This is a genomic window from Ruegeria sp. CL6 (assembly GCF_056536465.1).
In genome coordinates this window covers 1-910530 of record NZ_JBQFPR010000002.1, presented here as the reverse complement: position 1 = coordinate 910530, position 910530 = coordinate 1, and the positions used below count along the sequence as shown (strand labels likewise).

Below are 910530 nucleotides of genomic sequence, written 5' to 3'. Positions count from 1 at the left end.
GCTGGCTGCACGCGATCGCCCGCGCCGCGTATCTGGCGTCGGTGGACTTGGCGAAGGAGAAAGGGGCGTTCCCTCTGTTCGATGCCGAGAAATATCTGGCCAGCGGCACGATGCAGCAGATGGACGAGGACGTGCGCGACGCGATCCGCGAACACGGTATCCGCAACGCCTTGCTGACTTCGATCGCGCCGACGGGAACGATCTCGCTTTATGCAGGTAACGTGTCTTCGGGGATCGAGCCGGTGTTTGCCTATGCCTATACACGCAAGGTGCTGCAGAAGGATGGCTCGCGCACCGAAGAAGAGGTCGTGGACTATGCCGTGCAGATGTGGCGCGACAAGTTCGGGGACACGCAGTTGCCGGATTATTTCGTGAACGCGCAGACGCTGTCCCCGTCCGATCACGTCAAGATGCAGGCTGCGGCGCAGAAATGGATCGACAGTTCGATCTCGAAGACGATCAACTGCCCCGAGGATATCAGCTTTGACGCCTTCAAGGACGTCTACATGCAGGCTTGGGATCAGGGTTGCAAAGGTTGCACGACCTATCGTCCGAATGATGTGACCGGATCGGTCCTGACCGTCTCGGAAAGCGAAGACAAAGTGCCGGGCGAAAGTGCAGACGCGCCGCACGAGGTTGATGGCGGCGACGTGATTTACATGTCCGAACCGCTGGACCGTCCGCAGTCGCTGGAAGGTTCGACCTACAAGCTGAAGTGGCCTGACAGCGAGCACGCGATCTATCTGACTATCAATGACATCGTCATCGGTGGCCGTCGCCGCCCGTTCGAGGTGTTCATCAACTCGAAGAACATGGAACACTACGCCTGGACGTTGGCGCTGACCCGTATGATCTCGGCCGTGTTCCGGCGGGGCGGGGATGTGTCCTTTGTGGTCGAGGAGCTTAAGGCCGTATTCGATCCGCGTGGCGGAGCTTGGGTCAAGGGCAAGTACATCCCGTCGATCCTCGCGGCGATTGGTGGCGTCATTGAGCAGCACCTTATCAACATCGGGTTCCTCGAAGGTGAGGGAATGGGGCTGAAATCCGACCCTCAGGCGCAGGTCGTCAACATGGATGGCCCACGCGGTAAGGCGTGTCCGTCCTGCGGGCAGTTCGATATGGTGATGATCGAGGGCTGCATGACATGCCGCAGTTGCGGCCACTCCAAGTGCGGGTGACGTCTGACGCCTGGATTTGAGGCAAAGATTGTGATCTGGCAGGAGGGTTTCTTGTCAGATCACAGCGGCTGAATCTCTTTGGCAACATTTTTGTTAACTGTACATTAACAAGACTTTCCTGCCGAGGGTTTCGCTGATAGGGGTATCGCAATAAACAGTGAGTGAGTTGAAGGTGCAGGCGGTAAAATGAGAACCGGACTAAACGGTCGAATAGCCATTCAATGGAAACAGACGGAACTAGATGGGTTAGAGGCGGCGCCTCTTTCCTTTTTGGATGTTGGTGCTGCGTGGTCGTGGCGCGGACAGGTCATGTTTCTTGTTGATCCGGCTGATCAGGAGTCTACTCAAACCATCGTTTCACCGAACCATTTTCGATCCGTTCACGATCTGGAAAGCAGCGTGCAGGGCATCGTTGTTCTGACCAATGGAGCGCAGGAGTTTTCGGCGGGCCTGTGCTTGATATCCGGCGAGTCGGCACCAATCCTTGTTTTCGCGAATGGCTACCCTGCGCGCGAGCAGGAATTCTGGGTCACCGAGTTTATCCAGATGAGACAGTCCAGCGGCGAAGCCGCGCCTGTAGACGACACTGTGGTCGTTTTCCCGAATAGACTGAGCTCTGCTACAGACGGTCAAGCGCCCGCGCGACGTCCGGCGGTAAACGCCGGTCCGATGCGGGACTAGGGCCGCCCCCAGACAAAAAATACAATATGCCATCTTGCGATGTGTTGACTCTGTCTGTTCTGCGGATATAAGCGCGGCTTCATTGGTGTTGGTGGACCCCGCAAGGGGATGCCTGTCATGGGGGAAACCTCAAGAGGACAACGCCCTTCATTGTTGCGGTGCGGCCGAAAGACATCTCGCATCGGGTTGAGCGGAGACGCGATTGCAGCCCGAAAAGCGGGAACCGGTTTTCGGATCAAGCTGCAATGCCACTTAAGAAGGAGATCAGCCGTGACTAAACGCACGTCTGCCAAGTACAAAATCGACCGCCGGATGGGCGAAAACATCTGGGGTCGTCCGAAATCCCCGATCAACCGTCGTGAATACGGCCCCGGCCAGCACGGTCAGCGCCGTAAGGGTAAACTGTCGGACTTCGGTCTGCAGTTGCGCGCCAAGCAGAAGCTGAAAGGCTACTATGGCGACCTGACCGAGAAGCAGTTCCGCCGCATCTACGCCGAAGCCGAGCGTGTCAAAGGCGACACCGGTGAAAACCTGATCGGTCTGCTGGAGCGTCGCCTGGACGCTGTTGTCTACCGCGCCAAGTTCGTGCCGACCGTGTTTGCCGCACGTCAGTTCGTGAACCACGGCCACGTCAAAGTGAACGGCAAGCGGGTCAACATCCCCAGCTACCGCGTCAAAGAAGGCGACGTGATCGAAGTGCGTGACAAGTCCAAGCAACTGGCTGTTGTTCTGGAAGCTGTTGCTCTGGCCGAGCGTGATGTGCCTGACTACATCGACGCCGACCACTCGAAAATGACCGCGACCTTCGTTCGCGCCCCGGGCCTGAGCGATGTGCCTTACCCGGTCATGATGGAACCGAACCTGGTCGTCGAATTCTACGCGAAGAACTAATCTTCGCCGATACACATGATCCAAAGGGCCGCGCTTTCAGCGCGGTCTTTTTTGTTTGTGGGGGCTCTGCCCCCGTCGCTGCGCGACTCCCCCGGGATATTTCTGGCCAGATGAAGAGGCGGATCAGATCGGCAGCGGTCGCCCTTCGGCAATAGCTTCCATCGCGAAATACGAAGTCACACTGTCCAGTTCGACCTTTTCGATCAAACGCTGATAAACCTTGTCATAGGCCGCCATGTCCTCGGTCACGACTTTCAGCTGATAGTCATAGTCCCCACCGATCCTGTGAAAATCCACCACTTCGGGGATGGTCAGAACGTGGCTTCGGAAAGATTGCAGCCATTCCGCAGAATGGTGCCGTGTGCGCAGCATGACGAAGACAACCAGGTTCAACCCCAATTTCTCGCGCGAAATTCGGGCTGACGAGCCGGTGATTACCCCATCCTCGTTCAATGCCTTCAACCGACGCCAACACGCGTTTTGCGACATCCCGACACGATCCGCCAATTCCCGCTGAGACAGAGTCGCGTCCTTCTGAAGCTCACGAAGTATTCGATTGTCGATTTGATCTATTTTTTTCGCCATATCTAATCATATGACACAAAATCTGATAAAACTATCGAAAGAATGGTGAAGTTTGTTTAGGTGATCTCAATCATATTTGACGGTGCAATACGGAGCCATCAAATGACCTTGTCCAAATTTCGCACAGCATTAGAAGCCACCACTCCTATCTCAAGCCTGCGCGATGGATTGATCGGAGAGAATGTTCTGATTCCGGGTCTGCATGGGGATGTTCCGCTGGTTTACGCGGATTACGTCGCCTCGGGTCGGGCGCTGCGGCAGGTCGAAGACTTTGTCGCTGAACAGGTGCTGCCCTTCTATGCAAACAGCCATACCGAGGCTTCCTATTGCGGGTCCTACATGACCCGTCTGCGCCGTGAGGCACGCGCAGAAATCGCCCGCATTGTTGGTGCCAAGGAAGAGGACGCGGTGATCTTCACCGGGGCCGGCGCCACTGCGGGTCTCAATCGGTTGGTCAGCCTGCTTGGTGTGGAGGCGGCTGACCGGCCGGTTGTATTTATTGGGCCATATGAACACCACTCTAACATTCTGCCCTGGCGCGAAAGCAAGGCACGTGTGATCGAGATTCCAGAAGCGCCGGATGGTGGCGTCGACCTCGACGTATTGGAGCGGATGCTGGTAGATCATGCCGCGTCGGATTTGATCATCGGTTCGTTCTCGGCGGCCTCAAACGTGACCGGTATCGTTACCGACCCGAATCCGGTGACGCGGCTGCTCAAATCTCATGGGGCGTTGTCCGTTTGGGATTATGCGGGGGGCGGTCCCTATCTGCCAATGGACATGGGACCAGAAGATGCGCGCAAGGACGCCATCGTAGTGTCACCCCACAAATTTCCGGGCGGGCCGGGTGCATCGGGCGTTTTGATCGTCAATAAGGCTGCGGTCAATCGCACCTGCCCGAGCTGGCCGGGCGGTGGTACGGTCAGCTTTGTCTCTCCGTGGCGGCATGACTATAGCGAAGACCTTGCTACGCGCGAAGAAGCTGGAACCCCGAACGTGATCGGGGACATCCGGGCTGCGCTGGCCTTTATCGTAAAGGATGTGGTCGGCACGGATGAGATTGCCAGACGGGAGGAACGCTATAACCGAATGGCCCTGAACGGGTGGGGCGACAACCCGAACCTGAGCCTGCTGGGTGCGGATCATCCGCATCGGTTGCCGATCTTTTCATTCCTTGTGCGCGACAACGCGGGTCATCCGGTTCATCAGCAGCTATTCACCCGGATGCTCAGCGACATCTATGGTATTCAGGCGCGCGGTGGTTGCGCCTGCGCCGGACCCTATGCGCATCGGTTGCTGGGTATCGATCAAGCGGCGTCCGAGGGGTTGCACGCCGCGTTGTCCGCTGGGGAAGAGATGAAGAAACCGGGATGGGTGCGTCTGAACTTTTCATACCTGATGAGTGATGAGACGGTTCAGTTCATTATCGACAGCGTCAACGACCTGTCCCGCCGGACCGAGGAATTCGCGCCTTATTACAATGCTGATCCGGCAACGGCCCGCTTCAAAGCGGCGTGATGGAATTGCCGCTTTTCTCAACGCGTTGAGACAGGTAAGAGAGGCTCCAATAAACGGAGCCTCTTATGACAAAGATCACCCCGCAACCCGGCATTATGGACATCGCGCTCTATCAGGGCGGTCAGTCGCATGTGGCCGGGGTCAAGCATGTGATCAAGCTGAGTTCCAACGAAAACCCGTTTGGTCCCAGCCCCAAGGCGATTGAGGCCGTGCGCGACAGTGCCGCCACCCTGCATCGTTATCCCAGCACCGACCATGCGCCTTTGCGTGACGCAATCGGTGCGCGTCACAGGCTGGACCCGTCAAGGATCATCTGTGGTGTGGGCAGTGACGAAGTGCTGCAATTCGTGGCGCAAGCCTATGCGGGTCCGGGGGATGAGGTCATCTATACCGAGCATGGTTTTTCCATGTACCCGATCATCGCGCGGATGGCCGGGGCAACGCCGGTCATGGTGCCCGAGACGGACCGTCGCGTGAATGTCGACCATATTCTGGCGGCCGTTACCGGGCAAACGCGGATCGTGTTCGTGACCAATCCGGGCAACCCGACCTCGACCATGATCCCAGAGGCCGAGTTGGAGAGGCTGGCAAACGCCTTGCCAACGTCCTGCCTGATGGTCATCGACGGAGCCTACGCCGAATTCGTCGCTGGTTTCGACGGTGGCGCCGGACTGGTGGACCGGTTCGAGAATGTGATCATGACCCGGACGTTCTCCAAGATTTACGGGCTTGGCGGAATGCGCGTCGGCTGGGGCTATGCTGCGCAGTCGATCATCGACGTGCTGAATCGCGTGCGTCAGCCTTTCAACCTGTCGCTGACCGCGCTGGCGGCGGCGGAAGCTGCGATCAAGGATGAGGACTATCTGACGTTCTGCCACACCGAGAATGCGCGTTTGCGCGTTTGGCTGGGTGATGAACTGTCCAAGATCGGTGTCGCGTCGGACGCGTCCAGCACCAACTTCATACTCGCGCGGTTCACAGATCAGGCCGAAGCCGAGGCGTGCGACGATTATCTGAAAGCGCAGGGTTTGATCGTGCGCCGTGTCGCGGGTTACAACCTGCCGAACGCCTTGCGGATCACCGTGGGCGACGAAGAGGCCTGCCGCCGCGTCGTTACGGCGATCACTGAATTCAAAGAGGGCGCCGCATGACCCAAGTTTACGACCGTGTTGCGCTGATCGGGCTGGGCCTGATCGCATCCTCGATGTTCTGGGCAATCAAACGCGCTGGTCTGGCGGGTGAGGTGACGGGCTATGCCCGTTCAGAGGCGACGCGCGAAACTGCGCGCAAGATTGGTCTTTGCGACAGGGTGTGCGAAACAGCTCAGGAGGCCGTTGAAGGGGCCGATCTGGTTGTGCTGTGCGTTCCTGTGGGCGCTATGGGTGTCGTCGCAAAGGATATCGCTCCGGTGCTGAAACCGGGCGCGACCGTTTCGGATGTAGGCTCGGTCAAGCGCCATGTCATTCAGGCGGTGTCGCCGCACATCCCCGACGGTGTGCATTTCATTCCCGCGCACCCCTTGGCGGGAACCGAGCATTCCGGCCCCGAATCTGGATTTGCTGAGTTGTTTGACAACCGCTGGTGCCTTTTGGTGCCGGTCGAAGGCACGGACCCGGACGCAATCGCCCGCCTGCGCGCATTGTGGGAAGGTATGGGCTCCAACGTCGATGAGATGGATGCGGATCACCACGATCTGGTTCTGGCAGTGACCTCGCACGCGCCGCACCTGATCGCTTACACGATGGTCGGTGTGGCAGATGACTTGCGCCGGGTGACCGACAGCGAAGTCATCAAGTATTCGGCGGCCGGTTTTCGGGATTTCACGCGGATTGCGGCCTCGGACCCGACCATGTGGCGCGACGTGTTCCTGACCAACAAGGATGCGACGCTGGAAATTCTTGGTCGCTTTACCGAGGAGCTTTTCGCCTTGCAGCGGGCTATTCGCACTGGTGATGGTGATCAGTTGTTTGATTATTTCACACGCACCCGCGCGATCCGCCGTGGGATCATTGATGCGGGGCAGGATACGGATGCCCCTGATTTCGGACGGGGGAAAGCAGGCCCATGATACGTTTCCAAAGGGGTCTTGCGATTGGAGTTGTGGCGCTTAGTGCCACGTTTTCAAACGCGGCCCCTTTGGATTATTCGCTGATCCCCCCAGAGCGACCTTCTGCGGCCCCGGTCTTGGCCTTTGCAAGCCCAACCCCGTCCAAGGTGCGCCCCGAATTGCGCCCTGTGTCAGCGCAGGTTCTGGCGGTCGCGGCGCGCACTGTGGATGTGCCGACCTTTGGGCCAGATACGTCCCTGATGCCCTATCTGCGCCCAAAGGCGCTGGAACAGGAGGCGTTGTTCAAAAAGCGCAAGCTTCGCAAAGGGTCAGTTTGCGGTGATATTCAGATTCAGGGCAAGGCCGTTGGCAAGGTTCCCGGCAAGATCAAAGCTTGCGGGATCAAGGATGCGGTTCAGGTCACTTCGATCTCAGGCGTTGCGTTAAGCCGCCCATCGACAATGGATTGTGGCACGGCGATCGCTTTGAATGAATGGGTGGAGAAGACGGTCATTCCGACCTTCAAGCGACGCGGTCCGGTGGTCGAACTGCAGGTCGCGGCCCACTATGCCTGCCGGACCCGAAACAACCAAAAGGGCGCGCGTATCTCCGAACACGGAAAGGGGCGCGCAATAGATATCTCGGGCTTCAAGATGGCGGACGGAGAAGTCGTTACTGTGCTGAACGGTTGGCGCAAGAACCCATCGCAAAAACAGTTGATCAAGGTCTGGCGCGGCGCGTGCGGACCGTTTGGCACGGTTCTGGGGCCAAATTCTGACCGGTATCACCGCGATCATTTCCACTTGGACACGGCGCGCCATCGCCGTGGGGCGTTCTGCCGTTAACGCAGGATCAGGCGCGGCGCCGGGCCAAGCGGCAATGGGCCCAAGGCGACAAACCCGTCTCGGAAATTCAACTGCATGTCCAGCGCGTTGGGATTGCCCCCAAGCCCGGCCATGAAATTTAATGCGCGTGTCACCGGATTGACGGCCTGATCGGGCAGGGCGCCCGCTGCATTTGCCATGGCGATCATGTCGCGCCAGTTCTCGGCCTTGATCGCGATTTCGCCCGTTGGAATGCCCTGGGAATCCACCGCAAGCTCTCCGGCGGCGAACAGACGTAGCGCGCCCCATTCCATTTCGGCCAGATGTAGGTCGATCTGCACCGGCTGAGGTCTGCTCTGCTCGAGGGCAGAGCGATCCCAAGCCCTATCGAACGTGGTCGTCATATCCAGTTCCAGCGTCTCGAATGACTGGGGCAACGTGGTGGCTGACCGCATGAGATCACGCAAGTCGTCGCCGGGGGCAAAGCCGTCAATCCGAGCGCTGATGTTGTAGGCTTCGGGAATCTCGGTTTGCTCCATGATCAGCCCAAGCGTTTCGCCGCCCGCCAGCGCATCGGCGTCCTCGGTGATTGACCAGGGGTCCGCTGTCAGAGACATCTTCTCAAGCACCAGCGCCACGCCGGGCTGCAAATGCAATTCAGCCTGAAGGTTCTTGGCCTGAATCGTGGCGGTTTGATCGTAGTAGGACAAGCGTTGAGGCGTGTCGGCGAACCGCAGCAACTGTCGTCCGGGCCAGATTGCGGGACTTTGAAATTCGATCCAATCGGCGCTCCAGGCTGTCCCATTGACGGGATCCGCCAGCGCCGGGTTTGCCAGCCGTGTGACGTGGTGAGTAGCGTACCCCGCGGTTGAGACTTCCGAGAAGTCCGCCTGCCAGCCCAGCTCTTGCTGCTGGTTAAACCACGTGGTGATCGCATTGCGCAGGCCAATTCCGGCTATGAGCCAGTAGGCGCTCCAGATCACGCCGACGAAAATGACTGCTCTTATCAAACCGCGCATTGCAGTTGACCCTTTTTCCCACCTTTGAATTGATGTTTATAGGCGCAAAGGGGCAAGGACCAGAGCTATGACGATGTGGGTTTTCGGATATGGGTCGCTGTTGTGGAATCCCGGCTTTCCGGTGGCCCGTAGCGAACACGCGACTTTGCACGGGTATGCGCGCTCATTCTGCATGAGTTCGATTCACCATCGCGGGACCGAGGAAAACCCCGGTCTTGTGCTTGCATTGGACGAACAGACCGAAGCGAAATGCACGGGTCTGGCTCTTGCGGTTGAAGCGGGGCACGAGGACCGCACACTGCAAGAATTGCGCGACCGAGAGCTGATTTCGTCGGCCTACGTTGAAAAGATGCTGGATGTGCATCTGCATGACGGACAGGTCGTTACGGCCGTGACCTATGTGATCGACGAAGATCATGTGCAGTATTGCGGTGGGATGCCGCTGGAGGAGCAGGCCCAGATCATCGCACATGCGGTCGGGGGGCGCGGTCCGAATACGGAATACCTGTATAATACCGCTGAACACCTGACCGAGATTGGTCTGCACGATCCTGATCTTGAGTGGTTGGCGCAACGGGTGCGCAGCCTTACCGCATAAACCCTTGGCGTCACCGGCGTATTTTCGCTAGATTCACTTTAGAGCAGCAAAATACCGGGAGCCACGCGCATGGCGCAGGCACATCAGGACGCGGGACCTCATTTCTCGCAACCCATTCGTCAGATCGTTACGATGCTGGTCGCAATTGGTTTGGCGGGGCTGGGCGTCTTTATGGCGCTGCCTTACGTTTTGCCGGTCTTTTACGCCAACCCGTATCTGAACGGATTTATCATACTGGTCTTCGTGATCGGCGTTTTCGCCTGTTTCTATCAGGTCACTCAGTTGATCGGCTCAGTTCGTTGGATCGAAGCATTCGTCGGCGGTGTTGTTCGCGAAGATGCGCGCACGCCGCAACTGCTTGCGCCGCTGGCCTCTTTGCTGCGCGAAAGAGGCGCTCGGTCGCAAATCAGTTCATCTTCGACGCGGTCCATTCTGGATTCGGTGGCCGAGCGCGTCGAAGAAGAAAGAGAGATCACGCGATATATCACCAACGTTCTGATCTATCTTGGTCTTTTGGGGACGTTTTTCGGATTGGCCACGACGGTTCCCGCCATTGTCGATACAATTCGCAGCCTCAACCCGCAGGAAGGCGAAGAAGGTTTGGCGGTTTTCAACCGTTTGATGGTTGGCCTTGAATCTCAGTTGCAGGGCATGGGCGTGGCGTTTGGATCCTCGCTTTTGGGGCTGGCCGGTTCGCTGATCGTTGGGTTGCTCGAGCTGTTCGCTGGCCACGGTCAGAACCGGTTTTATCGAGAGCTTGAGGAATGGCTGTCCTCGATCACCCGCGTCGGTTTCGCTGCTGGTGACGAAGGCAGCAGTGCAGAGCTGGCCGTGCTGACGCCCGTTTTGGATTCGATGTCCGAACAAATGGATGCCCTACAGGATTTGTTCTCGGCACAGGAACGCGACCGGGTCGAGTTGTCGACGAAACTCGGTCAACTTGTAGATGCGATCGGTGACATGAACCAGCGGCAGTCCGACAACGAAGGAGTAACCGCCGCTCTGGAGCGGGTTGCGCTGGGACAGGACGCCCTGCTTGATCACATGCGGGAACAGGGCGCTGGCGACGGGATCGATGCCGAAAGCCGTATGCGTCTACGTTCGATGGATGTGCAACTGTTGCGCATCCTCGAAGAAATCTCGGCGGGCCGTCAAGAAAGCATGAGCGAGCTGCGCAAGGACATCGAATTGCTGGTCAAAGCGCTTACTCTCCCCCGAGGCGCCGTGCGTTCTGCTCCGGAAGGAGAGTAAGCCATGGCGCTGTCCCGTCGCACAGGTCAGCGGTTCCAGGGGTCAGTCTGGCCCGGTTTCGTGGACGCGATCACGGGGCTATTGATGGTGCTGACCTTTGTGCTGACCATCTTCATGGTCGTGCAATACGTCTTGCGGGAAACCATTTCCGGGCAAGAGGACGAACTGACCGCCCTGTCTGACGAAATTGCGGCCCTGGCCGGTGCTCTCGGCCTGGAGGAGCGGGAAAACAGCCGCCTTCAGGCAAGGCTCGGGGCGTTGAACTCGACACTGTCGCAGGTCGAAACAGAGCTTGTTCAGGCCCAAATTCGGATCACGAGTTTTGAAGATCAGGTCACTGCGCTGCTGGCAGAGCAGGAACGGGCAAAAGGGGCCATCGCCGGTCTGGAATCCGAGCGGGACGAACTTCTGAATGAACAGGACGCGCTGAATCTTGCGCTTGCCCAAAGCCGCGCCGAGATTGACGAACAGACCGAGGCCGCTCGTCTTGCCGCGGCCCGGCGCGAGGCGCTTGAAGCGTTGATCGCCGATCTTGAGGAAAGCGAAGCAGCGCAATCGGCAATGATCACGGAACTTGAAGACCAACTGAGCGCCGAAGAAGCCGCAAGACTGGCCGAAGCCGCCGCCGCCGAAAACCTGCGCAACAGGTTGCAAGACGCTGACGCGGAATTGACCGCCATGACACTAGCGCTTGAGGCGCAGCGCAAAGAGGCTGAGGACACTCTGACCCTTCTGGCCGCGGCGCAAGCGGCAAAGGCTGAATTGGAACGGCAGTTCGGAGAGTTGAGCTCGCAGGATCTTCAAGTCCGGCTTGAGGCGGCGTTGGCCGCACAGACCGAAGCGCAGGCCGAGGCGCTGGCGCAGAGGACTCTGGCTGAAGAACGCGCAGCCCTGCTTGCGGTCGCGCGTGAAACCCTATCGGTTGAGCAGACAATTTCCGAAAAAGCCCAACGCGAAGCAGCCTTGTTGAATCAGCAAATGGCCGCTCTGCGAGAGCAACTGGGTGGGTTGCAGGCTTTGCTGGACGACTACGAGGAACGCAATGCGGCTGCGGACATTCAAATCCAGACGCTTGGGCAGGACCTCAACGCGGCTCTTGCCCGTGCCGCGTCCGAGGAACGCCGCCGCCGACTGTTGGAGGAAGCCGAACGCGCCCGTCTGGAAGCCGAAGCAGAGGTGTTGTCAGGTCAGAATGAAGAACTTGTAGCCCAGGCCGAAGACCTGCAGCGCTATCGCTCGGAGTTCTTTGGCCGACTGCGGGATGTGTTGGGCGATCAGGAAGGTGTGCGGATCGAAGGTGACCGGTTCGTGTTTTCGTCCGAAGTTCTGTTCGACACGGGCTCGGCCGTGCTGTCTGGGGAAGGGCAGTTGGAAGTCGCCAAAGTCGCGAATATTCTGCGAACTGTGGCGGCTGAGATCCCAGAGGGCTTGAATTGGGTTATTCGGGTCGATGGCCACACGGATAACGTACCTCTGGCCGGGACTGGGCGTTACCGCGATAACTGGGAGTTGAGCCAGGGACGGGCCTTATCGGTCGTGCGCTACATGGTCGAGGCGCTGGGTATTCCACCAAACCGACTGGCTGCGAACGGATTTGGTGAGTTCCAACCCGTCAATCCTGCTGATACGCCAGAAGCGCGTGCTCAGAACCGCCGGATCGAGTTGAAGCTGACCGAGCGGTAGTGGGTCTGACCGAAGGACGCGTCGTCCGATCCCAGAAACATTCACAGGTTTTGATTGATCCCAAGGTCGACGTGATGCGTTGGGCGAACACACGGCATTACTGGGGTTTTGCCGGTGGAAGGGAACTGGTTTTAGTTCAGTATTGATCAAACGTATCCAGCGCTTCGGTGGTGGGTAAGAAAGACCTTGGCAGAGCTCAAGTAGAGATGCCGGTGAGCAAAAAAGCCCGCCAATCAGATGATGGCGGGCTTTGTATCAGGGTTTGCGTTTTTTTTCAGTCCGCTGTCAGCAACGGCGGCTTGTCGCCCGGAATCCGTGGCTGATCGGGGCCAAGAATTTCCAGGTTCAGATCACCCTTCTTGACCGAGACACGGACCACACCGCCTTTGGCCAGTTTGCCGAACAGCAGCTCCTCGGCCAGAGGTTTCTTGATGTGCTCTTGAATGACCCGGCCCAGCGGACGGGCGCCCATCTTGTCGTCATAACCCTTGTCAGCCAGCCATTCGGCGGCTTTGGGCGTCAGGTCGATGGTCACGTTCCGATCCAGCAACTGCGCCTCAAGCTGCAGAACGAATTTTTCGACAACCTGCAGAATGACCTCTTTCGGCAGCGGCGCGAACGAGATCACAGCGTCCAGACGGTTGCGGAATTCCGGCGTAAAGGTCCGTTCGATCGCGGCCGTATCTTCACCTTCGCGGCGGTCCCGTCCAAAGCCGATGGCGGCCTTGGCCTGTTCCTGTGCACCGGCATTCGAGGTCATGATCAGAACCACGTTGCGGAAATTCACCGTGCGGCCGTTGTGATCTGTCAGCTCACCGTGGTCCATCACCTGCAACAGGATGTTGAACACGTCGGGGTGGGCTTTTTCGATCTCATCCAGCAGCAGCACGCAGTGCGGGTGCTGGTCGACGCCGTCCGTCAGCAAGCCACCTTGGTCAAACCCGACGTAGCCCGGAGGCGCGCCGATCAGACGGGATACCGCGTGTTTTTCCATGTATTCCGACATGTCAAAGCGCAGCAGTTCCACACCCAGCGTATCCGCGAGCTGTTTCGCAACCTCGGTTTTGCCCACACCGGTCGGACCGGCGAACAGGTAGTTGCCGATGGGTTTCTCAGGCTCACGCAGACCGGCGCGGGCCAGTTTGATCGCGCTGGATAGTGCGACGATGGCGTCATCCTGTCCGAACACCACGCGCTTCAGCGAGGCCTCAAGGTCCTTCAGAACCTCGGCATCGTCCTTGGTGACGTTCTTGGGCGGAATACGGGCGATCTTGGCCACGACAGCCTCGATTTCCTTGACGCCGATGGTCTTGCGGCGCTTGCTTTCCGCGACCAGATGCTGTGCCGCTCCGGCCTCATCAATCACGTCGATGGCCTTGTCGGGCAGTTTGCGGTCGTTGATATACCGCGCCGAAAGCTCGACGGCGGTCTTGATCGCGTCGGCGGTGTATTTGATCTCGTGATGCTTCTCGAAATAGGGTTTCAGGCCGCGCAGGATTTTCACGCTGTCTTCGACCGAAGGCTCATTCACGTCGATCTTCTGGAACCGGCGGCTCAGCGCGCGGTCCTTTTCAAAGTGCTGGCGGAATTCCTTATACGTGGTCGAGCCCATCGTGCGCAGCTTACCACCCTGCAACGCAGGTTTCAGCAGGTTGGACGCATCCATCGCGCCACCCGAAGTGGCACCGGCACCGATCACGGTATGGATTTCGTCAATGAACAGCACCGCGTCAGGGTGATCTTCCAGCTCGGTCACGACAGCTTTCAGACGCTCCTCGAAATCGCCGCGATAGCGGGTGCCTGCCAGCAGCGCGCCCATGTCCAGAGAATAGATCGTGGTTTCGGACAGCACGTCCGGCGCTTCGCCCGCGACGATTTTGTGGGCCAGCCCTTCGGCAATGGCGGTTTTGCCTACGCCCGGGTCCCCCACCAGCAGTGGGTTGTTCTTGCGGCGGCGGCACAGAACCTGAATGCAACGCTCAACCTCATCGGCGCGGCCGATCAGCGGGTCAACATCGCCTGCGCGCGATTTTGCGTTCAGATCAATGCAGTATTTCCCAAGCGCGCTTTCTTTCTGTTCGCCCTCTCCGGCGTTTGACTGGACTTCTTCTTCGACCTGATCCGCGCCGGAAACCGACCGATTCTCGCCATAGGCGGGGTCTTTGGCGACGCCGTGCGCGATGAAATTCACCGCGTCATAGCGAGTCATGTCCTGTTCCTGCAGGAAGTAGGCCGCGTTGCTTTCGCGTTCAGCGAAAATTGCAACCAACACGTTGGCACCGGTTACTTCGGTCCGGCCCGAGCTTTGGACGTGGATCGCTGCGCGTTGGATCACGCGCTGGAAGGCGGCCGTTGGAACGGCTTCGGACCCGTCGATATCCGTGACAAGGTTCGATAGGTCTTCGTCAATGAATTCGACCAGAGTGCTTCGCAGCTCATCCAGATCAACGCTACAGGCTTTCATGACGCGGATAGCATCAGGTTCTTCCAGCAGCGCCAGCAACAGATGCTCCAGCGTTGCAAATTCATGTCGCCGTTCGTTCGCAGCAGCCAAGGCCGCGTGAATGGCTTGTTCTAATGTGCTCGAGAATGAAGGCACGCGGGTGCTCCTCTGTCTTGGGTCGGAAGGGGCGCGGGCTTTAGGCCGGATCCCCATCCCAACCATGTCCTCATACTATTAGAGTTTGGTTGATCGCGGCCCGGCTTCAAGGGTTTTCTTTCACTTGACAGTCACATTTATTGTGACCGTGGCCGTGAAGAGCGCGAAATAAGCACTAGAAGCGGTCTTTTCTAGCCCGGATTTCCGCAAAAACTGCGGCAGGATCGGCATTTTCCATCCCAAGATGCGCCTGAATCGCCGGATCTGTGGCGCGAAGGAACGGATTTGTGGCCTTTTCCAGCGCCAAAGAGGACGGCACGGTTGGCTTTCCAGCAGCGCGTGCGCGTGCGATATCTGCGACACGGTCCTGCAATGCCGCGTTGTCAGGATCGACAGTTACCGCGAATTTCCCGTTGGACTGTGTGTATTCGTGCCCTGAACAAACCAGCGTGTCGTCGGGCAGGGCGGCCAGTTTCGACAGCGAGGCCCACATTTGCGGCGCGGTGCCCTCAAACAGACGGCCGCATCCAAGGGCCATTAGACTATCTGCGGTGAAAACGACGGAACTCTGCGGCATGTAAAAGGCGATATGACCGACCGTATGGCCCGAGACATCCATGACCTGCACGGGCTCTCCCCCAACCTCAAACACGTCGCCCTCGCTCACCTGCTGATCCAGCGGAGGCAGGCGATGCGCGTCTGCGGCAGCTCCGATCACCTTGGCCGCGTGTTTTTCGAGAATGGCGGGCAGGCCGTCCACATGGTCGAAATGATGGTGGGTCAACAATACGTGACTAAGCGTCCATCCGCGCTTCTCCAGCTCGGCCAGAATGGGCCCGGCTTCTGGCGCGTCGATCAATGCGGTATTGCCGCCCTCTGCGTCATGGGCCAAAAAAGCGTAGTTATCGCTGAGACATGGGATGGTGACGATCTCAAGAGGCATGGCCTTTTGCCCTTTCGTTGCTAGACTGCGCACAGCTAAGCCGATTGACCGGGTGTCCGCAATGCATCTTGATGTGCAGGATCTGAGGAACTTTTACTACCGCAGCACCCTGGGTCGTGCGGCGCAGGCTGCGATACGTGGGCGTTTGACGGATTTATGGCCCGAAGCCAAAGGGCAAACCGTGGTCGGATTCGGCTTTGCCGTTCCTTTGCTGCGGCCCTATTTGGCCGAGGCGCGCCGCGTGATCGGATTGATGCCGGGGCCGCAGGGAGTGATGCCCTGGCCTGCGGGTATGCCCAACGTGTCAGTCCTGACGGAAGAGACGCTTTGGCCGATCGAAACGGGCCATGTCGACAAGCTGGTTGTCATGCATGGGCTTGAGACATCCCAGCGACCCAGCGAGTTGCTGGATGAATGCTGGCGCGTATTGGGGCCCGGAGGACGGGCCTTCTTTATCGTGCCCAACCGGGCCGGGCTGTGGTCACGGACCGACCGCACCCCCTTTGGATTTGGCCGCCCTTATTCTGCGTCGCAGCTTGAGAGCCAACTCAAGTCCCATCACTTCATCCCGGAAAACCACTGCTCGGCTTTGTATTTGCCACCGTCCTTCCGCCGGTTTTGGCTGAAATCCGGGAGTTTGATCGAGAAAACCGGGCAACGTCTGCCGACGATCATGGCGGGTGGAGTGCTAATGGTCGAGGTGACCAAGCATATCCGGCCACCCAGCGGCAGTGTCACAAAAGACACTGAACGACGTCCAATCAAGGCGCTTGATGGTCTGCTGAAACCGGCCTAGGCCGCGCCAAGCATTTAACGCGACGTCAGACGCAGAAATTGCGGCAAAAAGGCCGCAGGAATCGCAAAAACCTACACTTTGGTAACATTTTTCGCGCTCCTCAGCCGGATAAAAGGGTCGCACCTTACGTAAGTGATTGAAATAGAACATTTTGTGGATAACGCGGCGGGGATTATAACGTATTGCTAGGTTGGTTCGGCTCTGCTACATCCCCGGTGATTTTGATCCCCGACCGCATGGGCGGGGTTTCTTCACGCCCCCGGGGTAGCTGCCGCAACGCGAATTCGGGGCCTCAAATATCGGAAGGGTGGACGTGTCCGAACCAGCTTCGATTTCCACTGGCATTGCCGAGCGCTATGCCACTGCGATCTTCGAGATCGCCAAAGAGAATAATGACCTTGCAGGTCTGGAAACCGGAATCAACGATCTGGCAGCAGCTTTGGGCGAGAGCGCCGAACTGCGCGACCTGATCGCTTCGCCTCTGGTTTCGCGCGCCGAACAGGAAGGCGCGATTACCGCGATCGCTGACAAGATGGGTTTGAACCCCATCCTGCGTAACACGCTGGGACTGATGGCGCAGAAACGCCGCCTGTTCGTCGTGCCGCAGCTGGTTCAGGTTCTGCGTACCATGCTGGCAGATGAGCGTGGCGAAGTGACCGCCGATGTCGCCTCGGCCAAGGCGCTGACCAAGACGCAACTGGAAAAACTGTCCAAGACGCTGTCCGAGCGTGTGGGCAAGACCGTAACAATCAATGCGACCGTTGATGAAAGCCTCATCGGCGGTCTTGTCGTTAAAGTGGGTTCGAAGATGATCGATAGCTCGATCCGCTCCAAGCTCAACTCCCTACAGAATGCAATGAAAGAGGTCGGATAAATGGGAATCCAAGCTGCAGAGATTTCTGCAATCCTGAAGGACCAGATCAAGAATTTTGGTCAGGAAGCCGAAGTAGCCGAAATCGGCCGCGTGCTGAGCGTCGGTGACGGTATCGCCCGCGTATACGGCCTGGACAATGTGCAAGCCGGTGAGATGGTCGAATTCCCCGGCGGCATCATGGGTATGGCGCTGAACCTGGAAAGCGACAACGTAGGTGTCGTTATCTTCGGTTCTGACCGTGACATCAAAGAAGGTGACACCGTCAAGCGCACCAACTCGATCGTGGACGTTCCGATCGGTGATGAGCTGCTGGGCCGCGTTGTTGACGGTCTGGGCAATCCGCTGGACGGCAAAGGCCCGATCAATGCCTCCAAGCGTGGCGTTGCAGACGTCAAAGCCCCCGGCATCATCCCGCGTAAATCGGTGCACGAGCCGATGGCAACCGGCCTGAAGTCGGTTGACGCGATGATCCCGATCGGCCGTGGCCAGCGGGAACTGATCATTGGTGACCGTCAGACAGGTAAAACCGCCGTGGCTCTGGACACCATCCTGAACCAGAAAGTCTATAACGACGCGGCAGGCGACGACGAGTCGAAGAAACTGTACTGCGTTTACGTTGCGGTTGGTCAAAAACGTTCGACCGTTGCGCAGCTGGTGAAGAAACTGGAAGAGTCCGGCGCGATTGAATACTCGATCGTTGTGGCCGCGACCGCGTCCGACCCGGCACCGATGCAGTTCCTGGCACCTTACGCCGCGACCGCGATGGCAGAATACTTCCGCGATAACGGCCGCCACGCGCTGATCATCTATGATGACCTGTCGAAACAGGCTGTGTCCTATCGTCAGATGTCGCTGCTGCTGCGCCGTCCGCCCGGACGTGAAGCCTATCCTGGTGACGTTTTCTATCTCCACTCGCGCCTGCTGGAGCGTTCGGCGAAGCTGAACGAAGACTTCGGCGCTGGCTCGCTGACCGCTCTGCCGGTTATCGAAACTCAGGGTGGTGACGTTTCGGCCTTTATTCCGACCAACGTGATCTCGATCACCGACGGCCAGATCTTCCTGGAAACCGAACTGTTCTATCAGGGCATCCGTCCTGCTGTGAACACGGGTCTGTCGGTTTCGCGTGTGGGCTCGTCCGCCCAGACCAACGCGATGAAATCGGTCGCTGGTCCGGTTAAGCTGGAATTGGCTCAGTACCGTGAAATGGCCGCCTTTGCGCAGTTTGGTTCCGACCTTGACGCCGCGACCCAGCAGCTGCTGAACCGTGGTGCGCGTCTGACCGAGCTGATGAAACAGCCGCAGTATTCGCCGCTGACCAACGCGGAAATCGTCTGCGTCATCTTCGCGGGCACCAACGGTTACCTCGACAAGATCGACGTCTCGGATGTTGGCCGCTATGAGGCTGGTCTGCTGGCGCACCTGCGGGGCAAGCACGCCGACCTGCTTAAGTGGCTCACCGACGAAGATCCCAAGATCAAAGGTGACGCGTCCGACAAGATCAAGGCAGCGATCGACGAATACGCCGCGACCTTCGCTTGATAGGGGGTTCCGATGCCTAGTCTGAAGGACCTTAAAAACAGGATCGAGTCGGTCAAATCGACCCGCAAGATCACCAAGGCCATGCAGATGGTCGCGGCCGCAAAACTGCGCCGCGCCCAGGAATCTGCCGAAGCCTCGCGCCCCTATGCCGAGCGGTTTAATGCCGTGATGGCGGGGCTGGCGGCTTCGGTCGGGGGCAGCGACAGCGCCCCCAAGCTGCTCCGTGGTACGGGCAGTGATGATGTGCATCTGCTGGTTGTGATGACAGCTGAACGCGGCCTTTGCGGTGGCTTCAACTCGAACATTGCCAAGCTCGCCCGCCAAAAGGCGGAAGAGCTGCGCGGCAAAGGCAAGACGGTCAAGGTTCTGACCGTCGGCAAGAAAGGCCGCGACGCGCTCAAGCGTGATTTTGGCGATCTGTTCGTTGGACATATCGACCTGAGCGAAGTCAAACGCATTGGTTACACCAACGCGCAGGACATTGCGAAGGACATCCTGTCTCGCTTTGACGGGGGTGAGTTCGATGTTGCCACGATCTTCTACTCGAAGTTCGTCAACGTCGTGACCCAGATCCCGACGGCCCAGCAAGTTATTCCCGCCTCGTTCGAGGACGAAGCGGCGGGTGACGACAGCGGTGCCATTTTCGATTACGAGCCCAGCGAAGAGGCCATCTTGGCCGACTTGCTGCCCAAGGGGGTTGCGACCGCGATCTTCTCGGCTCTGCTCGAGAACGGAGCGTCTGAACAGGGTGCACGGATGTCCGCGATGGACAACGCGACACGTAACGCGGGTGAGATGATCGACAAGCTGACGATCCAGTTCAACCGCTCGCGTCAGGCCGTGATCACCAACGAGCTGATTGAAATTATTTCCGGCGCCGAAGCGCTGTAAGAAAACCGGAGACGAAACATGGCGAATGCAAAAGGCAAAGTCACACAGATCATCGGGGCCGTCGTTGACGTGCAGTTCGATGACGCACTGCCTGAAATTCTGAACGCGCTGGAAACCACCAACAACGGCAAGCGCCTGGTGTTGGAAGTTGCTCAGCACTTGGGTGAAAACACCGTCCGTACCATCGCGATGGACGCGACCGAAGGTCTGGTCCGTGGTGAGGTCGTAACCGACACCGGCGCACCGATCTCGGTTCCGGTTGGCAACGCCACCCTGGGCCGCATCCTGAACGTGGTCGGCGAGCCGATCGACGAAAAAGGCGAGGTTGTTGCGTCGGAAACCCGCGCAATCCACCAGCCCGCACCCGAGTTCGCGGAACAGTCGACCGAGTCGGAAATCCTGGTGACCGGCATTAAGGTTGTGGACCTGCTGGCCCCTTATGCCAAAGGCGGTAAGATCGGCCTGTTCGGTGGTGCCGGCGTTGGTAAAACCGTTCTGATCATGGAACTGATCAACAACATCGCAAAAGTGCACTCGGGCTTTTCCGTGTTCGCGGGTGTTGGTGAACGGACCCGTGAAGGCAACGATCTGTACCACGAGATGATCGAATCGAACGTGATTAAGCCCGACAACCTGTCGGAATCGCAGGTTGCGCTGGTTTACGGTCAGATGAACGAACCTCCCGGAGCGCGTGCGCGTGTTGCTCTGACCGGTCTGACCCTGGCCGAACAGTTCCGCGACCAGTCCGGTACCGACGTTCTGTTCTTCGTCGACAACATCTTCCGCTTTACACAGGCGGGTTCCGAGGTTTCGGCTCTGCTGGGTCGTATTCCTTCTGCTGTGGGCTACCAGCCGACACTGGCCACTGACATGGGCGCGCTGCAGGAGCGGATCACCTCGACCAAGTCGGGCTCGATCACCTCGGTGCAGGCGATCTACGTGCCTGCGGACGACCTGACCGACCCCGCGCCGGCGACCTCGTTCGCTCACTTGGATGCGACCACCGTTCTGAACCGTGCGATCTCGGAAAAGGGTATCTACCCGGCTGTTGACCCGCTCGACTCGTCCTCGCGTCTGCTGGACCCCGCGATTGTGGGTGAGGAGCACTACGGCGTTGCGACCGACGTTCAGCAGATCCTCCAGCGCTACAAGTCGCTGCAGGACATCATCGCCATCCTCGGCATGGACGAACTGTCGGAAGAAGACAAACTGACCGTGGCCCGTGCCCGTAAGATCGAACGCTTCCTGTCGCAGCCGTTCGACGTTGCCGAAGTCTTCACCGGTTCGCCGGGCGTTCAGGTTCCTCTGGACGTGACCATCGCGTCGTTCAAAGCGGTTGTCGCTGGCGAATACGATCACCTGCCCGAAGCAGCCTTCCTGATGGTTGGCGGCATCGAAGAAGTGATCGCTAAAGCGGAAAAGATGGCCGCAGAAGCCGCCTAAGGAGTATCCCTGATGGCAAACACGATGCAATTCGACCTCGTCAGCCCCGAGCGGAGCCTTGCTTCGCTTGAGGCCACCGCGGTCCAGATTCCCGGCGCGGACGGGGACATGACGGCGATGCCCGATCATGCCCCCACCATCACCACGCTGCGCCCCGGTCTGCTGAAGGTTGAGGCACCCCAAGGAGCCAGCGAATACCTGGTCACCGGCGGTTTTGCCCAGATCAACGGCGACAGCATGTCGGTTCTGGCTGAAAAGGCCATTCCGGTTGCCGAAGTGACCCGGTCGCATCTGGACGACCTGATCGCCGAGGCGCGCGCCTCGCATGAAGCCGCGAAAGCGGGTGACGATCAGACCATCGTTGACGATGCAGCCAAGCTGCTGGCCGACATGGAAGCGCTTGGGACGCATATGAGCCTGTAAGGTTCACATCATACCCAGAAATCAAAACGGCTCCGCCAGTGCGGGGCCGTTTTTTTGTCGTGATTTTGCCAAGGCCGCGGAATAAGCTGCCGTAATAGTTGGCAAAGTAGAAATAACCGAAGACATAAATGAAGGTTTTTCAAACTCATCCCATTGGTATCGATCAAGGCGAAACCGTCTTGTTTTCTGATTTCTCGAACGGCGGAGAAATGTGGACAGGTGAGGGCGCACGGGAAAGGCGCTCGGCTGTTACGTTCAGTCAGCCGTTTCGGTCCGCACCGGTGATCCAGATCAGTATTTCGCTATGGGATGTGGATACGTCTTCGGCACTGCGCGCAGAGGTGGTGGCAGAAGACGTAACGGAGACAGGCTTTTGCGCGGTCTTCCGCACTTGGTCAGACACCCGCATTGCACGGATTCGAGTGAAGTGGACCGCGATAGGTGAAGTGGCTCATGAGGATGATTGGGACATCTCCTGAGCCACATCACATTGTTTAGGTAGGTTTTTTAGCCGTCTTGCGCTTCGATCATATCGACACGCGTGGCATGGCGACCGCCTTCAAACTCGGCTGTCAGGAAAGCATCGACAATATCCAATGCCTGACCTTCTCCGACGACGCGTGCGCCAATCGAAAGCATGTTGGCATTATTGTGCTGGCGGATCATACGCGCCGAGAATGCGTCAGCGCAGACCCCGCAGCGTATTCCGGGAACCTTGTTGGCTGCCATCATGATGCCCTGTCCCGTGCCGCACAGGATGATCCCCAATTGGCAGTCACCCGAAGCAACGGCTTGCGCCGCTGCCTTTCCGTGAATCGGGTAGTGCGTGCTCTCGGGTGTTGTCGGTCCGATATCGACAACTTCCCAGCCTTTGGCTGCGATATGCTTTGCGACTGCATTGCGTAGGTCAATGGCTGCGTGGTCGCTGGAAAGTACGATCCGTTTGGTGGTGGTCATTGGGTTTCCCCTAGAAAGCCGTGGAAGATAGCGCGGTCAGGGTAGGGCAATTGGAAGTGTTCGCCCTACTGCTTTAATCCGTCTGGTACATGGACTCGTAAATCGGGGTCAGGGTCTTGTCCTCGAACAAGGACGACACGCTGGTGCCATTCCAGATATTCAGGATCGCCTGCGTAAAGATCGGCGCGGTTGGCACGATGCGGATGTTCTTGGCCTTGGCGACTTCTTTGGTGGGTTGGATCGTGTCCGTCAGCACCAGAGATTTCATCACCGAGTTGGTCACACGCTCGACCGCCGGGCCGCTCATGACGCCGTGGGTGATGTAGGAATGAACCTCTTTCGCGCCGTTATCCAGCAGCACCTGCGCCGCCTTGCACAATGTGCCGGCCGTGTCGCACATGTCATCCACGATCAGGCAAATCTTGTCTTTTACGTCGCCGATCACGGTCATCTCAGCAACTTCACCTGCTTTCTCGCGGCGCTTGTCCACGATCGACAGAGGGGCATTGATACGCTTGGCCAGCTCTCGTGCGCGGGCTACGCCGCCCACGTCGGGTGAAACCACCATGATCTCGTCCATATTGTCCTTGAACTGGTTTTTTACATCCAGCGCAAAGATCGGCGAGGCATAGAGGTTGTCCACCGGAATATCAAAGAACCCCTGAATCTGGGCTGCGTGCAGGTCCATGGTCAGAACCCGCTCGATCCCTGCGCCGGTCAGCATATTGGCGACCAGCTTGGCGGAAATCGGCGTGCGGGCCTTGGTGCGGCGGTCCTGACGGGCGTAACCGAAATAGGGGATCACAGCCGTGATCCGCTGCGCGGACGAACGGCGCAGCGCGTCGGCGATAATCAGCAGCTCCATCAGGTTGTCGTTTGCAGGGTTCGAGGTCGGCTGAACGATGAACATGTCCTCGCCCCGCACATTCTCGAAAACTTCGACGAAAATCTCGCCGTCATTGAACCGCTCGACGCGAGCATCGACCAATCCCTGATCGACTCCGCGATACAGGCTCATTCGACGCGCGATGGTTTCGGCAAGAGGAAGGTTGGCGTTCCCAGCGATGAGCTTGGGTTCGTTGAGTGTCGGCATCGGCTGTTTTTCCCCGGGCAGCAATGGCAATGTGACAGATTCGTGATGTTGACACCGCTTATCATGGCCTTACCGTCTCGCAAAGATTACGCAGCGGAGAAAGTGCACATGGCCACCATTGACTACTATTTTGCGACACTCTCGCCCTACACTTACCTGGCGGGTACTCGACTGGAGGAGATAGCGGCCAAACACGGGGCCACGATCAACTATAAACCGCTGGATATCATCGCCCTGTTCGGTCGCACGGGGGGAACGCCGCCCAAGGACCGGCATATCTCGCGCATTGAGTACCGGGCGCAAGAGCTGCAAAGACAGGCGAAAAAGTTGGGTATGGAGTTCAATCTGCAACCGGCACATTGGCCGACAAATGCCGCACCGTCGTCCTATGCCGTAATTGCTGCGCTAAAGGACGGATCGGGGGATATTGGAAAGCTGGTTCATTCCTTCGTTCGCGCGTGCTGGGCTGAGGAGAAAGACATCGCGCAGGACGATGTCATCCGGGATTGTCTGTCCAAGGCGGGCTATGACCCAAGCCTGGCTGATAGCGGGTTGCTGGTTGGTGCCGAAACCTATGCCTCCAACCTGGAAGAAGCCGTTGATCGCGGCGTGTTTGGCGCCCCTTTTTATATTACCGAAGACGATCAGCGATTCTGGGGGCAGGATAGACTGGATGATCTGGATCGGCATCTGGCGGAGATGAAAGGATGAAGGACGGAATGACCTCGTCACCGGTTTTTGTCAGAACGCTTGGGCAGGGTGCACGCAAGGTGCTCGCCCTGCATTGCACTATCGCGCATTCCGGTGTTTGGGCCGGTTTGACCTCTGCACTGGATGACCAGGCTACTTTGATAGCGCCGGATATGCTTTCGCATGGACGCAGCCCGGATTGGGACGGGCAGGGGGATTTCTTTGATCTTACGACCGGGTTTTCGGCCAATTTGTTGACCGAGCCGATGGACGTGATTGGCCATTCTTTCGGCGCAATGGTCGCGTTGCGCCTTGCGCTGGAATACCCGGACCGCGTCCGCAGCGCCGTGTTGATAGAACCGGTTTTCTTTGCCGTGGCCGCGCAGGATGCGCCCGACATCCTTGCCCGCCATGATCAAGAGGCACAGCCCTATGCCGATGCCTTGGCCGCTGGGGATATGCAACTGGCGGCTCGGTTGTTCAACAGAATGTGGAGCACGGATATCAGTCCGCGGTGGACAGAAATGCAGGAGAAAACCCGCACTGCGATGATACGCGGTGTGCCTGTCGTGCCGGCCGTGAAAGAAGCGGTGTTTAATGACCAAAAGGGCTTTTTGAAACCCGGTGTTCTGGACCGCGCAACCATGCCCATCTTGGTTCTGAGCGGTTCAAAAACGAACCCCGTCATGCCTGTGATTGGTCAGGGGTTGCAGCGCCGTCTGCCCAACGCGTCCTTCGATGTCGTCGAAGGGGCGGGGCACATGCTGCCGATTTCTCATCCAAAGGCCACAGCGCAGCTTGTGCAACGGTTCTGGGACACTGCTGAGACACCTGCATAAGATTGGCCGCTTTGTCAGCGGCCTATAGCAAGGCCAGAAAACGGTCGATGTCATCTGTACTGATCGACCAGTCGCAAACAAGCCTGCAGGCGAGGGGTTCTTCCTCGTCTGCGCCTTCAAGTTCCGCGCCCCATAGGTGATAGACCGCGCCAGCTTGGTGCAACTGCTTGTGGCGCGCCCGCGAGAACTCGGCAAAGATCATGTTGGCTTGTGGCTCATGCAGGAACGAGGCTCCTTTCGCGCGCAGCCCGTCCGCAAGCCGAGCGCAGTTGGCGTTGGCCTGACGCGCCATAGTCAGCCACAGGTCGTTTTGCAGGTATGCCGCCATTTGCGCCGACAGATAGCGGTGCTTGGAGAACAGGTGCGCCCCGCGTTTGCGCCGCAGCTCAAATTCCCAAGCCTTCGTCTCGTCAAAGAAAACAACGGCTTCAACACCCATCAGGCCGTTTTTGGTGCCGCCAAAGCTGACCACATCCACGCCCGATTTCCACGTCATCTCGGCAGGGGAACAGTTCAGCGCAACCAGAGCGTTGGTGAAGCGCGCACCGTCAAGGTGAACGGGCAGGCCGTATTCCTTGGCCACACCGCACAGCGCCTGCAACTCGCTCAACGAATACACGGACCCACGTTCGGTCACCTGAGTGATCGAGACCGGACCGCGCTGAGGGCCATGCACGCCGCGCGTTTCTTCGGCCAGAATCGCACCGCGAAGCGCCTCGGGGTTCATCTTGTCGCTGCCCGGCACCAGCGTCAGCTTGGCTCCGCTGTAGAACTCGGGCGCGTTGCATTCATCTTCGTGGATATGGGCGACGGCTGAGCAAAACACTGTTTCCCACGGTTGCGCGAGGGTCGCCAAAGCCAGCGAATTCGCCGCCGTCCCTGTGGCCACCAGATACACCGCCGCACCCGGAGCTTCAAAGACCCCGCGAATCCGATCCCGTACCTCGTTCATCAACGAGTCGGCGCCGTAGGCCATCTGATACCCTTCATTGGCCGCGTTCAAGGCTGCCATGACCTGCGGGTGAACCGGCCCGGAATTGTCAGAGGCGAAATACATCAGCTAGGCTCCTCGATGATATAGTCTTCCCACTCTTCCATGGGGGTTTCAAACTCGGACACCGTGCGGCCCTGCACGGATATTCCGGCAGCATGCACGCTATCGGGCGTACCAGATATCAAAGGGTGCCAGTCGTAAAGTGGTTTCCCTTCCCACAGCAACCGATAGGCGCAGGTCTGGGGCAGCCAATAGGCGTGGCTGTCGATATTGTCCGGCGTCATAACGATACATTCCGGCACGAACTGGTGGCGGATATCGTATTGAGTGCAGCGGCAGGTTTCGTCGTCTAAAAGGCGGCAGGCGACACAAGTCAGGGCAACCTCGCCCGAGTCTTCGTCTTCCAGCTTGTTCAGACAGCACTTGCCGCACCCGTCGCACAGCGCTTCCCATTCGCGCTGGTTCATTTTGGTCAGCGGTTTACGTTCCCAAAATCGGGGGGCCAGGCCATCGCGGTCAATCGGATCGGTCGTCATAACGCCGCCAGCAGGGTGCGGGCCTTTTCGCAATCAGAGTTCATCTGTGAGATTAGCCCATCCAGCCCGTCAAAGGTCATCTCTGGGCGGAGATATTCGACCAGCCCGACCGACAGGGTCGCGCCGTACAGATCGCCAGAGAAATCGAGAAGGAAAGTTTCAATATTGGGAACTTCGCCCTGAAACATTGGTCGCGTCCCAACCGAAGCCGCGCCGTGATAGCTGCCTTTATGCGGACCGTCGAGCACATCGACCAGCACCGCGTAGACGCCAAACTTTGGCGGGTGCAGCCCCTCGATCGACATGTTTGCGGTGGGAAAGCCCAGCTCGCGCCCCCGCTGTTCGCCGCCAATGACTTCGCCTTCGATCCGGTGCCAATGGCCCAGCATGGCGGCCGCATCGCGCGGGCGACCATCGGTCAGTGCAGTGCGGATCGCGGTGGAGGACACGATGTTTTCAGATCGCTCCATCAATGGGGCGATGGTGACGCCAAAACCCATCTCGCGCCCAAAGCGGATCATGTCCTCGGCGGAGCCACTTCGCCCTTTGCCGAAACAGAAATCCGCTCCGACAACAACATGGGACAGGCCGAGCCCGTCGCAGATCACATTGCGGGCGAATTCTTCGGGGGTCAAACCAGCAAGAGCTGCATTGAATGGCAGTTCGTACAACTTCTGGACGCCCAGTTTCTCGAGCCGGTGCGCGCGTGCATTGCCGCGCATCAAGCGAAAAGGCGGGGCCGCCGGAGCAAAATACTCACGCGGATGCGGCTCGAACGTCATTACGCCCAGCGGGGCGTCGGGGGCGGCCTTGCGTGCCAGTTCAATGACCGACCGATGGCCGATGTGAACCCCGTCAAAGTTCCCGATCGCGACGCTGGCGCCTCGATCCCGAGGCTCGATATATTGGAAATCCCGAATGGTGCGCATAGCGCTTGCCTAACGGGACTGCCGCCCTTGTTCAAGGGCTTGAAGCATCAGTCGAACTTGCGCGATGGGGCCAGCACCATGGCTTCGCCCACCAACACCTTTTTACCATCAACCGCGCAGTGGCAATCCAACTTGACCCGGCGCTTGGCAAAGTCGATGTCGATCACCTTGACCTCGGCATAGACCATGTCACCGGGGCGCACCGGAGCCAGGAATTTCAAGGATTGGCCCATGTAAACCGTACCGTGGCCGGGCAGTTGCTCGCCGATCACGGCTGAGATCAACCCAGCCGTCAGCATCCCATGCGCAATGCGTCCTTGAAAGATCGTGTCGCGGGCGTAGTCATCGTCCAGATGAACTGGATTCCGGTCGGTTGAAACCTGAGCAAACATCTCGATATCTTCGTCCGTCACCACTTTGCGCAGGTGGCGGGTCATGCCCATTTCGATGTCTTCAATGCAGATCGTGCCGCGCGGAAGATTGTCCAACATGTCGCCCTCACTCAAAGCCTATGGGCAACAAAAAAACTTTAGATGCCCGTGTTTGGCAACTTTATTACTTCGCAAGCGCAGAAAATCAAGCCTTTTCTGCTCAGCGCAAACGTCCGATCGTATAGGTGGGATTTATATTTTCCCTTGCAATATAAGCGGTTAGGGATTCGTGGTGCGGATGATGCGACGTTTTTGTTTCGGCCGCTGCCAGTCCGCCTGAGATGAACAGAGAATCAATTCCCTCACCCATGCCGCCCAGAATGTCGGTATGAGGCCCGTCGCCGATCACCAAAATATCGCCATCGGGGATATCCTGATCCAATTCTTGCAGCCGACGACGCGCCAGATCGTAGATCGGAGGGTGCGGTTTGCCGAAATAGAGGCTTTCTCCGCCCATCTGGGTGTATAGTTTCGCCAACGCGCCCGCGCACCACTCGCGAACCTCGCCCCGATCAACGACGATGTCCGGGTTGGCGCAGAGCAGTTTCATGCCCTTTTGCTTGGCGAATAGGAAATCCGCCCGGTTCACCGCTGGATCTGCCATGGGATCGAACGGGCCGCAGCATACGATGCCCTCGGCCTCGGCCAGTGGTACGCGTTCGATGTGAATGGGGTGATCCAGCAGCTTCAGCGGTTCAAAGAATCCCGTGTCGCGCTCCCATTCGCCCATGAAATAGACCTTTTGGCCGACGACCCCGCGGAACATGGCTGACCGGGCTGAATCTCCGCTGGTCGCGATCGTGTCGTAGGCGTTGTCGGGAACATTGAACTGTTCAAGCTGCTCCGCGACACCGGCGCGCGGTTTGGGAGAGTTGGTGACCAAAACGACAATTCCGCCTTTGGCACGATATTCCTGAAGGGCGGCGACGGCTTCGGGAAAGGCCGTGATGCCGTTGTGAACGCATCCCCAAAGGTCCACGAACAGAGCTTTGTAGCGGTCAGAGATTTCAGAAAGCGAATGGACGATCTGGGTCATGTGCGTGCCCTCGGGGTCAAAGGTCGAAGTTGCGTCAGCTATGGCAAAGCTGGTTCGTTTTGACCATCCCACAATGCAAATAACAGGGGTTGCGGCCTTTGCGCGTCAGTTTTCTTCGGAAATATCTTCCACGCCCGGTGCCTGCTGGACGTTTTCAGTGCCCAGTATGACCTGCGCACCAATCCTGTTTTGAAACCGAACCACGACCAAATAGCCGGGCCCCAATTCGTCTTGCAAAACGTCGACCAAGGGTTGTTCGCGAAGGCTTTCAGGAAGCAATCCGGCAATCGAGGAAACCTTGAAAGCGGCTTCGATGGGAAGATCGACGATCAGCCATATGTCCGCGTGTTTGCGCTTGGGGTTTACGTCCACGCGGATGATCTCGACCGAAACGGGGTCAGCCCAATCTCGAATTGTCTGCGCGACCCGCGACTCGGTCCGGGTTTCGAGATAGCGATTATAGGTGGACTTTCCCAGTTGCAGGACAACGGCCGCCAGAAATGCCAGCGTCACGAATACGCTGGCCGTAAAGTTCAGCTTGCGCTTGCCTTTGCTAAAGACAACGGAACGTGCGGCATAAACGATATATACCGAACAGGCAGACAGGATGATCGCACCAAGGTTTGTCGCAAAGAGCAGTCCGGCTTCATAGGCGTCGGCGGGTTCACCAAAATACAATAGTACGCCTGACGCAGACAAAGGCGGAACCAGCGATACGCCGATGGCCGCTCCGGGTAGAAGGCTGGCCTCGGACCGGTTGATCTGCACATAAGCGGCTGCCACGCCAGCGGCGAGAGCCACAATAAGGTCTTCGGTTCCGGGATCTGTTCGTGCAAGTACCTGATCAGGGATCAGGATGCCGCGTGGAACATCGGCGATATAGACGAGAAACCACGCCAGAAAGACACACAGAAAAGCTGCTGCGCAAACCGTGAGGGCGAGGGAAAGCGCCCGTTTCAGCCACCCCATGACCATCGCCGCTGCGACTCCGAGTATCGGAGACATGAGCGGAGCGACCAGCATGGCGGCGATAACCACGGCACCGGAATCGCGCAGCATACCCATCGTGGCAATGACCACCGACAGGGTCAGCAGCATGGCAAAGCGCCGCCAATATGCGGCTTTGTCCTTGCCCTCGAACCGCAGGATATCCCGGGTCGTGCTATAGTTGAGCATGCTCATGCATTTCGTTAGATCCGCGTTTCCGCCGTTGCTTTGATCAGAGTAGCAACGGAAATGGTTCTCGCAAATCTTTAGATGCAAACAAAAAAGGCGCCCAAGCTGGACGCCTTTTCAACAACAGTAAAGTCAGATCAGACTTTGAGGTTCGGGATGATCTGCTTCTTGCGGCTCATGATGCCGGGAAGAACAACGGCGTCGCCATCAACGCTTGCGCCAAAGCTTTTCTCGGCGACCGATTTGACCAGATCGTTGGGGACCAGCAGGGTGGCCTCTTCGTTCAGGATGTCGACCACGAACAGCAGAACCTGATCCACGCCGTCTTCCTTGGCAACATCGGCCATTGAAGTTGCGAGGCTGCCCTTGCGGTCAAGCACAACACCCGGAGCGGTGGTTTCCAGAACCGAGACGCGGAACTTGGTGCCGTCGACCTCGTATTCCTTGCTGTCCATGCGGATCAGTTCCGCATCCGAGAACGAGGAAACGTCTGATTTCGCCGCGAACATGTCAGCAGCATAGGCCGAGACGTCCAGACCCAGCTCGGCGGCCAGTTTCTCGGCCACGGCGCGGTCATGGGCGGTGGTGGTGGGCGAGCGGAACTCCAGCGTGTCCGACAGGATGCAGGTCAGCGCCGCGCCTTTGATGGCCTCGGGCATTTTGGCTGCGTCGTCGCCCATCAGGTCAACCATGATGGTCGCGGTGCAGGCCAGCGGGCGAACGGTGATGTCGATCGGGCCTTTGGTTTCCAGACCGCCGACCAGCTTGTGGTGGTCGATGATGGCACGGATGTCGGCGCTGTTGACGCTGGCGGGCAGCTCGGCGGGGTTGTTGGTGTCTACGATGACAACCGGCGCGTCGGCTTCGACGTCGTCAATGATGCGCGGCTTGGGCAGGTCCCAGCGTTGCAGCATGAACGCCGCTTCGGTGTTGGGTTCGCCCAGCAGTACGGGCTCGGCCTGTTCGCCTTTGACTTCGTTCAGGTACCACGACCACAGGATCGGAGAACCGGTGGAATCGGTGTCGGGGGATTTATGTCCAAATACGAGGGTTGTCATGTCAGCGTCCTGAGGATGGTAATTTTGCGCGCCTTATAGGGCGGTCCTGCAGGCTTGTCACCTGCCCACCGGTAAACTGCGACGATGGGTATAAGATTGCTTAGAAAACGGCCCTTTCCAAAGTGTATCCGCTTTGCTCCAGCTGTTTCAGCAGGCCGTGTTCGCCCCCAAGGTGGCCTGCACCGACCGCGATCACCGCCATCCGATCTTGAATGTCCAGAATGTGCTGCATCCAGTTGTTATTGCGCTCGACCAAAAGCTGCTTCTCGAAGCCGCCCCATTCCTCGTCAAAAATCTCTTGCGTCAGGCCCGAACTCTCAAGACCCTGCAGGCGGGCGAATTGGATGATCTCTCCGTGCTTTTCTTCCAAATACGTGTTGAGCATGGTGGTGAGCTGATCTTCGCTGCTTTCAAAGGCATCCGCCATCCGAACCAGGGATTGTACCTGCTTTTCCATTGGGAATTCGTCGAACATGGCCATCAGCTCGTCGATCTGCTCGAGCGAGTGCTGCGGGATGCCGTTTTCCTTTGCCAGGTCTGTCAGGCGCGCATCCATGCCGTAGTTGGCGTCAGGATCCTGAATCATGCAGGGAGGGACGCCTAGGGTCATGCTCAGGAACCACGGGCGCATTTTCGCACCCATCCAACCGGGAATCCCGCGATCCTCCAAGCCCTTGGACAGTGCGGCCCAGTCCTCTTCGGACATCATGTCGATCAAAGTTGGTCCGGACGTGATTAGAACCGGGCTGAGGTCTTGCGCCAGATCATTCTGAAACGCGTCCATCTCGGCTTTGGTCACCTCGAAGTAGAACGCATCGGCTTGGCTGAGGGTCGGGGCCAGCCTTTCGACCACAGCGTCCATGCGTGGGTCGTTGGTATGCACTGTGCCGATCAGGTGCAGAACCGTGTCGCCCTTCTTGGCGGTCCAATGGTTGCCTTCGGGAAAGGGGAAGTCGGTCAGGGACTGTTGCAATTCCTCCTGCATCTCGGCCGACATGTCGGACCGCAAATCCCGCCCTTCACAAGCCGCATAAGCGGACAGCGGCAAAAGTGAAAAGAGAAAGACAAAGAGAAAACGCATCAGGACCATCCCGTTTAACCACGTACAGATATGTGTCGCGACCTTGCCTTGCTCAAGGTGTCGGTTCAAGCGACTTGGAGGCGGGCAAGGCCGATCTGTGTCTGGCATTCCACAGCAAAACGCCTAGCATAGAAGGATGAACCGCGAGCAGGACCTCTATCCCCCCATCAAAACGCTGCTGGAGCGTCAGGGTTACACCGTCAAGGGCGAGGTTGGCGCGGCCGATATCGTTGCTGTTCGCGCTGATGAAGAACCGGTGATTGTCGAGTTGAAGCTGCGGTTTTCATTGGCGTTGTTCCATCAGGCCATCACCCGGTTGAAAGTGACCGATCAGGTCTATATCGGGGTGAGCAAACCGACCGGGCGCACGGCGCGACGCGCTTTGAAGGACAATGTTGCGCTGTGCCGACGCTTGGGGTTGGGCCTGATCACTGTCCGCGCGGATGGCGCTGTCGAGGTTCAATGCGATCCCGGCCCCTATGCGCCGCGCAAGAATAAGGCCAAGGCTGCTCGGTTGTTGCGCGAATTTGACCGGTTGGAAGGTGACCCCAACGCCGGAGGTGCCACGCGGCATGGGATCGTCACGGCCTACCGTCAGGATGCCCTGAGATGTGCCGCCCACCTTGCCGAACAGGGTGCCACCAAGGGGGCCGAAGTTGCCAAGGCCACCGGTGTTTCCGAAGCCACCCGCCTGATGCGGGACAATCACTACGGCTGGTTCGACAAAATAGAGAAGGGCGTCTATTGCCTGACCGAAGCTGGCCAAGAGGGGCTGAAGCATTGGGCCTACAGTTGGGACCAGCCGGAATAAGACCCCACGTCAAAAAAACTATCACAGCTTGTTGACTCGGGGTTTTGAACTCCCTAGCTATGCGTCGTTATCACTCTCACACCCTGAGTGCTAACGCCCCGCCATCCGGCGAGGGGAGGATTAACAACTTTGAGCCCAAGGAGCTGCAAAGATGGCATTGAAACCGCTTCATGACCGTGTGCTGGTTCGCCGTACCGAAAGCGAAGAAAAAACCGCAGGCGGCCTGATCATTCCTGACAACGCAAAAGAAAAGCCCAGCGAAGGCGAAGTCGTTGCAACCGGCGAAGGCGCGCGCAAGGACAGCGGCGAGCTGATCGCAATGGCTGTAAAAGCTGGCGACAAGATCCTGTTCGGCAAATGGTCGGGCACCGAGGTTCAGGTCGACGGCGAAGAGCTGCTGATGATGAAAGAAAGCGACATCATGGGGATCATCGAGTAAGCCCAAGCGCTTTACTCTGATCTTCGTTCCCAACTTATTTCTCAAGGAGAAACGACATGGCTGCAAAGGACGTCAAGTTCGACACCGATGCCCGTAACCGTATGCTGGCAGGTGTGAACATCCTGGCCGATGCTGTTAAAGTGACCCTGGGCCCCAAAGGCCGCAACGTGGTTCTGGACAAATCCTTCGGCGCACCGCGCATCACCAAAGACGGTGTTTCGGTTGCCAAGGAAATCGAACTGGAAGACAAGTTTGAAAACATGGGCGCGCAGATGGTGAAAGAAGTCGCCAGCCGCACCAATGACGAAGCCGGCGACGGCACCACCACCGCAACCGTTCTGGCACAAGCCATCGTTCGCGAAGGTCTCAAGCAGGTTGCTGCTGGCCTGAACCCGATGGACCTGAAGCGCGGCATCGACCTGGCGACCGCCAAGGTTGTTGAAGGCATCAAGACCGCTTCGCGCGAAGTCAAAGACTCGGCAGAAGTTGCTCAGGTTGGCACCATCTCGGCCAACGGCGAAGCCGAAATCGGCCAGCAGATCGCAGACGCGATGCAGAAGGTTGGCAACGAAGGCGTCATCACCGTCGAAGAAAACAAAGGTCTGGAAACCGAGACTGATGTTGTCGAAGGTATGCAGTTCGACCGTGGCTACCTGTCGCCTTACTTCGTCACCAACGCGGACAAGATGATCGCAGAGCTCGACGACTGCATGATCCTGTTGCACGAAAAGAAGCTGTCCTCGCTGCAGCCGATGGTTCCGCTGCTCGAGCAGGTGATCCAGTCGCAAAAACCGCTGCTGATCATTGCCGAAGACGTTGAAGGCGAAGCGCTGGCGACTCTGGTTGTCAACAAACTGCGCGGCGGCCTGAAAATTGCTGCTGTCAAAGCACCGGGCTTCGGCGATCGCCGTAAAGCCATGCTGCAGGACATCGCGATCCTGACCGGCGGTCAGGTTATCAGCGAAGACCTGGGCATGAAGCTCGAGTCCGTCACCATGGACATGCTGGGCACCGCCAAGAAGATCGAGATCACCAAAGACGAAACCACCATCGTTGACGGTGCTGGCGAGAAAGCCGAGATCGAAGCACGTGTTGCTCAGATCCGCACTCAGATCGAAGAAACTTCGTCGGACTACGACCGCGAAAAGCTGCAAGAGCGCGTTGCCAAACTGGCAGGCGGTGTTGCCGTTATCCGCGTCGGCGGCATGACCGAAGTTGAAGTGAAAGAGCGTAAGGACCGTGTGGACGATGCTCTGAACGCGACCCGCGCTGCTGTGCAGGAAGGCGTTGTTGTGGGCGGCGGTGTTGCTCTGGTTCAGGCCGGCAAAGCACTGGAAACTCTGGAAGGCGCAAACGCTGACCAGAACGCAGGTATCAACATCGTTCGTAAGGCAATCGAAGCGCCGCTGCGCCAGATCGCCGAAAACGCAGGTGTTGACGGTGCGGTTGTCGCTGGCAAGATCCGTGAATCTTCGGAAGCAGCCTTCGGCTTTAACGCCCAGACCGAAGAATATGGCGACATGTTCTCGTTCGGCGTGATCGACCCGGCCAAAGTTGTCCGTACCGCTCTGGAAGACGCGGCATCGGTTGCTGGTCTGCTGGTCACCACCGAAGCGATGGTTGCTGATCGTCCGGCCAAAGAAGGCGCGGCACCTGCAGGCGGCATGCCCGACATGGGCGGCATGGGCGGCATGATGTAAGTTGCCTAGGCCTTAGTGCTTATGGATGGGGTCGCCTTAGGGCGGCCCCGTTTCGTTTGGAATGCCCGCTGCGCGGTCATGCCTCCGGCGGAAGTATTTTTGAACAGAAGAAGGTCGGGGTTTCGTTTGCAGGAAAGTGAGTGTGCAAACGACGTGGAACCCGCTATGCGGTGGGTATGCGACTGTTTTTGCTCACTGCCCTGACCATGTGCGCTTTTGCGGCGAATTCGATTCTGAACCGGCTGGCCATCGACAGCGGCGCTGCTGATCCCGCTGGGTTTGCCGTTGTGCGCGTTCTGGCCGGGGCTGCGGTTTTGGCGGCGCTAGTCATTCTCAGAGGTGGGCGCCTGCCGTTGGGAAACACGCGCCGGATCGTCGGGGCCGGGTCACTGTCATTGTACATGATCGGCTTTTCGATTGCTTACCTGACGCTGGACGCGGGATTGGGCGCGTTGATCCTGTTCGGTGTCGTCCAGATCACCATGTTTGCGGTGACGTCGGTGACCGGTACCGCTCCGGGCGCTCGCCAGATTGCTGGGGCCGCGATTGCACTTGCCGGGCTTGCCTGGGTTTTATGGCCATCTGGCGAAGTGCGCGTGGACCCGGTTGGCGCAGCCCTGATGACTGCTGCTGGCGTGGGTTGGGCTATCTATTCGTTGGTTGGCCGGTCCGAGGCGGACGCATTGGCCGGCACGGCAGCCAACTTTGTTGTTGCGCTGCCGGTCACGGGGTTGGTGCTGTTGTTCAGCGGCACCGACTGGCACATGACTGTGAACGGTTACCTGCTGGCTGCCCTTTCTGGGGGTGTCACGTCTGGAATGGGTTATGCGCTTTGGTATCGTGTTCTGCCGCAGCTGGCTCCGACCACGGCGGCGGTGGTCCAGTTGAGCGTTCCGATCATCGCGATTGCTGGCGGTATTGTCTTGTTGGGTGAGATCGCTTCTCTGCGCCTTGTTCTTGGTGCGGCACTTGTTTTGGGTGGCATAGCGCTGGCGGTCCTTAGGTTGCAGCCGCGCTAGGGGTTTTATTACCCTCTGTTTGGGCTTATCTGGCCGCTATGAGATACCTGCTTGCCCTTGTTCTGTTTCTATTTCCTGCCGTTTCGCAGGCAAAATGCGTTGTGCTGTTGCATGGGCTTGCCCGCACCGAAGCGTCCTTTACCGTGATGGAGCAGTTGTTCAAGGCTCATGACTATACGGTCGTGCGACCCGGCTACCCGTCGACGGATCTGCCGATCCCTGAACTGGCCAACCAAACTTTGCCCAAAGCATTTGCGGCCTGCGGTGACAATGCGGTCAATGTCGTGGCCCATTCGATGGGGGGCATCCTCCTGCGGTACTGGTTGCAGGACAATCAGCCCGAGAACCTGGGTCGCGTGGTCATGCTTGGACCGCCTAATCAGGGCAGCCAACTGGTCGATGAATTGGGCGCATATGAGGTGTTCGGAATGCTCCACGGACCTGCAGGTCTGGCGCTAGGAACTGGCCCGGAAGGGATTCCGGCCCGGTTGCCGCCGGTTGATTTTGAGTTGGGGGTAATCGCGGGTGAGAATTCTCTGAACCCTTTGTTTTCTTCAATGATCGACGGCAAAGATGACGGCAAGGTCTCTGTCGAAACCACCAAAGTCGACGGGATGAAGGACCATATCGTCTTGCCTGTGACTCATACGTTCATGATGAACAACCCGCGCGTCATGGCTCAGGCGCTGCATTTTATCGAGTTTGGCCAGTTCGATCCAGAAATTACGTGGCTGGACGGGGTGCAGGATATCATTGATGAAATCTGCATCGGGCAGGATTGCTCGGAACCTGCTTCGGAGCCCTCGCAATGACCCCGCTCAACCTGACACTGACCGGGGCGGAGGTTCTGTTGCCCGACAGTGGCCTGACCTCTGCCGACCTGTCATTGGCCGAGGGGATCATTCGGTCTGACCGTACCGGACGGGTCATCGACCTGTCGGGGTACCTTGTACTACCTGGCATCATTGACCTGCACGGCGACGGGTTCGAGCGCCACATTGCGCCGCGCCGAGGGGCGATGAAACAGATGGATGAGGGTATTCTGTCGGTCGAGTCCGAGCTGGCCGCCAACGGAATCACAACCGCTGTTTTGGCGCAGTTCTACAGTTGGGAAGGCGGCGTGCGCGGTCCTGAATTTGCGGGGCAGGTGTTTGATGCGATTGCTTCGGTGAAAGGTCGCGTTGTTACCGATCTGATGCCTCAACTGCGGTTTGAGACGCACATGCTGGACGATTACGCCGGCCTCCCGGAACGGATCAAGCAATGGCAAGTGCCCTATGTCGTTTTCAACGATCACCTGCCACATGACCGTCTGTCGGAAGGGCGCAAACCGCCGCGCCTGACTGGGCAAGCGCTGAAGGCAGGGCGCAACCCGGACAAACACTTTGAGATGTTGCTGTCCATGCACGCGCGCAGTGCTGAGGTGCCCCAGGCACTTGATGATCTCTGCGCTGCGCTGGCGGGGCAGGGGGTGCGCATGGGCAGCCACGATGACGCGACCTCGACAACCCGGACCGACTGGCGAAATCGGGGCGCGCGCATTTCCGAGTTTCCCGAAACGCTTGAGGCAGCCGAGGCCGCCCGTTCTGCGGGAGATTACGTTATTCTAGGGTCGCCGAATGTGGTGCGTGGCGGATCGCATAAAGGTAATGCCAGTGCGCTGGACTTGATCGCTATGGGGCTGTGCGACGCTCTGGCTTCGGACTACCATTACCCCAGCCCACGTCGCGCCGCATTGATGTTGGCCAAAAGCGGTCTGCTGGATTTTGCCGGTGCCTGGAGCCTTGTATCCTCCGGCCCGGCGCAGGTTCTGGGACTGCAGGACCGTGGCACGCTGGCACCCGGCCAACGTGCCGATCTGGTCATTTTGGACGCTAAGACACACCGGGTTGCCACCACAATGGCAGCAGGCCGGATCAGCTACATGGCCGGAGATATCGCGGCCCGGTTCCTAGCCTGATCCGCAGGCTTCATCTGGCTAAAAATATCCCCGCCGGAGGCATCGCGCGTCAGCGCGATTTCTCAGCGGACGATACGGTTGAAATGGCCCATCTTTCGTCCGGCTTTAACCTCTGCTTTGCCGTATAGATGCAGCGCCACGTCCCGTTCCTGTGCCAATTCCGGCACGCGGTTCATGTCGTCGCCGATCAGGTTCTCCATAACCACGTCTGCGTGGCGCTGCCCGTCGCCCAAGGGCCATCCGGCCACGGCGCGAATATGCTGCTCGAACTGATCCACAGCACATCCGTTCTGTGTCCAATGGCCCGAGTTATGTACGCGCGGAGCGATCTCGTTCACGATCAGGCCGCCGGGCGTGACAAACAGCTCGACCCCCATCACGCCCACGTAGTCCAAGGCGTTCAGGATATTGGCGGCCAGCAAAATCGCATCCGTGCGCTGCGCCGGGCGCAGACGTGCCGGGACGGTTGTCGTATGCAGGATGCCGTCGCGATGTACGTTTTCACCGGGGTCGAAACAGGCCACCTGACCGTCCAACCCGCGGGCCGCAATGATCGAGACCTCGTGACTGAAATCGACAAAACCTTCGAGGATTGCGGGCGCACCGGCCATGTCCGCCAGAGCGGTCTCGGCGTCCTCGGGGGTGCGTAGTCGGGCCTGCCCCTTGCCGTCATAGCCGAAACGACGGGTTTTCAGGATCGCAGGCGTTCCGATTTGTTCGATTGCGGCCTTCAGGCTGTCCAAATCAGTGATGTCGGCAAATGGCGCGGTTTGCAGGCCCAACCCTTGCAGAAAAGTCTTTTCGGTCAGGCGATCCTGACTGACGCGCAACGCCTCGCGTCCGGGGCGAATTGGGCGGTGAGACTCCAGAATGTCCAACGCCTCAGTCGGGATGTTCTCAAACTCATAAGTGATGACATCAACCGACTCGGCAAAGGCTTTCAGGGCGTCGGCGTCGTCATAAGCTGCCGTGGTCACCCGGTCGGCCACCTGACCGGCAGGAGGGTTCGCGCCGGGCTCATAGATATGAGTGACGAATCCCAGACGGGCCGCTGCAACGGACAGCATCCGCCCCAACTGACCGCCGCCAAGAATACCGATCGTTGCGCCGGGATGTAGCGTCTCAGTCATCGACAGGCTCCTGCGGGATTGAGGCCGACAGCGCATCGCGCCACGCGTCCAGCCGTTCTGCCAGTGCGTCGTCCTGCAAGGCCAGTATGCCAGCGGCCATAAGCCCGGCATTGGCACCACCTGCCGATCCGATGGCCATGGTCGCCACGGGAAACCCTTTGGGCATCTGCACGATGGAATAAAGCGAATCGACCCCGGACAAAGCCCGCGTCTGAACAGGCACCCCAATCACCGGCACCCGCGTTTTCGAGGCCATCATTCCCGGCAGGTGCGCTGCTCCGCCCGCACCGGCAATAATCACTTGCAGGCCACGCGACACGGCGGTTTTTCCATAGTCCCAGAGGCGGTCAGGGGTACGGTGCGCTGAGACAATGCGCTTTTCATACGCAACGCCCAATTCATCAAGAATGTCTGCGGCTTCTTTCATCGTGGACCAGTCCGATTGACTGCCCATGATGATCCCCACTTTCACGTCGCTCATCCGCTTTTGCCTCTGCCTTTGGAAAGAGCGCGCACTATAGCCAAATCCGCTTTTGTGGCAATGCGGTACAGCGCGTTCAGGCGATGATATCTGGGGTCAAACGGTCTTCGATCAGGCGGATGATGTCTTTCAGGCGCAGTTTTTGTTTTTTCAGCCGTTTGATCGTCAGTTGATCGGACGTGCCCTTGGCCTGCAACGCTTCGATCGCCTCGTCCAGATCACGGTGCTGGCGGCGAAAAACCTCCAGCTCTACCCGTAAAACCTCATCTGTTTTCATTGAAAGATCGGTGGGCGCGTTCATGGGCGACTCGGTGGTTATTGTGGTGCTTATCACACAAGATAGTGTGTCAGGCGTTATCCCGCCAGACCTTGTGGACATCCTGGTTTCTTCCCATATTCTATAGCATGCGGTTGCCAGAAAGGGGCCGCAAAACACGTCGCTTTGACAATAAAGGACGAAAATACGTGTCAAAACTTACTCTTGGCTCATACCCGCATCTTCTGGGGTTCGAGCAATTGGAACGCCTTCTGGAACGGTCTGCAAAGGCCGGCAACGAAGGATACCCGCCCTATAACATCGAACAGACCTCGGATTTTTCGTATCGCATAACTCTGGCGGTGGCCGGGTTCGCGGAAGAGGATTTGTCGATCACCATCGAGGATCGCCAACTGGTGATCCGGGGCCGTCAACGCGACGATAGCGAAGGACGCATCTTCCTGCATCGCGGCATCGCGGCGCGCCAGTTCCAGCGCATGTTCGTGCTGGCCGACGGGGTCGAAGTGGGCGAGGCGATCATGGAAAACGGTCTGCTGCATGTGGACCTGACCCGCGCGGTGCCCGAAACCGTGGTGCAAACGATCAACATAAGAAAGGGGTAAGGGCAATGAATACACCGATCGAACTGAACACCGAAGGCGACCGGATCGTTTATGTCAAAACGGTCGAAGTCGCTGATCTGCCTCGGGAAGTCCGTGAGCAGGCCGGTGATCTTGAACTGCTGTATGCCGTTCATGATTCCGAAGGGCAGCGGCTTGCATTGGTGGCCGACCGAAGGCTGGCCTTTAACCTAGCGCGGGAACATGATTTCTCGCCGGTTGCGGTCCACTGAATCAGCCTGCATACGATTTACCCGTGACATCTTCCTCGTGCCGGGTGAGATATGCGAACTTAAAGCGGTTTGCGTAGGGAAAGGCGCGAGGAATGGGCTGGTTCGATTTTGACTGGGTGGACGCATTCAGCGACCAAGCCTTCGGCGGCAATGGATGTGCTGTGGTTCATGGCGGCGCGGCCCTGCCGGACGATATCTGCATGGCCTATGTGCGCGAGACTTCGCTTGTCGAATGTACGTTTACGGGTCCGTCAGATGTGGCCGACATCCGGGTTCGCTATTTTCTGGCAAGCCGAGAGATTCCCTTTGCCGGGCACCCAACCATCGCGACCGTTGAAGCCATGCGGTCGCGCGGTCTTTTCAAGGGCGATTCGCTGTTGCTTGAAACTGGGGTAGGGGTCGTTCCGGTTCGTCTGAACGGGGATGAGATCGAAATCACTCAGGTCGCACCGCAGTTCGGTGATTGTGTCCCCGCGAATCTGGTTGCCGCTGCCGTAGGTCTACCGGAAGAAGCGATCATTTCGCCTCCGCAATTCGTATCCACGGGGCTGCCCTTTTGCATCACCGTTCTACGCGATCACGATGCGTTGCGGGCGGCAAGTCTGGATGTGGCTTCGCTGCGCGAAATAACGGAAATGGCAGGGTTCTCTGGCTCTGATATGGCCGAGCCTTTCCTCGTGACCTTAAAAGGTGCGACCGAGGCAGGTGACACGTTTTCGCGCTTGTTGCTTGCCCCGCCCAGCCCGCCAGAGGACCCGTTCACCGGGTCTGCGACCGGTGCAATGGCTGCCTATCTGTGGAAACATGGGTTGATGTCAAAGGATTCATTTACCGCCGAACAAGGGCACGACATGGGGCGCCCCGGTCAAGCCACCGTTACTCGAGTCGGGTCCTGCGACGCGATGACGGGTATCCGGGTCGCGGGACGTGGGCGCGTTTTGATGCGCGGTCAGGTCGATCTTACCGAGGTATAGCTATGAACGAACCCGCGATTGCCATTTTGCCTTATGGACACCGTTTGGGGCAAAAGCTGGCGTCAGTTCCCTTGTCCGAAATGATCTGGCCCGAAGGCTGCCCGGACCGCTTGACCGGCAAGACTGTCGGAGACCTTGAGGTCACGGATCACCTGATCATGTACCCCAATTCCACGGTCCACATGCGCCTGCGGCGCGGCACTCGGGCACAGATATCGCTGATGATGGGAGAGCCTTCAGCCATCCACGGTAAACACGACCGGATACTGCGCTATACGTGGCGGCGGTTTTTCCGGGTCATGACGTTCCACGATGCGCTGCTGGGCAACATCCCAAACGCTGTATTCCTGCCCTATGGCGTGACAATGATCCCCGACTGGCAAGATTTGAACGTCACAAAAGTCAAATCATGCTCGCTGATCGCTTCGGCCAAACGTGATCTTGAAGGGCACCAATTGCGGCATTCCGTGATCGATTGGGTGCGTCGGACCAACGCAGATGTCGACATCATGGGGCGCGGTTACAATCCGTTCGACCTTAAGTCTGACGGGCTGGCCCCTTACCGCTATTCCGTCGTGATCGAGAATGTGCGCGAGCGGAACTATTTCTCGGAAAAGCTGACAGATACGATCCTGTGTTCTGCCGTTCCAATATATTGGGGCTGTCCAAACATCGGCGATTTCATGGATACGTCCGGCATGATCATCTGCGAATCCGAGGATGATATCCATCGCGCCATTCAGACGGCGTCAGATGAGGATTACGCAACGCGCTTGCCGCACCTGCGGGCCATTCAGTCCAAGGCGGCCGAGTTCGGTGATTTTGAAGGCCGAGCAGTCGCGGCCCTACGCGCGGAACTATAGCCTGAAACAGAAAAGGCTCCCGCGATGCGAGAGCCTTTCATAGGGTGTCAGCAGTGTCTTAGGACGCTGCGATCAGGCCCATGCTTTCCAGCTTGAGCAGTACCTGATGGGCGCAGTTGTCGACATCCACGTTCTCGGTTTCGACGCTCAGCTCAGGGTTCCGAGGCACGTCATAAGGGTCCGAGATACCGGTGAACTCTTTGATCTTGCCTTCGCGCGCCAGCTTGTACAGACCTTTACGGTCGCGACGCTCACATTCCTCGATGCTGGTTGAAACGTGCACTTCGCAGAAGGCACCGAACTGTTCGATATCTTCCCGAACCGCGCGGCGCGTGGTCGCGTAAGGCGCGATCGGCGCACAGATGGCGATACCACCGTTTTTGGTGATCTCGCTGGCCACATAGCCGATACGACGGATGTTCAGGTCGCGGTGTTCTTTCGAGAAGCCCAGTTCCGACGACAGGTTTTTACGCACGATGTCACCATCCAGCAGCGTAACCGGACGACCACCCATCTCCATCAGCTTGACCATCAACGCGTTGGCGATGGTGGATTTGCCCGAACCCGAGAACCCGGTGAAGAACACGGTGAAACCCTGTTGGCTGCGCGGCGGTTTGGTTTTGCGCAGCTCGGCCACAACCTCGGGGAAGCTGAACCATTCGGGGATTTCCAGACCTTCGGCCAGACGGCGGCGCAGTTCGGTGCCCGAGATGTTCAGGATCGTGACGTTGTCCTTGTCTTCGATCTCGTCATTCGGCTCGTACTGGGCGCGCTCCTGCACATAGACCATGTGCTTGAAGTCGACCATTTCGAGGCCGATCTCGTCCTGGTATTTGCGGAACAGATCCTGCGCATCGTAGGGGCCGTAGAAATCTTCGCCTTGGCTGTTCTTGCCCGGGCCAGCGTGGTCACGACCAACGATGAAGTGGGTGCAGCCGTGGTTGGCGCGGATCAGACCGTGCCAGACTGCCTCACGCGGGCCAGCCATACGCATCGCCAGGTTCAGCAGCGACATCGAGGTGGTCGAGGCCGGGTATTTGTCCAGAACCGCCTCATAGCAGCGCACGCGGGTAAAGTGATCGACGTCGCCGGGTTTGGTCATGCCGACCACCGGGTGGATCAGTAGGTTGGCCTGTGCTTCTTTCGCGGCGCGGAAGGTCAGCTCCTGGTGGGCGCGGTGCAGCGGGTTGCGGGTTTGGAACGCAACGATACGACGCCAGCCCAGCTTGCGGAAATAGGCGCGCAGCTCGTTGGGCGTGTCGCGGCGGGCGCGGAAATCATAGTGGACGGGCTGCTGGATGCCGGTGACGGGGCCGCCCAGGTAAACTTTGCCTGCGACGTTGTGCAGGTAGTTCACGGCGGGGTGGGCGTCATCATCTGCACCGAACACCTTTTCGGCCTCGCGTGCCTTGTTCGGGGTCCAGCGGTCGGTCACGGTCATGGTGCCGAGGATTACGCCTTCCTGGTCGCGCAGCGCGATGTCCTGACCCAGCTCGATGGTTTCGGCAAAGTCTTCGCTAACATCCAGCGTGATGGGCATCGGCCACAGGGTGCCGTCAGCCAGACGCATATTTTCTACGACGTTGTCGTAATCGGCTTCGGACAGAAACCCTTTCAACGGGTTGAACCCGCCATTCATCAGAAGTTCAAGGTCACAGATTTGACGCGGGCTGAGATCCCAGCTTGTCAGGTCAGCGGCTTCTACTTTCAGCTTCTGGGCTGACTCGTAGGAAACATATAGTTCAGGGATCGGAGCGAGATTACTTAACATCGTCATAGGAATACTCTTGTCGAAGTGCGGTTTTGCCAGTGATTCAGGGGCGTTTGCGGGGCATTTGCCCCGACCGTTGGCCGAAGTCCATATACATTCCTGAAACAAAGGACGAAATGCGCAGTTTTTTCGCGGAATGGAAGGATTTTCTGACATCTGGATTAAAAAGCGACCACGATCCCGGCAATGGCCAGCAAACTGGCAGGAACCAGTGAATGTGTTCCTATGCAGGGCTGCCCTGCATCAAGTCCGCCGCGCTTTTTACCGGAAGGGCGGGAATCGGCCGCGTCACGCCGCGCAACTGAAAGGGCCGCAGGTCGATCAGGTCTTGTTCGTACCCCGCCGCCTTGAGCAGATCGGCCGAAACCAAAAGCTCTACCTCCAGGGCTTTGGTTTCTCCTTCCAACCGGCTGGCCACGTTGACGGCGTCCCCGATGATCGTGCGTGCCGCGTTGCCTGCTGCGCCAATTTCCCCCAGCACCAAATCGCCCAGGTGAAGGCCCATGCCGATTCTTATGCGCGGGCTTCCCTCTGCCTCTAACTGCTGATTGAACCGCCTCAGCGCGCGGCTCACATCAGCGGCGGCGTTCAGACCGGCCTTGGCTGAGCTTACTGCGTCAGGCGTTTCAAACACCGCCAGCAGCCCGTCACCCATGTATTTGTCGACCACACCCCCGTCCGCGGTGATGGCCGGAACGATGGCATCAAAAAAACGGTTCAGAAGGAAAACGATGTCATAGGGCAGTTGCCCGGTGGTACGCGAAGTAAAGCCGCGCATATCCAGAAATAGCACGGCCAGCTTGCGCTCTTGCCCCTGACTGGCATGAGCCCGCTGACGCCCACCATCTGGGCGGAACATCCGAAAAGCGGTGATCGGTTCGGTCGGGCGAATCTGGCACGCCAACCGAGCACCGTCTGGCGCGCTGACGGCTGCCAAGCTGCGCGCCTCAACGTCACTGGGTGCAGGAAGCTGGTCTGCACCGTCCTCGACAATCACCCGGCATGTGGTGCAGCGCCCCTTTCCGCCGCACAGTGCCGTGTGGGGGATGCCATTGGCCTGTGATATCTCAAGCAGCGTCATGCCTTTCTCAGCCACCACTTCGGGGCCTTCTACGTATTTGATCCGAACAGAGTGTCTGCGCCGCCATAGCTTGCGCCCAAGAAACACCGCAAGGGACGTGGCCAGCGCGATCCAGAACGCCAGCATTGCGTTGTCTTTGACACTGAAAAGAGCCTGAAATTCCTCGGGCGAGGGCCAGTTGTAGTGCTCGATATATTGTTCGCGCAGGAAAGGATCGGCAAAATCGGCCCAAATCCTACGCCCTTCGGTGAGCAAGCCCGCAAGGGCAAAGGACGGAACAAAAACAGCCAGCCCGATCAGATAGGGGGCCACTTTGGGCCACCAACGGGTAAGTCGAAGCCACATGTGCAACCCAATGCAGCTATGGACCCAGACAACCAGCAAAAGAAGGCATTGCATGTAGATCGCGGAACTGGGCCACATCAAAGCGATGATATACCCCATCTCGTCATTCACGCTGTAGATCTCGTGCGCATAGCGTGTGTGAACAATGTGGGCGATCAGTTGCAAGGGAATCAGCAACCCAAGCACTACTTGCAAACCGGTGCTAAAGGGCATCCGCAACGTCCGGCGCTGGCTGATCGAATACAAGGCCAAGCCGAAATGGGTCAACAAAGCCACGTACAGGATTGCGCTGCCAATATCGTGCCGGGTGACAGCGTGGCGCCCGTCCTGCATCCCGTGAAGAAAGTCTGTGTGGAAAAGGCCCAGACCAATATTGATGAAATGAAAGAACGCGAAGGCAAACAGGATCAGCCCACTGATAATCCGTAGCCGGGTTGCCCACCCGCCTTGCCATAAAACGCTGTTCACCTGAGCCACCTGGGTTGTCTTGCTCGCGCGTCGAGTCTGATATGAGGTCGGCTGGCGGTCAAGGCAAGGTTGCGCAAGGCAGGGCGAATCCCCCCGGTCGATCCGGGGGGGGTCTTTTGTATCTTAGTCTTGTTCCGCGAGGAAACGTTCCGCGTCCAGCGCGGCCATGCAGCCCATGCCAGCGCTGGTGACGGCTTGACGATAGATGTGGTCGGTCAGGTCACCTGCGGCGAAAACACCCGGAACCGACGTCTCGGTCGAGCCCGGCTTGGTGACGACATATCCGCCCATATGGGTTTCCAGAGAGTCCTTTACCAACTCGTTCGCAGGTGCGTGACCGATCGCGACGAATACGCCCTTACACGGGATCTCAGAGACCTCGCCGGTCTTTACGTTCTTGACGCGCACGCATTCGACGCCCAGCGGGGCATCCGTGCCGACGACTTCTTCCAGCTCGTGGAACCACAGCGGCTCGATCTTTTCATTCTTCAGCAGACGGTCCTGCAGAATTTTCTCGGCCCGCAACTCGTCGCGGCGGTGGATCAGCGTCACCTTGCTGGCGAAGTTGGTCAGAAACAGCGCTTCTTCAACCGCAGTGTTGCCGCCACCGATCACCACGATCTCTTGCCCGCGATAGAAGAAGCCGTCGCAGGTTGCACAGGCGGATACACCGAACCCCTTGAACTTTTCTTCCGACGGCAGGCCCAGCCATTTGGCACGCGCACCGGTCGCAAGAATGACGGCGTCGGCCGTATAAACCGTTCCGCTGTCACCCTTGGCGGTGAACGGGCGTTTCGAAACGTCCAGATCGTTGATGATATCGCCGATGATTTCGCAACCCATCGCCTTGGCGTGGTCCTGCATGCGGACCATCAGGTCCGGCCCCTGAACTTCGGTATCACCGGGCCAATTCTCGACCTCGGTGGTGGTGGTCAACTGACCTCCGGGTTCGATGCCTTGAACCAGGATCGGTTCAAGCATGGCGCGGCTGGCATAGACGCCCGCAGTATAACCGGCCGGCCCCGATCCGATGATCAGAACCTTCGTGTGACGTGTTTCGGCCATGGTACCCCCAACTCGATCTGCCTGTTTTGGGCGCGTGGCCCCTTGGCGAATGGATATAGCGACCACTGTGCGGCGCTTAAAGCCCCTTCCTGTTCACCATCCGGTATGCAGCCATCGAATAGCGCCTAAAAAAAGAACATTGAAAATAAAGAATATTGCGCTTTCACGAAAGATTATTGCGCATCTTTGGGGTGCTGATATAACAACCGAAAAAATCAGGAGCAATTGATGGTCGCGACACGGCTGGATGAGATTGACCGCAAGATTCTGGCGGAATTGCAGGCAGACGGTCGCATGACCAATGTCGAACTGGCAAAGCGCGTGGGAATTTCAGCCCCGCCCTGCCTGAGACGTGTTCGCACGTTGGAAGAATCCGGGCTGATCCGCGGTTACCATGCCGAGGTAAACTCGCGCGAGTTGGGTTTCGAGGTTCAGGTCTTTGCCATGGTCGGATTGGAAAGCCAGGCGGAATCCGAACTTAGCGCCTTTGAAGAACGCTGCCGCGACTGGCCGCTGGTCCGTGAGTGTCACATGCTCAACGGTGAGGTCGATTTTATCCTGAAATGCGTAGCCCCGGACCTGAGCAGTTTTCAGCAGTTCCTCACAGGTGAGCTACTGACTACGCCGAACGTAGCCAGTGTGAAAACGTCGCTGGTGATCCGGGGTGCTAAGGACGAGCCCGGTGTGCCTTTTGACGTGCTGGAAGAACGAATGAGCCGGATGGCTTAAAGCGCATCCGTTTATGTGCGGCACAACACGGTGGCAGAATCGCCGTGACGATCAGAAACAGTGCCCAACCCAATAAAATCTGCATAAAGCCCCCACTTTGCAGTTATCGTTGTATTTTTTACGCTGTGATCGCGTCGACCTCTCCGTCGCCGGCACGCGGCATCAGCAGCGGACCAAAGTCGTTCAGCGAATCAACATGCGCAAACAGGTTCAGGTAAATAGTCCGCAGTGAATGGCTGATCATTCGCACGGCGTTCACACCGGGGTGATATGTCTCGAATTGAAGCCCGTCGACTTTGATCACCGCGTGGCGTTTCAGGCAGATGTGAAACAGCTCGACCGGTGTGGGCGGCAGAGTTTCGATTACGCTCATACCGTCCTGAAATTCATGAACAGGTGTCAGGATCGTTTCGTTGCTGTGCAGGTGGCGAAGGTGGGCAGGAGTGCCGACGATACGCGCTGCTGGCCCCGCAATTACGCCTGACAGTGGCTTTTGCATACCAAACGTGTCCGCCATGATGCGCGTCAGTGGTCGGGTGCGCCCCCGCGAATCCTCACGGCCCGGGATCAGGGTGACAGAACCTTTCCATAACACGGTCTGCGAGGATCCGTCTTGGGTCAAAACAGTGTCGCCCGGCAGAAGGTCCTCAATCGCAAGCGGGCCTGTTTTGGTCTCGACCAGCGAGCCGCGCGTAAAGGCACAAAATGCGTCCTCGAACATTGGCAGGGCAGGCGCGATGTGCCGGGTCTGTGAAATGTCACCGTTCGGCATTAGCGCGCTGACCTCATAGCGCCGCAGCTGCGCCTTAGGCTTGTTAGGCGTCCTTGATGCATCGCGCAGCATTGCCGATGTATCAACGGCATTCCTGGCAGCACGCGAGAGCGAATGTGGAATAGGCATTGTTATTCCGTCCCTTCTAGAGCCCGCTCAGACAGGAGGACTCTTCGGTCCAAGCCCGTCTGACCAGTTTTATTTTTTGTTTTGATTGAAAGGGCGACACCAGGGCGACGACTGTATCGACGACGCGACGAAATGAAGTTCCGCAGACCCTTGGCCAACATTTTGACCCCCCAAACAAACTCACAACAACGCAGGCGGTAATTGCCGGCGCACACATGCCCCTGATCCTGGCCGCGACCAATACGTGCGGCAGGTCACACATCGGACCGGAGCACCCCTCCGATGTGTTTCTTGACCCTGGGGGCCGGCAGCTTGGCACCCTGGGCATCTCGTTCAGCCCTGCGCCGCCAGGCGGCGGGCAACTCTGATCGAGTGGCTGGAGACATGTTTCCATGGCATCTCCAGCCCCTTCTCTTTGCTCGCCGCGATAACGGCGATGAGAAAGCGAGATTTTACCTTCATTTTATTTTCCTGCTCCTCAGGGGTTTGACACCCCGTTCCCTCTGATTACCCAATGTGACGCCATATTGAGGCACCGATAAGGCTGATCCGGGATCAATTCAGGACAAAATGAAGGTTGGCAGCTCCTCTTTCTTAATACTGTCCGACTCTGCTGGAGCATTGGCAGATAAGCACCTGAGAGCGGACAATAAAAATAAAATTGTTCCGACTCAGATAGACACAAAGAATGTGGCGAAAAAGCGGCGAAATTGCCACAATTCAGACTTGGTTTATAATTTGATTGCAGAAATCAGCCTGCCATAGTCGGCTTCTTTCGCGTGGGTCGACCGGCGGTATGAATAAAACCTGTCAGGGTCGGAATACGTACAATGCCGTGTCCACTCGGCCTGACCGATTCCCGCCTGCCGTAGCCTGTGCAGGCCAAATGCAGGCAGGTCGAATTGAACCCTGTCGCCGGTTCCGTTTGCAAAGAACCGTAGATTATCGGGCGAGTCCGCAACAAAATCATCCAGGAATTCCGGGCCGACCTCATAGGCGCTTTGTGAAATTGTCGGCCCGATCACTGCGACGGTATTTTCGCGCTTTGCCCCCAATGCTTCCATAGCGTCCAGCGTCGCTTCTAGCACGCCATCCAATGCGCCCCGCCATCCGGCATGAGCAGCTCCGACGACTTGCGCGTCGGAATCGGCGAACAAAACCGGCTGACAATCTGCTGTCAAAATGGTCAACGCCAGACCGGGCGTCGATGTGACGACGGCGTCTGCCTTTGGTTTGCTGCCGTTGATAGGGGCATCGACCGTCAGCACCGTCGGGGAGTGGACCTGATGAACCCCTATCAAGGCGTCGGGGGCGACCTCCATCGCGTCTGCGACGCGATTGCGGTTGATCGTAACGGCCTCGGTCTGATCGGACGATCCGTACCCACAGTTGAGCCCGGCGAAAATGCCGGAAGATGCACCTCCGCGACGGCTGAAGAACCCGTGGCGAACAGAGGACAGCATGTCCGATGTCAGAATTTCCAGTGTCATGATTCCAGTCCAGGAGGGGGGGCGGCGTAGGAAGGGTAGAGGCCCAGTACTTTAAACAGGTTTCCCATTTCATCCGGGTGCGTCAACCGGCGATGTGCAGAAACCAGCAAATCAAGCTCGTCCCCGCCGAGAGGCGCGGCAAGCGCCTGCGCGCGTGCCGTGATTCCCAGCCGCTCCAGAAACACACCCTGTGGTGTCAGGCGCGTGTGGGCGCATCCGGCGGCGCGTGTTGCTGTGGCCAGGGGTTCAAAGTCCACATGGGCTGTAAGGTCGGCTTTTCCGGGGTCTGTAAGCGGCTCCGCCCGTTCGTGCGCGCGAACGGCCTGTAGTGTGTCGCCCAGCGAATGCCAGTCTCCGTAGTCGATGATTAGTCCGGCACCACCATGCGTTGCGATACGGCCAGCCACGACGGTGATAATCGGAATCGCGGATGGGCAGAGCTCAACAAGGTCGCCGTCTCGCGTGTCTTTCAGCCGATCTGTCAAAGCCACCTGATCCGCTTTGGGACCCATCCCGAAGGTCAGCGAGTCGCCATCCCGTCCGATCAGGCGTTCCCGCCAACCATCCTCGTCGCGCAGAAACTGGCGGATGGGCAGCGCATCGAAGAATTCGTTTGCAACCAGGAACAACGGTGCATCCGGCAGATCCGCAACCGTGTCGATCCAGAGAGGAGCGTAATCGCACAGTGTTTCCGACTGGATATCCCGCAGGGTAGGCGAGGCTTCAAACAGAACGACCTGAGCAGCATCGTGAAATCCCTTAACGCCTTTTGTCGCGCGCAGGATATCAGCCATCAGCGTACCGCGCCCCGGTCCCAGTTCGGCAAGCGTGAAATGTTCCGGATGCCCCTGATCCAGCCAGCTTTGCGCCAGCGACAAGCCGATTAATTCTCCGAACATCTGGCTTATCTCAGGGGCGGTGACAAAATCCCCCCGTGCGCCCAAAGGGTCGCGCGTTGAGTAGTATCCAAGCGTCGGATGCAGCAAACACTCGGTCATGTAGTCGGCCACGCTCATCGGGCCGTCCTGCGCGATGCGCGCAAGTAGGTGATCGGCCAGAGTCATCGAGCCGCCCGCGCACGTAGCGCGAACCAAAGCCCAAGTGCGATCATGGGAATGGACAGCAACTGACCCATCGTCAGCCCATAGCCGCCGATATGCCATGCCAGCCCCAGCGGATTACCCGGTGAGATGAATTGCGCATCCGGTTGCCGGAAGAATTCGACAATAAATCGCGAGGCACCATAGCCGGCCATGAAGACGCCCATGATCAGACCGGGTTTTTGGAACGCGCCGCGCCGATAGGCCAGCCAAAGCAGCACTGCACCCAGCAGCAGCCCTTCCAGCACTGCTTCATAAAGTTGTGACGGGTGCCGTGCGCACATTCCGACCAATACGCCGGGGCAATCCTGCGCGGCCCCTCCGGGGAAGATGACGGCCCACGGCACCTCGCTGGGGCGTCCCCACAATTCCGCGTTTACGAAGTTGGCCAGCCGTCCCAGCAACAAACCCGGCGGAACCGCGTGCGCGATGAGGTCGGCCAAAGACAATACCGAAACCTTGTGGCGACGGGCATAGAGGTAAGAGGCAACGACCACGCCGAGCAATCCGCCGTGAAAGGCCATTCCACCTTGCCAGACTTTCAGGATGTCCTGCGGATTCGCCAGATAGTAGGCGGGTTGATAGAACAGCACGAAACCCAGCCGACCGCCCAGAATGACGCCGAGAATGATCCAGGTCAGCAGGTCTTCCAGTTGCTCGGGCTTCATAGGCGGCGTTGATTCCCGCCAGAGGGCAGGCCGCCGCAGCGCCATCACACCCAATCGCCACGCGATCAGAATACCTGCAATATAAGCCAGCGCGTACCAGCGCAGCGCGAACTCTGTCCCAAACAGAGAGATCGAGAACAGTTCGGGCGACAGATCGGGGAAATTCAGAACAGCCTGCATGTGCGTCTCATTGCCCGGGGTTAGCAGTGCAAGTCAACCTTGAGCCCGCGCCATTCTTTACCCATATAGGGGGTGACCTCGAAATCGGAGCAAAGCCATGCAAACCCGCAACAAGATTCTCGACGATGTATCCCAGCTTATGACCAACGCAATGGGCGTGGCTCAGGGCGCACGAGAAGAAGCAGAGAATGCGATGAAGTCGATGATCGACCGCTGGCTGGCCGACCGCGATTTTGTCACGCGCGAAGAATTCGACGCAGTTCGCGCGATGGCTCAGAAAGCGCGAGAGGAGAATGCGGCGCTGGAAGAACGCATCGCCGCGCTTGAGGCGAAACTGGACAAGTAACGTCTGGAATCAGATTTTCGATACAAGAGAGACGCCGCGCGATCCGGGTAGGGATTGTGCGGTGTTGTGCATCTTGCCGCCTTGCAGAATTTTATCAAGACAAAGCTGCATGTGACGCCAATATTTTGATCGCCGTGACCGTTCGTCCACAACTTATTGCTGTTATCCCCAATAAATAGGGTTGCCAGACGGGTACTGGCAGCGCACCATATTTAGTACAGGCCCACGGGGGAAGCCCGGCTTGTAGAGCAGGCAACTAGCGCTGGGGCGCTGCCAGCCCCAAAATGCTAGAAATTAGTGAGGTGGCATTATGGCCCTTTCCGAGCAGTTTCTTGAAGAAGACCTTCATCCGATCGACATTGTTGAACACTTGGCTGAACACCACGACTGGGACTTTGACCGGATCGGGGATGACCAGATCGCAATGGCCGTCGAAGGACAGTGGCGCACTTACTCGATTACGCTGGCTTGGTCGAACTATGACGAAACCCTGCGCATGGTGTGTTCGTTTGAAATGGACCCACCGTCCGAGCGTGAATCCGAGCTTTATGAGCTGCTGAACAAGATGAATGATCAGTGCTGGGCGGGTGCGTTCACGTATTGGGCAAACCAGAAGCTGATGGTCTATCGCTACGGTCTGGTTCTCGCTGGCGGACAGACGGCCAGCCCCGAACAAATTGACACGATGATAACCGCAGCGGTCCTGAGCGCCGAGCGGTATTACCCCGCGATCCAGTTGGTCACATGGGGCAACCGCGAACCCGAAGACGCAATGCAGGTCGCCATTGCAGAGGCTTACGGGCGCGCGTAAAGCTTTGCCCCAAACCGACAAGTAAGGGGAAGGGCTATCATGGATATGTCACGCGTCGCCGAACAGGGGCTGGTGCTTCTGGGATGCGGCAAGATGGGATCGGCCATGCTCGCTGGATGGTTGGAGCATGGCCTTCCTGCGTCCTCGGTCTGGGTCGTTGATCCGTACCCATCGGACTGGTTGAAGGCGCAGGGCGTCAATATCAATACACCGCTGCCCGAAGCGCCTGCCGTGGTGCTGGTTGCCGTCAAGCCGCAGATGATGGGCGAGGCACTGCCTGCGATCAAGGCGCTGGGCGGCGGCGGTAGCCTATTCGTTTCGGTCGCGGCCGGGACCTCGACAGCCACATTCGAGTCCGTATTGGGCGCGGGCACGCCAATCGTGCGCGCGATGCCAAACACACCGGCAGCGATCCGACAGGGGATCACGGCTTTGATCGGGAATTCTGTTGCATCGGACGAGGACGTCGCGCTGGCCGAAAACCTGTTGTCAGCCATTGGCGAGACCGTCCGGCTGGATGACGAATCTCAGATGGACGCGGTCACGGGTCTTAGCGGTTCTGGCCCGGCCTATGTCTTCCACCTGATCGAAACCTTGGCCGCTGCGGGTCAGGCGCAGGGATTGCCGCACGATCTGGCGATGAAACTGGCCAAATCCACTGTGGCCGGGGCGGGGGCGCTGGCGATGGCTGCTGACGAAGATCCATCACAACTGCGGATCAACGTGACCTCTCCCAACGGAACGACTCAGGCCGCGCTTGAGGTGTTGATGCACGAAGAAGAAGGCTTCCCCGATCTGCTGCACCGTGCCGTGAAAGCCGCCACTGATCGATCCAAGGAGCTGTCTCGTGAGTGAGATTTCATTCGATGATTTTCTCAAGGTCGACATCCGCGTCGGCAAGGTCATCCGCGCCGAACCGTACCCCGAGGCGCGAAAGCCCGCGATCAAGATGTGGATCGACTTTGGCGATGGGATTGGCGAGCGCAAGACGTCGGCCCAGATCACCGCGCATTACGATCCGTCGACACTGGTGGGCAAACAGGTGATGGCTGTGGTGAACTTCCCCCCGCGTCAGATCGGTCGCTTCATGTCAGAAGTGCTTGTGTTGGGCCTTCCCGATGAAAGTGGCGAGATTGTACTGATCGGCCCTGATGGAGAAGTTCCTGTTGGCGGGCGGATGCACTGATGAGATTGCTACTTGCCCGCCCAATGACAGCGGCCGTCACAGCACGCGCGCAGGCTGAATTTGATGTCGAGTTTCGCGAAGAGACGTTGCCGATGACGCAGGATGAGATGCTGCGCGCCCTGACCGAATTCGATGTGGTGGTCCCAACTTTGGGCGATATTTTCTCGGAACAGGTATTCGCGCAGGTGTCCAACCCCCGCTGCAAATTGCTGGCAAATTTCGGGGTCGGGTATAATCACATCGACGTAGATGCGGCACGGGCCGCAGGCGTTGCCGTGACGAACACTCCGGGAGCGGTCACGGATGCAACCGCCGACATAGCGATGACCTTGCTGCTTTCTACCGCTCGGCGTGCGGGGGAAGGGGAACGGCAAGTCCGGGCTGGCACTTGGCAAGGATGGCATCCCACACAGATGCTGGGCTATCACGTGACCGGCAAGCGTGTTGGGATCGTCGGCATGGGCCGCATCGGTCAGGCGATCGCGCGTCGGTGCCACTTTGGGTTTGGCATGCAGGTCCTCTATCAATCCCGCAGCAAGAAAGAGATCGACTTCCCGGCGGAATATGTTCCTGACCTGCAAGAGCTGTGCGCCAAGGTCGATTTCCTGATTCTGGCGGTCCCTGGAGGCGCGGAAACCCGTCACCTGATCGACGCGCAGATACTAGAGGCGATGAACCCTTCGGCCCTTCTGATCAACATCGCGCGCGGAGAAGTCGTGGACGAAGCTGCGTTGATCGCTGCGCTGCGCTCTGGTCAGATTGCCGGGGCGGGTTTGGATGTTTATGAGTTCGAGCCCACAGTCCCGCTGGTCCTGCGTGAAATGGAGAACGTGACATTGTTGCCCCATCTGGGCACCGCGACCGAAGAAGTGCGCAGCGATATGGGGCTCATGGCTCTGGACAACGTTGCCGCCTTTATCGACGGGCGTCCGCTGCCGAACCCGGTTTAGCTGCCCACAGCCTCACGCCAGTGTTTGCGGCAAAGCGAGACGTAGGTTTCGTTCCCGCCAATCTGTACCTGCGCGCCTTCGGTGATGGTGTTGCCGTTCTCATCCTGACGAATCACCATGGTCGCCTTGCGTCCACATTCACAGATGGTGCGAACCTCGCGCATTTCGTCGGCCAACGCCAATAACGCAGCCGAGCCGGGAAACAGTCGTCCCTGAAAATCCACCCGCAGCCCATAGGCCAGTACCGGGACGTGCAGGTCGTCCACGGCGCGCGCTAGCTGCCAGACTTGATCGTCGGTCAGAAACTGCGCTTCGTCCACGAACACGCAAGCGACATCACCCTTGTCCAACCGCGCCTTGATCATGGCAAACACATCGTCGCCTGCGCCGAACGTATCGGCCTCGGCCGAAATGCCGATACGTGAGGCAATCTTGCCCACACCCGCGCGCCCATCCAATGCGGCCGTCATCAGATAGGTGTCCATGCCCCGCTCGCGGTAGTTGTGCGAGGCTTGCAGCAGAACGGTCGATTTGCCTGCGTTCATAGTGGAATAATTGAAGTACAGCTTTGCCATGGCCCGGGTCTAAAACGCCTGACCGATGCGGGCAAGTCATCAAACGCCAAGATGAAGCGACGCCGCCGTTGTCGTTGCCAGGGTCGAGCATAGGCTCAATGGGGATGGATACCCGAACGTCAACAACAGCGACGTCGTCGGCCAACATGCGGCCTAAACGGTGCAAGGCCAGAAAAACGCCCCGCGGTCACTCGTAACCGGCATGAACTGCCGCCACTCACTCACAAAACCCCCGCATATCTGAGGGATAGCCAATATATGCCATTTCAATTATGACTCGGTTATGGGAAATTTCGTTTCCCTTTCCCCCGCAATGGTAGATGCGGTAGGGCGGCAGGCAACAGAGGTTAAAACATGGCAGATATCGGGGCCTATCTGAAAAAGCATACCGAAGCGTTGGTTAAGGACGTTGGAATCGAATCCGCTTGTGAGATTACCGGCAAGTCCAAGGCGACTTTGGGCCGATATTACTCTGACAATGCCGAACATGCCGATCGGTTCATGCCTGTGGACTCGGTGGCGCGGCTAGAGGCTGTGGCAAACTTCCCGCATGTGACGTCGGCGCTGGCCGATCTCAAGAACATAACGCTGTCATATGACGGGCGGAACGCCGACACCCCGCGCACAGGGGGGGTGAACTCGGACGTAATCGCTCTGAGTCAGCGGTTCGCTATGCTCATGACCGAATATCAGGCCGCGATCGAAGACGGTATTATCACCGTGAACGAAGCGAAGCGCCTGTTGAAAGAAACCAGCCTTCTGCAACAGGTGTTGATTGAGATGAAGCTGCACCTTGAAGAAGAAAGCGTTAGCTGAACCCGCTGCTCTTACGCGTTGAATAGGGGCACGGCCGACGCTATCATCTAGGGATTCTGGTTTGTCAGGAAACTTGCGTCACCCGTGGCGTTTTACGATCACCGATCCTACGGAATACCCGGCCCCGAAAGAGCAGATCAGACCGACTTCGCCCTCGGCGAAATCTTCAGAATATTTTGAAAACGCAATGATCGAACCAGCCGAGGACGTGTTGGCATAGTCCTGTAGGATGTTGGGCTGTTCTTCTGGCGCAGGCTCGCGACCCAGAACTTTCTTCCCGATGAAATCGTTCATCGTTTTGTTGGCTTGATGCAGCCACAGCCGTTTTAGGTTTTCGCTGTTGACACCCTCGGATTCCATATGGTCGGCGATGTGCTTGCTGACCATCGGCAAAACTTCTTTGAACACCTTCCGACCATTCTGCATGAACTGCATGTCGCGGCGATCCTCCAGCCCAGCAGGGCGGGTACGGCGCAGAAATCCGTTGTTGTTGCGGATGTTGTTCGAGAACTCGGTGGCACAACGTGTCGAGAGGATCTCGAAATGCGGGCCGTCCGCGTCTTCGATCCGCTCGATCAAGGTTGCCGTTGCGACATCGCCAAAGATGAAGTGGCAATCCCGGTCACGCCATTCCAGATGTCCGGTGCAAATTTCGGGGTTCACGACCAGCGCACTTTTGACCGAGCCTGACCGGACCATGTCGGCGGCGGCCTGAATACCGAAGGTGGCCGAAGAACAGGCGACATTCATATCAAAGCCAAAGCCGTTTATGCCCAGTGCCTGCTGAATCTCGATCGCAATAGCGGGGTACGCGCGCTCGTGGTTAGAGGCTGCGCAGATCACCAGATCGACGTCTTCCGCCGTGCGCCCGGCTTGCGCCAGTGCTTTCTTGCAGGCGTCCACGGCCATTTCGGTCATGATGCCCAACTCGTCATCGCTGCGTTGACGCAGAAGGGGGTGCATGACGTCGGGGTCCAGGACACCGCTTTTGTCCATCACGTAACGGTTTTCGATACCAGAGGCTTTCAGGATGAACTCCTCGGACGAATGTTGCATAGGCTCCATCTCACCTGCTGCAATAGCGTCTGCATTCTTGGCGTTCATCTTGTCGGCATAAGCATTGAACGCCGTAACGAGTTCAGCGTTCGTGATAACGTTCTCTGGTGTGAAGACACCGGTGCCGGTGATAGCTGGCGTGTACATGACAGTCCCTGGAAATCTCGAATTTGCCCAAAATGCAGTCAACTTGGGGTTAGTTCAAGGTAGATTGACCCAAGGGAATATCAAAGAATAAAGGCAAATCCACTTCACTTGTTGAATATTTCATTTTTCGAAGTATATCGCGACAACGAACTCTGAAACGGATTCGGCCTATGACCCTTGATGACAGTGAAATTGTAAATCGGCTTAGCCCTGAAATGCAGGCGATGCTGGGGGTGTATGCGCTCTACTGGAAGCTGCAGGAAAGCCTGGACCTTATCGATGTCGAGCTGAGCCAACAGGAATGCCACATGATGATCAAGCTTGATCAGCCAAAACGTATGGGCGTTTTGGCGGCGGACATGTTGACTGTGCCATCGACCATTACCTCAACCGCCGACGCGCTTGAGGCGGCGGGTTACCTGAAACGTCAGCGTGACCCGGAAGACCGGCGCGCGTGGCTGTTGGTTCTGTCAGGCAAGGGGCTGGAAATGCGACAGAAGATTCTGTCTGAGGCAGGCGAGCTGTTTCACCGGGCGTCAGGTCTGAATGACGCCGAAACCGCTGAATTCGCGCGGCTTGCCCGGAAAATCCGCGAAAACATTCTGAAAACAGGAATTCCTGAGGGATTGACGAAATGAAGATCTTCTCCGCTCTGAGCGTTGCTCTGATGATACTTGCGACACCTTTGGCCGCGCAGGACACTGCGAAACCGGTCAAGCTCATGGTGGTTCAGGAAACGTCTCCTGGATTTTCGCGTCAGTTTTTTGGCCGGGTTGCAGCCCGGCAGACGGTCGATCTGGCTTTTCAAGTGGCCGGGCAGATCGTCCAACTTCCCGTCACCGAGGGTTTCGTGATCCCCAAAGATGAATTGATCGCGCAGTTGGATCAGGAACCGTTCCAACGCCGGTATGACCGGGCCGTGCTGCAAAAGGATCAGGCGGATCGCACCTTGGCGCGTCTGTCGCGTTTGCGGGGGACTGCAGCCAGCCAGGTGGCCGTGGATGACGCTGAAACCGCCGCGCAGCTTGCTGAAATTGCAGTGCGCGATGCGCAATACGATCTGGAACAGGCCACTCTGACGGCACCGTTTGACGCTCTGGTTTCAAGTCGTGCGGTCGAATCCTTTACCACTGTGTCGGCCGGAACCCCGATCGTGCGTATTCACGACATGTCCGAACTGCGGATCGAAGTCGACGTGCCCGAGATTCTTTTCCAGCGCTCGGGCCAGCAGGATGACATCGAAATCACCGCCAAATTCCCTGTCAGCGACGAGGTCTTTCCGTTGCAGATCCGTGAATTCGATGCAGAATCGTCGAGCGTGGGGCAGACATTTCGCATCCAGTTTGGGCTAACTCCTCCTGAAGGGTTGCAAATTCTGCCCGGATCGTCGGTGACGGTAAACGTGCAGGTGCAGGATCACCGCACAGGCATCATCGTGCCCTCTACCGCTATTGTCGCCGATGCTGAGGGCGCGTTGGGCGTCATGGTGTTTTCGCCTGTTGGTGCAGATGAAGGCACCATTCGCCGTGCTCCGGTCACGATCGAGCCAACGCAATCCGGTGATGTCCGCGTCCTGACAGGTCTAAACAGCGGGGATGAGATCGTTGTTGCCGGGGGTGGCGCGCTGACCGACGGACAGGCCGTGCGCCGCTTTGTCGGCTTTGCGAACTGAGGGCTGACGGATGAACATTGCACGCGCATCCATCGACCGCCCGATCTACACTTGGCTGATCATCCTGATTGCCTTGCTTGGCGGTATCTGGGGGTTCTTGTCGCTGGGTCGGCTTGAGGATCCGGCCTTCACCATCAAGAACGCGGTCATTTCCACTCAATATCCCGGTGCTACGGCAGAGCAAGTCGCGCTGGAAGTGTCCGAACCTTTGGAATCGGCCATTCAGCAGATGGGCGAGGTTGATACAATTACTTCGATCAACCAGCCCGGTTTCTCGCTGATCGAGGTTGAAATCAAATCCACCTATGACGGCACGGAACTGCCTGATGTGTGGACCAAACTGCGCGCCAAGATGCGTGACGCCGCAGGACAACTGCCTTCGGGCGTAGGTGAGCCGCGGGTCAATGACGGCTTTGGCGATGTGTTTGGATTGTTCTACGCCGTGACTGCGGACGGGTTCTCTGACGCCGAAAAGCACGAGCTTTCAACCTTTTTGCGCCGCGAATTGCTGACTGTCGAAGGCGTGGCCGATGTCGAGGTGATGGGACTGCCTGAGGAGGCAATCTTCGTCGAGCCTGATCTGGCGATCACGGTGAACCAGAACGTGCCTATTCAGGCGATCAACCAAGCCATTGCCAATGCAGACTCGGTGAATGCGTCGGGCTCGGTCAGAACCGAGAATGAACGAACAACCATTCTGACAGCAGAAGGGTCCGACAGTGTTTCAGCCATTGCTGGTCTGTCCGTGGGGTCTCAGGGGCAGGTGATCAACCTGTTTGACATGTCCGACGTCTATCGCGGGCGTCAAACCGATCCAGACGTCGTCATCCGCTTTGACGGGTCCGAGGCTTTCACGCTGGGCATTGCTGGCCTGTCGTCGGAAAATATTGTCGAGGTCGGCAAGCGGGCCGACGCCAAGTTTGCCGAGCTGGATTCTCAGGTTCCGTTCGGCGTGGAAATCCAGCCGATCTATCAGCAACATGTCGTGGTTGAACAAGCCTCGAACGATTTCCTCGTGAATCTCGCGCTGTCCGTAACCATTGTGGTTGCAGTGCTGGCGCTGTTCATGGGGTGGCGCGCGGCGATCGTTGTCGGCACGACCCTGTTGCTAACCGTTGTCGGCACGCTTCTGTTCATGTCGATCTTCTCGATCGAGATGGAGAGGATTTCGCTGGGCGCGCTGATCATCGCAATGGGGATGTTGGTGGACAATGCCATCGTGGTTGCCGAGGGCATGCAGATCGCGATGTTGCGGGGCAAGACCTCACGCGAGGCCGCGGACGAGGCTGCATCCAAGACGCAGATACCGCTGTTGGGTGCTACGATCATCGGGATCATGGCCTTTGCGGGTATCGGCCTCAGCCCTGATGCGACAGGCGAATTCCTGTTCTCGCTATTTGCCGTGATAGGTATCTCGCTGCTTCTGAGCTGGGTGCTGGCGCTGACCGTAACCCCGCTGCTGGGTCACTACTTTTTCAAGCAGGGGAAAGAGGGCGCAGTGGACGCTTATGGTGGAATCATGTTCCGCATCTACGGCACTATCCTGCGCTGGGCGTTGCGGTTCCGCTGGCTGGTGATTGCCGGTCTGGTTGGGGTGACAGTCGCCTGTTTCGCCGGTTTTGGTCTTGTGAAGCAGCAGTTTTTCCCTGACTCCAACACGCCTTTGTTTTTCGTCCACTACAAGCTGCCGCAGGGCACTCCGATCTCTCGGACCTCAGAGGATATGGCTGTGTTTGAAGCCTGGCTTGCCGAGCGTGAAGAAGTGGTTTCTGTCACGACATTCGTGGGGCAGGGGGCGACCCGTTTTCTTCTGACCTATTCCGCGGAAAAGCCTAACCCGAGCTACGGCCATCTGATCATCCGCACAAAAACGCTGGATGATATTCCGCCGTTGCAGGCGGAGCTCGAGGCCTTTGGTACGGCCCAGTTCCCAGAGGGCGAATTCCGGACCCGGCGTCTGGTATTTGGTCCCGGTGGCGGCGATCCAATTCAGGCACGTTTCTCGGGCAGTGACCCGGCCGTATTGCGGCAGCTTGCGGATGAGGCCGTTTTGCGGATGCGAGACGCGTCGGACAACGTTCTGAACGTGCACCACGATTGGCGCGAGAAGGAACTCGTGGTGCAGCCGATCTATGCGACCGAACGGGCGCAGACCGCCGGAGTCACGCGCGAGGATATTGCCGCCACGCTGCAATTCTCGACAGACGGGATATCTGGCGGCATGTTGCGCGAACGCGATCGCCTGATCCCGATTATTCTGCGGCGACCCGCAGACGGAGATTACTCGATCGTCGATCAGGTGGTTTTCTCGGATCAATCCGGAAAGTTCGTCCCCATCGAGCAAATGGTTGACGGGTTTGAATACAAGGCTGTGAACACGTTGGTACATCGCCGCGACAGGGTGCTGACCGTCACAGTCGGGGCGGATATCCCGTCTGACCTGACGGCGGCGCAGGTTCATTCCGAAGTGCGCAGCGCCATTGAAACCATGGACCTTCCGACCGGCTATCGCATGGAGTGGGGTGGTGAGTTTGAAAATGCGGGGGACGCGAATGAAAGCCTTGGCCGGCAGTTGCCTCTGAGCCTGCTGATCATGGTCTTGATCTCTGTTTTGATCTTCAACGCCGTTCGCCAGCCGATCATTATCTGGTTGCTTGTGCCGATGTCGGTCAACGGCGTGGTGATCGGCCTGTTGGGAACCGGTCTGCCGTTCACCTTTACAGCCCTGTTGGGCCTGCTCAGCCTGTCCGGTATGCTGATCAAGAACGGGATCGTTCTGGTCGAAGAAATCGACCTTGTCCGCGAAACCGGCAAGGGGCTGCGCGAGTCGATCATCGAAGCGTCGGTCTCGCGGCTGCGTCCGGTGATGCTGGCGGCGATCACCACAATTCTTGGCATGGCGCCGTTGTTGACAGATGCGTTCTTCAAGTCGATGGCGGTGACGATCATGGGAGGACTGGCCTTTGCCACCATACTGACGATGGTCGCTGCGCCAGTGTTCTACTTGGTGTTCTTTCTACCAGAGGATAGGCGAAAGAAGGCTCCGCAACCTGTTGTTTAAATGAAAAACCCCCGGTCGATGACCGGGGGTTTTGCTTTATTCTGGTTTGGGCGGTGAGGTCAGCCCTGCAGGGACTTGACCTCAACATCGCCTTCGGCCTGCGCCTTGATCGCCAAGGCTGCCGCATGGCTGGCGGCCGCCGTAGTGAAGTAGGGGATCTTGTCATAAAGCGCGATCGAGCGGATGGCCTTGCTGTCCTCGACCGCCTGTGCGCCCTCGGTGGTGTTCATCACCAACTGCACTTGACCATCTTTCAGCATGTCTGCCACGTCCGGGCGGCCCTCATAGACCTTGTTGACCACGTCGCAGGCCACACCTTTTTCCGCCAGCCACGATTGCGTGCCGCGTGTGGCGACCAGCGAGAAGCCCTGTGCGGTCAGCACCTGTGCGGCCTCCAGCATTGCAGAGGTCTTGTCGGCATCCTTGATCGAGATAAATGCGCGGCCCTCGGAGGGCAGAACCATTCCGGCCCCCATCTGCGCCTTGAGGAAGGCGCGCGGGAAGTCACGGTCCCAGCCCATGACCTCGCCGGTGGAACGCATTTCCGGCCCCAGAATGGTGTCGACACCGGGGAAGCGGGCAAAGGGCAGTACGGCCTCTTTCACCGAGAACCACGGCATGTCCGGGTCGGCCAGAGTCATCTGGTCGGCGATCTTGGTGTCCTGACCCTCTTTGTATGCAGGGCGCATCGGGAAGGCCGAGAGTTTTTCACCCGCCATGATGCGCGCCGCAATGGACGCGATTGCGCTGTCGGTGGCTTTTGCGACAAACGGCACCGTGCGCGAGGCGCGCGGGTTCACTTCGATCAGGTAAATCTTGCCATCCTTAATCGCGAACTGCACGTTCATCAGGCCCACAACGTTCAGCGCCTTGGCCAGTTTGAACGCCTGATCCTTGATCTGGTCGAGGATATCCTTGGACAGCGAATAGGGCGGCAACGAACAGGCCGAGTCGCCCGAATGTACGCCGGCTTCTTCGATATGCTGCATGATGCCAGCGACGTGTACATCGGTGCCGTCGCACAGCGCGTCCACGTCCAGTTCAACCGCTCCGGCCAGATAGCTGTCCAGCAGAACGGGGCTGTCGCCCGAGACCACGACGGCCTCGTTTATGTAGCGCTTCAACTGCTCCATATCGCGCACGATTTCCATCGCGCGCCCGCCCAGAACGTATGAGGGGCGGATGACCAGCGGGAAGCCGATCTCGTCCGCGATCTCAAGCGCCTGTTCGTCGGTCGAGGCGATACCGTTCTTGGGCTGTTTCAAACCCAGATCGTTGACCAGAGCCTGGAACCGTTCACGGTCTTCGGCCAGGTCAATCGCGTCGGGCGTGGTGCCGAGGATCGGAATGCCCTCAGCCTCGAGCGCATTGGCCAGTTTCAGCGGCGTTTGACCGCCGAACTGAACGATTACACCGTGCAGCGTGCCGTTTTCCTGTTCTTTCGTCAGGATTTCCATGACGTGTTCAAAGGTCAGCGGCTCGAAATACAGACGGTCCGAGGTGTCATAGTCGGTGCTGACCGTCTCGGGGTTGCAGTTGACCATGATGGTCTCATAGCCCGCTTCGGTCAGTGCGAAACAGGCGTGACAGCAACAATAGTCAAACTCGATCCCCTGACCGATCCGGTTTGGGCCACCGCCCAGAATGACAACCTTTTTCCGGTCGCTCGGGCGCGCCTCACATTCGACTTCACCCATCATCGGGGCTTCGTAGGTCGAGTACATATAGGGCGTCTGCGCCTCGAACTCGGCGGCGCAGGTGTCGATACGTTTGAATACGGCCTTAACGCCCAGATTGCGGCGGGCGCGGCGGACGTTGTCCTCATCCCGGCCGGTCAGGTTGCCCAAACGCGCGTCGGTGAAACCAAGCATCTTGAGTTTGCGGATGCCTTCCTCGGTGACGGGCAGGCCGTCTTTGCGAATCTGACGCTCGGCTTCGATGATCTCGCGGATGCGGGCCAGGAACCACGGGTCGAACTTGGTTACACCAAAGATTTCGTCGTCGGTCAGGCCGTGGCGCATGGCCTGCGCAATGGTGCGCAGACGATCCGGCGTTTGCTGACTGATCGCCTTGATGACGGCGGCCTTGTCATCAGCTTCGTCCCACAGACCCACGTTCAGGCCGGGAATTTCGATTTCATCAAATCCGGTCAGACCCGACTCCATCGAGGCCAGAGCCTTTTGCATCGATTCGTGGATCGTGCGACCGATGGACATGGCCTCTCCCACCGACTTCATCGCGGTGGTCAGGTAGGGCTCGGACCCCGGGAATTTCTCGAAGGCGAATTTCGGGATTTTTGTCACGACATAGTCAATGGTCGGCTCGAACGAGGCGGGCGTGACCTTGGTAATGTCGTTGTCCAACTCGTCCAGCGTGTAGCCCACGGCCAGTTTTGCTGCGATCTTGGCAATCGGGAAACCGGTTGCCTTGGACGCCAGCGCCGACGAGCGCGACACGCGCGGGTTCATCTCGATTACAACCATCCGGCCATCGTCCGGGTTGATGGCCCATTGTACGTTCGACCCGCCGGTTTCGACCCCGATCTCGCGCAGCACGGCAATCGAGTGATTGCGCATGATCTGATATTCTTTGTCGGTCAGCGTCAGGGCAGGGGCCACGGTGATCGAGTCCCCGGTATGCACACCCATCGGGTCCACGTTTTCGATGGAACAGACGATGATAGCGTTGTCGGCGGTGTCGCGGACCACCTCCATCTCATACTCTTTCCAACCCAGCAGGCTTTCGTCGATCAGGATTTGGCCAACAGGGGAGGCATCCATACCTGTGCGGCAAATATGGATATAATCCTCGCGGTTATAGGCCACGCCGCCACCGGTGCCGCCCAGTGTAAAGGCGGGACGGATGATGGCTGGCAGGCCGACCGTTTCGAGTGTCTCCAAAGCCAGCGCCACACCTGCGTCCAGGTCTTTCTTGCCGTCCGCGTCCTTGGGGGCTGTTACGATCTCGGCCTTGGGGTTTTCGATGCCCAGCCGGTCCATCGCTTCGCGGAACAGGGCGCGGTCTTCGGCCATTTCGATGGCGTCGCGCTTGGCGCCGATCATCTCAACGCCGAATTTATCCAGAACGCCCATTTCCTCGAGCGCGAGCGACGTGTTCAGACCGGTCTGACCGCCCATGGTGGGCAGCAGGGCGTCTGGGCGCTCTTTCTCGATGATCTTGGCGACAACCTCGGGGGTGATCGGCTCGATATAGGTGGCATCGGCCAGACCGGGATCAGTCATGATGGTGGCCGGGTTTGAGTTCACCAGGATAACCCGATACCCTTCTTCCCGCAGCGCTTTACACGCTTGCGCGCCGGAATAGTCGAACTCGCAGGCTTGACCAATAACAATGGGGCCCGCCCCAATGATCATGATCGACTGGATGTCGGTTCTTCTGGGCATGGCCACGTTCCTTCGATTGTTCGCGAGTCAGGGCGCCCCCAAGCGCCCAAATTGTCCTGCGTTATAGGGACCGCGCGAAAAGGTTCAAGGGGTATCGGAAACGGCGGCGAAATTGCCGCTTTCCCCTCTTTCCCTTGCCGCCTTATCCTCTATACCGCGCAGCACGGCAAATGAGGATGCACTTGCGTATTCGTTTTGATCATGGCCCGGCGGGGCCGGGAACCAGTTTTGACAGGCCCGCCAATGTGATCCGCGCTGACACGGCGGAGGATGTGCCCCAGGCGTTGGCGGCGCTGGATGCAGCGCGCGCCGAAGGCGGGTGGTTGGCAGGCTATGCGAGTTACGAGCTGGGATATGTGCTGGAGCCTCGCCTTGCAGCCCGGATGCCGGACAACCGCCGCCTGCCTTTGCTGTGTTTCGGTGTTTACGACGCGCCGGTTCGCAACGATCTGCCAGCCGCCAGTGGTGGAATCACCGGGTTTGTGCCGCGCTGGGACGAGGCACGATACGCCCGCGCGTTTCAGCAGGTCCACGACGCCATCGGCGCAGGCGACATCTATCAGGCCAATCTGACCTTTCCGATCGATCTGACAGTCGAGGGCGACAGCGCCGCTTTATACGCCGCACTTGCGTCAGGTCAGCCGGTGGGGCACGGCGCGCTTGTACAGCAGGACGGCCTGCCCGATCTGCTTAGCCGCTCGCCCGAGCTGTTCTTTCGTACCGATACGGACCGTGGGATCGAAACGCGCCCGATGAAGGGTACTCAGCCCCGCAGCGAGGATATGGCCGAGGACGCGCGACGTCGCGAATTTTTGTCAGTGGACCAAAAGAACCGGGCCGAAAACCTGATGATCGTAGACTTGCTGCGCAACGATATCAGCCGTGTCGCGCTGCCCGGCTCGGTCAAAGTGCCCGAGCTGTTCAAGGTCGAGACCTATGCGACCGTGCACCAGATGATCTCATTGGTGCAGGCGCAGTTGCATCTGGGGGCCGAGCTGTCGGATATCCTGATGGCCTTGTTCCCCTGCGGCTCGATCACTGGCGCGCCCAAGATCCGCGCGATGGAGATTCTGTCCGACCTCGAGCCCTGGCCGCGCGATATCTATTGTGGTGCGATCGGTTGGGCGGCCCCGGATGGGCGGTCAGAATTCAACGTGGCAATCCGCACGTTGATGGTCGAGGATGGCAAGGCGACCTTAAACGTGGGTGGCGGCGTCGTCTGGGACAGCACCGCCCCGTCAGAATATGAGGAGGCGCTATGGAAGGCCCGCTTCGCCCGCCAGATGACCCTGACTTCCGCATAATCGAAACGCTGGCATTCCGGCCGGAGCAGGGCTTTGTGCGCCGTGATCGTCATCTGGCGCGGATGGGCCGCACCGCCAAGGCGTTGGGGATACCGTTCGGAACGCAAGAGGCAGAGGAGGCGCTGGATCGTGTCGCCGGGACTTCGCCTTTGCGCTGTCGTTTGACCTTGGCTGCGAACGGCGAGTTTGAGGTTACGACTGGGGCTTTGGCCGAGAACCCTCCGGTCTGGCGGGTGGCTGTGGCGGATCAGCGCCTGACAGCCTCGGATATCTGGCTGCAACATAAGACAACGCAACGGGCGCTTTATGATACGGCCCGCGCTGCGCTGCCCAAGGGGATCGACGAGTTTCTGTTTCTCAATGACCGCGAAGAACTGTGCGAGGGCACGATCACCAACCTGTTCTTGCTCATGCCGGATGGTCGTTGCCTGACGCCCGCGCTATCCAGCGGTTTGCTGCCCGGCATCCTGCGCGAAGAATTGCTTGATAATAAACAAGTTGCCGAGGCCGCTCTGACCTTGACCGATCTGCGAAATGCGGAAAAAGTCTTCGTAGGAAATTCCTTGCGTGGTCTGATCCGAGCGGAGTTGGCGGCAGAGTGAGCAAACAAACCGATTGGGCCGACCGCGCGGCACCGCTTTTGCGGTTGCGAATGGAGTTTGGGCTGTTCTTCGTGGCGGTCCCGGTTCTGATCGCGGTGTTCTTCCCGCCGAATTGGATGTTCCCATCCCTGTTCACCTTTGCGGCGCTGGGCATATTGCTTTTGCACTATACGCCGGGCTTTGCCTGGGCTGAGCTGCGATACAACTGGCGTAACTGGTCTTGGGGCGAAGTGGCAATTTTTGCCATCGCAATGACGGTATTTTGCAGCGCGCTTGTGATGTCCACGAAGCCCGAGGCCGCATTCGTTCTACTGCGCAACCGGCCCGAGTTTCTGATCGTCATCTGGACTTTCTATCCTTTGATCTCGGCATTGCCGCAGGAATTGCTGTTCCGCGTCCTGTTTTACCGCCGATACCACGCGATCCTGCCGGATGGCCGCGCCTTTTACCTGCTGAATGCGTCCCTGTTTTCACTGGCTCACCTAATGTATTGGAGCTGGATCGTTGCCATCATGACCTTTGGTGGCGGGCTGCTGTTCACATGGGCCTATCGCAGACGCGGCTCGTTTTTCTACGCGGTGCTGCTGCACGCGATTGCAGGGAACATCATCTTTGCGGCGGGTCTGGGCATCTATTTCTACTCGGGCAACGTGCAAAGGCCGTTTTGACGGGCTGACCCACCTTGACTTTCCAAGCCTGACAGGGTGTATCGGCGCGACGAATTCTGCGCCCGAAGGGATATGATCCATGCACGCCTATCGCAGCCACACCTGCGCCGCTCTGACCGCCGCCAATGTTGGTGAAACCGTCCGCCTGTCCGGTTGGGTGCATCGTGTCCGAGATCACGGCGGCGTGCTGTTCATCGACCTGCGCGATCATTTCGGAGTGACACAAGTTCTGTGCGACGGTGACAGCGCTGCCTTCGCCGAGCTGGAGAAGGTCCGCTCGGAATGGTGTATCCGCATCGACGGAACCGTCAAGGCACGTGACCCGGAACTGGTGAACCCGAAACTGCCCACTGGCGAGGTTGAGGTTTACGTGCGCGAGTTGGAAGTGCTGGGCGCGGCCGACGAACTGCCGCTGATGGTGTTCGGCGATCAGGAATACCCGGAGGAAACCCGCCTGCGCTATCGCTATCTGGACCTGCGCCGTGAGGCGATGCAGCAGAACATGACCCTGCGCTCGGACGTCGTGTCCTCGATGCGCAAACGCATGTGGGATCAGGGCTTCCGCGAATACCAGACGCCGATCATCACGGCCTCGTCCCCCGAAGGTGCGCGCGACTTTCTGGTGCCCTCGCGCCTGCATCCGGGCAAGTTCTACGCGCTGCCGCAGGCACCTCAGCAGTTCAAGCAGCTGATCATGGTGTCGGGCTTCGATAAGTATTTCCAGATTGCGCCGTGTTTCCGTGATGAAGACCCGCGCGCCGACCGCTCGCCCACCGATTTCTACCAGCTTGACCTTGAGATGTCCTTTGTCGAGCAGCAGGACGTGTTCGACACAATCCAGCCCGTTCTGACCGGTGTGTTCGAGGAATTCGGCGGTGGCCGCAAGGTGGATCAGGAGTGGCCGCAAATCTCCTACAAGGACGCGGCCCTGTGGTACGGCACCGACAAGCCGGACCTGCGTAACCCTATTAAAATGCAAGTGGTCTCCGACCACTTCCGCGGGTCTGGCTTCGCGATTTTCGCGAAGCTGCTAGAGCAGGAAGGCACCGAAATTCGCGCGATCCCAGCGCCGAGTGGTGGCAGCCGTAAGTTCTGTGACCGTATGAACGCGTTCGCTCAGAAAGAGGGTCTGCCGGGGATGGGCTACATCTTCTGGCGCGATCAGGGCGAAGGGATGGAGGCCGCAGGACCGCTGGCCAAGAACATCGGCCCCGAGCGCACCGAGGCGATCCGTCAGCAGCTGGGTCTGGGTGTCGGCGATGCGGCGTTCTTCCTGGGTGGCAAGCCGAAAGCCTTTGAAAAGGTCGCCGGTAAGGCGCGCGACGTGATCGGCGAAGAACTTGGCCTCACCGAAAAAGACCGCTTTGCTTTTGCCTGGATCGTTGATTTCCCGATCTATGAGCAGGACGAGGAAACCGGCGCGATCGATTTTGAACACAACCCGTTCTCGATGCCGCAGGGCGGGATGGAGGCGCTGCAGGGTGATCCTCTGGACGTGCGCGGATATCAGTACGATCTGGCCTGTAACGGGTATGAGCTGGTCTCGGGTGCGATCCGGAACCACAAGCCGGAAATCATGCTGAAAGCCTTTGAACTGGCGGGCTATGGTGAGGATGAAGTGAAATCCCGCTTTGGTGCCTTGTTCAATGCGTTCCACTATGGCGCGCCGCCGCACGGTGGTTGTGCTGCGGGCATCGACCGGATCGTGATGCTGTTGGCGGATGAGGCCAATATCCGCGAGGTCATGATGTTCCCGATGAACCAGCGCGCCGAAGACCTGATGATGGATGCGCCGTCTGACCCGACCTCGGATCAGTTGATGGAACTGGGGCTGCGGATTATCCCCCAGGAGTAAGCCAAAACTTACCGCTGAATCGACGGCGCCTAGCCGTCGGTTCAGCCTTTCGTGACGCCTTCAAAGCTGACCGGTTCTTTCAATCGGATCGCGCAGTTTTGTCCGCGCCTGCCGAATGTTGCGGGCCGCCGTGCGAGTCTGTGCATATACCCAAATACTCAGGATTGTGGCGGTCACGAAATAGGCTGTTGCCATTCAGATCGCCTCGCGCTGTGCCAGACGGGATTGAACAATTCCAGCTAACTGCGCGACCACGGCAGTGACGGGCGTTCCGTCACACCGCGACTTCGCAAGCTGTCGTGCCGCGTCAGCCAGGACCGTGTCACCTGCGTCACGGGCCACGCCGCGCAGGAACTGCGCCGCATAGTCCAATGAGCGGTGATCATTTGGCCCGGCCAGTACATCGGCGATGTGCGCCATGTCGTCCTGATATGCCATATGGTCCGGGGTGATGACCTCATCCCGAACGGCATGAAGGCTGTGAGGGCGGCGGTCTTCGGGCAGGCGCTCCAGAATAGAAGTCTGGAAATACGCCAGAGAATTGAGAGGTTTCTCAAGAAAGCCGTCGGCTCCGGCCGCGAGTGCGGTCGGTTCGGTGTTGTCGTCGCCTGACATGCCCAAAATAGCTCCGATCCGCGGCGTGGCGTCGACCAGTTCCGCGATAAGCTCAGCGCCAGATCCGTCGGGCAGGCCCATGTCGATCAAAATGACGGATGGGCGGTAGATTTGCAGATGACGCCTGGCTGACTTCAAACAATCCGCGCGCCGAATGCGCGCGCCCGAATGAAGACACATGAGGCGGATCGCGTCGCAGGTATAGCGACTGTCCTCAACAACCAAAATCGTTTGACCCAGCAGTGGCCGTGTGGCGGTCGGCTGCGCGTGCGAAGAAATGGGGCACGAATCGTCCATGGCAGAACTCCTATTCAGCAGATGCTTGACGCTAGGAACTTCTGGCTAACACCACGTTAACGGCAATTTGGCGCACTTGTTCTTTGCTGGAACAGTCCCCATAACCGCTGCAACACTGAGAACAGAGGAGAGTTCTATGATTGGTCGCCTGAACCACGTCGCCATTGCAGTTCCCGATCTAGAGGCTGCTTCCGCCCAGTACCGCAACGCGCTGGGCGCCAAGGTCGGCGCGCCGCAGGATGAACCCGATCACGGCGTGACGGTGGTTTTTATCGAACTGCCCAACACCAAGATCGAACTTCTTTACCCGCTTGGCGATGACAGCCCAATCAATGGGTTTCTCGAAAAGAATCCTTCGGGCGGCATCCATCATGTCTGCTATGAGGTGGAAGATATCATCGCCGCGCGCGATCACCTGAAGGAAACCGGTGCCCGGGTTCTGGGGTCGGGCGAACCCAAGATCGGGGCGCACGGCAAGCCGGTCCTTTTCCTGCATCCCAAGGACTTTAATGGCTGTCTGGTCGAGCTAGAACAGGTTTAAGTCAAGTTTCGGAGTGGCGTCATGACCATCACAGCTGCACTTGTTCTGTTTGCCGTCATCTGGTTCATGACGCTGCTTATCGTTCTGCCGATCCGCATCAAGACGCAGGGCGACATGGGTGATATAGTGCCGGGCACACATGCCGGAGCGCCCGAAGTTCATCACATGAAAAAGAAGATGTGGATCACCACCGGTATATCGGTGGTGCTGTGGGCGATCATCGCGGGGATCATCATTTCTGGGGTGATCTCGGTGCGCGATTTCGATTGGCTGAACCAGTTGGAATCGCGCGATTAAGCGTCAGGGTGCCGACCCTGACAGCTTGTGGTAGATATGAGTGAACGTGGCGGCGCCTATGATGGGAATAACCAGGTTCACCAATGGCACCGACAGCGGAATCGCCATCAGAGTGCCTGCGAGCCAAATGGTAGTGGAGTGTTTGGAGCGCAGCTTGCGCGCGCCCTCGCGTCCGATCCGACGCATCGCGGCCAACGTGAAGTATTCTCGACCCAGCAGGAAGCCGTTCATTGCCCAAAAGATAAACGGGGCCAGCGGTGTGAAGATCGCGTAAAGGATCAGAGCCAAAAGGTTTGCTGCGATCAGAACACCCATAAAGCTGATGGCGTCGCGGACGCCTTCGCTGAACGGAATTCCGGGCACTTTGGGCAAGTTGGGATAGTGTTTATCCTCAACGGCTTCCGCGACCTCTTCCAGAAACATCGAGATAATGGCCGAGGCGATGGGCATCATCAGAAAAACCGGAAGAATCAGCACCACGAAGATGCCAGAATAGTTCAGCACGTCGTTGAGCCACGGCACTGCGCCGATAAAGGGCAATGAAATTTCACCACTGGATAGCCAATTGATCAGCCAGATTGCCGCCGCACAAGCGGCAATCAACAGGGCGATGGTCAGGCCGACGCCGCGCAGCAATACGGCACGGAACTTGGCATCGCCGATCTGGCCCAGGGCCGCAAAGAATGCGTTCAGGATCATCATTCGGACACCCATTCGGTCAGAGAGGCAACGTCAGGACGCGGACGTTCAGGAGGCGTGGCGCCTTCTGTTGCGATATGAATCAATCCGGCCACGCGCTCGTTGTCCTGTAGCCCGAAAACAGAGCGGCAAAATTCGGCATCATGGGTCTGCCAGCCTGACAACCAGTTCGCACCCCAGCCCGAGGCGAGCGCGGCGTTTAGCAGGCCAAGGCATACTGCCCCCGCTGAATAGGTTTGTTCGATGGCCGGAACTTTTTCGGAAGGCTTTTGCACTTCTACCACCGCAACAGCAAGATGACCCATGTCGAACTGGCTGCGGGCTTTTGCGATGTCTTCGGGGGATTTACCCAGTCGTTCTCCGCACTCCTGCGTCAAAGCCGACAGTCGTGGCATCGCGCCTTTTTCGAGGACGATAAAACGCCAGGGTTCCAGCTTGCCATGATCCGGGCTACGCGCGGCCGCAGTCAGCAACGGCATCAATTCTTCGCGCGACGGGGCCGGAGCCATAAGTGTTTTTGCAGGACGTGACCGGCGCGATTGCAGAAACTCCAAGGCGGCCGGATTCTTCAAGGACATATGTTAACTTCCTTTACATGGGCAATGTGTATCTGGTCTAACGCCTGGCGGGTTTCAAGGGCAAACGGTTGGGTCGCCCAGATCAATTTCATCCAATGGTCAGCCTTGCAAGGGCGTTTGCGGTCTGGCGGGAAGAATGACCAGACTGTAGCCGCATAACCCACTAATACTGAACAATTTGGCGACTCAGGGTGGTGTCGCGGTTGAAGCCGCGCCCCAAGCGCATCACATGGGGCGTCGTCTAAGTTTGCGACTGTTCGGGCATGAGGCGCGGGGTTGGTCTATCAACCTGGATGGGGCTTTTCGTGAATTTGATAGACGCCTTCGGGTAAGTCCAGCGCGGCTGCGAGGTCTCGTACCTGTTCGGGCGACAGGGTGATTTTCTGCACCGTGTCCGTGCGCGGGTCCAGTTGTTCCAGCGTTACACATTCAGCGAAATTATTGATAACCACATCCTCTTGCAAAGGCTTGGCGCCTTCATCCACCAGGGTGATCACCGTCGAGTCGAATTCATGCTCTATCGAAAACATAAGGCAACAGTGCAGGGCGATTGATTGCAATGCAACCCGTTCAGTCGCAATCATGCTGTGGCGGTCCCTTTGCGACCACGCTATGGTCAAATAAAACGGCAAGACCGTTTCAAAGGATGATCCATGCGCCGTCTGACCTATCTGTTGCTTCCCCTGATGCTGGCGGCCTGCGAAGCCGAAATCCTGCGCGTTCAACCGGCGGCCGAATGGCAGCAGGATACGGACGATTTCCGGGTCGAAGCTATCAAGTTTCAGGAGATCAGTCAGAAGGTCGGACAGCAAGCAAGAACAGAGTGTCTGACGCGGTCCGACGTCACCAATTGCGACTTTACGATCTTGGTTGACCTGGACCCCAAGGCTCCGGCCAATGCATTTCAGACGCTGGACGACAATAACCAGCCTGTCATCATTTTCACCCGCTCGATGATCCAGTCTGCCCAGAACCCCGATGAACTGGCTTTTGTCATGGGGCACGAGGCGGCTCATCACATCCTGCGGCATATACCTCGCCAAACCGTGAACGCACGCGAAAGCGCCGAGATTTTCGGTGAACTGGCTCGGCTGGGCGGTGCAGACGGGGCCGATGTGGAAAAGGCACAGAAACTGGGCGCGCAGGTGGGGGCGCAGGTTTACATCAAGGATTTTGAACTAGAGGCGGATCAGCTCGGTACGGTCATCACCTTCAAGGCTGGTTACAACCCCTTGATCGGGGCCAAGTATTTTGATCGCCTCCCTGATCCTGACGATAGTTTTCTGGGAACGCACCCACCCAACCAGCAGCGCGTGCAGATCGTCGTTGAAACCGCGCGCCAACTTGGGCTGACCCAATGACAGCACTGACGCGGTTGGGAGTTGTTCTGACGGATCGCGGATCGAAATATGCGGTCACCGGCGCGCCTGTGACCACGCGTGAGGATGTAGATGCCGTCTTGCAGGAACTGAAGTCAGACAAAAGCTATGCCAAGGCGACGCACAATACCTGGGCGGCTATGCTATCAACCGGCGCGTTGAAAGCCGACGATGGCGAAAGTGGCGCAGGCATGGTGATCCTGCGCATGATGGAGCGTGCGGAACTGGAGGGTCACGTCATCATCGTCACGCGGTGGTATGGCGGCAAGAAACTTGGCGGAGATCGCTTTCGCCGCGTTCAGGATGCCACACGCGCCTACCTTGATCACATAGCGGCCGGGTCTTGACCTGAGTCAAATGCCTGTGCCGGGGCATCGTCTATCCTAGAGCAAATGCGTTAGGGAAAGGATGCCGTATGCATAGCCGGGAAACGCTTAGAAAACACGCCGAACTGGTCGACCGAATGGCGAATAGGGTTGGCGTCGATTTGGAAGATGCCGCAATCCGCGGGGATGTTTCGATCGACCAAATCTCGGACGCCGTTCTTCGTTGTACCGGGTGCGCAAACCCAGATCATTGCCAAAGCTTACTGAACCGGGCCGAGATGACTGGGAATACTCCGGAATATTGTAGGAACAAGCCTCTTTTCAACCAACTGATCCCAGCATCGGACCGCTGATGCAGAGGTTGGGAGAGCTCATGACTCACATGCGGCTTGTGCTGCGTATGGGAAAGACGACGGGTACAGATGTCGTTGCCGCTCACCGGCAGGGGCGGCTGAGTCAGCAGGACTGGGCCGAAATGGTGAGGTCGTGTCAGGGATGCACGTGGGCGGCCAAGTGCCCTGAATGGCTGGACGAAAACGAAACCGTCGAACGGGCTCCGCGAACCTGCCCCAACCGCAAGAGGTTTACAGCGCTCAAGGCGCAGCACGTACGGGATGGCTGACGATGCCGGATATTCTTGGGGATGTCGAAAAGCATTTTTGGCTTACCCGATCGGTGGCAAGATGCATGAATGTGTCCCTGACCGAGGCCATGGCTGACGGACGACTAAGCCCTGACAAATACACCGAGATGGTCACGCGCTGCCGCGCCTCTCAATGCAGCCAGCGGTGCGCGGCTTGGCTGTCAGTACAGCAGGCGCAATCCGACTCTGCGCCACACTTCTGCGCAAACGCAGACTCGCTGAATGCACTGAAAACGTAGTCAGAGTTTCGAGTGCGACACGTCGCAAAGCGGCCTTTTTGCGCTGTTCTTACAGCCGCAGAAAAATACCTTTTTGCTGGAATCCGCTGTGTATTTTATCGGCTCAATCCCTGTGCCCTTATGAGAACCGTCACAAAAGGGCTGCCGTTTCGAACGACCGCAAGCACACCAGAAATAGTTTTTGCCCTCGGTCACTTCGACAGGATATGGGGATTTCTGAGCTATGATCGGGGCGTCTGACATGGGGCTTCTCCTTGCTCTGCTGCGTTCTTTTTCCAAGTGTAGAGCGGTTTTGGGAAAACTGTAGTGGTGTCCCTTTAAGCGGGTTTGACAGCATGGTTTTGCCGCTCTCACATATTCGTGATTGATTTTGTTGCAAAAAAGTCAATGAAGTCGTATTTTTAGCGCGGCCCCGAATTTCAGGGCAATACTAGAAAATTGATAGAGGAATGACGGACATGAAAATTAAATTCGCTGCCGTTAGCGCAATCGCCCTGATTCTGGCTGCATGCTCGCAGCAAGAGGAGCCGGCTCCGGTCTACATCACGCCTGAGTACGACAAATACGGCACCCCGAGCTGCCCGGCAGGAACCGAGTTGGCCACGACCGAGGCTGGTCAGACTGTCTGTAATCCAGTCGCACAATAAACATTCAGCAGGTGGCCCAAGTTCGGGCCGCCTGCACCCGGACGTTCTGCCGCCCCATTCGGGCGGTTTTTTCTTGCCTGAAAGCCGAGGGTTCATGAAAAATTTCTTTGTACGCCTGATAGATCGCACACGCTGGAGCTGGCAGGGTTTCGCCGCGACGTGGAAGGATGAGTATTCGTTTCGCGCTTGGGCGTGGTCCAACCTTGTTTCGATCGCCTTGGCTCTTTTATTACCGCTGTCCGACGGCCTGCGCGCGCTGATTATTGTGCTGGGCGTGTTGGTGATGGTGGCAGAGCTGTTCAATACGGCAGTTGAACGCGCGGTCGACCATACGTCCACGGATCACAATGTATTGGCGGGGCAGGCAAAAGACGCGGCCAGTGCTGCTGTTGCGCTGACCGCCGTTGCCGCTGGTGTGGCGTGGGTTATCGGGCTTGTTAGCCTGCTCTGATGTCGGACAACGACCGCGCCTACCGGCGTCGAATGCCGTAGTTTTGCGGAATGTAATAGGGCGAAGACAAGCGGTTGAAAGGGCTGTGCACCGAGTAGTGATACCGCTTCGCTGGTTTGCCGTAATACCGTTTTGACTTGGCTTTATAGCGATGGTCTTTGTTGTGGTGGACCTTGGGTTTCCCTGTGTATTCAAGCACGGTCGCGTTGGATTTGTGCCCGTCTACCGTGGGTGTAGTCTTGCGGTGATACACTTTCGGAGCAGCATAATACCTGTGGACCCGGTGCTTGCTGCGAAGGTGCAGGCTGACCGAGTCCGACCCGATGAAAATGAACCCGCCTGTTCCTTTGCTATTGGCGAATACGGGTAGGGCGCAAAGCTGGGCGACGACGACCAGCGCCAACAAATTCAGGCTAAAACGGTGCAAGCTGGACAAGGAACCCTCCTGATTTCGAGGCAGGCTGTCCCGTCATGATCCATGAAATGGGCGCAAAACGCCAATAAACTTGTTTCACGCCCCAACGATCTTGGCCGAGCAGGTCAGACCAGTTTGCCCCAAAGGTCGTATTCGCCAGCCTCGTCCACATCGACAGAAACAATGTCGCCGGGCTTCAGGCTTTCAAAGGCGTCGTCGATGAACAGGTTGCCATCAATCTCTGGCGCATCGGCTTTCGTGCGACAGGTGGCGGCCTCGTCATCGACCTCATCCACGATCACGTCGAGTGTCTGGCCCACTTTGGCGGCCAGCTTTGCCTCGGAAATTGCCTGCGCCTTTGCCATGAAACGCTCCCAACGGTCCTGTTTGACGTCGGCCGGGACATGATCCGGTAAGTCGTTCGAGCGCGCGCCATCCACGTTTTCGTATTGAAAACACCCGACGCGATCCAACTGGGCCTCGTCCATCCAATCCAGCAGGGTTTGGAATTCGCTTTCGGTTTCACCGGGATAGCCGACGATGAAGGTCGAGCGCAGCGTGATGTCCGGGCAGGTTGCGCGCCACGCGGCGATCTCATCCAGCGTTTTGGCGGCGGCCGCAGGGCGAGCCATGCGTTTCAGAACGTCGGGGTGAGCATGTTGGAACGGGATGTCCAGATAGGGCAGCACGTTGCAGCCCGCATCCGCCATCAGCGGGATCAACTCGCGCACATGCGGGTAGGGGTAAACGTAGTGCAGGCGCACCCATGCGTCCAACTGCCCCAGCTCACGCGCCAGATCGGTGATATGGCTGCGGACCTCACGGTTTTTCCACGGGTTTACATCGTATTTGCGATCCAACCCATAGGCCGAGGTGTCCTGAGAGATCACCAGCAACTCGCGCACGCCATTCTCGACCAGCTTCTCGGCCTCGCGCAGCACCGCGTGGGCGGGACGGCTGGCCAGTTTGCCGCGCATGTCCGGGATGATGCAAAACTTGCACTTGTGGTTACAGCCCTCGGAAATTTTCAGATAGCTGTAATGGCGCGGGGTCAGTTGCACGCTGGCAGCAGGCAGCAGATCCACGAACGGGTCGGGATCGGGCGGCACCGCCTGATGTACTGCATCCAGCACCTGTTCATACTGATGCGGGCCGGTGACAGCCATGATACGCGGGTGATGTTCACGGATGTAATCCGGTTCAGCCCCCAGACATCCCGTGACGATCACCTTGCCGTTTTCGACCAGAGCCTCACCGATGGCATCCAGCGACTCTGCCTTGGCGCTGTCGAGAAACCCGCAGGTGTTCACGATCACGGCATCCGCCCCTGAATAATCGGGCGATATCCCGTACCCTTCGGCCCGCAGGCGGGTCAGAATACGCTCGCTATCCACCAAAGCCTTGGGGCAGCCCAGCGACACCATGCCGATGGTCGGCTGGTTTGAGCGGGGTGTCTCGGTGATCCGGGCGGCAGGCGCCAGGTCGGGGCGGAGGTTCGGCGGGTTCGTGGTCATGGCGCGGCATATAGTGGGGAAAGCTTCCCCTTGCAAATGCTGTGCAGGCTTTGAATGATCTTTTCAACGCATGCCAGATAAGCGGAGAGCAGAAAAATGAAATGGCTGTTGCGCATCGCCTTCCTTCTTGTGGCCGTTATCGGGCTGGTGATCGGAGCATTGTTGATGATGCCCGGGGGCAAGCTCACAGTGATCTTGGCCGAGCAGGTGCGCGCCCAGACTGGACGAGATTTAAAGCTATCCGGCGATGTAAAGCTGTCGTTCTGGCCGGTCTTGGGTATGGAAACCGGCCCCGTGACGTTCAGCAATGCGTCATGGGCCGGACCTGAGCCCATGCTGAGCGCCGACAGCGTGGCGGTTGGTGTGGATGCTGCGGCCTTGATCTCGGGGGATCTGAAGATCCGCCGGATCATCGCAGAAAACCCGACGCTGCGGCTCGAGCTGTCCGACGGGCGTGGCAACTGGCAATTCGACCGGGCGGCACCTGTATCCTCTGGCAATACGGTCAGTTCCCCCTCGCAAAATGAGACGGGTACGGTAACGCTGGATTTTCTGGAACTGACCAACGCCCGTCTGGTCTATGTGGAAGACAAAGCGGTAAAGTTCGACTTTGCCAACGTGGACCTGTCGGCAAACTGGCCGGATGTGACTGCACCGCTATTCGTCGAGGCAAAAATGAGTGTCCCCGGCGGCAAGGTAGAAGTTGATCTGAAAATCCCGGACTTACCTGCCTATGCCACCGGCGTCGCGACGCCACTGGAATTGCTCTTACGCGCACCGGGCGGAGAAGTGGACTTTGACGGTCTGGTGAACCTCGCCGGAGAGATGGACGGCAAGCTGCACGTCAAAGCGCAAGACACCGAAAGGATGCTGGCCGCTTTCGGACAGGCTGGAGTTGGCGTGCCGCTTGGCCTTGGGCGAACTGCCGAAGTTGCGGGCCATATGACCTACACCAGCGAGGGCCGTATCTCGCTGCGCGATATGGTGGCGCAACTGGACGATAACCGGCTGGCCGGAGAGGCGGATATCGTGATCTCGGACCCTCCGCAGATTACCGCGCGACTGGACGGCGGTGATCTTGATTTGTCGCGCTTCAACGCGCCTTCAGGCAACTCTGGTGACGGCGGCGGGTCGGCGGCGATTACGCCCGCACAAGGGTGGTCGACCGCGCCAATTGATGCGTCGGCCCTTGCATTGGCAAATGGAAAAATCCGGCTTACGGCCAATTCGATTGCTGTTCCCGGACTAACCTTTGGGCCAAGTGATCTGACGCTGAATCTGGATCGATCGCGTGCCGTCTTGAACATGACTCCAGCAACACTGTTCGCGGGTCAGTTAACGGGTCAGGTCGTCGCAAATAACCGGAACGGCTTATCGGTCGGCGGCAATCTACAGGCCGAGGGCATCGACATTGAACAAGCGTTGACCACGGTTGCGGATATCGACCGCTTGTCAGGCACCGGATCGGGATCATTCGAGTTTTTGGGTGTTGGCCAAACCGAAGCGCAAATCATGCGTTCGCTTAGCGGCAAGGGGCGATTGGAAACGGGGAAGGGCGTTATTTCCGGTATCGATCTGGACCGTTTGATGGGGCGCGGAGAAGGGAGCGGTGGAGCCACAGTCTTCAACAGCCTGTCGGCAAGTTTCACCATCGATCAGGGCGTGCTCAGGAACGACGATTTGCTGATGTCTCTGGACAATTTCCGCGCTGATGGAAAGGGACGGATAGGTATCGGCGAACGCAACATTGATTATCTGTTCACGCCGACCGCGTTGCGGGCGAACTCGGGGCAGGGGCTCTCGGTACCGGTCAGAATTGTGGGGCCGTGGAGCAATCCGTTGATTCAACCCGACCTGAGCAAGGTGATCGAGGCCGCCGCCGAAGGAAAGATCAAGGCGCTGGAGGGCGACGCCAAGCAGAAGGTTTTGGAGAAGGTCGAGGACGAATTGGGCACCGCCGTCACGGACAGCGAAAGCCTTGAAAAAGCGGTAAAGAAGAAGCTGGAAGACGAGGCCAAGAAAGGGCTTTTGAAACTGCTCGGCGCAGATTGATAGGTTGGGGCGTTTTCCGCGCCCCAACCCTGCGATCAAATCAGATGGTCTGATCGTAGTCACCAACACCGGGTTCGGTGCGAATGACGGCGTCTATGTCTGCGAAGATTGCACGCATTTCGTCTTCGCTGTCGCTGCTTTCGCAGACCACAACAAGATTGGGTGTGTTTGATGATGCGCGCACCAGACCCCAGCTGCCGTTGTCCAGAATGACCCGCGCGCCGTTGACGGTTACGACCTCTTTGATTGCGCGACCCGCAAAGGTCTCACCCGCTTCGGATTTGGCGACCAACTTGTCGACCAGCCTCTGGAGGATGTCATATTTCTCGGTATCTGCTGCATAGGGGGACATGGTCGGCGTTGACCACGTCTTTGGCAGAGCCTTGCGCAGGTCAGACATGCTTTGGTCCGGATTGCGATCCATCAGCTTGCAAATCTCGACCGCGACGCGCATCCCGCAGTCATATCCACGCCCGATGGGTTCAGCCAGAAAGTAGTGGCCCGATTTCTCGAACCCGGCCAGCGCGTTGATCTCTTTGACCCGGCGCTTCATGTGGCTGTGACCAGTCTTCCAATAGTCAGCCTTGACCCCGTGGGCCTGCAACTCGGGATCGCTGGCGAACAGACCGGTTGACTTTACATCGGCCACAAATGTGGAGTTGGGGTAAAGTTTCGCCAGATCGCGCGCCATGATGACGCCGACCTTGTCGGCAAAAATCTCCTCACCTTCATCATCAACAACGCCGCACCGGTCGCCGTCGCCGTCAAATCCCAGCGCCATATCCGCGCCGCTGGATTTCACGGTATCGGCCATGTCGTGCAACATCTCCATGGCTTCGGGGTTGGGGTTGTAGTTGGGGAAGGTGTAATCCAGCCGGTTGTGGCTGGGGACCACTTCGACGCCCATCCGCTCGAAAATCTCGGGCGCAAAGGCCGAGGCGGTGCCGTTCCCGGTCGCGCAGACCACCTTCAGCGGGCGCGACATTTTGAAATCACCAACCAGATCGTCGATATAGGCTTCCTTCACGCCATCGACGAATTCGTATGACCCGCCTTCATGTGTCTGGCCTTCGCCGTTCAGGACGATATCGCGCAACTCGGACATCTCATCGGGGCCGTGGGTCAGAGGGCGTTCAAAGCCCATCTTCACTCCGGTCCAGCCGTTCGGGTTGTGGCTGGCCGTGACCATCGCCACCGCAGGTACATCCAGATGGAACTGCGCGAAATAAGCCATTGGGCTAAGCGCGGGGCCGATATCCTTGACCTGAATCCCCGCCTGCATCAGTCCCAGGATCAGTGCGTTCTTAATGGCCAGCGAATAGTCGCGATAGTCGTTGCCCACCGCAATCACTGGTTCGATCCCGCGATTGCGCATCTGCGTCCCCAGACCCAGACCAAGGGCGGTCATGCCGGGTAGATTGATCTCTTCGGGGTATTTCCAGCGGGCGTCGTATTCGCGGAACCCGGTGGGTTTGATCATCGCGTCGCGCAGAAAGCTCCAGGTGTTTGGGGTCACCTCGGGGATGGGTTTGGTCATATTATTGCTCTTGCTCAAATTTGAATTGGGTTGGCTTTGGCCAGTGCATCAAAGCGCATCAATGTGTTAATCAATTGAGGCATTTGATCCAATGGGATCATATTCGGACCATCAGAAGGTGCCGAGTCCGGATCCTGATGGGTTTCAATGAAAACCGCTCCAACGCCTAAAGAGACAGCAGCTCGGGCCATGACTGGCGCAAATTCACGCTGTCCGCCAGATGATCCACCTTTGCCGCCGGGTTGCTGAACCGAGTGGGTCGCATCCATGACAACGGGGTACCCGGTTTGCGCCATCTGAGGCAGCGCCCGCATGTCGGCCACCAGCGTGTTGTACCCAAACGAGGTCCCACGCTCGGTCAGAAGGATGTTCTGGTTTCCTGTGCTTTCGACCTTATCGACAATATTGGTCATTTCCCACGGGGCAAGAAACTGTCCCTTTTTGACGTTCACAGCTTTCCCAGTGTTCCCGGCGGCCAGCAACATATCTGTCTGGCGGCACAGAAACGCCGGAATTTGCAGGACGTCCACGGCCTCGGCAGCGATGGCGCATTGGGCTTCGGTATGGACATCGGTCAGAACCGGAATACCCATCGTTTTGCGGATATCATCCAGAACCTTCAGCCCGGCATCAATCCCCATTCCCCGCTTTCCGGACAGGGATGTGCGGTTTGCCTTGTCATAGGAGGCTTTGAAAACGTACTGCGCACCGGCGGCATCGCACGCCTCTTTCATTTTGCCGGCTATCATTTGAGCATGGTCAGCGGTTTCAAGCTGACAAGGACCGGCAATGACTGTCAGAGGCAGATCATTGCCGACCGTGAGATCGGAGATTTTTACATGTTTCATGTGTCTTACGAGGATACCTGTTCACGAAGGACCGACGCTGTTAGCGAGATCATCAGGTAAATACCAGCAAACAACAGGAAAGCCAAAATCGTATTTTCAAATTTGCGCGGATAAGTGGGATCCTGGCTTGGGACAGGGTTCACGGACACGGTCAGGTAACGGACCTTTCGGTTCGCTTCGGTGCGAGTGGTTTCCATCTGTTGCATTGCCGTTTGCAGCATCATGTCCCGCGCGGCGAGGTCTGCTTGCGCCATCTGAATACGAACGCTTAACCGCGCAAGAGAGTTTTCGCCGGCAGAGACATCCAGCATTTCGGCGTTGAGTTCTTCAAGAACCCCTTCGAGGCGTGCAATATCCGCACGCGCGCCATCTACTTTGGCCTTGTTCGGGCGCAGGTTGTCCAGCAGGGCGGCCAGTTGAAGCTCTTTTTCCTGAAGCTGGGTCTCGAGCGTGTTTATTCGGGCGCGAAGCCCGGCAATGACGTTCTCAGGGTCCAGAACCGCGCCCTGCAATTGCAGCTCGATCAGATTTTCCTGCGCCTGTCTTCGTTCTTCCTGGGCAAGTTCAAAGCTGGCCAGTGCGTCACGCATCTGGTCCTCGCGTTTCAATTCGGTCAGTCCGTTGATCGTTTCCTCGGCGTAGGAAAGAAGTCGATTGGACAACCCCACCGCTATCTCTGGATCTGGCGCTGCGACTTCCATGCGGATTATTCCGTCGCTTGGGTCATAGCCAATCGTGACCATCCGCTTGTACAGCTTGTAGGTTTCTTCAAGACTTGCATCCGGCGAAAGGCGTTGGATCGGATCAATCCATTCCTGCTTGAAGATGTCCGAGAACCCCATATCGCGCTCCAACCTGATCAGGGCGTCCTTGGATTCCAGAAACTCCTGCGTGGCGACCGAGTCCTGCGCTGTAGCGAACTGTGTGCCCGCAAGAAGACCGCCGAACGCCGCGCCGCCCCCGTCTGCCTGCAATATCGAAAAGGCCGAGTCGCTGGCATACATCGGCGTTGCAAAGCGATAGAAGTACAGGCCCACGATCAGGGTTGGGATAAGGATAAATGCCGTCAACCGAGCAAACAGTGCCAGCAGTTTTCGTCTGCGTCGCCGCGCGATATCTTTTTGTATTTCGCTGATCTCAAACTCTCGGCGCTGCGCTGGGCTTAACTCGGGGCCGGGCAGTGTCTGTGGGCTTTCCGCAAGCGTCTGAGGTAGCTGAATCTTGATTTTGTCTTTGGCCTCATCCCCGGCGCGTTCCTTTTCAGCGGCCAGGTCCAGAAGGCTGGCGCGTTCAAAGGGATCGATACCCTTCTTTCTAAGCAAGCGAACGGCGTCATAGTCGGACGTCGCTGACAGGCCGTGTTTCTGCGCCAATCGCCGTGCGACCCGTAATTGGCGCCCTGTCAGCCCCTCACGTTTGATGTCCTCGATAGTCGTGCCGGGTTGCGGTTCGTTTGCTGCGTCCGGCGCATTGGTCGCCTTTTGGATTCGCGATATGGCGTCCGCTCGGGCCTCGGCGGTTCCGGCGCCCTTGCGATTGCGCTTCCAGCCGTAAATTCTAGCCTTGGGTTTGGTAGTCATATAGCTGTTTTGCCTCTTCCAAGGTGTCGAACATATGGAGCTGCCCGTCCACTAGCACGGCGGCCTGCCGCGCGAATTTCTCAAGCACTTCGGGGCTGTGGGACACTATCACCAAAGTGGTTGTGCGCAGCCTTTCCTGCAGGATATCGCCTGCTTTCCGGTTAAAGTCGACATCGGTCGTCGCGGGCATCCCTTCGTCAATGAGATACATGTCAAAATCCAAAGCCAGCATGAGGGCAAAAGTAAACCGTGCCTTCATGCCAGAGGAATAGGTGGCCAGCGGTTGGTCGAAATATTCCCCTAAGCCACAAAGCCAACTGCAATACGCTTCGACATAATCGGGATCCATGCCGTAAATCTTTGCGATGTATCGCGCGTTTTCCAGAGCTGACAGCTTGTTCGAGACGCCGCCTGTAAATCCCATCGGAAACGAGACCCTGCAGGATTTTCGGATAACCCCCTCGTCCGGTTTTTCCAGCCCTGCCATCATGTTGATAAGCGTCGTTTTCCCGGTGCCGTTTGGCGCGAGAATACCAATGGACTTGCCAAGTTCGACCCGGAACGAAACCCTGTCCAGGATCACCTTGCGGCGGGTCCCGGTCCAGAAGGACTTGCTGACATTTTCAAACTCAAGCATCCAGAGCCTGCTGCGTTGCCTGTACTTAGGGCCCCTGCAAAAGCACAGAAAGGGCCGGTTTTTCTCGTTTCATGTTGGCTACATTATGTCGAACTATGAAACAAATGATCAATGCGTTCCGGTTCGGACTGTTGGTTTTGTGACTTTTCCACCTGTTTGTTCTGAGCATCGCGGCGACTATCTTGAAGTCCGACTCTCAACCAGTTTGTTTCAGGAAACCTTGCGATCTTATGAACTCACTCGAAGAAGAAATCGCAGCCTGTCGAATTTGCGCGGATAGGTTCGCCGCGACCGAGACAGCCCACAGACCAAGACCGGTGGTCTGGTTTCGCCAAGGTACATCTATCCTTATTGCGGGGCAGGCTCCTGGTGCGCGGGTACATGCGTCGGGTCGGCCTTTTACTGACCCCTCAGGTGACCGTCTGCGCGAATGGCTGGGCGTGGATGAAGCCACGTTTTATGACCGCTCCCGCGTGTCCATTGTTCCGATGGCGTTTTGCTTTCCCGGATATGATGCACGCAAGGCCGATTTGCCGCCCCCAACCGTTTGCGGCCAAACCTGGCATGACAGGGTGATGCAGACGCTGGGTGAGGTTCCCTTGACAATTCTCGTTGGCGGCCACGCCTTCAAATATCATCTTCAGGCGCAAGGGTCAGTGACCGACACGGTGCGCAACTGGCGAGACTATGCGCCGCGGGTCTTTGTCTTGCCTCATCCGTCCTGGCGCAATACGGCATGGATCAAGAAAAACCCGTGGTTCGTGACTGATCTGTTGCCGGTTTTGCAGGCGCGGGTGCAAGAGGTTCTGAATGACTGAAACAACTGCTCTGGATACCGCACACGCCGCGATGCAGGCTGACCCGGAAAACGACGCTGCGCGTCTGAGGTTCTTTGAACGGCTGGCGGACAGTGAACTGTTCCTGATGCTGACCGAAGAAGCGCGGGACGAAAACATTTCGCCCGAACTCTTTGACGTTGCGGATGGACGTTTCGTGCTGGCCTTTGATCGTGAGGATCGTCTGGCGCAGTTCGCCGGTCGCCCGGTTCCCTACGTCGCTGTATCGGGGCGTGTCCTGTCGTCGATGTTGGCGGGGCAGGGTATCGGGCTGGGCCTGAATCTGGAAACGGCTCCGTCTTCGATGTTGATCCCGTCCGAGGCGCTGGGCTGGCTGGCGACAACCCTGCAACATGCCCCCGAAGAAGTTCAGCAGCACTTTTCAGAGTTTGTGCCACCTGCGGGATTGCCAGATGATCTGCTGACTGCACTGGACACCAAACTGGCCACAGCGGTTGGGCTGGCTCAGGCTGCCTATCTCGTGGGCACCAGATCGAAAGAAGGTGGGGCAGGGCACATGTTGGGCTTTGTCGGCGCGGTGGACGGTGCCGAGCCAGCATTGGCCAAAGCCGCGTCCGAGGCGCTGACGTTTTCGGGGATTGAGGCCGGGGCGATGGATGTCGGGTTCTTTAGCGCACATGACGCGACGGCGGCAGCGCTGGCCCGTGTCGGATTGCGTTTTGACCTGCCGCAGCCCGAAGCGCGCGTCACAACCCAGGTTGTTCCGGGCAGCGATCCGGAAAAACCGCCTATTCTGAAATAAAAAAACCTCGCGGAGCGCACCTCCGCGAGGTCCAAGCACATTATTCCGCCGCGGCCTCAAGCTTATCCTGCGTGCGGGTTTCAAAATCGCTGGCTTCATGACGTTCGTGAAGCTGCGTGTGTTTCTCTCCGAAGGGGCGGTTCACCATCCGGCCGCGTTTGACGGCTGGGCGCGCGTCAATCGCCTTGGCCCAACGCATGATGTTCTTGTAGGATTCGACATCCAGAAATTCGGCCGCGCTGTAAAGACGCCCCAGAACCAATTGGCCGTACCATGGCCAGATCGCAATATCCGCGATCGTATAGTCGTCGCCCGCGATATAGGTCTTGTTAGCCAGTTCACGATCCAGCACGTCGAGTTGACGCTTGGTCTCCATAGCGAAGCGGTTGATCGGGTACTCGAACTTTTCGGGCGCGTAGGCGTAGAAGTGCCCGAACCCGCCGCCAAGATAGGGGGCGCTGCCCATTTGCCAGAATACCCAGTTCATGACCTCTGCGCGTTCCGGGCCGGACTTGGGCAGGAAGGCATCAAACTTTTCCGCTAGGTGAAACAGGATCGAAGCGCTTTCAAAGACACGCACGGGCTTTTCGCCAGAGCGGTCCCAAAGGGCAGGGATCTTCGAGTTCGGGTTGGCCTCGACAAAGCCGGATCCGAACTGGTCGCCGTCACCAATATTGACAAGCCATGCGTTATATTCGGCGCCTTCATGCCCCAGCGCCAACAGTTCTTCCAGCATAACGGTTACTTTTACACCGTTCGGTGTCGCCAGCGAGTACAACTGCAGCGGGTGGCGTCCGACCGGCAAGTCTTTGTCGTGCGTGGCCCCGGCAATGGGCCGGTTGATATTGGCAAACTGGCCGCCGTTCTTACTGTCCCATGTCCAGACCTTTGGGGGTGTATAGGTCAATTGCTCGCTCATTGTCCGTCTTTCTCAGAAAAGTTCAGGTGAATTGTCCGTCCGTCACAACAGCTAATATTGCAGACAGCAGAGTCCAACCCCGGAAGTTGGGTCGTTTTTGTAACAAAGGGCGCGAAACCTTCACGTTTTTTCGTGCCACGTCACAGCAGCGCGAGCGAGACTGCGCAGAGCACTCAAATCACCTATTCTCTGACCGAACCCGGAAACCGGAGCGATGAACCGCTCCTCGGACAAAAGGACCAATTACATGAAACGCTTTGCCTTAACCGTAGCCGCCACTCTGGCGATGACGTTGCCCGCATTTGCCGGAGATCAGTATGTGGACGGCACTGGTTACGCGGTTTCAGGTTACGACGTTGTGGCCTATCGCGGTCTGGATCAGGCTCCGGTCGGTCAGGCACAGCCCGAAGGCGTGCGCGGCAGCGCCGACATCACCGCGGATTACAACGGCGCGACCTGGGCGTTCTCAACCGAGGAGAACCGGGACAAGTTCCTTGAGAACCCGGCTTTCTACGCGCCGCAGTATGACGGGCATTGCGCATATGGTGTTTCGCGCGGCGGAAAGGTTCCGGCTAATCCGAACTTGTGGCGGATCGTTGACGACAAGCTGTATCTTAACATCACGGATGTCGTCGTAGGCTTTTTTGAGGAAGATATTCCCGGAAACATCAATCTCGCCGAAGGCAACTGGCCGGGAATCGAAGCAGATGCCGCATCCACCAGCGTCATTCCAAAGTTCACTTCGGAAGGCCCGGTGGCAAATTAAGCTTGTTTTGAAAAATGGAAACCCGGCTTGGATTGGCCGGGTTTTTTGCGTCAACTCGCCAGCCAGAATTCATCCTGCGCCGATTGATCCGCCTCAAAACGGATGCGAACACTTTTTGCGCCCGGAAACTTGCGGTTCATGATAGCCTCAGGGACGATGACCTCGCCTGCTCCGGCGTCCTTGGACTGGAAGCTCAGCAGCTCTGTTTCCGTGCGGCGCGACCCGGCCAGAACCGATGTGGGCAGAGCGACACGGTTCGCGCCCTGGCAAACCGGTGACGACACAAAATATGTCAGATTGCGGCCAAAGCAGCCTATTGCTTCTGGAACGTGATCAGAAGCCGCCATTTGGTCGTTTGCTGGTGTCGTCTGACCTTCGTCCGACGCGTCGGAAACGCATTCCAGCACCTTGTTCAGCAGCGCGCGGCAAGCGTCGATATCGGTGTCTTTCAGGGTAATCACGCGCTTGCGCAGTTTGGGCCGTTTGGGTTTCCCGGCGCAGGCGCTTTTGCCAGCCAGCCCTTCTTTGCGCAGCAGGTCATACGCGTCTTTCGCACGTGCAAAGTTCGAGGAATCCGCGTCGGAACAATCGGGATGGGCATGAAATGCGATGCTGCGCCACGCTTTTCTGATGTCTTCAGACCCGGCATTTTGATCCAGTCCAAGAACGTGAAACGCCTCTGCGCGCGCCCTGATTTTATCAACAGGTTCCATGCCAAAAACACTCGTTAAACAACTATGCGATCCAGTGTCAGGACGAGTGGGTTTTTGTCAAATAAGGCAAAAAATTTGTGATCTCAGGGGAACAATCAGGGCGATGCCCGTGTGATTGTTCCCTGCTTTCCCAGCGATTGCGGCGTATTTTCCAGTAGTCTGAACGCTTTGGATCAGGCGACGTTTTGCAGGTCGGTCTTGGGTGTGATGCCCAGGGCAAAACAGACGTCCCGTGTTAGTTCGGGGCGGTTCAGGGTGTAGAAATGCAGTTTGTCTACACCGCCCTCAATCAGATCCGAGCACAGCTCAGTGCATAGTGCCGTGGCCAGCAGATCCTCTCGGTCATCGCGTACAGCTTTTTCAAACGCCTGTTCGACCCATGTTGGAATTCGAGTGCCGCAGCGACGGGCGAAGTTACGCGCGCCCTTCCAATTCTCGATCGGCAGGATGCCCGGAACGATTGGCTTGTCGATTCCCGCCTTGGCGCAGGCGTCGCGAAAGCGAAAGAATGTCTCGGCCTCAAAGAAGAACTGCGTCAAGGCTTCGTGCGCGCCTGCGTCCAGCTTGGCCTTGAGCCAGTCCACGTCGGTACGCGCGTTTTGCGCCTCGGGGTGGATATCGGGATATGCGCCCACGCGAATATTGAACTTTCCAGTATCTGCCAGCGCTGCAATCAGTTCGACAGAGTTTTCAAAGCCATCAGGATGTGGAACGAACTTGTCCTGACCTTTGGGCGGGTCGCCGCGCAGGGCAACAATGTCACTCACGCCCGATTTGGCAAAACTGTCCGCGATTGCGAGCGTTTCCTCACGAGTGGCGTCAACGCAGGTCAGATGTGCAGCCACAGGCAGCCCGGAAGACTTGTGCAGTGTTGCCACCGCGTCGCGGGTCAACTCGCGCGTAGTTCCGCCCGCACCGTAGGTGACGGACACGAACCGAGGGTCAAGCGGGGCCAAAGTTTGAACTGTGTCCCACAAACGGAATGAGGCTTCCAGCGATTGCGGCGGGAAGAACTCGAATGAAATTTCTGGATTGCTCATCTTGGCCTCATTTGTTCCGTTCCCGGCCCTTGTGCCAGTTTCCGCAATGTGAGACAAACTCATATTCTTCAAGAACAACATGAGCCATCCTGCAATGCACATCGAATTCCGGCACCTGCGCACGATCAAGGCGATCCACGAATGTGGTGGGCTTGCCCGCGCTGCCGACCAGTTGAACATCACGCAATCGGCGCTGAGTCATCAGATTAAGGGGCTGGAAGATCAGGCGGGTGTTGAACTGTTCCTGCGCAGGTCCAAACCGATGAAATTATCGGCCGCCGGTCTGCGCCTGCTGCGGTTGGCTGAACAAATCCTGCCACAGGTTGAGGCGACCCAGCAGGAGTTCTCGTCCCTGCGTGATGGTCGTACCGGTCGGATGCACATCGCTATCGAGTGCCATGCCTGTTTCGAGTGGTTGTTCCCGGTGCTGGAGACCTTCCGCAAGTCCTGGGGTGATGTGGATGTCGATATCAGGCCGGGCCTTGCGTTCGACGCTTTGCCTGCCTTGCAAAAGGAGGAGGTCGATCTGGTTGTTTCGTCCGACCCCGAAGACCTGCCGGGCGTCGAGTTCATCGAGCTTTTCGACTATGACGCCGTGTTTGTCGCCGCTTCTGTTCACCCATTGGCGCAAAAGGACTTTGTCGAGGCCGAGGATTTCCGGGGACAGACCCTGATAACTTATCCGGTCGAGCGCACTCGCCTGGACGTGTTCAGCCAGCTATTGATCCCTGCACGGGTGGAACCGACCGCGATCCGGCAGGTCGAACTGACCGCGGTGATCTTGCTGCTGGTCGCCTCGAACCGAGGGGTTGCGGTGCTGCCGGATTGGGTCGTGCGCGAGGTAAAGTACAATTCGGACTATGTGACGCGCCCACTGACCAAGGACGGAATTACCCGCAGGCTGTACGCGGCGGTTCGCTCAGAAGACCTTGAAAAGCCCTATGTGCAGGAGTTGATCCAACTGGCCGGAACCGAGGCGCGCAAGCTGCAACTGCAATAGGCGCAAATCGCGGGTCCGCTATGCGTATCATTCCCCTTGGCAAGGGCGCTTTGCATCAGTATACGCGCGGTTTGACCGGACAGGAGCCTTTGGACAATGGTTGGCAGTGCAAACCTCAACATCATGATTAAAGCCGCGCGCAAGGCGGGGCGGTCTTTGGTCAAGGATTTTCGTGAAGTCGAGAACCTGCAGGTGTCGATGAAAGGCGCGGGCGATTTTGTGTCCAAGGCAGATATCGCCGCCGAAGCGATCCTGAAAGAGGAACTGCTGGGCGCGCGCCCAACCTATGGCTGGCTGGCCGAAGAGGGTGGTGAAATCGCGGGCGAAGACCCGACCCGCCGCTGGATCGTGGACCCGCTGGACGGGACGACGAATTTCCTGCACGGCCTGCCGCACTGGGCGATTTCGATCGCATTGGAACACAAGGGCAAGATCGTCGCCGGTGTGATCTATGACCCCGCCAAGGATGAGATGTTCTTTGCCGAAAAGGGCGAGGGCGCGTGGATGAATGACACCCGTATTCGCGTCTCGGGCCGTCATCGCATGATTGAGTCGATCTTTTCGACGGGCTTGCCTTTCGGTGGCCGTTCGGACTTGCCAGCGACGCTGCAGGATCTGGCGCGTTTGATGCCGGTATGCGCAGGCGTGCGCCGTTGGGGTGCCGCCGCGCTGGACATGGCTTACGTGGCCGCTGGTCGGTACGAAGGCTTTTGGGAACGCCGCTTGAATGCGTGGGATCTGGCTGCCGGGATCATCATCGTCAAAGAAGCCGGTGGGTTTGTGCAGGCTTTGAACCCCGAGGGCAGCGTACTGGAAGATGGCGAAGTGATTTGTTCAAACGAACCGATCTTCGACCAGTTCGCAAAGGTGATCCGGGGCTAAGACCTGATCGAAACAATCGAGGTTGCGCGCCCCGAACGAGGCGCGCTTTTTCGTTTTATAGGGTCACGCGCTGCGCCAAGCCTGCCTCATCCGCCAATCGTGCGGCGACCGATGCAACGGCCAGATCCTGCAAGCCAACCCCGGTTCCGTCGAACAGGGTGATTTCGTCTTCGCTGGTCCGACCGGGGTGATCCCCATTGATCACGGCACCAATCGGGGTGATCTGATCCTGCGTCAGCGCGCCCGAGTTTATGGCGTGCTGGCCTTCACCGATGGTGACGGATTGGGCAACCTCGTCAGTGAAGACGGTTGCTGCGGCCACAAGCGCGGGGTCGACCTCTTGCTTGCCTTTCGTGTCGGTGCCCATGCAGGCCAGATGCGTGCCGGGTTTGATCCAGTCCTTCATCAACAGCGGCTCGAACGCCGAGGTGATCGTGATGATCACATCCGCCTGCGCACCCAGTTCCTGTTGGCTGACCGCTTCAAACTCCAGCCCGATTTCTTCGGCCACGGCAGCTAGGCGCGGCAGCATGTCCGGGTGGGGGTTCCAGGCGACGACCTTCTCAAACGCGCGCTGCTCGGCCGCTGCACGCAGTTGGAAGGCGGATTGATGACCTGCGCCAACCATCCCCAGAACCTTCGAGTCTTTCCGGGCCAGATGCGCAATCGAAACCGCTGACGAGGCCGCCGTGCGCACCGCCGTCAGGTAATTGCCCCCGACGAGGGCAGAGAGTTGCCCGGTATCAGGATCGAACAGAAACACCGTCGATTGGTGGTTTGTCAGGTTCTTTTCAGCATTGCCGGGCCAATATCCGCCCGACTTTACGCCCAGCACCTGACCATCCCTGTCGAAGCCGGACTTGAAGCCATACAAAGCGTCTGCGTAACCCAGCGCCTCGCGCACAACAGGAAAGTTCCACGCCCCGCCGCTGGCCATTGCGCCAAAGACCGATTGAACCGCGTCAAAGGCTTGCTGGCGACCGACCAGTTGCTTGCAAAGATCTTCGCCCACGATCAGCAGGCCGTCTTGTGAAGTCATGATATCCCTCATTGCTCAGAACGCCTTTCCACGGGCCGAAACAGGCCAGAGCTTTTCAACCTTGCCGTCCCGTACACCCACATACCAATCATGGACGTTGCAGGTTGGGTCACAGTGACCGGGCACCAGACGCAGCTTGTCGTTGACCTTGAGAACATTGCCCGGATCACCGATCACGCCGTGCTCATCCGAGCATTTGAGGTATTCGACATCGTCGCGCCCAAAGATGAATGGCAAGCCGCTATCGACCGACTGCGCCTTTAGACCCGCATCACAGATCGCCTTGTCCGTTTTGGCGTGGCTCATGACGCTGGTCAGGATGAACAGCGCGTTTTCCCACTCACCCTGGTCGATCCGCTTGCCGTCCTTGTCCAGAATACGGCCATAGTCGGCGTCCATGAAGGCGTAGGACCCGCACTGTAGTTCGTTGTAAACGCCTGAATTGCTTTCAAAATAATACGATCCGGTGCCGCCGCCCGAGACCAGTTCGCAGTCGATGCCTGCGGCTTTCAACCCGCCAGCCGCGTCTTTGACCATCGCGATTGCGGCATCCAGTTTCTCTTTTCGGGCCTCATACGTGTCGAGATGCTGCATCGCGCCCTGATACGCCTGAATGCCTGTGAATTTCAGGTTCGGGGCTGCCACGACCGCCTCGGCGATCTCGACCACTGCCGGAGTTGTGGTCACGCCGCACCGCCCCGCGCCGCAGTCGATTTCGACCAGAACCTCCAACTCGGTGCCAGCACTGACCGCAGCAGCGGACAGGTCCGCGACGTTGTTGACGTCATCCACGCAGACGATGGTGCGCGCGCCGGTCTTGGGCAGCCGTGCCAGCCGTTGGATCTTGGCCGGGTCACGTACCTGGTTTGACACGAGGATATCCTTGATGCCGCCGCGCGCGAAAACTTCGGCTTCCGAGACTTTCTGACAGCAGACGCCCACCGCACCGCCCAGTTTTTCCTGAAGTTTGGCGACATCAACGGATTTGTGCATCTTTCCGTGCACGCGATGGCGCATGCCGTGTGCCTTGGCATAGTCGCCCATCTTCCTGATGTTCCGCTCCAGCGCGTCCAGATCGAGTATCAGGCACGGTGTCTGAATGTCGCTTTCGTCCATACCGATCGCGGCAGGGATGTCGAAGCCGACTTCGAGATCGTCAAATTTTACAGGTTTGTTCATGTTTTTCCTCCTTACCCTTTCAGCCAGGGCAGCTTGTCCAAATCCACGTTGCCGCCGGTGATGATCACGCCGACGCGTTTTCCTCGAAACACGCCCGGATTTTTGAGAATGGTCGCCAGAGGCACTGCCGAGGACGGCTCCATCACCACGCGCAGGTATTTCCACGTCAGTTTCATCGCCTCGACGATCTCATCTTCTGAGGCGGTGAAGATGTCTGTCACGTGGTTGGACACAAAGTGCCACGTGTTTTCCTTGAGCGGCACCAACAGACCATCGGCAACCGTCTTAGGTGCGTCATCCGCGATAATATGGCCCGCTTTGAACGAACGATAAGCGTCGTCCGCCTGTTCCGGTTCCGCTGCATAGATCGCGGTGCTAGGTGCTAGGTTTGACACCGTCAGACAGGTTCCCGACACCATGCCCCCGCCGCCAATCGGTGCGATGACCGCATCCACCCCGCCAGTTTGTTCCAGCAGTTCTGCCGAACATGTCGCCTGCCCAGCGATCACGCGGGGGTCGTTGTAGGGGTGGACGAATTCGCCATCCGTTCGGGCCTGTACGTCGGCAAAGGTCGCCTCACGCGAGGTGGTCGACGGCTCGCACTCGGTGATCGTTCCGCCAAAGCGCCGGACCGCGTCCTTCTTGGCCTGCGGTGCTGTGCGCGGCATGACCACATGGCAGGGGATGCCCCGCCGTCCGGCCGCATAGGACAGCGAAAGCGCGTGGTTGCCGCTGGAATGGGTGCAGACACCCTTTGCCGCCATCTCATCACTTAGGCCAAACACGGCATTGCTTGCGCCGCGAACCTTGAAGGCGCCGGCCTCCTGAAAGTTCTCGCACTTGAAAAACAGTTCTGCGCCGGTCAGGTCATTCAGGTAGTCGGACACCATGACCGGGGTTCGACGGATATATGGTTTGATCCGTTCATGCGCCGCTCGCATGTCGTCGATCGTGAGCTCTGCGGCGGGGGTGTGATCCAGCATGGTCATTCTCCTCAGGCTGCCGCCTTTGCGTTGTCGGACGAGCCGGAGCGATAGAACTCCTGCGCGGCCGCGACCCCGCTGCCCAGTGAGATCGGGTAATTCAGGTCCGCCATCGCCATCTCGATCGCGCTGAGGCCAGACAGAACCATCACATCCGTCAGGCTGCCCAGATGACCAATGCGAAACGCCTTTCCGTTCAGCTGCCCAAGGCCGACCCCGAAGGACACACCATATGCGGTAAACGCGTGATCCGTCAGGGCGTTGCTGTCGAAACCATCGGGCACATAGATCGCGCTGACCGTATCGGAATAGAGGTCAGGGGACTGCGCAACCAACTTCAAGCCCCACGCGTCAGTGGCGCGGCGAACTCCTTCGGCCAGCCGGTGGTGACGGGCATAGACGTTGTCCAAGCCTTCCTCGAACAGCATCTTGAGGCTTTCGCGCATCCCGTAGATCAGTTGCAGCGGCGGGGTATAGGGGAACCCGCCCGACGCATTCGCCGCCATCATGTCGCGGAAATCGAAGAATGTGCGGTGCAGCTTGGCGGACGCCATCGCCTCTTGCGCTTTGTCACTGACACACAAGATCGCCATCCCGGTCGCCAGCATGAACCCTTTTTGCGACCCGGACACGGCGATGTCGGCGCCCCATGTGTCAAACTCGAACGGCACAGAGGCCAGCGAGCTTACGCAATCCACGAACAGCATCGCGGGATGGTTTGCGGCGTCCATGGCTTGACGCACTGCGCCGATATCCGAAAGCACTCCGGTTGCAGTTTCGTTATGAGTCACCAGCACGGCGCGGATGTCGTGTGACGTGTCCTTGGCAAGGGCTGCCTGAAACAGGTCGGCAGGTGCGCCCGTCCCCCACGGGCAGTCAATCACCTGCACGTCCAGCCCGTGCCGCTGACACAAGTCTATCCAGCGGTGGCTGAAAACGCCATAGCGGGCCACCAGAACCTTGTCTCCGGGGCTTAGGGTGTTGGTGATCGCCGCTTCCCATCCGCCGGTGCCCGAGGCAGGGAATGTTACGATCTGACCGGTCTGAGTGCTGAAGACCCGCTTTGTATCTTCCAGAACCGGGGCGAACGTATCGACAAAGTCCGGGGCGCGATGGTCTTGCGTTTGAACCTGCATGGCCAGCCGCAGCCGGTCCGGGATATTTGTCGGGCCTGGTATGAAAACCGGGTTTTGGTTGGACATCTCTTATTCCTCCGCTTTGGAGGTCATTTTCCGAGATAACGTGGCGTCATGCAATTTTCTTGAAAAATATTTTCATTTTTGCCAAAAAATCCATAACTGGCGAAATTCGCGGGAATTTCCGTTTTTCATTTTGACGGAGCGAAACCACCACGCGAAAAAAAATTGGGCACAGGAGGACGGAAATTGGGACAAGAGCCGCAAAAAAGACCACGGGGTCGGCCGAAATCCATGTTCAAGGAAAGCTCGGCTGGGACCATGCAATCTTTGGACCGGGCGCTGGGCGTCATGACCACGGTTGCGCGCATGGAACGCGCCGCGCTGAGCGATCTGGCCAGAGAGATCGGGGTTCCCACAGCCACAACGCATCGCATTCTGGTCACGTTGCAGAAACACGGCTTTGTCAGTTTCGACGATGAGCGTCAGGAGTGGATGATTGGGATCGAGGCTTACAGAACCGGTGCGTCGTTCCTGCGTCGCAACAGCGTGATCGAGATCGGACGGCCAATCCTGCGACGTTTGATGCAGGACAGCGGCGAGACGGCCAATCTAGCGGTTCCGGACGGGTTCGAGGTTGTTTTTGTTGGACAGGTCGAAACCGGCAACCCCATCCGGGCGTTCTTTCCACCGGGGGCCAGGACGCCGATGTATGCGTCAGGAACCGGCAAGGCGATCTTGGCTGAACTGGGGGAGGCCGGGTTGACCAAAGCGTTGGGTTTGGGTGATCCGGCTGCCTTTACCGAGAATACTTTGCTGCCCGGGCCCAATTTGCAGTCGGATTTGGCGCAGACCCGAAAGCGGGGCTGGTCGCATGACCGGGAAGAGCGTTACGAGGGTATGTCCTGCATTGGCGCGGCAATATTCAACGACCGCGCCGAACCTTGTGCCGGAATTTCCGTATCTGGCCCGACGGTCCGGTTCAAAGCGGATCGCGCGCCGGACTTGGGTGGCTTGGTTATGGCCGCCGCCAGGGAAATCACCGAGCTAAGCGGAGGCCGTCTACCTGCGCGGGATGCGGGGGATGCGTGATTGCGAAAACTTGTAAGTCTGCTCGGGGTGGGGTGGATGGCCGTGTGTCCGGTTCCAGTATTTGACGCCACCACGCCGCAACCACAAAGGGGCGCACAGGATCAATCCTACGACAAACCCTCCGGTGTGCGCCCAATACGCAATCCCTCCTTCGTCCGGGTTACTGGCGAGGCTGCCCAGAAATTGTATGGCTAGCCAAGCGCCCAGCATGACAAAGGCCGGAATGGTGAAGACGCGAATATAAACGATCAGGATCAACAGGATATCGACCTGCGCCCTTGGGAACAGCAGCAAATAGCCGCCCATTGCACCGGCAATCGCGCCCGATGCGCCGATGGTGGGCACCAACGACTCCGGCGCTGTCAGGACGTGGATCAGGCCGGCTCCGATTCCGGCGGCCAGATAGAACAGCAAAAAGGGCAGGTGGCCCATCTCATCTTCGAGGTTGTCGCCAAAGATCCACAGGAACAGCATGTTCCCGATCAGGTGCATCCAGCCCCCATGCAGGAACATTGACGTCACCAGAGTATCGAACGCAAAACCTTCCGTGATCCGCGCCGGTATCACGGCGTAGTCATAATAGATCTGGTTGATCAGCCGCGCGTCATCCATGGCACCTGCATAGCTGATAAAGATCAGAATATTCGCCGCCATCAGCAGATAAACGACGTATGGAGCGCGCCCGGAAGGGTTATGATCACGGATCGGAAACATGGCGCGACGCTGGGCTTTCCGCAGCCCAGCGTCAAGGTCTGTCTAAGCCGCACCTCCCAGCAACGCCGCGTTACCCCCTGCGGCGGTTGTGTCGACGCAGACATGGCGCTCGGCCAGGACGCGGGTCTTGTCCGGCAGGCCGGGGATCAAGGGCAGGATCGGACCGGTGCGGCGGGCCAGATGCCGTTCAATGTCTCGGGCCGTGGTCTCATCCCCCCACCACAAAACGCCAGAGATACCTGTCGCATTTTCAAGTCGGTGCAAGTCGATTGCTCCTGTGGCGCGGATGGCTGAACCGCCCAATTCCTTAACGGCAGCCGCTTGCGCCTGAACCGCGGCCTCACCCGGACCCAGACACAGTAGAGGTGGACGGGGGAATTCGCTAAGACGGTTGGATTCTCCGGTCGGGCCGGGCAGGGATCGGGTTTGAACCGATGCCGCTTTGCCGTCGGGGGCGGGCAGGTCGCCCATCGTTGTGCCCCACATCCCGGCGCTGCTCTGGCGGTCGGGTGCGCAGAAACGGGTCATGTAGTTCGGGCCACCGGCCTTGGGGCCAGTCCCTGAAAGCCCCTCGCCACCAAAGGGTTGCGAGCCGACAATCGCTCCGATCTGATTGCGGTTCACGTAGATGTTCCCCGCGTGAACGGCTTCGGTGATGTGCTGAACACGGTCGTCGATGCGCGTGTGCAGACCAAAAGTCAGACCGTATCCAGTCGCGTTGATGTCGGCGATCACCTGATCAATCTCGGACGCCTTAAACCGCACGACATGTAGAACCGGGCCGAAAACCTCGCGTTCGAGAGCGGCAATGCCGGAGATTTCGATAAGCGTCGGCGCGACGAACGTACCGTCGGGCGGCGTTGGCATCTCTTTCAGGATGCGCCCTTCGCGACGGGCGGTTGCGACGTGATCTACGATGACCTGCCGCGCATCATTGTCGATAACGGGGCCACAATCGGTTGAAATCAGCCAAGGATCGCCAACCTGCAGAGCCTCCATCGCGCCTTTCAGCATCGTCAGCAGATCGTCTGCAATGTCGTCTTGAACATAGAGGCACCGAAGGGCCGAGCAGCGCTGACCCGCCGATTGAAACGCGCTTTCGATGATGGATTGCACGGCTTGTTCGGGCAGGGCGGTGCTGTCCACTATCATGGCATTCAGCCCGCCGGTTTCTGCAATCAGCGGTGTGCCGGGCCGCAGGCTGTCTGCCATTGCCTCACGGATTTTCAGGGCCGTTGCGGTCGAGCCGGTGAAAGCCACGCCCGATACCCGCGCATCCGAGGTCAGTGCCGCGCCCACCAAAGGGCCACCCGGCAGCAATTGCAGAACATCCCGTGGCACGCCTGCCTCGTGCATCAACTGAACGGCGCGATGCGCGATCAAGGGCGTTTGCGGGGCAGGTTTCGCCAGTACAGCGTTGCCGGTCGCAAGGGCCGCAGCAATCTGGCCGGTGAAAATGGCCAGCGGAAAGTTCCATGGGCTGATGCAGGTGAAGGTTCCCGCAGGCGCAAGATCAGGCATATTTGCAGCATAATACCGCAGAAAATCAACAGCTTCACGCAGTTCAGCCACAGCGTCCGGAAGCGATTTCCCGGCCTCGCGGGACAACAGGGCAAAAAGCTCGCCGTAATGGTCTTCGTACAGGTCGGCAGCCGCGTTCAGGATGCGTGACCGGACGAGCGCTGGTGAGTGCCACGGTGCGGCAGAGGCCAGAGCCAGTTCGACATCCTCGGCGCTTGCTGGGGCGACGGCGCCGGGTCGGTCCTGCGGTTGGGCCGGGTTGATGACCGGTTGATCATCTTCGGGCGTCGCATCCCCAGACAGAAGCGGCTGTGCGTACCAATGGTGCGCCCTAAAGCCATCGCGTGCGGCGTCGATCCGATCCAGTGTGGGCGTGTGCTGCAGGTCAAACCCGCGCGAGTTCGGGCGTTCGGGTTGAAACAGCTCGGGTCCAGTGGGCAGAGGCCGCGCAGGTTCGCGAACCGCGTTAAACGGGTCTGCCGCGACGTCTTCGGGTGGCACAGTCTCATCCACGATCTGGTTCACGAAAGATGAATTCGCACCGTTCTCCAGCAGTCGACGCACCAGATACGCCAACAGGTCACGATGCGCACCGACCGGAGCGTAGATGCGGCAGCGGGTAGAGTTCTGATCTTTGACCAACCCGTGCAGCGTTTCGCCCATCCCGTGCAGCCGCTGGAATTCGTAGGGCTGATCCTTGGCCATATGCAGGATCGCGCTGACGGTGTGGGCGTTGTGGGTGGCGAATTGCGGATAGATCCGGTCGGTCATACCCAGCAATTTGCGCGCGTTGGCGATGTACGAGATATCGGTCGCCGCCTTGCAGGTGAAAACGGGGAATCCATCAACGCCTTCGACCTGAGCACGCTTGATCTCGGTATCCCAATAGGCGCCTTTGACCAGCCGGACCATCAACTTGCGATCATGGCGTTGGGCCATGTCATACAATGTGTCCAGAACCACCCCGGCGCGCGGGCCATAGGCCTGAACCACGATCCCGAACCCGTCCCATCCGGTTAGGGCGGGCTCGGCCATGACTTCTTCGATTACTTGCAGCGACAGGGACAGGCGGTCGGCTTCTTCGGCATCCACGTTCAGGCCCATCCCGGCGGCTTTGGCCAGCAGGCAGAGCGCACGCAGGCGGGGCACAAGCTCATCCATGACACGCTGTTCCTGCGCCAGTTCATAACGCGGGTGCAGCGCCGATAGTTTCACTGAAATTCCGGGATTGGCGCGGATGTCGTCATGGGTGCAGGCATCGGCAATGGCCGCAATCGCGCGCGAATAGGACAGGTGATAGCGGGCGGCGTCGGCCTCGGTCCGGGCGGCCTCGCCCAGCATGTCGTAGGAATAGGTATAGCCATTGGCCTCCATCCCCTTGGCGCGATCCATTGCGGATTGTATGGTTTCACCCAGAACGAATTGTCGGCCCATTTCCTTCATCGCTCGACCTACAGCGGTGCGGATGACCGGCTCTCCCAACCGCTTGATTGCGCCGCGCAGGGCACCGACTGGGGACGCTTTGCCTTCATCCAGAACCTTGCCCGTCAGCATCAAGGCCCAGGTTGAGGCATTGACCAGCGAAGACGAGGATTGCCCCAGATGTTTCCCCCAGTCCGAGGGCGCGATCTTGTCCTCGATCAAAGCGTCGATCGTGTCGGCATCGGGGACTCGTAGCAGGGCTTCGGCCAGACACATCAACGCCACGCCTTCGTCGGTGGACAGGCCGTATTCGGCCAGAAACACCTCCATCATGCCAGGTGACGTGCTGGAACGGATATCGCGCACCAACTGAGCGGCAGATGCGCATATGGACTGGCGATCAGCTTCCGTAAGATCAGCCTGCGCAATCAGGTGGTCCAGAATGACTGACTGATCGGCATAGGTCTGGCCGTCGATATGGGCGCGTAGGCTGTGTGACATGTATCCTCCGGGGCTTTTGATAAATATAGGGTCGATTTGACAGGAGGATTGCCTTATTTTCTGCTTCGGTAAGGCGAATGGCCTGAAGTTTGAGGAAAAAACAGTGCAAAAGGACTTTCCGGGTCTTGATCGATTCGATCAGTCCATTCTGACGATTCTGTCAGAGGATGGGCGCATCCCCATCGCGGACCTTGCGCGGCGCATCGGGTTGTCGAAATCGCCCACTCAAGCACGTGTGAAAAGACTTGAGGCCGATGGCATCATCACCGGATACCGCGCCCTGCTGGACCCGATCCGCCTTGGTTTGGATCATGTAGCCTTTGTCGAGGTGCGTCTGACCGATACCCGCGAAAAGGCGTTGGCCGAGTTCAATGCAGCCGTGCGCAAGGTGGCCGAGATTGAGCAAGCCCATATGATTGCATCGAATTTCGACTACCTTCTGAAAATTCGCACCGGTTCGATGTCCGAATATCGGGCTGTTCTGGCCGAGAAAATTTCCTCGTTGCCCCATGTGGCCAGCACGTCGACCTTTGTCGCGATGGAGGCAGTGAAGGAAACCGGCGTTTCGGGCGCGTTCTGAAGGCCGGGTTGACGAAAGCCGTGCAAGCGCCACCATTGCTGTATGAAACAGCTTTTCCTTGCCTCTGCCATTGTTGCCGTAACCTCGGGCGCTGCCTTTGCTGGTGATTGCCCCACGGCACCGGATCATTCTGCCGGAGTGACCGGAATAATCTCGCAGATACAACAGGCCGAAAACGAACAGGCCGCCCGTGCGCTGTCCAGTCAACTGTGGGAGTTCTGGACGGATGCGCCCGACGAAACGGCTCAGGCCGTTCTGGACCGGGGTATGACACGTCGGAACGCATGGGACTTGCTGGGCGCGATCGAGGATTTCGACAAGCTGATCGAATACTGCCCATCCTATGCCGAGGGGTACAACCAGCGCGCCTTTGCCCATTATCTGAGGCAGGATTTTCAGGCTGCATTGCCCGATCTGGACCGTGCGATTGAGCTGTCACCAAACCACGTCGCCGCGATCAGCGGCCGTGCGCTGACATTGCTCGGACTTCAGCGAATGGACGAAGCGCGGGAAGCTCTGCAGCAGGCTTTAGAATTGAACCCGTGGCTGTCAGAGCGTCACCTGATGGCCCTCGGCGGGCCGCTGGCTCCTCCGGGAGAGGAAATCTGACACCGTCCCCAAATGGTGTATTAGCCGACCAAGCCATTGTCAGTCCGCTTGATCGCGATGATCGAGGATCGTGGCGTGACACCATCGGGCCAATTGCCGCCGGGGTGTTGAATTCCGACGAACATTGTCCGCAGGTCGGTTGACCACGAGAGGCCCGTGACTTCACACCCTTTCGGACCTGTCATGAAGCGCGCGATCTCACCGGTGATCGGGTCACCAACCAGCATCTGGTTGTTCCCGTTTCCGGCAAAGTCTTCCGCGTTATTGTCATTGCCGTCCGTTTGAATCCAGATCAGCCCGGTTGTGTCGATGACCATCCCATCCGGGGAATTGAACAGGTTGCCTTTATTGACATTGGGCGACCCCGCATAGGCATCCGTATGCACGGCTGGGTTACCTGCCATGACGAAAAGATCCCAGTCGAATGTGTCTGCGGCGTGGTCTTGGTTGCTTGGCCGCCAACGCACGATCTGGCCGTATTTGTTGGCCTCGCGCGGGTTAGGTCCATTGACGGAAGTATCGTCACCACCTGCGTTTGGCTTGATACCCCGGTTTTTGTTGTTGGTCAGGCAGCAATACGCCTCAACCGCAACCGGGCTGGAGGCAACCCATTCGGGGCGGTCCATGGTTGTGGCGCCCACTTTCGAGGCCGCCATGCGCGTGAAGATCGAAATCTCTGCGGCGTCCATGCCTGTTGTTTCCGGCGTCAAAGGTAGCCACTCACCCGACAGGTCGTCATCGAACTTGGCCGCGTACAAGGTGCCGTCGTTCAGCAGGCTCTCGGTCTCGCCGCCCGGCTGATAGGTGCCGTTCGAGACGAACTTATACAGGTATTCGCCCCGCTCATCGTCGCCCATGTAAACGACCACGCGGCCATCCGCGGCCAGAGTCATCTCGGCGTTCTCGTGCTTGAAACGGCCCAGACCGGTATGCTTGACCGGAGTGCTGTCGGGCTTGGTCGGGTCGATTTCGACGATCCATCCTGCGCGGTGCGGTTCGTTGGGGTTTTTCGACGTGTCAAAACGCGGATCAAACAGTTCGTAGCCGTTCCAACTTTGGGCTTTGACGCCGTAGCGCGCAAATCCATCCGCTACTATTTGATCATAGGTCAGGGTTTCGTCGGACGATCCGAAATAGCTGTTAAAATTCTCTTCGCAGGTTAGGTACGTCCCCCACGGAGTCTTGCCTGCGCCGCAATTGTTCATGGTGCCCAGCGACGTGGTGCCGGTTGGGTCGGCTGTGGTTTTCAGCAGGTCGTGACCGGCGGCGGGACCGACGATTTTCATAGGGGTGTTGTGGTGGATGCGGCGGTTGAACGGGCTGTCCTTTACGACGGACCATCCATCCGGGCCTTCCTTGATCTCCATCACCGTAACGCCTTGAATATTCTGCAGTTTCAGAACGTCTTCTGCGCTGGCCGGAGCACCTTCCTGCGCGGCGGGAAGATTGATGTCGTTGTTTGGAAATTCGTGGTTGATCGCGATCAGCTCTAATCCCTTGAACGAGAATGTTTCCATCCCGTCGGTGTTTTCACCAAAGATTCTGTCCGAGTTTTCGACCGGCCCACCATCGGTGATCTCGTACCCGTCAGCGTCCGAGAACAGCGGATCGCCCCAACGTGCCAGAACCTTCCATTCATATCCTTCTGGTACGTGAACAGTGCCGTCCGTCTGCGCCGGAATAGGGGTGAAGGCAAAGCGCGAGGCTTCGACCGCCTGCGCAGATGTTGACCCGAACAGACCGGCACCCATTGCCGCCGCGCCCGAGCCGAACGCCAGAACGCCGCCCAGAAACCCTCGGCGAGAGATGGCGCTTTCAACGACGCGGTCAAAACCGTTTTCCTCGGGGCGCGGAAAGTGCAATTCGTCCCAATCGTCTGCAGACAGGGGCATGCGATCAGCGTCTTTCATGGGGCAGCTCCTGACTTGGAACGAATAGCTATGAAAAGGACTTACAGCCCTATTGTGACAATTGAATAGCAACCTTCGCACAAGCGTCTGGCTGGTCTTCTGCTAGGCTGGCACTGCCCGAAATATATGCTCCAAAGAACCGAAGTTCCAACCAAATGGCAGGATTTTAACTTCGGTGCTTGTTGGAGTGCTATGGAGTTTTGGAGTTTGTGAGCGCGCCTAGCGCAAACGCTGCCCGTTGGCATCAAAGCGATAGGCTTTGTCCGGGGTATAGGCGAATCGCAGCTCCTCACCTTCGCGGATCGCGTGCTGGCCGAACAATCGGGCGGTGACCGAATGGTCGTTTACCTTTGCGATGACATTCGTATCGCCGCCTAGCTTTTCAACATGGCTAACCCGCGCGGTCAGTGGGCCGTCATCGGACAGGAACAGGTCCTCTGGGCGAATGCCGATGGTGTTCTGGCCTTCACCCAGCAACCCCTCGGGCAGGAAGTTCATCGATGGTGATCCAAGGAACCCGGCGACGAACTGGTTGGCGGGGTTGTTGTACAGCTCCATCGGACTTCCGATCTGTTCGACCCGCCCGTCGCGTAGCACAACGATCTTGTCGGCCAGCGTCATCGCCTCGGTCTGGTCGTGAGTGACATAGATCATCGAGGCATCCAGCGCCCGGTGCAGGTTTGCAATCTCAATCCGCGTGTTCATCCGCAGCGCGGCGTCGAGGTTCGACAGCGGCTCGTCAAACAGGAACAGTTTCGGCTCGCGCACGATGGCGCGTCCGATGGCGACGCGCTGGCGCTGACCGCCGGACAGTTCCGAAGGGTAGCGATCCAGATATTCCTCAAGGTTAAGCATCCGGCTCGCCGTAGCGACGCGTTCCTCGATCACGGCCTTGGACTGCTTTTCCTGTTTCAAAGCCAGCGTCATGTTCCCGCGCACGTTCAGGTGCGGATAAAGCGCATAGCTTTGGAACACCATCGCGATCCCGCGTTTCGACGGCGGCACCAGATTAACCTGCTGGCCGTCGATATTGATCTCACCCGAGGACGCATCCTCCAACCCCGCAATCACGCGCAACAAGGTGGACTTGCCACAGCCCGAGGGACCGACGAAAACGACGAACTCACCTTCTTCGACTTCAAGCGTGATGTCTTTCAGAACATGCACATTGCCAAAGGACTTGTTCACGTTGGTTAGGGTCAGAGCGGTCATGTCGTGGGCTCCTTGAGCGAAACGGGTTGGCCGGTGCGGATGCTTTCATCTGCGGCCAGACAAATGGCAAGGGATTGGACGGCGTCATTCATATGGCGCGTCAGGTCGATATCGTCTGCGACGGCGCGCAGCATGTAGGCTTGCTCGGCGTCGCATAGTTCCTGATGGCCGGGTTCGTCAGGCATCTCGACGGTGCGGTCGCCGCCCGGCGTGTGGATCAGCAGACCGCCAACCTTGGTGTGGCCGTCGATATCAGCCGACGCGCCCTTGTTGCCATCGGTGATCGAGACCGACCCATTGGGCGACACGATGTCTTTCACGAAAAACGCGGTCTCAGACATCATCGGACCCCATCCGGCCTCATACCAGCCGACCGAGCCGTCGTCGAAGATCACCTGAAACTGGCCGTAATTATACATATCCTCGGCAATCTCGTCCGACAGGCGCAGGCCCATACCATGCACGCGAACCGGCTGCGCATCGGTGATCTGGCACATCACATCCACATAATGCACGCCGCAATCCACGATGGGCGAGGTCGTCTGCATCAGCGCTTTATGCGTCTCCCATTCCGCCCCCGAGGATTGCTGGTTCAGGTTCAAGCGGAATACGTAAGGCCCGCCCAGATCGCGCGCCTCGGCGATCAGGCGCACCCATGAGGGGTGGTGGCGCAGGATATAGCCCACGACCAGCTTGCGGTTCAGTCGGGTGGCGGTGTCCACCACGCGCCGCGCATCTGCCACGTTGGTGGCGAGCGGTTTTTCCACAAACACATGCGCGCCTGCCTCCATCGCGGCGCAGGCGAAATCGGCGTGGCTGTCGGAATAGGTGGCGACGACCACCAGATCGGGCTTAGTCTCAGCCAGCGCGGTCTGGAAATCCGAATAGGCGGGATATTGACCCAGCTCGGGATGATCCACGCGCCCGGACCGGTTCACCAACCCCACGATCTGCGCGTCGGGGTGGTTGTGATGGGCCAGAGCGTGGCTCAGCCCCATATTGCCAAGGCCAGCAATCAGAACTTTGGTCATTTGACAGCTCCTGAAGTGATGCCGCGGATAAGCTGGCGCGAGAAAATGACATAGAGGATCAATACCGGCAGGATCGCCATCGACAGTGCTGACAGAACCGCGTTCCAGTCGGTGACGAATTGCCCGATGAAGACTTGGCTGCCCAGCGTCAGGGTTTTGGTTTCCTCAGCCGGCGCAAGGATCAGCGGGAACCACAGGTCATTCCAGATCGGGATCATGTTGAACACAGCCACGGTCGCCATCGCGGGCCGGACCAGAGGCAGAACCAACCGGAAAAAGATCGTGTATTCCGACAGCCCGTCGATGCGGCCTGCGTTCTTCAGATCATCGCTGACCTGCCGCATGAACTCGGACAGGATGAACACCGCCAGCGGCAATCCTTGGGCCGTGTAGACCAGAATCAACGCCCAAAGCGTGTTCACCAACCCGGTGGCCACCATCATCTCAAGAATCGCCACGGTGCCGATGCGGATTGGGATCATGATCCCCAGCGCCAGATACAGACCCATTACAAGGTTGCCCTTGAACTGATATTCCGACAGCGCATAGGCGGCCATCGCCCCGAACAGCAGGATAAAGAACAGCGACGCGACGGTAACGATCATCGAGTTCTGGAAGTAGAGGAAAAAATCCCCCTGCTTCATCACCGTCTCATAGCCGATCATCGAGAAACTGTCGGCATTCGGCAGCACCAGAGGTTCGCGAAAGATCGCGCGGCGGGATTTGAAGCTGTTGATCAGGATCACAAAGACCGGGAACAGGGCGATCAGGGTGTAGAGGATCAGCGCCCCGTGCATTGCGGCGGTGTTGATCGGGTTATGGCGTGCTTTGTTCATCGCTGGACCCTCACAGTTGATACCGGCGCATCCGGGTCTGGATGCCGAACAGGTAAATGCAGACGCCCACAAGGATGATCGCGAACATGGCGCCTGCGATAGCCGATCCCATATGCGGGTCGCCCAGTTGCAACTGGAAGCCAAAGAAGGTGCGATACATGAAGGTGCCCAAGATATCGGTCGAGAAATCCGGCCCCGCCAACGCGCCCTGCGCGGCATAGATCAGGTCGAACGCGTTGAAGTTCCCCACGAAAGTCAGGATCGAGATGATCCCGATCGAGGGCAGGATCAGCGGCAGTTTGATCTTCCAGAAGGCCGAAGCCCCGGTGATGCCGTCAATCTCTCCGGCCTCAAGGATTTCCTCGGGGATGGTCAGCAGGGCGGCATAGATCAGCATCATCGGGATGCCCACGAATTGCCAGACCGAGATCAGCGCCAGCGTGGTGAGCGCATATTCCTCTTTCCCAAGCCATGGCGCGAACAGGGATTTCAGGCCCACGGCGTCCAGCATCGAAGGGGCGATGCCCCAGATGGGCGACAGGATCAGTTTCCAGGCAAAGCCCACGATCACAAAACTCAGGATCGTCGGGATGAAAATCGCCGACCGATAGAGCGCCGAGAACCGCAGACGCGGGTGGCTGAGAAGTGCGGCCAGCGCGATCCCGATGGGGTTCTGCACCAGCATATGGATCAGGAAGAACCAAAAGTTGTTGCCCAGAGCGTTCCAGAACTGCTCGGACCAGATGGGGTCGAAAAACAGGGTTTGAAAGTTCTGCAATCCAACGAACACGCGGCTCTGATCGACCTCGGTATACAGCGCCAGTCGCAGCGTGTTGAACAGCGGGAAGATCATCACCGCCGTATAAACCAGCACGGCGGGTGCCAGAAATACAACGATATGCCAGCGGAAGCGGGGGCGGTTCATGGATCAGCTTTCAAAGGAGTGAAGGGGGGTACCCGGGCGAACAATCTCGCCCGGGTATGCGTCAACTTACTGATGCGGTGCGTACCACGAGGCCAGACCCTCTTGCAGTCGCGCGCCTGCATCGGCGGGGCTTTCCGCGCCTTTGACGACCTGAGCCGAAGCGTTCCAGGTTTCGTTCTCAAGGTTCGGCGTGCCGCGCGACAGGATTTGGTAGGTGGACCGGATTGTTGAGCCGCAGTCATTCCGCCAGCTTACGAATTCCTGCGCCAGCGGATCTTCCATCGCGATGTCGTGGCTCGACAGCGAGAAGAAGCCGGGCAGAGCGTTGGCATAGATCGTGGCGAACTCGGATGTGCCCATCCAGTCAAGGAAGGTACGCGCTGCTTCGGCATTTTCCGACGCCGCGTTCAGGCCCATCGCAATGTCCGTGTGGTCAGAGATATAGCAATCGTCACCCGCGTTGCGGACCGGGGGCTTGAACGCGCCCATCTCGAAATCGGCCTGCGCATTGAAGCCCGAAATCTCCCACGAACCGGCCGGATAAATCGCAGCGCGTCCAAGGGTAAAGATGTTCTGGCTGTCGGGGTAGGTCTGTGCCTCGAAACCGTCGCCCAGATAGTCCTTCCAGCGTGCAATGGTCTCATACGGCTCGACCCACTGCGGATCGGTCAAGGACTGCTCGCCCGAGATCAGCGCCAGACGGCCTTCCTCACCCTTCCAGTAGTTGGGGCCGATATTCTGGTAGCCCATCGTGGCGGCTTCCCACTGGTCGTTGGTCCCCATTGCCATCGGGATATAGGTGCCGTCTTCCTTGAACTTGTCCAGCGCGGCAAAGAACTCGTCTTCCGTAGTGGGAACGTCGATGCCCAATTCTGCAAATGCGTCTTTGTTGTAGATGAACCCGTGGATCACCGATGCCATCGGCACGCAGAACGTGGCTGAGCCGTCGTCATTCTGCCACGCGGATTTCGCCACGTCCGAAAAGTTGTCCATCGCGCCCAGATCGCTCAGGTCAGCCAGGTTCCCGTTTTCAAACAGCAAAAGTGACGTGTCGAAGGGGCGGCAGGTGATGAGATCGCCCGCAGAGCCAGCTTCCAGTTTGGCGTTCAGAACCGCGTTGTATTCCGCGGGGGCAGAGGGCGTGAAGTTCACCTTGATGCCCGGATTGGCGGCTTCAAATGCCGGGATGATCTTTTCCTGCCACAGCGTCAGGTCGTCGTTGCGCCAGCTTTCGATGGTCAGCGTCACGTCCTCGGCCAAGGCAGAGGTTGCCATAAGCGTTGTGCCCAATAGGGCAAGTTTCAGGCTTTTGCGTTTCATTGTATTCTCCCAGTTGGTTAGCAGTTGTTTTTGGTTTCCAATGCGGCGCTCAGGATGCCGTTTGTCGCCTTTAGTTGTTCCGTTGCGTGGGTCAGCGACAGGCCGCGCGCTGCGATCAGGATGGCGGGCTTAACGTCGCCGCCCGCACTGTCCAAAGCAGATTGTGCTGTGGCCGCATCCACTTTGGCGATCCGAGATACGATACCGGCGGCCCGCGCCCGCAGCTTGTCATTGTCAGCGCGCAGATTGACCATCATGCCCTGATGTACGTGCCCAAGTTCGAGCGCCATCAGCGAAGACAGCATATTCAACGCAATCTTCTGCGCCGTTCCCGCGCCCATACGGGTTGATCCGGAAATCAGTTCAGGCGGCGTGGCCAGAAGGATCGGGATGTCGGCGTTTTCCAGCAGCGGGCTTTGCGCGTTGTTGGCGATGCCGATCACGGTAGCACCCTTTTTTTGGGCGATTTCACAGGCCGCCAATGTGTATGGCGTGGACCCGCTGGCCGACACAGCGATTACCGTGTCATTGGCCTGAAGGTCTTGCAGGTCGTTTCTGAGGCCCGCGTCCTCGTCTTCGGCGGCGCCGGGCATTTCAACGCCGGTTGGCAACCCGCCCGCCATGTGAATCCGCAACTGGCTTGACGGGATTGAGAACGTGCCCCCAAGCTCTTGCGCATCGGCGGCCGCCATAAGGCCGGAGGAGCCCGCAGCAACATAATGAATCACGCCGCCGGAACGGATGGTTTTTGCCATTGCTGCCGCTCCGCCTGCTATTGCGTCCACCGCCTCAAGCGCGGTTTTCGCGGCAGCAACCTGTCCCGAAGCCAGGAGGCGGGCGGACAGCGTCAGGTCGCCTCGGTCAAGCCGCGTAGCTTCTTGATGCAGTTGTTCAGTCGACGGCAGCGTCAAGAGAATCCCCCCATTGGTTTCCTTTACAATACCTATTGAATACCACTTGTCTATATTTTTCTTTTTGCGGTTCAAATTTCGAGAAAATATTCAGTTTGGCGGTGAATTCGGTTCGTTGTCGTCCATTTTTGCCTTTCCTGATAGCAAAAGGTATTATAATGGTATTGTCATGACTGAGTCTCGAAATAGTGCCGTTCTGGCGGTTGATGGGGGTGGAACGCGGTGCCGTGTTGCTTGTGACATGGGTGGTGCGGTCCACTCGGTGGAAACCGGCCCGGCCAATGTTTCGAGTGATTTTGACGGCGCGGTTGAGCAGATCAATGTCGGTCTGGAGCGGTTGGCCAGCAGTCTGGGCCGCAGCAAGGATGACTTGCTGCAATGGCCTTCATTTGTTGGGCTGGCCGGGGTGACCGATGCCAAGATTGCGTCCCGATTGCGGGTCTCTCTGGGCTTGACGCAGGCGCGGATCAAGGATGACCGGCCCGCAGCCCTGCGCGGTGCGTTGGGTGCGCGGGACGGTTTGATTGCACATTGCGGAACCGGATCATTTCTGGCTGTTCAGGTGGGCGGCGAAATGAGGTTCGCCGGGGGTTGGGGGTCTGTGTTGGGCGACGAAGCCTCGGCACAGTGGGTCGGTCGCCGCGCTTTGACAGAGACGCTGAATGTGGTCGACGGGGTCAAAGCGGAAACCGGGTTAACACGCGAACTGTTGGCCCGTTTCGACAGTGCCGCCGGTATCGTGCGCTTCGCGGGGTCTGCGACGCCTGATCAGTTCGGTACGCTTGCGCCTGACGTGACCTTGGCAGCCAGTCGTGGCGATCCGGTCGCCAGACAGATTATGCAGGCCGGTGCAGATTATATCGCGGAGATGGCAGGGCTTTTGGGCTGGCGTTCCGATCAGGCATTTTGCCTGACCGGAGGAATAGCGGCGCAGTTTGCGGATTACCTTCCGCCTGAAATGCACTCCGCCTTGCTTGCGCCGTTGGCTGAACCCCTGACGGGCGCATTGGAACTGGCCAAGGAGGTCCGGCATGAGCATCACTGAATTTCTTCGGGCTGACTTGTGGCTTTCTCCCGAGAATGGCCCTCGATACGTTCAACTGCGGCGCAGATTGCAGGAAGGCATAGACACGGGCGTTCTTGCCCCCAATTCGTCACTTCCGTCCGAACGTGAGTTGGTGGAAATTACCGACTTGTCGCGCGTCACCGTGCGAAAGGCCATTCAAGAACTGGTTCAGGAAGGTGTGATCGAACAGCGGCAGGGGTCGGGTTCGTTCATCCGCGAACGCGTGCCGCGGGTCGAGCAATCCTTGACGCATCTGACCAGTTTTACCGAGGACATGTCGAGCCGGGGCATGAAGACCGCCTCGAAGTGGCTTGAACGCGGAGTTTTCGCGCCAACGACCGAAGAAGTTGCTGCGCTGAATCTTGCGGAGGGTGAGCAAATAGCCCGTATCTATCGGTTGCGAGAGGCCGATGGCCGCCCCCTTGCGCTTGAGCGCGCGGCGTTGCCCTTGGATATCCTGCCGAATCCGATCGAGGTGACAACATCTCTGTACGAAGTTCTTGACGATCTGGGGCGTCGTCCGGTGCGGGCTGTTCAGAAAATCTCGGCTCTCAACCTTGCTGCGCGCGAGGCTGAATTGCTGGAAGTCCCCGAAGGCGCTGCTGGTTTGAATATCGAGCGTATCTCATTTCTCAAGAACGGGCGGGTCGCGGAACTGACCCGGTCGTTGTATCGCGGCGACGCCTACGACTTTGTGGCCGAGCTGCGGTTGTAACCGGAAGGACCGGAAATTCATGTCTGAATCTACATCGAAAATGCGTCAGGAAATCCTGGAAATCCCGGACGCGGTCGACAGGTTGCTTGCCCAGGGTGCGCCAAAAATCCAAGAAGCCGCCCGGATCGTGCGCGACGCAGAACCACGCTTTCTGATTACAGTGGCGCGTGGATCATCTGACCATGCTTGCAGTTACTTGAAATATGCAAGCGAGCTGTTGTTGGGCTTGCCGGTTGCGTCGGTCGGCCCTTCTGTAAGCTCAATCTATGGTGCCGAATTGAAGGCGGAAGGTTCGGTTTGCCTGTCTGTGTCCCAGTCGGGTCAAAGCCCGGATATCGTAGGACTTGCGCGTTCGTTGCGCAGCTCGGGGGCGGCAACGGTTGCGATCACCAACAACACAGTCTCGCGCTTGGCCGAGGTCGCCGACGCAGTTTTGCCCTTACACGCAGGCCCAGAGTTGAGCGTGGCGGCGACGAAAACCTTCGTGACATCTTTGATAGCCGGACTTTGGTTGCTGGCCGAAGTAAAGCAAGACTCCGATCTGGTGCGTGCAATTCAGGCGCTGCCGCCATTGTTGGAAAAAGCGGCCCACTGTGATTGGTCCCAGGCCGCCGACACCATTACCGGAAGATCCCTGTTTACCCTTGGCCGGGGTCCGTCCTTCGCCATATCCGGAGAAGCGGCGTTGAAGATCAAGGAAACCTGCCAGATTCATGCGGAAAGCTATTCGGTGGCCGAGGTTCTGCATGGGCCGGTTTCGATCGTCGAGGATGGGTTCCCCGCAATCGTGTTCGCGGCTCGGGACGCGGCAGAGGATGCCACGGCGCAAGCCGCTGACGCCCTCGCGGAAAAGGGGGCAGCCGTATTCGCGACGACCCGAAAGGTCTCGCGGGCGACGGCCCTGCCGGTGGTTGAAACAGGCCACTGGATCACGGACCCGATCACTGCCATCACGGCCTTCTATGGTATGGTAGAGGCCGTGGCCGGTGCCCGAGGGATCGACCCCGACGCGCCTCGGCACCTTAAGAAAGTGACTGAGACGGTATGACAAATCGAACGGTAACCTTCCGAAACGGTCCCATCTTTGACGGCAACCGGCTTTTGTACGACCACGCCATTACTTTTCGAGGCGAGGGCGAGGGCGAAATCCTGCCTGACGCGAGCGTCGCAGGGGACGGGGAAATTGTTGATCTGAAAGGCGATATTCTAAGCCCCGGCTACTGTGACCTTCAGGTTAACGGCGGTGACGGCGTCATGTTCAATGATGACCCGTCGGTTGAAACGATCCGTCGAATCGCCGAGGCGCACCGGAGGCTTGGCGTTTTATCGCTGCTTCCAACCTTGATCACCGATACCAGGGAAAAGACGCAAACTGCGATTGAGGCGACTGTGAAGGCGATCCGTGCGGGCGTGCCCGGCGTAGTCGGGCTGCACTTGGAAGGGCCGCACCTATCCGTCGCTCGCAAGGGCGCGCATGATGCTGCGTTGATCCGGCCGATGGACGAACCTGATTTGGCCGCGCTGATTGCGGCGGCTGCCGAATTGCCCTGCCTGATGGTCACCGTTGCGCCCGAGGCCGTAACTGAGCAGCAGGTTTCCGCGCTCCATGAAGCCGGAGTTCTGGTCTCGTTGGGGCACAGCGATGCCGATTTCGCGACGTGCCAGCAATATGCGGCGGCAGGCGCAAGGTGCGTGACGCATTTGTTCAACGCCATGAGCCAGCTAGGAAATCGAGAACCCGGACTTGTCGGCGCTGCGCTGGCCAACGGTGGGCTGTCCGCTGGGATCATCGCTGACGGCGTTCACGTACACCCCGAAGTGATGCGTGCTGCTTGGGCGGCGAAATCCGCTCCGGGTCAGATATTCCTGGTAAGCGACGCGATGGCCGTCGCGGGGACGGATCAGGCCGAGTTTAAACTAGAGGGTCGCCGGATCACGCGGGAAAATGGCAGGCTGACCCTTGAGGACGGCACATTGGCCGGGGCCGATCTGGATTTGACGACCGCGATTCGCGTGCTGGTCACGCAGGTCGGTGTTCCCTTGCCCCAAGCGCTGGCAGCCGCGACCTCATATCCTGCGCAACTGATCGCACATTCAGGTGCGCAGCAGCTTCGGTACGCGTCGATGATCCGAATTTCTGCCCGGCTTGAATCGTGCGAATGGCTGCCTCAACGGGCTTGAAAGTCTCTCGCAACCTCTCCTGCCGAGGCAAAAGTAAAGCGCACGGGATGCGTTCTGAGTTTCGCTTGTTGAAATCGAAATCTGCTGTCGAACTGCGCTTGACGGCACCTTGCGCATCGCTTAAACCGACCTCCGCTGAGCGGGCGTCGTATACTGGCTATTACCTCAGCCTTCCAAGCTGATGAAGCGGGTTCGATTCCCGCCGCCCGCTCCAAATCAGCCTGTTTTTTCTGCGTCAAAAAGGCCCTTTGAGGGTCCAAATCATGTTGGCCTGCTTGACCCCAAGTGCTGCTGCCGCCAAGAAGCTGTCACCTACGCGCGAACACGACAAAAGGCCCAGTCATGGCAAAATCCGCCTCAGCCAGCCCTGCAGGAAACCCCGCCCCCGGCGCGACTGAAGATCGCGCCACCTCTAAAAAAATCGGTGTTCTTGCGTCGCTTTGGCCTTTTATGAAACCTTATCGGCTGCTCATGATCGGTGCGACGTTGGCCTTGATCCTGACCGCAGGGATGACATTGACTTTGCCTCTGGCTGTCCGCCGCGTGGTTGACAACTTTCGGATCGAAGATGGTGAGTTGCTGGATTGGTATTTCATGGCGGCTTTGGGGATTGCCGCCATTCTAGCGATTGGTACGGGCATCCGTTATGCGCTTGTGACACGTTTGGGCGAGCGCGTTGTGGCGGATATTCGCAAGGCTGTTTTCGACCGCGTTATCGGGATGAGCCCCGAATTTTATGAACGCATCATGACGGGCGAGGTTCTGAGCCGGATCACCACGGACACCACGCTGATTCAGTCGGTCCTCGGGTCGTCGGTCTCGATCGCCCTGCGCAACATGCTCATGTTTGTCGGCGGGCTTGTGCTGATGCTGCTGACTTCGGCCAAGTTGACAGGAATGGTGCTGCTGCTGATTCCGCTGGTCGTGGTTCCGATTTTGGTATTGGGCCGTCGATTGCGCGCGATCAGTCGTGAAAACCAGGACTGGATCGCAGCGTCTTCAGGCAACGCGGGCGAGGCGCTTACGGCCGTGCAGACCGTACAGGCGTTTACTCATGAACAGGCAAGTCGCAAGCAGTTTGGGGACATGACCGAAACTTCGTATGTCGTTTCGCTGCGCCGTATCCACACACGCGCCCTGTTGACGGTCATCGTGATTTTCCTTGTTTTCTCCGGCATTGTCGGCGTGCTTTGGATGGGTGCAAACGACGTTCGCAACGGCCTGATGACCGAGGGCGTTCTGATCCAGTTCGTTATCTATTCGATTATCATGGCCGGGTCCGTGGCAGCCCTGTCCGAGATTTGGAGCGAGCTGCAGCGTGCCGCTGGTGCGACCGAACGTTTGGTTGAACTGCTGAATGCGCAAGATACTGTAAAGGATCCTTCTTCGGCGTCGACTTTGCCAACACCCGTGCGTGGCGAGATCAACTTTGAAGGGGTCACTTTTCGCTATCCGGCACGGCCCGATGTTGTGGCGCTGGATCACCTTTCGCTTAAGGTTAACTCCGGCGAGACCGTTGCATTCGTAGGCCCGTCAGGTGCTGGTAAGACAACAGTGATTCAGATGATCCAGCGGTTCTACGATCCGGACTCTGGGCGTGTCAGTTTGGACGGTGTTGATCTGTGTGATCTGGATCGGGCCGATTTTCGCCGTCACATGGCATTGGTGCCGCAGGATCCGATCATCTTTGCGGCCTCCGCGCGTGAAAACATCCGGTTTGGCCGTCTCGACGCCACCGATGCCGAGGTCGAGGCAGCTGCCCGTGCCGCTGCAGCGCATGGGTTTATCTCGGCGCTGCCCGAAGGCTATGACAGCTTTGTCGGCGAGCGCGGGGTGATGCTGTCGGGTGGCCAGAAACAGCGCATAGCGATTGCGCGGGCGATTCTGCGTGACGCACCGGTTTTGCTGCTGGACGAGGCGACCTCGGCGCTGGATGCCGAGAGCGAGCGTGCAGTGCAGGGCGCAGTAGACCAGATGCGCGCGGGCCGCACGACGCTGATTGTGGCGCACCGCTTGGCAACCGTCAAAAAGGCAGACCGCATTGTCGTGATGGAGGCCGGGCAGATCGTGGCCCAAGGAACCCATGACGACCTGGTGGCGCAGGACGGTCTGTATGCTCGATTGGCACGTCTACAGTTTACCGACGGGGTAGCCGCCGAGTAACCTTACGTGGCGGTAAGGCTGAACCGCCGTAGCGTCACGCTGCAAAATTGCGCAATTTGGCGATATTCGCGTGCTTGCACGTGCGCGGTTTTGCTTCCATCCTGTGGCTGAATTCAAACCCGGGCACCACACGGGAAGAGATCAGGGAGGAACCACATGGCCTTTGCGGGACTGGAAGACAAGGCGCGGCTTGAGCAGGAAATGTCGTGGGAGGATCGGGATGTACCGGTCACATTCCACCAACTTTTGTCGCGGACTGCGGGTAAATTCCCGAATGGAAACGCAGTTAGCTTTCAACTTACTTCGGGTCCCACGGACAAGGCCGCGACACTGACGTGGTCGGAATTGCTAGGCAAGGTCAATCAGGCAGCCAACCTCTTTCGATCGCTGGGCGTGGGTGAAAAAGACGTTGTGGCCTATGTGTTGCCCAACTGTAATGAGACATTGATCACGATGATGGGCGGCGCTGTTGCCGGTATCGTCAACCCGATCAACCCGCTGCTTGAACCTGAACAGATCGCCGCAATCCTGCGCGAGACAGGTGCCAAGGTCGTGGTCACCCTGAAGTCGTTCCCCAAAACGGATGTCGCGCAGAAGGTAGAAGAGGCCGTGCGTCACGCACCCAAGGTCAACACGATCCTCGAAATCGACCTGAACCGCTATCTGACGCCGCCCAAGTCCTGGCTGGTTCCGTTCCTGCGCCCAAAGATGGGGGACAAGGAACATCTGGCCCATGCGAACTATAAGAACTTCAACAAGGAACTGGCCAAACAGCCGACGACCTTGACGTTTGAAGACAGCAAGGAAGACCGGGTCGCCTGTTACTTCCACACTGGCGGCACCACTGGGATGCCGAAAGTGGCGCAGCACAAATACTCGGGTATGATCTACAACGGCTGGCTGGGCGAGACGCTGCTTTTCACCCCGGACGACGTCGTGATGTGTCCGCTGCCGATGTTCCATGTGTTCGCGGTTCACGTGATTATGATGTCTGCGGTGTCCTCGGGTACGCATGTCGTGTTCCCGACCCCGGCTGGGTATCGCGGCGACGGTGTGTTCGACAATTTCTGGAAGCTGATCGAGCGTTGGAAAGTCACGTTCATCATCACCGTGCCGACGGCGATTGCCGCCAAGATGCAGCGCCCCGTGGACGCAGATATCTCAAGTGTGAAAACGGCTTTCTCTGGTTCGGCCCCGCTGCCGGTGGAACTATTCCGCCGATTTGAAGAAGCGACCGGCGTGACCATCATCGAAGGGTATGGTCTGACCGAGGCGACATGTCTGGTTTCCTGTAACCCGGTGGATGGCGAGAAGAAAATCGGCTCGATCGGGTTCCCGTTCCCGTATACCGATGTGAAAATCCTTCAGGACGGACCGGATGGGCCGATTGAAGTTGGCACAAGCGAGATCGGTGAGATTTGCATCTCGAACCCCGGGGTTTATGCCGGCAATACCTATACCGAAGTCGACAAGAACAAAGACTTGTATCACTACGACAAATACCTCCGTACGGGGGATTTGGGCCGCTTTGACGAGGATGGCTATCTTTGGATCACCGGTCGCGCCAAAGACCTGATCATCCGTGGCGGTCACAATATCGACCCTGCAGAGATCGAAGAAGCCTTGCTGGGTCACGATGCCGTCGCGTTTGCAGGTGCGATCGGTCAGCCTGACGCTTATGCGGGTGAGGTGCCCTGTGCCTTTGTCGAACTGGTCGAAGGGGCTTCGGTCACCGAGCAGGAGCTTATGGAATATTGCGACGTTCACGTCCACGAACGTGCGGCGCAGCCCAAGCACATGACCATTCTGGACGAGCTTCCCAAAACTGCGGTTGGCAAGGTCTTCAAGCCCGAACTGCGCAAACAGGCGATTACCCGTATCTATAACGGTGCCTTGGAAAAGGCAGGGGTCGATGCGCGCGTCGTGTCGGTGATCGACGACAAGCAACGTGGTCTTGTCGCGCAGCTTGACGCGAACGGTTCCTCGGACGACGATGTAGGCAAGGTGCTGGGATCGTTTACCCGGCCGTGGGAATGGGCTGCCTGACCAGGAGGGAACATGGATTATGAACGCCTGATTGATGAAGAAACTTGGGCGTTCATAAGACGAACCGCTGAAAGTTATCCTGATGACGCCGTCGATCTGACGATCGACGATCAGCGCCGTGTCTATGACACGATGTGCAGGGATTTTCGCCAGCCGCGACCTCCGGGTGTTGAAACAGAAGACAGGCGCGCCAATGGCGTGCCTGTTCTCGTCTACACTGTTGGTGAGCCAACGCGAACTGTCATCTATTTCCACGGCGGCGGTTTCGTTGTCGGAGGTCTGGACAGCCACGACGATGTCTGCGCCGAGATTTGCGCCCAAACCGGGTATCGCGTTGTATCGGTGGATTATCGGCTGTGCCCGGAACATGTTCATCCCGCCCAGTTTCAGGACGCCTGGACTGCGGTAACTTGGGCTGCAACGGAATACGGGGATGCGCTGGTGTTGGCCGGAGACAGTGCCGGAGGAAATCTGGCCGCGGCGGTCGCCCATCACGCGCGCGGGCGACTGGATACGGTCTTGGGGCAGGTGCTGATCTATCCCGGGCTGGGCGGGGATCGGTCTAAGGGGTCGTATCTGGAACACGCTCATGCGCCGCTTTTGACGCTGGAGGATATCGTTTTCTACGAAAAGGTGCGGTGCGGCGGACCAGCTCCGCAAGATGACCCAACCTACGCGCCATTGCACGACAGCGATTTCTCAAACCTGCCGCCGACTGTGGTCATAACAGCCGACTGCGATCCTTTGCGCGACGACGGGCCGGACTACTGCGCCCAGATCACCGAGGCAGGTGGGAAAGCGCATTGCATCAACGAAGCGGGGCTGGTGCATGGATATTTGCGGGCGCGTACCTCGGTCAAACGCGCCGCGGATAGTTTCGAGCGGATCTCGGTAGCGATCGAGGCGCTGGGCCAGCAGATCTGGCCTTACGACTGATTACTTGAGGAACGGCTGTGCCTTCATGGTCTCGGCCACGGGTGCGCCCATCCGGGTCAGGATCGTCGGCGCAAGCTGAAGCTGGTCAATGACCGCATCCGCCTCGGGGCCTTCCGCATCGCCGAAATAGTACAGCGCGGTTTCTTGCTGCAACGGGCTGCGGCCTCCGTGGTGGCCGCGTTCGTCCTGACCGTGGTCGGCGGTGACAATCACCTCGTACCCCAGTTGCCGCCAGCGGGGGATGAAGGGGGCCAGCATCTCGTCCATGACGAAACAGGCGTGGTCCATTTCTTCGCTTTCGTGGAAAAATCGATGTCCCATACTGTCCAGCGTGCAGGTGTGCAGGATGCCGTAATCCAGCCCAAAGCGCAGACACATGTTGGTGAGCTGCGCAAACAGGTCCACGTCGCAGGGCGTCATCTGATTGGCCTTGCCATAGCCGGTCATGGTGTGGAACCGGCCGTGATTGATCGTCTTGCTATCCGGCTCGTCATATTCCACGTCACGCACATAATCGAACGGGTGGCGGTTGAAGAATTGCGACCAATAGCTGTGGGTGACTGCGCCGGTGACACCTTCAGCCTCACGCACCTGACTGAACACGTCCTTGTGGCTCAAGCGGAAGACGTTTCCATTGCCGGTGCACCCATGTTCCTGCGGCGTGACACCCGTGTGGATCGAGGCATAACAACTGGCCGAGGTCGATGGCAGCACCGAGCGCAGCTTCCACACCCGCGCCTCGCCGCTGTCGGCCCAGCCCTCAAGATTGCCGAACACGCGGCGGAAATTGCGCCACGGAACACCGTCGAGGATGATGAGAAGGAGTTTGCGGTCCATGGTCCGGCCTTTTCGTTAGTTCTTTGGGAGAGCCTAGGGGATTCGCCCCGGATAAGCCGCCCATTCCCGCCCCAAATAGCAAAATCCCGACACCTGTTTGTGACAAGTGCCGGGATTTCATAAGTGTTTTGCGCGAGTTTAGTTTCCCGCACTCTCCATCTTGCGGTGGGCGACGACCTCTTCCAGCCAGCCCAGATGCATCTCGGGGACCGAGCTGAGCAGAAGGTCGGTATAGTCATCAAAGGGCGGGCTCAGCACCTGTGACTTGGGGCCGTAGCGCACAACGCGGCCCTGATACATCACCGCGATACTGTCACTGATCGCACGGACCGTCGCCAGATCGTGGGTGATGAACAGATAGGCCACATCCTCGATCTTTTGCAGGTCCAGCAGCAGTTTCAGGATGCCATCCGCCACCAGCGGGTCCAGAGCCGAGGTGACCTCATCACAGATGATCATCTTGGGCTTGGCAGCCAGAGACCGGGCGATACAGACACGCTGTTTCTGCCCACCCGACAGCTCTGCCGGATAGCGATCGATGAACTTTTCGCCCAGTTCGATCTCATCCAGCAGTTCGATGATCCGCTTGCGCTTTTCCGCGCCACGCATGTTGAAGTAGAACTCCAACGGGCGGCCGATGATGGTTCCGACGGTCTGACGCGGGTTCATCGCAACGTCGGCCATCTGGTAGATCATCTGCAACTCGCGCAGGTCTTCGCGGGTGCGGCCCTTGAGGTCAGGCGACAGCTTGCGTCCGGCAAAGGTGATCTCACCATCGCGCGGCGGCAACAGGCCAGTGATCACCCGCGCCAGCGTGGACTTTCCCGAGCCGGATTCGCCAACAACCGCCAAGGTCTGCCCCGGATGAAGCTCGACATTGACGTTGTGCAGCACGTCGAAATTCAACCCTTTATAGCGTGCGGTGATGCCGTCAACGCTCAGCACCGGTTCGGGTGTGGGCTGCTTTTCCTCGTGCTCGATCGAGCGCACCGAGACCAGAGCCTTGGTGTACTCTTCCTGCGGGTTGTTGATGATCTGGTCGGTATTGCCGTACTCGACCGTATTGCCCATGCGCAGAACCATGATGTCGTCGCTCACCTGCGCCACAACAGCAAGGTCGTGCGTGATATAGAGAGCGGCAACGCCGGTATCTGCGATGGCCTCTTTGATCGCCATCAGAACGTCGATCTGAGTCGTCACGTCCAGCGCTGTCGTGGGTTCGTCGAACACCACCAGATCGGGTTCAGGACACAGCGCCAACGCAGTCATACAGCGCTGAAGCTGACCGCCAGACACTTGGTGCGGATACCGCTCACCGATATTGTCCGGGTCGGGCAGGCCCAGCTTGGCAAACAATTCCCGTGCGCGTTTTTCGGCTTGTTTACGGCTGAACTTCTTCTGTTCCACCGCAGCCTCAACCACCTGATCCATGATCTTCTTGGCGGGGTTGAAGGACGCCGCGGCGGATTGAGACACATAGGTGACCTCACCCCCGCGCAGCTTGCGGATGTCGCCGTATGAGGTCTTCAGGATGTCGCGCCCGTTGACCCAAACCTCGCCCCCGGTGATCTGAACTCCACCTCGGCCATATGCCATCGAAGCAAGGCCGATGGTGGATTTACCAGCCCCGGATTCACCGATCAGCCCCAGCACCTTGCCGCGTTCGAGGTCAAAGCTGACCCCGTGCACGATCTCGATGTCATGGGGTTTCTCACCCGGCGGATAGACGGTCGCGCCGATTTTGAGGTCGCGGACCTTGAGAAGGGTATCACTCATCCCCGGCCTCCTTTCAGCGATGTGGTGCGGTTCAGGATCCAGTCAGCCACAAGGTTGACCGAGATCGCCAGCGTGGCGATGGCCACAGCAGGATACAGCGCCGCGCCGATGCCATAGACGATACCGTCCTTGTTTTCCTTCACGATGCCGCCCCAATCGGCCAGCGGTGGTTGGACACCCAGGCCAAGGAACGACAGGGTCGAGACGAACAGAACCATGAAGATGAACCGCAGCCCCAGCTCTGCCACCAGCGGCGACAAGGCATTGGGCAGAATTTCGCGGAAGATGATCCACGACTGTCCTTCACCGCGCAGTTTGGCGGCTTCGACATAGTCCATGACAGCGATATCCACAGCGACTGCACGGGCCAGACGATAGACACGGGTGGCGTCCAACAGGCCCATAACGACGATCAGTACCGGGATTGTTACCGGCACCATTGCCAGAACGACCAGCGCGGTAATAAGCGACGGGATCGACATGATCAGGTCGACTGTCCGCGACATGACCTGATCGGCCCAGCCACCCAGAACAGCGGCCAGAAAGCCAAGGATCGAACCGGTTACAAAGCTGAGGATCGTTGCCGCCGTCGCGATAAAGATCGTCGTGCGCCCGCCGTAGATCATGCGGCTGAGAAGGTCGCGGCCGATATTGTCGGTGCCCAGCCAGAACTGCGAACTGGAGGGTTCCCAAACGTCGCCGACCACCTCGGCCATGCCATACGGCGCGAGCAGGGGGGCAAATATCGCGATGATGAAGTACAGGGCTGTGAAGGCCAGCCCGATCATTGCAGAGATAGGGATGTTCTTCATTTCGGATGCCTCAGCCTTGGGTTGGCCAGAATGGCAACGATGTCGGCAACCATATTCAGCCCGATATAGATAGCAGCAAAGATTACGCCGCAGGCCAGAACCACAGGGACGTCGCGCTTGGTCACGTGATCCACAAGATACTGTCCCATGCCGGGATAAACGAACACCACCTCGACCACGACGACGCCGACGACCAGATAGGCCAGGTTCAACATCACCACGTTGACGATAGGTGCGACCGCGTTCGGCAGCGCGTGGCGGTAGATAATCTTGAAGTTGGTCAGACCTTTCAGTTCAGCCGTCTCGACATAGGCAGACTGCATCACATTCAGGATCGCAGCGCGTGTCATGCGCATCATATGCGCCAGAACCACCATAGTCAGAACGATGACGGGCAGGGCGATCGAGTTCAGCTTTTGGCCCAACGTCATGCTGTCATTGATCATCGCAAGCGGTGAGAACATGCCCAGCTTCACGGCGACGAAATAGACCAGAACGTAACCGATCAGAAACTCGGGGATCGAGATCGTGGTCAGGGTGACTGCTGAAATCAACTTGTCCGGCCAGCGATTGCGGTAACGGACGGCCAGCAGGCCCAGAAAAATGGCAAGCGGGACCGAAACGATAGCAGCCCAGAACGCCAGAAACAGTGTGTTGCCCAGACGATTTCCGACCGAGTCGGCAATATCCAGTTTGTTTGTAAGGGATTGACCCAGATCACCCTGCAGGATGCCACCCAGCCATTCAAAATAGCGGGTCAGGGCTGGACGGTTGAGGCCCATTTCCTCGCGCAGGTTTGCCAGCGCCTCGGGGGTTGCGGATTGACCAAGGACCGCTTGCGCAGCGTCTCCCGGCAGGGCTTCGGTGAGGCCGAAAATCAGAGCCGATGCACCGAAGAGAAGCAGGAGTCCCAGCGCAAGGCGCTGGGAAACCAGTTTGATGATAGGATGCATGATCCGTGACCCGATTTACGCGAACCACATCTTGCGGGAAACGTTGCCGTTCATCATTTCCTGGGTCGGGTCTGTCTCCCAACCGGCAAGTTGATTGCTGATGCCCTCGACAAAGTCGTTGAACATCGGGCAGATCAGACCGCCCTGGTCGCGCACCATCATGCCCATTTTGCTGTAGATACCTTTGCGCTTTTCGGCGTCCAGTTCGGCGCGTGCCGCAAACAGCATTTCGTCGAATTCCGGCACTTTGAAGCGCGTGTCGTTCCAATCCGCTGTCGAGAGATACGCGGTTGCGTACATCTGGTCCTGAACCGGACGACCACCCCAATAGGACGCACAGAAGGGCTGAACATTCCAAACTTCCGACCAGTAGCCGTCGTTGGGTTCACGCTTGATTTCCAGCGGGATGCCCGCTTCGGCGGCCGACTGCTGGAACAGGGCAGCAGCATCCACAGCTCCGGGGAAGGCGCCGTCTGCAACGCGCAGAATGATCGGCGATCCGTCGTGACCGGATTTCTGGTAATACTCAGCCGCTTTTTCAACGCTGAACTCACGCTGAGGGATGGAGTCGTCAAACAGCGGGTAAGCCGCGTTGATCGGCATGTCGTTCCCGATCGAACCGTAGCCACGCAGAACTTTTTCAACCAGATCTTCACGATTGATCGCATGCTTCAGCGCCATGCGCAGATCGTTGTTGTCGAACGGAGCTGTGTCTACATGCATGATGAAGACATAGTGCCCGCGTCCCGCGGTTGAATGAACAGTCAGATTGGGCGCGCGACCCAGCAGATCGGCGACCTTCGGTTCGACACGGTTGATCGCGTGAACCTGACCTGACTGCAAAGCAGCAGTACGTGCCGTCGCATCGTTGATCACAACCACTTCAACGCTGTCGAAGTTGCCAAAATCGCTGTTCCAGTGATTTTCAAACTTGGTGAACAGATGGCGCACGCCGGGTTCGTCAACTTCGACTTTGTATGGGCCGGTTCCGATGCCCGCGCCGGGGTTATCCATGCCACCATCCGGCTGAATGATCAGGTGATAGTCGGCCATCAGATAAGGCAGGTCGGCGTTCGGCTCGGTCAACGTGACCTGGAAATTGTCACCATCGGCCTTCATGGACTCGATGCCCTTCATGATGCCCAGAGCACCGGACTTGGAGTCCTCGTTCGAGTGACGTTCCATGGTCTTCAGCACGTCTTCGCTGGTCATGGTTTTGCCGTTGTGGAATTCGACACCCTGACGCAGTTTGAAGGTCCAGACCTTGGCGTCGGCGCTGCCCTCTACGCTCTCGGCAAGACGAGGTTCAATCGTACCGTCCGGTGCAACCTCGACAAGCTGGTCACCGAATTGCTTGCCATTCTGAAAGGGAACCGAGCTTGCATAGGTCGCCGGGTCCAGCGAGTTGGTGGATTCACCACCCTGAAGGCCGAATTTCAGATCGCCGCCCTTTTTTGGGCCAGCCGCGCGTGCGGCATCCGCGAACATGGTGCTGGCCATAGCTGCCGATACACCCAGAGCCGCCGCTTTCCCCATGAATTCGCGGCGGGTCAGCTTGCCCGCAGTAACCTGTTTGGACATGTGAGTGAGTTGTTCGTTCATCCAATGATCTCCCAATTGGTTGGATTTTCCGCCCTTTGCGGGCTTTTTATTGACGCATGAGTCAAAGTAGGCGCATTTCGGCCTAACGAGCAAGGGTAAATGTCCTTCGCATACCCGCCCGAAAATTACATATGCTTACGCGGTATGGTATCCTCCGTTTCTTTTGAAAATACCAGTACTTCGCCCTCGAATGCACTTAATTTTGCTTTAAGGAAAAAGTTATCTCGATCCGACCACATCTGGCAGGAGGTTTCGGTCCGCAGGTCGATCGCGTCCCGTTTTATCTCTTGCGTCCAGTGGCAAACGCCATGTGCCGACAGTGGATCATCAGGGTGGATCGACCAACATTCATAGGCGGTGCCCCCGTGGGTTAGCCCGTGATGGTTGTCGGTGATCAAGCCAAAGTCATCTTCGATGATCAATTTGGTTTGACCAGTATTCATATCAGTCTCGACCCGCCTTGAATTGGTGCTATCGCGCAGGGTTGTGACGTCTCGTTCGATGTCGGACACGGCTGGAGGGAATACATACTCATCGGATGCGCTCGTGCGGACGGGGATCGAGATGCAGCCCTGGGTCAGGTGCAGTTCAGCCTGTTCCGGTGACGGCCAGATCAACGGCCAGTATGCGCTTGAGACTGCAACACGAATGCGGTGCCCTTCCGGAACCCGATAGGCAATATGATCCAAGTCCAGAGCGACCTCATACGGCGTGTCGGGCAAAAGCGGTTCTGGCTGCGCATGGCTGTCACGATGAGAAAGATTCAGCACGCCATAAGTAATGCGCGTTGATGCGCCATCCGGGTGAACGTGATTCAGACGAACAGCGATCTGCGCCTGCGGTCTGTCAGCGGCGATACGGATCCGTAGGCTAGGAGCGCCGACGATGTCCAATGCCTCGGTCAGTGGTGCGCTATCGAAACAGGCCGACATTGCATCGTCTGTACGCTGATCGCCGGGCATGTCGGGGCCGAGCCAAATCGCGCAGTATTCACCGCTCTCCATGCCGCAGGTCTGAGGTGAGCGTATCTTGGTGTCCAACCTGCCGAGGTCCCCCAGCCCGTCGTCTGACAGATGCCACGTGACTTTGGGCAGGTGCGATGTTGCGCCTTCGCTTTCGACAATCCACCTGCCGGGACGTTCGTTGTACCAGCGTTGCGGGCGAACGCCATCCATCAGATAGGCGCGGTAGTCAGGGTCGGTTTCAACACCGGTATCCACGCCTTTCAACCAGCGGTCCCACCACCTCAGTGCTTCTTGGAGAAAGCCGATTCTCGGTTCGGGGACGGCGAAATGCGGGTATTTGTGCACCCAGGGGCCAACAATCCCCTTTGCTGGCGCGTCCAATTCTTCAACGAGCAGTGGAACGGTGTTCTTATACGCATCTCCCCAGCCGCCAACGGCCAAGGTCGCCGCTTGGATTGCGCTGAAATCCTCGCAGACGGACCCGTGCTGCCAGTAAGCATCCCGTGTTTGATGACGTAGCCAGACCGAGGGCAAGAACGGTTCATTCTCAAGCCGGTCCAGCCACAGCGCACGCCAGTCGGGACGTAAGGCCGGGTCGGGTGGACGCGAAGAATAGGACCACATCGTGGCCCCCCAGCCCAAGTTTTCGTTCAGCAGGCAACCACCTTTATAGTGGATGTCGTCAGCGTAACGATCGGCAGTCGAACACAGGGTGATGATCGCCTTGAGCGCCTCGGGTTGCATCGCTGCAACCTGCAGCGCGTTGAACCCGCCCCAACTGATGCCCATCATACCCACATTTCCGGTGCACCAAGGCTGGTTCGCCAGCCATGCAATCGTCGCGACGGCGTCGTCTAGTTCCTGCTGCGTGTATTCATCGGCCATCAGCCCTTCGCTGTCGCCGTTGCCGCGCATGTCCACACGGATGCAGGCATAGCCTCGCTTTGCAAACCACGGATGCGTCAGCGCGTCTCTTGTCGCAGTGCTGTCGCGCTTGCGATAGGGCAAGAACTCAAGAATGGCGGGAACCGGATCGGTTTCGGAGTCCAGAGGCCGCCAGACCCGTGCCGAGAGGCGACAGCCGTCCGGCATGTGGATACCGACGTCAGGAAGGTCCTGAATCTCGCGTAGAGAATTGGAGTCGCGCGTCATACCATCAGTCTCCGGCGCTTTTGTTCTGGGGGTCGGTTCAAAATCGTCAAATCAATCGCGGATTGCGACAAGCAGGTCCATCACATTTGTGCCGGTTGGTCCGGTAACAAGCAATGCGCCCGCGCGGTCCAGATAGCTGCCGCTGTCCGCGTTCTGAAGCGCTTGATCAGCCCCTTCGCCCCAAGTGGTCCCGTCGACGACGGCTCCGGCGGCTTGCGTTGGGCCATCGGTGCCGTCTGTGCCGCCGACCACAACCGTCAAGCCCGGGATGCCGGCGATCTCTTTGGCCAAGGCCAAGGCCAAAGCCTGATTGCGCCCGCCGCGCCCAGGATTTTCCGGCAAGACGACTGTAGGTTCGCCGCCAAAAACCATCACGCCGCTTTGCATGTCGCGCAGGCGTTGTCCCAGCCGTGACGCGACGCGCATAAAGTCATCGTGCAGGCATTCTTCGTTCGCCAGCACAGTCGCTCCGTCGGACTTTGCCCTGTCAGCCGCGGCGTCTCGGGCATGGGCGTTGGACGCCACGATCTGCGCCGAGGCCAGATAATCGCGCGCCTCTGGCAATGCTCCAATGCCTGAACCGACTACGTTCAGGTCGTCTCCGGGAACATCAGAAATCGCCAGAACGGTCACGCGGTCTCCTTTGAAATGGGACAACAGCCCGCCCCCTTTGATGCGAGACATCTTGCGGCGTTGAGCGTTCATGGCGGTTATGTCCAAACCTTCCGACAGCAGTTTCCGGTTCAGTTGTTCCAGATCGGCCAGCGTTTTGCCTGCCACCAGATCCTCTGCCAGCGATGAGGCGCCGCCAGACACCAATAGCAGCAAATGCGAGGATGGACCCATCGACTCGACGGTTTCACGCAGGGCGCGCCCGCCTTCAAGGCTCCGCGCGTCAGGCACCGGATGAGAAGCCTCGATGACCTTAACATGATCAGGCAGGTCTCGTCCGTGGTCGTCCTTGGTCACAACCAGCGTTGGTTTTGGCCCGAAATGCGCAAGCGCCGCGCGAGCCATGGCCGCAGCCGGTTTTCCGACGGCCAGAATCTGATCCGGGGCGGCAATTTCGTCCAAGGCGGCCTCGGTCGCGGCGTAGCCACCGACAGCATCGACCCCCGCCTGCCAGATCCGTATTGCCTGTTGTTTTTGATCCATCAACTTTCCACCCAAATCGTGACCGGCCCATCGTTGACAAGTTCCACGGCCATGTCCGCACCGAATTGCCCAGTTTCCACCGGAACACCGCAGGCAGCCAGATGACGCGCGAAAACTTCGTAAAGATGTTTACCGACATCGGGCGGTGCAGCCTCGGAAAAGCCCGGTCGGTTTCCGCGCGATGTATCTGCCGCAAGCGTGAACTGGCTGATTACCAGAGCAGAGCCTTCGATATCCAAAATGGATCGGTTCATCTTGCCTGCGTCATCCTTGAATATTCTCAGTTTGGAAACCTTGGTGGCAAGTTGTTCTGCCTTTGCCTCATCATCTGCGAGCATCGCGCATACAAGGATCATCAACCCCGGGCCTGATTGCCCGACCACGTTTCCGCCTACAGACACTTTGGCATGTGAAACTCGTTGCAATACAGCGCGCAAATTGTACTCCGTGTCTTTCTTAACCGACCCACTCAACAAAGTCGGTATGGTTGGCCCGATCCGTGCGAAATCCGTTGGCGGGGTGTTCTGTATCGGCGTAACCGAAAGATATTGCACACAAAATCAGCCGGTCGTCGGGGATGTTGAAGTGCCTGTGCAAAAACGGGCCGTAACTGGCGACGGCCGCCTGTGGAATCGTGGCGATGCCAAGAGCCTGAGCTGCAAGAGTAAAAGCGGTGATGAACCCGCCGCAGTCCATAGCCCCATAAGGGCCAAGTTCGGCAGGGCTGGAAACAATTGCGCAATGCGGCGCGCCGAACAGCGCGAAATTCTCCGTCATTTGCTGTGCGGACGCCTTGCGGTCTCCTTTTTCAACGCCGACGGCCTCATAAAGCGCCCACCCGCAGGTCCGGCGGCGGTCCTGATAGACCCCTGAATAAGACGTCGGAAAGGGCAGGTCAGGTGAAGGCGCGCCGGTCAATGCCTCCTGCTGCAGAGCTTGGCGAAACTTTTCTGTCTGTTCGCCGCTGGTAATGGCAACATTCCAAGGCTGCGCATTGCACCAACTGGGTACACGCGCTGCGCTGGTCAGGATTTGTTCGATATGTTCCCGAGGAACCGGATCGGGGCGGAATGCCCGGCAAGAGTGGCGCTCAGCCAATAGCGTGTTCAGGTCCGATAACGTCACACTGGCCTCCCCATCGGCATCGACGCGGCGAGGATGGCGTGTGGCCTGAGGATGTTCAAGCGCTTAAACGGCGAAACCTGTCTTGTTTCCGAACGCTTGGTTATTGTTGTCCGGTCGCGATCAGATACCCAACGCCTGCCGCGACCAGCAGGCCGACGACAACCGCAATCGTGATTTTGATCGCCGACCATGGGCGCTCACCCTGAACGCGTCCGGTGCGTCCGTTGACAACAAACCGATAGGTCTGGCCCCGGTATTTGTAGGCCGCCATCCAGACCGGTAGCAGAATGTGCTTGAACGTCACGTTGCGCACGTCCGTATCGACCGAGTGAATACGCTGACGATCACCGCCGATATCGAACCGAACATCGCGTTCAATCACACGGGCCATATGTCCGCGCGCCTCGGTGTATCCGTCTTGCAGTTCAACCGTGTAGGCTTCGGCGCGAAAGCCTGCCAGATATTCGGGCTGATAGGGCTCAAGCGCAGGCAAGTCCCACGGTTCCAGCGCATCCGTATAGCTTTTGGGCAGGGACCGAGAGGCCAAGACCAGAACGTCATCGAAAAAGCGCGCCACCCGTCCCGATTTTGGCGACCAGCGGACCTTGGCGACCTGCTGCTGCACCCGCTTTCCGTCACGCATCACCGTGCGGGTTTCGTAATAGACTGTCCCTCGCTCACCCCTGTAAGAGGATTGCGTATCCGCGTCGAACGTCCAGTAGGGCACATAGATGCCCTGCATCTTGCGCCCCTTGCGCGCATAGTCCTTTAGGCCATTGGGCGCGAACCACAATCGGCCAAGCCAGTCCCCCATCGCTTTGTGCGCTGAACGCTCGTCGAGCGCAAAGGGCAGAACGCCGCGTGGCTTGATATGCCGGCTGACACCGGTGCCAGTGACCACAGGCGTGGCGCAGAACGGACATTCAGCAGCATGGGTGTCGGGGTCAAACTCGACTTGGGCTGCACAGTTGGGGCAGGTCAGAACGCGCGTTTCTTCGATTTCACCTTCGGGAAGGTTTTCTGAAAGCGCGGCGTTGAAATCCAGCTCTTTCAGGCTTGCGCCACCCCAAGGACCGGCGGCGATGCTCTCGGAATGCCCGCAATGATCGCAGGTCAGGGTGCCGTCACCGGGGTTGAACCGATAATCTGCTCCGCATTGATCGCAGGGAAAACGGTGTTCTTCGGTCATACTGCCCCCTTGTTCATCGCAGACAAACGCGGAACCGATCAGGCACCCGGCGGTGGTGGCGGCAGGATAGTGAATAACTGAGCAAGTTCCTGAACATCGCCCGCCTTTTTCCACCCGTCCTGACCTGCCGTCCAAACGTGGGTGTCACGCGTGATTTCGCCCTCGGAGGCCATGCGCCCCATCTTCGCCTTGGAAAACGGCCCGCTGGTCTGCCCATCCACGGCGATATGCCAGACGTGTTCGACGGGTGGAGGTGGCGGCGGTGCCGCATGCGCCGACGGTTGCGGGGCAGCGGGGGCGGGGCTTCCCCACGGGCCGCTCGGTTGACCCGCTGCCATGTTCGACATCTGCTGGGCCATCGCCATCCCCATGCCCATTCCAAGCCCGGCGCCCATGCCGCCGCCCTGACCGGGATTGTTGGCAGCCGCTGTCATCGCCTCGGCCGCCGAGTATTGCGTGAACTTGCCCAGATCACCCGCCAATCCCATCGAGGTTCTCTTGTCCAGCGCCGCCTCGACCGCAGGCGGAAGCGAGATATTCTCGATGTAGAACTCGGGCATCTCCAGCCCATAGCTGTCCAGTACGGGTGAGACCTCGGCCGCGATCAGCTTGCCCAGATCGGCGGTGTTCGCGGCCATGTCCAGAACCGGAATACCCGATCCGGCGATCACGCGGCTAAACTCCTGCACGATGATGTTGCGGATCTGAAAGCTGATCTCATCCATGGTGAATTCGCCATCAGTGCCGACAATCTCGACCATGAACTTCGCCGGGTCCTTGACGCGGATCGTATAGGTGCCGAACGCGCGAATTCGGGTCGGCCCGAACTCGGGGTCGCGCAGCATGATGGGGTTCTTGGTGCCCCATTTCAGGTCGTTGAACCGCGTGGTGTTGACGAAATAAATCTCGGACTTGAACGGCGACTGAAACCCGTGATCCCAATGCTGCAGGGTTGTCAGGATCGGCATGTTGTTGGTTTCGAGCATATAAAGCCCCGGAGTAAACACATCCGCCAACTGTCCTTCATGCACGAATACGGCTGACTGCCCCTCGCGAACCGTTAGCTTGGCGCCGTACTTGATGGCGTGGCCTTCGCGCTCGAACCGCCAGACCATCGTGTCGCGGGTGTCGTCGACCCAGTGAATGACGTCGATAAATTCGCCGGTCAGAAAATCGAAAATACCCATTTGGGGTCTCCTTTCAGGGGGCTCAGAGCGGCTGGCCCATCAATTCGCGTGCAATAATCCGGACCACCGGGCGCGCGTTGTCCACCGTCACGCCGGGTTCGAGGCGCGGATCATACAGCATGGTCAGCAGCTTTTCGTCATGGCTGGTCAACAGCGCAAATTCGTCATCGTCGTTGAATATGGAAGGTCGGGCCGCCGGGCTGTCGTTGGACAACCCCAATCCTTGCGCGATTTCTTCGTGGATGCAGCTTCGGCGCAGCAATTCCGGCAACTCGGTTCGGATCAGGGTGACGGCGCGCACGTACTTGTAGGGTGAAGAACTTGTGGCCGACGCAAAGACAAAACAGTCGATATTCGCACGTGGATTGGCGACCAGCTCCAGCGAGGCCTGACTGATATTCGGGATCAGCTCCTTCAACCGAGCTACAACGTAAGCGCTGTCATCCTTGCCTGCGAAAAAGACGTGGAAGTTCGCCCTGCGATTCACGACCGAGATTGGGTGCCCGGTCAGTCTAGCCAATCGTGCGGTAAAGGATTCAACCTCGGCTGCATCCTGAGTGCGCGTAGCAGGCAGGACCGAGGGGCCGAATTCTGTCTGTACGCGTACAGGCCCGGACCAACGGCTGAGCTGCCCGTCCGTTTGACGTGAAGAAGCGGCGACGGCATGGTCAGGATACTCGCTATAAAACGCTATGGTTTCAAAGTTCCGCGCCAAGTCGTCTGCGTCATAGGGTGTATCCGGCCCTCCGCCATCCGTGCGCAGTAGTCCGCGGGTTAGAAGATCGCGCTCAACCCGTTCGTAGAAACGGGCAAGATCCTGGCTGGCAGCGGACGGCGGGACATAGGCATTCGCCACAGGTGCCGGAGGGTCCGGGCGCGCCTCGGGCACGATGGAAGACGTCAGCGTTTCGTCACAATTGGCCAGCGCCAACAGCGAAACAAGGCCCAGTATGGGTTTTAGTAATCCCGGTCGCCGCATTCTGTTATCCCGGCACCGCGGTGCCAGCGTTATCGCCAGTTCCGTCCTTGCGGGTTTTGGCTGCAGCCAGTGTGTCGCGCAATTCGGTCTCCATCTTTTGCAGTTCCTGTTCGGCGGCGGCACGCCGTGCCTTACCTTCGTCTGCAATTGCAAGGCTTTCGTTAATCGTTCCGATCAGATCGGCATTGGCCTGTTTGACCGCCTCGATGTCGAAGACACCACGTTCCATTTCTTCGCGGATCATCTTGTTCGACTGACGCAGGTTGGCCGCGTTTGAGGTCAGCAACTCATTTGTCAGATCATTTGCATCCCGCACCGCCGAGGCTGCTTCTGCGCTGCGTTGGATAGTGACGGCCTGCGCCAATTGCGTCTCCCACAGCGGGACGGTGTTCACCAATGTCGAGTTGATCTTGGTCACCAGCGACTTGTCGTTTTCCTGCACCAATCGGATCGAGGGCAGAGACTGCATCGTCACCTGCCGCGTTAGCTTCAGGTCGTGGACCCGGCGTTCCAGATCGTCCCGGGCGGCGCGTATATCGCGCAACTCCTGCGCCTTCATCACCTGTTCGTCCTCGGGCGCGGCCTCGATTTCCGCTTCCTTTTCGGGAATGTCGTGGCTGTCCAGCTCGGTCAGCTTTTCCTCGCCAGCAGCGATGTAAAGTGCAAGCTCGTCATAGAACCCAAGTGTCTTTTCATACAGCAAATCCAACGACTTGATGTCCTTGAGCAGCGTGTGTTCATGCCCCAGCAAGTCGTCCGTGATCCTGTCGATCTGGCCCTGAACCTCTTCGTATTGCGCGGTGAACTTTGCAAATGGGGCCGCTTTTCCGATCAGCTTCTCCCACCAGCTTCTTTCACGTCGCACATCCAACTCACTGACCGAGAAGCCGCGGATCGTGGTCACGATATTGCGCAGGCTGTCTCCGGCAGGGCCGACGTCCTTGTTGCGCACGTCCGCCAGCATCGCCTGGCTGATCTCTTGCAACTCGGCCTGGGCAGATGACCCGAACGCAACGATCGAATTCGTGTTGCCCATATCAATCTCGTCCATGCGTTTGCGGATTTCCGCGCTCACAGGTTCATCCGCCTCCTCCAGTGAGACCACCTCGGCCGTGGGTTCGGGGAGCGCGACGGCCGTTACTTCCTGCACCAGCGTTTCTGCTTCTACCGCCTTGTTCTTGATCTCATTGGACATTTGAAATCCTTTCTCAAAATATGGCCGGTCAATCCAACCGAACGCCTTCGCGCTGCAACCTTTCGCGCAGCACGTCAATTTCTACGGTCAGGTCGCTGCGGTCATCCAAAAGCATTTTACGGGTTCGCGCCGCGAAATTCTGTTCAAGATCATCCAAAAGGGCCGAATAGTCAGCCAACGCCTGCGCGTCGCGTGTACGCGCATACACATCTGCAAATTTGACTGTCGCATCCCGCGCGCCCTGTAAATACACCGTCATGTACTTGCGCGCCCCGGCCAGATCGCGCGGGTCTTCTTCGACGGTGCGAAACAGGTCACGGGCCGTGTCCTGAAACTGTTCCACCCGCGCCTCGATCCTTCGGTCACCAGCGCGTTTTATGGCGTCTGTCATCTCGGTCAGGTGCTGTTCTGCATCCTCCACAACGCGGGCGACGCGGTCTTGCTGAAACGTGTCGACGCCCTCCATTCCCTTGTCGGTAAGCGGATCAAGTCCAAAAGAAACCGAATGCAAAACCGTCGCCACCGCGCCAAACAGGACGGGCGCGATCAAGCTGACCTCGGACGCGGACGCCGCATCCAGAAACTCGGACCGGTAGGATGCCAAAGCTGCGCCGATACCGGTGAGAACGCTGGCGAATATCTTTCGGGGAAAGGCCGGCCTCCGCGCTGTTCGCCGCGCGTTATACGCGGCTTCGGCGCGCAAGCCTTCCCGCAGCAGGAACGCGGCCGCAGTCAGAACGCTCGCCGCGATCAATCCGATCGTCATTCCGACCGCGCCATCGTTGAGCGAGAGAAACACCAGCGGAACGGCAGGCAGGAAAAGCAGGTTTGCGCGCGCGCCCGCAGGTTCTACACGCGCACCGTCAAATTGACCGCGCGGGGGCTGGTCTGGCTGTGACGAGTCACCCTGTGGACTGAATTTTCCGCCATAGCGTTTGGCCATGTGCTCACAAGCCCCCAAGTACGCCGGTGCAAACACCAAAGAGCAGTACAAGTAAGACCACATAGGCCAGTTTTTGTACTCCGGTCCCGGACATGACGCCCCCCAAAGACTTTCCTTGCAGAAAATCTAGGGCAAGAGGGCCGGTGAAGCTAGGGGGAAGGTTGTTTAACTGGCGTCACTTGCGAGGTTTCTTGCCGATGGGCGCACGTTTTCGTTGCGGACGCGCAGGGCGTTTGGCCGGGGTAGAGGGATCTGCGTCCAGCCCCAGTTGATCGCGCATCACGCGGCGGCGGATTTCCTCAACCTCGCCGGATTTCAGATTGCCCAGTTGGAACGGGCCATAAGACACGCGCAGCAGGCGGTTCACGGCATAGCCGATATCCTCCATCGCGCGGCGAATTTCGCGGTTCTTGCCTTCGCGTAATCCGATGGTCAGCCAGGCGTTTGCGCCCTGCTGACGGTCCAGCGAGACATCCATGGGCAAAAACCGCTCGCCGTCGATCACCAGACCCTTGCGTAAGGGGGCAAAATCCTCGTCCTTGGGGCGGCCATTCACCCGCACACGGTATTTGCGCAGCCAGCCGGTTGAGGGCAGTTCCAGCTTGCGTTTGATGCCGCCATCATTGGTCAGCAGCAGCAAGCCTTCGGAATTCAGGTCCAAGCGCCCGACGCTCATGACACGGGGCATGTCCTCGGGTAGGTTGTCGAAGATCGTCGCGCGGCCCTTTTCGTCGCGCGTCGTCGTCACCAGACCAGAGGGCTTGTGATACAGCCACAGGCGCGAGGGTTCCGGCTCGGACACCGGTTTGCCGTCTACAGTGATCCTGTCTTTGCCGGTGACGTTCAGGGCGGGGCTGGTGATGGCCTTGCCGTTCACACTCACACGACCGGCTTCGATCATGCGCTCGGCTTCACGGCGCGAGGCAACGCCCGCGCGGGCAAGCACTTTGGCGATCCGGTCGCCGGGAGGAGGGGTTTTGTTCATCCGCAGCCCATAGCGCATCCCGCTGCCTTGCGAAAGACGCGTTTCTGATGCAGTCAAAGGCATGGAGTTCAGATCGTTCATGAATATCGCGCTGCAAGAGGCGCGCGCCGCAGCAGACCGAGGCGAGGTTCCCGTGGGGGCCGTGATCGTCGCGGGCGATCGTGTTGTGGCGGCTGCTGGCAACCGCACGCGCGAGCTGAATGATCCGACGGCCCATGCCGAAATCCTCGCCTTGCGCGCGGCCTGTTCTGCCGCTGGGTCAGAGCGTCTGCCGGACCATGACCTCTACGTCACGTTGGAGCCATGCGCGATGTGTGCCGCGGCATTGGCCGCGGCGCGTATCCGGCGGATTTACTACGGCGCGGCCGACCCGAAATCGGGCGGCGTGGCCCATGGCGCGCGGGTTTTTACCCATTCGCAGGCGCACCATGTACCTGAGGTCTATGACGGTATCGCAGGGCAGGAGGCCGCGGCGCTTTTAAAGGCGTTTTTTGCGGCACGTCGGGGGGACGCCCCGAACTGAAGCCCGGCCTACAGCTTGATTGGCTGCATCACTTCCGGCTCGATTACATCGACGCCCGGCAAGCCCTCGACCAGCGCCCGCGCCGACTGTTCCAGGATCGGGAAAGTCTTGTAGTGGCAGGGGATCACCGTCTTGAAGTTGAAATAGCGCTTGGCGGCATAGGCCGTGCCTTTCATGTCCATGGTAAAGTGTCCGCCCGCCGACAGGATGCCGATATCGGGTTTGAAATAATCGCCCATCCAGTCCATGTCGGCCATGATATCTGTATCGCCTGACACATATAGCATGTGACCATCGCCCGAGATCATGAACCCAACCTCGCTGCCGCCGGTGCGCAGACCGTCGGGTGTGGAAAAGGTCGAGCTGTGCGAGGCCGGAACCATCGACACCATCACTCCGTTCAAATTCACCGTGCCGCCTTTGTTGAAGCCTACGGTCTCGATCCCTTCAGACTCGCTCCAATACCCCATCAGGTCGTATTGACCCACAACCGGAACCTTGAGGTGTTTGGCCAATGAGACCACATCGGCCACGTGGTCGAAATGCGTGTGTGTCAGAAGGATATGCGTCGCGCCGTCCAGGGCTGCGTCGTGCTGATCCTCGGGCAGGACGGGATTGCCGGTCAGCCAAGGGTCGATCAGCAAAACCTGACCGCTGGTCTCAATGCGGAAGCTGCCGTGGCCCAGCCAAATGATGTTCATGAAAAAATCCTCCGAAACAGACTGTTGGCTTTAACCTAGCATCGGCTATGTAAAATTTCATGGACTGGTTTCAGGAAATTGACGGATATTGCGAGCGGTTGTCGCCCGACTATTGGGCAGAGCCGATTAATGCCGTGACAAACGCCGCGTTTATCGTCGCCGCTTTCATCATGTGGCGGCGGGTGCGCGGGCAGGGAATGCCACTGGCAGTGACATTGGTGGTGATTCTGGCTGCGATCGGAGTGGGCAGCTACCTTTTTCACACCCATGCACAGGTCTGGGCGGCACTGGCGGATGTGGCGCCAATCCTGCTGTATATTCTGGTCTATATCTACGCGATCAATCGGGACGTCTGGCAAATGCGGCCGCTTTACGCCGGGATCGCCACCGCGATGTTTGTCCCCTATGCGGCGGCAACCGTTCCGATTTTTCAACTGGTGCCCGGTTTGGGCGGATCGGCGGCCTATGCGCCGGTTCCGCTGCTGATCCTGATCTATGCATTCCTCCTGCGCAGACGATTCCCCGAGACGGCAGCAGGGCTGGCGAGTGGTGCCGCGATTCTGATCGCTTCAATCACGTTCCGCGCGCTGGATGAGCCGATCTGCGTTCAGTTTGAAACTGGAACGCATTTTATGTGGCATATCTTGAACGCGACCATGCTGGGTTGGATGATCGAAGTGTATCGCAGGCACATGAAACGAACGTCTCAGGCTTGAAAGGCTGCGGCGAGGTTTGCGGGCAGGTCAAACTCGTCCAGCACACGCGCGCGGCCTTCGGCTGACATCTTGCGGGCTGTTTTTTCGACAATGCTTTGAATTTTTTCGGCCGAATGTTTGGCTGCGAAAGGGGTAAAATACCATTTGAGAAAAACGAAACAGATCACGTCCTCAAGCGCCTGCACCTCGTCATCGCGCTTGATACCCTGTTTGCGCAGCATGCGACCAGCGGCTTCGGTATCTTCGGCACCGTATTCACTCAGCTCCATCAGGCCCGTGACAATCTCGGCGTGATGTACGCCCTGCGCCTTTCGCCAGGCCAAATATCCTGCACGTCCTTCGGGGTATTCGGTGCGCGCCAGTTTCCAGCGTTCGACGTGCTGACCACGCGCCGCCATTTGCAGCGGGTCCGAGGCATCGGGGAACAGACGATCCAGCTCGGCGCTCATACGCTGACCATAGAGCAGGGCGGCGGGTTGGCCGTCTTCCAGATTGGGGTCTTTGGCGTTGGCCGCATCTATTGCGTCCAGTACTGCTTGCTTGCGCGTGCTCATGGGGTGCTCCGTTGTTCTTCCGGTTCAGTGGTCGTGCCTGACCAGTTGTCCAAAGCTACCCTATCGAGTCGCTGCGCTGCGTGCAGCAAGCAATTGAATTTTCGGGCCGGGGAGAGGAGTACCCGGCCCGGACGAAGCAGGCTGTTTAGCTGGCAGGCTTCGCCTTGTCCTGTGAAACGGGCTCTGAGACCTGATCAGGGAAGCTCAGGTCCGGGAACATGCTGTCCATTGATGGTCCAAACGCGTGGGCTTGCGCAGCAAGAACCGTTGTCGCCAATACAAAGGCAGTCATGAGAGTTTTCATCGTCTTACTCCGGTGATGGCTGTGTCGTGGTATTGAAATGAACAGTTCAGTTTAGAAATTCAAGGCAAGAAGTGAACTAATCGGTTCACTTTTTCGCATACCCGATATGCAAAATTGTATGGCGGCATCGTCAAAGCGATCGACGCACGATGAAATCCGCCAAGCGGTCCCCTTGCGACCAAAGCATCAGACAGGTAAACGCCCCCTAACGCATATGAGGTTTTCCGATGTCGATTGACCAAAGCACTGCCGCAAAGGTGGCTAAACTGGCCCGGATCAAGGTCGAGGATGACGCGCTGCCTGCGCTGGCATCCGAGTTCAACACCATCCTTGGGTTTATCGAGCAACTGAACGAAGTGGACGTCGATGGCGTCGAGCCGATGGTGTCGGTCGAGCCGATGCGCCTGAAGCGTCGTGAAGATGTGGTTACCGACGGAAACCAGCAGGACAAGGTTTTGGCCAACGCCCCCGACGCGCGCGAGGGTTTTTTCGCAGTCCCCAAAGTGGTGGAGTAAGACATGAGCGATCTGAACAAACTGGGTCTGGCCGAAGCCCGCGACGCGCTGCGTGCCGGAGAAGTGACCTCGGTGGAATTGACGGAATCCTGCCTCAAGGCCATCGACGAAGCCGACGCGCTGAATGCCTTTGTCCACAAAACGCCCGAAATCGCGCTGGAGCGCGCCAAGGCTGCGGACGCGCGGATCAAGGAAGGCGACGCGCCTGCCATGTGTGGTCTGCCCATTGGCATCAAGGATCTGTTCTGCACCAAGGGTGTGCCCTCGCAGGCAGCATCGAAGATTTTGGAAGGCTTCAAACCGGAATACGAATCCACCGTCTCGCAGCAATTGGCCGATGCCGGAGCCGTGATGCTGGGCAAGCTGAACATGGATGAATTCGCCATGGGCTCGTCCAACGAAACATCCGTTTACGGCAACGCGGTCAGCCCGTGGCGGCGCGGCAATGACGATGCGCAACTGACACCCGGCGGTTCGTCGGGCGGGTCGGCCTCGGCTGTGGCCGCCGACCTGTGCCTGGCCGCGACCGGCACCGACACGGGCGGCTCGATCCGTCAACCTGCGGCCTTCACTGGCATCACCGGGATCAAGCCAACCTATGGCCGCTGCTCGCGCTGGGGCATTGTGGCCTTTGCGTCCTCGCTTGATCAGGCTGGTCCAATGACCAAGAACGTGCGCGACGCAGCGATCATGCTGGAAACCATGTGCGGCCACGACCCCAAGGATTCCACCAGCGCCGAGCTTGCGGTTCCGAATTTCGAGGCGATGCTGACCGGCGACATCAAGGGCAAGAAAATCGGTATCCCGAAAGAATACCGTATGGACGGAATGCCTGCCGAGATTGAAAAGCTCTGGGCTGACGGTGCCGAGATGCTGAAAGCTGCGGGTGCCGAGATTGTCGATATCTCGCTGCCGCACACCAAATACGCGCTGCCTGCGTATTATGTGATTGCCCCTGCCGAGGCGTCCTCGAACCTCGCCCGCTATGACGGTGTCCGCTATGGCCGCCGCGCGACCCTGTCGCAGGGTGATGGCATCACCGAGATGTACGAGAAAACCCGCGCCGAAGGTTTCGGCCACGAGGTCCAGCGCCGCGTAATGGTCGGCACCTATGTGCTGTCGGCTGGTTTCTATGATGCCTATTACAATCGTGCCCGCCGCGTTCGCACCCTGATCAAGAAAGACTTTGAAGATGTCTTTGCTGCAGGTGTCGATGCGATCTTGACCCCGGCGACGCCGTCGGCCTCCTTCGGTCTGGGTGAGATGACCGAGGCGGATCCGGTGCAGATGTACCTCAACGACGTCTTCACCGTGACCGTGAACCTGGCCGGTCTGCCGGGCATTTCGGTGCCTGCCGGTTTGGATACGCAGGGTTTGCCGCTGGGTCTTCAATTGATCGGCCGCCCATGGGACGAGGGCGATCTGCTGAACACGGCTTACGCGCTGGAAAGCGCGGCGGGTTTTGTAGCCAAGCCGGGCAAATGGTGGTAAATCTCTGCTCAGGCAAGACGACTTAAAACGGAGCAGCTGAATGCGCCTTACGCTTCTGATTCCCGCCATTGGCTTGGTGGCCGCCTGTAATACGGTGGCCCCGGTACAGGGCACGAGCTTCAATACCCCGCAATATCAGGCGCAGCGCGAAGCTGAATTGGCAGGGCAAGGGCTGACCGGTAACCCCTTGCTCGGTCCCGTTGACGTGACCGAACAACAGCTCGGTGCCCCCGGCGATCCGCTTCCACCAACCGGAGAGAACGCGGATATCGCTTCGGCAACCGCTGTGGCGCTGGCAAACACCTCTGTTCCTGCGACGACGCCAATCGCAAGCAATAACGCGATTTCGGACGAGCAGGATTTTGAGGCCGTGTCCGGTCGTCGCACCATCGAATCCGACGCGGCTCGGATCCAGCAAAATAGCCAGACCTACGAAGTTGTTGCACCGACCGCCGTGCCGCAGCGGGGCACAGATGGTCAGCCCAACATCGTGCAATATGCTCTGAATACGTCGAACCCGGTTGGCACCCAGCTGTACAGCCGCGCGGGGTTTAACCTGCAGGCCAAAGCGCAGCGCAACTGCGCCCGGTACCCCTCGTCAGATCAGGCGCAGATCGAGTTTCTTGCAAGCGGCGGTCCCCAACGCGATCGCAAAGGGCTGGACCCTGATGGGGACGGATACGCATGTGGTTGGGATCCCAGTACGTTCCGCAGTGCCGTCAACAACTGACCTCGACCCGATCTGGCGCCCGTCGCCCAACTTTGGCGAACGTCGAGGCGGTTTGAAGCCGTCTCTGATTGTCCTGCACTACACGGCAATGGACAGCGCGCAGGAGGCGTTAGATCGCCTGTGCGATCCGCAATACGAAGTGTCCGCCCATTACCTGATTGGATCAGACGGCAGTCTCTGGCAGATGGTGCGCGAAAAGGATCGCGCCTGGCACGCCGGGGCAGGTGAGTGGTGTGGGCAGGACGACATCAATTCCCGGTCGATCGGCATCGAACTCGACAATCGCGGCGACCACCCGTTCTCAGAGCCGCAGATGATAGTTCTTGAGCGCCTGCTGACCGGTCTATCGCAAAGATGGACAATTCCACCCAAAGGCGTCATCGGCCATTCCGATATGGCTCCAGGCCGCAAGCTGGACCCGGGCTCCCGATTTGACTGGCAGCGTCTCGAACATCAGGGGCTGGCAAAGCCGCGAAGCACCGGCGAGCACCCGCAGAATGCTGAAATGCAAGAGTTCAAACGCTTGGCGCACGCTGCTGGTTTCACCGCAAACGTGGACGACGAGACACTTCTAAATACAGTTCGCCTGAGATATCGACCTTGGGGCAGGGGACCTCTTACACCCGACGACCTCACTCCGTTGATCGGAAAAACCGGGTCAAGCTGATCCGTTCTTCATCTGGCTGAAAATATCCCGGGGTTGAATTGGCCGCAGGCCAAGAAGGGGCTGGCCCCTTCACAAGCTCTCTGCCCTTGACGCCGCAGGACACATGGCATACCCAGCCCACGCGCGGAGGGCCGGATGGCCGCTGGGGTCGCAAGACCCGAGAGGAAAGTCCGGACTCCACAAGACAACGGTGCCGGGTAACGCCCGGGCGGGGCAACCCGACGGAAAGCGCCACAGAAATCAGACCGCCTGCGACGTTTGTCAAAGGTAAGGGTGAAACGGTGGGGTAAGAGCCCACCGCGCCCCTGGCAACAGGGGCGGCACGGCAAGCCCCACCGGGAGCAATGCCAAATAGGGTCCCCGCGCGGGCCGGTCGGCGCAAGCCGATACCGCCGCTAAGCGCGCCTTGGCCGAGAGGGACCGGGTTGGCAGCTTGAGCCGCGCAGCAATGCACGGCCTAGAGGAATGGTCATCGAAGGGGGCAACCCCGGAACAAGATCCGGCTTACAGGCCCTCCGCGCGTATTCCTCCATTAGGTCGCGACAGCGACCGCGCTTCCAATCAGCCACAGACCTGCAACGATCAGGGCGATACCGGTCACAGGGCCCAGCCATCGGGCACGCGGTAGCAGCTTCTCCAGTCCCACATAGATCGCAATGCCGACGATCCAGTAGAGGTTCATGACGCCTCCGACAAAGAGCAGCAGCATCAAGGCCCAGCAGCAGCCCAGACAATACGCGCCGTGAACCGCGCCCACGCGAAATGCCCCCGTTGCGCCGGGTCGGTTGTGCTCGGCCAGAAACTGGGCCGGGCTGCGGCAGTGGCGCAGGCAGGCTGACTTCAAGCTGGATAATTGATACAGACCGGCCGCCAGCAAGACACACCCGGCAAACGCCTTTGACCGGATCGTCATCATGGGACCGTCCGACAGGCCAATCTGTTCCAGCCCCCATTGCCCACCCGTTGCAAGTGCGCTGAAAAAAGCCCAGACGACAAGGTAGCCGCCTAGAAAAACCAGACTGAGCAAGGTTGTGCGCTTCTTATCTGGTCCCATGCGCTTGATGGCTGCGTACAAAAGCACGGTCGGCGCGGCGCTGGGCGTCATCATCGCGATCATCATGACCCACCACATGAGGTATATCAGGATGGTGTAGGGCAGGGACCAGACAACCGGTCCGCCCATCTGCATAGGCTCACCAATCGGCCCCGCCATGCGGGTCATCTCGACGGCGGTCATGTTCATGCCGATGCCGACAATGGTGTACCACGCGGCCCCAAACACGATCAGGGTGACGCAAAGCAGCACCACGCCGCTGTCTCGCCGCAGGACATAGTCGACCGCTCCTACGTGCGGTTGATTTGACTTAGTGGCCATTACTGCAGTGGATCACGCGCCGATTACGCCGTGGCCTGAGATATTGAGGTGGGCCAGATGCGCATGCGTTGCATCAAAGGTCAGGCTGATTTCCCCACCCGTCGTTTTTGTTGTCCCGGATGCAGACTCGGCGTGCCGATACTCGAACCCGTTGGGCAGTTGGATGGACGCCCGATGCGGCAGCCCTGAAACGATATGAGGGATCGGGTTCACCTCGAGATCGAAGATGCCCTTGACCTTTGCGTATCCCTTGCGGTCTTCGCGGGACCAATCCAATTCAATCGGAAGGTAGAGGGTTTCGTGTTTGGTTGGCGCCATGGCGCTGTAGACGTACCAGAAGGTCGCCATCTCGTCTGTGTCCTCGCCTTTCATGATGGCTTCCAAAGCAGCCCTTTGATCCGCCGAGGCGCTTTCGTCGATGATCAATTGCATCTGACCATTGCCTTCGTGGATGGGACCCGGCCAATAATAGACGCCTGCCGCGCGCAACCCGGCCAGATCGGTGTCGCCATAGTGCCCGGATTTAATGTCATACGCGACAACCGCCTCGCAATTGCCGTGCGTCGGCAACACGCTGAACTGGCATGGGCAGCCGAAGTTGCAGTTGCAGTTGGCCAGTTCTTCGCCCTGAATTGTCCATTCTGTCATGATGTCCCCCCAAAAATATCAAGCTACAAACGCTGCCGTCATTCGTGCTTGCCTATTTTTGGTGCCTCGAAAACCGAGCCGTTCAGTGGCTTCTTCGATTTTGGAACTGAGGGGAAGTTACCACGGTTAAGTGATTGTCACAAACTTACGGAAATTCTCGCTGCAAAGTATCTTGTTTGAGGGCTGCTTTGCGGCTGTCCCAGTTAAATGGATGACCGAAATGGACCCTTTCAGGGCCGCTGCGCGTTTCCGGCGCTGAGGCGCACCTCTGTGTTGGGTGCGATTCGGGTGAATACTGATTATGGCACATCGGATTTGAAGCAGAGGTGTTTGGGCATGGGGTATCCAGCGGAAAATCGGACCTGATTCATTCCTGTTTTCACGTGCCAACCTGTCCATCCGAAAACAAACCTCGTTAGGTTGGTTGTCAGGTGCGATTGCGCTTGACATAGGCGGTGCAGGGCGTAAAAGCGCACGCTCATAGGAATTCAACCGAAGGGCTCCTGCCTTTTCGGACGCAGGAGATAACCATGGCGAAGCCGACGACAATCAAGATCCGTCTGAACTCGACCGCGGGCACGGGCCACTTCTACGTGACCAAGAAAAACGCGCGTACCATGACCGAGAAAATGACCGTTCGTAAATACGATCCGGTCGCTCGGAAGCATGTCGAGTACAAGGAAGGCAAGATCAAGTAATCTGCCGTCCAGATTGGACAGTTTGAAAGGGTTCCGCTTTGGCGGGACCCTTTTTCGTGCTTTCTGGCGCGGACTAGAGGGCAAACGGCCTGTGTGACTGCTCTGTGGGCCGTTGCAACGAAGCATCAGCGGTTAGGTCAATCGACAAAGCGGTGGGTTGCTTTTTTGAATGGCTTGCCCCTACGCTTCAACAACTCGTTCCAAAATGTTGGCCGTCATGAAAAAAATCTTGTTATCCACAATAACTGTTTTGGCCCTTGCAGCTTGTGAGGACCCCTATAACCGTCAGGGTGTTGGCTTCACGGGCATAGATGGAGAGCCTCGCACAATCTCGGATATTCCGGGTGCTGTCTCTTTCCTTCCCAGAGCGACCAACGTTCCGGCGGAATTGGCCGTGCTGCCAGCCGTTCAGGTGACTTCCGGTGAAACGGACCCTCAGAAACTTGCTCGTGTGGCGATCGACAACGGTGGTCGTAGCGACGCCAATTCGGTGGCCCTGACGGGTCTTTCGACCAATATGTTTCTGAGCACGGTCAGCGTGAATGGTACGCTGTATGGCGTTCTGCGCACAGATAGCAGCAGCACCAGAGTGGACAACGAAGTAGGCGCTGCCTTTGGCCGAAACGCTGAACAGTTTACCGGGTGTCTTCCGGCGGGTGATGTCTATCGCAAGGGCTCGTCGCAACGCAGCTCTGGTTTTGCGGTTCCTTTGAACTGTAGCTAAACCGCTCACTATTCTATGGACGAAGCCTTGACCTTTGGGTGGAGGCTTTTTCTTTGACCGCAGTGCGGATGGGCTACAGCGTGCGCACACGGTTAGACCGCTGGCGGTTGACCAAAAAGAAAAGGGCGGACCGAATTGGCCCGCCCTTTCGTTTGAAAATCGTCAGTTCGTTATTCGCGGCTGCCAAAGAGTTGCAGCAGGAACATGAACATGTTGATGAAGTCCAGATACAGGCTCAGCGCGCCCATGATTGCAGCTTTACCCAGCCATTCCTTGTCGCCCGAGTGGGCCATCTGCAGGTAGGTGGTTTTGATGTTCTGCGTGTCATAAGCGGTCAGGCCCGCAAAGATCAGAACGCCGATTACCGAAATGGCAAAAGCTACGGCCGACGATGCGATGAAAATGTTCACGATCGAAGCGACGATCAGACCGATAACACCCATGATCAGGAACGTGCCCATAGCGGACAGGTCTTTCTTGGTGGTGTAGCCGTACAGCGACAGACCGGCAAAAGCGATTGCCGTGATCAGGAAGACCTGAATGATCGACTGACCGGTAAAGACCAGGAAGATCCAGCTAATCGACACGCCCATAACGGCGGCGAACAGGTAAAATACCGTTTGCGCGCCCGCAGCGGACAGTCGGTTGATCCCGGCGCTGAAGCCAAACACAAAGGCCAGCGGAGCGAACATGATGATCCATTTCAGGGGCGAGGCAAACAGAGTCGCACCGAACGAAGTCAGGTATTTGTTGGCGCTCAGTTGAGCGGCAGCAGCCGACGGATCGGTCGTCGTTGCAAGGCCAGCAATCGCCCAAGCCGCTGCAAACGTGATCAGCATGCCCACGGACATGGTGCCGTAGACTTTGTTCATATGGGCGCGCAGGCCCTCGTCAATCTCGGCAGCGCGTGCACTGGTCGCTGTCCGGATCGTGTCAAATTGTGCCATTAAAGGGTCTCCCTTTACATATTCTTGTTGCGCCCTGAATTCAGTGCGCGTTCCCCGCAAATATCGGCAAGTGCGAGCTACGTTTCAAGGGTTTAACGCCGGAAACTGGCTAAAACACGCTACAAAAATGGCGGCCTGCTGACATGGGCCGCCATTCAATCGAAAAAGATGCATCCTGTGGTTACTTTTGCCAATATTCCGGTGCGTCCCAGATGTGGCGGGAAGCCTCTGTTTTGGCTTGTTCCCTGGTAATTCCGATGTCCTCCAGTGCGCGATCGTCCAACTGACCAAGACTGCGGCGTTGGCGTTGGAGTGAAAGGACATCCCAAAGCGAAGTTACCGAAAAGCGGCGGTGCGAAGTGCAATGTGAAGTCAGACTTATTTGGGTCATAGCTTTTGTCCTTTCCGTAAATCTCGATGGTTTGGTTCTGTTCCATCAACTTCCTTGATTTATATGGCTCAGTATGACACATTTTAAAAATGAATATTTATGAACCGATGCATAAGGATTCGTGAACATGCGAAATTTGGACATAACCACGTTGCGCTCATTCGTGGCTGTTGCCGACCAGGGCGGTGTGACTCGGGCTGCGGGGTTTCTGCACCTGACGCAATCTGCCGTCTCCATGCAGTTGAAACGTTTAGAGGAGCTGCTGGGCCTCGAGTTGCTGGACCGAAGCGGCAGGACGATCGCGCTGACCGCGTCGGGCGATCAATTGCTGGCCTATGCCCGACGCATGATCGCCCTGAATGATGAGGTGATTTCAAAGCTCACGGATCAGGCTTTCGAGGGTGAGGTCGTTTTGGGTGTGCCCCACGACATAGTCTATCCTGCCATCCCTCGGGTGCTTCAACGGTTCAACGCCGATTTCCCGCGCGTGCGGGTTCAACTGGTTTCGTCCTATTCGCTGCAACTGAAGGACATGTTCAAAAAGGGAGAGTGCGACCTGATCCTGACGACAGAGGCGACTGTCGGCGAGGGCGCTGAAACGATTGCCGAGCTTCCGTTGCGCTGGATTGGCGCGCCGGGCGGTTCGGCTTGGCGCAAGCGTCCTATACCTCTGGCGTTGGGTCGCAGGTGTCTGTTCCGCCCGCAGGTCATCGCGGCATTGGACGAGGCCGGTATCCCGTGGGAGCTGTCAGTCGAAACCGAGAACGACCGCACGATCGAAGCGACGGTCAGTGCGGATTTGGCCGTTCACGCGATGCTGGACGGAACCGAAGCCGCGCATCTGTCGCAAATCGACGACGGAGGCGTGTTGCCCGAACTTCCAGCGCACATGATCAACCTTTACGGCGGTGAATCTGGTCGCGGAGCGGTGGTTGAGGCGTTGGCGTCCCTCGTCCGGCAGAATTTCCTTTTGGTTGGCGGGACGCCGTTGAAGGCCGTGGTGGGCTAGGGGGTGATCACGACCTTGCCAGTCGCGGTGCGGTCCCTCAAAAGCTGCAACCCTTGTTCGACCTCTGTCAGAGGCAGGGTGTGACTGATGTGGGGCTTGATCCGCCCCTCGCTATGCCATCGAAACAGGGTTTCAAAACTGTCCTGTACGATCTGGGGGCGGAACTTCAGGTAGCCGCCAATGTAAAATCCGATCACGGTCAGGTTCTTGACAAGCAAGTGGTTTGCCGGAATTTGGGGGACATCTCCGCCGGCGAACCCTATTGGAAGCAGACGGCCTTCGGGGTTGGTTGCGCGAAAGGCTGCCTTGAACACATCTCCGCCTATCGCGTCGTAGACGACATCCGCTCCGCCTAGTTCCAGCACCCGCGTTCGCAGATCTTCGGACGCATCAATCAGGTGATCGGCCCCTGCTGCTTGCGCAACCTCAAGTTTCTCAGCACCGCGCGCCTGGGCGATGACGGTGGCACCCATCAGCTTGCCGATCTCGACAGCCGTAAGGCCGACGCCGCCCGCTGCGCCCGTGACCAACAGTGTTTCGCCGGGTTGAAGGCGGGCGCGGTGATCCAGTGCGATATGGCTGGTGCCATATGCAATCTGAATGGCCGCTGCGTCCTCGAAGCTCATCGAATCGGGCATTGGAATAGCGCGGTCGGCGTCAAACACGCCGAATTCGGCCAAGCCACCTTGACCCGAGTACACCGCGACCCGGTCACCGGGGCGCAGAGTTGTAACGCCTTCGCCGGATTTCTCAACGATGCCAGCAATTTCCATGCCCTGTGTGAACGGCGTGTTCGGGGTGTCCTGATACGTACCTTTTTGCATGAGCAGATCGGCGAAGTTCAGTCCGCAAGCCTTGATCTGAACGCGAACTTGACCCGGACCCGGCTCGGGAAGGGCTGTTTCACATAGTTGGGCTTTGGCCCCTGCGGATTGGATTCTATAGGCCAGCATGGTCGCGCTCCGTGTTTTCCGAGCATAGATTCGCTTTGGCCGATAATTGTCAATCGTTTACCCTGCGAGACCAAAAGCGTGCAGATCGGCAAATTGATTACCAGTCTCAACGGGCTTTTGCTGTGAGTATGCCAGCATAGCACAACTTTAAATCTTTGTTCTTTGACGCAGATTCAACCCGCTTGAAAAAATACCAAAAAGAAGCAATATTGCGCTATGGTGCTGATTTGGGGGCATGTTCCAAATTAGGGAGTGGTTAAGCACAGCTCACTAGTGATGCGGCAGTGAAAACCGTCGCGCGCCCCTTGTGGTTGTGTGTAGGAGAGGAGAATACCAATGACTCATCACGTGGATGTCCATGTGGGCAAGCGCGTCCGGCATCGCCGCTGGCTGATCGGCATGACTCAGCAGCAACTGGCGCAGCAGGTTGGTATTAAGTTCCAACAAATTCAGAAATATGAGACGGGTGCGAACCGGATCAGTGCGTCTCGTCTATGGGATATTGCCGAGGCATTGGATGTACCGGTCAGCTTTTTCTTTGAAGGTCTGGAGGAGGCCGAGAAAGAAAGTGCTGGCAAGAAATCCGTGCCTGCCGACCTGATGGGGGACAAAGAGGCTCTGGACCTTGTGCGGTCTTACTATGCGATCCCTGAAAACCAACGCCGTCGTCTGTTTGAACTGGCGCGGGTTCTTAGCGATGTCGCATAATATAGCGGGTTGACTCTGTTGCGTGCGCGCCGCACGGGTAGCGCATGCAGGATACTACGCTGAATGATTTGGAAGTCGCCGAAGAAATGGCCGATGCAGCACGCAAGGCCATTCTTCCTTATTTCAGGCAGTCTGACCTGGAAACATCCAACAAGCTGGCTGACGGGTTTGACCCGGTAACGATTGCCGACCGCGAGGCTGAACAGGTCATGCGGGAAGTTCTCGCCCGTCACCGTCCCGAAGACGGTATCTTCGGCGAGGAATTCGGGCAGGTTGAAGGCCGCAGCGGTCGAACGTGGGTTCTGGACCCGATCGACGGGACGCGGGGGTTCATTAGCGGTACGCCGACTTGGGGTGTTCTGATCGCGCTGAGCACTCAAAACGGGCCGATCATGGGCGTCATTGATCAACCGTATATCGGTGAAAGATTTGTGGGTTCTGCGGGTGTGGCTCAGTCAATTGGTCCAACCGGGACAACGCAGCTCAGGACGCGGTCGACACGTTCGCTGGATCAGGCAATCTTGTTCACCACTTTCCCTGAAGTGGGCTCTTTGCAGGACCGGGCCGGTTTTGAGGCCGTCGCGCAACACGCACGTCTTACCCGGTACGGAATGGATTGCTATGCCTATGCGTTGTTGGCCGCGGGGCAGGTTGATCTGGTGATCGAGTCCGGCCTGAACGCCTATGACATACAGGCACCAATCGCTGTGATCGAAGCCGCTGGCGGTATTGTCACCGATTGGCAAGGCGGGGCTGCCCACAATGGTGGGCGTGCTTTGGCCGCCGCAAATCCTGACTTGCACGCTGCAGCTTTGGAAATCCTGCGCGACTATTGAAGCCTGTTGCCGTGGTGGGACCAGTCGGGTAAGTTCCGCCCTGCTGGTTCTTATGCCCGTTTTCCGCCAGCCTTCGCACTCCATGCATGAAACGGGCTTGTGCAAGGAGGGCGAAATGACCGAAATCCTTATCAAAAATGCCGATACCATCCTGACGATGGACGACACGCGCCAAGAGCTTTCGGGCGCGGATATCCTGATCCGTGACGGGCAGATTGCTCAGATCGGCCACGCGCTGCAAACGGGTGGTGAAATCCATGATGCGTCGGGTTGCGTCGTGACCCCCGGGTTGGTGAACACACATCACCATCTGTATCAAACTCTGACACGCGCCGTTCCGGGGGGACAGGATGCGTTGTTGTTCGGCTGGTTGAAGACGCTCTATCCAATCTGGTCCCGGTTTGGACCGGAAGAGATGTTTGTCTCGGCGCAGATTGGCCTGGCAGAGCTTGCCCTCTCGGGATGTACCCTGAGTTCCGATCACCTGTACCTGTACCCGAACGGCGCAACGCTGGACGACACCATCGCAGCGGCTGCCGAGATCGGTATGCGGTTTCATCCCACGCGCGGCGCGATGAGCATAGGCGAAAGCGACGGTGGCTTGCCGCCGGATTCCCTGGTCGAGGCCGAAGCCGCCATTCTCGAGGACATGATCCGCGTAGTTGACGCATTCCACGATCCCTCTGACGGAGCCATGTGCCGGGTCGGGCTGGCACCATGTTCGCCGTTCTCGGTCAGCCGCGACCTGATGCGAGATTCTGCGGTTTTGGCCCGCGACAAGGGTGTGATGCTGCACACGCATCTGGCTGAGAATGACGAGGATATCGCCTATTCTCAGGCGCAGTTCGGCTGCCGACCGGGGCAATATGCCGAAGAATTGGGCTGGACCGGGGCTGACGTCTGGCACGCCCACTGTGTCAAGCTGGACGGGGCCGAGATCGACCTGTTCGCACGTACGCAAACCGGGGTGGCCCATTGCCCATGCTCAAATTGCCGCTTGGGGTCCGGCATCGCACCAGTGCGGGCCATGCGAGATCGCGGTGTACCCGTTGGGATTGGCGCAGATGGGTCGGCCAGCAATGATAGCGGAAACCTGATCCTTGAGACACGACAAGCCATGCTACTGCAACGGGTTGCAAACGGGGCCGACGCTATGTCCTCGCGCGAGGCGCTGGAAATCGCCACCCGAGGCGGCGCGGATGTGCTGAACCGCCCTGATTGCGGCCGGTTGGAACCGGGCAAACGCGCCGATATCGCCATCTGGGATACGCGCGGCATCGAAAGTGCCGGCAGTTGGGACCCGGCCGCCTTGCTGCTGGCCGGGCCGACGAAAGTTAAACACCTGTTTGTCGAGGGCCGCCAGATCGTGCGCGACGGGCAGATCACAACGCTCGACCTGCCCAAAGTCATCGAAACCCAAAACCGCCTCGCCCACGCTTTGGCGGGTTAGACACGGATCCGTTCTTCATCTGGCCAAAAATATCCCCGCCGGAGGCATGGGCCATAGGCCCATTCCCTTCAAACCGATACGGCCCGACCGCCGATCCAGACCTCGGCAATGGCGCGGTCGTCGCCCATCATGATGGTGGGGAAGATAGCCTCCCAAAGATCATCGGCGCAGGCTTCGCGCTGGGCAATCGCCGGGGTTGAGGCCAGGTCAAGAACGACCAGGTCCGCCTCCATCCCCGGTGCGACGTTGCCGATGCTGTCATCCAGCCGCAGCGAGCGGGCAGAACCAACAGTGCCCAACCACAGCAGTTGTGCCGCGTGCAAAGGCGCGCCGCGCAATTGTCCGATTTCGTAGGCCGAAGCCATCGTGTGCAACATGGAAAAGCTCGACCCGCCGCCTGTATCCGTTGCCAAGCCAACGCGGTGGCCGTCCTGCATCAGGCCGCTCATGTCGAACAAACCCGAGCCGATGAACGTGTTTGACGTCGGGCAGTGGATCAGGGCTGCATCCACTTCGCGCAGGCGGTCGCGCTCACGCGCCTCCAGATGGATGACGTGGCCGTAGACGCCGTGCGATCCCAGCAGGCCGAATTTCTCATACGTATCCAGATAGTCCCGCGCCTCGGGGAACAGCTCGCGGACCCATGCGATTTCGTCGGTCTGCTCGCTGAGATGCGTTTGCATCAGGCAGTGCGGGTGCTCAGCCCAGAGCGCACCCATCGCCTCAAGCTGTTCGGGCGTGGACGTCGGAGAAAAGCGGGGCGTGATGGCATAGGACAGGCGGTCGACCCCATGCCATTTCTCCAACAACGCTTGGGATTGATCATAGGCCGTCTGCGCCGTGTCCCGCAGCCCCTCGGGTGCATTGCGATCCATGCAGGTTTTGCCCGCGACCACACGCTGATTGCGCTGCTGCGCGGCCGAGAAAAAGGCATCGACGCTTTCTGGGTGGATGGTGCAGAAGCTGCACATCGTCGTCGTTCCATGGGCCGCCGTCAGATCGAGATAGCGGTTCGCGATCTCCGAGGCATAGGCAGGATCGCCGAATTTCATCTCTTCGGGGAAAGTATAGGTGTTCAGCCAGTCGATCAGGCGTTTGCCCCAACTGGCGATCATTGCGGTCTGGGGATAGTGCACATGCGCATCCACGAACCCAGCCATGATGACATGATTGCCGTGGTCAACCACGGTGGCCTCGGGATGTGCGGAACGCAAGCTGTCAGCATCCGCAACGGCCGAAATCCGGCCGTCCTCGATCAGAACGGCCTCGCTGATCTTGACGGCGTCGGTCGGCTCTCCTTCAAAAGGGGAACCGGTGAAGCTTAGAACACGCCCTTTCAGCAGCGTTTTTTGCGCCATTTTCATTCATCTCCGCCTGTATGGGACTGTGAAACAGCATAAGGGCGGGAAACTTGCCGGTAAATCGGCGCATTGTCATTGTTTTCCGGTAGCTGCTTCTTCTAATTAGGGGGCAATGACCGAACGGAACGGGGGCAGACATGACCACAGGCTTTGATGAACCCGTAATCGACACGAGCAGTGAAGAAGACGTCTATGCGCTGGATCGCAAAACCGTAGCTGCGATCCTTTATGCGGTTGACGTCGAGGACCGCAACAAGCTGATCGAGCTGATGGAGCCGTTGCACCCGGCTGACATCGCGGACCTTCTTGAACAGATCAATCCATACGACCGCGCTCGGTTGATCCGGCTGTACGACAAGGAATTTGACGGCGATATCCTGTCCGAACTCGATGAGGCCGTTCGAGAGGAAATCATCGGCATCCTCAACCCGGACGTTCTGGCCGAGGCCGTCCGCGACATGGAAAGCGACGATGTCGTTGACCTGTTGGAGGATCTCGAAGAACCGCAGCAAGAGGCCATTCTGGACGCGCTCGAGGATTCCGAGCGGATCGCGGCGGAACAGGCGCTGTCTTACCCCGAAAACTCGGCCGGTCGTCTTATGCAGCGCGAGGTTGTCATGGCGCCCGAGCATTGGACGGTTGGGCAAGCCATCGACTTCATGCGTGCCAATGATGGTCTGCCCGAGCAGTTTTATCATGTCGTGCTGGTTGATCCCCGGCTGAAGCCCTCGGCTCAGGTTACGCTGGGCAAGCTGATGGCGGCGCGGCGCGAAGTGCCATTGCTGGACATCACGGAAGAAGAATTTCACACAATTCCCGTCGATCAGGACGAGGAGGACGTGGCCTATGCTTTCAACCAATACCACCTGATCTCGGCCCCGGTTGTGGATGCTGACGGGCGGCTGGTCGGGGTCATCACAATTGACGACGCGATGGTGGTTCTGGACGAAGAGCACGAGGAAGACATCCTGCGCCTGGCGGGGGTGAGTGATGAAAGCTCGCTGTCAGACTCGGTGGCAGCGACCAGCAGGCGGCGCTTGCCGTGGTTGGCCGTGAACCTGTGCACGGCGATCTGTGCCTCGCTGGTGATCTCGCAATTCGAGGCGGCGATCGACCAGTTGGTGGCGCTGGCGATCTTGATGCCGATCGTGGCTTCGATGGGGGGCAATGCCGGAACACAGTCGCTGACGGTTGCCGTGCGTGCGCTTGCGACGCGCGACCTGACCCCGTCGAACGTGTTGCGGGTGATCCGTCGTGAATTGCTGGTGGGGATGTTGAACGGGTTGTGTTTCGCCATCGTGCTGGGGACGGTCGGGATGCTTTGGTTCGACTCGCCGCTCTTGGGTGTCGTGATCGGGGCCGCCTTGGTCGTGAACATGATCATCGCTGGTTTCGTCGGTACGGTAGTACCGGTGGTGCTGGACCGTCTGGGCGCTGACCCGGCGCTTGCGTCCGGCACCTTTGTGACAACCACAACGGATGTCATGGGGTTCTTCCTGTTCCTTGGACTTGCCAGCGTGGTGCTATTGTGACCGATCTGACCGAAGTTAAAGCAGCCGCGCGTAAGGCGGCTTTTGCACGCCGCAAGGCAGCGTTTGACATACGCTTGCCCGGTGCCGCCGGACGCCTGTCCGAAGTTCTGGCCGGTCACCGGGGCGTGGCGCTGTCTGGTTACATGCCGATCCGAACAGAAATTGACCCTCTGCCTGCGATGGCCGAAGCGTCGGCTTATGGCCCGGTTGGAGTGCCGGTCATACAGGCCGCGGGGCAGCCTTTGAAGTTCTCTCGCTGGACGCCAGAGGGCGCATTGAAGGACGGATCATTCGGCGCGAAAGTGCCCGAGATCGATGATTATTTTGAGCCGGAAATCCTGATCGTCCCCTTAGTTGCTTTTGACGCGCAAGGCGGGCGGCTGGGGTATGGCGGCGGCTTTTATGACCGCACGCTGGAAGGGCTGCGGGCAAAGCGGCCAACGCTGGCCATTGGTTTCGCATTCGATGCGCAAGAGGCTGACGGGCTGCCTCTTGAGGCAACCGATCAGCCGTTAGACATGGTCGTTACTGAAAGTCGCGTATTGACCTTTCCGACCTGAAAACTGCCTTACCCCGGGTTGTTCTCGCGGAAATATTCCCAGGCGTCGACTTCACCACCGTCTGCCAGAATGCAGACCCCGGTTTGCCCATTGGAACCGTCACGGATTTCGTATGTTCCACCGCTTTCAACACAGAATGTCGCTGCGGGATTTGCCAGTTCTGTTGATTGCTCTGGCACAGGGTCACAGGCCGCAAGTGGCGTCAGAATTGCAGCCGAGATAAGGAAACGGTTCATAAAGATCTCCCTTGGAATAGGATTTGTAAGTTTATAGCGCCAGTTTAACCACTTGTGCTTGACGGATGCCACACTTAGGACGGTTTGAATGAGAATACTGTTTTTGGGTGACGTAATGGGCCGGGCGGGACGCGCGGCCATTCAGCAGCATCTGCCGCGTCTGCGTGACGAATGGCGGCTGGATTTTGTCGTGGTCAATGGTGAGAACGCCTCGAACGGGATGGGGCTGAGCGGGGATCATGCCAAGCTGCTGCTGGATGCGGGCGCGGATTGCCTGACGCTGGGCGATCATGCGTTCGACCAGAAAGACATGCTGCAGTTCATCGAAAATGAGCCGCGCATTGTGCGCCCTGTAAACTTTGCCAAAGGCGCACCGGGGCGGGGGCATCGCCTGTATACCGCGCCGGGTGGGCGCAAGGTGCTGGTGGTGCAGGTGCTGGGGCAGGTGTTCATGAAACGGCCCTTTGATGACCCGTTTTCGGCCATCGAGCCGATCCTGAAGTCCCATCCACGCGGTGGGCAGGCTCAGGCGATCATCGTCGACATGCATTGTGAGGCGACCTCGGAAAAAATGGCGATGGGTCACTACTGTGACAAACGCGCCAGCCTTGTGGTGGGCACGCACACGCATGTGCCAACGGCGGACGCGCAGATTCTTCCGGGCGGCACGGCCTATTTGACCGATGCGGGTATGTGCGGGGACTACGACTCGGTGATCGGCATGGACAAGGTGGAACCCATGCGCCGCTTTATCACCGGTATGCCCAAGGCAAGATTCACTCCGGCCAATGGGGAAGCGACGCTCAGCGGCGTGTTTGTCGAGACCGATGATCAGAACGGGCAGGCGAAATCTGTCCAAATGGTACGCTTTGGCGGGCGGTTACAGCAGGCGGGGCCGCAGTAAGGCTTGCTCTGACCCGCGCAATGCGGGAAACTGCTTGCCGGGCGCGTTTGCCAAGCCAGGGTTCGGACAGAATACCAAGAATGCATTTCCTCCAACTGACAGAAACAGGAAGCGCGATACTGGCGCTGTTGGTCGTCGTAGGCATGTTTGTCATGTTCCTGCGAGAGGTTTACCCGACCGAGGTCGTCGCCATCGGCGGCGTGGCCGTGATGCTGGTGACAGGCATCCTTCCGTACCAAAGCGCCTTGGCCGTCCTGTCAAACCCTGCGCCTTGGACTATTGCCGCGATGTTCATCATCATGGGGGCGCTGGTACGGACCGGAGCGTTGGACGCGTTCACATCGACCGCCCAGAAACAGGCGCAGGTGAACCCACGTATCGCTATCGGATTGCTCATGGCCTTCGTGGTACTAGCGTCGGCGGTTGTGTCGAACACGCCCGTCGTTGTCGTGATGATCCCGGTATTTGTGCAGATAGCGCGGACACTTAACGTCCCGGCCTCGAAACTGCTGATCCCGCTGAGCTATGCGGCCATTCTGGGTGGAACGCTGACCTTGATCGGCACTTCGACCAACCTTTTGGTAGACGGTGTGGCCCGGTCGCAGGGCATGACTCCGTTCACGATATTCGAGGTCACGCCGCTGGGTATCGCGCTGGTGATCTATGGCATGGTGTATCTGCGATTTGTCGCGCCACGTTTACTGCCCGAGCGGGACAGCATGGCTTCGCTTCTAAGCGACAGGTCCAAAATGAAGTTCTTCACCGAGGCGGTCATCCCCCCGGAAAGCAACCTGATCGGCCGGGAAGTCACCGGCGTTCAGCTTTTCAAACGGCCCGGAGTGCGCCTGATCGACGTCATCCGCGGCGACGAATCGCTGCGTCGGAACCTCAAGGGGGTCCAGTTGAAATTGGGTGATCGCGTGGTTCTGCGTACCCAAATGACCGAGTTGCTAAGTCTACAACGCAACAAGGAACTGAAGCGCGTGGATCAGGTTTCTGCCGTTGAAACCAAAACGGTCGAGGTGCTGATTACTCCGGGTTGCCGCATGGTTGGGCGCACGCTGGGCGCGATGCGCTTGCGGCGGCGCTATGGTGTTTATGTGCTTGCGGTGCACCGCCGGAACCAGAATATCGGGCGGCAACTGGATGAGCTTGTGGTGCGGGTAGGTGATACCCTGCTGCTGGAAGGGTCGCCCGAGGATATTCAGCGGCTTGCGGCAGATATGGACATGGTCGATGTCACGCAGCCCTCCGCCCGTGCGTTCCGCCGCAGCCATGCGCCGATTGCGATCGGCGCGCTTGCAGGTATCGTTGTGCTGGCCGCGCTGGGCGTTGCTCCGATTCTGCTGTTGTCGATTCTTGCCGTCGCTGTGGTTCTGCTGACACGGTGTATCGACGCGGACGAGGCGTTTTCTTTTGTCGAAGGCCGCTTGTTGGCGCTGATCTTTTCCATGCTGGCCATTGGTGCCGCGTTGGACAAATCGGGCGCAGTCTCGCTGATCGTCGAAGCCATTGCGCCAGGGCTAAGCGCGCTGCCGCCTTTCCTGATTATCTGGGCCGTATATCTGCTGACCTCGGTGCTGACCGAACTGGTGTCCAACAATGCGGTTGCGGTCGTCGTAACGCCCATCGCCATTGGGTTGGCGCAGGCTGTTGGAATTGACCCGCGCCCGCTTGTCGTTGCGGTTATGGTCGCGGCCTCGGCGTCGTTCGCGACGCCGATCGGGTATCAGACCAACATGATGGTTTATGGTCCGGGCGGGTACAGATTCGTCGACTTCATGAAGGTGGGTATCCCGCTGAACCTGACCGTGGGTTTGCTGGCGTCGCTTCTGATCCCGCTGATCTGGCCTCTGTAGCATCGGCGCATAACCGCTGGTTTTCCGGCGAAGTCCTTGTAAAATCGACCTCTATTACAATCTTTGTAGAAAGTGATTTTGCAGGAAGGAGCAAACGTATGCTCAAACTCGGATCTTCTGCCTTGGCCGTTGTCGCCATGTCCACCGTTCTGGGGGGCGTCGCATGCGCCGGAACGATTGAAGGCACAGCCACCTATCGCGAGCGTATCGCGGTTCCGCCTGATGCGACCCTGTTGGTCCAGTTGCAGGATGTTTCGCGCGCCGATGCGCCGTCGGTGACGCTGTCCTCGAAACGCTACGCACTGACCGGAGTGCCCGCCCAATTCGAGCTGAGCTATGACGACGCGCTGATCCGCGACGGAATGCGGTATGTCGTGCGCGGGTCGATCTTTCAGGGGGACAAGCTGCTGTTCACCACGGATACGGCCTATCCGGTTCTAACGAATGGTGGGGGAAGCTCGACCGATCTGGTTCTGGTTCAGGCCCAGCCACAGGGGGTTGCCACGTTAGAGAACACAAAGTGGATGGCGACCGGGCTGAACGGCAAGCCGTTCGAGACAGAAAAGCGACCGGAACTGAACTTTGCCGAAGGCGGGGCGTTTTCAGGCAGCAGCGGCTGCAACCGGTTCACGGGTCAGGCCGAGATCACCGGCAGTCAGATTGATTTCCCGGACAACATGGCCGCGACCCTGATGGCATGCCCGCCGCCGTTGGATGAGATTGAGCGAGAGTTCCTCAAGGCTCTGTCAGTCGTGACGGCCTATGCGTTCAAAGGGGACACACTTGTACTGTTGGACAGCGCAGGGCAGGCCGTTATCCAGTTCGCGCGGGCGACTTGATAGCCGGGGCCGTCAGGCGACGGCCCTAGAGCGCCCGGCGTTACGGCCAGAGAAAATGCAGCCCCCTAGGAACGTGCCTTCCAGCGCATTGTACCCGTGGTAGCCTCCACCCCCGAATCCGGCGACCTCTCCGGCGGCAAATAGGCCGGGGACGACTTGACCGTCGGCTCCGATCATCTGGCTGTCGAGGTTCGTTTGCAAACCGCCCAGAGTTTTGCGGGTCAGAATGTGCAGCTTGACCGCGATCAGAGGCCCGTTGGCCGGGTCAAGAAACTTGTGCGGTTTGGCGGTGCGGATCAGGCGGTCCCCGCGATAGTTGCGCGCCGCCAGAATCGCCGCCATCTGCGCATCCTTTGTGAACGGATTGTCGATCTGCGAGTCCCGCGCTTCGATCTGGGCGCGCAGATGCGCTTCGTCGATCAGGCCGCCGCCCATCTGGTTCATGCCGCTGACCAGCTCGGTCAGTGTGTTGGCGACGATAAAGTCCTCGCCGTGTTCCTTGAATGCCTCAACCGGGGCTGTGGCCTTCGAGCCGGTCAATATGCGCTGCAACAGCACTTCGCGCCATCCGCCTTCGGTCATGTCCGGGTTCTGCTCGGACCCCGAGAGGGCGAATTCCTTTTTGATCACCTTCTGGGTCAGGACAAACCAACTGTATTCATACCCGGTTTTCAGGATTTCCTTCAGTGTTCCCAACGTGTCGAACCCCGGCAGGCTAGGGGGTTTCATCCGGTTTCCATGTGCATCAAACCACATCGAACTTGGGCCGGGCAGGATGCGAATTCCGTGGGACGGCCAGATCGGGTTCCAGTTTCGCACGCCTTCGGTATAGTGCCACATTCGGTCGCCGTTGATCACATGTCCGCCAGCCTTTTCGCTGATCGCGATCATGCGGCCGTCAACATGAAAGGGCACGCCCGCAACCATATCTTTCGGTGGTTCCCCCAAACGGTCGCGGGGCCAGTTCTTGCGGACCATCTCGAAATTACCGCCGATCCCGCCAGAGCTGACGATGACGGACGGGGCATAGATTTCAAACTCTCCAACTTCATCGCGGTTGGTTTTGGCACCGTGTTGAGCGGTGTCATCGGCCAAAACCTCGCCCGAGACACCTTTGGCGCATCCGTTCTGCATGATGATGTGGCTGACCTGATGGCGGAATTTCAACTCGATCAGACCGGCGTCGACATGTTCCTGCACGCGGCGGATGAAATGTTCCAGAACGCCCGGACCGGTGCCCCATGTGATGTGGAACCGGGGAACCGAGTTCCCGTGACCGTCCGCATAAGACCCGCCGCGTTCTGCCCAGCCGACGATCGGGAACCAACGCAAACCCATGTCATGCAGCCAAGGGCGCATTTCCCCGGCGGCGAACTCGACATAGGCTTCGGCCCATTTGCGCGGCCAGGCGTCGTCGTCCCGGTCGAACTGAGCGCTGCCCAGCCAATCTCTCATGGCCAGTTCGTGACTGTCGCGAATTCCCATCCGTCGCTGTTCGGGCGTGTCGACCATGAACAGCCCGCCAAGGCTCCAAAACGCTTGCCCGCCAAGAAAATGTTGCGGCTCCTGATCCAGAACGATCACCTTCTTGCCGCGATCCCCCAGTTCGGCTGCGGCGGCCAGACCAGCCAGACCAGCCCCGACGACAATGGCGTCAGCAGTATTGTTGGACATGAAAACTCCTCTCAGCGGCGGCGGAACCAAAGGATCAGGGGAAGGGCGACCGCATACATCGTTATCCCGTAAACGGCGGATGGAAGTGCAAGTGGGCTAAACCCGCTTTCCGTGCCCGTAATTAACGCGGCCAGTGTTATTCCCAAGGTCGAGTTCTGAATGCCGGTTTCGATTGAGACCGTCTTACTTTCATTCCACGACAGGTTGGCGGCGCGCGCCAATCCAAGACCAATCAGCAGCAAGGCGACATTCAGCGTGATCAAGCCCGCGCCCATTTTGCTGAGATTGTCCACGAACAACTGCCAGTTACCTGCAAGCGCGGCAATGACGATCAGGACAAACAGGATCGTTGCCAGTTTAGACAACGGGGCGTCGACACGACTAGCGAACCCGGTTGCGAAATGTCGGATACTCACGCCGATGGCGACGGGCAGTGTGGTGATCAGGAACAGGGCGATGGCCAGCCCGGTGATCGAGACTTCGGGCGCGTCCTCTCCCATGAAGTGGGCGATGGACCACGCGGCCAGAATGGGAACGGTCAGCATGGACAACAGGCTGATGACCGCCGTCAGGCTGACCGAGAGGGCGACGTCACCTTTGGCCAGTTTGGACAGGATATTGCTTGTGACCCCGCCGGGACAAAAGCTGAGAAGCATAAAGCCGACTGCGATTTCCGGCGGCAAGGCAAACAGCTTTACCGTCGCAAAGGCGGCAACGGGCAGCAGGATGACCTGCGAAATGGCACCGATCGCGAACGGGTAGCCCCTGCTTAGAACACGGCGAAAATCGGCGACTTCCAGCCCGATGCCCAACGACAGCATGATGATGGCCAGCGACAGGGGCAGGCCGACATTTATTATGAGATCCAAGAACAACTCCTCCCAAAGCTGTTCCGGGCAGCCTATGCGAGGGGCGCGCGATCAGGCAATAGCGCCGTAGGGTCATCCGTACCGTTGTGCAAACCGCCGCAGGATTTCGCGCGGCTGGGTGACGTCCGCCGCATGGCAGATGTCGATCAGGCGCTGGGCATCTTCGGGCGGGAAATAGCCGTGATGCTTATAGATATTGATCCGTTCTTCAAAGTCGCGCGCGTCGGCTTCGGGGTGGAACTGAGTGGCGTATACGTTCTGACCCCAACGGATCATCTGAAACGGGCAGGGGTCCGAGGCCAACAAGTGCACGCAACCTTCGGGCAAGGATTGAACAGCTTCCTTGTGGCCGACAAAGGCGTCAAAATTTGGCTCTAGCCCCGAGGTCAGCGGGTCCTGCATTCCGTCTTCCGTCAGGCGGCAAGTAGATGGGCCGACGGGTTCGCCGAAGCGATCCTTGCTGACCTCTCCGCCCAGATGGGCCGCCAGAATCCCCAGACCGTAGCAGCACCCCATGAATGGGTGATCCTGTGCGGTGATCTGGGGCATCAGCCCCATGATCGCCGCCTCAACCCGCGCGTCGACCGCCGATTTTGTCGCCGGATCGTCACTAACGCAACCGGGGCCACCGCCGACAATCACGCCTGCATAGTCGGTCACGTCCAACCCCTCAGGCAGGTTTTCGCGGTCCAGCCGGAAACGGTGCGTTTGGTCGGGCATCAGTCCCGTCTTGTCCAGAATCGAGGCATATTCAGCGTCCGATGCATCGGTTTCAGGGCGCAGTTGCAGGATCAGAAATCGTTTCATACGCAGCCTTTACCCGTCACAGCGGCCAGAACACAAGGATTGCCGGGACCGAAACCGCAACGATCAGGATTTCCAGCGGCAGCCCCATGCGCCAGTAGTCACCAAAGCGATACCCGCCGGGACCCAGCACCAGCGTGTTGTTCTTGTGCCCAATCGGAGTGAGGAACGCGGCCGAGGCTGCCACGGCGACAGTCATCAGGAACGGGTCGGGTGAAACCTCAAGCGTGCGGGCCATCTGGATGCCAACAGGGGCCGCGACGATCGCCGTTGCCGTGTTGTTCAGCACATCCGACAGGGTCATCGTGACGACCATCAGTACCGTCAGGATAGCCCATGCGGGCATTCCGTCGGTAAGTTGGATCAGCCCGTTTGCGATCAGTTCCGTACCTCCAGAGGTTTCGAGCGCGCTGCCTAACGGGATCATCGACCCCAGCAGAACAACCACGGGCCATTCGATATGGTTGTAGAGATCGGCAATGGGCATGATCTTGGTCAGAACGTAAGCAACGACCACCAGTCCCAGCGCAATCGGCAAGTAGATCAGCCCGACGCTGGCCGCAATTACGGCAGCAGCAAACAGACCAATCGCAAGCCAAGCCTTGTCATTGGCGGTGACGTTCAACCCGCGTTCAGCCAAGGGCAGGCATCCCAGCCACTCGGTGACATCCGCACTCCGGTCGCGGGGGCAGAGCAGCAATAGGATATCACCGGCTTCGACTTCCGTTTTCCGAACCTGCTCGGTGATCCGGCGTCCCTGGCGCGAGATACCCATCAGAACCGTGCTTTGACGCCAAGCCAAGCCCAACCCTTGCGCGGTACGCCCGGTGATGCGCGCGCTCTCGGTGGCGACGACCTCGATCACTTCCAGCCCGTCGCCTTCGGCCGTCAGCAACTCCTGTCGCCGCGTGTCCGAGAAGTTCAGGTTTAGCGCGGCACGGAATTCGTCCAGCGCCTCGGGTCGGGCCTCAAGCACTAGTGCGTCGCCTTCGTGCAGGGTCGCGTGCGCCGACCGGCCGTATCGTCGTTTTCCGTCGCGGATCAGTCCGATGATGGCGACGTCCGACTTTTCGGCGGCCTCATACAGCTCGCTGACCCGTTTGCCGATATGGGCTGAGTCTGGCGGAATTGTCAGTTCGGCAATGTACTCGGCCAACGCCTCTGTGCTTTCTTCTTGCGGGCCGCGATTGGGGATCAGCCGCCAGCCAACCAACGAGACAAAAGCCAAGCCCGCAATGGCCGCCAGCCCGCCAACCGGGGCGAAATCGAACATATGGAACGGCTCGCCCAGAGTTTCAGCGCGGATCGAGGCAATGATGATGTTGGGAGGTGTGCCGATCAGCGTGGCCATGCCGCCCAGAATGGTCGCAAAGCTGAGCGGCATCAGCGTCAGCCCGACTGACCGACCCGCTTTGCGCGCGGTCTGAATGTCGACCGGCATCAGAAGGGCCAGCGCTGCCACGTTGTTCATGAATGCTGACAGAACGGCCCCGATTCCGCCCATCAAGGCGATATGCGCACCAAGGCCGCGCGACGCGTCGACCAAGGTGCGCGTGATCATGAACACGGCACCCGACCGCACCAACCCGGCGGACACAACAAGAACCAGCGCCACGATAATCGTGGCCGGGTGGCCAAACCCGGCAAAGGCGTTGTCCACCGGAACGACCCCGAGAACGACGCCGATCAGCAGGGCCGAAAACGCCACAAGGTCGTAACGGTAACGCCCCCACAGCAGCATTCCAAATACAGTGGCGAAAAGGGTAAAAAGAATAATCTGATCTGTCGTCATGCCGACACCATACCCGCAAGGGACCACCCCGCAAGCCGCTCTCTTGATCCCGAGGCCCGCAAACGTCTATATGAGCGCCGAATACGCAATCACTATCACGAGGACGCATCATGGCAGGCCACTCCAAATGGGCCAATATCCAGCACCGCAAGGGACGTCAGGACGCCGCGCGGTCCAAACTGTTTTCCAAGCTGTCGAAAGAGATCACCGTCGCCGCAAAGATGGGCGACCCCGATCCCGATAAGAACCCGCGCCTGCGTCTGGCCGTCAAAGAAGCCAAGTCGAACTCGGTCCCCAAGGACGTGATCGACCGCGCGATCAAGAAATCTGTCGCAGGTGAAGGCGACGAGTACGAAGAAATCCGGTACGAGGGCTATGGCCCGAACGGTGTGGCCGTGATCGTCGAGACGATGACGGACAACCGGAACCGGACCGCGTCGACCGTTCGCTCGACCTTCTCGAAGAATGGCGGAAACCTTGGCGAGACCGGCTCGGTCGGGTTCATGTTTGAACGCAAGGGTGAAGTTGTTTACCCCGCAACCGTAGGCGACGCTGATACCGTGTTTGAAGCGGCGATTGAGGCGGGTGCCGAAGATGTCGAAAGCTCGGACGAGGGTCACATCATCTGGTGCGCCGATACCGATCTGAATGACGTGTCCAACGCATTGGAAGCCGCACTGGGCGAGACCGAGTCGACCAAGCTGGTCTGGAAACCCACCACGACCACCGAGCTGGGTCTGGACGACATGCAAAAGCTGATGAAGCTGGTGGATGCGCTGGAAGACGACGATGACGTACAGCGCGTAACAACCAATTTCGAGGCATCGGACGAGGTCATGGCTCAGCTCTGATCCGATCTGCAAGACCTTTCAAGAACCCGGCCAAGGGCCGGGTTTTTTTGTTCGCTTGGCCGGTTGCGCCATACCCGGTAAGCTGCGTTGAAACGCAATCATCCCAAGGCGGATTTCCAAGGCCGCTCAGGGTCTTCACACGAACGAGTGCATGACGAAAAGCCCCTCGGACGCCGCGAAAAGAAACATACCTGTTCTGGCCGGGCAGAGTATTTTGTCTCAGGTTGCGTGGACCTTGGGCAGCCCTTCCATCGTTTTCCCGTTTCTGGCGGTCTCGCTGGAACTGCCGATGTTTGTCGCGGGTGCGCTGGTATCGGTGCGGATGTGCGGCAGTATGATTTCCGACGTGTTCCTGGCGCAGCCGATTTCTGCGCGGCAACGCAAAAAGCGTGGCATTGCCATGACGGAAATCGCAATCGGGGCGTGTCTTGTCATGGCGCTGGCGATCGCCGCGACAGGTATTGTTCCGTTGATAGCCTTGGCCTTTGTTTCAGCGTTCTTTCTGATCGGCCTGATCGAAGAAATTCAATCGCTGATGTACACGGATCTTCTGGGCGACCATCTGCAGTCCAAGTCCCGGATGGTCATGCACTATCTGCAGCTTGGCGTCGGAGGGTTGGGCGCCATAGGGCTGGCGCTGCTGGTGCACGAGGTCACGAAACAGAACCCGCCATTTTCACGTCACTCTGCGATCATCGCCGTATCGGTTGCTTTCTTTGTCCTGTCGGGTCTGTCGATCCTGGCCATGGCCGAAGGCGATTCCCTGCGCAAAGGAACCGACAAAGAAAAACCAGCACAACGGAGGAAGTTCATTGAGAATTTCACGGATATTGCTGCGATGTTCGGTGAGGCGTGGTTCCGCCGCTATCTTGTCATGCGCTTGCCTCTTGTCGCGGTTTCCCTTTCTGTCCCGTTCTTTGCCTTGATCGCAGCCGAGGCGCATCACACGTCCGCCAAGGGCTTGACCGCAATGATCGTCTCATCGGCTTCCGGCTACCTTGTATCGGCCCCGTTGTGGCAACTGGTGAACATGAAATCGCATCGCACCGTCATGGTGGCGGGAAATCTGTTGGTGGCCCTGACAGGTGCCGCGCTGTTGTCTGTCCACTATTTGGGGATGGATCACGACGTTCACTTGCACGCCGTTGCTCTGTTCATTGTTACGGTGGCCGTTACGGGTATCAGTGGCGCGCGCAAGCTTTATTTTCTTGATGTTGCGCCCAAGGATCAGCGGGTGAAAGGCGCCGCCGCGATCAAGAGCATCTGCCGAATTTCCGGGGTTATCCTTTCGTCCGCCCTAGCTGGGGTCGCCCATATGCACGAAGTAGCCTGGGCGATCTTGTTTATCGTGATCGTCAGCCTGTTCGCAGCCATCGCGTGTTTCCGTGTTGCCATCCCCCAGGACAAGGCAGCGGTTCAGTCCTAACCATCGCCTTCGCTGACGGGCAGCAGCGCGCTTTCAGCACATCCAAGAACCGCGGTGGTCAATGGTTTCAACGCTGGGGCCAGAATACGCCCGACCTGCCACGTAAGCGGGACATCCAGCGGTGCGTCAGGTACGAGGACGCCTAGCCTGTCGTCCGACAAGGCAGGCTCGACCAAGCCAACCGGGTTCATACCCCAACCTAGTCCGGCGATTGCCGCGTCGACGAACCCCTGCGACGAAGGCAAAAAGTGAGAAGGCGGCGAAATTCGGCGGCCTGTCTGCTGCGCGATCCATGCTTTTTGCAGGCCGTCCTTGCGGTTGAAGGTCAAGCATGGCGCGCGGCTCAGGCTGGTTTCGTTGACCCCGTCCGGGAACCATTCATGCAGGAATTCCGGGCTGGCCGTGGGCAGATACCTTAGTGCACCAATGGCAACGGAATCGCACCCCGCAACAGGTTGCCCTCCAACGGTTATTGCCGCGCTGACTTCCCCGCGCCGCAGCCATTCGGCCGAATAGTCCTGATCGTCGATGACCAGATCAAAAAGCAGACCCTCAGCTTCTGCCATTGCCGGAATGAACCACGTCGCAAGACTGTCTGCGGGCACGGCAATACGAACCCGTGCAGGGCCAGAGTCTTGATCCAGCGTCAGTTCGCGGGCGAGTTTAGCCTCGAGCAAGCCGATATCTTCGGCATGTTGCGCAATACGCAGGCCCGCAGGCGTTGCAGTGCAAGGTGCGCCGCGATTGATCAGGGCCGCACCGACGCGATCCTCCAGCGCTTTGATGCGCTGCGAAATGGCTGACGGCGTTACCGAAAGGTCCGAGGCCGCCGCCTCAAAGCTGCCGTGACGCAGAATGGCGGACAAAGCGGTCAGGTGATTGGGGTCGAGTATCATTAGTCAAACTTAACTGAGGTCAACATCTTTAATTTGATAGGGCGCTGTGTTGGGCGTAGTCAACGTGACAAATGCAGGAGGTTCCATGTCCACATCCCTGATCGCTGGCTTTGCGCTTGGCTTTAGTCTGATCCTTGCCATCGGTGCGCAGAATGCCTTTGTTCTGCGTCAAGGATTGCGGCAGCAGCACGTATTGCCTGTGTGCCTGACCTGCGCGGTCTCGGACGCTGTCTTGATCGCAGCGGGGGTTGCCGGATTCGGGACTTTGGCGCAGGCAGCGCCTTGGTTTGAAACGCTCATGCGCTATGGTGGCGCACTTTTTCTGACATGGTACGGGCTGCGCAGCTTGAACTCCGCTTGGAAAGGTGGAGCCGCGATGCAGGTCGATAAGGGCCACAGCGCAAGCCTGAGATCGGTGCTGGCTACGGTACTTGCGTTTACGTGGCTTAATCCGCACGTCTATCTGGATACCGTGGTGCTGATCGGTTCGATTTCCGCTCAGTACGAAGACCGGTTGGCATTTGCATTGGGGGCGATGCTGTCCAGTTTCGTGTTCTTCTTTTCTCTGGGATTCGGCGCGAAAGCGTTGTCGCCGATATTTGCGAGACCAAGGGCGTGGCAGGCGCTGGATGTGGTGATTGGGGTGGTCATGCTGGCGATCACGGCAAAGCTTTTGGCGATGTAACGGCTTGTCCCCGCCGGCAATTCGGTGTTGAACCGTTAACATGTCAACTTTAGCCGCCCCCTATCGCCCCGTCGCGGGCATGTTCTGGATGTTTGCCGCCGGGTTGTCGTTTGTCGTTATGACAGCGCTGGTCAAGTCGCTGGGATCAACCGTGCATCCCATTCAAGCGGCGTTTTTGAGGTTCGCGTTTGGGCTGATCTTTTTGCTGCCAGCGCTGCGGCTGATCGTAACGACTCATTTAACCCGCAGGCACCTGGTTCTGTTCGGAGTGCGCGGAGTCGTCCACGCTGTCGCGGTCATGCTGTGGTTCTTTTCGATGACCCAGATTCCCTTGGCCGAGGTTACGGCGATGAACTACATGACCCCGGTCTACGTCACTCTGGGCGCGGCACTGTTTCTGGGCGAAAAGCTGGCGTTTCGTCGAATAGCGGCGATTTGCGTTGCTTTGATAGGGGTTGCCATCGTCCTGCGACCCGGGTTCCGCGAAATATCAGCTGGGCATTTGACGATGCTGTTTACTTCACTGATGCTGGGAGCTTCATATCTTTTAGCCAAAACCCTTGTGCGGGATTTGCCGCCGTCTGTTGTGGTTGCTCATATGTCGATCTGGGTAACGGTTGCGCTTATTCCGTTCGCTGCTGCGGTCTGGGAACCGCTCAGTGTGTATGATCTGGCAATTCTGTTCCTCGTCGCCAGTTTCGCGACACTGGGCCACTATTTCATGACCCTCGCGCTGCAGGCTGCGCCAGTGGCCGTCACGCAGCCGGTCACCTTCCTACAGTTGATCTGGGCTACACTGGTTGGTGCGCTGGTGTTCCACGAAAGCGTGGACATCTGGGTTGTTGCAGGCGGCACACTGATTCTATCGGCGGTCAGTTTCATCGCATGGCGCGAAGCTGTACTGAACCGAAGCAGCTTGACGACCCCCAGTATCGCGCCCAAACTTTAGCTGTTTCGCACGCGAGAAAACGTTATTGATTGACGAGTCAATAAAAACCCCCTAGCGTTTTTGCACCAGTAGCAGGTGAGGGGTCGTGATGCCGAAACTCGGAATGGAGCCAATCCGTCGTGATGCGATTGTTAAGGCAACGATCGCCGAGCTTGGGGCGAAAAAATCTCTCGACGTGACCGTCAGCCAGATCGCGAAACGCGCCGGGATGTCCAGTGCGTTGGCGCATCACTATTTCGGTGGGAAAGACCAGATTTTTCTGGCTGCCATGCGTCGTATCCTGTCAGACTTCGGGACCGAGGCCCGCGACGAGCTTAAGGCTGCTGCCCCGAATGAACGTGCGCAGGCCATCATCAGATCATGTTTTGCGCCGTCCTGCTTCACGCCGGACGTGATTGCCGCGTGGATGACCTTTTATGTGCTGGCCCAGACAAACGACGATGCGCTGCGCCTTTGGCAAATCTATCAGTCGCGTATCCGGTCGAACCTGATTTTCGCCCTGCGTCCCATGCTTGCTGATCCTGTCGAGGCGGCTGAAAACATGATTGCGCTGATTGACGGCCTTTACATCCGCGCCGCGCTGAGCGCCCCGGAAGAGCCGCAACTGGCCGTCAATCATGCCATCCGGGTGCTCAACACCTTCCTTGAGGCTGAAAAATGACACAACCAAACATTCTGATCCTGATGGTGGATCAGTTGAACGGGACCCTCTTTCCAGACGGTCCCGCTGACTGGCTTCATGCTCCGAACCTAAAAAAGCTGGCTGAGCGTTCAACTCGATTTGCCAATGCCTATACGGCCTCGCCTTTGTGCGCGCCGGGGCGGGCCAGTTTCATGTCTGGCCAGTTGCCCTCTCGGACAGGCGTTTACGACAACGCGGCTGAATTCCGCAGCGACATCCCGACCTATGCGCATCATCTGCGTCGGGCAGGGTATTACACCTGTCTGTCTGGCAAGATGCATTTCGTCGGGCCTGATCAGCTGCACGGGTTCGAGGACCGCCTGACCACCGATATCTACCCGGCCGATTTCGGCTGGACCCCGGATTATCGCAAGCCGGGTGAGCGGATCGACTGGTGGTATCACAACATGGGCTCGGTGACTGGCGCAGGCGTGGCCGAAATCTCGAACCAGATGGAATATGACGACGAGGTCGCCTACAACGCCAAGGCCAAGCTGTATGATCTGGCACGCGGCAAGGATGAGCGCCCGTGGTGCGTGACCGTCAGTTTTACCCACCCGCACGATCCCTATGTGGCGCGACGCAAATACTGGGACCTGTACGAAGATTGCGAGCATCTGCTGCCCGAGGTTGCCGACCTCGGCTACGACAATCAAGACCCGCACTCCAAACGGATTTTTGATGCAAACGACTGGCGCAGTTTTGACATCACCGAGGAAGACATACGCAAGTCACGGCGCGCTTACTTCGCGAATATCTCGTATCTAGACGATAAAATCGGCGAGATTCTCGAGGTGCTGGAAACGACCCGCCAAGAGGCAATTATCCTGTTCGTGTCCGATCACGGCGACATGCTGGGCGAACGGGGTTTGTGGTTCAAGATGACCTTCTTTGAAGGCTCATCGCGTGTGCCGCTTATGATTTCAGCCCCCGACCTTCCGGTGAGGCGAATAGATACGCCTGTTTCGACCATCGACGTGACCCCTACGCTGGGCGCGCTGGCAGGTGTCGATATGGCCGAGATCGCGCCGTGGACCGATGGGTCGGACCTTGTGCCACTGGCCAAGGGTGCTGAACGCACCGCCCCCGTTGCAATGGAATACGCGGCCGAGGCGTCTTATGCCCCGTTGGTTTCGCTGCGCTATGGCAAGTGGAAGTACAACCGCTGTGTGCTGGACCCCGATCAGCTTTTCGACCTTGAGGCCGACCCGCACGAGTTGGAGAACCTCGCGGACAAGCCCGAGCACGCAGGCACCCTGCAAACTCTGCGTGCCAAGTCCGAGGCACGCTGGGATCTGGACCGCTTTGACGCGGACGTCCGCGCAAGCCAGGCCCGCCGTTGGGTTGTGTACGAGGCGCTGCGGCAAGGGGGCTATTACCCGTGGGATTACCAGCCGCTGCAAAAGGCATCCGAGCGCTACATGCGCAACCACATGGACCTGAACATCGTCGAGGAAAGTCAGCGCTTCCCGCGCGGCGAATAACCTTTAGACCATTTGAACACTCCCGACCGGAGCCTTGGGAATTGGCGCGGCGGGGCAAGGAGTCGTAATTATGGAAGCAGATTTCGTCATCGTCGGCGCAGGTTCCGCAGGCTGCGCGATGGCATATCGACTAAGCGAGGCCGGAGCCTCGGTTCTGGTGATCGAACATGGCGGCACGGATGTTGGACCTTTCATCCAGATGCCAGCGGCGCTGAGCTATCCGATGAATATGTCTCGCTACGACTGGGGTTATGAGTCCGAACCTGAGCAGTATCTCAACAACCGTCGTCTGGCTTGTCCGCGCGGTAAGGTGATCGGTGGGTCGTCTTCGATCAACGGGATGGTCTATGTGCGCGGCCACGCTCGTGATTTCGACACATGGGCCGAGATGGGGGCTGACGGGTGGTCCTATGCAGATGTGCTGCCATATTACAAACGTATGGAGACATGGCACGATGGCGGCCACGGCGGAGACACCGCGTGGCGCGGCACGGATGGTCCGCTGCACGTATCTCGCGGACCGCGCGCGAACCCGCTTTTTCAGGCCTTCGTCGATGCGGGGCAGCAGGCGGGCTACGAAGTCACAGGTGACTATAACGGCGAAAAGCAGGAGGGCTTTGGCCCGATGGAGCAGACCGTCTGGAAAGGACGGCGCTGGTCGGCGGCCAATGCCTATCTGAAGCCTGCGCTCAAGCGCGAAAACTGCGATATCGTGCGCGGTCTGGCCTCAAGGGTCGTGATCGAGGACGGACGGGCAACCGGGGTCGAACTGATCCGAGGCGGCAAGAAAGAGATCATCCGTGCCCGTCGCGAAGTGGTGTTGGCAGCATCGTCGATCAACTCGCCCAAGCTGCTGATGTTGTCCGGCATCGGCCCCGCAGCGCAACTTGCAGAGCATGGGATCGAAGTCATCGCGGACCGACCGGGCGTAGGGGCAAACCTGCAGGACCATCTTGAGCTTTATATCCAGCAGGCGTCATTGAAGCCTATTACGCTTTACAAGCATTGGAACCTGGTCAGCAAAGGTCTGATCGGGGCGCAATGGCTGTTCACCAAAACGGGTCTGGGCGCGTCGAACCAGTTTGAAAGCGCTGCCTTCATCCGGTCGAAGCCGGGCGTCGAGTACCCCGATATTCAGTACCATTTCCTGCCCATCGCCGTGCGGTATGACGGTCAGGCAGCGGCCGAGGGGCACGGATTCCAAGCGCATGTGGGGCCGATGCGGTCTCCGTCGCGCGGGTCGGTCACGCTGCGTTCAAACCGGCCAGAGGACGCGCCGGTAATCCAATTCAACTACATGAGCCACGAGCAGGACTGGGACGACTTCCGCACCTGCATTCGTTTGACGCGCGAGATTTTCGGTCAGGAGGCATTCAAGCCGTTTGCCGGAAAGGAAATCCAGCCCGGGGCGGGCCTTCAGACCGATGAGGAATTGAACGGCTTTATCGCCGAGCACGCCGAAAGCGCGTATCACCCCTGCGGTACTTGCCGGATGGGGCGCGCGGACGACAAGATGGCGGTGGTTGACCCCGAAGGCCGAGTGATCGGTGTAGGCGGTCTGCGTGTAGCGGACAGTTCGGTTTTCCCTCAGATTACGAACGGAAATCTGAATGCCCCGTCGATTATGGTTGGGGAAAAGGTGTCGGACTATCTGTTGGGCAAAGATCCATTGCCCAGGGCGAATGACCGTCCCTGGATTCATCCGCAATGGGCTTCTGAGCAGCGCTGATTTGATCCGCGTCAAAGAGGGGAGTGGGAAAAACTTATAGACCTGAATCGCAACGACATATTTAAGGAGCGAACAGGAATGTCCCACACCCCGCACGAGCTGGCCGAAGAGTTTCCGGAAAAAGTCGAGCTGATGAGCCAGCTCAAGCAGACGGACGCTCATTTTGCGCGACTGGCAGAGGAGTATCACGAGATCAACCGCGTCGTGCATCGCGCGGAAACGAACATCGAGCCGATGGAAGATTTGGCTGAGGGTGAGCTGCGCAAAAAGCGCGCGGCCTTGAAGGACGAGATCTGGGCGATCTTGTCTAAAGACTGAGAAAGAAGGGCGGGGGCTCTGCCCCCGTCGCGGCAGGCCGCGACTCCCCCGGGATATTTTCACGCCAGGTGAAGATCAGGTGACTTCATAGGGCAGCGTGCCGCGCGTATGCGCGTCTATGGAAAGTCGTCTTTCGAGTGGCGGCACTGACCGCTGGTGGCAGTTCTGCCGTTCGCAGATTCGGCAAGAGATGCCGATGGGTTCATAGGCGCTGTCGTTGTTGATATCCAGATTGTCCGCGTAAACCAGCGCTTCGGCGTGTCTTACTTCGCACCCTAGGGCAATGGCGTAGCGGCGCACCGGGGCCCCAAATGAGCCGCCGGATTTGGATACGTCCCGAGCCAGTGAAATGTATTGAACACCGTCAGGTGTTTCAGCAAGCTGCCTGAGGAAGTGGCCCGGTGTTTCAAACGCGCGGTGGACATTCCAAAGGGGACACGCCCCTCCGAACCGGGCGAATTGCAGGCGTGTTGCAGAGTGTCGCTTGGTGATCGTCCCGGCTTGATCCACGCGCACAAAGAAAAAGGGAATTCCTTTGGCGCCGGGGCGTTGCAGCGTAGAGAGACGGTGTGCGACCTGTTCAATTGACGCGCCAAAACGGTTACTCAGCAATTCCAGATCGTGCCGGTATTCCTGCGCCGCAGCCAGGAACGCGCTGTATGGCATCAGTGAAGCGCCTGCGAAATAATTTGCCAACCCGATCTTGGCGATGGAACGGGCTTCTTCGCTTTGAAACTTGGCGAAATCCAGCGTGGCTTCGAGTAGTTTATCCTGTTCGATCAGCGCGACTTGCAGCAGAAGTTGAAAAACCTGTGTCTGAGGCGTAGTCCGCGACGAAAGGAACAGCGTTTTACTGTCCGCGTCGTATTTGCGGGTCGCCTCGATGTCCGGGAACTGTACGCGGATACCGCGTTGGCCAAGGCTGTCTATTGCCGCTGTGCGTATGCTGCTGGCGTCCTGAGCGCGGCTCGAAAACCTCTCGGCTGCGCGATCGACAGCGTCGATGTAATTGTCGCAATAGTGGAAGAAGTCGCGCACTTCTTCCCACGGGCTTGCCTGAATTTGCGCGTCCTCACGGCCCAACGCTTCGTCCAGTGACGCCAGCCTTTCGTGGGTTTGGCGGTAGGTGCGATGCAGCGCAATGAACGCGCGGGCCAGCGCAGGGGCGTTCGACGCCGTAAGGCGCAGGTCCGCAAGGGGTGGAATGGCGTCATCAAAGACGGGATCGGCCAGAGCCTCGCGCATGTCAGAGACCAACCGTTCGCTATCGCCGGTGCTGAGTTCGGTGACGTCCATGCCAAACTCTTGCGCCAGCGCCAGGACAACCGTTGTCGAGATCGGACGGTTGTTGTTCTCCATCTGGTTCAGATAGGGCAGAGAGACGCCCAGCTTGGCTGCGAATTCCTTTTGAGTCAGAGCAAGTCGGGTGCGCATTTCGCGCAGTTTCGCTCCTGCGTACAGCTTTTGGGTCGCCATCGCGTGCCTTTGCAACTTTTCGTTGCGCCAAGCTAACTTTGCAAATCCTTGGGCGCAAGTCGCGTCAAAGGCCCAAGGCCCGTTCACGCCGAATAACAGACGCAATTGCGCATACAGCCAGAACCGCGGTCGCCAACATCAACCATAGCAGGGGCATTGCACCGGTTTCGTGGGTTAGCAGCGTCCCGGCAAGGGCGCTGAGCCCGGCGCCTCCTCCAAGCATGATTGCCCCGCTCAGACCTGATGCTGTGGCTGCAAGGTGGGGGCGCACGGACAAAGCTCCAGAAGTTGCGTTCGGGATGGTCATACCGTTTCCAACGCCAACGAATGTCATGAAACCGAAAAAGCTAAGGGCGGTTCCGAAGCCGGCAAGGAACACCAGGGCTGACAGTACGACCCCCGCGGCGTTCAATATACATCCCCACAGAACCATACGGTTTATACCAAACCGGACAGAGTAGCGGCCGCTGACGAAGTTACCAACAAAGTACCCGATCGCAGGGGCGCCGAAATATATGCCAACTTCGGATGCACTTAGGCCGAACAACTCGGTGCCTATGAACGGGGCACCGCCCAGATAGGCAAAAAACGCGCCGGATGACAGCGCCGATGACAGGGAATAGCCCCAGAACCGTGGGGACATCAGTAGTTCGGGATATTCCCGGAATTGTTGGCCCAATGTCTTGCCGCTTTTGGCTGCTGTTTCGCCAAAATCCATGTAAATAAGTAGCAGTGTGAGTACGCCGAGCGCGAAGGGCAGCCAGAAGTTTGCCTTCCATCCAAAGCTCTCCTCCAGCATTCCGCCGATGGCTGGTCCGATCATCGGGACGACGGCCATTCCCATCGTGACATAGCCGATCATCGAGGCGGCCTGGTCCTGGTCGTAAAGGTCGCGGACCGCAGCCCGGCTTAGGACCATCCCAACAACGATGACCGCCTGGCACATCCTGAAGGCTAAAAAGACCTGTACGTTCGGGGCGTAGATGCTGCCGAGGGTCGCAAGCAGAAACAGCGCAAGCCCCCAGAGAAGAACGGGCCTGCGCCCGGCTTTGTCCGCAATCGGACCTATGAGAATTTGAAGGACCGCGTTGACCAGAAGGTAAAGGGCGATCGACAGTTGCATGACCTTGTAGTCGGCATCGAAATACAGGGCCATATTCGGCAAGCTGGGCAAGAACAGGTTCAGGCTAAGCGCAGACAGCCCCGACAGTAAGACAAGCGTGGCAATTGAGGGGGGCGAGCGTCGCGCCTGGGATGAGCTAAACTGCATGGTTCATGTGTATAAAGGGCCTGTTTGCAATTACCATCCGACTTGCTGGTTTCTGTCTGAGATTAGCAAGTTTTCAATTTCCCATAAGATTATTGCCAAAGATTTGCAAATTTGCCGAAAGTCGCTTTGGTCCAGGGGGTGATGCGTATAATGTCCCGCCAAATTTCATAGGGGATCACCGTCATGAAAGACATCCTGACCGAACTTGAGGACCGCCGCAACGACGCCCGGCTTGGGGGTGGACAAAGGCGTATCGACGCTCAGCACGCGCGTGGAAAGCTGACTGCGCGCGAGCGGATTGAGCTGCTTGTAGACGAAGGCAGCTTTGAAGAGTTCGACATGTTCGTCAGCCATCGCTGCACCGATTTCGGGATGGAAAACCAAAAGCCTGCGGGCGACGGCGTTGTCACCGGTTGGGGAACCATCAATGGCCGTATGGTCTATGTGTTCAGTCAGGATTTTACAGTGTTTGGCGGATCCCTTTCGGAAACGCACGCTCAGAAAATCTGCAAGATCATGGATATGGCGATCCAGAATGGCGCCCCCGTGATTGGGATCAACGACTCGGGCGGGGCGCGTATTCAGGAAGGCGTGGCGTCGCTGGCTGGGTACGCCGAGGTGTTTCAGCGCAACATCATGGCCTCGGGCGTCGTGCCTCAGATCAGCGTGATCATGGGGCCGTGCGCAGGTGGCGCGGTTTACAGCCCTGCGATGACCGACTTTATCTTTATGGTCAAAGACACCTCATACATGTTCGTAACTGGCCCGGACGTTGTGAAAACAGTCACCAATGAGGTCGTCACGGCCGAGGAGTTGGGCGGAGCGTCCACCCACACCAAGAAGTCCTCGGTCGCGGACGGCGCGTTCGAGAACGATGTCGAGGCCCTGGCCGAGGTTCGCCGTTTGGTCGACTTCTTGCCGCTCAACAACCGTGAAAAACCGCCGGTTCGCCCGTTTTTTGATGAGCCAAACCGTGTAGAAACCTCGCTGGATACACTGATACCAGACAATCCGAACACGCCCTATGACATGAAAGAGCTCATCACCAAGGTGGCGGATGAGGGCGATTTCTACGAAATTCAGGAAGACTACGCCAAGAATATCATCACTGGCTTTATCCGGCTTGAGGGGCAGACCGTTGGCGTTGTGGCCAACCAGCCTATGGTTCTTGCCGGGTGTCTCGACATCGACAGCTCGCGCAAGGCGGCAAGGTTTGTGCGCTTCTGTGATTGCTTCGAGATCCCGATCCTGACGCTGGTGGATGTGCCGGGCTTCTTGCCCGGAACGTCACAGGAATATGGCGGTGTCATTAAGCACGGCGCAAAGCTGCTGTTCGCCTATGGTGAAGCTACTGTACCCAAAGTCACAGTAATCACCCGCAAGGCATATGGCGGGGCTTATGACGTGATGGCCTCAAAGCATTTGCGCGGCGATTTCAACTATGCGTGGCCAACGGCCGAGATTGCCGTGATGGGTGCCAAGGGTGCGACCGAGATCATCCACCGCGCCGATCTTGGCGATGCGGAAAAGATCGCTCAGCACACGCAGGACTATGAGGATCGTTTCGCCAATCCCTTCGTGGCGGCTGAACGCGGCTTCATTGATGAGGTGATCATGCCGCAGTCTACCCGCCGTCGTGTGTCCCGCGCCTTTGCAAGTTTGCGGAACAAGAAACTGAAGAACCCGTGGAAAAAGCACGACAATATTCCGCTGTAACCCCGTCAGCAAGCCGGTCCACCTGGATTCTGCCCGCAGGCGAATTCGGGTGGGGTGGCTTACCTAGCGGCAAGTTTGACTTTGAGGTCAAAGCTGTTAAATGAATGTGTTTATCAGAAATTGGAAAGCGCGGGCCACAAGCCATGCGCGCGCGATCCCGGAGAGAGGAGCCTGCCTTTGGCGGGTCCGGGATCGCGCCTTTATTCTGATCTTTCTTGGCTTGCCTTCCCTTACGTTCGCAGATTCTGAGGCTTTGTTGCCTGTTCCCTCTGGCCAGCCTGTGCACCTGAGTGATGTTCTGCTGGACACCAATCCGGGTGAGCTGTGGGTGCGCTTTCGTTTTGTCGCGCCCAAGATCGGGGCCGAGGTCGGGCGAATCGGTTACGATGTTGCATCGGTGGATATGGAGCATTTGTGCCAGACGCTGGCAGTTGCCTATGTCGCACAATACGAACTTGTGCCGGCGCGGGTTGTTATCTCTTTGTCTGATCGGCCCACCGAATTCGGTCGAGCGTCCCCCGATGCCACACAGTTTTTTGAAGCCTACCGGCTGGAGCAGTCGCAGTGTATCTGGGAGGGGCTTTGACGGTGAAACACAGTCTTGAATCAGTCAAAGCATTTCTGAACAGCACAGCGGCTTTGGAGGTGCGCGAAATGGCTTCGTCCTGCAGTGGACATAATTCTCTTATCTTATCTCGTTTTTTCGCAGACGAGGTGACAACATGCTAAAACATCGTGGTTTTCCGGGACGACTGGCCGGAACGGATTATCAATTCACAATTCGCCGGGCGAACCCAAAAGGCGTTACGCCTTTGACACGACGTGAGCGGTTCCGCGATCGCAAACCTGCTGACCGGCGCGCCGATGCTGCTTTCATTGAGGCGCTGTGGGCCCAGTTCGGGGATCAACCGTTCGAGCGCGGGAACCTTGATGCTGGCCGTCTGAGCTGGCTGTTCGAGCGTGAGGTCGTTCCAGCCGAGGATCCGTTTGACCCTGCCAGCTATGATGCGCTGCTGGTGATAGACCTCGACGTCGCAAAACTATCCTTTCCAGATATCTTCGACGGAGTTCGCTGACCGTGCGCGCCGCTGCCTCATATCTCTGCGAGCGCACGTCTCGCCGTCCGATGAGATCAGCGGGCCGAGTGGAAATTCGGAAATCATCGCAGGTTCGTCGCGGTGTCGGGGCGGATTTTCTGGCGTATTCAGTGGAATATGGGTGGTTGCCGGTCGGCGCATTTCTGCGCGAGACCTGCCCGGATGGGCAGATTCCAGCCGGAAAGATTGAACGTCGTGAATCCCGGTTTGCAGCCGCAACCTCTCCGTGCATGGTGAATGGGCCGTGCGGCTCTACTTTGCCTGCGCCGCACATGCACCTACTATTCCGTACCCCTTCCTTCCGCGGGCAGGCTTGTGAGACCCACAATTCCCTGCCCGCGTTTTTCTTTGCGCATGAATTGCGCAAAAAGCGGCATAAATCTGCGCAAACTCCAAATTTGATCTGTCTGATATTGAATAACAAGGTGCGAATCCGACATGTGCCCCCGAACGCATCTAAATACCTGAAGGGGCAGACATCATGCGAATTTCAAAAGTCGTTCTCGTACTGGCGACCTGCGCGGGCCTTGCGGCCTGCGGTGAAAACACGGGCGAACAGGCGCTGCTTGGCGGCGGCGCGGGCGCGTTGGGCGCGGCCGTCCTTAGCGCCGACCCGTTTGTGGGGGCTGCAGTCGGTGCCGCCGGCAACGTGCTTTACTGTAAAACACAGAGAAACTGCTACTAACGTAATCTTCGGGGCGCGCGTCGCCTCGACCGTCATCGCGCATCACGCCGTCGCGGGGTTTAGGCCCTGCGGCGGCGTTTTGCGTTTCCAGAACACCAAGACAAAGGACGTCCCATGTTCAACAAGATCCTGATCGCCAACCGGGGCGAGATCGCCTGCCGGGTCATCAAGACCGCGCGTAAAATGGGTATTGGCACCGTCGCCATCTACTCGGATGCGGACAAGAACGCATTGCATGTGTCGATGGCGGATGAAGCTGTCCATATCGGGCCGCCGCCTGCGAACCAGTCCTACATCGTGATCGACAAGGTCATGGATGCGATCCGTCAAAGCGGTGCACAGGCGGTTCACCCCGGATATGGTTTCCTGTCTGAGAACTCTAAGTTTGCCGAGGCCCTGGACGCTGAAGGTGTTGCTTTTGTCGGCCCGCCGGTTGGTGCGATTGAAAGCATGGGTGACAAGATCACCTCGAAGAAAATCGCGCAGGATGCGAGTGTTTCGACGGTTCCCGGATACATGGGGCTGATCGAGGACGCGGACGAAGCGGTCAAGATTTCAAACGAAATCGGCTATCCGGTCATGATCAAGGCCAGCGCTGGCGGCGGTGGTAAAGGCATGCGGATTGCGTGGAACGACGAAGAAGCGCGCGAAGGCTTCCAGTCGTCCAAGAACGAGGCCGCGAACTCTTTTGGTGACGACCGTATCTTCATCGAGAAATTCGTAACCCAGCCGCGCCATATCGAAATTCAGGTTCTGTGCGACAGCCACGGCAACGGCATCTATCTGGGCGAGCGTGAATGCTCGATCCAGCGTCGTAACCAGAAAGTCGTCGAGGAAGCCCCTTCGCCGTTTCTTGACCCCGAGACCCGCAAAGCGATGGGCGAACAGGCGGTCGCGTTGGCCAAGGCCGTGGACTATGCCAGTGCCGGGACGGTGGAATTCATCGTGGATGGCGACAAGAATTTCTACTTCCTGGAAATGAACACGCGTCTGCAGGTCGAACACCCTGTGACCGAGCTGATCACCGGTGTCGATCTGGTGGAACAGATGATCCGCGTGGCGGCTGGTGAGAAATTGACCATCACGCAGGATGACGTGACCCTGACCGGCTGGGCGATTGAAAACCGTCTGTATGCCGAGGATCCCTATCGCAACTTCCTGCCCTCGATTGGTCGTCTGACTCGCTATCGCCCGCCAATGGAAACGGCTGCCGGTCCCATGCTGGTGAACGGCAAATGGCAGGGCGATGCGCCCGAAGGCGAGGCCGCAGTGCGCAATGACACCGGCGTCTATGAGGGCGGCGAGATCAGCATGTATTACGACCCGATGATCGCCAAGCTATGTACATGGGCACCGACCCGTGAGGCCGCGATCGAGGCGATGCGCGTGGCGCTGGACAGCTTCGAGGTTGAAGGCATTGGCCACAACCTGCCGTTCCTGTCCGCCGTGATGGATCACCCGAAGTTCATCAGCGGCGACATGACCACCGCCTTCATCGCCGAGGAATATCCGGACGGGTTCGAGGGTGTCGAACTGCCCGATGGCGACCTGCGCCGTATCGCGGCGTCCTGCGCAGCCATGTACCGCGTTGCTGAAATCCGTCGGACTCGTGTGTCGGGCCGTATGGACAATCACGAACGCAAAGTCGGCAACCGTTGGGTTGTATCGCTGCAAGGGCAGGATTTTGCGGTTCGCGTCGGGGCGGACAAGGACGGCGCGACAGTTCGGTTCGAGGACGGATCGACCCTGCGCGTCGCCTCCGAATGGACGCCCGGTGATCAGCTTGCGGTGGTCGAAGTGGACGGTGATCCGCTGGTCATGAAGGTCGGTAAAGTCTCGGGCGGGTTCCGAATCCGCAACCGGGGCGCAGACCTGAAAGTGCATGTACGCCGTCCGCGTCAGGCGGAACTGGCAAAATTGATGCCCGAGAAACTGCCGCCCGATACCTCGAAAATGCTGCTCTGCCCGATGCCCGGCCTGATCGTGAAGGTCGATGTCGAAGTGGGGCAGGAGGTGCAGGAAGGTCAGGCGCTGTGCACCGTCGAGGCGATGAAGATGGAAAACATCCTGCGCGCCGAGAAAAAGGGCGTGGTCGCCAAGATCAACGCTGGCCCCGGCGACAGCCTCGCCGTGGACGATGTGATCATCGAGTTCGAGTGATCATGACGGCGCTTTTGTCATATCCCCTTGGTGCCCCGGCGTTCTGCGCCGGGGGATTGGGGCGTGGCAAAAGCGTTCAGCCGCCCCCGCGCCGTTCGCGGATTTCGCGTTCGCGCAGGGGGGTCTTGTCGATGGACCGGCCAATCTCGCGCACGCTCCACGGCGACGGTTTGCGCAGTTTGACCACACCGTCCTTGTCGACAAACACCATCTGGAACCCGCGCGGACGCAGTTGCGACCGGATCGGGGACCGGGCCGATGGGTCCGTATCTGTCAGCACCACGACGTCGCGGTCCCGCATGGCCGCTTCGCCCTCGACCAGCATGTCAATCTGCTGCTGGAACCGTGGGTCCGCTGGGGTGTCGGCAAAGACGACGATGGGTCGGCTGACCCACAAAAACTCGCTGAGATCGCTGTCACCAGCGGGGCGGACGAATTCGTCTTCGGCAGGCGCAGACCCGTCAGCAGCAAGGGCCGCCAGCGGGATTAGTGCCGAGAAAACAAGGGCAAGCGTTCGTGTCATTGGGCCTCCTGTCCCATCGAATATAGCCCCTGTGTCGATGAATGCGACCAGTGAAATGCAATGCACGCTCAATTTGTTGCGTGCGGCCCGACTGGACCGGGCAATCCGAAACATAACTGCGGGCAGGTTCCTCTCTGTGCGCGACCCGAAATAGGAAAAGGAAATCGCCATGACCGATACCAAAGACTGGCAGGCGCTGGCCGAGAAAGAGCTGCGCGGTCGTCCGCTGGAAGACCTCACCAAAGAGACGCTGGAAGGCATTGACGTCAAGCCGCTCTATACGGCCGAGGACACCGCTGATCTGCCGCATATGGGCACGCTGCCGGGGTTCGGCCCGTTCACGCGCGGGGTGAAGGCCACGATGTATGCAGGCCGTCCTTGGACGATCCGGCAATATGCAGGGTTCTCGACGGCTGAGGAATCGAACGCCTTTTACCGCCGCAATCTGGCGGCCGGTCAGCAGGGCGTCTCAGTGGCCTTCGATCTGGCCACGCACCGCGGTTATGACAGCGACCACCCGCGCGTTGTGGGCGATGTGGGCAAGGCTGGCGTGGCCATCGACAGTGTCGAGGATATGAAAATCCTGTTCGACGGTATCCCGCTCGACAAGGTCTCGGTCTCGATGACGATGAACGGCGCGGTGATCCCGATTTTGGCGAATTTCATTGTCGCCGGTGAGGAGCAGGGCCACGACAAATCCGTCCTGTCCGGCACCATTCAGAATGACATTCTGAAAGAGTTCATGGTGCGGAATACCTATATTTACCCGCCCGAGCCGTCGATGAAGATCATCTCGGACATCATCGACTATACCTCGAACGAAATGCCCAAATTCAACTCGATCTCGATCTCGGGCTATCACATGCAAGAGGCCGGGGCGAACCTGGTGCAAGAACTGGCCTATACGCTTGCCGATGGCCGCGAATATGTGCGCGCCGCGACGCAGGCCGGGATGGACGTGGACAAATTCGCGGGCCGTCTGTCGTTCTTCTTTGCTATCGGTATGAACTTTTTCATGGAGATCGCCAAACTGCGTGCCGCCCGCACCCTGTGGCACCGCGTGATGACCGATTTTGGGGCGAAATCCGAACGATCCAAGATGCTGCGCACCCACTGCCAGACGTCTGGCGTGTCGTTGCAGGAACAAGACCCCTATAACAACGTTATCCGCACCGCATACGAGGCGATGAGCGCGGTTCTGGGCGGTACGCAGTCGCTGCACACGAACGCTCTGGACGAGGCGATTGCCCTGCCTACCGATTTCTCGGCCCGCATTGCGCGGAACACCCAGCTTGTGTTGCAGGAAGAAACCGGCGTGACCGACGTGGTCGATCCGCTGGCGGGGTCCTATTATATCGAAAGTCTGACCAATGAGCTGGTCGAAAAAGCCTGGGCGCTGATGGAAGAGGTCGAGGAGATGGGCGGCATGACCAAGGCCGTTGCCTCGGGCATGCCCAAGCTGCGGATCGAAGAAAGCGCCGCGCGCCGTCAGGCGATGATCGACCGGGGCGAAGAGGTGATCGTTGGCGTCAACAAATACCGCAAGGAACAGGAAGACCCGATCGACATTCTGGACGTCGACAACGTCGCTGTGCGCGAGGCACAGGTCGCACGGCTGGAGCGTATCCGCGCCACTCGTGACGAAGCTGCATGCGAAAAGGCGCTGGACGCGCTGACCAAGACCGCCCAGGAGGGTGGAAACCTGCTGGCTGCTGCGGTCGAAGCCGCCCGCGCCCGCGCATCCGTAGGAGAGATCAGCATGGCAATGGAAAAAGAGTTCGGCCGCCACCGCGCCGAAGTGAAGACGCTGGCCGGTGTCTACGGGGCCGCTTATGAGGGCGACGAAGGCTTCGCCGCCATCCAGAAATCCATCGAGGAGTTCGCCGAGGCCGAAGGCCGCCGCCCACGTCTGTTGGTGGTCAAGATGGGGCAGGACGGTCACGACCGGGGTGCCAAGGTAATCGCAACCGCCTTTGCCGATATCGGATTTGACGTGGATGTTGGCCCTCTGTTCCAGACGCCAGCCGAGGCCGCGCAGGATGCGGTGGACAACGACGTGCATGTGGTCGGGATTTCGTCGCAGGCGGCGGGTCACAAAACGCTGGCCCCGCAGTTGGTGGAAGAACTCAAGAAAGCCGGGGCCGAGGACATCATCGTCATTTGCGGTGGTGTGATCCCTCAGCAGGATTACCAGTTCCTCTATGATCATGGGGTCAAGGCGATCTTTGGTCCGGGCACAAATATCCCCGAGGCGGCGCAGGACATTCTGCGCCTGATCGGTGAGGCCAAGGGTTAATGCGGGTTTCCCGCTGAAAACTCTTGTGATCCTGCGTCTTTGACGGAAACATGCGACCAGATCCGCTTGGGTCTGGTCGTTTTTCGTAGGAGGGCGCGCATGTTACTCGATCATCTGGCTGTCGCGGGTGAAACGCTTGAAGAAGCCGCTGCTCATGTCGAGCAGGCGCTGGGCGTCCCCCTTCAAGACGGCGGAAAGCACGAGAAGTTCGGAACATACAATCGGCTGCTCGGCCTTGCGGATGGCCTGTATCTTGAGGCGATCGCGATTGACCCGTCTGCGCCGCGCCCTGATCGGACACGCTGGTTCGACCTTGATCGGTTTCAGGGAAGCCCGCGACTGACAAACTGGATTTGCCGTGTCCCGAACATCGAAGCATCGCTTGACGTTTTCCCGGATGGCGTCGGACATCCCATTGACCTGACCAGAGGCGCACTGAGCTGGCGAATGGCGGTTCCCCCTAACGGGCGGCTGCCCTTTGACAACTTGTTTCCTGCATTGATCCAATGGCACGGGGATCTGCACCCCGCGCAGATGCTGCAAGATAGCGGATGTCGCCTGCGACAGTTGGTTGTGTTCCATCCTGACGCGCTTGAACTGGCAAAACTGCTAGGTGCGATGGACCACGTGGTGTTCGATTCCGGCCCCGCCGCCTTGCGCGCGGAATTTGAAACGCCCCATGGCAAACGCGTGCTGGAATGATCATTCGTCAGGCAAAAGTTACCGATGCGGATGCCATTGCTGAGATTACCAATCAGATCATTCGGGACACGCTTGTGACCTTTACCACAGCCGAGCGCGACGTGGACGGTATAGCCGACGATATCCAAAACCGTGGCCCCGCTTATCTGGTGGCCGAGTTGGAGGGGCGGGTTGTGGGCTTTGCCACCTACGGCCCTTTTCGTGCAGGTCCCGGATACGCGCAATGCCGCGAGCACTCCATCCAGCTCTCACCCAAGGCGCGTGGGCACGGCACTGGCCGAGCGTTGATGACCGCGTTAGAGGCCGTAGCCAAGGACGAGGGCGTTCATGTCTTGGTTGCTGGGATATCGTCGGCAAACCCGGTGGGGGTTTCGTTTCATGCGGCACTTGGCTTCAAGACAGTCGGGCACATGCCCGAGGTTGGGTTCAAGTGGGGCAAAAGGCTGGATCTTGTGCTGATGCAGAAAATTCTTGCCGCAGACCCATTGGTTGCACCTGACACCGGCGAATTGGGGCGCTAGGGTGCGATCATGTCGATCTGGACCCGCATATCTGATGCGCTGAGCGCGCTTGCACAGGGCGAAAGCCTGACCGCTGTTTTCGAGAAACTGCGTACGCCTCCCGAACGGTCGATCGCGTTTACCATCGCCGTAATCGCGCTGGGTGCGAAAATGGCCAAGGCTGATGGGCAGGTGACGCGGGATGAGGTCACAGCCTTTCGCGATGTGTTCCGGATTGCACGCGAAGACGAGGCCGGCGCTGCCCGCGTCTTCGACATGGCCCGGACCGACGTTGCGGGGTATCAGGAATACGCCCGCAAGATCGCCGGAATGTTCGCTGATGACAGCACCACGCTCTGCGATTTGATGGAAGGATTGTTCCATATCGCGATGGCTGACGGGTTTTACCATCCGAACGAAAACGAGTTTCTAGAGGAAGTCAGCCGGATTTTCGGGCAGACCGAAGCCCAGTTTCTTGCGCTGCGGGAAAGGTTTGTGCCGGACGCGCCGAAAGACCCTTATACGGTTCTGGGCGTCCCGCGTGACATGCCCTTGCCCGATATCCGCAAGGTCTGGCGGCAATTGGTGCGGGATACGCACCCGGACGCAATGATATCGCGCGGGGTGCCCGAAGAAGCCATTCGTCTGGCCGAGAAAAAGATGATCGACATCAATCGCGCCTGGGATCAGATCAACGGCGCCCGAGCCTGACGCTTATGCGATTGGCGACCTACAATATCGAGTGGTTTGCCAATCTATTCGACCGCAATGACCGGTTGATTTTTGACGACAGTTGGTCGGGCAGACACGATGTCACGACCGCCCAGCAGGTCGAAGCGATCGCCAAGGTTCTGACAGCAATCGACGCCGACGCCGTCTTGATCGTCGAAGCGCCGAACACTGGAAAAACACAGAATACAGTCCGCGCTTTGCAGCGCTTTGCCGAGGCATTTGACCTGAGAACCAGTCATGCGGTCATGGGGTTTGCGAACGACACGCATCAGGAATTGGCCTTGCTGTATGATCCGGGCGCTCTTTCTGCGGTTCATGACCCGATTGGAGATGACGCAGCACAGTCGGATTCCCCTCGCTTCGATTCGGTGTTTCAAATCGATCTCGACATTGATGAGACCGAGGATCAGGTGCGATTTTCAAAACCGCCGATGGAACTGGCCATCAAAACTCCGGCCGGTGCTTCGTTTCGCCTGATCGGAGCGCATCTGAAATCCAAAGCTCCGCATGGGGCGGACAGCCGCGACGAGGCGATCCGCATTTCTATTGCCAACCGGCGCAAGCAACTCGCCCAAGCGGTTTGGCTGGCGCGACGGATCAAGGCCCATATTGCCGAAGGCGAAGACGTCATTCTTTTGGGTGATCTGAACGATGGGCCGGGCCTTGATGAGTTCGAGAACCTGTTCGGGAGGTCTTCGGTCGAGATTCTGCTGGGTTCCGGGTTGTTTGATCCCAACGCTATCACCGCCTATGGGCCAGAGCCGGGACTTGTTCCGTCTACGGCCCGTTTCCCACGCCCGGACACAGGCGGGTATCTTGATGCGCTTTTGGATTACATCATGATCAGTGACAGGTTGCGCGGGCACCGCCCGGACTGGCGCATCTGGCATCCGTTTCACGATCCGGTTTGCCGCGATCGGCAAGATTTGCACGACGCTCTGCTAACAGCATCAGACCACTTCCCGGTAACCTTGGATATTGACCTGTGACCTTTCATCAACCGCCTCAAGAGCTTATATCTTTGACTATGAAAAATCTTTTCTCGATCTGTGCGATAACCACCGTGATGGCGTTTCCAGCACATGCTGAAGACGAAACCGGACAATCTTTGATGGAGCAGGGCGCAGAGCTGTTCTTAGAAGGGCTGCGTCAGGAAATGGAACCTGCGCTGGAAGATTTGCTGGGACTGGCGGATCAGTTCGGTCCCGCCATGCAGTCTTTTTTCCAGGAAATGGGGCCAGCATTGGCGGAATTGGCAGGTGAAATTCAGGACTGGAGCACCTACGAAGCACCGGAAATCCTGCCCAATGGCGACATTATCATCAGGAAAAAACAGCCAGAGGCGGAACCGCTGCCCGAACAGCCCGACGAAGTGCCGGAAGGGGCAACGGATATCTAAGGATCAGCCCTTGATGATCACGCGGGTATCGGATTTCAGCGCGCTGGCCAAAGAGTTCAGCCGCGCTTCGGCAACTTCGTTGAACAGAAGCCCCGCTGACTTTGGCAGGAAAAGGTCCAGGTGCCGCTTTTTGGGGTAGAAGCGCAACGTTCCCATAGGCGCATCGCTCTGCATCCATAACATCGCCCCAAAGCGCATGGCCTTGCCCAGAATTTCAGCTTGTTTCTGGTCTTTTTCGTCAAGCAGTTCGTATAGCGGCGCGAACCGGTTGCCCTCGCGTTTGTTGCGGTAACGATGCTGCAATGCAAGACCGATGAAGACCCGTTCAGAGTGTTTCAAACCGCCCAGATTGGCGCGGGTCACATTGTCGAAACAGACTTCGGCCCGGTAATCAGGATGCGCCCGCCAGCTTACATCATGCAGCAGACACGCGGCCTTGATCAGCCGAACCCGAGCAGCAGGGGCCGATTTGAACAGGGGCATGACGAAGTCGAACAGGTGTTTGCCGAAACCGGGCAGACGCGCGTCCTTGGCCTCGGAAAAGCGGCTGGCTTCTATCAGCGGATCCCGGTCCCGTAGGTTTTGGGGCATTTGCTCGTACAAAAGCCCCTCGCGGATTCCATAGCTGGAAATCGCGATGTCCTTGGGTTTGAATGTTCGCACCAGTCGGGCAAGCACGTCCATTGCATAAGGGATCAGTGCCATGCGCGACCCGGAAACACCCGCCTGGCTGCGCAGCTTTTCAGGGTCGCCTTTTTCAATGAACTTGATGGTTTCGCGTACTTGCGACGTGGTCATGCGATACTCGTGCAGGACGTTCAGCGGATACCCCCGCCGCAGCATGTCCAGACGCGCGAAGGCACGCCAACTGCCACCGACCAGGAACAGGCGATCACGTTGCGGACCCATTTGTGCGCGCAGATCCTCCATCGTGCTCTTGATATGGTTTTTTCGCGCGCGCCGTCCGCCTTTGATATCCCGCAGTTTGAGCGGACCCAGAGCCGAGGTCACGCGCCGCCCGACCTGACCGTCGCCAATCTCGGCCAGTTCCATGGATGATCCGCCTATATCGCAGATCAGCCCATAGGCACCGGGCCACCCCAGCAGGACGCCCTGCGCAGACAGGCGCGCTTCTTCTTCACCATCGATGACTGACACAGTCAGGCCGGTTTCACGGTGAACTTCAGCGCAAAATTCGGGGCCGTCTTTGGCCTCGCGCACGGCGGCGGTCGCGACAACATGTAGCCCGGGCAGGCCCAGATCTTCGGCCAGTTGGTTGAACCTTTGCAGCGCGGCCAGAGCACGCTGCCGTCCGCGTGGGTTCAGGCGACCGGTCTCAGAGAGGCCAGCCCCAAGTTCGCACATGACTTTTTCGTTGTAGAAATACGCCGGGGATCGCGCAGCCCCGTCAAAGATCACCATCCTGACCGAGTTTGACCCGACATCAACAACACCCACGCGCGACAGGGCGCGGGCCTCGGGGTCGTCGAACAGTGGCTTTCCGAAAGGCCCCCAGTCGGGGATGTCGGTTTCGACGGTCTGATCCATGTCTTTTCCAGATATTCCGGGCTTAGAATGCGAGATCACCGGGTGCGGGTCAATTGCCAGATTAGAATTCATCGCGTTCCGAGTTAAGGACGCGCGCAGCCAAAGTTCGCGTGATTTCGCGTTTTTCCGACAGTGCCAACTGGTCCAGTTGCTCCACGACTTCGGCAGCCGTCTCGAAACGCCGGTCCATGTGCTTGACCAGATAGGCAATGACCTCGGGGCCGGGGTTCAGTTGCCGGTCGACAAATAGCTTGGCCAGAACCGCACCCAGAAGGGCGTCGTCCGGCGGGTCCAGGGCGACATGGTGTGCGCCTTCGATTCTGCTTTGCAGATCGGGCAGGGGCAGTTCCCAAAACTTCGGAGCCATGCGCCCCGTCATCAGCAGGGCATGTCCTTCGGCCAAAACCAGATTGTGCAGGTGAAACAGCGTTTTCTGCTGCTCGATGTTACCCGCGATCATGGGCACATCCTCAACGGCAATGGCTGACTGGGCAAGTCCGGGCACGGCGTCATGCGTGATGTCTTTTGCCTGCACGATGCGTCCGCCTGTTTCGGCTGCCCAGACATGGGCCAGATGCGTTTTTCCCGCCCCGGCCGGGCCGCTGAGAACCAGCTTGTTTCCGGGCCATGACGTGGCCGAGATCATGGCAACAGCCAATGCGTTCGCCGGTGAGACGAAAAAGTCCCCTCGTCCCAGCGCAGTCTTGGCCGGAAGATCAAAACTCAGTTGTTGGGCCATTTACTCGTCTTTCTGGTCAGCCTGTTCAGCGCTTTCTAGACCGGTGTATAACCGGCTTTCCAGATAGATCGACGTGGCAAACCGTGCCAGCACGCCCAAAGCTGCTGCAACCGGCACGGCAATCAACATGCCAACAAAGCCGAACAAAGCGCCAAAGACTGACAGGGCCAACAGCAGCCAGACCGGATGCAGTCCAACCGAGTTACCCACCAGTTTGGGTGTCAGGAAATTACCTTCGGTCACCTGTCCCAGCACGAAAATACCGGCGACCAGACCGATTTGGGCCCAGTCCCCCCAGAATTGAAACAATGCCAGACCAATAGCCAATGTTCCGCCAATCAAGGCTCCGAGATAGGGGATGAAGGTAACCAGACCGGCGATAAATCCTACGATCAGACCGAATTGCAGCCCGACAGCCATCAACGCCACGGCGTAGTAGGTTCCGAGGATCAGGCAGACCGTTCCCATGCCGCGCACGAATGACGCGAGAACGTCGTCGATCTCGCTGGCCAGTCGTTCGATTGTTGGGGCGTGATCGCGTGGCAAAAGCTCTTCGATGCGGGCGATCATGCGGTCCCAGTCCAGCAGCAGATAGACCGCCACCACTGGAACGATCACCATCAGCACCACAACGTTGATGGCAGACCCCAGTGATGCGGCAACGGATTGCAGGACATCCCCGGTTTTGGACTGCAGGGTCTCGCCCAATGACACGAGAAATTGGTGCGAGTTGGACTCGCGATCCAGTAGAGACGGGAACTGCTGTTCGATGAACCCGCGCAGTTGCTTGACCAGGTTGGGCATGAACTCAACCAATTCAATAAGCTGCGTGATCAGTGCGGGCACTACCATCAGAACCATCAAGATGAAGCCCAATACGCCGACGACAGTTATAATCCCGGTTGCCGCTATCCGTGACAGGCCCATGTCTTCCAGCCGGTCAGCGATGGGATCAAGGAAATACGCGATTGCGCCGCCAATCACGAACGGAAGCAAAACGTCGCCAAGTGCCCATAAAAGCAGAACAAATATCGCGGTGGCGATGCCCCAGTATCTGAGTTGATCCTTCACCGGCAAAGCCATGCTCGTCCCCTTTTTATCGGTTCTTACAGACGTTCTTGGCGTATGTGGGCCTTTGATGCAAGCGGTTCATATATGATGCAAATATGGCCGTTAGTCGCTCAGAGTTCCCAACTCTGGTGTGGTTTCATGTGCTGCCTCATCAGGCCAGTTGGTACGCCAGATTTCCGCCGACCAATGGCCGCAATGGACGGAGGGCCGGTCAAATCCGGGAACTGGATTGAGTAGGGGAGAGACGACAACGTCGTGACGAGGGACGGCGAAATAGGGAAACGAGTAGCGTTCTTTGCCGGACCGGTTGACGACCCGGTGCGGTGTGGATTTCAACCGACCTCCGGACCACAGTTCAAGCATATCGCCGATATTGACGATAAACCCACCCGGAGGGCAGTCCGGCGTGATCCAGCCACCGTCCCGAGTCTGAACTTCTAGCCCGCCGACTGGATCGGGCGCGATGATGGTCAGCGCGTCAGTGTCCTTGTGTGGATGAATGCCATAGCCGCCTTCGTCAGCGGCCTGTGGCGGGTAGTGCAGCAGTGTCATGTTGGTCATCGGCGCGTGGAACGCATCGCGCAGGGTGCGCTTGGGAAGGGTCAACCCAGTTTCCAGCGCAGCAAGCAACAGGTCGGCCACGCCGTCCAACTCGGCCCAGTAATTCAGGATGGTAGCGCGGGCAGAGGGTACTTCGCGGGGCCAGATATTCGGGCCGTAAAGTTCGCAGTCCTTGCGAATAGGCGCGTCAGAGGCGACCTCACAATGCAGTTTGTAGCCTTCGTATTTGTCTGCCTTGCCCGAGCCGTCGTTTGGGGTGAAAAACCCCATTGGAATGTAGCCTCGGTAATTCTGACGCGTGATCGCCTGATCCCATTTCGAGTCTTCGTCGATCGCGAAAATGTCCCGGACGCAAGCTCGTACCGCCTCCACGGTCTGAGGCGTAATACCGGTGCCCGTGATGGACAAAAAGCCGATCCCGGTGCAGGCGTCGATGATCTGCGCAACTGTTTCTGCATAGCGCGGATGGTCCGGCTGACGGAGCGGTTCAATGTTGATCGTGGGTATATGTTCCATCAGTGAATCCTGACGCCCTGTCGTCCCAATTCCTTGTGAACGGGGACGAGGTTCAGTTCGTGTACGTCCTGATTGCTTTTGAGCGACAGCGCGGCTGCGATACCCGCGCCCTGACCCATGACAGCGCAGCAGGCCATGTTGCGCGTGGCGGCGTGGGCCACCTTGTCCGCCCCGTGCGAGCGCCCCGCGACCAGCAGCCCCTTGATCCCCTTGGGTAGCATCGAGCGGTAGGGCACCTGCATATACCGCCCGGTGGTCGGCAGGATCAGGATGCCGTAACCGTCTATGAATTCGGGATAGATGCCAATCGTGTCCTCGAACCGTCCCTGATGGCGGGCGTCTTCCTCAGTCATGTTGTAAACAGCGTCGATCTTGCGGGTGTCACGGATGCCGATGGTCATGCCAAAGTTCCGCAGTCGGGCGTTTTCGCAACCCGGCATAAAGCGGCGCAGCGCCTCAATCGCCAGCATGGACTGACGGCGGCCTTCGATCTCGCCGCGCGTCAGACTGTCGGGATCGGTGCCGTCAATCTCGGCCAGATGGATGAGGTTCATATAGGTCAGCTCACCCGTGTCATGCATCGCGCCCCATGTGCCTGCGATGGTGTTCAGGTGCGGCGGAATCATCCCCGCATCAATCGCCTGCTGAAAGGGTTTGTGCACGAAGGGTGAGAACATGTCGTCCTCTTTGCCCGAGGTTTCGATGTTCCATTCACCGCCACCACCCCAGTCCTTGTAGGTTTGTGGATCGGCCTTGACGCCCTCCATGAACGCGCGTTTGTCGACTCCGGCCAGATGGAACATGACCGAGGCGGCCATCATATCCTCGCGCGCGGTTTTGTGGGTGGGGGCGCCTGCGCGGTGGGCGACATCGGCGTCTCCGGTCGCGTCGATCACCACACGGGCCAGAATCGCCTCGCGCCCCGCTTTGGATTCGGTGATGATGCCGGTGATCCGGTCACCGTCCATGATGGGCGCGACGAATTGGCGGTGCAGCATCGGATGCACGCCCGCCTCCTGCACCAGCTTGTCAGCCACCAGCTTGAACCCTTCGCTATCCAGCTCATAGCTGAGCGACTGGCTTTCGGGCACCGCCGCGCCCATCTCTTTCGCGCGGGTCTCGAACTCCATGCCGATGCCGCCTGCTTCGACCGTCTGTTCATGGCGGTACCAGGCGAACCCCTCGACGCCAACGGCGGTGATGTTGCCGCCCATACAGCCGAACCGGTCGACCAGAGACACCTCGGCCCCGGCCCGAGCGGCGGCCAGCGCAGCGGCCAGTCCAGCGGGACCAGAGCCCACGACCAGAACATCCGTTTGATGTACGACAGGAACTTGGCGGGCGGGTTCCGAGATTGTCTGCATCGCAGCCTCATGATTTTGCATTTCTGCCACATTTGAGTTTCCTGACTGGCGGGTCAATAAAAAATGCGACTGACCCGAGGTCGCAAAAACGCCAATGCGTGATTGCCCCCGGCGAGGCTTTGGCATAATCACCTTGCAGCGAAATTCTCACCTTTGAAGGTCACCCAATGCGCCTCAGCCGTTACTTTCTGCCCGTTCTCAAGGAAAACCCCTCCGAGGCTCAGATCGTCAGCCACCGGCTGATGCTGCGTGCGGGTATGATCAAGCAGGCATCCGCCGGGATTTATTCGTGGTTGCCGCTGGGCTTCAAAGTGCTGCGCAAACTGGAAAATATCATCCATGAAGAGCAGGCGCGCGCCGGCCACATCGCGATCCAGATGCCGATCATCCAATCAGCGGACCTGTGGCGCGAATCTGGACGATACGATGACTACGGTCAGGAAATGCTGCGGATGAAGGACCGGCACGACCGGGATATGCTGTTCACACCCACCGCCGAGGAACTGGTGACGGATATCTTCCGTGGTCACGTCAACAGCTACAAAGACCTGCCGCTGACGCTCTACCAGATTCAGTGGAAATTCCGCGACGAAATCCGCCCGCGTTTCGGCGTGATGCGGGGGCGCGAGTTCTACATGAAGGACGGCTACAATTTTGACCTGACCAAAGAGGACGCGCTGCACGCCTATAACCGCCATCTGGTCAGCTATCTGCGCACTTACGAACGCATGGGCCTGCAAGCCATCCCGATGCGTGCCGATTCCGGCCCCATCGGTGGCGACGACACGCATGAATTCCTGGTGCTGGCCGATACCGGTGAGTCCGAGGTTTTCTATGACAGCGCCGTCACCGACCTGAGTTTTGGTGATCGTCAGATCGACTATGACGATCGCGCACAGTGTCAGGCTATCCTCGAGGAGTTTACCTCGAAATACGCGCGCACCGACGAAACCCACGATGAGGCTCTGTTCAATCAGGTGCCCGAGGAACGCCGCCGCGTGGCGCGAGGGATCGAGGTGGGGCAGATCTTCTATTTCGGCACCAAGTATTCCGAGGCGATGGGCGCGACGGTTCAGGGGCCAGATGGCAAGCCGACCCCCGTCCACATGGGCAGCCACGGCATCGGCGTTAGCCGTCTGATCGGTGCGATCATCGAAGCCAGCCATGATGACAAGGGCATCATCTGGCCCGAAGGCGTGACCCCGTTCCATTGCGGTATCGTGAACCTCAAGCAAGGCGACGAAAAAGCGGACGCGGCGTGCGAGAAACTCTACGGGGCCCTGACCGCGCTGGGGCTTGAGCCGCTATACGATGATCGAAACGAACGGGCAGGGGGCAAATTCGCCACAATGGACCTGATCGGCTTGCCGTGGCGCATCACCGTTGGTCCGCGCGGTCTGAAGAACGGTGTGGTCGAACTGACCTGCCGCCGCACCGGGGAAAGCGAAGAGCTTAGCCCCGAGGCCGCCGTCACAAGGATTGCCGAGATCTATGAGAACGTTGCCTGAAACCAAGAATCCGCCGCTTGTTTCTGTTATTACCGTAACCAGAAACTTGATTGAGGAAGGGCGCAAGGAAACCATTCTCGACGCCCTTCGCAGCGTGCAATCTCAAAGGTTTCGCGGCGTCGAGCATGTCATTTGGGACGGTGAGTCCACTGACGGGACTCAGGCGTTGCTGACACAGGCCATCGAAGAAATCGCGTCGTCGCCCGGTAGTATCCCAATCCGCTATATTTGCGAGGCAGATCAGAGCCTCTACGACGCAATGAACAAAGCGGTTGAGCGCTGCACAGGCGAATATGTGCTGTTCCTGAACTCGGACGACTTGATCCCGGGCGAAGACTGTTTGCTAAACGTGGACAAGGCGATCAAGGAAACCCGGCCCGACTTTATCTACGGAGAAACCATCTTTGTTGAAGAGGACGGGCGGCAACGTCATGCCAAACGGCTGACAATCAAGTCGATATTGCAGCGGATGCCCTTCGGCCATAACGCGATGCTGATCCGAAAGTCTCTGTTTCAGAAATTGGGGGGGCATGATCTGCGTTTTCGTATCGTCGGAGACTACGACATGATCCTTCGGATGATTTTGGCGGGCCACCAGGGGTACAGGCTGCAATCCCCGTTGTCGTATTTCCGAAAGGGCGGTGTTTCGGCGGACATTGATGCAGTCGGAGCTGAGATGGCGGAATGTTGGCGTAAGAACTTTGCGGATTACTGCGACATGTCTGCCTACGACGAGGAACAGCGTATCGCTTGGTACAAGAAAGGGCACCTTCCGGTGAAGGTTTCGGCCTCAATACTGGCGAATTCCCTCACGCATCCAACCATCGCGCGGGCTGCTATATACAGCATGACAAAAACCATGCGGCGTTCGGTGCAGTTCTGGCGTCGTTACTGAAACCCGGTCAGTCCTGGTCGCGTTGCCAAAAGATCACCATCGGCACCACTGCCTCTGGCAACGACAATCGGTCTGCCCAGCTTGCTCACAAGGTCTTGGAACTCGAGTCCAAGGAACCTCATTCCGCAAATCCTGTCGCCTGAAACGCGATCTGTAACGCACAGCCTTCCTTGTCGAAATGCAAGGCGGTACCCTTTGTCTTTGAGAACGTCCGTCAGACTGCCCCAGCTTACTGCGCTGGCGAATACAGGCAGGATCGCTGCGCGCAGCAGGGCTGCGGTTTCACAATCCAGTTCTGTTGAGGCTTGTCGGGTTGAAATTGCACCCGTTTCTTCCGTTTCAATTTGAATACTCATGAGCGACCCCCGCTCTGAAATGTATTCCCCCACTAATAGGGTGACAAAGTTTCCGAAAATAAGCAAAAAGTGAAACAAAGTTGCTTTCAAAATGTTGCATTTTAAGTTCAGTTGCCGCCCGAATACTCACATTAATTTCATAGCTGAAACAATTGCGGGCTGTCTGTGAGCGATGTGACACCCTTGGGGGTGACGGTTTGGGCATACGTTGCCTTTGATTCGGCTGGTTCGGGCAAATTCGATTCGCGCTGGGCGGGCGTGCGGTGAAATCCAAGCCTTTCGACAGACTACCTGCTTGACCATCTGGTGAAATGCCGAAAGTGTCGCGTCAAACCAAAAACCGGAGCAGGCATGGCCAAAACACCCCCGCCCTTTGCCCCATTTGAATGGAAAATCGCCTGGCGATACCTGCGCGCGCGCCGTGCCGAAGGTGGCGTCAGTGTCATGACGTGGATTTCGCTGATCGGAATTACTCTGGCGGTGTTCGCTCTGATTGCGACACTGGCGGTGCGGTCGGGATTCCGGTCGGAATTTGTGGGCACGATTTTGGGCGCTAATGCGCATGTCACGGTTTTCTCGGCCGGAGAGCTGGACGCACAGGGCCGCGTGGACCGCACGATCCCGGACTACTCTGACATGGCCGCGCGCATCGCACAGGTGCCCGGTGTGAGCCGTGCCGCACCTTTGGTCAAAGGGCAGGTGTTGATCACCAACCGTGATCGCAGCAGTGGTGTAGAAGTGTTCGGTATCCAGCCCGATGACCTGCTTGATCTGCCGGGTGTGGCCGAAAGCGAGCAAGCCGTCGGCGATCTTTCGGAGTTTCAGAACGGTGAGGATGTGATCGCCATCGGGTCGGGGGTTGCCCGCAGCATCGGCGCGACCGTTGGGGATACCGTCAAGCTGACCTCGCCCAACGGGGTAAAGACCGCGTTTGGCACCTCGCCGCGGGTGAACGCCTATCGCGTGGTCTATGTGTTCTCGGCTGGGCGCTATGACATCGACCGCACGCGGGTCTACATGCCGTTTGAGCAGGCGCAGAGCTTTTTCAACCGCGAAGGTGTCGCCGACGAGATTGAAGTCATGGTCGAACGCCCAGAGGAGATGACACCAATCCTGATCCCGATCCTTGAGGCTGCCGGAGAACGCAGCCAAATCTGGACGTGGCAAGATGCTTCGGGTGGGTTCCTCCGGGCGCTTGAGGTCGAAGACAATGTGATGTTCATCATCCTGTCGATCCTCGTCCTGATTGCCGCGATGAACATCGTTTCCGGGCTGATCATGCTGGTTAAAAACAAAGGGCGGGATATCGGGATATTGCGCACGATTGGTCTGAGCGAAGGATCCGTTTTGCGCGTGTTCTTTATTTGCGGAGCGTTCACGGGGATTATTGGAACAGCGATGGGCGTAGTTCTGGGATGCCTGTTCGCGATCTATATCGATCCGATTTTCAGCTTTGTGAACTTTGTCATGGGAGGAGGGGTTTGGGATCCGTCCATCCGAGGCATCTATGCGTTGCCGGCCGAGTTGCACTTGGCTGATGTTCTCAAGGCTATCGGGCTGTCGTTGGGCCTGTCCTTTTTTGTCACCTATTTTCCGGCGCGCCGAGCCGCGCGGCTGAACCCGGTTGAGGCGCTGCGCTATGAGTGATGTGACGATGCGGTTGAACGGTCTGACAAAGACCTACCTGAAGGGGACGCCGGGCGAGGTTCAGGTGCTGCGCGGCGCTGACCTGGAGTTGCGCTCGGGTGAAGCAGTTGCGCTGGTTGCGCCTTCGGGCGCGGGTAAGTCTACCCTGCTGCATATCGCAGGGTTGCTGGATACGCCCGATGCGGGGTCCGTGGAAATAGCTGGGCAGAACGTAACTGGAAAAGGCGACCGCACGCGAACGGCGCGGCGACGGCAGGATATCGGGTTCGTTTACCAGTTTCACCACCTGTTGCCCGAGTTCACTGCGCTTGAAAATATCACTCTGCCGCAACTGGCCAATGGTGTCTCTGAGAAGGCGGCGCAGGACCGGGCGAAGTCTTTGCTAGAACGTGTTGGTGTTGCTCAACGCGCCGATCACCGACCGGCGGCCTTGTCCGGCGGCGAACAGCAACGGGTGGCGTTTTGCAGAGCGCTTGCCAATAGACCTCGGGTTTTGCTGGCGGACGAACCGACGGGCAATCTGGACCCTGATACTTCGGATCAGGTTTTTGACGCGATGATGGCGCTGGTTCGGGACGAAGGGCTTTCCGCCCTGATCGCCACTCACAACATGGATCTTGCGGCACGGATGGACCGCAAGCTGAAGCTGGATGGAGGCGTGCTCAGGCCAGTTGAGTGATGGCAACCCCTGCGGCCATAACTGCGATACCGCCAGCCCGCACCCATGTCAGCGGCGTGACCTGAGCGCCAAACAGACCGAAGTGGTCGATTGCGGCTGTGCTGACCAACTGTCCCAATAGCACGAAAAATACGGCGTTTCCGACGCCGAAATGCGGGGCCACGTGGGTAATCGACAGGACGTAAAAGGCGACTAGGACGCCAGCCAGCAGAAGATGTTTGGGGGCGTCTACTGCCTTGGGCAGCGACCCGACACCGGGAAAAAGCAGCATCACCACAGCAGATGATATGAAGGCGATGGCGAACAGGATCACCGCAGCCGTGGTGGGCGAACCGATCAGTTTCCCCAGTGCCGCATTCAGCGCCGCAAGGATGGGCACGCCAATTCCAGCCGCCAGCATGATAGCTGCATATTGAGTCATTGCCTGTACCCTCCTGCTTCGTTGATCTGGATCATTGCGCCATGCGAGGCTTCGGGCAAGCCTGTAAATGTCAATCGCGACAGGAGGATAGGATGATCAGACAGATACTCAGGACAGTTTCCATAGGGCTGGCGACGATGGCGTCGCAGGCGGTTGCTCAGGATGTGGACACCGGGGCCGAACTCTACCAGCACTATTGCGCGACATGTCATGGGATCGACGCGACGGGACACGGACCGATGGCCGGGGTTCTGGTCATTCAGCCCACAGACCTGACCCAGCTTGCCGGTGATGTTGGCGTTTTCCCGACCGCTCGGGTCGTGGCGCGCATTGACGGGCGCGATCCACTGGTCAGCCACGGCAGTCCGATGCCGGTCTACGGGCCATATTTTGAAGGACAGGATACCTCGATGAAAACGCCTGATGGCCAGCCGATCCTGACAAGCCAGCCGATTGTGGATCTGGTGGCGTATCTTGAGACATTGCAGGGCGGCTGATCCCTAGTGGCAGATGCCTTCGATTTTGGCGTCGGCCCAGGGAATGACGACGGCACGTTCGCGTTGCTGTTTCGGCAGCGGCGACAAGTCGAAATGTTCACCCAACATGACGTGCAATCTTTGGGTGCGTGGGGCGGCCGGGTCCAATGCCCTGCAGCACACATATTCTTCGACAATCGCACCCTGTTGTTCAAACCCGTACGACAGGAAATCGGGTGAACTGTCCAGATCGAACAGGTAGGGGTCTTTGTTCCCGCCATGTTCTGCGGCTGCGCGCAGGGGGTGGTAGCCAGTTGTTTTCCGGTTTTGCCATTGCCAGACGTGGGTAAGCTCATGCGCCAGCAGCATTGCTGCGATTAGGTCCATTTGCTCGGGGAATTCCGACATATAATCCTCAAGATACCAATCGCGCGTGAAGTAGACACGATTGAACAGGGCAACAGCGGCAGGTTTCGCCGTAACGATCCCTTCTTCGGCAGGCGGTAGGATACGTTCCCGACAAGCGAGGCGAGGGCGCTTTTCGCGATAAAACGTAATTGGCGCGACCGGAGCACCTTCGACGAGACGCACGTTTTTCACATTCAGCGTGTCGCCCTGTACAGCGCTGGCAAACGCGACCTCCTGATCCGTCAGTGGACGACCACAGGCGGCGAGCAGCAATAGAAACGTCATCAAAATGAAACGCGTCATAATCAAAGCCTAATGCGTTGCCTACGCTCTGCAAGCCGTTTTCACAGGCTCATCGCTAAAACGCGGCTTATTTCGGTCAGCGAGCGCCCCGATTGTTCCATCCAAGTGTTAAAGGCCGATTGAACGGCAGCCATTGCCTTTTTTGAAGTTGGAGCCTTGTCGACGACCCCTTCTGCAATCAGGCGCGCGGTTACGTCTCGGGACAGAATGAAACTGTCGCGACCGGCGAAACGCATTGCGTATTGGGCCGAAGCTCCGCCAAGGCGAGACCCACGCTTGCCTAGCATTGCCAACAACCCGACAAAATCGGTCGAGGGCCAGCCCCCCAGAACCTGTCCTGCGCCACCGTCTGTGCGAAGCTCCAGCAGAAAGGCGGCGTTGTCGCGTACTGTCGCGATCTTGGTGCCATTGCGGACGATACGAGTATCCTGAAGCAGCGAGTCGAATTTCTCATCGTCCATGAAGGCGCACCGACCGACATCGAACCCATCAAAAGCGGTCTCGAATCCCTCCCACTTGTTCTCAATGACTTTCCAGTTGAACCCAGCCTGAAAAATGCACTTGGTTATGATCGATAGCCATCTGTCCTCGGGCATCGACGCAAGCTCAGCCAGGCTTTTGGGTTTTCCAAGGTTTTGTTCCAGGGCGTCCGGGCCGCCATGTCGTTGCGCTGCGATGGAATAAATCTCGTCAAAATGATGCATCAAAGGCGTCCTCCGAGTGCAGGGTCGCGTGTAGATGCGGCCGATGCAAGGTTCCTGTTGGGGTCTGTTTTTTGCGCGACATACAGAAATTCACGCAATTTGAGAAAGAAATACTCGACAAAGCGAGTGATTCCGGTTTGTGATTGACTCGTCAATCAACTTCCGGCCCGGCCAAATGTGAAAACACGTTGGGGCGGGTGCGCTGCGCAATACGAACGGTGGGAAAATACAATCAGTTGATGGGCGGGGCTAATTGCCTCGACTAAACTGCTTGCTTCCCTTTTCCGGCCAAATTTGTGCATGTTGCGACATGGTATTGTCATGCGACAAGCCTTCCGGCGCACGACCGCGCCGGTTTGGGCAAAAAATAGAAGACAGGGAGAATGTCGATGAAAAAACTGAGTGTAAGCCTTTTGGCGATGACGGTAGCCGGATCAGCATACGCAGCCGATATGGGCGCTGTGGACGAGCCGATCAAACTGGCGATCAACGAATGGACCGGTCAGCATGTCACGACGCATGTTGCTGGTGAGATGCTTAAGGCCGCGGGCTATAACGTGGAATATGTCACCGCGGGCATGATGAACCAGTTCCAGGCGCTGGCCGATGGCGACATCGACGCGACGCTTGAAATCTGGTCGTCGAACGTCTCGGATGAATACGCCAAGAAGATCGAAGAAGGCACCGTTGTTGAAATCGGTGATCTGGGTCTGGATGCCAAGGAAGGTATCGCGTACCCCGCGCACGTGGCCGAACTGTGCCCGGGCTTGCCTGCTTGGGAAGCCCTGAAAGACTGCGCGCAGGTCTTTGCGACGGCGGAAACGCTGCCCGGTGGTCGTCTGGTCGATTACCCGGCCGATTGGGGCACCCCCGGTGCAGACCGCATGGTTGGGCTTGAGCTGCCGTTCAAAGCGGTTCCTGCTGGGTCCGAGGGCGCTTTGATCGCAGAGCTGCGTGCTTCGACCGAGCGTAAATCGCCGCTGCTGATCACCTTCTGGCAGCCGCATTGGGCGATGTCGGCCTATGACGTGCAATTCGTTGAACTGCCAGCCGGTGAAGAAGCGTGCTTTAATGACCCATCCTGGGGGCCGAACCCGAACGCGGTGAACGACTGTGACTTTTCGCCTTCGCGCATCTTCAAGGCAAGCTGGAGCGGCATGGAAGACAAATGGCCCGCTGCATATGAGATCCTGACCAACTATCAACTGGCGGTCGAAGACCAGCAGCCGATGATGGGCGCGATCGACGTTGATGGTGGCTCGGTCGAAGAGGTCGTCGCCGCTTGGATGACCGAGAACGAAGGCAAGTGGCGTCCGGTCGTTGACGCGGCAACCCAGTGAGCCTGTTTAAGTGACTGACGCTAGTACGCCAGCCATTGCCTGCCAGAATCTCTGGCAGGTCTTTGGTTCCGGTGCTGAAAAAGCCCTGACCGACGCGTTGTCTCGGTCAGGGAGCGACGCCGACAAAGCCGCGGCTGAATTGCGGGAAAACGGATTTATTCCCGCTGTCCAGGACGCCAATTTTGAGGTCAAGGAAGGCGAACTATTCGTCATTATGGGCCTGTCGGGTTCGGGGAAGTCGACGCTGATCCGCTGTATCTCGCAACTGCTGTCCGGCACGGGCGGAGAAATCCGCGTGGACGGCGAAAACGTCATGGGTGCGTCAAAGAAAGTTCTGACAGACCTGCGTCGCAAGAAACTGGGCATGGTGTTCCAGCATTTCGGTCTGTTCCCGCATATGACCGTCGCCGAAAACGTGGCCTATCCACTGCGCGTGCAGGGTGTCGGCAAAAAGGAACGTCTGGCCCGCGCGCAAGAGGTGATCTCGCTGGTCGGTCTGGAGGGCCGCGAGGACAGTTTCCCCCGCCAGCTTTCGGGCGGTCAGAGGCAACGCGTGGGCATCGCCCGCAGCCTTGCTGTGAACCCCGACATCTGGTTTCTGGACGAGCCGTTCTCGGCCCTCGATCCCTTGATCCGCCGCCAGTTGCAGGACGAATTCCTGCGCATTCAGGCGACGTTGAAGAAATCCATCGTGTTCATCACCCATGACATCCAAGAGGCGCTGAAACTGGCCGACCGGATCGCCATCATGCGCGATGGCAAGATCGTGCAGATCGGCACGCCGACAGATATCGTGCTGCGTCCGGTCGATGACTATGTGCGCGAATTCTCGAAGGACGTCGCCAAGGGGCAGCACGCCAAGGTCGCCTCGGTCATGCGCGACGAATCCGAGCGTGGCCCGGACGATCCTGGTCTGACGACCAGCATGACGCTGGACGCGGCTCTTGCCCACTGCATGGAACTGTACGAGCCTGTGCCTGTGCGCGATGAGGCGGGCAACATCGTCGGCACGGTGCACCCGTCCGATCTGGCTGCGGCGCTTCAGGTGGATGAGACATGAGCGCCGTCACGGACATCCCCACGCAGGCCCGTCTGACGGTGGGGGCCAAGGCTGCGCTGATCACGGTAATCGTCGGGGCTGTTTGTCTGGCGCTTGAGGGCGTCGCCCCTTGGCTGGTTAAATGGCCCGCCACGTGGGAGCTGCCCGCGACGCAGTGGGTCGGAGCCTTCCTCGACTGGTTCCTGAACGGCATCAAACCGGCGATGCGGTTGTTTTCTGACCTGATGACCTATCCGATGGACGCGGCGAATTTCGTTCTGGCAAACACGCCTTGGCCGATCCTGATCGGGCTTGTCACCGCGCTGGGCTGGTATCTGGGTGGGTTGCCGATGGCGGCGCTGGGGTTCTTTGGCCTCAGCTTCGTGCTGGCCTCGGGCTACTGGGCCGAGAGCATGAATACATTGGCGCTGGTGGCCGTCTCGGTCCCTGTGGCGCTGGTTGTTGGGGGCGGGATCGGTATCCTCGCCAATGAAATCCCCCGCGTGAAATCCTTGGTTCAGGCAGTGCTTGATATCATGCAGACCGTGCCGACCTTTGCTTATTTGACACCGCTATTGCTGCTGTTTGGCTTCGGCCCGGTGGTGGGTCTGATCGCCTCGGCCATCTACGCCGCCCCACCCATGGCGCGCAATGTGATGCTGGGGTTGGAACGTGTCGAGCCCGAGATCAAAGAGGCCGCCATCATGTCCGGCGGCACCCGGTTCCAGCAACTGTTTCAGGTGGAAATCCCGGCGGCTGCAACGCAGATCATGGTTGGTGTGAACCAATGCCTGATGGCCGCCTTGTCGATGGTGATCATCGCCGCCGTGATCGGCGGTTTCAACGATATCGGATGGGAAGTCCTGCTGACCATGCGCAAGGCGCAGTTCGGCGAATCCCTGATGGCCGGTTTGGTCATTGTCGTCTTTGCCGTCGTCATCGACCGGATGAGCGGAACGCTTGCGACCGAGCGTAAACGCTATGACCAGCGTGTTGTCTGGGCAGTTTTGGGCTTTAGTGTCCTGTTCACCGCCGCTTTCTGGCTGTGGCTTCCGAACCCCTCTGAGCTGACCCTGCTGGACCCTGTAGCCGGGGCGATTGACAGTGGCCTGACCGCGTTCACTCAGGCCAATGGTCCGTGGCTGGATGCGCTCAAGAATAACTCGCTGTTCTACGTGCTGCTGCCACTGCGGATCGGTCTGGATCAGGCGGTGCTGCCTTTCACATGGGGGTTCCAGTGGACGCCGGGCATGAGCTATGGCCTGTTCGCCGTGGCCGCAGTCATCGCCATCCTGATGGCATGGCGCGGGCACCTGACAGGCGGGCTGGTCGTTCTGATCCTGATCGGCATGTTGGAAACCGGCATCGCAAACCTGCCGTGGCCTTTCGTGCTGACTGGCGCTGCTGCGCTCAGTTATGTCGCGGGAGGTTGGCGTTTGGCGGCACTGTCGGTGGGGCTGCTCTGCACCATCCTCGTCTCGGGCCTGTGGGAGCGCGCCTTGCTGTCGCTTTACCTCAGCGGTGCGGCGGTGTTCTCATGCGCCGTAGTCGGCGGGCTGATCGGTCTGGCCAGTGCAGTATGGGAGCCGGTGTGGAAAGTCGTCCGCCCGATTTGCGACATGCTTCAGACGATCCCGCTTTTCGTGTTCCTGATCCCGGTGCTGATGGTGTTCCAGATCGGAGAGTTCTCGGCCTTCCTTGCCATCTGCGCTTATGCGATCGTGCCGATGATCCGTTACACACGGCACGGTCTGGTCAACACTCCCGAGGAAATGATGGAGGCCGCCATTTCCAGCGGCGCGACCGAGTGGCAGATCATGCGCGACGTGCGCGCGCCCTATGCCGCGCCGACCATTCTGCTGGGGCTGAACCAAACCATCCTCTATGCCTTTGCCATGCTGGTGATCGCGGCGCTGATCGGGACCACCGGTCTGGGTCAGTCGATCTATCTGGCGCTAGGGCAGGCAGATGTGGGCTTGGGTGTTTCAGCGGGGGCTGCAATGGCCATACTTGCGTTGATCGCCGACCGCATGGTGCAGGGGTTTGCCGAAGAACGCCGCAAAGCGCTGGGCCTGTAATCAAGGGCAGGGGCGGCGTGTCCGCCTCTGCGTCCCAAATGATATCGGACAAAGACACTTCTTCCGAGCTGGCTTAAACCAGCCGCGGGTTGTTTGGAGGCTCGCATGACCGGGTGGGTAGTGTTCCTGGCCGCGCTAATCACTTTTCTGCTGACGCACGTTATTCCGGCCCGACCGTCCGTGCGAAATTGGCTGATTCAAGTGCTGGGCCGCAAAGGATATTTTGCGACCTATTCCGTAGTGTCCCTGTCGGCTCTTGGATGGCTTATAACCGCCGCAGCACACGCACCCTACGTCGAGGTCATCCGGCCGCTTGCGATCTTGCGGTGGGTGCCGTTGTTGATAATGCCTGTCGCTTGCTGGCTGGCCATTGCCGGGCTGTCGATTCAGAACCCTTTCTCATTCGGAGGGGTGGGGAGCCGCGCCTTCGACCCGGACAACCCCGGTATTCTGCGCAGCACGCGCCACCCGATACTTGCGGCGCTTTTGCTGTGGTCGATCTCGCATCTGCTTGCAAATGGCAGCCTGTCCCATGTGATCCTCTTTGGGTTATTCGCGGGGTTCTCTGCAATGGGCATGATGTTGATAGATCGCCGTAAATCGACCGAAATGGGTGCCGAATGGATACGCCTTTCCCGCAATACCGCGCGTCTGTCTCTGCGCGCACCGCGCCCTTGGCCTGGCCTTTGGATCTGGGTGGTTTCGCTGGTCGTCTTTGCGGGACTGCTTTACCTGCACGCAACCGTGATCGGGCTTTCTCCTCTACCATGACGTAGAACAGTGGTCGGACAGGGACATGCGTGCTATTTGGAATGTCACAGTTTTTCGACGGGGGTCCCCTGAATGTACTTGGCCTATGTAACAACCACTGATCGCGGAGCCACTGACCGGTTGCTAAGCGCGGCTGCGGAACAAATGCTCGTGTCCGGTGCGCGGCTGGTGGGCGTGGTGCAAACCAACACCGAATGCGCCGACAGCAGCAAGTGCGATATGGATGTCCGCGTCCTGCCAGCAGGAGAAACCATTCGCATCTCTCAGTCGCTTGGTTCGCAATCACGTGGGTGCCGTCTGGATCCCGCCGCGCTTGAGAAGGCTGTTGGGTATGTCACGGCTTCGCTGGCGGATGCACCGCAACTTTTGATCGTGAACAAGTTCGGCAAGCACGAAGCGGACGGGCGCGGTTTCCGTCCCGTTATCGCCGAGGCACTCGCGCAGGACATTCCGGTTCTGGTCGGAGTGAATGGTCTGAACAAGGAAAAGTTCGAGGAGTTCACCGGAGGGGCCGCCGAGCAGATCGCACCCGAACTTGAGGCGATCATAGGGTGGTTCGACCGGGTGACGGCAGAGCGCGCGGCTGCTGCCTGAAGGTGCTTTCCGTAGGGTAAGTTACTGGAAACCTGACTTGTTTCAGGGTCAATGTGCTGCAATCCTCCGACCCGGAGGAGATCGCAGATGTGGACCAACTGGTCGGGAAGCCAAAGTTCAAGCGCGCCAATTACACGCCCTGTTTCGCTCGCTGATCTGCAACAGGCTGTCGCACAACCCGGTAGTCTGCGGGTTGTCGGATCGGGGCATTCATTTACACCGATTGTGTCGGGCGCGGACCGGATACTGGACCTGTCCAGCCTTGAATTGGCGGCATTAGGTCAGGTCGGCGAAGACAGGGTGTGGGCAAATGCCAACGCGCGTCTGAGCGATCTGTCTCCGGCGCTTGCCGAACACGGCTTGGCCTTTCGTAACCTTGGCGACATCAACGCGCAGTCGATTGCGGGCGCAGTATCAACCGCGACGCATGGGACGGGGCGCACGTTGCCGTGCCTTGCGGCGGAAATAACTGCGGCGTGTCTGGTCGGCGCGGACGGGGACATCCTGTCGACGCAGGACATTCCACTTGAAATGGCGCAGGTCTCGCTTGGTACTCTTGGCGTTTTGTCCGAGGTTCAGATCGCCGTGGTCCCGAAACACAACCTGCGCCGCCGCGTGCGGCTGGCTCCGCTTGAAGAAACTCTGGCCAGCATGCATCAGAAGTGGGCCGAATTTCGGAACTTTGAGTTCTTTTATATCCCCTTCACCGGCAAGGCCGTTGAGATTCGTCATGAACTGACCGAAGCAACCGAGACCAAAGCCCCGCGCGATTTGGATATGATCGCGGTCAAGATGATGAGACTGGCCAGAAACGCTGGCCGGGTCAGCGACAGCCTGCGAAGCGTATTGCTGAAGTTGCTGACATTGGCACACTCGGATGAAGACTATGTGGGTGAAAGCTGGCGTGTTCTGTGCAGCGACCGCCACATTCGGTTCAACGAGATGGAATATCACCTCCCACCCGGTGTCGCGGACGAGGTGTTGCGTGAGGTGCTGACGCGCCTACATCGTGATCATAAGGACATATATTTTCCCATCGAGGTCAGGCAAACTGCGGGTGACACGGCCTGCCTCTCGCCGTTTCAGGGCGGGCCGCGCATTTCGATCGCGCTGCACACCGACGCGGCAGAGAACCACGCCCGCTATTTCTCGGCGATCGAGCCTCTGCTGCTTGAGGCCGGAGGCCGCCCACACTGGGGAAAGATGCATAATCTGACGTATAAAGAGCTTTCGCGCCTCTACCCTGACTTCGACCGTTTTTGCGCGTTGAGGGAACAAATGGACCCTGCCGGCAAGTTTCTCACGCCTGCCTTGGCCAAGCTGTTCCGGCCATGACAGCGACGAATTTGCAAAACCTGTCCAGCACGCTGCGCGACTATGGCGTCGACAAACCAGTGACCGTCATCGATCTGGATCGGCTGGATGCAAATTGCGCGTCGGCGCGCAGCTTGGTCGCGCCGGGTCTGGCGTGTCGTCTTGTTGCCAAGTCCCTGCCATGCTTGCCGCTGCTTGATCATATCCGGGCGCAGATACCGTCATCAGGGCTCATGACCTTCTCCGAGCCTATGCTTGCGGCGCTATTGCAGGCTGAACCTGACACTGACCATCTGATCGGCAAACCCCTTCCTGTCAGCTCAGCAGCACGGATTTTGCGAAACTACCCAAGTGCGGCCGAGCGTGTGCAGTGGCTCATCGACACACAGGAACACTTGGGCGCCTATCTGAAGCTGGCAGAAAAAACTGGTCTTCCGCTTCGCGTGTCGCTGGAAATCGATATCGGCTTACACCGGGGTGGGCTGCGTCCCGAAGACGTCCCTGGGATCGCACAGCATATTGGCAGTCATCCATATGCGCGGTTGGCCGGGGTCATGGGGTACGAGGCGCATCTGGCCAAGTTGCCCCGTGTCCTGAAATCCCGCGCCGCACGGTCCAGCGCAGGTGCGTTCCAACGCGCTGTAGAGGGGCTGCCAAATGCAGGCGAGGGGCTTTGCCTCAATACAGGGGGCAGTCTGACGTTTCAGTCCTATGCCGCTGACGGAGCAGCCAACGAGGTCGCCTTTGGGTCGGTATTGGTCAAGCCCACCGATTTTGACCACGCGACGACTGCGGCGTTTCAACCTGCCGGCTTTATTGCCTCGCCAATTCTGAAAGTGATGCAAGGCAACGCGTTGCCCGGTTTGGACATCCTGCCCAGACGGAAGACCGACTTGGCGATATTTGGCGGGCATTTTCTGGGGCAGCCTGTGTTTCCAGACGGTTTTTCCTATTCGTCGATCTTCGGCCGCTCAAGCAATCAGGAAGTATGGACCGGTCCATTGGGTTCAAACGTGAAACCCGGGGACATCGCTCTGTTGCGGCCAACACAAAGCGAGGCTGTGCTGAATCAGTTCGGACCGCTTCTGGTTTTGAAAGGGGGGCAGGTGGTGGACGAGTGGCAATGCCTGCCGAACTAACGGCCCGTTGAACTTTGTCACCATCTGAAGAAGATGGTGGGCGACCCTGGAATCGAACCAGGCGTGCGTCTCCGCGAGGGAGTTACAGTCCTAGGATTGACTTTATTTATATGGGATTGACCGAAGAAAATTCCAGACAAGATCCAGCATGTAACATATGCGATCAATGCCGCTTACTACAGGATAACGGTCAGAGAGCATATGGTTAGCATTTGAATAACGTACAAAACGTAACATTACACTTGGCAACGCCGAGGTTGCGTCGCGCTCGTACATGTGTACGTTCGTGCCTCTGGTTTTGCGCGACGCTACCCCGGGGGTAGATGGCAAGGCGGGGTGCGCTCTGTAGTCCTTGACACCCCTACCACTCATATCTCGGAGTCAAAAATGGTTGTCACCTGTCAGAATACAAAAAGTATCCTTTGATTCCGGTTTAACGAGACAAAGTGGTCATCTGACGAAAACACTAGGATGTCGCATTCGAGCGACCGCTTTGGACCGTTTTGTGTAGGCAGCAGGTGTTCCTTTATTTCGGTTGACTGGCAGATTCCTCCGCAGAGGCGACATCCGTGCAAACTGTCGCAAACGACCGCGTTGAGCTCTCCTCAGACCTTGATCGCGTGCTGAGCATCAGCAACGATTGGCTTGGACTCTCGGCTGCATTCGACGACAAAGCAAAAGCATATTTAAGATTGTCAGCCCGCTTCGCACAATGGAGAATCAAATGCGTCGATCGATCCTGATGCTGTTAATGGCTATGGGGGTATTGGGGGGGTCCTGAATCATTACAGCCGCTCTTTGAGGATTCCAAGTTTCTTCCTTCTACGTTCGTACCTCCTGAGCGCCCGCCATCTCTTGATATTCCAAGGGGTCTTAAGGAACTGCTTTTTCCAATCAAGCTGATTTAAGTCTGCTTGACTTGCCAACTCCAATAGTTCCCAATCGGCCAACAGTTCCAGGTTAGCTGGCGAGTTTTCAGGACAATAATGTCTTCGGGTGATGTTCTTGGCTTTTCTTTTTAGCTGCGCATTACCCAGTTTTGTCAAAGCTTCCCTCGCGTCATCACTAAATGGAACTTGTTGTACGCCTTGATCAATCAAACTTCGGAATGTGCTTTCGTAGCCATCGATACTGTTTGCCTCACTGAAGCTTCGTGCTGTTTCAGACGCAATGAACTCAGAATCCCTAGGCTTGGTTATTAACCCTTTGATCGCGTCTGCTAGCGCATACGCATCGCCCATTCGGACAACCTGACCAAATCTGTCGTCAGTAAGAACTTCGCCCAGAACACCAGTATCAAAACCTACGACTGGTTTGCCACACGCAAGAGCTTCAACTGTTGTGTTTGAAAACGTTTCTTCAAGCGATGGAACAATAACAGCGTCCAAACAATTGTAGTATTCACGCAAACCGCTTGTTGACCTGAACGGCTCGAATTGAACGACTTCAAAGGGGCACTCTCGAAGTAACTCCTCGGCGGAGTTTTTGGTTGCGGCGACCACAACGGCCAACTCCAAGTCTGGGTTTTTTTGGTGGAGATATTGAAGAGACGTCAAAAACTTCTCGTGACCTTTGATACGGCTCGAAAAAGATGGAAGATACCCTAGCTTGAATTTCTTCTGAACTGACTTACTGCCGATTAGTAGCTTGTTATGCGGATCATGGTAGAAGGCGTTGCAGTTCACATAGTTTGAGATCTTCGTTCTTCTAACTTTCTCTGCAAGCGATGACTTCGCCAAAATTCTCTCGGAATGCTCGCTCAGGGCGACGAATGTCACAGCGTCTAAGTTCCAGGCCGCCTTTTTGGCGGAGAGAACAATTGCAGGGTAGTCGTCTTCGTTATCCTGTAGTTGCGGGCATTGGTTACAGCCTGACTGCCACCCATTGCACCCATGAAAGAAATGACATCCACCAGTTATGGCGTTCATGTCTCTCAATGTTATCGTAACAGGAACTCCAAGTCTTGTAAGCGTAGCGATGTTTTCCACAGAAAGGAATTTGGCTGGCCATGTTATGTTGATTAAGTCAGCCCCTTGCACCAATTCCAGAAGGTCTTCGGCCGGTATCGCATGATTATCTAAGCTGAAAGTGGTTAGCCCAGAACGACCGGGAACAGAGCTATGTTCAAAATCGACTGAGTTATCAGCAGGCAGAGATAGAACATTGGGTGTATAGCCGCGCATTCGGCGAATTTCGCCTGGCCGTGTAACAAAGCGAGAGTCAAAACCACGTCGCAGGAGACCACGGTGAACGTTTAGTGACGCACCGGCAGCACCGCCAAGGCCCAAAGCGCAAAAGTGCAAAACTCGAATACGCGGAAGATCAAACCATTTCTGAACTTGTGCTAACGCGGTCAACCTAGAATTTGACGAAAACTGCGCCAAACGGCTGCGAGCGTATTCACCGTTGTCACAAAACACGTCTGCCGCATTGGCAACCATGTCAAGGATCGCGTTTTTTAAAGCAATCGGATCACCATGCGGAACTATCTTAGCCTGCGAAGCGTCGGCCCCTACGACTTCAGGAATACCACCTGCATCGGTGCCAATCACAGGCAACCCGGAAGCGATCGCCTCAATCATTGCAACACCGAAGGTCTCTGTTCGCGGGATGGAATCGTTACTAAGGGTCGAAGGCAGCACAAACAGGTCGAACTGAGACAAATAGTCCGGACGCTTCTTGAAATCGACAAAATCGACAAACTTAATACACTTATCGACCCCCAGAGAGCGTGCAAGCTTTTCCAGCACGTCCAGCCGTTCGCGCCACCGCCCGAAGATAATTTCTACCTCTACCTCAGGCGCGTCAGGGTCTTTCTTAAGTTCTGCGATCGCCCGCAGCAGGTGATCGTGACCTTTCCATTTTATCAGACGCCCCACAGTTACAATGCGTAAAGGGCGCCCTTTCTTCCAAAAACGTTCGACTTTCTTAAAGTCTTGGAAACTTGGGTCCACAGAATTGGGAACTGAGAATACTTTTTCCTCTGGAATCCCAACTTCAACCAATAGGTTCTTAAGAAAGGAGCTGACTGCAGTGAATGCAACGTTCGACGCATCAGCGCAGTACTCAGTCAAGTACGAATGGTAGTCTTCATTATCACGTGCGCTAAAAACATCTATTCCATGGCACATATTCACCCACGGTAAATCATATTGGTCGGCTTCCAACCGATCATGCAACCACCAGCCATTAAGTGCAAAATGCGCGATGACTTTCTGTGGCTCTAAGACCTGCCAAATCAGCTTGTAAGCAAAGCTTCGCAAGTCTTTTCTTGACTGATCCCAAGGAAGTGTGAGCACGTGATGATACGGGCGATTTTCCGCTTCTTTTCGAATGTCGCAAAGAACAACGTGCATATTGTCGTTTTCAGCGCACGATAGATCGTTCAATAAATCAAAGATAAATGTTTCAGAAGGCGCCGAGAAAACCTTTGTGAAATGAATCACGACATTCCGGTTCGTGTTTTTTCGGTACTCACTCACTTGCGTAACTGCCGAAAGAAGAGCCGTCCAATCACTTTCAGCCTGTTTGTCCTCACTAGACACAACTAGTTTGTCAAGCGGGAACTCGGCCTCGACAGCAGCTTTTAGGATAGGGACTGCCACGGAATTCTTAGGATTTAAGAAATACCCCGGGCGGTTCAAAAAATTCCACTCCAAAGCAAATTTGACTGCGCTTTTAAGGCTAGTGAATACACCCCCTTGGTTCTTTGCTATGTCCAACGCAATGCTAGCCTTCTTTGCGTCGAAATTTGACAAGTACAATTGCCGCGCTTGGTTCTTATCGAGACAGGGAAAGCACTCTGAAAGTAAATTGCTGGATTCGGAAATTACTCTATTCCGGACAGTGTCCGTCGAAGATGAAGACAAGCCTTGTGACGAATAAAACACATGCCGACCGGGTGCTTTGACAAACTTCAGTCCAGAGGCATAAGCCGCCCGGTTCCACTTTGCATCTGCAACGATTTTGTAAGAAGCGTCAAAGCGCCCCACTTTTTCGAAACAATCACTTTTGAACAAAAACGTATTATGCTTTATCCCTAACTGCGCGACAAAAATACCGTCGTTGATTACACCTACATCTATTGGACCTTTTTCAGTTTTATAGTCACAGTAACTGATATCGGCTCCGCTTTCCTCCAGAGCTTCCACCGAAGATTTAATAAAATCCGGATAAAACGAGTCGTCGGAATTCAGAAGCGCAACGTATTTACCTCGGGCTCTCAAAAGCCCCTTATTCATTGCATCATAAATTCCATTATCCGGTTCAGAAATCAGACAATCGACAACATCCCCATGTTTTTTAACCCGCTCAATAGTGCCGTCCGTTGATCCACCATCAATGACAATGTATTCTATTGGACCAGGGTAAGTTTGTTCTGAGATTGACTTGATTGCCGCCTCGACGTTCGCTGAAGCGTTGAAAGTCACCGTGACCACAGAAACAAGTGGCAGGCTATTTCCTGACCTTTTTTGGTCTCCCCCAGATAGCGTTTCGTATTCGACGCTGCCACAAACTAACTTCTGTCCGGCCAGCGCTTCAAAGATACGAGTTCTATCTTCTTCAAGGTTCATTCAGTAGGTCCGCCTCTCGATCAAGTATTTAGCCAAGCGAAATCATGATTGATCACAATGAAGTCTTTGGCCTGCTCTAGCCCAGTCTCTTTTTGGCAGCAAAGTGAATATGACCTGCCAACTTGAGTTTTTCTCTCTTGATTGCACGAATTTTGTTGGATTCCGTTGCATCAAGCCTTCTCTCCAGTAGCGCCTCCAGCAAGGTGTTTACCGGCGTTTCTTTGGAGAAAAAAGCATTCAACCCCGTATCGTACCCAAAGACGGCTCTCATTCCTAACAAGATGCCATCTACTCCCGGCGCAAGTTCAAAAACCTCGAGGCCATGGTCACCAAAAACAACCCGAATGCCGTAGTGCGTCCAATTGAAGATGCTGCGTGAATGAAAAGGCTCCAGTTGAGAAACTGACCCCAGAAACAGACCACCTGGACACAAGACGCGAGAAACCTCGGAGATGACGGCGTCGGGATAGCGTACATGCTCGAGGACCTGCCTACACCAAACGACATCAAAAGTCTCGTTTTCGTAGGGAAGCTTTACACCGTCATAAACGTCGATAGGTGGTGCGCTTTTTGGGCGGTTCAGGTGTTCACTGGAGTCGCCGATGTCGACGCCCGTCCAATTTACGCGTTCCTCGCCCAAAAATCTGTAAGCTTTGCCCCGTGAAGCGCCATTCCCCGCGCCCAAATCCAGAAACTGGATCACTTTTTGTGCATCGGAAAGAAAACTTGGCAACTTCTGTAGGTAGTGCCAGTCCATTGCCGTTTCTCTCGAGTCGTCACTAAATAGTTCGCTTGGAACTGATTCGGGTGTTTCCATGGATCCTCCAGCACTGATTTGTCCGTTATCTATCTGGTTTTCAAGGCTCCAACCAGTAGTGAAAATCAGGTTTTCGGCGGGGCCAGTGAAATTTTACCTGGCCCGGAATCTATCTCAAAAAAGAGTCACTTTTCGAGTTTGTGGAATTAAGTTCGACTTCATCAGCTTGGTGGCTACGCCAATCGAAATGTCGCAACTTCAATCTCTGCTACTAGACTAATCCCAGTTTAGCTAAAATTCGCAGCGGATGAGTTTTTCCTGCGTGACCCCTAAATCGGTGGGTGGTCGTCAAGCAGACGACCCTTGATGCTAACAGCCCTGCGAGCGCGCGGCCCCGCCTCCGGTGGAATTTTGGATACAGGCGACGGAGTCAACGACAGGGTCAGCCTGTTTTTGTCGCGCCTGAGATAGCCGCCGGAGTTCAGTTCTTCGCGCAACATCCTCGGTGCTATTCCGACCTCGGCTGCAAGTTTGTCGAACGCAGAGCAGAACACCAGGAACGCACCGACAGTCGACAACGCCTCAGATGACTCAATGACCATCCCGACAAGCGACCCATCGTCTGGAGCCGACAAAAGCTCGTATTCGTATCTCAGTTTCCTCTGACCTTTGTCGCGCTCGACTTTCAGATAAGCAAATCGTTGTCCGTTGACGCGTATCCAGTCGGCGACCCTCTGGGCAGGGATGTCGAGGGTGTCCTGGTGTTGGATGTATCGCAATTGCTCAAAGAACGGCCTTGAGAAATAGTTTGGTGGTCGTCCTGACTTCCTGGCGAGTTCCTCGATAAACGACATAATCTGGTTTCCGCTGGTGTGTTCGTCGTTGCCGAGGATACCTGACAACCACAAAAGCCTCAAAGCAGGTGCTTGGGTGGGTGCGTCCTAGCCATGGCCTCGACAACATCCCACGCGCAATCCGGGCCGAGTAGCATCCGCGTCTCAAGGGGTAGGGTTGCATCAGCACCGAAACCGACGAGGTTGGCCATAACCCCCCTGACACCCATACTGACGCTGTTTGTGGTGTGCCAACGCAGGGGTTTGATTAACTGTTCGTATGTGCCACGCATATAGCCGTAGTGGTCCAGCTTTCCCTGGCGCTTTGCCACTGCGTAAATCCGTTGCCAGACGCCGGGTGCATCGAGCGCACCGCCCTCGACCGACATTGCGGTTGCTGTTATCCTGGGCATCTCCAGCATCTTTCTGACCGGGGGAAACCTGACAACGCCGACCTGGTCGGATTTGTAGAGGACGATCGAGCCGTGCCGGACACCGACTGCCAGACAAGCGAGACGCAGCAGTGAGCAGCGACAAAGGTTGCGTGCCCGAAGTATTGCCGTGCCGGATGGTTTGGTCGTCGTCAGGAATAACCGCTCCAGTGCCCTGACATCAGCATCCAGAACCGACAGGTAGGGCGCGAAGTCGGGTTGGTGTTCACGGACCACGACCTTGAGCCGGTCGACTTTCTTTCGGACTGTCCGAATGTTAAGCGGGGGCATTGGAGTAGGGCGGGGGTGCTTCCACTTCCTACCTGTGTTGAAGGCGGTCACGCGGTGTTGCTGTGCCCCTGGCATACAGCTCGCCAGCGCGGCGTGAACAGCGACCATCGGTGATAACAGGGACTGCGGGTTGTCGAGTGGCGGCAGGGGCACTGAAGGGTCGGCGAACGCGCCATAAGGCCCGTCGGTTTCCATCTCGACGCGCTCAGTTCGCACGTCATACAGTTCTGGGTCGGTTAGGGTCATAACCGGGTCTCCACGTTGGTTTTGGGGGTTGAACGATGCGAACGATGTCCGAACGATGTTTGTGAGGGGGTGTCGTTCTACCTTAAGTCCAAGATAGTAAAGGGTTAATACAGATAGGCGGGCGATGCGAACGATGTTTTCGGCAAACTCTTTTTTAGACACCCAGAAACCGACAGCTGCACCGTCAAATATCAACGACTCCTGTGTAATTCTTAAGTCTTTGAAGTCGTTAGTTTTAATTACACAGCGGTCGTCTGTGTAAAAATTGAGGTCTTTTTCAGGCTTTAAATAAAAGGTTTCGCGAAAACATCGTTCGCATCGTTCGCTTTTTCTAAAAATAGCTTTTAAAAACAATTTTTTAAGGTAGAACGATGACCCCCGAAAATCCTCGTTCACCCATCGTTCGCGACCGTTCGCCTCTATCGTTTTCGCCGCAGCCACGACTACGGCACCTTCGGCTTAGGGATTACCAGCTTCAAAACATGCCGTCTGACACGGTCTTTTTTGCTCCGTCTCCCCCCACCGACATAGATGCCGTTGTGGCCCAAAAGCGGTTTGGCTCGTGCGAGGGCGCTGCTAAACGCGTTGGGCGCTTTCGGCCATCCTCGTGCGGTTTTGTTGACCAAGAACACTTTATTGCCTTTGCCGTCATCGACCAGCAGCCCTTCCAGGTGTCGTTTGAGCTCGCTCGACGACCCGGTCAGCACTGATGGTCCGTTGGGGTCGTGCAGAACAGCGACTATCGCCCCCGCGACCGGATTGTTCTCCAGCACCCCAGCCAGCACCTCGCCCTGGTTCTCCGTATAGGCATCCAGGAAGGCGTCGGGCTTGTTGTTGGTGGCCAGCGAGCAGGCAGCGGCCCAGGACGCGAAGTCGGCCATTCTCGGCAGCATTGGCAATTTGAGGTTAGGTCCGTGCTTCAAACCAGCGACGACCCCGTCCAGCAGGCCACCAAGGATGCCACCAGCCAGGCGGTCAAACCTCGCTTCCATCGCCGCTTCGGTCTTCCGTTCTTTGTCCGGTATCCTGGGCAGCTCTATCGACAACATCCGGTCGGCCAGGTCTTCACGGACGAACAGCTCGTTAATTCCGTTCAGCAAGACCGGGCGCTTTACCTCGATTGTTGCTTCGTCGTCGTCCGTGTAGAGCGCCCGCTTTGACAATCCGCCACCAGTCGCCAGCCTGCAAAGCGCATCGCTTTGGTCCTCGCTGACGAAACTGACGTTATCATAGGCCACAACGCGCTGGTGCTTAGCCGCAATCATCAGGTCTTCGGTTTTTTTGGGAAAGACAACATCCAGTGGCGAGTGGTTGTCGACCAGTTTTCGCAAGGAGCGCGTTGACCCGGTTTTGCTGGCTCCGTGCGCGCCCGAGATTGCCAGTATGGGAAACGGCCCCTCGGGTTTGAGCGTTGCGTGAAGCCACGCGACCGTCAAAAGGAAGTCGTTCTCGGCCTGAAACCTTATCAGTTTCTTTAGGTCGTCGACCGACCCGCCACGCACGGGTGTTGGCAGTTCTTTCGCTCCAGACGACCGAACAAATTTGCAAGGGCACACATCATACGAGATGATGTCCCACCCTGATGCCGTGGCTCTCACAATCTCCCAGTCAGGTGTGCCAAGGTCTAAGTAAATGTCTTGGCCGTGACGACCGCATCGCACATACACCTCGTGGACTTGCGGAGCGGTGACACCGTCGCCGTGCTTGGAGAGTGCCTTGATAGTATGAACAGCGTTATCGAGGGTCGTTGGCACTACAGCCCTGCCTGTCTGGTGCAGATACAAGCCAGCCAGCAGTTCCTTGTATTGCTTGCCACCCACACGAAAAGTTTCGTTGTGCCCGTTGACGACACAATCTGCGTAAGCCTCCCCGCCGGGGTCGGTATAGAGGGTGTGTTGGTTCGCAATCTGGAGCACTTTGTCGACCGCTGCCAGTCTCGGTGCCTCCTCGTCTTCGTCGGTTTGCGCAGCCGCCTCGTTTGCCCTGCGAGACTCGATTTCGCTCGTTAACCCGTCCACGAACGCCTCTTTGGTGGTTGCCCACCCTGCGGCAGCAACACTGGCGTGCATCAAGTCGTATAACCCGGAGATGTCGTCTTTGGTGGCCAGTATCTCAGCGACCATCGACATTTCCTGGAGCAGGTCAGCATCGCCACGACCGACCCGCTCCTCAAATATCGCAAGCATATCAGCGGCTGTTTTTATCGAGCCAGCGGTGTATGGGTTTTCCTCTGTCGCCTCGTCTTGTGTGTCGATGGCCAGCAGAGCGTCCGCACCGTCAACTCGCACATCCGGTTCGCCCAGAACGGAGCCAAGCAACGCGTCCAGCTGTTCGCTTTCGGTTTGCATCTCAATTTCCTTTCGAGGGATGTATCATCCCTCTGCTTTTGATGTTGTGTTGGTCTGAGCCGCCTGCCGTTCCAGACACGGCTTGTTATCGGCGACAAGCCCGCGTCAGCAGTTGTCCAGGGCGAAACCGACGACCCTGCCTGAGTAGTCATCACCTTTGTCGGTATGAGCCAGCAGGGCGGGCGCGGCCCGCTCCAGTAGATAAATCAGCTCGTCGGGCGACTTACCCTCTCGCACCCACTGGTTAGCCAGGTAAAAGAACGCGTCGTGCCGCCCCGACCCGATAGCCACGGCCTCCTGGGCGATGGTCAATGCCGCCCGCGTCGGCCCCATAGCAGCGAGTTCTTTCCACCGCGCAGGCCACGACCCGACACTCCTTGACTTGCTCAGACGATGCCCCCGCTTAGCTGCCATCTCGGCGCGCAGTTCGCGCAGTATAGGCTCAGCAGCGACCATAAACGCATCGACCTGGGCACCGCTGACAATCGGGATTGACGGGTCGGTGGCATTCACATCCAGCAATGACTGCTCTGGCCACAGGTAAGGCCGTCCGGCCTTCTGGTGAAAACCGAACACGGCCACCTGGCCCGAGCCGCTGAAGACCTCCAGCGGGTGGGCCTTCCTGGACCTTGTGGAGCCGTCTGACCGCCTGACCTGCACCTGCTTTGGTGCGTTGCCGGTTCGCACAAGCGAGGTTACACCGAGTAATTCGTTGGCCAGCCCGACAACCTCTTGATTGACGGCAGGGTCAAGGATGTCGATGTCGAGCACGCACAATTCCTTCTGGACTGCGATGCCGCAAGCGTCGTCTCCGCTCGCTTTTATCTGCCTTGTCAGTGCGTTTTGCGTCCACTGAGTTTCGTTGCGATTGCTCCACCCCTTCAGATAGGCAATTTTGGTGTCCGGTTTGAGACGGATGGGCCGATAGCCGCGTTGCCATAGTGTCGTCGCGACTTCACCAAAGCGGGCCGGGGTCTCTTTGTGCGCACTCATAGAGCCATACCGATGACATCGTCTGACTCGTCGGGACTGGAGTCAGAGGTTTCAGCATTGGCAGGGTTGTCAGCTGACAATGCCCGTGCGCTCAGGATGGTGTTCTGCACCCTGTCTTGTCGTTGTTCACAACCAAGCGTAAACAGCGCCTCACGACCCATCAGTTCATCCAGAACAGGAGCGACCAGGCCAGGTAGTTTGTGGCCCAGGCCACAAGCGTTGATGATGGCGGTCAGTGCCCCTAGGTTGCGCTCGACAAACTGCCGTGCATGACTGCTGTCTGCCTTGCCAGGCGTGACACCGACAACCAGCGGAGCCGCGTCGACGCTTTCGCCTTCAAATGTCTTGAGGTCTAGCTGCTCCAGCTGCGCGCGGTTGCGGGTGATTTGTCCTCTGGCCCCGACGACGCGGAGCATATGCTCGCCAGCCTCCAGGACCACGGGCGCTTTCTCTTTGCCGGTCAGTTCCAGCGTCAGCGGCCCAGACCAGCCCAGGTCGTTGGTGTTCTTGGCTCTGTCAGGCCAGACCTCGTCGATGACTTTGCGGGTGTCATCTGATATTGTCGGTTTCATCTCAATTGTCCTTTGGATTGGGGTCGCGTGTCGCGAGTCAGCTGCGCGCGACCTCTTTCGTTTTTCCTTAAGCCGTCGCAGGCGCATTTCGTGGTGTTTGCGCTGGTCGTCGTCGATGACAGCGACTTCCATCACTTCACCCCCCAGGTGATGACGGGTTTCTGTTTTGGTGGCTTGATAAAGTCCCAAATATACCAAGCGAAGTTGTGCCGCGGACTACCGCTGCCATCAGCGAACCAACGCGGTCGGGTTGAAAGCTCGACCTTGGCTGCGAAGGCATCGAACTTGAACAGGTGCGCCCGTGACTTGGCATAGGACCATTCAGCCCGTGCCAGCAGCGCCACCGTCCCTTTGACCTGCGCCATCAGGAACAGCGCGTGTTCGACGTGATTGTCCAAATCGTCATAAGGCGGATTCATTACGATTCCGCGAATCTGACCTGACGGAACCTGCCGATAATCAAAGAAATTCCGCTCCAGCACATCGTGGCGGCGCGGCGTCTTGTCGGAGGCGTAAACCGCCACCGACTCGTTTTTCAGGGCATCGACCAGGTCACCCTTGCCCGCGTGAGGCTCCCAGGCCACCGCAGGAAGACCGTAGGCCCGTTTCAGGGCCTTGACCAGCCATTTGGCCTCTAACGTGTCGTAGGCGTCGTTCTCTATGCGGTCGTGGCCAGATTTAACCATTGCGGGGTCAGTCATTGAAAACCTCCCGAATCTGGCTCTGGAGGTCGCAGGTGCCGAATAGCTGCTTCACGCCGCGTCATCCGTCTGCGGCTGGATGGCATTGCGCGCACGGTAGTCGTCAACCGACCGACCCACAATCGACGTGACGCGACCACGCTTGTAAGCCGTAATCTCGCCTGACCGGATAAGTCCGTAGATGAAATTCTCCGACCAGCCAGCTGCGTGATACAGCTCGCGGATTGACCAGTCGCGGTGGCCGAATTTGCCGCCATCTTGGGCGGGTAGTCCATAGTTATCAAATTGCAAAGTGCTCTCCATCGGCTGTTGATGAAGTGCACTTTGGCGTAGTTGGTTAGGTAGGTGTTTGCAGCTGCTTAGCAGCTGCAACTTTAATTTTTATTCCGTATAAGTTTCCGTCGAATAGTCGCTTTGCTAGGAACTCTGTCGCTACCCGGCGGGATTGCCTGAGCTGCAATCATAAGGTTTTCGATAATGCTAATGGCCTCACGCGCTTTGCCGTTGTCGACCAGCCTCTGGTAAGTTTCGCGCCAGTTTTGCCAGAACCGTTCCTGCTCTGCCTTCCGCACCGCTGCCTTGGCCTTGCCACCGGCCGCCCGTCGTGCAGCCTCCGTCTCACGCACCAGCTCGTCGACACCTTTCTGATAGCGGAAAAGACGCTCAAACTCTGACGCTCGCTGCGCAGCGGTCATCTCGCCGTTGCAAATGGCTGGTGCGTCGGCTGCGATGATGTCGCGGAGTATGTCCTCGGCTTTCTGGTTGGTTGTCTTGTCAGTGACATCGACAACGACCACCCCGCTCCAGGGTTTGCGCACAGTCATGCACGCGCACCGTCAAGGCTCACAACATCCGCGCTCTCATTACCAACGATCGCGTCGGCCCACCGCTGCCAGGCAGTCGCTGCGGGCTGGTTCAGCGCCGCACCATTATAGGTGCTGTCGACACGGGTCGAGGGTGGCAGGTGGTTCAGCACACGGTCCCGGACCTCGATGGGTATCAGGTTCTCGGCAAACCAGGTCGTTGCGGCATGTCTTACAGAATGAGATACAAACCGTTTGTTGATTTCCAGTGTTCCTCGACCGGCTGACAACGCTTTGGCCACAGTCTCCGCCGACATATGCTCGTCGGGATATTTTGCAGACGGGAAAACCCAGACACCGTCTGGGTCAGCTTCACGACGACGCTTCAATATCTCGACCGCCTGCGTAGGCATCAGGATGATGTGCTCGGTGCCGTTCTTGGCGCGCTCGGCTGGCAGCGTCCACCGCGCACACTCCAGGTCAATCTCCGACCACGGTAGGTCTACTGTCTCACTGATGCGGGTCGCGGTCAGTGTTTGCAGCCGCAACGCATCAGCATTGAGTTCGCCGAGTTCGTCGAGGTTGTCATAGTAGCGGCGCACCTCGTCGATTGTCGGCTTGTAAGCATCGACCTTGCGTGAGGGCAGAGGTGGCACCCCCGACATCGGGTTGGCAATGTCCTCGGGCAACCACGGCTCGGCTATCTTGATTTTGCGCGTCTTGCCTTTGGCCACATTGAACATAGTGGACAAGCAAGCCAGTAGTTTCTCGGCTTCCCGAGGTGCCCGGTCGTGGAGCGAGTGCACAATCTGGGTGATGTCCTTAGCCTCGACCCCTGATACCGCCTGTTTGCCGAGCTTTGGCACGATGTGTTTGTCCAGCAGCCGTTCGTCGACGGTCCACGATCGCTTAACCTTTTTGGCGTAGTCCTCGATGTATCTGCGCACCAGCCGCTCGATGGTCATCACCTGGTCATTCGGCTCATTGCCAAGAAGCTTGTCGGCGTGCATCGGCCTCGGCTTGCCATCGACCACCTCGGTAAACTTTGCGTTTGCATCCCTGCGCAGGTCGCGCAGTTGTCGCCACATCTCTCTGGCCTGAGCGATGGTGACACCCGGGTAGCTGCCCATCGGCACCTCAATCTGGTGTCGTGTCATCGGCTCGGTGGTGCGGAAAACCCACCGGCGACCATCCAGCTTCCCGTGTCGCATAACCAGGCCGGGCCGTTTGGGGTCAGTGAGTTTGTGACCGGGTCGTAGCTGGTCGTATGACAGGTTGTTAAGGTCGGTCGCATTGCCCTGTTCTCCGACCTCGATAGCGGCTGCAATGGCAGTCCTGAGCGGTCCCCTGACCATATCGTGAGCCTGATAGAGCAGGTCGATGGCATCGCGCTGGCCTTGTGTCTTGCGTTTGTTCATCTGCTCTCCTCCAACGCAGCGCGGCGCTCGCGTGCCTTGTCAAAGTCGATGCGGATTGCGGCCAGGTGCAGCAGGTCGGTGATAGGGTCGTCGTCCTGAGATTGGATGACTGGAAACAGCTCCCACAAGTCGCCGTTCCACCGTTTCGGCTGCGCGTATGGCTCCAGCGTCTTTTTGAGTTGCACGATGTTCGTCAGTGAGCCGAAAAAGACGGGTTTGCCCTCCGTGTCGATGCAATAGGTGCGAAATCGGCTGGCTGGCAGGTCAACATCGACGACCTGGTTGAGAGCGTTGTCGTAATTCAGCACTCGCGATTGATGTTGGGTAAAACCGTCTAGTTCATCCTTGGGCAGTGGCTCGACCGCCTTCCCAAGTAAAAAATCCCGGTGAGCATCCATTGTGCGGTCAACAGCGGGCTTGCCCGTTATGAGGTGGCCGACCAGCCCATCGACAATCGGGTTGATGTTTTGGAGTAGATGATTGGTGCCATCAAAAGCTATAGTGTCAGCGTTCATTCCGTCTTTCCTTTCAGCAGGACGGGTGGACGACTCAGGGTGTTACAGCACCCTGGGTCACTTAAATGAACATAATACTTTTCCAGACTTTGCCCAGACTGAGAAAGTCGTCGACGCGCATTCAGGGGTATTGGTGTGGAAATGGTGGATACACGGTGTAATCGCCGCGATCACCGAAAGGCAGGCAAATGAGCTATATTTTGTTGGTGGATTGGTAGTGGTGGGCGACCCTGGAATCGAACCAGGCGTGCGTCTCCGCGAGGGAGTTACAGTCCCCTGCCACACCTTGCGGCCTGTCGCCCACTGTCAGGCGTTGCACCTGACGTGGAGGCGTGATTACTAGCGCCTTAAAGGAGCGTCAACAGGAAAATATCGCTTTGGCGCAGGAAACCGATTTCCCGGCCCGGAGGCCCAAGAAATGAAAAAACCCAAGTGGGTCGTTGAAAAGGAACAGGCGCGCAAAGCTGCGGCGTCCGAAACCGTCTGGCTGTTCGGACTGCACGCTGTACGCGATGCCTTGATGAACCCAGAACGGCAGAAGCTGCGCTTGATAGTGACCCGCAACGCGCGGGACAAATTGGCCGAAGCCATTGAGTTTGCAGGGATTGATCCCGAGATGGTCGATCCGCGCAAATTCACCGCTCCGATTGATCCGGGGTCCGTGCATCAGGGCGCGGCGTTAGAGGTAAAGCCGCTGGATTGGGGTGGGCTGGCCGAGAACTGCATCGGGCGCGAACACCCGCGCGTTATCCTGCTGGACCGCGTGACAGACCCGCACAATGTCGGGGCGATTCTACGCTCGGCCGAAGTGCTCGGGGCCAGCGCGGTTATCGGAACGCGCCATCATTCGGCCCCGGAAACGGGGGCGCTTGCAAAAACCGCCAGTGGTGCGCTGGAAAGGCAGCCCTACCTGCGTGTTCGCAATCTGGCCGATGCTATAGTCGCGTTGCAGGATATGGGCTTTCTGGTGCTGGGTCTGGACGGCGAAGCGGATCTTACCATCGAGGCCACTTTGGACGGCAAACTGGATCAACCAGTGGCGCTGGTGCTTGGGGCTGAGGGGCCGGGCCTGCGCCAAAAGACCAAGGAAACCGTTGATCACCTGGTGAAAATCGACGCAGCGGGCGGGTTTGGTTCTCTGAACGTCTCAAATGCGGCCGCGATTGCCCTATATGCCTCAAGGCACAGATAAACAGGAGAGCACCATTTCCACGCCCTCGAAAATCGCCACCTGCTGCTATTGCGGAACCCGCGCGGCGCTGGTTCTCAAAGGGAAGCAGCGTCATGAGCTGAGTTGTTCAAGCTGTGGCGCCCCGCTGCACGACTTGAAAATGGTGCCCAAGCGCAAACTGTCGGAAAGCAAGCCTACGCGGGATAACGCAAAATATCATCGCCCTTACAAGAACAAAAAGAAGAAGAAAAAGGGTGTTTTCTCTCGCGTTCTGGACGAAGCCTGGGACGTGATTGAAGATATCTTTGATTGATCGGCTGTTTTCGCGTCGCGCCTGATCACAACCACGTTAATGGGGGTTCCAGATGCAAAGAAAAATTGCAATTTGATACCCTGACTCTCAAAACGTGACTTGATGACGATGAACCGACGTTTCCTTCTTGGCGCGATCGCCGCTGCTGTTTTTGCCCCGGCTGCCTATGCGCAGGACATGCCCGTCTTTTTCGAGACGGGCGGTGCAGCTATGGCGGGCTACGATGCGGTTTCCTATTTCAATGGCGGAACACCCGTTCAAGGTTTGCCCGAATTCTCTGTGATGTGGAAAGGGGCCGAGTGGCACTTTGTGTCAGCCGAGAATCGGGATGCATTTGAGATGAACCCGCGGGCCTATGCCCCTCAGTTTGGCGGGTACTGCGCATATGCAATGGCGCAGGGGCAATTGGTCAGTACGGACCCGAACCTATGGCAAGTGGTCGATGGCCGCCTTTACCTGACCCATTCGCCTGAGATTGAACTTATTTGGAACAGTGATGCCCCGGAATATATCCGTATGGCCGAGTCATATTGGCCTGCCGTTCTTTATGATCAGTAGGCGAATTCCCGCCTCTTTTGACGTGTCATCACAAAAATGAGCGCGACCTCTTTTTTTCTGAAAACTTATGCCTAAATGTCACAGTGACCGCGGAGCGGAACTGCCGCGGGTCATTTCACTGTCCCTCGTTCCAACAACTGGCGCTCAGATTTCGATCTGAGCGCTTTTTTCTTTTGTGTGGTCCGAATAGGGTGGCCGCATGACTGACTATACCGATGCGTTTCTGAAAGACATTCTGCAGCGAACCAAGTCGATCGCCGTGGTTGGCGTTTCGATGAATCCGGTCCGTCCCAGCTACTATGTGGCGCGTTACCTATCGCTAAAGGGATACAAGGTGATCCCTGTCAATCCGGGGCACGCAGGCAAAATGTTGTTCGGTGAGACGGTGCGCGCTTCGCTGTCGGATATTTCCGGGCCGGTAGACATGGTGGATATTTTCCGACGTTCAGAAGCTGTTCCGCCAATCGTTGATGAGGCGCTGAAAGCGTTTCCAAACTTGCGCACAATCTGGATGCAGATCGGCGTGGAAAACCCTGAAGCCGCCGCAGTAGCCGAAGCGCGCGGCGTTGATGTTGTAATGAATCGTTGCCCGAAAATCGAATATCAACGCCTGTTCGGAGAGCTTCGCATGGGCGGCTTTGCGACCGGGGTGATATCGTCCAAGCTCTGAAGGTTTAACCGTCGGGCAGGGGCTTCAGCCGCGCGACCTGCTCTAGCCGCCGCTGTTCAAGTACGATTTCGCGCGGCACCCATTCGTATTTCGTATCTTCCGGCAATGGCGACCAGAATAAGGTTCCACCGTACCGCCATGGGTCCAGAACGACGCCATCGTACATGGTTTCACCTTTGCGGCTGATGATCGCGGTGCTGTGGTCGATACGGAACGGATTGTCCGCATTGGCGATAGCGCGATGCATTTCCAGCGTTTGAAAGCCTTCCTGATCCAGCCGCCGCTCGATGTCTTCAGCCCAGTGCCAGCACAACCCGCGAGGGCGTAGCCCCTTGTTGACCTTGGCATTGTGTATCAGCGGAGGGTCCGTGATTTCGTATTCTTGTACCAACTGCGCGGTGTAGGAATAGGCGATACGCGCCGCACGGTCTGCTTCTTCGGGGTCGATGTCAGGGCCAAGGCTGCGAATTTCGGACGCCAGCCGCTGAACCTCGTCTCCGGTTGACGGCGGGGCGACCGAACAGGCGCCCAGTATCGCAAGCGCAAATACAAACCCCAAAGCTTTGATCATGTCCGCGCCTTCAATCCGTGAACCTTCCAAGGACACACTAAAAGATTGCGAGGGCAGGCGTCACCCCTTTGGTCGCGCTGCCTTTTCTTCCAGACCGCTGACGCCCTGACGCCGCGCCAGCTCATCCAGCACGTCGTCCAAAGCGACGTCGCGTGCGGCCAGCATAACCAGAAGATGATAAAGCACGTCAGCAGCCTCGGAGGTCAGCTTTGCCTGATCGCCTTTAACGGCTTCGATGATCGCTTCGACAGCTTCTTCACCGAACTTCTCGGCGCATTTTTCGGGGCCTTTTGCCAGCAACTTAGCGGTCCAACTGCTGTCCGGGTCAGCGCCCTTGCGCGCCTCAATCGTTGTGGCCAGGTCTTGTAGGATGCTCATGTCAGCCTCATCGGAATGCCTGCGGCGGCCATATGTTCTTTGGCCTCGCGGATTGTGTACTCGCCGAAATGAAAGATCGAGGCGGCGAGAACGGCGCTTGCACCGCCTTCGGTCACGCCCTCGACCAGATGGTCAAGATTACCGACACCGCCAGAAGCAATGACCGGCACGTCAACGGCGTCGGAAATGGCGCGGGTCAGGGGCAGGTTGAATCCAGCCTTCGTGCCATCGCGGTCCATCGAAGTCAGCAGGATTTCACCGGCACCCTTGGCAACCACGGTTTTCGCGAATTCCACAGCGTCGATACCCGTTGGCTTGCGGCCGCCATGGGTGAATATCTCCCATTTGCCGGGGCTGACAGTTTTGGCGTCGATTGCGCAGACGATGCATTGGCTGCCGAATTGATCCGCCGATTCCGCGATCACATCCGGGTTCGCCACGGCTGCCGAGTTGAAACTGACCTTGTCAGCACCGGCCAGCAGCAGGGCGCGCACGTCCTCTTTGGTGCGCACACCACCGCCCACGGTCAGAGGAACAAAGCACTGCTCCGCCGTCCGCTGGACCACATCGAACATTGTGCCCCGGTTTTCATGGGTGGCGTGGATGTCCAGAAAACAGATCTCGTCGGCTCCGGCTGCGTCATAGGCTTTTGCCGACTCAACCGGATCGCCCGCATCACGCAGGCCAACAAAATTGACGCCCTTGACCACGCGGCCATTGGCGACGTCCAGACAGGGAATAATGCGGGTTTTTAGCATGTGGTGTCCTTTATTGCGGGCACGTCTACCGGCAAAGCCCCGCCGATGCCAGACTTGTGATTGCCGCATGGCGCAAAGCTGTGAAAACTGGGGTGAAATTCAACAAAGGAATTCCGATATGCGCAATCTGATACTGGCAACTTTTCTGACTTTCGGAGGCGCTCTGTCCGCTATGGCAGACGATATTTTCAAAATCCCTACAGACAAATCTGTCGCCGAGGCGCTGGACGCGCTCGAGGCAGCCGTCGGCAATGCGGGTGCGACCGTATTCGCCCGGGTCGACCATGCAGCCGGTGCCGAAAAGGTTGGCACGCCGATCCCGGCCAATCAGGTCCTGATCTTTGGCAACCCAGCGCTTGGCACACCCGCGATGCAGATCGACCCGAGGGCCGGCCTGTTCCTGCCGTTAAAGGTTCAGGCATACGAAGACGCCGATGGTCAGGTTTGGCTGGCCTACGAAGACCCCAAAGAGACGATGGATGAGCTAGACGAGGTCGAGAAATCACCGGTGATCGACAAGATGCGCGGCGCTTTGGCCAAGTTGACCGCTGCGGCCGCGCAGTAACCTAGCCTAGGGCGCGGATGGCCTCGGCCAAATCAATCGCGCCGTCATAAAGCGCGCGCCCGGAAATCGCTCCGTCCAGTTCCACGCCGCAATCGCGCAGGGCAATCAGGTCGTCCAGGGAACTGACGCCGCCAGACGCGATCACAGGAATTGACACGGCCCGGGCAAGGGCGGCGGTGGCCTCGATATTGGGCCCCTGCATGGCTCCGTCGCGGTTGATATCGGTGTAGATGATCGCCGCAACGCCCGCGTCCTCAAAGCTGCGGGCCAGATCGGTGACTTGCACGTCGGTTTCTTCGGCCCAGCCTTTGGTGGCGACCATTCCGTTGCGGGCGTCGATGCCCACGGCGACCTTGCCGGGGAATTCGCGTGCTGCTTCGCGCACCAGATCAGGGTTTTCAACGGCCACAGTGCCCAGAATGACCCGCGCCAGCCCTTTTTCGATCCAGGTTTCGATCGTTGCCATGTCGCGGATGCCACCGCCCAGTTGTGCGGGTACGTTGCAGGCCGCCAGAATCGCCTCGACCGGAGCCGCATTGACCGGCTCGCCAGCGAAGGCGCCGTTCAGGTCAACCAGATGCAGCCAGTCACATCCCGCGTCGACGAAGGCTTTGGCCTGCGCCGCCGGGTCGTCGTTGAACACGGTTGCCTTGTCCATTTCACCGCGCAGCAGGCGCACGGCCTGGCCGTCTTTGAGGTCGATAGCGGGGTAAAGGATCATTTTGGGCCTTCTTTCATGGTCGTTCCGGCGGGATATCGCACAAGCGGGGCAGGGTTTGCAACGCGACGCTGGGTCAATCTTGCGGCACGGCCTTCTGCGCGACACAGTATCGCCACCAAATGGAGAACATCATGAAATATTCGATCATTGCAGCGGCAGCCCTGTGCGTTCTTTCCACGGCGGCAACGGCTGATCCGGTTGACGGTCTGTGGAAGACCGAGCCGAATGAAGATGGCAATTATCTTCAGGTTTCGATCCAGCCTTGCGGAAGTGCGACCTGCGGCACCATCGACAGCGCATTTGACGGCTCGGGCGATCAGGTGCTGGATTATGAGCACTTGGGCAAACAGATGATCTGGGACATGACCCCAGAGGGTGACGGAGCCTATGGCGGCGGTAAAATCTGGGCCCCGGACAAGGACAAGACCTACAACTCGAAAATGTCGCTGAACGGCCAGAACCAACTGACCGTAAAAGGCTGTGTTGCTGGCGGTCTGGTCTGCCGTGGGCAGACGTGGACCCGCGTTCAGTAAGGCTCAGGGCGTCCAGTTCAGGAAGTTCCCGATCATACGCAGGCCAACATCTTGGCTTTTTTCGGGGTGGAACTGCATGCCAATCATCGTGTCGCGGCCGATCACGGCCGTGACTTCCTGACCATAATCCACATAGGCCAGCCGTTGCGCCGGATCGGTGACGCGGAAATGGTAGGAGTGGACGAAATAGGTATGGTCGCCCGACTTCACCCCGTCAAACACCGGGTGGTCACTTTCGAGCACCAGATCGTTCCAACCCATATGCGGCACTTTTAGCGCGCTGTCCGAAGGGGCGATCCGCACCACATCCCCGGCAACCCAACCCAGACCGTCCGCTTCGGCGTATTCGTGGCCTTTTGAGGCCATAAGCTGCATCCCAACGCAGATACCCAGAAACGGCCGTCCCTTTTGTTCGACCGCTTCGACCATTGCGTCATAGATACCCTTGTGGCCCCGCAGCTCGGCAGCGCAGGCGGGAAATGCGCCGTCACCCGGCAGCACCAGACGATCCGCGCGCGCAACGACGTCAGCGTCCGAGGTCACAACGACCTCGCCCGCATTCAGTTCGCGCGCCATGCGTTGAAACGCCTTCTCTGCCGAGTGCAGATTGCCGCTCTCGTAGTCGATAATGGCTGTCAGCATTTACAGCGCGCCCTTGGTGGACGGAATCGCATCGGCCTTGCGCGGGTCGGTTTCAACCGCCAGACGCAACGCGCGCGCGACCGCCTTGAACGCGGCCTCGGCAATGTGGTGGCTGTTGAAACCGTGCAACTGGTCGATATGCAGCGTGATGCCGCCATGGGTGCTGAGCGCCTGAAAGAACTCGCGCGCCAGTTCGGTGTCGAACGTGCCGATCTTCGGTGTGGGCAGGTCCACATTCCAGATCAGGAACGGACGGCCAGACAGGTCCAGCGCGCAGCGCACCTGCGCGTCGTCCATCGGCAAGTGACATTCGCCATACCGCCGAATACCTTTCTTGTCGCCCAGGGCTTCGGTCAAAGCCTGACCCAGCGCGATACCGGTATCCTCGACCGTGTGGTGATCGTCGATGTGGTAGTCGCCCTTTGCGCGGATCGTCATGTCGATCAGCGAATGGCGCGCAAGCTGGTCCAACATGTGATCGAAAAACCCGACGCCGGTTTGGTTGTCATACTGGCCGGTGCCGTCCAGATTGACCTCGACCGAGATTTCGGTCTCGGCGGTCTGACGGCTGATCTTTGCGCTGCGCATGGGCGAATTCCTTTTGCTACAGCCGCGCTTATAGACGCGGATGGGAGGGGTTATCCAGACCGCTCGTGCCATTCTGCGCAAACTGTTGCAGGGGATTGCGCCGGGCGTCACGCCGTGCCAGCCTGCACGCAACTTGAACAACCAAGGCCCGGCCCATGTCCACCTGCGTCTTCATCCAGATCCGCTGCAAACCCGGCACAACATACAAGGTGGCCGAGGAAATCGCCCTGCGCGAAATTCACTCCGAACTGTACTCGACCAGTGGCGAATATGACCTGATGCTAAAGCTCTATATCCCCGAATCCGAAGATGTGGGTCATTTCATCAATGAGCATCTGCTGGTGATCCCGAATATCGAGCGTTCACTGACCACGATGACCTTCAAGGCATTTTAGCCCAGTTCAAACGTGGTAATGCCAAAGATTCGGTTCATGTCGATATCCGGTTCGTGATCGGAATACATTCGTGCCGTTTCAAATACTTTCTCAAGACCAAGCAGCGCAGCCGCCGAAAATGCGGCTTCGTTGGGTTGAGGCATGTCGATGAAAACCTCGTGCTGGCCCTTGTCCAGCGGCAGGGTTGTCAGCAGGCTGGCCAACAATGCAAGCGCGATTGCGCTGTCGTCGGCAAACAAAGGGCCGACTTTAAACCCGGACTGGCACGGCCGAAGTGTGGCGTAGCCCTTGATCTGCCCTGCTTCGGTGTAAACCCGCGAAACGTGGTTGGGCGCGCTCAGCCAGCTTTGCAAAAAGGCGTCACGTGGGGCAGGGAACAGTTTGCGATCATAAGCAATCAGGGCATCTGGCGCGTCGTTCACCGCTGTAATGCCCCGCCCCAAGACTTGACCGAGCTTGGGCAGAATGTCTGCAACCTTTGCGCAGAAACGAAAGTTGTTGTGCGCGAATGTAAAGCCTGACTTGCGGTAGCTGTCTTGCAGCTCAGCAATTCCGTCCAATCCCATATTGCGCCGCCCGCAACGGGCCAATGCGTGCTGAGCGATTTCAAGCCCGTGGCCCGATCCGCGATATTCCGGGCGAACGAAATATAGCCCAAGAAAGGAAAACGTATCGTCATAGTTAACGGCTGAAACGGATGAAATCATATCGCCATTCAGAAATCCGCCCAGATAACCCTCGGGGTCGATTGACCGGAAACATTGAGCATCGTGATGGCCGGGGTTCCACCCCTCGTGCCCAGACCAATCCACAGCATTCTGTAATTCCGCAGCGCTTAGCGGGCGAACAATATAATTTGACATAGTTAAAATCCTGAAATCGGTAACGCCACTAGCATGGCGCAACATCATTCCGGAAACCAGAAAAGTTTAGGAAACAATCGTATCTGGAGCGGGCGAGGCGATTCGAACGCCCGACCCTAACCTTGGCAAGGTTATGCTCTACCCCTGAGCTACGCCCGCATCAGATACATATATGTTGGTCCTTAGACCTCTCAATGGAGCGGGCGAGGCGATTCGAACGCCCGACCCTAACCTTGGCAAGGTTATGCTCTACCCCTGAGCTACGCCCGCGCCGTTGAGTGAGGCGTGAAGTATAAATTCTGGCGGAAAGCTGCAAGAGGAAAAACGCGTCTTTCGCAAAAAATCTTTCCCGACGATGTGGTGATCATCTCTATTAACCAAACGTCAAGACAGACCGATCTGCACGAACAAGCCTGAAAAGCTGAGCAAAATCCGCTAGACAGCGTGTGCCCGCAAACGGGAAGCACTGGAAATCGGAGACAGCATGCTAACCATCACACCTATCTACGCCTCTCTCGCTGCCTTTTTGTATCTTGGATTGAGCTTCAGCGTGATTGGTCGTCGCAGAAGTAACAGAATCTCTTATGGGGATGGCGGCAAAGACCCAATGATCAAAGCGATCCGAACTCATGGAAACTTTGCTGAATACGCGCCTTTTACGTTGTTTTTGATAGCAATGGCCGAACTGCAGGGCGGTGGATGGCTGTTGATAAACTTTCTTGGACTGATGCTGTTGGTGGGGCGCGTATGTCACGCGTATGGCTTTGGACGCTCGCCTCAGGTTGTTATCTTGCGGCAGATCGGGATGGTTCTAACCTTTACGTCCCTTCTTGTTTCGGCGGTCGCAAACCTGATTCTTGCGCTTTGATTGCGCCGCACCCCATGACAAAGAAAAGACGCATTTCTGCCTGATTGTGTGACTAACCTCTCTGTAATCGAGATTTTGCACACACAAATGACCGATTTTTGCTGCCACTCGAAGCTGGGACAGGTGAACAAATGAAACGGATTGTGTCTATCGGGCGCGTTTTGGCGACCTCTTTTCTTTTGATTGGGGCGGCCAGTTTTGTCGCGGTTATTGCTGTCCCCGAAGCGGCCATCGCCAAAAACGGCAATGGCGGCGAAAATGGCGGCGGCAAGGGGGGTGGTAAAGGCAACGGAGGCGAAAACGCTGGTGGCAAGTCCAGCGGCAAATCCGGCGAAAAAAGCGCGAAGGCCAAGGGAGGTGCTGAAACCAAGTCCAAAGGGACTGGTAAAGGCTTGCTTGGCGCTATTGGCCTCAAGAAGACGGACAAGCAGAAATCAGCAAAGGCGCAAGCCTCCGGTCAAAACAAGCCCGGCCTGCTTGGTACTCTTGAGAATCTGGTCAAGGGAAACAAAAAGACGACGAAGGTCGTCACGAAATCGGCCGTTGTGGAGGAAGAATACATTCATCCAAATAAGCACGGAAAGATCGCCTCTGAGCTCAAGGGGCTCAATGCCGCTCATGCCAGCCAGACCGCGCTTTTGAACGCTTCCCCCAACAGCATGCCGGGCAAGCTGTATACCTATCAGCAGAGCATACTTGGGTACACGGACGCCTCAACGGATCTTTCGGACAAACAGATGGAATTGGACACCCTGTTGGGCATGGATGAAGATGATGTTCTAACGAAATTCGCACCGACCGAAGACGAGCTTTTGGACAACCCCGAACTCACCGCGCAGGACAAGCACGATGCGGCGGTCGAAGAAGCTCAACTGGCCTTGGACGAAGCGGAAAAAACGCTGGCCGAGACTGACCCGCAAGAGGCTTTGGACACACTGACAGGTGGGCGCGAGCTGAGCGATGATGCGCTGAACGAGCTGCACGATCTTCTGGACCTGCCTGCACCTGAAGAATACGAGGTGTCGATTGATGATGGTGTGCAAACGTTGCCAGAGAATACCGAAGAAGAAGTGATCGACGGCTGACACTGGTAATGAAACAAAATGAAAGGGCGCGCCGGTTGGCGCGCTTTTTTTGTTATTCCAGTTCGACCAGTAGGTCTTTGGCGTCGATCTGGCCGCCGGGCTGAACTTGGACCGACTTAACCACCGCGTCGCGTTCTGCATGTATACCGGTTTCCATTTTCATGGCCTCGATGGTCAGCAGCAGATCGCCTTCTTTGACTTCCTGCCCGGCAGAGACGGCCACGGTCGCAACAACCCCCGGCATCGGTGCGCCGATATGGTTGGGGTTGCCTGCCTCGGCCTTTGGTCGGGCCTGTGTGGACGACGTCACCAGACGGTTCGGCACCCGGATCACGCGTGGTTGGCCGTTGAGTTCAAAGAAGACTTTGACCTCGCCTTTCTCGTCGGTCTCACCGATGGCCTGACAACGGATTTCCAGCGTCTTGCCGGGGTCGATTTCGGCCGTGATCTCTTCGCCCGGGTCCATGCCATAGAAGAAGGTGCGCGTGGGCAGGGTACGGACCGGGCCATAGGTGCGGTGGCGGCCCATATAGTCGAGGAACACCTTGGGATACATCAGGTATCCGTTCAAATCCTCGTCATCGACTTCCTTGCCTTCCAGCAGCTTTGACAGCTCGGCGCGGGTGGCTTCCAGATCGACGGCGGGCACATCTTTGCCGGGGCGGTCGGTGTTGGGGGCTTCGTCCTTCAGCACCTTCTTGATAATCGTATAGGGGAACCCGCCCGGAGGCTGGCCCAGATTGCCGCGCATCATATCGACGACCGAGTCGGGGAAGGCCACATCCGTATCCGCGCTTTCTACGTCATCGCGTGTCAGACCCTGGCTGACCATCATCAACGCCATATCGCCGACAACCTTGGACGAGGGCGTCACCTTCACGATGTCGCCAAACATCTGGTTCACGTCCGCATACATCTGCGCAACCTCGTGCCAGCGTTCCTCCAGCCCCAAGCTGCGCGCTTGCGCCTTGAGGTTGGTGAATTGACCGCCCGGCATCTCGTGCAAATAAACCTCGGACGCAGGGGCCTGAAGGCTGGACTCAAACGCCGCGTATTGGCCACGCACGGCCTCAAAGTAGTCGCTGATCTCGCGGATGGCCTTGATGTCCAGCCCGGTGTCACGCTCGGTGTGGCGCAGGGCTTCGACCACGGTGCCCAGCGTCGCCTGCGAGGTGTTGCCCGAGAAGCTGTCCATCGCGCAATCTACCGCATCCACGCCCGCCTCGGACGCCGCCAGAATGGTGGCGCTGGCGATACCCGCGGTGTCGTGCGTGTGGAAGTGGATCGGCAGGCCAACCTCTTCTTTCAGCGCGCGGATCAGAATGCGGGCCGAGGCCGGTTTCAGCAGGCCCGCCATGTCCTTGAGGCCCAGCACATGTGCGCCCGCATCCCGCAACTCTTTCGCCATTCCGACATAGTATTTCAGGTCGTACTTGGCGCGATCGGGGTCCAGAATATCGCCCGTATAACAAACGGTGCCCTCACAAATCTTACCGTTCTCGACGACCGCATCCATGGCAACCCGCATATTCTCGACCCAGTTCAGCGAGTCGAACACGCGGAACACGTCGATATTTTGCGACGCCTGACGGACGAATTCCTGCACTACGTTGTCGGGGTAGTTGGTGTACCCAACCCCATTCGCCCCCCGCAGCAGCATCTGAGTCATAAGGTTCGGCATCGCCTCGCGCAGGTCGCGCAGACGCTGCCACGGGCATTCTTGCAGGAACCGATAGGCCACATCAAACGTCGCGCCGCCCCAGCATTCGACCGAGAACAGTTGCGGCAGGTTGGCCGCATAAGTCGGTGCCACCTTGATCATGTCGATCGAGCGCATCCGGGTGGCCAGCAGCGACTGGTGCCCGTCGCGCATGGTGGTGTCGGTGATCAGCAATTGCCGCTGCGCCTTCATCCAGTCGGCCACGGCCTGCGGGCCTTTCTGTTCCAGCAGGTTGCGGGTGCCCATCTTGGGTTCACCCTTCAACGCGGGGGGCTTGGCCTCTTTCAGGTCGGCGCGGGGTTCGGGGCGGTCCTTGGTTTCGGGATGCCCGTTCACGGTGATATCCGCGATATAGGTCAGAACCTTGGTGCCCCGGTCGCGGCGGCGTTTAAAGGTGAACAGGTCCGGCGTCGTGTCGATGAACTTGGTGGTGTATTCATTCGACAGGAAGGTCGGGTGTTTCAGCAAGTTGATGACAAAGTCGATATTTGTGCTGACACCGCGAATACGGAACTCGCGCAGGGCGCGGTCCATCCGCGCAATCGCGGCTTGTGGCGTCGGTGCCCATGCCGTGACCTTGGTCAGCAGAGAGTCGTAATACCGCGTGATCACCCCGCCTGCATAGGCCGTGCCGCCGTCCAGACGGATGCCCATGCCAGTGGCCGAGCGGTAGGCGGTGATACGGCCATAATCGGGAATGAAGTTGTTCTGCGGGTCTTCGGTGGTGATCCGGGTTTGCAGCGCGTGGCCGTTCAGATGCACATCCGACTGGCTTGCGGCTCCGGTGGCCTCGGCCAGAGTTTTCCCTTCGGCGATCAGGATTTGGGCCTGCACGATGTCGATACCGGTGACCTCTTCGGTGACGGTGTGTTCGACCTGCACGCGGGGGTTCACCTCGATGAAGTAGAACTTGCCGGTCTCCATATCCATCAGGAATTCGACCGTGCCCGCGCATTCGTAATTCACATGGGCGCAGATTTTGCGGCCCAACTGGCAGATTTCCGCGCGCTGTTCGTCGGATAGGTACGGGGCAGGGGCGCGCTCCACGACCTTCTGGTTCCGGCGCTGGACCGAGCAGTCGCGTTCATAGAGGTGATAAATCTCACCATGCTTATCGCCCAGAATCTGAACCTCGACATGGCGGGCGCGGGTGATCATCTTTTCCAGATAACCCTCACCGTTGCCGAATGCGGCCTCGGCCTCGCGGCGGCCTTCCAGAACTTTTTCTTCCAGCTCTGCCTCGGATTCGATGGGGCGCATCCCGCGTCCACCGCCGCCCCACGACGCTTTCAGCATCAGCGGATAGCCGATCTCGGCGGCTTCGGCCCGGATTGCGTCCATGTCATCGCCCAACACCTCGGTTGCTGGGATGACCGGCACGCCCGCCTCGATCGCGACGCGACGGGCACTGGCCTTGTCTCCAAGGGCGCGCATGGTTTCGGCCTTGGGGCCGATGAACGTGATGCCGTTCTGGACGCAGGCATCCACGAATTCGGGGTTTTCCGACAGAAGGCCATAGCCCGGATGGATCGCGTCCGCGCCGCATTCCTTGGCCACGCGGATGATCTCATCAATGCTCAGATATGCCGCAACCGGGCCCATCCCTTCGCCAATTCGATATGCCTCATCCGCCTTGAAACGGTGCAAGCCCAGCTTGTCCTCTTCGGCGAAGACAGCAACGGTGCGTTTGCCCATCTCGTTGGCTGCGCGCATCACGCGAATGGCAATCTCGCCGCGGTTGGCGATCAGGATCTTGGTAAAGTCGGTCATGTCAGGTCCCGGTCCTACTTGTTTGGCCGTGTTGATAGGCAGACAATACGCGCACGTATATCAGTCGTTCTGGGTAGAACCGGCATGTTAACGCTCGCAAACGCCCTTTGTTAGCGCTATCTTACTACACGCGCTGCGCTGCGGCATCAATCCAGAGTCAAGATCGGTGGGATTTGTTCCAGTGTTGCGGCCCCCAACTGCCCCATATTCGCCTGCAGGTCCTGCCGCAAAATGTCGATCACATGCGCTGGTCCGTTTTGGTCCAATGCGGCCAAACCGTACATAAAACCACGGCCCAGCATGACAAAATCAGCTCCAAGAGCCAGCGCTCGCAATATGTCCAGCCCGCTTTCGACGCCGCTGTCGAAGATCAGCGGCAGGTCGGTTGCTGCCCGGACCGCTGGCAGGACCTCAATACCGGCAGGTGCCCCGTCAAACTGCCGCCCCCCGTGATTCGATATCCAAATCGCGTCAACGCCAGCCTTCTTGAGGGGCTCTGCGTCCTCGGCCCTCATCACGCCTTTGACGATCAGGTCGCCGTCCCACGCGTCGCGCAACCAATGCACATATTCCATATCCGGCGATGTTCGGAGCAGATACCCGACATGCGCTGTCGGGGGCAGGTTGCTGGAGTTGTCAGTATACTTGTCCAACGTGCGCATTCTCGGGGGTCCACTGCGCGCCATGGCCATCGCCCACGCGGGCCGCTGCGCAATCTGCATCAGCAGGCGCGGGGTCAGTTTTGGTGGGTTGGTCAGGCCGGATCGCGTTTGGCGTTCGCGGCGTGATGCGACCGGTACATCGGCGGTCATCACAAGGGTGGAAAACCCCGCTGCCTTTACACGATCCAGCAAGTCGCGGCGAATGTCGGGGTCTTTGGGCGGGTAAAGCTGGAACCACGCATTCTGCCCTAGATGAGGGGCCACGTCCTCGGGGCTTTGGGTGGCGACGTTTGACAGGGTAAAGGGCAGGCCAGCCTTTGCGCTCGCTCGCGCCAACAACCCTTCGGCGTCGGGCCAGATCAAGCCAGCCATTCCGATTGGCGCGACCCCAAATGGCAGAGGGTAGGTCTGGCCCAGGAATTGACATTGCGTGTCGCAGTTTATGGAACCATGCAGGATCGACGGTAGAAATCCGACACGATCCAGTGAGACCCGATTGCGCTGTAGTGTTGCTTCGGCCCCGGTTCCGCTGTCCAGATATTCCCACACGAAATGTGGTATCCTGCGTTTGGCGCGGCGTTTCAGGTCGGCAATTCCGGGGTAGCTGGTGTGTAGGTCCATAAGGATTGATCAGACCTGACGTGCGATTCGGCAAGAAAATTAAGCTTTTGGCACGGTTTCAGCCACCCCCCATCTCTTTCTTCACCGAACGCAGCGGAGTTTCATTCGATGCAGTGTGGCCGCGCGCGACCTGAACCTGATTTCTGCCGTTGTCCTTGGCGGTGTACAGTGCGTCATCGGCTGCGCGCATCAGATCCTGCGTCATGGTTCCGTGCGCCGGATAGTGGGATACGCCGACAGAGATTGTGATGCGCGGCAGCGATTTCTCACCATACCGGACCGAGACAGCCTCGACAGCCTGACGAATTTGTTCAGCACGGGTCATTGCGTCTTCGGGGGTGTTGTCAGGCAGGATCAGCATGAATTCCTCACCGCCGATACGACAGGCGATCTCGTCCCGGTCGCAACCTTGTTCCAGTGCGGACCCGACTGCACGAAGAACCATGTCCCCGGCGTCGTGCCCGTGGGTGTCATTGAACTTTTTGAAGTGATCCACATCGACGGCGATCAGGCTGAGTGGCGCACCCGTTTGTTGGCTGCGATTGATGGATTTGCGCAGGGTTTCCGTCATGTGCCGGCGGTTGAACAGCCCCGTCAGAGGATCGCGAACCGACTGGTCGTGCAACTGATCGCGCATGCGAACGTTGGCGATCGCCATGCTTATTTGCTCGGCGCAAAGCTGGGCGAGCTTCTTGCTGGCGTGAAAACTCTCTTGTTTCCCTTCGAGCGCACGTAAGTGCAGTAGGCCGACCGTTTCCCCATGCGCCAGGATTGGAAAACAAAAATAGGGTCTGCCGTCATGGGGCTCGGCATGCTCACACACAAAATCGATCTCCGACGCCCCAAATTCATAGGTCCGGCCCCGGCGCAGACCCCAACACCCCTCGGGATGGATGTGCGCCTTGTGACAGCCGCCGTTCCAACTGGCGCACCCGTCCAGCACGTCGCGAGAATTCGAGTAGACATAAACGCTGCCTTCCGCTTCCGGGAGGATATGGGTCATAAAGCGCGATACCATGTCAAAAAGCTCGTCCAGCGACCGGCTTGATTGCAGCCATTCGTTCAATTCGCCGAGCAAGCGAACCTCACGCGCAAGGCGGAGTTGTTCGTCCATCAACTGCCGTTCTTTCACAGCCCGTCCGCGCAGGCTGCTCACCTGGCGGCGGTTCGCGCGGAAGACCACCAGCGTTACGATGGTCAGAGCCAGCAACGCCACGGCGCTTAGAATGAACAGCAACAGTCGGACGCGCTGAGTGAACAGGTTTCGCACATCCGTGATGTCCGAATAGAACTCCATCGCCCCGAGAAAACGACCGTCGCGAATAACTGGTGTGTAGATTTCGGCCACGTGACGCGTTTCGGGGCCGGATGTCTGAATCGCCGCGCCATCAAAATCTTCTACTTCGGTCAGGGGCTTTTCTTCATGTTTATAGTACATGTTTCCCTGACGGATGACGCTTTGAAAATACGGTTTTGTGTTCGTCGCGCCCAGATCCGAGTGGCGCGAAGACCAGAAAACACGTCCGTCGGCATTAAACAGCTTGAACCTGTATATGTCGGACGTTGCTGGAAGAAGTTCCAGAAATTCCTGATCCTGGCCATTGACGAAACCTGTCTGAAACGTGGCTTCTACATCCCGAAGATGCGAAGTGACCTGCTTGCCCAGCCGGGTGGCGTCTTTCCGTAGATCGGATTCCAGCATCCTGTCGACGACAGGTGCCGGGACGGCATATATGCCCCAGCCCGATAGGACCGTCAGAACCCCCAATGTCAGGATGATGGCAGCAAATTTAAGGCGGGACGACCAGCCCGTTTCGCTTTTGTATTTCATGTTCGCGCTCCCACAGCTTGTCGCAGAGCATCTGGCGCAAGTTTTGATGGAAGGTTAATTTCTCTCTGATCGAAACGGACGAGTTGAGTTGAATTGTCGAAAACCAAACAGTAAAATTCTTTGCGAACAAGGCGTGAACAAACCCTTTCCCTCAGTGCTCATCCAGCGTAGTTTGGGTTCATGAGCAGTTTCGACGAAATGGACGCCTTTGAAGGCGCATCGCTGTCGGCGCGGGCAATGGCTACGCGCCCCACACCTTATCTTGACGAGTTGAATCCAGCCCAGCGTGAAGCGGTTGAACGTCTGGATGGGCCGGTTCTGATGCTGGCTGGTGCGGGAACTGGAAAAACCAAGGCGCTCACTGCGCGGATTGCGCATCTGCTGAGTACCGGGCGTGCCCGACCGAATGAGATCCTGTCTGTCACATTCACCAACAAAGCAGCGCGCGAGATGAAAGAAAGGGTCGGGCGGCTATTGGGTCAGCCTGCCGAGGGCATGCCTTGGTTGGGGACCTTCCACTCGATCTGCGTTAAACTTCTCCGCCGCCACGCGGAACTGGTCGACCTGAAATCGAATTTCACTATTCTAGACACGGATGATCAGTTGCGGTTGCTCAAGCAGTTGATCCAAGCCTCTAATATCGACGACAAGCGCTGGCCTGCACGGATGCTGGCCGGGATCATCGACGACTGGAAGAACCGGGCGTTGACGCCTGGCAAGGTGCCCGCTGCGGACGCCGGGGCGTATAACAACAAGGGCATTGAGCTTTACGCGCAATACCAAACCCGCCTACGCGAACTGAATGCGGTCGATTTTGGTGATCTGCTGCTGCACGTGGTTACGATTTTTCAAACTCATCAGGATGTTCTAGAGCAGTATCAACGCTGGTTCCGCTATATTCTGGTGGACGAATATCAGGACACAAACGTCGCTCAGTACCTATGGCTGCGCCTTCTGGCGGGGGCGCATAAGAACATCTGTTGCGTGGGCGATGATGACCAGTCGATCTATGGCTGGCGCGGGGCCGAGGTGGGCAACATCCTTCGGTTCGAGAAAGACTTTCCCGGTGCCTATGTCGTTCGGCTTGAGCAGAATTACCGCTCGACCCCGCATATTCTGGCCGCTGCCTCGAATGTCATTCGCGGGAATGAAAGCCGGCTGGGAAAAGAGCTTTGGACCGACGCGGAGGACGGCGAAAAGGTTCGTCTGATAGGTCACTGGGATGGCGAAGAAGAGGCGCGTTGGATCGGTGAGGAAATCGACGCGATGCAGGGCGGAACGCGCGGCGTTCGACCGATGGGATTGGACGAGATCGCGATTCTGGTTCGCGCTTCACACCAGATGCGCGCGTTTGAGGATCGGTTTCTGACCATCGGTCTGCCTTACAAGGTGATCGGCGGCCCTCGGTTCTATGAGCGGATGGAGATCCGCGATGCCATGGCCTATTTCCGGTTGGTGGTCAGCCCCGGCGACGATCTGGCGTTCGAGCGGATCGTGAACACGCCCAAACGGGGTTTGGGCGACAAGGCGCAGCAAAAGATCCAGATGACCGCGCGCGAAAATGGTGTGTCTCTGGTCGACGGGGCGCGGATTGCGGTTGATAGCGGGCTGATCAAAGGCAAGGGCGGCAAGGCGCTGCGCGAGTTGATCGACGGGCTGGCGCGGTGGAATGCGATGACGCGCGGGCCGCGGATCGAGGTCGAGGACGATTCGGTCATCGACGACGGCGCGCCGCTGCGGTTTGGAGAGCCCGAAGTCTCTCATATCGAGCTGGCGCAGATCATTTTGGACGAATCCGGCTACACGGCCCACTGGCAGAACGAAAAGACGCCCGAGGCTCCGGGTCGGTTGGAGAACTTGAAGGAGCTGGTCAATCAACTGGACAATTTCGAGAATCTGCAAGGGTTCTTGGAGCATGTCAGTTTGGTCATGGACAACGAACAGGATGGCGATGGGGCTAAGGTCTCGATCATGACGCTGCACGCGGCCAAAGGCTTGGAGTTTCCCGCCGTGTTCCTGCCGGGGTGGGAAGATGGCTTGTTCCCCTCACAGCGGTCAATGGACGAATCGGGGATCACGGGGCTCGAGGAAGAACGGCGCCTGGCCTATGTGGGGATTACCCGCGCCGAAGAAGTTTGCACGATTTCATTTGCCGCCAACCGGCGGGTGTTTGGGCAATGGCAGAACTCAATGCCCTCGCGTTTCATTGACGAATTGCCCGAGGATCACGTGGAGGTTCTGACGCCTCCGGGTCTTTATGGCGGGGGGCAGGCGACGGCCAGCATCGAAAACCGCGCGGCCGAAGCGAATGTCTATAACTCTCCGGGTTGGAAGCGGATGCAGGCGCGGCAGGGGCAATATGGGACGTCTCAACCCCGCGAAAGCCGGAACACTGTGATTGATGCGACCGCAGTGGCCAGTTTCACAATGGGAGAGCGTGTGTTTCACCAGAAGTTTGGCTATGGCGCAGTGATTGGAATCGAAGGCGACAAGGTCGAAGTCGATTTTGACAAGGCGGGGGTGAAGAAGGTCGTCTCGCGATTCCTGTCGGCCAAGGATGACGTGCCGTTCTGAGTTTTTTGCGAGGCTCTGCCTCGCGCTCCGAAGTATTTTGAACAGAAGAAGCAAGGGGCGTTCGCGCCCTCTTTTTTGTTTCGAGCAAAGAAAACGGCGGTTTCCAGGGAGGAGGAGAGGAAACCGCCGTTCATTGCAACATCAGGACAGGGAGGAGGAGAGTCCCGATGTATCCGAACCCGGGTTTGATCCCGGTATGTGTAAGTCGCGACGACACCAGGGAGGAGGAGAGGTGTCGTCGCGCTCTTTCAACATCAGGGCAGGGAGGAGGAGAGCCCTGATGTATTCTATCCGGGTTTGATCCCGGTATCTGTAAGACGCGGCGACGTCAGGGAGGAGGAGAGACGTCGCCGCGCGCTTTCAACACCGAGAAAGGGAGGAGGAGTACCCGGTGTATCAGTTTCCGGCAGTTAGGGCCGGTATAAGGTGCGGCGACATTAGGGAGGAGGAGAAATGTCGCCGCTGAAATACAGATCCTAAGGGAGGAGGAAGGACCTGATCTCGGTATATGTTGCGCTTAGCGCGCGTAGTGTTCTTCGGCCGCTTGCATTGCCAGGCGGCGGATCATCGAACGGTGCAGGCCCAGATCGGCCAGCTCGCGGTTCGATAGTTCCGACAGTTCGTTCACCGTCTGACGGTAGATGCGATAGCGACCGTACCGGGTTTTTGCGGCCTCGATCAGCGAAGCCAGGCCGGTTGCCGGAGCGCTTTCAAGCGCGGTCTGATGTGTTGCTACAGCCATGTGCGTAACCCGGTTTGTTGTGTCGTTGCCGGTGTCTGCCGGCGTTTGCTTGAGACTGAAAATAAGCCAATGCTGCGGTTGCACAATAGGTCACGTGATCATTGCTGCTATGCGGCAAGCGCATGGATATCAAAGAGTTGTAAACCTGAGTGTGAAAGTGCCTTTAAAATATGACTTTTCGTCAGCGGCGCCTTGGTGAGTGGTTTTCACGTAGATACTGCAGTGCATGATTATGCCGCCTCTTTGGGCGAGGTGTCCTGAAATTTGGGCGATTTGAAATTTTATGGCCGCATTTCGCGGAGGTTGGCCTCGGTTTCAAAGGGTCACGGGAATTCATGGGTCCTTTCTGGGAATGGTCTTTCGTCTGGCGGTTTTATTGGGAATTGGGCGCGGGCGATTCGTCGACATCAGGTGAGGTACGCGGCCACTTTCAGTCAAAAACACGATTCTTGAAATTTTTTTGGGAAATCATGGGATAACTTGGGCGGGCAACTTTTGACTATATAATGTGACTAAATGTCCTTGTGGCACAATTTGTGGGTAAACTTTGGTGTTTTCAACTTCGTTTCTGTTGGATATGTTCATTGAATCGCAGTTGCGTGCTAAAAATTCCTGTTGATTTCCATGATTTCCCATGTCATCCCTTATTCATCCGATGAGGACGAGGCACATGGGGCACCAAACGACCCCGAACCAAAAAAATTCAGGTTTCATACAGGCATCTCGCTTTCATCATTCAAGAGATCCGGCGCGCGGGCGAGCAGACATCCCCCCAGGTGGCGCGCGCAGCTGGACATCCCGCAAGGCGGGTCAATGCGGCGGGTTGATCAGTGGCAGCAGATCAACCCGCCGTTTTTCATCCGGGGGGAACGTGAATTTTAGGTGGGGCGCAAGCGAAAGGGACAGTCGTCTTGGCGCGCAGGTTTAGAGGTGAAAGCCACCATAAGGTGGACACGAAGGGCAGGGTCTCGATCCCGGCCTCTTTTCGCCGTGTGCTTGAATCCTGTGACCCCAACTGGCAGCCCGGCGATAATCCAGAGCTTGTGATTGTCTATGGCGACCACCGTCGGAAATTTCTTGAATGCTACACGATGCGGGCGATTGACGAAGTTGATGACAAGATCGACGCATTGCCACGCGGTTCGATGCAGCGGAAGCTGTTGCAACGCATGTTCCATGGCCAGTCCTTCCCGACAACGGTGGATGAGACCGGCCGTCTGGTGTTGCCGGCCAAGCTGCGCAACAAGATCGGACTTGAGGGCGAGGCATTCTTTATCGCGGCCGGGGACACGTTCCAGATTTGGAAGCCCGAGACATATGAATCGGAAGAATTGGCTTCGGCCGAAGAATGGTTGGACGAACAGCCGGGGGACTTTGATCCTCTGGAGTTCCTAGACGGCACCGGGGATGCGTAACGGCATGGCCGGCGCTGAGACCCCCTCCGAGAAACCTCACATTCCTGTCCTTCTGCGTCCGTTGCTTGCAGCCGTGGCGCCCGTGTCTGGCGTCTGGCTGGATGGAACCTTTGGTGCCGGAGGGTATACACGCGGCTTGCTGGATGCCGGTGCCGAAAAAGTCATCGGCGTGGATCGGGATCCGCTGGCCTTTGAGATGGCCGCTGATTGGGCGGGGGAGTATGGCAACCGGTTGGTGATGCAGCAGGGCGTGTTCTCTCGGATGGATGAATACGCGCAGGATCTGGATGGGGTGGTGCTGGACCTCGGGGTCTCGTCCATGCAGTTGGATCAGGCCGAGCGCGGTTTTTCTTTCATGAAAGACGGTCCGCTGGATATGCGTATGAGCCAGCAGGGTGAAAGCGCCGCTGATCTGGTCAATTCGGCAAGCGAGGCGCAACTGGCCGACATCCTTTTCCATTTTGGCGAGGAACGCGCCAGCCGCCGGATCGCCAAGGCCATCGTAAAGGCGCGGGCCGAGGCGCCAATTACCACGACGCTGCGTCTGGCTGAGATTATAGAATCCTGCCTTCCGCGTCCGAAGCCGGGTCAATCGCATCCGGCAACGCGCAGCTTTCAAGGGCTGCGGATCGCGGTGAACGCCGAATATGAAGAACTGTTCCAGGGGCTCATGGCGGCTGAGCGGGCGTTGAAGCCGGGCGGACAGCTTGCGGTGGTGACCTTTCACTCGATCGAGGACCGTATGGTCAAACGGTTCCTGCAGTCCCGTGCTGGCAAGACCGGGCGTGCAAATCGGTATGCGCCTGAGGTGGAACAGGACCAGCCGCAGTTTACGCTCAAGACCCGCAAGGCTGTTGGGCCGGATGAGCAGGAATTGCAGGAAAACCCGCGCGCGCGCTCGGCCAAGCTGCGTGTTGCTGTGCGGACCGAGGCACCGGCGGGGGAAATTGAAGCCCGCGCCATTGGGATGCCGCAACTTGGGGGAAGGGCAAAATGAAAAGTGTATTGTATGTGTTGACTGCCTTGGCCGTGTTCGGATTGGCGCTTTGGGCGTATCAAGAGAATTACCGCACCCAGCAGGTCGTGAAAGAAACTCAGAAGTTGCAGCGCGAGATTGGCGTGGCTCAGGTGCGGCTTGCGGTCCTGAACGCTGAATGGGCGTATCTCAACCGCCCGGATCGCCTGCGCGAGCTGGCCGATCTGAATTTTGAGCGTCTGGGCTTGCTTCCCCTGCGCGCCGAACAGTTCGGTCGTGCTGACCAGATTGCCTATGCAGAAGACCCCGATCTGCCAATCGTAGATCCGTTTGAGCTGCAGGCACTGACCAACATTCAGGCTCTGGGCGAGGTGCAGATCCCATGACGCGCACGCCACTTCGCCCTCTGGCCCATATTCTCGACGCACGCGCGCGCGGGGAAAACCCCAAGGCCATCGAGCGCGAGAATATTCGCCAGCGCCACGAAGACATGAAGGATCACGCCCGCGCCCGTGCGGAAGGGCGGCTTTTGGTGCTCGGCCTGTTCTTTTTCTGTGCCTTCGCGGTGGTGGGTATCCGAATGGGGATGCTGGCAACGTCCGAGGCGCAAGAGCCGCTGGCCAGTGCGCCGGGGGCTGCGATAGCGATGCAGCGGGCCAATATCGTCGACCGCGAAGGGCGAATTCTCGCAACCAATCTGGATACCTATTCGGTCTATGCCCAGCCGCCCCTGATGATCGACCCTGTGGCTGCGGCCGATCAGTTGGTCGCGATCTTTCCTGATCTGGAAAAAGAACGTCTGGTCAAGGACTTCACCGGCGACCGCAAGTTCCTGTGGATCAAAAAGCGCATCTCTCCCGAGCAGAAGCAGGCCGTCCATGACATCGGTGATCCCGGCATCCTGTTTGGCCCACGCGAGATGCGGCTGTATCCTAATGGCAAAATGGCCGCGCATATTCTTGGCGGATCGGGCTTTGGGCGCGAAGGCGTCAGCGCTGCCGAGGTGATTGGCGTTGCCGGGGTCGAGAAACAGTTCGATGACTATCTGCGCAATCCGGCGAACGGCAACAAACCGCTGCAACTGTCGCTGGACCTGACCATTCAGGCTGCGGTCGAGCAGGTCCTGTATGGCGGCATGAATATCATGAATGCCAAGGGTGCCTCGGCCGTTCTGATGAACGCGCATACGGGCGAAGTGATCTCTGCGGCGTCGTTGCCTTCATTCGACCCCAACGACCGCCCGCGCCCGCCGACCTCGGGTTTTGATCCCTCTGATAGCCCCTTGTTCAACCGCTATGTGCAGGGTGTTTACGAGCTGGGATCGGTTTTCAAGATCTTCACGGCTGCGCAGGCGGTGCAACTGGGGCTGGTGAACTCTGAGACGATCATCGACACTTCTGGGCCGATGAAAATCGGGCGTTTCCCGATTGGTGAGTTCAACGGCAAGAACTACGGTAAAATCAGCGTTGCGGATGTGATCGTCCACAGCTCGAACCGGGGTACCGGGCGGTTGGCCTTGCAAATCGGGGCACAGCGGCAGCAGAATTTTCTGCGCGCGCTTGGCATGTTTGAGCCCACACCCTTTGAGATTGTCGAAGCCGCAGGCGGCGAGCCTCTAAAGCCCAAGAAATGGGGCGAGTTGAGCACCGTAACCATCTCTTACGGCCACGGGTTGTCGACCAGTCCCATGCATCTGGCTGCCGGATATGCGGCGATCGCCAACGGTGGGCACTATGTCAGCCCGACGATCTTGCGAAAGAATGGCCCTCAATACGGTCCCCGCGTGCTGTCACATGGTGCCGCGCTTCAGGCGCAGAAGATGTTGCGCAAGGTGGTTACGGACGGGACAGCCAGCTTCGGTGATGTGGCGGGTTATGATGTTGCGGGTAAGACCGGCACAGCCGACAAGCCGAAACCACGCGGCGGCTATTATGACGACAAGGTCATCGCGACATTTGCGACGATCTTTCCGGCCTATGATCCCAAATATGTTCTGATCGTCACGCTGGACGAACCCTCCATCGTTGCCTATGGCGAAAAGCGCCGCACGGCAGGCTGGACAGCGGTGCCCGTGGCCGCCGAATTGATCGGTCGCGTTGCCCCTTTGCTGGGGCTGCGTCCCCGGCTTGAGCCTGAGGCGCGCGCTGCTATAACGCTGACCTCAAATTAGACTGTCCGGCAAGAGGTGGGCGATGGGCACAAGGACAAAGAAACTCAGCCAACTGGCCCTGACCGCCCGAGGTGGCGCAAACCCGGAAATTACGGGGCTGGCCGTCGATAGCCGAGAGGTCAAGGACGGCTACTTGTTCGCTGCCCTTCCCGGAACGCGGGTTCACGGGGGCGAGTTTATTCAGTTCGCCTTGCGGATGGGCGCAGCGGCCATCCTGACGGACGCCGAGGGTGCTGCGATTGCGGCGGATGAACTGTCGGGCTCGGATGCGGCGCTGGTCGTCGTCGAGGACCCTCGTCAGGCGTTGGCGGGATGTGCTGCACTTTGGTTCGGCGCGCAGCCGCAGACCATCGTTGCCGTGACCGGGACAAACGGCAAGACATCAGTCGCAACCTTTGTGCGTCAAATCTGGATGGAGCTGGGCCACGCGGCAGTCAATCTTGGCACAACCGGGGTTGAGGGGGCATGGACTGCGCCACTGGCCCATACCACGCCAGAGCCTATTACCCTACATCGGTGTCTGGCAGAAGCGACTGAAAACGGCGTGACCCATGCCGCGATGGAGGCGTCCTCGCACGGTTTGGAACAAAGGCGCTTGGATGGGGTGAACTTGTCTGCGGCGGGGTTTTCAAATTTCACGCAGGACCATCTGGACTACCACGAAACATTCGAGGCCTATTTTGCGGCCAAGGCGGGTCTGTTTGATCGCGTGCTGCCACAGGATGGAACGGTCGTCATCAACATGAGCGACCCCAAAGGCATGCATATCCGCAAGATCGCCGAAGACCGTGGGCAGGATGTGCTGACCGTAGGGTTGGGGGATGCAGACCTGTGTCTGATGAACCAGCGGTTTGACTCCACGGGTCAAGACCTGCGCTTTTCATGGAAGGGAAAGGTCTTTCAAACGCGCCTGAACCTGATCGGAGGGTTTCAGGCCGAGAATGTCCTTTTGGCCTGCGGGCTTGTGATCGCTGGCGGAGAAGACCCCGAGCGTGTCTTTGAAACCTTACCGCACCTGACAACCGTGCGTGGACGCATGCAACTGGCGGCAACGCGAGAGAACGGGGCGGCGGTTTTTGTGGACTACGCCCACACGCCGGACGCGGTTGCGACCGCGCTCAAGGCGATGCGTCCGCATGTCATGGGCAGGCTAATTGCAATCGTTGGTGCAGGTGGCGATCGGGATGCAGGGAAGCGCCCTCTGATGGGCAAGGCTGCTGCGAACAACGCCGATGTGGTTTTCGTAACGGATGACAACCCGCGCAGTGAAGACCCCGCAGTGATCCGCGAGGCGGTGATGCAAGGGGCACCGGGTGCAACCGAAGTCGGTGACAGGGCCGAGGCCATTCTGCGCGGTGTCGATGCCTTGCAACCCGGCGACGCGCTGCTGATTGCAGGCAAGGGGCATGAGACGGGCCAGATCGTCGGTGATCAGGTTTTGCCATTTGATGATGTGGAGCAGGCAAGCATAAGCGTGGCTGCCCTTGACGGGAGAGTAGCATGACCTTGTGGACCGCATCCGAGGCTGCCGAAGCCACCGGTGGGCGTGCGACAACCGATTGGACGGCGGACGGCGTGTCGATTGATACGCGAACCTTGCAGCCCGGCGACCTTTTTGTAGCGTTGAAAGCGGCGCGCGACGGGCATGAGTTCGTCGCGCAGGCGTTGGAAAAAGGGGCAGGTGCCGCGCTGGTGTCCCGTGTTCCTGATGGTGTATCTGAAGACGCGCCCTTGCTGATCGTGGACGACGTTCAGGCAGGGTTGGAGGCGTTGGGGCAGGCCGCGCGTGCGCGCACGGGCGCGCGGGTGATGGGGGTCACGGGCAGCGTCGGGAAGACCTCGACCAAGGAAATGCTGTCTAACATCTTGGAAACGCAGGGAAAAACTCATGCCAGCGTAGCCAGCTACAACAACCATTGGGGCGTTCCCCTGACATTGGCGCGTATGCCACGCGACACAGAATATGCCGTGATCGAGATTGGCATGAACCACCCCGGAGAGATTGCGCCCTTGGCGCGGCAGGCCCGCCCGCACGTGGCGTTGGTGACCACTGTAGCGGCCGTCCACCTTGAGGCGTTCGAGTCCGTTGCCGGGATCGCCCATGAAAAGGCCGCTATTTTTGAAGGTCTGACCAAAGGCGGCGCGGCTATCGTCAACGCGGATGTAGAGCACGCAGAGATTCTGCGTGAGTGTGCCCTGGAAAATGGGGCTGGGGTTGTAGAGTTCGGGCGATCCGCTGCGGACTATGTCCTGAAGGACGTCACGCAATCGCCCGATTCGATCCATGCCGCGGCGATGGTCGGCGATGCCCAATTCGCTTTTGACGTACAATCTGCCGGAACGCATTTCGCGATGAACGCGCTGGGGGCATTGGCCGCTTGTGTCGAGTTGGGCGTCGAGCTGGACGATGCGATTGCTGGATTGGCCCGGTGGTCTCCGGTCAAGGGGCGCGGGGTGCGAGAGCAGATTGCGCTTTCTGCTGGTGGTCAGGTCGAATTGCTGGACGACAGCTATAACGCCAATCCAACCTCGATGGAGGCCGCGCTGGATGTGCTGGCCGCATCACAGGGTAACCGCAAGATCGCATTCTTGGGCGATATGAAAGAGTTGGGTGCTCAGGAAGCCGAAATGCACGCCAATATGGTCCGCGTGGATGCCATGCAGCGGGTTGATCGTGTTCATTGTATCGGCCCGCTGATGAAGGCGCTTCACGACGCTTTGCCGGATGAAAAACGCGGTCTGTGGTTTGAAACCAGCGCTGAATTGGCGGCGCATTTGCCAGAGTTGATACAGGCCGGTGATACGGTGCTGGCCAAAGGCTCATTGAGCATGGCTTTGGCGCAGATTGTTGACGGTCTGCGGAAAATGGGGCAAGGGAGCGCGCTTGACCCATGATCGCCGCACGAGAAAGGTTTTAATATGCTCTATTGGTTGACCGGCCTGTCGGACGGGGGGGATTTCTTCAACCTCTTTCGGTACATCACGTTCCGTGCAGGCGGCGCTTTCATGACTGCGTTGATCTTTGGTTTCCTGTTTGGAAAACCGCTGATCAACGTATTGCGCAGAAAGCAGGGTAAGGGTCAGCCGATCCGGGATGACGGTCCCGAAGGGCATTTCTCAAAGGCGGGAACGCCAACCATGGGCGGTCTGCTGATCGTGGGGGCGCTGGTGACGTCGGCTCTGGTCTGGGCGCGGTGGGACAACCCCTATGTCTGGATGGTGCTGTTTGTCACTTTGGCTTACGCGGCGATCGGTTTCGCAGATGACTACGCCAAAGTGTCCAAGCAGAACACCAAGGGCGTTTCGGGCAAGATGAGGCTTGCTCTGGGGGTCATTATTGCCGTTCTTGCCTCGCTTTGGGCGACTTTGCACCATCCTGAGGCTTTGCAGAACCAGTTGGCCGTGCCGGTTTTCAAGGACACGCTGGTCAATCTGGGAATGTTCTACATTCCGTTCTCGATTGTCGTGATCGTGGGCGCGGCGAATGCCGTGAACCTGACGGATGGGCTGGACGGGCTTGCGATCATGCCTGCCATGATCGCGGCATCGACGCTGGGGATCATCGCCTATGCGGTGGGCCGGGTCGACTTTACCGAATATCTGGATGTGCATTATGTGCCGGGAACGGGTGAAATCTTCATCTTTACCTCGGCGCTTTTCGGCGCAGGGCTTGGGTTTCTTTGGTACAACGCGCCGCCCGCCGCTGTATTTATGGGCGATACCGGCTCATTGGCTTTAGGGGGCGCGCTGGGTGCAATCGCGGTTGCTACCAAGCACGAGTTGGTGCTGGCCGTTGTCGGCGGTCTGTTCGTTGTCGAAGCGCTGAGCGTGATCATTCAGGTTTTGTACTTCAAACGCACCGGACGCCGCGTGTTCCTGATGGCACCGATCCACCATCACTATGAGAAAAAGGGGTGGGCGGAACCGACGATCGTGATCCGGTTCTGGATCATTTCCCTGATCCTCGCGATGATTGGTCTGGCAACGCTGAAAGTCCGGTAACGCTCCCGCCAGGTTCGGCGGACCTTCGGTCCACCTGCCACCTGTTGGGCCCGGCTCGCGCTGGCGCGCGAGCCTGTCTACGCCCTTGCCAATGAAGGGGTCTTCTGCGCAGGGTGACGCCTAAACCAAAGTCAAAAAAGGGTGGGCAGCATGATCCCGGTCAAAGGGTTTTCAGGCCATAAAGTTGCGGTTCTGGGGCTTGGCCGGTCAGGGCTGGCCGCCGCACGCGCATTAAGGGCTGGCGGCGCAGAGCCGGTCTGTTGGGACGACAACCCCGCCGCGCGCGAGAAGGCGGAGGACGAAGGTTTTGCCTGCGCCGATCTTCTGCGTCATGGTGCGTTTGACGACATCGCCTCGCTGATCGTTTCGCCTGGTATTCCGCATCTTTATCCTGACCCGAACCCTGTGGTGGCCGCCGCATTGGACGCGGGCGTGCCTGTGGACAATGACATCGGGTTGTTCTTCCGGTCTTTCGCGGGGTCGGAGTGGAACAACTACGATATGCCTCCGCGCGTGATTGCGGTGACGGGATCGAACGGCAAATCGACCACGGCCGCTTTGATCCACCATATCCTGACCGAAGCGGGGCGAGAGGCTCAGCTGGCCGGGAATATCGGGCGGGGCGTTCTGGATATTGAGCCGGGCGGGGATGGCTCTGTCGTGGTGCTGGAACTGAGCAGCTATCAGACGGAACTTGCCCGAGCTTTGACGCCGGATATCGCGGTTTTCACCAATCTTTCGCCGGATCATCTGGATCGCCACGGTGGAATGGGTGGGTATTTCGCGGCCAAGCGGAGGCTGTTTGCTGAAGGCGGACCGGACCGCGCCGTGATCGGCATTGATGAGAAAGAGGGGGCGTTTCTGGCCGGTCAACTTGCCGAGGGGCCCTCGGACGACCGGGTGATCCGCGTATCGGTTGCGCGCAAACTGACTGGACCCGGATGGCAGGTCTTTGCGCGCAAGGGGTTTCTGTCCGAATACCGCAAGGGTCGGCAGGCCGGGTCGATTGACATGCGCGGGATCAAGGGGCTGCCCGGATCGCATAACCACCAGAACGCTTGCGCCGCCTACGCAGCCTGTCGCGCGCTGGGGTTGGCCCCCCGCGTGATCGAGGACGCCCTGCACAGCTATCCCGGCCTGCCACACCGCAGCCAGATCATCGCCGAAGCAGATGGCGTCACCTACGTGAACGACTCTAAGGCCACCAACGTAGACAGCGCGCTGAAGGCGCTGAACGCGTTCGGCAAAATTCGCTGGATTTGCGGCGGACTGGAGAAAGAGGGTGGATTGTCGGCACTAAATGCTGCTTCGGCGCGGGTAATCAAAGCCTATGTGATCGGGCGCGAGGCTGCCGGATTTGCCATGCAGCTTGACGCAGACACTCTGGTCTGCACCACCATGGCCGAGGCCGTGGCACAGGCCATGTCGGACGCCCAGCCGGGTGAAACCGTATTGTTGGCACCAGCGGCGGCCAGTTTTGACCAATACGACAGTTTCGAGCGACGCGGAGAAGACTTCGAGGCGCAGGTTCAGCAGAGACTGTCGGAATAGTCATTTGCAATAGACCGCCGGTTGAGCCAAGTTAAGTTGCTATCAGCTTGACGCGCCAAGATTATTAGTTTTGCCTGCCGTCAAATTCAACGTGAGGTTATGATTATGCCATACCGCAAATTCTCTTTGATCCTGCCCGCCATCTTGGTGGTAGGAGCCTGCACCAATGTCGGTGCCAACTACCAGCCGATCGTCGATGGACCCGTTGGGCCGAATTACAACGCGGATCTGGCCCAATGTCAGGCGCTTGCGCGGTCGCAGCCGACGGTTGATGGCCGGACGGCTGGCGCTGCTGCGATTGGCGCTGCGGGTGCTGCCGGTACCAAGGCGATCATTGACGACAGCGCCAGCGATCTGGGGCGTGCTGCTGTTGCAGGTGCGCTTGTAGGTGCAGGCGCGAGTGCGATCAACAACACCCAAAATCAGGAAGTGATCGTGCGCAACTGTATGCGCGGACGTGGGTATAACGTCGTAGGTTAACGCCCCGCGATTGCAGTTCCGGCGGCGTGGCCCGATGACCACGCCCACTGGAAGTTGTAGCCGCCAAGCCAACCTGTGACATCCACTGCTTCGCCAATCGCATAGAGGCCGGGGACATCCCTGGCCTCCATCGTTTTGGACGACAGGTTGTCGGTGTCGATCCCGCCAAGCGTGACCTCGGCGGTGCGGTAACCCTCGGTTCCGGATGGGGTCAGTTGCCAGTTAGACAGGGCTTTGACCAGTTCCGACAGAGCGGCATCGGATTGGTCGGCTAAGTTGCCTTGCATGGGGATGATGCGGCTGAGGTAGTCCACCAGTCGGCCGGGCAGGTGCCGGGCCAGTTCGGTGGTCAAAGCCTTGCGCCCTCCGGCCTGCCGCTGATCGCGCAGCACGTCATACAGCGCGAGATCAGGAATAAGATTTACGCTGATGTCTTCGCCCTCGCGCCAGTACGAGGACAGTTGCAGCACGGATGGCCCGCTGAGGCCGCGATGGGTGAACAGCAGCGCTTCGTCGAAACTGGTACGCGCGTTTGACAAGCGCGCTGGCAGGGATACGCCCGAGAGCTCCTTGAATTTTGCGTCCGAGAACGTAAACGGCACTAGCGCCGCCCGTGTATCGGTCATGCGTAGGCCGAATTGTTGCGCGATGTCATAAGCCAGCCCTGTCGCGCCCATCTTGGGGATCGACTTGCCGCCGGTCGCAAGCACCAGATTGCTGCAGGTCAGGGTGACGCGCTGCCCTTCACGATCGACGTCAAGGGTAAACCCGTTTTCGGTTTTGCGAAGATCCCGCAACTCGGTCCGGACCCACAATTCGGCCTCGGCTGTAGCCATTTCATCCAGCAGCATCTGAATGATCTGTTTTGAGGAGCCGTCGCAGAACAACTGCCCCAGCGTTTTCTCATGCCACGCGATACCGTGCCGCCCGACCAGATCGACGAAATCCCATTGGGTGTAACGGGCCAGTGCAGATTTGCAGAAATGCGGGTTCTGCGACAGGAAGTTGCTGGGACCTGCATACATGTTCGTAAAGTTGCAGCACCCGCCGCCCGAGATACGGATTTTCTCACCCGCAGCCTTCGCGTGGTCGATCACCAACACGCGCCCACCGCAATGGGCGGCGCACATCATACCGGCTGCGCCGGCGCCAAGGATGATCGTGTCAAAGTCCATGTGCTGCGCATGGCGCGGATTACAGAGGATGGCAAGAGGGCTTGGCACTGGCCACGTTTGTTGTCACGCTTTCTTTGATGCTATGAGCTGCGAAGTATTCTCTGCGCCGACGCACGAATTTTTAGGGAAGGGTCAACATGTCTCAGACAATAACAAAGGGAATCAAGGCGCTGCTGGACGAAGCGAATGCGGTTGTTTCTTCGGTTTCGATTGAGCAGGCGCAGGACATGATGGACAGTGACGAACACGTTCTGATCGACCTGCGCGACATTCGTGAACTAAAGCGGTCTGGCAAAATACCGGGGGCATTCTCATGCCCCAGAGGGATGCTTGAATTCTGGATTGACCCCGAAAGCCCGTATCACAAGGACATCTTTGACCAAGACAAGACATACGTGTTCTATTGCGCCAGCGCGTGGCGGTCGGCGCTCAGCGCCAAAACCGCGATGGAGATGGGGCTAAAACCAGTCGTCCATATCGAAGGCGGGTTTACCGCTTGGGCCAAGTCCGGCGCTCCGATTGAAGAAGTTGAGTAGTCAGATTTAGGCCAGCATCATTCTGCAAACTCCCGTCCCGGCGGGACTTTGCTGACGACGCGCTGTTTTTGCTCAAACCCCTCATTTTACTGGCCCAGACGCAAAAATCGGGATAGACTCTCAATCAGATCCCGAAAACGGGACGTGAACGAGGCAGAGAGTGGCGGTATCTCATGACTGAGATGGTGTATGGCGCGGTCCAGGACCAGCGCGGCGAACCGATTCTACCAAAGTGGTGGCGCACGATTGACCGCTGGACAATGTCCTGCGTTCTGATCCTGTTTGTCATCGGCTTGTTGCTGGGGCTGGCGTCTTCGCCGCCGTTGGCTGGTCGCAACGGGTTCGACCCGTTCCATTACGTTGAACGGCAGGCTTTGTTCGGTGGCTTGGCGCTGATTGCGATGCTGCTGACCTCGATGATGTCGCCGACATTGGTGCGGAGACTGGCGGTGCTGGGCTTTCTGGGCGCGTTTGTGGCGCTGGCTTTCCTGCCTGTCTTCGGGACCGATTTCGGCAAGGGCGCGGTGCGCTGGTACTCGCTGGGCTTTGCCTCGCTGCAACCGTCCGAGTTTCTGAAGCCCGGCTTTATCGTCGTGGCCGCGTGGCTTTTGGCTGCGTCGCAAGAGATCAACGGCCCTCCGGGGCGGTTGTGGTCTTTTGCGTTGTGCATGGCGATCGTGGCGATGTTGGTGCTGCAACCCGACTTCGGTCAAGCCTGTCTGATCCTGTTCGGCTGGGGCGTGATGTATTTCGTGGCCGGCGCGCCGATGCTGCTGCTGGTCGGCATGGCGGGTGCAGTCGTTCTGGGCGGGATGTTTGCCTATTCCAACTCGGAACACTTTGCGCGCCGCATTGACGGGTTCCTGAACCAAGAGGTCGATCCGACCACCCAGCTTGGTTATGCCACCAACGCCATCCGCGAGGGTGGATTGTTCGGGGTTGGCGTGGGTGAAGGTCAGGTGAAGTGGTCCTTGCCTGACGCGCATACAGATTTCATCATCGCTGTGGCGGCTGAAGAATACGGGCTGATCCTCGTGTTGATCATCATCGCGCTTTATTCCTTGATCGTCGTGCGCTCGCTCCTGCGGCTGATGCGTGAACGCGATATGTTTATCCGTCTGGCGGGCACCGGTCTGGCCTGCATGTTTGGTGTTCAGGCAATGATCAACATGGGTGTGGCTGTGCGTCTGCTGCCTGCCAAGGGCATGACGCTGCCGTTTGTCAGCTATGGCGGTTCCTCGCTGATCGCGGGTGGTATTGCGGTCGGCATGTTGCTGGCCTTTACCCGAACCCGGCCACAGGGTGAACTTGGCGACATTCTGCGCGGACGAGGTTGATGACAGCACCTTATCTTCTGATTGCGGCTGGCGGCACCGGGGGTCACATGTTCCCGGCACAGGCGCTGGCCGAGGCGATGCTGCACAAAGGCTGGCGCGTCCGTCTGTCTACCGATGCGCGTGGTGCGCGTTATACTGGCGGCTTTCCCCATTCGACCGAGATTGTCGAGGCATCCTCGGCCACTTTCGCGCGGGGTGGTTTGGCTGCCAAGGCGATGGTTGGACCAAAGATCGCGGGCGGCGTGACCAGCATGGCGATGCAGATGATGCGCGACCGGCCTGACGTGGTTGTGGGCTTCGGCGGATACCCCTCTATCCCTGCGTTGGGGGCGGCGACATTGCTGAATATCCCGCGCATGATCCACGAACAGAACGGTGTGTTGGGCCGCGTGAACCAGTTGTTCGCCAAGCGCGTGGCGCAGGTGGCCTGCGGTGTCTGGCCCACGGACCTGCCAGCGGGCGCGCAGGGCGTCCATACCGGCAACCCGGTCCGCGCTGCCGTGTTGGAGCGCGCGGCGTCAGGGTATATTCCCCCCGGCGATTACCCGATGTCCGTCCTTGTTATGGGCGGTTCACAGGGGGCACGTATCCTCAGCGACGTTGTGCCCGGTGCGATAGCGGCATTGCCCGAAGAGTTGCGTGCCCATATCCGAGTGTCTCATCAGGCACGGGATGAGGACGGCGAACGCGTCACCGCGTTTTACGCCGACAACGGAATTCGTGCCGAAGTCCTGCCATTCTTCGATGACGTTCCGCGACGCATGTCCGACGCGCAGCTTGTCATCAGCCGCTCGGGTGCCTCCAGCGTCGCCGATATCTCGGTGATCGGGCGGCCTTCGATCCTGATCCCCTTCGCCGCCGCTGCCGGAGATCATCAAACTGCCAATGCGCGTGGGCTGGTACAGGCAGGCGGTGCGATCATGATCCCAGAAAACCTGCTTGACGTTCCCGCGCTGACCGAGCAAATCACCGCAGTTCTGACTAACCCCGAAGCCGCGCAAAAGATGGCCCACGCCGCCCTCTCGACTGGCGCACCGGATGCGACCGAGCGTCTGGTTCACCTCGTCGAACAGTTGGCGCAGAAGGAGACCACATGAATCCAGCAACCAAACTGCCGCAAGACGTAGGGTCGATCCACTTTGTCGGGATCGGCGGGATCGGGATGTCCGGGATCGCAGAGGTTCTGCTGAATCTTGGGTACAGGGTGCAGGGTTCGGACCTGAAAGCGTCCAAGATCACCGACCGTCTGGCCAGTTTGGGGGCCGAGATTTTCGTAGGCCAGCGGGCCGAAAACCTTGAAAATGCAGCCGTTGTTGTGGTGTCTACTGCGATTAAGGCGGGGAACCCCGAGTTGGACGGAGCCCGTGCACAGGGTCTGCCAGTGGTGCGCCGCGCGGATATGCTGGCGGAACTCATGCGCCTGAAGTCGAATATCGCCATCGCCGGAACGCACGGCAAAACCACCACCACCACCATGATGGCCGAGCTGATGGTGGCGGGTGATTTTGACCCCACCGTCATCAATGGCGGCATCATCCATGCCTATGGCTCGAACGCGCGGATGGGGCAGGGCGAATGGATGGTGGTCGAGGCCGACGAATCGGATGGCTCGTTCAATCGTCTGCCCGCGACCATTGCCATCGTCACCAATATCGACCCCGAGCATATGGAGCATTGGGGCGATTTCGATAAGCTCCGCGACGGGTTCTATGAGTTCGTCTCAAACCTTCCCTTCTATGGCCTTGCGGTCTGTTGCACTGATCATGCCGAGGTGCAGACGCTGGTCGGTCGTATCACCGACCGCCGCGTGCGCACTTATGGGTTCAATGCGCAGGCTGATGTGCGGGCGGTGAACCTGACCTATAAGGGCGGCGTCGCGCATTTCGATGTCCACCTGCAATATGAAGACACGGTGATCGAAGGCTGCACGCTGCCGATGCCGGGCGACCATAATGTCTCGAATGCGCTAAGCGCCGTGGCCGTCGCCCGCCATCTGGGTATGAAAACTGCAGAAATCCGCGAGGCTTTGGCCAATTTTGGTGGCGTCAATCGTCGTTTCACCAAGGTGGGAGAGGTCGACGGTGTCACCATTATCGACGATTACGGCCACCATCCGGTTGAAATCGCAGCCGTATTGAAAGCTGCGCGTCAGGCTTCCGAGGGCCGCGTGATTGCCGTGCATCAGCCGCACCGGTATTCGCGCTTGTCGAACCTGTTTGACGATTTCTGCACTTGTTTCAACGACGCCGACGTGGTCGCCATTGCCGACATCTTTGCCGCCGGAGAAGACCCTATCGAGGGGGCGTCGCGCGATGATCTGGTGCAGGGTCTGATCCGCCACGGTCACCGCCACGCCCGCGCGTTGCTGGACGAGAACGACCTTGAGCGTCTGGTCCGCGAACAAGCCCGCCCCGGGGACATGGTTGTCTGTCTTGGTGCCGGTACGATCAGCACGTGGGCGAATGGTCTGCCCGAGCGTTTGCTGCGCAAGCAAGCTGGATAAGACAATGGACTCTGCCCACGCACAACCTTAAAGAGCGTGGTCGGAATCGCCAGAAAGCGTCCTTGGAGGGGCGAATGGTTTATTCAGTGCTATTTGCAGGATTGTGGGTTGTAGCCTCGACCGCCGTGGCCATGCTGCCTTTGCGCCTGCAGTTTCCACCCGGCGTTGTTTTGTTCGTCAGCACGCCGGCGTTGATTGTCTGGCTGGGCTACGACTTTGGTTGGTTCTTCGCTGCGCTGGCCTTCGCAGCTTTTGCGTCAATGTTCAGAAATCCCATCCGTCACTACTGGCGACGGTGGACAGGGCAGGAGGTTGACGAATGAACCTGTCTCTTGCCCTCGCTTTCGGGTGGGGGATCGCCGCGAATGTTTTGGCGATGATCCCCAGCAAAGACAACCACTGGACCAGGGCTTATGTCCTTATCTTGGTTGGTATCCCAATCCTTGGCTATGTCACTTTGCAAAACGGTCCCTGGATTGGATTGATCGTTCTGGCGGCGGGGATGTCCGTGTTGCGTTGGCCGGTGATCTATCTGGGGCGATGGGTGCGCAAAGTACTTGGCGCAACGCCCTGACCAATACGGCTTGCGTTGCAGGTTCAAATCCGCGAATTAGCAGGCATGACATCTCTACCCACGCCACGCGGCAAACTCTCTGAAAACCGACCTTTGAACGATCTCACCTGGCTGCGCGTCGGCGGTCCGGCGGACTATCTGTTTCAGCCAGCCGATTTGGATGACCTGAGGGGTTTCCTGCGAGAGCTACCCGAGGACATGGCGGTTTTTCCGATGGGTGTCGGGTCCAATCTTATCGTGCGTGACGGAGGGCTGAGGGCGGTTGTGATCCGTCTGGGGCGCGGGTTCAACGGGATTTCCGTCGAAGGCAACCGCGTAACGGCAGGGGCTGCGGCGCTGGATGCGCATGTGGCGCGCAAGGCGGCGGATGCAGGGGTGGACCTGACGTTCCTGCGCACCATTCCCGGGTCCATCGGTGGAGCCGTGCGCATGAATGCAGGGTGTTATGGCAGCTATACGGCGGATGTTTTGCGCAAGGCGACGATCGTGACGCGAAAGGGTGACGTTGTGGATCTGAGCCCCGGTGAGCTGAATTTCAGCTATCGCCAGTCCGATCTGCCCGAAGGCGCGGTGCTGATCTCGGCGACGTTTGAGGGTCCCTCTGCTGACCCGCAGGTCTTGCATGATCGCATGACCGCGCAACTAAAAAAACGCGACGAGACCCAGCCCACCAAGGATCGCAGCGCTGGGTCCACTTTTCGTAACCCGGCCGGATTTTCCTCAACCGGTCGCGCCGATGACGTGCATGATCTGAAGGCCTGGAAGGTGATCGATGACGCGGGAATGCGCGGCGCGACCAAAGGCGGCGCTCAGATGAGCCCCAAGCATTCAAATTTCATGATCAATACCGGTACAGCCACCGCCGCCGACCTGGAAGGTCTGGGCGAAGAGGTGCGAAAAAAGGTTTACGAAACAAGCGGCATCAGGCTAGAGTGGGAAATCATGCGGGTCGGTGATCCGCTGACAGATTAAGACCCCAACCGTCAGACCAAAACAGGCAAATTCAGGCGACGGATCAAGGGTATAAACGTATACGGACCACCAGATAAGGTCCGGGGACATTGAGGCGCTAAGTGGGTAAGTCGAGCAGGACACACCCCAAAGTGGCGGTATTGATGGGCGGCCCCTCGGCGGAACGCGAGGTGTCACTCAGCAGCGGGCGTGAATGCGCAGCCGCCCTCAGGGGAGAAGGCTTTGAAGTGGTCGAGCTGGACGCGGGTCCCGACCTTTCCGCGCGCCTTTTGGATATCAATCCTGACGTTGTTTTCAACGCTCTGCACGGACGCTGGGGCGAGGATGGGTGTGTGCAGGGTCTGCTGGAATGGATGCGGATTCCATATACACACTCAGGTGTTCTGGCTTCAGCTTTGGCGATGGACAAGCAGCGCAGCAAAGAGGTCTATCAAGCCGAAGGTCTGCCCGTCGTACCCAGCGTGATCGTGCCCAAGGTCGAGGTTGTAGAAGTTCACGTGATGGAGCCGCCCTATGTGGCCAAGCCCAATAACGAAGGGTCCAGCGTCGGGATTTACATCGTCCACGAAGGCTCCAACGGACCGCCGCAACTGTCGGATGACATGCCCGAGCATGTCATGGTCGAAAAATACGTGGCCGGGCGCGAACTGACCGTGACCGTGATGGGGGATCGCGCCCTCACCGTGACCGAGATCATGACGGATGGTGGTTGGTACGACTACGATGCCAAGTACAAGCCGGGCGGATCTTGGCACGTACTGCCTGCTGACATTCCACAGGACATCTTTCAGCTCTGTATGGAATACGCGGTGAAAGCCCACAATGCTTTGGGCTGCCGGGGCGTAAGCCGTACCGACTATCGCTGGGATGACAGCATGGGCGCGGACGGGTTGTTCCTGTTAGAGACAAATACGCAACCGGGCATGACACCGACGTCTCTGGTGCCGGAACAGGCCGCGCATTGCGGCATGACGTTCGGACAGCTTTGCGCCTGGATTGTGGAGGACGCCTCATGCGACCGCTAAGAGCAACCCGCGCACCTGTCATTCACCGATCAAAACCATTGTCGGGGCCGGACGCTGAGTTCGCGTCGGGTGATCACCACGATGTTGAGCCGAAGCTGCGTTTACAGGGGGCAAAGCTGTTTGGCCGCAAGTCCCGGCGCTTTGATCCCGCGCCCTCGCGCCTCAGCTACCGGATGCAACGCTGGATGCTGACGCCGGGCGTGCGGCGTGGCTTGAAGGTTGGGCTGCCGATTTTTGCGATCTGCGCGGCCATCGGCCTCTATTTCGGGTCACAGGATCGGCGCGACGCCTTGGTGGCTTATGCAAACGATATCAAAACGTCCATCCAGCAACGCCCCGAATTCATGGTCAATCTGATGGCGATCGACGGGGCGGGACCCGGTCTGGCAGAAGACATCCGCGCGGTTGTGCCGCTGGATTTCCCGATCAGCTCCTGGGATCTGGAAGCAGATCAGATCCGGGATACGATCACGGCGCTGGACCCTGTTAAATCGGCCACTGTGCGCGTGCGGCCGGGTGGCATCCTGCAGGTGGACGTGGTCGAGCGTCAGCCCGTCGTTGTCTGGCGTACCCGTCGCGGGACAGAATTGCTGGACGAAACTGGCGCGCATGTGGAGCGTATTGCCTCGCGCAAGGATTACTCGAGCCTGCCGCTGATTGCTGGCAAGGGCGCTGATGCGCATGTCCCAGAGGCATTGGAACTGCTGGCGACCGCGCGCAGCCTTGGCAACAGGGCGCGCGGATTGGTGCGCATAGGCGAACGCCGGTGGGATCTGGTGTTGGACCGTGGTCAGCGCATCATGCTGCCAACCGAACGCCCCGTGCGCGCGCTGGAACGTGTGCTGGCCGTAAACGAAGTTCAGGACCTGTTGGAGCGCGACGTGGCCGTGGTTGACATGCGCCTCGGCCAGCGACCGACAATCAGGATGACCAAAGCCGCCAGCGAAGACTGGTGGAATACAAAAGTAGATGTGAGTAGCGGGCAGTAACGATCATGATGACCGACCTTTATCAGTCTCAACGAGCTATGCGGCAAATGCGCAGACAGGCGATGCAGCGCGGTGTGGTCGCTATTTTGGATGTCGGCAGCTCAAAGATTGCCTGCCTTGTACTTCGGTTTGACGGTGCGGGTCGCCTGAACGAAGACAGCGGGATCGGATCGCTGGCTGGTCAGTCCGGGTTTCGTGTGATCGGTGCGGCAACGACCCGGTCCCGTGGCGTGCAGTTCGGTGAAGTCACCGCCATGCAAGAGACTGAGCGCGCCATTCGGACGGCCTTGCAGACAGCGCAGAAGATGGCTGATATCCGCGTGGATCACGTAATCGCATGTTTCTCGGGGGCCAATCCTCGATCATACGGTTTGGACGCTCAGGTCGATCTGGAAGGGCAGGTCGTGACCGAGGCTGAGGTTGGCCGCGTTTTGAATGCCTGCGACGTACCGGATTATGGCGCCGGTAGGGAAGTGCTGCACGCGCAGCCGGTGAACTTTGCGTTGGACAACCGCTCTGGCTTGATCGACCCACGTGGTCAGATGGGGCAATCGCTGGCAGTTGACATGCACATGCTTACAGTTGACGCCGTGGCGATCCAGAACATCGTGCGCTGTATCAAGCGCTGCGATCTGGAACTCGCCGGAATTGCGAACTCGGCCTATGTGTCAGGGATCTCTGCGTTGGTTGAGGATGAGCAAGAGCTGGGCGCAGCCTGTATCGACATGGGTGGTGGCACGACCAGCGTGTCGATCTTCATGAAGAAACACATGATATACGCCGATTGCGTGCGTATGGGCGGTGATCACGTGACCTCGGACATTTCCATGGGGTTGGGCGTTCCCGCGAGTGTGGCCGAGCGGATCAAGACCTTTAACGGCGGCGTTCATGCGACCGGAGCGGATGATCGCGACCTGATCGACATAGGCGGCGATACCGGCGATTGGGAACATGATCGCCGGACCGTAAGCCGCGCCGAACTGATTGGCATCATGCGCCCTCGGGTAGAGGAAATTCTCGAAGAAGTCCGCGTCCGACTGGATGCTGCCGGGTTTGAGCATATGCCCAGCCAGCAGATTGTTCTGACCGGCGGAGGAAGTCAGATCATGGGTCTGGATGGGCTAGCGACCCGCATTTTGGGACAGCGCGTTCGTCTGGGTCGCCCACTGCGCGTCCACGGGTTGCCGCAATCTGCAACGGGGCCGGGCTTTTCCTCTGCTGTTGGCCTCAGCCTGTTCGCGGCACATCCGCAGGACGAATGGTGGGACTTTGAAATTCCCGTCGACACCTATGCCGCGCGGCCTTTCAAACGCGCGGTGCGCTGGTTCCGTGACAATTGGTAAGGCACTGGTCGCGGCGTTTTTTGCCGCGACTCCGCTTACCTTGCACGCGCAGACCCGGATCACTCCCGAAGCGTTTCTGGAAGCTGTTCAGGGCAAGACCGTCAAGTTTCATTTATATCCCGACGGCGATCTGGTCGGCACTGAGGAGTTTCTCAGTCCGACTCTCTCGGTCTGGCGAATGGAGGGCAGGGGCTGTGTTTACGGTCAGATCACAACCCCGGACGGGCAAATCTGTTTTCTGTACGATGACGACCCGGACGGTGTACCCGTTTGCTGGTGGCCCTTTCTGCACGAAGGCCGCCTGCTGGTTCGCCTGACGACCTTTTCTTATACCGAAATCCAAGAAGTGCGCAGCATAACTGAGGACGGTCTGAACTGCCCAAGTCCCCAAATTAGCTAAAGAAATGTGTTGCGGACCGTGCTGTAATATCCCAAAATGTCCATAAGGCACGTCAGATGCCTCGCGGCAGGACCAGAGCAGTTTCCCGCACCTGAAAACCGATGGAAGTTCAAGTGACGCGCCCGTCAGCCTTGGTGCGTGGGTCGCGTGTTTTGTGGTGCTTTGAGTTCATTCCGCAACATCTGGCAATCAATGCGAAATACGGCGATGATCCGCCTTATTTCCTCCATATTTTGTGGATTCCAGCGATTTTTGGCGTGACCTTTGCCGTTTCGGTCGGTAGAATTGTTTAAGGATAGGTAAGAAAAACACCGCTTTGGCGGATCATATAAACAGGCGGACTGAGCATGACATTGAATCTTTCGATGCCCGGGCACGACGAACTGAAGCCTCGGATTACTGTATTTGGCGTTGGCGGTGCAGGCGGTAACGCAGTCAATAACATGATTGAAAAGCAGTTGGATGGCGTGGATTTCGTGGTCGCCAATACCGACGCACAAGCGCTGCAGCAAAGCCATTCTTCGGCTCGGGTGCAGTTGGGCGTCAAGGTGACTGAGGGTCTGGGCGCGGGTGCGCGTCCGACCGTAGGCGCAGCCGCCGCCGAAGAAAGCATCGAGCAGATTGTGGATCATCTTGCCGGCGCGCATATGTGCTTCATCACCGCCGGTATGGGTGGTGGCACCGGCACGGGCGCTGCCCCGATCATCGCACAGGCCGCCCGTGAGCTGGGCGTTCTGACCGTCGGCGTTGTGACCAAACCCTTCCAGTTTGAAGGGGCCAAGCGGATGCGTCAGGCCGAAGACGGCGTTGAGATGCTGCAAAAGGTCGTTGACACACTGATCATCATTCCGAACCAGAACCTGTTCCGTCTGGCCAATGAAAAGACCACGTTTACCGAGGCGTTCTCGATGGCGGATGACGTTCTGTATCAGGGCGTCAAAGGCGTGACCGACTTGATGGTTCGTCCCGGCCTGATCAACCTCGACTTTGCTGACGTTCGCGCCGTGATGGACGAAATGGGCAAGGCAATGATGGGGACAGGCGAGGCCACCGGCGAGGATCGCGCGGTTCAGGCGGCAGAGAAAGCAATCGCCAACCCGCTGCTGGACGAAATCAGCCTCAAAGGGGCAAAGGGCGTGCTGATCAACATCACAGGATCGCACGACCTGACCTTGTTCGAGCTGGACGAGGCGGCAAACCGCATCCGCGAAGAGGTCGATCCCGAAGCGAACATCATCGTCGGTTCGACGCTGGATACCGCGATGGAAGGCGGCATGCGCGTTTCGGTTGTTGCAACAGGCATCGACGCCAGCGAAAAACACGAAGATGTTCCGGTTGCACGACGCTCGATGTCCGCTCCGCTGACTCGCACGGTTGCGGCGGAAGAACAGGCTCAGGAAGAAGCCCCCGCCGCCGCAGAAATGGCGGAACCTGCACCTCAGCCCGAAGTGAACCGCGAACCTTCGTTGTTCGAGGCGTCAGAGGAGGTTTCGGAGCCGCGATTTGAGCCCCGTGCCGAGCAGGAAGACGATGGCCTTCCCCCTCCGGCTTATCAGCCGCAAGTGGCCGAGTTTGAACCGACCCCTGCACCAGTAGAAGCTGCGCCGGAAAGCTACGTTGCACCTCAGCCCCAACCTGCTGCGGGTACCCCCTCGCCCGAGGCTTTGCAGCGTTTGCAGGCAGCGGTTCAAAACGTTCCCACGTCCGAGCGTGGCCATGCTGCGCCCCATGCGCAAACGCCTCAGTCAGCACCGCAGCCAGAGGCCGACCGGCCCCGGTTCGGGTTCAACCGGCTGATCGACCGGATGACGGGTCACGCCGCTGACACACCGGCTCAACCACCGCGCCAACAGCCCGTCATGCGCCAATCTGACGCTACGGCACCTGCGCAGGATGAGGTCGATCCCGAGCAGGATCGCATCGAAATTCCCGCCTTCTTGCGCCGTCAAGCGAACTGATCGCGGTAACAAAATACTCTGGAAGGGTCGCCACTTGGCGGCCCTTTATTGTTTAAAAGCGGGTATTTAAGGGGGTGTAAGCAGTCTTTTGCCGATCTGTTGCACTCATGTTTCATTCAGTTGCAAAGAGTGAGTTGAGCCTTTGGTCAGGGTTCCTTAACTGAATGATCAACACGGCCAAAGCAGGCTGGACACCACTCACCGAGGTTCATTTTGCAACACACGCTCAAATCTCCGATCACGTTTACAGGCGTCGGGCTGCACAGCGGCAAGCCTGCCACGATGGTCCTGAAGCCGGCCGCGGCCGGTCATGGCATCTGGTTCAAACGGACGGATATCGATTTGGGCAATGCATTGATTCCTGCCATCTACGACGTGGTCGAGCGTACGCCGCTTTGCACCCGTCTGGTCAACGAAGCGAGCGTGTCCGTATCAACCGTCGAGCATATCATGGCAGCCCTGGCGGGTTGCGGTGTCCATAATGCGCTGATCGAGATTGACGGCCCCGAAGTGCCAATCATGGATGGTTCGTCCATCGAGTTCGTGCGTGGCATCATGGCCAAAGGCGTTCGCCGTCAGGCCAGCCCGGTTTTGGCCTACGAGGTGCTCAAGCCAGTGACCGCAGCCCGAGAAGGGGCCTGCGCCTCAATTGCGCCTGCGGATGGTCTGATCATTGACTTCCACATCGACTTTGAAGACAGCGCCATTGGAAGCCAGACAAAGACTCTGGATATGCGCAACGGCTCGTTTGCACGTGAGCTGAGCGATTGTCGTACGTTCTGCCGCCGAACCGATGTCGAAGCGATGCGTGAGAATGGCCTGGCTCTTGGTGGAACACTTGATAACGCGGTCGTCGTTCAGGGCGAAGAAGTTCTGACCCCCGGCGGGTTCCGTCGGGCAGATGAAGCCGTGCGCCACAAGATGCTTGATGCTCTGGGTGACCTGTATCTGGCAGGCGGACCCATCCTGGGTCACTTCACTGGTGACAAGTCGGGCCACGCCATGACCAACACTTTGCTGCGCAAACTGTTTGAAACGCCGGGTGCCGTGCGTCCGATCCTGTGCACGCCCGAACAGGCCGCGCGTCTGCCGGGGCAGGGTCTTGTCTGGGACGAAATCCCAGAAGTCGCCTGATTGGATCAACTCTGTCTACAATTGCACCTGAGGGCTTACTAAGGCGTTTTGCCCCGCAATTATATGTGCTAAACCAAGGCCAAATCCGGGGTTTGCCCCAATAATCAATACGACAAGGATAGGCGGAATGGTTGGCACCAAAGCGGCAGTCAGATTCGCAGGGGCGATTCTTCTGACAGCAGTTTTGACGGCTTGCGGCGGAAAAGGCGCAGACCGCAATCAGAACCTTGAAGGGTTCACTCCGGAACAGATTTTCACGCGCGGGGAATATGAACTGTCGCAGAATCGTTCGGATGATGCGGCGTGGTACTTCTCGGAAGTTGAGCGTCTGTATCCCTATTCCGATTGGGCCAAGCGCGCGCTGATCATGCAGGCGTTCTCGTACCACTCGGACAAGAATTACGAAGAAAGCCGCGCAGCGGCGCAGCGGTATATCGACTTCTACCCCACGGATGAAGATGCGGCTTACGCCCAGTACCTGCTTGCGCTGAGCTATTACGACCAGATTGACGAGGTCGGGCGGGATCAGGGACTGACCTTCCAGGCGCTGCAATCCTTGCGCACGGTCATCGAGGTCTATCCCGATAGTGAGTACGCAACTTCGGCGGTACTGAAATTCGATCTGGCTTTTGACCATCTGGCCGGAAAGGAAATGGAGATTGGCCGCTATTACCTGCGCCAAGATCACTATTCCGCAGCCATCAACCGGTTCCGTGTCGTGGTTAAGGATTTCCAGACCACCTCGCATACAGCCGAAGCACTGTATCGTTTGATCGAAGCCTATCTGTCGCTGGGTCTGGTGGACGAAGCACAGTCAGCCGGTGCGATCCTGGGGTATAACTATCAGTCGTCCGAGTGGTATGACGCGGGTTACAAACTGCTCGTCTCGCGTGGGCTTGACCTGAAGAGCCGAGGAAATAATTGGCTCAGCCAGATCTATCGCCAGACGATCAAGGGCGAGTGGTTGTAATCGCCATGACCAAAGGCGTGGGACGCTAAGACCCGATGCTGCGCGCCCTCGATATCCGCGACATGCTGATCATCGACCGGTTGGAACTGACATTCCAGCCGGGGTTGAACGCTCTGACCGGTGAGACGGGTGCAGGAAAATCGATTCTGCTGGATTCCCTTGGCTTCGTTCTGGGGTGGCGTGGCCGGGCCGAGCTGGTGCGGCAGGGCGCTGCGCAGGGTGAAGTTGTGGCTGAATTTCAGCTATCCCCGGACCATCCGGCCCATGCGATTTTGGCAGAGGCCGGGTTGCCTGACGGAGACGAGCTGATCCTGCGCCGTGTCAACACGGCCGAGGGGCGCAAGACGGCTTGGGTCAATGACCGGCGCTGTTCGGGCGAGGTGCTGCGGGCGTTGTCGGAAACTCTGGTGGAGCTGCATGGCCAGCATGATGATCGCGGTCTGCTGAACCCGCGTGGCCATAGGGCAATGCTGGATGATTTTGCCGGGGCAGGTGATCACCTGGCGGCGGTCCGCGCTGCGTGGACAGAAATGTCCCGTGTCCGCAGGGCGCTGGCCGAGACAGAGGCGACGCTTGCCGCCATGCACGCCGAAGAGGAGTTCCTGCGCCACGCCGTTGCCGAGTTGGACGATCTGGACCCGCAGCCCGGCGAAGATGCCGAGCTGGATTCCCGGCGCCGTATGATGCAGGGGGCCGAACGTATCCGTGACGATGTGGCGCGTGCGTTTGATCTGCTGGGTGGCCAGGGGGCAGAGGGCACCATGTCTGACGCCATACGCTGGCTGGAAGGTGTGTCCGACAACGCAGGCGGTCAGTTGGAAGAACCGATCGCCGCGCTAGGACGCGCACTGATCGAACTGGGCGAGGCTCAGGAAGGGGTCAATGCCTGTCTTCAGGCGCTGGAGTTCAACCCGTCCGAACTGGAGCTGACAGAGGAGCGCCTGTTCGCCATTCGCGCGCTGGCACGCAAGCATGATGTTGCCCCGGACGATTTAGGCGGTTTTGCAGGCACATTGCGTGATCGTTTGGATAGGCTCGAGGCAGGTGACGCCGATCTCGCAGAGCAACGCGCCGCACTGCAGGCTGCGCAGAAGGGTTATGATGCCGCCGCCGCTGCCCTCGGCGCTGTGCGGCGAAAGGCAGCCGCTGAACTGGACGCAGCGGTTATGGAGGAACTGGCGCCCTTAAAGATGGAGCGTGCGGTCTTTGTGACTCAGATCACCTCTGCCGATCCCGGCCCTGACGGAGCCGACGCAGTGGCTTTTACCGTGGCGACCAACCCTGGCGCGCCGTCCGGTCCACTGAACAAGATTGCGTCTGGGGGTGAACTCAGCCGTTTTCTACTCGCGTTGAAGGTTTGTCTTACCGGTGAGGACAGCGCGCGCACCATGATTTTTGATGAAATTGACCGGGGCGTGGGTGGGGCAACCGCTGATGCGGTGGGCCGCCGCCTGGCGTCCTTGGCACATGGTGGGCAGGTCCTTGTCGTAACCCATTCCCCCCAGGTCGCGGCGCGTGCGGCGCATCACTGGCGCGTGCAGAAACATGTGGAGGATGGGCAGACCCTTTCAACTGTGGTCCCGTTGGCCGATCCTGACCGTGTAGACGAAATCGCCCGCATGGTTGCAGGTGATACCATCACTGACGAGGCACGTGCCGCCGCACGTGCCTTGCTGGACGCGTAGCCGGCAGTCAGCCGCGATCCGCCTTTTATCTGCGCGCTCCGTGGCTTAGTAAGGGGTATGTATTGATCCCCGAGGGCAAATGACCCAGTCAACCCGCACAGTCTTACGCAACCAGCTCAATCAGGCTCTGGCCGCGATCAAGGATGCGTGGCGGGTGATGCTGCGGCGGGGGCCAAGCCAGATCCAGTTTTGGTTTATCGCGCTGGCCATCGGTGTTGCTGCGGGTTTCATGGCGCTGGGTTTCCGCAAGGCGATCCGGGCTTTGCAAGCCTATGTATACGACACTGACGACATCCTGTTGTTACACAGTCATGCCGAAAAGCTGCCGTGGTTCGTGATCCTGATCACCCCGATCATCGGAGGTTTGGTCGTAGGGATTATCCTGCACAAGTTCACCGATGACGGCCGCGTCCGGTCGGTTGCCGATGTAATCGAAGGTGCCGCGCTGACCAACGGCAGGGTTGAGGGCAAGGCGGGGATTGCGTCGCTATTTGCCTCGTTGATAACCCTCAGCACGGGCGGCTCTACAGGTCGCGAAGGGCCAGTGGTGCATATGGCTGGGGTGATTTCGACGTGGGTCAGCAATCGTATCCACGCCGACGGCATAACCGGTCGCGATCTGTTGGGGTGCGCTGTGGCTGCCGCAGTCTCGGCCAGCTTTAATTCTCCGATTGCGGGGGCGTTGTTCGCGCTAGAGGTCGTGTTGCGCCATTTCGCTGTTCACGCCTTTGCGCCCATCGTCATTGCCTCGGTCGCGGGGACGGTGATCAACCGATTGGAATATGGCGATGTGACCGAGTTCGTGCTCGAGACGCCCGGGTCATTGCAGTTTTATGTGGAACTGCCCGCCTTCCTGATCCTTGGGCTGATCTGCGGGCTGGTGTCCCTGCTGCTGATGCGCTCGATCTTTTTTGCCGAGGATATCGGGAACCACATTCAGGCGCGGTTGTCTTTGCCGCGTTGGTTGCGACCGGCCGTATCGGGCGCAATGCTCGGACTTCTGGCGATCTGGTTTCCGCACATCATCGGTGTCGGCTACGAAACAACAATCCGCGCCTTGGCCGGTGATCTGGTCCTGACCGCAGCCATCCTGTTTGCCGTGATAAAAACGGTCGCGGTGGCGATCACTATGGGCGGGCGCATGGGCGGCGGCGTGTTTTCCCCTTCACTGATGATCGGAGCGTTGACCGGCCTCGCATTTGGCCTGATAGCCACCGGGTTGCTGCCGGATGTCTCGGGAACTCATACTCTGTACGCATTTGCCGGGATGGGGGCTGTGGCGGCTGCGGTGCTGGGTGCACCGATATCAACCACGTTGATCGTATTCGAGCTGACCGGGGATTGGCAGATCGGCCTTGCTGTTATGGTCTCGGTCTCAATGTCCACTGCATTGGCGTCACGTCTTGTGGATCGGTCGTTCTTCTTGACGCAATTGGAACGGCGCGACGTGCACCTTGCAGCCGGGCCGCAAGCCTATCTGTTGGCGATGCTTCGCGCCGGATCGGTTATGCGTCCCCTCGGCGATGCACGGTCGATTTCCAAGGAAGAAGCGCTGGAGTTGATCGAGCAAGGGCTTTGCGTACAGGCAAGTGCCACCCTCGAAGCGGCAATGCCGTATTTCGACCGGGTGGACATTCCATGCATACCGGTGGTTATCGTGGACAAGGATGGTTGCGAGAACCCTGTGGGCGCGCTGTATCACGTTGATGCGCTCAAGGCATATAACCGCGCGCTGGCGGCAACAGCGGCCGAGGAACATTCCTAACCCGGATACACGGTTGCTGCGTCCCCTAGATAATTGTCCCATGCGAACCAGTATGAGATATGTCCGGCCACGCGGGGCAATCGCGTACCATCCTGTCCGATCAGTTCCTCCTCGGTCATGGTCCACTTCTGGCCGTCTTGATCGACCAACACTCTGTCTGATGCGGTGAAGCGATACGATTTGCGCTCATAGGCGCGTACTGAACGTTTGTCTGGATTACCCACGAGAACCAGAGGACGGTCGGCGATTGCATCGTTGATTACTCGTGTGTTTGTAAACGCATCTAAAGGCCACGCCCGCGCCGCGCCGAATTGACGGATGGTGAAAACGTAGTCCTTCTGCCGATGCTGTGACTGATCGACCTGCGCGGGAAACATCAACTCGGTCGAGGCGAAGTACTCGCGGTAAACCACACCCGACCCATAGTTGCGACGGTGACCGGTTTCGAGTGACAGGACCTTGGTGTCGGGGTGCGAGGTTTTCCAGCTTTGCCACGTGGTGATAACGACGGGGCGCTGCTTTAGTTCGATCCCACTGTTGACCAAAGGACCTACGACGGGTCGGCCAGTATACTGGTTCCACAGCGAGTGTGTTTTACGGTCGAACATCAATTTGTTCGAGCGGTACAGAAATCCCGAAGAGCCGAAGACGAACGGTTCTTGCCTCCCTTCCACTTGCGTTTCAAACAGAATGCCAGACCCACAGAGGGTGCAATAGGCAAGCGCGACAGGAACGCCCCCGATCACTTCGTTGAACATTTCGTGCCAACCCATGATCCGCAGAGGATAGGCGCGTTCGTCCCCGTTGATCGAAACGCCGAAGACCAGATCGTCGTCCTTGAGGTAGTCCGCACGCGATGCGGATATCAGCGTTGGATTGTCCAGCGAGGGGATGCCATCCTTGCGAACGCCGCCCCAGGCAACTTCTTCAAGCCGAATCTTCATCTTGTCGCGCTGCAAGTACTCGGGGCGCAGAAAATCGTCAAAATTGGGGTCGATCCCTAGCAGAACCTCGCGCTTGAACGGGATCAGCGATGGGTGTGGGGCCAGTTGCGGGTTCTTTTCTTGCCAAAGCATCCAGTCGAACCAATCAGCGCCAATCGTCTCGCCAGTCAAGTCGCGCATCACTTTCGCAATCTCGTTGCTTCGTTGCCGGCCATAGCGCATCCCGGTCAAAAGGGCCGGAACCACATCGGGATTGCCCCTCTCTGTCAAATACGCCATGCCCCGTTGGAATTCGGAGCTGCTGCCGTAGAGGGTTGATCGCACCGCCTCCAGTACTGGATCGGTCTGCGACCAAAGCACTTGGGGCAGAACAGTTCCCGCCCCGAACGTTCCCAAAAAACTGCGTCGGGTGATCTGCATGGCGTCCTCCGGTGGTGTGCCTTTCCAGTTTGCTTGGTTTGCTGATCAAATGCATTGAACAGCCGCGTGAGGAAGGCGTGAGGCACAAATCTGGCGCAAGGCTGCAGACTGAGCAATCAAACTCGACGCCCGTTGGGAACTAGCTTTGCGGTCCAAAGGCTGGCCACGCGCAAGACCCGCTGGGACTAAGCAAAATGCGCCAAAATCCCCGTTTTCTTGACCAAAAGCATGATTTTCCTATAAAGTCCGGCAAAGCTGGACTGATTTTTTAGTATCTAAGCGAGTTCCTTACCAGTTCCCCAATGTCTGGCACCGCGAAAACGCGGACCCGTGAATGACTGGACGACGAAAATACGACTTTGCACCAAGACTCATTTGATTTGGGGGCAATTCATATGTTTTTACTGCGTCTCGCTTATCGGTACTCTTGTCGAACAAGAAGCCTCATTCTTGATCTGCGGCTGTTCGTCTGTGGAATGAGGCGCGGCATCAGTGCGTTCAACAGCAGCCAAATTACCTGTCGATCCGTGCAGCGCAGGGTTTTGAACGCGGGGCTGTGTCATGCGTATTTTTGACGTTGCCTTGGTTGGCACTGGTCCCGCTGGTTACGCCGCACTGACCGCCATGCGCGGGTATGCGGGTTCATTGGTCGTTGTTACCGGGGCCGCGACCGAGCCTTTTCAAGGGGCGACCGCAAAGTTTGTCTCGGTCGCCTACGAGCGGCAAGAACCGGCACATCTGGCCGAGCGGACTGCGGTTGTGGGGGATGCACCCCCGATGTTTGCCTCGGCCGAGGTGGGCGGCTTTGCAAATTACTGGGGAAAACAGCTTCAGGTGTATGAAAGCGATGACCCTTGGGGGCGGGGTCCCTTTTTGAAGAATTGGAAAGCCTACGCCGAGGCGTGCAGGGCGCTGCAATCCGATTTTGAAGTGGTTGGCGGTGACCGGCAAGAAAGCCTGGAAAACGGCTATGAAAAATGCGCCCCGAGGCTTTTGACCGGAACGAAAGGAGCGCCGGGTTCCGGGTTGCGTGCTATGGCCAACGCCGTAAAGCAACGATTGAACCAAATGTCTGACGTCGAAGTCCGGACCGGTCGCGTGAACCGTATCGAGTTGGAACGCGAAACCGTGCGTCTGGAACTGGACGATGGCTCTAGGGTTCGCGCGCGTTGCGTCTTTTTGGCGGCGGGTGTTTTCGGCACGGCTTCGATACTGGCGCGCAGCCTCTCGCGCGTCTCTGAAACCGGTTTTAGTGATCACGCGCCTTATACGATCAACTGTCTCAGGTTAGGTCGGGTTCTGGGGTCGCCGCGCAGTTATACAAAGCGGGGAAACTACAACGCGATGACGATTAGGCGGAAAAAGAACGGTCGGTGCGACCTGTTCGCTTCGGTTTACACTGTTTCGCAGGCACCCGTCAGCCTTTTGACAACGCGGTTCGGGTTCGGTCCACGGTTTCGGGGGCGTCGCGTTGGGCGAATGATTGATTTTGTTCAACCCGTGCGGATATGGACCCCGAAAACCCAGGTTCAGCTTCGCTATTTGCCACGGCATGGGCGAATCGAAGCCATTCAGATGCCAAACCCTGATCTGGACGAGGGTTTGCAGGATCTTCTCGGTTGGTTCGCGTCACACAAAGTTCGCGGCTCGTTGGGCGTGACAGATCCGGGGCAGGGGTTTCACTATCACCGGTTGACGATTGGACGGCGGAAAGAGCCGGTAGACCAGGTCGTGAAGTCTGCCTTCAACGGGCGCGTGCGCGCAATCGATGCGTCCTGCCTGCCCGAGATCGGCTGTCCGCCGCATACGTTGACCTCAATGGCGCAGGCATTCGGGCGCGTGCGCCATGACCTTGCCGCATCTAACGCGGTGCGAGAGGCGATTTAAATCTGCTCAACCTTAACCGATTCGATTCGGTAAAAGGCGACATGCCCTTTGATTTCAGAGACTTCGGGAATTGGATCCTCATAGCTCCAAGCGGCGTTTTCGGTAATCGATGACTTGTTGACGATCGAAAAATGCGCGGCGTCACCCTTGAGCGGGCAATGGGAGAGCTTGTCGGTGCGGTCCAGAAACGCCATAGCGATGTCTGACCGAGGGAAATAGATTACAGGCTCCAGATCACCTTCCAACAATTCCAGTGCATTTGTGCTTTCGCCCAGTACCGCGCCGCCTGATCGAACGCTCCATTTTCCTGGTGCTTTTCGGATGGTGATCTTGGCCATACCTGTTCCTTCCCCTCATCTTTTTTCCGGGCTTCTCCTCTGCCCGGTGATTGTAACAGTCCGGTGTCAGACCGGCTTGGTTGCGGCATCCAACCACAGTTGCGCCTCTGCGCCCAGCCTTGGCCGGATTTTTTCCGCAACGTCGCGATGATAGTCGTTAAGCCAACTGCGTTCCTCGGCCGTCAGCATGTCGACCACGATCAACCGCCGGTCGATAGGAACATAGGTAAGGGTACGCCAATTCAGCATTGCACGCTCGGCATCGCCGCCGGGTAGGGCAGGTGCTTCTTGCACGACAACCAAGTTTTCGATCCTGATCCCGAACGCTCCTTCTCGATAATAGCCCGGTTCGTTCGACAGGATCATACCGGGTTGCAGTGGGACAACGCTGACGCGAGACAGGCGCTGCGGCCCCTCATGAACGCTTAGGTACGCCCCGACTCCGTGACCGACGCCATGGTTAAAGTCTTGCCCCGCCGCCCAAAGCGGTGCGCGCGCGATGCACTCAATGTCACGCCCGGCCAAACCGACCGGCCAGCGCAGCATGGACATGTTAATCATGCCCTTCAACACGCGGGTAAAGCAGGTTTTTTCCTCGGCACCAACATCCCCGATGGCAATGGTTCGAGTGATATCAGTGGTGCCGTCCAAATACTGGCCGCCGCTGTCCAATACCAAGATGTGCCCGTCGTTCAGCAGGCTGTCGGTTTCTTCGGTAACACGGTAGTGCATGATCGCACCGTTCGGGCCAGTTCCGGCGATTGTGTCGAACGAGATGTCCTGCAGCGCGTTGTCCTTGCGCCTGTTTTCTTCCAGCCGGGCTACGATTTGTGTTTCCGTCACTGTGCCGAGGGCTTGCGCATCCAGCCAGCAGAGCGTTTCGACCACGGCTACAGCGTCGCGCAAATGGGCCTCGGCGCTGCCTGCGATCTCAGCCGGGTTCTTACAGGCTTTGGGCAGGGCGCAAGGATCGCCGCCGTCCACCATCCGGTCTTGCAGCACATCGGCCACAGCCTGCGGCAACGTGCCCAGATCGACCTGTATCTTGCCTTCAAGCGTGGCGAGGCTGTCCAGAAATGCGTTCGGTTCGTGGACAGCTACCTGATCGCCCAGAGGAATGACCAGTTTTTCCTTGGCCATGAACAAGTCCACTGACCCATCCGCATGCAAAATTGCAAAACCGTGGGCCACGGGGTTGTAGCCGATGTCAGAACCGCGAATGTTCAACAGCCACATGATCGAGTCCGGCAGGGTGATCACAGCGGCCGAGCAACCTGCGTCGCGCAAATCCTTGGCAAGACGCGTGATTTTACTCTCTGCGGTTTCACCGGAGAATTCCAAGGGATGCTCTTTGACCGGGTTTAGCGGCGGTTCCGGTTGGTCTTTCCAAATGCGGTCAACCAGATTGGGGCTACGCACCAGCTCGATGCCGCTGCCGGACAACTCTTTCAGCGCGCCAGAGATTTGACCGGCCGCATGCAGCCAGGGGTCAAAGCCCACTTTCCCGCCATTTGGCAGTTGTTCCTTCAACCACGCACTCAAGCCGACTTCGGGCCACGGCACCGGGGTGTAGTCGGAGGCAACCTGCGCTTTGACCTGAGTGCGGTAGCGTCCGTCTACAAACACCCCTGCGACATCGGTCAGGGCGGCGCAAAACCCCGCCGACCCGGTAAAACCGGTCAGCCATGCCAGACGCTCATCCCTCTGGGCGACGTACTCACCCTGATGCGCGTCCGCACGTGGGATCAGAAAGCCATCCAACCCCTCGCGTGCCATCTCGGTTCGTAGTGCAGCCAGCCGCGGCGGGCCTTGTTCCGGACGAGCGGTCACGGCAAAGGATTGAAACATGTCTCACCTCGTTCAGATCGGAGCAAACCCCGACTTGTTTTCGGGAAATGGTATTAGCCCGCTCTTTTCATCCCCATCACACGGGCGCGCGCCCTTGGATCGCTGTCGAACAGCGCGGCCAGTTGTTCGGTCATCGCGCCGGCCAGTTGTTCGACATCCGTAATTGTAACTGCCCGGTCGTAATAGCGCGTCACATCATGGCCGATCCCGATGGCCAACAGCTCGACCATCTTGCGCTTTTCAACCATTGCGATCACATCGCGCAGGTGTTTTTCCAGATAATTCGCGGGGTTAACGCTGAGAGTTGAATCGTCAACCGGCGCACCATCCGATATCACCATCAAAATCTTGCGCTGTTCGCGTCGCATCATCATCCGGCGATGCGCCCATTCCAGCGCCTCACCGTCGATATTTTCCTTCAGCAGACCTTCTTTCATCATCAGGCCCAGATTGGGGCGCGCGCGACGCCACGGGGCATCCGCGCCCTTGTAAATGATATGGCGAAGGTCGTTCAATCGACCGGGTTGCTGGGGTCGACCGTCGTTCAGCCATGCCTCACGCGCCTGACCACCTTTCCAAGCGCGGGTGGTGAAGCCCAGAATTTCGACCTTTACGTTGCAGCGTTCAAGTGTCCGCGCCAGAACATCTGCGCAGATCGCTGCGATCGAGATCGGGCGGCCCCGCATCGACCCCGAGTTATCCAGCAACAGCGTCACAACGGTATCGCGGAACTCGGTATCCTTCTCGACTTTGAAGCTAAGCGGAGTTGTCGGGTTCGCGATGACACGCGCCAGACGCCCCGCATCCAAAATGCCTTCCTCGCGGTCGAATTCCCACGAACGGTTCTGCTGAGCCTGAAGGCGGCGTTGCAGCTTGTTGGCCAGACGGCTAACCGCCCCCTTAAGCGGTTCAAGCTGCTGATCGAGATAGGCGCGCAGCCGTTCTAGTTCGGCGGGTTCGGCCAAATCCTCGGCCTCGATCTCTTCGTCGAAGGTATTCAGATAGACTTTATAATCAGGATCCGCTTCGGACGCGGGCGGCGGGGCAGGCGGCTCTAGCGGAGCTTCCCCTTCAGGCATCTCAGCTTCTTCACCCATCTCCTCGTCGGCCATCTCGTCCATCGAGACTTGTGCCTGAGATTGGTCCTGCTGCTCTTCCTGGGTCTGTTCGGGCGTGGCGTCAGCGTCCTGTTCATCCTGGTCGTCCTGACCAGTGCTATCAGGATCGGGCTGTTCTTCCGCGTCCTCCTCGGCCTGATCTTCCTGTTCGTCGTCCAGTTCATCAGGATCGTCGCCCAGTTGGTCGCCGTAGCCGAGGTCCTTGATCATCTGTCGGGCGAACCTGGCAAATTCTGCCTGATCGGACAGGATTTCATTTAGGTTTTCAAGCGTTCCGCCCGATTGTTCCTCGATGAAGCCGCGCCACAGGTTCATAACGTTGGCTGCTGCCGGGGGCAGGTCGCGCCCGGTTGCCAAGTGGCGGATCAGGTATCCCGCCGCGACCGAAAGAGGCGCGTCCGCAGGCTGTTTGCACTGATCATAGCCGCGCCGGATCGCCTCATGCCCGATCTTGACGTCGATATTGCTGGCGGTGCCGGGCATATCGCGTGCCCCCATCGCTTCGCACCGGGCAGTCTCCATCGCCTCGTAGAGATCCCGCGCCATATCACCCGGAGGGGCATACCGCGCGTGGGTCGCGTCGTCGTGGTACCTGCGCTGCAATGCAAGCGCGTCCGCCGTGCCGCGTGCCAACAACACTTCTTCCCGAGTCATTCGGCGACTGACTTGCGGCAGGCGCATCGACTCACCCGACATGCCCGATGGATCGACCGTATAGGACACATTCAGCTCAGGATCGTCGGCCATCACTTTTGTGGCCTCGGCCAGAGCCTTCTTGAACGGATCGGCGGGGTTATCGTTTTGTTTGCTCATCGGCGGCAGGTCCGGTCTTGTTCTGTCCCGGCAACCTAGAGCCATTCCAGTGTCTTGACCATAGGGTCGGCCGGCTTTTCATGGCGCGATCCGTTAGTCGAACCTCTTGGTGCTCCGAGATTCTGAACACCAGTTGCTGTTCAGCTCCATCTCCCAGGCGTGCGTCAAAGCTTTAGTCCATGTTGGCCAGAAGATACGCGACTTTGACCTAGCACTGCACGTGCCATCGTTTGGGTTGATTTGGCTCGACACCTTCGGACGAAGCTCAAGGTAAGATCGCTTCCAGTAAGAGATCAAATTCTTTCTGATAGTCTGTTGCCGGCCCGGCACCGTTAACTGATCGCGTCTTTTGGTGCGCGTCCAGAGTTTCAAACTGCCCAGAGCACACCGCGAACAGTTCTACATAGCCTGACAAAATTCAGGTAGCGCGTGAAGCGAAGTTGATCGCACCAAGCTTGGCCCTCAGTATCGCCCGAAATTAGAACAATACTGATTATGCAATGTGTATTGCTTGTATATACTAGGTGCGGGCTTGTGCTGATCTTTCGCTCTGACACCACAATAAAGATGCAGTCATTCTTTTCTGCACTATGTGACAGGCATTTTTTCAGTGATCGGCTGGTAGCATCTTTCCTAGGATATCCGTCCGGTGCTCGGAGGCTTAAGAGTCAAAGGGAGTTTCGTAACCGTAGAGATCGCAGTATTCCGTTAGCAATGCACGAGCCCTGTGCCCGACATTGTCCCATTCTTTTGCAACTATTTTGGGCTTTTCGTAATGTTTTCCCTTGTAGAGTTTTTCTGCGTTAACCGGACTTATGTCTATATTGTCCTTTTGAACGGAAAAGCCTCTCGAAGACAAAAAATCTATCAAGGTTTCAGAGTCAGTTTCGATGTGGAAAACAAAGTCGGGGTTCTGGTCGCGAATAATTTTCGCCCATAGGCACAACGAGACGATAGCTTTTTCTATTTCAGACCCCAAATCGTCTAGATCAACCTTAGTCTCTGTTAGAATGTGACGGCGTCGAAAATCATAAGATGCGGGCGCTTGGGCGTTTTCGCGCATGATCGAAGGAATTGCCGTGGCCGGGTTCCTTACTGTTTGGATCAAAACGTCCCAATGCAAAGCACGCCGGGTTCGTGCTGCATCGTCATGGGCCCATGGGTTTTCTACGTCGTCCACCGCGAACATCCAAGAACTGATTCCGTCTTTGCCGTCCCCCTCGTGCCCCACATCAAGGCCGGCACTACTTAGCAAGCTGGAAACAAAAGCCGTTCCGGTCCGTGGATGACCTACGCAAAGCACCGGCCTGTAGAAGGCACGCTTGACGTGCTGACGCATCTTGACCTTATAGGCTTCGGCCTCTTTATGGTTTCCCTTAGATTCTAGGTGCTCTAGGTGGTTTTCCTTGGGGTGAATATGCGATCTGAATTCGCCTAGAGCCCAAGAAAGGTCAGATGCGATTGGTGGGTTTATTGTTGCGGCCTCGGTCTCTGACGGAGCATTCTTGTGAATGTAGATGTCAGAGGTTGTGCTGACGCTTGAAAAATCTTCAACAAGTTTCTGAGCAAAGGCAGGTGTTAGGGCGTAGCAATAGTTCGACATGCGAACTTTTCGATTCACGCTGAACGGGCGAAAGCGATCTTTCCAGTTCACGAAAGGGGAGCTCAGCCTTAGAAGTTTGGGGTTGTCGGTAGTAAAGTCTATCTCGCCCACTTTGATTTTCCGCGACAATCCTCGCAAAACCCACGTTGCCCAAGGATGGAGCAATACGTCGTCTTCCATCACGACTGTACGCTTATTCGATGAGGCGATGTTTCGCCAGATTTCCAAAAAGCTGGCAAAATTTGCTACTTGCGCAGGAATCAAGATGTTGTTCGAGCAATCGCACTGTACTTGCCCACATCTAAAACTAGGGGGGAACGGCGCAACACGTCGTTTTTCGTATAGCGCTTGAACGGCGGCATCATCTGGTGTCAGCTCGTCGTGCCAGGCAAACTCAGTGATACCGAACGCGGCCAAATGCCGTGGCAGGCGATCGCGGCGCTCTTTAGCCTCGGGAAGGCTGAGTACAACTATATTCTCGGCAATTCCCTCGAAGACCCCAATCCCAGAGGAAGGGGGCGTCTGAGATCCAAAAAACATCTTTTTTTACCCCAAGCTGGCGCTTGCCGCGCTTTCGGGCAGTTCCTCATCAAAGCAGCGCTGGTAGAACTCGGCCACCGTCTGGCGCTCCAGCTCGTCGCATTTGTTCAGGAATGACAGGCGGAAGGCGTAGCCAATGTCACGGAAAATCTCGGCGTTCTGAGCCCAGTTGATAACGGTTCGGGGGCTCATCACCGTTGACAGATCGCCGTTCATGAAGGCGGTCCGGGTCAGGTCTGCGACGCTGACCATCTGACTGACGATCTTGCGACCTTCGGCCGTGTTGTAGTGCGGTGCCTTGGACAGAACGATCATCGTCTCGGCGTCATGACTGAGGTAGTTCAGCGTGGCGACAAGGGACCAGCGGTCCATCTGGGCTTGGTTGATCTGCTGTGTCCCGTGATAAAGACCCGTCGTGTCGCCCAAGCCAACTGTGTTGGCGGTGGCGAACATACGGAAATACCGGTGCGGGGTCAGAATCTCGTTCTGGTCCAGCAGGGTCAGGCTGCCGTTGGCTTCCAGAACCCGCTGCAGCACGAACATCACGTCCGCACGTCCGGCATCGTATTCGTCAAACACGATCGCAACCGGGTTGCGCAGAGCCCAGGGCAGGATACCTTCGCTGAATTCGGTGATTTGAACGCCATCACGCAGTTTGATCGCGTCTTTACCAATCAGGTCGATCCGGCTGATGTGACTGTCGAGGTTTACGCGTACAGCAGGCCAGTTCAGGCGGGCGGCAACCTGTTCGATATGTGTCGACTTACCTGTGCCGTGATAACCTTGGATCATCACCCGGCGGTTATGAGTAAAGCCTGCCAGAATTGCCAGCGTGGTTTCAGGGTCAAACTTGTATGTCGGGTCGATTTCGGGCACCCGCTCAGTCAATTCGTAAAAGCGTTTGACCTGCATGTCGGAGTCAATGCCGAATACTTCGCGGACCGAAATTTCTTCTGTAGGGTGTGCGTTTGCGTCAATCGGCCAATCCATGCCTGTCGTCCTTATCCTGATACCGCAGCCTCGAGCGGGGCTTCCGGCCCTGTGTGTGGTGCAACATATTACGAGCAAGGGCAAGGGAAAGCCGCCCGCGCAGTGCCGCTGGCGGGTGTTTCTTCTGTGCTGGCCTCAAAGTCGTGTACTTTTCGTCACTGAGAAATGTCGCTGGTAGTTTGATTGGGCCGCTCTCATCCACAGGCCGAGGGCGCGTCTGCACATAGGTCCCAGTCCCAGCAACATTCATCCTCTGTCAGGACGGACGAGCAGTTGTCACATAGTGCTGCTGCAACCATCTGAGAAATCAGTCAATATGTTGTTTTGATTTGAGCTAGTTGGCGGTTAGACTGGCGATGTGTAGTGTTTTTGTGAGAGTGCAGAGTGCGGGCCATGGTTTCCAAGGTCAAACTCACGTGTGATTGCTGCGTCCTGTCGGGCGGTGGCATGTCTGTGTTGGCGCTTTGCAGGGCAAGGGGGGCAGTCCATGGCATTTGACGTGCTCCTTCATGATGTAAGGACCACCGGAGGTGGCGACTATATCGTTCGCAACTCGACGCAAACTGCGATCATTGATGGCCAGACAATCTCGTTTGATGGGGGGACAACCTATCAGCCTTATACCTATCTTGGTCAGGGGAACTATCGGGGAACCGGTGAATCCGGTGAATTTATCCAAGTCGGCGGCAATATTTATGCCTGGGATACCAATAATCCGACTGGCCCGATGCGTACCGGCAACTGGAAGATTGATCAGGGCGATCTCGACCCGACGGACCCGCCATGCTTTGTCGCGGGCACGTTGATCGAGACAGATCGAGGTTCACGCGCCGTAGAGGACCTGAAAGTCGGGGATTGGGTTCGTGGGGCAGAGGGGCAATCTCTACCCATTGTCTGGATCGGTCAACGAACCCTTAGTGCGCATACCTTGCATATTCAGCCAAACTATCGGCCGGTGCGGATTCAGCGCGATGCGTTGGGTGCGGGGTTGCCCAGCCGGGATCTCTATGTGTCGCCGCAGCACCGGATCGTTCTCGAGGGGTGGCGGGCCGAGTTACTGTTCGGTGAAGACAGCGTCTTTTGTGCCGCCATTCATCTGGTGAACGGAGATACAGTCCATCAGGTGCAAGCGGATAAGCCGGTGACGTACTATCACATCGCCTGCGAGGAACACGCCATACTGACATCCCACGGTTTGCGCAGCGAAAGCCTGTTTCTGGGGGATCGCGCGCTGAAGTCCTTCCACCGCGAGGACATTGCCGAATTGCTTGCGCTGTTTCCCGAACTGGAACACACCAGATCAAAGCTACAAACGCGGCTGCGTTGCCTCAAGCGGACCGAGGCCAGCGCATTGCAAGGTTTGTTCCAGTGATCTGCCGAATTACTTAAAGTTCCGGCTGTCCTTGATCTGATCCCAAGCCCAAACAACCTCTTGCAGCTGTTCTTCCTGAGACCGATCCCCGCCATTCATATCCGGGTGAAGAACCTTGATCAGCTTCTTGTACGCCTTGCGTACCTCTGCCTTGGTCCAACTGTCATTCGCCTCGAGAATCTCGATCGCGCGGCGTTCGGTGGGCGGAAGGCGGCGGCCACCACCGCCGGATGTGCGACCGGGGTTCTTGGTGGCGTTCGCGCCCAGCACCTGATGCGGATCTTCGATGCCCAAACGAGCCCATGCACGCGCTTCGGGGTCACCCATGGGCTTGGTTTCACGTTCCCAGACTTTGTCCTTGGACCGCTGCGCGTTCATTTCAGCCTCGGTCGTGCCGTCGAAGAAGTTCCATTTCTGGTTATATTCGCGCACGTGCTGCTGGCAGAACCAGAAGAAATCGTCCAGCACGTCCGGCGCTTTGGGCGCACGGAACTTTCCCGCTTCTTCGCATCCTTCGTGGTCACAGATGCGTACCGAGGTTTCAGACGCGCCCGACATCCCCCGGCGACCACGCGGGTTCTTTTTCTTGGCGTTGGAGACGGACATATCGAATCCAAAGGGGTCTGATTTCGTCATGCTGTGATCCTTAAGAACGCATCTTCTCGACTCGGAGGCAGCAGTTTAATCTAAGCAGCCGAAAGTAGAAGAGGGGGGCGGCAAAAATTTTGCCGCTAGGCGTAAAAATGACTGTGACCGACGAAATCCGTACCTGCCTGCAGGCTGCCTTTGATCCGCATGAGCTTGAGGTGGTCGATGATAGCGAAAGCCACCGCGGTCATGCCGGGTATCAAGAGGGGGGCGAAAGCCACTTTAACGTCCGTATTCGTGCCTCTGCCTTCGAGGGCAAGTCCCGTGTGGCGCGACATCGCGCTGTTCACAAGGCGCTGGGTGACATCGTCCCGCGCATCCACGCACTTGCGCTGGATATTGGCGTTTAGGGGCGGGCCGAGACGGTCTAGGGTTTTTCGGTATGCCGAAATTCCACTTCGGTGCCCTTAAGGGACAGTGGCGGCTCCTCGGGTTCCTCGGCGATAGGGGCAGGAGCGTCCACTTCGCTGGGTCCGGGAATCGGGTGCGCCATGACTGTGTCGTCCGGGATCTCTGGCAGAGCAGGCGCGGGCTCATCTTCGATGGCACGGCGAAACACTAGAACATTGCGCCAGTTGACGGTCGACCCGGTCAAGCCAGACCGTTCCTCGCTGGGCAACAGTTCGGCGCGCTGGTATTCCCATCCGTCCTGTCCCATTTGGTTCAGTACCTGTTCCACTGACACGGCGAAACGATCCTCGACGGTTTTTGCGCCTTTGGCTTTGGCACCTTTCTGCGGAGCAGGGACAACTTTGTATTCGTAGCGCGGCATCGGATCTTCCTACCTGTCAGTTCCCGGCAATCTAGCACGTTGACAGCATTGGGAAAGTCATCTTCGTGTGCCAGAGGGTTTCCGGTGCTAGTCTTGCCGCATGTCAGCGCAAAAGAAAAGCGGCCGGGCGCGCAACGCTCAGCCGCTGATTTCCTTGAAATTGGATGACTTACGAGCCTAGCTTCTTGCCCACCAGCTCATTCACGGCCTTCGGGTTGGCCTTGCCGCCGGTGGCTTTCATCACCTGACCCACGAACCAGCCCGCTAGTTTCGGGTTCACCTTGGCCTTTTCGACCTGCGCGGGGTTGGCGGCGATGATCTCATCCAAAGCAGCCTCAATCGCGCCAGTATCCGTGACCTGCTTCATGCCGCGATCTTCGACGATCTGCGCCGGGTCGCCGCCTTCGGTATAGACGATCTCGAACAGGTCTTTGGCGATCTTGCCCGAGATGGCATCCGACGAGATCAGGTCGATGATCCCACCTAGTTGCGAGGGCGAAACCGGCGATTCAGTGATGTCGTGGTCTTCTTTCTTCAACCGACCGAACAGTTCGTTGATCACCCAGTTCGCGGCCAGCTTGCCGTTGCGACCCTTGGCGACCTCCTCGAAATACGCGGCTGATTCCACTTCGGCGGTCAGGACCGAAGCGTCATAGTCCGTCAGGCCAAACGCCTCGACAAACCGCGCTTTCTTGGCGTCGGGCAGTTCGGGCAGCTTGGCGGCGATGTCATCGACCCAAGCTTGTTCAATCTCCAGCGGCAGCAGGTCGGGATCGGGGAAATAGCGATAGTCGTGCGCCTCTTCCTTGGACCGCATGGACCGTGTCTCACCCTTGTCCGGGTCATACAGACGGGTTTCCTGCTCGACCTCGCCACCGCCTTCGACGATGGCGATCTGACGGCGGGCCTCGACCTCAATCGCTTGCTGGATAAAGCGCATCGAGTTCATGTTCTTGATCTCACACCGTGTGCCCAGATGCGAGAAGTCCTGTGTTTCCTGATACTTCTCATACGCGCCCGGCAAACAGATCGAGACGTTCACGTCCGCCCGTAGGTTGCCGTTCTGCATGTTGCCGTCACAGGTGCCCAGATAGCGCATGATCTGGCGCAGCTTGGCGATGTAGGCGGCGGCTTCTTCGGGGCCACGGATATCGGGGCGGCTGACGATCTCCATCAGGCAGACGCCCGTGCGGTTCAGGTCGACGAAGGACATATGCGGGTCCATGTCGTGGATGGACTTACCGGCGTCTTGCTCCATGTGGATGCGTTCGATGCGCACCATACGCGCGGTGCCGTCGCCCATTTCCACCAGCACTTCGCCTTCGCCCACGATGGGGTGGTAAAGCTGCGAGATCTGGTAGCCCTGCGGCAGGTCAGGGTAGAAATAGTTCTTGCGGTCGAACGCCGATTTCAGATTGATATCTGCCTTCAGGCCCAGCCCGGTGCGTACCGCCTGTTCCACGCAATATTCGTTGATAACAGGCAGCATGCCCGGCATCGCCGCGTCCACGAAGGCCACGTTCGAGTTCGGCTCGGCCCCAAACTGGGTCGACGCGCCGGAAAACAGCTTTGCATTGGACGAAACCTGAGCGTGCACCTCCATCCCGATCACCAGTTCCCAATCGTGCTTGGCCCCGGCAATGGTTTTGATTTTGGGCATTTCGTATGTCAGGTCGAGCATGGCGCGCCTCTATTTCCGCAGAAGTCTAAGCCTGCGTATTAGGCGCGCTGCGCCAAAGGAGCAAGGGGGAATCAGTGACCCGACAGGTGCAGACCCGAAGGCGTAAAGGTGACGTCCATACCGCTGCGCAATTCTTCGCGGAACAAATCGCCAATCGCACGCAGGGCATCGCGGTGACCACGCGCCGCAAACCTCTCGGGCGAGTTGATGCGGACCGAGTTGTTGAACCCATTGGCAGCGTGCGCCCAGATCAGCGGATGCAGCTCGGTCATGTGGTCGCGGATCAGCCAGTTTGCGGCCTCGTGAATTTGCGCGCGAACTTCGTCGGCCTTTTCGTTTAGGCCAGCGCCGCTTTGGATCGTGATGGCGCAGTATGCCGCCAGCATGTTGACGGTTTCCTGGTCTGGGCGGCGGTTCAGAATGTCGTGTAGCCCTTCAAGAAAGTACTCTACGTCCAGCCGGGCACATGCCTCTGGGTCAAGAGCAATGGCGTCGAACTGCGCCCATGTGTAACCACCCGCGCCCCAGATTGCGTGCGTCCGTGCGGCGTTGCGCAGGGCTTGAACCTCAAGCTCGTCGTAGCTGCCGAACCAGCGTGGCAGCAGGTGCGTCCCCATAGCGCGCATGTGGCGTTGGTTATGCGGGTCCAGAGTGATCAGACGTTCGTATTTGTCGGCGACGCGGATGTTCGATTTACGTTGTCCAGCAAGCAGAGCGCAGTCGGCCGCAGCAACAAGCGGGCTTTCCGGGGCGGCCTCGCGGCACTTTGGTAGGATCGCCGCCGCCCGGTCGAAATGTGCTGCGCAGCGCGATTGGTGCAGGGTCGGCAGTTTGGCGTCCGTTGAGGTGCCACGCCATGCCCATGCCAAGTCGATATGCGCAAGAGCAACCACTAGGGCGATCATGGGATCACCGTCATGTTCGCGCATCTCGTCTTCCAGTTCGGATATTCCGCACAACAGATCGTAATCTGACAGTGCCTTCCCATCGGACAGGGCGTGTTCGACCGCCAGAACAACGTCCGAACGAGCACCAAAAGCCAGCAGGTCCGCGATCGGCATCCCGTCGGGCGCGGCTTCACGGGTTTCGTCGGCTGCACGCATTTGTCGTGAGAGTTCTGACCAACGCCCCTGACGCGCCAGATGCCGTCCCTTTTCGATTGTTTCGCGGCCGATCAAATCCTCGGCTCGCATCTCCGCCACTGGGATGTTGAGTTGCCCCTGATCCGGCAGCGCGGCGGCTACATCAGACGAAAGGTGCATGTCTGCCTGCAACTGCATGCAAGAAGACGGAGCGGTGGGATTCTGTGTACGAAAAAACCGGAACATGGTGAAACTCGGAACTGCAAAAACTGGTAACGTAAAATCAAAGGTCACCGGAATTTGCATCAAATTCAAGATTTGGGGGGCTTTTTGCCCTGAATTGGTGAACAGTGAGGTTTTTTTCTCGCGATTAAGCCTAGAAAACCCTGAAATGATGCCGTTCAACCCTTAATCCAAACTGCTGTAGAACTGGCTCAAATTCGGTGTGGGGTGGGGTTGATTCATCCGGTAGCCGTATTCGTTTTCCCGTGTTCAGAACCAGTGACACGCGCACTGTGAAGTCCCAGCGCGTGTCAAACCGGACATAGTCGATGTCGGCCAGAGCGATCTTGGCTTGGCGGGTCCCGGTGAACCAACTCAGCTCATCCTGATCGAGCGTCAGCCCCGCGCTGGTGTCCTGTAGGATGTCCCAAAGCGCGGGCAGAGTAGTCAGGGCAAGCAAGCCGACAAGCCACCAGACAGCGTCGAACAGGATCACCAACGCGATGAGGGCCGCGTAGACCAGGATCAGGATTGCAACCGACCGTGGCGATCGGTTGTGCCTTGTATACGTGAACGGCGTCATGCGCCCAGAATGCGCGAGACCATTTCGGTCGTATCGCGCGACAGACCCGCTGTATCGGCAATACGCCTCAGTTGCATGCGGATCAGGTCCTGACGATCTGCGTCATACCGTTTCCACGTCTGAAAGGCCGAGCACATTCTTGCGGTGGTCTGCGGGTTGACGGGGTCCAGCTTGATCAACCAGTCGGCAAGCAGGGCGTACCCGGCACCATCTTCGCAGTGGAACCCTGCGTGGTTCATCGCCAACGCTCCCATAGCCGCGCGGAAACGGTTGGGGTTCTTCCAGTTGAAATCCGGGTGCTCGGTCAGCTTGCGTGTCACATCTGCTGTGGTTTCGGGCGTAGCCATTGAAACCTGTAGGCCGAACCATTTGTCCATCACCAGCCTGTCATGCTGCCACTGGCCGTAGAAGGCGGATAGTTCTGCCTCACCCTTCCCTGCGCGCAGAAGGCAGGACAGAGCGGTCAGTTGCAGCGTCATGTTGTCGGCATCGTCGTAGTCCCCGGCTGCCTTGGCTCCACCGTCCAGTCGCGAGGTCAGTGCCAGTGCAGCGCCACCCAACGCGCGCTTGCCTGATTGTTCGGCGTCAGGGCTAAAGGGCGCGTCGATCACGGTTTCGCTGTGAAGACGCGGCAGCAAGTCCTGCACATGCTGCGCGGTCACTTGCCGCAGGGTTTCTACGGCGGTCCAGATCGCCATTGGATCAGGTGTTTCGCCACGTTCGTACAAAGCTGCCGCCAACTCTGATTGTGTCGGCAGGCCCAGCATCAGTGCGCGATAGGCGGGGTCCAGATCGCGGTCACGCAGCACGGCCAGCAGCCCGTCCAGATAGTCGGCATCGGGGGACGCGCCGGTTTGGATCATCGCCAGCAGAGTTTCCTCGGCCAGCGAACGCCCGGCCTGCCAACGGTTGAAGGGGTCGGTGTCATGGGCCAGCAAAAAGGCCCGTTCCGCGCTGTTTTGATCCTGCTCCAGAATAACCGGGGCCGAGAAATCCCGCAGGATCGAAGCGGTTGGTTTGGCCGCAAGTCCGGTAAAGGTAAAGCTCTGGCTGGCTTCGGTCAGTTCCAGAACCTCGGTCGCGCGAACCTCGTCTCCGTTGGGGCTCAGCAGACCGACAGCCACCGGGATCACTTGCGGCTGTTTTTCATCCTGACCCGGCGTGGGTTCGGTGCGCTGCGACAGGGTCAGGGTATAAGTGCCGTCCGTCCAATCCTCGGCCACAGTCACGCGCGGTGTGCCGGATTGACTGTACCACCGTTTGAATTGGCTCAGATCGCGTCCGGTTGTATCCTCGAAAACTTTGATCCAGTCTTCGATCGTGCAGGCTTGGCCGTCATGACGGTCGAAATACAGGTCCAGCGCCTTCGCGTATGCCTCATCCCCGACCAGCCGTTTCAGCATTCCAATGACTTCGGCGCCTTTCTCATAGACAGTGGCGGTGTAGAAGTTGTTGATTTCCTGAAAGCTTTCGGGACGGACGGGATGCGACAACGGCCCGTTGTCCTCGGGGAATTGCCGTGCGCGTAGGTCAATCGCGTCGTGGATGCGCTTGACCGGGGCCGAGCGCATATCAGACGTGAACTGCGCGTCGCGGAACACCGTCAGCCCCTCTTTCAAACACAGTTGGAACCAGTCGCGGCAGGTGATGCGGTTGCCTGTCCAGTTGTGGAAATACTCATGGGCAATGATCGCTTCGATCCGCTCGAAATTCATGTCGGTCGAGGTCTCGGGGCTGGCCAGCACAGCCGAGGAGTTGAAGATGTTCAGTCCCTTATTCTCCATCGCGCCCATGTTGAAATCATCCACGGCCACGATATTGAACACGTCCAGATCGTATTCGCGGCCATAGACGTCCTCGTCCCATTTCATCGATTTTTTCAGTGCCTCCATCCCAAAGGCGCACTTGCCCTCATCCCCCGGGCGGACCCAGAGGTTCAGTTCGACGTCACGACCCGACATGGTGGTAAATTGGCCGGGATGCGTGATCAGATCACCCGCGACCAGAGCGAACAGATAGGCGGGTTTGGGCCACGGATCGGTCCACTCGGCCCAGCCTTTGCCTTTGCCCGAGGGGTTGCCGTTGGACAGCAGCACCGGCAGATCGCCATTAATGCGCACGGTGAAGGTGGACATCACGTCAGGGCGGTCGGGGTAATAGGTAATCTTGCGGAAGCCTTCGGCCTCGCACTGGGTGCAGTACATGCCGTTGGACATATACAGCCCCTCAAGCGCGGTGTTGTTGCCGGGGTCGATCTCAACCTCGGCCTCCCAGACAAATGGCGCGTCGGGGGCAGGGGCGGTGAGACCCTTGTCGGTGATCTCGGGAGAGATTTCGACGCCGTCAATTGACGCGCGGATCAGGGTCAGGTCTTCACCATGCAGAAAGAAGGTGCGGTCTGACGCGTCGGGGTTCGGGCGGAACGCAATGCGCGAGGTCACACGGGTCGCGTGGGCCGCCAGATCAAAGGTCAGGTGCACGCTGTCCACGATATAGCCGAACGGCGTGTAGTCTTTCAGATAGATCGTTTGGGGGGCAGCGTCGCGCATCGGGACCTCGCTTCATTTGGTGTCTGGCGCGACGTTATGGGCTGTGGCTGTGGGCTGCAAGCGGCGCAAAGCGGTGCTTTGCTGTCGCAATGAGGAATTTTGGTAAAGTATTTTTACCGAAACGCAACGGCACACGTTGCCTATCGGAAACTTACCCTCTAAATGCAGGCGGCATACAACGGCGTACATGGGTGAGAGGAAAATCATGACCAGCAGTCAGACACGCAGCGGACTTCAGGTCGATACGGTTCTGGCCGAGTTTATCGAGGGCAAAGCCCTGCCGGGAACAGGCGTGACCGCAGATACGTTCTGGGATGGTCTGTCGCGCATGGTATCAGAACTGGGACCAAAGAACCGGGATTTTCTCGCCAAGCGTGAGCAGGTTCAGGCGCAGTTGGACGCTTGGCACGTTGATCGCAAAGGTCAGGATCACGACGCCGACGCATATAAAGCCTTCTTGAGTGAGATCGGTTATCTGGTCGAGGAAGGTGAAGATTTCCAGATCGAAACCGCCAATGTCGACCCCGAGATTGCCGCGACACCCGGCCCTCAGCTTGTTGTGCCGATCACCAACGCCCGGTTCGCGTTGAACGCGGCCAATGCACGTTGGGGCAGCCTTTATGACGCGCTTTATGGCACGGATGCGATGGGCGATCTGCCCGCCGCCGGTGGCTATGACGAGGCGCGCGGCGCTCGTGTTATCGCATGGGCCAAGGGCTTTCTGGATGATGCGGTGCCGCTGGCCGCTGGCTCGTGGGCGGATGTGTCCGAGCTGCGCGTAGAAGGTGGTGCGCTGGTGCCTGCGCTGGGCAACCCTGCGGCGTTTGTGGGTTTTGGCGGCGCGGCCGAGAAACCCGATTTCGTACTGCTGAAAAACAACGGCCTGCATGTCAAAATCGTCGTTGACGCCTCTAGCAATATCGGTGCGGCTGACCCTGCTGGCATCGCTGACGTCTATCTGGAATCGGCGCTGTCCACGATCATGGACTGTGAGGACTCGGTCGCGTGTGTGGATGCCGAAGACAAGGTTGTCGCCTATGGTAACTGGCTGGGCCTGATGAAGGGCGACCTGGCCGAAGAGGTGACCAAGGGCGGCACCACTTTCACCCGTAAGCTGGCCGAAGACCTGACCTATACCACCGCAGGCGGTGCACAGGACGTGCTGAAAGGCCGCTCGCTGATGCTGATCCGCAATGTGGGCCACCTGATGACCAACCCGGCCGTTCTGGACGGCGAGGGCAATGAAATCGGCGAAGGCCTGATGGATGCGCTCTGCACCACGCTGATTGCGATGCATGACCTGCAGCGCGAGGGCGGAAACTCGGTTAAGGGTTCGGTCTATGTCGTGAAGCCCAAGATGCACGGCCCCGCCGAAGTTGCGTTCGCGGTTGAGATTTTCGACATGGTCGAAGATATCCTCGGCCTGCCGCGCAATACGGTGAAGCTGGGTATCATGGATGAGGAACGCCGCACCTCGGCCAACCTGAAAGAGTGTATCCGCGCCGCGAAGTCGCGTGTGGCCTTCATCAACACCGGTTTCCTGGACCGCACGGGGGATGAGATTCACACCTCGATCGAAGCAGGCCCGATGCTGCCCAAGGGTGACATGAAGGCGACGCCGTGGATTGCCTCGTATGAGGATCGCAATGTCGATATCGGTCTGGCCTGTGGCCTGAAGGGCAAGGCGCAGATCGGCAAGGGTATGTGGGCGATGCCTGACCGGATGGGCGATATGCTGGATCAGAAGATTGGTCACCCGAAATCGGGCGCGACCTGCGCCTGGGTGCCGTCTCCGACCGCCGCGACCCTGCACGCCACGCATTACCACAAGGTTGACGTTCTGGCCCGTCAGGATGAGCTTGCCGCCGGTGGAGCGCGCGGCACGCTGGATGATCTGCTGACCGTACCGCTGCTGGGTGGCCGTAACCTGAGCGATGATGAGATCACGCGTGAGATCGAGAACAACGCGCAGGGCATCCTGGGCTATGTGGTGCGCTGGGTTGATCAGGGTGTTGGCTGTTCCAAAGTACCGGACATCAACGATATCGGCCTGATGGAAGACCGCGCGACCTGCCGGATTTCGTCTCAGGCGCTGGCCAACTGGTTGCATCATGATGTGGTTAGCGAAGAACAGGTGATGGCTGCCATGCAGAAAATGGCCGCCGTGGTGGACCGTCAGAACGAAGGTGACCCGCTGTATCGTCCGATGGCGCCCGGCTTTGACGGCGTGGCGTTTCAGGCGGCTTGCGATCTGGTCTTCAAAGGTCGCGTTCAGCCTTCGGGCTATACCGAGCCGGTTTTGCACGCGCGCCGTTTGGAGCTGAAAGCCAGCTTGGTGTGATTGGATAGGGTGGGAACGAGGGGGCTGTCTGCCCCCTCTTGGCCCGTTGGGCCAATTCACCCCCGAGGATATTTTTAGCCAGATGAAAGGGATCAGGGATGGCTGTTACATTGCGTAAGGCGCGCACGATTGTGCGGAAGGCTTTGGAAAAGGGCCGCGAACTGGAATTGAAACCTTTGTCGGTAGTCGTGCTGGACGCTGGTGGGCACGTGATCGCGTTTGAGCGTGAAGACGGTGCAGCACCCGGCCGTTTTGCGATTGCGCAGGGCAAGGCTTATGGCTCGGTCATGCTGGGCATGGCGGGTACCGCGCAGATGGCGCGCGCCGAGGCACAGGCTTATTTCATGGCCGCCGTGAACGGCGTCTATGGCGGTCAGGTCGTGCCGGTTCCGGGCGGCGTTCTGCTGCGTGACAAGAAGGGCGCCGTGATCGGTGCTGTTGGTGTCACGGGCGATACTTCGGACAATGACGCCATCGCCGCTATGGCCGGGATCGAAGCTGCCGGACTGACTGGCGAAATCTGATTCAAAGAACTCTGGGAGAGCCGATTGCGGCTCTCCGGCCCCTGCGTTCTGGGAACGCCTTACAAATGGGCAGGTGGGGCAAAAACGCGCCCAGCTCGGGCATTGTTTTCTGTGTGCAACGTTGAACAAGTACTTGCGCTAACACACAGGGCTTGTGCTATTGCGCGCCTCAGACCCTGCGGATAGCTTTTCTAAAACATTGAGAATTAGGAAAGCAGAATGTCGCGACCCATCGTTGGTATTATCGGCAACTCGTACCTGGTGGATAATCAATACCCAACCCATGCCGGCGGGACAATGAACTCTGAGGCAGTGGCGAATGTGTCCGGCTGTATGCCCCTGCTGATCCCGGCGGACCCACGATATGTCTCGGTAGAAGAGCTGCTTGAAATCTGCGACGGTTTCTTGCTGACCGGCGGGCGCCCCAATGTTCACCCAGAGGAATACGGAGAGCCCGCTACAGAGGCGCATGGCGATTTTGATCGTGCACGTGATGCGATCACCCTGCCGTTGGTGCGTGCCTGCGTGGAACGCGGCCAGCCTTTCTTTGGTATTTGCCGGGGGTTCCAAGAGGTGAACGTGGCCTTGGGCGGCACGCTGTACCCGGAAATTCGTGACTTGCCGGGGCGGATGAATCACCGAATGCCGCCTGATGGCACGTTGGAGGAGAAATTTGCCCTTCGGCACGTTGTGTCTTTGTCCGAGGGCGGCGTGTTCCACCGGCTCATGGGGGCGACCGAAGTGATGACGAACACCCTGCACGGGCAGGGGATCAAGACTGTGGGGCACCGGATTGAGATCGACGGTCACGCGCCCGATGGAACGCCAGAGGCGATCTACGTAAAGGACGCCCCCGGTTTCACACTGTCGGTGCAATGGCATCCGGAATGGGACGCTGAAAACGACCCCGTCTCGCGCCCATTGTTCAAAGCCTTCGGAGAAGCTGTGCACGCATGGTCCACCGGATCAGGAGCGAGCCTGATGCAGCAGAGCGCGTAAAACGTGCGCCGGTCCGGGAGAGAAGAACCAGACCGGCGCATCAGGATCAAATCAGAAAATTGAACTGATTGATCAACGGCAAGGTCCGCGCGCGCTCGCCTGTCAGATCGAACAAGGCGTTACCGAGCGCTGGCATCGCAGGCGGTGTGCCTGGCTCGCCCACGCCTCCCAAATGTTGGTTGGTTTCCAGAACCTGCACTTCCGTGACGGGTGTGTTGTGCATCCGCAGGGCGTCGTAGTCCGGGAAGTTGTATTGCTCGACCTCGCCGTCGGCGAATGTGATTTCACCCATCACGGCCGCTGACAGGCCGTAAATCATGCCGCCGAACATTTGTGCCTCGACAGTTCCGGGGTCCAGCGCAAGGCCGGCATCGCAGGCGATCCACGCTTTTGAGATGCGGATCGTGCCGTCTTCGTCAACCACCTCGATCACTTGCGCAACCGGAGTACCAAAGCTGTAGGTCATCGCCACGCCGCGCCCGATACCGTCCGGTGTTTTTCCGGTCCAGCCCGACATCTCTTTGACGGCTTGCAGAACTCCTGCCGAGGGTGCGTGTTCGGACTTGGCCAGTTCCAAACGGAAGTCCAGAGGATCTCGACCGGCTGCGTGCGCCATCTCGTCCATGAATGTCTCGTGGAAGAAACCATTGTGACTGTTGCCCACCGAGCGCCAGAATCCTACGGGCAGCGATAGGTCTGCGACGTGGCCGCTGATGCGGTAATTCGGGACGGCATATGGTTGGTTGAACAGCCCTTCGACGATCACCTTGTCGGGTCCGCCACCGGGCAGGTCCATGTAACGTCCAACCACCTGATGAGAGCTGGATTGCGTCGCGACCTTGCCGTCGATCAGCACCGCAGCGCCGTCTTTTACCGCACCGCGCATCCGCGCGATTGCGCCTGGGCGGTAGAAGTCGTGGCGCGTATCTTCTTCTCGGCTCCATGTGGTCTGAACGGGCACTCCGGGCATTGCCATCGCAACCTTGGTGGCAATTTCGGCAAAGTCCAGTTCCCCGCGCCGACCGAAACCGCCACCCATATAGGTGGTGTGAACCTCAACAGCATCGCGGTCCAGATTAGCGGTGGCGGCGGCCTTGCGTTGCACGAAGGTCGGAGCCTGGTTACCGCACCAAAGGTCCAGCTTGGTGCCAGTGAACAGCGCCGTCGCGTTCATCGGTTCCATCGTCGAGTGCGCCAGATACGGCACCTGATACTCGGCTGTGATCTCGGTGGCACCTTCGGGCAGAGTGTCTACGTCGCCGTCATCGCGCAGAGTTGTGTTCGGCGCGTCATCGAATGCCTTTGCGATCTGCGCAAAAATCTGATCCGTCTCGGGCGGGTACGGGGCGTCTGCCCAGTCCACGTCGATCGCTTCGACCGCCTGAATGGCCAGCCAGGTGTTGTTGGCGATGACGGCGACGCCATTCCCCAAGTCGACTACCTTTTCTACGCCGGGCATGGATTCGGCTGCGCTGGCATCAAATCCATTCATCGCGCCACCCAGTTTGGGGTTCATCCGGCACGACGCAAATTTCAAACCTTCGGGGCGCACGTCGATCCCAAATTCGGCAGTGCCGGTCGACTTTCCAACCACATCCACGCGAGGCAGGTTCCGCCCCAACATCCGCCACTTGGACGGGTCGCGCAGTTCGACATTCGGTGGGTCGATCTGACCAGCAGCTTCAGCCAGTTCGGTGTACGGGATACGGGTTCCGTCCGGTGCAACTACTGCGCCACTTTCAGTCTCCAGTTGCGCACGGTCGACGCCCAGCCGGTCTGCGGCAGCCTGTTTAAGCGTCTCGCGCGCGGTTGCTCCGGCCTCGCGCATCCGCTCGAACCCATCGCGCATCGAAGTTGAACCACCAGTGACCTGAAGGCTGACCACCTTGCCTATGACGCCCAGAGCCTGTCCCAGATTGTGCTGGAAGTCCGAGATGTCGTAGCCCTTGTTCGGCAAGCCTTCGCCAATCATCGCCGAGTTGTAGTAGGCTGCTGCAGCCGGGCCGTGCAGAACGCGGATGTCATCCAGTTCCACATCCAGTTCTTCCGCGATCAGGGCGGCCCAGGTTGTCATGACACCCTGGCCCATCTCGGCGCGTGGGGCGAACAGCGTCACGCCCTGCTGGTCGATCAGGATAAAGGGGCTGAGGGCAGTCTCTCCCTCGCCCGGTTTCAGCGGGTTTGCCGCAGGGCGGGTGACGTAATACGCACCAAACGCGACGCCGCCGACCACGGCGGCCGAGCCAATCAGGAAGGTGCGGCGGAGGATTTTACCAATGGACGCCATCGCTTACGCCTCCTTCAGCTTCGAGGCTGCGTCGTGGATCGCGGCGCGGATACGGGGATAGGTGCCGCAGCGACACAGATTGCCTTGCATCGCGTCATCAATATCAGCGTCTGTGGGGGCGGGGTTTTCGGAAAGCAGAGCTGCCGCTTGCATGATCTGTCCCGACTGGCAATATCCGCACTGCGCGACTTGATGATCGACCCACGCTTGCTGGATCTTGGCCATCGCATCCGGAGTGCCCAGCCCCTCGATCGTGGTCACATCGCCCCAGACATCCGACAGCGCGACCTGGCACGACCGGACGGCCTCGCCATCAATGTGAACGGTGCATGCACCACACGCGGCCACGCCACAGCCAAACTTGGTGCCGGTCAAGCCGACCTCATCGCGAAGGACCCAAAGCAGGGGAACATCGTCAGGCAGGTCCACCTGATAAGAGGTCCCGTTAACTTTAAGATTGGTCGCCATCGTGCACCCTCTCGCCTTGTGGCTTTGCTAACTTTCTGACATAGATAGTTTAAAGTGTCAGGCAGTCAACTGACAAAATGAGTTAAAAATGTCACGAGCTCAAATGAAAGACGTTGTTTTAGACGATAAATGCCAGACGATCCTCGCGTCAGCGCTGAGTGCGTTTTCGGCCTATGGGTTCAAGAAAACGTCGATGGACGATATCGCGAAGGGCGCGGGCATGTCTCGGCCGGCCCTGTATCTGTACTTCGACAACAAAGAGGCGATCCTGCGCAAGCTGACTGGTCTATACTATGAGCGTCGGGCCATCGCCGTTGCCGAAGCGCTAAGCATGGAGGGGTCGGTTTCTCAGATCATTGGCAACGCGATACATGTTCAGACGGACGGCATGGCCGAAATCATGTCATCGCCTCACGGGTTGGAGTTGCTGGACGCAAGCGTGTCCACCGCGTCAGACATCGTAACTCAGGGAGAGGCAAGGCTGATGGCGCTATACGCTGAATGGCTTGGGCGCGAAGCAGAACAGGGGCGAATTCGATTGTTTGACGGCCCGCGCGAAACGGCCAAAATGATTTCCTTTGCGCTGCGCGGGGTAAAGACGTCGGCGACGGATTATCAGGAATTCACCCGATCCAACTCGAACCTTGCCACGGTCATCGGCGCGGGGCTTGAGGTCAAGTAACCCGCTGCCGCACTTTGTATTCTGGCGTGTCCCACAGCTTGTTCGTCATGATATCGGCCAGAATCTCTACGGCTTTAAGCACGTCCTGTTCGTCGATGAACAAAGGGGTGAAGCCAAAACGCATGATGTCGGGGGCGCGGAAATCTCCGATAACTCCGCGGTCGATCAACGCCTGCATCGCAGCATAGCCTTCGGCAAAGCGGAATGAGATTTGGCTGCCGCGAAGGTCGGGGTCGCGTGGGCTGGCCAGTTGCAGGTCGGGGCAGGTGGCCTCGACGCGATGGATGAACAGTTCTGTCAGCTCGATGGACTTGGCGCGTACATCTTCCATGTCTGCCATGTCCCAAATGTCCATCGCGGCGGACAAAGCCGTCATCTGGAGTATCGGAGGGGTGCCGACCCGCATCCTCTCAATCCCGCTGCCAGGGCGGTAATCCAGGTCAAAGGCAAACGGGGATTCGTGTCCAAGCCAGCCCGACAGTGCCGGGCGCACTTGGTCGGCCAGACGCGGGGCGACATAGATAAAGGCAGGCGCGCCCGGTCCTCCGTTAAGGTATTTGTACGTGCAGCCAACCGCGAAATCGGCGTTGCAGCCAGACAGGTCAACCGGGATCGCCCCCGCTGAGTGGGCCAGATCCCAGACGGTGACGGTTCCATTGGCATGCGCAAGTTCGGTCAGCGCCTTCATGTCGTGCATCCGGCCCGAACGGTAATCGACCTCGGTCAGCATCAAAACAGCAACGTCTTCGGTCACGTTTTCGGCTACATCTTCCGGCGCTACGACACGCAATTCGTAGTCCGGCCCCAGAGAGCGAAGCAACCCGTCCACCATGTACAGGTCCGAAGGGAAGTTGCCGGAGTCCGACAGAACCACCCTGCGATCAGGGCATAGGTCCAATGCAGAAGCGACAGCCTGATAAACCTTGATGGATAGTGTGTCGCCGGTAACGACGCTGCCGGGCTCGGCCCCGATCAGGCGGCCAATGCGATCACCCAACCCAGTCGGAAGCCCCATCCATCCGGCCTTGTTCCAGCCGGTGATCAGCATCTGTCCCCATTCCTCGGTCATCATGTCGCTGACCCGACGCCCAGCGGCTTTGGGCAAGGGACCCAGCGAGTTCCCGTCAAGGTAAATCACGCCCTCAGGCAAATCGAACATGGCTTTGGTCGCGGCAAAATCGGTCATCGGCTTGCTCTTGATATTGGTCAGTGAACAAGGGCTAGCTGATACGACACCACCTGTCTATTGATGCCGGTGCCGGTCGTGGTTGAAAAAAATTCCTGCGACTATCTGTTATTTTGCGATTTGTGTCAGAAAGCGGTAAACGAATGAGCAAAAGCGACATTCCCCTTTGAGGCCGAGCAGAAAGTAGCCCTGTCCATGCGTAAACTCGACATACCGCCGGTCTGGTTGCTGGGCTTTGCTGCGCTCGCGTGGCTTCAAGCGCAACATCTATCTTTGGGACTGTCTCTGGAGGGCGGGTTCACAGACTTGCTGAGCGGTGTGCTTATTGGCGGAGGCCTGATCCTTGTCTTGATGGCCATTGTCGAATTCCGACGTCACCGCACGACCGTTATTCCGCATGAAACACCTACGTCGTTAGTGCAAAGTGGCATATTTAAGCGTAGCCGCAATCCAATCTACTTGGGCGATATCCTTATTCTGACGGGGCTCGTTCTTCGCTTTGACGCAGTTCTGTCTCTTGTGCTGATACCTGTTTTTGTATGGCTGCTGGAGCGCCGCTTCATTCTGCCAGAAGAGGATCGCCTGCGAAAAACATTCCGCGCCGACTTCGCAAGATACGAGCGCAGCACGCGCCGTTGGATCTGAGGATTTACGCGTTATGACACAACGTAAGTTTTGCTGCGCTTGCGAAATAATATTGCGCGGGATACATGGATGCTTGATGAACAATACCGACCACCCGCTCATTGTGAGTGAAAATTAGGGGGATAATGCCGGTGAAGATAGGTACACCAAAAGAGATAATGGACGGTGAGAATCGGGTCGCAATGACTCCGGATTCAGCAGTTCAGCTTCAAAAACTGGGCTACGACTGCGCCATTGAATCCGGTGCGGGCGCTTCGGCCGGGTTTTCGGATGCCGTTTATGAGGCCGCAGGCGTCGAGATTGTCAAAACAGCCGCCGCGCTTTGGAAGGCTGCTGATATCGTTGCCAAGGTGCGTCAGCCGAATGAGACCGAGCTCAAGCGTCTGACCAAAGGCAAGACGCTGATTTCGTTCTTCAACCCTGCGGGGAATGAAGAAGGGATGGAGTTGGCCAAGTCCAAAGGCGCGAACGTGATCGCCATGGAAATGGTGCCGCGTATTTCGCGTGCGCAGAAGATGGATGCGCTGTCATCGATGGCCAATATCGCGGGCTACCGCGCGGTTATCGAAGCAGGCAACAACTTTGGTCGTTTCTTCACCGGTCAGGTGACGGCTGCGGGTAAAGTACCGCCAGCCAAGGTTCTGATCGTCGGTGCCGGTGTGGCTGGTCTGGCGGCGATCGGGACATCGACCTCGCTGGGTGCAATTACCTACGCCTTCGACGTGCGCCCCGAAGTGGCCGAGCAGGTCGAATCCATGGGGGCAGAGTTCGTCTATCTGGACTTTGAGGAAGACCAACAGGATGGCGCAGCCACCGGCGGTTATGCCTCGGTCCAGTCCGAGGAATTCCGCAACGCTCAGTTGGCTAAATTCCGTGAGCTTGCGCCCGAGATGGACATCGTGATCACCACTGCGCTGATCCCGAACCGCGAAGCGCCAGAGCTTTGGACCAAGGACATGGTCGAAAGCATGAAGCCGGGCTCGGTCATCGTCGATCTCGCGGCGGAAAAGGGTGGTAACTGCAAGCTGACCGTGGCGGACGAGAAGATCGTGACCGACAACGGCGTGACCATCATCGGCTATACCGATTTCCCCAGCCGGATGGCGGCGCAGTCGTCGTCTCTGTACGCGACCAACATCCGTCACATGATGTCGGACCTGACGCCTGAAAAGGACGGTCAGATCAATCACGACATGGAAGATGACGTGATCCGCGGCTCGACCGTGACCTTTGAGGGTGAGATCACCTTCCCGCCGCCACCGCCGAAAGTGCAGGCAATCGCAGCGCAGAAAAAGCCCGAGGTCAAGGAACTGACCCCGGAAGAGAAAAAGGCGCAGGAGATCGCAGCGTTCAAGGCCCAGACCAAGCAGCAGTTCACCCTGCTGGGAGTGGGCGGCGCGCTGATGCTGCTGGTGGGTCTGGTCGCTCCGGCCAGCTTCATGCAGCACTTCATCGTGTTCGTGCTGGCCGTGTTTGTGGGCTTCCAGGTGATCTGGGGCGTTGCGCACTCGCTGCACACGCCGCTGATGGCAATCACCAATGCGATCTCGTCGATCATCATCGTTGGGGCGCTTATGCAGATCGGGTCGGGTTCGTTCCTGGTGATCCTGCTGGCGGCGCTGTCTGTCTTTATGGCCGGGATCAACATCTTCGGCGGCTTTCTTGTCACCCGGCGCATGCTCGCCATGTTCCAGAAATCTTAAGGAGGCCGGGTAGATGATTGGCTTCACCACTGCCGCTTACGTTGTTGCGGCTGTCCTTTTCATCCTGTCTCTGGGCGGGTTGTCGAACCAGGAAAGCGCCAAGCGCGCCGTATGGTACGGCATTGTCGGTATGGCGCTGGCGGTTTTCGCCACGCTTGTTGGTCCGGGCTCGGGCCTGTGGCTGCTGTCGTTGCTGCTGATCGCAGGCGGCGGTCTGATCGGTTCCTACGTGGCCAAACGCGTGCAGATGACCGAGATGCCGCAGCTTGTGGCCGCGATGCACTCGCTGGTGGGTCTGGCGGCTGTGTTCGTGGGCTTCAACGCGCATTTTGAGATCGGCAACGTGGCGCAGGTCATGGCGATTGCCGACAGCGCGAAAGAGGCGGACCTGTCCGATCTGGGCGCGTTTGCCAAGCTGATCGCCAAGAAAACGGCGGCGGAACTGACGATCCTGCATGTGGAACTGTTCCTGGGTATCTTCATCGGTGCGATCACCTTTACCGGTTCGGTCGTGGCCTATGGCAAGCTGGCAGGCAAAGTGACCTCGGCGGCAACCAAGCTGCCCGGCGGTCACGCACTGAACGCGGCGGCTGCGGGTCTCTCGTTCATCTGTCTGATCTGGTACACCGCGTCGGGCGGTTTGTTCCCGCTGATCCTGATGACGCTGGCGGCGCTGTTCATCGGTTATCACCTGATCATGGGAATCGGTGGCGCGGATATGCCGGTGGTTGTGTCGATGCTGAACTCGTATTCGGGTTGGGCTGCGGCAGCGATTGGTTTCAGCCTCGGCAACGACTTGCTGATCGTGGTTGGCGCGCTGGTCGGCTCGTCGGGTGCGATCCTGTCCTACATCATGTGTAAGGCGATGAACCGTCACTTTGTCAGTGTGATCCTGGGCGGCTTTGGTGGCACCTCGGGTCCGCAGATGGAAGTGGAAGGCGAGCAGGTTGCCATCGACGCCGATGGCGTTGCCGCGGCCTTGAATGACGCCGACAGTGTGATCATCATTCCCGGTTACGGTATGGCGGTTGCGCAGGCACAGCAGTCGGTCAGCGAGCTGGTCCGCAAGCTGCGCGCCAAGGGCAAAGAGGTGCGTTTCGCGATCCACCCCGTTGCCGGTCGTCTGCCGGGTCACATGAACGTGCTGCTGGCCGAGGCCAAGGTGCCTTATGACATCGTGCTGGAGATGGACGAGATCAACGAGGACTTCCCGGAAACGGATGTGGCTATCGTGATCGGGTCGAACGACATCGTGAACCCCGCGGCGCAGGAAGACCCCAACAGCCCCATCGCCGGGATGCCGGTTCTGGAATGCTGGAAGGCCAAGCAGGTGTTCGTGTCCAAGCGTGGTCAGGGTACTGGCTATTCGGGCATCGAAAACCCGCTGTTCTTCAAAGAGAACACTCGCATGTTCTATGGCGACGCCAAGCAGTCGCTGGACAAGCTGCTGCCGATGATCGACTGATCATTTGGTTCAGGGACATTGCAAAGGGCGCCTGCGGGCGCCCTTTTCTTTTTTGTTGTTGGGGGCTTTGCCCCCAAGCCCCCAGGATATTTTTGGCCAGATGAAGCGGGCGGGATGTGATACTCTTGAAGGGAGTTAATCACGATTGGGTTGGTTTTGCAGAAAGTGAATGGCATAGGCGGTGTGTTTTTCCGCGCGCGCGATCCAGAGGCGCTTGGACGGTGGTATGAAAAGCACCTCGGTGTGAACCAGCTCAACCCGCTGCCGTGGAAGCAGAGCGCCGGGTACACGGTCTTTGCGCCCTTTGCGCAGGACACGGACTATTTTGGGCGCACCGAACAGCAATGGATGATTAACTTTCGCGTCGATGATCTGGACGCGATGATCACGCAGCTTGAGGCCGCCGGCATCCTCGTTGAGACACGCGCTGAATGGGACAGTGAGGTCGGAAAGTTCGCCCGAATCCATGATCCAGAGGGCAACCCGATTGAGCTGTGGCAGCCAAATCAATGAGATAGCGGATTTGTATACCGTTGTATCCTTGTAAGCATATGAAATAAAAAGAGAATTGATGTATTTTTGAGGTATCGTATAGTGCGCCGATCAGACCCGGAGCCTTGAATGACGCCCATTGATGACCATCCGTTGCGCTATGCGTTGGCCAACGAACTGCACGCGCGGCCATTTCCGGTGGCGTCGACCCCATGTACGGTGGTGTTTCTGGCCATAAAGAAGCCCACTGCAGCGGTTGCGCGGGATCGAAACGAAGATATGGCGCATTTGATCAATCTGCTGGATCGTCATGGTGCGCCGCATCCGCAGCCCGAGGCCACCCACTATGCGGGGCAGATCGGCCGTCATTGGCTCAAGTGGGAGCAGCATACCGAGTTTGTGACCTATACCGCGATCACGCAGAATGTCAGCGACCGTGCCTTTAACCCTGCCGACTTTGAGGTGTTTCCACCGGATTGGTTGATGGCCAGCCCGGGTCAGCGTGTGACCTCGGCCATGATGCGGGTTGTGGATTTGGAGAGCGATGCGGCGGTCAAGGCGTCTCTGTCCGATTGGTTCGAGCCTGAAAGCCTTGCCGTGGCGAGAGTGCTGGATGATGCGGCCATTTGTGCCAGCGACTTTCGGATTGATCCGGCTGGTCATATGCGCTTTGCGCTGTTTGTGACCCAAGGCAGCGGACGGCGCAGAACGGGGCGGATCATTCAGCGCCTGTGCGAGATCGAAACATATAAGGCGATGTCGATGCTGGGCTTTGCTCGCGTCAAGCAGTTGACACCCCGGATCGGTGAGTTGGACGCGCAGCTTACGCAGCTTATGGGGCAGATGACGGATAACTCGGCCCATCCTGATGATCTTTTGCCGGACCTGCTTGCCACGTCGATTGAGCTGGAGACATTGTCTGCCCGATGCTCGTTTCGTTTCGGCGCAACGGGCGCTTATGAGGCCATCGTCAATCAACGGATCGAGGTGTTGCGCGAGCAGAGGTTCGATGGCCGTCAGAGCTTTGCCGATTTCATGATGCGGCGCTATGACCCCGCGATCCGCACGGTGAAGTCGACCGAGCGTCGTTTGCAGGCCCTGTCGGATCGGGCCATCCGAGCAGGTGAGCTGTTGCGGACCCGGGTGGATGTTGAACGCAGCGCACAGAACCAGGCGCTGTTGGAAAGTATGGACCGCCGCGCCGATCTAGCTCTGCGTTTGCAACACACGGTCGAGGGGTTGTCGGTGGTTGCCATCAGTTATTATGCTGTCTCGCTGGTCAGCTACCTGTTGTATCCGGTGACCAAAGCCGGGATCAGCAAGGGCATGCTGACGGCGATTGTCACGATTCCGGTTGTGCTGATCGTGTGGTTTGCGATCCGGCAAATCCGAAAGCGGTTGGAGTAAACCTCGTTTGCCATTCTGTGTCGTGTCTGTAGTACTGACCGGGGTAGGGGGAGAGCTGAGGGTAGACCCGTGATTGGAATCGTAGCCGCATGGCGGGCTGTAGCCGCCATGTTCATCCTGAATGGTGCGTTGTTCGGCATATGGGCGTCGCGTATCCCGGCGGTTAGGGACAGGCTGGACCTGACGCACGAAGCGCTTGGGCTTGGCTTGCTGTTCATGGCGGCCGGGGCCGTGTGTTCCTTTCCGATTACCGGTCGCCTGACGGACAAGTTTGGGGCGGTCTCCATTACGCGCGTCATTGCGGTTCTCTATACGCTGTCGCTTATTCTGCTGGCCTTTGCCGGCAGTTTTTGGGCGCTGGCGGCCTTTTTGTTTGTTTTCGGCGCGTTTCACGGGTCGATGGACGTTGCGATGAACGCGTGGGCTGCTGAGGTTGAGCAAGCCTATGACAAGCCCGTCATGTCTTCGTTACACGCGATGTGGAGCCTTGGGGCCGGGCTGGGAGCGCTCAGCGGGTACGGGGCGGTGCAGCTTGGTATGACTGTGATGCAGCACTTTCTGCTTGCGGGCGGCGTCGTGGTTGGTTTGGCGCTGGCCTTGTCTTGGGTGCGCTGGACGTCCCGCAGGGCTGCGTCGTCTGGCGGGGCGGTTTTTGCCTTGCCATCCGGGGCGCTGATCCTTGTCGGCTTCACAGCCTTGTGCGGCGCATTGGGCGAGGGCGCGGTCGCGGATTGGAGCGCGATTTTCCTGCGGGATGTGACCGGTGCAGCCGAGAGTGTCGCGGCCTTGGGGTACGCTGTATTCTCTGTCACCATGGTTGCGTTCCGATTGGCCGGAGGCTTGGTCATCTCTCGGTTCGGGCCGGTCGCGACGGCCAGATTTGGCGGTGTTTGCGCGGCATTGGGTGTCTTGGGGGTCGTATCGGCGGCGCAGCCTATGCTGGCGCTCGCAGGCTTTGCGCTGATGGGGATTGGCTATGCGGTCATCATGCCCTTGGCGTTCAGCCGAGCCGCCAACGATCCGCATGTCCCGCCCGGTCAAGCCATCGCAAGCGTGGCAACCCTGGGATACGGAGGGCTATTGATTGGACCTCCGCTTATTGGGTTTTTGGCAGAGATGCTTACATTGCGGTTGGCATTCATGGCCCTGCTGCCGCTTGCAATCATGATTGTTATCTTGTCCGGTGCGCTGAGGCCTGCGGCACTGGATTGACGGCCGAGAGCAGGGAACAAGAAAAATATGGGAGATAGACATGCCGATCAAAAACCGCTTTGCGGAACTGCAAAATGAAATCACCGAGTGGCGGCGTGATATCCACCAAAATCCCGAAATCCTGTTTGAAACCCATCGCACCAGCGCTCTGGTTGCTGAAAAGCTCAGGGAATTTGGATGTGACGAGATCGTAACCGGGATCGGACGCACGGGCGTTGTCGGCGTCATCAAGGGCAAGACGGACACGAAAGGCAAGGTGATCGGGCTGCGCGCGGATATGGACGCGCTGCCGATTCATGAGGCAACGGGGCTGGACTATGCGTCCAAGACAGACGGTGCCATGCATGCCTGCGGTCACGACGGGCACACGGCGATGCTGTTGGGGGCGGCGAAATACCTCTCGGAAACGCGGAACTTTGACGGCACTGTTGTGGTCATCTTTCAACCCGCCGAGGAAGGCGGTGGAGGAGGCCGAGAGATGTGCGAAGACGGGATGATGGACCGATGGGGCATTCAGGAGGTCTATGGAATGCACAACTGGCCCGGCCGTCCGGTCGGGAGTTTTGCCATTCGCCCCGGTGCGTTTTTTGCCGCGACTGATCAGTTCGATATCGTGTTTGAGGGCAAAGGGGGGCATGCGGCCAAGCCTCATGAAACCGTTGATACCACAGTCCTTGCCGCGCAAGCGGTCATGGCCCTACAGACAATAGCGTCGCGCAATGCTGACCCTATTGATCAGGTGGTCGTGTCGGTGACGTCTTTTGAAACGTCCTCGACGGCGTTCAACGTGATCCCGCAGACAGTCAAGCTGAGGGGGACTGTGCGCACGATGAGCGAAGCGATGAGGGATCTGGCCGAGAAACGGATCGGTGAAATCTGCAACGGCGTTGCAGCCACCTTCGGTGGCAAGGCCGATGTCACTTATTATCGCGGTTATCCGGTGATGGTGAACAGCGATGAACAGACCGATTTTGCGGCTGATGTCGCGCGATCCGTGGCTGGTGATTGTGCCGATGCACCGTTGGTCATGGGAGGCGAGGACTTTGCCTTCATGCTGGAGGAGCGGCCCGGGGCTTATATTCTGGTCGGAAATGGCGACACGGCGGCCGTGCATCATCCGGAATACAATTTCAATGATGAGGCCATTCCCGCCGGGTGCAGTTGGTGGGCAGAAATTGTCGAACAGCGAATGCCTGCTGCGTGACTTGCGACGTGCGTGGGGGCGCTGCCCCCACACCCCCGGGATATTTTTAGCCAGATGAAGCGGGATCCCGAGGCAGTAAAGAAAGCCTGTCGCACAAAGTTTCGACGACGTTGTTGAGGGCAGATTTTTGCGTATTGACGCAGGATTTTGAGGCGGATTGGGCTGAGTTTAATGCGCTTGGGTCAGACAGCCATTTGTCAACGATAGCTGCCAGTTGCGGGGCAGAGTTTATTTCCACCGCGCCTCCGGTTTCGATCAGGGGCGCGAATGTTTCGGCAAAATTGTAGTAACCCGGCCCGGTGATGACTGCAGCCCCGGCTTGTGCGGGTTCAAAGGGATTGTGTCCTCCGATTTCTTTCAATGAGCCGCCGAGGAACACGATGGGGCAGATTGCGTACCACGTACCGGTTTCCCCCAAAGTATCCGCCACATAGATTTGTGTTGTGTCCGAGATCGCTTCGTTTGAAGACCGAAATGCGGCTGTCAGCCCGGCTTGCGTGATAAGGGTGGCGACTTCGTCCCGGCGTTCTGGATGGCGGGGGATAAGCAGCAACAGCAAATCGGAGCGTTGTTTCAACAGCTGCGCATGTGCCGCGAGAACGACGTCTTCCTCGCCTTGATGGGTGGAGCTGGCGATCCAGACCGGGCGGCCAGAAATCTGGTTTTGGATCTCCGATACGGTGTTCTGGTCAACGGGCAGTGGCTCGGACATAGCCTTGAGGTTGGTGCCTTGTTGAATGCGTTCGGGCGCGGCCCCCATCTGGCGTAGATTTTCGGCTGTCTTGTCGTTTTGGGTCAGGAAAAGTTGGAACTTGTCCAAGATGAACCGCGCGGTTTTCGGTCGCTTTTTCCAGCCCTCGACGGAACTGTCGGACAGGCGGGCGTTCAGCAGGGCCAGCGGGATGTTGCGATCGGCGCTTTCAACGATGAGCCGGGGCCAGATTTCGCTTTCGACGAAAATGCCGGCGTCAGGCCGCCAATGGTTCAGGAAACGTTGAACGGGCCCGGACGTGTCCAGTGGCGGGAATTGGTGGCGCGTGCGCGGGGGCATCCGCTTTGCGATCAACGCGGCTGAGGTTGGCGTGCCGGATGTGATAAGGAACTCGGCCTTTGGCAGGCGCTGGCCCAGGCGTTTGATCAGAGTGATAACGGACAGGGTTTCCCCCACGCTTGCAGCGTGAAACCAGATCAGTTGGCCGCTGGGTCGCGGCAGGCTTGCATGGCCTAACCGCTCGTGCTGACGCTCGACCGGGACATCGGCGGCCTGCATTTTCTTTCTGACCGATTGCCAAGCGATTGGCGCGATAACCCCGGTCAGGCCGCAATACAGGTTGTAGAGCAGCGTTGGCCGTTCTGAGGGATCGGGCATGTCAGCCGCCTGTGTGACTCATGTGACGGCTCATCTTTCCGTCAACGGACTGGCGGGAATAGTCGAAGTCGTGGCCCTTGGGTTTCAGATTGATGGCCGCGCGGATCGCCTGTTCCAGCGGTTCCTCGGTGTTGGGGTGATCCCTGAGGGAACTGCGCAGGTCAGCCATGTCTTCCTGACCAAGGCACATATACAATTCTCCGGTACAGGTCAGGCGCACACGGTTGCAGCTTTCGCAGAAATTGTGGGACAGCGGGGTAATGAACCCGATTTTCTGTCCGGTTTCTTCTAGCCGCACATAGCGGGCAGGTCCGCCCGTGCGCTCGGCCAGATCAGAGACCGTGTAGTGGTTTTCGTACTCTTTGCGCACGTCTTTCAGAGACCAGTACTGATCAAGGCGGTCTTCATTGCCGATGTCACCCATGGGCATGACTTCGATCCAGGTCAGATCCATGTCGCGTTCGGCGCACCACTGCGTGATGTGCGGGAGTTCTTCTTCGTTGAAACCCTTCAGGGCAACAGCGTTGATCTTGATACGCAGCCCGGCCTTCTGAGCCGCGTCGATGCCCTTCAAAACCTGTTTCAGGCGTCCCCAGCGTGTGATCTGTGCGAACTTGTCCTCGTCCAGCGTATCCAGCGAGATATTCACGCGGCGCACGCCAGCCGCGTAGAGGTCGTCGGCGAAGCGGTGAAGTTGCGATCCATTGGTTGTGAGGGTCAGCTCCTTCAATGCGCCGCTCTCTAGATGGCGGGTCATTGCGTTGAAGAACGCCATGATGTTCCGGCGCACCAAGGGTTCACCCCCTGTAATGCGCAGCTTTTCGACACCCATGTTGACAAAGGTCGAGCACATCCGATCCAGTTCTTCCAGGGTTAGAAGGTCCTTTTTGGGAAGGAACTTCATGTCCTCGGACATACAATAAACACAGCGAAAATCGCAGCGATCCGTGACGGAAACACGCAGGTAGGTGATTGCACGGGCAAACGGGTCAATAAGCGGAGCAGCAGTCATGCCACATAGGTAAAGCGGCGACCCGGCTGCGACAAGGGCGAACTGCGCTTTGGTCTGGATCAGATGTCCCTTGAGCGGTAGATTATTGGTATGAGGATTGCATTTTTCGTTTTGTTAACCGTTGTTGCGGGGTGTGACACTGTCCGGTCCACGACAGACCGCGTCTTTGGCGGCGATGGCGAACAGGCCCAGGCCGAGCCCGAAGCGGTAGAAGTGGCAGAAGTTGCCGATCCCGAACCTGTAGCGGTCACCGCTGCCAGTTGGGTTGGCCCGAAAACCACGGTGGCCGGGCTAGGGGACCCCACAACGCCCGGACGCTGGCTGGAAACACCTTTGGTCGAAACCGAATTTACAGGGCGGGTAGTCGTTCCGAGGACCGGAGCGCAGGCTTACATTACTTTGGTGCCTGCTCCGGGGCCGGAAGGTGGGGGCAGCCGGTTGTCGCTGGATGCGATGCGGGCATTGCTGCTGCCTTTCGATGAATTGGTCGAGCTTGAGATCTACTCAAACTGACTTTTCAGGTATTTTCCGGCCTCTTTGCGCGCAAACGGCTTCATTGCGTCCCCATGCGTATTCAAGAAGGCGATAACTCGGGACGGGTCGTGCTTGGATAGCTCGCGCAACCACCACGCGACGGCTTTCTGGATGAACCAGTCACGGTCGGGGACATATCCGGCGGCCCAGGTCAAAATGCGATCCCGGCGATCCAGATCATCCGGCTTGGGGTGGTTTTGCTTGGTCCACGGCAAGGTTGCCACCAATGCTGCGCGGCGTGTCCACATGTGGTCAGAGGTTGTCCAGCCTTCCACCTGTTCCAGCCTGACCGGATCGGCCGACAGTCGCTTTTGCATCGCCATACACGCGTGGTCTGCGACGGCCCAGGCATCGAAGTCTGGCAGCCAGCTTTGCAGCACGTCCCAAACCGCATCATCCGGCCGGATACGCGCCTGTGTCAGCAGCTTGGCGGCGGCCAAGCGACCCTCGTGAATATTTGTTTGCCACAGATCATCGGCCAGTTGGACCCGAGAGGCCACGTCAAGGTCCTGCCGCCACGCTTTTGTCAGCTCGTTCAGGATCGGGTTTGCGACCCCCAAATAAAGACGGTCGGCCTTGTGGTAGGCCGCCATCTGCGTGGCGCGCTCAGGGTCGGCATGCGCCTTGATCTGATCCAGATAGGCGTCCACGATTTGCTACTCCACCGTAACAGATTTCGCGAGATTGCGTGGCTGATCCACATCCGTCCCCTTGGCGACGGCCGTATGATACGCCAGCAACTGCGCCGGGATCGAATACAGGATCGGGGCGAGGCTTTCGTGAACAAGCGGCATGCGGATCGTGCTCCAGACGCCGTCCTCGGCTTCGGCGATCCCGTCTCCATCCGAGATCAGAATGACCTTGCCCTTGCGCGCCATGACTTCCTGCATGTTCGATACTGTCTTGTCGAAAACGGCGTCACGCGGTGCCATGACAACCACCGGCATGTGTTTGTCGATCAGGGCGATGGGGCCGTGCTTCAACTCTCCAGACGCATAACCTTCGGCGTGTATATAGCTGATTTCCTTTAGCTTCAGTGCGCCTTCCATGGCCAGGGGATACATCAGGCCACGCCCCAGAAACAGAACATCTCGCGCCTCGGATAGTCTTTGGGCGGATGCGCGGATGGCGTCGTTCTGTTCTAGCGCGACGTTGAGAACCGCAGGCAAGCCACGCAACGCAGCGGCGTGGTCGGCCAGTTCGTCTGCTGTCAACGTTCCGCGATCCGAGGCGGCCTTCAGCGCAAGCATCAGCAACACGCTCAACTGGCATGTGAAAGCCTTGGTCGAGGCCACTCCGATTTCGACCCCGGCGTGAATGGGCAGGGCCACATCGCTTTCACGTGCGATCGAGCTTTCGGGGACATTGATCACCGAAACGATCTTGTCGGCCTTGCCTTCACAGTATCGAAGGGCCGCCAACGTATCCGCTGTTTCCCCGGACTGACTGACGAACAGCGCGGCGGTCCGGTCACTGATCGGAGGTTCCCGGTACCGGAATTCGCTGGCGATATCGACTTCGACCGGCATCTTGGCCAACTTCTCGAACCAGTACTTGGCGGTCAGGCAGGCATAGAAGGCGGTGCCGCAGGCAACCATCGTCAGACGGTCGAGCTTGGTAAAGTCCAGCTCTGCGGGCAGAACAACCTCATCGCCGCCGGTGGGCAAATACGAGCGGATCGCTTCGGCCACGACCACGGGCTGTTCCGCGATTTCCTTGGCCATGAAGTGCTTGTGCCCGCCTTTGTCAGCGCGCGCAGTGTCCAGCTTGATCCGGCGGACGTCGCGGTTGACCAGATCGCCCGCTTCGTTGCGAATTTCCAGCGAGGTACGGGTCAGCACCGCGCGGTCGCCTTCCTCAAGATAGGTGATGCGGTCTGTCAGCGGTGCCAGCGCGATGGCATCGGAGCCCACGAACATCTCGTCATCCCCATGCCCGATCGCCAGTGGCGACCCTTTGCGCGCTGCGATGATCAGGTCCTCTTGCCCCTCGAACAGAAAGGCCAGTGCAAACGCGCCTTCCAGCCGGTCAATTGTCTTAAAGGCGGCCTCAACTGGGGTAAGCCCCGTAGACAGGTAGTGCTCAGCCATCAAAGCGACGGTTTCGGTGTCGGTTTCGGTCACGAAGCCCACGCCATGTTCGGCCAGTTCCGCGCGCAGCTCGCGGTAGTTTTCGACGATGCCGTTATGCACCACGGCAACTGGACCCGCCTGATGCGGATGCGCATTCGTCACCGAGGGTGCGCCATGGGTCGCCCAGCGAGTGTGGCCGATGCCGGACTTGCCGGGCAGAGGATCATGCACCAGCAGATCGCTGAGGTTCACCAGCTTGCCCACGGCCCGGCGCCGCCCCAGATCGCCACCATTGACCGTTGCGATCCCGGCGCTGTCATAGCCGCGATATTCCAAGCGTTTCAGCGCCTCGACCAAGATGGGGGCGACTTCGTGTTGCCCCAGAACGCCTACAATTCCACACATCGGTCAGGCTCCTTTGTCGCGGCGAGCCTTCTTCGCCTTGAGCATCTCAAACAATTTGCGCGCATAGCCGGGTTTGTTGTCCTGCTTGGCGCGTGCCACGGCCAGTGCGTCGGCTTCTACGTCGCGTGTGACCACCGTTCCGGTCGCGGTCATGGCGCCATCGCCCACGTTCACAGGCGCCACCAGCATGGTATTCGATCCGATGAACACGTTCCGGCCAATGGTCGTCTTGTGCTTCATCACGCCGTCATAGTTACATGTGATCGTGCCCGCGCCGATATTCGTGGCCGCGCCGACCGTTGCGTCGCCGACATAGCTCAGGTGATTGACCTTCGCGCCTTCTGCGATCTCGGCGTTCTTGATTTCCACAAAGTTGCCGATGCGCGTGTCTTCGGCCAGTTCAGTGCCGGGGCGCAGGCGGGCATAAGGGCCGACGACAGCGCCACGGCTGACGTGACAGCCTTCCAGATGAGAAAACGCCCGGATGGTCGCGCCGCTTTCGACAGTGACACCGGGGCCGAAAACTACGTTGGGTTCAATGACCGTGTCGCGTCCGATGATCGTGTCGGCGGCAAGATAAACTGTCTCAGGCGCCATCAAGGTCACACCAAGGTCCAGCAGTTCCGACCGCGCGCGGGTTTGGAAAACCGCGTCGGCGGCAGCGAGATCTGCGCGTGAGTTGACGCCCAGCGTCTCGGCCTCGTCACAAGCGACTGCGGTGACTTTCAGGTCACGGCTGCGGGCGATTTCGACGACGTCGGTCAGATAGTATTCCCCAGCCGCATTGTCGTTGCCCACGGCGTCGATCAGGGAAAATAAAACCTCAGCATTGCAGGTCAAAAGGCCAGAATTACAGAAGGTTATCGCGCGTTCTTCATCTGAGGCATCTTTGAATTCGACAATCCGCTCCAGATTGTCTCCGTCCATGACCAGGCGGCCATAACGCGCTGGATCGGCGGCATTGAACCCCAGGATAACCAGATCGTTCTGCGCGCGGGCCTCGATCATGCGTGCCAGCGTCTGAGGCTGAAGGAACGGAGTGTCACCGTACAACACCACCACGTCGCCCTCGAACCCTTCCAGCGCAGCGCGCGCCTGAGCGACGGCATGAGCGGTGCCCAACTGTTCACCCTGTTCCGTGATCTGGGCAGTTTCGTCTTCGGCCTTTGCCACTTTCGCCACAGCCTCGGACCCGTGCCCGGTGACGATAACGGTACGTTCGGGCGACAACGCGGCTCCGGCACGCATGGCGTGAACCAGCATCGGTGCCTGGGCAATCGGATGAAGGACTTTGGGGATGTCCGAATTCATCCTGGTGCCTTTACCTGCGGCAAGGATGACAAGGGCGGTGCTCATGAAATCGTTTTCTCTTTGTGTTTTGTTGCGGTCCGTTTTATCCGCTGAGGGCAAAGGCGCAAGCGGTTCAGCCATCAAACAAGATTGCCGTTTGCAACAGGATACGGCGAAAAACCGCCGAAGCAGGAGGCACGATGCGAACGGTTATCTTCGATTTGGACGGGACATTGGCCGATACCTCGGGCGATTTGCTCGAGGCTGCGAACCACTGTTTTCGTCATATGGGGCACGGAGACGTTCTGGTTCACGGGCAGGATGCCGCGGTCGCGCTGCGGGGAGGCCGGATGATGCTGACGCACGGATTGAAGCGGGTCGGAGCCTATGACGAAAGCACCGTTCTGGCGTATTATCCGACGCTGCTTGAGGCATATTCCCAGTCCATAGACACCTATACGCAGTTCTATCCAGGGGCACTCGATGCGGTTGAAGGGCTTAAGTCGGCAGGCTACGGCGTGGGAATCTGCACCAATAAGCCAGAAGCTCTTGCAGATCAGTTGTTGACGCAGATGGGCGTGCGCGATCAGTTTGCTTCATTGGTGGGGGCCGATACCCTTCCGGTTCGCAAGCCCAATCCCGAACCTCTGCGCGAGGCCGCGCGACGGGCAGGGGGGCATCCCGATCTTTGCGTGCTGATCGGGGACTCCGATACCGACCGCAACACGGCGCGCGCCGCTGGCGTACCATCGGTGTTGGTCACGTTTGGTCCGTCGGGCGCAGATATGGCCGCGCTTGAGCCCGAGGCGTTGCTGCATCATTTCGATGATCTGCCCGAGGTTGTGACCAGTCTGATCGGAGCGGTGGCGTAAGCCCTTGACGCTGCGCACGCGCGGCCTCAGAACGGGCGTATGACCGAGACATTCACTGGCAGTTTCACGCAGCAGGAACCCATCCCCGACGAAGCGATCGAGGCCGCGTTGGCGGTTCTGCGCCACGGTCGGCTGCATCGCTACAACGTGGCCGCCGGAGAGTTGGGCGAAACCGCTTTGCTCGAACAGGAATTTGCCGCGCAGATGGGGGCGAAATACTGTTTGGCCGTGTCCTCGGGCGGCTACGCGCTGGCGACTGCATTGCGTGCGGTGGGTGTGCAGCCCGGTGATCCGGTTCTAACCAATGCCTTCACGCTGGCCCCGGTGCCGGGGTCAATCGCCTCGGTCGGGGCAAAGCCCGTTTTTGTGGGCGTGACCGAGGCGTTGGTGATTGATCTGGATGATCTAGAGGCCAAGCTGGATCAGGCGCGGGTTCTGATGCTCAGCCATATGCGCGGGCATCTGTGCGACATGGACCGGTTGATGCAGATGTGCGACGCGGCCGGTGTGACCGTGATCGAGGATTGCGCGCATACGATGGGCGCGGCTTGGCGTGGGCAGCTGTCGGGGCGGCAAGGGGCGATCGGGTGCTATTCCTGCCAGACTTATAAGCATGTAAATTCCGGTGAGGGCGGCTTGCTGATCACCGATGATGAGGAACTGGCGGCCAAGGCGACGATGTTGTCGGGGTCATATATGCTGTACGAACGTCATCTGGCCGCGCCGGGGCCGGAGGTGTTCGAGCGGATCAAATACACCACACCCAATGTCTCGGGTCGGATGGATAATCTGCGGGCGGCGATCCTGCGGCCTCAGCTACGGGATCTGGACCGGCAGGTCAGGCGGTGGAATGAGCGTTATACCGAGATCGAGGCCGGTCTGCGCGGCACGCCCGGTCTGACGATCGTCGAACGGCCAGAGGACGAGACCTATGTGGGCTCATCCATTCAGTTCCTGCTTCTGGATTGGACGTCGGAACGCATTGCCGAAGTGATTAGCCGCTGTGCGGCTCGCGGAGTGGAATTGAAGTGGTTCGGCGGTGCTGAGCCAACCGGGTTTACATCGCGCTATGATAGCTGGCGCTATGCGGACAGCGCGCCTTTACCCGACAGTGACCGGGTGTTGGCCGGGATCATGGATATGCGGGTTCCGCTGACATTCTCGCTGGACGATTGCCGCCTGATCGCGCGGATCATCCGGGCCGAGGTCGGGGCCGTCTACCAATCGTAACCCAAAGGAGTGCGCTGGAAGCGCACGCTTGATGCTTTGACACCACCACCCCTGACGGGTCGGTGGTGTGTTTCTGTGTGGCTATCGTTGACCCGGAAAAGATTCGCTGATACTTATTGAACAACTGTTCATTAATGCGAGGGAGGAGATCGCATATGTTCGCGGCTACCATGCAGTTTGATCTGGGCGAGGACGTGAACGCCCTGCGTGAAATGGTTCACCGCTGGGCGCAGGAGCGGGTCAAGCCGATGGCCGCCGAGATTGATGCCTCGAACGCATTCCCCAACGAGCTTTGGAAGGAAATGGGCGACTTGGGGATGTTGGGCATTACGGTGCCCGAGGAATTCGGCGGGGCTGACATGTCTTATCTGGCCCATACCGTGGCCGTAGAGGAGGTCGCTCGGGCGTCGGCTTCGGTCTCGCTGTCTTACGGGGCGCACTCGAACTTGTGCGTCAATCAGATCAAGCTGAACGGGACGGATGAGCAAAAGGCGAAATACCTGCCGCGCCTGATCTCGGGTGAGCATGTGGGCGCGCTGGCGATGTCTGAGGCGTCGGCAGGGTCTGACGTGGTTTCCATGAAATTGCGCGCAGAGAAGCGCAATGATCATTACCGTCTGAACGGAAGCAAATACTGGATCACCAACGGGCCGGACGCCGATACTCTGGTCGTTTACGCCAAGACCGATCCAGAGGCCGGATCGCGCGGAATCACAGCCTTTCTGATCGAGAAAGAGATGACCGGCTTTTCCACCTCACCCCATTTCGACAAGCTGGGGATGCGTGGGTCAAACACAGCGGAACTGATTTTCGAAGACGTTGAAGTGCCGTTTGAAAACGTGCTTGGCGAGGAAGGGAAAGGCGTCGCTGTTCTGATGTCCGGGCTGGACTATGAGCGTGTGGTGCTGGCCGGAATTGGCACCGGCATCATGGCGGCCTGTCTGGACGAAATCATGCCCTATCTGGCCGAACGCAAGCAATTCGGGACGCCTATCGGGAATTTCCAGCTTATGCAGGGCAAGATTGCCGACATGTACACGGCGATGAATTCGGCGCGGGCGTATGTGTATGAGGTGGCCAAGGCCTGCGATCGTGGCGATGTGACCCGTCAGGATGCTGCGGCCTGCTGTCTTTACGCGTCCGAGGCCGCGATGACGCAAGCGCATCAGGCTGTGCAGGCGATGGGCGGGGCCGGGTTCCTGTCGGATTCACCCGTCAGCCGGATTTTCCGCGACGCGAAGCTGATGGAGATCGGCGCGGGCACCAGTGAAATCCGCCGGATGCTTATTGGTCGTGAGCTGATGAGCGAAATGCTCTGACGAAAGAAAACGCCCCGCAGACGAAGTCACTGCGGGGCGTTCCTGAAAAGGATCAGAAGCGATGGACGTAGGAAACGCCGACCAGCCACGGATCGATCTCGGCAGTGCCGATGTCGACGCCGTCCAGCTTGACGTCGGATTCGATGTCGAACCAACGGACGTTCAGACGTACCGCGCCTTTTTCGGTGACCATGTAGTCCAGACCGGCCTGCAGCGAAACGCCAACCGAGTCGTCCAGCTTCAGGTCACCAAGAGGCGAACTTTCGTCAAAGAAAAAGGTGTAGTTGATGCCCGCGCCGACGTAAGGCTTCCACGCGCTGTTGGTGGGGAAGTGATAGTTCAGCGACAGGGTGGGCGGCAAGTGCTTGACGGTTCCGGCGTCAATGCTGCCTCCCAGGGTTACATCATGGCTGAACGGTGTGGCAGCCAGCAATTCAACGCCCAGATTGTCACGAACGAAGTACTCGACAGTGAAGATCGGGCGTGTGTCCGAATCAATTTCGGCGTCGAGGCCAGCAAGTGTTCCATTGTCGGACTTGGGCGAGAGGTAGCCGATACCGAGACCTACAGTCCAGTCACCCTGGGATTGGGCGTAAGCGGGGACAGCCAGCGCAACAAGCGCAGTGGAGAGGGTCAAAGCGGCGAGTTTATTGGTCATTTTACTGCCTTTAGGTTTGTTGATGCTGGCGTTTTGCACGACCGGATCGCTGCCAACTCTGATCTGCATCAAGTTCACGTGATTTGTGGTGGCGACGCAGGTCAAGGAAACCTCAGGAAAACAAGGGGTTTCCGTCATGTGTCCCTCTAGGCGCATACCCGGTTTGTACGCTGATGGAGGCTGGGCGATCCCCGGCCGGTTGAACATGGCGCGGCAATGCCTTTCTCAACCCGACGAGAACACCGCGATTGTTAATCTGACGTCTGGTACGCGTCAGGACATCAATTTTGGAAAACTGGCCCGAATGACAGATGGGGTCGCTGGGCATTTGCGGCAACTGGTGCAACCCGGCGATCGGGTTGGTGTGCTTCTCAGTCAATCACCGTGGTGCGCTGCGGCACATTTGGCTATCTGGAAGATCGGCGCGGTCTCGGTCCCTTTGTTCAAACTGTTCAAACACGACGCGCTTGCCTCTCGGATAGCGGACGCGGGCGTCGAAAGTGTACTGACCGACTACGAGGGCAGCAAAATGCTGGATGGTCTGGCGCGTCCGGTTCAGGTTGACCAGATTCCGTCAACGGACGAGCAAATTCCTTTTGCCGATACGGGTCCTGATGACCCGGCAGTTTTGATCTATACGTCTGGCACCACAGGAAGCCCGAAAGGTGCGCTGCACGGGCACCGGGTTCTGACGGGCCACGTGCCGGGTGTTTCGATTAGCCACAATCACTTGCGTGAAGGCGACTGCCTATGGACGCCTGCTGACTGGGCATGGATTGGCGGGCTGTTTGATGTGTTGATGCCGGGTCTGGCGCTGGGCATCCCGGTGGTCGCGGCACGGCTTGAAAAGTTCACCCCCGAAACCTGCGCCGATGTAGTCGCGCGCGGTGAGGCACGGAACGTGTTCTTTCCCCCCACCGCATTGCGGATGCTAAAAGCGGCGGATCAGAGCATCCCCGGCCTGCGCTCGGTCGCCTCGGGCGGTGAGCCGCTGGGGGCCGAGATGCTGGCATGGGGGCAGCAATCGTTTGGTCTGACGATCAACGAATTCTATGGGCAGACCGAGTGCAATATGGTCGTCTCCTCCTGCGCCGAAGATTTCCCCGTGCGTCCCGGCTGTATCGGTAAACCGGTGCCGGGGCATGAGGTGGCGGTGATCGACGAAGACGGCAACCCAACCAGCGACGAGGGTGACGTGGCCATCCGGCGCGGCTCGGCCTCGATGCTGCTGGAATATTGGAACCGGCCTGAAGAAACGGAGCAGAAATTCCGGGGCGATTGGCTGATCACCGGAGACCGGGGCGTGTGGGAGGGCGACTACCTACGCTTTGTCGGGCGCGATGATGACGTGATCACTTCGGCCGGATACCGCATCGGCCCCGCCGAGATCGAGGATTGCCTGCTGACCCACCCGGCGGTTGCGACGGTGGGTGTGGTGGGTAAGCCCGACAAGCTGCGGACCGAGATCGTGAAGGCCTATGTGGTGCTGAAACCAGAGGCCGAGGCAACCAGCGAGGAGTTGCAGGACTGGGTCAAGGACCGTCTGGCGCAGTATTCCTATCCGCGCGAGGTGGCGTTTCTGGAGGAATTGCCGATGACAGTGACGGGGAAGGTTATTCGGAAGGAATTGAAGCGTCGTGCTAAGTTGGAATTGGAGACCGCGTAAATGAAACTCACATCCAAAGCCATGCCCGCCTCTGAGGGCTTTCGGTCGAACCGCGCAGCGCACTTGGACGCTCTGGCGCAAATCTCAGCCGCTGCCGAAGCCGCCCGAATGGGTGGGGGCGAGAAATCCCGTGCGCGGCATGAATCGCGCGGCAAGATGCTTCCGCGCAGGCGGGTGGCGAACCTGCTCGATCCGGGGTCTCCGTTTCTGGAGATCAGCGCGACGGCGGCGCATGGGATGTATGGCGATGCCGCACCTGCTGCCGGCGTGATCGCGGGCATTGGCAGGGTGCAGGGGCGCGAGGTCATGGTGGTGTGCAACGATGCCACCGTGAAGGGCGGCACTTACTATCCGATGTCGGTCAAAAAACACCTCCGCGCGCAGGAGATCGCCGAGGAAAACCAACTGCCCTGCATCTATCTGGTCGATAGCGGCGGCGCGAACCTGCCTAATCAGGATGAGGTTTTCCCCGACCGCGACCACTTTGGCCGCATCTTCTACAATCAGGCGCGGATGAGCGCCAAGGGGATCGCTCAGATCGCGGTGGTAATGGGGTCGTGTACCGCGGGCGGGGCTTATGTGCCTGCGATGTCGGATGTGACGATCATCGTGAAAGAACAGGGTACGATCTTTCTGGCCGGGCCGCCTCTGGTCAAGGCCGCGACGGGTGAGGTCGTCAGCGCCGAGGATCTGGGCGGTGGCGATGTTCATACGCGCCTGTCTGGTGTGGCGGACTATCTGGCCGAAGATGACGCGCATGCGTTGGCTTTGGCGCGTCGGGCTGTTGGCTCGCTGAACCTGCGCAAGCCGCAGACGGTGGATTGGGCCAACCCCGAAGACCCGGCCTATGATCCCGAGGAAATTCTGGGCGTTGTCCCCGCCGATCTGCGCACGCCCTACGATATCCGCGAGGTGATTGCCCGGCTGGTCGATGGCTCTCGGTTCGACGAATTCAAGCCTCGGTTTGGTGAAACGTTGGTGACCGGGTTTGCCCATGTCAAAGGCTGCCCGGTGGGGATCATTGCCAATAACGGCGTGCTGTTTTCCGAGGCCGCACAGAAGGGCGCGCATTTTGTCGAGCTGTGTTCGCAGCGTCGCATCCCACTGGTGTTTTTGCAGAACATCACCGGGTTCATGGTGGGCCGGAAATACGAAAATGAGGGCATCGCGCGGCATGGGGCCAAGATGGTGACGGCGGTGGCGACGACCTCGGTCCCGAAGATCACGATGCTGGTGGGCGGCTCATTCGGGGCTGGGAACTACGGGATGGCCGGTCGTGCCTATCAGCCACGGTTCCTGTGGACGTGGCCGAACTCGCGCATTTCCGTGATGGGCGGCGAGCAGGCGGCGGGTGTTCTGGCCACAGTCAAACGCGACGGGATCGAACGGCAGGGCGGCTCGTGGTCGGCCGAGGAAGAAGCCGAATTCAAGCGTCCGACGCTGGATATGTTCGAGGAGCAATCGCACCCGCTCTATGCCTCGGCGCGGCTTTGGGATGACGGCATCATCGACCCGCGTAAATCGCGCGATGTGCTGGCCCTGTCGCTGAGCGCTGCGTTGAACGCCCCGATCGAGGAGACACGTTTCGGCGTGTTCAGGATGTGACCGTCATGACCTTAAAGGACGTTTTGACCCGTTATCCCGGTGCGCAAACCTTCAAGTTCGGTGACAGCGCATCGATGAGCGCTGAACTGTTGGGCTTGGTACGCGCAGGTCGGAAAACGGCAACCTGCGGCGCGCTGCGGGATTATCCGGAAGGCAGCGCAGAAACCCCAGTGGTCGGGCGGCGCGATATTGCTCTGGAGTGGGATGGTCGTCCGGCTTTGGTGATCGAGACGCTTGAGGTCACGGTCAGCCGGTTCTGCGATATGACCGAGGCGTTTGCCCTGGCTGAAGGCGAGAACGAAACACTTGAAGGTTGGCGCGAGGATCACCGCCGATACTTCGAGCGCAACGGTGGATTTGACCCAGAGATAGAATTGCTCTGCGAGCGGTTTCGGCTGGTCGAAGATTTGGCGTCGGAGGAGTAAGAAACATGTTCAACAAAATCCTGATTGCCAACCGGGGTGAGATCGCCTGCCGCGTGATGGAAACCGCTCAGAAGTTGGGTGTGGCCTGCGTCGCGGTCTACTCTGACGTGGACGCCTCGGCCAAACATGTGCAGATGGCGGATGAGGCGGTGCATATCGGCGGTGCGGCCCCGGCTGAGAGCTATTTGAAGGGCGATGTGATCATTCAGGCCGCACTGGACACCGGCGCGCAGGCGATCCATCCCGGATATGGTTTTTTGTCCGAGAATCCGGACTTCGTCGATGCGGTTGAGGCGGCTGGATTAACCTTTATTGGCCCCTCGGCCGATGCGATCCGCAAAATGGGTCTCAAAGACGCAGCCAAGGTGTTGATGGAGCAGGCGGGCGTTCCGGTTGTGCCGGGCTATCACGGCGAAAATCAGGACCCCGAGCATCTGGCGGGTGCTGCGGATACCATCGGCTATCCTGTGCTGATCAAAGCGGTCGCGGGCGGCGGCGGCAAGGGGATGCGGCTGGTTGAACAACCCGAGGATTTCACGCAAGCGTTGGACAGCGCGCGCGGCGAGGCGCGCACAGCCTTTGGTAACGATGCCGTGCTGGTCGAGAAGTTCGTCGCCAAGCCGCGCCATATCGAAGTGCAGGTTTTCGGAGATGGGACCCATGCGGTGCATCTGTTCGAGCGCGACTGTTCGTTGCAGAGACGCCATCAAAAGGTGATCGAGGAAGCGCCTGCCCCCGGTATGACGCCTGAAATGCGCGATGCCATGGGTCAGGCGGGTGTCAGGGCGGCCGAGGCGATTGGCTACAAAGGCGCAGGCACGGTTGAATTTATCGTCGATGCTTCGGACGGGCTGCGGCCAGATCGGTTCTGGTTCATGGAAATGAACACGCGCCTGCAGGTCGAGCATCCTGTGACCGAGGCTATTACGGGTGTCGATCTGGTTGAATGGCAACTGCGCGTTGCCTCGGGTGAGACGCTGCCGAAGAAACAACAAGAGCTGTCGATCACCGGCCACGCGTTCGAGGCGCGGCTTTACGCCGAAGATGTGCCCAAGGGGTTCCTGCCTGCGACGGGCAAGCTGACTCACTTGCAGTTCCCGACGGCTTGTCGGGCGGATAGCGGCGTTCGGGCGGGTGATACGATCAGTCCCTGGTACGATCCGATGATCGCCAAGGTCATTGTGCACGGGCCAACACGCCAGATTGCGTTGGAACAGTTGCACCGGGCGTTGTCGCGTACTGAGGTCGCCGGGACCGTGACAAACCTTGGGTTTCTGGGGGCGTTGACGCGACATACCGGATTTGCGGCGGGGGATGTGGATACAGGGCTGATCGGGCGAGACTTGGATGCGTTGATCGAACCGGTTCCGGTTGCGGCGTCCACCTGTGTTTCGGCGGCGATGACGGCACTGGGTCTGGTGGATACGGACGAAGAATGTGGGTTCTCTCTTTGGGCGCCCCTGCATCGGGCGACCCAATTGATGGCCGAGGACGTGATTGATCTGGATGTTCAGGTGGACGGACCGGACCGACAACTTTGGCAGGTCGGGGACAACTCGGTTCTGGCCGAACGAAAAGCCGGGAAATGGATCGTGGGTGGCCAGCCCATGCCGCGCGTTGCCATGGCAGGGTCGAGGATCACGGTTTTCGAGAACTACGGGCAGACGTTCGATGTCGTTGACCCGCTGGACCGAGATGCAAGCGCCGTTGGCGACACAAATGTGATCGAGGCTCCGATGCCCGGATTGGTAAAGGCCATTTTCGCGCAGGTCGGGCAAACCGTGCAGGAAGGCGATCGTCTGGCCATTCTGGAGGCCATGAAGATGGAGCATTCTTTGTTGGCGGCGCGTGACGGCGTGGTTGCCGAAGTGCTCGCCGAAGCTGGCGGGCAGGTCGAGGCCGGTGCCGCTCTGGTCCGGTTGGAGGAGGAATGACCTGTCCCATGCGGACGCAACGTGGCAAGGTCGGGTTCACAGCGGCAATCAGGGAGGGGCGCAGCCATGGGTGATCGGGTTGAAATCTTTGAAGTGGGGCCCCGCGACGGCCTGCAGAATGAAAAGCGGGAAATCCCGGTGGCCGAAAAGATCGCTCTGGTCGATTGTCTGAGCCGTGCCGGGTTCAACCGTATCGAGGTGGCCAGCTTTGTCTCGCCCAAATGGGTGCCGCAGATGGCGGGCAGTGCCGAAGTGCTGGCCGGGATCTCTCGTGCCGATGGTGTGCGCTATGCCGCGCTGACACCGAATATGCGCGGGTACGAAGACGCGCTGGCGGCCAAAGCAGATGAGATTGCCGTATTTGCCTCAGCCTCCGAGGGGTTTTCAAAGGCCAATATCAACGCTTCGATCGCGGAATCCATCGAACGCTTTACCCCGATTCTGGAAGCTGCTCGGCACATTGACCTTCCAGTGCGGGGCTATGTCTCATGCGTGACGGACTGTCCCTATGATGGCCCCACTGATCCCGAGAAAGTGGCAGAGGTTGCGGATACTTTGTTTGCGCTGGGCTGCTACGAAGTGTCTTTGGGGGACACGGTTGGACAGGGCACGCCTGATACCGTCGCACATATGCTGCTGGCGGTGCAAAAGCGGGTGCCGGTAACGCGTTTGGCAGGCCATTTTCACGACACGAACGGACGGGCCATCGACAATATCGACGCTGCGCTTGCCTTGGGTGTGCGCACCTTCGACTCGGCGGTCGGAGGATTGGGAGGGTGCCCCTACGCGCCCGGAGCCGCAGGAAATGTGGCGACAGAAGCAGTTGCGGCGCATCTTGAGCGGCTTGGATACGAAACAGGTGTCGATCCGATCATCGTTGAAGAAGCCGCGGAGATGGCGCGCGCAATGCGCGGGGCGTGAGGGCAGACATGTTTGAAACGATTTCAGTTCAAGTGGACACCCGAGGTGTGGCCTCACTGACGCTTGATCGTGCGGAAAAGCACAACGCGATGTCGGCGCAGATGATTTCCGAACTGACGCAGGCCGCCGAACAGTTGGGCGCTGACCCATCGGTGCGAGTGGTCGTGTTGTCCGGCGCGGGTAAAAGTTTCTGCGCCGGAGGGGATTTGGGATGGATGCAGGACCAGATGGCTGCCGATCCCCAGACCCGCTTTACCGAAGCGCGCAAGTTGGCCGAGATGTTGCAGGCGCTGAACACGTTGTCGAAACCCCTGATCGGAGCAGTTCAGGGCAACGCATTCGGCGGCGGCGTTGGCATGGCGGCGGTGTGTGATGTTGCGATCGGAGTGAAGACAGCAAAGATGGGGCTGACCGAAGCCCGCCTTGGCCTGATTCCCGCAACCATTGGCCCTTATGTCGTTGCCCGTATGGGCGAGGCGCGGGCGCGGCGTGTTTTCATGTCGGCGCGCATCTTCGACGCGACCGAAGCTGTACAACTTGGGTTGCTTGCCAGGGTAGTTGAAGTGGACGCGCTTGCCGAGGCGGTTGAGGCTGAGGTTGCGCCTTATCTGTCCTGTGCGCCGGGTGCCGTGGCCTCGGCCAAAGCGCTGGTTCAAAAGCTGGGGCCACAGATCGACGACGCGGTGATTGATCAAACGATCCGGGCGCTTGTGGACCGCTGGGAAACCGATGAGGCTCACGAGGGAATCAGCGCGTTTTTCAGCAAGAGAAAACCTGTATGGAACACTAAGGTTTAGGTTCCGGCAGGTGCCTAGAGCCAAAAGGGAAATAACCACCAGAATATCCGCCAGGGGAAAGGTATTAATAAGCTCCTGCGCGTTTGTGTTCGGTTGACCCTCTGACCCCGCGCGGATAGAGAATGTCCAGTCAACACGCCAATTGACGGCGCGTCCTTTCGGGACATGCGCAGGAAAGGAGCTATTCGTGGAAGACCTGCTGCGGGAGTACCTCCCGATCCTGGTGTTTCTGGCCGTTGCCGTGGGCCTTGGAATCGTCCTGATTCTGGCTGCTGTGGTTCTGGCGGTCCGCAATCCCGACCCTGAAAAGGTCAGCGCATATGAATGTGGCTTTAACGCCTTTGATGATGCGCGGATGAAGTTCGATGTCCGTTTCTATCTGGTTTCGATTCTTTTCATCATCTTCGATCTGGAAATTGCCTTTCTGTTCCCTTGGGCCGTTGGGTTCAAGGACATCAGCGACGTGGGGTTCTGGTCCATGATGGTGTTTCTGGGCGTTCTGACCATTGGCTTTGCCTATGAATGGAAGAAAGGGGCCTTGGAATGGGAGTGATGACGGGCGCAAATACCGCAGGCGTCGACAAGGAAGTCGCGACCCAAGCCCTGAATGCTGAATTGCAGGACAAAGGCTTTCTGCTGACCTCGACCGAGGACATCATTAACTGGGCGCGCACCGGGTCTTTGCACTGGATGACTTTTGGTCTGGCCTGCTGCGCAGTTGAGATGATGCACACCTCGATGCCGCGTTATGATGCCGAACGGTTCGGCATTGCGCCGCGCGCCTCTCCGCGTCAGTCGGATGTGATGATTGTTGCGGGGACGCTGACCAATAAGATGGCCCCGGCGCTGCGCAAGGTCTACGACCAGATGCCCGAGCCGCGCTATGTGATCTCGATGGGGTCTTGCGCCAATGGTGGCGGGTATTACCACTATTCCTATTCCGTCGTGCGTGGGTGTGACCGCATCGTTCCTGTCGACATTTACGTACCCGGCTGCCCTCCGACGGCCGAGGCGCTTTTGTACGGGCTGATGCAGTTGCAGCGTAAAATCCGCCGCACCGGAACCATCGTGCGCTGAGGAGGGGGCAAATGAGCGAAGCACTCAAAGAACTCGGCATGCAGCTAGAGCTGAAGCGGGCAGACTGTGTTTTGTCCTGGGATGTGACCCATGGCGAACTGAACGTGGACGTGGCTCCGTCGAACCTGGTGGAATTTGTAGAGTTTCTCAGATCGGATCAGAACTGCAAGTTCTCGACCCTCGTGGACATCACGGGCGTGGATTACCCCGAACGCGCCAAGCGGTTCGATGTGGTTTATCACTTCCTGTCGATGTACCAGAACCAGCGTATCCGCCTGCGGGTCTCCATCCGCGAAGAAGACATGGTGCCTTCGATCGTTGACGTTCACCCCTCGGCCAACTGGTTCGAGCGTGAGGTGTTCGACATGTTCGGCATCCTGTTCTCGGGGCATCCGGACTTGCGGCGTATTCTGACCGACTATGGATTTCGTGGCTATCCGCTGCGCAAGGATTTTCCGACCACTGGCTATACCGAAGTGCGATATGACGAGTCGCAAAAGCGCGTGGTCTACGAACCCGTCAGCCTTGTTCAGGAATACCGCCAATTCGATTTCATGTCCCCTTGGGAAGGCGCAAATTACATTTTGCCGGGGGATGAAAAACAGGAGTCGTAGTCATGTTTGAGTTCCTGATCTGGATAGCACTGGTGGTGGCGACGGTCGTTCCGATGATCAAGCTGCTTCCGCATTTCGGGATCAATAAGAACTGGGCGTTTGCATGCATCATCTCTCCGGTGGTGATTGTCCTGCTTTGGATGATGGCGCTGAAGCTGCAAGAGATGGAGCGACGCTGACATGATGGGCGAACTGATAATTTTGGGCGCGCTGGGCGTATTGCTGGCAGGGGCCGCAGCCAAAGCGGCCGAGGCCGAAAAGGTCCGGGTTCGGGCCGAAGCGAAGAAGAAACGAGGGCGTTGATGGACGGCTCAAGATACGATGACGGCAGCACGGACGCGCTGAGCGGAGAACAGAAGATCCGCAACTTTAACATTAACTTCGGCCCGCAACACCCTGCGGCGCATGGAGTTTTGCGTCTTGTGCTTGAGCTGGACGGCGAGATCGTGGAACGCTGCGACCCGCATATCGGCCTGCTGCACCGTGGCACCGAAAAGCTGATGGAAAGCCGGACGTATCTGCAGAATCTGCCGTATTTCGACCGTCTGGACTACGTCGCGCCGATGAATCAGGAACATGCCTGGTGTCTGGCCATTGAGAAACTGACCGGTGTGGAAGTGCCGCGCCGAGGTTCGCTGATCCGGGTTCTGTATTCCGAGATCGGGCGCATCCTGAACCACCTGCTGAACGTGACCACGCAAGCGATGGATGTGGGCGCGCTGACTCCGCCTCTGTGGGGGTTCGAGGAGCGCGAAAAGCTGATGGTGTTCTATGAGCGTGCCTGCGGTGCCCGCCTGCACGCCGCGTATTTCCGCCCCGGTGGTGTACATCAGGACCTGCCGCCCGAGCTGCTGGACGATATCGAGGCATGGAGCCACGAATTCCCCGCCGTTTTGGATGATATCGACGGGCTGCTGACCGAAAACCGCATCTTCAAGCAACGCAACGCCGATATTGGCGTGGTGTCCGAGGATGACATCCAGAAATACGGCTTCTCGGGCGTGATGGTACGCGGCTCGGGTCTGGCATGGGATTTGCGCCGCGCGCAGCCCTACGAATGCTATGACGAGTTCGAGTTCCAGATTCCGGTTGGCAAGAACGGTGATTGTTACGACCGTTACCTTGTTCGCATGGAGGAAATGCGCCAGTCGCTGTCGATCATCCGTCAGGCGATCGCCAAAATCCGCGAATGCCCCGGAGACGTTCTTGCACGAGGCAAGATCACCCCGCCGAAACGCTCGGACATGAAGACCTCGATGGAAAGCCTGATCCATCATTTCAAGCTGTATACCGAAGGCTTCCACGTCCCTGCGGGCGAGGTCTATGCCGCCGTCGAAGCCCCAAAGGGCGAATTCGGCGTTTATCTGGTCGCCGACGGCACCAACAAACCCTACCGCGCAAAGCTGCGCGCGCCGGGCTTCCTGCACCTGCAAGCCATGGATCACGTCGCCAAGGGCCACCAACTGGCCGACGTTGCCGCCATCATTGGCACCATGGACGTCGTATTTGGAGAGATTGACCGCTAATGCTCCGCCGTCTTCACCCCGAACAACCCGAAAGCTTTGTCTTCACCGCAGCCAACCAGCAATGGGCCGAAGCGCAGATCACCAAATACCCCGAGGGTCGTCAGGCCAGTGCGGTGATCCCTCTGCTGTGGCGCGCGCAAGAGCAGGAGGGTTGGCTGTCCCGTCCTGCGATTGAATCTGTCGCCGACATGTTGGGCATGGCCTATATCCGCGTGCTTGAGGTGGCCTCGTTCTACTTCATGTTCCAACTCCAGCCCGTTGGCTCTGTCGCGCATATTCAGGTTTGCGGCACAACGTCCTGCATGATCTGCGGGGCCGAGGATCTGATCGCCGTCTGCAAGGACAAGATTGCAGCGAAACCGCATGAACTGTCCGCCGATGGTAAGCTGAGCTGGGAGGAGGTCGAGTGCCTCGGCTCTTGCACCAACGCGCCGATGGCGCAGATCGGCAAGGACTATTACGAAGACCTGACGGCTGAGAGCTTTGGCAAGATCATCGACGATCTGGTTGCGGGCAAGGTGCCGACACCGGGACCGCAGAATGGGCGCTATGCGGCGGAACCGCTGAGCGGCCTGAGCAGCCTGAACGAATACGAAGCTGGAAAGCCCAAGTACAACGCCAGTGTTGAGATTGCGACCGATCTGGGCGACACGGTCAAGCGTATAGACGGCACCGAAGTCCCGATTCTGACGCCTTGGCTGGGTGCGGATGGCAAGGCGGCCGCGACCAAGGCGGCGCCGAAACCACCGAAAGGGCCTGCGCCAGCGAAACCAGCGGTAAAGCAGGCAGAGGAGGCGAAGGCCAAGGAAGTGCAGCCCGAAACTCTGACGGCAGCACGAGACGGCAAGGCCGACGACCTGAAGTTGTTGAAAGGGGTCGGACCGAAGCTGGAAGAAAAACTGAACGCGCTTGGATTTTTCCACTTTGACCAGATTGCGAGTTGGACACCTGAACAGGTGGCCTGGGTGGACGCGCAACTGAAGTTCAAGGGCCGGATCGAGCGCGATGGCTGGATTGAACAAGCCGCCGAACTCGCTGCTGGCGAGTGAATTTGAAACTGCAAAAAGCGCGGCTTCTGGCGGCGCTTGCGAAAATGGAACAACGGTGCCCATCCGGGGCATCAGGGTGAGATGAACAAGGACAAAGAACAAGCCATAGCCCGCAAGGGACGTCACATAGGCATCGTCATCGCCGTGACGATGTTGTTCTGGCTTGCCATGAACCTGTTCGTTGGCCCGGCCCTGCAACTGACAGCGCGTCATGCGGTGTTGTTTGATCTCGCTGCTCTGGCGGGTTTCATCTATGCGGGCGTCAACATTTTTCAACTCTGGCGCATGCGTCAGGATAGCTGAAGGTAACACGCGATGCTGAAGGATCAGGACCGGATCTTTACCAACATCTACGGGATGCATGAGCGCACATTGCGTGGTGCGCAGGCGCGCGGGCATTGGGACGGCACGGCTGGCCTGATCGAAAAGGGCCGTGACTGGATCATCCAGACGATGAAGGACTCGGGCCTGCGCGGTCGCGGCGGTGCGGGCTTCCCGACTGGCCTGAAATGGTCGTTCATGCCCAAAGAAAGCGACGGACGCCCGGCCTATCTGGTTGTAAACGCAGATGAATCCGAACCGGGCACCTGCAAGGACCGCGAGATCATGCGCCATGATCCGCATACGCTGATCGAAGGGTGCCTGATCGCCTCTTTCGCGATGAATGCGCATGCTTGCTATATCTACCTGCGCGGTGAGTATATCCGCGAGCGCGAGGCGCTGCAGGCCGCGATTGACGAAGCCTATGACGCCGGGCTGCTGGGCAAGAACGCCGCTGGCTCGGGCTGGGATTTCGACCTGTTCCTGCATCACGGCGCGGGAGCGTATATCTGCGGCGAAGAAACCGCGCTGATCGAAAGTCTTGAGGGTAAGAAGGGTATGCCGCGGATGAAGCCTCCGTTCCCTGCGGGAGCTGGCCTCTATGGTTGCCCGACCACAGTGAACAACGTGGAATCCATCGCGGTTGTGCCTACCATCTTGCGCCGTGGCGCGGACTGGTTTGCCGGTTTTGGCCGTCAGAACAACGCTGGCACCAAACTGTTCGCGATTTCAGGCCATGTGAACAACCCTTGTGTGGTCGAAGAGGCGATGTCGATCTCGTTCGAGGAGCTGATCGAAACCCATTGCGGCGGTATTCGCGGTGGCTGGGACAATCTGCTGGCGGTCATTCCGGGTGGCTCGTCTGTGCCGTGTGTGCGGGGCGAGAACATGCGCGATGCGATCATGGATTTCGACTATCTGCGCAACGATCTTGGCTCGGGCCTTGGGACGGCGGCGGTGATTGTGATGGACAAGTCCACTGATATCATCAAGGCCATCTGGCGGCTGTCGAAGTTCTACAAACACGAAAGCTGTGGTCAGTGTACGCCGTGCCGCGAGGGTACAGGCTGGATGATGCGCGTTATGGACCGTCTGGTTCGGGGCGAGGCTGAACTGGAAGAGATCGACATGTTGTTCGACGTGACCAAACAGGTCGAAGGTCACACGATCTGCGCCCTGGGGGATGCCGCCGCATGGCCGATCCAAGGGCTGATCCGCAACTTCCGCGAAGAGATTGAAGATCGCATCAAGGCTCAGAAATCGGGTCGTTTGGGTGCGATGGCAGCGGAGTAGAGGGCATGGACGTTTTTGCAGAATACGGTCACGCAGTCGCGTCGGTGATGGTTTTCACTCTTGCCGTGCTGTTCTTGGCACCGTTCACGGCATTGGCCAAGCAGGGTAAAGGGCTGGCTCCGGGTGCCTCGCCCGAGCAGGATTATGAGGACCGGGCCTATCGCCTGAACCGCGCCTATTTGAACGGAACCGAAACGCTGCCAGCTTATGCAGCGGTTACATTCGCTGCGATATTGATGAGTGTCAGCCCGTTCTGGGTGAACCTGCTGGCGTCGATTGCGCTGTTGGCGCGCCTAGCGATGCTGTTTGTTCACATCCGCGGAATTGGCAAACCTTACAGTGGGTTGCGATCGGTTCTTTATGTGGTTGGCTGGGCGTGTATGTTCGTCACGGCAATTCTGGCGTTGGTGGCCGCGTTCTAATGGTATTGCGAGACGATCATCTGGCTTCCCGGTCTTACCGAACGGCACCGCATGCCCGGGTTCTTGGCGCGTTGGCCGCCCTGGTATTCGTGTCCTCGTGTGGATTGGTCACGCCGTCCTCTGACCGCGTGGTTTTTGACGGTCAGTACTTTCGCGCAAAGGCAAAAGTCGTCGACAAGAAAGTGTCGCTTACCGATTTTACCGTGGTGGTGAACGGGGTGTCTGCTTCGCTTGACGGAGCACGTGAGGCTGGGCGCTACGAGGGAACCAAGTTCTGTATCGCGAATTTTGGCTCGTCTCGGATTGATTGGAAAGTCGGGCCGGATACGGATCCGCAGAACCTACGCATCAGTGATGACAAGCTGACGTTTGCCGGAAAGTGCCTGCGCCCATGAAGCGCACTTTCGCATATCAAGCCTTTATGCGCGCCAGAGGTTTCGGGCTTTCCGAGCAGTTTGGCGTCGTGCGGCTGGGTGCGAAATTGCTTGTCGCAACGCTTTTGCTGACTTTCCCGGACTTGGCGCAGGCCAAAGCGCCTTTGCGCGATGTCAAAGAGATCGACAACGAACTTTACTACATCGCTATCGCAAACGAGATTTCGGAGATTTGCCCGACGATCACCGGACGTCGGCTGAAGGCGATAGGCGTGATGTGGAACCTCCGGTCCAAAGCAAACAAACTGGGGTATTCGGATAAGGAAATCCGAGAGTACGTGGAGTCTGGCGCTGAAAAAGCCCGGATGCGCGCCAAGGGCGAGGCGTATCTGGCGCAAAACGGTGCGTCCTACGAAAACCCCAAATCCTTCTGCGCGTTGGGCAAGAAGGAAATCGATAGAAACAGCGCCATTGGCGTGTATTTGAGGGCGAACTGAAAGCCATGTCTGACCTCCGCAAGATTAATATCGACGGGCAGGAAATCGAAGTCGATGGTGCGATGACCCTGATCCAAGCTTGTGAGCAAGCCGGGGTCGAGGTGCCGCGTTTCTGTTACCACGAGCGTCTGTCGATCGCCGGGAACTGCCGGATGTGTTTGGTTGAGGTTGTAGGGGGGCCACCGAAGCCTGCGGCGTCTTGCGCGATGCAGGTGCGTGATCTGCGACCGGGACCGGAGGGTCAGCCGCCTGTGGTCAAGACGAACTCGCCCATGGTCAAGAAGGCCCGCGAAGGGGTGATGGAGTTTTTGCTGATCAACCACCCTCTGGATTGCCCGATCTGCGATCAGGGTGGTGAGTGTGATCTGCAGGATCAGGCGATGGCTTATGGTCTGTCGGGTACACGCTTCAAGGAAGCGAAGCGCGCCGTTGACGATCTGGACCTGGGTCCGCTGGTCGGCACGGCGATGACGCGCTGCATAAGCTGCACCCGCTGCGTGCGCTTTACCACCGAGGTCGCCGGGATCACCCAGATGGGCCAGACGGGGCGTGGCGAAGATGCCGAGATCACCTCGTACCTGAACCAGACGCTGGACTCGAACCTGCAGGGCAACATTATTGATCTGTGCCCTGTTGGGGCGCTGACCTCAAAGCCTTATGCCTTTACCGCTCGTCCGTGGGAACTGACCAAGACTGAGAGCATCGACGTCATGGACGCTCTGGGTTCGAACATCCGAGTGGATACGAAAGGGCGCGAGGTGATGCGCTTTCTTCCGCGCAACCATGACGGCGTGAATGAGGAGTGGATTAGCGACAAGACCCGTTTCGTCTGGGACGGGCTGCGCCGCCAGCGTCTGGATAAGCCCTATGTGCGCGAAAACGGCAAGTTGCGTCCGGCCACGTGGCCCGAAGCGCTGACCAAAGCCGCCGAAGCACTTAAAGGTGCTGAAAAGCCCGCCGGTATCGTAGGCGATCTGGCTCCGGTCGAGGCAATCTTTGCGCTTAAGCAGATGATCGAAGGGCAGGGCGGTGTCGTCGAATGTCGTACCGACGGGTCCAAGCTGCCTGCGGGCAATCGTGGTGCTTATGCCGGGACTGCTGCCATCGAAGATATCGACACGGCCGAGCGTATCCTGTTGATCGGAACCAACCCTCGGGACGAAGCTCCGGTTCTGAATGCGCGCATCCGTAAGGCTTGGGCGCACGGGGCCGAGGTTGCCTTGGTCGGTCCGGCTGCGGATTTGACCTATGACTATCACCACATGGGCGATGACCGTGCCGCGCTGCAAAAAGTCCTTGATATGGGTGGTGATGACGAGATCAAGGCCAAACGCTCGTTGGTCGTCGTTGGGCAGGGCGCATTGCAAGAGGCAGACGGTGCAGCGGTTTTGGCCGCTGCGCAGACGATAGCCGCCAAAACAGAAAGCGGACTGATCATTCTGCACACAGCCGCGTCGCGCGTGGGCGCGATGGATGTGGCGGCCACCAACGAAGGCGGTATGGACGCAATCAGCGCCGCAGACGTGATCTATAATCTCGGTGCAGACGAGGTTGAGATCGGCGAAGGCGCCTTTGTAATTTATCAGGGCAGCCACGGTGATCGCGGCGCTCATCGCGCGGATGTGATCTTGCCGGGTGCCGCTTATACAGAAGAAAACGGCCTGTTTGTGAACACCGAAGGGCGACCGCAACTGGCGATGCGCGCGGGGTTTGCTCCGGGTGAGGCCAAGGAAAACTGGGCCATTTTGCGTGCTCTGTCCGCGGAACTTGGCGCTACGCTTCCATTCGACTCGTTGGCGCAACTCCGCAGCGCGTTGATCGAAGCTGTGCCGCACCTCGCTCAGATCGACCAGGTGATCGAAAACGAGGTTCAGCCGTTTGAGGCCGGTCCGCTGGGGAAAGCGACTTTCCGGAGCGCGGTCAAGGACTTCTACCTGACCAACCCGGTCGCGCGCGCCTCTCAGCTGATGGCCGAGCTGTCAGCGCAGGCGCAGGCCCGCAAATCCGAAAAGATTGCGGCCGAATGAACCAGAACCTTTTCATATCGCACTCGCGCGCGGCCGCCTTGTGGCAGGTACCTGCGTCCGAATTGCGTTTGAAGCGAAAGAATAAGGGTGGCGCAATGGCAGTAGATGCTGTTTACACCAACGCGCCGACCCAGCCGCGAAACGCGCAGGCATCTGGCCTTTGCGTCACGCGCGGAAAACGGAATACCCACGGTGTGAGGACCAATGGCTGATTTCTTTAACACCCCAGGCGGAATAGCCATCATCATTCTGGCGCAAGTGCTTGCCGTTGTTGCCTTTGTGATGATCTCGCTCTTGTTCCTCGTCTACGGAGACCGCAAAATCTGGGCCGCTGTCCAGATGCGGCGCGGGCCCAACGTGGTCGGTGCCTATGGCCTGCTGCAATCGGTGGCGGATGCGCTGAAATATGTGGTCAAAGAGGTCGTGATCCCGGCCGGTGCAGACCGCACGGTCTTTATCCTGGCACCGCTGACCTCTTTCGTGCTGGCGATGATCGCCTGGGCGGTGATCCCGTTCAACGACGGCTGGGTTCTGTCCGATCTGAACGTCGCGATCCTCTATGTCTTCGCCGTGTCATCGCTGGAAGTTTATGGCGTGATCATGGGTGGTTGGGCGTCGAACTCAAAGTACCCGTTTCTTGGATCGCTGCGCTCGGCCGCTCAGATGATTTCTTACGAGGTTTCAATCGGTCTGATCATCATCGGCATCATCATCTCGACCGGCTCGATGAACTTTGGCGATATCGTGCGTGCGCAGGATGGCTCGTTCGGGTTCTTTAGCTGGTACTGGCTGCCACACTTCCCGATGGTTTTCCTGTTCTTCATCTCGGCCTTGGCCGAAACCAACCGCCCGCCGTTTGACTTGCCCGAAGCGGAATCGGAACTGGTCGCGGGCTATCAGGTCGAATATTCGGCCACGCCCTTCCTGCTGTTCATGGCCGGTGAATACATCGCCATCTTCCTGATGTGCGCGCTGACCTCGCTGCTGTTCTTCGGCGGCTGGCTGTCGCCGATCCCGGGCCTGCCAGATGGCGTGTTGTGGATGGTCGCGAAGATGGCGTTCTTCTTCTTCCTGTTTGCGATGGTCAAGGCGATCACGCCTCGCTACCGCTATGACCAGTTGATGCGGTTGGGCTGGAAAGTGTTCCTGCCGTTCAGCTTGGTCTGGGTGGTGTTCGTGGCCTTCGCTGCAAGGTTTGACTGGTTCTGGGGCGCGTTCGCCCGTTGGAGCGTAGGAGGCTGATATGACCCAAATCGACTACACCCGCGCCGCCAAGTACTTCCTTCTGCAAGACTTCTGGGTCGGCATGAAGCTGGGGCTGAAGTACTTCTTCGCCCCGAAAGCCACCGTGAACTACCCGCACGAAAAAGGCCCTCTGTCCCCGCGGTTCCGGGGCGAGCACGCCCTGCGTCGTTATCCCAACGGCGAGGAACGCTGCATCGCCTGCAAGCTCTGCGAGGCCGTGTGCCCGGCGCAAGCCATCACCATCGACGCCGAACCGCGCGAGGACGGCAGCCGCCGCACCACGCGGTACGACATCGACATGACCAAATGCATCTATTGCGGCTTCTGCCAAGAGGCGTGCCCGGTCGATGCCATTGTCGAAGGCCCGAACTTTGAATTCGCGACGGAAACCCGCGAAGAGCTGTTCTACGACAAGGAAAAACTCCTGTCGAACGGTGAACGCTGGGAGGCCGAGATCGCCCGCAATCTGGAAATGGACGCGCCGTACCGATGACTGACACGCCGACAAATCCGTTCGAGTTGATGATGAAGCAGGCTCAGGACATGGCCAAGGCGATGAACCCGGCGATGGAGAATTTCTCGCCCAAAGGGTTCGAGGCGCTGTGGCCGACCATGCCGAAAGAGGTCATGGAGATGATGTTCGGCAACACCGTCAACACCGACGGCCTGGATGCCAAGACCCGTCTGCTGCTGACACTGGCCGGGCTGACCTGTCAAGGCGCACAGGCCGATACCGCCGTGCGCCAGACCGTGCGCCATGCGCTGGAGGCGGGCGCAAAGAAACAAGAGATCGTGGAAACGATCGGTCAGATGTCGGTCTTTGCCGGCATCCCGGCCATGACCCGCGCGCTGGAATTGGCGCAGGAAGTCATGGGCGACAACGAGGATGAGGATCAATGACCGTCTTTGCCTTCTACCTGTTTGCCATCAGCGCCATCACCGGCGGGCTGTTCACGGTGATCAGCCGCCAGCCGGTGCACTCGGTGCTGTGGCTGATCCTGTCCTTCCTGTCTGCGGCGGGGCTGTTCGTGTTGCTGGGGGCCGAGTTCGTGGCGATGCTGCTGATCATCGTCTATGTAGGCGCGGTCGCGGTGCTGTTCCTGTTCGTGGTGATGATGCTGGACGTGGACTTTGCCGAGCTTAAGGCTGAGATGGCGCGCTATATGCCACTGGCCTTGCTGATCGGCCTTGTGATCCTGATGCAATTCGTCATGGCCTTTGGCGCATGGGATAGCGCTCAGGGTGCGGCGGCTAACCTTGCCCAGCCGGTCCCGGCGGACCGTCACAACACTGAGGCGCTCGGCGTCATCCTTTACGATCAATATTTCCTTCTGTTCCAACTGGCGGGCCTGATCCTGCTGGTGGCCATGATCGGCGCCATCGTGCTGACCCTGCGCCACCGTCAGGACATCAAGCGTCAGGACATCATCGGCCAGATGATGCGCGACCCGGCCAAGGCGATGGAGTTGAAGGACGTGAAACCGGGGCAGGGGCTTTAAGACGATGATCGGACTTGAACACTATCTTACGGTCGCGGCGACGCTGTTCGTCATCGGCATCTTCGGTCTCTTCCTGAACCGCAAGAACGTCATCATCCTGCTGATGAGCATCGAGTTGATGCTGCTGGCGGTGAATATCAACCTCGTGGCGTTTTCCAGCTTCCTCGGCGATCTGGTCGGTCAGGTGTTTACGCTGTTTGTTCTGACCGTTGCGGCGGCTGAGGCGGCGATTGGGCTGGCCATTCTGGTCTGCTTCTTCCGCAACCGCGGCACCATCGCGGTTGAAGACGTCAATATGATGAAGGGGTAAGGGATCATGGAAACCACCATCCTCTTTGCCCCGCTGGTGGGCGCGCTGATCTGCGGTTTCGGCTGGAAGTTCATTGGTGAGAAGGCAGCTATGTGGACGGCCACGGGCCTGCTGTTTCTGGCCTGTCTGTTGTCATGGATCGTGTTCTTCACCTTCGATGGGGTGACGCAGCAGATTGAGATCATGCGCTGGATCGAAAGCGGATCGCTGTCGACAAGCTGGGCCATCCGTCTGGACCGTCTGACCGCGATCATGCTGATCGTGGTGACGACCGTGTCGGCGCTGGTTCACCTGTATTCCTTCGGCTACATGGATCACGACCCGCAATGGCGCGAGGGCGAGAGCTATAAACCGCGTTTCTTTGCCTATCTGTCCTTCTTCACCTTTGCGATGCTGATGCTGGTGACGGCGGATAACCTTGTGCAGATGTTCTTTGGATGGGAGGGCGTGGGCGTCGCGTCTTATCTGCTGATCGGGTTCTATTACCGAAAGCCGAGCGCCAATGCTGCCGCGATGAAAGCGTTCATTGTGAACCGCGTAGGTGACTTTGGCTTTGCGCTGGGGATATTCGCGTTGTTCTTCCTAACGGACAGCATCAACTTCTCGGACATTTTCGCGTCAGCCCCAGAGCTTGCGGAAACGCAGTTGCATTTCCTGTGGGGCGAATGGACTGCGATCGAAGTGATCTGCGTGTTGCTGTTCATCGGTGCGATGGGCAAGTCGGCGCAGTTGATCCTGCACACCTGGCTGCCGGATGCGATGGAAGGCCCGACACCGGTGTCCGCCCTGATCCACGCCGCGACCATGGTGACCGCAGGTGTATTCCTGGTCTGCCGCATGTCGCCGTTGATGGAGTTTGCTCCGGGTGCGACCGGGTTCATCACGGTGCTGGGTGCCTCGACCGCGTTCTTTGCTGCGACCGTGGGTCTGGTTCAGACCGACATCAAGCGCGTCATCGCTTATTCGACCTGTTCGCAGTTGGGCTATATGTTCGTCGCTGCGGGTGTCGGCATGTATTCGGCGGCGATGTTCCACCTGTTCACGCATGCCTTTTTCAAAGCGCTGCTGTTCCTTGGTGCGGGTTCGGTGATCCACGCCATGCATCATGAACAGGAGATGACCGAGTATGGCGGGCTGCGCAAAAAGATCCCCTATACGTTCTGGGCGATGATGATCGGCACGCTGGCCATTACTGGTGTCGGCATCCCGCTGACCACCTTTGGTTTCGCTGGCTTCCTGTCGAAGGACGCAATCATCGAGAGCGCTTATGCAGGTGGTTCGGCCTACGGATTCTGGCTGCTTGTGATCGCGGCGGCGTTCACGTCCTTCTATAGCTGGCGTCTGATCTTCCTGACCTTCTACGGTGAGCCGCGCGGCGACAAACATACACATGAACACGCGCATGAAAGCCCAATGGTCATGCTGGTGCCGCTTGGTGTTCTGTCCCTGGGCGCGGTCTTTGCGGGCATGATCTGGTATGGAAATTTCTTCGGTCATGCGGATAAAGTCGGCAAGTTCTACGGCATCCCGGTGGCTGAGGCGTCGGAACATGCCGAGGCTGGTGATCACGGTACTGCCGGTGCGCATGGCGATGACAGCCACGCAAAAGATGGCCACGGTGACGATCACGCGGATGACGGTCATGGTGAGAAAGACGCTCATGGCGATCATCACTACGTCTTTGCAGGTGAGCCGGGCGAGGGTGCCCTGTATATGGCACCGGACAATCATATTCTGGACGAAGCGCATGCAGCCCCGAAATGGGTGAAAGTTTCGCCGTTCGTTGCGATGCTGTTGGGCTTTGTCGTGGCCTATTGGTTCTACATCGTGAACCCGTCACTGCCGGGACGTCTGGCTCAGAACCAGCGCCCGCTCTACCTGTTCCTCAAGAACAAGTGGTACTTTGATGAGATCTACGACGCGATCTTCGTCAAACCCACCGTGGCGCTTGGTCGGTTCCTGTGGAAACGCGGCGACGGCAACACGATTGACGGCTTCCTGAACGGTGTCGCAATGGGCGTTGTTCCCTTCTTTACCCGCCTCGCAGGCAAGGCGCAGACGGGTTACATCTTTACTTATGCCTTCTGGATGGTCTTGGGCATCGCGGCCCTTGTCACCTGGATGTCGATCGGCGGAGGCGCTCACTAATGGATAATATCCTCTCCATCGTCACCTTCATCCCCGCCGTGGCAGCAGGCATACTGGCCCTGTTTCTGCATGGCGAGGACGCGCCCGCTCAGCGCAACGCGAAATGGGTCGCGCTGGTGGCGACTACGGTGGCGTTCCTGGTTTCGATCGGTATCTATACGGGCTTTGATCCGTCCAACACCGGCTTTCAGATGGTGGAAGAAGGTGAGTGGCTGCTGGGCCTGAAATACAAGATGGGTGTCGACGGGATCAGTGTTCTGTTCGTGCTTCTGACCACGTTCATCATGCCGCTGACTATTCTGGCCAGCTGGAACGTGACCGACCGGGTCAAGGAATACATGATCGCCTTCCTGCTGCTGGAAACGCTGATGCTGGGCGTGTTCATGGCGTTGGATCTGGTGCTGTTCTACCTGTTCTTCGAAGCCGGTCTGATCCCGATGTTCCTGATCATCGGCATATGGGGCGGCAAGGACCGCATCTATGCCAGCTTCAAGTTCTTCCTCTACACCTTCCTTGGCTCGGTGCTGATGCTGGTGGCGATGGTCGCGATGTATGCGGATGCGGGCACCACGGATATCGAGGCGCTGATGAGCCATCAGTTCTCGTCCGAAGGGTTCAGCGTGCTGGGCGTCTACATCGTGGGTGGGATGCAAACGCTTATGTTCCTGGCGTTCTTCGCCTCGTTTGCGGTGAAGATGCCGATGTGGCCGGTCCACACTTGGCTGCCGGATGCACACGTGCAGGCGCCGACCGCAGGCTCGGTCGTGCTGGCAGCGATCCTGCTAAAGATGGGCGGCTATGGTTTCCTGCGGTTCAGCTTGCCGATGTTCCCAGTGGGCTCGGCTGTGATGACTGATCTGGTCCTGTGGATGTCGGCGATTGCTGTCGTCTATACCTCGCTGGTGGCGCTGGTGCAGGAGGATATGAAAAAGCTGATCGCCTATTCCTCAGTCGCGCATATGGGTTTTGTGACCATGGGGATATTTGCGGCGAACCAGCAGGGCATTGATGGCGCGATCTTCCAGATGCTGAGCCATGGGTTCATTTCGGCGGCGCTGTTCCTATGTGTCGGCGTGATCTATGACCGGATGCATACCCGCGATATCGAGGCGTATGGCGGTCTGGTCATTCGCATGCCCGCTTATGCACTGGTCTTTATGCTGTTCACGATGGCCAATGTGGGCCTGCCGGGTACCTCGGGCTTTATCGGTGAGTTTCTGACACTGATGGGTGCTTTCCAGGTCAATACATGGGTGACCGCAGTGGCGGCGACCGGAGTGATCTTTTCGGCCGGTTACGCCTTGTGGCTTTACCGCCGGGTGGTCTTTGGCGACCTGATCAAAGAAAGCCTGAAGGCAATGACCGACATGAGCTCGCGCGAGCGGCTGATCTTTGCGCCACTGATCATTATGACGATCCTGTTGGGTGTCTACCCGTCGCTTGTGACCGATGTTATCGGCAACTCGACCGCGGCATTGATTTCTAACTATGACACGGCTCTGGCCGCGGCTGAGGCCGTGAACCAGACAGCCGCTTCGCATTAAGGAGGCTTTGGAGAAATGATCCAGGCTGATCTGACAATAATTCTGCCAGAGATCGTTCTGGCTTTGTATGCGATGGCGGCGCTGATCGGGGCAGTTTACACCACCAAGGATGGGCTGGCGCCGGCATTGGTGTGGGCTACTGCCGGTTTGATGGCTTTGCTTGCGATATGGATCGCGACGAATGGTGATGGCACCAACGTGGCCTTCAACGGCATGTTTGTGGACGACGGTTTCGCGCGTTTTGCCAAGGTTGCGATCCTGTTGTCTGCCGCGGCCGTTCTGGTGATGAGTCAGGACTATATGGCGCGGCGCGGACTGCTTAGGTTCGAGTACCCGCTGCTTGTGGCCTTGGCTGCTGTGGGCATGATGATGATGGTCAGCGCGGGCGACCTGATGTCTCTTTACATGGGGCTAGAGCTGCAATCGCTGTCGCTTTATGTCGTGGCTGCCCTGCGTCGTGACAGCGCGAAATCCACCGAGGCCGGTCTGAAGTATTTCGTTCTGGGCGCGCTCAGCTCGGGCCTGCTGCTGTACGGTGCGTCGCTGGTGTACGGCTTCACGGGCACCACGCTGTTCTCGGGCATCATCCAGACGGTTCACCACGGAGACGTCTCGGTCGGGCTGCTGTTCGGGCTGATCTTCCTGATCTCGGGTCTGGCGTTCAAGGTCTCGGCTGTTCCGTTCCACATGTGGACGCCGGACGTGTACGAAGGCTCGCCCACGCCGATCACCGCTTTCTTTGCTACAGCGCCAAAAGTGGCGGCGATGGCTCTGTTTGCGCGGCTGCTGCACGATGCCTTTGGCGGAGTGGTCAAGGATTGGCAGCAGGTGATCGTCCTGCTCTCGTTCCTGTCGATGCTGCTGGGCGCGGTTGCGGCGATCGGTCAGCGAGACATCAAGCGACTGATGGCGTTTTCCTCGATTGCTCATATGGGCTATGCGCTGATTGGTCTGGCGGCTGGTACGGAAATGGGCATCAAGGCGATGCTGATGTACCTGGCGATTTACGTGACCATGAATATCGGAACTTTCGCCTTCATCCTGATGATGGAGCGCGATGGCAAGCCGGTGACGGATATCGACGCGCTGCGTCAGTACTCAAAACGCGATCCGGGCAAGGCGCTTGCGGTTCTCATCTTGATGTTCAGCCTTGCGGGTGTACCGCCGATGCTGGGCTTTTTTGCCAAGTTCGGCGTGTGGCAAGCTGGTGTCGGCGCAGGGCTGACCGGTCTGGTAATCGTTTCGGCCATATCTTCGGTCATTGGGGCGTTCTACTACCTTCGGATCGTGTTCTACATGTATTTCGGCGCTGAGAATGATGACCCGATCGAAACGAATTCCTCTCCTGTACTGTGGGGGGCATTGATGGGGTCGGCTGCCTTGATGCTGATCGGGGTTTTTTACCAGTTCGGTGTCGAAGGCGCAGCGGCTGCTGCGGCTGCAACACTTGTCAACTGATAGCCGCATCATCCAGACGCAGGAGGCTCGGTCGTCAGACCGGGCCTTTTTGACATGACCCAATGGCCGCAAGGATATGGTCTGCACGTTTTGCAGGAAGTGGACAGCACGCTGAACGAGGCAGCGCGCATCGCGTCGACTGCGCAAGGCCCGGTTTGGATATTGGCGCACCACCAGACAGCAGCTCGGGGTCGGCGCGGTCGGGCGTGGGAGAACCCAAAGGGCAACCTTGCGGCGACCTTGCTTCTTCGCCCCGAGGGAAGCCCGGAACACGCTGCGTTGCGCAGTTTCGTGGCAGCACTGTCCCTATTTGATGCTTGTGTGGCGGTCACGGGTCGCGCCAGTGGCCTGTCTCTGAAGTGGCCAAATGACGTCTTGCTGAACGGTGGCAAGCTGGCAGGCATTTTGTTGGAAAGCACCGGGCAGGGGCGCGGGATATCTCACCTGGCGGTTGGGATTGGCGTGAACCTGTCCCAAGCCCCACCTGCGCAGGCGATTGAACCCGGTGCCGTGCGTCCGGTTTCGCTGCTATCGGAAACCGGCGCGGATGTGACCCCCGAGGACTTCTTGACCGAGCTTGCTGCTGCATTTGCAAAGTATGAAAGCCAATTCGTGACTTACGGCTTTGAACCGATCCGCACCGCCTGGCTTGCGCGCGCGGCTCGGCTGGGTGAGGTGATCACCGCCCGTACCGCAGCGTCCGAGACGGTGGGAACCTTTGAAACAGTGGACGCGGGCGGCAACCTTGTCTTAAACACCGCCAAAGGCCGCGTCAGCATTCCGGCGGCGGATGTGTTTTTCTGAAGGAGGCTCAAATGCTTCTGGCAATTGACTGCGGCAATACGAATACGGTGTTTTCGATCTGGGATGGCGAAACCTTCCTGTGCACTCTGCGCACGTCGACGCACCACTCACGAACAGCAGATGCGTATTTCACGTGGTATTCCACACTGGTGAAACACTATGGCATCGATGCGGACATCACGGATGTGATCATCGCCTCAACCGTGCCGCGCGTGGTCTTCAACCTGCGTATATTCGCAGACAGGTTCTTTGGTTGCAGACCGCTGGTGGTTGGCAAACCTGAATGCCTGCTGCCCGTGGCCCCTCGCATTGACGAAGGAACCATCCCCGGCCCGGACAGGCTGGCCAATGCGGTTGGCGCGTTTGACCGTCACGGCGGCGATGTCGTCGTGGTCGATTTCGGCACTGCCACGAATTTTGACGTGGTCGCCTCGGATGGGGCTTATGTCGGTGGGATCATCGCTCCGGGAGTCAACCTCAGCCTTGAGGCATTGCACCAGGGCGCGGCCGCGCTGCCGCATATCGACATTACACGTCCCGAAAAGGTGATCGGTACGAATACGGTTGGCTGTATTCAATCCGGCGTGTATTGGGGCTATTCGGGATTGATCGAAGGGCTGATTGCCCGCATCAAAGCGGAATACGGAATGCCGATGAAGGTCGTTGGAACCGGGGGGCTTGCGCCCCTGTTCGACCAGGCGGACGTTGGGTTTGACGCGATCGAGGATGACCTGACGATGCACGGCCTGACCGTGATCCATCGCTATAACAAGGAAAATGGCTCAACATGAGCAGTGAACGACTGATCTATCTGCCGCTGGGCGGTGCAGGCGAAATCGGCATGAATGCCTATGTTTACGGCTATGGTAAGCCGGGGCAGGAGCGTCTGATCCTCGTCGATCTCGGGGTGACATTCCCGGACATGGACACAACGCCGGGCGTCGATCTGATCCACGCCGACATCTCGTGGCTGCAAGAGCGTGCTGATCGTCTGGACGCGGTGTTTGTCACCCATGCCCACGAAGACCACGTAGGTGCAGTCGCCCATTGCTATGAGGCATTGGGCGCGCCGATCTATGCCCGCGCCTTCACCGCGAACATTGCGCGACGCAAAATGGAAGAGCATGGCCATCCCGAAGATGCCGTGCAGACGGTTTCTGCCTGGCCAGAGCAGATTTCAGTTGGCCCTTTCACGGTTGGATTCTTGCCGGTTTCACATTCGATCCCCGAAAGCGCGGCACTGGTCATTGATACACCCGAAGGGCGGATCGTGCATTCCGGTGACTTCAAGCTGGATGCCAACCCGGTTGTGGGTGAGCCTTTCGACCCGGATCTCTGGGCCGAAGTCGCAAAGCCCGGCGTTAAAGCGCTGGTGTGTGACAGTACCAACGTGTTTTCCCCCCATGACGGGCGATCGGAATCCGAGGTTGGGCCAGAAATTACCAAGCTGGTCGAAAATGCCAGCGGCATGGTCGTGGCCACGACCTTTGCGTCGAATGTCGCGCGGGTGAAAACGCTGGCCGAGGCGGGGCAAAAAGCGGGGCGCTCGGTCGTTTTGTTGGGCCGCGCGATGCGCCGGATGATCGAAGCAGCGACCGAAACAGGAATTCTCTCGGATTTCCCCAAAGTAATCAGCGCAGAAGAGGCGGTGGATGTGCCGCGCCAGAACCTGATGCTGATCGTGACCGGCAGCCAGGGCGAGCGTCGCGCTGCCAGTGCACAACTGGCCCGTGGCAAATACCGAGGGCTGGAGTTGAAAGAGGGCGACCTGTTCCTGTTCTCGTCCAAGACAATTCCGGGGAACGAGCGGGGCGTGATCTTCATCATCAACCAGCTCAGCGAAAAAGGCGTGGATGTCGTGGATGACAGTTCCGGCCTGTATCACGTTTCAGGCCATGCCAACCGGCCGGATCTTGAGAAAGTGCACGCGCTGATCGACCCTCAGATCGTCATTCCGATGCATGGTGAGCATCGACACCTGCGCGAGCACGCGAAATTGGCCAAAGCCGGTGGTCGGGCGGGTGTTCTGGCCGTGAACGGCACCATGCTGGACCTGACCGGCAATGCGCCGCAGGTGGTGGATTATGTCGAAACGGGCCGGACATATCTGGACGGTACGGTCAAGGTTGGCGCTTTGGACGGCGTGGTGCGTGACCGAATCCGAATGGCGCTGAACGGTCATGTGACCGTGACGGTCATTCTTGATGATGAAGACGAACCGCTGGGCGAACCATGGTGCGATACGATGGGACTGCCTGAGTTGGGAACGTCCAGGGCGGCCTTGGTCGAAGTGCTGGAAGAAGACCTGAACCAGTTCCTGATGCGCGCCGATGCCAAGACGCTGCGCGATGACGACAAGCTGGAAGAAGCGATGCGCCGTATTGTGCGCCAGACAGCCAAGGCAGAGATTGGCAAAAAGCCCGAAGTCACAACTGTCATCAGTCGTCTTAGGGCATAGGATAGCCTTTGAGCTTTAGAAACAAGCTCTCCTCTTCCTGATTCAGCAGGAAGGGGACCGACGTTGGCGGTGCGGTGTCTGTAACCCGCGCCGTGATTTCGGCCAGAACGACTTCGGTAATAAAAGGAAGGTCGAATTCGCGTGCGCGTTCCAACGGGACCCATTGCAGATGGGACAGCTCATCCGACGCGCGGCTGAAATCATCCAGATCCCCTTGAATTGCAGAAGCATCGACAAGGAAAAACCGCGCATCAAATCGACGGGGACGCCCAGGAGGGGTCACAGCGCGGAACACGAACTGCAGTGCCTCGGCCGCCGGACGATAACCTAGCTCGGCGAAACCGGTCCAATCCACTGGGGCGGGCGCAGGCCATGCTTCGGGGTGCCCCAAAACCAGCCCGGTTTCCTCCCACAACTCACGAATTGCGGCGGCGGCCAGCGCGTTTTGGAGGTTCGGTTCGGACCGCTCGGCCAGGCGTTCTTGGCACAGGGGCGGCATGGCAGAGGCCAGAGGGATCTCGGCATCTTCCTTGTCGACCGCGCCTCCGGGAAACACGAACTTATTGGGCATGAACGCGGCTTTAGCCCCACGTTGCCCCATCAGGATGGACGGCTTTGTCATACGGTCACGCAGAACGATAACCGTCGCCGCGTCACGGATCGCTGTTTTATCAACCGTCATGATGTGCCCATCTGGATAGTCCGGGTCATTACGACTTTTCAAACCCGTTCATGCGGCGCGCCCATTGATAGGCAACTACGGCACCTTTCAGTCGCGGCAATAGGAAAAGGGATAGCGCCGTGCAGCCTATCGCGAATATCAGGAACATCGTCAAAGGCTCGGGCCGCCAATGCACGTATGAGACATGCAGAGCAGGTGCCAGCAAATGTCCGACCAGCAGAATCGTCAGGTAAGCCGGGCCGTCATCCGCCCTGTGGTGAAACAGTTCTTGCCCACAGGACGCGCAACTGTCGTTCACCTTTAGATAGCTATGCAACAGCTTTCCTTCACCGCATTTCGGGCAACGGCACCGAAACCCTTTGACCAATGCAGGCCAGGTCGGGCGTTCGTGCTGGGCTATGGTGTCGATCGTCTGATCTGTCATTGTGATACTCACACGTTCCAGTTTGAGGGATATTGCGCATCTTTTCCTCTGCAGAAAAGGGGGGTGCGTCGCTTTGTGCGCCTGCGCAGTGAATAAACTTTTTCGGATTTCTGCGACGGAACCCACGCATCGCCGCGTTTGAACCTATGTGAGCAGCGGCAAAGACGCCGCACAAACAAAGGAAAACCGATATGAAAAGCGCGAAGTTTATCCCGGCGATTGTCCTTTCTGCGGTCGCGATTACAGGCACCTCGGTTCTGGCGGCAGGTCCGCGCGGTCACGAACCTGTGACCTTTGAAGAACTAGACGCCAACAATGACGGTCAGGTGACGCTTGAAGAAATGCAGGCCCACCGAAGCCAGCGATTCACCGACGCCGATACTGACGGCGATGGCCAGTTGAGCGTTGAGGAACTGCAGGCGGCCAGCCAGAAGAAGGTGAACGAGCGCGTCTCGAAGATGTTCGAGAGGCACGATGCCAATCAGGACGGTTTTCTGAGCGAGGATGAGTTGCCCAAACCGCGCCGCGCTGACAAGATGTTTGACCGTATAGACGCAGACAATAGCGGTGCGATTTCGGAACAGGAATTTGCGGATGCGAAAAGCAAGATGGGTCGGCACCACAAGAAACGCGACAAGGGCGGTTCTGACGACAGCTGATGCGGGATGGAGGATCTGACCTCTCCACTGAACGATGTTCGCGGTGCCGCCTGCACCGCGGACACGCCCAGCGATGACGTCTTGCTGGGTCAGTTCGCCCTTGGCGATGCAGCCGCCGCGCGCGTTCTGACTGACCGGCTTGGGCCGCGAAGTTTTTCGGTTGCCCTACGGATGCTGGGTTCACGGGCTGAGGCCGAAGATATCACGCAAGAGGCCATGATGCGCCTGTGGAAGGTGGCTCCGGAATGGGTTTCTGGGCAGGCCAAGGTTTCAACATGGCTGTATCGCGTAACGATGAACCTGTGCGTGGATTATCTGCGCAAGCAGAAACCTGACCAACTGGCAGAGATTCCTGAGCCAGAGAATGGTCAGGCCAGTGTTGCCGAGCGCATGCAGGACGACGCCCGCAAAGATGCGCTGCAACTGGCCTTGTCGCAATTGCCCGAGCGTCAGCGACAGGCCGTTGTATTGCGGCATATCGAAGAATTGCCCAACCCCGAGATTGCCGGGATCATGGGCATTTCCGTAGAAGCGGTCGAGAGTTTGACTGCTCGTGGCAAGCGGGCTTTGACAGGGATATTGGCCGGAAGACGAGATGAACTGGGGTATGACCGATGACTGAAGACGAAAAACGCTTGGATCAGTTGTTTGCGCAGGCCCGGCAGGACCGGCCAGAGTTGCCTGACGCGCTTGCGGTTCGCATCTTGACCGACGCGGAAGAAGTGCGCCTCGGCCAGACGAAGCCGGCAGGCAAGCCCTCTCGGGCGCTTTGGGCGCGGATTGTTGACGGCGTCGGAGGTTGGCAAGGCATGGGCGGGCTGGTTGCGGCCAGTGTTGCAGGGGTTTGGATCGGTTTTGCCGCGCCTGGTTTCCTGCCGGACCCGGCGACAATTCTATTCGGTCAAGACACCAGCATAGTGCTCGCGGATCTTGACACATCATTTCTGGAGGACGCCGAATGAGCGATAGCCCAAAACCCAAGCGTCGGTGGATGCCAGTCTTGTTGGGCGTGTCCTTGGCCCTGAACTTGCTGATCATTGGAATTGCAGTTGGAGCGACCCTTCGTGTCAAAGGAGGCGAACGCGCCAAGGCTCCGCCCGGCTTTGGTTCGGCGCTCTATCGGGCCTTGCCGAAAGAGGACCGGAAGGCTTTGCGTGGGGATTTGTCGGACCGGCACAGGAAAGGGGCCAGCAGTCGGTATCAGGACTTTGCGGCGCTGAACGAGGCATTGCGCGCCAAACCTTTTGACCCGGCCACCATCCAGACCCTTCTGACCCGACAAGCGCAGTCCACGGCCGAACTGCAAGTTGCATTGCAGAACAAGTGGCTTGCTCGCATTTCGGCGATGACCGATGCCGAGCGCGCGGCCTATGCGAACCGGCTGGAAGAAGTCATTCGGCGCGGGCCGCATGACCGCAAGAAAAAGAATTGAAGGGTCAGGCAGCGCATTGTCTGACCCGAACCTGATTTCTTCCGGCCCGTTTCGCGGCATAAAGCGCGGTATCGGCGGATTTTATCAAACCATCCAACGGTTCCCGTTGCGAATGTGGCGGTTGGGTCGCGATAAGCCCGATACTGATTGTCACCGGCACCCTGTTCAAAGAGCCGGGCAGGGCAAACGGTGTCTGGCGAATACAGTCGCATAGGGTACGGGCCGTGGACAGGGCCGATGCTTGGGTCGTTTCTGGCAAACCAATCAGAAACTCTTCGCCACCTATGCGAGCGACGAAGCCGGATGAACCGACTGTGCGCTCCATCCTTCGTCCGGCTTCGGTCAGAACAAAGTCGCCCGCGTCGTGGCCATAGCGGTCGTTAATGGATTTGAAATGGTCCAGATCAGCCAGCATAACGGCAAATCCCTGCTCGACCCGAGAGGATTTCCGAGCGATCTGATCCATTGCCCGCATTGCATAGCGACGATTGTGCAGACCGGTCAGGGGGTCGATCCAGGATTCGGCGATCCCGCGGTGAAGCGACGCGCGCATTTGGTCCATTCGGATTTTCCGAGCGATCTGGTTTTCCAGTCTCAGTAAAACTTCTTCGGGGCAAAAACCGCCCAAACAGATCGCATCCACCCCACGATCAAGCGCCTCGGACGCGAGAGCGGCGTTTTCTTGGGGCAGAACCCCGATCAATACGGTTCGCCGCGTTGCACCCCTGGACCTGAGATCGGCAAGGGTATTTAAATCTGAGGCGTTTGCCCCGATTTCAACTACGATTGCATCCGGAAGCGGCCCTGACAAAAGCCTCTGCAAATTCGAGGATGTGTGAGCGGTCAGGTTATGGCGCGTGCGATCTGACAGCGCCTTGTGCCACAGCGCGCTTGTTCTGGAAGTCTGGGCCAGAACAGCAACACGCGCTTTCTTTCGCGGAGCATTGAAACCCGCAACAGGTTCAGCAAAACCAATCGGCTGCGACCCGCTTCCGACCTTGAGCTCCTGCGTGTCGACTCGTGCACGAAGCAGGCTGCGGACCCGGGCCAGCAATAGTGTATCTTTGAAAGGCGGGGCAAGGACATCGTCCAATCCGTCGGCAAGCGCTTGCAGCCTGGCGGCCCTGTCGTTTTGCGCGGCAATGGCGACAACCGGCACGTCCACAAGATCCGGGTCTGCCGCCACCAGATTTTTGACGTCCGCGGCAGTGCCATCAGGAAGCGATTGCGCCGTCAGCACAAGATCGGGCCGCGTACGCCTTAATAACCCGGTCAGACCGTCCAGTTTTTCACCTTGGACCACGTGATACCAAGCGGCTGTCAGCTGAACTTTCAGCATGATGCGATTGGTAGAGGTCCCGTCTAGGACAAGGATGGTTCCCTGCACGGACATATGAGTCACCGTTGATTGCATGTGTTGCCAAAGTCTTTATGAGTCTGGTTAACAAACCCTTTCCAATGTCTGATCCGGGGTCACTTTTATGGCACTCTCTGCCCAATCCGCTGAAACGCTGGCGCTCGATGTTCTGGGCTGGCTGGTGGGGAACGAAGAACTTTTGCCTGTGTTTCTTGGCTCGACCGGTGCGTCCGCTCGGGACATCAGAGACGGGGCGGGTGACACGGGTTTCCTTGGGTCCGTGCTGGACTTTCTAATGCTTGACGATTCGTGGGTGGTGGCCTTTTGTGATGCCAATTCCGTACCTTACGAGTTGCCCGGCCAAGCGCGTGTCGTTCTATCTGGCGGCGCGGATGTTCACTGGACCTGAGTTCTAACTTTTCTGGAGTCTACAATGCCCATCGACGCGATCCTGTTCGACAAGGACGGTACTCTGTTTGATTTCGCAAACACCTGGGGGGCTTTTGGGCGCAACGTATTGTTGCGGCTGGCAGAGGGAAATCACCAGCACGCTGCCGAACTGGGTCGCGTTATCGGGTTTGACCTGGAAAAGGTGGCTTATTCGGAAGATAGCGTCGTTATCGCAGGAACAGTGGAGGAGGTCGCCGAGGCATTGGCCCCTCATCTTCCTGAAATGACGCAGGACGCCCTTATAGATGTATTGAATACCGAGTCAGCTTTGGCGCCGCAGGCACCTGCGGTTCCGTTGGTTCCCTTTTTGGATGGTCTACGGCAGGCAGGCTTGAAACTGGGCGTGGCCACGAATGACGGAGAGATGCCCGCGTTAGAGCATCTGGCCTCGGCCGGTATTCGCGATCACTTTGATTTTGTCGCGGGGTATGACAGCGGGCACGGTTTCAAGCCGGGTCCGGGGCAGCTTTTGGCGTTTGCTGCGCATGTTGAGGTTTCCCCCGAACGGGTCGCCATGGTTGGCGACAGCCTTCACGACCTGCAAGCCGGGCGCGCGGCAGGCATGACTACAGTCGGAGTGCTGACCGGACTTGCGCAAGCCGACGCGCTGGCGCCAATGGCTGATGTTGTGCTGCCTGACATCGGGCATATTCCGGGATGGTTGGCGAAGTTCTGAACAAATTGGCGTCAGAATCGCCGGTTCGGGCATTGAATCCGACATAGCTTGTCGCAGACAGAGCGGCCAGCCGTCGGACTTCGGGGCTTGCTTGAGAAAAGGCAAGCTCCGGGAGGATCCAATGGCCGAGACAAAAACGCGTAGACGCCGCAGCGGAGGGCGCGCGGGTGCCGCCGAGCGCCGAGGAACCGCGGTGATTGACCAGATGCCCTGGAGCCCTCCGGTCAATATCGACAATCCCACCGAACCTCTGGATGAAGCCGGTATCGAGGCGGTTCACGAAGGGGCCATGCGCATCCTCGAAGAGATCGGGATCGAATTCTACAACGAAGAAGCCATCGCAATCCTGCGCGAAGCCGGATGCACGATAGAGGGCGACAATGTCCGTATGGGGCGCGACTTTGTCATGGAGATGGTCCGAAAAGCTCCGTCTTCTTTCACGATAACGCCGCGCAACCCGGATCGGAAGATCGAGATCGGCGGGAAAAACATGCTTTTCGGAAACGTGTCTTCGCCACCGAATTACTGGGACATGGAGATCGGAACCAAAGTACCGGGCAACCGAGAAATGTGTCGGAACCTGTTGAAATTGACGCAGTATTTCAACTGTATCCACTTTGCTGGCGGGTATCCGGTTGAGCCGGTTGATATCCATGCCAGCGTTCGCCACCTTGATGTGCTCTATGACAAGCTGACCCTGACGGACAAGGCGATGCACGCTTATTCTCTGGGCAAGGAGCGGGTCGAAGATGTCATGGAGATGGTGCGGATCGCAGGTGGTCTGAGCGATGAGGAATTCGAGGCAGAGCCCCGGATGTATACGAACATCAACTCGACCTCGCCGTTGAAACATGACCATCCAATGATTGACGGATGCCTGCGCCTGGCGCGGAGAGGGCAGGCCATTGTCGTGACCCCGTTCACTCTTGCGGGGGCAATGGCCCCGGTGACGATGGCCGGGGCGGTGGCGCAGTCTCTGGCCGAGGCGCTGTGTGCGATCGCTTTGTTCCAGTATGTGCGTCCGGGTATCCCCTGCGTGATCGGTACATTTACCTCCAATGTCGACATGAAGTCGGGTGCGCCTGCATTCGGGACACCGGAATACATGCGCTCGACCCAGATGACAGGCCAGATGGCGCGGTATTACGGTCTGCCGATGCGATCTTCTGGAGTGTGCGCGGCCAACGTTCCAGACGGGCAATCCGTTTGGGAGACCTCAAACTCTCTTTGGGCAGCCGTTCAATCGGGCACCAACATGGTTTATCACGCAGCCGGTTGGCTTGAAGGTGGGCTGATCGCAAGCCCGGAAAAGTTCATTATGGACTGCGAGATTCTGCAGCAAATTCAACGCTATATGCAGCCAGAAATCACGGCCACCGGACCGGATGAAATTGCGTTGGAGGCAATTAAGGCGGTAGGAAACGATGGCCACTTCTTTGGCATCCAACACACGCAGGATCGCTATACGACCGCGTTTTATCAGCCGTTCCTGAGCGATTGGAAAAACTACGAAGGCTGGAACGTTGCCGGAGGAATCTGGACGGCAGAGCGTGCGCATCACATGTTCAAGGAAATTATCACCAGCTTCGAGTCTCCGGCGATGGATGACGGAATACGCGAAGAATTGGCAGACTTCGTGACCCGCCGAAAAGCAGAAGGAGGGGCTCCGACGGATTTCTAGTCCACGGGGGCAACTTCTGGTTTGAGACTAGGGCGTATTGTACCTATCTCACCGGGTTTCTTGGCTTTTTGTTAAGGATTCTAGGATCAGACTGAGGATGTAACCACACTGGGGCATCTTATGCATGGTCTGATCAATCGGGCGGTACAGTCATTTGTTTGTGCGACCTACGGGCAGTCGTGCTGGCTGAAAGTGACCGAAGCGGCAGACTTGGGTTTCTCCGAGTTCGAGGCGATGCTTGTCTACGATGACGATATGACCCTTAGGGTTCTGGATGTCCTCTGTGCCAAGCTGAAACGGGCCCGCGCTGAAATCCTCGAAGACCTTGGCACGTATCTGGTGTCGCATCCCAACATGGAAGGATTGCGGCGTCTGCTGCGGTTCGGAGGGGAAACGTACGTCGAGTTTCTGCATTCGCTGGACGATTTGTCTGACCGGGTCAGGTTGGCAGTCTCTGATCTGAGGCTTCCAATGCTTGAGCTGCGAGAGCTGTCGCCGGCAGAGTTCCAACTGTACTGCTATCCGGGTCTGCAAGGCTATTCCATTGTAATGGTTGGCGTTTTGCGGGCCATTGCAGACGATTACGGGGCGTTGGCCATGTTGTCGCATGACGGCCGCAAGGGTGAGGTGGATGTAATTTCCATTGTCTTGATCGAAAGCGCCTTTGCAGAGGGTCGCCATTTCGATCTGGGGGCGCGCAGATCATGATGGAAACCGCTGATCTGACCGGGCTGTTAGAGATGTTATGCCCCATGTTCGTGCTGGTGGACGAACAAGGTGAGATAAAATTCGTTGGACCAACCCTGCAAAAGCTCCGACCGAAACAGCCAATGCAGGGTCGAAATTTTCTGGACGTTTTCGATCTGGTGCGCCCGCGCTCTGTCACCACAACGTCGGCGCTGTTGTCCCTAGCCGGTGCGAAACTGCACCTGAAGTTGAAGGACGAACCCCGCACCGCGCTCAAGGGGCTGATCGCACCGCTGCCCGGCGGCAAAGGGGCAATCATAAACTTGTCTTTCGGTATTTCGATCCTGGACGCCGTTCGGGACTACGCGCTGACAAGCGCTGACTTTTCCGGGACGGATCTTGCCATCGAACTGCTTTATCTGGTCGAGGCGAAATCAGCAGCGATGGAGGCGTCTCGTTCGTTGAACCTGCGTTTGCAAGAGGCCATGCTTGCGGCTGAGGAGCAGGCATTTACGGATATGCTGACCGGGTTAAAGAATCGCCGGGCAATGGATGTATTTCTGGGGCACATGACGTCTGGCAATGTGCCCTTTGCATTGATGCATCTGGATTTGGACTACTTCAAATCCGTCAACGACAGGCTCGGCCACGCGGCAGGTGACTTTGTCCTTCAACAAGCTGCACGCATCATGGAGGAGGAGACCCGAAATGACGACCTGGTGGCGCGTATTGGCGGCGACGAGTTCGTCATTGTGATAAAAGGCTCAATAAATCAGAACGTTTTGGCCTCGATTGCTCAGCGGTTGATACAACGACTCCAGCAGCCAAAGGACTTTGAGAATGAGACTTGTCGGGTGTCCGCTAGCATTGGCATAGCGATGTCCACTCAATTCAGTGACCTGAAAAAAGAAGGGCTACTAAACGCGGCAGATCAAGCCCTGTACCAAGCAAAACGGATGGGACGATCCCGCTATTGTTTTTATTCGACGGCATAAGGTGCGTACGCACGGATAGGGCATTGTCGGCTTTAGGAACGACGACAGAGTGGAGTTGCCGAGCCGTGTCACATTTCCCTAGCGACAGCGGTTAGGACCTTTGCAATGTGCCGCTTAACGCGCGGAAGTTCCCCGACAACTGGCAAAACCCGACCTTGGAAAGAGGCGCGATCCAGCTCTTGCGGGATGTCCTCAAGCACATGGCCGCCCGTACTGGCAAAAAATGGCAGGCAGATTGCTTTTGCACCGGTACCCTCGGCCACTTCGGAAATGGATGGAGGTTCCTCGACGAACCCGACGCGCACCGATTGAAACGCCAGTACCCTATCGAGATTGCGTGCGAAAGTTCTGGCGACTTCCGACGGGTTGCGGCTGCGGCCCGATCCGTGCGCTGCCAATATGAGGTGCGTGCAGTTGGGCTCCCATTTGGTTTCCGCCAGGCTGTCTCGCAGGGCTTCCGAAGTCAGCGAGGGTAAGTTGGCGTCGGTGCCCAAAGGATCGAGAATACGCACAGGTCTGTCCCCAACGCGACTTGGCAGCGCGCTGGTCACGAACCACCCCTTGGCCATAAACAGTGGGTAGATAACTGTGTCATCGGGCAATTCATCCAGTTTGGATTCAAGCCTGCCAGGGGCGGCGAGCGTAGAGGACGTAACGGTTATGCCGTTGCTTAGATTGTTTACCTCGGCTGCATATGCGGCTAACGCTGCCTCGGCGGGCTCTGGGTCAGAAGGCTGACCGTGGGCAACGATAAGAGCGTGGGGCATTGAAGTCGTCCTGCTTGTTTTCGCGAAAGGTGTGTCCGGCATGGACAAAGTCAAAGTGTATTTCGAGTGGGTTACCCCAGCAATGTCAGCCAGAGCCACACCGTCAGAATGGATGCCGCCGTACCGATCAAAACCGAGGACACTGCGACCCGTTTTGCCCGCCCGTACATATTCGCAAAGATATAGGCGTTAAAACCGGGTGCCATGGCCGCATTCAAGACGCCGGAACGGAACAGATCCTGTGGCAGCCCAACCGTTGATCCAAACAGCCAAACCAGACTTGGGTGAAGCATAAGAGATACGCAACAGACAAATGCAATCGCACGCAAGTCGCCTTCGGGTTTGTATTTGACCAGAACACCGCCCAATGCGAACAACCCGCCGGGCAACGCTGCGCGCGTCATCAGGCCAAGCGCCTCATCCACGACCGCAGGGACTGCGATCCCCGAAAGGTTGACGGCAAAACCTAAGGCGATGCCGAGGATCAGGGCATTCCGAAACATGGCCGACAGGACAGACCGAACCATGAGCGCCCTGCCATTGCCGCGATTCCGAATTACCTCCATCACCGTGATGCCAACGCCATAGCAAAAGGGAGAGTGGAAGGCGATTATTGCGTAGTTGCCCGTCAGGTTCTCGGGCCCATAGGCGCGTTCTGTAATCGGCAGCCCCAGCAGAACCGAATTGGAGAACAGGCAGCAGAACCCGATGACGACACAGTCCTCCCAATCTCGATTGAAAATCAGGCGCGCACCGAACATTCCGACGCAAAAGCATAGCGCGGCGGCAGTGTAGAAGCTGGCGAGCAAACGCGGATCAAAGCTGGCGCTAAGGTCCAGGTGGGAAATCGCCAGAAACAGCAGGCATGGGATCGCGAACCCTTGGGTGAATTTCATCAGCCCATCGACGTGGACTTGCTTGAAATATCCCGCCCGAGTTGAGGCGTAACCCGCTCCAATCACAAGGAAAACCGGAAGAATTACATCAAGCAGGCTTTGCAGCATCTACCGCCCCACAAAAATTGCCGCGTTGGGCATGGTTATCGTGGTGCAGGCGGTCAGGGCGTCACAGCGCCTGATGGATCACCATGCCGTCGAAAGCAGGGGTGATGTGATCAGCGGTTTCCGCTTGGACCGTGGCAAAGTCGAGGTCGATATGCATGTTGGTCAGCACGGCGGTCTTGGGTTGCAGTTTTTCGATCCAACCCAACGTTTTTTCCAGATGTGCATGAGTAGGGTGCGGAGACCGCCGCAGCGCATCAATGATCAGGCAGTCCAACCCTTCCATCATCGTCCAGGCATCGTCGTAAATCTCGGCAACGTCGGGCAGATAGGCAAGATTGCCCATCCGAAACCCCAATGCGTCGATCGAACCGTGGTTGACCTTGAACGGACGGAAGGGGATGGGTCCTCCGGGGCCGTTGACCTCGAAAGGGCCATCAATGGTTTTCAGATCGAGGATCGGGGGATAAGGCGAGCTTTCGGGCTGAATGAACGCATATCCAAACCGTCCCAGAAGATCGTTTTGAGTGTCTCCATCCGCCCAGACGGGCACACGTTCACGCATGTTGAAAACGATCATGCGCAGATCGTCGATGCCGTGTACGTGATCTGCATGCGAATGGGTATAGACCACGCCGTCCAGACGGCCAGTGCCCGTATCCAGCAACTGACTGCGCATGTCTGGTGTCGTGTCGATCAGAACCGAAGTCGTCCCTTCGGGGCCGTCGCGTTCCACCAGCATCGAGCAGCGCCGGCGCACATTCTTGGGGTTCGTCGGATCGCAGTCGCCCCAGTGACCACCCAACCGGGGAACGCCGCCAGAAGACCCGCAACCGAGGATCGTACAGCGCAGCGTTGTCATGCAGCCGCCTTGTACGTTGCGGCCTTGGTGAACAGCCGGTCAAAATTCGCCTGCGTCTGGGCTGCGAATTCAGGGTAGTCCATTCCAAAAACCTCGGCCCCTTTTCGGGCAGTATGGGCCGTGTAGGCAGGTTCGTTGCGCTTGCCTCGGAACGGAGGTGGCGCCAGATAGGGCGCGTCGGTTTCGACAAGGATGCGGTCGACCGGGGCGCTGGCGAATATGTCCCGAAGCTCTTGGCTTTTGGGAAAGGCGGCGATGCCGGACATTGACAGGTAAAAGCCCAAGTCCAATGCAGCTTTCGCCAGGTCCGCCGAAGATGAAAAACAGTGCATAACGCAGGAATACGGCGCGTTGCGATATTCCTCGTTCAAAATCCGCGCCATATCATCGTCGGCAGCGCGGGCATGGATAATCAGTGGAAGGCCCGTCCGTTGCGCGGCTTCGATGTGGATGCGCAGGGATTGCTTTTGCACCTCGGCGCTATCGGCGGTGTAGTGATAATCCAGACCGGTCTCACCAATGCCCACGAATTTGGGGTGCTGTGAAAGAGCCCCCAATTCGTCAACGGTTGCCATCGGTTCATCAGCGGCGCTCATAGGGTGCGTTCCAGCGGCGTAGAAGACCGGCGCATGCGCCTCTGCGATCGCGCGGATGGTGGGTTCGTTGCGCAACCGGGTGCAGATCGTAACCATCCGGGTCACGCCTGCTTGGGCGGCTCGGGTCACGATCTCGTTCAACTGGCCATCGAAATCGGGGAAGTCCAGATGGCAATGACTGTCTGTTATTTGGGGCGTGTCGCTCATCTGCTCTGACCGGCGGTTTCCTGTATCTTGAACACCGTATCTAGGACCAAAGCGGCAGGGTCAAGGTTCACGGCCTGACCATGTCGCGCCCGTGATGTGACCAGGGCTGCCGTGTCCGCCCATTGGCGGGCCTGATGGGGGGATCGGGACAAGCGGGACAACAGTTCCGCCTCGCCGGGGGCTGCTTCTGGCATCGGCGGCGCACCTGATGCGCCGGTGACAGCCAACCGCGACAGAGCGATCTCGGTCAAAGTGAGTAGCAATTCAAAGCGTTCGGCCGCACCGCGCTGCGCCGCAGCTTCGGCCAATGCAAGCGCGCGCTGGCGATCCAACCTTGGAAGTGTGCCAAGTACGGCGATCAGTTCCGCGTAAATTTCCAACCCGCCCAGATTGATCAGACGCACGGCAGCACCGACTGAACCCGAAGCCAGGGCGGTCAGATGATCGGGGTTGCTGGGTGGCTCTGCTCCGGTTTGGGTCAAAGCCGTCAGCATATCCTCAGTGCCAAGCGGCGAAAGCCTGAGCGTCCGGCACCGGGACCGGATCGTCGGCAGCAGACGCGAGGGTTGGTGCGACACCATCAGAATCGTGGTGCGAGCCGGGGGCTCCTCTAGCATCTTCAGCAGGGCATTCGCCGCGATGACGTTCATCTCATCCGCAGAGTCCACGATGACAACCCGACGCCCACCGTCGGCTGACGATAGACCGAAGAACCGTCCGAGTTTACGGATATCCTCGGCCACGATTTCGTTGCGCATCTTTCCCTTGTCATTGACTGTCCGGATGATCGAGGCCAAGCCCGGGTCAGCTCCGGCCCGAATGCGGTGGGAAACAGGGTGATCCTCGTCAATATCCAGAGTCGCCGGCGGCGGAGGCGCACCGAAAAGGCCGTCTTCCTCGGCGACCGGCGTGGCCAGCAAAAACCGCGCAATACGCCACGCCAATGTGGACTTCCCGACACCGCGTGGCCCGGTCAGCAACCAGCCGTGGTGCAGACGATCCGAGTTGTATGCGGTCAGAAACGCTTGCTCGGCCTCGGATTGCCCGAAAAGCTGTCGGGTTTCACGCGGGTGAGGGGCACCGGGTGCCTGATCCGGGGGCTGGGGTTCGTCGCTCATCAGTGGTTTACCGCAAAGCCTGTTCAACGATTTCTGTCACATCTTGGGCGACACTGTCCATGTCCCTGTTGCCGTCGATCACGCGAAACCGTTGAGAAAACTCATATGCAAGGGCAAGAAAACCGGCCCTCATTTTTTGCTGAAGGTCCAGGCCGAAGTCTTCAAACCGTTCTTCCGTTCCCTGACGCCCTTTGGCGCGTGAAAGACCGGTTTGAGGGTCCATGTCGATCAGAATGGTCAGATCAGGCTCGCGACCAATCATCAGGCGGTGCAACTGGTCCACGAGCCCACGCAAGTCACCGCGTGAAAGCCCTTGATACATTCGGGTGCTGTCGGCAAAGCGGTCGCATATCACGACTTTGCCAGCGGCCAGGGCGGGTTCGATCGTGCGCTCCAGGTGGTCGCGTCGCGCGGCAGTGAATAGCAGAATTTCTGTCTCGGCGGACCACCGGTCGGGGTCGCCCTCAAGCACGAGCCTGCGGATTTCTTCGGCCCCTTCGGACCCGCCAGGTTCGCGGGTCAGGACAACGTCGTGACCCTTGCTGCGCAAATGCTCTGCCAGCTTGTGCGCTTGCGATGACTTGCCTGATCCATCAATGCCTTCAAAGGTCAGAAACAATCCGGTACTGGTCACAGTGCGTCCAATGGATTGCCGATCACGTCAGTGAAAACAAGGCTGCCTACAGTCATCATCCGCACCACAAATCCGCCGGTTGCAACATCGTTTGCCGCGACCAGTGGGCGGCGGATTTCCGGTAGACCTTCGGGCTTGATGACCAACTCGGCCAGCTTCTGCCCCTTTTTGATCGAGTCTTTCGATGCGTCGACGGGTCCGTCGTAGACTATTTCGGCCTCGACATCCTTGTCGCCCAGAACAGGTAGAAGGAAAGTCAGATCACCATCGGGAACCAGCCCAACCGTCTTTTCCGCGCCCATCCAGACCTTGGCTTGGGCTATCGGCGCTTCGGCGTTGGCAATTGTCCTCTCGACAAAATTGCGAAACGACCAGTTAACCACGGCCTCAGCCTCCTCTGCGCGGCGAGCGGTACTGTCGAGCCCGGAAAGCACAAAGATCACGCGACGGTCACCCTGTTCGGCTGAGCCGACAAGCCCGTATCCTGCCTCTTGCGTGTGGCCGGTTTTCAATCCATCCGCACCGATACCCAGCTTGAGCAGGGGGTTGCGATTGCGCGAGTTTGAAGGCGCGCGGCCATCGAATTCAAACTCCTCCTCGGCGAACAGAGGGTAATATTCCGGAAAGTCGGTGATCAGTCGATCCGCAAGAACTGCCAGGTCATGAACCGACATCAAATGCCCTGCTGCGGGCCAGCCGTTGGAATTGGCGAAATTCGAGTTGTCCATGCCCATCTGTTCGGCGCGCTGGGTCATATAGCGTGCAAACCCGGCTTCGGTTCCGTCGGGGCTGAGTGCTTCGGCAATCACCACACAGGCATCGTTGCCGGACAACACGATTATGCCCCGCAACAAATCTTCGACCCGGACGCGGTCCTGCGTGTTCAGGAACATGGTCGAGCCGCCATAGCTCATGGCGTGTTCCGAAACGGGCAGTTCTTCGTCCAGCGTCAGGCGGCCGTCACGCAGCGCCTCGAATGCGACGTACAGTGTCATGAGTTTTGACATCGACGCCGGTGGCAACGGTTGGTCCGCGTCTTTGGCCAACAGGACGGTGCCAGTTGTTTGATCCATCACATAGGCAGCGCGCGCCGTTGTGTCGAATGCCTGAGCGGGCAGGGCGAACAGCGCCAGCCCGAGGGTCAAGACAGATGATCGCAATGAGGACAGCACTTGGGCCTCCTTTGTTTCAGTTTTTGACCAGGAAGGCGTCCGAGAAGCCCAGGTCTTTTACATCGCTTTGAAGGGCGATGCGTTCACCTCGTGTCGAGGCCGGGCCGACCAGAACCCTCCAGACAGATTTGTCATCGGTTTCAAGTTCGCGAACCTCGGCGGGCAGCCCGTTGCGCCGTATCTTATCAGCGGCACTATTGGCGTTTGCTTCGACGCCGAATGTGCCGACCTGAACATAAGGCTTCGACAGTGAGCCAGATGATCTTTCCGGTGCCGCCGTGCTGCTGGCAGGGGTCGGTTCAGAGGCTTCAATCGCGGCGGCAGCACCTTGGATCGGATCAAGCGGGGTTTCCGTGATTTCGTCGGCCGGTTTCTTTTGCCACCATTTCCGCTTGGTGGTTTTTTCCTCGGGCGGAGTAACCTCTGGGTCGCTCAAGGTTGCCGTTGGTGCTGCTTCTATGGTTGCTTCGACAGCTTCTGTCGTGGCTTCACTTGCCGTCTCGGACGCGGTTTCCGAAGCTACCGCAGCAGCACCTGCAGCGGCGGCGGTCGTTTCTTTCTTTTGCCACCATTTCCGCTTGGCAGGTTTTTCAGAGCCATCAGAGGCCGTTTCAGCCGCATCAACCTGGGATTTATCATCTTCCTGCGCCGAAGCCTGTTCCGTCGATTCTGGGGCTTCCTCGGGCTCGGGTTCAGGTGGCTCGACCGGTTTGCGGCGCAATGCAACGACCTGAACTTTGGTAGGAGACCCCGCGAGAATGCCCAGTTCCTCAGCAGCATTGGACGATAGCTGGAGGGCCGGTCCCGGCAGGTTTCGTTCCCGGCGGAACAGCGCGCCGGTGACGGTTTTGTTGTTCGCCGTGTTCTTGATGCGCACCCGTTCGGGCTGTGTAACATCAGGGTGGGCCACCCAAACGCCGCCCAGCGAAGGACGACCGTCCCACAAGCCAGCCTCGGACAGCTCGAAAACTTCGGGCGCTTCGACGTCATCGCGCTTGTTTCCCGTAGCATCCGGGAAAAGTTCGACTACGCCGTCGTTCTGGGCACTGTCAGTCGCGGCCTCGGAAGACACGTTGTCAGGTGACAACGTCTCATCACAGCCAGCCAGTACAGCAGAAATAACGGCCAGAACCGCCAAAGCTCGCGGTTTTGCGCGTGTCTCGGTCGCTCGCTTCATTTTGTCATCCCTTGCCTGAAGGGGCCTCGTTTCCTGAGCCCCGCCGCCGATAGCCGGTTCTGAATTGCCAGCCTGATACGGTCTTTCGAGTGGATCATAGCCTGCCCAATGTGTCATGGAAAGACCGCTGCGTGAGCTTCGGCAAGATTTCCCTATTTAGTCTTGCCACCGGTTTCGGTTGGCCTTAGACCCTGCCTCACGCGGGGAGGTGGCAGAGTGGTCGAATGCGGCGGTCTTGAAAACCGTTGGGCGTGAGAGCGTCCCCAGGGTTCGAATCCCTGTCTCCCCGCCACTCATACCTGTTTCACTTCAGCTGTGTTTTCTGACCCGGAATTGTGCCGCAATTCCCGTGCGTTGGCGCATGTGCTTTCAATCAGAGACAGAGCAGACCGTACACTCAGGGCGCAATTCCGGCCCTGGTCTCAGTGGTGCATTTTGGCGGGGTCGCTTTGGGGCGAATTTCCCTGATACCCGGCAATTTACAGGGAAATTTCGCGAAAAGGCTCTGAGTTCCGTCATTTCTCGGGTCAGAACTGCATATTTTACAGAGGTTTATGCTGCAAATTCCCTAAAACGTTAAACAGGGAATTTTCTTGCGGGAACAGAGAATTGTGCCGACGGATCAGGGAGAGCGAACCCCGTATCAGGGACGCCGGATCTGGAGGTGTTAGAAGCCGAACAGGCGCTCTTGCTCGGCCCAGTCAAGTGGGTGAGCCACGCTGACCAGGCGCTTGAGTGTGAGTTCGGGCGGCTGTGTGCCGTCGAGAATCGCGGCTTGAATCTTCGGTGAAAGAAACGCGAGCTGAGCACGGGTGCGGATGAAGGCGCCGGGGACGCGTTCGCGGCGTGCAATCTCCATCAGTTGAACTCCGGCTTTCAGATCGCGCGCCCAGCTATGGGCTCGGATCAGCATGGACCGGAGGTGGGGATCAGGTTGGGGTGCCATGTCTCCAGCGATGACCTTGGTCTCGACGCCGCGGCGGCGCAGATCGAAGGATGCTGTGATGTGGGTGAGATCTGGGTGCAGATGGTCGGCAGCAATGCAAATTGCGCTTGCCAGAGTTTTGGGGTTTAACTCGAGATCAATGTGTCCTCGTGCAATCTTGCCTTTGGTCAGAAGAGCAGCGCCGACCTGACCGGCTTGGCGTTGAAGCCGGGTTACTAAATCCGCAACTGAAGTCTGTACCGCCTCCGCTGACCCGGCCTCCGGCTGCGCCAGTACCTGATGCGCGGCGGCGGCGTCTTGCAGATGTCTGGCGATGACATCAATGACTGCGTGTTCCAGCGCCGGGCCGGGCAGTCGCCAGCCGGAGGTATCCTTGCCGCCCGAGATCAGCCGATTGGAGATGTAGTAGCGCAACCGTCGGCCTGTGCGCGTGGTGTGGGTTGGCGTCAACCGATCACCAGTTTCGTCCTGCAGCAGACCGGTGAGCCAAGCCCCGGGGTCAGTGGAGTGTTGGCGCTCATTGGGTGTAGGGTCTGCACGGGATCGCCGCGACGCTTGGCGCATTTTCTCCTGCACCCGGTCCCAAACGCCCTGGTCGATGATCGCCGGGTGTTGTCCGTTCCAGATCTTATCCTTGTGGCGGATTTTTCCGAGATAGACCGGGTTGCGCAGTAGGTAATAGATTTGGCCGCGTGAAAGTGGGCAATTCCCCTTCACGCTTCCATCCGTCCGAACAACGCGTTTTGACCGCAGGTCTGCTGCCGTTGCCCGTTCTTCTACTTGGCGCAGGCAACCCAGTTCGCCATAAACCCGAAAGAGATGCCGGACCGTTCTGGCCTCCTCCTCATTCACCACCAGCGTTCTTGCCTTCGGATCGGGGTGGCGATCATAGCCCAGGGGCAGGTTGCCACCCATCCAGAGCCCCTTTTTCTTCGACGCCGCTATTTTGTCGCGAATACGTTCGGCGGTGACTTCCCGCTCAAACTGAGCGAAGGACAACAGTACGTTCAGGGTCAACCGGCCCATGGAAGATGAGGTATTGAACGCCTGTGTAACCGAAACAAAAGAACAGTTTGCCTGTTCCAGCCGTTCGACCAGCTTCGAGAAGTCGGCAAGCGACCGGGTCAGCCGGTCGATCTTGTAAACCACCACCATGTCGATACGCCCTGCATCGATCTCTTCAAGCAGCCGTCGAAGGGCGGGGCGTTCGAGTGTGCCGCCGGACAGCCCGCCATCATCGTAGCGGTCTGGCAAAGTGGTCCAACCTTCGTGTCGTTGACTGGCGACATAAGCCGCGCAGGCCTCATATTGCGCGTCCAGGGAATTGAAGTCCTGGTCCAGACCATCTTCTGAGGACTTGCGCGTATAGATGGCGCATCGGATTTTACGGCGCGGGCTCATTTGGCGATCTTTCCGGTGAGTCCGAAGAAACGCGGCCCTGACCAATGCGCGCCGGTAATCTCTCGGGCGATGGCGGAGAGCGAGCGATAGGACCGACCGTTCCAGGTAAAACCATCCCCTGTCACATCGACCATATGGGTCACGCCATTCCACTCGCGCAGCAGGCGCCCGCCGGGCTTAAGAGCAGGGCATGTAGGCCGGGGCTTCTTCTTAGAGCCCTTTTCCAGCGTGGCTTTGACCTGCCGGGGTAGCCCGCCATGACGGCGGGACTGCATCTCAAAGGCGATAAAACGGCGCAGGAAGGGTTGGCTGAGCATGGTGGGGGCGGGTTGATCAAACAGTTGCTGCCAAAGCGTGACCAGATCCGATCGACCCATGGCGGCGAGATCGGCGACATCGCTCGTCTTGGTCATGACTCGCCGCCCTTGTTTGCTGTGAGGTGATATGTGGAAAAACCATGTGGCTTGTCGGATGCGCGCCGTTCAATTGTGACACCTTTCTTCCGTAACCCACTTAATGCCGCTCGGACCGAATGAGGCTGCCACCCTATTGTTTTGCAGAGCGCCTCAAGGCTGGCGCCACTCGGGCGGCGCAACAAGGCTTTTACCTTGTCAATTTTGGTTTGCTTCCGCTTGGCCATGAACTGTCTCCTCTGATCTTGGGTCAGCGAGATGCCGAACCCCGGTACCGAGGAGCGCCCGATTGGCTCGGGCGTAGAACCATTGGTGCGTGGTTTATAGCAACAGTCCAGCCCTTTCTGGAGCAGCCTCAGAAGGGGTGTGTTTTGCAGGGCGCTGCTGTTGTACCCCCGATTATTCGTCAACAATCTTAATTGGTTACGATTTGGTTACTTTTGGTTTGGGGGTTGCGTCTCGTATTGATGGCACCTACATTTGGCTCAATCGCCCGGACTATCAGGGCGGGAAACTGCTCCCGCAGGCAGCACTCATTGGAAACACAGGTTTCCGCAGAGAGCATTCGAAGGGGCAACGAACCGGATCGATTGGTCCGGAGAGTTGTTAATCGTGCTCTCTCCGAATTCCCAACACGATCCTTTCTTGTCGACGCTAACGAGCGTCAAACGAAAGGAGGCGGCTATGTCTGCCAAAAAAACACAGAGCGACGCCAAGGCGTCCAACACACCGATCTGGATGGCGGACAAAGTCGTCCAATCTCAGATCAGCCAGATCAAGCCATACGCCAACAACAACCGCGTGCACGCGGCCAAGAGTATTGACAAGCTGAAGGCGTCGGTGGCTCAGTTTGGATTTGTCACTCCGATCCTTTTGGATGGTTCGGGCACAATCATTGCGGGTCATGGCCGCTATGAGGCCGCTAAGGCCCTGGGGTTGATGTCCGTGCCGACTGTTGTCGCGGATCACTTGTCAAAAGCGGAAGTGCGCGCCCTGCGGATCGCGGATAACAAGCTGGCGGAACTGTCGGATTGGAACGAAGCTGCTCTGCAGATCGAGTTTGCCGAGCTGATGGATCTCAGCCTTGATGGCGAGCTCGATTTTGATCTGGATATCACCGGGTTCGAAACGCCGGAGATCGACATCATCATCGACGCTGCGAGCGAGGCTGCGGAGACCGAAGCTGAAACTGTAGACACCCCGGACCCTGCGGCACCTGTCATCACGCAGCCGGGCGACCTCTGGCTTCTCGGAGATCACCGCATCTTCTGCGGAGATGCCTTGCACGCCCAGAGCTACGACACCTTGCTGGAAGGCGAGACACCACAGATGATCTTCACTGATCCGCCTTACAACGTACCGGTCAATGGGCATGTCCGCTGTGGCACCGATGGCGCTCATCGCGAATTTGCCATGGCGTCGGGAGAAATGTCGGATAGCGAGTTCCGCGGCTTTCTTTCAGGCATGATTACCCATTTGTTTGGCCGTCTGCCAGACGGGGGCATTGCGATGATCTGCATGGACTGGCGTCACATTGAAGAGTTGATTGCGGCGGGCAAGGCAGGTGGATTGGACCTCATCAACCTCTGCGTCTGGAACAAGACAAACGGAGGCATGGGCAGCCTTTACCGCTCCAAGCACGAGCTGGTCGCAATCTTTAAGAAGCCCGGTGCTGCGCATATCAACAATGTCGAATTGGGCAAACACGGGCGCAACCGCACCAATATATGGGATTATGCCGGAGTGAACAGCTTTGGGGCAGAGCGCGAGGCCGATCTTTCAGATCATCCCACAGTAAAGCCAACGGCACTGGTTGCAGATGCCATCATGGATGTGAGCCATCGTGGCGATCTCGTGCTGGACGCCTTTGGAGGGTCCGGTGCAACCTTGCTGGCGGCTGAGAAGACCGGACGCTGGGCGCGATTGATTGAGCTCGATCCGGCTTATGTCGATGTCGCGATCCGCCGTTGGCAGAAGATGACCGGTGAGAACGCCGTGCACGCGGTGACAGGCGAGACGTTCCATGCGCGTTCTGCGGCAACCAGTGCCACCTCAGAGCTGGAGGCGGATCATGTCTGACGATACGAAGGACTATGAGGTGGGTTACGGCAAACCGCCCAAAGCAACCCAGTTCAAGAAAGGCCGCTCCGGCAATCCAAAAGGGCGCCCGAAAGGTGCTAAAGGGGTTAATGCCAGCCTGAAACGCGAATTGGAAGCCAAGATCACCGTCCGCGAAGGCAACCGGGAAGTCCGGATTTCCAAGGCGGAGGCAATTGCCAAGCGGGTCACGGCCAGCGCATTGAAGGGTGACACGAAAATGCTGATGGCGCTGCTGAAGCTGGACACAGATCTGTTCAACACGAGTGACATGGAGCCGCAAGAAAGCGCCTGTGCGGTTGAGCCGGACAGTGTTGACTTTGATATCCTCCGGGATTTCTTTTCCGGCCAACTGGGCAGTGACGGCGGTCCTGAAGATGAGGAGGCGGAAGATGACGGCTCCTGATCCCAGAATGGTCCAGCAAGCCGCGCGCGAGGTTTGCCGGGACAATTTCTTTCCCTTCGTGTGGCGTGTGTTTGACACGCTGCACCAGGGGAGTGACCGCAGCTTTGATCCGGCCTGGCATGTGCGGGCCATGTGCCATGAGTTGGACAACGTTCGCGTCGGCGAGAACAAGCGGTTGATCATCAACATTCCGCCGCGTTGCCTGAAATCGGTCACCGTGGCCGTTGCATATGTCGCTTATCTTCTTGGGCACTCACCGAGCGCCAAGATTATTGTTGCCAGCTACGGGCTGGATCTGGCGCGCAAGCATTCCGAAGATTGTCGTCGGATCATGTCTGCGCGCTGGTACCGGGAAATGTTCCCTGAAACGGTCTTGGCTAAAAAGGGCAACACCTCAGAAGAAATCCGCACCACAAAGGGAGGCAGTCGCAAGGCTGTCTCCATCGGCAGTTCTGTTACTGGCCATGGCGCCGATTACATCATCATCGATGACCTGCTGAAAGCTGGTGATGCGGGTTCCGAGGCCGAGCTGGTCAAGGCACAGGAGTTCATTGAGGGGACCTTGCTGTCGCGCTTCGACAACCCGGCCGAAGGGCGTGTGGTTATGGTTGCACAGCGGCTGCACGAGATGGATCCGCCGGGTTATCTGCTCGAACGCGGCACCTATCGGCATCTGAATCTGCCTGCCATCGCCGAAGACCATGAAACGGTTCCTCTTGGGCGTGGAAGGGTCATGCGCCGCAAGCCGGGTGATCTTCTGTGCCCGTCGCGCCTGGATCAGAACACGCTGGATACCAAGCGTCGTGAAATGGGCGCAGCCGTGTTCAATTGTCAGTATCAGCAGAACCCCATTGCGCCAGACGGATCACCCTTGCGCTGGGAGTGGTTTGGCACCTACGAGACCATCGAAGATCGTCGTTGGTATCAGCTGGTCGTTCAGAGCTGGGATACGGGCATGTCAGCGGATCCCCGGTCCGACTTCTCGGCCTGTACAACCTGGGGGTTCCGCGAAAATGCGTGGTATCTTATCGACGTCTGGCGCGGGCAGGTAGACTACCCAGACCTAAAAGCCAAGGCACTGCAGCTTGTTCACCGTTGGGAACCGGATCGCGTTCTGATCGAAGATGCTGCCTCAGGCAAACCTCTTTTGGACGAGCTGTTTCGTGATGACCGTCGGCGCTACGAACGCATTAAACCCGACAAGGACAAGGAAACCCGGTTCCAGTCCGCTTGCGGTCCTGTCGAAGAGGGCAAGGTGTATCTGCCTGCAGACGCACCCTGGCTGCCGGTATTCAAACGAGAGCTTCAGTCCTTTCCACGCGGGCGCAACGACGATCAGGTCGACAGCTTTGCCCATTTTCTGAACTGGTCCAAGGGACTGGGATTCTACCGGGCATTGGGCCGGGACCACCGGATCAACATCGAACGTCGGGAGCGCAATCGAGAGAGGGTCAGACGGCGGTAGAACCTCAGCGTCAAGCTTGAAAACTCGTTGAATAGTGCAGGGAGGGCCGATGTCGGACCAATCCTGAGAGCGGCCCCAATGACCGCTCGCAACCACAAACCAGTCTCATCGCTAATGCCGTCGGATGACTGCTTCGAGCCCAAGGGAGACACCCTGCTTCTGTCAAGTTCGCAACTGCGGCATCCCGCAGTGTCTCTTGGCCAGCCGCAGGGCAGCATTAGAACCGGACGTTCGTTTGGTCCGCAGCGAAGACTGAAGGGGCCGTGTCTGCAACGCGGACGTTTCTGCCGGTCGCTGATGCAGCGAAATCACCTTGATTGCTCAGCTGGATTGCCGGGTCAGAGATCGAAACCGCCAGCATCAAAGCCGCCGTCAAACCCTCCGAAATTGCCGCCACCAAAATCGGGTTCCGGGAGCGGAACCGCAATTGGCGGGCTGGGTTCGATCGGCAAGCCGGGCTCAGGTGGTAAGACATCGGGCGGCAGAACGCCCGGCGGGCGCGGATAGTAACCACCCCAGCGCCACCAGGGGCCACGGCCATAGCCGACATGGACGGAAACGCCGGTCCGCACGTTGGGCTGGCCAGTGGTAGGCCCGCAGGCGGTCAGTGCGAAGGTCGCAGCGACAAGAGCCACGGGCAAGGTCAGGCGCAGTATGGGCACCATCATGCCGCACCTCCGATCAGCGACACCCCAACCGCCGCGCCGGTGGGATCGAGCAGCACGGCTGCATCTTCGGCGACGGTCAGCGGGCCTCCGCCCAGTTCCTGAGACCGGGCAATGGCCCAACCGATATCCGAGACTCCAACGTAGGGCAGCCATGTCGGTTCCGCTTTGCGTCGGGATATCCGCACCAATCCGCCACGGACGGCGCCACCGCTGGAAAAGACGGTTTGACCATTCTTCTGCGCGGTCTCCCATCCGGCGAGCGCGTGATAGAAAGACCGGGCCCGACTGGGGTTGTCAGTCAGAAGATCGGCCCAGTACCATGTGTTCTCCCGCAGTGAAGCGTTCAGCGGGAACCCGCCCGGCCCGTCATAAAGCACCAGCAACGCCCCGCTTGCGTCGCGAATGGTAGAGAACGTCCCGGCAGATGTGGCGAAGGGAGACCTGACCTGCTTGCCACCCCTGCCCAGGGCAATCTTCGTTGCGGCGATGGTATCGACGACGGTCAGCACGGGGACCCATTGCGACGGAAACTCGACATCAGAGCCCGCATCGGCAGAAGCAATCACACCGCCCAGCGCCTCTCCACCTCCGCTGACAGGAATATACCCGTCACTGGCCGGGGATCCGAATTGCCAGCCGAACATGCCGCCATAAAAGGACTTCGCCGCATCAGGGTCGCTGGTGATCAGATCAAACCAAGCAAAACTGCCGGGCACGATACTTTGACGCGTAGCGACGCATCCGGCGATTAGCAGTGCCGACGCAGCCAGGGAAGTTCCCAGCATCATTCTGCGGTTCATCATCAAATCAAATCCCAACAATTCACTTTGGTCGAACTCGGTGAGTTAATCAGGCCGGCTCCGCCAAATCAACCGTCACTTGACGGTCAGTCGGTGTTCGGTTTTCAAGGAAATCTACCCGAGCGGCATTTCGGCAAACGGCGATTACGGCCGCATGTGAAACATCCGACGGCCGTGCAGTGAATGGCGGGATTGGTTTTGGACCTTTTACACGCTTCGAATGTCCGGTTTTTAGAAATGATGCCGCGCCGCCGCTGACAACACAGTGAATCGGTCGAGCAATCAAGGTGCTTTTCGCTGCGGACGCATCAGGCAGCTCCGTCCGCCTAGCAGTCGTTGAGTGAAACTCACTTAACATCGGCACCAAGGCCGGAGCGTTCGTTGAAAAATGGAATTTAGCAATTTTCATCTCGATAGAAAGCCCCACCAAGTTTGACCAGCAATCTGCCGGGGACCAGCAAAATCGCTTAAACTTGGATGGGGCTGAGTGCTGGTGTTGCAACACCTATTAACGAAGTAGGCCAAACTATTTAGAAGGCAAAACAACTGCTGCGAACTAGTTGAACACCATTGCACACCTGGACCTCCAAATGTGACATGCGATGTGAGTTAGCGAATGACCGCACCGAGCCCGCTCCGGAACTTTCATTTTTAAAGCTGGTTGGTACGAATAATAAGCTGTTCGTCCCCCGTCTTGTTTGGGCCATCGCGCATGGATCTGAGTGGTCCTGGTGCACGGGATTTGGAAAAGTCCGCTTTTGCGGGGTAAGTTGGTGGTTTAGTCCTCTCGACCGAAGGGAGGCCAATGAGAGGTCAATCATAATGAACGACGTCCCAGTAGACGGCGCCCCACCTTCAGGGCCACCTTGGATAGCCCCGGAAATTCAACAAAAGATCGCTTGGAGGGACGGTGATGTAGTGATTTCTGTTCCAATAAAAAGCGGGACAACCTGGACAATGAACATCGTTCATCAGTTGTTAACGGGCGGGACTGATGATTTTCGAGACGTCTACGAAGAGGTGCCTTGGATTGAGTTTTTGGCCTTCCCAGGGCAGCCCCAAGAAGCCGTGGTTGAACGGGTAACAGCCATGCCAACCAACACGCGCCGCGCTTTCAAGACGCATTCGCCGCCACCTGCGGTGCCGTTTCAGAGCGTCGGGTCGGGCACCGACGTCAAATATGTCGTAATCATGCGAAATCCGGAGGAGGCCCTCGTTTCATTCAGGCCATTCCTGAACAAGCACTCGGACGCATGGTATGAACTCTGGGGCGTGCCAAGAGAAGCCCTTTGTCGACCCGACTTTCCAACCTTCTATTCTGATGTGATTGACGCCAACGGTATGCAAGGCGCGATCTTTGGCTTTCTCGCCGCGTGGTGGCCGCTCCGGAATGAACCAAACGTTTTGTTCCTGCACTTCTCTGACATGAAGAGTGACCACCAAGGATCAATCCGAAAGATTGCCGAATTCATCGGTGAAGAGCTGACCGAAGAACAATGGGCTAATGTGCTTGAGTTTACATCCTTCCCATGGATGAAAGCGAATGAGGGAAAGTTTGAAGGGCGTACGGCCTCAGAGATCCCAATCCTTAATTCCGGAGCCATGATCCGCAAGGGCGCCGTTGGCGAGGCAAGAATGGATGGAATGACGGAGGAGATTGCCCGGCACCTGCGCGAAGTTGGTGGCCAGATTTGTCCTGAGCCCGCCGCCATCAAATGGGTTTACGAGGGAGGCACTTTACCCAATTAAGTCGCACATGTGCGGCGAAGCAAATACGGAAGAACTGGCAAAACTAAGGACCAATGGGCAGGTTTCTGACACCCTGCTTTGTCCGCAAGTTTAACGTTAGGCTCTAGTGCTGAGAGTATCCTAAGTTTTTTAGGCCCTCTTATTTGGCGAGGTCTCCGACGATGCCAACTGCGTCTACGACCGTTGACAGGTCATCAGTAACTTCCAAAATCTCATCGTTGACGCGTATGTAACGATTGCCTTTTCCCGGAGGCTTTAATTTCCAGTCTGCAAGGTCTCCAATGTCCGTGTAGTCCAAGTCGCTGGGAAGCTTGGCGCCCCGTGTATATCTCTTTATTTGTCCTGGAGGCACAGCTTTCTGGCCCTTGCCTGGTTTGCCGTCCAGCTGAACTTTCTTGTCTTTTGAGTTTCCGCCTTTCTCTTTGGCGGATGCCAAATCAACGCCTCCAAATGTCAAGCTAAGAGCAAGTAACCAAACGAATACGGAATAGATCTTCACGCGATGTCCCTTCAATTTCACAGAGCTCTTACTAACAATGCACAAGCCACAATTGCTTTGGAAGAATCAAATTATGCAGCAGTGATCGATGGTGTTCCAAACCATTGCGCTTGTCGGTCTGACTTTGAAAACGCCTGGACAGTCTGGCCATGATTGATGTGTGCGTGTATTTTTTGAGCGAGCGCACATATCCGTGCCGAGTACTCTTTGGGGAGAGAGTATATGACGACAACACACACAGGTTATCTGCTTATTGCTGATATTACCGGCTACACACAATTTCTGACATCTTCGGAAATGGATCACGCCAATCCAATCCTGCAATCTCTCCTGGGAGTTTTGCTTGAGCAAGTTGGGGACCCGCTGCACTTTTGGAAAACCGAAGGCGACGCTGTTTTAGCGTATTCGACACGGCAGGATTTTCCAGCGGGTGAGACGTTTCTGACCATTTGCGAAAATCTCTATAACGCGTTTGCGCTACGACGGCAGGATATAATCGCGAACACAACATGCAACTGTAATGCTTGCGCAAATGTCAGCACACTAGACCTCAAAATCATCGCCCACCATGGCCAATTCGACGAAATGCAAATGGGTCCTACCAAGGACATATCCGGTGCCGATGTCATTCTGGTCCACAGATTGACCAAGACAGATGTTGCAGAACGTACGGGCATTCGCAGCTATGCCCTCTTCAGCGAAGCAGCCGCAGATGCCATGGATATCAGTGAAATAATGGAGCCATTTTCGCAGGATATTGAACACTTTGGTGAAGTCTGCATGAAGGTCTATGATCTGGCTAAATCGTGGGAGCGCCTGCGCGCCAAACGCCAACGCCATTATCTCGCCGAAGAGGATGGCGTTTGGACTTTCCGACACCATTTCAACGCGCCTATCGGCGTGGTTTGGGAATTTCTGGTAGCTCCTAAGCTCAAACAGAACTGGATGGACCGCATCAAGACGGTCACGGTTGAAAATCCGCAAGGTCGTCTTGCCCCCGGATCTAACTATCATTGCGCTCATGAGCTGGCAGACTTTTATTATCGCGTCACTGATTGGGAGCCTTTTGAGTACTTTTCGACGCGAATCCAAGATCCCGCCCGTCCGCACATTAGCCTGCCGGAAACCTATCATCTGACGGAAAACAATGGTGGCACTGATTTGCGCTACACATTCGGCGAAGCAACTGATTCAGCTGGAAACCGTTCAGAAATCTCTGAACAAGAGGCGGCGGCATTTCTGGCGGAATTTTGGGCTGCGTCCTTTATGGAAATGGACAAAAAACTCGGCCAGTCCAATTAATGGCATATGGTGTAATGCCCAAACTAAGGTCGAGTTACTGGTGGATGCTAGACCTGTCTTATCCGTGACGTGGACAATGGCGTCAAAAACCTGCGGCCAAGCCCTGATAGGTAATGGTCACGTTAAAGCGCTACGTAAGCCACTTTCAATGAGCGCGACCTGCCTACGGAAAGTAGTTAGATTAACCCTTGGCCTGTTCCAGACCCTCTGTGCGTCATGCGTCAAAGTTCCAGATGTCACGCTGAACCTTCCAGCCGTCGTTGCCTTTTCGGAAGTAAAGAATGTACTTCCCAGCAAGTGCTTGCCCGCCCATTGAGCCTGTCAAAGTCCCCATCGTAACTGCAAAGTCTCCGCTGACATGAGCTGCGGTTGGATTGGCCAAAACGTTCTCAAGGCCCCCATCAATTGCCGCCTGCCAATACTCTCGGATGGCCGCGTGGCCAGACATTGTAGGAGCACCAGGTGGCATGAGGGCTCCATCTTCGGCGTAAGCGGCTGTCGCCATACTCGCATCCTTTGCATTGATCCCTTCAATGATGGACGCGTCGAGGGCCTTTACACTTTCAACATCAGACATCTTTTCCCCCTAAGTTTACCCGCTGGTGTCATCAGACTATCACAAAAGCCTGTCTCGATGCTCGTCTTTGTGCGTCACGTGAGAAATACTTAAATTTGGGAAAACGAATTGTCGCGGCTTGGGCCGTTTACTCTGCGCGTAAGGCGCATGATGCATAGCAGCTTTGTCCGCATCGCGGTCGCTAGCGAAGTTTCGGCGAATGACCAAACCGAGCACGAAACGTCCTATTGGGCCGCTGACAATATCTGTAGTTTTGACTCCTGCAAATTTGAAATTTGCTTTGTGAATTAGGTCACATCTCAATGAGTTTCATTCTGATATTTTGTTAGTATCGAGGGAGATTTAATCATGAACATGGTTGTTGCACTCGCACTGCTATCTGCTCTTTTTTATTGTATTGCTATGGTCGCCATGAAGTCATGGTGGACACTACCCAGCCTGGGCGTGGCAACCATAATCGCTGTTGCCTTACTTACAGCTGGCGCATTCGAAGTTGCTGCTCTGGGGCATGAAAAACTGGGGCTGATTTACGTGGCTGTAATGGGAGCTGAAGTCATAATTTTGGGTGTAGTCTCACATTTTTTCTTCGAAGAGGTATACTCAGTCAAAGAAGCTGCCGGGATTGCACTAGTTCTTGTTGGAACAGCTGTCGCCTGGACTTAGCCCTTCGATTTCACAACGATCTTGCTGCTCAGCGACCTCTTTGAGCGCCCCTATAGTTCGCATAGCAGACATTCACGTTTCGCACGTTTAGGTCTGCCATCCGTCCATAAGCGGATATCTGACCAAATGATTACGATGTCCGCGTTGAGCCCAATGTGGACATTGAAGATTCAATAGTCGCAATTGTGACTACTGTATCGCCACAGCTCGAGCCTCACCGGCCAGAGACATGTATTCGCGCACCGCAATGACATCTTCTGGCGAGGTTAAGTGCCCAGCCTTTAGGAGGTTGGCAAGCAGCTTGGCTTGGCTCCATTCTTCACGAGCTCCGAATTGACGGGCCACAACCGCGGCAATCGATGGTTCATTCTGCAAAACCGTTGCAACAGCGCCTCGAACAACGTTTTGCATCTCTTCTTCCCCGGATTGGCTATGAATTGCCAAAGCCTCGGCGACCAGTTCCTTGTTTTCGAGCGGAAGTGTTTCATCTGCTAGATAACCCATCGCCAATTCGAAGGCGGCCTCTGGCCCACCGTGTTCCAAGAAAGCTGTCGCGAAAGCGCCCAATGCAGGACCGGATTTATTTGAATAAACTTTAAGCCCCAGTTTCAAAGGTCGCTCAGCTTCCCTGCCGTCGGACAGTCCAAGGAGAAGAATCTGTATTGGCAAGAGTGTGGGGTCTGACAAAGCAACCCATTGTGAAGTGATAGAAGCCGCCGGTATGGTCAGTTCAAGCCCCTTCAGCGTCTTGTAGTCCACACGGTCTAATTCGCGGAGCGCCAACCGATGCACGCGGATGTCTGAGTGGCCTAACATAGCTCCGAAATACGCCAACCTGTCAGCGTCGTTCCCTCCGCGCCAGTCCTCAAGCCTAGCGATGATATGATCAAAGATTGGGATCAGATCTCCATCGACAAGCGCAAGTCGCGTCCAAGCGCCATACTTTTCCCGTCCAAAAACTGCGTAGGCCCCCGGACTTTTCCCCAGTCTTTCGATTGCAGTTGCGTCTACGCGTTGCGGAATTTCTATATTTTCGCGCGCTATACCGATTGCAGCAATCGGGTCGTATCGCAATGGGTCCACTGGATCCTCTATCACCGGAATTGCCAGCGCGATTTCGTTACTGCGCAGTAACTTGTCCACTAGAGTGTCTTGAGGGATATAGTTGTGAAAGGCGCAGGCAAGCGCAGTGGGGACGGCCATAAGCACGGAGACTACTGAGCCCGAAAAGGCTGCGATGATTATACGTTTCAACGTCTTAACCTACCTGAGAAGATTTGACTTTCATGCAACAGTCCAATCACAGCGTGTCCGTCTCCATGCCCTCCAACCATGTCTCGCTCACGGCGATGTTCTCGATCTGCATTGAATCGACTGCTGTGGGGTCATCTTCGAGAATTGCGAGGTCTGCGTATTTGCCAACTTCGAGGCTGCCTGCGATGTCGTCCATGTGCAGCTGCCACGCCGCATGAGTCGTGACCCCTTTTAGCGCCTCTTCTACCGGAATGCGCTGGTCTGGCGCGAATACCTCACCCCCGTCAGCCATGACACGGGTGACCATATCTTGCACACAGCGCAGTGGGCCAAGCGGCGATACCGAGTAGTCACTGTGCATTGAGAACGGGATGCCCTTTTCAACGGCTGTGGCAGCGGCATCGTAGTACTCGACCCTTTCTGGCCCAAGCAGATTGTCCCGGAATGCCTTACCCCACCAACGGATATGGCCGGATAGGTAGGTTGGTGAAACACCGAGTTCCTTCATCTTGTCGTACTGCTCGGGGTGGCCGACGCTGCAATGCTCAATCCGGTGCCGATGATCGTCACGTGGATTCTCCGACAAAACCTGTTCGTACACACGTAGCACTAGATCTATGGCGGCATCCCCGTTTCCATGAACGGCAAGAGAGAAGCCATCCCCATGTGCACGTTTGACCACTTCGTACAGTTGATCCTCGGTGTAGTTGAGTGCTCCACGACTGTCCGTGCCAAGGTAAGGCTCGCGCAAGTAAGAGCTGTAGGCCTGCGTTGCGCCATCTGACCACGCCTTCATCTTGGCAACGCGCATCTTGTCGTCGCCGTAGCCCATACCGATTCCGTTTTCGGCCCATTCGTCCATCAGGGTTGAGACTAGAAACGCGCGCGTCCGCACCGGCGCGCGATCCTTGATGCGCTCAAATAATCTGAGGTCTTCTATCCCTTTGTTTTGACCGACGCTTGGATCACCGAAGGTCGTAATTCCGACCTTGGCACCCGAGTTGAAAAAACGGAGCGTTCGCGCCTCCATATCCTTATCGGTCAGTTGTTGGGCAGCGTTTAGAAACGGGCCAAATGTCGGGAGCTCTTCCAAGCGACCAGTGAGTTCCCCGTCGTCATTTTTGACGTAGCGAGCCGCGACGGGGTCCGGAGTGTTCTTGTCGATTCCAACGATTTTGAAGGCGAGTGAATTAGCGTAAGCTGCATGACCACTTCCTTCCAGCAACAGGAACGGGTTGTTGGGGGCGATGCGGTCCATATCCTCAAGAGTGAACTGTCGTCCGCCGGGGGTCACGACGCCGTCATAGTCAGCGGCCAGAAGCCAATCGCCTTCTTTCAATTTGGCGGCACCTTCGTTCAGTTTTTGCATTACCTCATCGAAACTCGCCACTTCTGTCGGACTGATGATAATAAAGTCGTCCTTGACCACCGAATACGAATGCGCGTGGCTGTCGATCATGCCGGGCATTAGCGTTCTGCCGTCAAGATCAATGATGCGTGTCGTGCTCGCGGTTAGCGCGTCGATTTCGCCTTGGCTACCGGTAGCGACGATCCGCCCATCACGGATCGCCAGAGCTTCAGCCCGTGGATTGGAGGTGTCCATCGTTAGGATACTACCGCCACTGAAAACCACGTCTGCTGCATCAGATTGGGCAAGAGCTGTTCGATAGGGAAGCATAAGAGCCCCTGCAGCAGCGAGCGACCCGGTTTTCAATACATCACGCCTGTTTGGTAGGTATGCCGTTTTGTAGGGAAGCAATGGGTCTCTCATGCGATAACTCCTTATATCTCAATAAATTTTGATTAAGCCGCTGCGCAGCCGGCTCTATGTGTCTCGAATTCGGTTTGGCAAAGACACCTAAACTCCATGCGTTTGCAGGACTCATTACATGACGGAATGCATGAAAGTCTGCCTCCGCTATCCTCTATTGGGCATTCCCAACCCGCTTTGCTTTCGACGAATTGTCGCGATCAGATTAGTTGATTTGGTGAAGTTCTCGCGATGAAATAGTATTCAATTTATCCGGTGTATTATTTTTTTCGGACCGCACATTAATTTTGGTCCTAAGTGTTTCACGTATCTTGGAGCGGCCATATGCAGTTGCGACCTATAAAGAGTTTTGCACAACACTTCACGAACGCACCAGTTCGGGAAACAGAACTTGTTCAGCTTGGTCTCGGTAAAATCGACTTAAAAGATTGTTGGATCTACGGAGAAAACAGTTTCGTGAATACTGCCTCCAGTAAAGCCCGGTCTTCTTGGACAGTGCTCGGCCGGCAGGATTTGATGGCACTAATGTTGCCGCTTTCTTGGGATGGGGATTACCGCGTAAATGGTTGGTATTCCAATCCTGGCGATGTCTATCTTCTAGACGGGCAGTACGAGTACTGCAACGTAGGTCAAGATCGGAAAGTGCTATTCATTGCTTTCGAACGCCATCGAATGACAAGGGAAATCGCCTCCTTAAGCAGGCGTACCTACGATGAGCTGCCCAAGGGGCACAATAAGTTGGAAGTTGGTCTGGCAACAGCCGAGAAGCTATCCAAGATAGCTGACCGAGCTTTCCTAAATGCCACGCCTTTTGATCAAAGCGGCCGACGGTTTGCCATGAACCGCATAGTGGAAAGCGCATTCTTTGCTCAGATCGCGGACTGGATGTTGTCTTTGAACCTATTATCCAAAAGTACACATGTTTTGGAAAAGGCAGCGTTTAAAAGTGTTAGGTTGGCGAGGGACGCAATCACTCGTATCTCTCCGGACGAACTAACGATCTCAACTCTGTGTCGAGTGGCAGGCGTCGGGCGCAGCCAACTTCACGAGAGCTTTGTCGATATTTTTGGTGAATCGCCCTGGCAATATGTACTGAAACGGCGCTTGACCTCCGTCAGAGAGCATCTCCTAGACGTTGAATCACCACCAAGATCAGTAAAGGACACGGCGCTCATGCATGGTTTCTTGTCGGGTGGCCATTTTGCGAAAGAATACCAAAAGATGTTCAGAGAGTTGCCGTCTGAGACGTTGAAAAAGACCTTGGCCGACAAGTCTTAACTGTGATCAGGCCGCCCGCGGTTTTGGCGTCAATTGGCTAAGCAATCAATATTTTCTTGGAGCTTCTAATCAAATTACGAGGGCAACCACTTCGACGTATTATGAATTGGGTTGTCGGTATGGATGAAAATCTGCATGGTCCGCATAGCCGACTTCGATCAAATGGCAGCAATGTCCGCATAGCGGTCATTGACGATGCAATCGGCTGATGGTTGCTTTCACCAAAACCGGCCATTCGTACAAAGCGCAGCGACCGACGGCTTCGAGCCTAAAGTTACAGTTAACTAGTAACGGTGACGTTTTGGGTTTCACCGGACCGATCGTTTGAACGTTCTGGTCTCGATTCTAAAGTTTTCTTGGGGGCCACAGGTGATCAGGTCGCGTTGAATTCGACACAAGTACGCTGGTTGCGCTCACACCTGTTACGGCATTAGAAGCCCGGCTGCAATGAGGGGCGTAGAGTGACGGCGGGTAGGTATCGGTGATTCCTCGTTAACTGACAGCAATCTTAGATCGAGCGTGCCTTTCAAGCACTAAATGATATCGCGATCTTGGTTTCAATAATTGCCTTGACGTGACATGAACTAAGCTAACGGTATCCGCGCAAAGCCCTTGTTTGTAGAAGAAAGGAACGACTCATGACCTCAGCCAAACCAAATGTCGGCGCGCAAATCGAGCAAATGAGTTTTTTAAGGCTGGGGTCTGATGACCAGGTTACGATCGGTCAACAAAAAGACCGCTGGACCATGTTGTTTGTTTATCGAGGTAAGCATTGTCCACGCTGCAAGCGCTTTTTGAACAAGTTGAATGCGGCGCTGTCGGCATGGGCTGACGTTATGGACGTTATTGTTGTCTCTGCCGACACCAAAGAAAAAGCTGCGGCAGACAAAGCAGAATTCGGCTGGGATTTTGATCTTTGCTATGGAATGACTGAAGCGCAAATGCGCGCGCTTGGTCTTTACGTGTCATCGCCTCTATCTGATGCAGAAACGACGGGTCTGTTCGCCGAACCTGGCGCGTTTGCCATCCGTCCGAATGGAACACTGATGCTGGCCGATATCTCTAACGGCCCTGCGGCACGTCCCGATTTGGAAGAGCTTTTGGACGGCATGAAATTCAATATTGATAATGATCGTCCGGAACGAGGAACGGCCTGAGACCACCAGATCGCATGGCCTCGGTTACTCAAAATAGCCTGGGTGCGTCTTGTGGATGAAGTCGATGGTTTCGTCGAGGCGGGACAGGTGTTTTCTGACAGCGGCTTGCGCTTGGTCATGGTCTCCTGCCGCCATGGCCTGTGCAATCTCTCGGTGATCGGCGAGGATTGCGTCTGCGGCACTGCCCTTTTCAAGACTGAGCATACAAAGCCGGTCAACCTTTTGCTTGGATTCTAGCATTACATCAAATGCCATCGGATTGCCGCTGAGCACGTAGATCAGTTTGTGAAAATCATAGTCCAGCGAGTGAAACGCCGATAGATCACCGTCACTGATCGCCTGCTCTTGTAAGGCGAGATTTTCTTCAAGTTTTGCTTCACTTGCTGCGTCCCAAACTTCCATTGCTCGATGGACGATCTCTAGCTCCACCGCCATTCGAACCAATCGCGCGAGAGCCACACGCTCCATAGAAAACCCTCGAACTACGGTCGCCTTTTGTGGTCGTATTAAGAGCAGATCTTCGTTACCGAGCCTTGTGAATGCGTTGCGAACAGGTTGGCGTGATACGCCGAATCGGCTGGCTACCTCTGTTTCGGATAGCTTTGTACCGGGAAGAATTTCAAGCGAAACGATCTCGTCGTGTAGCGCTTCATAGACCGCATCGGTTGTGGTTCGTCTGACAATTTCTTCCACGGTATGTTGCTTGCGCCCTCTGTCTTAGTCACGTTTCAAATTACAGATCCACTGTTATGGCATTGAAACAAATAGAATATTCTATTTTGTTTTGCTTGAGTGAACCAATGTAGGCCTGTCACCTATCAAATGCCCTGCGCTTTCGACTGTCAAGCAATCTGACATACTAAAAGCCTACAGTTGACATAACTTGGATACTAGTGTCCCTTTAAGGGCAGCAGCGATTCTGGTTCTTGGGGGAAATCGAAAGCTACGTGGCTTACGGTCTCTGAAATTCCATGAAAGCCAAATCCTGTCCAAAAATAACCGGGGAGGAGAACCCATGAATTTCACGAAATCGTTCTTTGCAACTGCGACCGCTGTGGCATTCATTGCAACGTCAGCTTCAGCCGAAAACTGGCGAGCCTGGAATATCCACAACGACGGCCATCCCAACACGGCTGCAATGGACAAGTTTGCCGAACTGGTTGACGCCGCTACAGACGGCGAAGTTACCGTCGATGTGTTCCACGGTGGTGTTCTTGGTTCCCAACCGGATGCCCTAGAACAGGTTCGTATCGGCGCAATCGAGGTTGGTAACTTCAACCTCGGTCCTATTGGCCCAATGGTGAAAGAAGCTAACCTTGTATCGCTTCCTTTCATCTTCAAAGATGTGCCGCACATGTTCCGCGTGCTGGACGGCGACGCCGGTGAGGTTGTTTCAGCTGCGATGGGTGAAGCAGGTGTTCTGCCACTGGCATGGTTTGATGCCGGTGCGCGTTCTTTCTACAGCCAAAAGCCGATCAACACGCCCGCAGATGTCGAAGGTCTGAAAATCCGTGTGATGAACAACGATCTTTATACATCTATGATTTCAGCTATGGGCGGTAACCCGTCTCCAATGGCATTCTCCGAAGTTCAGCAAGCGCTGAAAACCGGCGTTGTTGATGGTGCGGAGAACAACTTCCCGTCGTTCAAGAATGTCGGTCACTATGAAGTGACCACAAATTATTCTTTGTCCGAACACCTGATTATCCCGGAGTGCATCTGCGTTAACACGGCCAAATTCAATGCGCTGTCTCCTGAATTGCAAGCCGCTGTGCGCGGTGCAGCTGAAGAAGCCGCATTGGTCCAGCGTGAGCTTTGGGCAATTGGTTCTGAACAAGCGCGTAAAGATGTTGAAGCGGCCGGCATCACCGTCAATGAAATCGCCGACAAAGGCCCATTCCAGTCCGCAATGGATTCGGTTTATGCAGACTACTTGGCTGCAAATCCTGATATGAAAGCGTTGGTAGAAATGGCGCAAGCCACTGAATAAGTTGTCTTAACAGTTCAACTTTGAGCGCCCGGCTCCGCCAATTGGATGCCGGGCGTTTTGTCTCAGAGGAAATCCAATGCAAGAGCCCGATACCGCCCCTGCCGCCATGCGCAACATGGACAGGATTCTTGATCTGCTCGCACGAGTTTGCATGTTGCTGTCTGGCATCGCCATTGTCGTTATGACTGCGATCTTTGCCTGGCTGGTGTTCGGTCGCTACGTTCTGAACAACACGCCCACTTGGGTTGAGCAGGTTTCACTGCTTTTGGTTATGGTCATCGCGTTTCTCGGAGCGGCTGCGGGTGTGCACAATCACACGCACCTCTCTGTTGTCGTGTTCCGCAATTTAGTCCCACCCTCTGTGCGAGCGGTTTTCGTCGTGCTCACTGATGTCCTGATGGCAGGTTTCGGTGGCATGATGTTTTGGTACGGGATCGAGCTGACAATATTCAAATGGAACACCCTGATCCCGCTCATCCAATGGTCAGAGGGCTTGCGCTCCTTGCCACTGACAATCAGCGGCGCGTTGGTGTTCCTTTTTTCCACTGGCCATCTGATCCGCCTGTTTCAGGGCCGAGACGAACGCCAAGACAACATAGATCAGGGATAGTCATGGGACTCATGATTCTTTTGGGGGTTTTTGCCCTATGTGTCATCATCGGCGCTCCAGTGGCATACGCCCTTGGTATCGCTGCATTGGCTTCCTTTTGGTTTGAAGGATTGCCGATGTTTGTTGGGTTCCAGCGTATCGTGTCCGGGATCAACGTCTTTTCCCTAATGGCGATCCCGTTTTTCATCTTTGCGGGCGAGCTGATGTTTCACGGTGGAATCGCGATCCGGTTGGTTCGGTTCGCGCAGGCCGCCGTAGGCGCTGTGCGCGGTGGGCTTGGTATCGTCAATGTCTTCTCGTCCATGTTGTTTGGTGGCATTTCCGGATCGGCAATTGCAGATATCTCGGCGCTTGGGTCAATTCTGATCCCAGTGATGAAAGACAAAGGTTATGACGCCGACTATGCGGTGAACGTCACAGTGACATCATCAATTGCCGGGATCATTATCCCACCCAGCCACAACATGATCATCTTTGCCCTCGCAACAGGCGGTGTAGTTTCAATTTCAAAACTGTTCTTGGCCGGAGTTGTGCCCGGTGTCCTTATGTGTTGCTGCCTTGCGATTGCCGCCTATGTCGTGGCGGTCAAGCGCGGCTATCAGGCCGAACAGTTTCCGGGTTGGACCGCACTGGCCATCGCCTTTGTTGGATCGATCCCTGGCTTGTTGACGGCCGTGATCATTGTTGGAGGGGTCTTGTCAGGCGTCTTTACGGTCACTGAATCCGGCGCGTTCGGGGCAATGTATGCCTTTGTGGTGACACTTGTTGTCTATCGCAGCCTGTCCTGGGAAAACTTCAAAACCGCCGTTATCTCTTCGGTGCGCACAACGTCTATGGTGATGATCCTGATCGCCTGCGCCGGTGCCTTTGCCTATATGCTGACGTTCAACCGGGTGCCGACAAAAACAGTCGAATTCCTGTTGGGTATCACAGAAAACCCGATCCTGATCTTGTTGATGATCAACGCTGTGCTGTTGCTCTTGGGGATGATCATGGATATGGCCGCGTTGATCCTGATCTGCACACCGATTTTCCTGCCGGTGATGAACATGCTGGGCATCGATCCGCTACAGTTCGGCATGATCCTTTTGGTGAACCTCGGTCTTGGTCTTTGCACCCCACCTGTCGGGACCTGTCTCTTTGTGGGTTGTGCTGTTGGAAAACTACCGATGGAGAAAGCGGTCAAAACGATTTGGCCTTTCTACCTCGCCATCTTTGCCGCGCTCATGCTGATCACTTTTGTACCGGCAATATCGCTGACGCTGCCGAACCTAATCATTGGCCCCTAAATCAAAGGAGAATGAGGCGATGCTGACAATAAGACGCCTGGACATCGATGACGCGGGCAAGTTGATCGCAGGAGCGCGAGCCAAAGCGCAGGAAATCGGCGTACCGATGTGTATTGCCGTCACAGACGAAAGCGGCAACCTCATTGCCTTTGAGCGGATGGATGGTGGCAAGATTACCAGCATCATTTTGGCCATCGACAAGAGTTTCACTGCAACCGGCATCCAAAAAGGAACCGATGCTCTTGGTGAAGCAAATCAGCCAGGCATGGCCGCACACGGAATATCCTCAACGCTGGGTGGGCGAATGGTGACCGTTGCAGGTGGCCTTCCCGTGACGGTCGACGGACAGGTGGTTGGCGGGATCGGTGTCAGCTCGGGCTCGCCAGCTCAGGATCTCGAAGTTGCGCAGGCAGGGGTCACGGCGCTCTGCGAAGCCCAATTGGAAAGAGTTTAAGGAGTCAGATATGACAAAACCCGTCATCGGTTTCATCGGCCTCGGTCTTATGGGCGGTAACATGGCAAAGTGCCTGCAAAACAACAGTTTTGATCTGGTTGTTATGGGTCGGAACAAGGAAGCCGTCGCAGCCACTGTCAACCGCGGTGCTGTAGAGGTTACAACGCCACGCGAGCTTGCTGAAAACAGCGATATCGTGATGCTTTGTGTAACAACATCGGATGTCGTCGAAAGCCTGATCTACGGCGATGACGGCATCCTGGCAGGCATCAAAGATAGTGCTGTGGTCATTGACTTTGGCACCTCGATCCCAGCGTCCACACGCAAAATCGGCACAGACTTGGCCGCAAAAGGTGCTGGTATGATTGATGCGCCGCTGGGACGCACACCCGCGCACGCCAAGGACGGTTTGCTGAACATCATGGCAGCGGGCGATATAGCCACCTTTGAGAAGGTGAAACCTGTCCTGGATGTACTGGGGGAAAATGTCTTTCACCTCGGCGAACTGGGTGCGGGCCATGTGACCAAGCTCATCAACAATTATATGGGCATGACGACAGCTTGCACCATGAGCCAAGCCTTTGCTGTGGCTGAACGCTCAGGGGTAAACAAACAGCAGCTTTTTGACATCATGTCAGCTGGACCGTCCAATTCCCCCTTTATGCAGTTTTGTAAGAACTACGCGGTGGATGGTGTCAGCGATTTGGGGTTTTCGATTAACAACGCCAACAAGGATCTTGGATACTTCCTGAAGCTGGCCGAGGACGTGGGCACTCGTGCCGAGATCGCTGAAGGAACCGCGAACAACCTTCAGGCAGCAGCGGACGCAGGCATGGGCGACGGCAACGTGCCGGAAATCTTCGACTATTTTGCCAAGCTTTAGCGTCAGATCCATCAGTCACGCATAGCAGCACCAATTGAACGGGAAAGAGCAACCATGAGACTTCAGGGAAAGACCGCAATTGTCACGGGTGGTGGCCGCGATATCGGGCGCGCCTGCGCTGTCAAACTCGCCTCCGAAGGGGTAAATGTCGCGGTGAACTACTTCGCCAGTAGTGCCGGCGCCGAGGAAACCGTAGCCGAGATCAAAAAGATCGGTGGACAGGCGTTTGCAATGCAAGGCGACCTGAACAAACCCGAAGAGGTCGATGCGTTGATCGCCAAGACGGTCGATACCTATGGCAGCCTGAACATTCTGGTGAACAATGCCGGAGGTTTGATCGCGCGCAAGAAAATCGCCGAGATGTCGCTTGAGCATTGGCAGGCTGTCATGGATCTCAACCTGACCAGCACGTTTCTTATGGTCAAAGCGGCACTGCTGCATATGAAATCCGGGGCCATTGTAAACATCGCCAGTCAGGCGGGTCGCGACGGTGGTGGCCCGGGTGCGTCGGCTTATGCAACGTCAAAAGGCGGGGTCATGACGCTCACCCGTAGTCTTGCAAAAGAACTGGGTCCGGATATCCGTGTCAACGCAATCTGCCCAGGCATGATCGACACGGATTTCCATAACATCCATACTCCCGATGCAGGCCGTCGGGGGCTAGAAGCTGCTGCGCCGCTCAAGCGGCAAGGCCAGTCTCAGGACGTTGCGAACCTCGTGGCGTTTCTGGCAAGCGAGGACTCGGCTTATCTGACCGGGACCAATGTCGATATCAATGGTGGGATGCTGTTCTCGTGACCACTGCAGAACAGGTTACCTAATTGTCGAACGCTACCGTTTGCCAAACTTCGAAGTACTGGAAACCGGAATATGCGAATTCTCGCGATAGGTGAATGTATGGCCGAAATGGCCCCAACTGACGCGCCAAGCACGTATCAAATGGGGTTCGCCGGAGACACGTTCAATACAGCTTGGTATCTGGCCCAACTCACACCCGAAACGCCCTTGTCCTATTTTACAGCCGTCGGAGATGACGCCATCTCATCACGGATGCTGAGTGTCATGCGCGAAAGCGGGGTCAACACCCAGAAGGTGCGGATCGTGCCAAACCGTTCAGTGGGGTTGTATCTTATCACGCTAAACAACGGGGAACGCAGTTTTACCTATTGGCGCGGCCAGTCGGCCGCACGCCTATTGGCCCAAGACAAGCAAGCACTTGCCCACGCCATGACGCAATCTGATCTCATTTATTTCTCGGGCATCACTCTGGCAATCTTGAACCCTGAAGGGCGCGCTGCCTTGCTTGACGTTGCTCGGTCAGCGCGGCGTGCCGGAAAACGGATTGCCTTCGACCCCAATCTGCGCCCGCATCTTTGGGACAGCCCCTCTGAGATGACCGAGAACATCATGCAGGCGGCCGCCGTTAGCGATATTGCCTTGCCATCATTCGAGGACGAGGCACTTTGGTTCAGCGACATGAACCCCGCGGCCACTTTGCAGCGCTATGCAAGGGCGGGTGCAGAAACGATCGTTGTCAAGAATGGCGCAGAAACGGTCATTTTTCGTACTCGCGGAGCAGAGGGCTCTGTCCATGTTCCGCCTCTGGCCTCGGTTGTGGATACGACTGCTGCAGGCGACAGTTTCAACGCTGGCATTCTGGCGGGGCTGGCAACGGAAAAATCCTTACCTGACAGCATAGCACTGGCCTGCAAACTGGCAGGGCATGTCGTGCAAGGCAAAGGTGCACTTGTTCCCGTCAACCAAAGCCTGCTCGATAGTTGCCAACAGCCTTAGCAGAAGGATCCAGCCCTTGCCGAACCCTCAGCCTGCCGAAACGATCAAACTGCATCCGGATACGCTTGATCGCTTGTCAAAGGTCAGCACAGCGACTGTGGCCACGCTGCTTTACAAACGCGGTTATCAAAACGCCTATGTTCAAGGCGTTGCCCCATTGGGCAAGGGCAAGCCCTCCCTTGTCGGCCCGGCTTTTACACTGCGCTACATTCCTGCTCGGCCTGACACCGACCCGATCGAGGCGTTTCGTGAGCCAGATCACCCGCAGCGCGTGGCCGTGGAAACATGTCCTGAACGCGCGGTATTGGTCATGGATTGTCGGCAGGATGCATCGGCGGCCTCGGCAGGTTCGATCCTTTTGACGCGACTGGAAATGCGCGGAGCAGCGGGCGTTGTCACGGATGGTGGAATTCGCGACGCCGACGGTGCTGCAGCACTTGAGATGCCAGTCTTTGCTGCAAAACCGTCTGCCCCAACCAACCTTACGAAACATCATGCGGTAGATATCGGTTTGCCAATCGGGTGTGGCGGCGTGGCGGTCTATCCTGGTGACATCGTTCTGGGTGATGGCGATGGTGTCATGATTATCCCACGCCACCTCGCCGATGACATTGCGATCGAGGCAGGCCCAATGGAGCTGTTCGAACGCTTCGTTCTGGAAGAGGTGCGAAAAAGCACCCCCGTAATTGGACTTTATCCTGCAACCGACCCAGACGTTCTCGAACGATTTAAGGTCTGGCGCGCGCGGCTCTCTGACTGATGTCTGAATCGCTGCAATGTAGGTTTTGTCAGAAGAACTTGGCTTGAGGCGGGCAAGGGGGCATTCATAGCCTTTGTGGATGGAAAGACGATCACCATTTAAATGCTTCAAAACCAGTCCCGAGATCATCCGCTTTGCGGTGATGCTGTACATCCTTTCCCGCTCTCGCTTCGGAATGTCGAAGATCTGGTGCGCGAGCGAGGCATCGACGTGCGCCACGAAACTGTTCGATTTTGGTGGCACAGGTTTGGCCCGATGTTTGCTGCTGATATAAGGCGGAAGCGTGTTCAGCTGCTGCGCGCGTTCTCCAAATGGAAGTGGCACGTTGACGAGGTTTTCGTGAAGGTAAATGGCAAGCGGCATTATATTTGGCGGGCCGTTTATCAGGAAGGCGAGGTACTGGAAGCTGTTGTCACCAAGCGCCAAAACAATGCTGCAGCATTGAAATTCCTTGAGAAATTGATGAAGCGACACGGCAAAGCGGAAACCATCGTCACGGATCGCTTTGCCTCATACAGAGCCGCTCTCAGAGAGCTTGGCGTTACCGAAAAACAAAGGACGAGCAGGTGGCTCAACAACCGCGTCGAGAATTCGCACCTGCCGTTTCGACGACGCGAACGCGTAATGCAGCGGTTCATACGGGTGCGAAGTTTACAGACATTCGCCTCCGTCCATTCCTCCGTCTACAACCACTTTAACAAGGAGCGATCTCACCAGCAGAGATACATTCAAGCTGACCCGCGCCGCCGCCCTTAGCGAGTGGCGTCAACTTTGTTCCGGATAGGTTCGCGGTTTCCGCGGCAAACTGAGGCTAGTTCGAATTAGTCGGAAAACATCTAGGGAAATCCGTTTTCGGTCGGGCGGGCAGCGCGACGCCATTTTTTGCGCCAGAAATCGGATCAATGACGGACGACGCCGCAGCTTAGGTTAAGAATTGCGTCCCTCGCGTGCTGATCCGATGCCAAGGATCAGGTCGGCGCATCGTTCGCCAAGCATCATGGCAGGTGCGTTTGTGTTGCCGGCGTTGATGTCAGGCACTGCGGACATGTCGCAAACCCGTAAGCGCTCGATCCCGCGCACACGCATTCTGGCGTCCAGCACTGCCATTCCGTCGCCGTCCCGACCCATTTTGGCAGTGCCCGCCGGGTGATAGTTGGTTTTTACGAATCTCTTACAATGTGCTCGCAGCGTCTGTTCGTCGTCCGCTATCGGAATGACGATTTCGCGAACCCTTTGAGCAAGCGGGCCCGACGTGAATGCCCGGCGAAAGAACCGCTGCCCCCGGATCATCTCTTGCATGTCGTCTTCATGCTTCAGAAGGTTGGGCGAGACCACTGGCATGGTGTGAGGATCGGCCGAGCGAAGTCGGACCTCTCCGCGTGATTTCGGTTTGACTACGACGGTCGTAACGGTCAGGCCAAAGTCATCCTGCACCTCGTCCAGCGCGTCGCGATCCAGATAGACGATGGGCACGCAAAAGGCTTGAATGGTCGGTTCTCCATCGGGGTTAGACGGATTGACGAAGGCACCAGCTTCGACCCCGGCCGAAGTCACCGGGCCGCTGCCGAACAGTTTGAACTGTATGCCGTTGCGAAGCATCCGCCAGCCCTCACCTTGTTTGAAATATCCGTATGGACCGTTGGCAAAGGCAGTGATGGGAACTTCGGGGTGGTCGATCAGGTTCTGACCGACCCCGGGCAGTGGGCAGGCCACGGGAATACCGTATTCGGCAAGATGTGCATCCGGTCCGATACCCGACAGCATTAGAATTTTCGGTGTGACCAGAGCGCCCGCCGCAAGGACAACCTCACCATCACACCGCACGGTGTGCGACCCGCGTTTGTCGCGATACTGCACCCCGACGGCCCTTTCGTTTTCGATGATGACTTTGCTGACCGTTGCGCCAAGCCGGATGGTCAAGTTCGGGTTTGTCTCAAGTGGGGCGAGGAAAGCATAGGCTGACGAGCTGCGCTTTCCGGCACGATTGGTGAACTGATAGAACCCGACACCGCGCTGCGTTGCGCCATTGAAGTCCGTGTTGAATGGTTCACCAAGTGCCTGCACCGACTGAACGAACCAACGGGACATGTCGTCGATATACCCCGGATCCGAGACCTGCACCGGACCGTCGCTGCCATGCAGGTCATTGTGAAGCCTGTTGTTGTCTTCCATCCTGCGGAAATAGGGCAGCACATCGTCCCATCCCCAACCGACCCCGTCGTTGGTCCGTCGCAGCAGGTCGTCCCACGCGTCATAGTCGGAAGGGCGACCGCGCATGTAGACCTGCGCATTCACTGACGACCCGCCGCCCAGTACGTTGGCCTGCGGAATGTCATGCACGCGGCCGTCCAGGTGGTCTTGCGGTTCGGTCTGGTGGTAGGTCATGAACTTGGACCCGTTGATCATCTTGAAAATACCCGGCGGCATGTCCAGCAACGGATGGCGGTGCGAATGCCCGGCCTCCAGCACCAGAACCCTGCACTTGCCCTGGTTGACCAGTCGCGCGGCAGCTGCGGCACCGGCAGAGCCGCCGCCGATGACGATGTGATCGAAAGTTTCCGTCATGATGTCGCCTTCAGGTCCGGCGTTTGGGTTCGCTGATCGAGTCGCGCTCGACCAGTTCGCATTCAAGTTTCACGAGTGGGTGCCTCCGACCATCTGTCGGCCCGTGGAACAGCTGTTCGACGACCCAGCGTCCCATCGCCCGGGTGGGAAGGATCATCGAGGTCAGAGGCGGCGACAGGTGTCGCGCGGTTTCGTCATCGTCAAATCCGATGACCGAGATGTCCTCGGGGATGGACAGGCCAAGTTCCTTGAGCGCCTCATAGCAACCGATTGCCATGCGGTCATTCTGACAGAAAATGGCGGTTGGCGGAGAGGGCAGGTCCATCAATTCACGCGTGGCGGCATATCCGGCGCTGGGCAACCAATTGCCTTCGACAACCAAGTCCTCGTCGAATGGAATGTCCGCGGAAGCCAAGGCGTTTCTGTACCCGGTCGTTCGTCCCGCGGCGCATTCCATGAACGGCTCGCCGGTGATAGTGGCGATCCGTTTGTGCCCGGCCTTGATCAGAGCGTTGGTCGCCGTATGTCCAGCAGCGACTTCGCCGGGGATCACCGCAGGAAAATACAGGTCGTCGCAAAAGCAGTTCAGCAGCAGAACTGGGGTTGCGGTTTGCGTGAGGATTTCCGGAACGACCACCCGCCGGGTGAAAACGGTCGCGTAAATGATGCCCGCAACCTGTTGGTCGAGGAAATACCGGAGCGTATTGGGCTCGATCTCGGGGTCGTTTTGGGTTTCTGCCAGCAATACAAGATTTCCGGTGTCCCGAACGGCTTGTTTCACGCCGTTAAACGCGTTTACCATTTCAGGGCTCGACGCCAGATCATCCACGACAAAAGCTATGGTGCCGCCTAGTGCCGAGGGTCGACGCGCGCTGTCCTGGGGTTTCCTGAGTTGAGGGGACATGGCGTATCCAAGCGTGTTTGCGGCATCCAGTACTCGTTGCTTTGTGTCCTCGGAGATTTTGACGGAGTCGTTTTTATTGAGAACCAGCGATACCGTCGTCTGCGAGCATCCGGCGACGCGCGCAATGTCGTGCATCGTTACGCGCTGCCGGCCCGCGACTCGCCCTACACCCCTGTGCTGCCCGGCCTTGTCCGCTTGATCGTTCATCGTTCAACCCTTTTGTTCGCATTCTTTTTATCGACTATGCGGGGGGTGTGCAACTAATATTAGTGATACATAACTAATATTAGTGTTGACGAAATAATATTATTAGTGTTTTGATCGCAGTGCGGTCGCCGTTGTGGTCTGGCCGAGCAGGTGCGGGAGGCGAAATTGCGGTCTGTAGTGGGGGAGTTGGGTCAAGTCGTTCGGCATTCGATGTTCATCGATGGCCGCTTTACCGACTTTGACGCGGACACGGTTGGTGTCGAGAACCCTGCAAATGAAGAGATCGTTGCGCAAGTTCCAGATGGCGCCGCCGCTCATGCGGATGCGGCGGTCGACGCGGCCCATCGGGCATTTGGCTCATGGTCCTCGCGCCCGGCGATCGAGCGGGCGCGGCTGGTCCTGAAGCTCGCCGAGGCCGTCCGGGTCGACGCCACGCGCCTGGCAGCCCTGATCACGACCGAGCAGGGCAAGCCGATCTCGCAAGCTCGAGGTGAAGTGGAGGCCGCCGTTACTTTTCTTTGTCATGCGGCTGAAGAGGCCCGGAGGATTTCGGGTGACATAGTGGCATCGGACAACAAGTCCGAGGAAATTCAGATCCGGCGTCATCCTTATGGTGTTGTTGTTGCGTTGACGGCCTGGAACTATCCGTTGGCGTTGGCCGCCAGGAAAATCGGGCCTTCGCTGGTCGCGGGCAACACCGTTGTTCTGTTGGGGCACGAAATCACGCCGCTGTCCGGTCTTGCGATCGCCGAGCTTGCCGACAAGGTCGGGTTTCCGCCGGGTGTTCTGAATGTTCTGACAGGCAAGGGGCCGGTGGTAGGGCAGCGGTTGGTCGAACACCCCGATACGTCACTAATCACGATGACCGGCAGCACACGCGCCGGGAAAGAGATTTTTCGCGCAGCGGCCAACCGGATCAAGGTTGTCCGGCTCGAGCTTGGCGGTAAGGCTCCGCTCATTGTGATGGAGGATGCGGATATTGACGCCGCCGTTTCGGCCGCCGTTGCCGCCCGGTTTGCCAATTGCGGCCAGATTTGCACCTGCAACGAGCGTATGTATCTGCATCGCGGCATTGCGGATCAGTTCTTGGAAAAATTCGTGTCCGCGGCCCGCGCTTTGTCGATCGGGGATCCGATGGAAGACTGCGATTTGGGTCCCAAAGTCAGCAAGGTCGAAGTGACCAAGGTCGCCGAGATCATCCAGCGCAGCATCGACGAAGGAGCCACGGTTCATCTTGCAGGCGGGCCCCTGACGGACGGGGCGCACCATAAGGGGCACTGGATGTCCCCGACGGTTCTTGAGGTCTCAGACAACGGCAATGCCGCGATGCAAGAGGAGGTCTTTGGCCCCGTGGCGACAGCCATGCGAGTCGAGGATTTTGATCAGGCGATAGACTTTGCGAATGACACATTATTCGGGCTGTCTGCCTATCTCTTTACGGCATCGCACCGGCGATTGATGGAGGCTCCGAACCGTTTGAATTTTGGCGAATTGTACCTGAACCGCTCCAATGGCGAGGCCGTGCAGGGATTTCACACCGGTTGGGGTCTGTCCGGGGTTGGGGGCGAAGACGGCGCTTATGGCTTCGATGGGTATCTGAGGAAACAAACGACTTACATGAATTGGGCATGACCTAAAACTCGCGGTCAAAACGGAGGCGACCGCACCAATGGAGGAGGAATAAACATGAAACGCAGAACTCTTTTGATCTCGACGGTTGTGGCGGGTGCACTTTTGGGCACCACGGTGATCGCGCAGGATCTGCCACCGCTTGAGCAGAAGGATCGCTACAAAGTCGGCTTTGCGCAGATGGAGTCGAACAACCCGTGGCGCATTGCCGAGACCAAATCGTTCCATGACACGGCCGAAGCCTGTGGCTGGGATCTGATCGCGACGGATGCGGCCGGATCTGCGGCAAAGCAGGTTGCGGATGTGGACAGCATGATCGCCCAAGGCATCGACGTTCTGTTCCTTCCCCCGCGGGAAGAAAAGCCTTTGATCCCAGCCGTTATGAAGGCCCGTGCTGCGGGAATCCCGACCTTTTTGGTGGACCGCTCGGTTGATCCGGCCGTAGCCAAGCCTGGCGAGCATTTCGTAGCGTTCCTGGGGTCGGATTTCATCGATCAGGGCAACCGGGCGGCACAATGGCTGATGGAGAATTTCGACGGCGACAAGGGCGTCATCGTCCAGTTGGAAGGCACGACTGGTTCTTCGCCTGCAAATGACCGCAAAAAGGGTTTCGACGACGCGATTGCAGAGGATGACCGCTTTGCGATTGTGGCTTCTCAGACCGGCGACTTTGCGCGCGACCTGGGTCGTCAGGTGATGGAGACCCTGCTGCAGGCGCATCCCGACGTGAACGTGGTCTACGCCCACAATGACGAAATGGCGATTGGCGCGATCCAGGCTCTGGAACTGGCCGGCCGCAAGCCCGGCGAGGACGTGACCATTGTTTCGATCGATGGGACACGCGATGCGCTTCAGGCTATCATCGATGGCAAGATGGGGGTCACGGTGGAAAGCTCGCCCTTCTTCGGTCCTCTGGCTTGTGAAGTCATGAACAAATACGCGGCTGGCGAGACGATCCCGGAATGGGTGAAAGTCGAAGATCGCATCTTTACCAAGGATAACGCGGCCGATCACATCGACGAAGCCTATTGATTCTCCCTGGCGGGTGGTGCTGGCCTGTGGTTGGCGCCGCCTGCAAGTAATCGGAGGAAGACATCTCATGAATGCGCTCGTCTCGATGTCGGGAGTTGAAAAGTCTTTTGCCGGCGTACCGGCACTGAGTCAGGCCAGCCTGAAGATCGCAGCTGGCGAAGTTCACGCGCTGATCGGCCAGAACGGTGCCGGTAAATCGACGATGATCAAAGTTCTGACCGGAGTTTACGACCGGGATGCCGGCGACGTCCATCTGGCGGGTGTGCCAAGCCGCATTTCTACCCCACGCGAAGCGCAGGAATCCGGAATTGCCACGATCTATCAAGAGCTCAACCTGGTGCCGCTGCGGTCAGTGACCGAGAACATCATCATTGGGTACGAGCCCAAACGTCTCGGCTTTCTGGTCGACTGGCGCGAGGGCAACAGGCGCGCACGCGAGGTTCTTGCGCGCTTTGGCATAGATATTGACGTGACCGAGCCGCTGGGAAATTTCTCGACAGCGATCCAGCAGTTGGTCGCGATTGCGCGGGCTGTTTCTCTGGACGCGAAACTTGTCATCATGGACGAACCCACGTCGTCGCTGGATGCCAGCGAGGTCGAGGTTTTGTTCGGTGTGGTGCGCGAGTTGAAGAAACAGGGCGTGTCTGTTCTGTATGTCTCGCATTTCCTCGATGAGCTGTTCCAAATCTGCGATCGGGTTACAACGATGCGAGACGGGCGCACCGTCAGCACGCGTACCGTCAAGGACACGACCAAACTGGAAATGATCGCGGACATGCTGGGCCGCAACACGGATGAGATCGCGGCGGACGGTCTAACTGACTTTGCGGGTGCCAAGGCCAAGAAAGGGGATATCGTTTTGCGGGCTGACTCTGTTTCGACAGGCCCGCGATTGACGCATTTCGACCTTACGCTCCACCGCGGCGAAATCGTTGGGCTGGGCGGGTTGCTGGGCTCTGGCCGGACCGAGGCGGCGCGAGCTTTGTTCGGAGTGGACGGGGCCCGCAGTGGCGCGATCGAGTTGCATGGCTCGGTCGGGCAACCGCCCGGACCGGGTGACGCGATCGCAAACGGGGTCGGCTTTCTGACCGAAGATCGCAAGGCCGAAGGGATCATTCCAGACATGTCCGTTCGCGAAAATATGACGCTGGCCCTGCTGCCGAAACTGGCCAGTCGTGGTCAAATCGACTTTGCCCGCGAGCGCGAGATCGTTCAGGCCTTCATCGACGATCTGGGCATCAAGGCGGCGCATATGGACCAACCCATTCGCGAATTGTCCGGCGGCAACCAGCAGAAGGTGCTGCTTGCTCGTTGGCTGGCGACGCAACCCGACATCCTGATACTCGACGAGCCGACCCGAGGCGTGGACGTCGGCGCCAAGCGAGAAATCCAATCGTTTATTCGGTCTTACGTCGAGAAGGGGTTCGGCGTCGTCCTCATCAGTTCGGAATTCGAAGAACTGGTGGAAGGCGCCGACCGCATCGTAGTCATGCACGAGGGGCGCTCGGTCAAGGAACTGACCAACCCCGGGATTACCGAGAACATACTGGTGCGCGCGCTTGCGCATCATGAAGAAGGAACTGGTTCATGGACCGCGCAATGAAATTGCCGCAACGGGTCGCATCGATGCCCTTCCGCTTTCACGGCGGTATCGCCGCGTTGGTCGCCCTGCTGGTGTTCAACGCGTTTTTCACCCCCAATTTCCTGCAGTTGCAGACCCTGTTTGTGAATATCAGCCAGGTTGCCACTATCGCCATCGTGGCCATGGGCATGACGCTGGTAATCGCCACGGGTGGGATCGATCTGTCGGTTGGTGCGGTCATGGCACTGGCGGGGGCGCTGGCCCCGCTGATCTTTCTGTCGGATCTGGGCGCCGCTAATCCGATGCTAGGCGTAACTTTGGCCATTGTCCTGCCGCTGTTCGTCGCGGGGCTATGCGGGGTGTTCAACGGCGTGATGGTTGCCGTATTGAACGTGCAGCCCATTGTGGCAACGCTCATTCTCTTCATCTCTGGTCGCGGTATTGCCCAGGTTTTGACGAACGGAAACCTGCAGACATTTTCAAACCCTTCATTCAGTTATCTTGGAACCGGCAAGGTGTTTGGCTTGCCGTTCCAAGGTTGGCTGGCGCTGGCCATTGCCTGTGTGCTGTTTTGGGTGATCACCAGAACCACATGGGGCCGTTACCTGCTAGCCATCGGCGGCAATGAACGCGCGGCCTATCTGTCGGGTGGTCCTGTCCGACGGGTCAAGATCGGGGCTTATGCCATCTGCGCGGTGCTTGCGGGCCTGGCCGGTCTGATCGTGGTTGCTATCAACTCGGCCTCGGACGCTGCGCGCAACGGCAATCTGATGGAGCTTGATGCCATCGCGGCCGCGGTTGTTGGCGGTGCTCTTTTACAAGGCGGGCGGGCGCCGATCTTTGGTGCCATACTGGGAGCCGTCATCATCCAATTGGTCAAATATACGTTGTTGGCCAACGGGGTAGAGGACGAAGTTGCATTAATCGCCAAGGCCGTCATCATTATCCTGGCCGTTTGGGTCCAGCAGTTCCGGAGGGCTTGACTGATGTTGGATGAAACGGCTTTTGACCTGCGAAAGTACCTTCGGCGCAATTCGGCTTCGGTGACGGTGTGGCTCGCACTGCTGGCTTTGATCCTGTTCGGGCTGATGCGCTATGAAAACTTTGGCAGCGCCTACAATTTCTCGTCTTTCCTGAATTACAACGCGATGTTCATTGCGATCGCACTGGGCATGTGTTTCGTGATCATGACCGGCGGGATTGATCTATCGGTCGGATCCGTTGCGGCCTTTACGTCGGTTGTTGCGGCCTATCTCAGCCCCTACGGGATTCAGGTTGCCTTGCCGGGGGCCGTTCTTGCCGGGTTTGGTTTCGGGGCGATCAACGCCTTTTGTATAATCATCCTTCGAATCCCGCCCTTCATCGCCACATTAGCGACCATGTTGGCCGCCAAAGGCGGCGCATTGGTGATTTCGGGCGCCCAGACAATTTCGGTCGATTGGGGGTCGAACTTCACCAAGCTTGGCATGGGGCAGGCGTTCGGCCTGTTTCCATGGACAATCGTCATCGTGGCCGGACTGACCCTGGCACTTTGGTTGGTGCTGGAAAGGACAACCATCGGGCGGACCGTCTTGGCGATCGGTGGCAGCGAGGATGCCTCGAACCTAATGGGCCTGAAAGTCAATCGCGCCAAGGCTTTCGTCTACCTGCTGTCGGGGGGCTGCGCGGGGCTGGCCGGAGTCTTTTTGGCCTCGGGCTTTGGAGCCGGACAACCCCTTGAGGGTATCGGATGGGAATTGTCGGCCATCGCGTCCGTCGTGGTGGGCGGCACTTTGTTGACGGGTGGGATGGGTTCGATCCCTGCGACGGTGGCCGGTGCGCTGTTGCTGGGGCTTGTCTTCAACGTTCTGAACTTTGAAAACGGTCAGGGCACCATCAGTTTCAGTGCCTATTGGCAGATGGTCATACGTGGAGGCTTTCTATTTGCGGTCATCCTTTTACAGTCTCGGGTTATTGCCAGGCAGCAGAAGGTCTTGGGTTCATGAATCGTATAGAAAGTGTTTCAGCGCGGCTGTTCAACGTTCCGCTCGCTGAGGTCCTAGTCGATGCCAAACATGGGGATCACACGTTTTTTCAATTGATCACAGTCACCATTCAAACCTCGGATGGGGTCGAGGGGGTCGGGTATACCTATACGGGGGGCAAGGGTGGTCATGCCATCCTAGCGATGATCCAGCATGACCTGGCGCCGTTCCTTGTAGGACAAGACGCCGAACAGATCGAAAGCCTGTACGACGCCATGCAGTGGCATGTGCACTACGTCGCACGTGGCGGGATCGCCTCGTTTGCCATCTCGGCCGTGGATATTGCATTGTGGGACATTCGCGGCAGAACGCAGAATGCGCCATTGTGGCAGATGGCCGGCGGAGCGTCCAAACGTTGCAACGCCTACGCCGGCGGGATCGACCTGAATTTCTCGTTAGAGAAACTGCTGCACCAGACTGAAGGGTACCTTGCGCGTGGGTTCAACGCAGTCAAGATCAAAGTCGGTCAACCAGACCTGGCCGACGATCTTGCACGTGCCCGGGCGGTGCGCGAGATGCTGGGCCCGGACCGGTTCTTCATGGTCGACGCGAATTACTCTATGAGCGTCGAAGAGTCCATCGTGGCTGCCAGAGGGTTTTCCGACTGCGATATTCTGTGGTTCGAGGAACCGACCATTCCAGACGACTACAAAGGTTATGGCCGAATTGTCGAAGCGACGGGCGTACCCCTTGCCATGGGTGAAAACCTACACACCATACATGAATTCGAATACGCCTTTGATGACGCGAAGCTGAGTTTCATCCAACCCGATGCCTCAAATTGCGGCGGGATAACCGGCTGGTTGCGCGTGGCCGCGCTAAGCGCACAGCATGGCATTCCGGTTTGCAGCCATGGCATGCAGGAATTGCACGTCAGCCTCGTTTCGGCGCAACCCAACGCGGGGTGGCTGGAAGTACACTCATTCCCGATAGACCAGTACACGACCCGTCCGCTGGTTGTGGAAAACTGCCTCGCCGTGGCCCCGGATGCGCCGGGAACCGGAGTGGAATTCGACTGGGACAAACTGAATGAGGAACACAAGGAGATGCATACATGACGACCCAGACGATCTCTGCGGCGTATTATCGGGGCAATAAGAGCTTTGCCGTAGAACAGGCCGTGGCGACAGCTCCGGGCCCCGGCGAGGTCGCCATTCGCGTTGCCTATTGCGGGATTTGCGGGACGGATATGCACGTCTACCACGGTAACATGGATGCCCGTGTAGGACTGAACCGGGTGATTGGGCACGAGATGTCCGGTGTCGTCGAAGCGGCGGGCGAGGGCGTCGATACGATAAAGCCCGGCCAGAAGGTCGTTGTCCGACCGCTTGATCACTGCGGAGAATGCCCAGCCTGCAAACGGGGGCATCAGCATATTTGTCAGAATCTCAAGTTCCTGGGCCTCGACACTGATGGCGCCATGCAAGAGATCTGGACCGTTCCAGCCCACACGTTGCACGTTCTGCCGGATGACTTGCGCATGGATCACGCGGCGCTAATCGAGCCGGTCGCTGTTGCCTGCCACGATGTGCGGCTGTCTGGCCTGCAAACAGGAGAGGACGTTGTCGTCATCGGCGGCGGCCCGATCGGCATACTGGTTGCCATGGTCGCGCGGGACGCGGGTGGCAATGTCGTGATCTCCGAAGTGAATCCGAACCGTCTGGCGATAGCTGAAAAACTTGGTTTTGACACGATCAACCCAACAGAGACCGAACTGGTGTCCACAATCAACGCGCGCACGGGCGACAAAGGCGCAGATGTGGTTTTCGAGGTGTCGGGAACGCAGCCCGGTGTTGATGCGATGACCGCCGTTGCTGCGACGCGGGCTCGGATCGTGATGGTCGCGATCCATGCTCAAAAGCCTCAGATTGACCTGTTCCAGTTTTTCTGGCGAGAGTTGCAACTGATCGGTGCTCGGGTCTATGAGCCAGAGGATTACGAGAAAGCCATTGCAGTTGTCGCCTCGGGCGGCGTGGACGCTGATGTCGTGATTACTGACGTCAGCCCTCTGGCAGACATTCAGGCCGCGTTCGAAGCACTGGATCGCAGTCCAACCGCAATGAAAAGCCTGATCGAAGTAGGACCGCGTACATGAGTGTTTTGCAAAGTTTCGACCTGACGGGAAAGACGGCCCTTGTGACTGGGTGCAAACGCGGTATCGGGCGCGGTATGGCCGAGGCATTAGCATCGGCCGGAGCCGATATCATCGGAGTGTCCGCCTCGCTCGAACTGTCCGGGTCGGATGTCGAAAAAGCCGTGACAGCGATCGGGCGTAATTTCCGGGCTTACCAATGCGACTTCTCGGATCGCGCCGCTCTGCATGGGTTCATTGACCACTTGAGGGCCGACGGACGAACCCCTGATATCCTTGTTAACAATGCCGGCACGATCAAACGCAAACCCGCCGCAGAACACCCGGACGATTGGTGGGACGAAGTGATTGAGGTGAATCTGTCCTCGCAATTCGTTCTGTCTCGAGAGATCGGGAAGGACATGCTAACGCGCGGCTCCGGGAAGATCATCTTCACTGCGTCGCTGCTGACATTTCAGGGCGGCATCACCGTGCCGGGATATGCGGCCTCGAAAGGCGGGATTGGACAGCTGACCAAGGCTTTGGCCAACGAATGGGCCGGGCAGGGCTTGAATGTGAATGCGATTGCGCCTGGCTACATCACGACCGACAACACCCAAGCTCTGCGGGATGATCCGGTCCGGTCGAAGTCGATCCTGGAGCGAACACCCCTGGGCCGTTGGGGTACGCCTGGTGATTTTGCCGGACCGGTGGTCTTTCTGGCCTCTGCCGCGTCGGACTTCGTCAACGGTGAAATCCTTGTAGTCGACGGGGGCTGGATGGGGCGTTAGCACTGTCAACGCTCCATGTGACCCGAAGTCTCAAGTCCCGATGTAGTGCGCCTTCAATCGCCGTGTCTTGGGTGCTTCCCGATGTTCGAACAGGTACAGGCTTTGCACGCGGCCCAGCGGAAGCTGCCCCTGTTCGACCGGGATCGATACCTGAGTTTGCGTCAACAGCGCCCTCAGATGCGATGGAGCGTTGTCGTCCTCGGTCGGGCGGTGGTGATACTTGCCTGGTGACTTGGGTACGAGTTCCTCGAAGAACGTCTCGATATCCTTAAGCACCTCGGGATCGGCATTGGCCTGCACCAACAGCGCAGCACCCGTGTGGACGCACCAAAGAGTCAGCAGGCCCGAGACAAATTCATTTTCGGACACCTCACGCTGAACGATCCCGCTGACGTCGGTGAGGGATTTGCCGGGTGTTTCAATTGACAGCTCAAAAAACTCTTGCTTCATCCAGCAGGCCCTTTCCTTGACTTCACGCTAACGCGCCCAGCTTTCTACATCCCGCTTGGCATTCAGGAATGGGGATTAAGATTTTGATTTTGAACGCATAATGACTGTACGCCTATGCAAACAGGCTTTTGAACCTGTCCACACACAGACGAAATCCATCTTCGAAGTTTCCGTTGCCGGGGTGATAAACGCTTTCGAGCGAAATGACGCCATCGTAGCCGTCGGATCTGAGTGCGTCCGCGATGGGTTGGAACAGAGGCGCAAGCTGACCTTCCCCCATGCGTCGTACTTCCAGCGTTGCCCGCGGCGTGTCGACCTTTACGTCCTTGATGTGAATGTGACCCAAGTAGCCGCCACGCAGTTCTTCATAACCTTCCGGGTATGCCAGTTCATGGCACCAGCAGTTGTTTCCGGGGTCCCACAGCACTTTCAAAGTGTCTTTTGCGTCTAACTCGTCAATCAGCTTGCGGGCTGTATAGTTGGAATTGACCAGCGTGCCGTTTCCGGTTTCCACGACAAGTTTCACGCCTTCAGCTCTTGCCAGTTCAACCGCCGGCGCGATCAGTGGCGGCATCGAGTCCCATACTCCATTCGCTACGTTCCATTTTTCGGCACCGTTTTTTCCCCACAGTATCTGCTCTTTTCGTTGCGTCATGATCCGAACAAGCGGAGACGCAACAACATGCGCCATGTCGATCACGCGTTTCAAGGCGTCCATATGCCGAGTGTGCAGGTCGTCGCCGGGCCTGTTGGCAGCTGTCATCCCCGCAAAGATATGGCGCGACAGACACGACACAGGCTTGCCCCGGTCGCGCAAAAGCGCGTCGATCTCGGCAATTTCCTGCGGGGAATGGTCTCCGACCTCCGTATCGCCAACGAATTGAAGCTCTGCATAATCCAGACCGAATTCGTCCATTACGTCCACGGCATGCCGCAGATCGCGGGAAATGCCGTCGCAAATTACACCTAATTTCATGTCCGGCCCCCTCAGCGATGCAATTCTGCGCCAACGATCTCTTCGATGACGCGAGTACACACCCAGTTGTCGCCATTCGGGTATTTGGTTTTTCCGGCGTGAAAGATCTGCATTGCGGATGACGCTGTGTGCATGGGAACGCCCAATGCACCGGCCAGTGCCAGAGAGATCGTCAGGTCCTTATGCATGGTTGCGATATGACTACCGGTGGCTTCGAACTTGCGATCAATGATGTTTTCAAGGGCGGTATTCACGACGCCGCACCCCGCGCTGGATGAGGAGAACACATCAAGCAATGCCTGACCGCTGACACCGGCTTTGGCCGCCAGGGCCGCAGCCTCGAATGTGGCGGAAAAGATCGATCCGATAAGGGATTGCAGGCAGGCTTTCACGGTTTGCCCGTCGCCGGCGTTTTCTCCAACCCGATGAATGGTTGCCGACACTGCCTGCATGACTTCGGCATTTCGGTCCAGCACATCCGCAGCGCCGGCAGCCATCATCGTCAATGTGCCGTTCTGCGCGCCGGGAAACCCACCCGAGACCGGAGTGTCGATCAGGTGGATGCCTGCGCCCTCCATGTCTTGCCCGATAGCGCTTGCTTCGGCCGGGGTAATGGTCGCCGACAGGATGACAGTTCCGCCTTTGACCATGTTCGCAACCAAGCCATTTTCACCCAGAATGACATCGCGGGCCTGATCTCCGTTCATCACCATGACAAACACAGCGGCGGCGTGACGGCCAACCTGTCCCACGCTATCCTTGGCCAGGCCACCTATGTCGGTAAATACCGTCATGCGCGTCTCGCTTAGGTCGAAACCGGATGTTTCAAAGCCATTCTTGATCAGGTTCTTGGCAAGGCCGCTGCCCATATCGCCAAGACCGACTACGCCTGCTGTTTTCATTTGACTCCTCCCGTTTTTCCGCCATTTCGGTATGGCAGACGTTTCGAAAAATGATGCTCAATTGCATCGGTTTTCGCGGGAGTTTCACGCGTCTTGAACAGACGTCGGGCGAGTCCGGAAGACACCCCGCTGCCCGTTTACGTGCCGTAAGTAAACGAAGAATGCGGCGTTCAGGCAAGAAAAGAAGTGTTGCGGCGGAAAGAAACCGCATGATCCGACGCGTTACGAGAACGCCGCCATGATGCCGCGCAGTTCCGCCAGCCCGCGCATTCGTCCGATTAGCGGATAGCCGGGAGTGCTGTGTCCGCCCAGATCGCTCAGCAGTTCTTGTCCGTGGTCGGGCCGCATCGGAATTTGCCAGTCGCCACGCCCTTGGGATTTACGGCGGCGCTGTTCGTTCATCAGTTCGCGAATGGTGCCGACCATGTCGGTGTCGCCCTCCAAATGCGGGGCCTCAAAGAAGTCCGGCTTCTGGCTGTCTGACCCCGCGATGCGTCTGGTGTTCCGCAAGTGAACAAAGTGAATCCGGCCGCCATGTCTACGCACGAAGTCCGGCCCATCGAATTCGGGGGACACTCCCAGCGAGCCGGTACACAACGTTGCGCCGTTCGCCTGCAAACCAACTGCATCCAGAACGGCGCCGTAGTCCTCGGTGCTGGACATGACCCGCGGCAGACCGAGCAACGAGAACGGCGGATCATCCGGATGACAGCACAAGCGCAGATCCAGTTCTTGGGCCACTGGTGCGACTTCAGACAGGAAGTCGATCAGGTTTGCGCGAAGCCGGTCACGGTCTACATGCGCATATGTCTGCAACAAAGAGCGCACGTCCTGCACGCTCCACTGATCGTTGGCGCCGGGCAGCCCCGCAGTGACATTGTGCTGCAACTGGGCTTTAGATTCATCCGACATGCGCAAGAAGCGATCCTCGGCCGTTTGCTGGACGTCGTTGGAATAGTCTTCCGACGCGCCCGGACGTTCGAGAATATATATGTCGAAAGCAGCAAAATCAGTCAGGTCGAACAGCATGGCCGTTCCGCCATGCGGCTGCGGGGCGCGAAGGGCGGTGCGTGTCCAATCCAGGATCGGCATAAAGTTGTAGCACACGACTTTGACGCCACGGGCGGACAGGGCCCTGAGGCTGGACTTATACGCCTGCAGATGTTCGGCTATGTCTGCGGACTGCGTCTTGATCGCCTCGGAGACGGGCAGGCTTTCGACAACGTCCCAACTGTACCCGGCAGCATCCAGAACTGCCTGCCGATCGGCGATGCTCGGTTCGTCCCAAGGCTGTCCCGGTGGGACGTGATGCAGCGCGGTGACGATGCCCTGAACCCCGACTTGATGGAGATCGACCAGGGCGATCGGATCATCGGGTCCGAACCAACGCCAACATTGTTTCATGGCAGCCATCCTTCATACAGAGGGTGATCGGGCTCGATGGGAAGGGTAACACGCTGCCCGGTGCGCGCAGCGTGATAAATCGCCGTCACAAGGCCGATGGACGCAGCGCCGTCCTGCAGCGTAACGGCCGAATTTGCCTCAGACTGCAGCGCCTTCCCGACTTCGGTAAAGAACCCTTCGAAACCTGTTGGCTCGACAGCGGAGGCGGCAAGAGCGCCGTCGATAGCGGCTTGATCCACCGGGTCCCGCGCGACGAATGTCCAGGGCGTTTGACCCGGGGCATAGGGTTCCGTGCCAGAGGTAGCGGTCACCTTTTCAAAGACGAACCGCAGGCGGGTTTCGTCCGTGGCGGCGCCCAAGGTGATATTGCTTGTGCACAAAGCGCCGGAAGTCATGCCAAAACAGATCGCGGCGCAGTCTTCGGTCTCGATCGGGTTAACTCGCGTTGTGGCCATTGCGGACACCCAGGCGATATCACCCGCAATATGAGTCAGCAGATCATGGTTGTGGATGGCATGGCCCAGCACTGCGCCGCCGCGTTCACCGGCCCATGTTCCCCGCCACGGCACCGCGTAATAGTCTGCCCCCCGGGACCAATGAGTTTCAAGCGCGGCAGTTTGGACCGCTCCGCTCAGGCCAGCGCGTTGCAGGTGGCGCAATTGGGCCAGTGACGGGCCCCACCGGTATTGAAAAACCGGAAACACATGCTTGCCTGCCCTGCGGGCGGCTGCCGTGATCCGATCCACATCCTGCATCGAGGTCGCAAGAGGCTTTTCGCAGACAACGTGTTTTCCTGCGGCCAGTGCGGCAAGGGTGGTCGGCACATGCAGATGGGGTGGCAGGCAGATGTCGATGACGTCGATCTCCGGATCATCCAGCGCGTCTTGAATGTTGGTCAGTGCCCGAAAACCCGAGTTCTGTCGAATCTGCTCGATCCGGTCCGTGTTCTGGTCGACCACGGCGGTTACGCGGAATTTGCGGTCAAGCCGTTCCAGTGCGCTTAAATGTTGCGCACCGATACCTGCGCCAAGTATCGCAACGTTGATCATTTGCGTTCCGCCATTTCCTGCGCGTGCAATGCCAGTTCCATGACCGTAAAGCAGTGGGTTTGGATCATCGCGGTTTCGGTCCGGTTACGGATGTCATCGGCCAGGCGCGAAAAGTAGGGAAGGCCGGCGTCAGATGCGTCGATCTTTTGGCAGGTTTTATCATTGACGAGGATCAGATGGTCTGTTCCCGAGGCTCCACCCACATCAACGTATTTCCGCAACTCGATATAGCCTTCGGTGCCCAGGATCGTCAGGCGACCATCCCCCCAGTTTGGCAGGGCATCCGGCGTAAACCAGTCAACCCGGATGTACCCGGTGCCGTTCTCGCTTCGTAGATTGAGCTCTCCGAAATCCTGCAATCCGGGATCTTTGGGGTTTGCGTAGTTCGCCACACAAGCGTTTGTGATTTCCGCGGTTTCCGAACCTGTGTAGTGCAAGAACTGATCGATCTGATGCGAGGCGATGTCGGTCAGAATACCGCCATAGCGTTCACGCTGAAAAAACCATTCCGGACGAGTTGCCCGGTTCAATCGGTGCGGGCCAAGTCCGACCGTCTGGATCACGCGCCCGATGGCACCGGCCTCGACCAACTCGGTCGCCCGGGTGCTGACGGGCGTTTCAAACCTTTCGGAAAAATTCACCGACCAGATGCGACCGGTGTCCGCAACCGCCCGTTTGATCTGGTCGAGTTGCTCGAACGTCGTACAGCCCGGCTTGTCGCTCATGACGTCCATGCCGTTTTGCATGGCGCGGATTGTCAAAGCGGCCCTATCTGCCGGTATTGCCGAAATTAGCGCCAGATCCGCCCCGCAAGTTAAGGCGTCTTCCAGTCGGGCCAGCCGCAGAATATCGGGAAACCTTTTGACGTAGCCCGCCAGCGTTTCCGGATCGCCTTTTGTCCAATAGCCAACGCAGTCCACTCCGATTTTGCGCATGTTTTCCGTCATGCCATAGATATGGCGGTGGTCCAGGCCAAGGGCGACGCAGGTCAGGCTCATGAGATGACTCGTGTTTTCTGGCCGGTTCGATTGGCGATCTGCATCGCGTCGATGACGGCGTGGGTCAAAAGGGCACTACGTCCAGTGGCCATGGGCCGCGTTCCACCGGCAACGGCCTTGGCGAAATCCTCGATAACCGCCTGATGCCAAGCATGGGTGAACGCCATGGGATCGGCCCCTCCGCCTGTGGCGGACGTTTCGCCAAATGTGGATTTCTGACCATCGAAAGTGGTCAAGGTCAGGACACCTGACACCAGATGCGCTTTGGCGTGCGTGCCCTGGATGGTGATGGACTCTGCGGCCCCGGGATATTCGGCCGTTGTCGCCATCAAGGTACCCACTGCGCCGCTATCTGTTTCAAAGATTGCACCTGCCCAATCCTCGGCCTCGAGATCGTGTAACGGAGATTTTCTCATCATGGCTTGAATGCCCGAGATCGGCCCCAGCAGCCACATCGCAAGGTCAAGCGTGTGGATTGCCTGCGAGATCATGACACCGCCTCCGTCGCGTGCGTAAGTGCCGCGACCCGGCTCGTCATAGTAGCTCTGATCACGCCACCAAGGGACACGGATCTCCACCGTGGCGATCGAGCCCAGCTCACCCTGCTCAATGGCTGATTTCAGCGCCTGCGAGGCGGCGCGGGCGCGGTGCTGAAAGACGATACCCAGCGGCACGCCAGAGGCCTCGCACTGCTCGACAATGGCTGTCGCAGCGGCCAGCGTTCTTTCGATGGGCTTTTCCATCAGGATCGGTTTCGAAGCGGTCGAAAGAACCCGAACCAACTCTGTGCGCTGATCGGGCGGGGTTGCGATGATCGCAAAGTCGACGTTTGGGTCGTTTGCGATTTCCTCGACCGAGCTGAACGCGCGGGTGTCGTTTCGCTGCGCGAACTCAGCTGCTTTTTCAGGATTGCGCCCGAGGACGCCAGCAAGATTGAGGCCTTGATCCGATGCCCGAATTGCAGCCAAATGCGTACCCGAAACCATCCCCAAACCAATCAGCGCAATATTCATTCATTCCCCCGGATCACCCGGTCAGTCTGCGGGTTCGAACGGGAAAGATGCAACCATTAAAAACTGTGTTAACAATTGCGGGCAGCAGTATCGGAGGCAGAATTGACCGGTAATTTGAATGGCATGGCAGAAGACCTGTACCTGGGCATCAGGGACCTGCCGATCGTATCTCCGCATGGTCACTGCGATCCGGGGTGGTTTGCAACCGATGCGCCGTTTCCCAACCCGGCAGAACTGCTGGTGGTTCCCGACCATTACGTGTTCCGTATGCTCTATTCGCAGGGCGTTCCCTTGTCCGAACTTGGCATTGGGGAAGAGGGGCGAAAGAAGGATCCTCGCGCCGTTTTTCGCACTTTTGCCGAGCACTGGCATCTGTTTCTGGGAACGCCATCCCGGATCTGGATGAATTACGTGCTGCATGAAACGCTGGGCGTGTCTGAGGAGTTGTCTTCGCGCACGGCAGACCAGGTTTACGATAAGATCTCAGAAAAGCTGGCGCGACCTGAATTTCGTCCGAGGGCTTTGTTCGACAGATTTGGGATCGAGGTTCTGGCCACCACAGATTCCGCTCTCGACAGCCTCGTTGAGCATCGGGAAATTCGTACAAGCGGTTGGGGTGGGCGAGTTATTCCGACGTTCCGCCCAGACGGGGTTTTGGATGGGGCAGACCCGGAGTTCGTACAGAACCTGAACAAGTTGGCCGAGCTGACAGGCTGCGATCTGGGCAGCTATGATGGCTACCTCAATGCGCTGCGAATGCGGCGGGCTTATTTCATCCGGCTGGGCTGTACGGCTACCGACCACGGTATCGAACGTGTGCAGACCGAGTGGCTGGAAGACCCGGATGCGCTGTACCAACGGCTGAGACGGCGGGAAGGGGCCGAACAGGATACTCGCCGTTTCTACGGGCATATGCTGATCGAAATGGCGCAGATGTCTGTCGATGATGGTCTAATCATGCAGATACATGCGGGCAGCAAGCGCAACACGAACGACGCGGTAATGCGGGACTTCGGACGGGACAAGGGGGCTGACATTCCAATCGCGATGGATTGGGTCACGGGCCTTGAGGCGCTGTTGAACCGGGTCGGAAACTCGCCGGAACTGCGGATCATTCTCTTCACATTGGACGAAAGCACCTATGCCCGTGAACTGGCGCCAATGGCGGGGCATTGGCCGTGCCTTCGGATCGGGCCGCCTTGGTGGTTCCACGACAGCCCAGCCGGGATTGCGCGGTATTTCGATCAGGTCGTTGAAACGGCCGGATACTACAATCTGGCCGGATTCAATGACGACACGCGGGCTTTTCTGTCCATTCCAGCTCGTCACGACCTGTGGCGACGAGGTGTTTCTATTCATTTGGCCGAGCAGGTTGCGCGCGGCTATTTCGGCCGGGACAGTGCCGAGCATCTGGCGCGATTGCTGGCGGTCGATCTGGCGAAACAGGTTTACGGGTTGCAAAGCTAGATGGGTACCATTCTTCACTTCGGTCTTGGAAACTTCGCCCGGGCGCATTTGCTGGACTACACCGATCAAGCGGGCGGATGGGACGTTGTCGGCGTTAGCCTGCGTTCATCCTCGGTTCGGGATGGATTGGCCGGCCAGGGTTTCGAGTACGATTTGTGCGTACAGGGGCAGGGCGTCCGGCGCATAAAAGCTCTGCGGGACGTTCTGGTCGCGCCCGAGGATCGCGCCGAGATTCTCAATGTGATGGCGGATGCCGAGATCATCTCGGCGACCGTCACCGAAAAAGGTTATCACTTGGACGCAGCGGGCAACCTGAACCTTCAGGACCCGGCGATTGCTGCCGATCTGGCGGGGCAGGGACCCGCAACGCTGATCGGGTTTCTCGCTTTTGGCCTCGCGGAACGGCGCAAGCCAGTGACGGTGCTAAGCTGCGACAATCGCATGGAAAACGGCAAAACGCTTGAAACGGCAGTTGCCGATTTTGCAAATGCAGCCGGTCTGGACGTGAATTGGGACGCAGTTCGCTTTCCCAACGCGATGGTCGACCGGATCACCCCGGCTACCACGGACGCCGTTCGCGCAATCAGCGGCGATCCTATGGCTGTTCCAACCGAGGCGTTCTCGGAGTGGGTGGTCGAGGACAATTTCGTCGGGCCACATCCGGATTGGCCGGGCGTGCAACTGGTCGATGACGTGGCCCCGCACGAGATGCGAAAGCTACGCATGTTGAACGGTGCCCATTCCCTCTTGGCTTATGCCGGGTTGGAGCGAGGCCTGACCTACGTTCACGAAGCGGTTCAAGACCCGGTTTTGCGCCCGCTGGTTACCGAGTTGATGAAGGATGCGGGCGCAACGCTGCCCGCAGCACTGCAAGTACAGGTTCCGGACTATGCCGAGGCTTTGTTGCGCCGCTTTGAAAACCTCGAGCTGGCGCACCGTCTGGACCAAATCGCGATGGATGGCAGCCAGAAGCTGCCGTATCGGTTTGTTCCCACACTCCGTGAGACCGGCTCTCAGGCGGTGATCGCAGGGATGCGGGCCTGGATCTCCTTTTGCATGTCCGAGATCGCCAAGGGCAGGACGCTGAACGATCCTTGCGCGTTGGAAATCGCCTCGGCTGTCACACAGCCAGATCCGGTAGTGCCGCTTTTGGACCTTGTTGGCGCTGAGGATCTCGCGTCACTTATCCGGGAGTGATCGCGCCGCGGAACTGAACAACGGTGGACGCCAGATTGTGTCCGGCCATCAGGGCCTTGGCCTGCGATTTTCCTGTCAGCAAGGCTGCGAGGTACCCACCGTTGAAACTGTCGCCCGCCGCTGTGGTATCCAGCACGTTTTTGGCAGGCTCATAGGTTTGGTCAATGTTCTGACCAATGGACAGAGGGCCATCCTCTCCGCGTTTCAATGCACCGACACCGTGATGATCGGTAAAGCGTGCCGCCACTTGATCCGCGCATTCCCCGAACAGTGCCATCTCGTCGTCGATAGATGGTAGGGCAATATCTGCACGCTGCCAAAGCCGTTGGTTGATCTGCCGGGCGTGTTCGGCGCTGTCCCAAAGACGCGGACGAAAATTGCTGTCATAGACCAACCGGACTGAAGAGCCTTCGAGCCAGTCCAGAAGCGCAAGCCTTACTGAATGCGGAAGAATGGCCACGGAAATCCCTGACAAGTACAGCACGTCGTAACCTTTCAGCGAGCTGAAGTCATGATCGGCAAAAAGCTGGCGGGCGGCCGCCTCGCTGCGCCAATAGGTGAAGCTGCGTTCACCGTCCGCAGAGGTCGTGATCGCGTATAGTCCCGGAGAAGCGTTGGGAATGATGCGGATGCCGGATGTCCCGATGCCTTGGCTGGCGATAAAGTCCGCGATGCGCCCTGAGAACGGGTCGTCGCCCAGACATGTCACATACTCCACCTGCAGATCAGGAGCCGCGCGGTGCATGTAGATGGCTGTGTTCAGTGTATCCCCCGCGACGCCCACCTTCGCGCCGGTCTCCAGCATGGACAATTCGATCATTGCTTCGCCGATGCAGGCAATTCGCGTCATTTCTTTTCTCTTTTCCAGATGATGAGCCCGGCGACCATAATCAGCGCAGCCCCTGCCAACGTGAATGCGTCCGGTACTGTGTCAAAGAACAGATAGCCCCAGATCGCAACGTAGATCAGGAACGAATAGGTGAATGGCATCAACTGGTTCGCCGTTCCGAACCGATGCGCGTTCGTCAGCAGTTGATGCCCGCACCAGCCAAAGACGCCTAGGCTGATCAGGACTATCAGGCTCCACATGTTTTCCGGCCGAACCCAAAACCAGATGGCGAAGGGCAGCAGGACCACCGTCCCGGTAAGCCCGAGGTAGAATTGCATGGTGTCCACGGCAACAACCCCGGACAGCCTGCGCGTCATGATCGAGTAAAAAGCCAACGCGGTGGCGTTGTAAACGATCAGCAGCATGGTCGGATGAAAGGCCGAACCAAAGGGCCGCACGACAACCAACACCCCCAGAAAACCCAGGATGATAGCCGCCCAACGCCATGGTCCCACTCTCTCCTTCAAAACGAAAACGGACAGGAAGCACACGATGACCGGGCTTGAGAACATGATTGCCGACACGACGGTCAGAGGCAAAAACCGCAGGGCAAAAAAATTGAAAACGGTCGCCGAGATCAGCAGCAAGGCCCGGCTAATGACCTGCCATGGACGGTCGGTCTTGAACCGGCTGGCCTCAATCCCGCCCTTGGCGATCACGCCCACAGAGATCACGAAGTGCCCCGCGTAGCGCATGAACGCCAACTGAAATGCCGGCACGCCGGCCAATGCCAACCACTTGGCCCCAAGGTCCACCAGCGAAAAGAATAGCCACGCCGTCAGCATCAGCACGATGCCAAGGCGCGGCAGGTCCGCATTGGGGTTGGCGGTGACAGCCATCGATCAGGTGTTGAAACGCTTGACGTAGTAGTCAACCATCTGGCTGACCATGTCATCCGCCTGACCGTGGTCGCGCGCGTCATTCAGCGCCGAAAGCGCGCCCTGCGACATCACGCTGGCAACGCCCGCCTCGCGCGCCATTTGGTCATAATACCCGAGGTCTTTTGCCGCGTTCTTGATGGCAAAGGCCAGCTGATTTGGGTCGCTCTCAACGCCGTAGGCTTTGACAAAATCCATCATTCCGGAATGCAGCGGCCCTGCGGCCATAACGTCATACAGCTGCTTGCGGTTAACACCAGTGATATCTGCCATGGCAAAGGCTTCGGCCATCGCGTTCGCGACGGTCATTCCGAAGAAGTTGTTGATCAGCTTTATCGTGTGCCCGGACCCAACGGGGCCAAGGTAAAAGACGTTTTCGCCCAAATCCTTCAGTGTCGGCTCGGCTTTGTCGAAGGCAACCTTGTTGCCGGAAGTCATGATGTTGAGCTTGCCTTCGAGCGCGTGCGCCGGCGTCCGGCCAAGCGGCGCATCAAGATAGCTTCCACCTGCTGCGGCAACCTCTTCGGCCAAGGCGCGTGTACTGCCTGGGAGAGAGGTGCCAAAGTCGATGACGACCGCCCCGGGTTTCAATCCCGCAATCACTCCATCTGCACCTCGCATACGACCCTCGACCTGTTCGGAGGTGCCCATGCACAGCATCACGATGTCGCTGGCTTCAGCCAGTTTTTGGGCGTTTTGCATCTCGCGGGCGCCCCGGTCAATCGCGGCGTCCAGGTGCGTGCGGTCGCGGTTTCCCAATACAGCGACCGAGTATCCTTGGTCCAACAGTCGGCTCACCATGGCTCCGCCCATTAGTCCCAAGCCGATAAACCCGATTGATGGTTTGCTCATTGGTTTCCCTTTCCGTGAATGTGTCTGGTTTCCATTCTTGTGTCTGGTGCGGGCGGCTTTTCAGTTTAAATGCTCATTTTGCCCGGTGGAATATCATTGATTTTTGAGTGGTCCGGTATTTTGCCGGGCCGCATGTCCATCAGGCCGGCGCCCGCGCTCGAGTTGTTCGCGCCTTTAGCCCCTCTTCTATCCTTGATGTGACCTCGAGCGTCCGGGCTGCATCCTCGACGTCGATCAGTGGAGGGGCGCCGTCGATCACGTCAAGGAAATGATCCAGTTGCGCCTCCAATGGTGCGCGTTGCTGTTCCGGTCGTGTAAGCTGGTCCTTTTGGGCCGCAGTCCCCCAATCCTTTCCACGCCACAGAGTCATGGAGGGAAAACTCACAGCACCACTGGTGCCCGTGATCCACATCATGTCCTGGTGGGTCGTGCCGATGTTCGGGTTCTCGCCGGTTCCAGCCTCAAACCCCCAAGGGCTGGGTGCTGTGTCGGCAAAGCTGATAGTGCCCGTCGCGCCGTTTTCGAACGCGGTCGCGATAGCCCCGCTTTCTATCCGATCCGATCCGCGGATCGACGCGCCGGGCAGGGCGACGACATCCGAGATTTCTCCGATCACAAACCGCAGGACATCGATATCATGCACCAGATTGATCATGACTGGGCTGCCATCAGAGGTCCGCCAGTTCTGTTCAAAATAGCTCTCGGGTTTACGCATGGCCCACAGCAACGAGACGTTGATGACTTGTCCGATCGTACCTTGCGCGATCACCTCTTTCAGGTGCTGCAAGGTTGTATGATACCGCCGATGGTGGCCCACAAGGCTGCGGACATCGGCCTGACGAACGGCCGTTCTCAGGCGCAGGGCATCATCGACCGATGCGGCAACCGGCTTTTCGATCAGCATGTGCCAACCGCGGGATGCGGCTAGAATGCCATGTTCGGCATGCAGGCGGGTGGGCGTCGCGATGATGACGCCATCTACGGGGCTCTGCACCTCGTCCATACTGGCAAAACGCGGCGCGTCGATCTGGATCGAACCATCTGGATCGGCCAACCCGACCAACATGCAGTCGGGATGCTCAATCACGGCGCGGACGTGGCGGATGCCGATCAACCCGCCGCCAGCTACAAGGATCCGTTTCACATCACCGCTCCGATTTGCCAGGGAACGAATTCGTAGTCACCCAGGCCCTGCGCCTCGGACTTGGTCCGCGCGCCCGAGGCGACTTGGAGCAGCCGTCGGTATATTTCCTGTCCTTTTTCTTCGACGCTGGCACCTTTGGTCAGAATATCACCCGTATCCACGTCCATGTCTTCAGGCATGCGCGCTGCCAACTCAGAGTTGGTAGCGATTTTCAGCGTGGGCGCTGGTTTGGACCCAAAGGCAGAGCCGCGCCCCGTGGTGAAGCACACTAGGTTGCACCCGGCCGCGATCTGCCCGGTCACCGAGGCCGGGTCATATCCGGGGCTGTCCATGAAGGTGAAGCCTTTGGCGGTGATGGGTTCAGCGTATTTGAATACACCGGTCAAAGGGGTGGTTCCACCCTTCGCCGCTGCCCCCAGCGATTTCTCAAGGATGGTCGTCAGCCCCCCGTGCTTGTTGCCCGGGCTTGGGTTGTTGTCCATCGAGCCGTGATTGCGAGCGGTATAGTCCTGCCACCAATCGATCAGTCCGATAAGTTTTTGCCCAGTTGCGCGACCAAGGGCGCGGCGGGTCAAAAGATGTTCGGCTCCGTAGATTTCGGGCGTTTCCGCAAGGACACCGGTGCCGCCTTGGGCAACCAACAGGTCGCAGGCATGTCCGAGCGCAGGGTTTGCGGTCACACCTGACCAAGCGTCCGATCCACCGCATTGCAACGCAACCATCAATTCAGACGCCGGGGCTTCGCTGCGCCTCGCCTCATTCGCAATGGGCAGCATCTTGTTAATCTTGCTGATGCCCGCTTCCACGGTCCGGCGCAATCCGGCGACGTTCTGGATGTTCATTGTCTGGAAGGTGAGACTTTGCTTCAGACCATACGCGTCCAGCAGCCAGTCGATCTGGTTCATCTCGCAGCCCAGACCGACCATTAGAACGGCAGCGTGGTTGGGATGTTTCGCAAACCCCCACATGACCCGTTGAAGTGCTTCGAAACCGTCGCCGGAATCGGCCATTCCGCAGCCTGTTCCGTGGACAAAGGCCACCACGCCGTCGACGTTCGGAAACTCGGCCAACTTGTCCGGCGTGAAGTGGTTGGCGATCATACGGGCCGCAGTCGCCGAACAATTAACTGTGGTCAGAACCGCGATGTAATTGCGCGTGCCGACCCGACCACTGTCCCGGTGGTAGCCCATGAACGTATCGACCGAGGTGGCGGGTTTCATGGGCCTGTGATCCGTCGCAAACTCGTAGTCCACACTGGTGTTGCGGAACTCGATATTGTGGGTGTGCACATGGTCGCCAGGTTCGATCGGTTGGTTGGCGTAACCGATAATCTGGGCGTATTTTCTGACAGGATCGCCGGGTACAAGATTCCGCGTGGCGACCTTGTGTCCCGAGGGGATGCGCGTTTTGGTCATGACATCCTCCACCATACTGCCGGCCTCCAGGGACCGAGTTGCAACAACCACGCTATCCGTTCGATCTAAACGTACAAAAGTCATAATCAGCTTTCTTGGCAGCAGCAGCTAGGCGCAGAACGGTGAGTCCGATGTCCACCGGTGAATATCTATGTGCGGTTGTCCGGACAGCCTTGCTCGCGCCGCTTCCCAATTGGACTTGCAGACACGCCAATCTCGCAGTTCGGTTTTGGGGCGCGATCTGGACCTCGCGATGAAGCTGGGGAAATGGTCTCGACCGGTGGGCTGGCCTGCCGCACTGAAGCGGATGTCGAACGACCAGCGGAACCGGTCCGTTTCATTGACCAGCGAAGCATGTGGCGTCAGAGGGTGAAACAGGATGATCCCGCCCGCCTTGACAGGAAGGGGCACAGCCCGGCCTTCGTCAATGAATCCGTCGGCAATACCAGTCTGCGTCCGCGCGCAATGCGGCAGGATGGATTGGTCCTGTGCCTTTGGCAGCACTTGCAGGCAGCCGTTTTCGACCGTTGCATCGTTGACGGCAATCCACACCGTGACCATGTCGGTCTGATCCGCATCCTCCAACGCAACCGCCCGGTCCTGATGCCAGTCCGTCGCTGTGATGTGCGCGCGCACCTCATCCTTGGACAGCTTGAGAGCGGGGGGCTTCAGCCGAACGTGCTGGATTGGATTGCTCACCAACTCTGGCCCGATCAACTGCTCGACAATGTCAAGCATGGGCCGGGCCGTTAGCAAGTCGAACACTGCAGGCCCGATATGGAAAGGTGTGTCCGCCATGATCCGATCGCCGGGCAACGAGATGTCCAGCGGCTGGAAATAGTCGCAACCGGCCTGATAGGCGGACAGAAGTTTGTCCCAGAAGGTCATTCCAGACGGTTCGTCCTTGACCAGCCCTTTTTCGTACCAACCGTCATAGAGCCGGCTCAGGACATCCGAGTATTCGGTCTGTACCCGATCAAGTACATCGGCAGGGATAACATCCTCGACCACGAGGTATCCGTCCGTCTGGAACTTGCCAATCTGATATTGTGTCAGCATGGGTGCGACCTCACAACAGCAGCGCGATGATGCCCGGCCAAATCAGAAGAACGGAAAGCGCCAGCAACTGGATCCCGATGAATGGCAGGAAGCCGCGGAAGATATCCGTCAGACTGATATGTGGCGGGGCCACCGACTTCAGGTAGAACGCGGCCGGGCCAAAAGGGGGCGAGAGGAAGCTGACCTGCATGTTCATACAGAACACGACGCCGAACCAGATGGCGACATGACTCGGCTCCAACTGGCCAAAGACTCCGATTTCTTCGATAGGAAGGCGCAGGACGATCGGCAGAAAGACCGGAATAATCAACAGCACGATGCCGACCCAATCCATGAATGCGCCCATGAACAGCAAGATCAGCATCATCACCAGAATGACCAGCATGGTTGGCAGCTCCTGGCCGACGATTAGGTCGGCCACGTATTGGGGCCCGCCAGCAATGGTGTAGGCACCCGCCAGCGCGGCGGCCCCGATCGTAACCCAGATGATGGTGCCTGTGGACTTTAGGGTTCGCATCAAGCTGTCCCAAACCAGCTCGAACGATCCTTCGCCCCGCAGGATGGCGATAATCAGAACAGCGAAGGCGCCCATGCCCGCAGCCTCGGTGATGCCTGTGATCCCGCCATAGATCGAGCCGAGCACGACGCCGATGACGACCAGCGGAGCGACGAGGCCTTTGCCCATTTCCCACCCGATTTTAGCGCGCTCTCTGCCAAAGACGAAGAAGATCAGCAGAAGGGCAACGATCGTGATGCCGGCAAACCAGGGCAGGTAGTCAGCCGTTCCCAGCCTCGCGGGCTCGCCCTGGCTGGCAGCGTTCGAGCCTGAGAGCTCGAAAAACGCGGCCCGGATAAACAGAACGGTGGAAAATCCGGCGACGACGATGCTCATGAAGGCCCCAAACAGTTTGCGTTTTTCGGCCGGTTCGGGGTCGTTCGGATCCGGTTCCGGCAGCGGAGCGTGATGAGGATTCAACTGCGTGCGGATGATGATATACAGGATGATCATCGAGGCCAGCATGAAGCCGGGAATGAAAGACGCGGTAAACAGCGACTTGATCGAGGTTTCGGTGATCAGCCCATAGATAATCAGAACGATGGAGGGAGGGATCATGGTGCCCAGCGACCCCGAGGCGCAGATGACGCCGATCGCGAGATTTTGATCGTACCCTAGGCGCAGCATCTGGGGCAGGGCGATAAGTCCCAGCAGGACAACCTCACCACCGATTATGCCGGACATGGCTGCCATGATCACCGCCATGATCGAGGTCACGATCGCGATGCCGCCGCGTGTTCTGGACAGCCAGACATTCAGCGACGAATACATGTCACGCGCGATCCCGGACCGCTCTAGCAGCGACGCCATGAAGATAAACAATGGCACTGATATGAGAACGTAGTCCGTTAAGAGCCCGTATATTTTCTGCGCCAGGATATAGAGCGGCCCAGTCCCGGGCCGACCGGTGAGAACCCCGTCGCCGAATGAAAACGGGTTCAAAAGCAGTGTCGGTTCGAACTTCAGGACAAGAACCAGAACCGCAAGGGAAGCCGAGGCCAGACCCAAGGGCATCCCGATCGCCAGAAGCACGATCAGGGCGACCATCAGGATGAGTGAGATTGTTCCAATATCCATCAGTCTTGTCCCACCGCTCGTTTGATCATTTCAATTTCGTCTTCGTCGGGTTCATCTGTGTGGATTTCCGGTTCTTTGTTCCAATCCGCGATTAGGTTCAAAATTGCTTGCATTGCGACGAGAGTAATCACGATCAGCACCATCGGCTGCAACGTCGCTGGGATCGGAGGATTGAAGGCAGAGCCATAAAGCTCCCATTTATAGAGCTTGTTGACGAACACCTGTTTGTAGCTGCCGTAGACCAGAAAGAAGGCAAACAGCACTATCAGTATTGTCGAAACCGTATCAAAAACGCGTTGAAGCCATCGTGGAACTGCGTCGTAGAGCAGGAATATTCGAATGTGACTGCGTTGTTGCATGGCGTAGTAGCCAGACATCAAAAACACAAAGCTAGCGAACCAGAGTGTCATTTCATTGGCCCACTCAGTCGGCTTTTCCAGGATATAGCGCATGAAGACTTCGTAGAGCATGACGACGGTCATAATTGCGATCATCATCATCGTCACTCGGCCTATGAACAGGGCGAAACGATCCATAACCGTCGTGCCTTCGAACTCCATCGTCGCTGGGCGCACTGTCTTGGTGCCAATCACTGCAAGAAACGGTAGAAGGACGAGTGCGGCCACGTCGATGATGTCGACATACCCTCCAAACACGCCAGACAATTCGGGCGTGATGTCGCTGCGCAGATATATTTCCGTTACCTGACTTTTGAGGGATTCAGAGGTGTAAGGCAGCCAATCCAATAGAAATGCCGGGAGATGCCAAACAAGCCAACTGGCTGTCGCAACGAAGGCCAACGGTATCAGCCATTCAATTGGTCCGCCTGAATTCCTGTGCATCGCGTAACCCTCGTCCCTATCCTTCGATCCTGTAGTGATCGATAAAGTCTCGATCCGGCTCGACACCCAATCCGGGGCCAGTCGGGATCGTGACACGGCCGTTGTTGGCCTTGACCTGATTTTGAATTTCCAGCGGGACGGCCAGCAGATCGTCCCGAAACTTGTTGTCCGTTGTGTCGAATTCCAGCATCGGCTCCCACGGATGCAAGCCGCCTGGAATTGCAGGCATGGCCGCCAGTAGATGCAGATTAGTTGCGACAGCGATTGCGCTACCCCAGACGTGATTTACGACCGGAGTGAAATGGGCGTGGCATAGAGTCAGTACCCTGAGATACTCTGAAACACCGCCCAAAGCGCATACTTCTGGCTGCGCTATATCTATTCCGCGATTTTCAAGAAGATTGCGCCAAGCCCAGCGATTGAATACCGCTTCTCCGCCCGAGATATTCACTTTAAGCGAAGCGCGCAATTCGCGGTATCCGTCCAGATCTTCCGGCGCGACCGGTTCTTCGAACCAATATGCCTCCAGTTCTTCCAGCGCCCGACCGACATAAAATGCGTCCGAAGTCGTATAGGCATGGTTTGCATCGACCATAAAAGGAAAGTCGTCACCAACCCCGCGTCGAACTGCTTCGCACAGCTTCACATCAGGCTTCGGGCCAAAGCCCGTTTTCATTTTGGTGGCGGTAAATCCCATCTCCTTGATCTTTGCGGCTTCATCCTCAAAACGGCTGGCCAGACTAGAAATCGGTTCATCCCGGAGCATCATGCCGTAGCCGTAGCAAGGCACGCTTGTGCGATGCGCGCCGCCGACAAGCTTATGAAGGGGTAGGCCAGAGATTTTGCCGGTGATGTCCCAAAGCGCGATGTCTACCCCGGACAAAGCCTGTATTGGCATTCCGCTTTGGCCATGGTCTCGCAAAACGTTGTACACCTTGTGCCAGATCACGTCTTTGTCCAAAGGGTCCATGCCAAGGACCATTGGTTGAATTACATTTTCCACGATGGATTTGTTGGCAATGGCGACGTTTCCGGGACCAAAGCACTCCCCCCAACCAGTTACCCCTTCATCTGTCTGAACCTCGACCAGATGGGTTGTACGCTTGTCGTAGTACTGTTGCGAGTAGCCCAGAACTTCCGGCATGTCGTACTGCAGTACGTGACTTATTATTCTGGTGATTTTCATGAAGTTCTGGATCCCGGCACCGATCCGGAGAGGCCGCAAGCGCGGCCTTTCCGTGTGTCGTAAGTCGGTCGCAGCCTGATTACTGCATTGCGCCCAGGTCACGTAGGAAGTTGATGTGGCTTTCCAGTAGCGCCTGTGCTTCAGGCGTTGTGGCAAATTCCGTCCAACCAACCTGAACGGCTGCGCGATACGCTGCCAGATCTTCAGGCGTCCACTCATACAGCTGAACACCTTTTGCCTTCAGGTCTTTTGCAGTTTGAGCGTTCTGAACTTCGTTTATGGTGGCATTGTGCAGTGCCAGGCTGTCCATCGCGACTTCCATGATTTTCTTATGGTGTGCGGGCATTGCTTCCCAAACGTCTTTGCGGCACGCAAGGTGGTCAGCTGGCATTGAGTGGAAACCCGGATAGTTCGTGTGCCCTGCAATCTCATAAAGACCTAAGCCCACATTGTTGGTAAGGTTTGCAGCGTCTGCGCCGTCAATAATGCCGGTTTCCAAGGCCGTGAAGATTTCGTTGAAATCCATCACGATCGGAGAGGCTCCGAGTTCTGCGAATACCTTGGTTGCCAGTCCCGGAGGCGAGCGGAACTTCCAATCCTTAAAGTCTTCCACCTTAGCAATTGGCTTAGTCGACGAAAGCGACTCAGGTCCGGGAATCCACCATCCAATGAATTCCATGTCGTACCCATTATATAGATCGTTGACAGCTTCTCTGCCACCACCGTGCAGAAGCCAAGCCATTTGCTGATATGGGTTCTGGTAACCGCCGAGAAGATCGCCTGCAAACTGGAAGGCTGGGTTTTTGCCGGTCTGATAACCGCCACCCGTCATGTCGCAGTCAAGAATTCCTGTTGCTGCCGCATCGAATGTTTCAACCGACTTGACGACCGAAGATGAGTAGAACATTTCAACTTCGATTTCGCCATTCGACATTTCTTGAATGTCTTCGACGAATTTTGCCGCCATCTGGCCTGACAGTGTTTCGGGTGAAAAATGTGTTTGAATTCGAAGTTTGGTTGTTTCAGCCATTGCGAAGCCGGTTGCCAATGTCGTGGCCACCGCGGCGACGGCCGCTGTCTTGACTATTTGCATAATGTCCTCCCAGACGTTGAGCGTTGCGCGAGATAGGAGATCTTGCTGCCTCCCTTGCCGTTACGCAGGTTGACGTTAAGCCGAAGAGACGAATGCAACAAGAAAAATTTGAAATTTTAAAAATTTTCGAGATTCTTGCTGTAAATCAAAAATAAGGTTAGGACGCTATTTGGACAGAACTCGAAGGTAAATGCTGGAATGAACGAAGAGATCGATATATATCAAGACCTTAAGATGCGCTTGATTTCGAATGGATTCGAGCATGGAGCCAAGGTTCGGGCCGAAGAATTGCGTAAAGAGTATGGCTGTTCGGCAAGCGCCGTTCGCGAAGTTCTATTTAGACTGGCGGCGGTAGGTCTAGTAGATTTTCAAGAGCAGAAAGGTTTTCGTGTTCCAGCGCGTTCGCCGCAGAAGCTCATAGAACTAACCCACGTCCGTATTCTATTGGAGGCCGAAGGCACTGCGATGTCGATCCGCAATGGCGGAGTGGATTGGGAAGCAAGATTGACGGCCGCGCATCACAAACTTAGCCATATCGAAAAACGCATACACTCCACAGACGACCCGAGCGGCCTTATCGAGATATGGTTTGCCTCGGAGAAGGAGTTTCACCAAACGCTTATTTCTGCCTGTGGCTCGGAAACCTTAAAGCAAATGCATAGCCGAGTTTACGCGCAATTCAGACAGCAGTTGATGGTGGCAGATCGGAACTTTGAGTTCATTTCTCAAAACATAAGACACCATGCCGATATACTTGAAGCAGCATTGTCAGGGGATGAGCAGTTAACACGAGAAAAAATTCACGATCATCTGAAACGCCACCTAACTGGAAAGACGATGGGCGACTAAAGCCGAATATCGTCTTCCAAATACACCTGAATGATTTCGTCGAAGCTTGATTCCGCCTTAAACCCCAACTCCAGGGCGCGATCTGTTTGAAAGTCGCGCGGCCAATTCTTGACTATTCTTTCGATTGCCTCGTCAGGTTCTCGCCTAATTAAGCCCACTGCATCTTGACCGGCCACATCGCGCAGCGCTTCGATTTGTTCGGCGACGGTGCAACTTACGCCCGGCATGTTCAACGCGCGTCTATCATTCAAAAGCTGCGTGTCCATTGTTGCTGCGTGGGTCAAAAAAGTCGCAGCGGCGCGGGGGCTGGCGTGCCAGTGACGAACAGTTTCGGCAACTGGCAAGACAGCCTCACCCCCATTCAATGGCTCTCGGATTATACCTGAAAAGAAGGACGAAGCGGCAGCGTTGGCTTTGCCCGGGCGCACACACAAAGTGGGCAAGCGCAAGGAAATACCGTCGATATATCCTTTCCTGCTGAAATCCGTGATCATCAATTCAGCCGCCGCTTTCTGCGCTCCGTAACTTGTCAAAGGTGCCGAGAGGAACTCATCGCTTATCTTTTCGGGGAATGGTGACCCGAAGACTGCTATGGACGAGGCAAAAACCAGACGAGGTGTGTACTCGTTTCCTGATGCCTCGTGTTCATCCTTAAGTGCGTTCAGCAGTGCCCACGTTGCCATAAGGTTTACATCCCAACCCAACGCAAAGTCTGTTTCAGCTTGGCCTGAAACGATAGCTGCAAGATGAAAAATGACGTCTGGCCGCTGCGTAGCAAAAGACTTAGCTATGCCTGACGCAGTCAAGTTCCCCACAATTTGATTACCTGCCGCACTGTCGGGCGGGAACGAGAGATCGAACAGTGAGACTTGGGCATCGGCTCCAAAGGTTTCTTGGGTCGACACGCGATGGGCCAGTTTCTGGCCCAGCATTCCTCCGCCGCCTATAATCAGGATCCGCGTCACAGCATTCCGTTCCGTTTTTTGAGTTCTAGATACAAAGCTGAATGATCCAGTTCGGCCCCATCCATTTCGTCTATCAGATATTCGAAACGGTCGCGCACAGATCGGGTGCTAGGTAGCTCAACGCCAAGGCTTCGTGCTTCCTCCAGCGTGTTGTCCAAATCCTTTAGTTGAAACTTAGACAAGCCTCCGGGTGCAAAATTTCCATCAGACATGCGTTCGCCATGTTGTTGCAAGATAATACTATCCGCAAAGCCCCCCTTCAGTGCGGCCCTCAACGCGGTGGGGTCCGCACCACCTTGCTGAGCCAGTAGAGTCGCCTCGGCGACTGCCGATATTGTTACAGCGACAATTGTTTGATTGGCCAATTTGCACAATTGACCAGAACCACTTGGGCCAACATGTACAGGCCGGCCCATTGCTGTCAGAACCGGTCGCACGCGCTCCATAACGTCCTGATCGCCACCGACCATGATCGCAAGGGTGCCAGCTTCGGCACCTTTGGTGCCACCGGAAACCGGGGCGTCCAGATGCAGCACCCCCATCGAGGAAAGCTGCGCGGATTGCTCTCTTGCGTGTTCGGGTTTGGCGCTCGACATATCAATCCAGATCATCCCCGGTTTGAGTTGCTCGCGGAAAGCCTCGTCAGCAAGTAGCGCGCCGGTCGCGTATCCATCCGAGAGCATGGTTATTATTACGTCTGCACCCGAAACCGCCAGCGGGGCAGTTTCCGCCAATGTCGCGCCTTCTACCGTCAACGGTTTTGCCTTTTTCAAGCTGCGGTTCCATACAGTGAGCGGAAACTCGGCGCACAAAATATTCCGCGCCATAGGAGCTCCCATCAGGCCGGTTCCCAACAGAGCCACTTTGAACTGCTTGCTCATCATCTACTGTCCTTCCGAAGGTGCGCCACGCATGGTTATGGCCAAACCAAAATCTCTGTCATACGCTAACGGCTCTGTGCCCACATGCCAGAAGTCGTTGCAAATCCGCCAAGGTTTCTTTGCTTCTCGGTTGATCTGTGGGACGACGTAACACTTGTCCAGTCGCCACTTTTGAGGTCGGAATATTTATATGTCAGAAAGACTTAAGGGAAAAAGCGTCCTGGTCACAGCCGCCGCACAGGGGATCGGACTTGCAAGCGCAATTGCAATGGCAAGAGAGGGTGCAAAAGTCTATGCGACGGATAATAGCCCCAAAAAACTAAATTTGATTCGCGGTCAGAATCTCGAAAATCTCGAAATTTTCGAGATGGATGTGACGAATAATGACAGCATTCATCATGGGGTCGCGCGAGCGAAGCCGGACGTTTTGTTCAACTGCGCAGGGTTCGTGCATCACGGATCTATTCTGGATGCAACCGATGAAGAGTGGGATTTCGCCATGGACCTTAATGTGCGCTCAATGGTGCGCACGACAAAGGCTGTATTGCCGGGAATGCTAGAGCGCGGAGGAGGCTCGATAATCAATATGTCTTCCGCGCTGGGTTCCATAATCGGTGCGCCAAATCGATTTGTATATGGAACGACAAAAGCCGCTGTTGTCGGGCTGACGAAATCGGTAGCCGTGGACTTCATAACAAAAGGAATCCGGTGCAATTGCATTTGTCCGGGAACAGTCGACAGTCCCAGTTGGCGTGACCGCGTAGATGCGTTGGGCGAGCAACTGGGCAGCAGAGAAGAGGCCCTTGCACAATTTGTGGCGCGACAGCCTATGGGGCGTGTAGCGAAAGCAGAAGAGATTGCTGCATTGGTCGTCTATCTGGCGAGCGATGAAAGTGCATTCACCACAGGACACACGCACATTATTGACGGGGGTTGGTCAGGCCAATGACAAAAGTATCAAAAAACGATTTGCGATCTCGCAAGTGGTTCATGAATTCTGAGAACCTTGAGATGACGGCATTGTATCTGGAAAGATACCTGAATTACGGATTGACCCGTGAGGAACTGCAATCAGGCAAACCGATCATTGGCATTGCTCAGACCGGCAGTGATTTGAGCCCCTGTAATCGGCATCATATCGAATTGTCCAAACGTGTTCGCGATGGAATCATCGCCGCCGGGGGAACGTGCATCGAAATACCGGTCCATCCGATACAAGAGACCGGTAAACGGCCAACGGCGTCACTCGACCGCAACCTGGCTTATCTGTCCTTGGTTGAGAGTCTATTCGGGTATCCGATTGATGGCGTTGTTCTGAACATTGGTTGCGACAAGACCACGCCCGCGCTTCTTATGGCCGCTGCGACTGTCAACATCCCGGCGATCGCCCTGTCGGTCGGCCCCATGCTCAACGGCTGGTGGAAAGGTGAGCGCGCCGGATCGGGAACGGTTATTTGGAAAGCGCGCGAAGACCTTGCGGCTGACGAAATCGACACCGATGAGTTCATGGAGATCGCAGCCGCCGCAGCACCTTCGGTGGGTTATTGCAATACGATGGGAACAGCAACGACCATGAATTCGCTTGCTGAGGCCTTGGGTATGCAATTGCCCGGATCAGCAGCCATTCCAGCCCCGTATAGAGAGCGCGGTCAAATCAGTTATGAAACGGGTAAACGCATTGTGGACATGGTCTGGGAGGATCTACGACCCAGCGATGTGATGACACGTCAGGCTTTTGAGAATGCGATTGTTATCAACTCTGCGATTGGCGGATCGACGAACGCGCCGATCCACTTGAATGCAATCGCCCGGCATCTTGGTGTTCCGTTGACCAACGATGACTGGCAGAAACTTGGCCACGACGTTCCACTGTTGGTTAACATGCAGCCAGCGGGTAAGTATCTGGGCGAAGACTACCAACAGGCCGGAGGTGTACCCGCCGTTGTCGGAGAGCTTCTTGATGCTGGAATGCTGCCGCATCCCGATGCGATAACGGTGAACGGCAAGACAATGGGCGACAATTGCTCGGCACGCCGGTCTCAGAATAGCGACGTAATCAAGCCCGTCAGTAACCCGGTTAAGCAACAGGCGGGTTTCATCAATCTTTCGGGCAACCTGTTCGAGAGTGCGATTATGAAGACATCTGTGATCTCAAAGGCATTTCGAGAGACCTACCTGTCGAACCCGGATGATCCTAATGCATTTGAGGGCAGGGCGGTTGTGTTTGATGGGCCTGAGGATTTTCACCATCGGATCGATGATCCCGCAGAAAACATCGACGCAAACTGTATTCTGATTATGCGCGGAGCGGGACCAAAAGGATACCCTGGTGCTGCAGAGGTCGTGAACATGCGGCCGCCCGCATATTTGTTGAAACAGGGCATCGAAGCCCTTCCTTGCATCGGTGATGGACGGCAATCCGGTACATCAGGAAGTCCGTCTATCCTGAATGCCTCACCCGAAGCTGCAGAGGGTGGTGGGTTGGCCTTGGTGCGAAATGGTGACCGACTGCGCATCGATCTTGGCAAAGGCACAGCAGATATGCTGGTTTCGCTTGAAGAACTGCATCAACGCGCCCGCGATCTGGAGGCAAAGGGTGGGTATTCAACCCCGCCCAACCAATCCCCCTGGCAGGAATTATTCCGCGAAAAAGTAGATCGGTTGGATCGCGGTATGACGCTCAAGGGGGCAGAAAACTACCGCGATATCGCGCGAGGCTTCATGCCACGCGATAACCACTAAAAGGAACAGAAATGAAACTTGTTCGTTACGGAGCCAAGGGCTCGGAAAAACCGGCCCTGGTCGACTCTGAGGGTCAATTGCGGGATCTGTCCGCTCATATCAATGATATCACGGGGGATATGTTGGATGACGGAACGCTTGATAACCTGCGGTCATTGGATCCGAACAACCTGCCAATTGTAGAAGGTGACCCTCGTATCGCGCCGTGTGTCGGTGACATCGGTAAATTTCTTTGCATCGGTTTGAACTACTCGGACCATGCTGCAGAAACCGGCGCAGATATTCCCGAGCATCCGATACTTTTTTTCAAGGCGAACTCGGCTGTCATTGGTGCCTATGACGATGTTGTTATGCCGCGTGGGTCTACACATACCGACTGGGAATGCGAACTGGGGGTCGTCATTGGTAAGACAGCCAAATACGTTTCCAAGGCCGACGCGCTCGAATATGTTGCGGGCTATTGCATCGTAAATGACGTGTCGGAAAGGCATTTTCAAACTCAACTGACCGGTCAATGGACCAAAGGAAAATCCTGCGACACATTTGGCCCTACCGGCCCGTGGCTAGTGACCCGGGATGAGGTGCCGGATCCTCAGAGTCTTGGTATGTCGCTGGATGTAAACGGTCAGCGCATGCAAACCGGGAATACCGCCACGATGATCTTTTCCGTTGCCGAGATCATTGAGCATCTAAGCCAACTTTTCACACTGCATCCCGGTGACGTCATTTCAACTGGAACACCGCCCGGTGTTGGAATGGGGATCAAACCAAAACCAGTTTATCTGAAAAAAGGCGACGTCATGGAGCTTCGTATCGATGGGCTTGGTGTTCAGCGGCAAAAGGTTGGCCAGGATGACTGACTTGTTGCAAATTGGTGGGATCACCGAACGGATGAGAGAACGCCTGTCTTCAGTGTTCAATATTCATCAATTGGACGATTTCAGCGCGGATAGTATAACACATATCGTTACAAATGGGCATGATGGCGTTCCGCATGACCTGATGACATCACTCAGCAGTTTGAAGATGATCAGCGTCTATGGAGTCGGTTACGACGCCGTCGACGCAAATGCCGCGGCTGAGCGCGGGATTGTCGTGACGCACACACCCAATGTTTTGAACAAAGAAGTCGCGACCACCGCCGTTCTGCTGTTGCTGTCATGTTATCGAGAGCTCATACGTGACGACGATTACGTTCGGTCCGGACGGTGGGAAGTTGAAGGTAATGCCCCTTTGACACGATCAGCGGACAATCAAAGAATAGGCATTCTTGGTCTTGGTCGCATTGGTCAGGCGATCGTTGATAAGTTGGAGCCGTGGGCCCCCGAAATCTCTTATAACACCCGCAATCAAAAGGATGTCCCGTACCGATATTTCGACAGTTTGGTTGAAATGGCAGAACATGTGGATGTCCTCATATGCATCACGCCCGGCGGCCCGTCGACCAATAGGCTGGTCAACGCTGAGGTGTTGCGCGCGTTGGGGGCAGGGGGCACGCTTATAAACGTTAGTCGAGGTTCGGTTGTCGACGAAACTGCCCTAATCAATGCATTGCAAAACGGTGAGCTCGGGTGGGCAGGGCTTGATGTTTTTGAAGACGAACCGCGCGTTCCAAAAGCATTGCGCGAGTTGTCCAATGTCGTTCTGCTCCCTCACGCTGGTAGCGCGACTATTGAGACACGTGCAGCTATGGGTGACCTAACTGTCGACAATCTCCTGCAACACCTTAAGGACGGATCGGTGATCACAGCTGTGCCGGAATGCAGAGATCTGTAGAAGGCCAATCTGAATAGTGTTTGAGTTTGCCGTTGCGGTTTTCTTTCTGCTGATTACGCCTGGCCCAGGTGTTTTGACAACTGCGGGTATTGGATCAGCATTTGGTTTTCGAGCTGGGCTCGCTTTTGTGGCCGGTTTGATGCTGGGCGGTTTCATCAACATGATGTTTGTTGTCTCTGGAGTCGCTGCAGTAGCTTTGGCTATACCGGTACTTAGAACTTTGCTGCTATTTGCCTCTGTCGGGTATTTGGGATTTCTCGCCTGGCGTATTGCAAGAGCTGGCTCAAAGGTCGGGTTTTCCCCCGCGGTCTCGCCACTTGGTTTTGCGAACGGGCTGACACTTCAGTTCATTAATCCCAAGGCTTACGTGGTCGGCACTGCATTGTTTTCAGGGTTTGCCTTTTTGCCCGATGCGCCCGTTTGGGAGGTCGTCATAAAAATCGTAATATTCAATATGATTTGGGTGCCAGTGCACGTGATCTGGCTGGGTGCTGGCGCAAAGCTAGGCAGCCTTGATTTAAGTGAGAGATCACATCAAAGGATCAACTTTGCGATGGCGGCTTCATTGATGGTTGTTGTGGTGATTGCTTTGGCGTCGGCGCTTTAAACAAAGCCTGCGTCAGTCGTACCTAGCAGACGGTTGAAAGACACAAATCAAAGTGACGCCGTTATTCCGCCATCAACGTAGAGAGTATGTCCATTGACGAAACTGGATGCAGGGGAGGCAAGAAATATGGCGGCGCCGACAAGTTCTTCCACATTGCCCCAGCGACCGGCCGGGGTGCGTTTCTCGAGCCATGCACTAAACTCAGGGTCAGCAACCAATGCGGCGTTCAAAGGTGTATCGAAATATCCAGGCGCAATGGCATTGCAGTTTAGGCCATACTTAGCCCAATCAGTCGCCATTCCTTTTGTAAGGTTGGTCACGGCACCTTTTGTCGCCGTGTAAGGCGCAATACCCGGTCTTGCCAATGCGGATTGAACCGACGCAATGTTAATGATCTTGCCTGACTTTCTTTCAATCATGTGCCGTGCCACAGCCTGACCGACATGAAAGACGGACGCTACATTTGTCTGTAGTAGGTGCTCGAAGGCATCAGCGGGGAAATCCTGTAGCTCCGTCCTGTGTTGCATTCCGGCGTTGTTTATCAGGATGTCTATGGGGCCGACATTGTCTTCAAAGTTGTCCACGGCAGATCGGACACCTTCATGATCGGTTGCATCGAACGAAAGTTCACGTACCGAGGCGCCTGTTTCACTCAACTCGGATGCTGCTGCCGCTAGTTTCGCGGTGTCGCGCCCGTTCAAAACGACTTGCGAACCGGCGGCAGCCAAGCCACGGGCCAACGCAAATCCAATGCCTTGGCTAGAGCCTGTTACTAGTGCGCGTGTTCCCTCTAGGTTGAACATTTCAAGCATCATGCAAAAACCCCTTGGTTGTCAGCACCGACTATCCGTATCTTTTGGCAATATGTATAGGGAGTCTGTGCAATGTCTTCGGCCAATGTTGCTGTTGTTATCCATGCCGCAAAAGATCTGAGGTTGGAAAACCGGGACGTACACAACGTGGGGCCAGACGAAGTCTTGATTGCCATGCGCGCGGGTGGGATTTGCGGCTCTGACCTGCATTATTATAACCACGGTGGTTTCGGTGCGATCAAGTTGCGTCAGCCGATGGTGCTAGGACATGAAGTCGCCGGAGAAATCGTGAAAGTCGGGTCAAGCGTGCATGGGCTGCACTTAGGCCAACTGGTTGCAGTTTCTCCATCCCGCCCTTGCCAAGCCTGCATTTATTGTCTGAACGGGCAGCAAAACCACTGTCTTGATATGAAGTTCTATGGCAGCGCGATGCCGTTCCCGCATATCCAAGGCGCTTTTCAAAGCAAACTCGTGGCGAAAGCCAGGCAATGTGTTCCGGCAGATGGGTTGAGCCCTGCGCAGGCCGCTATGGCCGAACCTCTGGCTGTCTGTTTGCACGCAATTAAACAAGCCGGGAACCTCTTAGGCAAAACGGTACTTATCACGGGATGCGGTCCGATTGGCTGCCTCACGATCTTGGCGGTACGTCGTTCTGGAGCGGCCAGAATAGTGGCGACGGATATCTCGGACCAGACCCTCGCTCTGGCGCGTGAATGCGGGGCAGACGATGTCATCAACACCTACGCCGATCCGCAAAAACTGGAGCAGTTTGAAAACGACAAGGGCCAGGTTGATGTCCAACTGGAGTGTTCTGGGGCTCAATCGGCTCTGGCTTCTGGCGTCGCATGCTTGCGACCGGGTGGAACATTGGTTCAGCTTGGTCTGGGTGGAGATATGACTGTGCCGATGCAGGCGTTGACTGCAAAAGAGATAGTGCTTCGCGGGTCTTTCCGTTTCCATTCCGAGTTCTCAGTGGCGGTCGAGATGATGCGAAGCGGACAAATAAACGTCGACCAGTTGGTGACGCATTCCTTCGAAGTTGGCGAGGCAGTAACTGCCTTTGAGGTCGCGTCTGATCGAAGCCAATCAATGAAAGTGCAGTTAACGTTTCCGGAAAATGACGATGGATAGACGAATGCGTGATATTGCAAAGACTTATGAAAGAGACGGTTTCGTAGCTCCGCTGGATATCCTGACGGTCTTGTCAGATTAACTTTGCTTGAGCGGGACAGGGCGGTTGCGTAGCTTTTGCCCATGACCAGATCTGCCTCTTTTAAGTATTTCAAGACCAGCCCCGAGATCATCCGCTTGGCGGTGATGCTGTACATCCGTTTCCCTCTCTCCCTTCGGAATGTCGAAGATCTGCTGCACGAGCGAGGTATCGACGTGAGCCACGAAACTGTCCGATATTGGTGGAACAGGTTTGGCCCGATATTTGCTGCTGAGATTAGACGGAAGCGCGTTCAGCAGCTGCGTGCGTTCTCTAAATGGAAGTGGCACGTGGATGAGGTTTTCGTGAAGGTGAATGGCAAGCAGCATTATCTATGGCGGGCTGTAGATCATGAGGGCGAAGTGCTGGAAGCCGTCGTCACCAAACGCCGAAACAAGCAGGCGGCATTGAAATTCCTTAGGAAATTGATGAAGCGGCACGGTAAAGCTGAAGAAGTAGTCACCGATCGCTTCGCGTCGTATCGGGCTGCTCTCAGAGAGCTCGGAGCTACCGAAAAACAGCAGACGGGCAGGTGGCTCAACAACCGCGTCGAGAATTCGCACCTGCCGTTTCGACGAAGAGAACGCGCGATGCAACGCTTCAGGCGCATGCGAAGTTTGCAGAAGTTCGCCGCCGTCCATTCCTCCGTCTACAACCACTTCAACCAGGAAAGATCTCTCACCGGCAGAGATACCTTCAAGCTAACACGCACCGCCGCTCTCGCCGAGTGGCGCGAACTTGGTGCGGCATAAAGGGCAGCTGTACTGGCCTAGCTGAGACTGGTTCGAATTTGTCTGACAGCACCCAGATCCTTTCAAGCACTGTACCTTTAGCGGTTCACTCAAGAGTTTTGTGAGGCACTAATGCAGAATGAACATGCATCCGAGCTACGTGCTCTATGGCTGTTTGGTCCGCAGCTGGAGACTGCAAAGCCAAATTGTGAATGTCTGCTTTGGGCTGCCTGTGGTCATCCACCCTCAAAAGGCGAGTGACAGTTTTGTCCGCCAACCGGACGTTCAGCCGAGTTCAGAAAGTTGCAGGGTAGTACACCAAAGCCGACGGCGTGAGTAAGCGAGGCATGTCAAAAAAAGAGAAAAGCCCCACATGATCACGGGGCTTTTCTGAACTTAATTTGCGGAGGTAACTTAATTTGCGGAGGTATCAGGATCCTACTGCAGGCTTCGGGCACGAGCGGAACTGGATCATGCGGCCACCTTGATTGGCTTGATCCATGGCATCGGCGCATAGGTCCGCGGTTTCCGCAGCAAACTGAGACTGTTTCGAATTCGTCTGACAGCACCGCCACCCCACCTAATTTAACGAGAGACGGTCTTGTCAGACTTGCTTTGCTTTAGCGACGCAGAACTCACTGGCTGTCGAGATGCCACCCCATGCCTAAATCCGACAGATGCCTTTGAACCCGCCCAGGGTAATCAGATACGATTGCATCCACGCGCAGGTTGATCATCCTGCTTATTTCTTCGTGCTCATTGACCGTCCAAACGGCGACACATAAGCCCAGCTCTTTTGCGAGGGCCACATTTTCTGCTGTCACATCCGCATAATATGGGCACCAAAGCGAACCACCGGCTTGCTTGACCAAAAGTGGGATTTCGTCGCGGCGACCTCGAAAGTTTGGGCAAACCGCCTTTGAGGAATCCTCGCCCACATCGTCCTCATTTTCCGGAAGCTGCGTAAGGTAAGAAGACGGCATATCCGGAGCCTGTCGCTGGCATTCTTCTAGTAGGTTCCAGTCAAAACTGTGCAAAACCGCGCGCGTAGATAGACCTTTGACGCGAACCTCCTGAAGAACGCGCCCAACAAAATTCTCTCGATAAAGCGCATCGTGAGCCAGGTCAGGATCCGACTTCAGTTCGACCATCAGATAGGCATCGCCGTATTTTTGTTCGGCTACCAAATCGAGCAGGTCTATCAGCCTTGGGACACGCACGCCGTCCAGTTGCGCCTGATCCGGGAAGCGTTGGCCATAGGCAGAATGCCCGTCTAACCGTCCAATATCGAATTGCTGGATCTGCTCGAAAGTCAGAGATGAGACTTTCGGCTCTTCTCCGGAAAGAAACAGGCCATTGGTGTCGCGAAAGCTAGATGCGTGCAGACGATGATTGTGGGTAATGACCGGAACGTCATCAGCCGTCAGAACGACATCAAATTCAAGAAGCGGTACGCCGATGGACAGCGAGAAGTCAAAGCCAATCATGCTGTTTTCAGGCAAAACGCCTCTTGCCCCTCGATGTCCCACAACACGGATCAGGTTGTTACCACCACGAAATGCTTCGACCTGCGGAAACCCCATTAGCTTTCCAACCTTTCCCCGGTTGATTGGTCAAACAGATGCATGTGCTCGGAGGCGACCGAAAACCGCATGTTCGGATGCCGGCCCTCGATCGGATGGACGCCCGGAAGGCTTATCGTGATCGCACCGCCGACCCTCGCGAGTTGACCGTGCAACAGAGTGTTGGCCCCTAGCGGTTCTGCCATTTGGATCGCCGCTTCTAGCGGACCACTGTCATCCAACAACAGGTGCTCTGGGCGGATGCCCAGCTTCAACGCGCAATCGGGACCCGCAGATGGGCCAACTTCAATTTCACCGATCTTGACTGTCCCGTTTTCACGCCGGGCATCAAACACATTCATCGCGGGGCTCCCAATGAACTGTGCCGCGAATAGAGTTCTCGGTGTTTCGTAAACCTCTAGCGGTGTTCCGATCTGTTCGGCGATACCGCCGTTCATGACGATCATCCTGTCTGCCATCGTCATCGCTTCGACCTGATCGTGGGTTACGTAAAGCGAGGTGATGCCCAGCTTTTCCTGAAGCTCACGAATTTCCAGACGCATCTGAACACGCAATTTAGCGTCTAGGTTCGACAGCGGTTCATCAAACAGAAATACTGCTGGTTCGCGGACAATAGCCCGACCCATTGCAACCCTCTGACGTTGGCCGCCGGAAAGTTGTCTTGGTTTGCGATCCAGTAAGGGTTCCAGTTGCAACAGCTTGGCGGCCTCAGTCACCTTCTGGTCAATCTGGTTCTTGGGCAGACCGGCGATCTTAAGGCCGTACCCCATATTCTGGCGCACAGACATATGTGGATAGAGAGCATAGTTCTGGAACACCATCGCGATGTCCCGATCCATCGGCTCTTTGTCGTTGGCTCGTTCCTCTCCAATTCGGATTTCGCCATCAGTCACGGTTTCGAGTCCCGCAACCATGCGCAACAGCGTGGACTTGCCGCAGCCCGAGGGGCCAACGATCACGATGAACTCACCATCAGCAATATCGATATCGATGCCGTGGATGACGTCCGTCGGGCCAAAGCTCTTTTTGACGTTCTCTAGTGTTACTGTTGCCATTTCTTACTTCTCGCTATCGACAAGGCCGCGGACAAAGAGCTTTTGCATCGACACCACCACGATGACCGGAGGGATCATTGCCAGAATAGATGTGGCCATGATGACCGGCCATTCGGCCACATCATCGCCGGACGGGAACATCTGTTTAATGCCCATCACGATGGTGTTCATTTCAGGGTCGGTGGTGATGAGCAGCGGCCAAAGGTATTGGTTCCAGCCATAGATAAACAGGATCACGAACAGCGCCGCGATATTGGTCCTGCTCATGGGCACAACGATATCAATGAAGAACCGCATCGGGCGGGCCCCGTCGACTCGAGCTGCTTCGGCCAGTTCATCCGGGATTGTCAGAAAGAACTGCCGGAACAGGAACGTCGCCGTAGCCGAGGCGATAAGAGGGAAGATCAACCCATAGTAGCTGTTGAGCATACCGAACCCGGCGACAACTTCAAAGGTTGGAACAATGCGGACTTCGACCGGGAGCATAAGCGTCAGAAAGATCAGCCAAAAAAACGTCGTGCGCCCGGGAAATCGGAAATAGACAATCGCAAAGGCTGACAATAGTGAGATCACGATCTTGCCCACCGCAATACCGATGGCCATCACGAGGCTGTTGAACAACATCGTGGCGACAGGGACATTCACGCCGGAAAACAGCGCGGCTTTGTAGTTTTCCCAGAACTGGTCGCCCGGCACCAACGGCATGGGCGGTGACACGATTTCCGGCTGGCTAACGGTCGAGGCCACAAATGCCAGCCAGATCGGAAAGAAGATGATCACAACGCCAAGGATCATTAGCGCATGGGTCAACCAGATCCCCATCCCGCGTTTTTCGACCATTCCGTGTTGTTGGGCCGCCATCAGTAGTGCACCCTTTTTTCCACATATTTGAACTGGATGACGGTCAACAAGCCTACCACGATCAGCAGAATGACTGACTGCGCCGAGGATGAACCAAGATCCTGCCCGACGAACCCGTCTGAGAAGACTTTATAGACCAGAATTGTCGTCGCCTGTTGTGGGCCTCCGCCTGTGATGGTGTGGATAACGCCAAAGGTTTCAAAGAAGGCGTAGACGACATTTACCACCAGCAGGAAGAACGCTGTCGGCGACAACAGCGGTAGAACGATTGTGAAGAACCGACGCCAGAAGCGCGCGCCGTCGATCGCGGCAGCCTCGATCACCGACCGCGGAACCGATTGCAGGGCTGCGAAAAAGAACAGGAAGTTATAGCTGATGCGCCCCCAAGCCGATGCTACAACCACCAGCCCCATGGCCTCGGTTCCGTTAAGGACATGGTTCCAGTCATAACCGAGCTGGCCGAGGTACCAAGACACGACACCAACGCGCGTGTTGAACATGAACAGCCACAGTACACCGGCCACGGCGGGGGCGACGGCGTAGGGCCAAATCAGCAATGTCCGGTAGACACCCGATCCCTTGATTAGACGATCTGCGATTACCGCCAGAAACAAGGCCGGGATCATTGAACACAGCGTTACCAGCGTTGAAAACACCGCCGTTGTCACGAAAGAAGCACGGTAGAATTTGTCGCTCAGCAGGAACTCAAAATTGCCGAGCCCAACGAATTGGGACGACAACCCAAAGGGATCAGGGATGAACAGAGATTGCCAAACGGCCTGGCCTGCGGGGTAAAAGAAGAAAACGGCGGAAATGATGACCTGAGGGGCAATCAGCGCCAATGGCAAAAGCCAGCCGCGGAAGGTGACGCGTTTTTCCATCCTGATATTCCACCGAAAAAAGAAAATGCGGGCCCTTAACAGGCCCGCATCAAATTAAAACTTATTGATTGGCGGATTCGAACCGGCGCAGCAGCGCGTCACCGCGTTCTTTTGCGCTGTCCATCGCTTCCTGAGCGGTCTTTTCGCCGGACCAGACGGCCTCAAGCTCTTCGTCGATGATGCCGCGAATCTGGTCGAACGATCCCAGACGCAGACCTTTCGAGTTTGCGGTTGGTTCCTTCGCAGTCATCTGGATCACCGCGATGTCGGTGCCGGGGTTTTCGTCATAGAAACCTGCAGCACGAGTAGCTTCACCAGCTTCGGACGTGATTGGAAGATAACCGGTATTCTGGTGCCAAGCAGCCTGAACGTCCGACGACGAAAGGAAGCTCAGGAACTCGCCAACGCCTTTGTATTCCTCGGGATCATGGCCTTCCATTACCCAAAGCGATGCGCCGCCGATAATGGTGTTCTGCGGCTCGCTGGTGACGGCCTCCCAATAGGGTAGCGGGCGCACGTCGAACTCGAACTCAGCTTCAGAGCTGATACCGGCATAACCAGCCGAGCTTTCGGTGAACAACGCGCATTCACCAGCCCGGAAATTTGCACCACCCTCGTTTCTGCGCCCGGTGTAGATGAACTTGCCATCCTTGGCCCAGTCACCCATGGCTGTCAGGTGTGCGACCTGCGCCGGACCGTTCAGCATCAGCTCGGTATCCAGACCGGCAAAACCGTTGTCCTGCGATGCGAACGGAACGTCGTGATAGGCCGAAAGGTTCTCGAGGTGAATCCAGCTTTGCCATGCGGTCACCAGCGGGCAGTCCTCACCGCCAGCCTTCAGCTGTTCAAGCACGTCGCCAACCTTTTCCCAGGTCGATAGATCTGTGTCCGGATCAACACCCGCCGCTTCGAAGGCATCACGATTGACCCACAGAACCGGTGTGGACGAGTTGAAAGGCAGTGAAAGCATTTCTCCGTCCGTTGTAGTATAGTACCCTTTGACAGCGCCAATATACGCGTCAGGATCGAACGACGCACCGCTTTCAGCCATCACTTCATAGACGGGTTTGATCGCACCTTCGGCCGACATCATCGTTGCCGTGCCTACCTCAAAAACCATCAGGATGTGGGGCTGCTCACCGGCGCGGAAAGCGGCAATACCTGCGTTCAGAGTTTCCGAGTAATTGCCTTTGTGGCTTTCGACCACGACGAACTCATCCTGGCTGGCGTTGAACTCTTCAACCTGCGCTTTAACAAGCTCACCCAGTCGGCCGGTGAAGGCGTGCCAAAACTGAACCTCAGTTTGGGCCAGCGCCGCCACGGGGGACAACGCGGTGGTTACGGCAAGAGCGCCGAGAAAATGCTTATTCATGATTCCTCCCATGCATCAGTGTTGATGCTTCGTTGAATGCCGACTGCAACGCGTAATCAGCACACATGACGATTTCACGACGTTAACGTTACAATTTTATAATTCAAGCATTTAATTTTTGAGAAAAACATAACATTACATTATAAACTGACTAAGTAACAACGAACCAGGTTCAAAGCATGAGTCAAACTTTGAGGATCCGCCAATTGGAAGCGCTCATGGCAGTTTCCACAAATGGGTCGGTCACCGCTGCAGCTACGGATCTTGGGATAAGCCAGCCTGCGGTCAGCCGACTGCTTTCTGATCTGGAAAAATCGCTTGGCTTTCAACTTTTTGATCGCCGTGAAGGTCGTTTGGTGCCTTCGCAGGAGGTGCGTTATCTGCAACCCAGCGTAGAGCGCGTTTTGGAGTTGATGAAGCAGATCTCGGATGTCAGTCAGGACATAACCCAACGCAAGGCGGGACACATCCGCATCGCATGTTTGCCCGGGTTCGCCACCAGTCACCTTCCCAACGTCATCGCCACGTTTTTACAAGATCGGCCAGGTGTAACCATGACGATCGAACCTGACAGACCGGAACGCATTCTCGAGTGGATGATCGGTGAGCAATATGATTTCGGAATCACAGATAACTTTAACGGGCATCCGGCCGTCGAAAGCAGAGACATCGATGTCCGTACAGTTTGCGTGTTTCCTACTGGACATGAATTGGAAAAACTCTCCGAGGTGACACCCACGGATCTTGTGAACGCCAAGATTATTCACACACGGCGCGACAGCGATTTTTTTGGACAGCTTTCAAAAGCGTTTCAAAACGCCAACGTCAAATTGAATTCCCACATCGAAGTTAGGCAGTTCACGGCGGCTTGTGAATTGGCTGTAAAAGGTGTCGGGATTTCCGTGGTCAGCGAGTTGGACGCCGTACAATATGCAGACAACGGATTGAGCTACCGACCGTTCAAACCGCTCTTGTCACATACGCTTTCCCTTGTGCGTCCGATTTTGAAGCAACCGTCACTAGTGACGCTTGAGTTCATCGAGCAGTTCCAAGAGAGCCTAGCCCCGTTCAAGGCAGTAAACTCCTGAGCATGGATGATTTAGCTCCTAGCCCTGGGACACTCTAGTGCTCGCTTTGTCCGCACGGCGCACATGGACAATGCAATCGGTCGTTGTCTGCTTTCACCGGAGAGCGGATGTTCGGACCAATGGCAGCGAACGGCTGATGAAAACCCAAAGCGATCAGTAGAACCCACCGACCATCCACGAGATTTTGCCTTCTGAAGCGTACGTCAAGTGATTGCTCTCTCGCGCGGGCAGGGCGTTTGACGCAGCAATCATTTGTTGTTTGATTTTACGGGCGAGTGTTACGCTTTGTTATGACGGGAGGAAAACTACCATGATTGTTTTTAAATCGGGCTTTCTAGCAGTGTTTTCAGCCAGTGTCTCAATCATGGCATTTGAGGTCGCGGCGCAGTCAGACATTTCCAGTGCATACGCGCCCGGTGAATTACCGGCGATGATTTTCGACGCAGAGCGGCCTGAAAAAACGCTGATTGCAAACGTCAATATCTTCGATGGCGTTAACGATGGCTTGAAGGCAGGAAGCGTGCTTGTCGAAGGCAGCCTGATCAGCGAGATATCAGAGGGAACCATCGATGCGCCGGACGCTGTTGTCATCGATGGCGGTGGCCGCACCCTCATGCCGGGTATGATAGATGGCCATGCTCATGTCATGATCAACGATGACTTTGGACCAGTAGAGCGTGACCTCGACATTACTGACATCAGCTACAACGCGGTCATCGTTTCTGAACGGTTTGTCCGAGATGGGTTCACGACCGTAAGGGACATGGGCGGTCCTGCGTTTGGCTTGGCCAGAGCAATCAATCTAGGTCGGGTGGTCGGCCCGCGCTTGTATCCATCTGGCGCTTTCATCTCGCAGACTTCTGGCCACGGTGATTTCCGTGACCGAGCTGACGCAGGGTTTTCGATCAACGATGCTGGCGACCTGTCGAATTTTGAACGCATGGGTATTGGTAATGTCGTAGACGGAGTGCCAGAGGCGCTGAAGGCCACGCGCTTGAACCTGCGTAATGGTGCGACACAGATCAAGATCATGGGCGGCGGCGGGGGCTCATCGCGCTTTGACCCAATCGACGCGACGCAATTTACCGAAGATGAAATCTGCGCAATTACCGGCGCGGCGGCGGATTGGGGAACATATGTCGCGGCACATACTTTCACCGACCGCGCCGTTAACCGACTTCTGGATTGCGGTGTCAAAACCTTTGAGCACGGGTTCTTTATTTCCGAAGAGACCATGCAGCGTATAGCGGAGGAAGGCGGGTATATGGTTCCACAAATGTGGGGTATTTCGCCCGACCTTGCACGCAACCCTCTTATGCCAGCAGACAAAATCCCGTTGGTGGAAGAGCTCGGCAAACAGTACGCTGATTTTGGGCGCAACCTTCTCAAGAACGGCGTCAAAGTCGTCTTTGCCTCTGACTACGTCGGCAAGTTCGCCGATGCAGAACGAGCGCGCCGCTATGAAATCTGGTGGCGAACACAGACATTCGACAGCAATTTTGAAGTGTTGAAACAGTTGACTTCGACCGCCGGGGAAATGATCGCCATGTCAGGCCCAAGGAACCCATATCAGGCTGGCAAGCTCGGTGTGATCGAGGCCGGAGCCTACGCTGATCTTATTCTGGTGGATGGAAATCCGCTGGAGGACATCACCGTAATTGGCGGTACTGATCAGTGGTTCGACGCACCAGAGGAATGGGAACCAATCGACACGATTGACTTCGTCATGCTCAATGGGGCGGTGTATGTGAACGAACTGGACTAGAGCGCCAACCGACTTGCCTGCTATCCCTTCGATTGCAAAAGGCTGCCCTGTTCGCATCGTGGTCCTTCGCGACATTCGGCCGACATCCGCACCGAGTCCAGAGCAGGCACACAGCTATCCACTGGAAACGGAACCGCACTTGATATTTACGATACGATACCATCACGTTGTACCAACCCGATGCCGAAGAACCCGTTCCATCCAGAGCGGCGAAGTCCTTGACCAAATTCGATACGGTGATCTTCAATGCGAAAAATGAGTTCAAGTGCGCTGAAATTGCGACTCAGTAAACTGCAACGACCAACTGGAGAAAGGGATGCATGCTGGTGCATCGCAGGCGATAGTTCTGCAGCCGCTGCACGCGAAAGGATCTAATGTCTGATATCTCGCGCTGGCTAGAGAAACATGGCTTGTCCAAGTATGCCGGGTCATTTGCAGAGCACGAAATCGAACTAGGTGATCTGACCGAGCTAACGGACAAAGATCTCACTACAATCGGGCTTCCCCTAGGTCCGAGGCGCCGTTTCATGAAAGCTGTTCGAGCCGAAGCAAAGGGAGAAACTTACCCGCACAACACTGCGTTAGGTCCCGCGATCGTCGCTGAGCGTCGGCAGCTTACCGTAATGTTCATCGATTTGGTTGGATCAACGGAAATATCCCAGCGCGTCGATCCGGAAGATTTGGCGGAAGTACTCCGACTGTTCAAAGAAACCTGCGCCGCGTCGGTTGCCGCTTTTGATGGCCACATCGCAAGTTACTATGGCGATGGGATAATGGTCTTTTTCGGGTTTCCTCATGCGCACGAAGATGACCCAGAGCGAGCCATCCGCGCAGGTCTTCGTATTATCGAGGAAATTCCAGCCATCCGCACTCATGCGAAACTGAATGTCCGAATTGGGATCGCAACTGGGTTGGTTGTTGTCGGTGACTTACGTGGTGAAAAAATGTTCGAGGACGGAACGGCGATGGGGGAGACGCCGAACCTGGCCGCACGTCTGCAAGCAATGGCTGAGCCCGGGACATTGATCGTCGCACCTAATACTCATCATTTGGCGGGTGATGCTTTTGAATACGTTCTGCGTGGCGCATTCAAGCTCAAGGGTTTTGCCAGAGAGGTCGAGGCGTGGCAGGTGACACGAGCACGGGTTACGGTCAGCCGCTTCATGGCAGTGCATGACGAGGTGCTGAACCCTTTGATCGGACGCGCTGCAGAATTTGAAACCCTCAATGAAAAGTGGAAGTTGGCAAGTGGCGGTCAAGGGCAAGTTGTACTGGTGTCCGGCGAACCAGGAATTGGCAAGTCTAGATTAGTCGAAGAATTAAGGCAGAGCATTCCGAGGATGTCGCGCACTCAAACACGATATCAGTGTTCTCCGTACCATTACGCGAGTGCGTTTTATCCGGCCATTCGTCAAATTGAGAATGCTGCGGGCCTTCGTTCAGACGACAAAAACGAAGTAAAACTCAGAAAGATATCCTCTGTTCTTAGTGATCAGTCAGACCATACGCTAAAGCTGGCCGCGTCTCTTCTTTCGGTTCCATTTGAAGACCAACTGGGTGAGCTGAATCTGACGCCACAGCAACTCATGGATCAGACATTAGAAATGCTGCTTAGCAATCTGACTTCTCAGGCTGTGGAAAAGCCAGTGTTGCTTTTGTTTGAAGACGCGCATTGGATTGATCCGACAACCAAATTGTTGCTTGACCGAATTGTGGACCGGATTCGTGACCTTCCAGTGTTGGTCGTGATGACGTTCAGACCTGAATTCGACGCTGGTTGGGCACTGCAATCCAACCTTTGCAAAGTGGTCTTGAAGCAACTGGACTTTCACCAGATCAAAAACATTGTGGACGAAGTTGCAAAAGGTCATTCGATTTCTGACGAAATGTACAACGTCGTCGCTGCAAGATCCGATGGCGTCCCGCTATACGTCGAAGAAGTGACAAAAGATCTACTGGAATCAGGGGTTTTGACAAAAGGAAGGGACGCATACTCGAAGGGTGGGGCGTCTCCGGCCAGCTCGGTTCCAAGCACGTTGCACGATGCGCTTATGGCGCGGCTTGACCGACTGAGTTCCGTCAAGGAGGTCGCCCAGATTGGGGCGGTTATCGGACCTCAGTTTTCTTTTCCGTTGATCGCCAAAGTGGCTCGTATCAGCGACAAGCCGTTACGCGCAGGATTGGAACTTTTGGTCGACGCAGGCATCGTTACAGTTTCTGAAGAAGAAAATCTGGAAACTTTCAGCTATCGCCACGCCCTAATTCGCGACACAGCTTACAACAGCCTCTTGAAGAGCGAGCGCAGGGTTTTGCACGCACGTGTTGCGCAAGCCTTACGTGGTAAATCAACCCATATTGGCGATGCCAGTCCGGAAATACTTGCGCACCACTACACGATGGCGGGTATGAGCAAGGAAGCAATCGACTATCGTTATCTCGCCGGTCAACGCGCGGTCCAACGTTCTGCCAATATCGAGGCGAACACACAGCTGTCCTTGGCGATCGAGCAGTTGAGCCAACTGTCTCATGGTGTTGAGCGGGATCGGAAAGAAATTGAGGTTCAGGTTCTCAGAGCAGGTGTTCTACGATCGACTGCAGGAATAGCCGCCGATGAAACAGGGACCGTTTACGCAAGAATACGCGACTTGTGTGAACGGGTGGATGAAAAAGAACATCTGTTCCCTGTTTTGAATGGCTTGTACTCCTTTCACTTGGTGCGGGCTGAGTATGATTTGGCAAGAAGCGTTGCAGCGCAGTTGCTGAATTTGGCAGATACAACGGGTGAAACACACCATCAGATGGTAGGGCATCGAGCCATGGGTGCAGTGCTGTTTCATATTGGAGAACTAAACCCTGCATACGAGCATTTGAGTAAAGCGCTAGAGCTTTACAGTCCGAAGCGCGACGGGCACCTGGCCTACATATACGGTTCGGACCACGCAGCGATCACGTCCTGCTTTCTAAGTATGGCTGTATGGATGCGCGGTGAGCCAGACAAAGCACTTGAAGTCCAGAAACGAGCGGTTGCTGCGGCGCAAAAGTTGGAGCATGCACATAGCATAGCGCAGTCGCTAACCTATCTGTGTATGCTCTATCTTCTGCGCCGCGAACCTGGACAAGTTGTTGAAGTCGCAAATCAGTTGGAGGAGCTGTCCTCAAAACACTCGTTCACCTTCATGTCGCTGACAGCAAAGCTCTGGCGAAGCTGGGTGGATGCCTACCTTTCCCCTGAGCCGGAAAACATCCACGCATTACGAGAGGCATCGGAAGCGTGGTGGGCCAGCGGAGCTGGGAATTATAAGCCTTTCTTTTTGACGCTGATTGCGGAACTCACGTTGAAAACGGGTGACCGGGAAGCCGCCTTACAGTGCTTGGCCGAGGCACGAAGATATCAAAGCCTCACAAACGAAGGGTGGGCGCAAGCTGAGACCGACCGGGTTTATGCTCTCGCAATTTCTGAAAGTCGGTTCGCCGAAGTAGAGTTTTGTGAGGCTTTGAACACGGCAAAACGACAGCAAGCAAAGATGTACGAACTTCGGATTGTTGTAGACTATATTAAGAGCTGCCAAAAATTTAGACAGACCCCCGCTCCCAACTTTGGCTTAAGTGCTGTCTTAGATACTATCATAGGAGGAGAGCTAACAGCCGATGTGAGCAACGCCCAAAATCTACTTGATCAGACAACTTTAGACTAACTCTCAAAAATTCAGAGCGGCGCAGTTGGGTAGACTGGAACCCATACTCGGAACTTAACTTGGTGTTCGTCTGTTTGAGCGTTCGACAGAAATTGTATCCGGGAATATCCGACCCGCGTTTCTTCATAGGTCGCTCTCTAGCGTACAGTACTCAATTCCGCTCAATTTCTGCGCTGCCCGAAAAGTGGACATTCATGCCCAGAGCAGCGAATGACAGGTTTGTCCGCATAGCAGTCGTTCACGCAGAGTATGGCGAACGGGGGCGCATTGGATTCAAATTTTAGCCTTTAATAGCTGCGAAAAGAAGTGGACGTGTCGCATGGGCATACTATTGTGGTTTGCCCATGCGAAATGACACATTCGGTATTTTTCCATCAGCCTACCGATAGTTATCTGAACGCTCAGCTTCTCTTTGAAGGCTTGCGGAACGGTCTTGCTTCTCCGCCCTTGCCGTTTCTGTTTTTTGAACGCGCGGTGTCTTTTTTCTTGGTCTTGTGAGGCGTCTTTCGTTCTCTCAGAGATTTGGAGGCGTCCGAGGCGTTCTTGTCTCGTTTTTGCCGTTTCTTATCCTTCGTGGCGGGTTGTGGATTTGCCGTTCCGCGCTCGCTGGTCCGCTGCGCGTGCGAAGCATTGGCCTGCTTTGGTTTGTCCTTGCTCGCGGGCTTATGCGATGTGCTTGCGGCGGACTTCCCTCTGCCCTTTGGGTGTTTGGGCGCGACTTGGGCATCTTGCTCTGAAGGTTTGGAACTGCGCGCAGCTTTTGACGGTTTGCCGGACCGCGGCTTTTTGTTCTTGGCAGCGTCGTCCGATGAACGTGGTGCCGCAGGCGGCCCCTTAGGAGAGGCATCGAAATCTGGTGTGCCCGCCAGCTCGGTCAGGGTCGCGCCTTGTTCTATGGTGAGTCCGGCCCCCAATTCTTGTTTCATTGCGGGCACTGCATCATTGGCAATCTCGACAAACGTCTCTTGGTATTGAACGCGGATTGCGCCGATGGCGTTTTTGGATAGACCCGCATTGCGGCACAGCATTGGCAACAACCAACGCGGCTCTGCACGCTGTTTACGCCCCAGGGAAAGTGAGAACCAAGTGCTTGGCCCAAACGCCGCACGCGTATCAGATTTGCTTTTTTTAGTCTCTGACACCGCTCCCAGAATCTCCGGTGCTGAGTGGCGCTCTCGGTAGAGGCGCAAATAGGCTGCGGCGACCTGTTCTGGTGTCCTTCCGCTTAGCAGCCGTTCTGCAAAAGCCGTTTCCTCGACGCTTGGCACCTCATCCAAGGCAGGGTTGGAAATGATGCGCTCCTCTTCCCGAGCGAGCACCTCATCCGCTGAGGGAGGGACACCCCATTCGGCCTCCAACTTGGCCGTTTTCAGCAATCGTTGCGCCTTTGAGCGCTGCCGTCCCGGTACAATCAAGATAGACATCCCCTTGCGCCCGGCGCGGCCCGTGCGTCCAGAGCGATGCAGCAAAGTTTCGGCATTCGACGGGAGATCTGCATGGATCACCAACTCCAACCCCGGAAGATCAATACCACGGGCGGCCACGTCCGTCGCCACGCAGACCTGCGCACGCCTGTCACGCAAAGCCTGCATCGCGTTGGAGCGCTCTGCCTGGCTGAGTTCCCCCGACAGGGAGACAACAGAAAACCCCCGATTGGAGAATTTTGCGGTCAGACGCGCAACCATGGATCGGGTATTCGCGAACACAATCGTCGTCTGTGCGTCGTGATAGCATAGCAAATTGATGATCGCTTTTTCGATATCTGACGGGGCCACGTTCAAGGCACTGTATGTAATGTCCGAATGCTGTGCTTCTGCGTTTCCGACCTTGATCCGCTGCGCGTCTTCCTTCTGGTAAGTCTGCGCAAGCTTGGCGATGCCTCGCGGAACGGTGGCCGAGAACATCAAGGTGCGGCGGCTTTCAGGCGTTTGATCAAGGATAAATTGAAGGTCTTCGGCGAACCCCATGTCCAACATTTCGTCGGCTTCGTCGAGAACGACAGTTCGCAAATCGCTCAGGTCGATGACGCCACGTGAGATATGATCGCGCAGCCGTCCGGGTGTGCCGATCACGACATGCGCGCCGCGCTCGATCGTCCGGCGCTCTGTGCGGGCATCCGTGCCACCGACGGCTGACGCAGTGACGATCCCGGCCTCAGCAAACAGCCAGTCGAACTCTCGCCGGACTTGCAAGGCCAGCTCGCGCGTGGGTGCGATGACCATAGCCAACGGCACCGCCGGTCGGTCGAACCGACCGTGCTTGTCGAGAAGCTCTTTCGCCATTGCCAGCCCGAAGCCTACGGTTTTGCCAGACCCGGTTTGCGCAGAAACAAGCAAATCCTTTCCCGCCAGCGCCTCATCTGACACAGCCTTTTGTACAGGCGTCAAGTCGCTGTAGCCTTTTTGGGAAAGTGCTATGGATAAGGTTTGCGGAAGGTCAGAGAAATCTTGCATGGGTCACCAAATGCCGGGAAAGACCTGGCGATAATGGTATTTGGTGCGGATGTATAGCCTGTAAACTGCGTTTGAAAGAGAATGTGTCAATCACAGGAAATGAACTTTTTCACCCGCTCAACCTATAGCCGTTGTGAGAGCTTTGATTAAACCAAAATCGAAACCGTACTTGTGCCGTCAGCACGCCTTTGAACAAAGGTTTCACGGGTAGTGTTTCCTTTCGAGGTGGGGCGTTAGCCGTGCACGTGCTCGGCAATGAGTTCCGCGACGGACGGACCTGGTCCGACAAGTTCCAACACGTTGCGGTCGGGGTCGCGAATGAAAATGGTTTTGGTGCCACGGAAGTCGCGGCGCCCGGTGATGGCGATGCCGTTCAAGCGCCGCCGCACGCGTGCTTGGGCACACGCCTAGTCATGTCAGCAAAGAACTTGCGCGCTAAAAGGAGCTTTCGAGGGGCTTTCTAGTTCTGAACCTGGAAGAGTACGGCTCGCCACCCGCTGGAGTGAATGTCATCTATGCAAGCCGCTCAAATTTGCCGGCGAAGACCCGTGCAATGATTGATTTCTTGGCAGAAAAGAGTAGCAAGTATTCCCGTAACGACGCATGAAATTCGCTGCCCTAACGAACGCCTTGGCTTTGGTGCTTTTTTGAAAGCGGACTTTCAGCGGAATTTGCCGAATGGCAACTTTGTCCGCACAGCGGTCATTGATGCCTAACGCACCGCTAGACTGCTTTGACCCCAGAGCGGACCTTCGTCTTGCTGTTGGAAACGCGGGACCAACGAAGGACCACATACCTACTTACACAACCCGGCGTCGAAGGCGGCCATCATGGCGCTTCGCAGGCGATCCACGTCTTCGTCCACCGAAGCGGAATGATCGCATTTGAATGACGGCAATACCTCGACCCGGATCGTTCCGCTTTTGGGTAAGTGTTTGTCGCGCGGCATAAGTGCGTCGGATGCGTGAATTACAATGGGCCGTATTGTACGACCGGTGGCGCGCGCGACTATTACAGCTCCTGCCTTGAACGTGCCGAGGCTTTCGGAGCTTGTGCGCGTACCCTCTGGGAAAAGCACAACAGAGCGGCGTGCGGGCATGGCGCGGACGGCAGCGGTGAGTGTTTCGAGCGCCACTGAACCGCTTCTCCGGTCAATCTCCACCAGCCCAGCGCCTTTGAACCCGTGGCGCAGGAGAACCGCGTCGCAAAGTTCCTTTTTGGCGGCGAAGGTGATCCACTTGGCGTCGGGCACCACGTCCATCAGAGCAAAACCATCCAGATGGCTGCGGTGGTTGATCACGATGATGCTGTTGGTGTCGGCGGCCAGCGCGGCCCTGTCGGCTTGTGTCATCTCTGTTCGGATGCTCAGCAGCCACAGAAGCCGCGAACAAGCACGTTTGACTAGCGGCCAGTACCAGCCGCGAAAACCTCGCCGTTTACTGTAAAGCAGGGGCACAAAGGCGATGTACAGGAAATAGACAGGACCCAGCAGGAACAGGGCGACGCGTTTTATGACCCGCAGGGGGGCCGGGTCTGTGGCCGCAAGCGCGACTGTTTCCTTTGGAGGCTGGAGTGACATAGGTTCCCGTTGATTGTGCTGACTGCCGGGAGAGGTTCACGAGGTTTCTCCGTTAGGCATTTGTTGCCTACCCCTTGGACGCAAGGTCCGACAAGCGCCCTGCATCCCGCCTCTATGCGGCAATGGCCAGGGCACATCAACAGAAAGTCTGACATTGGCGACTGGTAACAATAGCTGGTTTTAGCCTAAAGCGGTCACTCTTTGCAGGTCAGTGGGGCGCGGCAGATACGCGCCGATGTCACTTACTAAGCTGCGTCCGATAATAAACAGCAGGATTTGCGGCCTCAGGCGTGTCTATCTGATTTGTCGGACAGAGGCAGACTCGCTTGTTCGGTGTTGTGGCGGTAGCTACAGTGAAAGGACGGAACGCAAATGGGAATGTTCGGATGTCTTTACAGACAGGTTACCTGCTAATCGCCGATATTACTGGTTATACAGGATACCTAACCCGGTCAGAGTTGGAACACGCCAACCCAATCATCCGCTCTTTGCTTGAGGCGATTGTTGGTGAACTGAAAGACCCAATGAAGTTGCGGGGTCTAGAAGGTGACGCCGTTCTCGCTTATTCAAGTGGACCGTTCCCTTCAGGTGAAACCTTTCTCAACACATGTGAAAACCTTTACCGGGCCTTCGCCGAACGCCGTCGGAACATTGTGCAAAACACGACCTGCCCATGCAATGCTTGTCGCAACGTAGCCGATCTTGATCTGAAGATCCTTGCGCATCACGGAAAATTTGAAGAGCTGACGATCGGACCGATGAAAGATATCTCTGGTGCTGACGTCATACTTGTGCATCGCATGGCGAAGACCAATGTGAAGGAGGATACCGGTATCCGTAGCTATGCTCTGTTCTCGGAAGATGCATTTCAGGCAATGGGTATCAACTCTGAACTAATGCAGTACAGCGCTCAGTTTGAGCACTTTGGTGACGTACCCATGCGGGTCTATGACCTTGCTGCTGCTTGGCAACGATACCGTGAGATCGTCGGACCCGTCCGCGTTACTGACGAGGATGCCGTGTTCACAACTCGGCACTTACTGAAGGCCCCGCCGGTTGTGGCCTGGGAAATGCTTACAGATCCCCGGCTCAAGATGCGCTGGATGATGTTGAAGGATGCTTATCGGGAAGGTGATACCTCGCGAACGGCTGCTGGCGTTCGTCTGCACTGCATTCATGAAGCAGCTCATTTCCAGATGCTGATCGTTGACTGGAAACCGTTCGAATATGTGACTGATATCCTTCACAATTCGTCCATTGAGGGCCTAACAAACCTAGAGACTTATGAGTTGGTCCCTGTAGACGAAGGCACAGAGGTCGTGTTTCGGATGGGGCAGCTGACTGACGCTGAAGGCAAACATCATTCTGCAGAGGAATCTGCGGTAATCGATCTGTTCGAGAATTTTTACCCGGTGGCTTTCGGTATTTTGGACGATATGGCGTTGGAGTTTCATCAAAAGAAACATGAGTAACGAAAATGACTCTTGGGCGATAATAAGTGCGCCTCCCCTTTGTGAGGCATCCGTTCGCTTTGAAATCCCCTCGCGTTGAGTCATCAGCCGTTCGGCAAATCGGGATCGGGTTGCTGTAAGAACTTTCAATAACCGGCCATGAGTGAGCGAGGATTTTTCGTAGCAGACATTACCGAAAGACTGCTCGGAGCCAACAATTCAGCCTGGGCAGTTTTCGATTTAGTGCCGAGAGATTGATGTCTGTTTCGCACTGGCTGTTCAGAAAATCACATTGAGCATTAGCAAGGAAACCAACAAAAACAGAATGGTCATGATGCCGCCGGAGCGCACGAAGTCCAAAACTTTGTAACCCGCCGGCCCCATAATCAGTGCGTTTACCTGATGGGTCGGAATGATGAAGCTGTTCGAGGTCGAGATTGCAACTGTTAGCGCAAAGGCGGCCGGGTTTCCGCCGGCGGCTACGGCAATTGAAACGGCAAGGGGTACGAGTAGGACGGTGGCCCCGACATTTGACATAACCAGAGAAAACGCGGTGGCCAGTATTGCGACGCCCGCTTGAAGCGCCCAAATTGGCCAACCATTCAAAATGATCATGATTTGCTGAGCAATCCAAGCCGCAGTACCGGTATTTTGCACCGCTTGTCCCAGCGGTATGAGGCATGCCAGCAGAAAAACCGTGTTCCATCCGACTGCCCTGTAAGCCTCATCGACACTGAGGACACGCGTGAGCATCATTCCAGCGGCACCTGTCAGAAGGCAAAGGGATAAGCGAACGTCGGTGAACAGTATCAGCGACAGCGAAATTGCGAAAAAGGCCAAAGCCCAACCGACCTTCTGAGGCCGCAGCTCATCTTGCGGAAAATCTGTTGTCACGACCACAAAATCTGGATCCCTTTTGATCCGCATTAGGTTGTCCCACCTTGTGTGCGCAACAAGCATGTCGCCAGCGTGAAATTCTTCGAGCCCGATCTGAGTGGACTCGTGCGTATCAGTCTCGACGTGGCTGAGCGTTTCTTCTCCTCGATGAATTGCAAGCAATGACATGCCATATGTCTTTCGGAACAAAAGCTCGCGGGGGCATTTCCCGATCAGCTTGCTGTCGGGCGTCACAACGACTTCGGCTATTCCGGCATTGGTTGGTGCAAACTCTTCTACGAAGATATCCAGCTCAGGCAGAACAGTCAGACCGAATTTCTCTGCAAACTGTTCGACGACCGTGCGGTTACCTATGATCGCAAGCCTGCACGGAGCGGCGATCTCGGCGGTCAAAACCTGAACCATAGAAGTCTTACCGCGATAAAATGTGGATATTATGTAGAGATGATTTTCATGGTTGATGTCTGCCAGTATCTGCCCGACCAACGGGCTTTTTTCTGGCACGATCACTTCAAAAACATCCGCCTGCAACCCGTAAACCCGTTGCAGGTATTCCTGCGTACCTTGCCCTGTGCCGGTGTTGTCAGACCCTGTATCGCCGGGCAGGACCCAGCGTCCAAACAGTAGAAAGTACCCGATCCCGGTCAGGATCAAGGCCGCACCGATTGGCGCTACGGAGAACAGGCCAAAGGGTTGGATTTTCTGACCTTCAGGCAGCCCCTCGTTTGCAGTCTGAACCAGGTCGTTCAGCAAAATCAGCGGAGACGAACCGACCATAGTCATCGTGCCGCCAAGAATGGCACAAAACCCCATGGGCATCAGCAGGCGCGACAGCGGAATCCCGGACCTCGAGGAAATGCGGCTGACGACCGGCAGAAACAACGCGGCAGCCCCGACATTCTGCATGAATGACGATATTACCCCAACCGTTCCAGAAACAATCGGCAGTACCCGACTTTCGGCTGAGCCACCATATTTTAGAATGACCGCAGCAACCTTGTTCATGATACCAGTTTTGTCCAAGCCGGCACCGACGATCATGACCGCGATGATAGAAATCACGGCGTTCGACGCAAACCCATCAAACAGATGCGTAACATCCGCCAGGTTCTCAAGCCCCGGTGCGTAGCTGAGTAGCCCGACGAGGACTAGAACCAGTATGGCGGAGAGGTCAATTCTGACAATTTCTGATACGAACAAAAAGACGGTGAAGGCCAGCAAAACGCAAACCACTCCCATCTCAAACGTAAAGGTAATTTGTTCCAAGGAACCCACCGAGACTTGGATATTTTGTATAAAGGCAATACCTAAACTATCGCGCCCACACTGTCATGATATTTCAATTTTCAGCGGGGCTGTGAAATAAAATTCTAAGACGTGACAACAGAATGTCGCTACATAGTGATTGCCGGGAAACACGTTCCTCCGTCGCCTGTGTTGCACGCCACTTGATGTTCACCACTTAAACGAGACTTAGTCATATCAATCAGGTGTGTTTTCGCTGATCAAAACGACCCGCTTATCCCAACCTTTGACGTCTCCATTCCATGAGCGAGGCGTTGACGTCAGCCACGAAGCCATCCGGTTCTGGTGGCATCGGATGGGCCCGACAGATCGCCTGCCTCAGCGCAGGTATGGCAAAGCAGTTGCCCAAAAGCGTTGGGTCACTATGCTGATGAAATGGCTAAACGTACGTTGCTTGTGCTCAATAGGAAGTCCGCTGCAAGGCCAGACTTGCGGTCAGCGGTGCGTCCGCTTGAAAAGGAACTGGGTATCAAGGTCGTCATACCTTGGTCGGGTAAGGACTTGCGGAGATCTGTTCGGGAAGCCGTCGGCGATGGCGTGACCCGCATAATTGCCGGAGGAGGTGACGGCACGTTGAACGCAGTCGCGGATGCTGTTTTGCGACTGAAAAAAAGCGCAGGTGTTTCATTGGGGCTGGTTCCGCTGGGAACCGCGAATGACTTTGCGCGATCTTTCGGTGATGACGGAACGGATTTGGCCACGTCTGTCCGCGTTGCTGCGACGGGAAACCCCAAGCCGATAGACATTGGATTTATCAACGGAAAACCTTTTGTAAACGTTGCCAGTGGTGGATTTGGCGCAATGATTACCGCGACGACGCCCAAAGAGATGAAGAAAAGGCTGGGCGGACTGGCCTATACTCTGTTCGGGCTTGCCCGGTTGTCCGATGCGAAATCGGTGCCGGCGCATATCACGATTGATGGCGGAGACCCCTACGAAGTTTCAATTTCCGCGATCGCAATTGCCAACAGCCGGTATGCAGGGGGCGGGTTCGACGTAGCGCCAGCGGCCGAAGTGTCTGATGGTTTGCTCGATCTGAGTGTTCTGTCTGCCGAGCGGCTGATGCCGGAAAAAGTACCGTTTGGCCGGTTGCCTGACATATCTGACCCAATCGAAGGCATTGTTCAGCGATCCCGTTTGAGGTCCATGGTGCTGGAGACCACACAGCCATTCCATATGAATCTGGACGGCGAACCTATGGTCGATCAACGATTTGAAGTTTCGATCAAGCCGCAAGCGCTGGGATTTGTTTTCCCAGAAGAATCCGAGAACTCGTGATCTCTGCAGTTTACCCCAGTAGCCTCGGCGCGTGATGCCGAAAGGGTTTCGGCCCTGTCAGCGGCTGTGGTTCAATCGTTAATTTTCCCGTCACCGGACATCAGTATCGCGATTGGCTGTGTCGAGGGGATGTTCGACAGAACAATCATTATGCATACGGTGATCGGTACGCTCATCAATGCTCCGGCGATACCCCAAACCGCCGTCCAAAACGTCAGTGCCAAAATCACCATAAGCGGAGACAAATTCAGGCTCTTGCCCAGAAGGGTGGGTTCCAGAATGTTCCCGATCGAGAACTGAACAGCGCCGCACCCGATCAAAACAACCAGGAAAGGCAGTACCTCCTCAAACTGGACCAGTGCGACCAAGGACGGAAGTGCTACGCCGATGATGGACCCAACTGTTGGAATGAAATTCAGTAGAAACGCGAGAACCGCCCAGGTTTCCGAGAAATCCAACCCGACGGATGCCATGACGGCGAAACTGGCAAATCCAGTCATTGCACTAACCAGCGTTTTTATTCCCACGTAACGCTGAATACTGCTGGAGGTCTTTTCTAGAACCCTCCGTACTTTCTCCGCCCCTTCGGCGTCTTGGATCGCCAGCTTGATCTTGGTCCGCATGGGGACGCGCTCGACCAGCATGAAGGGGACGTAGAGAAGCACGAGGAAAAAGGCGCTTAGGAACGCTCCGGCGGACCCGATAACACCGCGCGCGAAGCCCGCTAGATTTATCTGCTCCAACGCCTTCATCGCGGTATCATAGTTGTCTTGCCCAACCAGCGAAACAACTTGAGCCAGCAAACTGGACAGGCGTTGTTCATAGCGGGGGAAGGCTTCGGAGACTTGCCCAGCCTGGCTTGAAAGAATCGACAGAATGACCGAGAGCCCGATTAGAATGACGGAAATTGCGGAAAGATGCGCCAACCATTTCGGGACGGCTTTGCCAAATATCCGTATTTTGTGAATTCGATCGGACGTTGCCGTCAGCAGCACAAACAAGAGTGCGGCAAAGGAAAGCGGAACCAGTACCGATGCTGCAAGCACCAACGACGCGACGGACAAGAACAGAAGCGCAACCAGATGATACCAGAATGTGAGGCCCATCAGGTAGGAAGCGGGTTTGTCGCTCTGCGTTGATTGTTTCATGAATGGGTTCCGTCCGTAAACATACAGGAATTGCCGACAATGAACTAACTATTGGGCATTAGGTCGCCTCAGCCTGATTTTGGCAAGTGTTACGAAGCAATTGGTACTGGAGACCGATGTGCTGACCTCAGCCGCACAGCGCATGGGTTTTCCATCGCTTGACAGGACTGGGGCTGTACCTCCGGTGATCGACATCAATGAAACCGATACCGCGACACGGGCGCGTCATTTCTGTCGCCATCAATTTGATTGGAATCTAAACTGGGCCAAGTGCCTTTGCCTTGCGCTATCTTGTGAAGTTTCCGAACTGGACGAGGGGGTTGTGGTTCGGGTGGAATGATCGCTGCAAAAAGAGGAGGGGTATTCGCAATGTGCTTTTCATCCGAAGCCAGTTTCGTCGCGGGCGCGGCCCTTGTTGCCTGTAGCGGTCTGACCATTCGACTGACTGTGCGGAAAGGGGTGCGTTATCTTCCCTTGGCCTGCCTTCCGCTTTTTTTCGGCCTGCAACAAATATCCGAGGGCTTCTTGTGGGTGTCTATCAACACTCCGGATGCAAGCCCCTCTGTCGCCGCGGCGTTGATATTTCTATTTTTCGCGTATTGGTTTTGGCCGTTTTGGGTGCCTCTTTCGGCTGCGCTTATCGAGCCGAGCTTGCGGCGCAGACGTTTTTTTCAAGTCATTTGCGGGCTAGGGTTCGGTTTAGGAATGTTTCTGTACTTGCCCGTGCTTTGGGCGCCAGACACACTGGATATCGAACTTTCCAAGCACTCAATTCAGTACAACAACGTTCATATGTTCCCCACCGAGACAACCAAGATCATAGCGCGCCTGCTTTATGCGCTTGTGATCTGTATTCCGCTTGTTGGATCAAGTGACAAAGGGGTGCGGGGATTTGGCTACCTGATCGTTGCGTCCGTCGCCGCAGGGTTCCTCTTTGCATCGTATGCCTTCACATCCATCTGGTGTTTTTTCGCCGCCATTCTGTCCGTCTATATTCTCTATGTTCTGCGCTACGGCAAACCCGAGGCGGATCAATGGGCAGGCACAGCGAAGGGCTGAAATTCGTTTGGGTTGGTGGGTATGCTGCTTTGCACTGGCTGTCTGAAAGACCGGTTATTTTCTAATCCGGCCGGGTGGCCGGGCACGGGTTCGCCCTGCAAGCCGTGGGCACTTCCGATCAGCCGCGCATTGGTGGATGCAATCAATTCTTGGGTCTGGACCAGCGCAGAACAAGATTGGCTGCAATCGGTGCGCCGATGATGACCAGAACGATCCGCGTCAGATGGTGGGTGATGACAAAGCCCAGATCAGCGCCGGACACGATTGCCAGAACCGTCATTTCGGCTTGGCCTCCGGGTGCAAAGGCAAGGAACGCTTCGACGGGTTGACCCAGCCCAAGTGTGGTGACAACGGCCGTGAACCCTGCAGCAAGAATGGCGAGTACAACGACGTAAGCCACGCCTGCCGCAACAACCCAGCGAAGCTCGCGCAAGGTCACGCCGACGAATTTCACACCGATCCCGCACCCGATGAAGAACTGAGCAAGCAACACCGCTTCGCGCGGCGGGCGCGTGTGGATGAAATCCCCTAATGACAAAGCAGCCGTTAGGATCATCGGCCCAAGTATGGATGCGCCGAACAGCCCTATTTTTTCGCCGCCCTTCCAGCCGACGAATGCGGCCAGAACCATGAGCAGCAATTCACGAACCGGCAACTCACTCGCAGGTTGCCCGATTGGGTTGGTCAGCTCTGCGTCATAGAAAACCGTCAAGAACAATGGGGCCAGGGTGACGATAATCAGAACGCGCGTTCCGTGGATCAGCGACAAGGTGCGCGGGTCGGCTCCGGCTTCGGTCCCGAATATGATCATGTCCTGCAATCCGCCGGGCATTGCTGCGTAGAACGCGGTCTTTGTGTCAAAACCCCAAACCTTGCGAAAGAACGGCACTCCGACCAAGGCGATCAGAAGGATGAAGACCGGGATCAGCATGATGGAGGCTGCCATCTTTGGAAGCTCGGTGAACAGGCTGGGCGTGATCGACGCGCCAACCGCGACGCCAAGGATGGTTCTGGCCGCGACAGAGATTTCCCCGAACCCTTCCATCGGGGCATGAGCCAGAGCAGCGATGAGGCAGGCGCTCATGGGGCCGAACAAAAACGGCAGTGGCAGATCCAGAGCCCAGAACAGGACTGTGCCGATTACGGCCAGGCCAAATGTCATAGACCTTTTCATCAACAGCGTGGGTGGGGACTTCGGGGTCGGCAATTTGCGGGTTCCGTCACGTTTGACTGACTTTGTATCCAGATGTATACACGTGGACGCAATACATAAGAGCGAGTGCTATGTCCACCCTAGACGACCCAATTCAACCCGGCCCTCAGGGGAACTCTGCCTATCATCGACTGCTGGAGGACATTCGCGAAGGCTCTTTGCTACCCGGCGAACGCCTGCGCGAGATTGAGCTGTCAGAGAGGTTTGGCGTCAGTCGGACACCGGTGCGCGAAGCGATCCGGCAGCTTGAGGCAGATGGTCTTGTTGCCCATATCCCCAGACAGGGCGCGACGGTCCGCAGCCTCGACTACGCCGAGGTGATGGAGCTGTACGAAATGCGCGCCGTGCTCGAGGGGACCGCCGCGCGCCTCGCTGCGCGGGCGGCATCGGATGTCGAGCTGGATGAGCTGGAGGTTCTGAACGACCGGTTGGCCGAAGCAGGCACCGGGCCGGAAGCCGCGCGGATCAACCGAATTTTTCACGCTACGCTTTTGGATGCGGCCAAGAACCGGTTTTTGGCAAAGTCGATGCTGTCGCTACAAAAGGCATTGCTGATCCTGGGGCCATCACAACTGCTGGACAGTGACCGGGCCGAAACCGCCGTGGTTGAGCATCGGCAGATTATGGCAGCCCTGACATCGCGCGACGGGGCTGCGGCAGAAACAGAAATGCGCGCGCATATTCACGCGGCTCAGCGTATGCGAATTCGTGCGCTTCAAGAGCGCGACCGCACGACGGATCAAGGCCGATAGGAAGCCTGGACACTGACGGTATTAAGGGTGGGGTCTTGCGGGCGCCCCTTCATCGCTTTTTGCTGAGTCCGCGACTCTCTTGAGCCGACAAGCCGAGGGCAGGGCGCGTGTCGCGCCACATCACAGGAACCCAGCGCCAAAAAGCAACGTGCTGCTGATCACTCCAAGGATCGGTACAATAGGGGGGACACGAAAATGCGCTTCTGCTGTGTCGGGTTTCGTCTTGATAAGGATCAGCGACATGTTGACCAAGACAAAGACACCCAAGACGATCTGAGAGGTGCGTTCTGCAAGAATGCCGATGGGCAGAGTTTGTGTCAGCAGAAGAATTGTCACCACGACCAGCAAGGTCGCGACGACCGGCGTTTGTGTCGCGCGAGGGACTGTTGCCAGAACGTTCGGAAGATGGCCTCGGTCAGCAAGTCCATAGATCACGCGCGACGCCATGATCATCTGGATCAGCACTCCGTTGACGGTCGCAACGATTGCAACCGAAGAAAACCCCTGTTTGATGAGTGTTGGCGCTTCTGTAAAAACCAGCGCAAGAGGCGCGGCCGAACTTGAAAGATGGTCAATCGGGACTACCAGCAACACCGTCATCGACGTCGCCAAGTACAGCACCGTGGCCAGAACCAGAGTCAGCAGGATCGCCCTTGGTATGGTGCGGACCGGATCTTTGACCTCTTCTGCGACGTTTGCCATGTCCTCAAAGCCGACAAAGGCAAAAAACGCCAACAACGACGCGGCGAAAATGCCCCTCCACGTGTTCATTTGGAAGGGCGGCACCATTTCGCTTAGCGCATAGCCTTGCGGATCATCAATCGAAAGACCCCAGCCAACGACGAACAGCAGCCCTGAAATCTCGATTACTGTGATGACGGCGGCAACGAAGACAGACTGTGTGATGCCCCAGAGGGCGATCAGCCCCATGGCAAGAACGACAATGATCGTCAGAAACGCGGTTCCCAAGCCGGTCAGGGCGTTCAGATACGAGGCGGCGCCGATAGCGACAGCCGAGGCTGAAATCACTCCAGATGCAGCGACCGAAAGGCCAACCAGAACGGCCATCCAGTTTCGCTGAAACCCGGCCTCTACATAGGCGGCTTCGCCCGCGCTGACGGGATAACGCGTCGCAAGTTCCGCATAAGACAAGGCCGTCAAGGACACCACGAGCGCGGCCACAAGAAACGAATACGCCGCATATGGCCCCGCTATGTCGGCCGCTGTCCCGACAAGCACGTAAATTCCTGCGCCGACGGTAACGCCCAGACCGTATAGTGTGAGCAACGGAGTCGTCAGCGCCCGACGCAGTTTTGGAGGCGTTTGGTCAGTCGTTGCCATGCGGATCGCTCATCAACAGTCCTCTGTTTCCAATTCAGATAAATTGCGGTGTTCCAATTGTTCAAAACGCTTATACGCAAGAGGGGCTCGCCACCTTTCATGCCGAACCCCCAAGGTGGAACCTCCACAAGTTTTGAATTCCGTTCACCATCATGCGTATTGGGGACAGGTCGGTGAACGTAGACCGTTATAAAACATTCGTATTTCACTATATGATGTGGCCGCGCGCCTTGATCTAAATCAACTCATTCCGATGGGTAGGCCTGCAAAGCAGCGGAGACTGCGCAGGGAAACTCCGGCTCTGACCTGGGCTGTTTCTTTCGAGCGGGAACATGAGAGAGGTCAAAGAAGTGCCAAGCAGAAGCCGTGTAGACTGATCCCGAACCAAGGGAAAACACAGGAGGAAAAGATGCGGGTTATACGTGGAATTGCGCTGGCCGCTCTTACGTCTGGCGCGGCAATAGCGCAGGATTTGAATGTTCAGGACGGGAATGATCTGTACAGGACATATTGCTGGCAGTGCCACGGATTTGAGGCGACCGGAGACGGACCAATGGCCGAGATGCTGGCAATACGCACACCGGATCTGACCAAGCTGGCGGCGCGAAACGACGGAGTTTTTCCAACCGAACTTGTGGCCCGGCAAGTGGACGGGCGATCGCCTGTGCTGGCCCATGGCGGTGAAATGCCGATTTTCGGACCTGCGCTGGATTCAGACAAGCAGATCGCGTTGTCTTTGCCGAGTGGTCAACCGATGATGACCGGCGTGCCCTTGGCCAGCTTGATCGCATTTCTTGAAACGATTCAGGTTGAATAGGCGCTCGATCTCATAGGTCTGTTGGGGCTGCGGCCCCTAGACCGCGAACACGACCGTGCTGGCCAAAGTAAGGGCCAATTTGGGAGCCGGCCAAGTTGCACTGCGACCAAACTGGCAAGAAAATCACCTCAAGCGTTGCACACAATCCTGCAACGTTCATGGGGTTCCGGCCGCATTGATCTAAATTAAGGCGGATTTTCCAGTATCTGGCAAAATTGCGTGATTAGGGAAAAGGAGGAATGTCCGATGCCAGAAAAGAGTTCAAAATCCAGCTATCCCGGTCCACTTGTCGATGTCTTCAAACAGATGCAGTTCTCGGCATCTTCAAACCCAGTCTTCGGAGCGCAGATAGAGCAGTTCTGGGACGCTCAGGAAAAGATGCTGGCAGAGGCGGAAACTTTTGCCCAACACTGGTTCGAGCGTCGCCACGAAGCGGTGCGTTCTGCATTGAAGGCCGCGCGTTCGGCGTCGTCTGCGAACCCGGCCGACCCGTCAAAAGCGATGCAAACCATGACCGAATGGCAGCGTCGATCAGCAGAACGGATGGTGGCGGACGCACAGGAATGGTTTGAGACGGTTGCCCGTTGTGCGTCCTACGCCACTGAGACCGAAGTCAAAGCCGTCGAGAAAACCGTGGCAGACGTTACGAGTGCCGCAAAAGCCGTTGGAAAGTCATCGAAATCTGAACCGGTTTAGGTGTGAGCGGTCAAGATTTCTGGCCTGAATTCAACAGGAACACACAAGGAGGGGAAACATGTATAGGAACATCCTGATTCCTGTCGCTCTGGACAAATCCCACGACACTCAGGCGTCTTTCGAGGCCGCGCGGTTGTTGGCTGATTCCGATGCCGCCTTCACCGCGATACATGTGCAAGAGCCGATACCTGCGTATGTAGCCTCGCAAATTCCCGAAGATGTCTTTGCAAACACACGTCGTGAAGCGCAAGAAGAACTGCGTTTGCACGCTTCCGGGTTGCCGCGTGCCACTACGCGGCTCATCTCTGGGAACCCGGGGCGGGCGATCGTTGACTTTGCAAATGAACATGACATCGATTGTATCGTGATTGCTTCGCATAAGCCCGGCTTTGAAAACATCTTTCTCGGTTCCACCGCAAACCGCGTTGTTCATCACGCAAAATGCGCGGTTCATGTAATCCGTTGAGCTTGGGGTGCGCCTAGAACCTATCGCAAGAGATTACCAGTTGCCGGTCTCACCTTGGCTTTTGGCCTTGGCTGCCATGTTGCATGGAAAGGAAGCTCACCGTGCGCGCGATGATATTTGACGGAACCAGTACCCAGCTGCAACTGCGTGATCTGCCAATTCCCGAACCCGGCGCGGGTCAGGTACAAGTGCGCATTGAAGCGTGTGGAGTCTGCCGCACAGACCTGCATATCGTGGATCAGGATTTGAAGAATGCTGTCCTTCCCTTGATTCCGGGGCATGAAATTATCGCGCGTGTCAGCAAGCTGGGCGCTGGGGTCGATGCGTTCAGAATTGGTCAGCGCGTCGGCATACCATGGTTGGGCCACACTTGTGGTACGTGTGAGTATTGCCGATCGCAGCGCGAAAACCTCTGTGATTTTCCGGGGTTTACCGGCTATACAGTAAACGGAGGATACGCGGAATTTTGCGTTGCTGATGCTGGCTTTGTCTTTCCTCTTGCAGAAGATGCGACGCCCTAAGAACTGGCACCGCTTCTCTGCGCTGGGCTTATCGGTTTCCGCAGTTTCAAAATGGCCGGTAACCCAAAACGTCTGGGTCTTTATGGGTTTGGCGCTGCGGCACATATTTTGTGTCAGGTTGCCAATTTTCTGGGGATCGAGGTGTATGCCTTTACCAGAGATGACGATCTTGCTGCCCGAAAATTTGCCCTGGATTTGGGCGCAAAATGGGCCGGAGGCGCGTCTGAAACACCTCCCGCCAGTCTGGACGCGGCAATTATTTTTGCCCCGGTAGGGGGCTTGGTCCCGACCGCGTTGAAGGCAACCCGCAAAGGAGGGCGCGTCGTCTGCGGAGGGATTCACATGAGCGACATTCCCAGCTTCCCCTACGCCGACCTTTGGGAGGAGCGATCAATTCTGTCCGTGGCAAACCTCACTCGCGCGGACGGGCAGGAGTTTTTTGATCTGGTGGCAAGGATGCGGATAGAAACCAGCGTCGTGACGTATCCTTTGGAAAAAGCAAACGAGGCTTTGGAAGACTTGCGGCAAGGGCGGCTGCAAGGCGCCGCTGTTCTTAGGACTTAACGCGCTCCTGATCGACCACCCACCTTTCAAATCAGACTTCTTCCAGCGTTCTTGCTTGCCGGCGGACCCGCTTTGAAAAAAATTTCACACAAAGGTAAAAATACCAAAACTTATTGACTTGCCTTTCGGGTTGGCCCTAAAACTCCATTCATGCAATAAAAGGCATAAAGTGAAATTTCTTGCAAATGCTTTGCGGTGGAGGAAGAATGCAAAGCGCGTGCAGGAACACGCTCTTGGGAGGAGTTCTATGAAATACCGGAAAACCAACGGGATTATTGCCTCTGCCGCCATCGCTATTGCTGGCGTGACGGCTGCACCGGCGACGGCTGAAGGCATCATGTGCGAGCCGGGCGAGACCTACATCATGAACGTCATGGTATCGGGTCACCCCTACTGGGTGCCAGTGTATCAAGGCTTCAAGCAGGCGGCCGAGGCTTTTGGCTGCAAGACAGTCTTTTCGGGCACGCCGGACTATGACATCACCAAGCAGATTGCCTCGTTCGAGCAGGATCTGGTGAAGACACCTGCGGGCGTTCTGCTGCATCCGATGCAGTCCGACCCGTTCATCGAACCGATCAACCGCGCCATCGACAATGGCACCGAGATCGTGACGTTCGCCGCTGACAGCCCGAATTCCAAGCGCACGGGATATATCACTTCGGACAACCTTGCCGAAGCCAAGTTTGCGGCGGAGGAAATTGTCAAACAGGTCGGCGACAGCGCAGAATACGCGGTGCTCGAAAATCCGGGCCAGTCGAACCATGACCTGCGTGTGACCGCTCTGATCGCGTACATGGAGGATAACTATCCGAACATGACGCTGGTCGGTCGTCAGGCTACGAACCAAGACAGCAACGCGGCCTATCTTGCAACGGCCTCGATCATTCAGGCCAACCCGAATGTCGCCGCGATCTGGATCCCCGAGGCGGGCTCTGCCGAAGGTGCTGTAGCTGCCAAGCTGGAAACTGAATCGGACATTCTGATCATGCACGCGGACGTGACGCCGACCACGCTGGAGCATATCCGCGCGGGCAACATCCATATGTCGCTGAACCCCAACCAGGGCGTGCAGGGTTTCATGGGCTTCATGGCGGTGCACCTAGCTAATCGTTCGGACGTGTTCGATCCGTTCAACGACTGGAAAACCAGCGGCTTCAACCCGGTTCAGATCCCGTTCATGGACAATGGCTTTGCAGTCATCACCAAGGACAATGCCGACAGCTTTGATCTGAACGTCTACATGGAAGGCCGCGATCCGGCCTAATCGGGAAACTCCCCGATGAGCCGCCCGCGCAGTTCCAGAATTTTTCGCGGGCGGTTCAAGACGCCAATAATAGACACCCAACAAGGTGCTGCCATGCAAGACGACGTGATCCTACGGATATCGAACCTCAGCAAGTCCTTTGGCCCTGTCAAAGCATTGCGCGGGATCGACTTTGAACTCCGCAAAGGGGAAATTCACGCCATTGCAGGCGAAAACGGTGCAGGCAAGTCGACCTTGATGAATGTGATCGACGGGATTTTGCAGCCGGACAGTGGGCAGATCGTGCTGGACGGCAAACCGGTCAAAATCTCGTCGCCCACTATGGCACAGCAACTGGGCATCGGTTTCGTCCATCAGGAAATCGCCCTGTGCCCCGATGTGTCGGTGGCCGAGAATATCTTTATGGCCAAGACCAATGTCAGCCGCTCGTGGCTGATGGACTACAAGAAACTGGAACGCGAGGCGGTGGATGTATTCCGCCAGCTCAGCGACATCGACCCGTCGGTTCTGGTGAAAAACCTTTCGATCTCGAACCAGCAGTTGGTCGAGATTGCAAAGGCTCTGACGTTGGATTGTCGGATTCTGATCCTGGATGAGCCCACAGCCGCACTCACGGAAACCGAGGCTCAAACCCTCTTTGGCATCATGCGTAATCTGGCGGATCGGGGGATTTCGATCATCTACATCTCGCATCGGATGGTCGAGATTTTCGATAATTGCGACCGCGTGTCGGTGTTCCGGGACGGGCAGCACATTGTCACGAACGACGTGGCCGATATTCAGCCCAGCGATGTGGTGAATGCGATGGTCGGGCGGGTGATCGACAACCTCTATCCCGCAAAACAGCAAGCGCCTTCGGATGAGGTCATCCTCGACGTCCGCAACCTGACCGAGGTGACACGGTTCCGCGATGTCTCATTCACGCTGAAAAAGGGTGAGATTCTGGGCATTGCGGGTCTGATCGGTGCGGGCCGTAGCGAGATCGTCAAGGGCATCTGTCAGCTTGAGGGCGAGGTGACGGGGCAGGTCTGGTTGAACGGTAAAGAACTGAAACTGCGGAACTATCAGGACAGCATCGCCAAGGGGATGGTGTACTTGTCCGAGGACCGCAAAGGGGATGGCGTGTTTCTGGACCTGCCGATTGCCGCCAACGTCTCGGCCCTGAAGCTGGAGCAAGTGTCCAACGGGGTCGGTCTGATCCAGTCCGCGACGGAAGAAGCGCAGGCCGAGGCGCTGGGGCGCAAGCTGAACCTGAAATGCGGGTCGCTGAATGATCCGGTGTCGTCCCTCTCGGGCGGCAATCAGCAAAAGGTGGCGCTGGCAAAGATGCTGTCGGTCAACCCGCGCCTGATCTTTCTGGATGAACCGACCCGCGGGGTCGATGTGGGCGCGAAATCCGAGATCCACCGCATTCTGCGCGATCTGGCGCAAGAGGGCGTGGGGATTGTCGTGATCTCATCCGAGCTGCCCGAACTGATTGGTGTCTGCGACCGGGTGCTGGTGGTGCGCGAAGGGCGCATCAGCGGTCAGGTCACGGGCGATGAGATGACAGAAGAAAACATCATGCACCTGGCCTCGGTCATGGACGTGCAGCCCTCGGTCGCATGAGCGGAGAAAGCAATATGGACAACACCGTGAACCTGACCCAAGCGGGTGAAACCGACGGCGCACCGCTGCTGAAACGAATGATTCGGATGCGCGAGACAGGGCTGATCGTTATCATTCTGGCGCTGTTCCTGATCATGTCCTTCGCCTCGCCCTATTTCCTGACCTGGGCGAATATGCGGGCAATGTCGATGGCCTTTGCCGTCGATGGGTTGCTGGTGATAGGGATGACGATCCTGCTGATCTCGGGCGGGATCGACCTGTCGGTCGGCTCGGTCACGGCGCTGGCGATGGTGATCGCGGGGTGGCTGTTCCTGAGTGGTGTGAACCCGTGGGTGGCCTCGGCCATGGCGATTGCATTGTGTACGGGGATCGGTGCCTTCATGGGGTTCTTCGTGACCCGTGTGGGCCTACACCACTTCATCGTTTCGCTGGCGATCATGGTGATCGCGCGCGGTGCCTGTCTGCTGTTCACCGGAGGGCGTCCGCTGGGCCTTTATACCCTGCCGCCCGAGTTCAAGTTCATCGGGCAGGGCAGCATCGGGCCAATTCCGATTGTGATCGTCATCTTTCTGGTCTTCGTGATCGCCTTTGACTTCATGCTGCGACGCACGACCATGTTCCGCAAGGTGTTCTATACGGGCAGTAACGAAAAGGCCGCCGCCTATTCGGGTATCCGAACCAAGAAGGTCATCTTCCTGACCACGACACTGTGTTCAACCTTATGCGGCGTTGCAGGTATCATCTACATGGCGCGGTTCGGCTCGGCGCAACCCACCTTCGGGCTGGGGCTGGAACTGACCATTATCGCGGCTGCTGTCATCGGCGGGGCCAGTCTAAACGGCGGCTCGGGGTCCATTCTGGGCGCGATCCTTGGCGTTGTCCTGCTGTCGCTCGTCTCCAGCTCGTTGGCGTTGCTGGATGTGTCGGTCTACTGGCAGGACATCATCCGCGGCTCGATCCTGCTGGCGGCGGTGACCATCGACCACTATCTGAACAAAAGGCGCGGGTGATGGTCGACAAAAAGAAAGACTTTGAACTTATCCGGCAAATCCACACCGTTCTGGTCCTGCACTATATGGAAGGGCAGAAACAGGCTGATATCGCGCGGGCGCTGAACCTGTCGAATTCCAAGGTCAACCGCCTGATTACGCAGGGTCGCAAGATGGGCATGGTCAAGATCGACATCGAAAGCCCGTTCGAGACGCTGATGGATATCGAGCGTGACCTGACCCGCTCGACCGGCCTGTCCGAGGCCATCGTGACCCCCGCAGTTGCGGGCAGCGAGGAAACGACCTTGCAACAGGTGGGTCGTGCGGCTGCCAATCACCTGCTTGAGACCCTGCGCGACGGCGACGTCATTGCAATCACCGGCGGCAAGGCCGTCAGCGCCACGGTCGAGGCGTTGGAATCGGAACGTGATTTTGACGTGACAGTCGTGCCGCTGACAGGCGGCATTCAGGGCAAATATTATACGGATGTGAACCATCTGGCGACGCAGATGGCGGACCGGCTGGGCGGCAAGACCATGCTGCTGCACGCGCCACTGTTCGCCGAAAGCCGCGAACAGCGGGACATGCTGGAACAGGTCTCCTCGATCCGCGAGGTGCTGGATCTGGCCCGCCGCGCGAATGTGGCGCTTGTGGGGGTTGGTTCGATCGAACCCGAAGGCTCCAGCTATTACGACCTTCACCCGGTGCCCGAGGCGGATCGCAAGATGCTGATGGGTATGGGCGTGATCGGAGAGTTTCTGGCCCATCTGATCCATATCGACGGCTCGGTATCGAACTATGCGCTGAACTCGCGGCTGGTTTCGGTCACGCCGTCCGATCTGGCGCAGTGTTCGCGGGTGATCGGGGTCAGTGCCGGGGCGCAGAAAGTGCAGCCGATCAAGGCAGTATTGAACGGAAAGTTTCTCAACTCGCTGATCCTGGACGAAGATACAGCGACCGCAGTCATACAGGAAATGGAAGGAACACGAGATGTCGCATGAGATGCTGACACGGGAAATTGGTGCTTCGGGGATCGAGGCTTCGGTCATCGGGCTGGGCACTTGGGCCATCGGCGGGTGGATGTGGGGTGGTACGGATGAGGCCAAATCCATCGCCGCAATTCAGGCCTCGGTCGATGCAGGCGTGTCGCTGATCGACACCGCCCCCGCTTATGGGCAGGGCGTGGCCGAGGACATCGTCGGCAAGGCGCTGAAAGGGCGGCGTGACAAGGTGGTGCTGGCCACCAAATGCGGGCTGGTCTGGCACACGCAGAAGGGCAACCATTTCTTCGACTATGACGGCAAGCCGGTGCATCGCTATCTGGGCAAGGACGCGATCATCTATGAGGTCGAACAAAGTTTGACCCGTCTGGGCACCGACTATATCGACCACTACATCACCCACTGGCAAGACCCGACCACCCCCATCGCTGAGACGATGGAGGCGCTGGAAACTCTGAAACAGCAGGGCAAGATCCGGTCGATCGGGGCCAGCAACACCTCGGTCGATGAGGTGAAGGCTTATCTGGCAGCGGGTCAGCTGGACGCCGTTCAGGAAGAATATTCGATGGTCAAACGCGACATCGAAGGCACTCTGCTGCCGGTCTGTCGTGAGAACGGCGTGTCGGTGCTCAGCTACTCCTCATTGGCGCTGGGGCTGCTCAGCGGCAAGATCGGGCCGGATCGTGAGTTTACCGGGGACGATCAGCGCAAGGACAACCCGCGCTTTTCGATGGCGAACCGCCAGAAGGTCGCCAACCTGATGGAGACCATCGCACCCATTGCCGAAGCCCACGGCGCGACGCTGGCGCAGACGGTGATTGCGTGGACCGTGCAACAGCCCGGTATCACCTTCTCGCTGTGTGGCGCGCGTGACGCGGCGCAGGCGGTCGAAAATGCCAAGTCGGGCCAGTTGCGTCTGACCGACGGCGAGATTGCCGAGATCGACGCCCAAGCCCGCGCGCATCTCAGCGATCTGGACAGCTAAGCCCCAAGACCCCGCAACGAACAGGACCACCATGTCAGAACAACGGCACCAAAACCTGACAAAACTGCGTGAGAACGCTGTGTTTGACGTCGTGGTCATCGGCGGGGGCGTAAACGGGATCGGCGTTTTCCGGGAACTGGCTTTGCAGGGACTGCGCGTGCTGCTGGTCGAGCGCAACGACTTTGCCTCGGGCTGCAGCGCCGCGCCGTCGCGGATGATCCATGGCGGACTGCGCTATCTGGAGAATGGTGAATTCGATCTGGTGCGCGAGTCGCTTCAGGAACGTGATGCGCTGCTGCTGAACGCCCCGCATATGGTGCGGCCATTGCCGACGGTCATTCCGATCACCTCGGTCTTTTCCGGTATGTTCAATGCAGCGGCCAGCTTTGTCGGGTGGCAGGGCAAACCCTCAAGCCGGGGGGCGGTGCCGATCAAGCTGGGCCTGTCGTTGTACGACTGGGTGACGCGCAAACGGCGTATCCTGCCAAAGCATCATTTCAACGGCGCAGGTCGGACGCGCAAGGATTGGCCCGCGCTCACGCCCAAGGTCACGCGGTCGGCGGTGTATTACGACGCGCAGATCACACATCCGGAACGGCTATGTGTCGAGATGATCCGAGACATGCAGGTCGCTGCGCCCCATTGCATGGCTCTGAACTATGCCGAGATGACACGGTTGGGCGAAGACTATGCGGTGACCGACCGGCGAAGCGGTCAGAGCCTTCGGGTGCAGCCCAAGGTGATCGTGAACGCCACTGGCGCCTGGCTGGACGACACGGTGCGTGGCTTGGGCGGTGGCGCCAATGAGCAGATGGTTTCGGGCACCAAGGGCTCGCATCTGATCATCGACAACCCGGCGCTGGTGCAGGCGCTTGGCGGTCATATGGTCTATTTTGAAAATACCGACGGGCGGGTCTGCATCGTCTTCCCCTATCAGGGCAAGGTGCTGGCCGGTTCGACCGATATTCGCGTCGACAAGGCCGCGCGTGTGCGGTGTGAGCCAGACGAGTTCGATTATATCCTCGGTTCGCTGCGGTTGGTATTTCCAGAGATTGAGATCGCCCCCGAACAGGTGGTGTTCAGCTACAGCGGTATCCGTCCGCTTCCGCACAGTGATCAGGATTTCACCGGCCGGATTTCGCGCGGTCACTACACAAAACGACTGGACGGAGATGTGCCGCAATTCTGCATGGTGGGCGGTAAATGGACCACGTTCCGCGCCTTTGGTGAACAGACCACGGACGAGGTTCTGGCCGAGCTTGGCAAAACCCGACAGACGTCGACCCTTGCGCTGGCCATCGGAGGTGGCGCGCAGTTCCCGGATGATCCGACCACGCTACAGCGCAGGCTGGTCGATGAATTCCGCATCACGCCAGAGCGCGCGCAGCATCTGATCGAGCATTACGGAAGTCAGGCCGATGACGTCGCCTTGTTCTGCCAGTCCGCGCAGGACGCACCGCTGTCCGAAACCTGTCCCTACACCGAAGCCGAGATCATTTGGCTGCTGCGCACCGAGTTTGTCGAAACCCTGTCAGATATCGTTCTGCGCCGCACGGCTCTGGCGATCACAGGGCAGATTTCGGCGGCGTTGCTAGACAAGTTGGGTGCGCTTTTGGCGGCTGAGCGCGATCTCAGCCCGCAGGAAATCACCGATCAGACCCAAGCGCTGATCCATGAATTGTCCGAGTTTTATGGCGTGACCGCCGAAACTCTGACCGCACGAAATAATGAACGGAGAACAGAATGCGTGTAAGCACCAAAGCCCGGATGAACCGGATGTTTACCAATGGCGGATGTCTGGACGTGGCGATCGACCACGGGGTCTGCAACGAACCCAGCTTTATGGTCGGGCTTGAGGATATGGCCGGTGTGATGGACACGCTGATCGGTGCCAAACCGGATGCGATCCAATGCGCCTATGGCCAGGCAGACCTGCTGCAATCGCGTCCTGAAAAAGACAAGCCCGCGCTGGTGATGCGGATCGACATGGGCAACCCCTATAACGATCAGCGCCACCGGGTGATGTGGTCGATGCTGCAAAACGCCGACGAGCCGATCATCGGCGCGCTGGAAATGGACGCGGCAGCCGTGGTGGTGAACCTGTTCATGCTGCCCGATGAGCCAGAGTTGTTCCGCCAATGCGTGGAAAACATCAGCAAAGTACGCGCGGCCTGCCACAAATACGGAATGCCACTGATGATCGAACCTCTGGTCATGCTGCCCAACAATGTGCGGGGCGGCTATCAGGTAGATGGTGACGCGGAAAAGATCGTGACGCTGGTGCGTCTGGCCTCGGAAATGGGGGCTGACATCATCAAGGCCGACCCGACCGAGAACGCGCAGGACTTCCGCCGCGTGATCGAGGCCGCCCGCGTGCCGGTTCTGGTGCGTGGCGGTGGTAAAGAAGACCTCAAGAACGTGCTGATGAAATCGGCGGCTCTGATGGCGCAGGGTGCGCAGGGGATGGTTTATGGCCGCAACATCTATCAGCATGACAACCCAAAGGCGGTTGTGGCGGCGCTGATGGCGATGATCCACAATAAGGCCAGCGGCGAAGAAGCGTGGGACATCTATAACCGTGGCTAAAGACGGATACATATTGGGGCTGGATGCGGGGAACACGGTCATCAAGGCCGTTCTCTTCGATCTACAGGGGAACCCCGTGGCGATGCAGGCGCTGGACGGGCAGTCCTCGACCCCGCAGCCGGGGCATGTTGAGCGGGACTTGAACGAGCTGTGGGCGAATGCCCGGCAGGTGATCTCTGGCTGCATCGAAAAGGCCGGGATCACACCGGATCAGATTATTGGCGTCGGTTGTGCAGGGCATGGCAACGGGCTGTATCTGTTGGACAAGGCGGGTGAGCCTCTGGCCGGTATCCAGTCTCTGGACACGCGCGCTGCTGGTCTGGCTGAGGAACTGTCCGAAACCGCGGGGGATGCCCTTCACGCGCTGTGTTTGCAAAAGCCCTGGCCGTCCCAGACTCCGGTCCTGCTGGCCTGGATCAAACGCCACCGGCCCGAGGTTTACGCACAGACCGGCACGGTGCTGTTGTGCAAGGACTTCATCACCTACAAACTGACCGGCGAGCGGGTCAGCGAGATCTCGGATATGTCCGGCTGCGGCCTGACGCGGATGCCCGATTGTACCTATGATGACGGGTTGCTGGCGCTTTATGGTCTGGGTGACGCGCGCGAGATGCTGCCGCGCCTGATCGACCCGGCGGACATTGCCGGAACCGTCAGCGCCGAGGCCGCCGCTGTGACCGGGCTGGCCGAGGGTACGCCGGTGATTGGGGGCTATTTCGACGTGGTGTCCAGTGCCATGGGCTCGGGCGTTGTGCGCGCGGGTGAGGCGTCGATCATCGCGGGAACTTGGAGCATCAATCAGGTGTTCTCGGACGAACCTGCTGTCAACGAAGATCTGTTCATGGTCTCTGGCTTTGGCCTCAACCGTTTCGTGAATATCGAAGCAAGCGCGACGTCGGCCGCCAATCTTGAATGGTATGTGCGCGAATTCGTCGAACGCGGCGCACATCACGACGACCCATTTGGGTTCTGCAATAAGAAGGTGGCCGAGGTCACCCCTGCGGCAGATGATCCGTTCTTTCATCCGTTCCTTTATGGCTCGGGGCAGGGGGCCTCGTTCCGGGGCGGGTTCTATGGCGTAGCGGGTTGGCATGGCGAGGGCCATATGCTGCGCGCCTTGTTCGAGGGTGTTTTGTTCGAGCATCGCCGCCATATCGAGGTTCTGAAAACAGCGGGCGTCAGTTTCGACCGGGCGGTTCTGTCCGGCGGCGGCTCGCGCAGTCCTGTCTGGCCGCAGATGTTCGCCGATTGCCTTGGCGTTCCGATCTACGTGGCCGAAGCGCAGGAGACCGGCGCGCTGGGCGCAGCGATTGGCGTCTCGGTGGCAACAGGCGCGTATGGCTCCTACGAAGAAGCCATCGGTCAGATGACCCGTCGCAAGGCCGAGTTCCAGCCGAATTCCGAAATGAAAGCCCATTACGACACCCGCTATGCGCAGTACCTTGCGCTTATCGAAGCCATGCGCGGGTTTTGGGACAGCACCCAAACTTCAATGGAAAGGTAATCAACATGAAAGCCGTGGGATTTCTGAAATCACTGCCAATTGACGCGCCTGACAGCCTTATGGATGTCGACCTGCCAGAGCCGGTCCTTCGACCCAACGATCTGCTGGTCGAGGTCGAGGCGATCTCGGTCAATCCCGCAGATGCCAAGCGCCGCATCCGAACGGCGGCCGAGCAGGACCATGCCGAGCCGTTCATTCTGGGATATGACGCCGTGGGTATCGTCCAGGAAATGGGCGCCGACGTCACAGGATTCACCAAAGGTGATCGCGTCTGGTATGCGGGCGATGCTGATCGTCCGGGGTCTTATGCCGAGTTGCAGGCGGTCGATCATCGCATCGCGTCGGTTGCACCGAAATCAGTCAGTCCTGCGGCGGCGGCCTCGTTGCCGTTGGTGTCGTTGACCGCTTGGGAAATGCTGTTTGACCGGTTGCAAGTTCCGACAAACGAAACACCTGCCAGCCTGTTGGTTATAGGCGGGGCCGGAGGGGTGGGCTCGATCACCTTGCAACTGGCACGCAAACTGACCGGGCTGCATCTGATTGCTACCGCCTCTCGCCCCGAAACGGTCGAATGGTGCAAGGAAATGGGCGCGCATCAGGTGGTCAATCACCGCGATCTGATCGCCGAGGTGCAGGCCGCCGGGCATGAGACCGTGAACTATATCACGCAATACGCCGATACCGCGCAGCATTGGGACGCCATGTGTGAACTGATCGCGCCGCAGGGCCGGATCGGAACCATTGTTGAGACGCCGGAGAAGCTGGACATTTCCGCGTTGCAGGGCAAGTCCGCCGCGCTGATGTGGGAGCTGATGTTCACCCGCTCGTTGTTCGGAACAGCAGATATGGCGCGGCAGGGGCAGATTTTGGCCCGTGTCGCCAGTATGGTTGATGACGGGATCATCCGAACGACTGAACAGAAAACTCTAAACGGGTTGTCGGCGGATACGTTGAAAGAAGCGCATGCGATCATTGAAACCGGGCGCATGATCGGCAAACTTGTCGTCGCATACTAATCAGAAAGACCAGAACTCCATGACAGACGCCCGGAAACTTGATGGCGAATATGACTATATCATCGTCGGCGCGGGCACGGCCGGATGCGTCTTGGCCAATCGCCTGACCGAAGACCCCAAGACTCGGGTGCTGCTGCTGGAGGCGGGCGGATCGGACAATTACCACTGGGTGCATATCCCAGTTGGCTATCTCTATTGCATCGGCAATCCGCGCACTGACTGGATGATGAAAACCGCCGCTGAACCGGGGCTGAACGGGCGCTCTCTGGTTTATCCGCGCGGCAAGGTTTTGGGCGGCTGCACCTCGGTCAACGGCATGATCTACATGCGGGGGCAGGCGGCGGATTATGATCACTGGCGTCAGTTGGGCAATGCCGGTTGGGGATGGGATGATGTGCTGCCCTATTTCCTGAAGTCCGAAGATCACCATGCGGGCGACAGCGACATGCACCGTGGCGGCGGCGAGTGGAAGGTCTCCAAGCAGCGCCTTGAATGGGATATTTTGAAGGCCGTGCAGGAAGGAGCCAAGGAATTCGGCATCCAACCGCGCGTGGATTTCAACGACGGCAGCAACGAAGGCACCGGGTTTTTCGAGGTCAACCAACGCAATGGCGTGCGCTGGAATACCGCAAAGGGTTTCCTGCGCCCGGCCATGAAGCGCCCAAACCTGCGCGTAATGACTCATGCCGAGACCGAGACGTTGTTGTTCGACGGTAAACAGGTGACAGGCGTGCGCTTCCATCAAAAAGGTGTTCGCTACGACGCCTTCGCAGGGGCTGAGGTTTTGCTTGCCGCCGGAGCGATCAACTCCCCCAAAATTCTAGAGCTTTCGGGCGTTGGTCGGGGTGATGTGCTGGCCGAACACGGCATCGCCGTGCATCACGAAAGCGCGGGCGTGGGCGAGAACTTGCAGGACCATCTGCAAATCCGCACGGTCTTCAAAGTTCAGAACGCGAAAACGCTGAATACGATGGCAAACTCGCTGGTCGGCAAGGCGAAGATTGCGCTGCAATACGGGCTGACGCAATCGGGGCCGATGTCGATGGCCCCCAGTCAGTTCGGAATGTTCACCAAATCCAACCCTGATCTGGCCACGCCGGATTTGGAGTATCACGTTCAGCCCTTGTCCACCGACAAGCTGGGCGATCCGCTGCATCCGTTTCCTGCGATCACAGTCTCGGTGTGTAACCTGCGCCCGGAAAGTGTGGGCACCTGCCACATCCAAGGCACGAACTTGGCCCAGCAACCAGCGATACGCTTGAACTACCTTTCGACCGAGAATGACAAACGCGTGGCGGCGAAATCCGTGCGTCAAGCGCGTATGATTATGACCGCCAAGGCGCTGAAACCGTATCTCCCCGAAGAAGTGCTGCCCGGCCCGGCGATGGAAAGCGAAGAAGACCTTGTGCGCGGAGTCGGTGATATCGCCACCACGATTTTTCATCCTGTCGGTACGTGCAAGATGGGGTCCGACGCCTCTGCCGTGGTGGGAGCGGACCTCAAAGTTCATGGGTTGGCGGGGCTAAGGGTGGTCGACGCGTCAATCATGCCCAAGATCGTATCGGGCAATACGGCGTCTCCGGTCGTGATGATTGCCGAGAAAGCAGCGGACATGATCCGTGCATCAGTATGATCGCGGACGGCATTGTCTATGACGTTTTTGGCTTAGCGGCGAAAAAGCCCGTGTCCCTTTTTCGCTAGGTTTGGTCCGATCCGCTTTATGGAAACCGTCAAGGTCAAGGCTCGGATCACAGTGCAAGAACTGACGCTGGACTTGGGAAAGAGGGATTCGTTCGACCCAAATTGAGCAAGGTTTTTGCCACGCGTGACCTGAGTTTTCCAAGGTGTCGAGAGGTGCGTCTTTCCCTTGGTCGTCTGTGGAATGTTGAATTTTATAAAAGTGATTAAAAAGCAATAGCTTACATTGCCAACTTGTACTCCCAAGTTCGCCAAAACCTTTGCCGAGAAACAATCAAAACCGTTGACTGAGAACGCAAACATGATAATAATAACACTTACTGCAATAAATTTCAGATACCTTGCTTGAGGAGGTCAGGATCTGAAATTGCGGCTCTGGAAGTGCATGTTCCGGGCTAGCCGCGCTCTGGAGGAAAAGCGAAAAGGGAAGAGAAAAAATGCAGCGGAGGAAATTACTAAAGGCAGGGCTTTTGGCTACGACGATGACATTCGTCGGAGGGGCCGCAGCCTTTGCACAGGATGGGAAACGTATCGCGTTTTTTGTCTCGGACTTGTCGAACGTTTTTCATCAATCTCAGGCGGCCGAAGCGGAACGCTATGCCAAAGAGAAGTACGGCGCCGAAGTTGTGGTGTTTGACGGTCAGGCGGATTCTGCCGTCATGACGCAGAACGTCGACCAGATCGCAGCGGGCGGGTTTGATGCCGCCACCCTGCATATCTGGGACGCTGAGGCGGCAACGCCGGGTGTAGAGGATGCCTTGGCAGAGGACATCGTCATGACCTCGTTCTTCAGCCCGATCACGGACACCGGTATTCCGACAGCACGCAGCGACGAAGCTGCTGTGTCGTTCGAGATGGGCGCGCAGATGGCAAAGGCGTGGAAAGAGGCGCACCCTGACAAGCCAATCGTTATGGTCCAGTTGGGCTGGCCGAACCATACCGAAGTGAACTCGGGCCGGACGGCTCCGTTTGCCGAAGGTGTATTGTCGGTTGATCCTGATGCGGAAAACCTTGGCGCGTTGGATTCCAGCAAGGGTCAGGAAGCCGCAAAGCAAATCATAGTTGATTTGCTCACGCAGCGCCCCGAAGTGAATCTGATCTACTCTGAGGCATCGAACCTGACTGTGGGTACGATGGCGGGTCTTGCCCAATTGGGGCGTGGCAAATTCGATGACGGAAAGCCGCTGACCGAGATCGTGGCCAGCGTGGACTTTGATTCAGTCGAATTCGACCAGGTCTATGATCCAAATTCCAGCCTCAAAGCCTCGATGGGATTGCCGCCGGTAGAGACGGCGCAGGGTCGTATCGACCTGATCATGGACGTATTGGACGGAAAAGTGGAACGGACATCCGATACGGCAGAGGAGTTCTTCTATAAGGCATACACTGTTTCCTACTGGAGCATGCCGAAAGAAGAGGCCGAGCAATGGCTAAAAGAGCAGTTTGGCGGTTGATTTAAGGACGCCAAAATAGACTCGAACCAAATAAATGTTGGGTCCATCGTCCACTCTGGGATCTGATTGAAATGGTTCGGAATGTGTCACCAACCCTGTGCTGCAATGGTGTATTGGGGTTGGTGGCAAAAAACTCAAACTCAGATAGGCTTGGAGAATGGGCTGCGGCTGCGTCGCGCCATTTGCAGGCTTGTGTAAAGAACAACAAGGGGAAGATAGTGCAGATCGCGCAAGCAGAGAAGGCACTGTCCGTACGGGAACTCACCAAGGATTACCCAGGCGTGCGTGCCGTGGATGCCGTGTCTTTCGATATAGATAGAAACAGCGTTCATTGCCTGGTTGGGGAAAATGGTGCGGGTAAATCGACCGTCGTCAAAATGCTGACCGGTGCGCTTGAACCGACCAGCGGGTCGATGGCCATTCTGGGCAAAACGTATGAGCCGACCAGCACGCAAGAGGCGCGAGACAGCGGGATTGGCACGCTGTTTCAGGAATTGCACGTCGTGGATCAGTTAACGGTTCTTGAAAACCTCACCCTGGGGATGGAAGCCAGCCGGTTCGGTTTTCTGGTCAAATCGGATCTGGAAGATCGTGTGGTAAGAACGCTTGCGGCGATCGAGCCGACAATCGACCCCAAGGCACGCGTGTCAACGCTGAGTGTCGCGCAAAAGCAGATTGTCGAGATCGCACGTGCTGCGTCCTCGGGCGCCAGCATTATCATCATGGATGAACCCACCGCGGCCTTGTCAGAACGCGAGGTAGAGCGCCTGTTCGGTGTAATTCGTCGCCTCAGAGAATCCGATGTGACGGTTATCTATATCTCACACAAACTGGATGAGATTTTTGAACTAGGCGACAATGTTACCGTCATGCGTGACGGCAAACACATCGCGACGAAACCTCTGGCCCAGGTGAATGGTCGCCCTGAATTGATCGAAATGATGGTGGGCCGTGCGATAACACATGACTATGAACCCCGTGGCGAGGTGCCGGACAAGCCGGTTCTGACCGTCAAGGGGCTGCGCAACCACCTGCTGCAAGACGTTTCCTTTCATGTGAACGAAGGTGAAATCGTCGGGTTCTACGGGCTTGTCGGAGCAGGCAAGACGGAAATCGCACGTGCCATTTATGGGGCAGACAAGGCCAGCGGGCAGATTGACTTCAAACAGCGCCAGCGTCCGACCTCGCCGAAAGAGGCAATCGCCGCAGGTATAGCCCTTGTTCCTGAAGAACGACGCACCCAAGGTCTGTTCACAGAGCTGACCATCCGGCGCAATATTCCGATAATGAATATCCGCAAATTGGCGAGCTTTGGGGTTTTTCATGATGAACGCGAAAAAGCCGTTGCCAGAGAGTATGTTAACAAGCTGGGCATAGCCACCAACTCGATCGAGAAATACGCCGAGAAACTCTCGGGCGGAAACCAGCAGAAGGTCGTTTTGTCAAAGTGTCTGTTCGCAGATGCGGACTTGTTGCTGCTTGATGAACCCACGCGCGGGGTCGATGTGGGCGCGAAATCCGAAATCTATAACCTGATCCGCGATCTGGCCAACAAGGGCAAGTCGGTCTGCATTTTCTCATCCGAATTGGAGGAGGTGTTGGGCATCTGTGATCGGGTTTTTCTGATGTTCAACGGACGGATCAAGGCAGAAATCAAAAACGGGGCTGAGGTCGACATTCCCCACATCCTGAATGTCGTGACTGGCGGGAGCGGTGAAAAACCATGACGGATCAGGCAATCGCAGGACGCAGACTGGCCGAACGCGACAACAGGCTGAGCGATGAGATGTTCATCACCTCATTGGTGGCGGGCGCAGCAGTGGCGTTGTTCATGCTTGCGTCGATTTTTGTTCCCAACTTCTTTCAGTTTCAGAACGTTGTGAACCTCGTAACCAATAACTGGGCTGTGATCTCGCTTGGCGTTGGGGTCACGTTTCTTTTGGTTTCCGGGAATTTCGACCTGTCGGTTGGTGGCATTGTCGCCCTGTCCGGTGTTCTGGCTGTGTGGTTCGCGCAGGCATCGGGCGGGGCCAATGCGCTGTCCTCTGGCTGGGGGATGCCGACGGGTCTGGCCATGTGCTGCGCCTTGGTCGGAGCGTTGGCGATCGGGGCGGTCAACGCTATGTTTGTAGTGGTGCTGAGGGTGCCTTCGATCATTGTCACACTGGGGACGATGATGCTGGCGAGAGGGATTGCGCAGGTGATTACTCAAGGGTCACAGCGCAATACAAACCTGCCGTCCGACTTCGGGACGTTGGGGAACATGGCGATGTTCGGCACTTCGATAAAGCTGCCGGTCGTTCTGATGGCTGTCCTGATCCTTGTCGCCGTATTCGTCGAGCGGAAAACGGTCTTTGGCCGGCTTACCTACCTGATCGGAGCGAACCCAGTGGCCTCGCGCCTTTCCGGAGTGGATAATGCGGGGCACGTTGTGAAACTGTATCTGTTCAGCGCATTTGTCGCCGGCGCCGTCGGCGTCCTGCTGGCCTCAGAGTTCAAGTCGGGCTTTTCCAATCGAGGAACGCTGATGGAGTTCGACGCGCTGGTCATTTCGCTATTGGGAGGTGTCGCAATCGCAGGCGGATTTGGTTCGGTGATCGGGATGTTTTTCGGCGCGATTGTCCTGGCGACAGTGACGTCCGCCGCGACAGGGCTGGTTCTGTCACCGGACTGGCAATTCACCCTCAAGGCGATCGCTGTATTCATCGCGATCATGGCACAGACTTGGGCTTTGGCCCGGAGGCACGCACAATGACTGAATTGACCCAAAGCCGTAGCCCTGGCGACCGTGCCAAGCAATTCCTGAAGGACTATTATATCTACCTGGTTCTCATCCTTGTAGTCGTGGTCCTCAGTACCGCCAATCTGGACAAGTTTCCTCTGTTCGAGCGCGGAAACTTCCTGAGTGAGCGTAACATAATCAACATCTTGCGCATATCGGCACCGATATTGACGCTAGCGGGGGCGTTCACTCTGCTGATGATCTCGGGCTATATCGACCTGTCGGTTGGCAGCGCCATGAGCCTGAGCGCTGTTGTTTATGCGCTGCTTGCGATCAACGGCGTGCCTTTCGTGCCTGCCTTTCTCGCAACGGTTCTGGTGGGCGTTCTACTAGGTGCGATCAACGGGTTTTTGGTGGTCCGGTTGAAGATAACACCGGTGATCGCAACCCTGATTACGCTGAGCCTGTACAAAGGGATCGCACTTTTGCTTGTTGAGGACGGCGTGTCGGCAATCAAATCCGGTGGTGGGTTGAAAATGCCAGGCTGGTTCAACGATTACGGCCGGGACGGGGTTCTGTTTGGACTGCCTTGGGCGTTCTGGGTCGCCATTTTGGTGACGATTGCCATGATCATCGCGCAAGACCGCATGAAGCTGGGAAAATACGCGGCCGCGACCGGAGGCAATCCGACGGCGGCCAAACTGTCGGGCATCAATACGGCGCGCGTCGTGATCAGGCTGTATGTTCTGGTTGGCATTTGCGCGGCTTTGGCGGGTATTGCGAGGTCCAGCTTTATGTCTCTTGGCGACCCGCTATCCGGCGATGGCATGGAATTAACCGCTATACTTGTGGTTCTGTTGGGTGGTACAGCCTTCAGCGGTGGTGAAGGTCGCGTTCTGAAGTCGTTTATCGGGGCGCTGATCATCATGTCCCTGACGGTCGGAATGTTGACACTGGTGCCCGCGTATTTCCAAACTTTGGTTGTCGGCACCGCGCTTCTGCTGGCTGCGGCATCGAACCATTTGGTGAGCAGAAAGGATAACGAAAGTTGAACGCTACAGGTCCCGACCCGGATACTCTGCGCTTGATCGCTCGTGTGCTGACACTGCATTTTCAAGAGGGCTTGCTGCAGGCTGAGATTGCGAACAGTCTTCGTTTGTCGACTGCAAAGGTAAATCGTCTGATCAAGCAAGGTCGTGAAATGGGGATGGTCGAGTTTCGGATTCACAGCCCGTTCCAGCGCCTGTTCGACCTAGAGCGACAGTTGAGAGAGCGCTGGCCGCAGGCAGAGTTCCTTGTGGCGGACACTGTAACCGAAAATGCGGAAACCACGTTGGATCTGGTGGGCAAGGCGGCTGCACAGCATCTGCAGGCGATCCTTCAAGATGAGGATGTTCTGGCCATTTCGGGCGGCAAAGCCCTGAGCGCCGTAGCAAATCATCTGCAAGTGCGGGGTAAGACGTCTAATATCGTGATACCGCTGACCGGTGGTGTGCAAGGCCAGCACTATACGGATGTAAACCACATCGCCACACGTATCGCCGATGGGCTAGGTGGGACGGCAACGCTTATTCATGCGCCTTTGCACGCGGATTCTGAACAAGAGCGCGACATGCTTTTATCTGTCCGCGCTATCCGCGACATTCTTGAGCAGGCACGCAATGCCCGCGTCTCGATCATGGGGCTGGGTGCCGTCACCGGCGAAGGAGCGACTTACTACAAAGCCCATCCTCTGTCCGAAGAAAATAGAATCCAACTTTACAAGGACGGCGTGCGCGCTGAATTGCTGGGTCATCTGGTCGATTTGGCCGGAAAGCTGTGCGACAGCGAACTGAATTCCAAACTGGTCAGCCTGCCACTTGCCCAAGCCAAGGATATCCCGGTTCGGATTGGGGTCGCGACCGGTCCCGAAAAGGTGGAGCCTATCGTCGCCGCGCTGAACGGCGATCACATCAATACCCTGGTGGTTGATGATACAACAGCCCAATCGGTTCTGGGGCGCTCTGAGGAAAGCTGACGCAAGCGCCAGACCTAATTGGCTGTTCACACACGGTTGAAACCCTGCCCGCATTTTAATGCGGGCAGCCGTTTGAGGCGGCGAGGTTCTTCTTCACGGGCGAAAAAGTGGGGTCACATCGGGGCAAAGCGATAGGTGTCACCGTCTGCTTGAACTTTGCCCACGCCTGGGAACGCAAAATGTGTGGCTGCAATTGTAAAGCCTTGCGAGGCCGCCCGTTGCAGAAGCGCACGCCGGGTGGAAACTGCCTGCTCCGGGTCGCCGTCCAGCGCATAGCTTACGCCCGGGTGGGTGAATTGCAGCCGTTCCGAGATGATCGCGTCCCCGATGATCATCAACTCTTGCCCCTTGTCCGACACGAGAACTCCGGTATGGCCAGTTGTGTGTCCGGGCAGAGGGACCAAGCCTATGCCGGGTGCCAATTCGGTTTGGCCATCGTGTAGGACCACCCTGTCAGCAAAGCCTTGGGCCACGGCCTGAATCATCTCGACCATTGGGCGCATGTCGGCGGGCACTGCATCGGGTAGGGCCGGGTTCGCCCAGAAATCCCACTCGGCGCGTGTGACGTGGATCTTTGCGCCGGGGAATGCGCTGGGGTCGGCCAGCGCGCCTATGTGATCAGCATGCATATGCGTGAGGATGATGTCGGTCGGGTCTACGGTTTCTAAACCGGGCCATGCCTGACCGGTATCCGGGAACCTTTCAGTCAGCGCATTTGCCGAACCGGTATCGACCAGAAACAAACGTTCACCCGCGCGCAGCGTCCAAAGGTTCGCGCCGATCTCAACGTGCTCACCCAAGGAAACGTCTGCGGGAACATTTGCAAAATACCCGGCAGGCAGTTGAAAACGGCCATCGTCGTGTACCGTCAGTTCAATGTCTCCGACCATAAGGTTGTGAGTTTGATTTGGCATGTCACTCTCCGCGCTAGTTCGGATTGACAATATGGGGCGGAACGCCAATCTGGATATTGTCACAAATGACGATGTCTTTGCTGATTGTGCCAAAAATGAAAGAGATGCAGCCGGTTCTGATCCTGGACTATCCCGGAGCCTTGCAATCCGCAGTGCTTGGGTTGCGGGATATGCTGTCGCATGCCGGTCTGAGCCCTGTTATCGACTCCGCCCCCAAGGACGAATCTGGTAGATGGGGCGCGGTTGTTCTGCCGCCTGCCGCCGAAATGTCTGACCCTAATGCATCGCCACAATTGGTTGGGTGGCTCAGGGAATGTGCGGCGGACGGAGTGTTGGTCTGTTCTGCCTGTGTTGGTCTGAACTGGGTGGCTGCGGCAGGGATAGACGGAAACAGGCCGGTTACAACGCATTGGGGAATTGTCAATCGCGTGCGCACAGATTGGCCTGCGTTGAACCTGGATACTGACCGGTTGGTGATCGAATATTCCGATCTGGTCACAGCAGGCGGGATGATGGCTTGGATCGACTTGGCGCTGATCGTAATCGAGCGGTTGGCAGGACGGGAAAGGATGCTGGAAACCGCGCGCCATTTTGTTGTCGATCCTGACCGCAGGGATCAACGGCGGTTTCAGAGGTTTCGGCCCGTAACCAATCACGGCGACGGTCAGGTTTTGCGCGTCCAGCGGTACTTGGAGAAAAACCTTCAACAACAAACACCTGTATCTGACCTTGCAGAGATTGCCGCTATCTCGCCGCGCAGTCTGCAACGCCGGTTTGTCGCGTCCACTGGGTTGAACCTGACCCAGTATCTTCAGCGAATAAGGATGGAACGGGCCAAGTCCTTGTTGGCTGATAGTCCGGCCTCTGTTTCAGAGATTGCGTCGCAGACCGGTTACACGGATGTGCCCGCGTTTTACCGTGTTTTTCAACGCCTGACGGGAATGACACCTGCCGGTTTCAGAAACATGGTGCGTGCCGGTGACGGAGCGAATGGCTGACACCTTGTGCCGGCACCCATCACGCAAAAAGGCTCAAATGTGGTCAAACAAGCGACCGGGCAGTGCGGCGTCGCGGCCGAGTTTCAACACTTGGGTCATGCAAAAAACCATAGCCTGGTTCGAGGTGACAACAGGTTTTCCCAGATGCGCCTCAAGTCTGTCAATGACCTCGACCGCGCGCATATCGGTGCAACTCAGGACGATTGCCTGCGCGTCAGGATGGTCCGCTTGGCAGGCCAGATCAAACACCTCATCGGGGGTCAGTTCGCCTTGACCGTAATTCCCTAATTCGCGTCCGATATCGGCGCAGCGCACGGTTTCGATCCCGTTCTGCGACAGAAACTCTACGGCCTGCGTGTTGATCTCGCCAACATAAGGCGAGGAAAACCCAACCTTTGTTGCGCCCAAAGCTTTGATGCCAGCGATCAATGACCCGGCCGCCGTTAGCGATTGCGCGCCCGATTGGGCTTTTATCTGTCGCGCAAGGTCCGCATCGAACGCAGGCCCATGCGTCAGAGTGGCAGAGGTGCAGCCGTACAGCACAATGTCCGGCCGAACGCCTGCAATCATCCGTAAGTCGTGGCTGATATCCGAGGCACCCAAACCTGCCATCTGTTCAGACCCCGGGATCTCATCCACGTCGTAGCCGCCCATACGCTGGAAATGAACCGTGGTATTCGGTGGGCGCAACATCTCCATGTCAGGCTCAAGATTGGTGTTCGTGTAGGGGACGAGCACGCCAATCTTGGCTGCGGTTCGCGTCTCGGTCATGCCAACACTCCTTTCAGCACGCTCAGCGCATTGTCCATAGTCTCTGGGGCACAAATCGTTGCACGCAGACAGTCCGGCAGGCCATAACCCGCCATTCCGCGCATCAGCAGATTTTCGTTACGCAATGCGGTGTCGGCGGTCTGAGCGTCACGCGTTGAAGCAAAGCGCAGCAGGACAAAATTCGTGTGGCTGTCCGGGACGGTCAGCCCAAGCGCGCGGCAGTCTTGCGCAAACTGGTCGCGAAGGGTTGCCGTCTGGCCGACCACCTCGTGCATGTGCGATTGATCGCGCATGGCGGCGGCTGCGGCAGCTTGCGATGCTGATGATATATTGTTTGGATTCAGAAGCTTGCGCACTTCGTCTGCAATGTCCGGTGGAAAATACCCCCATCCGACACGAGCACTGGCCAACCCATAGGCTTTGGAGAAGGTCCGGGTGACGACGGTGTCACCTCGGTCCACCAGCGCGAAGATGTCTGCGCGGTTATTGTTCGTGTCCGAAAACTCGGCATAGGCTTGATCAATAACCAGCAGCACGTTGTCGGGCAACTCGGTGCGCAATCTCAGGATGTCAGAGTTCGGAATCAACGTTCCGGTCGGGTTGCCCGGATTACATATGAAAACAATGCGTGTCGCAGGCGTTACCCCGGCAAGAACTTCGTCAACACTGACCGTCAGATCAACCTCGGGTGCCGTCCGATAATCCGCCTGTGCTTGCGCGGTTGCCGATGCCAGGAAAGCATATCCGTATTGCGTGCCCAAAACCTGATCACCGGGTCCTGCGTAGGCGCGGATCAGGCAGCCAATCAACTCCATCGACCCGGCTCCGCATAAGATGCGCGCTGGGTTTAGGCGGTGCACGTCCGCGATGGCTGCGCGCAGCTCGGTCCACTCGGGGTCGGGGTAAAGCGTCAGGTCAGCCGCCGCCGCTTGCCCTGCGCGAACCGCGGCAGGACTGGCGGGAAACGCGCTTTCATTTTGCGCCATCGAGATTGTCTGCGCCCCGCCCAGATCGGCAAGGGCATAGGCTGCCATATCAGCGACATAGGCGTTCGGGCGGATCATGCGTCACCTCCGTAATCTTTTGCGCCGTCTGGGGTGACCAGACCGCGTTTCAGATCGAGGTCGAGGGCCGACGGATCGCGCAGCTTCGGATCTCCGAACCCGCCGCCGCCGGGCGTCTCAAAGATCAGGTAGTCGCCCGGTTCAACGCGCAGTTCACCCTTGCCCGGAATGTCCTCGGCAGAGTTGCGAAAGTGAATGCGGCCGGGTTTTCCAGCGCCGCCGCCCATCCTGCCAAGAGCGGGGAATTTCAGTCGCTCAACCGAAAGGAACACAACAAAAGGCGCGTTATTGGACGATGTGATTTCTATTCGCTGACCCAACCCGCCGCGATATTGCCCCGCGCCACCGGAATCCGGCCTAAGTTCGCGCCGCCAGATCGTCACGGGCGCGACGCTTTCCGTGATTTCGACCTGACTGCCAAAAACGCCGGACGGGTAGGCCGTTGCCGACAAGCCATCCGCATGAGGCCGCGCGCCTGTTCCGCCATTATGCACGGGTTCGATTGCAAACTCCCGTCCACCGTCACGGGCCACTTCGGGCGCGTGACGCATAGGCAGGTCAAACATGCAGCTTGCGCCCTCTGCCGGTACTTGATCAGGCAGGGCTTGATGCAGGCATCCCAGTACCAAGTCAGGCGTCACCTGACCAAGAGTGTGCCGCATGGCCACGGGAACGGGCCTTTGGGCGTTCAGGATGCACCCTTTCGGTCCGTCAACGGTGAAGGGCTCTAACGATCCAGCGTTGTTCGGTATGTCCGACCCAACAATGCAGCGCAGCGCAAATACCGTGTAGGCCGTGGCATAATTCAGCGGTACATTAATCCCTTTGCGCGAACACCCCGAGGTACCAGAGAAATCCACATGCATCCTGTTCTGATGGACGGTCAGGGTGGCGTGAAGTTCCAGTTCATTCTCATACCCATCCATTTTCAGGACGTTCTTATAGGCACCATCGGGAACCTCGGCGATTGCAGCCTGAGTCCCGCGGCGCGAGGTGTCGATGATATAGGCGCCCAGCGTATCCAGATCATCGAGGCCGAATTCCTCCATCATGCTCAGCAGACGGTCGACCCCGGCCTCACAACAGGCGATCAGCGCGTAGATATCGCCCTCATTCGCGATGGGTTCGCGGGAATTGGCACGGATGATGTCGAGAAGCAGGGCGTTTGGCATGCCTTGATCGACAAGTTTGCAGGGCGGGATCAACAAGCCCTCGTCAAAGATGTCAGACCCCTCTGGTCCCATGCCAAGCCCGCCCAGATCCACCAGATGAGAGGTGCACGAGGTAAAGCCCACGACTTGTCCATTCCTGAAAGCGGGCATCATCAGAAGAAAGTCGTTCAAATGCCCAGAGGCCAGCCAAGGGTCGTTAGTCATATAGATGTCACCCGGTTTCATGTCCTGAACCGGGAAGGCCGCGCGCAGATGCTGAACCGCTTCGGCCATTGTGTTGATATGTCCGGGCGTGCCTGTGACAGCCTGCGCCAGCATGCGCCCATTCGCATCAAATATACCGGCCGAGATATCCCCACACTCGCGCACGATTGGGCTGAAGGCCGCCCGGATCAGGGTTTGCCCCTGTTCTTCGACAACCGCCAGAAGACGGTTCCACATAACTTGAAGTCGGGCAGGAGAGTGGGTCATCATTCTGTTCCTTTCCGGGTAAGAACCAGATTCCCGATCGCGTCCACACGGGCTGAGAAGTCGGAGGAGACCAACGTGGTTGTCTGCGGCTCGGTGATCAGCGCGGGTCCGGGAAGACAATCACCTGCGTGCAAGTCCGAGCGAGCGATCAGCGTTGCCTGTAACGTTTCTCCGGTTAGGTCGCAGGTGACGGGGCGCGTCTGTGACGGTTTTGTTGCGCGAGATACCGGTGCATCCGCCAATGTAGGCGGTTCCTTTTCGACGGTCGCCACGCGCACTGACCAGTTGAGGATTTCTATCTGCATCCCCGGCACCGGGCGCGAGAACTGCTTGCGATATTCCTCCTCAAACGCATGGGTGAGGGGGGCTATATCTTTGGGGGAAAGATTGCGGTCGGGCAGGGGGATTTCGATTTCGTGGCCCTGACCGCTGTAACGCATGAACGCAGTACGCTGTCGCAGAGTTGGCGCATCGCCCGCGCCTTGGGAAACCACCAGTTGCGCCTCGGAAATCATCGCGTCAAACAGCGTGTTGATGGCGTCAACATCGATGCTTTCCAACATGGAATACCGTGACCGCACGATCTCAAAACTGACCGGCGCATACAAGAAGCCAACAGCCGAACCAACGCCGGGATTTGGCGGGATCACGATCCGGCTTACTCCGGCTGACCGGGCAACCCGTGTTGCATGCAGAGGGCCATTGCCGCCAAACGCGATCATGGTGCGGGTGCCAAGCTCCTTGCCGCTTTCGACGGCATGCATGCGTCCGGCGCTGGCCATGCTTTCGTCGACGATACGACTGACACCATCTGCGGCACCGGTTGCGTTCAGGCCGAGCTTGGTCCCAATCCCTTGTTCCAAAGCATGTTGTGAAGCCTCGGGGTCAATCGCGATGTGCCCTTCGGCAAAGGTTTCGGGGGTGATGTAGCCTAGTGCAATGTCGCTGTCTGTGACCGTCGGTTCCGTGCCGCCACGCAGGAACGCAACGGGGCCGGGTTCGGAACCTGCCGACTGTGGCCCAACGGTCAATCGCCCCAACCGATCCACCCCGGCAATCGAGCCGCCGCCCGCTCCGATTTCAATCATTTCGATCACGGGAATTCGCACCGGCATGCCCGAGCCCTTGATGAACCGGGCAGCACGCGCGATTTCAAACTGGCGCGAGGTTTGTGGCTGCGCATTGTCGATCAGGCAGAGCTTGGCCGTTGTGCCACCCATGTCAAAGGACAGAACTTGATCCAGACCCGCGCGTGCGGCGATCCGAGCGGCAAGAATGGCACCTCCGGCCGGGCCGGATTCGACAAGACGGATGGGGAATTGCGCAGCCGTGTCTAGGGTGCACATCCCACCACCCGCTGTCATCATCAGGATCGGGCAGCATAGACCTTCGTCACGGAACCGGTCCGCAAAGCGCGTCAGGTATGTCTGCATCAAGGGCTGGATATAGGCGTTCGCAACCGTGGTGCAGAGGCGATCAAACTCACGCGCCTCGGGGCTGACCTCGGACGAGATTGAGATGGCCAGTTCGGGGCGCTCTTGGGCCAAGACCGCTTGCAATTGCTGTTCGTGCGCGGGGTTGGCGTAAGCGTGCATTAGACAAATGGCGACCGCGTCCGCGCCGCTTGCGTCGATCTCGTCCAGCACCGTATCGATCGCAGCCCGCTCCAGCGCGATAAGCACGTCACCGCCCACCGACATACGCTCGCGCACCGTGAACGCCCTTTCCCGAGGCACCAGCAGGTCGGGCTTTTCCAGATTGATATCGTATTGCGCATAGCGCCGCTCGTAGGCGATTTCGAGAATGTCGCGGAAGCCCTCGGTCGTGATCGTTGCAACCTTGGCGCCGCGCCGCTCGATCAGGGCATTGGTGGCCAACGTCGTTCCGTGAATGAAACCAGAGACGTCGGACAACGCGCATCCCGATTGCCTCATGACCCGTCGTGCACCGTCCATTGCACCCTCGGCAGGGTTTTGATGGGTGGTCAGGGTTTTGGTCGAAGCAACAACCTGGTCTTCGCCTGAAACCAGAACCGTGTCTGTAAATGTGCCGCCAATATCAATGGCCAGGCGCAGAGTTTGAGGGGTCATTCTGTATTCCGAAATCCGAGTGATCGCAGCGGGTTGCAGAAGGCAAGAGCCTTGCGATCAAGCAGAGATCACCAGATCACAGCCAGTTGCCCGGCGATCCATAGGATTTTGAATACAAGTCAGTGTCATGCAGCAAGTGTGCAAGTGCCGGTCATCAGCGGCAAGCAAAAATGCGACGTGATGATATGGAAGCGACATCAAATTTTGACGTTCCGCCAAACGACGTTGGCAAAACCCCAATTGCTGGGTCCAATCCCCGCCTGTCTAAGGCCAATTCCGACATCCCGCCTGTTGAAACCCGGCGGACATGAAACCGGGCCAGCCAAGGGTTCTTAAACCTCAATGAATGGCTGGCCCGGTTGTTTTTGCCTCCGTGAGTAGCAGGGCAAAACGGTGTTTGTTCGCTAGTGCGAGACGAGTTTTGCAGTTGTTTCCAAAATGCGTGTCGCTGTTTCTCAACGTAAGTGTGCAAAATGCTTGATTTAGAATCGTTTAGCCCCTCTTATTGAACAGATTTTCATTGAACCCACGTGGAATTAACCGTTCATCACACGTTCACGTTGAGTTGAGTAGGCTTTGCATAGGATTTCGCGGGAAAAGAGTGGAAGGAATGAAGAAGCTCTTGGCGATTATATGTTTGGCTACTTTGCTCTTGGGTGCCGAGAGCCAAGCCGCTACGCGTGAGCTGAAACAATCCGAGCTGCGGAAGGTTACTGCTTCGGGAACGGCAATCCGGCTGAAGAAAGTAATCAAAGGGGTTGAGCGGGTCTTTGGTGGAACGCCAGTGGACGCGCGCGCTTTTCAGTCCGACAAGGTCTATTATCGCATCTTGGTCAAGAAGCCGAATGGCGAAATCATAAGTGTTATTGTAGACGCCCAATCCGGCGTCGTTGTGTCCAATAGATCTAGTGTTGGACGCCAGATTTCAGAAGCTGCCCGGTCAAACAAAGGAAACTCGGCGAGTGCCAAGTCTCAGGGCAACTTTGGCAACAAGGGCAATAAGGGCAACAGCGGGAACCGGGGTGGAAACAGCAACTCCGGCGGTAACGGAAATTCCGGTGGAAATGGAAATTCCGGCGGTGGTAACTCCGGCGGGGGTGGTGGCAACTCCGGCGGAGGCGGTGGTAACTCCGGCGGCGGCGGTGGTAACTCCGGCGGCGGGAATTCGGGTGGAAATGGCGGCGGTAGAAAATAATAGATGAACCAACGCTCAAACAAATATAATTACGAAGAATGAGAGTACTACTTGCTGAGGACGAGCCGCACCTGTGCGCGCAAGTCAAGAAACTGCTGAACGCCGAAGGGCGTGTCGTCGACGTTGTTCATAACGGAGTGGACGCCCTTCATCTTGGTTCAACCGAACCGTATGACGTTATCATCCTTGATCTAGGGCTGCCGGAGCGCGATGGCATTTCCGTGCTGCGCGAATGGAGAAACGCGGGTTTGAAAACGCCCGTTTTGATCCTGACCGCCCGAGACGGCTGGAGCGAGAGGGTGGATGGTCTCGACGCCGGTGCGGATGACTATATGACCAAACCCTTTCACATGCCCGAGCTGGCAGCCCGTGTTCGGGCGATCCTGCGGCGTCAAAGCGGCTTGATGAATCCGGTGATTGAGATGGGCAGCGTCACGCTCGACTCGAAAAACGGGCGTGTGACCGCGCAGGGGATTGCAGTTGATCTGACCGCGCAGGAGATCGCCGTCCTCACCTACCTGGCCCATAATCGGGGGCGCTTGGTGTCAAGATCCGAGCTTTCCGACCACATTTATGAATATGATGCGGACAGGGATTCCAACACAATCGCCGTGTTCATAACGCGATTGCGCAAGAAGTTGGGGGCCGACTTGATCAAGACCGTTCGGGGCCGCGGGTACATGATTGATACCGACTAATGCTGTCTTTGCGCCAACGGGCATTGCTGGGGGGAATCGCGACCGGTGCAGTATCCGTTGCGGTTGGGACGCTGGCCGTTTTCTCGTACATCGACTCCAGAGTCTCGGATCGCTTTGACAGCACGCTTAGGGATCGGCACACGCAACTTGTCGTAGGTCTAAGCGCTACAACCGGCGACCCCGAGGCTTTGCGTAGCCTGATGTTTGACCCTGCATATGGGACTCCGTATTCGGGGCGCTATTGGCAGGTTACAAATGCAGCCGGAGAGATTTTCACCTCGTCATCGCTTTTTGACGAAACCATAGCTGAGCCTCTGGATTCCCCCGATACGCCTAGAATCTGGAACATTCCGGGCCCAGAAGGTGAAAGGGTCCGCAGCATATTTCAAGAGATCACCTACGAAGACGGTACGGTCTGGGGGGTCAGTGTTGCCGAAAGCCAGGCCCAATTGATTGCTGAGAGGCGCGCAGCGCAGCGCAGTCTGCTGCCCGTATTCGCGTTGGTCGGGTTGATTGGTGTTGTGGGGTCGATGCTGCTGTCCTCGGTCATTCTGGGGCCGCTGAGAAAGCTAAGAAGCGATGTGTCCCACCGGTGGGATACGGATGAGGGGCTAGAGCCTGCAGATTATCCTGATGAAGTTTCGCCGCTGGTCGAGGATTTGAACCAGCTGTCGCGTCGCAACCGGGACATTGTTTCTGGTTCACGGCGGCAGGCGGCGGATCTGGCGCATGCCCTCAAGACACCGACCGCCATTCTGAGGAATGAACTCAGCACCTTGTCCGAGGACGGCGCGCCGACAGATGCCGCACAGGAAGCGTTGGACAGGATCGACGCACAGCTCAGCCGGTCGCTTGCCAGGATGAGGGCTTTAAATACGGCAGAGCTTTCGCACTCGAGAACTGATCTGTCGAATTCAGTGGACCGGCTCACCCGCCTGTTTTCTTCGATGGCCGAGAGAGAAGGCAAAACGCTGGAGGTGACGCGCGCGCCGGGGCTGTGGGTCCGAATGGACCCGCAGGACATTGAGGAAGTGCTTGGGAACCTGATGGATAACGCGGTCAAATGGTGCCGAACCACCGTGCGCGTGACTGCGGTGTCCAAACGCGGGAGTATCGAAGTTCATATCGAGGACGACGGCCCGGGAATACCGGAAGACGACCGGCGCGAAGCGCTCAGGTCGGGCGGGCGTCTGGATACGTCGGTCACGGGCAGCGGACTGGGATTGGCGATCGCCGTTGATCTGCTAAATGCCTACGGTGCCAAGCTAAACCTCGGTACGTCCAGTGATCTTGGCGGCTTGGAGAGCCGGGTTCTGATCCCAACGGGATTTAACCAGACATCGACCTAAGCGGAGTCTGTCCAAGAAAACCCGAAAAATAGCGGTGATAATTCGCTGTATTAATTTTTTTAAGCGCTTCATTTTATTGTTATTTCGGGGGGAATTTGCTAAATGCAGGCAGAATGATCGTGAACATATTTAGTATTTCCGCCCGTTCACATTAAATTAACATTCCGTTCACCCTATGAAATCTAAAAGGCAAATATTTAGCAAATTAGGGACATTATTTTCGAGCAATATCTCACGGAATCCTGAATTTTGTGGAGATTGCAATGCTCAAGTTCTGCCCTCAAGAGGCTGCAAGTTCCAAGCGGTCTAATAAATATCGTGAGTATCTAAAGCGCTTTTCTGGCGAAGAATATGGTGGCTTTACTATATTCGTCCTTTTTGTGTTCGTAACCCTTATCGCAATGACGGGCATAGCGGTCGACTTCATGAACTACGAACGTGACCGGGTTAAATTGCAATGGGCGCTGGACAATGCGGTACTGGCCGCTGCGAACCTAGAGCAGGAGCTGCCGCCTGCCGATGTCGTCAATGCCCACCTCGCGGCTCAGGGGCTTGGAGAGTACCAAAAGAATATCGGTGTTGAGGAATCCTATCTGGACCGGACTGTCTCGGCCAGTATCGGGACCGAGTTCGAGACACATTTCATGCGTTTGAGCGGGGTGGAATCCCTGTCCTTGGATGTTGCTTCTGCAGCGAACGAAGCCGCGCCACATACCGAGATTTCGATGGTCCTGGATATTTCGGGAAGCATGGGAAACAACAATCGCGTTGAACTCATGCAAGCTGCCGCCAAAGCCTTTATTACAAAAAGCTTGAGCCGGAATGAAGACCCGACCACGGGCGTAAAGTCCGACAAGCAGACCTCGATCAGCATCATTCCGTTTGCCGGTCAGACGAACCCTGGTTCGACAATGTTTGAATACCTGGGCGGCGAACGATTTGGCACTACTACAGAAGCGAACCATTTTCGGGAATGGGAGCAGGACGTTTCAAACGTTGTGTTCTGGTTCGATACTTCTGGCGGTGACGAGCCGAATTTCTCGGCTAAAATCGAAGGATACCCAAGTCACGACGTCGAGCTTTTCAACAAGGATGATGTCGATACCTATCATCACTACGTGAAGGAATTCATCATCTCGAAGACTCCGGCATTGCCTGAAAAAGCTAAAATGTTGGGTGCGTCTATTAAGGGCGGCAATCAAACAACGACGTTTTTCAGCATTACTGGCGAGGAAATCACGGGTTCGACAAAGTTCAACAACGTGGATCTGGAATTCCAGTTCTCAGAGTTTTACGCCTATGTTGAGACGATCCCAAACAACGTCTCGTCTTGCCTTGAGATGACATATTCGGATTTCATGAACTCGAATCTGCCGTCCGGGTCTATCGAGCAGGTGCCATATTTCGTGAACTGGGATTACGACGAAACAACCCAGAATTGGGGCTGGTGCCCGGATGATGAAATGAGCATCCGTTATGCGCAGAATAATGAAGGTATCCTGCACAACTTCATCGACAACCTGAGACTGTTTGACGGCACCGGCACCAATTACAGCCTGAAATATGCTCTGGCATTGTTGGACCCGGCGGCAAGAGACGCATTTGCGCATCTTAGCGCTGCCGGCGAAATACCCGCCGAATTCGCCAACCGTCCGCTGGATTGGGATGAGGAAGATTCGTCGAAATACATCGTTATCATGACGGACGGGCGGACCAGCCCGCAGGTGCGGCCGACGAATGAAGTGGAAATTGAGAACGGTCTTACCGAATTGATCGAACGGCCGGCCGAGGACACCACAGTCACCTCGTCGCAAGTTACTAACCTGCAACTGTTCAAGCAGCAGTGTGAACTGGCCAAGGCAAACAATGTCGTGATCTACGCAGTCGCGTTCGAGACGTCGGACACAGCAGCAGCAGAGATCAAAGCCTGCGCATCGTCTCCGTCACACTACTACGAAGTGACGGGCGAAGAGATCATCGACTCGTTTGTTTCGATAGCCGGGTCGATCCAAAAACTTCGTCTGATCCAATAAGTACCAATCAAGGGGGCGCGATCCATTCGCGCCCCTTCCTTTTGAAGCAAAGCGCAGTCCTTTGGCTGCGCTATTGCAATTGCAGGATGTCTGGCACGCACAGCTTGCGGTTGGTGGGCATCTGATCAGCGCCGTCAGACCGTTTTAGTCGTTTTGGCCCGTCCTTGACCTTGATCTTCGGCTTTGCCAGAGGTCCGGTGGCGGTCACAGGCCACGGGCTGCGGGACAGCGGCTCTCCGATTTTTCGGGGCTGCAGGTTAAGGTCCAAAGCCTTGTTGTTCATATCCACCGCACCGAAAACGACGATCTGAACTTGGTCCGTTTCCAGCGTGGTTTGTTTGGTCGAGATATTCCCGCTTGTGATGGACAGCGGAGCGCGCAAACACACGATTGGCGCAACTTTCTGTTTTTCTTTTGTAAAGACCCAAGGCAGCAGTCCAAGACCCGCAAGGTCCAGAAGCTGGGTTTCAATGGACCCGTTGCGCATGGATACGGTGGCGTTGCCGCGCATTGACTGGGCAAAATGTTTGACCGAGTCGATCCCGCCGGTCACGTTGAAATCCGCGTAGATCGTTCCGCTGGCGCCTTTTTTGAAGTTCAGGTTGTGCAGTATATCGTCCAACCGCCAGCCACCGGCCTGACCGGTCAGGTTTAGCAAATGGTCTTCGTTCGACAGGTCCAAAAGGCCACTGACATCGAAATTGGCCCCGCCGTATTCAAACTTCAAAGGTCCGGCTTTCAGTTCACTTTCGTCGAGCGTCACTTCACTTTGCAAACTGCTTATGCCGTCGGCCCCTTCAATATGGCGCAGGTCGATGTCGACATCCATGTTCATTCCCGAAAGAAGGATTGAGCGGCCAATAGGTTTGAGTGTGACATCCCTCAGTGGGCTAGCGTCTGAGGTATCCGCTGCCTCGTCCACACTGTCCTCGTCGGAAAGGCCGAGCTTTCTCAACTGGGCGGTTGCCAGGACTATGCTGCGAATTTGGTCTATTCGGATCAGGTCGCTTTCGATTTGCCCCTTCAGGACAGGGTCAGAGGTTGCGTCGTCCAATGTGGCTGAAAACAACAGCTCAGAGTCCGCAACAGTGATGTCCGCCTCTGCATTCCAGTCCGCGCCGTCGCTGCTTAGGTTGATCGAAAAACCCGCTTGCCCCGTGTCCACAGGGTCCAACGACAGCGCCTGCAAAAGGTCCGCGCCAGATGGAACGCCAACTTCGATCCCCAGATCCAGGTTCTCGAACTTCAGAACATTTTTTACCGAACCGTCAACGTTCAGAGACCAGATTTCAGTCTCGCTCGTGCGGCCGTCCAAATCCGAAAGCGTAAGCTGGTCGATGCCGCCCGTCAGGGAAAACTCTCCTGAAAACCTGCCGAGTTGATCGTCCGCGCCCAATAGCTCTGGCGAAATCAGGCTGCTGGCCGGAATGTCCAGCAACCCTTCTGCTGAAACCTCCTGCAGGCGCAGAGCGTCACCGACTGATCCGTTCAGGATAACAAAGGGGTTTGAGGGGTCTCCGATGCGCAAGTTGACATTGCCAACTCGCAATGTGCCGTCCGGGGTTCTGGATACCTCAGAGAATTTGACAGGCGGCGGTCCTTCCCCTGCGGTGTCCAACGTGAACCCGTTGGTCTGGATTACCATCTGTCGCTGTGGCACCTGGCCGGGAACGCTATCCATGACCATATCCACAGCGATGAGTTTCAGGTCATAACGTGATTGAGCGGGGGCGGGGTCTTCACCCTTGGGGTAAAGTCGGATTTTAGTCGTCAACGATACATCGGCCGGGTTTCCGATTTCACCGATCTGACCGGTCAATTCAAGGCTTTGCCCGCCATCCAGTTGTACCCCCACATCAAGATCATCGACCCGCGCGATCCCCTCGGACGACTTGAAAGTCGCGCCTACTTGGCCAGAGCCTTCAAGAACGCGATTGAGTTTCAAAATATCAAGGAGTTGCCCAAGCTGATTGATCTCTGCTTTCGTTTCTATGGTCAGCCCCGACGCCGTCTCAACTTCGTTGGCGGTGATCGAAACATGGTCAAAGTCGGCCCTTAGCTGAAATGGTTCCTCTTTTGGGAAAAGGAGTTGGAGGTCAAAAGCCTCTCCGTTCAGGGTTCCGGTCCCCGTCGCAGAAGCCGCCGCCGTACCGTTTCCGGATGTCAATGTCAGGTCGGGTATGCGCAAGTCCAGGTCCATGCCGTTTTGTGCGCTCTGATACAGTACCGATATGTTGTTTATGTTGAGCTGGGGGTCTGCCAGTAGATCAGAGATTGCGACCGGCGTTCCACTGCGAGGTGACGTATCTTTGTCTGTGGGGCCGGAATTGGCGCGCCACGATGTTTCCCCCTCTTGGGTCGTGATCAGCTTCAGATGAACTCCGTCCACTACCACGTTGCTAACCGAGAGCTTGCCCTTGGTCAGATCACGCGCAGACAGTTGGAAGCCGAGCGTATCAATCTTGGCGAAATCGGTCCCCTCCAGTGATCCAGCGGGAAGAACGACGTCTGTGGCGGAAATCTCTAGTTGAGGGCCAAGCCCCACGCGAAGGTCGCCCTCGACGCTAACGTTTCGGCCGATTTTCTCGGACAGAATTTGCGCGGCCATTGCCGAGCGTGCCGAAGACAGGAACGGAGATGACAGAAACAGCCAGGCGACGCCAATGACTACCAGAGCTATTGCGCCGATGACGACCAGTCCTCGTACCAAAAATCGCAATTTTTGCCCCCTTTCCCTGCCGGTTGTGGCGGTGCCCATTGTTCCAAAGCGGGGCACATCACCGGAATGAAGAAACCGAAATGATCTTTAATCAATCATGTATTGACCCATTTGGCATCAAAAACCGCTGACACGCTCGACCAGCCAGTAAATTGAAACGCAACCGATGGCGTAGCCTGCAACCGGCATAGCAATGGAAGCAACTTTCGCGGGCTCGAACCTTGTGGCGAGTCTCCAGGCCAACATGATCGCCGCAAGCCCGGCTATGAACAAAAGTTGGCCGGCCTCTACGCCCAAGTTGAAGGAAAGCAGCGCCGTGAAAATGTCTTGGGGCGGAACACCGATTTCAGCCAATGCCCCGGCAAATCCAAGCCCGTGCAAGAGGCCAAAGCAAAAGCAAATGATCCAGGGGTACTGTTCCGACAACCTTGGTTTTCCCTCAGTGTGACTGAGTATTTCCAGCGCCAGGAATACGATCGACAAGGCGATGACGGCTTCTACCGGCGAGCCAGGGACGTGAACGATGCCCAAAGTCGCAAGGGCCAGCGTGATCGAGTGTGCGACAGTGAACGCTGTGACCGCTCCGACCAGCCGCCATTTGTCGTGCACCAGAACGAAAAGAGCAAAAACAAACAGAAGATGATCCCAGCCTTCTAGAATATGATCGAAACCAAGCTGGAAGTAGCTGAAGAAAACGGAACTGGTCGTCGGTTGTTCCGGGATGATCAGCGTAGAAACGTCGGGAGTGAAGCGCAGCGTAGTTGTGGCTGCGTCAAGGGGCTGAACGCGCAGTAGAACGTCATTTCGTTGCTTTTCAAGCCCTTCGATCAAGACGGGTTTGCCTGCCAGACCGGTATCGCATTCCATGATCCACGTGGACACCCATGCTACGCTGTCGGATGTGGGTTCCGGCCCCCGTGCTGGTTCACATGAATTTGGGAAAACGGCGTCTATGTTCATAGGACGGCCCACGACGTCGGGCTTTCGCCAATGCACCTGCCAGGTGTTCTGGGTCAACTGCCTGAGTTCCAGATAGCCCGGATCCAGTGCGTGCGCGTGCGCGACCTTCGGGGTAAACGCGACCCAGATGGTGAATAACAGATAGAGAAAGGTCTTCATTCCTCGGCCTCTGCCTGTCCCGGTGCGACGATCTGATAATTTGCGGCCAACTTCTCGTACTGAGCGCGCGCCAGTAGCTCTCCGGTTTCGCGGCGCCATTCCAGCAGAACGGCTTCGCGAATTTGGTCAAGCGGCGGCAGCGAGGCCGGTTGGGTCGCCGTGACACGGACCAAATGTTGCCCATACCCCGACTGGATTGGGCCAGCCCACTGCCCAGTTGCAAGCGCACCGACGGAGTCCGAGAATTGTTTGCCAAAATTGGCATCAATGGTTCGGGCTGACGACAAGGGCAGGGACCGTGGAAGCAAAGTTCGTGTGCCAATGCCCGACCAGTCTTCACCGGCCTCCAATCGGGATTTCGCGTCGGCAACGTCGTCGGAGCTGGGTGATTCACCTAAAAACACCTGATCCAGAGCGATCAGTCGAGGGGTTGTGAAACGCTCGGAGTTTTCGTTCAGAAATGCTTGTAATTCTTGGGTTTCCGGCTCGGCCGATGATGCGATCGCGTTCGTTAGAAAATCCATCTTTTGCGCCAACCGCGCACGGATCACCTGATCTCCGCGGTCGAGCCCGAGCTTGCGCGCCTCTCTTACAAGAACTTCTTCGCGCACGGTCGCGTCAACAAGGGCACTTAGCTCTGCTTCGTTCGGGGGTCTTTTCCAAGTGTCAGAAAACCGTTCAGCCAGCAGATCGATGTCTTGTTCATCAACAACTATCGTCTCGGTTGGCTCTGCATCACCGTCTTGAGGTGAAACAAGGTAAAACCATCCGAAAATTGCCCCCCCGATCAAAATAAAGTGGAGCAGTGGTTCTTTTAAAATGCGCATGGGCTCTCTCAGGGAAAACGTGAGCCGCGGCCAATGCTGACCAGCGGCTCTGTCTTTGGTAGTTTGATGTTACTCAGCGTGCCGTGTCTATCGTTTATCCTAACGGCGACATCCGAAATGACGGATCACTCGCTTGGCGTGTACCAGATCGGCGAGGAATACGCGCGTTCCTGATGAACCAGTTGCGCTTCTTCCGGCAGATCAATGCCAAAGCGTAGCTTGTCGTACAGCACCCAGCGCGGAGTCGGTATTTCCAGAACCCGAACGTAATAGAAGGCTCTTTGGCTCGGATCGAATTCGGGGTCGGTCCAAACGGTCACCAATTCCGACGTGCCGATCGTATTGCTCCAGCTTGCTGTATCTACATTGACGGTATTTCCAACCTCTGGCAGTTGCCCGCTCGCGTCCAATGACCGGTCGCCAGACCAGGCAACATTGAAAACTTTCTCTTGAAGTTCACCGTCCGCGTCCAGCCAACCCTTGATAACTTGTGCGCGATCAAGGTTGGCGCCAATGGGGTCACGCAGCGCGCCGATCAGGAAAGTTGGTGCACCGTCGCCCTCGCGCGGTCGAAGGTCACTGCCCATCGGGACGCCCTTGGTGTACCCGACATCAGCCACAAGACGGGTCAGCAAGTCCTCATCCTGAAAGTCCCAGCCGCCGAAAAAGCGCAGACCGATACGTGGGCCCGTGGTGGCGTAGGTCTCTCGACGCTTGAATGCGTCGAAAATAGCCGCGCGGGTATTGTCCGACGCCCACACAGCGGTATAGCCGGACGCGACAAGCGTATGTCCTTCAAAGGCACCCAATTCGCTTTCGACAAACGGGTGCAGCACCCGCGTAGCAGAGGGTTCGGCGCTGACCGATTTGCCAAAGTAGTTTTCTTCTTCGGCCGTCGCCAGTGACGTGTGGCTGTCCGTTGCCCCGCCCATCCCGAACTTGTAGGGGTTCACGCCGAACTTTTCTTCCAAAGCCAGACCGCGTTTCAGTGCCTCGCGCGCGTATTCGCCAGCCAGCATGTCTTCGGTCTTTAGCTCTGTGATGTCCAGATTGCCGACATCCCAGTTCTCATAGTCGGCAAATGGGTCATCCGGGCTTAGATAGGGGTGAGCCTCGCCATCGCCCTTGATCTGCGTGACTTCGTAATGCGGCTCCCATTTGGCGCGGTTGTTGACGTATTCTTCGTCTACTTTGCCACCGTGATACGTGTCTTCGGTCGGGAACATCCAGCCATTGGACAAGTTGCCGTTATGCGCGAACGCAACCGCCCGACCACCTGTTTTCGCTTGATATTCTTCCAGCCAGGCGTAGAGCGCCTTGGGATCCGTATCCCCGTAAGGAGGCTGGGTTACCGGCGGAACCATCTGCAATGCGCGAATTGGACCATCGCGCAGCATAACGTTCCTGTGCAGGTTGAAGCCTTTTGGCACGGAGGTCCACTCAAACCCAATGAAGGCCGTAAATTTTCCGGGGTCATTATGCCGCTCGGCCGCCATGACAATCTGTTCCCACGTGAACGCAAAAGCGTCAGCGCCGGGGCTGTAGGACTCCAGCAGGATTTCCGGCAGGGTCATCTGCGAAAAATTCGTAATAATATCAAAGGCAGCCTTGGCCGCGTTTTCACCGCCAGCCTTGTAGCCTTCATACCATTCCAAACCCTTTGGATCAGAAAGAACGCCGGGTTTCCCTGCCTGCAAGTCTGGCGCAAAACCCATAAGGTCGGTGTGGTCCGTCAGAACCATCCAGTCCAACGGTCGAGCCAGCCTGACAGGTTGACCAGTGGATGAAATTACCTGTTCACCCTTGGCAAATCTCCATGCTTCGTCAGGCAGCAGAGTGTTTCCGAACGCGCCCGCGTCCAACGAAAGCCCCGTGTGCAAATGGGTGTCACCCCAAAGCGGACGCTCGGGAAATGTACGATTGGCATAGGGCGAGAAGGGGCGTTCCGCAAACGTGCCCTCAGCGGCCTGTTTGCTTGGAACCGCATCGGCAAATGAAATGGCGGGCAGGGAAATCAAAGTCACCAAACAGGAACGCAATCGAAGCATAGAAACCTCCCAGTAAATATATTCAAAACAACGTAGGCGTCTGACTTGTCAGTCAACGATATTCCAATTTGTAAATATTACCGAATGGTATTTTGGGATTTTTGGTGCCCGTCAAAAAAATGTTCAAAATAAATAAGTTAAACGCACCTGATAGGGTGCGGGATCTTGAGCCTGGCGGTCCGAAGGTGAACGTATGGCTGAAAATAGATCGCAGAAAAGTTGTGGTGCGCTCAGAAATTCCGAGCGCACCAGTGTTTACAAGAATAGATGCAGGCGATTTAGCCGAAGCGGGCTATTGGGCCTTGTGGGATATCAGCCAATTCGACCGCCTTGTCGATCAGGAACAAGGCTTCCATCTTGGAATGTGCAAGCAGCGAAACATCGTTTCCGACCTGGAAAGAGAAATTGGTCGGTGAATGAATGCTTGGCGTTTCGCCGGCCGGAAGTTGCGACAGCCGGTGGTTCAACTGCTGCGCAGCCATTCCCTTTTTCTTGTCATGAATCAGCAAAAAGACCCCGTTCCCCCAATAGGTCGCGAAATTGCGCCCTTCTTGGCTGACGGACAGAAGTGCTGCTCCGGCCGATGCCAGGAATTCGCGGAACTCGCTGGAAGTGCTAGAGGAAAAGAGATCCTCAACGTCCGCAACTTTCACGGCAAGGATTTTCGATGTTCTTGAGTGCATCGTGGCAAGCTGAACGACGTAGTTTTCAAACTCGGCCAGTCCGATGCAGCCATCCAGATCCCCAAAATAGAGAGGGTCGCTTAGGCTGAAGTTGGTGTTAACCTCAGAGTCGTTGTCGGCGTAGATGTCCGCCTCAAGCACTTCGATCGCCGCACGTCGCTCTGCAGCCAGCCTGTAAGCATCGGACAGCCGTTGTTTCAGGTCCGCGAATTCAAAGGGCTTGGTTACGTAGTCGGTTGCGCCAACTTCAAACGCTTCGTCGATGTACTGCTTTTGCACCATGGCGGTGACCATGATGATCGGAGTAAATTTGTAGTCGGGCAAGTTGCGCACTTCTTCGCATAGCGCAATGCCGTTCATCTCGGGCATTTGCACATCCAGCAGAAGGCAGTCAAAGGGCTGGTCGGTTTCCGACAGCGTCTTTAGTGCCTCTTGCCCGCTTCGCGCGGTCGCAACATCTTCGTAGCCGAACGCCCCGAGTACACAGATCAGCAACTCTAGGATGCTTGGATCGTCGTCTACAGCAAGTATCCGCATAACTATTCACCAGGTTTTGCCACCGAACCGACCTTTGGGCATTGCAGACTTCCGGCAAAGATCGGCTGGCGAGTGGATTTCTAGGTTCTGACAGCCTGTCGAACAAAAACGGCAAAACATTGACACTGGAAGGGCGGCCATGTGTTCCGGCTTACATTTTTCAATGTTCCGTGTGTTGGGCATTTTACGGGGTGTAGACGGCTTAGACGTAAGCTTTTTCGTGAAAACTATGGGGTGTGCGGCTGCGCTGATGAGGGCTGAGGAGCCCTATTCGAGAACCGCCGCAGGTGACGCGACGCGAAAATTTGTAGATCAGCGAAGAAATTGAAATTTTGTCAAGGATTTGAGTGCGATCGAGTGTACGCTTTTTGCCGGTTTTAGCCGCAAAATGAACGCTCAAAAACAGATATAGGTGTCTTGCGAATGCTCAACCCAAGGTATGGGAGGTGATTTGGTCACACATCCTCTTCAATCATAGGGTGAGCGACACTAACTTATGGACTTGCCGTTCAGCTTATTGGCATAAGTGTGTCAAAAATAAGAGCAAAATATGGACCGACCACTCAGGTACGAGCAGGCATATCCAGCGTCCCGCGTTTTTCCGGAGCTTGAACCTGCAAATGACATTCCGGCTGCGCCGAAAATTTCGGCGCGCCAAAAGTTGTTTGCGCTCAAACGCAGGTCGTCCGACCGTCTAAGCAAACTTGGGGGCATACGCGCGACGACACTGAGTTTTCGCAACATGCACGAGCATGGGACACTGCTTGCAAAGTACCTTGAGACTCGAAAGCATATCTTCATTGACCGGCTGAACTGGCAGATCGGCGAGGTCGACGGGATGGAATTCGACCAATACGATACACCCGCGTGTCGCTGGGTCGTGTTGCACGAGTTCGGCGAGGTTCTAGGAGGGGTGCGCCTTTTGCCCACCACCGCGCGCTGTGGAATCTACAGCTATATGCTTCGGGATGCGCAAAACGGTATTCTGCCAAGTTTGCCCACGGACGTTTTGTTCTTTGAAGCCCCGGTGAACCCGAAAGTCTGGGAAGCGTCACGGTTCTTTATCACCGACAGCGTCCCTTCCTCGCGCCGGATGGCCATTCAGCAAGAGCTGTTTTATCGTATGACCGAGAACGCCGAGGAGTGTGGGGCGTCCAGGATACTTGGGATTGTGCCGGCTGTCTGGTCGCGCTGGTCGCGACGTCTGGGGGTTGGGGCTGCTCCGGTCGGGGCCAAGTTTTCGATCGAAGGAAGCGTCAGCCAATCGGTTCTGTTCAACATCAAAGACGATTCAGACTGACACGGTAAACTCTCGCAGCAATTTGCGCGCCGTCCGGTCCCTATTTTTGCACCCGGCTTCACCTTTAAGGCGAGATCGGGCTGTTGGTTTCACCCATCCTTGTTGAGGTTTGATGCCGATCAAGAAGGTAACCTTCTGTATTTCATGGATAAAATCCGATTTCTTGATGTTGTGTAAACCCGTTTTGGCCGGTTGGTGCCAAAATAAGGTCAAGAAATGAACAACATTTGCGGGGTTTTTCTCGCTTTTCGCCGCTGTTTCGTCCCAGTCGCTCATTAGGTTGGGGCCGTTAAACAGGTCAAATGTAGTTCACCAGTTATGAAACATTCAAATCCGGGAAAAGAACAATTCCAACGCAAGCTGGAAAGCCGCGCGTTACAGAAAGCCACGATGAGAGTGCTTGCGGTTGATGACGAGCCAGGCATTCTGGAATTGCTTCAGGCAGCCCTGTCAGAGGTCGAAAACTGTGACATTCTAGTGGCCAGCTCTGCCGACGAAGCGCTGCAGACGATCCAGTCGTGTGATGCCGCGTTCGATTGCTTTCTGTTGGATATCCAAATGCCCGGCACCAATGGCATCGAGTTGTTGCGCCGTATTCGCAGCATTCCCGAGCACGCGGATACACCTGCGATCATGCTGACTGCAATGAGCGACAGAAGATATGTTGAAGAAGCCTTTTTGGTGGGTGCTTTCGACTATATCACCAAACCCTTTGACTTTTTCGAGTTGCGCAGCCGCATGAACGCGGCCCATCATTTGATGCAGGAGCGGATCAAAGCGCGCAGGACGTCGGCCTCTGTCAAAAATCTCCGCGAGGAGTTGGACTATAGCCAGCAATTCAGCTTTGAAGACCCACTTTCGATCGACGGGCTGCGTCGTTTCTTGCGGTATGTAGAATTCGACAACTATGTCGAGCAGCTTTCGAGGGGGCGTCTGTTTGAATCCTGCGCCGTCGCGATTAAGCTGCAGGATGCAGAATTTCGCTTTGACCTGAACGATTTCGGAGCTTTTCGACGCGCGATAACCGACTTGGGACGCAGCGTGGAGTTGGCCACCAAAGAGGCTGAATCGGTATTTTCCTACAGGGGGAGTGGCGTTTTTCTTGTTGTCGCGCATGGGCGCGACCGCGCAGCCATGCTTCCAAAGGAAGACCAGCTTAACTCTGTTTTTGCTGAGGTTCTCAGCGATAGAGGCGGGGTAGGGTCCATGAGGGCCGTTATAGGCGCACCAGTTTCGATGCGCTCGATCTCTAAGGCCGGAGCCTTCGCAGCAATGAACAGCGCGGTTGAGAATGTTAACGGCCGCGAGCAGGCTTATAGAAAAGGTTTCGACGCTGAGCCTCTGTTTCATTGCGAGGCCGCAGGATCGCGCAAAGTGAAGTCTCATAAGAGGCTATTCGATACAGTGCTGCGCGAGATGTACGGAAACCAAACCTATTTGGCGCGAAAGTAACACGCCAACACAGATGGTCCCGTGATCGTCAGGCTCATGCTGGCGCTTTCTCGGCGTTCAAAATCAAAGGACCGCTCGTGCGCATTGTAAATGTCAGGATCGGTTCAGGAATTTGAACGTCGGACAAAGAAAAGTGAATGCGCCGTAGTACCGAAGCCATCAAGATCATGATCTCTGTTTCGGCATATTGAGCGCCGATGCAAATTCGCGGCCCTGCTCCGAACGGGATATATTGCCCTCGCGGAGGAGGTGCGCCAAGAAATCGGTTCGGACGATATTGCGAGGGTTCGTCCCACAGCTTTTCATTCCGGTGCAGCGAGTAGACCGGGAAAAACAGCGCGTCCCCTTTTTCGATTTTGACATCCTTGAATTCGATCGCGTCGGATGCATCTCGGGCAAAGAGGGCCGCCGAAGGGTACAGCCGCAGGGTTTCCTTGATGTGGGCCCGTAGTAACGGCAGGTGCTCGAGATGCGAAAACTCCAGCTTTCCTTGGGGGCATACAGATCGGATTTCCTGGCGTATTCGGTTTTGCATATCGGGGTTCAATGCCAGCAGGTAGTACCCCCATGCCAGCGCGTTGGCCGAAGTTTCGTGGCCGGCAACAACAAAGGTCAACAGGTTGTCGACCGTTGTTTCGGCGTCCTCAAAATCCGACTTGAGCGCATCAATCATCAGATCAAGAAAATCTTCAGGTTCGTCACGGTTTTCAGACCGACGCAATTCAATAACTTGCCGCGCCAAATCCCGCATGTCAGTGACCGGAGCCTTGCTGCTGAGCCACTTTTTCCGCGGTAGCCACTTGGGAAACCCAAGCAGGTCAAACAGGGAAAGATCCGAAATATAGTTGAAGTAAGCGATTAGCCCGACGCGGATTTGATCAGCGCTGACTTCTTCATTTCCTGAGAAGATGACCCTTGAAATATTGGTCAGTGTTGACGCAGGGGCTATTTGCGCGACGTCGACCGGGCCTTCGTTTTCTGCAATGGACTCCGCCACTTCAATGCCAGTTTCAGCGAAGTGCCGGGACAGAACCGGCAGGTTTCTTGCCGCAAACAAAGGAGAGTACCTGTGTCGCTGTTTGCGCCATTTTTCACCCTCAGAAAGGATCAGACCGTTGCCCACCGCTGATCCGATGATGTCTTTCGTGAACTTTGCCTTCGGAAAAGACCGGCCTTTGCCGACAAGAAGCTCTGTGACCATTTCCGGGTCGCAGATGTAGTGGATGTTCAGCGGTCCACGAACATAAGTCTGCCGCAATGTCTCGGCCGGAATGACTTCAAGCATATTGCGGCCAGCCGATTTTGCGAACTGAAGCAACGTCACGGGCTTTTCTGCGAGGTTGGCAGAAACCGGCGTGACGTCGAATTGTTTCGTTTTCCTCTTTCCAATGGCGTTCAAGGCGCTGCCCCTCTTTGCTTTTCGCCGGTCTACAGGTTCATTTACGTGGAAAAAGTGTAAATAAGCAATGAGTTCGTGGATGCAGAGCCAATTGATTGACCTACTTTCTGGAAACAATGCGGTCAGATTTCGATGGGCTTGGATTTTAGGCAATGCGACAATTGATAGCCTGGCGAAAGAAAGTCGCCAAACTGTGAACCTATTTCCGACCAACTGCGTCCTCATTGTTTAGCTAGAAGTTGCCAAGAGGCAAAGCAATGAAGACGACGGGATGACGGTCATCGAAGCAACGCAACAGGTCCGGGACCCAGGGGAGCCTAAAGATCAGTTGCTACAAAACATTAAAGACTACACTGCCATGAGCTTTGCGCTGTTGTGGCAGCGGCAGGCGATTTTTCTGGCCACCACAATTCTCACTGGTTTCTTCTTCGAGCCCCTCAATGCCATTTTGTTCTACGGTACGATCCTGATCTGTGAAGCGCAGGACTTGTACCTTGCAAAACGAGTTGCCCGCCTGAACCCGGATGAACGCAAAGCCATAGCCATGATGGTTGCGTGGATACTGCTGAATACGATCCTGAGTTCCACCGCAATTTGTCTGTATGCCGTTTCGGTCGCGCTTGAACAGCCGACGGGCGGTCATTTTACCCCATTGTTCTTCCTGTTTGCGGCGGCGCTTTTTGCTGCAATGAACAACCACCAATTCGTTTGGGCGATGATTGTTCGTCTTGCCATGTACGGGGTCTCGTTCATGGTGATTGTCGTAAAGGATATATGGGTCGAACAACCCGATCTTTCGTCCGATTTGTGGCTGCATTTTTTCACAGTCGTGTTCGTGATGTACTTTCTGATCGACTGCTCACTGGTGTTTTTAAAGCTGTACCGGAAAAACTTGGAGCAGCTCGAAAAGTTGAAAGAAGAACATGAGCGTACAAAAGCGGCCTACGTTGCAAAGACTCAGTTCATTTCCACGGTTAGCCATGAACTGCGGACGCCCCTGACGTCAATCAAGGGGTCATTGGATCTGATAAATTCCGGCGCGATGGGTGAAGTTCCCGAGAAAATGCAGAACCTTATCGAGCTGGCGAGCAAGAACAGCGAGCGGCTGTCGTCTTTGATCAACGACGTTCTGGACATCCAGAAAATGGAAGCCGGTGAGATGGTCATTCGCAAGACGGCAATCGACGTTCGTCCGCTGGTTCAAGAGGCGATCGCCTGCAACCTCGGATTTGCCAGCGCGCACAACGTCGAGATTGTGGAGGATGAGCAAGAGGATCAGGACCTGATGATAAGGGGCGACGCCTCGCGGCTCATGCAGGTTTTGACCAACATGATATCCAATGCCGCCAAGTTCTCGTTTGAAGGCGGAACAGTGACCGTTGGGTTCAAGAGGATCGGACCGCGTGTTCGCATTTTCGTAAAGGACCAAGGTGTTGGTATTCCTGCCGGCTGCCGGGACAAGGTATTCGACCGGTTTTCACAAATTGACTCGTCGGACGAACGCCACGCCGGAGGCACCGGCCTTGGGATGAACATCTCTAAGGAGATTGTCGAACAGTTCGGCGGAACGATAGACTATTACAGCACAGTTGGCGTCGGCACTGAGTTTTTTGTTGAATTCCCCATCTTTGAGGGCGGAAGCGGTTCGATTGCGCGTGCGCTTACCGGAAAATCCAACGCGGCTTGATCAAGCTCATCGGCTGATTGAGGCGCTGCTTGTCGGTTTTCACGTCGAACTTGGCGTCGTCGCGAAACGAAATTCGGATTGGACTTCCCCGAAGGGCAGATTAAACTTTGCAGGCTGTTCATTAATAAGGCAGGTCCATGGGAACCGATTATGCTGTTATCGGGGGTGGCGTTGTGGGCCTCTCGGTGGCGTGGGGGCTGCTAAAACGTGGGCGTAGTGTTGCGGTTCTCGACGGGGATGATGGGTCTTTCCGTGCGAGCCGTGGAAATTTTGGCCTGGTTTGCGTGCAGGGCAAGGGGTTAAAGCAACCCCGATACGCACGTTGGTCTCAGCGCTCGGCGGCACTTTGGCCCGATTTTGCCGGTGAACTTGGCGATGCCGCGGGGCTCGACCTTCGGCTCGAGCAACGCGGAGGGTTCGACTTCCATTTCTCTGAGCAGACACTTGAGGCGACAGTTCGGGACTACGAACATATTCGCAGCGCGCTGGACGGCGATTACCCGTTCGAGGTCATGGGGCACAATGCGCTGCGTAAGGAAGAACCGCATATCGGCCCAAAGGTCATCGGCGCCATACTCCATCATCAGGACGGTCATGTTAATCCCTTGAAGCTGTTGAAGGCGCTGGCGATCGATGTGCGCCAGTTGGGTGGGCAGGTCATGACGGGGCGAACGGTTGTTGACGTCGACAAGCCTGGCTCTTTCCTGATCACATGCGAGGACGGAGAGGTTTTTGAGTCTGACAAGGTTGTCTTGGCCGCGGGTCTTGGCGCTGCGCAGCTTGGACCCAAAATGGGATTTTCCGCGCCTGTGCGCCCAGAGAGGGGGCAGGTGCTGATCACGGAAAAGCTGCCTCGGATCATCAATCGTCCGTCGATCATTGCCAGGCAGGTGGATGAAGGCGGAATACAGATAGGCGCTACTAACGAACAAACGGGTCTTGATGATCGCGTGACGCGGCGTGGCCTGTCAGGGTTGGCGGCCGAGGCAATTGCCGCGTATCCGATCCTCGCGTGCGCGCAGCTTGTCCGAAGCTGGGGCGCGTTGCGGGTTCTGACCCCGGATGGATTGCCGATCTACCAGCAAAGCGCCAAGATGCCCGGTGCGTTTCTTGCGACATGCCATAGCGGCATCACGTTGGCTGCGGCCCACGCGCGGCTGTTGCCTGACTGGTTTGACGGAACGGCATCTGCCCCTGATCTGGAGGTGTTTGGTGAAGCCCGTTTTTCTTGAGTCTGAACAAGCTGCACAGGCTGTCGTATTCGTAGATGAGGTCGAGCTGACCTTGCCGGAAGGAATGAACCTCGCCGCGGCGCTGTTGTGCGCTGGCATAGATGTGTTTCGGCGAACCCCGGTCTCTGGCTCTCCGCGCGGTCCGTTTTGCATGATGGGCGCTTGTTATGAGTGCTTGGTGGAAATTGATGGCGTCACGCGCCAAGCCTGCATGAGCGAAGTAGCCGATGGCCTGCGGATCACCTTGCCCGGACTAGTGAGGTCCAATGCCCGAATTTGATCTGGCTATCGTCGGCGCTGGTCCTGCGGGAATGGCCGCCGCAGCGCAGGCTGCCGAGTTTGGATTGCGGGTTGCCATTCTTGATGAACAGCCCCGCGCAGGTGGGCAGATTTACCGCGATGTCGAGCGGGCTTCGGAAATTCGCCGCAACATACTTGGGCCGGATTACACCTGTGGCGCAGCTCTTGCCGCCGGGTTGCACGTTGCCGGTATTGAACACATTCGGGCGGCGACGGTCTGGGCCATAGAAGGCGGCTTTGAGCTCTCGTACACGCAGTCTGGCCGCGCCGCTACACTTCGTGCGCCGAAGGTTCTGCTGGCAACCGGTGCGTTGGAGCGACCCATGCCATTGCCCGGATGGACTTTGCCCGGAGTGATGACGGCAGGGGCGGGGCAAATCCTTCTGAAACAATCCGGGGTGTTGGTTCAAAATGCGGTTTTGGTTGGAAACGGGCCGTTGTTGTACCTGGTTGCAGCTCAGATGGTCCGCGCGGGAACGCCGCCTGTCGCATTGATAGAGACCCGAACCGCAATGCGTAACGCGCTTCGGCACAGCTTGGGTGCGTTGCGCGGGTGGCGGTATCTGGTCAAGGGCGTCGGCCTGCTGAACCAGCTGCGCCGGGCACGTGTTCCGTGCTATACAAACGCTTCCGACATTTCCATCGTGGGCAGTGATCGGGCCGAAGCTGTGCGTTTCCGACACAGGGGACGACACTTCAACATCGGTTGCGAAATGGTGCTCTTGCATCACGGGGTGGTTCCCAACACGCAGGCCGCGCGCTCAGTCGGAATCGCCCATAGTTGGGATGTCCAGCAGCGCTGTTTTCGGCCCCATATCGATATGTGGGGGGAAAGCACCGTATCAGGAATTTACATTGCCGGTGACGGCGCGGGGATCAGCGGCGCAAAAGCCGCAGAACTGACCGGGCGCCTTGCAGCGCTTAGGCTTGCCGAGCAGATGCAACGATTGTCTGCGACGGAAAGGGACAGGCTGGCTCAGCCCTTGCGTCGTGCACTTGATCTTGAGACTGCAGTGCGTCCGTTTCTGGATACAGCATACCCCCAAAGCGCACAGGCGTTGTCGCCGGATGACAGCACTATCATCTGCCGGTGCGAAGAGATCACGGCAGAGGACATTCGGTCCTACGCGCGTTTGGGGTGCCTTGGGCCAAACCAGGTAAAAGCGTTCGGGCGCGCTGGAATGGGGCCGTGTCAGGGCCGGTTTTGCGGTTTGACGGTCACGGAACTTCTGTCTCAGGCAAACGGGGTCTCGCAGGATCAGACTGGCTATTTCAGGATCAGACCGCCTTTGAAACCCGTCACTCTGGGCGAGTTGGCTGCGATGCAGGACGATGCCGATTGATACCGCCGCGCCGTGTTTTTCGTCCTAGTCGAGAAGCCGAATAATAGTCCCGTCAGAAAACGGTATATCGGATAGACCCGGTGGGTAGGTGATGTTCGGATGCTAGTGGCTCCAGCGAATTTAGTTGAAAGGCCAATGATCACCGGAACCCTAGCGAATGAACGGCTCGCTCAGGAAGGGGGGTGCCGAAGCGGTCTGTTTACTGATCAACGAATGTGATGACTACCAGTCCGCGCGCTCATAGCTGTCCGTGTCGATACAGGAAATCTGGGTATCGTGGCTGCTGAGAACCTCCTCTGTCATGACGTCTGTGTCCTCGGCCTCCTTTTGACTCGTTTGATCCATATCCCAAGCAAGGCATGAGTCCTGCATTGTATCGGGGGCCAGAGACAAGGGTTCCATTTCGTCTGGCATCATGCCCTTCGCCAAGCCATTGGTTTGCCCAACTTCCAGCGAGAACGAGTTGACAGACGTCACTTGCGCGCCATTAAATCCCTTATCTGAAACAATTATTTCCGCGTTTATTGTCCCTTCAAATCCCGGCGGGGGTGAGATTTCCAGCAGGTTCAAATCCCACCCTTGCAAGTCAACTGCCCCACCATCCGACAAAGCCGTGTCATCGCCGCTGATGATGAGAGTCTGAGCCGGTAAACCGTCAATCGACGCGAACCCTTGGTCGCTTGTGTCCTGCAAGTCGATGCCAAGCTCAAATGTGCCGTTTGCTTCGACCGAAGTGTCAAGATCGGCGCGAACCATTTCTCGGCCCTCAGTGTCCGGGCCTTCCCATTCAAGTTTCAGACCGGCGCGGCCGTAATTCTCGAAGTACCGAACTTCGATTTAATATGTTCCGGGGTCCAGTTCAACCTCGACCGTGCGTGTGCGAAAAGAATGTAAGCCATCATTATTTATAACTTTCTCACCGTTGATGAGCACTTCGACGCCGTCGTCACCCCCTGCAAAAAAGGTATAGTCACCGCCTTCTTCGACCGAGATTTTTCCGGTGAGCCGCGCCCCGAACGTATCTTTCGAGCCACCCTCCCAAAAGGATCCGTGACCATTTTCAAAATTGATTTCGGGCACAAGCTCCTGATGCGTCGGCTCGCCGTCCCAGTTGATGTCATTCAGCTTGGTCAACCTGTGATCTACGTCGAAATAGCTGGCCCGAAAGCCACCGACCAGCTCGGCGCTCGGAAGGTTGAGGTGGGCGGGGTGAACGTCAAAGGTAAGTGTCTGAAGTGCATCAAGGCCGCCGCTTTCGCCACCGTTCATGGAATAGTGAAGCTCTGCTTCGATGGTGCCAGTGAAATCCGAGGGCGGAGAAATTACCAGCAAGTCTCCTTGCCAACCTGTCAGTTCAACGGATCCCCCTGCGTCCGCGACGGTAACCTCAGGGCCAGCCTCCACGATGGTTCCTTCGGGCAAGTTCTTAAGACTAAAACGGGAATCTTCTGATAAATCCAAGGCTCCGGGGTCAACGTCGAAGGTTATGGGCATGCCGGACACTGTCTGGGCCTCGGCGAGTTCCGGGGCAGAAACCAGTTCGCGCCCATCAATACCTGGCCCTTCCAGCTCTAATTGCAGACCGTGGCGGCCGGGGTGTTCAACATACCTCAGTTCAATAGCATGCGTGCCCGGTTCAAGCTCAATCTCACCCGAACGGTTCTTCAAACCTCTCACCCCATCGCTTTCGATGACATTCACGCCGTCGACCCAAAGACTCGCGCTTTTGCTACCGTCCAGAAAAAACGAGAAAGTTCCGCCTTCTTCGATCTGAATATTCCCTGTGACCTCAATGCCGGACAGGTTTTTCGGTCCACCTTGCCCGGCTGAGTGCTCGCCACGTTCAAAGCTGACGTCGGGTTTAAGCTCTTGATGAAAAGGAAGCCCATTCCAATCAATATCATCAAGGTCGGTTGGGCGGGCATCAATGTCGAAATACTTGGTGCGAAACCCGGTCGAGAATGACATTTCAGCCATGTCAGCCACGTTTACGGAAAAGCTTTGGGTTTCGCTGAGGCCTTCGTTGTCAATGACCGTTACGTCAACACTGATCGTATCGCCTTCTTCGTGATTCAGCGCCATTTCAGGTTTGAGGCGCAACTGGCCGCCGGAAACTTCAAACCTGCTATCGGATACCTCGAACCGATGTGTGTCTCCTTCGTCGGGATCGTCAAAACTGATTTGCCCGACTATGGCACCCTTGATGTTCTCGGCGACAGTCTGTGTTGCGGCTGTCAACGAGATGTTGTCGACCAGGGCATCCAAACTGTCATTCTGGTCGCTGGCTTCACGAAGCTCCAGCTTGTCTTGCCCGGTTCCGACAACTCGGAGCTGGAATGCTTCCCAATCGGTGGATTGCGGATTCAGCTCGGCGATAAGGTTTCCGTTCCAATACACTTCGATTGGATCGGTTCCGTCGGCAAGGCGTTCGCGCAGATCAAGGCCAAGGTCGTATAGCTGGCCTTTGTCGGTTGTGATGGTTTGCGAAACGCTGTCGAGCCCACGTTCATTGTCCAACTCAATGAAATTGGTGCCTTCCGAAGCCTCGGCACTTTGAAAATTGTTCCGAACTTCAATCCCGTGGGCATTTTCCAAGCGCTGGCTTCATTGCCCGCGGAAACGCCCAAGCCTCCGTTATCCGCCTCAAAATCTTCAAAGCCACCGTTCTTTATCAGGTTTTCAGTGGCGTTATTGAGGCTCAACCCCGTCGGGGCTTCGTTTACATCCAGAACACTAACCGAAAAGCGTTCTGTCAGGCTAAGGCCATCTTCATCGGTGACCGTCACATCTATATCAATTTGTTCGCTATTCTCGAAGTTTAGCGCAACGCCGGGTTTAAGTCGGAGTTGGCCGTCAGCGACCTCAAAACGATCATCGGATACTGCAAATCTATGGGTGTCGCTTTCGTTAGGATCAATGACTGTAATTGTCCCGACCACAGCACCCGAGGTGTTCTCTGCGACCGTGGTACCATCAATCGCGACCGAGTCCGGTGCGACATTGACTTCGTCCTCGGCAGAAGAGGCATCGCTGGTTGGACTCTTTTCAGAAAGATGAGGAGCGCCCGCCAAAGGAACCTCCGCCTTAGGAGCATCCACTAGACTGGCCGTGGTTTGGGGCGTTTCCTGCGAGATTGGCGGAAGTTCACTGTTGGAGGTTGCCATGGGGTCGGGGTCTTGCGACTGCGTGCTTACTGGGCTTTGGCCGCTGGCAAAAGGCCTACCAACCAAAGGGTCTGTCTGGTCGGTTGTTGTTTCCACGGTGTTTTGCGTCGGTTGGTCGCCGGTGGAATTGTATCCTAGCTCACTCGGGGAACCTTCCATACGCTCGCGGTCTTCCAGCCTACCGGAAACAAATTCGCCAGTGTGCAAGGTGCTTCGGGTCGGATCGTCGCTATATTCCGCACCGGTTTTGCTGGCCCTAGACGCTATCTCCAGTTTCTCGTCCTGATCCGACTTCAATGACTGCGTGTGATACTCAAGACCATTCTTGAAACCGCTCATGACCCGCCCCTTGCGTTGTGCACCGATTCCTTGATCGGTAGCACGCCAAAGGACGAAAGGTGTGATCTAAGTATCTAAAATTTAAATGTATTATCTGTTCTCTGGGGGGCGGAGTTTACGCTTTCTAAATCAACGAAAGCCAGCTTTGGCACAGAAGCCAAACAAGTGAGCATCACAATGGAAACGAGCGGATTCGCAGGCCAACGTTCATCGTCTCAGGTGAGCGTCCCCGTGTGGGCAGCATCGCTTACTTTGAACATTCTGTCGCTTGTGATGCCTATTTCCGTTTTGTTGATATTCGACAGGATCATCCCGTTTCAATCAATCGAAACCCTGCGAATTTTGACCATTGCGCTGGTGGTATGCGCGGGGCTCGAGCTGATTTTGCGTCAGAGCAGGGCAGTTCTCTTGTCGGCTGCGGCAGAAGAAGCAGCCATTGCAAATCACCAACACTTCCTAACTAAAGTGCTGTCTGCAAATACCGCAGCTTTTTCTAAACAGCCCGCAAGCACCTTTGCTGAGAGACATGCCGCAATTGGTCAGCTTCGGGATCATCAAGCGGGGCAGCGGCAGGTTCTAGCTATTGACCTTCCTTTTACTGTTTTATTCGCAATCATGATTGGCCTGATCGGAGGCTGGCTTGTTCTTGTGCCGCTTTCCGTTTTCTGTGCCGTGATTGTCTTTTCGCTTGTGATGAAGCGCGCCCAGTGGGGTTTGTTTCGACAGCGGAAGTCATTGGATACAAAGCGGTATTCTTTTCTTTTTGAGATTCTTTCCAACATTCCGACGGTTAAGGCCAACAGGATGGAACCTCAGATGGCCCGACGTTTTGAGATGCTGGAGGATCAGACCGTCAACATCAGTAGGAAACTCATTCAGTTCTCGGGGTTTTCACAAAGTTTTGGCGCGACGATCGCGCAGGCGTCCGTTGTGGCAACGGGGCTGATGGGAGCCTACCTGGTCATCCTGACCCATATTGGGGTGGCAGAGTTGGCGGCATGTATGCTGTTGAACGGTCGCATTACTCAACCTCTGACGAAGATTATGGCGCTTTGGGTTCAGGCCGAGAGTGTTGCCATAGCCAATAGTCGGGTGGACGAAATGGAAAAACTTGAACAGTTGTGTGGGGCTGGCGACGACACTCGCGCGCTTACAGGTGAAATAACCGTTTCCAACTTGTCCCTGAAGCGACAAGGCGAAGAAGGCCGATCATTGTCGGAGGTGAATTTCAGAGTTTCCAGGTCTGAGACCCTTCTGGTTAAGGCAGAGGAAAGTTGGATGGTGGACGCTTTTTTTGATGCGGTCTCCGGCCAACAAAACCCAGACAAGGGTGAGATCCTGATCGATGGGTTATCGGCTTCACAGCGGGCGCACCAAAAAGGGCAGTCGGCTCTGGTCGTGCTTGAAACCGAACCCGCAATCTTTTCGGGCACACTGTTGGAAAATCTGAGCGCATTCGGTGATGCGGAAATGACCGAGCGAGCGAAAAACGTAGCCGCAGCACTAGGGTTGGAGAAGCGTATCCATCGCCTTCCAATGGGATACAACACAAGGCTCAGTTCGGGCGGCGCCTTCGAGAAGAACCCGGTTAACAGACAGTTGATCGCTCTGACACGGGCCTTGGCGATACGTCCGCGAATATTGCTGCTGAACGAGCCGACCTCTGTTCTGGACACGCCCGAACGTCAGGCGCTTGCCGACTACCTGGCGTCTATGCCTGACCGACCCACAATCATCATGGTCAGCCCTGACCCTCGGATGATGCGATTGGGTAGTCAATCCATCCGGTTGCGTGCGGAAAACAAAGATGAACTGGCAGCTTGGGCGGCCGATGCTGCATCTGAGCGAGCCGAAGCTGAACTACTGTTCAAGGGGGTAGCATGACCGTTGTAAATACGCTGATCGCGAGTCAACTGCTGCACCAGTTGCTGATCTCTGTTGGGTGGAGAAACAGCAAATCGACACTCAGCGAAGCATTGCCTCATCTGTCCGAGGATCTGAGCCTTGAGGATATCTGTGGCGCCCTTCAAAATCTGAAATTACCATTCTCGACCAAGAGATGCCGTGAACGGGAAATCACGGATCAGGACTGTCCCGCCTTGGTTATTTCTGACGACGGTTCCTGCTATTTGGCGTTGCGCAGGGTTGGCGCATATCTGCAGGTAAGTGAGAGTCAAAACCCTGATCTGCGGTATATGGGGCCGGGGGGCAATCTCTGTACGGTCATTCGCATCGACCGCGCTGTCGGAGGACACGCGGAACAGCAGCCAGAGACCGTCCAGAATGCGTTTCAAGAGTTGCGGCCCATGATGCCCTGGCTGCTGTCTTCTTCGTTCTTGTCAAATATTTTGGGCCTGTTGCCCCCTTTGTTGATCATGGCAATCTATGACAAGGTCATCCCTGCTGGATCCGCCAATCTGCTTATCTCACTGACCATAGGCGCGGTGCTTGTCGTGGTCGCAGATGTTGCATTTAGACACGCGCGTACCAAGGCGCTGGCCTATATCGGTTGGCGCGGCGAACGTCAGTTGATGATCGCGCTGTTTCGCAAGTTGATGGTTTTGCCTCTGGCTCAATTGCAAAAGTCCGAAGTCACTCAACAGCTTTCGCGGTTCCGGCAGTTTGAGGCTTTGCGAGACCTCTTTACAGGTCAGGTCATGACGGCCCTGCTTGATCTGCCATTCGTTGTAATTTTCTTTCTGGTATTGCTTTATTTGGCACCACCAGTGGCGTTTTTGTCGTTGGGGCTTGCCGTGTTTCTAGGGCTGCTTGGCTTTGTCACGATACCGCTGCAACAACGGCTGGATCGCGACTCTGCTGTGGCAGTGGCTGCCAGTCAGTCAGCAATTCAAGATGCTATTTTTCATCAGCGGGCTCTTGTTAACCTGGGTATGGCGCACCGTTGGGCGCAACGCAGCCAGCCGTTGGTTGAAGCAGCCGAAGGCGCCGTGCGGCGGGCGCGGCAATTTCAAGCTTTTTGTCAATCACTTGCACAATCGGTTACTGCGTTGGCCATTACAGGTGCTATTATCCTGTGCGCGCATGGGGCGATCAATGGAAGCCTGAGCTTCGGTGCTCTGATTGCTTCTATTGCACTCGTTTCCAAAGTCCTGATGCCGCTCCAGTCTCTGTATTCCAGTTTTCCGCAGGTGCTGGCGTACAGAAACAGCCGCGATCAGGCCAATCGCGTGCTTGCTCTGCACGAGGAAATGGAGCTTGGCCTTGAAAAGACTCACCTGAAAACCTTGACCAGCGCGATTGGTTTCTCGTCTGTAACCTTTCGACCTGACCCCTTGAGTGCGCCGGTCCTGTCGCAAGTCAGCTTTGACTGTGCGCCGGGCGAAATCGTCCTGATCATGAGCAGCGACGCCGCTAGTCGTACTGCCGTCCTTGATCTTATCCACGGCCTTCAATCTCCCTTGGCCGGGTCTATTGAGCATGACGGCATCGACAATCGCCAGATCGCCAAGGATGAATTGCGCAAGTCCGTTTCCTACTCGATCAGTGATGATTCACTATTTTACGGAACTATCGCCCAAAACCTCCGGCTGGCTGACATTGGCGCAAGCGATCCTGAAATTGAGGCGTCGTTGACGAAAATGGGTCTGTCTTGTGAGGCCGAGCATTTTTCGGATGGGATCAATACGCGGCTGACGGACGCGGTTCTTGCTCGAATGTCGGACGAGACGCTTAAATCCCTTACGATTGCGCGCAGCATTCTGCGGCGTTCTTCGGTGCACTTGTTTTCAGAGCCCACGAATGGCTTGTCTGACCACAAACGTGAACGTTTCAAAGAGTGGGTTCGCGCCCAGAGGGGGCATAGAACCGTTGTGATTTCGACGGCTGATCGCTCATTCATCCAAATCGCCGACCGCTTCATCTACCTGAACGGCGACCGGGTTGCCGTGAATGCGACCGGTGAGGTTGGGCGCAAGAAGCTACAAGCAGTGTTAAAAACGCTCGGGGGACAGTCGTGATGCCTTTTCTCAAAAAGAACTCCAAAACAGGATCATCGGTCCAGGCTGCACGCAGGCACCGCGTAAAACGCCCGAGGTTTGCAGCGTTTCTGGCGCTGACAATTTCGGGATTGGTCTGCAGTCTGGTTGTCCTTGCGGGGTGGACCAACGTTCCACAAATTACACGTGCCCCTGGTACGATCATGCCGTTTGGTGAATATCCAAAAATCGAAACAATGCATGGCGGGATCGTAAGTGAAGTTTATGTGCACAACGGTCAAATCGTCGAAGCCGGAGATGCGTTGGTCCAGTTAGATCATCCCGACCTCACGCAAGAGCGTGACGTGAGCGCTGCGCAACTCTCTGCTGTTGAGCAAGAATTGCTCAACGCCAACACGATCCTGAGTGTCTTGAACGGTTCCGAAAATCTGAAAGAGGCGGATTTTGCGGCGCTTGAGCAAGAAGGCATGTTTATGGCGTCCGCGAAATTGAGGCTCTATTCCGAAAGTCAGAAGATCCACAAAGTCTCGGTTCAGCGGCAAGGGGAAATGTTGGAAATACTGAAAGCCGCTGCCGTCTCCGCGCAGCAGCGACTCGCCAAAAAAGAAGAGGGTTTGGTGCGATATGCAAAGTTGCAGGCGCAAGGGCTGAAGTCGCTGAGTGACTTTCTTGAGGAGGAAGATGAAGTCGACGTTGTGCGCGCCGTCGCTTCGGACGCGCAAGTCCGTCTGGCTGAAGCGCACAGCGCGCGGGTCCTGGCCGAGGCATCCATGAAGCAGGAGACGCTGGCGCTACATGATGAAATGCTGAGCCGTATTTCCGAGTTGGAGCGTGAGCGGCGCCAACTGCAAATCTCTCTTGAGATAGTGAACGCAAAGTTGGACGACATGCGCATTGTTGCGCCTACACGAGGCATCGTTCAGGCGGTGGTTTATCCCAATCCTGGTGAAGTCATAGCGCCAGGCGAAACGCTTTTTGAACTTTTGCCGACCCGAAACGAACTTGTCGTCGAAGCTCGCATCCCGAATTCTGAGGTGGGTCATGTCAAAACCGATCAACCCGTTTCAATCAGCGTAGACACCTATGATGCACGTCGTTTTGGCAAAGCCGAGGGGCGTTTGAAATCTGTGTACCCGGTGCCGTTGACGGACGAGAAAACAGGTGAAACCTACTTTCGAGCTTCAATTGTCTTGGACAACTCCAAGGTGGGTAAAGGCGGTTTGGCACGTCCCTTGCAAGCAGGAATGACAGTCGTTGCTGAAATGACAACCGGCGAGCAGACGATGCTTGCTTACCTGTTGAAACCTGTCCAACTGACCATGGATCGTGCATTCAATGAAAGGTAGCCTGGTTCTGGGGTGAGCATCGAATTTCGTACGACAGGCATGGTCGTCAACATCAAGGCCAGGGGATGCCCCTCCCGTTATTGTAAAGGGCGCTTCAGGCTTTGCTTGCGCCGGGCACCCAAAAGCTATCTTGTTGCAGTCAGAGTCTCGTCGAGAGGTTGCTGTCGAATGTCCAAGTCCGAGAGGTCTGAAACCCGATTGCTTGTTCTGGTTGCGCCAAGTTTCAATATGGCCGCAACCATGGAGTTCATTGATCCCTTTCGTGCAGCGAACTATCTGGACGGAAAGCAATATTTCAGGTGGGAGTTCGTTTCAGAAGCGGGCGGTTATTGCGTTTCCAGCAACGGAGCGGGCATCAATACGCTTGCCTTGGATCAGGTGGTTACCAGGGAATTCGACGTGGTTATCGTTTCGTCCAGTTGGACGCCTGTGAAACACGTGACCGCAAGGATCGGAAATGCTCTGCGACACTGGGCGCGCGGTGGTGCCATATTGGGCGCGTTGGATACGGGTGCGTTCATCCTTGCGCAGGCCGGGCTTCTCAAGGGTAAGAGAGCGACGGTACATTACGAGCATATCGACGCCTTTCAGGAACTGTTTCCTGACGTGGCGGTCGTTGAAAACCTGTTCGTCCTTGATGGCAATCGCGTGACGTGTTGCGGAGGTACCGCGACCGTCGATTTCGCACTGCAAATCCTGCTGAATATTCACGGCAGCGCCCTGGCGAATGCAGCCGCAAGGTATGTTTTTCATGACAGGTTGAGGGGGGCGGCGGATTTGCAGCAGCCCGAAGTCAACGAACCCTTGGGCACAACCATTCCGGCAAAGCTGCGAGCGGCGATCCAGACGATGGAAGCTAATCTGGAAGAACCGTTATCGGTTCCTCAGATCAGCAAGGCAGCCGGCCTTTCACAGCGTCAACTTGACCGATTGTTTGCGACGTACATTAAGAAGACACCGGCTCTTTATTACCGGGACATAAGACTGGATCGGGCGCGGGGGTTGGTCACGCAGACTGATATGCCGATCGCCGAGGTCGCCGTGGCGTCCGGTTTTTCGAGCCTCGTCCATTTCAGCCGCTCATATAAAGAACGGTTTGGGTTGTCCCCAAGTCAGGACAGGATCGAAGGTCGTGTGCCGTTTGAGTTTCGTGCCTGGCCCATGTATCGCAAGCCTCAAGTCGGGTAAGTTAACTTTTGCAATATGGCGTGAATTGTTAAACTGACGGCGAGAAAAGTTAAGCCGATCGTCGGATTTCAGCGGATCATACACTCTACCATTCTGTCACCGGGTCCACGTTCGGCCCAGTTTGTGGAGTTGCCGATGAGTGAGCTTCCCTCCAAAGAACAATTCGCCCGAATTTCCGATGGGTTCAGCCCTGACCCTTTCAACACCAGCTCATTGAAGGCCGAAGCCTACGTTGATCCGGCCTGGCACCGGGTGGATTTGAACGAAATCCTCGCCAAGACGTGGCAATGGGTGTGCCATGTCGAAAAGCTGCGGACACCGGGGTCTTTTGTGACGGTTGAGATTGCGAACCGCCCGATTGCCGTCGTTCGCGACCGCGAGGGGACGCTCCGTGCTTTCTATAATGTGTGCAAACATCGTGCGCACCACCTGTTGTCTGGCGAGGGCGAGACCACTCGGATCATGTGCCCGTACCATGCGTGGGTTTACAAGCTGGACGGACAGCTTGTCCGCGCTCCGGAAACCGAAAACCTGACAGGTTTCAGCACGTCGGACATCTGTCTGGATCAGGTTCAGGTCGAGGAATTCGCGGGCTTCGTGTTTGTGAACCTCGATAACGAGGCGCGTCCTCTGACCGAAGTTTCGGGCGATCTACAGACCGAGATACGCCACTGGGCACCGGATATCGAAGACCTGACATTTGGGCACCGGCTGACCTATGACATCAAGTCGAACTGGAAGAATGTCGTCGACAACTTTCTGGAATGTTACCACTGCCCGACTGCCCACAAGGATTTCTGCGATCTGGTCGATATGGACACCTACAAGGTGACGACCTACGGCATTTATTCCAGCCATATGGCCGAAGCCGGTAAAAGCAGCAACACCGCCTATGACGTGTCCAACGCAACCGTGCGGACGCACGCGGTTTGGTGGCTGTGGCCCACGACCTGCCTGATGCGGTATCCTGGGCGATCGTCCATGATCGTGCTGAACATCATCCCAATTGGCCCGGATCGGACGCTGGAAACCTATGATTTCTATTTGGAAACACCCCAGCCTGACGAGGCCGAGTTAGAGGCGATCCGCTATCTGGATGAGGTTCTGCAACGCGAAGACATCGACATCGTTGAAAGCGTCCAGCGTGGGATGAGCACTCCGGCCTTCACGCAGGGCCGTATCGTTCACGACCCCAGCGGTTCGGGTAAGTCGGAACATGCCGTTCACCACTTTCATGGCTTGGTGCTTGATGCTTATGCGAAGGCCGCGCCGTGAACAGGCCCAACATCGTTGTGATCATGGCCGATCAGTTGGCGCCCCATTTTTGCGGTGCATACGGCCACCCAACGGTGAAAACTCCGCATATTGATGCGTTGGCGCAGCGCGGTATGCGGTTTGATGCGGCCTACTGCAACTCGCCGCTTTGCGCTCCGTCGCGCTTTGCTTTCATGTCCGGGCAACTGATCAGCCGGATTGCGGCCTATGACAATGCCAGCGAGTTTCGCGCCTCGGTCCCGACCTTTGCGCATTACCTTATGTCGCTGGGATACAGGACGTGTCTGTCCGGTAAGATGCATTTTGTCGGACCAGACCAGAAGCACGGGTTTCAGGATCGGGTCACGACCGACATCTACCCCGCCGATTTTGCCTGGACGCCGGACTGGGAAGCACCGGACGAGCGGATCGACAAATGGTATCACAACATGCAGACGGTCAAGGAAAGTGGCGAGGCAATCGCAACCTTCCAGACGGACTACGATGACGAGGTTGAGTTCGCGGCCCGCCGTTGGCTGATCGCCCGCGGGCGAGAGCGCGCAGGCGGGGATGACGCGCCCTTTTGTCTGGTGGCCAGCTTCATTCATCCTCATGACCCCTATGTTGCAAAGCCAGAGTGGTGGAACCTGTATTCCGACGCCGATGTGCCGATGCCGGAGTTTACGCTCAATCCGGACGAACAGGACCCGTTCTCGCGCCGCGTGATGGACGGGATCGAGGCAAGCTATTTCCCTCTGACCCAAGAGGAAATCCAACGGGCACGCCGCGCGTATTTGGCAAATGTCAGCTATTTCGACAGCAAGGTCGAGGCAATGGTGCGCGCGCTGAAGGATATTGGTGAGTTGGACAATACGCTGGTTGTCGTGACTGCGGATCACGGTGACATGCTGGGGGAACGAGGTCTGTGGTACAAAATGAACTTCTTTGAACACTCGGCCCGCGTTCCGTTGATCATGGCCGGACCGGGCGTTGTTCAGGGTGTGGCTGGCAATGCCTGTTCACTTGTGGACCTGCTGCCAACCTTCGTGGACCTTGCCGGTGGAACGCCGGACATGTTCGGAGAGCCCGTGGACGGCCGGTCGCTGTTACCTCTTGCGCGAGGAGAGCATGACCCGGTGGACGAAGCCATTGGCGAATACTGCGCCGAGATGACGCCATACCCGGTTTTCATGATCCGAAGAGGGACGCTGAAATACATTCATTGCGACCCGGACCCACCGCAGCTTTATGATCTGGCGCAGGATCCGCACGAAAAGACCAACGTGGCCGCTGATCCTGCCTATGCGTCGCTTGCCAAGCAATTCGCGGACGAGGTTGCAGAGCGTTGGGATAGCGAGAGACTGCGCGCCGACGTGATCGCCACGCAGAAATCTCGTCGTGCCCTTCATGCGGCGATGGAGGCGGGGGCGGGCGAGACATGGGATTACAATCCGCCGCGCGATGCCTCGCAGGAATATGTGCGCAATCACATGGATTGGACCGTGGCCGCCAAGCGGTATCGGTATCCGCCGTTGAAGGAGAACTCTGAATGATGCTCAAGGGGAAAACCGCATTGGTCACAGGCGGGCGTGGCGGTATCGGCCGAGCGATCGTGGCGCGTTTCCTGCGGGAAGGTGCGCGGGTCTATGCCGCTGACTTGACGCCAGAGGGGTCGCTTGCTGCCCATGATGACGATGGCAGCATCTTTGTTAAGCTCGACGTCACGCAAGAGGCCGACGTGGTTGCGGCGATGGCGCAAGTCGGGCGCGAGGCGGGGCAGCTAGATGTGCTTGTCAACGCGGCCGGTATCGAGATCGAAAAGACCATAGAACAGACAACGCTTGAGGAGTGGAACCTCTCGTTCGCGGTGAATGTGACAGGGACTTTTCTGGCCGCCAAGCACGCGCTGCCGCTGTTGCGCAAGGCAGCCCAAGGGGCAACTGCCTCGATCATCAATTTCGGCAGCTATGACGGGTTTATCGCGGACCCCGGCCTTGCCGCATATTGCGCAACCAAAGGGGCGGTACATGCGCTGACAAAGGCGATGGCTTGCGATCACGGACCCGAAGGAATTCGCGTCAACGCAATATGTCCGGGTTATGTTGATACGCCCATGCTGCAAAGTTTCTTTGCGGGCGAAGGGTCCGGCGGGGGCGGTCAGTCCATTGACCACTTGCAGCAGGCCGTTCGGGACGTTCACCCCATGCGCAGTTACGGCACGCCCGAAGATATCGCCAATCTGGTTAACTGGCTGGCGTCGGACGAGGCGCGCTATGCCAGCGGTCAACTTTGGGTTTTAGACGGAGGGCTGAGCGCGCAGGTTCAGCAGATGAAACTATGAGCAAACCAAGCGTCGTGGCCAGTGCGTTCTCTGACGCCAAGGATGTGCCGACCACCATGAAGATGGTGGCGTACTGATGCGGCTGGCAGGGAAAACAGCGCTCGTGACCGGAGGTCGACAGGGGATCGGTCGGGGAATAGTTGATGCGTTTGCGCTTGAAGGGGCCGTGGTAACGACGTGCGGACGCGGGCCAAGGCCGGAAGGTTTGGCGGACGATGTCGCTTGGGTGTCACTGGATGTCACAGACGTGGCGGCCGTTGAGAAATTGGCCAGCGCGTGCGCGGGGCTAGACATCCTTGTGAACAACGCCGGCGTGCAAGTCGAAAAGACGGTGGTCGATAGTCTGGACAGCGATTGGGACGCAGTGGTCGGCACAAACTGTAAAGGCGTATTTAACCTTTGCAGAGCGTTCATTCCGCAGATGTCGGATGGAGGCGCCATCATCAATATAGGTTCAATTTCCGCTTTCGTCGCGGACCCTTCAATGGCGCTTTATAATGCGTCCAAAGCGTTTGTGCATGGGTTAACCCGGTCGATTGCTGTCGATCACGGGCCGCGACTACGCTGCAACGCGATTTGTCCCGGTTGGGTCGAAACAGGCATGTTGGATGCCGGGTTCGATCTGGCAAAAGACCCCGACGCCGCACGCCGGGATGCGTTGGCGCGGCACGCAACCCGAAGGTTCGGCTGGCCAGAGGATATCGCAAGCATGGCGGTTTGGCTTGCTTCCGACGAAGCGGGTTTTGCGACTGGTCAGATGTTTACAGTGGATGGCGGCATGACTGCGGCTTCTCCGTTAAACCCGGGAATGTTCTGATGGATATACAACATACGGCCTGCCTTGGTGGGGGCGTGATCGGCGCGAGTTGGGCCGCGCTGTTTCTAGCCTCGGGTCGATCGGTCTCATTGTTTGACCCTGATCCATCTACTGAAGCCAAAGTGCGCGCCTATATTGAAAATGCATGGGCTGCGATGACCGAACTTGGCCTGGTGAAGAACGGGAACCCCGACGCGATCGAGTTTCCTCAATCCGCAGCCCAAGCCGTCGAAGGTGCGGGTTTCGTTCAGGAGAACGTGCCAGAGCGACTGAATATCAAGCATGCAACTTTTGCCTTGATCGAGCCCGCGCTTGAACCGCAGGCCATTGTTTCCAGTTCCGCCTCGGGGCTGACCCTTGGGCAGATGCAGCCCGGCTGGGCTGATCCTTCTCGGTTTGTTTTGGGGCATCCGTTCAACCCACCGCATTTGATTCCGCTGGTTGAGGTGCTGGGCAACGACAAGACAGCGCCCGGTGTAGTCGCAGCGGCCCAGAACTTTTACGAAAGTCTTGGCAAAACCACGATACGCGTCAAGAAAGAGGTGCCCGGACACGTTGCCAACCGACTACAGGCCGCGATCTGGCGCGAGGCGATTCATCTGGTTGTGTCTGGCGTTGCCTCGGTCGAGGATGTCGATAAGGCGGTTTGGGCCGGGCCGGGCCTGAGATGGGCGGCGATGGGGCCGACGATGCTGTTCAACCTTGGCGCAGGCGAGGGCGGCCTTTCAGCGTTCTGCGAGCATTTTTCGGGAACATTCAACGGTTGGTGGGACGATCTGGGGCAAATTCATTTGACCGATGACATCAAGCAGCAGTTGACCGACGGCATTCACGCAGCAGCACGGGGTAAGACTCCAGCCGAACTTTCCCAGAGACGCGATGAGATGATAGTGGCGCTACAAAAATCCGTGTCGGAACTGCGTTGAGGATATCAGACCGCTCATGTGAAGGTGGGGTTCCAGTGTTTCAGTCAGATGCTGGTTGCCCACCGGTTTTGCGTTGACCAGCGGCGCGAATTTTGTCCGCTACGCTTTCGCTCCACTCCAGGCGATCCTCTCGATTTTCCAGAGTTTCTACCCGCTCGGCATCCAACAGAAAGGTCGCGCGCATTGGCATAAGGCCGTCTACAACGACCATTTGATGATCGGTGGGATCAATTTTCAGTTGTCCGGTCAAGCGAACGGGCTCGTGGACATAGGCCGGGGTCCAATCGCCTTGCAGTCGCACCCGGATCATTTGGTTCGGAGGGGGAGGGGGCATATGGCTGCACATGCCCCGCTCGGGAACCAGGTAGGCGACTTGGATGCCGTCCGCGTCCGGGGGTGCAGGGATGGCAAATCCGGCAACGGTAATCGTTTTTCCATCGAATAGTGGATTACCCGCTGTTCCGGCTTTTTCCCGGCGCTCCATCACGACCTGACGTTGATCAAGAAGCCAGTCAATGTCTATGCCCTCAGCCGCTAGTGCGTCTTCGGTTTCATTCAGGAGTTCTTGCCATTTCTGACGCTCCTCCGGGCTGCCGCTATCCTGTTGCAGCCTGCCGCGCAGCCGCACGGTGTACAGCACATCGTCGAATTGTTCAGGGCTAAGATCGCGATAGGGATCTTCAAACACCTGTACTGTCGGGTCGGGTAGGTCCGTCCAATCAACTGAAATGCCCGCGCTCATGGGGCCACCTGACAGTGACAGCGACAGACAAGCGATTGCCAAACCTTTTAAGTATTTATCAATAAACAAAGGCTTTCCCCACGCCACGATGCTGTCTCTCACTTCAATATAGTGCACTTCGGTTTAGGGAAACAGGTCAATAGCTGTGCGCCTTACGGTTGGCTTGACCGGGGCTCTACCTTGTGTCCGGCAATCGGTCAGAGACAGCCACTATGAGACGGCATAAGCGCCAAGTTGGTTCATGCATGGCGTCTGGAAGGGATCGAAAACCGTGAAGAACTCAAGCGGTACACCTTCCTCGGCGGCCTTGATTACATTAGTGGACGTCGCGAACTTGTCGATCACGCTCTTGTCGATCCGACTGAGATAGTCTTCCACGTATGGGGCGTCATCCAGACCAGACCAATATACCATATCCAACATCCGGCCTTGCGCACCTTTCTCAAGGACAAATTCTTCGTAGGCTTGCGCAAACTCACTGGCGGCACTTTGTTGCGCCATGTCCTGGCCGTAAACCGTTCTGATCACGTCCAACGCATGAGCGGCAATCCCGTGACCTTTGATGGCACGATATGCGACCCCAACGCCGACGGCCCCCGCACCCAGAGCTAGAATTCTGCGACGTGAAAGCTTCATGCTACGGCCTCCGATGCAAGGAGCGACAATGCACATATTGTCAAAGTAGGGTTGGCTGGTGAGCATGATGGGAAAGACCCGGCCCCCAGAACAAACACGTTTGCAGCGCCATGTAATCTCATCTTTTCGTCCACGACAGAGTCGTCCGGTGATGTCCCCATGCGATGGGTGCCTTGAATATGGGCCTCTGATCCCAGGAGCGGAGAAACTGCCACGTTCTCAATCGTGTCGGGTATGATGTCCACCAGCCCGGCCTTTGCCCTGTCCAAACCGAGTTTTGCGTAGTCGGTGTAGCCATGCCATTCAATGACGGGTTCGTCATCCTCAAGGATGACCTGATTTTCTGCCTGTGGGATGTCTTCGGCGACCATACGGAAGTGAATGCGGTTCGCCCATTTTCCCTGTTCCGGTCGGATCGACACGGGCGCATTAACAGTTTCCATCAGAACCGCCGCCGCGGAACTGCGATCTATATCATGATAGAAGTGATACCCGTGACCCGTTTCAGAGGTTCCGCCGTAGAACGACTTGATATTGGCTGTATCAACATGGACGTCAATGACGGCCTGTTCGTGCAGGTATTTACCTAAAGCGCTGTTCTGCACACCCGAACGTTTCAGGATGGCAGAGTTAAATATACCGTTTGTTCCAAGGGCAACAGTATTTGCGCGCAGCCGTGCTTCTGAACCATCCGCACCTCTTACGCGGACAGCGCGTGCCTTTCCGCCTTCGATGTCGACCGCGCGGACTTCGGTATCCAGCAGGACATGTGAACCGGCAGCGTTGAGCGCCTCTAGGCCGTTCAATACTGTGAACTTGGCGTCCACAGGGCAAATCCTGCAGACGCCGTTCGTGCAGCATACCGGACGAGAACCGCCGTTTGAAATGCCTGTAGGCAATGGAACCCACAGCGGGCTTGAGGCGCGCAAGGCTTCGTCGGCGCGCGAAGGTATATGTCCAGGATAGGGAAAGGGTTTGCGGCGGGGTAGGATGTGTTCGCACTCACCGCCAGCAACTTGGATTATCTCTTCTGCCTTTTCCCAGAACGGTTCAATATCTTCGTACAGGAACGGCCAATCTCTACCGACGCCAAATTTGCTATTCAGACTGAAATCGTCCGGATGAAGACGCGGAGCGTTTCCCCACCAATAGTTTGAATTTCCACCAAACAGCGAGAACGCGACCCAATTCTTGTGCTCACCCGAGTAGTTTCGCTGCGTGAAATTCTCGCGCACGGCCCACCCACGTTCCAATTGGTCGCTATGTGAGTATTCGGCCCCTTTTTCGACGTACAAAACGTCCAGTTCATCAGGGAGACCGCAGCCAAAAAACATTGCAGCGAAACTGGACCCCGCGATCACGACATCCCATTCCCGAGAGCTTGCTTCTTCTAAGGACAATCTCTGCATGACAACTTGTTGACCCTAAGACCGATTGATCAAAACCAATAAAAATACGCAATCTGATCAAAGATGATATAGCACTCGCGAAAAACAACCAGTGATTATTTGGATTTGCAATTTGATAGAAGTCCTCGGTAGAATTTTGTGCAAGGCGTCCTTTGTGCCCGCTTGATTGAGGGGCCGCCTGGATTTGAATTGGTACAAGTTTGCTTTGGCAATGGTTTTTAAAGGTAGGCTATGAAAAGACGGCACGTTCTAGGTTTTTTTACGGCCCTGGTTGTGGTTCCGCCGATCTTGCGGATCGGGTTCATGCGATTGCAGGACAATCCACTTCCCGGTGTTGAAGACCCAAAGTTGATCTTCTCTGAGGGGTGGCTGCTGGACGAGAACGATCTAGAGAGCGAGCTGTCGGCATGATCTTTGATGCCCGCGACGAGGTTCCGGCGCTCGACGACATATATGATTGCTGCATTATCGGGGCTGGCCCTGCGGGTATCACGCTGGCGTTCAAGCTGGCAAACGCGGGTCATCGAGTGCTTGTGCTGGAAGCCGGAGGTCAGGAAGTAACCTCAGAATCGCAGGATCTCTACGAAGGGGAAAATCTTGGGGTCGATTACTATCCGCTGTCTGCGCCTCGGCTGCGGGCGCTGGGCGGTACGACGGGGCATTGGGGTGGACAATGCGTTTTGTTGGACCGCTCGGATTTCCTGCCGCGCGAAGATGTTCCCCTAAGTGGCTGGCCCATCCGCTTTGAAGACCTGGAGCCGTATCAAGACGAGGCCGCGCACGTTTTGCAAACCGGCAGTTTCGGGTCAGAAATTCGGAAACCGGCGGATGCGACAGGAACGATCGACAGCGTGGCGCAAAGGTTCAGCTCAGACCGGCCTTTCTACGAAGTCCGAAACATTGATCCTGTGCGGTTTGGAAGCTTTTACCTGGGCGATCTTGAGAGTGCTGAAAATATCGATCTGGTCCTGTGCGCCAATGTTGTCGATTTTACCGTCGATGGCGATACCGGCAGGATTTCCCAAGCCCATTTCCGCAACTATGGAGAGGGCAAAGGGCAGGCCAAGGCGGCGCAGTTTGTCTTTGCCATGGGCGGAATAGAAAATTGCCGAATGCTTCTGAGCCTTAACGCCAGAAACGAGAACCGGTTTGGCAACCAGAACGATATGGTGGGGCGCTGTTTCATGGAGCACCCGACCGTTCACAACGGCCGATATTTCATCACCAAACGCCTATATTCGCATTCTCCGACCTGGGAGTTCGAGCGCCTGCGTCGCCGTGCGCGCCCGGAACTTGTCCTGAGCCCGAGCGAGGATCAAATGCTGAGAAATGGGTGGCTAAATTCTGCAGTTCGCCTTGAGCCTTTGAAGCCACGTCCCATGAGCGAAGACGAAGCTGGTAGCGACCGTTTCATACAGAACCTGGAATTCAATGAGGACTACTTCCTGACGGGCGATTCCAGTGTGATAGGTGAGCAAGAGCCCAACATGGCGAGCCGGTTGGTGTTGACCAATGATCGTGATCGCTTTGGATTAGAGCTCGTGGGGTTGAATCTGCAGTTGACGAACAGAGATATCGAAACTCTGCGCGTCTCAACCGGTGAGGCAGCAAGGTTTCTGATCCGCAACGGGTTGGGACGCATGCGCGTTGAGCCAACATTGTGGAATCGCGCAGAGTTGGACGAACTGGATTTCGACTATTCCAGTCATCACATGGGCGGTGCGCGGATGTCGCTTACATCTGAAACCGGCGTTGTCGATGCCAACTGCAAGGTGCACGGTGCCCCAAATCTATTTGTGGCGGGGTCTGGGGTTTTCGCCACAAGCGGCCATGCGAACCCGACCTTTACGATCGTCCAGCTATCCTTGCGCCTCGCTGACCATTTGACAGGGCTAGCGGCTTAATCCCAACAGGGCTGATGCAGCGCACAGGCCGATGCATTGAATTTTGCTGTTGCTGATCGGTCGCGCACTGGCAGATTGCGGTTGCAAGCGAGGGGCAGGAAATCAAATGCAATCAGGATCGTCAGGCAAGGCTGTTTTTCTAACCGGAAGCCTGATGCGGCACGTGACCCGTATGTCGCTGACGACAAGTATCGGGCTGATGGCGATCTTTGCCGTCGACTTCGTGGACATGGTGTTCATTTCGATGCTCGGCAACGACGCACTGGCCGCGGCTGTGGGGTATGCGGGAACTCTGCTGTTTTTCACAAACTCCATCAACGTCGGACTTTCGATCGCCGCCGGAGCGTTGGTCGCACGTGAACTGGGGGCGGGACAGTCTGATCGCGCTGGACACTTTGGTACCAGCGTTGCAACGTTGGGCGTTCTGTTTGGTTTAATCGTGTCTGCTATCGTATTGTTTAATGTAAATTTTCTTCTTTCAACGCTGGGCGCTGAAGGTGAGGTGTTGCGCCTGGCTGTCCGGTACGTCTCGATTATTCTGCCGACGATGTGGGTCATGGCATTGGCCATGGCTGGAATGGCGGTTTTGCGGGCGCACGGAGACGCGCGCCGCTCGATGATGGCGACGATCTATGGCGGAGTGACAAATGCCGTATTGGATCCGATCCTTATCTTTGCGCTGGGGCTGGGGCTGGACGGTGCCGCCATCGCTTCGGTGATCGCCCGAGTCTGTATGTTGATTGCCGCGCTCAAGCCAGCGGTGAGCGTACACCGAGGGTTTGCCCGACCGTCCTTGCGGCAGGTGGCCCGAGACTTTCGCTCTGTCCGCGCGATTGCAGTTCCGGCCGTGTTGACCAACATTGCAACCCCAGTTGGCAACGCAATCGTCGTCCGCGAAATAGCGCAATTCGGGACGGATGCCGTTGCTGGAATGGCCGTCATAGGGCGCTTAATGCCGGTCGCGTTTTCAGTCGTCTTTGCGCTTTCAGGGGCAATCGGCCCAATCGTCGGGCAGAACTTCGGGGCCGGGAGCTATGATCGGGTTAAAGAAGCCTTCTGGTCCGGAATTAAATTCACCGCCGTGTATGTCTGTTTGATGGCAGCCACGCTATTCCTTCTGCGCGCTCCAATCGCGGATCTGTTTCAGGCACAGGGAGAGACACGTGCCTTGATCTACCTGTTCTGCGGCCCTTTGGCGCTTGCGTCCTTTTTCAACGGAGTGATTTTCGTTTCGAACGCCAGTTTCAACAACCTTGGCCACCCGGTCTATTCAACTTGGGTAAACTGGGGGCGGCACACGCTGGGCACCTGGCCATTTGCTGTTGCAGGCGGCTATGTCGCGGGCGCGCCCGGAGTGCTGCTGGGGCAGGCATTGGGTGGGGTGATCTTTGCGACAGTCTGTTTGCTGTTGGTCCGCCGAGTTGTATCGCGGCTATCCGCCCCTCAGCCCGTCGATCCCTTCGCAGGGCAAAACAGGTTGCAGGCGCTGTTCGGACGGCGTGGGTGGTAGGTCGCTCAGTTGCCCTGATTGCGTGCTTCCAGCCGTTCGAGGTTCACAACCGTCGATAACATGAGGCGGTCATGGCTCCAATCCTCGGTCTGTCGCACCGAAGCAGCGGCCAGTCCAAGGACGATTGCAAACACGATTGTCAGGCCGAGGAACAGGAAAGGCATCGACGACTGGATTGTTGGCGCTTCGGCCAGTGCGACTACGCGTTGGCGCAATACGCGTTTTGCCTTGCCGCCGGTGACCAGTGCGACGTTCAGAACACGCGGGCTGCGTAGAGCAATACTCTTTGCGCAATAATCCAGCAGACAAGCGGTATAGTCCCGCGCGTCGATACCGCGACGGGCGACGACGGATTGATCGCAGGCAAGCTCGCGAAGCCGGTCAAACTGGTATTTCAAAAACACATAGGCCGGGTTCCAGAATAGAAGCGGGCGCAACAGCTCGAAACCCAGTTCCCATTCGACATCACCGGCGCGCACGTGTTGCAACTCGTGCGCCAGCGCGAACCGCAATTCGCGTGGGGTATCAAGAAGATGGCTGGGTAAAACGACATGACGCCTGCGCAATCCGCGTACTGCAAAGGGGACAGTGATCCGGTCCGACAAACGGATGTCTACCTTGGATGAACTACGCCACAGGAAGCTGTTGTTTATCGTGCCTCGGATCGCCCATGCATCATAAGCGATGCGCAGCGTGTAACCCGCTGAGACAATGGCCAAAAGAACCAGCGCAGCAGACACAAGCGGATATTCACCGGACAGCACCAGATCGGCCCAGCGTTGACGCGTATTCAACAGAGATTCAAACTGTGTGGCAGGCATTGCGATTTCACCACGCAAGTAGGCTGCGACTGCGATATCTCCGATGGCAACCGCGCCTCGGGCAGATATCTGGGCGGCTAGCGCAAAAACACCCATAGCCAAAATAGGGCTGAGAACGACACACAGGCAAAGGGCTTTAAGCGCCCGAAGCTGCGTGACGAACCCATATTGCAAACTTGTTCTTGCAAGTGCCGCTCGGACCACCAGCCAAACAAGAGCAGCCAGCGCCAAGACGAGGTTCAATTCGAGATAGGTGTCGAGAACCGGTTTAACTGCTGTCATTTTGCAGTCTCCTTTCTACCAGTGCCCGAATTTCCTCAAGATCGGCTTCGCTGAGGCCCGCGTCATCCACCAGACGCGCAACCAGCGTGGCAGGTGTGTCGTCGAACAGAGTTCGTGACAGGTTCTGCAGCGACCGTGCCTGATACCTGTCTTTCTCCAGAAGCGGTGTATAGATCAGCGTCTTTCCGTCCTTGCGGCTTTCGACGAACCCTTTTTCATCGAGAATGCGCAGGATGGTTGCGCCGGATGTATACGCGAGATTTCGTTCTGGTGGCAGGCGATCAAGCACGTCACGGACCGAGCCCTGCCCCAGCGCCCAAAGCTCGTTCATGAACTCCAGTTCGACTTCGGTCAGCAGGTTTGTTGTCTTTTTCTTTCGCATCGGTCTTTCGTGTCGCATTTTTTAGTATGCCTGACAGACAAGCATCCTTTCGCTGTTTCGCAAAGCCTAAACTTTCCAGAAAACGAAGAAGCCCCAGCCGATTGACAGGAATAGCGGTGTCCAGACGGGCTGGCCCACCAACCCCAACCAAGCAAGGAAGATGTAGGCTGATCCGAGCAGAGTAATAAACAGCCGATCCCCCAGTGTGGTCGTCAGGCCCAGTACGCCCCGCCGTTCAATCCCATCGCGGAACTTGGTGACTTCGAGAACACCGATCAGCGCAATAGCCGAAAAGATGCCCACAAACACGGCCAACGTCGCGGGGGTCCATGCCATCCAGAAATCGGGCCACAGGGGGTCCGTCCAGGAAAACCCTTTCTCTTCCTCCTGCCCGACAGTGCCCCATCCGGCTTTGGCTTGGGCTAGGGCGGTTGAAGGCAGGAAGGGGAGGGTAAGAAGTAGTTTACGCATATCGAACCTCACACACGGCCCATCGCGAAACCGCGCGCGATGTAGTTGCGGACAAACCAGATGACGATGGCGCCGGGGATGATGGTCAGCGTCCCGGCAGCGGCCAGCAAGCCCAGCTCATACCCCGCGCTGGAGGCGGTGCGGGTCATCACGGCGGCGATGGGCTTGGCCTCGACCGCGGTCAGGGTTTTGGCCAGTAGCATCTCGACCCACGAGAACATGAAGCAGAAGAAGGCCGCCACGCCCACGCCCGCTTTGATATTGGGCAGGAAGATCGTCACGAAGAACCGCGGGAAAGAATAGCCATCGACATAGGCGGTCTCGTCCAGTTCCTTGGGGATGCCGCGCATGAAGCCCTCCAGAATCCAGACCGCCAGCGGCACGTTGAACAGCGTATGCGCCAGCGCCACGGCCAGATAGGTGTCGAACAGGTGGATCGACGAGTAGAGCTGAAAGAACGGCAGCGCGAAAACCGCTGCCGGAGCCATCCGGTTGGTCAGCAGCCAGAAGAACAACTGCTTGTCGCCCAGGAACCGATAGCGCGAGAACGCATAGGCCGCAGGCAGGGCAACGCAGACCGAAAGCACCGTGTTCAGAGTCACATAGGTGATCGAGTTGATGTACCCCCAGTACCACGTCGGATCCGTAAAGATCGTGATGTAATTGTCCAACGTAAATGTCTGGGGAAACAGGGAAAAGCCCGACAGGATCTCGTTCGTGGTCTTGAAGGACATCGCTACCAGCCAATAGATCGGCAGTATCAGGAACGCGATATAGAGGATCGGGATAAGGGACCGCTTCTTCATTGCGCGTCATCCTTTGTCATCAGAGTATAAAAGAGCCATGAGACCAGCAGCGTGATGGCGAAATAGATCAGGCTCATCGCGGCTGCCGGGCCAAGGTCGAACTGTCCCAGCGCGATCTTCACAAGGTCGATTGACAGCAGTGTGGTCGAGTTGCCGGGGCCGCCACCGGTCAGAACGAAGGGCTCGGTATAGATGTTGAAACTGTCCATAAAGCGCAGAAGCACGGCAATGGTCAGGACGGTTTTCATCTTGGGCAGTTGGATATAGCGGAACACCGACCACGGGCTGGCACCGTCGATCTTGGCCGCCTGATAATAGGCGTCCGGGATCGACACGAGGCCCGCATAGCACAGCAGCACCACAAGCGAGGTCCAGTGCCAGACATCCATGACGATGACAGTGATCCAGGCCGACAGGGGCTGTTGCGTCATGTCATAGTTGATGCCCAGAACGTCATTCAGGAAATATCCCATCAGCCCGATTTTCGGCAGGGTGAAGATGTTCCACATTGATCCGACAACGTTCCACGGGATCAGCATCGGCAGGGCCATCAGCACCAGGCAGACCGGCACCCAGAAGCCTTTGCGGGGCATGGACAGGGCCACGATGATGCCCAGCGGCACCTCGATCAGCAGGATCAGGAAGGTAAAGAGGAACTGCCGACCGAGGGCCGCTTGGAACCGGTCCGAGCGGAGGATTTGCTCGAACCAGCCCAGCCCTTCCCAGAAGAACTGGTTGTTCCCAAAGGTTTCCTGCACCGAGTAGTTGACCACCGTCATCATCGGCACCAGCGCGTTGAATGCGACCAGCGCCAGAACGGGCAGGACAAAGAACCATGCCTTTTGGTTTTCCGTTCTCATTGCGCCCGCTCCTCGGTTGCGATCCAGCCGTCGCGGTAGACGCGGGATTGTTCAGGTTTGAATTGCAGGAAGACCTGTGATCCGGGTTCGGGCACGGTGTGTTCGGTCACGGCCTTCAACGCGGTGTTGCCGACCATCGCGCTGACCACATAGTGGCGTCCGATGTCCGCGACCTTGGTGACATGTGCTGGAATACCGGTGTCGCCAAAGCCCACATATTCCGGGCGGATACCCAGATCGGTGCGGCCTCCGTCTCCGCTGGTTGGGCCTTCCAGCATGACCTCGTGGCCTTCAAACAGCGCACGGTCGCCTTTGGCCTCACAGGGCAGGACATTCATACCGGGTGATCCGATGAAGTGGCCGACAAATGTGTGCTGAGGCCGCTCGAACAGCTCAACCGGCGTGCCGATCTGCACCACTTCGCCTTCTTGCATGACAACGACTTCGTCGGCGAAGGTCAGCGCCTCGGTCTGGTCGTGGGTCACGTAGATCATCGTCGCTTTGACGCGCTGGTGCAGCTCTTTCAGCTTGGACCGCAGTTTCCATTTCAGATGGGGGTCGATCACGGTCAGCGGTTCGTCAAACATCACCGCGTTCACGTCATCCCGGACCAATCCGCGCCCCATCGAGATTTTCTGCTTGTTATCAGGGCTCAGGCCGCTGGCGCGCGTGTTCAGCATATCCGTGACATCCAGCATCTCGGCGATCTCACCGACACGGCGCTTGATCGTTGCGGCATCCACGCCCCGGTTTTTCAGCGGAAAGGCCAGATTTTCGCCAACGGTCATCGTGTCGTAGATCACCGGGAACTGGAACACCTGCGCGATGTTACGTTGATCGGGGGGCAGGGCGGTAACATCCTGACCGTCAAACCGAATCTGCCCTTCGGACGGGGTCAGCAGGCCCGAAATGATGTTCAGCAGCGTGGACTTGCCGCAACCGGACGGGCCCAGCAGGGCATAAGCTCCGCCATCGCGCCATGTCACATCAATTTCCTTCAGCGCGTAGTCCTCTGGGCCTTTCGGCGCGGGCATATAGCTGTGCTTGAGGTTTGAAAGTTTGATCTGCGCCATTAGACCACCCTTGTCCCGTCTTGGCTGAAATACCGGCAATGCGCTGGATTCATGTAGAAACTGTGATCTTCGCCAACTTGGTAGGGGTGAACGCCTGCCGCCAGTGAAACCCACGCGTCGTCCCCATGTTGGAAATGTGCACTGGAGTCTGACCCCGACAGCTCGGTCACGATCACGCGGCCCGTCAGTTCGACATCGGCGTCCGAGGTGCGGAATGGGGTCACCCGGTGCGGGCGCACGGCGACCATGTAATCTCCGTCAGCGATGTTTGAGACAGCCCAGCCACCGCCCCCGGCAAGTTGCGCTTGTGCGCCGGAAACTGAGATACGCGCCACGTTAATCGGTGGGTCCGAGAAGACGCGGGCTGCGGCGATGTTTTCGGGATTGCGGTAAATGTCGGCGGTGGGGCCGAATTGCGTGACACGGCCGTCTTCCATCAGCGCGGTATAGCCGCCCAGCAGCAGCGCCTCTTCGGGTTCCGAGGTGGCGTAGACCACCACCGCGCCACGTCCGGCGAACAAATCGGGCAACTGCTCTCGCAGTTCTTCGCGCAGTTTGTAGTCGAGGTTGGCCAGCGGTTCGTCCAGAAACACCGCGCGGCTTTCCTTGGCAATGGCGCGGGCCAGGGCGGTGCGCTGCTGCTGCCCGCCCGACAGCTCATGCGGGCGGCGGTTCAGCATGGGGCGCAGTTGCAGCAGGTCAGCGGCTTCTTCAACACGGCCTTCGATCTCGGATTTTGCCATGCCCGCCACGCGCAGCGGCGAGGCGATGTTGTCGAATACGGTCATATGCGGGTAGTTCACAAAGAACTGGTGCACCAAGCTGATCTGCCGCTTTTGCGTGTTCAGCCGTGTCACGTCCTGCCCATCCATCAGGACTTTGCCCGATGCAATCGGATCCAGCCCGGCCATCATCTTGATCAGAGAGGTCTTGCCCGATCCTGTCGCGCCCAGCAGCACATTGAAATGGCCGGTCTGCAGGGTCAGGTTTGTGGGCTTGATGTGGATGACGTTGCCAACCCGTTTGGTGGCGTCTTGAAGTTCGATCATCGGGGAATCTCGCGGGGTAGTCCGGGGGTAGGCCGGGCTTGAGCCCGGCCTACGGTGTTGCGTTTACTGAGACTGCCAGCGCTGAACCAGCTCGTCATAGTTGACGGTCTGGCCTTGCGGCTTTTCGTTCTCAAGCTTGGCCTTGGGCGAACCGGCCTTCTCTAGCCAGAAAGCGGGGTCCTGCGGCTCGTTCAGACGCGGACCACAGCCGCCGTAGACACCGGCGCTTTCATCTGCGGCCTGCATCCGGGCCATGGTGATGTCCATTTCTTCGGCCAGACGGTCCATCGCCTCTTGCGGGGTGAACGCGCCCGAGTTCACGTCACCGATCTGCTGCCACCAGATTTGGGCCAGCTTTGGATAGTCCGGCACGTTGATGCCGGTCGGCGACCATGCCACACGGTCGGGCGAGCGGTAAAACTCGACCAGACCACCCAGCTTGGGCGCGCGTTCGGTGAACGACTCGTGGTTGACCGAGCTGTCGCGGATGAAGGTCAGACCCACGTGGGACTTCTTCACATCGACAGTTTTCGACGTCACGAACTGAGCATAGAGCCACGCCGCCTGAGCACGGTCTTCAGGCGTCGACTTCAGGAAGGTCCACGACCCCACGTCCTGATAGCCAACCTTTTGGCCTTCTTCCCAATAGGGACCGTGCGGGCTGGGCGCCATCCGCCACAGCGGTGTGCCTTCGTCATCCACGGTGTTGTTGCCTTCGGACTTCGGCTTCACCATGTCGGCGGTAAAGGCGGTGTACCAGAAGATCTGCTGGGCCACGTTGCCTTGGCTAAGCGCCGGCAGCGACTGGTAGAAGTCATAAGACGCCGCACCCGGAGGCGCATAGTTCCGCAGCCACTCATCCCACTTACGGATCGCATATACCGCAGCCGGGCCATTGGCCGCTCCACCGCGCGACACCGACGCGCCGACGGGGTTACAGGTGCCCGCTTCCATGCGGATGCCCCATTCGTCGACCGGGACACCGTTCGGCTCGCCCACGTCACCGGCACCGGCCATCGACAGCCAGGCGTCGGTCATGCGCCAGCCCAGGTCAGGTGCGCGCTTGCCGTAGTCCATGTGTCCATAGATCGCGACACCGTCGACTTCTTTCACGTCATTGGTGAAGAATTCGGCGATGTCTTCGTATGCGGACCAGTTGACCGGAACGCCAAGGTCATAGCCGTACTTTTCTTTGAACGCCGCCTTGTTCGCTTCGTCATCGAACCAGTCCTTGCGGAACCAGTAGAGGTTTGCGAACTGCTGGTCGGGCAGCTGATACAGCTTGCCATCGGGACCGGTGGTAAACTGAATGCCCATGAAGTCACCCAGATCCAGCGTCGGCGAGGTTGTTGCCGCCCAGTCGCCTTCCATCATGTCGGTCAGCGGATAGGCCAATTGCAGACGCGAGTGGGTGCCGATCAGGTCACTGTCGTTGACATAGCCGTCATACAGGTTCCGTCCGGTCTGCATCTGTGTTTGTACAGCCTGAACCACTTCACCCTCACCGAGGATCTGGTGGTTGACCTTGATGCCGGTGATTTCCTCGAACGCCTTGGTCAGAACCTCGGACTCGTAGGAATGGGTTGGGATACCCTCGGACAGGACGTTGATTTCCATGCCGGCGTAGGGCTGTGCAGCTTCGATGAACCATTTCATTTCACCCATCTGTTCGTCTTTCGACAGGGTCGATGGCTGGAATTCGTCGTCAATCCAACGTTGCGCTGCGGCTTCGTCGGCCCAAGCAGGACCGTGCCCCGCAATGACGGCCGCCGCCGCCACTGCGGAAAGTAGATGTCTCCGCATCTGTCTCCTCCCAAAGATTATGTGATCCGGCGCGGACCGGATGGCGATCAGCATCAGCGATTTCCAGCTTTGCTGTCAAACTAATTTTTTAGTAATTGAAGTTACTGTGAGTTATTAAATTGTTATTTATATGTTTTTTGGGATATTCTGGCGTAGCCACGCAGTGTTTTCTGCGATTGAGGCTGAGGCGAGACTAAACTGCATCTTTTCTTGCCAAGTGCTTGATTCTTTGTAAGCTGACCGTGGATTCACTCGTTTTGGGGGATTTTGCCCGGCGTCGTGGCTTCAATAAATTTCTTTTCGATGACTGAGGATAAATGATGTCCCAAAGTCTTTTAAAGTACACGCGTGTTCTGGAAATTGTCGGGGACACAATCAAAGTCAGGGTGCCGCTGGATGGCGAAGCCGATGCCGCGGTTCGGTTCAACGATTTGGCCGTGATTGAAACGGTCGACGGCCACAAAACCTTGGCTCAGGCAATCTTCATCGACCGAGACGTGGTGACCTTGCAGGTGTTCTCGGGCACCAAGGGCATCTCGACCGAGGCGACGGCGACTTTTCTGGGCCACCCGATGCAGACACCCTATTCGTCCAACATTCTGGGCCGCGTCTTTGATGGGGCAGGGGTGGCGATTGATGGCGGGCCGGACTTGTCGTCCGAGCCACGGATAGACATTGGCGGGCCGACCGTGAATCCGTCCGAGCGCGCGGTGCCCAACAAGATGATCCGCACCGACGTACCGATGATCGACGTGTTCAATACGTTGGTGGAAAGCCAGAAAATCCCGATCTTTTCGGTCTCGGGCGAGCCTTTCAACGCCTTCCTCAGCCGGATCGGTATTCAGGCGGACGCCGATATCGTGGTCTTTGGCGGGCTGGGGCTGATCTTTGACGATTACCACACGTTCCGCACGTCGTTCGAGGATGCAGGCGTGTTCTCGCGCACGGTGATGTTCGTCAATCAGGCGATGGATCCGCTGGTCGAACGGTTGCTGGTGCCTGATATGGCGCTGGCTGTGGCCGAGAAATTCGCAGTTGAGGAAGGCAAGCGCGTGCTGGTCCTGCTGACCGACATGACCGCCTATGCCGACGCAATGAAAGAGGTGGGGATCAGTCAGGAACGCGTGCCCTCGCAGCGCGGCTATATGGGCGATCTCTATTCCCAGTTGGCGCGGCGGTATGAGAAAGCGTGCGACTACGCCAAAGGCGGCTCGGTTACGGTTCTGACCGTGACGACGATGCCCGGCAATGATGTGACCCACCCGGTGCCGGACAACACGGGCTATATCACCGAGGGGCAGTTTTACCTGCATTCGGGGGTGATTGACCCGTTCGGTAGCCTTTCACGTCTCAAGCAGAATGTGATTGGTAAAACCACGCGCGAAGATCACGGGCAGATCATGAACACGATGATCCGGTTCTATTCCGAAAGCCGCGATGCCGCGCAGAAACAGGCGATGGCCTTTGATCTGTCGGATTACGATCACCAGTTGCTGAAATTCGGCGCTCTGTTCCGGGCGCGGTTCATGGATATCAATGTCTCGATCCCGCTTGAGGACGCGCTGGATCTGGGGTGGAAGACGCTGGCCGAGTGTTTCCAGCCCGAGCAGTTGCTGATGAAGCAGGCTTTGGTCGACAAGTATTTCCCAAAGGATACCGATGGCGCGGTTGCAGCTGAATAAATCGTCGCTGGCCCGCCAGCAGACGCAGCTGAAAAGCTATGAGCGGTTCCTGCCGTCGCTGGACCTCAAGCGCCAGCAGTTGATGGCGGAACGCGCCAAGGCCCGCGAAAACGTGCAACGCCTGCAGCAAGAGGTGCATGATCTGGCGCAGCAGGTCGGGGAGAAACTGCCGATGCTAGCGCAGCAGGGGGTCGATCTAGACGGGCTGGTGGAGTTGAAGGATTACCAGTTGAAAGAGGTCAACGTGGTCGGCGTCAAGATGCCCGATCTGGACCGGATCGAGGTTTCGGTGCGGCCGTATTCGGTGTTGGCAAAGCCCCATTGGGTCGATGCCGCCGCCAGCTTGCTGCACGACATGATCGAAGCCCGCCTGCGCGTTAAAGTCGCCGAGGAACGGGTGCGCATTTTTGACAAGGCCGTGGCCACGATCACGCAGCGTGTGAACCTGTTCGAGAAGGTTCTGATCCCGCGCGCCAAGGCCAATATCAAAAAAATCCGCATCTATCTGAGCGATGAGCAGATGCAGGCGGTGGTGCGCTCAAAAATCTCCAAGCGCAAACATGCGCAGGAGGCGCTGACATGAGCGTCGCGCGGCTGAAAAAACTGTCTCTTGTTGGCCCGGCCACGCAGAAGGGCGACACGCTGGAGGCGCTGCAAGAGCTTGGCTGTATGCATGTGCTGCCGCTTGCGCCTCCGCCCGCCGAACCGGAAAAGATCAGCGAACGCGGGGCGCGTCATGCGTATAAGGCGCTGCGGTTCCTGACGGATGTGCCCGAACCGCGCCGACAGATTCAACGTGATCCCGCGTTTGAGATGGATCAGTTCGTTCGCGATGTGCTGGACCTGATGCAGCGCACCCGCGATATGACGGATCGCCGGGATTTTCTGGCCTATCGGATCGCGCGGGTTCGTCCTTGGGGGGATCTGGATTTCCCGCCGACCGATGTGCTGGCGGGCAATCGGCTGTGGTTCTACCAGCTTCCCCTGAAACATCGCGAGGCATTGTCGGACATCAATCTGCCTTGGGCGATTTTGCAGGAGGACCATCGGTACATTTACGCCGTTTTGATTGCGTCCGATGATCCGGGCGACGACATCTTGCCGGTGCCGCGTACTCACACCGGGTCTTTGCCGATTCACGAATTGGAAGCGCAACTGGAAGAGGCTGAGATCGCGATTGAAGCGCTTGAGGCCGAACGGGTTGCCCAGACTCGCTATCTGACCCTGATGCGTCGGAACCTGTCAGCGGCAGAAAGTGCTGCGGAACTGGCCCATGCGACCCAGAAGGTCCGCGATGCGGAGGCGATGTTCGCGTTGCAGGGCTGGGTGCCCGAGGACCGCATCGAGGCTGTGCTGGACATGGCCAAATCCAAGGACGCCGCTGTTCTGATCGAAGAGCCGGGGCCAGACGACAATCCGCCGACCCTGCTGGAGCAACCGGAAAACCGAAGCGCGGCAGTTGACCTTGCCCTGTTCTATCAGGTGCCGGGGTACAAGAACTGGGACCCAAGCATCATCGTCGCCGCCTCGTTCGCGTTTTTCTTTGCCATGATCGTGGCGGATGCTGGGTACGGAGCGGTCATTCTGCTGGGCCTGCTGGCGTTCTGGAAACGGATGGGCAAAACGCCGGGCGAAAGGTCCTGGCGCCAATATGGAGTGATCATTTCCGGTGCCACGATTGTCTATGGGGTGCTGGTCGGAAGCTATTTCGGTGCATCACCGGCCGAAGGCACGGTTTGGGCCAAGCTCAAGATTCTGGACCTCAACAACTTTGGCGCGATGATGATGATTTCGATCGTGGTGGGTGTATTGCATCTGGTGTTGGCCAATGCTTTGGCCGCGCGCGCGGCGTGGGGGCAGCGGAGAGCCGTGGCAAACCTCGGCTGGATCGGTGCTTTGATCGGCGGATTTATCCTGTGGCTCAGCTATATGAAGGGCGGGTCGATGGTGCCGGGGGCGGTTGTATTGGCTGCGGGTGTTCTGGCCATTGTCCTGTTCTCAAGCGAGCGGGTGGTCCGCAAACCAATCGATTGGCTTTGGCGCTTGATCGACGGGCTGCAAAGCCTTGCCGGTGCGATGGGTGCCTTTGGCGATGTGCTCAGCTATATGCGGCTGTTTGCGCTGGGGCTGGCCTCGGCGTCGCTTGCGATCACGTTCAATGATCTGGCTGTTTCGGTGATGCAGGCGATGAAGGGTCCGGGCATTCTGTTCGGCCTGCTGATCCTGATCGTCGGCCATATTCTGAACTTCGCCCTCGCGATGATGAGCGGCGTTGTTCACGGATTACGTCTTAATTACATCGAATTCTTTAAATGGGGTCTGCCGGATGAAGGCATCGTCTTTCGCCCGTTCGCCCGCAAGGAGGTACAGGAATGAATGAGCTTGTATTGACATTGGGTTGGCTGGGTATCTACGCGCCAATGGCGTTGGGCGCAGCGGCAAGCGCCATTGGGTGCGCCATCGCTGGGCAGGCCAGCATCGGCGCGATGACGGAAACCGAAGGCGGCTATGGTCGGTTCGTCGGTGTCTCGGCATTCCCGTCTACGATGGTGATCTACGGTATCGTCATCATGTTTACCCTGAACCGCGAGGTGACGCCCGAAAATGCAGGCGGGCTGTTTGGGATCGGTATCCTTTCAGGCATCGCGCTTATGTATTGCGGTATCTGGCAGGGTCGGGCCTGCGCCGCGGCGATCAATGCAACGAAAGAGAAACCTGAAATCTTCGGCTTGGCGCTTGCTCCGGCGGCGATCATTGAGGGGTTTGGCGTTTTCGCTTTCGTATTCGCATTGGTCATCAGCGCGGGGATTAGCTGATGGCACAGGATGGCATGATCTCTCACGGCGTTGATGCCCTGATCGACAAGCTGCGAAATGACGGGGTTGCCGCTGGTCAGGCAGAGGCCGAGAAGTTGCGCGCCGAGGCTAAGGCTGAGGCCGCCAAGATCCTCGCAGATGCCAAGCGCGAGGCTGAGGCGCATCAGAAGAAAGCCCGCGCCGACTCGGACAATTACCGCGCCGCTGGAGAAGAGGCGCTGAACACCGCGATGCGCGACGCCGTGTTGACCATGAAAGCCGGTCTGACCGACCGCTTCCGCAAGGATGTCGAGCGCCTCGTCACCAAGGAAATGGCCGATCCTGAGATGCTGAAACAGATGATCCTTGAGGTTGTAGGGCGGGCAGCAGCAGGTGCCAAGCTGGACGGTAAAGTGCAGGTGATCCTGCCCGCGAAAGTGGCCACTCAGGAAGATATCAAGCAGAACGCCGACGATATCCAGTCCGGTAAATTGACCAAGTATGTGCTGGGTTTGACAGCCGAAATGCTGCGGGAACAAGTCGAATTGCACGCGCCAGACGATACGCAGGATGGCATCCGAATTCAGGCCGAGGAACAGGGCGTCGTGCTGGACCTCACCGACAAAGCCGTGGCCTCGCTGTTGATGGAGCATCTGCAACCCAGATTCCGCGCCGTGCTGGAAGGTGTGATCCGCTGATATGTCGGACCCGGACGCCTATATCGCGCTGATCAGCAGTTTGCCCGGCTCGGAACGGTTGTTTGTTGCCAAGCAGCCGCCTCTGTCACGACTGCGGCTGGATCGCCGGTTGAAGGCGTTGGCACCCGAAGATGCGCGGGTTCTGCGCGTGTTGGAGCACGCTCTGAACTGGAACGATTACGACATGGGCGTCACGGACGATCAGGCGATTGAGCGTTGCAAGACGGCGTTGGATGACATCCCGCAACCGACATTGAAAAAGCTGCTTATCGAACGGATGGACTTGCGGACCGTCGTTGCCGCGTTACGACTTCGGGATCGGGGGGAGGCACCGCCTGCCACATCCTTTGGTTTCGGACGATGGAGCCACCATATCCCCGCACATTGGAATGATCCCGGTTTCGGGTTGGATGCAGCCATGCCCTGGATCAAAGAGGCTCGTCAATTGTTGGAATCCAAGGATCCGCTGGGGCTGGAAAGACTGCTTTTGTCGATAAGTCACAAACAGTTAAAGCGCCACGCCGCACGGCACATTTTCGATTTTGAGGCCGTGGCGATCTATGTGCTGATCTGGAATATTTTCGACCGCTGGGCGCAAAGCAGCGCACAGGAGGCGGCAGCACGATTTGAAAAACTGGCGCAACAGGCCATGGCCGACGTCGCCGATATCGACTTTGAGGGAGCTTACGCATGACCGCCCCAACTCCATCCACTCAAACTGCCACCGCCCGTGTTGTCTCGGTCCAGGAGGGACTGGTTCAGATCGAAGCAAAACCGGACGCAGAAGGTCACCCCGGACAGTTGGTCAAAAACGAGGTCGTCTTTATCCTGCCGACACGCCTCGGCCCCGGAGGTCGTCAGGAACGCCTGAAGGCCGAAGTTCTGCGCGTGCGCGGGGACACGGCGGACGTGCAGGTCTATGAAAGCACGGATGGCGTCGCTGTGGGCGATCCGGTCGAACAATCGGGCCAGTTGCTGTCGGTCGAACTGGGGCCGGGATTGTTGGGGCAGGTGTTTGACGGCCTGCAATCCCCTTTGCCGAAAGTCGCGTCCGAGTTCGGCACCTTCCTGCCGCGCGGTGCGGACGTGGCTCCGTTGGATGATCAGGCCAAGTGGTCGTTCTCACCGACTGTCAAGGTTGGCGATACCGTTCAAGCTGGGGACAGTATCGGAACGGTGCCCGAGGGCAGGTTTGAACATAAGATCATGCTGCCGTTCAACTGGGTTGGCGACTATAAAGTTGTCTGGGTCCAGAAGGGCGCGGCCACGATTCACGATATCGTGGCGCGGCTTGAGGATGAACAGGGCGGAGAGCATACTCTGACCCTCTCACAGAAATGGCCGGTGCGACGTCCATTGCCCGAGGGCGTTCTGAAACGCGCACTGTCCGAGAGGCTTTATCCAACCGAGCCGGTCCTGACATCTCAGCGCCTGATCGACACGTTCTTCCCCATTGCCCGGGGCGGAACCGCCTGTATTCCGGGGCCGTTTGGAGCTGGCAAGACAGTTTTGCAGAACCTGATCGCCCGAAACGCCCAGGTGGACATCGTCATCGTTGTCGCCTGCGGAGAACGCGCAGGTGAGGTGGTTGAAACCATTAGTGAATTCCCAAAGATGACCGACCCGACCTCGGGTGGCAGCCTCATGGACCGGACGATCATCATCTGTAACACGTCGTCCATGCCCGTCGCTGCGCGCGAGGCGTCGATTTTCACCGGCATTACTCTGGGCGAGTATTACCGCCAGATGGGGTATGACGTTCTGTTGATCGCCGACAGTACAAGCCGCTGGGCGCAGGCCATGCGTGAGACGTCCGGCAAGCTGGAAGAGATTCCGGGCGAAGAGGGGTTTCCCGCCTATTTGGAAAGCTCGATCAAAGGGTTGTACGAACGCGCGGGCGCCTTGAAGACCAATGATGGCGATCTGGGCAGCCTGACCTTGATCGGGACAGTCTCACCCGCTGGCGGCAATTTTGACGAACCGGTCACTCAGTCGACCCTGTCTACGGTGAAATGCTTCCTCGGCCTGTCGTCCGAGCGGGCCTATAAACGATTCTATCCAGCGGTGGACCCGATGCTCAGCTGGTCGCGTTATCTGGATCAATTGTCTGACTGGTACGATGCCAACGCCGAAGCAGGGTGGACTGGGAAGGTTCGTGATCTTCTGGCTTTGATCGAAAAGGGCGAGCAGGTCGACCAGATGATGCAGGTGACGGGCGAAGAGGGCGTCACGATTGAGGACTTTGTCACTCAGCAAAAGGCGCTGTTCGTGGACATGGTGTACCTGCAGCAAGATGCGTTCGATAAGGTGGATGCGACTGTGCCTCTTGAGCGGCAGAAGATGACGTTCAAGCTGGTCTACGGCGTGACGCAATCCAGCGCGGAATTCACTGACAAGGCAGAGGTGCGGCAGGTCTTTACCCAACTGACGGGTTTGATGAAGAATTTCCACTACGCGGCTGAAAACACGCCGGAGTTCAAATCCACATGGGGTCAGATCCAAGACCTGTGCCGCGATAAATTCGGAGTGTAAGGAAGTGGTAGCCCGTAGGGGAATCGAACCCCTCTTTCCAGGTTGAAAACCTGGCGTCCTAACCGATAGACGAACGGGCCATTTAGGCGATACAAGCACAAGTGGTAGCCCGTAGGGGAATCGAACCCCTCTTTCCAGGTTGAAAACCTGGCGTCCTAACCGATAGACGAACGGGCCACGTTAGCTTGTGGAGCGCCTTTTACGGTTTACCTATCACCCCCGCAAGCCGAAAAATGCAGGGATGTGAAAGTTTTTTGGCAGGGCCGGGCGCGGGGCTAATGGGCCTCGGCCGCGTCCTCTAGCCTGAGCTGCACGGATTGCCGTCCGCCCCATGTGTTGACCTCAAGCCGTCCGGCGAAATGGAACCGCGCGCCGCCGTGGTTGGACAGCTTTTCACCCATCGGCCCGTCGAACGCGCCAAAGGCGATTGCGTCGAGCCCTGCGCCCACGCCATCGGACAATGACAGTTTCAGATGTGATTCGCCCACACGCTTGGCAAAGCGCACTTGCAGATCGGGCAGGGCGTAACGTGGGGCAGGGGCGCTGGCCCCAAACGGGCCTGCTTTTTCAATCTGTTCGATCAGGTCCACCGTGGCCGCGCCCGGCATCAGGGTGCCGTCCAGTTTCAGGTCAGCCGGACCGCCTTCGCCCGCGCCTTGTTTGGCCAGCAACTCGGACAGCCGCGCCATAGCCGGCTCCAATTGATCGCGCATCACGGTCAGCCCGGCAGCCATCTTGTGCCCGCCGCCTTTGACCAGCAGACCCTCGGCCGCCAAGCGCTGAATCGAGGCCCCCAGATCGACGCCTGAAACCGAACGGCCCGATCCTTTGCCCTCATCCCCGTCAAAACCGATCACGATGGCGGGGCGGTTCGCGGCCTCTTTCAGACGCGAGGCAACGATACCCACAACGCCCGGATGCCAGCCTTCACCCGCCGCCCAGACCAACGGCGCGTCCAACCCGCTTTCTTCGGCCTGTTCCATGGCGGCCGCGCGCACGGCGTTTTCAATATCGCGACGTTCGGTATTCAATTCGTTCAGCCGCTGCGAGAGCGCCTCGGCCTCATGTACCGATTCGGTGCTGAGCAGCCGCGCGCCAAGATCGGCCTGACCGATCCGCCCTCCGGCATTCACGCGCGGTCCAAGAAGAAACCCCAGGTGATAGCTGTTGGGGGCCGAATCCATCCGCGCCACATCCGACAAGGCCACCAGACCGGGCCGCTGCCGCTGGGCCATCACCTTCAACCCTTGCCGCACAAGCGCCCGGTTCGCCCCGATCAGAGGGGCCACATCCGCCACAGTCGCCAACGCCACCAGATCCAGCAGAGAGATCAGGTCCGGCCCCTTGGCCCCGGCCTCGCGCAGTTGCCGCCCGGCCTCGACCAGCATCAGAAAGACGACACCAGCCGCGCAGAGGTAACCAAGATCGCCGCTTTCATCCTGCCGGTTCGGGTTCACCACAGCCACGCAATCGGGCAGGGTCTCGCCGCCCAAATGGTGATCCAGCACAATCACATCCGCGCCTTTAGCCGCCGCAATCGGTTCATGGCTGAGCGTGCCGCAATCGACGCAGATGATCAGGTCGTGACGCGCGGCAAGTTCCTGCATCGCGGGCACGTTGGGGCCATAGCCCTCGTCAATCCGGTCGGGGACATAAAGCGTTGCCTGAAGCCCCATCTGCCGCAGCCAGACCAGCAACAAAGCCGCCGAACTGCCGCCATCCACGTCGTAATCGGCAAAAACGGCAATCCGCTGCTTGGTGCGCACCGCCGTCAGAAAACGGGTGGCGGCGACCTCCATATCCTTCATCGCGCGCGGATCAGGCAGCAGTTCCTTCAGCTTGGGGTCCAGAAACCCGGTGGCCTCCATTGCGGGAACTCCACGCCGTGCCAGAACCTGACAGACCGCACGCGGCAGACCCGCCTGTTGCACCAACATCTCGGTCGCGCGTTCCACATCCGCCGAAGGGCCGACCCAGCGCCGCCCGGACAAAGACTGTTCAACCCCTAGAAAGCTCATGACCTGCCCCTGATATGCCAAGGCCGGACCCTCTCGGACCCGGCCTTTGTGTCTTTATGGATCGACTTGCACACCCGATTAGGCGTTGTCGTGCGACCACATCGGCGTGCGATAGGACATGCGCCGGACCGATCCGGTTTTCGACCGCATCAGCAAGGTGGTGGTCTCAACCCAGCCCGGCTCGCGTTTGATACGCGGCAGCAGAGAGCCGCCGGTCACGCCGGTTGCGGCAAAGATAACGTCTGCCGTTACCATTTCATCCCGTGCATATACGCGGTCCAGATCGGTGATGCCCGCCTTGGCCGCACGTCCACGTTCGTCATCGTTGCGGAACAGCAGGCGGCCAAAAATCTGACCGCCCATGCATTTCAGAGCGGCAGCAGCCAGCACACCTTCGGGCGCGCCGCCTTGACCCATATACATGTCGATGCCGGTTACTTCGCTTTCGGCGCAGTGCATCACGCCAGCAACGTCACCGTCGGTGATCAGACGGATCGACGCGCCGGTTTCGCGCACCTCGGCGATCATTGCCTCATGACGGGGGCGCTCAAGAATGCAGACGGTAATGTCGGCAGGCTCACACCCCTTTGCCTTGGCCAGAGCTTCAACCCGTTCACGCGGGCTCATGTCCAGGTTGACGACACCCTCGGGGAAGCCCGGGCCAACGGCCAGCTTGTCCATGTAGACGTCAGGCGCGTGCAGCATTGAACCACGCGGACCCATAGCGATAACGGTCAGCGCGTTGGGCATGTCCTTGGCGGTGAGCGTGGTGCCTTCCAGAGGGTCCAGCGCGATATCAACGCCGGGGCCGTTGCCGGTGCCAACCTCTTCGCCGATAAACAGCATCGGCGCTTCGTCGCGTTCGCCCTCACCGATGACAACGACACCTGCGATGTCCAGCAGGTTCAATTGTTCGCGCATGGCGTTCACAGCGGCCTGATCTGCGGCCTTTTCATCTCCACGCCCCACCAGAGATGCCGACGCGAGTGCAGCCTGTTCTGCCACCCGTGCAAGGCCCAGTGACAGCAGGCGGTCGTTGAAATCAATCTTGGCAGCACTCATTTTTCAGTATCCTTAGCTCAGTATGGGCGTTTTCTAGGGCATATCCTGCGTCTTGTGCAGGTCGCAAGGGTCAAACTTCTTCAATCCGCAGCGCAACGGGCTCTCCGGCAACAACGTCAGTCTCGCGGAATCCTTCCAGCGCAACGTCGAGCGTGGCTCGGGTCGTTTTGTGCGTGACGATCAAAACAGGCGCGGTGCTTTCTGAATGTCCGTATTGACGCATCCGGTCGATGGACACACCGGCATCACCCAGAATAGCGGCAACTTTGGCCAGCGCACCGGGTTTGTCGAGCAACGCAAGACGCAGGTAATAAGGCGCAGGCAGGCCCGTAATCGCCGGGGCCGCATTCTGAAGCGATGTGGCAGGGCGTCCAAACGTCGGAATTTGCAGTCCGCGCGCCAGATCGCAGATATCTCCCATCACTGCACTGGCCGTTGGTCCTTCGCCAGCGCCGGGGCCGCGCAGGACAACCTGTTCCACTGCGTCGCCTTCGATCACGACCATGTTCGTCCCGCCTTCGAGCTGTCCCAAAGGTGAGCCGCTGGGCACCAGACAGGGCTGCATCCGCTGTTCCAGCCCGCGCGCCGTTCGCTGTGCGACGCCCAACAGCTTGATCCGGTATCCCATGTCATCTGCCTGATGGATGTCGTCGAGGCTGATTTGCTGGATGCCTTCGATCTCGATCCCGTCGAAGTTCGGCTTGGTGCCAAAGGCGATCGAAGACAGCAGGGCCAGTTTGTGCGCGGCGTCGATGCCGCCGACATCCAGATTTGGATCGGCCTCAAGATATCCCAACTGCGCGCATTCCTCGAACAGAGCGTTATAGCCGAGTTCCTGCGACTGCATTCGCGTCAGGATATAGTTGCACGTGCCGTTCATCACCCCCATCACGCGGGTGATCTCGTTGCCAGCAAGCCCTTCGGTCAGGGATTTGATGACCGGAATACCACCGGCGACGGCGGCTTCAAAACGAATGACACGGCCAGCGGCCTCGGCCTTTTCCGCCAGTTCCTGACCATGGATTGCCAGCAGCGCCTTGTTCGCGGTGACCACATCTTTGCCGCTTGCCAGCGCAGCCTCGACCGAGGCTTTGGCAGGGCCGTTTTCGCCGCCCATCAATTCGACAAACACGTCGATATCATCGCGCTTGGCCAAAGCGACCGGGTCGGTTTCCCAGCCGTAGTCCGACAGGTTGACGCCACGGTCCTTGCTTGCGTCTCGTGCGGACACAGCCACGATTTCCACTGCGCGTCCTGTCCGCGCCTGCAACAGGTCCGCATGACGGCGCACGATCTTGACGACGCCCACGCCGACTGTTCCCAAGCCCGCAATTCCCAGCCGCAGCGCCTGTGTCATCCCGTGGGTTCCTTTCCGCTCGAAATTCTTGAATGACGGGTTTCGCCCGTTCAACGCTGCCTTAGCGGGTTCGGCGAAAGGGTGCAATGCGTGGTGCGCCACGACAAACACTTGGTCAGTTGATTTGTTCGCTTTGCAGCCGATCCGCCTTTTTCTGCAGCTCATCGCGTCGCGCTGTCAGGTCTTCTTCAACCTCGGACGCTTCGTTGACCGGGTCTATTGGTGGCCCAAGGTTTTCCTGCAAAGGTATCAGTTTGGGGTAGCGTGCCGATTTCAAGCTGGCCGGTTCGCTGTCGTCCAGTTCTGAAAAATCAGCACAAGCTGCACAGCAGAGCATCAAGATCAGTAGTGGCAACGGTTTCATGCTAGCCCCATAGGTAATCCGTGATCCCGTGATGCACCTTTTGAAGTGTTCGTTCAAGGAGGGTTCTATCTGAACAAACGTTCATATACTGTTGAGATATGGCACGCACACAAGGTTCACATTCCGATATTACCGGCCCTCGTATTCGCAAAGCAGCACTCAAACTGTTCGCGCGACATGGCTATGCAGCGGTTTCCATGCGTCAGATTGCGGCGGATGTCGGCGTGCAGGCAGGGGCGTTGTACAACTACACCCCGGATAAGCAGAGTCTTTTATACCGGTTGATGTACGACCACATGAAAGATCTGCTTTCGACCTACGCCAACTTGGACAAACCTGAAAACGCAGAGGAAGCCCTGCGCCGGTTTGTCGGTTTCCACATACGCTTTCACCTTGAACGGCCCGACGAAGTTTTCATCGCCTATATGGAATTGCGCAACCTGACCCCCGACAATTTCACGGAGATCGAGGCCTTGCGGCGCGACTACGAAGACTCGCTCGAAACTATCCTCCAGCAGGGGCAGGCGGCAGGTTTGTTCGCGATCACGGACACGAAAATTGCAACATTGGCGGTTATTGCCATGCTGAACGGCGTGATGACGTGGTATCGCGCTGGCGGACGCCTTTCCTTGGATGAGGTCGAGCGAGTCTATTGGGACATGGTCCGACGGTCAGTGACCGCGTGATCAATGAGCGGGCTGAATGAAGGTGCCGTTACGCAACTCTCTGAATGCCTGCTCAAGCTCGGCCTGGGTGTTCATGACAATCGGCCCATGCCACGCAACCGGTTCGTCTATCGGTGCGCCGGAAATCAGCAGAAATCGCACACCTTCAGGGCCGGCCTGAACGGTGATTTCATCTCCGGTTCCGAAGCGAACCAGTGTCCGGTCGCCTGACATATCGCGGATATTGACCTCTTGCCCCGCGACTTCCTTCTCTAGCAGAACACCGGTGGGTTGAGATGCGTCCGCAAATGCGGCTTGCCCCTGAAAAACATAGGCAAATGCCCTGCGGTAGGTGTCGATGCGAAATGTCTTTTTCACACCGGCTGGAATCTGAATATCAAGATACTGCGGATCGGCGGCGATACCGTCTACCGGACCGGTCTTTCCCCAGAACTCGCCGACAATCACACGAACTGTTGTTCCATCGTCATCCGTGATCTCGGGGATGTCTTGGCTTTGAACATCCTGATACCGCGGAGCCGTCATTTTCTGGTCAGACGGCAAGTTGCCCCACAGTTGAAACCCGTGCATCTGACCCACCGCGTTCCCTTTTGGCATCTCTTGGTGAAGGATTCCCGAGCCAGCGGTCATCCACTGCACGTCACCTGCGCCCAGCGTTCCGGAATTTCCCAGTGAGTCCGAGTGCTCAACCGTTCCAGACAAGACATACGTGATCGTTTCTATGCCCCGATGAGGGTGCCATGGGAATCCAGCCTGATAGTCCTGCGGGCGCTCGTTCCGAAAATCGTCAAACAGAAGAAACGGGTCAAGTTCGGACGGATCCTGAAACCCGAACGCGCGATGCAGTTTGACGCCTGCGCCCTCCATCGTTGGTACGGATTTTCGGGTTTCCAAGGTTGGTCTTAGTGACATTGCAGCCTCCTGATACTTCGCTGATCATGTAATCTGTGCGCAATCAGCGTCAATTTGCGGTCGGGCACGTACAGTGTGCAAAAATTCGCAGTGACGCCCCCTCTGTTGTTTGCCGTGGAAAGCCGCTACACCCGGTCAAAACCAAGCAGGGGATGGACATGCAGCAAGAAGTTCTGGCCAAGGTAAAGGCGTCGACACCCAGACGATGGCTAGGCGTCGGCATGTTGGCTGTGGTTGGTGCAATGGTGTTGTACGTGGCTATGGCAACGCCGCCGGAACCCGTGTGGCAAGTATTCCTGTTTGTCGTCGGAGCTGCCGCTTTTTGGCTTGCCTATCGTATGTGGCATGCGACGGATGACTGGATCGAATTGACGCAAACAGAGCTACGAACCGGAACGGGCAGGGTGATAGCACGGGTTCAGGACATCGAAGCCGTTGATCGGGGTGTGTTCGCTTTCAAACCGTCCAACGGGTTTCTTGTTCGCACCCGCACCAAAGAAGAAAACGCCTGGGCACCGGGGCTATGGTGGCGCCTTGGGCAACGTGTCGGCATAGGTGGAATGACCGCCGCAGCGGAAACCAAGTTCATGTCGGAAATGCTGTCTGCGATGATCGCAGAAAGAGCCTGAATCAGACGTCGGCGGCGATCTCGTTGGTAAAGCGAGGCCGCGTAAACACAAAGTTCTGGAAAGTATAGTCGTCGGAGACCCAACCTGATCCGAAGACGGGATCATACTTGTTAGATGTCTCAACAATGATCAGCGTGTCCTGATCCGGCATCGGCGGCAGGCTTGTCCGCATATTTTCGATGTTGCCGTCATCCCAAACTTCGTCGAAGCCGCGTTGCGTTGACCACCTTACGTAGTGCCGGTCATCTTCTTCATCAAAAACGATAAGCGTCACACGCAGCTTCATTTCTGAACCGTTGTTGACCATGCGCAATGTCAGTTCGTGAAGCGAGTCGATATAAGTGTCGGTTATCGTTTGTGTTTCACGCGAAATAAGGTCACCGATCGTATAGGCTGCCTTCAAGTTGGACGCGCTTTGGCGAAATCCGTCAAAAAATGTGAAAGCCCCCGTGACGGTCCACAGCATCATAGGGAAAATCAGAACAGCTTCGACCGTGAGCAGCCCGCTTTCATCGCGTGCGGTTCGGGTGAAAAATTTTCTCAACATCGCGGTAAGAGACATCGGTCTATCAAGGCTCCTGTACGAATGCGGTTGTGGCGGTCAACGCGATCTGTCCGGTTTCGTCAGCCAGCGCGCGCCCCATGGAGGAGGTCGGAAACACAGGATCGATCCTCGCGCAGGCGCGTAGGATCATAAGCTCGTTCGATTGGCCCTGCTTGAACTGGCGCACTGGCTTCACTTCTTCCGAGTTGTCCGTGCAGTCAGCTTCTGGCGGCAGGTCAACTCCTACGAATGCGTTTTGGATAATCATCTCAAGGCGCAGGTTCTGGTCACACTCGCGGACCATGATGGTTTTTTCGCAGATTGAGTCCTTGATCTGATCATGGGTCATGCTGGTTCCTGTCCCCAGACGAATATCCCGAACGGACTGATCGACCGCGCGTTCAAGCATCGCCTGCTGCAACGTGACAAGCGAATACTCAACGGCGCTGAGAATGAAGAACAGAAAGGCCGGAAAAATCAGGACAAATTCGACCGTTACTGTACCGGTTTCAGCTTTTCGGAACTTCAGCAATCTTGCCAGCGGTTTGAGTATCATTGCGTCAACCTCAGTTTCTTGATCGAAGAAGCGATGGATGCAAATGCCTCTTCCAATGAGATGCCCTCGGGATCGTCAAACTCGTCCACTTCGTAGACGTGACTGTCCGAACTCGCGCAGTTTTTGATGGTTGTCAGACCCTCAGTTGGTGCTTCAAAGGCAATTCCGTACACGATCACGCCCTTGTTCTTGGCCGCGCCGCAGATGTTTTTGGTGCGCGTATTCTTTGTGGACGAACCCACCGACGACCGAATTCCGTAGTGCCAGTTGTTTTCGTGGTCATTCTGCCAGTAATAGTTGTTCTTTGCATTCCACCAGGTGGACGCAAGGTTGAACAACTCTGGATAGGATAGGCGTTCAGATGTACCGATTTCCTGATTTGAGGTGTTCTCGTTCGGGGGATTTCCGAACGGGTGATCAGCGGTCACATAGCTGCCCTTACGCTCGGTGTGCTGCATCCAGACCCAGCGATCAGGGTTTCGTCTATAGCGAACACTGTATTCGCCTTTCTTGCCGTTACCTCTGTCGTATTCGGGATTGTACCAGACGTTCGACTTTCCGCTACGATAGCTGGAGTTCAACATGTACTGGGTGGTGTTCTTTCCGTCTGTCATGACAATGACGATCTTCAGAACGTCATCGTCATAGCTCAGTGGACGGGTGTTGAACTTTGCAGGGACGCTGCCATCCTCGGAAAGACTTTCGATAACACTGCGAAACTGAGGATCCAGCATGGCGGATCCCCATTTCATACCGACATCAATCGACGTGTTTCCTTTCGCAGTCAGCGCGTCAATTCTGTCATGCAGGACATCAACATCGTCGGTTACGGCCGTAATCTCACTTCCGGTACGAACCGGGCAGACCGGGTACTTGGGGAACTGCTCGGCCCCGTTGGTGTACCGGAAGGGGTCGAAATGTGCTGTGCGCTGGAAGGATGCATCCGGGTCCAGCGCCGCATTGTTGAACTGTGTCGACGAAAAGTTCAGGCAGTGAGAGTAGCTGTGTTCGGAGGTTACGTTAGTGAATTTGCCCAGAATTTCCTCTCCGGCGTTCACTTGGGTCGCGTAGGGGATGATCGACATCGAGACCCTGTCTGCGTCCTGCTTCTGCAGCATCAGCGTCACAAATTGCTTGGCGGCATCCCGGAGCACCTGGATCTTGGTTTTCCCGGCCTCGGCCGAATCTTCGTTCATCGACCCGGACATATCGAGCACCAATGAGATTTCCACGGCACCGACTGCTTCTTCCGCTGTGCTGGCAGCGCGGGCCGTCAAAGAGTCGACGCCCGAAAAGCTCATGAAGTGTGTTCTGACCTTTGTTTCGGCGACGGCGGAAACCGTCTTGGACCCCAGCCCTTCGATTACGATGGGTTCACCAACGAGCTTCCCTTCCAGCCCCGCTTTTTCCAAATACGAAGCAACGACGTCCTTGGCGGGAAGTTTCTGGTCAAGGTCAGCGGCGGCAAGCACTGCACGGTCCAGCGTTGACTGCAAATTGGCGCGGTCACGCTCATAGTTCATGACATCGACACCAATTCCGGTGGTGGCGAAAATAATAATGAAACCCAATAGTACAAAAATAGTGAACGTCCCGTCTTCGCGTTTAGCGAACGTGCGGGTCGTTGAAGTGTTTAGTCCAAATCTTCCAATTCCGCTGAGAATAGCGCGCTTAATCATTTTCTGACCTCGCTGAACAGAAGCTCACTTCTGCTAAGGAAATGTTAACGCGAGAAAATTAGCGCCGAAACGTGGCGGGATTTGGGCGAAAAAGCCTTGGATTGGGCCCTTTTCCGGGCGGAGAAGGGATAATCGGAGTTTTCTGGCGGCCTCTGTGTTCAGACTGGGAACAATTCCGAACAGTGTTTGAAAACGGCGACTCGGTCGGGGCACGAAAAATTGCGGAGATTTTGATGTTTTATTTTTGCTTAAATATTGATCGTTTACGAAAGGGGTGCGACAAAACGTCAGGACGCCAGTCGTTCTTTGGCACGGAGGTTTAAATGACGGCCACAAAAGAACCCAGTTTTCGCGAGAGTGTAGACCTGATGTTCAACAGGGCAGCGTCCCTGATGGACTTACCTCCGGGGCTTGAAGAAAAGATCCGGGTCTGCAACGCCACATATACCGTCCGTTTCGGGGTGCGGCTTCGTGGCGATATCCACACGTTCACAGGTTACCGGTCGGTCCATTCCGAGCATATGGAGCCGGTGAAGGGTGGCATTCGCTATGCCTTGGCCGTGAATCAGGACGAAGTCGAGGCGCTGGCCGCCTTGATGACGTATAAGTGCGCGCTGGTTGAAACGCCTTTTGGCGGGTCCAAGGGTGGGTTGTGTATTGATCCTCGCCAATATGAAGAACATGAGCTTGAGCAGATCACCCGCCGGTTTGCCTATGAGCTGGCGAAACGCGACCTGATCAACCCCTCGCAGAACGTTCCGGCACCAGACATGGGCACGGGTGAGCGTGAGATGGCTTGGATGGCGGATCAATACGCCCGCATGAACACCACGGATATCAACTCACGCGCCTGCGTGACTGGCAAACCGCTCAATGCCGGGGGAATCGCCGGGCGGGTCGAAGCGACGGGCCGTGGTATCCAGTACGCTCTGCGCGAATTTTTCCGTCATCCTGAGGACGTTCAAAAGGCGAACCTGTCCGGAAAGTTGGATGGCAAGCGCATTGTCGTGCAAGGGCTGGGGAATGTGGGCTACCACGCCGCCAAGTTCCTGAGCGAGGAGGACGGCAGCCGCATTGTCGGGATCATCGAGTGGGACGGAGCACTCTATAACCCCGACGGCATAGACGTCGAATCCGTTCGGCAGTGGATCGTCAAACACGGCGGCGTAAGCGATTACCCGGACGCAACCCATTCGGCAGACGGTGCGGCGGTTCTGGAAGCAGAGTGCGACATCCTGATCCCTGCTGCGCTGGAAGGAGTCATCAATCTGTCCAACGCTGATCGGATACATGCTCCTTTGATCATCGAGGCGGCGAATGGGCCTGTTACAGCCGGAGCAGACGAAATCCTGCGCAAGAAGGGTGTCGTTATTATTCCGGACATGTATGCCAATGCCGGAGGTGTGACCGTTTCCTATTTTGAGTGGGTCAAGAACCTCAGTCATATCCGTTTCGGTCGAATGCAACGCCGACAAGAAGAAGCGCGGCATGAGCTTATCGTCAGCGAGCTTGAACGATTGGATCGCTATCTGGGGGATGCGTGGTCCATGACGCCTGGCTTCAAGACCAAGTATCTGAAAGGCGCGGACGAGCTGGAGCTGGTACGTTCGGGTCTGGATGACACGATGCGCATCGCCTACCAGTCCATGCGCGAAGTCTGGCACAGCCGCGACGATGTCGAGGATTTGCGAACGGCCGCTTATATCGTGGCCATTGATCGCGTTTCTAAAAGTTACCGGGCCAAGGGTCTCTGACGCATGCGCAATTGGGGCGGTCGGCTGCATATTCGGCCGCCCTTGTAATTTCAGGGTGTATCCCGGACGGGTGCAAATGGACGATGGCAGGGGTGCCCGGGGGCGGGTAAGCTGGCCAGAAGGAATCGAATCCGGGAGACTACCGTGTTGCGAATAGCAATAGTGGCCTTGCTAGCGGCCACACCCTTGGCGGCTCAGGAAGCCAAGAAACAAGATTGCCAATACCAAGCCGACGTTGTCGCAGCCATTCAGCAAGCGCGACTTGATAGGGTGAAAGAGCGGGACGTGCCGGATGCCGTTGCTGCCTCAAGCCCGACATGGCCGGATAACTACAACGCTGCAATCCCGCTTATCACACCGTGGGTCTATGAGCAGAAGATGCGCGATATTCGTAAGAAGGATCTTGCTGCCGCATGGCTGGAGCTGTGTTTGCAGCAATAATCCACAAGTTCAACAATTCGCTGTGGACAAACGCGTGTCATCCCCTTGGCGCGCGTTTTCATTTCTGTCAGGTTTGATCCATGTCTTTGCCCCCCGGATTTCTCGATGAACTGCGCACGCGCCTCAGCCTGTCTCAGGTCGTTGGCCGCAAGGTCATGTGGGATCAGCGCAAGTCAAATCAGGGCAAGGGTGACATGTGGGCGCCGTGCCCGTTTCACCACGAAAAGACTGCCTCGTTCCATGTGGATGACCAGAAAGGGTTCTATTACTGCTTCGGCTGTCACGCCAAGGGCGATGCGATCAGCTTTGTGAAAGAGACCGAGAATGTCTCATTCATCGAAGCAGTCGAGATTCTGGCGCGCGAAGCCGGGATGCCGATGCCGCAGCGCGACCCCAAGGCGCAGGAAAAACAGGATCGCCGCGCGCAACTGGCTGAAGTGATGGAACAGGCGGTGCAGTTCTTCCGGCTGCAACTCAAGACCGGGGCAGGGGGTGCAGCGCGAGATTACCTGACCGGCAGGGGATTGGATGCTCAGGCGCTGGATCGGTGGGAGATCGGCTTTGCCCCAGATGGATGGCAGGCGCTGTGGGATCACCTGACGGGTAAGAACGTCGCTGAGGACTTGATCCTTGGGGCGGGTCTGGCGAAACCGTCGAATAAAGGTAAAAAGCCTTACGACACGTTCCGTAACCGGATCATGTTCCCGATCCGCGACCCACGTGGGCGCTGTATTGCCTTTGGCGGTCGGGCGATGGACCCCAATGACAACGCCAAATATCTGAACTCGCCCGAGACTGAGCTATTCGACAAGGGCCGCAACCTCTACAACCACGGCCCCGCGCGGCAAGCGGCAGGGAAGGGGCAGCCTCTGATCGTGGCCGAAGGGTATATGGATGTGATCGCACTGGCCGAGGCCGGGTTCGGCGCATCCGTCGCGCCCTTGGGGACGGCGATTACAGAGCATCAGTTGCAACTGCTCTGGCGTATTTCCGATGAACCGATCATCGCGTTGGATGGTGACACAGCGGGTCTGCGTGCCGCGATGCGGGCGGTTGATTTGGCCTTGCCGTTGCTGGAGGCCGGAAAATCCCTGCGCTTTGCCCTGATGCCCGAGGGTAAAGACCCCGACGACCTGTTGCGTGCCGAAGGGCCGGGGGCTGTGCAGGCGGTGTTGGAGGGCGCGATCCCAATGGTCAAACTGCTGTGGCAGCGCGAGACCGAGGGCAAAGTGTTCGATAGCCCGGAACGTAAGGCTGCGTTGGACAAGGTACTTTGGGACAAGATCAAAGTCATAAAAGACAAGTCCATACAATCGCACTATCAACAAGCAATCAAAGACCTACGCTGGCAGCTATTCCGCCCGCAACGCCAATCGCAGAACCGCCAATGGCAGTCGCGCGGTAAGTGGCAGCCAAAACCGGCTGCAACCCCGGGCGCGCGCGCCTCATTCCTTGCATCGTCAGAGAACGCGGAAATCCAACTGCGCGAAGGTGCGATCTTGGCGATCGCCGCGCTGAACCCTCAGGTCGTTGTGCAGTTTGAACATCAATTGGAAGAGATGGAGTGTCGTGACCTCGATCATGCCGCCTTGCGCGACGCGATCCTGCGCCATGCGATTGATGATCCCGATAACCTGAAAGACCACATTGCCGAAACTTTGGGGCCGGACGCCCTTGAAAACCTGCTGCGCCTTCGCCATGTCGCAGTGATCCCCTGTGTGTTCAAACCGGGCGACGTTGAAAAGGCCGAGATGACGCTGGCCGAGGAACTCGCAAAAATCAAAGCTCTCAGGGGGTTGGACGCAGAGATTGCCGAAGCCGAGGAGGAATTGTCTGAACTGCCGGATGAGGCGCTGACATATCGGCTGGCTCAGGCCGCCGAAGAACGCAATCGCACAAGCCGCAGTCAGAATGAAGACAGGGCGATTTTCGACGTGGCCGACAATGGCGCGCGAATCAATCGAGATGAGAAAGACGCCTTCAAAGCAATCATGTCCGGAATCAATTTCGAGCGAAAACGCCGGTAAAGTGGTGTTTTCGTAAGGCACTGGAAAAGAAAAACAGGTAAACGGGTGGCCGAATCACTTCTACGCGCTAATGATTCGGCTGAAACGAATCACCCATCCCTGCAGGAGCATTGAATGGCCGCCAAGGATACGAACGAAGACCGCAAATCCGACGAGCAGGAACAGGAGATCTCGCTGGACATGAGCCAAGCTCAGGTCAAGAAGATGATCGCCGAGGCCCGCGAGAAAGGCTACATCACCTACGACCAGCTCAATCAGGTGCTACCGCCTGATCAGGTCAGCTCGGAACAGATCGAGGACGTGATGTCGATGCTGTCCGAGATGGGCATCAACATCATCGAAGATGAAGAAGCTGAAGAAGAAGAAAACAAAGGCTCGACCGAGCTGACCACGACGGAAAGCAACCGCGAAGTTGCTCTTTCGGGGGCGGCAACCGAAAAGCTGGACCGCACCGACGACCCGGTTCGCATGTACCTGCGCGAGATGGGCTCGGTCGAACTGCTGAGCCGCGAAGGTGAGATCGCCATCGCCAAGCGGATCGAAGCCGGTCGGAACACGATGATCGCCGGTCTTTGCGAAAGCCCGCTGACCTTCCAGGCGATCACCATCTGGCATGACGAATTGCTGTCCGAAGACATTCTGCTGCGCGACGTCATTGATCTGGAGGCCACCTTCGGCAACCAGATGGACGAAGATGGTGATGTCGAGGAACCGGTTGTCGATACCTCGAACGTGCAGGCGGCGAAGCCTGCCAAAGATACCGGCCCCGAGCTGGATGCTGACGGCAACCCGCTGAACAACGACGATGATGACGACGACGATCAGGCCAACATGTCGCTGGCCGCGATGGAAGCCGCGCTGAAGGATCAGGTTCTGACCACGCTGGAGCGTATCTCGACCGACTTCTCGATGCTGTCGGAAATGCAGGACAGCCGGATTTCGGCCACCCTGAACGAAGACGGCTCGTTCAGCGAAAAGGACGAAGAAACCTATCAGAAGCTCCGCGCCGAGATCGTGGAGCTGGTGAACGGCCTTCACCTGCATAACAACCGTATCGAAGCTCTGATCGACCAGCTATATGGCATCAACCGCCGCGTCATGTCGCTGGACAGCGCGATGGTGAAACTGGCTGATCAGGCACGGATCAACCGCCGCGAGTTCATCGAAGCGTATCGCGGCCGCGAGCTGGACCCGAACTGGCTGGCCGAAATGGCTGAAAAGCCGGGCCGTGGTTGGCAGATGTTCATCGAACGCTCGACTGCCAAGGTCGAGGAGTTGCGCAACGATATGGCTCAGGTCGGTCAGTATGTCGGTCTGGACATCCCCGAATTCCGCCGCATCGTGCAGCAGGTTCAGAAGGGCGAGAAAGAGGCGCGGCAGGCCAAGAAGGAAATGGTCGAAGCCAACCTGCGCCTGGTGATCTCAATCGCTAAAAAGTACACGAACCGCGGTCTGCAATTCCTTGATCTTATTCAGGAAGGTAACATCGGACTCATGAAGGCGGTGGACAAGTTTGAATACCGCCGCGGGTACAAGTTCTCGACCTATGCGACCTGGTGGATCCGTCAGGCGATCACGCGGAGCATCGCGGATCAGGCGCGGACCATCCGTATTCCGGTCCATATGATCGAGACGATCAACAAGTTGGTTCGGACCGGCCGTCAGATGTTGCACGAGATCGGCCGCGAGCCGACGCCCGAGGAACTGGCCGAAAAGCTGCAAATGCCGCTTGAGAAGGTCCGCAAGGTGATGAAGATCGCCAAGGAACCGATCAGCCTCGAGACGCCGATTGGCGACGAAGAGGACAGCCAGCTTGGCGATTTCATCGAGGACAAGAATGCCGTGCTGCCTTTGGACAGCGCCATTCAGGAAAACCTAAAGGAAACGACCACACGGGTTCTGGCCTCGCTGACCCCGCGTGAGGAACGGGTGCTGCGGATGCGGTTCGGCATCGGCATGAACACCGATCACACGCTGGAAGAAGTGGGCCAGCAGTTTAGCGTGACTCGCGAACGTATTCGTCAGATCGAGGCGAAAGCGCTGCGGAAACTGAAACATCCCAGCCGATCGCGCAAGCTGCGGTCCTTCCTGGATCAGTGATCAAAAAAGGCGCCGAGCATGGCGCCTTTTTCTTTGGGCATCCATCGCCAACACGATGTCTTGTTCAAAACTCAATTTGGCGAGAACTCGCAAGTCACAGGGCGGCGGCGGATCTATATCGCGCTTGTCCACTCATGGGACGGGCCGGGGCGAGGCGTTCGCGCCAATGACCCCCGGTCTCAGGCTTTGGCAGACACGTCCAATCTGCTTCGGAACGCGCTGGGGGCTTGACCGGTCCACCGTTTGAACGCTGTGGAAAATGCCGGTTGGTCTGCGTAGCCCAGTGAAAAGGCGATCTCTGCCAGGGTCATGCCGTTTGTGATAAACGTCTGGGCCAGATCACATCTCAGGTCTTCAACGATTTCGCGGTAACTGGTTCCTTCGTCCTTTAGCCGCCGCGCGAAAGTGCGCGAACTAAGCCCCAAGTTGGCTGCCGCGTCTTCGGATTGAATGATCGCGCCCGGCAAAGAGCGCGTTATAAGCCCTTCGACCTGAGCGCGTAGCTTTTGTTTCGGCTGCCGCTTTTCGGCGATCACGCGGTCTCCGTACTCCAACAGGTGCTCACGCAGCTTTGGATCGTAGGTTGGGACCGGAAGGCCCAGTGAGGACAGCGCGAGAACGATTTCCAGTCTTTCGGCACCGAAAAGAACCGGGAAACCGGCCAACCTTTGGTATTTGCTTTGATTTTGACCAACCTCATGCTGGAACCGCATTTCAATAGGGAAGAAGTCCGTTTGGGTCAGATCGCGTAGCCGTGCGAGGCCTGCGAAAAGCAAGAACTCGGTGCGCCTGTGATAGCGGGCATAGCTGGCATCTTTCCATTCCGCTTCGATCGCCGCAAAGTTTCCGGCGACTCGAAGGCTGAATATCACTGCCGGGTCTATGATCCCGTGAAAACGCGATGTGTTTTCCAATACCTGCTTCAGGTCGCGCGAGTACTTGCTGATATACGCTGTCAGGCTGGATGAGGACTTGTACTGCATCCCGGCCCGGGCCGCGAAAGTGGTATCCGCCAGTGCATCGCAGGCGAAACGCACAAACAGCGCCTCTTTGTGTGCGCTGTAGGTTGAGGCCGACGGCGAGATGTCTTTGCGATCGAGGCCGCTTTTTTCCAAAACCTGATCCACAATGGCCGGATCGTTTGCTTGTTCTTCAAGCATTCTGGTCAAGAGGTGGATGCGAGTAATATCAACTTCCATAACTATTTTTACGCAATCAGAGTAAATTATCACCCGAGCAAACGCCCAGATATCATGGCTTAGTTCCAAGTCGTCTGACTTGTAATCGTAAAAGGTTGGCAGAATTCGGCAAGACCTGCATTCAGGAACAATCTATTTTCAGCGCGTTGTCGGGTTGGTACCTTTTGGGGATGAGGTCAGAGCCCAGCTAAACTGTCGCGCAGACGACCTGAGGCTCCCCGGCACATTCAAACCTTGATCATGTATCGCTTTGCATCGCCGTGTGCCCGGTTCTGTGAGCCTTGGGTTCTGTTTACTCTGTTCCAGAGCGTGTTCACGCGATACTGGGGGGCGTCTGAATTGATTGTGAACCGGCTTTGCCCGTCAAAGAAGTATACTATTTCAAAATTCACCTCGAAACAGGAAAGAGTATTGATATGAAAAAGGTTGTGACTTTGGCGGTGTCCGCCGCGATCTTGCTGAGTTCGCCGATTTCGGCGGTTGCTGCCCGGAATGGGTTTCAGACAGTTGCCCTGAACAGCACAGTTTTCGAGGTGATCCCTCGGTCGCGCCGGGATGTGGATGGATATTGGTGTGCGGCTGCTGATTTTGCGCGCAGGACGCTGGGTGCAGGCTGGCAGGATCGAATTTACGTTGTACGTGGCTATGGCCCGAGTGAGGCAACAGGACGGCGGACGTCGGTTCAATTCTCGACACTGCCGCCCGAGGGTGGTGTTGCCCAGCAGGGCAGCTTTATTTCATCGGGTTTCAACCCCGGTGACAGCATGTCCGTGCAGGGTGCAAATGGGCGTTGCAACGTTCGCCCCTTCCTGAATTGACGTGAAGTGAACCACCAGATGCTGACCGAGTTTTCTATTTCGACGCGTGGTCCAGGGTTGTACGAATTCACTTCCTACGTGCGCAACTGGCTGGCTTCGGTTGCAGGCGACGGGTTGCTGACACTGTTTGTAAAACACACATCCTGTTCCCTTGCCATTCAGGAAAATGCGGACCCAGAGGTTCAGACGGATTTAAAGGCATTCTTTGAAAGGTTGGTGCCACCGTCTGATCACCCGTCAATGGCTTACCTGCGTCACACTTATGAAGGACCAGACGATATGCCGGCGCATATCAAGGCAGCCTTGCTGCCTGTTTCCCTAAGCATTCCGGTGTCGGCCGGGAAACCCTTGCTTGGGACTTGGCAGGGAATTTACCTGTTTGAACACCGCGTGATGTCACACAACCGCAGAGTGGCGGCGCATTTCTCTTGAACCCTTTATGTTGCGGTGAAAATTTCCGACTACCCAAACCCTAGCGGCTGCCCTATAGTTGTGGATAAGTAAGCCATAGTACTTACAAAAAGAGGCGGAATAGGGACGAGGAGACGGCGGATGCGCTGCCCGTTTTGCGGAAATATCGACACTCAGGTGAAAGATTCACGTCCGGCAGAAGATCACGTTGCGATCCGCAGGCGTCGTTTTTGCCCGGCTTGTGGTGGACGTTTCACAACCTACGAACGTGTGCAGTTGCGCGATCTGGTGGTGATCAAAACCAACGGAAAGCGTGAAGACTTCGACCGGGATAAACTTGAGCGGTCCATTCGCATCTCGATGCAAAAGCGCCCCATTGACCCGGACCGGATCGACCAGATGATTTCAGGCATTGTGCGTCGGCTGGAAAGCATGGGTGAGACCGACATCCCCTCTAGCAAGATCGGCGAGATCGTCATGGAAGCTCTGGCGCGGATCGACACCGTGGCTTATGTTCGCTTTGCAAGCGTGTACAAGAATTTCCAGGCGGCCGATGATTTCGAGGAATTTGTCCTCGAATTGCGACCGCCGCAACCTTCTTCGGACGAGTGAGCGAAACAGATAAGCGATATATGGCGCTGGCTTTGTCTTTGGGTCAGCGCGGGCAGGGGACGTGTTGGCCCAACCCGGCAGTCGGGTGTGTCATTGTGCGTGAAGGTCGGATTGTCGGTCGCGGCTGGACTCAGCCCGGAGGCCGCCCCCATGGTGAGACAGAGGCTCTGGCCCAAGCCGGAGAAGCTGCGCGCGGGGCAACGGCCTATGTGTCGCTTGAACCATGTGCGCATCACGGCAAGACTCCTCCCTGTGCAGAAGCGTTGATTGCCGCCGGGGTGTCACGCGTCGTTTCCGCGATCGAAGACAGTGATCCGCGCGTGGCAGGACAGGGTTTTGCATTGCTGCGCGACGCAGGGATTGAGGTCACAACCGGCGTTCTTGCGGATAAAGCTGCCCGTGATCACGCAGGCTTCTTTTTGAAGACCGAGCAGGGCCGCCCCTTTGTCACGCTTAAACTGGCCAGCAGTTTTGACGGACGGATCGCAACTGCCACCGGTCACAGCCAATGGATAACTGGCCCCAAGGCAAGGCGCGACGTTCACGCCATGCGCGCGCGACACGATGCGGTGATGGTTGGTGCCGGGACTGCGCGCGCGGACGATCCATCTTTGACCGTCCGGGACCTTGGTATTGAGGCGCAGCCCGTCCGGGTTGTTGTCTCGCGTCATCTTGACATCCCGTTGATCGGTCAACTTGCGAGAACTGCTGCGAAAATCCCGCTGTGGCTTTGCCACGGTCCTTCGCCGGATGCCGAGCGTGCCCGGGCATGGGAGGGGGTGGGCGCGACTTTGATTCCCTGTTCTTTGAAAGATCACCAGATTGACGCCTTTGACCTGTTGCAGCAGTTGGGGCAGGCGGGTCTGACACGAGTGTACTGTGAAGGCGGTGCGGCATTGGCGTCGTCGTTGCTGGCAGAGGACTTGGTGGACGAACTGGTGGGGTACACTGCTGGTCTGACCATAGGCGCGGAAGGTCTATCCGCTATCGGTTCGCTTGGGCTTGAAACGTTGGAAACCGCACCACGGTTCGAGCTGATCGAGACACGCGCAATCGGGCCGGATGTGCTGCACCGCTGGGCGCGGTCACTGCGTTAACGTCGCCAAAGATGCGCATGTGTGGCAAACACGCCCTGTAATTTTGACAAGAGGCGAAGGGGGTGGCTGCCGGCTGATCCGTAGCCCTCTGCCAGTCGTTGCACGGCAACTTCGACGGGGCATGCTTGCCCTGTGATGGGGTCCATATAGCGCGGATAGTCAATAAGAGCGGCGTGCGTCAGACCCGATAGAGAAGGGCGCGCGCCACGCCGTGCAGGGACGGTTCCGAGGTCACGTGTCAGCCCCCAGCCAGCGTAGAAAGGTCCGCCAAGGGTTGTTACGCTGACGCCGCGCAACAGCGCCTCGAACCCCAGCAGCGAGGTCATCGTCCAGACCTCTTGCACCTGTGAAAGCAGCACGGCAGGGTTCGTGTCGACCGCCACGATGTCTGCTAGGCCGTCGGTATCTATTTCGCCCGTGCGCAGTCGCGCTTCGACATCCGGGTGTGGCTTGTAGACGATGACCGCGTCTGGGTTCGCCTCGCGAACAGCGCGCAGTAGATCACGGTTGGAGCGTATATTGCTTGTTCCCAACTGGATCGAGGCGTCGTCCTCAACCTGTCCGGGAACCAAAATCCGGTGTCCTTCCGGGATCGATGGGCCAGATCCCCCGGTATTGTATTTGCTGACTTGGGTCGAAACGATGCGCGAAATCAGCCTTTCGACGCGAAGCTCTTGATCCGGTCGCAATGTTTCGCGGCGTGCAATCATTTCCTCAAGCTGGCTTGGGCGGGTGGGGTCGTAGTAAATACCCAGCGTGTCGGTCGCCAATGACAGAGGTGGCACGAGACGCGCACCCAGCCCTCGCGAGCGAAGAAAACCATCTTCGACCCGCACCACGTCCCCGGCGTCTCTGGAGTGATTGGCCCAGACCATATGCGGTCGATCAGACGGCGCAGGGATATCCGACGTGAACAGAATTTTCTTTTCGCGTCCAAACATTTTCTGCAAGTGCCTGCGTTTCCACAAGCGCATGCCAGAAGCCGTCCAACCCTTGTGATCCTGCCGCCACGCGCGAGTTTGCGCCTCAAGGGTGTCGAGAACGGTTTCCAATTCGCATAACTGATCCCGAAAGGGGTCGTACCATGTTGGATAGAGGATCATCGCCGCCGCAAACAACTGCGCCCGGGTCAGGGTGCGCTGTCGGTGGGGAAGGTAAGCCTCGTCTTGCGTCAATCCCCAGCCAGCATAGAAAGGCTGTCCGAAAACGCGCGGTTTGTGCCCCGCAAGGATCGCCTCGAAACCGAATTGGGACGATAGGGTGTAAACGCCGACCGCTCCCTCCAGCAAGGTCCAGGGGCTGATTGGCTCACTCAGTATCGAGACGCGGTCGGATTGATCGTAATCCGAATAGTATCCTGCGCGATGCCCTTCGATGGTTTCAGGGTGGGTCTTGATCAAAACGCGCGCGCCGGGGTTTTCTTCTTGCGCCATGACCAGCATCTCACGAAACCGGGCGTGGTCGCCGTTGCTGGCCAAAACGGATGCGTCGTCAGAGGCCTGATCCACAACCAGAACATATCCGGGGTTTGGAGGCTGAAGGGTCGTGTCAAATGCTGAATACTTGCTGAGGTGCAGCTCTTTCAATCGCTCTATCCCGCCACGGGCCCGATTCAACAGGGCCGTGTCGTCCAGAGGGTGCGTGTTCAGAAGTGTTTCGAGAGCCGATGTATTCGTTGCGTCGAAATGTACCCCGTTTCGATCGAGCAGAAGGCCAAGAGGTGCCTCTCCGCCGCGTCCGGGGTGCAGTGAGCGCAGGAAGGCATCCTCAACTCGTAGCATCGGAGCATCGTACTTTTCCGCGATACTCAACCCACGATGTGCCGTCGGGCTGTTGCCCCAAACCCCGACCATATCGCCGTCTTTAGGTAGGCCCACGCGAATATCATACCCGGCGAGTCCCAAAATGCGTCGGACACGTCGCTGGGTCAGAAAACCACCATTGTAGACGAACAATCGGCGGCGTTCGGACCCGGCAGCTGTGTCGGAATACATCACCCGCCCGTAAGCGTGGCAACGTTAGCGAAAGGTGTCAGTCCGCCCGCGATCAGAGAGATAGACTTGCTCCATTGTGCGTACGGAGCCTCGGTCACATAGATTGTGTCATCATCGCGGATCACAAAGTCCCGGGCTATGAACAAGCCATTCGGGGCCGTCAGGTTCAACAGGTAGATCATGCGCTGATCGCCTTGCAGGTCCGCGCGTGCCATGACCGAGCGTGCGATGTCCTGCCGCTCTTTTCTCAGGACGAAAATCCCGGTTGGATCAGACGACAGGGACAGCAAGCCGCCAACCTGAGCAAGCGCCTCGAGTGCGGACAGATCCTGACTGTCGAAGGCGACACGCGATTGCCCTCCGGTCGCGCCCAGAGCAATGTAGGATCTCGCGTCGGCCTCAACCAGAATTCGGTCACCGCCACGTAGGGCAACGTCCAGACGGGGATTGCTGAACAGGTCTTCGTACCACACCGTTCCACGTTCGTTGCCACGAATGAGTGTTACCAGCGCAATGTCAGAGCCAACGGAAACACCGCCCGCCTGAGACAGCATTCCAGCCAGCGTGCGGGTAGGCCGTTCAATCGGATAAATTCCGGGTGCACCGATGGTGCCAGTCAGCGAAACGGTTGATCCATCGCCAGCAATGCGCCGCACCTCAACCTGTGGATCGGGCGTCTGGTCGCGAAGCTGCTCCGTGATCAGCATGCGCAGTTGTTCCGGCGTGTTCCCTGCGGCACGAACGCGACCAGCGTAGGGGACAAAGATGAACCCATCGCTGTCGACTTGAACTTCATTCAGTGCAGTCGCGGACCCCGTTTCCCCGGCCAACAGGCCATCATCGACGTTTTCCCAAACGGTAAGTCCCAGCACATCGCCTGGACGAACCGTGTCTGCGGCCAAACTTTGCGCGCTTTGAAGGGAGGGGGGGAAGCCAAACTGCGGAATTGCAGAGGTCGCCTGTGCAACGCGGTCGTCGACTTCGACGACAAATGCATTTCCGCCATTTTCGACGGAGCCAGCCAGAATTTCGTTCTTGTTGGGGCCAGACTTTGGAAGTTGACACGCGGCCAGAAGGCCAAGCGCGGCCACGAGGGAAACCCCCCGTATCCATTGGATTGGAAAGCTCTGCACTGCCGAATATCCTCAGTCTTCTTTTGTTTGCGCTAGGCTATCTCTTTCCCGCGACGACTTCCAGTATCAACCTGTTCGATTCCCTCCACTATTCTCAACTGTGGCGTCTGAGTCTCTTTCGTGTGCAGAACCGAGCAAAACGGGTCTTGATGGCTTAGCATCATGTCAGCTACGCGGCGCAGCAGTTGCCTGCGGCCATGTCTGGAGTAAAACCCGCCCGGAATTTGGCAGGTCTTCAACAGAAAATCCCGATACACCTGATAGGCTTCATGAGCAGGCGGCGTCGGATTGGCAAAGAATTCGGCGATGGGTTGCCGGGAAACAAATTCCGGTTTGTCGTAGACCGATCTTCCAAAAGTGCGCAAAGGGATGCCGCGCCACAAGACCTGCTGACCAGCGGTGGAATTTATCGTGACCGCTGAGTTGGCGTCATCCAACAGCTTGGCCAGTTTTCCGCCGGGGACAAAATGCACCCGGTCCGCGACCCCGTATTCCTTGGCAATCTGGCGGGATTTTCGTTTCAAGGGCTCACGGTGGTTTTCCAGCGGATGTTCTTTTATGACAAGCCGATGATGCGAAGGGGCACCCTCGGCAAAACCCTTGATCGCCTGCTCCAGAAATTCGGACATGCATGAGTAGTTCGAGTGAAACTGTACCGAACTATCATGACCCAACTGCAAGAGCACCAGATGATACGGCAATCCGCTTTTCCGGGCCTGCATGGTAGCCCACCGGCGCTGCAACCTGTGAAACGGCATAAGCATCAGGCGTTTGAAATATAACCTGAATTCCTTTGCCACTGGCAACTCTCGATGACGTTTGAAGTTTCGATAGCGCCGATTGAGAAACAGAACGAACCAGTGATAAAGTGCGCCGTAGAAGATATGCTGCCGCATGTCGCCCCAATGTGATGGCGGCGGTGGCTTGGGTATTTCAGACCGATCCAAGGCCTGCTCCATCTGCGCGACTTCCAGTTTCATCAGACGCGAGTTGCCGTTCGAGCCCGAACGCTCGTAGGTCACCCACCACGGGCGCAGATACCCTTCCTCGAAAACGTGGACAGTGATGTTTAGTTCGCTGGAAATCTCGACGGCGCGGGCGTGAACCGGGCGCGTGTCCCCATACAAAACGATGTCGGTCACTCTAAGATCGTGGACAAGGTCGGCAAACCGTTTGGGCCAATCCTCAAGCGGGTAGAGATAGGGGATATAGCTGCCCCGGTGAGACCAGAACGCGGCGTCGCCTGCATTGAAACCGACGCGCCAGACTTCAGCGCCTGACGCCCGCAACGTGCGCCCCAAGGCGTTGAAGAACGGTCCGTGAGGTCCCTGAAGAAACAGGAACACACGGGGGTGCGAGCGCGAGGTGTGAAGTGGCATTGATGCTGCTCGTGTTTTTCGGTGCGGAATTTATGCCTGTTTGTATCATTCGCGGCAAGGCGGGGCTTGCCCAACAAGGCGGATACGCTTACCTCGGCTTAGAAATCTGGTCAAAGATTAGAAGCTGAGGGTTAATCAATGTTCACTGGGATCGTTACGGATGTCGGCACTGTCACCGAGCTGGACCAGCAGGGCGATCTGCGGGCACGGATCAAAACGGCCTATGATACGTCGGGCATTGATATCGGCGCCTCGATCGCCAGCGATGGTGTTTGCCTGACCGTGATCGCGCTGGGCGATGACTGGTACGACGTGCAGATCAGCGCCGAGACCGTATCAAAGACCAACCTTGATAGTTGGCAGTTGGGCAAGCGGGTAAACTTGGAACGCGCCCTCAAAGTCGGCGATGAGCTGGGCGGCCATATCGTCTCGGGGCATGTCGACGGCGTGGCGGAGGTTGTGGGCTTGGAGGATGAAGGCGACAGCACCCGCGTGACCCTTCGCGCGCCCAAGGATCTTGCACGGTTCATCGCCCCCAAGGGATCAGTGGCCCTGAATGGAACCTCTTTGACCGTCAACGACGTGGACGGGTGCGACTTTGGCATCAATTTCATTCCTCATACCAAGGAAGTGACGACTTGGGGCGACGTGTCCGTTGGTGATCGGGTCAATCTGGAGATCGACACGCTGGCCCGCTATGTGGCGCGCTTGGCCGAGATGTCCTAAGCCGCACATCTACGTCGCGTTCTGATCGAACCTTGCTGCCTGCGGGCTGGCCTTTGGGCGCGGGGTGGTCTATCCAACCGTGCAAACTTGCTCTGCGAAAGGCTGCCTTATGAGCTTTGAAACCCCCGGACCCGTCGAGGCGCAACTGCGTGATGCGATCAGCCCGATCGAAGAGATCATCATCGAGGCACGCAAAGGCCGGATGTACATTCTGGTCGATCACGAAGATCGCGAGAACGAGGGCGATCTGGTCATCCCCGCCGAATTCGCAGATGCCGAGGCGATCAACTTTATGGCCACACATGGGCGCGGGCTGATCTGCCTGCCGATGACAGCCGAACGCGTGGATGCGCTGGGTTTGCCGATGATGGCCGTGAACAACTCGTCGCGCCATGAAACCGCGTTTACCGTGTCCATCGAAGCGCGAGAGGGCGTATCGACCGGCATCTCTGCCGCCGACCGCGCGTTGACCGTGGCGACCGCGATCAACGAACAGAACACGATGGCGCAGATCGCCACCCCCGGCCACATCTTCCCTCTGCGCGCCAAACGTGGTGGGGTGCTGGTGCGCGCTGGTCATACCGAGGCGGCGGTTGATATTTCGCGTTTAGCCGGGCTGAACCCGTCGGGCGTGATTTGCGAGATTATGAAGGCCGACGGCACTATGGCGCGCCTGCCTGATCTGGTCGAGTTCGCCAAAGAACACGATATGAAGATTGGCACGATCAGCGATCTGATCGCGTATCGGTCCCGCAATGACAATCTGGTTGTCGAGACGTCGCGTGAAATCGTCAATTCAGAATATGGCGGTGAATGGGAGATGCGGATCTTCACCGACCAGACCCATGGCATAGAGCATGTTGTTATGATCAAGGGTGACATCACAACCTCTGAACCTGTCCTGACCCGCACCCACGCGCTGCACGAAGCGCCCGACATTCTGGGTCTTGGTCCCAAGTCGTCACGCGAGCTGCCCCGCGCGATGGAAAAGATCGCCCAAGAGGGCCGGGGAGTGGTCTGCCTGTTCCGGCAGCCGCGTAATTCGCTTTATGCGGCCGAGGACGAAGGCCCGCGCACCATCAAACAAACCGGTCTTGGCGCACAGATCCTGTCCAAGATGGGTATTCAGGAACTGGTGCTTCTGACCGACTCGCCGGAAACCGTATATCTGGGGCTCGACGCCTTTGGCCTGTCCATCGTCGGCACCCGCTCTATCCTCAAGGAAGACTGATCGTGGCTGAACAAGACAAACACGGCGTCCTGCCGACCCCGACCTTTGACAAGCCAGTGAAACTGCTGCTGGTGGTGGCCCCGTTCTATCGCGCCATTGCGGATAATATGGTCGCGGGTGCCAAGGCCGAGATTGAGGCCGCGGGCGGAACTTGCGACGTGGTCGAGGTTCCGGGTGCGTTGGAAATCCCGACGACCATCGCCATGGCCGACCGTCAGTGCAACTACGACGGCTATGTTGCGTTGGGCTGTGTCATTCGCGGCGAGACCACGCATTACGAAACCGTCTGCAACGATTCCAGCCGCGCCATTCAACTCATGGGCCTGCAAGGTCTGTTGATTGGCAACGGCATCCTGACCGTCGAGAATGACGAACAGGCCGAGGTTCGCGCCAACCCTGAAAAGATGAATAAAGGCGGCGGAGCTGCTGCTGCGGCCTTGCATCTGATCGCGCTCAGCCGTAAGTGGGGCTCTTCCAATAAGGGTGTGGGCTTCAAGCCCCCGTCCGAGTCCATCCTAGTGGCGGGCGATAGCAACGGATCCACGACAGCATGACCCAGACAGACGCGCCGAAACCGGCCAACCAGAAACGCCTGATGAAATCCGCCGCACGCCTCTATGCTGTGCAGGCGCTGTTCCAGATGGAGCAGTCGGGCCAGACAACCGAACAGGTTGTGAACGAGTTTCTGGATCATCGGTTCGGCGCTGTCTATGAGGGTGACGAAATGCTGGAAGGTAACACCTCGGTGTTTCGCAAACTGGTCGAGGATGCTGTGAACTATCAGGCTCCGATCGACCAGATGACCGACCGTGCGCTGGTGGCCAAATGGCCGATCGCACGGATTGACCCGACCCTGCGTGCGGTCTTCCGCGCGGCAGGCGCGGAGCTGACCCAAAGCGATACGCCGCCCAAAGTTGTGATCACTGAATTTGTGGACGTGGCCCGTGCCTTCTTCCCTGAAGGCAAAGAGCCGAAATTCGTCAACGCGGTGTTGGATCACATGGCCCGCGAAGCCCAGCCCGAGGCATTCTGACGCCTTTACCCGGGCCTCACATGCGCTAGCCTGAATGTCAGAGCGTAAGGAGGCCCGTTATGCCCAAACTGATCCGTCTGTACATTACTCAGGTTGCTTGGGGGTTCGTGATCTCGGCGGTGTTTGTCGGGGTGTTACTGGCGTTTAATGTGGCCAACCTGCGTAGTCTCATCACTGGGTCAGATGTTGGCCTGATCGCGTTGCTGATGATCTGGTTCATGAACGGCATCGTCTTTGCCGGTGTGCAATTTGCTTACAAGATCATGAGCATGGCTGAAAAACCCGGTGGGCCGCGCCGTGGCGCTCCGGTTGCGCACAACTTTGAGCCTGCTGTTGTGCGTCAGGATGCCCCCACGGGGAAATAATCAAATCTTGGAAAATGTGGCGGGACCGCCAGACAACCGTGCGGTGTGATTCCCGAGGACCTGTTTGTACAGGTGGGCGCCAGGTAATCAGGCCAGGACCTGAACAGAGCCAGCCCCCTCGGAATTGCTTAAGGCCACCAGAATGCTACCTGTCACAAGAAGGGCAGAACCCGCCAAGCGTCTAACTATGGTTTGGCGACCGGATGCGCAAGGGTGCGCGGGTTGATTTTTGTTCGCTAATTGTTCACATTTGGCAAATGACATTGGACCTACAGCCCGGACAAAGACTTGCGCGCGGCGTTGCGCGTCATCTCAGCGCGCATGGGTTTGTGTCTGTCGAGGAATTCGTGCCGTCGCGCGGACTGCGGGTCGATGTCATGGGATTGGGGCCCAAGGGCGAACTGTGGGTGATTGAGTGCAAGTCCAGCAGGGCGGATTATCAGTCGGATTCCAAATGGCAGGGTTATCTGGAATGGTGCGACCGGTTTTTCTGGGCCGTGGACACCGATTTTCCGACCGAGCTGCTTCCAGCGGAAACCGGTTTGATTATCGCGGATGCCTATGACGCCGAGATTGTGCGCATGGCACCCGAGGACAAGATTGCCCCGGCGCGCCGTAAGAAAATGATTCAGAAATTCGCAACCGATGCTGCCCGCAGGTTGCGCACTCTGCGCGACCCGAGGCTGTGAGGGATCAGTCTTTTACCGCGCGCGCGGCCTGAGCAGCCGCACGGATTTCATCCGCAATCTCTTCGGCTTCTTCCGGGTCAAAATCCATCGGGATTTCCAGACCGTCGGCTTCGATGAACAGGCGCACCATGCCTTGGTCGGTCGGGCCGATCTGCAGGTTGGCCTGAATGTCTCGTTCGGTATTGATGCCCATTTGCGCCTCCGGGGATGAGCATTCGTGCTATCGCGCAAAGGGTTGAGAATCAAGACGCTGATGCGGTCAGATACGGCATGAGCAATGCACAGATCAGACCCTTTCGCGCGTCGGATGTGCCGTGGTTGGTTGAACAGCACGGAATCCTTTACGAGCGCGATGAAGGGTTCGACAAGTCCTTTGCGCGGCTGGTTCAACTGATCCTTGAGGATTTCGTGGCGACCCATGATCCCGAGGTCGAGCGTGGTTGGATCGCCGAACAAGAAGGTCAGCCTTTAGGCAGCATTTTCTGCGTCAAACTGGACGAGAACACCGCAAAACTACGCCTGTTCTTCCTCGTGCCCGAGGCGCGGGGAATGGGGCTGGGCAAACGCCTGTTGCACACATGTATGGACCACGCGCGCACCGTTGGATTCAGCCATGTGTCACTGTGGACGCACGAAAGCCATCGCGCCGCCTGTGCGCTTTACAAGGCGACAGGCTGGCAATTGATGGACAGCAAACCGGTCTATTCCTTCGGTGTCGATCTTGTCGAACAAAGCTGGAAAATTCGGCTTTAATCCTCTTGCAATCCCCGGGCGCGTTCGGTACATCGCCCCTCACGAGTGCCGCCTTAGCTCAGTTGGTTAGAGCGCTGGATTGTGGATCCAGAGGTCCCCTGTTCAAGCCAGGGAGGCGGTACCACTTCTTCCTAATATATCCCCGCGCAATGTATTGAAATTCCGTGTCGGAACGAAAAACGGGCCTGCTTTTGCAAACCCGTCATTGGTTGTTTTCTAACGCAGGTGGGTCAGCGGGCGAGGTTCAAACGGAACCTCAGCTTGGCTTTTTGTGCTGTTGGCAGGTGGCGGTTCAGTCGTTTGTTGACCAGGCTGAACCCCCAGACGATCACCAGCGTCAGCAGAATGAAGTAAAAGGCCAGAATCGGGTAGGGGACGAACGGGTTAAAGGTCTTGTCTGCAAAATAGCTGGCGTAATACAGGGCGTCGCCCCGTTGTTGCCAGGCCGGGAACGCTGAGAAAAAGACCAGCGTTGTAGACTGAAACAGGAAGATCGCCTCGTTCGTGTAGGCAGGCCACGCGAGCCGCAGCATGGTGGGCCAAATGATACGGCGGAATCGGGACCAGCCAGACATGCCATAGGCATCGGCGGCTTCTATGTCGCCTTTGGGAATGGATCGCAGGGCACCGTAGAAAATCTCGCCTGAATAGGCTGCAGTGTTCAGGAACAGCACGATCAGCGCCCCGAGCCAAGCCGAGGTGAACGCATCGAACATCGGGTAGGATTTCTTCAGCGACAGGAATAGGAAGTACGCAAAGAAGAATTGGATGAACAAGGGCGAGCCGCGGAAGATAAAGATGAACCATTCCGAGGGTTTGCGAAACCATTTGTTCGGTGACGCTTTACCCAGTGCCACGGCTGTTGCCAGAAAGAAGCCGGTGGTCAGAGCCACAATCCCGAAATAGATATTCCAGATCATCCCCGAGCCGATCAGGGTGAAATGCTCGCACAGCGTAAAGTCGGTCTTGGGAAGCAAGCGTTCACCAATTCCGATCGAGCGCAGGCCGTAGTCCTGAATGGTTTGCAAGCAGCTCATGCGGTCGTCTCCTTGCGCAGCAGCTCTCCGCCAGAGGTGGCTTGGCCGTGAGACAGGCGACGCATCAGTTTCTCAAGCCCGATCTCTGAAATCCGGGTCATGCCAAGGTAGAAGATCAGCAAGAACAGGAAGTACCACATGCGCCAGTCGCCATGCGGGTAATCGGTGAACCGCGACGTCTTGGTGCCTCCAAGTTCGCGCGCCCAATAGACGATGTCTTCGATGCCAAGCAAGAACAGCAGTGGCGTCGCCTTGATCAGAACCATCCAGAGGTTTGAGAGGCCGGGCAGGGCGTAGACCCACATCTGGGGCACCAGGATGCGCCAAAAGGTCTGGCGAGGGGTCAGGCCGTAAGCTGCGGCTGTTTCCAACTGGGCGTGCGGCACGGCCCGCATCCCACCGAACAAGACGTTGGCCGCAAAAGCCCCGAACACGATCGAGAACGTGATGACGGCGAGGAAAAACCCGTAGGTCTCATGCACCCATTCGGGCGCGCTGCCCAGCGGCAGTTTGGCAGCCTGACAGACGAGGAAATCGTTGCCCTGTCTTACCGGTTCTGACCAATCCGGGCACAAAACCTGATGTCTGGTCCACTCGAACGCCTGATCAAGCGCGATCACGAAGAAAAGAAAGAATGCGATGTCCGGCACGCCGCGCACGATAGCGATATACCCCTTTCCCAGCCAACTGAGCGGCAGGAAATGCGATCGCGCGGCCATTGCGCCAGCGAAGCCGAAGCCCAGCGCTACGGGGGCTGTCACCGCCAGCAGAGCCAGCACTTTGACAAATGACAGGTAGAAAGACCAATGCACGCCGTTGGTCAGATAGCAGGAAAACCATCGGAATGTGCCGAGCGTATCGGGATCAGCGCAGTAGGAGAACATTAGGCGTCTTTCAAACGTCTGGCCCGGTCCAAAACCGGGGTGGTCCGGCGCGCAAAGCGCCGAACCGGTGTCAAAAAGGCTTAGTTGGTTACGATCGAACCGTCAGCACCATAGGTCGGAACGCCTTCGCCGAACCATTTGACCAGCAGTTCGTTCAGGCTGCCATCCTCTTTCATCGAGGTGATGGCCGCATCGAACTTGCCGCGCAGCTCGGCGTCGCTTTCGCGCAGACCCATGCCAACGCCACCGCCCAGCGGAACGTCAGGTCCGACGAAGATCAGTTCGCCAGCCGATTCCTCAACCAGCGGTGCCAGATAGTCTTTGTCGGCGAACACGGCATCGGCCTCGCCATTGCGGACGGCAGCGATGGTTTCTTCGGGAGTCGCGAACTCGACTAGGGTTGCACCGCTTTCGGCAATGTGACCAGCCTGAATGGTCGCGGTTTGCGCCGCCACGATACCGCTGTCCAGATCAACACCGTCCGAGGCCGCTACGTAAGCCGATGCGGTGGGCGGAAAGTAGTTCTGGGTAAAGTCGATAACCTCGTCGCGCTCATCCGTGATCGACATGCCCGCGATGATGGTGTCGTAGTTGCCCGAGACCAGGTTCGGGATGATCGAATCCCAATCGTTCTTGACCCACTCGCACTCAAGATTGGCGCGTTTGCACAGCTCATCACCTACTTCACGCTCGAACCCGTCGATTTCGCCGGCATCGTTGATGAAGTTATACGGAGGGTAGGCGCCCTCGGTTCCCATGCGGACGGTGTCAGCCATCGCGATGCCCGCGGTCAGCGCCAGTGCTGCTGTGGTCAGAATCAGGTTTTTCATTGGTATCTCCCCAGTTGGTTCTGTCCTGAAATTATGCCGCCTTGGTGGCGGAGAGAAAGCCCTGAAGCCGTGCGGATTCAGGGGTCGTGAAGATGTCTTCCGGCAAGCCTTCTTCTTCTATGAGGCCCTGGTGAAGGAAAACAACGTGGCTTGAAATATCGGCTGCCATTTTCATGTCATGGGTGACAATGATCATGGTCCGGCCCTCGGCGGCAAGGTCCTTGATGACCTTGATCACCTCTTGTTCAAGTTCGGGGTCCAGCGCCGAAGTCGGTTCGTCGAACAGCAGGGCTTCGGGTTCCATGCAAAGCGCGCGGGCTATGGCTGCGCGCTGCTGCTGGCCGCCCGATAGCTGGGCAGGGTAGGAATCACACTTGTCGCCAATGCCTACTTTTTCCAGGTACTTTCGAGCACTGTCTTCGACTTCGGCCTTGTCGCGCCCCAAAACGGTGATGGGGGCCTCCATCACGTTTTGCAGAATCGTCATGTGGGCCCAAAGGTTGAACTGCTGGAACACCATCGACAGGTTGGTGCGGATACGCAGGACCTGCTTGGCATCGGCGGGGCGGCGGTGATGCAGATTACCCGCCCATCGCACCGGTTCACCTTTGAACAGGATTTCCCCCTGTTGGCTGTCCTCCAACAGGTTGCAGCAGCGCAGAAGGGTGGACTTGCCTGATCCGGACGAGCCGATCAAGGACACGACATCGCCGCGTCTGGCCGTAATATCCACCCCTTTCAGCACCTCAAGATTGCCGAAACTCTTGTGTAGGTTTTTGATCTCGATGACCGGAGTGGAATCTGTCACGGGAGCCCTGAGTGTTATTGGTGTCGGTGCGGTACTAGGGCTTAATTTTCAGAGCAATGCAATGCGCAAATGACGCGTTCCGGGTCAGAAACCGCCAAATTGACCAGAGGTTGTTGCCAAATCGGTCAGCTATTGAGCAGTTCAGAGGCCGCGAGCACAGGATTGGGAACTGCCAGATAATCGGTGGCAGGGATCGAAATCAGCCCCCGCAAATGCAGCAAATCTCGGTCCTGGTCGGTAAGTGCACGTATCGCGGCGCGAACGGCCTTCGCGATGGCCAGCGGATCCTGTGTCGCAGCCGTTATGTATGGCAAGGCCGGTGTCGCAGACGTCGCTGCAACATCGCGCAGGGTTGACCCAATGTCGGTGTGCTCTTTGAGCAGTTCCCACGTAACAGCGTCCAGACAGGCGAAATCTGCGCGCCCTTCGGCAACATACTGGGCCGATACCGCGTGGCCTCCGGTCTGTAAAACTTGCGCGGGCAATCGACTGTTGCAGGTCAGGTGAACCATCGGAGCAGCCCAGCCCGATTGGGACAAAGGCTCATTGAAGGCAAATGTGCCGCTTACAAGCTGGTCCAGACCGCGTGGATCGTCCCGCCGGGCAACAAAGATCGAACGATAATATCCCGGGGGGCACCCGTCCAAACCGTAATCCGGCGTTCCAACCAGCTTGACCTCGCCGTGCAGTCGCGTGCGGTAGGGCATTCCACAGGTTTGCGCGAATAGCAGGTCGGGACTTTGCCACACGTCCCAGACATCTTCGTCTCGGGTAAGGTGAGAGGGGCCAAAACCCAGGTTTTCGCGAATCAATGACCAAAAGCGATCATTTGCGGATCGCAGCGCGGGCATGTCGTACATGCCCAGCATGGCTATCACGATTTGGCCGCCTTTTGCCGCGCCCGGGCCGAGTCGACATCGCTGACCCCTAGCAAGCTCACCACCAAACGAAGCAGGGAATCTTCCTCGCCCGTGCGGTGCCCGTCGGCCAGTGCAACCGACCACAGCGCCTGAACCACCGCCAGACGGTCGTCATATGCAACGGCTTCCTTGATCGCGCGTGTAAATCGAACCGTGTCCGGGGCTTCGGCCTCAAGGTCTTCGGCGCGGGCGCGTAGCGCGGCAGCTTCAAACGGCGACAGCCCATAACGCTCGGCAGAGATACGGTCGATTCGCGACATCTCGCTGTCGGCATAATCATTATCGGACCTGGCAATGCGCACCAGCAGGGCGGTCAAGGCCAGACGAGCATCATCATCGGCAAGCGGGTCGGGCTGTGGCTGTGTCAGCCGGGACAGGAAATCACTAAACATGCGCAAGATATAGAGGCCGCCTAAGTTTCTTCCAAGCGCCTTTGGACCCGATCGCGCGCTGTCTGACTGTCCTTGAAGCTCAGGCCCATTGCGATGCGAGCTTCTTCGACGATTTTCATCTCACCTTCATCCGAATTTCCGTCGGCCAGCACAACCTCCCAAAGAGCGTCAAGAGCAGCAAGGCGTTCGTGAAGGTCAGTGGTTTCCCGGATCAGTTTTCCGAACGTATCCGTTTCGGGCGCCGCTGCGTGCAGCTTTTCGCAAGTGGCGCGAACTTTGGCTGCCTCAATAGCGTTGTGCTGGTAGAGGCGGGCTAGAATACGGTCGATCAGGCTGATTTCTTCCAGTTTGTAATCGCGATCTGCCTGCGCAACGCGGACCATAAGCGCGCCCAAAGCCAGTTCAGCGTCCGGGTCGGGAAGGTTGTCATGCTGCGGCGGGCGAAAAGCCTGAAAGAACTTTTTCAACATGGTGCGAGGTTATTCCATATTTTGTAGACCGCCAAGCGTGGACAACACGTCATAGGCGTAAATCGTCAAAAGTCCGCCTGCGGCGGATCGGCCAATTGCCTCATTCGGTTATCTTAGCTCAGAGCCTCTTTAGCTTTTTCCTGCAGCCACGCCAGCATATTTCTGTAAGGAACCGGACCATAGCTGATACGCGCCACACCCAGAGAAGCGAGGGTAGACTTGTCCGGAGTTCCGGGTAACGCAATGATATTGAGCGGCAGATCGGTTGAGTCCACCAATTCTGAAATCATAGCTTCATCCTTTAGGCCGGGGGCGAAAAAGCCGCTTGCACCGGCGTCTGCATAAGCCGCGGCGCGGGCCATCGCCTCGTCCAACATGGCCCTGTCATGTGTGTTCGGATGGGCCTTTAGGAATATGTCTGTGCGGGCATTGATGAAAGCAGGGATACCTGACGCGTCGCAGCCCTCGCGCATGGCCCCGACCCGCGCGGCTTGCGTTTCAATGTCATAAAGTTTATTCGTACCAACGATTTGATCCTCGAAGTTAAAGCCGACAACGCCGGTTTCCAACGCGCGCTGAGTATTGACGACGATCCCCACGGTATCCTCGGCATAAGCTCCTTCGATGTCCATTGTTACCGGTACGTCCACCGCGCCGACGATCCTGCGCGCATTTTCCAGCGCCAATTCAAAGGGGATATTCTGCCCGTCCGCGTAACCTTGCGCCATGGCAACCGGCGCGCTTCCGGTGGCAATAGCCTTGGCGCCAGCATCGCTTACGGCAGCGGCACTGCCAGCGTCCCAGATGTTATAGAGTACAACCGGATCGCCCTTTTTGTGCAGGGCTGCAAATGTCTCTGCGCGCGTGACCTGATCTGCCATGACCATCCTCCTGTCGCCGTGGTGAGGACAGTTAAATGCGCAAACGGTCGGTGCGTACAGGTTTTTTCGCACCGACCGCTAAATCGCAGAAGTGTTAGGAATGTCAGACCAGACGAGAGGTGTCTTTGGCGGCCCGCACAAAATCACGGAATAGGGGGTGAGGATCGAAAGGTTTCGATTTCAGTTCCGGATGGTACTGCACTCCGATGAACCACGGGTGATCCGACCATTCCACGATTTCCGGCAGACGTCCGTCAGGGGACATGCCCGAGAATTTCAGCCCGGCCTTTTCCAACTGTTCGCGGTATTTGATGTCGACCTCATAGCGGTGGCGGTGACGCTCTTCGATGTTGGTGCCGCCGTAAACCTCGGCCACTTTCGAGCCATCGGCCAGAACCGCATCATAAGCGCCCAGTCGCATGGTGCCGCCTTTGTCATCACCGACCTTGCGTTCCACCTTGTGGTTGCCCTGAACCCATTCCTTCAGGTGATAAACCACGGGTTCAAAACGCTTTTTGCCTGCTTCGTGGTCGAATTCTTCGGAGCCCGCCTCTTTGATGCCAGCCGCGTTCCGGGCCGCTTCGATAACGGCCATCTGCATGCCAAGGCAGATACCCAGATAGGGAACCTTATGCTCTCGCGCGTATTGCGCGGCTTTGATCTTGCCTTCCGTGCCGCGCTCGCCGAACCCGCCGGGGACGAGGATGGCATGGAAGCCTTCCAGATGCGGCGCGGCGTCTTCGGTGTCGAACACCTCGGCGTCAACCCACTCGACCTTGACCTTGACGCGGTTGGCCATGCCGCCATGGGTCAGAGCCTCGGCAATCGACTTATAGGCATCTTCCAACTGAGTGTATTTACCGACGATAGCGACCTTCACCTCGCCCTCGGCGTTATGGATGCGGTCGCTGACGTCTTCCCATTTCGTCAGATCAGGTTTCGGGGCAGGGCTGATCTGGAAGGCGTCCAGAACGGCCTGATCCAGACCTTCTTTGTGATACGCCAGCGGCGCATCGTAGATCGTGCTGAGGTCCTGCGCCGCGATAACGCTGTCAGGGCGCACGTTGCAGAACAGGGCCAGCTTCTCGCGTTCTTTCTTTGGGATCGGACCTTCTGACCGGCAGACCAGAATATCGGGGGCCAGACCAATCGAGCGCAGTTCCTTGACCGAGTGCTGGGTCGGCTTGGTTTTCAACTCACCGGACGCCTTGATGTAGGGCAGCAGCGTCAGGTGCATAAAGATACACTGGCCACGCGGTTTATCCTGGCTGAACTGACGGATGGCTTCAAAGAAGGGCAGACCTTCGATGTCACCTACGGTGCCGCCGATCTCACACAGCATGAAATCGACCTCATCCTCGCCAATGGCGATGAAGTCCTTGATCTCGTTGGTGACGTGCGGGATCACCTGAATGGTTTTGCCGAGGTAATCGCCACGGCGCTCTTTTTCCAACACGTTGGAATAGATCCGCCCCGAGCTGACCGAGTCGGTCTTGCGCGCGGCCACGCCTGTAAACCGTTCGTAGTGTCCAAGGTCCAGATCGGTCTCGGCCCCGTCATCGGTGACGAACACTTCGCCATGTTCAAAAGGCGACATGGTGCCGGGGTCGACGTTCAGATAAGGGTCCAGCTTGCGCAGCCGGACCGAGTAGCCCCGAGCCTGCAACAGCGCGCCCAAAGCCGCCGAAGCCAGTCCTTTGCCCAAGGACGAAACCACACCACCAGTGATGAAAATAAATCGCGCCATAGTTTTTCGGCTGCTCCCGTGAGACGTCAAAATAAGCTGCCCGGCGGTTCCGAAAAACCGCTGCATCACGGGACTTCACGTATAAAGGATTCGCGCCAAAAGCGCAAGAGAACCGCAAGATGCTGTTGCAGTCCTCTTTCAGGTTTCTAGGTTTGGTAGATCAGTCGGCTTGCGGGATCAGCGGCGCGTTGTCGCCCTGTGCCGGAGGCAGCAGATCATCCGCTTCGGGAACCGTTGTTTCGCTTTCTTCGGTCGCTGCCGGAGCCGGAACACCCAGACGATCGATTACCGAACTTCCCGATGATTTCTGCGCCGCCAGAATAGTCAGCGTGATCGACGTGACGATAAAGCAAGCGGCCAGAATCCATGTGACCTTACCCAACGCAGTCGCCGCAGCGCGACCACTCACGGCGCCGCCACCGCCGCCACCCATGCCGAGGCCACCTCCTTCGGATCGCTGCATCAGAACAACGGCGATCAGGCCCAGAGCCAGAAGAAGATGGATGATGAGAACGACGTTTTCCATAGTGGTCCTGTACAGCGTGACGTGTATCGCGAGGTACTTATGCAAGTTTGGTTCCGGGGGCAAGTCACGAGTTCTCATCACACGCCTTGATGTGGCAGATCACACCAAAGGGGCTGGACAGATTGGCAGATGGTGGCGCAACCTTCCGCCATGCCACACGATGATCACGGCCACCCGCACGCCTTGCTGCCGCCTGAACCCGCTCTGCGGGTCAAGGCTCTGGAAACGATTCTGACCCGCAAGGGACTGATCGATCCGGCGGCGTTGGATGAAATCATCGACACCTATCAAAACAAGATAGGACCAAAAAACGGCGCACGGGTCGTTGCGAAGGCTTGGACCGATCCAGAATTTAAGCGAGCGTTGCTAGAGGACGCAACGCCAGTCGTCGCCGAGCTTGGTTTCTATGGGCGTCAGGGCGAGCACATCGTCGTGGTCGAAAATACGCCCGAGCAGCACAACATGGTCGTTTGCACGTTGTGCAGTTGCTATCCGTGGCCGCTGCTTGGTATTCCGCCCGGCTGGTATAAATCCGACGCCTATCGCGCCCGGGCGGTTCGCGAGCCTCGAAAGGTACTGGCAGAGTTTGGCGTTGCGCTGCCAAGTGGAACGGCTGTGCGTGTTTGGGATTCGACTGCCGAGATTCGCTACCTTGTATTGCCTATGCGACCTGTCGGATCGGAAGGGCTGGACGAGGGCGAACTGGCCGCTCTGGTGACACGAGACAGTATGATCGGCACTGGACTGCCCAGGGTTCCCTCATGACACGCGCGCACGACATGGGCGGGCGGTTTGGAGACGGTCCCGTGTTGCCCGATGGGGAAGACGCCCCCGTCTTTGCCCAAGAATGGCACGGGCGCGCTTTGGCTCTCACTCTGGCCGCAGGTTTCTTGGGGCAATGGAATATAGACATCTCCCGGCACGCGCGTGAAAGACTTTCACCCAAAGATTACGCTCGGTTTTCCTACTACGAAAAGTGGATATCTGCGCTGGCCGATCTGCTGGTTGAACGGGGCGTCCTGACTGTGGATGACTTAGCCGGTAGGGACGCACCACAAGACTTGCATCCGCTGAGGTCGCGCATGTTGCAAGCAAATGCTGTCACTGGCGCATTGTCCAGAGGCGGCCCAGCAGACCGTGCCTCGGGTGTGCCGGTGAAATTTGCAGTGGGACAAAGCGTCCGAACTGTTCGTCCTAGCGCGAACCGACTTGTTGATGGCGGGCACACGAGGCTGCCGAGCTATGCGGCTGGGGCAGAGGGGCGGATTCTGCGTTTGCACGGCACGCACGTATTTCCAGACTCCAACGCGCATGGCCTCGGAGAAGCGCCGGAGCCTCTATTCGCAGTGGTCTTTCTGGCGTCCGAGCTATGGACTAACCCGGAAAACCCGCGGGATGAGGTCATTCTTGACCTTTGGCAAAGCTACCTGGAGCCCACATGAGCCACAGCGATAACCAATCAGCACCACAGCCAGTTTTTGACGAACCCTGGCATGCTCAGATATTTGCTGTGACAGTCGCATTGAACGAGGCTGGACGATTGGGTTGGTCCGACTGGGCCGCGCGGTTTTCTGCAACTCTACAGCGCTACAGATTAGACCGGGAACTGAACGGTGGGGACGACTACTTCCGCGCTTGGCTGGATACGTTGGAACAGTTTCTGGCTGAGCAGGGTGCCACTCAGTCCGGGGAACTCGCGAACATAAGTGCTGCTTGGAGAGAAGCCTATTTGACTACACCCCACGGGCAGCCGGTGGTATTGTCTGGTCTGCCGTAGGGGGCGCTGCCCCCGCCGCCCGTTCCGGGCGACTCCCCCGGGATATTTTCAGCCAGATGAACAAGGGATCCGAACTTCATCTGGCTCGTAAATATCCCCGCCGGAGGCACCGCGCGTAGCGCGGTTCTGAACTGCGGCGAATTACCGGTTTCCCTGCGGCTGTCACATCGTTATACGAGCCGAGTTTGATAAATCAGCGCTAAAGGACCGGATATGGCCAATGTGGTTGTTGTCGGCGCCCAATGGGGTGACGAAGGAAAAGGCAAGATCGTCGACTGGCTCAGCGAGCGAGCAGATGTGATCGCGCGTTTTCAAGGTGGGCACAATGCCGGCCATACGTTGGTCATTGATGGCGAAGTGTATAAACTGCACGCGCTTCCCTCGGGCGTTGTACGGGGCGGTAAGTTGAGTGTCATTGGAAACGGCGTTGTTCTCGATCCTTGGCACCTGATCAAAGAAATTGGAACAGTCCGGGCGCAGGGCGTCGAGATTACTCCTGAAACACTGATGATTGCCGAAAACACGCCGTTGATTTTGCCGATCCATGGTGAGCTTGACCGCGCACGCGAGGAAGCGGCCAGTAAGGGAACGAAGATCGGAACGACCGGTCGCGGCATTGGTCCAGCATACGAGGACAAAGTGGGGCGCCGGTCTGTGCGTGTCGCCGATCTTGCGGATGAAGCCACGTTGGAAGCTCGGGTGGATCGCGCGTTGCAGCACCATGACCCGTTGCGCAAAGGGCTGGGCATCGCGCCTGTCGATCGCGACGCATTGATTGCGGAGCTGAAGGAAATCGCGTCTGAAATCCTACCCTTCGCCGCACCCGTCTGGAAGGTGCTGAACGAAAAGCGCAAGGCAGGTAAGAGAATCCTGTTTGAGGGGGCTCAGGGTGCCCTCTTGGATATCGACTTTGGAACCTATCCGTTTGTGACGTCCTCTAACGTTATCGCGGGGCAGGCGGCCACAGGTGTCGGCATCGGGCCGGGTTCAATCGATTTCGTTTTGGGGATTGTCAAAGCGTATACGACTCGGGTTGGTGAAGGTCCGTTCCCGACGGAGTTGGACGACGCTGACGGTCAGCGCCTTGGAGAGCGCGGCCATGAGTTTGGCACGACCACCGGCCGCAAGCGGCGTTGTGGGTGGTTTGACGCCTGCCTTGTACGCCAAACTTGTGCGACCAGTGGTGTAAACGGGATCTCGCTGACCAAGCTCGACGTATTGGACGGGTTTGAAACACTCAAAATCTGCACTGGGTACGAGTTGGACGGCGAGCGTTTGGATTACCTTCCAACCGCGGCTGATCAGCAGGCGCGTTGCACTCCCATCTATGAAGAGATGCCGGGGTGGAGCGAATCCACGGAAGGCGCGCGGAGCTGGGCAGACCTGCCGGCGAATGCGATCAAATACGTGCGTCGGGTAGAAGAACTGATCGAGTGTCCCGTCGCACTCTTGTCCACCAGCCCGGAGCGGGACGACACCATTCTGGTGACCGACCCATTCGCCGACTGATGGCCGACGAAAAGAAGCCCGGCCTTAGCTACAAAGCCCGTCGGCGCTGGTCGCTGGTATTGCTGTTGGTCGGGCTGCCTGCTTACATCGTGGCGGTTGTGACGGTCGTGAACTGGCTCGACCGTCCACCGATCTGGTTGGAACTTCTGGTTTATGTGGTTCTGGGCGTTTTGTGGGCCTTGCCTTTCAAATTCGTTTTCAGAGGCGTGGGCAAAGAGGACCCCAATCAATCCTCGGACTAGGCGTTTTTCACCGTCTGTTTCCGGCATCAAGCTGCGGCCAGGTGAGGATCGCGCGCGCAAAGGCGTGATACTCGCCTGAAATTTCCTCGGCCAGGCTGAAAGGTGAAGGCCACGGGGTCGTCAGGGTTGCCTCGACCTGTCCAGTGATGAGTTTGAGTTCTGCATGGTGCTTGGTCGCGAGGCGGCGCATTTTCTGGTTCGTGGCCAAGCAAAGCATATGGACCTCGCGAATCCCCCGGTTTCGGGCCGCCGCTATGATTCGAGACAGCAAGGCGTCTCCGATCCCGCGATCCTGCCACGGCGTTTCGACTGTAAATGCTACTTCTGCAACGTTTTTTGGGCTGTCCGGCACAGTCCGAAGCTCGCCAACCCCGCGAAGGCAGGAATCTGGAAATGCTCCGTAGATCAGCGAAGGGTAGTCAAACATTCCGGCAAGATATGTTTGGACGAAATCCGCATTGACCGGCATGCCAAAACGCGAGGCCAGGGCTTCTGTATCCAAGTTCCTGTAGTGACTTAATATTTTCGGTTTGTCGTAGATTCTAAGTCGTCGTATCGGGAGTTCATACATGGCACGACTCCTGTTTGAATGAACTATTGCAATCCAATTCGTAAACAGGGCAATCGTATCACTTTTCTGCGGCGCAGCATAGTTAGTGTGTCGCTCCGATGTGCCGCAGTCGTACCAAATCGCAAAGCGCACAAAAATAGGGCCGACGCATTGCGCCGACCCTTTGTGTCAGAGGTCAGTAGCAATTAGCCAGCGGCGCGTTCGTCATCGGGGCGGTAGCCGATCTGAGTGGACGCCGCGAACCGACCGCCACCGGCTTTTTCGATTTTACCGTCGCGCAGCAACTGGCCGAACGAACGAAGGCTTTCCTCGCGGTTGAAGTCGTCCTGCTTGAGCGACCGAATCTTGTTCATCAATTGTGGGCGCGAAAACTGTTCCTGACCTTCGATGAACGACAGATACGCAGCTGCGGCTTCCAGAAGTTCGGGCAGGGATTGTGCGCCTTGCTCTTGCGCGAACATTGCAAAGCCACCTTCTTCGCCCAACTGGTTCTCGGCTTCGGTCTGAACACGGCGCGGTGTCACCGGTCCTGCGTCCTCGTCCTGATTGTCGATCCGCTGCTCGGCAACCAGCTTGAGAGGGGCCAGGGCGTCAGACTGAGGACGCATGCTGGTCACCTGAATCTCAGGGCGTCGAGGGCTGACCGCCGAGGTCAGATTGCGATATTCGTTTTCGGCGTCGTCTGCTTTGGGCTTGTCCTTGCGTTCCGCCTGGGTCGCGGCGACTGCTGCGCGAAGGTGAGAATAGGTTTCCCGCTGCGAATTCGACGCCGGATCGTCCATTTGGACGTCGGCCTTGTCCATCAAACGCGTCACATCTTGGTCCGGCGTTGCGGAATCGGGCGCAGGTTCCGCCGCGCGATTTGCAAGAAACGCTTCAACTTCCGAAATCTCGTGCAGCAGGTTTTCTTCATCCTCAGCGCTTAGGATGCCTTCCTCGGTGTCGGCGACGGTTTCTTCAAGCTCAGCAGACTCATCGCTCTCAGTATCGTCACTGAGGATGTTGAGAATCTCCTCATCCGCTTTTTCGTCATCTTCCGAAAACAGAACTTCGGGTTCAGGTGTTTCTTCTTCGGTTTCATCGTCAAATGCGGCGGGTGCATCTGGCTCGATCGTCTCGTCCGTTTCGGCGTATTCTTCAGTCGGCGACACAGGCTCGGCTTCAGGCGTGAGTTCGTCCGCTTCGTCGGTCTCATAGTCTTCGAGAACGGGTTCACGCGCCGTGAATTGGAAAGGCTCGTTTTCGGGCTGCGCGGGTGCGTCAGCTTCTTTTTCTTCCTGAAGGTCTGTTGCGCTCAGGCTACCTGCTTCAAACGCCGCGGCAACAGCGTCCGACGGGCCTGCGGCCTCTTTCATCAGGGTTGTTTCTTCATCCTCTGCATAGATGACCGAGTTTTCGTCGGTGTGTGAGACAACGTCCCGAATCCGTTGCAGCTTGGCCGCGATGCTGTCAGCGGCAGGAGCAGATGTGTCCTCGACCGGTTCTGCATCTTCAAAGAACGTCGCAGGACTTTGTGCAGGTTGAGAGCTGATTGCTGGTTCTTCGACCGGGGTAGGAGTTTGGCTCACCGGTGCCATGGTCGCCGGAGCGGCGGCGGTTTCGGTTGCGCGAAGCAACAAGCCCGTTTCATTCTGGCGTGCCTCGACATGTCTGGAAGCGTCACGCTGCGCGATGCGGGCCAGCATCTCGGCGTCTGGCTGAGGTGGTTCTGATCCGAAATAACGATCCTCTGCCGCAAGGTCGCGGAAGTACTCTGCGATCGCCTTCATCGTCTCGAACGAATCGTCAAAACCTTCCAAAGTGCATGAGAAGGTTCCGTAGGAAACGGTCAAAACCTTGTTATTCTGTACCATCAGACGCACGTCCTCTACAAACTACCTGAACCAGCCTGCCCAAGTCCGGGCATGTCTATTGGTTCGAAACTTCGCTTATAAACCTATCATTTTGTGGTCTGAATGTGTCCAAATCCGGGAAAAATGATCAATCTTCGTAAAAATAGACCAATTGTGCGCTCTGATGAGCCAATTGCGCTGGTCGGAGGGGGCGAAATTGGCCCCGAAGATTTGGAGCTGGCGCTGATTCGTGCCAGGACGGTTGTGGCCGCCGACGGAGGGGCCGCCCCGCTGATGGACGCCGGGCGTATTCCGGACGCGGTTATTGGTGATTTTGATTCGCTGGAACCGCGCCACAAGGACCAAATTCCTGTCGATCGTCTGTTTCCAATTCGTGAACAAGACAGCACGGATTTCGACAAGTCGTTGCGCAATATCGAAGCGCCGCTGGTCTTCGGGGTTGGTTTTCTGGGTCAGCGTCTGGATCACCAGCTGGCTGTGCTTAATGGGTTGGTTCGGCGGCAGGATCGACTATGTGTTCTGCTTGGCGCGCGCGAAGTCGTGTTTCACGCTCCGCCCCGAATTGCGCTGGAGATACCACCCGGAGACGTGGTCTCATTGTTTCCATTTCAGCGTGTAACGGGAAGAAGCCGAGGGCTGGAGTGGCCAATCGACGATCTGGTGCTTGAACCCAACGGGCTGGTCGGCACATCCAACCGAGCTTTGTCCCGCGTTGATCTGCATTTGGACTGTCCGGGGTTGCTGGTGATGGTGCCTCGGGCCGCTTTGGATCAGGTCATGCAGGCGTTTCTGTCGGGGCAGACCGGGCGCTGGCCCGTTCGCGCAGAATGACATACAGCCCGGCAGCTACGGTGATCGCAATACCGATCGCGGCAATACCGTCTGGCAAGTCGTGAAAAATCATCCAGCCGAACAGGGTTGCCACCGGAATTTCCAAATACTGCATTGGCGCCAGCGTTGCCGAGGGCGCATAGCGCAAGGACCAGGTCATGAACAAGTGAGCCACGGTGCCCAACAGCCCAATGGCAACAAGCAAGACATGGCTGTCGCTGGTAGGGACAATTAACGAAAGCTCCCGCATGTCCGCAGCGGTTCCGAACAGCAGAATGGGCAGCATTATGGCTGTTGCCATGACGCCCGAGACCGCTTGAAGGGCGATTGGATCGGTTTCTTTGGCGATCTGGCGCGTGACCAGCATGAACAGCGCAAAGACCACGGCAACGACAAGAGGCAACAGTGCTGCCGCCCCGACCTGGGCGAAGCTGGGCTGAATAACAAGCAAAGTGCCTGCGAACCCCACTATGCAGGCCGCAAGGCGTCTCAGGCCGACGTCCTCACCTAGTACATATTTGCCCAATAGCAGCATGATGAAGGGCATCACGAATGCAATGGCAACTGCATCCGCCAATGGCAGGAATTGCAGCGCGCTGAACATTGCGGTGATGCCGATGATGTGCAGAACGGTCCGAATGACCGTTAGCCGCAACACGCGCCCTCGTAGCCGCCAGTTGCGATTGGTCGCAACGGTCAAAGGGACAAGCACCATTGCCTGAACCGCAAAGCGCACGAATACCAGCATCGCGACCGGTGTCGTCTCACCCAACAGCTTGGCCATTGCGTCCCCCAGCGGGGCGAGCACGCAGAAACCAAGCATCAAGACGATGCCGAAGAGGGGACGATCCTGTGTCATGACCGCGACGCTACGGGTTTTGGGCGAAGGGGGAAAGCGGGTTGAGCCCCGGCTTGGCCCTGCACTTGGTCAGCAATTTGGAACGTTCACGGCCAGACCGCCCAGAGAAGTCTCTTTGTATTTTTCGTGCATGTCGTGCCCAGTCTGACGCATCGTCTCGATCACCGCATCCAGAGGCACAAAATGCCGGCCGTCCCCACGCAACGCCAGCGACGCCGCAGACACGGCCTTGATCGCGCCCAGCCCGTTTCGTTCGATACAGGGGACCTGCACCAGACCGGCGACCGGGTCGCAAGTCATGCCCAAGTGGTGCTCCAACGCAATCTCGGCGGCGTTTTCAACTTGCTCAGGCGTGCCGCCCATTACGGCGCACAGCCCTGCCGCAGCCATTGCCGAGGCGCTGCCGACTTCAGCTTGACATCCGGCCTCGGCCCCTGAGATCGAAGCGTTGAACTTCACCAGCCCGCCAATGGCGGCGGCGGTCAAAAGGAAATCCTCAATGTGGGTTTCAGACGCGCCGGGTACGTGGTCAAGGTAGTATCGCAACACGGCAGGAAGCACCCCGGCTGCCCCGTTTGTAGGCGCGGTGACCACTTGGCCTCCGGCGGCGTTTTCCTCGTTCACGGCCATGGCGTAGACGCTCATCCAGTCATTGATCGTGTGCGGAGCATTCAGGTTCATGCCCCGTTCGGCCTGAAGCGCGTCGTGGATACCCTTGGCGCGGCGGCGCACGTTCAAGCCGCCGGGCAGGATGCCGTCGGTTGTCAGGCCGCGCTCGATGCAGTCGTTCATGACTTGCCACAATCGGGCCGAGCCTTTGGCAAAACTGTCCGCACATCCGCGCGCGATTTCGTTGGCGCGTTTCATCTCGGCTATGCTTTTGCCGCTGGCTTTTGCCATGTCCAGCATCTCGACCGCTGATTTGAAGGGGAAGGGAACCGGCGCGCCCTCGTCCGTGGCTTTACCCTCGGCCAGTTCTTCTTCGGTCAGGACAAAGCCGCCCCCGATCGAGTAATAGACCTGTCGCAGAATCACGTCACCCTGCGCGTCCGTGGCCATGAGAACCATACCGTTTGCGTGGCCGGGCAGGTTGTTTTCATAGTCAAAGATCAGGTCTGTTTTGGGATCGAATTGCAGCGTCGGCAATCCTTCGGGGGTAACGCTGTGACTCTCTTTGATCGCAACCAGAGCGGCTTCGGCCTTTTCGTGGTCGTAGGTATCGGGAACGAACCCAGCCAGCCCTAATATCGTCGCGCGGTCCGTTGCATGCCCCACACCTGTGAAGGCCAGCGAACCGTGCAGCGACCCACGCAGGCCGGAGAACTCAAACGGAGACGCCCGCATCAGGTCCAGAAACCGCGCTGCGGCAACCATCGGCCCCATGGTATGAGACGAGGACGGGCCGATGCCCACTTTGAACATATCGAAGACAGACAGAAACATATCAGATAGCAGAGCCTTCTGGAGGATTAGCATAGGACGGAGAGGTGAAGGGTGTCACCCCCAACCCCTCGGCTGCGGTGGCCGCGCGTGTTGCGTCCCGGGTTTCGAGCTGCAACAGAATCTCGCGCAAATGTGGCGTATGATCAATGTGATACCAACTTCGGTCGGCATCGATTGGGTAAAGGGCCATCCAGCGCATCTGGCAGGCCAGATAGTAACTCAGAACTGACGGTTTGTCTGGCCGCAACCAGTCGGGCGCCTGTTTCGCGGTAGCTTCCAGAAGTTGAAGATGGTGGCGCAGTCGTTGGCGCATTCCGACGCGCAAGGGTTTGGTCTGCGAGACCTCTATGTATTTCTCGGCGTAGAAAAGAATTCGCAAGTCAGCGTGCAGCGTATTTGATGCGAAAAACAGCCACTTGAGAAAAGCGGCCCTATCAGGGCTCTGCAGTGCTGGTGCAAGCTGAGAGTGAGTATCTGCCAGCCAAAGCAGGATTGCGGCCGTTTCAAAAATCGGTCCCTGCGGAGTTTCTAGAACCGGGATGAGGCCATTGGGGTTCAGCGCCCGATACGCTGGGCTGTCCTGTTCGCACTGGCGGCGATCCACAAGTACGGTTTCAAAGGGAAGACCCATTTCTTCCAGCGCCAGCCGAATGACCAGCGACGCGTTGTCAGGGGCATAGTGCAGCAGATAGGGGTTCTTCATGGACCCTATGTATACCGCGGCAGCGTTCGCCAAAGCCTCGATTGCGACGTTTCCCATCGGAAACGCGTAGTTTCGCGACATGTTGGCCCGGCAAATGGGTGAATTGGCTCTCGCAGTTGCCGTGGTCATTCCGTATAAGTCCGTCAGCAAAATAGGGAAAAGCCGCAATGATCGGAGAGTTGCCGCCTATCGACAAGGCCAAATACGTTGCTGCGCGACGCGCTGCCGACATGGTGCAGGACGGTATGCGTGTGGGGCTTGGAACCGGTTCGACCGCCGCTTGGATGGTGCGTCGATTGGGAGAGAGGGTGCAGCAGGGGCTCAAGATCAAAGGCGTCCCTACCTCGACCCGTACGGCACAACTGGCCCGTGAGGTAGGGATCGAGGTCGTTTCGTTGGATCAGGCCGGGTGGCTGGACATGACGATCGATGGCGCAGACGAGTTTGACGGAGAGCTCAATCTGATCAAAGGCGGCGGTGGCGCACATTTGCAGGAAAAGATCGTAGCAACCGCTAGCGATCAGATGGTGGTGATTGCAGATGCCGGAAAAGAGGTTGAAACGCTGGGTGCGTTTCCCTTGCCGATCGAAGTTATTCCCTTTGGATGGCAGACAACCCGGACCCTTGTCCAAGAGGTTTTAGACACGATGGATGTTCTGGGAACGTCGGCTGTACTTCGTATGAACGATAAAGCGCCGTTTGTGACAGATGAAGGGAACCACGTTCTGGACCTGCACCTACAACGGATTGGAAACGCCCGCCAACTGGCGATGGTGTTAAACCAGGTTCCCGGGGTCGTGGAAAACGGCCTGTTTGTCGATATCTGTGACAAGGTCGTGATCGGCTTTGGGGATGGACGGGTCGAACTGCGGGGCATCAATGAAGGCACGATTGAGACGGATCAGCCTTCCGATAGCGTCAAGAACCTGTTCGCGGATCTCGCGGAATGACAATAGACCTGAGGCCAAGTCGTGCAGCAACGCATAGACTTCGGCAAACTTTCTGAACACCAAGGGTTGGAAGCTTGTTATTCGATCCCAGATACTCAACGAATTTTGGCGTGACTGACAAAGGAACTCACGATGAGCTTTGACTACGATCTATTCGTTATCGGCGGAGGCTCGGGCGGGGTCCGCGCAGCACGTGTTGCGGCCGGAGAAACCGGAGCAAAAGTGGCGCTTGCGGAAGAGGACCGCTACGGCGGCACTTGTGTCATTCGGGGGTGTGTGCCGAAAAAGCTGATGGTGTTCGCAAGTGAATTCTCTGGCATGGTCGGGGATGCACAGGCTTATGGTTGGGACATTCAGCCCGGTGCGTTCGGTTGGAACACCTTTCACGATAAACTGGTAGCCGAACTGGACCGGCTGGAAGGTATCTACCGCAATATCCTGAAGAACAACGGCGTCGAAAGTTATGATCAGCGTGCTCAGGTCGTGGACCCGCATACTGTCGAGTTGGCCGACGGAACTCGCAAGACAGCCAAGCATATCCTGATCGCCACTGGCGGTCGCCCGGTTGTGCCGGATTTTCCGGGGTCAGACCTTGCGATCACGTCGAACGAGATTTTCCATCTTGAGAAGCTGCCCGAAAGCATCCTGATTGTCGGAGGTGGTTATATCGCCAGCGAATTTGCCGGGATCATGAACGGGCTGGGGGTAAAAACCACTCAGTTCTACCGGGGCGCGCAAATCCTGCGGGGCTTTGACGAAGAAGCCCGTGGTCTGATTTGTGAAGAAATGCGGCAGAACGGTATTGATGTGCGCTTGGGCACCAATGTGCTGGAGATGACGAAAGACGGCGACAAGATCCGCGTGAAAGCCACAGATGGCACAGAAGATCAGTTTGACGTTGTCATGTATGCAACTGGTCGTACACCCAATGCGGATGGGCTTGGCCTTGAGGCGCTGGGCGTTGAACGCGGTCGCAAGGGTGAGATCATCGTTGATGACTATAGCCAGACAGGTGTTCCCTCGATCTATGCCATCGGCGATGTGACCGATCGGGTGAACCTGACTCCGGTTGCGATCCGCGAAGGCATGGCATTCGTCGAGACGGTCTTCAAAGGTAACCCGACGCCGGTAGATCACGAGCTGATCCCAACGGCGATTTTCACGCAGCCGGAATTCGGGACTGTGGGCCTCAGCGAGGAAGAAGCGGCCGCGCAGGAACCGATCGAAGTCTATGCCACGTCCTTCAAGCCAATGCAGAAAGCCTTTGCAGGTGGAACGCAGCGGGTATTGATGAAGCTGATCGTCAGTCAGGCGACTCGCAAGGTTTTGGGCTGTCACATTGTCGCTCCGGGCGCGGGCGAGATGATCCAGCTTGCGGGAATTGCCGTAAAAATGGGCGCAACCAAGGAAGATTTTGACAGGACAGTCGCAGTTCACCCGGTTATGGCCGAGGAACTGGTGACAATGCGGGAACCCGTGCGCACTGCTTGATTTGCAACCGCGCGCACACAAGTTACAAAGGACGCCGTGATCACACGGTCCAATACAAGGGAATATATACATATGGCGGGCAACAGCGGTGGCCCCTGGGGGGGCGGAGGCTCCTCGGGTGGCGGAGGAAATCGGGGTAACAACGGGAACGGGCAACGCCCGCCCGAAGGCGACGGCCCGCAAATCCCTGAGATCGACGAGTTGATGAAAAAAGGTCAGGAACAACTGCGTGTCCTTATGGGCGGACGTGGCGGCTCTGGCCGTGGCGGAAACGGTCAAGGCTCGGGCGGGGGTGGTCCCATCTTTACCAAGGGGACGGTCCTGATCGGTCTTGTGGTCGGTGCTGTCCTGTGGGGCGCAGCAAGTTTCTATACTGTCAAACCCGAAGAACAGTCGGTTGAACTGCTTTTGGGTGAGTTCTCGGCCGTTGGTAATCCGGGCCTGAACTTTGCGCCTTGGCCCTTCGTAACGGCTGAGGTTATTCCGGTAACGCGCGAACAAACCGAAGACATGGGCGGCACGCGCGGCAGCGACGATGGTCTGATGCTGACCGGCGACGAAAACGTGGTCGACATCGACTATCAGGTCGTATGGAACATCAACGATCCGGCCAAGTTCCTCTTTAATCTGCGCGACCCACGCCAGACGATCCGCGCCGTGTCGGAATCGGCCATGCGTGAGATTATTGCGCAAAGCGAGCTGGCGCCGATCCTGAACCGTGACCGTGGTGTCATTGCTGAACGCCTGCAGGAACTGATTCAGACAACGATGGACAGCTACGACTCGGGCGTGAACATTATCCGCGTCAACTTTGACAAGGCGGACCCGCCGCAAGACGTGATTGCCGCCTTCCGCGACGTTCAGGCCGCCGCGCAGGAACGGGATCGTCTGCAGAACGTGGCCGACGCCTATGCCAACCGCGCTCTCGCGGAGGCACGTGGTGAAGCCGCTCAGGTTCTGGAAGAGGCCGAAGCCTACCGCGCGCAGCAGATCAACAGCGCGCAGGGTGAAGCCAGCCGCTTTATCGCGGTTCTTGAGGAATATTCCAAAGCGCCGGACGTGACGCGCAAGCGTCTGTATCTGGAACGGATGGAACAAGTTCTCGGCGACGTGGACAAGATCATTTTGGACGAAAACTCGACCGGGCAGGGGCAGGGCGTCGTGCCTTACCTGCCGCTCAATGAGTTGCGCCGCAATCAGGCTGAGGAGAGCAACTGATGCGTAAATCACCCCTTATCCTCATTGCCTTGGTGATCATTGGTGTCGTCGGCCTGTCTTCGATTTTTATCGTGGACGAACGTGAACGCGCACTGGTCCTTCAGTTCGGCCGCGTGGTCGCTGTCAAAGAAGAACCCGGACTGGCGTTCAAAATCCCGTTGATTCAGGACGTTGTCCGCTATGATGACCGCATCCTTTCGATCGACGTACAGCCGCTGGAGGTCACGCCTCTGGATGACCGTCGTCTGGTGGTGGACGCTTTTGCCCGCTATCGGATTTCTGATCTGGAGCAATTCCGTCAGGCCGTTGGTGTCGGTGGCATTCCTGTCGCCGAGGATCGTCTGGACCGTATCCTGCGTGCTGAAACGCGTGAGGTTCTGGGTTCGGTCTCGTCCCGCGACATCCTGAGCTCGGACCGTGCGGCGCTGATGCTGCGTATCCGCAACAGCGCAATCGCCGAAGCCCGCGCGCTGGGCGTCAACGTGATCGACGTGCGCCTGAAAGCGACCGATCTGCCGCAAGCCAACCTTGAGGCGACCTTTGACCGGATGAAAGCTGAACGGGAACGTGAAGCCACCGACGAACGCGCCCGTGGTAACGAGGCGGCCCAACGCGTGCGCGCGCAAGCTGATCGTACTGTGGTCGAGCTGGTCTCGGACGCCAACCGTGAGGCAGAGATCATTCGCGGTGAGGCCGACGCCGAACGTAACGCGATCTTCGCCGAAGCGTTTGGCAAGGACCCTGAGTTCTTTGAGTTCTACCGGTCTCTCTCTGCTTATGAGCGCGCGCTGGGCGGAAGCAACAGCTCGATGGTTCTGAGCCCGGATTCAGAGTTCTTTAACTATCTGAAGTCACCAACAGGACAGGCATCCCAGTAATGGGTATGATCCTTCTGGCCTTCGGGCTGGTGTTAATTGTCGAGGGGCTGGCCTATGCGCTGGCCCCTTCGCTTATTGAGCGGATGCTGGAGGCGTTGCGATCGCTGCCTGAACAAGCGCGGCGGCTGGCAGGGCTGCTCTGCGTAGTCAGTGGCTTTATCCTGCTGTGGGGCGCGTATCAGGTCGGCTTTTAGTACAGCAGTTTCAAATGCAAGTGATTTCCCCGCGATCCTCAGTTGCGGGGCTGCGCAAACCGACTACATTGGTTGGTAAGAGGGGGCGTTCATGCGCGATCCCCGAAGAATTGACGACAAGGAGTACCCAAGTGCAGGCACAAGCGCGCAGTATTTCCGTCCGGGCGGACGACAGTGTTAGTTTCATGCGGCTGATGTGGCTGGCTTTTGCAGGGATGTTGATAATCCTGGTGCAGACATCGGTGGCTTTCGCGCGGGGGGAAAGCCTTGCGCCGTTGGCGGAAAAGATCAGCCCGGCGGTGGTGAACATCACCACCTCGACCCTGATCGAGAACCAGACCGGCCCACAAGGTATTGTGCCTGAGGGCTCGCCGTTCGAGGATTTTTTCCGTGAGTTCCAGGACCGGGACAATAATGGTGAGAACGCTCCGCGACGCAGCAATGCTCTGGGCTCGGGGTTCGTGATCTCTGAGGACGGCTACATTGTGACGAACAATCACGTGATCGCCGAAGCGGATGAGATCTTGATCGAGTTCTTTCCCGGTGATGGTCAACCCAAGAAGGAATTGCCCGCCAAGGTAATTGGTACGGATGATAAAACCGATATTGCGCTGCTCAAGGTCGAGGCAACAGGGCCGCTGCAATACGTCAAGTTTGGTGACAGCGATATCGCTCGTGTGGGCGACTGGGTGATTGCGATGGGCAATCCCTTGGGGCAGGGGTTTTCGGTTTCGGCCGGGATCGTGTCGGCCCGCAACCGCGCGCTGAGCGGTTCCTATGACGACTACATCCAGACCGACGCGGCGATCAACCGGGGCAACTCGGGCGGGCCGTTGTTCAACATGGACGGCGAAGTGATCGGTGTGAATACGGCCATCCTGTCGCCCAATGGTGGCTCGATCGGGATTGGGTTTTCGATGGCCTCGAATGTTGTCGTGAAGGTCGTGGATCAACTGCGTGAGTTTGGTGAGACTCGCCGCGGCTGGCTGGGTGTTCGCATTCAGGATGTCACAGAGGATATGGCCGAAGCCATGGGTCTGGACAAACCGGGCGGCGCTTTGATCAGCGACGTGCCGGATGGACCGGCAAAGGACGCTGGATTGCTGGCCGGTGACGTGATCCTCAGCTTCGATGGGGTTGAGGTTGAAGATACGCGCGGCCTTGTTCGTCAGGTTGGCGAAACCACGGTAGGCAAATCGGTTCGCGTGGTCGTACACCGAGATGGCGGAACGCAGACGGTTCTGGTGACCCTGGGACGGCGCGAAGACGCTGAGCGGTCCGAGGAAAGCGAAGAAGAAACGTCAGAAGCTCCGGTTGAAGAAAACGCTGATATTCTTGGCCTTACGATTTCTCCGCTGACGGATGAACTACGCACCGATCTGGGCTTGGACGCTGGCGCAGAAGGTTTGGTGGTGACCGAGGTTGACGAAGCCTCGGAAGCCTATGCCAAGGGACTGCGCGCCGGTGACCTGATCACAGAAGCGGGCCAGCAGAAGGTAAGTTCGGTCGAAGACCTTGAGGCGCGAATGGAAGAAGCGCGCGAGGCCGGGCGGAAATCCCTGCTGCTTTTGGTACGTCGCGGCGGTGACCCGCGCTTTGTGGCCCTTAGCCTCGAGGAGTGACGAACAGCTTATCCTGATTGAAGGGCCGGGGCGTTTGCTCCGGCCTTTTTCTGTTCCGCAAAGAAGTGAGCCACACGCCGGGGAAGGCGCGTGGCTCTGATACAGGGAGAGGTCAGTGGACAGATATCGGGGATGATTCTCTGACCTCCTACGGTAACAGTTATGACCATAGTCTTAAGGGCCGCCGCCGTATGTGAAGCAGGTCACAACGGATCAGATCAAATCGGATTCCGCCAATTCACGCAGAGCCTCAAAGTCATGGATCATCAGGCCGCCGCGTGATGCCTCGACCACATTGTCGCGCTTCCAGGTTGAGATCGTTTTGGAAACCGCTTCCCGCGTCGCGCCGACGAACTCGGCCAGCTCGCTCTGCGACAGGGTGATCCGTTTGGCAGGGTCGTCCTGAAGGTCGGACAGGTGCAGCAGCTTACGCGCCAAACGAATGGGCATTGGCAGAAAGACCTGCTCATTCATTTGCGACCCCATCCAGCGCATACGCAATCCCGCAAGGCGGATCATATCGACTGCAAGATCGGGATGCTGACGGATCTGGTTCATAACATCGCTGCGCCGGACGCGCAGAACGCGGGACGGTTCGGCCGCCGCAATCGTGGCGGTGCGCGGCCCGTTGTCGAACAGAGCGATTTCACCGAAGATTTCGCCCGGCTTCATCAGGCTCAATGACAGTTTTCGTCCACTCATGGCTAGAAAAGACACTTCCAGCGTGCCTTCAGTGAGGGCGTAAAGGGAGTCTCCTTCGTCGCCTTGTTCAAACAGCGTCTCACCCTGTTCAAGCGAAATTTCCGTCGCCTGAGCAGACAGCATGGCCCTGAGCCTGTCAGATGCCTCGGCCAGAAAGCCGCTGTTTGGGATGGCGGTCATGTGGATGTGGTGCTCCGGCTGCCAATGGTGAGTGGTCCCACAACTTTCCACAGCTATGACGTTTAGCCAAGGATTTTATCAGTTTCCTAGGGTCAGGCGACTATCTGGCATCGGAATATCGGGCAGGGTGCAGGGGTTTTACTGGTGATCTGGGTCGTCCATATAGCTTTGCAACATGCTGAATTGGAGCATAAGGAAGACCATCAGCGCGATCGGAAACCCAAAGGTTTCGATTTTGACCCAGAGGTCGGTGGACATGGTCCGCCAGACCAGTTCGTTGGCCACAGCGAGTACGGCGAAACATCCGCATAGGCGACGGGTCAGGATCATCCAGCCCTCGTGTCGCATGGGAAGCATCTCGTCGAGGACATAGGCCAGATATGATTTTCCCTGCAGCAGGCCAATGCCCAAGATGATCGAGAAAAAGCCGTAGACCAGCGTGGTTTTCATTTTGAAGAACCGCTCGTCGTTGAACCAGGCTGTCAGGCCACCGAAGAAAATGACCATGACGGCGGTGAAAATCTGCATCCGGCTGAGTTTCCCGGTCAGGTACCACAGGACTGCCATTGCCGTCAGCATCAGGGGGACAAAAATGATGGTGGCGACAATAAAGCCCGAATACTCGGTGCCCGCGAACTGGAAACTATCGTCACGCAGGCGCAGGTAGATGAAGAAAAAAGCCAATGGTGGGCCAAGTTCCAAAACCTGTTTCAGAAACGGATTGATTTCTTTTTTACCTGTCATGTCGGTTTCCTGCTGCTTACCCGCCCATTTCAACTATTACGGCGCCCAATGCAATCAATGCCATTAAAGCGATCCGCCTTGGCCCGACGGTTTCTGTGAGAACAAGCCAGCCGACCAGGGCGGCGAATACAGTTGAGGTTTCGCGAAGAACGGCGGCCTCTCCCACCTTGTCCAGCCTTGTGGCCAACATGATGGCACCAAAAGACAGCGGGGCAATGATGCCGCCAGCCAAACCACGCAGCATCAACGGACCGAGCGCTGGCCGGTGGGGCATCGCACGCCACCTCAGGAAGGCATAAAAGGGCATGGTGGCACCGTCGATCATGAAGAACCAGGCCAAAAAGGTGAAAGGGTCGGCGGTCGCGCGTATGCCGTAAGCGTCGTATGTCGTGTAAAGCGCCACGAACAATCCGGTAGCGATTGCCAGCGTCAGGGCGATCCCAAGCGTTTCGCGGTTGGTTTCGAGAAAGCGGAAGTTATAGGCCGCCAGTCCGAATATTCCTGCCAGTAGCACTGCGACGCCCAGCCATTGGATGCCGGTAAAGGTCTCACCGAACAGAAGGTAGGCGCCGATAACGGTGAATAGTGGGCCAGTTCCGCGGACGACCGGATAGACGACGGTGTAGGAGCCCTTGGTATAGGCCATCGCCTGTAGCGTTTTGTAGATGATGTGGATCAGCCAAACGATGGCGAAAATGGGCCACATATAGGGTTCTGGCCACGGCACGACGAAAAAGGCAAATGGCGCGGCCATCAGGCAGTAGCACGCGTCGATAGCTCCGCGGGACAGCCAAGGATCGTGCCGGCCCTTTTGCAACGCTCCGAAAACCGCGTGCAGGAACGCCGCCATCAAAGCCAGTCCCAGCGCGAGCTGGTGGCCTGCTTCGGTGCCTTCGAGTGAGATCAGCCAGTCGCTCAAGTTTTGGATCTTTGTGTTGGGAGGAGAGGGTGGGGGGCTGTCTGCCCCCCACACCCCCCGAGGATATTTTAGGCCAGATGAAGGGGCGGATCAGCTTTGGTCAAGACCCGTGAGCGCGGCGGCGAATTCTTCAGGATCGAAGGGGGCGAGGTCGTCTATTTGTTCCCCGACACCGATTGCATGGATCGGCAGGCCAAACTTGTCCGCGAGCGCCACCAAGACGCCGCCCTTGGCCGTGCCATCCAGTTTGGTCATTACAAGGCCCGAGACATCGGCCAGCTTGCGGAATGTCTCGACCTGGCTGAGCGCATTTTGCCCGGTGGTCGCATCCAGCACCAAAAGGGTGTTGTGCGGAGCGGTCTCGTCGACTTTGCGGATGACGCGCACGATTTTGGCGAGTTCCTCCATCAGGTCGGCGCGGTTCTGCAGGCGGCCAGCTGTGTCTATCATCAACAGGTCTGCTCCGTCCTCTTGCGCACGTGTGAGGGCGTCAAAAGCGAGAGAGGCGGGGTCAGACCCTTCAGGAGCGGTAAGGACCGGCACCCCGGCGCGTTCGCCCCAGACCTGAAGCTGTTCGACGGCGGCCGCCCGGAATGTATCGCCCGCAGCAATCACGACCTTTTTGCCTGCTGCTTTGAACTGGCTTGCGAGTTTGCCGATTGTTGTGGTCTTGCCGGATCCGTTCACGCCGACCACAAGCACAACCTGGGGGCGCTTGGGATAGATCGGCAGAGGTTTGGCGACAGGCTCCATCACGCGCGAGACTTCCTGTGCCAGAAGCTGCTTGATCTCTTGGATTGAGAGTTTGCGGCCAAAACGGCCTTCGGCCATGTTCGAGGTGACGCGCAGGGCGGTGTCCACGCCCATGTCCGAAGCGATCAGCAGTTCTTCGAGTTGCTCCAGCATGTCGTCGTCAAGCGTGCGGCGAACTGCGGTTTTGGCCTCGTTCCGGTTGAACATCCGCGCAAGAACACCTTTGGACGGAGCTGCCTCTGGCGGCGGGGGGGCTGGCATTGGATCGACCGGGGCCGGCTCAGGGGCTTCGACGGGCTGGGGTTCAGGCTGCGGCTGCGGAACCTCCGGTACGGGTTCTGGCTGAGGCTCGGGCTCGGGGATGACTGGATCAGGGGCCGTCGTTTCTTCGCCGCCATCTTCGACGATGGCTTCCAGCCCCTGTTCGAGACGGGACGAGGATTTGAACAGCTTGTCCTTGAGCTTTGAGAAAAACGCCATTTTTGGTCTCCGCAGATGTTCCTCTCACCTAATGCGGATTTGAACCAGTTGCAAAGGGTCACAGAAAGGCAGTCAGCAGCACGGCCTGAGCACCCCAATACAATATCCACACCATGTAAGGGGTGAAGCGGAGGCTTGGATGATTTTGGGGCAGTAGGAACTTTTCCGTCGCCAGGATCAGGTCCGACGCGATAAAGGCCATCGCTGCGGGCAATGCCCAACGCAAAGGGCCGATCTCGGGCACCGCCAGTACTGCCAGACCCATGCCGAGGATGATCGGAATATACCCCAGGACCGGCACCTTCAACTCTCCGGCGCGTGGGGCGAGCAAGGTTGCGGCCACGATGCCCAATATGATCAGAGACCAGAAGAAGCCGGACCTGTCGAAGATAAGAGCCGTTTCGCTGGATGGATGGGACAAAAACAATGCGATATAGGCCAGATGTCCGGCAGCAAAGGCGCCGATACCGGCCATGAAGGTGGCGTCGGAGTCCCGTGACAGCAACGCATCGCCGACGGCACAGAATGACAGGGCTGCGATCAGCAAAAGGGGCGCACCCTGTAGTGCTGCAATAACCGCAAGGAATGCGACCGACAGTGTTTTCAGGACAGACCTTGGCCCACTTGCGGGTTTTGGCGTCATCGGCAAATAGGCCAGCGCACAGGCTGCGGCGATCAGGAACAAGGCGGTCATTTGGTGGCTCCCCCGTGTTTTGGTTTTTGAGCAGCGTCGCCGTGAAACCAGCAACACCTCAACCGGTTACGTCGGGTAAGCCGTTCGGTGCGCGCAGAGTTGGCGTTGCTGCACCACATCTGCCAAAATGATCTTATGCTGAGGTCTATCGCGATTCTTTTGGCAATGTCCGGTCCGGTTGTGGGCGCAGAGCCTGGTCTTTCGGGTTCGGAATTTGATGCATACACCCGTGGGAAAACACTGTTCTACGGGTTTCAAGGGCAGATTTATGGGGTTGAGCGTTACCTGCCAAACCGCAGAGTTATTTGGTCTTTTTTGGACGGAGACTGCAAGGAAGGCGTCTGGTACGAACAAAGTGGCCAGATTTGTTTTCTCTATGAGGATCGTTTGGACCCTCAATGCTGGCTGTTCACGGATTCAGGGAGCGGATTGATTGCTCAGTTCGAGGGAAATCCGGACCGAACCGAGCTGTACGAGGCCGATGAGATCGACGAAGAAATGGTCTGTTACGGTCCGGATGTCGGCGTTTAGCACCCTGTCAAAACAGTGACCCTTGGTCCGGCGTGTCCTTGGTCGGAGTCTTCTTTTGCGGGGGGCGCGACGGGTTTGCCTGACTTGTGTTTAGTGTGCCATCCGCGAACTCGATCTCGAATTCCGAGTGCTGTCCAGCCTGTTCTTTTGTCGTCAGGACATGTCCTTCTGCGCGCACTACCGCATAGCCTCTTTCCAGCGTCGCTTTGTAGCTGAGTGTTTCGCGCAGCCGGTCTGTCGCCTCAAGGTTCTGGCGCATCCGGTCAAGCCTTGCGGTCTGCGCGCTGGTCAGGCGTTCAGCCAGTCGCGCGACGTTGTTTCGCTGTGTTTCGATTTCGCGTTGGATCGGCCGCAGGGACAGCCGGGAGGACAGGTTACGAACAGCCTCTTGCCGCGTTGCCACCAGATTGCGCAGGGTCGAGGGGCGCAGATGGGCCGAGATTTCCACGACACGCAAACGGCGGTTCTGAACACTGCGGCCAAGCGCTGGGGCCAGCCTATCCGCAACAAGATCAAGGCGTTGGCGCGGGGTGTTCAACAAAGTGTCCGGGCGTGGCAAGGCGCGTGACAGGTCGCGCAAACGCTGGGCGCGGCGTTGAACCGCGTCACTGGCGGAACGGGACAAGCGCGCACCTTGCTCGCCGGTCCAGGCCAACAGCTCCATACGCACGGGAACCGCTAGTTCGGCAGCAGCAGTCGGAGTGGGCGCGCGTCTGTCCGAGACGAAGTCGATCAGTGTTGTATCGGTTTCGTGCCCCACGGCCGAGATCAGCGGGATGTCTGACGCCGCTGCCGCTCGTGCGACGGCTTCTTCGTTGAAGCCCCAAAGGTCTTCGATCGAGCCACCGCCGCGAGCGACGATGATCAGGTCGGGGCGCGGCAGGGCCCCTCCGGGCGTCAGTTGGTTGAAACCGTTGATCGCATTGGCGACCTCGGGCGCGCAGTTTGATCCTTGCACGGCGACCGGCCAGATCAGCACTTTGCGCGGAAACCGGTCGCGCAAACGGTGCAGGATATCGCGGATCACTGCGCCAGACGGGGATGTCACGACGCCGATGATCTGCGGCAGGTAGGGCAGAGGTTTCTTGCGTTCGGGCGCGAACAGCCCTTCGGCCTCAAGCTGTTTCTTGCGTTTTTCCAACAGCGCCATCAGCGCGCCTTGCCCGGCGACGGCGACCTCATCGACATTCAGGTTGTATTTCGACTGCGCGCCAAAAGCGGTCAGGCGGCCGGTGACAACGACCTCAAGCCCTTCTTCCGGCTCCACGGACAAGCCCGAGATCTGGCCTTTCCACGTGGTGCAGGCCAGCACGTTCCGGTCATCCTTGATGTCGTAATACAGATGGCCCGAGCGCGCCTTGAATACGCGCCCGACCTCGCCGCGCACACGGATTCGGCCAAATGCGCCTTCCAGCGTGCGCTTTACCTCTCCTGAGATGTCCGAAACGGTGTATTCGGGGGTGTTTTGGCCGGGAATGGGGTCGTCAAGCAGGTCGGACATTTCAGCGCCTTGTGTCAAATGCCTGCCCAGCTTAGAACGCGCGGCAGGCGAGGCCAAGCAGATCGGAGAGCAGTTATGAACATCCTTATTCTCGGAAGCGGGGGGCGCGAGCATAGCCTGGCCTGGGCGGTGATGCAGAACCCAAAATGTGATCGACTGATCGTGGCTCCGGGAAATGCAGGAATCGCACAGATTGCGGACTGTGCGGCGTTGGATATCGAAAACGGCGGCGCGGTTGTTAGCTTTGCCGAGGAAAACGCGATTGATTTCGTCATCGTCGGTCCCGAGGCGCCTCTGGCTGCCGGTGTCGCGGATCGGTTGCGAGAGGCAGGCGTTCTGGTCTTTGGTCCGTCGGCAGAGGCGGCACGGCTGGAAGCGTCCAAGAGCTTTACCAAAGAGATTTGCGATGCCGCCGGAGCTCCGACTGCGGCTTATGCGCGGTTTACCGAGGCCGATCCTGCCAAGGCCTATATCCGCGAGCAGGGCGCTCCGATTGTGGTTAAGGCCGATGGTCTGGCCGCCGGAAAGGGCGTGATCGTCGCGATGGATGAGCAAACCGCGCTGGAAGCGATCGACGATATGTTCGGTGGGGCTTTTGGCGGGGCAGGCGCTGAGGTTGTCATCGAAGAGTTCATGGAGGGCGAGGAGGCTTCTCTGTTTGTGCTGTGTGACGGTGAGAACATCCTGTCGGTTGGCACGGCGCAGGATCACAAACGCGTTGGCGAAGGTGATACTGGCCCGAATACAGGCGGAATGGGGGCGTATTCTCCGGCACCCGTTCTAAGCGCCGAGATCGAGGCGCGCGCGATGGATGAAATCGTGCGCCCGACGATGGATGAGATGAAGCGTCGCGGAACTCCGTTTCAGGGCGTGCTTTATGCCGGCCTGATGATCAAGGACGGGCAACCGAGGCTGGTGGAATACAACGTGCGCTTTGGGGACCCGGAGTGCCAAGTGCTGATGATGCGTTTGGGCGCGCAGGTGATGGACCTCATGCACGCTGCGGCCGAGGGGCGGTTGGCAGAGGCGCGCGTGAATTGGGCGGATGATCATGCGATCACCGTCGTGATGGCGGCAAACGGGTATCCGGGGTCTTATGAAAAGGGAAGTGTGATCAAAGGTTTGGGTGCGCTTCCTGAAGACAGTAAGAACATGGTTTTTCATGCGGGGACCAAAGCTGACGATGGTCAAATTCTGGCGACGGGTGGTCGGGTGCTGAATGTGACTGCACGGGGTGAGACTCTGCAGGACGCCCGCGACCGGGCCTATGAGATGGTGGACGGGATTGACTGGCCCGGCGGATTTTTCCGCCGTGATATCGGCTGGCGGGCGTTGTAGTCAAATTGCCGGGCTGCGCCCGACTTGATTGTTAGGTCGAGGGGCGCTGCCCCGCCGCCAATGGCGGCTCCCCGGGATATTTTTAGCCAGATGAAGGGCGGATCAGCAGGTGAGTGCCTTCGTCAGGTCGTTGCGTTTTCTAAGGGGGCCGATGTTGGTCATGTGCCAGCCGCTTTTGTAAGTAACGCTGATAATACTGCTCCAGTCGGCGCTGGTGACGATTATTTCCGGGCCGTTGCCGCAATCGCGGATACCGCCAGAAATGAAATCCTCTCCGATCTTGTGGTTTGTCAGGCCGGGGAGTGATGCGATTTCGGTGAGTGCGCCATCTTTGAAGCGCCAGATGCGTAGTGTTTTGGCCAGATGGGGGCGGTCGATATAGGCGATTTCGATATAGCCGTCGCCGTCCAGATCGGCTGCGCCGATTGGGGCGAGCCAGCGGAAACGGGTGCCGATATGGGGTGTGGCGGCGATTTTTTCGCCGAGCGCGTTGTAGACCGCAAGCTGAGCGCCGGTTTGATTCTGCGACTCGACGACCATCACTTCGAGAGCGCCGTCCAGATCAATGTCCACCAATCTGGGAGCAAGGTCTTCAAACACGCGGTCCAGCGGCAGGGAGACGGTTAATATTTCACCGTCAACCATGAGTTCTAGCGCACCGTATTCTACGTTGTCCCCCAGAACACCGTGTGGATACCGCGTTGTCGGTTCGGTAAATTGGGCAGCCGTTATCGTGTTTGCGATCGCGTCGGTCGCTGTCCCCGTTAGCCACAGGCTCGACGCCAGCAGCGCGCCGCGAGTCCCGCTTTGCCACAGGCGAGCGGGCAGGCGCGGCGCTTTGGGCTGCATCAGATCTGCTTTTCGGGCATCTGCACGACCAGACCGTCCAGCTCATCCGTGACCTTGATTTGGCAGGTCAGGCGCGAGCGGGCAGGGTCGGGTTCAAAGGCAAAGTCCAACATGTCCTCTTCCATGTCGTCCTTGGCTGGAACCTTCTCGACCCAGTCGGGGTGGATATAGACGTGGCAGGTCGAACAGGCGCAGGCGCCGCCGCAATCGGCCTCGATGCCGGGAATGTTGTTGTCACGGGCCCCTTCCATGACGGTCAGTCCGTTGGCGACCTCGACTGTATGCTCGGTACCGCCATGCTCGACATAGGTGATCTTTGCCATTGCGTGCGTCTTCCTTTTTCGATTGTCGAATTCTTCCTTAGTGAAGGCATTTAGGTCTGACCAGCCTCATTTGCGACTCGACGTGCCGTGTCTGGACTTTCCAGCCGTATGTTCTATTTTTGTTCTTATGCTTGTTGCCCCTGTTCGCCCTGCGGTTTCAAACCGAGACTGGCCGCGCCCGCCTGCCTGTCTTCCAGCTAAACGGCTGGACGACCCGCCCGAAGGCGCGCGGGTTGCCGTCGCCGGGCTGGTGATCCTGCGGCAGAGGCCGGGGACGGCCAAGGGGGTGATTTTTCTGACGCTTGAGGATGAGACCGGTATCGTGAACGTGGTGGTCTGGCGTGCGATCTACGAACGCTTTCGCCGCGCCGTGATATCGGGGCGGTTGTTACGTGTCACGGGGCGGATGCAGCGGGCGCATTCGGTGACCCATGTGATCGCGGAAGAGATCGAGGATATCTCGGGCATGCTGGATGTGCTGGTGCGGGGGGAGGAGGCATGTGCTCATCGCTCTTAGAGGCCATATTCCCGCCTTGCCCACACGCCTTGCCTGATGCAAACTTTTGTGCGGAGGACGCCTGTTTCGCGGCCAAGTCGATTGGCAAGCGGACCAGCGCGGCGTCACGCTTTGGGAGGAACGTGCCATGCCAACCAAAACCGAGGGTTCCACGCCACCCGACAACCTGACGCCGCAGCAGCAGGACATGCCCAAGGTCAACAAGATCACAGCGGAGGATATCACCGAGTCGCTGAAGGCGGGGTTTTCCGATTTTCTGGCGCGCCCAATTATGAGCGGATTCTTCGGCCTGTTTTATGCGGTTTTCGGGCTTTTATTTGTTTGGTGCCTGGTTTGGCTTGGCAAAATCTGGATGATCATTCCTGCCGCCGTAGGCTTTCCGCTGATTGCACCTTTCGCGGCTGCCGGGCTCTATGAAATGTCCCGCCGGTTGCAGGAGGGCAAGAGTTTCGGCTGGTCTGAAATCCTCGGCGTGATGGCCAATCAGCGCAAGCGTGAAATGGGCTGGATGGCCTTTGTGACTCTGTTCATTTTCTGGGTGTGGATTTATCAGGTACGGCTTTGGCTGGCGATTACCCTTCAGAATGCTTCCTTTTCGGATTTTGAAGGGTTTTTAAACGTCGTGTTCTACACACCGCAGGGATGGACCTTTCTTGCCATTGGCACTTGCGTCGGTGCCTTTTTGTCTGGGGTTCTGTTCTCGGTAACGGTTGTTGCCATGCCGATGCTGCTTGATCGGGAGACAAATTTTGTGTCCGCCATGCTGACCTCCATTCGCGTTGTGACAGAGAACCCGGTCGTCATGCTGGGCTGGGCGGCAATCATCTCGGTCACTATGCTATTGTCGATGGCTCCGGCGTTTCTGGGTCTGGTGTTCACCCTTCCGATTCTTGGGCACACAACGTGGCATCTCTATCGGCGTGCGGTTTCACCAGCAGAGGGGCGTTCTGACGCGCCACAGCCATGAACAAATGAAAACTTCGGTTGGCTTACCGCTTGAACAAAACCTCTTGTGACTGCTTGCTTCTGTGGTCACCGCGCAATTCGGCATGCAGAGCGCGCCCGGCCTGAACGCCCGGACGTGCGCTGACAGTCTCAAGCCAGCGCGTGAAGTGCGGCTTATCTTCCAACACCTGCTGCTGTCCTTCCCAGAGGCTGGCCCATCCCCAAATCGACATGTCGGCGATGGAGTAGAAATCACCCGCAACATACTCGTTCTCGGCCAGCCGACGATCGAGCACTGCGTACAGACGCCCAACCTCGGTGCGGTAACGATCTTTCGCGTAGGGCAGATCCTGCGGTGGATCCATTTGAGGGGCGTATTTCAGGAAATGATGCGCTTGACCCGCCATTGGTCCGACGCCACCCATCTGCCACATCAGCCATTCCTCAACCGCGACACGGTCGCGTTCGGTGGTTCCGTAGAACCGACCGGTCTTTCGGGCCAGATACATCAGGATCGCACCGCTCTCAAAAACCGAGATTGGCTGGCCATCCGGTCCGTCCGGGTCGACAATTGCGGGCATCCGGTTGTTCGGAGCGATCTTCAGAAACTCGGGGTCGAATTGGTCGCCCTTGCCGATATTGATCAGATGAGTTGTGTATGGCAGGTCCATCTCTTCCAGCGCGATGGATACCTTCCAGCCATTTGGCGTGGGCCAGAAATACAGATCGATCATGATGTCTCCTCAGGTTGATAGGATCATGAGGCTTTCTGAACGAAGGGCAACAGTTCTTGTGGTCGGGCAGTGCAAGTTACGGCGTCACCGCGTTGAACCCGACTATTCGCGTCTGCTTGTTATCGCGCAAGATGTTGTGGTGCGGTTGTGTCGCAGCGCTATGACACATCGGCGCAGGGAAGGTTTCAGAGCCGTGACGTCGCGCCCGTCAGGGTTGACGTGCTGGCAAGTGAGGCGTATGCGCAACGCAATACGTGGCGATTTGTTACCGGATTGCGGGCCACGCTAAACAACACCGCTAAAAGGTCAGGATGAAAGGCCCCTTTCGCTTGACCGCGTCTGGGGTTTTTTTGATGCCCTTGCCAGACAAGGGCCGAGAGGAATGACATGAGCGAGAGCTGGAACAAACGCACCCAAGCCGTCCACGGCGGCATTCGTCGCAGCCAATATAATGAAGTGTCCGAGGCGATATTTCTGACGCAGGGCTTCGTGTATGAAAGCGCTGAACAGGCCGAGGCGCGGTTCATCGAAACCGGCCCGGATGAGTTCATTTATGCCCGCTACGGCAATCCGACCGTATCCATGTTTGAACAGCGCATCGCCGCGCTTGAGGGTGGTGAAGACGCATTTGCCACCGCCTCTGGCATGGCAGCGGTCAACGCGGCGCTGACCTCGATGTTGAAGGCCGGGGATCACGTGGTTTCGGCCAAGGCGCTGTTTGGCTCCTGTCTCTATATCCTTGAGAACATCCTGACCCGCTTTGGCGTTGAGGTAACCTTTGTCGACGGCACTGACCTGGATGCTTGGAAGGCCGCGATCCGTCCTGACACAAAGGCCGTGTTTTTCGAGTCCATGTCGAACCCGACGCTCGAAGTGATCGACATCGCGGCGGTGGCCAAGCTCGCCCATGCTGTGGGTGCGACCGTCGTCGTTGATAACGTCTTTTCGACCCCGGTCTTCTCGCGTGCGATCCAGCAGGGCGCGGATGTGGTGGTCTATTCTGCGACAAAGCATATCGACGGGCAGGGGCGGGCGCTTGGCGGCGTCATCATCGGGACCAAGGACTTTATTCGCGGAACCGTGGAGCCGTATCTGAAACACACCGGAGGCGCGCTCAGCCCGTTCAACGCGTGGGTAATGCTGAAAGGTCTGGAAACGATGGCTCTGCGGGTCAACGCGCAGGCTGAGTCCGCGCAGATCATTGCCGAGGCGCTGGAAGGGCATCCCGCGCTGGAGCGCACATTGTACCCCGGCCTTAAAACGCACGCGCAGAACGCTTTGGTTCAGTCCCAACTGGGCGGCAAGGGCGGCACTGTTCTGTCGCTGGACATCAAGGGCGGGAAAGAGGCAGCGTTTGCCTTCCTTAACGCGATGGCGATCCCGGTGATTTCCAACAACCTTGGTGATGCAAAGTCGATTGCAACCCATCCTGCAACGACAACCCATCAGCGCCTGAGCGATGCGCAAAAGGATGAGTTGGGGATCACACCGGGCCTGATCCGCTTTTCAGTCGGGCTTGAGGATGCGGGCGACCTGCTTGCCGATATCAAGCAAGCATTGGACGTTTCTCAGCGATAAGGGGGGCTGCTGGGCTGATATCCTGCGCTATGTCGTATAAGTGTGCAGGGGGCAAACCCTGTTTCCTGCACAGAAAATCGATCCGGGCTGCGTTTTGGTGCGTATACGGTTACACTGGAAAACACGCCAAAGCTGTATATAGTCCGGCGACCAACCCGAGGAGCCCTCTCTGATGAACGTGCACCCCCGCGACATTAACGATGCACCCGACCATGACGAGGCTGCGGCCGCGCTGAAAGTGTTGCGCAAATGGGCGGAATCCGCGACAGAGACAGAGATCAGCCAGCTCGATCCCGCTATCGCGCGTCTTGTGCCGGGGTTGGTTCCGGTGAACTATCCCTCACTGTCTCGGGAATACCCCGAGGATTTCAAAGTTGACCCCGAGTATCGCGCCACGCTGCCCGATCTTCAAAACGGCCCGTCCAGCCTGATCCGTGGCGCGAAGCAGCAAATTCAGCATGTCGGTATCTCGAACTTCCGCCTGCCGATCCGATTTCACCGCAAACAGGGTGAAGACCTGACACTTGAGACGTCGGTCACCGGCACGGTCAGCCTTGATGCTGAGAAGAAGGGCATCAACATGTCCCGGATCATGCGCTCTTTCTACAAACATGCCGAGCGCACGTTCAGCTTTGAGGTCATGGAGGCCGCGCTGGACGACTATATGACTGATCTGGACAGCTTTGATGCACGGATTCAGATGCGGTTCTCGTATCCCGACAAGGTGAAAAGCCTGCGGTCCGGCCTGGAAGGTTATCAGTATTACGACATCGCGCTGGAACTGGTTGAACAGAATGGCGTGCGCCAGAAGATCATGCACTTGGATTACGTCTATTCCTCGACCTGTCCCTGTTCTCTGGAACTGAGCGAGCACGCTCGGTCCACGCGCGGACAACTGGCGACGCCGCACTCGCAGCGCTCGGTCGCGCGGATTTCTGTTGTCGTGGATTGCGACGCAGACTGCCTGTGGTTTGAAGACCTGATCGAACTGTGCCGCCGTGCGGTTCCGACTGAAACTCAGGTGATGGTCAAGCGCGAAGACGAGCAGGCATTCGCAGAACTTAACGCGGCCAATCCGATTTTCGTCGAAGATGCGGCCCGGTTATTCTGCGCCGAGTTGTTGGCGGATCATCACGTCGGTGACTTCCGCGTTGTTGCCAGCCATCAGGAAAGTCTGCACAGCCACGACGCTGTGTCAGTCCTGACCGAAGGTCCGACGTTCGTGGCAGCCAGCTTGGACCCGCGGTTGTTCACGACCCTTTTCCACGTCGGGTGACCTTCGCGGTGAGTTAAAAAAGTCTCAGAATCTGTTTGGAGGCGGGATTCTGCCGCAGTGCAGCAAAAAATGCTGCGAATGCACGGTGTTTCAAGCTACACTCGTGCGTAATGCAGCCGTGGCATGTTCCGCTTTTTAGAGGCCGTTGCCACTCCAAAGGAAGCTGAGACGTGCGACGCCCTAGCCTGCAAAATAATTCATTCCGCCTGAGAAATCGGGTCGGACAGGGCGGTTTTCTCTTTCGTAAGCTGCATAGTTTTCAGAGGAGAGACTACCTATGAACCCGATTTCCCAACCGCTGGAATTTCAGGCTGCTGCCATTCGTATGGCTGGCTATGCGGTTAGTAACCAGATGAAAATAATGCAAATTTTGGCGCGTTCAGCGATGGATTTGCCCTTTGCGTCGGTACATGCCCTGCACGCGTCGTCGTCGGTTCCGGCACCGGCAAAGCCTAAGGCGAAGCCCAAGCCAAAAGCCAAACCTGCGGCCCGTGCCACAAAAACCAAGACTGTTCAGGTCGCAAAACCGAAGCCCGTCGTGACGGCAAACGCATCAGCCAAGCCGAAACCCGAATCGGCTGCACCAACAACGCCAGCCAAGGCGAAGCCAGCAAGCGCAGCCGCAAAACCTGCCGCTAGACGCCCAGCGGCCAAACCTGCAACCGCCAAAGCGCCAGCACCCAAACCAGCAACCGCCAAGGCGCCAGCACCCAAACCAGCAACACGAGCGGGCCGGACCACAACGCCAAAGCCTGCCGCGCCCAAAGCAACACCTGCAAAAACCAAACCTGCAGCGACTGCCGAGGCGACGCCTGCGGTTGCCAAGGCAGCACCAAAGCCCGCCGCGACCAAAGCCAAGGCAGCGCCCACTGTGGCCAAGCCTGTTGCGCCCAAGGCTGCTGCAAGTGCCGCAAATCCCAAAACGGCGACCAAAACAGTCGCAAAAAAGGATGAAACACCGAAACCTGCGGCACCCGTTCGGCGTACAAGGTCTCCGTCCAAGCCGCCGGCAATGCCTGCCCCGGTTAGCAAAACGGATAAGTAAAACCGGACTATAGCTTGACACCGTCGTGCAGGCGCGCCAACGCTGCGCCTCATGACGGATATGCGCCCGGTTGGATATGTGATTGGCCTGTTGGTCGCCATTCTTGGGGCGACCATGGTGCTGCCGCTGCTTGCGGACCTGATCGAAGGTCGCGGAGAATGGCCGGTATTTCTTGAAAGCGGTGTCATAACCATCCTGACCGGCGTGGTTCTGGCCATGAGCTGCTCGAACGGAGTAGGCGAGGGGCTGACCATTCGGCAGACCTTTTTGCTCACCACCGGAGTTTGGGTCGCCCTCCCGTTCTTTGGAGCAATACCGTTTTTGTTCGGCGAAACCGAACTGCGTTTTGTAGACGCCTATTTTGAAGCAATGTCCGGCCTGACCACGACAGGTTCCACCGTGATTTCGGGATTGGATGACCTGCCGCAGGGCTTACTGTTGTGGCGCGGTGTCCTTCAGTGGCTGGGCGGCATTGGGATCATCGTTGTCGCCATGGTGTTCCTGCCCGAACTCCGGGTCGGGGGCATGCAGATCTTCCGCTCGGAAGGTTTTGAGACGATGGGCAAAATTCTACCGCGCGCGCAAGAGATCGCGGGTCAGATTTCCCTGATCTATGTCTTCCTGACATTTGTCTGTGTTCTTGTGTACGCCGGCTTCGGCATGAGCTTTTTTGACGCCGTTGTCCACGCGATGACGACGATCGCAACAGGTGGTTTTTCAAACTACGACGGCTCGTTCGCCACGTTTTCCGGGCCGACGGAATACGCCGCATCGGTGTTTATGATCCTGGCCGCGCTGCCTTTCGTGCGGTATGTGCAGCTTGCAAACGGAAATACCAGTTCCTTGTGGCAGGACAGCCAGATCCGAGCTTTCCTTGCGACCATTTTGGTGCTCGTCGTTGTCATGACGGTGTTTCTGCTGTCAGTTTTCCCGCGCCACTGGGAGCAGGCATTCCGGGAATCCCTGTTCAACATTACGTCGATCATTTCAGGCACAGGCTATGCCAGCGTCGATTACATGACATGGGGTAGCTTTCCGGTCATGGTGTTCTTTCTGATCGGTCTGATCGGTGGCTGCGCGGGATCGACGGCATGTTCAATCAAAGTGTTCCGCTATCAGCTTTTGTTCGCATCAATAAAGACGCAGATACGCCGAATACGATCACCGCATGGCGTGTTTATGCCTCTCTACGGCGGGCGGCCCATCGGTACGGATGTCCTGACCTCGGTCATGAGCTTTTTCATGTTCTTCGTTCTGTCGATGGGCGTTTTGGCCTGGGCATTGGCGTTGACGGGGCTGGACTTTATCACGTCAGTCTCAGGCGCTGCGACCGCTCTGGCCAATGTCGGCCCCGGTCTCGGAGATCAGATCGGACCCGCCGGGAATTTTTCGGGGCTAAGCGATACGGCGAAATGGCTGCTGTCGATCGGAATGTTGGTCGGGCGTCTGGAACTGCTGGCTGTCTACGCCTTGTTCACGACGCAATTCTGGAGAAGTTGATGAAAAGACCCCTTGGCGCTCAGATTTCCCACATGCTCAAGGACCGTGGTGTCGATGTTATCTTTGGTATTCCCGGCGTTCATAACCAAGAGATGTACCGCGGCATCGAGGAGGCAGGCATAACGCATGTCTTGGCGCGGCACGAGCAGGGTGCTGGCTTTATGGCCGACGGGTATGCGCGCGCGACGGGCAAGCCCGGAGTGGCATATGTGATCACGGGGCCGGGTTTGTGCAATGTCATGACACCGATGGGGCAGGGGTTCACGGACTCGGTTCCGATGTTGGTGATTTCGTCCTGTCTGGACGAAACGCAGGCTTTGCATGGTCAGTTGCATCAGATGAAAGACCAACGTGCTGCGGCTGAAACGGTGGCGGACTGGTCTCATCAAGCCAATACCGCTCAGGCGGCCTACGGGCTTATCGAGCGTGCATTCGAGGAGTTCGAGCTAGCTCGTCCTCGCCCCAAGCACATTCAGGTTCCGATAGCCCAGCTTGAAGCCGAGGCCGACCCAGCGCCTTTTCCCAATCAGTCGGGGCTTCGGACAAAGGCTCTCCCGCCGGATGTTGCGTCGGTGTTGTCGATGCTCAATATCGCGCGTCGGCCACTTTTCATCTTGGGTGGCGGGACACGATCAAACCTCTGGCGGCAGATTTTGACGCAGTTGGGTGCCGCTTGTTTCACGACATTTGCTGGTCGCGGTATGGCAGGGCTGGACTATGCGCTGGATTTCGGCGCTGCGCTTACGCGTCCGGGAAGCGCAGATATCATTGCCTCGGCCGATCTCGTGATCGCGGTCGGGGCCGAGCTTGGCGAGGTCGATTTGTGGCGTGATCGGCTAGGAAATACAGCGAACCTTGTGCGGGTGGATATCGATCCTAAGGTGCTGTCTGATCACCATCGCGCAGCCGTAAAGCTGCAAGCGGATGGTGAGAGTTTTGCGCATTCACTTTGGGCCTCAGTTGATCACGTAAAACCTGCCACGGGCTGGACTGCTGAGGAAGTGATCGAGGCGCGGGCCCGCTGGCGCGCCGAAGTGGATGCGGAACGTCCGGGTATTGTTCCAGTGATAGAAGCGCTGCGCGCGGCGATGCCCTCGGACACGATGATCTATTCGGACATGACCCAGTTTGCCTACGTCGCCAAAGAAGTTTGGGACATGGCGTATCCTTACCATTGGCATCACCCGACGAGTTTCGGCACGCTGGGTTATGCGTTGCCGGCGGGGATCGGCGGCGCGGTTGCCCGCCGTGGAAAGCCAACGGCTGTGATCGCGGGGGACTATGGGTTTCAGTACACAATGATGGAACTGGGGGCGGCGGTTGAACTTGGACTGTCACTGCCCATAATTCTTTGGGACAATGGCAAATTAAAAGAGATCGAAGACAGCATGATACGCAGTCAGATCGCACCCAATGCCGTCGTCGCGCACAACCCTGATTTCTGCCAACTGGCACGAGCATACGGCGCTTTGTCGGCGGCCCCGTCAAATCTTGAAGATTTGCAGGATGCTGTTCGTGCGGCTTTTGACGCACCCGTCCCAACTTTGATCCGGGTCACGCCGGACATACTTTAGAGCGACAACGCCGCTTGCAAAAGCGGCGCTGAGTTTTTTGCAGGTGTGGTTAGTCCCAGCAATGAACCAACACGGTCATTCCATTTGCGCGGCGGTTCAGTTCGTTGGGCGTGACTTGTGTTGTTGCCTGACCAGATTGGCCTGATAGTCCGGCTTTGCCCAAAACCTCATTCAGCCGATCCGCGGATGCGGCCAGGCTGACCGACGCGGGCAGGGTGCGTCCCTCGGACGGAGTTGGCAACAGCATGCCAACGACTTGGCCGCTGTCATCAAATACCGGACCGCCTGCGTCGCCGGGTTGAGCGGCCAATGCAAGGCGCTTTATGCCTTCTTCACCGTTCAGGCCGCGCACATCGGCAATCTGGCCATATGTCAACGTGGGTGCACCCAACGCGCCTTCGTATGAGAACCCGGAAACTGCGACTTCGGATTGTATTCTAGGGGTGCCCGCCCGGAATTCCGCAACACTGAGAGGGGCCAGATCGACTTTGGGGCGTAGGACCGTAACGCCGAGATCGATGTCGGTCCAGGCGACTTGCAGTTCTTGATCGCCGTCAAGCGTCACGCGTGCGCAACTGTCCACCGCTTCGGCGACCGTAAGAACTGTACCCTTGGCATCGGCAAAGAACCCAGATCGAGAGAGGCGTGGCTTACGGACCTGCAACCCAGATACAAGGTCGATGCGTTGCCCTGCGTTTTCACCAACTGCGGGGTCCAGAACCGCGCTGTTTGTGGCGAAGCTGGCCTTCATAGCCGCAAGTACGCGCGCGCGGCGCGCCTCGTCCCCGTCGGGCCAGACGAGCGTAAAGCCCTTGATAGCCCCGTCTTTCAACTGCGCTTCGGTATAGGACACAATGCCGTTGCCGCGCCCTTCAAGCGTAAAGCTATCCCCGCGCAACTGCCTTGGGCCATCCAAGGGAACAATCTCAAGTGATTGCATGACTTCGTAAAGTGCGCGCAGCGTGGCTTTGCTTCCGTTTTGACTGATCAGCAATACCTTGGCATCCAGACTTGAAGTGCCGTTGAAATGAACGAATGGAGCTTCATGCCGGTCAAATGCAACCGCGCCCAGCGGCAGGTCCAAATCAATCCCGGCTTGCGGGTCAGAATAGCGCTTCATTCCAACGCTGATCAGGGGGGCATTGAAGTCGTCCATCAATGCTTGCCTCTGAGCAGTGGTCAGCACGCCCGTGGCGTCATAGCCGTTGAAACGCTGCCAATCGCTCATGGACCGGCGGGTGCCGGGACCAAATGCGCCATCGATTGTCGAGTTGTAGAACCCCGCGGCCTGCAGCGCAGTTTGCAGGTCTTTTCGGTCCTGAGAAGTCAACAGGCGTTCACTTTGAAGGGCTTGCGCGCGGGTTTCATCAGATACTTGCGGCGTCAGCCCTGTAACAGGCTGCTCGGGCGCAGGCTCGACCGGAGGGGGCACGACCCCGCGATCCAGAATATTGACTCCGACGGGCCAGAACTGCTGCTCAAGGGAATTCGAGAATGCGATATAGCTGTCTGCGGGGATTTGCCCTTCGGCGCGGTAAACCCGGAGGACTTGTTCGGCGTCGCTTTGTAAATACGGTCCAATAACAATGGCATACCAGCCAGAGTTAAGGCGAAACCCGTTTACATCCGGCAGGACGTTGGCGTAAGCCTGCGCCCGTTCCTGGGCCTCACGCAGCGAGGGCTGCGCCTCAACCTGAACCCAGACGCCAGCGTCTTGTTGGGCAAATACGGCGCGCACGCCAAAGAAGAATAGAAACAGAATTGCAGTGAATATGCGTGTCATTGTCTGCCCGTGTCCGCGGTGTTTTATCTTTTGGTTAGAATACGCGATATGAGGGGCCAAGCGCCATGCCCCGATTACGGGGAATTTCCAGTGTGGCGGTCCAGTGACAGCCAAAGCGCACTGGGACGTTGACGCCCCTTTGCCCCTTGCATAGGAAGGGCAAAACCCATCGGAACCGGGCGCGTCGTCGCCCAAAGGGAATGTCATGACCGAACAGTCCAGTGCACCTCGTTCTTTTCAGGAGATAATCCTGCGGCTTCAGACCTATTGGGCCTCGAAAGGATGTGCCATTCTACAGCCCTACGACATGGAGGTTGGCGCAGGTACATTCCACCCGGCGACCACTCTGCGCGCGTTGGGGTCAAAGGCTTGGGCAGCCGCCTATGTGCAGCCCTCGCGCCGTCCGACGGACGGGCGTTACGGTGAGAACCCGAACCGTTTGCAGCACTACTATCAGTATCAGGTGCTGATCAAACCCAGCCCGCCGGACCTGCAGGATCTTTATCTGGGGTCGCTCGAGGCGATCGGGATCGACATGGATCTGCATGACATCCGCTTTGTCGAGGATGACTGGGAAAGCCCGACTTTGGGCGCGTGGGGTCTGGGCTGGGAAGTCTGGTGTGACGGTATGGAAGTCAGTCAGTTCACCTATTTCCAACAGGTCGGTGGACATGACTGCGCGCCGGTCTCAGGCGAGCTGACCTATGGGTTGGAGCGTCTGGCCATGTATGTGCTGGGCATCGACCATGTCATGGACATGCCGTTTAATGATCCGCAGTCTCCCAGTCCGTTGAAATACGGCGATATTTTCAAGCAGACCGAGGAAGAATACGCCCGCTGGAACTTTGACGTAGCCAATACCGAAGTGTTGCTGCGTCAGTTTGAGGAGGCCGAGGCCGAATGTGCCAACATTCTTGCTCAGGAACATGACGACCCGAAAACCGGCAAGCGTATCGTGATGGCGCACCCGGCCTATGACCAGTGCATAAAGGCCAGCCACATGTTCAATCTGTTGGATGCCCGTGGCGTGATTTCGGTGACAGAACGTCAAGCCTATATCGGTCGTGTTCGAGCTCTGGCCAAGCAATGCGCCGATGCGTTTGTGTTGACCGAGGCCGCCGGGTTCGGGGGCTGATGGGGCGTTCAGGCCAATCCGGGCAACAGAACCTTCAGGCCGTCTGCGATCATCCCGATGGCAATGGCAGACAGGATCATGCCCATGAAACGGCTCATGATCACCCGCGCATTCGCAGACAGCCGTTTGGCCAGCGCCGAGGCGTTCCAGAAGGTGATGAACAGCAAGAACAGCACCGCCAGGAAAACGCCCGAGTAGATCATGACGTCAACTGGTTTGGAAACGTGGTGAGCGTACAGGATCAGCGTCGTGATCGTGCCGGGGCCAACGAGAATGGGGAAGGCCAGCGGATAAAAAGCCACGGTGTCGGGTTCGGGGTAGGATTGCTTTTCCCCTTCCGTGCCGTGATGGGTGGTGCTTTCGGTGCCGCTCAGCATGTTCAGCCCGATCATGAGAACGACCAGTCCGCCCGCGACGCGCAGGTCGTCCACGCTGATGCCGAAAAGACCAAGGGTTTTGTTGCCTATCGCGGCGAACGCTCCACCCAGTATCAGGCAGTAAAGCGCGGTCTTGGTCGCGACCTTTCTCTGATCGGTGGGCGACAGGCCATCTGTCACGCTCAGAAAGACGGGCAGGTTGGTGATCGGGTTCATGATCGCGAACAACGCGCCGAAAAATCCGGCTGCAAGGGTGGGATCCATTCCGTATGCCTCAACTCAACCTGTACTGGATTGAAACCTGTCGCATTTTTCGCAAGTTTGAAAGAGGCCGCGTGATCAGGATGTGGGAACTATGACTGGAAAACTGCTTGCCATCCTTCTGCTCGTGTCCGCTGCCCTTGCGGGAGCGGCCATGTACTATCTTCAGGTGTATGGGTTCTACTATTCCGTAGAGCCCAAAGCGGGCGAGGACGTGACTTTGTTGGCCGCAGAAGACCAGGCACCCGTCGCGATCCCATATTCCGCGTTTCAAGCGATAGACGCTGACAGCTCGCCAATTCGCTATCGTGCGTGTTTTGAAACGGATCTGGCGGTGACTGACCTTGCGGAGTTTATGCCGATAGAGAACCCCGAACCGCTGACGGCTCCGCGCTGGTTTGATTGCTACGATGCTGCGGCGGTGGCGGACGCTTTGGACTCCGGGCAGGCGCAAGCGTTTGTCGGGGTTAAGAACATTCACTACGGTGTTGATCGCATCGTCGCCATTACCAAAGACGGCAAAGGATATGTCTGGCACGCGCTGAACAACTGCGGGGAAAAGGCCTATGACGGAACCGTAGTGGGCGAGGAGTGCCCACCAAGGCCGCAGGAATGATCGCAATGACTGAGGAAATGCTGGAAATTCCAAGCTTTCTGACGGCAACTCTGGGGTTCGCCGTCTATCTCGTCGGTGCTGAGATTAATGCGCGAACGGCTGTCCTGCGTCAGTTCAATATCCCCGAGCCTGTAACGGGCGGCCTGTTGGCGGCGGTTTTCTTTTTGTTGCTGTATCTGGTTTTCGGTTTCGAGATGACGTTCGACCTGGCGGCGCGAGATTTCCTGTTGGTGGTGTTTTTCGCGGGTATCGGCCTGAATGCTCGGTTTTCTGACTTAATATCAGGTGGCAAACCGCTGATTTTGCTGTTGGTTTTGACTCTGGTGACGATCGTTGCCCAAAACATCGTCGGCGCGGTCGGAGCGGTGACATTCGGGTATCCAGCGCAGGCTGGCGTGCTGTTCGGCTCGGCCGCTCTGATCGGAGGGCACGGAACAGCCATAGCCTGGGCGCCAGAAGTGGGCGCTGTAACCGGATTGGCCGGAGCGACCGAACTTGGCGTAGCAGTGGCCACCTTGGGTTTGGTTCTTGCAGCATTGGTCGGCGGCCCAATCGCGCGTTTGTTGATCGAGGGGAGGGGGCTGACACCGGATCGTCCGGACGAAGAGCACACAGTTGGGCTGCCGGAAAGCCCGAGTGAAGCCGCTTCTAAGATTGACCATCTGACGATCATGCGGGTGATGCTCTACCTGAATATCGCGATTGTCCTTGGGTACATGCTGAACGAGGCGATAACGGCCGCTGGGTTGCGGCTTCCGCTATTCGTGCCTTGCCTGATCATGGGCATCGTCATCGCCAACCTGCGGTCCGTACTGACCCCATCCGCTCCGCCAGTGGCGCGCACACCGTCGCTCGCGCTGATTTCCGAATTCTCGTTGGGCGCGTTTCTGGCCATGTCGCTCATGAGCTTGCAGTTGTGGACCATCGCCGAACTGGGTCTTGCTATCGTTGTGATCATGGCCGCGCAGACCATATTTGCCGTGGTATTCGTGATCTGGGTGCTATTCCCGGTGATGGGCAGCAACTACCGCGCCGCAGTTCTGGCAGCCGGGTTCGGCGGTTTTGCTTTGGGCGCGACACCCACGGCTATTGCAAATATGACCGCCGTGACCAAGAGATATGGCCCTTCACCTATTGCCTTTATCGTGCTGCCCCTTGTATCCGCCTTCTTTGTGGATATCGCCAATGCCATCGTCATCCAGACGATCGTCAATTTCTAAGGACCGACAATGCCCGACCTGCTGATCGAACTGTTTTCTGAAGAGATCCCCGCGCGTATGCAAACCCGCGCCGGTGAAGATCTGAAAAAGCGGATCACCGACTGTCTGGTCGAGGCCGGTCTGACCTATTCCGGGGCCGCAGCCCTGACCACGCCGCGCCGCCTGACCCTTGCGGTGGACGGGCTGCTGGCGGAAAGCCCGACAATCCGGGAAGAGCGTAAAGGCCCGAAAGTTGGCGCGCCGGACAAGGCAATCGAAGGCTTTCTGCGCGGCGCGGGGCTTTCCCGCGACCAGTTGGAGGAGCGTGAAACCCCTAAAGGTGCGGTCTACTTCGCCACTATCGAAAAAACGGGTCGTCCAGCAGCCGAGATTGTGGCCGAGGTTCTTGAAGCCACGATCCGCAATTTCCCATGGCCTAAATCAATGCGCTGGGGCAGTGGCCCATTGCGCTGGGTGCGGCCTTTGCACTCGATCCTGTGTATCCTCAGCGACGAGACCGGAGCGCAGGTCGTTCCGCTGGAAATTGAGGGGATCAAATCCGGTGATAAAACTGGCGGTCACCGGTTCATGGCGCCCGATCGGTTCTCGGTCACTTCGTTTGACGACTACGCTGCCATGTTGAAACGCGCTTTCGTGGTGCTGAACCCGGCTGACCGGGCCGAGCATATTTGGAACGATGCCCACAATATGGCTTTTGCAGCAGGGCTGGAAGTCGTTGAAGACAAGGGTCTGCTGGCCGAGGTCGCGGGGCTGGTCGAATGGCCCGTGGTTTTGATGGGCAAGATCGACGACGAGTTTCTGGACCTGCCGCCCGAGGTGCTGCAGACCTCGATGAAAGAGCATCAAAAGTTCTTCTCGGTGCGCAACCCAAAGGCAGGTCGGATCGAACGTTTCATCACGGTCGCCAACCGTGAAACCGCTGACAACGGCGCAACCATTCTGGCGGGGAACCAAAAGGTGCTGTCAGCTCGTTTGGCGGACGCAAAGTTCTTTTGGGAGAACGACCTGCGCATCGTCAAGGCAGACGGCTTCAAGCCGTGGGTGGACAAACTGAATTCTGTGAAATTCCACGCAAAGCTGGGATCGCAAGGCGAACGTGTGGCGCGTATTGCTGAACTGGCGCATGAATTGGCACCGGCAGTCAACGCAGACCCTGCTTTGGCGATGATGGCGGCGCAAGGGTGCAAGGCCGACCTGTCTTCGGAAATGGTGTTTGAATTCCCCGAGCTTCAAGGCTTGATGGGGCGCTACTACGCCGAGGCCGCTGAGCTTCCGTCCGAAGTGGGGCAGGCCAGCGAGGAACACTATTCTCCCTTGGGTCCGACAGACGATGTGCCGACGGCACCTGTATCTGTTACCGTGGCGCTTGCGGACAAGCTGGACACGCTGACCGGGTTCTGGGCGATTGATGAAAAGCCGACTGGTTCCAAGGACCCGTTTGCGCTGCGCCGTGCTGCGTTGGGCGTAATTCGGTTGGTATTGACGAATGACTTGCGTCTGAAATTGGATCGCTACTTTGACGCGCAGCTTGTTCGGGCCGAGGCTGCGATGAATGACACTTTGCCTGCGGAAAACGTCAAGGAGCTGTTGGATGAGATCGCAGATCACGGCGTATTTGGCGCGGCGTTCCGAACTGTGAAAGACAAGTTGGGTGAAATCTCGACCCCCGAGTTCCTAAAACTGGAACAGAAGATTCCCGACACTTCGGTTGATCTCCTCTCTTTCTTCCACGACCGCCTCAAGGTATTCCTGCGCGATGAGGGTATTCGTCACGACATCATCGACGCCTGTATTGCGATGGAAGGCAACGATGACCTGAACCTGTTGGTCAAACGCGCACGCGCGTTGAATGAGGTGATCGCGACCGAGGATGGCGAAAACCTTGTTCAGGGCTTCAAGCGCGCCAACAACATCCTCACTCAGGCCGAGGAAAAGGATGGCGTCGAATACTCTTATGGCGCTGATGTGAAATTCGCAGAGACTGACAGCGAAACGGCCTTGTTTGCAGCTTTGGAAGCGGCGCAGTCCAAGATCAACGCCGCGCTGAAGGCAGAAGATTACCCGCTGGCCATGACGACGATGGCGGCCCTGCGCGGTCCTGTGGATGCGTTCTTTGAGGATGTGCAGGTCAATACCGACAACGATATTCTGCGGCGTAACCGTCTGAACCTGCTAAGCCAGATCAGGCAGGTGTGTTCTAGTGTCGCGGATTTGACCAAGATCGAGGGCTGACCCAGAACGCGCTTGCGTCAACATTGCAGGGGCTTATGCTGCGGTCAGTTTGAAAGGTGCCGCAGTGCAGAATAACCCGCATACCACGCTTATTACTTCGACCGCGCCTGTCGTCACTACAACGCATGGTGGCCGGGCGAAATGTCTGCAACGCCTTGTCCGTTTGGACCTGCCGGTGCCGCGCACAGTGGCCCTATCGTTTGATGCCGTTCAACAGATCGCCAATGGACAGGTTCCTGATATCGAGTCGATACTCGAACAATTCGATCAATCGGCGCTTTTGTGTGTGCGACCCAGCTCTGAAGACCCTGATTGGGGTGGGCCAGGGGCGATCCTGAATATCGGGATGAATGACGCCCGCTATGTCGATCTTTCGGATTCGATGGGCGTCGAAGCAGCGGCGGCGTTGTATTTGCGGTTTGTGCAAAGTTATGCCGTGCATGTTGCGCGTCTGGACGCTGATGTGTTCGACGATATCGACGCTGACGGTCGCGAAGGTCTAAGGCAGTCGCTGCGCGCATACGAGGACGAAACAGACGAAGCCTTCCCGCAAGACCGGGGTGAGCAGTTGGTTGCGGTTTTGCGGTCGATGGCCCGTGCATGGGATGGAACGTCGGCGCGTCTTCTGCGCCAGGCCAAAGGTGCGCCAGCGGATGCTGGACTGGGGCTGGTCATTCAGGAAATGATCCCGGGGGTTGGGCAGGGTGAGTGCGGGTCAGGTGTGCTGCAACTTGTTGATCCGACGACCGGTTTGCCGCAGTTAACCGGCCGCTACCTAAGCCAGAGTCAGGGCAGGGACGCTTTGGGCGAGGGTGTTGCCGCGCTTTACCTCGAAAAAGACCCGCGTGGGAAGTCGCTAGAGGACGTTGCGCCTGAGGCTTTTGCAGAGCTCAAAACACATGCTGCACTGATGCGTATCAAGTTGCGCGAGGAAATGCAGGTCGAGTTCGTCATCGAGAACGGCCATATTCATATTCTGGATGGCGTCCGCGTCCAGCGCAGCGCGAGGGCTGCGATGCGCATTGCCGTGCGTCTGGCTGAAGATGGCATTATCCCACCGCAAGAGGCGGTAATGCGGGTCGATCCGCACTCTTTGAACGAATTGCTGCACCGTCAGGTTCACCCAGAAGCGCGACGGGATGTTCTTACAACCGGCATCGCCGCCAGCCCCGGCGCTGCGACGGGCAAGATCGTGTTTACCGCTGCCGAAGCGCAGGCGAGCGCGGCTCGAGGAGAGCCTTGTATTTTGGTCCGCCGCGAAACCTCGCCCGAGGACGTGCGCGGGATGCATGCCGCGGTGGCGGTTCTGACAGAAAAGGGTGGGATGACCAGCCACGCCGCGGTTATCGGGCGCGGATTGGGGTTGCCTTGTATTGTCGGCGCGTCAGAGATGCGGTTCCAGACCAAGAAAAAGCTGCTGACGGCCCCGGATGGGCGTGCGTTCAAAACCGGCGACATCCTGACAATCGACGGTTCTTCCGGGCAAGTTCTGGCGGGGCAACCGGCCATGCTAGAGGCTGCTTTGGACGATTGCTTCCAAACCCTCATGAGCTGGGCCGATGCCGAACGTGACATCGCAATCCGCGCAAACGCTGATACGCCCGCCGACGCGCAAACGGCACGCAATTTCTTGGCGCAGGGGATCGGCCTGTGCCGGACCGAGCATATGTTCTTTGACCCGGGCCGCCTGATCGTGATGCGCGAAATGATCTTTGCACAAACGTCATCCGGGCGCGCTGCGGTGCTGGAACGGCTGTTGCCAATGCAGCGAGAGGACTTTGTTCAGCTTTTCCGTATCATGGAGGGGCAGCCTGTCTGCATCCGCCTGTTTGACCCGCCCTTGCACGAGTTTTTGCCAACAACGCGCGGTGGGCAACGCGAATTGGCCGAGGCTTTGGACTTGCCGGTTTCTGATGTCGAGCGTCGCGTTGCGGCCATGACCGAATACAACCCGATGCTGGGTCTGCGCGGGGTTCGTCTGGGTGTCACAGTCCCTGAAATCTACGACATGCAGGCGCGTGCGATCTTTGAGGCGACGCTTGAGGCCAGCAAAAACGGAGCACCCGTCGTGCCTGAGGTGATGATCCCGCTGGTTTCGGCAAAGCGTGAGGTCGAACTTGTGAAATCCCGTATCGATTCCGTCGCGGCCTCGGTCGCATCCGAGCAAGGGCAGGAGTTTGAATACCGTCTGGGTGTCATGGTTGAAACACCGCGCGCGTGTCTGCGAGCGGACGAGATCGCGCCGCAGACCTCGTTCCTGAGCTTCGGGACAAACGACCTGACCCAGATGACCTATGGTCTTTCCCGAGATGACGCGGGGCGCTTTATGTCCGCTTACGTCCGGCAGGGCGTCTTTGCCGAAGACCCGTTTCATGTGCTTGACCCGGATGGCGTAGGCGAACTGCTGAAACTGGGCTCCGAGCGTGGCAGGCAGGCCCAACCGGACGTGACTTTGTCGGTTTGCGGAGAACACGGGGGCAACCCCGAATCAATCGCCATCTGCCGAGAGCTGGGATTCGACTATGTGTCCTGTTCTCCGTTCCGCGTTCCGGTCGCTCGGCTGGCTGCCGCACAATTAGCGATTTCGTCCAGACTTGGGGGTTGACACTCACCCTTTCCGCTAGGATTAGTAGGAAACAAAGAGCGCCGTCGTCGATCATTTTTGACGTAACGGCGATTTTCCACTTGCCATTGCACGAAAACTGGACGTTTCCGATTCAATTCGGTATCAGGCTCGTCGCGCCCGCCGGGGGAGGGTATGGCGCGGAACGTGCCTGTGCGAGGTTATCTGATGCTACGATACATAATGGCTGTTGCCACATTGGCAGCAACCGTGCTGCCGAGTGTTTCCGTCGCTGAGAGGGAATCCACTGATACTGCCAAGCGTGAACTTGTGACGCGGAGCGAACCGCCCGGTCAGAATTTCCGTGAATACCTAAATCTGTTCAAGCCGCGAAAATCGGATGAACCGATGAAAATGTCCTATTCCAAGGATTGGCTGGATAAACTTCCGGCCGCAACCGGGGATGAGCACTTTAAATGCCTGGCCGAGGCGCTGTACTTTGAGGCGCGTGGCGAAAGTGTTCGCGGCCAGTTCGCCGTGGCTGAAGTGATCCTGAACAGGGTCAAAAGCAGCCGCTTTCCAGATTCTCTGTGTGGCGTGATCAAGCAGGGAACAGGCAAGAAGTACCAATGCCAGTTCACCTACACCTGCGATGGCCTCAAGGAGGTGATCAACGAGAAAAAGGCGTATGAACGCGTATCGAAAGTTGCGCGGGCGGCCATTGACGGTGTTGTGAACGACATGACCGAAGGTGCTACGCACTATCACACCACCGCGGTTCGTCCTTCCTGGTCGCGTGTGTACAAGGAAACGGCGCGCATTGGTGTGCACATTTTCTATCGTCACAACTATCGGACAGCGAGCAACTAACTGACGCACCCGCGCTGGAAGCTTACTGGCGCGGGGTGATTTTTGTCTTATGTTGCGGGCCGGGAGGCCCGCAATGACTTTGAACCGCAGACAATTCATGCAAACGACAGCGGCGGCGGTCGCTCTGCCCAATCTTGGGTGGGCTTCTTACCCTGCGCTTGTCGCCAAGGAAGCGGCGCAACAGATCGCCCCGGACGGGTTTTCCGAGACCCGCGTCTGGACATATGGCGGTCAGGTGCCTGGCCCGGAAATCCGGGTGTCGCAAGGCGCGCGGGTTCAGCGAAGATTGTCGAACAACCTGCCGCAACCGACGACCGTGCATTGGCACGGGATTCGCATCGACAACGCAATGGACGGTGTCCCGGGCCTGACTCAGGATGTTGTTCCGACTGGCTCTCATTTTGACTATGATTTCAAGGTGCCGGATGCCGGAACATATTGGTATCACGCGCATAATCGCTCGATGGAGCAGGTCGCGCGGGGGCTGTACGGGCCGTTGATCGTTGAAGAAGCAGTCGCGCCGGACTTCGACCGTGATCTGACCTTGATGTTGGATGATTGGCGGTTGGACCCTGAAACCGCACAAATCATGGACGATTTTGGGAATGGCCATGACCTGAGCCACGCGGGACGACTGGGCAACCTGGTTTCTGTCAATGGCCGGTTTGATCTTGTCTATTCGGTAGGCGGTGGTGAAAGGCTGCGTTTGCGCCTGATCAACGCCTCCAATGCTCGAATATTTGATCTTGGACTGGATGGACTGAGCGGTTGGATTGTTGCGCTTGACGGTATGCCGTTAGAAGTTCCGTTGGAGGTCAACGACAGGTTTCCCTTGGCGCCGGCGCAAAGGGCGGACCTGATCGTGGATGTCCGGGCAGAGTCATCCGCAGTTGCGAACCTCGTGAGTTTTGAAAGGGACGGTAGCTATGGGCTGGTTCGGTTCGACGTGACCGGCCCGTCGAAAACTGCGCGAACCGGAATTACCCCATTGGTCCCGAACCAGATGCCCGACGTCTCGGCTGAAAATGTGCCGTTGCATCGAATGGAGATGCAGGGCGGCGCGATGCGTTGGCTGGAATCGGCAAGGATCGGTGAGTCAGAGCTTTCGGGGCAGGAGTTGGCTCAACTCGGGCGGTTCTGGGCGTTAAACGGCGATGCCGAGCGACCGGCAGAGCCGTTTCTGGATGCTCAAAAGGGAACTACTCATAGGATTGAGTTCGTCAACGAGACTGCGTTTCCGCATGCTATGCACTTGCACGGTCACCATTTTCGCCTGATCCTTCAGGACGGAACTTTGGGCCCGTGGCGCGATACTGTTTTGGTTGAGCGTGGGCAAACCCGCCAAATTGCACTGGTGGCCGATAATCCGGGGGACTGGCTGCTGCATTGTCATATGCTTGGGCATGCGGCTTCGGGCATGATGAGTTGGTTTCGTGTCACCTGACGCCGCATTCGACGACTAGAAAGGCGTTTGTTGCGGTGTTATACGCGCCTGCATCGTCTAATTTGGGTAAACCTGTCCCAAAAGCCCGAAAAGGTCCGTTGCATGAGTTCCGAAATCCGTCTTGCTTTTGCGCACCCCTCTGAGCGGTCCGAGGCAACTGCCACTCGGGGGCCATTGGACCGCATTTCCCTGCGCGACCATATTGTCGAGGTTGAGATCGGCGCGTTTCAGGCAGAACGCGGCACGACGCAGCGCATCTGTTTTAACATCGTGGTCGAAGTGCGCCCTCTGACGGATCCTATCGACGATGATGTTGACCGGATTCTGTCCTATGACCGTGTGACCGAGGCGATCGCCTACGAACTGGCCGCCGAGCGTCTGAACCTGTTAGAGACTCTGGCCGATCGAATTGCGGAACGGATTTTGCTTGAACCTCAGGCTGTAAGAGCTTTCGTAAGAATAGAAAAACTGGATCGCGGTCCGGGAGCTTTGGGTGTCGAGATCGTGCGTGGTCGGGACATGGTTCACCATGATCTGGTCGAGGAAGAACGCCCGCATCCCCGGCTAGTATTCCTGTCGAACGAGGCCATAGCATCTGAAAATCTGACTGGTTGGATTGATCAGCTGGAAAACCGCAAACGTCCGTTGATCCTGTGTGTTGGCGCTGCGGATATAGCGGTTTCGCAAACAGGGCACGCGATGACACAACGCCGGATCGACCTTCTTGCCATCGAACAGAATGCTTGGGTGCTGGCTGCGCGGGATCACCGTTGCGTCGTCGTTTCGACCCGAACCGAGTTAGATTGGGCGATGAAGAACGGCCAAATCTGCGTTTGGGCACCGTCCAAGATTGTTCTGGATGCGGTGGATGGACCGTCTGCGGCTCCGTCTGATGCGGTTGCATTGGCTGCGTGGTTCGCCGCGACCTTCGAGGCAAGCGAGATGATGGTGATTGGTGGAGATTTGCCCGAAGCGCCAAAAACCCCGCTGCGCGCTGTGCCCGTGGATCAGGCCCGACTGTGACAGCGTACTACCGACCTCTGGTTCAGCACGGACCGGCTCGTCCCGATGGGGCAGTGGCCTTGGCCGGGCAGAAGCTTTGGTTTTCTCATGTGGAACGACTGAGCCGCACGGATGCGTCTATAGTCCTGCCCGCAGCCGAAGTACCCGATCAGGTTTTGGATCGCTTGACGAGGCCACGTCAGCCGGTTGCAGGTCTGGCGATGGACTGTCCGCAGATCATGGGCATCCTGAACGCCACACCAGACAGTTTTTCGGACGGTGGGGTGCACAACTCGGTCCACGCGGCGCAGGCGGCTGCCCGTGCGATGGTCGCCCATGACGCAAGTATTCTGGATATCGGCGGTGAATCGACGCGACCCGGCGCCTCATTTGTTCCAGAAGCCGAGGAAATCGCGCGGACTGAACCTCTGATCAGGGCAATCCGGGCTGAAACGAGCGCGCTGATTTCCATCGACACGCGCAAATCTGCTGTTGCAAAGGCCGCGTGGGAGGCAGGCGCGGGGCTGATCAACGATGTCTCGGGCTTCACTTTTGATCCGCAACTGGCCCCGTTTTGTGCCGAGGTCGGTGCGCCGGTTTGCGTGATGCATATGCAGGGCGATCCGGCCACGATGCAGGATAATCCCACCTATGACGACGTGCTGCTGGACGTGTATGATTTTCTAGAGAACCAAGTGGCTTATCTGGAAGGTTTAGGGTTGAACCGAAGCAAGGTTCTGGTTGATCCGGGGATCGGGTTTGGCAAGTCCGAGGCCCATAACTTGACGCTGCTTCAAAACCTCAGCCTGTTTCACGGGCTGGGTTGCCCGATCCTGTTGGGTGTATCGCGCAAGGGCTTTATCGGTCAGATCGGCAAAGAGACGCGCAAGGACGCTCGTGCGCCGGGGTCGATTGCGGTTGGGTTGGCAGGTCTGGCACAAGGGGTACAGATACTGCGGGTTCATGACGTCACCGAGACGGCTCAAGCCTTGCGTCTTTGGGCCGCCGTCCGGTAAGCCATCTACAGGCAAGAAATTACGGAGTGACATCTATGCGTAAGTTGTTCGGAACCGACGGGGTGCGGGGCACCGCGAACACGCATCCGATAACCGCGGAGATGGCTCTACGTATCGGAGCAGCGGCCGGGCGGTATTTTCGCAGGGACCAGTCCCGCGCGCACCGCGTTGTAATTGGAAAAGATACTCGGCTGTCAGGGTACATGCTGGAAAACGCGCTGACTGCGGGTCTGACCTCGACGGGGATGAACGTGTTGCTGTTGGGGCCAGTTCCCACGCCAGCCGTGGGCCTGATGACTCGGTCGATGCGCGCCGATCTGGGCGTTATGATTTCAGCCAGTCACAATCCGGCTGAGGATAACGGGATCAAGTTCTTTGGACCTGACGGGTTCAAGTTGTCCGATCAGGCAGAGGTTGAGATCGAGAAGTTGATCGAAGAAGGTGTAAGGCCCGCGCAAGCGCAGAACATCGGGCGTGCCAGGCGGGTTGATGACGCGCGTTTTCGCTATGGTGAGCGTGTTAAGTCGTCGCTGCCCCGCGATTTGCGTCTGGATGGGCTAAAAGTGGTGGTCGACTGCGCAAACGGCGCAGCGCACCGAACCGCACCCGAAGTTCTATGGGAGCTGGGAGCCGAAGTCATTCCGGTCGGCGTCACGCCCGACGGTAAGAACATCAACTTGAATTGCGGTTCAACAAAGCCCCGACTGGCCGCCGAAACGGTGGTCGCTCATGGCGCGGACGTTGGGATATGTCTCGATGGTGATGCTGATCGCGTTGTCATGATTGATGAGCACGGGCAGGTGGCTGACGGTGACCAATTGATGGCTCTGCTGGCTACGTGCTGGGCCAAGTCGGATCTGCTGCGGGGCGGCGCTTTGGTTGCAACCGTTATGTCCAACCTCGGGTTGGAGAGGCATCTCAACGCTCAGGGTTTGCGGTTGGAGCGAACGGCGGTCGGTGACCGCTATGTGGTTGAGCGGATGCGCGAAGGCGGGTTCAATCTGGGTGGCGAGCAATCCGGCCACATCGTCATGAGCGACTATGCTACGACCGGCGACGGTCTGATGGCTGGGCTGCATTTCCTTGCTGAAATGGTTCAATCCGGTCGCAAGGCGTCAGAGCTTTCGGTCCAGTTTGAGACCGTTCCGCAATTGCTGAAAAACGTGCGTTACGCAGACGGGCAAACTCCGCTTGAAGTCGCAAGCGTTCAAGCCGCGATCGCAGACGCCGAAGCGCGTTTGAACGGGCAAGGTCGCCTGCTGATCCGCAAGTCCGGTACTGAGCCTCTGATCCGCGTTATGGCAGAGTGTGAGGATGACGCCCTGTTGACGCAAGTTGTGGATGGTATTGTCGCGGAAGTTGAGGCCGTCGCAGGTTAACGGCCGAACAACATCTTGCGCAGGCTGAACCACTGGCTGATCGCCAATCCGGTCAGGATCATGGCAAGGGCGACAAAGAACCGAAGCGGCAGCGCTTCGGACAGAATCCATGCGCCAAAAACCATCGACCAGATCGGCACTTGGTAATTCACCAGCGTCAGAAAGACCGATCCCGCACTGCGAATGATTGAAACGCGCAGCAATGTGGCGAGCGCCGTTGGCACCAGGCCCAGTGCGATGATGGCGAGGCTTGGCCGAGCGCCTTCCCAAGCCGGTAGCCCTTCGGTCATCAGCATGATGGGAAGCAATATGATCGCGCCAACCAATAGGGTCAGGGCGGCCAGAACCACAGGGTCAATCGGTGGGCACCGTCGTGTGAAAATGGACGCGCAGGCGTAGCACAGTGCGGCGCTGACGCAGGCCAATTGCGCCAAAGGTTCCGCGCCTTGTCCGATTTGCGCCAATCCCGGTCCGATTAGCACCAGCGCGCCAGAAAACCCCAGGCAGACCCCCAGGAACCGTCGTGCATTCATTGGCTCATCCGAGAAGAAATGCGCCAGCGGCAGAACCATCAGGGGAATCGCGGCCATCGACAGGCCGGCAAAGGCCGAGGGTACATATTGCTGGCCCCAACTCAGCAGCAGGAAGGGCAGGGCCGAGGACAGGATGCCGATGATCACTATCGACCACCACAGCCCCAAGGATAATCCCGGCAATCGACGTTTTGTGACGGCCATCAGCCCCAGCAATGTCACCGCGCCCAAAGTGGTGCGGGCGGTTGCGACAGTGATCGGGCCGTACCCCTCAAGCGCTATGGCGACGACCATGAATGTGCCGCCCCAGATCAGGCCCAGAGAGAAAACGCCGCTCCAGTCGCGGGATGTGGGTTGATCGACCATTTGCGCCCTCCGGCCCCGACAAAAAAGGCGACCCGTGGGCCGCCCTTTCGCACTATCCCAAAAGGATTAGTTCTTTTCCTTGTCGACCATTTTACCGGCCGAGATCCAGGGCATCATGGCGCGCAGTTTGGCGCCGGTTTCCTCGATCATGTGCTCGTCATTGGCGCGGCGCGACGCTTTGATGGTCGGCTGGCCAACGGCGTTTTCCAGCATGAAGTCACGAACGAATTTACCCTGCTGGATGTCGTTCAGAACCTCTTTCATACGCGCTTTGGTCTCGTCGTATTTCAGGATACGCGGGCCGGTGACGTATTGGCCGTACTCAGCGGTGTTCGAGATCGAGTAATCCATGTTCGCGATGCCGCCTTCATAGATCAGGTCTACGATCAGCTTCACTTCGTGCAGGCACTCGAAATAAGCCATCTCAGGCGCATAGCCTGCCTCGACCAGCGTTTCAAAGCCGCAGCGGATCAGTTCAACCAGACCGCCGCACAGAACAGCCTGTTCGCCGAACAGGTCGGTTTCGCACTCTTCACGGAAGTTGGTTTCGATGATGCCCGAGCGACCGCCACCGATGGCCGAGCAGTAGGACAGACCAATTTCCAGCGCCTTGCCGGTCGCGTCGTTGTCAACGGCAACCAGGCAGGGAACGCCGCCGCCTTTGACATATTCGCCGCGCACGGTGTGACCTGGGCCTTTGGGGGCCATCATGATGACGTCGACGCCTTCTTTCGGCTCGATCAGGCCAAAGTGGACGTTCAGGCCGTGGGCGAAGGCGATGGCCGAGCCGGGCTTGATGTTGTCATGCACGTATTTCTTGTAGGTTTCGGCCTGCAGTTCGTCGGGCATGGTGAACATGATGACGTCACACCAAGCAGCGGCTTCGGCGATGCCCATCACGGTCAGACCTTCGGCTTCGGCTTTCTTGGCCGAGGCCGAGCCTTCGCGCAGCGCGACGACCAGGTTTTTGGCGCCCGAGTCACGCAGGTTCAGTGCGTGGGCGTGGCCTTGGCTGCCGTAGCCCAGGATGGCCACTTTCTTGTCTTTGATCAGGTTGATGTCGCAATCGCGATCGTAATAGACGCGCATGTCGCTGGTCCTTTCTGTTTAACTTGGCGACGGTTCTACTTGTCATCCTTAGGGATGGCGATAGCGTTTCCCTTGTTATTCCGCTTAGTTTGTGAGAATTTATTCGCTGAACTACGAAAAATGCAAAAAATCATGCTTGATGACATAGATCGGCGAATCCTGCGCCACTTTCAATCTGATCCCAGCTTGTCCACTGCGGAATTGGCCGAACGCGGCCGCATTAGCGCAAGCCTGTGTTGGCGTCGCATAGAGAAGATGCAGGAAGCCGGCGTGATCGAAGGGCAGGAGGCCGTCATCGATTGGGCCGCGCTGGGATATGCTGTGGAAGTGTCTCTCCGGGTCACGCTGGATAAAACGCAACCCCGCGCATTTGACGAGTTCACAGCAGCCGCACGTCAGGTCGCCGAGGTCATTGAGATTCAGACCTTTCTTGGCCGGGTGGATGTGCGGCTGTCGGTACTGGCGCGAGATATGTCCCATTATCAGCAGCTCTATCGGGATCAGATTCTGACCCTGCCGCATATCGCGGATATCGAGGCTCTGATGCACATCGCGCGCGTCAAAAGCGAAGTGGTTCTTCCGGTATGACCGAGTTGGATGAGATCGACCGCAAAATCCTCCGCGCTTTGGTGCAAGAGGCATCGCAGAGCGCAGGGGCGTTGGGGCGCAAGCTGGGATTATCGCAACCTGCCACGTGGCGCCGGATTCGCAGGTTAGAAGACGCCGGAGTGATAAAGGGACGTCGTCTGCGTTTGAACGCAGAAGCGCTGGGTTTTGGCGTGACCGTGTTCCTTGGGGTAAAACTGGCACGCAAAGGGCAGGTCAGCCTTGAGGACTTTGAACGCGCGGTAAGCGCGATCCCCGAAGTCCAAACAGTCGAGCATGTTCTGGGGCTGTATGATTACCGCCTACGGGTCGTCGCTCGCGATCTGGCGGACTTTGAACGTGTTCTGCGGCGGCGGATCATGACCTTGCCAGGTGCCGGAGACGTGGAAGCAAACGTTCTTCTGAGTGAAGAACGCCTGCCTGGACCAATCGGATAGGTCAATATTTTGTGCGGATGCAATACCCCGGATGATGGGTCATCCGCGCAAAGGTCATCGGTTGCCCATCTTTCCAAGTGGTGCGTTCGAGTTGGATCATCGACGCCCCGGCTGTTGTTCCCATGAATTCGGCAAGGCGACTGTCTGCGGAAACAGCACTGAATGCGACTTCGGCTTCGGTGAACGGCGCGGCGCTCAACAACCACTCATGCGGGCCGTGCGTGCCCAAATCTGCGTGCTCAACCTCTGGAACGGCGTTGATGTTGATCCAGCGTTCTTCCAACTGAAACGGGCGGTTATCTGCGTAGTGCATACAAATAACATGCAGGACCGGTACGTCGGGTGAAACGCCAAGTTGCGACGCCAGCCAGCCGGGGCTTGTCTCGACGTTTCTTTCCACCAGTGAGTAGCGGTAGGTGGAGTTTTGGTTTTCAACTGTCTGTCGCGCCAAGGAAAACTCAAGTTTCGCGTGCTTGCTTGGCTCTTTCTTGACGCGCGTTCCACTTTTGCGCTTTCTCTCGACGAACCCTTGTTCAGCCAGTTCGCGCAAAGCTCGGTTCACAGTGGCGCGCGCACAATTAAATTCTTCTGCGAGTTGCGTTTCGGTAGGCAGCAATGAGCCTTGTGGCCACACACGCGTTTCGATCCGCCTTTTAACCTCGTCACGTACAACCTGAAAACTTATTCGTTTTTGTGCCGTCACGTCCAAAAATACCTTTCTTCTATAAAGTGAGCTTATCTGGTCAGAAACACGTAACAGTGTAAAGGTCGCTGGCCCTGCTTGGCGTTGTTTATCGGGCAATTTCCGTGCGGTAAGGGTGAATTTTCTGTTGATGTTACCACCTTCCCCGGGGTCAAGTGGCGAAAGTAAGGGGGTGGCCTGTCGAGGATGGTTTCATTCCCCTGGTCGCCGACACAATTTGAAAGGACAAGTCATGCCAGCGCTATTGGATACCGTTGATCCCAACGGGCTCGAGGAGTTCTCGGTCGTTTTTACGGATCGGTCCTTGAATCACATGTCTGTCCAATTTCAACAGATTATGCGTGGTATTTCGGGGATGTTGAAAGACGTCTACAACGCGGATGCCGTCGCGATTATTCCCGGCGGGGGTACTTTCGGGATGGAAGCCGTTGCCCGCCAATTCGCACGCGACAAGAATGTACTGGTTGTTCGGAATGGGTGGTTTTCCTATCGGTGGAGCCAGATCATTGAGACTGGTGGTCTGACGGCGTCGGCGACGGTGCTCAAGGCTCGACAGGTGGGGAACTCCAGCCCTTCGCCTTTTGCCCCAGCCCCGATTGAAGAGGTTGTCGCGGCCATTCGTGAACAGCGTCCCGAAGTGGTTTTTGCGCCCCATGTGGAAACGTCGGCAGGTGTCATTCTGCCAGAAGGGTATGTGACGGCGATGGCCAGTGCCGCTCATGAAGTTGGTGCGTTGATGGTTCTGGACTGCATCGCGTCCGGGTGCGCCTGGGTCGATATGAAGGCTACCGGTGTAGATGTTTTGATCTCGGCTCCGCAAAAAGGCTGGAGCGCGTCGCCCTGCGCCGGTTTGGTCATGATGTCAGAACGCGCGGAAGGGCGGCTGAACGAAACATCGTCCGACAGCTTTGCGATTGACCTGAAGAAATGGCGTCAGATCATGGTGGCCTATGAAACAGGTGGACATGCCTATCACGCCACAATGCCGACGGACGCATTGCGCGATTTCCACGATACGATGGTCGAAACCAAAGACTATGGGTTTGAAAAGCTGCGCGATGCGCAATGGGCGTTGGGGGACGGTGTTCGCGCGATGCTACAGGAAAAAGGTGTGATTTCTGTCGCCGCAGACGGCTTTGGCGCGCCGGGCGTTGTGGTCAGCTATACTGCCGATCCCGAAGTTCAAAACGGTAAGAAATTTGCTGCCTTGGGCATGCAGATTGCAGCCGGTGTTCCACTGCAATGTGATGAACCCGAAGGTTTCAGCACTTTCCGGCTAGGTCTGTTCGGGTTGGACAAGCTCTATGACGTTGATGGAACGATTGCCCGTTTGAGGCGTGTTCTGGATCAGGTTCTTTAAGCGTCGGGATTCAGCGCACGCCAAGACCCATCTGCATCAGTGTCTTGCGCACTGGCGGCAAGGAATAGAGAGCATTCAGGCCCATCGCCCGCGCATCTCTCAGCGGGCGCGTTTCTATCATGGAGGCGCGGTTGAGAAGGTCGATGCCCTTGACCCTCATCGCGATCTCGGTGTGGCGGGCTTTGTGGTAGGCATCCAGCATTTGCGTGTCACCCAGACCGTCCGGCCGCGCCTGTGCATGGTCAAGCAGGCTGCGCAGATCGCCCAGCGACATGTTCAAACCTTGCGCGCCGATAGGCGGCACGACATGCGCGGCCTCGGCCATCAAAGCGATCCTTTCCCCGGACAGACGTTCCGCCGACTGGCTGATGATCGGCCATATGGTTCGCCGTGACGCGAGTTTGAGCGGCCCGAACAACCCGCAAGAGCGTTCGGTCATGGCGGCCTCAAACGCCTGTGGTTCGGTGTTCAGCAATTCAACGGCGCGCGGTCCACGCTCCATCCACACGACTGCGGACGAAGGTTGACCCTGCCAGTCCGGAAGCGGGACCAGAGTGAAAGGGCCACCGGATCGGTGAATCTCGGTCGAGACGTTGTCGTGCGGAATGGGGTGCGTAACCGCAAAAGCCAACGCCTTCTGCCCGTAACGCGTTGTTTGTACAGAAATTCCGGCTGCTTCGCGCATCGGAGAGCCGCGCCCATCGGCGGCCACAACAAGTTTGCAGGAAACGCGGCTGCCATCACTCAGACCAACACGGGCATGAGCCGTGCGTGTGAAAAGGCTGACGGTTCCGGTGCCGGGACGGAAATCGACATTTGGAAGTTCGGCCAGACGGTTCACCATCTCGCGGCGCAGCAACCAGTTCGGCAGGTTCCACCCGAACGGCTGATCAGAAATGTCGGCGGCGTCAAAGTCCCGTACAACGCGCGGTTCAGGAACGTCGCCGCCTGCATCCACGATACGCATGATTTGAAGAGGGGCCGCATGTGGGGCCAGTTTCTCCCACAGCCCGCACTGTTCAAGCAGCCCGCGCGCGGGCTGCAGAAACGCCGTGGTCCGCATGTCAGAGCCGTCGACATCGCGTTCGGTAATAGGTGGGGCGGGGTCGACGCATACTACGTCGAATCCGGCTGTCCCAAAGGCTGCCGCAGCAGTCAAACCGGCGATCCCGCCGCCGGAAATCAGGATGTCACAGCTGTCGGTCATGGACTCGGTCTCCGTATCTTGGGCAGAACCTAGTGCGGTTCCAAGGCACGCGCCAAGTGACATCCTGTCCCGTGTCTCAGCCTCGTGAAATGAGGATGAGGATCAGGAACATCACCGGCACCATCATAACGGCAGGGATGTAGAGGCCCGGCAGACCGAACAAAAGGGCCGAACAGCCCCACATGCTGAAGATCGCCAGGGCGGTATAACCCCAATCTTCGGCCTCGCCATGGGCGGCGTCTTTGGCCATCCAGCCAAACAGGGGAATTGCAAACAATAGGCGCTGCCAGATTGGCAGGCGCCGAGGGGCCTCGATCACGCTCATGGATATCTCCGATTCTGTTCGTCGCTGAGGCGCATATAGGGGCGATGCTGCACCTGCAAAATGTGCAGAACGTCGCAGTGCGACAGCCTATCGCAGCCGAGCGAGAAACGCGGTCAGATCGTCCGTATGATGGTGGATATGGTCGGCTTTGTGCGGCTCGGGCGCGACGTGGACAGTGCGCATTCCCATTTCGTGCGGAGCCGCCAGATTACGGGGATCATCCTCGAACATGGCCGCCTTGGTCGTGTCGATGCCATCCTGCTGAAAAATCGCTTCAAACGCAGCTTTTTCCGGTTTTGGGCGGTAGCCTGCATGTTCAACGCCATAAATCGCGTCGAAAAGTCCGTTCAAGCCGCGGGCCTCAAGCACACGTTCCGCATATGGTGCGCTGCCGTTTGTATAAACAATCCGTCGGCCGGGTAGCGAACGTATGTGATCCGCCAGTTCTGCATCGGGGTCCATGTGGCTCGTGTCCACTTGATGAACGGCATGCAGGTATGGGTCGGGGTCCAGATCATGTTCTGCCATCAAACCCGCCAGCGTCGTGCCATATTGACGCCAGTACTGCGAACGCAAACGATCCGCCTCGGCCCGGTCCACGCCAATGGCCTGCACCACGTAGTCGGTCATCAGCACCTCGATCTGATCGAACAGGCGCATGTGGGGCGGGTACAGAGTATTGTCGAGGTCGAACACCCATTGGGTGACGTGAACAAAAGCAGGTTTGACCATGCCTAGGGTTTAGGCCGCTGTGAACTCGTTTTCAATGCTGCACTTGATTGGTGGGGGCTGAGACGGATAGACAGGTCCGAACGAGGAGACGAACCATCCCATGCCCCAGTCCAAACAGTCCAACAGGGACGCCTACAGCCTAATCTTGGAAGCGATCGACGTCGGGGTTTACAAACCCGGCGACCGGTTAGTTGAAAGCGAACTGGCGGAACGGTTCGGGGTATCCCGGACACCAATCCGCGAAGCTCTGCAACGTCTGGAAACGCAGTCGCTTCTGGAACGGGACGGGCGGTCGTTGATCGTGGCCTCGCTGGACCACAACCAGATGGCCGAACTTTACGTGGTGCGACGCGAGTTGGAGGGGTTGGCGGCAAGCCTGGCGGCAAAACACGCCACCGAGGAAGAAATCAAGGTTCTGCAGGACATGGTGGCCGCGGACGACGCTTTGGTAGACGATCCGACGGCATTGTCTCGTGCCAACCGCCGGTTCCACGAACAGATCCACTTGGCCTCGCACAACCGTTATCTGGTTCAACAACTGGATCTGGTACACCGAACGATGGCTTTGATGGCAACGACCTCTTTGGCCGTGCAAGGTCGCGGTGAAATTGCTCAGAGCGAACACAAGGGCATCGTTGAAGCGATTGCCGCCCGTGATGAGGTAGCAGCGGCACAAGCTCTGAAAGAGCATATCTCGGTTGCTTTCATGACCCGCCTTAAGCAGGATGCTGTGCGCCGCGAAAACTGAGCCCCATCAAGGGGCATTCTCTTCGCTGGCCTGACCGTGCTGGGTTTTGTCCCAGAAAAACGGGTTTCCGATCAATTCCCACAGGGCTTTGTACGCTGCTGCGACTCCAAGTGGAAAATACAGCGGCATGGTCGGCACCCAAGGTACAAGGAACCGCCGCTCGCGGGCGCAGACCGCTAGAATGCCCACAACGAGGCTTGTGAGTTCTGCCGCCATAAACAGGTAAATCAGCCAAACCATTATGCCGTGCGGCATCAATGCGTCCAGAGGACTGTTGAACCCAAGGGCAGTAAGCCAGAACACCCAAAGCGCCGGAGCCAGCAGAAACTGCCCGACTGTGCCTAGAAAGAACGCCTGAAAGCCCAGGAATTTCAGAAACCCGAGCTCTTTCCACAGCCGAACCGGGGCGCGCATGTGAACGAGATATGTGACCATGAACCCCTTGAGCCAGCGAGAACGCTGCTTCACCCAAGGCCAGGCGCGGAAATTGGCCTCCTCGAATGTTGTGGTATCCACCATTTCGGCGCGGTATCCCGCACGGCTTAATCGGACGCCAAGGTCGGCATCTTCCGTAACATTGTGGGCGTCCCATCCACCCAGCTCTAACAGCTTGTCACGCCGGAAGAAAAATGTCGTACCTCCCAGCGGCACCACAAGGCCCATGCGCGCGATGCCTTGCAGCAGAACGCGGAACCAACTGTTATATTCGATTGTAAAGCAGCGCGACCTCCAGTTGGTGCGCTGGTTGTAGTAGTCCAGCACCCCCTGAAGGCAGACAACGTCTTTGTCCGCGTTGGCGAAGTGCGCCACCACCCGTTCGATCTGATCGGGCTGAGGCGCATCTTCGGCGTCCCACACGCCCAAAATGTCCCCTCGGCAAAAATCCAACGCGTAATTCATGGCTCTGGGTTTGGTGGTCAGCCCATTCAGCGCGGGCACCTCTATAGTTCTGATCCACGAGGGTAGGTCCACGTCGGCCAAAACAGTGCGTGTCACCTCGTCAGTTTCTTCAAGAACCAAAATGACGTCCAGCAATGCCTTTGGGTACGTCAGGCGTTGCAGCCTTTGTATCAGGGCGTTAGCGATTTCCTTTTCCTTGAACAAAGGAACCATGATCGACACGCAGGGCAGCGGGTTGGGTAAAACGTGGCGGTTACTTGTATCGCGCTTGGTTTGATGAACCAGAAAAGCGATCAGTCCGCACAGGCGAAGCCCAAAGAAAAGGATCAACGAACCTATTGCGGCCGTCAAAAGCAACAAAAGACCCGCATCTGGAAAGCAGATGAACAGGGCGGCCACGCCAATCAGTACCGCCGTAGGTCCGGCACGTGCGCGGGGCGTCCAGGTTCGGCAACTGTGCCTTTCGTTCACGCGCGTCTCGGCAGCGGCTGCAAGGGTTGCCGCAAAGGTGGCTGCAATCGCGCGATCTATCTCGTTGGGCGCGGCAAGAACGGGTATGGCAGTAAAATCAGCGCCATTCAGATGTTCTCGAACGGAGGCAAAGCGATCGGGCCGTGCGGTCGCGACCAACAGGATTGGCCCTACGCGCATCCAGGGGATGACGTTGTGCTCAAGCCAAAAGCTGACTGGCTTGATGGAACACAGTTCTTCGGAAGGGGGCAAATTCGTTAGGTCAGCGAATTGAAGATGATTTTGGTCGGCAAGCGCGTTCATCACATCCTGGCGGCTAACCCATCCTTTCGCCACAAGGATCTCACCCAGCGCAACATCCTGTCCGGACCTTAGATCTAGGGCAGAGTCGAGCTGCGCTTGCGTGATCAGGCCACGATCAATCAGGCAGGCGCCCAGAGGTTTTCTGTCCTGCGCAGATATCGGCGGGGCGTGAACGAAGCGCCGCTGGTTCAGCTCGACCATGAAAAAACCCTGACACGTTTTACCGGCGTCAGGGTTGATCAATTAAGGTTAACAGCCCGTTAACTTTAGGCGTGAAAGCGTTTACGCCTGCGCCTTATTGCTTGCCATAGCCTCGGCAAAGCGCTGGAACAGGTAAAAGCTGTCCTGTGGACCGGGCGAAGCCTCGGGGTGGTATTGCACCGAATAGACCGGACGATCCGTCATGCGAATTCCGCAGTTCGATCCGTCGAACAACGAGCGATGCGTTTCCACTACGCCCTCGGGCAAAGACTGCGCGTCGACGGCAAAACCGTGATTCATCGAGGTGATTTCGACCTTTCCAGTCTCAAGGTCTTTAACCGGGTGGTTCGCACCATGGTGACCGTGGTTCATTTTGACCGTCTGTCCACCTAGCGCCAGCGCCAACATCTGGTGACCGAGGCAGATGCCAAAGACCGGCAGGTCGGTCGTATTCAGAACTTCCTTGATCATCGGCACGGCGTACTCGCCGGTTGCCGCCGGATCGCCGGGACCATTGGATAGGAACACCCCGTCGGGATTGTGCGCCAAAACTTCGGCTGCAGTCGCTGTCGCTGGCAGAACGGTCACATCGCATCCGGCTGTTGCCAGACACCGCAGGATATTTCGCTTTGCGCCGAAATCGACGGCGACAACCTTGTGAGCAGGGGCTTCCTGGCGTGTGTAGCCATCGGGCCATGCCCACCGCATCTCGTCCCAACGGTAGCTTTGCGCGCAAGTAACTTCTTTGGCCAGGTCCATCCCTTCCAAACCTGAGAACCCGCGTGCGGCAGCAACCAGCGCCTCAATATCGAAATTGCCCTCGGGGTCATGGGCCAGTGCAACGTGCGGCGCACCTTGTTGGCGGATAGCCCGGGTCAGGCGGCGTGTGTCGACGCCGCCGATCGCGATACGACCGCGACGCGCCAGCCAGGATTTCAACTCCTCAGAAGAGCGCCAGTTTGAGGCATCGGTCGGATCCCACTTGACGACCATGCCAGCCGCAACCGGATCGTTCGTCTCGTCATCTTCGGGGTTCACTCCGACGTTGCCGATATGTGGGAAAGTGAAGGTCACGATCTGCCCCGCATAGGACGGGTCGGTCATGATTTCCTGATAGCCTGTCATGGCGGTGTTGAAGCACAGTTCCGCTACGGTCTGTCCGGTAGCGCCGAAGCCCATTCCGTAGAACAGTGTTCCATCGGCCAATGCCAGACATGCGGTGGGCTTGGTCGGGGGGTTCTGTGCCATTGGGCGACTCTCCTGCAGGGTAAATCGGCGCATACCTAAGGGGGTTGGGCGCTTGGGTCAAGCCTGTTCAAATTTTGGGCTATTGTTGAAAATCAATGGGTTAGCTATATTTGTTCCCTGTTGTATCACGCTTTTTGTTTATATATGGTCGTGGTTCCTTTTCCATGGGGATGGACAGATCATATGGATATGCGATCAAGGGTGAACTCAGCCCTGAAGCAAGCAATGAAAGATAAGGATGCCGAGCGTTTGTCGACGCTGCGGCTGATTAATGCCGCAATCAAGGATCGTGACATCGCGTCACGCGCCTCTGACAACGAAGAGGCGAAGGGCTGCGGCGATGCTGAGGTTCTTGAAATCCTTGGCAAAATGACCAAGCAGCGCAAGGAAAGTGCTCGGGCCTATGAAGAAGGCGGGCGGCTTGACCTCGCTGAACGGGAACTTCGTGAAGTCGAGGTGATCGAGGAGTTTTTGCCCAAGCAACTGGATGATGATGAGGTATCTCAGGCCATCCAAACGGCAATTTCTGCGACCGGGGCTGGGTCGATCCGCGATATGGGCAAAGTGATGGGCGAACTAAAAGCGCGTTACACTGGCCAGATGGATTTCGGAAAAGTCGGCCCGATGGTCAAGGATCAGCTCTGCTCGGCCTCTGCTGGCGGCTGCTGACACAGTTTAAGCCTTGGAATATTTACTGCGCGACTGGTTCGCGCAGTTTTTTTGTGAGGTCGTCGAACAGGGCGATCCGTTCCTCCTCGGTCAGAAATGCGCCAATTTCGACTTCGCGCCCGTCTCCGGTCAGGGTGACGTAGTTGGGGACTGGACCACCTTGCTTGTGCATTGCTGGCCGCGCCCAGTATCGGTTGCAGGTCCATTCTTGCTGACCTCGGCCGGGATGATGATGGACAAGGCGGGCTTGCGTACCGGTCAGGGTGAATACTTCAAAAACGCTGCGCGACCGATAATTCGACTGGAGTGCAAGCCACAGGCCCAGCACAGTCAGCAGCAAAAAAGGCAGAAGCCCCCACAGCAGCGCGGACCCCAGCACCGCCATCAAGGGTATGAGGCCGAACAAAAAGACCGACAACACCACACGTACCGCCCATCGCGGCGGCAACGAGTTGTGCGGCCAAAGTCGCAGTTCCAGCTCTGAGCCAGAGGTTTGAGTCCATTGGTAGGGCATGTTCGGAAAATAGCGTAAGGGTTGTCGAAGTCGAAGGTAAATGATCAAATAACATGACCGACGCGCGCCCAGGACAGCGCGTCGTCGAGCCGGTCGTCGCCCCAGAAAACCTCACCCCGGACGACGAGGCTGGGCGCGCCAAATACTCCAAGCCGGGTTGCTCGGTCGGTCTGGAATTCCAGAGCCGTAACCGCGTCGGGGCTTCGTGCGCGAGCCAGTGTCAGGCGAGGGTCTTGCTGGCATCGCAACAAAGCCTCGGATTGAGCCGCCTCGCTGCCGGCCTCGACCCCGTCTTCAAACCAAATGCGGTATAGGTTCTGTGTGAAATCCTTGCCCCAGCCATCCTGCAAGCCCAAAAGCGCTATCTGGTTGGCGAGTGCGAGGTCTGAGATGGGGTAGGGCGCGGGCAGTTGGGCGTGAATATGATACTTGGCTGCCCGACGTTCGATATCGCGCCACATGTATGCCGACTTAACAGGTTTACCGGCAAACGGGATGTTCTGCTGTTTGGACATAACTGTGCGCACATTGAATGGGCGCCACGTCACTGAGACGCCATTCTCGGCGCACCAATCGTCAATACGCATGATCGTCAGGAAGCTGTAAGTGCTGCCAATGGAATACCAAAAATCAATTTCGGGCATCTTACCCCTCCGGGTTGCCGGATGTGTGCCCTAAACAGAATAGCGCATTTTGACTGTTCTGGCGAATTTCTCATCGAGGGAAGCGAGCAAAGAAAAAACCCCGCCGAGTTGGGCGGGGTTTTCTAAGGGTATCGAAAGGGGATCAGTGCGCGTGACCTTTATCCCAGTCTTCCTGCTTGGGCAGCTGCTCGAACGTGTGTTCGGGCGGCGGTGTGGGCAGGGTCCATTCCAGCGTATCCGCATATTCGTTCCACGGGTTCGGACGTGTTTCTTTCGCGCCGCGCAGCAGGGCGTAGATCACGATGCCGAAGAACAGCAGGAACGAGGCGAACGAGATGAACGCACCAATCGACGACACGAAGTTCCACTGAGCGAACGCTTCGGGATAGTCGATGTAGCGGCGCGGCATGCCCTGACGTCCCAGGAAGTGCTGTGGGAAGAAGGTCAGGTTGGCGCCGATGAAGAACAGCCAGAAGTGTACCTTGCCCCAGAATTCCGAGTACTGACGACCGGTCATCTTTGAGAAGTAGAAGTACACTCCGGCAAAGATCGCGAACACTGCGCCCAAGCTCATCACATAGTGGAAGTGCGCCACGACGTAGTAGGTGTCGTGATAGGCACGGTCCACACCGGCTTGCGACAGCACAACGCCAGTCACACCGCCAACGGTGAACAGGAACAGGAAGCCGAAGGCAAACAGCATCGGGGTTTTGAACTCGATCGAGCCGCCCCACATGGTTGCGATCCACGAAAAGACCTTAACGCCGGTCGGCACCGCGATGACCATCGTGGCCAGCATGAAGTACGCCTGCTGACGCAGCGACATGCCAACGGTGTACATGTGGTGTGCCCAAACGACGAAGCCCAGAACACCAATCGCGATGATCGCCCAGACCATCGGCAGGTAACCGAAGATCGGCTTGCGCGCGAAGGTGGCAATCACGTGGCTGATGATGCCGAAACCGGGCAGGATCACGATATACACTTCCGGGTGGCCAAAGAACCACAGGATGTGCTGATACAGGATCGGATCGCCGCCACCAGCCGGATCAAAGAAGGTGAAGCCAAAGTTGCGGTCCATCAGCAGCATGGTGATCGCGCCCGCCAGAACCGGCAGCGACAGAAGAATCAGCCATGAGGTGACGAAGATCGACCAGCTGAACAGCGGCACCTTGAACAGGGTCATGCCCGGGGCACGCATGTTCAGGAAGGTGGTGATCATGTTGATCGCGCCGAGGATCGAGGAGGCGCCCGAAACGTGAACGGCAAAGATCGCAAGGTCCATGGACATGCCGCCCTCGGTCGTGGACAGCGGCGGGTAAAGCACCCAGCCAACGCCGGAACCGAGCTGGTCGTTGCCACCGGGGCTCAGCAGCGAGGCCACACCCAGAGAGGTACCGGCAACATAAAGCCAGAAGGACAGGTTGTTCATCCGCGGGAACGCCATATCCGGCGCACCGATCTGCAACGGCATGAAATAGTTGCCAAATCCGCCAAATAGGGCAGGGATGACCACGAAGAACATCATCAGAACACCGTGATAGGTGATCATAACGTTCCACAGGTGACCGTTCGGGGTACATGGGTCCGCCATGAACCCTTCAAGGCACATATACTGCACACCGGGGTGCATCAGCTCGAGCCGCATGTAGACGGTCATCGCCACCGAGATAAACCCGGCCAGCGCCGAGAAGATCAGGTAGAGAATCCCGATGTCCTTGTGGTTGGTCGACATGAACCAGCGGGTAAAGAACCCTCGCTGGTCTTCATGATCGTGACCATGAATGGCTGCGTCTGCCATTAGGTGCCTCCTGTTACAATTCTACCGCGCAGCCGGACCTCTCCGGCGCGCGGGATTCCTGCTGGTTTTAGAATGTGGAGAGGGTGCCTTCAATGGTCGAGTTTGATCTGGATCAAGATTAATTGTCGCGGGTAGAGGCGTGACCCGCGCGTTTCCATTCAAATTCATCGTCAATCTGGGAACTGGCAGCGGAATTTCAAGGCCGGAATTTCTGTGTTGTTTCTCGACTTGACCCTTCGAGGGTCGAGCCGCAGAACTGTAGTCAACACCGCAATCGGAGAGCTGATATGACCGCCTATGACCCAGAGAACATCTTTGCCAAGATATTGCGTGGGGAAATTCCCGCGACCCGCGTCTACGAGGATGATGAAACACTTGCATTCATGGATATCATGCCGCGTGCGGATGGGCATCTTCTGGTGATCCCCAAGACCCCGTGCCGCAATATCCTGGATGCATCCCCCCAACAGTTGGCCTCTGTCACCGCTACAGTTCAGAAACTCGCTAAGGCGGTGGTCGCGGCGTTTGACGCAGATGGTGTAACCGTCCAGCAGTTCAACGAAGCTGCAGGCGGGCAGGAGGTCTTTCACCTGCATTTCCATGTTCTGCCACGCCACGAAGGGGTCTCGGTCCGTGCGCCGGGGAAAATGGGTGACTTTGACCTCATCGCGGAACACGCCGAAAAGATCAAAACCGCGCTTGGCTGAGTCGTGTCGCGCTTTGTCTACGACATGCGTCGCAGCGGTGGACGATATTGCCGCGGTTGTGTGGGCTGTGGGGCCGGCGTTTTGCCTACCCACGTCCTAAGGCTAAAGCTGAAAGAAAGTGCGGTGGCGGATAGGCGCGTCTGTTTGGAGGCCACTAAATAGAATTGCCGTTCCGATTTGGGGTCGGAACGGCAGACACTCTATAAAAGACTTTTCCGTTTCGCGGTTGACCCACGAGTACCGGTTTAACACACCACTCACTCTAGAACGGTGAATATATAGTACCCCCAATCGGCCATCCTGTATCCCCAAGAATTAATTTTAGATGAATTTGGCCCAAACATACCCGGCTTACCGTCGAATTGTGGGTCTTTTGGGAAACAGAGCCGGTCAAATATGCGTTATTGTTGATTAATTCCTACGCAACGTCGATTCGATTCCGGTCAGGCCGAGACCGAGTCGAACACCTCGGTGAAGGTTTTTCGCAACGCTGAGTCCACATCCGCCATGGTCACCGGCAAGCCCAAATCCACGAGCGACGTGACCCCGTATTCCGAGATGCCGCAGGGTACGATCCCGGTAAAATGGTCGAGGTCAGGTTCGACATTGATCGAGATTCCGTGGAAGCTGACCCATTTGCGAAGACGCAGGCCGATGGCGGCCACCTTGTCTTCGGCGGGTTGCCCAGTGGCAGTCAGTGGTTTGTCGTCCCGCCGCACCCAGACACCGACGCGCCCGTCTCGGATTTCGCCTTGAACGTTGAATTCAGCGAGGGACGCGATCACCCATTCTTCGAGCTGTTTGACAAAGCGCCGGACATCTTTGCCGCGCTTGTTCAGGTCGAGCATGACATAGGCAACGCGCTGGCCGGGGCCGTGATAGGTGTATTCTCCACCGCGCTTGCTTTCATAAACCGGAAAGCGGTCAGGGTCCGTCAGGTCCTCGATTTTCGCGGATGTGCCGGCCGTATATAAGGGGGGATGTTCCAACAGCCAGACACACTCATCAGCCTCGCCCGCAGCAATGGCCGCCACACGCGATTCCATAAAGGCCACAGCCTCGGCATAGTCGGTCAAACCGTCTGTGATTTTCCACTCCATGCGGGCCTCTTACCGTGCGTAGACGAGTTGGAAAAGGGGTTATGCAGCTTCGGCCAAACAGCGCTGAAGTATCTGAACGTATGCATCGGTTCCCTGCGCGCCGGTCAGAAGGTATTTGCCGCCGAAAACCATTGAAGGTACGCCTGAAATTCCTCGACTGGTCCAGAACTGTTGTTTCTGGCGGACGGGTGCTGCATGTGCGCCGGATGTCAGAGCCTGCTGCGCGGCGGTCCGGTCCAGGCCGACGGCTTCGGCGGTCTCCAGCAAAACCTCAATGTCCGAGACATCGCGTTGATCGGTGAAGTAGGCTTTGAACAATTCCATCTTCAGCGGATGCTGGCGGCCCTGTGTTTCGGCCCAGTCCAGCAACTGGTGCGCTGCAAATGTGTTAACCATTCTGCTGTCGTCGTGAAACCGGAAGTCAAAGCCCAGCTCGGCTCCGATCTGAGTCAGCCTGTCGCGCGCCTGTTGGCTTTGCTCTGCGGTCGAGCCGTATTTCTCGATAATATGTTCGCGCAGGTTCTGTCCCTCTGGAGGCATGGTGGGGTTCAGCTCGAACGGGTGCCACCTGAGCTGCGCCAGCACGTTTTCCTGTTGCAAGGCAAGATCGAGCTGCCGGAAACCAACGATACACCAAGGGCATACGACATCAGAAACGATATCGATTTGGATGATGGGGCGCTGATCTGGCGTGGTCATGGCTCGGCTCCGGGCGACGTCGGCAACAGGATATCTGTGGTACAGATATGAAAGCTGAAAAGGAATTCAATCCGGCGCGTTTTTGCCTCTTCACATCCCGTTCCGCACCGTCTATACGCGCCTCTACCAAGTCATGGGCAGTGCGGTCGTGGCGGAATTGGTAGACGCGCAGCGTTGAGGTCGCTGTGGGGTAACACCCGTGGAAGTTCGAGTCTTCTCGACCGCACCAACATTCACTACAAAAAAGATTTACTATCATTCGCTTGCGCGCGACTCGATGAACGTTTCCTCCCCATTTTGATCGCCATTGACGCACAAAGGCGGGTATTTTTTGGTTGCAAATACGCATATGGGGAAGCCAGTATCTACTTGCCAAGCGATGCGCACCCTGCAGGGGAGAAGAATTAAAGAGCGCAACTGCGCCGCGTGTCAGAGGCATCAACGTTGGAGCGGGGACGCTCGACGCACTTTGTGCACGGGGGTGTCTCGCCTCAAGCCCTGAGGCCCCAAACCTGGTCGCGGAATTGGCCCCGCGTTTTTTTCACCTTCGGGGCCGGGGCATCATCACTAAAATTCCAACTTCTCGGCTCCAACCAAAACGGAGACGAGAAAATGTTAAAACTTCTGACCGTTGAAGAGAAAGCTGCTGAGCTTTCCGTATCAACAGAGACCCTGCGCCGCTGGCGGCACGAAGGGCGCGGCCCGACCTACGTCCAGCACGCGAGCGTGATCCGGTATTTTCCCGAGCCGTCGCGCGAGGAAGCAGAAGCCAAGGCCAAAAGCGAATGAAGCGCAACACTGGTTACTTACGTCGTTACAATCAGGATCAGCCCAAAAAATTCAAAGATCGTTTCCATGCGACGCTGAAGGCGCCGTCTGTGGAAAATCAAGATTTCTTGAGATTGTGCCGTTCACAACCCAGTTATCTCCCGATCTTACTCGGCACCTGTTGCACTAACAATTCACACAAGAACATCGCTCACGGTCTCCCGAGCGACCGAGAAAAGTGTGTTGCCGATTGTCACGGCTGCGGCCAAGGCGATCCAATCACTGACGATCAGCCAAATAAAAAAGCCTCTTCAGATAGTTGCTACGTGTGCGGTTTTGTTCTGGCCATAGGGCAAGCTCCTCAACGGGAGCCGATCCAACATGAGAGGGTCTGAAAATGGCGTCAGATAAGGAAGCAAAAGCCGTACGAGCTGCCAAAAGGATTGCTAAGATCAAACTGATGGGCCGCGACCCCGAAACCATCACCGATCAAGAGATCATGGATACTTACCATCCGGGGCTGGCAGATACGATCATATCTAGTCAGATGAAGGCCCGAAAACTCACAGAAGATGAAGTAGCGCAAATCCACATTGAACAAGAAGATCGTTACTTAACAATGATGCGCCGCAAACTGAATGATGCCTTCAAGAATGTCGTTAATATCGACGCTACTAGGTACACGCCAGCCAAGTCCACTGAGCAGATCATAGCAGACAACATTTGGAAACCGTCAGATGTTCCCGAGCACGGTATCGATCGAATAATCGGTCCTTTTGCGGCTGCAGGGTTTGTAACTGTAATCGGCGCCCCGGGAGGGACTGGTAAATCTACCGCTATGGGCACCACGGCCGTGGGCATCGCTGCTGGGCAGCATATCGTTGGATGGGGTGTTAACCGCAAAGCGCGCGTCGCTTACCTGCAGGCGGAGGACAACACCGATATGGTTCGCAGAGCGCTTCGCGCGATCGCCCAGGAACACGCTGTCTTCGACAAAGACGTTGAAGAACGCCTGATGGTACTCGGGGCGGATCGGGTGCGCGAATGGCTTGGAAAGGAGACACAGGCACTGCAAGAGAGGAGAGAGGGCGGGGTGAAGATTAACCCGTCCTTCATGGGTAAACTTCGTGAAATGATCCAGCTCGGAGCTTTTGATGTGGTCGTAATCGATCCTTTGGCCGTTCTTTACGGCGGCGCAAAAGTGACCAACGAAGCTCAGAACCTACTAATTCGGGCGTTCGGTGATCTAGCGGAAGAACTTATGGTTTCGATTATCCTTGTAGTTCATATGAGGAAGCTCGACCCGAACAAAAAAGCCCATGTTTCTGATCTTAAGCATGGTGGCGAGTTAAGCGACGCGGCGCGTATAGTGTCGGTCATGAACCGCTTGACCAAAGCCGAGCAAGACGAATGGCGTGACCGGCAAGAGCACGATCCAAAAGACGTGGTCGAACTCAAAATAGGCAAATCCAACATCGGCCCCGACGGCATTCGCACATTCATGGCCAAGAAGGTGCAGCAAGTTACCTGTCAGGACGGTAGCGTTGAAGATGTTGTCGTCATGGTGCCAGCAATAAGGCCATTTGGGCGGCAAGAGCAGGCCGATTTCGATCTTTGGAAGGTGCTGCAGCCGATCCTTGATGAGCGGTTCATAGGTAAGCGTAAATCAACCCACGCTGATAGTCTAAAAGAGGTGGTCGATGAGATTGATGACGGGAATAAATACGACACCGAATTAGTCATCAAGGATATGTTTCAGCGGGAATGGATTACGGAGGTCAAAGAGAACCCCAAGAGTGCTACCAGCAGGACGAAGATCATAAGGATCATTGCTGGTTTAAATGCACCGGATTTGGGTTGAAATTGTACGGTACGAAAAGAGTTCCCTATATATTGTTCCCGTACCCGTACATCTCCGCTGATATTCTCTTGGGGTAGGGTAGTTCCGCAGGGCTACTCTACCCTAACTGCGTTTATATCGCGATTTGAATGGAGCCTCGGTGTAAGAGCTTTAAACTGCGATGCCGGTTCTAAAAAGCCGCTCCAAAAAAAAGGAATAGCGTGAACGGTCGATATGGCGGTTTTCATCAATTTCCGATCAGCGTGCTCGACCAAATTGGAGTAACTATCATCGAGCATTTCCCAGTGTGATACCCTAGATAACCATGACTTGTCGCTGCCCCAGACAAAAAGTTTTCAAGCGTGGCTAGCGCGCCCATTTACCCTGGTCCAAGAGGCCAACTTGCGTTTGTGCCTCAATCCACGCCCGAGTACCCAATCTACCATCCATGCGTGCCCATAGCGAAAGCAAAAACCTCTCATGATCTGGTTCTGGTACTAGCTTTGCCCAATTGCGAGTAAACTCACGCTCGACATCTTTGGGAACATTGTTCACTGCCTTGCGTGCTAGCCGCCGCCCCATCTTCAACATTCGGTTTCGTAAATTGGTCGCATTCACAGGAGGCAAGGCTTCTTGACGATTTGTTATGCAGCGCCCACCGGCGCCATGCATCCGGCATACGGTCCAGCCCGGCCTTCGGCAACGTCGGCATCTTTCGCCACTTCGTTTACTGGTCGCGGTACACTGCAGATCAGGGTACCGCGACGGTGAGAACCTAATTGTCAGCATATAGCGTCCAAGTTACCTAACCCGTGGAGAGAGGCTAAACTAGGATCCCAGCTTGTGCCAATAAACACTTTTTTGAGGGACTCTGTAAGGATCGCTTTAGAAAACAGGTAGTTCGCAAATGCTTGAGTGGCAGAGCAGACAATCTGCGACATTGTATAGAGATCTATTGTCCAAAGGTAATTTCGCGAACAGCTTGGTAGTAGTTTTGACAGACAGTCATGTCCTGCCAAAAGATTGAATTTTCGTCCGACTGACCGTGCGCAGCACGCTCTTTGAACTTCAGGTCCTGAAGCAGGTTCCCGACATAAATTACGCGCGGTTGTGCGAATTCTTTCAACGCCTTGTCCATTGAAACTTCGCTACGTACTGCAATTGCTGAAGCGCCAGCGATCATCATTGTACTCGCTTGTGAGGTGAAGGTTTCAGCCATGTGATTAAGTGCGGGGGTAGCCAAAGCATCCTTCGCGGCGCTGTAGTAGATGGCAGAGCAGCGTATTCCAAAATCTTCGACATATTGAAACGCTTCTGCCTGAGTAACGTTAGGTCTAGTCCAAACGCTATGGTCAACGATTTGGTTTAACGGCGTAATATCCTGAGCCAGCGCTTGAGTCGCCGAAGATGCGACGAGCGCGGCTATAACAAAAGTACTCTTCATAGCTAATCCTCATTATGTCGACGGATTGCGAAAGCCGTTGCGCCGACTTGGCGCTCAATATTCGACCTCGAAACTGTCCTTCGTTGGCGATCTAAGTCTCACGCGCTTGATGTGCTTTTTGTTTCCGGCCAAACCTTTGTTAAATCGTGCCAAAAATCGTTGGATTTTGGGTGAGCGATTGTCTGGCAACTAGCAGGCTGTTGTGTCTGATATTGGTACGCGCTACAAAAGCGGAGCATCAAGAGCCGGAGTTTCCGGCACCAACCTGCTTCTCCAGCAAGGTGGTAGCCCGTAGGGCGATGCGGCTGAAAAAGGCAACAAAAGGAGATAGCCGTGACCCAGCGTAAGATCGATGAAACCTTAGTCAGTCGCCGCAGTTTTGTTGCATGCGTCGCTGTAGTTCCAATGGTTGTCAGTTCGGTTGTGCAAGTATCAGGGGCAATAGCACCCACAGTGACTAGTGCAGGTAAATCAACCCAACTAGCAGTCGTTTTCAATGCGAACATGATGCAGAGTTGGGAGTGGTTTTTTGACCTTGCGCCAGCATTAGATGGCACTTTCACTTTGTTTAGTAAACAAGTGTACGAGATCCCTGACGATGAGCCTTGGTTAATAGACCCGCGAACCGGTTTACGCTCAGGACGAGACATTTATCATGCGCTGCAAGCAGAGATTGATCTTGTTGACGCTGGAATGTCGGAAGACATCGTCGAAAGCGCGCAAAAGGCTCTTGCAGAAATTGATCCAGTTCTCGCAGAAGAGTTTTTGGCGGAAGCTATCGAGTGGGGTTTGTGGGAGAGTGACTAATAGTGGCCACGTCAAGTGGAAAGGCGACCCCGGAATGCAAGAATTTATTGTACCTTCAAAAGTTCATTGAGACGCGCTTAAAACGCCAGTCACTTGGGCTGGAATTCCTCACTTTCACGGTGTGACTTTTGGGCTAAAAGGACTGTAGTATTTTGCTAAAATTGAGAGCGAAAATTGAGCATATCTTGGGGTGAGACCTACGCGATTGCGAAAGACTGGCAGACCTTAATAGCTGGCCTAATTGCGCTTTTGGCCGCGCTGCTTACGATCCGCGCAATGCGCCTGCAAGCCAAAGGCGACCAAGAACGACATCTAGATCTACTCGATCGAAAAGAGATGACCTCTCGGGCGCGCATGCCAGACGCGTTAAGCGGAATGGGCGAACATGTCAGGCGGATAGGTAGCTATTTGGCCGGGGAAGTCGCAGAGCTTCCTGACACACCCATTAATTCAATATCTGCACTGAAGGAGGTCATCGAGCATATCGACAACGATGCAGCGCAAAGGACATTTGAGCTGGTTTCCTGGTATCAGGTTTTGCGAGCGCGGGTTTCCAGCGATGCGGCAACGCTTCGTGAGGAAGAAACCTTGTACGATCTCGTATTGCTTCAAGCGTACGTAAACAGCTTGTATGACTACGCTAGAAACGAAAAGCCTAAAGGTCCAAACTCTGATCCGTCGGTCGAAGAGATGTCAAACGCAGTCAAAAATGCTTTCGATATCAGCTTTCGTTCGAAAAACGGAAAGACTTTTGACGATCTGCAGGAGCTGATTGAACGCCGTCATCCGAAGTCTTGAATTCCATTTGGACTTGTGAAGCTTGCTGTGACCGATACGTGCCTGCGTACTCAAGCGTGATGGTCTCGTCTTTTTGGTAAAGATCATGGAGTGACTTATGTTTGATCCGAAACTGGCTGCGGCGTTTGATCGCCGGTCTCGAAGTATCGGCATCTTCCATCTTGATGCCCGGATCATAGTAGACAGCTCCTCTCGCCAATGCCGTAAGCAGGAGCAGGACGTCAGTTCCCTCGCAAAGGTGCACAAGACCACCGTACGCGTACTTGGGTGGTGGAGATCGCATAAGCGAAGGCACATAGACAGCTTTCGCATGCTTTCGGTTCCAGTGTTCAATAATACCTTTGAAACCCCAAGACGCGGCGACACGGTCGAGCCGATCGATCAATAAGATAGCTCCGTTAACATCGGTCAGTTTGCCATTAACACTATCGAAACCGTCTAGAGCCAGTCTTAGTCCCGTTTCGCCATGAAAATCACGATCAACGGCATAAACGCCTCCAAAATTGATGCGATTTGCCTTCCCAGATTTATCCGCATAGCCGTACGACCGGAGGAATGCTTCGATGCCATCGTCGCGATAGACCCCACCTGTCGGTTCTGGTGTCATAAGCGTTACCGGGCTTTTCGGGGCATATTTTTCAAAGTCCCTAACGCCGTACTGCTTTACCTCCCAACCGAGAAAATCAGGTTCAGCATATCCGTTCGGAGAGATGCCCAATTGTGCTTCTAGGGTATAGCCGCCCCCGTTTCGAGCGCTATAGGGCCTACGCTTGCCGTCTGAGTCCATTTTTTGAGACGGGATCCAACCCAATTGGTGAATTCGCAACAACTCACTAAGCAGTGCTGCTTTAGGGTCCATACCGCCACGGCGTAAAGCCTGTAATTCGATAAACACGCCAGAGAGTTCGAGCTGGTCAGAAACTTTTTCCAGTGCCGCAGCAACTGGCATGTCCTGCGAAGCTACATGACCGATCACTCGACCGTCGGGTGTGACGCCGAAAAACAATATCCTTCCTTCGTCACGTGATCTCATTAAAGCAGCTGGAGCGCGTTCCGAGCCTCGAAGAAAGCCAGACATGCGAACTTCGGGGTACTTCGGATAGAGTATCAGCTGAGCGTCAGGTGCTTGAGACAAGCCCTGTTCATCTATCCAAAAGAAGTTCACTAACGCCTTCGCTCGGTCTCGGACTGAACCGGCACGACTACTATCATCTTGCAGGATCGGCCCATGCGGCAGGATGTTCAGCGCCCCGAAGCCACCACCAAGATAGACTTGATTTTTTGAATTGTCGTTTGGAGCGAGCCGTTTTGCATAAAACCTATTTGCTCCGTAATGCGCCATCTGATCCAAGAGGCGACTAATCGGTTCAGTCACTCCCGCGGCCCTCAATGCATAAGTTGTCTGCCGTAGAGGACAGCCACAAGGTCAAAGTGTCAATGATGTCAGAAAGCTCTCTTTTTCTGCGACCTTTCAAGGCACATTCCCAGACGATCGCTCTGCGCCAATTAGATTGTTCTAAATCTATCAATATCTTGGCATCACGCTCTTTATTGCCGCAAATCTTCTTTCGCCAGAACTCAGTCTTCGACTTTGGCCAGCGGAACATTGGGCAACCGTGACCATGCCAAAAACAACCATGCACGAATACTACTGCTCTGTACTTAGGAAAGACGAGATCCGGCTTCCCCGGTAATTTCTTATCATGCAGCCGGTAGCGCAATCCCCGCCCATGTATGGCGCGCCTAATTATCAATTCAGGTTTGGTATTAGTCGCGCGAATGGCCGCCATGTTTCGACTTCGCGTGGAGGGTGAATGGACGTCAGCCAACTTTCCTCAGTTTCTCTTTGTTCATCAGTTCCAACACGTGCGGACGCATAAGCCGCGCCACTTCCGCGAATACCGGTACTGCGACCGAGTTTCCAAATTGCTTGTAAGCTTGGGTGTCAGAGACTGGAATTCGGAAATCATCTCCAAAGCCCATTAAGCGAGCGCATTCCCTCGGCGTAAGTCGACGAGGGTTGTTTCCGTTTCCTCTGCTGACAAGAATTTCTGATCCGTCTTTGTAGTACCTTGCAGAGAGGGTTCTTGCAATGCTGTCACCATCGACGAGACCATACCCAAATCCGTTACCCTTTGCTTTGTGTTTGGCCGCATAATCTTGCAGGTACTTCCAGAGTTTATCGGTTAACGTGTATTTTTGGTTAACGCGAGCATCTTCGCCAAGAGTAAAGTGACCCTCTGGTTGCTCTGAACCATCTTCAGGATGAAGAACGTCCCTCATTCCTCGTCCTGCCTTTCCCGGTAACACAAGGTCTTCAAAGCTAAAATCAACCTCTTCTCGGAAGCCTACTATCACAATTCGTTCCCTGTGCTGTGGAACGAAATTTGCCGCATCGATCACACGAGGATCTGGTACATAATAGCCGAGTTCATCGCGTAGTTTACGCATTATCACTTCAAACGTACGACCCTTGTCATGACTTCGTAGGTTTTTCACGTTCTCCAGCAGGAACGCATCCGGTCTACGACGCTTTAGTATGCGCAGAACGTCGAAGAACAGAGTTCCTTGGGTTTCATCTTCGAAGCCATGCGCCCGACCAAGCGCGTTCTTCTTCGACACTCCAGCAATTGAGAATGGCTGACAGGGGAAACCTGCAACAAGTACGTTGTGGTCTGGGATATCCTCTAAGTCCACATTACGGATATCGCCCTCAATAGGCCGGTTGTCTGCAAAGTTAGCGTGGTAGGTCTGTTGAGCGAACTTGTCCCATTCCGAAGTAAATACGCACGTACCTCCCGCGCTCGACATCGCTTTGCGCAATCCCCCAATACCGGCAAACAGGTCGATGAAAGTGAACGAAGCGTTTTTCTCCGGCACCCGTTTTGCTTCAACTTGCATTTTCATTAGTTTGAGAACTGCGTCACGGGGCGTTTCTTCGCCGCGTTTCCATCGATAAATATGGCCTTCAGAGTAACCGAGGTTTTGTGCAGCGTCTGTGACTGTCCAGCCGCTAAGCTGCATCAACGTTTCGAATTCTGTCATTCTGCTCTTCCCTGCGTCCGCCCGCTCTGGGACGATTTTTGACATACTGTTATGAATAAACCCTTAACGCAAGAACGTTTATGCAACATTTTGTTGTTCTTCGACCCTTCGAGGGAATATCTAGGTGGTGGGCTTTCCGTCTGCTTTTGGAGGTCTACTCACCATTATTGGTACTTTGTTCGGGTTTCCTCACAAAAATGGATGTCTTTCGAAAAAGTTTTTCACCACATGATTTGTGATCTTAGCAAGTGTGCGTGAGGCCGACTGATGGCGATCGGATAGCGCGGCTAAGGTTGGGAGAAGACAAACTTCAGGCGAAAATTTCGGTCCGGATTGTCGGCGCGCCGCGCTCCGTTTCAATTTTGTGTTTTGAGGGGTATCCAGGGGGTGGGGTAACAGGGCAGGAGCGGCCTGTTCAGTGTCGACCATTTGCTTTGATGTGGCAATTCTAGAAAACTGTGAATTCATTGGCGCTAGAGGCGCCAAGTAACCCCGGAAACGCCTTCGAACGAATACATGTTCATGAACCGGAGCTAAGCTGCGATCCGGAATGATCCAAAGGCGCGCGGCCCTTGTTGCTCAGTTTGCGATGAGGTCCAAGATTTCCGGCGTTATGAGTTATAGCATTTTAGACCGATTATTGGGCAGATCGAAGTGTCGGTGTCTACTCCGATCCACAACAAAAAGCGCTCCAAGCTTGTATCAGCGGACGACGTTGTTCGAGTAAGTCAGAACGTTGATAGCTGCGTTGAACCTTTCCCCCGACTGCGTGATCGAGGCTTATTTCGGCTAGGGTCCAGTCTTGCTCGGTCTCAGCGCACCAGTCTCGGAAAGACGAACGAAATCCGTGTGGGCGGAATGGTATTTGTCGCCGTCGGAGAAGGGCAGTCATAGCCATGTCGCTGATTGGCGTACCCCGGTGCCCGCAAAACAAAAAGCCGTCTCTGGACAATGGCAGAGCGGCTTCGACAACTTCTATGGCTGCAGCAGACAGCGGAACTCGAAACTCCAAGCTCGATTTCATGTTTTCGGCTGGCACGACCCATGTGCTGCCATCGAATTGTTCGGCGCGTGCAAACCGAATTGGCGCGGATCGGCTGGCGGTGAGTATCAAAAGCTTAAGCGCTAGATCGACCGGGGAAGAGCCAAGACTGGCCATGAAGACTGGCACATCTACCCACGGCATCGCAGGAATGTGCTTGACTGTATGTCCTTGGCTGCCAAGAAGTAACTTCGCGTTGGCAACGATGGTAGCATCAATCTGCCCCGGGTAGGCCGCCGCCGCGTGGCGAACAACGATCCCGAGCCGATCGGCAGCCTTGCTCGCCGCGGATGTCTTCGAGCGCCAAATAGGTTCTAGTGCGTCACGGATCATTAGAGCGGTCAAATCGGCGACTTTAATGTGTCCAAGCCTCGGCAGAATGTGCATTCGCACTGGGCTTAGCCACCGTCCGGCCTCGCCGTCGCGCTTAAGATCGCCCTTTATCGCTTCAAAGGTTTGGGCCGTCATTTGCTCGACAGTCGGGATCTCACGCTTCCGAATTTCGTCCCCGCGTGCGATGCGGGTTTGAACTTCATTTCTAGCTAGCCGAGCCTCAGCCAGCGACGTAGATGGGTATGATCCCAGACTGATCTCTTGGCGCTTCTTGTTCCGCTGATAACGATAAAACCACAAGCGGCTTCCACCCCGTACATGAAGCGAGAGGCCGTTACCGTCGAAATGCCTCCCATCGGGCAGACTATTGATCCTAGACGCGATCAGGCCACGGTTCGTTCTGCTCCCCACAATTACTCCCCACATTTGATGTGTTCTGGCTTGTCCTCATGTGGCATAGAATGGCTGTAAATGTCTATTGAAATTAGGTAAATAATGGAAAATATTGCACTCTGTGGTTTGCTGTTGGATAAGTTCGAGTCTTCTCGACCGCACCAACTACTTCATGTCCGGCAGTTTCAATCACCTAATATTACGGTAGATGCAGCCTTCTGAAGTGCTTTGCAGGCGCCAAACGGCGCATTTGGGGAAGTAGGTGCTACGCGGTAAGAGTCGCGGTACCCAACAACTATCAAGATATCATCGGCAAGAAAGAAATCGTGCGGGGGCGGAACGCAGGATTTGGCTGAGGCTTTGGTTCAGCGGAAAGAGGATTTGCCTGAAAGCCTTAGGTAAGACGAATTTCGGGCTAAAATAGTTCGTCGAAAACGTTTTGGCTGGGTGGTGTCAACACTCGGCGCATGGTAGCCAGCGGCGAACCGTGAATAGCAACTCATACAGATCGTGTTCTTGTAAGCCGCCTTTCCAAAAGTAGCAGAATTGCTTAAAGGGAAAGGTAATCTTGGCTTGCCGGTAAGGGCTAATAAGTAAATGATAATCTCTCACAAATTCAAATTTATTTTTATTAAGACAGTCAAGACTGCGGGAACTTCTATCGAAGTCGATTTGAATAAAGTTCTGGGAGAGAGTGACGTTGCAACACCAATTTTTCCGGTCGTATCTGGTCACAAAGCGCAGAATTTTGAATTCAAGAAGTTTGGTATTTTTACTAAAAGATTTCGGAACCATATGGGCGCGGCCGACGTTAAGAAAATAGTAGGGAGCCGTACATTCAGCGACTATTTTGTTTTTTGCGTTGAACGAGAGCCATTGGATAAGTGCATAAGTCACTACAGCATGATTAAGAACAGCCCGGACCATAATTCCGGTAACGAGAATTTATCTTGGAATGACTATGTGGAAATGAAAAAGTTTCCTGTGGATACTGGAAAATACACAGACAAGCATGGCACCCTAATCGTCGATAAGATTTTGAAGTACGAAAACTTATCCGAAGAGTTAAGTGCAGTTGGAGAAATGCTTGGTTTTAACCTTGATTTAAAAGCAAAGGCAAAGGCCGGATTTCGTCAGGATATTGAAGTGTTGGAGCGCCATAAAAGAGCAATATATGATGCGTTCTCCAGCTCTAATCAGTTTACCGGGTATTCATTTTAAGTTGGTGATCAACGCATTTACCCCTTGCAACAATCAAGTATTCCCTTCGCGCAGAATACCACGGTAGATGCAGCCATCTGAGCTGGGCTGCCTATGGCAAGGAGCCTCTTTTAGGGTTGCAAGGGCTGCGCAGCGAGGGTTGCGGTACCCTGTGATCGTCGGGGCGCGGTGCGTTTTTTCCTTTTCTTCCGGCGAGCATCTGCAGCGCCCCAATGTAGGCGACCTGACACGTATCATGCTGTAGTTCGGCGATTACAATCTATTCTTGTCTGTGCGTGTAGGGTTGCACCAGTTCTGTTTGTATTGCCGATACCTCGATTTCGCATCTCGCGCATATTCGCGTGGATGTGTATGACGGGTGAAAGGATTGCTCGGGAAAGGTGCAAATGTCTCAGGCCGTTACCGTCTTCACAACTATGAAGAACGAAGGTCCCTATATGCTGGAATGGGTGGCATTCCACAAAAGCATCGGTGTTGACCACTTTCTGATCTTTACCAACAACTGTGAAGATGGCACGGACGACATCGCGCGCAGATTGCAAGACCTTGGACTTGCGACACATGTCCCGAATGAAGTGAAGGATGGCGGGAACCCTCAGCACCAGATGCTTTGGCGCGCGCGGCGCCAGCCCAGAGTGAAGGAATCTGGCTGGTTGCTTTGCATGGATGTTGATGAGTTCTGGAACATTAAGTGTGGCGACAACAGCTTTGGTGCGTTGATCGCCGAAGTTGAACAAAGAGCCGGTCAGCCAGTGGATGCAATTTCGTTCGCGTGGAAACTGTTTGGCAGCTCTGGCAACATCAGCTTTGAAGACAAGCCGGTGACCGAAGCCTTTCCAATGGGGGATCAGCCATTTCCCTATCATTCTGGCCGGGCCTCCGGTTTGAAGACGCTGTTTCGGAACAATGGGAAATTCAACCGATTTGGACCGCATCGCCCTAAAGGGTTCGACGAAGAGCAAGCCGCGGATATTGCGTGGTCTGACGCGGGTGGAAACCTGTTTCCAGCGGACAAGGTTGGCTGGCGGGCATGGCGCAAGTTCGACCATTCGCTGGGGCGCTTGCATCACTATTCGGTTCGGTCAATGGACGGTTTCTTGGTAAAACGCGACCGAGGGCGGACCAATCATATTCTGGTGGATCAGGGCCAATCCTATTGGCAGGACATGAACGTAAACAAGGAAATGGACCAGTCCATCCTGCCGACCGCGCGCCGCGCCGCGCCCTTGCTGGACGAGTTGAAGGCAGATGCCGAGCTCAAGCGCCTGCACGAGCAAGCCTGCGACTGGCATCGGGCGAAGGTCGCCGAAATCAAGATGCGGCCTGACTGGGTGAACTTTCGCGTTTGGCTGGCGGACAACCTGATATAACCGTCATGGCAGATGAACTTACCAAAGACCAATTGCAACCGGATCACCCCGATCGCAAGACGGGATATGAACGCATACTGACAGACCCCGCACCCCCTTGGTTTGTCGAGCTTTACCCCGGTGGTGATGGAACTGGATTTCTGGACAAGCTGGAAAGGCATTCCGTCCTCTTTCACCGGCGTTCGGCGTCTCAGTTGGTGGTCAGCTTCGACAACATTGCCAATGCCAACGACCTTTCATTCGCGCGCGAACCATGGGGGTGGAAGTTCTTTCGCGATGAAGGATGGTCCCATATGGGTGTCTTTGCGCGCACCAAGGCATGGTATCGGGATCCTGAGATCATCTCGTATTTTGAAGACAAGGCTGCCGCAGGGTTTTTTGACCAATACCAAAATGTCGTGTTCGCCGGAGCATCGATGGGAGGTTTCGGTGCCTTGACGTTCTCTAAGCTCGCACCCGGCTCGAACGTGGTTGCGTTCAACCCTCAGACCACGCTGGACGAAAGGTTGGTTCCTTGGGAAACCAGATACCGGTTTGGTCGGGTGCAGGATTGGGATTTGCCCTATGGCGATGCAGCGCAGACCGTTGGGGTCGCGCGCAGGGCATATGTTTTTTACGATCCCTATTTTGATCTGGACAAGCTGCAGGTTCAGCGTCTGCAAGGTGAGAATGTTGTCCTGCTCAAGACCTGGTTCTCGAACCACTTTGCGGCGCCGATGCTGCGCAAGCTGGATATCCTCAAGCCCGTCATGTTGGGGGCCATGAATGGCACGTTAGAGCCGGGTGACTACTACAAACTGATGCGCGCACGCCGACGTTTGCCCATGTATATGCGCGGAATTGAGGCGATGGGCGCAGACCGCCACCCTGTTCTGGTGCCGCAGGCACGCCAGAGGTTCCGTAGGTTGCGCCGAATGGCTATGGCGCAAGCTGAAAAGGACTCCTCATGAGTATCGACAAGGGGGTCTTTATCGGTCAGCGCAAGGACCGAATGGGCGCCCGGTTGCTGATGATGCTGACATGTATTCGCCTGGCCGAAGACTATGGCACTACCTACAAGGTGAACTGGTTTCCAAAGGGCGCGGATGCGCCGGAACTCGGCAATCCGGGCGAACTGTTCAGCAAGGGCTGGATGAACACGCATTTCCTGAACCCTCAGAAGTTTGACAAGCTGACACGGGATGCTGTGCCGGTTTGGTCTTTTCTGGGGGACAGCTCTCCGGACCGCTTGAAGGCGCACCTGGAATCCGGGCGCTCGGTTCTGGTTGAGGAAGGGTTTGAGGTTTTGGCCTTTCCTTGGGAAGATATTGAGGCGATCCGCCCAAGGTACCACGACTTTATTCACCGGATCGGGTTTACGGATGAAATTCGATCCATCATGGACCGCGCAGACAGTATGTTGTCGGGGCGGGGGGTGGCCGCATATCACATCCGTCGCGGCGATATTCTAAACGGGTTGCCGTGGAAGCATGCAACCTGGCCCGCCAAGATCGAGATTGAAGAGCTTTACGAGGCGCATCTCGACAAAAATGCGGGGCAGACCGCGATTATGTTTTCGGATCAGCCCGAGTTGATTGCACGGTTTCAAAAGCGATACCCGAATTTGTTGCAGATGTCGGATATCGCGGACCTGTCTGGCATGACGCGCGCGAAACGCGACTTTCTTGAGCTGTTCACAATGTCTCGGGCGGATCATGTTATCGCTCCGGTGATATCCGCCTTTTCGATGGCTGCTGCGCGGATTTCTGGGCAGCAACGAAAGGTGTTCCGAGATGTCTTGAGCGAGGGTGAGATCCATCAAGCCAACGAAGCTGCGATCGACAGGCTGAAAGGCGGGTTAGGTGGATTTTTGAACGTGTCTGAGGCGGCTCATATCTACGCCAAGCTGCTGTTTCACATCAACCGCCTAAACGGTGAGGATCGAACCGACGAGGCTGTCGAGATGGGTGAGAGCCTTTTGGAGGCTGGGGCTGACAATGCCTTCATGCCTCTGCTTCAGGCGTTAAACCTGTTTTATGGCGGCCAGTGGGATCGGGTTGTCGAGCTTACAGGCGTGGTGATGGACAACCCCCATGTTTGGCCCGAGGACTACGCGGTGTCCGGGGCGTTGAGGGCAGCAGCGCTGGGTGAGAAACGTAAGCGTTGGCAGGCAGGTCAAGCGTTCAGCCAGGCTTTTTGGGCCAAGTCCATTCGACCTGATGTTTTGGTCTTTGGATCTCGACTTCTGTATCGCGATCAGATTTCTCTGCGCCTGTTCCCCCCCGCTGACTGGTCTTTGCAAAAGGTGATCCGTCGGCCTCGTTTTAGTACTAATTTGCATGTAGCGCAGAGCAAAGTACTGAAGCGGCTCCCCTGTAACTTTGATTTTCTACTTTTGGACTGGTCAGAATTGTCTCTGGACCAAAAGGCGCGCAGGCTGTTGTCTGCTCCGTCCCGATTGGAGCAACTGCACATAGATCTCATGCGCATGACCGAGATCCCGGATCACGATCCGCGGGTTCAGAGTTTTTCTGCAAAACTGAGGGTGCACATGGGGGAAATGTCTACAGCGCAAGCTGTCGATATAACCCGCAAAGTCTTGGCCAAAGTTCCGGACAATCCCCTTTACCACAAGCGCCTGTCCGAATTTTATGCCGCCGAAGGCGATATAGGATCGGCGCGTCTGGCCATGGCGGATGCGCTGGCTTGCGACCCGAATAACCCGTTTTTGATTTTTGCGATGGGGCAGTTTCTTGAGCAAAACGATGCTGTTGAGCAGGGGCAGAACCAAATCCTTCAAGCCGCAGACATCGACAATGACACCGCAGCAATTCAGGGCGAGGCCGGTCGGCTTCTGCTGCAACGCGGAGAGAAAGAGAAGGCGCGCGTCTATTTGCAAAAGGCCCGAGACCTGTGCCCCAGTTTCAACCGATTTTCCAATCAACTGAAACGCGCGGGCGGTTGAAAAGGCTGGACTTCCCCTTGGTGGCTTTGACAAATGAACGTAATTTATTTCCAAAATCCAAACGAAACCTCTGGTAGTTCAGCGGTGACAAGAAACGAACAGAGCAGCAGCTTATGATCAGTGCAGACCCCACATATATCAGCGTAACCCCGATGAAGAATGAGGGGCCGTTTGTGCTGGAATGGGTCGCGCATAATCGGGCAATTGGCGTGGATCAGATCGTGGTGATGACCAATGACTGCACCGACGGCACAGACGCCTTGTTTCAGCGCTTGGACGAACGGGGGATCGTGACCCACATTGACAACAATTCGGGGCGGCAGGCCAGCCCGCAAAAACGCGCGTACAAAAAGTTCTTGAAGATGGAGATCGCCCGGCCGCAGGACTGGGTCATCGTTATCGATGCAGACGAACTTATCAATGTGAAAACCGGCGACAACACGCTGCGCGCGCTGACCGATGCAATACCGGATGCGAAAACCATTTCAATGACTTGGCGCCTGTTTGGAAACGCTGGGGTGGTTCGATACGAAGATCGATTCTTATCCGAACAATTTCGCCAAGCCGCGCAGGTCAGAATGCACCGTCCGCCCCAGGCTTGGGGTATGAAAACGATGTTCCAGCAGGGTTTGTGGGGAATGCTGGGCGTGCATAGACCCAAGCGCCCCACAGTTGAGACGATGGAGGAGTGTCACTGGTACAACGGCTCGGGCCAGCCGATGCCGGACCGCTATTTCACAAGCAGTTGGCGATCAGCACGGGACTCGGTGGGTTATGATCTGGTTCAGGTGAACCACTACGCGTTGAAGTCATGTGAAAGTTATCTGGTCAAGAAAATGCGTGGGCGTGCGCACCATCTGGGTGAAAGCCTTGGGATGGATTACTGGAATATGATGAACCAGAACGCCAAGACGGACACCTCGATCGACGCTGTGTTGGACCGGAAGCGCGACCACTACTACGAATTGCTGTCAGACACGGAAACCGCGCGCCTGCACCACATGTCCTGCGATCTGCACCGACAGCAAATCGCGACCCTGCGCGACGACCCTGAAATGCAGGACTTAATGCAAAAAATGACTGCGGGCTTCGCGGCCAGTCAGACAGAATGACTGTCAATTTATCACGAACAGGAGCCCGCTAATGCTTTGGCTGCACTTGGGGATGCCGAAAACCGGTTCGACGGCGCTTCAGGGTTTTCTTAGGAAAAATGGCCCTGCTTTGTCGGACGTTGGCCTCCACTACATGGAGGCTGGCCGCCGCCGTCTGGAAGGTAGTTCTCGTTTGGCGAGCAGTCACAACATTATTGCTTTTCACATCAACCAGACCAATCAGCCGATGGACCCGTTCCGCGCGTCCATGACCAGCGAGTTTGACGCGCATTCTGATCAAACATGCCTTGTTTCGTCAGAGATGTTCTATGGGTGTGATCTCAACAGGTTGGCCGAGGTTTTCGCTGACATCCCGGCGCGCGAGATGAAGATCACGTTTTACTGCCGTCGCTATTCGGATTTTTTTGAGGCCGATTACAAACAGCGGGCCAAGAACGGGCGTTTGGCGAACGGTGGCTCAAGCTACATTAAATCGCAGCTATCGCAGATTGAGCAGCAGCCCTCGAAACTAAGTTTTTCGGCCAAAACAGCCCAGATTCGCGAGGCATTTCCCGGTGTGACCGTTGTGCCGCTGTTGTATGATCGTTCGGAAATGATCCGCGGAAGCGTGGAGAGTGATTTTCTGTCCCGGATCGGCGTATCGGCGCCTGACGACCTATTGAACGACAAACTGTCAAATCCGTCGCAATCACGCGCAGCAAGCGAGGCATTTGGCATCGTTGCACGCGCATTAGGGCGAAAGAAAGGCCGTCAGTTAAGGCGGATGTCAGTTTCGGACCCGGTCATGTTGCGCCGCTACGACGTATTGGAGCCTGACGAAAGGGCATGGCTGGATGACTTAATGGCCCAAGAGGACGTGGCCTTTCAGAAGGAATTCTTCCCCGATCGCCCTCGATTGTTCAATCCGGTCGGGCTGAGTGCTGAGGATGCCCGATTCCGCAGGGATACACCCGAGGAATACGAAGCATTTCGCAAAGCGTCCGAAATCGTGTTCCGAATGGCTTTGGAAGGTTAGGCTCTGACTATTCGATCACAATTTCCTGCCGCTGACGGCCTGTTGTTTTGTCAAAGATCAGTATTCGGTTGTCATCAGTGACCACGGCGTACCAGTTACTACCGATTGTCACCGCTTGCGCTTTCGCGCCGTCCGGCAGTTCAACCTGATCGGGCAGGGTAGGGGTTCGATCAGTTAGCCGGATGACAATCAGGGCGAATGTCACTAGAACGCCGCCAATCATCACCGCGGTCAGCAGCATGACCATCCGCCGCAACAATCTGATCTGCGGCGTTTCCAGCGGTTCTTGGGGTTCGGAAGGGACAGTCATGGGCACTCGCCAGATTGAATTTAACATCGCGGCTGATCCGCCGTCACGCCTTGATAAGGCGCTTTCGCGTGATGTGCCAGCCGAGGAAAGCCTTTCGCGCACCCGATTGGCGCGTTTGATCGAAGACGGTGCTGTTCTGATTGACGGTACTCAGGTCACGGACCCGAAGGCCAAGGTCACAGAAGGGGCGGTGGTCACAGTCACCGTCGCAGAAGCCGAAGACAGCCATATCGAGCCCGAAGATATTCCCTTGGATGTTGTATACGAGGATGACGATCTGATCGTCATCAATAAACCGGCGGGGATGGTGGTTCATCCGGCGCCGGGGTCTCCGAGCGGGACGCTTGTGAACGCGCTGCTGCATCATTGCGGATCGGATTTGTCTGGCGTCGGCGGTGTAAAGCGCCCCGGCATTGTTCACCGAATAGATAAAGAAACCAGCGGCTTGCTGGTCGTTGCTAAATCAGATGCAGCGCATCACGGTTTGGCCGCCCAGTTTGAGGCGCATGCGGTCGAAAGGTACTACCGCGCCATCTGTTACGGTGTGCCAGACGCGAATGAACCCAGATTACGCGGGTTCAAAGGGGTTAGTTTTGAGCCCGGAAACGTCATGCGTCTGACCACGCAACTAGCCCGCCACAAGACGGACCGGCAACGGCAGGCCGTGTTGTTTCATGGTGGCAGGCACGCGGTGACACGGGCACGCGTCGTTGAGACCTTTGGCTCTCCTGCGGGGCTGGCTTTGATCGAATGCTGGCTGGAAACGGGTCGCACGCATCAAATCCGGGTCCATATGGCGCATGCGGGGCATGGTCTGGTCGGCGACCCGGTCTATGGTGGCAAACGGAAGCTGGCTGCAAAAGCCTTTCTTCCAGAAACCGCCGAGGCGGTGCGCGCCTTTCCCAGACAGGCGCTTCACGCCGCTGTTTTGGGTTTTGAGCACCCGGTCACAGGCGAATCCATGCGGTTTGAAGCAAATTTGCCCAAAGACATGGAAAATCTGATTGATCGACTTCGCGCGCCACTGTCATAATGTGCAAACCATTGTGAGTAACGCGTTCTTATCTTTCCTTTATCGATCGTTAATTCCAAACTGTTAACGGTACCTCTTGAATGGATCGGGATGACCTCCCATATCCTATGTTAACGAATTAAACATTTGTCGGAGGGACATGAAACATGGCAAATTACGCAAATCTCCCCGCGCCGACGCCGGAAGGCGGACTGAACCGCTATATGCAGGAAATTCGCAAGTTTCCTCTGCTGGAGCCGGAAGAAGAATACATGCTCGCCAAGCGTTGGGTGGAGGAGCAAGATACTGAATCTGCGCATAAAATGGTCACATCGCACCTGCGACTGGCGGCCAAGATCGCTATGGGCTATCGCGGCTATGGCTTGCCGCAGGCCGAAGTGATCTCTGAGGCCAATGTGGGCCTGATGCAGGCGGTCAAGCGGTTTGACCCGGAAAAGGGCTTCCGTCTGGCGACCTATGCGATGTGGTGGATTCGCGCTTCGATCCAGGAATATATCCTGCGGTCCTGGTCTCTGGTGAAGCTGGGCACGACCTCGGCGCAGAAAAAACTGTTTTTCAACCTGCGCAAGGCCAAAGCCCGTATAGGCGCGTTGGAGGAGGGCGACTTGCGCCCCGAAAACGTGACGCAGATCGCCAATGATCTGGGCGTGACCGAAGAAGAAGTGATCAGCATGAACCGCCGGATGTCCGGTGGCGATGCCTCGCTCAACGCGACGGTTGGGTCCGAGGGCGAAGGCACTATGCAGTGGCAGGATTGGCTTGAGGATGAGGATGCCGACCAAGCTGGCGACTATGAGGCGCGGGATGAGCTGGACGCACGGCGCGAACTGCTGGCCGCTGCCTTGGAAGTTCTGAATGACCGTGAGAAGGACATTCTGACCCAGCGCCGTCTGATGGATCAGGTTGTCACGCTGGAAGAGCTGAGCACGCAGTACAACGTCAGCCGCGAACGCATTCGTCAGATTGAGGTGCGCGCGTTTGAAAAGCTGCAGAAAAAGATGCGCGATCTCGCGCGTGAAAAGGGAATGTTGGGTACGGTGTAAACCACCCCAATTCTGGTAAAGCCCGCCGAAACCGGCGGGCTTTTTTTGTTACTGGGCAAGCTGTTGCCTGAACACGCGCACCATGTTTTCGCCCATTACCTTGCGGATTTGATCCTCGGTCAATCCCTCGGTCAAAAGCGCCGAGGTCAGGGCCGCCAGTTCGGATGTGTCAAACGCGGTCTCGACTGACCCGTCATAATCTGACCCAAGCGAAACATGGTCTTCGCCAACCGTTTCGACGGCGGCCTTGATCATCTTGGCGATGCCGGTTGGCGTGATGTCCCCACAGGTGACGTCCGCCCAATATCCCATGCCGATGACACCCCCGGTGGCCGCAATCTCCAGCATCAGATCGTCAGGATAGTTCCGTTTGACGGGGCAGAACCCATGCAACCCACCGTGGCTGACGATCAGGGGCACGTCTGTCATCGCGATCACGTCCCGCGCGACCTGCGGGCTGGAATGCGCAAGGTCGATCACCACGGGCATCGCCGCCAGCTCTGCCACAACCTCGCGCCCGAAATCAGACAGTCCGGTATTTGTCTGACCGTGAAGTGAAGAGCCCAGTTCGTTGTCGAAAAAGTGGTGCAGCCCGAATACCCGATGCCCGGCGTCAAAAATCTCTTTCAGATTGGTCAGGTCACCTTCCAATGGGTGACCACCTTCGATGCCCAGAATGCCGCCCACGATTGGCTTGCCTTCGGCGCGCGCCTCAAGCACGTCTTCCAGATCACCGCGTGTTTTGACGACTTTGAGCTGACCGTTGGACGCGGCCTCGAACTGGTGGAGCTTTTCTGCCTGATAGATTGCGCGCTCTTTCAGACTGTTCCAGGTACGCAGCGGCCACAACTGACCGACGGCCAGAAGGGTGATGTTGTCAAACGAGTCCGCGGAGTTGGCTTCGTAGTTCTGACCCGCCGGGGATTTCGTCACAGCGGTGAAAACCTGCAGGGCCACGTTTCCTTCGATAAGGCGCGGGATGTCGACCTGTCCGCGCGTGCCACGCTCGGTCAGGTCCCGGCTCCACAGCAAAGGGTCGGCGTGAAGATCGCCGACGATGAGGGTCTCGTGCAATGCGGCGGCATCATCCGTTACGTCGTAAGGGTCGTGCGCGATGACACTGTTGCGTTCTGCTTCGATGTAGGGTGGCAGAAATACGAAGAAAACCAACGCCCCCACTATCACCGTGACGGCGATCAGGATACCGACCCATTTCAAAAATTTGCGCATTTGCTCTCCCTCTCTTTATTGCCGGATAGGTTACGGAGAATGCCTGCCGAGAAAAGCCTGACTTAGCGTCCACTGGTTGATAAAGAGGTTTGGATACGCAGCGAAAGGCCGCGTTTGGGTTGGGAGGAGACACATGCAAAAACCTGTTCAATGGGGCGTTTTGGGCGCCGCCAACTTTGCGCGTCGCCATATGGCTCCGGCGATCCATGCAGCGAACGGGGCGCGCTTGGCGGGGCTTGCCACGTCGAGCCCGGAAAAGGCCGAGCCGTTTCAAGCGTTTTGCCCTGATTTGAAAATCTATGATGACTATGAGGCGTTGCTGGGTGATCCGAACATCGAAGCGGTCTATATCCCGCTGCCCAATCATCTGCATGTGGAATGGAGCCTGAAGGCGCTTGAAGCTGGAAAGCATGTGTTGTGCGAAAAGCCGATGACGATGCAGGCCGCTGAATTCGATACGTTGATCGCCAAGCGTGACCAAACAGGGTTGCTGGCGGCAGAGGCGTATATGATCGTGCATCACCCGCAATGGCAGTTCACGCGCAAACTCATTGCGGACGGCGCGATCGGGAAGCTGGCGCATGTGACCGGCGCATTCAGTTTCGACAATCGCGCCGACACAGGAAATATCCGAAATCGGGCCGAGACAGGCGGCGGTGGCCTACGCGATATCGGCGTTTACGTGATCGGAAGCGCTCGGTTTGCGACGGGGCAGGAGCCCGTCTCGGTGCAATCCGCGATCCGTTGGGAAGACGGTATTGATGCCTTCACGGAAATTCGCGCGCAGTTCCCGGGTTTCACCTATTCCAGCTATGTCTCCATCCGAATGCACCCACACCAAGAGATGGTATTTCATGGCGAAGGCGGGGTCATACGGCTGACCGCCCCGTTCAACGCGCGGGTATTTGGCGAGGCGCGTGTGGAATTGCATCGCCCCGGTCTTGAAGTGCAGGTCACGCGCTTTCCCGGGGATGACCACTATAAGCTGCAGGTCGAAGCGTTCAGCCGATCGGTACGTGACGGTGCCGACTACCCATGCCCACTTGAATTCTCGCGCGGCACGCAAGTGGTAATCGACCGCGTTTTCGAGGGCGCGGAACCCCTCTGACTTGCACGCCGCTGCCTGAGTGGACTAACCTGCCGGGTACCGGATCAGGAGGGTGCAAATGGCTGGTGGCTGGGCGCGCGATGGCGCGGTGAGTGAACAGATCGAGGCGTCAATTTCAGACGAGCTTGCCCGTATGCGGGCCCAAAAGCGCCCCGTGGGGCAAAGCCTGACCCATTGCGCAGAATGCGAAGAACCGATCCCTGAAAAGCGGCGGGTCGCCATACCGGGCGTCAAACTGTGTCTGGATTGTCAGCAGGAGCGTGACGGGACTTACAAGTCGCGCGCCGGGATCAATCGGCGCGGATCAAAAGACAGCCAACTCAAATAACGCCGGAGGAACAGCTTGGCCGACACCCGCGCACAGCCGTCAATATGGCAAAACGGGCTGTTTCTGGGGTTTATGTCGGCGTTCCTGTGGGGCACGCACAGTGTCATCGTTAGGTTTCTAACCAACGATCTTGGTGGAATGCAGATCGCCGTGTCGCGCCTGTTTATTGCGGCGCTGGCGATCTGCGGCCTGCTTCGTGTTTTGAAAGTTCCAGCGTTGATCCGATGGCGCGACCGCTATTTTCAGCTTGCAGTCCTGTCGACCGTCATCAACTACATCCTCTTTCATATCGGGCTGGAGCATACCGGGGCCGCAAATGCCATGGTGCTAGAGAACACGGCGCCGTTCTTCGTATTGGTATTTCTGTATTTTTTCGCCGAAACACCCGTTACCCGAACCGATGTTCTGGCAACGTGCTTGGCGATTTTGGGAGTGTTTCTGACCGTTTTTCAAGACTTTCAAGGCGGTGGGGAACCCTTGTTCGGAGATATCCTTGAAATAGGCGCGGGCCTGAGCTGGGCCGTGTTTCTGATCGCAAGCAGCCGGGCAATGCGGGTATCAAGAACCACTGGTGAGCGTCTGAATTTTCTGTTCGGGATATTCTTGTGCTCGGGACTTCTGTTGCTGCCGTTGGCGGCGTTGTCCATGCGAGTGCCGACAGCAACTGACCTGCTGTTCCTTATCCTTCTTGGCGTTCTGCCGACGGCGTTGGCCTATTACCTTTGGTACGAGGCCGCAGCACGCGTCTCGACCCTGACCGCGACACTCTTGTTCGCAGCCTCGGTCGTGTTCACCTTCATCAATGCGGCGATTTTCTTGGGGGCCGCGATCACTCCGATCGCGGCCACGGGTGCTGTGCTGATTGTGGCCGCTGTCTTTCTGACAACCAAAAATCAGAGGTGATCAGCCTTCCATCGCTTCCAATTCGTCAATGAAGCCCGAGATCATGCTTAGCCCTTTGTCCCAGAACTTGGGATCGCTCGCGTCCAGCCCGAACGGGGCCAGCAGGTCCTTGTGGTGCTTTGATCCACCGGCGCGCAGCATTTCAAAGTACTTATCCTCGAACCCTTCTGATCCGCTTTCGTAGACCGAGTACAGCGCGTTCACCAAGCCATCGCCAAACGCATAGGCGTAGACATAGAAGGGCGAGTGGACGAAATGCGGGATATAGGCCCAGAAGGTCTCATACCCTTCCATGAATTCAAACGCGGGCCCAAGGCTTTCGGCTTGAACGCTCATCCACAAGGCGTTGATATCGTCGGGGGTCAGTTCGCCTTCGCGCCGGGCGGCATGGAGCTTGCATTCAAAGTCGTAGAAGGCGATCTGCCGGACAACCGTGTTGATCATGTCCTCGACTTTTCCGGCCAGCAGAACCTTGCGCTGTTCCGGCGTTTCGGCCTGATCCAGCATTTTGCGGAAGGTCAGCATTTCGCCGAACACCGACGCTGTCTCGGCCAGAGTCAGCGGGGTCGAGGACAGCATCTCACCCTGATCCGCGGCCAGTACCTGATGCACGCCGTGGCCCAGCTCATGCGCAAGCGTCATCACATCGCGCGGTTTGCCCAGATAGTTCAGCATCACGTAGGGGTGGACGTCGGTTACGGTCGGATGAGCAAACGCGCCCGGCGCTTTGCCCGGTTTTACCGCCGCATCAATCCAACCTTTCGAGAAGAAGGGCGCTGCGATCTCGCCCATGCGGGGATCGAAAGCGTTATAGGCATCCATCACCGTTTTCTCGGCCTCGTCCCAGCCCACGACGCGCGTGTCTTCCATCGGCAGCGGCGCATTTCGGTCCCAGACCTGCATGACGTCCAGCCCTAGCCATTTGCGTTTCAGCTCGTAATAGCGATGGCTTAGCTTGGGGTAGGCGGCCACGACCGCCTCGCGCAGTGCCTCGACCACTTCGGGTTCGACATCGTTCGACAGGTGGCGACCGGTTTGGGCGGTTGGCATGTTGCGCCAGCGGTCCACGATTTCCTTTTCCTTGGCCTGTGTGTTGTGAACGCGGGCAAAGGTTTTGATGTTGTCCTGAAAGACCGAGGCCAGCTCTCGCGCGGCGGCTTCGCGCTTGCTGCGATCTTGCTCGGTCAGGAAGTTCAGGGTGCCTTCGATGTTCAGTTCTTCGCCATCAACCGTAAAGGTCAATCCGGCGATGGTTTCGTCGAAAAGACGTTCCCACGCGTCACCAACCACACCGAGGTCATGCAGGAACTTTTCCAGCTCATCAGACAGTTGGTAGGGCTTCATCGCGCGGATACGGCGGAATACGGGCTCGTATCGCGCCAGATCAGCGTTCGACCCGAAATGCGTCTTCAGCACATCGTCGTCGATACGGTTGATTTCCAGGGTGAAGAAAACCAGCGGAGTTGTGAAGATCGTGATCTTTTCCTGCATGTCCGACAGGAATTTGGCACGCTCGGCATCCGTGGTCAGTTGGTAATAGCGCAGTCCGGCAAAGGACATGATCCGCCCGGCAATCGCGTTGATCTTTTCGTTGCGCAGGACGCAGTGCAGCAAGCCGTCGGCGTCCAGATCGGCCAGCTTGCCTTCGTAGTCGGCGGCAAAAGAAGCACATTCCCCTTCCAGCCATTCCAGATCGGCAGCCAGTTCAGGCGCGTCCTCAGAGCTGTAAAGGTCCGTCAGGTCCCATTCCGGCAGGTCGCCAAGATTGTCGGCTCCTCCGACTGCATTTGCGTCACGGACGGGAAAGGGAAGGTCGCGCATGGATCACCTCGAAAATCTGCATTTGCAAACATCTAGGCGCGACGCTCAAGGATCACAAGCAGGGTCTTAGCTTGACAGTGCCGGTTCCGACTTTGGATTGGTTTTTGCAGCTTTGAAATGCGCTGCCAGTTGGTCGAAAACTGGGCCGCGTATATCGGGCGCTTCCATTAGGACTTCGTGTTCGCCATCTGGAATCTCGACCAGCGTTCCACTGGGCCAGTTCGCCACGCGCGCACGGATCGCCTTGCGGTCGACGATCTGCTCATGGCTGCCGAGGAAAGTCAGGCAAGGGATTGCAGGGGCGGTTTGCGCCATGAGCCACGAACACTCCTCCAGCGCCTCGCGCAGCCAGATGGTCGAAGGTGAGCCCAAGGTCAGATCCGGATAGGCGATCAACTGGTCCTGCATCATCTTATACATGCCAGGATCGCGTGTCAGAACGTTGCCCTCGAAGGGCTGCGATAACACGTAACTCTCTAGCGACGTGGTCGGAGGCGTCTTTTCCCCAAGGCCAAAACGCGGCCCCCAATAGGCCGTCAATCGGCTGAGAGGTTTCATCAGGGGTGTAAAGAAAATCCCCCACATCGGCCCAGTAAAGGCGCAAGCTGCAAAGCAGTCGTTCTCAAAAACCGCGCGCAGTCCGATTGCGCCGCCCATCGAGTGCCCGATAACGTACCAAGGCCGTGGCAGTTCAAGATGTTCCGCCAATTCAAGGCTGGCCCGCACGTCCTGTTGATAGTCGGTGAACTTGTCAACGTGGCCAACCCGAGGGTCATCTAGCAGTCGATCCGCCAGCCCCTGTCCACGCCAGTCGATTGAAAGAAAAGCAAACCCGCGCCCCACGAATTCTGCTGCTGCGTCGCCGTATTTCTCGATATACTCGGTTCGTCCCGGAAACATCATTACTGTTCCGCAGGCATTGCCTTCGGGCGTCCAATGCGCAACCCGAATACGTGTATCATCCGCGGTGTTCAGCCAATGAGCCTGACCGCCGGGGGGTGCGCCGGCCACATCTTCAAACAAAGGGGCCGGCAACAGATTCATCAGACCAGAGCCGACGCCAACTGCATGGCGATACCCATGTCGCCGTCTACAGTGAGTTTGCCGGACATGAATGCACCGGTCGGGTTCAGCTCGCCGCTCAGGATTTGTTCAAAAGTTTCGGCATCCGCGCTCATTGTTACGTCGGTGTCTTCGTCGCTGACGCGTGCGCCGCTGCCGTCCAATACGATCGAGCCCAGATCCGCGATTGCAAACTTGGCAGATGCTGCAAAACCGCTGTCGGCCAGTTTTTCGTTCAGCGCTGCTGCGGCTTTTTCCAAAGTGTCGCTCATGATTCTCCTCACATTGATTTGAGCGCGAGGAATGGACATCCCTTTGCGCTACGCTACACTGAACGCTGTTATGATCACTACTTGCACAAATCTCAAAGGTATCGTTGCGGCAACTGCATTGCTAGTCACGTTTTCCATTCCTTGTGCTGCTCAGACTGCGGATTCAAGGGACGAGGCTGAACTGCTGGAACAACTGGCGCAATCGACGCCGGAACAAGCGACGGGTTTGGATCGCCAACTCAAGGCGCTGTGGGCTTTGTCCGGGTCAGCATCGGCCGATTTGCTGTTAGAGCGGGGACGTGAGGCATTGGACGACGGTGATACGCAGGCCGCGATAGACCACCTGACGGCCTTGACCGATCACGCGCCCGAATTCGCAGAGGGCTGGCATGTCCGCGCGTCGGCTTTTTTTGGCATCGAACGCTTTGGCATGGCGGCGGCCGATTTACGGCAAGCTCTCGCTTTGAATCCGAGTAATTACGAGGCCATTTATGGCTTGGGTCTGATTTTTGAAATTGTCGGCAAGCCTGACAAGGCGCTGGCGGCCTATGAACGCGCCTTGGCTATACATCCCCATCATGAAGAAGTAACCAATGCGGTGAATCGACTGAAGCCTCAGGTCGAGGGCTCGGCCCTCTAAAGCGCCGGGGCAGGGGGCAAGAGTGAGCGGGTCATCCCGAATCGTGGCCGTACTGGGCCCAACCAACACAGGTAAAACCCACTACGCAATCGAGCGGATGCTGGGGCACCGGACCGGTGTGATCGGCCTGCCGCTGCGTCTTCTGGCGCGCGAGGTTTATGACAAGATCGTCGCCATTCGTGGACCGTCCGTCGTGGCGTTGGTCACGGGCGAAGAACGGATCGTACCCCCGCGCACCCAATATTGGGTCTGCACGGTCGAGGCGATGCCCGAAGGCATGGGTGCCGATTTCGTAGCCATCGACGAAATCCAGCTTTGTACCGACCCCGAGCGTGGCCATGTCTTTACTGACCGACTGCTGCGGTCGCGTGGTACCAGCGAGACGTTGTTTCTTGGCTCGGACACCATGCGCGGACCCATTGCAGCGCTTGTGCCCGAGGCGCAGTTCGTCCGGCGCGAGAGGATGTCTCAACTGGTCTATGCCGGGTCGAAAAAGATCAGCCGGATGCCCCCACGCAGCGCCATCGTCGGGTTCTCGGTCGACAGTGTTTATGCCATCGCAGAGTTGCTGCGCCGACAAAAGGGTGGGGCGGCGGTCGTCATGGGCGCACTCAGCCCGCGCACACGCAATGCTCAGGTTGACCTCTATCAGAATGGCGAGGTTGATTATCTGGTCGCCACCGACGCCATCGGCATGGGACTGAACCTGGATGTAAACCATGTGGCGTTTTCCTCGCTGACCAAATTCGACGGTCGGCGCATGCGGCCCTTGGCGCCGAATGAACTGGCGCAGATCGCAGGTCGGGCCGGACGCGGCATGTCGGACGGCACCTTTGGCGTCACCGGCGAGGCTCCGCCGCTGGACGAGGGTGTGGCGCAAGCGATCATGGACAGCCGCTTTACGCCGATGAAAAAGCTGAACTGGCGGAATGCCGCTTTGCGGTTCGGCTCGATTGAGGCGTTGATCACATCGCTTGAAGTTAGTCCGGACTACGAAAACCTGCTCAAAGCGCGTCCCGCCGATGACCTGAACGTGCTGAAGTCGCTCTCGCAAGTGACCGAGGTGACGGCCCGCGCCAGCGACCCGCAATCCATCCGTCTGCTGTGGGATGTGTGCCGAATCCCCGATTTTCGCGGCATTAGCCATGCCGAACATGCCAGCCTGCTTGAGGTGATCTACGGCCACTTGCATGAACGCGGATCGATCCCAGATGACTTTATGGCGCGGCAAATCCGCCGGATCGACCGGACGGATGGGGATATTGATGCGCTGTCCAAACGGCTGGCATATATTCGCACCTGGACATATGTTGCGCAACGAAACGGGTGGGTTCGTGACGAATCCCATTGGCGCGGCGAAACGCGCACTGTAGAAGACAGGCTGTCGGACGCTCTGCATGACCGTCTGACCCAACGATTTGTGGACCGGCGCACATCCGTTTTGCTGCGGCGGCTCAAACAGAAGGAGGCCCTTTTGGCCGAAGTAAATGACAAGGGTGAAGTGACCGTCGAAGGCGAATTCGTCGGTCGTCTGGAAGGGTTCCGGTTTATCCCGGACAAAGCCGCGCAGGGGACCGAGGCGAAAGCCTTGAAATCGGCGTCCTTGCAGGCTCTCGCGCCGCAATTCCATCTGCGCGCCGACCGCTTCTACAACGCGCCCGATACCGAAATTGATTTCACCGAACAAGGTGGCCTGATGTGGGGCGAATATGCCGTCGGCAAGCTGGTTGCCGGGGCTGAACCTCTCAAGCCAATGGTCGAGGTGTTTGTGGATGAGGCCGCTGGCCCCGATGTCGAACAGAAAGTGCAGCGCCGGTTGCAGCATTTCATCGACCGCAAGGTGGCCGCGCTGTTTGAACCGCTGCTGAACCTGTCGCGAGACGAGGAATTGAGCGGTCTGGCCAAGGGCTTTGCCTTCCGCATGGTCGAGGCTCTGGGCGTTCTGCCCCGCGCGCAGGTCGCGCAAGAGGTCAAGGATCTGGATCAGGACGCCCGCGGCGCGTTGCGCAAGCATGGTATTCGGTTTGGCCAGTTCACCATCTTCATGCCACTGCTACTGAAACCCGCACCCACGCGCCTGCGTCTGGTGTTGTGGGCGCTGTCCAGCGGGTTGCAGGAATTCCCCGAAGCGCCGCCTCCGGGTCTGGTCACGGTGCCCGTCGCCAAGGATGCGCCTCAGGGTTATGACACCATGTGCGGCTACCGCGATGCCGGTGAACGCTCGATCCGCATCGACATGCTGGAACGTCTGGCCGATATGCTGCGTGCCGAAGACAGCCGAGGCGGGTTTGAGGCCAAGCCCGACATGCTTTCGATCACCGGTATGACGCTGGAACAATTCGCGGACCTGATGCAGGGCTTGGGTTATAAGGCCGAACGCGGCGAGCGTGAAAAGATCAAGCCCGCTCCGGCAGAACAGCCTGAGATGGAAGCGGCTGAGCAACCTGTAGCCGAGGAAACCCCGGCCCCCGAAGCGCCCACTGACGAGGTCGCCGCACCCGCCGAGGCGCCAGCCGAGGCCACCGAAAGCACCGAGGCGTCAGCCGAGGCTCCGGCTGCGGATGAACCTGAGGTCGAGGTGTTCTTCACGTTCACATGGGGTCGCCAGCGGCAGCAGAACTGTGGCCCTCGCCGTGAGCAGGGGCAGGGCAAGGGCAAGCCGCGTGGTAAGCCTCAGGATAACCGTAGGCCGCAAGGCAAGAAGGGCGGCAAGCCGCAAGGCGCGAAATCCTTCTCGGCCCGTCCTCCCAAAAAAGAGAAAGCCATTGATCCCGATAACCCATTCGCTGCGGCGCTTATGGGCCTGAAGGACGGCAACTAAACGCGGATGGCGGATGCCAAGCTGCGGATCGACAAATGGCTTTGGCAGGCGCGGTTCTTCAAGACTCGCAGCCTGTCCGCCAAGCAGGTCAGCGCCGGACATGTGCGACTAAATGGAAATCGGGTGCAGAAACCTTCGCAATCAGTTGTGATTGGGGATGTTCTAACCTTTCCGCAGGGTCGCATTGTCCGGGTGGTCCGTGTTGAATTGCTGGGTGAGCGGCGAGGCCCGGCAACCGAGGCTCAAACGCTTTATACTGATTTGACCGAAAAGCAGGACGCTCCGCCCAGAAATCCCGGATTTGAGGGAAAAGGTCGTCCCACAAAGAAAGAACGGCGCGCGCTTGATCTTTCTCGCACTCAAGATAGCTGATCATATCTTGAAGACCCGGCCATACTGATTTAGCTAGACGCCCAAAGCGCAAACAGGAAGTCCACAATGACGTATGTTGTCACCGAAAACTGCATCGCCTGCAAATACACCGACTGCGTCGAAGTATGCCCGGTCGATTGTTTCTATGAAGGTGAGAACACGTTGGTTATCCACCCCGACGAGTGTATCGACTGTGGTGTTTGTGAACCTGAGTGCCCTGCCGATGCAATTCGACCGGATACCGAACCCGGAATGGATCAGTGGGTAGAGTTCAACCGGAAGTTCTCGGAACAGTGGCCGGTTATCGTGACCAAGAAAGACCCTCTGCCCGGCGCAGAAGAACGCGACGGTGAAGAAGGTAAAATGGAGAAGTATTTCTCTGAAGCGCCCGGCGAAGGCGGTTGACCGATTCGCGTTTTTGAACCGGTTGGTCAAATGAAAAAAAGGTGGCGTAATCCCTTGGACACAAAGGGGATTGCTGGCTGTAAGTCGGCTGCGACTTTCGCAGGCCTCAATTTTATGATATAATCAGAACCTAAATGATGAATGAGTTGGGGATGTGCTCCGTAAGTATGTGCGCTTTGGAGTTCTGATTTAGTGACAAATAGACCGCCTGACCGGGCCGAATATGGGCGCGGGCTGGTGTGTTTTTTTGTCTGTCCTTCGCTCAGTAACTAAGGATGAACCTGTATGTCTAAGTCGAAAAAGCTTGAGTTCCGCCCAAACGATTACGTTGTTTACCCCGCGCATGGCGTGGGTCAGATCATTTCGATCGAAGAACAGGAAGTCGCGGGATATTCACTCGAGCTGTTCGTTATCTCGTTTGAAAAAGACAAAATGACCCTGCGGGTTCCGACCAACAAGGTAACCGAGTCCGGTTTGCGGTCGCTCAGCTCGCCTGATGTTATCAGCCAAGCGATGAAAACCCTCAAGGGCAAGGCAAAGGTGAAACGCGCCATGTGGTCCCGTCGCGCGCAGGAATACGAACAGAAGATCAATTCCGGTGATCTGATCTCGATCGCCGAGGTTGTTCGTGACCTGCATCGCACCGACGATCAGCGCGAGCAGAGCTATTCCGAGCGCCAGCTTTATGAAGCCGCGCTGGAACGTCTGACCCGCGAAGTCGCCGCTGTTTCCGGTGCCGGAGAGGTTTCGGCTGCCAAGCAAGTGGACGAAGTTCTGACCTCGCGCGCCGCAGCCGCCTGACGCCGCAGAACACAATTTTGAGGCCGCTCTGGATTCAGAGCGGCCTTTTTCGTGCCCGAACGCTTGGTGAATTCTCTATTTGCGGCTAATTTTCCTGTAAACAGAGGCGGGTACATGGCTAAGGTAAAGCGGACTCTCAAATATCTTTACATCGGACACGACCCAGTTTCCGTCTGGTTCCGGTATGGTTTAATCCTGTTCGATCTGGTGACGATCGTGTTTTTTGTCGCCACCGCACATGTTCCACATGGGCCGGGACTTACAATTCTAAGCATGGTCATCGGGCTGTTGATCCTTGCCGACTTTTCCGCGCGTTTGTGGATCGCAAAGGATCGCTGGAAGCTATTTTTCAAGATATATACTCTTGCCGATCTGGTCGTCATCATTTCGTTGATGCTGGATCCCTTCATTTCCGGGAATCTTGCTTTCCTCCGCATTTTGCGGGCGTTGCGATTGATCCATTCTTACCATCTGCTCAGAGACTTACGCCGCGACAGCGAGTTTTTCAGGACACATGAAGACGCGGTCATTGCCGCGATCAACCTTTTGGTTTTCGTGTTCGTGACTTCGACAGCGGTTTTGGTCTTTTTCATTCCTGAAAACAGCCAAACGGCTTATATCGACGCGCTGTATTTCACGATGGCGACGCTGACCACCACCGGGTTCGGGGATATTACCTTGGCGACACCAGGGGGTAAGCTGTTTTCCGTGTTCATCATGGTGGTTGGCGTGGCTCTGTTCGTTAGGCTGGCGCAAGCGATCTTCATGCCACAGAAAGTGCGCTATAGATGCCCAAGCTGTGGCCTGTTCCGCCATGACCCGGATGCGGTGCACTGCAAACACTGCGGTGAGGCCCTCAGGATCGAAACAGGTGGTGCGTCCTAAAGAACAACTGCCAGAGCCAGCAGAAATGCGATTTCAGATAGTTGCTGAACAGCGCCAAGCACGTCGCCGGTTTGACCGCCGATCTTGTTTGTGGCCAGAGCCGCGACTGCTGCGGTCGAGATGACACACGCCAAAACCGGGGCCAAGGCCGCCGCTCCAACCAATAGAAGGGAAAGTGCCAGAGCGACACCGACCCCCAAAATAACGGCACCAGCACCTGGGGCTCCGACAGAGTGGCTGAGGCCAGAGCTTCGTGCATTTGGCAGCGCAGCCATCAACACCGGCATGACTGAACGTGATCCGATGCAGGCGGCGAGGACACCGGCAAACCCTCCGGCTGTCAGAACCGTGGCTATCAGGGCGCCCCTGAGGGTCTGAGACAATATCAGCGTCAGGACGCCATAAGTTCCGATCTGACTGTCCTTCATGATTTCCAGACGGCGTTCCCGAGTGAACCCTCCCCAAAACCCATCGGCGCTGTCGGCCAGACCGTCTTCGTGCATCGCGCCTGTGGCTATGACCAGAACGGAAACGATCAGAACGGCGCTGACTATGGTGGGCAGGTTCGAGGTCTCGGAAACCCAACCCACAGCGCAAGCCAAGAACCCGACAACCAGTCCCACAAGCGGAAAGGCCCATACGGACTCTGCCTGTCGCGCAAAGACGTGTTCTGGCAAACGGGGGACCGGCAGGCGCGTCAACAGAACCAGCGCAAGCGGGATATCCCATAGGGAAATGAGCTTGGTGTCGTTTTTTAGCACTCCCGCGCCTTTCTAGGTCTTGTTGCTTTGGTCGCTTCGGTTAAACACGCAGGACCACTGTGATGCAACGAGGCTTTGGATGCTGCCCGAACTGAATGATCTTGATTCCTTCCGTGACGCTCTTGGTCAAGCGCGTGGTCCCGACAGTGATGCGTTGCAAGGCGCGGCTGAACGCAACGGCCAGTTGACGAAACCGCCCGGAGCGCTAGGAAGGTTAGAGGATCTTGCGATCTGGTATGCGGGATGGCGCGGGGACGCGCGTCCGCACATCGCCTCGCCACAGGTCATCGTGTTCGCCGGAAATCACGGCGTCACGCAACAGGGTGTGTCCGCTTTTCCGCCAGAAGTGACCGTTCAGATGGTCATGAACTTTGAACACGGCGGTGCAGCGATCAACCAGCTCGCCAAGTCGGCAGGGGCGTCAATGAATGTGCACGCGCTGGATCTGGATCGTCCGACCAAGGACTTTACCGTTGAACCGGCCATGTCTGAAGACGAGTTGTTGCAGGCATTGCAAACTGGTTGGGCGGCCGTTGATCCCAAAGCTGATCTTTTGGTCGTGGGTGAAATGGGTATAGGCAACACAACTCCGGCCGCCGCAATTTCCTGCGCGTTGTTCGGTGGGGAAGCGTCCGATTGGACCGGTCGCGGAACCGGAGTGGACGACGCCGGGCTGGCCAACAAGACCCGTGTCGTAGCACAGGGCGTAGCCCTGCATTCCGGTTCGGGGGATGGGCTGGACATTCTGCGCAGACTTGGGGGGCGTGAAATCGCGGCCATGGCGGGTGCGATTGCTGCAGCTCGTGTGCTGCGTATTCCGGTCATACTGGATGGGTTCATCTGTTCGGCGGCGGCCGCTTGTTTGGCTAAAACCTTTGACGGAGCACTGGATCACGCGATTGCCGGGCACCAGAGCGCCGAGGGCGCTCATGGCGCTGTTCTTGAGCGCCTCGGTAAAAAGCCGATATTGAATCTGGGGCTGCGTCTCGGTGAGGGATCCGGTGGCGCGCTTGCTATCAACATCCTGAAAAGCGCCGTGGCTTGCCACTCGGGAATGGCGACATTCGCTGAGGCTGGCGTCTCGGACGGATAATCTAACTAGCCTGATCCGGCTTGGGTCAGGCGGATTTCTTGGCGTGCTTTTCGGCAAGCTCCAGAAGCTCAGTCTCAAGATCCTTTTCAAGCTGCTGCGCGCGCTCGATATATTTCTTGTTCTCGGCGGTGGGCATTCCCGGAATCCACAGCTCGGCAAGTTCACGGACTGACATCCGATCATGGTGGTAGAAGGTCTGTTCGGCCTGCGCCGCCTCATATTCACTGAGGCCGACGTTCTCAAGCACGTAGCGACCCGCCCGCAATGAGCCATCGAACATCTCGCGCACGATGTCATCAGCGCCTGCCTGATACAGCTCGTACACGTGAGTGCGATCATGTGCGCGTGCCACGATGTGCAGATCGGGTCGCTGACGTCGGGCGAAGCTGACAAGACGTGTCACTTGTTTGGGGTCATCCATAGCAGCAACAAGAACCGCCGCTTTTTCAAGGCCAGCTGCCCGCAGAAGCTCGGGGCGGGTTGGGTCGCCCAAAAAGCCCTTGACCCCAAACCGACGCATAAGTTGAACCGTTTCGATGTCATGATCCAGGACGATCGTCTTGAACCCGCTGGCGCGAACCAGTCGGTTCACAATCTGGCCAAAGCGACCGATACCGGCAATAATTACTGGACCTTTTTCATCGATCTCATCCGGTTCCGGCACCGGCGCGCCTTCTCCGATCCGACGTGAGAGCAGGTCGAAGATGATGAATAAAAGCGGGGTTATCAGCATCGTCAATGCGATGATCATCAACAGCTTTTGCGACAGGTCAGGCGGGATCACGTTCTGCTGGGTCGAAAAGGCGAGAAGAACAAAGCCGAACTCGCCAGCCTGCGCCAATCCAAGCGTGAATAACCAATGGTCGCGACCGCGCAGTTTGAACGCCCGGCCAACCAGATAAAGGATGATCCCTTTGGCAAGAATGACCAACAAGGCCAGCCCGATTAGGTCGAACGGATCGTTGAAGAAATAGGCGATGTCAATGCCCGCGCCGACCGTGATGAAGAACAGACCAAGGAAAAGACCCTTGAAAGGTTCCAGATCGCTTTCCATTTCGTGCCGGAATTCCGAGCTGGCCAGCACGACGCCCGCCAGAAACGCTCCCAGAGCAGGCGAAAGGCCAACAAGCGTCATCAGGAACGAAATACCAACCACGATCATCAGGGCAAGTGCCGTATACATCTCGCGCAGTCGTGTCGCGTGGATAAAGCGGAATAGCGGGCGTGTCAGATAGACCCCGGCAAGAATGACAAACGCAATCGCGCCTATGGTAACCAGCGTTACGGCCCAGCCGGGCAGCCCTTCAACCAGCGAAAGGCTGTGATGGGCTGTGTCGTGCAGGTCTTTGACTCCGCGATCGATAGAGCCGTCGTCCTCGAAATGCGGAAGGGCAGGCAGGGCCAATAGCGGCAGCAGCGCGAGAATGGGAATGACCGCGATGTCCTGTGTCAACAGCACGGAAAAGGTGGCTCGGCCGCCGTTGGTTTGCATCAGTCCCTTCTCGGATAACGTCTGCAACACGATTGCGGTCGATGAAAGCGACAATGTGAGCCCGACGGCCAAAGCTACCGACCACGGGTGGTTTGCGTAAATGGCAACACAGGCGATCACAGCGGTCGAGAGCAGTACTTGCAAACCACCCAGCCCCAAGAGCCTGTCGCGCATATCCCACAGCGCCCGAGGTTCAAGTTCCAGCCCGATCAAGAACAACATCATGACCACGCCGAACTCTGCCACATGCTGCAGGCTTTCGGTTTCGGCACCGACCAGACCGAACATTGGCCCAATGACGATGCCTGCAGCAAGATACCCAAGAACAGAGCCCAACCCCAGGCGTGCCGACAGCGGCACAGCGATCACAGCGGCAGCCAGATAGATCGTCGCCTGATAAAGGAAGTCGTCCATGTTTGTCCTCTTGCTCGGGTCAGGTGGGCAGGGGCGCGTCGCGCTTGAGTTGGTCCATAACGATCTGGCTTTGAACCCTCGCCACTGCAGGATGCGGCAGTATTACCTGATGAAGCAAGCGATTGAGGGCGGATAGATCGTCGCAATAAACATGGAGCAAATAATCCGCTTCTCCAGTCATCGTCCAGGCGCTGGTGATCTCAGGGCGGGTGTCGACCATGCGGGCAAAGCCCTCGGACTGTTCCGGGCCGTGCGTGCCCAGATGAACCTGAATGAAGCCCTGAACCTGAAGCCCCAGTTTCAGCGGGTCCAGTCTGGCTGCGTAGCCAGTGATATAGCCTTCGGCCTCCAGCCTTTGCCGTCGGCGCCCAGCCTGACTGGGTGACAGGTTCAGCATTTCACCCAACTGGTGCGCGGTCAGGTGTGCATTCTTCTGCAGGGCGGACAACAGGCGAGTATCAGTCGAATCCAGCATATGCGGAAAATCTCCACGGTTTGTCCAAAGCGTGCGCAAATTGCGCGCCTACTTTTAGGTTACACGAAAACAATGCGCAGAAACAGCGTTGGATAAGGCGTATTTTGGAATCAGCAAAGAAATTCCTGTTTTACGGAGACGCGCCATGGGACCCTTCCCGCACAACGCCCCGAAATCTGTCATCAGTCCAGAAAACCCCGCCGGAACTGACGGGTTCGAGTTTGTCGAATTCGCCCACCCAGAACCTCAGGAGCTGCGCGATCTGTTTGCCAAAATGGGGTTTGAACTGGTCGGCCACCACAGGGACAGACCAGCCGTCGAACTGTGGCAGCAAGGGGATGTGACCTATATTCTGAATGCGGACGAAAATAGCTTTGCCGCGAAATTTGTGGCTGAGCACGGCCCCTGCGCGCCTTCGATGGGGTGGCGCGTGGTGGATGCCCAAAAAGCGTATGAGCACGCGGTGTCCAAAGGGGCAGAGCCTTACGATGCCGACGACAAAACAATGGACGTCCCTGCCATCAAGGGAATCGGTGGGTCGCTGATCTATTTCATTGACCAGTACTATGACACTTCGCCCTACAACCGCGAATTCACTTGGACCAAGCAGTCCAAACCACGGGGAGATGGGTTCTATTACCTCGATCACCTGACGCACAACGTCTACAAGGGCAACATGGACAAGTGGTTCAAGTTCTACGGCGACTTGTTCAATTTCCGCGAAATCCGCTTTTTTGACATTCAGGGCAAGTTCACGGGCCTCTACAGCCGTGCCTTGACATCTCCTTGCGGACGAATTCGCATTCCGATCAATGAAGACCGGGGTGAGACAGGGCAGATCGTCTCGTATCTGAAAAAATACAAGGGCGAAGGCATTCAGCATATCGCGGTCGGGAGCGAGGACATCTATGCCTCGACAGACGCGATAGCGGAAAAGGGCTTGAAGTTTATGCCCGGCCCGAACGAAGCCTACTACAACATGTCCACGGAACGGGTTGCCGATCACGAGGAACCTCTGGACCGAATGATGAAGCACGGCATCCTTATCGACGGTGAGGGCGTATTGGACGGCGGCGAAACCAGAATTTTGCTGCAGATTTTCTCGAAAACCGTAATCGGCCCGATCTTTTTCGAGTTTATCCAGCGAAAAGGCGATGATGGTTTCGGGGAAGGAAACTTCCAGGCGTTGTTTGAATCCATCGAGCGCGAACAGATCGAAAGCGGCGAGATTTCAGCAGCTTAAGGTTGGTGTTTAAAGACGGTCAGAGGTGGTGGATCACATTTGCCTCTGACCACGTTCCCGTCAACTTCGCGGCATTCTTAGCGTGACGTTCTGGCCTCGTTTCTGGTATCGCAACTCGCTGTCGCTGATGGCGATCACGTTGCCGCCGTCAATGCGATCTCCGACTTTCAGTTTCTTGTAGCGACCGCTTGGCAGCCGGACCAGTGCCCGCCGATTTGACGGTGTGCCATAAACGCCGATCAGGTTCAGCTTTCGCAGATTGATCGCGTTGTCGATGGTGGCTTGCCGCGCAACCGATGCAGATGATGGAATCTTGGGCGCAACAGACTTCGCCTGGAACGAGCCCGCCTCGTCACCTTTTTGAGGGACCGCCGCAGTCGAGCCCAGCTTGGCGGTGGAGGTCTGCGGCTTAAGTGTCAGCCCGGCGGGGCGGGGCTTGGGCCGAGGCACGCGCACCACGGCCAGCGCCGTGGGTGTTTCGTCAACCTGTGGCCGGTCCTGCACGGACTTGGGGCGCAGTTTCGGTCTTACGCTGGCCAGTTCTTCGCGTGTGCGTCCGCCTAGCTGCTGGCGTTCAAAGCGTTCAATCAGATCGGTGGGTCTGGGCTTGGGTCGAAGTAGCGCCAAACGCGCGCTCGTATCCTCAAGAATAGGTTCTTCTTCAAAGCGAACGGGGGCTTCAGGCGGCACCTTGGTTGGGCGTCCAAGATAAACAACCACGCCGTCCGGGTTTAGCGTGCCGTCGGCAGTCGCGGTCACGAGCCCTCGATCATCAAGGTCAAACTGCGTTTCCGGGTCTTCGCGCTCGGTTATCGGGGCTACGGGAACGAACGCAGTGTCAGTGTCAAAACTGCTGACCGCTGGCAAGGCGAGCGCGTCACGCGACAGATCAGACCTGTCAATTGATGTCAGATAAAATTCGTTGGACTGGCTTTCATCCGGCTCAAGAGCAGGCTCTGCCAACGGTTCGGGGGTAACAAATCGCGCACCGGCATGTTTTTGAACCGGCTCAGGCTCAGGCTCAGGGTCGGGGTCCCGTGCCACTTGTTCGACGATCGTCGGCGCGATTTTCAACGCCTCCAGTATCGCGGCATCCGTTGGGGATAGGTCGGGTTCGTTGTCTTCGGCTTGCGTTGGCGGGTTCGTTGGGGGCGTTTCCAAAGCAACCGTATCTGGCGCTGTGACTTTTTCAGGCTGCAGCACCGGATCTGATGGCGTTTCCTCGGTCTGCGCGATCACGACTTCAGGTGCTTTGTCCCCATCGGGTGCGATCAAAGCCCAGGCTATCAACGCAGCACCCACGACAACAGCAGCGCCGATAGGCAATGCATAACGACCGAGCGATGCAGTGCGCGAAAAGACGCGGTAGCCTTGTGGCTTAGGGGAAGGGGCTGAACGGAAATCGGCAGGTACAGAAGACGCGGCGATCGCATGGACAGGATGTGCCCCGGATTCCTCTGGCTTGCTTTCCTCTTTTGCGTCCACCTGAGCCGGAACCTTCAAAGAAAACTGGGGTTCTGCTGGATATTCCTGCTCATCGGTTGGGGCTGAGAATTGAACAGGAATAAATCCGTGTTCGACTGCGAAGGTCTGCGCCTCTTGCAGCGTCTGCCTGGCAACCGCCGCGATATAGGTTTTGGGGCCGTCTATGGCCGTATCATAAACCAGTTCGTCCAAAGCATAGGGCGTGGCTTCTGACAACGCCGCCTGAACACGCTGGTTTAGGAGCGCAGGGTCATCCGCTGCGGACTCCACGGCAAGAAAGCGCACCTGACTGGCGGGCAGGACAATTTTGCAACGCAGGTTGTTTTCAAGGGCGAACCCCTGTTCGCGCAGCGTTTGAAGCTGGGCGTTCAGGTCCAGCGCGTCCACGGAAACCTCGCCGACACAAAACCAGTCGCCGTCTGCAAGGTGATGCAAAGAAATTCCGGTAGAAGAAAAAGACAGCGCGAAGGCAGGTTTCATATTCCGGAAGAACCATAATTGTCAGCGTCAAAGCGGGCGATAAATCGTCCGCAGACTGACATTAAAGCAGGATCCCGCCGAGGGAAAGAAAAAGCCAATACTTCCCCTTGTTCGGCAGACCGTTGCCACCCCATCTTGGTATAAATGAATTTGGAGGGAAGACCTTGAAGAAACTTGCTTTTTTGGCCGCTGTGCTGGGTATGGCCGCCGCGAGTGTGTCCCATGCGGAAGAACGTCGCATCTCGGTCGCTGCGGCAGGCACCGTTCAAGCGGCCCCCGATATGGCGACAATCAATCTGGGTGTCACGAATGAGGATGCGCAGGCGTCAACTGCGATGCAGGCCACGTCGGACGCAGTAGCTCAGATTCTGAAACGTCTGGAGGAACTGGGCGTCGAAGCGCGGGACGTGCAGACCAGAGATATCTCAGTATCGCCGGTTTGGTCGGGACGCGGCAATCAAAACGCAGAAACGCCAGAGATCACGGGTTTTGTTGCGTCGAACCGGGTGATTGTGCGCGTTCAGGATCTTTCGCAGCTTGGATCGCTGATGGATGCCGTCATTCAGGATGGGGCCAACGATTTTGGCGGTCTCAGTTTTGGTGTCAAAGACCCGAAGCCCCTTGAGGCCGAAGCGCGTGCCAAAGCCGTGGCCGAGGCGACCGCCAAGGCTGAACAACTGGCGCAAGCTGCGAACCTGACGTTGGGCCCGGTCCAAACGATCAGCGAGCAGGTCGCGAGCGTCCGGCCTGCCGCTCAGATGCGCGAGTACAACATGGCGGACTCTGGTGGAGTACCTGTTGCAGGCGGGGAAATCTCGGTCTCTGTCACCGTTTCGATGGAGTTCGGGATCTCGGAATAAGCCTAGCTTTTGGCGCGGGCTTGCAGCGGTTGCCGTTGCTGGCCCGTTTGATCGAAATTGTCGGGAGACAGCCATTCCTCGAACGCAGAGCGGATGCGCGGCCATTCGGTATCGAGTATGGAATACCAAGCCGTATCCCGGTTGCGTCCCTTGTAGTGCGTCGCTTGTCTGAAAATCCCTTCAAACGTAAAGCCCAACCGTTCGGCCGCGCTGCGTGACGGGGCGTTTAGGGCGTCGCATTTCCACTCATACCGCCGATAGCCAAGCTCATCGAATACGCGGCGCATCATCAGGAACATTGTTTCGGTCGAAGGCGGTTTGCGCTGCAAGAGCGGCGAAAAATGGATATGCCCAACTTCGATCGAACCGGCAGCGGGGTCAATTCGCAGGAACGAAGCCATCCCGACCGGAGTGCCCTCGTGATCCAGCACGGTGTGAAACATGGGATCAGCGTCCGTGCAGGACGCACGCGCCCAAGCCTCGAAGTCTTCTTCGGCCTTGAACGGGCCGTAGGGCAGGTAGGTCCAGTTCCGCCCGTCGGTATCGTTGGCAAACGCCCGGTACAAACCGGGCGCATGCCTGTTCACATCCAGTGGCACGACCGAAAAATAGCGACCTTCCATCGGTGTGTAGGGCGGGGTCGGGCGTGGAAACTCGCCCGAGACCGGTAGGCCGATGGGTTGACCCAATGCGTTCGTTACGTGCTCGACCATGGTTTAGGCCGACGCCTTTGCTAGCGCCTGATCCAAATCAGCGATCAGGTCGTCGGCGTCTTCGATACCGATGGACACGCGCACAACGCCCGGGCCGGCACCAGCGGCCTCTTGCTGTTCGGGGGTCAGTTGGCGGTGGGTGGTCGAGGCCGAGTGGATGATCAGCGAACGAGCGTCACCAAGGTTGGCCACGTGGCTGAAGATTTCCAGCGCGTTTACCAGCTTGATACAGGCGTCATATCCGCCTTTGACAGCAAAGGTGAACAGAGCGCCTGCGCCCTTCTTGTACTGCGCCTTGACCCGGTCGTGATAGGTGGACGAGGGCAGTCCGGCATAGGTCACATACTCCACCCGGTCATCCGCTTCGAGCCAGGCCGCGATCTTCTGGGCGTTCTCAACATGGCGTTCCATCCGCAGCGACAGGGTCTCGATCCCCATCAGTGTGTAATGCGCGGCCTGTGGGTTCATTGTCATGCCCAGATCGCGCAGACCGATGGCGATGCCGTGGAAGGTAAAGGCCAGCGGGCCGAACGTCTCGTGGAACTTCAGGCCGTGATAGGCGGGTTCGGGTTGGCTGAGCGAGGGGAATTTGTCATTCGCCGACCAGTCGAACTTGCCAGAATCCACGATGCAGCCGCCTGTTACTGTGCCGTTGCCGGTCAGGTATTTGGTGGTTGAGTGCACCACCAGTGTCGCGCCGTGCTCGATCGGGCGGCACAGATATGGGGTGGCCGAGGTGTTGTCGACGATCAGAGGAATGCCCGCATCGTCAGCTACATCCGCCAGCGCACGGATATCGGTCACGTATCCGCCGGGGTTGGCGATGGATTCACAGAATACCGCGCGGGTGTTTTCGTCGATGGCAGCTTTCACCGCGTCTACATCATCCGTATCCACGAATGTAGCGGACCAGCCAAAGCGCTTGATGGTTTGGGTGAACTGCGTGACGGTTCCACCATAAAGGCGCGTCGAAGCAACGATATTGCAGCCCGGAGCCATCAGCGGGAACAGCGCCATGATTTGCGCCGCGTGACCCGAGGAACAGCAGACCGCGCCTACGCCGCCTTCCAAAGTGGCAACACGTTCCTGCAGGACGGCCACGGTTGGGTTTGTCAGGCGGGAATAGATAAAGCCGACTTCCTGCAGGTTAAACAGGGCGGCCGCATGGTCAGCGTCACGAAATACATACGCGGTGGTCTGATAAATTGGGGTCTGCCGTGCGCCGGTTGCCGGATCAGGGCGCGCGCCAGCGTGAATTTGAAGCGTGTCAAAGCCGTAGGTTGGACCGTCCGACATCGTTGAAATCTCCCTCTGGAATGTGTGTTGCTGACTCTCTAGGCGATTGGGCGCTTGCGCACAACAACCCAGTCAACGCATCCAGAGGCCGCTGCTTTTGATTTTGTTGCGAATGGCTTGTTCACGTTTGGGCAGGTTGGCGCGATCAAACATCTCACGGATTTTATAGCCCTTGCGCTGGATCACCAGTTTCCTGATCGGGTCATACCTCTTGAGCACCTTCTTGACCTTGTTCGGCGCAACGACGGTTTCCAGCACCTCGACCACGTGGTCGCTTTCCCGCGCGTACAGCAAAGGAAACAGGCGGTAATGGCAGCTAACCGAGCCGTCCAGATGGCCCGAAGGCAGGGTGTCACGACCACCGCCCAGTGAATGGATGACAAGTGGCAGAGCGATTTGATCCAGCCAAGGGGTCAGCGTTTGCCCTGCCAGTTCGGGGATGTCTTCGTCCCGGATGGTGCGGGCATACTCCAAGTAGCGTTCTCCGAACTCTTTGGGACAACGGTAAAAGAAAAAACCGGCATTGAAATACAGATACCGCCGCCAATAATCGCGCGGCTTTGATCTGTCTAAAGAACTGTCAAAATCCAGCCCGAACCGGCGATATAATGCGCCCCAGATACCATCAAAGCCGGGACCATACAGCGTTGGGCGGGGCCATGTCCCTTCGACTTTTTGCGAGGCACTAGGGCGATCAAAGTCGAAAGGAACGCTGTTCAGGTTTCCGGTGATGAGTGTGTCGCTGTCAAAAAACACGAACGGCTCACCCTCGGGCAGTGCGAGCAAGGCTTCAATCTTGTTGCCGTTTGGATAACTCTCACCAAATACGTGGTTGTCGAATGCTAGAACTTCGACATCCAACTGTTTCAGCGCCTTGAGAACATCTTCGTCCCGGATGCTAGGATCCTGTGACCATCGCGGCCCGGATTGCGGGGAGGCTACGAACAGTCGGCCGGCAAAATCAGGTGAGCTGTGCCGCAATGAAGCAGCGAACAAAAGCGCCTCATACTGTAGTCGGTTGTTCTGTCCGACGATGACGACGTTAAACTTGTGGGCGTTGGCCTGCATCGAAGGACTTTCGGACTTTGGCCGCTTAGTGGGCTGCTCGATTTGTGTTGGACGTACAGTATGCAGCGCGGTCAGTCAAAACCAGAGGCCAGGATGGACCGACCCCGAGAAAATTGATTTTGCGGGCGGTGTGCCCATCTATTGAACATGTGACGAAACAGGAGAAACCTCATGAGGGTTAACGCGGACTTCACCAAACGTGTCGCTGTCCATTTCGATCAGAGTGAATGGGTCGCATCGCCTGCGGCGGGGGTTGAGCGGAAAATGCTTGATCGGATCGGCGAGGAAGTCGCGCGCGCGACGACAATTGTACGGTTTGCGCCGGGCAGTGCGTTTGCTGCACATACCCACGACGGGGGTGAGGAATACCTTGTTCTGGACGGCGTCTTTCAGGATGAAACGGGTGACTTTCCTGTAGGCAGCTACGTGCGGAATCCGCCGACCTCGTCCCATACGCCTTCGGCCAAGGAAGGTGCAACGATATTGGTCAAACTGCATCAGTTCGATCCCGGGGATCGCACACAAGTGCGGCGGTCAATTAACGGAGAGGGTAACATGCAGCTCTTCAAAGACGCGCAAGAGGACGTGCGCGTTCTGACGTTAGGCCCAGGCGAAACAGTCGAACTGGATGCTGACGGAGGGCTTGAGATGTTCGTAATCGAAGGCTCGGTGCAGGAATCGTCCGAGGATTTCGCGGCCTGGGACTGGCTCAGACTCCCACCCGGTGACAAGTCCAGCGCGCAAGCCGGGGCATCTGGCGCACGTGTTTGGATGAAATCCGGCCATTTGAACCAGATGGTCTGAATTCCGCAATTGCTTTTAAAACAGGCAGTAGAACGGTGAAGCCGGGCTTTTGGGTCCGGTTTTTTCATTTTTTGACCATTTGGCAAATTTTACCAATTGATAAAAAATCAGATTGTGGCAAGCTGAGGCCATAACGAACATATCTACAGGGAGTAGAGCGATGGCACAGGGCCAGATGGTCCCCGGCATAGTTTCCGGGCGGCTTTCCAGCGATGAGCTGACCTCGAATTTCACGGATCTGCATCCGCCATTGGCCCCGCATGAGGCGGCCGTGGCCGCTGATCGGTGCTATTTTTGCTATGACGCGCCATGTGTAACGGCCTGTCCCACGGACATCGACATACCGCTGTTCATGCGACAGATTCAGGCCGGACAGCCCGAAGCGGCGGGTGAGACTATTCTGGCGCAGAACATCCTCGGTGGGATGTGCGCCCGTGTGTGTCCAACCGAAACGCTGTGCGAAGAAGCCTGCGTGCGTGAGACGGCCGAGGGGTCGCCAGTGGAAATCGGGCGTTTGCAGCGCTATGCGACGGATAGCGTTATGGCTGATGGGGCACACCCGTTTGAACGTGCGGCACCGACTGGAAAGACAGTGGCGGTTGTGGGCGCTGGCCCTGCGGGTCTAGCCTGTGCGCATCGGCTGGCAATGCTGGGTCATGACGTTGTCATCCACGAAAGCAAACCCAAACCGGGCGGTTTGAACGAATATGGGATCGCGGCCTACAAATCGACCAACGATTTCGCGCAGGCCGAGGTCGATTGGCTGCTTGGTATTGGCGGGATCACCATCGAGACCGGTTCGGTTCTGGGCGAGGGCATCTCGCTGGAGGGTCTGTCGGAAAATTACGACGCTGTCTTTCTGTCAATCGGTCTGGCCGGGGTGAATGCCCTGCGCGCGGGTGGTGTCGATAAGGACGGAGTACGGGCCGCCGTCGAGTTTATCGCCGATGTGCGTCAGGCCAGTGACTTGGCTGACCTGCCGGTTGGTCGGAATGTCGTGGTCATCGGTGGCGGTATGACAGCCGTGGATGCGGCAGTGAAGTCCAAGCTGCTAGGGGCCGAGCATGTCACCATCGCTTACCGGCGTGGCCGTGACGCGATGGGGGCCAGCCGATACGAACAGGATTTGGCTGCTTCGCACGGGGTCAAGATCATGACCAACGTGCAGCCTGTGGCCGTTCACGGAAACGGGGCAGCAGCAGAGATCGAACTGGAGTATACTGCCAGCCATGACGGACAACTGACCGGCACGGGCGAGATGGTCCGCGTGCCCGCTGATCAGGTGCTCAAGGCGATTGGTCAGACACTGGAAGGCGCACCGGAAGGCTTGGAACTGGACGGCAACAAGATCGCCGTCTCCGGGGCCGGGCGCACCTCGATGGCAGGTGTCTGGGCCGGGGGCGACTGTGCCGCTGGTGGCGAAGACCTGACCGTGACAGCCGTGGCCGAGGGCCGCGATGCCGCAATGGATATCCACGCAAGCCTGACTGCGTGAAACCCACAGATAAAGATGCTGAACTGCATCAGGGAGGCCGGATAAATGGCTGATTTAAAAACAAACTTCTTGGGTATCGAAAGCCCAAACCCGTACTGGTTGGCCTCGGCGCCGCCGACCGACAAGGAATACAACGTCCGCCGCGCTTTCGAGGCCGGATGGGGTGGTGTGGTCTGGAAAACGCTGGGATCCGAGGGGCCGCCGGTCGTGAATGTGAATGGGCCTCGGTACGGCGCGATCTATGGTGCGGATCGGCGGCTTTTGGGGCTGAACAACATTGAGCTGATCACGGACCGCCCGCTTGAGGTGAACCTTGAAGAAATGGCGCGGGTCAAGGCGGATTACCCGGATCGCGCGCTGATCGCTTCGATCATGGTGCCGTGTGAGGAAGAGGCGTGGAAAGCTATCCTGCCGCGCGTGGCGGAAACTGGTGCAGACGGGATCGAGCTGAACTTCGGCTGTCCGCATGGCATGAGCGAACGCGGCATGGGGTCCGCTGTGGGGCAGGTGCCGGAATATATCGAGATGGTCACGCGCTGGTGCAAAAAATACTATGACCGCCCGGTCATCGTAAAGCTGACGCCGAACATCACCGACATTCGCAAACCTGCCGAAGCCGCCAAAAATGGCGGTGCGGACGCGGTGTCGCTGATCAACACGATCAACTCGATCACCAGCGTGAACCTAGACACGTTCAGCCCCGAGCCGTCGATTGATGGTAAGGGCAGCCATGGCGGGTACTGTGGTCCCGCGGTGAAACCGATTGCGCTGTCGATGGTGTCAGAGATTTCGCGGGCGCAAGCAACGCATGGCCTGCCGATTTCGGGTATCGGAGGTGTGACCACGTGGCGCGACGCGGCAGAGTTCATGGCCCTTGGCTGCGGAACCGTTCAGGTTTGTACGGCGGCGATGACCTACGGTTTCAAGATCATTGATGAGTTGACGGCTGGCCTGTCCAAATGGATGGACGAGAAGGGCTATGAGGACGTTTCCGAAATCGTCGGTCTGGCCGTACCGAACGTAACGGACTGGCAGTATCTGAACCTGAACTACGTGGCGAAGGCCAAGATTGATCAGGACCAGTGCATCAAGTGCGGCCGCTGCTACGCTGCCTGCGAAGACACCAGTCATCAGGCGATCTCGATGTCCGAGGATCGCGTGTTCGAGGTCATGGATGACGAATGTGTGGCCTGTAACCTTTGCGTGGATGTCTGCCCCGTTGACGGTTGTATCTCGATGGTGCCGATGGCCGCCGGAGAGGTCGATCCACGTACAGGGCGCGAAGTTCAGCCAGACTATGCCAACTGGACAACGCACCCGAACAATCCGATGGCAAAAGCTGCCGAGTAAACAAAGAAAGGGGCCAGCGACCGGCCCCTTTTTTATGGCGTCAGAAGCTTGCGATAGAGCGTATCAATGAACGGCTCGGCCCCTTCAAACGGGTCTTCGTCCCCCAGGATCGCCCGGACCTGAACATCAAAATCCGCATAATGCTGGGTCAGCGCCCAGATCGAAAAGATCAGATGATAGGGATGCAGTCTGGCAATTTTGCCTTGGTCCATCCAAGCGGAAAGCACTGTGGTTTTTTCGTCCACCAGCGCCTTCAGGTCATTGGACAGCGACTCGTGAATGCGCGGCGCGCCCTGAACCAGTTCATTTGCAAACAGGCGGCTTTCACGGGGCAGATCGCGGCTCATTTCCAACTTGCGCCGAATATAGGCGAGGATTTCCTCCATCGGGTCGCCGTCCGCATCCAGATCGTGCAAAGGGGCCAGCCATGTATCCAGAAGACCAGACAAGAGGGCGGAGTGAATCGCCTCTTTCGATGGAAAATAGTACAGCAGGTTGGGTTTGCTCAGCCCCGCCTCAGCCGCGATCTGATCAACCGTTGCGCCGCGGAATCCGTGGGCCGAGAATACGTTCAGAGCGGCCTCGAGTATTGCAGCGCGGTTCTTTTTCTGAATTCTGGTGGGGGTGCGGTCTTTGGGCATGTTTTCAGGCTGTCTCTTTTTCCGGCAAGCAGGCGCTGGATAGGCCAAAAATTCCTGCGGCGTCCTGCATTTTCTTGACTGATCTCGAACCCGTGATAGCGTGAGTTTGACCAGATGGTCAAATCAAGACACCAATAGCGAGCCAAATCGCAAGCAACAGGGAAGAATAAGATGGCAGCTCCGGCGCAGAACCTCAGGATCAATGGCGACAGGTTGTGGGACAGTCTGATGGAGATGGCCAAGATTGGCCCCGGCGTTGCGGGAGGAAACAACCGTCAGACGCTGACGGATGAGGATGCCGAAGGGCGGGCGTTGTTTCAGAAATGGTGCGAGGACGCGGGTTGCTCGATGGGGTTGGACCAGATGGGCAACATGTTCGCACGTCGTGAGGGGACGGACCCAGAGGCCTTGCCGGTTTATGTTGGCTCGCATTTGGACACGCAGCCCACGGGCGGAAAGTATGATGGTGTTCTGGGTGTTCTTGGCGGGCTCGAGATCATTCGCACGCTGAATGACCTTGGGATCAAGACCAAGCATCCGATTGTCGCGACCAACTGGACCAATGAAGAGGGCACACGCTATGCACCAGCGATGCTGTCCTCGGGCGTGTTTGCCGGGATGCATACGCAGGACTGGGCGTATGATCGAGAGGACGCCGAGGGCAAGAAATTCGGTGACGAATTGCAGCGGATCGGCTGGCGCGGTGACGAAGAGGTGGGTGCGCGTAAGATGCACGCCTTCTTTGAACTGCACATTGAGCAGGGTCCGATTCTGGAAGCCGAGGGCAAGGATATCGGTGTCGTTACCCACGGTCAGGGTTTAAGCTGGACGCAAATCACGGTCACCGGAAAGGACGCGCATACTGGCTCGACCCCGATGCCGATGCGCAAGAATGCAGGCCTCGCCATGGCGCGCATTCTTGAGAAAGTGGATGAGATTGCGTGGTCCCACGCGCCTCATGCGGTTGGGGCGGCGGGGCATATCGATGTCTTTCCAAACTCGCGCAACGTGATCCCCGGCAAAGTGGTGTTCACGGTCGATTTCCGGTCACCTGAACTGGAAGTGATCACGGATATGGAGAACCGGCTGCGTGTCGCCGCCGAGGATATCGTGGAAGAAATGGGCCTAAAGATTGAGTTTGAAAAGGTTGGCGGGTTCGATCCTGTGAAGTTTGACGACGGTTGCGTCGCGGCGGTGCGTGATGCGGCCGAACGGCTGGGCTATTCGCATACGGACATCATTTCGGGCGCGGGGCACGATGCGTGCTGGATAAACCGGGTGGCTCCGACGGCCATGGTGATGTGCCCTTGCGTGGATGGATTGAGCCATAATGAGGCCGAAGAGATCAGCAAGGACTGGGCTGCTGCCGGGGCGGATGTTCTGTTTCATGCGGTCGTGGAAACAGCGGAAATCGTGGAATAGGGGGCTCTGCCCCCGTCGCCCGAGGGCGACTCCCCCGGGATATTTTTAGCCAGATGAAGCAAGCGGCGCAGACCGCATCAGGGAGTTTAAAATGAGTACTGTGATCAAGAATGGGACCGTCGTGACGGCTGATCTGTCTTACAAAGCGGATGTGAAGGTCGAAGACGGGGTGATTACCGAGATTGGTTTGGGTTTGAAGGGCGACAAGGAGCTGGACGCGACCGGGTGCTATGTGATGCCGGGTGGAATTGACCCGCATACGCATCTGGAGATGCCGTTCATGGGGACCTATTCCAGCGACGATTTTGAAAGCGGGACGCGGGCGGCTTTGGCTGGGGGCACTACGATGGTGGTGGATTTTGCGCTGCCGAATCCGGGTGAGAGCCTTCTGGACGCGTTGAAGCGCTGGGATAACAAATCGACGCGGGCGAATTGTGATTATTCGTTCCACATGGCCGTCACCTGGTGGGGTGAGCAGGTGTTTGACGACATCAAGACCGTGATTGAGACGCGCGGGATCAATACGTTCAAGCATTTCATGGCCTACAAGGGCGCGTTGATGGTGAATGATGACGAGTTGTTCGCCTCGTTCAAGCGTCTGGCCGAGCTGGGCGGGATCGCCATGGTCCATGCCGAGAATGGAGATGTGGTGGCTGAGTTGAGTGCGAAACTGCTGGCCGAGGGCAATACCGGCCCCGAGGCCCACGCCTATTCCCGCCCGCCACAGGTCGAGGGTGAGGCCACGAACCGCGCCATCATGATTGCGGATATGGCGGGTGTGCCACTTTATGTGGTGCATACCTCGTGCGAAGAGGCGCATGAAGCCATTCGTCGGGCCAAGATGCAGGGAAAACGGGTGTGGGGGGAGCCTCTGATCCAGCACCTGACCTTGGACGAGAGCGAATATTTCCATCAAGATTGGGACCATGCGGCGCGCCGGGTCATGAGCCCTCCGTTCCGGAATAAGCAGCATCAGGATAGCCTGTGGAACGGGCTGCATTCGGGAACGCTGAGCGTGGTGGCGACCGACCATTGCGCCTTTACCACCGAGCAAAAGCGCTATGGCGTGGGCGATTTCACCAAGATCCCCAACGGGACCGGCGGGTTAGAGGATCGGATGCCGATGCTGTGGACTCATGGGGTGAATACTGGTCGCCTTACGATGAATGAGTTTGTGGCGGTTACTTCGACAAACATCGCTAAGATTTTGAATTGTTATCCAAAAAAGGGTGCGATTCTGGTGGGTGCTGACGCAGATATTGTTGTGTGGGACCCCGAAAAGACCAAAACGATCAGCGCCGATACGCAGCAATCATCAATCGACTACAACGTGTTCGAGGGCAAAGAGGTCAAGGGCCTGCCGCGCTTTACCCTGACACGCGGTCAGGTGGCGGTGCATGACGGGGAAATCCGCACGCAGGAAGGCCATGGTGAGTTCGTGGCGCGTGAACCGAACGGGCATGTGAACCGGGCGCTGAGCACGTGGAAGGAACTGACGGCTCCGCGACCCGTTGAGCGGACGGGTATCCCGGCGACGGGGGTTTAGGCGTTGACGCGTAGCTTGGATTACCCAACTCCAATGCAGTTTATCACGTTCGCGATTGTAGCCGTGGTGATCGCTGTGCTTGCTTTTTTGGTATTTGGTACAATGTTGGCTCTGCCCGAAATCGGTATAGTAAACTTGGCCCCCAGCCTCTTGTCGATGTTGACGTTAACTTTGTTGCTTGGGTGGCCAATCTGGGGTCCGATACTCTTGCGTGCGTTGTTTCCGGGGTGCGTCGTTTTTGTGACTATGCGTCGCATTTGCACCAGTTTGCCAATCGGTCGTCGCGGACCTACACTTTTCGCCGCAGCTACTGTGGCAGTATTCTCCTGGGCGGCGACAAGTATGCTGTTTTGGGCCTTTGCTCTGGCAAGCCAACCCTTTCAGAATGCCTTCCTGCTAATTTTTGGTGTCCCTGCCGCGATGATTGCGGCTGGCCTCGTCTTACCTATTCCTGAGTAAACATGCCTAAAGAACCAACCAATGTGTCCGCTGTAGTCGAAGCCACCAACCTCGACCTCACCTTCCAGACCAATGACGGCCCGGTCCACGCACTGAAAGACGTGAACCTGACCATCGACAAGGGGGATTTTGTCAGCTTCATCGGCCCTTCGGGGTGCGGTAAGACCACCTTCTTGCGCTGTATCGCGGCGCTTGAGACGCCGACAGCAGGCTCTTTGACAGTCAACGGAATGACCCCAGATGAGGCGCGGCGGAACCGGGCATATGGATATGTGTTTCAGGCCGCAGGGCTGTATCCTTGGCGGACCATTGCCAAGAATATCAAGCTGCCGCTTGAGATCATGGGCTATTCCGCCGCTGAGCAGGAAGACCGCGTGAAGAAGGTCTTGGAACTTGTTGATTTGGAAGGGTTTGGCGGCAAGTTCCCCTGGCAATTGTCGGGTGGGATGCAGCAGCGGGCCAGTATCGCTCGGGCGTTGGCCTTTGACGCTGATATCCTTCTGATGGATGAGCCCTTTGGCGCGCTCGATGAGATTGTGCGCGATCACCTGAACGAACAACTTCTGGCGCTCTGGGCGCGGACGGAAAAGACCATTGGCTTTGTGACGCACTCGATCCCCGAGGCGGTGTATCTAAGCACGAAAATCGTGGTGATGAGTCCCCGGCCGGGGCGGATTACGGATGTGATCGACAGTCCTCTGCCCAAAGAGCGGCCTTTGGATATCCGCGACACGCCGGAATTCATCGAGGTTGCCCATCGGGTGCGAGAAGGGCTGCGGGCGGGGCATTCGGATGAATAGCTCTGGTTTCAAAGCGTTCTGGGCGGTTCTTACGGTTCTCGCGGTGATCGTGGCCTTTTGGTACGTGGCGTGTGTTCCGATGAATATCAAAGGGGTTTTGACCGAGCAGGAACGCGCGGGTGCCGCAGTGCAACCTCCGACTGCCAAGGATCGGCGGGATATGTCCGAGCTGGGTTTGGTGCTGAACAACAGTTTCGCCATTCCCGCAACATGGGAACAGGACCGCCCCCGACTGCCCGCGCCGCATCAGGTCGCGATCGAGATGTGGGAGACGACGGTTCAGAAGAAGATCACCTCGAAGCGGTCGTTGATCTATCACGGCTGGGTGACGCTTAGCGCGACGGTTTTGGGCTTTGCGATTGGCACAGGGCTGGGCATTTTGCTGGCGGTGGGGATTGTTCATAGCCGCGTTATGGATATGTCGGTGATGCCTTGGGCCATCGTCAGTCAGACGATCCCGATCATCGCATTGGCACCGATGATCATCGTGGTGCTCTATTCCGTAGGCATTCAGGGGATCATTCCAAAGGCCGTGATTTCGGCTTATCTGAGTTTCTTCCCTGTCGTCGTGGGGATGGTCAAAGGGCTTCGCAGTCCGGATGCGATGCAGTTGGACCTGTTGCGCACCTATAACGCCAGCCGCTCTCAGGGGTTCTGGAAGCTGCGCCTGCCTGCGTCGATGCCGTACCTGTTCACTTCACTGAAGATCGGTATCGCTGCCTCGCTGGTCGGAGCCATTGTCGGAGAGCTGCCAACCGGTGCCGTCGCCGGGCTGGGCGCGCGTCTATTGGCCGGTAGCTATTATGGTCAGACGGTGCAAATCTGGTCGGCGCTGTTTGCCGCGGCCATACTTGCGGCCTGCCTTGTCGGTCTGCTTGGGCTGATCGAGCGGACGGTTCTAAAGCGGATGGGGATGGCGCAATGATACTGGTTTTGTGTGCAATCCTGCTATGGCTGTTTGGCTGGTGGCTAAATAGCCGCCTCGCCAGCGGGCCGTATGCGGATACGCGAATGGTGCGTTTTCTTGCGCCGTTGATTTTTGGCCTGACGATTATCGGAATTTGGGAGCTGGTCGTCCGGGGGCTGAATGTGCCACTCGTCATTTTGCCTGCCCCGTCGGTCATCGCTGTGCGGTTTGCCGACAGCCTGCCTATCTTGTGGGCCGACTTTGTGCAGACCATCATCAAGGGGGCATTGAGCGGGTATATCATCGGGTGCGGTGCGGCCTTCCTGACGGCAATCGCGGTGGACCGCTGGGACTTTCTGCGCTTGGGTCTGTTGCCTGTGGGCAATTTCGTGGCGGCTCTGCCAATCGTGGGCACGGCGCCCATTCTGGTCATGTGGTTCGGGTTTGATTGGCAGTCCAAGGCGGCGGTTGTCGTTGTTATGGTGTTTTTCCCGATGCTGGTAAACACGGTCGCGGGGCTGCGCGAGGCAACTGCCATGCAGCGCGATTTGATGGAGACCTATGCCGCAACCTATTGGCAGAGCTTTCTCAAGCTGCGCCTGCCTGCCGCAATGCCTTTTATTTTCAATGGCTTGAAAATCTCGACGACCCTTGCTTTGATCGGTGCTATTGTGGCCGAGTTTTTTGGCTCGCCAACACTGGGAATGGGCTTTCGGATTTCGACCAGCGTCGGTCAGCTTTCGCTGGATATGGTCTGGGCGGAAATCGTGGTCGCGGCTTTGGCCGGAACTGCATTCTATGGCCTGATGGCGATGATCGAAAAGGCTGTGACGTTCTGGCATCCGTCGCAACGAGGCTAACACTAAATTCTCAACAGACCCCGAGAAGGGGCATCAACTGCAACTAGGAGACATGAAGATGAAAAAGTTACTCAGCGGGGCGGTCGCCGCCTTTAGTTTGGCAGCCAGTGCTGCACTGGCGGCGGATGAGGTGACATTGCAATTGAAGTGGGTCACGCAGGCTCAGTTCGCGGGCTACTATGTGGCCAAGGACAAAGGGTTCTACGAGGAAGAAGGGCTGGACGTTACAATTCTGCCCGGTGGTCCCGACATCGCACCTACTCAGGTGATCGCGGGCGGCGGTGCGGATGTGACTGTCGAATGGATGCCCGCAGCGCTTGCCGCGCGGGAAAAGGGTTTGCCGCTGGTGAACATTGCTCAGCCTTTCAAAAGCTCGGGCATGATGTTGACCTGCTGGAAGGACGCCGGAATTTCCTCGCCCGAGGATTTGAAGAACCGCACGCTGGGCGTTTGGTTCTTTGGCAATGAATTCCCGTTCATGAGCTGGATGAGCCAGCTTGGTATCGACACAGGCGGCAAGAGCGAGTCCGGTGTCGAGGTTCTGAAGCAGGGCTTCAACGTTGACCCGCTGTTGCAGCGTCAGGCCGATTGCATCAGCACCATGACCTATAACGAATACTGGCAGGTCATTGATGCCGGTGTCAGCCCCGATGAGCTGGTGACCTTCAAATACGAAGACCAGGGCGTCGCGACGCTGGAAGACGGTCTGTACGTTCTGGAGGAGAACCTGAGCGACGACGCCTTTGTCGACAAGATGGAGCGGTTCGTGCGCGCCTCGATGAAGGGTTGGAAATATGCCGAAGAAAACCCGGATGAGGCGGCGGACATCGTTCTGGAGAACGACGCGACGGGCGCTCAGACCGAAGAACACCAAAAGCGCATGATGGGCGAGATTGCCAAGCTGACCGCAGGGTCAAATGGCGCACTGGATCCGGCGGATTTTGAGCGCACTGTTGGTACGCTGCTGGCGGGCGGTTCTGATCCGGTGATCACCAAGCAGCCCGAGGGCGCTTGGACGCACCAGATCACGGATGCGGCGCTAAACTAAAATAGCCTTAAAGGGCTTTGCAGCGCGGTCCCAACCGGGGCCGCGTTTCTTGTTTTTGGTGTCGCAATTATGCGTGTATTTAGACCCGGAATGACCTAGTATAATCCTGTAATTGAGCGCATTTTATGCGGAAGAAATACCCAAGGGGAGGATATGCAGGGATTTGCAGCAGAATTCAATTCAGCGGTCGCTCTGATCCTTGAAGGGGATACCGAGCTGTGGGCGATTGTGCTGTTGTCCCTCAAAGTCTCCGTATTCGCGGTATTGATTTCTGCGCTGATCGGGATGCCTGTTGGCGCGGCTCTGGCTGTATCGCGATTTCCGGGGCGTCGGCTTCTGATAATTTTTATGAACGCGCTGATGGGGTTTCCACCAGTCGTTGTCGGCCTTTTGGTGTACCTGATGTTGTCACGCTCGGGGCCGTTGGGTGTTCTGGAACTGCTGTATACGCCGACTGCGATGATCATCGCTCAGGTGGTTTTGGTCACGCCGATCATTGCTGCACTGACCCGGCAGGTGATCGAAATGCTGGCCGAAGAATACTCGGAACAGTTGCGGTCGCTTGGGGTTTCGCGTCTGGCGTCAGTCCCCGTGCTTTTGTGGGATGCGCGGCTGGCTCTGGTGACGGCGTTACTGGCCGGGTTTGGACGCGCCATAGCCGAGGTGGGCGCGGTCATCATCGTTGGCGGGAACATCAACCACGTGACGCGGGTGATGACCACGACCATTGCGCTTGAGACATCCAAGGGCAATCTCGCGTTGGCGCTGGCTCTGGGCGCGATCCTGATCGGTATAGCCGTGGCGGTGAATGCAATGGTCAGCACGCTGAGCCTGCGGGCAGAGCAGGAGGGTCTGCGCCATGCGTGATCTTGTGCCCGATATGGTCAGGAGTCTGTCCGTTCACAACCTTCAGATATCGCGCAACGGCAAAGCGTTGCTGCAGGTGCCACATCTGTCGCTGGACGGGCCTGGACCGACTTTGATCCTTGGACCGAACGGAGCCGGCAAAAGCCTGCTTTTGCGCTGTCTGCACGGGTTGATTGCACCTGATCGCGGACGGGTCGAACAAGATGGTGCGCTGCTGGGGGCCGAACACAAAGCACGGCAGGCAATGGTGTTTCAGCAACCTGTATTGCTGCGGCGGTCTGTTGCTGCAAATCTGGACTTTGTTCTGAAAAGACAGGGAATTCCGCGTCAGGTTCGCAAAGCACGGATCGAGGAACTGCTGGCTGAAGGCGGGCTTGAGGACAAGGCGCGCCAATCCGCGCGTTCTTTGTCGGGTGGTGAAGCTCAACGCCTTGCCATCCTGCGCGCGCTGGCGCTGGATCCTGAAACTCTGTTCCTCGATGAGCCGACCAGTGCGTTGGACCCGAGCGCCACGCAGATGATCGAGCGGATGATCCTACGAGCATCATCCCGAGGGGTGCGCATCGTCATGGTGACCCATGATATTGGACAGGCGCGCCGGTTGGCCGCAGATATCGTGATGATGCAAGGCGGCCAAGTGGTTGAACATGGGGCTGCGAAACAGGTACTGGATGCCCCCGAAAGTGTCGCCTCGCGCCGGTATCTCTCTGGCGGCTTGGTGACCTAGTAGACAATTGGAGATCAGAATGATCCGGAATATCGTTCGGGCGGCTCTGGTGACGCTTGGCCTGACAGCAGTGCCAGCCGTTGCCGAGGCACCGTTTATCGTGGTGCAATCGACGACTTCCACGCAGAACTCGGGCCTGCTGGACTATATCCTGCCGGGCTTTGAAGCGGAAACGGGCATTGATGTGCGGGTGGTTGCCGTCGGAACCGGGCAGGCGATACGCAATGCGATCAACGGAGACGGTGATGTTCTTTTGGTCCATGCAAAGCCCGCCGAGGAGAAGTTCGTGGCCGATGGCTGGGGGGTCGAGCGGTTTGACGTGATGTACAACGATTTCGTCCTTGTTGGGCCAAAGTCGGATCCGGCAAAGGTCAAAGGTGGAACCGATATCGTTTCCGCCCTGAGGGCGGTTTCTGACGCCGAAGTTCCCTTTGCATCTCGCGGTGATGACAGCGGCACTCACAAGGCAGAAATGGGTCATTGGCAAGCCGCTGGGATTGATCCCACCACTGCGTCGGGCACTTGGTATCGTGAAACCGGGTCCGGCATGGGCGCGACGCTCAACGTGGCTAGCGGAATGGACGCTTACGTGCTGACCGATCGCGCGACCTGGCAGTCGTTTGGGAACAAGGGAAACCTTGAACTCATGGTCGAGGGTGATCCGCGTCTTTTCAATCAGTACGGTGTCATTCTGGTAAACCCGGAAAAGCACCCCCGTGTTCGTGAGGCCGCCGGGCAACGGTTTATTGACTGGCTGAAAGGCCCGGATGGGCAGGCCGCAATCGCATCCTACAGGTTGAACGGTCAGCAGCTATTTTTTCCAAACGCCGAGTGAAATCAGCCGCTGGCACCGTTGTGGTGGATCGCGCCAAGCCCTGAAAGGTCATAACCGCCGAATTCTGCCGCGCGGGATGCGAAACGCTCGGACCGAAGAAAGCTGAGGAGCTTTTGCATAGGCTCATCGAAATAGGCGCGCCGCCAGATGGCCAGGTCCAGCCGTTCTGCGTGGGTCGGAACAAATCCAAGGTCATACAACCCTGCCAGAGCGCCAAGACCAAATCCCGCTTCGGCCTTGCCGTCATGCAGGGTGATGGCCAATTCCTCCTCGGTTCGGGCACAGGTTGGTAGGGGTTTCAGATCATCCCGTGTCAGACCGTGGACCTTGAGCTGTTCATCGAATAGTCGCTGGCTGGCTGCGCTGTCCTGCCGGAGAATGACTCTGCGGCCTTTTAGATCGGGAAAGCCCGAGACGCCGGCTACGCCGGGGGCCGTCAAAAGTCCGCGTTGCCGTTGAGCGACCTCGAACAGAACCACGGGCGCTTCGCCAAGATGATCCTGCAGAGTTTCTTCGTTAAAGCCGCCGCCTTCGTGAATGTGAAGGGCCGCGGCCTGTGCAGTTCGATCCTTTAGGCGGTTCAGCCCGTCGAATGAGCCATCATAATACGTCGCCAGTCCTGAACCGCTTTCACGCAATGCCCAATCAAGCAATGGATCATGGCTTCCGGCGACAATAGGGGGAAGTGGGGATTCGGCGACTTGCGGACCTGTGCGGGATGCGTTCAGCCACGCGATGATCTCGGCCCTTGGGAATAGCAATTTGCCCATCGCGCGAACGCAGGGCACCTCACCCGAGGAAGCCAGGTCATAGGCTTTACGCTCGCCAATGCGCAGCAAGTCGGCCAGCTCTTTGGTGGTCAGATATTGAGACATTCAGTCGAGACGCACAGCCGAACCTGTACCGGCATCTGCGGCGCTGAAACCGATCTGGCTAAGCGCAAAGGGTGCGGCCACAGTGATCACGACCATTGCAGCGAGTGCGGCAAGAAAGGCTTTCATGTTCTCCTCCGGCTTAGTTTTCCGGTGCCGTGGCGCGGCGCAGAAAGGCAATCAGATCGCTTCTGTCGTTGGCTTGCGTAATCCGCTGCATTGGCATCTTCGTTCCCGGAATGTAGTGATCCGGCCCTTCGTCAAAAAGAGCGTTTATCGTGTCGTCATTCCAAACGATATCAGAGTCTTGCAGCGTATCCGAGTACAAATATCCCTGCACGCTGCCCGCCTTGCGTCCAAAGACGCCGTGCAGGGTCGGTCCGGCGCGGCGTTGGCCGTCGGGCGTTATGCTGTGGCAAATCGAGCATTTGCGGGCGAACTGACGCTCGCCGTTGCTCATTTCATCCGGGTTTTTCAAGAAACTGAGCTCGCCTTGGGCCATCTGTGCCTGATTGCCAAGGCTTGCCACCGGCCAGCTATACATGGCTTCGTCAATACCCCCCGCGTGGATGTTCAGGCCATCTGCGGAAAATGCCAGCGCCCAGACCGGGCCGCGCAGCGTGGCGCGAAAGTCCTGCGCGATGCGCCATTCAACCGTGTCTATGACCATGATGTATCCCTCACCATCGCCCACGGCCAGAAGGCTGTGGTCAGGGCTGAGCGCAAGGGCAAGGATCGGACGACGATCAAGTGTGAAATCTCGTTCCTCACCGGTATTCAAATCGTGGATACGGGTGACGCCGTCGACTGCGCCATATGCGATCCAGTTGTCCTGTTCGTTCAAAACCAATTCGTTGATACCAAAACCATGCTCGACCACGCGCAGGGTTTCTTGCCCGGTCTTCAAGTCCCACAACCGCAGGGTGCCATCCATACCGGCGGAATAAAGTTGCGAACCGTCAGCAGAGAACACCACAGTGTTTACGCCGCCCCCAGTAGGGCCAAGCGTTTTGGGCGCGCTGCCGTCTAAGGGCCAAATGCCGATACTGCCATCCCAACTTGCCGTTGCCACTTGAGTTTTCGAGGCCGCAATGCTGACGATTTTGCCTTTGTGCTGTCCTATAACTTGGCCGCCGGGCCATTTTCTGAGGGTAAAATCGTCACCGGCGGAATAGATCGCGGTGCCATTGAAGATGACACTGTTGACTGCGGCTTCGTGGCCCTCAAGCCACTCGGGTTTCTTGTCGGACCAAATGCCGACCGAGTTGTCGAAACTGGCAGTGGCAATGCGCCCGTCAGGAGCAGTGGCGATCCCCATGATCGGCCCGCCGTGACCCTTGAGCGTAAAAAACTCGGCCAAGGCGGGCAGGGGCAAAAACGCCAGAGCCAGCACCAGAATACGCATCTACTCGGCGGGTGAGGCCGCTGTTTTACCGGCCTCTTTTTCCTGCACTTCCTCCAGCCAAAGCGAATGGTGTTCGCGCGCCCATTGTTCTTCGACCTCACCTGTGCCCATCGCGTCGAACGCGCCTTCCATTCCGACCGACCCAAGGTAGATGTGCGCAATGATGATGGCGATGAAGATATAGGCAACCATCACATGCCACACCTGTGCGTACTGCATTTCTTCTTGCGGCGACATCTGCGTCGGCAAGTCCAGCCCCATCAGTTGCGGCAGGCCCGTCGCATTTGCAATCGAGAAGGTCTTGGCGAAAAGCGGCATCTCGAACGGGAACAGCAAAGACAGACCTGACAGGCTGATCGAAATACCCAACAGGATACAGGCCCAGAAGATGATCTTTTGACCGGCGTTGAACTTTTTGGCGGGCGGGTGTGAACCCTTGGTGAAAAGCCCTCCGCCAGCAGCCAGCCACTTTAGATCAACGCGGTTTGGTATGTTGTGCGAAATCCAGTTGATGGTAACGATCACCAGCCCGATCATGAAGGCCCAGGCGAGGTTGTTGTGTAGCCATTTGCACCCTTGCGCGATTGTTGCAAATCCCTCTTTGCCAAAGATAGGCATCAGGAAATCGCGCCCATATAGTGTAAGCAGTCCGGTCAGACCAAGGATCAGGAACGACCCTGCAAACAGCCAGTGCCCGAACCTCTCGAACCCATCAAACCGAGTGACCGTCCGCCCCGTTTTTTGCCCGTCGATCCGTATTTTTCCTCGGATCAGAAAAAACAGAAGAATGATCGCCATCATTCCGGCGATTATGTACGTTCCGTACTCGCGCAGCGGTCCAGTTCGGAAGTTGAGCCACCACATGCCGCCATCCTGGATCAAAACGCTTGCAGCCGGACCTTTGGATGACACTGTCACATCCGCCGATCCATAGCGCAGCGCCCGATATACATCGCTGTCAGAAGCCACGCCGCGCGTGCCTAGTTGCCCCAGCAATCCTTCGGCGTTGCCTTGGCCCGTATTCTCTGACCGATAAGAATTGTCGACCTTTTCGCCGCGCTGTCGGGCAAGAATGTCCTCTAACGTGGTTGAACCACCAGTAGAGGCGCGGTCAGGTGCCTGAGCTTCGGAAGTGTCCTGCGCCCAAGCGACCCCGGTTAGAAATATCGAAACGAGCAGGAAGTGGATCAGGCGCATTGGGATACCCTCCTGTGGGTTGGTGGCTTAGCGGTCGAACCCGCCGATCTGTTGGTGAAAGACCGCGCCGACCGGGGACAGGGCCGCTCGCAGGTCATCTTTCGCAGGTCCGTAAACATCAAACTGAACGGGTGTCAGCAGCGTCATGAAACGCTGGGCAAAGTTGGCGCCGAAGTTCTGCATGTGGATCATGGCATCCTCGGAACTGGCGTAGCGCTCGTAGATGTGGACCGCGTTGTCGCTCTGGTGCCATTCATAACTTTTTGCGCCGGTTTCCTGTAGGGCGGCCGCCACCATGTCGGCCATCAGCGCCTCGAAATCGGATTGTTTTTCGGGGCTCAGGTCCAGCTTTAGCAGCCAGTAAATTTCGTCGGTCATTTCAACTCCGTCACGGTCAAATCGTACGGCCGAACCAAACAGTGGATGCCGCACAAATCAGTGCGACAGCCCCCGACGTGACGCGGGGACTGTCGTTTCATTTGAAGACCTTAGCCGTCCTTCTGGTCGTAGGCAGTGCCCCAACCCCACGCGCCCGAGCCAAAGCCACGGGCGACGACGCGCTCGCGGTAGATGGCCGAGACCACGTCGCCGTCACCGGCAAGCAGGGCCTTGGTGGAACACATCTCGGCGCAGATGGGCAGTTTGCCCTCGGCGATCCGGTTGCGACCATATTTGGCGAACTCTGCGGTCGAGTGCGTTTCCTCGGGACCGCCAGCGCAGAAGGTACACTTGTCCATCTTGCCGCGCGATCCAAAGTTGCCTGCCTGCGGGTATTGCGGCGCGCCAAACGGACACGCATAGAAGCAATAGCCACAACCGATGCACAGATCCTTGGAGTGCAGGACAACCCCTTCTTCGTTCTGATAGAAGCAGTCGACCGGGCACACCGCCATGCAAGGCGCATCCGAACAATGCATACAGGCCACCGAGATCGAGCGTTCGCCCGGGTCGCCGTCATTGATCGTCACCACCCTGCGGCGGTTGATGCCCCACGGCACCTCGTGTTCGTTCTTACACGCGGTTACGCAGGCGTTGCACTCGATGCAGCGTTCAGCGTCGCAGAGAAACTTTGCTCTAGCCATTATCGTCCTCCTTACGCTGACCAGATTTTGCAGAGAGTCGCCTTCGTCTCCTGCATCTGGGTCACTGAATCATAGCCATAGGTCTGGGCGGTATTGGTACTTTCACCCAAGACATAAGGGTCAGCACCAGCAGGGTATTTCGCCCTGAGGTCTTCGCCTTGGAAATGGCCGCCAAAGTGGAATGGCATGAAGGCGACGCCAGCACCGACCCTGTTGGTCAGCATTGCCATCACCTTGACCTTGCCGCCCTCAGGACCTTCGACCCAGACCTGCGATCCGTCACGGATACCAAGGTTGTTGGCATCGCGCGGATTGATCTCGACGAACATGTCCTGCTGAAGCTCGGCCAGCCACGGGTTCGACCGTGTCTCGTCACCGCCGCCTTCATACTCGACCAAGCGACCCGACGTCAGGATTATCGGGTAATCCTTTGAAAAGTCGTTCTTTTGGATCGAAGCGTAAAGGGTGGGCAGGCGATAGGCGTGCCGGTCCTCATAGGTTGGATAGTCCTCCACCAGATCGCGCCGGTTCGTGTAAAGCGGCTCGCGATGCAGTGGGATCGGATCCGGGAAGGTCCAGACGACCGCGCGGGCCTTTGCGTTCCCGAAGGGTGCGCAGCCATGCTCGATCGCGACCCGCTGGATGCCGCCGGAAAGGTCGGTTTTCCAGTTGGTCTCTGGTCCCGCAACGGCGTCGATGGCCGCGCGTTCCTCGGCCGTCAGGTCGCCATCCCAACCAAGGTCCATCAACATCTGCATCGTGAATTCAGGGTATCCATCCTGAATTTCCGAACCGACGCTATAGACCCCTTCGGCCAGCAGGTTGTCGCCATCCCGTTCCACGCCGAAACGGGCGCGGAAGGTCAGGCCGCCTTCGGCCACCGGTTTGGACATGTCATAAAGGTTCGGAGTCCCCGTATGACCCATCTCGGGCGTTCCCCAGCAGGGCCAGGGCAGACCGTAATACTCGCCGTCATTCGGACCACCAACCGCTTGCAGCGTGGTTCTGTCGAACGTGTGCTGGTTGGCCATGTGGCTTTTCAGACGTTCCGGCGACTGACCAGTGTAACCGATGGTCCAGAGGCCCGAGTTGAACTCACGCGTGATGCTTTCAACATTCGGAGTTTCGGGGTCTTCCATCTCGATATTGCGGAAGAACCGATCCGCCCAGCCGAACTTGTTGGCGAACTTGGCCATGATGACCTCGTCCGGCAAGCTCTCGAACAGCGGATCAACCACCTTGTCGCGCCATTGTAGCGACCGGTTCGATGCCGTGACCGAGCCACGGGTTTCAAACTGGGTACAGGCGGGCAACAGATAAACGCCATCGGTGCGGTCATGCAAAACGGCCGAGACGGTGGGGTACGGGTCGATCACGACCAGCATGTCCAGCTTCTCCATCGCCGTCTTCATCTCCGGACCCCGCGTTTGCGAGTTCGGAGCGTGACCCCACAGAACCATGGCGCGGACGTTGTTGTCCTGATCCATATTGGCCGGGTCTTCCAGAACACCATCGATCCAACGCGAGACGGGGATGCCGCGCTCGTTCTGGAGCGGTTTGTCCTTGCCTTCCTTGTCCTTGATCGTCGCGAACTGACCAGCCAGCCATTCGGGTTCTTCACCCCAGACACGGGCCCAGTGACCCCAAGCACCCTTGGACAGGCCGTAGTAGCCGGGCAGGGTGTGGGACAGAACACCAAGGTCCGTCGCGCCCTGCACGTTGTCATGGCCGCGGAAGATGTTGGTGCCACCACCCGAAGTGCCCATGTTGCCAAGCGCAAGCTGTAGCACGCAGTAGGCGCGGGTGTTGTTGTTGCCATTGGTGTGCTGCGTACCGCCCATGCACCAGATCACCGTGCCGGGACGGTTGTTGACCATGGTTCGCGCAACCCGCTTGAGCTGCGATCCGGGCACGCCGGTTACACGCTCGGTTTCCTCTGGGTTCCAGTTGGCGACTTCTTCACGGATCTGGTCCATGCCCCAGACTCGGGTGCGGATGAACTCTTTGTCCTCCCAGCCGTTGTCAAAGATATGCCACAGGATACCCCAGACCAGCGCCACGTCCGTGCCGGGGCGGAAGCGGACATATTCATCCGCATGTGCCGCGGTGCGCGTAAAGCGCGGGTCGCAGACGATCAGCGGTGCGTTGTTCTGTTCTTTCGCGCGCAGAACATGCAGCAGCGAGACGGGGTGCGCCTCGGCTGGATTGCCGCCGATGATGAAGATCGCCCGAGAGTTGTGGATGTCATTGTACGAATTGGTCATGGCGCCGTAGCCCCATGTGTTCGCAACACCCGCAACCGTGGTCGAGTGGCAGATACGGGCCTGATGGTCCACGTTGTTCGTGCCCCAGTAGGCGGCGAACTTGCGGAACAGGTAAGCCTGTTCGTTGTTGTGCTTGGCCGATCCCAGCCAATACACGCTGTCCGGCCCGGATTCTTCGCGGATTTGCATCATGCCGTCGCCGATCTCGTTGATCGCTTCTTCCCAGCTGATGCGCTTCCACTCTCCGCCTTCCTTTTTCATCGGATATTTCAGGCGGCGCTCGCCGTGGGCGTGCTCGCGGACCGAGGCACCCTTGGCGCAGTGTGCGCCCAGATTGAACGGGCTATCCCAGCCGGGTTCCTGCCCGATCCAGACGCCGTTCTGCACTTCGGCGACGACGGTACAGCCGACCGAGCAGTGGGTGCAGATGGACTTGATGTTTTCAACGGCCTGGTTTGCCGCTGTCTGGGCACTGGCGGGCGTCACGGTTCCACCCGTGGCGCTGATCGCGGCAAGGCCGCCGATCGTCAGGCCCGAGCCACGCAGGAATGCGCGGCGATCGACGGTTTTCTCGCCGACCTGGGACAGGATACTTGTCCGCTGGGGGCGTCTCGCAACCCCGTTGGTCTTTTTCCTAAGCATTTCTTTCCTCCCTTGCTGGCCATGTCAGCCATGGCTGGCTTGGTACTGCTGATGCCGACGTCAGGGCCAATCGCAACCGTCTGTCGGGTGTGACGTCGTCCGGCTTAGAACCGGGCGCTGTCGAGGTAGGCGCGTGTGTGCGCTGTATCCTGCATCCGGGTTTCGTCCGTCGGCAGCTCGGCTGCCTCGGCTTTCCCGGTCAGGCTGGCGGCGGCGACAGCAGCGGGCGCTGCGGTTCCGGCCAGTTTGAGGAAGTAGCGGCGGGTTGCGCCTTCTTCCTTGGTCTTGCTCATGGGTGTCTCCTCTCCCATTTGCGTATGAGCGCCCTTTGGGACGCTGGCGAGTGGCGGCTAGGCCGCCGTCATTCGGAAGGCTTCGCGTTCGATCTCCATGAAGACCCGACCGGCGGTGCCGATCGAGGCATAGAGGACCGAGTTCTCAGCGCCTTCCAAATCCGAATAGAAATGTGCGGCCCACGGGCCGATATGCTTGTTCCAGAACGCTTTTTGGTCGTCCAACGTGGCGGGCGTGCCGAAACGCCCGACGATCATGCCTGCCATCATCTCCATCAGCGAGGCGATGTTGTCTTCCGGTTCAAATACATTCTGTGCACGGGTTATCCCACGCGCAGCCATGTCGTTGCGAAGCTGGGCCAGAGGTTTCTCGTTCAGAAAACCTGTAAGGTAGTAACTTGCATAAGGCAGCAATTCTCCGCGCCCCAAGCCAATGAACAGCGCGTTGAACTCACGCTCGGCCGCTGCGGGTTTCGTCACCTTGGCGACACGCGACATTGCCTGAATCGCCTGACCCAGATCGGTTTCATCCCCGGTCAGGCCGGCCACTTGATCCAGCAGCATCTGATCCGGCGGCGCCGCCATCAGCAGCCCAAGGAAGTTGTAGAAATCCGCGCGCAGACGGTCTTCGGTCGAGACATCCATCTTTTGCGCTTCGCTTGCGGTCATAGGGTTACCCTTCAAATTCAAATTTCATGCGGCGCGGGGCAGGGTGAACGTCTGCCTCTTGCGGTTCTTCAAGGTCGGCCATGATTATAGGCGTAGGGGCTGGTTCCTCAGCGACTTGAGGTTCTTCTTCGATCGCAGCAGCCTCGATCTCGACCTCGGGTTCGTCTTCCTCGGCCTCAGCCGCCAGAGCCTCGATATGGGCGAGCATTCCTTTGCCAACCTGATAAGCCGTCTGGAGGTTTTCGATCACGCAGGCGGCGTCGGTGTAATCCTCACCATAATCAACAAGCCCGTCGACATTGGCCAGCACCGGGTTCAGCCGCCACAACCGACGCAGCGCGCGGCGACGCAGTCGGTCAGGTACGGCCTTTGCCATGAAACCCGAGACGTCATCGCCAGCTTGCAACTGATCGGGGTCGGGCAAGTTGAACTCGGCCAGAATTTCGGCGTCCGTCTTTTCCTCCAACTCTGCCTTCTGAGCAGCGATGGCCTGTTCTTCGACCGCCAGCACTTCGGAATCGGCTTCGGCCTGAACAGCGGCCTTGCGGCGGGACCAGAAATCGCGAGCTTCGGTCACTGCACAATCCTCCGAGGTGCGCGGTAGACATCTGATGCTTGCCGGATGCGCGCGTCGCCTTTGCCGTCCTCTACAAGGTCCGTGCGCTTTTTGTCCCGGCGGCGTTTTACGAAAACCTCGTCACGGTGATGTTCCAAAGCGAAATCCCGAACCCAGGCAATCAACCCTTCAGTCATCGGGATCTTCTCGACAATCTCCTCTCCGGTATCGGCATAGTCCTGCCCCTCGAACGGGGACGCGGTGACCAGAACCGCGTCCATCGGGCGCTGGCCATCCAAGGCGTCACGCAAAACCAGATAGATCGACGGCTGCCCGTCCGACAGGTTCACCATGTAGGCTTCGGTTTCGTCCGCCCAAAGGGTCAGCGGCAGGGTGGCGGCATGGTACTCAATGGCCTCACCCTCGCGTCGCATTTCATGCCAATCGGCTGGCCCCGCACCGGGCAGAACGGCAACGGCGCGCCAGTTCCACTTGGCCCAGCGGGTCACACCAGGTGTCTTGCGCACGACGACGCCGATTGGCATTTCAATCTGGCTAGCGGCCTTCGCCACGTAATCCTCCCCGGAAGGCTCTCCCCGACCTTCCCCTACGTCCACTATGATACACAAAATAGCTCTGTGCCAAGCCCGATGCCTACGACCTTAGTCGTAAGGCGTGATCGCATATTCGCGAGCAACCCTCGGGACACCTTAGTTTTAACGCTTATCGCGAGTATTTGGCATGCGCCCAATCCGTTCAGGCACAGGGTTTACATTGCCACTTTGGGAATACAGCCTACTGTGCTGAGGAAAGGCGCGACGTCCGGGGAGGGGATATGAGCACCAAGATACTTCTTTGCGACTGCGCGGGGTCTCAATCCATTGACGCCGAAAAGCTAACGTCGGCCTGCGATGTGGCGTGTTCAAAGGTTCACACGGCGCTATGCACCCGAGAGATCGAGGCGGCAGCTGCGCTGATGCAGGAAGGCGACACCATAATCGCTTGTGGGCAGGAACAGGACGTTTTTCGGGCGCTGGCGGAAGAACTGGAACTGGATGTGCCGGGGTTCGTCGATCTGCGGGATCGTGCGGGCTGGTCCGAGCAAGGTAAAGATGCAGCACCCAAGATGGCGGCCTTGGCTGCCGAGGCTCTGCTGCCTCAGCCAATAACGCCAAGTGTGGATGTGTTCAGCGAAGGCACCTGTTTTGTCATTGGACCCGGAGCAGTCGCCTTTGATGTGGCCGAGCGGCTGGCGACCACGCTGGCTGTAACGGTATTGGTGACAGACGACGCTGAACCGGTGTCGCGTGCCTACGACGTTGTGCGGGGGCGCATCAAATCGCTGGACGGAGCGTTGGGCGGGTTCACCCTGTCAATTGACGCTTTGCAGCAACTTGAACCCGGTGGGCGTGGTGCCTTTGCGTGGAGCGCGCCGCGCGATAAGGCCAAGTCGTCCTGCGACATCGTGTTGGACCTCACGGGCGGCACGCCCTTTGTGCAGGCGCCCGCCAAACGGGAAGGGTATCTGAGGGCGGACCCCAAGGATGCCGTTGCCGTCGAACGGTTGGCGTTCGAGGCCGCGCAACTGGTGGGTACGTTTGAGAAGCCTCTATATGTTCGGGTTGAGGAAAGCCTTTGCGCCCATTCACGGGCCGAGCAGGTGGGGTGCACGAATTGTCTGGATATCTGCCCGACCGGAGCAATCACTCCGGCAGGTGAGCATGTTGCAATAGACCCGATGATTTGCGCGGGGTGCGGGGCGTGCGCGGCTCTCTGCCCATCAACCGCAATCACGTATGAAGACCCACCTGTATCGGCCCTGCTGTCGCGGATGCATATCCTTGCGCGAACCTATCGCCGGGCCGGAGGGCACGCCCCGCGGCTGTTGGTTCATGATGCACATGGGGCTGAAATGATCCGTTTGGCTGCTCGTTTCGGCAGGGGGCTGCCCTCCGATGTGATCCCGATTGAGTTGAATGTGATTTCCGGTTTTGGCCATGCCGAAATGCTGGCAGCGCTGGCGCATGGGTTTGCGCGGGTCGATGTTGTGCTTGCGCCGACTACAGAACGGGACGCATTGGATCGTGAGCTTGAACTGGCACAGGCGATCGCCGGAACTGACGCGCTTGGTCTGATCGACGAGACCGACCCAGATGCGCTGTCGGATGTGCTGTATGAACAAAAAGCGCCGATTCCGCTGGCAGATACGGTCCTGCCACTTGGCAACCGCCGTCAGATCGCGCGACTGGCGGCTCAGGCGCTTAATCCCGAAGCTGAGAAACCGTTGGCGCTGCCAGAAGGCGCACCGTATGGGGCTGTCGCGGTCAACACAGACGCCTGTACCTTGTGCCTCAGCTGCGTGTCGCTGTGCCCGTCCGGGGCGTTGACCGACAACCCGGATAAGCCGCAGTTGAACTTCCAGCAGGATGCCTGTCTGCAATGCGGGATGTGTAAAACGATCTGCCCCGAGAACGCGATAACGCTTGTGCCGCAACTGGACCTCAGCGATGGGGCTCTGTCCCAGCAGGTTTTGAACGAGGAAGAACCCTTCGCCTGCGTGGAATGCGGGGCATTGTTCGGTGTCAAATCGACGGTCGAGCGTATCATGGAAAAACTGTCGGGTGCGCACCCGATGTTTGCGACCTCAGACAAGGCGCGCATGATCCAGATGTGCGACAACTGCCGCGTGAACGCGCAGTTTCAGCAGCAGGACAATCCCTTCCAGTCAAATCCGAAGCCAAAGGTCGTCACCACCGACGACTACTTTTCAAAAAGAAAGGATCACTGAAGCTGCAGCGGCGCGCCCAGATCGGCGGCTTTTATGACGGATACGAAAGCCAATATCGCCTCTAACTCGTCCAGTGTCATCTCGACCGGATGGATGGGGGACGGGCGCTCAGGTTCAAACGGAGGGGTCAGCCCTTCGATTTGCGTGAAGGACGGATGGGGGTTGAGGGCAAAAAACGCCTCGAACCGTTCAGACCAGTCTGGCATCGCGCGCAGCACTGCGAATGACGGGGTAGAACCCAGACCGTTCATTCTGTTCTTGGGGCCGATCACGTGGCACCGCCCGCAATGAGTCATCGACAGTTCTTCGCCCAGTGCTGCATTGCCGTCAATCACGGTTTCCTGCTGGACGGCAGTGACCTTGAAGCTGGCGGAAAACGGCGGGCCGCTGTCAGGGCTGAACCCTTCGACGGTGCGTTTGCCGACATCAGACAGCAGCCAGTCGCGGAACCTTTCGTGTCTGGCGTCGTTCTGGATGCGCAAGTGGTAGATCACGCCGTCTCGGGCAAAGACGGGATCGCCCGGCGGGGCCGTTTCCAGAACCAAAACACCCGCGTCATCTGCAATAACGCGAATACCGGTCTTGAGAGAGAAGCGTGGAAGGATATGTTGCAATAGACCAGAGTCTGTAACCTCGGCCGGGGCGGCAAGCCCCAACGCCTCCTGCGACCAAGAGGGGGTGGTAGAGAACGTCAGGCTCAGGCACAAAAGGACAATGCGCATAGGGGCAGCCTAACGGCACGGACCCGAATGCGTCAAATAGACTGAAAGAGATAAAGACACATGGTAGGGCAAGGCAAAGGGTTTACAGCATGAGCGTTCGTGACGCGGTTCTGGCGAACCTGAAAAAAATCACAGACCCTGTATCCGGACAGGACATTGTCAGCGCTGGCGTGGTCCGCGCACTGAATGTCGATGGTGATACCGTGCGGTTCGTTTTGGAAATCGACCCCAAACAGGCCGAGCGCATGGAGCCAGTGCGCGCCGCTGCTGAGCAGGCGGCACAGACGGTGAGTGGAGTTTCCAAAGTCTCGGCGATGATGACAGCCCATTCCGAAAAGGCACCGCCCGACCTCAAGCCCAAACCCAAACCATCGCAGACCGGGCCACAGGCCGTGGCGGGTGTTGACCGGATCATCGCCGTTGCATCCGGTAAAGGTGGCGTAGGAAAATCTACTGTTTCCGCGAACTTAGCCTGCGCACTTGCGGCGGAAGGGCGGCGGGTTGGCCTGTTGGATGCTGATGTCTATGGACCGTCGCAACCTCGGATGCTGGGTGTCTCTGGTCGTCCGGCCAGCCCGGATGGAAAGACGATCCTGCCGCTGCGCAATCACGGCGTCACCATGATGTCGATGGGGTTGATGACAAACGAAGGTCAGGCGGTTGTCTGGCGCGGTCCGATGCTGATGGGCGCGCTGCAACAGATGATGAATCAGGTGCAGTGGGGTGCGCTCGACGTGCTGATCGTCGACTTGCCGCCCGGCACTGGCGATGTCCAGTTGACGCTGAGCCAGAAGTTCAAGGTGGATGGGGCAATCGTCGTGTCGACTCCGCAGGACGTGGCCCTGATCGATGCCCGTAAGGGGATCGACATGTTCAATCAACTCAAGACACCGATCGTCGGGATGATTGAGAATATGTCCACCCATATCTGTTCCAACTGCGGGCATGAGGAACACGTGTTCGGTCACGGCGGTGTGGCCTCCGAAGCCGAGTCGTTGGGTATCCCGTTGCTAGGCGAAATACCGTTGCATTTGGACATCCGCGTCGCCGCTGACGGGGGTGCACCCATCGTGGTAAGTAAACCCGACAGCCCGCAGGCAGATGCGTTCCGAAAGATCGCGCGCGATCTGATCGCCAAGGGCAACGCATGACGCAGCCGGTCTTTCCACCTTTGCTGACAGGGCATCCGGTACAAGGTGGAGAAGATCCGTTCCAGCGCGCCCAGGCCATGGCCGCGCTAGGATGTGATGCGGGGGCAGTGGTCTACAATATTCAGGCGGACCGCCTGCGTGTTGCGATTGTCTTTGCGCCCGAAGTTCCCTTGCAGGATGCGATGGCTATGCTTCCGCTGTGTTCCGTGGGGTTTCAGAATGCACTGGGTGCCTTGGCCCCGCCCGAAGTCGCGGTGCATTTGGATTGGGACGGACCAATCTGCGTGAATGGTGCGAAATGCGGAACGTTTCACGTCGCAGCGTCGACAGATGCGCCGAATGAGGAACCGGATTGGTTGATCGTGGGGTGGGATTTAGCCTTACTGCAAACCGGCGACGCGCCCGGAGAAAACCCAGACATTACAGCGATTTATGATGAAGGGTGCGCCGAGGTTACGGCGACTCAGTTGGTCGAAAGCTGGTCGCGCCACACGCTGACATGGCTCAACCGCTGGCAAGAGGACGGCAATGCGTCGCTGCACGCCGAATGGATGGGGCTATTGCGTGGGGTCGGGGAACCTTACGGCGAAAAGGGCGTCTTTCTGGGCACGGATGAGAGGTTCGGTATGTTGATCCGCGACGGGGCAGACACGCACCTTGTGCCGCTGACGGAGTTATTGGAGAACGGAAAATGAAACTGGCCCGAGCGATCCATTTCGATGAAAGCGACATGAATGTCTTTCACTCTCCAGCCCGGACGGGTGAGTGGTGCATTTCCGGCGGGTTTGAGTTCTCAAACTGGGGCGAGGGCGATCTGGAGGGCAAAGCTCGTCAAGCCTTTTCCAATGGTTGGCTGGGGTTGGAAACCTTTGGGCGCGTGACCTTTGTTGCGGTCACGCAGATCGAACAGGCCGAGCTTGATCAGATCATGCAGAATCTTGCTGATCACTTTGTGCAATTCTATGGCGCACCGTCCGTCGATGCGGCGCTGGAGGTCGCGCGATCCGAGATCGAACACATGACTGAACTATGCGATGAACACGCGCCGAATACACTGCTGACCGTGGTCAGAGAATTAACCGACACAGGTGTGCACGAAGCGTTTCGGATCATCACGCCGCAAGAAACGCAGCTTGAGGCGCTGGCCGTTCACGGCTCGCTTGATGACTGACGCCTACAGCAGGTCGGCGAACCCGCCGAATTGACCGCGTTTGAAAATCAGTCCCTTGCCGGTGCGAAACATTACCTTTTCCACCTGACCCACAATGATCAGGTGATCTCCGGCTTCGTGACGGGTGTGAAGCTGACAGTCAAACCGCGCCAGACAATTCGCCAATTGGGGACGCCCGAGGTGGTCAACAGCCCAATCCGCATGGGAAAAATCAGACCCGTCTCGTGCGAATTTAAGAGCCAACCCTTGTTGTTCTTCGGCCATTACGTGGATTGCGTAATGCTCACAGGCTTCAAAAGCGTCGAACCGGTTTGAATCCTTGGCAAGACACCACAATACAAGCGGTGGATCTAATGACACCGAGGAAAACGAGTTTACAGTAATCGCGCGTGGCCCTTGGCTGGTGTTTGTCGTGACGACAGTGACACCGGTCCCAAAACAGCCCAAAGCCTCACGAAAGGCGGTGCTTGTGTCTGGGGTTGGGGTAAAGGTGTTTTCTGTCATCGTGCGCTCAATCCGTAGCCGCGCATCAGGTGCCACGACCTGCACAGATTGTCCACGAAAAGCTGAATCTTTACTGTATTATTCCTGCTCAGTTGAGGTCTTCAAGCAGGCGGCCATGCTGCCGGGTTGCTTCGATCACCGCGCCAAAAGTGCTCATGCCGCGCGCTTGCAGCATTGGCAGCATTTTCACCAAGGCTTCTGCCGTCGCGACCGCGTCGCCCAAGGCAGTGTGGCGCAGTTCAACCGGGATGGTGATATCGAGCCTGTCGCACAACGCGTCCAGCGTGTGTTTGTCGCTTGCGCCGAACAGGACGGCGGACAATAGGACCGTATCCAAAATCGGGTGGTTCCAATCCACGTTCATTCTTTTGGCGTGCCGTCGCAGGAATGCCATATCGAATGGGGCGTTATGTGCGACGATCACAGCATCGCGCGCAAACTGATGGAAAACACGCCCGGCTTCGGCAATGTCCGGCGACCCTTCGACCATCCGGTCGTTAATCTTATGCACCTTGGTTGAGGCGGGCGGGATAGGCATGCCGGGGTCGACCAGCATGTCCAGCTTTTCACCAGACACGATACGCCCTTTCAGGACCCGGACAGCGCCGATTTGAACAATCTCATCTTTATGCGGCAGTAGTCCCGTTGTTTCAGTGTCAAACACGACAAAGCAAAGATCCTGCAAGGCAAGGGTTTCAAAGGCTGCGTCGGTCGTAGAGTTTAGCAGGTCAAAGTCATAGACCAGAGGACGGGCAGCCTCGGGCGCGATATTCGCGGCACTGTCTTCAAGCATAAGGATGTATCCCGGTGCATCCCCCAATGGCTTCATTCGGGCCTTGAATGTCTGTGCGCCATCTATGCTGGTGAGGTCGCAGGTAACTTCCAGCCCGGTCTTTATCAGCGCGGCATGCGCGTCCTCCAACGGGCCAGGTTTCAGGTATTCAAACAGCGATGCGTTCAGGCGAGGATGCGCGATCTGCGCCAGCACCTGCGCGGCCTGACCGTCATAGAGCACGATTTTATGAGTCGGGCTGGCCAGGATCATGGCGACAGGTATTTCCGTCAGCAAAGCAGTCAGTCGTTGCTTTTCCGCGGCCAGATGCGCGGTTTCCGCAGCGACGGCTTCGGCCACGCTCATGGTTTTGTCTGAAAGCTGTTCGGCCAGCCCTGCGGCAGCGGGAGCCAAGTCGCCCAGATACCGAGCAGCCCGAACATCCATGTCGGTGCTGACGCCTGCATGTGCACGGGCGCGCAATTCTGCCGAGAGTCGCTCTATGGGCTTTGCCACATTGTCATCAAACAGAAGCCAAACCGCGACGATCAGGGCAACAAATCCAAACCCCATGAGGATTTCGGCGAAAATAAAGGCGTTAATCAGTTCCGGGTCGGCGATGCGGCGGTAACTGATCCAAAGCGCGACGGAACTGACCGCCAGACCACCGATGGCCAGCAGGCAGAAAAACAGAAAAACGCGAAGACGCAGACTTAGCCGAGTCAGCATTTCAAACCTCGCAGGTTGCCTCGATAATCGGATCATCGGTTTCGCCCTCGATCCAATCAGCATTCAGCAGCTCACCGCTGTCCCCAAATTCAGCGCCGTCCGCCAGATTTGCGCGCAAATTTTCAGCGCAGTCGACCGCGACGGGCAATTTTGAAATCGGTGCCCAGCGACCGAAGAAATACATATCGACAAGGCGTTGTTCGGGCACCTGATCATTCGTGCGGACCGAGGCGGTGTCGATGGCCGCAAACCGATCTACGAAAGGCACGGCATAGGTCCAGGGGCGGTAAAACGCGCGGCTTTCCACCTCGTGAATGACGGTCAAACCTTCTGGCAAGGTCGCGCGGGTGCGGTCGTACCAGGAATATTCGCTGGATATCGTCATGCCGATCATGCCCAGCCCGGCGGCAACAGGCGCAACCCAGCGGGGCAGGCGACCACCCGAGAGCTTGTTGACGACCATCACCACCCCCGCAAAGGCGACGCCTGCAAAAATGGTGCCAAGCAGTTCTAAGAACATGGTGCTTCTCCGAATTCCAGCCGGGTTAACCCAGCATTCCCTTTCCGTGACCTACCGCAGACTGCATCGTCTTTACCACGACGAAAGCATCCCGAAGATGACTTCGCTCAAAGTCGGACAGGTCAGAGGGCGGTAGGAAATTGTCCGGTTTCTTGCCAGATTTCACCAGCCTGACCTGATGTTCCAGCCGTGTTTCAGCAATCAGGTCGTATGCGTCCAGCAAGTCGTGTGCTCCTGACGGGCTGAGGACGCCAGCGGAACCAGCAGCTTTCAGACGCGCGCGGGTGTTGGCTTCGGTCAGTTGACCTTGCAAGCTGTAAATGCGTGCAAGATCGACCACTGGAACCACTCCGTTATGCTTCAAATCCAATGTGTTACGGTGTTCACCTGATCTGATCGTGGCAAAGCCGCGCAGCAATCCGAGCGGCGGCGTATGTTTCAGCGAGTTCGAGATCATATGCGCGACAAAGATCGAGTTTGCTTGCGCCGAGGCCAGCGTATCAGCCTGCAGGTCGTCGAACAGGTTGAATGCGCCTCCGATCGGTCGCAGGTCAAACATGACCGAGGCCAACATCTGCGCCTCGGGATTGGGCTTGGCGATCCAGCCTTTGAAATAGTCCCGCCAGACGTGCACGGGCTGACACCAGCGCGGGTTGGTCGCCATCATATCGCCGGGGCAGTAGAAATACCCGCATGTGTCCAAACCGTCCGAGACAAATTTGGCCAGCGCATGAAAATAGGCCATGTCGCCGTCCGATACACTGTCATCCAGTATCAGGCAGTTGTCTTGGTCCGAGACCCCGGTTTGCTCTTGCCGTCCCTGCGATCCACAGGCGAGCCAGAGGTAGGGCACGGGCGGCGGGCCAAGTTCCGCCTCGGCCAGTGCCAGCAACCGCCGTGTTGCAGTGTCCGCGATGTCGGTAATCAGACGCGTGACGATCTCATGCCTGTTTCCGGCGGCGACAAGCTGCACCAAGAGCTGCGGAATCTCGTCGGTCACAACGGCCATCTGTTGTGCGCTTTGCGCAGCGGCGATCCGACGTACAAGCTCTGCTGAATTTACGGCTTGATAGTGCGTCAAATCCGTTTGCGTCACGATCCCAACGATGCGGCCACCTTCGGTAATCGGGATGTGGCCGATCCCGCGCTCCATCATCACATGCAGAACGTCTGAGCCAATGTCGGACGGAGACAACGTGATCGGGTCGGCCGTCATGATGGTCGAAACGGGAGTGTCCTTGGACATCCCTTCGGCGACGTATTTGCTGGAAATATCCCGCAGCGTGATGATGCCAAGCAGGTCTTCACCGTTCGTCACGCACAGGGATGATATGCTCATGTCCCGCATCATCTTTGCGGCCTCTCGGACCGGAGTTTCGGGCGGGCACGTGGCGGGATTGTGGGCCATCAGTACGTCGATTGCACTGGTGGCGAGGCTCTGCGGTCCCGCGCGCTGACCTCTGGACCGGTCGAAAAACTTCGATACGACGTCATGCCCTTCGATCAATTCCTTGACCAATTCGGGCGGCAGCACCAGCAGGACCGACGGCGCATGCGTTCGGGCCTTTGTCGAGGCTTTCCCGTCTTTCAGCAGGCCGCGCTCTCCGAACGAGTTGCGCAACCCCAGATGAGATACGACAGCGTCATTCTCATCCTTGATCTCGACCTGTCCTTCATAAATCACGAATACGCCGGGCAGGGAGTGGCCCAGCTCGTACACGGGGAAATCTTCTTCGACCTCCCAGACCTCGATCTGATTTGCCACCGAGTCCAGGACATCGGCAGGCAGGGCGTCATAAGGGTGTACGGATTTCAGAAACCGGGTGATCTCGTCATGGGACAGGGGCATGGAATACTCCTCGGTCTCGGGGTGAAAAATCCCGCCCGGTGGTGTGCCGGGCGGGAGTAGTCAGTCGAAAGATGCGGCCTTTGGCAAGTACGCTTTGGGCCGCATCATGCTCATTTATTCTGAGCTGCACCCGCGCCACGGGGAATGCGGACGCTTTCGACCAGATCTTTGATCTCCTGCGGGGTTTCCTTGGTCGCACCGGCCACCACATAGGCGACGGCAAAGTTGACCATGGCACCGATTGCGCCGAACGAGGTCGACTTGATCGGACCCAACAGCGGGTCAGCATCGGTGAACGAGTTGGTGCCCGGAATGAACAGCCAGCCCTTATGCAGGAAGATGTAGACCAGAGTGACGACCAGACCGGCCAGCATACCCGCGACCGCGCCGGTGTTGTTGATGCGGGTCGAGAAGATCCCCATCATCAACGCCGGGAAGATCGAGGCCGCCGCCAGACCGAAGGCCAAGGCCACCGTCTGCGCCGCAAACCCCGGAGGATTCAGACCCAGATAGGTTGCCACGACGATGGCTACAGCCATCGCGACACGGGCCGACATCAACTCACCCTTTTCCGAGATCTGCGGGTTGATCGCCCCTTTGATCAGGTCGTGGGACACAGCCGACGAGATCGCCAGCAGCAGACCCGCCGCAGTCGACAGAGCAGCCGCAAGACCACCGGCCGCGACCAGACCGATCACCCAACCCGGCAGGTTGGCAATCTCGGGGTTGGCCAAAACCAGGATGTCACGGTTGAACTTGGTCAGCTCGTTACCGACCCAGCCTTTTTCCTCGGCAAGTGCCTGCATGTCGGCATTTGCGTCGTTATAGTACTGGATCTTGCCGTCGCCATTCTTGTCTTCCCAGTCCAGCAGACCGGTTTTCTGCCATGTCTGCATCCAGTCATAGCGGGCGTCGTTGTCGATCTGTTCAACCGTCACAGCGCCACCGTCGATGCCTCCATTGGGCCACATCATGTCGGTGATGTTCAGGCGAGCCATTGCGCCAACCGCAGGGGCGGTCAGGTACAGCAGCGCGATGAAGACCAGCGTCCAGCCTGCCGACCAGCGGGCGTCCGACACTTTGGGCACGGTGAAAAAGCGCATGATGACGTGCGGCAGACCCGCCGTACCGATCATCAGCGACAGGGTGAACAGCACCATGTTCAGCGTGTTCGAGTGGTGGGCCGTGTATTCGTTAAAGCCCAGCTCGGTCACGATCGCGTCCAGCTTGGTCAGCAGAGGCTCACCGCTGGCGGTGTCACCGAACAGACCCAGCGCCGGAACAGGTGTGCCGGTCAACTGCAACGAGATGAAGATTGCCGGGATGGTATAGGCGGTGATCAGCACGCAGTACTGAGCGACCTGCGTGTAGGTCACGCCCTTCATCCCACCGAACACCGCGTAGGCAAACACCACACAGGCACCGATCAGCAGACCGGATGTGTTCGACACTTCGAGGAAGCGGCCAAAGGCCACGCCCACGCCGGTCATCTGACCAATAACGTAGGTCACCGAGGCGACGATCAGACAGATCACCGCAACGACACGTGCGGTCTGGCTGTAGAACCGGTCACCGATGAACTCCGAGACAGTGTACTTGCCGAATTTACGCAGATAGGGCGCAAGCAGCAGCGCCAGCAGCACGTAGCCGCCGGTCCAACCCATCAGGAAGGTCGAGTTGTCATAGCCGGTAAAGGCAATCAGGCCCGCCATCGAGATGAACGAGGCCGCAGACATCCAGTCCGCCGCTGTCGCCATACCGTTGGTGACCGGGTGAACGCCGCGACCGGCGGCGTAGAATTCCGACGTGGAACCCGCGCGGGCCCAGATCGCGATGCCGATGTACAGCGCGAAGGACGCGCCGACAAACAGCAGGTTGATGGTAAACTGGTCCATGGGGTTTACTCCTCATCCACGCCGAATTCGGCGTCCAGCTTGTTCATGCGCCAGGCGTAGTTGAAGATCAGCACCAGAAAGACCAGGATCGAACCCTGCTGGGCGAACCAAAAGCCCAGATCGGTGCCGCCTACGGAAATACCCGACAGCAGCGGACGCAGCAAAATGCCGAATCCAAAAGACACCAGCGCCCAGATCACGAGGCTGATGTAGATGAGACGCAGATTGGCCTGCCAATAGCCCTTGTCGGCTTCGGCAGTCTGCGCGGAGTTTGTTGATTGATCCGCCATCGCGGGGTCCTCCTTCGCTTCCTCCTGTTGCGACCCTTTGCTTTGTCCTCCAGCGCTTGGGGCCGCTTTTCGTAACGCCCAAGGCCGGGTGGCATCAGGCAAAACCCCTCCGGTCCGCCAGGGCGGTTCCGATGAAGTATTCGTTTAGGAATTCGGCCCTGAGTTTCGGGTGGGCCGAGTTCCCCTAGTTCATCGCGTTGTTGACAACTTTCTCAAGCTGGCTTGCGATATCGTCGATGTCGCCCATGGCGTTCAGACCTTTCAGAACGCCTTGGTCTTGGTAATAGGTGATCAGAGGCGCGGTTTGCGCGTGATAGGCCGCAAGACGCGAGGCGACGGTTTCGGCATTGTCATCCGCGCGGCGCTTGAACTCGGAACTGCCGCACTTGTCGCATTTCCCGTCGGTTGCAGGGATCTTGAACGTGTCGTGATACCCTTCACCACACATGGCGCAGGTGTACCGGCCCGAGATGCGCGTGACCATTTCCGCATCCTCAACCTCAAGGCTGATCGCGGCGTTGATCTTCTGGCTGGTCTCGGACAGGAGCGTATCCAGCGCCTGCGCCTGAACCGTGGTGCGCGGAAAGCCGTCAAGAATAACACCCTTGGCGCAGTCCGGTTCGGCCAGACGGTCGCGCAGGATGGCGATGACGATGTCGTCACTGACCAGATCACCGGCCTCCATGACGGCTTTGGCGGCTTTGCCTGCCTCTGTCCCGGCAGCCACGGCAGCGCGGAGCAAGTCGCCGGTGCTGAGTTGAACAAGCCCGAACTTGTCCTCTAGCATCCGGGCCTGCGTTCCCTTCCCGGCACCCGGAGGGCCGAGAAGGATCAGAACAGCGGGTGTGGTGATCGTGGCAGCGTCCATCACATCCTCACTTATTCGCACGGTTTTCGATCAGGTCTTCGACCACCGACGGATCAGCCAGCGTCGACGTGTCACCCAGTGAGCCAAAGTCATTCTCGGCGATCTTGCGCAGAATACGGCGCATGATCTTGCCGGAACGGGTTTTCGGCAGGCCCGGTGCCCACTGGATTACATCCGGCGAGGCAATCGGTCCGATCTCGGTCCGCACCCAAGTGCGCAGTTCTTTCAGAAGATCGTCCGAAGGCGTGCGATCATTCATCAGGGTGACGTAGCAATAGATGCCCTGACCCTTGATGTCGTGCGGGTAGCCCACCACAGCGGCCTCGGCCACGGCAGCGTGTGCGACCAGCGCGCTTTCAACCTCGGCGGTGCCCATGCGGTGGCCGGAAACGTTGATTACATCGTCCACACGGCCGGTGATCCAGTAGTCGCCGTCTTCATCGCGGCGGCAGCCGTCGCCGGTGAAGTAATACCCTTTGTAGTCAGAGAAATACGTCTTCTCGAACCGCTCGTGATCGCCCCAAACGGTGCGCATCTGACCGGGCCAGCTATCCTTGATGCAGAGAACACCTTCGACCCCGTTTCCGCTGATCTCGACACCCGATTGCGGGTCCAAAACCACGGGCTGAACGCCAAAGAAGGGCTTCATGGCCGAACCCGGCTTCGTCGCATGTGCGCCGGGCAGAGGGGTCATCATGTGACCACCGGTTTCAGTCTGCCACCATGTGTCAACGATCGGGCAGTTTCCCTTGCCGACAACCTCGTTGTACCAGTTCCACGCCTCGGGGTTGATGGGCTCGCCCACAGTGCCCAGCAGACGCAGATCGCTGAGGTCGTGCTTTTCGACAAACTCGTTGCCTTGACCCATCAGAGCACGGATCGCGGTCGGGGCAGTGTAGAACTGATTGACCTTGTGCTTGGCGCAAACTTCCCAAAAGCGGCCCGCATCGGGGTAGGTAGGTACACCTTCAAACATCAGCGTGGTCGCGCCGTTGGCCAGCGGTCCATAGACGATATAGCTGTGGCCGGTGACCCAGCCGACGTCAGCGGTACACCAATAGATGTCGCCTTCGTGGTAGTCGAACGTGACCTCATGCGTCAGCGCGGCATAAACCAGATAGCCGCCGGTCGTGTGCACAACACCTTTGGGTTGGCCAGTGGAGCCAGAGGTATAAAGAATGAACAGTGGATCTTCGGCGTTCATCTCGGTGGGTGCGCAATAGTCGTCCGCCTCAAGCGCCATTTCATTGTAGTCAAAATCACGGCCGTTGATCCACGTGGTCTGTCCGTTGGTGCGTTTGACCACCAGGCATTTCACGGTGTCCTTGCAGTGCAGCAGAGCCGCATCCGCGTTGGATTTCAGCGGCGTCTTGCGGCCCCCGCGCGGTGCTTCGTCCGCTGTGATGACAACCTTCGCGTCGCAGCCATTGATCCGCGCCGCCAAAGCGTCCGGCGAGAAACCTGCAAAAACAATGGAATGAATCGCGCCGATCCGTGCACAGGCCAGCATTGCATAGGCGGCCTCGGGGATCATCGGCAGATAGATCACCACACGGTCGCCTTTGCGTACGCCCATCGACTCAAGGATATTTGCCATCCGGCAAGTGCGGCGGTGCAGTTCGGCGTAAGTGATGTGCTGGGCCGCGTCGTTTGGATCATCCGGCTCCCAGATAATCGCCGTCTGATCGCCGCGCGTTTTCAAGTGACGATCCAGGCAGTTGGCCGAAACGTTCAGAGTGCCATCGGCATACCAGTTGATTCCGACGGACCCGAAATCGTAGTTGACGTCTTTGACCTGCGTATAGGGTTTAATCCAGTCAACGCGTTTCCCGTGTTCGTCCCAGAACGCGACAGGGTCGTTGACAGAGGCCGCGTACATCTCGGTGTATTTTTCAGCATCGACATGTGCACGCGCAACGGTATCTGCGGATGGCGGATAGACTTTGGCATCTGCCTGAGCAGCGGTTGTCATTCTGAGGCTCCTCCCTCTGGACTAAATTTCACTAAGTCGATTTTGCCTGCTGAACCGGCAATGTCGACCCGCTTCCTCCCAGTACCGGATAATACGGAGAACTGAAAACAAGGAAATAAATTACAGAAAACTATGGATTAGTTTGTAAATAACTTTCTTTCATTGGTTGCTATCTGTAAATAAAGTCAACAAAATTGGAAAAAATAAAGCAAAGACAAACTGTTAAATGTCACAGATTTTCGTGGGGCGCACAGGTCGCCCCCGACTTTGAATGAAGCATTTCTAATTCATCTTTTGGTTGTTAGCGCTCAACTGAGCTGTCTGTAGAATTTTCGGAAGGCTGTCCGGGGTTGGCACATTGTAATGTTGGCGCTAGCTTTACCCCAAGCGCCCAGGCGAGGGGGCGCATCAAAGGGAGAAATCATGATGAAAAAGATGTTGAGCGGCGCCGCCGTCGCTGCCTTGACTGTTGCGTTTGTCTCTGAGGCCGCAGCAACTGAATGGAATGCTTCGGTCTGGGGTAAACGTCGCGCCTTTACCGAACATGTTGAAAAGCTGGCTGAGTTGGTCAACGAAAAGACCGGCGGCGACTTCACGATCAATGTCAGCTATGGCGGTTTGTCCAAACCGCGCGAAAACCTTGACGGAATCGAGATCGGCGCATTTGAGATGGCCCAGTTCTGTGCGGGCTACCACCGTGACAAAAACCGCGCGATCACGGTTCTGGAGCTGCCCTTCCTTGGGGTAAACACACTGGACGAGGAGGTGGCTATCAGCCACGCCGTCTACGATCATCCCGCTGTAAAAGATGAAATGGCCCAGTGGAATGCGCGCATTATCATGACGTCGCCCATGCCTCAGTACAATCTCGTCGGAACAGGTGATCCCCGCGCAACCCTCGCAGATTTTGACGGAATGCGCGTGCGTGCGACGGGTGGTCTGGGTCAGGCATTTGAAGCGGTTGGCGGTGTTCCTACCTCAGTCCCTGCAACCGAGGCGTTTAACGCGATGGAATCAGGGGTTGTCGACACAGTCGCGTTTGCTCAGCACGCGCACCTGTCATTCGGCACTATCAACGAAGCTGACTGGTGGACGGCCAACCTGAACCCCGGCACAGTGAATTGCCCGGTTGTCGTGAACATTGATGCTTATGAGGCGCTGTCACCAGAGCACCGCGAAGCTCTGGACAGTTCGGTTGACGAGGCGATTGACCACTACCTCGCCAATTACGGCGGTCTGCTCGAGCAGTGGGACGGTGTGCTTGCCGAAAAGGGTGTCGAGAAAGTAATGATCGACGACGCCGTGATCGAAGAATTCCGCACCAAGGCCGCAGATCCAATCCGCGAACAGTGGATCGCGGACATGAGCGCACAGGGTCTGCCTGCACAGGACTTGTATGATCTGGTTCAGTCGACGCTGAAACAGCAGCGCGGCGGAAACTGACTTGATTGTTCCGGGTGCCTGACAGGGCACCCGGATACCAATAATAAACAAGAGGATCACCGGAATGGCAGGACAGGCCACGGTGCTGGAAGATGGCAGTCGCCTCAGCCGGCTGGATCACCATCTACTGAGGATAGAGCGGTTTCTTGCCCTGATAAGCGGTCTTGCCGTCTTTGGCTTGATGGTGCTTGCCGTCGGGTCAGTTAGCGGGCGAAATGTAATCAACGCACCCTTGCCCGGTTACGTGGACTGGATCGAACAGGCCATGCCACTGATTGCGTTCCTCGGCGTCTCCTATGTGCAGCGTGATGGCGGGCATATACGAATGGACATCGTTATCTCGCGCCTGCACGGGCGAGCGCTGTGGCTGTTTGAACTGATCTCGGTCATTCTGATCCTTGTGCTGATGCTGGCCCTTGTCTGGGGAAGCTGGTCTCATTTCGACCGCTCGTTCGATTTCGGCGCGCCATTGTGGAGCCGCGACAGCTCGATCGACATCGGTATCCCCCTTTGGCCTGCAAAACTGTTGGCGCCCGTCGCGTTTTCGGTGCTGTGCGTGCGTTTGGTTCTTCAAATCTGGGGATACGGCCGTGCCTTTGTTCTAGGGCTGGAAAGCCCTGTGGCCGTGCCATTGATCCAGGATGCCGTAGCGCAAGCCGCAGCCGAAGCCGAACAATTTGAGGGACAGGAAGAGTAGATGGACAGTATTGACATCGGGCTCTGGGTCACCGGTGGCCTGCTTGTATTGGTCGTTACCGGCATGCGCGTGGCTTTCGCCGCTGGACTGGCAGGGTTGGTTGGGCTCGTCTGGATTTTCTGGGCCAAGTTTGGCTACGACCCGGACCGGTTCGGCAAAGCTCTGACGGTAGCTGTCAAGACAGCGGGGCAGGTGCCGCATTCCAAGGTCGCAGCCCACACTCTCAGCCTGATCCCGACCTTCATCCTGATCGGGTACCTTGCCTACTATGCAGGCCTGACCCGCGCATTGTTCGAGGCGGCCAAACGCTGGGTCGCCTGGGTGCCCGGAGGTTTGGCCGTATCGACCGTATTCGCCACGGCGGGCTTCGCGGCTGTCTCCGGAGCCTCAGTTGCGACATCAGCGGTTTTCGCGCGCATCGCAATCCCCGAGATGCTGAAGGTCGGATACAACAAGCAATTCGCCGCGGGTGTGGTGGCGGCTGGGGGGACACTGGCGTCCTTGATCCCGCCCTCCGCGATCCTCGTGATCTATGCCATTATCGTTGAACAGGACGTGGGAAAACTCCTGTTGGCCGGTTTCATTCCGGGCGCGTTCTCGGCCGTGGTCTATGGATTGCTGATCGTGGGGATTGCGGTTGTGTTCAAAACCGTTGGCCCTCCGGTCAAGGGATTTACTTGGAAACAGCGTTTTGCCGCGCTACCGGGTGCCTTTCCGATCGTGGCCGTGATCCTGATTATCATCTGTTTCGTCTACAACCCCTTTGGTGAAAAAGCCTGGGGTACACCTACCGAAGGCGGAGCGATCGGCGCGTTTATCGTGTTCTGCTTCGCTCTTTTCCACGGGATGCGCTGGACCGAGTTGAAGTCCGCACTGCTTGAGACCGCAAAGCTGACGGCGATGATCTTCTCGATCATCTGGGGCGTTCTAATCTATGTGCGCTTTCTCGGTTTTGCCGATCTGCCGGGCGCGTTCTCCGATTGGATCACCGGGCTGGAAATGTCTCCGATGTTGATCCTGATTTGCATCCTGCTTGCCTATGCGGTGCTGGGCATGTTCATGGATGCCATCGGGATGCTGCTGCTGACACTTCCAGTTGTTTACCCTGCGGTCATGGCTTTGAACGGGGGCGAGACTGTCAGTGCAGCGGATAGTGCATTTGGCATGTCAGGGCCGATGTGCGCCATCTGGTTTGGAATCCTTGTGGTCAAAATGGCTGAATTCTGCCTGATCACACCACCGATCGGCCTGAATTGCTTTGTCGTTGCCGGTGTGCGCCCGGACCTGAGTGTTCAGGACGTTTTCAAAGGGGTGACCCCTTTCTTTGTAGCAGATGCGGTCACTATCGCATTGCTTGTCGCGTTCCCAGGCATTGTTCTCTATCTTCCGTCGCTCGCCGGTTAGCAGTTTGTATTTTGCGAGGCTCTGCCTCGCGCTCCGGGATATTTTTAGCCAGATGAAGAACGGATCCCCTGCTTCATCTGGCCCCAAATATCCCGGGGGAGGCGCCCGCAGGGCGGCGGGGGCAGAGCCCCCGTTCAACGTGCCCGCATCAACATTCCGAATAGGTCGCGCGGATCGTCAGGGTCAGCCAGCATATCGAGTGGTTCGTAAAAATCTGTCCCTTCGATCGCGGTTTTGATGTAGCGCAGGGCCGAGAAATCTTCGATTGCAAAGCCTACACTGTCGAACAGCGTGATCTGCCGGTCGTCGCGTCGGCCTTGTGCCTCACCGGTCATTACTTTCCACATCTCCGTGACCGCATGACCGGGATCAAGCGCCTGAATTTCTCCTTCAACGCGTGTTTGTTCAGGATATTCGACGAAAATGTCTGACCTTAGCAGGATATCCCGGTGAAGCTCGGTTTTGCCGGGGCAATCGCCGCCGATTGCGTTGATATGAACGCCGGGTCCGACCATGTTGTCGGTCAGGATCGTGGCGTATTTTTTGTCGGCAGTGCAGGTGGTTATGATTTGGGCGCCCTCGATAGCGTCCTCAGGGGTCTTGCACAAAACGACGGTCAGGCCTGACGTTCTGAGGTTTGCTGCGCATTTCTCGGTTGCTTTGGCGTCCGTGTCGTAGAGGCGCACCGTATCGATCCCGCACATGGCCTTGAAAGCCAGGCATTGAAACTCTGACTGCGCTCCGTTTCCGATCATCGCCATTGTTGTGGCTGATTTCGGTGCCAGATAGCTGCCGACAAGCGCTGATGTCGCGGCGGTGCGCAATGCTGTCAGAAGAGTCATCTCGGTCAGCAATGTGGGGTAGCCGGTATACACGTCGGCCAGCAGCCCAAAGGCGGTGACCGTTTGCAGCCCTTCCGAGGTGTTTTTCGGATGGCCGTTGACGTATTTGAACCCATAGGCTTCACCGTCCGATGTCGGCATAAGCTCGATAACGCCGTGCGGTGAATGTGCTGGAATACGGGGGGTTTTGTCGAAACTTTCCCAGCGTTTAAAGTCTGCTTCGATCTGGGCGGCGAGCTGCGTGATCATGCGCTCGACACCGATGTGGTGCACCAGTCGCATCATGTTGTCGACGGAAACAAATGGCACCAGCGCCTTGTCAGAAGGTTGTGTCATCAGAAACTCCGGGTCGGGCGATCAAAGATTCGACGCCCCAGCAACGAGGCAGCCAGATCGACCATCAGTTTTGCGGTTCGACCGCGTTCATCCAAAAAGGGGTTCAATTCGACCAGGTCCAGCGAGCATACAAGCCCGCTTTCGTGTAGAAGCTCCATAACCAGATGCGCTTCGCGTTCGGTTGCACCGCCGGGAACTGTTGTGCCGACAGCCGGTGCGATTGAGGGGTCGAGAAAGTCTACATCCAGCGAAACATGCAGCATTCCGTTTGCGGCCCGCACCCTGTCAAGGAATGCCATCAAGGGGGCTTTGATCCCGTGTTCGTCGATGCTGCGCATGTCGGCCAGCATTGCTTGGTCCTGCTCTAGCCGTTGCCGCTCGGCCGGGTCCACGGACCTAAGACCAATCATGCCGACGCGATCGGTTGGAATCGGGGTAGTCACAGCAGGAAAGTCGTCAAACCCCTGTTGCCCTGTGAAATAAGCGACAGGCGTGCCGTGCAGGTTGCCGCTGTCTGTGCTGCCGGGGGTGTGGAAGTCGCTGTGCGCATCCAGCCAGAGTACGAAAATTGGGCGGCCAATTCCGTTGGCATATTCGGACATGCCTTTGACCGTGCCCATCGACAAAGCGTGGTCACCGCCCATAAAGATCGGCAGTCCCTTGGCAGCGGCGTCCTGGGCCGCGCGGCCTAGGGCGTGTGTCCAACCCACGCATTCTGGCAGAGCGAAAAGGTGATCATGTGGTGGAGTGTCAGTGTCATCAGGTCGAATATCACCGACGTCCTGAACCATATGTCCCAAATTGGTCAGAGCCTGCTTTAACCCTGCCACCCGATAGGCGTCAGGGCCCATGCGACATCCCTGTCGGCGTTTCCCTGCATCCATCGGAGCACCGACCAATATTACATTTCCTGTATCCATATGACTATCTAACCAATCGCTGTGGGTTGCGAATAGACTGCAAATTGTTCAAAAAGATACCCGACAATACAAAATGGGAAGAACGTATGGACGATTTGGATAGTCGCTTGCTCAGCGCTCTGCACCGCGATGCGCGCGCGTCGCTGTCCGAGCTTGCCGAAACGCTGGGTGTAACGCGCGCAACGGTGCGCAGTCGCTTGCAGCGCCTCAAGCAATCAGGGGAAATCGTGGGGTTCACCGTTCTGACCCGTCGGGATGTGGCGCAAAGCCCGGTTCGCGGCCTGATGATGCTTGAGATTGAAGGCCGCGGCACCGAGCGGACAATGTCGCGGATCGCGGCCTTACCACAGGTGCGTGCCGTGCATTCGACCAATGGAAGCTGGGATCTGATCGCTGAAATCGGGACCGAAACCTTGGCCGAGTTGGATGAGATTCTCTTTCAGATACGCCGGATGGAAGGGATCACCCGTTCCGAAACCAATCTTCTGCTATCCACCCGCAAAGGGCGCGTCTGATGTCCGTAGTCCTTTGAAGCTCAAGGAAATTGTGCAACAGTTTCCTTGAGCGGGCAACGCGCGCGAGTGACTTTTGTCAGACCTGAGAGCAGGGGAACAACATGACGACGCAGGACACAGGCGAAGAACTGTGGGCGGTTCGCTGGGCCGAACGTGCGACGGGGTTTCTTGAGCGACCTCTGGTCAGAATCGCAATTCCGGTTTTGGTCACATTGATCGCGTTGGTCGTTTTGCATGAATTGTCATCGCATGTGAAATGGTCTGACGTTCAGACAGACGTGGCGAACACGTCGTGGAAGCTGATGTTCTTTGCCGTCTGCTGGACGGCGTTCAGCTTTGTTTCCCTGTCCATGTACGACGTTTTCGCCGTTCAAAGCGTGGCTGATGGTGAGGTTCCTTTGCCCGTTGCAGGTATGGCAGGCGCTTGCGGATATGCCGTGTCGAACTGTCTGGGCTTTTCCTACATCACGGGGACAGCGATCAGATATCGCATTTATGCCTCGCTTGGATTGGACCTCGGGCGGGTCGCGGGTGTGATTGCCACATCGTGGATAGCGTTCTGGTCGGGTATGGTCCTGTTGTTGGGCTGCCTGTTGACCCTTCATCCCGATGGGATTTCTAAAATCCTGCCGATCAACGAAACCGTCGAAACCGTCATAGGTGTTTGCCTTCTGATCGGCCTCGCGACGCTTTTGATCTGGCTGGCAAAAGGTGGGCGCAGACTGGCCTACGGGGGGCTGGGGTTTAATCTGCCGGGCGGTAAGTTGGCCGGATTGCTGACCCTCGCGGCCATTGGTGACCTTTTCGGTGCGTCAATGGCACTCTATGTCCTGATGCCCGATGATCTGGGCATTGGCTACCCGTTCTTCTTTGCGGTTTACATTGGTGCGATCGCGGTCGGCATCCTAAGCCACGCACCGGGTGGGATTGGAGCGTTTGAGGCCACGCTGATCGCGGGGCTGGGGGCTTCTGGCCGTTCGGACGTCATTGCTGCGCTGCTGTTATACCGGTTGGTTTACACGTTCCTGCCTTTTGCCATCGCCAGTCTGTCAATCGCTGTCGCTTCGGCGTTGACCCACCGCCGCAGAATTGGCGGAGCCGCCACGTGGGTTTACCGCATTCTGCGTCCGATCGTGCCGATGGTTGCCGCGGGGGTATCAGCCGTTGCCGGGGTGATCCTGCTGGTATCCGGCGCGTTGCCGACCAGTAGCCAAAACCTTGGGGTTCTGCGGGATTTCCTGCCCTTGTCCTTTGTCGAAGCGTCTCACCTTGCGGGCAGTGCGGTTGGTGTCTTGCTGATCCTTGTCTCGCGCGGGTTGTTCCGTAAACTCTATCGGGCGTGGGTCGTGGCCATGTTGCTGATGGTTGTTGGGTTTGTGGCGTCGCTGACCAAAGGTCTGAACACGCACGAGGCGGTTAGCATGCTGGGCACAATCGCCTTGCTTGCCATGTTCCGGGGCGCATTCTACCGCGTGAGCGGGGCGTCGATTTTCAGGCTGAATATCCCGTGGCTTGTCAGTGTGATTGCTCTGTTGGCCGTCATTTTCTGGATTGGTTTGTTCGCTTATTCTCATGTCGAATATCAGAATTCCCTTTGGTGGGAATTCGCGTGGAACGGCGATGCGTCGCGTTTCCTGCGTTCGAGCTTGATTGTGGCGGTCATTCTGGGCGTGGTCGCCGTGAACACCTTGTTTGGAAGGGATACTCCACCGCCTGTTCGCACTGAAATCCCCGCAGCGGTCGAACGTCTGGCGATGGAAAGCGAAGATACTGAGGCGCAAATCTCTCTGACCGGCGACAAGCAGTTCCTGATCTCGCCCGAGGAAAACGCCTTTCTGGCCTACGCTGACACCGGTAACGCCCTGATCACCAAGGGAGAGCCTGTTGGTGATGAAACGGCCGGGCAGCAACTGATCTGGCAACTTCGCGAAATGGCAGACCGCGAGGGCAAGCTCTGCGCGTTTTACAGCGTTTCGACCAAATACCTGCCGACTTTTCTTGATCTGGGTCTGTCGATCCTGAAAATCGGCGAGGTTGCGCGCGTGCCGCTGAAAGACTTCTCTTTGGATGGAAAGTCGCGCAAAGGCTTTCGTCAGGCCAAGAACCGGGCCGAGCGGGAAGGGTATGTGTTTGAAATCATTCCCAAAGCGAAACTGGCACCGGTTCTGCCCGAGTTGCGGAAGATTTCCGATGATTGGCTCGCGCAAAAAGCGGGCGAAGAAAAAGGGTTCGCCTTGGGTGGGTTCGACAACGAATACCTTTCGTATTTTGACCATGCGGTTCTGCGCAACGGGGATACGGGTGAAATCGTTGCGTTTGCCAATCTGTTTCAGGGTGGCCACAAGTCTGAACTGTCACTGGACCTGATGCGGTATGAGCCTGACAGCCCCAGCTTTGTCATGGACGCCCTTTTTGCCGAGATGATGTCGTGGGGGGCAGAGCAGGGGTTCCAATGGTTTTCATTGGGAGCTGCCCCATTTTCAGGGATCGAAAACCGTCAGCTTGCCTCGATCTGGAACCGCATTGGCGGGTTCGTGTACGAGCACGGTGAGCAGTTCTACCACTTTGAGGGGCTGCGGTCCTTCAAGCAGAAGTTCGACCCGGATTGGAGCCCGAACTATCTGGCCAGCCCCGGCGGTCTGGCGGCCCCGCGCATACTGTACGAGGTGAATATCCTTATCTCGGGCGGGCTAAAAGGTCTGACGAAATAGCGATCAGTTCAGGCTGACCCCAGTCGGTGTTTCTTGCAGCAGGTCACCCCAATCTGTGCGGTATGCCATCTCTGCCAGGACGGTTTCGGGTAGGAATTCTTGATTCTGACGAATCTGCCAGCCCCCGCCCAGACCTTTGTAGACTGAAACAAGGTTGTTCGACACTTGTTGCCGTGCCTCGATCAAATTCGCCTGTGACCGCAGCAGCGCCGTTTGCGTGTTCAAGATGCGAGAGTAGCTGGCAGCCCCATCGCGGTATTGATCCACCGCAATCTCGGCCGCCTTGCGTGATGCGGCGACGCTGTTTTCATAAAACCCGACCTGTTTGCGGGATTGAGTGTACGCGACCATCGCGCTTTCAACTTCGGAATAGGCCGTCAGGACAGTGTTCTGGTAATTCGCGATAAGGGCTTGATAGGCCGCGTCCTGCGCGCGGACGTTGTTCTTGATCCGGCCATAGTTCAGGACGTTCCAGACCACTCCGGCATTGGCAAGTCCCGTGGTGCTGGCCGCCGAAAACAGATCGCGACCGCCCGAAGCCTGCACTCCGATAGAACCTGACAGGATGAACTGCGGGTAAAGGTCCGCCAGCGCGATCCCGACCTGAGCCGATTGCGTGGCCGCCGCCAGTTCAGCCGCACGCACATCCGGGCGACGCCGCAGCAGCTCTGCCGGAACGCCAACGGACACGTTGGAACGCGCTGTGGGGATACGACCCGAATTACCCAGCAAACCGGCCATTCTTGACGGCGTCGCGCCCAGCAACACGGCCAGCGCGTTCTTGGCCTGCTGCAGATCGCTTTCGATTGCCGGGACCAAAGCCTTGGTGTTGTTCAATAGCGCTTGGGACTCCTGTACATCCAGCTCAGTCGTGACGCCGTTTTTGAACCGGAGTTCGGTAAGGTCCGCGCTCTCCTGCTGCAACTGTATGTTCTCGCGCGCCACGGCCAAAGACTCCTGCAATGCGCGGATATTGACGTACAGCGCGGCCACATCGCCAGTCAGGGTGACCAAAGCATCGTCATAATTCGCGACCTGCAGCGCAAGGTTCGAGCGCGCTGCCTGAACACCCCGTCGCTGCGCGCCCCAGACGTCCAGCTCCCATTGTGCGTCGAAGCCGACTTGCGAGGTCGAAAATTCGGTGTCCAAAGGGATAATCCGGTTGATGTCCGAGATCGGCCCAAGGTTTTCGCTGATCTGGCGGCGCTCGATGGACCCTCCGATGGCCTGTGATTGCGGATAGAGTTCGCCAAACGCGATGCCCAACTGCGCGCGGGCCTGCAAAACGCGAGCTCCCGCCACTTGCAGGTCAAGGTTCTGGGCATAGGCTTCTGCAATCAGTTTGTTCAGGGTGGGGTCGTTGAATGTCTCCCACCAACGCACCACGGGCGCACTGCGTGACGTCAAGCCACTTGAACCGGCGCTTGGGCTGTTCACCTCGATCCATTGCTTCACGACCGGCGAATTTGGCCGCACGAAATCGGGACCGACGGGTGCGCATGCCGCAAGCAATACGGCGCTCAGCGCTGTACCGATTACCCTGCTGCGGAATTTGGTCCTGTTCATGCTGCGCGTCCTCAGATGTCCAGTGGTCGGATGAAGTTGGCGAAGGAATAAAGACGGATATTGATACGCCGCAGGAACTCAAAGCTCTTGCCTTGGCCTGTGTAGATCGCCACCGCCGCGTGCCCACCGGCGGGGAAAGTGTGGCCGTCAGGAAGATCGACCGAGACCTGCACCGCAATGCGGCCCGGCAATTTGGGCAGCTCAAAACCGGGCAGGCGGCCGGATGGCAGGTACTGACCTTGGCGCGTGGCCCACCAGATTGCCTCGACCTTGCCGGTGAGGATTTCGCCGGGATACAGGTCCAGCGCGACCTCGACATCCTGGCCGACCTCGACAAACTTGAGGTTCTGCTGCCGATAGGTCGCAAGAATATAAGGGTTATCCTTGGTCACAAAGCTGGCGATTGCGCCCAGACGAATATCGCCGACAACAAGGCCGGGGCGCGCCTGTTGCGACACGATCATGCCGTCCTCAGGTGCGTAGATCGTTGTATTATTAAGGAAATACTCTGCCTTTTCCAACTGTGCTTGCGCTTGCAGGATGCCTGTATTCACCCCGTCGATCTGAGAATTCAGCGCCAGTTCCGCTTTCTCAAGGTTTGCTTCGGCTTCCTTGATCGAGGCCTGATCTTCGGTGACCTGTTCATTCCAGCGATCCAACTCATCCTGACGCGCGCCGCCTGCAGGGACGAGGTTCTCGTATCGCGTCTGCTGCGTCAGTGAATAGGCCAGCTTAGCGTTTGCGCGTTCGACGGCTTCGGCGGCAACGATGACGTCTTGTTCAAGGATCTTGGCGTTCTGCTGTGCGGCAACCAGTTGCGCGTTGGCTTCCTCAACCTCCAGCGAAAAAACGGTGTCGTCGAACCGGTATAGCGGGTCTCCTTTTTTGACTTCGGTGTTGGGTTCAACCAAAACCTCTGTCAGGATCGTCGGCTCGGTCAGGCGGGGCACGATCTGGATGGTCGAGCGGACAACATGGCTGTCGATCGAAAACGGCTGAAAGAACCGCAAGGCGACGAGGAAAATCAGCAGCAGGTGTGCGCCTACCCAGAAAGACACGATGCCCCAGGCTATGTTGAACCGCAGCCATTGCATTTTGAAGAAAATGAACCAGACGAAAATGATGTAGAAAAGCGTAATGCCGAGGGCGACAAACATGGTGTTTCAGTTCCTTTGGCTTAGCTCTTCTGCGTCTCGTCGGGGTCAAGCGGGTCGCGATATTCGTCTGTCAGTGTTCCACCCAACCGCTTGATTTCTTTGCGCACGGCGTCCCGTTCATCGTCTGGCATGCGGCGGATATCCACGGTTGTCCCGTCGTGGAAGGCCCAGATAAACGCGTGGACCCAAGGCACGATCGCCAGGAACCCCATCCAGCCCATGATCTTGACCGCCTCGGCATGAGGATGGTTGCGCTTGATCGCAATACGGCCCGGCAACCCCATCAAGAACAGGAACAGCCCCATAACCGCAGCAAGCAGCAATATCAGCGCAAGAAATGTCAGGTAGTCATAGTAGCCAAGCGGCTGCCCCAATAGTCCCATGCTCGTGCCTCCTTGAGGGACGGTTGACCCATCCTCAGTCGTTGGTCCCCAGTTCGTCAATCAGTTTGTAGTCCTTCGGCGGGTCGGCGCAGATGCCGGGGCCGCACTCCAGCAGGGTCGAGACTGCGTTCAACGCGGCCAAACCCAGCATTATGAAGAACGCGACCTTCGCCAATGCGCTGCCGCCGAACCGAGGCTGATCGGATGTGTCGTCAGCGTACTGCCTCTCGAACATCAGCATGATGGCGGTTCCCAGCAGGATCAGGAAAAAGCAGATCGCCGCCCACGTATAGTAATGGTAACCCAGAACAGGCGAGCCATAGTGCCCCGTGCCGGGCACGATATGCAGCAGAATTTGCCGCACCGAAACGCTGATACCAAAGAGGGCGGCAATCAGCATCAGGGCGTAATGTCTGGGCCGCGCACCGTATAAAAGGTTCAAACCCAGCCCAACCCCAACGGCGACAAAGCCAACGCGCTGTAGCAAGCAAAGGGGGCAGGGCAGTTCGTAAAGAGTCAGTTGGTAGATATACGCCAGAAGCAAAACCAGACTGACAGCCAGTGTGCCAAGGGCGTTCAGGTTCCGGGACAGATCAGGTGTCATCGCAGTCCCCTAGAGTTGAATCGTCAATTGGCTGGTGGCGTGAAACTTGAACCAGTAAACGCTCAGGGCCAGAGTTATAAAAAACAGCACGTTGGCTGCGGTGGTCAGTCGAAAATAATTCAGCCCCATTGTGGCTGTAAGTAACGCGAATAAAAGCGCGATCATGGCCCGGAGCCTCCCTCCCGTGCAACGATTGCAATATGTTGTGATATTGTCAGGCTAAATCGCGTCTGACAAGAACCGCGTTTGGGAATACGCGCTAAATGCGAAAACGACGGGCCTTAGGAGGCCAAACAAAGCCGCGTGTTCCACTCGTTGCACTTCTGCGTCAGATCATCGGAGAGTGGTAAATCGGTGTAGAAGGCATCGACATCGGACAGAGACGCAATTCGCGCCGGGGCGGTCCGCTGAAATTTGGAATGGTCCGAGACCAGCAAGGTCTGACGGGCCTGCGCGATGATCGTCTGACTTACCCGAACTTCCTGAAAGTCAAAATCCAGCAAGTCGCCTTCTGCATCCAACGCAGAACATCCGATGACCGCGTAGTCGAACTTGAACTGCTCGATCGTCGAAATTGTCAGGTTTCCGATCAAGCCACCATCTGAACGGCGCAAGACTCCTCCGGCAACAACGATCTCGCAATCCGTGTTTTCGACTAGGATGTTTGCAACATTCATATTGTTCGTCACGACCATCAGGTCCTTGTGGTTCAGCAACTGACGCGCGACCGCCTCGGTCGAGGTTCCGATGTTCATGAAAAGTGACGCGCCATCCGGGATGTCATCGGCGCAGGCTTGCGCGATGCGGGCTTTTGTGTCTGCGTTCAGCGCGCGGCGGTCTTCATATCCAATGTTCGAGACACCGGATCGCAGCACAGCTCCGCCATGTACGCGGTCCAACTTTCCCATATCTGCAAGCTCTGACAGGTCTCGGCGAATTGTCTGGACGGTGACATCAAAGGTTTCGGCCAGCTCCTCGACCATGACGCGTCCGTTCTGTTTGGCGATCTTTAGAATGTCCGACTGGCGGAAAGAAAGTGACACGGGCGTCTCCTGCTAAGTAAGAGTGTTCGTTTTTGTTCTCTTTCTGTCAAAATGCAAGAATTAGGTTTCGATGTTCGATGATTAACTGAAAATTAAATGTCGGATTTGCACAAAGCGAACATAAACGAAGAATCACGTTGACGAACCGAGTGTGCGCCGGGTTAATGGCGCCGAATGTGCCAGCGTGGGGAATCGACCGAAAATGGAACGGCAAGACGAACAGGTATGCGATCTTTTCATCATCGGGGGCGGCATAAACGGGTGTGGCATTGCCAGAGATGCAGCCGGGCGTGGATTGACCGTAACGCTGGCCGAAATGAACGATTTGGCATCGGCCACTTCCTCGGCTTCGACCAAGCTGTTTCACGGTGGATTGCGATACCTTGAATATTTTGAGTTCAGGCTGGTCCGCGAGGCGCTGGTCGAACGCGAAACCCTTTTGCGGGCCATGCCCCATATAAGCTGGCCGATGCGGTTTGTTCTGCCGTACCACGAAGACATGCGGTTCGATTCAGACACGCCGACGTCCCGGTTACTGAGCACAGTGATGCCGTGGATGCGTGGCCGCCGACCGGCTTGGCTGATCCGGCTGGGTCTTTTCATGTACGACCACCTTGGCGGCCGGAAAATTCTTCCGGGCACGTCGTCTTTGGACCTGCGCAGTTCTCCAGAGGGTGGTCCTTTGCAGGAAAAGTTCCAAACGGCATATGAGTATTCGGATTGCTGGATAGAGGACTCGCGGCTTGTCGTTCTAAACGCTCGGGATGCCGAGTCGCGCGGTGCCCAGATCATGGTGCGAACCATGGTGATGTCGGCTGAACGAGTGGACGACCTGTGGCATGTCACAATCCGCGACGAAAACAGCGGTGAGTCACGGTTGGTAAAGGCGAGGATGCTGATTAACGCTGGTGGACCGTGGGTCGGCGATATTATTCAGACCAAGATACGAGTGAACTCGCGTGAAGGTGTTCGGCTTGTGCGGGGAAGCCATATTGTGACCCGAAAGCTGTTTGACCACGACAAATGCTATTTCTTTCAGGGACAGGATGGCCGCATCATATTCGCCATTCCTTATGAACGCGATTTCACGTTGATCGGTACGACCGACCAAGATCACCCGGACCCCTCAGAGCCACCAATTTGTACCGAGGCGGAACAGGAATACCTTTGCGCTTTCGCGTCGAAATATTTCAAGCAGCCCATATCGCGCGATGACATTGTCTGGACGTATTCCGGCGTCCGGCCTCTCTATGACGACGGCGCCACGAGCGCGACCGCTGCGACGCGGGACTATACGTTGAAGGTGGATGCTCAGGGTGGGGCACCGATCCTGAATGTGTTTGGTGGAAAGATCACGACGTACCGGAGGCTCGCTGAAAGCGCGCTGGAAAAAGTGGCCGAGCATTTCCCGAATTTGCCGGCGCCGTGGACAGCAGGCGTCGCATTGCCCGGAGGGGATTTTCCTGTTGATGGCGTTCCAAGCCTGATTGCCGGTCTCGAAGCCGACTACACATTCTTGGATCGGGCATGGGCGGAACGTCTTGCGCGCGCTTACGGGACAGAGGCGCGGACTATTCTGGCCGATGCGCAGACCGCAAAAGACTTGGGCGAAAATTTCGGCGCGACATTGACCGAGCGTGAATTGGAATGGCTTGTGACCAAAGAATACGCGCGGACTGCAGAAGATGTCGTATGGCGGCGCAACAAACTGGGCCTTCGGCTAGATGAAGATCAGGTGCACCGCATCCAGAAATGGATAGAAAACCAGCGCGCCATAGCTGCATGACGCGACAGAAAACAAAAAGCCCCGCCATTAGGTAGCGGGGCTTTTTCTATTTTGGACTAGTTCTGATCAGGTTGCATTCTCGGGCGATCCCGGATCGTTCTTGGTGCCCTTCATCCACTCACGCAGTCCTTGCATCAGGGCGTATAGCACTGGAACGACGATCACTCCGACCAGTGTGGCCGCCAGCATCCCGCCGAAGACAGCAACGCCGATGGCCTTCTGGCTGGCCGCGCCCGCGCCGTTTGCCGCCAGCAGGGGCACAACACCCAGAAGGAAGGACAGGGCCGTCATCATAACGGCTCGGAAACGTTGAAACGCGGCTTCGGCGGCAGCGTCCTTGATCGGTAGCCCGTTTGCCCTTTGCTCCATCGCAAATTCGACAATCAGGATGCCGTTTTTCGACGCAAGCCCCACGAGCATGATCATCCCGATCTGAGTGTACAGGTTGATGTCACTACCAACGATGGCCACAGCCGCAACCGCGCCGAACAAGGCGACGATGACGGATAGCAGGATGGAAACGGGCAGGGTCCAGCTTTCATACTGACCAACGAGGAACAGATAGCCGAACAGAATTGCCAGTCCGAGGATCACGATGACCAGTCCGCCGGACGCAAGCTGCTGTTGCGCAGTCCCTGTCCACTCAAACGAATAACCTGGGGGCAGGGCGTTTGCCGATTCTTCCGTCATTACGGTGATCGCGTCGCCCGTCGATAGCCCCGCAGCGGGAACCGCCGTGACGGTCGCTGACCTGAACAGGTTGTGACGTTTGAGAAGGACCGGGCCTAACACGTTTTTGACATCGACCAGTGTTCCAAGGGGCACCATTTCGCCTTTTGTCGAGCGAACATAGAGGTTTGAAATGTCCTCGACATTGTCGCGATAGCTACCCTCGGCTTGGATCATCACCCGATAAACACGGCCAAACAGGTTAAAGTCGTTCACGTAGTACGACCCAAGCTGAGCTTGCATGGTCTGGAATACTTCGGCCACGGACACTTGCAGGGTCTTGGCTTTTTCGCGGTCCAGATCGACGAAAAGTTGCGGCACGTTTGCGCGGAACGTCGTGTAGGATTGCCCGATCTCGGGCCTCTGGTTGGCCGAGTACACGAAAGACCCCACTGCCGAGGCAAGGTCCTGCGGTGAGCCGCCACCAGTCTGCTGAACTTCCATCTCGACACCGGCCGACATGCCCAAGCCTTGAATCGGAGGCGGGTTGAAGGCCACGATCGAGGCTGCGGATTCCCCGTTTGCAATCGCCAGAACCTTGGCCAGAATTGCATCAGCGCTCAGATCGTCTTCCTGACGTTCATCCCAGTTGTCTAGGTTGACAAAGATCGCGGCTCCGTTGGTGATTGTGCCGTTCAACAGCGAAAAGCCGTTGATCAGAACCGTGCTTGCAACGCCGGGGATTTGTTGAATTTGCTCGTCTACGCGACTGGAAACCGTTTCTGTGCGCTCCAACGTCGCGGCGTCGGGCAACTGGATGTCAACAAACAGATAGCCGTTGTCCTCAAGGGGAATGAAACCGCTTGAGGTGTTGGTCATAATTGTTCCGGTTCCCATGGCCAAAGCCACGACGATCCCAAGCGCGACGATCGGCAAAATCAACAGTTTTCGGACAATCGCGACATAGCCGTTACGAACCGACCCGATGAACTTTTCAAACACGGCCAGCACCCCCTTGGGTGGGCCAGAGCGTTCCCGAAGAACCAGTCCGCACAACGCAGGCGACAGTGTCAGGGCGTTGATTGACGAGATCACCACGGCGGTCGAGATGGTCACGGCAAACTGCGAATAAAGACGCCCTGAAATTCCGGGCATGAAGGTGACCGGGACGAACACGGCCAGCAGAACAAGCGTGGTTGCAATGACCGGACCTGTGATTTGCCCCATTGCCTTACGAGTCGCCTCGGCGGGGGGTAATCCTTCCTCCGCGATGATCCTCTCGACGTTTTCCACGACCACGATGGCGTCATCCACCACGATCCCGATGGCCAACACCAACGCGAACAGCGAGATTGTGTTCAGCGACATTCCAAAGGCCAGCAGAAACGCGAATGTCCCGATAAGTGAAACCGGAATCGCGACGGCCGGAATGATGGTCGCCCGCCAACTGCCAAGAAAAACGAACACGACCGAGATCACGAGGATAAAGGTCAAGATCAGGGTCGAGACCACATCGTTCAGCGATTGTTGGACAAAATCCGTCGTGTTGAACGGGACTTGGTATTCCACATCGGTCGGGAAAGCGCGCGACAGGCGATCAAGCTCGGTCTGTACCCGTTCCGATACTGCCAGAGCGTTGGCACCGGGTGCCTGATAAATACCGATAACAGTCGCTGGTACGCTTTCAAAATAACCAGAGGCCGCATAGTACTGAGCCCCCAATTCAACGCGCGCGATGTCCTTTACCCGAACGATTGAGCCGGCTTCGCCTGTTCGGATGACGATGTCACCAAACTCATCAGCCGAGGTTAGACGCCCCTTGGTCTTGATGGTGTACTGGAAGGTCTGACCTTCGGGCACCGGAGGCGCGCCGATTGAGCCTGCGGACACCTCGACGTTCTGTTCCCGAATGGCAGTGATCACATCGCCGGGGGTGATGGACAGCGCAGCCATCTTGTCCGGGTCCATCCAGATCCGCATGGCGTATTCCAGATTGGTTAGAACATCGGCCTTGCCCACGCCCTGCACACGCGCCAGCGCGTCTTTCAGGTTGATCGAGGCATAGTTTGACAGGAAAACGCTGTCATAGGTTCCGTTGGGCGAGGTCAGTGTCACCAGCAGCAGCATGTTGGTCGACGCCTTTTGCGTGACAACGCCAGACGAAGTTACTTCGGACGGCAGTGACGACATCGCCTGCGCGACACGGTTTTGCACGTTGACCGAGGCGATATCCGGGTCGGTGCCGACCTCAAAGGTAATGTTAAGAGAATAAGATCCGTTGTCCGAGGACGTAGACGTCATGTAAATCATGTCGTCCACACCGTTCACCTGCGCTTCGATCGGTGCGGCAACGGTATTTTCCACCGTCTCGGCGTTTGCACCAGTGTAGGTGGTTGTCACGCTCACCACAGGGGGCGTGATGTCGGGGAACTGCGCCACAGGTAGAACCATGTAGCCGATAGTCCCCATGATGGTCAGGACAAGCGAAATAACAAGTGCCAGCTTTGGCCGGCTGATGAACAGGGCTGAGAACATCCGTTATTCCCCCGGCTGCTCGGACGCGACAACCGCGTCCACCGCCACGCCCGGCCTGACCCGCTGTAGACCCTCAACAATGACGCTTTCGCCCTCGCGTAGACCATCCTTGACGATGATCGCAGATCCCTCGGACTGGCCCGTGGTAATATAGCGTTGTTCAACCATCTGCTGATCATTGACCACCAAAACAAACTCACCGCGCTGATCGCGCTGCAAGGCTGCCTGCGGAATCAGAACTTCGAGAGTGGGTTCAAAGGCTTCGATCTGAACACTCAGGAATGCGCCGTCAACGATCAGCCGGTCGGTGTTCGGGAACTCTGCGCGCACGGTGATTGCCCCGGTCAGGGGGTCGATCCGGTTATCGACGAAAACGATTTCCCCGGTTTCTGCCAGCTCTGACCCGTTCGGCAGAATTACCTTCACGACGGGGCTTTTGTTGCTTTCAGCCAGCGATGCGGCACTTTCTCCGACAGCTTCCAGAACCGTTGTGAACTGCTTTTCGTTCAAAGAGAAATTGACGTAGATCGGAGCCTCGCTGACGATGTTGACCAAGGGGGGATTATTCGGCCCGACAACATCGCCGACGCTGGTCGCCACCCGTCCTATGCGACCCGTGAAAGGTGCGTGAATTTCTGTGTAGCTCAAATCCAGTTGAGCTTGCTGGATCGCTGCTTGGGCAGCTTTTACCTCGGCTTGAGCTACCAGCTCGTTCGCGCGGGCGATGTCCCGTTCCGACTCCGGGGTGGCATCGCGCTTGTACAGCTCTTCTTTCCGGGCGAGTTCGACCTTGGCCAGTTCCAGATTGGCCTCGGCGCGGTCGAGGTCGGCGTTGCGTGCCTCAAGCGTGGCTTGATACAGGTCGGGCTCGATCGTGAACAGCAGGTCACCCCGGTTCACCAACGCGCCATCCTCGACGGTTTGACTGTCCAGAAATCCACTGACACGGGCCACAATGTCCGCCCGATCAAGTGCTTCGGCCCGACCGATGAAAACGGATTCGGCTGTAATTTCCTGAGTGTAGGCTGCTGCGATCGACACCTTAGGCGGCGGGGCATCGCTTTGGTCCTGAGCATACGCTGGGTTTGCCAGCCCGATAACAGTCAAAACGGCGGCGTGTCGAAAGAACTTGGGTGTCGAACCGAATTGACGAAACTTCAAAAACGTCGATGCAAGGGACATGGCAATTGCCTCATGAATTAAAACTGAACGCAACTCGGACTGCAGTGGCCATTCGAGTCGTGTGAACTTTCGATCAGGATGGCGGGTTTGAGTTCATTTCTCAAGCGTGTTGACGTGCCTTGATCGGGAATGTCATCGGAATTTCTTACGACAAAGCGCAGGTTTACGAGCAGACACAGGCTGACATCAGCCAACGCGAGGGCCGTTTGTGGATTCGGTGTAGCGGGTGGAATCAAAAAGGAGGCGAAAACGCCTCCTTTGAGTGTTTGATCGGTTGGAGCAACAGGCTTAGTCGCGCGTTCCGGCGAAACGTGTTTGCCAGTCTTCGCGTTGCTCATCCGTGATTTTGGCGAACAGCACATCCGGGACCGAGAACTCGTGACCCGCTGGCAGTGCATCCAGCGCTGCGGCCACGTCATCCGGCCAGCTTGTATCCAGCGTGTTCATCGCGCTGAGCATCTTGGCCGAGGTTTCGGGGATAAACGGCGCGCTCAGTACTGCATACAGACGGATCAGGTTCAGACCCAGACGCACCTGCGCGGCGGCCTGTTCGGGGTCTTCCTTGAAGGTGGACCAAGGGGCCGCCGATTGCAGATATTCATTGCCCGCAACCCAGATCGCGCGGAGCTCCTGCGCGGATTTGCGGACCTCCATCGCCTCCATGAACCCTTCATAGGCGCGAACGCGGCGGGTGAGTTCCGCGATAAGCTCTTGTTCCCGCTCACCAAAAGTGCCGCCTTCGGGCACAGCCTCACCGAATTTCGAGCGGCAGAACTTGGTGATCCGGCTGACAAAGTTGCCCAGCACGTCGGCCAAGTCCTTGTTCACTGATTGCTGGAAGTTCTCCCAGGTGAATTCGCTGTCGCTGCTTTCGGGCGCATGGCTCAGCAGCCACCAGCGCCAGAAATCGGCGGGCAGGATTTCCAGCGCCTGATCCATGAACACGCCGCGCCCCTGAGAGGTCGAGAACTGGCCGCCGTCATAGTTCAGGTAGTTGAAAGATTTCAGGTGGTCGACCATCTTCCACGGCTCTCCCGATCCCAGAATGGTCGCCGGGAAGGAAAGGGTGTGGAAGGGCACGTTATCCTTGCCCATGAACTGCACATAACGCACATCGTCCGCGCCCTTGTCGGTGCGCCACCAGCGTTCCCACTCGGCAACCGGTTTGCCGCTGGCATCGGCCCATTCCTTGGCGCAGGCGATGTATTCGATCGGCGCGTCGAACCAGACATAGAAGACCTTGCCCTCCATCCCCGGCCAGTCCTGATCGCCTTTCTTGACCGGAACACCCCAGTCCAGATCGCGGGTGATGCCGCGATCCTGCAGACCGTCTCCGTCATGAAGCCATTTCTTGGCAATCGAGGTGGTCAGGATCGGCCAGTCGGTCTTGCTGTCGATCCACGCGTCCAACTGATCCTTCATCGCGGATTGGCGCAGATACAGGTGCTTGGTCTCACGCACCTCAAGATCGGTCGAGCCGCTGATGGCGCTGCGCGGCTCGATCAGATCGGTCGGGTCCAACTGCTTGGTGCAGTTCTCGCACTGATCTCCGCGCGCGCGGTCGTAGCCGCAATTGGGGCAGGTGCCCTCGATATAACGGTCGGGCAGGAAGCGGCCATCGGCGTTTGAATAGACCTGTTTTTCGCTGACTTCACGGATCAAACCCGCGTCGTCCAGCTTACCGGCAAAATGCTGGGTCAGGTGCTTGTTCTGATCGCTGGATGAACGGCCAAAGTGATCGAAGCTCAGGCCAAAGCGCTGCGCGATATCGGCTTGAACGCCGTGCATCTGGGCGCAATACTCGGCCACGGGCTGACCTGCTTTGGCTGCCGCCAGCTCTGCCGGGGTGCCGTGTTCGTCGGTGGCGCACAGGAACATGACCTCGTTCCCCCGGCCGCGCTGATAGCGTGCGTACAGATCAGCAGGCAGTTGCGAGCCGATCAGGTTGCCGAGGTGCTTGATCCCATTGATGTAAGGGATCGCCGAGGTGATGAGAATCCGAGCCATTTTGCGCTTCCACGTATCTAACTGCGCGCCCGTCTACATGATGTGACCGGCCAGCAAAACCCCGGCTTTTGCTTACTTGCCGGTTTGGATGCGAAAATCCGGCGATCAGGGCTAGGACTTGTGTTCTTCCCGCGACTTCTTCAGCAGCCGCCCGATTGTGAAAGAGGTGCGCGGCGCATAGACGTAATTCGTGCGCTCCTCGGGTGTTGGACGCGACTGCATCCGCGCAAGGCCGAAAACAATCAACCCGACATGACCAACCGCCACAAATGCGAACAGGGCACCCGGTCCGAACTGCTGAATCAGGGTGGATGAGATGTACGGAGAGGCAATGGCCCCGAGCGCGTACCAGAACATCAATGCAGCAGATAGCTCGACCCTCTGTTCCGTTGTTGCAAAGTCATTTGCGTGGGCGGACGAGACCGAAAAGATGGGAAAGGTCGTCAGGCCAAACAGTCCGGCGGCCAACATCACGCCCAACGTCCCGGCACCGCTTGCGGCCATGGTCACGCCGCAGCTTAGAACGGCGGTGACCGATAGCCAGATCAACACCCAGCGGCGGTCATATTTGTCGGCCAGCCAGCCCAGAGGGTACTGCGCCAGCGCTCCACCCAAGACAAAGGACGCTAGGAAGAAAGCGATCTGATCCACGTCCAATCCAACCTCTTGCCCGTAAACCGGCCCGACCATCCGAAACGATGCCGAGCTTAGCGCGGCCACAATAACGCCTGCCACGGCCAAGGGGGAGCTGTGCCACGCAAGCTTGGGGCGCAACCGCGGCGCGTCGGGGGTTTTCGGCTGGCTTGCCCGGGTCAGGGCCAAAGGTAACAGGGACGCGCAGCACAAAATTGCCAGCAGATTGTACGAGACATAGGACGCAGGCGGCAGAACGGCGATGATCAACTGCGCACACAAGGACGCGCCCATATCTGCGATCCGGTACGTGCCCATCGCGCGCCCGCGCGTCTCGTTGGTCACCTTGGCGTTCAGCCAAGCCTCGATCACGGTATAGCACCCGGCGACGCAAGTGCCTGACGCGATACGAAGCACGGCCCAGACATATGGGTTTTCGGTCAACGTATGCCCCAGAAGACCCATTGCACCCAAAGCGGTGCAGACAGCAAAAGCCCGCGAGTGACCGACGCTTCCCATAAGGCGCGGTGCCCACCAGCAGCCGACAAAGAACCCGATAAAATGTGCCGAGCCTAAAAGACCGATCTGCTCGGTCGTGAACTCAAGCGTGAGTCCCGAGATGGCATCCAAAGGGCCGACGCCGCCGGTCGAAAGCTGCAGCAGTATGACCGAGAGGAACAGGGCGGCAAAAGAAATGACGGTGCGCATAATGGCCTCAGATTGGCGCATCCAGAGCGGGACGCGCGCAGCTTATCGACTTTGTAGCGTCGTTTTTCGTCTATCTGGTACGTTTGATACGGGCCTGAATGTCCAGCCCGACAGTGTCCTGCACAAGATGAGCATAGCCGGACGCGCCGAAGTCGTGCCTGTTTAGTGCTCCGGTCAGGCGGATCGAAAGGTCATCAAGGCTGTCGGTAGCGCTGCCGCGTTCCCGAAACAGGTTCGCCTGCAGCGCGATGTGGCGGGTGATGTCCCGAACGGTCAGGTCTCCGACGATCTTGGCTCCGCGAGAAATACGACCTCCTTCACCCAGTAGGATACTTGTCGACTTGAATTGAATGGTCGGGAAAGTCGCGGCATCCAGTACGCTTTCGCTCAGCATCGGTTTGCGGGCGAAGGGGATATTTGTGCGGGCGTCGGCAACACTCAGCACAACAGCAACGCGGCTGTTTGGCAGGTTGCCAAGGTCGATCTGAATTTCAGCGCTTTGGATCGGCATCCTACCGGATTGGGTGATGCCCGAAAGCGCGAAGGTAAATTCGACGGATGTCCCGTCTTGCACCAGTTCGTAAGGTTGCAACGCGGCCAAGGCGGGGCGGACTATCGGTAAAGTGGCAAGCCCGGCCAATACTGTACGCCGCGACAGAAAGGTCATGCAGGCAGCTCTTGTCTGCGCGGACGCGACCGTTTCAGCAGCATCAGCAGGATGGCGATGTTCAGACCGTTCCAGAGGATGCCATTGATAAAGGCCAGTTGGTAATTTCCGGTGACATCGTAAATCCACCCGGACATCCACCCGCCCAGAGCCATACCCATGATTGTCATCATCATGACAAAGCCAACCCGCGCACCGGCCTCTTGTGGAGGCATATATTCGCGCACGACCAAAGCATAGCTGGGCACGATCCCACCCTGCGCCAGCCCGAACATGAGGCTGATGACATACAGGGAAACCATCCCGTCATACGGAAGGAACAGGAACAGGGCGACGCACTGTAGGACCGACCCGATCAGCAACGTGTACAGACCGCCCAGCTTATCCGCGACCATCCCTGAGATAACCCGGCTGACCACACCGCCAAGTAGCATCAGTGAAAGCATCTCGGCCCCGACCGCCGGGCCATAGCCCAGCCCGACGCAGTACGAGACGATGTGAACCTGCGGCATCGACATCGCCACGCAACAGCCGATCCCGGCCAGACCCAGAATGTATTGCAGCGCTCGGGGGGATATGCCGACACTGTGCGCGTTGATCTGCGCGTTTGCGGCGGCGGTCTGGTGGGCCTCGACCGGGACTTGACGGCGCAGCAGCAGGGACAAGGGGATCACGACGACCAACGTGATGATCGCCAGCGTCAGATAGACCTGCTGCCATCCCTCACGCGCCAGAATACCGGACAGCAGGGTCGGCCAGATTGCGCCCGACAAGTAGTTCCCGCTGGCCACCAGCGCCACAGCGATACCGCGCCGCTTCATGAACCAGTGCGAGATATCGGCGATCAGCGGCCCAAACCCGATCGAAGTTCCCAGCCCCAGAAGCAGATGAGCGGCGGACAGCAGCACCATATTCGGCGCCCATGTTGCAAGCAGGTAGCTGATTGCGCTCAGTACCGCGGCCCCGATCAGCGCCTTGGTCACGCCCAGCCGATCAACCAGTTGGCCCAGCCACATGTTGCCCAGCGCAAAGCCGATCATGGACAGGACATACGGAAACGATGCTTCGGCGCGGCCTGCGTCGAACTGCGCCTCGATTGCGGGCATCACCACGATCACAGCCCACATACCCACATTCGCCACCATCGCAATGGCGAGCGTGATCAAAAGGCGAAGCCAGGAATAGCGGCTGTCGTGGATCGGATGGCTCATTCCGGCACGCTAGGGCGCGGGTTTAGTTTTGGCTAGTCACATCTTGCGTGATCTTCTGCCAGTGTCACACGCGGGCGTCTTCGGTTTTCACCCGGCGCAGGTTCAGCCCCGCACGCGGTTTGGTCTGAGTGGCCTGCCAACTGACCGGGGGCAGGGCGCGGGCGCGGCGGCGGGTCAGGGTCCAGCGGCGGGCCTCGCCCTGATGATCGGTCGCCATGTGCCAGCGCGTCTCAACCCCCTGTGCGCCGCCATCGCCGGGGGTCAGCAGCAACCCCAGCGGAGCCCGCCCCATCGCGCCGCCCTGTTCGGCGGCCAGATGCATCCGGCGCACGGGTGTCAGGCCGGGGGCACCGGGTAAATCTCCGACCACCAGCGGAATGGCCCCACTGCGCAGCGCCTCTTCAAGGCACCACAGCACGTCTTCGGCACGGGTGGGGTGGACAAAGATGAACCGGGCCGGATCCGCAAAGGGCATCATCCCGTCGGGGTTCAACTGGCCCGGCTCCCACGCAGGGGAAATCCACAGCACCGGTCCCTGCGCCTGACCCGCCAGCCACATGGCAAAGCTGCGCCGGGCGGGGCCGCAGGCTTCGTGCACGCGACCCAGTTGCAGGGCGATCTGCGGATCAAGGTTTATGCCCGGCGCTTCACGCGCGGGTTTGCGGCCAAGAAGATGGGTAGACATGCTTTCAATCTAGCATGTTCTCACTTTGTTCTCAATTCGGAAATGCCCTCAGCGGGACAAAATCATCCGGCCGTCTGCAAACTGGATGTTCGAGAACCTGTGCAGGTAATCCATCCCCAGAAGGGATTTGTGCAGCTCGCCCTCATTGATCCAGGCCGAGACATTCTGATCGGTGATTGGACCCACCGTGAAGGTCTCAAGCCGAACGGGTGCCGTCCGGACTTCTCCGTTCGCGGTGGCCGCGCGACCGAAATAGTTCAGCTGATCGGGATCAATGCCTACGCGGGTGGCGTCCTGAGCGCTCAGGACAATCTGACTGGCACCGGTATCGACAAGGAAGGTGATCGGCTCTCCGTTCACCAAGACGGGCAGGTAGTAGTGACCATCATAGGCGCGCGGAACCTCGATCGTCTCGCCCGTCACGGTCATCTGAGGGGCAGGGCCGGTGGTTGTGCGAATGTCTTCCCATAGGCCGACCACGGCAATCACGCCGATAAAGATGAACACCCAGGCCATCGCCTGTTGCAGCGTTTTATTCAGGGTTTGCCGGTTCTGAGACAAAAACCAGGCAACGACAGCCGCCCCAAGCAGCCCCAAATAAGCAAGACGCGCAATGTTGTCGCCATCCATACCGAAACCTCAACACTAAACTCTTGCACGTATATGGGGATTTATGACGCGAATCCAAAGTCCTTGAGGCCGTCCAAAATGAATTGAACCGATAGCGCCGCCAACAGCATCCCAAGCAGGCGGGTCAGCACGTTCAAACCCGTTTTGCCAAGCAGACGCGCAATCATTCCCCCTGACAGGAAAAATATGAACACCACGGCCATAACCGCCAGCATCACCGCGCAGGCGGCGGCGATCCCCTGAATGCCGGGGTTCTGACCTGCAAGCAGGATAATCGTCGCTATCGAACCCGGCCCGGCAATCAGCGGGATGGCCAAAGGAAAGACGGACGGGTCAGGGTGTTCTTCTTCTTCGGCCCGGTCTTCGCGCCGTTTCGTGCGCCGTTCAAACAGCATGTCCAGTGCGGTCAGGAACAGCAATGCGCCTCCGGCCACCCGGAACGCGGCCATCGAAATGCCCACAAACCCAAGCACCGCCTCTCCAAAGGCTGCAAAGGCGATCAGGATGCACACCGCTGTCAGGCAACTGCGGATCGCGGTTTTGCGCCGTGCTGCAGTCTCCATGTCTTGTGTCAGAGCGACGAAAATGGGCGTCGTGCCGAACGGGTCGATCACAACGAACATGGTGGTGAAAGCAGTTATGAAAAAGGCGAGGTCGATCATTCCCCACTACCTTGTTGCAGATCCATCAATTTGGCCACAGCTTTGTCGGCCAGAGCGCTTGGAACGTAAACGTGATCGTGATGGTAACCCGCAACCATGTTCGCCGGGATATTGTGCCGAGCCAATGCGCCCGACACAGCCGCCGTCAGCCCGACGCCTTCCAGCGATGAATGGACCTGCAACGTGATACACCGCATTGCAACCGCGTGTTTGGGCGCTGCGTGGCGCGGTACGATAAGGGACAGCCCTTCGGCTTCGGCGCAGCTTGCCCTCGTGCCTTTGGGCCAGTCCTTCTCATCAGGCCAGGTGACAAAAGCGTATTCTCCGGCCAGAAGCTGCGGGCGCATACCCGCAATCATGGCCTGTGTCTCGACAACAGGTTTCTTCATGGCGCTTCGGCTTCTTCAAGACGTTCCGCCGCAGCGACCCAGAGGGCTTCGGCCTTTTGCATCGCCTCGACCACCTCGGCGAATTTGCGGTTCCATGTTTCCAGATCGTTGATCCTGTCGTCTTCGTACAGCAACGGGTCCGCAAGCTTGGCCGAGAGCTTTTCGTGCATATCCGTCAGTTTCTCGATCCTGTCCTCGCACTTTCGCAGATCCGCACGCAGGGCCAGCATCGCCTCGCGCGAAGGGCGTTTGGGTTTTGCGATCTGGGGCTTGGTCTTTACGGGTTTTTCGCGGGCCAGCAGCAAGGCGCGGTATGCCTCAAGGTCGCCGTCAAAGGGTTTGACTGTGCCGTCAGACACCAGCCAAAGCCGGTCCGCAACCAGCGACAGCAGGTGCATGTCGTGACTGACCAGAACCACTGCGCCTGAATAAGCGGTCAGGGCTTCGACCAGTGCTTCCCGGCTTTCAATATCCAGATGGTTGGTCGGCTCGTCGAGGATCAACATATGCGGGGCGTCAATCGTTGCGATCAACAGCGACAGCCGGGCCTTTTGACCACCCGAAAGACGACCAACCCGAGTTTCGGCCTGATCCGCATTCAGTCCGAACCCAGCTAGTCTTGACCGCCATTTACCCGGAGCTTCATCCGGCCGCAGGCGGCGCAAGTGGTCCAAGGGGGTTTCGTCAACATACAACTCATCGACCTGATGCTGCGCGAAATATCCGATACGAAGCTTGTTGCTGCGGGTCATTTTTCCGGCCATCAGGGGCAGGCGATCAGATAATAGCTTGGACAGCGTCGATTTTCCCTGACCGTTCTTGCCCAGCAGCGCGATCCGGTCGTCCTGATCGATGCGCAGGTTCAGGCGGCGCAAAACCTCGGTCTCGCCGTATCCGGTCACGCCACCTTCGATCTGGATGATCGGCGGCGAAAGCTCCTCGGGCTCGGGGAAGGAAAATGCGCGCAGGGCAGCCTCTTGCGGGGTCGAGACGAGTTGGATGCGCTCGATCATTTTCAAGCGCGACTGCGCCTGTACAGCCTTTGACGCCTTATACCGAAAGCGATCCACGAAACTTTGCAGATGAGCGATGCGCGCCTTGGCCTTGGTGTTTTCGGACTCGGCCTGTGCCAGACGCTCGGCGCGGCGTTCGGCGAATTTGTCGTAAGGCACCGCGTAGTACGTCAGTTTGCGGTCCTCCAGATGCAGGATCGAGCCGACAGCGCGGTTCAGCAGCCCACGATCGTGGCTGATGATGATCACGGTGTGCGGGTATTTGGACAGGTAGCTTTCCAGCCACAAGGCGCCTTCGAGGTCCAAATAGTTGGTCGGTTCGTCCAGAAGCAGCAGGTCGGGTTGCGAGAACAGAACGGCCGCCAGCGCAACACGCATCCGCCATCCCCCCGAGAAATCCGAGCAGGGGCGTTGCTGGTCCGCGTCGTCAAACCCCAGCCCCTTGAGGATCGAGGCCGCTCGCGCCTCGGCTGACCATGCGTCGATATCGGTGAGACGGGTTTGAATCTCGGCAATGCGGGCGGGGTCTGTGGCACTGTCGGCCTCGGCCATCAGCACGCTGCGCTCGGTATCGGCGGCAAGTACGGTGTTGATCAGCGAGACATCGGACGAGGGGACCTCTTGCGCCACGCCACCAATGCGAGCGCGTTTCGGCAGCACGATATTGCCGGATTCCAGAGCAAGCTCTCCGCGGATAAGGCGGAAAAGGGTGGTTTTGCCTGTGCCATTGCGACCCACAAGCCCAACCTTGTGACCATATGGAATGGTTGCGCTTGCCCCGTCAAAAAGCGGGCGGCCTTCGACGGCATAGTTGATGTCTTCGATCCGTAACATGGGCCGCTCTTAGCAGAGCCGTGATGCGGCCGCCAGCGGCTTGCCATGTTCAATATCTACGCGATGTGCTAGCGCTGTCTCATTTGTTGTAACGAAACGGTTTTTTGGCATGCGAGCGGCCCAAACGCCCCCATCCCTGATCACGCTGATATTTGCCACGGCCCTATCTGTGTTGTCGTTGAACATGTTCCTGCCGTCACTGGCGAACATGAGCGCAGATTTTGAGGCAGAGTACGGCGTCGTGAACCTTTCGGTGGCTGGCTACCTCGCAGTTTCAGCGGTGCTTCAGTTGATCATGGGGCCACTGTCGGATCGTTATGGGCGAAGGCCAGTGCTGTTGATCTGCATGTCCATTTTCGTCTGCGCCTCGGTAGGTTGTGTTTTGGCCGAAACGATCTGGTTGTTCCTCGGGTTTCGCCTGATGCAGGCCGCAGTGGTGGCGGGGTCGGTTCTGTCCAGCGCTTCGATCCGCGATCGCTATCCGCCGAACGAAGCGGCCAGCAAACTGGGCTATGTGACGATGGCGATGGCTTTGGCACCGATGTTGGGTCCGATGCTGGGTGGTGCATTGGACATGCTATTCGGCTGGCGCGCTGGGTTCGTTTTGTATTCGCTGCTGGGCGCGGGACTTTTGGTTCTGCTGTGGTTCGATATGGGGGAAACCAACACGAACCGTTCGTCTACATTCGCAGCACAGTTGCGCGAGTACCCACATCTGTTCCGCGCCCGCAGATTCTGGGGCTACGCCTTGTGCGCGGCGTTTTCGATTGGCGGCTTTTTCAGCTTTATTACAGGCGCCCCCCTAGTGGCCGCCGCGTGGTTCGATCTGAGCCCCGCGATGCTGGGGCTTGGTATCGGGATCATTACCGGTGGCTTTATGGTTGGTAACTTCATCACGGGACGCATCGCCGCGCGCACGAGATTAACGACGATGATCCTGATCGGACGGATCGTTGCCTCGACCGGACCGTTCTGTGGATTGCTTCTGTTTCTGGGCAACGCGGGTTCGGTCTGGGTGTTCTTCGGCTCGGCCATCTGCGTAGGCTTTGGCAACGGATTGACCAATGCCAACGCATCGGCCGGGGTGATGTCGGTGCGGCCAAAACTGGCAGGCAGTGCGGCTGGTCTGGCTGGGGCAATGATCGTGGCGCTTGGTGCGGTGCTGACCTCGGCGACTGGTGCCCTTGTCAGTGCGGAAAACGGCCCATTCGTTGTGTTGTCGATGATGTGCGGCAGCAGCTTCGCGGGGTTGTTGGCTGTGCTCTATGTGCGTCGCGTTGACCGGTTGGACCCGTTGCCGGGCGCGATCTGATCGCTTGGCCATCATAGTGCTTTTCTTGACGCGCATACCGTGCTAGGCGGCGCGCGATGGATTTGGGCGCGAGCCTCGCGCCGAGCATTAAGGAGAGCCCGACATGGCACTGGAACGCACTTTCTCGATCATCAAGCCTGACGCAACCCGCCGCAACCTGACTGGCAAGATCAACGCCAAGTTTGAAGAAGCTGGCCTGCGCATCGTTGCGCAAAAACGCATCCACATGACCAAAGAACAAGCCGGCAAGTTCTACGATGTCCACGCCGAGCGTCCGTTCTATGACGAGCTGTGTGAATTCATGTCGTCGGCTCCGGTCGTTGTTCAGGTTCTGGAAGGCGAAGGCGCCATTGCCAAGAACCGTGAAGTCATGGGCGCAACCAACCCCGCCGACGCAGCCGCAGGTACCATCCGCGCCGAGTTCGCTGAATCCGTTGGTGAGAACTCGGTCCACGGTTCGGACGCACCTGAGACCGCAGCGGTCGAGATCGCGTACTTCTTCTCGGGCATCGAACTGGTCGGCTAATACGTCGCCTAGTAAGATTGAAAGGCCGCCTTCGGTTTTCGGGGGCGGCTTTTTCTATACGGACTTCAGGTCGTCCGCTGAGACGCGGACTCCGATCGCATCAAGGTCCAGGATCATCTGGGTTTCAGGCGCAGTTTCAATGCTGGCCTTGATTGCATCAAACCGTTGACGCAGCGCTTTTTTCTCGTCGCCTTTGCAATCGTTCCAAGGGCGTCCCTGCAGGCCCATGACCAACACATAGTAACCGATGAAATGTGGGCGTGATCCAGACCTAAGCAACTTAGCATAGGCCGCATCTGCTCCGATCTCACGCAGTTCCTGCGCAGAATGAATACCCGCGCGAGCGCAGGCTTGCTCGTAAGCGGGTCCAAGATTTCGGATAGAAGAAACCGGGTCAGTCATGCTTGTGTCTTAGCGATGCTAGCCAATGCTGTCATCAGATAGTTCAGGTGACGTTTAACACTGCCTTTGTCATGGCCATACGGTGGATTGATTTACTTGATTTTGTCGGAAGGCGGCGATCTGATGACCTTATGCTGTCATTAATACCCAAAACCTGGGAAGCCCGGGAACAAAGCGCAAAGCACGTGAAAAACCTGCCCTTACGACGGGGCAGCAAGACGCTCTTGATTTGCGGGAAGTGCGCGATACGAAGCCCGGCTACCGTTGATAGCTTTGTGAACGGCCTTTGCGTGTGGGTGCCGATGGAAAGATCACGATGAAAGGAAAGGACACCGTTTTTTTCCTGCCAGAGCGGTTTGAGCCGAACCGGTTATCGAAGTCTCTCAAAAATCTCACATTTAAGGTTGAGCCAGCCGCAGCGGAACAGACCTTTGATGTGCTGGATTGCCACGATCAGTCGATCAGAGCGTCTGGAGACCTCTTGATCCAGTCAGGCGGGGCGCTGCGCATTTTCCAAGGGCGCGGCGGCACTGCTTGGCAGAGAACAACCGGAAATGGGAAATTTGCACAGGATCTTCCAGATGGTTCAGTCAGAGCCGCCTTGAAAACCTTTCCGAGGTTGCGTGCGTTGACCAGCGTGGGGAAGGGAACACTCCAGACCCAAAGGTTTGTGGTTTTGGATGACCAGCTCAAGACGCAGGTGCGCGGCGCTGTGATGTCTTTTGGGGCAGGCGAGCACCGCGCGAGTGTCGTGATCGCCCATAAGATGAAAGGCTACGATCGCGCTTTCAAGGCAGTTTGCAAGACTTTGGGCACGCTGACTTCGGAGGCAAGCGGGGTGGAAACTCTGTTCGGCGCGCTGTACCCCGGCATGGTTCCATATCAGGCAAAGCCAGAGATTTCGCTGGGCAAGAATGAGCCGTCAATTGAAGTGGCAACGGATATCATTCGGACTTTCATGGCCGTTGCGCGCCAGAACGAGGCTGGCGTGATTGCTGACATCGATACCGAGTATCTGCACGACTATCGCGTATCCTTGCGGCGTGTCCGCTCGGTGTTGAGCCTTTTCAAGGGTGTGTTTTCAAGCGAACAAACGATTACCCTGAAACACGCCTTTTCAGACCTAATGGCCCCCACGGGCCGGGTTCGCGATCTTGACGTGTACTTGCTGGATAAAGATATATATTTCAATCTGATACCATCCAATCTTCATCTCGGTGCAGAGGCGATGTTCCACCAGCTTGAGCAAGAGCGTTCGCAAGCCTTCAACGCTCTGTCACAGCGTTTCAAGTCCGTTGCTTATGACCTTCAGATGAATGAGCTGACCGCTCTTTTTGCGGACGTTGGAAATCTGGAACCGGGTCCGAACGCAACCCGTGAAGCCTATGGGTACGCCTGCGCCCTGATTTGGAAACGCTACCGAAAGGTTTGCAAGCTGGCGCGGCAAATCACGTCGGATACCCCGGACGGATTGGTGCATGACTTACGGATCGACTGCAAGAAGCTGCGGTATCTGATGGAGTTTTTTGGCCCTCTTTTCGACGCGCGAGATTTTAAGACAATCATCAAGCCGCTGAAAAAGCTGCAAGATAGCCTTGGAGTGTTCAATGACTGCTCGGTCCAGCAAGAGGCGCTTTTGGAGTTTGTTGCGCGGCAAAGCAACTCTCAGAAACGTGCAAACGCACAGCTTGCCATGTCCGTCGGCGGGTTGGTTGCCGTGTTGGATCAACGGCAGAAATCAGAACGAGACCGCATCATCGCAAATTTCCGGCATTTCGACAGCCCGAACATCAGAAACCTGTTTCGCAGCCTGTTTCACCACAAGGAGGACTAGGGATTGAAGATCATAGCCTGTTACAGCAACAAGGGCGGCGTTGGCAAAACAGCGACAGCGGTCAATCTGGCCTATGCCTACGCGACGGCTGGGAAAACTGTTCTTCTGTGTGATCTGGACCCTCAGGGGGCGTCAGGGTTCTACCTGCGGATTAAACCCTCGAAAAAGCTGACGGATTCTCGTTTCTTCGAGGATGTAGAGCGCTTTGTTAAATCCATCCGGGCAAGCGATTTTGAGGGGCTGGATGTTTTGCCGGCGAACATGACCTTTCGCGACTTTGATGTGTTTCTGTCTCGCATGCGCAACAAGAGATCACGGTTGAAGAAAGCTCTGGTCGCGGCAGGCAGCGACTATGACGTGATTATTTTGGACTGCCCGCCGAATTTTTCGACTCTGTCCGAGAACATATTCAAGGCCGCAGACCAGATCGTCGTACCTGTTATTCCGACGACACTGTCCGAACGGACCTTCGACCAACTGGTGAGTTTCTTTGACCAGAAAGGACTGCCAAAGAAAAAGCTGCGCGCCTTTTTCTCGATGGTGCAACGCCGAAAGACATTGCATGTGGAAACGATGATAGTGATGCGAAAACTGTATCGAAAGCGGTTCCTGCTGGCGTCGGTCCCGTTTGCGGCTGATATCGAACGGATGGGGCAGAACAGGGCACCCGTCAGTATCTTTGCCGGTCAGAGCGCGGCCAGTGCCGCGTATCTCGCGCTCTATGATGAGTTGGAAAACGGAGTGGTTTCAGACAAATGAGTACCGAAATCGAACGCAAATTCCTTGTGGCTGACCTGCCGGATCTGAGACGCGCGGACAAAGCCGTCGTTCGGCAGGGCTATCTGACATCGCCCGACGACTCGGCTGAGTTGCGTCTGAGGCAAAAGAACGATCGGTATTACCTGACCCTCAAGGGCGGTGGCGCAATGGTTCGGGTCGAGCGTGAGGCGGAAATTTCGGCAGAGCAGTTTGAAACCTTCTGGCCTGAAACCGAAGGACGCCGGGTCGAGAAAGAGCGTTTTACCGGCGTGCTTTCCGACGGACGTGTGTTTGAGCTGGACGTGTTTCAGGGGGATCTTGCCCCGCTGCAACTGGTAGAGGTCGAGTTTTCGACCGAGGCCGAGGCGCTTGCCTTTACACCCCCGAATTGGTTCGGCGCGGATGTGACGTCGGACAACCGGTACAAGAACAGGGCAATGGCGATTAGTGGCGTCCCAGCTTGATGGTCGCTTGCAGGCCGGGATTGCAGTTTCTTGCTGTGAAAGCGCCACCATGCATATGTGAGATTGCAGCAACCAGCGCCAGTCCAAGCCCCGCGTTTCGTTCGGTTCGCGCAGGATCAAGCGTGACAAAGGGTACTTGAAGGCGGGGCAGGTCCTCGTCTGGAACGCCGGGGCCGTGATCACGGACACTCATACAGGCAAAGGGACCATCCTCGGAAATCGTGATGTCTATGGACGTGTCTTGAGGCGCATAGCGCAAGGCATTTTCCAACAGGTTCGACAGGGCCTGAGACAACAAGGGGCGGTGACCCTGTATTGGCTTTGCCTCTCCGTTGACAGTGATCTGAACACCTTGATCCGAGGCCACGGGTTCATACAGTTCAACAACATCACCAACCAGTTGTTGCAGATCAACGGTTTCAAATTGTTCGCGCCCCACACCGGCCTCGGCTCGTGAGATGTCAGTAAGCTGGCCCAACACCCTGAGAACATGGTCGATTTCGGCTGTAGCCCGTGCCACATCAATCTCTCGGTCCAGGTCCGTTTTGCTTGGGTCTGACAGGGTCTCCACTCTCTGGCGCAGACGCGAAAGAGGGGATCTGAGGTCATGCGCGATCGAATTTGAAGTTGTGCGCAGGTTGCTGATCAGTTCCTCGATCCGGTCCAACATGGTGTTGAGCGTTCGGGCCACCTGATCAAACTCATCACCTGTTCCGCGTAAGGGCATTCGCCGGGACAAATCGCCCGACACAATATTCTCGGCAGTGCTGGCTATGTCCGACAGGCGAGAGAACACCAGCCTTGTGAACAACCAGCCTGTCAAAACACTAAGCGCAAGGGCAATCGCCAGCGCGATGCCCACCGAACGCAAGAGAACCCGGTCAAACTGCTGTCGCGCCAGGGCGTCCCGTCCGACCAGCAGACGTTCGCCACCCGGTAAGCGGATGGAGGCGGCGGAAATGGGAACCAATTCGTCATTGTCGGCGCGGCGAAGCTCCAAATCGACCCATCCGCTTCCGGCGGTGACGTCCGCAGGCCATTGTTTGAGGTTGCCAGCAAGTTTCGCGCCGAAGCGATCGGTCAATAGGTACAGCGCGTCCCGCTCGGACGCAGAGGGCAGGCGTCGTTCGATGGCCGTCAACAAACCGATAAGGCCGCGTCTTTCGTATTCATCGGCCAACCCGGTCAGTTCGGCGGATACGACCGATCTTGTTTCACCTTCGATGCTGCGGTTCGCCGTGACATAGACCAAAGCCAGCACCGTCGCGGTCAGCAAGGTGCTGAGGACCATGCTGGCGAATACCAATCTCGTTCGGGAATTATTGAAGGAGAGTTGAAGGTTATCCATCAGAGATCATGTAGCCGGCACCCCGGACGGTTTCAATCAAAGGCGGTCCGCCACCTTCATCCAGTTGACGCCGCAGTTTTGAGATATGGACGTCAACCACGTTCGTATTCGGGTCGAAATGGTAATCCCAAACACCTTCGAGCAGCATCGTGCGCGACACCACTCGGTTCTTTCTTCGCAAAAAATACTCAAGGATCTGGAACTCGCGAGGGGTCAGCGAAACCTCGTGCCCGTCGCGCGTGACTTTGCGGGTCAGCAGGTCCATCTCAAGGTCGCGGCACGTCAAGGTCGCGTTTTCTTCGGATTCCTGAGGGCGTCGCAACAAAGCCTCAATGCGGGCGTGTAACTCTTGGAAAGAAAAAGGTTTTACGAGGTAGTCATCAGCGCCCGAGCGCAGCCCCTTGACCCGCTCATCGACCGCGCTCATTGCTGTGAGCATAAGGACGGGGGTCTTCAGGCCCGCAGCCCGAAGGGAACGGATCAGGGACAACCCGTCCAGCCCCGGCAGCATCCGGTCCAGCACAATGGCGTCAAACCCGCCGTCGGTGGCATGATACAGACCTTCACGGCCATCCGTGGCCTGTTCGACCGCATAGCCTTCTTCGCCAAACCCTTTGGCGATGAACTCGCGGGTGTCTTCATCGTCTTCAACGATCAGCAGGCGACGGCTCATGATCCGAACTCCTTTCTACTGGTATTTAAACACAAAATTTCGGGTAAAGCACTGGTTTTAGGGAAAGAACGTGCCGGGTGCGTCGTTGCGCACCCGGCAGTCCCGGCGGATAGCGGACAATTCAATCCACCGGGGAGGCGCACGCCAGATTCTCCCCATCACGTGGCGCGCGCGGGTGTCAGATCAGGCGATTTCCACCGCAACGAAGATCTGGTTGCCGCCACGATTGATCAAAACCAACGCGGGATCGGTCTTTTCGCTGTCCAGCGCGGCCTTCAGCGCATCCGGCGTGACGGTTTCCTGCCCGCCGAGCTTCACGATCACATCGCCACGCTGGAGACCCGCTTTGGCCGCCGGGCTTTCGGGCGCAAGATCGGTCACGACCACGCCGTTAACGTTTTTACCAACTCCCATCTCGGCACGGGTCGCGTCGGTGAGCGGTGCAACGGTAGCGCCCAGGGCGGTACCCGATACAGTTTCGTCTACGGACTTATCAATCTCGGCCGAGGCGCTCTCGTGCTGTCCAATGGTCAGCTCAACCTGCTGTTCCTTCCCGTCGCGCAGAACTGTCAGAGTGCTGTCGGTACCCACTTTGGTGGTGCCGACCAACAAGGGCAGGTCGCTGCTTGAATCGACGGGCTCATCGTTGAACGTCAGGATGATGTCGCCCTGTTCCAGAACGCCTTGCGCGGGGCTGCCATCGACGACATCCGAAATCAGCGCGCCAGTCGAAGCGTCAATACCCATTGCTGCCGCAATTTCCGGGCTGACATTCTGGATTGAAACACCCAGCCAACCACGGCTGACCTGACCGTCATCACGCAGGTCGGCTGCGATGTGCTCTACGATGTTCGAGGTAACGGCAAAGCCCAGACCAACCGAGCCGCCGCTGGGAGAGTAGATCGCCGAATTCACGCCGACAACCTCGCCCTGCATGTTGAACAGCGGGCCGCCAGAGTTGCCCTTGTTGATTGCCGCATCGGTCTGGATGAATTCAGCATACGGTCCTTGCGAGATGTTGCGGCCCTTGGCCGACACAATCCCGGTCGTCACGGTCGAGCTAAGGCCGAATGGGTTGCCGATGGCAACGACATCTTCGCCAACTCGGATTACGTCGCTATCGCCCAGTTCAACGGCCTGCAGAACATCTCCGGTATCGATTTTCAGAACGGCGATATCGGTCAGCGGGTCGGTGCCGATAACTTCTGCGTCATAGGTGCGGTCATCGTTCAGACGAACGGTCACGCTGGATGCATTGTCGACAACGTGGTGGTTCGTGACGATATAGCCCGCCTCATCCAGGACGAAGCCCGATCCCAGCCCCTGTGCCGGGCCACGCTGCGGGGCGTTAAAGCCTTCGGGGGTGCCGAAGCGTTTGAAGAATTCACCGAACGGATGGCTTTCAAAGTTAAAGTCCTGCCCCTGCGCTGGCATCGGGCGCGCGTCTTGTTCCGCTATGATGGTCACGACTGAGGGTGACACTCTCTCGACCAGATCAGCCAGCGCTTCGTCCGCCTGTGAGGGAATGGCGGTGCTTGCCAGCAACGCAGCGCTCAGCGCGCTGACGCCGACCCAACTGGTCGTGCGCGGGATAAGAAGAGAGGATTTACGGATGCTCATTTTTGTCTCCTGTTTGTCTCACGCGATTGCGGCCGCGCGTTAAAACAGCAGATGCAGCATCAGTCTTTGTCTTTCCTGTGAGAAAAGTTAAGAAAACTTAATTTAGCCACAAAGCGTTCTTCCAATGTGCCGGTCGGACAGAGCGATGTGGTTTGAATCGCCGAATCAACGATGCGAATCGGCAAATTGTTGCCGATCCAAATGCCAAATTGCGAAAAGGGCCGGATTGAAACAGTTTTGTTAACAAAAGAACGGCCATTTTGGGCAGTTGGTTTTCTCTCTCTTTTGGGTTGTGGATCGCGTGGCAGCAATTCTCTCAATCCCGCGAACAACCCTGCGGCAAATAAATGAAACAGCGTATAAGCATGATCAAATGGCCTAAAATACTCAAAAAACACTCGCACGGCGCTCTATCTAGGATTGTTTTTCGCGTTGCGGCATGTTGCGTAAAAACCATTCTGATACGTCGAAAATTAACCGTATGTCCTAGTTTTGCGTTGTTTGGGTCGGACGGATCGGTGACGATGAATTTGCCCAAGCGAGGGGAGCCAAAGGCACTAGGGGGTGCCGATGGCTTGTCACAGTCACTGGAAGCGCTGAGCGGCATGTTAACGAGGGGGTCTTGTTTAGGTTCGGCGGCGGAATAGCCAGCGTGCTTTATTGCACAAATGGCCGCGCTTTCAGGATTGATGAAAAGTGGTAGTCCTGTTTTGGGCACCGGCCCGGTCTGAAAAGACCGGGCCGCGTTCGTTTCAGGTGTCCCTGTTTTGCCGCCACGCATCCCAGTCTTGAGGCGTGTCCAGATCGAGAAGCGCGTTCTGTTTCGGCAAAGCTTCCATGTGAACTTTGCCGGCATGGGCACGCACAACGGATTGCGCGCCTTCGTCACCTTTCAGGCGGGCCAGTTCATTAAAAAGCTGCCTGTCAAAAATAACGGGGTGACCGGGTTTGCCCTGATCGGTCGCTCCACGCCAAATCAGGTGACCGGGATGGCGACGGACAGCGTTGATAACGGTGCTTAGGTCATCCGATGTAATGTCCGGCAAATCGGCCAATAGGATCATCACGCCGTTGGCCTCGGTCGGGACATGAGCCAACGCGCCGCGCAAGCTGGCGTTCATTCCTTCGGCCGCGTCTGCAATTTCGATCCTTTGCAGGTCCAGCCCGTCCAGCGCGTCGTATCTGGCATGCGGTTTGGGCGGCAGCGCGACGATAACAGGCCCGGCCTTCATCGCGATCCGAGCCGAACGCCGCAATAACGGTATCCCGTCGACGTCCTGCAGCAATTTGTCCTTGCCTTCCATGCGACTGGATTGCCCTGCGGCCAGAAGGATAATGGGTAACGGAATCATGGCGCTACAATGCCGGTGGATTGGCCCCAAGTCATCCCCGCATGCGCGAACCGTCTGCGTCGAACAGCGGTTTCGAGATCACCCGAGCCTTGCGAAGCTGGCCGAGGATTTCGATCTCAACTTCCAACCCTGCTTCCGCTCTGGAGGCCGGCAGAAAGCCCAGTGCCACGGATTTTTTCGCGAAATGAGAGTACCCGCCCGACGTGCAAAAGCCGACGACTTTGCCTTCCAGCCAGATTGGTTCATATGCGTTTACATCCGCGTCGTCAGCGTCAACTTCAAACGCGACCAGTTTACGGGTTGGACCTTCGCTGCGTTCCAGCTCGGCAGCCGCGCGACCGATGAAATCAACATTCTTTGAGAAGGAAATAAAGCGATCCAGCCCCGTCTCAGCGGCCGTATAATCTGGTGAGAATTCACGCATCCAGGACCCAAAGAACTTGTCCAGCCGCAGGCTCATCATGGCGCGCATTCCAAAAGGCACCATGCCGTGAGGCTGCCCGGCCTGCCATAACGTCCACCAGAGTTGTCTTTGCGCCATCGGATCGCAATAGATTTCAAACCCCAAGTCTCCGGTATAGCTGACCCGTTGAACGATGCAGTCTGTCATGCCGATTGTCATGCGTCGGACATCCAAAAAACTAAGGGTCGCGATGTCGTCGCGCGTGCAGGCCGTCAACACCTCAGCAGCCTTGGGTCCGGCGATCTGAAATCCGTTCAGACGGTCACTGACATTTTCGATGTTCACGCTGTCGGTTTTGTTTTGCAGGAACCACCTCATGTGGAAGGCTTGGCTGCCGTAGGAGGCGGTGAGCTGGAACTCAGTCTCGCCAAGGCATGAAATGGTAAAGTCGCCAATCAGTTTGCCTTTGGGCGACAGCATGGGACTCAGTGATAATCGTCCAGGTTGTGGGACGCGACCTGCCATGACTTTGTCCAGCCACGCCCGCGCACCGGTGCCGGTGATGCGGTATTTTCCGAAGTTGTGCACCTCGTTGATACCTACGCCATTGCGGACAGCGTTGACCTCGCGGCCCGTCGCAGAGAACGCGTCCGAGCGTCGGAAGGAAGGCGTTTCATATCCCGGTTCATCACCCTGGGCGAAATAGTTCGGCACCTCCAGCCCGTATTGCTGACCCCAGACCGCGCCAAGATCGCTGAAGATGTCGTACATCGGAGTGGTTCGGTTCGGGCGCGCGGCGGGTAGCTCTTCGTTCGGATAGGCGACGCTAAAGCGTTTCTGGTAGTTCTCAATCACCTTGGGGCGAGTGTAGCCGGGGCTGATCCAGTCACCGAACCGGGCCACGTCCATGGCAAAGACATCGCGTTCGGGCTCGCCTTCGATCATCCACTGGGCCAGCGTCAGGCCAACGCCGCCGCCCTGACTGAACCCGGCCATCACGCCGCAGGCCGACCAGTAGTTGCGCAGCCCCGGCACAGGCCCGACCAGAGGGTTCCCGTCCGGTGCAAAAGTGAACGGCCCGTGGATCACCGATTTCACTCCGGCCTCGGCCAGAACAGGAAAGCGGCGATAGGCGAATTCGATACTGTCGGTGATCTTGTCGTAGTCGTCGGGCAACAGCTCGTGCCCGAACTCCCACGGCGTGCCGTCCACGGCCCAAGGTTTGCAGGGTTGTTCATAAAACCCGATGCACAGGCCGCGGCCTTCCTGCCTCAGATAACTTTCACCGGCGGGGTCCATCACATGCGGATGCTCGCCGCCCGCATCAATGATGGCTTCGATCTGAGGGATTGAGTCGGTTACCAGGTACTGATGCTCCATCGGGTGCAGCGGGAAATATACGCCTGCCATGGCACCGACCTCGCGCGCCCAAAGACCGCCGGCGTTGACCACATGCTCGGCATGAATGGTGCCTTTGTCGGTGACGACGTCCCAAGTACCGTCCCGCCGTTGAAGCGTTTCGTGCACCATACAATGCGTTTCGATCGTCGCCCCGCCCATGCGGGCAGCCTTGGCATAGGCATGCGTTGTACCGGATGGGTCCAAGTGGCCGTCCAGCGGGTCATAGAGCGCGCCGATTATCCCATCCGTGTTGGTGATCGGAGCAATTTTCCTGATCTCCTCCGGGCCCACAATCTCGGTCTCAAGACCCATGAAGCGATGCTTGGCACGCTCGGCCAGCAGCATGTCGAACCGGTCCTGATTGTCGGCCAGCGTCACGCCGCCCACATGGTGCAGGCCGCAGGACATGCCGGTGATTTCTTCCAGTTCTTTGTACAGTCGGATCGTATAGCCTTGCAGGGCGGCCATATTAGTGTCGCCGTTGAGCGTGTGAAAACCGCCTGCCGCATGCCACGTGGACCCGCTGGTCAGCTCGGACCGCTCCAGCAACATCACATCCGACCATCCCAGCTTGGTCAGGTGATACAGGACCGAGCATCCGACAACACCACCCCCAATGACTGCTACCTGAGTTGTAGTTTTCACGTTGCTGCCTCCATCCGGTTTCGGCCCGAGCCTGCAAGCGCAGGCTTGGGTTTACTGTTCCGTTCCCGACATGGTGTGTCGCAGGTCGCGTGTCAGAGAGGGCGGATTTTCAACTCGGTGATCCGGTTCCCCTCGCGTGCCGTGACTTCAAACCGGAAGCCGTGGAACGAGAAAACCTGACCCGTCACCGGGATCATCTGCGCCTCGTGTATGACCAAACCTGCGACGGTATTGGCTTCTTCGTCGGGCAGGGACCATTCCATCGCGCGGTTCACGTCGCGGATTGTCATCGCGCCCTCGACCAAAAACTGACCGTCCTCGGTTCTTGTAACCGGGACATCCTCATCAAGATCAAATTCGTCGGCGATTTCACCCACGATTTCTTCAAGGATATCTTCCAGCGTGATCAGACCGCGCAGCGAGCCATATTCGTCCACGACCAGCGCAAAATGGCTGTGCATGCGCAGGAATTCCCGCATTTGATCGTCCAGAGTCGTTGTTTCGGGAACGAAATAAGGGTCGTTGGCGACCTTTGAGATATCGAACTCTTTCAGCCGGTTTGCATCACCTTCGCTGCTGCCGGCATGCGCATACATGGCGCGGAACAAGTCCTTGGCATGTACGACGCCCACGATGTTTTCGGGCTCATCCCGGAAAACGGGCAGGCGGGTATGTGGGCTTTTCAGGCATTGCTGCAGGATGGCCTCGGGCGCGTCGTCCGCGTCGATCATCTCGATATTCGAGCGGTGCAGCATGATTTCTTCCACCGTCCGATCACCAAGGTCCAACGCGCCCAGAATGCGGTCGCGGTCTTCTTTTTCGACGACCCCTTCGGAATGGCCCAACTGTAGCGCGCCAGCAATTTCCTCTCGTACCGCAAGGATGTTGCTGTCAGGGTCGATCTGCACCCCAAACAGGCGCAGAACTCCGCGCACCAGCAAACGCACCGCTGCAACCACAGGCGAAAACACGGTCACGACAACGCTGATCAACGGGGCCACGGCAGAGGCCGCTTTTTCCGCGTTGGTGATGGCGTAGGTCTTGGGCAGAACTTCGGCAAAGATCAGAACCAGAAGGGTCATGACCAGCGTCGCCAATGCGACGCCGCTTTCGCCAAAGAGACGCGTAAACAGCGCGGTAGCCAAAGACGCCGCAAGGATGTTCACCAAATTATTGCCCAGCAGGACCGAGCCGATCAGACGTTCGTTGTCATCGGTGATATCCAGCGCTTTTTGCGCTCCGCGTGACCCCTTGTCGGCCTGCGCCCGCAGCTTGCCGCGCGATGAGGCGGTCAATGCCGTTTCGGAACCCGAGAAAAAGCCCGATAGGACGAGCAAAAGCAGAATGGCGCCGGTCGTAAACCAGAATGCGCCGTCGATCAGAGAAGAAGAGGGTTCCATCGGTCCTTGGTTGTTCGTGTTGCTGCAATGGTTATGGGGGCGCGGCCCCTGCGGATCAAGGGGTTAGCCCTTGTCGCCGGGGTCTTTGGCAAGCGGGTGATGCTCTAACACCAGTTCGGCCAGCCGTTCGTCCAGCACATGAGTATAGATTTCCGTCGTCGCAACATCTGCGTGGCCAAGCAAGGTTTGGATTGAGCGCAAATCTGCGCCATTGGCCAGCAAATGCGTCGCAAAGGCATGGCGCAACGTGTGCGGCGTGACTTTTTCGGGCGAGACTCCACCCTGAACGGCAAGGTCTTTGACCAACTGGAAGAACATATGCCGCGTCAGGTGCCCAGACTTGCCGCGTGAGGGAAACAGGAACTTAGAGCGCTGACCACCATCCGCGACTTGCTGATCTTCGACTTCGTCCCGAATACCCAACCAAACAGCAAGCGCCTCGCGTGCTGGCGGAGACAGCGGAACCATCCGTTCCTTGCCGCCTTTTCCCAGCACCAGCAACATACGCGGATCTCCGCGCGTTGAGGAAACCGGCAGAGAAACCAGTTCGGTCACGCGCATCCCGGTGGCGTATAGCAGCTCCATCAAGCACGTGTTGCGCACGCGATCTGCCTTGGTCCGCCCGGTTTCACGCGCTGCTTGCAGCAGCCGGTCGACCTCGGGCACATCCAAAGTCTTTGGCAGGCGTTTCTGGCGCCCCGGACCTTTGATCTGAATTGCTGGGTTGGCCTCACACCAGCCTTCTTCGAACGCAAAGCGGTAAATCTGCTTGATCGCTGAAAGCCTGCGCGCGCGGGTGGATTGGGAAAGCCCCTGCGCGTCACAGTCGATCAGATAGCTCTCGATTTGGTCGCGACTTACATCTGCAAAGCCGGTTTTTCGTCGATCCAGCCAATCGGAAAAGTCCTTTAGGTCCCTGCCATATGCCAGCAACGTATTCGTGGCTGCACCTAACTCGGCCGCTTGTGCTTGCAGAAACGTGGAAATCCAAAGCTCCTGAGTGGCGGGGGCGGTCATGATCAGGTGCCCTGTAGGATCAGCAGGTTCAACGCAGCGCGGCGCGCGGTGTCCTCAAGCCCGACACGGCGCAACGTTGCAATGGCCGCTGTCAGATCGACAAGGTTCCCGCGTGAGCCGTGTGCAAAAAGCTCCATCGTCTCAAGGATCGCTTCGCCCAACTGGTCATTAGACAGCAGGGCGTTGATATCCGAAGGCACTGGCGCAGCCCAGGCAAACCCTTCGGCCACCGCATCCGCTAACGGAGAGGGGGACGGGGCACGCCCAGGGTCACCTTGCGCCAGCGCTGCCAGAAACTGACTTTCCTCTGACTGATCGGGGGCGGACAGGGCCGCAGTTTCGTATAGGTCTGACAACAACAGTACCCGCCATCGCAGTTGCTCGACCGTTGGGTCATCCAATGTAACCTGCGACAACTGCCCTGCGAATAGTTCGGCAAAAGGCACCTCGAGCCCGACGCTGCGCATTTGGTCCCACACGATGGGCAAAGCCGCCGCAATGGCGTTCGGGTCGCCCGAGTTCAGCGCGGTTTCAAATCGTTGAACGGCTGTAACCCTGTCCCAAACGGCACCCGAGGCAGCCGGGGACCGTTCCGTATAAAGGCCCAGCAACTGGTTCGGTGTCAGAGCACCCACTCGGGTCAGACGCTCAGCCGCTTCGATCTGGGCTTTCCAACCAGCCACGTCGCGCAGGTCGGCGTTTGCAAAGACCCGAGGCAGCGGGGTCGAGGGCAAACGCTCGCCAATGGCCTCGAACAGGCGAAAACTCAGCGGGTCAGGGTTTTCCGGCTGCGGCAGGTATTCGGCGTCTTCAAACAGTTCAGGGCTGAGAAACCGATCAAGGACATCAAGATCCTCGGGCGGCAGGACTTCTAGCGCGTGCGCAGCTTCCAGGGTGAGCGCGGCAGAGGGCCAATCCCCCCGGCGCGCTTTGCAGAAAATCTGCGCGGCGTAGTCCTGTGACAAGTGAGGCTGGGCAATCAATGCGGTGCAGCTTCGGTCTTCGTCACCGGTCAGCAGGGTCGCGTCGAACCAGCGTTTGAACCGCTCGCGGCTGTCTGTCGGGCCTGCAAGCTGTACCAGAGATTGAGCCGGATCAGCCGCCCCAAGTTGCATCAGCCTGTCCAATCGGGCCAGCAAAAGCGTTTCTTCGGCCTCGGGCCCGGACGGCGCGCGCGCCTCGGACAACAGCAAGGTAAACAGAAGGCGCTGCATGGCGGGGTTGTACTTGACCGGGACTCGGGCAATCAATTCCGCCAGACGGTCCGTATCGCTGTTCTGCCAAAGGCCGATAGGCAGACCGGTTACGTTCGACGATACAAGGCCCAAGGGTTGCGACAGCGTCTCAAGCCGCGTGACCTCAACTTCTGGCCCAAGACCTGTCTGTGTAACAGGCGGCTCAAGCAAAACTGTACCGGGCAGGTTTTCGGGCGGCTCGCTTAACCACTCAATAACGGAAAGAGGTTCCTGCTGCGCCTGTGCCGAAGTAGCAAGAAACAGCGCAGCAACTGCGGCCTTATTCGACATTCAGGATTACCGGCTCTCGTATCTCTTGCTGTGGGGCAGAAAAGTCCGCGCCAAAGATCGGACCCAGATAGGCATAGCCCACCAGCCCGATGAAACACAGGCAAACCAGATATATCAGGAACTTGATCAGACGACCCATTGCTCAACGCTGCCTCAATTTTGTGTTTTGACCAAGTTATAACTGGCATTTTTCTTAAGATCACGTCATTCACGGTGAAATGAGCGAAATTAAGCATAACACCGCGACGTCCGAACCCATTCAGAGCTTCAAACTGCACAAAACGGTGGTTTTGGTCGGCATGATGGGGGCTGGAAAGACTGCTGTGGGTCGTGCCTTGGCCGCAAAGCTTGGCGTTCCATTCCTCGACAGCGATGCCGAGATCGAATCGGCGGCCAATATGACCATTCCGGAAATCTTTGAACGTGACGGTGAGCCTTTCTTCCGTGCGAAGGAAAGTCAGGTCATCGGGCGGCTTTTGGACGAGGAAAAGGGTATCTTGTCCACCGGTGGGGGCGCGTTTCTAGCCGGTCAGAATCGCCAGATTATTACTGAGCGTGGGGTTTCGGTCTGGTTGAAGGCAGACCTGAACGTGCTGTGGAACCGGGTCAAGCACAAGGACACGCGGCCTTTGCTGCGCACGGACGACCCTCATGCGACGTTGCGCGCCTTGTACGAGGAACGTGTGCCGGTCTATTCGCAGGCCGACCTCGCCGTGACTTCTGATGGTGAGACGTCGATTGAAAATATGGTGGACAGGGTCGTCGATGCTTTGACGACGCGCCCGGATGTTTTGGAACGGAAATAATGCACCAAACCGTACATGTTGAGCTGGGTGAGCGATCCTACGATGTTGAGATCGGGCCTGATTTACTGAGCCAGTCAGGGAAGATGATCGCGCCATTGCTCAACCGTCCCAAGGTTGCGGTGCTGACGGACGAAAACGTGGCAGCCTTGCATCTGGACGCGCTGCGCGAAGGTCTGGCTGCTGCTGGGATCGAGATGTCGGCGCTGGCTCTGCCCGCCGGAGAAGCCACCAAAAGCTGGCCGCATTTTGAGCGCGCGGTCGAATGGCTGTTGGCCGAAAAGGTTGAACGCCGCGATGTTGTCGTGGCCCTTGGGGGCGGCGTCATCGGTGATCTGGCAGGCTTTGCCTCCGCTGTGTTGCGGCGCGGTGTGCGGTTCGTGCAGATCCCGACCTCGTTGCTGGCGCAGGTGGATAGTTCGGTTGGGGGGAAAACGGGGATCAACGCGCCGCAGGGGAAAAACCTGATCGGGGCGTTTCATCAACCGTCGCTGGTACTGGCCGACACCTCGGTCTTGGGCACAATGACTCAGAGGGATTTCCTGTCAGGATATGGCGAGGTCGTTAAATACGGTCTTCTGGGCGATGCAGAGTTCTTTGAGTGGCTTGAGGCCAACGGGACCGAAGTGTCGGGCGGCGACATGGCTGCACGCGTCCGGGCCGTGACGCGATCGGTCCAGATGAAAGCCGATATCGTGGCGCGAGACGAAACCGAACAGGGCGATCGCGCCTTGCTGAACCTTGGCCACACCTTCTGTCATGCGTTGGAGGCCGCAACCGGCTATTCGGATCGCTTGCTGCACGGCGAGGGTGTAGCCATTGGTTGCGCGCTTGCGTTTGAGCTGTCGTCGCGCCTTGGCTTGTGCGCGCAGGAAGACCCCAGCCGCGTTCGCGCGCATCTGCGTCAGATGGGCATGAAGACGGATCTTGCCGACATTCCGGGTGATCTTCCGGGAGCAGAGGCGTTGGTCGATCTGATGGCGCAAGACAAGAAGGTTATAGACGGGCAGCTGCGTTTCATTCTCGCCCGAGGAATCGGGCAGGCGTTCGTAACCTCGGATGTCCCGCGCGAAGCTGTCTTGTCGGTGCTCGAGGACGCTCTGGCCGTCGCCTGATCAGCGTCCCCGGATGACCATCAACTCACCGATGTTTTCGCGCGTTATGTATCCAACCATGTGACCGGCCTTGGTGCAAACCGCTATGGCCGGCGCGCCCTTGTGCAGACCTTCCAGAACGGTCTCCAACCCGCTGGTGAGTTCGACCTGTGGAATATCGGCCTCCATTATGGATGTGGCGGGGTCTGATCGCGGAGTTTCCGCGGCCAGAGCCGCAAACAGACGATTGCGGGTAACGAAACCCCTGAGCGTTCCGTCTGTGTCCAACACCGGAAACTCATGCTGCGTAGTGTGTATGACGGCTTGGGCGGCCGTCGCCAAAGTATCCGAAGGCGACAGCGACTGGTATTCGGTGATCATCGCATCGCGCGCCAAAACCTGCCGCGCGACAGATCGCATGGCCACGTCCTGACTTTCCGCAGTGGCTGCAACGAAGACAAATACGGCGATCAGGACCAGCAGCGGATTGCCCATGCTGAGACCAAGGAAGCCGAAACCCACAGCGACCGCTTGCCCGGCAAGCGCCGCGACCCGAGTTGCCTTGACGCGATCCATTTTAAGGCAAAGCAAGGCGCGGAATACCCGTCCGCCGTCCATCGGAAAGGCTGGTATCATGTTGAAGGCAGCCAAAAGTAGATTGACATAGGCCAGCCGGTTCAGAAGACCCGGGGCTGTGCTGTCGATCTGCGTCATCGTCTCGAAAGGCATCCCGGCCCCGAAAGCGATCAGAATGATCCAGATGACGATGTTTACAGCGGGGCCAGCAAGGGCGACCCAGACTTCTTGTATCGGGTTCTCTGGCATTCGTTCCAGCCGGGCCAGCCCGCCAATGGGCAGCAGGGTAATGTCAGGTGTCTTGATCCCGAACTGCCGGGCCATAAGCGCATGGCCGAATTCATGGGCCACGACACAGGCAAACAGCGCGAGTACGAAGATCAGGTTCTCGACGGCCGCCGGCATGCCGCCGCTGGAATAGGCCGCGAACCCGACCCAGGCCAGCAGCAGGAAAAAGGTGACGTGGACCTTCAGTTCCGACCCAAATAACCGGCCGAGTGAGAAGGACCACGTCATCACCAATCTCCGTTTTTTTTCTTAGAACGGAATCTCGTCGTCGTCGATTCCGCCAGATGCAGGAGCAGGGGAGCCCGAGGGCGCGCCGTAGGGGTCGCCATAACCGCCGCCAGCCTGACCGCCGCCATAGCTACCTGATTGACCACCGCCGTATCCACCGCCGCCGCCACCTTCGCCGCGCGCGTCCAGCATAACCAGTGTTGAGCCGAAGCCCTGCAGGACGACCTCGGTCGAATAGCGATCCTGACCGGATTGATCTTGCCACTTGCGCGTCTGCAACTGCCCCTCAAGGTAAACTTTGGAGCCTTTCCGCAGGTATTGCTCGGCCACACGAACAAGCCCTTCGTTGAAAATCGCAACCGAGTGCCATTCGGTCCGCTCACGACGTTCGCCCGTATTGCGGTCCTTCCAAGTTTCAGAAGTGGCGATGCGCAGGTTGCAGACTTTGCCGCCGTTCTGGAACGTTCTAACTTCGGGATCTCGGCCAAGATTTCCCACCAGAATGACCTTGTTGACTGAGCCTGCCATGTATTTCCCCGTTCTAGACTGAATTTGATGCGCCCGAATCTGACGCCGAGTATCTCTGCGACCCTATACGGCCTGCGTCGTGGTTAAAACACAGTTGATGAACATGCGCCGGATGGAAAAACACTCGGAAATTTTTACCAAGCTTTCATTTTTTGTTGAAATATCTATACTCAATCGGGTTCGTGGACGAGCGGGATTGGCATTAATGCGTTTTCTGGTTGGTTGGTTTTTAGGGTTTTGCCTTGCGCTGGTCTCAGTTCCGGCTGCGGCTCAGACGTTGTCTACCAAAAGCCGCAAGGACATTTTTCTCAAGCAGGCCAAGATATTGGATACCCGCGCCGCGACCCAGTATCGCGATTCCGAACGCCTGAAGCCGAAACGAAAAACAGCCACGGGCAATTTCAACAAACGCTACAACGGTAAGTACCGCGGACAATACCTTTCTCTGGCGCGTCAAGCGGCCCGCAAGCACAACGTGCCGGAAGAGTTGTTTCTGCGGCTTGTCCAGCAGGAAAGCGGATGGAACCCCCATGCGGTATCGCACAAGGGCGCCTTGGGTCTTGCGCAGTTGATGCCCGGCACTGCGCAGCTTTTGGGCGTCAATCCCCACGATCCCAAGCAAAACCTTGAAGGCGGGGCGCGCTACCTGTCGTGGCAATACCGCAAGTTCAAATCCTGGCGTTTGGCATTGGCGGCCTATAACGCGGGTCCTCAGGCGGTCGAAAAGCACGGCGGTGTTCCGCCGTACAAAGAAACCCAGAACTACGTGAAAGTCATCTGGGGCGGGTAACCGCAGGGACTTAAGAATACAGAACCGGCACAATGACCGGTTCTTTCCGCTATCTCTCTTATTCTGCCGCGATTTTGATGACAGGTTCCATCCGGGCAAGAATATCCTCGGCCAGATGACATTTTACCTGATGCCCATCCGCAAGCGTTTTAACGGGCGGCACGTCTTGTTCACAGCGCCCATCTGGAACCTCTGACTTCCAGCGGCACCGTGTTTGGAAGGGGCAGCCGGGTGGAGGGCTCATCGCCGACGGAATGTCGCCTTCAAGAACGATATGCTGTTTTTCGATCGACGTATCGGCAATCGGGACAGCACTCAGCAGGGCTTCGGTATATGGATGATACGGTGGTGAAAATACCTGATCCGTCGTCCCCAGCTCGACCACATGGCCCAGATACATCACCATCACCCTGTCGCTGAGGTATCGTACAATGGACAGGTCATGGCTGATGAACAAAAGCGTGGTTTTGTGTTCGCGCTGAATCTCCATCAGCAGGTCTGTGACCGCAGCTTGCACCGACACATCCAAAGCCGAGACTGGTTCGTCCGCAACCACGATCCGAGCGTCCCCGGCAAAGGCGCGGGCAATACCGACACGCTGCTTCTGCCCCCCTGACAACTGCCGCGGCATCCGATCGGCAAAGGCGCGTGGAAGCTTAACCAGGTCCAAAAGCTCCAGCATCCGTTTCTTGCGCTCAGCCTCAGAGTTCCCCACGCCGAAAATCTCCAGCGCCCGGATGATCTGACGACCGACGGTCATGGACGGGTTCAGCGTGTCGAACGGGTTCTGGAACACCATCTGCACTTCGCCAACTGTCTTGGCATCGCGCTCCTCGATCGGCACAGCTTCGATGTTTCGGTTATCCAGCAAAATCTGGCCGTCCGTCGCTGTTTCTAGCCCCATCAGAACCTTGGCAAAAGTGGATTTGCCACAACCCGACTCGCCTACGATGGCCAAGGTCTCAGACTCATGAGCCTCAAAACTCAGCGTCTCATTCGCTTTCACAACCTTCTTCTCTCCGCCACCGAACAGGGCATTCGCGGCCACCTCATAATATTTCTTGAGGTTGTCCATCTTCAGAACGGTGCGGCCGATTTCGGCTTTTTCTTTCTGCTCCGATACAGTGATCGGCGCGTTCCAATCGATCTCCTTGAACTTCAGGCACCGCGTATGGTGGCGGTCATTGCCCGGCACTGCCTCCATCAGAATGTTCTGCGCGTCACACCGGCCTTCCTCGAAATAGTCACAGCGCGGGCCGAAATTACACCCCGGCGGACGTTCATGCGGCAAAGGGAAGTTTCCAGGAATTGCCACCAGAGGCCGCGCGTTCTTGTCAGCCCCGGGCAGGGGGATCGAGCGGAACAGCGCCTGTGTATAGGGATGCTGCATCTCGTCAAACACATCATGGATTGATCCTCGTTCAACAGCCTCACCGGAATACATCACGCAAAGCCGGTCGCAAGTCTCCAGAACCAGCCCCAGATTGTGCGAGATGAACAGCATCGAAGTGCCGTATTTCTTACCCAGGTCCTTGACCAACTCGACCACGGCAGCCTCGACCGTCACGTCCAGCGCCGTTGTCGGTTCGTCCAATATCAGTAGCGCGGGCTTCGACATCAGCGCCATTGCGATCACGATCCGCTGTTGCTGCCCCCCCGACAACTGATGCGGGAATGAGTTCAACATCCGCTCAGGATCAGGCAGGCGCACATCGGTGACGACTTCAAGCGCCCGCGCATAGGCTTCTTCCGCACCGACGCCTTCGTGGATCATGGGCACTTCCATCAACTGCTTGCCGATCTTCATCGCCGGGTTCAACGAAGCCATCGGCTCCTGATAGATCATCGCGATCTCATTGCCGCGAATGTCGCGCAGCTCGTCCGATGTCATCTCGGCCAGATCACGCCCCTTGAACTTGATGGTACCGCCCACGACGCGCCCATTCTTGCCAAGATCCTGCATGACCCCCAGCGCAACGGTGGATTTGCCGCATCCGGATTCACCAACCAGTCCGACAGCCTCTCCAGGCTGCACACTGACCGAGAAGTCCATCACAGCCGGTATCTCGCGCAAACGGGTGAAAAACGAAATCGACAGCTTGTCGATCTCGAGGATGGGGCCATCATAATCCGCCAGTTTGTTCATCTTGTTTGCTCCTCGCCGAATTTTGGGGGATCCCCTGCTTCATCTGGCTAAAAATATCCCGGGGGGTCCGGGGGGCTGGCCCCCCGGCCGCTTTCACATCAATCCTTCAGGCTTTCCTCACGCAGACCGTCGGCCAGCAGGTTCAACCCAAGAACAAGCGTCAACAGAGCCAGCGCAGGCGGCAGGGCAGGGTGAAGATAGATCGACAGCAGCTTACGCCCCTCGTTGATCGTTGACCCCCAGTCCGGGCTTTCCGGCGGCAGTCCCAGCCCAAAGAAACCCAAAGTCCCCAAAAGGATGGTGGTGTACCCAATCCGAAGACAGAAATCGACGATCAGCGGACCCCGCGCATTTGGCAGGATTTCCCACAGCATGATGTACCACGGCCCTTCACCGCGTGTCTGTGCAGCGGCGACATAGTCGCGGGTTTTGATGTCCATCGCCAACCCGCGCACGATGCGGAACACGGTCGGTGAGTTCACAAAAACCACCGAGACAAAGACCACCAGAATCCCTCCGGGCACGTCAAAAAGGTCCAGATAGGTCGGAAGTCCCCAAATGCTGTAGTTGTCTGTGTTCACGATGTATCCATTCGTGGAGATCAGCGACAGATACAGCCACAGCGCGACACCCAGAACGCCGATCAATAGCGGTGTTCGGAACTTGGGCCTCGTGTAAAAGCGCGAGTTCAACAAAACACCCAGGAAAATGATCGGAAAGACGAACAGGACGGCCGCCATATAGTTCGGCACACCTGTTGCCACGATCTCGGGCGTGACCAGCAGATAGAACAGCAAGATGACAGGGAAGGCCAGGATCAGGTTCGCCAGGAAGGACAGCAGCGTATCCAGACGACCGCCGTAGTAGCCGGCAGGCAGGCCCAGCGTGATCCCGACCATAAAGGCAAACATCGTCGCCAGCGGTGCGATCTGAACGACGATCCACGCCCCTTTGACCATGCGGCTGAACACGTCCCGAGCAAGATTGTCGCCTCCCAGCAGATACCAGGCGTATTCTCCTTCTTCGACGCTGGGCAATGGCGTTCCGGGCACTTTGTTTTTCATACCCGATACCTGCGAGAGTGGTTCATGCGTCACGATCAGGTCCAGGGCGCCAAAGATACCAGTAAACACCCAGAACATCACAAGACCAAAGCCGATCATACCAATCGGGCTGTCAAACAGTTTGCCGTACAATCCCAGCTTGCGTTTGAACGCGATCGACATGGCGTAGAGAAGGACCAGCGATAACCAGACGGGCAGGAATTGTTGGGCCATGGCCCCGATGATACCGGCGCTTGTGCCCATCAGGATGCCTAAAACAATGTAGGCAACGCCCAGGCCGACGCTTGCAAGAAAACTAAAGCGCAGCACGGTTTGGATGAGGTTCCGCACGCCCGACCCTGATGTCAGTGTCCCATCCGGGTTCACGGTCATCTGGGGTTCCGGCAGGATGATGCTGGCCAGTATCCAGGCCAGGATCGAAACGACCATCAGTGTCAAGGCAATGGCCAGCAACGGGTTCAGGAAGGCGATAGAGCCGGTCCAGGAAAGTGGTTCCATGTTCTATCCCTCCTTACGAAATGCGGATGCGTGGGTTGAGGTAGACATAGCCGATATCTGAGATCAGCTGCGTTACCAGCACCACAAAGACCGACACGACCGAGATGGCCAGCAACAGTTGGATGTCGTTGTTGCCGGCGGCCTGTACCAGCGCCCAGCCAAAGCCCTTGTAGTTAAACAGGGTCTCGACGATCACCACACCATTCAGCAGCCATGGGAACTGCAGCATGATGACGGTAAACGGTGCGATCAGCGCATTGCGCAGCGCGTGTTTCATGACGATGTTCGGGAACGAGACGCCCTTCAGTCGGGCGGTTCGGATGTACTGTGCGGTCATGACCTCAGTCATCGAGGCACGGGTCATGCGGGCGATATACCCCATGCCGTATAGTGAAATGGTCAACACTGGCAGGAAGAAGTTCTCAAAAGTCGGATTTTCCATCGCTTGCGTGGCCGTTCCCTTGAACCATTTCAACCCGACAGCGGACGAGGTGAAAATCGCAATGAAGATAACACCAGACACGTATTCGGGCGTTGCTGTGGTAGTGATCGCAAAGGTCGAAAGTGTCCGGTCGGTGGCCGACCCTTCTTTCATGCCAGCCAGAATCCCAAGGATCAAAGCCGACGGGACCATCAGCAGCATCACCCAGAACATCAAACGGCCCGTCAGGGCCAGGCGATTGCCCACAACAGTCGAGACTTCTTCTTTGAACACGGTCGAATAGCCCCAATACCCCTGCAGGATGCCGCAGAAATTGGGGGACTCTTCGGCGGTCTTGCCGGGCAGGATACATCTGCCTTGCACGGTGCCGTCTTCATTCGTGTGCCTGTAAGAAGGAAGCACTCCCAGCCATTCGCCGTATTTTATGGGCGTTGGCTGAAGGTATCCGCCTTTTTCCAGAAAGCTTTCGACTTGCTCGTCCGACATTCTGAAATTGCCCTGCGTTTTCGCAAGCTTTTCAAGGTTCGGGTAGAGGTTGGTCAGAAAGAAGACCAGGAAGGTAAGGCACAGTGCGGTCAACAGCATAATGCCGACGCGCCTTAATATGAAAAGTCCCATGGTAGCCCCTGTTGGTAGGCTAGCGTGACGGTCGTTTCGCCGCACGCGTCGCTGTTATTCTGGTCGCCGTAGTCAGGACGAAAAGGCCGCACCCAACAGGCGCGGCCTTATGTTTTTTGGCTTACGAGACGATGCCGAACTTATACAGCTGTGGCAGGTCCGCAATGTGCTTTTCAACGCCCACCATGTTGTCACGGTGGTGGCGCATTGCGGTCCTCCAATACGGCTGGATGACGACGCCTTCGTCGATCATGATCGCCTGCAGCTTGGCCATCACTTCGCGGCGCTTGTCGACGTCCGCGATCGAGTTCGCTTCGGCCAGCAGCGCATCGAACTCGTCATTGGCAAAGCCGGACTCGTTCCAAGCCACCCCGGACTTGTAGGCCAGCGCCAGAACCTGAGTGCCCAGCGGACGGTGGTTCCAGTTGGTCGACGAGTAGGGGTACTTGGTCCAGTCGTTCCAGAAGGTCGAGCCGGGCAGGATCGTGTGCTTGGCCTTGATACCCGCGTCGTTCAACTGTGCGACGACAGCCGCCGTGGTGTTGCGGCGCCAATCATCATCGATGGACTGAACTTCATGCTCGAAGTCGCCCATGCCAGCCTCGTCCATCAGGGCTTTCGCCGCGGCTGGATCGTAGGGGATACGGGTTACGGCCGAGTCATGTTCAGGGTGCATCGGACCGACGTGGCAGTTGTCGGCGGGAATGCCGTAGCCTGACATGCCAAGCTCAAGACAGACTTCGTTATCGACCGCCATGGCCAGAGCCTGACGGACACGCTTGTCGCCGTAGATTTTGTTGCCGTTCTCGTCTTCGGCCAACTGGTTCGGACGGATGACGATGGTAAAGCCCGACGGGATTTCTGAGCGAACCAAGCCGATGCCGTCAAAGATGTCGACAAACTCGCCGACCGACTCCCAGTTCATGTCGATCTCTTCGGCTTCATACGCCGCCAGGAACGCTGCGGGGTCAGTGCCGTAGTCGATGAACTCGATCCGGTCGATGTAGCCGCCCTTGCCGGCCTCGTATCCCCACCAGTCGAATTCTTCGTTACGCACGAGAACGCCTTTGACGCCGACTTCGTGGCTTTCGGGGATCATGAAGCCTGTTCCGACCGGATTGGCCAGCATGTTATTCGCGTCAAAGCTGCTGTGCACGATGGCAGCGGGATAGTCGGCCATGCCCGGAATGATGGTGATGTCCGGTGCGTTGCACTTCAACTTTACGGTGTGGGAGTCGACAACGGTGATTGCGCCATCCGCCGCTTTCTGAGTGCCCTCATCTATCAGGGACGCCATGCGGGACGCCATCGAGTTGCCCTCGAGCCCGGCGTCGCACCAGCCTTCGATGTTGCGTGCCACGTCTTCCGCGGTGAAATCGTCGCCGTTGTTCCACTTGACGCCCTGGCGAACGTTCAGAGTGTACTCCGTCGCATCATCGTTGGCTTCCCAGCTTTCCAGCAGCATGGGCTGGAACGAGCCGTCGTTGTTGTATTCGACCAGATATTCCAGCCAACCTGCGGTGTAGGTGGCGATCTGTGTCCAGTCGTAGGTGCGCGGATCCTTCAGGGCGCGGACTTCCATCTGGTAGCGGATTGTGCCACCACGCTGCGGTTCTTGGGCGGCTGCAGGCGAATGCAGACCGATCAGTCCATAGGCGGCAGGTACAGCGACGCCTAGGGCAGTCGCGCGTGCCATGAATTCGCGCCGGTTAAGCTTACCGTTGCGATATTCCTTCGCGTGCATTTCCGCCGCCCAGTGCATCGGTGCTCCGGTCAAGGTTTGATTTTTCATTTATGTCTCTCCCTGTGACATAGTTTTTTATTGCTGAGTTCTTGAACCGCTCAGACCCGATTTGATCGGGTAGCAGGTTCTCTGGTTCTTGTTTTTTGGAATATGAACATCCCCATAACCACATTCCGCACCAGAATTTGGATCAGGTCAACGCTCGAAATCGTCATTCAAGATACAAAAACGACATCGGCGGCCTCAGTTAGTCGGCAATGGCCTCTTTGGGGCTGGCTGCCTGACTGACCCTTTGACGGGATCAGTCGCGCGGATTCGGGGATTAGGGGAAGGCCGTGAACTAGGAGAAACCAGACCGTCTGTCACCTGAGGTATCACTTTGAGAAATCTGCCCGATTCCAGTTTTTCATACGCGCCCGGAACCATGTTCGTTGGCGCTTGGCAAACTGGCGCGTCGAGATCGTCGCGCGTTCGCGTGCGTCTTGCAGCGTCATTTGTCCCTTGAGGTATGCCAACAACTCGGGAACCCCGATCGCCTTAAAGGAAGGAAGCGACGGATCGTACCTGTCCTGCATGGCTTCGACTTCTTGCAGGGCACCCGAGTCCAACATCATGTCAAATCGGCGCGTGATCCTGTCCAAAAGCCATTGTTTGTCCACATCAAACACAATGGGGACCGCGTCTTGCAGTTTTAGCGCCGGAGGAGGTGTATCTGCCTGCCAGTCGCTTAGGCTTCGGCCCGTAGCGTGCTGCACTTCCCACGCCCGTTGAACGCGAGCACGATTTTGCGTGTCAATGCGCGACAACGTTCCAGCGTCAACGCCTTTCATAAGGGACGGCAGGTCCAACTTGTCCGCCTCGGACCGAATTTCGGCGGGTGTCTGCGGAATGTCCGCCATACCTTCGGTAAGGGCAGAGAAATAAAGCCCGGTGCCGCCAACTATAATTGGCCTCTGATCACCAGCCAGCAGCGGCTTGACCTCGCGCAGCCAATGACCGGTCGAGTACTCCTGATCATATGCGATGTGACCGTATAGCAAGTGCGGCGCGCGCGCCTCATCTTCGATTGACGGCCTGGCCGAAATCACGCGCCAGCAATCGTAAACCTGACTGGCATCCGCATTTACGATGACGCCCCCGAACCGTTCAGCGATCTCCAAGGCAAGGGCGGATTTTCCAGATGCCGTTGGCCCGGCGATCAGCACCGGAGCACCCTCGGGAATCTTGGGCAGGCGATCCAGAATCTGCTGTGTTTCAGGCTTGGTCATCCCGGCACGCCTCATTCCTTACCATCCGCATTGAACCTGCCGAGGTTTTGCTTCATTTTGCGCCGGAATTAAACCCGTGCCAGCCCGGAGCGCAACATGAGCCTTTCCCCGACAACCGACACAGTTGAACCCCCGAAAACAACGTACAAGCGCGTGATGCTGAAAATATCCGGCGAAGCGCTCATGGGGGATCAAGGCTTTGGCCTGCACCCGCCAACCGTTCAGCGTATCGCGCAAGAGGTGAAATCTGTTCACGATCTGGGCGTTGAAATCTGCATGGTCATTGGCGGCGGCAACATTTTCCGCGGCCTGAGCGGTTCGGCACAGGGGATGGAGCGCACGACTGCTGACTATATGGGAATGCTGGCAACAGTGATGAACGCGCTTGGGATGCAGTCCGCCTTGGAAGAAATCGGCGTATTTACCCGTGTTATTTCCGCCATTCGGATGGACGAGGTGTGTGAACCCTACATCCGCCGCCGCGCCGTTCGCCACCTTGAGAAAAAGCGGGTTTGCATTTTCGCCGCCGGGACCGGAAACCCTTACTTCACCACTGACACTGCCGCGACGCTGCGCGCCAACGAAATGGCGTGCGAGGCGATCTTCATGGGCAAAAACGGTGTCGATGGCGTGTATGACAAAGATCCCAAGGAACATGCGGACGCCGTGCGCTATGATACCGTGACCTATGACGACGTGCTGGCCAAGCGACTGCGGGTCATGGATGCGTCGGCCATTGCGCTTGCACGGGACAACAACCTGCCGCTCATCGTTTTTGGCCTGGATGAGCCGGGCGGCTTCCGCGGTATTCTCGCGGGCGAGGGGACTTACACCAAGGTTCAGGGTTAAGTTACCCAAATCACGTAACAAAGCCGGGCTGAAACGTCCGGCTTTTTTTGTCGCGTTTGCAGGCCTGCTTGACGGCAAATGGTGTTGTGGGCAATTTGGCGCTGTTCTTGTGAACCACAAGGGCTGCCGGTGCTTCATAAGTGCGGGCTGGGCTGGAAGACCTGCCATGATTTCCGAGGGGACCGAAATCATGCTCGTGCTCCTTATGGATTGACGCGCATGATCAAGGAGTCCCGTGCCATGAGCACTCTGGATATCAATTTTGTTCGGTCACTGTTCCCGGCATTTTCCGAACCCAGTCTGCAAGGGCAGGCCTTTTTTGAGAATGCAGGCGGTTCCTACACCTGCAAACCGGTTCTTGACCGGCTGACCCGTTACTATACCCAGCGCAAGGTTCAGCCCTACGGCCCCTATGAGGCCAGCCGTTTGGCGGGTGACGAAATGGACGAGGCCCGCAGCCGGATGGCCGCTATTCTGGGCGTTGAGACGGATGAGCTGAGCTTTGGCCCATCAACCACTCAGAACACCTATGTTATGGCGCAGGCATTCCGCCAATGGATGAAGCCCGGCGAGGCGATTGTTGTCACCAATCAGGATCATGAGGCGAACTCGGGTCCGTGGCGTCGGCTTGCGGATGACGGCATTGAAATCCGTGAGTGGCAGATCGATCCCGAGACCGGATCCCTGAACCCGCATGATCTTGAACACCTGCTGGATGAAAAGGTGCGTCTGGTCTGTTTCCCGCACTGCTCGAACGTGATCGGAGAGATCAACCCGGTTACCGAAATCACCGCCATCGCGCATGCGGCGGGCGCTTTCGTCTGCGTCGACGGCGTTTCATACGCGCCCCACGGGTTTCCGAATGTTGGGGACCTTGGGCCGGATATCTACCTGTTTTCCGCCTACAAGACCTATGGGCCGCATCAGGGCTGCATGGTGGTCCGGAAATCTCTGGGTGATCTGCTGCCAAATCAGGCGCATTATTTCAACGCGGATGTGCTGTATAAGCGCTTTACACCCGCCGGTCCCGACCACGCACAAATCGCGGCGAGCGCAGGTATGGCGGACTACGTTGACCTTCTGTGTGACCATCACAATGGGCCTGACAGCGATGCCACCGAACGCGGTGCCTTTGTCCATGACTTGATGCGTGCGCAAGAAGTGGCCTTGCTTCAGCCGGTTCTGGACGCGGTCAAAGATCGCAACGCCGTTCGGTTGATTGGAACGTCGTATGCAAGCATACGTGCACCGACTGTCGCGATGGCCCTGACGCGCAACGCCGAGCAGGTCGCGGCTGACCTCGTGAACTACGGTATCATGGCTGGCGGAGGCGACTTCTATGCCGTGCGCCCGCTGCAGGCTATGGGGGTCGATTTGGCCCAAGGCGTGCTGCGGGTCAGCTTCACGCACTACACCTCTCAGCAGGAAATTGATCAATTATTGAACGCACTTGACGCCGTTTTGTGATCCGGTTTCCGCTCTGTTTCGTACACTGAAGAAAACAGGGCGAAAATGGAAAACGAGCGGCCACCGATTATCGTTTGGTTCCGACGGGATTTGCGCCTGTCGGACCATGCTGCATTGACGGAAGCTGCTGCGTCCGGGCGACCGGTTATTCCTCTATTTATACTGGATGATCAGGCCGAAGCGCTTGGGGCTGCACCCAAATGGCGTTTGGGTTTGGGCGTGGATGCGCTGGCGCAGGCGTTCAACAATCTGGGCAGTCGTTTGGTTCTGCGTCGCGGGCACGCTCTTGCGGTTCTTGAAGACCTCGTCGCGCAGACAGGCGCAACGGCTGTCTACTGGTCCCGTGCCTATGATCCCGACGCAATTGCGCGCGATACCGATGTAAAGTCGCGGTTGTCTGAGCAGGGTATTGAGGCAAAATCCTTCGCAGGTCATCTGCTGTTTGAGCCTTGGACTTTTGCAACCAAATCCGGCCAGCCGTTCCGCGTTTTCACACCGATGTGGAGGGCAGTACAGGGCCGGGATGTTGCGTCACCCGAACCTGCTCCTGCAACGCTAAGGGGGCCGCAGAACTGGCCGGGATCGGACGATCTGTCAGAGTGGAGCCTGGCCTCGGGCATGAACCGGGGGGCGGCAATTGTGGCCCCATATGTGCGGGCAGGCGAAGCCGCGGCGATCAAAGCGCTGCACGGCTTCTTGGATCGGATTTCGTACTACTCCGAAAACAGGGACCGGCTGGATCGCGATGCAACGTCAAATCTGTCCGAATACCTGTCTTTGGGGGAAATCAGTCCACGCACTGTCTGGCACGCGGTTCAAAACGCGGCGATGACCGGAGTGTCAGGGACCGATGCATTCTTGCGCCAGCTTGTGTGGCGAGAGTTCGCATATCACCTGATGTTTCATACGCCACACCTGTTGACCGAGAATTGGAAACCCGAGTGGGAGGCGTTTCCGTGGAATACGGACGTCACCCGCCCCGAGGTGGTCGCATGGCAAACGGCCAGAACCGGGATTCCGGTTGTGGACGCCGCGATGCGCCAGATGTACGTGACCGGCCGAATGCACAATCGGGCGCGCATGATCACGGCCAGTTACTTGACCAAGCATCTGATGACGCATTGGAAAATCGGGATGCAGTGGTTTGATGCCTGTCTGATCGATTGGGACCCGGCGTGTAACGCGATGGGTTGGCAGTGGGTTGCAGGCTCGGGCCCGGATGCTTCGCCGTTTTTTCGGATTTTTAACCCACTGACCCAGCAGGAAAAATTCGATCCGAACGGGAACTATGTGCGCAAATGGATTGCCGAAGGGCAATCAAACCCGCCCGCGACAGCGCTTGCATATTTTGACGCCGTTCCACGCTCATGGGGCATCTCTGAGACGGACTTGTATCCAAACCCGATTGTTGAATTGCCTGTCGGCCGCGCGCAAGCGCTCGCGGCTTATGAAGGCCGAAAAAGCCAGTAAGGAACTGAAAACTTGCCAGAAACACAAACTCGTCCTAGCCTGAAACAGCAACCGCACAGGGGAAAGCGGATGATCCATACGACGACAGAAGGGCAAAAGGGCCTGCCGAGGTATTTCGGTCAAGTTCTGAAAATGCTGAACAAGATGGAATCCGGGCGATTGGACATCGCTCTGCCGGACGGTCGCATCTTTCGGTCAGAAGGCGCAAGGCCCGGACCGGTCGCGCGGGTGGATATTCACAACCCCGACGTCTTCGCACGCCTGATCCGCGAAGGCGAGCTGGGCTTTTCCGACGCCTATCTGGAAGGAGACTGGAGCACCCCGGACCTGCGGTCTTTCATGGACCTTGTGCATTTGGGCACCGAAACGGTCTATGACGATTTCACCGGTAAGTTCCTTGTCCAAGCATATGAGCGTCTGCGGTTCTGGTTGCACGGCAACAGCCGGAAACAGGCGAGAAAGAACATCTCGTATCATTATGATTTAGGTAATGATTTCTATGCTTTGTGGCTGGATGATACGATGACGTATTCCAGCGCTTTGTTTGAGACGGGGCAGGAAAGCCTCGAAAATGCGCAAACGGCGAAATATGCCAGTTTGGTCGATGAAATGGGTGCGAAACCTGGCGATCATATCCTTGAGATCGGATGCGGTTGGGGCGGATTTGCAGAATACGCCGCGAAGGAGCGTGGTTTGCGGGTCACAGGGCTTACGATCAGCGAAGAACAGTTGAAGTTTGCCCGGCAAAGGATTGAAAAAGCTGGTCTATCAGAGATGGTGGAGTTCAAACTGCAAGACTATCGGGACGAGCGTGGCCAATATGATGGTATCGCTTCGATTGAGATGTTTGAAGCGGTCGGGCAAAAATACTGGCCTGTCTATTTTGAAACAGTCCGAGAACGCCTCAAGCCCGGTGCGCAGGCTACGCTGCAGATCATAACCGTAGCCGATCACAGGTGGGATGTTTATCGAAACGGCGTTGATTTCATTCAGAAATACATATTTCCCGGCGGGATGCTACCGGCGCCTTCTGTGTTGAAGGAACAGGTTTCGCAGGCGGGGTTGAACGTCGTGACGTCGAAAGAGTTCGGCAAAAGCTATGATCTGACTCTGCGGCGGTGGTACGAAACGTTCAACGACAAGTGGGATGTAATCGCCGACATGGGGTTTGATGAGCGTTTTCGCCGCATGTGGAATTATTATTTAACTGCCTGCGGCGCAGCCTTTGACACCGGTAATTGCGATGTGACACAGATTACTGTAGCGAAACCAGTGTAGTGAACGGACCCCTCTAATGCCCACCGCCTCACGTCTAATTGCCGCCGTCTGTCTTTTGGTGGTGGCTTTCCTCGTGTCGAGCATGATCATCACGAACGGGGAAGAAGGTAAGGATTACGGCGCGTTCACCTATATCAACATGTTTTTGGGCGTTGCCTGCGGATGGATGATCATGGGTCGGCGCGCTGGCAAGGGGTGGACCGCTGCAATCAACAATGGCTTGACTGGAATAGCTTCGTTGGTGTTTTGGGGGCTGTTCGTGCAGGGATGTTACGAAATGTTCCGTCTGGCCATGCGTCACAGATACGACGGCCCGTTTGAGGCTCTGCTGGCGATTTTCCAGATTGGCATTGAGTATGGTCGGCTGTTGCTGACCCCCGAAATCCTTTTGACCTTGGCGATCGGTGCTCTTGTGGCGGGTCTCGCCACAGAGGAGGCCAGCCGCCGCTGGCGGTAATTCTTCGTCTGAAACACGAGACTTCATTCCTTGTCTGATCTATTCTTCTACGGCACACTCCGACACTTGCCTCTGTTGGAACTGGTGTTGGGGTGTACGGCATCGCAACTCGACATCTGCAAAGCATCTTTGAACGGCCACGCCGTTTACGGGGTGCAAGGGCAAGCTTTCCCGATGATTTTGAAGGATAAAGATGGATTGGCTGACGGGCTTCTGGTGCGAGGGCTTGGCGATGAGGAACTCAATCGGCTGAGGTTCTATGAGGGTGGGTTCGACTATGACCTCAGAACGCAAAACATAGAGCTGCAAGATGGGTCGATGACCGAAGCCAGCGTCTTCTACCCCGAGTCAGAACATTGGATTCCCGATCAAATTTGGTCCTTGCAGGATTGGGTGGACACGTGGGGAGACGTCACCATGCTGGCTGCCGTAGAAGTCATGGATTTCTACGGTCGTGTGGACGCGGCCACGATTGCGCAAAGTTTCCCGGCGATCCGCACCAGAGCTTGGGCGCGGCTTGCCGCCCGACAACGCCTCACGGGTGACCCGCGCAGTGTTGGCAAAGATGTCATGGTGCATCAGCATCAAAGAGCCTACCTCAGCTATTTTGGGATGGACGAGCTTAGGGTGCAGCACCGCCAACATGACGGCTCAATGGGCGAAGTCCTGAACCGTAGTGGCTTGATGCAGGGTAGTGCGGTGGTCGTACTGCCGTATGACCCGGTCCGAGACACGGTTTTGCTGGTCGAGCAATTCCGGGCTCCGGTCTTCCTGATAGGCGACCCGGAACCTTGGATGTGGGAACCTGTGGCCGGTATGATCGACCCTGGGGAAACGCCCGAGCAGGCAGCCCGCCGCGAGGCCGTGGAGGAGGCCCAGACGCAACTGAATGCTCTGGAATACGCAGGAGGCGCATATTCTTCCAGCGGATCATCGACTGAATTCATTCATCTCTATGTCGGACTCGCCGATCTTGATCGAACAATAGACAACGGCGGGGTTGCCTCGGAGGGTGAAGATATCCGAACGCAAATCCTGCCGTTTGTCGAGTTTATGGACCGTGTTGATGGCAACGGGTTCAAGGATTTGCCGCTGTTGTCTCTGGCCCATTGGCTTGCCCGTCACCGGAACCGACTGCGCGCATAGTTATCGCCGCTTGTGGTTGTCGCGCGTCGATTGTAAATCTTCGTTGTTATGTAATGAAATGAGGGCGCCATGCGCATTGCACGAGACCTTGCTGACGCAGTAGGAAAAACGCCGTTGATCCGGCTGAAACGCATCAGCGAAGAAACCGGGTGTGAAATCCTTGGCAAGGCCGAGTTCATGAACCCCGGCCAATCGGTCAAGGACCGCGCGGCGCTGTATATCATCAAGGACGCCATCGCACGCGGTGAGCTGAAGCCCGGCGGAACGATCGTTGAAGGCACCGCAGGCAATACCGGAATCGGCCTTGCGCTGGTTGGTGCCTCGATGGGGTTCAAGACCGTTATCGTGATCCCGGAAACCCAGTCCGAAGAAAAGAAGGACATGCTGCGGCTTGCCGGGGCGCAACTGGTGCAGGTTCCGGCCGCCCCTTATCGCAACCCCAATAACTTCGTGCACTACTCGCGCCGCCTGGCCGAGGAGCTGGCGCAATCCGAACCGAACGGTGCGATCTGGGCCAACCAGTTTGACAACGTGGCAAACCGTCAGGCGCATGTGGAAACCACTGGCCCCGAGATTTGGGAACAAACCGATGGTAAGGTCGACGGGTTTGTGTGCGCCGTTGGATCGGGTGGTACGCTGGCCGGTGTTGCTGACGCGTTGCAGCCCAAGGGCGTCAAGATCGGTCTGGTCGATCCGATGGGGGCAGGGCTTTATTCCTACTACACCACCGGTGAGATCGCGATGGAGGGAAGCTCGATTGCGGAAGGGATCGGTCAGGTGCGCATCACCAAGAACCTTGAGGGGTTCAAGCCGGACTATGCCTATCAGATGACGGACAACGAAGCGCTGCCCTATATCTTTAATCTGCTGCGCGAAGAAGGTCTGGTCATGGGCGGTTCGACCGCGATCAACATGGCCGGTGCCGTGCGATTGGCCAAGGATCTGGGGCCGGGGCATACCATTGTCACCATCCTGTGTGACTATGGCACGCGCTATCAGTCCAAGCTGTTCAACCCGGAATTCCTGCGTGAGAAAGAGCTGCCAGTCCCGGATTGGATGACCGAAGCGCCCCGCAGCATCCCCGGCGTGTTCGAGGACGTATGATGCTGCGGCAGGTCCGCCTGTTCCTGGCCCTGATTTCGGTTTGTTTTGCCGTTTTGGGCGGCCCAGTTGCCGCCCAACTGACAGATCGGCAAAGTGAATACTATCAGGGTTGGATTAAAACGGCGGATCGGGCCGAGGGTGTTATCGAAGCGGACCGCGCCTCGAATGCTGCGCTCGAGAATTTGCGTTCGGAAATAAATGTTTACCGCGAAGACTTCAATAAGGCTCGCAGCGCCAATACAGACCGGATTCAAACTCTGGAAAGCCAGCTTGAGGCTCTTGGCCCCAAGCCCGAAGGCGAAGAGACCGAGCCGGAAGACATCGCGGCCATCCGTCAACACCTTGATGAGCAGCTAAACGGCCTGCGTGTGCCTCGTATCATTTCAGAGGAGGCATATAGCAGGGCCAACGGTCTCATCAGTGAGATTGACCAGATCATCCGTCACCGTCAGACCAAGGAACTGATGGAAAGAGGTCCGTCACCCATTAACCCGGCTTACTGGGGGCCGGCATGGGTGGACGTGAAAGAAGCCGCCCGTAGCCTGATCAACGAAATAGCCGAGAATTTGCGAACCGACGTCGCGCGCGAGCAAATACGGGAACGTGGGCTTGGGATTTTTGTCCTGTCGGTAATCTCGGTCGTGCTGCTGGTCTTCGGAAGAAACTGGTCCGAGAGAGGCGGGGACTACCTGCGCCTCTTGGGTGGGTCCGGTACAGGGGTTTGGACGTTTGTGATTTCTCTGCTGCGGATCCTCTTGCCGTGGCTGGGGGTTCTGGCCGCAGTTGTTGCCATTAACCTGACAGGGGTGCTGGGGCTGCGCGGGTCATTACTGCTTGAGGAAGTGCCGTATTGGGCCGCAATCATCTTTTTCTACGACTGGATTGGGCGTCAAATTTACCTCATTGGGCAAGCTCAGGGTTTCAAACGCCTGTCTGCGATCAAAATCAAAGAGTTGCGCGTCTACATTGACTTGCTGGCGGTGATGTTGATCCTGCATGAATTGGCAATATTGTTCGAGCAGATCGAGAACATTTCGGACTCCACCAGAGCAGTTGTCAGCTTTCCGGTCATTGTTGCCACTGCTTTGCTGCTGCTTCGTGTTCGGCATATTCGGACAACTGACGCCCAGCAGGATGAACCAGACCCAACCGGAACGACCCGCGTGGCAGGCTTTAGCCAGATGGTCGAATTTTTGCGCCGCGCGCTGTTCCTGTTGGGTATCGCAACGCCTGTACTTGCTGTCTTCGGCTTCACGAACGCGGCTGAGGCTTTAGTTTTCCCGGCGGTCAAGACGCTTGTCCTTATTGCGGCGCTTGTCATTTTCCAGCGTTTTATCACGCAGGTCTACGGCTGGATCACCGGGCAGGGCGAAGCAGTGTGGGACTCGCTGTTCTCGGTTCTGGTCGGGTTTGTACTGGCAATCTTGGCCTTGCCGATCCTTGCCCTCTATTGGGGCGCGCGCCAAACAGATTTGCTCGAGGCTTGGTCCCGTCTGTTGATGGGGTTCGATATTGGCGGCGTGACAATCTCGCCCAGCAACTTCTTTGTCTTCGTTATCGTTTTCCTCATTGGATATGGGCTGACGCGGATGTTGCAAGGGGGGCTGCGGAACTCGTTGCTTCCCAAAACCAGCATTGACCCCGGTGGGCAGAACGCAATCGTATCCGGGACGGGATATGTCGGGATTTTTCTGGCAGCACTTGTGGCCATCATGGTCGCAGGGTTCGACCTGTCCTCGCTGGCAATCGTTGCGGGTGCTTTGTCTGTCGGTATCGGTTTTGGGCTCCAGACAATCGTGTCCAATTTCGTCTCAGGCATCATCCTGCTGATCGAACGCCCCATCTCGAAGGGCGACTGGATAGATGTGAACGGAATGACGGGGTACGTCCGCGATATCTCGGTTCGGTCAACGCGGATTGAGACTTTTGACAGAACGGACGTCATCGTTCCCAACTCGGACCTGATCAGCGGAGTGGTCACGAATTACACGCGCGGGAACACCATCGGTCGGGTCATCGTGCCCGTTGGCGTGGCTTACGGGACCGATACAAAGCGGGTCGAGAAGATTTTGGGCGAAGTTGCGAACGAACACCCCATGGTTCTGGCCAATCCCGCGCCCAGTGTCGTGTTCCAGGGATTTGGGGCAGACTCACTGGACTTTGAAATTCGGGCCATCCTGCGCGACGTGAACTGGGTATTGTCCGTAAAATCGGACATGAATCACGAGATCAACCGCCGCTTTGCCGAAGAAGGGATCGAGATTCCATTCGCCCAACGTGACGTCTGGTTGCGCAATCCTGAAACGCTGCGGACGCCAACCGGCACCCACCAAGCAGAATCGAGCAAAAAGACTGAGGCAAACCTCTCAGATTCGCCGGCATCTACGGCGATTGAGATGGCTGAGGCCGACATGTCCGACGGCGACGGGGATGAGGTGTAGGGCCGTTTCTACCCTTATCTGAAAAGGTTGAATTTTCGCCGTAATCGGGCCTTGCAAATCCCTAAGCGATAGTCCAAATATCGCGCCCACGGAGAGGTGGCCGAGTGGTCGAAGGCGCACGCCTGGAAAGTGTGTAGGCGGGAAACCGTCTCCAGGGTTCGAATCCCTGTCTCTCCGCCACCCACCCCTATCTCTGTAAGCGCAGTCCTTCTTTCCCTGTTTTCTCCCGTTTTTCCGGGCGCTTGGGCTATGCCATCTGCCGGAGAGACGACTGTAATCCCATGAGCTGGCGCGATTTCGGCGAATTGTCTCCGTAGGCACCATCACGCGCTTCGGTTAGGGCCAAAATTCCCTGCTAACAGGGAATTTACAGGGAAACTCTTCAAATTTTGGTCATTTGGGCGGTTTTTCACCCTGAATCTGTGCCCTTTATCAATGAGTTGCGCAAGAATTCCCTACGCAGAATTACAGGGAACATTTTCGCCGTTATCAGGGAACTTTTCCGAAAGAACAGGGAACGCTTTACTCAGATCAGGGATGCCTTCGACCGCCCTCGAACCCGTAAGCTTTTGCCTGGGCATCCCAGTCGAGGGACATCGGTTTTCGGATGATCCGTTCGAGGGTCAGGTCCGTCGGTTGACGCCCCTCGAGGATCGCGACCTGGATTGCGGGCGACAAGAACGCCAGCTGCGAACGGGTGCGAATGTAGGATTCTGCATGCCCCGTCGCTACGGCGATCTCTCTAAGGGGCCTGCCGTTGCGCAATTCGGCTGCCCAGACATGCGTGCGGGAAAGAGCGCGAAGGAGCGTACGATCTGGTTGAGGCTCGCGGTCGCCGATGACGATCCTTCCTTCGACACCGCGTCGGCGAAGTTCGAATGGAGCCTCAATCGTCCGAACCGCGCGGTCTATCTCATTGGGTAGCATTTCCAACGCCTCGGCTAGACCATCCGCATTCAGCCGCAAGACAATGCCGTTCTTCGTGATCTGCCCATCGTCCAAGATCTTCTGTAGATACTCCGGCGCGCCCTCTGAGAGCCGACTGGCGAGTCGTCGTGCTTTTGCTTTGATGGCATCGTTGCGCTGCAGATCGGGTTTTGCGCAAATCCGATGGTCGCGGGCCAGCTTCCCGATATGCCGTATAATGGCGTTGGCTACAGCCTGTTCCAATGCCGGCGCGGGTAATCGCCAACCTAGCGGATCTGTTCCGCCAGAGACCAGCCGGTTCGAGACGTAGTATCGGATTTGCCGTCCATGACGTCGGGTGTGCGTCGGGGTCAGTCGATCTCCTGTCTCATCACGCAGTTTCCCGGTGAGCGGTGCGATAGGCCTGGCACCGAGCTGTCGAGCAGCAGTCTTCCGACCCCGCGGTCGTGCACTGGCGGCCTGTAGCTTTTCCTGGACCCGGTCCCAAACCGCATCGCAGACAAGCGGCTCATGCTGCCCATCCCAGACCCGGGTCTTGTGGCGGATCTTGCCGATGTAGATCGGGTTGCGCAGCAATGCATAGATCTGGCCGCGCGAGAACGGATTGCCACCCTGGGCCCGCCCGGAGCGGAAGCGGTGCAGCTTGGAGCGCAGGCCCAGGGCATTGGCCCGACGCATCACGGCATTCAGGCAGCCGAGGTCGTCGTAGAGCGCGAAGATCGTCCGGACAGTCTCTGCCTCATCCGCGTTGATGACGAGACCGCGGGTTTTGGGATCTGGATGCGGATTGTACCCGATCGGCGGGACGCCACCCATCCAGAGCCCCTTCTTCTTGGACGCCGCGATCTTGTCCCGGATCCGTTCGGCCGTGACCTCGCGCTCGAACTGGGCGAAGGACAAGAGCACGTTGAGCGTCAACCGCCCCATCGACGAGGCCGTGTTGAAGGCTTGGGTGACTGAAACGAAGGAACAACCGGCGGCATCGAACTGCTCAACCAGCTTGGCAAAGTCGGCAAGGGAACGGGTCAGGCGGTCGATCTTGTAGACCACGACCATCTGGACAAGCCCCGCGTCAATGTCGGCAAGGAGACGCTGCAAGGCGGGCCGGTCAAGTGTTCCGCCGGATATGCCTCCGTCATCGTAGCGGGCCTTGCCTGCAACCCAGCCCTCGTGCCGCTGGCTGGCGATATAGGCGGCACAGGCCTCGGCTTGTGCGTCCAGCGAATTGAAGTCCTGGTCGAGCCCCTCGTCGGAGGATTTGCGGGTATAGATGGCGCAGCGGATCCGCGGTTTGTTCATGGTCAGGGCACCTTCTTCAGGCCGAAGAAGCGCGGCCCGGACCACCGGGCCCCGGTGATGGCCCGGGCGATCGGCGACAGCGACGCATAACGCTGACCATTCCAGACGAAGCCACCGTCGATGACATCGACCACATGGGTCGCGCCATTCCATTCCCGGATCAGGCGCCCTCCAGGCTTCAGGGTGGGGCTGCTGGTGCCCCGGTCGTCGCGGACCGCCCTCGTGAGCTTGCCGACAAAGCCCTTGGGCAATCCGCCACGTTCCCGGGCCTGCACCTCGAAGGCCAGGAACCGGCGCAGGAACGGGCTGCTGAGGCGTTTCGGGACAGGTGTGCCAAAGACCGCGTCCCAGGCGGCAATCAGCGCCGCCCGGTCCATGGTCTCAATCTCGGCGAGGGAGAGCTTCATGTCGCGCTCTCCGGGCCGCTGGTTATGCGGTAGACCGCGCCGCCGCCGGCTTTGGCAGGATCCGCGCGGTCGATCGTGTATCCGGCTTTCCGGAGACCGCTCATCGCCGCCCGGACGGAATGCGGTTGCCAGCCGGTGGCGGATTGCAGGGCGGCGAGTTCGGCGCCGGCCTTGCGGCTCAGAAGTTTGCACAGGATCGCGGTCTTGGTCTCGCGCGGCGGTGTCGATGGGGTTCTGGACATCTTGGCTCCTCGGTTCTCCGGGCCGGCGGGTTGCCGGCACTGGTACCGAGATGCGCCCGGAATCCGACCGGGCTTGGGAACAGTGACGCTCCGATCGCGCCGGAAGTCCAGTCCGGAGAGGCGCTACTTGCGCAATTCCGAGTCCCTTGGAATTGGCACGCCCATGCGCTCCAGTTTGTCGAGGACTTCCTGCCGTTTGTTCCTCTGCTCTTCTTCCTTTGCCTGAACGGCCGGGCCGACGTCCATCATGATGCGGATCGCTCCGAGCAACGACGGTTTGTGCCCCTTGAGACCTTTTCGGCAGAGCGCGAGATAGGCGGCTTCGATGGCCTCCAGCTGAATCGTACGTCCGTCCGGCCCGCGCGCGTCGACGGGCTGTGTGAGGATGCGTGCGGCGTCCATCATGATTTCCGATTTCGTCCTCGGCCGCCCCTTCGGATTGCCTGACTGACCTTTCTGCCAGCGTGTGGACCTTGGGGGATTGGCGTAGCCGATCTTGTCGTCGTTACTCATGGGGAGGGTCCTTCCGAGCCGCTTTTTTCTCCATCCGTCGGATTCTGCTGAGGATCCGCCGTTTCTTTTCTTCCGGCGGGCAGGCATCGGGATCGGCGATACCGGATTCATCGATGATGCGCCGCTGCAATGCCAGGGCCTGCCTGTCGCCCTGCAGCGCCAGTTCGCGGAGCTTCCTCATCAGGGCATCGCAGATCGGCATCGTCTGGTCGTCGTCCTTGACCCGGACCTTGCGGTTGAGGACCCGATGAAGAACGGTGTCCAGATCTTCCTGTTTGCGCGGGCGGCCACGAGGATTGCCGGACTTGCCCTTCTTGAACCGCGTGTGCTGGGGCGGGTTCATGTACCCGACTTTCGGGGGCGTCTCGGTCGTCATTCGGCCGACACCACGATCGTGGTGTCGGCCTCGGCTGCGCGGTCGAGGTCCACATCGGCGAAGGTCTGGTCGGTGCCCGCAAGCCGTGCCGACCGCCCCGTCTGGGCTTCGAAGCGCCGGCAGATCACATCGCAGTAGAGGGGGTCGAGTTCAATGAGGCGGGCCACACGGCCCGTGCGTTCGGCCGCGATCAGCGTGGTGCCCGAACCGCCGAAACCGTCGAGCACGATGTCGCCGCGCCGGGTCACGTCGCGGATGGCATCCGCCACCAGCGCGACAGGCTTCACGGTCGGATGCAGCGCCAGGTCTTCCTGGTTGCCGCCGAAGCTGTTGACGCCGGGATAGTCCCAGACATTCGTCCGATAGCGACCAGTTTCGCCAAGGCCGAAGGTGTTCAGGTGCTTCGCGGTGCCGACCTTGTAGACGAAGATCAACTCGTGACGGGAGCGATAGAAGGTTCCCATGCCGCCATTGGTCTTGGCCCAGACCACAAGGTTTTTCAGTTCTGAGTAGATCTCGGCCCCGGCCGCGCTCAGTTCGTCCATATGGCGCCAGTCCATGCAGACGAAGTGAATCGCGCCATCGAGGCTGACCTCGGCCATGGCGGAAAGGGCGTCGCGGAGGAATGTGGTGAAGCCGGCTTTATCCATCTCGCCCGTCGCCATGGCGAACTCGCGATGCTTCACCTTGCCGGAGCCGCAGACGTGACCGTCGATCTTTACGTTGTAGGGCGGATCGGTGAAGACCGCGCGGGCGCGATCGTCGCCCATGAGACGCCGATACGTGTCTGGATCCAGCGCATCGCCGCAGATCAGCTTGTGGCGCCCAAGCTGCCAGATGTCGCCAGGCTGGGTGACTGCAGGACCCGCGAAGACCTCGGGGACGTCATCGGCAGGGTCGCGGTCGCCAGCATCGTCGTCATCCAGCAGCAGGTCGATTTCTGCGGTCTCAAAGCCGGTGATCTCGAGATCGAAGTCAAGGTCCATTTCGGATAGCGCCTGAAGCTCGATCGCGAGGATCTCGCGGTTCCATCCTGCCAGCTCGGCCAGGCGGTTGTCGGCGATGACGTATGCGCGGCGTTCGGCGTCGCTGAGATGTGCCAGTTGGATGACGGGCACTTCGGTAAATCCGAGCTTGCGGGCGGCGGCGACGCGGCCGTGACCGGCGACGATGCCGCCGGCGCCATCGATCAGAACCGGATTCACGAAGCTAAACTGCCGGATCGACGCTGCGATCTGTTCGATTTGCTTTTCGGAGTGCGTGCGGGCATTCCCCGCATAGGGATTAAGCTCCTCCACCTTGCGGTAGGTGATCTTGAGCCGGAGTGTTTCCGGCAGGGTTGGGCTCTTCACCCGGGTCTTCGCATTTGGCACAGCAGGTCCTCCTCATGCACCACGCCCGCCGGACAGCCCGGAAGGCTTCTTCGAAACTTTCGTGCGGTGCTGAACACCGCGGTTTCTCCGTTGATGCGTAAGCAGGACCCTCAGGGTCGCTCACGAATGATCAGCGTGACCTGATCTACGAACGGCTCTTTCTCCGCCGTTCGACCCGTCGTTCGGATGCCAGATCTGGCTCTGAACGTCGGGTGAAAAAGAGATGGAGTTGCCTTCAAACAAACGCAAGGAAAAAATTCAAAAGATATAAATGGCTTATACAAAAATTTGGGTGTTCTCTGTTGGTTCTGTCGCCAAGGTGCTGTCAAAGGAACTTGGGTTGAGGCGGGCAGTAAGTCGATCTAGCGTCTGCGAATGTCGAAGAAAGATCCATTCAAGTACTTCAAAACGAGCCCAGAGATTATCCGCCTGGCGGTGATGCTGTATATTCGGTTTCCACTTTCATTGCGGAATGTCGAAGACCTGCTGCACGAACGCGGGATCGATGTCAGCCATGAAACCGTCCGCTATTGGTGGAATAGGTTCGGCCCTGTGTTTGCTGCGGAGATCCGCAGAAAGCGGGTTCAGCAACTTCGCGCATTCTCGAAATGGAAGTGGCATGTGGACGAGGTTTTCGTGAAGATTAACGGTGAGCGACACTATCTCTGGCGCGCAGTCGGAGGGTCATGTCGAGGCTCGGGAGCAGGTAGTAGTCGAGCGGCCGTTGGTTCGGCCGATTCATACGAACCGCAATCGTGATGTCAGGCTTGAGGCTCATGTCAAAGCGGATATTCCACCGCAGAGAGCCCGCATTGGTTTCACTGCAGCGGACGATGACGAGAGACGCGGTGAATTCGCCGTTGATGGTGAGCAGGTCCGTTCGGGAATGTCGTTCGACGCTGCCGCCCGAAGCCTCGATGCTGGCAATCGTTTCAGTGACGATGTCAGGATAGAGATCGCGCAGGCGCCGATTGATCTCGATATACCGATAGTCCCGATCTGGCTTGAACCCGACCAGCTGATAGGCGCGCAGTAGGCTCCCAAACCGCGATCGGTACGCGCTGCTTGAGGGCAGGGCCTCGGCTTCATCGATGACCAGCCCCGATAGAAATCCCTGGGTCTCGAATACTTCTTTCAAACCCTCGAGCATTTCATCATCGGTGAGCTTGCTTGATCGCGCATTGATGATGGTGTTGGCGGCTGCAAACAGATCCGGATCGACGATCCCTTCGAAGGCCCCCTCAGCGCGAACCCATGTGTCGGGATCGTTCTGCACGCGTCGCTTCTTCAGTTTGAAGGAACTGCGGTTCCAGACGTTGTTCCCGATGTATTTCTCGTTGATCAGGATCTGGTGGACGGTGCTGCGGGTCCAGGCTCGGCCGAGATCCGTCAGGATGCCACGGGCATTCAGAACCTCGGCAATCTCGGTCTCGGAACTTCGATCGTCGACGAAGCGGTGAAAAATCTCCTGAACGTCGGCGATTTCCTCGGCTGGCCCCGGGACCAGGGTGACACGATCCGTCTGAATGCTCTTGTGCTCGCCGCGCTCCAGGATTCCTTTCGCGATACCTTGTTCGTCGATCAGTCGCTTTAGGCCATCGCGCCCTTGGATGCGTAGCCCGCTCTTACCCTCATCTGAATATGTGCGGACGATCTCGATACCGCGTTGCTCTGCGTAATGCGCGATCGCGTCAGACTGGTTTTCGGTCGAATAGCGTTGGTGCTCGGTCGACATCCGGACGTATTGAGCGGCGCGCCGAAGCTGCGCTCCCCTTGGCGCCATTGCGCCTCCGTCATGTCCGTCCCTCCAGCTCAAGAACCGAGCCTTTCATTTTTCGCCTTCGGCAAGTCACGGGAAATGCCTGTGATTCCAGATGTCGGTAATCAAGCGACTGCAGGTCCGTCACGCGACCCGCAGGTTGCGCTCCAGAACGACCCGTTTCGTGAATTCCTGTTTGTTTGGATCGCGGTCGACCTTATCGACGCGGCGCCTCGCCGTGTGCGTCGCGGGCGTTTGAGGCCCAGTACCAACAACGGCCTGTCCCTGCCGGCGGTAACATCATACGGCCGGAGTGGTTCGGCGCTGCGCAAGTCAGCCTCTGCCGCGCAGACAGATAGAAATACACAGCGTACAAAACTGCATTCTTGGGGAAATGACAGCCCTTCAACGAGATCGTGCTCAAGTAACCTGTTCGAAAACTATTCGAAGAGTGCAATCCTCAGACCACGCATGCTCGTCAACTAGACCCCAGAGTTTGCGACACATCCACTAACGGTCAAAAGAACAGTTGACGGATGGGAAACTCACAGCGCAAGGTGGTCCGAGCTACCTGCGTTTAAGTTTATTTAGTTGTTGTTTGTATAGGAGTGGGTATGCCTGCCGATGACTCGGGTTTTGCGGACCACGAGGATGCGAAACCAAAAGTAACCTGGCTGGAACAAAGTTTGTGGAAGGCCATCTCTAACTCTCCGGCCGAACACAAGTCAGGGACAGCAGGCTGGTTGAGCGCGTGGCTTGGCATACTAGCGTCGCGTATTGGAAACGTGCGCGTTGGGGCTTTGTTTGAGCTAGATGGCAACGCACTGAATGCCGTAGTTGAATACCCTGAAGGCGCTGTGCCGCCGACAGCCCTTACTCTGGAGGTTCACAGGGCTGTCAAGGCGGGAACCGGTGTCGCGACCACGCTTGAAGGCGACGGTGCCATTGCGGTTTGTGCATTGCCGATTGAATTTGATGGCGGTGCGAAATGGGTGTTGGCACTGGCACTTGCCGACGCAACTCAGGACCGTATCCGCGTTACTCTTCGTGAGATGCAGTGGTCAGCCGCCTGGCTGCGCGAGCAGGAATGGGCGAAAGCGGCAGGCAATTCGAATGCCTCTCTTGAGCGGTTGCGAATGGCGACCGAGGCGTTGGTCGCCGCGCTTGATCGCACGCGATTTGTCGAAGCTGCGATGACAACTGTCACGGAACTGGCCCGGCGGTTCGACTGTGACCGTGTTTCGATCGGGTTCTCAAAACGCCGACGTCAGAAGATTGTCGCAATCTCTCACGCGGCGCGATTTGCGGAACGCATGCAGATTGTTCAACTTGTTCAATCCGCTATGGAAGAGGCCTGCGATCAGCGTATGGCGATGATCTTTCCCAGTCAGGATCAAGCGCCTTATCAGCGCGCGCATGAGGTCTTGTCGCGCAAACTGGGCTCTTCTCAGATACTAAGCATACCGATGCTGTCGGGTGATCGGATCTATGGTGCGGTGACGATGGAGCGATCAGGCGACGCGTTTACGCAGGAGAATGTCGAGGCCCTGCAGACCATCGCTGCAATGGTCGGTCCGGTGTTGGAAGAAAAGCGGCTGAATGATCGCTGGTTATTGTGGAAAGTCCTGGAAACACTTGGGCGACAATTGAAGTTCACGCTCGGACCGACGCATTTCACCCGAAAGATCGTACTGCTTGTTGCTGCCGCTATTGTCGGATTTTTCTGGTGGGCCACCGCCCCGTACAAGGTGACAGCGGATGCGGCGATTGAAGGAACGGTTCGCCGGGCTTTGGTCGCGCCTTTTGACGGGTTTATCCTGACGGCAGACGTGCGCGCCGGTGACGCTGTCGCTAAGGGTCAGGTGCTTGCAAAACTGGATGATGCGGATCTGGCGCTAGAACGGCTGCGTTGGGTGACCGAGCGGCAGCAGTATGAATTAAGCTATGAAGACGCGTTGGGGCAGCGGCTTAGGGCCGACGCAGCGCTTGCAAAGATCGGGATCGAGCAGGCTGAAGCTCGGGTGGCGCTGATCGACGCCGAACTGGAACGCACGACGATCCGCGCACCCTTCGACGGGCTGGTGATCTCGGGCGATCTTTCGCAATCTATCGGAACTGCCGTGTCCAGAGGGGATCTGATTTTCGAGATCGCGCCGCTAGACCACTACCGGGTCGTTCTCGAGGTGGACGAAACCCAAATCGCAGAAATTGAACCCGGTCAGCATGGTGAGTTGATTGTGGCGTCTCTGGCTAACGAAATATTTGAAGTGAGAGTGTCCAAAGTCACGCCAGTTGCACGTGTGGTCGATGGGCGAAACGTCTTTGAGGTCGACGCGCTGGTCGAAGGAAACTCGTCACGATTGCGCCCGGGCATGGAGGGTATTTCAAAGATAAACATAGAAGAGCGCCGCCTGATTTCGATCTGGACCCGACAGTTCACGGACTGGGTGCGTATGGCGCATTGGCGTTGGTTCGGGTGACATGGAAACACTCGAAAGCTCCTCCTGGCATCGCGTTGCCGATCTGAAACCACGGTTTCGACCGCATGCCGATATTCACCGGCATGTTTATCGGGGGCATGTCTGGCATATCGTTCAGGATCATCAATCCGGTCGGTATTTCCGGATTTCGCCTGCCGCCTATCATCTGGTTTCGCAGATGAATGGGATGCGAACGGTCGAAGAGATCTGGCGAAATGCCGGGCAACGATGGGGGACTGACAGACCAACGCAGGACGAAACGATACGGCTGATTGCGCAACTGGGGCAGGCGGACCTGCTGGTCGAGGGCGCGCCGACGGATATCAGCGCAATTGCACGCCGGGCCGAGATCGGACGCAGCCGGGATATGCTCGCCAGGATCAAGAACCCGATGGCGATCCGGATACCGCTTTTTGACCCTGACCGTTTTTTGTCTGCAACCCAGATGTTGGTGCGCCCGCTGTTCACCCTTTGGGGCCTGATCGCTTGGCTGGGGCTGATCGGGTTCGGGATCGTTACGGCAGCTTTGAACTGGCCAGAACTGATGTCGAACCAGCTGGATCGTATTCTGGTTACCGAGAACCTGATCCTTTTGGTAATTACCTACCCGTTCGTAAAAGCCTTTCACGAGCTTGGGCATGCCTATGCCGTTAAGGTCTGGGGTGGGGAAGTGCACGAAATCGGCGTGATGCTTCTGGTCTTTATGCCGGTGCCTTATGTGGATGCGTCATCTTCGGCAGCTTTTCCTGAAAAGTATCAGCGCGTTGTTGTTGGCGCCGCCGGTATCATAGTCGAAGTGGCGCTTGCGGCGATTGCAATGATCGTCTGGGCCAATGCGGAAAGCGGGCTGGTCACGGCTATCGCCTTCAATGTGATGTTGATCGGCGGCGTGTCGACGGTTCTTTTCAATGGCAACCCATTGTTGCGTTTCGACGGATATTACGTTCTGGCTGATCTTATCGAAACGCCGAACCTGGGGCCGCGATCCAATCGTTATGTCCAGTTTCTGGTGCAAACACATGTTTTGGGGATGCACACTGTCGACGATCCCGCCACCACGCCGGGTGAGCGTCGCTGGTTTTTCGCCTATTCGGTCGCGGCTTTTCTTTACAGGCTGACGATCATGGCCGCGATTGCAATGTTCGTTGCGGGCAAGTTCTTTTTCTTCGGCGTCGTTCTGGCCATTTGGGCAATCACAATGATGCTGATCTGGCCGATAATAAAAGGTCTGAAATTCATTTTGACTGACGCTCGCCTTGACGGTCAGCGTCCTCGCGCCATCGGGATAACGGCTGCGGCGGTATGTTTTGTTCTGTGGGTGTTGGCTGGTGTGCCGATCCCGTATCGCACCATGACACAAGGCGTCGTCTGGGCCGAGGAAAACGCGCAGGTTCGTGCAGGCGCCAGCGGTTTTGTGAGCGAAATTTTCGAACAACCCGGAACGATTGTGGAGCAGGGAGCGACGCTGGTGCGGTTTGAGGACCCCATTGCCGCGAGCCGCGTGAACTTGTTGGAAATAGATTTGCGCGCCAACCTGGCACGTTACGAAGGCGTTCGGGCCATTGATCTGGTTCAGGCCAAGATCTTTTCGGAACAGGTCGAATTGGCAAAATACCGGTTGGACGCCGAAAAGCTGCGGGCGTCGGAAATGGAAATCACCGCCCCTCAGAGCGGGCAGTTCGTTCTGGTCGATGCCGACGCTTTGATTGGTCGATATGTGCGCAAGGGCGCGCTGCTGGGGTTCGTGATGCCGGATGGCGCGCCTTTGATCCGTGCCGTGGTCTTGCAATCGCAGATCGACCTTGTCAGATCCCGTCTTGTAGGCGTCGAGTTTCGCGCTGCCAGCGGCATGCGCCGCGAAGTATCGGGCACAATCTTGCGGGCTCCCCCAGCGGCCGTTTCGGACGTACCGTCCGAAGCCCTGGCAACTTCGGCCGGAGGACCGGTGGTGGCGCAAGTTGCAGAAAACGGCCGAGCCCGTGCGATCGATCCGTTTTTCATTGTCGATATCGTTCCCAATGAACCCATGTCACTTGGGGTCGGCGAGCGGGTTTACGTCAGATTTGATCACGGTCCCGAACCAGTTCTGTTCCGCATTTCCAGAAGCGTTCGGCGTCTGTTTCTGAGTCAGTTCGATGTCTGAGGCGATCTGGCTTTCACCTCTGCGTCTCTACCCGGAACGCGACGACGGGCATCTTGATCCCAGGCTGAGCCCAGCTGCGCGCATAGAAGGTCTTTGGGCGTCTCGTTTTGCCAAGCTCAGGGCGGTCAAGCTTCGCCGTAAAATCCTGCCCAAAGTACAAAAAGCACAGCGGCGAATGGCGCGTATGTCGGCGTCAGAAATTGCGCAGGAGCAGTTGGAAATCCGAACGCTTTTGCGCCGCGCAAACGGATATCCAGCCGATCTTTCCGCTCGCGCTTTGGTTGTGGCGGCGCACGAGGCGACAGCCGTTCTGGGTATGACACCGCATCCGGTGCAGTTTGTCGGGGCCTATGCTTTGCTGTCGGGGATGCTGGCCGAGATGGAAACCGGTGAAGGCAAAAGTCTTACTGCGGCGCTGGCGGCTGCTGTAGCCGGCATGGCAGGCGAGCAGGTCCATCTAATCACCTCAAACGATTACCTTGCGACCCGCGATGCGGACAGCTTCAGAAAGTTTTTTGGCCGGTTCGACTTGACCACAGCTGGGGCGACGAACGGGCAAAGCCCGGCCGACCGGATGGCGGTGTATAGTGCAGATATTGCCTATCTTTCAAACAAAGAGGCTGCGTTTGACTATCTGCGCGATCGTCTTGATCGTCGGACAGGTGAGGGAGAGATCGGCGCCACGCTTCGGAATTATCTGGATGGAGACAACGGCCTGCGGATGCGAGGATTGCCCTTTGCGATCGTGGACGAGGCCGACAGCGTTATGATTGACGAGGCGCGCACGCCGCTGATCCTGTCTGCCGAACGGGAAACGGAATTGGACGAAGCGGTTTGCCGTCTGGCGTTTTCCTATGCGGATAAATTGCAGGAGGGCACAGATTTTCAGGTCGAAAAGGATTTGATGCGGATCACGCTTACCGAGGACGGGGGTGAAAAGCTGGATGCTCTGGCCAATGATGCGCCGCCACCCTGGGACATGCGGATTTTTCGCGAAGAACGGGTCAGGCAGGCACTGGCGGCGCGTTATCTTTTTGAACGCGACCGTCACTATCTGGTTAACGAGGATAAAGTGCAGATCATCGATGAATATACCGGCCGTATTCTGGCTGATCGGTTCTACGCCGAGGGTTTACATCAAATGATTGAAGCAAAAGAAAAATTACCTCCCTCCAGTCGCAGGGTTACCTTGGCGCGGATTACGTATCAGGTGTTCTTTCGCCGCTATGTGAGGTTGGCGGGAATGACCGGAACCGCGCAGGAGGTTGCCGATGAATTCTGGTCAGTTTACGGCCTGCCTGTCGCGCGGATTCCCACCCATCGTCCGGTCAGACGTCAGCATCGCAGTCCCAAAACTTACCCAACAAGTGCTGAACGGTGGGAGGCTGTGGCTGACCGCGTTGAAGAGTTTCAAGTAACAGGTCAACCAGTGTTGATCGGAACCAGATCAGTCGGCGCGTCGCTTGAAGGGTCGGATGTTTTGACGGCCCGAGGCATCCAGCATGTGGTTCTAAACGCCGCGCAGGATGCTGAAGAGGCCGACATCATTGCGCGCTGCGGTCAGTTGGGTCGCGTGACAATTGCGACCAACATGGCCGGTCGGGGCGCTGACATCCGTATCGGGACAGGTGTTGCAGAGCTGGGCGGGCTGGCGGTTGTCATGACTGAATATCACGATGCCGGGCGTATCGACCGCCAACTTGCCGGCAGATGCGCACGCCAGGGCGAGCCGGGCCAGTTCGAAGTTTTCGTGTCAGACGAAGATGCGCTTTTGGCCGAGCACGGATCTCAGGCCGATCAAATTCTAACTCGCTACGTCAAGAAGGAAGACGCAGGGCTTCATCTGCTTGCGCAACGGCGTGCCGAACGCAAACACCGCCGGATGCGTACGGCCCTTTTGAAGGCGGACAGAAAACTATCGGAGGCGCTGCCCTATGGTGATTAGGATGCTTGGATTGACCCTGTCCGCTGTCTTGGTGACGATCGGTGCGCCGGCGTTGTCAGATCAGACGACGTTTGATTGTGTGATTGATCCGGCCAGCATAATTAGGCTGGGCGGCACCACATCAGGCAGCCTTGCCGAAGTACTTGTCGACCGTGGCGACCCGGTTGCCAAGGGTCAGGTCGTGGCGATGCTGGATTCCGAACTCGAACGGGCAACGGTCGAGTTGCTGAGGCTGCGGGCGAATAACAGAGAAACGATCGAAGCCTATATCGCTGAGCTTGTTTTTGCGAAAAAGCAACTGGACCGGTTGGAGGTGCTGGTCAGCCGCGATGTTGCCTCGGTTGCTGCAATTGATCAGGTTCGGTCTGAAGCGGCGATTGCTGAGCGCAACGTGGCAAATGCCGAGTTGGATCAGGAAGTCGCGCAGATGGAACTCAGGCGCGCGGAAATCCAGTTGGAACGGCGCAAGATCAAAAGCCCGATCGACGGGCTGGTTGTCAGCCGCCTGCTATCTCCCGGTGAATATCTGACCGAGGAAGGGTCGGTGCTTGTTCTGACGCAGTTGGATCCTCTGTATGTCGAGGTTTTCCTGCCGGTCGAACTTTATGGTCAGATTGGCATCGGCGATCAGGTTGTGGTTGAGCCGGACGCCCCGGTTGGGGGGCAGTACGAGGCCGAAATTGCAGCTGTTGATCAGGTGTTCGACACCGCCTCAGGCACTTTTGGCGTCAGGTTGTTAATGCCGAATCCAGACAGCGAAATTCCCGGCGGGCTTAGATGCCTGGCGAAATTTACAATTGACAGCGCGCTTGTCGCTGATTGATGATTTGTTAATTAACCGAAAGGAATTGGGTAGTTATGTCCGAACAAAATTCTTCAGAAGCCCGACAGCCACAGTTTTATCAAAGCCCCGAACCGCTGGATGCGCGCAAGCACGGGGATCTGAAATTTAGAAACGACACCGGGTACGGATTTGCCCGCACAGCAACAGGTGTCATGATCACCGCCGCGGAATTTGTGCATGCGGCCAAACATTATCCAATCGTGTTTACAGAAGCGAACCAGGCCGTTCCGATCGCCCTGATGGGGGTACGAAGCGGGGAAAACCTGTTTGTGGATGCCGACGGGAATTGGAAAGAAGGCGTGTACATTCCCGCCTATATTCGTCGCTATCCATTTGCGTTCGTTTCTAGCACAGATGCCGATCGGTTGATCCTTTGCGTGGACCGCGACAGTCAGCACGTTTCCGAGGAAGACGGCGAGCCGCTATTTGTCGATGGTGAAGCGACTGCCGTCACCAACAGCGCGCTTGAGTTTTGCACTGCGTTTCAGCGACAGCACAACGTGACTCAGCAATTGTGTGAAGCATTGAAGGAACACGGATTGCTGTCAAAACGCAGGGCGGACGTCTCGCTTGGGCCGATTGAGAAAACCGCTGTCACGGATTTTCTGGCGGCGACCGAAGATGCCCTTGCCGGTCTGGAAGATGACCGCTTTCTGGACCTGCGGCGCAGGGGATTGCTTGGCTTTTTGTACGTCCATCTGATGTCGCTTACGAACTTCAACACGCTTGCCCAGATGGCTGTTCAGGTTGATTCGGATGCTGCGGCGTAAATCAACTTTGCGTGTCTTTCTTAAAACGAAAATCAGCAAGCCTTTGAAAAGGCTTGCTTAATAATGTGAACTATTACTTAACCTTTTAAGCAAAACTAGCATACAATAACGAAAATAAGACTTTAGGCCGCTTACATATTCATCTCGAGCGGCACTCTTTTTAGATCGAAGACCTGAATTTGAGTGGTCTGATTTTTGGGGCGTTACGCCTGAACGTCCCTGAGTTTTTGTAAGCCCGTTCGCGCGGGCTCGGGTCGGGGGGCCGAAGATATGTCTTTTCCGTTTGCTGCCAAGGCGCCGTGTGCGTCGTCTTCACCTGAGGGTTGGGGCCGGAGGCTAAGAAGGGGTTTCGCAGCCGATAAAAGACGCCGCCGCCGTCATTGCGCGCGCGATGCGGCAACACGCCTGATCTATGAACCGCTTGAGCCGAGGTTGCTGCTGAGCGCCGATATTATGGCAGTTGATCTGACCGGCACCCCCGATGCCGAGTTGGACAATTCGCTGCTGGTGCGCCTGATCGAAGAGGCTGATACGATCGGAGATTACGCCGTCAGCGTATCGATGATCGAAATCGTTGATGAAGACAGCGGCGACGTTCTCCAGACTGCCGAACTCGACGGTATTCGTGAAATCCAAATTCTGACGGGCGAGGGGGATGACCGTGTCCGCATTGATGTCGGGTCCTTCGGCGATCAGTCTCTTCCGTCGATTTCACTTGATGGTGGTGTCGGAAATGACGAACTCGTTCTGGACGGTGGTGCGGGCAGTCAGAACTGGACAATTGACGGTGTAAATTCCGGCGCGCTTGATGGCGTTGTCGATGGCACGTTTGATGATGTTGAAACCATCATCGGGGCTGATACGACCGACGACCATTTCACCTTGTCTGACCAAGGCAGCCTGAGCGGTGGCCTTGAAGGCGGCGATGGCGGCTATGATGTTCTGACCATTGACGTGTCACAGATTGACTCGTTGAGCTATGTTGCGACCGGATCCCACTCCGGTAGCTTCGACATTGATGGTAATATTCTGGCATTTGACGGCCTGGAGCCGGTAGAAGTCACAGCCATCTCTGGCTTGATCAATATCGAAATTGACACCAGCGACGCAGGCACCACTGACTCAGATAATCAGGCCATACTGCGCGAAAACACAAATGGCATGTTTTCGAACGATTTTGAGCTTGTGCCGCTGGATGGAAGTTTCGAATCCCTGCATTTCGACGCGCCTTCATCCGGCATCACCATCGATATGGGGGACGGCGACGACGTTCTGTTTGTCGGTGATCTTGGTCAGGATCTGACATCCGACCTGACCTTGCAGGGTGGTGAAGGCAACGACATGATCATCTTCCGTGATGATCTGACGATGCCCGGTCAGGCGCTTGTCGCCAATGCCGAGACTATTTCGGTTGGCTGGGACTATACCATTTCGCAGGCGGGTACTGGCTGGGATACCGGTGACAGCTATTCCGGAGTTTCGCCGGACAGTGCGAAGAAATCCGATACCACAACAGACTCAGACGGTTCCGGGCTGCTGGCGGACATCTATACCGACGACAGCGGTGATGTGTTTATCCGAATTACGGATATCGGTGAAGGGTACGAAGATGGCGATATCCTGACATTTGATGATCCCGATGGCAGTGGTGTATCGCTGAAAATCACCCTCGATTTTTCGGCTGTAACGATCGACACGCGCGATCTGAATTTGGCAGGGGACGAATCCGTAGGAAATTCGGGCAATATATCTCTTGGGCTCTTTGTCACTCAGAACATCAACTACACCACGCATGACCTGACCGAAGATCTGGTGCAGGGCGATGTTGTGCGTGTCGAAGATGACGAAACGCTGCTGGGATTCACCGACAACGCGTTTGCTGATCATGTCACGGCCGAGGCCGGTTTGTTTGACCTCGACATAACCGGAACAAACACATTTGAATTGCTGATGGGCGAAACAGTCTATGTGGATGTCTTCGGCGTCGACCCCCTGTCGATCTATTCAAATTATACGCCGGGCACTCTGGATCATCTCTATGAATATATTGGTCCGGACGACCTGACATTCGACCTGACAACGGCAAATTTCAACGACGGAACCAAATGGCTTGATCTGGGTGATGCCGACGATTTGCCTGATCCATTCATCACCGGGTTCGCGGGGGCCGGGATGGTGGACGGTCTGTACGAATTCAAGCTTGCAACGGATAGCGATGTTGACCTGAATTCCGAAGATTTCACCGATAGCTCGCGTTGGACCTTTTTGGGCACAATTCAATCCGTCGGTCAGGCTGCCGAGGTCATAGTCGTCAACGACAACTCCAAGCTGTTGGCGGGCGAGGTTGGGACCACCGCATTTGACGCCGGAGACGTGCGGCTGAAGGTCGAACAGGTCGGCGGATCAACTTTTCAGGGATTTGCCGATATTGACACATCGGATGTGTCGATCATCATCGGAACCGGGGTAGAGATCACCGGCGACGTGATGGAGCTGAACGCGCTAGCCGACAACTCGCGTGTATTTCTGGATGGTGAGATTCCCGAGGCCGATGCCGATGGAAATCTGGATCCGAATTTCTTTCTCGACAGCGTGACATCCTTGGTCACTGGCCTTGAAGGCTTCTCGCTTTTCGGTGGTGTGGCGATTTCAAATGCGTCCGCCACGATTGACGTTGCGGATGGGGCGTCTTTTGTCGGCGGCTCGTTCTCTGCCATTGCTGAGGCCGAGGTTGAAGCATCGTCCGCCCCCATCGGATTGGGTCTGGGTGTAGCCGTCGCGGTGGCCAATTCGAATGCGAATGTGACCTTTGCCGGTGATGTGAACGTATCCGGTGATATCTATATCCGTTCAGGAACCGACAATACGCTGGATGCGCGCGGCGACGCGGGCAACTTCCCAGTGGCGGTTAAGGGTGCCTCGATCGGCGTTGCCGTCACTGTGCTGGAATCCAATTCTACGGCTTGGGTCACGGACGCGGCCATGCTGACCGCCGGTGGCCTGCTGACCGTTCGAGCGGATACGGTGGACCGAAACGTTACACTTGCCCGCTCGCGTACAGATTCTGAGGGCACGTTGGGCATTGGCGTTGCCGTCAAGGTCGAGAATGGCGAAACGAACGCATGGCTGGATGGTACAGCGAGCGCAGGCACGGACGTTGTTGTCGAAGCGCTGACTTCGACTGACACGATTGACACCAGTGCCTTGTTCATTCTTCCTTCCGTTGTTTCGGGAGTTTCGGCAGTTGCGGGTGTTGGAACGGACAGCACAGGCGATTTGCTGAAAGACTCGCAGAACGCAATTACATCAAGCAAAATCAACACGCTGAAAGAAAAGGTCGGAGCGGCAAGCGATGCCGCCGACTCGGGATCCGGCGGTTTGACCAGCAGTTTTGACTTCGGCGCTGCTGTTGCGATTGAAATCGACAAAAATGTCGCGTCAGCCAGAATTGGTGATAGTGACGCAGCAGGGGGTTCCGGAAAAGTCGTTGCAAAAACCGGCGATGTGACGGTGCGCGCAAGGGTCGAAAATCGTCCTGACATTACGGCGGCGTCTTCGGCAACGCAGGAAACGGTCGCGTTTCCGAAACCAGAAGGCGCTACGGGCTCGAAATTTGGGGGGTCTGCCGGTGTTGCGGTGGGCGAATATGTCAACGATGCGCAGGCCCATATCGGCGACGGCGCAGCTGTAGACGCGGCCGGGGCCCTGACGGTCTCTGCCGAAGCACTCAATGATTACACACCGCAATATCTGGTCGATCTTTTCGAAGCGGCGACCGCGTTCGATAACAACCCGGATATCGACTACGACACGACGGATACTAACGTTCAGCTTCAGGAATTCGACATCGTCCGGGCAAACCCGGCGTCGCCCGGGTTGGGCACTGCAAACCATGCTTATCGGTATATCGGCTCTGATCCGCTTGACGTAGCCAGCTTTGCAGCAGTGGATTTCACCGATGCAACCGCATGGGAAGATCTGGGCCTTCTGGATGTCGATCACTACTCGCGCGACGGATCGGTGGTTGTTCAAGACGAAGATATCGTTCGCGTTTCGCAGGAGCATCCAGACGACAAGGGTGAAGAGGGTGAGCTCTACCGCTATATCGGCAGTTCGCCGGGGGCCTCGATCAACCTTTCCGTCGAGGATTTCACGGATGATACCGAATGGGAATCCATTGGTGCTTTTGGAGCAACCGAGACGATTGTGTCGGTCATCGAGGAACTGACGGGCTATTTCAACTCGAACCTGGGTGTGAATGGCGGTCTTGTCGACAGCTGGAGCCAGGCAACGGCATCATCCGACGGTCTGGCCGTTGCTGCTGCAGTGACAGTTCTGGATCTTGACAGCATCGCCAAGGCCTGGATCGGCGACAACGCCCAGATCAATCAGGACACCAGCGTACTGACAGGTGTTGCACGGACCGGCGGTCAGACAGTGACGGTCACGGCCACCAGCATTGCTGACGCAGTTCACTTTGCGGGTAATATTGCGCTGCCGAGTATTTCCACCGGCGGATCCTCCACTGGGACGTCGACATTCAATGTCAATCCAACCTTGGGGGGCGTCGGGTCGTCCGGCGGTAAGGGCGGCGTTGGCATAACTGTTCTGGTCATTCTGCACGACAACGAAGTTGCGGCCGAAGTACGCAGCGGTGCGGTTGTTTATGCCGATAAGATGGACGTTGTCGCGGACAGCAGCGGCATGGCGATCTCGGTCACTGGGTCGGGCGGAAAGTCCGATAATTTCGGCTTTAACGGCGTCGTTTCGGTGTTCAACTTTGATAACTCGACGCATGCTGTTGTCGAAACCGGTGCACAGCTTACCATCGGTTCGGCCAGCGTTACGCCGACCTCGATGGATATCGATCAGAGCCTGAATGTTTCTGCCACTGACAGCACGCAACTCATTCAGCTGACCGGGGCGTTATCCTTGGGTAGCGGTGTGGGGGTTGGTGCGACGGTTTCGGTCAATACGATCAACCGGGACACGCGCGCGGTAATCGGAAACGCCGATATTGCCGAAAGCATCGACGGCGTCGACGACGACACTCAGGCAAGCACGCCTTCAAACATTGCGCAAACTGTGGACGCAGTCGGCGACGTTTCGGTGTCGGCCATCAACACCGGCCTGATCGTGGCAGTGGCGATTTCAGCTTCGGTCAAATCTGACGCCAGCCCTGATGCCGACTCCGCAACAAACCCGGGGGCGCAGACCAATAGTAGAACCGGGTCCAAATTCGGGGCGGGCGTGTCAGCCAATGTGTCGATCAACAACGTAAGCGATACAGCGCTGGCCTATGTTCACGACGCAAATATAGACGCGGCTTCTTTGGATATTGACGCGTCCAACGATACGTCGATCTGGGCGTTCTCGGGCTCGGTTGCCGTGACCGTTTCACAAGGTACGTCTGCCTCGCTTGCCGGTGCCTACAGCCAGAATACCATTGATCTGCGCACGCTGGCGATGATGGACAATGCGGATGCGGAAACCGGCACCGGTGCCATCACCATGGACGCCGTATCGGCAAGCGGCATCTTGTCGATTGGGGTGTCGGGTGCAGTTTCGACGTCTTCCAATTCACTCTCGATCGCAGGGCAGGTGTCTTACAACGACATCGATATGATGACCTCGTCGCGGGTGGTGGACTCGAATGTCGACGGTGGAAGCCTGAGCCTGACGGCCTACGACGAAAGCGAGATTTTCTCGATCGCGGGCGCGGTCGCATTTGGCGGCAAGGCCGGGATCGGAGCCTCGGTCGGGGTCAACCTGATTTCGGATTTCGATAGCGGTGAAAAAGGTATAAGTGCCTTCATCAAAAACTCGGACGTGGATGTCGACAACGACGTTTCGCTTTCAGGGTTCTCGGGGACGCAGATAATTGGTGTAGCGGCTGCCGTATCGGCGGCGACAGGACCTTTGGCGGCCAGCGTTGCCGTCGTCGTAAACGAAATCGACGTTACCACCCAAGTCTTTATCGAAGGCAAGCTGCTGGATGGCCTTGATGCCGGCGGCGATGTATATCTGAGCGCATATGACAACGCGGCTATCGGCTCGGTGGCAGGTGGCGTCGGGATCAGCGGCGGTGCCGCGGGCATCGGCGCATCAGTGGCTGTCAATACGATCACCAACGACACGTCCGCGAAAATTAATGGCGATGCGGATGTCGATGTAGATGGTCACGTGATTATGTCGTCCACCTCGGACAGCTACATCCTGTCAGTTGCTATCGCTGGTGCTGGGGCATCGACTGCCGCGTTCGGCGGATCGGTTGCAATCAACTCGGTCGGCACGACCGCGGATATGGCAACAACCGAAGCCGTCATCGGCGGCAGTGCCCAAATCGTTGCCGACGGCAATGTCATCCTTGCGTCGCAGAACAACGCGATCCTGACAACAATCGCCGGTGCCGTCGCCATTGCGGGCACGGCAGGTGTGGGGGTTTCCAATTCTACAGTCGTAACGGCCCGCGAGGTTCGGTCCGAAATCAAAGGCACGGCCAAGGTCACCGCTCTGGGTAACTCTGGCGCTGACACTGTTCAAGTCGGGCGCGACGGGCAAAGGTTCACAGATTCAACTTTCCGCGGAATATCAGTTACAGCCGAGGCCGAACTGGACGTGGTAACAATTGCCATCGGCGGCGCCGGCGGTGGCTCTGCGGCAGTCGCCGGTTCAGCAACGGTTTCGACAATTGACGACTCGGTCGCGGCCCGCGTTACATCGAATACCAAACTCAATGAAAACAATAGCGGCGCAAATGTGGATCAGGGGATCAACATTTTTGCCTATAACCAGACGGAAATCATCGGATCGGCCGGTGGTGTTTCTGGTTCCGGCACGTTCGGCGGTACCGCTGGCGCAGATGTCGGCGTTATTGATAAATCAACCATAGCCGAACTGTCTTCGGTCGACGCAAACGCAAGAGACCTGATATCCGTTCAGGCCGTTTCCAAAGAAGATGTCGTTTCCCTGACCGCCTCGGTCGCGGTGGGCGGTACGGTTGGTCTGGCCGGTGCCGCCGGGGTTTATCTGTTTGGCGAATCCGGCACCGACCCGATTGTCACGCGTGCATTTATCGGAGCAAATGCCGATATCTTTACCGAAGGAACCGTTGTTGTGGCGGCGGATCAGTCGACTAACGCGGACTTCTTCGTGGGTGGTGTATCGGCAAGCCTTGGCGGAGCCGTGGGTGCAACCGCAGGCGTTTCCGTCATCAACAAGCTGACAGAAGCCTATATCGGCGACGACGCAACAGTGATTGCTCGGGGAGCGTCGGGGCGCGATACCGGGCAATTCGCTCTTGGGTTAGATGATGCCACTTATTCGAACGATGACGCCAGCGACGAAAACGAAGTTTCCCCTCCTTCGGGATTGAGCGTGGGCGACGAAAATGACGACGGCACGGCAGACAGCTCGAATGAATCGCTGTTTAAAGATCGCAACGTGAATGTCGATTACGAAGCTCGAAACGGGATCTCGGTCACGGCAACCAATACAGATGAGTTTGAGGCCCTGATTGTCGCCGTCGGTGGCGGCGCAGTGTCGGGGCAGGTTGCGGCGCTTGTGGTTGTCGGAGATGTGGCCACGCACGCCTATATCGACAACAACGCGACCGTAACTGCGTCAGGAGGCGCAGGGTCTGGAAACGTGAATGTCGCAGCGTTGAACGATTATCATGCGTTTTTCATCGCGGCGCCGATTTCGGTTTCGCTGGCGGGCGGTGTGTCTGCCGGCGCGGCCGTGAATGTGCTGTCGCTCGATACACGCGCCGTTATTGGCGACGACACAGATATCGATGCGGATCATGACGTGCGCCTGATTGCAGAAAGCGATCAGGACATTTTGGTCACGGCGGCGTCTGTTGGCGTCTCTGGCGGTATCGGCGTTGCGCTGGCAGGTGTTTATGTCGATCTGACGTCAACCACGCAGGCCTACGTCCGTGACGATACCCCGGATGCGGCAGGAAACGACACCGGGATCGACAAGGATGGCGACAACGACAATAGCGGTGCATCGATTAAGGCCGGGCATGACGTGATTGTCAGCGCGGATGATGACACCAGTATTCTCAACATCGGCGGGGCACTGGGCGTCGGGATCGGCGGCGGCGGTGTTGGGGCCGGATTTACAGTGGCAACGATTTCCAAAGATACCGTTGCCTATATCGGCGACTATGCCGAGGTTGATGCGCTGGCCGGAAGTAACACCGGAGCGGATCTGCCGGATACACTGAACAGCGGCAGACCGTCCAGCCTGACGGGTGTTATCGTTGCGGCTGATAGCAGCGAGATCATTGACAGTTTTGCCGTTGCAGCGGCCGGTGGTTCCTTTGTCGGCGTGGCCGGGGCTGTGTCCGTTATCATCGTGGACAGCGATACGACAGCGGGTATTGCCAACAACACCAAGATCAACACGCTCGACCAAGCCAACGCCAGCACCAATCAGGAAGTTTTTGTGGGTGCGACGAACCGGTCCGAGTTCTTCTCGATCGGTGCAGGCCTGTCTGTCAGCCTTGGTGGCTCAATCGGTGCGGGTGTTGATATCGGCGTTGTTAGAAATGATGTCAGCGCGTTCGTGGGCGGTGAAGTCAATGCCAAAGACCGCGTCGTCATTGATGCCGATTCCGAAAAAACCCTGCTGTCCGTCGCCGCGACGGCTTCGGTCGGGGTTGCTGGGATCGCGGCCGCGGTTTCGGTTTGGTCCGTGGGCAGCGATTTCAGCGAAAGCGATGTGACCGGACGAACAAATGAAGATAACGACTCGGTTGTCAGCGGCGATGATCTGGACGACGTGGAAGATCTAGCCAATGACAACGCGGTTCCCAGCGACCTGACATCGACCCTTTCGAATTACGGTGACGACAACAGTTCGGGGTCTGGCGACAATTCCGATCCCGAGAATGACGCGTTGATGTCCGGTGCGATGGGAAAAGCCTCGACTGCGCTTTCGGGCTCTTCGCCTTCAATTTCATTTAGCGACACCACATCTGCTCCAGGTGTGTCTGCCTATATTCTCGCGGGTGCGGATATTGATGTTGGCAATGATATTGTTGTCGAAGCCGATGAAAATATTCAGCTAAACGTTCTGGCAGGTGGTGCGGCGGCTGGCCTTGTGGGCTTTGGCGCGTCCGTTTCGGTCGTCAATGTATCCAGCAATGTGCAAGCCTATGTGGAAGACGGTGCAAACGCGGCATCCGGAGCGCGATTGGAAACCGGTGGGTCGTCTGGCGACGACATCACGTTACGGGCCAACTATTACGAACGCACGACAGTCACATCTTTTGCCGGTCAGGCCGGCTTGGTCGGTGCCGGTGGCGCGTTGGTCTTCGTCGACAGTAATTCGGCCCAGTCCAGCTATATTGGCAACCACACCAACATCGTCGATGCAGGTGGGGTCATCCTCGACAGCGACGCCGATATTGGTGTCACAGCCCAAACGTTGCAGGCGTCAGTTGGCTTGGTCAGCGCGGGAATCTCGGTTGCGACAGCGAATGCCGCGCATTCAACAACCGCTTCTACAGGCACAGATGTCACGATGGGTTCGGATGCCGACAAAATTCGTACGCTGGACATTACCGCCGACAGCACAATCAGCGTAACCGCTGATGCCACGGTCATAGGCGCATCACTTGCGGCCTCAGTATCGGCGAATTCGTCCACTGCGACCTCGACATCGACCGTAAGAACCGAGCTGGGTGCCCGGACAGATATCTCGGCAAGTGGGGATGTTCTGATGCGTGCCCGCGCATCAGGAGATGTGATTTCTGACCTTCAGGGCACAACTGTCTCGGGTCTTGCCTCAATCGCTTCAAGCAATGCCACTGCGATCTGGACGAATACCGTCACGACTGAACTGAAAAGCGATGTCGAAATCGTAGCGGACGACGTCGAATTCGAAGCCTTCACCAACCACAATGCCTCGGGCACTCTTCAGAGTAGCAATAAGGTCAGCGCGGAAGCGACGTCATCATCTGCTGCGGCCCTTGCTTTCGGTGCCGGTACGGTGGTCGATGCGCGGCAGATCACAGATGCCAAAGTCACAATCGGTGCAGGGGTCGTGATAACGGCTGCTTCCCTGACCGGGACCACAAAAACACGAAATAACGTGGACGCAATGGTCGATGATCTAGCTGCTGGCGTTATAGGAGTTGGTATTCCGATTGCAAACGCATTGATCGACAATGAATCCGAAGTGACGACCAAGGATGCCTCGTCATCCGATAAATCAATCTTCAATATCTCAGGCACTTTCCGTTTCAGCGCCAACAGCGACAGCGACGCGGACGCGATCATAGAATCTGAAGCATACGGATTGGGCGCGGCCTCGGTTGGGTCGGCGACTACCACCCTTTCAAGAAACGACGTTTTCGCATTTGTCGGCAAACATAACCAGATCGGCTCAGATACTGCGCGGACTGCCAAGGTCGAACTGCTCACTGACAATGCAATGAACCTTGATGCGGAAATGGAGATTACCGCAGCAGGTGCCGTAACCTCAATCCGAGGGAACGCTACGGTCAATGCCGGTGGGGCAGGTGCGGCCGATGGGTTGAACAAGGTTGGTATCGACGACAACTCGGAAGTCTACGCCACGGACGTAGAATTCTATGCCAAGGATGATGGTCTGGATATTCGGGCGCGGGCGGATTCCGACGTCGATTTTGCGCTCGGTGGGAATGTCGATGCCTACAGCATCGGGGACGTTCGCAGCGAAACACTCGTTTTCATCGGGGCTGATGCGCTGATTGATGCAGAAGAGAATGTGGATTTGTTCTCAAAACAGTTTGGCGTGAAAACGGATGTGGATGCGTTGACAGCAATTTTGGGTGCTTCAGGCAACCTGACATCCGATGCCACGGCCGACATCCGAGCCAATTCCAACATTACCGCCGAAAGTGGTGCGGTTGTAACCGGGCGGTTTATTGATGTCGTAGCCGAGACCCAGCAGTTCTCGGGCGACTATAGCCGGGTTGCGGAAACAGATGCGGAAACGGTAACCCAACTGGTCGCAACGGTCGTCGGCGAGACCTGTTCAGTGGTGGTCGAGATCTTCACATTCGGTTTGGCGGATGGGGATGAGGTCTGCGAACCCGTCATCGAGTTCGTTGAAGAAGTCATTCAGGCGGATTCCGATGCGTTCCGCCGCGGTTCCGAAGTTAAACAAAGCACGATTACCTGGAACGCGGACGTCAATGTCAGATCTGAACTGAATCCTTTCATCCACATTGATGAAAATGGCGTTGTGACCGGAAATGTAACCGGCGTCAGTGTTGATAACGCTGCTGAAACCGTCACTATCCCGGACATTCGGAATACTTCAACGGGTACGTTGCGCTTTAACGCAACCGGTGGGTCCAGCAAAATTCTAAGTACTGAGCCTGTTATTGTGAACCTTCTGAAATCCTACGAGTCGGTTACGATCATCAACGAGAGTGACTACGATCTTGTGATTCAAGGGATTTCTGTTTGGAATAAGAACCAAACAGTCAACGATATTTCGATCGACGTGGCGATTCAGACGGATTTTCCACAGCTTACGTCGGCCACTTTTGCGACGGCCTCGGATGGGTATCTGATCGAAACGAATTTTGATGATTCCGTCGTTGATATTTCCGCGACTGGAACCGGTGACATCCTGTTCAAAGGCGCGGATACAATTGTCACACAGACCGTTGGGGGCGTTGTTCTAGATCCGTTGCCTGCCTCGGTTGAAAACCCCGGAGGTACGACTAATGTGACCGCCGCAAATGGCGACATCCTCATGACTTCGGGCGATGATGCGACATTGCACACACGTCGTTTGAACTTGTTGGCGGTCAACGGGCAAATCGGTGAGACGAAAACCGTTGGAAATGGTCAGAACGCCGTGGATTTTGGCGCCATCCGGGTCGAGTTGATTCAGGCCACAGACGGCGCGACGCCGTTGGATGCCACTTTCCTGGCGGTGGCCTCCGGTGACATTGACGTCGAGATCACAGGCATTCAGCGCGACAGTCGCGATCTGTCCCTTTACATGGAAAAGGTTGAATCCACCTCGGGCGACGTGGACCTGACCTTCCTGCAACCGCTTAGCCAAACTTCGACAATTCAGTCGGTTGGTGTCACGCAGCGCGTTATCGACGTGGTCGGCGGCACAACGGTCACTTTTGATGCCACCACGCAGACGACCGATACCTTCACGTCGACAAACCATGGGTTCGAAAGTGGCGACCTGGTGGTTTACCGGGCGAATTACAGCGCCGGCACCCCGATCAATTTCCAACCGGGTCTAACAATTTCCAATGATGAAATCGACTTTGGCGTTGCCCATGGACTTTCCACAGGGCAGGCGGTGATCTATTCGGCTGACGCTAATTCCATGGACGCTTACCTGGGTACCGAGATTGGCGGACTGACCGATGGCGGAACGTATTTCGTCATCTCAACCGGAACAAACACCATCAAATTGGCGGTCAGCTACGACGACGCCATTTCTGGTTCGGGTGTGGAAATTACGCTGGATGCTGATACTGCGCAGTCCGCGCAAACGTTCTCGCCCAGTTCCATCACAACCGCTGCACCCAGCAGCGTGTTCGATCCGTCGACAGCTGTTTCAGCGGATTTGACCGTTTTGGAATTCAATCCGGAGTCAAATATTGGTGAATCGCCCGCGGTGGCTGTTTTCGCGCCCGGGATCGATGTGGAAATCGCGACAACGGAATTCACCTTCGATCCTGCAAATGCGGTTGATGCGGCTGATATCATCACGCTGACCGCGAACCATGGTTATGAAACCGGTGATGTTGTTGTTTACTCCACTGGCTCAACTGCTATTGGCGGGCTGACGTCTGGGGTTCGGTACTATGCGATTGTCGTGTCGGATACGACGCTGAAACTGGCCGCCAACCGGGGCGATGCGCTTGCGGGCACCGCGATTGATTTGAATGAAACGGTTGCGACGGGTACGGACCATATGCTCCAGAAACCTTCGCAGGATACCATTCGGTTTGCTCAAGCCCATGATTTCGCAAATGCCGAGGCTATTACCTATGACGCAAACGGCTTTGCGCCCGTCGGCTCGACAACGTCGAGCCTGATGGATGGCGGTGTCTACTATGCGATTGTCATAGACGCCAACACAATCCAGTTGGCGGTCGATGCCACGAATGCCGGGACGGGTACAGCGATTGCGCTGGATCCGGAAATCGGGTTCGGCTCTGGCCATAGCTTCACCGGGTCGGTCGGTGCGGGCGTGGTGTCTGACGGCATTGACTTCGGCGCAGCTCACAACCTGTCAACGGGCGATGCCGTTGTTTATTCGAACGGCGGCGGCGGTAATACAAGCGTCGGCGGTCTTGTCTCGGGTCAGACATATTATGTAATTTTCGTTGACAGCGACACGATCAAATTGGCGACGTCAAATGCTGACGCGACCAATGGAACCGCTATTGATCTAGACGAAAGCTCGGCTGCTGTCGTCGAGGGAGGAATGGCGGGCGGTTCCCACAGTTTGACTATCGTATCGTCGACCGCGCCCAATGCAATCACGACCTCAGGTGCCCACGGGTTCAGCACTGGTGATGTGGTCATTTACTCGCACGGCGGGGACACCGCGATCGGCGGTTTGGTCGACGGTGCATCGTATTACGTCATCGAGATCAGCAATACCGTTGTTCAACTGGCCGCAACGCTGGCCGATGCCAATCAGGGCAAAGCGATTGATCTGGACGAAATGGCCGCAACGGGAACAAATCATTCTCTGACCGCGCCGCAGACTGATCCTGCGGATATGATTACTTTTGCCTCAGCGCACGGGTTCACAAGCGGGCAGGCTGTGCAATACATCCGCACCGGCGGCAGCACGGATGTCGGCGGACTGAATAGTGACGGTACCGTAACCTATTACGTCATCGTGATCTCGGATACACAGATTCAGCTTGCGGCATCTCGGGCCGCGGCCACGGGGTTCAATATCGACGGAACGCCAGCAGGCGTCAATCCAATTGACCTTGATGGCACAGTTGCAAATGGATCTTCTCATACGATCGTCGCGGTTACGTCTGATCACTCTCTGACTCCTTCGGGCGATATTGGCGGTCTGGTCTCCGGTCAGACTTACGAAGTAGCCAACGTGACAAACGATACGTTCCAACTTGTTGTACAAGGCGGTTCGACACCGATTGCCTTGGACGAAACCCTTGCCCAAGGCACCGCACACACGTTGATTGGTGACAGCTATACCTCCTCAACGGTTCAGCGCAGCCAGATCACCTTTAGTTCCAGCGATGCGGACGCCGATATTCTTGCGTGGAAACCCGGCGACACTTCGGTAACCGGCATCAAGGCAGCGGGTGATATCTCTGTTTCGGTGGCGACATCGGGCGCTGGCAATGTGATGACCGATGTTTCTCTGACCGGGAACATTGACGGCAGCGACACCGGTCGGGTCGATATTCGTGTGACAGGTCTTATCGACGTTGACGAGGCATCGGGTGATTTCCGCATCGGTACGATCCGTACGCTGAACGGAGATATAACGCTGCGCTCGGTGACGGGGGACATTATTTCCGTGACCGGTGGGTCGCTGGATATCTATTCAGATACGCCCGGAATTGTCACGCTGATTTCGGACCTCGGAGCTGTGGGCGAGGCTTTGGATTCCCTGAAAGTGGATTCCGCATCTCTTGTCATTTCGTCTAAAAATTCGGTTTGGGTGGATGAAACCGACGGGAATATGAATGTCACATCGGCGATGTCCAGCGATGGCAACGTCACGCTTCGGGCGATTGACACAAACAGCGATATAGTCATCAACAAGATCGAAGCCCGCAAAGGTGTTGTCACGCTGACGGCCGAACGCAGCATTCTTGACCACGCCAATGATGCAGTGGTGGATATCGAAGCGAACACCATCGACCTTGAGGCGAAATCCGGGAGCATTGGCGTTGCTTCGAACGGGGTCGAGGTCGATTCCAGTTACACCAGCAGCGGATTGATCACTTTGGACGGGGTCACAGGCGCGAACATCGAAGAAGTTGCGGCGGCTCTGAATGCCGGTGCGATGGTCGTCTCTGCTGGCGTGTTGGCATTGAAGGTGCGCGACAGTTCCGCATCGGGCGAAGATTATGTCCAGGCCGGTTCTGACACGGTGTCGGGTTCATCCGGCGTAACGATCCAGGCTGGCGATAACCTGACTTTGGGTGCGAACGCGTCGATTACGTCATCGGCTGGCAACATCTCGTTGTTCGGCGATTTTGGGACGCCCGATCCCGATGGGGCGGGAACAATTATGTCACTGAACGGTATCGTCAGCGCTAATGGTACTGTTTCGATCCTGACCGGAGATGATGCGGATACCGTCACCGTAGCAGGAAGTGTCACTGGCGGTGGTGCAGTAATGCTGTCCACCGGAGAAGGCAATGATATTGTCACAGTCAGCCTCGGCGGGATTCTGAAATCGACAGGTGCCGCTCTGACATTCGATACAGGTGATGGTGCAGATGATGTGACTATCGCCGGGTCCGCAAACGGTGTTTCAGCCGTCGTGCAGATGAAGGATGGTAATGACGATCTGATCGTTTCCGGTAGCCTGGCGGCGACCGGAGGGCTCGCCCTGATCGCAATGGACGGACTTGGCGATAGCGGCGACGACACGGCAACCATTCAGGCCAACGCGTCGGTTACGGCGACAGGGGCACTGAACTTTGAATTCGGTAATGGCACAAACCTCTTGGATATTGATGGAACCGCAAGTGGGCAATCTGTCCTTGTCGCATCTGGGGCAGGCGTCGATACGGTTGATGTCGCGGGGAATTCGCTGACGACGACCAATGGTAACCTGATCATGTTGCTGGGCAGTGGCGCAGATGTGCTGACAGTGACCGGGCTGGTACAAGCCACTGGGGGCAAGATCGACATCAATACGGGGTCTGGTGTAGATACCGTAACGATCAGCGGTACCGTTGACGCGAGCGGCGATCTTATCCTGAAGACCGAAGGCGGCGATGATACGCTGGCCGTGCAAAGCACCGGTCTCATGGTGGGCGCCAATGTGGTGATCGATACAGGCGCGCAAAACGATACAGTCAGGGTTTTGGCTGGTGGGCTGGTTAATGCAGATACTGGCCGATTCGATCTGGACCTGCAGTCTGGTGCGGACGAGTTGACGGTAAACGGCGAACTGCGCGCTGTGACGGAGCTTGATATCACCAGCGGCATTGGAACCGACACCGTGTTCGTTGACGGTGAGCTTGATGCGCCAATGATAAATCTGGCGACAGGTGCGCAAAATGATCTTGTGACACTGGATGGTGCTGACCTCAACGGATCGGTTGATGTGTCGTTGGGCGATGGAAACGATACGTTCCGCGCGTTGCTTTTGCCGACGCCGACGGAAATCGCCATCGGTGACATTACCGTGGATGGTGGTGCTGGTTCGGATGACTATTACATCAGCCTGACTGGTATCTCCGATTATCGGATGACCATTGCAGATACCGGCGATCTGACCGCCGGTGTCGACGAGCTGGACGTTTTGCTGACCAACAACGCCGATATATTCTTGATCCGCGAAAACTTCATGGCGTTGCTGCAGGATGGTATGAGTGGCCTGAACAGCACCTATGAACGTATCGACTATGACGGCAACTTGAACGAACGGGTTCGTGTTCGCGCCTTTGACGGCGATGATGCGTTCTATGTCGATGATACGAGCGCCGTGTTTACAATAGATGGCGGTCTAGGGGCCGATGCTTTCCAGATCGGTCAGGTCTTCGGGCATGATCCGAATGTTGATGGAAACCTTGTGGGCGAAGACGCGATCGCAGTTCAGCCGCTGGATTCCGGCTTCCTGTCGCGTGGCATTTCCCTGCCGATGGTCATCTACGGTGGCGAAGGTAATGACGATTTCTCGGTCTTCTCGAACAAGGCGGACCTTCGCCTTGAAGGCGAAGGCGGTGACGACAATTTCGTGGTGCGTGCCTTCGTTCTGGGGACTGACATAACCGAAATCGACGGCGGTGTCGGGTCAGACTTTATCCAGTACAACATCAATTCCCCGGTTTCGATCGAGGGCGGCGATGGCACTGATCAGGTGATCGTTGTTGGCACCAATCAGCCTGATAACTTCCTGATCACGCGCGACGGTATCTTTGGAGCAGGTCTGAGTGTTACATTCTCGGGCGTAGAAGTAGCCAAGGTCGACGGGCTTGAAGGCGATGACAAGTTCTTTATCCAAAGTACCAATAAGGACGTGCTGACTATTGCCGTTGGCGGGCTTGGATCAGATACGTTTAACGTGACCGGAGATATTACCGGAACCATCCAGGCCTCGGAACTTGACGGTGCCAGATCTTCGGTGAACCACGGGTTCAATACCACGGATATGGCATATTCGGATGCAGGGGCTGTCGGTATTGATCTGACCGTTGCAAATGCGGTCGATAACCCGATTACAGTGACGAAAACTGGCGCGGATACATCCGTATTTGAGGACGATGCACTTAGCATAGACAGCTATGATATCTCGCTAACCTCAGCATCCAGCGAAATCGTCTATGTCACAATTTCCGCCAGCCTCGCCTCGTCAACAGTCAAGGGCAAAGACCTGTTTTTGACATTCGATAGCGCAGCGGGAACCATCACGAATGATGGCCCGGACTGGGCTGCCTTGGGCTTTGCCGCTGGTCAAACTATTGAAGTAGTTTCGGGCACGAATGCAGGAAATTATCAGATCGCTTCGCTGTCAGGAACCGTCTTGACAGTCGTGTCCGGGACACTGACCGATATCACCGAAACAAGCGATGTTATTGGGACGAAAGTCGAAGACGAGGGGTCCCAGACGATCGAAGTCAGCACGGATGGCGGAAGTACTTGGGCGCGGGCTTCGATTCTTGAATTCGCGGCAGGCGAAACCGGACCGAAATCCGTCATAGTACGGGCTATGTCCGACATCGTGCAGGAAGGTTTGACTTCGGTCTTCATCGCGCATGATGCGCAATCCGCAGACGCAAAATTCGACGATGCGGCGATTTCCAGCATCGAGGTTCTTGTCAGGGACGACGATGTCGGCGGCGTGCAGATCGTCGAAACAGACGGCGGGACGCATGTTCTGGAAGGCGTGGACGGAGTTAATGACAGCTACACAATTCGGTTGACCAAAGCGCCGACCGCTGACGTGACCGTTGTTGTGGCTGAAGAGCCCGGCTTTGATGGCTATCTGGAGTTCTCGCTGGACGGGGCGACGTGGAACACGACATTGAATGTCGATTTCGATGAAACCGACTGGCAAACGGACAAGACGGTCTTTGTACGCGCGACCCTGGATTCGGATGTCGAAGATGACCGCAGGATTTATGTGCAGCATTCTATTGTCAGCACTGATACACTGTTTAACGGTGCAGATACGCCTGAAGTGGTCGTCTTGGCACAGGATGATGACAAGGCGGGACTTTTCGTTTCACAAACCGATGGCGACACACGCCTGATTATTGGCGACAGCGCCGCGACCGATCGCGACGACATCTATACGATCCGACTGACGCAAGCTCCGACAGAGTCCGTTTCGGTGCAACTGCTGCTGGGCGGAAAAGTCGACATCGTTTCCGCTTCGACCGTTGATTTGACAGATGACCGGCTGGTCGACGAGTTTACGACGGACGCAGATGGAAACCAGATTGCCGTCAAGGCGATCGTCTTTACCGCCGACAATTGGGATGTAGGGGTCGAGATCAAGCTGTCCGGCAACCTGGATGCGAATGGGACAATCTCGGATACGGCGGCCGGCCAAAACCTGCACCTTGCAAATGCAATCGAAGGGCAGATTGATATCATCGGCGGCGTCGAATTCGGCTCGGATTTCTCGCTGACCGAAGCAGTGGTACTGCCCTATGAAGATGCGGGTGGAATCCCCGCGGGCGATACCGATAGTTCGACGACCGGCAGCGATGAAACTGAAAGCATTGATGCGATCAACCTGTATGACGACAGTTCGGATGAAGATCAGACGGGTTATCTGAAAGGGCTTGATGCAGTCCTATCCAGCAACCTGACTTTCAGCAACACGACGCCCGAGATCGAAAAAGAACGGTCCTCGCTGACGGGTCTGGATATGCGTTTTGGGATCAGCTTCCGTGATATTGAGATCGCCGAGGTTCTGCTGGGTGATGGCAACGACATGTTCCTGGTGGATGGCCGACATCAGGCGGATGGCGATCATGGCGGCGTGATCGTCGTCCATGGCGCAGGCGGTGGCGACACCATCACTGTTCGGGACGGCACAAGCCCGACGGATGGATCGGATGCACGCGTTGTCATCTTTGGCGATACATCAGAAGACGCCGAACGCTATGATGCGACGCGCGGCGTGCCTTCGGATGACGCAATCGGCTTTGTCAATCCCGGCAATGACACGATCGACGCGTCTGGCGCAACTTTCACGGTCGCCATTGATGGCGGCGACGGAGACGACATTCTGACCGGCAGCTCGGTTGGCGATCACATCGCCGGCGGACGCGGCAATGACACGATCACCGCCGGAGATGGCGCAGACCATATCTACGGCGACAACGCGTTCAACTTTGCAACCTACGCGCGCGATCTCACGGTGGTCAATCTGGACGAAGCCGGCAATGACGAAATCGACGGCGGCGAAGGTGCCAACATTGTTTTCGGCGATATGGGTCAGATTGATCAGCTTGCAGGCACTGTCAGACTTGACACCACGGCCGAAGTCATCGCCGTTTTGACAACAGTTCCCGCCCTTGGCGGCGTTGATCGCATCCGTACCGGCAACGACGATGATATTGTTTTGGGCGGCAATGCCGGGGACGAGATCGATGTCTCCGAAGGCAATGACATCGTTCTGGGCGATCATGGCGTATTGACCGGGGAAACAACCGGTTGGACGGCGATATATGCGACCGATGACGCAGAAGGCGGTCGCGATAGCGTTCTGCTGGGCGGCGGCAACGATATCGCCATCGGCGGCGCTGAGATGGATCTGGTATTCGGAGAGGCCGGAAATGATCTGATCTTTGGTGACTTTGGTCGCCTGGACGCGACGCCAGACAATTACATCACAGGCGATGCTCTGCCGCTTGATACGAAAACGCCGACGTTTGAGTTTACGTCGATCTTTACAACGGAAATGTCCGGAGCGGGCGATATCCTGTTTGGTGACGGATCGCCGGCATATGATGGTCTTGTTTTGCTTCCCGGGGAGGGTGATGGCGACGACATCATTCTGGGTGGCCAGGGCGGTGACGTTATTCACGGCGGCTATGGCAATGACGATCTGATCGGCGGGCATAACGTTGCCGGCGGTCATGACGGCGGGGACCGGATTGATGGCGGCGGCGGCGCCGATGCGATTGCCGGTGACAACGCTGAAATCACCCGCAAGGCAGATGCGATTTCTCCCCGGTTCCGTGAATTGACCAACACCGGCGAAATCTACGGTGAGGACGGAGACGAAGATGGCCGCGTGTTGGTAGAAACAACGTATCAGGCCAATCCCGACGGCATCAGTGAACAGACGATCCTGATCCTTGACGCTGCCGCATCGGCTATGGGTAGCGTGGCGCTTTATGGCGATGATTTCATCGCCGGTGGCGCGGATGACGACACTATTTTTGGCCAGTTCGGAAATGACACGATTCAGGGTGATGGCGGTATTGGCGGCGTTTCTGTGAACAACGGCACAGCGATCAATGAAATGAGCGTGCTGATCCCAACGGACAATCTTGATGATATCGCCGCAGGTTTCACTGCTGGAGCAGAGCGTGATGGATCCGTTTTGGATGGTGTTGATGAGACGACCGGTTTGCTGAACATTGATACCTCTTTCGAGGTCAACGCTGCCATGAACGCAGCCAACGACGGCGATGACTACATCGAGGGGAACGCAGGCGAGGATGTGATCTTTGGCAATCTGGGCCGCGATGACATCATCGGCGGGTCATCGGATTTGTATGGTCTGACCGATCCCGCGGAACGCCCCGATGGCAATGATTTCATCTTTGGCGGCGCTGGAACGCAGATTGATCGCGACAGCACGAACGATCTGTCAAACGCTCAGATCCATGGCCGCGACAGCGATGTGATCGTTGGCGACAACGGCAATATCTATCGCTTGGTCGAAGACACAACTGAAAATGGTCCCAATGCGCCAGCTACGGCAGAGTATCTGACCTTTGCCTATGATACGTATGGCGAGACCACTCGGTTGCTGCCCCGCGCGGTTGAATTCCTCGACTATACCGAAGGTGATCCATCTGCATCCGGTACAATCGGCGGGAATGACGAAATTCACGGCGAAGACGGAGATGACACAGCCTATGGCATGTCGGGCAACGATGTCCTGTTCGGGGAACGTCAGAATGACGATCTGATAGGCGGCACCGGCAATGACTGGATATCCGGTGGTGCCGGTGTGGACGGGGTGATCGGTGATGACGGTCGGATTTACACTTCGCGCAATGGAACGGCCGAGGATCTGTACGGGATTTCGGCAACCAGTGAAGAAGTGATCTCGACCCGGCAGAACGGCCAATATGCAGTGATCAACGTCACGGGTGAGTTGAACAAAAGCGTCAACATCACCCCGTTCGAACCGACAACTATCGACGACAGCTTTGACGACATCATATTCGGTGGTCTGGGCGATGATTTCCTGCACGGGGCTGCAGGCGATGATGCCATATCGGGTGCCGAAGCCATCGACGTTGGCTATGCCATTGACAGAGCAGGGACGGTTTATGCCACCGGATATCTGCGGCCGTATGCGCCAGGGGATATTCTGGACTACGGCGTCAAAGCCACGGGTGACATAGAGTTCTGGTTGTTTGACGAAAACAACCCGCTGGTCAAAATTACGTTGCAAGTCGACGGCGCAGATGTCGAGTTCTTCCTGAACAACAACGCGTTGGAAGGGCCGGAAGACCCTCGTTCTTTGGTTGATGCAACCGTATATACCGACGGTGACGATCGCATCTTTGGCGATCTGGGCAATGACTGGCTTGTTGGCGGCACTGGGCGCGATAACCTTTATGGTGGACGTGGCGGCGATTTGTTGAATGTGGATGATGACCTGACCTCGGGCACGAACGGGGACAATCAGGCCACTGATACAAGCCCGGGCTATGAAGATCGCGCATTTGGGGGTGCAGGTCAGGACATTCTGATCGGAAATACCGGGGGTGACCGTCTGATAGACTGGTCGGGTGAATTCAACAGCTACTTCCTGCCGTTCAGCGCGTATGGCGAGCCGACGGTGTCGCGTTTGCTGTCACCGGAACTGCCTGACTTCCTTTACGCCCTGTCCGAAGCCGACGGTGCGGACCAAACATTGGGAACCGGCAATCGCAATGGAGAGCCATTTGGCGAGTTGGGTTTGGTGACCCAGAAAGATGCGGATTGGAACAATCAAACCGGTGCACCGGTCGATCCACAGCCAGGTACAGGAAACGCTCCGCGTGACGTGAACGTTACGGCCGCTGCAGGCGGGTTCAACGATCTGACCAGTCCGAACGTCAGTGGCGACTTTGGTGCGGTTGCAATGCCGCTGACAGCGTTTGCCATGGGAACTGGCGGTGACACAGTTTCGCAGTCCGAGGCAGAAGCGGCCTTTGAAGATGCTGTGAACTGGTGGTCGACCTATGATCCATCGGTTGCCGCATTGCTTCGAACCGTCGATGTCGTAGTCGCAGACCTTGACGGTCTGACGCTTGCGCAGGCGTCAGATGGCGTTATCACCGTGGATGCGGATGCTGCCGGACATGGCTGGTTCTTCGATGCCACACCGGACACGGATGATGACCTGACCGACGATGAGATGGATCTGTTCTCGGCGATGGTGCATGAAATCGGTCATTTGCTGGGATACGAACATGGCGATAGCCAAGTCATGGAAGAAGTTCTGTTTACCGGTGTTCGAACGGCCACTGAAGAAACCGAGATCATGAGCGCTCAGATCCTGCCATTCTCAACACCGGCCGAGGGTAATTCCAGGGCGCCAAAAGGTATGATCGACCAGACCCCCGCGCTGTCTCGCGGGCCAATGGTCACGCAGGCAAAATTGGGGAATGTAAGTTTCTTGATGGATGGCGATACCGGTGACCTTGTGCCCGATTTTGACCTGTACGACCCGCATGAGCGCAGAAGCACATTCGAGTTTGATGCAGTGTCCGGATTGTTGGTTAAGTCAGGTTGATGGTTCGGTAAGTGTAGAGCTGCCCGGTGTACTTCTACTGGATGTGTCGCAAACTTTTGGAATGGCCAAACAAGAGACTTATCGGACACACTCATCCTGCGATCTCGGCAAATAGCCGTAAACGAGATGTCGTAGGGTCTTGTCAGAAAAACTTTGCTTGAGCGGGGCAGGGCGGTTGCGTAGCTTTTGTCCATGACCAAACCTGCCTCTTTCAAATACTTTGAAACCAGTCCCGAGATCATCCGCCTTGCGGTGATGCTGTATATTCGGTTTCAACTCTCGCTTGGGAAAGTCGAAGACCTGCTGCACGAGCGTGGCATCGACGTGAGCCATGAAACTGTCCGATATTGGAGGAACAGGTTTGGCCCGATGTTTGCCTCCGAGATCAGACGGAAGCGAGTCCAGCAACTGCGCGCGTTCTCTAAATGGAAGTGGCACGTGGACGAGGTTTTCGTAAAGGTAAATGGCAAGCGGCATTATCTTTGGCGGGCCGTTGATCACGAAGGTGAGGTGCTGGAAGCCGTTGTCACAAAACGCCGAAACAAGGCTGCAGCACTGAAATTCCTCAAGAAATTGATGAAGCGGACCGTTTGCACCGAAGAGATCGTCACAGATCGCTTCGCTTCCTACAAGGCTGCGCTCACAGAAATGGGCGCGCTCGAAAAACAAAAGACGGGCAGGTGGTTCAACAACCGCGTCGAGAATTCACACCTCCCATTCCGACGACGCGAGCGCGCCATGCAACGTTTCCGGCGTATGCGAAGTCTGCAGAAATTCGCCGCCGTTCATTCTTCCGTCTACAACCACTTCAATTAGGAAAGATCGCTCGCCAGCAGAGATACCTTCAAGTTGACACGCACCGCCGCTCTCGCCGAGTGGCGTCAACTTTGTTCCAGATAGGTTCCCGGTTTACGCAGTCAACTGAGACTGGTTCGAATTCGTCTGACAGCACCGCCACCCTGCCTAGAAATCCAGACCCAGGTCGATTGTCCGGTAGGAATGCGTCAGCGCCCCCGACGAGATGTAATCAACGCCCGTCGCTGCGATGGCCGCAACGGTTTTGCGCGTGACGTTGCCCGAGGCTTCGGTCGTCATCCGCCCGCCGACCATTGCAACGGCCTCGGCAAGGGTGTCTGGGGCCATATTGTCCAGCAAGACAACATCCGCGCCGCCGACTTCAAGTACTTCGGCCAGTTGGTCCACACGGTCAACTTCGATCTCAACCTTCATCATGTGCGAGGCGCGTGCCTTGGTCGCTTCGAGGACGGCCCGAACTCCGCCTGCGGCTGCGATGTGGTTGTCCTTGATCAGAATGGCGTCAGACAATGAGAACCTGTGATTATACCCGCCGCCATGCAGTACGGCCTGTTTCTCGACGATGCGCAGGCCGGGCGTTGTTTTGCGTGTGCAGGTAACACGCGCATTGGTGCCTTTGGTCTCGGCAACCAAATCCGCAGTAGCTGTCGCAACACCTGTCAGGCGGCCTGCGAAGTTCAATGCCACACGTTCACCTGACAGGATCGAGGCAGCGCGGCCGCGAATCTCCATCAGGGTTTCTCCTTTCGCGCAGCGTTGGCCGTCCTGCGCGTGTCTAACGATCTGCAGCGTCGGATCGACCAAGCGAAAGGCGAGTTCTGCGACCTGCATACCCGAAACAACGGCGTCCTCGCGCGTGTTCAAACGCGCGGCATATGTCGTCTCGGGCGGAATTACGGTCAGCGAAGTTATATCGCCATTCGACCCGAGATCCTCCATCAACGCAGAGCGGATGAGCGGTTCGAGAATCAGGTCGGGCAGGGCGGGAACAGTCATGCGGATTCCTTTGTGTATTTGTCTCGCAGCGCGATCGCCTGGCCTAGCGTCAAAAATGATCGCTGTCCGGGTGCAGTGGAAGCCTGCGGAAAGTCAGAACGGTAGTGTGCGCCGCGGCTTTCTTCACGCATCAGTGCCGCGGCGGTGATGACGGTCGCGGTTGCCGTCATATTCAAAAATGCAGGCGAATGAGAATTCCGCGCCTCAAGTGCCGCGATGTCGCTCAAAGCCTGAGTCAGACCAGTTTCTGTGCGCACAACGCCAACAAGATCCGTCATGACATTTCGCAGGGTCTGAACGTCTTGAGCGTCCACGCTCTGGCTTGGCCCGGCTGAAAAGGTCAGTTCGATGTTCTGCGCAGAATCGACAGGCACAACACGCGCAATGTCATGTGAGCAGGCGCGCGCGAACACCAGCGCCTCTAACAGCCCGTTGGATGCCAGCCGATTTGCCCCATGCAGTCCGGTTGAGGCAGCCTCGCCGCAGACCCACAAACCGTTCAGAGAACTGCGTCCAGACAAGTCCACCGCGACGCCGCCCATGTGATAGTGGGCCGCTGCCGTAACCGGGATGGGAGATTTGGACGGGTCGACGCCGTTTCTGAGGCATGCTTCGGTCACAGAGGGGAATTGATCGGCAATAGCCGCGCCAATGGCTTGCCGGGTATCCAGTGCGGGCCGAAGACCCGACTTCATTTGCAGATATACAGCGCGGGCAACGACGTCTCGGGGGGCAAGCTCTGCGTCCGGGTGTAGGTTCTTCATGAAGCGCTGCCCGTTGGAATTGACCAACGTTGCACCTTCCCCGCGCAAGGCTTCTGTGGCCAAAGGGGTTGGGTCTTCGCCTACATTGATAGCCGTGGGGTGGAACTGTACGAACTCGGCATCCGCGATACGCGCACCGGCGCGTGCGGCCATGCCGATCCCTTGACCCCGGATGCGAGCAGGGTTGGTTGTCTGGGCATAAAGCCCGGCAGACCCGCCTGTTGCTAGAACATAGGCTGACCCGCGCAGCACCAATGGCTGTACGCTGGGTTCTTCTGCCGGGGTCAATAACACGCCGCTGACTTGTGTCCCGTCGCTGTCCAGACCAACCGCCTGCACACCTTCGATCACCTGTATGGATGGCGTCTGACGTAGCTCTGCAATCAGGGCGCGCATGATTTCCGTACCTGCCTGATCACCTTTGACCCGCACGACCCGGGCGGCAGAGTGGGCCGCCTCGCGGGATTGGATGAATCCTCCGTCCGCGGTCCGGTCGAACCCCGTGCCAAGATCAGAAAGGTCAAGGATGTGGTCCGGGGCAGCGCGTGTAACGAAATCCGCGACCTCGCGCATCACAGACCCTGCACCAGCGCGCATCGTGTCCTCTGCATGCGCTTCGGGGCTATCGGATGCGGCCATCGCCGCGGCGACCCCGCCCTGTGCCCAAGCCGAGCTTGCACCGGAACCAAGTGGTTCTGGAGAGATCATGACAACCGGGCGCGGAGCCAGTTTGAGCGCGGCGTACACCGCAGCCAGCCCCGCGCCGATAATAACCACGCGCTTGGTGGTGACGTGTTGCATCCGTCCGGTCAAATACCCAGCTTGCGCGACAGATCAATCATCCGTTGAACCGCCAGTCGGGCCTTGTCTGCTACGTCCGCATCGACCTCAACCTGACCAGTCATGGTATCCAGCGCGTACAGAACTTTTTCCAGCGTGATCTTTTTCATGTAGGGGCACATGTTGCAGGGGCCGACGAATTCGACCTCGGGCAACTCGTCCGCAATGTTCGACGCCATCGAACATTCGGTGATCAGCAACGCTTTTTCAGGCTTTTCGTCGGTCACATACTTGATGATACCGCTGGTCGAGCCAGAAAAATCCGCCTCGGCCACAACGTCCGGCGGACATTCGGGATGCGCAATCAGGCGCGTGCCGGGGTTCCACTCGCGGAAGTCGCGCAGGTCGCTGGCGCTGTATTGTTCGTGAACGATGCACGAGCCTTCCCACCAGACCACGTTCTTTTGCGGAACGTCCCTTGCCACGTTTTGCGCAAGGTACTGATCCGGGGTCATAATGATCGTGTCACTGTCCAGTGCTGCGACGATCTGAGCCGCGTTTGACGAGGTGCAGCAGATGTCCGAAGCAGCTTTGACCTCGGCCGTTGTGTTCACGTATGACACCACGGGGGCACCGGGATAGCGGCGTCGCATTTCCGCAATGCCTTCTGCCGTTATGGATTCAGCCAGCGAGCATCCCGCGTCCATATCTGGCATGAGAACGGTCTTTTGAGGGCTGAGGATTTTGGATGTCTCAGCCATGAAATGCACGCCGCATTGCACGATCACATCCGCTTCGACCTCTGTGGCCTTGATCGCCAGTTGCAGGCTGTCGCCGCCAAAGTCGGAAATACCGTGGTATATTTCGGGCGTCATGTAGTTGTGACCCAGAATGACGGCATTGCGCTCGGCCTTCAGGTCATTGATCGCCTTGACGTAGGGCGCGTAGATAGCCCAGTCCACTGGCGAGACAACACGCGACATGCGTGCGTAGATGTCCTCCATGCTGGCGGCCAGTTCCGGCGAAGGGCTGAGGTCGTATTTATCGGAAAGATGCGCACGCTGCGCGGGTAGGTCGAACACGGGTCTGCATATCTGCCTGGTTTACACTCGCGGCATTGAATATGAGATTTGATCAGGATTGACCACCACCCAGCGGGGAAGAATGTTCCAAATTTCCCACCTTGGGGGGAACTATATTGTTTTTGTGGCTGAATTTTCTGACTTGGCAGCCCCGAGCGCGCAAATTTTTCATAAATCCGGATGCAATCCGAGCTTTGTCGCAAGAATGGCGCATTGCTGCCACATCGGGTGGCCAATACCTGATCCCAATCAGGGCTGGTCGGTATCGTGCAGACAGCTTTTTTCGATGTGTCACAAGGGTGACTACGGGCTGAAAACTGGTACTTGCCGATTAGCGAAGTGCTGTAGATAGGGTATCAAGGGCAGCGACCCAAAGAGAAAAAACCAAAGCGACGTGTTCTATAAAAAGCGATCCCATCGCAGAAAATCGAGCAGGACAGTTCGCGTTCGGAGGTTAAATGTTATTGTCTGTTGTCGTTCCTTGCATGAACGAAGAGGACTCTGTTCCGATGCTGGTCGAGCGTCTGGTCTCGGCAACTGATCCTTGGTCGGCCGACTGCGAGATAGTTCTGGTGGATGACGGCTCCTCGGATGCGACGTGGGGCGAAATCTGCAAACAGAACGAAAAGCACACATGCGTCAAAGGCATTAAACTGTCCACGAACCGAGGGCATCAGGTCGCTTTGACGGCGGGTCTGATGGCGGCTCAGGGTCAGCGGATTTTTATGCTGGATGCTGACTTGCAGGATCCGCCCGAACTGGTGTCGGATATGATGGCCATGATGGACCGCGGTTATGACGTAGTGTACGGCCGCAGAAGCGAGAGAAAGGGCGAGAGCTGGTTCAAGAAGATGACCGCTCATGGGTTCTACAGGGTGTTGAACCGTTTGTCCGACGTGCCGATTCCAAATGATACCGGCGATTTCCGCCTTGTCAGCCGCCGTGCCTTGGATGCAGTTCTGGACATGCCCGAGCGATCGCGTTTCATACGCGGCATGTTTGCTTGGGCGGGTTTCAAGCAGATCGGCATAGAATACGTAAGAGATCCGCGAGTTGCGGGTGAGACGAAGTACCCTTTGTCAAAGATGATCCGGCTGGCTTTCGACGCGTTGTCCAGTTTTTCGATCAAGCCGCTGCAGATGGCCACACGTTTGGCATTCCTGACGCTGCTTGTCGCTGCGCTGATGGCGGTCTACGTCTTTTGGTCCCTTATCCTTTATAGCACTGTGGCTGGTTGGGCTTCGACCGTTCTGGTCATCAGCTTCTTTTCTGGCATTCAGTTGCTGACGCTGGGCATTATCGGAGAATACCTTGGACGGCTTTACGTCGAGGCAAAGGGGCGGCCTCTTTTCTTTGTGGACGAACAAGTTGGCAATGGTGTCGAAACTCTTTCCGAAAAAGCTCAGAAGCCGTCATGAGTGAACGCAAACGCATATTTCGGTTTGCTGTGGTCGGAACCGGTGTCGCCGCATATTACTTTGTCGCGTATCTGGGGCTGCTCCAGGTATTCAGTTCCCCTTGGATCGCAAACCTGTTGGCATTCGGGTCCGCTATCCTCATTCAGTATGTTGGTCAAACCGCTTGGACGTTTGACAAACCCGTGGTGGCGCCCGGCCAGTTTGGGCGCTTTCTGTGCATGATCGCCATCGGCCTTGTCGTCTCATCAATGATAACAGGTGTCCTTGCCCCCAGACTGGCCCTTGCCGAACCGGTCGCCGCCGGTCTGGTTGTTGTCATTCTTCCCATCATAAACTTCGTGATCCTGCGGTTGTGGGTCTACCGCGAAGAAACCTCAATTTAGAGAGTGACCATGTCGCATATCTATTCAAACGAGTTCTTTGATTACATTGATCGCGGCGCAAGGCGGTCTGCCATTCAGTTAATCGACTGCCTGCAATCCTGGATCAAGCCAAGCAGTATTGTGGATTTTGGCTGCGGCCGAGGTGTGTGGCTGTCGGAATGGGCGGCAGCCGGGTGCCCTGACGTGGCAGGCGTGGACGGAGACTATGTCGATCGAGAAACTCTTGCTATTCCAAAGGATTGCTTTTTTGGCAGAGACCTAAGCCACCCGGTCGATCTTGGGCGGAAGTTCGGTTTGGCGCAATCCCTTGAGGTTGGAGAGCATCTTCCCAACGAAGCGTCCGCCAGCTTGGTGCAAAGCCTGACGGCCCACAGCGATCTGGTTCTGTTTTCAGCGGCGGTTCCGGGGCAGGGCGGCGAGTTTCACATTAACGAACAACCCCTGTCTTTCTGGCAGGGTCTTTTTGCGGAACAAGGTTTCACGGCATACGACTGTATTCGCCCCATTCTGTTCAGTGATGCATCAATCGAACCTTGGTACCGCTACAACAGCGTTCTCTACGCGAATGATGCAGGCGCCGCGACACTTCCCGCAGATGTTCTGGAAACCAAGGTGGAACCTGGCGGACTAAAGGAAGTGGGCACGCTCCGCTGGAATATACGCAAATTCATCGTCCGAAGACTGCCTCAGGCAACTGTCACGAAAATCGCCCAGGCGCGCGCATCCGTTATTGCGCGCTCACACCGGAGCCAATGATGAACGCAAAAACTTTGTGGCAGGATGTGTTCCGCCTGTGGGTGATTTGTTTCGCGGTCTCGCTGGTGATTTACGCCCCGTTGCTTTTCGATCCTTTGGTCCGGCATGATGATTTTCCGGCACTTTTGGGCCATAAGCGCATAGCTTATTTTAAAGCGTTGGACGAGGGGCGGTGGCTGAACTACTGGTGGCAGTTCCGACCGATTTTCTGGCCCTCTCAGGTCAATTTTGTGTTGTACATACTCGCGTGGTCGATTTTTTCCGCCTCGTCATCCGTTATTGTGCTGGGACGAGATGCGCCGGTTTGGTTCAAGGGCTTTTTTGCCTTGTTTGTCGTGTTGTCGATCCCTGCGTTCAAGATCATGTTGTGGTTCAATACGCTTTTGCTGGGTGTTTGGGTTATTACGATCTTCGCTCTGTTGGTCGTTTTCCTGCCGCACAGGGCTTCGCTTGAGCTGTTGTTCGTAGGGGTGCCGCTGTCCTTTATGGCGTACACCACATATCCGTTCCTTTTGATGACCTTGGTGGTGATGTCTCACAAGGCGCCGCAAACCTACAAGAGCCTCGCGACTACACTGGCTGTGTTCTTTGCAAGCCTCGCGGTCGCCTTATTGTCCGTCTATAGCCTGAATTATTTCTATCACGGGGTTTTTGGCATTCCGATTGCCGAATGGCGAACGCCTACTGAGGTCAAAACCATTGAGGATTTGATCGCTAATCTGGGCAAGCTGAAACTATACCTTCATGACACGGTCAAACAATTTGGCGCAGGTGTCGAGCGTAACGGCGGCATACTTCTTGTACTTGTCGCGATTGCGTGGGGAATCCTGTTTAGCCAGCAACCGTTTGTCGCTATTTCCATTCTGGCCGCTGTGCTGGCAGGGCTTGCGCCCTTGCTCGCCAAATCAGTGATGTCCGGCGTTCTCGTTCCGGTTCGAGCCTTTGGTTGGATCTGGCTTTTGTTCGGGCTTACGTTCACTCTCGCGACACTCAACTTGTCCAAGACGCCAGGCAGGATGGCAAGTATCGCGCGCATCGCCATTTTGTGTATTATGATGTTGAAGCTATCCCATTTCGTCAAATTGACATATATTGTGATACCGCCTTGGCAACAGACCACGCGCGCAATCGCGGCAGAGATACCCGAGGGCACCGAGACCATTCATATCTATGGTCACTACTCGGGATTGAATGGTGCTTACCGGGCCGGCATTCAACATTTCAGGGGATTGCGCCTGCGCTTGACTTACCTCACCGGCGCAGAGGTTTTTGCCTGCCAGGAAACGCCCGAGTCGTGTGAGGATGTAGATCCCCCGTTCCAGCCGCGCACGTGGACTCATGTTCCGATTGTCGAAACTATTGGTAAACAAGCCTTTATTCTGCTTCCGCCCGCGCCAATGGGACCCTAGTATCGCATTTTCACGTCGCTAGAGACCCCAGAGAAGGCCGTGGTGAAGTGTTCGTGATGGTCAAAGCTGGGTCGAGAAAAAGAAATTTGTAACAACTAAAAGATGGTTTTATGAACGAGGTTCAGTTGGGCATTAAAAGCACCTGCGGGACGTTCCGCAAATGACCAAAGGCAGCAGGCATCATGATTGATCTGAGTAAATTGGAACCTTTGCGTAAAAGCCGCAACTATCTCATATTTCAGCACCCCAAGCATCAAGACGCGTTACTGAAGGTCAGAGTTGACATACCAGTGCGCAACCACGTCATCCCCCGGTATGCCGAGAGACGTTATGGAAACCTGCGACAGTGGAACCGCGAAGCCAATGAATACCTTGCCGCGCTACATCGCGGCTGCCCAGAGATAGAGCGTCTTGCGCGGTTCATGGGCTATGCTTCGACCTCGCATGGGCCAGCGATTGTGGTTGAAAAACTAACAGGTCCGAACGGCGACCTCGCGCCGACCGTTCAATCCGAGAAGGTGGCGTTGAAGGGCAATCCCGAGGGTTTAAAACGTCTACACGTTGAACTTATGGAGCTGTTTGACGATCTTGAAAAAGGCCGGATCATCGTCGGCGACATGGGCCTTGAAAACGTCGTGCGTGCGCAGGAACGCGGCGGTAAGTTGGTCGTTATTGATGGGGTGGGTGAACGTGTGTTGTTCCCGCTGGCCTTGGTCAGTGACTGGGCCTTCCGCTTGTCAATTAAGCGTCGTCGCGACCGTTTGGGCCGGGGGTTTGGTGTTTGACCTCGCCCACACTGGTCTGATCCAAGACAGACTATAGGGGCGCGTTTTCGACTTTCTGATCGTTTTCCTGTTAAGTCAGCGGCATGCATACCAAAGATAAGACCCAGATCGGATTTCTTCTGTTTGACGGCTTCCCAATGGCGTGCCTCACCTCGGTGATTGAGCCGCTGCGTGCAGCCAATGAAATCGCCGGGCAAGAGGCTTTCTGTTGGATTTTGCTATCTGAGCGGGGCGAAAAGGTGCAGTCAAGCGCCGGGGTTGGCTTCGAGGCCGAACGCGCCCTGACGGATTGCAAGGATATCGACATCCTCTTTTTGCTCAGCAGCCCGACATCTCGTTTCGATGACATTCGCCTTGGAAACGGTGCGCTGCGCAATCTTGGGCGTCACGGAACTGTTTTGGGTGGGATCAGCGGCGGAGTTTTCCCTTTGGTCCGGTCAGGAGCTATGGCCGGGCAGCCTGTCTCGGTGCACTGGTGCTATGAAGCTGCGTTTGAAGCTGAGTTTCCAGAGGTTGACAGTCGTAGCGAAGTTATCGTCCGAACGCAGACACGCTGCACTGCGGCTGGTGCCGCTGCGGGCTTTGATTTGGCGCTTCACCTGATCCAGGATCGACTGGGTGCGGATACGGCGCATGAGGTGGCGTGCTGGTTCCAGCACCCGATGATGCGTGGGGCAGGGGTGCGCCAGCAAGTACCCTACGCCACAGCGCCGGAAACTGGCGATAGGTTTCCGGCGTTGGTTGCACGGTGTATTGAGTTGTTCGAGGGACACATGAGCCAGCCGATTTCGATCGCGAAAGTCGCTGAGCACATGGGTGTTACCCCTCGGCAGATCGAACGTGCATTCAAGCAGGCGACGGGCCAGAGCCCCAGCCACTACTACCGCTCTATGCGCATGAAGGCCGCGCGCCAGATGGTTGTCTACACCAAGGACCCGATCTCGGAAATTGCGGCCGCCATAGGCTATGGGTCCGTTGCACCCATGGTCACTCATTACCGATCAGCCTTCGGCCTCAGCCCCAGCGAGGATCGGCGCAGGATCAACCGATTCAGGGTCGAGGACAACGCGCCGCTGCCCTCGGTCTGATTGGCTTAGTGGGCTGATCTCATAGCCGCGATGATCGCATGATGCAGTGACCCGGCCGAGGATCTGGGACCATAAAGACTGACGTGGTCGGTGCTGCGGCACAGGATGAAACACCCGATATGGTGAATTAAACTGCGCGCAGCGTGGCCGGCCTGAAACTGGCGCAGGTCCAATTGGCACAGCAGTTCCAGAACCGCATTGATCCCATCGCCGCGCAAATCGAACCGCGCCCAAGCATCCGTTTGTTCCGTGACCGAGGCTGCAATGCCAAGGGTCGCCTTCACCTGATCCGCAAGGTCTTCGTGGCTGTCAAAAGGCGCTTCGACCATCCACTGATCTGGCCCCGCCCAAAACGCGATCACCTGATCTCCGGTAAATCGCTGAACCTCGGGCGCTGTTGCTCCGATCATCTTGGCCAAAGCCTTTTGCGCCGCTGTCTCCTTTCCCAGACGCGCAGCGACCGAGGCCAAGGCCACGCCGGGGGTTTCGGTGCAGGTGACCGGACCAACGGTATCCACACGCGGCTCAGTCCCCCCAAGGGCGGTTATCGCGACAAGATTATGCACGCAGACGTTCTCCTTCCGGGTCAATGAAATGGGCCGAGACGATCTCAACCTCGACCGTCAGATCGGTTAGCGGTGAAACAAGGCGCATCTTCTCGCCCAGCCTTTCATCGCCCCGTTTCAGCAGGCCCAGACCGATATTGCTGCTCAGACTGGGGGAATAGGCCACCGAGGTCACATACCCCTGATCATGCGCTGCATCGACGGGGCCATCGGCGTTCATCAGATGCCCTCCGGCGGTGACTTTGTCTTCGGGGGCAACTGGCTTTAACCCGACCAGTTTCAACACATCTGGCGCGGTCAACGCCTCGCGTTCTGACAGGACCGAGCCGATGCTGTCTTTCTTCTTCGACACCATCTTGCCCATGCCAAGGTTCAATGCTGTGGTGGTTCCGTTCAGCTCATTGCCGACCGGATGGCCCTTTTCGATCCGCATCACGCTCAGCGCTTCGGTGCCATAGGGTGTGACGTCGAACTCTTCGCCTTCAGTCATCAAACGCCGCATCAGCGCGTCGCCGTATCGCGAGGGGACGGCGATCTCGAACGCCAATTCGCCCGAGAAGGAAATGCGGAACAGCCGCGCCCGCAACCCGCCGCAGACGGTGATTTTGCCGCAGGCCATGAAGGGGAACGCTTCGTTCGAGATATCGAAGTCCGGGTCCACGATCTTTTGCAGCAGCTTGCGCGAATTCGGCCCTGCCACCGCGTATTGTGCCCAGCCATCGGTGGTCGAGATCAGTTGCACATCCATGTCCGGGAACAGGCATTGGCGCACGAATTCCATATGGCGATAGACACTTACGGCGTTTGCGGTTGTGGTGGTGACGACGAAATGATCCTCGGCCAGCCGCGCGGCGGTGCCGTCATCCATGACCATCCCATCCTCGCGCAGCATCAGCCCATAGCGGGTTTTGCCAACAGCCAGCTTTGCAAAGCCGTTGGCGTAGACGCGGTTGAGGAATTCGGCGGCATCCGTGCCTTGCACGTCGATCTTGCCCAGCGTTGTACAGTCGCACACCCCGACCGAGGCACGGGTCTGGCGCACCTCACGGTCGACGGATTCGCGCCAGTGCGTCTCACCCGGTCGGGGGAACCACTGCGCGCGCAGCCAGTTCCCGGCCTCGACAAACACTGCGCCGCGTTCCGTGGCCCAATGGTGGGACGGGGTCAGGCGGGTCGGGTGGAACTCTTTGCCGGTCATCCGGCCCGCGAACGCGCCGATGGGCACGGGCGTGTAGGGCGGGCGGAAGATAGTTGTGCCGGTCTCGGGGATCGTCTTGCCTGCGACTTCGGCCATGATTGCAAGGCCCGTGATGTTCGAGGTCTTTCCCTGATCGGTCGCCATGCCCAGCGTGGTATAGCGTTTCAGATGCTCGACCGAGCGGAAGCCCTCCTGATAGCTGAGCTTCACATCTTTGACGGTCACGTCGTTCTGCTGATCGACCCAAGCCCGTTTGCAGCCCTGTACATACCAGAACGGCTTTTGCGCGACGGGTGCATCCTCGGCTTCGGGCAGGTCAGGCAGGGTGGTCAGGTCCAAGGCAGTTGCGGCGGCCTCGGCCCCTGATTGCAATGCGCCATGGGTAGACATGACGCCGTTGGCCGCGCCTGCGACGGACATACCGGCGGGCAGGTCTTGACCCGAAACGAAGGCGGCCAGAGCGTCATCCCAAGTGGGCCGCCCGCGCTGGTGGCAGGTCAGGTGCACATTCGGGTTCCAGCCGCCGGACACGCCCAACGCGCCACAGTCCAGCGTCCGGGTCGAGCCGTCGGGCAAGGCAACTTCGACAAAGCTCAAGCCCAGACGGCCCTTAGTGTTCACAACCTGCGCGCCCTTGAGCACCTCATAGTCATAACTGAGCGGAGCATCTTCGCGCACATCCACCACGGCGGCGATCTTGACGCCCTTGGCGTGCAGATCAGCGGCGGTGCGGTGGCCGTCATCATTGTTGGTAAAGATCGCAACCCGAGGCGCGGCCGTCACCGCAAAACGATTGGCATAGGTCCGCAACGCGCTGGCGGTCATGATGCCGGGGCGGTCGTTGTTTTCAAACGCAATCGGCCGCTCGGTCGCCCCGGCGCACAGCAGCGCTTTTTGGCTGTAGATCCGCCAAAGGATCTGGCGCGGTTTGCCGGCGGGCAGCGAGGGCAGGTGATCTCCGGTTCGCTCGACGGCCCCATAGATGCCGTGGTCGAATGCGCCGATCACCGTAGTGCGCGGCATCAATCGGACGTTGGGCATTGCGCACAGCTCGGCCACGGCCTGCGCTGCCCAATCGGAGGCGCTTTGGTTGCCAACTGCGAATGTCTCACTGTTCAGACGTCCGCCGAGGGTGAAATCTTCATCCGCCAGAATGACATCAGCGCCCGCACGCCCGGCGGTCAGCGCCGCCATCAGACCCGCAGGCCCGGCACCGATGATCAGCAGATCGCAGTGACGGAAGCCTTTGTCGTACTCATCCGGGTCGGCCTGCATCGACAGCGACCCAAGGCCAGCGGCGCGGCGGATGATGGGTTCGTACAACTTCTCCCAAAACGCAGCGGGCCACATGAAGGTTTTGTAGTAGAACCCCGCCGACAGGAAGTTGGAAAATAGGTCATTTACCGCCAGCGCATCGAACCGCAGGCTGGGCCAACGGTTTTGCGAGTTTGCCAGCAGACCGTCGAACATCTCAATCGTCGTGGCGCGGGTATTGGGTTCCTTGTGGGCTCCGCTGCGCAGCTCCACCATGCCGTTGGGTTCCTCGGACCCTGCAGTCAGCAGCCCGCGCGGGCGATGGTATTTGAACGACCGCCCGATCAGTCGCACATTGTTGGCCAGCAGCGCCGAGGCCAGAGTATCACCGGGATGCGCAGTATAGCGGCGACCGTCAAAATAGAAGTTCAGGGTTGTGTTGCGGTCGATCAGCCCGCCGTTCAGTCGGTTTGCTTGCGTCATTTTGAACGTCCCCGCGCGCGGGCCACATCGCGGGCCAGTTCCACTTCGGAAATCTCATGGGTCAGTGTATCGCGGGTGACAACCAGCCACGAGCGATCCCCGGCCTCGTGATACCACAGCTCACGGTGCTCACCGGCGGGGTTGTCGCGCAGATAGGCGTAGTCATAGAACGCATCGGCGGCACTCTCGTCCATCCCGTCGGGCCGGTCGATCAGGGAAGCGTCGCCCAGATAGGTGAACTCTGAGGCATCGCGTGGCCCAAGAAGGGGGTGGTTTATGATCATGTCTGGTGTCCCCCTTAGTGCAGGTTTGGCTGGTTGCCCGCGCCTTTTTCGTCGATCATCCGGCCGGTGCGGAACCGGTCCAGACGATAGGCGGTGGCTACGGGGTGCGGTTCATCTTTTGCCAGCAGATGCGCAAAGCAATAGCCCGAGGCAGGCGTGGCCTTGAACCCGCCGTAACACCAGCCGCCGTTGAAATAGAGCCCTTGAACCGGGGTGTGGTCGATGATGGGAGAGCCATCCATCGACATATCCATCACACCGCCCCACATCCGCAGCAACCGCGCGCGGCCAATCATGGGCATCAGGGCCATTCCGCCTTCGCACACATCCTCGACCACGGGCAGGTTGCCGCGTTGGGCATAGGTGTTATAGCCGTCGATATCGCCGCCAAAGACCAGCCCGCCCTTGTCGGACTGGCTGACATAGAAATGTCCCGCGCCAAAGGTGATGACGCTGGGCAGGACCGGTTTCAGCCCCTCGGACACAAACGCCTGCAAGACGTGGCTTTCAATGGGCAGCCGCATCCCGGCCATGCCCATAACGCGGCTGGAATTGCCTGCGACCGCGCAGCCAACTTTGCTGGCCCCGATAAAACCTTTTGAGGTTTCGACGCCCAAGCAAGTGCCATTCTCGATCCGTAGGCCCGTGACCTCGCAATTCTGGATGATGTCGACGCCGTGTAAATCCGCAGACCGCGCATAACCCCAAGCCACCGCGTCATGGCGGGCTGTCCCTGCACGGCGCTGGACCAAGCCGCCCTTGATAGGAAAGCGGGCGTCGTCGAAATTCAGATAGGGATGCTCGGCCCGGACCTGATCGGCGTCCAGCAGTTCGGCATCCGCACCGTTCAGGATCATCGCATTGCCACGCCGTATATAGGCGTCGCGCTGACCGTCTGTATGGAACAGGTTGATGATCCCGCGCTGGCTCATCATGGCGTTGTAGTTGAGGTCTTGTTCTAGCCCCTCCCACAGTTTCAGCGAGAATTCGTAGAAGGGCTCATTCCCGTCCAGCAAATAGTTCGAGCGCACAATCGTCGTGTTCCGCCCCACATTGCCGCCCCCGATCCAGCCTTTCTCGACCACGGCCACGTTGCGTTGACCGTAAACCTTGGACAGGTAATGCGCCGTGGCCAGTCCATGACCACCGCCACCGATGATGATGACGTCATAATGCGGCTTGGGCTCAGGCTCACGCCAGACCGGTTTCCAGCCTTTATGGCCGGTAAGCGCCTCTTTGATGACTCGAAAGCCGGAATATCGCATGAATCGGACCTTTTTCGCCAGAATTCACTATTTTGGCGCGGTTGGATATCCTCAGATGCGACATCGACATGTCTGAATCAGACCCTCGTTTGAGAACGCACCAAGACTGAGAACCAGTCCGCAAATTCGGACACTTCCGCGGAGTCGCGTTGGACTGAAAGGTAATACCCCTCAGTAGCCGAAGCAAACTGATCAAAAGCAGGTTGAATTGCCCCGGTCTTTAGGGCGTGGGCCGCGACAATCGAATTCACCAAGGCCACGCCGTTTCCCGTAGCCGCGAGTTGCAGTGCCAGTCCGTAAGAATCCACGTAGTAGGTCGGGTGTCCGACCTGTTGGCCAGTTGCCTCGGACCACGAAGCCCAACTGTCGGAGGTCCCCACCGATTCAATTAGGGGCAAAGTTTGCAGATCACCATTCAAAGAAGGTGCCTTGACTGGAACAAGGCGGTTGGGCTGCAACGGAACCGCGTTCTTGCCGACCTGCTTTTCTGACCCGAACCTGATTTCGATATCCGCGCGAGAGGCTGCGTATTCGTCGGGCCAGATCGTGCTGACAAATCGCACTGATGTTTCGGGATGTTGCGATTGGAACTCGGGAAGGGCGGGCGCAATGACCCATTCAATGATACTGATCGAGGCCGCCACGGTAATATGCCGCGCTTTTTGCTCGGTCAGGTAGGGCGAGGCGGCGGCCTTTAGCATCTCAAGCGCGGCTTCGACCTGCGGCAACAGCTTGCGGCCTTCATCCGTCAGGGAAAGACCACGGGCGTGACGGTGAAACAGGACCACACCCAGCCGCGTTTCGAGTGCGCGGATTTGCTGGCTGACGGCGGATTGTGTCAAACCGATCTCGTCAGCGGCGGCGGTGGAACTCAGCCTGCGCGCGGCGGCTTCAAAGGATCTGAACCATGTAAGCGGGGGCAGTGTTTTTGCCATCGGTAATTTACCTATTAGTGACAGTAATACCTAAGGCCAAAGTTCTTTCGTTTGTCAAAAGATGATTCCGGCGGTGATATTTTCCCTGAATAAAACAAGGGGGCCATCGTGAAGCCAAACATCCGAAAAATCGTAACCTATGATGAGGAAGTTCTGGTCGAAGGGTTCCGCAAGGCCGACCGTCCCTGGCGTATGTTTGCTGTTGCTGCCGTTGTGTCGAATCCGTGGGCCGGGCGGTATGTCGACGATCTGCGCGCTGAAATTCTTGCCTTCGGTCCGATCTTAGGAGAGCTGCTGACCAGCCGAATGATAGCGCTGGCCGGAGGGGGTGACGCGATCGAAGCCTATGGAAAGGCGGCCGTCGTCGGGCTGGACGGAGAGGTCGAGCACGCCTCGGGCCTGATCCACACCCTGCATTTCGGGAACATTTTCCGGCAGGCGGTTGGTGCGAAATCCTATCTGTCCTTCACCAATACACGCGGCCCCGCAAACACGCCGATCATGGTGCCGATGATGGATAAGAACGACGCGGGTCGTCGGTCGCATTACCTGACGCTGCAATTTGCGATCCCCGACGCGCCGCGCGCCGATGAGGTCGTTGTGGTTCTGGGCGGTGCGACCTCGGGGCGGCCACATCATCGTATCGGAGACCGCTATCAGGATTTGAAGGATTTGGGCCATGACGTGGACAACCCGGCCTCGGTCTGAGTTTGGTAACCTCGCCGCTATAGACACAGGCGAGGGGCCGCTGGTCATCCTGCTGCACGGGGTGGGCCTGCGGGCTGAGGCTTGGAATGCGCAGATTGATGCGTTCGTCGCGGCAGGTTTTCGCGTGTTGTGCCCGGACATGTCTGGGCATGGCCGCTCGGCGTTCCATAGCCCTGATGGGTTGCTCAGCTACGTCAAACCTGTTGAGGCGCTGCTGTCCGAACCAGCCCTTCTGGTCGGACATTCGATGGGCGCGTTGGTGGCCCTATCACTGGCCGCGTCTGGTCATGAGCAAATCAGGGGTGTTGCCGCCCTGAACGCGGTCTATCGGCGCGACCCCAAGGCGCGTCAGGCGGTTGTGGCACGAGCCGCGTCCTTGCCTACCGATGGACCGAATGACCCGTCTGGCACGCTAACCCGTTGGTTCCGAGATCAAGAAACCAAAGAACGCGAAGCCTGTGCACGATGGCTGACTGAGGTAAATCCTGCGGCCTACAAAACCGCCTACAAGGTCTTTGCCGAAAGCGATGGGTTGTCGGATCAAGACCTCGCGAAAATCGCGTGTCCCGCGTTGTTTGTGACAGGCGCGGACGAGCCGAATTCGACTCCGTCAATGTCCCGCAAGATGGCAGGTCGGACTGCGCAGGGACGAGCCGAGATCGTATCCAGCGCGGCCCACATGATGCCAATGACACACCCGGTTGAGGTCAATTCTATTCTGTTGGGGTTCGTACAGGAGTGCCTGACATGACATCTATCGACCCAAGGGCGCTGCGCGACGCTTTCGGTAGTTTCATGACCGGTGTGACCGTTGTGACCACACTTGATCAAAACGGGGTCCCGGTTGGATTCACGGCAAACTCGTTTTCGTCCGTATCGCTGGAGCCGCCATTGTTGTTGGTCTGTCCGGGCAAGTTTCTGTCCAGCCATGATGTCTTTGCCAAATGCTCGCATTTTGCCGTCAACATCCTGTCTGAGGGACAGCGGGAGGTGTCCAACACCTTTGCCAGCTACAAAGGCGACCGCTTTGCCAAGGTCGACCACTCCAGAGGGTTGAGTGACCTGCCATTGATCCAAGGGGCTCTGGCCCAATTCTGTTGTGAAACACATACCGCTGTCCCTGCCGGGGATCATACGGTTCTGATTGGCCGGGTTGAGGAGTTTTCGCACGCCAGGGGCAATGGTCTGGGCTATGTCGGGGGCTCGTATTTCAGCCTGGGTCTGGAACGTGAGATCGACGCAACAGAGCCGACGATCTGCGGCGCTTTGGTGCGGTCAGAGGGCCATGTTTTGCTAGAGGTTCACAACGGTCGGTATCGGCCGCTACAGATCGCAGGCGTCGAACCCGGAGGTCAGCGCAACAGGCTGGCGCAAGGGCTGGCAGACCGAGGTGTGCCAGCGCGGGTCGATCAGGTGTATTCCTCTTTCAGCGACGCGGGAAGCGGTCTGCACTATACGTTTTTCCTGGCCTCCTGCCACGGAAACCCCACCGTAGAAAGCGCCAAATGGGTGCCCGTCGACGCATTGCCAAAGCTCACCTACACCACCCAAGCCATCCACGACATGATGACCCGCTTTGCGGTCGAGGCGCAGGAGGGGAACTTCTCTCTCTACCTTGGTGACGCGAAACAAGGTGACATCCACAGTTTGAATGAAGGAGCCCGTTGATGGAGTTTTCTCTGTTTGCCCATATGGAACGCCTGACGCCGGATCAGCCTCATGACGTTTTGTACGATGAATTCGTGGGGCTTGTGAAAATGGCGGATGAGGGCGGGATGCGTGCGGTCTGGACGGGGGAACATCACGGGATGGAATTCACCATCGCGCCGAACCCGTTCCTGTCTCTGGTCGATCTGGCGCATCACACCCGCAATGTGCGTTTGGGGACCGGGACGGTTGTCGCCCCATTCTGGCACCCGATCAAACTGGCGGGTGAGGCCGCGGCGGCGGATCAGATCACCAAAGGGCGAATAGAGCTGGGGATCGCGCGCGGCGCATATTCCTTTGAATACGAGCGCCTTATGCCGGGAATGGACGCATGGGAAGCGGGTCAAAGGATGCGTGAGTCGACCCCGTTGTTGAAAGAAATCTGGCGGGGCGATTGTGCGCATGACGGAGAGTTCTACTCCTTTCCCGCTACCACCTCCGCGCCGAAGCCAGTGCAGGAAGACGGTCCCCCGATTTGGATCGCGGCGCGCGATCCCAACAGCCACGAATTCGGCGTCCACAATGGGTTTAACATTCAGGTCACCCCCTTGTGGCAAGGCATGGAAGAGATCGAAACGTTGATGGGGCGGTTCAATGACGCCTGCAACAGCTATTCTGGGCCACGTCCTAAGATTATGCTGCTGCATCACACATATGTCGGCGCGGACGAAGATGATGTCGCCCGTGGCGTTCAGGATTTGCGTCGGTATTACAACTATTTCGGGGCTTGGTTCCTGAATAAGCGCCCGATCACTCAGGGTCTGATCAAACCGATCTCATCAGACGAAATGGACGCGAACCCGATGTACACGACCGAGAAGCTGGCGGCCGATCTGACTGTCGGCACCCCGCAACAGGTCATCGACCGGATCAAACGGTACGAGGATTTGGGCTATGATGAGTTTTCGTTCTGGATCGACAGTGGAATGACTAACGATCGCAAACGCGCGTCGTTGGCTCGGTTCATTGATGAAGTCATGCCTGTTTTTCAGTGAGGATCACGATGGGTAACTTGCCGCACTTTCAGCTTTTCATTGATGGCAGCCGGACCGAAGGCGCGTCATCACAGGTCATGACGTCTGAAAATCCCGCCACCGGTCAGGGTTGGGCGACCTTTGCCTGTGCCGCGCCCGAGGATGTTGATCGCGCTGTCGCGGCTGCTAAACGCGCCTTGGACGATCCGTTGTGGCGCGATCTGTCAGCTACCGCTCGGGGGAAGCTGCTGTATCGGCTGGCTGATCTGGTTGCAGAAAACGCCTCGCGTCTGGCCGAGCTTGAGACAACCGACAGCGGCAAATTGCTGGCAGAAACTGCGGCCCAAACAGGGTATGTCGCGGATTACTACCGGTATTTCGCTGGGTTGGCGGATAAGGTCGAAGGGACTGTTTTGCCAATCGACAAACCGGACATGCACGTGTTTACGACTCGTGAACCGATAGGTGTGGTTGCGGCGATCGTGCCGTGGAACGCGCAGATGTTCCTAACAGCGACAAAACTTGGCCCCGCTCTTGCGGCTGGGTGCGCCGTTGTTCTCAAAGCCTCGGAAATCGCGCCGGCCCCGATGTTGGAATTCGCTCGTCTGATCGACGAGGCCGGTTTCCCGCCGGGTGTTGTGTCGGTCATTACCGGGGATGCCGAGAATTGCGCAATTCCCCTGACGCGCCACCCCGATGTGGATCGCATCGCTTTCACAGGTGGGCCGGAAACCGCGCGCCATGTCGTGCGAAACTCGGCAGAGAATTTCGCGGTCACCTCTTTGGAACTGGGCGGTAAATCCCCGATTCTGGTGTTTGAGGATGCGGATTTGGATGGGGCGGCGAACGGCTTGATTGCCGGTAATTTCGGCGCGTCAGGTCAAAGCTGCGTTGCGGGAACGCGAGGGTTGGCGCATCGGCCCATACTGGAGTCGCTGATAGAGCGGATCGAGGAAAAATCCCACGCCATTCGGGTGGGTGATCCTTTGCATGGTGACACGCATGTTGGCCCGCTATGTACTAGGGCTCAGGTTCTCAAAATCCAAGAGACGCTGGCCACCGCACGCGGGCAGGGTGCGGTGATCCGGTTCGGTGGGGAAACCGCAGACAGGCCGGGGAACTACATGAATCCGACGCTGGTCCAGTGCAGCTCGCCCGAAACGGAAACCCTGAAGGTCGAGATGTTTGGCCCTGTGATGTCTCTGTTGCCGTTTGATACCGAGGATGAGGCGATTGCACTGGCCAATGCCACACCCTACGGGCTTGGGTCGGGTGTGTTCACCCAGAACCTTGCGCGGGCGCACAGGGTTTCCAAGCGGATCAGGGCTGGGATTTGCTGGGTCAATACGTATCGCGCAATCTCTCCCATCGCGCCATTTGGCGGGTTCAACCAATCCGGCTATGGGCGTGAGGCCGGGGTCGAGGCGGTTCTGGATTACACGCGGACCAAAACAACTTGGATCAGCACCGCGCAAGAGCCGATGGCGAACCCGTTTGTAATGCGCTAAATCTGGGCTGATACAGGGAAGGGAGTGTGCCCGTGAAGTTGAAGAACCCGCATTTCAGGGCGCCATCAGACGCGAACCAGCGCAAAACTATCCCTCCGGTCATCTGCTATTCGCCAGACACGTTGCCGCAACCCGATCTGGATGCGTTGAGTGTGCTCAGGCAACAGGCGTCCAAGACGGCTGAGGTGACCGCCGCCCCTCGGGATGCTGCCTGCATTGATGTGCCTGCTGGTGCGTTCGTTCGGGTTGTTTCGATCGACGGCCCACAGGTCGGCGACCTGAATATGTGGAACAAACACGACCTGTCCGAACGCTTCTATTCCGGCAAAACCCGCGCCCTGCACGGAACGCATTTGTCGACCGGTGATCGCATGTGGTCCAGCTTTCCCAACATGCGCCCGATGGCCACCATCGTAAGCGACACTTTGGACTGGTACGGGTTCGATGAATTCGGAGGGTCCGTTCATGACGTGATCGGAACGCGCTGTGACCCCTATACCGGCCGCCTTCTGTCTGGTGACGACTATCACTATTGCTGCCACTCGAACCTGACGCGGGCTCTGGCTGGCCATTGCGACCTGCCGCTTCATGAGGCGGAAATGTATGTGCACGACGTTCTGAATGTGTTCATGTGCACGGGTTTCACGCGGGACACCGGGCAGTATTTCATGAAGGCCAGCCCAGTGCGCCCCGGCGACTATCTGGAATTCTACGCCGAGATTGATCTGATCGTCGGGCTTTCGGCCTGTCCGGGAGGGGATTGTTCGTCCGAACATTCCTCGGACGCTGCGGCCTGCTATCCGTTGCTGATCGAGGTGTTCGATCCGGGGCAAGACGCGCGCGAAGCGCATGTCCAACCTGCGCGATCAGCGTATGATCGTTCTCATGGCGAAGGCTAGGCGGTCATTCGACGCCCCAAGCGGTCGAGCATCCGGCAGCAAAGCTCAAGCTGTTCAATCTCGACATATTCGTCTGCTTTATGGGCCTGAGTGATTGATCCCGGCCCGCAGACAATCGCCTGAACCCCAAGCTGTTGAAACAGCCCCGCTTCGGTCGCGAATGAGACGACGCCCGTGCCGTTCGCTCCGGTCAGTTCGGCCACAAGGTCTCGGGCTGCGTTTTTGTCCATCGGCTCAAGGCCGGCAACTTCGGCGACGGCCTGTTGGGTAATAGTGGCGGCGCTGTGCACGGCCTGCATTTCGGGCAATAACGTGTGTTCCACGTAGTCGGACAGAGCGCGCTTGACCAGATCCGCATCGCTGGATTGAACGGGCCGCATTTCCCAGGCAACCTCGGCTTTGCTGGCGATCACATTGTGCGCGACCCCACCGGAAATCCGCCCGATATTCACTGTTGTCCAAGGTGGTTCAAACGGGCTGCCGGATGGCGCGCGGGATTTCAGGATTTGGCGTAATTCCAGCAGTTTCCCGATGTAGCGGGCCGCATACTCAGCCGCGTTCACCCCATCGTCCGGTGCCGAACTGTGCCCTTCCAACCCGACAAAGGACGTGGTGTATTCATAGCACCCTTTGTGTCCCTCGATCACGCGCATCTCTGTTGGTTCACCAATGATGGCGATGTCCGGGACGATGCCGCGTTCAGACAGGTCATCCACCAGATTGCGCGCGCCAAGACACCCGGTTTCCTCGTCATAAGTGAATGAGAAATGCAGCGGTTGGGTCAACTGTTTCGCGTCAATAGTTTCCGCAAAAGCCAAGGCTGCCGCGATGAACCCTTTCATGTCGCAGGTGCCGCGCCCAAACAGTTTGCCGTCACGCTCGACCATCTGGAACGGATCGCTGGTCCAGTCCTGATCGGCCACCGGAACAACATCCGTATGACCGGACAAGACAATGCCGCCATCCATCTCTGGCCCAAGCGTGGCAAAGATATTGGCCTTTGCGCCGGTCGCGTCCTGTGTCTGAATACACCGCGCGCCCAGTGCCTCAAGAAAGTCGGTCAAATAGTGGATGATCTCAAGATTGCTGTCCGCTGAAACCGTTTCAAACGCGATCAGGTTGGACAGGATTTCTTTGGTTCTTTGCAATGTCATGGTTTTACGAACAGTTTGCGGGGGCGGTCGCAGAAGCACTCTGCTGGCCCGGAATCGGTGATCAGGATGGACTCGGTGATCTCAAGCCCCCAGTCGTCCATCCAAAGGCCGGGCATGAAATGGAAGGTCATGCCGGGTTCAAGAACGGTTTCATCTTCGGGTCGCAGGGAAATGGTGCGCTCGCCCCAATCTGGCGGATAGCTGAGACCGACAGGATAACCGCACCGTGCGCCGCGCTTGATCCCGGCGCGTTCCAGCGGCGCGGCCAACGCAAGGGCGATATCGCGGGCCTGATTACCTGCGCGGGCCGCATCCAATCCTGCTTCTAGCCCCTCAACCAGCGCAGCTTCGGCCCGCAAAAGGTGATCGGGTGGCTGACCAAGGAACACCGACCGGCAGAAAGGCGTGTGATACCGGCGGTAGCAGCCGGAGAGCTCAAAGAACGTGCACTCTCCTGACTTGAACGGAGCGCCATCCCACGTGAGATGGGGGGCAGCCGCGTCTGGCCCCGAGGGAAGCAAGGGCACGATGGCCGCATAGTCACCCCAATTCCCGTCGGTACCATGAATTGCGTCGCTGTAGATCTGGGCCACCAATTCGTTTTTCCTAAGCCCCGGTTCCACACGCTCCAGAACGCCGTCGATGATATGCTCTGAGATGCGTGCGGCCTTGCGCATCAATATAATCTCTTCGTCGGATTTAACCGCGCGCTGCCAGTTGACCAGCGCGTTTGCATCAATCAGTTCTGCGTTGGGAAGCTCTGCCTGAAGGGTCAGGTGGGCCTTGGCCGAATAATAGTAGTTGTCCAGTTCGACTCCGATACGCCCGCTTACAAGACCGCAATCCGCCATCAGCGCGGCAAGGTCCTGCATCGGGTGACGAATGGTCGACTGAACGTATTCGTCCGCATAACCATGAATGCGGTCGTTCGTCATCCAGACCGTGCGGCGTGCGCCGTTCGCGTCCTGACTGCGACCCCACCAGATCGGATCAGCGTCGTGAAAAACCACGACACCTTGATGCACATAGAACGACCAACCCTCATACCCTGTCAGCCACGCCATGTTCGAGGGGTCTTCGACAAACAAAGCGTCCAGGCCAGCCTTTGCCATCGCCTTGCGCGTCTTAGTCAGGCGGCGATCATACTCTGCCCGAGTAAATGCCGGATCAGCGTGGGCCATGGGCTGCTCCTGTCTTGTGTGAAGTCTTGTTGACAGAACTTGACGAATTCGGTCACGTCAATGGGCAACACAGGAAAGGCGGGCCATTGAAGATTTCATCCAACCCTTATCGCGGTGGTCAGAAGCTGATCCCAGAGGCGCCGTTCCCCTCTACCGATGCCGCGCGCGTTGCCGCGTTGCTGGACCAATGCCCCGCTGCCGCCGAAACGCCGCTGAGGGAGGTTGGCGGCCTTGCCGATGTCGCAAATCTCTGGGTGAAGGATGAGCGTGAGCGGATGAATCTGGGGTCGTTCAAGGCATTGGGCGCGGCTTATGTGATTGCGCGCCATGCTGCGGATATGTCCGAGACGCCCGACGACACGACCTTGACTGGCCGGACCTATGTGACCGCCAGCGCGGGTAATCACGGAATGAGTGTTGCGGCCGGTGCCCGGATTTTTGGTGCTGGTGCAGTTGTCTACATCGCCGAAACTGTGCCTGAGAGCTTTGCGGATCGCTTACGGTCGCAAAACGCTCGGGTCGTGCGTCAGGGTTCTGACTATGCTGCCAGTATGGAGGCTGCGGCGCAGGCCGCTCGGGACAATGGGTGGACGTTGCTGTCTGACAGTTCTTGGCCCGGTTATTATGAGCTGCCGCACATCCTGATGGAAGGTTACCTGCAAATGGCGGCCGAGGCGGTGCGTCAATGCCCGCAGATACCCACGCACATCTTCTTGCAGGCCGGTGTTGGCGGGCTGGCGGGGGCCGTCGCCGCCTATGTCCGCCATGTTTGGAAAGATGCACCTCAGATTATTGTGGTCGAGCCCGAGGCCGCACCCGCTTTGCAAGCCAGTATCGAGGCGGGCGCATGTGTTTTTGCCGATGGGCCGGACAGCGTGATGGGTCGCCTTGACTGCAAAGAGCCGTCGCTGATCGCGCTTAACGGTCTGGCACGAGACGCGGATAAGTTTCTGACGCTTTCGGATGATGAAGTTCTGCGCCATCTCTCGGCAATGGCCAAGGCAGGGATCGCGACAACAGCGTCCGGTGGGGCAGGGATCGCGGCGGTCATGAATCCCGACGTGCGCAATGAACTGTCTATTGGGCCCGAGGCGCGCGTTTTGTGCTTTTTGTCCGAGATTGCAGAATGAGGGGGGTTGAGGTTTCGGAATTCGCGGCGCGCACTGAGCGCGCCCAGCGTTTAATGAGCGAGCAGGGGCTTTCAGCGCTACTACTCACGACCGAGCCCGAAGTTCGCTACTTCACTGGATATTTGACTCGGTTCTGGGAAAGCCCGACGCGCCCTTGGTTCCTGATCGTGCCTGCATCTGGCAAACCTATCGCCGTCATTCCTTCGATTGGCGCGGCGCTGATGGGACAAACGTGGATTGACGACATCCGCACCTGGAGTTCGCCGGACCTTGTGGATGATGGCATCACCTTGTTGGCCGAGACATTGAGAGAGGTTACGCCAACAGATGCAAATATCGGTCAGCCAGATGGTCATGAAACGCATATGCGCATGCCAATTGCTGATTTTATCCGATTGCAAAATACAATGGAAAACCGAAGGCTTACGGGCGACAGTGGAATTCTGCGTTCATTGCGGATGGTGAAATCCACAGCCGAGATTGCAAAGATCGAAACCGCTTGCCAGATTGCTGCACGAGCCTTTCAGCGTGTCCCCGAGATTGCAGGCTCGGGCGTGGCATTGGACACGGTTTTTCGCCGGTTTCAGATGCTTTGCCTTGAGGAAGGCGCGGATTGGGTTCCTTATCTGGCAGGAGGGGCTGAAAAAGGAGGGTACACTGACGTGATCTCTCCGGCGCGTGATACCGCAATGACCGACGGAGACGTCCTAATGTTGGACACCGGGTTGGTTTGGGACGGGTACTTTTGTGACTATGACCGAAACTGGTCAATCGGTCCGGCCAGCAACGAGGTAAAATCAGCCTTTGCCACGCTGATCGAGGCGTCTGACCGCGCATTCGAGATCGCACGCCCTGGCGCACGCGCGTGCGACCTGTACCACGCGATGAATTCGGTTCTTTCACGCAAAAGTGGAGATACCGGAGCAGGGCGGCTGGGGCATGGGTTGGGAATGTCACTGACGGAATGGCCATCCCTCATACCTGGTGACGATACGGTGCTGGAGTCCGGTATGGTGTTGACCCTTGAACCCGGTATCGCAGTTGGCGACAAGATATTGGTGCACGAGGAGAACATCGTGATCAACGAGGACGGACCACGATTTATCAGTCCGCGCGCCGGGCCGGAGTTGCATTTGATATGAGTTACTTACCATACGAACTTGATGCGGATGATCCGCAATCCACGCCGCTTGGTTTGATCGTCTTGCAGACAGATGAGACGATCGAGCCCGAGTTCAGCGCGTATTTCTCGGATCGCAGTTATCCCATTTATGTTTCCCGGATTCCGAGCGGAAGCAAAGTCACGACCGATACTCTTTCAGAGATGGAGCAGGCACTTCCCGCAGCAGCGGATCTATTGCCAAAGGTCCGTCCGTACCGAGTAGTGGGTTATGGGTGCACATCGGCGAGCTCTGTGATCGGGTCGAAGCAAGTAGAGAGGCTGGTGCAGAAAAGCTGTGATGCGGCAGTTGTCACGAATCCGCTTCGTGCGGGTTCTGCGTGCGCGGCCGAATTGGGGGTTTCCAAGTTTGCCTTGCTGTCGCCGTATATCGAGGAAGTGAACGAGCCCCTACGCCGTGCGTTCGCGGAAAACGGGGTGTCGATGGAAGTTTTTGGCTCATTCGGAGAGGCGCAGGAATCCAGGGTCGTTCGTATTTCGCGGCAATCCATTGTTGATGCCGCGTTGAAGCTAGGGTCTGATTCGCAAGTTGAGGCTGTTTTCATAAGCTGTACGAATATAAGAACTTTTGATGCGATACCCGAAATTCAGAAACGGTTGCAAAAGCCCGTTCTCTCCAGCAATCAAAGTCTTGCATGGCACATGCGGCACCTGAATTCCGCCTGATTATCAGGCTTGTGACTGTGCCATTGTTATCAGGTCGTCATATTTTGGTTGCGCGACGCGTGCCGCATGTCCTTAAATGGGCCGGACAGGTCTTTGAGATCCGGATAAACCGGGCGACCAAGGACGGCACAGGGGAGCCAAGTTGGTAATGACTAATGACGCAGCGTTCGTCGAATTTCAGCGTGTCCAGAAATCTTATGATGGCGAGATACTCGTCGTAAAAGATTTAAACCTTTCAATGCCAAAAGGGGAGTTCCTCACAATGCTGGGCCCGTCGGGTTCCGGTAAAACGACGTGTTTGATGATGCTCGCCGGTTTTGAAACCGCGACACATGGCGAGATCATGTTGGATGGGCGACCGATCAACAACATCCCGCCTCACAAGCGTGGTATTGGCATGGTTTTTCAGAACTATGCGTTGTTCCCGCACATGACAGTCGCCGAGAACCTTTCGTTCCCGTTGGAGGTACGTAAGATTGGCAAGGATGAGCGCGAAGAAAAGGTTAAGCGCGCCTTGGATATGGTTCAGATGGGCGCGTTCGGAAGTCGCCGCCCTGCGCAGTTGTCCGGTGGTCAACAGCAGCGCATCGCCCTAGCGCGTGCCTTGGTGTTCGAGCCTGAGCTGGTTTTGATGGACGAACCGCTGGGGGCTTTGGACAAGCAGCTGCGCGAACACATGCAGTTTGAAATCACGCGTCTGGCCCATGAGCTGGGGATTACGACGGTTTACGTGACGCACGACCAGACCGAGGCGTTGACGATGTCGGATCGTGTCGCCGTTTTTGATGACGGACGCATTCAGCAACTTGCGCCGCCGGATCTACTGTACGAAGAACCCGAAAACAGCTTTGTTGCTCAGTTTATCGGTGAAAACAATACATTGGAAGGTGTTGTTAAATCGATAGACGGGGACTCGTGCGTGGTCACTTTGGACGATGGCTCTGAAATCGACGCCAAGCCAGTGAACGTGAGCGCTGCGGGCGAACGGACAAAGGTGTCGATCCGGCCCGAGCGTGTTGAGTTCAATAAAGATCGCCTGCACGCCGATGCCCACACTCTGAAGGCGATAGTAAAAGAGTTCATCTACATGGGTGATGTGTTCCGGTTCCGTCTGTCTGTGGCGGGCAATGATGATTTCATCATCAAAACTCGGAACGCACCGGATGCCGTCAGGTTGTCCCCCGGCCAAGAGGTCGAGATCGGCTGGCTGGCGCATGATTGCCGGGCGCTTGACGCCTGAGGCATGAATACCCCGCCGTTGCGGGGCAAGAGTTGGCCGGGTTGCCCCGTGATCCGGTCTCGAAACCTAAATTTAGCGGGTATAACAGGGAGTTAAACATGAAAGTTAAAACCACTCTGATGGCAAGCGCGGTTGCTGCCGTTGCCGGTGGCGCGATGGCCGAAGAGATGACCATCGTCTCCTGGGGCGGCGCGTATTCCAAGTCGCAGCTCAAAGCGTATCACGAGCCCTATTCGGAAAAGACCGGAGTCACCATCCTGAATGATGACAGCTCGGCCGAGGCGGTCGCAAAGCTGCGCGCGATGAATGAAGCGGGCAACATCACCTGGGATGTGGTGGACGTTGTTGCTGCGGATGCGATCCGTCTGTGCGACGAAGGTCTGGCGCTTGAAATCGACTTTGACAGCCAGCTTGCCGCCGCACCGGACGGCACACCGGCGTCCGAAGATTTCGGCGACCTTCTGGTCAGCGACTGCTTTATTCCGCAGATCGTGTATTCGACCACATTCGGTTACCGCACTGATCTGGTAGGCGATAACCCTCCGACCGAGATCTGCGCGGTTTTCGATCTGGAAAACTATCCGGGTAAGCGCTCGCTTGAGAAGCGTCCGATCAACAACATGGAATGGGCGCTGCTGTGTGACGGCGTTGCCAAAGAAGACGTCTATGATGTTCTGGCAACACCGGAAGGTCAGGATCAGGCGCTGGCCAAGCTGGGCACCATCAAGGACAGCGTTGTCTGGTGGTCGGCCGGTGCTGACACGCCGCAGTTGCTGGCCGATGGCGAGGTCATCATGGGCTCGACCTACAACGGTCGTCTGTTCAGCGTGATCGAAGAACAGAAACAGCCTGTCGCCATGCTGTGGGACGCACAGGTGTTCGATCTGGACGGCTGGATCATTCCCGCGGGTCTGAGCGAAGAGCGTCAGCAGCGCGCGCTGGACTACATCATGTTCGCCACCGACACGCAGCGTCTGGCGGATCAGGCCAAGTACATCTCGTACGGTCCGGCCCGTGCTTCGTCGGCTCCGTTGGTGGGTCAGCACGCCGATCTGGGCATCGACATGGCACCGCACATGCCGACCGACCCAGAGAACGCCAAGAACACGTTCCTGTATAACTACGAGTTCTGGGCTGACTACCGCGACGATATCGACGCCAAGTTCCAGGCGTGGCTGGCGCAATAAGCCTGCTTTAAGTCAACGGTTGGGGCCGCCATTGGCCCTGACCCACCAAAAAAGACCAAGGGACGCAGATGACTGACGCAACTCAATCCGGTCCGATGCTGGCCGCAGATGGCACCCCGCTGAAGAAATCTCTGGCGCGGTCTTTGCGCCGTCGCAAGCTGAGGGCGCTGGCCCTGATTGCGCCGCTGCTGCTGTTTGTCCTGCTTTCCTTTGTGATCCCGATTATGTCGATGCTGTTCCGCTCGGTCGAAAACAGCATCGTGGCCGACACGCTGCCATTGACTGTGGTCGAGCTGCGCAATTGGGATGCCGACAGCGGTGAACTTCCGGATGAGGCGCTTTACGCTGCGTTTACCAAGGACATGATCACTGCGATCGACCAAAAAACGCACACCCGTCTGGGGTCGCGTCTGAACTATGAACAAACCGGTATGTCCTCGATGTTCCGCCGATCTGGTCGTCAGATCAAAAAGCTGGACCCGGAAACGGACGGCCCGTTCAAAGACAAGCTGATCGATATTCACGATGGCTGGGGCGATGTTGAGACTTGGCGCACGATCAAGACGCATGCGGTTCCCATCACCAACGGATATTTCCTGAATGCGATCGACATGCGCCGCACCCCTGAGGGCGCGCAGGCGCAGCCCGAAGACAAGCAAATCCTGATCAAACTGTTTGGGCGCACGCTGATGATGTCGCTGATCATTACGGCGTCTTGTATCCTGCTGGCTTACCCGGTGTCCTACCTGCTTGCGACGCTGCCGATGCGCGTGTCGAACCTGTTGATGATCCTTGTTTTGTTACCTTTCTGGACGTCACTTCTGGTGCGAACCTCGGCGTGGAAGGTGATGTTGCAACAGCAAGGTGTGATCAATGAAACGCTGGTCTGGCTTGGGTTGGTGGCCGATGATGCGCGACTTGTGATCATCAATAACCAATTTGGCACGATCATCGCGATGACGCATATCCTGCTGCCGTTCATGATCCTGCCGATGTATTCGGTGATGCAGACGATCCCTGACTCCTATACGCGCGCTGCCAAATCCATGGGCGCGACGAACTGGACAACCTTCTGGCGCATCTACTTTCCGCAATCCATTCCGGGCATTGGGGCGGGTTCGATCCTCGTGTTCATCCTCGCCATCGGCTACTACATCACGCCGGAAATCGTAGGCGGCACCAAGGGTGTCTTCATCTCGAACCGGATTGCGTACCACATCTCGTCCTCGTTGAACTGGGGGCTGGCGGCGGCCTTGGGCACGATCCTGCTGGCGGTCGTTCTGTTACTCTACTGGTGCTATGACAAGATCGTGGGCATCGACAACGTGAAGCTGGGATAAAGACGATGGCAGCACTTACACCAATATCCCGCAAACCCATGTCGGTCGTTCTGCCTGCAGTGGCCATTGCCGGAGGGTTCCTTGGCATGTTCGTCGGGGCCGGGCAGGGCAGTGTCCTGCTGGGTATCCTGATCGGAGCCGTGCTGATGGCGGGGCTGGCCTGGGTCTACATGAATGTCCTGGACAACGAGCGCGCCGCCCGCTGGATCACGATCCTTGGGCTAGGTGGGCTTGGCCTGCTGTTCGCAGGATTGACCGGGCTGATTGTCGGGCTGCTGGCGGGATGGTTCTTCGCCTTCTTCATCTTCTGGCTTTATGAGGGCCGCTATCGGCGGAAACTGCTGCCGTATATGACCGGTCAACAGGTGTTTTGGCATTACACCTTCCGGGTGATCTGCGGTGCGATCTTCGTGTTCCTGATCACGCCGATCCTTGTGGTGCTTCCGCTGTCGTTTAACGCGCAGGACTTTTTTACCTTTACGCCCGAGATGCTGCGGCTGGACCCCGAGGGCTATTCGCTCAAGCATTACCGCGATTTCTTCACCAACAATGAATGGCAGCGCAGCTTCAAAAACTCACTGATCATCGCGCCGATTGCGACGTTTATCTCGGTATCACTAGGTACGCTGGCGGCCATCGGGCTAAGTCAAAGCCATGTTCCGGGAAAACGGGCGATTATGGGAATCCTGATTTCACCCATGATCGTGCCGCTGATTATCTCGGCCACTGGCATGTTCTTTTTCTACAGCGATATCGGCCGGTTCCTTGAGGGCACGCTGGGCATGGACAAGAACTTTGTGGGATATGTGAAGGTCATCCTCGCCCACGCGGTTCTGGGTATTCCGTTTGTGATCATCACCGTGACAGCGACGCTGGTGGGCTTTGACCAGTCGCTGACCCGCGCGGCGGCGAATATGGGGGCGGGGCCGGTGCGGACCTTCTTCAAGATCCAGATGCCACTAATCCTGCCGGGGGTGATATCGGGCGGGTTGTTCGCCTTTATCACCTCGTTTGACGAGGTGGTCGTGGTGCTATTTGTCGGCTCGGCAAGCCAAAAAACGCTGCCGTGGCAGATGTTCACTGGCCTGCGCGAACAGATTAGCCCGACCATTCTTGCGGTGGCGACGATCCTTGTGGTGATCTCAATCGCGCTGCTGACCACGGTTGAATTGCTGCGCCGCCGGTCCGAGCGTCTGCGGGGTCTTTCCCCCGCTTGACGCGCGCGGCGGTGTGATTTAGCCGTACCCTTGTGTAGCCCGGTCACGATGGCGTCGTGACATCCAAACGGGCGCATGGCTCTCGGTTCCCGAGGCCGCTTGTCCTGAACGCCGGGACTTGTGGCCGGGCACCCTTCGTCCGGCATTGCAGGAGAGAGCATGATGACAGACCTGACAAACCGCCCCGAGTTCTTCACCAGCCACAATGGTGAAAAGGCGCCTTTGCCATTCAGCAAGGCAGAATACGAACGTCGCTTGACGGGATTGCGTGCGATGATGGCGGCGCGGGATATTCCGGCAGTGCTGCTGACCTCGATGCACAATATCGCCTATTACTCGGGCTTTCTGTATTGCTCCTTTGGCCGTCCTTACGGCTGTGTGGTGACGCAGGATGCTTGCACCACGGTGTCGGCGAATATCGACGCGGGGCAGCCGTGGCGACGCTCGGTCGAGGAAAACGTGATCTACACCGACTGGAAGCGTGACAACTACTGGCGCGCGGTGGCCAGCCTGATCGGTGGCGCGAAACGGATCGGGATCGAGGACGATCACATGACGCTTGCGGCACGTGATAAGGCGCTGGCGATGCTGGGTCAGCCGGAACTGGTGGATGTAGCCGCCGAAACGATGGCCGCCCGGATGGTGAAATCGGCAGAAGAAATCGCGCTGATTAAGGGCGGCGCGCACACCGCAGATGTGGGCGGGGCCGCCATCCACGCCGCCATCCGCGAGGGCGCGACCGAGATTGAGATTGCCATGGCCGGTCGTGACGCGATGGAGGCCGAGATTGCGCGCGCCTATCCCGACGCTGAATACCGCGATACCTGGGTTTGGTTTCAATCCGGCCTGAACACCGACGGAGCGCATAACCCCGTGACCAAGAGGGCGCTGCAAAAGGGCGATATCCTGTCGCTCAACACGTTCCCAATGATCTCGGGCTATTACACCGCGTTGGAACGCACCCTGTTTCTGGGCGAACCCGACGCCGACAGCCTGCGCATCTGGAAGGCCAACGTCGCCGCGCACGAACTGGGGCTGAGCCTGATCAAACCCGGCGCGACCTGCTCGGGCATCACGGCTGAGATAAACCGCTTCTTCGCGGATGAGGGTCTGCTGCAATACCGGTCCTTTGGCTATGGCCACTCGTTCGGCGTCCTCAGCCATTACTACGGGCGTGAGGCGGGGCTGGAGCTACGCGAGGATATCGACACGGTGCTAGAACCGGGCATGGTCGTTTCAATCGAGCCGATGCTGTGGATACCCGAAGGTCAGCCCGGCGCGGGCGGATATCGCGAACATGACATTCTGGTCGTCGAGGAAGACGGGGCCGAGAACATCACCGGTTTCCCCTATGGGCCGGAACACAACACGATTGCTTAACAGGACAGGCAGGAGGGGCGCTTAGCCCCTCTTGCCGCGTTCGTGGAAGATGAAACCTATAAAGTTCAGCAACACCTGTGCCGCCAGAATCTGCGTGCTTTCGGTCGGATCATAGTTCGGCGCGACCTCAACCAGATCAATGCCCACCACGTCGCCGCGCTGCGCCAGCCCTTGCAGGATTTCCAGCACGTCATAGTACAGAAACCCCCCGTGGCTGGGCGTGCCGGTGCCTGACGCAATCGAGGGGCAAAAGGCGTCGATATCGATCGTCACATAGTATCGCGCGCCCTCGGGGATGCGCGCCAAAACGCCCTCGGTCCCCAGTTTGCGAACCTGCCGCACTGACAAAATGTCAGACCCTCGGGCGCGGGCATCCTCATAGCCTTCCTTCGCGGTCGAGGACACGTTGCGGATACCCAACTGGGTCATTCCCGAGACATAGTCTTTCTCAATCGCGCGCCGCATCGGGTTGCCGTGCCCGGCGGTAACGCCATGCCGTTCGTCCACGAAATCCAGATGCGCGTCGATCTGAACCACATGGATCGGACCATTCTTCGCACACTCATCGGCAAAGGCGTTGATGCAGGGGATGTTGACCGAGTGATCACCGCCGATGGTGACGGGCAGGGCACCTGCGTTCAGAATCTTCTGGACCCCGAACTGGATATTGGCGTGGCTTTCCTCGGTCTTGGTGTGGATGATGTCCGCATCGCCGATATCGACCATCCGCACGGAACTATCCAGATAGGTCGCGTCATCCTCGTGATCATATGCGCCGGCGTGGCCAAAGCTGAACAGGGTCGATGCCTCGCGCACTGCACGCGGCCCAAACCGAGCGCCGGACCGCCACTGGGTGCCAAAGTCGAACGGAGCGCCAAGGATCGCCACATCCGCCTCGATCTGGTCCCAGTTTTCGATGTAGGGTGATTTGCCAAAGGTCGAAATGCCTACGAAAGGCAGGTTTAAGCGTCCGCTGGAGTACCCATGTGATGACATTTACAAAGCCCTGTTTTTTGTCGTTTGACGATAGCTTAGACCGGTTGCCCTAGGCTGGATAGATCATCTAGGCGCAGTTGACGGTTGAATGTCCCCTTCGGCGGTGTCTATTTGACAAGGCGACTGGAAAGGAATTGCCGTGGTGCATCACGAATTGCCGCCGGAGACAGGTGTCTTCTACATAAATTTGGACCGCGTCCCAGCGCGGCGGGAATTCATGGAAGAACAGTTTGCCCACACCGGTCTGCCCGGGGCAGTACGGTTCAGCGCGGTTGACGGCCAGGTTCCCGGCGCATTGGACGACAATGGCTACGTACCGGGCACAGGCAGCCGCTGGGGTTTGAAACAAAGCGAGGTTGCCTGTTTTGAAAGCCATCGCGCAGTATGGCGCGCCGTCGTGCAGCAAAACCTGCGTTCGGTCGCTATTTTTGAAGATGATGTAGAGCTGTCGGTCAATGCAGGGCACGTGGTGTCCAAAGTGTTAGAGACCGCGTCGGAATGCGATCTGGTGAAACTCGACTATTCCCCAAGATCAATGCGTTTCGGACCTCATCGCACAATCGCAGATGTGCCGGTTCGGCCGATGCTTGAAATGGCCCCAAGCTCTGCTGCGTATGTTGTCACACAGGCGGCTTGCCGCAGGCTGCTAAGCTGGTCCGAGCCGTATTCGGATCATTTGGACGACTTCATCTCGCTGCCGCGCGAGGATTGGCGCATGTTTCAGTGTTTTCCGGCTGTGGGCGTCCAGATGATCTGGTCGCAACAGCAAGGCCAGACTGACGAAGATGTAAAGGTTAGCGAGCGATCTCAAGACACGAAAACCAACACCGGCCTGGACAAAGGGCCAACGTGGTTTCGCGTGCGCCGAGAACTGCGGGCCGCGCGGCGCAAGCTGTTCTGGCGAATGGGCGGCGAAAAGCGTTTGCGAGAGCAGGGCGGCTATATCGGATTTATTCCATGCGCGGATGATCTTAGCGTCTAGGCGTGCGCCGTTTCCCACAAAATTTAGGGGAATACGGGTTCCCGCCCTATAACCGTTAACAAAACTGTCAATTTGATATAACGTTTGAGTGTTATTTCCAGTTGGCGCTTGGGTTTTCGGTATGAGTCAGACGATCTACGAACGATATGGTGGCTTCAAAACGATCAGCAGGATCGTAATGACGTTCTACGAGATGGCCTTGGATTCTGACCAGATCGGAGGACATTTCGAGGACATAGACATGCCTCGACTAATTGATCACCAAACCAAGTTTGTTTCGTCATTGGTCGGTGGGCCTGCGTCCTTCAGTGATGAGCGGATCGAGGCCGTTCATCGGCATCTAAACATATCTCATGCTGACTTTGATGAGATGGCCGATCTGTTCGGCCAGGCACTGGAGATGCACGGGATGGAGGACGGTCATATCAAGATTGCCCTCAGCGCAATTGAATCCAAGCGTTCCATCATCGTGACGCGCAACGCAGCATGAGTATTCTGGCCATAAATGAGCAACTGCTCCGCGCGATCGGAGTGGGCGTGGCCGTTGTGCGGGCTTCGGATCTTGGGTTTGTGTTCTACAACGGCCCGTTTGCCGAATGGTTTGGCGCTCCGTCCGAAGGGCAATCATTGTTGGATGTGTTTCCCGGCCTGGATCAGCGCGAGCTGGAGGATGTAAAGCAATCTGGCCTTCGCTATTCCGTCGAAATGCAGATCAAGCCAAAGCGTAGAACATTGATTTTTGCGACTGCGGTTTCCTTGGCAAATGGCATGGACGAGCAGCTATTGGTCGTTGAGTGTCAAAACATTACCCGCATTCGCGAACTCGAAAGCATGATCGACAGCTACTCGACAATGGTCGAGCGTAACACGCGCGAACTGGAACGCGAGAAAGAGCGTGTTGAAAGGTTGCTGCTAAACCTGATGCCGCGCGCGGTATATGAGGAGTTCAAGACATTCGGCGTTGTGACGCCGCAGCTTTACGATCAGGTCTCGGTGGTCATGCTGGACTTTGTCGGTTTCACGGATTTCGCGGCAAAAACGGACCCGACTGTTACTCTTAGCGAGTTGAACGACATTTTCACCGCCTTTGACCGGATCGTCGAACAGTTTGGATGCGAACGGATCAAGACAATTGGGGACGCATATCTGGCGGTCTCCGGGATGCCCGATGCGACCCCGGATCATGCGACGGCTGTCGCCCATTGCGCGGTTAGGTTCCTTCGTTATCTTGAGCGACGAAATGAGAGCCACCCGCATAAATGGGAGGCCCGCATTGGGCTGGGAATGGGCCCGGCAGTTGGTTCGGTCGTGGGAATTCAGAAATACGTATACGACGTTTTCGGACCTGCTGTTAACATTGCCTCACGGTTGCAAGTCTTTGCAAATCCAATGAATATCGTTGCGCCCGAGGAGATGAAGTTCGCTCTGATCGACGAGTTTCAGGTTTCCGATCTGGGGCGTGTCGATATTAAGGGAATGGGCGAAATGGACCTCATCAACGTGACTTCGGGCCTTAGCATGCCAAAACCCAGAACCGTATTCTGACTAGTCGTCCTGCGGCACCAGGCCAAGACCCCTGAGATAGATCCCGATACCGGATTCCAAAAGGTCTTCGGGAGGAAAGGGTGAAGTTGCGCCAGTGTTTCTGGCGTACAGCTCGACCACGCCGTGGCTCATGGCCCAGATATGCGCGCTGAACATCGACGCGGGCGGACGTTTCTCTGGGGGAATGTGCTGGGACAGATCCGCAGCGGCCTTCTCGAGTACACTTTTCGCTCGGTTGGCAGCCAATGAAAGTTCCGGCGTGCGGTTGATGGAAACACCACTTTCAAACATTGCGATGTAGTGGCCGGGGTGCTTGCGCGCAAAGGCAAGATAGGCGCGACCTGTTGCCTCGAACGCGGCCAGAGCGGATGGCTGACCCTTGTCATAAGCGTATTGCATCAAGTCCGCGAACATCTCGAACCCTTGGCGCGCGGCCTCGGCGATCAGGTCTTCGCGACCCTGAAAATGCCGGTAAACGGCCGCTGGCGTTACGCCGGCTGTCTTGGCCGCTTCGGACAGGGTAAAGCCGGTCGGACCTTTTTCTTCAATCAGGGACAGCGCGGCCTCGATCAAGGCTTGCTTCAGGTTGCCGTGGTGATACCCGCGTTTTGTCATCCCTGTATCACTTGCCCTTGTTGTTCATATACTTGGACTTCTGACATAATCCGAGCGGCGCGTTTCGTCCAACATCTATGGCGCGGAAAACGAGTGAAATTCATCAGGACTCCCAGATTTCAGGCCCGCCGCAGATTTTCGTATCAATTTCGCCAATGGCTTCATGATTTTTCTCGTCATAGTCCAAGGCATGCAGGACGGTTTGAATGGCCGCAAGCCGCGCTCGTTTCTTGTCGTCCGAGCGCACGATTGTCCACGGGCAATGCGCCGAATGGCTGCGTGTCAGGGTTTCAGCGATAGAGGTCGAGTACTCATCCCACTTGCTGAGACCTTGAATATCTATCGGGCTGAGTTTCCATTGCTTCAACGGATCGGTCTCACGGGCCAAGAACCGGTTGAGCTGCTCGGCGCGCCCGACGTTCAGCCAAAACTTGAATAGTCGGATACCGTCGCTGACGAAACCAGTTTCCAGCGGCAAGACCTGACGAAAGAACCTTTCGCGTTCATCTGACGTGCAAAAACCAAATACATTCTCAACAACGCCACGGTTGTACCAACTTCGGTCAAAGAACACGATTTCACCCGCGGCGGGTAGGTGAGGGATGTACCTTTGAAAATACCACTGGCTGCGCTCTTGATCCGATGGCTTGCCAAGTGCGACGTTGCGGGCTCCGCGTGGATTAAGGTTTTCGCGAAAGCGTTTGATTGTACCGCCTTTTCCGGCAGCATCCCGGCCTTCAAAGATGATTGCGACCCTTCCACCGGTCTCTTTCACCCACGATTGCATCTTGACCAGTTCGATCTGCAACGCCTCCATCTGCTTTTCATAATCCTTACGCTTCATTCGTTCGTCGTAAGGAAAGCTGGGGTTTAGGATGTCATCCTTGTTTGCCTTTTCGATTGAGGATCTGACCTCTTTCGGGGCTTCTTTTCGGAAATATTTTTCGATGGAGCCTTTTGCGGATCGGGCCATAAGTCACCTCTCGATAAAATCCAATTTCTACTATGGATTAGCCGAGAGATTAACGCAAACCTGCCCTTTGTGCCGCCCTTTCAATGGCGGTGGCCACTTCGGGTGCGGCAACGACCTGCGGCATATGTCCGATCCCTGCCAATTCAATCAATTCCGCATCCGGTATCTGTTCAATCAGGCGCTGGGAATGCCAGTCCAGACCAACAGTTTCGTCCGCTGTTCCGTGTACGATTTCAGTTGGCACCGATATGTCTTTGTACTGCGGTTGAAGGGCACGGATTTCTTCCAGAAGATTGGCCCGTTGCTTGGCATTTGCGTGCATGGACGAGCGACGGATAGTCAGGCCGGGGCCAAAGTGACGGGCATACCCTTCGGGCGCGGATTGCGGAGCAAACACCTGATCAAGCGTCTTTTCTACATACCATTCCGGCACAAACGCGCTGATCAAAGGCAAAGCCAGAGCGTTACCCGCCGATGTAGACGCAAGCCTGTTGAAGCCATCCAGCGGTGTTTCCCAAGGGATGGCGGCCGGGGCGATCAGAACCAGTGCAGAGATGTTCTCGGGTCGGGTGACGGCCCAAGCAAGCGATACGGATCCGCCATAGCTTTGTCCGGCGACAATGGGCTTGTCTGCGCCAAGTTTGGCAGCGGCCTTCTGTAGAATTATGGCTTGTTCTTCAATGCTTTCACCGTCGGGGTTAAAGCTGCCGCTATAGCCAAGGCCCGGTCGGTCAAAGACGATCACGCGGAAGTTCTTTGCCAAGATTGGTGCAAGAGCGAACGTCATGTCGCGCGTGTTGCCGCTTGAACCATGGATCAGAACGACGTCTGGACCTTCGCCCATCACCACCGCATGGATTGGCACGCCGTCAACATCAATGATTTCACCTTCGGGTGGGAAGGATGCCTCGGCGCTCGCTTCGTTTTGCGACACGCGCCATGCGGTCAGCAAGGTCAGGCCAGAGAGAAACAGGCCGAGGGTTATGACAGACTTAACGACCAATTTCGTCCAGATCGAACGGGGTCGATTGATAAATCTCGTTGATCCAGTTCCCGTAGAGCAAGTGTGCATGACTGCGCCAGCGGTTTTGCGGATCTCGGCTTGGATCGTCGTCAGGATAGTAATTCATGGGTACGTTGATCGGCGTGCCGTTCGCGATGTCGCGGTCGTATTCTTGCTTGAGCGTGTCGCTGTCATATTCAAAGTGATTGAAGATATAAATCGCGCGGTGCGAAGGGTCTTCGACAAGGCAGGGGCCGACGTCTTCGCTGCCCAACAGCGTTGTCAGACCCCGAGCGCTGTCGATCTCATCCTGTTTCATCTCAGTCCAGCGGCTGACAGGGATCACGCAATCATCCGAAAACCCCCGCAGGAATGGCGATGCAGGCGCAAGATTGCGATGCCTGAAACATCCAAAAGCCTTGGCATCCAGTATGTGTTTCCGAACGCCGTGAAAGTGGTTGATCATCGCCATTCCGCCCCAGCAAACGCCAAAGGTCGAGTGCACGTTCGTCTGGGTCCAGTCAAAGACCTCGCTGATCTCGTCCCAATAGGTCACGTCTTCAAACTCAAGGTGTTCGATCGGTGCGCCAGTGATGATCAGGCCGTCGAACTTTTGATCCTTGATCTCCTGAAATGGACGGTAAAACTCGGCCATGTGTTCGGCTGCGGTGTTTTTGGTCCGATGCTCGGTCATGCGGATCAGCGACAGGTCGATCTGCAGCGGGGTCGCACCGATCAGACGGGCGAACTGGTTTTCCGTCTGAATCTTCTTGGGCATCAGGTTCAGCAACCCAATCCGCAAGGGGCGAATGTCCTGACGCATCGCCTGATCCTCATCCATGACCATGACGCCCTCGTTGGTGAGAACGTCAAATGCAGGCAGGTCGGAGGGGATCTTGATTGGCATCAGGTGCAAGCCTTCGGAAACTAAGTGTAAGAGCCGTAATTAAGCGTGGTTTGGGCGGGCCTCAAGGGTGCGTTCGATCAACTCGTCGAAATCTGAAGCGTCACGGACGTTGTGCATGTCATCCGCAGTGACCGCTATTCCCCAGTTGTCGGCCATCGCTTGATAGCGGGGCTGACGATGAGCAAGAGCGCGGGCGTAAGTCCAGCGTACAAATGCGTCGGGGTCCACCTGAGAGCCCGAGCAGCCGTGCTCGGCCAGATATTCCTCCCAAACCTGAGTCAGGAATTGTGGCTGATAAGACATCGGCTTGGGAGCCTTGTCAAAGCGCCGGACCAGCTCTGCGGTGTGCTCGTCGTCGCCTTTTAGCCATATCATCAAAGTTTGCCGCGAAAGCTCGGACAGAACTTGATCACGCGGGTCGTCGGGGTCGACCCATTCGCAGATTGACCCGCCGGTGTCGCAGATGAAGTTGGGGTATTGATACAGGCGTTCGGCGCGGTCGATGAAATATTCTGTGTCCAGCAGAGCATGAATTTCGGCCAGTCTGAACTGTTCCTGTCTGCGGCGGTATTCGGTTAGCTCAAGCCCTCCTAGCGCCGGGTTGCCCGGCTTACCCAGATAGGCAGCGACCGGCGTAAGGTTCTCAAATGAGATGTTAGAGCCGATATAGATCGAGTCTGACAGAAGAAGATCCCGCAAAAAGGGGACTTTCATCGCTTCTGCCTTGGCATTGTCGGTGATGTACTCGCCCATGTAGCGTGTACCGATGCGGTAGTCGATCGAGTAGTGAAACCAGTCACCCGAGTCCCGCAAGATATTGGACACATACGTCTTCCCAAGGCCCGACATGCCGAAAAACAGCACTTTCTTTCGCGCTGCCTCGCGCCAATCTTTTGCCGAGCTGTAGATCATCGTCTGCTATCCCCTTTTAGCACCTTGCTAATTGGGGTGGCGGGCGGCGTCAATCAGATGCGCGGTTCCGGTTTAGGATCAATAGTCCTACAGCCAACACTGCAAAGCCAAGAAATGCCTGTGGTTGTAGCGCTTCGTCGCGCAGGATTGCGCCAAGAACGATTGCCACAGGTGGGATAACCAGCGTTACAAGCAAAAGATTGCCCGCGCCCGCCATTGCCAAAACGCGGTAGTACAAAAGGTATGCTCCGGCGGTTGCAATCAGTGCGTAATAGGCGATGGCTGCCCAAGTAATGGCTGGCAGGTCGAACGTTGGAACACCGTCAACGATCAGAGTTATCGGCAAGATGAACAGCGTTGATCCCGTCAGCATCCCGGCTGCGGCAACTGCCGGGTGCAGGCCGGACAATGCGACACGCGCCCAAGCTCCGGCCAGAGCGTATGAGATCGCGCCTGCGATGATTGCCAGTTGCGCCGCGCTTTGCAGGTCAAAGCTGGCGAAACTCTGAACCCCGATGGCGATCGCAACTCCGACGAACCCCAGACTGACGCCAAGGGCGCGAGAACGGGTCAATTGTTCGTCTTTGAAAAATATCGCCGCGACCAGAACGCCAAAAATTGCCGTTGTTGCGTTCAGGATCGAGGTGAGCCCCGTTTCGATATACAACTGTCCCCATGCCATTAGAGAAAACGGAATGGCGTTGTTCAGTATTCCCATGACAACAAATGCAATCCAAATGCGTGGGGTAGAAGGTACCTTTAACCCCTTAACCCAAACCACAACCCAAAGCGCCAGCATCGCCCAGAAGACGCGATGCAGGACCGAGGTCATGACAGGTACAGTGTCCAGCGCGATCCTGATGGAAACGAAAGATGCGCCCCAGATCAGGCCCAGCAACAAAAGCTCGGCCCAGGCCTGTGTGGAAAGTTGTTTTTGAGTAGCCATGCCAATGTCTTTCACTCAAACGCGGCAAACGCGACCCGAAACATGCGAAAAGGCCCCGCCAAATGGCGAGGCCTCTGTTCAAACTACCTGAAAGCTTCTTAGTTCAGCGCGTATGTGAGCTGCAGACCAACACTCCAGGCCGAGTTTCCAGTGAACTCGCCGCCCGTGGTGGTGGTGGCATCGCCGATATCGGTGTAACGGATCGCGCCCGAAAGCTGAGCCTGCTCAAACGAGTAGGTGCCACCTACGCCGATGCTCCAGAAACCGTCGGTTGGACCGAGGTTGGAAACCGGTGTGCCGGACGAGGCTTCATAGCCAGCGGATACAGCACCCGAGAACTCCTCGGAGAACTGATAGCCGACGCCCAAAGTATAGGTGAAGGTGTCGTCGTCATAGTCGACCAGGTTGTTACCGGTAATTCCGACATAGGCTGGTGGTGCAAGTACTGCCTGAGGCCAGTCAACCCAGCGGATCGAACCGAACACAAGAGTTTTCGGTGCAACACCGGTCTGGAAGTCAAGGTTGACCGACTGGGGCGTGATAACCTCATCTTCTGTGTTCAGGGAAACGACAGGTACCGGTACCGGCGGCGGCTGAGTGTTGAAGGATTCTACCAGTCCAAAATTGTGAGTGATCTTGGAGTTGTAGACCAGCGAAACGCGCGCGGCGATCTCGGGACGTTCCCAGGCGACACCGACAAGGTAGCCAAAGTCGATTTCATCATCCGATGTGGTTCGGTAGCCAAGGGCTGCGGGCACGGCAACATCCAGACTTGCACGCTGTCCCCGGACACCTGCAATAGCGCTAAAGCCGCCGTCGAATTTGTAACGCAGCACGGCCGAGATTGCGTCCGTGTCAGCCTTGGCGCGCAGGACATCGGTCCGGCCGCCGAACGGCGTCACCGGGTTCAACGAAAGCGGGTAGTCGGCCGCGTACTCTACGTCCGCGCCAAACGGCTGATCATAAATCAGCGCGAAATCCAGCCTGTCATTGAACGCATGCTTGTATGCAAGCCCCGGCGAAAAAAAGCTGTTGGTCACGTTGCCCGAGTCGACGCCGAACTGCTCTCCGCTGACGCTTGGGGAAGCATACCCCAGACGCAACTGAACGGCCGATCCTTCCTCGAACAGAATGTTCACGCCTTGGCCACTGCGATCAAGGCCGCCTGCATAGGCACCCGTCGCGCCAACGCACATAGCGCACGCCTGTAGAAGCGCTTTCCTCATTTAGTCCCTCCCTAAATATCTCCTGTAAGGTCAGTGCCCGTCTCCGTAAGGGGCTGCTGACCCGGTGTGTGGTGCTCGTTATTCTGTTAAGGTTTACTTTATCGTCAACTCGTGACGGTGCGTTACTTGTTTGGAGCGTGTCGGGAGACTGTTGCGTTTGTGTTACGATTCTCGGCGCTAACATTCAAAAAGATACCTGAGAAGATCACGGCAGCCCCAAGAAGCGTCCATTGGTCCAACGGTTCTTGGTAAAGAATCATGCCGACGATCGCGATTGTCGGCAGCCTGGCAAAGTCGAAAGGCACCACCACTGTTGCCGGGGCAATAGCCAAGGCGTTGGTGATGCAAAAGTGTGCAAGTAATCCGGCCAGTCCGATCAACAACAGAAAAGGAGCGGTTTTGGCTGAGGGCAGCGCAATCTGTCCGTCAATTCCAGATGCCGCCAATCCCAGAAACGCCTGAATAACCGTTAGCCAGAACATGATGCAGCCGATGCTGGCATGTTGGGTCAGTTTTTTCGTCGAAATCGTCGTCAGGGCGAAAAAAACCGCAGACAAGGCGGCGGCTATGACGCCTCCGGTCAGTGGCACCGCGCCGGGGCGGGCGACAATGAGAATGCCGACAAACCCGATCAGTGCGGACAAGACGCGTATTGTGGTCAATCTTTCACCCAGCAAGAGCGGCGAAAGAAGAATGACCCAAAAAGGCTGAGTGAATTCAAGCGCGAAGACCTGCGCCAAAGGAACAACCGATACCGCATAGAACCAAAGGTTCTGGCCGGTGAAGTGGAGAACGTTTCGGACTCCGTGCAGGCCGATACGATTGGTCGTCACATGGTGCCACTTGCCAGTGACTGTCAGGGCGAGTGAAACGATGAGTATGCCGACAAGACTTCGGTAGAACATGATCTCAAACGTGTCATGAGATACGCTGAGCTCTCGGCCCGCGACTGCCATCGACGAAAACGAGGCGATGGCCCCGGTCATCCAAAGTGCGGCTTTGCCGATTTGAGGTCTGCTGGCTTCCATAGGAAATCTGTTGAGGCCCAAGGTGAGGATTTAAGGAAAACAGAAGTTTGCCTGATCCGAAATAATAAAGCCGGGGAAGTCCCCGGCTTTTTTGTTATTCCCACTCGATCGTTCCCGGTGGTTTTGACGTGATGTCATAGGTGCATCGGTTGATCCCTTTGACCTCATTAATAATCCGTGTCGCGGTCTCACCCAGGAATTCGTGGCTAAACGGATAATAGTCGGCCGTCATTCCATCAACTGACGTCACGGCCCGCAAGGCGCAGGCGTAGTCATAGGTGCGACCATCTCCCATGACGCCGACGGTGCGGACAGGCAGAATGGCGACAAAAGCCTGCCAAATTTCATCGTAAAGGCCGTGTTTGCGGATTTGATCGATGTAGACAGCATCGGCTTCGCGCAAGATTTCCAGTTTCTCACGCGTAATCTCACCCGGACAGCGAATCGCCAGACCGGGACCGGGGAAGGGGTGGCGGCCGATAAAGCTCTGCGGCAGTCCAAGTTCGCGGCCCAACGCGCGGACCTCGTCCTTGAACAGTTCGCGCAGGGGCTCGACCAGCTTCAGGCCCATCTTTTCGGGCAGACCGCCGACATTGTGGTGCGATTTGATCGTGACCGAGGGGCCGCCGGAAAAGGACACCGATTCAATGACATCGGGGTACAAAGTGCCCTGCGCCAGGAACTCGGCCCCGTCGATGGTGTCGGCGTGTTTCTGGAATACGTCGATGAACAGCTTGCCGATGATCTTACGCTTGGTCTCGGGGTCGGACTGGCCCTCCAACTCACCAAGGAACAGGTCGCTCTCATCCGCGTGGATCAGTTGAATGTTGTAGTTGTCGCGGAACATGCCGACGACTTCTTCGGCCTCGTTCTTGCGTAGCAGGCCGTGATCAACAAAGACACAGGTGAGCTGATCGCCGATCGCCTCGTGGATCAGGATCGCCGCGACCGAGCTGTCGACGCCGCCGGACAGACCACAGATGACCTTTTTGTCGCCCACCTGTTCGCGGATTTTGCGGATCATCTCGTCGCGATACGCACCCATGGTCCAGTCACCCTTGAACCCGGCCAGTTTTACGAAATTCTCGTACAGTTTCGCGCCCTTGGGAGTGTGGTGTACCTCGGGGTGGAACTGAACCGCATAGAAGTGACGGCTGGCATCGGCGGTAACTGCAAAAGGCGCATTGGGCGAGGTGCCGAACACCTCGAACCCAGGTGCGATTTCACTGACGTGGTCGCCGTGGCTCATCCAGACCTGTTCGTCGCCATCGGCGAACCAACCGTCAAGGATATCCAACTGACCCTTGGGCGTGACAAAGGCGCGTCCGAACTCAGCGGTGCCGTGGCCGCTCTCGACCTTACCGCCCAACTGGTGCATCATCACCTGCTGGCCATAACATATCCCAAGGATCGGGACGCCATAATCGAAAATCTCTTGCGGAGCGCGCGGTGAACCTTCGCGCGTCACACTGTCCGGCCCGCCCGAGAAGATCACGGCTTTTGGCGCCATCTCGCGCACAAATTCCATCGTGACTTTCTGATAGGGGTGGATTTCGCAATAGACGTTCAGCTCACGCAGGCGTCGCGCGATAAGCTGCGTTACCTGGCTGCCGAAGTCGATGATCAGAAGGCGGTCATGAGTGTCCTGGGTCATGGTTGGCTATTAGGTCGCAAGCCTTGCATGTGCAAGCGCAATGACATCATTTGTGCAATTGTGCCTCAGGATAGTGAGGAAAGGGGATGTCATGTCAAAGATTAAGCTGCGGCGCGCTACCCTGGCTGATGTTGACGAAGCAACCGTGTGCATTTCGGCGGCCTATGCGCCTGCGTTGCGCGAAATACCGGACCTGCCGGACGTAACTGGTGGCGTTGCCCAAGACATAGCCACTCATGAGGCAGTCGTGGCCGAAGATGGCACAGAAATTATTGGGTATGTTGTCTATGGCGTCGTTGAAGACGCGATGATGGTTTTCAATCTTGCCGTTTCGCCGGCCGCACAGGGGAAGGGAGTCGCAAAAAGGCTGCTGGAACATGTTGAAGACACAGCGCGCACGCAGGGAGTGGAACGACTTAGGTTGCGGACCCATCGTTTGATGCAAACAACGGTTGCCATGTATCAATATTTGGGGTGGGGCATCGCAAGCTCCAAAGGAAACAGCTTGGTCATGGAAAAGCCGGTAGGGTAACGGATGCGCCGGGCCTGTTCAAAGCGTCGGCTCAAATGTCGCTTTTACCCCTATAGCGCCGTAAACCATATGCTTTGCGCCCGTTGCCTCCTGTAACAAATCCATCAAACCAACCAATAGACGGGATCTTCTCATGGCAGAGGCAAATACCCGGCGCAGGGCGAGAGGTGGCGGTGGCGCCGCCCGCCGAGCCGAACGCACCGCGGTTCGTATCGAAACTGCAAAGTATATCGAACGTAATATTCCGAACTTCGAGGTTCTCAACGAAGAAGCGTTGCAGATCATCGAAACCAACGCTGAAACCATTCTGGCCGAGGTCGGAGTCAACTTTGTCGATAACCCCGCTGCGCTGGAGCGTTGGAAAGACGCTGGTGCCGATGTGGATGGCGAACGTGTTCGCATCCCTCGTGGTCTGGCGCGTGAGCTGATCAAGACCGCCCCCAGCGAGTTTACTCAGCACGCCCGCAACCCCGAGAAATCGGTGGTCATCGGTGGCCGTAATCTGGTTTTGGCCCCGGTCTATGGACCTCCGTTCGTTCGCGATGCGCAGGGTGGCCGACGCTATGCCACAATGGACGATTTCAACAAGTTCGTGAAACTGGCCTATATGTCCAAATGGCTGCACCATTCGGGCGGTACGGTGTGCGAACCGACGGACATTCCGGTGAACAAGCGTCACCTGGACATGCTGATGGCGCACATGACCCTGTCGGACAAGCCGTTCATGGGCTCGGTCACCGATCCCAGCCGCGCGCAGGATTCCGTTGAGATGTGTGAGATTCTGTTCGGCAAAGAGTTCGTGCAGGAAAACACGGTTATGACCTCGCTGACGAACATCAACTCGCCGATGACCTTCGACGACGTGATGATGGGCTCGCTCGAGGTCTATGCGGCCAACAACCAAGCCTGCATCATCTCGCCGTTTATCGTTGGTGGCGCGATGGCTCCGGTGTCGGTTGCGGGGACGCTGACGCAGGTTCTGGCCGAAGTTCTGGCTGGTGTTGCCTATAGCCAGATCATCCGTCCGGGTGCACCTGCAATCTTTGGTGCGTTTGTGTCGTCGATCGACATGAACTCTGGCGCGCCGACCTTTGGGACGCCCGAGGCTTCGATGGTCACCTATGGCGCGGGCCAGTTGGCGCGTCGTCTGAACTTGCCGTTCCGTTCGGCGGGGTCGTTCTGCGGCTCGAAACTACCTGATGCGCAGGCCGCGTATGAGACCGCGAACTCGCTGAACATGGGTCTGATGGCCGGTGTGAACTTCATGCTGCATTCCTGCGGCTGGCTGGAAGGCGGTTTGGTGGCTGACTTTGAAAAGTTCGTCATGGATGCCGATCAGCTTGGCGTACTGCACGGTCTGGCCAAGGGCGTAGCCTATGACGAAAACGCACAGGCGATGGACGCGATCCGCGAGGTTGGTCCGGGTGGTCACTATCTGGGATGCGCTCACACGCAGGCCAACTTCAAGGAAGCCTTCTGGAAAAGCGAAGTTCTGGACTATAAGCCGTTCGAGACATGGGAAGACGAAGGCGGCCGCGACACGCGTCAACTGGCGACGTCGCGGGTCGAGCATTTGCTGGCCAATTACCAACAGCCCCAACTCGACCCTGCGATCAATGCTGCTCTGAATGAGTACATTGAAACGAAAAAGGCATCCATGCCGGACGCCTTCAGCTAAGTCATTGATATTGTGAGGCGCGACTGGCTTTGAACAGTTGCGCCTCGCCCAGCAACGCGATCAGAATATCCAGGTGCCGAACCAGAGAATAGGCGGCGTCTTCGGCAGTCCGTTGCGCGTTCACCTCCTTTTCCATTTCTATCAGTCGCATCAGCGCCGCACCTGTCCCGGGCAGTGATCCATACCCTAGTATGCGTTGTAGGTGACGTTCACGATCATAATCCTGTGCGCCATGTTTTGCTGCGCGGGCCAATAGGCGTGGGCGGCGAAGGGTTGCGATCATGGTCATCAGGTCTTGCATTCAGAAGTTCCTAGTCTGTGTGGCAGTCCCTTTGTTTGCCACACAACCTAAGCGGGTGTTGCTTCAATCACCCTCTCGCCGAACTCTGACTTCATGAGTGTTTATGATTTTGAAACAAATCTAGTTCTTGTCTCCATCCGTTAACGAACGAGTAACGAAAGCGACTCTAGTTAGATTTGGTTAACCATTTCATTGGGGGCGATTGGGAACAGATTTTTTGTCGACGAGGGCAAGTAACTATGGAAAACAACATGGCTTTCACCATTCCGGCTTGGGTACCCGAAGGGGCGCAGAGGTATCTGGCGCATACCGAAACCGGTCAGTCGATCCGCGACATCGCGCGGTCAGCAGGGTGCCATGCTTCAACCATTCTCAGACAAATTCGGCGCATCGAGTCACGGCGGGATGATCCCCTGGTGGATGCGGCGCTTCAGTCGTTGGCGGATAGGCATTTCTCCGATCCGCTGGATCAGGACGGTCTTTTTCCTGGGGCGCCGGAGGACGAGACCGCCGCCGAGGACGAGTTCAACCGAGAAGCCCTGCGGGTATTGCGGCGTCTTTGTGAAACAGGGTCCGTACTGGCCGTTGCCGAGGATATGGACAAGGCAGTGGTCGTGCGGGATACGGGTGAACAAGCTGCAACCCGAACCGCTGTTGTAGATTGCGAGATCGCGCAGGCTCTGGCTTTGAAAGACTGGATTTCCTGCGACAATCCCGGGCGGATTTCCAGATATAGAATTTCGACTTCAGGGCGAACGGCGTTTAGCCAGCTTGTTGCTGAAGCGGAAAATCGGGCACGGGCGAGAAGCGAATTTGGAATGGCCGAGGCGCAAACCCCGTTTCAGCCAGAGGGGGGGATAAATAATGGCAGTTCAGGCGCGAACCGGCAAAGACGTATCCGGTACAGTGCTGCGGAAAGCCCACTGATTGGGCTGGCTCGCAGGCGGGACAAGGACGGCAAACCCTTTTTGGATGAAACCTTGGTCGGTGCCGGAGAGCGTTTGAGAGAAGATTTTGAACTGGCGCAAATTGGACCGCAAGTTGCTCAGAACTGGGACCACTTTCTAACAGCCGGTGGGAGAGGGAGCTTTGGGCAAAACGCGACTGCCGATCGAGGCTCGTCTGACGCCCGCGACCGGGTCGAGCGCGCGCTTTCAGACCTCGGACCCGGTTTAAGCGACGTTGCGTTGCGGTGCTGTTGCTACTTGGAGGGGCTAGAAATGGCCGAAAAGCGCATGGGATGGTCTGCGCGCTCGGGCAAGATTGTGCTGCGGATCGCATTGCAGAGACTCAAAAGGCACTATGAGAAGCAGACTGAGAAAAACAGGCTGATCGGTTGAGGGACACTCAATAAGCAAAGGTTGCAGATCCGCGTCGCGGTGATAGTCATGGGTTATGAATTTTACCCTTAGACAACTGCAGTATTTTTGTGCCGTAGCCGAGCAGCGTAATTTTGGCCGGGCGGCGCAGGTTTGCCATGTGTCTCAGCCTGCGCTTTCGGTTCAGATCAAAGCGCTGGAGGAAACGCTCGGGGGGTCTTTGTTCGAGCGTCAGGCGCGCGATATCCTGCTAACCCCGCTGGGGCGCGACGTTCTGGATCACGCACGGCAGGTTCTTGGCGCCGCGGATCGCTTGGATCAGTTCGCCAGAGATCAGTCAGGCGGTCATCGCTCTTTGTCCATTGGAATTATTCCGACTATCGCACCTTACATTTTGCCAGGGGTTCTGGCCGGTCTGCGGACGGCGGATGTGTCGCTAAAGGTGCAAATCCGCGAGGCCCGGACAGAGCGTTTGCTATCTATGCTGCGAGCTGGCGAGATTGACGCAGGCGTTGTGGCGTTGCCGTCTGGAGGCAGCGAGCTTTACGAGGTGGCCTTGTTCAAGGATCGCTTTCTGCTGGCAGGCAGCGCAGGACGGTTGCAGTCGATGCCGAACGATCCAGAAGCACTGCGACCCATAGACCTAAGAGCCACACAACTCATGCTGTTAGATGACGGTCACTGCCTGACGGATCAAGCGTTGGAGGTGTGCGGTCAGGATAGAAGCAGTGGGCTTATCAACATGGGCGCGTCTTCACTGGCAACCTTGTCCCGTCTGGTGGCCGAAGGGTTCGGCCTGACATTGATGCCGGAACTTGCAGCTCGTGCAGAAGCCGAAGCTGTGCCGGGTTTGAAGCTGCAGCGTTTCGGCTCTCCGCAACCTTTCCGAACGATTGGATTGGTACGCCGCGAATCGACGGGGCAGGAGGCTTGGTTTGACAGCTTGGCCGAAGTCATTCGACTTGTGGGAGAGGATATCGTCACCGCGGCCAGAACATGAAAAGACCCGCCAGGGGCGGGTCTTAGTGTCACTCATTCAGAGTAGTTTAAGCCAGCTCAGGCTCTTTGGCTTCGTCCAGATGCTTCATCAGGTTTTCCGGCGACGAAACGCCGTAGGGGTCTTCGGGGCAGTTGTCCATCAAACCGGGTTCTTCAAACCACGCTTCGACGACGCCGTCATTTACGATGGCAGCGTAGCGCCAGGACCGCATTCCGAATCCAAGGTTGTCCTTGTCAACCAGCATACCCATTTTCCGGGTGAATTCACCGGAACCATCGGGGATAACTTTGACATTCGTCAGACCCTGATCCTGAGCCCATTTGTTCATGACAAAGCTGTCGTTGACCGACATGCAGTAAATCTCGTCGATACCCTTTGCGGCGAAATCCGCGTGACCGTTCTCAAAGCCCGGCAACTGATAGGTAGAGCATGTCGGCGTGAATGCACCCGGCAGTGAAAATAGGATAACCCGCTTACCCGCAAAGTAGTCCGCGGTGGTTTTGTCTTCCCAGCGGAACGGATTTGGGCCATCGATGGCCTCATCGCGCACGCGGGTGTGAAAGGTGACAGCAGGTAGTGTCGCGCCGGTTTTCATAAACAAGCTCCTGTGATTCAAGGTGGGTTTTAGCGCTGTTTAAAACAGTTCTAAACTGGCTTCAACGCTCGAATTGCTGCGATGGCAAATGACGGTAGGTCACTGAAATAATGCTCATATGCCGGGCGCAAAAGCGAAAGGAAGCAGCAAATGCTGCATCGCAATATGGGCGCTGCATGGCTGATATGTCCTTGTGGCATAGTGCATGCAGACGTACTATGTTAGAGCACAGCAAATTGACCCAAAGTCAGGAAAGCCAGCCGTGCGTGATCTGAAGATCCCCGAACAACGTCACCCTGAAAAGGCGCATAAGCCGGACAATGCGCAGCCCAAAAAGCCAAGCTGGATACGCGTCAAGGCGCCGGGTGGCAAGGGCTATGCGGACACGCGCAAGATCATGCGTGACAATAACCTTGTTACCGTGTGCGAGGAAGCCGGCTGTCCGAATGTGGGCGAATGCTGGAGCCAAGGTCACGCGACCATGATGATCATGGGCGAAATCTGTACCCGTGGTTGCACGTTCTGCAACATCGCCACAGGGCGCCCCGACGCTTTGGACGTGTTTGAGCCCGGACGCGTTGCGCACGCGGTTGAGAAGCTGGGCCTAAATCATGTGGTCATAACCTCTGTTGATCGGGACGACCTTGAAGATGGCGGCGCGGACCACTTTGCGCAGACAATCCGGGCAGTTCGGCATCGTTCGCCCAAGACCACGATCGAAATTCTGACACCCGACTTTCTGAAATGCGATCCGTCGGTTCTTGAAACCGTGGTCGAGGCCAAACCGGATGTGTTCAATCACAATCTTGAAACAGTGCCGGGCCTTTACCCCGAGGTTCGCCCCGGCGCGCGATACTTCCATTCTTTGCGCTTGTTGCAGCGTGTAAAAGAGCTTGATCCGTCGGTCTTTACCAAGTCCGGCATCATGGTCGGGCTGGGCGAGGATGAACAGCAGGTTCGTCAGGTCATGGATGACATGCGCGCCGCAGACATCGACTTTCTGACTATCGGCCAATACCTCCAGCCGACGACCAAACATCATGGTGTGGATCGGTTCGTCACACCGGAGGAGTTCGCCTCGTATGAAAAAGCGGCGTATGGCAAGGGGTTCCTGATGGTTTCCGCAACCCCATTGACCCGGTCGTCTTACCACGCTGGTGATGATTTTGCGCGCTTGCGGGACGCTCGGCAAAAAATGTTGGAGCGGGGGTGACCCCAGATACGATATCGCGGCTGGTCCGTCTGCGTCGTGAACTTCATCAGTATCCCGAACTGTCCGGGCAAGAGCAAAACACTGCCGCTCGGGTCGCCAAGGAACTAGCTGAGCTTGGAGCGGACCGCGTTGTTACCGGGATAGGTGGGCACGGGGTCGCTGCGATTTTCGACAGCGGGATCGCTGGACCGACGGTTGCGGTTCGCTGTGAATTGGACGGGTTGCCAATTCAGGAACAAAGTGACGTGGACTATGTGTCCCGAGTCCCTGACCGGGGACATCTGTGCGGACATGATGGCCATATGGTTATGGTTCTTGGGGTTGCCGAAGAAATCGGCCGCGCGCGCCCTAAGAAGGGCCGCGTGGTTTTGATCTTTCAACCGGCTGAAGAAACGGGAAAAGGCGCGTTGGCCTTTCGCGCGGATCGCCAGTTTGCCAAAATTGCACCGGACTATGTGTTCTCGCTTCATAATTTGCCCGGCTTGGGCCTCGGCAAGGTCCAGATTTGCACGGGTGCGGCCAACTGTGCGTCGCGCGGAATGAAGATTGCCCTGACAGGAAAAACGTCTCATGCGGCGGCGCCCATGGATGGCGTTTCTCCGGCCGGTGCGCTGTCTGCCTTGATGCCGAAGATGGCCGAGTTAGGGGCAGGAGGCGCGTTAGACGATGCCTTCGCGCTGACCACTGTGACCCATGCCAGTTTGGGCGAACCTACGTTTGGGGTCTCTCCGGGCAAGGCCGAGCTTTGGGTCACCTTGCGCACTGTGACTGACCTCAGGATGCAGCAGTTGATGGCCGAAGCCGAGGCACTGGCCACGCAGCACGCCGAGGCGGACGGGCTTCAATGCCAGATTCTGTACGATGATGTGTTCGATTCCTGCGTGAACCACGCGGACGCAGTCGAAATTTTGGCCTCTGCGTGTAATGCAGGTCGCGTCGAGCATGAAATCACCCAAAGCCCGCAGAAGTTTTCCGAAGACTTCGGGCAGTTTTCAAAAGGTGCGATAACTGCAATGTTCTGGCTGGGTGCAGGTCAGGATCACCCGCAACTACACAACCCGGATTACGACTTCCCGGATGCCATTATTCCCGTTGGAACGGGCATCTTCGTAAATTCAATCCGTTCGTTGCTAGGGTAATGTCCTACTTAACCAGATCCCCGACAATGCCCACGGCTTCGATAACCGTGCGAGTGTCGTCTGAAATCGAAACGATCTCATCGTCTATCCGGACGTAGCGTTGACCGGGTGGCAGAGGCTTGAGGTTCCAGCCATCGAGATCGTCCAGGTAGTCAAAATCAAGATCATCGGGCAGTTTATTGCCGCGTGTATAGCGCTTGACCTGACCTGGCGGGACACCAACGCCCTTATTCGATTTTAGCGGCTTTTCCACCTTGACCTTGTCAGCACCTTTGCCTTTGGCCTTGTTGTCTTTTGCGTGTGCTATTCCTGCCGAGGCCGCAACAGCAAATGCAATTAGAACGCTGGTTGAAAAAAACTTCATGAACGAACTCCTCCCAATTCATTGGAAGGTAGTCTGATCGAATATCGTTTGTCTATTGATATTCCATTTGCTGAATTTGGTGCGCTAGCGCACTGGGGACCGCGCTGGTTCCAGTCGTCCCCATTCTGGCCACCACCCCATGTATTCAATTCCGCCGATTGCCAGAGCTATGAGGATTGCGCCAAACACCAACTTGACCCGCCGCTCGGACGGCGGGTTTCGCGCCCATTGAGACATGCGCAGCAGATGCCGAGGGTTCATGGTTCGTTATCCATCTTCGACGAACCGCACCTTGCCGATGAAGGGCAGGTTGCGGTTGCGCTGAGCGTAGTCGATGCCATAGCCCACGACGAATTCGTCCGGAATTTCAAACCCGATCCAGTCTGAACGAAAATCGACTTCACGCCGACTGGGTTTGTCCAGCAATGCGATGGATTTCAACCGACTGGGTTTGCGGCTGTTCAAGAGTTTGGTGACATGGTTCAACGTGTGGCCGGTATCAACGATGTCTTCTACCACCAGCACATCGCGCCCCTCAATAGCGCCCCGCAAGTCCTTGAGAATGCGCACTTCGCGACTGCTTTCCATCGAATCGCCGTAGGATGACGCCTCGAGAAAATCCACTTCAATCGGAAGATCCAGTTCCCGAACAAGATCGGCAATGAAAACGAAGCTGCCGCGAAGCAGTCCAACCACGACGAGTTTGTCGGTCTTGTCAAATTCCTGCGTAATCTCGCGGCAAAGTTCCTCGATCCGAGCAGCGATCGCCTTTGCCGAGATCATCTCATCTATCACATATGCGCGGTCGGTCATCGTTGCCCCCTTGATCTTTGGCGCGCAACATACGACATGACGCGCCATTGTCACCTGTAAATACCGGAACGCCATGCCTACACATTCCGAGACACGTCACCTGCCATATACGGCTCAGCAGATGTATGACCTTGTCGCGGATGTGGCCAAGTATCCTCAGTTCCTGCCGTGGTGCGCTGCGGCCCGTATCCGTCGCACCTATGCCGCGGGTGAGGCGCAGGTGCTAGAGGCCGATCTTGTGATCTCATTCAAGGTCTTCCGCGAACGCTTTGGCAGTCGGGTAACGCTGCATGCTGAACAGCGAAAAATCGACACCGAATATCTGGACGGACCGTTTAAATACATGAAGTCCGACTGGCATTTTCAGGAGGCACCCGACGGTGGGTGCAATATTTCGTTCCACGTCGATTTTGAGTTCAAGAACGCCATTCTTCAGGGCATCATTGGTGTTGTCTTCAACGAGGCGATGCACAGGATCGTTCAGGCGTTCGAGAGCCGGGCCGCCGATTTATACGCCTAAGTCTTTACCCGCGATGGGCGCACGCTAGACTGCGCCTCATGACCGATTTCACCTCAGCTCTGGCCGAGTTTGCATCCGGCCCAATTTCGACTTCGTCTCAGACGCGCATCGTGACGTCCCTTTCGGTACTTGATTGGATGGCCGTCGGTCGTGCGGGTGCCGGCGAACCCGTGTCCATGACAGTTCGCGATCTGGTTCTGGACGAAGGCGGCACGGGGCAGGCGCATCTGTTTGGCGGTGGCCACGCACCCCTGCGAGGGGCGGCACTGGTCAACGGGACCGTTTCCCATGCTCTGGACTACGACGACACTCATTTCGCCCATATCGGGCACCCGTCGGTCGTGGTGCTGCCTGCGGCGTTGGCGCTGTGCGAATGGGATGATCGGATTCTTGTAGACTTTCTCGAATCCGCTTTGGTCGGGATGGAGATGTCCATTCGGATGGGGCTTTGGCTGGGGCGGGACCATTATCAAGCCGGGTTCCACCAAACCGCAACCTCCGGCGCGTTCGGGGCGGCGGTTGCAGCGGGCCGGGTGCTTGGCTTCAGCGTCGATCAGATGCGCAAAGTTCTGGGTCTGACATCCACCCGGGCGGCAGGTCTGAAAGCCCAGTTTGGAACGATGGGAAAACCCTATAATGCCGGGCTTGCGGCATCGGCAGGCGTCGAGGCCGCGTTGCTGGTCGCCAAGGGGTTTGAACCCAGTTTAGATGCTCTGGAAGGGCCGTTTGGCTTCGGCGCAACGCATAAAGGTCAGTCCGATGTCGGCGCGGCCTTGGGGGGATTGGGTGAGGAATGGCTGTTCGATACGGTTAGCCACAAGTTTCATGCCTGTTGTCACGGCCTGCATGCGGCACTTGAGGCCGCCTTGGAACTGGACATCGCGGAACCAGAAGTGGCCGAGATCAAGATCAGGACTCATCCCCGCTGGATGAGTGTGTGCAATCAGATGTCGCCGACAACGGGGTTGGGGGCCAAGTTTTCCTATCGGACCGTGATTGCGATGCAGGCGCTGGGATATGACACTGCGTTGCCTGCCAGCTATTCCGAAAAAACATGCTCCGATCCGCGTTTGCTTTCGTTGCGTGACCGCGTGACCGTAGAGGCAGATGAGACGCTATCCGAGACCCAAGCCCTCCTGACCCTGCTGCGCCGCGATGGGATAAGCAAAGAGGCAAGCCATGACCTTTTGGCCCCGCTGCCCTTGGCCGAGCGAGAGGACCGGGTGCGCGGCAAGGCCGCCAAGTTGATCGGAGGCGATGAGGCGGACGCGATCTGGTCGATGCTGCGCACCGGAGGCCGCGCCCGCGATCTGGCAAAACTGCTGGCGGGTTAGGCCACGCGCCAGTGCAAGGGGAATCCAGGATCGAAAACCGTGACGGGGCCGTCACCGGATTCAATCTTGTCAGGATACACGACCGGTTCGCCCTTGGTCAGAGTGATCGTTCCCTCATTCACCGGCAGGCCATAAAAGCCCGGACCGTTGAGCGAGGTAAACCCTTCCAGCTTGTTCAGCGCACCTTCACGGTCGAACATCTCGGCCACCAGCGACATGGTGTTCGTCGCGGTGAAACACCCGGCGCAGCCACAGGCCATTTCCTTGTTCGCATCCGTATGCGGCGCGCTGTCGGTCCCAAGGAAGAACCGCGTATCGCCCGAGGTCGCGGCGGCCAGCAGCGCCAGCCGGTGTTCCTCGCGCTTGGCGACGGGCAGGCAGTAGTAGTGCGGTTTGATCCCGCCGACCAGAATATGGTTTCGGTTGATGATCAGGTGATGCGCGGTGATCGTCGCGCCCAGATCAACCTCATTGGCTTTGACATAGTCCACACCATCCGCGGTAGTGATATGCTCCATCACCACGCGCAAGCCGGGCGTGGCTTTGCGGATCGGGTCCAGTACGCGGTCGATGAACACCGCCTCGCGGTCGAAAATGTCGATATCCGCATCCGTGACCTCGCCATGCACACACATGGGCAGGCCGATCTCGGCCATCTTCTCCAGCACCGGGCGCACCTTGTCGAAATCCCGCACGCCCGAAGCCGAATTGGTCGTAGCCCCCGCCGGGTACAGCTTGACCGCCTTGATCAGCCCGCTGGCATGTGCTGCGGCGACATCCTCGGGGTCTGTATCTTCGGTCAGATACAGGGTCATCAACGGCTCGAACGTCATCCCATCGGGCAGGGCAGCCAGAATACGGTCGCGATAAGCGGCTGCCTGTTCGCCACGAACAACGGGCGGCACAAGGTTCGGCATGATGATCGCACGCGCAAAGTGGCGTGCGGTTTCGGGCAGGACGGCTTCCAGCATTGCGCCATCGCGCAGGTGCAGATGCCAGTCGTCGGGGCGGCGGATCGTCAGGGTATCGGTCATGGCCCCCGGCTATCACAGCGCGCACCAAGGTGAAAAGCCCCGAATGGCGCACGGTACCGTGTCAACTTGTCGGAACGTCGTAAGCCGCCGGAAACCTCTCGGTCTTGACGCGCACGCGCCGTCGTGACCTCTTGTGCCGAAGGGGAGAATGTCATGACGCAGCCAAATTCCATCGACGCCGTTCAGACCATGCTGGGCGAACAGGGGTACGTCTGCGGACGGGCCTTGGCCACGGTCGTCTTCCTGTCGCTGAAACTGGGCCGCCCTCTGTTTCTTGAGGGCGAGGCCGGTGTCGGCAAAACCGAGATTGCCAAGGCACTGGCCGCAGGTCTGAACCGCCGCCTGGTCCGCTTGCAATGCTACGAAGGGCTGGATGCGTCTTCTGCCGTTTACGAGTGGAACTTCCCCGCGCAGATGGTGGCGATCCGAACGGCCGAGGCGTCGGGCGGCGCAGATCGCGGCGCGCTGCAGACCGAGCTTTTCTCGGACGACTATCTGATTGAACGACCTTTATTGCAGGCCATGCGCCCGGATGAACACGGTGCACCGGTCCTGTTGATAGACGAACTCGATCGCACGGATGAGCCGTTCGAGGCCTTCCTGCTCGAAGCTCTCAGCGATTTTCAGGTCACGATTCCCGAACTTGGCACCGTCAAAGCGCCCGAACCGCCCATCGTTATCGTCACATCCAACCGAACGCGCGAAGTGCACGACGCACTGAAACGCCGCTGCCTCTACCATTGGGTCGACTACCCTGATTTCGACCGCGAAATCGAAATCCTCCACGCCCGTGCGCCCGAAGCAGCCGAAGCGCTTAGCCGCGAGGTCGTAGCCTTCGTCCAGCACTTGCGCACCGAAGACCTGTTCAAGAAGCCCGGCGTAGCCGAGACAATCGACTGGGCCAAATGCCTGCTGGCGCTTGACGTGATCAACCTCAGCCCCGAAGTGATCGGCGACACATTGGGCGCGATCCTGAAATACCAGGACGACATCCAGAAGTTGCAAGGCTCCGAAGCAAAACGTATTCTGGACGAAGCCAAAGCCACGCTTGAACCGGCCTGATGCTTCTTCTGTTCAAAAATACTTCGGGGGTATGGGGGCAGAGCCCCCATGACGTCTGATGGTCGAGCAACTCCCGCTTGATATCCCTGAAAACCCCAAGCTGGCGCAGAACATTACGCATTTTGCGCGGGCGTTGCGAAAGGCGGGCTTGCCCATCGGCACAGGACGCGTTGTTGATGCGATCCGGGCTGTTCAGGCCGCCGGATTTTCCGAGAAACAGGATTTCTACTGGACCCTGCACGCCTGTTTCGTGAACCGCCCAGAACACCGCACCGTCTTCGCTCAGGTCTTTCGCATGTACTGGCGCGATCCGCGCTACATGGAGCATATGATGGCCATGATGCTTCCTGCTGTGCGCGGCGTTCAAGAGGAACGCAAAGCCGACGCGGGTGAAAAACGTGCGGCCGAAGCGTTGCTGGATGGAGTTGAGCGCGACCTGCCCGAGGCGTCGGATTCAGAAGAAGAAACGGAACTTGAAATTGATGCCTCGCAAACCGCGTCTTCCGAAGAGCGGTTGCGCAGTCTGGATTTTGAACAGATGAGCACAGCCGAGATCGTTCAGGCCAAACGGATTCTGTCGCGCCTGACGCTTCCGGTGAAGCCCATTGAATCACGCCGGGGGCAGTCAAACCATCTGGGGCAACGCATCGACCGCGCACGAACATTGCGCGCAGCAATGCGGCAAGGCGGTGAGTTGCGGGATATTGCGCATCTCAAGCCGAAACCGCGCTGGCCCAATCTTGTTGTGCTTTGTGATATTTCGGGGTCTATGAGCCAATACAGCAGGATTATTCTGCATTTCCTTCATACGGTTTCAAACGCAAAAGGGGCAGGTTGGGCCAAGGTTCACGCGTTTACCTTTGGAACTCGACTGACCAACATCACACGACACTTGCAACAACGCGATGTGGATGCGGCTCTGGCCGCAGCCGGGGCCGAAGCGCAGGATTGGGAAGGGGGAACGCGCATCGGCGATTGCCTTCACGCCTTCAACCGCGATTGGTCTCGCCGAGTTATGGGGCAGGGCGCGGTCGTGCTTTTGATTTCCGACGGGTTGGATCGCGGAGAACCCGAAGCATTGGCGAAGGAAATGGAACGTCTGCACCTTTCGGCGAAGCGTCTGATCTGGCTCAACCCATTGCTGCGCTGGGATGGATTCGCGCCGAAAGCGCAGGGTGTTGCTGCGATGTTGCCCCATGTTGACAGCTTTAGGGCAGGCCATTCGATTGCATCGCTAGAGGACTTGGCCTCGGTCATCTCAAAACCCGATGACGTGGGTGAGAAAGCGCGGTTGTTGACCGCGCTTTCGGATTGAAAATCAGCTTAGCTGTTCTTCGTTGCACTTACGCGCCATTTCCATTGCCTTGTAGGTGCCCGTCAGATCAACGGTGAACGCAAACTCTTTCTCAGGAAAGACGACCATGACCTTTTGCTTGGCAATGTCATCGGCAAATTGAGGATCGTCAGAAAGGACATATCCACCCGAATAGCCCTTGGTAATGTTGCCCTTCATGCCAGTCGCTTCGCCAACATAGAGGTTCTCACCCAGCAGAATCGCGACGGCCTCGGTATCGCCGCGCTTGATGTCCGTTTCCTCCTTGGTGAAGACGCCTACGTACCCGACGGCGCGATCTTCGGTCAGTCCCATCTGCACGACGTTTTCGGCATCATCAACGGCTTCGATCAGGCAGGTCTTTTTGTCTTGGTCGATGAATACTTTCCATCCCTCGACCTCGCCATAACGCAGGAACGTGTCCGCAGACGCTATGGTTGAAGTGAGAAGACCAACGGCAATTCCCAGTGTAAAAATGCGTTTCAACTCTTTGTCTCCGTTGTGAAAAATTGGTTCGGTGCCCGTCAGAGCAATCCAACGGTAGGCACACGCTAGAACGTGATCCCGTGACAATCAACGATTTGAATGAGTTGCCTTGAACTGAGCCTTTTTGTGCCGAAGTTCATTTCCTGTTCGGAAGGCGCGGCGGGGCTGTGAAGATATTGGCCTTTAGGCTTACTTTTCATTGCGCCAAACCTGCCTATGTTGATTGTGAACTCGCCGGGAGGGTGCAATGGACAGATTCGACAACAGCCCAGAGACGGCATTGCGCTGGTACAATGAAGGCAAATCCGCTGCTCTTGCCACTGTCGTCGAAACTTGGGGCAGTGCTCCGCGCCGGGTTGGAGCGCAACTTGTAATAGGCGGTGACGGACAGATCGAAGGATCAGTCTCGGGCGGGTGTGTCGAAGGCGCGGTAATTGTCGAAGCATTAGAATCCATTGAAGAAAAAGAGGCGCGACTTCTGGAATTTGGTGTCAGTGACGAAGACGCATTTGCTGTTGGACTCGCCTGTGGGGGCACGATTCGGGTTCTGGTTGAACCGATCGGCAGCGTGCTTTCAGACTCCATGTTGCAGGAGTTGGTAGAAGCTCGCGCTGCCCGCGAGCCGTTGGTCTACGAGGTCAACGTGGAAACAGGGCACCGGGCCTTGCGCCGCGACGCCTATCCTCAGCGCCTGCGTATGGATCGATCAGGCTTTGAGGAAGACGGAAAGACATTTGTAGCGGTTCACAATCCCCCGTTGCGGCTAATCATTGTTGGGGCGGTGCATATCGCTCAGGCGCTGGTGCCTATGGCACGGATCGCGGGATATGATCCGGCAATCATCGACCCACGGGATGCTTTCGCCTCAAATGCGCGCTTCCCCGGAGAAACCATTCTAACCGACTGGCCGGATGAAGCCGTTGCCAAACTCGGATTGGATTCGCGCACCGCCGTTGTTTTGTTGACCCATGACCCCAAGTTGGACGATCCAGCGCTTGAGTCGGCGCTTCGGGCCGGGGTGTTCTACATTGGTGCTTTGGGGTCCACCCGAACACACGCGAAACGTGTCGCCCGACTGACCGAGGCTGGTTTCACCGAAGCCCAGATCGGCCGAATTCACGGCCCGATTGGTCTGGACATCGGCGCTGCCGACCCGTCAGAGATTGCCGTGGCAATTCTGGCTCAGATGACCGCTGTTTTAAGAGGCAAAGCGTGAAGTTCGGACCCGTTCCCGTAGCCGATGCAAACGGTGCGATTCTGGCCCATTCGGTCAAGGTCGGTGAAAGCAAGCTGCGCAAGGGGATTGTGCTTGCGCCTGAACATCTCGATCAGTTGGCGGCCTCGGGTCACACTTCGGTAACGGTTGCGCGGTTGGAGCCCGGCGACTGCCATGAAGACGACGCTGCGCGGATGCTGGCGAACGCGCTTGCACCGGACCCCAAGGCCGCCGGGCTGCGTGTGACGCCGCCCTTCACCGGCCGAGTGAACCTGCTTGCCGATGGGCCGGGCGTCGTCGTTCTTGATGTCGACGCGCTTGAGGAATTCAATCGGGTCAATCCGATGATCACCGTGGCGACTGTTCCGCAGTATCAGCAGATGACCGAAGGCGGGATGGTCGCGACGATTAAGGTCATCTCCTATGCCGTTCCGGGGGACGATGTGCTGCACGCCTCCTGTCTTGCCACTGCTTCAATTCAGTTGGTCCCGCCGACGCTGAAAACCGCGGGGCTTGTGGTGACCGATATTCCTGGCGGACCGTCCAACGAAAAGGGCATAGCGGCGATCCGCAACCGGGTCGAAGCCTTGGGGATGGAGATGACCGACGTACGCATTGTCCCGCATAAGCCCGAGCCTTTGGCCAAAGCGATTGCGACAATGTCGGGTGATCTGGTGATGATTCTGACCGGCTCTGCAACATCTGACGCTTATGATGTGGCCCCCCAAGCGGTTCGCGCAGCCGGAGGGCAGGTCGATCGTTTTGGCATGCCTGTTGATCCCGGAAATCTGTTGTTTTTGGGGTCGTTGCACTCCCGGCCAGTGATCGGGTTGCCGGGATGTGCGCGCTCTCCTGCTTTGAACGGGGCCGACTGGGTTCTGTCACGCGTGGCCTGTGGGGTCGAGACGACGGGTATTGATATTGCCGGGATGGGCGTGGGCGGCTTGCTCAAGGAAATCCCGACGCGGCCGCAACCAAGATCTTCACGAAAGCGATAGGGAACTTTCCCGCAATTCGCCAAGCGGTGGAACAATCGCAGTTTTTTGTTCTCAAATGAAAATCCCCGTGTTTAACTCTGGCTAAGGGAAAACACGAAATGGGAGGATTTCATGACACAGGTCTCGATGACTGTGAACGGCGTTGCTGTGAGCGGTGAGGTTGAGGGTCGGACGTTATTGTCTGGTTTTTTGCGTGATCATTTGGGGATGACGGGGACGCATGTTGGGTGTGAC

Annotated in this window: 842 protein-coding genes, 10 tRNA genes, 1 other RNA gene, 6 pseudogenes and 2 riboswitches (1 of these 861 only partly in view); of the genes and pseudogenes, 467 read left to right on the top strand and 392 right to left on the bottom strand. The window is 57.4% G+C overall.

Annotated elements, in window-relative coordinates; genetic code table 11:
* From ACR0LH_RS09405 to rpsD, 3 genes are all read left to right on the top strand, one after another.
* Nucleotides 1-1178 carry the 3' portion of an adenosylcobalamin-dependent ribonucleoside-diphosphate reductase gene (locus ACR0LH_RS09405; RefSeq protein WP_170695327.1) on the top strand. Its footprint begins 1105 nt before the window's first position, so only the last 1178 of its 2283 coding nucleotides appear in the window; its start codon lies beyond the left edge, outside the window; the stop codon is at nucleotides 1176-1178.
* A gap of 186 nt (nucleotides 1179-1364) precedes the next feature.
* A complete protein-coding gene (locus tag ACR0LH_RS09400) occupies nucleotides 1365-1859 on the top strand; it encodes a hypothetical protein (protein ID WP_480720662.1) in 495 nt (164 codons plus the stop codon).
* A gap of 270 nt (nucleotides 1860-2129) precedes the next feature.
* Entirely contained in the window at nucleotides 2130-2750 is a 621-nt protein-coding gene (gene rpsD, locus ACR0LH_RS09395; protein ID WP_170325974.1) for a 30S ribosomal protein S4, read from the top strand.
* 123 nt (nucleotides 2751-2873) lie between these two features.
* Here the strand turns inward: rpsD and ACR0LH_RS09390 are convergent, their stop codons facing one another.
* On the bottom strand, nucleotides 2874-3335 hold the full coding sequence (locus ACR0LH_RS09390) for an Lrp/AsnC family transcriptional regulator (RefSeq protein WP_480720661.1): 462 nt from the start codon (nucleotides 3333-3335) through the stop codon (nucleotides 2874-2876).
* A 102-nt stretch (nucleotides 3336-3437) separates the two neighbouring features.
* On the opposite strand from ACR0LH_RS09390, the gene ACR0LH_RS09385 reads away from it, so the two are divergent.
* The 4 genes from ACR0LH_RS09385 (at nucleotide 3438) to ACR0LH_RS09370 (ending at nucleotide 7745) form a co-directional block, all read left to right on the top strand.
* Nucleotides 3438-4853 carry an aminotransferase class V-fold PLP-dependent enzyme gene (locus ACR0LH_RS09385; protein WP_480720659.1) on the top strand — a complete coding sequence of 472 codons (1416 nt, stop codon included), beginning with the start codon at nucleotides 3438-3440 and terminating at the stop codon, nucleotides 4851-4853.
* Nucleotides 4854-4918: 65 nt separating this feature from the next.
* Nucleotides 4919-6004, top strand: a complete 1086-nt coding sequence (hisC, locus tag ACR0LH_RS09380; RefSeq protein ID WP_480720657.1) for a histidinol-phosphate transaminase — start codon at nucleotides 4919-4921, stop codon at nucleotides 6002-6004.
* On the top strand, nucleotides 6001-6921 hold the full coding sequence (locus ACR0LH_RS09375) for a prephenate/arogenate dehydrogenase family protein (RefSeq protein WP_480720655.1): 921 nt from the start codon (nucleotides 6001-6003) through the stop codon (nucleotides 6919-6921). The genes hisC and ACR0LH_RS09375 overlap by 4 nt, the downstream gene beginning before the upstream one ends.
* A complete protein-coding gene (locus ACR0LH_RS09370; protein ID WP_480720653.1) occupies nucleotides 6918-7745 on the top strand; it encodes an extensin-like domain-containing protein in 828 nt (275 codons plus the stop codon). The genes ACR0LH_RS09375 and ACR0LH_RS09370 overlap by 4 nt, the downstream gene beginning before the upstream one ends.
* Here ACR0LH_RS09370 and ACR0LH_RS09365 read toward each other — a convergent pair.
* Nucleotides 7742-8743 (bottom strand): DUF2125 domain-containing protein, encoded by a 1002-nt coding sequence (locus ACR0LH_RS09365; protein ID WP_480720652.1) that lies wholly within the window; start codon nucleotides 8741-8743, stop codon nucleotides 7742-7744. The two genes, ACR0LH_RS09370 and ACR0LH_RS09365, sit on opposite strands and share 4 nt — an antisense overlap.
* A 67-nt stretch (nucleotides 8744-8810) precedes the next feature.
* On the opposite strand from ACR0LH_RS09365, the gene ACR0LH_RS09360 reads away from it, so the two are divergent.
* The 3 genes from ACR0LH_RS09360 to ACR0LH_RS09350 all read left to right on the top strand — a co-directional run bounded on the left by ACR0LH_RS09360 (nucleotide 8811) and on the right by ACR0LH_RS09350 (nucleotide 12275).
* Nucleotides 8811-9341 (top strand): gamma-glutamylcyclotransferase, encoded by a 531-nt coding sequence (locus ACR0LH_RS09360; RefSeq protein WP_170695335.1) that lies wholly within the window; start codon nucleotides 8811-8813, stop codon nucleotides 9339-9341.
* A gap of 69 nt (nucleotides 9342-9410) precedes the next feature.
* Nucleotides 9411-10592 carry a biopolymer transporter ExbB gene (locus ACR0LH_RS09355; protein WP_170484221.1) on the top strand — a complete coding sequence of 394 codons (1182 nt, stop codon included), beginning with the start codon at nucleotides 9411-9413 and terminating at the stop codon, nucleotides 10590-10592.
* 3 nt (nucleotides 10593-10595) lie between these two features.
* Nucleotides 10596-12275, top strand: a complete 1680-nt coding sequence (locus ACR0LH_RS09350) for a peptidoglycan -binding protein (RefSeq protein WP_480720649.1) — start codon at nucleotides 10596-10598, stop codon at nucleotides 12273-12275.
* 274 nt (nucleotides 12276-12549) lie between these two features.
* On the opposite strand, the gene clpA is transcribed toward ACR0LH_RS09350, so the two are convergent.
* Together clpA and gloB are read right to left on the bottom strand one after the other, a co-directional pair.
* Nucleotides 12550-14874, bottom strand: coding sequence for an ATP-dependent Clp protease ATP-binding subunit ClpA (gene clpA / locus ACR0LH_RS09345; protein ID WP_170484217.1), 2325 nt, complete (start codon nucleotides 14872-14874; stop codon nucleotides 12550-12552).
* A gap of 175 nt (nucleotides 14875-15049) precedes the next feature.
* A complete protein-coding gene (gene gloB, locus ACR0LH_RS09340; protein WP_480720648.1) occupies nucleotides 15050-15817 on the bottom strand; it encodes a hydroxyacylglutathione hydrolase in 768 nt (255 codons plus the stop codon).
* Between the two features lie 61 nt (nucleotides 15818-15878).
* On the opposite strand from gloB, the gene ACR0LH_RS09335 reads away from it, so the two are divergent.
* The 7 genes from ACR0LH_RS09335 (at nucleotide 15879) to ACR0LH_RS09305 (ending at nucleotide 22262) form a co-directional block, all read left to right on the top strand.
* A complete protein-coding gene (locus ACR0LH_RS09335; protein WP_170411520.1) occupies nucleotides 15879-16613 on the top strand; it encodes a methyltransferase domain-containing protein in 735 nt (244 codons plus the stop codon).
* Nucleotides 16614-16926: 313 nt separating this feature from the next.
* Nucleotides 16927-17487, top strand: a complete 561-nt coding sequence (locus tag ACR0LH_RS09330; RefSeq protein ID WP_170778149.1) for a F0F1 ATP synthase subunit delta — start codon at nucleotides 16927-16929, stop codon at nucleotides 17485-17487.
* Nucleotides 17488-19026: a F0F1 ATP synthase subunit alpha gene (atpA, locus tag ACR0LH_RS09325; RefSeq protein ID WP_170384854.1), complete on the top strand. Its 1539-nt coding sequence runs from the start codon at nucleotides 17488-17490 to the stop codon at nucleotides 19024-19026.
* A gap of 12 nt (nucleotides 19027-19038) precedes the next feature.
* Nucleotides 19039-19917, top strand: a complete 879-nt coding sequence (locus tag ACR0LH_RS09320) for a F0F1 ATP synthase subunit gamma (RefSeq protein WP_170384851.1) — start codon at nucleotides 19039-19041, stop codon at nucleotides 19915-19917.
* A gap of 18 nt (nucleotides 19918-19935) precedes the next feature.
* Nucleotides 19936-21360, top strand: coding sequence for a F0F1 ATP synthase subunit beta (atpD, locus tag ACR0LH_RS09315; protein ID WP_170411511.1), 1425 nt, complete (start codon nucleotides 19936-19938; stop codon nucleotides 21358-21360).
* 12 nt (nucleotides 21361-21372) lie between these two features.
* Nucleotides 21373-21783 (top strand): F0F1 ATP synthase subunit epsilon, encoded by a 411-nt coding sequence (locus tag ACR0LH_RS09310; RefSeq protein ID WP_170384845.1) that lies wholly within the window; start codon nucleotides 21373-21375, stop codon nucleotides 21781-21783.
* Between the two features lie 128 nt (nucleotides 21784-21911).
* Nucleotides 21912-22262: an H-type lectin domain-containing protein gene (locus ACR0LH_RS09305; protein WP_480720646.1), complete on the top strand. Its 351-nt coding sequence runs from the start codon at nucleotides 21912-21914 to the stop codon at nucleotides 22260-22262.
* A gap of 28 nt (nucleotides 22263-22290) precedes the next feature.
* Here ACR0LH_RS09305 and rpiB read toward each other — a convergent pair whose 3' ends face one another.
* Together rpiB and ACR0LH_RS09295 are read right to left on the bottom strand one after the other, a co-directional pair.
* Nucleotides 22291-22740, bottom strand: coding sequence for a ribose 5-phosphate isomerase B (gene rpiB / locus ACR0LH_RS09300; RefSeq protein WP_170384839.1), 450 nt, complete (start codon nucleotides 22738-22740; stop codon nucleotides 22291-22293).
* A gap of 73 nt (nucleotides 22741-22813) precedes the next feature.
* A complete protein-coding gene (locus tag ACR0LH_RS09295; RefSeq protein ID WP_170548175.1) occupies nucleotides 22814-23833 on the bottom strand; it encodes a ribose-phosphate pyrophosphokinase in 1020 nt (339 codons plus the stop codon).
* 108 nt (nucleotides 23834-23941) lie between these two features.
* Between ACR0LH_RS09295 and ACR0LH_RS09290 the strand changes: the two genes are divergently transcribed.
* On the top strand, nucleotides 23942-24544 hold the full coding sequence (locus ACR0LH_RS09290; protein WP_170548178.1) for a 2-hydroxychromene-2-carboxylate isomerase: 603 nt from the start codon (nucleotides 23942-23944) through the stop codon (nucleotides 24542-24544).
* Nucleotides 24541-25362, top strand: a complete 822-nt coding sequence (locus ACR0LH_RS09285; protein WP_170793266.1) for an alpha/beta fold hydrolase — start codon at nucleotides 24541-24543, stop codon at nucleotides 25360-25362. Before ACR0LH_RS09290 ends, ACR0LH_RS09285 begins: the two co-directional genes overlap by 4 nt.
* Nucleotides 25363-25384: 22 nt before the next feature.
* Here the strand turns inward: ACR0LH_RS09285 and ACR0LH_RS09280 are convergent, their stop codons facing one another.
* The 8 genes from ACR0LH_RS09280 to ACR0LH_RS09245 all read right to left on the bottom strand — a co-directional run bounded on the left by ACR0LH_RS09280 (nucleotide 25385) and on the right by ACR0LH_RS09245 (nucleotide 32603).
* Nucleotides 25385-26419, bottom strand: coding sequence for a threonine aldolase family protein (locus ACR0LH_RS09280; protein ID WP_480720643.1), 1035 nt, complete (start codon nucleotides 26417-26419; stop codon nucleotides 25385-25387).
* Nucleotides 26419-26892: a YcgN family cysteine cluster protein gene (locus tag ACR0LH_RS09275; protein ID WP_170384822.1), complete on the bottom strand. Its 474-nt coding sequence runs from the start codon at nucleotides 26890-26892 to the stop codon at nucleotides 26419-26421. The genes ACR0LH_RS09280 and ACR0LH_RS09275 overlap by 1 nt, the downstream gene beginning before the upstream one ends.
* Nucleotides 26889-27821, bottom strand: coding sequence for a bifunctional riboflavin kinase/FAD synthetase (locus tag ACR0LH_RS09270; protein WP_480720642.1), 933 nt, complete (start codon nucleotides 27819-27821; stop codon nucleotides 26889-26891). Before ACR0LH_RS09270 ends, ACR0LH_RS09275 begins: the two co-directional genes overlap by 4 nt.
* A gap of 47 nt (nucleotides 27822-27868) precedes the next feature.
* Entirely contained in the window at nucleotides 27869-28312 is a 444-nt protein-coding gene (locus ACR0LH_RS09265; protein ID WP_170384816.1) for a MaoC family dehydratase, read from the bottom strand.
* A gap of 100 nt (nucleotides 28313-28412) precedes the next feature.
* Nucleotides 28413-29288: a TIGR01459 family HAD-type hydrolase gene (locus ACR0LH_RS09260; RefSeq protein WP_480720641.1), complete on the bottom strand. Its 876-nt coding sequence runs from the start codon at nucleotides 29286-29288 to the stop codon at nucleotides 28413-28415.
* A gap of 105 nt (nucleotides 29289-29393) precedes the next feature.
* Nucleotides 29394-30470 (bottom strand): DUF389 domain-containing protein, encoded by a 1077-nt coding sequence (locus ACR0LH_RS09255; protein WP_170484196.1) that lies wholly within the window; start codon nucleotides 30468-30470, stop codon nucleotides 29394-29396.
* A 131-nt stretch (nucleotides 30471-30601) separates the two neighbouring features.
* On the bottom strand, nucleotides 30602-31522 hold the full coding sequence (locus tag ACR0LH_RS09250; protein ID WP_480720639.1) for a manganese-dependent inorganic pyrophosphatase: 921 nt from the start codon (nucleotides 31520-31522) through the stop codon (nucleotides 30602-30604).
* A gap of 100 nt (nucleotides 31523-31622) precedes the next feature.
* Nucleotides 31623-32603 carry a TraB/GumN family protein gene (locus tag ACR0LH_RS09245; protein WP_480720638.1) on the bottom strand — a complete coding sequence of 327 codons (981 nt, stop codon included), beginning with the start codon at nucleotides 32601-32603 and terminating at the stop codon, nucleotides 31623-31625.
* 136 nt (nucleotides 32604-32739) lie between these two features.
* Between ACR0LH_RS09245 and ACR0LH_RS09240 the strand changes: the two genes are divergently transcribed.
* The 6 genes from ACR0LH_RS09240 to ACR0LH_RS09215 all read left to right on the top strand — a co-directional run bounded on the left by ACR0LH_RS09240 (nucleotide 32740) and on the right by ACR0LH_RS09215 (nucleotide 38532).
* Nucleotides 32740-33414: a DUF2161 family putative PD-(D/E)XK-type phosphodiesterase gene (locus tag ACR0LH_RS09240; protein WP_170411469.1), complete on the top strand. Its 675-nt coding sequence runs from the start codon at nucleotides 32740-32742 to the stop codon at nucleotides 33412-33414.
* 151 nt (nucleotides 33415-33565) lie between these two features.
* Nucleotides 33566-33853, top strand: a complete 288-nt coding sequence (gene groES / locus ACR0LH_RS09235; protein ID WP_480720637.1) for a co-chaperone GroES — start codon at nucleotides 33566-33568, stop codon at nucleotides 33851-33853.
* Nucleotides 33854-33909: 56 nt separating this feature from the next.
* Nucleotides 33910-35553, top strand: coding sequence for a chaperonin GroEL (gene groL / locus ACR0LH_RS09230; RefSeq protein ID WP_170384799.1), 1644 nt, complete (start codon nucleotides 33910-33912; stop codon nucleotides 35551-35553).
* A 176-nt stretch (nucleotides 35554-35729) separates the two neighbouring features.
* Complete coding sequence (locus tag ACR0LH_RS09225; protein WP_480720709.1) at nucleotides 35730-36572, top strand: DMT family transporter; 843 nt, start codon at nucleotides 35730-35732, stop codon at nucleotides 36570-36572.
* 38 nt (nucleotides 36573-36610) lie between these two features.
* Nucleotides 36611-37384 (top strand): alpha/beta fold hydrolase, encoded by a 774-nt coding sequence (locus tag ACR0LH_RS09220; protein ID WP_480720636.1) that lies wholly within the window; start codon nucleotides 36611-36613, stop codon nucleotides 37382-37384.
* On the top strand, nucleotides 37381-38532 hold the full coding sequence (locus ACR0LH_RS09215) for an alpha-D-ribose 1-methylphosphonate 5-triphosphate diphosphatase (protein ID WP_480720635.1): 1152 nt from the start codon (nucleotides 37381-37383) through the stop codon (nucleotides 38530-38532). Before ACR0LH_RS09220 ends, ACR0LH_RS09215 begins: the two co-directional genes overlap by 4 nt.
* Before the next feature lie 62 nt (nucleotides 38533-38594).
* Here the strand turns inward: ACR0LH_RS09215 and ACR0LH_RS09210 are convergent, their stop codons facing one another.
* The 3 genes from ACR0LH_RS09210 to ACR0LH_RS09200 all read right to left on the bottom strand — a co-directional run bounded on the left by ACR0LH_RS09210 (nucleotide 38595) and on the right by ACR0LH_RS09200 (nucleotide 40444).
* The gene (locus tag ACR0LH_RS09210) at nucleotides 38595-39662 is read right to left on the bottom strand and encodes a 5-(carboxyamino)imidazole ribonucleotide synthase (protein ID WP_480720633.1); all 1068 of its coding nucleotides are present in this window, start codon (nucleotides 39660-39662) and stop codon (nucleotides 38595-38597) included.
* A complete protein-coding gene (gene purE / locus ACR0LH_RS09205) occupies nucleotides 39655-40143 on the bottom strand; it encodes a 5-(carboxyamino)imidazole ribonucleotide mutase (RefSeq protein ID WP_170384784.1) in 489 nt (162 codons plus the stop codon). Before purE ends, ACR0LH_RS09210 begins: the two co-directional genes overlap by 8 nt.
* A 76-nt stretch (nucleotides 40144-40219) precedes the next feature.
* Nucleotides 40220-40444, bottom strand: a complete 225-nt coding sequence (locus ACR0LH_RS09200; protein WP_010441787.1) for a YdcH family protein — start codon at nucleotides 40442-40444, stop codon at nucleotides 40220-40222.
* Nucleotides 40445-40608: 164 nt separating this feature from the next.
* On the opposite strand from ACR0LH_RS09200, the gene ACR0LH_RS09195 reads away from it, so the two are divergent.
* The 4 genes from ACR0LH_RS09195 to ACR0LH_RS09180 all read left to right on the top strand — a co-directional run bounded on the left by ACR0LH_RS09195 (nucleotide 40609) and on the right by ACR0LH_RS09180 (nucleotide 43089).
* Entirely contained in the window at nucleotides 40609-41022 is a 414-nt protein-coding gene (locus ACR0LH_RS09195; RefSeq protein WP_058275530.1) for an Hsp20 family protein, read from the top strand.
* Nucleotides 41023-41027: 5 nt separating this feature from the next.
* The gene (locus ACR0LH_RS09190; RefSeq protein ID WP_480720632.1) at nucleotides 41028-41252 is read left to right on the top strand and encodes a DUF1150 family protein; all 225 of its coding nucleotides are present in this window, start codon (nucleotides 41028-41030) and stop codon (nucleotides 41250-41252) included.
* Between the two features lie 92 nt (nucleotides 41253-41344).
* Entirely contained in the window at nucleotides 41345-42226 is an 882-nt protein-coding gene (locus ACR0LH_RS09185; RefSeq protein ID WP_480720631.1) for a PhzF family phenazine biosynthesis protein, read from the top strand.
* 2 nt (nucleotides 42227-42228) lie between these two features.
* Nucleotides 42229-43089 carry a hypothetical protein gene (locus ACR0LH_RS09180; RefSeq protein WP_480720630.1) on the top strand — a complete coding sequence of 287 codons (861 nt, stop codon included), beginning with the start codon at nucleotides 42229-42231 and terminating at the stop codon, nucleotides 43087-43089.
* A gap of 58 nt (nucleotides 43090-43147) precedes the next feature.
* Here the strand turns inward: ACR0LH_RS09180 and ACR0LH_RS09175 are convergent, their stop codons facing one another.
* From ACR0LH_RS09175 to trxB, 3 genes are all read right to left on the bottom strand, one after another.
* Nucleotides 43148-44866, bottom strand: a complete 1719-nt coding sequence (locus ACR0LH_RS09175; RefSeq protein ID WP_480720629.1) for a bifunctional sulfate adenylyltransferase/adenylylsulfate kinase — start codon at nucleotides 44864-44866, stop codon at nucleotides 43148-43150.
* 217 nt (nucleotides 44867-45083) lie between these two features.
* Nucleotides 45084-46754 carry an adenylate/guanylate cyclase domain-containing protein gene (locus ACR0LH_RS09170; RefSeq protein WP_480720628.1) on the bottom strand — a complete coding sequence of 557 codons (1671 nt, stop codon included), beginning with the start codon at nucleotides 46752-46754 and terminating at the stop codon, nucleotides 45084-45086.
* Between the two features lie 123 nt (nucleotides 46755-46877).
* Entirely contained in the window at nucleotides 46878-47819 is a 942-nt protein-coding gene (gene trxB / locus ACR0LH_RS09165; protein ID WP_480720626.1) for a thioredoxin-disulfide reductase, read from the bottom strand.
* Nucleotides 47820-48047: 228 nt separating this feature from the next.
* Between trxB and ACR0LH_RS09160 the strand changes: the two genes are divergently transcribed.
* Nucleotides 48048-48548: an Lrp/AsnC family transcriptional regulator gene (locus tag ACR0LH_RS09160; protein ID WP_170384769.1), complete on the top strand. Its 501-nt coding sequence runs from the start codon at nucleotides 48048-48050 to the stop codon at nucleotides 48546-48548.
* A gap of 118 nt (nucleotides 48549-48666) precedes the next feature.
* Here ACR0LH_RS09160 and ACR0LH_RS09155 read toward each other — a convergent pair whose 3' ends face one another.
* From ACR0LH_RS09155 to lgt, 5 genes are all read right to left on the bottom strand, one after another.
* On the bottom strand, nucleotides 48667-49449 hold the full coding sequence (locus ACR0LH_RS09155) for a Hint domain-containing protein (RefSeq protein WP_170384768.1): 783 nt from the start codon (nucleotides 49447-49449) through the stop codon (nucleotides 48667-48669).
* Between the two features lie 333 nt (nucleotides 49450-49782).
* Nucleotides 49783-49911, bottom strand: a complete 129-nt coding sequence (locus ACR0LH_RS09150; RefSeq protein WP_480693090.1) for a hypothetical protein — start codon at nucleotides 49909-49911, stop codon at nucleotides 49783-49785.
* Nucleotides 49912-50180: 269 nt separating this feature from the next.
* A complete protein-coding gene (gene pgeF / locus ACR0LH_RS09145; protein ID WP_170793293.1) occupies nucleotides 50181-50939 on the bottom strand; it encodes a peptidoglycan editing factor PgeF in 759 nt (252 codons plus the stop codon).
* Nucleotides 50936-52003 carry a class I SAM-dependent methyltransferase gene (locus ACR0LH_RS09140; protein WP_480720625.1) on the bottom strand — a complete coding sequence of 356 codons (1068 nt, stop codon included), beginning with the start codon at nucleotides 52001-52003 and terminating at the stop codon, nucleotides 50936-50938. The genes pgeF and ACR0LH_RS09140 overlap by 4 nt, the downstream gene beginning before the upstream one ends.
* Nucleotides 52000-52887: a prolipoprotein diacylglyceryl transferase gene (gene lgt / locus ACR0LH_RS09135; RefSeq protein ID WP_480720623.1), complete on the bottom strand. Its 888-nt coding sequence runs from the start codon at nucleotides 52885-52887 to the stop codon at nucleotides 52000-52002. The genes ACR0LH_RS09140 and lgt overlap by 4 nt, the downstream gene beginning before the upstream one ends.
* A gap of 97 nt (nucleotides 52888-52984) precedes the next feature.
* On the opposite strand from lgt, the gene ACR0LH_RS09130 reads away from it, so the two are divergent.
* The 5 genes from ACR0LH_RS09130 (at nucleotide 52985) to ACR0LH_RS09110 (ending at nucleotide 56180) form a co-directional block, all read left to right on the top strand.
* A complete protein-coding gene (locus ACR0LH_RS09130) occupies nucleotides 52985-53233 on the top strand; it encodes an accessory factor UbiK family protein (protein WP_170384762.1) in 249 nt (82 codons plus the stop codon).
* Between the two features lie 310 nt (nucleotides 53234-53543).
* Nucleotides 53544-54044, top strand: coding sequence for a YbjN domain-containing protein (locus ACR0LH_RS09125; protein WP_170484163.1), 501 nt, complete (start codon nucleotides 53544-53546; stop codon nucleotides 54042-54044).
* A 39-nt stretch (nucleotides 54045-54083) separates the two neighbouring features.
* A complete protein-coding gene (gene proC, locus ACR0LH_RS09120) occupies nucleotides 54084-54899 on the top strand; it encodes a pyrroline-5-carboxylate reductase (protein ID WP_170616177.1) in 816 nt (271 codons plus the stop codon).
* A complete protein-coding gene (locus tag ACR0LH_RS09115) occupies nucleotides 54892-55230 on the top strand; it encodes a tRNA-binding protein (protein ID WP_480720622.1) in 339 nt (112 codons plus the stop codon). The genes proC and ACR0LH_RS09115 overlap by 8 nt, the downstream gene beginning before the upstream one ends.
* On the top strand, nucleotides 55230-56180 hold the full coding sequence (locus ACR0LH_RS09110; RefSeq protein ID WP_480720621.1) for a 2-hydroxyacid dehydrogenase: 951 nt from the start codon (nucleotides 55230-55232) through the stop codon (nucleotides 56178-56180). Before ACR0LH_RS09115 ends, ACR0LH_RS09110 begins: the two co-directional genes overlap by 1 nt.
* Here the strand turns inward: ACR0LH_RS09110 and ACR0LH_RS09105 are convergent.
* Nucleotides 56177-56755 (bottom strand): thymidine kinase, encoded by a 579-nt coding sequence (locus ACR0LH_RS09105; protein WP_170561903.1) that lies wholly within the window; start codon nucleotides 56753-56755, stop codon nucleotides 56177-56179. The two genes, ACR0LH_RS09110 and ACR0LH_RS09105, sit on opposite strands and share 4 nt — an antisense overlap.
* 354 nt (nucleotides 56756-57109) lie before the next feature.
* On the opposite strand from ACR0LH_RS09105, the gene ACR0LH_RS09100 reads away from it, so the two are divergent.
* Nucleotides 57110-57571 (top strand): hypothetical protein, encoded by a 462-nt coding sequence (locus ACR0LH_RS09100; RefSeq protein WP_170484157.1) that lies wholly within the window; start codon nucleotides 57110-57112, stop codon nucleotides 57569-57571.
* A 78-nt stretch (nucleotides 57572-57649) separates the two neighbouring features.
* Here ACR0LH_RS09100 and ACR0LH_RS09095 read toward each other — a convergent pair whose 3' ends face one another.
* Nucleotides 57650-58774 (bottom strand): beta-ketoacyl-ACP synthase III, encoded by a 1125-nt coding sequence (locus ACR0LH_RS09095; protein ID WP_480720620.1) that lies wholly within the window; start codon nucleotides 58772-58774, stop codon nucleotides 57650-57652.
* Between the two features lie 170 nt (nucleotides 58775-58944).
* On the opposite strand from ACR0LH_RS09095, the gene ACR0LH_RS09090 reads away from it, so the two are divergent.
* Genes ACR0LH_RS09090 through ACR0LH_RS09080 form a run of 3 tightly spaced genes read left to right on the top strand, consistent with a single transcriptional unit; the run spans nucleotide 58945 to nucleotide 63507 of the window.
* Nucleotides 58945-59412: a MarR family transcriptional regulator gene (locus ACR0LH_RS09090; RefSeq protein ID WP_170384747.1), complete on the top strand. Its 468-nt coding sequence runs from the start codon at nucleotides 58945-58947 to the stop codon at nucleotides 59410-59412.
* Nucleotides 59409-60446: an efflux RND transporter periplasmic adaptor subunit gene (locus ACR0LH_RS09085; RefSeq protein WP_480720619.1), complete on the top strand. Its 1038-nt coding sequence runs from the start codon at nucleotides 59409-59411 to the stop codon at nucleotides 60444-60446. Before ACR0LH_RS09090 ends, ACR0LH_RS09085 begins: the two co-directional genes overlap by 4 nt.
* Before the next feature lie 10 nt (nucleotides 60447-60456).
* Nucleotides 60457-63507 carry an efflux RND transporter permease subunit gene (locus ACR0LH_RS09080; RefSeq protein WP_480720618.1) on the top strand — a complete coding sequence of 1017 codons (3051 nt, stop codon included), beginning with the start codon at nucleotides 60457-60459 and terminating at the stop codon, nucleotides 63505-63507.
* Nucleotides 63508-63566: 59 nt separating this feature from the next.
* Here the strand turns inward: ACR0LH_RS09080 and carB are convergent, their stop codons facing one another.
* On the bottom strand, nucleotides 63567-66911 hold the full coding sequence (carB, locus tag ACR0LH_RS09075; RefSeq protein ID WP_480720616.1) for a carbamoyl-phosphate synthase large subunit: 3345 nt from the start codon (nucleotides 66909-66911) through the stop codon (nucleotides 63567-63569).
* Between the two features lie 176 nt (nucleotides 66912-67087).
* On the opposite strand from carB, the gene ACR0LH_RS09070 reads away from it, so the two are divergent.
* The 4 genes from ACR0LH_RS09070 to aspS all read left to right on the top strand — a co-directional run bounded on the left by ACR0LH_RS09070 (nucleotide 67088) and on the right by aspS (nucleotide 71340).
* Nucleotides 67088-68215 (top strand): aminodeoxychorismate synthase component I, encoded by a 1128-nt coding sequence (locus tag ACR0LH_RS09070; protein WP_480720707.1) that lies wholly within the window; start codon nucleotides 67088-67090, stop codon nucleotides 68213-68215.
* Nucleotides 68170-68817 (top strand): aminotransferase class IV family protein, encoded by a 648-nt coding sequence (locus ACR0LH_RS09065; protein WP_480720615.1) that lies wholly within the window; start codon nucleotides 68170-68172, stop codon nucleotides 68815-68817. The genes ACR0LH_RS09070 and ACR0LH_RS09065 overlap by 46 nt, the downstream gene beginning before the upstream one ends.
* A complete protein-coding gene (locus tag ACR0LH_RS09060; RefSeq protein WP_480720613.1) occupies nucleotides 68814-69485 on the top strand; it encodes a CPBP family intramembrane glutamic endopeptidase in 672 nt (223 codons plus the stop codon). Before ACR0LH_RS09065 ends, ACR0LH_RS09060 begins: the two co-directional genes overlap by 4 nt.
* A gap of 79 nt (nucleotides 69486-69564) precedes the next feature.
* Nucleotides 69565-71340, top strand: a complete 1776-nt coding sequence (gene aspS, locus ACR0LH_RS09055; RefSeq protein ID WP_480720612.1) for an aspartate--tRNA ligase — start codon at nucleotides 69565-69567, stop codon at nucleotides 71338-71340.
* A gap of 60 nt (nucleotides 71341-71400) precedes the next feature.
* Here the strand turns inward: aspS and ACR0LH_RS09050 are convergent, their stop codons facing one another.
* Nucleotides 71401-71535 (bottom strand): hypothetical protein, encoded by a 135-nt coding sequence (locus ACR0LH_RS09050; RefSeq protein ID WP_480720611.1) that lies wholly within the window; start codon nucleotides 71533-71535, stop codon nucleotides 71401-71403.
* Nucleotides 71536-72252: a response regulator gene (locus ACR0LH_RS09045; protein WP_480720610.1), complete on the bottom strand. Its 717-nt coding sequence runs from the start codon at nucleotides 72250-72252 to the stop codon at nucleotides 71536-71538.
* Nucleotides 72253-72388: 136 nt separating this feature from the next.
* On the opposite strand from ACR0LH_RS09045, the gene mce reads away from it, so the two are divergent.
* Nucleotides 72389-72793 (top strand): methylmalonyl-CoA epimerase, encoded by a 405-nt coding sequence (gene mce / locus ACR0LH_RS09040; protein WP_170384716.1) that lies wholly within the window; start codon nucleotides 72389-72391, stop codon nucleotides 72791-72793.
* A 21-nt stretch (nucleotides 72794-72814) separates the two neighbouring features.
* Nucleotides 72815-73090 (top strand): DUF1467 family protein, encoded by a 276-nt coding sequence (locus tag ACR0LH_RS09035; RefSeq protein ID WP_170616151.1) that lies wholly within the window; start codon nucleotides 72815-72817, stop codon nucleotides 73088-73090.
* A 3-nt stretch (nucleotides 73091-73093) separates the two neighbouring features.
* Here the strand turns inward: ACR0LH_RS09035 and ACR0LH_RS09030 are convergent, their stop codons facing one another.
* From ACR0LH_RS09030 to ACR0LH_RS09020, 3 genes are all read right to left on the bottom strand, one after another.
* A complete protein-coding gene (locus tag ACR0LH_RS09030; protein WP_480720705.1) occupies nucleotides 73094-73789 on the bottom strand; it encodes an EI24 domain-containing protein in 696 nt (231 codons plus the stop codon).
* Complete coding sequence (locus ACR0LH_RS09025; RefSeq protein WP_480720608.1) at nucleotides 73789-74367, bottom strand: nitroreductase family protein; 579 nt, start codon at nucleotides 74365-74367, stop codon at nucleotides 73789-73791. Before ACR0LH_RS09025 ends, ACR0LH_RS09030 begins: the two co-directional genes overlap by 1 nt.
* Before the next feature lie 284 nt (nucleotides 74368-74651).
* Entirely contained in the window at nucleotides 74652-74897 is a 246-nt protein-coding gene (locus tag ACR0LH_RS09020; protein WP_170384710.1) for a hypothetical protein, read from the bottom strand.
* Between the two features lie 123 nt (nucleotides 74898-75020).
* Here ACR0LH_RS09020 and ACR0LH_RS09015 point away from each other — a divergent pair, with 123 nt between their 5' ends.
* The 5 genes from ACR0LH_RS09015 (at nucleotide 75021) to ACR0LH_RS08995 (ending at nucleotide 76954) form a co-directional block, all read left to right on the top strand.
* Complete coding sequence (locus ACR0LH_RS09015; protein WP_170411375.1) at nucleotides 75021-75728, top strand: M48 family metallopeptidase; 708 nt, start codon at nucleotides 75021-75023, stop codon at nucleotides 75726-75728.
* Nucleotides 75725-76093 carry a YigZ family protein gene (locus ACR0LH_RS09010; RefSeq protein ID WP_480720607.1) on the top strand — a complete coding sequence of 123 codons (369 nt, stop codon included), beginning with the start codon at nucleotides 75725-75727 and terminating at the stop codon, nucleotides 76091-76093. Before ACR0LH_RS09015 ends, ACR0LH_RS09010 begins: the two co-directional genes overlap by 4 nt.
* Before the next feature lie 68 nt (nucleotides 76094-76161).
* Nucleotides 76162-76425 (top strand): DUF6455 family protein, encoded by a 264-nt coding sequence (locus ACR0LH_RS09005; protein WP_170484130.1) that lies wholly within the window; start codon nucleotides 76162-76164, stop codon nucleotides 76423-76425.
* Entirely contained in the window at nucleotides 76425-76694 is a 270-nt protein-coding gene (locus tag ACR0LH_RS09000) for a DUF6455 family protein (RefSeq protein WP_480720606.1), read from the top strand. The genes ACR0LH_RS09005 and ACR0LH_RS09000 overlap by 1 nt, the downstream gene beginning before the upstream one ends.
* A gap of 2 nt (nucleotides 76695-76696) precedes the next feature.
* Nucleotides 76697-76954, top strand: a complete 258-nt coding sequence (locus ACR0LH_RS08995; protein WP_170484128.1) for a DUF6455 family protein — start codon at nucleotides 76697-76699, stop codon at nucleotides 76952-76954.
* Here the strand turns inward: ACR0LH_RS08995 and ACR0LH_RS08990 are convergent, their stop codons facing one another.
* A complete protein-coding gene (locus ACR0LH_RS08990) occupies nucleotides 76955-77197 on the bottom strand; it encodes a CDGSH iron-sulfur domain-containing protein (protein ID WP_480720604.1) in 243 nt (80 codons plus the stop codon).
* A 215-nt stretch (nucleotides 77198-77412) separates the two neighbouring features.
* Here ACR0LH_RS08990 and ACR0LH_RS08985 point away from each other — a divergent pair, with 215 nt between their 5' ends.
* Nucleotides 77413-77601 (top strand): hypothetical protein, encoded by a 189-nt coding sequence (locus tag ACR0LH_RS08985; RefSeq protein WP_170384698.1) that lies wholly within the window; start codon nucleotides 77413-77415, stop codon nucleotides 77599-77601.
* 94 nt (nucleotides 77602-77695) lie between these two features.
* Nucleotides 77696-78052 (top strand): diacylglycerol kinase, encoded by a 357-nt coding sequence (locus ACR0LH_RS08980; protein ID WP_480720602.1) that lies wholly within the window; start codon nucleotides 77696-77698, stop codon nucleotides 78050-78052.
* A 19-nt stretch (nucleotides 78053-78071) separates the two neighbouring features.
* Here the strand turns inward: ACR0LH_RS08980 and ACR0LH_RS08975 are convergent, their stop codons facing one another.
* Both ACR0LH_RS08975 and rimO read right to left on the bottom strand, forming a co-directional pair.
* The gene (locus tag ACR0LH_RS08975) at nucleotides 78072-78488 is read right to left on the bottom strand and encodes a hypothetical protein (protein ID WP_480720600.1); all 417 of its coding nucleotides are present in this window, start codon (nucleotides 78486-78488) and stop codon (nucleotides 78072-78074) included.
* Between the two features lie 104 nt (nucleotides 78489-78592).
* The gene (rimO, locus tag ACR0LH_RS08970) at nucleotides 78593-79981 is read right to left on the bottom strand and encodes a 30S ribosomal protein S12 methylthiotransferase RimO (RefSeq protein ID WP_480720599.1); all 1389 of its coding nucleotides are present in this window, start codon (nucleotides 79979-79981) and stop codon (nucleotides 78593-78595) included.
* A gap of 96 nt (nucleotides 79982-80077) precedes the next feature.
* On the opposite strand from rimO, the gene ACR0LH_RS08965 reads away from it, so the two are divergent.
* Nucleotides 80078-82033: an AsmA family protein gene (locus ACR0LH_RS08965; RefSeq protein WP_480720597.1), complete on the top strand. Its 1956-nt coding sequence runs from the start codon at nucleotides 80078-80080 to the stop codon at nucleotides 82031-82033.
* 40 nt (nucleotides 82034-82073) lie between these two features.
* Here the strand turns inward: ACR0LH_RS08965 and ACR0LH_RS08960 are convergent, their stop codons facing one another.
* Genes ACR0LH_RS08960 through ACR0LH_RS08945 form a run of 4 tightly spaced genes read right to left on the bottom strand, consistent with a single transcriptional unit; the run spans nucleotide 82074 to nucleotide 86635 of the window.
* On the bottom strand, nucleotides 82074-83570 hold the full coding sequence (locus ACR0LH_RS08960) for a phosphomannomutase/phosphoglucomutase (RefSeq protein WP_480720596.1): 1497 nt from the start codon (nucleotides 83568-83570) through the stop codon (nucleotides 82074-82076).
* A gap of 14 nt (nucleotides 83571-83584) precedes the next feature.
* On the bottom strand, nucleotides 83585-84418 hold the full coding sequence (gene kdsA, locus ACR0LH_RS08955) for a 3-deoxy-8-phosphooctulonate synthase (protein WP_480720595.1): 834 nt from the start codon (nucleotides 84416-84418) through the stop codon (nucleotides 83585-83587).
* Between the two features lie 5 nt (nucleotides 84419-84423).
* Nucleotides 84424-85998, bottom strand: a complete 1575-nt coding sequence (locus ACR0LH_RS08950) for a KpsE/RkpR family capsule polysaccharide export protein (protein WP_480720593.1) — start codon at nucleotides 85996-85998, stop codon at nucleotides 84424-84426.
* A complete protein-coding gene (locus ACR0LH_RS08945; RefSeq protein ID WP_170384682.1) occupies nucleotides 85976-86635 on the bottom strand; it encodes an ATP-binding cassette domain-containing protein in 660 nt (219 codons plus the stop codon). Before ACR0LH_RS08945 ends, ACR0LH_RS08950 begins: the two co-directional genes overlap by 23 nt.
* Before the next feature lie 230 nt (nucleotides 86636-86865).
* On the opposite strand from ACR0LH_RS08945, the gene ACR0LH_RS08940 reads away from it, so the two are divergent.
* Both ACR0LH_RS08940 and ACR0LH_RS08935 read left to right on the top strand, forming a co-directional pair.
* Complete coding sequence (locus ACR0LH_RS08940) at nucleotides 86866-87453, top strand: uracil-DNA glycosylase family protein (protein WP_480720591.1); 588 nt, start codon at nucleotides 86866-86868, stop codon at nucleotides 87451-87453.
* On the top strand, nucleotides 87446-88234 hold the full coding sequence (locus ACR0LH_RS08935; protein ID WP_480720590.1) for an SseB family protein: 789 nt from the start codon (nucleotides 87446-87448) through the stop codon (nucleotides 88232-88234). Before ACR0LH_RS08940 ends, ACR0LH_RS08935 begins: the two co-directional genes overlap by 8 nt.
* A 40-nt stretch (nucleotides 88235-88274) precedes the next feature.
* Here the strand turns inward: ACR0LH_RS08935 and yghU are convergent, their stop codons facing one another.
* Nucleotides 88275-89153, bottom strand: a complete 879-nt coding sequence (yghU, locus tag ACR0LH_RS08930; protein WP_480720588.1) for a glutathione-dependent disulfide-bond oxidoreductase — start codon at nucleotides 89151-89153, stop codon at nucleotides 88275-88277.
* A gap of 247 nt (nucleotides 89154-89400) precedes the next feature.
* On the opposite strand from yghU, the gene ACR0LH_RS08925 reads away from it, so the two are divergent.
* Nucleotides 89401-89919, top strand: coding sequence for a YHS domain-containing (seleno)protein (locus ACR0LH_RS08925; protein ID WP_170384674.1), 519 nt, complete (start codon nucleotides 89401-89403; stop codon nucleotides 89917-89919).
* A 50-nt stretch (nucleotides 89920-89969) separates the two neighbouring features.
* Here the strand turns inward: ACR0LH_RS08925 and ACR0LH_RS08920 are convergent, their stop codons facing one another.
* Complete coding sequence (locus ACR0LH_RS08920; RefSeq protein ID WP_480720586.1) at nucleotides 89970-90632, bottom strand: J domain-containing protein; 663 nt, start codon at nucleotides 90630-90632, stop codon at nucleotides 89970-89972.
* A 173-nt stretch (nucleotides 90633-90805) separates the two neighbouring features.
* A complete protein-coding gene (gene metF, locus ACR0LH_RS08915; protein WP_480720584.1) occupies nucleotides 90806-91672 on the bottom strand; it encodes a methylenetetrahydrofolate reductase [NAD(P)H] in 867 nt (288 codons plus the stop codon).
* A gap of 94 nt (nucleotides 91673-91766) precedes the next feature.
* Here metF and ACR0LH_RS08910 point away from each other — a divergent pair, with 94 nt between their 5' ends.
* Together ACR0LH_RS08910 and ACR0LH_RS08905 are read left to right on the top strand one after the other, a co-directional pair.
* Entirely contained in the window at nucleotides 91767-92672 is a 906-nt protein-coding gene (locus ACR0LH_RS08910) for a LysR family transcriptional regulator (protein WP_480720703.1), read from the top strand.
* A 96-nt stretch (nucleotides 92673-92768) separates the two neighbouring features.
* Nucleotides 92769-93554, top strand: coding sequence for an inositol monophosphatase family protein (locus tag ACR0LH_RS08905; protein WP_170484103.1), 786 nt, complete (start codon nucleotides 92769-92771; stop codon nucleotides 93552-93554).
* A 55-nt stretch (nucleotides 93555-93609) separates the two neighbouring features.
* Here the strand turns inward: ACR0LH_RS08905 and bhcD are convergent, their stop codons facing one another.
* From bhcD to bhcA, 4 genes are read right to left on the bottom strand one after another with little or no spacing between them, the layout of a single operon-like run.
* Entirely contained in the window at nucleotides 93610-94593 is a 984-nt protein-coding gene (gene bhcD / locus ACR0LH_RS08900; RefSeq protein ID WP_480720582.1) for an iminosuccinate reductase BhcD, read from the bottom strand.
* A 15-nt stretch (nucleotides 94594-94608) separates the two neighbouring features.
* A complete protein-coding gene (gene bhcC, locus ACR0LH_RS08895; RefSeq protein WP_480720580.1) occupies nucleotides 94609-95772 on the bottom strand; it encodes a 3-hydroxy-D-aspartate aldolase BhcC in 1164 nt (387 codons plus the stop codon).
* An 11-nt stretch (nucleotides 95773-95783) separates the two neighbouring features.
* A complete protein-coding gene (gene bhcB / locus ACR0LH_RS08890; RefSeq protein ID WP_480720579.1) occupies nucleotides 95784-96755 on the bottom strand; it encodes a beta-hydroxyaspartate dehydratase BhcB in 972 nt (323 codons plus the stop codon).
* A gap of 11 nt (nucleotides 96756-96766) precedes the next feature.
* Nucleotides 96767-97957: an L-aspartate--glyoxylate aminotransferase BhcA gene (gene bhcA / locus ACR0LH_RS08885; protein ID WP_480720577.1), complete on the bottom strand. Its 1191-nt coding sequence runs from the start codon at nucleotides 97955-97957 to the stop codon at nucleotides 96767-96769.
* 228 nt (nucleotides 97958-98185) lie between these two features.
* Between bhcA and ACR0LH_RS08880 the strand changes: the two genes are divergently transcribed.
* Nucleotides 98186-98983, top strand: a complete 798-nt coding sequence (locus tag ACR0LH_RS08880; protein WP_480720576.1) for an IclR family transcriptional regulator — start codon at nucleotides 98186-98188, stop codon at nucleotides 98981-98983.
* On the opposite strand, the gene ACR0LH_RS08875 is transcribed toward ACR0LH_RS08880, so the two are convergent.
* The gene (locus ACR0LH_RS08875) at nucleotides 98954-99697 is read right to left on the bottom strand and encodes a rhomboid family intramembrane serine protease (protein ID WP_480720574.1); all 744 of its coding nucleotides are present in this window, start codon (nucleotides 99695-99697) and stop codon (nucleotides 98954-98956) included. The genes ACR0LH_RS08880 and ACR0LH_RS08875 overlap by 30 nt on opposite strands.
* Nucleotides 99698-99739: 42 nt before the next feature.
* Nucleotides 99740-103141, bottom strand: coding sequence for a bifunctional proline dehydrogenase/L-glutamate gamma-semialdehyde dehydrogenase PutA (gene putA / locus ACR0LH_RS08870; protein ID WP_480720573.1), 3402 nt, complete (start codon nucleotides 103139-103141; stop codon nucleotides 99740-99742).
* A 103-nt stretch (nucleotides 103142-103244) separates the two neighbouring features.
* Between putA and ACR0LH_RS08865 the strand changes: the two genes are divergently transcribed.
* Both ACR0LH_RS08865 and ACR0LH_RS08860 read left to right on the top strand, forming a co-directional pair.
* Nucleotides 103245-103721 carry an Lrp/AsnC family transcriptional regulator gene (locus ACR0LH_RS08865; protein WP_170411303.1) on the top strand — a complete coding sequence of 159 codons (477 nt, stop codon included), beginning with the start codon at nucleotides 103245-103247 and terminating at the stop codon, nucleotides 103719-103721.
* A gap of 42 nt (nucleotides 103722-103763) precedes the next feature.
* The gene (locus tag ACR0LH_RS08860) at nucleotides 103764-104330 is read left to right on the top strand and encodes a tetratricopeptide repeat protein (protein WP_480720571.1); all 567 of its coding nucleotides are present in this window, start codon (nucleotides 103764-103766) and stop codon (nucleotides 104328-104330) included.
* Nucleotides 104331-104350: 20 nt separating this feature from the next.
* On the opposite strand, the gene ACR0LH_RS08855 is transcribed toward ACR0LH_RS08860, so the two are convergent.
* The 7 genes from ACR0LH_RS08855 to ACR0LH_RS08825 all read right to left on the bottom strand — a co-directional run bounded on the left by ACR0LH_RS08855 (nucleotide 104351) and on the right by ACR0LH_RS08825 (nucleotide 112475).
* Nucleotides 104351-106240 (bottom strand): PhoX family protein, encoded by a 1890-nt coding sequence (locus ACR0LH_RS08855; RefSeq protein ID WP_480720570.1) that lies wholly within the window; start codon nucleotides 106238-106240, stop codon nucleotides 104351-104353.
* Nucleotides 106241-106459: 219 nt separating this feature from the next.
* Nucleotides 106460-107452 (bottom strand): ABC transporter ATP-binding protein, encoded by a 993-nt coding sequence (locus ACR0LH_RS08850; RefSeq protein ID WP_170548402.1) that lies wholly within the window; start codon nucleotides 107450-107452, stop codon nucleotides 106460-106462.
* Nucleotides 107449-108483 (bottom strand): Gfo/Idh/MocA family protein, encoded by a 1035-nt coding sequence (locus ACR0LH_RS08845; RefSeq protein ID WP_480720569.1) that lies wholly within the window; start codon nucleotides 108481-108483, stop codon nucleotides 107449-107451. Before ACR0LH_RS08845 ends, ACR0LH_RS08850 begins: the two co-directional genes overlap by 4 nt.
* Nucleotides 108480-109319 carry a carbohydrate ABC transporter permease gene (locus tag ACR0LH_RS08840; protein WP_480720567.1) on the bottom strand — a complete coding sequence of 280 codons (840 nt, stop codon included), beginning with the start codon at nucleotides 109317-109319 and terminating at the stop codon, nucleotides 108480-108482. The genes ACR0LH_RS08845 and ACR0LH_RS08840 overlap by 4 nt, the downstream gene beginning before the upstream one ends.
* A gap of 10 nt (nucleotides 109320-109329) precedes the next feature.
* Nucleotides 109330-110244 (bottom strand): carbohydrate ABC transporter permease, encoded by a 915-nt coding sequence (locus ACR0LH_RS08835; protein WP_170548411.1) that lies wholly within the window; start codon nucleotides 110242-110244, stop codon nucleotides 109330-109332.
* A 66-nt stretch (nucleotides 110245-110310) separates the two neighbouring features.
* Nucleotides 110311-111564 carry an ABC transporter substrate-binding protein gene (locus tag ACR0LH_RS08830; RefSeq protein WP_170411285.1) on the bottom strand — a complete coding sequence of 418 codons (1254 nt, stop codon included), beginning with the start codon at nucleotides 111562-111564 and terminating at the stop codon, nucleotides 110311-110313.
* Nucleotides 111565-111581: 17 nt separating this feature from the next.
* Entirely contained in the window at nucleotides 111582-112475 is an 894-nt protein-coding gene (locus ACR0LH_RS08825; RefSeq protein ID WP_480720566.1) for an N-acetylmuramic acid 6-phosphate etherase, read from the bottom strand.
* Nucleotides 112476-112644: 169 nt separating this feature from the next.
* Here ACR0LH_RS08825 and ACR0LH_RS08820 point away from each other — a divergent pair, with 169 nt between their 5' ends.
* From ACR0LH_RS08820 to ACR0LH_RS08785, 8 genes are all read left to right on the top strand, one after another.
* On the top strand, nucleotides 112645-113520 hold the full coding sequence (locus ACR0LH_RS08820) for a glucosamine kinase nucleotide-binding domain-containing protein (protein ID WP_480720565.1): 876 nt from the start codon (nucleotides 112645-112647) through the stop codon (nucleotides 113518-113520).
* Nucleotides 113507-114256 (top strand): GntR family transcriptional regulator, encoded by a 750-nt coding sequence (locus ACR0LH_RS08815; RefSeq protein ID WP_170695394.1) that lies wholly within the window; start codon nucleotides 113507-113509, stop codon nucleotides 114254-114256. The genes ACR0LH_RS08820 and ACR0LH_RS08815 overlap by 14 nt, the downstream gene beginning before the upstream one ends.
* A 19-nt stretch (nucleotides 114257-114275) precedes the next feature.
* Complete coding sequence (locus tag ACR0LH_RS08810; RefSeq protein WP_480720564.1) at nucleotides 114276-115304, top strand: SIS domain-containing protein; 1029 nt, start codon at nucleotides 114276-114278, stop codon at nucleotides 115302-115304.
* Complete coding sequence (gene nagA, locus ACR0LH_RS08805; protein ID WP_480720562.1) at nucleotides 115301-116437, top strand: N-acetylglucosamine-6-phosphate deacetylase; 1137 nt, start codon at nucleotides 115301-115303, stop codon at nucleotides 116435-116437. The genes ACR0LH_RS08810 and nagA overlap by 4 nt, the downstream gene beginning before the upstream one ends.
* 139 nt (nucleotides 116438-116576) lie before the next feature.
* Nucleotides 116577-116651: transfer RNA gene (locus ACR0LH_RS08800), tRNA-Gly, on the top strand.
* A gap of 128 nt (nucleotides 116652-116779) precedes the next feature.
* Nucleotides 116780-118600, top strand: coding sequence for an ABC transporter transmembrane domain-containing protein (locus ACR0LH_RS08795; protein ID WP_480720560.1), 1821 nt, complete (start codon nucleotides 116780-116782; stop codon nucleotides 118598-118600).
* 156 nt (nucleotides 118601-118756) lie between these two features.
* Entirely contained in the window at nucleotides 118757-120646 is a 1890-nt protein-coding gene (locus tag ACR0LH_RS08790; RefSeq protein WP_480720559.1) for an acyl-CoA synthetase, read from the top strand.
* Nucleotides 120647-120658: 12 nt separating this feature from the next.
* Entirely contained in the window at nucleotides 120659-121582 is a 924-nt protein-coding gene (locus tag ACR0LH_RS08785) for an alpha/beta hydrolase (protein WP_480720558.1), read from the top strand.
* Here ACR0LH_RS08785 and ACR0LH_RS08780 read toward each other — a convergent pair whose 3' ends face one another.
* From ACR0LH_RS08780 to ACR0LH_RS08710, 15 genes are all read right to left on the bottom strand, one after another.
* Nucleotides 121583-122419, bottom strand: coding sequence for an alkaline phosphatase family protein (locus tag ACR0LH_RS08780; RefSeq protein ID WP_480720556.1), 837 nt, complete (start codon nucleotides 122417-122419; stop codon nucleotides 121583-121585).
* A gap of 138 nt (nucleotides 122420-122557) precedes the next feature.
* A complete protein-coding gene (locus tag ACR0LH_RS08775) occupies nucleotides 122558-124195 on the bottom strand; it encodes an ABC transporter ATP-binding protein (RefSeq protein WP_170484057.1) in 1638 nt (545 codons plus the stop codon).
* On the bottom strand, nucleotides 124192-125007 hold the full coding sequence (locus ACR0LH_RS08770; protein ID WP_170384613.1) for an ABC transporter permease: 816 nt from the start codon (nucleotides 125005-125007) through the stop codon (nucleotides 124192-124194). The genes ACR0LH_RS08775 and ACR0LH_RS08770 overlap by 4 nt, the downstream gene beginning before the upstream one ends.
* Nucleotides 125004-125960 carry an ABC transporter permease gene (locus ACR0LH_RS08765; protein WP_170484055.1) on the bottom strand — a complete coding sequence of 319 codons (957 nt, stop codon included), beginning with the start codon at nucleotides 125958-125960 and terminating at the stop codon, nucleotides 125004-125006. Before ACR0LH_RS08765 ends, ACR0LH_RS08770 begins: the two co-directional genes overlap by 4 nt.
* Nucleotides 125961-125975: 15 nt before the next feature.
* Nucleotides 125976-127562, bottom strand: coding sequence for an ABC transporter substrate-binding protein (locus ACR0LH_RS08760; RefSeq protein WP_170484053.1), 1587 nt, complete (start codon nucleotides 127560-127562; stop codon nucleotides 125976-125978).
* Between the two features lie 125 nt (nucleotides 127563-127687).
* Nucleotides 127688-129679, bottom strand: coding sequence for a CocE/NonD family hydrolase (locus ACR0LH_RS08755; RefSeq protein WP_480720555.1), 1992 nt, complete (start codon nucleotides 129677-129679; stop codon nucleotides 127688-127690).
* A 51-nt stretch (nucleotides 129680-129730) separates the two neighbouring features.
* On the bottom strand, nucleotides 129731-130834 hold the full coding sequence (locus ACR0LH_RS08750) for a glycerate kinase type-2 family protein (RefSeq protein ID WP_480720554.1): 1104 nt from the start codon (nucleotides 130832-130834) through the stop codon (nucleotides 129731-129733).
* Nucleotides 130834-131271, bottom strand: coding sequence for a D-aminoacyl-tRNA deacylase (gene dtd, locus ACR0LH_RS08745; RefSeq protein ID WP_480720553.1), 438 nt, complete (start codon nucleotides 131269-131271; stop codon nucleotides 130834-130836). Before dtd ends, ACR0LH_RS08750 begins: the two co-directional genes overlap by 1 nt.
* Nucleotides 131272-131290: 19 nt before the next feature.
* Entirely contained in the window at nucleotides 131291-131959 is a 669-nt protein-coding gene (locus ACR0LH_RS08740; RefSeq protein WP_480720551.1) for a nitroreductase, read from the bottom strand.
* Nucleotides 131960-132059: 100 nt separating this feature from the next.
* A complete protein-coding gene (locus tag ACR0LH_RS08735; RefSeq protein ID WP_480720550.1) occupies nucleotides 132060-133148 on the bottom strand; it encodes a TFIIB-type zinc finger domain-containing protein in 1089 nt (362 codons plus the stop codon).
* Nucleotides 133149-133186: 38 nt separating this feature from the next.
* Nucleotides 133187-134335, bottom strand: a complete 1149-nt coding sequence (locus tag ACR0LH_RS08730) for an SPFH domain-containing protein (RefSeq protein WP_170384597.1) — start codon at nucleotides 134333-134335, stop codon at nucleotides 133187-133189.
* Between the two features lie 22 nt (nucleotides 134336-134357).
* The gene (locus tag ACR0LH_RS08725) at nucleotides 134358-135314 is read right to left on the bottom strand and encodes a DUF2927 domain-containing protein (protein ID WP_170384595.1); all 957 of its coding nucleotides are present in this window, start codon (nucleotides 135312-135314) and stop codon (nucleotides 134358-134360) included.
* 4 nt (nucleotides 135315-135318) lie between these two features.
* Nucleotides 135319-136509 carry a toxic anion resistance protein gene (locus ACR0LH_RS08720; RefSeq protein WP_480720548.1) on the bottom strand — a complete coding sequence of 397 codons (1191 nt, stop codon included), beginning with the start codon at nucleotides 136507-136509 and terminating at the stop codon, nucleotides 135319-135321.
* Between the two features lie 28 nt (nucleotides 136510-136537).
* The gene (locus ACR0LH_RS08715; RefSeq protein ID WP_480720546.1) at nucleotides 136538-137452 is read right to left on the bottom strand and encodes a 5-bromo-4-chloroindolyl phosphate hydrolysis family protein; all 915 of its coding nucleotides are present in this window, start codon (nucleotides 137450-137452) and stop codon (nucleotides 136538-136540) included.
* Between the two features lie 175 nt (nucleotides 137453-137627).
* Complete coding sequence (locus ACR0LH_RS08710) at nucleotides 137628-138518, bottom strand: pseudouridine synthase (RefSeq protein WP_480720545.1); 891 nt, start codon at nucleotides 138516-138518, stop codon at nucleotides 137628-137630.
* Between ACR0LH_RS08710 and ACR0LH_RS08705 the strand changes: the two genes are divergently transcribed.
* Nucleotides 138499-138960, top strand: a complete 462-nt coding sequence (locus ACR0LH_RS08705; RefSeq protein ID WP_170384589.1) for a nucleoside deaminase — start codon at nucleotides 138499-138501, stop codon at nucleotides 138958-138960. The two genes, ACR0LH_RS08710 and ACR0LH_RS08705, sit on opposite strands and share 20 nt — an antisense overlap.
* 8 nt (nucleotides 138961-138968) lie before the next feature.
* Here ACR0LH_RS08705 and ACR0LH_RS08700 read toward each other — a convergent pair whose 3' ends face one another.
* Nucleotides 138969-139661 carry a metal-dependent hydrolase gene (locus ACR0LH_RS08700; protein ID WP_480720544.1) on the bottom strand — a complete coding sequence of 231 codons (693 nt, stop codon included), beginning with the start codon at nucleotides 139659-139661 and terminating at the stop codon, nucleotides 138969-138971.
* A gap of 59 nt (nucleotides 139662-139720) precedes the next feature.
* On the opposite strand from ACR0LH_RS08700, the gene ACR0LH_RS08695 reads away from it, so the two are divergent.
* The gene (locus tag ACR0LH_RS08695) at nucleotides 139721-140377 is read left to right on the top strand and encodes a ceramidase domain-containing protein (protein WP_480720542.1); all 657 of its coding nucleotides are present in this window, start codon (nucleotides 139721-139723) and stop codon (nucleotides 140375-140377) included.
* Here the strand turns inward: ACR0LH_RS08695 and ACR0LH_RS08690 are convergent.
* Nucleotides 140368-140931, bottom strand: a complete 564-nt coding sequence (locus tag ACR0LH_RS08690; RefSeq protein ID WP_480720541.1) for a DUF4202 domain-containing protein — start codon at nucleotides 140929-140931, stop codon at nucleotides 140368-140370. The two genes, ACR0LH_RS08695 and ACR0LH_RS08690, sit on opposite strands and share 10 nt — an antisense overlap.
* A gap of 145 nt (nucleotides 140932-141076) precedes the next feature.
* Nucleotides 141077-141235, bottom strand: a complete 159-nt coding sequence (locus ACR0LH_RS08685; RefSeq protein WP_170484032.1) for a hypothetical protein — start codon at nucleotides 141233-141235, stop codon at nucleotides 141077-141079.
* A gap of 227 nt (nucleotides 141236-141462) precedes the next feature.
* On the opposite strand from ACR0LH_RS08685, the gene gatC reads away from it, so the two are divergent.
* The 5 genes from gatC (at nucleotide 141463) to rnpB (ending at nucleotide 145161) form a co-directional block, all read left to right on the top strand.
* Nucleotides 141463-141750, top strand: a complete 288-nt coding sequence (gatC, locus tag ACR0LH_RS08680) for an Asp-tRNA(Asn)/Glu-tRNA(Gln) amidotransferase subunit GatC (RefSeq protein ID WP_039536649.1) — start codon at nucleotides 141463-141465, stop codon at nucleotides 141748-141750.
* Nucleotides 141751-141753: 3 nt separating this feature from the next.
* Entirely contained in the window at nucleotides 141754-143241 is a 1488-nt protein-coding gene (gene gatA / locus ACR0LH_RS08675; RefSeq protein ID WP_170384577.1) for an Asp-tRNA(Asn)/Glu-tRNA(Gln) amidotransferase subunit GatA, read from the top strand.
* 40 nt (nucleotides 143242-143281) lie between these two features.
* The gene (locus ACR0LH_RS08670) at nucleotides 143282-143971 is read left to right on the top strand and encodes a hypothetical protein (protein ID WP_170562056.1); all 690 of its coding nucleotides are present in this window, start codon (nucleotides 143282-143284) and stop codon (nucleotides 143969-143971) included.
* A complete protein-coding gene (locus ACR0LH_RS08665) occupies nucleotides 143928-144638 on the top strand; it encodes an N-acetylmuramoyl-L-alanine amidase (protein ID WP_480720539.1) in 711 nt (236 codons plus the stop codon). Before ACR0LH_RS08670 ends, ACR0LH_RS08665 begins: the two co-directional genes overlap by 44 nt.
* Nucleotides 144639-144761: 123 nt before the next feature.
* Nucleotides 144762-145161, top strand: an RNA gene (gene rnpB / locus ACR0LH_RS08660) — RNase P RNA component class A.
* Nucleotides 145162-145170: 9 nt separating this feature from the next.
* On the opposite strand, the gene ACR0LH_RS08655 is transcribed toward rnpB, so the two are convergent.
* The gene (locus ACR0LH_RS08655) at nucleotides 145171-146013 is read right to left on the bottom strand and encodes a DUF2182 domain-containing protein (RefSeq protein WP_480720537.1); all 843 of its coding nucleotides are present in this window, start codon (nucleotides 146011-146013) and stop codon (nucleotides 145171-145173) included.
* Between the two features lie 12 nt (nucleotides 146014-146025).
* Nucleotides 146026-146661, bottom strand: coding sequence for a DUF1326 domain-containing protein (locus ACR0LH_RS08650; RefSeq protein WP_170384571.1), 636 nt, complete (start codon nucleotides 146659-146661; stop codon nucleotides 146026-146028).
* Between the two features lie 530 nt (nucleotides 146662-147191).
* On the opposite strand from ACR0LH_RS08650, the gene rpmG reads away from it, so the two are divergent.
* Together rpmG and ACR0LH_RS08640 are read left to right on the top strand one after the other, a co-directional pair.
* Nucleotides 147192-147359, top strand: a complete 168-nt coding sequence (rpmG, locus tag ACR0LH_RS08645) for a 50S ribosomal protein L33 (protein WP_005630270.1) — start codon at nucleotides 147192-147194, stop codon at nucleotides 147357-147359.
* A gap of 217 nt (nucleotides 147360-147576) precedes the next feature.
* Nucleotides 147577-148083, top strand: a complete 507-nt coding sequence (locus ACR0LH_RS08640; RefSeq protein ID WP_170484024.1) for a hypothetical protein — start codon at nucleotides 147577-147579, stop codon at nucleotides 148081-148083.
* A gap of 170 nt (nucleotides 148084-148253) precedes the next feature.
* Here the strand turns inward: ACR0LH_RS08640 and ACR0LH_RS08635 are convergent, their stop codons facing one another.
* Complete coding sequence (locus ACR0LH_RS08635; protein WP_480720536.1) at nucleotides 148254-149030, bottom strand: Bax inhibitor-1/YccA family protein; 777 nt, start codon at nucleotides 149028-149030, stop codon at nucleotides 148254-148256.
* 181 nt (nucleotides 149031-149211) lie between these two features.
* Nucleotides 149212-149421, bottom strand: coding sequence for a DUF1127 domain-containing protein (locus tag ACR0LH_RS08630; protein ID WP_480720535.1), 210 nt, complete (start codon nucleotides 149419-149421; stop codon nucleotides 149212-149214).
* Nucleotides 149422-149548: 127 nt separating this feature from the next.
* Here ACR0LH_RS08630 and ACR0LH_RS08625 point away from each other — a divergent pair, with 127 nt between their 5' ends.
* Entirely contained in the window at nucleotides 149549-150430 is an 882-nt protein-coding gene (locus tag ACR0LH_RS08625; protein WP_170384563.1) for a LysR family transcriptional regulator, read from the top strand.
* Here the strand turns inward: ACR0LH_RS08625 and ACR0LH_RS08620 are convergent.
* Nucleotides 150427-151383, bottom strand: a complete 957-nt coding sequence (locus ACR0LH_RS08620) for an NADPH:quinone oxidoreductase family protein (protein WP_480720534.1) — start codon at nucleotides 151381-151383, stop codon at nucleotides 150427-150429. The genes ACR0LH_RS08625 and ACR0LH_RS08620 overlap by 4 nt on opposite strands.
* Before the next feature lie 336 nt (nucleotides 151384-151719).
* Between ACR0LH_RS08620 and ACR0LH_RS08615 the strand changes: the two genes are divergently transcribed.
* From ACR0LH_RS08615 to ACR0LH_RS08605, 3 genes are all read left to right on the top strand, one after another.
* Nucleotides 151720-152091, top strand: coding sequence for a helix-turn-helix domain-containing protein (locus ACR0LH_RS08615; protein ID WP_170384559.1), 372 nt, complete (start codon nucleotides 151720-151722; stop codon nucleotides 152089-152091).
* A 44-nt stretch (nucleotides 152092-152135) separates the two neighbouring features.
* Nucleotides 152136-152927, top strand: a complete 792-nt coding sequence (hisN, locus tag ACR0LH_RS08610; RefSeq protein WP_170548498.1) for a histidinol-phosphatase — start codon at nucleotides 152136-152138, stop codon at nucleotides 152925-152927.
* 115 nt (nucleotides 152928-153042) lie between these two features.
* A complete protein-coding gene (locus ACR0LH_RS08605) occupies nucleotides 153043-154377 on the top strand; it encodes an 8-oxoguanine deaminase (protein WP_480720533.1) in 1335 nt (444 codons plus the stop codon).
* A gap of 68 nt (nucleotides 154378-154445) precedes the next feature.
* On the opposite strand, the gene guaD is transcribed toward ACR0LH_RS08605, so the two are convergent.
* Nucleotides 154446-155735, bottom strand: coding sequence for a guanine deaminase (guaD, locus tag ACR0LH_RS08600; protein ID WP_170803679.1), 1290 nt, complete (start codon nucleotides 155733-155735; stop codon nucleotides 154446-154448).
* A gap of 140 nt (nucleotides 155736-155875) precedes the next feature.
* On the opposite strand from guaD, the gene mgtE reads away from it, so the two are divergent.
* Nucleotides 155876-157270 carry a magnesium transporter gene (mgtE, locus tag ACR0LH_RS08595; protein WP_170484011.1) on the top strand — a complete coding sequence of 465 codons (1395 nt, stop codon included), beginning with the start codon at nucleotides 155876-155878 and terminating at the stop codon, nucleotides 157268-157270.
* Nucleotides 157267-157830 (top strand): 5-formyltetrahydrofolate cyclo-ligase, encoded by a 564-nt coding sequence (locus ACR0LH_RS08590; protein ID WP_480720532.1) that lies wholly within the window; start codon nucleotides 157267-157269, stop codon nucleotides 157828-157830. Before mgtE ends, ACR0LH_RS08590 begins: the two co-directional genes overlap by 4 nt.
* Before the next feature lie 8 nt (nucleotides 157831-157838).
* Here ACR0LH_RS08590 and ACR0LH_RS08585 read toward each other — a convergent pair whose 3' ends face one another.
* Nucleotides 157839-158066: a DUF333 domain-containing protein gene (locus tag ACR0LH_RS08585; protein ID WP_170384547.1), complete on the bottom strand. Its 228-nt coding sequence runs from the start codon at nucleotides 158064-158066 to the stop codon at nucleotides 157839-157841.
* Nucleotides 158067-158154: 88 nt separating this feature from the next.
* Here ACR0LH_RS08585 and ACR0LH_RS08580 point away from each other — a divergent pair, with 88 nt between their 5' ends.
* The 3 genes from ACR0LH_RS08580 (at nucleotide 158155) to ACR0LH_RS08570 (ending at nucleotide 161668) form a co-directional block, all read left to right on the top strand.
* On the top strand, nucleotides 158155-158970 hold the full coding sequence (locus ACR0LH_RS08580) for a TIGR00282 family metallophosphoesterase (RefSeq protein WP_480720531.1): 816 nt from the start codon (nucleotides 158155-158157) through the stop codon (nucleotides 158968-158970).
* A gap of 80 nt (nucleotides 158971-159050) precedes the next feature.
* Nucleotides 159051-160829, top strand: coding sequence for an SLC13 family permease (locus ACR0LH_RS08575; protein ID WP_480720530.1), 1779 nt, complete (start codon nucleotides 159051-159053; stop codon nucleotides 160827-160829).
* 98 nt (nucleotides 160830-160927) lie between these two features.
* The gene (locus ACR0LH_RS08570; protein WP_480720528.1) at nucleotides 160928-161668 is read left to right on the top strand and encodes a YbaY family lipoprotein; all 741 of its coding nucleotides are present in this window, start codon (nucleotides 160928-160930) and stop codon (nucleotides 161666-161668) included.
* A gap of 12 nt (nucleotides 161669-161680) precedes the next feature.
* Here the strand turns inward: ACR0LH_RS08570 and ACR0LH_RS08565 are convergent, their stop codons facing one another.
* The 4 genes from ACR0LH_RS08565 to ACR0LH_RS08550 all read right to left on the bottom strand — a co-directional run bounded on the left by ACR0LH_RS08565 (nucleotide 161681) and on the right by ACR0LH_RS08550 (nucleotide 166807).
* Complete coding sequence (locus ACR0LH_RS08565) at nucleotides 161681-163342, bottom strand: FAD-binding dehydrogenase (protein WP_480720526.1); 1662 nt, start codon at nucleotides 163340-163342, stop codon at nucleotides 161681-161683.
* A gap of 11 nt (nucleotides 163343-163353) precedes the next feature.
* On the bottom strand, nucleotides 163354-164211 hold the full coding sequence (locus tag ACR0LH_RS08560; RefSeq protein ID WP_480720525.1) for a bile acid:sodium symporter family protein: 858 nt from the start codon (nucleotides 164209-164211) through the stop codon (nucleotides 163354-163356).
* A 72-nt stretch (nucleotides 164212-164283) separates the two neighbouring features.
* Nucleotides 164284-165018, bottom strand: a complete 735-nt coding sequence (locus tag ACR0LH_RS08555) for a glutamine amidotransferase (RefSeq protein WP_480720524.1) — start codon at nucleotides 165016-165018, stop codon at nucleotides 164284-164286.
* Nucleotides 165019-165034: 16 nt separating this feature from the next.
* Entirely contained in the window at nucleotides 165035-166807 is a 1773-nt protein-coding gene (locus ACR0LH_RS08550; RefSeq protein ID WP_480720523.1) for an SLC13 family permease, read from the bottom strand.
* Nucleotides 166808-166917: 110 nt separating this feature from the next.
* On the opposite strand from ACR0LH_RS08550, the gene ACR0LH_RS08545 reads away from it, so the two are divergent.
* Nucleotides 166918-167658, top strand: coding sequence for a YebC/PmpR family DNA-binding transcriptional regulator (locus tag ACR0LH_RS08545; RefSeq protein ID WP_170411159.1), 741 nt, complete (start codon nucleotides 166918-166920; stop codon nucleotides 167656-167658).
* A 151-nt stretch (nucleotides 167659-167809) separates the two neighbouring features.
* Complete coding sequence (locus tag ACR0LH_RS08540) at nucleotides 167810-169084, top strand: MFS transporter (protein WP_480720521.1); 1275 nt, start codon at nucleotides 167810-167812, stop codon at nucleotides 169082-169084.
* Here ACR0LH_RS08540 and ACR0LH_RS08535 read toward each other — a convergent pair.
* Entirely contained in the window at nucleotides 169081-169980 is a 900-nt protein-coding gene (locus tag ACR0LH_RS08535; protein ID WP_480720520.1) for a LysR family transcriptional regulator ArgP, read from the bottom strand. The genes ACR0LH_RS08540 and ACR0LH_RS08535 overlap by 4 nt on opposite strands.
* Nucleotides 169981-170065: 85 nt before the next feature.
* On the opposite strand from ACR0LH_RS08535, the gene lysE reads away from it, so the two are divergent.
* From lysE to ACR0LH_RS08505, 6 genes are all read left to right on the top strand, one after another.
* Nucleotides 170066-170665 carry an L-lysine exporter gene (gene lysE, locus ACR0LH_RS08530; RefSeq protein WP_480720519.1) on the top strand — a complete coding sequence of 200 codons (600 nt, stop codon included), beginning with the start codon at nucleotides 170066-170068 and terminating at the stop codon, nucleotides 170663-170665.
* A gap of 40 nt (nucleotides 170666-170705) precedes the next feature.
* Nucleotides 170706-171614 carry a DMT family transporter gene (locus ACR0LH_RS08525; protein WP_480720518.1) on the top strand — a complete coding sequence of 303 codons (909 nt, stop codon included), beginning with the start codon at nucleotides 170706-170708 and terminating at the stop codon, nucleotides 171612-171614.
* An 88-nt stretch (nucleotides 171615-171702) separates the two neighbouring features.
* The gene (betI, locus tag ACR0LH_RS08520; protein WP_480720517.1) at nucleotides 171703-172275 is read left to right on the top strand and encodes a choline-binding transcriptional repressor BetI; all 573 of its coding nucleotides are present in this window, start codon (nucleotides 171703-171705) and stop codon (nucleotides 172273-172275) included.
* Nucleotides 172272-173780 carry a choline-sulfatase gene (betC, locus tag ACR0LH_RS08515; RefSeq protein ID WP_480720515.1) on the top strand — a complete coding sequence of 503 codons (1509 nt, stop codon included), beginning with the start codon at nucleotides 172272-172274 and terminating at the stop codon, nucleotides 173778-173780. Before betI ends, betC (ACR0LH_RS08515) begins: the two co-directional genes overlap by 4 nt.
* A 70-nt stretch (nucleotides 173781-173850) precedes the next feature.
* Nucleotides 173851-175509, top strand: coding sequence for a choline dehydrogenase (betA, locus tag ACR0LH_RS08510; protein ID WP_480720514.1), 1659 nt, complete (start codon nucleotides 173851-173853; stop codon nucleotides 175507-175509).
* A gap of 78 nt (nucleotides 175510-175587) precedes the next feature.
* On the top strand, nucleotides 175588-175827 hold the full coding sequence (locus tag ACR0LH_RS08505; protein ID WP_170384512.1) for an HP1242/YdcH family protein: 240 nt from the start codon (nucleotides 175588-175590) through the stop codon (nucleotides 175825-175827).
* A 75-nt stretch (nucleotides 175828-175902) separates the two neighbouring features.
* Here ACR0LH_RS08505 and ACR0LH_RS08500 read toward each other — a convergent pair whose 3' ends face one another.
* Together ACR0LH_RS08500 and ACR0LH_RS08495 are read right to left on the bottom strand one after the other, a co-directional pair.
* The gene (locus ACR0LH_RS08500; RefSeq protein WP_170384510.1) at nucleotides 175903-177303 is read right to left on the bottom strand and encodes a helix-turn-helix transcriptional regulator; all 1401 of its coding nucleotides are present in this window, start codon (nucleotides 177301-177303) and stop codon (nucleotides 175903-175905) included.
* Between the two features lie 64 nt (nucleotides 177304-177367).
* Complete coding sequence (locus ACR0LH_RS08495; RefSeq protein ID WP_480720512.1) at nucleotides 177368-178573, bottom strand: multidrug effflux MFS transporter; 1206 nt, start codon at nucleotides 178571-178573, stop codon at nucleotides 177368-177370.
* Nucleotides 178574-178756: 183 nt separating this feature from the next.
* Here ACR0LH_RS08495 and ACR0LH_RS08490 point away from each other — a divergent pair, with 183 nt between their 5' ends.
* The 5 genes from ACR0LH_RS08490 (at nucleotide 178757) to ACR0LH_RS08470 (ending at nucleotide 184231) form a co-directional block, all read left to right on the top strand.
* Nucleotides 178757-180289: an acyl-CoA carboxylase subunit beta gene (locus tag ACR0LH_RS08490; protein ID WP_170695433.1), complete on the top strand. Its 1533-nt coding sequence runs from the start codon at nucleotides 178757-178759 to the stop codon at nucleotides 180287-180289.
* Nucleotides 180290-180389: 100 nt separating this feature from the next.
* Nucleotides 180390-180875, top strand: coding sequence for a DUF6497 family protein (locus ACR0LH_RS08485; RefSeq protein WP_480720511.1), 486 nt, complete (start codon nucleotides 180390-180392; stop codon nucleotides 180873-180875).
* Nucleotides 180876-181011: 136 nt separating this feature from the next.
* Nucleotides 181012-181365, top strand: a complete 354-nt coding sequence (locus ACR0LH_RS08480) for a hypothetical protein (RefSeq protein WP_170411130.1) — start codon at nucleotides 181012-181014, stop codon at nucleotides 181363-181365.
* Nucleotides 181366-181867: 502 nt separating this feature from the next.
* Nucleotides 181868-182071 (top strand): hypothetical protein, encoded by a 204-nt coding sequence (locus ACR0LH_RS08475; protein WP_170384500.1) that lies wholly within the window; start codon nucleotides 181868-181870, stop codon nucleotides 182069-182071.
* A gap of 114 nt (nucleotides 182072-182185) precedes the next feature.
* A complete protein-coding gene (locus ACR0LH_RS08470; RefSeq protein WP_480720510.1) occupies nucleotides 182186-184231 on the top strand; it encodes an acetyl-CoA carboxylase biotin carboxylase subunit in 2046 nt (681 codons plus the stop codon).
* Between the two features lie 76 nt (nucleotides 184232-184307).
* Here ACR0LH_RS08470 and ACR0LH_RS08465 read toward each other — a convergent pair whose 3' ends face one another.
* Nucleotides 184308-184754 carry a DUF4174 domain-containing protein gene (locus tag ACR0LH_RS08465; RefSeq protein ID WP_170384495.1) on the bottom strand — a complete coding sequence of 149 codons (447 nt, stop codon included), beginning with the start codon at nucleotides 184752-184754 and terminating at the stop codon, nucleotides 184308-184310.
* Between the two features lie 169 nt (nucleotides 184755-184923).
* Here ACR0LH_RS08465 and scpA point away from each other — a divergent pair, with 169 nt between their 5' ends.
* From scpA to ACR0LH_RS08435, 6 genes are all read left to right on the top strand, one after another.
* The gene (gene scpA, locus ACR0LH_RS08460) at nucleotides 184924-187050 is read left to right on the top strand and encodes a methylmalonyl-CoA mutase (protein WP_170384493.1); all 2127 of its coding nucleotides are present in this window, start codon (nucleotides 184924-184926) and stop codon (nucleotides 187048-187050) included.
* Nucleotides 187051-187149: 99 nt separating this feature from the next.
* Nucleotides 187150-187752, top strand: a complete 603-nt coding sequence (locus tag ACR0LH_RS08455) for a VOC family protein (RefSeq protein WP_480720509.1) — start codon at nucleotides 187150-187152, stop codon at nucleotides 187750-187752.
* Nucleotides 187749-188273 carry an N-acetyltransferase family protein gene (locus tag ACR0LH_RS08450; protein WP_480720508.1) on the top strand — a complete coding sequence of 175 codons (525 nt, stop codon included), beginning with the start codon at nucleotides 187749-187751 and terminating at the stop codon, nucleotides 188271-188273. Before ACR0LH_RS08455 ends, ACR0LH_RS08450 begins: the two co-directional genes overlap by 4 nt.
* Nucleotides 188274-188282: 9 nt before the next feature.
* Nucleotides 188283-188963, top strand: coding sequence for a molecular chaperone DjiA (locus ACR0LH_RS08445; protein ID WP_170384487.1), 681 nt, complete (start codon nucleotides 188283-188285; stop codon nucleotides 188961-188963).
* Nucleotides 188964-188968: 5 nt separating this feature from the next.
* Nucleotides 188969-189973 carry an endonuclease/exonuclease/phosphatase family protein gene (locus tag ACR0LH_RS08440; RefSeq protein WP_480720507.1) on the top strand — a complete coding sequence of 335 codons (1005 nt, stop codon included), beginning with the start codon at nucleotides 188969-188971 and terminating at the stop codon, nucleotides 189971-189973.
* A 38-nt stretch (nucleotides 189974-190011) separates the two neighbouring features.
* Nucleotides 190012-190383 carry a hypothetical protein gene (locus ACR0LH_RS08435; RefSeq protein WP_480720506.1) on the top strand — a complete coding sequence of 124 codons (372 nt, stop codon included), beginning with the start codon at nucleotides 190012-190014 and terminating at the stop codon, nucleotides 190381-190383.
* A gap of 3 nt (nucleotides 190384-190386) precedes the next feature.
* Here ACR0LH_RS08435 and ACR0LH_RS08430 read toward each other — a convergent pair whose 3' ends face one another.
* The 5 genes from ACR0LH_RS08430 to ACR0LH_RS08410 all read right to left on the bottom strand — a co-directional run bounded on the left by ACR0LH_RS08430 (nucleotide 190387) and on the right by ACR0LH_RS08410 (nucleotide 196182).
* On the bottom strand, nucleotides 190387-191931 hold the full coding sequence (locus ACR0LH_RS08430) for a Ppx/GppA family phosphatase (protein ID WP_170411102.1): 1545 nt from the start codon (nucleotides 191929-191931) through the stop codon (nucleotides 190387-190389).
* A 61-nt stretch (nucleotides 191932-191992) separates the two neighbouring features.
* On the bottom strand, nucleotides 191993-192670 hold the full coding sequence (locus ACR0LH_RS08425; protein WP_170411100.1) for an HdaA/DnaA family protein: 678 nt from the start codon (nucleotides 192668-192670) through the stop codon (nucleotides 191993-191995).
* On the bottom strand, nucleotides 192671-193753 hold the full coding sequence (locus tag ACR0LH_RS08420) for an AI-2E family transporter (protein WP_170411097.1): 1083 nt from the start codon (nucleotides 193751-193753) through the stop codon (nucleotides 192671-192673).
* A 90-nt stretch (nucleotides 193754-193843) separates the two neighbouring features.
* Nucleotides 193844-194818 (bottom strand): isopenicillin N synthase family dioxygenase, encoded by a 975-nt coding sequence (locus tag ACR0LH_RS08415; protein WP_480720504.1) that lies wholly within the window; start codon nucleotides 194816-194818, stop codon nucleotides 193844-193846.
* A complete protein-coding gene (locus tag ACR0LH_RS08410; RefSeq protein ID WP_480720503.1) occupies nucleotides 194818-196182 on the bottom strand; it encodes an FAD-dependent oxidoreductase in 1365 nt (454 codons plus the stop codon). Before ACR0LH_RS08410 ends, ACR0LH_RS08415 begins: the two co-directional genes overlap by 1 nt.
* 167 nt (nucleotides 196183-196349) lie before the next feature.
* Here ACR0LH_RS08410 and proS point away from each other — a divergent pair, with 167 nt between their 5' ends.
* A complete protein-coding gene (gene proS, locus ACR0LH_RS08405; RefSeq protein WP_480720502.1) occupies nucleotides 196350-197690 on the top strand; it encodes a proline--tRNA ligase in 1341 nt (446 codons plus the stop codon).
* Nucleotides 197674-198585: a glycosyltransferase family 2 protein gene (locus tag ACR0LH_RS08400; RefSeq protein WP_480720501.1), complete on the top strand. Its 912-nt coding sequence runs from the start codon at nucleotides 197674-197676 to the stop codon at nucleotides 198583-198585. The genes proS and ACR0LH_RS08400 overlap by 17 nt, the downstream gene beginning before the upstream one ends.
* Here ACR0LH_RS08400 and ACR0LH_RS08395 read toward each other — a convergent pair.
* Nucleotides 198579-198941 (bottom strand): hypothetical protein, encoded by a 363-nt coding sequence (locus ACR0LH_RS08395; RefSeq protein WP_170411086.1) that lies wholly within the window; start codon nucleotides 198939-198941, stop codon nucleotides 198579-198581. The genes ACR0LH_RS08400 and ACR0LH_RS08395 overlap by 7 nt on opposite strands.
* Before the next feature lie 351 nt (nucleotides 198942-199292).
* Between ACR0LH_RS08395 and ACR0LH_RS08390 the strand changes: the two genes are divergently transcribed.
* Both ACR0LH_RS08390 and ACR0LH_RS08385 read left to right on the top strand, forming a co-directional pair.
* Complete coding sequence (locus tag ACR0LH_RS08390) at nucleotides 199293-200588, top strand: lipoprotein-releasing ABC transporter permease subunit (protein ID WP_480720499.1); 1296 nt, start codon at nucleotides 199293-199295, stop codon at nucleotides 200586-200588.
* On the top strand, nucleotides 200581-201267 hold the full coding sequence (locus tag ACR0LH_RS08385) for an ABC transporter ATP-binding protein (protein ID WP_170384461.1): 687 nt from the start codon (nucleotides 200581-200583) through the stop codon (nucleotides 201265-201267). The genes ACR0LH_RS08390 and ACR0LH_RS08385 overlap by 8 nt, the downstream gene beginning before the upstream one ends.
* On the opposite strand, the gene ACR0LH_RS08380 is transcribed toward ACR0LH_RS08385, so the two are convergent.
* On the bottom strand, nucleotides 201251-201688 hold the full coding sequence (locus tag ACR0LH_RS08380; protein WP_170483946.1) for a DMT family transporter: 438 nt from the start codon (nucleotides 201686-201688) through the stop codon (nucleotides 201251-201253). The genes ACR0LH_RS08385 and ACR0LH_RS08380 overlap by 17 nt on opposite strands.
* Before the next feature lie 92 nt (nucleotides 201689-201780).
* Here ACR0LH_RS08380 and ACR0LH_RS08375 point away from each other — a divergent pair, with 92 nt between their 5' ends.
* Entirely contained in the window at nucleotides 201781-202185 is a 405-nt protein-coding gene (locus ACR0LH_RS08375; protein ID WP_480720497.1) for a c-type cytochrome, read from the top strand.
* A 3-nt stretch (nucleotides 202186-202188) separates the two neighbouring features.
* Here the strand turns inward: ACR0LH_RS08375 and ACR0LH_RS08370 are convergent, their stop codons facing one another.
* A complete protein-coding gene (locus ACR0LH_RS08370; RefSeq protein WP_170384455.1) occupies nucleotides 202189-202875 on the bottom strand; it encodes a hypothetical protein in 687 nt (228 codons plus the stop codon).
* A gap of 41 nt (nucleotides 202876-202916) precedes the next feature.
* On the bottom strand, nucleotides 202917-203579 hold the full coding sequence (locus ACR0LH_RS08365; protein WP_480720496.1) for a DNA-3-methyladenine glycosylase I: 663 nt from the start codon (nucleotides 203577-203579) through the stop codon (nucleotides 202917-202919).
* Nucleotides 203580-203968: 389 nt separating this feature from the next.
* Here ACR0LH_RS08365 and ACR0LH_RS08360 point away from each other — a divergent pair, with 389 nt between their 5' ends.
* The 7 genes from ACR0LH_RS08360 to ACR0LH_RS08330 all read left to right on the top strand — a co-directional run bounded on the left by ACR0LH_RS08360 (nucleotide 203969) and on the right by ACR0LH_RS08330 (nucleotide 211854).
* On the top strand, nucleotides 203969-204919 hold the full coding sequence (locus ACR0LH_RS08360; protein ID WP_170384450.1) for an ABC transporter substrate-binding protein: 951 nt from the start codon (nucleotides 203969-203971) through the stop codon (nucleotides 204917-204919).
* A gap of 10 nt (nucleotides 204920-204929) precedes the next feature.
* Nucleotides 204930-205979 carry a quaternary amine ABC transporter ATP-binding protein gene (locus ACR0LH_RS08355; RefSeq protein WP_480720495.1) on the top strand — a complete coding sequence of 350 codons (1050 nt, stop codon included), beginning with the start codon at nucleotides 204930-204932 and terminating at the stop codon, nucleotides 205977-205979.
* Nucleotides 205976-208036 carry an ABC transporter permease gene (locus ACR0LH_RS08350; RefSeq protein WP_480720494.1) on the top strand — a complete coding sequence of 687 codons (2061 nt, stop codon included), beginning with the start codon at nucleotides 205976-205978 and terminating at the stop codon, nucleotides 208034-208036. The genes ACR0LH_RS08355 and ACR0LH_RS08350 overlap by 4 nt, the downstream gene beginning before the upstream one ends.
* Before the next feature lie 105 nt (nucleotides 208037-208141).
* Nucleotides 208142-208807, top strand: coding sequence for an NnrU family protein (locus ACR0LH_RS08345; protein ID WP_480720492.1), 666 nt, complete (start codon nucleotides 208142-208144; stop codon nucleotides 208805-208807).
* Between the two features lie 72 nt (nucleotides 208808-208879).
* A complete protein-coding gene (locus ACR0LH_RS08340; protein ID WP_480720491.1) occupies nucleotides 208880-209401 on the top strand; it encodes a DUF2478 domain-containing protein in 522 nt (173 codons plus the stop codon).
* An 87-nt stretch (nucleotides 209402-209488) separates the two neighbouring features.
* Nucleotides 209489-210736: a D-arabinono-1,4-lactone oxidase gene (locus ACR0LH_RS08335; RefSeq protein WP_480720489.1), complete on the top strand. Its 1248-nt coding sequence runs from the start codon at nucleotides 209489-209491 to the stop codon at nucleotides 210734-210736.
* Complete coding sequence (locus tag ACR0LH_RS08330) at nucleotides 210733-211854, top strand: alanine racemase (protein WP_480720488.1); 1122 nt, start codon at nucleotides 210733-210735, stop codon at nucleotides 211852-211854. The genes ACR0LH_RS08335 and ACR0LH_RS08330 overlap by 4 nt, the downstream gene beginning before the upstream one ends.
* 785 nt (nucleotides 211855-212639) lie before the next feature.
* Here the strand turns inward: ACR0LH_RS08330 and ACR0LH_RS08325 are convergent.
* The 13 genes from ACR0LH_RS08325 to ACR0LH_RS08265 form a co-directional block, all read right to left on the bottom strand.
* Nucleotides 212640-216428 (bottom strand): glycosyltransferase, encoded by a 3789-nt coding sequence (locus ACR0LH_RS08325; protein WP_480720486.1) that lies wholly within the window; start codon nucleotides 216426-216428, stop codon nucleotides 212640-212642.
* Between the two features lie 76 nt (nucleotides 216429-216504).
* Nucleotides 216505-217245: a class I SAM-dependent methyltransferase gene (locus tag ACR0LH_RS08320; protein ID WP_480720485.1), complete on the bottom strand. Its 741-nt coding sequence runs from the start codon at nucleotides 217243-217245 to the stop codon at nucleotides 216505-216507.
* A 269-nt stretch (nucleotides 217246-217514) separates the two neighbouring features.
* Nucleotides 217515-218039, bottom strand: coding sequence for a hypothetical protein (locus ACR0LH_RS08315; protein WP_170620463.1), 525 nt, complete (start codon nucleotides 218037-218039; stop codon nucleotides 217515-217517).
* Between the two features lie 59 nt (nucleotides 218040-218098).
* The gene (locus ACR0LH_RS08310; protein ID WP_480720484.1) at nucleotides 218099-219427 is read right to left on the bottom strand and encodes a hypothetical protein; all 1329 of its coding nucleotides are present in this window, start codon (nucleotides 219425-219427) and stop codon (nucleotides 218099-218101) included.
* 2 nt (nucleotides 219428-219429) lie between these two features.
* On the bottom strand, nucleotides 219430-221334 hold the full coding sequence (locus ACR0LH_RS08305; protein ID WP_480720483.1) for a hypothetical protein: 1905 nt from the start codon (nucleotides 221332-221334) through the stop codon (nucleotides 219430-219432).
* Nucleotides 221335-221439: 105 nt separating this feature from the next.
* Nucleotides 221440-222327, bottom strand: a complete 888-nt coding sequence (locus ACR0LH_RS08300; RefSeq protein WP_480720482.1) for a bifunctional DNA primase/polymerase — start codon at nucleotides 222325-222327, stop codon at nucleotides 221440-221442.
* On the bottom strand, nucleotides 222324-222899 hold the full coding sequence (locus ACR0LH_RS08295) for a hypothetical protein (protein ID WP_480720481.1): 576 nt from the start codon (nucleotides 222897-222899) through the stop codon (nucleotides 222324-222326). Before ACR0LH_RS08295 ends, ACR0LH_RS08300 begins: the two co-directional genes overlap by 4 nt.
* A gap of 131 nt (nucleotides 222900-223030) precedes the next feature.
* Complete coding sequence (locus ACR0LH_RS08290; RefSeq protein ID WP_480720480.1) at nucleotides 223031-223600, bottom strand: hypothetical protein; 570 nt, start codon at nucleotides 223598-223600, stop codon at nucleotides 223031-223033.
* 51 nt (nucleotides 223601-223651) lie between these two features.
* Nucleotides 223652-223891 (bottom strand): hypothetical protein, encoded by a 240-nt coding sequence (locus ACR0LH_RS08285; RefSeq protein ID WP_480720479.1) that lies wholly within the window; start codon nucleotides 223889-223891, stop codon nucleotides 223652-223654.
* A gap of 83 nt (nucleotides 223892-223974) precedes the next feature.
* Nucleotides 223975-224424 carry a hypothetical protein gene (locus tag ACR0LH_RS08280; protein ID WP_480720478.1) on the bottom strand — a complete coding sequence of 150 codons (450 nt, stop codon included), beginning with the start codon at nucleotides 224422-224424 and terminating at the stop codon, nucleotides 223975-223977.
* Nucleotides 224421-225821, bottom strand: a complete 1401-nt coding sequence (locus ACR0LH_RS08275; protein ID WP_480720477.1) for a tyrosine-type recombinase/integrase — start codon at nucleotides 225819-225821, stop codon at nucleotides 224421-224423. The genes ACR0LH_RS08280 and ACR0LH_RS08275 overlap by 4 nt, the downstream gene beginning before the upstream one ends.
* Nucleotides 225818-226336, bottom strand: coding sequence for a hypothetical protein (locus ACR0LH_RS08270; RefSeq protein WP_480720476.1), 519 nt, complete (start codon nucleotides 226334-226336; stop codon nucleotides 225818-225820). The genes ACR0LH_RS08275 and ACR0LH_RS08270 overlap by 4 nt, the downstream gene beginning before the upstream one ends.
* A gap of 218 nt (nucleotides 226337-226554) precedes the next feature.
* A tRNA-Tyr gene (locus ACR0LH_RS08265) sits at nucleotides 226555-226638 on the bottom strand.
* A 116-nt stretch (nucleotides 226639-226754) separates the two neighbouring features.
* Here ACR0LH_RS08265 and rlmB point away from each other — a divergent pair.
* The 4 genes from rlmB (at nucleotide 226755) to ACR0LH_RS08245 (ending at nucleotide 229048) form a co-directional block, all read left to right on the top strand.
* Nucleotides 226755-227528 carry a 23S rRNA (guanosine(2251)-2'-O)-methyltransferase RlmB gene (gene rlmB / locus ACR0LH_RS08260; protein ID WP_480720475.1) on the top strand — a complete coding sequence of 258 codons (774 nt, stop codon included), beginning with the start codon at nucleotides 226755-226757 and terminating at the stop codon, nucleotides 227526-227528.
* On the top strand, nucleotides 227509-227820 hold the full coding sequence (locus ACR0LH_RS08255; protein WP_170647576.1) for a hypothetical protein: 312 nt from the start codon (nucleotides 227509-227511) through the stop codon (nucleotides 227818-227820). Before rlmB ends, ACR0LH_RS08255 begins: the two co-directional genes overlap by 20 nt.
* 108 nt (nucleotides 227821-227928) lie before the next feature.
* Entirely contained in the window at nucleotides 227929-228378 is a 450-nt protein-coding gene (locus ACR0LH_RS08250; protein ID WP_480720473.1) for a YHS domain-containing (seleno)protein, read from the top strand.
* Nucleotides 228379-228577: 199 nt separating this feature from the next.
* Nucleotides 228578-229048, top strand: a complete 471-nt coding sequence (locus tag ACR0LH_RS08245; protein WP_480720471.1) for a CoA-binding protein — start codon at nucleotides 228578-228580, stop codon at nucleotides 229046-229048.
* Nucleotides 229049-229052: 4 nt separating this feature from the next.
* On the opposite strand, the gene ACR0LH_RS08240 is transcribed toward ACR0LH_RS08245, so the two are convergent.
* The 3 genes from ACR0LH_RS08240 to hisF are packed head-to-tail and all read right to left on the bottom strand — an operon-like array spanning nucleotide 229053 to nucleotide 230755.
* Nucleotides 229053-229619, bottom strand: coding sequence for a hypothetical protein (locus ACR0LH_RS08240; RefSeq protein WP_170562205.1), 567 nt, complete (start codon nucleotides 229617-229619; stop codon nucleotides 229053-229055).
* A 60-nt stretch (nucleotides 229620-229679) separates the two neighbouring features.
* Nucleotides 229680-229997, bottom strand: coding sequence for a phosphoribosyl-ATP diphosphatase (locus tag ACR0LH_RS08235; RefSeq protein WP_170384427.1), 318 nt, complete (start codon nucleotides 229995-229997; stop codon nucleotides 229680-229682).
* Complete coding sequence (hisF, locus tag ACR0LH_RS08230; RefSeq protein WP_480720469.1) at nucleotides 229994-230755, bottom strand: imidazole glycerol phosphate synthase subunit HisF; 762 nt, start codon at nucleotides 230753-230755, stop codon at nucleotides 229994-229996. The genes ACR0LH_RS08235 and hisF overlap by 4 nt, the downstream gene beginning before the upstream one ends.
* 118 nt (nucleotides 230756-230873) lie before the next feature.
* Here hisF and ACR0LH_RS08225 point away from each other — a divergent pair, with 118 nt between their 5' ends.
* Nucleotides 230874-231320 (top strand): DUF302 domain-containing protein, encoded by a 447-nt coding sequence (locus ACR0LH_RS08225; protein ID WP_480720467.1) that lies wholly within the window; start codon nucleotides 230874-230876, stop codon nucleotides 231318-231320.
* 1 nt (nucleotide 231321) lies between these two features.
* Here the strand turns inward: ACR0LH_RS08225 and hisA are convergent, their stop codons facing one another.
* The gene (gene hisA / locus ACR0LH_RS08220) at nucleotides 231322-232041 is read right to left on the bottom strand and encodes a 1-(5-phosphoribosyl)-5-[(5-phosphoribosylamino)methylideneamino]imidazole-4-carboxamide isomerase (protein ID WP_480720466.1); all 720 of its coding nucleotides are present in this window, start codon (nucleotides 232039-232041) and stop codon (nucleotides 231322-231324) included.
* 131 nt (nucleotides 232042-232172) lie between these two features.
* Between hisA and ACR0LH_RS08215 the strand changes: the two genes are divergently transcribed.
* Nucleotides 232173-232574, top strand: coding sequence for a DUF2147 domain-containing protein (locus ACR0LH_RS08215; RefSeq protein WP_170384421.1), 402 nt, complete (start codon nucleotides 232173-232175; stop codon nucleotides 232572-232574).
* Nucleotides 232575-232577: 3 nt separating this feature from the next.
* On the opposite strand, the gene hisH is transcribed toward ACR0LH_RS08215, so the two are convergent.
* Both hisH and hisB read right to left on the bottom strand, forming a co-directional pair.
* On the bottom strand, nucleotides 232578-233216 hold the full coding sequence (hisH, locus tag ACR0LH_RS08210) for an imidazole glycerol phosphate synthase subunit HisH (protein WP_480720463.1): 639 nt from the start codon (nucleotides 233214-233216) through the stop codon (nucleotides 232578-232580).
* Nucleotides 233217-233804 (bottom strand): imidazoleglycerol-phosphate dehydratase HisB, encoded by a 588-nt coding sequence (gene hisB / locus ACR0LH_RS08205; protein ID WP_480720461.1) that lies wholly within the window; start codon nucleotides 233802-233804, stop codon nucleotides 233217-233219. It abuts the gene before it with no gap.
* Nucleotides 233805-233959: 155 nt separating this feature from the next.
* Here hisB and ACR0LH_RS08200 point away from each other — a divergent pair, with 155 nt between their 5' ends.
* Nucleotides 233960-234199, top strand: a complete 240-nt coding sequence (locus ACR0LH_RS08200) for an Lrp/AsnC family transcriptional regulator (RefSeq protein WP_170411035.1) — start codon at nucleotides 233960-233962, stop codon at nucleotides 234197-234199.
* On the opposite strand, the gene ACR0LH_RS08195 is transcribed toward ACR0LH_RS08200, so the two are convergent.
* The 3 genes from ACR0LH_RS08195 to ACR0LH_RS08185 form a co-directional block, all read right to left on the bottom strand.
* Complete coding sequence (locus ACR0LH_RS08195) at nucleotides 234196-235062, bottom strand: GNAT family N-acetyltransferase (protein WP_170803644.1); 867 nt, start codon at nucleotides 235060-235062, stop codon at nucleotides 234196-234198. The two genes, ACR0LH_RS08200 and ACR0LH_RS08195, sit on opposite strands and share 4 nt — an antisense overlap.
* Nucleotides 235063-235146: 84 nt before the next feature.
* Nucleotides 235147-235221 (bottom strand) — tRNA-Gly (locus tag ACR0LH_RS08190).
* A gap of 36 nt (nucleotides 235222-235257) precedes the next feature.
* Nucleotides 235258-235332: transfer RNA gene (locus ACR0LH_RS08185), tRNA-Gly, on the bottom strand.
* A 214-nt stretch (nucleotides 235333-235546) separates the two neighbouring features.
* Here ACR0LH_RS08185 and ACR0LH_RS08180 point away from each other — a divergent pair.
* Both ACR0LH_RS08180 and ACR0LH_RS08175 read left to right on the top strand, forming a co-directional pair.
* Nucleotides 235547-235930, top strand: coding sequence for an MAPEG family protein (locus ACR0LH_RS08180; RefSeq protein WP_170695464.1), 384 nt, complete (start codon nucleotides 235547-235549; stop codon nucleotides 235928-235930).
* A gap of 131 nt (nucleotides 235931-236061) precedes the next feature.
* On the top strand, nucleotides 236062-237015 hold the full coding sequence (locus ACR0LH_RS08175) for a hypothetical protein (protein WP_480720459.1): 954 nt from the start codon (nucleotides 236062-236064) through the stop codon (nucleotides 237013-237015).
* A 52-nt stretch (nucleotides 237016-237067) separates the two neighbouring features.
* On the opposite strand, the gene ACR0LH_RS08170 is transcribed toward ACR0LH_RS08175, so the two are convergent.
* From ACR0LH_RS08170 to ACR0LH_RS08160, 3 genes are all read right to left on the bottom strand, one after another.
* Nucleotides 237068-240505, bottom strand: a complete 3438-nt coding sequence (locus ACR0LH_RS08170; RefSeq protein ID WP_480720458.1) for a pyruvate carboxylase — start codon at nucleotides 240503-240505, stop codon at nucleotides 237068-237070.
* Between the two features lie 146 nt (nucleotides 240506-240651).
* Nucleotides 240652-241788: an alpha-hydroxy acid oxidase gene (locus tag ACR0LH_RS08165; RefSeq protein WP_480720456.1), complete on the bottom strand. Its 1137-nt coding sequence runs from the start codon at nucleotides 241786-241788 to the stop codon at nucleotides 240652-240654.
* A gap of 58 nt (nucleotides 241789-241846) precedes the next feature.
* Complete coding sequence (locus ACR0LH_RS08160; RefSeq protein WP_480720454.1) at nucleotides 241847-243619, bottom strand: sensor domain-containing diguanylate cyclase; 1773 nt, start codon at nucleotides 243617-243619, stop codon at nucleotides 241847-241849.
* A gap of 180 nt (nucleotides 243620-243799) precedes the next feature.
* Here ACR0LH_RS08160 and ACR0LH_RS08155 point away from each other — a divergent pair, with 180 nt between their 5' ends.
* The gene (locus ACR0LH_RS08155; protein ID WP_480720452.1) at nucleotides 243800-246193 is read left to right on the top strand and encodes an ATP-dependent helicase; all 2394 of its coding nucleotides are present in this window, start codon (nucleotides 243800-243802) and stop codon (nucleotides 246191-246193) included.
* Nucleotides 246194-246710: 517 nt separating this feature from the next.
* On the opposite strand, the gene ACR0LH_RS08150 is transcribed toward ACR0LH_RS08155, so the two are convergent.
* Nucleotides 246711-246935 (bottom strand): DUF1127 domain-containing protein, encoded by a 225-nt coding sequence (locus ACR0LH_RS08150; protein WP_170384398.1) that lies wholly within the window; start codon nucleotides 246933-246935, stop codon nucleotides 246711-246713.
* Between the two features lie 911 nt (nucleotides 246936-247846).
* Between ACR0LH_RS08150 and mraZ the strand changes: the two genes are divergently transcribed.
* From mraZ to ACR0LH_RS08105, 9 genes are all read left to right on the top strand, one after another.
* Nucleotides 247847-248350: a division/cell wall cluster transcriptional repressor MraZ gene (gene mraZ / locus ACR0LH_RS08145; protein ID WP_170384396.1), complete on the top strand. Its 504-nt coding sequence runs from the start codon at nucleotides 247847-247849 to the stop codon at nucleotides 248348-248350.
* Nucleotides 248351-248354: 4 nt separating this feature from the next.
* Nucleotides 248355-249347, top strand: a complete 993-nt coding sequence (gene rsmH, locus ACR0LH_RS08140; RefSeq protein WP_480720450.1) for a 16S rRNA (cytosine(1402)-N(4))-methyltransferase RsmH — start codon at nucleotides 248355-248357, stop codon at nucleotides 249345-249347.
* Complete coding sequence (gene ftsL / locus ACR0LH_RS08135; protein ID WP_170384392.1) at nucleotides 249344-249712, top strand: cell division protein FtsL; 369 nt, start codon at nucleotides 249344-249346, stop codon at nucleotides 249710-249712. Before rsmH ends, ftsL begins: the two co-directional genes overlap by 4 nt.
* On the top strand, nucleotides 249709-251496 hold the full coding sequence (locus tag ACR0LH_RS08130; RefSeq protein ID WP_480720448.1) for a peptidoglycan D,D-transpeptidase FtsI family protein: 1788 nt from the start codon (nucleotides 249709-249711) through the stop codon (nucleotides 251494-251496). Before ftsL ends, ACR0LH_RS08130 begins: the two co-directional genes overlap by 4 nt.
* A 22-nt stretch (nucleotides 251497-251518) precedes the next feature.
* On the top strand, nucleotides 251519-253000 hold the full coding sequence (locus ACR0LH_RS08125; RefSeq protein ID WP_480720447.1) for a UDP-N-acetylmuramoyl-L-alanyl-D-glutamate--2,6-diaminopimelate ligase: 1482 nt from the start codon (nucleotides 251519-251521) through the stop codon (nucleotides 252998-253000).
* The gene (locus ACR0LH_RS08120; protein ID WP_480720445.1) at nucleotides 252997-254391 is read left to right on the top strand and encodes a UDP-N-acetylmuramoyl-tripeptide--D-alanyl-D-alanine ligase; all 1395 of its coding nucleotides are present in this window, start codon (nucleotides 252997-252999) and stop codon (nucleotides 254389-254391) included. The genes ACR0LH_RS08125 and ACR0LH_RS08120 overlap by 4 nt, the downstream gene beginning before the upstream one ends.
* Before the next feature lie 24 nt (nucleotides 254392-254415).
* Nucleotides 254416-255498, top strand: coding sequence for a phospho-N-acetylmuramoyl-pentapeptide-transferase (gene mraY / locus ACR0LH_RS08115; RefSeq protein WP_480720443.1), 1083 nt, complete (start codon nucleotides 254416-254418; stop codon nucleotides 255496-255498).
* Nucleotides 255499-255648: 150 nt separating this feature from the next.
* The gene (murD, locus tag ACR0LH_RS08110; RefSeq protein WP_480720442.1) at nucleotides 255649-257049 is read left to right on the top strand and encodes a UDP-N-acetylmuramoyl-L-alanine--D-glutamate ligase; all 1401 of its coding nucleotides are present in this window, start codon (nucleotides 255649-255651) and stop codon (nucleotides 257047-257049) included.
* A gap of 105 nt (nucleotides 257050-257154) precedes the next feature.
* Complete coding sequence (locus ACR0LH_RS08105; protein WP_480693099.1) at nucleotides 257155-257529, top strand: glycine zipper family protein; 375 nt, start codon at nucleotides 257155-257157, stop codon at nucleotides 257527-257529.
* Here ACR0LH_RS08105 and ACR0LH_RS08100 read toward each other — a convergent pair.
* The gene (locus ACR0LH_RS08100) at nucleotides 257526-258704 is read right to left on the bottom strand and encodes a BaiN/RdsA family NAD(P)/FAD-dependent oxidoreductase (RefSeq protein ID WP_480720439.1); all 1179 of its coding nucleotides are present in this window, start codon (nucleotides 258702-258704) and stop codon (nucleotides 257526-257528) included. The two genes, ACR0LH_RS08105 and ACR0LH_RS08100, sit on opposite strands and share 4 nt — an antisense overlap.
* A gap of 137 nt (nucleotides 258705-258841) precedes the next feature.
* On the opposite strand from ACR0LH_RS08100, the gene ACR0LH_RS08095 reads away from it, so the two are divergent.
* The 17 genes from ACR0LH_RS08095 (at nucleotide 258842) to ACR0LH_RS08015 (ending at nucleotide 275895) form a co-directional block, all read left to right on the top strand.
* A complete protein-coding gene (locus ACR0LH_RS08095) occupies nucleotides 258842-259240 on the top strand; it encodes a rhodanese-like domain-containing protein (protein ID WP_170778022.1) in 399 nt (132 codons plus the stop codon).
* Between the two features lie 173 nt (nucleotides 259241-259413).
* Nucleotides 259414-260577 carry a putative lipid II flippase FtsW gene (ftsW, locus tag ACR0LH_RS08090; protein ID WP_170384375.1) on the top strand — a complete coding sequence of 388 codons (1164 nt, stop codon included), beginning with the start codon at nucleotides 259414-259416 and terminating at the stop codon, nucleotides 260575-260577.
* The gene (locus ACR0LH_RS08085) at nucleotides 260577-261674 is read left to right on the top strand and encodes a UDP-N-acetylglucosamine--N-acetylmuramyl-(pentapeptide) pyrophosphoryl-undecaprenol N-acetylglucosamine transferase (protein ID WP_480720437.1); all 1098 of its coding nucleotides are present in this window, start codon (nucleotides 260577-260579) and stop codon (nucleotides 261672-261674) included. The genes ftsW and ACR0LH_RS08085 overlap by 1 nt, the downstream gene beginning before the upstream one ends.
* Nucleotides 261671-263080: a UDP-N-acetylmuramate--L-alanine ligase gene (gene murC, locus ACR0LH_RS08080; RefSeq protein ID WP_170483892.1), complete on the top strand. Its 1410-nt coding sequence runs from the start codon at nucleotides 261671-261673 to the stop codon at nucleotides 263078-263080. The genes ACR0LH_RS08085 and murC overlap by 4 nt, the downstream gene beginning before the upstream one ends.
* A gap of 74 nt (nucleotides 263081-263154) precedes the next feature.
* Nucleotides 263155-263403, top strand: coding sequence for a DUF2484 family protein (locus ACR0LH_RS08075; protein WP_480720435.1), 249 nt, complete (start codon nucleotides 263155-263157; stop codon nucleotides 263401-263403).
* Nucleotides 263400-263654 (top strand): DUF2484 family protein, encoded by a 255-nt coding sequence (locus ACR0LH_RS08070; protein WP_170483890.1) that lies wholly within the window; start codon nucleotides 263400-263402, stop codon nucleotides 263652-263654. Before ACR0LH_RS08075 ends, ACR0LH_RS08070 begins: the two co-directional genes overlap by 4 nt.
* Nucleotides 263655-263699: 45 nt before the next feature.
* Nucleotides 263700-264626 carry a UDP-N-acetylmuramate dehydrogenase gene (gene murB, locus ACR0LH_RS08065; protein ID WP_480720433.1) on the top strand — a complete coding sequence of 309 codons (927 nt, stop codon included), beginning with the start codon at nucleotides 263700-263702 and terminating at the stop codon, nucleotides 264624-264626.
* A gap of 101 nt (nucleotides 264627-264727) precedes the next feature.
* Nucleotides 264728-265651 carry a D-alanine--D-alanine ligase gene (locus ACR0LH_RS08060; protein ID WP_170483886.1) on the top strand — a complete coding sequence of 308 codons (924 nt, stop codon included), beginning with the start codon at nucleotides 264728-264730 and terminating at the stop codon, nucleotides 265649-265651.
* Nucleotides 265639-266640: a cell division protein FtsQ/DivIB gene (locus tag ACR0LH_RS08055; RefSeq protein WP_170410970.1), complete on the top strand. Its 1002-nt coding sequence runs from the start codon at nucleotides 265639-265641 to the stop codon at nucleotides 266638-266640. The genes ACR0LH_RS08060 and ACR0LH_RS08055 overlap by 13 nt, the downstream gene beginning before the upstream one ends.
* A gap of 8 nt (nucleotides 266641-266648) precedes the next feature.
* Nucleotides 266649-267983, top strand: a complete 1335-nt coding sequence (gene ftsA, locus ACR0LH_RS08050; RefSeq protein WP_170411978.1) for a cell division protein FtsA — start codon at nucleotides 266649-266651, stop codon at nucleotides 267981-267983.
* The gene (locus ACR0LH_RS08045; RefSeq protein WP_480720431.1) at nucleotides 267970-268383 is read left to right on the top strand and encodes a hypothetical protein; all 414 of its coding nucleotides are present in this window, start codon (nucleotides 267970-267972) and stop codon (nucleotides 268381-268383) included. Before ftsA ends, ACR0LH_RS08045 begins: the two co-directional genes overlap by 14 nt.
* Nucleotides 268384-268496: 113 nt before the next feature.
* Nucleotides 268497-268676, top strand: coding sequence for a hypothetical protein (locus tag ACR0LH_RS08040; RefSeq protein WP_170483879.1), 180 nt, complete (start codon nucleotides 268497-268499; stop codon nucleotides 268674-268676).
* A 54-nt stretch (nucleotides 268677-268730) separates the two neighbouring features.
* The gene (gene ftsZ / locus ACR0LH_RS08035) at nucleotides 268731-270341 is read left to right on the top strand and encodes a cell division protein FtsZ (protein ID WP_170793527.1); all 1611 of its coding nucleotides are present in this window, start codon (nucleotides 268731-268733) and stop codon (nucleotides 270339-270341) included.
* 213 nt (nucleotides 270342-270554) lie between these two features.
* Nucleotides 270555-271475, top strand: a complete 921-nt coding sequence (gene lpxC / locus ACR0LH_RS08030; RefSeq protein ID WP_170562282.1) for a UDP-3-O-acyl-N-acetylglucosamine deacetylase — start codon at nucleotides 270555-270557, stop codon at nucleotides 271473-271475.
* A 127-nt stretch (nucleotides 271476-271602) separates the two neighbouring features.
* Nucleotides 271603-272445, top strand: coding sequence for an outer membrane protein assembly factor BamD (locus tag ACR0LH_RS08025; RefSeq protein ID WP_480720430.1), 843 nt, complete (start codon nucleotides 271603-271605; stop codon nucleotides 272443-272445).
* A 35-nt stretch (nucleotides 272446-272480) separates the two neighbouring features.
* Nucleotides 272481-274130: a DNA repair protein RecN gene (gene recN / locus ACR0LH_RS08020; RefSeq protein WP_480720429.1), complete on the top strand. Its 1650-nt coding sequence runs from the start codon at nucleotides 272481-272483 to the stop codon at nucleotides 274128-274130.
* Between the two features lie 79 nt (nucleotides 274131-274209).
* A complete protein-coding gene (locus ACR0LH_RS08015; RefSeq protein ID WP_170483871.1) occupies nucleotides 274210-275895 on the top strand; it encodes a chloride channel protein in 1686 nt (561 codons plus the stop codon).
* Here ACR0LH_RS08015 and ACR0LH_RS08010 read toward each other — a convergent pair.
* Nucleotides 275892-277259 (bottom strand): DUF3179 domain-containing protein, encoded by a 1368-nt coding sequence (locus ACR0LH_RS08010; RefSeq protein WP_480720428.1) that lies wholly within the window; start codon nucleotides 277257-277259, stop codon nucleotides 275892-275894. The genes ACR0LH_RS08015 and ACR0LH_RS08010 overlap by 4 nt on opposite strands.
* A gap of 561 nt (nucleotides 277260-277820) precedes the next feature.
* Here ACR0LH_RS08010 and ACR0LH_RS08005 point away from each other — a divergent pair.
* Entirely contained in the window at nucleotides 277821-279146 is a 1326-nt protein-coding gene (locus ACR0LH_RS08005; protein WP_480720427.1) for a Rossmann-fold NAD(P)-binding domain-containing protein, read from the top strand.
* Here the strand turns inward: ACR0LH_RS08005 and ACR0LH_RS08000 are convergent.
* The 5 genes from ACR0LH_RS08000 to cobS (ACR0LH_RS07980) all read right to left on the bottom strand — a co-directional run bounded on the left by ACR0LH_RS08000 (nucleotide 279143) and on the right by cobS (ACR0LH_RS07980) (nucleotide 286396).
* Entirely contained in the window at nucleotides 279143-279484 is a 342-nt protein-coding gene (locus ACR0LH_RS08000) for a DUF427 domain-containing protein (protein WP_480720425.1), read from the bottom strand. The genes ACR0LH_RS08005 and ACR0LH_RS08000 overlap by 4 nt on opposite strands.
* Nucleotides 279485-279550: 66 nt before the next feature.
* Nucleotides 279551-281332 (bottom strand): aminopeptidase P family protein, encoded by a 1782-nt coding sequence (locus tag ACR0LH_RS07995; protein ID WP_480720424.1) that lies wholly within the window; start codon nucleotides 281330-281332, stop codon nucleotides 279551-279553.
* A 53-nt stretch (nucleotides 281333-281385) separates the two neighbouring features.
* On the bottom strand, nucleotides 281386-283263 hold the full coding sequence (gene cobT, locus ACR0LH_RS07990; protein WP_170410937.1) for a cobaltochelatase subunit CobT: 1878 nt from the start codon (nucleotides 283261-283263) through the stop codon (nucleotides 281386-281388).
* Between the two features lie 661 nt (nucleotides 283264-283924).
* Nucleotides 283925-285406, bottom strand: a complete 1482-nt coding sequence (locus ACR0LH_RS07985) for a hypothetical protein (protein WP_480720423.1) — start codon at nucleotides 285404-285406, stop codon at nucleotides 283925-283927.
* Between the two features lie 6 nt (nucleotides 285407-285412).
* Nucleotides 285413-286396 (bottom strand): cobaltochelatase subunit CobS, encoded by a 984-nt coding sequence (cobS, locus tag ACR0LH_RS07980; RefSeq protein WP_170562300.1) that lies wholly within the window; start codon nucleotides 286394-286396, stop codon nucleotides 285413-285415.
* A gap of 487 nt (nucleotides 286397-286883) precedes the next feature.
* On the opposite strand from cobS (ACR0LH_RS07980), the gene ACR0LH_RS07975 reads away from it, so the two are divergent.
* Nucleotides 286884-287768, top strand: a complete 885-nt coding sequence (locus tag ACR0LH_RS07975) for a Hint domain-containing protein (protein WP_480720422.1) — start codon at nucleotides 286884-286886, stop codon at nucleotides 287766-287768.
* 9 nt (nucleotides 287769-287777) lie between these two features.
* Here ACR0LH_RS07975 and ACR0LH_RS07970 read toward each other — a convergent pair whose 3' ends face one another.
* The gene (locus ACR0LH_RS07970; RefSeq protein WP_170384326.1) at nucleotides 287778-288404 is read right to left on the bottom strand and encodes a J domain-containing protein; all 627 of its coding nucleotides are present in this window, start codon (nucleotides 288402-288404) and stop codon (nucleotides 287778-287780) included.
* A 107-nt stretch (nucleotides 288405-288511) separates the two neighbouring features.
* On the opposite strand from ACR0LH_RS07970, the gene ACR0LH_RS07965 reads away from it, so the two are divergent.
* Entirely contained in the window at nucleotides 288512-288766 is a 255-nt protein-coding gene (locus ACR0LH_RS07965; RefSeq protein WP_170384324.1) for a BolA family protein, read from the top strand.
* Between the two features lie 17 nt (nucleotides 288767-288783).
* On the opposite strand, the gene ACR0LH_RS07960 is transcribed toward ACR0LH_RS07965, so the two are convergent.
* From ACR0LH_RS07960 to pepN, 5 genes are all read right to left on the bottom strand, one after another.
* The gene (locus ACR0LH_RS07960; protein WP_480720420.1) at nucleotides 288784-289188 is read right to left on the bottom strand and encodes a DUF4177 domain-containing protein; all 405 of its coding nucleotides are present in this window, start codon (nucleotides 289186-289188) and stop codon (nucleotides 288784-288786) included.
* 169 nt (nucleotides 289189-289357) lie between these two features.
* Nucleotides 289358-290869: an Asp-tRNA(Asn)/Glu-tRNA(Gln) amidotransferase subunit GatB gene (gatB, locus tag ACR0LH_RS07955; RefSeq protein WP_480720418.1), complete on the bottom strand. Its 1512-nt coding sequence runs from the start codon at nucleotides 290867-290869 to the stop codon at nucleotides 289358-289360.
* A 71-nt stretch (nucleotides 290870-290940) separates the two neighbouring features.
* Nucleotides 290941-292131, bottom strand: a complete 1191-nt coding sequence (locus ACR0LH_RS07950; protein WP_480720416.1) for a hypothetical protein — start codon at nucleotides 292129-292131, stop codon at nucleotides 290941-290943.
* Between the two features lie 196 nt (nucleotides 292132-292327).
* Nucleotides 292328-292756 (bottom strand): hypothetical protein, encoded by a 429-nt coding sequence (locus ACR0LH_RS07945; protein WP_480720415.1) that lies wholly within the window; start codon nucleotides 292754-292756, stop codon nucleotides 292328-292330.
* On the bottom strand, nucleotides 292753-295305 hold the full coding sequence (pepN, locus tag ACR0LH_RS07940; RefSeq protein WP_480720413.1) for an aminopeptidase N: 2553 nt from the start codon (nucleotides 295303-295305) through the stop codon (nucleotides 292753-292755). The genes ACR0LH_RS07945 and pepN overlap by 4 nt, the downstream gene beginning before the upstream one ends.
* A 205-nt stretch (nucleotides 295306-295510) precedes the next feature.
* Here pepN and ACR0LH_RS07935 point away from each other — a divergent pair, with 205 nt between their 5' ends.
* The 3 genes from ACR0LH_RS07935 to ACR0LH_RS07925 all read left to right on the top strand — a co-directional run bounded on the left by ACR0LH_RS07935 (nucleotide 295511) and on the right by ACR0LH_RS07925 (nucleotide 299169).
* Nucleotides 295511-297646, top strand: coding sequence for a malate synthase G (locus ACR0LH_RS07935; RefSeq protein ID WP_480720411.1), 2136 nt, complete (start codon nucleotides 295511-295513; stop codon nucleotides 297644-297646).
* Nucleotides 297647-297744: 98 nt separating this feature from the next.
* Nucleotides 297745-298170: a GlcG/HbpS family heme-binding protein gene (locus ACR0LH_RS07930; RefSeq protein ID WP_170410912.1), complete on the top strand. Its 426-nt coding sequence runs from the start codon at nucleotides 297745-297747 to the stop codon at nucleotides 298168-298170.
* A 219-nt stretch (nucleotides 298171-298389) separates the two neighbouring features.
* Nucleotides 298390-299169 carry a gamma-glutamyl-gamma-aminobutyrate hydrolase family protein gene (locus ACR0LH_RS07925; protein ID WP_170483846.1) on the top strand — a complete coding sequence of 260 codons (780 nt, stop codon included), beginning with the start codon at nucleotides 298390-298392 and terminating at the stop codon, nucleotides 299167-299169.
* Between the two features lie 46 nt (nucleotides 299170-299215).
* Here the strand turns inward: ACR0LH_RS07925 and ACR0LH_RS07920 are convergent, their stop codons facing one another.
* Both ACR0LH_RS07920 and ACR0LH_RS07915 read right to left on the bottom strand, forming a co-directional pair.
* Nucleotides 299216-301456, bottom strand: coding sequence for a xanthine dehydrogenase family protein molybdopterin-binding subunit (locus ACR0LH_RS07920; protein ID WP_480720409.1), 2241 nt, complete (start codon nucleotides 301454-301456; stop codon nucleotides 299216-299218).
* 3 nt (nucleotides 301457-301459) lie between these two features.
* Nucleotides 301460-301924, bottom strand: a complete 465-nt coding sequence (locus ACR0LH_RS07915) for a (2Fe-2S)-binding protein (RefSeq protein ID WP_170410903.1) — start codon at nucleotides 301922-301924, stop codon at nucleotides 301460-301462.
* An 88-nt stretch (nucleotides 301925-302012) separates the two neighbouring features.
* Between ACR0LH_RS07915 and ACR0LH_RS07910 the strand changes: the two genes are divergently transcribed.
* Nucleotides 302013-302606, top strand: coding sequence for a TetR/AcrR family transcriptional regulator (locus ACR0LH_RS07910; RefSeq protein WP_480681163.1), 594 nt, complete (start codon nucleotides 302013-302015; stop codon nucleotides 302604-302606).
* On the opposite strand, the gene kynU is transcribed toward ACR0LH_RS07910, so the two are convergent.
* Nucleotides 302599-303792, bottom strand: a complete 1194-nt coding sequence (gene kynU / locus ACR0LH_RS07905) for a kynureninase (RefSeq protein ID WP_480720408.1) — start codon at nucleotides 303790-303792, stop codon at nucleotides 302599-302601. The two genes, ACR0LH_RS07910 and kynU, sit on opposite strands and share 8 nt — an antisense overlap.
* A gap of 195 nt (nucleotides 303793-303987) precedes the next feature.
* Between kynU and ACR0LH_RS07900 the strand changes: the two genes are divergently transcribed.
* The 7 genes from ACR0LH_RS07900 to ACR0LH_RS07870 all read left to right on the top strand — a co-directional run bounded on the left by ACR0LH_RS07900 (nucleotide 303988) and on the right by ACR0LH_RS07870 (nucleotide 311920).
* Nucleotides 303988-304437, top strand: coding sequence for a methyltransferase family protein (locus ACR0LH_RS07900; protein ID WP_480720406.1), 450 nt, complete (start codon nucleotides 303988-303990; stop codon nucleotides 304435-304437).
* Between the two features lie 131 nt (nucleotides 304438-304568).
* On the top strand, nucleotides 304569-306140 hold the full coding sequence (locus ACR0LH_RS07895) for a Re/Si-specific NAD(P)(+) transhydrogenase subunit alpha (RefSeq protein WP_480720405.1): 1572 nt from the start codon (nucleotides 304569-304571) through the stop codon (nucleotides 306138-306140).
* 13 nt (nucleotides 306141-306153) lie between these two features.
* On the top strand, nucleotides 306154-307605 hold the full coding sequence (locus ACR0LH_RS07890; RefSeq protein WP_170384297.1) for an NAD(P)(+) transhydrogenase (Re/Si-specific) subunit beta: 1452 nt from the start codon (nucleotides 306154-306156) through the stop codon (nucleotides 307603-307605).
* A 156-nt stretch (nucleotides 307606-307761) separates the two neighbouring features.
* Nucleotides 307762-308118 (top strand): VOC family protein, encoded by a 357-nt coding sequence (locus tag ACR0LH_RS07885; RefSeq protein WP_480720404.1) that lies wholly within the window; start codon nucleotides 307762-307764, stop codon nucleotides 308116-308118.
* A 108-nt stretch (nucleotides 308119-308226) separates the two neighbouring features.
* Complete coding sequence (locus ACR0LH_RS07880; protein ID WP_480720403.1) at nucleotides 308227-309504, top strand: DUF3422 family protein; 1278 nt, start codon at nucleotides 308227-308229, stop codon at nucleotides 309502-309504.
* A 69-nt stretch (nucleotides 309505-309573) separates the two neighbouring features.
* Nucleotides 309574-310716 carry an MFS transporter gene (locus tag ACR0LH_RS07875; protein ID WP_480720402.1) on the top strand — a complete coding sequence of 381 codons (1143 nt, stop codon included), beginning with the start codon at nucleotides 309574-309576 and terminating at the stop codon, nucleotides 310714-310716.
* A gap of 40 nt (nucleotides 310717-310756) precedes the next feature.
* Nucleotides 310757-311920, top strand: a complete 1164-nt coding sequence (locus ACR0LH_RS07870) for a M20 aminoacylase family protein (protein WP_480720401.1) — start codon at nucleotides 310757-310759, stop codon at nucleotides 311918-311920.
* A 46-nt stretch (nucleotides 311921-311966) separates the two neighbouring features.
* Here the strand turns inward: ACR0LH_RS07870 and ACR0LH_RS07865 are convergent, their stop codons facing one another.
* Both ACR0LH_RS07865 and moaA read right to left on the bottom strand, forming a co-directional pair.
* The gene (locus ACR0LH_RS07865) at nucleotides 311967-313289 is read right to left on the bottom strand and encodes a 3-deoxy-D-manno-octulosonic acid transferase (protein WP_480720399.1); all 1323 of its coding nucleotides are present in this window, start codon (nucleotides 313287-313289) and stop codon (nucleotides 311967-311969) included.
* Between the two features lies 1 nt (nucleotide 313290).
* On the bottom strand, nucleotides 313291-314301 hold the full coding sequence (gene moaA / locus ACR0LH_RS07860; RefSeq protein WP_170384286.1) for a GTP 3',8-cyclase MoaA: 1011 nt from the start codon (nucleotides 314299-314301) through the stop codon (nucleotides 313291-313293).
* Between the two features lie 90 nt (nucleotides 314302-314391).
* Here moaA and ACR0LH_RS07855 point away from each other — a divergent pair, with 90 nt between their 5' ends.
* Nucleotides 314392-314814, top strand: a complete 423-nt coding sequence (locus tag ACR0LH_RS07855; protein WP_480720397.1) for a hypothetical protein — start codon at nucleotides 314392-314394, stop codon at nucleotides 314812-314814.
* Here the strand turns inward: ACR0LH_RS07855 and ACR0LH_RS07850 are convergent.
* The 3 genes from ACR0LH_RS07850 to glmU are packed head-to-tail and all read right to left on the bottom strand — an operon-like array spanning nucleotide 314802 to nucleotide 318668.
* Nucleotides 314802-315488 (bottom strand): DNA alkylation repair protein, encoded by a 687-nt coding sequence (locus tag ACR0LH_RS07850; RefSeq protein WP_480720701.1) that lies wholly within the window; start codon nucleotides 315486-315488, stop codon nucleotides 314802-314804. The genes ACR0LH_RS07855 and ACR0LH_RS07850 overlap by 13 nt on opposite strands.
* Before the next feature lie 3 nt (nucleotides 315489-315491).
* The gene (gene glmS, locus ACR0LH_RS07845) at nucleotides 315492-317312 is read right to left on the bottom strand and encodes a glutamine--fructose-6-phosphate transaminase (isomerizing) (RefSeq protein ID WP_480720396.1); all 1821 of its coding nucleotides are present in this window, start codon (nucleotides 317310-317312) and stop codon (nucleotides 315492-315494) included.
* Between the two features lie 3 nt (nucleotides 317313-317315).
* Complete coding sequence (gene glmU, locus ACR0LH_RS07840; protein ID WP_480720395.1) at nucleotides 317316-318668, bottom strand: bifunctional UDP-N-acetylglucosamine diphosphorylase/glucosamine-1-phosphate N-acetyltransferase GlmU; 1353 nt, start codon at nucleotides 318666-318668, stop codon at nucleotides 317316-317318.
* Nucleotides 318669-318802: 134 nt separating this feature from the next.
* On the opposite strand from glmU, the gene ACR0LH_RS07835 reads away from it, so the two are divergent.
* The 3 genes from ACR0LH_RS07835 to ACR0LH_RS07825 all read left to right on the top strand — a co-directional run bounded on the left by ACR0LH_RS07835 (nucleotide 318803) and on the right by ACR0LH_RS07825 (nucleotide 322023).
* The gene (locus ACR0LH_RS07835) at nucleotides 318803-319474 is read left to right on the top strand and encodes an HAD-IA family hydrolase (protein WP_480720394.1); all 672 of its coding nucleotides are present in this window, start codon (nucleotides 318803-318805) and stop codon (nucleotides 319472-319474) included.
* A 39-nt stretch (nucleotides 319475-319513) separates the two neighbouring features.
* Complete coding sequence (locus tag ACR0LH_RS07830) at nucleotides 319514-320704, top strand: DegT/DnrJ/EryC1/StrS family aminotransferase (protein ID WP_480720393.1); 1191 nt, start codon at nucleotides 319514-319516, stop codon at nucleotides 320702-320704.
* Nucleotides 320705-320859: 155 nt separating this feature from the next.
* Nucleotides 320860-322023 (top strand): isovaleryl-CoA dehydrogenase, encoded by a 1164-nt coding sequence (locus ACR0LH_RS07825; protein ID WP_170384271.1) that lies wholly within the window; start codon nucleotides 320860-320862, stop codon nucleotides 322021-322023.
* 52 nt (nucleotides 322024-322075) lie between these two features.
* On the opposite strand, the gene ACR0LH_RS07820 is transcribed toward ACR0LH_RS07825, so the two are convergent.
* Nucleotides 322076-322681: an OmpW family outer membrane protein gene (locus tag ACR0LH_RS07820; protein WP_170384986.1), complete on the bottom strand. Its 606-nt coding sequence runs from the start codon at nucleotides 322679-322681 to the stop codon at nucleotides 322076-322078.
* Nucleotides 322682-322817: 136 nt separating this feature from the next.
* Here ACR0LH_RS07820 and ACR0LH_RS07815 point away from each other — a divergent pair, with 136 nt between their 5' ends.
* From ACR0LH_RS07815 to ACR0LH_RS07670, 30 genes and pseudogenes are all read left to right on the top strand, one after another.
* The gene (locus tag ACR0LH_RS07815; RefSeq protein ID WP_480720391.1) at nucleotides 322818-324347 is read left to right on the top strand and encodes an AMP-binding protein; all 1530 of its coding nucleotides are present in this window, start codon (nucleotides 322818-322820) and stop codon (nucleotides 324345-324347) included.
* On the top strand, nucleotides 324348-325952 hold the full coding sequence (locus ACR0LH_RS07810) for a carboxyl transferase domain-containing protein (RefSeq protein ID WP_480720390.1): 1605 nt from the start codon (nucleotides 324348-324350) through the stop codon (nucleotides 325950-325952).
* A gap of 5 nt (nucleotides 325953-325957) precedes the next feature.
* Nucleotides 325958-326377, top strand: a complete 420-nt coding sequence (locus ACR0LH_RS07805; RefSeq protein ID WP_480720389.1) for an ASCH domain-containing protein — start codon at nucleotides 325958-325960, stop codon at nucleotides 326375-326377.
* Nucleotides 326378-326382: 5 nt separating this feature from the next.
* Complete coding sequence (locus ACR0LH_RS07800; protein WP_480720388.1) at nucleotides 326383-328311, top strand: acetyl/propionyl/methylcrotonyl-CoA carboxylase subunit alpha; 1929 nt, start codon at nucleotides 326383-326385, stop codon at nucleotides 328309-328311.
* A 66-nt stretch (nucleotides 328312-328377) separates the two neighbouring features.
* Nucleotides 328378-329232: a hydroxymethylglutaryl-CoA lyase gene (locus ACR0LH_RS07795; protein ID WP_480720387.1), complete on the top strand. Its 855-nt coding sequence runs from the start codon at nucleotides 328378-328380 to the stop codon at nucleotides 329230-329232.
* Between the two features lie 8 nt (nucleotides 329233-329240).
* Entirely contained in the window at nucleotides 329241-330029 is a 789-nt protein-coding gene (locus ACR0LH_RS07790; RefSeq protein ID WP_480720386.1) for a crotonase/enoyl-CoA hydratase family protein, read from the top strand.
* 187 nt (nucleotides 330030-330216) lie between these two features.
* Nucleotides 330217-330582 carry an NADH-quinone oxidoreductase subunit A gene (locus ACR0LH_RS07785; protein ID WP_050602775.1) on the top strand — a complete coding sequence of 122 codons (366 nt, stop codon included), beginning with the start codon at nucleotides 330217-330219 and terminating at the stop codon, nucleotides 330580-330582.
* On the top strand, nucleotides 330573-331106 hold the full coding sequence (locus ACR0LH_RS07780; protein WP_037307875.1) for a NuoB/complex I 20 kDa subunit family protein: 534 nt from the start codon (nucleotides 330573-330575) through the stop codon (nucleotides 331104-331106). Before ACR0LH_RS07785 ends, ACR0LH_RS07780 begins: the two co-directional genes overlap by 10 nt.
* Before the next feature lie 11 nt (nucleotides 331107-331117).
* Complete coding sequence (locus tag ACR0LH_RS07775; protein WP_170384257.1) at nucleotides 331118-331720, top strand: NADH-quinone oxidoreductase subunit C; 603 nt, start codon at nucleotides 331118-331120, stop codon at nucleotides 331718-331720.
* A 2-nt stretch (nucleotides 331721-331722) separates the two neighbouring features.
* Nucleotides 331723-331899: a hypothetical protein gene (locus ACR0LH_RS07770; RefSeq protein ID WP_170384255.1), complete on the top strand. Its 177-nt coding sequence runs from the start codon at nucleotides 331723-331725 to the stop codon at nucleotides 331897-331899.
* A gap of 1 nt (nucleotide 331900) precedes the next feature.
* The gene (locus ACR0LH_RS07765) at nucleotides 331901-332023 is read left to right on the top strand and encodes a hypothetical protein (RefSeq protein WP_257599041.1); all 123 of its coding nucleotides are present in this window, start codon (nucleotides 331901-331903) and stop codon (nucleotides 332021-332023) included.
* Nucleotides 332023-333246 (top strand): NADH-quinone oxidoreductase subunit D, encoded by a 1224-nt coding sequence (locus tag ACR0LH_RS07760; protein ID WP_170384253.1) that lies wholly within the window; start codon nucleotides 332023-332025, stop codon nucleotides 333244-333246. The genes ACR0LH_RS07765 and ACR0LH_RS07760 overlap by 1 nt, the downstream gene beginning before the upstream one ends.
* Nucleotides 333246-334380, top strand: a pseudogene (nuoE, locus tag ACR0LH_RS07755) (NADH-quinone oxidoreductase subunit NuoE). The gene ACR0LH_RS07760 and the pseudogene nuoE overlap by 1 nt, the downstream one beginning before the upstream one ends.
* Complete coding sequence (locus ACR0LH_RS07750) at nucleotides 334377-334598, top strand: DUF5337 domain-containing protein (RefSeq protein WP_170384982.1); 222 nt, start codon at nucleotides 334377-334379, stop codon at nucleotides 334596-334598. The pseudogene nuoE and the gene ACR0LH_RS07750 overlap by 4 nt, the downstream one beginning before the upstream one ends.
* A gap of 12 nt (nucleotides 334599-334610) precedes the next feature.
* The gene (nuoF, locus tag ACR0LH_RS07745) at nucleotides 334611-335909 is read left to right on the top strand and encodes an NADH-quinone oxidoreductase subunit NuoF (protein WP_170483801.1); all 1299 of its coding nucleotides are present in this window, start codon (nucleotides 334611-334613) and stop codon (nucleotides 335907-335909) included.
* A 5-nt stretch (nucleotides 335910-335914) separates the two neighbouring features.
* Nucleotides 335915-336331 carry an MAPEG family protein gene (locus tag ACR0LH_RS07740; protein ID WP_170548818.1) on the top strand — a complete coding sequence of 139 codons (417 nt, stop codon included), beginning with the start codon at nucleotides 335915-335917 and terminating at the stop codon, nucleotides 336329-336331.
* Entirely contained in the window at nucleotides 336331-336726 is a 396-nt protein-coding gene (locus ACR0LH_RS07735) for a hypothetical protein (protein WP_480681150.1), read from the top strand. Before ACR0LH_RS07740 ends, ACR0LH_RS07735 begins: the two co-directional genes overlap by 1 nt.
* Complete coding sequence (locus ACR0LH_RS07730; RefSeq protein ID WP_480720384.1) at nucleotides 336723-337202, top strand: DUF5333 domain-containing protein; 480 nt, start codon at nucleotides 336723-336725, stop codon at nucleotides 337200-337202. The genes ACR0LH_RS07735 and ACR0LH_RS07730 overlap by 4 nt, the downstream gene beginning before the upstream one ends.
* A gap of 5 nt (nucleotides 337203-337207) precedes the next feature.
* Complete coding sequence (gene nuoG / locus ACR0LH_RS07725; protein WP_480720383.1) at nucleotides 337208-339229, top strand: NADH-quinone oxidoreductase subunit NuoG; 2022 nt, start codon at nucleotides 337208-337210, stop codon at nucleotides 339227-339229.
* 204 nt (nucleotides 339230-339433) lie between these two features.
* Entirely contained in the window at nucleotides 339434-340471 is a 1038-nt protein-coding gene (nuoH, locus tag ACR0LH_RS07720; RefSeq protein ID WP_170384241.1) for an NADH-quinone oxidoreductase subunit NuoH, read from the top strand.
* A gap of 1 nt (nucleotide 340472) precedes the next feature.
* A complete protein-coding gene (gene nuoI, locus ACR0LH_RS07715) occupies nucleotides 340473-340967 on the top strand; it encodes an NADH-quinone oxidoreductase subunit NuoI (RefSeq protein WP_170384239.1) in 495 nt (164 codons plus the stop codon).
* Nucleotides 340964-341374, top strand: coding sequence for a carboxymuconolactone decarboxylase family protein (locus ACR0LH_RS07710; RefSeq protein ID WP_170384237.1), 411 nt, complete (start codon nucleotides 340964-340966; stop codon nucleotides 341372-341374). Before nuoI ends, ACR0LH_RS07710 begins: the two co-directional genes overlap by 4 nt.
* Nucleotides 341371-341973, top strand: a complete 603-nt coding sequence (locus ACR0LH_RS07705) for an NADH-quinone oxidoreductase subunit J (protein WP_039534292.1) — start codon at nucleotides 341371-341373, stop codon at nucleotides 341971-341973. The genes ACR0LH_RS07710 and ACR0LH_RS07705 overlap by 4 nt, the downstream gene beginning before the upstream one ends.
* Before the next feature lie 4 nt (nucleotides 341974-341977).
* A complete protein-coding gene (gene nuoK / locus ACR0LH_RS07700) occupies nucleotides 341978-342283 on the top strand; it encodes an NADH-quinone oxidoreductase subunit NuoK (protein ID WP_005984024.1) in 306 nt (101 codons plus the stop codon).
* A 6-nt stretch (nucleotides 342284-342289) separates the two neighbouring features.
* Nucleotides 342290-344431 (top strand): NADH-quinone oxidoreductase subunit L, encoded by a 2142-nt coding sequence (gene nuoL / locus ACR0LH_RS07695; protein WP_480720381.1) that lies wholly within the window; start codon nucleotides 342290-342292, stop codon nucleotides 344429-344431.
* Entirely contained in the window at nucleotides 344431-345975 is a 1545-nt protein-coding gene (locus ACR0LH_RS07690; RefSeq protein WP_480720380.1) for an NADH-quinone oxidoreductase subunit M, read from the top strand. The genes nuoL and ACR0LH_RS07690 overlap by 1 nt, the downstream gene beginning before the upstream one ends.
* 15 nt (nucleotides 345976-345990) lie before the next feature.
* Entirely contained in the window at nucleotides 345991-347433 is a 1443-nt protein-coding gene (gene nuoN, locus ACR0LH_RS07685) for an NADH-quinone oxidoreductase subunit NuoN (protein WP_480720378.1), read from the top strand.
* A gap of 54 nt (nucleotides 347434-347487) precedes the next feature.
* On the top strand, nucleotides 347488-348237 hold the full coding sequence (locus ACR0LH_RS07680) for a biotin--[acetyl-CoA-carboxylase] ligase (protein WP_480720376.1): 750 nt from the start codon (nucleotides 347488-347490) through the stop codon (nucleotides 348235-348237).
* 11 nt (nucleotides 348238-348248) lie between these two features.
* Complete coding sequence (locus tag ACR0LH_RS07675; RefSeq protein ID WP_170384226.1) at nucleotides 348249-349028, top strand: type III pantothenate kinase; 780 nt, start codon at nucleotides 348249-348251, stop codon at nucleotides 349026-349028.
* Complete coding sequence (locus ACR0LH_RS07670; RefSeq protein ID WP_480720374.1) at nucleotides 349025-350695, top strand: ribonuclease J; 1671 nt, start codon at nucleotides 349025-349027, stop codon at nucleotides 350693-350695. Before ACR0LH_RS07675 ends, ACR0LH_RS07670 begins: the two co-directional genes overlap by 4 nt.
* Here the strand turns inward: ACR0LH_RS07670 and ACR0LH_RS07665 are convergent.
* The gene (locus ACR0LH_RS07665) at nucleotides 350685-351377 is read right to left on the bottom strand and encodes an NUDIX hydrolase (RefSeq protein ID WP_170410832.1); all 693 of its coding nucleotides are present in this window, start codon (nucleotides 351375-351377) and stop codon (nucleotides 350685-350687) included. The two genes, ACR0LH_RS07670 and ACR0LH_RS07665, sit on opposite strands and share 11 nt — an antisense overlap.
* Before the next feature lie 28 nt (nucleotides 351378-351405).
* Nucleotides 351406-351801, bottom strand: coding sequence for a DUF983 domain-containing protein (locus ACR0LH_RS07660; protein ID WP_170384220.1), 396 nt, complete (start codon nucleotides 351799-351801; stop codon nucleotides 351406-351408).
* 191 nt (nucleotides 351802-351992) lie between these two features.
* Here ACR0LH_RS07660 and ACR0LH_RS07655 point away from each other — a divergent pair, with 191 nt between their 5' ends.
* The 4 genes from ACR0LH_RS07655 to ACR0LH_RS07640 are packed head-to-tail and all read left to right on the top strand — an operon-like array spanning nucleotide 351993 to nucleotide 353892.
* The gene (locus ACR0LH_RS07655; RefSeq protein ID WP_170483776.1) at nucleotides 351993-352460 is read left to right on the top strand and encodes an EF-hand domain-containing protein; all 468 of its coding nucleotides are present in this window, start codon (nucleotides 351993-351995) and stop codon (nucleotides 352458-352460) included.
* A gap of 6 nt (nucleotides 352461-352466) precedes the next feature.
* On the top strand, nucleotides 352467-353078 hold the full coding sequence (locus tag ACR0LH_RS07650; protein WP_480720372.1) for an RNA polymerase sigma factor: 612 nt from the start codon (nucleotides 352467-352469) through the stop codon (nucleotides 353076-353078).
* Nucleotides 353075-353422, top strand: coding sequence for a hypothetical protein (locus ACR0LH_RS07645; RefSeq protein ID WP_480720370.1), 348 nt, complete (start codon nucleotides 353075-353077; stop codon nucleotides 353420-353422). Before ACR0LH_RS07650 ends, ACR0LH_RS07645 begins: the two co-directional genes overlap by 4 nt.
* Nucleotides 353419-353892, top strand: coding sequence for a periplasmic heavy metal sensor (locus ACR0LH_RS07640; protein WP_480720368.1), 474 nt, complete (start codon nucleotides 353419-353421; stop codon nucleotides 353890-353892). The genes ACR0LH_RS07645 and ACR0LH_RS07640 overlap by 4 nt, the downstream gene beginning before the upstream one ends.
* Before the next feature lie 4 nt (nucleotides 353893-353896).
* Here ACR0LH_RS07640 and ACR0LH_RS07635 read toward each other — a convergent pair whose 3' ends face one another.
* Complete coding sequence (locus ACR0LH_RS07635) at nucleotides 353897-355285, bottom strand: diguanylate cyclase (RefSeq protein WP_480720366.1); 1389 nt, start codon at nucleotides 355283-355285, stop codon at nucleotides 353897-353899.
* A gap of 88 nt (nucleotides 355286-355373) precedes the next feature.
* Between ACR0LH_RS07635 and ACR0LH_RS07630 the strand changes: the two genes are divergently transcribed.
* The 5 genes from ACR0LH_RS07630 (at nucleotide 355374) to ACR0LH_RS07610 (ending at nucleotide 359738) form a co-directional block, all read left to right on the top strand.
* Nucleotides 355374-355658: a DUF3572 domain-containing protein gene (locus tag ACR0LH_RS07630; RefSeq protein ID WP_480720365.1), complete on the top strand. Its 285-nt coding sequence runs from the start codon at nucleotides 355374-355376 to the stop codon at nucleotides 355656-355658.
* Nucleotides 355659-355682: 24 nt separating this feature from the next.
* Entirely contained in the window at nucleotides 355683-356375 is a 693-nt protein-coding gene (locus ACR0LH_RS07625; RefSeq protein WP_170562434.1) for an HAD family hydrolase, read from the top strand.
* Nucleotides 356376-356496: 121 nt separating this feature from the next.
* On the top strand, nucleotides 356497-358056 hold the full coding sequence (locus ACR0LH_RS07620; RefSeq protein ID WP_480720364.1) for a trimethylamine methyltransferase family protein: 1560 nt from the start codon (nucleotides 356497-356499) through the stop codon (nucleotides 358054-358056).
* Between the two features lie 120 nt (nucleotides 358057-358176).
* Nucleotides 358177-358764 (top strand): heme NO-binding domain-containing protein, encoded by a 588-nt coding sequence (locus ACR0LH_RS07615; RefSeq protein WP_480720363.1) that lies wholly within the window; start codon nucleotides 358177-358179, stop codon nucleotides 358762-358764.
* Entirely contained in the window at nucleotides 358761-359738 is a 978-nt protein-coding gene (locus ACR0LH_RS07610; RefSeq protein ID WP_480720362.1) for a GGDEF domain-containing protein, read from the top strand. The genes ACR0LH_RS07615 and ACR0LH_RS07610 overlap by 4 nt, the downstream gene beginning before the upstream one ends.
* A gap of 68 nt (nucleotides 359739-359806) precedes the next feature.
* Here ACR0LH_RS07610 and ACR0LH_RS07605 read toward each other — a convergent pair whose 3' ends face one another.
* The 8 genes from ACR0LH_RS07605 to ACR0LH_RS07570 all read right to left on the bottom strand — a co-directional run bounded on the left by ACR0LH_RS07605 (nucleotide 359807) and on the right by ACR0LH_RS07570 (nucleotide 367272).
* Nucleotides 359807-360505, bottom strand: coding sequence for a CbiX/SirB N-terminal domain-containing protein (locus ACR0LH_RS07605; RefSeq protein WP_480720361.1), 699 nt, complete (start codon nucleotides 360503-360505; stop codon nucleotides 359807-359809).
* Between the two features lie 71 nt (nucleotides 360506-360576).
* A complete protein-coding gene (locus tag ACR0LH_RS07600) occupies nucleotides 360577-361509 on the bottom strand; it encodes an AEC family transporter (RefSeq protein WP_170793625.1) in 933 nt (310 codons plus the stop codon).
* A 61-nt stretch (nucleotides 361510-361570) separates the two neighbouring features.
* Complete coding sequence (locus ACR0LH_RS07595; protein WP_170410795.1) at nucleotides 361571-362368, bottom strand: MBL fold metallo-hydrolase; 798 nt, start codon at nucleotides 362366-362368, stop codon at nucleotides 361571-361573.
* On the bottom strand, nucleotides 362365-363171 hold the full coding sequence (locus tag ACR0LH_RS07590) for a TatD family hydrolase (RefSeq protein ID WP_480720360.1): 807 nt from the start codon (nucleotides 363169-363171) through the stop codon (nucleotides 362365-362367). Before ACR0LH_RS07590 ends, ACR0LH_RS07595 begins: the two co-directional genes overlap by 4 nt.
* On the bottom strand, nucleotides 363168-364289 hold the full coding sequence (locus ACR0LH_RS07585) for a DNA polymerase III subunit delta' (protein WP_480720359.1): 1122 nt from the start codon (nucleotides 364287-364289) through the stop codon (nucleotides 363168-363170). Before ACR0LH_RS07585 ends, ACR0LH_RS07590 begins: the two co-directional genes overlap by 4 nt.
* A 7-nt stretch (nucleotides 364290-364296) precedes the next feature.
* On the bottom strand, nucleotides 364297-364923 hold the full coding sequence (gene tmk / locus ACR0LH_RS07580; RefSeq protein ID WP_480720357.1) for a dTMP kinase: 627 nt from the start codon (nucleotides 364921-364923) through the stop codon (nucleotides 364297-364299).
* Nucleotides 364920-366095 (bottom strand): D-alanyl-D-alanine carboxypeptidase family protein, encoded by a 1176-nt coding sequence (locus tag ACR0LH_RS07575; protein WP_170803596.1) that lies wholly within the window; start codon nucleotides 366093-366095, stop codon nucleotides 364920-364922. Before ACR0LH_RS07575 ends, tmk begins: the two co-directional genes overlap by 4 nt.
* Nucleotides 366096-366111: 16 nt before the next feature.
* Nucleotides 366112-367272: an SPOR domain-containing protein gene (locus tag ACR0LH_RS07570; protein WP_480720355.1), complete on the bottom strand. Its 1161-nt coding sequence runs from the start codon at nucleotides 367270-367272 to the stop codon at nucleotides 366112-366114.
* Nucleotides 367273-367474: 202 nt separating this feature from the next.
* Between ACR0LH_RS07570 and ACR0LH_RS07565 the strand changes: the two genes are divergently transcribed.
* Nucleotides 367475-367564: transfer RNA gene (locus ACR0LH_RS07565), tRNA-Ser, on the top strand.
* A gap of 375 nt (nucleotides 367565-367939) precedes the next feature.
* Here the strand turns inward: ACR0LH_RS07565 and ACR0LH_RS07560 are convergent.
* The 3 genes from ACR0LH_RS07560 to ACR0LH_RS07550 are packed head-to-tail and all read right to left on the bottom strand — an operon-like array spanning nucleotide 367940 to nucleotide 370259.
* Nucleotides 367940-369619, bottom strand: coding sequence for a recombinase family protein (locus tag ACR0LH_RS07560; RefSeq protein WP_480720353.1), 1680 nt, complete (start codon nucleotides 369617-369619; stop codon nucleotides 367940-367942).
* Nucleotides 369616-370032 (bottom strand): DUF2924 domain-containing protein, encoded by a 417-nt coding sequence (locus ACR0LH_RS07555; protein ID WP_480720351.1) that lies wholly within the window; start codon nucleotides 370030-370032, stop codon nucleotides 369616-369618. The genes ACR0LH_RS07560 and ACR0LH_RS07555 overlap by 4 nt, the downstream gene beginning before the upstream one ends.
* Nucleotides 370029-370259, bottom strand: coding sequence for a DUF3489 domain-containing protein (locus ACR0LH_RS07550; RefSeq protein ID WP_170752101.1), 231 nt, complete (start codon nucleotides 370257-370259; stop codon nucleotides 370029-370031). Before ACR0LH_RS07550 ends, ACR0LH_RS07555 begins: the two co-directional genes overlap by 4 nt.
* Nucleotides 370260-370716: 457 nt before the next feature.
* On the opposite strand from ACR0LH_RS07550, the gene ACR0LH_RS07545 reads away from it, so the two are divergent.
* From ACR0LH_RS07545 to terL, 3 genes are read left to right on the top strand one after another with little or no spacing between them, the layout of a single operon-like run.
* Complete coding sequence (locus tag ACR0LH_RS07545) at nucleotides 370717-372111, top strand: site-specific DNA-methyltransferase (protein ID WP_480720350.1); 1395 nt, start codon at nucleotides 370717-370719, stop codon at nucleotides 372109-372111.
* Complete coding sequence (locus tag ACR0LH_RS07540; RefSeq protein WP_170752099.1) at nucleotides 372104-372535, top strand: DUF5681 domain-containing protein; 432 nt, start codon at nucleotides 372104-372106, stop codon at nucleotides 372533-372535. The genes ACR0LH_RS07545 and ACR0LH_RS07540 overlap by 8 nt, the downstream gene beginning before the upstream one ends.
* On the top strand, nucleotides 372522-374000 hold the full coding sequence (gene terL, locus ACR0LH_RS07535; RefSeq protein WP_480720349.1) for a phage terminase large subunit: 1479 nt from the start codon (nucleotides 372522-372524) through the stop codon (nucleotides 373998-374000). Before ACR0LH_RS07540 ends, terL begins: the two co-directional genes overlap by 14 nt.
* 338 nt (nucleotides 374001-374338) lie before the next feature.
* Here the strand turns inward: terL and ACR0LH_RS07530 are convergent, their stop codons facing one another.
* Both ACR0LH_RS07530 and ACR0LH_RS07525 read right to left on the bottom strand, forming a co-directional pair.
* Nucleotides 374339-374668 carry a hypothetical protein gene (locus tag ACR0LH_RS07530; protein ID WP_170384192.1) on the bottom strand — a complete coding sequence of 110 codons (330 nt, stop codon included), beginning with the start codon at nucleotides 374666-374668 and terminating at the stop codon, nucleotides 374339-374341.
* Nucleotides 374665-375471, bottom strand: coding sequence for a VOC family protein (locus ACR0LH_RS07525; protein ID WP_170558228.1), 807 nt, complete (start codon nucleotides 375469-375471; stop codon nucleotides 374665-374667). Before ACR0LH_RS07525 ends, ACR0LH_RS07530 begins: the two co-directional genes overlap by 4 nt.
* Before the next feature lie 594 nt (nucleotides 375472-376065).
* Between ACR0LH_RS07525 and ACR0LH_RS07520 the strand changes: the two genes are divergently transcribed.
* Complete coding sequence (locus ACR0LH_RS07520; protein WP_480720699.1) at nucleotides 376066-377217, top strand: sulfotransferase domain-containing protein; 1152 nt, start codon at nucleotides 376066-376068, stop codon at nucleotides 377215-377217.
* A 139-nt stretch (nucleotides 377218-377356) separates the two neighbouring features.
* Here ACR0LH_RS07520 and ACR0LH_RS07515 read toward each other — a convergent pair whose 3' ends face one another.
* Nucleotides 377357-377716, bottom strand: coding sequence for a hypothetical protein (locus tag ACR0LH_RS07515; RefSeq protein WP_170484836.1), 360 nt, complete (start codon nucleotides 377714-377716; stop codon nucleotides 377357-377359).
* Between the two features lie 222 nt (nucleotides 377717-377938).
* Between ACR0LH_RS07515 and ACR0LH_RS07510 the strand changes: the two genes are divergently transcribed.
* Complete coding sequence (locus ACR0LH_RS07510) at nucleotides 377939-379018, top strand: DUF2652 domain-containing protein (RefSeq protein ID WP_480720348.1); 1080 nt, start codon at nucleotides 377939-377941, stop codon at nucleotides 379016-379018.
* 214 nt (nucleotides 379019-379232) lie between these two features.
* Here ACR0LH_RS07510 and ACR0LH_RS07505 read toward each other — a convergent pair whose 3' ends face one another.
* Nucleotides 379233-379595: a nuclear transport factor 2 family protein gene (locus ACR0LH_RS07505; RefSeq protein ID WP_170484832.1), complete on the bottom strand. Its 363-nt coding sequence runs from the start codon at nucleotides 379593-379595 to the stop codon at nucleotides 379233-379235.
* Between the two features lie 348 nt (nucleotides 379596-379943).
* Between ACR0LH_RS07505 and ACR0LH_RS07500 the strand changes: the two genes are divergently transcribed.
* Nucleotides 379944-380258, top strand: a complete 315-nt coding sequence (locus ACR0LH_RS07500) for a hypothetical protein (RefSeq protein WP_480720347.1) — start codon at nucleotides 379944-379946, stop codon at nucleotides 380256-380258.
* 189 nt (nucleotides 380259-380447) lie between these two features.
* Here the strand turns inward: ACR0LH_RS07500 and ACR0LH_RS07495 are convergent, their stop codons facing one another.
* Both ACR0LH_RS07495 and ACR0LH_RS07490 read right to left on the bottom strand, forming a co-directional pair.
* Nucleotides 380448-381512 carry a hypothetical protein gene (locus ACR0LH_RS07495; protein ID WP_480720346.1) on the bottom strand — a complete coding sequence of 355 codons (1065 nt, stop codon included), beginning with the start codon at nucleotides 381510-381512 and terminating at the stop codon, nucleotides 380448-380450.
* 46 nt (nucleotides 381513-381558) lie between these two features.
* Nucleotides 381559-383283: an amidohydrolase gene (locus ACR0LH_RS07490; protein WP_480720345.1), complete on the bottom strand. Its 1725-nt coding sequence runs from the start codon at nucleotides 383281-383283 to the stop codon at nucleotides 381559-381561.
* Nucleotides 383284-383607: 324 nt separating this feature from the next.
* Between ACR0LH_RS07490 and ACR0LH_RS07485 the strand changes: the two genes are divergently transcribed.
* Complete coding sequence (locus tag ACR0LH_RS07485; protein WP_480720343.1) at nucleotides 383608-384561, top strand: helix-turn-helix domain-containing protein; 954 nt, start codon at nucleotides 383608-383610, stop codon at nucleotides 384559-384561.
* A 638-nt stretch (nucleotides 384562-385199) separates the two neighbouring features.
* Nucleotides 385200-385718 (top strand): redoxin domain-containing protein, encoded by a 519-nt coding sequence (locus ACR0LH_RS07480; RefSeq protein ID WP_170750418.1) that lies wholly within the window; start codon nucleotides 385200-385202, stop codon nucleotides 385716-385718.
* A 24-nt stretch (nucleotides 385719-385742) separates the two neighbouring features.
* Here ACR0LH_RS07480 and ACR0LH_RS07475 read toward each other — a convergent pair whose 3' ends face one another.
* Nucleotides 385743-386411, bottom strand: a complete 669-nt coding sequence (locus tag ACR0LH_RS07475; RefSeq protein WP_170750420.1) for a GntR family transcriptional regulator — start codon at nucleotides 386409-386411, stop codon at nucleotides 385743-385745.
* A 322-nt stretch (nucleotides 386412-386733) separates the two neighbouring features.
* Here ACR0LH_RS07475 and ACR0LH_RS07470 point away from each other — a divergent pair, with 322 nt between their 5' ends.
* From ACR0LH_RS07470 to ACR0LH_RS07430, 9 genes and pseudogenes are all read left to right on the top strand, one after another.
* Nucleotides 386734-387708, top strand: a complete 975-nt coding sequence (locus ACR0LH_RS07470) for a TRAP transporter substrate-binding protein (protein ID WP_480720341.1) — start codon at nucleotides 386734-386736, stop codon at nucleotides 387706-387708.
* Nucleotides 387709-387784: 76 nt separating this feature from the next.
* Nucleotides 387785-388318 carry a TRAP transporter small permease gene (locus ACR0LH_RS07465; protein ID WP_480720340.1) on the top strand — a complete coding sequence of 178 codons (534 nt, stop codon included), beginning with the start codon at nucleotides 387785-387787 and terminating at the stop codon, nucleotides 388316-388318.
* A gap of 2 nt (nucleotides 388319-388320) precedes the next feature.
* Nucleotides 388321-389607: a TRAP transporter large permease gene (locus ACR0LH_RS07460; protein ID WP_170750422.1), complete on the top strand. Its 1287-nt coding sequence runs from the start codon at nucleotides 388321-388323 to the stop codon at nucleotides 389605-389607.
* Nucleotides 389608-389626: 19 nt separating this feature from the next.
* Complete coding sequence (locus ACR0LH_RS07455; protein WP_170519537.1) at nucleotides 389627-390061, top strand: GlcG/HbpS family heme-binding protein; 435 nt, start codon at nucleotides 389627-389629, stop codon at nucleotides 390059-390061.
* Between the two features lie 10 nt (nucleotides 390062-390071).
* Entirely contained in the window at nucleotides 390072-390944 is an 873-nt protein-coding gene (locus ACR0LH_RS07450; protein WP_170750424.1) for an NAD(P)-dependent oxidoreductase, read from the top strand.
* Nucleotides 390945-390998: 54 nt separating this feature from the next.
* Nucleotides 390999-391742, top strand: coding sequence for an SDR family NAD(P)-dependent oxidoreductase (locus ACR0LH_RS07445; protein ID WP_170750426.1), 744 nt, complete (start codon nucleotides 390999-391001; stop codon nucleotides 391740-391742).
* 72 nt (nucleotides 391743-391814) lie between these two features.
* On the top strand, nucleotides 391815-392738 hold the full coding sequence (locus ACR0LH_RS07440) for a sugar kinase (protein WP_480720339.1): 924 nt from the start codon (nucleotides 391815-391817) through the stop codon (nucleotides 392736-392738).
* 16 nt (nucleotides 392739-392754) lie between these two features.
* Entirely contained in the window at nucleotides 392755-393498 is a 744-nt protein-coding gene (locus tag ACR0LH_RS07435; protein ID WP_480720338.1) for a ribonuclease activity regulator RraA, read from the top strand.
* Between the two features lie 79 nt (nucleotides 393499-393577).
* Nucleotides 393578-394282: pseudogene (locus ACR0LH_RS07430) on the top strand (IS6 family transposase).
* A gap of 143 nt (nucleotides 394283-394425) precedes the next feature.
* On the opposite strand, the gene ACR0LH_RS07425 reads toward ACR0LH_RS07430, so the two are convergent.
* Together ACR0LH_RS07425 and ACR0LH_RS07420 are read right to left on the bottom strand one after the other, a co-directional pair.
* Entirely contained in the window at nucleotides 394426-396063 is a 1638-nt protein-coding gene (locus ACR0LH_RS07425; protein WP_480720337.1) for a GMC family oxidoreductase, read from the bottom strand.
* 10 nt (nucleotides 396064-396073) lie between these two features.
* Complete coding sequence (locus ACR0LH_RS07420) at nucleotides 396074-397174, bottom strand: LacI family DNA-binding transcriptional regulator (protein ID WP_480720336.1); 1101 nt, start codon at nucleotides 397172-397174, stop codon at nucleotides 396074-396076.
* A 165-nt stretch (nucleotides 397175-397339) separates the two neighbouring features.
* Here ACR0LH_RS07420 and ACR0LH_RS07415 point away from each other — a divergent pair, with 165 nt between their 5' ends.
* The 8 genes from ACR0LH_RS07415 to ACR0LH_RS07380 all read left to right on the top strand — a co-directional run bounded on the left by ACR0LH_RS07415 (nucleotide 397340) and on the right by ACR0LH_RS07380 (nucleotide 406303).
* Complete coding sequence (locus ACR0LH_RS07415) at nucleotides 397340-398806, top strand: aldehyde dehydrogenase family protein (protein ID WP_480720335.1); 1467 nt, start codon at nucleotides 397340-397342, stop codon at nucleotides 398804-398806.
* 54 nt (nucleotides 398807-398860) lie between these two features.
* A complete protein-coding gene (locus ACR0LH_RS07410; RefSeq protein WP_480489581.1) occupies nucleotides 398861-399835 on the top strand; it encodes an ABC transporter substrate-binding protein in 975 nt (324 codons plus the stop codon).
* A 67-nt stretch (nucleotides 399836-399902) separates the two neighbouring features.
* Nucleotides 399903-401438, top strand: a complete 1536-nt coding sequence (locus tag ACR0LH_RS07405) for a sugar ABC transporter ATP-binding protein (RefSeq protein WP_480720334.1) — start codon at nucleotides 399903-399905, stop codon at nucleotides 401436-401438.
* Nucleotides 401423-402400 carry an ABC transporter permease gene (locus ACR0LH_RS07400; protein ID WP_480430516.1) on the top strand — a complete coding sequence of 326 codons (978 nt, stop codon included), beginning with the start codon at nucleotides 401423-401425 and terminating at the stop codon, nucleotides 402398-402400. Before ACR0LH_RS07405 ends, ACR0LH_RS07400 begins: the two co-directional genes overlap by 16 nt.
* A 3-nt stretch (nucleotides 402401-402403) precedes the next feature.
* Nucleotides 402404-403402, top strand: coding sequence for an ABC transporter permease (locus ACR0LH_RS07395; protein ID WP_480430515.1), 999 nt, complete (start codon nucleotides 402404-402406; stop codon nucleotides 403400-403402).
* A complete protein-coding gene (locus ACR0LH_RS07390) occupies nucleotides 403399-404499 on the top strand; it encodes a mandelate racemase/muconate lactonizing enzyme family protein (protein WP_480720332.1) in 1101 nt (366 codons plus the stop codon). Before ACR0LH_RS07395 ends, ACR0LH_RS07390 begins: the two co-directional genes overlap by 4 nt.
* The gene (locus ACR0LH_RS07385; protein ID WP_480720331.1) at nucleotides 404496-405536 is read left to right on the top strand and encodes a zinc-dependent alcohol dehydrogenase; all 1041 of its coding nucleotides are present in this window, start codon (nucleotides 404496-404498) and stop codon (nucleotides 405534-405536) included. The genes ACR0LH_RS07390 and ACR0LH_RS07385 overlap by 4 nt, the downstream gene beginning before the upstream one ends.
* Nucleotides 405533-406303 (top strand): SDR family oxidoreductase, encoded by a 771-nt coding sequence (locus tag ACR0LH_RS07380; RefSeq protein ID WP_480720329.1) that lies wholly within the window; start codon nucleotides 405533-405535, stop codon nucleotides 406301-406303. The genes ACR0LH_RS07385 and ACR0LH_RS07380 overlap by 4 nt, the downstream gene beginning before the upstream one ends.
* Nucleotides 406304-406333: 30 nt before the next feature.
* Here ACR0LH_RS07380 and ACR0LH_RS07375 read toward each other — a convergent pair whose 3' ends face one another.
* The 7 genes from ACR0LH_RS07375 to ACR0LH_RS07345 form a co-directional block, all read right to left on the bottom strand.
* Entirely contained in the window at nucleotides 406334-406753 is a 420-nt protein-coding gene (locus ACR0LH_RS07375) for a secondary thiamine-phosphate synthase enzyme YjbQ (protein WP_480720327.1), read from the bottom strand.
* 112 nt (nucleotides 406754-406865) lie between these two features.
* On the bottom strand, nucleotides 406866-407729 hold the full coding sequence (locus ACR0LH_RS07370; protein ID WP_480720325.1) for a sugar phosphate isomerase/epimerase family protein: 864 nt from the start codon (nucleotides 407727-407729) through the stop codon (nucleotides 406866-406868).
* Between the two features lie 11 nt (nucleotides 407730-407740).
* Nucleotides 407741-408631 (bottom strand): NAD(P)-dependent oxidoreductase, encoded by an 891-nt coding sequence (locus ACR0LH_RS07365; RefSeq protein WP_480720324.1) that lies wholly within the window; start codon nucleotides 408629-408631, stop codon nucleotides 407741-407743.
* Between the two features lie 222 nt (nucleotides 408632-408853).
* Nucleotides 408854-410035, bottom strand: coding sequence for a mannonate dehydratase (gene uxuA, locus ACR0LH_RS07360; protein ID WP_480720323.1), 1182 nt, complete (start codon nucleotides 410033-410035; stop codon nucleotides 408854-408856).
* Nucleotides 410032-411084: a Gfo/Idh/MocA family protein gene (locus tag ACR0LH_RS07355; RefSeq protein ID WP_480720322.1), complete on the bottom strand. Its 1053-nt coding sequence runs from the start codon at nucleotides 411082-411084 to the stop codon at nucleotides 410032-410034. The genes uxuA and ACR0LH_RS07355 overlap by 4 nt, the downstream gene beginning before the upstream one ends.
* A complete protein-coding gene (locus ACR0LH_RS07350) occupies nucleotides 411081-412082 on the bottom strand; it encodes a Gfo/Idh/MocA family protein (RefSeq protein WP_480720321.1) in 1002 nt (333 codons plus the stop codon). The genes ACR0LH_RS07355 and ACR0LH_RS07350 overlap by 4 nt, the downstream gene beginning before the upstream one ends.
* Nucleotides 412079-413095 (bottom strand): Gfo/Idh/MocA family protein, encoded by a 1017-nt coding sequence (locus ACR0LH_RS07345; RefSeq protein ID WP_170777642.1) that lies wholly within the window; start codon nucleotides 413093-413095, stop codon nucleotides 412079-412081. Before ACR0LH_RS07345 ends, ACR0LH_RS07350 begins: the two co-directional genes overlap by 4 nt.
* Nucleotides 413096-413218: 123 nt before the next feature.
* Between ACR0LH_RS07345 and uxaC the strand changes: the two genes are divergently transcribed.
* Nucleotides 413219-414562: a glucuronate isomerase gene (gene uxaC, locus ACR0LH_RS07340; protein ID WP_480720697.1), complete on the top strand. Its 1344-nt coding sequence runs from the start codon at nucleotides 413219-413221 to the stop codon at nucleotides 414560-414562.
* A complete protein-coding gene (locus ACR0LH_RS07335) occupies nucleotides 414563-415759 on the top strand; it encodes a mannitol dehydrogenase family protein (RefSeq protein ID WP_480720320.1) in 1197 nt (398 codons plus the stop codon).
* Here ACR0LH_RS07335 and ACR0LH_RS07330 read toward each other — a convergent pair.
* The 10 genes and pseudogenes from ACR0LH_RS07330 to ACR0LH_RS07285 form a co-directional block, all read right to left on the bottom strand.
* Nucleotides 415746-416609, bottom strand: coding sequence for a sugar kinase (locus tag ACR0LH_RS07330; RefSeq protein ID WP_480720318.1), 864 nt, complete (start codon nucleotides 416607-416609; stop codon nucleotides 415746-415748). The two genes, ACR0LH_RS07335 and ACR0LH_RS07330, sit on opposite strands and share 14 nt — an antisense overlap.
* Entirely contained in the window at nucleotides 416606-417487 is an 882-nt protein-coding gene (locus tag ACR0LH_RS07325) for a DMT family transporter (RefSeq protein WP_480720316.1), read from the bottom strand. The genes ACR0LH_RS07330 and ACR0LH_RS07325 overlap by 4 nt, the downstream gene beginning before the upstream one ends.
* Before the next feature lie 3 nt (nucleotides 417488-417490).
* A pseudogene (locus tag ACR0LH_RS07320) lies at nucleotides 417491-418411 on the bottom strand (NAD(P)-dependent oxidoreductase); the annotation flags it as partial.
* A gap of 106 nt (nucleotides 418412-418517) precedes the next feature.
* A complete protein-coding gene (locus ACR0LH_RS07315) occupies nucleotides 418518-419522 on the bottom strand; it encodes a Gfo/Idh/MocA family protein (RefSeq protein ID WP_480720314.1) in 1005 nt (334 codons plus the stop codon).
* Nucleotides 419519-421021: a UxaA family hydrolase gene (locus tag ACR0LH_RS07310; RefSeq protein WP_480720313.1), complete on the bottom strand. Its 1503-nt coding sequence runs from the start codon at nucleotides 421019-421021 to the stop codon at nucleotides 419519-419521. Before ACR0LH_RS07310 ends, ACR0LH_RS07315 begins: the two co-directional genes overlap by 4 nt.
* Before the next feature lie 24 nt (nucleotides 421022-421045).
* Nucleotides 421046-421996 (bottom strand): phytanoyl-CoA dioxygenase family protein, encoded by a 951-nt coding sequence (locus ACR0LH_RS07305; RefSeq protein ID WP_480720312.1) that lies wholly within the window; start codon nucleotides 421994-421996, stop codon nucleotides 421046-421048.
* A 10-nt stretch (nucleotides 421997-422006) separates the two neighbouring features.
* The gene (locus tag ACR0LH_RS07300) at nucleotides 422007-423629 is read right to left on the bottom strand and encodes a TRAP transporter large permease (protein WP_142634770.1); all 1623 of its coding nucleotides are present in this window, start codon (nucleotides 423627-423629) and stop codon (nucleotides 422007-422009) included.
* Nucleotides 423629-424471: a TRAP transporter small permease subunit gene (locus ACR0LH_RS07295; protein ID WP_480720310.1), complete on the bottom strand. Its 843-nt coding sequence runs from the start codon at nucleotides 424469-424471 to the stop codon at nucleotides 423629-423631. The genes ACR0LH_RS07300 and ACR0LH_RS07295 overlap by 1 nt, the downstream gene beginning before the upstream one ends.
* Nucleotides 424472-424487: 16 nt before the next feature.
* Nucleotides 424488-425657, bottom strand: coding sequence for a mandelate racemase/muconate lactonizing enzyme family protein (locus ACR0LH_RS07290; protein ID WP_480720309.1), 1170 nt, complete (start codon nucleotides 425655-425657; stop codon nucleotides 424488-424490).
* Nucleotides 425658-425736: 79 nt separating this feature from the next.
* Nucleotides 425737-426750, bottom strand: coding sequence for a TRAP transporter substrate-binding protein (locus ACR0LH_RS07285; protein ID WP_480720308.1), 1014 nt, complete (start codon nucleotides 426748-426750; stop codon nucleotides 425737-425739).
* A 198-nt stretch (nucleotides 426751-426948) separates the two neighbouring features.
* Between ACR0LH_RS07285 and ACR0LH_RS07280 the strand changes: the two genes are divergently transcribed.
* Entirely contained in the window at nucleotides 426949-427599 is a 651-nt protein-coding gene (locus ACR0LH_RS07280; protein ID WP_480430487.1) for a GntR family transcriptional regulator, read from the top strand.
* Here ACR0LH_RS07280 and denD read toward each other — a convergent pair.
* Together denD and ACR0LH_RS07270 are read right to left on the bottom strand one after the other, a co-directional pair.
* On the bottom strand, nucleotides 427596-428564 hold the full coding sequence (denD, locus tag ACR0LH_RS07275) for a D-erythronate dehydrogenase (RefSeq protein WP_170777654.1): 969 nt from the start codon (nucleotides 428562-428564) through the stop codon (nucleotides 427596-427598). The genes ACR0LH_RS07280 and denD overlap by 4 nt on opposite strands.
* The gene (locus ACR0LH_RS07270) at nucleotides 428561-429445 is read right to left on the bottom strand and encodes an NAD(P)-dependent oxidoreductase (RefSeq protein WP_170777655.1); all 885 of its coding nucleotides are present in this window, start codon (nucleotides 429443-429445) and stop codon (nucleotides 428561-428563) included. Before ACR0LH_RS07270 ends, denD begins: the two co-directional genes overlap by 4 nt.
* A gap of 190 nt (nucleotides 429446-429635) precedes the next feature.
* Between ACR0LH_RS07270 and ACR0LH_RS07265 the strand changes: the two genes are divergently transcribed.
* From ACR0LH_RS07265 to ACR0LH_RS07245, 5 genes are read left to right on the top strand one after another with little or no spacing between them, the layout of a single operon-like run.
* Entirely contained in the window at nucleotides 429636-430394 is a 759-nt protein-coding gene (locus tag ACR0LH_RS07265; RefSeq protein WP_480720307.1) for an SDR family oxidoreductase, read from the top strand.
* Nucleotides 430391-432187 (top strand): IlvD/Edd family dehydratase, encoded by a 1797-nt coding sequence (locus tag ACR0LH_RS07260; RefSeq protein WP_480720306.1) that lies wholly within the window; start codon nucleotides 430391-430393, stop codon nucleotides 432185-432187. Before ACR0LH_RS07265 ends, ACR0LH_RS07260 begins: the two co-directional genes overlap by 4 nt.
* 11 nt (nucleotides 432188-432198) lie before the next feature.
* Nucleotides 432199-433047 (top strand): fumarylacetoacetate hydrolase family protein, encoded by an 849-nt coding sequence (locus tag ACR0LH_RS07255; RefSeq protein ID WP_170777657.1) that lies wholly within the window; start codon nucleotides 432199-432201, stop codon nucleotides 433045-433047.
* A complete protein-coding gene (locus tag ACR0LH_RS07250; protein WP_170777658.1) occupies nucleotides 433040-433963 on the top strand; it encodes a 2-hydroxyacid dehydrogenase in 924 nt (307 codons plus the stop codon). Before ACR0LH_RS07255 ends, ACR0LH_RS07250 begins: the two co-directional genes overlap by 8 nt.
* A gap of 16 nt (nucleotides 433964-433979) precedes the next feature.
* On the top strand, nucleotides 433980-434570 hold the full coding sequence (locus ACR0LH_RS07245; protein ID WP_480720305.1) for a LysE family translocator: 591 nt from the start codon (nucleotides 433980-433982) through the stop codon (nucleotides 434568-434570).
* Nucleotides 434571-434617: 47 nt separating this feature from the next.
* Here ACR0LH_RS07245 and ACR0LH_RS07240 read toward each other — a convergent pair whose 3' ends face one another.
* The gene (locus ACR0LH_RS07240) at nucleotides 434618-435385 is read right to left on the bottom strand and encodes an SDR family oxidoreductase (RefSeq protein ID WP_170777660.1); all 768 of its coding nucleotides are present in this window, start codon (nucleotides 435383-435385) and stop codon (nucleotides 434618-434620) included.
* A gap of 69 nt (nucleotides 435386-435454) precedes the next feature.
* Here ACR0LH_RS07240 and ACR0LH_RS07235 point away from each other — a divergent pair, with 69 nt between their 5' ends.
* A complete protein-coding gene (locus tag ACR0LH_RS07235) occupies nucleotides 435455-436513 on the top strand; it encodes an L-idonate 5-dehydrogenase (RefSeq protein ID WP_480720304.1) in 1059 nt (352 codons plus the stop codon).
* A 123-nt stretch (nucleotides 436514-436636) separates the two neighbouring features.
* Nucleotides 436637-437344, top strand: a complete 708-nt coding sequence (locus ACR0LH_RS07230; protein WP_170777662.1) for an IS6 family transposase — start codon at nucleotides 436637-436639, stop codon at nucleotides 437342-437344.
* Nucleotides 437345-437958: 614 nt separating this feature from the next.
* On the opposite strand, the gene ACR0LH_RS07225 is transcribed toward ACR0LH_RS07230, so the two are convergent.
* From ACR0LH_RS07225 to ugpB, 5 genes are all read right to left on the bottom strand, one after another.
* Nucleotides 437959-438906 carry a glycerophosphodiester phosphodiesterase family protein gene (locus ACR0LH_RS07225; protein ID WP_480720303.1) on the bottom strand — a complete coding sequence of 316 codons (948 nt, stop codon included), beginning with the start codon at nucleotides 438904-438906 and terminating at the stop codon, nucleotides 437959-437961.
* Nucleotides 438906-439961 carry a sn-glycerol-3-phosphate ABC transporter ATP-binding protein UgpC gene (gene ugpC / locus ACR0LH_RS07220; RefSeq protein ID WP_170777664.1) on the bottom strand — a complete coding sequence of 352 codons (1056 nt, stop codon included), beginning with the start codon at nucleotides 439959-439961 and terminating at the stop codon, nucleotides 438906-438908. The genes ACR0LH_RS07225 and ugpC overlap by 1 nt, the downstream gene beginning before the upstream one ends.
* A gap of 3 nt (nucleotides 439962-439964) precedes the next feature.
* Complete coding sequence (gene ugpE, locus ACR0LH_RS07215) at nucleotides 439965-440801, bottom strand: sn-glycerol-3-phosphate ABC transporter permease UgpE (protein WP_170777941.1); 837 nt, start codon at nucleotides 440799-440801, stop codon at nucleotides 439965-439967.
* Nucleotides 440802-440821: 20 nt separating this feature from the next.
* The gene (ugpA, locus tag ACR0LH_RS07210; protein ID WP_155150415.1) at nucleotides 440822-441703 is read right to left on the bottom strand and encodes a sn-glycerol-3-phosphate ABC transporter permease UgpA; all 882 of its coding nucleotides are present in this window, start codon (nucleotides 441701-441703) and stop codon (nucleotides 440822-440824) included.
* A 61-nt stretch (nucleotides 441704-441764) separates the two neighbouring features.
* On the bottom strand, nucleotides 441765-443075 hold the full coding sequence (gene ugpB / locus ACR0LH_RS07205) for a sn-glycerol-3-phosphate ABC transporter substrate-binding protein UgpB (RefSeq protein WP_170410769.1): 1311 nt from the start codon (nucleotides 443073-443075) through the stop codon (nucleotides 441765-441767).
* 179 nt (nucleotides 443076-443254) lie between these two features.
* Between ugpB and ACR0LH_RS07200 the strand changes: the two genes are divergently transcribed.
* The 3 genes from ACR0LH_RS07200 to ACR0LH_RS07190 all read left to right on the top strand — a co-directional run bounded on the left by ACR0LH_RS07200 (nucleotide 443255) and on the right by ACR0LH_RS07190 (nucleotide 449623).
* Entirely contained in the window at nucleotides 443255-444163 is a 909-nt protein-coding gene (locus ACR0LH_RS07200; RefSeq protein WP_480720302.1) for a LysR substrate-binding domain-containing protein, read from the top strand.
* A 310-nt stretch (nucleotides 444164-444473) separates the two neighbouring features.
* Nucleotides 444474-445928 (top strand): metal-dependent hydrolase family protein, encoded by a 1455-nt coding sequence (locus ACR0LH_RS07195; protein WP_480720301.1) that lies wholly within the window; start codon nucleotides 444474-444476, stop codon nucleotides 445926-445928.
* A gap of 374 nt (nucleotides 445929-446302) precedes the next feature.
* Nucleotides 446303-449623, top strand: a complete 3321-nt coding sequence (locus tag ACR0LH_RS07190) for an AAA family ATPase (RefSeq protein WP_480720299.1) — start codon at nucleotides 446303-446305, stop codon at nucleotides 449621-449623.
* 401 nt (nucleotides 449624-450024) lie between these two features.
* Here ACR0LH_RS07190 and ACR0LH_RS07185 read toward each other — a convergent pair whose 3' ends face one another.
* From ACR0LH_RS07185 to ACR0LH_RS07175, 3 genes are all read right to left on the bottom strand, one after another.
* The gene (locus ACR0LH_RS07185) at nucleotides 450025-452010 is read right to left on the bottom strand and encodes a DEAD/DEAH box helicase (RefSeq protein ID WP_480720298.1); all 1986 of its coding nucleotides are present in this window, start codon (nucleotides 452008-452010) and stop codon (nucleotides 450025-450027) included.
* Between the two features lie 299 nt (nucleotides 452011-452309).
* The gene (locus ACR0LH_RS07180; RefSeq protein ID WP_480720296.1) at nucleotides 452310-452453 is read right to left on the bottom strand and encodes a hypothetical protein; all 144 of its coding nucleotides are present in this window, start codon (nucleotides 452451-452453) and stop codon (nucleotides 452310-452312) included.
* A gap of 419 nt (nucleotides 452454-452872) precedes the next feature.
* Nucleotides 452873-453655 (bottom strand): lysophospholipid acyltransferase family protein, encoded by a 783-nt coding sequence (locus ACR0LH_RS07175; RefSeq protein ID WP_480720295.1) that lies wholly within the window; start codon nucleotides 453653-453655, stop codon nucleotides 452873-452875.
* A 386-nt stretch (nucleotides 453656-454041) separates the two neighbouring features.
* Here ACR0LH_RS07175 and ACR0LH_RS07170 point away from each other — a divergent pair, with 386 nt between their 5' ends.
* The gene (locus ACR0LH_RS07170) at nucleotides 454042-455127 is read left to right on the top strand and encodes a DUF2652 domain-containing protein (protein ID WP_480720294.1); all 1086 of its coding nucleotides are present in this window, start codon (nucleotides 454042-454044) and stop codon (nucleotides 455125-455127) included.
* A gap of 258 nt (nucleotides 455128-455385) precedes the next feature.
* On the opposite strand, the gene ACR0LH_RS07165 is transcribed toward ACR0LH_RS07170, so the two are convergent.
* On the bottom strand, nucleotides 455386-457242 hold the full coding sequence (locus tag ACR0LH_RS07165; RefSeq protein WP_480720696.1) for an SLC13 family permease: 1857 nt from the start codon (nucleotides 457240-457242) through the stop codon (nucleotides 455386-455388).
* Between the two features lie 441 nt (nucleotides 457243-457683).
* Here ACR0LH_RS07165 and ACR0LH_RS07160 point away from each other — a divergent pair, with 441 nt between their 5' ends.
* The gene (locus tag ACR0LH_RS07160; protein ID WP_480720292.1) at nucleotides 457684-458586 is read left to right on the top strand and encodes a YegS/Rv2252/BmrU family lipid kinase; all 903 of its coding nucleotides are present in this window, start codon (nucleotides 457684-457686) and stop codon (nucleotides 458584-458586) included.
* A gap of 71 nt (nucleotides 458587-458657) precedes the next feature.
* Here ACR0LH_RS07160 and ACR0LH_RS07155 read toward each other — a convergent pair whose 3' ends face one another.
* On the bottom strand, nucleotides 458658-459734 hold the full coding sequence (locus ACR0LH_RS07155; protein WP_480720290.1) for an AI-2E family transporter: 1077 nt from the start codon (nucleotides 459732-459734) through the stop codon (nucleotides 458658-458660).
* A gap of 336 nt (nucleotides 459735-460070) precedes the next feature.
* On the opposite strand from ACR0LH_RS07155, the gene ACR0LH_RS07150 reads away from it, so the two are divergent.
* Nucleotides 460071-460793 carry a DUF6629 family protein gene (locus tag ACR0LH_RS07150; protein WP_480720289.1) on the top strand — a complete coding sequence of 241 codons (723 nt, stop codon included), beginning with the start codon at nucleotides 460071-460073 and terminating at the stop codon, nucleotides 460791-460793.
* Between the two features lie 142 nt (nucleotides 460794-460935).
* Here the strand turns inward: ACR0LH_RS07150 and ACR0LH_RS07145 are convergent, their stop codons facing one another.
* Nucleotides 460936-461955 carry an AbrB family transcriptional regulator gene (locus ACR0LH_RS07145; protein WP_480720288.1) on the bottom strand — a complete coding sequence of 340 codons (1020 nt, stop codon included), beginning with the start codon at nucleotides 461953-461955 and terminating at the stop codon, nucleotides 460936-460938.
* A 122-nt stretch (nucleotides 461956-462077) separates the two neighbouring features.
* Here ACR0LH_RS07145 and ACR0LH_RS07140 point away from each other — a divergent pair, with 122 nt between their 5' ends.
* Nucleotides 462078-462758, top strand: coding sequence for a GntR family transcriptional regulator (locus ACR0LH_RS07140; RefSeq protein WP_480720286.1), 681 nt, complete (start codon nucleotides 462078-462080; stop codon nucleotides 462756-462758).
* Between the two features lie 120 nt (nucleotides 462759-462878).
* Here the strand turns inward: ACR0LH_RS07140 and ACR0LH_RS07135 are convergent, their stop codons facing one another.
* On the bottom strand, nucleotides 462879-464099 hold the full coding sequence (locus ACR0LH_RS07135; RefSeq protein ID WP_480720285.1) for an APC family permease: 1221 nt from the start codon (nucleotides 464097-464099) through the stop codon (nucleotides 462879-462881).
* Nucleotides 464100-464508: 409 nt separating this feature from the next.
* Between ACR0LH_RS07135 and ACR0LH_RS07130 the strand changes: the two genes are divergently transcribed.
* The 20 genes from ACR0LH_RS07130 to ACR0LH_RS07035 all read left to right on the top strand — a co-directional run bounded on the left by ACR0LH_RS07130 (nucleotide 464509) and on the right by ACR0LH_RS07035 (nucleotide 486007).
* Nucleotides 464509-464916 carry a c-type cytochrome gene (locus tag ACR0LH_RS07130; protein ID WP_480720284.1) on the top strand — a complete coding sequence of 136 codons (408 nt, stop codon included), beginning with the start codon at nucleotides 464509-464511 and terminating at the stop codon, nucleotides 464914-464916.
* 246 nt (nucleotides 464917-465162) lie between these two features.
* A complete protein-coding gene (locus ACR0LH_RS07125; RefSeq protein WP_170562500.1) occupies nucleotides 465163-465612 on the top strand; it encodes a phasin family protein in 450 nt (149 codons plus the stop codon).
* Nucleotides 465613-465670: 58 nt separating this feature from the next.
* Entirely contained in the window at nucleotides 465671-466078 is a 408-nt protein-coding gene (locus tag ACR0LH_RS07120; RefSeq protein WP_480720283.1) for a universal stress protein, read from the top strand.
* A 110-nt stretch (nucleotides 466079-466188) separates the two neighbouring features.
* Entirely contained in the window at nucleotides 466189-466599 is a 411-nt protein-coding gene (locus ACR0LH_RS07115; protein WP_480720695.1) for an alcohol dehydrogenase catalytic domain-containing protein, read from the top strand.
* Nucleotides 466600-466650: 51 nt separating this feature from the next.
* Entirely contained in the window at nucleotides 466651-467163 is a 513-nt protein-coding gene (locus ACR0LH_RS07110; RefSeq protein WP_480720282.1) for a zinc-binding dehydrogenase, read from the top strand.
* 247 nt (nucleotides 467164-467410) lie between these two features.
* Complete coding sequence (locus ACR0LH_RS07105) at nucleotides 467411-468427, top strand: substrate-binding domain-containing protein (RefSeq protein WP_480720281.1); 1017 nt, start codon at nucleotides 467411-467413, stop codon at nucleotides 468425-468427.
* A gap of 15 nt (nucleotides 468428-468442) precedes the next feature.
* Nucleotides 468443-470035, top strand: coding sequence for a sugar ABC transporter ATP-binding protein (locus tag ACR0LH_RS07100; RefSeq protein ID WP_480720279.1), 1593 nt, complete (start codon nucleotides 468443-468445; stop codon nucleotides 470033-470035).
* 14 nt (nucleotides 470036-470049) lie between these two features.
* Nucleotides 470050-471045 (top strand): ABC transporter permease, encoded by a 996-nt coding sequence (locus tag ACR0LH_RS07095; RefSeq protein ID WP_480720278.1) that lies wholly within the window; start codon nucleotides 470050-470052, stop codon nucleotides 471043-471045.
* Entirely contained in the window at nucleotides 471045-472025 is a 981-nt protein-coding gene (locus ACR0LH_RS07090) for a sugar-binding transcriptional regulator (RefSeq protein WP_170695660.1), read from the top strand. Before ACR0LH_RS07095 ends, ACR0LH_RS07090 begins: the two co-directional genes overlap by 1 nt.
* The gene (locus tag ACR0LH_RS07085) at nucleotides 472015-473010 is read left to right on the top strand and encodes an aldo/keto reductase (protein ID WP_480720276.1); all 996 of its coding nucleotides are present in this window, start codon (nucleotides 472015-472017) and stop codon (nucleotides 473008-473010) included. Before ACR0LH_RS07090 ends, ACR0LH_RS07085 begins: the two co-directional genes overlap by 11 nt.
* Nucleotides 473011-473041: 31 nt before the next feature.
* Entirely contained in the window at nucleotides 473042-474763 is a 1722-nt protein-coding gene (locus tag ACR0LH_RS07080) for a glycerol-3-phosphate dehydrogenase/oxidase (protein ID WP_480720275.1), read from the top strand.
* On the top strand, nucleotides 474754-475596 hold the full coding sequence (locus ACR0LH_RS07075; protein ID WP_480720273.1) for a class I fructose-bisphosphate aldolase: 843 nt from the start codon (nucleotides 474754-474756) through the stop codon (nucleotides 475594-475596). Before ACR0LH_RS07080 ends, ACR0LH_RS07075 begins: the two co-directional genes overlap by 10 nt.
* Nucleotides 475589-477100, top strand: coding sequence for an FGGY-family carbohydrate kinase (locus tag ACR0LH_RS07070; protein WP_480720271.1), 1512 nt, complete (start codon nucleotides 475589-475591; stop codon nucleotides 477098-477100). The genes ACR0LH_RS07075 and ACR0LH_RS07070 overlap by 8 nt, the downstream gene beginning before the upstream one ends.
* A 5-nt stretch (nucleotides 477101-477105) precedes the next feature.
* Nucleotides 477106-478116 carry a zinc-binding alcohol dehydrogenase family protein gene (locus tag ACR0LH_RS07065; RefSeq protein WP_480720269.1) on the top strand — a complete coding sequence of 337 codons (1011 nt, stop codon included), beginning with the start codon at nucleotides 477106-477108 and terminating at the stop codon, nucleotides 478114-478116.
* A gap of 19 nt (nucleotides 478117-478135) precedes the next feature.
* Nucleotides 478136-479749 carry a GMC family oxidoreductase gene (locus ACR0LH_RS07060; RefSeq protein ID WP_480720268.1) on the top strand — a complete coding sequence of 538 codons (1614 nt, stop codon included), beginning with the start codon at nucleotides 478136-478138 and terminating at the stop codon, nucleotides 479747-479749.
* Nucleotides 479750-480251: 502 nt separating this feature from the next.
* Nucleotides 480252-481268, top strand: coding sequence for a substrate-binding domain-containing protein (locus ACR0LH_RS07055; RefSeq protein WP_170383440.1), 1017 nt, complete (start codon nucleotides 480252-480254; stop codon nucleotides 481266-481268).
* Nucleotides 481269-481486: 218 nt separating this feature from the next.
* Nucleotides 481487-482995, top strand: coding sequence for a sugar ABC transporter ATP-binding protein (locus ACR0LH_RS07050; protein ID WP_480720266.1), 1509 nt, complete (start codon nucleotides 481487-481489; stop codon nucleotides 482993-482995).
* On the top strand, nucleotides 482992-484023 hold the full coding sequence (locus ACR0LH_RS07045; RefSeq protein WP_480720264.1) for an ABC transporter permease: 1032 nt from the start codon (nucleotides 482992-482994) through the stop codon (nucleotides 484021-484023). Before ACR0LH_RS07050 ends, ACR0LH_RS07045 begins: the two co-directional genes overlap by 4 nt.
* The gene (locus ACR0LH_RS07040) at nucleotides 484020-485042 is read left to right on the top strand and encodes an ABC transporter permease (protein WP_480720263.1); all 1023 of its coding nucleotides are present in this window, start codon (nucleotides 484020-484022) and stop codon (nucleotides 485040-485042) included. Before ACR0LH_RS07045 ends, ACR0LH_RS07040 begins: the two co-directional genes overlap by 4 nt.
* On the top strand, nucleotides 485039-486007 hold the full coding sequence (locus tag ACR0LH_RS07035) for a sugar-binding transcriptional regulator (RefSeq protein WP_480720262.1): 969 nt from the start codon (nucleotides 485039-485041) through the stop codon (nucleotides 486005-486007). Before ACR0LH_RS07040 ends, ACR0LH_RS07035 begins: the two co-directional genes overlap by 4 nt.
* A gap of 113 nt (nucleotides 486008-486120) precedes the next feature.
* Here the strand turns inward: ACR0LH_RS07035 and ACR0LH_RS07030 are convergent, their stop codons facing one another.
* Nucleotides 486121-486921, bottom strand: coding sequence for an MBL fold metallo-hydrolase (locus ACR0LH_RS07030; RefSeq protein WP_480720261.1), 801 nt, complete (start codon nucleotides 486919-486921; stop codon nucleotides 486121-486123).
* Nucleotides 486922-486986: 65 nt separating this feature from the next.
* Between ACR0LH_RS07030 and ACR0LH_RS07025 the strand changes: the two genes are divergently transcribed.
* Nucleotides 486987-487919, top strand: coding sequence for a GlxA family transcriptional regulator (locus tag ACR0LH_RS07025; RefSeq protein ID WP_480720260.1), 933 nt, complete (start codon nucleotides 486987-486989; stop codon nucleotides 487917-487919).
* 33 nt (nucleotides 487920-487952) lie between these two features.
* On the opposite strand, the gene ACR0LH_RS07020 is transcribed toward ACR0LH_RS07025, so the two are convergent.
* The 4 genes from ACR0LH_RS07020 to ACR0LH_RS07005 are packed head-to-tail and all read right to left on the bottom strand — an operon-like array spanning nucleotide 487953 to nucleotide 493487.
* The gene (locus tag ACR0LH_RS07020) at nucleotides 487953-488690 is read right to left on the bottom strand and encodes an aspartate racemase/maleate isomerase family protein (protein ID WP_170695687.1); all 738 of its coding nucleotides are present in this window, start codon (nucleotides 488688-488690) and stop codon (nucleotides 487953-487955) included.
* Nucleotides 488687-489754, bottom strand: coding sequence for a pyridoxal phosphate-dependent aminotransferase (locus ACR0LH_RS07015; protein ID WP_480720259.1), 1068 nt, complete (start codon nucleotides 489752-489754; stop codon nucleotides 488687-488689). The genes ACR0LH_RS07020 and ACR0LH_RS07015 overlap by 4 nt, the downstream gene beginning before the upstream one ends.
* Entirely contained in the window at nucleotides 489751-491397 is a 1647-nt protein-coding gene (locus ACR0LH_RS07010) for a hydantoinase B/oxoprolinase family protein (RefSeq protein ID WP_480720258.1), read from the bottom strand. The genes ACR0LH_RS07015 and ACR0LH_RS07010 overlap by 4 nt, the downstream gene beginning before the upstream one ends.
* The gene (locus tag ACR0LH_RS07005) at nucleotides 491397-493487 is read right to left on the bottom strand and encodes a hydantoinase/oxoprolinase family protein (RefSeq protein ID WP_480720257.1); all 2091 of its coding nucleotides are present in this window, start codon (nucleotides 493485-493487) and stop codon (nucleotides 491397-491399) included. Before ACR0LH_RS07005 ends, ACR0LH_RS07010 begins: the two co-directional genes overlap by 1 nt.
* 610 nt (nucleotides 493488-494097) lie before the next feature.
* Here ACR0LH_RS07005 and ACR0LH_RS07000 point away from each other — a divergent pair.
* The 4 genes from ACR0LH_RS07000 (at nucleotide 494098) to ACR0LH_RS06985 (ending at nucleotide 498762) form a co-directional block, all read left to right on the top strand.
* Nucleotides 494098-494682 carry a PepSY domain-containing protein gene (locus tag ACR0LH_RS07000; RefSeq protein WP_480720256.1) on the top strand — a complete coding sequence of 195 codons (585 nt, stop codon included), beginning with the start codon at nucleotides 494098-494100 and terminating at the stop codon, nucleotides 494680-494682.
* A 38-nt stretch (nucleotides 494683-494720) separates the two neighbouring features.
* The gene (locus ACR0LH_RS06995) at nucleotides 494721-495380 is read left to right on the top strand and encodes a response regulator transcription factor (RefSeq protein ID WP_170383466.1); all 660 of its coding nucleotides are present in this window, start codon (nucleotides 494721-494723) and stop codon (nucleotides 495378-495380) included.
* Nucleotides 495380-496729, top strand: coding sequence for a sensor histidine kinase (locus tag ACR0LH_RS06990; protein WP_480720254.1), 1350 nt, complete (start codon nucleotides 495380-495382; stop codon nucleotides 496727-496729). The genes ACR0LH_RS06995 and ACR0LH_RS06990 overlap by 1 nt, the downstream gene beginning before the upstream one ends.
* Nucleotides 496730-496992: 263 nt before the next feature.
* Nucleotides 496993-498762, top strand: a complete 1770-nt coding sequence (locus ACR0LH_RS06985) for a pilus assembly protein TadG-related protein (RefSeq protein WP_480720252.1) — start codon at nucleotides 496993-496995, stop codon at nucleotides 498760-498762.
* Nucleotides 498763-498832: 70 nt separating this feature from the next.
* On the opposite strand, the gene ACR0LH_RS06980 is transcribed toward ACR0LH_RS06985, so the two are convergent.
* The 5 genes from ACR0LH_RS06980 to ACR0LH_RS06960 form a co-directional block, all read right to left on the bottom strand.
* Nucleotides 498833-501481, bottom strand: coding sequence for an AsmA family protein (locus ACR0LH_RS06980; protein WP_480720251.1), 2649 nt, complete (start codon nucleotides 501479-501481; stop codon nucleotides 498833-498835).
* Nucleotides 501482-501598: 117 nt separating this feature from the next.
* Entirely contained in the window at nucleotides 501599-502600 is a 1002-nt protein-coding gene (locus ACR0LH_RS06975) for a HupE/UreJ family protein (RefSeq protein WP_480720249.1), read from the bottom strand.
* Entirely contained in the window at nucleotides 502597-503427 is an 831-nt protein-coding gene (locus ACR0LH_RS06970) for a peptidyl-prolyl cis-trans isomerase (protein ID WP_480720248.1), read from the bottom strand. Before ACR0LH_RS06970 ends, ACR0LH_RS06975 begins: the two co-directional genes overlap by 4 nt.
* Nucleotides 503428-503552: 125 nt before the next feature.
* Nucleotides 503553-505475: a DUF3604 domain-containing protein gene (locus tag ACR0LH_RS06965; protein WP_170410654.1), complete on the bottom strand. Its 1923-nt coding sequence runs from the start codon at nucleotides 505473-505475 to the stop codon at nucleotides 503553-503555.
* Nucleotides 505476-505753: 278 nt separating this feature from the next.
* Nucleotides 505754-506695 carry a response regulator gene (locus tag ACR0LH_RS06960; RefSeq protein ID WP_170383481.1) on the bottom strand — a complete coding sequence of 314 codons (942 nt, stop codon included), beginning with the start codon at nucleotides 506693-506695 and terminating at the stop codon, nucleotides 505754-505756.
* A gap of 550 nt (nucleotides 506696-507245) precedes the next feature.
* On the opposite strand from ACR0LH_RS06960, the gene ACR0LH_RS06955 reads away from it, so the two are divergent.
* Nucleotides 507246-507995 (top strand): acyl-homoserine-lactone synthase, encoded by a 750-nt coding sequence (locus ACR0LH_RS06955; protein ID WP_170410651.1) that lies wholly within the window; start codon nucleotides 507246-507248, stop codon nucleotides 507993-507995.
* Here ACR0LH_RS06955 and ACR0LH_RS06950 read toward each other — a convergent pair.
* Complete coding sequence (locus tag ACR0LH_RS06950; RefSeq protein ID WP_480720245.1) at nucleotides 507987-508271, bottom strand: hypothetical protein; 285 nt, start codon at nucleotides 508269-508271, stop codon at nucleotides 507987-507989. The two genes, ACR0LH_RS06955 and ACR0LH_RS06950, sit on opposite strands and share 9 nt — an antisense overlap.
* Before the next feature lie 114 nt (nucleotides 508272-508385).
* On the opposite strand from ACR0LH_RS06950, the gene ACR0LH_RS06945 reads away from it, so the two are divergent.
* Complete coding sequence (locus ACR0LH_RS06945; protein ID WP_480720243.1) at nucleotides 508386-509447, top strand: response regulator; 1062 nt, start codon at nucleotides 508386-508388, stop codon at nucleotides 509445-509447.
* Between the two features lie 34 nt (nucleotides 509448-509481).
* Here the strand turns inward: ACR0LH_RS06945 and ACR0LH_RS06940 are convergent, their stop codons facing one another.
* Nucleotides 509482-510846 (bottom strand): cytochrome P450, encoded by a 1365-nt coding sequence (locus ACR0LH_RS06940; RefSeq protein ID WP_480720241.1) that lies wholly within the window; start codon nucleotides 510844-510846, stop codon nucleotides 509482-509484.
* Between the two features lie 358 nt (nucleotides 510847-511204).
* Here ACR0LH_RS06940 and ACR0LH_RS06935 point away from each other — a divergent pair, with 358 nt between their 5' ends.
* From ACR0LH_RS06935 to ACR0LH_RS06920, 4 genes are all read left to right on the top strand, one after another.
* Entirely contained in the window at nucleotides 511205-512533 is a 1329-nt protein-coding gene (locus tag ACR0LH_RS06935; RefSeq protein WP_480720239.1) for a sensor histidine kinase, read from the top strand.
* 137 nt (nucleotides 512534-512670) lie between these two features.
* Nucleotides 512671-513765 (top strand): NAD(P)/FAD-dependent oxidoreductase, encoded by a 1095-nt coding sequence (locus tag ACR0LH_RS06930; RefSeq protein ID WP_480720238.1) that lies wholly within the window; start codon nucleotides 512671-512673, stop codon nucleotides 513763-513765.
* On the top strand, nucleotides 513746-514045 hold the full coding sequence (locus ACR0LH_RS06925; RefSeq protein WP_480720237.1) for a (2Fe-2S)-binding protein: 300 nt from the start codon (nucleotides 513746-513748) through the stop codon (nucleotides 514043-514045). The genes ACR0LH_RS06930 and ACR0LH_RS06925 overlap by 20 nt, the downstream gene beginning before the upstream one ends.
* Nucleotides 514032-515408, top strand: a complete 1377-nt coding sequence (locus tag ACR0LH_RS06920) for an FAD/NAD(P)-dependent oxidoreductase (protein ID WP_480720235.1) — start codon at nucleotides 514032-514034, stop codon at nucleotides 515406-515408. Before ACR0LH_RS06925 ends, ACR0LH_RS06920 begins: the two co-directional genes overlap by 14 nt.
* A 222-nt stretch (nucleotides 515409-515630) precedes the next feature.
* Here the strand turns inward: ACR0LH_RS06920 and ACR0LH_RS06915 are convergent, their stop codons facing one another.
* The 3 genes from ACR0LH_RS06915 to ACR0LH_RS06905 all read right to left on the bottom strand — a co-directional run bounded on the left by ACR0LH_RS06915 (nucleotide 515631) and on the right by ACR0LH_RS06905 (nucleotide 518911).
* The gene (locus ACR0LH_RS06915; RefSeq protein ID WP_480720233.1) at nucleotides 515631-516164 is read right to left on the bottom strand and encodes a hypothetical protein; all 534 of its coding nucleotides are present in this window, start codon (nucleotides 516162-516164) and stop codon (nucleotides 515631-515633) included.
* An 81-nt stretch (nucleotides 516165-516245) separates the two neighbouring features.
* On the bottom strand, nucleotides 516246-517376 hold the full coding sequence (locus ACR0LH_RS06910; RefSeq protein ID WP_480720693.1) for a PA14 domain-containing protein: 1131 nt from the start codon (nucleotides 517374-517376) through the stop codon (nucleotides 516246-516248).
* Nucleotides 517377-517771: 395 nt separating this feature from the next.
* Nucleotides 517772-518911, bottom strand: a complete 1140-nt coding sequence (locus tag ACR0LH_RS06905; protein ID WP_480720231.1) for a hypothetical protein — start codon at nucleotides 518909-518911, stop codon at nucleotides 517772-517774.
* A gap of 177 nt (nucleotides 518912-519088) precedes the next feature.
* Here ACR0LH_RS06905 and ACR0LH_RS06900 point away from each other — a divergent pair, with 177 nt between their 5' ends.
* From ACR0LH_RS06900 to ACR0LH_RS06860, 9 genes are all read left to right on the top strand, one after another.
* On the top strand, nucleotides 519089-520795 hold the full coding sequence (locus ACR0LH_RS06900; protein ID WP_480720230.1) for an ABC transporter transmembrane domain-containing protein: 1707 nt from the start codon (nucleotides 519089-519091) through the stop codon (nucleotides 520793-520795).
* Nucleotides 520792-522888: an ABC transporter transmembrane domain-containing protein gene (locus tag ACR0LH_RS06895; RefSeq protein ID WP_480720229.1), complete on the top strand. Its 2097-nt coding sequence runs from the start codon at nucleotides 520792-520794 to the stop codon at nucleotides 522886-522888. The genes ACR0LH_RS06900 and ACR0LH_RS06895 overlap by 4 nt, the downstream gene beginning before the upstream one ends.
* Nucleotides 522888-524213 carry an HlyD family type I secretion periplasmic adaptor subunit gene (locus ACR0LH_RS06890; RefSeq protein WP_480720228.1) on the top strand — a complete coding sequence of 442 codons (1326 nt, stop codon included), beginning with the start codon at nucleotides 522888-522890 and terminating at the stop codon, nucleotides 524211-524213. Before ACR0LH_RS06895 ends, ACR0LH_RS06890 begins: the two co-directional genes overlap by 1 nt.
* Nucleotides 524214-524381: 168 nt before the next feature.
* Nucleotides 524382-525401: a GlxA family transcriptional regulator gene (locus ACR0LH_RS06885; RefSeq protein WP_480720227.1), complete on the top strand. Its 1020-nt coding sequence runs from the start codon at nucleotides 524382-524384 to the stop codon at nucleotides 525399-525401.
* A 135-nt stretch (nucleotides 525402-525536) separates the two neighbouring features.
* Nucleotides 525537-526676: an aromatic ring-hydroxylating oxygenase subunit alpha gene (locus tag ACR0LH_RS06880; protein ID WP_480720226.1), complete on the top strand. Its 1140-nt coding sequence runs from the start codon at nucleotides 525537-525539 to the stop codon at nucleotides 526674-526676.
* The gene (betC, locus tag ACR0LH_RS06875; protein ID WP_480720225.1) at nucleotides 526673-528208 is read left to right on the top strand and encodes a choline-sulfatase; all 1536 of its coding nucleotides are present in this window, start codon (nucleotides 526673-526675) and stop codon (nucleotides 528206-528208) included. The genes ACR0LH_RS06880 and betC (ACR0LH_RS06875) overlap by 4 nt, the downstream gene beginning before the upstream one ends.
* Nucleotides 528205-528996, top strand: coding sequence for an SDR family NAD(P)-dependent oxidoreductase (locus tag ACR0LH_RS06870; RefSeq protein WP_480720224.1), 792 nt, complete (start codon nucleotides 528205-528207; stop codon nucleotides 528994-528996). The genes betC (ACR0LH_RS06875) and ACR0LH_RS06870 overlap by 4 nt, the downstream gene beginning before the upstream one ends.
* A gap of 103 nt (nucleotides 528997-529099) precedes the next feature.
* Entirely contained in the window at nucleotides 529100-529813 is a 714-nt protein-coding gene (locus ACR0LH_RS06865; RefSeq protein ID WP_480720223.1) for an SDR family NAD(P)-dependent oxidoreductase, read from the top strand.
* Complete coding sequence (locus ACR0LH_RS06860; RefSeq protein ID WP_480720221.1) at nucleotides 529813-530739, top strand: 3-hydroxyacyl-CoA dehydrogenase NAD-binding domain-containing protein; 927 nt, start codon at nucleotides 529813-529815, stop codon at nucleotides 530737-530739. The genes ACR0LH_RS06865 and ACR0LH_RS06860 overlap by 1 nt, the downstream gene beginning before the upstream one ends.
* Nucleotides 530740-530779: 40 nt before the next feature.
* On the opposite strand, the gene ACR0LH_RS06855 is transcribed toward ACR0LH_RS06860, so the two are convergent.
* The 3 genes from ACR0LH_RS06855 to ACR0LH_RS06845 form a co-directional block, all read right to left on the bottom strand.
* On the bottom strand, nucleotides 530780-531481 hold the full coding sequence (locus ACR0LH_RS06855; protein ID WP_480720220.1) for a DUF3299 domain-containing protein: 702 nt from the start codon (nucleotides 531479-531481) through the stop codon (nucleotides 530780-530782).
* A gap of 210 nt (nucleotides 531482-531691) precedes the next feature.
* Nucleotides 531692-532117, bottom strand: a complete 426-nt coding sequence (locus ACR0LH_RS06850; RefSeq protein WP_170803527.1) for a hypothetical protein — start codon at nucleotides 532115-532117, stop codon at nucleotides 531692-531694.
* Nucleotides 532114-533526, bottom strand: coding sequence for a GMC oxidoreductase (locus ACR0LH_RS06845; RefSeq protein ID WP_480720219.1), 1413 nt, complete (start codon nucleotides 533524-533526; stop codon nucleotides 532114-532116). The genes ACR0LH_RS06850 and ACR0LH_RS06845 overlap by 4 nt, the downstream gene beginning before the upstream one ends.
* 231 nt (nucleotides 533527-533757) lie before the next feature.
* Here ACR0LH_RS06845 and ACR0LH_RS06840 point away from each other — a divergent pair, with 231 nt between their 5' ends.
* The 3 genes from ACR0LH_RS06840 (at nucleotide 533758) to ACR0LH_RS06830 (ending at nucleotide 536940) form a co-directional block, all read left to right on the top strand.
* Nucleotides 533758-533937 carry a hypothetical protein gene (locus ACR0LH_RS06840; RefSeq protein ID WP_480720218.1) on the top strand — a complete coding sequence of 60 codons (180 nt, stop codon included), beginning with the start codon at nucleotides 533758-533760 and terminating at the stop codon, nucleotides 533935-533937.
* Complete coding sequence (locus tag ACR0LH_RS06835) at nucleotides 533934-535430, top strand: GMC oxidoreductase (protein ID WP_480720217.1); 1497 nt, start codon at nucleotides 533934-533936, stop codon at nucleotides 535428-535430. Before ACR0LH_RS06840 ends, ACR0LH_RS06835 begins: the two co-directional genes overlap by 4 nt.
* A gap of 106 nt (nucleotides 535431-535536) precedes the next feature.
* Nucleotides 535537-536940, top strand: a complete 1404-nt coding sequence (locus ACR0LH_RS06830) for an MATE family efflux transporter (RefSeq protein WP_480720216.1) — start codon at nucleotides 535537-535539, stop codon at nucleotides 536938-536940.
* A gap of 5 nt (nucleotides 536941-536945) precedes the next feature.
* On the opposite strand, the gene ACR0LH_RS06825 is transcribed toward ACR0LH_RS06830, so the two are convergent.
* The 8 genes from ACR0LH_RS06825 to ACR0LH_RS06790 all read right to left on the bottom strand — a co-directional run bounded on the left by ACR0LH_RS06825 (nucleotide 536946) and on the right by ACR0LH_RS06790 (nucleotide 544487).
* Entirely contained in the window at nucleotides 536946-538043 is a 1098-nt protein-coding gene (locus ACR0LH_RS06825; RefSeq protein WP_480720214.1) for a M56 family metallopeptidase, read from the bottom strand.
* Complete coding sequence (locus tag ACR0LH_RS06820; RefSeq protein WP_170383532.1) at nucleotides 538030-538425, bottom strand: BlaI/MecI/CopY family transcriptional regulator; 396 nt, start codon at nucleotides 538423-538425, stop codon at nucleotides 538030-538032. Before ACR0LH_RS06820 ends, ACR0LH_RS06825 begins: the two co-directional genes overlap by 14 nt.
* A 66-nt stretch (nucleotides 538426-538491) precedes the next feature.
* Nucleotides 538492-538896 carry a DUF2160 domain-containing protein gene (locus ACR0LH_RS06815; protein ID WP_480720213.1) on the bottom strand — a complete coding sequence of 135 codons (405 nt, stop codon included), beginning with the start codon at nucleotides 538894-538896 and terminating at the stop codon, nucleotides 538492-538494.
* A gap of 8 nt (nucleotides 538897-538904) precedes the next feature.
* Nucleotides 538905-539702, bottom strand: coding sequence for a carbohydrate ABC transporter permease (locus ACR0LH_RS06810; protein WP_480720212.1), 798 nt, complete (start codon nucleotides 539700-539702; stop codon nucleotides 538905-538907).
* Entirely contained in the window at nucleotides 539699-540562 is an 864-nt protein-coding gene (locus tag ACR0LH_RS06805) for a carbohydrate ABC transporter permease (protein ID WP_170383538.1), read from the bottom strand. The genes ACR0LH_RS06810 and ACR0LH_RS06805 overlap by 4 nt, the downstream gene beginning before the upstream one ends.
* Nucleotides 540559-541635 (bottom strand): ABC transporter ATP-binding protein, encoded by a 1077-nt coding sequence (locus ACR0LH_RS06800; RefSeq protein ID WP_480720210.1) that lies wholly within the window; start codon nucleotides 541633-541635, stop codon nucleotides 540559-540561. Before ACR0LH_RS06800 ends, ACR0LH_RS06805 begins: the two co-directional genes overlap by 4 nt.
* On the bottom strand, nucleotides 541635-542684 hold the full coding sequence (locus ACR0LH_RS06795; protein ID WP_170777715.1) for an ABC transporter ATP-binding protein: 1050 nt from the start codon (nucleotides 542682-542684) through the stop codon (nucleotides 541635-541637). The genes ACR0LH_RS06800 and ACR0LH_RS06795 overlap by 1 nt, the downstream gene beginning before the upstream one ends.
* Before the next feature lie 63 nt (nucleotides 542685-542747).
* The gene (locus ACR0LH_RS06790) at nucleotides 542748-544487 is read right to left on the bottom strand and encodes an ABC transporter substrate-binding protein (protein ID WP_170569131.1); all 1740 of its coding nucleotides are present in this window, start codon (nucleotides 544485-544487) and stop codon (nucleotides 542748-542750) included.
* A 320-nt stretch (nucleotides 544488-544807) separates the two neighbouring features.
* Between ACR0LH_RS06790 and ACR0LH_RS06785 the strand changes: the two genes are divergently transcribed.
* The 7 genes from ACR0LH_RS06785 to ACR0LH_RS06755 are packed head-to-tail and all read left to right on the top strand — an operon-like array spanning nucleotide 544808 to nucleotide 552194.
* Nucleotides 544808-546169, top strand: coding sequence for a V-type ATP synthase subunit B (locus ACR0LH_RS06785; protein WP_480720209.1), 1362 nt, complete (start codon nucleotides 544808-544810; stop codon nucleotides 546167-546169).
* Nucleotides 546147-546752, top strand: a complete 606-nt coding sequence (locus tag ACR0LH_RS06780) for a V-type ATP synthase subunit D (protein ID WP_480720207.1) — start codon at nucleotides 546147-546149, stop codon at nucleotides 546750-546752. Before ACR0LH_RS06785 ends, ACR0LH_RS06780 begins: the two co-directional genes overlap by 23 nt.
* Entirely contained in the window at nucleotides 546749-548545 is a 1797-nt protein-coding gene (locus ACR0LH_RS06775) for a V-type ATP synthase subunit I (RefSeq protein ID WP_480720206.1), read from the top strand. Before ACR0LH_RS06780 ends, ACR0LH_RS06775 begins: the two co-directional genes overlap by 4 nt.
* The gene (locus tag ACR0LH_RS06770) at nucleotides 548542-548985 is read left to right on the top strand and encodes an ATP synthase subunit C (RefSeq protein ID WP_170383554.1); all 444 of its coding nucleotides are present in this window, start codon (nucleotides 548542-548544) and stop codon (nucleotides 548983-548985) included. Before ACR0LH_RS06775 ends, ACR0LH_RS06770 begins: the two co-directional genes overlap by 4 nt.
* Nucleotides 548985-549662 (top strand): hypothetical protein, encoded by a 678-nt coding sequence (locus tag ACR0LH_RS06765; protein ID WP_480720205.1) that lies wholly within the window; start codon nucleotides 548985-548987, stop codon nucleotides 549660-549662. Before ACR0LH_RS06770 ends, ACR0LH_RS06765 begins: the two co-directional genes overlap by 1 nt.
* A gap of 1 nt (nucleotide 549663) precedes the next feature.
* On the top strand, nucleotides 549664-550356 hold the full coding sequence (locus tag ACR0LH_RS06760; RefSeq protein WP_480720204.1) for a hypothetical protein: 693 nt from the start codon (nucleotides 549664-549666) through the stop codon (nucleotides 550354-550356).
* Complete coding sequence (locus tag ACR0LH_RS06755; protein ID WP_170562658.1) at nucleotides 550353-552194, top strand: V-type ATP synthase subunit A; 1842 nt, start codon at nucleotides 550353-550355, stop codon at nucleotides 552192-552194. The genes ACR0LH_RS06760 and ACR0LH_RS06755 overlap by 4 nt, the downstream gene beginning before the upstream one ends.
* A 5-nt stretch (nucleotides 552195-552199) precedes the next feature.
* On the opposite strand, the gene ACR0LH_RS06750 is transcribed toward ACR0LH_RS06755, so the two are convergent.
* The 6 genes from ACR0LH_RS06750 to ACR0LH_RS06725 form a co-directional block, all read right to left on the bottom strand.
* A tRNA-Glu gene (locus ACR0LH_RS06750) sits at nucleotides 552200-552274 on the bottom strand.
* Nucleotides 552275-552296: 22 nt separating this feature from the next.
* Nucleotides 552297-552371, bottom strand: a tRNA-Glu gene (locus ACR0LH_RS06745).
* A gap of 98 nt (nucleotides 552372-552469) precedes the next feature.
* Nucleotides 552470-554212 (bottom strand): single-stranded-DNA-specific exonuclease RecJ, encoded by a 1743-nt coding sequence (gene recJ, locus ACR0LH_RS06740; RefSeq protein WP_480720203.1) that lies wholly within the window; start codon nucleotides 554210-554212, stop codon nucleotides 552470-552472.
* Between the two features lie 78 nt (nucleotides 554213-554290).
* Complete coding sequence (gene glpX / locus ACR0LH_RS06735) at nucleotides 554291-555274, bottom strand: class II fructose-bisphosphatase (RefSeq protein WP_480720201.1); 984 nt, start codon at nucleotides 555272-555274, stop codon at nucleotides 554291-554293.
* 70 nt (nucleotides 555275-555344) lie between these two features.
* Nucleotides 555345-556631, bottom strand: coding sequence for a homoserine dehydrogenase (locus ACR0LH_RS06730; RefSeq protein WP_170482884.1), 1287 nt, complete (start codon nucleotides 556629-556631; stop codon nucleotides 555345-555347).
* A gap of 115 nt (nucleotides 556632-556746) precedes the next feature.
* Nucleotides 556747-556995 carry a hypothetical protein gene (locus ACR0LH_RS06725; RefSeq protein ID WP_170482881.1) on the bottom strand — a complete coding sequence of 83 codons (249 nt, stop codon included), beginning with the start codon at nucleotides 556993-556995 and terminating at the stop codon, nucleotides 556747-556749.
* Nucleotides 556996-557093: 98 nt separating this feature from the next.
* On the opposite strand from ACR0LH_RS06725, the gene ACR0LH_RS06720 reads away from it, so the two are divergent.
* Nucleotides 557094-557681 (top strand): TetR/AcrR family transcriptional regulator, encoded by a 588-nt coding sequence (locus ACR0LH_RS06720; RefSeq protein WP_170383568.1) that lies wholly within the window; start codon nucleotides 557094-557096, stop codon nucleotides 557679-557681.
* Here the strand turns inward: ACR0LH_RS06720 and ACR0LH_RS06715 are convergent, their stop codons facing one another.
* Nucleotides 557682-558593, bottom strand: coding sequence for a pirin family protein (locus tag ACR0LH_RS06715; protein WP_170482878.1), 912 nt, complete (start codon nucleotides 558591-558593; stop codon nucleotides 557682-557684).
* 158 nt (nucleotides 558594-558751) lie between these two features.
* Between ACR0LH_RS06715 and ACR0LH_RS06710 the strand changes: the two genes are divergently transcribed.
* Entirely contained in the window at nucleotides 558752-559222 is a 471-nt protein-coding gene (locus ACR0LH_RS06710) for a hypothetical protein (protein WP_480720199.1), read from the top strand.
* Between the two features lies 1 nt (nucleotide 559223).
* Here the strand turns inward: ACR0LH_RS06710 and ACR0LH_RS06705 are convergent, their stop codons facing one another.
* From ACR0LH_RS06705 to ACR0LH_RS06695, 3 genes are read right to left on the bottom strand one after another with little or no spacing between them, the layout of a single operon-like run.
* Nucleotides 559224-559784 (bottom strand): TadE/TadG family type IV pilus assembly protein, encoded by a 561-nt coding sequence (locus tag ACR0LH_RS06705; protein ID WP_480720198.1) that lies wholly within the window; start codon nucleotides 559782-559784, stop codon nucleotides 559224-559226.
* Nucleotides 559785-559791: 7 nt separating this feature from the next.
* Nucleotides 559792-560322, bottom strand: a complete 531-nt coding sequence (locus ACR0LH_RS06700; protein ID WP_170695817.1) for a TadE family protein — start codon at nucleotides 560320-560322, stop codon at nucleotides 559792-559794.
* Nucleotides 560319-562001 carry a TadE/TadG family type IV pilus assembly protein gene (locus ACR0LH_RS06695; RefSeq protein WP_480720197.1) on the bottom strand — a complete coding sequence of 561 codons (1683 nt, stop codon included), beginning with the start codon at nucleotides 561999-562001 and terminating at the stop codon, nucleotides 560319-560321. Before ACR0LH_RS06695 ends, ACR0LH_RS06700 begins: the two co-directional genes overlap by 4 nt.
* A gap of 323 nt (nucleotides 562002-562324) precedes the next feature.
* On the opposite strand from ACR0LH_RS06695, the gene ACR0LH_RS06690 reads away from it, so the two are divergent.
* The 4 genes from ACR0LH_RS06690 (at nucleotide 562325) to rpoD (ending at nucleotide 568323) form a co-directional block, all read left to right on the top strand.
* Complete coding sequence (locus ACR0LH_RS06690) at nucleotides 562325-563755, top strand: Glu/Leu/Phe/Val family dehydrogenase (RefSeq protein ID WP_170410518.1); 1431 nt, start codon at nucleotides 562325-562327, stop codon at nucleotides 563753-563755.
* 144 nt (nucleotides 563756-563899) lie between these two features.
* The gene (locus ACR0LH_RS06685; protein WP_170482866.1) at nucleotides 563900-564196 is read left to right on the top strand and encodes a hypothetical protein; all 297 of its coding nucleotides are present in this window, start codon (nucleotides 563900-563902) and stop codon (nucleotides 564194-564196) included.
* 80 nt (nucleotides 564197-564276) lie between these two features.
* Nucleotides 564277-566223 (top strand): DNA primase, encoded by a 1947-nt coding sequence (gene dnaG, locus ACR0LH_RS06680; RefSeq protein WP_480720196.1) that lies wholly within the window; start codon nucleotides 564277-564279, stop codon nucleotides 566221-566223.
* A 114-nt stretch (nucleotides 566224-566337) separates the two neighbouring features.
* On the top strand, nucleotides 566338-568323 hold the full coding sequence (gene rpoD, locus ACR0LH_RS06675; protein ID WP_480720194.1) for an RNA polymerase sigma factor RpoD: 1986 nt from the start codon (nucleotides 566338-566340) through the stop codon (nucleotides 568321-568323).
* A 179-nt stretch (nucleotides 568324-568502) separates the two neighbouring features.
* Here the strand turns inward: rpoD and ACR0LH_RS06670 are convergent, their stop codons facing one another.
* The gene (locus ACR0LH_RS06670; RefSeq protein WP_480720692.1) at nucleotides 568503-569483 is read right to left on the bottom strand and encodes a helix-turn-helix domain-containing protein; all 981 of its coding nucleotides are present in this window, start codon (nucleotides 569481-569483) and stop codon (nucleotides 568503-568505) included.
* 455 nt (nucleotides 569484-569938) lie between these two features.
* Here ACR0LH_RS06670 and ACR0LH_RS06665 point away from each other — a divergent pair, with 455 nt between their 5' ends.
* The 4 genes from ACR0LH_RS06665 to ribD all read left to right on the top strand — a co-directional run bounded on the left by ACR0LH_RS06665 (nucleotide 569939) and on the right by ribD (nucleotide 572460).
* Entirely contained in the window at nucleotides 569939-570340 is a 402-nt protein-coding gene (locus ACR0LH_RS06665; protein ID WP_170383590.1) for a hypothetical protein, read from the top strand.
* Nucleotides 570341-570358: 18 nt separating this feature from the next.
* A complete protein-coding gene (locus tag ACR0LH_RS06660; protein WP_480720690.1) occupies nucleotides 570359-570772 on the top strand; it encodes a secondary thiamine-phosphate synthase enzyme YjbQ in 414 nt (137 codons plus the stop codon).
* Between the two features lie 120 nt (nucleotides 570773-570892).
* Nucleotides 570893-571363, top strand: a complete 471-nt coding sequence (nrdR, locus tag ACR0LH_RS06655; RefSeq protein ID WP_480720193.1) for a transcriptional regulator NrdR — start codon at nucleotides 570893-570895, stop codon at nucleotides 571361-571363.
* Entirely contained in the window at nucleotides 571360-572460 is a 1101-nt protein-coding gene (gene ribD / locus ACR0LH_RS06650) for a bifunctional diaminohydroxyphosphoribosylaminopyrimidine deaminase/5-amino-6-(5-phosphoribosylamino)uracil reductase RibD (RefSeq protein ID WP_480720192.1), read from the top strand. Before nrdR ends, ribD begins: the two co-directional genes overlap by 4 nt.
* On the opposite strand, the gene ACR0LH_RS06645 is transcribed toward ribD, so the two are convergent.
* From ACR0LH_RS06645 to ACR0LH_RS06635, 3 genes are read right to left on the bottom strand one after another with little or no spacing between them, the layout of a single operon-like run.
* The gene (locus tag ACR0LH_RS06645) at nucleotides 572457-574454 is read right to left on the bottom strand and encodes a capsular polysaccharide biosynthesis protein (RefSeq protein WP_480720191.1); all 1998 of its coding nucleotides are present in this window, start codon (nucleotides 574452-574454) and stop codon (nucleotides 572457-572459) included. The genes ribD and ACR0LH_RS06645 overlap by 4 nt on opposite strands.
* Nucleotides 574454-575587 (bottom strand): polysaccharide biosynthesis/export family protein, encoded by a 1134-nt coding sequence (locus ACR0LH_RS06640; protein ID WP_170793772.1) that lies wholly within the window; start codon nucleotides 575585-575587, stop codon nucleotides 574454-574456. Before ACR0LH_RS06640 ends, ACR0LH_RS06645 begins: the two co-directional genes overlap by 1 nt.
* 32 nt (nucleotides 575588-575619) lie before the next feature.
* Complete coding sequence (locus ACR0LH_RS06635) at nucleotides 575620-576966, bottom strand: capsule biosynthesis protein (RefSeq protein WP_480720190.1); 1347 nt, start codon at nucleotides 576964-576966, stop codon at nucleotides 575620-575622.
* A gap of 138 nt (nucleotides 576967-577104) precedes the next feature.
* On the opposite strand from ACR0LH_RS06635, the gene ACR0LH_RS06630 reads away from it, so the two are divergent.
* The 6 genes from ACR0LH_RS06630 (at nucleotide 577105) to ACR0LH_RS06605 (ending at nucleotide 581010) form a co-directional block, all read left to right on the top strand.
* Entirely contained in the window at nucleotides 577105-577692 is a 588-nt protein-coding gene (locus ACR0LH_RS06630) for a riboflavin synthase (protein WP_170383602.1), read from the top strand.
* 109 nt (nucleotides 577693-577801) lie between these two features.
* Nucleotides 577802-578923: a 3,4-dihydroxy-2-butanone-4-phosphate synthase gene (ribB, locus tag ACR0LH_RS06625; protein ID WP_170482843.1), complete on the top strand. Its 1122-nt coding sequence runs from the start codon at nucleotides 577802-577804 to the stop codon at nucleotides 578921-578923.
* Nucleotides 578924-578925: 2 nt separating this feature from the next.
* Nucleotides 578926-579477 carry a 6,7-dimethyl-8-ribityllumazine synthase gene (locus tag ACR0LH_RS06620; RefSeq protein ID WP_170549139.1) on the top strand — a complete coding sequence of 184 codons (552 nt, stop codon included), beginning with the start codon at nucleotides 578926-578928 and terminating at the stop codon, nucleotides 579475-579477.
* A complete protein-coding gene (gene nusB, locus ACR0LH_RS06615) occupies nucleotides 579474-579956 on the top strand; it encodes a transcription antitermination factor NusB (RefSeq protein WP_170482835.1) in 483 nt (160 codons plus the stop codon). The genes ACR0LH_RS06620 and nusB overlap by 4 nt, the downstream gene beginning before the upstream one ends.
* Nucleotides 579957-580015: 59 nt before the next feature.
* Nucleotides 580016-580321, top strand: coding sequence for a hypothetical protein (locus tag ACR0LH_RS06610; RefSeq protein WP_480720189.1), 306 nt, complete (start codon nucleotides 580016-580018; stop codon nucleotides 580319-580321).
* Nucleotides 580322-580578: 257 nt separating this feature from the next.
* A complete protein-coding gene (locus ACR0LH_RS06605; protein ID WP_480720188.1) occupies nucleotides 580579-581010 on the top strand; it encodes an MmcB family DNA repair protein in 432 nt (143 codons plus the stop codon).
* 4 nt (nucleotides 581011-581014) lie between these two features.
* Here ACR0LH_RS06605 and ACR0LH_RS06600 read toward each other — a convergent pair whose 3' ends face one another.
* Nucleotides 581015-581203, bottom strand: coding sequence for a DUF6324 family protein (locus ACR0LH_RS06600; protein WP_170383615.1), 189 nt, complete (start codon nucleotides 581201-581203; stop codon nucleotides 581015-581017).
* Nucleotides 581204-581280: 77 nt separating this feature from the next.
* Here ACR0LH_RS06600 and ACR0LH_RS06595 point away from each other — a divergent pair, with 77 nt between their 5' ends.
* Together ACR0LH_RS06595 and ACR0LH_RS06590 are read left to right on the top strand one after the other, a co-directional pair.
* On the top strand, nucleotides 581281-581763 hold the full coding sequence (locus ACR0LH_RS06595) for a GNAT family N-acetyltransferase (protein WP_480720186.1): 483 nt from the start codon (nucleotides 581281-581283) through the stop codon (nucleotides 581761-581763).
* Nucleotides 581764-581810: 47 nt separating this feature from the next.
* Nucleotides 581811-581887 (top strand) — tRNA-His (locus ACR0LH_RS06590).
* Between the two features lie 106 nt (nucleotides 581888-581993).
* Here ACR0LH_RS06590 and ACR0LH_RS06585 read toward each other — a convergent pair.
* From ACR0LH_RS06585 to secG, 10 genes are all read right to left on the bottom strand, one after another.
* Complete coding sequence (locus tag ACR0LH_RS06585; RefSeq protein WP_170383619.1) at nucleotides 581994-582800, bottom strand: ABC transporter permease subunit; 807 nt, start codon at nucleotides 582798-582800, stop codon at nucleotides 581994-581996.
* Nucleotides 582797-583684, bottom strand: a complete 888-nt coding sequence (locus tag ACR0LH_RS06580) for an ABC transporter permease subunit (RefSeq protein WP_170383621.1) — start codon at nucleotides 583682-583684, stop codon at nucleotides 582797-582799. The genes ACR0LH_RS06585 and ACR0LH_RS06580 overlap by 4 nt, the downstream gene beginning before the upstream one ends.
* Nucleotides 583685-583764: 80 nt before the next feature.
* Complete coding sequence (locus ACR0LH_RS06575; protein ID WP_170383623.1) at nucleotides 583765-584514, bottom strand: transporter substrate-binding domain-containing protein; 750 nt, start codon at nucleotides 584512-584514, stop codon at nucleotides 583765-583767.
* A 31-nt stretch (nucleotides 584515-584545) separates the two neighbouring features.
* Nucleotides 584546-585322, bottom strand: coding sequence for an amino acid ABC transporter ATP-binding protein (locus ACR0LH_RS06570; RefSeq protein ID WP_170383625.1), 777 nt, complete (start codon nucleotides 585320-585322; stop codon nucleotides 584546-584548).
* Between the two features lie 125 nt (nucleotides 585323-585447).
* The gene (locus ACR0LH_RS06565; protein WP_480720185.1) at nucleotides 585448-586200 is read right to left on the bottom strand and encodes a phosphate/phosphite/phosphonate ABC transporter substrate-binding protein; all 753 of its coding nucleotides are present in this window, start codon (nucleotides 586198-586200) and stop codon (nucleotides 585448-585450) included.
* Nucleotides 586197-586634: a tellurite resistance TerB family protein gene (locus tag ACR0LH_RS06560; protein ID WP_170383629.1), complete on the bottom strand. Its 438-nt coding sequence runs from the start codon at nucleotides 586632-586634 to the stop codon at nucleotides 586197-586199. The genes ACR0LH_RS06565 and ACR0LH_RS06560 overlap by 4 nt, the downstream gene beginning before the upstream one ends.
* 20 nt (nucleotides 586635-586654) lie before the next feature.
* Nucleotides 586655-587104, bottom strand: a complete 450-nt coding sequence (locus tag ACR0LH_RS06555; protein WP_170383631.1) for a tellurite resistance TerB family protein — start codon at nucleotides 587102-587104, stop codon at nucleotides 586655-586657.
* Nucleotides 587105-587217: 113 nt separating this feature from the next.
* Nucleotides 587218-587985, bottom strand: a complete 768-nt coding sequence (locus tag ACR0LH_RS06550; RefSeq protein WP_480720184.1) for an isocitrate lyase/PEP mutase family protein — start codon at nucleotides 587983-587985, stop codon at nucleotides 587218-587220.
* A 103-nt stretch (nucleotides 587986-588088) separates the two neighbouring features.
* A complete protein-coding gene (locus ACR0LH_RS06545) occupies nucleotides 588089-589732 on the bottom strand; it encodes a CTP synthase (protein ID WP_170383637.1) in 1644 nt (547 codons plus the stop codon).
* Between the two features lie 160 nt (nucleotides 589733-589892).
* Complete coding sequence (secG, locus tag ACR0LH_RS06540; RefSeq protein WP_170384177.1) at nucleotides 589893-590258, bottom strand: preprotein translocase subunit SecG; 366 nt, start codon at nucleotides 590256-590258, stop codon at nucleotides 589893-589895.
* A 150-nt stretch (nucleotides 590259-590408) separates the two neighbouring features.
* Here secG and nthA point away from each other — a divergent pair, with 150 nt between their 5' ends.
* From nthA to ACR0LH_RS06515, 5 genes are all read left to right on the top strand, one after another.
* Nucleotides 590409-591023 (top strand): nitrile hydratase subunit alpha, encoded by a 615-nt coding sequence (nthA, locus tag ACR0LH_RS06535; protein WP_480720183.1) that lies wholly within the window; start codon nucleotides 590409-590411, stop codon nucleotides 591021-591023.
* Entirely contained in the window at nucleotides 591020-591700 is a 681-nt protein-coding gene (nthB, locus tag ACR0LH_RS06530) for a nitrile hydratase subunit beta (RefSeq protein ID WP_480720182.1), read from the top strand. Before nthA ends, nthB begins: the two co-directional genes overlap by 4 nt.
* Nucleotides 591697-592035, top strand: a complete 339-nt coding sequence (locus ACR0LH_RS06525; RefSeq protein ID WP_480720180.1) for a nitrile hydratase accessory protein — start codon at nucleotides 591697-591699, stop codon at nucleotides 592033-592035. Before nthB ends, ACR0LH_RS06525 begins: the two co-directional genes overlap by 4 nt.
* Nucleotides 592036-592248: 213 nt before the next feature.
* Nucleotides 592249-593544 (top strand): adenylosuccinate synthase, encoded by a 1296-nt coding sequence (locus ACR0LH_RS06520; RefSeq protein WP_480720178.1) that lies wholly within the window; start codon nucleotides 592249-592251, stop codon nucleotides 593542-593544.
* Nucleotides 593544-593786, top strand: coding sequence for a DUF2842 domain-containing protein (locus tag ACR0LH_RS06515; RefSeq protein ID WP_170410454.1), 243 nt, complete (start codon nucleotides 593544-593546; stop codon nucleotides 593784-593786). Before ACR0LH_RS06520 ends, ACR0LH_RS06515 begins: the two co-directional genes overlap by 1 nt.
* Nucleotides 593787-593793: 7 nt before the next feature.
* Here ACR0LH_RS06515 and ACR0LH_RS06510 read toward each other — a convergent pair whose 3' ends face one another.
* Nucleotides 593794-594357 carry a GNAT family N-acetyltransferase gene (locus ACR0LH_RS06510; protein ID WP_170482707.1) on the bottom strand — a complete coding sequence of 188 codons (564 nt, stop codon included), beginning with the start codon at nucleotides 594355-594357 and terminating at the stop codon, nucleotides 593794-593796.
* 185 nt (nucleotides 594358-594542) lie between these two features.
* Nucleotides 594543-596210, bottom strand: coding sequence for a hypothetical protein (locus ACR0LH_RS06505; RefSeq protein ID WP_480720177.1), 1668 nt, complete (start codon nucleotides 596208-596210; stop codon nucleotides 594543-594545).
* A 123-nt stretch (nucleotides 596211-596333) separates the two neighbouring features.
* Here ACR0LH_RS06505 and ACR0LH_RS06500 point away from each other — a divergent pair, with 123 nt between their 5' ends.
* Nucleotides 596334-597041, top strand: a complete 708-nt coding sequence (locus ACR0LH_RS06500; protein WP_480720176.1) for a thiamine diphosphokinase — start codon at nucleotides 596334-596336, stop codon at nucleotides 597039-597041.
* On the opposite strand, the gene ACR0LH_RS06495 is transcribed toward ACR0LH_RS06500, so the two are convergent.
* The 3 genes from ACR0LH_RS06495 to ACR0LH_RS06485 form a co-directional block, all read right to left on the bottom strand.
* On the bottom strand, nucleotides 596986-597900 hold the full coding sequence (locus ACR0LH_RS06495; RefSeq protein WP_480720174.1) for a DMT family transporter: 915 nt from the start codon (nucleotides 597898-597900) through the stop codon (nucleotides 596986-596988). The two genes, ACR0LH_RS06500 and ACR0LH_RS06495, sit on opposite strands and share 56 nt — an antisense overlap.
* 69 nt (nucleotides 597901-597969) lie before the next feature.
* Nucleotides 597970-599343 carry an L-serine ammonia-lyase gene (locus ACR0LH_RS06490; RefSeq protein WP_170410441.1) on the bottom strand — a complete coding sequence of 458 codons (1374 nt, stop codon included), beginning with the start codon at nucleotides 599341-599343 and terminating at the stop codon, nucleotides 597970-597972.
* A gap of 1 nt (nucleotide 599344) precedes the next feature.
* Nucleotides 599345-600046 (bottom strand): glutathione S-transferase family protein, encoded by a 702-nt coding sequence (locus ACR0LH_RS06485; RefSeq protein ID WP_480720687.1) that lies wholly within the window; start codon nucleotides 600044-600046, stop codon nucleotides 599345-599347.
* A 167-nt stretch (nucleotides 600047-600213) separates the two neighbouring features.
* Here ACR0LH_RS06485 and rpiA point away from each other — a divergent pair, with 167 nt between their 5' ends.
* The 6 genes from rpiA (at nucleotide 600214) to ACR0LH_RS06455 (ending at nucleotide 606399) form a co-directional block, all read left to right on the top strand.
* Nucleotides 600214-600996, top strand: coding sequence for a ribose-5-phosphate isomerase RpiA (rpiA, locus tag ACR0LH_RS06480; protein WP_480720173.1), 783 nt, complete (start codon nucleotides 600214-600216; stop codon nucleotides 600994-600996).
* Nucleotides 600997-601128: 132 nt separating this feature from the next.
* A complete protein-coding gene (gor, locus tag ACR0LH_RS06475; protein WP_170793822.1) occupies nucleotides 601129-602487 on the top strand; it encodes a glutathione-disulfide reductase in 1359 nt (452 codons plus the stop codon).
* A gap of 72 nt (nucleotides 602488-602559) precedes the next feature.
* On the top strand, nucleotides 602560-603705 hold the full coding sequence (hflK, locus tag ACR0LH_RS06470; RefSeq protein ID WP_170793824.1) for an FtsH protease activity modulator HflK: 1146 nt from the start codon (nucleotides 602560-602562) through the stop codon (nucleotides 603703-603705).
* Nucleotides 603705-604583 carry a protease modulator HflC gene (gene hflC, locus ACR0LH_RS06465; protein WP_170482680.1) on the top strand — a complete coding sequence of 293 codons (879 nt, stop codon included), beginning with the start codon at nucleotides 603705-603707 and terminating at the stop codon, nucleotides 604581-604583. The genes hflK and hflC overlap by 1 nt, the downstream gene beginning before the upstream one ends.
* A complete protein-coding gene (locus ACR0LH_RS06460; protein ID WP_170562767.1) occupies nucleotides 604583-604777 on the top strand; it encodes a DUF2065 domain-containing protein in 195 nt (64 codons plus the stop codon). The genes hflC and ACR0LH_RS06460 overlap by 1 nt, the downstream gene beginning before the upstream one ends.
* Before the next feature lie 185 nt (nucleotides 604778-604962).
* Nucleotides 604963-606399, top strand: coding sequence for a Do family serine endopeptidase (locus ACR0LH_RS06455; RefSeq protein WP_480720686.1), 1437 nt, complete (start codon nucleotides 604963-604965; stop codon nucleotides 606397-606399).
* Between the two features lie 213 nt (nucleotides 606400-606612).
* On the opposite strand, the gene ACR0LH_RS06450 is transcribed toward ACR0LH_RS06455, so the two are convergent.
* From ACR0LH_RS06450 to ACR0LH_RS06430, 5 genes are all read right to left on the bottom strand, one after another.
* Entirely contained in the window at nucleotides 606613-607281 is a 669-nt protein-coding gene (locus ACR0LH_RS06450) for a Crp/Fnr family transcriptional regulator (RefSeq protein ID WP_170482670.1), read from the bottom strand.
* A 138-nt stretch (nucleotides 607282-607419) separates the two neighbouring features.
* A complete protein-coding gene (locus ACR0LH_RS06445; RefSeq protein ID WP_170562776.1) occupies nucleotides 607420-608025 on the bottom strand; it encodes an inner membrane-spanning protein YciB in 606 nt (201 codons plus the stop codon).
* A 16-nt stretch (nucleotides 608026-608041) separates the two neighbouring features.
* Nucleotides 608042-608944 carry an EamA family transporter gene (locus ACR0LH_RS06440; protein WP_480720172.1) on the bottom strand — a complete coding sequence of 301 codons (903 nt, stop codon included), beginning with the start codon at nucleotides 608942-608944 and terminating at the stop codon, nucleotides 608042-608044.
* A gap of 90 nt (nucleotides 608945-609034) precedes the next feature.
* Nucleotides 609035-610177: a signal recognition particle-docking protein FtsY gene (gene ftsY / locus ACR0LH_RS06435; RefSeq protein ID WP_480720170.1), complete on the bottom strand. Its 1143-nt coding sequence runs from the start codon at nucleotides 610175-610177 to the stop codon at nucleotides 609035-609037.
* A 58-nt stretch (nucleotides 610178-610235) separates the two neighbouring features.
* On the bottom strand, nucleotides 610236-610871 hold the full coding sequence (locus ACR0LH_RS06430; protein ID WP_480720169.1) for a lysoplasmalogenase family protein: 636 nt from the start codon (nucleotides 610869-610871) through the stop codon (nucleotides 610236-610238).
* Between the two features lie 135 nt (nucleotides 610872-611006).
* Between ACR0LH_RS06430 and ACR0LH_RS06425 the strand changes: the two genes are divergently transcribed.
* On the top strand, nucleotides 611007-611402 hold the full coding sequence (locus ACR0LH_RS06425) for a hypothetical protein (RefSeq protein WP_170777776.1): 396 nt from the start codon (nucleotides 611007-611009) through the stop codon (nucleotides 611400-611402).
* 7 nt (nucleotides 611403-611409) lie between these two features.
* On the opposite strand, the gene xseA is transcribed toward ACR0LH_RS06425, so the two are convergent.
* A complete protein-coding gene (gene xseA, locus ACR0LH_RS06420; protein ID WP_480720167.1) occupies nucleotides 611410-612903 on the bottom strand; it encodes an exodeoxyribonuclease VII large subunit in 1494 nt (497 codons plus the stop codon).
* 75 nt (nucleotides 612904-612978) lie between these two features.
* On the opposite strand from xseA, the gene purD reads away from it, so the two are divergent.
* Nucleotides 612979-614241 (top strand): phosphoribosylamine--glycine ligase, encoded by a 1263-nt coding sequence (purD, locus tag ACR0LH_RS06415; protein WP_480720165.1) that lies wholly within the window; start codon nucleotides 612979-612981, stop codon nucleotides 614239-614241.
* A gap of 102 nt (nucleotides 614242-614343) precedes the next feature.
* On the opposite strand, the gene ACR0LH_RS06410 is transcribed toward purD, so the two are convergent.
* Nucleotides 614344-615090: an FG-GAP repeat domain-containing protein gene (locus ACR0LH_RS06410; protein ID WP_480720163.1), complete on the bottom strand. Its 747-nt coding sequence runs from the start codon at nucleotides 615088-615090 to the stop codon at nucleotides 614344-614346.
* Nucleotides 615090-615413 (bottom strand): 2Fe-2S iron-sulfur cluster-binding protein, encoded by a 324-nt coding sequence (locus ACR0LH_RS06405; RefSeq protein ID WP_170383687.1) that lies wholly within the window; start codon nucleotides 615411-615413, stop codon nucleotides 615090-615092. Before ACR0LH_RS06405 ends, ACR0LH_RS06410 begins: the two co-directional genes overlap by 1 nt.
* Before the next feature lie 127 nt (nucleotides 615414-615540).
* Between ACR0LH_RS06405 and ACR0LH_RS06400 the strand changes: the two genes are divergently transcribed.
* Together ACR0LH_RS06400 and ACR0LH_RS06395 are read left to right on the top strand one after the other, a co-directional pair.
* A complete protein-coding gene (locus ACR0LH_RS06400) occupies nucleotides 615541-615930 on the top strand; it encodes an OB-fold nucleic acid binding domain-containing protein (RefSeq protein WP_170562797.1) in 390 nt (129 codons plus the stop codon).
* Between the two features lie 127 nt (nucleotides 615931-616057).
* On the top strand, nucleotides 616058-616897 hold the full coding sequence (locus tag ACR0LH_RS06395; protein ID WP_480720161.1) for a DUF2189 domain-containing protein: 840 nt from the start codon (nucleotides 616058-616060) through the stop codon (nucleotides 616895-616897).
* Between the two features lie 22 nt (nucleotides 616898-616919).
* Here the strand turns inward: ACR0LH_RS06395 and ACR0LH_RS06390 are convergent, their stop codons facing one another.
* A complete protein-coding gene (locus ACR0LH_RS06390) occupies nucleotides 616920-617609 on the bottom strand; it encodes a glutathione S-transferase N-terminal domain-containing protein (RefSeq protein ID WP_170777780.1) in 690 nt (229 codons plus the stop codon).
* Between the two features lie 244 nt (nucleotides 617610-617853).
* Nucleotides 617854-617931: riboswitch (SAM riboswitch) on the top strand.
* A 65-nt stretch (nucleotides 617932-617996) separates the two neighbouring features.
* Between ACR0LH_RS06390 and metZ the strand changes: the two genes are divergently transcribed.
* Together metZ and folE2 are read left to right on the top strand one after the other, a co-directional pair.
* On the top strand, nucleotides 617997-619187 hold the full coding sequence (gene metZ, locus ACR0LH_RS06385) for an O-succinylhomoserine sulfhydrylase (RefSeq protein ID WP_480720160.1): 1191 nt from the start codon (nucleotides 617997-617999) through the stop codon (nucleotides 619185-619187).
* 172 nt (nucleotides 619188-619359) lie between these two features.
* Nucleotides 619360-620463, top strand: coding sequence for a GTP cyclohydrolase FolE2 (gene folE2 / locus ACR0LH_RS06380; protein WP_480720159.1), 1104 nt, complete (start codon nucleotides 619360-619362; stop codon nucleotides 620461-620463).
* 513 nt (nucleotides 620464-620976) lie between these two features.
* Here folE2 and ACR0LH_RS06375 read toward each other — a convergent pair.
* On the bottom strand, nucleotides 620977-621465 hold the full coding sequence (locus ACR0LH_RS06375; protein ID WP_480720157.1) for a hypothetical protein: 489 nt from the start codon (nucleotides 621463-621465) through the stop codon (nucleotides 620977-620979).
* Nucleotides 621466-621559: 94 nt separating this feature from the next.
* Between ACR0LH_RS06375 and ACR0LH_RS06370 the strand changes: the two genes are divergently transcribed.
* Both ACR0LH_RS06370 and ACR0LH_RS06365 read left to right on the top strand, forming a co-directional pair.
* Nucleotides 621560-623008, top strand: a complete 1449-nt coding sequence (locus ACR0LH_RS06370) for a TrkH family potassium uptake protein (protein ID WP_480720155.1) — start codon at nucleotides 621560-621562, stop codon at nucleotides 623006-623008.
* On the top strand, nucleotides 623008-624582 hold the full coding sequence (locus ACR0LH_RS06365) for a thiamine pyrophosphate-binding protein (RefSeq protein WP_480720153.1): 1575 nt from the start codon (nucleotides 623008-623010) through the stop codon (nucleotides 624580-624582). The genes ACR0LH_RS06370 and ACR0LH_RS06365 overlap by 1 nt, the downstream gene beginning before the upstream one ends.
* Nucleotides 624583-624631: 49 nt before the next feature.
* On the opposite strand, the gene ACR0LH_RS06360 is transcribed toward ACR0LH_RS06365, so the two are convergent.
* Entirely contained in the window at nucleotides 624632-626365 is a 1734-nt protein-coding gene (locus ACR0LH_RS06360) for a serine protease (protein WP_480720151.1), read from the bottom strand.
* 205 nt (nucleotides 626366-626570) lie between these two features.
* On the opposite strand from ACR0LH_RS06360, the gene ACR0LH_RS06355 reads away from it, so the two are divergent.
* Complete coding sequence (locus ACR0LH_RS06355) at nucleotides 626571-627500, top strand: glycine--tRNA ligase subunit alpha (RefSeq protein ID WP_170383703.1); 930 nt, start codon at nucleotides 626571-626573, stop codon at nucleotides 627498-627500.
* An 8-nt stretch (nucleotides 627501-627508) separates the two neighbouring features.
* Here the strand turns inward: ACR0LH_RS06355 and ACR0LH_RS06350 are convergent, their stop codons facing one another.
* The gene (locus ACR0LH_RS06350) at nucleotides 627509-628141 is read right to left on the bottom strand and encodes a MarC family protein (RefSeq protein ID WP_170562819.1); all 633 of its coding nucleotides are present in this window, start codon (nucleotides 628139-628141) and stop codon (nucleotides 627509-627511) included.
* 91 nt (nucleotides 628142-628232) lie between these two features.
* Here ACR0LH_RS06350 and ACR0LH_RS06345 point away from each other — a divergent pair, with 91 nt between their 5' ends.
* From ACR0LH_RS06345 to glmM, 9 genes are all read left to right on the top strand, one after another.
* Nucleotides 628233-628754 carry a DUF6446 family protein gene (locus ACR0LH_RS06345; protein WP_480720149.1) on the top strand — a complete coding sequence of 174 codons (522 nt, stop codon included), beginning with the start codon at nucleotides 628233-628235 and terminating at the stop codon, nucleotides 628752-628754.
* A 5-nt stretch (nucleotides 628755-628759) separates the two neighbouring features.
* Nucleotides 628760-629974, top strand: a complete 1215-nt coding sequence (gene gltS / locus ACR0LH_RS06340) for a sodium/glutamate symporter (RefSeq protein ID WP_480720148.1) — start codon at nucleotides 628760-628762, stop codon at nucleotides 629972-629974.
* Nucleotides 629975-629983: 9 nt separating this feature from the next.
* Complete coding sequence (gene glyS / locus ACR0LH_RS06335; RefSeq protein ID WP_480720146.1) at nucleotides 629984-632206, top strand: glycine--tRNA ligase subunit beta; 2223 nt, start codon at nucleotides 629984-629986, stop codon at nucleotides 632204-632206.
* A 64-nt stretch (nucleotides 632207-632270) separates the two neighbouring features.
* Complete coding sequence (locus tag ACR0LH_RS06330) at nucleotides 632271-634811, top strand: putative PEP-binding protein (RefSeq protein WP_480720145.1); 2541 nt, start codon at nucleotides 632271-632273, stop codon at nucleotides 634809-634811.
* Nucleotides 634812-634997: 186 nt separating this feature from the next.
* A complete protein-coding gene (locus ACR0LH_RS06325; RefSeq protein ID WP_170383715.1) occupies nucleotides 634998-635639 on the top strand; it encodes a cell wall hydrolase in 642 nt (213 codons plus the stop codon).
* Between the two features lie 73 nt (nucleotides 635640-635712).
* Nucleotides 635713-637083, top strand: a complete 1371-nt coding sequence (locus ACR0LH_RS06320) for a multicopper oxidase family protein (RefSeq protein ID WP_480720144.1) — start codon at nucleotides 635713-635715, stop codon at nucleotides 637081-637083.
* A gap of 102 nt (nucleotides 637084-637185) precedes the next feature.
* Complete coding sequence (locus ACR0LH_RS06315) at nucleotides 637186-638106, top strand: dihydroneopterin aldolase (RefSeq protein WP_170383719.1); 921 nt, start codon at nucleotides 637186-637188, stop codon at nucleotides 638104-638106.
* On the top strand, nucleotides 638103-639101 hold the full coding sequence (gene folP, locus ACR0LH_RS06310; RefSeq protein WP_480720142.1) for a dihydropteroate synthase: 999 nt from the start codon (nucleotides 638103-638105) through the stop codon (nucleotides 639099-639101). The genes ACR0LH_RS06315 and folP overlap by 4 nt, the downstream gene beginning before the upstream one ends.
* Nucleotides 639102-639136: 35 nt before the next feature.
* On the top strand, nucleotides 639137-640480 hold the full coding sequence (gene glmM / locus ACR0LH_RS06305; protein WP_170793863.1) for a phosphoglucosamine mutase: 1344 nt from the start codon (nucleotides 639137-639139) through the stop codon (nucleotides 640478-640480).
* Here glmM and ACR0LH_RS06300 read toward each other — a convergent pair.
* Entirely contained in the window at nucleotides 640477-641379 is a 903-nt protein-coding gene (locus ACR0LH_RS06300; protein ID WP_480720140.1) for a DMT family transporter, read from the bottom strand. The genes glmM and ACR0LH_RS06300 overlap by 4 nt on opposite strands.
* Before the next feature lie 66 nt (nucleotides 641380-641445).
* A complete protein-coding gene (ilvC, locus tag ACR0LH_RS06295; RefSeq protein WP_170383727.1) occupies nucleotides 641446-642468 on the bottom strand; it encodes a ketol-acid reductoisomerase in 1023 nt (340 codons plus the stop codon).
* 132 nt (nucleotides 642469-642600) lie between these two features.
* Here ilvC and ACR0LH_RS06290 point away from each other — a divergent pair, with 132 nt between their 5' ends.
* Complete coding sequence (locus tag ACR0LH_RS06290) at nucleotides 642601-643056, top strand: Lrp/AsnC family transcriptional regulator (protein ID WP_480720139.1); 456 nt, start codon at nucleotides 642601-642603, stop codon at nucleotides 643054-643056.
* Entirely contained in the window at nucleotides 643053-643511 is a 459-nt protein-coding gene (locus ACR0LH_RS06285) for an Lrp/AsnC family transcriptional regulator (RefSeq protein WP_170383731.1), read from the top strand. Before ACR0LH_RS06290 ends, ACR0LH_RS06285 begins: the two co-directional genes overlap by 4 nt.
* 1 nt (nucleotide 643512) lies before the next feature.
* Here ACR0LH_RS06285 and ACR0LH_RS06280 read toward each other — a convergent pair whose 3' ends face one another.
* The gene (locus tag ACR0LH_RS06280; RefSeq protein ID WP_480720685.1) at nucleotides 643513-644145 is read right to left on the bottom strand and encodes a GntR family transcriptional regulator; all 633 of its coding nucleotides are present in this window, start codon (nucleotides 644143-644145) and stop codon (nucleotides 643513-643515) included.
* Nucleotides 644146-644446: 301 nt separating this feature from the next.
* Between ACR0LH_RS06280 and ACR0LH_RS06275 the strand changes: the two genes are divergently transcribed.
* Entirely contained in the window at nucleotides 644447-645574 is a 1128-nt protein-coding gene (locus ACR0LH_RS06275; RefSeq protein WP_480720137.1) for an aminotransferase class V-fold PLP-dependent enzyme, read from the top strand.
* A gap of 10 nt (nucleotides 645575-645584) precedes the next feature.
* Here ACR0LH_RS06275 and ACR0LH_RS06270 read toward each other — a convergent pair whose 3' ends face one another.
* The 3 genes from ACR0LH_RS06270 to ACR0LH_RS06260 form a co-directional block, all read right to left on the bottom strand.
* Entirely contained in the window at nucleotides 645585-646781 is a 1197-nt protein-coding gene (locus ACR0LH_RS06270) for a UbiH/UbiF family hydroxylase (RefSeq protein ID WP_480720135.1), read from the bottom strand.
* Nucleotides 646782-646857: 76 nt separating this feature from the next.
* Nucleotides 646858-647106, bottom strand: a complete 249-nt coding sequence (locus tag ACR0LH_RS06265) for a hypothetical protein (protein WP_480720134.1) — start codon at nucleotides 647104-647106, stop codon at nucleotides 646858-646860.
* Nucleotides 647107-647193: 87 nt separating this feature from the next.
* The gene (locus ACR0LH_RS06260) at nucleotides 647194-647838 is read right to left on the bottom strand and encodes a pyrimidine 5'-nucleotidase (protein ID WP_170383739.1); all 645 of its coding nucleotides are present in this window, start codon (nucleotides 647836-647838) and stop codon (nucleotides 647194-647196) included.
* A gap of 100 nt (nucleotides 647839-647938) precedes the next feature.
* On the opposite strand from ACR0LH_RS06260, the gene ACR0LH_RS06255 reads away from it, so the two are divergent.
* A complete protein-coding gene (locus ACR0LH_RS06255) occupies nucleotides 647939-648586 on the top strand; it encodes a GntR family transcriptional regulator (RefSeq protein WP_170383741.1) in 648 nt (215 codons plus the stop codon).
* 6 nt (nucleotides 648587-648592) lie between these two features.
* Here ACR0LH_RS06255 and ACR0LH_RS06250 read toward each other — a convergent pair whose 3' ends face one another.
* Nucleotides 648593-650461, bottom strand: a complete 1869-nt coding sequence (locus ACR0LH_RS06250) for a glycosyltransferase (protein ID WP_480720132.1) — start codon at nucleotides 650459-650461, stop codon at nucleotides 648593-648595.
* 81 nt (nucleotides 650462-650542) lie between these two features.
* Nucleotides 650543-651709, bottom strand: a complete 1167-nt coding sequence (gene carA / locus ACR0LH_RS06245; RefSeq protein ID WP_480720131.1) for a glutamine-hydrolyzing carbamoyl-phosphate synthase small subunit — start codon at nucleotides 651707-651709, stop codon at nucleotides 650543-650545.
* Nucleotides 651710-651892: 183 nt separating this feature from the next.
* Between carA and ACR0LH_RS06240 the strand changes: the two genes are divergently transcribed.
* Nucleotides 651893-652378 (top strand): GatB/YqeY domain-containing protein, encoded by a 486-nt coding sequence (locus ACR0LH_RS06240; RefSeq protein WP_170410286.1) that lies wholly within the window; start codon nucleotides 651893-651895, stop codon nucleotides 652376-652378.
* 22 nt (nucleotides 652379-652400) lie between these two features.
* On the opposite strand, the gene ACR0LH_RS06235 is transcribed toward ACR0LH_RS06240, so the two are convergent.
* The 3 genes from ACR0LH_RS06235 to ctaD all read right to left on the bottom strand — a co-directional run bounded on the left by ACR0LH_RS06235 (nucleotide 652401) and on the right by ctaD (nucleotide 655337).
* Entirely contained in the window at nucleotides 652401-652892 is a 492-nt protein-coding gene (locus tag ACR0LH_RS06235; RefSeq protein ID WP_170482556.1) for a DUF2244 domain-containing protein, read from the bottom strand.
* Between the two features lie 44 nt (nucleotides 652893-652936).
* Nucleotides 652937-653536 (bottom strand): DsbA family protein, encoded by a 600-nt coding sequence (locus ACR0LH_RS06230; RefSeq protein ID WP_480720129.1) that lies wholly within the window; start codon nucleotides 653534-653536, stop codon nucleotides 652937-652939.
* A gap of 142 nt (nucleotides 653537-653678) precedes the next feature.
* Entirely contained in the window at nucleotides 653679-655337 is a 1659-nt protein-coding gene (gene ctaD / locus ACR0LH_RS06225) for a cytochrome c oxidase subunit I (protein WP_170482553.1), read from the bottom strand.
* Nucleotides 655338-655624: 287 nt separating this feature from the next.
* On the opposite strand from ctaD, the gene ACR0LH_RS06220 reads away from it, so the two are divergent.
* Nucleotides 655625-656044 (top strand): HIT family protein, encoded by a 420-nt coding sequence (locus ACR0LH_RS06220; protein ID WP_480720128.1) that lies wholly within the window; start codon nucleotides 655625-655627, stop codon nucleotides 656042-656044.
* Nucleotides 656045-656487: 443 nt separating this feature from the next.
* On the opposite strand, the gene lipB is transcribed toward ACR0LH_RS06220, so the two are convergent.
* Nucleotides 656488-657144 carry a lipoyl(octanoyl) transferase LipB gene (lipB, locus tag ACR0LH_RS06215; RefSeq protein ID WP_480720127.1) on the bottom strand — a complete coding sequence of 219 codons (657 nt, stop codon included), beginning with the start codon at nucleotides 657142-657144 and terminating at the stop codon, nucleotides 656488-656490.
* 39 nt (nucleotides 657145-657183) lie between these two features.
* Nucleotides 657184-657843 (bottom strand): DsbA family oxidoreductase, encoded by a 660-nt coding sequence (locus tag ACR0LH_RS06210; RefSeq protein ID WP_480720125.1) that lies wholly within the window; start codon nucleotides 657841-657843, stop codon nucleotides 657184-657186.
* A gap of 142 nt (nucleotides 657844-657985) precedes the next feature.
* On the opposite strand from ACR0LH_RS06210, the gene ACR0LH_RS06205 reads away from it, so the two are divergent.
* From ACR0LH_RS06205 to ACR0LH_RS06195, 3 genes are all read left to right on the top strand, one after another.
* Nucleotides 657986-658072, top strand: a tRNA-Leu gene (locus ACR0LH_RS06205).
* A 383-nt stretch (nucleotides 658073-658455) separates the two neighbouring features.
* Nucleotides 658456-658632, top strand: a complete 177-nt coding sequence (locus ACR0LH_RS06200; protein ID WP_170652705.1) for a MerR family transcriptional regulator — start codon at nucleotides 658456-658458, stop codon at nucleotides 658630-658632.
* A gap of 376 nt (nucleotides 658633-659008) precedes the next feature.
* Nucleotides 659009-660472, top strand: coding sequence for an AAA family ATPase (locus ACR0LH_RS06195; RefSeq protein WP_170652707.1), 1464 nt, complete (start codon nucleotides 659009-659011; stop codon nucleotides 660470-660472).
* Nucleotides 660473-661403: 931 nt separating this feature from the next.
* On the opposite strand, the gene ACR0LH_RS06190 is transcribed toward ACR0LH_RS06195, so the two are convergent.
* On the bottom strand, nucleotides 661404-661895 hold the full coding sequence (locus tag ACR0LH_RS06190; protein WP_170815376.1) for a hypothetical protein: 492 nt from the start codon (nucleotides 661893-661895) through the stop codon (nucleotides 661404-661406).
* A 230-nt stretch (nucleotides 661896-662125) separates the two neighbouring features.
* Nucleotides 662126-662227: riboswitch (SAM-I-IV-variant riboswitch) on the top strand.
* A gap of 1 nt (nucleotide 662228) precedes the next feature.
* Here ACR0LH_RS06190 and ACR0LH_RS06185 point away from each other — a divergent pair.
* Together ACR0LH_RS06185 and ACR0LH_RS06180 are read left to right on the top strand one after the other, a co-directional pair.
* A complete protein-coding gene (locus ACR0LH_RS06185; protein WP_170652709.1) occupies nucleotides 662229-662702 on the top strand; it encodes a hypothetical protein in 474 nt (157 codons plus the stop codon).
* A 174-nt stretch (nucleotides 662703-662876) separates the two neighbouring features.
* Entirely contained in the window at nucleotides 662877-663500 is a 624-nt protein-coding gene (locus ACR0LH_RS06180; RefSeq protein WP_480720122.1) for a hypothetical protein, read from the top strand.
* Here ACR0LH_RS06180 and ACR0LH_RS06175 read toward each other — a convergent pair.
* The 4 genes from ACR0LH_RS06175 to ACR0LH_RS06160 form a co-directional block, all read right to left on the bottom strand.
* Complete coding sequence (locus ACR0LH_RS06175; RefSeq protein WP_480720121.1) at nucleotides 663424-664875, bottom strand: MvaI/BcnI family restriction endonuclease; 1452 nt, start codon at nucleotides 664873-664875, stop codon at nucleotides 663424-663426. The genes ACR0LH_RS06180 and ACR0LH_RS06175 overlap by 77 nt on opposite strands.
* Entirely contained in the window at nucleotides 664868-665290 is a 423-nt protein-coding gene (locus ACR0LH_RS06170) for a very short patch repair endonuclease (protein WP_480720120.1), read from the bottom strand. The genes ACR0LH_RS06175 and ACR0LH_RS06170 overlap by 8 nt, the downstream gene beginning before the upstream one ends.
* 31 nt (nucleotides 665291-665321) lie before the next feature.
* Nucleotides 665322-666545, bottom strand: a complete 1224-nt coding sequence (gene dcm, locus ACR0LH_RS06165; protein WP_170652714.1) for a DNA (cytosine-5-)-methyltransferase — start codon at nucleotides 666543-666545, stop codon at nucleotides 665322-665324.
* 664 nt (nucleotides 666546-667209) lie between these two features.
* On the bottom strand, nucleotides 667210-668346 hold the full coding sequence (locus ACR0LH_RS06160) for a tyrosine-type recombinase/integrase (RefSeq protein WP_480720118.1): 1137 nt from the start codon (nucleotides 668344-668346) through the stop codon (nucleotides 667210-667212).
* A 564-nt stretch (nucleotides 668347-668910) separates the two neighbouring features.
* Between ACR0LH_RS06160 and ACR0LH_RS06155 the strand changes: the two genes are divergently transcribed.
* From ACR0LH_RS06155 to ACR0LH_RS06130, 6 genes are all read left to right on the top strand, one after another.
* Nucleotides 668911-669534 carry a hypothetical protein gene (locus ACR0LH_RS06155; protein WP_480720116.1) on the top strand — a complete coding sequence of 208 codons (624 nt, stop codon included), beginning with the start codon at nucleotides 668911-668913 and terminating at the stop codon, nucleotides 669532-669534.
* A 386-nt stretch (nucleotides 669535-669920) separates the two neighbouring features.
* Nucleotides 669921-670904, top strand: coding sequence for a glycosyltransferase family 2 protein (locus ACR0LH_RS06150; protein ID WP_170482539.1), 984 nt, complete (start codon nucleotides 669921-669923; stop codon nucleotides 670902-670904).
* A gap of 5 nt (nucleotides 670905-670909) precedes the next feature.
* Nucleotides 670910-671854: a hypothetical protein gene (locus ACR0LH_RS06145; RefSeq protein ID WP_480720114.1), complete on the top strand. Its 945-nt coding sequence runs from the start codon at nucleotides 670910-670912 to the stop codon at nucleotides 671852-671854.
* Nucleotides 671851-673848, top strand: a complete 1998-nt coding sequence (locus tag ACR0LH_RS06140; RefSeq protein WP_480720113.1) for a hypothetical protein — start codon at nucleotides 671851-671853, stop codon at nucleotides 673846-673848. The genes ACR0LH_RS06145 and ACR0LH_RS06140 overlap by 4 nt, the downstream gene beginning before the upstream one ends.
* Before the next feature lie 113 nt (nucleotides 673849-673961).
* Complete coding sequence (locus ACR0LH_RS06135) at nucleotides 673962-674960, top strand: glycosyltransferase family 2 protein (RefSeq protein WP_480720112.1); 999 nt, start codon at nucleotides 673962-673964, stop codon at nucleotides 674958-674960.
* Between the two features lie 31 nt (nucleotides 674961-674991).
* Entirely contained in the window at nucleotides 674992-675975 is a 984-nt protein-coding gene (locus ACR0LH_RS06130; RefSeq protein ID WP_480720111.1) for a hypothetical protein, read from the top strand.
* Between the two features lie 7 nt (nucleotides 675976-675982).
* Here the strand turns inward: ACR0LH_RS06130 and ACR0LH_RS06125 are convergent, their stop codons facing one another.
* Nucleotides 675983-676285, bottom strand: coding sequence for a DUF6476 family protein (locus ACR0LH_RS06125; RefSeq protein WP_170383774.1), 303 nt, complete (start codon nucleotides 676283-676285; stop codon nucleotides 675983-675985).
* Between ACR0LH_RS06125 and ACR0LH_RS06120 the strand changes: the two genes are divergently transcribed.
* Together ACR0LH_RS06120 and rpoH are read left to right on the top strand one after the other, a co-directional pair.
* A complete protein-coding gene (locus ACR0LH_RS06120; RefSeq protein WP_480720110.1) occupies nucleotides 676284-677318 on the top strand; it encodes an RluA family pseudouridine synthase in 1035 nt (344 codons plus the stop codon). The two genes, ACR0LH_RS06125 and ACR0LH_RS06120, sit on opposite strands and share 2 nt — an antisense overlap.
* A 146-nt stretch (nucleotides 677319-677464) precedes the next feature.
* Nucleotides 677465-678361 (top strand): RNA polymerase sigma factor RpoH, encoded by an 897-nt coding sequence (gene rpoH / locus ACR0LH_RS06115; protein WP_170416859.1) that lies wholly within the window; start codon nucleotides 677465-677467, stop codon nucleotides 678359-678361.
* A 48-nt stretch (nucleotides 678362-678409) separates the two neighbouring features.
* Here the strand turns inward: rpoH and ACR0LH_RS06110 are convergent, their stop codons facing one another.
* Entirely contained in the window at nucleotides 678410-679591 is a 1182-nt protein-coding gene (locus ACR0LH_RS06110; protein WP_480720109.1) for a dipeptidase, read from the bottom strand.
* Between the two features lie 133 nt (nucleotides 679592-679724).
* Between ACR0LH_RS06110 and ACR0LH_RS06105 the strand changes: the two genes are divergently transcribed.
* The 3 genes from ACR0LH_RS06105 to ACR0LH_RS06095 are packed head-to-tail and all read left to right on the top strand — an operon-like array spanning nucleotide 679725 to nucleotide 681930.
* Nucleotides 679725-680699 (top strand): Gfo/Idh/MocA family protein, encoded by a 975-nt coding sequence (locus ACR0LH_RS06105; protein WP_480720107.1) that lies wholly within the window; start codon nucleotides 679725-679727, stop codon nucleotides 680697-680699.
* A gap of 58 nt (nucleotides 680700-680757) precedes the next feature.
* Complete coding sequence (locus tag ACR0LH_RS06100) at nucleotides 680758-681027, top strand: DksA/TraR family C4-type zinc finger protein (RefSeq protein WP_480720106.1); 270 nt, start codon at nucleotides 680758-680760, stop codon at nucleotides 681025-681027.
* 15 nt (nucleotides 681028-681042) lie between these two features.
* Nucleotides 681043-681930 carry a DMT family transporter gene (locus tag ACR0LH_RS06095; protein WP_480720105.1) on the top strand — a complete coding sequence of 296 codons (888 nt, stop codon included), beginning with the start codon at nucleotides 681043-681045 and terminating at the stop codon, nucleotides 681928-681930.
* On the opposite strand, the gene ACR0LH_RS06090 is transcribed toward ACR0LH_RS06095, so the two are convergent.
* The 3 genes from ACR0LH_RS06090 to ACR0LH_RS06080 form a co-directional block, all read right to left on the bottom strand.
* Nucleotides 681931-683751, bottom strand: coding sequence for a M3 family oligoendopeptidase (locus ACR0LH_RS06090; protein WP_170383789.1), 1821 nt, complete (start codon nucleotides 683749-683751; stop codon nucleotides 681931-681933).
* A gap of 66 nt (nucleotides 683752-683817) precedes the next feature.
* Complete coding sequence (locus ACR0LH_RS06085; protein WP_480720104.1) at nucleotides 683818-684795, bottom strand: alpha/beta fold hydrolase; 978 nt, start codon at nucleotides 684793-684795, stop codon at nucleotides 683818-683820.
* The gene (locus tag ACR0LH_RS06080; protein WP_480720103.1) at nucleotides 684795-685085 is read right to left on the bottom strand and encodes an SCP2 sterol-binding domain-containing protein; all 291 of its coding nucleotides are present in this window, start codon (nucleotides 685083-685085) and stop codon (nucleotides 684795-684797) included. Before ACR0LH_RS06080 ends, ACR0LH_RS06085 begins: the two co-directional genes overlap by 1 nt.
* Nucleotides 685086-685116: 31 nt before the next feature.
* Here ACR0LH_RS06080 and ACR0LH_RS06075 point away from each other — a divergent pair, with 31 nt between their 5' ends.
* The 6 genes from ACR0LH_RS06075 to ACR0LH_RS06050 all read left to right on the top strand — a co-directional run bounded on the left by ACR0LH_RS06075 (nucleotide 685117) and on the right by ACR0LH_RS06050 (nucleotide 691009).
* Nucleotides 685117-685725, top strand: coding sequence for a tetratricopeptide repeat protein (locus tag ACR0LH_RS06075; protein ID WP_480720101.1), 609 nt, complete (start codon nucleotides 685117-685119; stop codon nucleotides 685723-685725).
* A 22-nt stretch (nucleotides 685726-685747) separates the two neighbouring features.
* The gene (locus tag ACR0LH_RS06070) at nucleotides 685748-688546 is read left to right on the top strand and encodes a helicase-related protein (RefSeq protein WP_480720099.1); all 2799 of its coding nucleotides are present in this window, start codon (nucleotides 685748-685750) and stop codon (nucleotides 688544-688546) included.
* A gap of 6 nt (nucleotides 688547-688552) precedes the next feature.
* Nucleotides 688553-688918: an RNA-binding S4 domain-containing protein gene (locus ACR0LH_RS06065; protein WP_170383800.1), complete on the top strand. Its 366-nt coding sequence runs from the start codon at nucleotides 688553-688555 to the stop codon at nucleotides 688916-688918.
* Nucleotides 688919-688984: 66 nt separating this feature from the next.
* On the top strand, nucleotides 688985-689323 hold the full coding sequence (fdxA, locus tag ACR0LH_RS06060; RefSeq protein ID WP_170383802.1) for a ferredoxin FdxA: 339 nt from the start codon (nucleotides 688985-688987) through the stop codon (nucleotides 689321-689323).
* Nucleotides 689324-689608: 285 nt separating this feature from the next.
* The gene (locus tag ACR0LH_RS06055) at nucleotides 689609-690124 is read left to right on the top strand and encodes a CarD family transcriptional regulator (RefSeq protein WP_170348382.1); all 516 of its coding nucleotides are present in this window, start codon (nucleotides 689609-689611) and stop codon (nucleotides 690122-690124) included.
* Between the two features lie 114 nt (nucleotides 690125-690238).
* Nucleotides 690239-691009 (top strand): ion channel, encoded by a 771-nt coding sequence (locus tag ACR0LH_RS06050; RefSeq protein WP_480720097.1) that lies wholly within the window; start codon nucleotides 690239-690241, stop codon nucleotides 691007-691009.
* On the opposite strand, the gene cobS (ACR0LH_RS06045) is transcribed toward ACR0LH_RS06050, so the two are convergent.
* Entirely contained in the window at nucleotides 691006-691770 is a 765-nt protein-coding gene (gene cobS, locus ACR0LH_RS06045) for an adenosylcobinamide-GDP ribazoletransferase (protein WP_480720095.1), read from the bottom strand. The two genes, ACR0LH_RS06050 and cobS (ACR0LH_RS06045), sit on opposite strands and share 4 nt — an antisense overlap.
* 79 nt (nucleotides 691771-691849) lie before the next feature.
* Here cobS (ACR0LH_RS06045) and cobT (ACR0LH_RS06040) point away from each other — a divergent pair, with 79 nt between their 5' ends.
* On the top strand, nucleotides 691850-692863 hold the full coding sequence (gene cobT / locus ACR0LH_RS06040) for a nicotinate-nucleotide--dimethylbenzimidazole phosphoribosyltransferase (protein WP_170549397.1): 1014 nt from the start codon (nucleotides 691850-691852) through the stop codon (nucleotides 692861-692863).
* Nucleotides 692864-692888: 25 nt separating this feature from the next.
* On the opposite strand, the gene ACR0LH_RS06035 is transcribed toward cobT (ACR0LH_RS06040), so the two are convergent.
* Complete coding sequence (locus ACR0LH_RS06035) at nucleotides 692889-694769, bottom strand: monovalent cation:proton antiporter-2 (CPA2) family protein (RefSeq protein WP_480720094.1); 1881 nt, start codon at nucleotides 694767-694769, stop codon at nucleotides 692889-692891.
* A 19-nt stretch (nucleotides 694770-694788) separates the two neighbouring features.
* On the bottom strand, nucleotides 694789-695244 hold the full coding sequence (locus ACR0LH_RS06030; protein ID WP_170383813.1) for an Lrp/AsnC family transcriptional regulator: 456 nt from the start codon (nucleotides 695242-695244) through the stop codon (nucleotides 694789-694791).
* 145 nt (nucleotides 695245-695389) lie between these two features.
* Between ACR0LH_RS06030 and hppD the strand changes: the two genes are divergently transcribed.
* Nucleotides 695390-696487 carry a 4-hydroxyphenylpyruvate dioxygenase gene (gene hppD, locus ACR0LH_RS06025; protein WP_480720092.1) on the top strand — a complete coding sequence of 366 codons (1098 nt, stop codon included), beginning with the start codon at nucleotides 695390-695392 and terminating at the stop codon, nucleotides 696485-696487.
* A gap of 60 nt (nucleotides 696488-696547) precedes the next feature.
* On the opposite strand, the gene ACR0LH_RS06020 is transcribed toward hppD, so the two are convergent.
* Complete coding sequence (locus tag ACR0LH_RS06020; protein ID WP_480720091.1) at nucleotides 696548-698407, bottom strand: hypothetical protein; 1860 nt, start codon at nucleotides 698405-698407, stop codon at nucleotides 696548-696550.
* A gap of 209 nt (nucleotides 698408-698616) precedes the next feature.
* Between ACR0LH_RS06020 and ACR0LH_RS06015 the strand changes: the two genes are divergently transcribed.
* Nucleotides 698617-699312 carry an SIMPL domain-containing protein gene (locus ACR0LH_RS06015; protein ID WP_480720089.1) on the top strand — a complete coding sequence of 232 codons (696 nt, stop codon included), beginning with the start codon at nucleotides 698617-698619 and terminating at the stop codon, nucleotides 699310-699312.
* Between the two features lie 2 nt (nucleotides 699313-699314).
* Here the strand turns inward: ACR0LH_RS06015 and ACR0LH_RS06010 are convergent, their stop codons facing one another.
* The 3 genes from ACR0LH_RS06010 to ACR0LH_RS06000 form a co-directional block, all read right to left on the bottom strand.
* On the bottom strand, nucleotides 699315-700025 hold the full coding sequence (locus tag ACR0LH_RS06010; protein ID WP_480720088.1) for a GNAT family N-acetyltransferase: 711 nt from the start codon (nucleotides 700023-700025) through the stop codon (nucleotides 699315-699317).
* 3 nt (nucleotides 700026-700028) lie between these two features.
* Complete coding sequence (locus tag ACR0LH_RS06005; protein ID WP_480720086.1) at nucleotides 700029-701321, bottom strand: O-acetylhomoserine aminocarboxypropyltransferase/cysteine synthase family protein; 1293 nt, start codon at nucleotides 701319-701321, stop codon at nucleotides 700029-700031.
* A 72-nt stretch (nucleotides 701322-701393) separates the two neighbouring features.
* A complete protein-coding gene (locus ACR0LH_RS06000; protein ID WP_480720084.1) occupies nucleotides 701394-702389 on the bottom strand; it encodes a hypothetical protein in 996 nt (331 codons plus the stop codon).
* 171 nt (nucleotides 702390-702560) lie between these two features.
* On the opposite strand from ACR0LH_RS06000, the gene ACR0LH_RS05995 reads away from it, so the two are divergent.
* The 3 genes from ACR0LH_RS05995 to preA all read left to right on the top strand — a co-directional run bounded on the left by ACR0LH_RS05995 (nucleotide 702561) and on the right by preA (nucleotide 706038).
* A complete protein-coding gene (locus ACR0LH_RS05995) occupies nucleotides 702561-703193 on the top strand; it encodes a cupin domain-containing protein (protein WP_480720083.1) in 633 nt (210 codons plus the stop codon).
* A 160-nt stretch (nucleotides 703194-703353) separates the two neighbouring features.
* Nucleotides 703354-704688, top strand: coding sequence for an NAD(P)-dependent oxidoreductase (locus tag ACR0LH_RS05990; protein WP_480720081.1), 1335 nt, complete (start codon nucleotides 703354-703356; stop codon nucleotides 704686-704688).
* 45 nt (nucleotides 704689-704733) lie between these two features.
* Nucleotides 704734-706038: an NAD-dependent dihydropyrimidine dehydrogenase subunit PreA gene (gene preA / locus ACR0LH_RS05985; protein ID WP_170383831.1), complete on the top strand. Its 1305-nt coding sequence runs from the start codon at nucleotides 704734-704736 to the stop codon at nucleotides 706036-706038.
* A gap of 32 nt (nucleotides 706039-706070) precedes the next feature.
* Here preA and ACR0LH_RS05980 read toward each other — a convergent pair whose 3' ends face one another.
* A complete protein-coding gene (locus ACR0LH_RS05980; protein ID WP_170696038.1) occupies nucleotides 706071-706679 on the bottom strand; it encodes a TetR family transcriptional regulator C-terminal domain-containing protein in 609 nt (202 codons plus the stop codon).
* 171 nt (nucleotides 706680-706850) lie between these two features.
* Here ACR0LH_RS05980 and ACR0LH_RS05975 point away from each other — a divergent pair, with 171 nt between their 5' ends.
* From ACR0LH_RS05975 to ACR0LH_RS05930, 10 genes are all read left to right on the top strand, one after another.
* Complete coding sequence (locus ACR0LH_RS05975; RefSeq protein ID WP_480720079.1) at nucleotides 706851-708101, top strand: Zn-dependent hydrolase; 1251 nt, start codon at nucleotides 706851-706853, stop codon at nucleotides 708099-708101.
* 91 nt (nucleotides 708102-708192) lie between these two features.
* Entirely contained in the window at nucleotides 708193-709647 is a 1455-nt protein-coding gene (gene hydA / locus ACR0LH_RS05970) for a dihydropyrimidinase (protein ID WP_170482443.1), read from the top strand.
* 33 nt (nucleotides 709648-709680) lie between these two features.
* Complete coding sequence (locus tag ACR0LH_RS05965; RefSeq protein WP_480720078.1) at nucleotides 709681-710106, top strand: hypothetical protein; 426 nt, start codon at nucleotides 709681-709683, stop codon at nucleotides 710104-710106.
* Nucleotides 710107-710108: 2 nt separating this feature from the next.
* Entirely contained in the window at nucleotides 710109-710906 is a 798-nt protein-coding gene (locus tag ACR0LH_RS05960; protein ID WP_480720077.1) for an ABC transporter ATP-binding protein, read from the top strand.
* Nucleotides 710899-711831, top strand: a complete 933-nt coding sequence (locus ACR0LH_RS05955; protein WP_480720076.1) for an ABC transporter permease — start codon at nucleotides 710899-710901, stop codon at nucleotides 711829-711831. The genes ACR0LH_RS05960 and ACR0LH_RS05955 overlap by 8 nt, the downstream gene beginning before the upstream one ends.
* Complete coding sequence (locus ACR0LH_RS05950) at nucleotides 711828-712673, top strand: ABC transporter permease (protein ID WP_170793939.1); 846 nt, start codon at nucleotides 711828-711830, stop codon at nucleotides 712671-712673. Before ACR0LH_RS05955 ends, ACR0LH_RS05950 begins: the two co-directional genes overlap by 4 nt.
* A 58-nt stretch (nucleotides 712674-712731) precedes the next feature.
* Nucleotides 712732-713721, top strand: a complete 990-nt coding sequence (locus ACR0LH_RS05945) for an ABC transporter substrate-binding protein (protein ID WP_170416909.1) — start codon at nucleotides 712732-712734, stop codon at nucleotides 713719-713721.
* A gap of 153 nt (nucleotides 713722-713874) precedes the next feature.
* Complete coding sequence (locus ACR0LH_RS05940) at nucleotides 713875-714588, top strand: ABC transporter permease (RefSeq protein ID WP_170617456.1); 714 nt, start codon at nucleotides 713875-713877, stop codon at nucleotides 714586-714588.
* The gene (locus tag ACR0LH_RS05935) at nucleotides 714581-715315 is read left to right on the top strand and encodes an ATP-binding cassette domain-containing protein (RefSeq protein WP_480720074.1); all 735 of its coding nucleotides are present in this window, start codon (nucleotides 714581-714583) and stop codon (nucleotides 715313-715315) included. The genes ACR0LH_RS05940 and ACR0LH_RS05935 overlap by 8 nt, the downstream gene beginning before the upstream one ends.
* Nucleotides 715316-715334: 19 nt before the next feature.
* Complete coding sequence (locus ACR0LH_RS05930) at nucleotides 715335-716150, top strand: ABC transporter substrate-binding protein (RefSeq protein ID WP_480720073.1); 816 nt, start codon at nucleotides 715335-715337, stop codon at nucleotides 716148-716150.
* A gap of 2 nt (nucleotides 716151-716152) precedes the next feature.
* Here ACR0LH_RS05930 and ACR0LH_RS05925 read toward each other — a convergent pair whose 3' ends face one another.
* The 11 genes from ACR0LH_RS05925 to ACR0LH_RS05875 form a co-directional block, all read right to left on the bottom strand.
* A complete protein-coding gene (locus ACR0LH_RS05925; RefSeq protein ID WP_480720071.1) occupies nucleotides 716153-717025 on the bottom strand; it encodes a substrate-binding domain-containing protein in 873 nt (290 codons plus the stop codon).
* A complete protein-coding gene (locus ACR0LH_RS05920; RefSeq protein WP_480681042.1) occupies nucleotides 717026-717151 on the bottom strand; it encodes a hypothetical protein in 126 nt (41 codons plus the stop codon). It lies immediately after the preceding gene.
* 13 nt (nucleotides 717152-717164) lie between these two features.
* The gene (locus ACR0LH_RS05915; RefSeq protein WP_480720069.1) at nucleotides 717165-718427 is read right to left on the bottom strand and encodes a c-type cytochrome; all 1263 of its coding nucleotides are present in this window, start codon (nucleotides 718425-718427) and stop codon (nucleotides 717165-717167) included.
* Nucleotides 718428-719624 (bottom strand): formate dehydrogenase subunit gamma, encoded by a 1197-nt coding sequence (locus ACR0LH_RS05910; protein ID WP_480720068.1) that lies wholly within the window; start codon nucleotides 719622-719624, stop codon nucleotides 718428-718430. It abuts the gene before it with no gap.
* Nucleotides 719625-719651: 27 nt separating this feature from the next.
* A complete protein-coding gene (locus tag ACR0LH_RS05905) occupies nucleotides 719652-720002 on the bottom strand; it encodes a putative quinol monooxygenase (protein WP_480720067.1) in 351 nt (116 codons plus the stop codon).
* Nucleotides 720003-720112: 110 nt separating this feature from the next.
* Complete coding sequence (fdh3B, locus tag ACR0LH_RS05900) at nucleotides 720113-720706, bottom strand: formate dehydrogenase FDH3 subunit beta (RefSeq protein ID WP_085821701.1); 594 nt, start codon at nucleotides 720704-720706, stop codon at nucleotides 720113-720115.
* Nucleotides 720707-720717: 11 nt separating this feature from the next.
* On the bottom strand, nucleotides 720718-723612 hold the full coding sequence (locus ACR0LH_RS05895) for a formate dehydrogenase subunit alpha (RefSeq protein ID WP_170793958.1): 2895 nt from the start codon (nucleotides 723610-723612) through the stop codon (nucleotides 720718-720720).
* A 104-nt stretch (nucleotides 723613-723716) separates the two neighbouring features.
* On the bottom strand, nucleotides 723717-723905 hold the full coding sequence (locus tag ACR0LH_RS05890; protein ID WP_480720066.1) for a twin-arginine translocation signal domain-containing protein: 189 nt from the start codon (nucleotides 723903-723905) through the stop codon (nucleotides 723717-723719).
* Nucleotides 723906-723962: 57 nt separating this feature from the next.
* Nucleotides 723963-724574 carry a molecular chaperone TorD family protein gene (locus ACR0LH_RS05885; protein WP_170562982.1) on the bottom strand — a complete coding sequence of 204 codons (612 nt, stop codon included), beginning with the start codon at nucleotides 724572-724574 and terminating at the stop codon, nucleotides 723963-723965.
* 4 nt (nucleotides 724575-724578) lie between these two features.
* Entirely contained in the window at nucleotides 724579-725151 is a 573-nt protein-coding gene (locus tag ACR0LH_RS05880; RefSeq protein WP_480720065.1) for a DUF3306 domain-containing protein, read from the bottom strand.
* Nucleotides 725148-725702 carry a DUF3305 domain-containing protein gene (locus ACR0LH_RS05875; RefSeq protein ID WP_480720064.1) on the bottom strand — a complete coding sequence of 185 codons (555 nt, stop codon included), beginning with the start codon at nucleotides 725700-725702 and terminating at the stop codon, nucleotides 725148-725150. Before ACR0LH_RS05875 ends, ACR0LH_RS05880 begins: the two co-directional genes overlap by 4 nt.
* 263 nt (nucleotides 725703-725965) lie before the next feature.
* Here ACR0LH_RS05875 and ACR0LH_RS05870 point away from each other — a divergent pair, with 263 nt between their 5' ends.
* On the top strand, nucleotides 725966-727918 hold the full coding sequence (locus tag ACR0LH_RS05870; protein ID WP_480720063.1) for a 4Fe-4S binding protein: 1953 nt from the start codon (nucleotides 725966-725968) through the stop codon (nucleotides 727916-727918).
* Here the strand turns inward: ACR0LH_RS05870 and ACR0LH_RS05865 are convergent.
* Entirely contained in the window at nucleotides 727912-728640 is a 729-nt protein-coding gene (locus tag ACR0LH_RS05865; protein ID WP_480720061.1) for a c-type cytochrome, read from the bottom strand. The genes ACR0LH_RS05870 and ACR0LH_RS05865 overlap by 7 nt on opposite strands.
* An 89-nt stretch (nucleotides 728641-728729) precedes the next feature.
* On the opposite strand from ACR0LH_RS05865, the gene ACR0LH_RS05860 reads away from it, so the two are divergent.
* Genes ACR0LH_RS05860 through ACR0LH_RS05850 form a run of 3 tightly spaced genes read left to right on the top strand, consistent with a single transcriptional unit; the run spans nucleotide 728730 to nucleotide 730962 of the window.
* Nucleotides 728730-729791: an Mrp/NBP35 family ATP-binding protein gene (locus ACR0LH_RS05860; RefSeq protein ID WP_170416933.1), complete on the top strand. Its 1062-nt coding sequence runs from the start codon at nucleotides 728730-728732 to the stop codon at nucleotides 729789-729791.
* The gene (locus ACR0LH_RS05855) at nucleotides 729788-730486 is read left to right on the top strand and encodes a biotin/lipoate--protein ligase family protein (protein WP_480720059.1); all 699 of its coding nucleotides are present in this window, start codon (nucleotides 729788-729790) and stop codon (nucleotides 730484-730486) included. The genes ACR0LH_RS05860 and ACR0LH_RS05855 overlap by 4 nt, the downstream gene beginning before the upstream one ends.
* Nucleotides 730483-730962, top strand: coding sequence for a DUF6505 family protein (locus tag ACR0LH_RS05850; RefSeq protein ID WP_480720058.1), 480 nt, complete (start codon nucleotides 730483-730485; stop codon nucleotides 730960-730962). The genes ACR0LH_RS05855 and ACR0LH_RS05850 overlap by 4 nt, the downstream gene beginning before the upstream one ends.
* Nucleotides 730963-730965: 3 nt before the next feature.
* Here the strand turns inward: ACR0LH_RS05850 and ACR0LH_RS05845 are convergent, their stop codons facing one another.
* From ACR0LH_RS05845 to acs, 8 genes are all read right to left on the bottom strand, one after another.
* On the bottom strand, nucleotides 730966-731466 hold the full coding sequence (locus ACR0LH_RS05845; protein ID WP_170562998.1) for a flavin reductase family protein: 501 nt from the start codon (nucleotides 731464-731466) through the stop codon (nucleotides 730966-730968).
* Between the two features lie 88 nt (nucleotides 731467-731554).
* A complete protein-coding gene (locus ACR0LH_RS05840) occupies nucleotides 731555-732967 on the bottom strand; it encodes a 3'-5' exonuclease (RefSeq protein ID WP_170558095.1) in 1413 nt (470 codons plus the stop codon).
* Nucleotide 732968: 1 nt separating this feature from the next.
* Nucleotides 732969-733487: a hypothetical protein gene (locus tag ACR0LH_RS05835; RefSeq protein WP_480720057.1), complete on the bottom strand. Its 519-nt coding sequence runs from the start codon at nucleotides 733485-733487 to the stop codon at nucleotides 732969-732971.
* Between the two features lie 25 nt (nucleotides 733488-733512).
* A complete protein-coding gene (locus ACR0LH_RS05830; RefSeq protein WP_480720055.1) occupies nucleotides 733513-735336 on the bottom strand; it encodes a DUF294 nucleotidyltransferase-like domain-containing protein in 1824 nt (607 codons plus the stop codon).
* Between the two features lie 110 nt (nucleotides 735337-735446).
* A complete protein-coding gene (locus ACR0LH_RS05825; RefSeq protein ID WP_170383897.1) occupies nucleotides 735447-737231 on the bottom strand; it encodes a sodium:solute symporter family protein in 1785 nt (594 codons plus the stop codon).
* A gap of 5 nt (nucleotides 737232-737236) precedes the next feature.
* Nucleotides 737237-737521 carry a DUF4212 domain-containing protein gene (locus tag ACR0LH_RS05820; protein ID WP_170383899.1) on the bottom strand — a complete coding sequence of 95 codons (285 nt, stop codon included), beginning with the start codon at nucleotides 737519-737521 and terminating at the stop codon, nucleotides 737237-737239.
* A gap of 184 nt (nucleotides 737522-737705) precedes the next feature.
* Entirely contained in the window at nucleotides 737706-738389 is a 684-nt protein-coding gene (locus ACR0LH_RS05815; RefSeq protein WP_480720053.1) for an adenylate kinase, read from the bottom strand.
* A 7-nt stretch (nucleotides 738390-738396) separates the two neighbouring features.
* Complete coding sequence (acs, locus tag ACR0LH_RS05810; RefSeq protein WP_170617423.1) at nucleotides 738397-740361, bottom strand: acetate--CoA ligase; 1965 nt, start codon at nucleotides 740359-740361, stop codon at nucleotides 738397-738399.
* A gap of 426 nt (nucleotides 740362-740787) precedes the next feature.
* On the opposite strand from acs, the gene ACR0LH_RS05805 reads away from it, so the two are divergent.
* The 3 genes from ACR0LH_RS05805 to ACR0LH_RS05795 all read left to right on the top strand — a co-directional run bounded on the left by ACR0LH_RS05805 (nucleotide 740788) and on the right by ACR0LH_RS05795 (nucleotide 743905).
* Complete coding sequence (locus ACR0LH_RS05805) at nucleotides 740788-741804, top strand: C4-dicarboxylate TRAP transporter substrate-binding protein (RefSeq protein WP_480720684.1); 1017 nt, start codon at nucleotides 740788-740790, stop codon at nucleotides 741802-741804.
* A gap of 64 nt (nucleotides 741805-741868) precedes the next feature.
* On the top strand, nucleotides 741869-742501 hold the full coding sequence (locus ACR0LH_RS05800; RefSeq protein ID WP_480720052.1) for a TRAP transporter small permease subunit: 633 nt from the start codon (nucleotides 741869-741871) through the stop codon (nucleotides 742499-742501).
* Nucleotides 742502-743905, top strand: coding sequence for a TRAP transporter large permease (locus tag ACR0LH_RS05795; RefSeq protein WP_170777846.1), 1404 nt, complete (start codon nucleotides 742502-742504; stop codon nucleotides 743903-743905).
* A 134-nt stretch (nucleotides 743906-744039) separates the two neighbouring features.
* Here ACR0LH_RS05795 and ACR0LH_RS05790 read toward each other — a convergent pair whose 3' ends face one another.
* Together ACR0LH_RS05790 and rocF are read right to left on the bottom strand one after the other, a co-directional pair.
* Nucleotides 744040-745083, bottom strand: coding sequence for an ornithine cyclodeaminase (locus ACR0LH_RS05790; protein WP_480720051.1), 1044 nt, complete (start codon nucleotides 745081-745083; stop codon nucleotides 744040-744042).
* On the bottom strand, nucleotides 745083-746003 hold the full coding sequence (rocF, locus tag ACR0LH_RS05785) for an arginase (protein ID WP_480720050.1): 921 nt from the start codon (nucleotides 746001-746003) through the stop codon (nucleotides 745083-745085). Before rocF ends, ACR0LH_RS05790 begins: the two co-directional genes overlap by 1 nt.
* An 86-nt stretch (nucleotides 746004-746089) precedes the next feature.
* On the opposite strand from rocF, the gene ACR0LH_RS05780 reads away from it, so the two are divergent.
* Both ACR0LH_RS05780 and mprF read left to right on the top strand, forming a co-directional pair.
* On the top strand, nucleotides 746090-746518 hold the full coding sequence (locus tag ACR0LH_RS05780) for an Lrp/AsnC family transcriptional regulator (RefSeq protein ID WP_170482371.1): 429 nt from the start codon (nucleotides 746090-746092) through the stop codon (nucleotides 746516-746518).
* Nucleotides 746519-746619: 101 nt separating this feature from the next.
* Nucleotides 746620-749229, top strand: a complete 2610-nt coding sequence (gene mprF, locus ACR0LH_RS05775) for a bifunctional lysylphosphatidylglycerol flippase/synthetase MprF (RefSeq protein WP_480720047.1) — start codon at nucleotides 746620-746622, stop codon at nucleotides 749227-749229.
* A 3-nt stretch (nucleotides 749230-749232) separates the two neighbouring features.
* Here the strand turns inward: mprF and ACR0LH_RS05770 are convergent, their stop codons facing one another.
* From ACR0LH_RS05770 to ACR0LH_RS05745, 6 genes are all read right to left on the bottom strand, one after another.
* Entirely contained in the window at nucleotides 749233-750795 is a 1563-nt protein-coding gene (locus ACR0LH_RS05770; RefSeq protein ID WP_480720046.1) for an efflux transporter outer membrane subunit, read from the bottom strand.
* Nucleotides 750796-750806: 11 nt separating this feature from the next.
* Entirely contained in the window at nucleotides 750807-751952 is a 1146-nt protein-coding gene (locus tag ACR0LH_RS05765) for an HlyD family secretion protein (RefSeq protein WP_480720045.1), read from the bottom strand.
* Nucleotides 751953-751972: 20 nt separating this feature from the next.
* The gene (locus ACR0LH_RS05760; RefSeq protein ID WP_170383924.1) at nucleotides 751973-752335 is read right to left on the bottom strand and encodes a DUF3302 domain-containing protein; all 363 of its coding nucleotides are present in this window, start codon (nucleotides 752333-752335) and stop codon (nucleotides 751973-751975) included.
* 34 nt (nucleotides 752336-752369) lie between these two features.
* On the bottom strand, nucleotides 752370-752939 hold the full coding sequence (locus ACR0LH_RS05755; RefSeq protein WP_480720043.1) for a disulfide bond formation protein B: 570 nt from the start codon (nucleotides 752937-752939) through the stop codon (nucleotides 752370-752372).
* 9 nt (nucleotides 752940-752948) lie between these two features.
* The gene (locus ACR0LH_RS05750) at nucleotides 752949-753104 is read right to left on the bottom strand and encodes a DUF5993 family protein (protein WP_480693130.1); all 156 of its coding nucleotides are present in this window, start codon (nucleotides 753102-753104) and stop codon (nucleotides 752949-752951) included.
* Nucleotides 753105-753220: 116 nt separating this feature from the next.
* Entirely contained in the window at nucleotides 753221-753982 is a 762-nt protein-coding gene (locus ACR0LH_RS05745; protein ID WP_480720042.1) for a DeoR/GlpR family DNA-binding transcription regulator, read from the bottom strand.
* Nucleotides 753983-754184: 202 nt separating this feature from the next.
* Between ACR0LH_RS05745 and glpD the strand changes: the two genes are divergently transcribed.
* Nucleotides 754185-755768, top strand: coding sequence for a glycerol-3-phosphate dehydrogenase (glpD, locus tag ACR0LH_RS05740; protein WP_480720041.1), 1584 nt, complete (start codon nucleotides 754185-754187; stop codon nucleotides 755766-755768).
* 66 nt (nucleotides 755769-755834) lie between these two features.
* Here the strand turns inward: glpD and ACR0LH_RS05735 are convergent, their stop codons facing one another.
* From ACR0LH_RS05735 to ACR0LH_RS05685, 11 genes are all read right to left on the bottom strand, one after another.
* Nucleotides 755835-758972, bottom strand: coding sequence for an efflux RND transporter permease subunit (locus ACR0LH_RS05735; RefSeq protein WP_480720040.1), 3138 nt, complete (start codon nucleotides 758970-758972; stop codon nucleotides 755835-755837).
* A gap of 3 nt (nucleotides 758973-758975) precedes the next feature.
* On the bottom strand, nucleotides 758976-760154 hold the full coding sequence (locus tag ACR0LH_RS05730; RefSeq protein ID WP_170482355.1) for an efflux RND transporter periplasmic adaptor subunit: 1179 nt from the start codon (nucleotides 760152-760154) through the stop codon (nucleotides 758976-758978).
* Nucleotides 760155-760442: 288 nt separating this feature from the next.
* Entirely contained in the window at nucleotides 760443-762161 is a 1719-nt protein-coding gene (gene metG / locus ACR0LH_RS05725) for a methionine--tRNA ligase (protein ID WP_480720038.1), read from the bottom strand.
* A gap of 111 nt (nucleotides 762162-762272) precedes the next feature.
* Nucleotides 762273-763502, bottom strand: coding sequence for an MFS transporter (locus tag ACR0LH_RS05720; protein ID WP_480720037.1), 1230 nt, complete (start codon nucleotides 763500-763502; stop codon nucleotides 762273-762275).
* Between the two features lie 70 nt (nucleotides 763503-763572).
* Nucleotides 763573-764169, bottom strand: a complete 597-nt coding sequence (locus ACR0LH_RS05715) for a YceI family protein (protein ID WP_480720036.1) — start codon at nucleotides 764167-764169, stop codon at nucleotides 763573-763575.
* On the bottom strand, nucleotides 764166-765380 hold the full coding sequence (locus tag ACR0LH_RS05710; RefSeq protein WP_480720035.1) for an MFS transporter: 1215 nt from the start codon (nucleotides 765378-765380) through the stop codon (nucleotides 764166-764168). The genes ACR0LH_RS05715 and ACR0LH_RS05710 overlap by 4 nt, the downstream gene beginning before the upstream one ends.
* 64 nt (nucleotides 765381-765444) lie before the next feature.
* Nucleotides 765445-766065 carry an ImuA family protein gene (locus tag ACR0LH_RS05705; protein ID WP_480720033.1) on the bottom strand — a complete coding sequence of 207 codons (621 nt, stop codon included), beginning with the start codon at nucleotides 766063-766065 and terminating at the stop codon, nucleotides 765445-765447.
* Nucleotides 766066-766113: 48 nt separating this feature from the next.
* The gene (locus tag ACR0LH_RS05700) at nucleotides 766114-766695 is read right to left on the bottom strand and encodes a TIGR02281 family clan AA aspartic protease (protein ID WP_170383947.1); all 582 of its coding nucleotides are present in this window, start codon (nucleotides 766693-766695) and stop codon (nucleotides 766114-766116) included.
* Nucleotides 766696-766736: 41 nt separating this feature from the next.
* Nucleotides 766737-767357 carry a MarC family protein gene (locus tag ACR0LH_RS05695; RefSeq protein ID WP_170416984.1) on the bottom strand — a complete coding sequence of 207 codons (621 nt, stop codon included), beginning with the start codon at nucleotides 767355-767357 and terminating at the stop codon, nucleotides 766737-766739.
* The gene (locus ACR0LH_RS05690) at nucleotides 767354-767746 is read right to left on the bottom strand and encodes an ACT domain-containing protein (protein ID WP_480720031.1); all 393 of its coding nucleotides are present in this window, start codon (nucleotides 767744-767746) and stop codon (nucleotides 767354-767356) included. Before ACR0LH_RS05690 ends, ACR0LH_RS05695 begins: the two co-directional genes overlap by 4 nt.
* The gene (locus tag ACR0LH_RS05685; RefSeq protein ID WP_480720030.1) at nucleotides 767743-769593 is read right to left on the bottom strand and encodes an ABC-F family ATP-binding cassette domain-containing protein; all 1851 of its coding nucleotides are present in this window, start codon (nucleotides 769591-769593) and stop codon (nucleotides 767743-767745) included. Before ACR0LH_RS05685 ends, ACR0LH_RS05690 begins: the two co-directional genes overlap by 4 nt.
* Before the next feature lie 109 nt (nucleotides 769594-769702).
* On the opposite strand from ACR0LH_RS05685, the gene ACR0LH_RS05680 reads away from it, so the two are divergent.
* Complete coding sequence (locus tag ACR0LH_RS05680; RefSeq protein ID WP_480720028.1) at nucleotides 769703-770905, top strand: multidrug effflux MFS transporter; 1203 nt, start codon at nucleotides 769703-769705, stop codon at nucleotides 770903-770905.
* 103 nt (nucleotides 770906-771008) lie between these two features.
* The gene (gene ndk / locus ACR0LH_RS05675) at nucleotides 771009-771431 is read left to right on the top strand and encodes a nucleoside-diphosphate kinase (RefSeq protein WP_480720026.1); all 423 of its coding nucleotides are present in this window, start codon (nucleotides 771009-771011) and stop codon (nucleotides 771429-771431) included.
* Nucleotides 771432-771485: 54 nt separating this feature from the next.
* On the opposite strand, the gene ACR0LH_RS05670 is transcribed toward ndk, so the two are convergent.
* Entirely contained in the window at nucleotides 771486-771833 is a 348-nt protein-coding gene (locus ACR0LH_RS05670) for a TfoX/Sxy family protein (protein ID WP_480720025.1), read from the bottom strand.
* Nucleotides 771834-772149: 316 nt separating this feature from the next.
* Here ACR0LH_RS05670 and ACR0LH_RS05665 point away from each other — a divergent pair, with 316 nt between their 5' ends.
* The 3 genes from ACR0LH_RS05665 to ACR0LH_RS05655 are packed head-to-tail and all read left to right on the top strand — an operon-like array spanning nucleotide 772150 to nucleotide 774890.
* The gene (locus ACR0LH_RS05665; RefSeq protein WP_480720024.1) at nucleotides 772150-773667 is read left to right on the top strand and encodes a CHAD domain-containing protein; all 1518 of its coding nucleotides are present in this window, start codon (nucleotides 772150-772152) and stop codon (nucleotides 773665-773667) included.
* 3 nt (nucleotides 773668-773670) lie between these two features.
* Complete coding sequence (locus ACR0LH_RS05660; protein WP_480720023.1) at nucleotides 773671-774426, top strand: ParA family protein; 756 nt, start codon at nucleotides 773671-773673, stop codon at nucleotides 774424-774426.
* Nucleotides 774423-774890 carry a CYTH domain-containing protein gene (locus tag ACR0LH_RS05655; protein ID WP_480720022.1) on the top strand — a complete coding sequence of 156 codons (468 nt, stop codon included), beginning with the start codon at nucleotides 774423-774425 and terminating at the stop codon, nucleotides 774888-774890. Before ACR0LH_RS05660 ends, ACR0LH_RS05655 begins: the two co-directional genes overlap by 4 nt.
* Here the strand turns inward: ACR0LH_RS05655 and ACR0LH_RS05650 are convergent.
* The 10 genes from ACR0LH_RS05650 to ACR0LH_RS05605 all read right to left on the bottom strand — a co-directional run bounded on the left by ACR0LH_RS05650 (nucleotide 774871) and on the right by ACR0LH_RS05605 (nucleotide 786414).
* The gene (locus ACR0LH_RS05650) at nucleotides 774871-776181 is read right to left on the bottom strand and encodes a sensor histidine kinase (RefSeq protein WP_480720021.1); all 1311 of its coding nucleotides are present in this window, start codon (nucleotides 776179-776181) and stop codon (nucleotides 774871-774873) included. The genes ACR0LH_RS05655 and ACR0LH_RS05650 overlap by 20 nt on opposite strands.
* Before the next feature lie 49 nt (nucleotides 776182-776230).
* Entirely contained in the window at nucleotides 776231-776911 is a 681-nt protein-coding gene (locus tag ACR0LH_RS05645; RefSeq protein ID WP_480720020.1) for a response regulator transcription factor, read from the bottom strand.
* A gap of 183 nt (nucleotides 776912-777094) precedes the next feature.
* Nucleotides 777095-778531 (bottom strand): Do family serine endopeptidase, encoded by a 1437-nt coding sequence (locus tag ACR0LH_RS05640; RefSeq protein WP_480720018.1) that lies wholly within the window; start codon nucleotides 778529-778531, stop codon nucleotides 777095-777097.
* 59 nt (nucleotides 778532-778590) lie between these two features.
* Nucleotides 778591-778929 carry a hypothetical protein gene (locus tag ACR0LH_RS05635; RefSeq protein WP_480720016.1) on the bottom strand — a complete coding sequence of 113 codons (339 nt, stop codon included), beginning with the start codon at nucleotides 778927-778929 and terminating at the stop codon, nucleotides 778591-778593.
* Between the two features lie 354 nt (nucleotides 778930-779283).
* A complete protein-coding gene (locus tag ACR0LH_RS05630) occupies nucleotides 779284-779883 on the bottom strand; it encodes a nucleotidyltransferase family protein (protein WP_480720015.1) in 600 nt (199 codons plus the stop codon).
* 31 nt (nucleotides 779884-779914) lie between these two features.
* Nucleotides 779915-782332: a GcvT family protein gene (locus ACR0LH_RS05625; RefSeq protein WP_480720013.1), complete on the bottom strand. Its 2418-nt coding sequence runs from the start codon at nucleotides 782330-782332 to the stop codon at nucleotides 779915-779917.
* 92 nt (nucleotides 782333-782424) lie between these two features.
* Nucleotides 782425-783732 carry an HlyC/CorC family transporter gene (locus ACR0LH_RS05620; protein WP_170417009.1) on the bottom strand — a complete coding sequence of 436 codons (1308 nt, stop codon included), beginning with the start codon at nucleotides 783730-783732 and terminating at the stop codon, nucleotides 782425-782427.
* A 63-nt stretch (nucleotides 783733-783795) separates the two neighbouring features.
* On the bottom strand, nucleotides 783796-784749 hold the full coding sequence (locus ACR0LH_RS05615) for a site-specific tyrosine recombinase XerD (protein ID WP_170558134.1): 954 nt from the start codon (nucleotides 784747-784749) through the stop codon (nucleotides 783796-783798).
* 2 nt (nucleotides 784750-784751) lie between these two features.
* Nucleotides 784752-786275, bottom strand: coding sequence for a hypothetical protein (locus ACR0LH_RS05610; RefSeq protein ID WP_480720012.1), 1524 nt, complete (start codon nucleotides 786273-786275; stop codon nucleotides 784752-784754).
* Nucleotides 786265-786414 (bottom strand): hypothetical protein, encoded by a 150-nt coding sequence (locus ACR0LH_RS05605; protein WP_170383987.1) that lies wholly within the window; start codon nucleotides 786412-786414, stop codon nucleotides 786265-786267. The genes ACR0LH_RS05610 and ACR0LH_RS05605 overlap by 11 nt, the downstream gene beginning before the upstream one ends.
* A 79-nt stretch (nucleotides 786415-786493) precedes the next feature.
* On the opposite strand from ACR0LH_RS05605, the gene ACR0LH_RS05600 reads away from it, so the two are divergent.
* A complete protein-coding gene (locus tag ACR0LH_RS05600) occupies nucleotides 786494-787081 on the top strand; it encodes a shikimate kinase (RefSeq protein WP_170383989.1) in 588 nt (195 codons plus the stop codon).
* Nucleotides 787081-788193 carry a 3-dehydroquinate synthase gene (aroB, locus tag ACR0LH_RS05595; RefSeq protein ID WP_480720011.1) on the top strand — a complete coding sequence of 371 codons (1113 nt, stop codon included), beginning with the start codon at nucleotides 787081-787083 and terminating at the stop codon, nucleotides 788191-788193. Before ACR0LH_RS05600 ends, aroB begins: the two co-directional genes overlap by 1 nt.
* Here aroB and ACR0LH_RS05590 read toward each other — a convergent pair whose 3' ends face one another.
* A complete protein-coding gene (locus ACR0LH_RS05590; protein ID WP_480720009.1) occupies nucleotides 788194-789264 on the bottom strand; it encodes a site-2 protease family protein in 1071 nt (356 codons plus the stop codon).
* A gap of 21 nt (nucleotides 789265-789285) precedes the next feature.
* Complete coding sequence (gene ssb / locus ACR0LH_RS05585; protein ID WP_170417017.1) at nucleotides 789286-789792, bottom strand: single-stranded DNA-binding protein; 507 nt, start codon at nucleotides 789790-789792, stop codon at nucleotides 789286-789288.
* Nucleotides 789793-789997: 205 nt separating this feature from the next.
* Between ssb and ACR0LH_RS05580 the strand changes: the two genes are divergently transcribed.
* Nucleotides 789998-790582 carry a lytic transglycosylase domain-containing protein gene (locus ACR0LH_RS05580; RefSeq protein WP_170482280.1) on the top strand — a complete coding sequence of 195 codons (585 nt, stop codon included), beginning with the start codon at nucleotides 789998-790000 and terminating at the stop codon, nucleotides 790580-790582.
* A 58-nt stretch (nucleotides 790583-790640) separates the two neighbouring features.
* Here the strand turns inward: ACR0LH_RS05580 and ACR0LH_RS05575 are convergent, their stop codons facing one another.
* The 5 genes from ACR0LH_RS05575 to miaA form a co-directional block, all read right to left on the bottom strand.
* Nucleotides 790641-792728, bottom strand: coding sequence for a dipeptide ABC transporter ATP-binding protein (locus ACR0LH_RS05575; RefSeq protein WP_480720008.1), 2088 nt, complete (start codon nucleotides 792726-792728; stop codon nucleotides 790641-790643).
* 98 nt (nucleotides 792729-792826) lie between these two features.
* On the bottom strand, nucleotides 792827-794290 hold the full coding sequence (locus ACR0LH_RS05570) for an ABC transporter permease (protein WP_170696208.1): 1464 nt from the start codon (nucleotides 794288-794290) through the stop codon (nucleotides 792827-792829).
* Nucleotides 794291-794303: 13 nt separating this feature from the next.
* Nucleotides 794304-795350, bottom strand: coding sequence for an ABC transporter permease (locus ACR0LH_RS05565; RefSeq protein WP_170384004.1), 1047 nt, complete (start codon nucleotides 795348-795350; stop codon nucleotides 794304-794306).
* A 121-nt stretch (nucleotides 795351-795471) separates the two neighbouring features.
* Complete coding sequence (locus ACR0LH_RS05560) at nucleotides 795472-797142, bottom strand: ABC transporter substrate-binding protein (protein WP_480720006.1); 1671 nt, start codon at nucleotides 797140-797142, stop codon at nucleotides 795472-795474.
* 326 nt (nucleotides 797143-797468) lie between these two features.
* On the bottom strand, nucleotides 797469-798362 hold the full coding sequence (gene miaA, locus ACR0LH_RS05555; protein WP_480720004.1) for a tRNA (adenosine(37)-N6)-dimethylallyltransferase MiaA: 894 nt from the start codon (nucleotides 798360-798362) through the stop codon (nucleotides 797469-797471).
* 96 nt (nucleotides 798363-798458) lie between these two features.
* Between miaA and pyrH the strand changes: the two genes are divergently transcribed.
* From pyrH to ACR0LH_RS05510, 9 genes are all read left to right on the top strand, one after another.
* Nucleotides 798459-799211, top strand: coding sequence for a UMP kinase (gene pyrH / locus ACR0LH_RS05550; RefSeq protein ID WP_170384010.1), 753 nt, complete (start codon nucleotides 798459-798461; stop codon nucleotides 799209-799211).
* 240 nt (nucleotides 799212-799451) lie between these two features.
* Nucleotides 799452-800678 carry an aminotransferase class V-fold PLP-dependent enzyme gene (locus ACR0LH_RS05545; protein ID WP_480720002.1) on the top strand — a complete coding sequence of 409 codons (1227 nt, stop codon included), beginning with the start codon at nucleotides 799452-799454 and terminating at the stop codon, nucleotides 800676-800678.
* Between the two features lie 45 nt (nucleotides 800679-800723).
* Nucleotides 800724-802148 (top strand): cryptochrome/photolyase family protein, encoded by a 1425-nt coding sequence (locus ACR0LH_RS05540; protein ID WP_480720001.1) that lies wholly within the window; start codon nucleotides 800724-800726, stop codon nucleotides 802146-802148.
* A 69-nt stretch (nucleotides 802149-802217) separates the two neighbouring features.
* Nucleotides 802218-803426: a class I SAM-dependent methyltransferase gene (locus ACR0LH_RS05535; protein WP_480720000.1), complete on the top strand. Its 1209-nt coding sequence runs from the start codon at nucleotides 802218-802220 to the stop codon at nucleotides 803424-803426.
* Between the two features lie 16 nt (nucleotides 803427-803442).
* Nucleotides 803443-803883 (top strand): TrgA family protein, encoded by a 441-nt coding sequence (locus ACR0LH_RS05530; protein WP_170482250.1) that lies wholly within the window; start codon nucleotides 803443-803445, stop codon nucleotides 803881-803883.
* 30 nt (nucleotides 803884-803913) lie between these two features.
* Nucleotides 803914-805029, top strand: a complete 1116-nt coding sequence (locus ACR0LH_RS05525) for an NUDIX domain-containing protein (RefSeq protein ID WP_480719998.1) — start codon at nucleotides 803914-803916, stop codon at nucleotides 805027-805029.
* A 69-nt stretch (nucleotides 805030-805098) separates the two neighbouring features.
* Complete coding sequence (locus ACR0LH_RS05520; protein WP_170384023.1) at nucleotides 805099-806133, top strand: cysteine synthase A; 1035 nt, start codon at nucleotides 805099-805101, stop codon at nucleotides 806131-806133.
* Nucleotides 806133-808574 carry a DUF3772 domain-containing protein gene (locus ACR0LH_RS05515; protein WP_480719997.1) on the top strand — a complete coding sequence of 814 codons (2442 nt, stop codon included), beginning with the start codon at nucleotides 806133-806135 and terminating at the stop codon, nucleotides 808572-808574. The genes ACR0LH_RS05520 and ACR0LH_RS05515 overlap by 1 nt, the downstream gene beginning before the upstream one ends.
* 90 nt (nucleotides 808575-808664) lie before the next feature.
* Nucleotides 808665-808754: transfer RNA gene (locus tag ACR0LH_RS05510), tRNA-Ser, on the top strand.
* 351 nt (nucleotides 808755-809105) lie between these two features.
* On the opposite strand, the gene ACR0LH_RS05505 is transcribed toward ACR0LH_RS05510, so the two are convergent.
* The 6 genes from ACR0LH_RS05505 to ACR0LH_RS05480 all read right to left on the bottom strand — a co-directional run bounded on the left by ACR0LH_RS05505 (nucleotide 809106) and on the right by ACR0LH_RS05480 (nucleotide 813711).
* Nucleotides 809106-810800: a recombinase family protein gene (locus ACR0LH_RS05505; protein WP_480719996.1), complete on the bottom strand. Its 1695-nt coding sequence runs from the start codon at nucleotides 810798-810800 to the stop codon at nucleotides 809106-809108.
* A 2-nt stretch (nucleotides 810801-810802) separates the two neighbouring features.
* Nucleotides 810803-811207: a DUF2924 domain-containing protein gene (locus tag ACR0LH_RS05500; protein WP_480719995.1), complete on the bottom strand. Its 405-nt coding sequence runs from the start codon at nucleotides 811205-811207 to the stop codon at nucleotides 810803-810805.
* A complete protein-coding gene (locus ACR0LH_RS05495) occupies nucleotides 811204-811449 on the bottom strand; it encodes a DUF3489 domain-containing protein (protein ID WP_480719993.1) in 246 nt (81 codons plus the stop codon). The genes ACR0LH_RS05500 and ACR0LH_RS05495 overlap by 4 nt, the downstream gene beginning before the upstream one ends.
* Nucleotides 811450-811572: 123 nt before the next feature.
* Nucleotides 811573-811962 (bottom strand): DUF5681 domain-containing protein, encoded by a 390-nt coding sequence (locus ACR0LH_RS05490; protein ID WP_480719991.1) that lies wholly within the window; start codon nucleotides 811960-811962, stop codon nucleotides 811573-811575.
* Nucleotides 811955-812338: a DUF5681 domain-containing protein gene (locus ACR0LH_RS05485; RefSeq protein ID WP_480719989.1), complete on the bottom strand. Its 384-nt coding sequence runs from the start codon at nucleotides 812336-812338 to the stop codon at nucleotides 811955-811957. Before ACR0LH_RS05485 ends, ACR0LH_RS05490 begins: the two co-directional genes overlap by 8 nt.
* Nucleotides 812335-813711: a site-specific DNA-methyltransferase gene (locus ACR0LH_RS05480; RefSeq protein ID WP_480719988.1), complete on the bottom strand. Its 1377-nt coding sequence runs from the start codon at nucleotides 813709-813711 to the stop codon at nucleotides 812335-812337. Before ACR0LH_RS05480 ends, ACR0LH_RS05485 begins: the two co-directional genes overlap by 4 nt.
* A gap of 375 nt (nucleotides 813712-814086) precedes the next feature.
* Here ACR0LH_RS05480 and ACR0LH_RS05475 point away from each other — a divergent pair.
* Nucleotides 814087-814389, top strand: a pseudogene (locus ACR0LH_RS05475) (IS6 family transposase); the annotation flags it as partial.
* Here ACR0LH_RS05475 and ACR0LH_RS05470 read toward each other — a convergent pair.
* Nucleotides 814355-815494, bottom strand: a complete 1140-nt coding sequence (locus tag ACR0LH_RS05470) for a recombinase family protein (RefSeq protein WP_480719987.1) — start codon at nucleotides 815492-815494, stop codon at nucleotides 814355-814357. The pseudogene ACR0LH_RS05475 and the gene ACR0LH_RS05470 sit on opposite strands and share 35 nt — an antisense overlap.
* Before the next feature lie 590 nt (nucleotides 815495-816084).
* Between ACR0LH_RS05470 and ACR0LH_RS05465 the strand changes: the two genes are divergently transcribed.
* From ACR0LH_RS05465 to ACR0LH_RS05440, 6 genes are all read left to right on the top strand, one after another.
* Nucleotides 816085-817950: a GAF domain-containing protein gene (locus ACR0LH_RS05465; RefSeq protein WP_170621122.1), complete on the top strand. Its 1866-nt coding sequence runs from the start codon at nucleotides 816085-816087 to the stop codon at nucleotides 817948-817950.
* 1 nt (nucleotide 817951) lies between these two features.
* A complete protein-coding gene (locus ACR0LH_RS05460) occupies nucleotides 817952-820093 on the top strand; it encodes a peptidase M50 (protein WP_480719985.1) in 2142 nt (713 codons plus the stop codon).
* Nucleotides 820086-822038, top strand: coding sequence for a preprotein translocase subunit SecA (locus ACR0LH_RS05455; protein WP_480572717.1), 1953 nt, complete (start codon nucleotides 820086-820088; stop codon nucleotides 822036-822038). Before ACR0LH_RS05460 ends, ACR0LH_RS05455 begins: the two co-directional genes overlap by 8 nt.
* A 1-nt stretch (nucleotide 822039) precedes the next feature.
* The gene (locus tag ACR0LH_RS05450; RefSeq protein ID WP_170621119.1) at nucleotides 822040-822861 is read left to right on the top strand and encodes an efflux RND transporter periplasmic adaptor subunit; all 822 of its coding nucleotides are present in this window, start codon (nucleotides 822040-822042) and stop codon (nucleotides 822859-822861) included.
* A 35-nt stretch (nucleotides 822862-822896) separates the two neighbouring features.
* Complete coding sequence (locus tag ACR0LH_RS05445; protein ID WP_480719984.1) at nucleotides 822897-823652, top strand: SapC family protein; 756 nt, start codon at nucleotides 822897-822899, stop codon at nucleotides 823650-823652.
* A gap of 270 nt (nucleotides 823653-823922) precedes the next feature.
* Nucleotides 823923-846839, top strand: coding sequence for an LEPR-XLL domain-containing protein (locus ACR0LH_RS05440; RefSeq protein ID WP_480719983.1), 22917 nt, complete (start codon nucleotides 823923-823925; stop codon nucleotides 846837-846839).
* A 78-nt stretch (nucleotides 846840-846917) separates the two neighbouring features.
* On the opposite strand, the gene ACR0LH_RS05435 is transcribed toward ACR0LH_RS05440, so the two are convergent.
* Nucleotides 846918-847172, bottom strand: coding sequence for a hypothetical protein (locus ACR0LH_RS05435; RefSeq protein ID WP_480720713.1), 255 nt, complete (start codon nucleotides 847170-847172; stop codon nucleotides 846918-846920).
* Here ACR0LH_RS05435 and ACR0LH_RS05430 point away from each other — a divergent pair.
* Nucleotides 847092-847739 (top strand): annotated as a pseudogene (locus tag ACR0LH_RS05430) (IS6 family transposase). The gene ACR0LH_RS05435 and the pseudogene ACR0LH_RS05430 overlap by 81 nt on opposite strands.
* Before the next feature lie 63 nt (nucleotides 847740-847802).
* Here the strand turns inward: ACR0LH_RS05430 and nadC are convergent.
* Genes nadC through nadA form a run of 3 tightly spaced genes read right to left on the bottom strand, consistent with a single transcriptional unit; the run spans nucleotide 847803 to nucleotide 851277 of the window.
* Nucleotides 847803-848651: a carboxylating nicotinate-nucleotide diphosphorylase gene (gene nadC / locus ACR0LH_RS05425; RefSeq protein ID WP_480719982.1), complete on the bottom strand. Its 849-nt coding sequence runs from the start codon at nucleotides 848649-848651 to the stop codon at nucleotides 847803-847805.
* Nucleotides 848648-850216 carry an L-aspartate oxidase gene (locus tag ACR0LH_RS05420; protein ID WP_480719981.1) on the bottom strand — a complete coding sequence of 523 codons (1569 nt, stop codon included), beginning with the start codon at nucleotides 850214-850216 and terminating at the stop codon, nucleotides 848648-848650. Before ACR0LH_RS05420 ends, nadC begins: the two co-directional genes overlap by 4 nt.
* Before the next feature lie 8 nt (nucleotides 850217-850224).
* Nucleotides 850225-851277 carry a quinolinate synthase NadA gene (nadA, locus tag ACR0LH_RS05415; protein WP_170384031.1) on the bottom strand — a complete coding sequence of 351 codons (1053 nt, stop codon included), beginning with the start codon at nucleotides 851275-851277 and terminating at the stop codon, nucleotides 850225-850227.
* Between the two features lie 458 nt (nucleotides 851278-851735).
* On the opposite strand from nadA, the gene ACR0LH_RS05410 reads away from it, so the two are divergent.
* The 6 genes from ACR0LH_RS05410 (at nucleotide 851736) to ACR0LH_RS05385 (ending at nucleotide 857116) form a co-directional block, all read left to right on the top strand.
* Nucleotides 851736-852695 (top strand): glycosyltransferase family 2 protein, encoded by a 960-nt coding sequence (locus ACR0LH_RS05410; protein ID WP_480719979.1) that lies wholly within the window; start codon nucleotides 851736-851738, stop codon nucleotides 852693-852695.
* Entirely contained in the window at nucleotides 852692-853078 is a 387-nt protein-coding gene (locus ACR0LH_RS05405) for a GtrA family protein (RefSeq protein WP_170696228.1), read from the top strand. Before ACR0LH_RS05410 ends, ACR0LH_RS05405 begins: the two co-directional genes overlap by 4 nt.
* Nucleotides 853079-853087: 9 nt before the next feature.
* Nucleotides 853088-853834, top strand: a complete 747-nt coding sequence (locus ACR0LH_RS05400) for a methyltransferase domain-containing protein (RefSeq protein WP_480719977.1) — start codon at nucleotides 853088-853090, stop codon at nucleotides 853832-853834.
* Nucleotides 853834-855243 carry a hypothetical protein gene (locus tag ACR0LH_RS05395; protein WP_480719975.1) on the top strand — a complete coding sequence of 470 codons (1410 nt, stop codon included), beginning with the start codon at nucleotides 853834-853836 and terminating at the stop codon, nucleotides 855241-855243. Before ACR0LH_RS05400 ends, ACR0LH_RS05395 begins: the two co-directional genes overlap by 1 nt.
* Before the next feature lie 182 nt (nucleotides 855244-855425).
* Nucleotides 855426-856028, top strand: a complete 603-nt coding sequence (locus ACR0LH_RS05390) for a YrbL family protein (protein WP_480719973.1) — start codon at nucleotides 855426-855428, stop codon at nucleotides 856026-856028.
* An 83-nt stretch (nucleotides 856029-856111) separates the two neighbouring features.
* Nucleotides 856112-857116 (top strand): GlxA family transcriptional regulator, encoded by a 1005-nt coding sequence (locus ACR0LH_RS05385; RefSeq protein WP_480719971.1) that lies wholly within the window; start codon nucleotides 856112-856114, stop codon nucleotides 857114-857116.
* Nucleotides 857117-857121: 5 nt separating this feature from the next.
* Here ACR0LH_RS05385 and ACR0LH_RS05380 read toward each other — a convergent pair whose 3' ends face one another.
* The 5 genes from ACR0LH_RS05380 to ACR0LH_RS05360 form a co-directional block, all read right to left on the bottom strand.
* Nucleotides 857122-857682: a sarcosine oxidase subunit gamma gene (locus ACR0LH_RS05380; RefSeq protein ID WP_480719970.1), complete on the bottom strand. Its 561-nt coding sequence runs from the start codon at nucleotides 857680-857682 to the stop codon at nucleotides 857122-857124.
* Nucleotides 857675-860617 carry a sarcosine oxidase subunit alpha family protein gene (locus ACR0LH_RS05375; protein ID WP_480719968.1) on the bottom strand — a complete coding sequence of 981 codons (2943 nt, stop codon included), beginning with the start codon at nucleotides 860615-860617 and terminating at the stop codon, nucleotides 857675-857677. Before ACR0LH_RS05375 ends, ACR0LH_RS05380 begins: the two co-directional genes overlap by 8 nt.
* Complete coding sequence (locus tag ACR0LH_RS05370; RefSeq protein WP_480719967.1) at nucleotides 860614-860901, bottom strand: sarcosine oxidase subunit delta; 288 nt, start codon at nucleotides 860899-860901, stop codon at nucleotides 860614-860616. Before ACR0LH_RS05370 ends, ACR0LH_RS05375 begins: the two co-directional genes overlap by 4 nt.
* Nucleotides 860902-860915: 14 nt before the next feature.
* Entirely contained in the window at nucleotides 860916-862166 is a 1251-nt protein-coding gene (locus ACR0LH_RS05365; protein ID WP_170558162.1) for a sarcosine oxidase subunit beta family protein, read from the bottom strand.
* A 77-nt stretch (nucleotides 862167-862243) separates the two neighbouring features.
* Nucleotides 862244-863101, bottom strand: coding sequence for a LysR family transcriptional regulator (locus tag ACR0LH_RS05360; RefSeq protein ID WP_480719965.1), 858 nt, complete (start codon nucleotides 863099-863101; stop codon nucleotides 862244-862246).
* A gap of 108 nt (nucleotides 863102-863209) precedes the next feature.
* On the opposite strand from ACR0LH_RS05360, the gene ACR0LH_RS05355 reads away from it, so the two are divergent.
* The 6 genes from ACR0LH_RS05355 to ACR0LH_RS05330 are packed head-to-tail and all read left to right on the top strand — an operon-like array spanning nucleotide 863210 to nucleotide 868897.
* Nucleotides 863210-863809, top strand: coding sequence for an amino acid synthesis family protein (locus ACR0LH_RS05355; RefSeq protein WP_480719963.1), 600 nt, complete (start codon nucleotides 863210-863212; stop codon nucleotides 863807-863809).
* A complete protein-coding gene (locus ACR0LH_RS05350) occupies nucleotides 863781-864560 on the top strand; it encodes an alpha/beta fold hydrolase (protein WP_480719962.1) in 780 nt (259 codons plus the stop codon). Before ACR0LH_RS05355 ends, ACR0LH_RS05350 begins: the two co-directional genes overlap by 29 nt.
* Entirely contained in the window at nucleotides 864557-865477 is a 921-nt protein-coding gene (locus tag ACR0LH_RS05345) for a flavin reductase family protein (protein WP_480719961.1), read from the top strand. The genes ACR0LH_RS05350 and ACR0LH_RS05345 overlap by 4 nt, the downstream gene beginning before the upstream one ends.
* Nucleotides 865477-866511: an LLM class flavin-dependent oxidoreductase gene (locus ACR0LH_RS05340; protein WP_480719959.1), complete on the top strand. Its 1035-nt coding sequence runs from the start codon at nucleotides 865477-865479 to the stop codon at nucleotides 866509-866511. The genes ACR0LH_RS05345 and ACR0LH_RS05340 overlap by 1 nt, the downstream gene beginning before the upstream one ends.
* An 8-nt stretch (nucleotides 866512-866519) precedes the next feature.
* A complete protein-coding gene (locus ACR0LH_RS05335; RefSeq protein ID WP_480719958.1) occupies nucleotides 866520-867998 on the top strand; it encodes an aldehyde dehydrogenase in 1479 nt (492 codons plus the stop codon).
* 32 nt (nucleotides 867999-868030) lie between these two features.
* Nucleotides 868031-868897: an urea carboxylase-associated family protein gene (locus ACR0LH_RS05330; RefSeq protein ID WP_480719956.1), complete on the top strand. Its 867-nt coding sequence runs from the start codon at nucleotides 868031-868033 to the stop codon at nucleotides 868895-868897.
* Here the strand turns inward: ACR0LH_RS05330 and argE are convergent.
* Nucleotides 868894-870051, bottom strand: a complete 1158-nt coding sequence (argE, locus tag ACR0LH_RS05325; protein WP_480719955.1) for an acetylornithine deacetylase — start codon at nucleotides 870049-870051, stop codon at nucleotides 868894-868896. The genes ACR0LH_RS05330 and argE overlap by 4 nt on opposite strands.
* Nucleotides 870048-871232 (bottom strand): ectoine hydrolase DoeA, encoded by a 1185-nt coding sequence (doeA, locus tag ACR0LH_RS05320; RefSeq protein WP_480719953.1) that lies wholly within the window; start codon nucleotides 871230-871232, stop codon nucleotides 870048-870050. The genes argE and doeA overlap by 4 nt, the downstream gene beginning before the upstream one ends.
* Before the next feature lie 86 nt (nucleotides 871233-871318).
* Between doeA and ACR0LH_RS05315 the strand changes: the two genes are divergently transcribed.
* The 8 genes from ACR0LH_RS05315 (at nucleotide 871319) to ACR0LH_RS05280 (ending at nucleotide 880572) form a co-directional block, all read left to right on the top strand.
* Nucleotides 871319-872362: a pyridoxal-phosphate dependent enzyme gene (locus ACR0LH_RS05315; protein WP_480720683.1), complete on the top strand. Its 1044-nt coding sequence runs from the start codon at nucleotides 871319-871321 to the stop codon at nucleotides 872360-872362.
* Entirely contained in the window at nucleotides 872359-873504 is a 1146-nt protein-coding gene (locus ACR0LH_RS05310; protein WP_480719951.1) for a M24 family metallopeptidase, read from the top strand. Before ACR0LH_RS05315 ends, ACR0LH_RS05310 begins: the two co-directional genes overlap by 4 nt.
* Nucleotides 873501-874208, top strand: a complete 708-nt coding sequence (locus ACR0LH_RS05305; protein WP_170803415.1) for an aspartate racemase/maleate isomerase family protein — start codon at nucleotides 873501-873503, stop codon at nucleotides 874206-874208. Before ACR0LH_RS05310 ends, ACR0LH_RS05305 begins: the two co-directional genes overlap by 4 nt.
* Nucleotides 874209-874356: 148 nt before the next feature.
* Entirely contained in the window at nucleotides 874357-875448 is a 1092-nt protein-coding gene (locus tag ACR0LH_RS05300) for an ABC transporter ATP-binding protein (RefSeq protein WP_480719950.1), read from the top strand.
* Nucleotides 875449-875546: 98 nt separating this feature from the next.
* Nucleotides 875547-876635, top strand: a complete 1089-nt coding sequence (locus tag ACR0LH_RS05295) for an extracellular solute-binding protein (protein ID WP_170384081.1) — start codon at nucleotides 875547-875549, stop codon at nucleotides 876633-876635.
* 68 nt (nucleotides 876636-876703) lie between these two features.
* Nucleotides 876704-877975, top strand: coding sequence for an ABC transporter permease (locus tag ACR0LH_RS05290; protein WP_170384083.1), 1272 nt, complete (start codon nucleotides 876704-876706; stop codon nucleotides 877973-877975).
* A 5-nt stretch (nucleotides 877976-877980) separates the two neighbouring features.
* Entirely contained in the window at nucleotides 877981-879192 is a 1212-nt protein-coding gene (locus tag ACR0LH_RS05285; protein WP_170384086.1) for an ABC transporter permease, read from the top strand.
* Between the two features lie 162 nt (nucleotides 879193-879354).
* On the top strand, nucleotides 879355-880572 hold the full coding sequence (locus tag ACR0LH_RS05280) for an aminopeptidase P family protein (RefSeq protein ID WP_480719948.1): 1218 nt from the start codon (nucleotides 879355-879357) through the stop codon (nucleotides 880570-880572).
* 21 nt (nucleotides 880573-880593) lie between these two features.
* On the opposite strand, the gene speB is transcribed toward ACR0LH_RS05280, so the two are convergent.
* Nucleotides 880594-881568, bottom strand: a complete 975-nt coding sequence (gene speB / locus ACR0LH_RS05275; RefSeq protein ID WP_480719947.1) for an agmatinase — start codon at nucleotides 881566-881568, stop codon at nucleotides 880594-880596.
* A gap of 139 nt (nucleotides 881569-881707) precedes the next feature.
* Here speB and ACR0LH_RS05270 point away from each other — a divergent pair, with 139 nt between their 5' ends.
* The 3 genes from ACR0LH_RS05270 (at nucleotide 881708) to ACR0LH_RS05260 (ending at nucleotide 884095) form a co-directional block, all read left to right on the top strand.
* Nucleotides 881708-882550, top strand: a complete 843-nt coding sequence (locus ACR0LH_RS05270; protein WP_480719946.1) for a glycosyltransferase family 25 protein — start codon at nucleotides 881708-881710, stop codon at nucleotides 882548-882550.
* Nucleotides 882551-882671: 121 nt separating this feature from the next.
* Nucleotides 882672-883040, top strand: a complete 369-nt coding sequence (locus tag ACR0LH_RS05265) for a group I truncated hemoglobin (RefSeq protein WP_170482160.1) — start codon at nucleotides 882672-882674, stop codon at nucleotides 883038-883040.
* Complete coding sequence (locus ACR0LH_RS05260) at nucleotides 883037-884095, top strand: adenylate/guanylate cyclase domain-containing protein (RefSeq protein ID WP_170384096.1); 1059 nt, start codon at nucleotides 883037-883039, stop codon at nucleotides 884093-884095. Before ACR0LH_RS05265 ends, ACR0LH_RS05260 begins: the two co-directional genes overlap by 4 nt.
* On the opposite strand, the gene ACR0LH_RS05255 is transcribed toward ACR0LH_RS05260, so the two are convergent.
* The 9 genes from ACR0LH_RS05255 to guaA form a co-directional block, all read right to left on the bottom strand.
* A complete protein-coding gene (locus tag ACR0LH_RS05255) occupies nucleotides 884096-884710 on the bottom strand; it encodes a TetR/AcrR family transcriptional regulator (protein WP_170384099.1) in 615 nt (204 codons plus the stop codon). It abuts the gene before it with no gap.
* Nucleotides 884711-884813: 103 nt separating this feature from the next.
* On the bottom strand, nucleotides 884814-885683 hold the full coding sequence (ppk2, locus tag ACR0LH_RS05250; RefSeq protein ID WP_170482157.1) for a polyphosphate kinase 2: 870 nt from the start codon (nucleotides 885681-885683) through the stop codon (nucleotides 884814-884816).
* A gap of 49 nt (nucleotides 885684-885732) precedes the next feature.
* Nucleotides 885733-886686, bottom strand: a complete 954-nt coding sequence (locus ACR0LH_RS05245; protein WP_480719944.1) for an alpha/beta fold hydrolase — start codon at nucleotides 886684-886686, stop codon at nucleotides 885733-885735.
* Nucleotides 886676-887593 carry a homoserine O-acetyltransferase MetA gene (gene metA / locus ACR0LH_RS05240; protein WP_480719942.1) on the bottom strand — a complete coding sequence of 306 codons (918 nt, stop codon included), beginning with the start codon at nucleotides 887591-887593 and terminating at the stop codon, nucleotides 886676-886678. Before metA ends, ACR0LH_RS05245 begins: the two co-directional genes overlap by 11 nt.
* A gap of 39 nt (nucleotides 887594-887632) precedes the next feature.
* The gene (locus ACR0LH_RS05235) at nucleotides 887633-888505 is read right to left on the bottom strand and encodes an ATPase (protein ID WP_170549747.1); all 873 of its coding nucleotides are present in this window, start codon (nucleotides 888503-888505) and stop codon (nucleotides 887633-887635) included.
* Between the two features lie 49 nt (nucleotides 888506-888554).
* Nucleotides 888555-889451 (bottom strand): DMT family transporter, encoded by an 897-nt coding sequence (locus ACR0LH_RS05230; RefSeq protein ID WP_480719940.1) that lies wholly within the window; start codon nucleotides 889449-889451, stop codon nucleotides 888555-888557.
* Between the two features lie 98 nt (nucleotides 889452-889549).
* Complete coding sequence (locus ACR0LH_RS05225) at nucleotides 889550-890677, bottom strand: porin family protein (protein WP_170482140.1); 1128 nt, start codon at nucleotides 890675-890677, stop codon at nucleotides 889550-889552.
* A 122-nt stretch (nucleotides 890678-890799) separates the two neighbouring features.
* Nucleotides 890800-891705: a DMT family transporter gene (locus ACR0LH_RS05220; protein ID WP_480719939.1), complete on the bottom strand. Its 906-nt coding sequence runs from the start codon at nucleotides 891703-891705 to the stop codon at nucleotides 890800-890802.
* Nucleotides 891706-891799: 94 nt separating this feature from the next.
* Nucleotides 891800-893359, bottom strand: a complete 1560-nt coding sequence (gene guaA / locus ACR0LH_RS05215) for a glutamine-hydrolyzing GMP synthase (protein ID WP_170417461.1) — start codon at nucleotides 893357-893359, stop codon at nucleotides 891800-891802.
* Nucleotides 893360-893450: 91 nt separating this feature from the next.
* Between guaA and ACR0LH_RS05210 the strand changes: the two genes are divergently transcribed.
* The gene (locus tag ACR0LH_RS05210) at nucleotides 893451-893891 is read left to right on the top strand and encodes a GNAT family N-acetyltransferase (protein WP_480719937.1); all 441 of its coding nucleotides are present in this window, start codon (nucleotides 893451-893453) and stop codon (nucleotides 893889-893891) included.
* Between the two features lie 133 nt (nucleotides 893892-894024).
* A complete protein-coding gene (locus tag ACR0LH_RS05205; RefSeq protein ID WP_480719936.1) occupies nucleotides 894025-895569 on the top strand; it encodes a trimethylamine methyltransferase family protein in 1545 nt (514 codons plus the stop codon).
* Nucleotide 895570: 1 nt separating this feature from the next.
* Here the strand turns inward: ACR0LH_RS05205 and ACR0LH_RS05200 are convergent, their stop codons facing one another.
* Nucleotides 895571-895870: a DUF6477 family protein gene (locus tag ACR0LH_RS05200; protein ID WP_170417467.1), complete on the bottom strand. Its 300-nt coding sequence runs from the start codon at nucleotides 895868-895870 to the stop codon at nucleotides 895571-895573.
* 239 nt (nucleotides 895871-896109) lie between these two features.
* On the opposite strand from ACR0LH_RS05200, the gene ACR0LH_RS05195 reads away from it, so the two are divergent.
* Nucleotides 896110-897210: a DUF6456 domain-containing protein gene (locus tag ACR0LH_RS05195; RefSeq protein WP_480719935.1), complete on the top strand. Its 1101-nt coding sequence runs from the start codon at nucleotides 896110-896112 to the stop codon at nucleotides 897208-897210.
* A 55-nt stretch (nucleotides 897211-897265) separates the two neighbouring features.
* Nucleotides 897266-898189, top strand: a complete 924-nt coding sequence (locus tag ACR0LH_RS05190; protein ID WP_480719933.1) for a LysR substrate-binding domain-containing protein — start codon at nucleotides 897266-897268, stop codon at nucleotides 898187-898189.
* Between the two features lie 46 nt (nucleotides 898190-898235).
* Here the strand turns inward: ACR0LH_RS05190 and ACR0LH_RS05185 are convergent, their stop codons facing one another.
* Nucleotides 898236-898784 (bottom strand): redoxin family protein, encoded by a 549-nt coding sequence (locus ACR0LH_RS05185; RefSeq protein ID WP_480719931.1) that lies wholly within the window; start codon nucleotides 898782-898784, stop codon nucleotides 898236-898238.
* A 262-nt stretch (nucleotides 898785-899046) separates the two neighbouring features.
* Between ACR0LH_RS05185 and lipA the strand changes: the two genes are divergently transcribed.
* Together lipA and ACR0LH_RS05175 are read left to right on the top strand one after the other, a co-directional pair.
* Nucleotides 899047-899997 carry a lipoyl synthase gene (gene lipA / locus ACR0LH_RS05180; RefSeq protein ID WP_170417477.1) on the top strand — a complete coding sequence of 317 codons (951 nt, stop codon included), beginning with the start codon at nucleotides 899047-899049 and terminating at the stop codon, nucleotides 899995-899997.
* A complete protein-coding gene (locus ACR0LH_RS05175) occupies nucleotides 899994-901136 on the top strand; it encodes an amidohydrolase (RefSeq protein WP_480719930.1) in 1143 nt (380 codons plus the stop codon). The genes lipA and ACR0LH_RS05175 overlap by 4 nt, the downstream gene beginning before the upstream one ends.
* A 4-nt stretch (nucleotides 901137-901140) precedes the next feature.
* Here the strand turns inward: ACR0LH_RS05175 and ACR0LH_RS05170 are convergent, their stop codons facing one another.
* From ACR0LH_RS05170 to hpt, 3 genes are all read right to left on the bottom strand, one after another.
* A complete protein-coding gene (locus ACR0LH_RS05170) occupies nucleotides 901141-901500 on the bottom strand; it encodes a hypothetical protein (protein ID WP_480719928.1) in 360 nt (119 codons plus the stop codon).
* A gap of 84 nt (nucleotides 901501-901584) precedes the next feature.
* A complete protein-coding gene (locus ACR0LH_RS05165; RefSeq protein ID WP_170384137.1) occupies nucleotides 901585-901761 on the bottom strand; it encodes a hypothetical protein in 177 nt (58 codons plus the stop codon).
* A 6-nt stretch (nucleotides 901762-901767) separates the two neighbouring features.
* Nucleotides 901768-902313 (bottom strand): hypoxanthine phosphoribosyltransferase, encoded by a 546-nt coding sequence (gene hpt / locus ACR0LH_RS05160; protein WP_170384139.1) that lies wholly within the window; start codon nucleotides 902311-902313, stop codon nucleotides 901768-901770.
* A gap of 73 nt (nucleotides 902314-902386) precedes the next feature.
* Here hpt and ACR0LH_RS05155 point away from each other — a divergent pair, with 73 nt between their 5' ends.
* Nucleotides 902387-902833 (top strand): type II toxin-antitoxin system RatA family toxin, encoded by a 447-nt coding sequence (locus tag ACR0LH_RS05155; protein ID WP_170384141.1) that lies wholly within the window; start codon nucleotides 902387-902389, stop codon nucleotides 902831-902833.
* 38 nt (nucleotides 902834-902871) lie between these two features.
* Complete coding sequence (locus ACR0LH_RS05150) at nucleotides 902872-904167, top strand: MmgE/PrpD family protein (RefSeq protein WP_480719926.1); 1296 nt, start codon at nucleotides 902872-902874, stop codon at nucleotides 904165-904167.
* Here the strand turns inward: ACR0LH_RS05150 and pyrC are convergent.
* Nucleotides 904164-905201 carry a dihydroorotase gene (gene pyrC, locus ACR0LH_RS05145; RefSeq protein ID WP_480719925.1) on the bottom strand — a complete coding sequence of 346 codons (1038 nt, stop codon included), beginning with the start codon at nucleotides 905199-905201 and terminating at the stop codon, nucleotides 904164-904166. The two genes, ACR0LH_RS05150 and pyrC, sit on opposite strands and share 4 nt — an antisense overlap.
* Nucleotides 905202-905354: 153 nt before the next feature.
* On the opposite strand from pyrC, the gene ACR0LH_RS05140 reads away from it, so the two are divergent.
* Together ACR0LH_RS05140 and ACR0LH_RS05135 are read left to right on the top strand one after the other, a co-directional pair.
* Complete coding sequence (locus tag ACR0LH_RS05140) at nucleotides 905355-906263, top strand: AAA family ATPase (RefSeq protein ID WP_480719923.1); 909 nt, start codon at nucleotides 905355-905357, stop codon at nucleotides 906261-906263.
* A gap of 58 nt (nucleotides 906264-906321) precedes the next feature.
* Nucleotides 906322-907578, top strand: coding sequence for a vWA domain-containing protein (locus ACR0LH_RS05135; protein WP_480719922.1), 1257 nt, complete (start codon nucleotides 906322-906324; stop codon nucleotides 907576-907578).
* Nucleotides 907579-907581: 3 nt separating this feature from the next.
* Here ACR0LH_RS05135 and ACR0LH_RS05130 read toward each other — a convergent pair whose 3' ends face one another.
* Nucleotides 907582-908082, bottom strand: coding sequence for a hypothetical protein (locus ACR0LH_RS05130; RefSeq protein WP_170384151.1), 501 nt, complete (start codon nucleotides 908080-908082; stop codon nucleotides 907582-907584).
* 247 nt (nucleotides 908083-908329) lie between these two features.
* Between ACR0LH_RS05130 and ACR0LH_RS05125 the strand changes: the two genes are divergently transcribed.
* The 3 genes and pseudogenes from ACR0LH_RS05125 to ACR0LH_RS05115 all read left to right on the top strand — a co-directional run.
* Complete coding sequence (locus ACR0LH_RS05125) at nucleotides 908330-909298, top strand: XdhC family protein (RefSeq protein WP_480719921.1); 969 nt, start codon at nucleotides 908330-908332, stop codon at nucleotides 909296-909298.
* Complete coding sequence (locus ACR0LH_RS05120; protein WP_480719920.1) at nucleotides 909295-910296, top strand: molybdopterin-binding protein; 1002 nt, start codon at nucleotides 909295-909297, stop codon at nucleotides 910294-910296. The genes ACR0LH_RS05125 and ACR0LH_RS05120 overlap by 4 nt, the downstream gene beginning before the upstream one ends.
* A gap of 111 nt (nucleotides 910297-910407) precedes the next feature.
* Nucleotides 910408-910530 (top strand): annotated as a pseudogene (locus tag ACR0LH_RS05115) ((2Fe-2S)-binding protein); the annotation flags it as partial.

Bases quoted from the DNA above. Each gene is read 5' to 3' on its own strand.
- ACR0LH_RS07010 (WP_480720258.1), bottom strand. From the start codon at position 491,397: ATGACCCACTCTCCTGCCCGACTTCAAGTTATGTGGAACCGTCTTCTG.
- metG (WP_480720038.1), bottom strand. From the start codon at position 762,161: ATGGCTCGGATTCTCATCACCTCGGCGATCCCTTACATCAATGGGATC.
- ACR0LH_RS05265 (WP_170482160.1), top strand. From the start codon at position 882,672: ATGAGTCAGACGATCTACGAACGATATGGTGGCTTCAAAACGATCAGC.
- ACR0LH_RS07480 (WP_170750418.1), top strand. From the start codon at position 385,200: ATGACCTCAGCCAAACCAAATGTCGGCGCGCAAATCGAGCAAATGAGT.
- ACR0LH_RS09210 (WP_480720633.1), bottom strand. From the start codon at position 39,662: ATGACTGAGACGCTACATCCCGGCGCAACGATCGGTATTCTTGGCGGC.
- ACR0LH_RS06660 (WP_480720690.1), top strand. From the start codon at position 570,359: ATGCTGACCGAGTTTTCTATTTCGACGCGTGGTCCAGGGTTGTACGAA.
- scpA (WP_170384493.1), top strand. From the start codon at position 184,924: ATGACCGATACCAAAGACTGGCAGGCGCTGGCCGAGAAAGAGCTGCGC.
- ACR0LH_RS05560 (WP_480720006.1), bottom strand. From the start codon at position 797,142: ATGAAAAATCAAACCTTGACCGGAGCACCGATGCACTGGGCGGCGGAA.
- ACR0LH_RS08340 (WP_480720491.1), top strand. From the start codon at position 208,880: ATGTACTTGGCCTATGTAACAACCACTGATCGCGGAGCCACTGACCGG.
- ACR0LH_RS08070 (WP_170483890.1), top strand. From the start codon at position 263,400: ATGAACCTGTCTCTTGCCCTCGCTTTCGGGTGGGGGATCGCCGCGAAT.
- ACR0LH_RS07675 (WP_170384226.1), top strand. From the start codon at position 348,249: ATGCTTCTGGCAATTGACTGCGGCAATACGAATACGGTGTTTTCGATC.
- ACR0LH_RS06260 (WP_170383739.1), bottom strand. From the start codon at position 647,838: ATGGTCAAACCTGCTTTTGTTCACGTCACCCAATGGGTGTTCGACCTC.
- ACR0LH_RS08770 (WP_170384613.1), bottom strand. From the start codon at position 125,007: ATGAAGAACATCCCTATCTCTGCAATGATCGGGCTGGCCTTCACAGCC.
- ACR0LH_RS07485 (WP_480720343.1), top strand. From the start codon at position 383,608: ATGCAGTTGCGACCTATAAAGAGTTTTGCACAACACTTCACGAACGCA.
- cobS (WP_170562300.1), bottom strand. From the start codon at position 286,396: ATGGATTGGCCGATTGACGCAAACGCACACCCTACAGAAGAAATTTCG.
- ACR0LH_RS05490 (WP_480719991.1), bottom strand. From the start codon at position 811,962: ATGAGTAACGACGACAAGATCGGCTACGCCAATCCCCCAAGGTCCACA.
- nthA (WP_480720183.1), top strand. From the start codon at position 590,409: ATGCCACACGATGATCACGGCCACCCGCACGCCTTGCTGCCGCCTGAA.
- ACR0LH_RS06485 (WP_480720687.1), bottom strand. From the start codon at position 600,046: ATGAAGAACCCCTATCTGCTGCACTATGCCCCTGACAACGCGTCGCTG.
- bhcB (WP_480720579.1), bottom strand. From the start codon at position 96,755: ATGCTGGATCACACCCCCGCCGCAGAGCTCACGATCGACGACATGCGA.
- hydA (WP_170482443.1), top strand. From the start codon at position 708,193: ATGAGTACTGTGATCAAGAATGGGACCGTCGTGACGGCTGATCTGTCT.
- nrdR (WP_480720193.1), top strand. From the start codon at position 570,893: ATGCGCTGCCCGTTTTGCGGAAATATCGACACTCAGGTGAAAGATTCA.
- ACR0LH_RS08765 (WP_170484055.1), bottom strand. From the start codon at position 125,960: ATGCATCCTATCATCAAACTGGTTTCCCAGCGCCTTGCGCTGGGACTC.
- ACR0LH_RS05205 (WP_480719936.1), top strand. From the start codon at position 894,025: ATGGCAGAGGCAAATACCCGGCGCAGGGCGAGAGGTGGCGGTGGCGCC.
- ACR0LH_RS05435 (WP_480720713.1), bottom strand. From the start codon at position 847,172: ATGGCTCACGTCGATGCCACGCTCGTGCAGCAGGTCTTCGACTTTCCC.
- ACR0LH_RS07005 (WP_480720257.1), bottom strand. From the start codon at position 493,487: ATGACCCCTCAAACTCTGCGCCTGGCCATTGATATTGGCGGCACATTT.
- ACR0LH_RS06815 (WP_480720213.1), bottom strand. From the start codon at position 538,896: ATGCGTAAACTACTTCTTACCCTCCCCTTCCTGCCTTCAACCGCCCTA.
- ugpB (WP_170410769.1), bottom strand. From the start codon at position 443,075: ATGAATAAGCATTTTCTCGGCGCTCTTGCCGTAACCACCGCGTTGTCC.
- ACR0LH_RS08565 (WP_480720526.1), bottom strand. From the start codon at position 163,342: ATGTCCAACAATACTGCTGACGCCATTGTCGTCGGGGCTGGTCTGGCT.
- mce (WP_170384716.1), top strand. From the start codon at position 72,389: ATGATTGGTCGCCTGAACCACGTCGCCATTGCAGTTCCCGATCTAGAG.
- guaA (WP_170417461.1), bottom strand. From the start codon at position 893,359: ATGACCCAGGACACTCATGACCGCCTTCTGATCATCGACTTCGGCAGC.
- rsmH (WP_480720450.1), top strand. From the start codon at position 248,355: ATGGCCGGCGCTGAGACCCCCTCCGAGAAACCTCACATTCCTGTCCTT.
- ACR0LH_RS07130 (WP_480720284.1), top strand. From the start codon at position 464,509: ATGCGGGTTATACGTGGAATTGCGCTGGCCGCTCTTACGTCTGGCGCG.
- ACR0LH_RS06755 (WP_170562658.1), top strand. From the start codon at position 550,353: ATGACCGCCCCAACTCCATCCACTCAAACTGCCACCGCCCGTGTTGTC.
- ACR0LH_RS07240 (WP_170777660.1), bottom strand. From the start codon at position 435,385: ATGATGCTTGAAATGTTCAACCTAGAGGGAACACGCGCACTAGTAACA.
- ACR0LH_RS07385 (WP_480720331.1), top strand. From the start codon at position 404,496: ATGACGACCCAGACGATCTCTGCGGCGTATTATCGGGGCAATAAGAGC.
- ACR0LH_RS06090 (WP_170383789.1), bottom strand. From the start codon at position 683,751: ATGCGCGACCTTCCCTTTCCCGTCCGTGACGCAAATGCAGTCGGAGGA.
- ACR0LH_RS08125 (WP_480720447.1), top strand. From the start codon at position 251,519: ATGGGCACAAGGACAAAGAAACTCAGCCAACTGGCCCTGACCGCCCGA.
- ACR0LH_RS05945 (WP_170416909.1), top strand. From the start codon at position 712,732: ATGAAAAAGTTACTCAGCGGGGCGGTCGCCGCCTTTAGTTTGGCAGCC.
- ACR0LH_RS05210 (WP_480719937.1), top strand. From the start codon at position 893,451: ATGTCAAAGATTAAGCTGCGGCGCGCTACCCTGGCTGATGTTGACGAA.
- ACR0LH_RS07280 (WP_480430487.1), top strand. From the start codon at position 426,949: ATGAACGAAGAGATCGATATATATCAAGACCTTAAGATGCGCTTGATT.
- metF (WP_480720584.1), bottom strand. From the start codon at position 91,672: ATGAGCAATCCAGAAATTTCATTCGAGTTCTTCCCGCCGCAATCGCTG.
- ACR0LH_RS09265 (WP_170384816.1), bottom strand. From the start codon at position 28,312: ATGTTGGACAATCTTCCGCGCGGCACGATCTGCATTGAAGACATCGAA.
- recN (WP_480720429.1), top strand. From the start codon at position 272,481: ATGCTGCGCGCCCTCGATATCCGCGACATGCTGATCATCGACCGGTTG.
- ACR0LH_RS08255 (WP_170647576.1), top strand. From the start codon at position 227,509: ATGCCTCAAGGCACAGATAAACAGGAGAGCACCATTTCCACGCCCTCG.
- ACR0LH_RS07040 (WP_480720263.1), top strand. From the start codon at position 484,020: ATGACTGAATTGACCCAAAGCCGTAGCCCTGGCGACCGTGCCAAGCAA.
- ACR0LH_RS07400 (WP_480430516.1), top strand. From the start codon at position 401,423: ATGGACCGCGCAATGAAATTGCCGCAACGGGTCGCATCGATGCCCTTC.
- ACR0LH_RS07610 (WP_480720362.1), top strand. From the start codon at position 358,761: ATGATGGAAACCGCTGATCTGACCGGGCTGTTAGAGATGTTATGCCCC.
- ACR0LH_RS08130 (WP_480720448.1), top strand. From the start codon at position 249,709: ATGACGCGCACGCCACTTCGCCCTCTGGCCCATATTCTCGACGCACGC.
- ACR0LH_RS05195 (WP_480719935.1), top strand. From the start codon at position 896,110: ATGGAAAACAACATGGCTTTCACCATTCCGGCTTGGGTACCCGAAGGG.
- ACR0LH_RS06455 (WP_480720686.1), top strand. From the start codon at position 604,963: ATGCGGCTGATGTGGCTGGCTTTTGCAGGGATGTTGATAATCCTGGTG.
- fdxA (WP_170383802.1), top strand. From the start codon at position 688,985: ATGACGTATGTTGTCACCGAAAACTGCATCGCCTGCAAATACACCGAC.
- ACR0LH_RS08015 (WP_170483871.1), top strand. From the start codon at position 274,210: ATGACCCAGTCAACCCGCACAGTCTTACGCAACCAGCTCAATCAGGCT.
- cobT (WP_170549397.1), top strand. From the start codon at position 691,850: ATGCTGCCCGAACTGAATGATCTTGATTCCTTCCGTGACGCTCTTGGT.
- ACR0LH_RS06150 (WP_170482539.1), top strand. From the start codon at position 669,921: ATGTCTCAGGCCGTTACCGTCTTCACAACTATGAAGAACGAAGGTCCC.
- ACR0LH_RS05255 (WP_170384099.1), bottom strand. From the start codon at position 884,710: ATGACAAAACGCGGGTATCACCACGGCAACCTGAAGCAAGCCTTGATC.
- ACR0LH_RS05780 (WP_170482371.1), top strand. From the start codon at position 746,090: ATGGACGATTTGGATAGTCGCTTGCTCAGCGCTCTGCACCGCGATGCG.
- hisN (WP_170548498.1), top strand. From the start codon at position 152,136: ATGCAGGATACTACGCTGAATGATTTGGAAGTCGCCGAAGAAATGGCC.
- ACR0LH_RS06430 (WP_480720169.1), bottom strand. From the start codon at position 610,871: ATGACCGCCTTGTTCCTGATCGCCGCAGCCTGTGCGCTGGCCTATTTG.
- ACR0LH_RS08545 (WP_170411159.1), top strand. From the start codon at position 166,918: ATGGCAGGCCACTCCAAATGGGCCAATATCCAGCACCGCAAGGGACGT.
- rlmB (WP_480720475.1), top strand. From the start codon at position 226,755: ATGAAAAAACCCAAGTGGGTCGTTGAAAAGGAACAGGCGCGCAAAGCT.
- ACR0LH_RS09000 (WP_480720606.1), top strand. From the start codon at position 76,425: ATGCAGAGGTTGGGAGAGCTCATGACTCACATGCGGCTTGTGCTGCGT.
- ACR0LH_RS09190 (WP_480720632.1), top strand. From the start codon at position 41,028: ATGAATACACCGATCGAACTGAACACCGAAGGCGACCGGATCGTTTAT.
- ACR0LH_RS08450 (WP_480720508.1), top strand. From the start codon at position 187,749: ATGATCATTCGTCAGGCAAAAGTTACCGATGCGGATGCCATTGCTGAG.
- ACR0LH_RS09370 (WP_480720653.1), top strand. From the start codon at position 6,918: ATGATACGTTTCCAAAGGGGTCTTGCGATTGGAGTTGTGGCGCTTAGT.
- ACR0LH_RS08270 (WP_480720476.1), bottom strand. From the start codon at position 226,336: ATGAACGCTGACACTATAGCTTTTGATGGCACCAATCATCTACTCCAA.
- ACR0LH_RS07080 (WP_480720275.1), top strand. From the start codon at position 473,042: ATGTCAGAACAACGGCACCAAAACCTGACAAAACTGCGTGAGAACGCT.
- ACR0LH_RS07595 (WP_170410795.1), bottom strand. From the start codon at position 362,368: ATGACAACGCTGCGCTGTACGATCCTCGGTTGCGGGTCTTCTGGCGGC.
- ACR0LH_RS09310 (WP_170384845.1), top strand. From the start codon at position 21,373: ATGGCAAACACGATGCAATTCGACCTCGTCAGCCCCGAGCGGAGCCTT.
- ACR0LH_RS07590 (WP_480720360.1), bottom strand. From the start codon at position 363,171: ATGAGCGACACGCCCCAAATAACAGACAGTCATTGCCATCTGGACTTC.
- ACR0LH_RS05670 (WP_480720025.1), bottom strand. From the start codon at position 771,833: ATGACTGACCCGGTTTCTTCTATCCGAAATCTTGGACCCGCTTACGAG.
- glpX (WP_480720201.1), bottom strand. From the start codon at position 555,274: ATGAGTGCTGCCAAGATTGATTTCAACGACCGCCTGCTGTCACTGGGC.
- purE (WP_170384784.1), bottom strand. From the start codon at position 40,143: ATGAGCGACGTGAAAGTGGGGATCATCATGGGCAGTCAATCGGACTGG.
- ACR0LH_RS08755 (WP_480720555.1), bottom strand. From the start codon at position 129,679: ATGACGCGCGACTCCAATTCTCTACGCGAGATTCAGGACCTTCCTGAC.
- ACR0LH_RS05835 (WP_480720057.1), bottom strand. From the start codon at position 733,487: ATGTTCTTAGAACTGCTTGGCACCATTTTTGCAGGCGTCGCCTTTGCG.
- ACR0LH_RS07935 (WP_480720411.1), top strand. From the start codon at position 295,511: ATGACCAGCAGTCAGACACGCAGCGGACTTCAGGTCGATACGGTTCTG.
- ACR0LH_RS09140 (WP_480720625.1), bottom strand. From the start codon at position 52,003: ATGACTCTGGCCGATCACCTACTTGCGCGCATCGCGCAGGACGGCCCG.
- ACR0LH_RS09175 (WP_480720629.1), bottom strand. From the start codon at position 44,866: ATGACGATGTTAAGTAATCTCGCTCCGATCCCTGAACTATATGTTTCC.
- ACR0LH_RS07165 (WP_480720696.1), bottom strand. From the start codon at position 457,242: ATGGGAGTGGTTTGCGTTTTGCTGGCCTTCACCGTCTTTTTGTTCGTA.
- gatC (WP_039536649.1), top strand. From the start codon at position 141,463: ATGTCGATTGACCAAAGCACTGCCGCAAAGGTGGCTAAACTGGCCCGG.
- ACR0LH_RS08715 (WP_480720546.1), bottom strand. From the start codon at position 137,452: ATGGCCAAACGCTATGGCGGAAAATTCAGTCCACAGGGTGACTCGTCA.
- ACR0LH_RS06355 (WP_170383703.1), top strand. From the start codon at position 626,571: ATGACCGAACAGTCCAGTGCACCTCGTTCTTTTCAGGAGATAATCCTG.
- ACR0LH_RS07835 (WP_480720394.1), top strand. From the start codon at position 318,803: ATGCGAACGGTTATCTTCGATTTGGACGGGACATTGGCCGATACCTCG.
- ACR0LH_RS05865 (WP_480720061.1), bottom strand. From the start codon at position 728,640: ATGCGCATTGTCCTTTTGTGCCTGAGCCTGACGTTCTCTACCACCCCC.
- ACR0LH_RS07965 (WP_170384324.1), top strand. From the start codon at position 288,512: ATGACTGTGACCGACGAAATCCGTACCTGCCTGCAGGCTGCCTTTGAT.
- ACR0LH_RS06575 (WP_170383623.1), bottom strand. From the start codon at position 584,514: ATGAAAAACCTGATTCTGACCACAGCAGCACTGGCGCTGACCGCGGGC.
- ACR0LH_RS09160 (WP_170384769.1), top strand. From the start codon at position 48,048: ATGGTCGCGACACGGCTGGATGAGATTGACCGCAAGATTCTGGCGGAA.
- ACR0LH_RS07490 (WP_480720345.1), bottom strand. From the start codon at position 383,283: ATGAGAGACCCATTGCTTCCCTACAAAACGGCATACCTACCAAACAGG.
- ACR0LH_RS07635 (WP_480720366.1), bottom strand. From the start codon at position 355,285: ATGTCCGTGCAGGGAACCATCCTTGTCCTAGACGGGACCTCTACCAAT.
- ACR0LH_RS07975 (WP_480720422.1), top strand. From the start codon at position 286,884: ATGGCATTTGACGTGCTCCTTCATGATGTAAGGACCACCGGAGGTGGC.
- ssb (WP_170417017.1), bottom strand. From the start codon at position 789,792: ATGGCAGGCTCAGTCAACAAGGTCATTCTGGTGGGAAATCTTGGCCGA.
- ACR0LH_RS07670 (WP_480720374.1), top strand. From the start codon at position 349,025: ATGAGCAGTGAACGACTGATCTATCTGCCGCTGGGCGGTGCAGGCGAA.
- ACR0LH_RS07030 (WP_480720261.1), bottom strand. From the start codon at position 486,921: ATGCCAAATCAAACTCACAACCTTATGGTCGGAGACATTGAACTGACG.
- ACR0LH_RS09305 (WP_480720646.1), top strand. From the start codon at position 21,912: ATGAAGGTTTTTCAAACTCATCCCATTGGTATCGATCAAGGCGAAACC.
- uxaC (WP_480720697.1), top strand. From the start codon at position 413,219: ATGGCAGAAGACCTGTACCTGGGCATCAGGGACCTGCCGATCGTATCT.
- bhcA (WP_480720577.1), bottom strand. From the start codon at position 97,957: ATGTCCAACCAAAACCCGGTTTTCATACCAGGCCCGACAAATATCCCG.
- ACR0LH_RS08840 (WP_480720567.1), bottom strand. From the start codon at position 109,319: ATGAACAAAGCACGCCATAACCCGATCAACACCGCCGCAATGCACGGG.
- ACR0LH_RS07630 (WP_480720365.1), top strand. From the start codon at position 355,374: ATGGCACTCTCTGCCCAATCCGCTGAAACGCTGGCGCTCGATGTTCTG.
- hpt (WP_170384139.1), bottom strand. From the start codon at position 902,313: ATGACCGACCGCGCATATGTGATAGATGAGATGATCTCGGCAAAGGCG.
- purD (WP_480720165.1), top strand. From the start codon at position 612,979: ATGAACATCCTTATTCTCGGAAGCGGGGGGCGCGAGCATAGCCTGGCC.
- ACR0LH_RS06760 (WP_480720204.1), top strand. From the start codon at position 549,664: ATGTCGGACCCGGACGCCTATATCGCGCTGATCAGCAGTTTGCCCGGC.
- ACR0LH_RS08100 (WP_480720439.1), bottom strand. From the start codon at position 258,704: ATGGACTTTGACACGATCATCCTTGGCGCCGGCGCAGCCGGTATGATG.
- ACR0LH_RS08620 (WP_480720534.1), bottom strand. From the start codon at position 151,383: ATGCTGGCCTATAGAATCCAATCCGCAGGGGCCAAAGCCCAACTATGT.
- nusB (WP_170482835.1), top strand. From the start codon at position 579,474: ATGACCCAGACAGACGCGCCGAAACCGGCCAACCAGAAACGCCTGATG.
- ACR0LH_RS05910 (WP_480720068.1), bottom strand. From the start codon at position 719,624: ATGCGCCTGATCCACTTCCTGCTCGTTTCGATATTTCTAACCGGGGTC.
- ilvC (WP_170383727.1), bottom strand. From the start codon at position 642,468: ATGCGCGTCTATTACGATCGCGATTGCGACATCAACCTGATCAAAGAC.
- ACR0LH_RS08195 (WP_170803644.1), bottom strand. From the start codon at position 235,062: ATGTCAAATTATATTGTTCGCCCGCTAAGCGCTGCGGAATTACAGAAT.
- proC (WP_170616177.1), top strand. From the start codon at position 54,084: ATGGATATGTCACGCGTCGCCGAACAGGGGCTGGTGCTTCTGGGATGC.
- ACR0LH_RS05500 (WP_480719995.1), bottom strand. From the start codon at position 811,207: ATGAAGCTCTCCCTCGCCGAGATTGAGACCATGGACCGGGCGGCGCTG.
- ACR0LH_RS07775 (WP_170384257.1), top strand. From the start codon at position 331,118: ATGAGCGAAGCACTCAAAGAACTCGGCATGCAGCTAGAGCTGAAGCGG.
- betI (WP_480720517.1), top strand. From the start codon at position 171,703: ATGCCGAAACTCGGAATGGAGCCAATCCGTCGTGATGCGATTGTTAAG.
- ACR0LH_RS09125 (WP_170484163.1), top strand. From the start codon at position 53,544: ATGGCCCTTTCCGAGCAGTTTCTTGAAGAAGACCTTCATCCGATCGAC.
- ACR0LH_RS05385 (WP_480719971.1), top strand. From the start codon at position 856,112: ATGCATACCAAAGATAAGACCCAGATCGGATTTCTTCTGTTTGACGGC.
- hflK (WP_170793824.1), top strand. From the start codon at position 602,560: ATGGCGGGCAACAGCGGTGGCCCCTGGGGGGGCGGAGGCTCCTCGGGT.
- ACR0LH_RS05365 (WP_170558162.1), bottom strand. From the start codon at position 862,166: ATGCGATATTCCGGCTTTCGAGTCATCAAAGAGGCGCTTACCGGCCAT.
- ACR0LH_RS08585 (WP_170384547.1), bottom strand. From the start codon at position 158,066: ATGAACCGTTTCCTTATCTCGGCTGCAATTCTGACGCCACTTGCGGCC.
- ACR0LH_RS08245 (WP_480720471.1), top strand. From the start codon at position 228,578: ATGACTGACTATACCGATGCGTTTCTGAAAGACATTCTGCAGCGAACC.
- ACR0LH_RS09260 (WP_480720641.1), bottom strand. From the start codon at position 29,288: ATGACCCAGATCGTCCATTCGCTTTCTGAAATCTCTGACCGCTACAAA.
- atpD (WP_170411511.1), top strand. From the start codon at position 19,936: ATGGCGAATGCAAAAGGCAAAGTCACACAGATCATCGGGGCCGTCGTT.
- ACR0LH_RS08570 (WP_480720528.1), top strand. From the start codon at position 160,928: ATGCTCAAACTCGGATCTTCTGCCTTGGCCGTTGTCGCCATGTCCACC.
- pgeF (WP_170793293.1), bottom strand. From the start codon at position 50,939: ATGACACTGGAAATTCTGACATCGGACATGCTGTCCTCTGTTCGCCAC.
- ACR0LH_RS07350 (WP_480720321.1), bottom strand. From the start codon at position 412,082: ATGAGCCTGACCTGCGTCGCCCTTGGCCTGGACCACCGCCATATCTAT.
- ACR0LH_RS06805 (WP_170383538.1), bottom strand. From the start codon at position 540,562: ATGAGAACGGAAAACCAAAAGGCATGGTTCTTTGTCCTGCCCGTTCTG.
- ACR0LH_RS07805 (WP_480720389.1), top strand. From the start codon at position 325,958: ATGACCTTAAAGGACGTTTTGACCCGTTATCCCGGTGCGCAAACCTTC.
- ACR0LH_RS08385 (WP_170384461.1), top strand. From the start codon at position 200,581: ATGAGTGATGTGACGATGCGGTTGAACGGTCTGACAAAGACCTACCTG.
- ACR0LH_RS07815 (WP_480720391.1), top strand. From the start codon at position 322,818: ATGTGTCCCTCTAGGCGCATACCCGGTTTGTACGCTGATGGAGGCTGG.
- ACR0LH_RS06730 (WP_170482884.1), bottom strand. From the start codon at position 556,631: ATGACACAGGCGCTGCGGCTGGGAATTGCGGGCTTGGGAACAGTCGGC.
- ACR0LH_RS06995 (WP_170383466.1), top strand. From the start codon at position 494,721: ATGAGAGTACTACTTGCTGAGGACGAGCCGCACCTGTGCGCGCAAGTC.
- ACR0LH_RS08550 (WP_480720523.1), bottom strand. From the start codon at position 166,807: ATGACGACAGATCAGATTATTCTTTTTACCCTTTTCGCCACTGTATTT.
- ACR0LH_RS07155 (WP_480720290.1), bottom strand. From the start codon at position 459,734: ATGAAACAATCAACGCAGAGCGACAAACCCGCTTCCTACCTGATGGGC.
- ACR0LH_RS07925 (WP_170483846.1), top strand. From the start codon at position 298,390: ATGTCGCGACCCATCGTTGGTATTATCGGCAACTCGTACCTGGTGGAT.
- ctaD (WP_170482553.1), bottom strand. From the start codon at position 655,337: ATGGCAGACGCAGCCATTCATGGTCACGATCATGAAGACCAGCGAGGG.
- ACR0LH_RS07100 (WP_480720279.1), top strand. From the start codon at position 468,443: ATGAGCCGCCCGCGCAGTTCCAGAATTTTTCGCGGGCGGTTCAAGACG.
- ACR0LH_RS08750 (WP_480720554.1), bottom strand. From the start codon at position 130,834: ATGGATCAAAAACAACAGGCAATACGGATCTGGCAGGCGGGGGTCGAT.
- argE (WP_480719955.1), bottom strand. From the start codon at position 870,051: ATGACATTGCAAAGAACCAAAGAAATCCTGTCCAACCTGATCGCGTTT.
- ACR0LH_RS09070 (WP_480720707.1), top strand. From the start codon at position 67,088: ATGCACTTGCGTATTCGTTTTGATCATGGCCCGGCGGGGCCGGGAACC.
- ACR0LH_RS05950 (WP_170793939.1), top strand. From the start codon at position 711,828: ATGATACTGGTTTTGTGTGCAATCCTGCTATGGCTGTTTGGCTGGTGG.
- metA (WP_480719942.1), bottom strand. From the start codon at position 887,593: ATGCCAATCAAGATCCCCTCCGACCTGCCTGCATTTGACGTTCTCACC.
- ACR0LH_RS08985 (WP_170384698.1), top strand. From the start codon at position 77,413: ATGAAAATTAAATTCGCTGCCGTTAGCGCAATCGCCCTGATTCTGGCT.
- xseA (WP_480720167.1), bottom strand. From the start codon at position 612,903: ATGTCCGACCTGCTTGACGACCCCATTCCCGGCCAAAACACCCCCGAA.
- ACR0LH_RS05305 (WP_170803415.1), top strand. From the start codon at position 873,501: ATGAGTTACTTACCATACGAACTTGATGCGGATGATCCGCAATCCACG.
- ACR0LH_RS07540 (WP_170752099.1), top strand. From the start codon at position 372,104: ATGTCTGACGATACGAAGGACTATGAGGTGGGTTACGGCAAACCGCCC.
- ACR0LH_RS06275 (WP_480720137.1), top strand. From the start codon at position 644,447: ATGCCAGCGCTATTGGATACCGTTGATCCCAACGGGCTCGAGGAGTTC.
- ACR0LH_RS06270 (WP_480720135.1), bottom strand. From the start codon at position 646,781: ATGACCGACAGCTGTGACATCCTGATTTCCGGCGGCGGGATCGCCGGT.
- ACR0LH_RS05345 (WP_480719961.1), top strand. From the start codon at position 864,557: ATGACATCTATCGACCCAAGGGCGCTGCGCGACGCTTTCGGTAGTTTC.
- ACR0LH_RS05705 (WP_480720033.1), bottom strand. From the start codon at position 766,065: ATGTCTACCCATCTTCTTGGCCGCAAACCCGCGCGTGAAGCGCCGGGC.
- ACR0LH_RS05310 (WP_480719951.1), top strand. From the start codon at position 872,359: ATGAGGGGGGTTGAGGTTTCGGAATTCGCGGCGCGCACTGAGCGCGCC.
- uxuA (WP_480720323.1), bottom strand. From the start codon at position 410,035: ATGAAACAATGTTGGCGTTGGTTCGGACCCGATGATCCGATCGCCCTG.
- ACR0LH_RS07420 (WP_480720336.1), bottom strand. From the start codon at position 397,174: ATGAACGATCAAGCGGACAAGGCCGGGCAGCACAGGGGTGTAGGGCGA.
- ACR0LH_RS06900 (WP_480720230.1), top strand. From the start codon at position 519,089: ATGGAAACGAGCGGATTCGCAGGCCAACGTTCATCGTCTCAGGTGAGC.
- ACR0LH_RS08845 (WP_480720569.1), bottom strand. From the start codon at position 108,483: ATGACCAAAGTTCTGATTGCTGGCCTTGGCAATATGGGGCTGAGCCAC.
- ACR0LH_RS08415 (WP_480720504.1), bottom strand. From the start codon at position 194,818: ATGGAACATATACCCACGATCAACATTGAACCGCTCCGTCAGCCGGAC.
- mprF (WP_480720047.1), top strand. From the start codon at position 746,620: ATGACGACGCAGGACACAGGCGAAGAACTGTGGGCGGTTCGCTGGGCC.
- ACR0LH_RS06240 (WP_170410286.1), top strand. From the start codon at position 651,893: ATGGATATGCGATCAAGGGTGAACTCAGCCCTGAAGCAAGCAATGAAA.
- bhcD (WP_480720582.1), bottom strand. From the start codon at position 94,593: ATGACTTCACAAGACGGCCTGCTGATCGTGGGCGAAGATCTTTGCAAG.
- betA (WP_480720514.1), top strand. From the start codon at position 173,851: ATGGAAGCAGATTTCGTCATCGTCGGCGCAGGTTCCGCAGGCTGCGCG.
- ACR0LH_RS05895 (WP_170793958.1), bottom strand. From the start codon at position 723,612: ATGCTTAGGAAAAAGACCAACGGGGTTGCGAGACGCCCCCAGCGGACA.
- ACR0LH_RS09095 (WP_480720620.1), bottom strand. From the start codon at position 58,774: ATGTACACGCCAGCTATCACCGGCACCGGTGTCTTCACACCAGAGAAC.
- ACR0LH_RS07095 (WP_480720278.1), top strand. From the start codon at position 470,050: ATGGACAACACCGTGAACCTGACCCAAGCGGGTGAAACCGACGGCGCA.
- ACR0LH_RS05690 (WP_480720031.1), bottom strand. From the start codon at position 767,746: ATGAAGAAACCTGTTGTCGAGACACAGGCCATGATTGCGGGTATGCGC.
- ACR0LH_RS05375 (WP_480719968.1), bottom strand. From the start codon at position 860,617: ATGACGCAAGCAAACCGACTGAACGGCGGGCTGATCGACCGCAACACA.
- ACR0LH_RS08370 (WP_170384455.1), bottom strand. From the start codon at position 202,875: ATGACGCGTTTCATTTTGATGACGTTTCTATTGCTGCTCGCCGCCTGT.
- ACR0LH_RS06825 (WP_480720214.1), bottom strand. From the start codon at position 538,043: ATGACAGCAGTTAAACCGGTTCTCGACACCTATCTCGAATTGAACCTC.
- recJ (WP_480720203.1), bottom strand. From the start codon at position 554,212: ATGAGCTTTCTAGGGGTTGAACAGTCTTTGTCCGGGCGGCGCTGGGTC.
- ACR0LH_RS07310 (WP_480720313.1), bottom strand. From the start codon at position 421,021: ATGACTTTTGTACGTTTAGATCGAACGGATAGCGTGGTTGTTGCAACT.
- ACR0LH_RS05610 (WP_480720012.1), bottom strand. From the start codon at position 786,275: ATGTCGAATAAGGCCGCAGTTGCTGCGCTGTTTCTTGCTACTTCGGCA.
- ACR0LH_RS05645 (WP_480720020.1), bottom strand. From the start codon at position 776,911: ATGAGCCGTCGCCTGCTGATCGTTGAAGACGATGAAGACACCCGCGAG.
- ACR0LH_RS06850 (WP_170803527.1), bottom strand. From the start codon at position 532,117: ATGAAGCTTTCACGTCGCAGAATTCTAGCTCTGGGTGCGGGGGCCGTC.
- ACR0LH_RS08455 (WP_480720509.1), top strand. From the start codon at position 187,150: ATGTTACTCGATCATCTGGCTGTCGCGGGTGAAACGCTTGAAGAAGCC.
- ACR0LH_RS07440 (WP_480720339.1), top strand. From the start codon at position 391,815: ATGCGAATTCTCGCGATAGGTGAATGTATGGCCGAAATGGCCCCAACT.
- ACR0LH_RS05590 (WP_480720009.1), bottom strand. From the start codon at position 789,264: ATGACGTGGTCCTTCTCACTCGGCCGGTTATTTGGGTCGGAACTGAAG.
- ACR0LH_RS06495 (WP_480720174.1), bottom strand. From the start codon at position 597,900: ATGACACAGGATCGTCCCCTCTTCGGCATCGTCTTGATGCTTGGTTTC.
- ACR0LH_RS07770 (WP_170384255.1), top strand. From the start codon at position 331,723: ATGTTTGAGTTCCTGATCTGGATAGCACTGGTGGTGGCGACGGTCGTT.
- folE2 (WP_480720159.1), top strand. From the start codon at position 619,360: ATGAACGTGCACCCCCGCGACATTAACGATGCACCCGACCATGACGAG.
- glmU (WP_480720395.1), bottom strand. From the start codon at position 318,668: ATGAGCACCGCCCTTGTCATCCTTGCCGCAGGTAAAGGCACCAGGATG.
- ACR0LH_RS05730 (WP_170482355.1), bottom strand. From the start codon at position 760,154: ATGTCCCTTGCATCGACGTTTTTGAAGTTTCGTCAATTCGGTTCGACA.
- ACR0LH_RS08395 (WP_170411086.1), bottom strand. From the start codon at position 198,941: ATGAGTATTCAAATTGAAACGGAAGAAACGGGTGCAATTTCAACCCGA.
- ACR0LH_RS05190 (WP_480719933.1), top strand. From the start codon at position 897,266: ATGAATTTTACCCTTAGACAACTGCAGTATTTTTGTGCCGTAGCCGAG.
- ACR0LH_RS08940 (WP_480720591.1), top strand. From the start codon at position 86,866: ATGAACTCACTCGAAGAAGAAATCGCAGCCTGTCGAATTTGCGCGGAT.
- ACR0LH_RS09255 (WP_170484196.1), bottom strand. From the start codon at position 30,470: ATGAGCATGCTCAACTATAGCACGACCCGGGATATCCTGCGGTTCGAG.
- ACR0LH_RS06800 (WP_480720210.1), bottom strand. From the start codon at position 541,635: ATGGCGCAGATCAAACTTTCAAACCTCAAGCACAGCTATATGCCCGCG.
- kynU (WP_480720408.1), bottom strand. From the start codon at position 303,792: ATGACCGATTTTGCCGCGACCAAAGCCATGTTCGATTTGCCTGAGGGC.
- ACR0LH_RS05545 (WP_480720002.1), top strand. From the start codon at position 799,452: ATGAGCACTCTGGATATCAATTTTGTTCGGTCACTGTTCCCGGCATTT.
- ACR0LH_RS07470 (WP_480720341.1), top strand. From the start codon at position 386,734: ATGAATTTCACGAAATCGTTCTTTGCAACTGCGACCGCTGTGGCATTC.
- ACR0LH_RS06820 (WP_170383532.1), bottom strand. From the start codon at position 538,425: ATGCGAAAGAAAAAGACAACAAACCTGCTGACCGAAGTCGAACTGGAG.
- aspS (WP_480720612.1), top strand. From the start codon at position 69,565: ATGCACGCCTATCGCAGCCACACCTGCGCCGCTCTGACCGCCGCCAAT.
- ACR0LH_RS08650 (WP_170384571.1), bottom strand. From the start codon at position 146,661: ATGACAGAATGGACAATTCAGGGCGAAGAACTGGCCAACTGCAACTGC.
- ACR0LH_RS09250 (WP_480720639.1), bottom strand. From the start codon at position 31,522: ATGACAACCCTCGTATTTGGACATAAATCCCCCGACACCGATTCCACC.
- ACR0LH_RS06460 (WP_170562767.1), top strand. From the start codon at position 604,583: ATGGGTATGATCCTTCTGGCCTTCGGGCTGGTGTTAATTGTCGAGGGG.
- ACR0LH_RS08640 (WP_170484024.1), top strand. From the start codon at position 147,577: ATGAAAAAAATCTTGTTATCCACAATAACTGTTTTGGCCCTTGCAGCT.
- ACR0LH_RS07950 (WP_480720416.1), bottom strand. From the start codon at position 292,131: ATGCACCTTTCGTCTGATGTAGCCGCCGCGCTGCCGGATCAGGGGCAA.
- ACR0LH_RS08735 (WP_480720550.1), bottom strand. From the start codon at position 133,148: ATGACCGAAGAACACCGTTTTCCCTGCGATCAATGCGGAGCAGATTAT.
- hppD (WP_480720092.1), top strand. From the start codon at position 695,390: ATGGGACCCTTCCCGCACAACGCCCCGAAATCTGTCATCAGTCCAGAA.
- terL (WP_480720349.1), top strand. From the start codon at position 372,522: ATGACGGCTCCTGATCCCAGAATGGTCCAGCAAGCCGCGCGCGAGGTT.
- ACR0LH_RS07765 (WP_257599041.1), top strand. From the start codon at position 331,901: ATGATGGGCGAACTGATAATTTTGGGCGCGCTGGGCGTATTGCTGGCA.
- ACR0LH_RS09290 (WP_170548178.1), top strand. From the start codon at position 23,942: ATGGCCACCATTGACTACTATTTTGCGACACTCTCGCCCTACACTTAC.
- ACR0LH_RS06690 (WP_170410518.1), top strand. From the start codon at position 562,325: ATGACGGCCACAAAAGAACCCAGTTTTCGCGAGAGTGTAGACCTGATG.
- ACR0LH_RS08690 (WP_480720541.1), bottom strand. From the start codon at position 140,931: ATGAGCACGCGCAAGCAAGCAGTACTGGACGCAATAGATGCGGCCAAC.
- ACR0LH_RS08785 (WP_480720558.1), top strand. From the start codon at position 120,659: ATGGATTATGAACGCCTGATTGATGAAGAAACTTGGGCGTTCATAAGA.
- ACR0LH_RS08250 (WP_480720473.1), top strand. From the start codon at position 227,929: ATGAACCGACGTTTCCTTCTTGGCGCGATCGCCGCTGCTGTTTTTGCC.
- ACR0LH_RS07915 (WP_170410903.1), bottom strand. From the start codon at position 301,924: ATGGCGACCAATCTTAAAGTTAACGGGACCTCTTATCAGGTGGACCTG.
- ACR0LH_RS06390 (WP_170777780.1), bottom strand. From the start codon at position 617,609: ATGATCGATCTGTATTTCTGGCCCACGCCAAATGGCTGGAAGGTATCC.
- ACR0LH_RS06785 (WP_480720209.1), top strand. From the start codon at position 544,808: ATGTCCCAAAGTCTTTTAAAGTACACGCGTGTTCTGGAAATTGTCGGG.
- ACR0LH_RS07800 (WP_480720388.1), top strand. From the start codon at position 326,383: ATGTTCAACAAAATCCTGATTGCCAACCGGGGTGAGATCGCCTGCCGC.
- ACR0LH_RS07690 (WP_480720380.1), top strand. From the start codon at position 344,431: ATGGATAATATCCTCTCCATCGTCACCTTCATCCCCGCCGTGGCAGCA.
- ACR0LH_RS05990 (WP_480720081.1), top strand. From the start codon at position 703,354: ATGGCACAGGGCCAGATGGTCCCCGGCATAGTTTCCGGGCGGCTTTCC.
- ACR0LH_RS07945 (WP_480720415.1), bottom strand. From the start codon at position 292,756: ATGACGCCGTTCACGTATACAAGGCACAACCGATCGCCACGGTCGGTT.
- ACR0LH_RS06885 (WP_480720227.1), top strand. From the start codon at position 524,382: ATGTCCAAGTCCGAGAGGTCTGAAACCCGATTGCTTGTTCTGGTTGCG.
- ACR0LH_RS08860 (WP_480720571.1), top strand. From the start codon at position 103,764: ATGAAACAGCTTTTCCTTGCCTCTGCCATTGTTGCCGTAACCTCGGGC.
- ACR0LH_RS06665 (WP_170383590.1), top strand. From the start codon at position 569,939: ATGAAAAAGGTTGTGACTTTGGCGGTGTCCGCCGCGATCTTGCTGAGT.
- ACR0LH_RS08325 (WP_480720486.1), bottom strand. From the start codon at position 216,428: ATGAACCTTGAAGAAGATAGAACTCGTATCTTTGAAGCGCTGGCCGGA.
- ACR0LH_RS07285 (WP_480720308.1), bottom strand. From the start codon at position 426,750: ATGCAAATAGTCAAGACAGCGGCCGTCGCCGCGGTGGCCACGACATTG.
- ACR0LH_RS07555 (WP_480720351.1), bottom strand. From the start codon at position 370,032: ATGACCAAGACGAGCGATGTCGCCGATCTCGCCGCCATGGGTCGATCG.
- ACR0LH_RS05925 (WP_480720071.1), bottom strand. From the start codon at position 717,025: ATGTCTCAATATCTGACCACCAAAGAGCTGGCCGACTTGCTGCGCATT.
- ACR0LH_RS08490 (WP_170695433.1), top strand. From the start codon at position 178,757: ATGAAAGACATCCTGACCGAACTTGAGGACCGCCGCAACGACGCCCGG.
- ACR0LH_RS08305 (WP_480720483.1), bottom strand. From the start codon at position 221,334: ATGCAAACCGAAAGCGAACAGCTGGACGCGTTGCTTGGCTCCGTTCTG.
- ACR0LH_RS07015 (WP_480720259.1), bottom strand. From the start codon at position 489,754: ATGATCCGCCCGAACGCCTATGTCGCTGATATGGCAGCCTATGCCCTT.
- ACR0LH_RS08700 (WP_480720544.1), bottom strand. From the start codon at position 139,661: ATGAACATCATTTGGCTGGGCCACGGCAGCTTCCGCATTGAGACCAGC.
- rpiA (WP_480720173.1), top strand. From the start codon at position 600,214: ATGATCGGAGAGTTGCCGCCTATCGACAAGGCCAAATACGTTGCTGCG.
- hisA (WP_480720466.1), bottom strand. From the start codon at position 232,041: ATGATCCTTTACCCCGCTATCGACCTCAAAGACGGCCAGGCCGTGCGC.
- lgt (WP_480720623.1), bottom strand. From the start codon at position 52,887: ATGCAGGCTGTTCTGAATTTCCCCGATCTGTCGCCCGAACTGTTCTCG.
- ACR0LH_RS07545 (WP_480720350.1), top strand. From the start codon at position 370,717: ATGTCTGCCAAAAAAACACAGAGCGACGCCAAGGCGTCCAACACACCG.
- ACR0LH_RS08165 (WP_480720456.1), bottom strand. From the start codon at position 241,788: ATGGACCTACACACCAGCTACCCCGGAATTGCCGACCTGAAACGCCGC.
- ACR0LH_RS08420 (WP_170411097.1), bottom strand. From the start codon at position 193,753: ATGGCTTTGCCGGTGAAGGATCAACTCAGATACTGGGGCATCGCCACC.
- ACR0LH_RS06910 (WP_480720693.1), bottom strand. From the start codon at position 517,376: ATGTCATTCTCGACCGGGTTTCGCACCAAGTATTTCGACATTGATGCC.
- ACR0LH_RS09375 (WP_480720655.1), top strand. From the start codon at position 6,001: ATGACCCAAGTTTACGACCGTGTTGCGCTGATCGGGCTGGGCCTGATC.
- groES (WP_480720637.1), top strand. From the start codon at position 33,566: ATGGCATTGAAACCGCTTCATGACCGTGTGCTGGTTCGCCGTACCGAA.
- ACR0LH_RS08085 (WP_480720437.1), top strand. From the start codon at position 260,577: ATGACAGCACCTTATCTTCTGATTGCGGCTGGCGGCACCGGGGGTCAC.
- ACR0LH_RS05395 (WP_480719975.1), top strand. From the start codon at position 853,834: ATGAACGCAAAAACTTTGTGGCAGGATGTGTTCCGCCTGTGGGTGATT.
- ACR0LH_RS06765 (WP_480720205.1), top strand. From the start codon at position 548,985: ATGGCACAGGATGGCATGATCTCTCACGGCGTTGATGCCCTGATCGAC.
- ACR0LH_RS05440 (WP_480719983.1), top strand. From the start codon at position 823,923: ATGTCTTTTCCGTTTGCTGCCAAGGCGCCGTGTGCGTCGTCTTCACCT.
- ACR0LH_RS07825 (WP_170384271.1), top strand. From the start codon at position 320,860: ATGTTCGCGGCTACCATGCAGTTTGATCTGGGCGAGGACGTGAACGCC.
- ACR0LH_RS05220 (WP_480719939.1), bottom strand. From the start codon at position 891,705: ATGGAAGCCAGCAGACCTCAAATCGGCAAAGCCGCACTTTGGATGACC.
- trxB (WP_480720626.1), bottom strand. From the start codon at position 47,819: ATGGCCGAAACACGTCACACGAAGGTTCTGATCATCGGATCGGGGCCG.
- ACR0LH_RS06930 (WP_480720238.1), top strand. From the start codon at position 512,671: ATGGGAACCGATTATGCTGTTATCGGGGGTGGCGTTGTGGGCCTCTCG.
- ACR0LH_RS05615 (WP_170558134.1), bottom strand. From the start codon at position 784,749: ATGACCGCCCCCGCCACTCAGGAGCTTTGGATTTCCACGTTTCTGCAA.
- ACR0LH_RS08960 (WP_480720596.1), bottom strand. From the start codon at position 83,570: ATGACCAAACCCATCCCCGAGGTGACCCCAAACACCTGGAGCTTTCTG.
- ACR0LH_RS07820 (WP_170384986.1), bottom strand. From the start codon at position 322,681: ATGACCAATAAACTCGCCGCTTTGACCCTCTCCACTGCGCTTGTTGCG.
- ACR0LH_RS05420 (WP_480719981.1), bottom strand. From the start codon at position 850,216: ATGCAACACGTCACCACCAAGCGCGTGGTTATTATCGGCGCGGGGCTG.
- nadC (WP_480719982.1), bottom strand. From the start codon at position 848,651: ATGACTGTTCCCGCCCTGCCCGACCTGATTCTCGAACCGCTCATCCGC.
- ACR0LH_RS05845 (WP_170562998.1), bottom strand. From the start codon at position 731,466: ATGACAGAAAACACCTTTACCCCAACCCCAGACACAAGCACCGCCTTT.
- ACR0LH_RS08720 (WP_480720548.1), bottom strand. From the start codon at position 136,509: ATGTCCAATGAGATCAAGAACAAGGCGGTAGAAGCAGAAACGCTGGTG.
- ACR0LH_RS08400 (WP_480720501.1), top strand. From the start codon at position 197,674: ATGAGAACGTTGCCTGAAACCAAGAATCCGCCGCTTGTTTCTGTTATT.
- acs (WP_170617423.1), bottom strand. From the start codon at position 740,361: ATGACAACCGCTGCTCAGGCAGATGCCAAAGTCTATCCGCCATCCGCA.
- ACR0LH_RS07405 (WP_480720334.1), top strand. From the start codon at position 399,903: ATGAATGCGCTCGTCTCGATGTCGGGAGTTGAAAAGTCTTTTGCCGGC.
- ACR0LH_RS07520 (WP_480720699.1), top strand. From the start codon at position 376,066: ATGCGATGTGAGTTAGCGAATGACCGCACCGAGCCCGCTCCGGAACTT.
- ACR0LH_RS06510 (WP_170482707.1), bottom strand. From the start codon at position 594,357: ATGTATGAACTCCCGATACGACGACTTAGAATCTACGACAAACCGAAA.
- nthB (WP_480720182.1), top strand. From the start codon at position 591,020: ATGACACGCGCGCACGACATGGGCGGGCGGTTTGGAGACGGTCCCGTG.
- ACR0LH_RS05935 (WP_480720074.1), top strand. From the start codon at position 714,581: ATGCGTGATCTTGTGCCCGATATGGTCAGGAGTCTGTCCGTTCACAAC.
- ACR0LH_RS08795 (WP_480720560.1), top strand. From the start codon at position 116,780: ATGGCAAAATCCGCCTCAGCCAGCCCTGCAGGAAACCCCGCCCCCGGC.
- ACR0LH_RS08430 (WP_170411102.1), bottom strand. From the start codon at position 191,931: ATGGATCAGACCGTCGAAACCGACATCCCCGACTGGGGGCCTTTCGGA.
- ACR0LH_RS06220 (WP_480720128.1), top strand. From the start codon at position 655,625: ATGACCGCCTATGACCCAGAGAACATCTTTGCCAAGATATTGCGTGGG.
- ACR0LH_RS05170 (WP_480719928.1), bottom strand. From the start codon at position 901,500: ATGAAGTTTTTTTCAACCAGCGTTCTAATTGCATTTGCTGTTGCGGCC.
- nuoL (WP_480720381.1), top strand. From the start codon at position 342,290: ATGGAAACCACCATCCTCTTTGCCCCGCTGGTGGGCGCGCTGATCTGC.
- ACR0LH_RS08290 (WP_480720480.1), bottom strand. From the start codon at position 223,600: ATGACTGACCCCGCAATGGTTAAATCTGGCCACGACCGCATAGAGAAC.
- ACR0LH_RS06255 (WP_170383741.1), top strand. From the start codon at position 647,939: ATGCCCCAGTCCAAACAGTCCAACAGGGACGCCTACAGCCTAATCTTG.
- ACR0LH_RS08655 (WP_480720537.1), bottom strand. From the start codon at position 146,013: ATGGCCACTAAGTCAAATCAACCGCACGTAGGAGCGGTCGACTATGTC.
- ACR0LH_RS07780 (WP_037307875.1), top strand. From the start codon at position 330,573: ATGGGAGTGATGACGGGCGCAAATACCGCAGGCGTCGACAAGGAAGTC.
- ACR0LH_RS07325 (WP_480720316.1), bottom strand. From the start codon at position 417,487: ATGGCTGTCACCGCCAACCCCAATGCGGACCTGCCGCGCCTTGGCATC.
- ACR0LH_RS07505 (WP_170484832.1), bottom strand. From the start codon at position 379,595: ATGTCTGATGTTGAAAGTGTAAAGGCCCTCGACGCGTCCATCATTGAA.
- ACR0LH_RS06005 (WP_480720086.1), bottom strand. From the start codon at position 701,321: ATGTCGGACGGTCCAACCTACGGCTTTGACACGCTTCAAATTCACGCT.
- hisH (WP_480720463.1), bottom strand. From the start codon at position 233,216: ATGCTGACAGCCATTATCGACTACGAGAGCGGCAATCTGCACTCGGCA.
- ACR0LH_RS09245 (WP_480720638.1), bottom strand. From the start codon at position 32,603: ATGCGTTTTCTCTTTGTCTTTCTCTTTTCACTTTTGCCGCTGTCCGCT.
- ACR0LH_RS05890 (WP_480720066.1), bottom strand. From the start codon at position 723,905: ATGAGCAAGACCAAGGAAGAAGGCGCAACCCGCCGCTACTTCCTCAAA.
- ACR0LH_RS07135 (WP_480720285.1), bottom strand. From the start codon at position 464,099: ATGGCAACGACTGACCAAACGCCTCCAAAACTGCGTCGGGCGCTGACG.
- ACR0LH_RS07680 (WP_480720376.1), top strand. From the start codon at position 347,488: ATGACCCAATGGCCGCAAGGATATGGTCTGCACGTTTTGCAGGAAGTG.
- ACR0LH_RS05680 (WP_480720028.1), top strand. From the start codon at position 769,703: ATGCGAGCGGCCCAAACGCCCCCATCCCTGATCACGCTGATATTTGCC.
- carB (WP_480720616.1), bottom strand. From the start codon at position 66,911: ATGCCCAGAAGAACCGACATCCAGTCGATCATGATCATTGGGGCGGGC.
- ACR0LH_RS05150 (WP_480719926.1), top strand. From the start codon at position 902,872: ATGACCGATTTCACCTCAGCTCTGGCCGAGTTTGCATCCGGCCCAATT.
- ACR0LH_RS07795 (WP_480720387.1), top strand. From the start codon at position 328,378: ATGGGTGATCGGGTTGAAATCTTTGAAGTGGGGCCCCGCGACGGCCTG.
- ACR0LH_RS08380 (WP_170483946.1), bottom strand. From the start codon at position 201,688: ATGACTCAATATGCAGCTATCATGCTGGCGGCTGGAATTGGCGTGCCC.
- ACR0LH_RS06780 (WP_480720207.1), top strand. From the start codon at position 546,147: ATGGCGCGGTTGCAGCTGAATAAATCGTCGCTGGCCCGCCAGCAGACG.
- rpoD (WP_480720194.1), top strand. From the start codon at position 566,338: ATGGCCGCCAAGGATACGAACGAAGACCGCAAATCCGACGAGCAGGAA.
- ACR0LH_RS07750 (WP_170384982.1), top strand. From the start codon at position 334,377: ATGAACAAGGACAAAGAACAAGCCATAGCCCGCAAGGGACGTCACATA.
- ACR0LH_RS05285 (WP_170384086.1), top strand. From the start codon at position 877,981: ATGGCAGCACTTACACCAATATCCCGCAAACCCATGTCGGTCGTTCTG.
- ACR0LH_RS07890 (WP_170384297.1), top strand. From the start codon at position 306,154: ATGATTGGCTTCACCACTGCCGCTTACGTTGTTGCGGCTGTCCTTTTC.
- ACR0LH_RS08630 (WP_480720535.1), bottom strand. From the start codon at position 149,421: ATGACCCAAATAAGTCTGACTTCACATTGCACTTCGCACCGCCGCTTT.
- ACR0LH_RS05410 (WP_480719979.1), top strand. From the start codon at position 851,736: ATGTTATTGTCTGTTGTCGTTCCTTGCATGAACGAAGAGGACTCTGTT.
- ACR0LH_RS05370 (WP_480719967.1), bottom strand. From the start codon at position 860,901: ATGATCATAAACCACCCCCTTCTTGGGCCACGCGATGCCTCAGAGTTC.
- ACR0LH_RS06545 (WP_170383637.1), bottom strand. From the start codon at position 589,732: ATGGCGCGATTTATTTTCATCACTGGTGGTGTGGTTTCGTCCTTGGGC.
- murC (WP_170483892.1), top strand. From the start codon at position 261,671: ATGAATCCAGCAACCAAACTGCCGCAAGACGTAGGGTCGATCCACTTT.
- ACR0LH_RS06895 (WP_480720229.1), top strand. From the start codon at position 520,792: ATGACCGTTGTAAATACGCTGATCGCGAGTCAACTGCTGCACCAGTTG.
- ACR0LH_RS06870 (WP_480720224.1), top strand. From the start codon at position 528,205: ATGATGCTCAAGGGGAAAACCGCATTGGTCACAGGCGGGCGTGGCGGT.
- ACR0LH_RS08215 (WP_170384421.1), top strand. From the start codon at position 232,173: ATGAAATATTCGATCATTGCAGCGGCAGCCCTGTGCGTTCTTTCCACG.
- ACR0LH_RS06970 (WP_480720248.1), bottom strand. From the start codon at position 503,427: ATGCGCATTTTAAAAGAACCACTGCTCCACTTTATTTTGATCGGGGGG.
- ACR0LH_RS07150 (WP_480720289.1), top strand. From the start codon at position 460,071: ATGATCGCTGCAAAAAGAGGAGGGGTATTCGCAATGTGCTTTTCATCC.
- ACR0LH_RS06695 (WP_480720197.1), bottom strand. From the start codon at position 562,001: ATGATTAAGCGCGCTATTCTCAGCGGAATTGGAAGATTTGGACTAAAC.
- ACR0LH_RS06560 (WP_170383629.1), bottom strand. From the start codon at position 586,634: ATGTTTAGTGATTTCCTGTCCCGGCTGACACAGCCACAGCCCGACCCG.
- ACR0LH_RS07265 (WP_480720307.1), top strand. From the start codon at position 429,636: ATGTCAGAAAGACTTAAGGGAAAAAGCGTCCTGGTCACAGCCGCCGCA.
- ACR0LH_RS07710 (WP_170384237.1), top strand. From the start codon at position 340,964: ATGACTGACACGCCGACAAATCCGTTCGAGTTGATGATGAAGCAGGCT.
- ACR0LH_RS07460 (WP_170750422.1), top strand. From the start codon at position 388,321: ATGGGACTCATGATTCTTTTGGGGGTTTTTGCCCTATGTGTCATCATC.
- ACR0LH_RS05700 (WP_170383947.1), bottom strand. From the start codon at position 766,695: ATGGATGGCGACAACATTGCGCGTCTTGCTTATTTGGGGCTGCTTGGG.
- rpiB (WP_170384839.1), bottom strand. From the start codon at position 22,740: ATGACCACCACCAAACGGATCGTACTTTCCAGCGACCACGCAGCCATT.
- ACR0LH_RS08725 (WP_170384595.1), bottom strand. From the start codon at position 135,314: ATGCGGCGACCGGGATTACTAAAACCCATACTGGGCCTTGTTTCGCTG.
- ACR0LH_RS06605 (WP_480720188.1), top strand. From the start codon at position 580,579: ATGACATTGGACCTACAGCCCGGACAAAGACTTGCGCGCGGCGTTGCG.
- ACR0LH_RS07370 (WP_480720325.1), bottom strand. From the start codon at position 407,729: ATGAAATTAGGTGTAATTTGCGACGGCATTTCCCGCGATCTGCGGCAT.
- ACR0LH_RS06030 (WP_170383813.1), bottom strand. From the start codon at position 695,244: ATGCTGGATTCGACTGATACTCGCCTGTTGTCCGCCCTGCAGAAGAAT.
- ACR0LH_RS06190 (WP_170815376.1), bottom strand. From the start codon at position 661,895: ATGAAGAGTACTTTTGTTATAGCCGCGCTCGTCGCATCTTCGGCGACT.
- rpoH (WP_170416859.1), top strand. From the start codon at position 677,465: ATGGCAAATTACGCAAATCTCCCCGCGCCGACGCCGGAAGGCGGACTG.
- ACR0LH_RS08155 (WP_480720452.1), top strand. From the start codon at position 243,800: ATGAGCAGTTTCGACGAAATGGACGCCTTTGAAGGCGCATCGCTGTCG.
- ACR0LH_RS08905 (WP_170484103.1), top strand. From the start codon at position 92,769: ATGGTTGGCAGTGCAAACCTCAACATCATGATTAAAGCCGCGCGCAAG.
- ACR0LH_RS07110 (WP_480720282.1), top strand. From the start codon at position 466,651: ATGGCCGGTAACCCAAAACGTCTGGGTCTTTATGGGTTTGGCGCTGCG.
- ACR0LH_RS07300 (WP_142634770.1), bottom strand. From the start codon at position 423,629: ATGGATATTGGAACAATCTCACTCATCCTGATGGTCGCCCTGATCGTG.
- ACR0LH_RS09155 (WP_170384768.1), bottom strand. From the start codon at position 49,449: ATGCCTATTCCACATTCGCTCTCGCGTGCTGCCAGGAATGCCGTTGAT.
- ACR0LH_RS06445 (WP_170562776.1), bottom strand. From the start codon at position 608,025: ATGACAGGTAAAAAAGAAATCAATCCGTTTCTGAAACAGGTTTTGGAA.
- ACR0LH_RS06140 (WP_480720113.1), top strand. From the start codon at position 671,851: ATGAGTATCGACAAGGGGGTCTTTATCGGTCAGCGCAAGGACCGAATG.
- ACR0LH_RS06835 (WP_480720217.1), top strand. From the start codon at position 533,934: ATGATCTTTGATGCCCGCGACGAGGTTCCGGCGCTCGACGACATATAT.
- ACR0LH_RS07330 (WP_480720318.1), bottom strand. From the start codon at position 416,609: ATGACGCGAATTGCCTGCATCGGCGAAGCAATGATCGAATTGTCCATG.
- guaD (WP_170803679.1), bottom strand. From the start codon at position 155,735: ATGGCGCAAAAAACGCTGCTGAAAGGGCGTGTTCTAAGCTTCACCGGT.
- lysE (WP_480720519.1), top strand. From the start codon at position 170,066: ATGTCCACATCCCTGATCGCTGGCTTTGCGCTTGGCTTTAGTCTGATC.
- ACR0LH_RS07525 (WP_170558228.1), bottom strand. From the start codon at position 375,471: ATGATGAACCGCAGAATGATGCTGGGAACTTCCCTGGCTGCGTCGGCA.
- ACR0LH_RS08105 (WP_480693099.1), top strand. From the start codon at position 257,155: ATGCCATACCGCAAATTCTCTTTGATCCTGCCCGCCATCTTGGTGGTA.
- ACR0LH_RS05735 (WP_480720040.1), bottom strand. From the start codon at position 758,972: ATGTTCTCAGCCCTGTTCATCAGCCGGCCAAAGCTGGCACTTGTTATT.
- bhcC (WP_480720580.1), bottom strand. From the start codon at position 95,772: ATGAACAAACCTGTAAAATTTGACGATCTCGAAGTCGGCTTCGACATC.
- ACR0LH_RS06085 (WP_480720104.1), bottom strand. From the start codon at position 684,795: ATGAATCTGTTGCCGGCCCCTTTGTTTGAAGATGTGGCCGGCGCACCC.
- ACR0LH_RS06230 (WP_480720129.1), bottom strand. From the start codon at position 653,536: ATGCCCGAAATTGATTTTTGGTATTCCATTGGCAGCACTTACAGCTTC.
- ACR0LH_RS07375 (WP_480720327.1), bottom strand. From the start codon at position 406,753: ATGAAGCAAGAGTTTTTTGAGCTGTCAATTGAAACACCCGGCAAATCC.
- ACR0LH_RS08615 (WP_170384559.1), top strand. From the start codon at position 151,720: ATGACTCATCACGTGGATGTCCATGTGGGCAAGCGCGTCCGGCATCGC.
- ACR0LH_RS08295 (WP_480720481.1), bottom strand. From the start codon at position 222,899: ATGAAACCGACAATATCAGATGACACCCGCAAAGTCATCGACGAGGTC.
- ACR0LH_RS06365 (WP_480720153.1), top strand. From the start codon at position 623,008: ATGAAAAGACCCCTTGGCGCTCAGATTTCCCACATGCTCAAGGACCGT.
- ACR0LH_RS09355 (WP_170484221.1), top strand. From the start codon at position 9,411: ATGGCGCAGGCACATCAGGACGCGGGACCTCATTTCTCGCAACCCATT.
- ACR0LH_RS08330 (WP_480720488.1), top strand. From the start codon at position 210,733: ATGACAGCGACGAATTTGCAAAACCTGTCCAGCACGCTGCGCGACTAT.
- ACR0LH_RS06130 (WP_480720111.1), top strand. From the start codon at position 674,992: ATGCTTTGGCTGCACTTGGGGATGCCGAAAACCGGTTCGACGGCGCTT.
- ACR0LH_RS05235 (WP_170549747.1), bottom strand. From the start codon at position 888,505: ATGATCTACAGCTCGGCAAAAGATTGGCGCGAGGCAGCGCGAAAGAAA.
- ACR0LH_RS05960 (WP_480720077.1), top strand. From the start codon at position 710,109: ATGCCTAAAGAACCAACCAATGTGTCCGCTGTAGTCGAAGCCACCAAC.
- ACR0LH_RS06950 (WP_480720245.1), bottom strand. From the start codon at position 508,271: ATGAGCGACTGGGACGAAACAGCGGCGAAAAGCGAGAAAAACCCCGCA.
- ACR0LH_RS05955 (WP_480720076.1), top strand. From the start codon at position 710,899: ATGAATAGCTCTGGTTTCAAAGCGTTCTGGGCGGTTCTTACGGTTCTC.
- ACR0LH_RS05540 (WP_480720001.1), top strand. From the start codon at position 800,724: ATGGAAAACGAGCGGCCACCGATTATCGTTTGGTTCCGACGGGATTTG.
- ACR0LH_RS05655 (WP_480720022.1), top strand. From the start codon at position 774,423: ATGAGTACCGAAATCGAACGCAAATTCCTTGTGGCTGACCTGCCGGAT.
- ACR0LH_RS09025 (WP_480720608.1), bottom strand. From the start codon at position 74,367: ATGTCCTTGAAGAATCCGGCCGCCTTGGAGTTTCTGCAATCGCGCCGG.
- ACR0LH_RS06285 (WP_170383731.1), top strand. From the start codon at position 643,053: ATGACCGAGTTGGATGAGATCGACCGCAAAATCCTCCGCGCTTTGGTG.
- ACR0LH_RS08055 (WP_170410970.1), top strand. From the start codon at position 265,639: ATGCGACCGCTAAGAGCAACCCGCGCACCTGTCATTCACCGATCAAAA.
- ACR0LH_RS05800 (WP_480720052.1), top strand. From the start codon at position 741,869: ATGGCAGGACAGGCCACGGTGCTGGAAGATGGCAGTCGCCTCAGCCGG.
- ACR0LH_RS08180 (WP_170695464.1), top strand. From the start codon at position 235,547: ATGCTAACCATCACACCTATCTACGCCTCTCTCGCTGCCTTTTTGTAT.
- ACR0LH_RS05495 (WP_480719993.1), bottom strand. From the start codon at position 811,449: ATGTCCAGAACCCCATCGACACCGCCGCGCGAGACCAAGACCGCGATC.
- ACR0LH_RS06955 (WP_170410651.1), top strand. From the start codon at position 507,246: ATGGACCGACCACTCAGGTACGAGCAGGCATATCCAGCGTCCCGCGTT.
- atpA (WP_170384854.1), top strand. From the start codon at position 17,488: ATGGGAATCCAAGCTGCAGAGATTTCTGCAATCCTGAAGGACCAGATC.
- ACR0LH_RS05520 (WP_170384023.1), top strand. From the start codon at position 805,099: ATGCGCATTGCACGAGACCTTGCTGACGCAGTAGGAAAAACGCCGTTG.
- ACR0LH_RS07500 (WP_480720347.1), top strand. From the start codon at position 379,944: ATGAACATGGTTGTTGCACTCGCACTGCTATCTGCTCTTTTTTATTGT.
- ACR0LH_RS08925 (WP_170384674.1), top strand. From the start codon at position 89,401: ATGAAACGCTTTGCCTTAACCGTAGCCGCCACTCTGGCGATGACGTTG.
- ACR0LH_RS06770 (WP_170383554.1), top strand. From the start codon at position 548,542: ATGAATGAGCTTGTATTGACATTGGGTTGGCTGGGTATCTACGCGCCA.
- ACR0LH_RS05485 (WP_480719989.1), bottom strand. From the start codon at position 812,338: ATGACGACCGAGACGCCCCCGAAAGTCGGGTACATGAACCCGCCCCAG.
- ACR0LH_RS05755 (WP_480720043.1), bottom strand. From the start codon at position 752,939: ATGACACCTGATCTGTCCCGGAACCTGAACGCCCTTGGCACACTGGCT.
- ACR0LH_RS05965 (WP_480720078.1), top strand. From the start codon at position 709,681: ATGCAGTTTATCACGTTCGCGATTGTAGCCGTGGTGATCGCTGTGCTT.
- ACR0LH_RS08780 (WP_480720556.1), bottom strand. From the start codon at position 122,419: ATGGACCGCAAACTCCTTCTCATCATCCTCGACGGTGTTCCGTGGCGC.
- ftsZ (WP_170793527.1), top strand. From the start codon at position 268,731: ATGACATTGAATCTTTCGATGCCCGGGCACGACGAACTGAAGCCTCGG.
- ACR0LH_RS09200 (WP_010441787.1), bottom strand. From the start codon at position 40,444: ATGAACGCGCCCACCGATCTTTCAATGAAAACAGATGAGGTTTTACGG.
- ACR0LH_RS07105 (WP_480720281.1), top strand. From the start codon at position 467,411: ATGAAATACCGGAAAACCAACGGGATTATTGCCTCTGCCGCCATCGCT.
- miaA (WP_480720004.1), bottom strand. From the start codon at position 798,362: ATGACCAAGCCTGAAACACAGCAGATTCTGGATCGCCTGCCCAAGATT.
- ACR0LH_RS05530 (WP_170482250.1), top strand. From the start codon at position 803,443: ATGCCCACCGCCTCACGTCTAATTGCCGCCGTCTGTCTTTTGGTGGTG.
- hflC (WP_170482680.1), top strand. From the start codon at position 603,705: ATGCGTAAATCACCCCTTATCCTCATTGCCTTGGTGATCATTGGTGTC.
- ACR0LH_RS06975 (WP_480720249.1), bottom strand. From the start codon at position 502,600: ATGAAGACCTTTCTCTATCTGTTATTCACCATCTGGGTCGCGTTTACC.
- ACR0LH_RS06325 (WP_170383715.1), top strand. From the start codon at position 634,998: ATGCTACGATACATAATGGCTGTTGCCACATTGGCAGCAACCGTGCTG.
- ACR0LH_RS09050 (WP_480720611.1), bottom strand. From the start codon at position 71,535: ATGGCAACAGCCTATTTCGTGACCGCCACAATCCTGAGTATTTGGGTA.
- ACR0LH_RS09105 (WP_170561903.1), bottom strand. From the start codon at position 56,755: ATGGCAAAGCTGTACTTCAATTATTCCACTATGAACGCAGGCAAATCG.
- ACR0LH_RS07055 (WP_170383440.1), top strand. From the start codon at position 480,252: ATGCAGCGGAGGAAATTACTAAAGGCAGGGCTTTTGGCTACGACGATG.
- ACR0LH_RS06585 (WP_170383619.1), bottom strand. From the start codon at position 582,800: ATGAGCTGCTTGCAAACCATTCAGGACTACGGCCTGCGCTCGATCGGA.
- ACR0LH_RS07345 (WP_170777642.1), bottom strand. From the start codon at position 413,095: ATGAATATTGCGCTGATTGGTTTGGGGATGGTTTCGGGTACGCATTTG.
- ACR0LH_RS09400 (WP_480720662.1), top strand. From the start codon at position 1,365: ATGAGAACCGGACTAAACGGTCGAATAGCCATTCAATGGAAACAGACG.
- ACR0LH_RS08525 (WP_480720518.1), top strand. From the start codon at position 170,706: ATGTCAACTTTAGCCGCCCCCTATCGCCCCGTCGCGGGCATGTTCTGG.
- ACR0LH_RS05465 (WP_170621122.1), top strand. From the start codon at position 816,085: ATGCCTGCCGATGACTCGGGTTTTGCGGACCACGAGGATGCGAAACCA.
- ACR0LH_RS06110 (WP_480720109.1), bottom strand. From the start codon at position 679,591: ATGCGCAAATTTTTGAAATGGGTCGGTATCCTGATCGCCGTCACGGTG.
- ACR0LH_RS06645 (WP_480720191.1), bottom strand. From the start codon at position 574,454: ATGTATTCCGACACAGCTGCCGGGTCCGAACGCCGCCGATTGTTCGTC.
- ACR0LH_RS08240 (WP_170562205.1), bottom strand. From the start codon at position 229,619: ATGATCAAAGCTTTGGGGTTTGTATTTGCGCTTGCGATACTGGGCGCC.
- ACR0LH_RS06135 (WP_480720112.1), top strand. From the start codon at position 673,962: ATGATCAGTGCAGACCCCACATATATCAGCGTAACCCCGATGAAGAAT.
- ACR0LH_RS08485 (WP_480720511.1), top strand. From the start codon at position 180,390: ATGAATGTGTTTATCAGAAATTGGAAAGCGCGGGCCACAAGCCATGCG.
- ACR0LH_RS08365 (WP_480720496.1), bottom strand. From the start codon at position 203,579: ATGCATCATTTTGACGAGATTTATTCCATCGCAGCGCAACGACATGGC.
- ACR0LH_RS05455 (WP_480572717.1), top strand. From the start codon at position 820,086: ATGTCTGAGGCGATCTGGCTTTCACCTCTGCGTCTCTACCCGGAACGC.
- ACR0LH_RS07985 (WP_480720423.1), bottom strand. From the start codon at position 285,406: ATGTTTTTTGGATCTCAGACGCCCCCTTCCTCTGGGATTGGGGTCTTC.
- ACR0LH_RS08850 (WP_170548402.1), bottom strand. From the start codon at position 107,452: ATGACCGCTCTGACCCTAACCAACGTGAACAAGTCCTTTGGCAATGTG.
- ACR0LH_RS08810 (WP_480720564.1), top strand. From the start codon at position 114,276: ATGTCTGAATCTACATCGAAAATGCGTCAGGAAATCCTGGAAATCCCG.
- ACR0LH_RS08425 (WP_170411100.1), bottom strand. From the start codon at position 192,670: ATGGCCCAACAACTGAGTTTTGATCTTCCGGCCAAGACTGCGCTGGGA.
- ACR0LH_RS08025 (WP_480720430.1), top strand. From the start codon at position 271,603: ATGGTTGGCACCAAAGCGGCAGTCAGATTCGCAGGGGCGATTCTTCTG.
- ACR0LH_RS08730 (WP_170384597.1), bottom strand. From the start codon at position 134,335: ATGGGTATTTTCGATTTTCTGACCGGCGAATTTATCGACGTCATTCAC.
- ACR0LH_RS05870 (WP_480720063.1), top strand. From the start codon at position 725,966: ATGAGCACCAAGATACTTCTTTGCGACTGCGCGGGGTCTCAATCCATT.
- ACR0LH_RS06290 (WP_480720139.1), top strand. From the start codon at position 642,601: ATGCTTGATGACATAGATCGGCGAATCCTGCGCCACTTTCAATCTGAT.
- ACR0LH_RS05855 (WP_480720059.1), top strand. From the start codon at position 729,788: ATGACGCAGCCGGTCTTTCCACCTTTGCTGACAGGGCATCCGGTACAA.
- ACR0LH_RS06960 (WP_170383481.1), bottom strand. From the start codon at position 506,695: ATGCGGATACTTGCTGTAGACGACGATCCAAGCATCCTAGAGTTGCTG.
- ACR0LH_RS07445 (WP_170750426.1), top strand. From the start codon at position 390,999: ATGAGACTTCAGGGAAAGACCGCAATTGTCACGGGTGGTGGCCGCGAT.
- doeA (WP_480719953.1), bottom strand. From the start codon at position 871,232: ATGGCCCACGCTGATCCGGCATTTACTCGGGCAGAGTATGATCGCCGC.
- ACR0LH_RS08120 (WP_480720445.1), top strand. From the start codon at position 252,997: ATGACCTTGTGGACCGCATCCGAGGCTGCCGAAGCCACCGGTGGGCGT.
- ACR0LH_RS07020 (WP_170695687.1), bottom strand. From the start codon at position 488,690: ATGACCGAGACGCGAACCGCAGCCAAGATTGGCGTGCTCGTCCCCTAC.
- ACR0LH_RS08710 (WP_480720545.1), bottom strand. From the start codon at position 138,518: ATGAACGATCTGAACTCCATGCCTTTGACTGCATCAGAAACGCGTCTT.
- ACR0LH_RS06600 (WP_170383615.1), bottom strand. From the start codon at position 581,203: ATGGGCATCAATACCGAACGAGACATTCAGGCCAACCTGCAGATCGGC.
- ACR0LH_RS06050 (WP_480720097.1), top strand. From the start codon at position 690,239: ATGGCTAAGGTAAAGCGGACTCTCAAATATCTTTACATCGGACACGAC.
- ACR0LH_RS05665 (WP_480720024.1), top strand. From the start codon at position 772,150: ATGAAAGGAAAGGACACCGTTTTTTTCCTGCCAGAGCGGTTTGAGCCG.
- gor (WP_170793822.1), top strand. From the start codon at position 601,129: ATGAGCTTTGACTACGATCTATTCGTTATCGGCGGAGGCTCGGGCGGG.
- ACR0LH_RS09035 (WP_170616151.1), top strand. From the start codon at position 72,815: ATGACCATCACAGCTGCACTTGTTCTGTTTGCCGTCATCTGGTTCATG.
- ACR0LH_RS06035 (WP_480720094.1), bottom strand. From the start codon at position 694,769: ATGGACGACTTCCTTTATCAGGCGACGATCTATCTGGCTGCCGCTGTG.
- ACR0LH_RS08150 (WP_170384398.1), bottom strand. From the start codon at position 246,935: ATGGCTGTAGCAACACATCAGACCGCGCTTGAAAGCGCTCCGGCAACC.
- proS (WP_480720502.1), top strand. From the start codon at position 196,350: ATGCGCCTCAGCCGTTACTTTCTGCCCGTTCTCAAGGAAAACCCCTCC.
- ACR0LH_RS09220 (WP_480720636.1), top strand. From the start codon at position 36,611: ATGAGATACCTGCTTGCCCTTGTTCTGTTTCTATTTCCTGCCGTTTCG.
- nuoI (WP_170384239.1), top strand. From the start codon at position 340,473: ATGACCCAAATCGACTACACCCGCGCCGCCAAGTACTTCCTTCTGCAA.
- ACR0LH_RS05400 (WP_480719977.1), top strand. From the start codon at position 853,088: ATGTCGCATATCTATTCAAACGAGTTCTTTGATTACATTGATCGCGGC.
- ACR0LH_RS07790 (WP_480720386.1), top strand. From the start codon at position 329,241: ATGTTTGAAACGATTTCAGTTCAAGTGGACACCCGAGGTGTGGCCTCA.
- ACR0LH_RS08480 (WP_170411130.1), top strand. From the start codon at position 181,012: ATGCTAAAACATCGTGGTTTTCCGGGACGACTGGCCGGAACGGATTAT.
- ACR0LH_RS09270 (WP_480720642.1), bottom strand. From the start codon at position 27,821: ATGCGCACCATTCGGGATTTCCAATATATCGAGCCTCGGGATCGAGGC.
- ACR0LH_RS07830 (WP_480720393.1), top strand. From the start codon at position 319,514: ATGACCGAGACATTCACTGGCAGTTTCACGCAGCAGGAACCCATCCCC.
- ACR0LH_RS06515 (WP_170410454.1), top strand. From the start codon at position 593,544: ATGGCCGACGAAAAGAAGCCCGGCCTTAGCTACAAAGCCCGTCGGCGC.
- ACR0LH_RS09100 (WP_170484157.1), top strand. From the start codon at position 57,110: ATGGCAGATATCGGGGCCTATCTGAAAAAGCATACCGAAGCGTTGGTT.
- ACR0LH_RS07625 (WP_170562434.1), top strand. From the start codon at position 355,683: ATGCCCATCGACGCGATCCTGTTCGACAAGGACGGTACTCTGTTTGAT.
- ACR0LH_RS06920 (WP_480720235.1), top strand. From the start codon at position 514,032: ATGCCCGAATTTGATCTGGCTATCGTCGGCGCTGGTCCTGCGGGAATG.
- ACR0LH_RS07900 (WP_480720406.1), top strand. From the start codon at position 303,988: ATGCGTAAACTCGACATACCGCCGGTCTGGTTGCTGGGCTTTGCTGCG.
- ACR0LH_RS05470 (WP_480719987.1), bottom strand. From the start codon at position 815,494: ATGGCGCCAAGGGGAGCGCAGCTTCGGCGCGCCGCTCAATACGTCCGG.
- ACR0LH_RS05715 (WP_480720036.1), bottom strand. From the start codon at position 764,169: ATGACCTTTCTGTCGCGGCGTACAGTATTGGCCGGGCTTGCCACTTTA.
- ACR0LH_RS09390 (WP_480720661.1), bottom strand. From the start codon at position 3,335: ATGGCGAAAAAAATAGATCAAATCGACAATCGAATACTTCGTGAGCTT.
- ACR0LH_RS06125 (WP_170383774.1), bottom strand. From the start codon at position 676,285: ATGACTGTCCCTTCCGAACCCCAAGAACCGCTGGAAACGCCGCAGATC.
- ACR0LH_RS05570 (WP_170696208.1), bottom strand. From the start codon at position 794,290: ATGGAACCACTTTCCTGGACCGGCTCTATCGCCTTCCTGAACCCGTTG.
- ACR0LH_RS09335 (WP_170411520.1), top strand. From the start codon at position 15,879: ATGCATCTTGATGTGCAGGATCTGAGGAACTTTTACTACCGCAGCACC.
- ACR0LH_RS07665 (WP_170410832.1), bottom strand. From the start codon at position 351,377: ATGACGGTTGATAAAACAGCGATCCGTGACGCGGCGACGGTTATCGTT.
- ACR0LH_RS08175 (WP_480720459.1), top strand. From the start codon at position 236,062: ATGAAACGGATTGTGTCTATCGGGCGCGTTTTGGCGACCTCTTTTCTT.
- ACR0LH_RS06580 (WP_170383621.1), bottom strand. From the start codon at position 583,684: ATGTTCTCCTACTGCGCTGATCCCGATACGCTCGGCACATTCCGATGG.
- groL (WP_170384799.1), top strand. From the start codon at position 33,910: ATGGCTGCAAAGGACGTCAAGTTCGACACCGATGCCCGTAACCGTATG.
- ugpC (WP_170777664.1), bottom strand. From the start codon at position 439,961: ATGGCAACAGTAACACTAGAGAACGTCAAAAAGAGCTTTGGCCCGACG.
- ACR0LH_RS08390 (WP_480720499.1), top strand. From the start codon at position 199,293: ATGGCCAAAACACCCCCGCCCTTTGCCCCATTTGAATGGAAAATCGCC.
- ACR0LH_RS09240 (WP_170411469.1), top strand. From the start codon at position 32,740: ATGAACCGCGAGCAGGACCTCTATCCCCCCATCAAAACGCTGCTGGAG.
- ACR0LH_RS08000 (WP_480720425.1), bottom strand. From the start codon at position 279,484: ATGGCCAAGATCACCATCCGAAAAGCACCAGGAAAATGGAGCGTTCGA.
- ACR0LH_RS06880 (WP_480720226.1), top strand. From the start codon at position 525,537: ATGAGTGAGCTTCCCTCCAAAGAACAATTCGCCCGAATTTCCGATGGG.
- ACR0LH_RS08580 (WP_480720531.1), top strand. From the start codon at position 158,155: ATGAGAATACTGTTTTTGGGTGACGTAATGGGCCGGGCGGGACGCGCG.
- glpD (WP_480720041.1), top strand. From the start codon at position 754,185: ATGGAACGGCAAGACGAACAGGTATGCGATCTTTTCATCATCGGGGGC.
- ACR0LH_RS05230 (WP_480719940.1), bottom strand. From the start codon at position 889,451: ATGGCTACTCAAAAACAACTTTCCACACAGGCCTGGGCCGAGCTTTTG.
- ACR0LH_RS05720 (WP_480720037.1), bottom strand. From the start codon at position 763,502: ATGCGCACCGTCATTTCTTTTGCCGCCCTGTTCCTCTCGGTCATACTG.
- ACR0LH_RS08910 (WP_480720703.1), top strand. From the start codon at position 91,767: ATGCACATCGAATTCCGGCACCTGCGCACGATCAAGGCGATCCACGAA.
- ACR0LH_RS08235 (WP_170384427.1), bottom strand. From the start codon at position 229,997: ATGAGCATCCTACAAGACCTGGCCACAACGATTGAGGCGCGCAAGGGC.
- ACR0LH_RS05995 (WP_480720083.1), top strand. From the start codon at position 702,561: ATGAGGGTTAACGCGGACTTCACCAAACGTGTCGCTGTCCATTTCGAT.
- ACR0LH_RS06630 (WP_170383602.1), top strand. From the start codon at position 577,105: ATGTTCACTGGGATCGTTACGGATGTCGGCACTGTCACCGAGCTGGAC.
- ACR0LH_RS08815 (WP_170695394.1), top strand. From the start codon at position 113,507: ATGAGCATCACTGAATTTCTTCGGGCTGACTTGTGGCTTTCTCCCGAG.
- pyrH (WP_170384010.1), top strand. From the start codon at position 798,459: ATGAGCCTTTCCCCGACAACCGACACAGTTGAACCCCCGAAAACAACG.
- ACR0LH_RS06990 (WP_480720254.1), top strand. From the start codon at position 495,380: ATGCTGTCTTTGCGCCAACGGGCATTGCTGGGGGGAATCGCGACCGGT.
- ACR0LH_RS05300 (WP_480719950.1), top strand. From the start codon at position 874,357: ATGACTAATGACGCAGCGTTCGTCGAATTTCAGCGTGTCCAGAAATCT.
- betC (WP_480720515.1), top strand. From the start codon at position 172,272: ATGACACAACCAAACATTCTGATCCTGATGGTGGATCAGTTGAACGGG.
- ACR0LH_RS08495 (WP_480720512.1), bottom strand. From the start codon at position 178,573: ATGCAGTTTAGCTCATCCCAGGCGCGACGCTCGCCCCCCTCAATTGCC.
- ACR0LH_RS06490 (WP_170410441.1), bottom strand. From the start codon at position 599,343: ATGTTTCTGTCTGTCTTCGATATGTTCAAAGTGGGCATCGGCCCGTCC.
- ACR0LH_RS09065 (WP_480720615.1), top strand. From the start codon at position 68,170: ATGGAAGGCCCGCTTCGCCCGCCAGATGACCCTGACTTCCGCATAATC.
- ACR0LH_RS07465 (WP_480720340.1), top strand. From the start codon at position 387,785: ATGCAAGAGCCCGATACCGCCCCTGCCGCCATGCGCAACATGGACAGG.
- ACR0LH_RS08575 (WP_480720530.1), top strand. From the start codon at position 159,051: ATGCATTTCCTCCAACTGACAGAAACAGGAAGCGCGATACTGGCGCTG.
- ACR0LH_RS07160 (WP_480720292.1), top strand. From the start codon at position 457,684: ATGGCTAAACGTACGTTGCTTGTGCTCAATAGGAAGTCCGCTGCAAGG.
- ACR0LH_RS07255 (WP_170777657.1), top strand. From the start codon at position 432,199: ATGAAACTTGTTCGTTACGGAGCCAAGGGCTCGGAAAAACCGGCCCTG.
- ACR0LH_RS05620 (WP_170417009.1), bottom strand. From the start codon at position 783,732: ATGGAACCCTCTTCTTCTCTGATCGACGGCGCATTCTGGTTTACGACC.
- ACR0LH_RS08935 (WP_480720590.1), top strand. From the start codon at position 87,446: ATGACTGAAACAACTGCTCTGGATACCGCACACGCCGCGATGCAGGCT.
- ACR0LH_RS09020 (WP_170384710.1), bottom strand. From the start codon at position 74,897: ATGTTTTCGATAGAGCATGAATTCGACTCGACGGTGATCACCCTGGTG.
- dnaG (WP_480720196.1), top strand. From the start codon at position 564,277: ATGTCTTTGCCCCCCGGATTTCTCGATGAACTGCGCACGCGCCTCAGC.
- ACR0LH_RS06965 (WP_170410654.1), bottom strand. From the start codon at position 505,475: ATGCTTCGATTGCGTTCCTGTTTGGTGACTTTGATTTCCCTGCCCGCC.
- ACR0LH_RS08465 (WP_170384495.1), bottom strand. From the start codon at position 184,754: ATGACACGAACGCTTGCCCTTGTTTTCTCGGCACTAATCCCGCTGGCG.
- ACR0LH_RS06145 (WP_480720114.1), top strand. From the start codon at position 670,910: ATGGCAGATGAACTTACCAAAGACCAATTGCAACCGGATCACCCCGAT.
- ACR0LH_RS08855 (WP_480720570.1), bottom strand. From the start codon at position 106,240: ATGAAAGACGCTGATCGCATGCCCCTGTCTGCAGACGATTGGGACGAA.
- ACR0LH_RS07140 (WP_480720286.1), top strand. From the start codon at position 462,078: ATGTCCACCCTAGACGACCCAATTCAACCCGGCCCTCAGGGGAACTCT.
- ACR0LH_RS08625 (WP_170384563.1), top strand. From the start codon at position 149,549: ATGCGAAATTTGGACATAACCACGTTGCGCTCATTCGTGGCTGTTGCC.
- ACR0LH_RS06265 (WP_480720134.1), bottom strand. From the start codon at position 647,106: ATGAGCGTGATCGAGGCCCCTCGGCGCCTGCCAATCTGGCAGCGCCTA.
- ACR0LH_RS09225 (WP_480720709.1), top strand. From the start codon at position 35,730: ATGCGACTGTTTTTGCTCACTGCCCTGACCATGTGCGCTTTTGCGGCG.
- ACR0LH_RS07085 (WP_480720276.1), top strand. From the start codon at position 472,015: ATGTCGCATGAGATGCTGACACGGGAAATTGGTGCTTCGGGGATCGAG.
- ACR0LH_RS06505 (WP_480720177.1), bottom strand. From the start codon at position 596,210: ATGGTACAGAATAACAAGGTTTTGACCGTTTCCTACGGAACCTTCTCA.
- ACR0LH_RS09280 (WP_480720643.1), bottom strand. From the start codon at position 26,419: ATGTATTTCGCCTCTGACAATTCCGGGCCGGTTCACCCGCAGGTCATG.
- ACR0LH_RS06010 (WP_480720088.1), bottom strand. From the start codon at position 700,025: ATGGTCGAGCACGTAACGAACGCATTGGGTCAACCCATCGGCCTACCG.
- ACR0LH_RS08500 (WP_170384510.1), bottom strand. From the start codon at position 177,303: ATGGCGACCCAAAAGCTGTACGCAGGAGCGAAACTGCGCGAAATGCGC.
- ACR0LH_RS09180 (WP_480720630.1), top strand. From the start codon at position 42,229: ATGAACGAACCCGCGATTGCCATTTTGCCTTATGGACACCGTTTGGGG.
- glyS (WP_480720146.1), top strand. From the start codon at position 629,984: ATGCCCGACCTGCTGATCGAACTGTTTTCTGAAGAGATCCCCGCGCGT.
- ACR0LH_RS05885 (WP_170562982.1), bottom strand. From the start codon at position 724,574: ATGACCGCAAGCGAAGCGCAAAAGATGGATGTCTCGACCGAAGACCGT.
- ACR0LH_RS09080 (WP_480720618.1), top strand. From the start codon at position 60,457: ATGAACATTGCACGCGCATCCATCGACCGCCCGATCTACACTTGGCTG.
- ACR0LH_RS05640 (WP_480720018.1), bottom strand. From the start codon at position 778,531: ATGAGCATCCGTAAATCCTCTCTTCTTATCCCGCGCACGACCAGTTGG.
- lipB (WP_480720127.1), bottom strand. From the start codon at position 657,144: ATGGAGTGGAAAATCACAGACGGTTTGACCGACTATGCCGAGGCTGTG.
- ACR0LH_RS07120 (WP_480720283.1), top strand. From the start codon at position 465,671: ATGTATAGGAACATCCTGATTCCTGTCGCTCTGGACAAATCCCACGAC.
- ACR0LH_RS07190 (WP_480720299.1), top strand. From the start codon at position 446,303: ATGTCTGATATCTCGCGCTGGCTAGAGAAACATGGCTTGTCCAAGTAT.
- kdsA (WP_480720595.1), bottom strand. From the start codon at position 84,418: ATGAAACATGTAAAAATCTCCGATCTCACGGTCGGCAATGATCTGCCT.
- ACR0LH_RS05605 (WP_170383987.1), bottom strand. From the start codon at position 786,414: ATGGGTCGTCTGATCAAGTTCCTGATATATCTGGTTTGCCTGTGTTTC.
- ftsA (WP_170411978.1), top strand. From the start codon at position 266,649: ATGACCGACCTTTATCAGTCTCAACGAGCTATGCGGCAAATGCGCAGA.
- ACR0LH_RS06905 (WP_480720231.1), bottom strand. From the start codon at position 518,911: ATGAGCGGTTTCAAGAATGGTCTTGAGTATCACACGCAGTCATTGAAG.
- ACR0LH_RS06315 (WP_170383719.1), top strand. From the start codon at position 637,186: ATGAGTTCCGAAATCCGTCTTGCTTTTGCGCACCCCTCTGAGCGGTCC.
- ACR0LH_RS07705 (WP_039534292.1), top strand. From the start codon at position 341,371: ATGACCGTCTTTGCCTTCTACCTGTTTGCCATCAGCGCCATCACCGGC.
- ACR0LH_RS05515 (WP_480719997.1), top strand. From the start codon at position 806,133: ATGCTGCGGCAGGTCCGCCTGTTCCTGGCCCTGATTTCGGTTTGTTTT.
- ACR0LH_RS08445 (WP_170384487.1), top strand. From the start codon at position 188,283: ATGTCGATCTGGACCCGCATATCTGATGCGCTGAGCGCGCTTGCACAG.
- ACR0LH_RS09365 (WP_480720652.1), bottom strand. From the start codon at position 8,743: ATGCGCGGTTTGATAAGAGCAGTCATTTTCGTCGGCGTGATCTGGAGC.
- yghU (WP_480720588.1), bottom strand. From the start codon at position 89,153: ATGAGCGAGCAATTGACCTATACACCCCCAAAGGTCTGGACATGGGAC.
- ACR0LH_RS05840 (WP_170558095.1), bottom strand. From the start codon at position 732,967: ATGCTGACTCGGCTAAGTCTGCGTCTTCGCGTTTTTCTGTTTTTCTGC.
- ACR0LH_RS06670 (WP_480720692.1), bottom strand. From the start codon at position 569,483: ATGCTTGAAGAACAAGCAAACGATCCGGCCATTGTGGATCAGGTTTTG.
- ACR0LH_RS07605 (WP_480720361.1), bottom strand. From the start codon at position 360,505: ATGCCCCACGCTCTTATCGTTGCCCACGGTCAGCCTTCTGACCCAGAG.
- ACR0LH_RS07225 (WP_480720303.1), bottom strand. From the start codon at position 438,906: ATGGGGTTTCCGCAGGTCGAAGCATTTCGTGGTGGTAACAACCTGATC.
- ACR0LH_RS09285 (WP_170793266.1), top strand. From the start codon at position 24,541: ATGAAGGACGGAATGACCTCGTCACCGGTTTTTGTCAGAACGCTTGGG.
- ACR0LH_RS05535 (WP_480720000.1), top strand. From the start codon at position 802,218: ATGATCCATACGACGACAGAAGGGCAAAAGGGCCTGCCGAGGTATTTC.
- ACR0LH_RS07450 (WP_170750424.1), top strand. From the start codon at position 390,072: ATGACAAAACCCGTCATCGGTTTCATCGGCCTCGGTCTTATGGGCGGT.
- ACR0LH_RS05360 (WP_480719965.1), bottom strand. From the start codon at position 863,101: ATGGCAAAAACACTGCCCCCGCTTACATGGTTCAGATCCTTTGAAGCC.
- ACR0LH_RS05750 (WP_480693130.1), bottom strand. From the start codon at position 753,104: ATGATCGCGCTTTTATTCGCGTTACTTACAGCCACAATGGGGCTGAAT.
- ACR0LH_RS06120 (WP_480720110.1), top strand. From the start codon at position 676,284: ATGGGCACTCGCCAGATTGAATTTAACATCGCGGCTGATCCGCCGTCA.
- ACR0LH_RS06360 (WP_480720151.1), bottom strand. From the start codon at position 626,365: ATGACACGCATATTCACTGCAATTCTGTTTCTATTCTTCTTTGGCGTG.
- ACR0LH_RS07640 (WP_480720368.1), top strand. From the start codon at position 353,419: ATGAGCGATAGCCCAAAACCCAAGCGTCGGTGGATGCCAGTCTTGTTG.
- moaA (WP_170384286.1), bottom strand. From the start codon at position 314,301: ATGACTGCTGCTCCGCTTATTGACCCGTTTGCCCGTGCAATCACCTAC.
- ACR0LH_RS05850 (WP_480720058.1), top strand. From the start codon at position 730,483: ATGAAACTGGCCCGAGCGATCCATTTCGATGAAAGCGACATGAATGTC.
- ACR0LH_RS07645 (WP_480720370.1), top strand. From the start codon at position 353,075: ATGACTGAAGACGAAAAACGCTTGGATCAGTTGTTTGCGCAGGCCCGG.
- ACR0LH_RS08470 (WP_480720510.1), top strand. From the start codon at position 182,186: ATGTTCAACAAGATCCTGATCGCCAACCGGGGCGAGATCGCCTGCCGG.
- ACR0LH_RS07730 (WP_480720384.1), top strand. From the start codon at position 336,723: ATGAAGCGCACTTTCGCATATCAAGCCTTTATGCGCGCCAGAGGTTTC.
- ACR0LH_RS08670 (WP_170562056.1), top strand. From the start codon at position 143,282: ATGCGCCTTACGCTTCTGATTCCCGCCATTGGCTTGGTGGCCGCCTGT.
- ACR0LH_RS07560 (WP_480720353.1), bottom strand. From the start codon at position 369,619: ATGAGCCCGCGCCGTAAAATCCGATGCGCCATCTATACGCGCAAGTCC.
- ACR0LH_RS05795 (WP_170777846.1), top strand. From the start codon at position 742,502: ATGGACAGTATTGACATCGGGCTCTGGGTCACCGGTGGCCTGCTTGTA.
- ACR0LH_RS05940 (WP_170617456.1), top strand. From the start codon at position 713,875: ATGCAGGGATTTGCAGCAGAATTCAATTCAGCGGTCGCTCTGATCCTT.
- metZ (WP_480720160.1), top strand. From the start codon at position 617,997: ATGAGCGAGAGCTGGAACAAACGCACCCAAGCCGTCCACGGCGGCATT.
- ACR0LH_RS05830 (WP_480720055.1), bottom strand. From the start codon at position 735,336: ATGCCCCTGTCCCATGACGAGATCACCCGGTTTCTGAAATCCGTACAC.
- ACR0LH_RS07960 (WP_480720420.1), bottom strand. From the start codon at position 289,188: ATGCCGCGCTACGAATACAAAGTTGTCCCTGCTCCGCAGAAAGGTGCC.
- ACR0LH_RS06915 (WP_480720233.1), bottom strand. From the start codon at position 516,164: ATGGTTCGCGCCGATCTTGACACTTCGGTCGAAGCAAACGGCACATTT.
- ACR0LH_RS06500 (WP_480720176.1), top strand. From the start codon at position 596,334: ATGATCAATCTTCGTAAAAATAGACCAATTGTGCGCTCTGATGAGCCA.
- ACR0LH_RS06235 (WP_170482556.1), bottom strand. From the start codon at position 652,892: ATGCCCTACCAATGGACTCAAACCTCTGGCTCAGAGCTGGAACTGCGA.
- ACR0LH_RS08695 (WP_480720542.1), top strand. From the start codon at position 139,721: ATGGACTGGTTTCAGGAAATTGACGGATATTGCGAGCGGTTGTCGCCC.
- ACR0LH_RS05630 (WP_480720015.1), bottom strand. From the start codon at position 779,883: ATGATTCCGTTACCCATTATCCTTCTGGCCGCAGGGCAATCCAGTCGC.
- ACR0LH_RS06320 (WP_480720144.1), top strand. From the start codon at position 635,713: ATGACTTTGAACCGCAGACAATTCATGCAAACGACAGCGGCGGCGGTC.
- ACR0LH_RS07075 (WP_480720273.1), top strand. From the start codon at position 474,754: ATGCGTGTAAGCACCAAAGCCCGGATGAACCGGATGTTTACCAATGGC.
- ACR0LH_RS05140 (WP_480719923.1), top strand. From the start codon at position 905,355: ATGACGCAGCCAAATTCCATCGACGCCGTTCAGACCATGCTGGGCGAA.
- ACR0LH_RS06985 (WP_480720252.1), top strand. From the start codon at position 496,993: ATGCTCAAGTTCTGCCCTCAAGAGGCTGCAAGTTCCAAGCGGTCTAAT.
- gatB (WP_480720418.1), bottom strand. From the start codon at position 290,869: ATGCTCGACCTGACATACGAAATGCCCAAAATCAAAACCATTGCCGGG.
- ACR0LH_RS05460 (WP_480719985.1), top strand. From the start codon at position 817,952: ATGGAAACACTCGAAAGCTCCTCCTGGCATCGCGTTGCCGATCTGAAA.
- ACR0LH_RS07335 (WP_480720320.1), top strand. From the start codon at position 414,563: ATGGGTACCATTCTTCACTTCGGTCTTGGAAACTTCGCCCGGGCGCAT.
- ACR0LH_RS05825 (WP_170383897.1), bottom strand. From the start codon at position 737,231: ATGGACCAGTTTACCATCAACCTGCTGTTTGTCGGCGCGTCCTTCGCG.
- ACR0LH_RS08605 (WP_480720533.1), top strand. From the start codon at position 153,043: ATGACCGAAATCCTTATCAAAAATGCCGATACCATCCTGACGATGGAC.
- ACR0LH_RS08535 (WP_480720520.1), bottom strand. From the start codon at position 169,980: ATGATACTCGACCCCAATCACCTGACCGCTTTGTCCGCCATTCTGCGT.
- ACR0LH_RS05350 (WP_480719962.1), top strand. From the start codon at position 863,781: ATGACGTGGACAACCCGGCCTCGGTCTGAGTTTGGTAACCTCGCCGCT.
- ACR0LH_RS07380 (WP_480720329.1), top strand. From the start codon at position 405,533: ATGAGTGTTTTGCAAAGTTTCGACCTGACGGGAAAGACGGCCCTTGTG.
- ACR0LH_RS05920 (WP_480681042.1), bottom strand. From the start codon at position 717,151: ATGAAAGCCTTTCTTGCCGCACTCGCTGCAATGGTCGTGATCACTGTG.
- ACR0LH_RS06595 (WP_480720186.1), top strand. From the start codon at position 581,281: ATGAGCAATGCACAGATCAGACCCTTTCGCGCGTCGGATGTGCCGTGG.
- ACR0LH_RS05790 (WP_480720051.1), bottom strand. From the start codon at position 745,083: ATGACACAACCTTCTGACAAGGCGCTGGTGCCATTTGTTTCCGTCGAC.
- ACR0LH_RS08280 (WP_480720478.1), bottom strand. From the start codon at position 224,424: ATGACTGTGCGCAAACCCTGGAGCGGGGTGGTCGTTGTCGATGTCACT.
- ACR0LH_RS07175 (WP_480720295.1), bottom strand. From the start codon at position 453,655: ATGTCACTCCAGCCTCCAAAGGAAACAGTCGCGCTTGCGGCCACAGAC.
- ACR0LH_RS05135 (WP_480719922.1), top strand. From the start codon at position 906,322: ATGGTCGAGCAACTCCCGCTTGATATCCCTGAAAACCCCAAGCTGGCG.
- ACR0LH_RS08705 (WP_170384589.1), top strand. From the start codon at position 138,499: ATGGAGTTCAGATCGTTCATGAATATCGCGCTGCAAGAGGCGCGCGCC.
- ACR0LH_RS08880 (WP_480720576.1), top strand. From the start codon at position 98,186: ATGTTCAAGGAAAGCTCGGCTGGGACCATGCAATCTTTGGACCGGGCG.
- ACR0LH_RS05820 (WP_170383899.1), bottom strand. From the start codon at position 737,521: ATGGCGGATCAATCAACAAACTCCGCGCAGACTGCCGAAGCCGACAAG.
- ACR0LH_RS06840 (WP_480720218.1), top strand. From the start codon at position 533,758: ATGAAAAGACGGCACGTTCTAGGTTTTTTTACGGCCCTGGTTGTGGTT.
- ACR0LH_RS05405 (WP_170696228.1), top strand. From the start codon at position 852,692: ATGAGTGAACGCAAACGCATATTTCGGTTTGCTGTGGTCGGAACCGGT.
- ribB (WP_170482843.1), top strand. From the start codon at position 577,802: ATGAGCTTTGAAACCCCCGGACCCGTCGAGGCGCAACTGCGTGATGCG.
- ACR0LH_RS05650 (WP_480720021.1), bottom strand. From the start codon at position 776,181: ATGGTCCTCAGCACCTTGCTGACCGCGACGGTGCTGGCTTTGGTCTAT.
- glmM (WP_170793863.1), top strand. From the start codon at position 639,137: ATGCGTAAGTTGTTCGGAACCGACGGGGTGCGGGGCACCGCGAACACG.
- ACR0LH_RS07145 (WP_480720288.1), bottom strand. From the start codon at position 461,955: ATGACATTTGGCCTGGCCGTAATCGGCACAGTCCTGTTCTGGGCTCTG.
- ACR0LH_RS05295 (WP_170384081.1), top strand. From the start codon at position 875,547: ATGAAAGTTAAAACCACTCTGATGGCAAGCGCGGTTGCTGCCGTTGCC.
- ACR0LH_RS07810 (WP_480720390.1), top strand. From the start codon at position 324,348: ATGAAACTCACATCCAAAGCCATGCCCGCCTCTGAGGGCTTTCGGTCG.
- speB (WP_480719947.1), bottom strand. From the start codon at position 881,568: ATGTCATCACATGGGTACTCCAGCGGACGCTTAAACCTGCCTTTCGTA.
- ACR0LH_RS06055 (WP_170348382.1), top strand. From the start codon at position 689,609: ATGTCTAAGTCGAAAAAGCTTGAGTTCCGCCCAAACGATTACGTTGTT.
- ACR0LH_RS07000 (WP_480720256.1), top strand. From the start codon at position 494,098: ATGAAGAAGCTCTTGGCGATTATATGTTTGGCTACTTTGCTCTTGGGT.
- ugpA (WP_155150415.1), bottom strand. From the start codon at position 441,703: ATGGAAAAACGCGTCACCTTCCGCGGCTGGCTTTTGCCATTGGCGCTG.
- ACR0LH_RS05290 (WP_170384083.1), top strand. From the start codon at position 876,704: ATGACTGACGCAACTCAATCCGGTCCGATGCTGGCCGCAGATGGCACC.
- secG (WP_170384177.1), bottom strand. From the start codon at position 590,258: ATGGAAAACGTCGTTCTCATCATCCATCTTCTTCTGGCTCTGGGCCTG.
- ACR0LH_RS06610 (WP_480720189.1), top strand. From the start codon at position 580,016: ATGCCCAAACTGATCCGTCTGTACATTACTCAGGTTGCTTGGGGGTTC.
- ACR0LH_RS07585 (WP_480720359.1), bottom strand. From the start codon at position 364,289: ATGAGCGACGAACCCCAGCCCCCGGATCAGGCACCCGGTGCCCCTCAC.
- ACR0LH_RS06890 (WP_480720228.1), top strand. From the start codon at position 522,888: ATGCCTTTTCTCAAAAAGAACTCCAAAACAGGATCATCGGTCCAGGCT.
- ACR0LH_RS08920 (WP_480720586.1), bottom strand. From the start codon at position 90,632: ATGGAACCTGTTGATAAAATCAGGGCGCGCGCAGAGGCGTTTCACGTT.
- ACR0LH_RS05805 (WP_480720684.1), top strand. From the start codon at position 740,788: ATGAAAAAGATGTTGAGCGGCGCCGCCGTCGCTGCCTTGACTGTTGCG.
- ACR0LH_RS05765 (WP_480720045.1), bottom strand. From the start codon at position 751,952: ATGTTTGTCGCCCTCGGCATTACGCTTTTCTACATCATTTTCGTCTGG.
- ACR0LH_RS07760 (WP_170384253.1), top strand. From the start codon at position 332,023: ATGGACGGCTCAAGATACGATGACGGCAGCACGGACGCGCTGAGCGGA.
- ACR0LH_RS05340 (WP_480719959.1), top strand. From the start codon at position 865,477: ATGGAGTTTTCTCTGTTTGCCCATATGGAACGCCTGACGCCGGATCAG.
- ACR0LH_RS05710 (WP_480720035.1), bottom strand. From the start codon at position 765,380: ATGAGCCATCCGATCCACGACAGCCGCTATTCCTGGCTTCGCCTTTTG.
- ACR0LH_RS07880 (WP_480720403.1), top strand. From the start codon at position 308,227: ATGACGCCCATTGATGACCATCCGTTGCGCTATGCGTTGGCCAACGAA.
- ACR0LH_RS08435 (WP_480720506.1), top strand. From the start codon at position 190,012: ATGAAAAATCTTTTCTCGATCTGTGCGATAACCACCGTGATGGCGTTT.
- ACR0LH_RS06775 (WP_480720206.1), top strand. From the start codon at position 546,749: ATGAGCGTCGCGCGGCTGAAAAAACTGTCTCTTGTTGGCCCGGCCACG.
- ACR0LH_RS08160 (WP_480720454.1), bottom strand. From the start codon at position 243,619: ATGAAATACAAAAGCGAAACGGGCTGGTCGTCCCGCCTTAAATTTGCT.
- ACR0LH_RS06000 (WP_480720084.1), bottom strand. From the start codon at position 702,389: ATGCAGGCCAACGCCCACAAGTTTAACGTCGTCATCGTCGGACAGAAC.
- ACR0LH_RS06700 (WP_170695817.1), bottom strand. From the start codon at position 560,322: ATGATACTCAAACCGCTGGCAAGATTGCTGAAGTTCCGAAAAGCTGAA.
- ACR0LH_RS08950 (WP_480720593.1), bottom strand. From the start codon at position 85,998: ATGACTACCAAACCCAAGGCTAGAATTTACGGCTGGAAGCGCAATCGC.
- ACR0LH_RS07060 (WP_480720268.1), top strand. From the start codon at position 478,136: ATGACAGACGCCCGGAAACTTGATGGCGAATATGACTATATCATCGTC.
- ACR0LH_RS05815 (WP_480720053.1), bottom strand. From the start codon at position 738,389: ATGGACGCTGCCACGATCACCACACCCGCTGTTCTGATCCTTCTCGGC.
- ACR0LH_RS06350 (WP_170562819.1), bottom strand. From the start codon at position 628,141: ATGGATCCCACCCTTGCAGCCGGATTTTTCGGCGCGTTGTTCGCGATC.
- ACR0LH_RS05260 (WP_170384096.1), top strand. From the start codon at position 883,037: ATGAGTATTCTGGCCATAAATGAGCAACTGCTCCGCGCGATCGGAGTG.
- ACR0LH_RS07530 (WP_170384192.1), bottom strand. From the start codon at position 374,668: ATGATGGTGCCCATACTGCGCCTGACCTTGCCCGTGGCTCTTGTCGCT.
- ACR0LH_RS08170 (WP_480720458.1), bottom strand. From the start codon at position 240,505: ATGACCGACTTTACCAAGATCCTGATCGCCAACCGCGGCGAGATTGCC.
- ACR0LH_RS07295 (WP_480720310.1), bottom strand. From the start codon at position 424,471: ATGCACAGGAATTCAGGCGGACCAATTGAATGGCTGATACCGTTGGCC.
- ACR0LH_RS08410 (WP_480720503.1), bottom strand. From the start codon at position 196,182: ATGCAGACAATCTCGGAACCCGCCCGCCAAGTTCCTGTCGTACATCAA.
- ACR0LH_RS08775 (WP_170484057.1), bottom strand. From the start codon at position 124,195: ATGAGTGATACCCTTCTCAAGGTCCGCGACCTCAAAATCGGCGCGACC.
- ACR0LH_RS07455 (WP_170519537.1), top strand. From the start codon at position 389,627: ATGCTGACAATAAGACGCCTGGACATCGATGACGCGGGCAAGTTGATC.
- ACR0LH_RS07740 (WP_170548818.1), top strand. From the start codon at position 335,915: ATGGACGTTTTTGCAGAATACGGTCACGCAGTCGCGTCGGTGATGGTT.
- ACR0LH_RS06345 (WP_480720149.1), top strand. From the start codon at position 628,233: ATGACTGGAAAACTGCTTGCCATCCTTCTGCTCGTGTCCGCTGCCCTT.
- ACR0LH_RS07735 (WP_480681150.1), top strand. From the start codon at position 336,331: ATGGTATTGCGAGACGATCATCTGGCTTCCCGGTCTTACCGAACGGCA.
- gatA (WP_170384577.1), top strand. From the start codon at position 141,754: ATGAGCGATCTGAACAAACTGGGTCTGGCCGAAGCCCGCGACGCGCTG.
- ACR0LH_RS08095 (WP_170778022.1), top strand. From the start codon at position 258,842: ATGTCTCAGACAATAACAAAGGGAATCAAGGCGCTGCTGGACGAAGCG.
- ACR0LH_RS06370 (WP_480720155.1), top strand. From the start codon at position 621,560: ATGACGGATATGCGCCCGGTTGGATATGTGATTGGCCTGTTGGTCGCC.
- ACR0LH_RS06550 (WP_480720184.1), bottom strand. From the start codon at position 587,985: ATGGCAGATCAGGTCACGCGCGCAGAGACATTTGCAGCCCTGCACAAA.
- ACR0LH_RS05445 (WP_480719984.1), top strand. From the start codon at position 822,897: ATGTCCGAACAAAATTCTTCAGAAGCCCGACAGCCACAGTTTTATCAA.
- ACR0LH_RS06635 (WP_480720190.1), bottom strand. From the start codon at position 576,966: ATGCCACTTCACACCTCGCGCTCGCACCCCCGTGTGTTCCTGTTTCTT.
- ACR0LH_RS06100 (WP_480720106.1), top strand. From the start codon at position 680,758: ATGGCTGGTGGCTGGGCGCGCGATGGCGCGGTGAGTGAACAGATCGAG.
- ACR0LH_RS06705 (WP_480720198.1), bottom strand. From the start codon at position 559,784: ATGTCTCTTACCGCGATGTTGAGAAAATTTTTCACCCGAACCGCACGC.
- ACR0LH_RS07620 (WP_480720364.1), top strand. From the start codon at position 356,497: ATGGCCGAGACAAAAACGCGTAGACGCCGCAGCGGAGGGCGCGCGGGT.
- ACR0LH_RS09085 (WP_480720619.1), top strand. From the start codon at position 59,409: ATGAAGATCTTCTCCGCTCTGAGCGTTGCTCTGATGATACTTGCGACA.
- mraY (WP_480720443.1), top strand. From the start codon at position 254,416: ATGCTCTATTGGTTGACCGGCCTGTCGGACGGGGGGGATTTCTTCAAC.
- ACR0LH_RS05770 (WP_480720046.1), bottom strand. From the start codon at position 750,795: ATGAACAGGACCAAATTCCGCAGCAGGGTAATCGGTACAGCGCTGAGC.
- pyrC (WP_480719925.1), bottom strand. From the start codon at position 905,201: ATGACCGATACCCTGACGATCCGCCGCCCCGACGACTGGCATCTGCAC.
- ACR0LH_RS07970 (WP_170384326.1), bottom strand. From the start codon at position 288,404: ATGACGAAATCAGACCCCTTTGGATTCGATATGTCCGTCTCCAACGCC.
- ACR0LH_RS06855 (WP_480720220.1), bottom strand. From the start codon at position 531,481: ATGAGCGCGGGCATTTCAGTTGATTGGACGGACCTACCCGACCCGACA.
- ACR0LH_RS09350 (WP_480720649.1), top strand. From the start codon at position 10,596: ATGGCGCTGTCCCGTCGCACAGGTCAGCGGTTCCAGGGGTCAGTCTGG.
- ACR0LH_RS07290 (WP_480720309.1), bottom strand. From the start codon at position 425,657: ATGAAAATCACCAGAATAATAAGTCACGTACTGCAGTACGACATGCCG.
- ACR0LH_RS06520 (WP_480720178.1), top strand. From the start codon at position 592,249: ATGGCCAATGTGGTTGTTGTCGGCGCCCAATGGGGTGACGAAGGAAAA.
- ACR0LH_RS06810 (WP_480720212.1), bottom strand. From the start codon at position 539,702: ATGAAGAAGCGGTCCCTTATCCCGATCCTCTATATCGCGTTCCTGATA.
- ACR0LH_RS08360 (WP_170384450.1), top strand. From the start codon at position 203,969: ATGAAAAAACTGAGTGTAAGCCTTTTGGCGATGACGGTAGCCGGATCA.
- nagA (WP_480720562.1), top strand. From the start codon at position 115,301: ATGACAAATCGAACGGTAACCTTCCGAAACGGTCCCATCTTTGACGGC.
- ACR0LH_RS08010 (WP_480720428.1), bottom strand. From the start codon at position 277,259: ATGCAGATCACCCGACGCAGTTTTTTGGGAACGTTCGGGGCGGGAACT.
- ACR0LH_RS07855 (WP_480720397.1), top strand. From the start codon at position 314,392: ATGAGGATTGCATTTTTCGTTTTGTTAACCGTTGTTGCGGGGTGTGAC.
- ACR0LH_RS07115 (WP_480720695.1), top strand. From the start codon at position 466,189: ATGATATTTGACGGAACCAGTACCCAGCTGCAACTGCGTGATCTGCCA.
- nuoH (WP_170384241.1), top strand. From the start codon at position 339,434: ATGGCTGATTTCTTTAACACCCCAGGCGGAATAGCCATCATCATTCTG.
- ACR0LH_RS07065 (WP_480720269.1), top strand. From the start codon at position 477,106: ATGAAAGCCGTGGGATTTCTGAAATCACTGCCAATTGACGCGCCTGAC.
- ndk (WP_480720026.1), top strand. From the start codon at position 771,009: ATGGCACTGGAACGCACTTTCTCGATCATCAAGCCTGACGCAACCCGC.
- ACR0LH_RS07865 (WP_480720399.1), bottom strand. From the start codon at position 313,289: ATGCCCGATCCCTCAGAACGGCCAACGCTGCTCTACAACCTGTATTGC.
- ACR0LH_RS09015 (WP_170411375.1), top strand. From the start codon at position 75,021: ATGCGCCGTCTGACCTATCTGTTGCTTCCCCTGATGCTGGCGGCCTGC.
- ACR0LH_RS08350 (WP_480720494.1), top strand. From the start codon at position 205,976: ATGAGCGCCGTCACGGACATCCCCACGCAGGCCCGTCTGACGGTGGGG.
- ACR0LH_RS09275 (WP_170384822.1), bottom strand. From the start codon at position 26,892: ATGACGACCGATCCGATTGACCGCGATGGCCTGGCCCCCCGATTTTGG.
- hisF (WP_480720469.1), bottom strand. From the start codon at position 230,755: ATGCTAAAAACCCGCATTATTCCCTGTCTGGACGTCGCCAATGGCCGC.
- ACR0LH_RS09215 (WP_480720635.1), top strand. From the start codon at position 37,381: ATGACCCCGCTCAACCTGACACTGACCGGGGCGGAGGTTCTGTTGCCC.
- ACR0LH_RS09150 (WP_480693090.1), bottom strand. From the start codon at position 49,911: ATGAAGGTAAAATCTCGCTTTCTCATCGCCGTTATCGCGGCGAGCAAA.
- ACR0LH_RS08990 (WP_480720604.1), bottom strand. From the start codon at position 77,197: ATGTCAGACGCCCCGATCATAGCTCAGAAATCCCCATATCCTGTCGAA.
- ACR0LH_RS05335 (WP_480719958.1), top strand. From the start codon at position 866,520: ATGGGTAACTTGCCGCACTTTCAGCTTTTCATTGATGGCAGCCGGACC.
- ACR0LH_RS09360 (WP_170695335.1), top strand. From the start codon at position 8,811: ATGACGATGTGGGTTTTCGGATATGGGTCGCTGTTGTGGAATCCCGGC.
- ACR0LH_RS08320 (WP_480720485.1), bottom strand. From the start codon at position 217,245: ATGGAAACACCCGAATCAGTTCCAAGCGAACTATTTAGTGACGACTCG.
- ACR0LH_RS09320 (WP_170384851.1), top strand. From the start codon at position 19,039: ATGCCTAGTCTGAAGGACCTTAAAAACAGGATCGAGTCGGTCAAATCG.
- ACR0LH_RS08965 (WP_480720597.1), top strand. From the start codon at position 80,078: ATGAAATGGCTGTTGCGCATCGCCTTCCTTCTTGTGGCCGTTATCGGG.
- ACR0LH_RS08980 (WP_480720602.1), top strand. From the start codon at position 77,696: ATGAAAAATTTCTTTGTACGCCTGATAGATCGCACACGCTGGAGCTGG.
- ACR0LH_RS07045 (WP_480720264.1), top strand. From the start codon at position 482,992: ATGACGGATCAGGCAATCGCAGGACGCAGACTGGCCGAACGCGACAAC.
- gltS (WP_480720148.1), top strand. From the start codon at position 628,760: ATGACTGAGGAAATGCTGGAAATTCCAAGCTTTCTGACGGCAACTCTG.
- ACR0LH_RS08945 (WP_170384682.1), bottom strand. From the start codon at position 86,635: ATGCTTGAGTTTGAAAATGTCAGCAAGTCCTTCTGGACCGGGACCCGC.
- ACR0LH_RS07510 (WP_480720348.1), top strand. From the start codon at position 377,939: ATGACGACAACACACACAGGTTATCTGCTTATTGCTGATATTACCGGC.
- ACR0LH_RS05280 (WP_480719948.1), top strand. From the start codon at position 879,355: ATGACAGACCTGACAAACCGCCCCGAGTTCTTCACCAGCCACAATGGT.
- ACR0LH_RS05575 (WP_480720008.1), bottom strand. From the start codon at position 792,728: ATGAACAAACTGGCGGATTATGATGGCCCCATCCTCGAGATCGACAAG.
- ACR0LH_RS05580 (WP_170482280.1), top strand. From the start codon at position 789,998: ATGCGTTTTCTGGTTGGTTGGTTTTTAGGGTTTTGCCTTGCGCTGGTC.
- ACR0LH_RS07235 (WP_480720304.1), top strand. From the start codon at position 435,455: ATGTCTTCGGCCAATGTTGCTGTTGTTATCCATGCCGCAAAAGATCTG.
- mgtE (WP_170484011.1), top strand. From the start codon at position 155,876: ATGACCACAGGCTTTGATGAACCCGTAATCGACACGAGCAGTGAAGAA.
- ACR0LH_RS09185 (WP_480720631.1), top strand. From the start codon at position 41,345: ATGGGCTGGTTCGATTTTGACTGGGTGGACGCATTCAGCGACCAAGCC.
- fdh3B (WP_085821701.1), bottom strand. From the start codon at position 720,706: ATGGCTAGAGCAAAGTTTCTCTGCGACGCTGAACGCTGCATCGAGTGC.
- preA (WP_170383831.1), top strand. From the start codon at position 704,734: ATGGCTGATTTAAAAACAAACTTCTTGGGTATCGAAAGCCCAAACCCG.
- ACR0LH_RS06945 (WP_480720243.1), top strand. From the start codon at position 508,386: ATGAGAGTGCTTGCGGTTGATGACGAGCCAGGCATTCTGGAATTGCTT.
- ACR0LH_RS06790 (WP_170569131.1), bottom strand. From the start codon at position 544,487: ATGCGGAGACATCTACTTTCCGCAGTGGCGGCGGCGGCCGTCATTGCG.
- ACR0LH_RS07600 (WP_170793625.1), bottom strand. From the start codon at position 361,509: ATGCTGCAAAGCCTGCTTGATGTAATTCTTCCGGTTTTCCTTGTGATT.
- ACR0LH_RS06400 (WP_170562797.1), top strand. From the start codon at position 615,541: ATGCTTGTTGCCCCTGTTCGCCCTGCGGTTTCAAACCGAGACTGGCCG.
- ACR0LH_RS08440 (WP_480720507.1), top strand. From the start codon at position 188,969: ATGCGATTGGCGACCTACAATATCGAGTGGTTTGCCAATCTATTCGAC.
- ACR0LH_RS05600 (WP_170383989.1), top strand. From the start codon at position 786,494: ATGAGCGAAATTAAGCATAACACCGCGACGTCCGAACCCATTCAGAGC.
- ACR0LH_RS05760 (WP_170383924.1), bottom strand. From the start codon at position 752,335: ATGGGACTATTGGGGCAGCCGCTTGGCTACTATGACTACCTGACATTT.
- ACR0LH_RS08635 (WP_480720536.1), bottom strand. From the start codon at position 149,030: ATGGCACAATTTGACACGATCCGGACAGCGACCAGTGCACGCGCTGCC.
- ACR0LH_RS09045 (WP_480720610.1), bottom strand. From the start codon at position 72,252: ATGGACGATTCGTGCCCCATTTCTTCGCACGCGCAGCCGACCGCCACA.
- ACR0LH_RS08830 (WP_170411285.1), bottom strand. From the start codon at position 111,564: ATGAAACGCAAAAGCCTGAAACTTGCCCTATTGGGCACAACGCTTATG.
- ACR0LH_RS06405 (WP_170383687.1), bottom strand. From the start codon at position 615,413: ATGGCAAAGATCACCTATGTCGAGCATGGCGGTACCGAGCATACAGTC.
- ACR0LH_RS06155 (WP_480720116.1), top strand. From the start codon at position 668,911: ATGATAATCTCTCACAAATTCAAATTTATTTTTATTAAGACAGTCAAG.
- ACR0LH_RS08995 (WP_170484128.1), top strand. From the start codon at position 76,697: ATGCCGGATATTCTTGGGGATGTCGAAAAGCATTTTTGGCTTACCCGA.
- ACR0LH_RS08335 (WP_480720489.1), top strand. From the start codon at position 209,489: ATGTGGACCAACTGGTCGGGAAGCCAAAGTTCAAGCGCGCCAATTACA.
- ACR0LH_RS07025 (WP_480720260.1), top strand. From the start codon at position 486,987: ATGACGATGTCTTTGCTGATTGTGCCAAAAATGAAAGAGATGCAGCCG.
- ACR0LH_RS07425 (WP_480720337.1), bottom strand. From the start codon at position 396,063: ATGACGGAAACTTTCGATCACATCGTCATCGGCGGCGGCTCTGCCGGT.
- ACR0LH_RS06170 (WP_480720120.1), bottom strand. From the start codon at position 665,290: ATGGCGGCCATTCGCGCGACTAATACCAAACCTGAATTGATAATTAGG.
- ACR0LH_RS09090 (WP_170384747.1), top strand. From the start codon at position 58,945: ATGACCCTTGATGACAGTGAAATTGTAAATCGGCTTAGCCCTGAAATG.
- ACR0LH_RS05930 (WP_480720073.1), top strand. From the start codon at position 715,335: ATGATCCGGAATATCGTTCGGGCGGCTCTGGTGACGCTTGGCCTGACA.
- ACR0LH_RS06860 (WP_480720221.1), top strand. From the start codon at position 529,813: ATGGATATACAACATACGGCCTGCCTTGGTGGGGGCGTGATCGGCGCG.
- ACR0LH_RS05975 (WP_480720079.1), top strand. From the start codon at position 706,851: ATGGCAGCTCCGGCGCAGAACCTCAGGATCAATGGCGACAGGTTGTGG.
- ACR0LH_RS08225 (WP_480720467.1), top strand. From the start codon at position 230,874: ATGCGCAATCTGATACTGGCAACTTTTCTGACTTTCGGAGGCGCTCTG.
- ACR0LH_RS05685 (WP_480720030.1), bottom strand. From the start codon at position 769,593: ATGTTACGGATCGAAGACATCAACTATGCCGTCGAAGGCCGCCCGCTT.
- ACR0LH_RS05200 (WP_170417467.1), bottom strand. From the start codon at position 895,870: ATGCAAGACCTGATGACCATGATCGCAACCCTTCGCCGCCCACGCCTA.
- ACR0LH_RS06300 (WP_480720140.1), bottom strand. From the start codon at position 641,379: ATGGTCGATCAACCCACATCCCGCGACTGGAGCGGCGTTTTCTCTCTG.
- ACR0LH_RS07995 (WP_480720424.1), bottom strand. From the start codon at position 281,332: ATGTTTCAATCCTTTGCCGTGACCGCTCGTCCGGAACAAGGCCCGCCG.
- ACR0LH_RS06830 (WP_480720216.1), top strand. From the start codon at position 535,537: ATGCAATCAGGATCGTCAGGCAAGGCTGTTTTTCTAACCGGAAGCCTG.
- nuoK (WP_005984024.1), top strand. From the start codon at position 341,978: ATGATCGGACTTGAACACTATCTTACGGTCGCGGCGACGCTGTTCGTC.
- ACR0LH_RS09385 (WP_480720659.1), top strand. From the start codon at position 3,438: ATGACCTTGTCCAAATTTCGCACAGCATTAGAAGCCACCACTCCTATC.
- pepN (WP_480720413.1), bottom strand. From the start codon at position 295,305: ATGCGCGACGCTGCCCCCCAAACGATCTATCTGAAAGACTACACGCCG.
- cobT (WP_170410937.1), bottom strand. From the start codon at position 283,263: ATGAGCAAACAAAACGATAACCCCGCCGATCCGTTCAAGAAGGCTCTG.
- ACR0LH_RS07260 (WP_480720306.1), top strand. From the start codon at position 430,391: ATGACAAAAGTATCAAAAAACGATTTGCGATCTCGCAAGTGGTTCATG.
- ugpE (WP_170777941.1), bottom strand. From the start codon at position 440,801: ATGGTCGAAAAACGCGGGATGGGGATCTGGTTGACCCATGCGCTAATG.
- glmS (WP_480720396.1), bottom strand. From the start codon at position 317,312: ATGTGTGGAATTGTAGGCGTTCTGGGGCAACACGAAGTCGCCCCCATC.
- ACR0LH_RS08760 (WP_170484053.1), bottom strand. From the start codon at position 127,562: ATGAACGAACAACTCACTCACATGTCCAAACAGGTTACTGCGGGCAAG.
- nuoF (WP_170483801.1), top strand. From the start codon at position 334,611: ATGCTGAAGGATCAGGACCGGATCTTTACCAACATCTACGGGATGCAT.
- ACR0LH_RS08475 (WP_170384500.1), top strand. From the start codon at position 181,868: ATGCGAATTTCAAAAGTCGTTCTCGTACTGGCGACCTGCGCGGGCCTT.
- ACR0LH_RS06555 (WP_170383631.1), bottom strand. From the start codon at position 587,104: ATGTTGAAAAAGTTCTTTCAGGCTTTTCGCCCGCCGCAGCATGACAAC.
- ACR0LH_RS05390 (WP_480719973.1), top strand. From the start codon at position 855,426: ATGATTGATCTGAGTAAATTGGAACCTTTGCGTAAAAGCCGCAACTAT.
- ACR0LH_RS08540 (WP_480720521.1), top strand. From the start codon at position 167,810: ATGACGAAAAGCCCCTCGGACGCCGCGAAAAGAAACATACCTGTTCTG.
- ACR0LH_RS07650 (WP_480720372.1), top strand. From the start codon at position 352,467: ATGGAGGATCTGACCTCTCCACTGAACGATGTTCGCGGTGCCGCCTGC.
- ACR0LH_RS05165 (WP_170384137.1), bottom strand. From the start codon at position 901,761: ATGAACCCTCGGCATCTGCTGCGCATGTCTCAATGGGCGCGAAACCCG.
- nuoN (WP_480720378.1), top strand. From the start codon at position 345,991: ATGATCCAGGCTGATCTGACAATAATTCTGCCAGAGATCGTTCTGGCT.
- ACR0LH_RS07615 (WP_480720363.1), top strand. From the start codon at position 358,177: ATGCATGGTCTGATCAATCGGGCGGTACAGTCATTTGTTTGTGCGACC.
- rpmG (WP_005630270.1), top strand. From the start codon at position 147,192: ATGGCGAAGCCGACGACAATCAAGATCCGTCTGAACTCGACCGCGGGC.
- ACR0LH_RS06845 (WP_480720219.1), bottom strand. From the start codon at position 533,526: ATGCAGAGATTGTCCTTAGAAGAAGCAAGCTCTCGGGAATGGGATGTC.
- ACR0LH_RS05915 (WP_480720069.1), bottom strand. From the start codon at position 718,427: ATGCGTATTCTGGTGCTGGCTCTGGCGTTTTTGCCCCTGCCCGCCTTG.
- ACR0LH_RS05565 (WP_170384004.1), bottom strand. From the start codon at position 795,350: ATGGGACTTTTCATATTAAGGCGCGTCGGCATTATGCTGTTGACCGCA.
- ACR0LH_RS05225 (WP_170482140.1), bottom strand. From the start codon at position 890,677: ATGAGGAAAGCGCTTCTACAGGCGTGCGCTATGTGCGTTGGCGCGACG.
- ACR0LH_RS06105 (WP_480720107.1), top strand. From the start codon at position 679,725: ATGCAAAAACCTGTTCAATGGGGCGTTTTGGGCGCCGCCAACTTTGCG.
- ACR0LH_RS06450 (WP_170482670.1), bottom strand. From the start codon at position 607,281: ATGACCGCCATCCCAAACAGCGGCTTTCTGGCCGAGGCATCTGACAGG.
- ACR0LH_RS07410 (WP_480489581.1), top strand. From the start codon at position 398,861: ATGAAACGCAGAACTCTTTTGATCTCGACGGTTGTGGCGGGTGCACTT.
- ACR0LH_RS06250 (WP_480720132.1), bottom strand. From the start codon at position 650,461: ATGGTCGAGCTGAACCAGCGGCGCTTCGTTCACGCCCCGCCGATATCT.
- ACR0LH_RS09295 (WP_170548175.1), bottom strand. From the start codon at position 23,833: ATGCCGACACTCAACGAACCCAAGCTCATCGCTGGGAACGCCAACCTT.
- ACR0LH_RS06720 (WP_170383568.1), top strand. From the start codon at position 557,094: ATGGCACGCACACAAGGTTCACATTCCGATATTACCGGCCCTCGTATT.
- ACR0LH_RS08300 (WP_480720482.1), bottom strand. From the start codon at position 222,327: ATGAGTGCGCACAAAGAGACCCCGGCCCGCTTTGGTGAAGTCGCGACG.
- ACR0LH_RS08375 (WP_480720497.1), top strand. From the start codon at position 201,781: ATGATCAGACAGATACTCAGGACAGTTTCCATAGGGCTGGCGACGATG.
- nuoG (WP_480720383.1), top strand. From the start codon at position 337,208: ATGTCTGACCTCCGCAAGATTAATATCGACGGGCAGGAAATCGAAGTC.
- hisC (WP_480720657.1), top strand. From the start codon at position 4,919: ATGACAAAGATCACCCCGCAACCCGGCATTATGGACATCGCGCTCTAT.
- ACR0LH_RS06395 (WP_480720161.1), top strand. From the start codon at position 616,058: ATGCCAACCAAAACCGAGGGTTCCACGCCACCCGACAACCTGACGCCG.
- ACR0LH_RS09130 (WP_170384762.1), top strand. From the start codon at position 52,985: ATGCAAACCCGCAACAAGATTCTCGACGATGTATCCCAGCTTATGACC.
- ACR0LH_RS08555 (WP_480720524.1), bottom strand. From the start codon at position 165,018: ATGAAACGATTTCTGATCCTGCAACTGCGCCCTGAAACCGATGCATCG.
- ACR0LH_RS05860 (WP_170416933.1), top strand. From the start codon at position 728,730: ATGAGCGTTCGTGACGCGGTTCTGGCGAACCTGAAAAAAATCACAGAC.
- ACR0LH_RS06160 (WP_480720118.1), bottom strand. From the start codon at position 668,346: ATGTGGGGAGTAATTGTGGGGAGCAGAACGAACCGTGGCCTGATCGCG.
- ftsL (WP_170384392.1), top strand. From the start codon at position 249,344: ATGAAAAGTGTATTGTATGTGTTGACTGCCTTGGCCGTGTTCGGATTG.
- ACR0LH_RS06795 (WP_170777715.1), bottom strand. From the start codon at position 542,684: ATGATCGAACTTCAAGACGCCACCAAACGGGTTGGCAACGTCATCCAC.
- ACR0LH_RS05905 (WP_480720067.1), bottom strand. From the start codon at position 720,002: ATGACCGACGAAATTTACTGGCTGCTAAAGCTGGACCTGAGCCCCGAA.
- ACR0LH_RS07570 (WP_480720355.1), bottom strand. From the start codon at position 367,272: ATGAAGCGAGCGACCGAGACACGCGCAAAACCGCGAGCTTTGGCGGTT.
- ACR0LH_RS08820 (WP_480720565.1), top strand. From the start codon at position 112,645: ATGACTGAGTCTCGAAATAGTGCCGTTCTGGCGGTTGATGGGGGTGGA.
- ACR0LH_RS07390 (WP_480720332.1), top strand. From the start codon at position 403,399: ATGAATCGTATAGAAAGTGTTTCAGCGCGGCTGTTCAACGTTCCGCTC.
- ACR0LH_RS07305 (WP_480720312.1), bottom strand. From the start codon at position 421,996: ATGCTGACACAATATCAGATTGGCAAGTTCCAGACGGACGGATACCTC.
- ACR0LH_RS09010 (WP_480720607.1), top strand. From the start codon at position 75,725: ATGACAGCACTGACGCGGTTGGGAGTTGTTCTGACGGATCGCGGATCG.
- ACR0LH_RS07200 (WP_480720302.1), top strand. From the start codon at position 443,255: ATGAGTCAAACTTTGAGGATCCGCCAATTGGAAGCGCTCATGGCAGTT.
- ACR0LH_RS07910 (WP_480681163.1), top strand. From the start codon at position 302,013: ATGTCACGAGCTCAAATGAAAGACGTTGTTTTAGACGATAAATGCCAG.
- ACR0LH_RS07930 (WP_170410912.1), top strand. From the start codon at position 297,745: ATGGCTGTTACATTGCGTAAGGCGCGCACGATTGTGCGGAAGGCTTTG.
- ACR0LH_RS07870 (WP_480720401.1), top strand. From the start codon at position 310,757: ATGCCGATCAAAAACCGCTTTGCGGAACTGCAAAATGAAATCACCGAG.
- ACR0LH_RS08200 (WP_170411035.1), top strand. From the start codon at position 233,960: ATGTCCACCTGCGTCTTCATCCAGATCCGCTGCAAACCCGGCACAACA.
- ftsY (WP_480720170.1), bottom strand. From the start codon at position 610,177: ATGGCGTTTTTCTCAAAGCTCAAGGACAAGCTGTTCAAATCCTCGTCC.
- ACR0LH_RS06080 (WP_480720103.1), bottom strand. From the start codon at position 685,085: ATGAGCGACACTTTGGAAAAAGCCGCAGCAGCGCTGAACGAAAAACTG.
- ACR0LH_RS06200 (WP_170652705.1), top strand. From the start codon at position 658,456: ATGTTAAAACTTCTGACCGTTGAAGAGAAAGCTGCTGAGCTTTCCGTA.
- ACR0LH_RS07920 (WP_480720409.1), bottom strand. From the start codon at position 301,456: ATGGCGTCCATTGGTAAAATCCTCCGCCGCACCTTCCTGATTGGCTCG.
- ACR0LH_RS07270 (WP_170777655.1), bottom strand. From the start codon at position 429,445: ATGAGCAAGCAGTTCAAAGTGGCTCTGTTGGGAACCGGCCTGATGGGA.
- ppk2 (WP_170482157.1), bottom strand. From the start codon at position 885,683: ATGGCCCGATCCGCAAAAGGCTCCATCGAAAAATATTTCCGAAAAGAA.
- ACR0LH_RS06725 (WP_170482881.1), bottom strand. From the start codon at position 556,995: ATGAAACCGTTGCCACTACTGATCTTGATGCTCTGCTGTGCAGCTTGT.
- ACR0LH_RS07250 (WP_170777658.1), top strand. From the start codon at position 433,040: ATGACTGACTTGTTGCAAATTGGTGGGATCACCGAACGGATGAGAGAA.
- ACR0LH_RS06210 (WP_480720125.1), bottom strand. From the start codon at position 657,843: ATGACCACGCCAGATCAGCGCCCCATCATCCAAATCGATATCGTTTCT.
- ACR0LH_RS09005 (WP_170484130.1), top strand. From the start codon at position 76,162: ATGCATAGCCGGGAAACGCTTAGAAAACACGCCGAACTGGTCGACCGA.
- ACR0LH_RS06075 (WP_480720101.1), top strand. From the start codon at position 685,117: ATGGACATCCCTTTGCGCTACGCTACACTGAACGCTGTTATGATCACT.
- ACR0LH_RS07550 (WP_170752101.1), bottom strand. From the start codon at position 370,259: ATGGCCAAGCGGAAGCAAACCAAAATTGACAAGGTAAAAGCCTTGTTG.
- ACR0LH_RS07655 (WP_170483776.1), top strand. From the start codon at position 351,993: ATGAAAAGCGCGAAGTTTATCCCGGCGATTGTCCTTTCTGCGGTCGCG.
- ACR0LH_RS08875 (WP_480720574.1), bottom strand. From the start codon at position 99,697: ATGTTTCCGATCCGTGATCATAACCCTTCCGGGCGCGCTCCATACGTC.
- ACR0LH_RS08345 (WP_480720492.1), top strand. From the start codon at position 208,142: ATGACCGGGTGGGTAGTGTTCCTGGCCGCGCTAATCACTTTTCTGCTG.
- ACR0LH_RS05125 (WP_480719921.1), top strand. From the start codon at position 908,330: ATGGACAGATTCGACAACAGCCCAGAGACGGCATTGCGCTGGTACAAT.
- ACR0LH_RS05450 (WP_170621119.1), top strand. From the start codon at position 822,040: ATGCTTGGATTGACCCTGTCCGCTGTCTTGGTGACGATCGGTGCGCCG.
- rimO (WP_480720599.1), bottom strand. From the start codon at position 79,981: ATGACCACGAACCCGCCGAACCTCCGCCCCGACCTGGCGCCTGCCGCC.
- ACR0LH_RS06425 (WP_170777776.1), top strand. From the start codon at position 611,007: ATGCTGAGGTCTATCGCGATTCTTTTGGCAATGTCCGGTCCGGTTGTG.
- gloB (WP_480720648.1), bottom strand. From the start codon at position 15,817: ATGCCTCTTGAGATCGTCACCATCCCATGTCTCAGCGATAACTACGCT.
- ACR0LH_RS06935 (WP_480720239.1), top strand. From the start codon at position 511,205: ATGAGCTTTGCGCTGTTGTGGCAGCGGCAGGCGATTTTTCTGGCCACC.
- putA (WP_480720573.1), bottom strand. From the start codon at position 103,141: ATGTCACACAGCCTACGCGCCCATATCGACGGCCAGACCTATGCCGAT.
- ACR0LH_RS06410 (WP_480720163.1), bottom strand. From the start codon at position 615,090: ATGCAGCCCAAAGCGCCGCGCCTGCCCGCTCGCCTGTGGCAAAGCGGG.
- rocF (WP_480720050.1), bottom strand. From the start codon at position 746,003: ATGGATACAGGAAATGTAATATTGGTCGGTGCTCCGATGGATGCAGGG.
- ACR0LH_RS08075 (WP_480720435.1), top strand. From the start codon at position 263,155: ATGGTTTATTCAGTGCTATTTGCAGGATTGTGGGTTGTAGCCTCGACC.
- murD (WP_480720442.1), top strand. From the start codon at position 255,649: ATGATCCCGGTCAAAGGGTTTTCAGGCCATAAAGTTGCGGTTCTGGGG.
- ACR0LH_RS07660 (WP_170384220.1), bottom strand. From the start codon at position 351,801: ATGACAGATCAGACGATCGACACCATAGCCCAGCACGAACGCCCGACC.
- ftsW (WP_170384375.1), top strand. From the start codon at position 259,414: ATGACTGAGATGGTGTATGGCGCGGTCCAGGACCAGCGCGGCGAACCG.
- ACR0LH_RS08790 (WP_480720559.1), top strand. From the start codon at position 118,757: ATGGCCTTTGCGGGACTGGAAGACAAGGCGCGGCTTGAGCAGGAAATG.
- ACR0LH_RS09110 (WP_480720621.1), top strand. From the start codon at position 55,230: ATGAGATTGCTACTTGCCCGCCCAATGACAGCGGCCGTCACAGCACGC.
- ACR0LH_RS07170 (WP_480720294.1), top strand. From the start codon at position 454,042: ATGTCTTTACAGACAGGTTACCTGCTAATCGCCGATATTACTGGTTAT.
- ACR0LH_RS06715 (WP_170482878.1), bottom strand. From the start codon at position 558,593: ATGTCACTAAGACCAACCTTGGAAACCCGAAAATCCGTACCAACGATG.
- ACR0LH_RS08315 (WP_170620463.1), bottom strand. From the start codon at position 218,039: ATGTCGTTTATCGAGGAACTCGCCAGGAAGTCAGGACGACCACCAAAC.
- ACR0LH_RS08505 (WP_170384512.1), top strand. From the start codon at position 175,588: ATGTCCCACACCCCGCACGAGCTGGCCGAAGAGTTTCCGGAAAAAGTC.
- ACR0LH_RS06525 (WP_480720180.1), top strand. From the start codon at position 591,697: ATGAGCCACAGCGATAACCAATCAGCACCACAGCCAGTTTTTGACGAA.
- ACR0LH_RS06710 (WP_480720199.1), top strand. From the start codon at position 558,752: ATGCAGCAAGAAGTTCTGGCCAAGGTAAAGGCGTCGACACCCAGACGA.
- ACR0LH_RS07365 (WP_480720324.1), bottom strand. From the start codon at position 408,631: ATGAAAACAGCAGGCGTAGTCGGTCTTGGCGATATGGGCAGCGGCCTT.
- ACR0LH_RS08005 (WP_480720427.1), top strand. From the start codon at position 277,821: ATGCGTATTTTTGACGTTGCCTTGGTTGGCACTGGTCCCGCTGGTTAC.
- ACR0LH_RS07230 (WP_170777662.1), top strand. From the start codon at position 436,637: ATGACCAGATCTGCCTCTTTTAAGTATTTCAAGACCAGCCCCGAGATC.
- ACR0LH_RS08835 (WP_170548411.1), bottom strand. From the start codon at position 110,244: ATGAACCGCCCCCGCTTCCGCTGGCATATCGTTGTATTTCTGGCACCC.
- ACR0LH_RS06195 (WP_170652707.1), top strand. From the start codon at position 659,009: ATGGCGTCAGATAAGGAAGCAAAAGCCGTACGAGCTGCCAAAAGGATT.
- ACR0LH_RS09030 (WP_480720705.1), bottom strand. From the start codon at position 73,789: ATGATCCTGAACGCATTCTTTGCGGCCCTGGGCCAGATCGGCGATGCC.
- ACR0LH_RS05185 (WP_480719931.1), bottom strand. From the start codon at position 898,784: ATGAAAACCGGCGCGACACTACCTGCTGTCACCTTTCACACCCGCGTG.
- dcm (WP_170652714.1), bottom strand. From the start codon at position 666,545: ATGACAGAATTCGAAACGTTGATGCAGCTTAGCGGCTGGACAGTCACA.
- ACR0LH_RS07395 (WP_480430515.1), top strand. From the start codon at position 402,404: ATGTTGGATGAAACGGCTTTTGACCTGCGAAAGTACCTTCGGCGCAAT.
- ACR0LH_RS05505 (WP_480719996.1), bottom strand. From the start codon at position 810,800: ATGAACAAACCGCGGATCCGCTGCGCCATCTATACCCGCAAATCCTCC.
- ACR0LH_RS07125 (WP_170562500.1), top strand. From the start codon at position 465,163: ATGCCAGAAAAGAGTTCAAAATCCAGCTATCCCGGTCCACTTGTCGAT.
- ACR0LH_RS08685 (WP_170484032.1), bottom strand. From the start codon at position 141,235: ATGAAAACTCTCATGACTGCCTTTGTATTGGCGACAACGGTTCTTGCT.
- ACR0LH_RS07355 (WP_480720322.1), bottom strand. From the start codon at position 411,084: ATGATCAACGTTGCGATACTTGGCGCAGGTATCGGTGCGCAACATTTA.
- ACR0LH_RS06065 (WP_170383800.1), top strand. From the start codon at position 688,553: ATGGCGGATGCCAAGCTGCGGATCGACAAATGGCTTTGGCAGGCGCGG.
- ACR0LH_RS07090 (WP_170695660.1), top strand. From the start codon at position 471,045: ATGGTCGACAAAAAGAAAGACTTTGAACTTATCCGGCAAATCCACACC.
- ACR0LH_RS08275 (WP_480720477.1), bottom strand. From the start codon at position 225,821: ATGAACAAACGCAAGACACAAGGCCAGCGCGATGCCATCGACCTGCTC.
- carA (WP_480720131.1), bottom strand. From the start codon at position 651,709: ATGGCACAGAACCCCCCGACCAAGCCCACCGCATGTCTGGCATTGGCC.
- ACR0LH_RS07195 (WP_480720301.1), top strand. From the start codon at position 444,474: ATGATTGTTTTTAAATCGGGCTTTCTAGCAGTGTTTTCAGCCAGTGTC.
- aroB (WP_480720011.1), top strand. From the start codon at position 787,081: ATGCACCAAACCGTACATGTTGAGCTGGGTGAGCGATCCTACGATGTT.
- hisB (WP_480720461.1), bottom strand. From the start codon at position 233,804: ATGCGCAGCGCAAAGATCAGCCGTCAGACCGCCGAGACCGAAATCTCG.
- ACR0LH_RS05155 (WP_170384141.1), top strand. From the start codon at position 902,387: ATGCCTACACATTCCGAGACACGTCACCTGCCATATACGGCTCAGCAG.
- ACR0LH_RS05695 (WP_170416984.1), bottom strand. From the start codon at position 767,357: ATGATCGACCTCGCCTTTTTCATAACTGCTTTCACCACCATGTTCGTT.
- murB (WP_480720433.1), top strand. From the start codon at position 263,700: ATGACATCTCTACCCACGCCACGCGGCAAACTCTCTGAAAACCGACCT.
- ACR0LH_RS05980 (WP_170696038.1), bottom strand. From the start codon at position 706,679: ATGCCCAAAGACCGCACCCCCACCAGAATTCAGAAAAAGAACCGCGCT.